Annotated in this window: 697 protein-coding genes, 25 tRNA genes, 9 rRNA genes, 5 pseudogenes and 1 riboswitch (2 of these 737 only partly in view); of the genes and pseudogenes, 404 read left to right on the top strand and 332 right to left on the bottom strand. The window is 46.2% G+C overall.

Features of this window, described 5'->3' with window-relative positions; translation table 11 throughout:
- Positions 1 to 686 carry the 5' portion of a bacteriophage abortive infection AbiH family protein gene (locus OIM59_RS17330; RefSeq protein ID WP_303897868.1) on the bottom strand. Its footprint begins 277 nt before the window's first position, so the window shows 686 of its 963 coding nt (coding positions 1–686); it begins with the start codon at positions 684 to 686; the stop codon falls past the left edge of the window.
- A gap of 222 nt (positions 687 to 908) precedes the next feature.
- Between OIM59_RS17330 and OIM59_RS17325 the strand changes: the two genes are divergently transcribed.
- The 6 genes and pseudogenes from OIM59_RS17325 to tnpB (OIM59_RS17300) all read left to right on the top strand — a co-directional run bounded on the left by OIM59_RS17325 (position 909) and on the right by tnpB (OIM59_RS17300) (position 6,854).
- Positions 909 to 2,123: a DNA cytosine methyltransferase gene (locus tag OIM59_RS17325; protein ID WP_303897867.1), complete on the top strand. Its 1,215-nt coding sequence runs from the start codon at positions 909 to 911 to the stop codon at positions 2,121 to 2,123.
- Positions 2,114 to 4,711 carry an ATP-binding protein gene (locus OIM59_RS17320; protein ID WP_303897866.1) on the top strand — a complete coding sequence of 866 codons (2,598 nt, stop codon included), beginning with the start codon at positions 2,114 to 2,116 and terminating at the stop codon, positions 4,709 to 4,711. Before OIM59_RS17325 ends, OIM59_RS17320 begins: the two co-directional genes overlap by 10 nt.
- Entirely contained in the window at positions 4,695 to 5,621 is a 927-nt protein-coding gene (locus OIM59_RS17315; RefSeq protein WP_303897865.1) for a response regulator, read from the top strand. Before OIM59_RS17320 ends, OIM59_RS17315 begins: the two co-directional genes overlap by 17 nt.
- A gap of 291 nt (positions 5,622 to 5,912) precedes the next feature.
- Positions 5,913 to 6,083: pseudogene (locus OIM59_RS17310) on the top strand (IS66 family insertion sequence element accessory protein TnpB); the annotation flags it as partial.
- A gap of 86 nt (positions 6,084 to 6,169) precedes the next feature.
- A complete protein-coding gene (locus tag OIM59_RS17305) occupies positions 6,170 to 6,493 on the top strand; it encodes a hypothetical protein (RefSeq protein ID WP_022233666.1) in 324 nt (107 codons plus the stop codon).
- Entirely contained in the window at positions 6,486 to 6,854 is a 369-nt protein-coding gene (tnpB, locus tag OIM59_RS17300; RefSeq protein ID WP_071149928.1) for an IS66 family insertion sequence element accessory protein TnpB, read from the top strand. The genes OIM59_RS17305 and tnpB (OIM59_RS17300) overlap by 8 nt, the downstream gene beginning before the upstream one ends.
- 172 nt (positions 6,855 to 7,026) lie before the next feature.
- Here tnpB (OIM59_RS17300) and istB read toward each other — a convergent pair whose 3' ends face one another.
- On the bottom strand, positions 7,027 to 7,749 hold the full coding sequence (gene istB / locus OIM59_RS17295) for an IS21-like element helper ATPase IstB (RefSeq protein WP_225982541.1): 723 nt from the start codon (positions 7,747 to 7,749) through the stop codon (positions 7,027 to 7,029).
- Positions 7,750 to 7,755: 6 nt separating this feature from the next.
- Positions 7,756 to 9,363: an IS21 family transposase gene (gene istA, locus OIM59_RS17290; RefSeq protein WP_299167691.1), complete on the bottom strand. Its 1,608-nt coding sequence runs from the start codon at positions 9,361 to 9,363 to the stop codon at positions 7,756 to 7,758.
- A 366-nt stretch (positions 9,364 to 9,729) separates the two neighbouring features.
- Here istA and OIM59_RS17285 point away from each other — a divergent pair, with 366 nt between their 5' ends.
- The 6 genes and pseudogenes from OIM59_RS17285 to OIM59_RS17260 all read left to right on the top strand — a co-directional run bounded on the left by OIM59_RS17285 (position 9,730) and on the right by OIM59_RS17260 (position 14,868).
- A complete protein-coding gene (locus tag OIM59_RS17285; protein ID WP_299174463.1) occupies positions 9,730 to 11,355 on the top strand; it encodes an IS66 family transposase in 1,626 nt (541 codons plus the stop codon).
- Between the two features lie 291 nt (positions 11,356 to 11,646).
- The gene (tnpB, locus tag OIM59_RS17280) at positions 11,647 to 12,015 is read left to right on the top strand and encodes an IS66 family insertion sequence element accessory protein TnpB (RefSeq protein WP_013617076.1); all 369 of its coding nucleotides are present in this window, start codon (positions 11,647 to 11,649) and stop codon (positions 12,013 to 12,015) included.
- Positions 12,016 to 12,090: 75 nt separating this feature from the next.
- Positions 12,091 to 12,420 (top strand): annotated as a pseudogene (locus OIM59_RS17275) (transposase); the annotation flags it as partial.
- A gap of 72 nt (positions 12,421 to 12,492) precedes the next feature.
- Positions 12,493 to 12,870, top strand: a complete 378-nt coding sequence (locus OIM59_RS17270; RefSeq protein WP_227195382.1) for a hypothetical protein — start codon at positions 12,493 to 12,495, stop codon at positions 12,868 to 12,870.
- On the top strand, positions 12,857 to 13,225 hold the full coding sequence (tnpB, locus tag OIM59_RS17265; protein ID WP_299170796.1) for an IS66 family insertion sequence element accessory protein TnpB: 369 nt from the start codon (positions 12,857 to 12,859) through the stop codon (positions 13,223 to 13,225). Before OIM59_RS17270 ends, tnpB (OIM59_RS17265) begins: the two co-directional genes overlap by 14 nt.
- 77 nt (positions 13,226 to 13,302) lie before the next feature.
- Positions 13,303 to 14,868: an IS66 family transposase gene (locus OIM59_RS17260; RefSeq protein ID WP_299170798.1), complete on the top strand. Its 1,566-nt coding sequence runs from the start codon at positions 13,303 to 13,305 to the stop codon at positions 14,866 to 14,868.
- Between the two features lie 171 nt (positions 14,869 to 15,039).
- Here OIM59_RS17260 and OIM59_RS17255 read toward each other — a convergent pair whose 3' ends face one another.
- The 3 genes from OIM59_RS17255 to OIM59_RS17245 all read right to left on the bottom strand — a co-directional run bounded on the left by OIM59_RS17255 (position 15,040) and on the right by OIM59_RS17245 (position 17,610).
- Entirely contained in the window at positions 15,040 to 16,614 is a 1,575-nt protein-coding gene (locus OIM59_RS17255; protein ID WP_299170862.1) for an IS66 family transposase, read from the bottom strand.
- Between the two features lie 77 nt (positions 16,615 to 16,691).
- Complete coding sequence (tnpB, locus tag OIM59_RS17250) at positions 16,692 to 17,048, bottom strand: IS66 family insertion sequence element accessory protein TnpB (RefSeq protein ID WP_303897395.1); 357 nt, start codon at positions 17,046 to 17,048, stop codon at positions 16,692 to 16,694.
- Positions 17,035 to 17,610: a hypothetical protein gene (locus OIM59_RS17245; RefSeq protein WP_303894447.1), complete on the bottom strand. Its 576-nt coding sequence runs from the start codon at positions 17,608 to 17,610 to the stop codon at positions 17,035 to 17,037. Before OIM59_RS17245 ends, tnpB (OIM59_RS17250) begins: the two co-directional genes overlap by 14 nt.
- Positions 17,611 to 17,825: 215 nt before the next feature.
- On the opposite strand from OIM59_RS17245, the gene OIM59_RS17240 reads away from it, so the two are divergent.
- Positions 17,826 to 18,584 carry a NigD-like protein gene (locus OIM59_RS17240; RefSeq protein WP_299169903.1) on the top strand — a complete coding sequence of 253 codons (759 nt, stop codon included), beginning with the start codon at positions 17,826 to 17,828 and terminating at the stop codon, positions 18,582 to 18,584.
- A 73-nt stretch (positions 18,585 to 18,657) separates the two neighbouring features.
- Here the strand turns inward: OIM59_RS17240 and OIM59_RS17235 are convergent, their stop codons facing one another.
- The 3 genes from OIM59_RS17235 to ruvB are packed head-to-tail and all read right to left on the bottom strand — an operon-like array spanning position 18,658 to position 22,585.
- Positions 18,658 to 20,016, bottom strand: coding sequence for a TIGR00341 family protein (locus OIM59_RS17235; RefSeq protein ID WP_299169905.1), 1,359 nt, complete (start codon positions 20,014 to 20,016; stop codon positions 18,658 to 18,660).
- A 43-nt stretch (positions 20,017 to 20,059) separates the two neighbouring features.
- Complete coding sequence (locus tag OIM59_RS17230) at positions 20,060 to 21,550, bottom strand: lipopolysaccharide biosynthesis protein (RefSeq protein WP_299169907.1); 1,491 nt, start codon at positions 21,548 to 21,550, stop codon at positions 20,060 to 20,062.
- Positions 21,551 to 21,559: 9 nt separating this feature from the next.
- Entirely contained in the window at positions 21,560 to 22,585 is a 1,026-nt protein-coding gene (gene ruvB / locus OIM59_RS17225; RefSeq protein WP_022354118.1) for a Holliday junction branch migration DNA helicase RuvB, read from the bottom strand.
- Positions 22,586 to 22,705: 120 nt separating this feature from the next.
- Here ruvB and OIM59_RS17220 point away from each other — a divergent pair, with 120 nt between their 5' ends.
- A complete protein-coding gene (locus OIM59_RS17220; RefSeq protein WP_299169910.1) occupies positions 22,706 to 23,512 on the top strand; it encodes a 4Fe-4S binding protein in 807 nt (268 codons plus the stop codon).
- Between the two features lie 18 nt (positions 23,513 to 23,530).
- Complete coding sequence (mnmA, locus tag OIM59_RS17215) at positions 23,531 to 24,661, top strand: tRNA 2-thiouridine(34) synthase MnmA (RefSeq protein ID WP_299169912.1); 1,131 nt, start codon at positions 23,531 to 23,533, stop codon at positions 24,659 to 24,661.
- An 81-nt stretch (positions 24,662 to 24,742) separates the two neighbouring features.
- Here the strand turns inward: mnmA (OIM59_RS17215) and OIM59_RS17210 are convergent, their stop codons facing one another.
- From OIM59_RS17210 to OIM59_RS17195, 4 genes are read right to left on the bottom strand one after another with little or no spacing between them, the layout of a single operon-like run.
- Positions 24,743 to 26,284, bottom strand: a complete 1,542-nt coding sequence (locus OIM59_RS17210; protein WP_239464673.1) for a sulfatase — start codon at positions 26,282 to 26,284, stop codon at positions 24,743 to 24,745.
- A gap of 51 nt (positions 26,285 to 26,335) precedes the next feature.
- A complete protein-coding gene (locus OIM59_RS17205; protein ID WP_299169914.1) occupies positions 26,336 to 29,923 on the bottom strand; it encodes a glycoside hydrolase family 2 TIM barrel-domain containing protein in 3,588 nt (1,195 codons plus the stop codon).
- A 12-nt stretch (positions 29,924 to 29,935) separates the two neighbouring features.
- The gene (locus OIM59_RS17200) at positions 29,936 to 31,933 is read right to left on the bottom strand and encodes a family 20 glycosylhydrolase (RefSeq protein WP_299169917.1); all 1,998 of its coding nucleotides are present in this window, start codon (positions 31,931 to 31,933) and stop codon (positions 29,936 to 29,938) included.
- A gap of 26 nt (positions 31,934 to 31,959) precedes the next feature.
- Entirely contained in the window at positions 31,960 to 34,272 is a 2,313-nt protein-coding gene (locus OIM59_RS17195) for a glycoside hydrolase family 20 protein (RefSeq protein WP_299169919.1), read from the bottom strand.
- Positions 34,273 to 34,632: 360 nt separating this feature from the next.
- Between OIM59_RS17195 and OIM59_RS17190 the strand changes: the two genes are divergently transcribed.
- The 12 genes from OIM59_RS17190 (at position 34,633) to OIM59_RS17135 (ending at position 51,527) form a co-directional block, all read left to right on the top strand.
- Positions 34,633 to 37,908 carry a TonB-dependent receptor domain-containing protein gene (locus tag OIM59_RS17190; RefSeq protein WP_299169921.1) on the top strand — a complete coding sequence of 1,092 codons (3,276 nt, stop codon included), beginning with the start codon at positions 34,633 to 34,635 and terminating at the stop codon, positions 37,906 to 37,908.
- Positions 37,909 to 38,001: 93 nt separating this feature from the next.
- Positions 38,002 to 39,189, top strand: coding sequence for an ectonucleotide pyrophosphatase/phosphodiesterase (locus tag OIM59_RS17185; protein ID WP_299169923.1), 1,188 nt, complete (start codon positions 38,002 to 38,004; stop codon positions 39,187 to 39,189).
- Between the two features lie 28 nt (positions 39,190 to 39,217).
- Positions 39,218 to 40,078: a glycerophosphodiester phosphodiesterase family protein gene (locus tag OIM59_RS17180; RefSeq protein WP_299169925.1), complete on the top strand. Its 861-nt coding sequence runs from the start codon at positions 39,218 to 39,220 to the stop codon at positions 40,076 to 40,078.
- Between the two features lie 482 nt (positions 40,079 to 40,560).
- Positions 40,561 to 42,603 (top strand): methionine--tRNA ligase, encoded by a 2,043-nt coding sequence (gene metG / locus OIM59_RS17175; RefSeq protein WP_299169927.1) that lies wholly within the window; start codon positions 40,561 to 40,563, stop codon positions 42,601 to 42,603.
- Positions 42,604 to 42,709: 106 nt separating this feature from the next.
- On the top strand, positions 42,710 to 44,152 hold the full coding sequence (locus OIM59_RS17170; RefSeq protein WP_299169929.1) for a lipopolysaccharide biosynthesis protein: 1,443 nt from the start codon (positions 42,710 to 42,712) through the stop codon (positions 44,150 to 44,152).
- A complete protein-coding gene (locus OIM59_RS17165) occupies positions 44,153 to 45,112 on the top strand; it encodes a glycosyltransferase (RefSeq protein ID WP_299169931.1) in 960 nt (319 codons plus the stop codon). It abuts the gene before it with no gap.
- 56 nt (positions 45,113 to 45,168) lie between these two features.
- Positions 45,169 to 46,536, top strand: a complete 1,368-nt coding sequence (locus OIM59_RS17160; RefSeq protein ID WP_299169933.1) for a bifunctional cytidylyltransferase/SDR family oxidoreductase — start codon at positions 45,169 to 45,171, stop codon at positions 46,534 to 46,536.
- A complete protein-coding gene (locus OIM59_RS17155) occupies positions 46,533 to 47,357 on the top strand; it encodes a phosphorylcholine transferase LicD (protein ID WP_299169935.1) in 825 nt (274 codons plus the stop codon). Before OIM59_RS17160 ends, OIM59_RS17155 begins: the two co-directional genes overlap by 4 nt.
- Positions 47,341 to 48,384 carry a hemolysin activation protein gene (locus tag OIM59_RS17150; protein ID WP_299169937.1) on the top strand — a complete coding sequence of 348 codons (1,044 nt, stop codon included), beginning with the start codon at positions 47,341 to 47,343 and terminating at the stop codon, positions 48,382 to 48,384. The genes OIM59_RS17155 and OIM59_RS17150 overlap by 17 nt, the downstream gene beginning before the upstream one ends.
- 10 nt (positions 48,385 to 48,394) lie before the next feature.
- Positions 48,395 to 49,471 (top strand): glycosyltransferase, encoded by a 1,077-nt coding sequence (locus tag OIM59_RS17145; protein ID WP_299169939.1) that lies wholly within the window; start codon positions 48,395 to 48,397, stop codon positions 49,469 to 49,471.
- 27 nt (positions 49,472 to 49,498) lie between these two features.
- Entirely contained in the window at positions 49,499 to 50,761 is a 1,263-nt protein-coding gene (locus OIM59_RS17140) for a glycosyltransferase family 4 protein (protein WP_303897864.1), read from the top strand.
- Entirely contained in the window at positions 50,754 to 51,527 is a 774-nt protein-coding gene (locus OIM59_RS17135) for a glycosyltransferase family 2 protein (RefSeq protein WP_299169943.1), read from the top strand. The genes OIM59_RS17140 and OIM59_RS17135 overlap by 8 nt, the downstream gene beginning before the upstream one ends.
- 43 nt (positions 51,528 to 51,570) lie before the next feature.
- Here OIM59_RS17135 and OIM59_RS17130 read toward each other — a convergent pair whose 3' ends face one another.
- The gene (locus OIM59_RS17130) at positions 51,571 to 54,063 is read right to left on the bottom strand and encodes a YfhO family protein (RefSeq protein WP_303898285.1); all 2,493 of its coding nucleotides are present in this window, start codon (positions 54,061 to 54,063) and stop codon (positions 51,571 to 51,573) included.
- Positions 54,064 to 54,153: 90 nt separating this feature from the next.
- Between OIM59_RS17130 and OIM59_RS17125 the strand changes: the two genes are divergently transcribed.
- Together OIM59_RS17125 and OIM59_RS17120 are read left to right on the top strand one after the other, a co-directional pair.
- Positions 54,154 to 54,849, top strand: a complete 696-nt coding sequence (locus OIM59_RS17125; protein ID WP_022354135.1) for a 5'-methylthioadenosine/adenosylhomocysteine nucleosidase — start codon at positions 54,154 to 54,156, stop codon at positions 54,847 to 54,849.
- A 6-nt stretch (positions 54,850 to 54,855) separates the two neighbouring features.
- Positions 54,856 to 55,341 (top strand): S-ribosylhomocysteine lyase, encoded by a 486-nt coding sequence (locus OIM59_RS17120; protein WP_303897863.1) that lies wholly within the window; start codon positions 54,856 to 54,858, stop codon positions 55,339 to 55,341.
- A gap of 192 nt (positions 55,342 to 55,533) precedes the next feature.
- Here the strand turns inward: OIM59_RS17120 and OIM59_RS17115 are convergent, their stop codons facing one another.
- The 5 genes from OIM59_RS17115 to OIM59_RS17095 all read right to left on the bottom strand — a co-directional run bounded on the left by OIM59_RS17115 (position 55,534) and on the right by OIM59_RS17095 (position 65,932).
- Entirely contained in the window at positions 55,534 to 57,948 is a 2,415-nt protein-coding gene (locus tag OIM59_RS17115; protein WP_303897862.1) for a sugar-binding domain-containing protein, read from the bottom strand.
- Between the two features lie 17 nt (positions 57,949 to 57,965).
- Positions 57,966 to 59,570, bottom strand: coding sequence for a glycoside hydrolase (locus OIM59_RS17110; protein WP_299168118.1), 1,605 nt, complete (start codon positions 59,568 to 59,570; stop codon positions 57,966 to 57,968).
- Between the two features lie 86 nt (positions 59,571 to 59,656).
- Complete coding sequence (locus OIM59_RS17105; protein ID WP_299168115.1) at positions 59,657 to 61,354, bottom strand: RagB/SusD family nutrient uptake outer membrane protein; 1,698 nt, start codon at positions 61,352 to 61,354, stop codon at positions 59,657 to 59,659.
- Positions 61,355 to 61,367: 13 nt separating this feature from the next.
- The gene (locus OIM59_RS17100; RefSeq protein WP_299168113.1) at positions 61,368 to 64,403 is read right to left on the bottom strand and encodes a TonB-dependent receptor; all 3,036 of its coding nucleotides are present in this window, start codon (positions 64,401 to 64,403) and stop codon (positions 61,368 to 61,370) included.
- 20 nt (positions 64,404 to 64,423) lie between these two features.
- On the bottom strand, positions 64,424 to 65,932 hold the full coding sequence (locus OIM59_RS17095) for a hypothetical protein (RefSeq protein WP_299168111.1): 1,509 nt from the start codon (positions 65,930 to 65,932) through the stop codon (positions 64,424 to 64,426).
- A gap of 174 nt (positions 65,933 to 66,106) precedes the next feature.
- On the opposite strand from OIM59_RS17095, the gene OIM59_RS17090 reads away from it, so the two are divergent.
- Positions 66,107 to 70,213, top strand: coding sequence for a hybrid sensor histidine kinase/response regulator transcription factor (locus OIM59_RS17090; RefSeq protein WP_303897861.1), 4,107 nt, complete (start codon positions 66,107 to 66,109; stop codon positions 70,211 to 70,213).
- A 110-nt stretch (positions 70,214 to 70,323) separates the two neighbouring features.
- Here OIM59_RS17090 and OIM59_RS17085 read toward each other — a convergent pair whose 3' ends face one another.
- The 12 genes and pseudogenes from OIM59_RS17085 to dapB all read right to left on the bottom strand — a co-directional run bounded on the left by OIM59_RS17085 (position 70,324) and on the right by dapB (position 84,903).
- Positions 70,324 to 71,898, bottom strand: a complete 1,575-nt coding sequence (locus OIM59_RS17085; RefSeq protein ID WP_299170862.1) for an IS66 family transposase — start codon at positions 71,896 to 71,898, stop codon at positions 70,324 to 70,326.
- Between the two features lie 77 nt (positions 71,899 to 71,975).
- Positions 71,976 to 72,332, bottom strand: a complete 357-nt coding sequence (tnpB, locus tag OIM59_RS17080) for an IS66 family insertion sequence element accessory protein TnpB (RefSeq protein ID WP_303897395.1) — start codon at positions 72,330 to 72,332, stop codon at positions 71,976 to 71,978.
- Positions 72,319 to 72,894, bottom strand: coding sequence for a hypothetical protein (locus OIM59_RS17075; protein ID WP_303894447.1), 576 nt, complete (start codon positions 72,892 to 72,894; stop codon positions 72,319 to 72,321). The genes tnpB (OIM59_RS17080) and OIM59_RS17075 overlap by 14 nt, the downstream gene beginning before the upstream one ends.
- A 260-nt stretch (positions 72,895 to 73,154) precedes the next feature.
- Complete coding sequence (gene secDF / locus OIM59_RS17070; protein ID WP_299168106.1) at positions 73,155 to 76,154, bottom strand: protein translocase subunit SecDF; 3,000 nt, start codon at positions 76,152 to 76,154, stop codon at positions 73,155 to 73,157.
- A 205-nt stretch (positions 76,155 to 76,359) separates the two neighbouring features.
- A pseudogene (locus OIM59_RS17065) lies at positions 76,360 to 78,455 on the bottom strand (M3 family metallopeptidase).
- A gap of 15 nt (positions 78,456 to 78,470) precedes the next feature.
- Complete coding sequence (locus tag OIM59_RS17060; RefSeq protein ID WP_303897860.1) at positions 78,471 to 79,529, bottom strand: endonuclease/exonuclease/phosphatase family protein; 1,059 nt, start codon at positions 79,527 to 79,529, stop codon at positions 78,471 to 78,473.
- Positions 79,526 to 80,419 (bottom strand): rhomboid family intramembrane serine protease, encoded by an 894-nt coding sequence (locus OIM59_RS17055; RefSeq protein ID WP_303897858.1) that lies wholly within the window; start codon positions 80,417 to 80,419, stop codon positions 79,526 to 79,528. Before OIM59_RS17055 ends, OIM59_RS17060 begins: the two co-directional genes overlap by 4 nt.
- On the bottom strand, positions 80,394 to 81,068 hold the full coding sequence (locus tag OIM59_RS17050) for a rhomboid family intramembrane serine protease (RefSeq protein ID WP_299168099.1): 675 nt from the start codon (positions 81,066 to 81,068) through the stop codon (positions 80,394 to 80,396). The genes OIM59_RS17055 and OIM59_RS17050 overlap by 26 nt, the downstream gene beginning before the upstream one ends.
- A gap of 65 nt (positions 81,069 to 81,133) precedes the next feature.
- Positions 81,134 to 81,784 (bottom strand): WbqC family protein, encoded by a 651-nt coding sequence (locus OIM59_RS17045; RefSeq protein ID WP_299168096.1) that lies wholly within the window; start codon positions 81,782 to 81,784, stop codon positions 81,134 to 81,136.
- A 14-nt stretch (positions 81,785 to 81,798) separates the two neighbouring features.
- On the bottom strand, positions 81,799 to 82,716 hold the full coding sequence (gene lepB / locus OIM59_RS17040; protein WP_299168094.1) for a signal peptidase I: 918 nt from the start codon (positions 82,714 to 82,716) through the stop codon (positions 81,799 to 81,801).
- Positions 82,717 to 82,720: 4 nt separating this feature from the next.
- Positions 82,721 to 84,145 carry a S26 family signal peptidase gene (locus OIM59_RS17035; RefSeq protein WP_303897856.1) on the bottom strand — a complete coding sequence of 475 codons (1,425 nt, stop codon included), beginning with the start codon at positions 84,143 to 84,145 and terminating at the stop codon, positions 82,721 to 82,723.
- A gap of 2 nt (positions 84,146 to 84,147) precedes the next feature.
- Positions 84,148 to 84,903, bottom strand: a complete 756-nt coding sequence (dapB, locus tag OIM59_RS17030) for a 4-hydroxy-tetrahydrodipicolinate reductase (RefSeq protein ID WP_303897854.1) — start codon at positions 84,901 to 84,903, stop codon at positions 84,148 to 84,150.
- Positions 84,904 to 84,986: 83 nt separating this feature from the next.
- On the opposite strand from dapB, the gene OIM59_RS17025 reads away from it, so the two are divergent.
- Positions 84,987 to 86,258, top strand: a complete 1,272-nt coding sequence (locus OIM59_RS17025; RefSeq protein WP_299168088.1) for a DUF2851 family protein — start codon at positions 84,987 to 84,989, stop codon at positions 86,256 to 86,258.
- 222 nt (positions 86,259 to 86,480) lie between these two features.
- Here OIM59_RS17025 and OIM59_RS17020 read toward each other — a convergent pair whose 3' ends face one another.
- The 7 genes from OIM59_RS17020 to OIM59_RS16990 form a co-directional block, all read right to left on the bottom strand.
- A complete protein-coding gene (locus OIM59_RS17020; RefSeq protein ID WP_299168086.1) occupies positions 86,481 to 87,095 on the bottom strand; it encodes a hypothetical protein in 615 nt (204 codons plus the stop codon).
- 27 nt (positions 87,096 to 87,122) lie between these two features.
- The gene (locus OIM59_RS17015; RefSeq protein ID WP_022353066.1) at positions 87,123 to 87,986 is read right to left on the bottom strand and encodes a hypothetical protein; all 864 of its coding nucleotides are present in this window, start codon (positions 87,984 to 87,986) and stop codon (positions 87,123 to 87,125) included.
- A 37-nt stretch (positions 87,987 to 88,023) separates the two neighbouring features.
- Positions 88,024 to 89,004 carry a DUF4249 domain-containing protein gene (locus OIM59_RS17010; protein ID WP_299168081.1) on the bottom strand — a complete coding sequence of 327 codons (981 nt, stop codon included), beginning with the start codon at positions 89,002 to 89,004 and terminating at the stop codon, positions 88,024 to 88,026.
- Positions 89,005 to 89,058: 54 nt separating this feature from the next.
- Positions 89,059 to 91,659: a TonB-dependent receptor domain-containing protein gene (locus tag OIM59_RS17005; protein ID WP_303897850.1), complete on the bottom strand. Its 2,601-nt coding sequence runs from the start codon at positions 91,657 to 91,659 to the stop codon at positions 89,059 to 89,061.
- The gene (locus tag OIM59_RS17000) at positions 91,659 to 92,468 is read right to left on the bottom strand and encodes a FecR family protein (protein WP_299168078.1); all 810 of its coding nucleotides are present in this window, start codon (positions 92,466 to 92,468) and stop codon (positions 91,659 to 91,661) included. The genes OIM59_RS17005 and OIM59_RS17000 overlap by 1 nt, the downstream gene beginning before the upstream one ends.
- A 74-nt stretch (positions 92,469 to 92,542) precedes the next feature.
- The gene (locus OIM59_RS16995) at positions 92,543 to 93,061 is read right to left on the bottom strand and encodes an RNA polymerase sigma-70 factor (protein WP_148329468.1); all 519 of its coding nucleotides are present in this window, start codon (positions 93,059 to 93,061) and stop codon (positions 92,543 to 92,545) included.
- A gap of 101 nt (positions 93,062 to 93,162) precedes the next feature.
- The gene (locus OIM59_RS16990; protein WP_303897847.1) at positions 93,163 to 94,101 is read right to left on the bottom strand and encodes a tRNA-dihydrouridine synthase family protein; all 939 of its coding nucleotides are present in this window, start codon (positions 94,099 to 94,101) and stop codon (positions 93,163 to 93,165) included.
- A 58-nt stretch (positions 94,102 to 94,159) separates the two neighbouring features.
- On the opposite strand from OIM59_RS16990, the gene OIM59_RS16985 reads away from it, so the two are divergent.
- Positions 94,160 to 94,564, top strand: coding sequence for a thioesterase family protein (locus OIM59_RS16985; RefSeq protein ID WP_022353072.1), 405 nt, complete (start codon positions 94,160 to 94,162; stop codon positions 94,562 to 94,564).
- Positions 94,561 to 95,673, top strand: coding sequence for a DNA-processing protein DprA (gene dprA / locus OIM59_RS16980; RefSeq protein ID WP_303897845.1), 1,113 nt, complete (start codon positions 94,561 to 94,563; stop codon positions 95,671 to 95,673). The genes OIM59_RS16985 and dprA overlap by 4 nt, the downstream gene beginning before the upstream one ends.
- Here dprA and OIM59_RS16975 read toward each other — a convergent pair.
- From OIM59_RS16975 to OIM59_RS16890, 18 genes are all read right to left on the bottom strand, one after another.
- Entirely contained in the window at positions 95,658 to 96,755 is a 1,098-nt protein-coding gene (locus OIM59_RS16975) for an AAA-like domain-containing protein (RefSeq protein ID WP_299168066.1), read from the bottom strand. The two genes, dprA and OIM59_RS16975, sit on opposite strands and share 16 nt — an antisense overlap.
- 40 nt (positions 96,756 to 96,795) lie before the next feature.
- On the bottom strand, positions 96,796 to 97,749 hold the full coding sequence (locus OIM59_RS16970; RefSeq protein ID WP_303897843.1) for a DUF5106 domain-containing protein: 954 nt from the start codon (positions 97,747 to 97,749) through the stop codon (positions 96,796 to 96,798).
- 13 nt (positions 97,750 to 97,762) lie between these two features.
- Complete coding sequence (locus tag OIM59_RS16965; protein ID WP_303897841.1) at positions 97,763 to 100,603, bottom strand: hypothetical protein; 2,841 nt, start codon at positions 100,601 to 100,603, stop codon at positions 97,763 to 97,765.
- Between the two features lie 25 nt (positions 100,604 to 100,628).
- Entirely contained in the window at positions 100,629 to 102,887 is a 2,259-nt protein-coding gene (locus OIM59_RS16960; protein ID WP_303897839.1) for a hypothetical protein, read from the bottom strand.
- Between the two features lie 14 nt (positions 102,888 to 102,901).
- Positions 102,902 to 104,407, bottom strand: a complete 1,506-nt coding sequence (locus OIM59_RS16955) for a hypothetical protein (RefSeq protein ID WP_303897837.1) — start codon at positions 104,405 to 104,407, stop codon at positions 102,902 to 102,904.
- A 27-nt stretch (positions 104,408 to 104,434) separates the two neighbouring features.
- Entirely contained in the window at positions 104,435 to 105,472 is a 1,038-nt protein-coding gene (locus OIM59_RS16950) for a FimB/Mfa2 family fimbrial subunit (protein WP_303897836.1), read from the bottom strand.
- Positions 105,473 to 105,643: 171 nt separating this feature from the next.
- On the bottom strand, positions 105,644 to 107,173 hold the full coding sequence (locus OIM59_RS16945; RefSeq protein ID WP_303897834.1) for an Mfa1 family fimbria major subunit: 1,530 nt from the start codon (positions 107,171 to 107,173) through the stop codon (positions 105,644 to 105,646).
- A 51-nt stretch (positions 107,174 to 107,224) separates the two neighbouring features.
- Entirely contained in the window at positions 107,225 to 108,688 is a 1,464-nt protein-coding gene (locus OIM59_RS16940) for a DUF3868 domain-containing protein (protein WP_303897832.1), read from the bottom strand.
- 14 nt (positions 108,689 to 108,702) lie between these two features.
- Positions 108,703 to 109,263: a DUF3575 domain-containing protein gene (locus OIM59_RS16935; RefSeq protein WP_299168048.1), complete on the bottom strand. Its 561-nt coding sequence runs from the start codon at positions 109,261 to 109,263 to the stop codon at positions 108,703 to 108,705.
- A gap of 346 nt (positions 109,264 to 109,609) precedes the next feature.
- Positions 109,610 to 111,244 (bottom strand): AraC family transcriptional regulator, encoded by a 1,635-nt coding sequence (locus OIM59_RS16930; protein WP_303897830.1) that lies wholly within the window; start codon positions 111,242 to 111,244, stop codon positions 109,610 to 109,612.
- Positions 111,245 to 111,533: 289 nt separating this feature from the next.
- Positions 111,534 to 112,289, bottom strand: a complete 756-nt coding sequence (locus OIM59_RS16925; protein ID WP_299168043.1) for a succinate dehydrogenase/fumarate reductase iron-sulfur subunit — start codon at positions 112,287 to 112,289, stop codon at positions 111,534 to 111,536.
- Positions 112,290 to 112,324: 35 nt separating this feature from the next.
- A complete protein-coding gene (locus tag OIM59_RS16920; RefSeq protein WP_299168041.1) occupies positions 112,325 to 114,307 on the bottom strand; it encodes a fumarate reductase/succinate dehydrogenase flavoprotein subunit in 1,983 nt (660 codons plus the stop codon).
- A gap of 33 nt (positions 114,308 to 114,340) precedes the next feature.
- The gene (locus OIM59_RS16915; protein ID WP_299168038.1) at positions 114,341 to 115,030 is read right to left on the bottom strand and encodes a succinate dehydrogenase/fumarate reductase cytochrome b subunit; all 690 of its coding nucleotides are present in this window, start codon (positions 115,028 to 115,030) and stop codon (positions 114,341 to 114,343) included.
- Between the two features lie 262 nt (positions 115,031 to 115,292).
- Complete coding sequence (locus OIM59_RS16910) at positions 115,293 to 116,858, bottom strand: S41 family peptidase (protein WP_299168128.1); 1,566 nt, start codon at positions 116,856 to 116,858, stop codon at positions 115,293 to 115,295.
- 36 nt (positions 116,859 to 116,894) lie between these two features.
- Positions 116,895 to 117,356, bottom strand: coding sequence for a pantetheine-phosphate adenylyltransferase (coaD, locus tag OIM59_RS16905; protein WP_299168036.1), 462 nt, complete (start codon positions 117,354 to 117,356; stop codon positions 116,895 to 116,897).
- Between the two features lie 33 nt (positions 117,357 to 117,389).
- Positions 117,390 to 119,330 (bottom strand): DNA topoisomerase IV subunit B, encoded by a 1,941-nt coding sequence (locus OIM59_RS16900; protein ID WP_299168034.1) that lies wholly within the window; start codon positions 119,328 to 119,330, stop codon positions 117,390 to 117,392.
- A 21-nt stretch (positions 119,331 to 119,351) separates the two neighbouring features.
- Positions 119,352 to 120,482, bottom strand: a complete 1,131-nt coding sequence (locus OIM59_RS16895; RefSeq protein WP_299168032.1) for an N-acetyltransferase — start codon at positions 120,480 to 120,482, stop codon at positions 119,352 to 119,354.
- Positions 120,483 to 120,796: 314 nt separating this feature from the next.
- The gene (locus OIM59_RS16890) at positions 120,797 to 121,846 is read right to left on the bottom strand and encodes a DUF3810 domain-containing protein (RefSeq protein WP_299168030.1); all 1,050 of its coding nucleotides are present in this window, start codon (positions 121,844 to 121,846) and stop codon (positions 120,797 to 120,799) included.
- Between the two features lie 100 nt (positions 121,847 to 121,946).
- Here OIM59_RS16890 and OIM59_RS16885 point away from each other — a divergent pair, with 100 nt between their 5' ends.
- The 8 genes from OIM59_RS16885 to deoC all read left to right on the top strand — a co-directional run bounded on the left by OIM59_RS16885 (position 121,947) and on the right by deoC (position 129,800).
- Positions 121,947 to 123,179 carry a nucleoside recognition domain-containing protein gene (locus OIM59_RS16885; protein ID WP_303897826.1) on the top strand — a complete coding sequence of 411 codons (1,233 nt, stop codon included), beginning with the start codon at positions 121,947 to 121,949 and terminating at the stop codon, positions 123,177 to 123,179.
- 9 nt (positions 123,180 to 123,188) lie between these two features.
- Complete coding sequence (gene ybeY / locus OIM59_RS16880; protein WP_022353083.1) at positions 123,189 to 123,611, top strand: rRNA maturation RNase YbeY; 423 nt, start codon at positions 123,189 to 123,191, stop codon at positions 123,609 to 123,611.
- A gap of 38 nt (positions 123,612 to 123,649) precedes the next feature.
- Complete coding sequence (gene mnmG, locus OIM59_RS16875) at positions 123,650 to 125,521, top strand: tRNA uridine-5-carboxymethylaminomethyl(34) synthesis enzyme MnmG (RefSeq protein ID WP_303897823.1); 1,872 nt, start codon at positions 123,650 to 123,652, stop codon at positions 125,519 to 125,521.
- A gap of 57 nt (positions 125,522 to 125,578) precedes the next feature.
- Positions 125,579 to 126,103 carry an adenine phosphoribosyltransferase gene (locus tag OIM59_RS16870; RefSeq protein WP_022353848.1) on the top strand — a complete coding sequence of 175 codons (525 nt, stop codon included), beginning with the start codon at positions 125,579 to 125,581 and terminating at the stop codon, positions 126,101 to 126,103.
- 100 nt (positions 126,104 to 126,203) lie between these two features.
- Complete coding sequence (gene uvrC, locus OIM59_RS16865) at positions 126,204 to 128,036, top strand: excinuclease ABC subunit UvrC (protein WP_303897821.1); 1,833 nt, start codon at positions 126,204 to 126,206, stop codon at positions 128,034 to 128,036.
- A 33-nt stretch (positions 128,037 to 128,069) separates the two neighbouring features.
- Positions 128,070 to 128,522: a D-aminoacyl-tRNA deacylase gene (gene dtd / locus OIM59_RS16860; RefSeq protein ID WP_022353850.1), complete on the top strand. Its 453-nt coding sequence runs from the start codon at positions 128,070 to 128,072 to the stop codon at positions 128,520 to 128,522.
- 2 nt (positions 128,523 to 128,524) lie between these two features.
- Entirely contained in the window at positions 128,525 to 128,845 is a 321-nt protein-coding gene (locus OIM59_RS16855; protein ID WP_022353851.1) for a nucleotide pyrophosphohydrolase, read from the top strand.
- Between the two features lie 7 nt (positions 128,846 to 128,852).
- Positions 128,853 to 129,800 (top strand): deoxyribose-phosphate aldolase, encoded by a 948-nt coding sequence (gene deoC / locus OIM59_RS16850; protein WP_299168018.1) that lies wholly within the window; start codon positions 128,853 to 128,855, stop codon positions 129,798 to 129,800.
- Between the two features lie 81 nt (positions 129,801 to 129,881).
- Here deoC and OIM59_RS16845 read toward each other — a convergent pair whose 3' ends face one another.
- Complete coding sequence (locus OIM59_RS16845) at positions 129,882 to 130,856, bottom strand: polyprenyl synthetase family protein (protein ID WP_299168016.1); 975 nt, start codon at positions 130,854 to 130,856, stop codon at positions 129,882 to 129,884.
- A 94-nt stretch (positions 130,857 to 130,950) separates the two neighbouring features.
- Between OIM59_RS16845 and polA the strand changes: the two genes are divergently transcribed.
- The 5 genes from polA to OIM59_RS16820 all read left to right on the top strand — a co-directional run bounded on the left by polA (position 130,951) and on the right by OIM59_RS16820 (position 137,244).
- Positions 130,951 to 133,719: a DNA polymerase I gene (polA, locus tag OIM59_RS16840; protein WP_299168014.1), complete on the top strand. Its 2,769-nt coding sequence runs from the start codon at positions 130,951 to 130,953 to the stop codon at positions 133,717 to 133,719.
- 153 nt (positions 133,720 to 133,872) lie between these two features.
- Positions 133,873 to 134,259, top strand: a complete 387-nt coding sequence (locus tag OIM59_RS16835; protein WP_299168012.1) for a DUF3836 domain-containing protein — start codon at positions 133,873 to 133,875, stop codon at positions 134,257 to 134,259.
- Positions 134,260 to 134,510: 251 nt separating this feature from the next.
- Positions 134,511 to 135,614 (top strand): redox-regulated ATPase YchF, encoded by a 1,104-nt coding sequence (gene ychF / locus OIM59_RS16830; protein WP_299168010.1) that lies wholly within the window; start codon positions 134,511 to 134,513, stop codon positions 135,612 to 135,614.
- Between the two features lie 71 nt (positions 135,615 to 135,685).
- Entirely contained in the window at positions 135,686 to 136,597 is a 912-nt protein-coding gene (locus OIM59_RS16825) for a ketopantoate reductase family protein (RefSeq protein WP_299168008.1), read from the top strand.
- Positions 136,594 to 137,244 (top strand): chloramphenicol acetyltransferase, encoded by a 651-nt coding sequence (locus OIM59_RS16820; protein WP_299168006.1) that lies wholly within the window; start codon positions 136,594 to 136,596, stop codon positions 137,242 to 137,244. The genes OIM59_RS16825 and OIM59_RS16820 overlap by 4 nt, the downstream gene beginning before the upstream one ends.
- A gap of 82 nt (positions 137,245 to 137,326) precedes the next feature.
- On the opposite strand, the gene OIM59_RS16815 is transcribed toward OIM59_RS16820, so the two are convergent.
- From OIM59_RS16815 to OIM59_RS16805, 3 genes are all read right to left on the bottom strand, one after another.
- Positions 137,327 to 138,901: an IS66 family transposase gene (locus tag OIM59_RS16815; RefSeq protein ID WP_299170862.1), complete on the bottom strand. Its 1,575-nt coding sequence runs from the start codon at positions 138,899 to 138,901 to the stop codon at positions 137,327 to 137,329.
- Between the two features lie 77 nt (positions 138,902 to 138,978).
- The gene (gene tnpB / locus OIM59_RS16810; RefSeq protein ID WP_177865198.1) at positions 138,979 to 139,335 is read right to left on the bottom strand and encodes an IS66 family insertion sequence element accessory protein TnpB; all 357 of its coding nucleotides are present in this window, start codon (positions 139,333 to 139,335) and stop codon (positions 138,979 to 138,981) included.
- Entirely contained in the window at positions 139,322 to 139,897 is a 576-nt protein-coding gene (locus OIM59_RS16805) for a hypothetical protein (RefSeq protein WP_303894447.1), read from the bottom strand. Before OIM59_RS16805 ends, tnpB (OIM59_RS16810) begins: the two co-directional genes overlap by 14 nt.
- A 276-nt stretch (positions 139,898 to 140,173) precedes the next feature.
- Here OIM59_RS16805 and OIM59_RS16800 point away from each other — a divergent pair, with 276 nt between their 5' ends.
- Positions 140,174 to 141,160: a winged helix-turn-helix domain-containing protein gene (locus OIM59_RS16800; protein WP_303897818.1), complete on the top strand. Its 987-nt coding sequence runs from the start codon at positions 140,174 to 140,176 to the stop codon at positions 141,158 to 141,160.
- Here the strand turns inward: OIM59_RS16800 and OIM59_RS16795 are convergent.
- From OIM59_RS16795 to leuS, 5 genes are all read right to left on the bottom strand, one after another.
- Entirely contained in the window at positions 141,157 to 141,747 is a 591-nt protein-coding gene (locus OIM59_RS16795; protein WP_299168002.1) for a non-canonical purine NTP diphosphatase, read from the bottom strand. The two genes, OIM59_RS16800 and OIM59_RS16795, sit on opposite strands and share 4 nt — an antisense overlap.
- Before the next feature lie 152 nt (positions 141,748 to 141,899).
- Entirely contained in the window at positions 141,900 to 144,236 is a 2,337-nt protein-coding gene (locus tag OIM59_RS16790; protein ID WP_303897816.1) for a family 20 glycosylhydrolase, read from the bottom strand.
- Between the two features lie 16 nt (positions 144,237 to 144,252).
- Positions 144,253 to 146,844 (bottom strand): glycoside hydrolase family 2 protein, encoded by a 2,592-nt coding sequence (locus OIM59_RS16785; RefSeq protein ID WP_303897815.1) that lies wholly within the window; start codon positions 146,842 to 146,844, stop codon positions 144,253 to 144,255.
- Between the two features lie 108 nt (positions 146,845 to 146,952).
- Complete coding sequence (locus tag OIM59_RS16780) at positions 146,953 to 147,849, bottom strand: YitT family protein (RefSeq protein WP_072543685.1); 897 nt, start codon at positions 147,847 to 147,849, stop codon at positions 146,953 to 146,955.
- Positions 147,850 to 147,921: 72 nt separating this feature from the next.
- Positions 147,922 to 150,756: a leucine--tRNA ligase gene (leuS, locus tag OIM59_RS16775; RefSeq protein ID WP_303897811.1), complete on the bottom strand. Its 2,835-nt coding sequence runs from the start codon at positions 150,754 to 150,756 to the stop codon at positions 147,922 to 147,924.
- A 140-nt stretch (positions 150,757 to 150,896) separates the two neighbouring features.
- On the opposite strand from leuS, the gene OIM59_RS16770 reads away from it, so the two are divergent.
- Positions 150,897 to 153,335 carry a glycoside hydrolase family 2 TIM barrel-domain containing protein gene (locus OIM59_RS16770; protein WP_303897809.1) on the top strand — a complete coding sequence of 813 codons (2,439 nt, stop codon included), beginning with the start codon at positions 150,897 to 150,899 and terminating at the stop codon, positions 153,333 to 153,335.
- A gap of 76 nt (positions 153,336 to 153,411) precedes the next feature.
- On the opposite strand, the gene OIM59_RS16765 is transcribed toward OIM59_RS16770, so the two are convergent.
- Both OIM59_RS16765 and OIM59_RS16760 read right to left on the bottom strand, forming a co-directional pair.
- Complete coding sequence (locus OIM59_RS16765) at positions 153,412 to 154,908, bottom strand: acetyl-CoA hydrolase/transferase family protein (RefSeq protein WP_299167989.1); 1,497 nt, start codon at positions 154,906 to 154,908, stop codon at positions 153,412 to 153,414.
- A 50-nt stretch (positions 154,909 to 154,958) separates the two neighbouring features.
- Complete coding sequence (locus OIM59_RS16760) at positions 154,959 to 155,321, bottom strand: hypothetical protein (protein ID WP_303897807.1); 363 nt, start codon at positions 155,319 to 155,321, stop codon at positions 154,959 to 154,961.
- A gap of 121 nt (positions 155,322 to 155,442) precedes the next feature.
- Here OIM59_RS16760 and miaB point away from each other — a divergent pair, with 121 nt between their 5' ends.
- The gene (gene miaB / locus OIM59_RS16755; RefSeq protein WP_303897805.1) at positions 155,443 to 156,816 is read left to right on the top strand and encodes a tRNA (N6-isopentenyl adenosine(37)-C2)-methylthiotransferase MiaB; all 1,374 of its coding nucleotides are present in this window, start codon (positions 155,443 to 155,445) and stop codon (positions 156,814 to 156,816) included.
- Between the two features lie 186 nt (positions 156,817 to 157,002).
- Here the strand turns inward: miaB and OIM59_RS16750 are convergent, their stop codons facing one another.
- Entirely contained in the window at positions 157,003 to 157,203 is a 201-nt protein-coding gene (locus OIM59_RS16750) for a PspC domain-containing protein (protein WP_072543679.1), read from the bottom strand.
- A 140-nt stretch (positions 157,204 to 157,343) separates the two neighbouring features.
- Between OIM59_RS16750 and OIM59_RS16745 the strand changes: the two genes are divergently transcribed.
- The 8 genes from OIM59_RS16745 (at position 157,344) to metK (ending at position 164,035) form a co-directional block, all read left to right on the top strand.
- Positions 157,344 to 158,240, top strand: a complete 897-nt coding sequence (locus OIM59_RS16745; RefSeq protein WP_072543678.1) for a bifunctional 2-polyprenyl-6-hydroxyphenol methylase/3-demethylubiquinol 3-O-methyltransferase UbiG — start codon at positions 157,344 to 157,346, stop codon at positions 158,238 to 158,240.
- Between the two features lie 6 nt (positions 158,241 to 158,246).
- Positions 158,247 to 159,116: an ABC transporter permease gene (locus OIM59_RS16740; protein WP_072543677.1), complete on the top strand. Its 870-nt coding sequence runs from the start codon at positions 158,247 to 158,249 to the stop codon at positions 159,114 to 159,116.
- A 31-nt stretch (positions 159,117 to 159,147) separates the two neighbouring features.
- Positions 159,148 to 159,396, top strand: a complete 249-nt coding sequence (locus OIM59_RS16735; RefSeq protein ID WP_072543676.1) for a DUF3098 domain-containing protein — start codon at positions 159,148 to 159,150, stop codon at positions 159,394 to 159,396.
- A 5-nt stretch (positions 159,397 to 159,401) separates the two neighbouring features.
- A complete protein-coding gene (locus OIM59_RS16730) occupies positions 159,402 to 160,205 on the top strand; it encodes an undecaprenyl-diphosphate phosphatase (RefSeq protein ID WP_303897802.1) in 804 nt (267 codons plus the stop codon).
- A 46-nt stretch (positions 160,206 to 160,251) separates the two neighbouring features.
- Positions 160,252 to 160,956 carry a tRNA pseudouridine(55) synthase TruB gene (truB, locus tag OIM59_RS16725; protein WP_072543674.1) on the top strand — a complete coding sequence of 235 codons (705 nt, stop codon included), beginning with the start codon at positions 160,252 to 160,254 and terminating at the stop codon, positions 160,954 to 160,956.
- Positions 160,957 to 160,973: 17 nt separating this feature from the next.
- Entirely contained in the window at positions 160,974 to 162,029 is a 1,056-nt protein-coding gene (gene queA / locus OIM59_RS16720; protein ID WP_072543673.1) for a tRNA preQ1(34) S-adenosylmethionine ribosyltransferase-isomerase QueA, read from the top strand.
- A gap of 12 nt (positions 162,030 to 162,041) precedes the next feature.
- A complete protein-coding gene (gene folK / locus OIM59_RS16715; RefSeq protein ID WP_299167965.1) occupies positions 162,042 to 162,512 on the top strand; it encodes a 2-amino-4-hydroxy-6-hydroxymethyldihydropteridine diphosphokinase in 471 nt (156 codons plus the stop codon).
- A gap of 227 nt (positions 162,513 to 162,739) precedes the next feature.
- Positions 162,740 to 164,035, top strand: coding sequence for a methionine adenosyltransferase (metK, locus tag OIM59_RS16710; RefSeq protein ID WP_204475543.1), 1,296 nt, complete (start codon positions 162,740 to 162,742; stop codon positions 164,033 to 164,035).
- An 82-nt stretch (positions 164,036 to 164,117) separates the two neighbouring features.
- Here metK and OIM59_RS16705 read toward each other — a convergent pair whose 3' ends face one another.
- Entirely contained in the window at positions 164,118 to 165,029 is a 912-nt protein-coding gene (locus tag OIM59_RS16705) for a helix-turn-helix domain-containing protein (protein ID WP_299167959.1), read from the bottom strand.
- Between the two features lie 175 nt (positions 165,030 to 165,204).
- Between OIM59_RS16705 and OIM59_RS16700 the strand changes: the two genes are divergently transcribed.
- The 10 genes from OIM59_RS16700 (at position 165,205) to tyrS (ending at position 175,708) form a co-directional block, all read left to right on the top strand.
- Positions 165,205 to 166,263 (top strand): efflux RND transporter periplasmic adaptor subunit, encoded by a 1,059-nt coding sequence (locus OIM59_RS16700; RefSeq protein WP_299167957.1) that lies wholly within the window; start codon positions 165,205 to 165,207, stop codon positions 166,261 to 166,263.
- Positions 166,263 to 169,433, top strand: a complete 3,171-nt coding sequence (locus OIM59_RS16695; protein WP_303897798.1) for an efflux RND transporter permease subunit — start codon at positions 166,263 to 166,265, stop codon at positions 169,431 to 169,433. Before OIM59_RS16700 ends, OIM59_RS16695 begins: the two co-directional genes overlap by 1 nt.
- Positions 169,430 to 170,743, top strand: a complete 1,314-nt coding sequence (locus OIM59_RS16690; RefSeq protein WP_303897796.1) for a TolC family protein — start codon at positions 169,430 to 169,432, stop codon at positions 170,741 to 170,743. The genes OIM59_RS16695 and OIM59_RS16690 overlap by 4 nt, the downstream gene beginning before the upstream one ends.
- 92 nt (positions 170,744 to 170,835) lie before the next feature.
- A complete protein-coding gene (locus tag OIM59_RS16685) occupies positions 170,836 to 171,423 on the top strand; it encodes a TIGR00730 family Rossman fold protein (protein WP_303897794.1) in 588 nt (195 codons plus the stop codon).
- Positions 171,420 to 172,229: a DUF4271 domain-containing protein gene (locus OIM59_RS16680; RefSeq protein WP_299167945.1), complete on the top strand. Its 810-nt coding sequence runs from the start codon at positions 171,420 to 171,422 to the stop codon at positions 172,227 to 172,229. The genes OIM59_RS16685 and OIM59_RS16680 overlap by 4 nt, the downstream gene beginning before the upstream one ends.
- A gap of 5 nt (positions 172,230 to 172,234) precedes the next feature.
- Positions 172,235 to 172,981, top strand: a complete 747-nt coding sequence (locus OIM59_RS16675) for a uroporphyrinogen-III synthase (RefSeq protein ID WP_072543666.1) — start codon at positions 172,235 to 172,237, stop codon at positions 172,979 to 172,981.
- Positions 172,982 to 173,053: 72 nt separating this feature from the next.
- The gene (locus OIM59_RS16670) at positions 173,054 to 173,449 is read left to right on the top strand and encodes a ribonuclease P protein component (protein WP_299167937.1); all 396 of its coding nucleotides are present in this window, start codon (positions 173,054 to 173,056) and stop codon (positions 173,447 to 173,449) included.
- Positions 173,446 to 173,667 carry a membrane protein insertion efficiency factor YidD gene (yidD, locus tag OIM59_RS16665; protein ID WP_022353779.1) on the top strand — a complete coding sequence of 74 codons (222 nt, stop codon included), beginning with the start codon at positions 173,446 to 173,448 and terminating at the stop codon, positions 173,665 to 173,667. The genes OIM59_RS16670 and yidD overlap by 4 nt, the downstream gene beginning before the upstream one ends.
- A gap of 11 nt (positions 173,668 to 173,678) precedes the next feature.
- Positions 173,679 to 174,338: a TatD family hydrolase gene (locus OIM59_RS16660; protein ID WP_299167935.1), complete on the top strand. Its 660-nt coding sequence runs from the start codon at positions 173,679 to 173,681 to the stop codon at positions 174,336 to 174,338.
- A gap of 77 nt (positions 174,339 to 174,415) precedes the next feature.
- Positions 174,416 to 175,708 carry a tyrosine--tRNA ligase gene (tyrS, locus tag OIM59_RS16655; RefSeq protein ID WP_022353781.1) on the top strand — a complete coding sequence of 431 codons (1,293 nt, stop codon included), beginning with the start codon at positions 174,416 to 174,418 and terminating at the stop codon, positions 175,706 to 175,708.
- 284 nt (positions 175,709 to 175,992) lie between these two features.
- On the opposite strand, the gene OIM59_RS16650 is transcribed toward tyrS, so the two are convergent.
- Positions 175,993 to 179,241 (bottom strand): S41 family peptidase, encoded by a 3,249-nt coding sequence (locus OIM59_RS16650; RefSeq protein WP_303898280.1) that lies wholly within the window; start codon positions 179,239 to 179,241, stop codon positions 175,993 to 175,995.
- 132 nt (positions 179,242 to 179,373) lie between these two features.
- Between OIM59_RS16650 and OIM59_RS16645 the strand changes: the two genes are divergently transcribed.
- Positions 179,374 to 179,444, top strand: a tRNA-Gln gene (locus OIM59_RS16645).
- Positions 179,445 to 179,599: 155 nt separating this feature from the next.
- On the opposite strand, the gene OIM59_RS16640 is transcribed toward OIM59_RS16645, so the two are convergent.
- Positions 179,600 to 181,111, bottom strand: a complete 1,512-nt coding sequence (locus OIM59_RS16640) for an IS1182 family transposase (RefSeq protein WP_303896458.1) — start codon at positions 181,109 to 181,111, stop codon at positions 179,600 to 179,602.
- A 359-nt stretch (positions 181,112 to 181,470) separates the two neighbouring features.
- Between OIM59_RS16640 and OIM59_RS16635 the strand changes: the two genes are divergently transcribed.
- From OIM59_RS16635 to OIM59_RS16600, 8 genes are all read left to right on the top strand, one after another.
- Entirely contained in the window at positions 181,471 to 182,451 is a 981-nt protein-coding gene (locus OIM59_RS16635; protein WP_303897783.1) for an alpha/beta hydrolase, read from the top strand.
- Positions 182,452 to 183,000: 549 nt separating this feature from the next.
- Positions 183,001 to 183,285 carry a LysO family transporter gene (locus OIM59_RS16630; protein WP_303897781.1) on the top strand — a complete coding sequence of 95 codons (285 nt, stop codon included), beginning with the start codon at positions 183,001 to 183,003 and terminating at the stop codon, positions 183,283 to 183,285.
- On the top strand, positions 183,275 to 183,895 hold the full coding sequence (locus OIM59_RS16625; RefSeq protein ID WP_303897779.1) for a lysine exporter LysO family protein: 621 nt from the start codon (positions 183,275 to 183,277) through the stop codon (positions 183,893 to 183,895). The genes OIM59_RS16630 and OIM59_RS16625 overlap by 11 nt, the downstream gene beginning before the upstream one ends.
- Positions 183,896 to 183,991: 96 nt before the next feature.
- Positions 183,992 to 184,183 (top strand): type II toxin-antitoxin system HicB family antitoxin, encoded by a 192-nt coding sequence (locus OIM59_RS16620; RefSeq protein WP_177866475.1) that lies wholly within the window; start codon positions 183,992 to 183,994, stop codon positions 184,181 to 184,183.
- A gap of 192 nt (positions 184,184 to 184,375) precedes the next feature.
- Positions 184,376 to 185,185 (top strand): UDP-2,3-diacylglucosamine diphosphatase, encoded by an 810-nt coding sequence (locus OIM59_RS16615; protein WP_022354517.1) that lies wholly within the window; start codon positions 184,376 to 184,378, stop codon positions 185,183 to 185,185.
- Entirely contained in the window at positions 185,182 to 186,300 is a 1,119-nt protein-coding gene (locus OIM59_RS16610) for a glycosyltransferase family protein (RefSeq protein ID WP_299170571.1), read from the top strand. The genes OIM59_RS16615 and OIM59_RS16610 overlap by 4 nt, the downstream gene beginning before the upstream one ends.
- 71 nt (positions 186,301 to 186,371) lie before the next feature.
- Complete coding sequence (locus OIM59_RS16605) at positions 186,372 to 188,444, top strand: RNA degradosome polyphosphate kinase (RefSeq protein ID WP_299170570.1); 2,073 nt, start codon at positions 186,372 to 186,374, stop codon at positions 188,442 to 188,444.
- Between the two features lie 16 nt (positions 188,445 to 188,460).
- Positions 188,461 to 189,444 carry a Ppx/GppA family phosphatase gene (locus OIM59_RS16600; RefSeq protein ID WP_299170568.1) on the top strand — a complete coding sequence of 328 codons (984 nt, stop codon included), beginning with the start codon at positions 188,461 to 188,463 and terminating at the stop codon, positions 189,442 to 189,444.
- 98 nt (positions 189,445 to 189,542) lie between these two features.
- Here OIM59_RS16600 and OIM59_RS16595 read toward each other — a convergent pair whose 3' ends face one another.
- Positions 189,543 to 190,049 (bottom strand): flavin reductase family protein, encoded by a 507-nt coding sequence (locus OIM59_RS16595; protein ID WP_299170566.1) that lies wholly within the window; start codon positions 190,047 to 190,049, stop codon positions 189,543 to 189,545.
- 198 nt (positions 190,050 to 190,247) lie between these two features.
- On the opposite strand from OIM59_RS16595, the gene mutS reads away from it, so the two are divergent.
- Both mutS and OIM59_RS16585 read left to right on the top strand, forming a co-directional pair.
- Complete coding sequence (gene mutS, locus OIM59_RS16590) at positions 190,248 to 192,836, top strand: DNA mismatch repair protein MutS (RefSeq protein WP_299170581.1); 2,589 nt, start codon at positions 190,248 to 190,250, stop codon at positions 192,834 to 192,836.
- 12 nt (positions 192,837 to 192,848) lie between these two features.
- On the top strand, positions 192,849 to 193,628 hold the full coding sequence (locus OIM59_RS16585) for a radical SAM protein (RefSeq protein WP_299170564.1): 780 nt from the start codon (positions 192,849 to 192,851) through the stop codon (positions 193,626 to 193,628).
- A 94-nt stretch (positions 193,629 to 193,722) separates the two neighbouring features.
- On the opposite strand, the gene OIM59_RS16580 is transcribed toward OIM59_RS16585, so the two are convergent.
- Both OIM59_RS16580 and OIM59_RS16575 read right to left on the bottom strand, forming a co-directional pair.
- Positions 193,723 to 194,607, bottom strand: a complete 885-nt coding sequence (locus OIM59_RS16580) for an MBL fold metallo-hydrolase (RefSeq protein WP_299170562.1) — start codon at positions 194,605 to 194,607, stop codon at positions 193,723 to 193,725.
- A gap of 216 nt (positions 194,608 to 194,823) precedes the next feature.
- The gene (locus OIM59_RS16575; protein WP_303897772.1) at positions 194,824 to 196,080 is read right to left on the bottom strand and encodes a leucine-rich repeat domain-containing protein; all 1,257 of its coding nucleotides are present in this window, start codon (positions 196,078 to 196,080) and stop codon (positions 194,824 to 194,826) included.
- 520 nt (positions 196,081 to 196,600) lie between these two features.
- On the opposite strand from OIM59_RS16575, the gene OIM59_RS16570 reads away from it, so the two are divergent.
- Positions 196,601 to 196,903, top strand: coding sequence for a hypothetical protein (locus tag OIM59_RS16570; protein WP_303897771.1), 303 nt, complete (start codon positions 196,601 to 196,603; stop codon positions 196,901 to 196,903).
- Between the two features lie 68 nt (positions 196,904 to 196,971).
- Here OIM59_RS16570 and OIM59_RS16565 read toward each other — a convergent pair whose 3' ends face one another.
- The 4 genes from OIM59_RS16565 to nadA form a co-directional block, all read right to left on the bottom strand.
- Positions 196,972 to 197,388, bottom strand: a complete 417-nt coding sequence (locus OIM59_RS16565; RefSeq protein WP_303897769.1) for an EamA family transporter — start codon at positions 197,386 to 197,388, stop codon at positions 196,972 to 196,974.
- A gap of 83 nt (positions 197,389 to 197,471) precedes the next feature.
- Positions 197,472 to 197,545 (bottom strand) — tRNA-Asp (locus tag OIM59_RS16560).
- Positions 197,536 to 197,748, bottom strand: a complete 213-nt coding sequence (locus tag OIM59_RS16555) for a hypothetical protein (RefSeq protein ID WP_299170554.1) — start codon at positions 197,746 to 197,748, stop codon at positions 197,536 to 197,538. Before OIM59_RS16555 ends, OIM59_RS16560 begins: the two co-directional genes overlap by 10 nt.
- 426 nt (positions 197,749 to 198,174) lie before the next feature.
- Positions 198,175 to 199,167: a quinolinate synthase NadA gene (gene nadA / locus OIM59_RS16550; RefSeq protein WP_022353040.1), complete on the bottom strand. Its 993-nt coding sequence runs from the start codon at positions 199,165 to 199,167 to the stop codon at positions 198,175 to 198,177.
- 451 nt (positions 199,168 to 199,618) lie between these two features.
- On the opposite strand from nadA, the gene OIM59_RS16545 reads away from it, so the two are divergent.
- Positions 199,619 to 200,164 (top strand): RNA methyltransferase, encoded by a 546-nt coding sequence (locus OIM59_RS16545; protein WP_299170551.1) that lies wholly within the window; start codon positions 199,619 to 199,621, stop codon positions 200,162 to 200,164.
- A gap of 53 nt (positions 200,165 to 200,217) precedes the next feature.
- Here OIM59_RS16545 and OIM59_RS16540 read toward each other — a convergent pair whose 3' ends face one another.
- The gene (locus OIM59_RS16540; protein WP_299170579.1) at positions 200,218 to 200,796 is read right to left on the bottom strand and encodes a DUF4294 domain-containing protein; all 579 of its coding nucleotides are present in this window, start codon (positions 200,794 to 200,796) and stop codon (positions 200,218 to 200,220) included.
- A 104-nt stretch (positions 200,797 to 200,900) separates the two neighbouring features.
- Between OIM59_RS16540 and OIM59_RS16535 the strand changes: the two genes are divergently transcribed.
- Positions 200,901 to 202,943: a helix-hairpin-helix domain-containing protein gene (locus tag OIM59_RS16535; protein WP_299170549.1), complete on the top strand. Its 2,043-nt coding sequence runs from the start codon at positions 200,901 to 200,903 to the stop codon at positions 202,941 to 202,943.
- 223 nt (positions 202,944 to 203,166) lie between these two features.
- On the opposite strand, the gene OIM59_RS16530 is transcribed toward OIM59_RS16535, so the two are convergent.
- Positions 203,167 to 204,861, bottom strand: a complete 1,695-nt coding sequence (locus OIM59_RS16530; RefSeq protein ID WP_299172767.1) for a SulP family inorganic anion transporter — start codon at positions 204,859 to 204,861, stop codon at positions 203,167 to 203,169.
- A 359-nt stretch (positions 204,862 to 205,220) separates the two neighbouring features.
- On the opposite strand from OIM59_RS16530, the gene rbr reads away from it, so the two are divergent.
- From rbr to rrf (OIM59_RS16495), 7 genes are all read left to right on the top strand, one after another.
- Positions 205,221 to 205,799 carry a rubrerythrin gene (gene rbr / locus OIM59_RS16525; RefSeq protein WP_072543647.1) on the top strand — a complete coding sequence of 193 codons (579 nt, stop codon included), beginning with the start codon at positions 205,221 to 205,223 and terminating at the stop codon, positions 205,797 to 205,799.
- A 149-nt stretch (positions 205,800 to 205,948) separates the two neighbouring features.
- Positions 205,949 to 207,229: a phosphopyruvate hydratase gene (gene eno, locus OIM59_RS16520; protein ID WP_299172771.1), complete on the top strand. Its 1,281-nt coding sequence runs from the start codon at positions 205,949 to 205,951 to the stop codon at positions 207,227 to 207,229.
- A 1,869-nt stretch (positions 207,230 to 209,098) separates the two neighbouring features.
- Positions 209,099 to 210,625: ribosomal RNA gene (locus tag OIM59_RS16515) — 16S ribosomal RNA — on the top strand.
- 152 nt (positions 210,626 to 210,777) lie between these two features.
- Positions 210,778 to 210,851 (top strand) — tRNA-Ile (locus OIM59_RS16510).
- 84 nt (positions 210,852 to 210,935) lie between these two features.
- Positions 210,936 to 211,009, top strand: a tRNA-Ala gene (locus tag OIM59_RS16505).
- 111 nt (positions 211,010 to 211,120) lie between these two features.
- Positions 211,121 to 214,003 (top strand): 23S ribosomal RNA (locus OIM59_RS16500).
- Between the two features lie 161 nt (positions 214,004 to 214,164).
- A 5S ribosomal RNA gene (rrf, locus tag OIM59_RS16495) occupies positions 214,165 to 214,275 on the top strand.
- Together the 16S, 23S and 5S rRNA genes with 2 tRNA genes alongside form the textbook arrangement of a ribosomal RNA operon.
- Before the next feature lie 411 nt (positions 214,276 to 214,686).
- Here the strand turns inward: rrf (OIM59_RS16495) and nadB are convergent.
- Entirely contained in the window at positions 214,687 to 216,273 is a 1,587-nt protein-coding gene (gene nadB / locus OIM59_RS16490; RefSeq protein WP_299173095.1) for an L-aspartate oxidase, read from the bottom strand.
- Between the two features lie 177 nt (positions 216,274 to 216,450).
- Here nadB and OIM59_RS16485 point away from each other — a divergent pair, with 177 nt between their 5' ends.
- The 6 genes from OIM59_RS16485 (at position 216,451) to OIM59_RS16460 (ending at position 222,434) form a co-directional block, all read left to right on the top strand.
- Entirely contained in the window at positions 216,451 to 216,873 is a 423-nt protein-coding gene (locus tag OIM59_RS16485) for a PH domain-containing protein (protein ID WP_072541263.1), read from the top strand.
- Between the two features lie 29 nt (positions 216,874 to 216,902).
- Positions 216,903 to 217,295, top strand: a complete 393-nt coding sequence (locus tag OIM59_RS16480) for a hypothetical protein (RefSeq protein WP_072541264.1) — start codon at positions 216,903 to 216,905, stop codon at positions 217,293 to 217,295.
- Between the two features lie 22 nt (positions 217,296 to 217,317).
- Positions 217,318 to 218,658 carry a dihydrolipoyl dehydrogenase gene (gene lpdA / locus OIM59_RS16475; RefSeq protein ID WP_299173087.1) on the top strand — a complete coding sequence of 447 codons (1,341 nt, stop codon included), beginning with the start codon at positions 217,318 to 217,320 and terminating at the stop codon, positions 218,656 to 218,658.
- Positions 218,659 to 218,671: 13 nt separating this feature from the next.
- Positions 218,672 to 220,084: a D-alanyl-D-alanine carboxypeptidase/D-alanyl-D-alanine-endopeptidase gene (gene dacB, locus OIM59_RS16470; RefSeq protein ID WP_299173085.1), complete on the top strand. Its 1,413-nt coding sequence runs from the start codon at positions 218,672 to 218,674 to the stop codon at positions 220,082 to 220,084.
- Positions 220,085 to 220,301: 217 nt separating this feature from the next.
- Positions 220,302 to 221,096, top strand: a complete 795-nt coding sequence (locus OIM59_RS16465; protein WP_299173082.1) for a gluconate 5-dehydrogenase — start codon at positions 220,302 to 220,304, stop codon at positions 221,094 to 221,096.
- Positions 221,097 to 221,198: 102 nt separating this feature from the next.
- Entirely contained in the window at positions 221,199 to 222,434 is a 1,236-nt protein-coding gene (locus OIM59_RS16460; RefSeq protein ID WP_299173079.1) for a DUF4861 domain-containing protein, read from the top strand.
- 79 nt (positions 222,435 to 222,513) lie between these two features.
- Here the strand turns inward: OIM59_RS16460 and OIM59_RS16455 are convergent, their stop codons facing one another.
- The 22 genes from OIM59_RS16455 to OIM59_RS16350 all read right to left on the bottom strand — a co-directional run bounded on the left by OIM59_RS16455 (position 222,514) and on the right by OIM59_RS16350 (position 254,345).
- Positions 222,514 to 223,125: a polysaccharide deacetylase family protein gene (locus OIM59_RS16455; protein ID WP_072541268.1), complete on the bottom strand. Its 612-nt coding sequence runs from the start codon at positions 223,123 to 223,125 to the stop codon at positions 222,514 to 222,516.
- 142 nt (positions 223,126 to 223,267) lie between these two features.
- Complete coding sequence (locus OIM59_RS16450) at positions 223,268 to 226,600, bottom strand: protein O-mannosyl-transferase family (RefSeq protein WP_299173074.1); 3,333 nt, start codon at positions 226,598 to 226,600, stop codon at positions 223,268 to 223,270.
- Positions 226,601 to 226,711: 111 nt separating this feature from the next.
- Positions 226,712 to 227,479 carry a metal ABC transporter ATP-binding protein gene (locus OIM59_RS16445; protein ID WP_299173072.1) on the bottom strand — a complete coding sequence of 256 codons (768 nt, stop codon included), beginning with the start codon at positions 227,477 to 227,479 and terminating at the stop codon, positions 226,712 to 226,714.
- 10 nt (positions 227,480 to 227,489) lie between these two features.
- Entirely contained in the window at positions 227,490 to 228,329 is an 840-nt protein-coding gene (locus OIM59_RS16440) for a metal ABC transporter solute-binding protein, Zn/Mn family (protein ID WP_299173116.1), read from the bottom strand.
- A gap of 388 nt (positions 228,330 to 228,717) precedes the next feature.
- Positions 228,718 to 229,377 (bottom strand): tRNA (5-methylaminomethyl-2-thiouridine)(34)-methyltransferase MnmD, encoded by a 660-nt coding sequence (gene mnmD / locus OIM59_RS16435; RefSeq protein WP_303898275.1) that lies wholly within the window; start codon positions 229,375 to 229,377, stop codon positions 228,718 to 228,720.
- A 71-nt stretch (positions 229,378 to 229,448) separates the two neighbouring features.
- Positions 229,449 to 229,913 carry a YqaA family protein gene (locus tag OIM59_RS16430; RefSeq protein ID WP_072541272.1) on the bottom strand — a complete coding sequence of 155 codons (465 nt, stop codon included), beginning with the start codon at positions 229,911 to 229,913 and terminating at the stop codon, positions 229,449 to 229,451.
- Complete coding sequence (locus tag OIM59_RS16425) at positions 229,889 to 230,824, bottom strand: hypothetical protein (RefSeq protein WP_303897748.1); 936 nt, start codon at positions 230,822 to 230,824, stop codon at positions 229,889 to 229,891. The genes OIM59_RS16430 and OIM59_RS16425 overlap by 25 nt, the downstream gene beginning before the upstream one ends.
- 2 nt (positions 230,825 to 230,826) lie before the next feature.
- Positions 230,827 to 232,101: a phosphoribosylamine--glycine ligase gene (purD, locus tag OIM59_RS16420; protein WP_299173066.1), complete on the bottom strand. Its 1,275-nt coding sequence runs from the start codon at positions 232,099 to 232,101 to the stop codon at positions 230,827 to 230,829.
- 23 nt (positions 232,102 to 232,124) lie between these two features.
- On the bottom strand, positions 232,125 to 234,371 hold the full coding sequence (locus tag OIM59_RS16415; protein ID WP_299173064.1) for a S9 family peptidase: 2,247 nt from the start codon (positions 234,369 to 234,371) through the stop codon (positions 232,125 to 232,127).
- 13 nt (positions 234,372 to 234,384) lie between these two features.
- Positions 234,385 to 235,905: a class I SAM-dependent RNA methyltransferase gene (locus OIM59_RS16410; protein ID WP_299173062.1), complete on the bottom strand. Its 1,521-nt coding sequence runs from the start codon at positions 235,903 to 235,905 to the stop codon at positions 234,385 to 234,387.
- 102 nt (positions 235,906 to 236,007) lie between these two features.
- Complete coding sequence (locus OIM59_RS16405; RefSeq protein WP_299173060.1) at positions 236,008 to 238,077, bottom strand: GDSL-type esterase/lipase family protein; 2,070 nt, start codon at positions 238,075 to 238,077, stop codon at positions 236,008 to 236,010.
- Position 238,078: 1 nt separating this feature from the next.
- Positions 238,079 to 238,741: a GDSL-type esterase/lipase family protein gene (locus OIM59_RS16400; RefSeq protein ID WP_299173058.1), complete on the bottom strand. Its 663-nt coding sequence runs from the start codon at positions 238,739 to 238,741 to the stop codon at positions 238,079 to 238,081.
- Positions 238,742 to 238,767: 26 nt separating this feature from the next.
- The gene (locus OIM59_RS16395) at positions 238,768 to 240,768 is read right to left on the bottom strand and encodes a family 20 glycosylhydrolase (protein ID WP_299173111.1); all 2,001 of its coding nucleotides are present in this window, start codon (positions 240,766 to 240,768) and stop codon (positions 238,768 to 238,770) included.
- A 14-nt stretch (positions 240,769 to 240,782) separates the two neighbouring features.
- Positions 240,783 to 242,264 carry an alpha-L-fucosidase gene (locus OIM59_RS16390; RefSeq protein ID WP_299173056.1) on the bottom strand — a complete coding sequence of 494 codons (1,482 nt, stop codon included), beginning with the start codon at positions 242,262 to 242,264 and terminating at the stop codon, positions 240,783 to 240,785.
- 118 nt (positions 242,265 to 242,382) lie between these two features.
- The gene (gene nanU, locus OIM59_RS16385) at positions 242,383 to 243,942 is read right to left on the bottom strand and encodes a SusD family outer membrane lipoprotein NanU (RefSeq protein WP_299173054.1); all 1,560 of its coding nucleotides are present in this window, start codon (positions 243,940 to 243,942) and stop codon (positions 242,383 to 242,385) included.
- 14 nt (positions 243,943 to 243,956) lie between these two features.
- Positions 243,957 to 247,322 carry a TonB-dependent receptor gene (locus OIM59_RS16380; protein WP_299173052.1) on the bottom strand — a complete coding sequence of 1,122 codons (3,366 nt, stop codon included), beginning with the start codon at positions 247,320 to 247,322 and terminating at the stop codon, positions 243,957 to 243,959.
- Positions 247,323 to 247,664: 342 nt separating this feature from the next.
- Complete coding sequence (locus OIM59_RS16375) at positions 247,665 to 249,287, bottom strand: sialidase family protein (protein WP_299173050.1); 1,623 nt, start codon at positions 249,285 to 249,287, stop codon at positions 247,665 to 247,667.
- Positions 249,288 to 249,302: 15 nt separating this feature from the next.
- Positions 249,303 to 249,749, bottom strand: coding sequence for a YhcH/YjgK/YiaL family protein (locus OIM59_RS16370; protein ID WP_299173049.1), 447 nt, complete (start codon positions 249,747 to 249,749; stop codon positions 249,303 to 249,305).
- Between the two features lie 15 nt (positions 249,750 to 249,764).
- On the bottom strand, positions 249,765 to 251,003 hold the full coding sequence (locus tag OIM59_RS16365; RefSeq protein WP_299173048.1) for an MFS transporter: 1,239 nt from the start codon (positions 251,001 to 251,003) through the stop codon (positions 249,765 to 249,767).
- Between the two features lie 39 nt (positions 251,004 to 251,042).
- A complete protein-coding gene (locus OIM59_RS16360) occupies positions 251,043 to 252,230 on the bottom strand; it encodes an AGE family epimerase/isomerase (RefSeq protein ID WP_303897742.1) in 1,188 nt (395 codons plus the stop codon).
- 11 nt (positions 252,231 to 252,241) lie between these two features.
- Positions 252,242 to 253,159 (bottom strand): dihydrodipicolinate synthase family protein, encoded by a 918-nt coding sequence (locus OIM59_RS16355; protein WP_303897740.1) that lies wholly within the window; start codon positions 253,157 to 253,159, stop codon positions 252,242 to 252,244.
- A 73-nt stretch (positions 253,160 to 253,232) separates the two neighbouring features.
- Positions 253,233 to 254,345, bottom strand: coding sequence for a cyclically-permuted mutarotase family protein (locus OIM59_RS16350; RefSeq protein WP_303897738.1), 1,113 nt, complete (start codon positions 254,343 to 254,345; stop codon positions 253,233 to 253,235).
- 309 nt (positions 254,346 to 254,654) lie between these two features.
- On the opposite strand from OIM59_RS16350, the gene OIM59_RS16345 reads away from it, so the two are divergent.
- Complete coding sequence (locus tag OIM59_RS16345; protein ID WP_299173045.1) at positions 254,655 to 255,863, top strand: ROK family transcriptional regulator; 1,209 nt, start codon at positions 254,655 to 254,657, stop codon at positions 255,861 to 255,863.
- Positions 255,864 to 255,944: 81 nt separating this feature from the next.
- Here OIM59_RS16345 and OIM59_RS16340 read toward each other — a convergent pair whose 3' ends face one another.
- The 6 genes from OIM59_RS16340 to OIM59_RS16315 form a co-directional block, all read right to left on the bottom strand.
- A complete protein-coding gene (locus OIM59_RS16340) occupies positions 255,945 to 257,435 on the bottom strand; it encodes a WG repeat-containing protein (RefSeq protein ID WP_303897737.1) in 1,491 nt (496 codons plus the stop codon).
- A gap of 273 nt (positions 257,436 to 257,708) precedes the next feature.
- The gene (locus tag OIM59_RS16335; RefSeq protein ID WP_022353539.1) at positions 257,709 to 257,918 is read right to left on the bottom strand and encodes a helix-turn-helix transcriptional regulator; all 210 of its coding nucleotides are present in this window, start codon (positions 257,916 to 257,918) and stop codon (positions 257,709 to 257,711) included.
- Between the two features lie 14 nt (positions 257,919 to 257,932).
- Positions 257,933 to 258,385 (bottom strand): DUF2975 domain-containing protein, encoded by a 453-nt coding sequence (locus OIM59_RS16330; RefSeq protein ID WP_303897735.1) that lies wholly within the window; start codon positions 258,383 to 258,385, stop codon positions 257,933 to 257,935.
- Between the two features lie 15 nt (positions 258,386 to 258,400).
- Positions 258,401 to 259,051 (bottom strand): DUF2975 domain-containing protein, encoded by a 651-nt coding sequence (locus OIM59_RS16325; RefSeq protein ID WP_299173042.1) that lies wholly within the window; start codon positions 259,049 to 259,051, stop codon positions 258,401 to 258,403.
- Between the two features lie 29 nt (positions 259,052 to 259,080).
- Positions 259,081 to 259,914 (bottom strand): CPBP family intramembrane glutamic endopeptidase, encoded by an 834-nt coding sequence (locus tag OIM59_RS16320; protein WP_303897733.1) that lies wholly within the window; start codon positions 259,912 to 259,914, stop codon positions 259,081 to 259,083.
- A 26-nt stretch (positions 259,915 to 259,940) separates the two neighbouring features.
- Positions 259,941 to 260,261 carry a DUF3836 domain-containing protein gene (locus OIM59_RS16315; protein WP_303897731.1) on the bottom strand — a complete coding sequence of 107 codons (321 nt, stop codon included), beginning with the start codon at positions 260,259 to 260,261 and terminating at the stop codon, positions 259,941 to 259,943.
- A 481-nt stretch (positions 260,262 to 260,742) separates the two neighbouring features.
- Here OIM59_RS16315 and OIM59_RS16310 point away from each other — a divergent pair, with 481 nt between their 5' ends.
- Together OIM59_RS16310 and OIM59_RS16305 are read left to right on the top strand one after the other, a co-directional pair.
- Complete coding sequence (locus tag OIM59_RS16310) at positions 260,743 to 262,254, top strand: beta-glycosidase (protein ID WP_303897729.1); 1,512 nt, start codon at positions 260,743 to 260,745, stop codon at positions 262,252 to 262,254.
- A 143-nt stretch (positions 262,255 to 262,397) separates the two neighbouring features.
- Positions 262,398 to 265,799: a family 78 glycoside hydrolase catalytic domain gene (locus OIM59_RS16305; RefSeq protein ID WP_303898271.1), complete on the top strand. Its 3,402-nt coding sequence runs from the start codon at positions 262,398 to 262,400 to the stop codon at positions 265,797 to 265,799.
- 8 nt (positions 265,800 to 265,807) lie between these two features.
- Here the strand turns inward: OIM59_RS16305 and OIM59_RS16300 are convergent, their stop codons facing one another.
- Positions 265,808 to 266,701 carry an AraC family transcriptional regulator gene (locus tag OIM59_RS16300; protein WP_299173018.1) on the bottom strand — a complete coding sequence of 298 codons (894 nt, stop codon included), beginning with the start codon at positions 266,699 to 266,701 and terminating at the stop codon, positions 265,808 to 265,810.
- A 163-nt stretch (positions 266,702 to 266,864) separates the two neighbouring features.
- Between OIM59_RS16300 and OIM59_RS16295 the strand changes: the two genes are divergently transcribed.
- The 5 genes from OIM59_RS16295 (at position 266,865) to fucO (ending at position 272,695) form a co-directional block, all read left to right on the top strand.
- Positions 266,865 to 268,343: a rhamnulokinase family protein gene (locus OIM59_RS16295; protein ID WP_303897726.1), complete on the top strand. Its 1,479-nt coding sequence runs from the start codon at positions 266,865 to 266,867 to the stop codon at positions 268,341 to 268,343.
- A gap of 5 nt (positions 268,344 to 268,348) precedes the next feature.
- Positions 268,349 to 269,602 (top strand): L-rhamnose isomerase, encoded by a 1,254-nt coding sequence (locus OIM59_RS16290; RefSeq protein ID WP_299173012.1) that lies wholly within the window; start codon positions 268,349 to 268,351, stop codon positions 269,600 to 269,602.
- Positions 269,603 to 269,664: 62 nt separating this feature from the next.
- Complete coding sequence (locus OIM59_RS16285; protein WP_299173009.1) at positions 269,665 to 270,675, top strand: L-rhamnose/proton symporter RhaT; 1,011 nt, start codon at positions 269,665 to 269,667, stop codon at positions 270,673 to 270,675.
- Positions 270,676 to 270,701: 26 nt separating this feature from the next.
- On the top strand, positions 270,702 to 271,511 hold the full coding sequence (gene rhaD, locus OIM59_RS16280) for a rhamnulose-1-phosphate aldolase (RefSeq protein ID WP_299173007.1): 810 nt from the start codon (positions 270,702 to 270,704) through the stop codon (positions 271,509 to 271,511).
- Between the two features lie 29 nt (positions 271,512 to 271,540).
- The gene (fucO, locus tag OIM59_RS16275; protein ID WP_303897723.1) at positions 271,541 to 272,695 is read left to right on the top strand and encodes a lactaldehyde reductase; all 1,155 of its coding nucleotides are present in this window, start codon (positions 271,541 to 271,543) and stop codon (positions 272,693 to 272,695) included.
- 117 nt (positions 272,696 to 272,812) lie between these two features.
- Here fucO and OIM59_RS16270 read toward each other — a convergent pair whose 3' ends face one another.
- Positions 272,813 to 273,724 carry a serine O-acetyltransferase gene (locus tag OIM59_RS16270; RefSeq protein ID WP_072541290.1) on the bottom strand — a complete coding sequence of 304 codons (912 nt, stop codon included), beginning with the start codon at positions 273,722 to 273,724 and terminating at the stop codon, positions 272,813 to 272,815.
- A gap of 88 nt (positions 273,725 to 273,812) precedes the next feature.
- Between OIM59_RS16270 and OIM59_RS16265 the strand changes: the two genes are divergently transcribed.
- Complete coding sequence (locus OIM59_RS16265; RefSeq protein WP_303897721.1) at positions 273,813 to 273,944, top strand: hypothetical protein; 132 nt, start codon at positions 273,813 to 273,815, stop codon at positions 273,942 to 273,944.
- A gap of 89 nt (positions 273,945 to 274,033) precedes the next feature.
- On the opposite strand, the gene rnr is transcribed toward OIM59_RS16265, so the two are convergent.
- Positions 274,034 to 276,184, bottom strand: coding sequence for a ribonuclease R (rnr, locus tag OIM59_RS16260; protein ID WP_303897719.1), 2,151 nt, complete (start codon positions 276,182 to 276,184; stop codon positions 274,034 to 274,036).
- 149 nt (positions 276,185 to 276,333) lie between these two features.
- On the opposite strand from rnr, the gene OIM59_RS16255 reads away from it, so the two are divergent.
- Genes OIM59_RS16255 through OIM59_RS16245 form a run of 3 tightly spaced genes read left to right on the top strand, consistent with a single transcriptional unit; the run spans position 276,334 to position 279,225 of the window.
- A complete protein-coding gene (locus tag OIM59_RS16255) occupies positions 276,334 to 277,236 on the top strand; it encodes a cation diffusion facilitator family transporter (RefSeq protein ID WP_299172998.1) in 903 nt (300 codons plus the stop codon).
- Positions 277,217 to 278,251 carry an NAD(P)-dependent oxidoreductase gene (locus OIM59_RS16250; RefSeq protein WP_303897716.1) on the top strand — a complete coding sequence of 345 codons (1,035 nt, stop codon included), beginning with the start codon at positions 277,217 to 277,219 and terminating at the stop codon, positions 278,249 to 278,251. Before OIM59_RS16255 ends, OIM59_RS16250 begins: the two co-directional genes overlap by 20 nt.
- Entirely contained in the window at positions 278,248 to 279,225 is a 978-nt protein-coding gene (locus OIM59_RS16245) for a phosphatase PAP2 family protein (RefSeq protein ID WP_072543828.1), read from the top strand. The genes OIM59_RS16250 and OIM59_RS16245 overlap by 4 nt, the downstream gene beginning before the upstream one ends.
- A 21-nt stretch (positions 279,226 to 279,246) precedes the next feature.
- Here the strand turns inward: OIM59_RS16245 and dusB are convergent, their stop codons facing one another.
- The gene (gene dusB, locus OIM59_RS16240) at positions 279,247 to 280,233 is read right to left on the bottom strand and encodes a tRNA dihydrouridine synthase DusB (RefSeq protein WP_303897715.1); all 987 of its coding nucleotides are present in this window, start codon (positions 280,231 to 280,233) and stop codon (positions 279,247 to 279,249) included.
- Between the two features lie 88 nt (positions 280,234 to 280,321).
- Here dusB and OIM59_RS16235 point away from each other — a divergent pair, with 88 nt between their 5' ends.
- Both OIM59_RS16235 and OIM59_RS16230 read left to right on the top strand, forming a co-directional pair.
- A complete protein-coding gene (locus OIM59_RS16235; protein WP_303897714.1) occupies positions 280,322 to 281,593 on the top strand; it encodes a peptidase U32 family protein in 1,272 nt (423 codons plus the stop codon).
- A gap of 278 nt (positions 281,594 to 281,871) precedes the next feature.
- Positions 281,872 to 283,365 carry a DUF3843 family protein gene (locus OIM59_RS16230; protein ID WP_299172989.1) on the top strand — a complete coding sequence of 498 codons (1,494 nt, stop codon included), beginning with the start codon at positions 281,872 to 281,874 and terminating at the stop codon, positions 283,363 to 283,365.
- On the opposite strand, the gene mnmA (OIM59_RS16225) is transcribed toward OIM59_RS16230, so the two are convergent.
- Positions 283,366 to 284,415 (bottom strand): tRNA 2-thiouridine(34) synthase MnmA, encoded by a 1,050-nt coding sequence (mnmA, locus tag OIM59_RS16225; RefSeq protein ID WP_303897712.1) that lies wholly within the window; start codon positions 284,413 to 284,415, stop codon positions 283,366 to 283,368.
- 714 nt (positions 284,416 to 285,129) lie between these two features.
- Between mnmA (OIM59_RS16225) and OIM59_RS16220 the strand changes: the two genes are divergently transcribed.
- The 4 genes from OIM59_RS16220 to OIM59_RS16205 all read left to right on the top strand — a co-directional run bounded on the left by OIM59_RS16220 (position 285,130) and on the right by OIM59_RS16205 (position 295,420).
- The gene (locus OIM59_RS16220) at positions 285,130 to 287,346 is read left to right on the top strand and encodes a GH92 family glycosyl hydrolase (RefSeq protein WP_303897710.1); all 2,217 of its coding nucleotides are present in this window, start codon (positions 285,130 to 285,132) and stop codon (positions 287,344 to 287,346) included.
- Between the two features lie 20 nt (positions 287,347 to 287,366).
- Positions 287,367 to 289,649, top strand: a complete 2,283-nt coding sequence (locus OIM59_RS16215) for a GH92 family glycosyl hydrolase (RefSeq protein ID WP_303897708.1) — start codon at positions 287,367 to 287,369, stop codon at positions 289,647 to 289,649.
- A gap of 20 nt (positions 289,650 to 289,669) precedes the next feature.
- A complete protein-coding gene (locus OIM59_RS16210; protein ID WP_303897706.1) occupies positions 289,670 to 291,895 on the top strand; it encodes a GH92 family glycosyl hydrolase in 2,226 nt (741 codons plus the stop codon).
- Between the two features lie 201 nt (positions 291,896 to 292,096).
- The gene (locus OIM59_RS16205; protein ID WP_303898267.1) at positions 292,097 to 295,420 is read left to right on the top strand and encodes a glycoside hydrolase family 2 TIM barrel-domain containing protein; all 3,324 of its coding nucleotides are present in this window, start codon (positions 292,097 to 292,099) and stop codon (positions 295,418 to 295,420) included.
- A 543-nt stretch (positions 295,421 to 295,963) separates the two neighbouring features.
- Here the strand turns inward: OIM59_RS16205 and OIM59_RS16200 are convergent.
- Positions 295,964 to 297,943, bottom strand: coding sequence for an alpha-L-arabinofuranosidase C-terminal domain-containing protein (locus OIM59_RS16200; protein WP_299172962.1), 1,980 nt, complete (start codon positions 297,941 to 297,943; stop codon positions 295,964 to 295,966).
- 240 nt (positions 297,944 to 298,183) lie between these two features.
- Here OIM59_RS16200 and OIM59_RS16195 point away from each other — a divergent pair, with 240 nt between their 5' ends.
- The 8 genes from OIM59_RS16195 to cysS all read left to right on the top strand — a co-directional run bounded on the left by OIM59_RS16195 (position 298,184) and on the right by cysS (position 316,451).
- The gene (locus OIM59_RS16195) at positions 298,184 to 302,383 is read left to right on the top strand and encodes a two-component regulator propeller domain-containing protein (RefSeq protein WP_303897703.1); all 4,200 of its coding nucleotides are present in this window, start codon (positions 298,184 to 298,186) and stop codon (positions 302,381 to 302,383) included.
- Between the two features lie 484 nt (positions 302,384 to 302,867).
- Positions 302,868 to 306,062, top strand: a complete 3,195-nt coding sequence (locus OIM59_RS16190; protein WP_299172955.1) for a TonB-dependent receptor — start codon at positions 302,868 to 302,870, stop codon at positions 306,060 to 306,062.
- A 36-nt stretch (positions 306,063 to 306,098) separates the two neighbouring features.
- Positions 306,099 to 307,850, top strand: a complete 1,752-nt coding sequence (locus tag OIM59_RS16185; RefSeq protein WP_299172952.1) for a RagB/SusD family nutrient uptake outer membrane protein — start codon at positions 306,099 to 306,101, stop codon at positions 307,848 to 307,850.
- A gap of 74 nt (positions 307,851 to 307,924) precedes the next feature.
- Positions 307,925 to 309,694 carry a hypothetical protein gene (locus tag OIM59_RS16180; RefSeq protein ID WP_299173101.1) on the top strand — a complete coding sequence of 590 codons (1,770 nt, stop codon included), beginning with the start codon at positions 307,925 to 307,927 and terminating at the stop codon, positions 309,692 to 309,694.
- Positions 309,695 to 309,760: 66 nt separating this feature from the next.
- Positions 309,761 to 311,662 (top strand): arabinan endo-1,5-alpha-L-arabinosidase, encoded by a 1,902-nt coding sequence (locus tag OIM59_RS16175; RefSeq protein WP_299172949.1) that lies wholly within the window; start codon positions 309,761 to 309,763, stop codon positions 311,660 to 311,662.
- Positions 311,663 to 311,761: 99 nt separating this feature from the next.
- Positions 311,762 to 312,769 (top strand): arabinan endo-1,5-alpha-L-arabinosidase, encoded by a 1,008-nt coding sequence (locus OIM59_RS16170; protein WP_299172947.1) that lies wholly within the window; start codon positions 311,762 to 311,764, stop codon positions 312,767 to 312,769.
- Between the two features lie 162 nt (positions 312,770 to 312,931).
- Complete coding sequence (locus OIM59_RS16165; RefSeq protein ID WP_303897701.1) at positions 312,932 to 314,872, top strand: glycoside hydrolase family 97 protein; 1,941 nt, start codon at positions 312,932 to 312,934, stop codon at positions 314,870 to 314,872.
- A gap of 97 nt (positions 314,873 to 314,969) precedes the next feature.
- The gene (cysS, locus tag OIM59_RS16160; protein ID WP_303897699.1) at positions 314,970 to 316,451 is read left to right on the top strand and encodes a cysteine--tRNA ligase; all 1,482 of its coding nucleotides are present in this window, start codon (positions 314,970 to 314,972) and stop codon (positions 316,449 to 316,451) included.
- A gap of 87 nt (positions 316,452 to 316,538) precedes the next feature.
- Here cysS and OIM59_RS16155 read toward each other — a convergent pair whose 3' ends face one another.
- From OIM59_RS16155 to OIM59_RS16135, 5 genes are all read right to left on the bottom strand, one after another.
- Complete coding sequence (locus OIM59_RS16155) at positions 316,539 to 319,106, bottom strand: M60 family metallopeptidase (protein ID WP_303897697.1); 2,568 nt, start codon at positions 319,104 to 319,106, stop codon at positions 316,539 to 316,541.
- An 81-nt stretch (positions 319,107 to 319,187) separates the two neighbouring features.
- Positions 319,188 to 320,570 (bottom strand): BT_3987 domain-containing protein, encoded by a 1,383-nt coding sequence (locus OIM59_RS16150; protein ID WP_299172939.1) that lies wholly within the window; start codon positions 320,568 to 320,570, stop codon positions 319,188 to 319,190.
- Between the two features lie 12 nt (positions 320,571 to 320,582).
- A complete protein-coding gene (locus OIM59_RS16145; RefSeq protein ID WP_303897694.1) occupies positions 320,583 to 322,517 on the bottom strand; it encodes a RagB/SusD family nutrient uptake outer membrane protein in 1,935 nt (644 codons plus the stop codon).
- A 14-nt stretch (positions 322,518 to 322,531) separates the two neighbouring features.
- On the bottom strand, positions 322,532 to 325,684 hold the full coding sequence (locus OIM59_RS16140; protein WP_299172934.1) for a TonB-dependent receptor: 3,153 nt from the start codon (positions 325,682 to 325,684) through the stop codon (positions 322,532 to 322,534).
- A 452-nt stretch (positions 325,685 to 326,136) separates the two neighbouring features.
- Positions 326,137 to 327,147, bottom strand: coding sequence for an ATP-dependent 6-phosphofructokinase (locus OIM59_RS16135; protein WP_299172932.1), 1,011 nt, complete (start codon positions 327,145 to 327,147; stop codon positions 326,137 to 326,139).
- A gap of 152 nt (positions 327,148 to 327,299) precedes the next feature.
- Here OIM59_RS16135 and OIM59_RS16130 point away from each other — a divergent pair, with 152 nt between their 5' ends.
- Genes OIM59_RS16130 through OIM59_RS16120 form a run of 3 tightly spaced genes read left to right on the top strand, consistent with a single transcriptional unit; the run spans position 327,300 to position 331,553 of the window.
- Entirely contained in the window at positions 327,300 to 328,805 is a 1,506-nt protein-coding gene (locus OIM59_RS16130) for a GH3 auxin-responsive promoter family protein (protein ID WP_303897692.1), read from the top strand.
- Positions 328,806 to 328,815: 10 nt separating this feature from the next.
- Positions 328,816 to 330,741, top strand: coding sequence for an Ig-like domain-containing protein (locus OIM59_RS16125; RefSeq protein ID WP_299172927.1), 1,926 nt, complete (start codon positions 328,816 to 328,818; stop codon positions 330,739 to 330,741).
- Positions 330,738 to 331,553, top strand: coding sequence for a DUF3108 domain-containing protein (locus OIM59_RS16120; RefSeq protein WP_299172924.1), 816 nt, complete (start codon positions 330,738 to 330,740; stop codon positions 331,551 to 331,553). The genes OIM59_RS16125 and OIM59_RS16120 overlap by 4 nt, the downstream gene beginning before the upstream one ends.
- 87 nt (positions 331,554 to 331,640) lie before the next feature.
- Here the strand turns inward: OIM59_RS16120 and rnc are convergent, their stop codons facing one another.
- The 4 genes from rnc to pdxB form a co-directional block, all read right to left on the bottom strand.
- On the bottom strand, positions 331,641 to 332,648 hold the full coding sequence (gene rnc, locus OIM59_RS16115; RefSeq protein WP_299172922.1) for a ribonuclease III: 1,008 nt from the start codon (positions 332,646 to 332,648) through the stop codon (positions 331,641 to 331,643).
- A gap of 3 nt (positions 332,649 to 332,651) precedes the next feature.
- Positions 332,652 to 333,917 carry a beta-ketoacyl-ACP synthase II gene (gene fabF / locus OIM59_RS16110; protein ID WP_299172920.1) on the bottom strand — a complete coding sequence of 422 codons (1,266 nt, stop codon included), beginning with the start codon at positions 333,915 to 333,917 and terminating at the stop codon, positions 332,652 to 332,654.
- 15 nt (positions 333,918 to 333,932) lie between these two features.
- Positions 333,933 to 334,169: an acyl carrier protein gene (locus tag OIM59_RS16105; RefSeq protein ID WP_022353800.1), complete on the bottom strand. Its 237-nt coding sequence runs from the start codon at positions 334,167 to 334,169 to the stop codon at positions 333,933 to 333,935.
- 158 nt (positions 334,170 to 334,327) lie between these two features.
- Positions 334,328 to 335,338: a 4-phosphoerythronate dehydrogenase PdxB gene (gene pdxB / locus OIM59_RS16100; RefSeq protein ID WP_303897688.1), complete on the bottom strand. Its 1,011-nt coding sequence runs from the start codon at positions 335,336 to 335,338 to the stop codon at positions 334,328 to 334,330.
- Between the two features lie 129 nt (positions 335,339 to 335,467).
- Between pdxB and glf the strand changes: the two genes are divergently transcribed.
- Genes glf through OIM59_RS16080 form a run of 4 tightly spaced genes read left to right on the top strand, consistent with a single transcriptional unit; the run spans position 335,468 to position 338,969 of the window.
- On the top strand, positions 335,468 to 336,583 hold the full coding sequence (glf, locus tag OIM59_RS16095) for a UDP-galactopyranose mutase (protein WP_299172914.1): 1,116 nt from the start codon (positions 335,468 to 335,470) through the stop codon (positions 336,581 to 336,583).
- A gap of 3 nt (positions 336,584 to 336,586) precedes the next feature.
- The gene (locus OIM59_RS16090; RefSeq protein WP_299172912.1) at positions 336,587 to 337,303 is read left to right on the top strand and encodes a glycosyltransferase; all 717 of its coding nucleotides are present in this window, start codon (positions 336,587 to 336,589) and stop codon (positions 337,301 to 337,303) included.
- A gap of 14 nt (positions 337,304 to 337,317) precedes the next feature.
- Entirely contained in the window at positions 337,318 to 338,058 is a 741-nt protein-coding gene (locus OIM59_RS16085; protein WP_299172909.1) for a lipopolysaccharide kinase InaA family protein, read from the top strand.
- A gap of 14 nt (positions 338,059 to 338,072) precedes the next feature.
- Complete coding sequence (locus OIM59_RS16080) at positions 338,073 to 338,969, top strand: glycosyltransferase family 2 protein (protein WP_299172907.1); 897 nt, start codon at positions 338,073 to 338,075, stop codon at positions 338,967 to 338,969.
- A gap of 68 nt (positions 338,970 to 339,037) precedes the next feature.
- On the opposite strand, the gene OIM59_RS16075 is transcribed toward OIM59_RS16080, so the two are convergent.
- Complete coding sequence (locus OIM59_RS16075; protein WP_148328207.1) at positions 339,038 to 340,879, bottom strand: ABC transporter ATP-binding protein; 1,842 nt, start codon at positions 340,877 to 340,879, stop codon at positions 339,038 to 339,040.
- Between the two features lie 140 nt (positions 340,880 to 341,019).
- On the opposite strand from OIM59_RS16075, the gene OIM59_RS16070 reads away from it, so the two are divergent.
- Both OIM59_RS16070 and OIM59_RS16065 read left to right on the top strand, forming a co-directional pair.
- Positions 341,020 to 341,931: a lysophospholipid acyltransferase family protein gene (locus OIM59_RS16070; RefSeq protein WP_299172903.1), complete on the top strand. Its 912-nt coding sequence runs from the start codon at positions 341,020 to 341,022 to the stop codon at positions 341,929 to 341,931.
- A 3-nt stretch (positions 341,932 to 341,934) separates the two neighbouring features.
- Positions 341,935 to 342,840, top strand: a complete 906-nt coding sequence (locus tag OIM59_RS16065) for a glycosyltransferase family 2 protein (RefSeq protein WP_303897684.1) — start codon at positions 341,935 to 341,937, stop codon at positions 342,838 to 342,840.
- Positions 342,841 to 342,842: 2 nt separating this feature from the next.
- Here OIM59_RS16065 and OIM59_RS16060 read toward each other — a convergent pair whose 3' ends face one another.
- Genes OIM59_RS16060 through OIM59_RS16050 form a run of 3 tightly spaced genes read right to left on the bottom strand, consistent with a single transcriptional unit; the run spans position 342,843 to position 345,541 of the window.
- Positions 342,843 to 343,811: a capsular polysaccharide synthesis protein gene (locus OIM59_RS16060; RefSeq protein ID WP_303897682.1), complete on the bottom strand. Its 969-nt coding sequence runs from the start codon at positions 343,809 to 343,811 to the stop codon at positions 342,843 to 342,845.
- A 4-nt stretch (positions 343,812 to 343,815) separates the two neighbouring features.
- Complete coding sequence (locus tag OIM59_RS16055; protein ID WP_299172897.1) at positions 343,816 to 344,601, bottom strand: DUF5672 family protein; 786 nt, start codon at positions 344,599 to 344,601, stop codon at positions 343,816 to 343,818.
- Positions 344,602 to 344,614: 13 nt separating this feature from the next.
- Positions 344,615 to 345,541, bottom strand: coding sequence for a glycosyltransferase family 8 protein (locus OIM59_RS16050; RefSeq protein WP_299172895.1), 927 nt, complete (start codon positions 345,539 to 345,541; stop codon positions 344,615 to 344,617).
- Positions 345,542 to 345,649: 108 nt separating this feature from the next.
- Between OIM59_RS16050 and OIM59_RS16045 the strand changes: the two genes are divergently transcribed.
- Positions 345,650 to 346,660, top strand: a complete 1,011-nt coding sequence (locus OIM59_RS16045; RefSeq protein ID WP_303897680.1) for a glycosyl transferase family 90 — start codon at positions 345,650 to 345,652, stop codon at positions 346,658 to 346,660.
- A gap of 31 nt (positions 346,661 to 346,691) precedes the next feature.
- On the opposite strand, the gene OIM59_RS16040 is transcribed toward OIM59_RS16045, so the two are convergent.
- On the bottom strand, positions 346,692 to 348,050 hold the full coding sequence (locus OIM59_RS16040) for a metallophosphoesterase family protein (protein WP_303897678.1): 1,359 nt from the start codon (positions 348,048 to 348,050) through the stop codon (positions 346,692 to 346,694).
- Positions 348,051 to 348,159: 109 nt separating this feature from the next.
- Here OIM59_RS16040 and OIM59_RS16035 point away from each other — a divergent pair, with 109 nt between their 5' ends.
- Positions 348,160 to 350,127 (top strand): LTA synthase family protein, encoded by a 1,968-nt coding sequence (locus tag OIM59_RS16035; RefSeq protein WP_299173098.1) that lies wholly within the window; start codon positions 348,160 to 348,162, stop codon positions 350,125 to 350,127.
- A gap of 82 nt (positions 350,128 to 350,209) precedes the next feature.
- Here the strand turns inward: OIM59_RS16035 and typA are convergent, their stop codons facing one another.
- Positions 350,210 to 352,015, bottom strand: coding sequence for a translational GTPase TypA (gene typA, locus OIM59_RS16030; RefSeq protein ID WP_299172885.1), 1,806 nt, complete (start codon positions 352,013 to 352,015; stop codon positions 350,210 to 350,212).
- A gap of 280 nt (positions 352,016 to 352,295) precedes the next feature.
- Here typA and OIM59_RS16025 point away from each other — a divergent pair, with 280 nt between their 5' ends.
- Together OIM59_RS16025 and rpsO are read left to right on the top strand one after the other, a co-directional pair.
- Complete coding sequence (locus tag OIM59_RS16025; RefSeq protein ID WP_299172883.1) at positions 352,296 to 353,291, top strand: cation diffusion facilitator family transporter; 996 nt, start codon at positions 352,296 to 352,298, stop codon at positions 353,289 to 353,291.
- A 113-nt stretch (positions 353,292 to 353,404) separates the two neighbouring features.
- A complete protein-coding gene (gene rpsO, locus OIM59_RS16020) occupies positions 353,405 to 353,674 on the top strand; it encodes a 30S ribosomal protein S15 (protein WP_072541391.1) in 270 nt (89 codons plus the stop codon).
- A gap of 68 nt (positions 353,675 to 353,742) precedes the next feature.
- Here the strand turns inward: rpsO and OIM59_RS16015 are convergent.
- Positions 353,743 to 353,814, bottom strand: a tRNA-Arg gene (locus OIM59_RS16015).
- A gap of 294 nt (positions 353,815 to 354,108) precedes the next feature.
- Between OIM59_RS16015 and bglX the strand changes: the two genes are divergently transcribed.
- Entirely contained in the window at positions 354,109 to 356,394 is a 2,286-nt protein-coding gene (bglX, locus tag OIM59_RS16010; protein ID WP_299172880.1) for a beta-glucosidase BglX, read from the top strand.
- Between the two features lie 17 nt (positions 356,395 to 356,411).
- On the opposite strand, the gene murI is transcribed toward bglX, so the two are convergent.
- From murI to OIM59_RS15980, 6 genes are all read right to left on the bottom strand, one after another.
- Positions 356,412 to 357,257, bottom strand: a complete 846-nt coding sequence (gene murI, locus OIM59_RS16005) for a glutamate racemase (protein WP_299172878.1) — start codon at positions 357,255 to 357,257, stop codon at positions 356,412 to 356,414.
- A 103-nt stretch (positions 357,258 to 357,360) separates the two neighbouring features.
- Positions 357,361 to 357,918 (bottom strand): OmpH family outer membrane protein, encoded by a 558-nt coding sequence (locus tag OIM59_RS16000; protein WP_299172875.1) that lies wholly within the window; start codon positions 357,916 to 357,918, stop codon positions 357,361 to 357,363.
- Between the two features lie 79 nt (positions 357,919 to 357,997).
- Positions 357,998 to 358,513: an OmpH family outer membrane protein gene (locus OIM59_RS15995; protein WP_072541395.1), complete on the bottom strand. Its 516-nt coding sequence runs from the start codon at positions 358,511 to 358,513 to the stop codon at positions 357,998 to 358,000.
- A gap of 20 nt (positions 358,514 to 358,533) precedes the next feature.
- On the bottom strand, positions 358,534 to 361,188 hold the full coding sequence (bamA, locus tag OIM59_RS15990) for an outer membrane protein assembly factor BamA (protein WP_299172869.1): 2,655 nt from the start codon (positions 361,186 to 361,188) through the stop codon (positions 358,534 to 358,536).
- A 9-nt stretch (positions 361,189 to 361,197) separates the two neighbouring features.
- Positions 361,198 to 361,929: an isoprenyl transferase gene (locus tag OIM59_RS15985; RefSeq protein WP_299172867.1), complete on the bottom strand. Its 732-nt coding sequence runs from the start codon at positions 361,927 to 361,929 to the stop codon at positions 361,198 to 361,200.
- A 26-nt stretch (positions 361,930 to 361,955) separates the two neighbouring features.
- Entirely contained in the window at positions 361,956 to 363,371 is a 1,416-nt protein-coding gene (locus tag OIM59_RS15980) for a DUF6242 domain-containing protein (protein WP_299172864.1), read from the bottom strand.
- Between the two features lie 312 nt (positions 363,372 to 363,683).
- On the opposite strand from OIM59_RS15980, the gene OIM59_RS15975 reads away from it, so the two are divergent.
- The 3 genes from OIM59_RS15975 (at position 363,684) to OIM59_RS15965 (ending at position 370,606) form a co-directional block, all read left to right on the top strand.
- Positions 363,684 to 365,573, top strand: a complete 1,890-nt coding sequence (locus OIM59_RS15975; protein WP_303897674.1) for a glycoside hydrolase family 97 protein — start codon at positions 363,684 to 363,686, stop codon at positions 365,571 to 365,573.
- A 246-nt stretch (positions 365,574 to 365,819) separates the two neighbouring features.
- On the top strand, positions 365,820 to 368,897 hold the full coding sequence (locus OIM59_RS15970; protein ID WP_299172858.1) for a TonB-dependent receptor: 3,078 nt from the start codon (positions 365,820 to 365,822) through the stop codon (positions 368,895 to 368,897).
- A 20-nt stretch (positions 368,898 to 368,917) separates the two neighbouring features.
- The gene (locus tag OIM59_RS15965; protein ID WP_299172855.1) at positions 368,918 to 370,606 is read left to right on the top strand and encodes a RagB/SusD family nutrient uptake outer membrane protein; all 1,689 of its coding nucleotides are present in this window, start codon (positions 368,918 to 368,920) and stop codon (positions 370,604 to 370,606) included.
- Positions 370,607 to 370,621: 15 nt separating this feature from the next.
- On the opposite strand, the gene OIM59_RS15960 is transcribed toward OIM59_RS15965, so the two are convergent.
- Positions 370,622 to 371,476: an AraC family transcriptional regulator gene (locus OIM59_RS15960; protein WP_299172852.1), complete on the bottom strand. Its 855-nt coding sequence runs from the start codon at positions 371,474 to 371,476 to the stop codon at positions 370,622 to 370,624.
- Between the two features lie 204 nt (positions 371,477 to 371,680).
- Here OIM59_RS15960 and OIM59_RS15955 point away from each other — a divergent pair, with 204 nt between their 5' ends.
- The 7 genes from OIM59_RS15955 to OIM59_RS15925 all read left to right on the top strand — a co-directional run bounded on the left by OIM59_RS15955 (position 371,681) and on the right by OIM59_RS15925 (position 380,356).
- The gene (locus OIM59_RS15955; protein ID WP_303897671.1) at positions 371,681 to 373,324 is read left to right on the top strand and encodes an alpha-L-fucosidase; all 1,644 of its coding nucleotides are present in this window, start codon (positions 371,681 to 371,683) and stop codon (positions 373,322 to 373,324) included.
- Between the two features lie 4 nt (positions 373,325 to 373,328).
- Positions 373,329 to 373,709 (top strand): L-rhamnose mutarotase, encoded by a 381-nt coding sequence (locus OIM59_RS15950; protein WP_303897669.1) that lies wholly within the window; start codon positions 373,329 to 373,331, stop codon positions 373,707 to 373,709.
- A gap of 11 nt (positions 373,710 to 373,720) precedes the next feature.
- Entirely contained in the window at positions 373,721 to 374,653 is a 933-nt protein-coding gene (locus OIM59_RS15945) for an aldo/keto reductase (RefSeq protein WP_299172843.1), read from the top strand.
- A gap of 14 nt (positions 374,654 to 374,667) precedes the next feature.
- Positions 374,668 to 375,588, top strand: a complete 921-nt coding sequence (locus OIM59_RS15940) for an amidohydrolase (RefSeq protein WP_303897666.1) — start codon at positions 374,668 to 374,670, stop codon at positions 375,586 to 375,588.
- A gap of 18 nt (positions 375,589 to 375,606) precedes the next feature.
- Positions 375,607 to 376,857 (top strand): L-fucose:H+ symporter permease, encoded by a 1,251-nt coding sequence (fucP, locus tag OIM59_RS15935; protein ID WP_303897665.1) that lies wholly within the window; start codon positions 375,607 to 375,609, stop codon positions 376,855 to 376,857.
- Between the two features lie 32 nt (positions 376,858 to 376,889).
- The gene (locus OIM59_RS15930) at positions 376,890 to 377,906 is read left to right on the top strand and encodes a zinc-binding alcohol dehydrogenase family protein (protein WP_072541405.1); all 1,017 of its coding nucleotides are present in this window, start codon (positions 376,890 to 376,892) and stop codon (positions 377,904 to 377,906) included.
- A gap of 221 nt (positions 377,907 to 378,127) precedes the next feature.
- Complete coding sequence (locus OIM59_RS15925) at positions 378,128 to 380,356, top strand: S9 family peptidase (protein ID WP_303897663.1); 2,229 nt, start codon at positions 378,128 to 378,130, stop codon at positions 380,354 to 380,356.
- A 182-nt stretch (positions 380,357 to 380,538) separates the two neighbouring features.
- Here OIM59_RS15925 and OIM59_RS15920 read toward each other — a convergent pair.
- The 4 genes and pseudogenes from OIM59_RS15920 to OIM59_RS15905 all read right to left on the bottom strand — a co-directional run.
- A pseudogene (locus OIM59_RS15920) lies at positions 380,539 to 381,834 on the bottom strand (IS66 family transposase); the annotation flags it as partial.
- An 87-nt stretch (positions 381,835 to 381,921) separates the two neighbouring features.
- Positions 381,922 to 383,487, bottom strand: coding sequence for an IS66 family transposase (locus OIM59_RS15915; protein ID WP_299170798.1), 1,566 nt, complete (start codon positions 383,485 to 383,487; stop codon positions 381,922 to 381,924).
- A gap of 77 nt (positions 383,488 to 383,564) precedes the next feature.
- Complete coding sequence (gene tnpB, locus OIM59_RS15910) at positions 383,565 to 383,933, bottom strand: IS66 family insertion sequence element accessory protein TnpB (protein ID WP_299170796.1); 369 nt, start codon at positions 383,931 to 383,933, stop codon at positions 383,565 to 383,567.
- Positions 383,920 to 384,297 (bottom strand): hypothetical protein, encoded by a 378-nt coding sequence (locus tag OIM59_RS15905; protein WP_227195382.1) that lies wholly within the window; start codon positions 384,295 to 384,297, stop codon positions 383,920 to 383,922. Before OIM59_RS15905 ends, tnpB (OIM59_RS15910) begins: the two co-directional genes overlap by 14 nt.
- 185 nt (positions 384,298 to 384,482) lie before the next feature.
- Here OIM59_RS15905 and OIM59_RS15900 point away from each other — a divergent pair, with 185 nt between their 5' ends.
- Positions 384,483 to 385,994 (top strand): IS1182 family transposase, encoded by a 1,512-nt coding sequence (locus OIM59_RS15900; protein WP_303896023.1) that lies wholly within the window; start codon positions 384,483 to 384,485, stop codon positions 385,992 to 385,994.
- Between the two features lie 612 nt (positions 385,995 to 386,606).
- On the opposite strand, the gene OIM59_RS15895 is transcribed toward OIM59_RS15900, so the two are convergent.
- The 13 genes from OIM59_RS15895 to OIM59_RS15835 form a co-directional block, all read right to left on the bottom strand.
- Positions 386,607 to 386,999: a hypothetical protein gene (locus OIM59_RS15895; protein WP_299170792.1), complete on the bottom strand. Its 393-nt coding sequence runs from the start codon at positions 386,997 to 386,999 to the stop codon at positions 386,607 to 386,609.
- 106 nt (positions 387,000 to 387,105) lie between these two features.
- The gene (locus OIM59_RS15890) at positions 387,106 to 387,402 is read right to left on the bottom strand and encodes a hypothetical protein (protein WP_299170790.1); all 297 of its coding nucleotides are present in this window, start codon (positions 387,400 to 387,402) and stop codon (positions 387,106 to 387,108) included.
- Positions 387,403 to 388,035: 633 nt separating this feature from the next.
- Entirely contained in the window at positions 388,036 to 388,623 is a 588-nt protein-coding gene (locus tag OIM59_RS15885) for a tyrosine-type recombinase/integrase (protein ID WP_299170788.1), read from the bottom strand.
- 155 nt (positions 388,624 to 388,778) lie between these two features.
- Positions 388,779 to 389,225, bottom strand: a complete 447-nt coding sequence (locus OIM59_RS15880; protein ID WP_299170786.1) for a RadC family protein — start codon at positions 389,223 to 389,225, stop codon at positions 388,779 to 388,781.
- A 10-nt stretch (positions 389,226 to 389,235) separates the two neighbouring features.
- The gene (locus tag OIM59_RS15875) at positions 389,236 to 389,508 is read right to left on the bottom strand and encodes a hypothetical protein (protein WP_299170784.1); all 273 of its coding nucleotides are present in this window, start codon (positions 389,506 to 389,508) and stop codon (positions 389,236 to 389,238) included.
- 78 nt (positions 389,509 to 389,586) lie between these two features.
- Entirely contained in the window at positions 389,587 to 389,862 is a 276-nt protein-coding gene (locus OIM59_RS15870) for a Txe/YoeB family addiction module toxin (protein ID WP_299170782.1), read from the bottom strand.
- Positions 389,850 to 390,140, bottom strand: coding sequence for a type II toxin-antitoxin system Phd/YefM family antitoxin (locus OIM59_RS15865; RefSeq protein ID WP_299170780.1), 291 nt, complete (start codon positions 390,138 to 390,140; stop codon positions 389,850 to 389,852). The genes OIM59_RS15870 and OIM59_RS15865 overlap by 13 nt, the downstream gene beginning before the upstream one ends.
- A 134-nt stretch (positions 390,141 to 390,274) precedes the next feature.
- Entirely contained in the window at positions 390,275 to 391,294 is a 1,020-nt protein-coding gene (locus OIM59_RS15860; protein ID WP_299170778.1) for a DUF3871 family protein, read from the bottom strand.
- Positions 391,295 to 391,600: 306 nt separating this feature from the next.
- The gene (locus OIM59_RS15855; RefSeq protein ID WP_299170776.1) at positions 391,601 to 393,211 is read right to left on the bottom strand and encodes a hypothetical protein; all 1,611 of its coding nucleotides are present in this window, start codon (positions 393,209 to 393,211) and stop codon (positions 391,601 to 391,603) included.
- A 166-nt stretch (positions 393,212 to 393,377) separates the two neighbouring features.
- Positions 393,378 to 394,295 carry a hypothetical protein gene (locus OIM59_RS15850; RefSeq protein WP_299170774.1) on the bottom strand — a complete coding sequence of 306 codons (918 nt, stop codon included), beginning with the start codon at positions 394,293 to 394,295 and terminating at the stop codon, positions 393,378 to 393,380.
- 291 nt (positions 394,296 to 394,586) lie between these two features.
- Entirely contained in the window at positions 394,587 to 395,672 is a 1,086-nt protein-coding gene (locus OIM59_RS15845) for a hypothetical protein (RefSeq protein WP_299170772.1), read from the bottom strand.
- Entirely contained in the window at positions 395,623 to 396,891 is a 1,269-nt protein-coding gene (locus tag OIM59_RS15840; RefSeq protein WP_299170770.1) for a phage integrase SAM-like domain-containing protein, read from the bottom strand. Before OIM59_RS15840 ends, OIM59_RS15845 begins: the two co-directional genes overlap by 50 nt.
- Before the next feature lie 140 nt (positions 396,892 to 397,031).
- Positions 397,032 to 397,105 (bottom strand) — tRNA-Ile (locus OIM59_RS15835).
- A gap of 159 nt (positions 397,106 to 397,264) precedes the next feature.
- Between OIM59_RS15835 and OIM59_RS15830 the strand changes: the two genes are divergently transcribed.
- From OIM59_RS15830 to OIM59_RS15815, 4 genes are read left to right on the top strand one after another with little or no spacing between them, the layout of a single operon-like run.
- Complete coding sequence (locus tag OIM59_RS15830; RefSeq protein ID WP_299170768.1) at positions 397,265 to 399,895, top strand: calcium-translocating P-type ATPase, PMCA-type; 2,631 nt, start codon at positions 397,265 to 397,267, stop codon at positions 399,893 to 399,895.
- A 5-nt stretch (positions 399,896 to 399,900) separates the two neighbouring features.
- Positions 399,901 to 400,521, top strand: a complete 621-nt coding sequence (locus tag OIM59_RS15825) for an HAD family phosphatase (protein WP_299170766.1) — start codon at positions 399,901 to 399,903, stop codon at positions 400,519 to 400,521.
- A gap of 2 nt (positions 400,522 to 400,523) precedes the next feature.
- Positions 400,524 to 401,456: a riboflavin biosynthesis protein RibF gene (gene ribF / locus OIM59_RS15820; protein ID WP_299170764.1), complete on the top strand. Its 933-nt coding sequence runs from the start codon at positions 400,524 to 400,526 to the stop codon at positions 401,454 to 401,456.
- A 58-nt stretch (positions 401,457 to 401,514) separates the two neighbouring features.
- A complete protein-coding gene (locus tag OIM59_RS15815; RefSeq protein WP_299170762.1) occupies positions 401,515 to 403,407 on the top strand; it encodes a DEAD/DEAH box helicase in 1,893 nt (630 codons plus the stop codon).
- 45 nt (positions 403,408 to 403,452) lie between these two features.
- Here OIM59_RS15815 and OIM59_RS15810 read toward each other — a convergent pair whose 3' ends face one another.
- Positions 403,453 to 404,436 (bottom strand): glycoside hydrolase family 43 protein, encoded by a 984-nt coding sequence (locus OIM59_RS15810; RefSeq protein WP_299170760.1) that lies wholly within the window; start codon positions 404,434 to 404,436, stop codon positions 403,453 to 403,455.
- 185 nt (positions 404,437 to 404,621) lie between these two features.
- Here OIM59_RS15810 and OIM59_RS15805 point away from each other — a divergent pair, with 185 nt between their 5' ends.
- The 34 genes from OIM59_RS15805 to rplQ all read left to right on the top strand — a co-directional run bounded on the left by OIM59_RS15805 (position 404,622) and on the right by rplQ (position 423,244).
- Positions 404,622 to 404,945, top strand: coding sequence for a DUF3467 domain-containing protein (locus tag OIM59_RS15805; RefSeq protein WP_072543760.1), 324 nt, complete (start codon positions 404,622 to 404,624; stop codon positions 404,943 to 404,945).
- A 185-nt stretch (positions 404,946 to 405,130) separates the two neighbouring features.
- Positions 405,131 to 405,538 (top strand): 30S ribosomal protein S12, encoded by a 408-nt coding sequence (rpsL, locus tag OIM59_RS15800; protein WP_007559394.1) that lies wholly within the window; start codon positions 405,131 to 405,133, stop codon positions 405,536 to 405,538.
- 149 nt (positions 405,539 to 405,687) lie between these two features.
- Positions 405,688 to 406,164, top strand: coding sequence for a 30S ribosomal protein S7 (rpsG, locus tag OIM59_RS15795; protein WP_072543761.1), 477 nt, complete (start codon positions 405,688 to 405,690; stop codon positions 406,162 to 406,164).
- A gap of 32 nt (positions 406,165 to 406,196) precedes the next feature.
- The gene (fusA, locus tag OIM59_RS15790; protein ID WP_072543762.1) at positions 406,197 to 408,314 is read left to right on the top strand and encodes an elongation factor G; all 2,118 of its coding nucleotides are present in this window, start codon (positions 406,197 to 406,199) and stop codon (positions 408,312 to 408,314) included.
- 93 nt (positions 408,315 to 408,407) lie between these two features.
- Complete coding sequence (gene rpsJ / locus OIM59_RS15785) at positions 408,408 to 408,713, top strand: 30S ribosomal protein S10 (protein ID WP_002558075.1); 306 nt, start codon at positions 408,408 to 408,410, stop codon at positions 408,711 to 408,713.
- Positions 408,714 to 408,733: 20 nt separating this feature from the next.
- Positions 408,734 to 409,351: a 50S ribosomal protein L3 gene (rplC, locus tag OIM59_RS15780; RefSeq protein WP_007559391.1), complete on the top strand. Its 618-nt coding sequence runs from the start codon at positions 408,734 to 408,736 to the stop codon at positions 409,349 to 409,351.
- Positions 409,351 to 409,980, top strand: coding sequence for a 50S ribosomal protein L4 (rplD, locus tag OIM59_RS15775; RefSeq protein ID WP_299170753.1), 630 nt, complete (start codon positions 409,351 to 409,353; stop codon positions 409,978 to 409,980). The genes rplC and rplD overlap by 1 nt, the downstream gene beginning before the upstream one ends.
- A 20-nt stretch (positions 409,981 to 410,000) precedes the next feature.
- The gene (gene rplW, locus OIM59_RS15770; RefSeq protein ID WP_007559388.1) at positions 410,001 to 410,291 is read left to right on the top strand and encodes a 50S ribosomal protein L23; all 291 of its coding nucleotides are present in this window, start codon (positions 410,001 to 410,003) and stop codon (positions 410,289 to 410,291) included.
- Between the two features lie 7 nt (positions 410,292 to 410,298).
- A complete protein-coding gene (rplB, locus tag OIM59_RS15765; protein ID WP_072529631.1) occupies positions 410,299 to 411,120 on the top strand; it encodes a 50S ribosomal protein L2 in 822 nt (273 codons plus the stop codon).
- A gap of 25 nt (positions 411,121 to 411,145) precedes the next feature.
- Positions 411,146 to 411,415 carry a 30S ribosomal protein S19 gene (rpsS, locus tag OIM59_RS15760; RefSeq protein WP_007559385.1) on the top strand — a complete coding sequence of 90 codons (270 nt, stop codon included), beginning with the start codon at positions 411,146 to 411,148 and terminating at the stop codon, positions 411,413 to 411,415.
- A gap of 38 nt (positions 411,416 to 411,453) precedes the next feature.
- A complete protein-coding gene (gene rplV / locus OIM59_RS15755; RefSeq protein WP_072543765.1) occupies positions 411,454 to 411,861 on the top strand; it encodes a 50S ribosomal protein L22 in 408 nt (135 codons plus the stop codon).
- 6 nt (positions 411,862 to 411,867) lie between these two features.
- Positions 411,868 to 412,599, top strand: coding sequence for a 30S ribosomal protein S3 (gene rpsC, locus OIM59_RS15750; RefSeq protein WP_072543766.1), 732 nt, complete (start codon positions 411,868 to 411,870; stop codon positions 412,597 to 412,599).
- 20 nt (positions 412,600 to 412,619) lie between these two features.
- Positions 412,620 to 413,051 (top strand): 50S ribosomal protein L16, encoded by a 432-nt coding sequence (gene rplP / locus OIM59_RS15745; protein ID WP_013617999.1) that lies wholly within the window; start codon positions 412,620 to 412,622, stop codon positions 413,049 to 413,051.
- 5 nt (positions 413,052 to 413,056) lie between these two features.
- Positions 413,057 to 413,251: a 50S ribosomal protein L29 gene (gene rpmC / locus OIM59_RS15740; protein ID WP_007559379.1), complete on the top strand. Its 195-nt coding sequence runs from the start codon at positions 413,057 to 413,059 to the stop codon at positions 413,249 to 413,251.
- Between the two features lie 11 nt (positions 413,252 to 413,262).
- Positions 413,263 to 413,520 (top strand): 30S ribosomal protein S17, encoded by a 258-nt coding sequence (gene rpsQ, locus OIM59_RS15735; protein ID WP_072544105.1) that lies wholly within the window; start codon positions 413,263 to 413,265, stop codon positions 413,518 to 413,520.
- A 2-nt stretch (positions 413,521 to 413,522) separates the two neighbouring features.
- Positions 413,523 to 413,888 carry a 50S ribosomal protein L14 gene (gene rplN, locus OIM59_RS15730; protein ID WP_007559377.1) on the top strand — a complete coding sequence of 122 codons (366 nt, stop codon included), beginning with the start codon at positions 413,523 to 413,525 and terminating at the stop codon, positions 413,886 to 413,888.
- Between the two features lie 20 nt (positions 413,889 to 413,908).
- Positions 413,909 to 414,232, top strand: a complete 324-nt coding sequence (gene rplX / locus OIM59_RS15725) for a 50S ribosomal protein L24 (RefSeq protein ID WP_072543767.1) — start codon at positions 413,909 to 413,911, stop codon at positions 414,230 to 414,232.
- On the top strand, positions 414,232 to 414,789 hold the full coding sequence (gene rplE / locus OIM59_RS15720; RefSeq protein ID WP_007559375.1) for a 50S ribosomal protein L5: 558 nt from the start codon (positions 414,232 to 414,234) through the stop codon (positions 414,787 to 414,789). Before rplX ends, rplE begins: the two co-directional genes overlap by 1 nt.
- Before the next feature lie 6 nt (positions 414,790 to 414,795).
- Positions 414,796 to 415,095, top strand: a complete 300-nt coding sequence (gene rpsN, locus OIM59_RS15715; RefSeq protein WP_148330619.1) for a 30S ribosomal protein S14 — start codon at positions 414,796 to 414,798, stop codon at positions 415,093 to 415,095.
- Between the two features lie 58 nt (positions 415,096 to 415,153).
- Complete coding sequence (rpsH, locus tag OIM59_RS15710; RefSeq protein WP_007559373.1) at positions 415,154 to 415,549, top strand: 30S ribosomal protein S8; 396 nt, start codon at positions 415,154 to 415,156, stop codon at positions 415,547 to 415,549.
- A 17-nt stretch (positions 415,550 to 415,566) separates the two neighbouring features.
- Entirely contained in the window at positions 415,567 to 416,136 is a 570-nt protein-coding gene (rplF, locus tag OIM59_RS15705; protein WP_148330617.1) for a 50S ribosomal protein L6, read from the top strand.
- A gap of 21 nt (positions 416,137 to 416,157) precedes the next feature.
- Positions 416,158 to 416,499 carry a 50S ribosomal protein L18 gene (gene rplR / locus OIM59_RS15700; RefSeq protein WP_007559370.1) on the top strand — a complete coding sequence of 114 codons (342 nt, stop codon included), beginning with the start codon at positions 416,158 to 416,160 and terminating at the stop codon, positions 416,497 to 416,499.
- A 6-nt stretch (positions 416,500 to 416,505) separates the two neighbouring features.
- Positions 416,506 to 417,021, top strand: a complete 516-nt coding sequence (gene rpsE, locus OIM59_RS15695; RefSeq protein ID WP_072543770.1) for a 30S ribosomal protein S5 — start codon at positions 416,506 to 416,508, stop codon at positions 417,019 to 417,021.
- An 11-nt stretch (positions 417,022 to 417,032) separates the two neighbouring features.
- On the top strand, positions 417,033 to 417,209 hold the full coding sequence (gene rpmD / locus OIM59_RS15690) for a 50S ribosomal protein L30 (protein ID WP_072543771.1): 177 nt from the start codon (positions 417,033 to 417,035) through the stop codon (positions 417,207 to 417,209).
- 30 nt (positions 417,210 to 417,239) lie between these two features.
- Positions 417,240 to 417,686, top strand: coding sequence for a 50S ribosomal protein L15 (rplO, locus tag OIM59_RS15685; RefSeq protein ID WP_072543772.1), 447 nt, complete (start codon positions 417,240 to 417,242; stop codon positions 417,684 to 417,686).
- Between the two features lie 4 nt (positions 417,687 to 417,690).
- Positions 417,691 to 419,037, top strand: coding sequence for a preprotein translocase subunit SecY (secY, locus tag OIM59_RS15680; protein ID WP_299168256.1), 1,347 nt, complete (start codon positions 417,691 to 417,693; stop codon positions 419,035 to 419,037).
- A 17-nt stretch (positions 419,038 to 419,054) separates the two neighbouring features.
- A complete protein-coding gene (gene map / locus OIM59_RS15675) occupies positions 419,055 to 419,852 on the top strand; it encodes a type I methionyl aminopeptidase (protein ID WP_303897644.1) in 798 nt (265 codons plus the stop codon).
- Between the two features lies 1 nt (position 419,853).
- Positions 419,854 to 420,072 carry a translation initiation factor IF-1 gene (gene infA / locus OIM59_RS15670; protein WP_002558052.1) on the top strand — a complete coding sequence of 73 codons (219 nt, stop codon included), beginning with the start codon at positions 419,854 to 419,856 and terminating at the stop codon, positions 420,070 to 420,072.
- A gap of 15 nt (positions 420,073 to 420,087) precedes the next feature.
- Positions 420,088 to 420,204 (top strand): type B 50S ribosomal protein L36, encoded by a 117-nt coding sequence (gene ykgO / locus OIM59_RS15665; protein ID WP_002558051.1) that lies wholly within the window; start codon positions 420,088 to 420,090, stop codon positions 420,202 to 420,204.
- Between the two features lie 33 nt (positions 420,205 to 420,237).
- Positions 420,238 to 420,618, top strand: coding sequence for a 30S ribosomal protein S13 (gene rpsM, locus OIM59_RS15660; RefSeq protein ID WP_007559362.1), 381 nt, complete (start codon positions 420,238 to 420,240; stop codon positions 420,616 to 420,618).
- 8 nt (positions 420,619 to 420,626) lie between these two features.
- Positions 420,627 to 421,016 (top strand): 30S ribosomal protein S11, encoded by a 390-nt coding sequence (gene rpsK, locus OIM59_RS15655; RefSeq protein ID WP_007559359.1) that lies wholly within the window; start codon positions 420,627 to 420,629, stop codon positions 421,014 to 421,016.
- A gap of 117 nt (positions 421,017 to 421,133) precedes the next feature.
- Positions 421,134 to 421,739 carry a 30S ribosomal protein S4 gene (gene rpsD / locus OIM59_RS15650; protein ID WP_072543775.1) on the top strand — a complete coding sequence of 202 codons (606 nt, stop codon included), beginning with the start codon at positions 421,134 to 421,136 and terminating at the stop codon, positions 421,737 to 421,739.
- A gap of 11 nt (positions 421,740 to 421,750) precedes the next feature.
- On the top strand, positions 421,751 to 422,743 hold the full coding sequence (locus tag OIM59_RS15645; RefSeq protein WP_299168261.1) for a DNA-directed RNA polymerase subunit alpha: 993 nt from the start codon (positions 421,751 to 421,753) through the stop codon (positions 422,741 to 422,743).
- 3 nt (positions 422,744 to 422,746) lie between these two features.
- Positions 422,747 to 423,244: a 50S ribosomal protein L17 gene (rplQ, locus tag OIM59_RS15640; protein WP_299168263.1), complete on the top strand. Its 498-nt coding sequence runs from the start codon at positions 422,747 to 422,749 to the stop codon at positions 423,242 to 423,244.
- 183 nt (positions 423,245 to 423,427) lie between these two features.
- Here the strand turns inward: rplQ and OIM59_RS15635 are convergent, their stop codons facing one another.
- The 6 genes from OIM59_RS15635 to OIM59_RS15610 form a co-directional block, all read right to left on the bottom strand.
- On the bottom strand, positions 423,428 to 425,059 hold the full coding sequence (locus OIM59_RS15635) for an IS66 family transposase (protein ID WP_299168265.1): 1,632 nt from the start codon (positions 425,057 to 425,059) through the stop codon (positions 423,428 to 423,430).
- An 88-nt stretch (positions 425,060 to 425,147) separates the two neighbouring features.
- Complete coding sequence (gene tnpB / locus OIM59_RS15630; protein ID WP_299168268.1) at positions 425,148 to 425,516, bottom strand: IS66 family insertion sequence element accessory protein TnpB; 369 nt, start codon at positions 425,514 to 425,516, stop codon at positions 425,148 to 425,150.
- Complete coding sequence (locus OIM59_RS15625; protein ID WP_299168270.1) at positions 425,509 to 425,889, bottom strand: hypothetical protein; 381 nt, start codon at positions 425,887 to 425,889, stop codon at positions 425,509 to 425,511. Before OIM59_RS15625 ends, tnpB (OIM59_RS15630) begins: the two co-directional genes overlap by 8 nt.
- A gap of 1,670 nt (positions 425,890 to 427,559) precedes the next feature.
- A complete protein-coding gene (locus tag OIM59_RS15620) occupies positions 427,560 to 427,994 on the bottom strand; it encodes a SufE family protein (RefSeq protein WP_299167798.1) in 435 nt (144 codons plus the stop codon).
- 15 nt (positions 427,995 to 428,009) lie between these two features.
- Positions 428,010 to 429,008 (bottom strand): M28 family peptidase, encoded by a 999-nt coding sequence (locus OIM59_RS15615; RefSeq protein ID WP_299167804.1) that lies wholly within the window; start codon positions 429,006 to 429,008, stop codon positions 428,010 to 428,012.
- A gap of 81 nt (positions 429,009 to 429,089) precedes the next feature.
- Positions 429,090 to 430,859 (bottom strand): gamma-glutamyl-gamma-aminobutyrate hydrolase family protein, encoded by a 1,770-nt coding sequence (locus OIM59_RS15610; RefSeq protein WP_299167796.1) that lies wholly within the window; start codon positions 430,857 to 430,859, stop codon positions 429,090 to 429,092.
- Positions 430,860 to 431,049: 190 nt separating this feature from the next.
- Here OIM59_RS15610 and OIM59_RS15605 point away from each other — a divergent pair, with 190 nt between their 5' ends.
- Both OIM59_RS15605 and buk read left to right on the top strand, forming a co-directional pair.
- Positions 431,050 to 431,970, top strand: coding sequence for a phosphate acyltransferase (locus OIM59_RS15605; RefSeq protein ID WP_299167794.1), 921 nt, complete (start codon positions 431,050 to 431,052; stop codon positions 431,968 to 431,970).
- An 11-nt stretch (positions 431,971 to 431,981) separates the two neighbouring features.
- Positions 431,982 to 433,058 carry a butyrate kinase gene (gene buk / locus OIM59_RS15600; RefSeq protein ID WP_299167792.1) on the top strand — a complete coding sequence of 359 codons (1,077 nt, stop codon included), beginning with the start codon at positions 431,982 to 431,984 and terminating at the stop codon, positions 433,056 to 433,058.
- A 139-nt stretch (positions 433,059 to 433,197) separates the two neighbouring features.
- Here the strand turns inward: buk and OIM59_RS15595 are convergent, their stop codons facing one another.
- From OIM59_RS15595 to OIM59_RS15575, 5 genes are all read right to left on the bottom strand, one after another.
- A complete protein-coding gene (locus OIM59_RS15595) occupies positions 433,198 to 434,067 on the bottom strand; it encodes a hypothetical protein (protein WP_299167789.1) in 870 nt (289 codons plus the stop codon).
- A gap of 31 nt (positions 434,068 to 434,098) precedes the next feature.
- Positions 434,099 to 435,802, bottom strand: a complete 1,704-nt coding sequence (locus OIM59_RS15590) for a RagB/SusD family nutrient uptake outer membrane protein (RefSeq protein ID WP_299167787.1) — start codon at positions 435,800 to 435,802, stop codon at positions 434,099 to 434,101.
- Between the two features lie 32 nt (positions 435,803 to 435,834).
- The gene (locus tag OIM59_RS15585) at positions 435,835 to 439,068 is read right to left on the bottom strand and encodes a TonB-dependent receptor (protein WP_299167784.1); all 3,234 of its coding nucleotides are present in this window, start codon (positions 439,066 to 439,068) and stop codon (positions 435,835 to 435,837) included.
- Positions 439,069 to 439,907: 839 nt separating this feature from the next.
- Entirely contained in the window at positions 439,908 to 440,225 is a 318-nt protein-coding gene (locus OIM59_RS15580; RefSeq protein ID WP_299167782.1) for a DUF4491 family protein, read from the bottom strand.
- Entirely contained in the window at positions 440,225 to 440,695 is a 471-nt protein-coding gene (locus OIM59_RS15575) for an Lrp/AsnC family transcriptional regulator (RefSeq protein WP_299167780.1), read from the bottom strand. The genes OIM59_RS15580 and OIM59_RS15575 overlap by 1 nt, the downstream gene beginning before the upstream one ends.
- A gap of 188 nt (positions 440,696 to 440,883) precedes the next feature.
- On the opposite strand from OIM59_RS15575, the gene OIM59_RS15570 reads away from it, so the two are divergent.
- Genes OIM59_RS15570 through OIM59_RS15560 form a run of 3 tightly spaced genes read left to right on the top strand, consistent with a single transcriptional unit; the run spans position 440,884 to position 446,101 of the window.
- A complete protein-coding gene (locus tag OIM59_RS15570; RefSeq protein ID WP_299167778.1) occupies positions 440,884 to 441,414 on the top strand; it encodes an NUDIX domain-containing protein in 531 nt (176 codons plus the stop codon).
- Positions 441,415 to 441,420: 6 nt separating this feature from the next.
- Entirely contained in the window at positions 441,421 to 444,438 is a 3,018-nt protein-coding gene (locus OIM59_RS15565) for a tetratricopeptide repeat protein (RefSeq protein WP_299167777.1), read from the top strand.
- A gap of 1 nt (position 444,439) precedes the next feature.
- Positions 444,440 to 446,101, top strand: coding sequence for a TonB-dependent receptor (locus OIM59_RS15560; RefSeq protein WP_299167775.1), 1,662 nt, complete (start codon positions 444,440 to 444,442; stop codon positions 446,099 to 446,101).
- Positions 446,102 to 446,103: 2 nt separating this feature from the next.
- Here OIM59_RS15560 and ribD read toward each other — a convergent pair whose 3' ends face one another.
- A complete protein-coding gene (gene ribD, locus OIM59_RS15555) occupies positions 446,104 to 447,144 on the bottom strand; it encodes a bifunctional diaminohydroxyphosphoribosylaminopyrimidine deaminase/5-amino-6-(5-phosphoribosylamino)uracil reductase RibD (RefSeq protein ID WP_299167773.1) in 1,041 nt (346 codons plus the stop codon).
- A gap of 32 nt (positions 447,145 to 447,176) precedes the next feature.
- Between ribD and prmC the strand changes: the two genes are divergently transcribed.
- The 8 genes from prmC (at position 447,177) to OIM59_RS15515 (ending at position 452,101) form a co-directional block, all read left to right on the top strand.
- The gene (gene prmC / locus OIM59_RS15550; protein ID WP_299167772.1) at positions 447,177 to 448,019 is read left to right on the top strand and encodes a peptide chain release factor N(5)-glutamine methyltransferase; all 843 of its coding nucleotides are present in this window, start codon (positions 447,177 to 447,179) and stop codon (positions 448,017 to 448,019) included.
- Positions 448,016 to 448,495, top strand: coding sequence for a regulatory protein RecX (locus OIM59_RS15545; RefSeq protein ID WP_299167771.1), 480 nt, complete (start codon positions 448,016 to 448,018; stop codon positions 448,493 to 448,495). The genes prmC and OIM59_RS15545 overlap by 4 nt, the downstream gene beginning before the upstream one ends.
- A 31-nt stretch (positions 448,496 to 448,526) precedes the next feature.
- Positions 448,527 to 449,168 (top strand): ComF family protein, encoded by a 642-nt coding sequence (locus tag OIM59_RS15540; RefSeq protein ID WP_299167770.1) that lies wholly within the window; start codon positions 448,527 to 448,529, stop codon positions 449,166 to 449,168.
- Between the two features lie 101 nt (positions 449,169 to 449,269).
- On the top strand, positions 449,270 to 449,905 hold the full coding sequence (gene pyrE / locus OIM59_RS15535; RefSeq protein ID WP_022355171.1) for an orotate phosphoribosyltransferase: 636 nt from the start codon (positions 449,270 to 449,272) through the stop codon (positions 449,903 to 449,905).
- 132 nt (positions 449,906 to 450,037) lie between these two features.
- Positions 450,038 to 450,466, top strand: a complete 429-nt coding sequence (locus OIM59_RS15530; RefSeq protein WP_072543794.1) for a polyketide cyclase — start codon at positions 450,038 to 450,040, stop codon at positions 450,464 to 450,466.
- Positions 450,467 to 450,508: 42 nt separating this feature from the next.
- Positions 450,509 to 451,849 (top strand): argininosuccinate lyase, encoded by a 1,341-nt coding sequence (gene argH, locus OIM59_RS15525; protein ID WP_299167768.1) that lies wholly within the window; start codon positions 450,509 to 450,511, stop codon positions 451,847 to 451,849.
- A gap of 77 nt (positions 451,850 to 451,926) precedes the next feature.
- A tRNA-Gly gene (locus OIM59_RS15520) sits at positions 451,927 to 451,999 on the top strand.
- 16 nt (positions 452,000 to 452,015) lie between these two features.
- A tRNA-Leu gene (locus OIM59_RS15515) sits at positions 452,016 to 452,101 on the top strand.
- 195 nt (positions 452,102 to 452,296) lie between these two features.
- Here the strand turns inward: OIM59_RS15515 and OIM59_RS15510 are convergent.
- Positions 452,297 to 454,810 (bottom strand): carboxypeptidase-like regulatory domain-containing protein, encoded by a 2,514-nt coding sequence (locus OIM59_RS15510; protein WP_299167767.1) that lies wholly within the window; start codon positions 454,808 to 454,810, stop codon positions 452,297 to 452,299.
- A 12-nt stretch (positions 454,811 to 454,822) separates the two neighbouring features.
- Complete coding sequence (locus OIM59_RS15505; protein ID WP_303897627.1) at positions 454,823 to 455,695, bottom strand: GLPGLI family protein; 873 nt, start codon at positions 455,693 to 455,695, stop codon at positions 454,823 to 454,825.
- Positions 455,696 to 455,857: 162 nt separating this feature from the next.
- Here OIM59_RS15505 and OIM59_RS15500 point away from each other — a divergent pair, with 162 nt between their 5' ends.
- Together OIM59_RS15500 and OIM59_RS15495 are read left to right on the top strand one after the other, a co-directional pair.
- Positions 455,858 to 457,285 carry a sensor histidine kinase KdpD gene (locus tag OIM59_RS15500; RefSeq protein WP_299167765.1) on the top strand — a complete coding sequence of 476 codons (1,428 nt, stop codon included), beginning with the start codon at positions 455,858 to 455,860 and terminating at the stop codon, positions 457,283 to 457,285.
- Positions 457,286 to 457,291: 6 nt separating this feature from the next.
- Complete coding sequence (locus tag OIM59_RS15495; protein ID WP_299167764.1) at positions 457,292 to 457,969, top strand: response regulator transcription factor; 678 nt, start codon at positions 457,292 to 457,294, stop codon at positions 457,967 to 457,969.
- Between the two features lie 24 nt (positions 457,970 to 457,993).
- Here the strand turns inward: OIM59_RS15495 and rhuM are convergent.
- Positions 457,994 to 458,643: pseudogene (gene rhuM, locus OIM59_RS15490) on the bottom strand (RhuM family protein); the annotation flags it as partial.
- Positions 458,644 to 458,663: 20 nt separating this feature from the next.
- On the opposite strand from rhuM, the gene OIM59_RS15485 reads away from it, so the two are divergent.
- Positions 458,664 to 459,986: a hypothetical protein gene (locus OIM59_RS15485; protein ID WP_299167763.1), complete on the top strand. Its 1,323-nt coding sequence runs from the start codon at positions 458,664 to 458,666 to the stop codon at positions 459,984 to 459,986.
- Between the two features lie 117 nt (positions 459,987 to 460,103).
- On the opposite strand, the gene OIM59_RS15480 is transcribed toward OIM59_RS15485, so the two are convergent.
- From OIM59_RS15480 to OIM59_RS15425, 12 genes are all read right to left on the bottom strand, one after another.
- Complete coding sequence (locus tag OIM59_RS15480) at positions 460,104 to 461,033, bottom strand: DnaJ C-terminal domain-containing protein (protein ID WP_022355192.1); 930 nt, start codon at positions 461,031 to 461,033, stop codon at positions 460,104 to 460,106.
- Positions 461,034 to 461,120: 87 nt separating this feature from the next.
- A complete protein-coding gene (locus tag OIM59_RS15475; protein ID WP_072543796.1) occupies positions 461,121 to 461,552 on the bottom strand; it encodes an Hsp20/alpha crystallin family protein in 432 nt (143 codons plus the stop codon).
- Between the two features lie 303 nt (positions 461,553 to 461,855).
- Positions 461,856 to 462,608, bottom strand: coding sequence for a hypothetical protein (locus OIM59_RS15470; protein ID WP_299167762.1), 753 nt, complete (start codon positions 462,606 to 462,608; stop codon positions 461,856 to 461,858).
- On the bottom strand, positions 462,605 to 463,387 hold the full coding sequence (locus tag OIM59_RS15465; protein WP_299167761.1) for a hypothetical protein: 783 nt from the start codon (positions 463,385 to 463,387) through the stop codon (positions 462,605 to 462,607). Before OIM59_RS15465 ends, OIM59_RS15470 begins: the two co-directional genes overlap by 4 nt.
- Before the next feature lies 1 nt (position 463,388).
- Positions 463,389 to 464,810: a hypothetical protein gene (locus OIM59_RS15460; RefSeq protein WP_299167759.1), complete on the bottom strand. Its 1,422-nt coding sequence runs from the start codon at positions 464,808 to 464,810 to the stop codon at positions 463,389 to 463,391.
- Between the two features lie 7 nt (positions 464,811 to 464,817).
- Positions 464,818 to 466,137 carry a hypothetical protein gene (locus OIM59_RS15455; RefSeq protein WP_303897620.1) on the bottom strand — a complete coding sequence of 440 codons (1,320 nt, stop codon included), beginning with the start codon at positions 466,135 to 466,137 and terminating at the stop codon, positions 464,818 to 464,820.
- Between the two features lie 252 nt (positions 466,138 to 466,389).
- On the bottom strand, positions 466,390 to 466,824 hold the full coding sequence (locus OIM59_RS15450; protein ID WP_299167754.1) for an arsenate reductase ArsC: 435 nt from the start codon (positions 466,822 to 466,824) through the stop codon (positions 466,390 to 466,392).
- 22 nt (positions 466,825 to 466,846) lie between these two features.
- Positions 466,847 to 467,815 (bottom strand): permease, encoded by a 969-nt coding sequence (locus OIM59_RS15445; protein ID WP_299167752.1) that lies wholly within the window; start codon positions 467,813 to 467,815, stop codon positions 466,847 to 466,849.
- Positions 467,816 to 468,064: 249 nt separating this feature from the next.
- Complete coding sequence (locus OIM59_RS15440) at positions 468,065 to 468,301, bottom strand: thioredoxin family protein (protein ID WP_299167750.1); 237 nt, start codon at positions 468,299 to 468,301, stop codon at positions 468,065 to 468,067.
- A gap of 21 nt (positions 468,302 to 468,322) precedes the next feature.
- Positions 468,323 to 469,030 carry an aromatic aminobenezylarsenical efflux permease ArsG family transporter gene (locus tag OIM59_RS15435; RefSeq protein ID WP_299167748.1) on the bottom strand — a complete coding sequence of 236 codons (708 nt, stop codon included), beginning with the start codon at positions 469,028 to 469,030 and terminating at the stop codon, positions 468,323 to 468,325.
- A 3-nt stretch (positions 469,031 to 469,033) separates the two neighbouring features.
- A complete protein-coding gene (locus tag OIM59_RS15430) occupies positions 469,034 to 469,477 on the bottom strand; it encodes a nitrophenyl compound nitroreductase subunit ArsF family protein (protein WP_299167746.1) in 444 nt (147 codons plus the stop codon).
- Between the two features lie 65 nt (positions 469,478 to 469,542).
- On the bottom strand, positions 469,543 to 469,869 hold the full coding sequence (locus tag OIM59_RS15425) for a helix-turn-helix transcriptional regulator (RefSeq protein ID WP_299167744.1): 327 nt from the start codon (positions 469,867 to 469,869) through the stop codon (positions 469,543 to 469,545).
- A 124-nt stretch (positions 469,870 to 469,993) separates the two neighbouring features.
- Positions 469,994 to 470,196, top strand: a riboswitch (cobalamin riboswitch).
- Positions 470,197 to 470,279: 83 nt separating this feature from the next.
- Between OIM59_RS15425 and OIM59_RS15420 the strand changes: the two genes are divergently transcribed.
- The 5 genes from OIM59_RS15420 to OIM59_RS15400 are packed head-to-tail and all read left to right on the top strand — an operon-like array spanning position 470,280 to position 477,346.
- A complete protein-coding gene (locus OIM59_RS15420; RefSeq protein WP_303898263.1) occupies positions 470,280 to 472,262 on the top strand; it encodes a TonB-dependent receptor in 1,983 nt (660 codons plus the stop codon).
- A 5-nt stretch (positions 472,263 to 472,267) separates the two neighbouring features.
- A complete protein-coding gene (locus OIM59_RS15415; RefSeq protein WP_299167742.1) occupies positions 472,268 to 473,419 on the top strand; it encodes a YncE family protein in 1,152 nt (383 codons plus the stop codon).
- A gap of 39 nt (positions 473,420 to 473,458) precedes the next feature.
- Positions 473,459 to 474,493, top strand: coding sequence for a PKD domain-containing protein (locus OIM59_RS15410; protein ID WP_299167740.1), 1,035 nt, complete (start codon positions 473,459 to 473,461; stop codon positions 474,491 to 474,493).
- 35 nt (positions 474,494 to 474,528) lie between these two features.
- Positions 474,529 to 476,016: a DUF5074 domain-containing protein gene (locus OIM59_RS15405; protein ID WP_303897611.1), complete on the top strand. Its 1,488-nt coding sequence runs from the start codon at positions 474,529 to 474,531 to the stop codon at positions 476,014 to 476,016.
- Between the two features lie 16 nt (positions 476,017 to 476,032).
- Positions 476,033 to 477,346, top strand: a complete 1,314-nt coding sequence (locus OIM59_RS15400; protein ID WP_303897609.1) for a DUF5074 domain-containing protein — start codon at positions 476,033 to 476,035, stop codon at positions 477,344 to 477,346.
- Positions 477,347 to 477,414: 68 nt separating this feature from the next.
- Here OIM59_RS15400 and OIM59_RS15395 read toward each other — a convergent pair whose 3' ends face one another.
- A complete protein-coding gene (locus OIM59_RS15395) occupies positions 477,415 to 478,374 on the bottom strand; it encodes a LysR substrate-binding domain-containing protein (protein ID WP_303897607.1) in 960 nt (319 codons plus the stop codon).
- A 101-nt stretch (positions 478,375 to 478,475) separates the two neighbouring features.
- Between OIM59_RS15395 and OIM59_RS15390 the strand changes: the two genes are divergently transcribed.
- Positions 478,476 to 478,715 carry a hypothetical protein gene (locus tag OIM59_RS15390; protein ID WP_299167731.1) on the top strand — a complete coding sequence of 80 codons (240 nt, stop codon included), beginning with the start codon at positions 478,476 to 478,478 and terminating at the stop codon, positions 478,713 to 478,715.
- A gap of 42 nt (positions 478,716 to 478,757) precedes the next feature.
- The gene (gene trxA / locus OIM59_RS15385) at positions 478,758 to 479,123 is read left to right on the top strand and encodes a thioredoxin (RefSeq protein WP_299167729.1); all 366 of its coding nucleotides are present in this window, start codon (positions 478,758 to 478,760) and stop codon (positions 479,121 to 479,123) included.
- 39 nt (positions 479,124 to 479,162) lie between these two features.
- On the opposite strand, the gene OIM59_RS15380 is transcribed toward trxA (OIM59_RS15385), so the two are convergent.
- The 4 genes from OIM59_RS15380 to priA are packed head-to-tail and all read right to left on the bottom strand — an operon-like array spanning position 479,163 to position 484,107.
- On the bottom strand, positions 479,163 to 480,389 hold the full coding sequence (locus OIM59_RS15380) for an anaerobic sulfatase-maturation protein (RefSeq protein WP_303897602.1): 1,227 nt from the start codon (positions 480,387 to 480,389) through the stop codon (positions 479,163 to 479,165).
- Positions 480,390 to 480,419: 30 nt separating this feature from the next.
- Positions 480,420 to 480,920, bottom strand: coding sequence for a low molecular weight protein-tyrosine-phosphatase (locus tag OIM59_RS15375; protein WP_299167725.1), 501 nt, complete (start codon positions 480,918 to 480,920; stop codon positions 480,420 to 480,422).
- Positions 480,917 to 481,633 (bottom strand): phosphatase, encoded by a 717-nt coding sequence (locus OIM59_RS15370; protein ID WP_299167722.1) that lies wholly within the window; start codon positions 481,631 to 481,633, stop codon positions 480,917 to 480,919. Before OIM59_RS15370 ends, OIM59_RS15375 begins: the two co-directional genes overlap by 4 nt.
- An 11-nt stretch (positions 481,634 to 481,644) precedes the next feature.
- A complete protein-coding gene (gene priA, locus OIM59_RS15365) occupies positions 481,645 to 484,107 on the bottom strand; it encodes a primosomal protein N' (RefSeq protein ID WP_299167719.1) in 2,463 nt (820 codons plus the stop codon).
- A 90-nt stretch (positions 484,108 to 484,197) separates the two neighbouring features.
- Here priA and OIM59_RS15360 point away from each other — a divergent pair, with 90 nt between their 5' ends.
- The gene (locus tag OIM59_RS15360; RefSeq protein WP_299167717.1) at positions 484,198 to 485,181 is read left to right on the top strand and encodes a Gfo/Idh/MocA family protein; all 984 of its coding nucleotides are present in this window, start codon (positions 484,198 to 484,200) and stop codon (positions 485,179 to 485,181) included.
- Positions 485,182 to 485,265: 84 nt separating this feature from the next.
- Here the strand turns inward: OIM59_RS15360 and OIM59_RS15355 are convergent, their stop codons facing one another.
- Entirely contained in the window at positions 485,266 to 485,859 is a 594-nt protein-coding gene (locus tag OIM59_RS15355) for a porin family protein (RefSeq protein ID WP_299167715.1), read from the bottom strand.
- 114 nt (positions 485,860 to 485,973) lie between these two features.
- On the bottom strand, positions 485,974 to 488,259 hold the full coding sequence (locus OIM59_RS15350) for an outer membrane beta-barrel family protein (RefSeq protein WP_303897595.1): 2,286 nt from the start codon (positions 488,257 to 488,259) through the stop codon (positions 485,974 to 485,976).
- Positions 488,260 to 488,385: 126 nt separating this feature from the next.
- On the opposite strand from OIM59_RS15350, the gene OIM59_RS15345 reads away from it, so the two are divergent.
- Genes OIM59_RS15345 through OIM59_RS15335 form a run of 3 tightly spaced genes read left to right on the top strand, consistent with a single transcriptional unit; the run spans position 488,386 to position 491,557 of the window.
- Positions 488,386 to 489,786, top strand: coding sequence for a sensor histidine kinase KdpD (locus tag OIM59_RS15345; RefSeq protein ID WP_303897592.1), 1,401 nt, complete (start codon positions 488,386 to 488,388; stop codon positions 489,784 to 489,786).
- A gap of 13 nt (positions 489,787 to 489,799) precedes the next feature.
- On the top strand, positions 489,800 to 490,504 hold the full coding sequence (locus OIM59_RS15340) for a response regulator transcription factor (protein ID WP_072544111.1): 705 nt from the start codon (positions 489,800 to 489,802) through the stop codon (positions 490,502 to 490,504).
- A gap of 18 nt (positions 490,505 to 490,522) precedes the next feature.
- Positions 490,523 to 491,557, top strand: coding sequence for a low specificity L-threonine aldolase (locus tag OIM59_RS15335; RefSeq protein ID WP_303897589.1), 1,035 nt, complete (start codon positions 490,523 to 490,525; stop codon positions 491,555 to 491,557).
- A gap of 82 nt (positions 491,558 to 491,639) precedes the next feature.
- On the opposite strand, the gene OIM59_RS15330 is transcribed toward OIM59_RS15335, so the two are convergent.
- Positions 491,640 to 492,167 carry a gamma carbonic anhydrase family protein gene (locus OIM59_RS15330; RefSeq protein WP_022353516.1) on the bottom strand — a complete coding sequence of 176 codons (528 nt, stop codon included), beginning with the start codon at positions 492,165 to 492,167 and terminating at the stop codon, positions 491,640 to 491,642.
- A gap of 1,119 nt (positions 492,168 to 493,286) precedes the next feature.
- Here OIM59_RS15330 and OIM59_RS15325 point away from each other — a divergent pair.
- The 8 genes from OIM59_RS15325 to OIM59_RS15290 all read left to right on the top strand — a co-directional run bounded on the left by OIM59_RS15325 (position 493,287) and on the right by OIM59_RS15290 (position 500,999).
- Positions 493,287 to 494,814 (top strand): 16S ribosomal RNA (locus tag OIM59_RS15325).
- Between the two features lie 152 nt (positions 494,815 to 494,966).
- Positions 494,967 to 495,040, top strand: a tRNA-Ile gene (locus OIM59_RS15320).
- Between the two features lie 83 nt (positions 495,041 to 495,123).
- A tRNA-Ala gene (locus OIM59_RS15315) sits at positions 495,124 to 495,197 on the top strand.
- Positions 495,198 to 495,346: 149 nt separating this feature from the next.
- Positions 495,347 to 498,229 (top strand): 23S ribosomal RNA (locus tag OIM59_RS15310).
- A 161-nt stretch (positions 498,230 to 498,390) separates the two neighbouring features.
- Positions 498,391 to 498,501, top strand: a 5S ribosomal RNA gene (gene rrf / locus OIM59_RS15305).
- Positions 498,502 to 498,887: 386 nt separating this feature from the next.
- On the top strand, positions 498,888 to 499,727 hold the full coding sequence (locus OIM59_RS15300) for an ATP-binding cassette domain-containing protein (protein WP_177863782.1): 840 nt from the start codon (positions 498,888 to 498,890) through the stop codon (positions 499,725 to 499,727).
- A gap of 10 nt (positions 499,728 to 499,737) precedes the next feature.
- Positions 499,738 to 500,622 carry a hypothetical protein gene (locus OIM59_RS15295; protein WP_299170949.1) on the top strand — a complete coding sequence of 295 codons (885 nt, stop codon included), beginning with the start codon at positions 499,738 to 499,740 and terminating at the stop codon, positions 500,620 to 500,622.
- Entirely contained in the window at positions 500,619 to 500,999 is a 381-nt protein-coding gene (locus OIM59_RS15290) for a GntR family transcriptional regulator (protein ID WP_299170947.1), read from the top strand. Before OIM59_RS15295 ends, OIM59_RS15290 begins: the two co-directional genes overlap by 4 nt.
- Positions 501,000 to 501,288: 289 nt before the next feature.
- Here OIM59_RS15290 and OIM59_RS15285 read toward each other — a convergent pair whose 3' ends face one another.
- Both OIM59_RS15285 and gltX read right to left on the bottom strand, forming a co-directional pair.
- Positions 501,289 to 502,509, bottom strand: a complete 1,221-nt coding sequence (locus OIM59_RS15285) for a 3-deoxy-D-manno-octulosonic acid transferase (protein ID WP_299170945.1) — start codon at positions 502,507 to 502,509, stop codon at positions 501,289 to 501,291.
- 8 nt (positions 502,510 to 502,517) lie between these two features.
- Positions 502,518 to 504,035 (bottom strand): glutamate--tRNA ligase, encoded by a 1,518-nt coding sequence (gene gltX, locus OIM59_RS15280; protein ID WP_299170943.1) that lies wholly within the window; start codon positions 504,033 to 504,035, stop codon positions 502,518 to 502,520.
- An 85-nt stretch (positions 504,036 to 504,120) separates the two neighbouring features.
- Here gltX and OIM59_RS15275 point away from each other — a divergent pair, with 85 nt between their 5' ends.
- Complete coding sequence (locus tag OIM59_RS15275) at positions 504,121 to 506,178, top strand: HD family phosphohydrolase (protein WP_299170941.1); 2,058 nt, start codon at positions 504,121 to 504,123, stop codon at positions 506,176 to 506,178.
- A gap of 65 nt (positions 506,179 to 506,243) precedes the next feature.
- On the opposite strand, the gene OIM59_RS15270 is transcribed toward OIM59_RS15275, so the two are convergent.
- From OIM59_RS15270 to OIM59_RS15255, 4 genes are all read right to left on the bottom strand, one after another.
- A complete protein-coding gene (locus OIM59_RS15270) occupies positions 506,244 to 507,698 on the bottom strand; it encodes an MFS transporter (protein ID WP_303897582.1) in 1,455 nt (484 codons plus the stop codon).
- A gap of 203 nt (positions 507,699 to 507,901) precedes the next feature.
- The gene (gene kduI / locus OIM59_RS15265) at positions 507,902 to 508,822 is read right to left on the bottom strand and encodes a 5-dehydro-4-deoxy-D-glucuronate isomerase (protein ID WP_303897581.1); all 921 of its coding nucleotides are present in this window, start codon (positions 508,820 to 508,822) and stop codon (positions 507,902 to 507,904) included.
- A gap of 23 nt (positions 508,823 to 508,845) precedes the next feature.
- On the bottom strand, positions 508,846 to 510,237 hold the full coding sequence (locus OIM59_RS15260) for a PTS galactitol transporter subunit IIC (RefSeq protein ID WP_072541255.1): 1,392 nt from the start codon (positions 510,235 to 510,237) through the stop codon (positions 508,846 to 508,848).
- Positions 510,238 to 510,653: 416 nt separating this feature from the next.
- Entirely contained in the window at positions 510,654 to 511,064 is a 411-nt protein-coding gene (locus OIM59_RS15255; RefSeq protein ID WP_303897578.1) for a hypothetical protein, read from the bottom strand.
- 125 nt (positions 511,065 to 511,189) lie between these two features.
- Here OIM59_RS15255 and topA point away from each other — a divergent pair, with 125 nt between their 5' ends.
- The 8 genes from topA (at position 511,190) to OIM59_RS15215 (ending at position 518,914) form a co-directional block, all read left to right on the top strand.
- Positions 511,190 to 513,520 (top strand): type I DNA topoisomerase, encoded by a 2,331-nt coding sequence (topA, locus tag OIM59_RS15250; RefSeq protein ID WP_303897577.1) that lies wholly within the window; start codon positions 511,190 to 511,192, stop codon positions 513,518 to 513,520.
- Entirely contained in the window at positions 513,520 to 514,044 is a 525-nt protein-coding gene (locus tag OIM59_RS15245; RefSeq protein ID WP_299170929.1) for a shikimate kinase, read from the top strand. Before topA ends, OIM59_RS15245 begins: the two co-directional genes overlap by 1 nt.
- 31 nt (positions 514,045 to 514,075) lie before the next feature.
- Entirely contained in the window at positions 514,076 to 515,968 is a 1,893-nt protein-coding gene (speA, locus tag OIM59_RS15240) for a biosynthetic arginine decarboxylase (RefSeq protein ID WP_303897573.1), read from the top strand.
- A 16-nt stretch (positions 515,969 to 515,984) separates the two neighbouring features.
- Positions 515,985 to 516,758, top strand: coding sequence for an acetylglutamate kinase (gene argB / locus OIM59_RS15235; protein WP_303897571.1), 774 nt, complete (start codon positions 515,985 to 515,987; stop codon positions 516,756 to 516,758).
- Between the two features lie 65 nt (positions 516,759 to 516,823).
- Complete coding sequence (locus OIM59_RS15230; RefSeq protein WP_177864051.1) at positions 516,824 to 517,333, top strand: RNA polymerase sigma factor; 510 nt, start codon at positions 516,824 to 516,826, stop codon at positions 517,331 to 517,333.
- Positions 517,323 to 517,802: a hypothetical protein gene (locus OIM59_RS15225; RefSeq protein WP_303897569.1), complete on the top strand. Its 480-nt coding sequence runs from the start codon at positions 517,323 to 517,325 to the stop codon at positions 517,800 to 517,802. The genes OIM59_RS15230 and OIM59_RS15225 overlap by 11 nt, the downstream gene beginning before the upstream one ends.
- A 234-nt stretch (positions 517,803 to 518,036) precedes the next feature.
- Positions 518,037 to 518,315 (top strand): LysO family transporter, encoded by a 279-nt coding sequence (locus OIM59_RS15220; RefSeq protein ID WP_299170919.1) that lies wholly within the window; start codon positions 518,037 to 518,039, stop codon positions 518,313 to 518,315.
- Positions 518,312 to 518,914: a lysine exporter LysO family protein gene (locus tag OIM59_RS15215; RefSeq protein WP_299170917.1), complete on the top strand. Its 603-nt coding sequence runs from the start codon at positions 518,312 to 518,314 to the stop codon at positions 518,912 to 518,914. Before OIM59_RS15220 ends, OIM59_RS15215 begins: the two co-directional genes overlap by 4 nt.
- 97 nt (positions 518,915 to 519,011) lie before the next feature.
- Here the strand turns inward: OIM59_RS15215 and OIM59_RS15210 are convergent, their stop codons facing one another.
- Together OIM59_RS15210 and OIM59_RS15205 are read right to left on the bottom strand one after the other, a co-directional pair.
- Complete coding sequence (locus OIM59_RS15210) at positions 519,012 to 521,477, bottom strand: bifunctional UDP-N-acetylmuramoyl-tripeptide:D-alanyl-D-alanine ligase/alanine racemase (RefSeq protein WP_303897565.1); 2,466 nt, start codon at positions 521,475 to 521,477, stop codon at positions 519,012 to 519,014.
- The gene (locus OIM59_RS15205) at positions 521,453 to 522,439 is read right to left on the bottom strand and encodes a GSCFA domain-containing protein (protein ID WP_299170913.1); all 987 of its coding nucleotides are present in this window, start codon (positions 522,437 to 522,439) and stop codon (positions 521,453 to 521,455) included. Before OIM59_RS15205 ends, OIM59_RS15210 begins: the two co-directional genes overlap by 25 nt.
- A gap of 84 nt (positions 522,440 to 522,523) precedes the next feature.
- Here OIM59_RS15205 and dxs point away from each other — a divergent pair, with 84 nt between their 5' ends.
- The 3 genes from dxs (at position 522,524) to OIM59_RS15190 (ending at position 527,223) form a co-directional block, all read left to right on the top strand.
- Positions 522,524 to 524,431, top strand: a complete 1,908-nt coding sequence (gene dxs / locus OIM59_RS15200; protein WP_303897560.1) for a 1-deoxy-D-xylulose-5-phosphate synthase — start codon at positions 522,524 to 522,526, stop codon at positions 524,429 to 524,431.
- Positions 524,428 to 525,765, top strand: coding sequence for a Trk system potassium transporter TrkA (gene trkA / locus OIM59_RS15195; RefSeq protein ID WP_072541242.1), 1,338 nt, complete (start codon positions 524,428 to 524,430; stop codon positions 525,763 to 525,765). Before dxs ends, trkA begins: the two co-directional genes overlap by 4 nt.
- Before the next feature lie 66 nt (positions 525,766 to 525,831).
- Positions 525,832 to 527,223 carry a FimB/Mfa2 family fimbrial subunit gene (locus OIM59_RS15190; protein WP_303897556.1) on the top strand — a complete coding sequence of 464 codons (1,392 nt, stop codon included), beginning with the start codon at positions 525,832 to 525,834 and terminating at the stop codon, positions 527,221 to 527,223.
- A 60-nt stretch (positions 527,224 to 527,283) separates the two neighbouring features.
- Here OIM59_RS15190 and OIM59_RS15185 read toward each other — a convergent pair whose 3' ends face one another.
- A complete protein-coding gene (locus OIM59_RS15185; protein WP_299170907.1) occupies positions 527,284 to 527,865 on the bottom strand; it encodes a DUF3109 family protein in 582 nt (193 codons plus the stop codon).
- A gap of 161 nt (positions 527,866 to 528,026) precedes the next feature.
- On the opposite strand from OIM59_RS15185, the gene OIM59_RS15180 reads away from it, so the two are divergent.
- Entirely contained in the window at positions 528,027 to 528,629 is a 603-nt protein-coding gene (locus OIM59_RS15180) for a ribonuclease HII (protein WP_288354252.1), read from the top strand.
- Positions 528,630 to 528,701: 72 nt separating this feature from the next.
- Here the strand turns inward: OIM59_RS15180 and OIM59_RS15175 are convergent, their stop codons facing one another.
- The 6 genes from OIM59_RS15175 to OIM59_RS15150 form a co-directional block, all read right to left on the bottom strand.
- Positions 528,702 to 528,923: an immunity 17 family protein gene (locus tag OIM59_RS15175; RefSeq protein WP_072541238.1), complete on the bottom strand. Its 222-nt coding sequence runs from the start codon at positions 528,921 to 528,923 to the stop codon at positions 528,702 to 528,704.
- A 2-nt stretch (positions 528,924 to 528,925) separates the two neighbouring features.
- Entirely contained in the window at positions 528,926 to 529,354 is a 429-nt protein-coding gene (gene tsaE, locus OIM59_RS15170; RefSeq protein ID WP_022354878.1) for a tRNA (adenosine(37)-N6)-threonylcarbamoyltransferase complex ATPase subunit type 1 TsaE, read from the bottom strand.
- A gap of 53 nt (positions 529,355 to 529,407) precedes the next feature.
- Positions 529,408 to 530,229: a metal ABC transporter permease gene (locus OIM59_RS15165; RefSeq protein ID WP_288354267.1), complete on the bottom strand. Its 822-nt coding sequence runs from the start codon at positions 530,227 to 530,229 to the stop codon at positions 529,408 to 529,410.
- Positions 530,230 to 530,246: 17 nt separating this feature from the next.
- A complete protein-coding gene (locus tag OIM59_RS15160) occupies positions 530,247 to 530,666 on the bottom strand; it encodes a phospholipase (RefSeq protein ID WP_072541235.1) in 420 nt (139 codons plus the stop codon).
- Positions 530,667 to 530,673: 7 nt separating this feature from the next.
- Positions 530,674 to 531,906: a 3-phosphoshikimate 1-carboxyvinyltransferase gene (locus OIM59_RS15155; protein WP_299170897.1), complete on the bottom strand. Its 1,233-nt coding sequence runs from the start codon at positions 531,904 to 531,906 to the stop codon at positions 530,674 to 530,676.
- A gap of 71 nt (positions 531,907 to 531,977) precedes the next feature.
- Complete coding sequence (locus tag OIM59_RS15150) at positions 531,978 to 535,961, bottom strand: hybrid sensor histidine kinase/response regulator transcription factor (protein WP_303897545.1); 3,984 nt, start codon at positions 535,959 to 535,961, stop codon at positions 531,978 to 531,980.
- A 579-nt stretch (positions 535,962 to 536,540) separates the two neighbouring features.
- Between OIM59_RS15150 and OIM59_RS15145 the strand changes: the two genes are divergently transcribed.
- The 12 genes from OIM59_RS15145 to OIM59_RS15090 all read left to right on the top strand — a co-directional run bounded on the left by OIM59_RS15145 (position 536,541) and on the right by OIM59_RS15090 (position 561,427).
- Positions 536,541 to 538,979, top strand: coding sequence for a glycoside hydrolase family 127 protein (locus OIM59_RS15145; protein WP_303897543.1), 2,439 nt, complete (start codon positions 536,541 to 536,543; stop codon positions 538,977 to 538,979).
- A 26-nt stretch (positions 538,980 to 539,005) separates the two neighbouring features.
- Positions 539,006 to 542,104 (top strand): TonB-dependent receptor, encoded by a 3,099-nt coding sequence (locus OIM59_RS15140; RefSeq protein ID WP_303897541.1) that lies wholly within the window; start codon positions 539,006 to 539,008, stop codon positions 542,102 to 542,104.
- Between the two features lie 13 nt (positions 542,105 to 542,117).
- A complete protein-coding gene (locus OIM59_RS15135; RefSeq protein ID WP_303897538.1) occupies positions 542,118 to 543,836 on the top strand; it encodes a RagB/SusD family nutrient uptake outer membrane protein in 1,719 nt (572 codons plus the stop codon).
- A gap of 8 nt (positions 543,837 to 543,844) precedes the next feature.
- Entirely contained in the window at positions 543,845 to 545,335 is a 1,491-nt protein-coding gene (locus OIM59_RS15130) for a DUF4859 domain-containing protein (protein WP_303897536.1), read from the top strand.
- An 85-nt stretch (positions 545,336 to 545,420) separates the two neighbouring features.
- Entirely contained in the window at positions 545,421 to 547,679 is a 2,259-nt protein-coding gene (locus OIM59_RS15125) for a DUF6055 domain-containing protein (RefSeq protein ID WP_303897533.1), read from the top strand.
- Positions 547,676 to 549,028, top strand: coding sequence for a DUF6055 domain-containing protein (locus OIM59_RS15120; protein ID WP_303897531.1), 1,353 nt, complete (start codon positions 547,676 to 547,678; stop codon positions 549,026 to 549,028). The genes OIM59_RS15125 and OIM59_RS15120 overlap by 4 nt, the downstream gene beginning before the upstream one ends.
- Before the next feature lie 12 nt (positions 549,029 to 549,040).
- The gene (locus tag OIM59_RS15115; protein WP_303897528.1) at positions 549,041 to 550,414 is read left to right on the top strand and encodes an aminopeptidase P family protein; all 1,374 of its coding nucleotides are present in this window, start codon (positions 549,041 to 549,043) and stop codon (positions 550,412 to 550,414) included.
- Positions 550,411 to 551,301 carry a DMT family transporter gene (locus OIM59_RS15110; protein WP_299170880.1) on the top strand — a complete coding sequence of 297 codons (891 nt, stop codon included), beginning with the start codon at positions 550,411 to 550,413 and terminating at the stop codon, positions 551,299 to 551,301. The genes OIM59_RS15115 and OIM59_RS15110 overlap by 4 nt, the downstream gene beginning before the upstream one ends.
- Positions 551,302 to 551,521: 220 nt before the next feature.
- The gene (locus OIM59_RS15105) at positions 551,522 to 554,185 is read left to right on the top strand and encodes a glycoside hydrolase family 97 catalytic domain-containing protein (RefSeq protein WP_303898258.1); all 2,664 of its coding nucleotides are present in this window, start codon (positions 551,522 to 551,524) and stop codon (positions 554,183 to 554,185) included.
- A 19-nt stretch (positions 554,186 to 554,204) separates the two neighbouring features.
- Positions 554,205 to 556,619 (top strand): family 43 glycosylhydrolase, encoded by a 2,415-nt coding sequence (locus OIM59_RS15100; RefSeq protein ID WP_299170877.1) that lies wholly within the window; start codon positions 554,205 to 554,207, stop codon positions 556,617 to 556,619.
- 32 nt (positions 556,620 to 556,651) lie between these two features.
- Positions 556,652 to 559,060 carry a beta-L-arabinofuranosidase domain-containing protein gene (locus OIM59_RS15095; RefSeq protein ID WP_299170876.1) on the top strand — a complete coding sequence of 803 codons (2,409 nt, stop codon included), beginning with the start codon at positions 556,652 to 556,654 and terminating at the stop codon, positions 559,058 to 559,060.
- A gap of 141 nt (positions 559,061 to 559,201) precedes the next feature.
- Entirely contained in the window at positions 559,202 to 561,427 is a 2,226-nt protein-coding gene (locus OIM59_RS15090; protein WP_303898255.1) for a S9 family peptidase, read from the top strand.
- Between the two features lie 34 nt (positions 561,428 to 561,461).
- Here OIM59_RS15090 and OIM59_RS15085 read toward each other — a convergent pair whose 3' ends face one another.
- The 3 genes from OIM59_RS15085 to OIM59_RS15075 all read right to left on the bottom strand — a co-directional run bounded on the left by OIM59_RS15085 (position 561,462) and on the right by OIM59_RS15075 (position 568,647).
- A complete protein-coding gene (locus tag OIM59_RS15085) occupies positions 561,462 to 562,721 on the bottom strand; it encodes an alpha/beta fold hydrolase (protein ID WP_303897525.1) in 1,260 nt (419 codons plus the stop codon).
- Positions 562,722 to 563,401: 680 nt separating this feature from the next.
- Positions 563,402 to 565,438, bottom strand: coding sequence for a RagB/SusD family nutrient uptake outer membrane protein (locus OIM59_RS15080; protein ID WP_303897523.1), 2,037 nt, complete (start codon positions 565,436 to 565,438; stop codon positions 563,402 to 563,404).
- Positions 565,439 to 565,452: 14 nt separating this feature from the next.
- On the bottom strand, positions 565,453 to 568,647 hold the full coding sequence (locus OIM59_RS15075) for a TonB-dependent receptor (protein ID WP_303897521.1): 3,195 nt from the start codon (positions 568,645 to 568,647) through the stop codon (positions 565,453 to 565,455).
- A 689-nt stretch (positions 568,648 to 569,336) separates the two neighbouring features.
- Here OIM59_RS15075 and ftsH point away from each other — a divergent pair.
- The 8 genes from ftsH to rrf (OIM59_RS15035) all read left to right on the top strand — a co-directional run bounded on the left by ftsH (position 569,337) and on the right by rrf (OIM59_RS15035) (position 580,407).
- The gene (ftsH, locus tag OIM59_RS15070; protein WP_303897519.1) at positions 569,337 to 571,196 is read left to right on the top strand and encodes an ATP-dependent zinc metalloprotease FtsH; all 1,860 of its coding nucleotides are present in this window, start codon (positions 569,337 to 569,339) and stop codon (positions 571,194 to 571,196) included.
- Between the two features lie 155 nt (positions 571,197 to 571,351).
- The gene (locus OIM59_RS15065) at positions 571,352 to 572,353 is read left to right on the top strand and encodes an aldo/keto reductase (RefSeq protein ID WP_303897517.1); all 1,002 of its coding nucleotides are present in this window, start codon (positions 571,352 to 571,354) and stop codon (positions 572,351 to 572,353) included.
- Positions 572,354 to 572,502: 149 nt separating this feature from the next.
- Complete coding sequence (locus OIM59_RS15060; protein ID WP_303897516.1) at positions 572,503 to 573,804, top strand: hemolysin family protein; 1,302 nt, start codon at positions 572,503 to 572,505, stop codon at positions 573,802 to 573,804.
- Positions 573,805 to 575,199: 1,395 nt separating this feature from the next.
- Positions 575,200 to 576,727: ribosomal RNA gene (locus OIM59_RS15055) — 16S ribosomal RNA — on the top strand.
- A 151-nt stretch (positions 576,728 to 576,878) separates the two neighbouring features.
- Positions 576,879 to 576,952 (top strand) — tRNA-Ile (locus OIM59_RS15050).
- An 85-nt stretch (positions 576,953 to 577,037) separates the two neighbouring features.
- Positions 577,038 to 577,111: transfer RNA gene (locus OIM59_RS15045), tRNA-Ala, on the top strand.
- Between the two features lie 149 nt (positions 577,112 to 577,260).
- Positions 577,261 to 580,142 (top strand): 23S ribosomal RNA (locus OIM59_RS15040).
- 154 nt (positions 580,143 to 580,296) lie between these two features.
- A 5S ribosomal RNA gene (gene rrf / locus OIM59_RS15035) occupies positions 580,297 to 580,407 on the top strand.
- 308 nt (positions 580,408 to 580,715) lie between these two features.
- Here rrf (OIM59_RS15035) and nagA (OIM59_RS15030) read toward each other — a convergent pair.
- On the bottom strand, positions 580,716 to 581,885 hold the full coding sequence (nagA, locus tag OIM59_RS15030; RefSeq protein ID WP_299169991.1) for an N-acetylglucosamine-6-phosphate deacetylase: 1,170 nt from the start codon (positions 581,883 to 581,885) through the stop codon (positions 580,716 to 580,718).
- 21 nt (positions 581,886 to 581,906) lie between these two features.
- Complete coding sequence (gene nagA, locus OIM59_RS15025; protein WP_022354684.1) at positions 581,907 to 583,073, bottom strand: N-acetylglucosamine-6-phosphate deacetylase; 1,167 nt, start codon at positions 583,071 to 583,073, stop codon at positions 581,907 to 581,909.
- Positions 583,074 to 583,453: 380 nt separating this feature from the next.
- Between nagA (OIM59_RS15025) and OIM59_RS15020 the strand changes: the two genes are divergently transcribed.
- The 14 genes from OIM59_RS15020 (at position 583,454) to trxA (OIM59_RS14955) (ending at position 594,170) form a co-directional block, all read left to right on the top strand.
- Positions 583,454 to 583,987, top strand: a complete 534-nt coding sequence (locus OIM59_RS15020) for a DUF177 domain-containing protein (protein ID WP_299170001.1) — start codon at positions 583,454 to 583,456, stop codon at positions 583,985 to 583,987.
- A 16-nt stretch (positions 583,988 to 584,003) separates the two neighbouring features.
- Entirely contained in the window at positions 584,004 to 584,189 is a 186-nt protein-coding gene (gene rpmF, locus OIM59_RS15015; protein ID WP_007559879.1) for a 50S ribosomal protein L32, read from the top strand.
- A gap of 108 nt (positions 584,190 to 584,297) precedes the next feature.
- The gene (locus tag OIM59_RS15010; RefSeq protein WP_072544092.1) at positions 584,298 to 585,299 is read left to right on the top strand and encodes a beta-ketoacyl-ACP synthase III; all 1,002 of its coding nucleotides are present in this window, start codon (positions 584,298 to 584,300) and stop codon (positions 585,297 to 585,299) included.
- A 75-nt stretch (positions 585,300 to 585,374) separates the two neighbouring features.
- A complete protein-coding gene (gene era, locus OIM59_RS15005) occupies positions 585,375 to 586,256 on the top strand; it encodes a GTPase Era (RefSeq protein WP_022354681.1) in 882 nt (293 codons plus the stop codon).
- Between the two features lie 32 nt (positions 586,257 to 586,288).
- On the top strand, positions 586,289 to 587,602 hold the full coding sequence (der, locus tag OIM59_RS15000) for a ribosome biogenesis GTPase Der (RefSeq protein WP_022354680.1): 1,314 nt from the start codon (positions 586,289 to 586,291) through the stop codon (positions 587,600 to 587,602).
- 135 nt (positions 587,603 to 587,737) lie between these two features.
- A tRNA-Leu gene (locus OIM59_RS14995) sits at positions 587,738 to 587,821 on the top strand.
- 60 nt (positions 587,822 to 587,881) lie between these two features.
- The gene (locus tag OIM59_RS14990; RefSeq protein WP_303897505.1) at positions 587,882 to 588,835 is read left to right on the top strand and encodes an acyltransferase; all 954 of its coding nucleotides are present in this window, start codon (positions 587,882 to 587,884) and stop codon (positions 588,833 to 588,835) included.
- Between the two features lie 82 nt (positions 588,836 to 588,917).
- On the top strand, positions 588,918 to 589,403 hold the full coding sequence (locus OIM59_RS14985; protein ID WP_148330976.1) for a ferritin: 486 nt from the start codon (positions 588,918 to 588,920) through the stop codon (positions 589,401 to 589,403).
- A 158-nt stretch (positions 589,404 to 589,561) separates the two neighbouring features.
- Positions 589,562 to 590,242 (top strand): class I SAM-dependent methyltransferase, encoded by a 681-nt coding sequence (locus OIM59_RS14980; protein WP_303897503.1) that lies wholly within the window; start codon positions 589,562 to 589,564, stop codon positions 590,240 to 590,242.
- Positions 590,243 to 590,270: 28 nt separating this feature from the next.
- Positions 590,271 to 590,840 carry a cob(I)yrinic acid a,c-diamide adenosyltransferase gene (locus OIM59_RS14975; protein WP_303897502.1) on the top strand — a complete coding sequence of 190 codons (570 nt, stop codon included), beginning with the start codon at positions 590,271 to 590,273 and terminating at the stop codon, positions 590,838 to 590,840.
- 63 nt (positions 590,841 to 590,903) lie between these two features.
- On the top strand, positions 590,904 to 591,125 hold the full coding sequence (locus OIM59_RS14970) for a DUF2795 domain-containing protein (protein ID WP_002558131.1): 222 nt from the start codon (positions 590,904 to 590,906) through the stop codon (positions 591,123 to 591,125).
- Positions 591,126 to 591,395: 270 nt separating this feature from the next.
- Entirely contained in the window at positions 591,396 to 592,553 is a 1,158-nt protein-coding gene (locus OIM59_RS14965; protein ID WP_303897500.1) for a phospholipase D family protein, read from the top strand.
- A 48-nt stretch (positions 592,554 to 592,601) separates the two neighbouring features.
- Entirely contained in the window at positions 592,602 to 593,375 is a 774-nt protein-coding gene (locus tag OIM59_RS14960) for a hypothetical protein (protein ID WP_303897497.1), read from the top strand.
- 315 nt (positions 593,376 to 593,690) lie between these two features.
- Positions 593,691 to 594,170: a thioredoxin gene (trxA, locus tag OIM59_RS14955; protein ID WP_303897495.1), complete on the top strand. Its 480-nt coding sequence runs from the start codon at positions 593,691 to 593,693 to the stop codon at positions 594,168 to 594,170.
- A gap of 79 nt (positions 594,171 to 594,249) precedes the next feature.
- On the opposite strand, the gene OIM59_RS14950 is transcribed toward trxA (OIM59_RS14955), so the two are convergent.
- From OIM59_RS14950 to OIM59_RS14935, 4 genes are all read right to left on the bottom strand, one after another.
- On the bottom strand, positions 594,250 to 596,928 hold the full coding sequence (locus tag OIM59_RS14950) for a 4-alpha-glucanotransferase (protein ID WP_303897494.1): 2,679 nt from the start codon (positions 596,926 to 596,928) through the stop codon (positions 594,250 to 594,252).
- Between the two features lie 158 nt (positions 596,929 to 597,086).
- The gene (gene gyrB / locus OIM59_RS14945) at positions 597,087 to 599,051 is read right to left on the bottom strand and encodes a DNA topoisomerase (ATP-hydrolyzing) subunit B (RefSeq protein ID WP_303897491.1); all 1,965 of its coding nucleotides are present in this window, start codon (positions 599,049 to 599,051) and stop codon (positions 597,087 to 597,089) included.
- Positions 599,052 to 599,214: 163 nt separating this feature from the next.
- Complete coding sequence (gene rpsT / locus OIM59_RS14940; protein WP_072543621.1) at positions 599,215 to 599,469, bottom strand: 30S ribosomal protein S20; 255 nt, start codon at positions 599,467 to 599,469, stop codon at positions 599,215 to 599,217.
- A gap of 43 nt (positions 599,470 to 599,512) precedes the next feature.
- Positions 599,513 to 599,584, bottom strand: a tRNA-Glu gene (locus OIM59_RS14935).
- Positions 599,585 to 600,006: 422 nt separating this feature from the next.
- Here OIM59_RS14935 and OIM59_RS14930 point away from each other — a divergent pair.
- Positions 600,007 to 600,531, top strand: coding sequence for a hypothetical protein (locus OIM59_RS14930; RefSeq protein WP_303897488.1), 525 nt, complete (start codon positions 600,007 to 600,009; stop codon positions 600,529 to 600,531).
- A gap of 24 nt (positions 600,532 to 600,555) precedes the next feature.
- Positions 600,556 to 601,281: a DNA repair protein RecO gene (gene recO / locus OIM59_RS14925; RefSeq protein WP_303897487.1), complete on the top strand. Its 726-nt coding sequence runs from the start codon at positions 600,556 to 600,558 to the stop codon at positions 601,279 to 601,281.
- Between the two features lie 83 nt (positions 601,282 to 601,364).
- Here the strand turns inward: recO and OIM59_RS14920 are convergent, their stop codons facing one another.
- From OIM59_RS14920 to rsmH, 13 genes are read right to left on the bottom strand one after another with little or no spacing between them, the layout of a single operon-like run.
- Positions 601,365 to 601,814: a GatB/YqeY domain-containing protein gene (locus tag OIM59_RS14920; RefSeq protein WP_303897484.1), complete on the bottom strand. Its 450-nt coding sequence runs from the start codon at positions 601,812 to 601,814 to the stop codon at positions 601,365 to 601,367.
- A 39-nt stretch (positions 601,815 to 601,853) separates the two neighbouring features.
- Positions 601,854 to 603,164 (bottom strand): cell division protein FtsZ, encoded by a 1,311-nt coding sequence (gene ftsZ / locus OIM59_RS14915; protein WP_177865996.1) that lies wholly within the window; start codon positions 603,162 to 603,164, stop codon positions 601,854 to 601,856.
- Positions 603,165 to 603,188: 24 nt separating this feature from the next.
- Positions 603,189 to 604,766 (bottom strand): cell division protein FtsA, encoded by a 1,578-nt coding sequence (gene ftsA / locus OIM59_RS14910; RefSeq protein ID WP_303897482.1) that lies wholly within the window; start codon positions 604,764 to 604,766, stop codon positions 603,189 to 603,191.
- Between the two features lie 3 nt (positions 604,767 to 604,769).
- Positions 604,770 to 605,507 carry a cell division protein FtsQ/DivIB gene (locus OIM59_RS14905; protein WP_303897480.1) on the bottom strand — a complete coding sequence of 246 codons (738 nt, stop codon included), beginning with the start codon at positions 605,505 to 605,507 and terminating at the stop codon, positions 604,770 to 604,772.
- On the bottom strand, positions 605,504 to 606,880 hold the full coding sequence (murC, locus tag OIM59_RS14900; protein ID WP_303897478.1) for a UDP-N-acetylmuramate--L-alanine ligase: 1,377 nt from the start codon (positions 606,878 to 606,880) through the stop codon (positions 605,504 to 605,506). The genes OIM59_RS14905 and murC overlap by 4 nt, the downstream gene beginning before the upstream one ends.
- Positions 606,870 to 608,000, bottom strand: coding sequence for an undecaprenyldiphospho-muramoylpentapeptide beta-N-acetylglucosaminyltransferase (gene murG, locus OIM59_RS14895; RefSeq protein ID WP_299170042.1), 1,131 nt, complete (start codon positions 607,998 to 608,000; stop codon positions 606,870 to 606,872). Before murG ends, murC begins: the two co-directional genes overlap by 11 nt.
- A gap of 37 nt (positions 608,001 to 608,037) precedes the next feature.
- Positions 608,038 to 609,288, bottom strand: a complete 1,251-nt coding sequence (locus OIM59_RS14890; RefSeq protein ID WP_072543612.1) for an FtsW/RodA/SpoVE family cell cycle protein — start codon at positions 609,286 to 609,288, stop codon at positions 608,038 to 608,040.
- 30 nt (positions 609,289 to 609,318) lie between these two features.
- Positions 609,319 to 610,650, bottom strand: a complete 1,332-nt coding sequence (gene murD, locus OIM59_RS14885; RefSeq protein ID WP_072543611.1) for a UDP-N-acetylmuramoyl-L-alanine--D-glutamate ligase — start codon at positions 610,648 to 610,650, stop codon at positions 609,319 to 609,321.
- Positions 610,651 to 610,654: 4 nt separating this feature from the next.
- A complete protein-coding gene (gene mraY, locus OIM59_RS14880) occupies positions 610,655 to 611,923 on the bottom strand; it encodes a phospho-N-acetylmuramoyl-pentapeptide-transferase (RefSeq protein WP_303897473.1) in 1,269 nt (422 codons plus the stop codon).
- 17 nt (positions 611,924 to 611,940) lie between these two features.
- Positions 611,941 to 613,398 (bottom strand): UDP-N-acetylmuramoyl-L-alanyl-D-glutamate--2,6-diaminopimelate ligase, encoded by a 1,458-nt coding sequence (locus tag OIM59_RS14875; RefSeq protein WP_303897471.1) that lies wholly within the window; start codon positions 613,396 to 613,398, stop codon positions 611,941 to 611,943.
- 6 nt (positions 613,399 to 613,404) lie between these two features.
- Positions 613,405 to 615,528 (bottom strand): penicillin-binding protein, encoded by a 2,124-nt coding sequence (locus tag OIM59_RS14870; protein ID WP_303897468.1) that lies wholly within the window; start codon positions 615,526 to 615,528, stop codon positions 613,405 to 613,407.
- Positions 615,525 to 615,884: an FtsL-like putative cell division protein gene (locus tag OIM59_RS14865; RefSeq protein ID WP_299170052.1), complete on the bottom strand. Its 360-nt coding sequence runs from the start codon at positions 615,882 to 615,884 to the stop codon at positions 615,525 to 615,527. The genes OIM59_RS14870 and OIM59_RS14865 overlap by 4 nt, the downstream gene beginning before the upstream one ends.
- Positions 615,885 to 615,886: 2 nt before the next feature.
- Complete coding sequence (gene rsmH, locus OIM59_RS14860) at positions 615,887 to 616,801, bottom strand: 16S rRNA (cytosine(1402)-N(4))-methyltransferase RsmH (RefSeq protein WP_299170053.1); 915 nt, start codon at positions 616,799 to 616,801, stop codon at positions 615,887 to 615,889.
- Positions 616,802 to 617,068: 267 nt separating this feature from the next.
- Between rsmH and OIM59_RS14855 the strand changes: the two genes are divergently transcribed.
- Positions 617,069 to 617,887, top strand: a complete 819-nt coding sequence (locus tag OIM59_RS14855; RefSeq protein WP_299170054.1) for a 1-acyl-sn-glycerol-3-phosphate acyltransferase — start codon at positions 617,069 to 617,071, stop codon at positions 617,885 to 617,887.
- Between the two features lie 24 nt (positions 617,888 to 617,911).
- On the top strand, positions 617,912 to 618,901 hold the full coding sequence (locus tag OIM59_RS14850; RefSeq protein ID WP_303897464.1) for a GNAT family N-acetyltransferase: 990 nt from the start codon (positions 617,912 to 617,914) through the stop codon (positions 618,899 to 618,901).
- Positions 618,902 to 618,906: 5 nt separating this feature from the next.
- Here OIM59_RS14850 and OIM59_RS14845 read toward each other — a convergent pair whose 3' ends face one another.
- Positions 618,907 to 620,238, bottom strand: a complete 1,332-nt coding sequence (locus OIM59_RS14845) for a deoxyguanosinetriphosphate triphosphohydrolase (RefSeq protein WP_303897461.1) — start codon at positions 620,236 to 620,238, stop codon at positions 618,907 to 618,909.
- Positions 620,239 to 620,378: 140 nt separating this feature from the next.
- Here OIM59_RS14845 and dut point away from each other — a divergent pair, with 140 nt between their 5' ends.
- The 5 genes from dut to OIM59_RS14820 all read left to right on the top strand — a co-directional run bounded on the left by dut (position 620,379) and on the right by OIM59_RS14820 (position 628,960).
- Positions 620,379 to 620,813: a dUTP diphosphatase gene (gene dut, locus OIM59_RS14840; protein ID WP_072543602.1), complete on the top strand. Its 435-nt coding sequence runs from the start codon at positions 620,379 to 620,381 to the stop codon at positions 620,811 to 620,813.
- A 13-nt stretch (positions 620,814 to 620,826) separates the two neighbouring features.
- Positions 620,827 to 622,614 carry a tetratricopeptide repeat protein gene (locus OIM59_RS14835; RefSeq protein WP_303897459.1) on the top strand — a complete coding sequence of 596 codons (1,788 nt, stop codon included), beginning with the start codon at positions 620,827 to 620,829 and terminating at the stop codon, positions 622,612 to 622,614.
- A complete protein-coding gene (locus tag OIM59_RS14830; RefSeq protein ID WP_303897456.1) occupies positions 622,611 to 623,444 on the top strand; it encodes a DUF4292 domain-containing protein in 834 nt (277 codons plus the stop codon). The genes OIM59_RS14835 and OIM59_RS14830 overlap by 4 nt, the downstream gene beginning before the upstream one ends.
- Positions 623,441 to 624,748, top strand: a complete 1,308-nt coding sequence (locus OIM59_RS14825) for a murein hydrolase activator EnvC (protein ID WP_299170058.1) — start codon at positions 623,441 to 623,443, stop codon at positions 624,746 to 624,748. Before OIM59_RS14830 ends, OIM59_RS14825 begins: the two co-directional genes overlap by 4 nt.
- A 396-nt stretch (positions 624,749 to 625,144) precedes the next feature.
- On the top strand, positions 625,145 to 628,960 hold the full coding sequence (locus tag OIM59_RS14820) for a TIM-barrel domain-containing protein (protein WP_303897452.1): 3,816 nt from the start codon (positions 625,145 to 625,147) through the stop codon (positions 628,958 to 628,960).
- Positions 628,961 to 629,027: 67 nt separating this feature from the next.
- On the opposite strand, the gene OIM59_RS14815 is transcribed toward OIM59_RS14820, so the two are convergent.
- A complete protein-coding gene (locus OIM59_RS14815) occupies positions 629,028 to 630,092 on the bottom strand; it encodes a M20 family metallo-hydrolase (protein WP_299170060.1) in 1,065 nt (354 codons plus the stop codon).
- 124 nt (positions 630,093 to 630,216) lie between these two features.
- Here OIM59_RS14815 and OIM59_RS14810 point away from each other — a divergent pair, with 124 nt between their 5' ends.
- The 5 genes from OIM59_RS14810 to OIM59_RS14790 all read left to right on the top strand — a co-directional run bounded on the left by OIM59_RS14810 (position 630,217) and on the right by OIM59_RS14790 (position 634,717).
- Entirely contained in the window at positions 630,217 to 632,031 is a 1,815-nt protein-coding gene (locus OIM59_RS14810) for a long-chain fatty acid--CoA ligase (protein WP_303897450.1), read from the top strand.
- 181 nt (positions 632,032 to 632,212) lie between these two features.
- Positions 632,213 to 633,328 carry a peptide chain release factor 2 gene (gene prfB / locus OIM59_RS14805; protein WP_072543596.1) on the top strand — a complete coding sequence of 372 codons (1,116 nt, stop codon included), beginning with the start codon at positions 632,213 to 632,215 and terminating at the stop codon, positions 633,326 to 633,328.
- 86 nt (positions 633,329 to 633,414) lie between these two features.
- Positions 633,415 to 633,555 (top strand): hypothetical protein, encoded by a 141-nt coding sequence (locus OIM59_RS14800; RefSeq protein ID WP_299170062.1) that lies wholly within the window; start codon positions 633,415 to 633,417, stop codon positions 633,553 to 633,555.
- 14 nt (positions 633,556 to 633,569) lie between these two features.
- Positions 633,570 to 634,076, top strand: a complete 507-nt coding sequence (locus tag OIM59_RS14795) for a CYTH domain-containing protein (protein WP_303897446.1) — start codon at positions 633,570 to 633,572, stop codon at positions 634,074 to 634,076.
- A gap of 137 nt (positions 634,077 to 634,213) precedes the next feature.
- Complete coding sequence (locus OIM59_RS14790) at positions 634,214 to 634,717, top strand: RNA polymerase sigma factor (protein ID WP_022354643.1); 504 nt, start codon at positions 634,214 to 634,216, stop codon at positions 634,715 to 634,717.
- Between the two features lie 80 nt (positions 634,718 to 634,797).
- On the opposite strand, the gene OIM59_RS14785 is transcribed toward OIM59_RS14790, so the two are convergent.
- Positions 634,798 to 635,409 carry a VanZ family protein gene (locus OIM59_RS14785; RefSeq protein ID WP_299170064.1) on the bottom strand — a complete coding sequence of 204 codons (612 nt, stop codon included), beginning with the start codon at positions 635,407 to 635,409 and terminating at the stop codon, positions 634,798 to 634,800.
- Between OIM59_RS14785 and OIM59_RS14780 the strand changes: the two genes are divergently transcribed.
- Both OIM59_RS14780 and OIM59_RS14775 read left to right on the top strand, forming a co-directional pair.
- Positions 635,290 to 636,663, top strand: a complete 1,374-nt coding sequence (locus OIM59_RS14780; RefSeq protein WP_303897442.1) for a sodium-dependent transporter — start codon at positions 635,290 to 635,292, stop codon at positions 636,661 to 636,663. The two genes, OIM59_RS14785 and OIM59_RS14780, sit on opposite strands and share 120 nt — an antisense overlap.
- On the top strand, positions 636,663 to 637,574 hold the full coding sequence (locus OIM59_RS14775; protein ID WP_303897439.1) for a helix-hairpin-helix domain-containing protein: 912 nt from the start codon (positions 636,663 to 636,665) through the stop codon (positions 637,572 to 637,574). Before OIM59_RS14780 ends, OIM59_RS14775 begins: the two co-directional genes overlap by 1 nt.
- Position 637,575: 1 nt before the next feature.
- Here the strand turns inward: OIM59_RS14775 and OIM59_RS14770 are convergent, their stop codons facing one another.
- Positions 637,576 to 638,994 carry an alkaline phosphatase gene (locus OIM59_RS14770; RefSeq protein ID WP_303897438.1) on the bottom strand — a complete coding sequence of 473 codons (1,419 nt, stop codon included), beginning with the start codon at positions 638,992 to 638,994 and terminating at the stop codon, positions 637,576 to 637,578.
- Positions 638,995 to 639,137: 143 nt separating this feature from the next.
- Here OIM59_RS14770 and OIM59_RS14765 point away from each other — a divergent pair, with 143 nt between their 5' ends.
- From OIM59_RS14765 to OIM59_RS14755, 3 genes are all read left to right on the top strand, one after another.
- On the top strand, positions 639,138 to 640,100 hold the full coding sequence (locus OIM59_RS14765) for a fimbrillin family protein (RefSeq protein ID WP_299170068.1): 963 nt from the start codon (positions 639,138 to 639,140) through the stop codon (positions 640,098 to 640,100).
- 197 nt (positions 640,101 to 640,297) lie between these two features.
- Positions 640,298 to 640,867, top strand: a complete 570-nt coding sequence (gene xpt / locus OIM59_RS14760) for a xanthine phosphoribosyltransferase (RefSeq protein WP_299170069.1) — start codon at positions 640,298 to 640,300, stop codon at positions 640,865 to 640,867.
- A 7-nt stretch (positions 640,868 to 640,874) separates the two neighbouring features.
- Positions 640,875 to 642,206, top strand: a complete 1,332-nt coding sequence (locus OIM59_RS14755) for a nucleobase:cation symporter-2 family protein (protein WP_299170070.1) — start codon at positions 640,875 to 640,877, stop codon at positions 642,204 to 642,206.
- A 72-nt stretch (positions 642,207 to 642,278) separates the two neighbouring features.
- On the opposite strand, the gene OIM59_RS14750 is transcribed toward OIM59_RS14755, so the two are convergent.
- Together OIM59_RS14750 and OIM59_RS14745 are read right to left on the bottom strand one after the other, a co-directional pair.
- Positions 642,279 to 642,710, bottom strand: a complete 432-nt coding sequence (locus OIM59_RS14750; protein WP_303897434.1) for an Hsp20/alpha crystallin family protein — start codon at positions 642,708 to 642,710, stop codon at positions 642,279 to 642,281.
- A 335-nt stretch (positions 642,711 to 643,045) separates the two neighbouring features.
- Positions 643,046 to 643,600 (bottom strand): DUF3332 domain-containing protein, encoded by a 555-nt coding sequence (locus tag OIM59_RS14745; protein ID WP_299170072.1) that lies wholly within the window; start codon positions 643,598 to 643,600, stop codon positions 643,046 to 643,048.
- Positions 643,601 to 643,761: 161 nt separating this feature from the next.
- Here OIM59_RS14745 and OIM59_RS14740 point away from each other — a divergent pair, with 161 nt between their 5' ends.
- The 4 genes from OIM59_RS14740 (at position 643,762) to OIM59_RS14725 (ending at position 650,196) form a co-directional block, all read left to right on the top strand.
- On the top strand, positions 643,762 to 645,339 hold the full coding sequence (locus OIM59_RS14740) for an MFS transporter (RefSeq protein ID WP_303897432.1): 1,578 nt from the start codon (positions 643,762 to 643,764) through the stop codon (positions 645,337 to 645,339).
- 220 nt (positions 645,340 to 645,559) lie between these two features.
- Positions 645,560 to 646,906 carry an MFS transporter gene (locus tag OIM59_RS14735; protein WP_299170074.1) on the top strand — a complete coding sequence of 449 codons (1,347 nt, stop codon included), beginning with the start codon at positions 645,560 to 645,562 and terminating at the stop codon, positions 646,904 to 646,906.
- A 21-nt stretch (positions 646,907 to 646,927) separates the two neighbouring features.
- Positions 646,928 to 647,899 carry a glycoside hydrolase family 130 protein gene (locus OIM59_RS14730; protein WP_288353052.1) on the top strand — a complete coding sequence of 324 codons (972 nt, stop codon included), beginning with the start codon at positions 646,928 to 646,930 and terminating at the stop codon, positions 647,897 to 647,899.
- A gap of 68 nt (positions 647,900 to 647,967) precedes the next feature.
- A complete protein-coding gene (locus OIM59_RS14725; RefSeq protein ID WP_299170075.1) occupies positions 647,968 to 650,196 on the top strand; it encodes a GH92 family glycosyl hydrolase in 2,229 nt (742 codons plus the stop codon).
- A 9-nt stretch (positions 650,197 to 650,205) separates the two neighbouring features.
- Here OIM59_RS14725 and tatC read toward each other — a convergent pair whose 3' ends face one another.
- From tatC to OIM59_RS14710, 3 genes are all read right to left on the bottom strand, one after another.
- Positions 650,206 to 651,018 (bottom strand): twin-arginine translocase subunit TatC, encoded by an 813-nt coding sequence (tatC, locus tag OIM59_RS14720; RefSeq protein ID WP_299170076.1) that lies wholly within the window; start codon positions 651,016 to 651,018, stop codon positions 650,206 to 650,208.
- A 5-nt stretch (positions 651,019 to 651,023) separates the two neighbouring features.
- Positions 651,024 to 651,248 carry a twin-arginine translocase TatA/TatE family subunit gene (locus OIM59_RS14715; protein ID WP_299170077.1) on the bottom strand — a complete coding sequence of 75 codons (225 nt, stop codon included), beginning with the start codon at positions 651,246 to 651,248 and terminating at the stop codon, positions 651,024 to 651,026.
- 353 nt (positions 651,249 to 651,601) lie between these two features.
- Positions 651,602 to 653,944, bottom strand: coding sequence for a sugar-binding domain-containing protein (locus tag OIM59_RS14710; protein ID WP_367278151.1), 2,343 nt, complete (start codon positions 653,942 to 653,944; stop codon positions 651,602 to 651,604).
- A 240-nt stretch (positions 653,945 to 654,184) separates the two neighbouring features.
- Between OIM59_RS14710 and OIM59_RS14705 the strand changes: the two genes are divergently transcribed.
- Entirely contained in the window at positions 654,185 to 654,856 is a 672-nt protein-coding gene (locus tag OIM59_RS14705; RefSeq protein WP_299170079.1) for a hypothetical protein, read from the top strand.
- 49 nt (positions 654,857 to 654,905) lie between these two features.
- Here OIM59_RS14705 and OIM59_RS14700 read toward each other — a convergent pair whose 3' ends face one another.
- Positions 654,906 to 656,498, bottom strand: coding sequence for a helix-turn-helix transcriptional regulator (locus OIM59_RS14700; protein WP_299170080.1), 1,593 nt, complete (start codon positions 656,496 to 656,498; stop codon positions 654,906 to 654,908).
- A gap of 539 nt (positions 656,499 to 657,037) precedes the next feature.
- Between OIM59_RS14700 and OIM59_RS14695 the strand changes: the two genes are divergently transcribed.
- From OIM59_RS14695 to OIM59_RS14670, 6 genes are all read left to right on the top strand, one after another.
- Positions 657,038 to 657,964 carry a hypothetical protein gene (locus tag OIM59_RS14695; RefSeq protein ID WP_299170081.1) on the top strand — a complete coding sequence of 309 codons (927 nt, stop codon included), beginning with the start codon at positions 657,038 to 657,040 and terminating at the stop codon, positions 657,962 to 657,964.
- Between the two features lie 218 nt (positions 657,965 to 658,182).
- Positions 658,183 to 658,917, top strand: coding sequence for a porin family protein (locus tag OIM59_RS14690; protein WP_299170082.1), 735 nt, complete (start codon positions 658,183 to 658,185; stop codon positions 658,915 to 658,917).
- A gap of 27 nt (positions 658,918 to 658,944) precedes the next feature.
- Positions 658,945 to 660,162 (top strand): S41 family peptidase, encoded by a 1,218-nt coding sequence (locus tag OIM59_RS14685; RefSeq protein WP_299170083.1) that lies wholly within the window; start codon positions 658,945 to 658,947, stop codon positions 660,160 to 660,162.
- Between the two features lie 229 nt (positions 660,163 to 660,391).
- Entirely contained in the window at positions 660,392 to 664,189 is a 3,798-nt protein-coding gene (dnaE, locus tag OIM59_RS14680; protein WP_299170084.1) for a DNA polymerase III subunit alpha, read from the top strand.
- A 35-nt stretch (positions 664,190 to 664,224) separates the two neighbouring features.
- Entirely contained in the window at positions 664,225 to 664,542 is a 318-nt protein-coding gene (trxA, locus tag OIM59_RS14675; RefSeq protein ID WP_299170085.1) for a thioredoxin, read from the top strand.
- Between the two features lie 18 nt (positions 664,543 to 664,560).
- Entirely contained in the window at positions 664,561 to 664,896 is a 336-nt protein-coding gene (locus tag OIM59_RS14670) for a hypothetical protein (protein ID WP_299170086.1), read from the top strand.
- Between the two features lie 51 nt (positions 664,897 to 664,947).
- Here OIM59_RS14670 and OIM59_RS14665 read toward each other — a convergent pair whose 3' ends face one another.
- Entirely contained in the window at positions 664,948 to 665,286 is a 339-nt protein-coding gene (locus tag OIM59_RS14665; protein ID WP_299170087.1) for a translation initiation factor, read from the bottom strand.
- 110 nt (positions 665,287 to 665,396) lie between these two features.
- On the opposite strand from OIM59_RS14665, the gene OIM59_RS14660 reads away from it, so the two are divergent.
- The 7 genes from OIM59_RS14660 to OIM59_RS14630 all read left to right on the top strand — a co-directional run bounded on the left by OIM59_RS14660 (position 665,397) and on the right by OIM59_RS14630 (position 670,094).
- On the top strand, positions 665,397 to 666,050 hold the full coding sequence (locus tag OIM59_RS14660) for a redox-sensing transcriptional repressor Rex (RefSeq protein ID WP_299170088.1): 654 nt from the start codon (positions 665,397 to 665,399) through the stop codon (positions 666,048 to 666,050).
- 4 nt (positions 666,051 to 666,054) lie between these two features.
- Entirely contained in the window at positions 666,055 to 666,672 is a 618-nt protein-coding gene (locus OIM59_RS14655; protein WP_299170089.1) for a fumarylacetoacetate hydrolase family protein, read from the top strand.
- Positions 666,669 to 667,148 carry a 2-C-methyl-D-erythritol 2,4-cyclodiphosphate synthase gene (ispF, locus tag OIM59_RS14650; protein ID WP_022354468.1) on the top strand — a complete coding sequence of 160 codons (480 nt, stop codon included), beginning with the start codon at positions 666,669 to 666,671 and terminating at the stop codon, positions 667,146 to 667,148. The genes OIM59_RS14655 and ispF overlap by 4 nt, the downstream gene beginning before the upstream one ends.
- A gap of 15 nt (positions 667,149 to 667,163) precedes the next feature.
- Entirely contained in the window at positions 667,164 to 668,159 is a 996-nt protein-coding gene (locus OIM59_RS14645; protein ID WP_299170090.1) for a glycosyltransferase family 2 protein, read from the top strand.
- 57 nt (positions 668,160 to 668,216) lie between these two features.
- On the top strand, positions 668,217 to 668,906 hold the full coding sequence (radC, locus tag OIM59_RS14640) for a DNA repair protein RadC (protein WP_299170091.1): 690 nt from the start codon (positions 668,217 to 668,219) through the stop codon (positions 668,904 to 668,906).
- 80 nt (positions 668,907 to 668,986) lie between these two features.
- Entirely contained in the window at positions 668,987 to 669,307 is a 321-nt protein-coding gene (locus OIM59_RS14635; protein WP_022354465.1) for a metal-sulfur cluster assembly factor, read from the top strand.
- 19 nt (positions 669,308 to 669,326) lie between these two features.
- Complete coding sequence (locus OIM59_RS14630; RefSeq protein ID WP_299170097.1) at positions 669,327 to 670,094, top strand: UDP-2,3-diacylglucosamine diphosphatase; 768 nt, start codon at positions 669,327 to 669,329, stop codon at positions 670,092 to 670,094.
- Positions 670,095 to 670,182: 88 nt separating this feature from the next.
- Here OIM59_RS14630 and OIM59_RS14625 read toward each other — a convergent pair whose 3' ends face one another.
- The 3 genes from OIM59_RS14625 to pta form a co-directional block, all read right to left on the bottom strand.
- Positions 670,183 to 671,223 carry a sugar kinase gene (locus OIM59_RS14625; protein WP_299170092.1) on the bottom strand — a complete coding sequence of 347 codons (1,041 nt, stop codon included), beginning with the start codon at positions 671,221 to 671,223 and terminating at the stop codon, positions 670,183 to 670,185.
- A gap of 150 nt (positions 671,224 to 671,373) precedes the next feature.
- Positions 671,374 to 672,573 (bottom strand): acetate kinase, encoded by a 1,200-nt coding sequence (locus OIM59_RS14620; RefSeq protein ID WP_299170093.1) that lies wholly within the window; start codon positions 672,571 to 672,573, stop codon positions 671,374 to 671,376.
- 88 nt (positions 672,574 to 672,661) lie between these two features.
- Positions 672,662 to 673,672: a phosphate acetyltransferase gene (gene pta / locus OIM59_RS14615; RefSeq protein WP_022354461.1), complete on the bottom strand. Its 1,011-nt coding sequence runs from the start codon at positions 673,670 to 673,672 to the stop codon at positions 672,662 to 672,664.
- Between the two features lie 239 nt (positions 673,673 to 673,911).
- On the opposite strand from pta, the gene OIM59_RS14610 reads away from it, so the two are divergent.
- The 4 genes from OIM59_RS14610 (at position 673,912) to OIM59_RS14595 (ending at position 676,966) form a co-directional block, all read left to right on the top strand.
- Positions 673,912 to 674,262, top strand: coding sequence for a CidA/LrgA family protein (locus OIM59_RS14610; protein WP_072543568.1), 351 nt, complete (start codon positions 673,912 to 673,914; stop codon positions 674,260 to 674,262).
- Entirely contained in the window at positions 674,243 to 674,938 is a 696-nt protein-coding gene (locus OIM59_RS14605) for an LrgB family protein (protein WP_072543567.1), read from the top strand. Before OIM59_RS14610 ends, OIM59_RS14605 begins: the two co-directional genes overlap by 20 nt.
- Positions 674,939 to 675,053: 115 nt before the next feature.
- The gene (locus OIM59_RS14600; protein ID WP_299170094.1) at positions 675,054 to 675,944 is read left to right on the top strand and encodes a DUF2156 domain-containing protein; all 891 of its coding nucleotides are present in this window, start codon (positions 675,054 to 675,056) and stop codon (positions 675,942 to 675,944) included.
- Positions 675,941 to 676,966, top strand: coding sequence for a GNAT family N-acetyltransferase (locus tag OIM59_RS14595; RefSeq protein ID WP_299170095.1), 1,026 nt, complete (start codon positions 675,941 to 675,943; stop codon positions 676,964 to 676,966). Before OIM59_RS14600 ends, OIM59_RS14595 begins: the two co-directional genes overlap by 4 nt.
- A gap of 8 nt (positions 676,967 to 676,974) precedes the next feature.
- On the opposite strand, the gene cdaA is transcribed toward OIM59_RS14595, so the two are convergent.
- Positions 676,975 to 677,754 carry a diadenylate cyclase CdaA gene (gene cdaA / locus OIM59_RS14590; protein ID WP_288353077.1) on the bottom strand — a complete coding sequence of 260 codons (780 nt, stop codon included), beginning with the start codon at positions 677,752 to 677,754 and terminating at the stop codon, positions 676,975 to 676,977.
- A 30-nt stretch (positions 677,755 to 677,784) separates the two neighbouring features.
- Positions 677,785 to 678,639: a dihydropteroate synthase gene (gene folP, locus OIM59_RS14585; protein ID WP_299170096.1), complete on the bottom strand. Its 855-nt coding sequence runs from the start codon at positions 678,637 to 678,639 to the stop codon at positions 677,785 to 677,787.
- A 205-nt stretch (positions 678,640 to 678,844) separates the two neighbouring features.
- Here folP and OIM59_RS14580 point away from each other — a divergent pair.
- The 5 genes from OIM59_RS14580 (at position 678,845) to OIM59_RS14560 (ending at position 679,933) form a co-directional block, all read left to right on the top strand.
- Positions 678,845 to 678,919: transfer RNA gene (locus OIM59_RS14580), tRNA-Val, on the top strand.
- 39 nt (positions 678,920 to 678,958) lie between these two features.
- Positions 678,959 to 679,033 (top strand) — tRNA-Val (locus OIM59_RS14575).
- Positions 679,034 to 679,055: 22 nt separating this feature from the next.
- A tRNA-Val gene (locus OIM59_RS14570) sits at positions 679,056 to 679,130 on the top strand.
- Between the two features lie 31 nt (positions 679,131 to 679,161).
- Positions 679,162 to 679,236, top strand: a tRNA-Val gene (locus tag OIM59_RS14565).
- A 52-nt stretch (positions 679,237 to 679,288) separates the two neighbouring features.
- Positions 679,289 to 679,933, top strand: coding sequence for a response regulator transcription factor (locus OIM59_RS14560; protein WP_299172517.1), 645 nt, complete (start codon positions 679,289 to 679,291; stop codon positions 679,931 to 679,933).
- Between the two features lie 15 nt (positions 679,934 to 679,948).
- Here the strand turns inward: OIM59_RS14560 and cysK are convergent, their stop codons facing one another.
- The 3 genes from cysK to OIM59_RS14545 all read right to left on the bottom strand — a co-directional run bounded on the left by cysK (position 679,949) and on the right by OIM59_RS14545 (position 681,165).
- On the bottom strand, positions 679,949 to 680,896 hold the full coding sequence (cysK, locus tag OIM59_RS14555) for a cysteine synthase A (RefSeq protein ID WP_299172514.1): 948 nt from the start codon (positions 680,894 to 680,896) through the stop codon (positions 679,949 to 679,951).
- Between the two features lie 106 nt (positions 680,897 to 681,002).
- A tRNA-Met gene (locus tag OIM59_RS14550) sits at positions 681,003 to 681,078 on the bottom strand.
- Between the two features lie 14 nt (positions 681,079 to 681,092).
- Positions 681,093 to 681,165, bottom strand: a tRNA-Met gene (locus OIM59_RS14545).
- 237 nt (positions 681,166 to 681,402) lie between these two features.
- Here OIM59_RS14545 and OIM59_RS14540 point away from each other — a divergent pair.
- The 3 genes from OIM59_RS14540 to OIM59_RS14530 all read left to right on the top strand — a co-directional run bounded on the left by OIM59_RS14540 (position 681,403) and on the right by OIM59_RS14530 (position 683,531).
- The gene (locus tag OIM59_RS14540; protein ID WP_299172512.1) at positions 681,403 to 681,999 is read left to right on the top strand and encodes a TetR/AcrR family transcriptional regulator; all 597 of its coding nucleotides are present in this window, start codon (positions 681,403 to 681,405) and stop codon (positions 681,997 to 681,999) included.
- A 29-nt stretch (positions 682,000 to 682,028) separates the two neighbouring features.
- The gene (fabG, locus tag OIM59_RS14535) at positions 682,029 to 682,775 is read left to right on the top strand and encodes a 3-oxoacyl-[acyl-carrier-protein] reductase (RefSeq protein ID WP_072543560.1); all 747 of its coding nucleotides are present in this window, start codon (positions 682,029 to 682,031) and stop codon (positions 682,773 to 682,775) included.
- An 84-nt stretch (positions 682,776 to 682,859) separates the two neighbouring features.
- The gene (locus tag OIM59_RS14530; RefSeq protein ID WP_072543559.1) at positions 682,860 to 683,531 is read left to right on the top strand and encodes an RluA family pseudouridine synthase; all 672 of its coding nucleotides are present in this window, start codon (positions 682,860 to 682,862) and stop codon (positions 683,529 to 683,531) included.
- A gap of 290 nt (positions 683,532 to 683,821) precedes the next feature.
- On the opposite strand, the gene OIM59_RS14525 is transcribed toward OIM59_RS14530, so the two are convergent.
- The 7 genes from OIM59_RS14525 to OIM59_RS14495 form a co-directional block, all read right to left on the bottom strand.
- A complete protein-coding gene (locus OIM59_RS14525) occupies positions 683,822 to 685,177 on the bottom strand; it encodes a sigma-54 dependent transcriptional regulator (RefSeq protein WP_299172506.1) in 1,356 nt (451 codons plus the stop codon).
- A gap of 38 nt (positions 685,178 to 685,215) precedes the next feature.
- Positions 685,216 to 687,729 carry an ATP-binding protein gene (locus tag OIM59_RS14520; protein WP_299172503.1) on the bottom strand — a complete coding sequence of 838 codons (2,514 nt, stop codon included), beginning with the start codon at positions 687,727 to 687,729 and terminating at the stop codon, positions 685,216 to 685,218.
- A 3-nt stretch (positions 687,730 to 687,732) separates the two neighbouring features.
- On the bottom strand, positions 687,733 to 689,058 hold the full coding sequence (locus OIM59_RS14515; protein WP_299172501.1) for an MATE family efflux transporter: 1,326 nt from the start codon (positions 689,056 to 689,058) through the stop codon (positions 687,733 to 687,735).
- Positions 689,055 to 690,293 carry a pitrilysin family protein gene (locus OIM59_RS14510; RefSeq protein WP_299172498.1) on the bottom strand — a complete coding sequence of 413 codons (1,239 nt, stop codon included), beginning with the start codon at positions 690,291 to 690,293 and terminating at the stop codon, positions 689,055 to 689,057. Before OIM59_RS14510 ends, OIM59_RS14515 begins: the two co-directional genes overlap by 4 nt.
- A 12-nt stretch (positions 690,294 to 690,305) precedes the next feature.
- Positions 690,306 to 691,100 (bottom strand): peptidylprolyl isomerase, encoded by a 795-nt coding sequence (locus OIM59_RS14505; RefSeq protein WP_235816747.1) that lies wholly within the window; start codon positions 691,098 to 691,100, stop codon positions 690,306 to 690,308.
- Positions 691,101 to 691,214: 114 nt separating this feature from the next.
- The gene (locus OIM59_RS14500; protein WP_299172495.1) at positions 691,215 to 691,853 is read right to left on the bottom strand and encodes an HU family DNA-binding protein; all 639 of its coding nucleotides are present in this window, start codon (positions 691,851 to 691,853) and stop codon (positions 691,215 to 691,217) included.
- A 232-nt stretch (positions 691,854 to 692,085) separates the two neighbouring features.
- On the bottom strand, positions 692,086 to 693,501 hold the full coding sequence (locus OIM59_RS14495; RefSeq protein ID WP_299172492.1) for a sulfatase: 1,416 nt from the start codon (positions 693,499 to 693,501) through the stop codon (positions 692,086 to 692,088).
- Positions 693,502 to 694,012: 511 nt separating this feature from the next.
- Here OIM59_RS14495 and OIM59_RS14490 point away from each other — a divergent pair.
- Both OIM59_RS14490 and OIM59_RS14485 read left to right on the top strand, forming a co-directional pair.
- Positions 694,013 to 697,189, top strand: coding sequence for a TonB-dependent receptor (locus OIM59_RS14490; protein WP_299172530.1), 3,177 nt, complete (start codon positions 694,013 to 694,015; stop codon positions 697,187 to 697,189).
- A 22-nt stretch (positions 697,190 to 697,211) separates the two neighbouring features.
- On the top strand, positions 697,212 to 699,161 hold the full coding sequence (locus tag OIM59_RS14485; protein ID WP_299172490.1) for a RagB/SusD family nutrient uptake outer membrane protein: 1,950 nt from the start codon (positions 697,212 to 697,214) through the stop codon (positions 699,159 to 699,161).
- 162 nt (positions 699,162 to 699,323) lie between these two features.
- Here the strand turns inward: OIM59_RS14485 and OIM59_RS14480 are convergent, their stop codons facing one another.
- Complete coding sequence (locus tag OIM59_RS14480; RefSeq protein WP_303897411.1) at positions 699,324 to 700,919, bottom strand: DUF6377 domain-containing protein; 1,596 nt, start codon at positions 700,917 to 700,919, stop codon at positions 699,324 to 699,326.
- Between the two features lie 177 nt (positions 700,920 to 701,096).
- Between OIM59_RS14480 and OIM59_RS14475 the strand changes: the two genes are divergently transcribed.
- The 5 genes from OIM59_RS14475 (at position 701,097) to OIM59_RS14455 (ending at position 711,273) form a co-directional block, all read left to right on the top strand.
- Entirely contained in the window at positions 701,097 to 702,950 is a 1,854-nt protein-coding gene (locus OIM59_RS14475; protein WP_299172484.1) for a glycoside hydrolase family 13 protein, read from the top strand.
- A 177-nt stretch (positions 702,951 to 703,127) separates the two neighbouring features.
- The gene (locus tag OIM59_RS14470; RefSeq protein ID WP_299172482.1) at positions 703,128 to 705,308 is read left to right on the top strand and encodes a glycoside hydrolase family 97 protein; all 2,181 of its coding nucleotides are present in this window, start codon (positions 703,128 to 703,130) and stop codon (positions 705,306 to 705,308) included.
- A 75-nt stretch (positions 705,309 to 705,383) separates the two neighbouring features.
- Positions 705,384 to 708,401 carry a TonB-dependent receptor gene (locus OIM59_RS14465; RefSeq protein WP_303897408.1) on the top strand — a complete coding sequence of 1,006 codons (3,018 nt, stop codon included), beginning with the start codon at positions 705,384 to 705,386 and terminating at the stop codon, positions 708,399 to 708,401.
- Positions 708,402 to 708,422: 21 nt separating this feature from the next.
- Positions 708,423 to 710,090: a starch-binding outer membrane lipoprotein SusD gene (susD, locus tag OIM59_RS14460; RefSeq protein ID WP_299172477.1), complete on the top strand. Its 1,668-nt coding sequence runs from the start codon at positions 708,423 to 708,425 to the stop codon at positions 710,088 to 710,090.
- 19 nt (positions 710,091 to 710,109) lie between these two features.
- The gene (locus tag OIM59_RS14455) at positions 710,110 to 711,273 is read left to right on the top strand and encodes a SusF/SusE family outer membrane protein (RefSeq protein ID WP_299172474.1); all 1,164 of its coding nucleotides are present in this window, start codon (positions 710,110 to 710,112) and stop codon (positions 711,271 to 711,273) included.
- A 98-nt stretch (positions 711,274 to 711,371) separates the two neighbouring features.
- On the opposite strand, the gene lptB is transcribed toward OIM59_RS14455, so the two are convergent.
- A complete protein-coding gene (gene lptB / locus OIM59_RS14450) occupies positions 711,372 to 712,190 on the bottom strand; it encodes an LPS export ABC transporter ATP-binding protein (protein WP_299172471.1) in 819 nt (272 codons plus the stop codon).
- Positions 712,191 to 712,329: 139 nt separating this feature from the next.
- Between lptB and OIM59_RS14445 the strand changes: the two genes are divergently transcribed.
- The 17 genes from OIM59_RS14445 to OIM59_RS14365 all read left to right on the top strand — a co-directional run bounded on the left by OIM59_RS14445 (position 712,330) and on the right by OIM59_RS14365 (position 735,080).
- Positions 712,330 to 713,073 carry an ABC transporter permease gene (locus OIM59_RS14445; RefSeq protein ID WP_299172468.1) on the top strand — a complete coding sequence of 248 codons (744 nt, stop codon included), beginning with the start codon at positions 712,330 to 712,332 and terminating at the stop codon, positions 713,071 to 713,073.
- Positions 713,070 to 713,843 carry an ABC transporter ATP-binding protein gene (locus OIM59_RS14440; RefSeq protein WP_299172466.1) on the top strand — a complete coding sequence of 258 codons (774 nt, stop codon included), beginning with the start codon at positions 713,070 to 713,072 and terminating at the stop codon, positions 713,841 to 713,843. The genes OIM59_RS14445 and OIM59_RS14440 overlap by 4 nt, the downstream gene beginning before the upstream one ends.
- 277 nt (positions 713,844 to 714,120) lie before the next feature.
- Positions 714,121 to 715,467, top strand: a complete 1,347-nt coding sequence (gene tig / locus OIM59_RS14435) for a trigger factor (RefSeq protein ID WP_299172463.1) — start codon at positions 714,121 to 714,123, stop codon at positions 715,465 to 715,467.
- Between the two features lie 156 nt (positions 715,468 to 715,623).
- Complete coding sequence (clpP, locus tag OIM59_RS14430; protein WP_022053439.1) at positions 715,624 to 716,295, top strand: ATP-dependent Clp endopeptidase proteolytic subunit ClpP; 672 nt, start codon at positions 715,624 to 715,626, stop codon at positions 716,293 to 716,295.
- 33 nt (positions 716,296 to 716,328) lie between these two features.
- Complete coding sequence (gene clpX, locus OIM59_RS14425) at positions 716,329 to 717,579, top strand: ATP-dependent Clp protease ATP-binding subunit ClpX (protein ID WP_299172458.1); 1,251 nt, start codon at positions 716,329 to 716,331, stop codon at positions 717,577 to 717,579.
- A 143-nt stretch (positions 717,580 to 717,722) separates the two neighbouring features.
- Positions 717,723 to 719,906: a DNA helicase RecQ gene (recQ, locus tag OIM59_RS14420; protein WP_299172456.1), complete on the top strand. Its 2,184-nt coding sequence runs from the start codon at positions 717,723 to 717,725 to the stop codon at positions 719,904 to 719,906.
- A gap of 173 nt (positions 719,907 to 720,079) precedes the next feature.
- Entirely contained in the window at positions 720,080 to 721,555 is a 1,476-nt protein-coding gene (guaB, locus tag OIM59_RS14415) for an IMP dehydrogenase (RefSeq protein ID WP_299172453.1), read from the top strand.
- Positions 721,556 to 721,682: 127 nt separating this feature from the next.
- Positions 721,683 to 722,948 (top strand): peptidylprolyl isomerase, encoded by a 1,266-nt coding sequence (locus OIM59_RS14410; protein WP_299172450.1) that lies wholly within the window; start codon positions 721,683 to 721,685, stop codon positions 722,946 to 722,948.
- Between the two features lie 75 nt (positions 722,949 to 723,023).
- Positions 723,024 to 724,382, top strand: coding sequence for a peptidylprolyl isomerase (locus OIM59_RS14405; RefSeq protein WP_299172520.1), 1,359 nt, complete (start codon positions 723,024 to 723,026; stop codon positions 724,380 to 724,382).
- Between the two features lie 15 nt (positions 724,383 to 724,397).
- Entirely contained in the window at positions 724,398 to 726,131 is a 1,734-nt protein-coding gene (locus tag OIM59_RS14400) for an OstA-like protein (RefSeq protein ID WP_299172447.1), read from the top strand.
- Between the two features lie 3 nt (positions 726,132 to 726,134).
- The gene (locus tag OIM59_RS14395) at positions 726,135 to 726,431 is read left to right on the top strand and encodes a hypothetical protein (protein WP_299172444.1); all 297 of its coding nucleotides are present in this window, start codon (positions 726,135 to 726,137) and stop codon (positions 726,429 to 726,431) included.
- Positions 726,428 to 728,494 carry a DNA mismatch repair endonuclease MutL gene (mutL, locus tag OIM59_RS14390; RefSeq protein WP_303897400.1) on the top strand — a complete coding sequence of 689 codons (2,067 nt, stop codon included), beginning with the start codon at positions 726,428 to 726,430 and terminating at the stop codon, positions 728,492 to 728,494. The genes OIM59_RS14395 and mutL overlap by 4 nt, the downstream gene beginning before the upstream one ends.
- Positions 728,495 to 728,592: 98 nt before the next feature.
- Positions 728,593 to 729,753, top strand: a complete 1,161-nt coding sequence (locus OIM59_RS14385) for a TlpA disulfide reductase family protein (RefSeq protein WP_299172438.1) — start codon at positions 728,593 to 728,595, stop codon at positions 729,751 to 729,753.
- Between the two features lie 170 nt (positions 729,754 to 729,923).
- Positions 729,924 to 731,261, top strand: a complete 1,338-nt coding sequence (locus tag OIM59_RS14380) for a TolC family protein (protein WP_299172435.1) — start codon at positions 729,924 to 729,926, stop codon at positions 731,259 to 731,261.
- A gap of 23 nt (positions 731,262 to 731,284) precedes the next feature.
- Positions 731,285 to 732,361, top strand: coding sequence for an HlyD family secretion protein (locus OIM59_RS14375; RefSeq protein WP_299172432.1), 1,077 nt, complete (start codon positions 731,285 to 731,287; stop codon positions 732,359 to 732,361).
- Between the two features lie 37 nt (positions 732,362 to 732,398).
- Positions 732,399 to 734,057, top strand: a complete 1,659-nt coding sequence (locus OIM59_RS14370) for an MFS transporter (RefSeq protein WP_299172429.1) — start codon at positions 732,399 to 732,401, stop codon at positions 734,055 to 734,057.
- A 135-nt stretch (positions 734,058 to 734,192) separates the two neighbouring features.
- On the top strand, positions 734,193 to 735,080 hold the full coding sequence (locus tag OIM59_RS14365) for an AraC family transcriptional regulator (RefSeq protein WP_299172426.1): 888 nt from the start codon (positions 734,193 to 734,195) through the stop codon (positions 735,078 to 735,080).
- 172 nt (positions 735,081 to 735,252) lie between these two features.
- Here OIM59_RS14365 and OIM59_RS14360 read toward each other — a convergent pair whose 3' ends face one another.
- The 18 genes from OIM59_RS14360 to OIM59_RS14275 form a co-directional block, all read right to left on the bottom strand.
- Positions 735,253 to 736,827, bottom strand: coding sequence for an IS66 family transposase (locus tag OIM59_RS14360; RefSeq protein WP_299170862.1), 1,575 nt, complete (start codon positions 736,825 to 736,827; stop codon positions 735,253 to 735,255).
- A 77-nt stretch (positions 736,828 to 736,904) separates the two neighbouring features.
- Positions 736,905 to 737,261, bottom strand: coding sequence for an IS66 family insertion sequence element accessory protein TnpB (tnpB, locus tag OIM59_RS14355; protein WP_303897395.1), 357 nt, complete (start codon positions 737,259 to 737,261; stop codon positions 736,905 to 736,907).
- On the bottom strand, positions 737,248 to 737,823 hold the full coding sequence (locus tag OIM59_RS14350) for a hypothetical protein (RefSeq protein ID WP_303894447.1): 576 nt from the start codon (positions 737,821 to 737,823) through the stop codon (positions 737,248 to 737,250). Before OIM59_RS14350 ends, tnpB (OIM59_RS14355) begins: the two co-directional genes overlap by 14 nt.
- Positions 737,824 to 738,010: 187 nt before the next feature.
- Positions 738,011 to 739,801, bottom strand: a complete 1,791-nt coding sequence (locus OIM59_RS14345) for a RagB/SusD family nutrient uptake outer membrane protein (RefSeq protein ID WP_299173460.1) — start codon at positions 739,799 to 739,801, stop codon at positions 738,011 to 738,013.
- Between the two features lie 13 nt (positions 739,802 to 739,814).
- Positions 739,815 to 742,859 carry a TonB-dependent receptor gene (locus OIM59_RS14340; protein ID WP_303897392.1) on the bottom strand — a complete coding sequence of 1,015 codons (3,045 nt, stop codon included), beginning with the start codon at positions 742,857 to 742,859 and terminating at the stop codon, positions 739,815 to 739,817.
- Positions 742,860 to 743,130: 271 nt separating this feature from the next.
- Positions 743,131 to 744,549 (bottom strand): NADH-quinone oxidoreductase subunit N, encoded by a 1,419-nt coding sequence (locus tag OIM59_RS14335; protein ID WP_303897390.1) that lies wholly within the window; start codon positions 744,547 to 744,549, stop codon positions 743,131 to 743,133.
- A 24-nt stretch (positions 744,550 to 744,573) separates the two neighbouring features.
- Complete coding sequence (locus OIM59_RS14330; RefSeq protein ID WP_299173455.1) at positions 744,574 to 746,055, bottom strand: NuoM family protein; 1,482 nt, start codon at positions 746,053 to 746,055, stop codon at positions 744,574 to 744,576.
- A gap of 20 nt (positions 746,056 to 746,075) precedes the next feature.
- Positions 746,076 to 747,965: an NADH-quinone oxidoreductase subunit L gene (gene nuoL, locus OIM59_RS14325; RefSeq protein ID WP_299173453.1), complete on the bottom strand. Its 1,890-nt coding sequence runs from the start codon at positions 747,963 to 747,965 to the stop codon at positions 746,076 to 746,078.
- Between the two features lie 26 nt (positions 747,966 to 747,991).
- Positions 747,992 to 748,309: an NADH-quinone oxidoreductase subunit NuoK gene (gene nuoK / locus OIM59_RS14320; protein ID WP_007557857.1), complete on the bottom strand. Its 318-nt coding sequence runs from the start codon at positions 748,307 to 748,309 to the stop codon at positions 747,992 to 747,994.
- 12 nt (positions 748,310 to 748,321) lie between these two features.
- A complete protein-coding gene (locus tag OIM59_RS14315; protein ID WP_303897385.1) occupies positions 748,322 to 748,837 on the bottom strand; it encodes an NADH-quinone oxidoreductase subunit J in 516 nt (171 codons plus the stop codon).
- 16 nt (positions 748,838 to 748,853) lie between these two features.
- The gene (locus tag OIM59_RS14310; RefSeq protein ID WP_072543526.1) at positions 748,854 to 749,303 is read right to left on the bottom strand and encodes an NADH-quinone oxidoreductase subunit I; all 450 of its coding nucleotides are present in this window, start codon (positions 749,301 to 749,303) and stop codon (positions 748,854 to 748,856) included.
- Positions 749,304 to 749,319: 16 nt separating this feature from the next.
- Entirely contained in the window at positions 749,320 to 750,411 is a 1,092-nt protein-coding gene (nuoH, locus tag OIM59_RS14305; protein WP_204480530.1) for an NADH-quinone oxidoreductase subunit NuoH, read from the bottom strand.
- A 57-nt stretch (positions 750,412 to 750,468) separates the two neighbouring features.
- Complete coding sequence (locus tag OIM59_RS14300) at positions 750,469 to 752,088, bottom strand: NADH-quinone oxidoreductase subunit C (protein WP_303897379.1); 1,620 nt, start codon at positions 752,086 to 752,088, stop codon at positions 750,469 to 750,471.
- A gap of 14 nt (positions 752,089 to 752,102) precedes the next feature.
- A complete protein-coding gene (locus OIM59_RS14295; RefSeq protein WP_072543523.1) occupies positions 752,103 to 752,693 on the bottom strand; it encodes an NADH-quinone oxidoreductase subunit B in 591 nt (196 codons plus the stop codon).
- The gene (locus OIM59_RS14290) at positions 752,684 to 753,034 is read right to left on the bottom strand and encodes an NADH-quinone oxidoreductase subunit A (RefSeq protein ID WP_303897377.1); all 351 of its coding nucleotides are present in this window, start codon (positions 753,032 to 753,034) and stop codon (positions 752,684 to 752,686) included. Before OIM59_RS14290 ends, OIM59_RS14295 begins: the two co-directional genes overlap by 10 nt.
- 109 nt (positions 753,035 to 753,143) lie before the next feature.
- Positions 753,144 to 753,548 carry a hypothetical protein gene (locus tag OIM59_RS14285; protein ID WP_299173435.1) on the bottom strand — a complete coding sequence of 135 codons (405 nt, stop codon included), beginning with the start codon at positions 753,546 to 753,548 and terminating at the stop codon, positions 753,144 to 753,146.
- A 106-nt stretch (positions 753,549 to 753,654) separates the two neighbouring features.
- Positions 753,655 to 755,988, bottom strand: coding sequence for a BamA/TamA family outer membrane protein (locus OIM59_RS14280; RefSeq protein WP_299173462.1), 2,334 nt, complete (start codon positions 755,986 to 755,988; stop codon positions 753,655 to 753,657).
- Positions 755,963 to 760,579: a translocation/assembly module TamB domain-containing protein gene (locus OIM59_RS14275; protein ID WP_303897372.1), complete on the bottom strand. Its 4,617-nt coding sequence runs from the start codon at positions 760,577 to 760,579 to the stop codon at positions 755,963 to 755,965. The genes OIM59_RS14280 and OIM59_RS14275 overlap by 26 nt, the downstream gene beginning before the upstream one ends.
- Positions 760,580 to 760,712: 133 nt before the next feature.
- On the opposite strand from OIM59_RS14275, the gene OIM59_RS14270 reads away from it, so the two are divergent.
- Positions 760,713 to 761,618: a nucleotidyltransferase gene (locus tag OIM59_RS14270; protein ID WP_072543518.1), complete on the top strand. Its 906-nt coding sequence runs from the start codon at positions 760,713 to 760,715 to the stop codon at positions 761,616 to 761,618.
- A 158-nt stretch (positions 761,619 to 761,776) separates the two neighbouring features.
- Here OIM59_RS14270 and OIM59_RS14265 read toward each other — a convergent pair whose 3' ends face one another.
- Both OIM59_RS14265 and OIM59_RS14260 read right to left on the bottom strand, forming a co-directional pair.
- Complete coding sequence (locus OIM59_RS14265; protein WP_303897369.1) at positions 761,777 to 763,234, bottom strand: RagB/SusD family nutrient uptake outer membrane protein; 1,458 nt, start codon at positions 763,232 to 763,234, stop codon at positions 761,777 to 761,779.
- Between the two features lie 18 nt (positions 763,235 to 763,252).
- Positions 763,253 to 766,003, bottom strand: coding sequence for a TonB-dependent receptor (locus tag OIM59_RS14260; RefSeq protein ID WP_303897367.1), 2,751 nt, complete (start codon positions 766,001 to 766,003; stop codon positions 763,253 to 763,255).
- Positions 766,004 to 766,244: 241 nt separating this feature from the next.
- Between OIM59_RS14260 and OIM59_RS14255 the strand changes: the two genes are divergently transcribed.
- A complete protein-coding gene (locus OIM59_RS14255; protein ID WP_288353359.1) occupies positions 766,245 to 767,801 on the top strand; it encodes an ATP-binding protein in 1,557 nt (518 codons plus the stop codon).
- A 95-nt stretch (positions 767,802 to 767,896) separates the two neighbouring features.
- Here OIM59_RS14255 and OIM59_RS14250 read toward each other — a convergent pair whose 3' ends face one another.
- The 3 genes from OIM59_RS14250 to OIM59_RS14240 form a co-directional block, all read right to left on the bottom strand.
- Positions 767,897 to 769,351: a SusD/RagB family nutrient-binding outer membrane lipoprotein gene (locus OIM59_RS14250; protein ID WP_303897364.1), complete on the bottom strand. Its 1,455-nt coding sequence runs from the start codon at positions 769,349 to 769,351 to the stop codon at positions 767,897 to 767,899.
- Positions 769,352 to 769,369: 18 nt separating this feature from the next.
- Positions 769,370 to 772,423: a SusC/RagA family TonB-linked outer membrane protein gene (locus tag OIM59_RS14245; protein ID WP_299171992.1), complete on the bottom strand. Its 3,054-nt coding sequence runs from the start codon at positions 772,421 to 772,423 to the stop codon at positions 769,370 to 769,372.
- Positions 772,424 to 772,689: 266 nt separating this feature from the next.
- Positions 772,690 to 773,853, bottom strand: a complete 1,164-nt coding sequence (locus OIM59_RS14240; protein ID WP_303897360.1) for a site-specific integrase — start codon at positions 773,851 to 773,853, stop codon at positions 772,690 to 772,692.
- A gap of 339 nt (positions 773,854 to 774,192) precedes the next feature.
- On the opposite strand from OIM59_RS14240, the gene OIM59_RS14235 reads away from it, so the two are divergent.
- The 12 genes from OIM59_RS14235 (at position 774,193) to OIM59_RS14180 (ending at position 796,373) form a co-directional block, all read left to right on the top strand.
- Complete coding sequence (locus tag OIM59_RS14235; protein WP_303897357.1) at positions 774,193 to 777,375, top strand: TonB-dependent receptor; 3,183 nt, start codon at positions 774,193 to 774,195, stop codon at positions 777,373 to 777,375.
- A 22-nt stretch (positions 777,376 to 777,397) separates the two neighbouring features.
- Positions 777,398 to 778,978 carry a RagB/SusD family nutrient uptake outer membrane protein gene (locus OIM59_RS14230; RefSeq protein ID WP_303897354.1) on the top strand — a complete coding sequence of 527 codons (1,581 nt, stop codon included), beginning with the start codon at positions 777,398 to 777,400 and terminating at the stop codon, positions 778,976 to 778,978.
- A gap of 347 nt (positions 778,979 to 779,325) precedes the next feature.
- Positions 779,326 to 782,487, top strand: coding sequence for a TonB-dependent receptor (locus OIM59_RS14225; RefSeq protein WP_303897351.1), 3,162 nt, complete (start codon positions 779,326 to 779,328; stop codon positions 782,485 to 782,487).
- A gap of 14 nt (positions 782,488 to 782,501) precedes the next feature.
- A complete protein-coding gene (locus OIM59_RS14220) occupies positions 782,502 to 784,052 on the top strand; it encodes a RagB/SusD family nutrient uptake outer membrane protein (protein WP_303897348.1) in 1,551 nt (516 codons plus the stop codon).
- Between the two features lie 16 nt (positions 784,053 to 784,068).
- A complete protein-coding gene (locus OIM59_RS14215; RefSeq protein WP_303897345.1) occupies positions 784,069 to 784,500 on the top strand; it encodes a hypothetical protein in 432 nt (143 codons plus the stop codon).
- A 102-nt stretch (positions 784,501 to 784,602) separates the two neighbouring features.
- Positions 784,603 to 785,859, top strand: coding sequence for a GTPase HflX (gene hflX, locus OIM59_RS14210; protein ID WP_299171967.1), 1,257 nt, complete (start codon positions 784,603 to 784,605; stop codon positions 785,857 to 785,859).
- A gap of 19 nt (positions 785,860 to 785,878) precedes the next feature.
- Positions 785,879 to 787,870 (top strand): DUF4954 family protein, encoded by a 1,992-nt coding sequence (locus tag OIM59_RS14205; protein WP_303897342.1) that lies wholly within the window; start codon positions 785,879 to 785,881, stop codon positions 787,868 to 787,870.
- An 18-nt stretch (positions 787,871 to 787,888) separates the two neighbouring features.
- Positions 787,889 to 789,433 (top strand): TlpA disulfide reductase family protein, encoded by a 1,545-nt coding sequence (locus OIM59_RS14200; protein WP_303897340.1) that lies wholly within the window; start codon positions 787,889 to 787,891, stop codon positions 789,431 to 789,433.
- Between the two features lie 98 nt (positions 789,434 to 789,531).
- The gene (locus OIM59_RS14195; RefSeq protein WP_299171958.1) at positions 789,532 to 791,175 is read left to right on the top strand and encodes a fumarate hydratase; all 1,644 of its coding nucleotides are present in this window, start codon (positions 789,532 to 789,534) and stop codon (positions 791,173 to 791,175) included.
- 142 nt (positions 791,176 to 791,317) lie between these two features.
- Positions 791,318 to 792,289 (top strand): bile acid:sodium symporter family protein, encoded by a 972-nt coding sequence (locus tag OIM59_RS14190; RefSeq protein ID WP_303897337.1) that lies wholly within the window; start codon positions 791,318 to 791,320, stop codon positions 792,287 to 792,289.
- 75 nt (positions 792,290 to 792,364) lie between these two features.
- Positions 792,365 to 794,305 (top strand): ABC-F family ATP-binding cassette domain-containing protein, encoded by a 1,941-nt coding sequence (locus OIM59_RS14185; protein ID WP_299171952.1) that lies wholly within the window; start codon positions 792,365 to 792,367, stop codon positions 794,303 to 794,305.
- A 28-nt stretch (positions 794,306 to 794,333) separates the two neighbouring features.
- On the top strand, positions 794,334 to 796,373 hold the full coding sequence (locus OIM59_RS14180) for a M13 family metallopeptidase (protein WP_299171950.1): 2,040 nt from the start codon (positions 794,334 to 794,336) through the stop codon (positions 796,371 to 796,373).
- A gap of 506 nt (positions 796,374 to 796,879) precedes the next feature.
- Here the strand turns inward: OIM59_RS14180 and OIM59_RS14175 are convergent.
- The 3 genes from OIM59_RS14175 to OIM59_RS14165 are packed head-to-tail and all read right to left on the bottom strand — an operon-like array spanning position 796,880 to position 802,531.
- Complete coding sequence (locus tag OIM59_RS14175; protein ID WP_303897334.1) at positions 796,880 to 798,247, bottom strand: efflux transporter outer membrane subunit; 1,368 nt, start codon at positions 798,245 to 798,247, stop codon at positions 796,880 to 796,882.
- A gap of 18 nt (positions 798,248 to 798,265) precedes the next feature.
- Positions 798,266 to 801,409 (bottom strand): efflux RND transporter permease subunit, encoded by a 3,144-nt coding sequence (locus OIM59_RS14170; protein ID WP_299171943.1) that lies wholly within the window; start codon positions 801,407 to 801,409, stop codon positions 798,266 to 798,268.
- Positions 801,410 to 801,418: 9 nt separating this feature from the next.
- A complete protein-coding gene (locus OIM59_RS14165) occupies positions 801,419 to 802,531 on the bottom strand; it encodes an efflux RND transporter periplasmic adaptor subunit (protein WP_299172000.1) in 1,113 nt (370 codons plus the stop codon).
- Positions 802,532 to 802,691: 160 nt separating this feature from the next.
- Between OIM59_RS14165 and OIM59_RS14160 the strand changes: the two genes are divergently transcribed.
- From OIM59_RS14160 to OIM59_RS14140, 5 genes are all read left to right on the top strand, one after another.
- Positions 802,692 to 803,708 (top strand): sensor histidine kinase, encoded by a 1,017-nt coding sequence (locus tag OIM59_RS14160; RefSeq protein ID WP_299171940.1) that lies wholly within the window; start codon positions 802,692 to 802,694, stop codon positions 803,706 to 803,708.
- Positions 803,709 to 803,725: 17 nt separating this feature from the next.
- Positions 803,726 to 804,427 (top strand): LytTR family DNA-binding domain-containing protein, encoded by a 702-nt coding sequence (locus OIM59_RS14155; protein WP_299171997.1) that lies wholly within the window; start codon positions 803,726 to 803,728, stop codon positions 804,425 to 804,427.
- 181 nt (positions 804,428 to 804,608) lie between these two features.
- Positions 804,609 to 806,261, top strand: a complete 1,653-nt coding sequence (locus OIM59_RS14150; protein ID WP_303897329.1) for an ATP-binding protein — start codon at positions 804,609 to 804,611, stop codon at positions 806,259 to 806,261.
- 19 nt (positions 806,262 to 806,280) lie between these two features.
- Complete coding sequence (locus tag OIM59_RS14145) at positions 806,281 to 807,870, top strand: hypothetical protein (protein WP_299171934.1); 1,590 nt, start codon at positions 806,281 to 806,283, stop codon at positions 807,868 to 807,870.
- A 215-nt stretch (positions 807,871 to 808,085) separates the two neighbouring features.
- Positions 808,086 to 808,511: a DUF4878 domain-containing protein gene (locus OIM59_RS14140; protein ID WP_299171931.1), complete on the top strand. Its 426-nt coding sequence runs from the start codon at positions 808,086 to 808,088 to the stop codon at positions 808,509 to 808,511.
- A gap of 81 nt (positions 808,512 to 808,592) precedes the next feature.
- Here OIM59_RS14140 and OIM59_RS14135 read toward each other — a convergent pair whose 3' ends face one another.
- Together OIM59_RS14135 and OIM59_RS14130 are read right to left on the bottom strand one after the other, a co-directional pair.
- Complete coding sequence (locus tag OIM59_RS14135; RefSeq protein ID WP_299171928.1) at positions 808,593 to 810,665, bottom strand: tetratricopeptide repeat-containing sensor histidine kinase; 2,073 nt, start codon at positions 810,663 to 810,665, stop codon at positions 808,593 to 808,595.
- The gene (locus OIM59_RS14130; protein WP_299171925.1) at positions 810,662 to 811,300 is read right to left on the bottom strand and encodes a response regulator transcription factor; all 639 of its coding nucleotides are present in this window, start codon (positions 811,298 to 811,300) and stop codon (positions 810,662 to 810,664) included. The genes OIM59_RS14135 and OIM59_RS14130 overlap by 4 nt, the downstream gene beginning before the upstream one ends.
- A gap of 528 nt (positions 811,301 to 811,828) precedes the next feature.
- Here OIM59_RS14130 and gluP point away from each other — a divergent pair.
- The 4 genes from gluP (at position 811,829) to OIM59_RS14110 (ending at position 814,883) form a co-directional block, all read left to right on the top strand.
- Positions 811,829 to 813,034, top strand: coding sequence for a glucose/galactose MFS transporter (gene gluP / locus OIM59_RS14125; RefSeq protein WP_299171922.1), 1,206 nt, complete (start codon positions 811,829 to 811,831; stop codon positions 813,032 to 813,034).
- A 168-nt stretch (positions 813,035 to 813,202) separates the two neighbouring features.
- The gene (locus tag OIM59_RS14120; RefSeq protein WP_299171919.1) at positions 813,203 to 814,150 is read left to right on the top strand and encodes an SPFH domain-containing protein; all 948 of its coding nucleotides are present in this window, start codon (positions 813,203 to 813,205) and stop codon (positions 814,148 to 814,150) included.
- Positions 814,151 to 814,231: 81 nt separating this feature from the next.
- Positions 814,232 to 814,435 (top strand): Arc family DNA-binding protein, encoded by a 204-nt coding sequence (locus OIM59_RS14115; RefSeq protein ID WP_299171916.1) that lies wholly within the window; start codon positions 814,232 to 814,234, stop codon positions 814,433 to 814,435.
- Complete coding sequence (locus OIM59_RS14110) at positions 814,428 to 814,883, top strand: hypothetical protein (RefSeq protein ID WP_299171913.1); 456 nt, start codon at positions 814,428 to 814,430, stop codon at positions 814,881 to 814,883. Before OIM59_RS14115 ends, OIM59_RS14110 begins: the two co-directional genes overlap by 8 nt.
- A gap of 741 nt (positions 814,884 to 815,624) precedes the next feature.
- Here the strand turns inward: OIM59_RS14110 and OIM59_RS14105 are convergent.
- From OIM59_RS14105 to OIM59_RS14045, 13 genes are all read right to left on the bottom strand, one after another.
- A complete protein-coding gene (locus tag OIM59_RS14105) occupies positions 815,625 to 816,506 on the bottom strand; it encodes a hypothetical protein (RefSeq protein WP_303897323.1) in 882 nt (293 codons plus the stop codon).
- A 49-nt stretch (positions 816,507 to 816,555) separates the two neighbouring features.
- The gene (locus OIM59_RS14100; RefSeq protein WP_303897322.1) at positions 816,556 to 816,882 is read right to left on the bottom strand and encodes a hypothetical protein; all 327 of its coding nucleotides are present in this window, start codon (positions 816,880 to 816,882) and stop codon (positions 816,556 to 816,558) included.
- Positions 816,883 to 817,444: 562 nt separating this feature from the next.
- Positions 817,445 to 818,032 carry a tyrosine-type recombinase/integrase gene (locus OIM59_RS14095; RefSeq protein WP_303897320.1) on the bottom strand — a complete coding sequence of 196 codons (588 nt, stop codon included), beginning with the start codon at positions 818,030 to 818,032 and terminating at the stop codon, positions 817,445 to 817,447.
- Between the two features lie 151 nt (positions 818,033 to 818,183).
- The gene (locus tag OIM59_RS14090) at positions 818,184 to 818,456 is read right to left on the bottom strand and encodes a hypothetical protein (RefSeq protein ID WP_303897317.1); all 273 of its coding nucleotides are present in this window, start codon (positions 818,454 to 818,456) and stop codon (positions 818,184 to 818,186) included.
- 78 nt (positions 818,457 to 818,534) lie between these two features.
- A complete protein-coding gene (locus OIM59_RS14085; protein WP_303897314.1) occupies positions 818,535 to 818,810 on the bottom strand; it encodes a Txe/YoeB family addiction module toxin in 276 nt (91 codons plus the stop codon).
- Positions 818,798 to 819,088: a type II toxin-antitoxin system Phd/YefM family antitoxin gene (locus OIM59_RS14080; RefSeq protein WP_303897310.1), complete on the bottom strand. Its 291-nt coding sequence runs from the start codon at positions 819,086 to 819,088 to the stop codon at positions 818,798 to 818,800. The genes OIM59_RS14085 and OIM59_RS14080 overlap by 13 nt, the downstream gene beginning before the upstream one ends.
- A gap of 116 nt (positions 819,089 to 819,204) precedes the next feature.
- Positions 819,205 to 820,224, bottom strand: coding sequence for a DUF3871 family protein (locus tag OIM59_RS14075; RefSeq protein ID WP_303897308.1), 1,020 nt, complete (start codon positions 820,222 to 820,224; stop codon positions 819,205 to 819,207).
- Between the two features lie 381 nt (positions 820,225 to 820,605).
- Entirely contained in the window at positions 820,606 to 821,466 is an 861-nt protein-coding gene (locus OIM59_RS14070; protein ID WP_303897305.1) for a MarR family transcriptional regulator, read from the bottom strand.
- Positions 821,467 to 822,007: 541 nt separating this feature from the next.
- On the bottom strand, positions 822,008 to 823,741 hold the full coding sequence (locus tag OIM59_RS14065) for a hypothetical protein (RefSeq protein ID WP_303897303.1): 1,734 nt from the start codon (positions 823,739 to 823,741) through the stop codon (positions 822,008 to 822,010).
- The gene (locus OIM59_RS14060) at positions 823,738 to 824,169 is read right to left on the bottom strand and encodes a hypothetical protein (RefSeq protein WP_303897301.1); all 432 of its coding nucleotides are present in this window, start codon (positions 824,167 to 824,169) and stop codon (positions 823,738 to 823,740) included. The genes OIM59_RS14065 and OIM59_RS14060 overlap by 4 nt, the downstream gene beginning before the upstream one ends.
- Positions 824,170 to 824,236: 67 nt before the next feature.
- Positions 824,237 to 824,707, bottom strand: a complete 471-nt coding sequence (locus tag OIM59_RS14055; protein WP_303897299.1) for a hypothetical protein — start codon at positions 824,705 to 824,707, stop codon at positions 824,237 to 824,239.
- Positions 824,708 to 825,028: 321 nt separating this feature from the next.
- Positions 825,029 to 826,003 carry a hypothetical protein gene (locus OIM59_RS14050; RefSeq protein WP_303897298.1) on the bottom strand — a complete coding sequence of 325 codons (975 nt, stop codon included), beginning with the start codon at positions 826,001 to 826,003 and terminating at the stop codon, positions 825,029 to 825,031.
- Between the two features lie 81 nt (positions 826,004 to 826,084).
- On the bottom strand, positions 826,085 to 827,305 hold the full coding sequence (locus OIM59_RS14045) for a site-specific integrase (protein ID WP_303897295.1): 1,221 nt from the start codon (positions 827,303 to 827,305) through the stop codon (positions 826,085 to 826,087).
- Between the two features lie 348 nt (positions 827,306 to 827,653).
- On the opposite strand from OIM59_RS14045, the gene OIM59_RS14040 reads away from it, so the two are divergent.
- The 9 genes from OIM59_RS14040 to OIM59_RS14000 all read left to right on the top strand — a co-directional run bounded on the left by OIM59_RS14040 (position 827,654) and on the right by OIM59_RS14000 (position 835,983).
- Positions 827,654 to 828,904 (top strand): site-specific integrase, encoded by a 1,251-nt coding sequence (locus OIM59_RS14040; protein ID WP_071150471.1) that lies wholly within the window; start codon positions 827,654 to 827,656, stop codon positions 828,902 to 828,904.
- Between the two features lie 10 nt (positions 828,905 to 828,914).
- Positions 828,915 to 830,468: an RNA-binding domain-containing protein gene (locus OIM59_RS14035; RefSeq protein WP_303897291.1), complete on the top strand. Its 1,554-nt coding sequence runs from the start codon at positions 828,915 to 828,917 to the stop codon at positions 830,466 to 830,468.
- On the top strand, positions 830,447 to 830,854 hold the full coding sequence (locus tag OIM59_RS14030) for a hypothetical protein (protein ID WP_294458062.1): 408 nt from the start codon (positions 830,447 to 830,449) through the stop codon (positions 830,852 to 830,854). Before OIM59_RS14035 ends, OIM59_RS14030 begins: the two co-directional genes overlap by 22 nt.
- A gap of 244 nt (positions 830,855 to 831,098) precedes the next feature.
- Positions 831,099 to 831,449, top strand: coding sequence for a helix-turn-helix domain-containing protein (locus tag OIM59_RS14025; protein ID WP_258895925.1), 351 nt, complete (start codon positions 831,099 to 831,101; stop codon positions 831,447 to 831,449).
- 3 nt (positions 831,450 to 831,452) lie between these two features.
- Positions 831,453 to 832,664, top strand: coding sequence for a primase-helicase family protein (locus OIM59_RS14020; protein WP_303897288.1), 1,212 nt, complete (start codon positions 831,453 to 831,455; stop codon positions 832,662 to 832,664).
- Between the two features lie 231 nt (positions 832,665 to 832,895).
- Entirely contained in the window at positions 832,896 to 833,840 is a 945-nt protein-coding gene (locus OIM59_RS14015) for a toprim domain-containing protein (RefSeq protein WP_303897286.1), read from the top strand.
- A 146-nt stretch (positions 833,841 to 833,986) separates the two neighbouring features.
- Positions 833,987 to 834,340: a MobC family plasmid mobilization relaxosome protein gene (locus OIM59_RS14010; protein WP_303897284.1), complete on the top strand. Its 354-nt coding sequence runs from the start codon at positions 833,987 to 833,989 to the stop codon at positions 834,338 to 834,340.
- On the top strand, positions 834,321 to 835,262 hold the full coding sequence (locus tag OIM59_RS14005; RefSeq protein ID WP_303897282.1) for a relaxase/mobilization nuclease domain-containing protein: 942 nt from the start codon (positions 834,321 to 834,323) through the stop codon (positions 835,260 to 835,262). The genes OIM59_RS14010 and OIM59_RS14005 overlap by 20 nt, the downstream gene beginning before the upstream one ends.
- 22 nt (positions 835,263 to 835,284) lie before the next feature.
- A complete protein-coding gene (locus OIM59_RS14000; protein WP_303897280.1) occupies positions 835,285 to 835,983 on the top strand; it encodes a hypothetical protein in 699 nt (232 codons plus the stop codon).
- Positions 835,984 to 836,104: 121 nt separating this feature from the next.
- Here the strand turns inward: OIM59_RS14000 and OIM59_RS13995 are convergent, their stop codons facing one another.
- Together OIM59_RS13995 and OIM59_RS13990 are read right to left on the bottom strand one after the other, a co-directional pair.
- Positions 836,105 to 836,803 (bottom strand): LytTR family DNA-binding domain-containing protein, encoded by a 699-nt coding sequence (locus tag OIM59_RS13995; RefSeq protein ID WP_303897277.1) that lies wholly within the window; start codon positions 836,801 to 836,803, stop codon positions 836,105 to 836,107.
- Positions 836,800 to 837,831, bottom strand: coding sequence for a sensor histidine kinase (locus OIM59_RS13990; protein WP_303897274.1), 1,032 nt, complete (start codon positions 837,829 to 837,831; stop codon positions 836,800 to 836,802). Before OIM59_RS13990 ends, OIM59_RS13995 begins: the two co-directional genes overlap by 4 nt.
- Before the next feature lie 160 nt (positions 837,832 to 837,991).
- Between OIM59_RS13990 and OIM59_RS13985 the strand changes: the two genes are divergently transcribed.
- Genes OIM59_RS13985 through OIM59_RS13975 form a run of 3 tightly spaced genes read left to right on the top strand, consistent with a single transcriptional unit; the run spans position 837,992 to position 841,545 of the window.
- Positions 837,992 to 838,432 (top strand): DUF6515 family protein, encoded by a 441-nt coding sequence (locus OIM59_RS13985; protein WP_303897271.1) that lies wholly within the window; start codon positions 837,992 to 837,994, stop codon positions 838,430 to 838,432.
- 6 nt (positions 838,433 to 838,438) lie between these two features.
- Positions 838,439 to 841,216 (top strand): TonB-dependent receptor, encoded by a 2,778-nt coding sequence (locus OIM59_RS13980; protein ID WP_303897267.1) that lies wholly within the window; start codon positions 838,439 to 838,441, stop codon positions 841,214 to 841,216.
- Positions 841,217 to 841,236: 20 nt separating this feature from the next.
- On the top strand, positions 841,237 to 841,545 hold the full coding sequence (locus OIM59_RS13975; RefSeq protein WP_303897265.1) for a hypothetical protein: 309 nt from the start codon (positions 841,237 to 841,239) through the stop codon (positions 841,543 to 841,545).
- Positions 841,546 to 841,906: 361 nt separating this feature from the next.
- On the opposite strand, the gene OIM59_RS13970 is transcribed toward OIM59_RS13975, so the two are convergent.
- Together OIM59_RS13970 and aroB are read right to left on the bottom strand one after the other, a co-directional pair.
- Positions 841,907 to 841,981 (bottom strand) — tRNA-Pro (locus OIM59_RS13970).
- Between the two features lie 118 nt (positions 841,982 to 842,099).
- Complete coding sequence (aroB, locus tag OIM59_RS13965) at positions 842,100 to 843,161, bottom strand: 3-dehydroquinate synthase (RefSeq protein ID WP_303897262.1); 1,062 nt, start codon at positions 843,159 to 843,161, stop codon at positions 842,100 to 842,102.
- 101 nt (positions 843,162 to 843,262) lie between these two features.
- Here aroB and OIM59_RS13960 point away from each other — a divergent pair, with 101 nt between their 5' ends.
- The 3 genes from OIM59_RS13960 to cls all read left to right on the top strand — a co-directional run bounded on the left by OIM59_RS13960 (position 843,263) and on the right by cls (position 848,172).
- Positions 843,263 to 843,673, top strand: a complete 411-nt coding sequence (locus OIM59_RS13960; protein ID WP_299171909.1) for a hypothetical protein — start codon at positions 843,263 to 843,265, stop codon at positions 843,671 to 843,673.
- 83 nt (positions 843,674 to 843,756) lie between these two features.
- Entirely contained in the window at positions 843,757 to 846,639 is a 2,883-nt protein-coding gene (locus OIM59_RS13955; protein ID WP_299171906.1) for a TonB-dependent receptor, read from the top strand.
- Positions 846,640 to 846,741: 102 nt separating this feature from the next.
- Positions 846,742 to 848,172, top strand: a complete 1,431-nt coding sequence (gene cls / locus OIM59_RS13950) for a cardiolipin synthase (protein WP_303897259.1) — start codon at positions 846,742 to 846,744, stop codon at positions 848,170 to 848,172.
- On the opposite strand, the gene OIM59_RS13945 is transcribed toward cls, so the two are convergent.
- From OIM59_RS13945 to OIM59_RS13935, 3 genes are read right to left on the bottom strand one after another with little or no spacing between them, the layout of a single operon-like run.
- The gene (locus OIM59_RS13945) at positions 848,132 to 848,698 is read right to left on the bottom strand and encodes an RsmD family RNA methyltransferase (protein ID WP_299171900.1); all 567 of its coding nucleotides are present in this window, start codon (positions 848,696 to 848,698) and stop codon (positions 848,132 to 848,134) included. The genes cls and OIM59_RS13945 overlap by 41 nt on opposite strands.
- Positions 848,689 to 849,513, bottom strand: coding sequence for a DUF3822 family protein (locus OIM59_RS13940; protein ID WP_299171898.1), 825 nt, complete (start codon positions 849,511 to 849,513; stop codon positions 848,689 to 848,691). Before OIM59_RS13940 ends, OIM59_RS13945 begins: the two co-directional genes overlap by 10 nt.
- 4 nt (positions 849,514 to 849,517) lie before the next feature.
- A complete protein-coding gene (locus tag OIM59_RS13935) occupies positions 849,518 to 850,204 on the bottom strand; it encodes a hypothetical protein (protein ID WP_299171896.1) in 687 nt (228 codons plus the stop codon).
- A gap of 94 nt (positions 850,205 to 850,298) precedes the next feature.
- On the opposite strand from OIM59_RS13935, the gene OIM59_RS13930 reads away from it, so the two are divergent.
- On the top strand, positions 850,299 to 851,720 hold the full coding sequence (locus OIM59_RS13930; RefSeq protein ID WP_303897255.1) for an ATP-dependent RecD-like DNA helicase: 1,422 nt from the start codon (positions 850,299 to 850,301) through the stop codon (positions 851,718 to 851,720).
- A gap of 102 nt (positions 851,721 to 851,822) precedes the next feature.
- Here OIM59_RS13930 and kbl read toward each other — a convergent pair whose 3' ends face one another.
- On the bottom strand, positions 851,823 to 853,013 hold the full coding sequence (kbl, locus tag OIM59_RS13925) for a glycine C-acetyltransferase (RefSeq protein ID WP_299171890.1): 1,191 nt from the start codon (positions 853,011 to 853,013) through the stop codon (positions 851,823 to 851,825).
- A gap of 132 nt (positions 853,014 to 853,145) precedes the next feature.
- On the opposite strand from kbl, the gene OIM59_RS13920 reads away from it, so the two are divergent.
- Positions 853,146 to 854,099: an NAD-dependent epimerase/dehydratase family protein gene (locus OIM59_RS13920; RefSeq protein WP_299171887.1), complete on the top strand. Its 954-nt coding sequence runs from the start codon at positions 853,146 to 853,148 to the stop codon at positions 854,097 to 854,099.
- Between the two features lie 68 nt (positions 854,100 to 854,167).
- Here OIM59_RS13920 and OIM59_RS13915 read toward each other — a convergent pair whose 3' ends face one another.
- The 6 genes from OIM59_RS13915 to rsmI form a co-directional block, all read right to left on the bottom strand.
- Entirely contained in the window at positions 854,168 to 855,526 is a 1,359-nt protein-coding gene (locus OIM59_RS13915; protein ID WP_303897253.1) for a right-handed parallel beta-helix repeat-containing protein, read from the bottom strand.
- 240 nt (positions 855,527 to 855,766) lie between these two features.
- Complete coding sequence (locus OIM59_RS13910; RefSeq protein WP_303897250.1) at positions 855,767 to 857,410, bottom strand: RagB/SusD family nutrient uptake outer membrane protein; 1,644 nt, start codon at positions 857,408 to 857,410, stop codon at positions 855,767 to 855,769.
- Between the two features lie 38 nt (positions 857,411 to 857,448).
- On the bottom strand, positions 857,449 to 860,430 hold the full coding sequence (locus OIM59_RS13905) for a TonB-dependent receptor (RefSeq protein ID WP_299171879.1): 2,982 nt from the start codon (positions 860,428 to 860,430) through the stop codon (positions 857,449 to 857,451).
- A 185-nt stretch (positions 860,431 to 860,615) separates the two neighbouring features.
- Positions 860,616 to 864,722: a two-component regulator propeller domain-containing protein gene (locus tag OIM59_RS13900; protein WP_299171877.1), complete on the bottom strand. Its 4,107-nt coding sequence runs from the start codon at positions 864,720 to 864,722 to the stop codon at positions 860,616 to 860,618.
- 189 nt (positions 864,723 to 864,911) lie between these two features.
- On the bottom strand, positions 864,912 to 865,766 hold the full coding sequence (locus OIM59_RS13895) for a hypothetical protein (RefSeq protein ID WP_299171874.1): 855 nt from the start codon (positions 865,764 to 865,766) through the stop codon (positions 864,912 to 864,914).
- Positions 865,767 to 865,790: 24 nt separating this feature from the next.
- A complete protein-coding gene (rsmI, locus tag OIM59_RS13890; protein ID WP_299171871.1) occupies positions 865,791 to 866,465 on the bottom strand; it encodes a 16S rRNA (cytidine(1402)-2'-O)-methyltransferase in 675 nt (224 codons plus the stop codon).
- A gap of 189 nt (positions 866,466 to 866,654) precedes the next feature.
- Here rsmI and OIM59_RS13885 point away from each other — a divergent pair, with 189 nt between their 5' ends.
- The 4 genes from OIM59_RS13885 (at position 866,655) to OIM59_RS13870 (ending at position 869,313) form a co-directional block, all read left to right on the top strand.
- Positions 866,655 to 867,251, top strand: coding sequence for a thymidine kinase (locus OIM59_RS13885; protein WP_299171869.1), 597 nt, complete (start codon positions 866,655 to 866,657; stop codon positions 867,249 to 867,251).
- A 130-nt stretch (positions 867,252 to 867,381) separates the two neighbouring features.
- Positions 867,382 to 867,457 (top strand) — tRNA-Lys (locus OIM59_RS13880).
- Between the two features lie 827 nt (positions 867,458 to 868,284).
- Positions 868,285 to 868,740 (top strand): ferritin-like domain-containing protein, encoded by a 456-nt coding sequence (locus OIM59_RS13875; protein ID WP_299171866.1) that lies wholly within the window; start codon positions 868,285 to 868,287, stop codon positions 868,738 to 868,740.
- An 81-nt stretch (positions 868,741 to 868,821) separates the two neighbouring features.
- Positions 868,822 to 869,313 (top strand): RNA polymerase sigma factor, encoded by a 492-nt coding sequence (locus tag OIM59_RS13870; RefSeq protein WP_299171863.1) that lies wholly within the window; start codon positions 868,822 to 868,824, stop codon positions 869,311 to 869,313.
- A gap of 69 nt (positions 869,314 to 869,382) precedes the next feature.
- Here the strand turns inward: OIM59_RS13870 and rplS are convergent, their stop codons facing one another.
- Positions 869,383 to 869,736: a 50S ribosomal protein L19 gene (rplS, locus tag OIM59_RS13865; RefSeq protein ID WP_022352866.1), complete on the bottom strand. Its 354-nt coding sequence runs from the start codon at positions 869,734 to 869,736 to the stop codon at positions 869,383 to 869,385.
- Between the two features lie 232 nt (positions 869,737 to 869,968).
- Between rplS and OIM59_RS13860 the strand changes: the two genes are divergently transcribed.
- The 4 genes from OIM59_RS13860 (at position 869,969) to OIM59_RS13845 (ending at position 874,868) form a co-directional block, all read left to right on the top strand.
- On the top strand, positions 869,969 to 870,736 hold the full coding sequence (locus tag OIM59_RS13860) for a 5'-nucleotidase C-terminal domain-containing protein (RefSeq protein WP_299171860.1): 768 nt from the start codon (positions 869,969 to 869,971) through the stop codon (positions 870,734 to 870,736).
- A gap of 17 nt (positions 870,737 to 870,753) precedes the next feature.
- Positions 870,754 to 871,596, top strand: coding sequence for a bifunctional UDP-sugar hydrolase/5'-nucleotidase (locus OIM59_RS13855; RefSeq protein ID WP_299171858.1), 843 nt, complete (start codon positions 870,754 to 870,756; stop codon positions 871,594 to 871,596).
- Positions 871,597 to 871,609: 13 nt separating this feature from the next.
- Positions 871,610 to 874,579, top strand: coding sequence for a glycoside hydrolase family 3 N-terminal domain-containing protein (locus OIM59_RS13850; RefSeq protein WP_299171855.1), 2,970 nt, complete (start codon positions 871,610 to 871,612; stop codon positions 874,577 to 874,579).
- A gap of 121 nt (positions 874,580 to 874,700) precedes the next feature.
- Positions 874,701 to 874,868, top strand: a complete 168-nt coding sequence (locus OIM59_RS13845; protein WP_007557742.1) for a DUF362 domain-containing protein — start codon at positions 874,701 to 874,703, stop codon at positions 874,866 to 874,868.
- A gap of 274 nt (positions 874,869 to 875,142) precedes the next feature.
- Here OIM59_RS13845 and OIM59_RS13840 read toward each other — a convergent pair whose 3' ends face one another.
- From OIM59_RS13840 to OIM59_RS13820, 5 genes are all read right to left on the bottom strand, one after another.
- Positions 875,143 to 876,336 (bottom strand): pyridoxal phosphate-dependent aminotransferase, encoded by a 1,194-nt coding sequence (locus OIM59_RS13840; RefSeq protein WP_299171851.1) that lies wholly within the window; start codon positions 876,334 to 876,336, stop codon positions 875,143 to 875,145.
- Positions 876,337 to 876,420: 84 nt separating this feature from the next.
- Complete coding sequence (locus OIM59_RS13835) at positions 876,421 to 877,122, bottom strand: Bax inhibitor-1/YccA family protein (protein WP_299171848.1); 702 nt, start codon at positions 877,120 to 877,122, stop codon at positions 876,421 to 876,423.
- A gap of 9 nt (positions 877,123 to 877,131) precedes the next feature.
- Positions 877,132 to 878,346, bottom strand: coding sequence for a bifunctional 3,4-dihydroxy-2-butanone-4-phosphate synthase/GTP cyclohydrolase II (locus OIM59_RS13830; protein WP_299171845.1), 1,215 nt, complete (start codon positions 878,344 to 878,346; stop codon positions 877,132 to 877,134).
- A gap of 14 nt (positions 878,347 to 878,360) precedes the next feature.
- Positions 878,361 to 880,253: an LptF/LptG family permease gene (locus OIM59_RS13825; protein ID WP_299171842.1), complete on the bottom strand. Its 1,893-nt coding sequence runs from the start codon at positions 880,251 to 880,253 to the stop codon at positions 878,361 to 878,363.
- Between the two features lie 77 nt (positions 880,254 to 880,330).
- Entirely contained in the window at positions 880,331 to 880,714 is a 384-nt protein-coding gene (locus OIM59_RS13820) for an START-like domain-containing protein (protein ID WP_303897243.1), read from the bottom strand.
- Positions 880,715 to 881,031: 317 nt separating this feature from the next.
- Between OIM59_RS13820 and OIM59_RS13815 the strand changes: the two genes are divergently transcribed.
- A tRNA-Met gene (locus OIM59_RS13815) sits at positions 881,032 to 881,105 on the top strand.
- Between the two features lie 57 nt (positions 881,106 to 881,162).
- Positions 881,163 to 881,236 (top strand) — tRNA-Met (locus tag OIM59_RS13810).
- A 58-nt stretch (positions 881,237 to 881,294) separates the two neighbouring features.
- Here OIM59_RS13810 and xylE read toward each other — a convergent pair.
- From xylE to OIM59_RS13790, 4 genes are all read right to left on the bottom strand, one after another.
- The gene (xylE, locus tag OIM59_RS13805) at positions 881,295 to 882,776 is read right to left on the bottom strand and encodes a D-xylose transporter XylE (protein ID WP_303897241.1); all 1,482 of its coding nucleotides are present in this window, start codon (positions 882,774 to 882,776) and stop codon (positions 881,295 to 881,297) included.
- A gap of 98 nt (positions 882,777 to 882,874) precedes the next feature.
- Positions 882,875 to 884,191 carry a xylose isomerase gene (gene xylA, locus OIM59_RS13800; RefSeq protein WP_303897239.1) on the bottom strand — a complete coding sequence of 439 codons (1,317 nt, stop codon included), beginning with the start codon at positions 884,189 to 884,191 and terminating at the stop codon, positions 882,875 to 882,877.
- A 30-nt stretch (positions 884,192 to 884,221) separates the two neighbouring features.
- Entirely contained in the window at positions 884,222 to 885,709 is a 1,488-nt protein-coding gene (locus OIM59_RS13795) for a xylulokinase (RefSeq protein WP_299170124.1), read from the bottom strand.
- A gap of 19 nt (positions 885,710 to 885,728) precedes the next feature.
- Positions 885,729 to 886,457: an NUDIX domain-containing protein gene (locus tag OIM59_RS13790; protein WP_299170123.1), complete on the bottom strand. Its 729-nt coding sequence runs from the start codon at positions 886,455 to 886,457 to the stop codon at positions 885,729 to 885,731.
- Positions 886,458 to 886,850: 393 nt separating this feature from the next.
- Between OIM59_RS13790 and OIM59_RS13785 the strand changes: the two genes are divergently transcribed.
- On the top strand, positions 886,851 to 887,663 hold the full coding sequence (locus tag OIM59_RS13785; protein ID WP_303897237.1) for an MBL fold metallo-hydrolase: 813 nt from the start codon (positions 886,851 to 886,853) through the stop codon (positions 887,661 to 887,663).
- A gap of 97 nt (positions 887,664 to 887,760) precedes the next feature.
- Here the strand turns inward: OIM59_RS13785 and OIM59_RS13780 are convergent, their stop codons facing one another.
- From OIM59_RS13780 to rsmA, 8 genes are all read right to left on the bottom strand, one after another.
- Entirely contained in the window at positions 887,761 to 888,744 is a 984-nt protein-coding gene (locus OIM59_RS13780) for a DUF5689 domain-containing protein (protein ID WP_303897235.1), read from the bottom strand.
- A gap of 20 nt (positions 888,745 to 888,764) precedes the next feature.
- Positions 888,765 to 891,515: a TonB-dependent receptor gene (locus tag OIM59_RS13775; protein WP_303897232.1), complete on the bottom strand. Its 2,751-nt coding sequence runs from the start codon at positions 891,513 to 891,515 to the stop codon at positions 888,765 to 888,767.
- A gap of 17 nt (positions 891,516 to 891,532) precedes the next feature.
- A complete protein-coding gene (locus OIM59_RS13770; protein WP_299170119.1) occupies positions 891,533 to 892,573 on the bottom strand; it encodes an endonuclease/exonuclease/phosphatase family protein in 1,041 nt (346 codons plus the stop codon).
- A gap of 12 nt (positions 892,574 to 892,585) precedes the next feature.
- Positions 892,586 to 893,785: a DNA/RNA non-specific endonuclease gene (locus tag OIM59_RS13765; protein ID WP_303897231.1), complete on the bottom strand. Its 1,200-nt coding sequence runs from the start codon at positions 893,783 to 893,785 to the stop codon at positions 892,586 to 892,588.
- Between the two features lie 7 nt (positions 893,786 to 893,792).
- Positions 893,793 to 896,168 carry a DUF5689 domain-containing protein gene (locus OIM59_RS13760; RefSeq protein WP_303897228.1) on the bottom strand — a complete coding sequence of 792 codons (2,376 nt, stop codon included), beginning with the start codon at positions 896,166 to 896,168 and terminating at the stop codon, positions 893,793 to 893,795.
- Positions 896,169 to 896,546: 378 nt separating this feature from the next.
- Positions 896,547 to 898,352: a DUF349 domain-containing protein gene (locus OIM59_RS13755; protein ID WP_299170116.1), complete on the bottom strand. Its 1,806-nt coding sequence runs from the start codon at positions 898,350 to 898,352 to the stop codon at positions 896,547 to 896,549.
- Between the two features lie 305 nt (positions 898,353 to 898,657).
- On the bottom strand, positions 898,658 to 899,998 hold the full coding sequence (mgtE, locus tag OIM59_RS13750; RefSeq protein ID WP_303897226.1) for a magnesium transporter: 1,341 nt from the start codon (positions 899,996 to 899,998) through the stop codon (positions 898,658 to 898,660).
- A 54-nt stretch (positions 899,999 to 900,052) separates the two neighbouring features.
- The gene (gene rsmA / locus OIM59_RS13745) at positions 900,053 to 900,856 is read right to left on the bottom strand and encodes a 16S rRNA (adenine(1518)-N(6)/adenine(1519)-N(6))-dimethyltransferase RsmA (protein WP_299170115.1); all 804 of its coding nucleotides are present in this window, start codon (positions 900,854 to 900,856) and stop codon (positions 900,053 to 900,055) included.
- A 75-nt stretch (positions 900,857 to 900,931) separates the two neighbouring features.
- On the opposite strand from rsmA, the gene OIM59_RS13740 reads away from it, so the two are divergent.
- From OIM59_RS13740 to OIM59_RS13700, 9 genes are all read left to right on the top strand, one after another.
- Positions 900,932 to 901,939 (top strand): lysylphosphatidylglycerol synthase transmembrane domain-containing protein, encoded by a 1,008-nt coding sequence (locus tag OIM59_RS13740; RefSeq protein ID WP_303897223.1) that lies wholly within the window; start codon positions 900,932 to 900,934, stop codon positions 901,937 to 901,939.
- Positions 901,940 to 901,969: 30 nt separating this feature from the next.
- Entirely contained in the window at positions 901,970 to 903,427 is a 1,458-nt protein-coding gene (locus OIM59_RS13735; RefSeq protein ID WP_299170113.1) for an aminoacyl-histidine dipeptidase, read from the top strand.
- A gap of 177 nt (positions 903,428 to 903,604) precedes the next feature.
- Positions 903,605 to 909,214, top strand: coding sequence for an alpha-2-macroglobulin family protein (locus tag OIM59_RS13730; protein WP_303897220.1), 5,610 nt, complete (start codon positions 903,605 to 903,607; stop codon positions 909,212 to 909,214).
- A gap of 135 nt (positions 909,215 to 909,349) precedes the next feature.
- Positions 909,350 to 910,435, top strand: coding sequence for a DUF1573 domain-containing protein (locus OIM59_RS13725; RefSeq protein WP_299170111.1), 1,086 nt, complete (start codon positions 909,350 to 909,352; stop codon positions 910,433 to 910,435).
- 7 nt (positions 910,436 to 910,442) lie between these two features.
- On the top strand, positions 910,443 to 911,543 hold the full coding sequence (gene meaB / locus OIM59_RS13720) for a methylmalonyl Co-A mutase-associated GTPase MeaB (RefSeq protein WP_299170110.1): 1,101 nt from the start codon (positions 910,443 to 910,445) through the stop codon (positions 911,541 to 911,543).
- A gap of 130 nt (positions 911,544 to 911,673) precedes the next feature.
- Entirely contained in the window at positions 911,674 to 913,071 is a 1,398-nt protein-coding gene (locus OIM59_RS13715) for an ATP-binding cassette domain-containing protein (protein WP_303897218.1), read from the top strand.
- Complete coding sequence (locus OIM59_RS13710) at positions 913,068 to 913,865, top strand: ABC transporter permease (RefSeq protein ID WP_299170108.1); 798 nt, start codon at positions 913,068 to 913,070, stop codon at positions 913,863 to 913,865. Before OIM59_RS13715 ends, OIM59_RS13710 begins: the two co-directional genes overlap by 4 nt.
- Positions 913,859 to 914,650 (top strand): ABC transporter permease, encoded by a 792-nt coding sequence (locus OIM59_RS13705; RefSeq protein WP_299170107.1) that lies wholly within the window; start codon positions 913,859 to 913,861, stop codon positions 914,648 to 914,650. The genes OIM59_RS13710 and OIM59_RS13705 overlap by 7 nt, the downstream gene beginning before the upstream one ends.
- A gap of 8 nt (positions 914,651 to 914,658) precedes the next feature.
- Positions 914,659 to 915,990, top strand: a complete 1,332-nt coding sequence (locus OIM59_RS13700; RefSeq protein ID WP_303898247.1) for an ABC transporter substrate-binding protein — start codon at positions 914,659 to 914,661, stop codon at positions 915,988 to 915,990.
- An 87-nt stretch (positions 915,991 to 916,077) separates the two neighbouring features.
- Here the strand turns inward: OIM59_RS13700 and pfkA are convergent, their stop codons facing one another.
- The 3 genes from pfkA to cmk form a co-directional block, all read right to left on the bottom strand.
- Positions 916,078 to 917,058 (bottom strand): 6-phosphofructokinase, encoded by a 981-nt coding sequence (pfkA, locus tag OIM59_RS13695; RefSeq protein ID WP_148330126.1) that lies wholly within the window; start codon positions 917,056 to 917,058, stop codon positions 916,078 to 916,080.
- 75 nt (positions 917,059 to 917,133) lie between these two features.
- Positions 917,134 to 918,000, bottom strand: coding sequence for a 4-hydroxy-3-methylbut-2-enyl diphosphate reductase (locus OIM59_RS13690; protein WP_299171119.1), 867 nt, complete (start codon positions 917,998 to 918,000; stop codon positions 917,134 to 917,136).
- On the bottom strand, positions 917,987 to 918,685 hold the full coding sequence (gene cmk / locus OIM59_RS13685) for a (d)CMP kinase (protein ID WP_303897214.1): 699 nt from the start codon (positions 918,683 to 918,685) through the stop codon (positions 917,987 to 917,989). Before cmk ends, OIM59_RS13690 begins: the two co-directional genes overlap by 14 nt.
- Before the next feature lie 413 nt (positions 918,686 to 919,098).
- Between cmk and OIM59_RS13680 the strand changes: the two genes are divergently transcribed.
- The 6 genes from OIM59_RS13680 to OIM59_RS13655 form a co-directional block, all read left to right on the top strand.
- Positions 919,099 to 919,785: an energy transducer TonB gene (locus tag OIM59_RS13680; protein WP_299171124.1), complete on the top strand. Its 687-nt coding sequence runs from the start codon at positions 919,099 to 919,101 to the stop codon at positions 919,783 to 919,785.
- Positions 919,786 to 919,864: 79 nt separating this feature from the next.
- Positions 919,865 to 920,848, top strand: a complete 984-nt coding sequence (locus OIM59_RS13675) for a polyprenyl synthetase family protein (RefSeq protein WP_303897211.1) — start codon at positions 919,865 to 919,867, stop codon at positions 920,846 to 920,848.
- Positions 920,849 to 920,852: 4 nt separating this feature from the next.
- Positions 920,853 to 921,644, top strand: a complete 792-nt coding sequence (locus tag OIM59_RS13670; RefSeq protein ID WP_303897209.1) for a TatD family hydrolase — start codon at positions 920,853 to 920,855, stop codon at positions 921,642 to 921,644.
- Positions 921,645 to 921,780: 136 nt separating this feature from the next.
- A tRNA-Ser gene (locus OIM59_RS13665) sits at positions 921,781 to 921,868 on the top strand.
- Positions 921,869 to 921,930: 62 nt separating this feature from the next.
- Positions 921,931 to 922,734: a MotA/TolQ/ExbB proton channel family protein gene (locus OIM59_RS13660; protein WP_177863785.1), complete on the top strand. Its 804-nt coding sequence runs from the start codon at positions 921,931 to 921,933 to the stop codon at positions 922,732 to 922,734.
- A gap of 8 nt (positions 922,735 to 922,742) precedes the next feature.
- Positions 922,743 to 922,746 carry the beginning of a hypothetical protein gene (locus tag OIM59_RS13655; protein ID WP_299171133.1) on the top strand. The gene runs 461 nt beyond the window's last position, so 4 of the gene's 465 nt are visible here — the first part of the coding sequence; its start codon is at positions 922,743 to 922,745; its stop codon lies off the right edge, out of view.

The raw sequence follows: 922,746 nt of genomic DNA, 5'->3' as shown, positions 1-922,746 counted from the left end.
ATTATCTCATTAACATCCTTGTATAAAACAGCTATTTCATTAGCTGCTTCTATTAAAGTAGCCAATTCCTCTTCTGAATATTTATTCTCGTCCCATTCTTTCAATAGTTTTTCAGAGGTTTTATTATGACCAAATATCAAATCCTCATTTGTAGCTACACATCCATGAATATACAATATATTTGATGGCTGAACTCCATACACATTTTCCAATGTTTGCGTATAATTAAAATTAATAAATAGAGTATTAGACTTCTCAATTTTTACCTTATACTTTGGAATGGCATCTTCAAGTTGAAGTATCCATTTAGCAAATTCAACTTGCAAATCATCATACAAACGCTTTAACGTATAACCAACTTCACTAACATTCTCTGTATACTCATCCATGCTTAATGCTATAGGTTTATTATTGCCCTGTGAAATAAAAAGTAACATCGGACCATAGACATATCCTTCTAATATTGATTCTGTAGTAATTTCTCCTAAATTAGTTTCTAGCGAAGCCCAAAGGTCACCATGATGAAGATCGTAAACTTGAAAAAGTCTGTTTTCTAATATTGGGTTACTCTCATATAACCATTCATGAAAATCTGAATACCTACATTTTATTTTATGGTGTATATCAAATCCATTTCCAATTAAATATAAATTCTCTATTGAGTTATTTTCTATACTATCTTTCATAAGAAACATTATTGGTGCAACTATAATAGCCTATTATTAGGTATTCGGTAAAGTTACATACATTTTTTTGTATGTAATAATTTATGATAAAGAATATATTAAAGGAACAAAAAGCTTTATAATGTTTCGTTTTTAACGACACTTTTGTTATCTTTGTATTTATAATAGGTGTAATATATTGTTTAATTATTTAAAAATCAATAATTTAAGTTTGAACTAGGAATGGCAAAAAAAAAAGGACATACAGTAATTGATTTATTCGCAGGATGTGGAGGACTCTCACTTGGGCTATATCAAGCTGGGTGGAATGGACTTTTTGCCATTGAGAAGAATCCTTTTGCCTTTGAAACATTAAAGGCAAATTTAATAAATAAGAAAAAACATTTTAATTGGCCTAAATGGCTTCCTCAAACACCTCATGATATCAATGAGGTGTTAGAAAATTACAAGATTGAATTAAAAGGACTGAGAGGAAAAGTCGATTTAGTAGCAGGAGGACCTCCTTGTCAAGGATTTTCCATGGCAGGAAAGAGAGTTGAAGAGGATATTCGTAATAATCTCGTCTTCTCTTACATTAAATTTATTGATTTAGTCAGACCTAAAATTATTTTATTTGAGAATGTAAAAGGCTTCACTTATGCATTTGATAAAAAAAAGAATGAAGAGGCAATACCTTATTCCCAAAAAGTAATAGACGGCCTTAAGATGTTAGGATATAATGTAAAGTCCAATATTATAGATTTTTCAAAATTTGGAATACCTCAAAGACGAAATAGGTTTATTTTGATTGGCATTCAGAAGTCACTAGGTTCTCCAGATCAATTTGAAGAGATGTTAGAATCTCACAAAAATAAATTTCTAAAATCAAAGGGACTAACAGCAAGCACGACTCTTAAAGAAGCTATTTCTGATTTGTTACAATCTAATGGGGAAATTCCGACCCCAGATAGAAAAGGATTTAAATCTGGCATATATGGTGCAGAAGAGTCATATTACCAAAAGCTTTTAAGGACTGATTATGCGGAAACACACAATATACCTGATAGTCATAGCTTTGCGAAACACTCCTCAGAAAAATTAGAGTGTTTTAAAAAATTATTAGCTAATTGTGGAGTTAGAGGTAAACGTATAGATGGAGATGAACGTAAAAAATGGAACATTAAACAGCGAAGTATAACCATTTTAGATGCAGATTCTATCTCACCAACTATAACAGGACATCCTGATGATTATTTACATTATTGCGAACCAAGAATCATGACTGTTCGCGAGTGTGCACGTATACAATCTTTTCCAGATTGGTATGAAATAAAAGAAAAATATACAACAGGAGGAGAAATGCGCAAAATAGAAGTTCCTCGTTATACACAAATAGGTAATGCTATTCCACCTTTGTTTGCAGAATTAGCTGGTATTGTATTAAAAAAATGGATTTAATGGAACAAATGCAATTTAAAGTAAGCTCCGCACTGAAAGACCTTGTAGGTAAGGATCTTATAATTAATGACAATATTGCCATCTTTGAGCTGGTAAAAAATTCGTATGATGCATATGCAACAAAAGTTGAAATAACTTTTTGCAATGATAAAATCATCATTGCAGATAATGGGAAAGGTATGTCTTTTAACGACTTAAAAGAAAAATGGCTTTTTTTAGGATATTCTGCAAAAAAAGATGGAACTGAAGATAATCAACACGATAAACAAAAGTCGTATCGAGATAATATCAAACGTCATTATGCCGGAGCAAAAGGTATAGGTAGATTTTCCTGTGATAGGTTAGGACGGCTTTTAACATTAACCACAAAAAGTGAGAGTTCGAGATTAACAGAAACGATAATTGTAGATTGGACTGAGTTTGAAATTGATCAAAAAAAAGAATTTGCTCAAATAAACGTAAAGCACAGCTCAATAGAAGATAAAATTTTATCTTTTCCTGAAAATAAAGATACAGGAACAATTCTTGAGATCACACATCTTAATGACGAGAAAAACCCATGGAACAGAAAAAGGCTCCTGGATTTAAAACGTTCATTAGAAAAATTAATCAACCCATTATCAGAAACAAATGATTTCACAATTGAGATAATTTGTGAGCATGAAAAAAAAGAAGATGATAACATAAAAAGGAATAATGGATATGACAGAGACATTGTTAATGGAATATTAAAAAATAGCATTTCTAAAATTTTAAAACTAAAAACGACTCAAATAGATGTAAAGTTAGAAGGTAATTTTATTTGGACAACATTATCTGATAGAGGTGTTGATATATATAAAATTAAGGAACATAACATTGAATTCAATAAACTAAGAGATGTAGATATAAACTTATATTTTCTAAACAGATCTGCTAAAAATAATTTTACAAGATTAATGGGAATTGAGCCTGTTAATTACGGGTCAATATTTCTATTTAGGAATGGGTTTAGAATTATGCCTTTTGGTAATACCGGTGATGACAGTTGGGGACTAGATTATCGTGCTCAACAAGGTCGTAATCGCCGATTGGGGACTCGTGATCTATTTGGTCGCGTTGATGTTGTAACAGACAATATTAATGAACTAAAAGAAGTTTCAAGTCGTGATGGAGGTTTAATAGAAACACAAACTTCAAAACAATTGTTTACGTTATTTAATATTGCTCATAGACGATTAGAACGTTATGTATCTGGAGTTCTATGGGGTGAAGCATTTTTGCGTAAAGAATATTTCGCAAATGAAGTTGAAGCGTTACAACAAAGAAAAGAGTTATTAGATATTGATAAGGATGAAGAAAATCCTAACTATATATTATCATCAAGCATAGGTAGTAAAATTGACTTTATACAATTAATAAAAACCTTAGTCAAAGATAAAAACATAGAAATCTTATATTATAACACAGATTTAGCTAATATTTTAGCTTCAGATGATTTAATTCACACAATAAAGCCTCAGTTTATTAAAGATCTTGAAAAAATTGCTGAAGAAACAAATGATTCAAATTTGTTATTCTCAATTGATGAAGCAAAACGCCGTATAGAAGAGCTTCAAAAAGAAAAAGAAAAAGCAGAAAAAAAAGCATTTGAGGAAGAACAAAAAAGAATTAAAGCTGAAGAATTAGCCCAAAAAGCAGAAATGGCTAAACAAGAAGCTGAAAAGCAAAGAGAATTAGAACGAGAACGAAAACTTGCTGCACTCTTACAGGCCAAAGAGGCTGAATTAAAACGAAGAGAAGAAGAAGTCTTGCGCAAAGAAGCAGAACAAAAGAAACGTGAAGAATCAGAAAAAAGAATAAAAGCAGAATTAGCTAAAGAACAGGCAGAAAGTCGTTTGCAAAAGAAATCTGAGCAACTTAAAATAATAACTTCATTATCATCTCAAGATCTTGAAGCTGTCACAAATTTACATCATCAAACAAATGTTGTAGCAGATAACATAAATGCCATGATAACACAGTTTTCTAGACGATTGGTAAAAAATGAACCAGTTGCATATAATAAAGTTATCGACTTTCTTAAGAACATATCATTAGAAAACAGTAAAATTATATCTTTTTCCAGATTCGGCATTAGAAATATTTTTGATGATTTTACTACAAAAAAAGAATACGATATAATAGAATTCTTAAAGAATTATATCAATAAAATAACTAAACAATTCTCTGGGAGTAGAATTAATATCAATTTTAGCAGTTCAGCCAATATGGCTTTTATAACGAGTTTTGCTCCAATTGATATATCAATTATAGTTGATAACATGGTGAGTAATGCGAAAAAAGCTCAAGCAAATCTATTAGAGATAATAATTGAAGTTAGCAAAGGTATATTACAAATGCATTTTATTTCAAATCAGCCTTTTAATAAAGATATTGGTAATATTAATGATATTTTTGAAAGAGGATTTTCTACAACAAAAAGTACAGGAATGGGATTGTACCATATAAAAAATATTGTAGACGAAAACAAATGGAAAATTATCGCCAATAGAAAAGAAAAAGAAGCTGAATTTATAATTATAATAGAAAATGAGAATAGATTATAAAATACTTTGGTTTGAAGATAATAAAGCATCTTATAATACCAAAAAAGATTTCATTAAAGATATAGTTGAGGATTTTAGCTTTAACTTTATTGAACCACAGAATGAAATTGATGGTAAAAATTTGGAAACATTGGATTATGCAAACTATGATTTAATCATAGCAGATATGACACTATCAGGCGGTGTAACAGCTATGACATTAATGGAAGCAATTCGAAAAAAATCAATATTCACAGAAGTTCTATTTTATTCTTCAGATGGGGAAGAAGCTGTAAGAGCAGAATTAGCTAAACATAGCATAGACGGAGCATATTGTTCAGGAAGAGATAACGAGGACTTTGAGTATAAAGCCAAAGAAGTAATCAGGACATTAATCAAAAAAACTCAAGACCTAACTAATATGCGCGGATTAGTTATGGCAGAAGTGAGTGAATTAGACCATATGATGGAAGAAATCATTATTAAATATTTTACAGATCCACATGGAAAAACTATCCCAGAAAGAGAAAGTTTATTTAAAGAGATTATGGATAGATTTGATGAGGACTATAGAAACAACTTAAAGAAAACAGATGATAAATGTTCTAAAAAATGTATTCATAAAATCAGAAATAAGTCTATTGTTGAAATTGTAAGTAGTTTATTCTTTGAATCTTATAAAAAAGCTAGAACTATAGATAAAATAATAAGAACTGAGGGAGTAGATGTTGAAAATTTTCTTGACAATTACAAAAAAGAAATTATAGATACAAGAAATTTATTAGCCCATTGTGAAAGTAAAAAGATAGACGGAAAAGAAGTTCTTGTTACCAAAAAAGGTAGCGAGGAAGTTTTTGACGATAATAAATTTATTGATATTAGAAGAAATATTATTAAATACCATAAAGTATTTCAAAATTTAAAATTTTAGGAATTGTATATTTAGTTAAATTTACTATCTTTGCTTTTGGAAACCTCCACGCAACCTTGCGCAAAATATTGCAAGCCTCCGGTGGAGCAATAGCGGGAGATTACTTCTTTAGCTAAAAGTTATATCAAAGATATTCAGCCACTTATCGTTAGATTACGATTTCTGGTGGCACCACTTTTACAAAATGAAAAAATCATGAAAACCGCTGAAATACAGTTATTTCGTAAGCATCCGATAAAATACACATTGTAAAGCCTTCCACTCTTCCGTTACTTTGCCAATAAAAAAGCCATGAAACGAATAATGAGTAAAGAAGAGTTCCTGTCCGTTTATGAAAGACAACAGGCCAGTGGCCTGACCATAAAAGATTTCTGTGAGAATGAGGCCTATTCATCCCCCTGTTTCCATTATTGGAAGAAGAAATTCGGCCTGGGCCGTACTTACACCAGCCATCCGGACAAGCGTAAGCATTCGAAGAAATGCACCTTTTACACTTTGAGGTTTGGTTGTAGCTTTGCGGCAGTGAATACAATCAAACCTCAATTATTATGAACAGACAAGAATTTGAAGAATTAGAATTGCAGGTGCAACAAAGCGAGCTGCCGTTGAAGTCGTACCTTCAACAGATAGGTGTAAGTTATTCAACCTATCACTACTGGCGTAGAAAATGTTCCGTTGACAGGAGCAGTATCAAACACGAGTTGGCTCCTATCAGTTTTAAACAGGCATTTACGGAGTCTTCCCAAGAAGAACAATTGCCGCATGGTGTTGCGCTGCTGTTTCCCAATGGACTTCGTGCCCACTTCGGGAGCGGTTCTGAAGATTTGCTGAAGGAAATATTTACCCAAAGTCTTCGAAACGGTCATGTTTAACCTGAACGACACGATGCGCTACTTCCTGTGTCCTGGCAGGACAGATATGCGCAAGGGTATCAGTTCGCTATGCGGAGTGGTACATGAGAAAATGAACAGTGAAGTGAGGAACGGTGATGTCTTCATCTTCATCGGTTCCAGCCGCAGGCTAATGAAACTCCTTCATGCCGAAGACGGAGGTATGGTAATGTATGTAAAACGTCTGGAGGCCGGTCGCTTCAAGTTGCCGGAGTATGATCCCAAATCAAACAGCTATCCCATGGAGTGGCGCGATCTGGTGATGATGGTTGAAGGAATACAGGAAAACCCGGAACAGAGGCTCCGGCGGTTAAGAGCCGAACGTAAGGAATACCATGTATAACATGTTTTTTGTGTGAGTAAACTTTGGATATTGTTGTATAATTCACTGTTAATTAGTATATTTACATCATTAAAAGAAGTATAGACAATGTGCATATTCCGGCGGATACCCGTTCAGCATTTCCGGTGATATCCGTTCAGTCCCCAGTTAGTATTCAGTATTGTTGGCAAAGTTAATACTTCTTTCTTAGGCTCTCTCCTTTAAGGTCAAATTTTATTGCCTTATGCACGATTCTGTCCAGACAGGCTTCCGCAATGAGCTCGCTTTGGAACACATCATACCAGTCTGCGACGGGAAGCTGGCTGGCCAGGATGAGTGCTTTCCGGTTGTACCGGTCATCTATGATCTGTTCAAAGTCATGCTGTATCTGGCCGTCCAACTTGACCATCCCAAAGTCATCGATAATCAGCAGGTCATGTGCGTTCAGTTTGCGGAAGAAGTTCGTCTCCCGTCCTTCCAGATGTGCAAGCTTCAGGTTTTCGATGAGCATGTTCATCGTGAAGTACAGTACCTTCCGGCCGTTCCTGCATGCCCTGTCACCCAAGGCGCAGGCGAAGTAGGACTTTCCGGTTCCTGCCGGTCCGGTAATGATGACCGTCATTCCGCCCGTGATGTAATTTCCGGTTGCAAGGTCGGCTGCAGAGCAGGCCTGTATTCCCCTTGCCGTGTCCGTTTCAAGTTCTTCCATCGAGGCTCTCAGACGGAAGCCGGCATTCTTTATAAGACGCTGGATGCGGTTGTTCCCTCTTGTGTCACGTTCGTACTGGAGCATGATCTGCATGCCTTCACGCAGGGTAAGCTTGTCCAACTGATGTGTTTCTTCCAGGGAGCTCCAGCAGCTTGCCATTCCCGGAAGCTTCAGCTCGTGCAGTGTTCTTTCTGTTTCGTTGCTCATAATCATTTATTGTTGTTGGTTTATGTCATTTCCTGTAAAATAGTCTTTTCCACGCATGTTCCCGTGGTTTGACGGTGTAGGCGCATGGAAGATTACCGTCTCGTCTGCGGATGCATTCATGCCGTTACGTCTGAGTATGGCTTCAAACTTGCTGTAGGAGTAAATACCGTACTCCATGCACTGACGGCAGGTAAGGTCAAACGTGGCAAGGTCATACTTCCTTCTGAGGCTGACTATGGAGTTGCACAGCTTGTAATACACCTCTTCAGGCTGTGTGGTACGTTTGGGGTCAAAGATTCTTTTTACATATTCATGGCAGTCAGGTGATATATCTTTTGCTTTCTCCACATAATAGGCTGCCGAACGCTCCATAATCACCCTGCAGCTGGATGCGAGATGTTCCCTGACTGTGGTATAGCCGTATGTATGGCTGCGGATATGTGAGGCCACCAGTTTCTGCTCCACATAGACCTTGACCCATGAACGCGTAAAGACTATTCTTGCCTGTTTTCCCACATGGATATAGGGGACGGAGTAAAAATGGGTCACCTTGTCCTGTCTCAGCTCCACATGGCAGTTTGCCTGTACTTTCAGATCGGCATACAGGCGCATCTCATAGGGTCCCGGTTTCAAGGGTTTCAGCAGCTCCTTCTCCATGGCATGAAAACGCTCCTCACGGCTGTAGGGACGCTTCTGCATACGGGTCTGGTTGTGCCTTTCCATCAGCTTCCATACGGCACGGTTCAGTTCCAGGAGTGAATGGAAGGTACGGTTACGCAATCTGGCATAGATACGGTTGTATGTAATCCTTACGGAGTCCTCTACCAGAGCCTTCTGTGTCGGCGATGCCGGGTCGCATGGCAGCACTACAAAATGGTAGTAGTTGCCCATGTCCTCAAGAGCCTTGTTCAGCTTCGGCTCATGCCGGTCATTGCTGATTACAGCCGATTTGAGATTGTCAGGAGTCAGTATGGGAGGAACACCGCCCAGATGTTCCAGGCACATTCTTATGGCATACAGGAAGTCCTCCGTCTTCTGCGAAGGTACACATATCACATAGGTATATTCGCTGTAAGGCATGCAGGCGACAAACACCTCCACCTTGATAATTTCTCCGGTTTCGGCATCCACATAGCTGAGCTTGTCACCGGCAAAGTCCACCATGAGCTTTTCACCCGGTTTGTAGGTGTTGGCAAGTACGGCCGTAACATCCTTCTTCGCAACGAGATTCTGCTTCAGATGGTAATAGAACTGTGATTTTCCGTAACCGTCGGGATGAGTCGCACGGTATTCATCGAACAGGACCTGACGGCTTACATGGGATTTGGGATCCGTCAGCAGTTCCCTGTATCTGGGGAGCAGGATCAGGAACTCTTCCATTCTACTGTCCGTATATGCCGGTGAACCGGCATGGAACATCCTTTCCAACTCGGGATCGTCAATCTCAAGGAGGTCGCTGATGTTCCATCCGTTGGCTTTTACTGTATTCACATAACCGTTGACGGTTTCCTTGTCAATCGGTAACTTGCGGCTTACACCGCGGTTGGATTCTCCGGCCTGCTTGAGCTGGAGTACTTGTTTTATCAGACTCATATCCTTTGTTGTTCCTGCCATGACTGTGCTGTTTCTTGTTAGCTTACCAGCACAAAGGAAACTGAAACCGGGGAAAGAATGAACGGATATGCTCCGGAAACGAAGATATACGCTCACAATTCCATGCACGGCTGAACGGATATACTCCGGAAAATCTGAAAGCATACGTCTAAAGTGAACGGGTATGCTCCGGAAAAAGGGTGCTAAAACGTGCAATTCTCGGAGGTGAACGGATATGCTCCGGAAAAATTGAGATTTTAATGTCTGGTTATCCATCTTTTCATCCTTTTAGGGGATGAACGGATATAAAATTGTGCTTTTAAAGGCTATTTTTATGCTTTATAGGCTGCCGGAAAGTGAACGGGTATGCTCCGGAATATGTAGACAATGGAAGAAAAAGAAATTTTACTCAAGACGATAGAAGGGCTGAATGCCTCTATAGCCTCATTGTCTACTACTAATAAGAATCAATCCGAACAGATAAAAAATCTGCAGGAACGTATCAAGGAGTTGACGGCTCAGGTCGCATGGCTGAACCGTCAGCTCTTTGGTCGTAAATCGGAGAAACTTCGCGTATATGATCCTAATATGCCAGATCTCTTTGCCGACGAGTTTTCCGGACTCCGGCAGCAGGCGGAAGAAAAGCGGGACGAGGCTGTGGAAAAGATTGAGAAGGAATCGGTGGAAGACGTAAAACGAAATCGCCAGAACCGCAAAATGATAGAGGACTTGCCCGTATTGGAGACCGATACAATAGAACCGAAAGGCGTAGACTTGTCTTTATACCGTAGAATAGGCGAAGAGATAACAAAAGTCGTCAAACACAAGCCGGGAATGCTTTACGTCAAGGTGATCATCCGTCCCAAATATGCTCTCAAGGATAGTACCCTGCTTCCTCCGGCCGGACAGAAAGGCGTAGAGATAGCTCCCATGCCGCTAATGCCGGTTGACAAGTGCATCGCTGACACCAGCCTGCTTGCCGAAATATTGCTTCAGAAGTATGAATATCATGTCCCGTTCTACCGTCAGATACAGCAATACCGCCATCTTGGAATGAAAGGTCTGACCGAAAGTACACTGGACGGCTGGTTCAAGAAAACCGTAGAATTGCTTAAGCCTCTGTATGAAGAACTCAAACGTGAAGTCTTCTCCTGTGATTATGTACAGGTGGACGAGACTACAGTTCCGGTCATCAACAGGGAAAAGCACAAGGCCGACAAGGAATATCTCTGGATGGTAAGATCAGTCATGGAGAGACTGGTCATCTTTCATTACGACGGAGGCTCACGGGCCGGAGCGGTCATCGAATCCCTGGCAAATCAATATAACTTCAAGGGATATCTTCAATGTGACGGTTTTGCAGGTTATGAAACAGCCTTCAAGGCCAACCCCGACGTGCGGCTGCTCAACTGTCTGGTGCATATACGTCGTCATTTTGAGCAGGCTTTGGATGAAAACAGGGAGATGGCCCAACATGCACTGACTCAGATACAGCATATCTATAAAATAGAACGTCAGTGTGACGAAACCGGCCTGTCATATGATGAGCGCAGACAGAAGCGTCAGGAGCTGGCCCGGCCAATCATGGAGGCAATGAAGGTATGGATGGAGACAGAAGGGATTAAATACAGTCCAGGTTCTTTGACAGGCAAGGCCATTACATATGCCTATACCAAATGGGATAATATTATAAGATGCCTGGACGATGGCCGCCTGTACTGGGATAACAATCTGGCGGAAAACGTCCAACGCCCCATTACTCTGAGCAGAAAAAATTTTCTCTTCTGTGGTAATCACGAAGCTGCGGTTAATATGTCTGTCATATGTTCTCTGCTGGCCACATGTAAGGCGCACGAGGTAAATCCCAGGGTATACCTGAACGATGTCATCGCACAAATGCCTTATCACAAAAAAGCAACCCAAGAAGAACTTTTGAATCTACTTCCACATAAATGGAAGTTGAAACATCCGGAATGTGTACTGACAAGGCAAAAGGAGGAATCTTGTAACTGATATAAACTGTAACATATGGGTTCAACAAAACAATAGCGGCTGATACTATTAGGTTCATAGTGACAGTCGCTATTGTTGTATATAAAGGTTTAATACCTGTAGTTGGCCGAATACTTACGGACAAGCTTCCCGATGATACGTTCATTCCATTGGATCTGCGTCGCAGGGGCAATCTCCCGTCAGGGTCGGGTGGCGACGTAACAATAGAGCTTCCTTCCGGAATCAGGATCCACCTTGACAGCCATGGAAACCCTGAACTGACATTTGGATTGATACACAAATTATGCGGCCATGTTCTGTCTGAATGATACCATGCGCTATTTCCTGTGTCCCGGAAAGACGGACATGCGCAAGGGGATCAATTCTCTGTGCGGAGTGGTTCACGACCGGATGGGACATGACGTCCGTCTGGGCGATGTCTTCATCTTCATAAACAGAAGCAGGACCACCATGAAGCTCCTCCATGCTGAAGACGGCGGCATGGTATTGTATGTGAAACGTCTGGAAGAGGGCACGTTCCGGCTGCCGGCCTACGATAGCCGAAGCAGGTCTTATCCGATGGAATGGCGCGACCTGGTCATGATGGTGGAAGGAATCAGTGACAATCCGAACGAGAGGCTGAAAAGGTTGAAAGCCAGTAGAAAGGATGGCTTCTATTGAAAGTTTTTTCATGTATCCGGTTGCGTATCTTCCGAAAAATCAGTATCTTTACATTATATAAAGAGATAGAAACGGATGATTCAGCAGGATACAATGGAACAGATAATCAGGAGTCAGCAGGAGCAGATAGCCGGTCTCCTGGAGGCCAACCGTTCCCTTGTCGAATCCAACGGGAAACTGCTGGAACAGACGGATGCGCTGCAACGGAAGATACAGGAACTGCTCTCACAGATAGCATGGCTGAACCGTCAGCTTTTCGGGCGGAGAAGTGAGAAGCTGGCAGCCCTGGATCCCAACCAGCTTTCCCTGTTCGATCCCGTTCCTGTAACCGGACAGAGTGAAGACATCCGGGAAGAGGACAGCAGCGCAGCGGTTCCTTCAAAAGTAAAGCCCGATGGAAAGAAGGTAAGCATTCGGTAAACCACGTATTTTTGTCTCCAACTTCCATCATTAACTTTACGTCCAAAAAGCAAAGTTATGATGACACGAGAAGAAGTAGTAGAGATAATGAACTACTGCAAAGAGCACAAAGTGACTTATAAGTCAAGATTAGAGGAGCTCAATATCCCTGTATGGCGGTTTTATGACAGCAAATCCCGTTATGCCGCCGAGCAATCATCGGGTAAATCGGCTCAAGGTGAGTTTATCGAGCTTCCCCACAGCGGATCTTTTGTTCCTGTTCCTTCATTTGCCGGAACAAGCGGGCGTAAACAGAAAAACGCACCGATCCCGCCAAGCGGATTGAAAGAGATAGAAATACGTACACCGGCCGGTACTGCCATACGCATTTGCGGTGAGCTAAATGAAAAGGAACTGTTTTCAATCATCCAGGCCTGCAGCCATGTTCAGCCTTAATGACAGTATGCGCTATCTGTTGTATAACCGCCCGACTGATATGCGCAAAAGCTTTCATACTCTCAGCGGTATCATTACCGACGCCATGGGTCAGGACCCCAGCAACGGCAACGTATATATCTTCATAAACCGTGCCCGTGACCGCATAAAGCTCCTGCATTGGGAGCCGGGCGGCATGGTGCTGTATTCCAAACTTCTGGAAGCCGGTACCTTAGGCAAGCCTGATTCTGCCAACGACAATGAGGTCTGTACAAATATAGAATGGCGGGAACTTGTCATGATTGTGGAGGGTATCATGGAAGCCCGCGACTCCCGTCGCACGAGACTTGAAGACCTGCAGAAACTTCGAAAATAGTATCGGATTTTTACTCTATTCGCTTTTGTATGTCATTGGATTTTAGTATATTTACATTGTAGAACAATGAGATACAGATGCTTACAGAAGAACAGGAAAAAGCCTTATTGGAAGAAATTGAGAAGCTCCGTCAGGATAAAGCGGCGCTTATCAGCAGGGTTTCCTCGCTGGAACAATCCCTTTACTGGCTCCGGAAAAAAGTCTTTGGGCGGATGAGCGAGAAGAGTCTTCCGCTTGATCCCAACCAGCTGTTTCTGTTCTCAAAGGAGGAAATGTCCTCCATGGAAATATCCCGGATGGAGGAGGAAGTCCGCAAGAGTGAAGAAGAAATCACCAGAACTATAAAAGTCAAGGAAAAACCGGTCCGCAAGTCTCTGGACACTTCCTCACTGCCTGTAGAGGTTGTTGATCTTTACCCTGAAGGGACAACAGACGAGGAAGGCAGGCTTAAGGATGAATTCATTGAAATCGGAAAGGAAGAGAGTTCACGCCTGGAACGTGTTCCGGCAAAAGTATATATCCTGAAGACCGTCCGTCACAAAGTGATAAGTAAATCCGATATGGAGAAATACCCCGAGGAAAGGCAGATTCTGATTCACCCGCTACCTCTTGTTCCGGTCAGCAAATGTATGGCAGGCGCCTCGGTCCTGACGGACATTATCATCGGCAAGTTCATGTATCATCTCCCGTTCTACCGTCTGATACAGCAGTATCGCGAATCAGGAATCAGCATAAGCGAATCTACCATGTGCGGATGGTATGAAATGGCGGTGGAGAAACTCAAGCTGCTGTACAACCTGCTCAAACAGAAGATACTCTCCAGTGAGTATATACAAGTGGACGAGAGTGTCATTCCTGTGATGGACAATGAGAAACATAAGGCGAAAAAAGGGTATGAGTGGTGCGTGCGCGACGGCATCACGGGGGACGTCATGTTCCATTATGACCGTGGCAGCCGTTCGGGGATGGTAGCCCGTGAACTGCTGGGATGCTACCGTGGCATTGTGCAATGTGACGGCTATGCAGCTTACGAACAGTTCGAGCAGATGAAAGGAATCACCCTGGTCGGCTGCTGGGCACATGCCAGAAGGAAGTACGTGGATGCCCTGGAAGAGAACAGGACCCTGGCCACACAGGCAATACACTACATCGGCAAGCTGTACAAGATAGAATCTGAAGCCAATGATGCCGGACTCGCAGCCGAAGAGCGTAAGGAAAAACGTATAAGCGAAGCCTATCCGCTGATACTTGAATTTGAAAAGTGGCTGCAGGATGCTTATCTTAGAGTGCTTCCTAAAAGCCGCATGGGTAAAGCCATCGAATATACGTACACGCTTCTTCCCAGGCTTTCCAGATACGTAAACGACGGAAGAATCGAAATTGATGACAACCGCATAGAAAATGCCATAAGACCTTTGGCTTTGGGAAGAAAGAATTATCTGTTCTGCGGCAACGACGCATCCGCATACAGGGCTGCCATCGTGTACTCACTGATTGCCACCTGCAAGTCTGCAGAAGTAGACCCCAGAATCTGGATGGAAGATGTCCTGAGTAAAATCCCATATTATGAAAGGGATGAGAAGAATATGGAAGAACTTCTACCACGTAATTGGGCTAAATCCCATCAAACTTGTTCCGAATAGATACTATTAGTTCCGAATCGACTACAAATAACATCGATTCGGAACTAATTCACAAAATTTGCAACGTGGTTTACCGAATGCTTACCAAAAAAGGCCATCTCAAATTATATGTACAACCGTCCGCGATAGCGTTCACCACATAAAAAGATAGCCTTCCAGATTTTTGGGCGGCTATCTTTTCATCTTCTTCCATCTATCCGGAAGCAAATCACGATATTTATCTATAGGAGTATTAGGAGGCCATGCGGCACAACGGTCTATAATGTCGCAGAAGTATTCAAAGATGTTTATTCCACATCTATGGCATGTTATGGCTAATGAGTGGTATAACACCGCCACTTCGGCTCCTGTATGAGAGCCTATTGTCAGACGTCTTCGTGTCAGTGATATATACCTGTTTATTCGTTCAACTTCATTGTTGTCAAGCCTGTATTTAGGAGAAGAGAAGATTGCCGGTATTTCATGCCACTGTTTCAGCGCATAATCGGCGGCGGCATTAAGAGAATCATCAGGAGGTATCCCCGGACGGTCTTTAATCTCAATCAATCCTCTGTAGATTTTTTCAATCATCACTTTTGAGTAGCGTTGCCTCCACTGAAGGTGGTCCTCGTCAGTCCATCCGTCCTTTCCTGTTTTGTGTTTATGCTCGAAGTGATACAATAGGCCGAAGCGCTTGGCCATTTGCTGGGCAATAGTACTATCCTTTATATCCAGAAACTTCCGTTTTATATGCTGCAGGCATGGAAGTCTTTTTATTCCTTTCAGATTGCCGATTCCGATATGACGGTATCCGGAGTAAAAGTCACACTGGAAGGCTCCGTTAAATCCTTTTATTTCATTTTCAAAGACTTCAGCCGAACGTGATCCGTCATCATAAAAGAAATACACCAGACCTGTGGTCATACCGACAAACACCCAGATATATCCTTTCTTTATTTTCTTCCCTGAATCAGTGACTGTCTGCAGACGTACTTTCTGATAAGTCTCATCACCACAGATATAGTTGTCCTCAAGGATTGCCTTTGCAAGAGCCTTATAAAGGTTCTCAAGCTGAACCTTGGTTTTGCTGACAAGCTTCCGGGCGGTACCCTTATCAAGATCGAAGCCGTGTGAGCGGAAGTATTCTACCGCATTTTCAAGCGGCATTCCGTGCAGATAGCGCAACTCCGCCAGACCTGCGATAAAAGAGGAAGTGTATTGGGAGTTCAGCAGCGGAGTTGCCGGAACAGAACCTTTGAAGATTGTACCGTTCTGAACATACTTCTTGACCTTATAGATTGTCTTGATAAAGCGCATGGGAACCATTGAATAACGCACGACATCGCATGTACACATATATCTGGCCAGTTCCGGATCAAACCCCGGGTCGTCAGGTTCTACATCAAAGGTTTCAATCTCACATTCCGGATGTGTCTTTTTCTTCGCACCGTTGTTTGTATGTCTCTTTTGTATCTTCTGTTCAGGAACATCAGATTTGGGGAGCATCTGTCCGGTCTGTCTTTCCGAGGGAGATTCCTGCAGACGGCGCATTGCCTGACGGACAGTTTTTTCCTTGCTGAGTTCAATGTCCTTTCCTTTGAGAGTTTCCTCCAGAGAGGTTATCTGCTTTCTCAGTTCTTCAACCGTGGCAGTCAGTCTCTCGTTGGCTGAAGTCAGTGAACGGACAGATGATAAGGCTTCCTCCAGTTTGCCCTGAAGGAAGCCGTTCTGGCGTTGCAAAAGTTCTATCAGTTCATCCTTTTTCATGCTTTAAAGTTACGAAAAAAGGCGGATTTATGCAACTTCTTATAGATTTAATTATTTGATTATCAATATTATATATACTACCTTGCAGCCATTCTAAAGCGTTCTTCGACAGTTACTTTTACAGGTGTGAGCCCCCTCATCAGCATGTAGAAGTCATCCCATTGAAACCTGCGGACGCTGCCATCACCGTTTTTCAGCACCTCACGGAAACGCCCTTGGGACAGTCTTTTAGTGTACATCAAAAAACCGTCGCCGTCCCATTTTAATGCCTTCATGGTCTTACGGTCCTGTGAGAAAAACACATATACATTCCCCGAAGCCGGAGAATGTCCTTTCCACGACCATATCATTTGTGTCAGACCACGGATGCCATAACGCATGGATACAGGATGCTGACAGACCCACAGATGCAGACATGAATCAAGGCTCCACATGAGTGACCTCCTTTCCCATTTTACGGATAAACTTCGCAATAACAGACAAGTCCGTATCTTCCGGAAAGCTTACTTCCACATTGCCATCTACCCTGACAGTAATCACATTGCAGCTTTCTGCAGGAAGAAAACCGGCTTCCTCAAATATCACATCCTCAAAAGGTATTTCCTTATACCGGGAACTTCGACATGTATGGGGACTTGTATATCCGGGCAAATCCGAAACACGGAGTCTGTTGCGCCACAGAAAGTCCTTCATCTGTTTCCTTGTTATTCCAAAACCTTTATAATAATCAATAAAGCGTCCCGGTTGTCTGCCATCGGCACAGAGGGACTTAAATTCTTCGTAAGCCTGAGAACAACGAAACTTCAGACAACTTCCTCTTGTATATCCGGGAACATCATTCAAGCTTGTGTATTCTTCCTTCAATATCAGATACATCCTGTAATAATTGACACCATGCCCGCGGCAATATTCACGAAAGGAGCATGATTGTTTGCCAGATGAACATAATTCTTTAAAAGCAGAAAAAATCTGCCTGTAGTATTCTATTTTTACCATATCTAAAATTTTATGGCAAAGTTAGAATTACTACAGGCAGACTACAAGACGCTATCGCGGACGGTTGTACAATTATATTTCATTTTGAGACGGCCTCTTTTTTTATGCACTTATGTAAAACACAACACCATTTAACCATTTGATATGCAGGAATCCAGCATATTATGCATTTTATACATAAAAATGGCAAAAGAAAAAACTTAAAAAAATGCATTATGAAAACGCTATCATTTATCTACAAAAGTTTCATGCTTGTAATGGCAGTATGCCTTTCTGTGGGACTCCAGTCATGTCAGAACGACGATGACAATACTTTTTACCTTTCACATTATTATGCCAACGCACTGGTTACCGTAAAACTGAGTGCCGACAATACCCCCTACCTGCAACTTGACGACAGCACCACCCTGCGCCCGGTAAACATGCCCACCTCTCCTTTCGGTGAAAAAGAAGTAAGAGCATTGACTAATTTTGACTTTTCGGAAGAAGCTCCTCAAGAATACGACAAAGCGGTCTTCGTCAACTGGATTGACAGTATTCTGACCAAACCGATGGCACCGAATTTGGGAGAAGAAGCAAACCTTGAAACGTACGGAAACAATCCGGTAGAAATCCTCAACGACTGGGTCACAATCGCGGAAGACGGTTACCTCACACTTCGTTTCGCCACCCGATGGGGAAACGGCCAACCGCATTTTGTAAACTTAATCAGTACACAAAATCCGGACAACTCCTACGAAGTGGAATTCTGCCATAATGCCTTTGGCGACACAAATGGAAGAATGGGAGACGGACTAGTTGCATTCAAGCTGGACGGACTGCCCGATACACAGGGAAAGACCGTAAAACTGACCTTGAAATGGAATTCATTTAGTGGAGAAAAATCAGCCGAGTTCGACTACTGTACCCGAAAAGCTACTAATCCTCAAGCCACAGAGGTCACTTCTATCCGGAATATACAGAAAGTAAAATAAGGCATCAAAAGCCTTCCCAAAAACGTAAATGCGTTTCAACTCAAACGCATTTACGTTTTTTACCCCTCACCCGTTATTCTACAATCAGTCTCAAATGGGTGTCTCCCGTCTTGGCTTTCAGCCATTTCACTATTTTTTCCTTACTTTTCTGGTCGGGCATCCGCTGACAGTCGATAATTGCGTATGTCAGTGTATCAACGCGGGAGCTATCCACACACAAACGTAGACTCTTGGATACGGACAAGGTCTTGATTTCCGGGAAAAGAACCTTGATTTCTTGTCCCAGCTGCTTCCCCAGCCAATCCGAACCGGAAAAATCAGCCAGCTGTTTATGCAAGGTGTCAATCGCAGCCTCTTGGTCCTTCAGACGTTTCTCACTGTTCCGATAAAAGTCTTCCATCACCATCGACTTGATGTTGCTGATGTCTACGGTATTACCGTCTCCCATACCTTGAAAGATAACCAAATTCGTTTTTGCCAGGTTGTAATCGGGCAAACGGCGCTGTGCGTCAGCAATCTGCTCCTTCGATACCTCCTTTCCAATCAAAACAACCTTTATCTCCCGCTTGTCGTACGAAATCTCACGGCTCAAGATTTGAGAGTCGGGAAACTGCAGCTCCTCAGTAATAAAATGACTGGCAGAGGTCTGATAGAAGGTTTCCCGCACAATGTTATAGGTAAGATACACTGCCGGACACATGGTACCTACCGTTATCCAGATGATATAACGCCGCACCAGTTTCTCACGGGCCTTGTCCACAAACTGCTTGCGCTGGAAATGCATCACACGCACCCCGATGTAAGTGGCCAGACTGATAAAGACGGAATTGATGAAATACAAATAGAAAGCTCCCAGAAAATACAACAGATTCCCTGTAGCCAGTCCGAACCCAGCCGTACACAAAGGGGGCATCAACGCCGTAGCAATGGCTACACCCGGAATCACATTTCCCTTCTCTTTGGTAGCCAAAGCCACAATACCGGCCAACCCACCGACCAAAGCAATGAATACGTCGTAGATGGTGGGTGACGTACGGGCCAGCAATTCCGACTGCACTTCATCCAGCGGGGTAAAAGCAAAATAAATCGTGGCAGTGGTCACACTGAACAAAGTGGCCACCAGATAGCTTTTCAAGGAACGTTTCATCAACTCGAAGTCATTCAAACCGATGGAAAGTCCGACTCCCATGATAGGTCCCATCAACGGAGATATCAACATGGCACCAATAATGACAGCCGTAGAATTGACATTCAAGCCCAACGAAGCAATAAAGGTGGCAAATATCAAGACCCACAAGTTGGTTCCCTTAAACTCCACCCCGTTGCGGATGGTATCCACTGTCAGTTGCTCGTCTTCCTTGCTCCGGTTCAAATCCAGATACTCATTGAAAAATTTACGAAGCAGAAATTTTCGTTTGTTCCCTAGTTCCATAACAGCCCGATTTGGTTACTTGATAAGTTTCTCCTCTTGCCAGTTACCGAAAGAAACGGCCGACAAAAGGTAAAGTTCTTAAAGGTAAGTCTTTTTTGATAATAAATGCGATAAACAGCAAAATTAATATCGTACGGAAACCTAAACGCAACCAGAGATTGGCAATCGGCGTTTCCTGTGACAACACATAGAGCACCACAGCCACAATCAGATAGAGCGCCATGTCTTTCAACGGATAAGCTACCGGATACTTTTTCTGCCCGATGAAATAAGACAGCAAGGTAATCACTCCGTAGCCTGTCACCGAGGCCCAAGCAGAGGCCACATATCCGTAGGTCGGTACCAGCCAGATATTCAGCCCCAGAATCACGGCACAGCCAATCAAAGAAAAGTAAGCTCCCCAGTAGGTTTCATCGGTCAGTTTGTACCAGAAAGAGAGATTGAAATAAATGCCCTTGAAAATCTCGGCCAGCATGACGATAGCCACCACGCTCAATCCTTCCCAGTAATCGGAGGCCACCATATATTTCAGGATATCCATGTAGCCCATCACCGCCAGAAAGGCCAGAAGAGAGAAGATAAAGAAGAACTTCATCGCCGAAGAGTAGACTTTCTTACTGTCTGCATCCTTGTTCTTGCCAAAGACGAACGGTTCGTAGGCATAGCGGAAAGCCTGTGTAAACATCGCCATCACCAGCGCCACCTTACTCGTGGCACTGTATATACCCAGCTGTACCAACCCTTCCGAACGGTCGTCGAACAAATAAGGATAAATCATCTTGTCGACCGTCTGGTTCAGGATACCTACCAGCCCAAATATCAATATCGGGAAAGAGTAGTTTACCATGCGCTTCATCAGCACCTTGTCCATGCGATAGGATACCCCACGCAGTTCCGGTATGAAAAAAAACATCTGCAAAGCCGACATAATCAGGTTAGACACGAAAATGTAACCCACCAGATAGTCCGGATTATAGAACCAGTTTACCGTTTCGGGGGCATGAACATTCAACCATGGACAAACGAGCAGGAAAAAAAGGTTCAGCAGAATGTTTCCCACAATGTTCAGCAACTTGATGGAAGCGAACTTGATAGGGCGTTTCTTATAACGCAGATAAGCAAAGGGTATGCACTGGAAAGAATCGAGTGCCACCACACACACCATCATGGCAATGTAGTCCGGATGATCCGGGTATTCCAGCAAGGCAGAAAGCGGATGCAGGAAAACCATGCACAGCACGACAAACAGCAACGAAAGTCCTCCCACAAACAGCAGGGAGTTGGCATACACCTTCCCGGCATCCTCGTCCGACTTGTTGGCGAAACGGAAGAATCCTGTCTCCATACCAAAAGTCAGCAACACCAGAATCAGTGCCGTATAAGCATATACATTCGATACCACCCCATATCCCCCGGAAGCGGCAGGGAGCACTGCCGTATAAAGAGGTACCAGCAAATAATTCAAAAAACGTCCTACGATACTGCTCAACCCATAAATGGCAGTATCCTTTGCCAAAGATTTTATTCCGGCCATAATACTTAATTAATCAAACAGGGTCTTTTCACTGTTATATTTACTTTTTCCTAAATGTTTATATGCCAGCTCGGTCACTTCACGTCCTCGGGGTGTACGTTTCAGGAATCCTTCTTTTATCAGGAAGGGTTCATACACTTCTTCCAACGTACCGGGGTCTTCTCCCAAGGCAGTGGCAATGGTTGTCAGCCCCACCGGTCCTCCCTTGAACTTATCGATGAGCGTACACAGAATCTTGTTGTCTATTTCATCCAGTCCATACTGGTCGATGTTCAAGGCTTCCAGTGCAAAACGGGCAATCTCCACGTCAATCCGTCCCGAACCTTTCACCTGCGCAAAGTCGCGCACACGCCTCAACAGGGCATTGGCAATACGCGGGGTTCCCCGGCTGCGGGAAGCAATCTCTCCCGCTGCATCCACATCGCAAGGCACATCCAGAATACGTGCCGAACGCAGGATGATGCGCGTCAGAATGGAATCATCGTAATATTCCAGATGGAGGTTGATACCAAAACGGGCACGAAGCGGAGCTGTCAGCAGTCCGCTGCGGGTCGTAGCTCCCACCAGGGTGAACGGATTCAGGTCTATCTGGATACTGCGGGCCGAAGGGCCCTTGTCAATCATGATGTCGATGCGGTAGTCCTCCATAGCCGAGTACAGGTACTCCTCCACTACCGGACTCAACCGGTGAATCTCATCAATAAACAACACGTCGTTGGGTTCCAGGCTGGTCAGCACCCCGGCCAAATCGCCCGGTTTGTCAAGTACCGGGCCAGAGGTCACTTTGAACCCTACCCCCAGTTCATTGGCAATGATGTTACTCAATGTGGTCTTTCCCAATCCGGGAGGGCCGTGAAGCAATACGTGGTCGAGCGCTTCCGCCCGAAGCCGTGCCGCTTTTACAAAAATGCGCAGATTGTCCACCACCTTGTCCTGCCCGCTGAAGTCCTCAAACTGGAGCGGACGAAGGGCGTTTTCAAAGTCACGCTCCTTTCCGGTTGGTTTGTAATCGCGTATATCAAACTGTTCTTCCATAAATTCGTCTAAAAGTCTGGTCACAAAAGTACGAATAAAAGAAGAATCCCCGATGAAGAATCCCGAATTTCGTTTATATATTGTATTTTTGTCTACTACAAAAATTGACAGATTGAACTTATGACATCAACCACTACCCCACTGAATGGGAACCGACTGATTTTTTTCTCCCCCACCCGTACCTCGGCCCAAATCGCACGGGCTATCGGGGAAGGCATCGGTATGGGAAGAAGAATGGAAACCGACCTGACCTTGGATGAATCTTCCTCTCCAATCGAGTTGGAAAGAGAATTATGCGTCATTGTAACCCCGGTGTACGGCGGACGCGTGCCTGTCCTCGCCCTTCAACGTTTGCAACGTCTTAAAGGGAACGGAGCTCCTGCGATTCTCGGGGTTGTATATGGCAACCGGGATTATGAAGACGCTTTGTTGGAACTCCGGGATACAGCCATCAGCCTGGGCTTTTCACCTCTTACTGCCGGAGCCTTTATTGGAGAACACAGTTACAGCACGCCCGAACTGCCCATCGCCGCCGGACGTCCGGATACGGACGACCTGCTGCGAGCCCGCGAATTTGGGAAAGCCAGCCTGGAGAAATGGAACCACCTGCACACAACCGGTACTCCGATTCCCGAACTGACCGTCAAAGGAAACTTCCCCTATAAACAATGGACACCGGGTGCCCCTGTATGCCCCACTTGTACAGAGAGCTGTTTCGCCTGTGGAGAATGTATCGAAGTCTGCCCCACCCATGCCATTCAATTCAATGCAGACCAGACTGCCATTGAAACGGACATCTATAAATGCATCAAATGCTGTGCCTGCGTGAAATGCTGTCCGAACGAGGCCCGTAAGTTCAGTACCCCGTTTGCGGCCATCCTCCACGAAAAGTGCAGTGCCCGCCGTCAACCGGAATTGTTTTTCTAATCTCAACCCAGCGTTTACATGAAAGAAAGAGAAAAAAGAGTTTTGGTCGGCATGAGTGGAGGCATCGACAGTTCGGCTGCCTGCATCATGCTGCAGGAACAAGGATATGAAGTAGTAGGCGTGACCATGCGTACCTGGGACGTCGCATCTCATTTTACCCCAGGAAACGATCAGCCCAATGAAGTGATTGAGGCGCAACAGCTGGCTGCCCGCCTGGGCATCGAACACCATGTGGCCGATGTACGGACTGAGTTCCGTCAGGTCATTGTGCAGTATTTCATCGATGAATACATGCGGGGACGTACCCCCAACCCTTGTGTAATGTGCAATCCCTTGTTCAAGGAACGGATTCTCTGTGAATGGGCCGACCGGTGCAATTGCGCCTGGATTGCCACGGGACATTACTGCCAGTTGAAAGATATCAATGGTTACCGCTACATCCTGACCGGCGACGACCCCCTGAAAGACCAGTCGTATTTTCTATGGAAACTGCCGCAAGAAATTTTGAAACGGATGATGTTCCCTCTTGGCGGCATGACGAAGGCCAGCGTACGCGATTACCTCGCCTCAAAAGGTTTCGAGGCCAAAGCCCGTGGAGGAGAAAGCATGGAAATCTGCTTCATCGAAAAAGACTACCGGGAATTTCTGAAAGAGCATTGCCCCGACATTGACGAAAGAATTGGTCCGGGATGGTTTGTCGACAGCAAAGGGCTGAAACTGGGACAGCACAAAGGTTTCGCCTACTACACCATCGGACAGCGGAAAGGATTGGAAATCGCCTTGGGCAAACCGGCCTACGTATTGAAAATCAATCCGGCCAAAAACACAGTCATGCTGGGAGATGCCGACCAGCTCAAGACCCAGTATATGCTGGTAGAGGACTATAACGTGGCCAGTCTGGACGAGTTGCTCAGTTGTAAGGAGCTGGCTGTACGCATCCGCTACCGCAGCCGGTCGATTCCTTGCCAGGTGATTCTGCTGGAGAACGGGCAACTGTTGGTCCGCTTCCAACAAGAGGCTTCTGCCATCACCCCCGGTCAGTCGGCCGTGTTCTACGAAGACAACCGGGTACTGGGTGGCGGATTCATCGCTTTCCAGCAAGCCATCAAAAAGATAGGTGCCGAAAACGAAGCGAAGTTTCCGAAATAAATCACTCCTATACCTAAAAAAGGTGCCCGGGCTGCTCCTCACAAGCCGTCCGGGCACCTTTTTTTGTCCAAACTTTAAAGATTATTCTTTGTCACGATCCGGAGAAAAACGTACCGGGTCATTGTACTGCTCCTGTAGTTTGGCCATTTCCGCCTTCAGTTCCGTCACGATTCCCTCATATTCTTTCTGACCATACAAGTTGTGCATTTCATGCGGGTCTTCCTGCAAGTCATACAGTTCCCATGTGTCAATGTCATTATAGAAATGAATCAGTTTGTAACGGTCTGTACGCACTCCGTAATGACGTTTCACCATGTGTTCGGCCGGATACTCGTAGAAATGGTAATACAAAGCCTTGCGCCAGTCTTTCGGATGCTCTCCTTTCAACAAAGGCAGCAGAGAAACTCCGTGCATGTCCGACGGAACTTCCACTCCCGCCAATTCCAGGAAAGTAGGCGCATAGTCGATATTCTGCACCATTTCCGTAATGTCTCCCTTGCGGGTAAAGCCTTCCGGCAGACGCATAATCAGCGGGGTATGCATGGACTCTTCATACATGAAACGCTTGTCGAACCAACCATGCTCTCCCATATAGAATCCTTGGTCGGAAGTATAGACAATCAATGTATTTTCCAGCAAACCTTTTTCTTTCAGGTAATCCAGCACACGCCCCACATTGTCATCCAATGATTTGACCGTCTTCATATAATCACGCATATAACGCTGGAACTTCCAGTTGGCCAGTTCCTTTCCTTGCGGATTCTTTTTATAGAAGTCATCAATAATCGGGCCGTAGAATTTGTCCCAGGCCGCACGCTGCGCACTGTCCAAACGTCCCAGAAAACTTTCATACACGCTCTTTAAGCGGGAATCCTTGTCCGGACGGAGCATCTTCAGGTCATAAATCATGTCCATATCCTTTACGATGCTCATTTCCTGTGCCGCAGCTGCTTCACGTCCTTCATAATCGTCAAAGAAATTATCCGGCAACGGGAAGGTCTTGTCTTCATACAAGGCCAGGTTGCAGGTATCCGCCATCCAGTTACGGTGAATCGCCTTATGGTGAATCATCAGGCAGAAAGGTTTCTTCTCATCCCGCTTGTGCTCCAGCCAGTCGATGGCATCGTCCGTAATGATATTGGTAATATATCCGTGCTTCTGGATGGTATCGTTGTCCTGTGTAATAAAATTCGGATTATAATAATCACCCTGCCCCGGCACAATTTCCCAATAATCGAAACCAGAGGGCAGACTTTCCAAATGCCATTTTCCAATAATGGCCGTCTGATAGCCAGCCTTGCGCAGCAGTTTCGGGAACGTCTGCTGCGCGCTGTCGAACACACAAGTGGTATTATCATAGAACTTGTTGCCGCAAGAATGTTTTCCGGTCAGCATACAGGCACGGCTGGGACCACTCAACGAGTTGGCCACAAAACTATTGGTAAAACGTACACCTTCATTGGCAATCCGGTCCAGATTGGGAGTTTCCATGTAGCGTGTGTCATAACAGCTCATCATCTGCGCCGTATGGTCATCGGTCATGATATACACAATGTTGTATTGCTTCTTTTCCTGCTTGTCAGCTTGCTGACAGGCAGTGGTCACAGCCGATAGGGTAACCATACCGGCAAGGGGGTAAAGTTTGTTCATAATTTGGTTTTAGGTTATTAAAGTTTATAAAGCGGAAATACGAAGTTTGTAACTCATCGGTTTCTGCGGAATCTGGTATTTCAGCATGGTTTCCGGACCGCAGCTTGCATTGCCCAGTCCTCGAAGCGCCGCATCCAGGTGCAGCACCACGTAAGGACGTTTCTCCAGTTCCCATGTATGCTTGGTGTTCATCAAATCCTCGTCAGTGTAACGCAACGCGGAGAACGACACATTACCCTGCGTCTGGATACGGATACCCTTGCCGGATGCATCGGTCAGTTCCAAACTGCGCAAGCCTTCCCGGTTGCCCATGGACTGCGGTTTGACATACTTGCCACCCATTTCATCTACCGTAGTAGTATAACGTCCTACCGGGCAGGCGTCTTTCCGGTCTACGTAGTTTTCCCACGGCCCATGTGCATAATAATTTACCTGTGTCAACGTAGAATCCAACAGGCATACCAGCCCGCAACGGCGCAAATTGGCAGTCTGCGGAGAGAAACGTACATCCATATCCAACACACCGTCTGGAGTGAAAGTATACACAATATTGGTGGCACACAAAGAGCCTCCGCGGGAAGTACGTACCAACACCTTTCCTTTTTCCACAGTTACTTCGCATGTACCGGCTGCATCCAGCCCGTTGGCCACTTCCTTGAACAAATCATTTTCAATCCAGCGATGGTTATCGTACAAGAAACCGCCCTTATGACTGATAATTTCCTTACCGCCCATGTTCAACTGAATCAGCTGACCTGTGGTCTTGTCGAATACGGCACGTACCTTTTCATTCGCTACTGAAACCTGTTTCTCATCTTCCCGAACATCCCAGTTGTTTTTCTTTTTCTTCGCAGCCAGTTCCGGCAATGCCGCCCGTTCGGTCAGTTCAAACTGACGGAAGGCCACCTCATGTCCTGCTTCTGCCCATACGGTAGACGACAGCATCCGCACGTGCAGATTTACCATCACTTCATCGCCGTTCTTCTGTGCACCCGACAGATTCACACCCGTCAGTTTCAGACTGAGAGCCACGGAATCGCCCGGAAGCACCGCCTCCAGTTTCAAGCTGTCGGCCCCCACAATCTCTCCATTCTTTACCGTCTCCCATTTCAAGTCGAAGCCGTTCAACGGCAGGAACGCATATTTATTGGTCACCTGGATATTGGCTACATTGTGTGCCGCATCCGTACCCAGACACTTGAAGCCTACATATTGATAAATGGCTTTCACTTCCTTCAGCTTCGGTGATTCTTCCCGTGTGGCCGGGACGATACCGTTTGAACAGAAGTTACCCTGATGCGGGCCCGGGAAGTCATATCCCGTATGCAAGCGATAAATCCCTTTCTTCATTTCATGAGGTTCGTAAATCGCCTGGTCTATCCAATCCCAGATGGCTCCTCCAATCGTAGCCTTACTGCCTTCAATGCTTTCCCAATACTCTTTCAGGTTACCGATGGCATTTCCCATGGCGTGCGCATATTCACAGACAAAGAGAGGCTTTTCGAACGCGCTCACGTGTTCATCCATCCAGTCCATGCTCGGATACATCTTGGAATAGAAATCGCTGAAACGGTTACCTCCGTATGATTTCCCGTCGCGTGTACCTTCATAATGCACCGGACGGCTGTCCAGTTTCTTGGCAGCTGCATAACAGTCACGGAAATTCTCTCCACCTCCGGCCTCATTACCCAAACTCCAGAAAATGATGCTCGGATGATTGCGGTCGCGCAACACCATCCGGTCGATACGGTCCACAAACGCCGGTATCCACGAAGGCATGTCACTGATAGACTGGTTGGCATGGTCTTCCAAGTCAGCCTCATCCATGGTGTACAAGCCATAATAGTCGAACATGGCATACATCTTGGCCGCATTCGGATAATGCGACGTACGGATGGTATTGATATTGTTCCGCTTCATGGTCAGCACATCCCACAGCATCGATTCGGTAGTCACCGCCCGTCCGTACACCGGATGCGTGTCATGACGGTTCGTTCCCTTGAAGAACACTCGTTTCCCGTTCAGGTAGAGCAAAGAACCTTTTACCTGGATATCCCGGAAACCATATTTCGTAGAAAACGCCATTTCGTCCTTGTCGCCCTGACGCTGTATCACCTGAACCGTGTACAACGAAGGAGTCTCTGCCGTCCATAATGACAGACCCGACAAATCGAACGACACATTGGCCACGCTCACCGGAGAAGAAGGGGCATATTTCACAGCCACCTCCGATTCGGCCACTTTGCGGCCTTCCGGATCTAGCAGACGAACCAGCAGGTTCTTGGTACCCTTCAGCTTGTCACGGTTGTCCAACGACAGCTTCACGTTCATGGTTCCACTTTCGTAGTTCTTCTCTTTATCCAGCAAACAAGTGATGTAGTGGTCGCGTACGCTTACCTTCGGTACATTATATAAATACACATCCCGGAAAATACCACTCATACGGAACATATCCTGACATTCCAGATACGAACCGTCACACCAGCGGAACACCTGTACCGCCAACCGGTTCTCTCCTGCTTTCAAATACGGGGTCAAATCAAACTCGGCTACGTTGTTAGAGCCCTGTGAATATCCCACATACTTTCCGTTCAGATACACGAAAGCAGCACTGTAAATACCTCCAAAATGGATGAACGTACGTTTTCCGTTCCATCCATCCGGAAGATTGAAAGTACGCACATACGAACCTACCGGATTGATACCATAGTTCTTTCCACCGTCGTTGAAACCTTTGCGGGCCTGGATATAAGGCGGTGTATTGGCATGCGGATATTCCACATTCGCATAAATCGGACGGTCGTATCCTTGCATTTCCCAGTTAGACGGCACCGGAATGCTATCCCAACCGGAGATATCGAAATCCTCTTTGTAGAAATCCAACGGCCTCTGGGAAGGCTCCGACACCCAGTGAAAAGCCCACTTCCCGTTCAGCAGCATATAGGCAGGATTATGCACCTCTTCCCAAGGACGGTCATAAAATGCCTTGTCACTCAACATTGCCTTTTCAGAAGGATAAGGCATATACGTGGCATGACCCACTTCCTTATTTTCTTCGAAACGGGTTTCATCTTCCCAATATACCTTTTCACGCACGGTCACACCAACTCCTTCCGGCATGGGCATATTGCTTAACTGAATCTGGAATAAAGAAAAATCTTTCTTCTCCACAGTCTTCCGGTCGGCCAGTTCCAGTTTACCATTCTTCTGACATACCAGCATCAGCGAAGGAGTATTTGCAGGAATAAGCTGTACAAACTTTCCGTTTTTCTGTATAGTCCAAAGCTGTGCCTCATCACTTCCATTCACTTCTGCTATGGTCGGCAATCTATGGTCTACATCTGCCCTCAGTGCTTTATTATCAAACACGTTTACCAGACGGAAACTTCCAGAAAGGTCATTGACACTCCATTGCTGCCCCTTATCGGTTGCATCTAAAGATTTCAAAACGACCGATACACCTTCCGCATCATAGCCCAGCGCCTTATTTAATGTATAAAACGGGCATAAATTATAAAACCGGTTTTGATCATACCGTTCCTGTGCACTTACATTCAATGTGGTCCATATCAATAACCCCACAATGAAAAAAAAATGATTCAATCTCACCATAAATTCTTAATATTAAAGTGGAATACATACTAAATTCTTCACCTTACCCTTAAATCCCATTTTGGTATCGCCCAACTGCTTCAAAGGGAAAATCAGTGTTTCCTGATACCAGAAACGGTCTTTCCGGTTCCTCTTTTCATTATATATCTCACCGACACGGCCTTCCAGTCTTTCCTGCAACTGACCGTTTACAAACAAAGATGTACCTTTCACATCACCTTCTATCCTCACTTTTGTCCATGTTCCTACAGGCAAACGATACGCATGGAACACAAACTCATAACCGTCACGGCGGAAAGCAAATTTTCCTGTATTCTGCCAGTTGGAAACAAATTCTGAATGCGGGCCTTTAAACAGTATTGCATCAATATTCGGAACGGAATCCGGACACAATTCAAATTCTACCGCATACGGATATCCGATTTCATCCACCTCCGTAGTCACCACTTCCATTCCAGACAAAACAACTTCTTTTTCTGCTCCAACCAGTGTAGTCTGCTTGTCCACCTTAGCCAGCAAATTTACCCCCGGGGCCTCAGGAGTAGCCGCACAAAGCGCCATGAATTGTTCAAAAGGCACTTGACCTGCATTATCTCCTTTCCACATCTTTTCACACACCACCTGCAAACCTGGGAAGGTACGGTAATGCACATCCTGTTCACTAATGCCATTACCCACCCGGTCATTCCAAACTGCCAGCATGGCACCTAAGAAATTGGGATGACGTACAGTCATCTTCGGGTCATCCGCACGCATCATTTCTGGCATCCAGTTTTCATATAGCCATTGATAGTTCAGAAAATCATAATAATAATGTGCTGCAGGAACCAAATACAACAATCCATCACACAAATTCACCACCTTGGCTCCTGCATCCAGGCAGGTCTGTACATCCATCCAATCGTAATTCCAGGCACTTACCACTTTCCCTTTCAAATCGACAGGCGTTTCTCCCTTCATGACGCTCAGACTTCCCCACAAACGCGGCGTCTTCCCATATTTCGACACAAAGTCCAGGTAATGATTCGTGAAATGACGGAACTGTTCCGATTCTTTCTGATTATATTCATCCGTTCCGATATGTACCTCCGGTCCCACAAACACCGGGTCTTCTCCCGACAAATACTCATCGAAAAGAGAATCCACAAAATCATACACTTCCTGTTTGTATAAATCCAGATGGTCCATTCCGTATGCTTTATTATCTGCCGCCAACCGGGGATTGTAATGCGTAAAAGCCAAGGAATGAGCCGGCACATCAATTTCCGGAATCACATTGACCCCGTACGAGGCCGCCATCTTCTGGAAATCCCGGAATTCCGCCTTCGTATAAGAGCCATCCTTTGCCGTCAGTCCCGGATAACGTTCACTTTCCAGACGGAAAGCCGCATACGTCTTGTTCCAGTCATTCCCAAAGAACTCCACAAACCCATTGTCATTCAAATGCACCTGAAGTTCATTCAATTTATAAAACGAAAGAATCTTCACATAATCACGCAAATAATCCATCGTAAAGAACTTGCGGGCCACGTCAATCATGAATCCCCGGTTCGGATACAAGGGAAAATCCGTGGCCTGCCCTTTCATCAGTCCTTCCGGCTGATTATGAATCATCTGCAACAAGGTGCGTGTTCCCCAGAAAACCCCTTTCGGAGTAGGCGCTTCAATCGTCACTTCGCTTCGGATTCCCATCCGGTAACCTTCGTCACCCAGGGCCTCATCCGATTTGCCCAGGGTCAGAAATACCGCTCCTTTTTCTTTCTTTCCGGTAACCACACGATAATCCCATCCAAACATCGTTTTCAGGTCCTGCACCAATATTTCGGCACTCTGCTTTAACGCTTCTTCCTCGTCCGAAGAAACGATTACCTTGCCCGATTCCGGCAATACCAGTCTACCCTTGGCCGACTTCCACTGCTGCAAGGCAGGAATTACCTGCGGAACACTTTGAGCCACGGCCAGGCCCAATCCACACAGCCACATCACACCACATAAAATCAGATGCTTCATTCTATCAGATTTAAAATTTATAATTATCATTCCACTTGTATCTCGTCAAAGTAATAACGTGCCGGCTGCCCGGGCCGCATATAATGATAGGCCGGACAAGCTCCAAATCCCTTTGCAGTAACCCGCACGTAGCGGGCTTTCCGCTTATCGAATGTGAAGGTCACGTCCTCCACATAATTCCCGTTTCTGAAGATGGCCTCTTCCGAAAATTCTCGTTGCCCTACCTGAGTAAAGCGGCGATTATCTTCCGATATTTCCACCGTCAGATTCTTAGGCTTGTGCACTGCCATTCCATAATTGGTCAGGCAACCTAATACCACTTTATGTATAGATTCCACTCGCTGCAAGTCTACCGTAAAAGTGGCCGATGAAAGGTTATCCCAGGTACACCATTCAAAATCAGACTGACGCAGACTTCCCCGTACCCCATTCGTCAGCAAAGTAGTCCTTGGATTCGCACCCAGCACCGGCTTTCCCGTCGCCTTATTATCCGAAAGCGACAATGTCAGGATTTCTCCTTTTCTCATATCCCCGATGAACGAGGCACATCGTAAAGTGGTCCCTTTCTCCAGACTTAACGGCTCCGTATATACAAGAGAACACATATCAGGTTCTCTTCCATCGAGCGTATAACGTATTTTCACATCCGTACGCTCACATTCCAGTTTTACCCGCAACTTCCCATTCTCAGGCATCACCGTATGCTGAATATTATACATCGACTTGGCATAAACCATTCCTTTTTTCTCCAAATGTGCCAGGTAATTATCCAGTCCCAGCTGGAAGTGCTCCCAGTTTTTGGCTCCCTTTGGCGACCATGCCACCTCGGCCAATGCGGCCAGACGAGGGAATACCATATAGGTCACATCGGCTGCCGTAGAACAAAATTCCGTCCACATGGAAGCCTGTACCCCCAGCAAATGTTTTTCATATTCCGGTTTCCAGTCTGCCTGCACAGGTTCATAATCATATACCCCCCGCATCGTATTATTTCCGAAATAAGTCAGCGGTTCAAACCACTGAGGCCCCTGATAGCGAATCAGATAAAGTATGCGAGCCGGCGTCATCACGAAGTCCAGTCCCTTATCTGCCGCCTTCAATGCGGCATTGCCGAGCCCCTGCCAGCCTAAAATGACAGCCCCTTCCGGCAGCTGGCTGTTAGTCAGCTCGTCCCAACCCATCAGAATACGTCCTTTACTCCGGATGTAGTCGTTCAACCGTCCCATAAAATATCCCTGCAAGTCTTCCACCTCTTTCAGATGCTCTTCCTGCATCCTCTTCTGGCACAGCGGGCACACCTTCCAATAAGTCTTGGTTGCCTCATCACCTCCCATATTAATATAAGGAGAAGGAAACAGCTGCAACAACTCATCAATCACATCCTGCAAGAACGTAAAGACCTTTTCATTCCCGGCACAATAAATCATCTCCGGATTACGCCCTCCCAATCCGGGCAGAACCGTAATCTTGTCTTTCACTACAGGGCACGCCAGCTCCGGATAAGCAGCCAGTGCCGCGCACGAATGGGCCGGCACATCAATTTCCGGAATAACCGTAATCCTGCGGTCCATGGCATACGCCACAATCTCCGCCATATCGTCCTGTGTATAAAATCCACCCAATGTAGCTTTTTCTCCCTCCTGCTGATTCAGGCGGGCATAGAACGGCAAGTTTCCCCTGTCCACTCTCCACGCACCGACTTCCGTCAGCCGGGGATATTTCTTGATTTCCAGCCTCCATCCCGTATCGTCCGACAAATGCAGATGTAACGTATTCAACTTCAGCATTGCCATACAGTCCACCATACGCAAGACCTCCTCCTTCGGGATAAAGCATCGCGCCACATCCAGCATCATGCTCCGATAGCCAAAACGCGGCTCATCCTTTATCTCAACAACTGGTACCTTCCATTCTTGATTCGTCAAAGTAGAGTTCTCGATATCAGCAGGTAATAATAATCTCAACGTCTGAAAAGCATAAAAGAAACCACTCGGTTCAGACGCATACACCCGTATACCCTTCTCTGTCACCTCTAATCGGTAGGCCTCCTTCTTCAGATTCCGGTCGGTAACCAGTGATATTTCCGCATTTGTAGCACCCATCTCTACGTTAGGAGTAAATCCGGCTGGCACTGTAAACAAATCAGCGAAATCAGCAGCAAGACTTTCCTGCTCCTCATTTTCTACAGAAATAACAACCTCTTCCGTGAATTGGAAAAAACCATTTCCTTTTTCCAATTGTACAGGAGCCGGAACAAGATTCACTTGATATTGTGCACATACATTATCTGCGACCAAAATAAAAGCACTCAACAGACACCACAAAAACAATCTATTCATAATTCAATTTAAGGTCATTAAAATATAAAATCGAGGTACTTCAAACTAAGAACAAATAAAATAAAGAGATTTTTCCCATACTATTTCTTTAAGGATTTTAAATTCAAACACAAAAATATGTATTTTTTTCTGATTCAAATCTTTTAGCCCTGATTTTTAAGTCTTAAAAATATCTATTAACCTGTAAAGATTTTCTAGAATAGTTACTTAGATAATAAGTTGTATTCAATAAGTATATTTCAGATATTAGAAAAGCACTCTTAAGAACTGAATTTTAATGGCTTTGTAATATATTTATTCTTTACTTCCCTTTAATTTTGCACAAGAATTTTAAATCTTTAAATTTTTAGTACAAAAATTATGGCAAGACGAATGCGATTATTTTTTGCTGCCCTAATGTCTTTTGGAGCGGCAGTTTTGAATGCTCAGGTTACTACTTCAGCAATGTCTGGACATGTTTCCGATGAACAGGGCGAAGACGTTATCAGTGCCTTAATCCGGGTCGTTCATCAACCTTCGGGTACAACTTATAGCGCAATTACTAATACAGATGGACGTTGGGCTATTCAAGGTATGCGTGTAGGTGGTCCATACGAAGTGGAAATCACCTATATCGGGTATACTAATAAAACCATTGATGATATTACACTTCAGTTAGGTGAAACCTATAACATCAATGTCAGTCTTTCCGAGGACATTACCGAATTAGGAGAGGTAGTTGTGACAGGTACCCGCTCCAAGTTTGCAGCCGAGAAAACTGGTGCAACAACCAACATTTCGAACACTCAGCTGACGGCTCTGCCTACCGTAAACCGCAGCATCTCGGACATCGTGCGTCTGTCGCCTTACGCTAACGGTATGGGCTTTGCCGGAGGAGACAGCCGTTCCACCAACTTCACGTTGGACGGTGCCAACCTGAACAACAACTTCGGACTTTCATCTGCCCTGCCTGGTGGCGGTACGCCTATTTCAATGGATGCTATCGACGAGGTACAGGTTGTGGTAGCCCCTTTTGACGTGCGTCAAACCAACTTCATCGGCGGCGGAATCAACGCCGTGACCAAATCTGGTACGAATACCTTCAAGGGTACGGCCTACGTCTATCACAACAACGAGAACATGCACGGCAACCGCATCGACAATGCTGACCTGGGCGAACGTGGCACCAACCGCAATACCACTTATGGTTTTACCTTGGGCGGACCGATTGTGAAAAATAAACTTTTCTTCTTTGCCAATGCCGAATATTCCAAGATCCCTTCGGTCATCAATCGTTGGCGTGCGTCGGAAGACGGTGTAGCTGATCCTGATAACTACATCTCACGTACTACGATAGTCGACTTGCAGAAAGTACGCGACTTCATGATGCAACGTTATGGCTACGATACCGGTTCATTTACTGATTTCCCGGCTGATGAAAGCAACTTGAAGCTGTTAGGACGTATTGACTGGAACATTACAGACAACCATCATCTGGCTGTTCGTTACAACTATACAAAGAATACCGCTTGGAATCCTGTCAACGGAAACTCCAGTGATACAGGATACCGTCTTCGTAACATGGACCGTTTGTCTCAATACTCCATGTCTTTTGCTAACTCAATGTACTCTATGGACAACAAGGTGAGCACCGTATCGGCCGACCTGAACAGCCGCTTCGGCAACAATATCTCCAACCAGCTGCTCTTCACCTATACGAACATCGAGGATGCGCGCGGCTCCAACTCTTCGCCCTTCCCTTTCATCGACATCATGGGAGGTTATGAAACAGCCGCAGACGGTACTGTTACACAGAGTCTTACTCCTTATATGAGTTTAGGTTATGAACTTTTCTCTTATAATAACCGTGTACAGAACAAGATTACAACCGTAACCGATAATTTCACTTATTATGCAGGTGCGCATAAAATTACGGCAGGTTTCAGTTTTGAACACCAATTAGCCAATAACTCTTATATGCGTGGAGGAACAGGTTATTACCGTTATCGTTCATTGGATGATTTCTTGAACGGTGGCGTTCCCGAAACAGTAGGCTTGGCCTATGGTTATAACGGCGAAACCAATCCGAACGCCGAAGTGGTATTCAACCAGTACGGCCTCTATGCGCAAGACGAGTGGAATGTACAGGAAAACCTGAAGTTGACGGGCGGTATCCGCTTCGACCTGCTGACCTTCAACGACGACGACCTGATGCGCAACAACGCTATTTATGACCTGGACTTCGGTGGCCGCCACATCGACACCGGTGCTTGGCCTGACGGCAACGTACAGATTTCACCGCGTATCGGCTTTACCTGGGATGTATTTGGTGACAAAAGTCTGAAGGTGCGTGGTGGTACGGGACTCTTTGCCGGTCGTTTACCGCTAGTGTTCTTCACCAACATGCCGACCAACTCAGGCATGGTGCAGAACCTGGTACATGCCGACACTTATTATTCAAACGGCGTCGTGACCTCGTCCGACCCCCGTTTGCAGAATTTTGCTGGCGGACTAGTAACAGATGTCAACCAGATCCGCGAGCTGCTCGGTGCACCCGAAAATATCAGCCCCGATAAGGGTACGGTACCCAGTGAGATTGCCGGTGTGGACAAGAACTTCAAGATGCCGCAGGTGTGGAAGTCGTCACTGGCCGTGGACTATCAGTTCCCCGTGGCCTTCCCGTTGACACTGACTGGTGAGTTTACCTATACGAAAAACGTGAACGCCGTCATCTTGGACAACTACAACATCAAGCCCATCGACGACAGCTGGGAACAGCTTCAGGGAGCTGACAACCGCTACATCTACCCTAGCGATTACCGTTACTACAACAACTTCAGCAACGCCTGCGTGCTGACCAACACTCACAAGGGCTACGGCTGGACCATGAACCTGACGGCCACCGCTGAACCGGTGAAGAACCTGCACCTGATGGCCGCCTACACCCATACGGTGATGAAGGAAATGTCCGGCATGCCGGGCAGCAACGCCTCATCGGCCTGGTCGGGACTTTACTCGGTGAACGGTCCGAACCACGTGGAGCTGCACAATTCACAGTACGTCATCCCAGACCGCGTCATCGCTTCCGTCAGCTACACCTATCATAAGGACCACTTCAGCCTGTTCTATACCGGCTACCGGGGTGCAGGCTACAGCTTCGTCTACTCCAACGACCTCAACGGCGACGGCAACAACACCGACTTGATGTACATCCCCAAGAACGACAGCGAAATCCACTTCACCGACGAAAGTGACCGCCAGCTCTTCTGGGACTTCGTCAACCAAGACAACTATCTGAAGAATCATAAGGGCGAGTATGCCGAAGCCTACAGCGCATACGCTCCCTGGGTACACCGCTTCGACTTCCGCTGGGCTCACGACTTCGACCTGAAGCTGGGCAAGACCACCAACAAGCTACAACTGAGCGTGGACATCATGAACGTGGGTAACCTCTTCAACTCCAAGTGGGGTGTAGAAAAGAACATGAGCAACTGCAACAACGGCGCCATCCTGAAGGTGGACAAGGTGGAGAACGGCACGCCCTACTTCTCCATGTTCAAGAACAGCGACGGCACACCGCTTACCAGCTGGACGTTCAACCGCAACTACGACCAGTGCTGGAAGATGCAGATTGGTGTGAAGTACTACTTCAATTAACTGAAAATTGAGAATTGAAAAGAGAGCGGCAAAGCCGGCATGCCTGGATGAAAAAAAGGGCCGGTTGCCACTCTTTTTTTATATCTTTGCGTCATGAGAAAATTCGTATTGTTTATATTCCTGTTTGTCGCCCTCGGCCTGTATGCCGCAAGGCACACGACGGTCATCGTATCGCTCGACGGCTTCCGTTGGGACTATCCGCAGATGTACGACACGCCGTTCCTCGACTCCCTGGGCCGCCGCGGCGTCCGCGCGGTGATGCGCCCCTCGTTCCCCTCGAAAACGTTTCCCAACCACTACACGCTGGCTACGGGCCTGGTGCCCGACCATCACGGTATCATCGCCAACAAGTTCTATGACGTGGCTTCGGGCCGCACCTTCAGCATCGGCGACAAGATGACGGGCAAGGACGGCTCGTTCTACGGCGGTGAGCCCATCTGGCTGACGGCCCGCCGGCAAGGCATCCGGGTGGGCGTGGTCTACTGGCCCGGTTCCGACGTGGCCATCCGAGAGCAGTACCCCGACTACTATCACGACTACGCCAAGAAACCCCTGCTGACCTACAGCGAACGCCTCGACGAGGTGGAGCGGTTGCTAACGATGCCCCAGGACCGCCGGCCGCAGCTCGTCATGCTCTATTTCGACGAACCCGACAGCAGCGGCCACCGCTACGGCCCAGCTTCGCATGAGACCCGCCAAACAGTGGAAAAATTGGACTCGCTGCTGGCTGTTCTGTATAACCGACTGCGTGCCTTACCCGAAGGCGAGGACATCAACTTCATCGTCACCTCGGACCACGGCATGACCGCCACTTCGCCGGAGCGTATCATCCGCCTCTCGGAGTATCTGCAGCCCGACTGGTGCGAGCGCGTACTGGCCGACCTGCCCACGCTGATCTTCCCCAAGGCCGGACACGAGGACGACATCCTGAAGGCTCTGAAACGGGTGCCCCACCTGCGCGTGTGGCATCGGGAAGACGTACCTGCCTACCTGCGTTACGGCTCTAACCCCAACGTGGCTCCCATCGTGGCCCTGCCCGACAACGGCTGGCTGGTGTCTGAAGACGGGCGGGTGAAACCCGGTAACCACGGTTTCGACCCCACGGCGTCAGACCTTTACGTACCCTTCCGGGCCGAAGGCCCCAACTTCAAGCGTGGATATGTGCGCACCGAGCTGTTCGACAACACCTGCATCTATCCGCTCCTTGCCTATCTGCTGGATATCGAGCCCGCGCCCTGCGACGGCAATCTCGACCAGGTGTCAGACCTACTGGAACCTTGAGCATGCATTAAAATATAATAGAAGAAAGATGAAAACAAAATTTTTAGTTCTGTTATTTGTCTGTCTGGGTATTGTCTGCAGGGGCGTCCAGGCACAAAATTATACGGGCAATGTGAAGGAACTGATACGTTTGTACTCGAGCCTGCACAAGCCGATAGTGATGGCCCACCGCATGTCTCCTCTGATGAAGGGATATGCTGAAAACTCCATGGAAACATTGGAATATAACATGAAACACTATCCGGATGCTATACAGGAAATTGATGTTCGGATTACGGCCGACGGGAAAGCTGTCCTGTTGCACGACGAGACACTGGACCGTACAACGACGGGGAAGGGGCGTCCTGATGCCTATACCTATCGTGAATTGAACCGGCTGGAACTGAAAGATGCCTGTGGCAATGTATTGAAAGGGCAAAGAATTCCTTTGTTGAAGGATGTGCTGTTGAAGGCAAAGGGGAAAGTGGCTGTTATGCTTGACATGAAACCGGGTACTGACCCGGATATTATGATGGATATTGTGAAGCAGACGGGCATGCTGCATGAAGTGGTTGTGATATGTTATTCGGTTGACGATGGAGTGAACATGCATCGGAAATATCCCGAACTGTTGATAGCACTTGGGTTCAACAGCCGCGAGGACATCCTGAAAATCAAGAAATCAGGCATTCCGACTGACAGGCTCATAGCCTTAGTGCCGAAAGTGGTTCAAGAACAGTCGTATTATGACTGTATCAATGAAATGAAGGTACCGATATCTTTCAGCGCGCAGGGCCGGATGGATCTGATGCCTGACGCTGTAGGGGAGTATAGGAAGATATACGATTCGGGTATCTCCATTCTTTGTACGGACAGCATTGCGAAAGCTTATGCTGCCTTTGGAGATTAATAATCTGTCAGCAATGTATATGTTTTGGACCGACTAATGCCGATCTTTTTTTAAATTTACCGAAGTACTGTTTCTATATATCCCATAGAAAGCAAAAATAAGTCGTGACATTCGACACAACATCCTTAGTTTTTTATGTTTCCCTGCCGGGAAACGTACATTTCCCGTGGCGGAAACTTACGTTTTCCAATAGGGAAACATACGTTTCGCTCATGGGAAACATAAAAATCTCAAGGCCGAATAGCAATATTCTCCAAGTCATTTTCATATTATGCATGTTTGTCTATCAGTCTTCAAGGCAAACAACTCCTAACTCCTTTCTATCAATATAATTGCCCAATAACCGCCCTCTTTTGATTAAGATAGGAAACAGCTCGGTATAGCCAAATCGAAAAACTTTGTTTTTCTTTTGTCTCTGCCCTCGCCTTTCGCTATCTTTGCAAACCGTAAGGTTGCAACTTAAAAATAAACTATATACGTATATGGAAAAGAAATTCAAACGGACGACCGTGACATCGGCGCTGCCCTATGCCAACGGCCCGGTCCATATCGGCCATCTGGCAGGTGTCTACGTACCGGCCGATATTTATGTGCGCTACCTGCGCCTGAAAAAAGAGGATGTGCTCTTCATTGGTGGTTCTGACGAACACGGGGTGCCCATCACCATCCGCGCCAAGAAGGAAGGAGTTACCCCACAGGACATTGTGGACCGCTACCACACTCTCATCAAGGATTCTTTCAAGGAATTTGGTATTTCATTCGATGTGTACGGACGTACTTCTTCTCCGACGCATCACCAAATGGCTTCTGATTTCTTCCGCAAACTGTACGACAAGCATGAATTCATCGAAAAGACTTCCATGCAGTATTACGACGAAGAAGCACATACCTTTCTGGCCGACCGTTACATTACGGGAGAATGTCCGCGCTGCCATGCACAAGGTGCCTACGGTGACCAGTGCGAAAAATGCGGCAGCACTTTGTCGCCTACTGAACTAATCAACCCGAAGAGTGCCATCAGTGGAAGCCAGCCGGTCATGAAGGAAACCAAACACTGGTACTTGCCACTGGACAAACACGAAGGATGGCTGCGCAAGTGGATTCTGGAAGACCACAAGGAATGGCGCCCGAACGTGTACGGACAGTGCAAGAGCTGGCTGGACATGGGACTTCAGCCGCGTGCCGTGAGCCGTGACCTCGACTGGGGTATTCCGGTACCGGTGGAAGGCGCAGAAGGCAAAGTGCTCTACGTATGGTTCGATGCGCCTATCGGCTATATCTCCAACACCAAGGAACTGCTGCCCGATTCATGGGAAAAATGGTGGAAAGACCCTGAAACCCGCCTGATTCATTTCATCGGAAAAGACAATATCGTGTTCCACTGTATCGTGTTCCCGGCCATGCTGAAAGCCGAAGGAAGCTACATCCTTCCGGACAACGTACCCGCCAACGAGTTCCTGAACCTGGAAGGCGACAAGATTTCTACTTCACGCAACTGGGCCGTATGGTTGCACGAATACCTTCAGGACTTCCCGGGCAAACAGGATGTGCTGCGTTACGTGCTGACTGCCAACGCTCCGGAAACCAAAGACAACGACTTCACCTGGAAAGATTTCCAGGCTCGCAACAACAACGAACTGGTAGCGGTATATGGAAACTTCGTAAACCGTGCCCTGGTACTGACGCACAAATACTTTGACGGCAAGGTACCGGCCTGCGGTGAACTGAACGACTACGACCGTGACACCTTGAAAGAATTTGCCGACGTAAAAGCAGAAGTGGAAAAACTGCTGAACGTGTTCAAGTTCCGCGATGCACAGAAGGAAGCCATGAACCTGGCCCGCATCGGAAACAAATACCTGGCCGATACTGAACCTTGGAAACTGGCCAAGACCGACATGGGACGGGTGGCAACCATCCTGAACATTGCCTTGCAGCTGGTAGCCAACCTGTCTATCGCTTTCGAACCGTTCCTGCCGTTCAGCTCTGAAAAACTGCGCAAGATGCTGAACCTGGAAAGCTTCGACTGGGAACAGCTGGGACGTACCGACCTGCTGGCGGAAGGTCATCAGCTGAACAAGGCGGAACTGCTGTTCGAAAAGATTGAAGATGATGTGATTCAGGCACAGGTGGACAAACTGCTGGCTACCAAGAAAGCCAACGAGGCAGCCAACTACAAGGCCAACCCCATCAAACCGACCATCGCATTCGAGGAATTTGAAAAGCTGGACATCCGTGTAGGTACGGTGCTGGAATGTGAAAACGTACCCAAGATGAAGAAGCTGCTGAAATTCAAGATTGCCGACGGACTGGAAAACCGTACCATCGTCAGCGGAATTGCCCAGCACTACAAACCGGAAGAACTGGTGGGCAAGCAGGTGCTGTTCATTGCCAACCTGGCTCCGCGTCAGTTCAAGAACGGACTGGTAAGCGAAGGTATGATTCTCAGCGCAGAAAACTTCGACGGTTCCTTGTCCGTGACAACCACTTTGAACGAAGTAAAACCGGGAAGCGAGGTGAAATAATCCCGCCTCTCCCACTCCATTTTATATACAAACAGACTCACGCAGATTTCTTTGGCCCGTCCATGGAGGTCTGCGTGGTTTGTTCCATTACATCCAAGAAACGAGCATGCCCGAACACTCTTTAAAAGAAAAAACCGCCAAAGGACTACTTTGGGGAGGTATCAACAACGGAGCCATGCAGGTACTGAACCTGGCCTTCGGCATCGTGACAGCCCGCATTCTGAACGACAGCGACTACGGAATGGTGGGCATGCTGAGCATTTTCTCCCTGATTGCCGGCTCTTTGCAGGAAAGCGGATTCACCGCGGCTTTGGTCAACAAGAAAGAGATTACGCACCAGGATTACAACGCGGTATTCTGGTTCTGCAGCGGACTGAGCCTGACTCTCTACCTGATTCTGGCCGGATGTGCCCCGCTTATCGCCGATTTTTACCACAACGATGCACTGGTTCCCTTGGCGCGTTACTCGTTCCTGGGCTTCTTCATTGCCAGCTTGGGGATTCCACATAGTGCTTATCTCTTCCGCAACCTGATGGTGAAACAGAAAGCCTTGTCGAGCATCATTGCCCTGCTGGTATCCGGTACCACCGGTGTCACCATGGCCCTGCTGGGCTATTCTTACTGGGGAATTGCCACGCAAAGCATTGTCTACGTGGCGGTCATCAACCTGTGCTACCTGTATTTCTCGCCCTGGCGACCGACGTTCAATTTTGATTTCAGTCCCCTGAGAAGCATGGTCGGCTTCAGCAGCAAACTCCTGCTGACCAATATTTTCAACCACATCAACAACAACCTGTTCTCCATCATCTTAGGACGTTACTACTCTGAACGAGAGGTAGGACAGTTCAATCAGGCCAACAAATGGAACCTGATGGGGCACTCCTTGATTACGGGTATGGTGAGCAGTGTGGCCCTTCCTGTACTGCGCCAGGTGGCCGACGACTCTGAACGCCAGTGCCGTGTGTTCCGCAAGATGCTCCGCTTTACGGCCTTCATCTCTTTCCCGGTGATGCTGGGCCTGTCCCTCATCGCCCCGGAGATGATAACCCTGACCATCGGCAGCAAATGGCTGCCCAGTGCCCACATCCTGCAACTGTTGGCCATAGGGGGGGCCTTCCTGCCAGTGACCAACCTCTACACCAACCTGCTCATCAGCAAGGGAAAATCCAACCTCTTCATGTGGAACACCATCGCACAGGGCACCAGCCAGCTCGTGGTGATGTACCTGCTCTATCCATACGGCATCCACCGCATGATTCTGGTATATATCGCCATCAATGTGGGGTGGCTGCTGGTATGGCACTATTTCGTGTGGAGGGAAATCAGGCTCAGCCTCTTCCATGCCGTGAAAGATGTCTGTTCGTTCGGCCTCATCGCCGCCCTGATCATGGGAGGTGTCTATTTCCTGACCCGTTCCATCGAGAACATTTATTGGCTGGTGACCCTGAAAATCCTCTCTGCCGGAATACTGTATCCGCTCATTATCTGGCTCAGCGGTTCCGTTACCTTCAAAGAAAGCCTGAACTACTTGCTCAAAAAGAAAAGCTAAATGAAAACTGTATCCATCGTACTCTGCTCCTACAACGGCGAACGCTTCCTGAAAACACAGCTGGACAGCATCGTCTGCCAGACTTATCCCATCCACGAACTGATTATTCAGGACGATGGGTCTACCGACCATACGTTGGACATCGCCCGGGAATATGCCGCGCAATATCCTTTTATCCGGATTGAACAGCATCCGCAAAACCTCGGCTTCAACCGTAACTTTGAGAATGCACTGAAAAAGGCCACCGGAGATTTCATCGCCATTGCCGACCAGGACGATATCTGGTACCCGGAAAAAATCGCCAAACAGGTACAAGCCATCGGTACGCACGACCTCTGCATTTCCGGCTATCACACCGACCCCACTTATCAGGAAGGGCAAATGAAAAAAACAGTCATTCCCCGCCACAACCTGGAATACCTGCTGTTTTACGACAGTACCCCCGGACACAGTATGCTGCTGACCCGTGACTTCATCCGGCAGGTTTTTACGGAATGGGACGAGCACATCCTCTACGACTGGTGGCTGAGCGTCAATGCCCAACTGGGAAAAGGCATCGCCTGCGTAAACGAGCCCCTTAACTGGCACCGCCCGCACCAAGGCTCCGCCATCAACCGGCTTAACGCGCAATATGCAGCTTATCTGGTGAAGAAACCGACCTGGCAACCCTATGTCTATGGTTTCCGCAAGTTCCGTGAGCAACAGCGACTGACCACCTGGCAGTTTTTCTACGGCTACATCCACCGGCATACCAGTAAGGACAAGCACACCCTGGCCTATCAACTCAGTGGCCTCTTGCTGAAAAGAGATCCAATCAGCCTGTGCCGTCTGTGTCTGCTTTGCATGCGGTTCAAACACCTGATTTACTTCTATCCACAGCAGAAAGGAGTACTCAGTTACGTAAGGAGTTTCTGCTATCCGATGATACGGGCCTACGGGAATACTTATTTTTACCTTTAAATTGGAGAGGTGAGCAAGATTTCGTATTTTTGTCACAATTTATCGTCCATACACGCATGAAAAAGAACATTGCAGTCATATTAGCCGGAGGGGTAGGAAGCCGACTGGGACTTTCCACTCCCAAACAATTCTTCAAGGTGGCCGGAAAGATGGTCGTGGAACACACGGTAGACGCCTTCGAACGCAATCCCCACATCGACGAGATTGCCATCGTCTCCAACCCGTTCTATATTTCTGAATTTGAGAACATCGTCATCAAAAACGGATGGAAGAAAATCAAGAAAATCCTCAAAGGAGGAAAAGAACGGTACGATTCCAGCCTTTCTGCCATTGAAGCCTACGCCGACAGTGATGTCAACCTGATTTTTCATGACGCCGTACGCCCGCTCATCAGCCAGCGCATCCTCAACGACGTGATTGAAGCGCTCGACAAATATGAGGCGATTGACGTGGCCCTGCCTTCTGCCGATACCATCATCGAGGTGGAAGACGATTTCATCTGCCAGATTCCAGACCGTTCCCGACTGAGACGCGGACAGACTCCGCAGGCTTTTGCTATCGACACCATCCGGAAGGCCTACCAGATTGCGCTGAAAGACCCGAACTTCAAAGTGACGGACGACTGTGGCGTAGTGAAGAAATATCTGCCGGAAGTACCCATCTACGTGGTACAAGGGGAAGAAAGCAACATGAAGCTGACCTACAAGGAGGATACGTATCTGCTCGACAAGTTCTTCCAGCTCCGGAAAAGTGAGCTGAACCACGAACCAATTCAAGAAGAGACTTTCCGCGACAAAGTGGCTGTCATCTTCGGAGGAAGCTATGGTATCGGCGCTGAGACCGCCCGCATGCTGCAGGAAAAAGGCGGAAAGGTGTACTGTTTCTCCCGCAGCCTCAACCATACGGATGTAGGTAACCGACAGGCAGTGAAGGAAGCCTTGGAATCGGTCTACCAGAAAGAGAAACGCATTGATTTCGTAGTCAATACGGCCGGTGTACTCAACAAAGAACCGTTGATTTCCACCTCTTACGAGACCATCCAGTCGGCTGTACAGACCAACTACATGGGTACGGTCAACGTGGCCCTGGAAGCCTTCCCCTACCTGAAAGAGACCAAGGGACAACTGATTTTCTTCACATCCAGCTCTTACACCCGTGGACGGGCTTTCTACAGCATCTATTCGTCGACAAAGGCGGCCATCGTGAACTTTGTACAGGCCATTGCCCAAGAATGGGAAAGTTTCGGTATCCATATCAACTGTATCAACCCGGAACGGACCAAGACCCCGATGCGGGTACATAACTTCGGCATTGAACCGGAAGACAGTCTGCTATCGGCAGAGAAAGTGGCCGAAGCCACCCTGAGAACCTTAGCCTCCGACTATACCGGACAAGTGATTGACGTAAAACGGGAAACATTATGAACAATCCGTTCCTGACTGAATATGTAAAGCAAAACCTGAGAGTTTGCCAATTAAAGCAGCTCTCCATCCTGGAAGAAGTAGACCGCATCTGCCGGAAGCACCGGATTGACTACTGGCTGGATGGCGGCAGCCTGCTGGGAGCCATCCGTCACGGAGGATTCATCCCCTGGGACGACGACATCGACATCGCCATGACCTTGGAAGGGCTGAAAGAGTTTATCCGCGTAGCCCCTCAGGAACTGCGCGAAGGACTCTTCCTGCAAACTTCGGAAAGCGACCCTACCCACAAGGAACCGATTGTCAAGGTGCGCGACCTGAACTCGCTGTACATCGAAAGCGGAGATAACATGCAGGCCCCCTACCAGAAGGGACTGTACATCGACATCTTCCCCTTTATTGATTATCCCAGCGTACCGAAATCGTGGGTAAAAAAACTGACCAAAGGCATTTCTACCAGCTACTCCATCCTGCACAAGGCGCACTACTATTCCTTGCGTGCCTTTGCCGAATACTTCTGGTTTCATGCCAAATACGGTCTCTATCGGACCCTCTGGGGATTGCTCAACCTTCTTTATCCCAAAGATACCTACATGTCCAATATCCTTATCAACAACGGATACGGCATCATGCACCGCAAAGACTCCATCTTCCCGCTGGGCCGCATGACCTTTGAAGGAAAAGAATTTCCGGCTCCGCACAACCCGGACGCCTACCTGAAAGACCTCTACAAGAATTATATGGAAATCCCGCCAGAGGATAAACGCAAGATACATGCCATTTATGTACATCCGGAACTTATAAACCATGGAAACAACAAATAAACTCATACATAGCAATCCGGCCCTTGTTGATGTGGCCGTATTGATTCTGTTTTTCAACCGCCCTGAACCTCTGTCTGCCGTATTCGAACAAGTTAAAAAGGCCCGTCCTTCCAAGCTGTTCCTCTATCAGGATGGCCCAAGAGGAGAAAAAGATATGCCCGGCATTTTGGCTTGCCGAAAGATAGTCGATGAAATAGACTGGGAATGTGAAGTGCATCAATGGTACCAGGAAAAGAATTTTGGTTGTGACCCATCTGAATATCTTTCTCAAAAATGGGCCTTTTCCATTGTCGAGAAATGCATTGTACTTGAAGACGATGACATTCCTTCACTCTCCTTTTTCCCATTCTGCAAAGAACTGCTGGACAAATATGAGCATGACACACGTATCAGTATGATTACGGGAATAAACTACGATGAAATCAGTAAAGACATGCCGTACGATTATTTCTTTGCTACGACTTTCTCCATCTCAGGATGGGCCAGCTGGCGTCGTGTCATCGACCAATGGGATGAACACTATAGTTTCCTGGACGATGCTTTCAACCTGCAACAACTGGAAGAATACATCAAAGAAAGAAAATACCAGAAAGAATTTATCGAGTTTTGCCGTCACCATCGGGAAAGCGGGAAAGCTTATTATGAAACAATCTTTCATGCAGCCATATTCTTTAATTCCGGCCTGAGCATTGTCCCGTCCAGGAACATGATTAATAACCTGGGAGCTACCGCCGGTTCCACTCACTTTGGCGGAAGCAACGACTTGCTCCCAAGAGGATATCGCCGCATTTTTACCATGCAGCGCCATGAACTGAACTTCCCGCTGAAACACCCGCGTTATGTCATTGAGAATGTGGGCTACAAAAATCGGATGTTCCGCATCATGGCCTGGGGACATCCGTGGATTAAAATCGGACGCTCGTTCGAAGAGCTCTACTTGAACCTATGCCACGGAAATTTCAAGAACATTGGAAAAGCATTGATCAACCGCATCAATAAATGGTTAGGACGTAACAAATGGCGTTAATACCTGAGACATGAACCCAAAACTCAATATTTATTTCTATCACACCCGTCTCACACGGGAAAGTTATGAAGAATGGAAAGACTTCCGCTTTCCCGGACATATTCTGTATGGCTTGCCTTTGCTGGAAAACTACGGCATCCAGTCGGTCATGCACCGTTATAAAGCCTTTTCCAGCCGATGGAAACTGATGCTCTATGCTACCAAAGAAATTCTTTTCTGCAAAGAGAAATATGAGGTGCTTTACGGCACCTCTTTCCGGGGTTTGGAACTGATAATCTTCTTACGAGCCCTCGGCCTGTATCGGAAACCCATTGTGATATGGCATCACACCGCTTTGCGCAAGTCACCTCATCGGCTGAAAGAAGCCATCTCCCGTTTCTTCTACCGGGGCATCGACCACATGTTCCTCTTCAGCCGGAAACTGATTCAAGATTCCATCGCCACCCACAAAGTGCCGGAACATAAGCTGGAGCTGATTCACTGGGGGCCGGATCTGGCTTTCTACGACCACCTGCTCAAAGAACTTCCCCCACAACCACGGGAAGGCTACATCTCGACCGGAAAGGAAAACCGCGACCTGAAAACCATGCTGGAAGCTTTCTCACAGACGGAGGAAGACCTGGAGGTCTTCATTGCGGAAGAATGTGGCTATCTCAATTACAAACAGATAGCCGACAGCCTGACACTGACCGACAACATCCACATCCACTACACCGAAGGAGTCATCCCTTACGAGCTGGCAAAGAAAGTGGCCCGGAAAAAAGCCATTGTCATCTGCTGTCTGGACTTTCCTTATACCGTAGGACTCACCACCTTAGTGGAAGCATACGCACTGGGCATCCCGGTCATCTGCTCAAAGAATCCCAACTTCGAGATTGACATTGAAAAAGAAGGAATCGGCATTGCGGTGGAATATGGTGATGTGGAAGGCTGGGTAAAAGCCATCCGTTACCTGCATACCCATCCGGAAGATGCAGAACGAATGGGAAGAAATGCCCGGAAATTAGGAGAAGAACGATTTAATTTGGCTCTATTCAGTAAGGAAATTGCCGAAAGACTGTTGCACATAAGTGCAAAAAACTCCTAACTTTGCAGAAAATTTGAACGACACGCCATGAGAGTACTTATCATCAATACTGCTGAACGCATAGGAGGTGCCGCCATTGCGGCCAACCGGCTGATGGAAGCCCTGAAAAACAACGGGATAAAAGCCAAAATGCTGGTCCGCAACAAACAGACCGACCAGGTAACCGTTGTCTCACTCAAGAAATCATGGCGTAGAATCTGGCAATTCACGTGGGAACGCATTGTCATCTGGGCAGCCAACGGTTTCAAGCGCCACAACCTGTTCGCTGTCGACATCGCCAACACGGGCACGGACATCACTTCCCTACCCGAATTTCGCCAGGCCGATGTCATCCACCTGCACTGGATCAATCAGGGGATGCTTTCTTTAAAGGACATACAACGTATCCTTTCTTCGGGCAAGCCCGTAGTATGGACGCTGCACGACATGTGGCCTTTTACCGGCATTTGCCACTATTCAGGAGAATGTGAGAAATACACCACGGAATGCCACAACTGCCCGCTCCTGCTGAAACCTCACCGCCATGACTTGTCGGAAAAGACCTTCCGCAAGAAACAAAAACTGTATGCCACAGCCCCCATCACGTTCATCGCCTGCAGCCGGTGGCTGGAAGCCATGGCCCGGAAAAGTTCCTTGCTCCAGGGGCACGCCATCACCAATATCCCTAATGCCATCAATACCAATCTGTTCAAGCCACGGGCCAAGAAATTCGCGCGTGAAAAGCTGCATCTTCCCACCGACAAAAAGCTGTTGTTGTTCGGTTCCATGAAAATCACCGACAAACGGAAAGGCATCGATTACCTGATAGAAGCCTGCAAACTGCTGTCCCGACAAGAGCCTGAACTCAGTCGGCAATTAGGCGTAGTGGTGCTGGGAAGCCAAGCCGAACAGTGCAAGTCACTCTTCCCCTTCCCCATCTACCCGATGAACTACGTCAGCAACGAAAAGGAGCTGGTGGATATCTATAATGCCGTCGACCTCTACGTGACCCCTTCACTGCAAGACAACCTGCCCAACACCATTGTGGAAGCAATGGCCTGCGGTATTCCTTGTGTAGGCTTCAATGTAGGAGGTATCCCTCAAATGATTGACCACCTTCACAATGGTTATGTAGCCCGATACAAATCGGCTGAGGATTTGGCCAATGGCATCTGCTGGACTCTCACCGAAGGTGACTACGATACGTTGAGTTCTGAAGCCTACCGTAAAGCAGTAACCACGTATTCTGAAATGACGGTGGCCAACCAGTACATTCAAATATACAACCACATTACCGGAAAAAATGCATAATTTTCACCACTTACATCCCAAGTTCTCTATCATTACCGTCACTTACAATGCCGGAGCCGTATTGGAAGATACCATTCAAAGTGTCATCACGCAAACGTACAAGAATGTGGAATACATCATCGTGGACGGAGGGTCGAAAGACCGTACGCTACAGATTGTCGACCAGTACAAGGAGCACATACACACGGTGGTGAGCGAACCGGACAAAGGACTGTATGACGCCATGAACAAAGGTATCAGGCTGGCTACCGGCGATTACCTTTGTTTCCTGAATGCCGGCGATGAGCTGCACGAAGACGATACCCTCCAGCTCATGGTGCATTCTCTTACGGAATCAACCCTGCCGGATGTGCTATATGGCGACACGGCCATCGTGGACGAAGAAGGACACTTTCTGCACATGCGCCGTCTCAGTCCCCCCGAAAACCTGAACTGGAAAAGCTTCAAGGAAGGCATGCTGGTCTGCCATCAGGCTTTCTTTGCCCGCCGTGACCTGGTAGAACCCTACGACCTGCACTACCGTTTCTCGGCCGACTTTGACTGGTGCATCCGAATCATGAAAAAAAGCAAGGTGCTCCATCACACTCACCTCATACTCATTGATTACCTGAATGAAGGAATGACCACCCGCAACCATAAGGCATCCCTGAAAGAACGCTTCCACATCATGTGCAAGCACTATGGAGTGGTATCTACCGTCATGCGCCATGCCTGGTTCGTCGTCCGGGCCCTAAAAAACAAGAAACGTCCTGTTTCCAATGCATAAGCATTTTCCACAGGACGTTTTATCTTCTCAAAGTAATTTTCCTTTATTCTTTTTTCTGCTTTCTCCAAGCCAATACCACAGCTACGACGATTGCCAGCAACAGGATTCCCAGTGCCACAAAAGCAACCGTTTCCGTCACATGCAGTGATTTCGGGTCGAACGTAAATTCTACCACATGCTTTCCTGCCGGCACGTTCATCGCACGCAGAATGTAATCTGCACGGCCATGAGGTACTTCTTTTCCATCAATGAACGAACGCCAGCCCGGATAATAGATTTCGGCAAAGACCACGGTTCCTCCTTTCGGTGAATTGACTTCATATTTCAGGGCGTTCGGCTCATAATTCTTCAACACAATCGAATTCAAACTATCGGCTCCCGCAGACGCCTTCACCTCATTCTGGAACTTCTTGTCGACCACGGCCACCGTTGCCGGATTGACGTGATGCAAGGCCTCTATTTCCTCATTGGCATTGTTCACGTATTGCACCTTCTCCACAAACCAAGCATTGCCTAACGCATGCGGATTGAATACCGGAATGGTCTTGCCCTGCTGCAGCGGGATGATGAAATAGCGCGTGTTCAGCATGTTCAGCACCGGTGTCAGCGTATCGCCCACCTGACTCAAATCGGCATTTACTGCCGGCAACGTCTTAAACAAAGAAGTAATCTCACCTTGGATATGTTCGTCAATCATCTCCTGATAACGACGAAGCTTGGCGGCATGATATCCACCAATACTCTTGTGCCAGTAGGCCGTATTGTTTTCATTGAACGTATTGACGGACAAGTTCAACACACGGTAGTCCAACGATTTGTCTTGTAGAATCTCCCGGTCAGTTTCCGACGGCTCCAGGAATGGCTGCATCTCCGTGCCTTTTGCCACGAACTGTTCATCGTACAGATAGCGTTTGTTGACGCTCCACATATCCACCAGACACAGCAAAGCCAGCAAGCCCACCAGCAGTTTGGCCTTCAATTTCCCGGCACAATACGCCCACAACAGCACTGCCCCTATCAATACCACAAAGAAACTGCGCCATGCGTCGGACGTAAAAATGGATTTACGCACCTCTTCCAGATTGACCAGAATCGGAGCCAGCTGGTCGGCCGGAATGGCATTCTGCAACGCGTTCATTTCGGCAGAAGAGACATACGACGGGAAGAAGAAGCTCGGCGCCAATGCAAACAGCAAAGACAGGCCGCCCGTCAACACAAAAGTAATGTAAAAGGCTTTGCGCGATTCATTCCACAATTGCGGACGCTCTACCACTTCTTTCAATGCCATAATGGCCAGCAAAGGAATGGTAAACTCTGCAATAACCAGAATGGAAGATACCGCACGGAACTTGCTGTACATCGGGATATAGTCGATAAAGAAATCCGTCAGCCCCATGAAGTTATGTCCCCAGGAGAGCAAGATGGAGAACGCGGTACCGACTACTAATGCCCATTTCATCGGACCCTTCACAATGAACAGCCCCAGAATGAAAAGGAACATCACGAAGGCACCCACATACACCGGTCCGGAAGTACCGGGCTGTTCACCCCAATATTGTCCCAGCTGGCTATACAACCCCATGTAATTCGGGTCGGCCTTCTCCATGGCCTTTTCATTGTTTGCCAACGGTACGGAAGCACCTCCTTTCACATTGGGTACCAGCAAGGAGAAAGTTTCCCCGATTCCATAACTCCACTGGGTGATATAGCTTCTTTCCAATCCGCTGCTTGTCTGGTCCGGATTGTTTTCTCTCACCAGTTCGCTCTTGCCACGCATGGTCTCCTTGCTGTATTCATACGTGTGATACAGGTTCGACAAGTTCACGCAGACCCCTACCAGACCCGCTACAACCAAGACTACTGTCGCTTTGATAAACTGAGGCATCTTCTTTTCCCGCCATGCCATCACGCCATAGGCGATGGCCATAAACAGCATGACAAACAAGAAGTAATAACTCATCTGCGGATGGTTGGCCATAATCTGAAGCGCGACAAACAAAGCGGTCACAATACCTCCCGCCAGCAGTTTCCCCCGATAAGCCAGTACCATACCGGCAATCGTGGGCGGGATATAAGCCAAAGCCACAAACTTCCAGATATGTCCGGCCGCAATGATGATGAAGAAATAAGACGAAAAGGCCCAGAGAATGGCACCCAGTGCCGACATCCACATCTTGAAATCAAAAGCCCGCAACAGGATATAAAAGCCCAGCAGCATTACAAACACATACCACACGTAGGTCGGCAAAAAGAGGTGATACACCTTCTGAATCCAGCTCAACGTATCGGTCGAGTCGTAACTGGGCGACATCTGATAGGTAGGCATACCGCCAAAAATAGAATTGGTCCACCGGGTCCGCTCACCTGTCTTCTCCAAGTATTCACTCATCTCACGTCCCGAACCGATACCGGCCACGGCATCGTGCTGTGCCAGAATGCGTCCTTCGGTCACTGCCGGAAAGAAATAAGCAAACGAAATGATAGCAAAAAGAACGATGACTACCACGTCGGGCAGTAGTTTCTTGAACAAGTTCATATTATTCATAATTAATGTTTTCGGCAGGCAAAGATAACATAATACTGCCTGAAAAGTCGTAAATTTGCCCCTGAAAATCTTTTTTAACGCATGAAAATAGGAATCATCACCGCCATGGCTTCCGAACAGAAGCAACTGGCCAACCAACTCGAGAACAAGACTGAACGTAAAGAGGGCCCCTTCACCTACATCGAAGGCTCCATCAAGCACAATACCATCATTCTGATGCAATGCGGCATCGGGAAAGTCAATGCTGCCGCAGGTACCGTGGAACTCATCCGCACCTTCCAGCCCGACTGCATCATCAGCACCGGAGTGGCAGGAGGAATCGACAGCTGCCTGAAAATAATGGATGTGGTAGTCAGCCAGCAAATCGTGTACCACGACGTATGGTGCGGCGAAGGCAATGCCTACGGACAGATACAAGGTCTCCCGACGTTCTTCCAAGGCAACGAAACGCTCTATCAGTGTGCGCTCTCACTGGATACGGAAACAGCCATTCACGGAGGTCTTATCTGCACGGGCGACAAGTTCATCACCGACCGCAGCGAACTGGACGAAATCAAGCGTAACTTCCCCGAAGGGCTGGCTGTCGATATGGAATCAGCTTCCATCGCCCAGGTATGCTACCTCTATCAGGTGCCTTTCATCAGCTTCCGCATCATCAGTGACACTCCGGGAGCCGACAAGCATTTTGAACAGTACCTGAACTTCTGGGGGGAAATGGCCGACCGCTCCTTCCATGTGACCGAGACTTTCTTGAAAGCATTACCCAACAAACTATAACGAATCATGAAAAAGATACCAAGCTTTACCGTAGACCATATTCATCTGAAACGTGGTATTTTCGTATCCCGTAAAGATGAAGTCGGAAATGAAGTGGTCACCACTTTCGACATCCGCATGAAAGAGCCGAACCGTGAACCGGCGTTAGGCCCTGCTGCCATCCATACCATCGAACACCTGGCTGCCACTTTCCTGCGCAACCATCCGGTATGGGCCGATAAAATCATCTATTGGGGGCCGATGGGCTGCCTCACCGGAAACTACCTGGTAGTGAAAGGTGACTTGCAATCCAAAGACATTGCACCGCTGATGAACGAAACCTTCCGCTTCATTGCCGACTATGAAGGCGAAGTGCCGGGCGCCACTCCCAAAGATTGCGGCAACTATCTTATGATGAACTTGCCCATGGCGAAATGGGAAGCTGCCAAGTTCCTGCACGAAGTGCTGGAACAGCTCACCGAAGAAAACCTGAACTATCCGGCTTCCCTGTAAAATCATATTCCCTGCCCCAAAAGCCACGCAAAGGGCATCTCCTGAGGCAGGTCCAGAAAACAAAAAGCCCGGCCAGGCGCCTTTCAGACAGCCTGCCGGTGCTCTGCCAGTACTTCCTAAGCAGTACCGTAGTACTTCCTCGGCAGTACTCCAGTACTTTCAGGGGAGTACTGCAGTACTGCCTAAGGAGGATTATTCAGCTTTCAATACCACTTCCGTTCCTTTCAAAAGCGGAGAAGTCAGTTTGACCTGAATCTCTCCTTTCTGTCCCGTAGTTTGGATATAAGCCAGCAAACGGCCGTGATAAGCTCGATGACGGTTATCCGTATAATCACTCATATCACTGTTATCTGAGCCTTCCAATCCTAAAAGACGGGCGGGACCCTCAATTTCACAAGTCACTTCGTTGTCTCCCAATTTCACCACAGTGCCCTGCTCATCGACCACTTCAATCGTAACATGAGCCGTAGCTTTTTCCGGCGACAACACGTCCTTATCTACCGTAGCCCGCAGCGCGTATGGACGTCCCGAAGTCTTTATGGTATAGGTAGAAAGTACCTTCCCGCTTTCATCACAACCTTCGGCACGAAGTTCTCCATCCTGATAAGGAATGTCCCAGTAGATGATTCCGCTCTTGTCATCGTAAGGCTTCATCGGTCCGACTTCCTTTCCGTCGAGCAACAGGCGTGCCTGTGGCGCGTTGGTATAACATACTACCCGAATCAGCTGGCCCGGAGCATAGTTCCAGCTGTCCCAGGCATCCATGGAAAGCCAACCGTGTCCCGGTTTCACCGGATAAGTACCGATGTATGTCATCGGTTTGTCGCTCCACAACGAAGCCCGGAAATAACCACGCGGCTTCGCAAAACTGCCGAAGTCCAGCAAACCTGTATACAATCCACGGGACGGCCATCTTCCGGCCTCACCCAGATAATCGGTACCTGTCCACAAGAACTGTCCGAAAATAAAATCATTGTCGCGAACGGCATGCCAGGCCTCAATGCCTACTCCTGTTTCACTTCCGTAAATGATACGCTTCGGATAAGTTTTGTGGTCTTCTGCATAACGGTCTTCCGTATAATTATACCCCACCACGTCTACCGCTTCCGGGTAAGCTGTCTGGTTGGACATGATTACACCGGCCAGTGCCCCCGTAACCGGACGTGAAGTGTCTACGGCCCGCACACAAGCCGCCAGTTTCTGGGCAATCACCCCAATCCGCATGGCGTCGGGCGCGTCGGGTTTATAGCCACCGAACATCGGCTGGTTAATCTTTGCTCCATCCAATATCGGATGAGAATAAGGGTCATTGGGATAATCCACCTCATTTCCGATACTCCACAAAAAGACAGACGGATGATTCCGGTCGCGACGTACCATATCCGTCACATCCCGCTCAATCCATTCTTCAAAGAAGTCGAAAGAACCGTCATAACTGGGTTCTCCCACATTCCATCCTTTTATCCATTTTCGCTTCGGAAATTCCCATTCATCAGAAGCCTCATCCATGACCAGAAATCCCATGCGGTCACATAAATCATACAGCACCGGAGCCTGCGGATTGTGGCTCATACGAATGGCATTCGCCCCGATTGCTTTCAAGTTCTTCAAACGTCTTTCCCAAACCTCCGGCGGTACGACTGCACCCAGCACTCCGGCATCATGATGCAGACACACCCCTTTCACCTTCATCCACTGTCCGTTCAATGCGAATCCCTTGTTGGCATCAAACTGAAGTGTACGCAAGCCTACAGAACTAGAGGCGCCATCTATCCGCTTTCCATCGCAATACAGCTCAGCCTTCAATGTATAAAGATAAGGATCATCCAGGTTCCAGCGGTGCGGCTTCTTCACCTTCAACGAAAGCGTTTGCTTGGAAAGTCCTTTCTCCTTTCCAGCCACATCTTTCCGGTTTTCTGCCACAAGCTTCCCATCCGCATCATACAAGGCAGCCTTCACTTCCAGTCGGCCCTCAGCCTTTACATGCTTTTCTACTTCCAGTTCTACTGAAACGACAGCCTGCTTGTCGGTAATCGAAGTTGCATGCCAACCTAATCCCCATTGTGCCAAATGAATCTCCGGTGCCGCTACCATCCACACATCCCGGTAAATACCCGAGCCCGTGTACCAGCGGGAATCTGCATACCGGCTATGGTCTACACGCACGGCCAGCACATTGTCGCCTTCTTTCAAATACGGAGTCATATCGTACATAAAAGAAATGTATCCGTTGGGGCGCTTTCCCAGGAGATGTCCGTTCAAATACACCTCACTCCGGTTATACACACCTTCAAAATAGATATAATGACGTGCGGCCTCATCAGTCAGCTGAAAATGTTTCCGGTACCAACCTATTCCTCCCGGCAGATAGCCCGTACAGCTTGCCAGTGAAGGCGACAACTGTCCCTCGATAGACCAATCGTGTGGCAAGTCCAGCTTCCGCCATTTACTGTCATCATACGAAACAGATGCACTCAGGCTATCATCCGAAAGGCTGAACAACCAGCCATCGTTAAATTTTTTTGCCTCTCCGAAAGAGACTTGGGCATGCATCGACATACAAGAAAACAGCCCTAATAACACCATCCAAAATACCTTATTCTTCATCTTCAATTTATTGGTTCCTATTTCAGTTCATACACTACAGTAGTCACACTTTCCGCATCCAACACCACGGGGTCTCCCTCTTGCACAACTTTCTCAACCAATTGCTTGGTGCCCGAAGTGGTATACGTCTTGATGGTTTTCGGTTCTCCACCCCAATTCTGACGTGTTTCGTTCAAACGAATGCCCTTGCTCGACAAGTTCGTGTACACCGCTACAATGCAATCCTGCTGCGGTGACATCCAGGCAGAACCGAAGAAACTCATCGACTCATTCAATGTCATAGAAATCCGATGATATCCAGGACGGATAAAACGGCTGTAATTACCCAATACCCACAAAGTTGAAGTCGCATTGAAGCTTCCTTCTTCTTCCAGATTATCTATGCTTTCCTTGTCTCCGGCCCAACCTTTAGGAGTCAATGCCACCAATAAGAAACGGTTCTTCTGTCCCCATCTGGACACATCCATTGCTACCCAATAATTCCAGGAAGTAACGTTAGCCACCGTCAGGTCGTTATGAATGACTTTCGACATATACAAAGCGATATCCATTTCTGAAGCGGCATCATATCCGACAAATTCCGACGAACTATAATTATCGCCCAGCATACTCCATTCACTTTGCCACACATCTACCCCATACTGTTCGGCAGCCTGTGCCACTTTTTTACGCACGTCACGCATTCCATCCCACGTGCCATCTGTCCAATAACTATGTCCACAAATCAACTTCTCCACATGCGACAGATTACCCACATAGGCAGGAGATGAAGAAGAGAAAAAGGCCGAAAGTACATTACTGCGGTTCGCATCATCCTTCACCTTGTAAAGATACTCCCAATCTCCGGATTCTCCTAATAAAATATTAGTAGAAAGACCTTTTTGAGTCAGCTGAGCATCAAGCTCCCGAGCCAGTTTAGCCACTTCCTCATTCTTCCAGCCACTACCTTCCTGACCATTCCCATCCCAATTATACTGCGGTTCATTCACCGGAGAGATATGGCTGACCGGATATCCTTCATCCACATAATGTTTAGCGACCTCCGCCATATAAGAAGCAAAATCATCATAGCACTCTGATTTCAGGTTCGCACTGCCTCCATTTTGGGAAAATCCCTTTCCGTTCAAGGTGTACTGCACCGGAGGAGTATTACTAAACAAAACGAAATTATCAATTCCAAACTCTTTAGCCCGGCTCATGAAATACCGCTGCCCCTCACAACGCGTCCAGTCCAACGACAAGTTATCCGTCAGATAAGATTCCGCACGTCGTGATTTGTCTACAATACCACTTCCATCGCCTTGTTCTGCGCTTCCACCGCCTAAATTTACCCGCCACATGGAGAGTCCGATTCCTTTTGGCTGTCCATCCACAATTTCCGAGGAGAACAAAAGTTCAGAAATACGGTCACGGCTACTTGTCCAATATTTACCAATATACGCAGGTGTCCAACAGTCGGATGCACCAAAGCCGACCATTGTCTGAAAAGCCTGTCCCGCATTAATCGTTACATTTTTTTCCACACTGACTATTTCTTCCTGATTTTCTCCAGGATTTTCGGGAGTGTTATCACTGCATGCGGCCAGACTCAAAGCGCCCAATATGATTGCATATTTTTTCATCACTACAAAATTTTAAATAAAAATGCCATCCAGAAGAACTTAAGACATTCCTCTGAATGGCATAATCAATTCATCTTTTTACCCTATTAGTTCCAATTTGGATTCTGTTCGATAGATCCGTTCGACATCGTTACCTCGTACAAAGGTATCGGGAAAAGAAGGTCGCGGTCTTCACGGAATGATTTTCCTTTATCGCTTGCTTCACCCTGATTATCCCATTCCATTGCATCACGAGTAGCAGGATCTGTGTTCCATTTCACAAATGAACCATTTTCACCCATCAAGTTGGCGATTACCGGTTTGCCATTGTCGTCTTTCCAGCGGCGGATATCATACAAACGATTCTGTTCAAAAGCCAGTTCCAGACGACGTTCATTACGGATGGCATGACGAAGGTCATTACCAGTCACCGTCACAGAAGCCAGACCTGCACGATTACGTACACGGTTCAGTGCAGCCTGTGCATGTGTATCATCTCCCAACTCGTTGCAAGCTTCCGCATACATCAGCAATACATCCGCATAACGCAGGATACGATGATTCAGCGGGCTCTTGTCTGTGTTGTACACCTCAGGACGGTCATTCAACGGAAGATAATATTTACGGATGATACGAGCTGATTTATGACCCGACGGATCAATTACCAAGCAATTTTCCGGCAGATTATATCTTTCCACATATTCCTTATAGTTAGCAATCTCTTTGTTATCTTTCAAGATTGTTGCAAAATTGTCGGCTGTTTCTCCTTTGATTTCCGTACATCCAGTTTTGATAATTGTCCATTCACGACGTACATCATCTTCACTATAAGCAGCTTCCAGGTTGGCAGAAGGCTGGCACCATGCCCATCCGTCTCCCAATGCGGCACCACAGCTACGGGCACCAGTCACCGTTGAAAGAGAACCTCCTAATGCCAATGTAGGATGATATTCATATTGCACTTCGAAAAGGCTTTCCACACTGTTGTCATAGTTCTTGTTCCATACATCTCCGAAGTCAGGAAGCAAATCATATTCGGTAGTCTGTGCATCTTCTCCCGTATAACCAGATTCCGGAATCAGTTTCTGCAACACATCACGAGCTTCTGTCCACTTTTCCTGATACAGATAAACCTTACCCAGCAAACCCAGTGCAGCTCCACTGGTAGCACGACCCATGTCCGCATCGGCATATTCACTACGTTTAGGCAATACTTCGGCAGCAGCCTTCAAATCTTCTTCAATAAACTTATAAGTATCTTCCAACGAAGCACGAGTGATGCCCTGAATTTCTTCCGGCATCTTGAACTCTGTAATCAGAGGAACTCCTCCGAAGTTTCTAGCCAGTTCAAAATAGAAATATCCACGCAGGAAACGAGCTTCTGCCACTAAACGGTCTTGAAGTTCTTTATCTTCCAAGCCTGCATTTCCGATACGGTCGATAGCCACATTGCAACGCAAGATACCTTTGTAACGATATTGCCAGAAGTTGGAAATCGGACCATTGCTTGCTCCGTTACCTTGGTAATGAGCCAATGAGATATAATCACTCTGGCTCTGTGTGGTATTTCCCATCCATGCATCATCACTACACATCTCAGACAAAAGCCATACCGTATTGATGTTCCACCATCCGCCACAGGTAATATCCTGGTAGCAGCCGGTAATATAGGACTCGCACTCATCGGCTGTAGTGAAATAAGTGTCGAGGTTCTGCTGTCCACGCACCTCTTCCGTCAGGAAGTCTTCGCAGGAAGTAAAGGTCAGCGAGGAAAACAATGTTAATATTGCTAATAGCTGTTTCATAGTTATTCAAGAATTAAAATTTAAAGTCTATACCAAACAAGAATGTACGCGGGTTCGGATAAGCAATGTTATCGATACCTGTTTCAATTACACTACCATCCAGCATCGGACGTTCCGGGTCCATACCTGAATAACCGGTAATCGTAAACGGATTCTGTGCAGAGAATGAAATACGCAAGTTAGCACCTCCTACCCATTGTTTAGGCAAAGTATATCCAATCTGCAACAATTTACAACGCAAATAAGAACCATCTTCCACATAGAAACTGGACACACGCTGATAGTTCAGGTTCAGGTCGTTATAAGACAAGCGAGGAATGTCGTTGCTTGTTCCTTCACCATCCCATGCCTTATTCAGTGTACCAGCCCACACATTCTGACCGTTGGCACCAGAATAATATCCTTTTGTCGTATTAAAGATATCATTTCCCACAGTACCATAGAAGTTGGCGGCAAAATCGATATTCTTATACGTAAATCCCAGGTTCAAACCAATCATCAGGTCCGGATAAGGGTTACCGATGAAAGTCTTGTCGCTGGCATCCAGATTACCATCGTGGTTCAAGTCCTTGAAACGGATATCTCCAGGCTGAGCATTAGGCTGAATCAGATTTCCGTGTTCGTCGGTATGTGCATACACCTCATCCCAGTTCTGGAACAGTCCGTCTGCCACATAACCGTAGAAACGAGAAATCAGACCTCCATCCTCGTTGCTGATAATCTGGTCACTGTTGAATCCACCGGTATAAATCGGTCCATCACCAGAGAACTTGATGGCTTTATTACGTACAGAAGACAAGTTCAAACCGATGTTATAAGAGAAATCACCCTTCTGATCACGCCAGTCCAAACCTAATTCCCATCCGTATGCCTTCATGCTACCTACGTTCATCCATACTGTACTGTTCCAGTTCGGATAACCGATTGCGAAGATATTCTGTTTTTCATACAGCATGTCTTTTGATTTCTTCTGGAAATATTCAAAAGTCACGCCCAAACGAGATTCAAGGAATGACATATCCAATCCCACGTTCCAGTCTTCCACGGTTTCCCATTTCAGCTGATTATTACCTACGGTAGAAATAAAGTAACCGTTTGCCAATGTACTTGTCTTACCAAAATAATACTGTGTCTGGTCCAACAAAGTCAGAGTAGCATTGTTGTCAATGTTCTGGTTACCTACACGACCCCAACCTCCACGGACTTTCAAGTCACTGAAGATTGACTGGTTTTGCATAAATTCCTCACTGATTACACGCCAAGAAGCAGATACAGATGGGAACAACGCATATTTATTTCCTGCAGGGAAACGAGAAGAACCATCCGCACGTAACGAAGCAGAAATATAATAGCGGTTAGCATAGTTATACATCACACGTCCCAGGAAAGAAACCATGGAGTTGAAAGTTGTTTCACCATAAGCCTCTGCATTGTCTGCATTACCGGCATTTACTTCCTGCATCTGGTCGATGTTGCTCGGCAAATCACGACGTAAAGCTTTCGTATTATACCATGCATAACGTTCTGCAGTGAAACCTCCCATGACATTCAAGTTGTGCTTTTCAGCAAAAGTGTCGGCATAAGTAATGGTGTTTGTCCAGTTCCAGTCTAACCATTCCTGTGACTGACGAGAAATTTCATTCAAATCGGTCTTTTCCAGTGGGTCCAAGCTAAATTCCGGTGTAAAGCTGTCTGAACGACGGAAATGTGCATTGGTACCAAACTGTGTACGCAAAGTCAGTTTCTGGATAGGGTTAATCTGCAAATAAGCATTCAAGAGTGCACCCATCTCACGTGAATGACTGTTGGAACGGGCAATAGAACCTGCCGGGTTCCAAGTCTGGTTGTTGTAAGAACGCTGGTAATTGTTATATTCATTATCTACCCATTCTGATTCCGGCTTGAATACAGGAGTTGTAGGGTCCATTGACATGGCAGACGAGAACTGATTCGGTGTATCGTCCCATGATTCCATACGGGGAGCGATGTCCACACCCATCTTTACATACTTATTAAAGGTATATTCGGTATTCAAACGTACGTTGATCTTATCCCAATAACCTACATCAAACTGAGAGTTGTTACGGTAATAACCCAAGCTGAAGTTATATACCAGCTTGTCTGTACCTCCAGCCACACTCAAAGCATAGTTCTGAACCAAGGCAGTCTTGTTGACCACTGTATCCCACCAGTCTGTTCCGCCCGGATTGGTAGTAGCTCCCGTATCGTTCCAGTTGGAAGTAGAGCCATCGTTCGTATAACGTTTGTTATATACTTCTTTATATTCAGCGGCATCTGCCATATCCGGCTTCGCAATAGTCTGGAAACCTACAGAAGCACTAAAGTTCACATTTGCCTTACCAGATTTACCTTTTTTCGTAGTAATCAAGATGACACCGTTAGAAGCACGAGTACCATAAATAGCAGCTGCAGAAGCATCCTTCAATACTTCCATAGATTCAATATCATTGCTGTTCAAGAAATTGATGTTATCACCAACCGGCATACCGTCCACTACATAAAGCGGATTACTACCGTTGACAGTAGTGACACCACGAATCAAGACCTTCGGAGTAGTACCCGGTCCACCACCGCTGGCCACTTGCACACCATTGATTTTTCCTTGCAAGGCATCCATGGCGTTACCCGTTACAGACTGCGTGATTTCTTCTCCTTTTACAGTAGAAATGGAGCTGGTCAAGTCGCTTTTCTTTACGGTACCATAACCGATTACGACTACTTCATCCAACAACTCGGTAGCTTCTTTCAATACGACATTAATGACCGTCTTTCCATTTACAGGGATTTCCTGTGTGTCATATCCAATAGAAGAAAAGACCAATACGGCATTTGAAGAGACGTTCGTCAACGTATAGTCACCATCCAATCCGGTAATCGTTCCATTTCCTGAACCTTTGATCTGCACGGTGGCACCAATCATAGGTTCCTTGTCGGAAGCTGAAGTTACCGTTCCTTTCACAGTAAGTGTCTGTGCATAGCCACACAACGAGAGCAGCATCAGACATACAATTAAAAATTGTTTCTTCATGTTTTATGATTATTGGTTAATTATTCTTTTACTAATTTGGCTCTACCCAAATGTGAATCGAAGTAGAAACGATAAGTACCTCCTACAGTCACTGTGGGCTTTGACCATACATCATTTCCAGTCTTCGGTCCTGTGTATTTATCATTTTGTGATCCGCTCTGTGTATAATAATTGAAGACATCCAAATCCGTTTCAGTATTACTACACCATCTAACCATGTTCCACCATTCAGAAGTATGATAATTATGGATAATAAAATTCATCTGCTCACCGGATGCCAGTTCCATCGGTTCAGAATAGAACAAATGAGGATTTGTTTCATCTTGAATGAATGATTTTACACCTGTAGGATTATCAGAAGTCAATCCAAATGTGAAGTTGATATATTCAGAACCGTCTCCCCAAAGGTCAAAGCATTTCTCACCGTATGTCAGCACAGTAGGATCCCATGGATCTTGAGCTTCCTCCAAGGAATAAACACTCATGCTGTACGTCTTCTCCAGAATATTGAAATCAATCTTATAATATACATTTGCTTGATCCAATACAATTGGTTCTGCCAAAGAAGGATTATCTGTCAGTCTCTCGTTATTTGCAGGATCAAGACCATAACATATCGGAGAAAAACTTGTATTCTGCGGAAGGAAATAAATCTCCGTACCACTCTTCGCATTATAATAGAGAGCTTCATACTGATATTCCCCTACGTGATTAACCAACATCGGGACGCCAAATACATCGCTATTCAGTTCTGCATCAGTGGCCACATCTGCTAAATACATTTTTTCAAAATCAACCACATCGGTAACAGATATCGTACATCTAACGGTATCAGTTTTTTCTGCATAGTCAGTCACTACGATAGTTGCCGGATAATCTTTCTTCTCAGCAGGCAATTCAATCTTCCAAGTATAAGTAAAAGAAGGTACACTATCAATGTCTATTACTACATCTTCATACCCCGCAGCACCTTCGATATCCAAATACAAAGATTTCAATGCCCGGTCGTCAGTCAACTGAAGCTGCATATCATAAGGATCCACACTTCCATCTCTCAACAACATAGCCACCAAGCTACCATCTTCCGGCGCCACTGCAAATACGGGATTCTCAAAATCTCCGTCCATTGTAATCAACACATCTTGTGAAGTCTCACGTCCACCGACATCTATGACAGTTACCTTTACCGTGAACTGTTCACCGACTTCATCTTTTGCCAGACTGAATTTATAGCTCAAATCGTAAGAGGTTTGAGGAGCCCCATAAATATCAATCAAATCAATGGTCTTGTTCAGATACAAATCTGCACATTCCAATTTAATTGCAGAAATACCGTCTGCATCCGTAAGCGTTCCTTCAATCGTGAAGTCATGTCCGGCACCACTCTGAATATGGTCAGCTTTTAATACTGCAACAGGTGCTTCCCCATCCACATCCGCATACTTATTATCATCACTACAACCTGTTACAAAGACCCCTGTGGCAAAAAGCACACAGAGCAAAGAAACTTTCAAGAATCTTGTCCTCATAATTATTAGCATTTATGATTAAACATTATTTTTTCGAGTGCGAAAATACTTATTACCTTAAATTTAATACAAAACCTATCGTGCAATGAGCGACCACAAATCGCTCATTGCACGATTTACATACTGTTAATTCCACAAATATTCGTATTTTTGAAACGCTAAAAAATCCATGATATGAGAACTTGTTTTACCTTGCTTTTACTCCTGCAATCCCTTGTTATCCAGGCACAACTCTACACCATTAAAAAGTTAGGACTGGAGAAAAAACTCTCCAACAGCTATGTCATCGACATCGCGGAAGACAAAAACGGCTATCTTTGGTTCGCCACCGAAGAAGGACTGAACAAATTGGAGGGAAATTCCTTCACTTCATTCTACAAAAAAGAAGAAAGGAGTTCACTCAACTTGACAGGCAATGAACTAAATTGTCTGTTGGACGACCCCAAAGAGCCTATTCTATGGATTGCCACCCAACGGGCAGGATTAAATGCATTCAACTATAAGACATGCCAGCAGATTGTCTTCCAACACAACCCCAAAGACCCGAACAGCATCGCCACCAACGATGTCACCAGCCTGTCGGTTGCAGCCGATGGAAATTTATGGATAACCACGTACTGGAGAGGCATCGACTATCTGGATAAAGCCACCGGAAAATTCACACATTATAATCAGGGCACTGTCCCCGGACTCCCCAGTAATACGGTCTGGGCAGTGGCAGACGACCACAAAGGAAACTTATACATCGGACACGCACAGCATGGGATGAGTATCCTTTCCATCAAGGACAAAAGAATCAAGAACTTTACGTACGACAAACAAGACATCCACACCCTCCCAAGCAACAACGTACAATGCATTTTCAAAGACAATACAGGCAACATCTGGATTGGCACAGAAAAGGGACTGGCACTTTATAAACCTGAAACGGAAAACTTCATCCGTTTTGGAGAAAAAGGCTCTCCCCTTTCTCACCGCATTTATGACATCCAGCAATTCAATGAACACGAGCTGTGGGTGGCCACGGAATTTGGCGGCATCGCCATTATTGACCTGTCCAAAAGCATGTTCAATACAGCCGAAGAGGTCCACTTCATTCAGGCCGGAGACAATGAATACAACCTGAATAATTCGACCGTACGCTGCCTGTTTCAAGATTCCAACCAGAACATCTGGGCCGGCACATGGGGAGGAGGAGTGAATTTTCTCAGTCCCAATGCAGCCTTGTTCAAATCGTTCAGCTATTCCCCCAACTCTCCGGGAAGCAATTTAAATGCCCATATCGCCAGCGCTGTCTGCATTGACAAACAAGGCACTTTATGGGTGGGCACAGACGGAGGAGGCATCAACGTACTGGAAAACGGACAAAGAATAGCGACTTATACCGAAAACAGTGGAAACCTTAGTGGAAACTCCATACAGGCCGCATTGTGTGACCAGAAAGGCAACCTTTGGTTCGGCATCTTTTATGGAGGCATCATGTTCTATGACAAACATACTAGAAACTTCCGGCAAATCTTTCCCAAGGAACAGGCTACCTATGACGTGCGGTCACTCTTTGAGGATAAGGAAGGCATCATCTGGGTAGGTACGAGCGAAGGGGTTTTCCAGATAGACAGAAACTCCCAAAAGATTCTCCATCACATCAATATGCCCGACAATCTGGTACGCTCAGTCATCAAAGACTCCAAAGGGCAAATATGGGTAGGAAGTTTTGGAAGTGGAATCTTTCTTTATTCTCCCAATTGGAAACAATTAAAGGAGTTCAACACCTTCAGAGGATTCCCATCCAATACCATCAACCAGCTTTTTGAGGATTCAACCGGGAATATATGGGCAGCTACCGGGGAAGGACTCGTACAATTTGAGAACCAGTCACCTTGGAAGTATAAAATCTTCCAACGTAATGAAGGACTGACCAACACTTTCATCTGGGCCATTACAGAAGATGACGACAAAAATATCTGGTTCAGCACCAATCAAGGAATCAGCTGTCTGTCCAAAGACAGGCAAGATATCTATAATTACGATTACAGGGACAACATCCCCATGGCCAGCTTTATGGGTAGAAGTGTTTGTAAGGATAAAAACCACACTCTCTACTTCGGTTCGACCAACGGACTGTGCTATTTTACTCCCAGCCAGATTCTGGATAAAAAACAATCTCCCAAAGCTGTAATCGGAAAAATAACGATATATGAACCGCTGACCTCGGAAAACAGCAATGAAACGGAAATTCCCCTGATTAACCGGGAAAGCATACGGCTGAAATTTTTGCAGAACAATTTCAACATTTCCTTCCACATACAGGATTATTCCTTGAACGAAAGAGTGGAATATGCCTATATGCTGAAGGGACTTGAAAACGCATGGTACACGGTGAAAGACCCGCACAACGTGACTTTCCGCAATCTGCCGCCGGGGAAATATGAGTTCCAGGTGAAAACCCGCATCCGGAACCAAGAGTGGTCGGATGATATCTCAAAAGTGGAAATCGTCATCGCTCCTCCCCTTTGGCTCTCCTGGTGGGCAAAAATTCTTTACGTACTTGGAGGTGTCGGAATCCTCATCGGCGGACTGTGGGCCTATAAACGCAAACTGAACCTGGAGTATCTGTATGAGTCTGAAAAGATGAGTCACGAACAGGAACAGAGACTGAATGACGAACGGCTGAGGTTCTTCACCAACATTACGCACGAATTACGCACACCGCTCACCCTGATTCTAGGACCACTGGAAGACATGGTGAAAAACAGCAGCCTTTCTCCCAAAGATCACCACCGGATTTCGGTCATCCATCAAAGTGCTGTCCGCCTGCTGAACCTGATTAACCAGATACTGGATTTCCGGAAAACGGAGACTCAGAACAAGAAACTGTGTGTCACCAAAGGGAACCTGACCAGTGCGGTCTATGAAACCGGGCTGAAATACAAGGAATTGAACAACAATCCCAACATACAGATATTAATAGAGGTGGAAGAAGAGAACATGATTCTGTTCTTCGACAAGGAGGTCATCATGATGATTCTGGACAACCTGATTTCCAACGCGCTGAAATATACCGAAAAAGGCTATGTGCGTGTACGGGCAGAATGGGTTACGGAAAACGATGTACGATATGCACAGCTTTCCGTGGAAGATACCGGCTATGGCATCGGAAAGGAGGCGCTCGACCATATCTTTGAACGCTATTATCAGGAAAGCGGGGAGCATCAGGCTTCGGGAACAGGCATCGGACTGGCCTTGGTAAAGAATCTGGTCACCCTGCATGAAGGGGATATCCAAGTGAAAAGCCTCCCCGACATCGGTACAACCTTCTACCTGCGTTTACAGGCCAACAACACTTATCCCAATGCCTTGCATGGAGAGGATATACATACAGAGGAAGAAACGCAGGAAGTGAAAGAAGAAACCATGGAAAAGCTGGAAATGGCAGACAACGCAAAAAATTCACGTCCCATCGTACTGGTGGTGGAAGACAATGCCGACATCCGAGACTATATTGCCGATGCGTTCACGGATTTATATGAAGTGAAAACCGCCTCTAATGGAAAGGAGGGGCTGAAAATAGCCACTGAATGTGCCCCCGACATTGTCGTCAGTGACATCATGATGCCCGTGATGAACGGTATCGTGATGTGCCAGAAGCTGAAAACAGACATCCGTACCAGCCATATCCCAGTCATTCTCCTCACTGCAAAAGACAGCATCACCGACAAGGAGGAAGGATATCAGGCCGGGGCCGACTCCTACCTCACCAAGCCTTTCAGCGCCAGCCTGCTGCAGAGTCGAATCAGTAACCTGCTGGCACAACGGAGACTACTGTCCGAACGTTTCGCTATCCGGCCGGAGAAGCCACAAAGACAAAGCATGGAGGAAAAGAGGGCCATCATCACGGAATCGATGAACAAACTGGACAAAGAATTCCTGGACAAGATTACCCAGATCATAACGGAAAGCCTCTCCGCAGCAGAAAACGTGGATATCACTGTATTGTCCAACGCATTATGCATGAGCAGTTCCACGCTTTACCGAAAAGTGAAAGCGCTTACAGGGATGTCTACCAACGAATATATCCGGAAAATCAAAATGCACCTGGCTGAGAAATACCTGCTGGAGGGCAAATATACCATCTCCGAAATCGCCTTCAAAGTGGGCATCAACAGCAACGTGTATTTCCGTCAGTGTTTTAAAGAAGAATTCGGCATGTCGGCCTCAGACTATCTGAAGCAGCTGACAGGGACTTCTATCGAGGATACGACCAACGAAAAGGAGGGTTGAGAACCTTTTTTCATCCCCGATAAAAAACGTCCTCACGTTTGATTTGAAAGTACAACCGTCCGCGATAGCGTTCACCACATAAAAAGATAGCCTTCCAGATTTTTGGGCGGCTATCTTTTCATCTTCTTCCATCTATCCGGAAGCAAATCACGATATTTATCTATAGGAGTATTAGGAGGCCATGCGGCACAACGGTCTATAATGTCGCAGAAGTATTCAAAGATGTTTATTCCACATCTATGGCATGTTATGGCTAATGAGTGGTATAACACCGCCACTTCGGCTCCTGTATGAGAGCCTATTGTCAGACGTCTTCGTGTCAGTGATATATACCTGTTTATTCGTTCAACTTCATTGTTGTCAAGCCTGTATTTAGGAGAAGAGAAGATTGCCGGTATTTCATGCCACTGTTTCAGCGCATAATCGGCGGCGGCATTAAGAGAATCATCAGGAGGTATCCCCGGACGGTCTTTAATCTCAATCAATCCTCTGTAGATTTTTTCAATCATCACTTTTGAGTAGCGTTGCCTCCACTGAAGGTGGTCCTCGTCAGTCCATCCGTCCTTTCCTGTTTTGTGTTTATGCTCGAAGTGATACAATAGGCCGAAGCGCTTGGCCATTTGCTGGGCAATAGTACTATCCTTTATATCCAGAAACTTCCGTTTTATATGCTGCAGGCATGGAAGTCTTTTTATTCCTTTCAGATTGCCGATTCCGATATGACGGTATCCGGAGTAAAAGTCACACTGGAAGGCTCCGTTAAATCCTTTTATTTCATTTTCAAAGACTTCAGCCGAACGTGATCCGTCATCATAAAAGAAATACACCAGACCTGTGGTCATACCGACAAACACCCAGATATATCCTTTCTTTATTTTCTTCCCTGAATCAGTGACTGTCTGCAGACGTACTTTCTGATAAGTCTCATCACCACAGATATAGTTGTCCTCAAGGATTGCCTTTGCAAGAGCCTTATAAAGGTTCTCAAGCTGAACCTTGGTTTTGCTGACAAGCTTCCGGGCGGTACCCTTATCAAGATCGAAGCCGTGTGAGCGGAAGTATTCTACCGCATTTTCAAGCGGCATTCCGTGCAGATAGCGCAACTCCGCCAGACCTGCGATAAAAGAGGAAGTGTATTGGGAGTTCAGCAGCGGAGTTGCCGGAACAGAACCTTTGAAGATTGTACCGTTCTGAACATACTTCTTGACCTTATAGATTGTCTTGATAAAGCGCATGGGAACCATTGAATAACGCACGACATCGCATGTACACATATATCTGGCCAGTTCCGGATCAAACCCCGGGTCGTCAGGTTCTACATCAAAGGTTTCAATCTCACATTCCGGATGTGTCTTTTTCTTCGCACCGTTGTTTGTATGTCTCTTTTGTATCTTCTGTTCAGGAACATCAGATTTGGGGAGCATCTGTCCGGTCTGTCTTTCCGAGGGAGATTCCTGCAGACGGCGCATTGCCTGACGGACAGTTTTTTCCTTGCTGAGTTCAATGTCCTTTCCTTTGAGAGTTTCCTCCAGAGAGGTTATCTGCTTTCTCAGTTCTTCAACCGTGGCAGTCAGTCTCTCGTTGGCTGAAGTCAGTGAACGGACAGATGATAAGGCTTCCTCCAGTTTGCCCTGAAGGAAGCCGTTCTGGCGTTGCAAAAGTTCTATCAGTTCATCCTTTTTCATGCTTTAAAGTTACGAAAAAAGGCGGATTTATGCAACTTCTTATAGATTTAATTATTTGATTATCAATATTATATATACTACCTTGCAGCCATTCTAAAGCGTTCTTCGACAGTTACTTTTACAGGTGTGAGCCCCCTCATCAGCATGTAGAAGTCATCCCATTGAAACCTGCGGACGCTGCCATCACCGTTTTTCAGCACCTCACGGAAACGCCCTTGGGACAGTCTTTTAGTGTACATCAAAAAACCGTCGCCGTCCCATTTTAATGCCTTCATGGTCTTACGGTCCTGTGAGAAAAACACATATACATTCCCCGAAGCCGGAGAATGTCCTTTCCACGACCATATCATTTGTGTCAGACCACGGATGCCATAACGCATGGATACAGGATGCTGACAGACCCACAGATGCAGACATGAATCAAGGCTCCACATGAGTGACCTCCTTTCCCATTTTACGGATAAACTTCGCAATAACAGACAAGTCCGTATCTTCCGGAAAGCTTACTTCCACATTGCCATCTACCCTGACAGTAATCACATTGCAGCTTTCTGCAGGAAGAAAACCGGCTTCCTCAAATATCACATCCTCAAAAGGTATTTCCTTATACCGGGAACTTCGACATGTATGGGGACTTGTATATCCGGGCAAATCCGAAACACGGAGTCTGTTGCGCCACAGAAAGTCCTTCATCTGTTTCCTTGTTATTCCAAAACCTTTATAATAATCAATAAAGCGTCCCGGTTGTCTGCCATCGGCACAGAGGGACTTAAATTCTTCGTAAGCCTGAGAACAACGAAACTTCAGACAACTTCCTCTTGTATATCCGGGAACATCATTCAAGCTTGTGTATTCTTCCTTCAATATCAGATACATCCTGTAATAATTGACACCATGCCCGCGGCAATATTCACGAAAGGAGCATGATTGTTTGCCAGATGAACATAATTCTTTAAAAGCAGAAAAAATCTGCCTGTAGTATTCTATTTTTACCATATCTAAAATTTTATGGCAAAGTTAGAATTACTACAGGCAGACTACAAGACGCTATCGCGGACGGTTGTACATTTGAAACTCCTTTACGTTTGGTTGAGAACGTAAGGGAGTTTTACTTTAAATGCACTTGCGTTTGAAGACAAACGTCCTTGCGTTTAAGGACAAACGCAAAGGCGTTTTCCAGCACGAAAGAACGCATAAAAAAACGGCTGTCTTCACGCGGAAAACAGCCGTTCTTCAAACATTATATCAGAATCTTATTATGCTTCCTCTACTTCACCTACTTGCTTCGGCATCTTGTGTCCCATAGTCAGGTAAGCTACCGGAGCAGCCACGAACAAAGAAGACAATGTACCGATTACCACACCCAGAATCATGGCGAATGCAAAGCTACGAATGCTGTCACCACCCAGGATGAAGATACTCAGCAACACAATCAAGGTACTCAAAGAAGTGTTGATGGTACGGGCCAAAGTCGTATTCAATGAGTCATTGAACAGCTGGGCACGTTCGCGTTTCGGATACAGACCGATAAACTCACGCACACGGTCGAAGATAACCACCTTATCGTTGATAGAGTAACCGATGGCCGTCAGGATGGCACCAATGAACGTCTGGTCAATTTCCAGAGAGAACGGCATCCATCCGTAGCACAAGGAGTAGGCACCGATAATCAATACGGTATCTACCATCAATGCCACCGTAGCACCGATACTGAAGGCGATGTTGCTGAAACGAATCAGGATATACACACCGATGGCAATCAGAGCCAGTACAACCGACCAGATAGCGGATGTCTTGATGTCGTCGGCAATGCTAGGACCTACCTTCTGAGAACTGATGATAGAACCTCCGGCACGGTTATCACGGTCGATGAAGATTTCGAGCGTAGTACCCTTGCCCAGCAAGTTACCTTCTTTCAATGCATTGTAAAGGAACTCTTCGATTTCGGCATCGATTGTCGGAGAATCTTCGTTGATGCGGTAGTTGGTAGTCACACGGATAGTCTTTCCATCTGTACCCAAGGCAATGGCCTGTACGTTGGCATCTCCCACTTTCGGCTGCAGCAGGTCGCGTACGGTTTCCGGCTGTACCACCTGTTCAAACTGAACCACGAAGTTACGTCCACCGGTGAAGTCGATACTCTGTGCCAGTCCGCGTACAAAGAAAGAAACGATACATACTACAATGATAATCGCCCAAATCGTAAACGAACGTTTGGTAATACCCATGAAGTTATAGTGTACATTCTGCATCAGGTTCTTTGAAACGCCTGTAGTGAATGTCAGGTTCAACCATTTGTCTTTGTTCATGAAGTGTTCGTAAACCAGACGAGTCAAGAACACGGCTGAGAAGAACGAACAGAGGATACCGATAATCAAGGTAGTGGCAAAACCACGGATCGGACCGGTACCGAAGTTGAACAGGATAACACCTGTGATGATAGAAGTCAAGTTAGAGTCGAAGATGGCAGAAAACGCGTTCTTGTAACCTTCGGCCAAAGCCTGCTTGGTTCCCTTGCCTGCACGAAGCTCTTCTTTCGTACGTTCATAAATCAATACGTTCGCATCCACGGCCATACCCAGTGACAACACCATACCGGCGATACCGGACATCGTCAAGGCAGCCTGGAAAGAGGAAAGGATACCCAGTGTGAAGAAGAAGTTGATGAACAACGCACCGTTGGCCACCATACCCGGAATGAATCCGTACATCACACACATGTAAGCCATCAGGACAATCAAAGCCACGATGAAGGATACGATACCCTGGTTGATAGATTCCTGTCCCAGAGACGGACCTACAATGTCTTCCTGTACGATATGTGCCGGAGCCGGCATCTTACCGGATTTCAACACGTTGGCCAAGTCTTTTGTCTGCTCTGGAGTAAAATTACCTGTAATCTCAGAATGACCTCCAGCAATTTCACCGTTAGAACGTGGGGCACTGTATACATATCCATCCAATACGATAGCAATTTCACGGCCCTCATTCTTTTTAGTCAATTGCGCCCAACGACGAGCACCTTCCGTATTCATAGCCATCGTTACACAAGGTTTGTTATACTGATCATAGGAATCACGAGCATCTGTAACAACATCCCCCTCCAACGGCGCACGACCATTACGTTGGGTAGATTTAATAGCATATAACTCAAAAATACGTCCGCTCTTATCCAAATCAGAAGCTCTTACACCCCACATCAGTTTCAGGTCGCGCGGCATCACTTCCTTCACGGCCTTCATGTTCAGGATACGGTTCACATCGGCTGTATCTTTATAATCGGCATAACCTACGATACAACCTACTCCGCTCTGGTTCAGCTGCAGTACAGACAACAACGGATGTTCTTTTTTCATCTGTTCCATATCGGCGTTGGAAGCAGCCGGTGTCTCTCCCTTCAGGGCAGCCGTCAAGCTGTCTTTGGCAGAAACGGCAGAAGCCTGAGCCACTGCAGTCGTATCGGCTTCAGCCTGTACAGAATCAGCAGGAGCCTCGTTGTTCAGCAAGCCACGGGCGCGGTTATCAGCAGAAGCCAATACCGGCACGATATCTTTTGCTTCGAAAGTTTCCCAAAATTCCAAGTTGGCAGAACCCTGCAAGAGTTTTCTCACACGCTCCGGTTCCTTGATACCCGGCAGTTCCACCATGATACGGCCCATCTTTCCTTCCAGTGTCTGGATGTTCGGCTGAGCCACACCAAAACGGTCGATACGTGTACGCAAAACATTGTAAGAGTTGTCTACGGCAGCTTTTACTTCCTCGCGCAATACTTTCTCAACTTCTGCGTCTGTACTACGGGTATTCACTTTGTCTTTCAACTGCTGGGTGGCAAAAAGTTCAGCAAGTTTGCCTTCCGGAGCCAGTTTTTTGTATTCTCTGACAAACAGGGTCACGAAATCTTCCTGACTGTTAATCTGCAATTTGGCAGCTTCAGCCACAGCCTTGTTAAAGGCTTCATCCGGTTTGTTGTCGGCCAACGCCTTCACTACGTCCGGTACGGAAACTTCCAGAATGACGTTCATACCACCTTTCAGGTCCAAACCCAACCCGATTTCCATCTCACGACATTGTTTCAGCGTGTAAATCCCCAACCACACCTTCTGATTCTGCATGGAATCCAGGTAATGTGCCGAACCCTTCGGGTCCTCAGCCGCCTTGTTCATCTGATAACGTGTAACGAATGAGAATGAAAGGTAAAAAGCACACGCAAGGGTCAGTAATACCGCAAAAACCTTTACAAATCCTTTGTTTTGCATGTTACTTTAATTTATTATATTTACTTTTAAAATTTGATACGTTTATTCAAGGTTGCAAATATAGTTTTTTTTCATTAGATATGCGGAAACGATTGTAAATATTTAAGCCATAGAGCCTAAAAAAGGAGCCATCGCTTGCAAAAATTAAGCAATAGCTCCTTCTTTTATTTATAAAGTACAGGATACTCCCTGTAATTCAGACATTTTATTTCAATCCACGTGCCTGCAACAGCGGTTCGATACTAGGTTCTGCCCCACGGAAGGTGACATACAACTTCATCGGGTCGTCGGAACCACCTTTTTCCAAGATGTTCTCACGGAAGGAAGTGGCTGTAGCCTGGTCAAACAGTCCGTGTTCCTTGAATGCTTCAAATGCATCCGTATCCAGGCGTTCTGCCCACAGATAACAATAGTATCCGGCTGCATAGCCACCCATGATGTGATTGAAATAGGTAGAACGGTAACGAGGTGCGATTTGCGGAATCAGGCCGATTTTATCCATCAGCTGCTTTTCAAACTGCAGTACGTCAAAGCCTTCCATGGTAGTCAGACTGTGCATTTCCATATCCAGAATAGCCGCAGCCAGCAACTCAGTCGTCATGAATCCCTGGTTGAACAAGGCTTGGTTTTCAATCTTGGCAATCAAAGAATCCGGAATGGCCTCACGGGTCTTATAATGCTTGGCATACATTTTCAGCACTTCCGGAGCCACAGCCCAGTGTTCCATAATCTGCGAAGGAAGTTCCACAAAGTCACGTGCCACCGAGGTACCGGATACACCTTTATACTTACACTGTGTCAGCAAACCGTGCAGGGCATGTCCGAATTCATGGAACATCGTACGAGCCTCATCAATGGTCAGCAATGACGGAATGTCACCGGCCGGTTTGGTAAAGCTGGCCACATTGTAAATCAACGGGCGGACACCTTCCTGTTCTTCACGGAAATTGCTCATCCAGGCACCGCTCCGCTTGCTGGCACGTGGCATATAGTCACTGTAGAACACCCCCAGGAGCGAGCCGTCCGCATCCTTCACAATGTAAGTTTTCACATCTTTGTTGTACACCGAGATAGAATCACACGGAGTAAGGGTAATGCCATACAGCTTGTTCACTACCATGCACAAACCGTTGAACACGTCTTCCTGACTGAAATAAGGCTTGATTTCGTCTTCGTTCAGACTATATTTTCCTGACGGAGTTTCTCGGCATAATACCACCAGTCCCATGCTTCCAATTTCTCGCCTTTTCCTTCACGGTCCATGATTTTCTGGAGCTCTGCAGCCTCAGCCTCGGCATTCTTGATGGAATATTTCCACAATCCATACAGCAAATCCAGCGCATTCTGAGGTGTCTTGGCCATGTTGTCGGACAACTGGTATTCCGCATAGTTACTGAATCCCATCAGCTGTGCCTTTTCCAGACGGAGTGCCAACACCTGTTTCAACACGTCCTTGTTGTCGTTGGCATTGCCCCGGTTGCCCAAACTGGTATAAGCCTGATAAATATTTTTTCTCAACTCACGGTTCTGTGCATACTGCAGCAACGGCGTACGGCTGGATTCCTGCAAAGTGAATACCCATTTCCCGTCTTTCCCGTGCGCTTTTGCTTCATGAGCCGCTCCTTCAATCACCGCTTCCGGCAGACCGGCCAAATCTTCTTTCTTGTCTACCACCAGCAGATAATCGTTGTTATCGGCCAACACATGATTGCCAAACTCGATGGTCAGTGTAGAAAGCTGCTTGTTGATTTCGCGCAGACGCTCCTGTTTCTGTGCATCCAGTCCCGCACCCGAACGGACAAATTCCTTGTAATATTTATCCAGCAGATAATGCTGCTCTGTGGTCAGCGTGATTTTTCCGGCCTCCTCCTGTGCATGCACGGCAGCTACCCGCTTATACAAATCCTGGTTCAGGAAAATATTGTCACTGTGTTCAGACAACATCGGAGCGATTTTGCCCTCCAGTGCCATCAGTTCATCGTTCGTATCGGCTTCAGTCAAAGCAAAGAACACCCCACTCACCCGAGCCAGGATTTCTCCACTGTTATCCAATGCCACGATGGTATTCTCGAAAGTCGGTTCTTCCGGATTCTCCACAATAGCCTTGATTTCCTGATTCTGCTGCTCAATGCCTTTCAGAAAGGCCGGTTCATAATGCTCCACCTTAATCCGGTTGAAATCCGGCGTGCCATAAGGCGTTTCAAACTCAGTCAGAAACGGATTGTCCGTATCAGCTGCCTGCTGTCCACAGGCACATACCATACAACTCATAGCGGCTGCAAAAATTAAATTCTTCATCATATTGTTTTTATCAGGTTATAATTTCTCTACCAGGCACCACAGCGGATAATGGTCGGAAGCCGAAATGGAATTATCCACCCGGCATTTCAAAGGCCGGAAGCCCTTGTTCACAAACAGGTGATCGATGCGGAAATACAGGAAATTCCGGTTATAAGAAAACCCCGGCCCCCATCCCGCCGCACGATAGGCATCGGTCAATCCCCTTCCGATGGTACGATGGGCATACGAAATCGGCGAATCATTGAAATCGCCACATACCAGCAAATATTGGGTAGCCTCCCGGGAGATGACCTGAGCCACAGAATCTGCCTGAGGAGCACGAATCACCGCCGCATCCGCCAGTTTCCGAATCAGATACTTCCCGTCCGATTTGACTTTCTGTTCATCCGGCGATTTCAACAATCCTTCATACACCTCTTTGTCGTGTGCATCCAACTTGTTCGATTCCAAATGGTTGCATACCACCGTCAAGGTATCCTTTTCCATCTTTAACTGAAGAAGAAAACTCCCGTTCGTCCCGCTTTGATACGATATCGGCCGTGCCGAAAGAATAGGGAAACGTGAAAGACATCCCATCCGGTTCCCATTTCCCACATCCAGACTCCGCACGTAAGGATACATTGGAAACGCTTTTTTCATCTGTTTCTCATCCCAACGGAATTCCTGCAGACATACCACATCGGCATCACTCTGCTGGATATAAGTCTGTATCGGATGAGATTCATCTTCTGCATCCCCTTGCATCCCCATCACGTTATACGTCAAGAATTTCAACACCTCTCCGTCTGCCGTTTCCTGTGCACTGCGAAAAGGACAGTACGTCACAATAGCCCCTCCACCCAACAGCAGAAAGGCCAGCGGTACCCACAAAAACCGTCTGTAATAAAACAGCCAGACTGGTACAAACACCAGTACAGCCAGCAATAAAAAAGGGAAAAACAGTCCCGCACACGAAAGCACCGGATGGGCTACAGGCGACAAAGAAGGGCTATACGCACACAACAGGAATCCCGCTCCCGCCCCGATATTCGCAAGCAGAAGCACCCCTTTTACTGTATGTCCCAGAATATTCATTTCTTACTCGCGTCAAATAATCTCTTTTTTTCTTCTTCCGTCAGGCTGTTGTATCCCGACTTCCGCAATTTATCCAGAATCCGGTCGATTTCAGCCTCCCGTTCCTTCTTGCGGGCATTGTAATCGTAATCGGCCTGACGTCCTCCATAATGCACCTTCATCTTAGGCTTGCGTTTCACCGGATGTCCCAGCCGCATGCACCAGTCGCACACCGCATTGATTCCTTTCGTGACATCACGCCCGTGCTGCAAACCGGCTGCAAATCCCCATCCGGCCAACGCACCGCCCAGATGTGCGATATGTCCGCCCGCATTGCCGGAAGTCATGAACAGCAAATCGAGCACCACCATGAACAAAGCCACATATTTCAGACGGACCGTACCGATGAACAGGAACTGCACCGGATAGTTCGGCTCGCGTACACCCACTGCCACCACAATGGCCAGCACCGAAGCCGATGCCCCCAGCAGATAAGACGAATACACTACTTCCTGAAAATAAGGAAACACATTATACGCCAGCATGTACAGCAGTCCGCCGCAGATACCTCCCAGAAAATACAGTCCACGCAGGTGCTTGCCCGAAAAGAACATCAGGAACAAACGTCCAAACCAGAAAAGCCACAGCATGTTGAACAGAATATGCAACACGCCGGCATGCATGAACATGTACGTCAGCAGCGACCAAGGCTGACGGATAAACGCTTCCGTCCACGCTGGCAGCTCCAGGAAATGCATCCAAGGCGATGAAGGCACATTAAACAGGGTCAGAAAAATCTGTACCACCGTCACGGCCAGAAACACTGCCACGTTGATGTACACCAACCGCACCGCAATGTCGCCCTGCTGGAATTTCCGTTTCAAATCAGTAATAAATCCGTCCGCTGCCATTTTTCTTTTTCCAATAAATAATCAGTATCAAGCCGAACAGCATACCGCCCAAATGTGCGAAGTGTGCCACATTGTCACCGCCTCCCAAACCGAGCACCAGCTCCAATACCGCATAACCAATCACGAAATATTTTGCCTTGATGGGCATCGGAATAGGGAAAACGAACATCTGGCTGTTGGGAAACAGCATTCCGAAAGCCAGCAGAATACCATACACAGCTCCCGAAGCACCCACTGTGGTCAGCTGGTTCAGGAAGGCTTCCATCGGAATGACACCCAGTCCCGTATCGACCGAAGTATAGTTCGACCACACCATGGCATATTCCAGGTACTGCACCAGTTCCTGAATCAGTCCGGCCCCGATACCGCAAACCAGGTAGTATGTCAGGAAACGCTTGGGTCCCCACACCTGTTCCAATACCCGTCCGAACATCCATACCGCAAACATATTGAAAAAGATATGCGAGAAGTTGGCATGCATGAACATATACGTGATGAGCTGCCCCAGGTTAAAGTCAGAGGCCATGAAAAAGTGAAGACCGAGCAGATTCTCTATATCTACCCCGTATTTCCGGGCCACAAACATACCCAGAAAACAGAGCACATTGATAATAAGCAGGTTTTTCGTTACTGTTGGAAGATTATTCATGTTGTTAAATCATTGATTCAGTTGCAAATGTACAATATAAATCTGGTTTGGACGCATCTGTATGCTTAAAATTCATTGCACACACCGATAGAGTCACGCAACACCAGCAAGCTTTCCGGCCCCATATCAAAAAGCAGGTCTATCACACTCAGGTTAGGCAGGAAGCCCAGTTTCTGGTCAAACACTTGATAATAAGGCTTCGGCACAAAATCCTTGTCCGCCTCCCGGAAATCCCGCTTGGGATGAATCCGTTCCCGGAAATCATCCGCAGTCTCCGGCTCCGGCACATAATCGTCGGTCGGTATCAGCCGGGGCTGCATATCAATCTGTTGGCACACCCACTCACACAATTCCAGATTGAAATCGAACAAAAACGCATACTTCTGCTCAAAAAACCGATGGAACTCATCCGCATAATAATCGAAGAACGGGCTATGCTTGTAAGCTGCCACAAAAGCATTCCAATGCACGTGCCGCCAGTTGCCATGGTCGGAAATACGTATATCCTTCATCAAGCATTTCAGGTCATCCCCCTTTTCTGTCGGGATGGTCAATGCCAGCGGGCCGTCGGCCGATGCAATCACGCAGCGGTTCCGATAGGTCTGCTTCATGTAGTGGTCATACCGCTCCACATACACCGAAGGATAAGCAAAAAGTTTAGTATAATATTCCACGGGAGCCAGATAGGCCGACCCTAAAATCACTTCATCTTTCATTTTTTCTCTTTTAGTCATTGCACCCGTTGCCCGAAACGTCCCTTCCGGGAAGAATACCAGATAAGCCAGGCCTTTCCCACCAGATGGTCTTCCGGCACCAGCCCGAACAGACGGGAGTCACAGATATTCACCGGGTCGTTCGAGGCCATCCAGTAGTAGTCCTTACTGAAGGTGTACGCCTCTACCGGCTTTCCTTTCACCCACAACGTGTCGTGACGTACCTCTGCCGGCTGATGCTCATGCGCTACAATCGTGTTGCACAGCAACGTCACATTCCACGGATACACCTTCACCGGTATTCCCTTTGCCGGAATCACATACGGATGCGCCTCCGTACGGTTTTTCTCGTCCAGCGGAATCAGCGGAATCCGCCCTTCCAGCTTCTGCGAAAGCAAATAATATTCATACTGGCTGAAACTCCGGATATACCCCCCGTCGGAAGTATACCCCACCAGCGCATTGCCCTTGAGACCCAGCACCGACAGTACCGTCAGCATCAAATCCTCCGTCGATACCGGATAAGCATACAGCGACTTGGCATCCGGGCTCAGCACCTTTCCGCCTACATCATTCAAATCAGCGTCCAGCATCAGCGTATCGCCCGGCGTACCGATGCAACGGCTGATGAACAGTTCCCGCCACTCGATTCCCGTCTTCTGATTCTCAGGATGCGGATTGTTGAACAGCACGATATCCCCTTTCCTTGCACGGGAAGCTGCCAGCCGGTGATAGCCGAAAAGTGAACAGAAAGGCAGGCGCAGCCCGTAACTCCACTTGCTGACCAGAATCCGTTCCCCTTGGTACAGTGAATTCTCCATGCCGGAGGAAGGAATCACACAAGTCGTCACAAGCAGTGTCCGCACCAGCCAGACGGTCAGCACCGCCACGCCGGTTGCCTTCAACCACCCCCATCCGGACTTTCCTTTGCTCATACACTCATTTGATGGAATCTACAAACTTGAACAGACGGTTCCAGCGAACCTTTCCGTTGAACCACCCGCGGTCCTGATCCAGCGACAGCCAGATAAAAATCGGCTTGCCCACGATATGGTCTTCCGGCACAAAACCCCAGAAACGGGAGTCGGCCGAGTTGTGACGGTTGTCTCCCATCATCCAGTAATAATCCATCTTAAAGGTATATTTCGTAGTTTCCTGTCCGTTGATATAAATCTTTCCGTCCTTCACCTCCAAACTGTTGCCTTCGTAGTTCCGGATAGGACGTTCATAAATCGGCAGGTTGTCCAAGGTCAAATCCACGGTAGCCCCTTTTTTCGGAATCCATATCGGCCCATAGTTGTCTACCGTCCATCCCGTCAGTTTATTGTCGGGATACAGACCGCCCGCATCGTCGTCCGGTACATTCTCAATGGAAGTCACCAAATCTTTCCGGGCCAACAGAGCCGCTTTGGCCTTCTCGGTCAGCGGCATGTTATACACCGATTCCTCCGTATAATACCCCATCAGGTCTTCCTTGCTGATACCCAGCTCATGACACAAATCCTCCGGCAGCATGCCTTTGGTATGTACGAAATAACGGTACTGTACATTGTCCGGCTCCTTGTTCGGCTTGCCGTCCAGATAAATAATCCGGTCCTTAATCTGCAACGTCTGTCCCGGAAGTCCCACGCAACGCTTCACGTAGTTCTCCCGGCGGTCTACCGGACGCGTAATCACCTTACCATACAGCTGCGGATTCTCATCAATATATTTGCGGCCCACCGAATAATAATAATCATACACTTCGCGCTGCTGTTCCACATTCAAGCTGGCCAAGTCGATGGGCTGCGAAAGCTGCTTGCCGATGGCATAGCTCATGCGGTAGATATCCTCTGCCGGATTGCCGGTTGCCACCGTATCACCAGCCGGGAAGTTGAACACTACGATGTCGTTCAGCTGCACTTTCCCCAGTCCGGACACCCGTTTGTAGTCCCATTTCGGCCATTCCAGGTACGACTTGCAGTTGAACACCGGCAACGTATGCTGCGTCAGCGGCATGTGAAGCGGGGTCTGCGGGATACGGGCTCCATAACTCATCTTGCTCACAAACAGGTAGTCGCCCACCAGCAACGATTTCTCCAATGAAGACGAAGGAATCACGTAATTCTGGAAGAAATACAGGTTGACGAAATAGACAGCCACCAAAGCGAACACGATGGCATCCACCCACCCCATCACCGTCAGCACGGTCTTGTTGGTCGACTTCTTCCACCATGTCCAAGGAATCTTCTTGGAGATATAAGCATCAAAGATGAACGGAACCACAATCAGTCCCAGCCAGCTTTTCAACCAAATCAGGAAAATCAGGTAAAGCACCAGCACTATGCCGAACTTTATCCATTGTTTACGTGAGGCTTGTATCATACTCAAAACTGAAATAAATCATTCATACCCAGAAAACCGGTGTGTCCGGCTGTATATTCGGCAGCCAGCACCGCTCCCAAAGCAAACCCTTTACGGTTCTTTGCATCGTGCGTAATCACGATGGAATCGGCTTCCGACTCATACTTGATAGTGTGGATACCCGGTACTTCTCCTTCGCGGATGGCACTTACCGGCAATTCATCCGGTGCACAATCGGTCGTACCCGTCACGGTTCCATCGGGAGCCGTCAGCGTGCCCATCACCCATTTGTGCTTGCGGTCCAGGTTTTCCAGAATCCCTTCCACCAGCGTGATAGCCGTACCACTCGGCGCATCCAACTTGTGTACGTGGTGCGTTTCCACCATCGATACGTCATAATTCGGGAACTGGTTCATGATTTTGGCCAGATACTTGTTGACCGCCGAGAAAATAGCCACTCCCAGGCTGAAGTTGGACGACCAGAACAAAGTCTTTCCTTCTTCCTGACACAGGCGACGCATTTCCTCCCCGTGTTCAGCCATCCATCCGGTACTGCCTGACACCACCTTCACTCCATTCTTAAAAGCCTCCAGGCAATTGCCGTAAGCCACCGACGGCGCCGTGAACTCAATGGCCACATCTGCCGAACGGAATGCTTCGGAAGCAAAATCTTCCCGGTTATTTATATCAATGATACTGACAATTTCGTGTCCTCTGGAAAGAGCTATCTTTTCGATTTCCTTTCCCATCTTTCCATATCCAATCAATGCAATTTTCATAATTCTGCTGATAATTTTATTCGCAAAGATAGTGTTTTTCAGTATTAATCATTACATTTACCCGACATTTACACCTCGTTAACATGGAACATCTACTCCAATTTGTATGGAAACACAAGCTTTTTCCGCTCACCCCGCTGCATACTACCCAAGGGCAAATTATCGAAGTCATTGACCCCGGACTTCCCAATACGGACGCCGGTCCGGACTTCTTCAACGCGAAAATCAAGATAGACGGCATCCTCTGGGTGGGCAATGTGGAAATCCATGTGCATTCCTCCGACTGGAAACGCCACCAGCATCACTTGGACCGTGCCTACGACTCCGTGATTCTCCACGTGGCTTCCGACATCGATGCCGAGACCTTCCGTACGGATGGCGAACCCATCCCACAAATGGAACTGCACTACCCGCCCTATTTGCTGGAGAACTATCGCGAACTGATTGAAACCAGTCACTATCCGGCCTGCTACCGCCTCATCCCCCAACTGCCCAAACTCCTGCTCCACAGCTGGCTCTCCAGCTTGCAGACGGAACGTTTCGAGCAAAAGACACAACGTATCCAGGCCCAGCTCACCCAAAGCAAAGGCGACTGGGAACAGGCCTTCTTTCTCACCCTGGCCCGCAACTTCGGTTTCGGCACCAACAGCGATGCCTTCGAACAATGGGCCCAGACCATTCCCTTACAGGCCGTCAACAAACACCGTGACAATCTTTTCCAGATAGAAGCGATTTTCTTCGGACAAGCCGGTCTGCTACAGGAACTCCCTTCCGATGACTATTCTGCCCAGCTTACCAAGGAATATGCTTACCTGGCCCATAAATTCGAACTGCATCCCTCCGAACACCTTCGCTGGAAGATGCTCCGCATGCGTCCGGGCAATTTTCCGCACGTGCGCATCGCCCAACTGGCCAACCTCTATCATCATTCCCAGGGGATACTTTCCCAGCTCCTGCTGGCTCCTACCGTGAAAGAGCTGCGCGACCTGTTGCGGGGAGGTACCTCTCTCTACTGGCTCACTCACTACGTATTCGGCGAACCGTCGCCCGCCCGTCCGAAGACTCTCAGCGATGCTTCCATCGACCTCCTAATTATCAACACCGTGGTGCCTTTCCTTTATGCCTATGGCAAGCACAAAGGTGAAGAACGGCTCATCGAACGGGCTAGCAACCTGCTGGAACAACTGAAACCGGAAAATAATTACATCATCCGCCTGTGGAAGGAATGTGGCCTCTCTGCCGCCCATGCCGGCGACAGTCAGGCACTCATCCAACTCAAGAAGAACTACTGCGACCCGAAGAAATGCCTGTTCTGCCGCATCGGATATGAATATTTCAAGAAAAAAGAAAGTTAAGAACCGAAGATTTTCTCCCTTCACACACGACTCTTTCATTTCAATCAAAGTCAGTCTCTCAGTACTTCCTCGGCAGTACTCCAGTACTTTCCTTGGAGTACTACAGTACTTTCATGGAAGTACTCCAGTACTGCCAAGGAAGTACTGAAAGTAAATAAAGCTATATTTCTCAACATATTACAGAAATTTACAGAGAATCCAGCCATCCCTTTCGGGAAAAAATCATTTCCGTCCTGACAAAGGAATATAGACCGAACACTCCCAGCCTGAAAGTCGATTACGCAAGAAAGGAGGCATATTGAACTTCCTTGTCATACCCCATTTGTATTGCACAGCCACTTCCATGAATCTGAAGTCATACGCCAATCTTGCAAATACCGGCAAGTCGAAGAAACTTTTGTCATAAAAATAAAAAGTAGGCTCCACTCCTACCGACAGATTCAATCCTCGAAACAGGTACCGTCCCACACTTCCAGCAAAAGATGCCGACCACAGATTACGGATTCCTTCCCCGCCCACATACGTCGTATGCACGTCAGAAGAAAGATAACGGAATCCATAGCTGTAGCGGCCATATCTTGCCGATAACGACAAGTCGAACAACCAGCCGGTATCCGGACGATTCAGCCGCCAGCGGTATCCGGCGCCCAAAGTAAAATCAGCCCTCAAACGGGAGTTTGCCAAATCGAAAGGCGGCAATCCTTTCTCCGGTGAAGCCATCTGGTAGTTTACAGTATTTTTCCCTCCATAAAGCATCAGGCCTGAAGAACGGAGCATCTGTGCACGAACTGTCATCCATAAAAAGAAAAGGAATAAGAAAAAAGATAATCGTTTCATACAGATTTCGAATTAGCGTTATTATTTTCAATCTGGTTTCTGTTTATTTACTTTAAATTTAAATTTTCCTAAGCCTTGATAATCAATAGTAAAAGTACCATGACATGGATAATATGCACCTACACCTCCAGGGAAAGCCTCATATACGTGCGGTCCTTTTTTATCTTGAGATGAGGTTATAGGAAAATGAACAACCCCTGAAGCATAATACAAAGAACCTACTAAAGTCGTTTTCGACTTATAATTTCTCCATCGTCCAAAAACTGACTTTTTTCTAAAATTAGCTTCCATCCTAACAAAATTACCCGCATAAGTATTAAGCCAAAATTTTCGATCCCCATCAGCTTGTTCTGGTATATTATTTTCAAATTCTGTGTTATGATCTACAGAATAAGTTATAGCATCATCTGGAGCTAGCAATCTTAGTTCAAGCAAATCTTCCGGAGTTTTAATATCAGTAATATCCACTACTTTATTACCAATCTTCACATAACCTTTATTATTCAACAATTTTGCCACAGCCTCATTCCTAACAGGTAAAAAGAAAGAATAATCGTCTTTATACTCCGGGAAATACAATCCAGGAAACATTTTCTTAAATTCTTGATATTTTTCTTCCGACTCATAATACTTGTCAGATAAATCCCATGCTCTTTCATATTCATCGTATAGCGAAATAAACCGGAAATTCTTTTTTATCGAATCCACATAATATTCAACATTAAGTACTGCATGGTCAAAATCGGACCTAGTTTCAAATTCTAGCATATCCAAACAAGACAAAGTTCGAGAATTAACTTGACTCTCAGCAAGATTATCTACATCAAACTCCTGACAGCAAGAAGACATCAAACACAATGCCAATCCCGCAAATAAAAAACTTTTGTTCATAAATCTAAATTTTAGTGTTTAACAAATAAATAACAACTCACTCTTTTAAACTATCCATCCACTCCGTTTGCCGCAAGCTGCAACCACCGACCAATCCGAAACCGTTCTCCACATTGGTGTAAGTAGCCCGCATGGGAGCCAACTCCACATTACCCAGTTCATTATTCTTCTGCTCATTAAGTGATTTCAAATAACGGTAGAACTCTTCAGACAGACTATATAAATAAACCTTATATTGCTTTCTGTTTATAAAAGTTTCATCTTGAATAGAAGTCTTGTAATCAGGTATGTAAGTCATATTCAGGCGAAGTGTGTAATTCTTTCCCTGAATTTTCTCATCGCTCCAAAAATACAGATTCTGATAGTACGCATAGTTTCCCATAAAAATGTCATCCAAACCCGAAGAAGCATCCAACATTGGCTCATCACTCCAGTCCATATAAGCAGAAGACGGTTTGCCATAATGCACCTCCGAAGTCCCCTCTTTCCAATACTTTACCCTTTCTTTGACCGTTACCGCATAGTAATTTTCAGTTTTTGCATAATCGGTAAAATTTATCTGAAGCTGGAGCACATTCAACTCAGAGGATTTTCGTTCTATTTTGACAGTGTTTAAAGGGAAAGGAGCAGGAATAATAGTAAAGGCAGACACCGCTTTCACCCCTTCTACCGAAGCTGTAAGCCGGACACGGTCGCCCGTCTCATAGGACTGTACCACATAATAACTTTTGGCGGGAACTCCCGGCAAGGAATCCTCTGTCCACCACAAAGGAACAGCAATGTCATTCACTTCCAGGCGGATGTCCCTACCCTTTAATCCATACATCTTTCTGCCTTTATCATGAACCGGAAGACTGTGCGAAAGACGTACCACCGTAGTGTCGCCACTTCCCGGATAACTATATACCGTTAACTTAGGAACCTCTGAAATCTCATCCAAGTCAAAATGATACACGCAAGATGAAAACAGACTGAAGGCTGCAAGTATTATTATGAGATTCTGTTTGTTTAAATGCATAAATACAATGTTTAGAAATTTGTTATAATCAATGACATTCCAATGCATGCCGATTCAGAAATTTAAAGTGTAGCTAAAAGAAGGAATTATCGGGAACAGCCCGATAGCCTTTCCTCTGAAACTTCCGTTGGCCTGCCGTTCTATCTTAGTATAAAAAGGATTCATACGGCAATAGGCATTATAGATACTCACATTCCAGATTCGCTCGAATCCCCGCTTGGTAGTCCGCCGGAAATTGATACCCACATCCAGCCGGTGGTAGGCAGGCAAAGTAATATTGTTAGGTTTTCCATACATCGGCTCTAAGTCCGACAGTTGCGAGGTACCGGGCAGGCAAGGATTTTCCACATACTGTGTAGGAACTGTCGCATGGTCACCACTACGATAAGTCCACGCTGCATATACATCCATTCGACGGCTGAATTTACGACGATAGACTAGATTCAGTTTATGACGATTGTCAAACTTGCTGGGATACCAACCGGAATAAAAGTCATCAAACTTTTGCTTGCTCCATGACAAAGTATAACCAGCCTGAAAGAGGTTCCGCTCATCATGATACACCAGCGATGTTTCCAACCCATACGATTTGCCGTCTCCCACCCGTACCACCTGCTCCCAGTTTCCGGCAGGCAATGTAAGACTGCCTCCCGCCTCGTACTCCAACATTCGGCTGGTAGTACGGAAATAGCTTTCCACCTCCAGGCGCAACCTCCACGGAAGTTCCATGTACACACCACCTGCCACCTGTCGCGAACGCATAGGACGTATACGGGAGGTAGAAGGGACCCAACAATCGGTCGGCAAGTTTAAATAAGAATTGGATAACTGGTGTGCAAACTGACTCATCTCGGTATAGGAAACTTTCAAAGTGGTACGACTGAACAGACGATAGCTTGCCGATATTCTCGGTTCCAGCGAATGATATACCACTCCCGAAACCTGATACATGGTATAACGTCCCCCCAGATTTATCCGCAGTTTCCGGGTCAGCCTCATATCGTCTTCCGCATAAAAAGAGAATTCATTCCCCTTGTAATGGCTCTCTACGGATGACAATAACGTATCCGTCATTTCCTCCGTACCTCTTATATCCTGTGATAACGTATGCTGCGGACAATAGATATGATACAAGTAATCGCTTCCGAAACGCACATGATGATTCGCCGTAGGAAGGTAATGAAAATCCATGCGAAAACCTACGTCATCAATAGTAGAATAACTGTCCCTCTGCATCCGGTCCACAGAATATTCTTTATCATCTTCCCCTTTATCAAAACTATCATCTGACCTGAAGTCGTACTTAGACAGATTACGGGCATATACCAAAGAAAAATTACCGGTCAGTTTATGATTGAACTGATTATTCCATGACAACGCGGCAGAAAGATTTCCCCATCGGATATGGTATTCATCCGTGGTCTGTTCTTTCTCTTGATGGAGCGGATTTCCTGACGGGAAAAGCTGTTTATCCTTCATTTTAAACAAATCTCTTCCAGAATACACACTAAAAGAAAGTCTGCTCTCATTGGAAAACCGGTGTGTGATTTTCGCATTGATATCATGAAAAGCATAACGGGCATTGATGTCTTCTTCGGGAAAGAAACGATTGGCAATCCGCAAAGCAGGAGCAGAAAGCACGTCCAACCAGCTCCGGCGCATACCGAACACGAAAGAGGTTTTTTCCTTTATGACAGGCCCTTCGAAACGCAGTCTTCCGTCCAGCAGCCCCACCGATACCGTACCGTGAAACTTCTTTAAGTCCCCCTCCTTCATACGGACATCTGTCACAGACGAAAGCCTCCCTCCGTAACGTGCCGGGAAACCACTCTTGTAAAAATCCACATTCTTCACTATATCCGTATTAAATGCAGAAAACAATCCTCCAAAATGATTCACCTGATAGAGAGGCATGCCGTCCAATAAGAATAAGTTTTCATCATTCTTTCCCCCATGTACATAAAGGCCGGAGAGCAGTTCCGTGCCAGCAGATACCCCGGGAAGCTGCTGAATCGCCTTGACTAAATCCGGTGAACTGAACAATGAAAATTCCGTATTCAACTGTGCTGGAGTCAACGAAACCTTTCCAGTCTGAGTCGTAAAAAGAGAAGTATTCAAATCGGCCGTTACCACTACCCCTTCCAATGCAGTGGAACTTTCCTTCAAATAAATCGTGCCAGAATAATCTGAACGCAGTTCCAGTTCTTTCACCACCTCTTCATAACCTACATAAGAGAAACGCAAAGTATGCTTTCCTTCCGGCAGTGTCAAACTAAAAAAGCCATGTTCATCCGTCAAGGTACCAATATGCATATTCTGGTCATACACCGTGACATTAAGGAGTGATTCCCCATTATCCTGACACACGTGGCCTGAAAAAGTGTACTGACTCGATTTAAACAACAAGACATAGCTGCCTTTTATCTCCCATTTGATTCCGGTTCCGGAAAAGACAGTTTGCAGATTCTCCTTCAATGACTTACCAGAAGAAAAAATGCCAGATAACCGCATCACTTCCAAAGAAGAATCATAGACGAAATTCACGTGATACAAGTCTTGCATTTGTACGATTGCTTTCTTCAATTCAGAAGTTTCTGAACGAGGATACCCCCCTACACACAAACAAACAGCCGCCACAGTCCACAAGGTACTCATCATACTTGTTTTTTAATATGCACTTTTAATACTTTTTCTATTATCTCGATGATTTCGTCCAGACTGTGTGCATCGAAACTGGCTGTCAACCGTTTGTCTGTCCGGTCGGCTACCAGCTTTACCCCATAATAACGGGATAGCTCTGCAAGTACTTTCGGAAGAGGAGTATTCTCAAATACAAAACTTCCTTTCTTTACAGAATCTGGACGACGAACGATTTGCGGAACATGCTGACCTTTTACCACTTGTGCCTCCATTCCAGCCAGAAGTTCTACACCTTCCGACTGACCTAGTACAGAAAACCGTACTTTTCCCGATTCCACCTGAACCCATGCGGTATCCGCACGGCTTTCATCCATTACGAAACAAGTACCCAACACTTGAACTTCAGCCAACTTTCCTATTACTTTAAACGGACGAGTACAATCTCTTTTTATCCTAAAATCAGCTTTCCCCGTCAATTTCACTTCACGACATACCTTTGCGTAATCCTTTGTACGGAAACAAATAGAGGAATAAGGATATACCGTAACGACCGAACTGTCCGGCAACTGGTACTTTACTGCATGCTCGTATGCTGCCAATTCTGTCCACTGCTTCTCAGTAGATATGCCCACCCAGACAATAAACGCCAACAATATAGCCGCAGCCAGCCCGGATAAGGTCAGGAAATACCGGTTCTTTCCGCCTGCCCTTCCAACCACTCCATGCTTTTCCTTGAAAACTTTCAAAGCCTGCCGTGTGTCCAATTTATTCTTTTGATAATGCCTCAACACAAAACGAAGGCATTTTTCTTCTAATTCATTCATGTTTCTGGTGATATTATACGTTCAATCCTGTGACAATAGAAACCCCAAAAATCACTACGTGAAAACCCTGAATTTTAGTTAAAGAGAAATAGATAGACTTTATATGCCCCCTCACGTATCAAACGAAATGCCTTCTGAATATGACTGTCGACTGTATGAACCGAAATATGAAACCTTTCAGCAATCTCCTGATACTTCAGGCCATCCCGTTTATGCAAAAGAAAGACCTCACGGCAACGCTCAGGCAAGGCATCTATGGCGGTCCACATTCGCGCCTCCATCACACTCCGTTCCTCCACCTCCTCATCCAACAGGGTTTCCTCTAAATCCGTAAACGAGACTCCCGATTTGAACAGATTTTCCTGACTCAAATAATCCAAGCTACGGTTCTTCACCATCACATACAAATAAGCCTTCATATTACTTACCTCACAGGACTTTTCATCATTCATCTTTTCCCACAAAGACGAAAAGCAATCCTGCACGATATCTTTGGCCGTCTCTACGTCCTGTACATAATGTGTGGCATACAAACACAAAGGTCTATAATAAAACTTGAACAACTCATCTATATTTAATCTGTCTCTTCCCATGTGCAAATCGATTTCCATTTCAAATAGAGACAGATGGAAATACCAAAATCACCATCCTACTTCTGTAAAAAAAGTTAAGTCTTTTCAGTTCTTCATACCTTTCACCGCAACGCCTCTTCCACTGCCCGCAGATACCCGTCCAGACGATTGCTCTTCAAGATAGCCTTCCGCCGTTTCTTGTCCAAGTCCGGCAGCAGATACTCCCAGCAGGTCTTCAGCTTGGCCAGCAGCTGCGCTTCTCCACCTTCTATCACCCGATAGTAGTACAAGTACATCAGCCGGTGCATCTGTGCTACTCGCCCCTTTAACTCGCCCTCCGACAGTTCTCCTTCCCGGAAAGCAAGGGCCAATGACGGATTGGCCAGCAAGCCTCTTCCCAGCATCACCCCTTTCAGCCGAGGAAAGGCTTCCAACACCTCCCGGATGTCGGCCACCGTCTGCAAATCGCCATTATATACCAGCGGCAGCTCACAAGCCTCATAGAACGCCCGGAACGCCTCCCGGTCGACCGTTCCCTTGTATTGCTGCTTCCCGATACGTGGATGCAGTGTGACCTGCGTCACACACGAACCGTTGAGCAACGGCACTAGCGCTCTCCATTCGTTGGGTTCCTGTCCTCCTAATCTCATCTTGACCGAGAAACGTATCTCCGGAAAGGCCTTCATCGTCTCCAACAAAGCCGCCACTTTCTCCGGAGAGGACAAGATACCCGCTCCTTTTCCACGGCGGACAATCAGTGGGAACGGGCAGCCCATGTTCACATCCAGCTCCCGATAGCCCAGTCCTGTCAGGAAATCCGTCAGCTGTCGCAACTCCTCCGGTTCCGAGGCAATTACTTGGGGAATCAGCCGAGGCACCGTATTCTCGTCGGGCGACACGTCTCGCCTGTCCTTGTTGCGGATGACTCCCTTTTCCAACCGCACAAAAGGCGTGTAATAAGCCTCCACACCTCCAAAACACTGCGCATGGGCATTGCGCCACGCCGCTTCCGTAAAGCCCTGCAAAGGGGCCGCATAAATTACCGGTACATTCTCTTTCATATTCCGCAAATATAGGAATAATTCCTTATCTTTGTAGAAATACATAAATCTCACCCGCATGGAGAATTACATCTTTGAACTGAAAATGAAGGTCCGCGACTATGAATGCGACCTGCAAGGAATTGTCAACAACGCGAATTACCAGCACTACATCGAGCATACCCGCCATGAGTTTCTGACCTCTGTCGGCGTCAGTTTCGCCCAGCTCCACCAGCAAGGCATCGACCCCGTGGTAGCCCGCCTGAACATGGCCTTCAAGACCCCGCTAACCAGCGGCGACGAGTTTATTTCCCGGCTGGCTCTCCGCAAGGAAGGCATCAAATACGTCTTTGTACAGGACATCTACCGTCTGCCCGACCTGAAACCCGTCATCAAATCGACCGTAGAGACCGTGTGTGTCATTAACGGACGACTGGGTGACAGTCCCCTTTTCAATGAAATCTTTGCGCCTTACCTGAAATGAACGAAAAAGAACTCCTCTGCCGTCTGGCCCTGCCCCTTCTGCCCGGCATCGGCCTGGTAAGCGCCCGCCACCTGATTCAGGCTGCCGGAAGTGCCACCATGCTTTTCGAGCATACCCGCGAACTGCCGGCCCTCATCCCCGGCCTGTCGCCCAAGATAGCCACCGCCTTCCAGCACACCGAAGTGTTCCGCGTGTGCGAAGCTGAACTGTCGTTTGCACAGAAACACCAGATTCAATGCCTGACCGAAGACGACGAAGCTTACCCTTCCCGCCTCCGCGAATGTCCCGACGCCCCGCTCGTGCTGTTCTACAAAGGCTCGGCCAACTTGAACAGCCGGCACATTCTGAGCATCGTGGGTACCCGAAACGCCACCGACTACGGCAAATCGCTCTGCCAGCGGTTCATGCAGGAACTCAGCACTCTGTTGCCCGACACACTGATTGTAAGCGGACTGGCCTACGGCATTGATATTCACGCCCACCGGGAAGCCCTCTCCCGCGGCTTCGACACCGTCGGCGTACTAGCTCACGGACTGGACCGCATCTATCCCGCCGTACACCGCCGCACCGCTGCCGAGATGCTGACACAGGGCGGACTACTCACCGAGTTCATGAGCGGCACCAATCCCGACCGGCAAAACTTCGTGAAGCGCAACCGTATCGTAGCCGGGCTCAGCGACGCCACCCTCGTAGTGGAATCCGGTCCCAAGGGAGGTTCTTTGATTACAGCGGAAATTGCCGAGAGCTACCAGCGCGACTGCTTCGCCTTTCCGGGCCGTGTAGGCGATACCTACTCCACGGGCTGCAACGTGCTGATACAAAAAAACCGCGCTGCCTTGATACAGAGCGCAGAAGACGTAGTAAAAGCCATGAACTGGGACCATACCCCCGTTGTGCCACAGGTGGTCCAGCGCCAGCTTTTCCCGGAACTGACACCCGAAGAAGAACAGGTGGTCACTCATTTAAAGAAACACCCCGACGGTATTCAGGTCAACACGCTTGTGGTGGAGACCAACATCGCCATCAACCGCATGACCAGCCTGCTGTTCAATCTGGAGATGAAAGGCGTGGTCCGCGCTTTGGCAGGAGGAGTTTACAAGTTAGCCTGACTTATCACCTCACGATAAATGGCATTTGCAATACGCAGAGGCTTGTCACGCACCACTAAGCCCATATCCACTACATACTGGATGTCGTCGTCTTTCAGGTGTTGCTCCACCTCTCCGTCCTCGTTGGCCAGAATCGGAGCGATTACATTTCTCACCCTCTCTTCCCGAAGCTTGTCTATCAGTATATCGATGTGCGTATCACGACGGTAAATCAGCCGTTCCTGCGCACGATACATCATTTCCGGTATAATCCGCACACTCCGGTCACGGTTCTCACGCATGTTCATTGTCACCTCATAGCCCAACGCATTCACCAGCCACGGCTGCCCCTCTGTGGCTTCCCATATCTGCGGGAAACAAGCCTCATCAAATACCTGGCCCGTAGCCGCCGTATGCTGCATATAAAGCTGATGAATCTCTTCACGGGAGAAATTCCCCAAACGAAGCGATTCAGCCTTGATGTTGAACGCAGAACCACCCGTCACAATATCCTGATTCGACAACACAATCCGATAGTCACGCACATCGCGCACCCCACACAGAATAATACTCTGCGGAAATGCCTGAGGCCGCAAGTCGTATCCACTGCGAAGCTGACGCAACACGCTCACCAGCGAATCGCCTACCAATGCATCAATCTCGTCTATAAACAAAAGTAAAGGTTTGTCCAATGCTTCTGAAAGCATCTTTAAATACAAAGCAAGTCGGTCCTGCTCCGGACTGGCAGCTACTTTATGAAACAAATCACGAGGCAAATCTGATTGCAGTGTCATCGCAGCACGCTCCGCTATTGTACCCACTACACGACTCTCCACCGTTTTCACATCATTTCGAAAAGCCTGCCCCCCTTCCACATTGGCATACACGGCATAAAATTCCCCCTGCTTGTTGATGTAGTCACGTAAGGCCAGCAGACACGAAGTCTTCCCCGTCTGGCGTGGCGCATGAAGAATGAAATACTTGTTCTGCCGGATGAGCGACTCTATTTCCTCCAAGTCAAAGCGTGTCAGCGGGTCAATGCAGTAATGCAGCTCCGGCTTCATCGGGCCGGCTGTATTGAAAAATTTGGGAACAGGTTTCATAGGCTTTGCGTATGTATATAGCAAAGATACGAAAATCTGCTTACAGTGCCGCAATCTCCTCCCGAATCTTTGCGTAAGGCGCATCCTTCAGCAGCACCTTCTTCGAGCCGTCCAGCAGATACAGCGAAGGCATCGCTTTCAGGTCGTACAAGGCCCCCTGCTTCACCGTTTCATGGTCACTGCCTACCGTCCATCCCTGAGGCAAATCACTCAGTGTACGCTTCCATACCTCCTGATTCCCTTCGGTGTACACCGCCAACACCGTCAGTTTTCCGTCCTTTACGGCTTCCGCCAGCAGCCCGTCGGCCACCATCTCCTGCATCGTTTCGTGACAGCTCGGGCACTCCGGATCATAGAACACCAACAGCAGACGATTGTTCTTTGCCCGCGTCTGCGCCAGCGACCGCTTGCTTCCGTCCGGCAGGAAATACATAAAGTCCGTTGCCACCTTTCCCGGACAGTTCCGGCTAATCAGGTCAAGGCTGAACTTCAGCGAACTCTTCCGCGCCTCGTCTACATATTTGCTTTTCAGCATCCGCTCCAAGAACAAGGCATACAAGGCCTCATTATGGTAAGGCGAATTCGGGTTATACAGGTAGTCCTCCATCATTTGCAAGAACACCTTCCGCGCATGCTCCTGCACTTCCAGCCCTTTGCAGAAACTGTCCAGACTGCCTTTTATCCGCTCCCCGGAGAGCGTCCCGTCGGCCAGTATGGCCAAGTAGTCTGCCGCTCCCTGCTCCGCCACGTTCCGGTTGTTCACCAATGCCGTATCTGCGAAATTAAAGTTATCCCAGTAGTGCGCCATGAGATATGCTTTCCGTTCGTCCGGCTGGGTGAGCATGGTGGGGATTTCAGGGAAAGGGAACTTGGCTTCCGAGACGGTTTGAGGGTTTTCTACCGTTGCAGTAGTTTTTGCTTGCTTCTGCTGGGAAGAATTTCCACAGGCAGAAAACAGCAAAATCATTCCTATCCCTAAAAAGTATCCATTCATTCTTGAGACCGATTTATTGTTTTTTTAATGTAATGAGCGGCACCGACTCACCAATTTCATGACTTACCAAATAACTGAACGTAGTAGTCAACTGATAAACCACGGAAGTATTTGGAACCGTATAGTAAATAATCAAGTCCTCATCCATTGTAAAATCAAATTCCGGTCGTAGGGTCAATTTATAGGTCGCTATATTCCCCTCCACAGATTGTATATCCAAATCACCCACACGCGTGCCATTTTTGCGCTGCAACGTAATAAATGAATTGGTACTTAACGGTTCTTCACCGTCTAAAGTCAGTGTACCTGTGATGGGAAGATTCGTAAACGAAGCTGAAGCAGGAGTAAACAATGCTTGCGAATCATCCGCTGTACGTATGGTGACGGTTTCCGCACTTGCAATCCGATTCGTCAAGAACTTTATCGTTCCTCGTTGCTCCAAAGAAGTGCCTTTCGGTATGGTAAGATAATATCCTCCCACAGTTTCTTCAAGCCATTCCGCATGTTCACCATTAGGGTCACGCTTCAAATTATTCGTTTGAATAAACAGTTTCAAATCCGTATACTGCACCGCAGCCTCCGGAATCGTCAGATACATGTTGGCTGGCTGGTTCAAGCCATATTTTACCGCATCCACTTCCGGAGTATCATCTACAATATTAAAATCGAATGTGAAATTCTTCGGAGTCGCCCGCAGCTCGACAGCGGCCGATTTAAACCAATAATCAGAATTAGAGTTATAACCAAATTCATTTTCATTATCAATTGAAAAGCGCACCAAATCATCCACATCCGGAGTATTTGTCAGGAAATTCAAAGTCAAACTGGAAACCTCTCCTGGCTTAATCCAATAATAGTTCACAATACCATTCGTCGTAGGAGTCCCATTGTTGATATATTTATTCTTCTCACTGTCCACAGGAACCAATGAAGTGGTCGCAATACGCATCACAGTGTTCGTTGTAGGAGTCTCTCCTGTAAAATTCAACTTAATAGTAACTGGCTGATTGACTGTGGGAGCCAATTTTTCCAACAAAAAGCCCGGATTATTCTCATCTGCTCCGTCCACTGTAATATACATACCTTTCGATCCCGACTGGAATAAAACGACCTTTTCCTCGTCCTTAAAGTTTTCTGCTTCCAGAAATACATGTGCATGCTTCTCCTTCAAATAAGGGCAAGATGACCCTACATATTCTACTGTACCCTCCGGATCATTCCCTTCACTTACATTCAATGTAAAAAAGACTTCCTGAATACCTGGTCTGGTGGCTGTATAAACAAATTTATATCCCCAATTGGTAGTACGGTTTGGTTCTTCCGGTTCTCCATCCTCCGTTTCAATATGATACTCGCAGTCCTCTATTATAACAGGTAACTGTACCCCCAAATCATCATTGGCATTCATGGTATTTGTAGCAATCTTGCAAGTAATCGGAAACAATTCGCTTGGATAATTATCCGGGATGACAAATGTCATGGACAACCTTTCATCTTTCTCCATCGGGACTCCGGTAGACACCCATACAGGCTTGAACTCAAAGGGCTTCATCAGATAAACTTTTATCTGACGGGTAAACACACCCGCCCGCAACAACAAGGTACCAATCACCGGGTCTTCCTTTGGTTGCGCCAAATTCATTGTAATGGTATATGTATTATTGCCTGTAGAACTCAATTGAGGAGTTACACTGGAAAGTGTTCCGTCATTATCAAGCCACGAAACAGAAACGTCCTCACTATTACCATCGTAAGTAAAATCAATTGTCTGTTCACCTCCCTCGTTGAATATCTGTGTCGTCCCATTCAGAATGTTCAACGTATGCGTTCCGTCGCTGAGTTCTGGAATCTCCGGATCGACAGAGACCCAGGCATTATTGGCTGCAATGCCCTCCTTCGCCTCATCAAAAGTGGTGTAACCCATTGACTCAGGAGGAGCAGAACTAATTCGAATCACATATTTAAAATTACGGTAAATAGGCAGCAAATTCTTGTTGCCATCCACAAACATGATTTTATAATACTTGGCCGATTCTTTCGTTTCTCCAATCAGCATGACGGCATAAACGGGAGCATCGAGCGTATTCGGATTTTCAAATATATAATGAGGGTCTCCTTGCGCCTCATCTCCCTGCACCGTCACATCCGTAGCGTCGGTCGACAACACCTGATAGTCTGCAGCAGGTTCCGTTACATAAGGAGCATCCAGTGAATAATTAAATTTATCTTCATCCTTTTCTGCATGCGGATTAAAAGGAGCAATGGTTCCCCATGCCCGGCGGTTACAAACCGCATACCCAAAAACCTGCAATCCGCCCCCTGACTCTACTTCCCAGCACACCTGGGCCTGATTACGGTAAAGCACTATCGACGAAGGGAAACTGTTTAAGTCTGTTACAGCCACACGTCCCCAATAGGCCATGAGCCCTGAAGCGGAAACAATAGAGGGTATCAAGGTTGTCTCACTCATGCCAGGCACGGCATTTATATCATCCAAATAGACATTCGACAAAAAATGTATTCTACGCGTACTACTCGGTACCGTTACATCGAACCTATATGCATAATTCCCATTCTCACCGCTTACCAACTGAATGTTGGAAGCATCACGACGTCCTATATAAGAACCATACTCATCAAAACAAAACAGATAAAGCGTTTTTATCCCTAAACCATCGGGGTCAATATCACGTGTAGTCACCACTTTCACATCCGGCACACTGACACTCAACTGAAGTGCCACATCTCCCTCGGCTACCGTTTCTTGTCCGTTTTCTACGGCAACCTCGTCAGTGCAAGCAGACAAGCCTACCAGTAAAAACAAACACATCCAAAAAACATATATCTGTTTCATATATCTAACTATCTTTCGTTTTTATTTATCTGATATTCTGTGCACGCAACTCTTTCAAATCTTCTGGAGTCACATCCCGTATACAACGTACTTTCCCATCACTTTTTGAATCTGTACCAGTAGGAATCCGATTGTCTGTTGGTTTTGGGTCAGCTGTTATTAAATACGTATACTTGTCTGCAGCCCAATAATAATCATCTGTCAACACCACATCCATCACTTTGTCCTGCGTCGATTGGTAACCTGCGATAATCTGCAACTCTGCGTAAGTAGGTAACCGCCAGTCATCAAAACACCGATGTCCCATACTGTCATAAGTTTTCCCATTTAACCGATCTGCCTCCTTAACTGTATAAATGCTATATTCCACATAATATTTGCAGTTATCTTGTGCCCTAACCCAATTTACATCTCCAATATTTCCCAAATTGGAAGCCAACATAAATGAAGGAGAGACTAGTCGGTTATTTTCCTCTCCCAAAGCAGTCACACTCCCTACTCCTGTACCTGTCATTTTAGGACGAGCCACTGTATATTTTTCACTCGTACTGGATATCTGCACCAAATACATCCGGTTGTTATGTGCATCAGTGTTTTCCCTCACATGGTTTGAATAGCTCTCATCTATACGATAAATCTTCTTCTCCTCCACCCTATAAAACTTAGATTTCATATAAGGATTATTACCTATATGCCCATTCAGTCCTTTTTTTATATCTGTAAAATATTCTCCATCCCAGTTAAAGTTACTGGGCCATCCACCATTCACCTTCACAGTGTTCCCTTCTTCGTTTATATATTGTTCTACATAGGAATACAAACCTGGCACACCCGAGATATATTCCAGAGGATATTGTATCACATGGATTGTTTTCTCCATGTCCTCCTCGTTCGTAACGGTCAACGTAAAATAACGTGCTGTCACAATCTTAGGTACCTCACTGTGAATCTTTAACTCCCCAGACAAAGCAGATTTATCATAATCCACAGAATACCAATCGGAAGATGTTTCTTTCAATGAAATCTCATTTCCAGATTTATCCACATAATAAGCTGCATCCAACGTGACTTTTATGGCTGAAGAAGAGAAAAAAGTGACTACCGTGTCAGCCACATTATGCATCTCAATCTCATCTTCGCTGACAATCAAATATTTATAGGCATCTCCTCCCACCTCTATTTCTTTATTTTGCCAAGAAGCAATCGAAATTTCAGGCTTAAGTTCTACAGGCTGGTCTATCTCTTTATTTCCCACACGGTCTACTGTCACATTGATAGTATAGACCGTATTACGTTTCAAGCATAAGTCGGCGGCTGTATTGGAGATACGTACCGGAATCTTATAATAATTCTGATATAAATCTCCCTGACTGCCGTCTGTATACGGGATATTCATCAATATATAGGTTTCCTGATCGGCTACATTATCTCCCCATTCATTGGGATAACTATATGCATAAAGCACATCCTTTCGTGCTACCCCACTTCCTTCTGTATGATTGAATGTAGACATACCTACACCGTCTGCATCGCCATATAAATCAAGAATGGGGATGGGATCCGCCTCTGCCAGCACACGGACATCCTGCGCATAGCGTACAAGTTTCTTCCGTACATCTACAATCGTCCTATCTGCAACCAGAAAATCGTCTGTATAGCTTACATTCACCACAATCTTGGCAGCAGCCCGTGCCAAATCAATGGCAATTGTTTCGTCTGTACCTTCACTGGGTGTCCATCCTTCTTTTTTGCCATCCATCATGAACTTCTTTCCCGTATAAGTTTCCTCATTTCCAAACTTATCGTTCTCTACCTTAAAAATATCCGGATCCGTATCACTGAGAGCCACCAATGCCGTCCAAGTCTTTATCCGGCTTAAATCTGTCTCTGTTTCCGGAGTAGAAGCATCATCATACTGATGAAAATTGGCCACTACATAAACGTCATAACTCGCTTCCGGGAACTTGGATTTCCAGTTTCCCGTTTCCAAAAGCACTTTACCATCTTCCCCCACCTCTTTATGATAATAACGGGCCACCTCTTCTTTATTGTCTGCGGCAAAGAAAAACACATCCACATTCTCTACTAAATCTTCTCTCAAATCTTCGTCTGATGCAATAGAACGCCCTGCCACAACAGCTTCACCACTTGCCAGCAAATTCAAGACCAGCCCTTCAGAAACCGTTTCCTCGTCAGCCCACATCTCATTTTCCATGCAACCAGTACAAAAAAGCAGGCTACACAGCAAAAGCAAGCACATATATAAATAATCTCTTTTCATCATATACTCTCAATTTATCATGGTTGAATGGCAGCAGCATCCCACTGGTCAGCTGAAACCTGACGTATCCGGATACGAGTAATAGTTCCAGGATGATTCCCTTCATTATTGATAACCTGCTCTCCGTTTTCTGTTTCTCCTCCATCCACCAAACGGGTCAAGGTTATATAAAGTTCTGTTTCACGTTCTACAGCTGCATCAAATGCCTGAGTAGGTCGAACAGAAAAAGTGACCGGTCCCGCTCCACCAATACCCGAAGCCGTACCAGAAGCACTTGACTCACTATACAGCTCAAATTCATTTCCATTTGATAAATTGGCAGTCCACCTAGCACCAACAGGAACTTCCATTTCCATCGTAAACGTCACCTGGCGGTTTTCATCATTAAACACCGTAGCATACGCTTTATCTCCCTCAACACGTACATCCTGACTGGAAAGGACAAGACTACCCTTAAACTGGTCATTATAGCTAATGAAAATTTCATCTTCAGTATCCCACGGAAATACCACGAAATTCAAATTCAGTTCTCCCGAATAGTGAGCATATACCACGACAAAATGATTACGTATGATACTGCCATCCAACACGACCTCCCGACTTCTGAATTCCCCATTTATTGTATACCGAATGACACATTTCACTTGATTTGAAGCTGCTTCATGAATATAATATGGAGTCAGAGAAGTAGCTGTCTGATTCAGGGCGTCAAGATAGGCCTGTTCCTTGCCTTCCTCCTGAATGATTTTAGACTGGCCTGTCCCAAATGTGGTCGCTTCCGGAACAGTTATCGTGAAACTTTCAGAAGAAACAGAAGTATTCGGTATAGAAGGGGCAGTAGGACGCGAAGTGACCTTGTCAGCCATTACTGATTCAGGAAAGACCGTACCTTGCGATGACAATCTGCTAAAAGCAACTGAAGTCACCCTAAAATCCTCACTGGTCTGATTTGTAAAATAGCAGCCCATTTTGGCCACCCCCCTTTCCAGCAGAATCTGGAAAGTCCCCGTCTCCAACTGGGTTCTGGTGATTCCCGTTACAATTCTTGACATCAACAGTCCCTCATCTGTCAACATAGAATATGGTTTACTGAAAACAGCCTCCTTAAGTGCCTTCCGTGAAGATTCAGCAGACAATCCGGTTTCCTCTCCTCCGTTCACCAGCACATAGATGTCCGACTCGCCTTCCCACTCGGAAGGAAGAACCATTTCTACCCGCAACGTGCCCATATTATCTGTATAACGTAAGGCATCAGGCACATACTTATAAGCCAATGCCTTATCCTCATCAGCGGCAGAAGAACCGAAAATCCAGATACGAGCATTATAAAATGTGCTCTCTCCTTCTTCAGCATTTACAATTCCCTCCGCACGCGTACGAGTGGTGTAAGGCTGCAAAGAAGGAAAATTTAATGTCACAACATGTGCATACGTCGCTTCCTCTTTAACCTCTTCCTTACAACCCGGCAACAGGCTTATCAACGCCCCCAGGACTACCCAATAAATCCACCCTATCTTATACATAAAAACTCTTCTTCCTGTTTCACATACTCAGCCTAAAGTCACATCTTCCAATGAAATTACCCATCCATTGACGATGATATAATTTTGCAGGAAAGTATCTCCATCCACAAAGAAAGTAACGGCATACGTATCCTGACGATCCAGATATTCCTGATCATCCCATTCCGCACGATGCTCTCCTACCGCCTGCAGTGACAGAAACCATGTCAAATTAATGTCTAACACATCCTTTCCGGTCCTGTTATTGATAATTCTAAAACGAGGCCCTTGGTCTACCATCATTCTTGACGTATTGAGTTCGGCCACCACCGCATGATTGATTTCCGCATCGTCCGCACGTGATTCTCCAGATACAGTTTCATCTCTCAACAATTCCTGATAATAAGGCTTATAGGTCACTTCACCCTGCCCATAAGGATCGGCTTTATAATCCAACCATCCATTCTTTCCGTCAATCACAAACGAATAATCTTCCTGATATAAAGTCTGTCCCGCACGAGCCGGCATCAAGATAACACGCAATGTATTGGTACACTTCATCATGTCGATTGTGAAGACTTCTTCTTCTGCACCCGTCACTTCCACATCCAGCGTACCGCTCAACAGTCCGTTCAAACGGGTACTGCACACATTGTCTTCATCGCGGTTCAAATAAGCAGTTAAATCACTCACCGTTGATTGTCCCGCAATCAAATCTGGAAAAGAGAACTCCGACAGTTCATCATCATAATCCATACTTTTTGCCCAAGCCACCAGTTTATACTTACCCACTGACAAAGACGGCAACGCCAAAGTATAACCATTCACAATGTGATCACCTTCATCTTCTTGCATGGAAACGAACTTTCCTTCTTCATCAAAAATCCATACACGTACATTCTCCGCTTCCTTTCCAAAAGCATCATTCTCTACTATATTATACGTGTAACGAAAGTTCACTTTCACACCGTGGCCTACAGTAGCCGGACAATCATCTCTGTCTTCACGAATACAAGATGTACACAGCAATACCCAGAACGCTGTTACCAGCATGCTCCACATCCCTACTTTCTGACTTCGTTTCATGATTCAGTGCTTTTATTTTATATATCGCAGGAAGCCCACTTAGGACATTCCCTCATTGTTTTCTACTTCGGGGCAACAAAACAAATGTTGCAAAAAAACATGTATAGTCTACCGACTTTTATACAATCCATGGAACAGTCACAAACTGTTCCATGGACTTTTCTCTTCCATTTATTGCAAGTCTACATCGTAATTACTCAAAACCCAATGATTTACCTGGCACTCTACCACCAAATAAGTCTTCGGAGTAGTAGGATCTTCCGGATCAGTATCCGGATTCCATCCACCCGGAATATCATCTCCAATATTTTTTACAGAATTTACAGTCAATCCGTAAATAGTATTACGCATAACAGACTGATAGTTCACTTGAGCCTGTTCACTATCTGCTGCCGTATAGTTTTGATCTTCAATATAATGTGTATAATACATCACTCCGTCTTCATACACATGAATATTGTATTTCACACGGAAGTCAGAAATAGTTTTTACTGTAGCTTCTTCGCTTGCCGTTCCGGCTTTAGCTGATTTCAACTCAGCCTCCGCTACTGCTAGTTCTTCTAATCTATCATTGTCAAGTCCATCTTTATCATCAAATACTGCTGAATATTTAGCTTGAACAGCCCCCAATGTAGCAAAATACTCGCCATTGTAGGCATAGAAACAGTTCTTTCCTGCACATTCATCACTTCCTGCAACCGTAGCTGTGGCCTTAAAAATTACCCCCGTAGTATTACCATTCAAATCTGAGCCCTCAGCAAAACAATTATCAGTTGTTGATCCTGAGTTATTTTCCATACAATATAAAGCATTTGTAGTAAAAGAAGTATTCTTTACATCAACAGCTGCAGTATAAGAATCACTTACCTTAGTCACCGTACGGAAATCATCCCATCTGTTATAAAAATTATCAGAAGCATTATTCGTTACTGTGGGGGTTAACAAAGTATTTATATGGGAAGTTCCCGTAGCAGTAGGGGCAGCCGCATTCCAATGCTGTTGCAGATAAAAATTTTTGATTCCATTTACCAAAGCAAAACCATTGAATGTAATCCCAGTCAATTCTGTCAACTCTCCTTCTGCAGCACTAATATCGACCCCCCCTTGTTTTTCTTCATAAGTAATCTTTGCTGCTAAACGGTCGAGTTTGATAGGTTCAGCAGTCCTAGCCGGATTGTCATAATCATTTTCAGCAGATACGGTTATCTCCTGCCCTCCTGTCTTATCAGTTCCATGACATTCACTAAACATCAGGAATTGACTATTTGTAGCAAAATCAGCACTACTTGTAATTGCTTTCTCCAAGCTCTTAATATTACCTGTAATTCCATCAAACAAAGTAGTTCCCGGATTTGCAATCACATACACATAATAAGTACCCACTCCAGCTTCTACCGGATAAGTTTCCACGCTGCTATCATCCTTTTTTATACAACTCACTTTCTTTGCAGATTGTATAGTTCCATCAGAAGCACACAAAACTACCATAGCTTCTGAAATCGTTGACTCTGCTACCGTTCCTTCCACTGTACCATCTTCTCCAGCCACCGTTCTAGAACCACTGTTTTCTGTTCCTACCAAAGTCAACGTCAAGAATGTACCACTATGACTGTTGTCAGCCGACGGTACATTGTCTTCATTAGAGCATGCGAACAAACCCAAGCCCGCAAATGCCAAAAATAAACTTTTAGACAATTTCATAACAAATAAAAATTAAATTACACATTTTCTTATATGATTCTCTATCCTATTTCATTCGGCCATATATTCCATATACTGTTTCAGTTGTGTCAGATTCTCTGCTGCTTGAGAATAGCCTTTAGCCTGCGCCTCAGAGAAAGCCTGTACGGCCTTTTCCAGATTGCCAGCCTTGACATAAACCACTCCCTTCATATTCAGCAATTCGCCTTCTGCCGGAGCGTTATCCAGCAAACGGATAGCTTCACCTGTACGGTTGGCCTCCATCAGGGCCAGTGCAGCATTGTTCACAGCCGTCACATCGCTTGGATAAGCCTTTACACCGCTCACCAGGCAATCCACATATTCAGGACTTCCCTTACCGTAGCTGTCGGCTACTTGCTGAATCTCACTTATGCTCATCAGCTCCGGATGGTTCTTAATCATCTCCCGGCCCTCTTCTACCGTAAAGTGACGCACATTGTATTCTATACGGTATTCGTTGCGACGAACTGCCGGATACAACTCCTTCAGCAAATACTGATAGATGGTCGGTGGTACCAACGCTTTCAACTGTTTTTCGCAGGCATCTTTGTCATCCCCGCAATGATCGATGATATCCAAAACTTCTTCACGCTTCGGCAGGTCGAAACATTTCACCACCTCTTCACGCAGACCAACCCAGTCTTCACCTTTCCAGTCCACGTGGTAAAGCTGCGGATCAATCGCTTTCAAATCGTCTTTCATATATTCCGTAAAGGCCTTCGCACGACGCTCAGACAGCTTCATATTATAGGCAAAAGTTCCTTCCGGAGAAGCGTAACCCGTTACATAAATCCCCGTAATGGTCAGGTCATCGTTATCTTTTACCAGCGCAATGGAATTGCTCACGGTGTCCAGTTCTGCCTGGTTGCCCTTGTACTTCGGCTCAATGCGATAGCTGTCCTGACGGAACTGCAAGCGTGCAGAACGGGTCTCGGAACGACGCTTCACAATCTCTTCCTTTGGCTGGATAAACGGAGAATAGTAAACCGGAGTCATCGGTGGGAAAATATCGCCCGTAGTGGCTGTTTCGTCACCGTCATTACACTGGGCACAGCCTGTCACATACGCACGGAGTTGAAGATTGCCTCCAATCATCCAGCGTTTGAAGGGTACGGATGCCTCGTAATCCACCGTCTGAGCCTCACCGTTCTTACGGCGTATCTTTGCCACGGCTCCGGGATTGAAATCGATATGTTCAAAAGCTTCCGTACGCTGCTGCACTTTATCGCGCACTTTGCCGTTCACCACAAAAGGAGGAAGTTCCTGTTCCTGACTGCCGTCGGCAGAAAGAATGACCGGCACCACGCGCAGCGAATGCTGTTTTTTGATGTCCAGATTATCCAGATTCACCGTCATCTTCACACGGGCCTGACGGTCGGCTGTCTTCGCCACTTCGCGGTTCACTATCTTTATTTCACTCAGATAAGAAGTCTGGCCCAGAACGGGAATACCGGCAGCCAGCACGAATACGAGAGAGAGAATATATTTTTTCATCCTGCGTTCCTCCATCATTTAATTACGTAAATCAAGGATATGGCTGCCTTGGTCAGGCCGAAATAGTCTTTCTTGTCGCTTCCACGCCATTCCCCGCAATGCGGACAATCATACTGGTCGTAATGGGCACGTATCCATCCGGCACCAATTTCAAGCCCCAAGTTCCAATGTTTGGAAAGCACGAACTGGTAACCGTAGCCGATACCGGCTCCGTACATGCTGCCTTGATAACGATAGTCCTTAAAAGAAGGGAAAATGCCTAAATCCATATCGGCGACATTAAACTGTCCGCCCAATGCATGAAGTGCCAGAAAATGTCCGTTGAAAGCCTCACAGAACCAGTAACGCGCTTCAGGCTGCACCAGCCAGTGTTTCATCTTCTTGTCATTACCCAAATTAAAAGGATTATAGTTACCCGACACGTCGATAGTCCACTTCGGTGCCACGCTAAACTCTACACCAAGATTTAACGTGGTAGTTACATCATAAAGCATGTTCGTTTTCACAGCTATTTTTTGAGCGGATACCGATACGCATACAAACACACAAAATATCCATACAAGTGTTTTTTTCATAGCCTTTTTCTTTTAACTTTGCGTTACTCACTTGTTTAAAACCATAACATATATTATTCTATAAGAATAAAAACAAATGTTCACTAATTTTTATCAGAAAAGCTTTTATCCCCTGGTAGAATTATGCATCTACCCTGAAAACTCTTTCCATAGTTTCAATTATCTTTAACATTTCGATTACAAAGATATATAGAAATGGAAGATGGCATAAAGTGAAAACTTCTCATATTATCAAAAAAGATTCCCATTTTGTCAAGAAATCTGCCGAAAAATGAGAATAGAAGAAAATAGCACAAACGACAATTCAAATAATCTACGCATGCATGATTTGCGTATGCCGAAATCATCAGTCCAGGGTTTTCCGGAAACTGTTGGGACTGATGCCATACTTGTCTTTAAACAGCCGGTAGAAGGTAGAAGTGCGGGGAAGCGCGCTTTCTTCCGCCACCTTATTGATTGACCAGTCGGGATGCTCCCGAAACAGGGTGACTGAATATTCCAAACGAAGCTCGTTGAGATAAGAACTCAGATTGTGGGAAGTGAATTTCTTCAATATGGCGGCAAAACGGTTGCGGTCCACTCCCATCAGCTGGGCATAATCATCGCGCCCCAGCTGATAGTTCAAATACAGCCGCTGCTCTTTCACCTGGCGATCGAAATTGAAAAACAGCTGTTCATCTGTCCCCTTCTCCTCTTCTCTCTTCTGCCCCTTTTCCACGCAAAAGCTTTCCTCCCGCTGATTGTCCAACTTCAGCACCAGCTCGGCCATTTTCCGGTTCTTCCGGCGAATCACGAACAAAGCCCGCCAAAGCGCGCCAAGCAATACCAGTAAAACCAGCATCACGGCCAGCAGCCCCCAAATAAAGTTATGCTGGACTTCCAGGTGATAATCGGCCTTCTTCAGCTGATATTCACGGGCCGCAGCCTCCGTCACATCTGCCAGCTGGAGTATCTGGCTGCGCTCGCGGCTGGTAGCCATCTGCTGGGAAATCTGATGTACCTGAAGCATCGTGAGGTAAGCATGCACGTAATCCCCCAACGCGCGGTATGCCTGGCTGCTCTGCGCAAGCGTACGAAGACGGATGAGGTTCAGGGAGTCTGCTTCATTCACTTGGTTCAGATAATCCTCATTGTGGTGCAATACCTCCTCATAATGGCCTATCTTCAGCAGATAATCGTTCATTTCGAGCAAGCCTGCCTGGGTCTTGGAGAAATTGGTTGCATAGAATTTTCCGGCATAAGCATCAGACAGCCCCCTTTTTTTCAGCTTATAAGCCAGATAGGCCATCTTACTGTAGAAAAAACCTTTATGACGGTCCAGCACATGCGCATCTTCAGTCAGGCACTTTTCCCACGCGGCAAGGACTTCTTCCCGCCGCAGACCTATTTCCCAGGCCTTCTGCAACCGGTTATCATTTATGTAATAAAGCATCAGGTAGCCCATACTGTTGGAAAGCAGGAGATAATCTTCCTGTGCCTTGGCCCCCGACAACAGTGCCATAGCCTTCATGACGCATTCATAGCTTTTAGACAGAAGTCCCATCTTGCGGTAAAGGTCGCCTTCCATTTGCAGCATATTGGCCCTCAGACCCAAATTATGATGCTGCAAGGCATAGTTTTTCCCTGCCGCAATCACTTTGGCCGCTTCTTTCAGCTGAAAGGAGAGAATGGACGACTTGGCCCACAGCATATACGCATACGGAACCAATATAGAATCTTGCTGCATGCCTTCGCTGACGAATGCACGACGGACATAATACACTGCCATGTAATACTGCGACTGAGTGTGATAGGACAAAGCCCGCAGATAATCTACCTGATAGGAAGAACAAGCCGAACCGGTCTCCAGACTGTCCAGCGCAGCAAGAGCACCTACAGGGTCGTAGGCAATCCTTCTGCGCATATCATCGAAAGATACCGATGCCCCATAAAGGAAAGATATAATCCAACCAAACCAGATACATACTATAAACCGCTTCATAATCCCCCAACTTTATATAAAGCTGATTCTAAAATACCAATTTTTTTTCATTCTCTACCAAAAAAAGGGTAAAAAAAATGGGAGAACGCTTTCTCCCAACCTTGTTAACCTTAAATCTAATACTATGAAAAAAATCACGTGACAAATGTATGAATAACACTCATTCTATGCAAATATTCACCCGTTGATTTTCAGCTTTTTAAAAATCTTTAGCAATATAGAAACAATTCGCCCCGAAACAATCTCTGCTCCGGGGCGAATCTGGGTTTTATTCAGAAATAATTGACAATTAGTCTTTCAGTTTGGCCTTGATGAAATCGCGGTTCAAACGGGCAATATTGCTGATAGAGACACATTTCGGGCATTCAGCTTCGCAGGCACGAGTGTTCGTACAGTTACCGAAGCCCAGTTCGTCCATCTTAGCAATCATGGCTTTCGCACGGCGCAAAGCTTCCGGCTTACCCTGAGGCAACAGGTTCAACTGGCTCACCTTGGCAGAAACGAACAGCATGGCTGAACCGTTCTTACAAGCTGCCACGCAGGCACCGCAACCGATGCAAGTGGCTGCATCCATGGCTTCGTCGGCTACCGGCTTCGGAATCAGGATGGCGTTGGCGTCCTGAGGAGCGCCTGTACGCACGCTGATGAAACCACCGGCCTGCATGATTTTGTCGTATGCCGAACGGTCTACCATCAGGTCCTTGATAACCGGGAAACCGGCAGAACGCCATGGTTCAACCGTGATGACATCGCCGTCGTGGAAACGACGCATGTAAATCTGACAGGTAGTAGCACCCGTAGCAGGTCCGTGAGGATGTCCGTTGATATACAAAGAACACATACCGCAGATACCTTCACGACAGTCGTGGTCGAATACAATCGGTTCTTTTCCTTCTTCAATCAGCTGTTCATTCAAGATATCCAGCATTTCCAGGAAAGAAGTATCGCCCGGGATATCTTTCATCTGGAATGTATCGAAATGACCTTTATCCTTAGGTCCGTTCTGACGCCAAATTTTCAGCGTAAATGATATATTTTTATCCATTTTACTTAGATTCTTTAATTGTTTAACTTCACTGATTAGCTCTTGTAGTTACGAGTCTGTACTTTGATAGCTTCGTAAACCAGCGGTTCTTTGTACAATACCGGAGCCTTGTCGTCGCTTCCCTGGTATTCCCAGCAAGCTACGTAGAAGAAGTGTTCGTCGTCACGTTTTGCTTCGCCTTCTTCTGTCTGGTATTCTTCACGGAAGTGACCACCGCAAGACTCGTTACGGTTCAATGCGTCGTAAGCAATCAGTTCACCCATTGTGATGAAGTCGTTCAGACGGATAGCCTTGTCCAGCTCGATGTTCATGCCTTCCTTAGAACCCGGGATGAACAGTTCGGTTTCGAATTCCTTACGGATTTCTTTCAACTTGGCCAGACCGGTCTTCAAGCCTTCTGCCGTACGTCCCATTCCGACGTATTCCCACATCACACGGCCCAGTTCCTTGTGGATAGAATCGACTGACTTCTTACCCTTGATGTTCATCAGGTGGTCAATCTTGTCCTGAACAGCCTTTTCTGCTTCTGCAAATTCCGGCAGGTCGGTAGAGAAACGAGGAACTGTAATCTGGTCGGCCAGGTAGTTCTGGATAGTGTAAGGCAATACGAAATATCCGTCGGCCAGACCCTGCATCAATGCAGATGCACCCAGACGGTTGGCACCGTGGTCAGAGAAGTTACATTCACCGATAGCGAACAGACCCTTGATAGTAGTCTGCAGTTCGTAGTCTACCCAGATACCACCCATTGTGTAGTGGATAGCCGGATAAATCATCATCGGATTATAATATTTCACGCCATTGATTTCTTTTCCTACTTCACCCGGATTGACGTCAGTGATTTCTTCGTACATATCGAAGAGGTTACCGTAACGCTGACGAACTACATCCAAGCCCAGACGTTCGATACATTCAGAGAAGTCCAGATAAACAGCCAGACCGGTGTTGTTCACACCAAAGCCATGGTCGCAACGTTCCTTGGCAGCACGTGAAGCTACGTCACGCGGAACCAGGTTACCGAATGCCGGATAACGACGTTCCAGATAGTAGTCACGGTCTTCTTCAGGAATGTCTGTCGGCTTCATCGTGCCAGCCTGCAAAGCTTTGGCGTCTTCCAGTTTCTTCGGAACCCAGATACGACCGTCGTTACGCAGAGATTCAGACATCAAAGTCAGCTTAGACTGCTTGTCACCGTGTACCGGGATACAGGTCGGGTGAATCTGTACGTAAGCCGGGTTGGCAAACAAGGCACCTTTACGGTAGCAAGACATGGCAGCTGTACAGTTACAAGCCATGGCGTTGGTAGACAGGAAGTAAGTGTTACCGTAACCACCGGTAGCGATTACCACTGCATGGGCAGCGAAACGTTCCAGCTTACCAGTTACCAGGTTCTTGGCAATGATACCGCGTGCACGACCGTCTACGATGACGATGTCTTCCATTTCATAACGGGTGTACAGTTTTACGGTACCTGCACCTACCTGACGGCTCAATGCAGAATAAGCACCCAGCAACAGCTGCTGACCTGTCTGACCTTTGGCGTAGAAAGTACGAGATACCTGTGCACCACCGAATGAACGGTTGGCCAGTGTACCGCCGTATTCACGAGCGAAAGGAACACCCTGTGCCACGCACTGGTCAATGATGTTGTTTGACACTTCAGCCAGACGGTATACGTTGGCTTCACGTGCACGATAGTCACCACCTTTCACTGTATCATAGAACAGACGATATACAGAGTCACCGTCGTTCTGGTAATTCTTGGCCGCGTTGATACCTCCCTGTGCAGCGATAGAGTGTGCACGACGCGGAGAGTCCTGAATACAGAAGTTGAATACGCGGAATCCCATTTCACCCAGAGAAGCAGCTGCAGAAGCACCTGCCAAACCTGTACCTACTACGATGATGTCCAGACGACGTTTGTTAGCCGGGTTCACCAGTTTCTGGTGAGCTTTATAATTGGTCCATTTCTCAGCTATCGGGCCTTCAGGAATCTTAGAATCAAGTATCTTAGTCATAATGTTTTTTCAATTTAATCAGTTACACTTAAATTAGCAAGCACCGCAACCCATCAGGCTCTTCAGGAAGAACACTACAGCTACCAGCATGAAACCCAGTACGATGATGGTAGAATAGATGTTTGAGATGCATTTCCAGCGGTTAATCCAGATGGTGTTGTTCCAACCCAGCGTCTGCATGGCGCTCCAGAATCCGTGAGTCAAATGGAACCACAAGGCAATCAGCCAGATGATGTACAGTACAAAGAACACCGGATTAGAGAATGTCTGCAGGATGTAGCCATAACCGTCGGCTGCATGAAGACCTCCCAGCATCGGGTTGCCCACGATTTCAGCGAACTGCATTTTGCTCCAGAAGTTCACAAAGTGAAGTGCCAGACCCAGAATCACGATGATACCCAGCACCAGCATGTTCTGAGATGCCCATTCCACGTTTTTCGGTTTTGCTGTCACTGCATAACGTTCGTGACCGCGTGCGGCACGGTTCAGCATCGTCAGCCAGAAAGCGTAGATGATGTGAATTACAAACAGGGCAGCCAGTCCGACAGTAGCTACCAGTGCATACCAGTTAGCGCCGAGGAACTCACAAACCATGTTGTATGCCTCGCCCGAGAACAATGCAACAAGGTTCATCGCCATGTGAAATGTCAGAAACAGGACAAGGGCGATACCTGTGACGCTCATCACCACTTTCCTTCCAATAGATGAATTACTTAACCACATAAATGATTGAATTTAAATTATTTAATTGTTAGAACTATAATTTCGCACTTCACGGTCCAAATTATGATGCAAAATTAGAAGATTTATTCAGATAATACAACAGATTATGGAAAAAATTCTGTAATCGGCCGGCGGATTCGGGGCACAAAAAAACGCAAGTGCGTTTGAAACAAAACGCCGAAGAGTTTTGATCCAAACGCACTTGCGTTTTAATGAAAACGTCCTTGCGTTTTTCCGCAAACGCAAGGACGTTTTTCGAGGGTTATCTTTTGGGGAAATTCATGCCGGGCTCACGCAACAGTTCCACGGCCTTTTTCATGCTGTCGTTCAGCGTGTTAATCACCTGGAAGTATTCGCTCATATCCCAGATGTCGCGGGCCAGCAGGGCTTTCAACTGGGTCTTTACCAGCGGCAGTGCGGTCTGGAACTGGGCCTCATTGTAGGTCACTCCCAGCGAAGTGCCCTGTGCCACCAGCTCGTCGAGCATCTCCTTCGTCACCTCAAACTCGCGGTTGAAACGGTCGAAAGTCTTATATTGCTTGAGCCATTCTTTCCGGTGACGGTCGATGAGCTGGATGTTCAGCTTCACCATGGCTCCTTTGTCGCGGAGAGACAGATAATAATCGGTGTACATCGTAGTGTCGATGGGCACGAAATAGTCGGGCATGATACCTCCGCCGCCATACACGGTGCGTCCCAGCTTCAGGGTCTTGGCCTTGAGCGAATCAGGGAAGTGGATGCTGTCGGCACTCATCATTTCACCCCGGTTGTAGCGGTCAATCAAATCCTGGTTGTATTTTTCAATACTTTCGTAGGGCTTCTGGATGCAACGGCCCGAAGGAGTATAGTAACGGGCCACCGTCAGACGAATCATGGAGCCGTCGGGCAGGTCGATGGGACGCTGCACCAGTCCTTTTCCGAAGGTGCGGCGACCGACTACGATACCGCGGTCCCAGTCCTGAATGGCTCCGGTGACAATCTCGCTGGCCGAAGCCGAATATTCATCGACGAGCACCACCAGACGACCTTGCTGGAAATCGCCGTCGCCCTTGGCTTCAAATTCCGCACGCGGATTGCGGCGGCCTTCGGTATAGACAATGAGTTCCTTTTCGCCCAGTATCTGGTCGCACAGGCTGATGGCCGCATTCAGGTAACCGCCGCCGTTGCCCTGCAAGTCGAGTATCAGGTCTTTCATGCCCTGCTTCTGCAATTTATGGAGGGCATCCGTGAATTCCTTGGCGGTAGTGGCGGCAAAACGGTTCACTCGGATATAGCCAATCTGTCCTTCCACCATATAGGAAGCATCGAGGCTGTACACGGGAATCTTGTCGCGCTTGATGGTGAACGGCAGGAGTTCCTTGACGCCGGCACGCAGCACTTTCACCTTCACTGTGGAACCTTTCGGTCCGCGCAGACGGCGCATCACCTCGTCGGTGTTCATCTTCACACCGGCAATCACGGTGTCGTTCACTTCGATGATGCGGTCGCCGGCCAGGATACCGACTTTCTCGGAAGGCCCGCCCGACACAGGCTGGATGACAAACAAAGTATCGGTAGCCATATTGAACTGGATGCCGATACCGTCGAAATTTCCTTGCAAAGGTTCATTGAGGCGCTTCACTTCCTCCGGGTCGGAATAAGTGGAGTGCGGGTCGAGCTCTTCAAGCATGCTGACAATGGCGGTTTCCACCAGTTTGTCTTCGTCCACCTTGTCGACATACAGGTTGGAGATGGCAAATTCTGCCAGCTGCAACTTGCGCGAGGGAGAATCGAGGAGTTTGTTCTGTGCCGACAGGGCCGTACAGACAGCCAGTCCGCAGAAGAACATCCATACGTGTTTTCTGATTTTCATGTGTTGAAAGTTTTATTTTTCGTCTATTTCCATTCCTTCGGGCAGGAACGCCGACACGTCCTTGCCATACTGCAGCAGTTCACGCACGATGGTGGAGCTGATGGCAGTCAGTTCCGGCTCGGTAAAGAGCAGGATGGTTTCCACGCCGGCCAGCTTGCGGTTGATGTCGGCAATGGTTTCTTCGTATTCAAAATCGTGTACGGTACGGATGCCGCGGATAATGAATCCGGCTCCCCGTTCGCGGGCAAAATCCACCGTCAGATTGTCGTATGCCTCGACGCTGATACGGGGTTCATCGGCATAGAGTTTCCGGATCATCTCCACACGGCGTTCGGTGGGGAACCAGGTTTTCTTCTTGTCGTTCACTCCGATGCCGATAATGATTTCATCCATAAAGGTCAGGGCACGCTTCACCACGGAATAGTGGCCGATGGTAAACGGGTCGAACGTGCCCGGGAATATTGCTTTTTTCATCACTGATGACTGGCAGTTATTAATTATTCATTTTCATTCTTCATTCTTAATCAGGTCTTCTTCCACCACCAGATTGTCGATAATGAAGTTCTGACGTTCCATGGTGTTCTTGCCCATATAGAACTCCAGCAGTTCCTTCACGGCATCGGTCTTGCGGAGGGTGACCTGTTCCAGACGCATGTCCTTGCCGATGAAATGGCGGAACTCGTCGGGCGAAATTTCTCCCAGTCCCTTGAATCGGGTGATTTCCGGATTGGGGCTCAGTTTCTCAATGGCTGCCAGGCGCTCCTCGTCCGAATAGCAGTAGATGGTTTCGTAAACCCCTTTCTTACGGTTGCGCACGCGGAACAGCGGGGTCTGTAAAATATAGACATGGCCTTTCTTTATCAGGTCGGGGAAGAACTGAAGGAAGAAGGTTATCATCAGCAGGCGGATGTGCATACCGTCCACATCGGCATCGGTGGCTACGATTACCTTATTATATCGGAGACCGTCGAGCCCGTCTTCGATGTTCAGGGCTGCCTGCAGAAGGTTGAACTCCTCGTTCTCGTAGACCACCTTCTTGGTGAGGCCGAACGAATTCAACGGTTTACCGCGCAAGCTGAACACGGCCTGGGTGTTGACATCGCGGCTCTTCGTGATGGAACCGCTGGCCGAATCTCCCTCGGTGATGAAGATGGAACTTTCCAGACGAGGGTCGTCTTCATCGTCTTTCTTACCACCTTTCTGGTCATTGAGATGGATGCGGCAATCGCGCAGCTTACGGTTGTGCAGGTTGGCTTTCTTGGCACGTTCACGGGCAATCTTCGTCACGCCGGCAATGGCCTTGCGCTCTTTTTCGGATTCCTGGATTTTCTGCAACAGGATTTCGGCCACGTCGGGATGCTTGTGGAGGTAGTTGTCCACCTGCTCCTTCACGAAATCGCCCACAAACTTGTTCACACTGACGCCCGAAAGCGGATAAGGGTTGCCTTCGGAATCTTTCTCGGGAGCCATGGTAAGCGACCCGAGCTTGATTTTGGTCTGGCTCTCGAAGGTAGGCTCAATCACGTTGATGGCAATGGCGGCTACCAGTCCGTTACGGATGTCCTGGTATTCGAGGTTCTTTCCGTAGAACTCCTTGATGGTACGGGCAATGTGTTCCTTGAAGGCACTCTGATGGGTTCCTCCTTGGGTGGTGTGCTGTCCGTTGACAAAGGAATAGTATTCTTCGCCGTACTGGGCGCTGTGGGTGAAGGCAATCTCGATGTCCTCGCCCGTGAGGTGTACGATGGGATACAGCCCCGGCGCCGTCATGTTGTCGTTCAGCAAATCTTCCAGTCCGTTACGGCTTATAATGCGATGACCGTTATAGTAAATGGACAAGCCCGTATTTAAATAGGTATAGTTACGGAGCATGGTCTCGATGAACTCTGGACGGAAGCGGTAGTTCAGGAACAGGGTATCGTCGGGTTCAAAGAAGATATAGGTACCGTTTTCCTCGTCGGTGGCGCAGGTCTCGTCACTAATCAGTTCCCCACGTTCGAAAACAGCCTTGCGCATCTGTCCGTCGCGGACACTCCAGGCCACAAAACGGGAACTCAGGGCATTGACCGCCTTGGCACCTACTCCGTTCAGTCCCACACTTTTCTTGAAGGCCTTGGTGTCGTACTTACCTCCGGTGTTCAGCATGGAGACGGCATCGACCAGACTTCCCAAAGGGATGCCTCGGCCATAGTCGCGCACGGACACACGAAGGTTGTCTTCCAGCTGAATCTCGATACGTTTTCCGGCTCCCATCTTGAACTCGTCGATGCTGTTGTCCACCACTTCCTTGAGCAGCACATAGATGCCATCTTCGGCCTGCGAACCGTCACCCAGTCGTCCGATATACATACCGGGACGGGTACGCACATGCTCCATGTCGCTCAGGTGGCGAATGTTCTCTTCCGTATAGTTGGCGGAAGAAACGGTGTGTTCGTTAATTTCCTCCATAGATATATCCCCTTTTTGGCATTAAATCATTTTCTTGTAAGCCCGGCGGCGCTTGTGCTGCACGGATTCGAAGGCACTCCACTGTGCCTGTACTTTCTTATTGAGTTCCAGTTCCGGATTACTCTCGCCGTACTCAAATCCCATTTGCTGGAAGATAGGCACCAGATCGTAGAACAGCAGGGCATTGACTCCCTTGCTCTGGTATTCGGGCTTCACACCTACCAGCAGCAGGTCGAGAATACGGGGACGCTTAATGAACAGAGCTTTCAGCAAATGATACCAGCCGAAAGGCAACATCTTTCCCTTGGCTTTCTGCAAGGCAACCGACAACGAAGGCATGGCGATACCCACCGCTACCAGATTGCCTTCTTCATCTTCCACCAACGACACCATCCGCAAATCAATGAGGGGAAGATACATCTTGACATACTGGTCAATCTGTCCCTGCGTCATCTGCGAATAACCATACAAAGGTGCGTAAGCTTCATTAATCAGGTCGAATATTTTCTGTCCGTAATTTCCTTTCTTGATTTCGCTCCGTTTGAGCTTCTTGATTTTCAGCTTGTATTTCTGCAGGATGATTTCCGAGATACGTACGAACTTTTCGGGAAGCTGGTGCGGCACAGTGAGCTTGTATTCCACCCAGTCGGCTTCTTTCTCGAAGCCCAGCTGTTCCATGTGTTCGGAATAGTAAGAATAGTTATAGATGGTAGCCATCGTACCCAACTGGTCGAACCCTTCCACCAGCATACCTTCGGCATCCATGTCGGTAAACCCCAGCGGTCCCACCATGGCTTCCATTCCTCGCTCCTTCCCCCATTTGGCCACGGCATCGAGCAAGGCAGCCGACACTTCTTCTTCATCAATGAAATCAATCCAGCCGAAGCGGACTTCTTTCTTGTGCCACGTATCATTGGCCCGGTGGTTGATGATGGCTGCCACTCGCCCTACAATTTCATCGCCCCGATAGGCAAGAAAATAATCGGCTTCACAAAACTCAAACGCAGCATTTTTTTTCGGATTGAAAGTGTTGAGCATATCATCGTACAAATCGGGAACCGAATAAGGATTGTTTTTATAAAGTTCGTAATTGAAACGTATGAACTTCTTCAGTTCTTCTTTCGTCTTAACTTTCTGAATCGTGATAGTCATTGTGGTATAATTTTCTTTCGTTCGCTGTGAGTTTAGAAAAATTAAGGCTGTAAAGATAATGCTTTTTCTCTGAAAAAGCGGTCTATTTACTGATTTTCACACTTTAAGCGATGGTGGAGGAAAATGGACACCGCTCTCTGCGGCTTGTTGAAAAGTCGGATTTTAAGATTTCTTTACACCCTCCTTCCAGATTGGTGAAACCCAATTCTCCGCAATTTATTGTTTTACAAGAAAATAAGCTATCTTTCCCTCGCGAGACTTCAAAATTCATCTCTTTCCGGACAGACGACCACAATTTTCACATTCTCGCAAGTTCACCGCCACCAGCCTGACGGCAAAGACAAGACCATAGAGATAACTTCTCCATAATTTTTCTGGCCGGACGAAATCTGATTGCCTTTCAGGTACCATTCATAAATCTGCGCCTGCAACCGTCCTACCCACGGGCTGTACTTCGAATCCCAATAGGTTTCCTTTTCCCGAAGGGCCTGCCACACCTCCGGACGGATGGAACGGCACAACTGCTGATAAGCCTCTTCGTCCAGCAAACCGACAGCATTCGAGAGGACATAGGGCAGCAAGCCGAAATAACCGGCATAACGGACCGACGGCGACTGGGAACGGATGCAAATCTGATAGGCCCAGAAATTCGCTTCGGCTTCACTGCTCACCCCGAGCAAATGGGCGTATTCATGGGCGTAGGTGAAGGGCCATTGCAAAGGAAGCAGTTCACTATTCAACTGCGACTCGGAGAAGAAAGGTCCCATATAACCTAGTACCCCCACGCCGGAGTAAAGGGCATTGAAGGCAACTGGCTTGGGATGCTGGTAGCTGCGAGGACTGGAAAGTCCGAAACGGGAAGGGACCTGTGCGTACAGCTGCTTCACTTCCTCTTCGATTTCTGTGGAAGCAGGAAACGCACTCACCGTATACGAAGCATTCAAGGAATCAGTATAGGCAACCAGAAAACGGTGGAAATCGGCTGCTACATAAGTTACCGGTTCGGTAGAGGAACGGACAAAGAAATCTTTCCGGAAATAGTTGATTCCCCATCCCCAATAAAACCAAAGGTAACAGATTACCGCGCACTCCACTTCGGCACGCAACGCCCATCTCCAACCTTTTCTGCGGCGACGGGCCCAGAACGGCAAGCCCATGAAAAGGAGGGCGAAAGCGATGACCAACCATTCCTCCACCGAGAACGGAATCCATGCTACCAAAGCGGACAACACGGCAGACAGCACGGGATAGACGTAGCGGGCATATACCTCGCCCGCCGTCGGCCAATAACGGCAAAGGATAACCACTACCAGCAAAAGGGCTTCTACGGCCCAACGTATGTAACGCGACGGAAAACTTTTCATACACACAAAGTTATATGTTTTCAAAGAAGGTGAAGGTAGTGACAAAGAAAATATATACTTTTGTAACACAGATTAATCATGAATTATATTTAGACAGAAAATGGCATTAAACTACATCTGGATTGCATTCTTTCTGCTGGCTTTCGGGGTGGCCCTCGTGAAACTGGTGTGCTTTGGCGACACAGCGGTTTTTCCAGCAATCATCAACTCTACTTTCGACTCGTCAAAGACGGCTTTCGAGATTTCTTTGGGACTGACCGGCGTGCTTTCGCTTTGGCTCGGCATCATGAAAATTGGTGAAAAGGGAGGCGTGATCCAGCTTTTTGCCCGACTGCTTAGCCCGCTGTTCTCCAAACTGTTCCCGGACATTCCGAAAGGACATCCGGTGACGGGCAGTATTTTCATGAACCTGGCGGCCAACATGCTGGGACTGGACAATGCGGCCACGCCGCTCGGTCTGAAAGCCATGGAGGGACTGCAGGAACTGAACCCGCGGAAAGATACGGCCAGCAATCCGATGATTATGTTTCTGGTGCTGAACACTTCGGGCCTGACCCTGATTCCTATCAGTATCATGGTGTATCGGGCACAGCTGGGAGCGGCTCAACCCACCGACGTGTTTGTGCCTATCCTGCTGGCCACGTTCTTCTCGACTCTGGCCGGTATCCTTGCGGTCAGCGCGTATCAACGTATCAATCTGCTGAACCGCACCATCCTTCTGTTTCTGGGAGGAGCCAGCCTTTTCATCGCAGGTATCATCTATTTTTTCCACCTGCTCACCCGACAACAAATCGACCTCTACTCTACCACTTTTGCCAATGTCTTCCTTTTTCTGATTATCATCGGTTTCATCGTGGCTGGCGTACGGAAAAAGGTCAATGTTTATGATGCGTTCGTGGAAGGAGCCAAGGAAGGTTTCTCCACTGCCGTGAGAATCATCCCGTATCTGGTGGCCATTCTGGTAGCCATCGGCGTGTTCCGGGCTTCAGGAGCCATGGACTTTCTGATACAGGGCATCGCCACACTGGTGAGAAGCTGCGGACTGGACGACCAGTTCGTGGGGGCCTTGCCTACTGCCTTGATGAAGCCGTTGAGTGGAAGCGGGGCCCGCGGCCTGATGGTAGATGCCATGACCACGTACGGGGCCGATTCGTTCGTAGGACGACTGGCCTGCATTTTCCAAGGTTCCACCGATACCACGTTCTACATCCTGGCTGTCTACTTTGGCAGTGTGAGTGTGACCCGCACCCGGCATGCCGTCCCCTGCGGCCTGATTGCCGACTTTGCCGGTGTACTGGCTGCCATCTTTATCGGATATTTATTTTTCAATTAACATACCATTATGATCAGTTATCAAACCGAAGGCGTGGAAATGCCCGCCATCAAGCAGCGTGAAACCACCGCATGGATCAAAGCCGTAGCGGAAAGCTACGGAAAAAGAGTGGGCGAAATTGCCTACATATTCTGCTCGGACGAAAAGATTCTGGAGGTGAACCGACAATACCTGCAACACGATTATTATACGGATATCATCACCTTCGACTACTGCGAAGGAAAACGGTTGTCGGGCGATTTGTTCATCAGCCTGGACACCGTACGGACCAACGCCGTGCAGTTTGAGGCCCCGTATGAAACGGAACTTTTCCGCGTCATCATCCACGGCATCCTGCACCTGTGCGGTATCAACGACAAGGGCCCCGGCGAACGCGAAATCATGGAAGCCGCCGAAAACAAGGCCCTGGAAATGCGGAAAGATTTCATGTAATTCGTATTTTTGCAGAAGAAATAAAAACATAAAAACGAATGGATTTTAAGTATGATGTAATCGTAATCGGTGCCGGTCATGCCGGATGTGAGGCAGCAGCAGCTGCAGCCAATCTGGGCTCAAAGACCTGCCTGATTACCATGGACATGAACAAAATCGGGCAGATGAGCTGTAACCCGGCGGTCGGAGGTATCGCCAAGGGACAAATCGTCAGAGAGATTGATGCCCTGGGAGGATACATGGGACTGGTGACCGACAAGACGGCTATCCAGTTCCGCATGCTGAACCGTTCCAAGGGTCCGGCCATGTGGAGTCCGCGTGCGCAATGCGACCGTGGCAAATTTATCTGGGCCTGGAGAGAGGTGCTCGAAAATCTGCCAAACCTGCATATCTGGCAGGACACCGTGGAGGAATTGCTGGTAGAAAACGGAGAAGTGACAGGACTGGTGACTTGCTGGGGCGTGACGTTCCATGCCAAATGTATCGTACTCACTGCGGGTACATTCCTGAACGGACTGATGCACATCGGACACAAGATGCTGGCGGGCGGACGCTGCGCGGAACCGGCCTCCTACCATCTCACCGAATCCATCACTCGGCACGGCATCACGGCCGGACGAATGAAGACGGGTACACCGGTACGTATCGACGGAAAGAGCGTCCACTTCGACCTGATGGATACGCAGGATGGAGAAAACGATTTCCACCGTTTTTCGTTCATCAGCGAACCGCGCCACCTGAAACAGCTGCAGTGCTGGACGTGCTTCACCAACGAGGAAGTACATGCCACTCTGCGGAAAGGATTGGCCGACTCTCCCCTTTTCAACGGACAAATCAAGAGCATCGGACCGCGTTACTGTCCGAGCATCGAAACTAAAATCGTGACGTTTCCCGACAAACCGCAGCACCAGCTTTTCCTGGAGCCGGAAGGGGAAACTACCCGCGAACTTTACCTGAACGGATTCTCTTCTTCCCTGCCAATGGAGATTCAACTGGAAGCATTGAAGAAGATTCCGTGCTTCAAAGACCTGGTGGTGTACCGTCCGGGATATGCCATCGAATACGATTACTTCGACCCGACCCAGCTGAAGCATACACTAGAATCAAAGGTCGTGAAGAACCTGTTCTTTGCCGGACAGGTGAACGGAACGACCGGATACGAAGAAGCGGGCGGCCAGGGAATCATTGCCGGCATCAACGCCCACTTGAACTGCCACGGCGGAGAGCCTTTCGTCCTGGGACGCGATGAAGCCTACATCGGCGTACTGATTGACGACCTGGTGACGAAGGGAGTGGACGAACCGTACCGTATGTTTACGTCGAGAGCCGAATACCGTATCCTGCTCCGACAGGACGATGCCGACATGCGACTGACGGAACGGGCCTACCAGCTGGGATTGGTGAAGGAAGACCGTTACGCCATCTTCCAAAAGAAACGGGAAGCCATCGACCACCTGGTCAGCTTCGTCAATAATTTCTCGGTCAAAGCCGACAGGATAAACCACGCGCTGGAAAGTCTGGGCACCGCCCAGCTCACCCACGGATGTAAGCTAGTGGATTTAATCAGCCGCCCGCAGATTACCATCGAAAATATTGCCCCACACATCCCTGCCTTCCAAGCCGAGCTGGATAAGATTGACGACCGCAAGGAAGAGGTGATAGAGGCCGCCGAAATCCGCATCAAGTACAAAGGCTACATCGACCGCGAACGGACCATCGCCGACAAGATTCATCGGTTGGAGTCCATCCGCATCAAGGGCAAGTTCGACTACGAAAACCTGCAGTCCCTCTCAACTGAAGCACGCCAGAAGCTCGTGAAGATAGACCCGGAAACCCTGGCACAGGCCAGCCGTATTCCAGGTGTCTCTCCCAGCGACATCAATGTACTGCTCGTGCTGCTGGGGCGCTAAACAAACCATGTTTCACGTGAAACAATTCATTTAAGGATTACATATAAAATACTGGATATGAACAAAGAAACATTAAAGAAAAACCTCCGGGAAATCCCCGACTTTCCGAAACCAGGCATCTTGTTCTACGATGTCACTACCCTCTTCAAAAACCCTGAATGTTTACAGGGCATGATTGACGAACTCTACGAAATGTACAAGGACAAAGGCATCACAAAAGTCGTGGGAATCGAGTCAAGAGGATTCATCCTGGGAGGTGCCTTGGCGGCCCGTCTGGGGGCAGGCTTCATCATGGCCCGTAAGCCCGGTAAGCTTCCCGCTGAAGTGATAGAAGAAACCTACGCCAAGGAGTATGGCACCGACACCATCCAGCTTCATAAAGATGCCATCAGTCCAGAGGACGTTGTGCTGTTGCACGATGACCTGCTGGCTACGGGAGGAACCATGGCGGCTGCTCACCGACTGGTGAAACGCTGCGGGGTAAAGCAAGCGTATGTTAACTTCGTCATCGAATTGGAAGGTCTGAACGGCCGGAAAGCTTTCGATGAGAACGTAGAAGTAACCACCTTGCTGAAGCTGTAAACAGTTTCCGTTTTAATAGAAAAGAATTCAAGCAGCCTTCTTTGCAAGGAGCGAAAAGCCCCTGCAGGGAAGGCTGCTTTTCAACCTGAAGAAAGCAACCATGGAAGAGGTAGAAAAGAAAGAAAATACCAGCGAATACCTGAAGGGAATTGTATTAAACCTTCCGGAAGGACCGGGCATATACCAGTATTTGAACAAAGAGGGAGTCATCATCTATGTAGGAAAGGCCAAGAACCTGAAGCGGCGTGTGTACTCTTATTTTTCGAAAGACCATCAGTCGGCCAAGACACGGATGCTGGTATCCAAGATTGCGGACATCCGTTACATTGTGGTCAATACGGAGGAGGATGCCCTGTTGTTGGAGAACAACCTTATCAAGAAATACAAGCCTCGCTACAACGTCCTACTGAAAGACGACAAGACCTACCCTTCCATCTGCGTCAGCAACGAGTATTTTCCGCGTATCTACAAGACCCGGAAAATCATTCGCGACGGTTCCAATTATTATGGACCATACAGTCACATTCCTTCAATGGTAGCGATTCTGGAACTGATTAAGAAACTGTATCCGCTGCGCACCTGCCACCTCACCCTGACACCCGAAAACATCGCACAAGGGAAATTCAAGGTGTGCCTGAAATACCACATCAAAAACTGCCTGGGTCCTTGCATCGGACAGCAATCGCACGAAGCATACATGCAGCACATCGCACAGGCAAAAGAGCTGTTGAAAGGAAACACACAGGCCGTAAGCAATGCTCTGATGGAAGAGATGAAACAGCTGGCCGGAGAGATGCGTTTCGAAGAAGCACAAAAGATCAAGGAACAATACATGCTCATCGAAAGCTACCGCGCCAAGAGCGAAGTGGTCAGTGCCACCCTGCACCAAATCGATGTTTTTTCGATTGAAACGGACGAGAATACAGCTTACATCAATTATCTGCACATCACCAACGGATGCATCAACCAGGCCTTCACCTTCGAATACAAATTGCGGATGAACGAAAGCAAGGAAGAATTACTTTCTCTCGGCATCGTGGAAATGAGGGAACGATACAAAAGCACATCCAAGGAAATCATTGTTCCCTTTGAACTGGACATGGAAATGAACGGAGTGACGTTCACCGTACCTCAAAGAGGCGAAAAGAAACACCTGCTCGACCTCTCGCTGATGAACGTCAAACAGTATAAGGTGGACCGGTTGAAACAAGCGGAAAAGCTCAATCCGGAGCAACGAAGCGTGCGGTTGATGAAAGAAATCCAGGCACAGCTTCACCTGGAGAAAATGCCCAACCACATCGAATGTTTCGACAATTCCAATATCCAAGGCTCAGATGCCGTAGCTGCCTGCGTGGTGTTCAAACAAGCCAAGCCCAGCAAAAAAGACTATCGCAAATACCTCATCAAAACGGTAGTGGGTCCCGACGATTATGCATCCATGCAGGAGGTGGTACGTCGCCGCTATTCCCGTATTCTGGAAGAACAGGGTGAACTGCCCGACCTGATACTGACCGACGGTGGAAAGGGACAAATGGAAGTGGTACGCGAAGTCGTGGAAGACGAATTGCACCTGCAGATTCCCATCGTTGGACTGGCCAAGAACAACCGCCACCGGACGTCGGAGATTCTGTATGGATTCCCTCCTCAAACCCTCGGCATCAAGCAAGGTACTCCCCTTTTCCATCTTCTGGAGAATATACAAGACGAAGTGCACCGCTTTGCCATCACTTTCCATCGGGAGAAAAGAAGCAAGAGTCAGATTGCCTCGGCCCTCGACACCATCAAAGGCATCGGGGAAAAACGGAAGACGGCTCTGCTGAAAAAGTTCAAGAGCGTGACCCGTATCCGTCAGGCAAGTCTGGAAGAAATTGCAGAGGTCATCGGAGAAAGCGCGGCGAAAAGCGTCAAGGAATCCCTGTCGGAATCCAAATAATTTTCTTACTTTTGTAAAAACAAGAAAAGAAACATGAGAGTAGTTATACAACGTGTGACACGTGCCTCCGTCACCATTGACGGGACATGCAAATCGGCCATCAAGGAAGGCTTCATGGTACTGGTCGGCATCGAGGAAGCCGACACGCAGGAAGATGCTGACTGGCTCTGCAAGAAGATTGTCAACCTCCGTGTATTTGACGATGAAAACGGAGTGATGAACAAATCGATTCTGGATGTACAGGGAGAAATTCTGGTCATTAGCCAGTTCACCTTAATGGCTTCTACCAAGAAAGGGAACCGCCCGTCTTATATCCGGGCAGCCGGACACGAAACGGCCATTCCTCTCTATAATTATTTCTGCAACGAGTTGAGTATCGCCCTCGGCAAGGAGGTTGGCACCGGTGAATTCGGGGCCGACATGAAAGTGGAACTCATCAACAACGGACCGGTAACCATCTGCATGGACACCAAAAATAAGGAATAACTATGACACTGGAAGAAGCACAGAAAACGGTAGATACGTGGATCAAGACGTATGGAGTGAGATACTTCAGTGAGCTGACCAACATGGCCGTGCTCACCGAAGAAGTAGGAGAACTGGCACGCATCATGGCGCGGACGTATGGCGACCAGTCGTTCAAGGCCGGAGAAAAGACAGACTTGGGCGATGAAATGGCGGATGTGCTTTGGGTGCTGCTCTGCCTGGCTAACCAGACAGGTGTAGACCTGACGGAAGCTTTCCGCAAGAACCTGGAGAAAAAGACGAACCGTGACAAGGACAGACATAAAAACAACCCTAAACTATAATAAGAGTATGGAACATTATCGCGAACATGGGGGCGGATATACCCCCGAGGATGAAAGAGAAAACCCGAACCAGACCAGCAAGTATGAAGAGGCTTTACACAAGTACAATACGGCGCTGAATGACGATGAAATCGCTGAAAAGACTGCAAAACTCATCGAAAAACATCTGGAAGAGAACAACACCCTGGAGGTAAAGAAATTCCTTTTCAACTGCATCGACCTGACCACACTGAAATGTACGGACAGTGAAACGAGCGTAATGAAGTTTACCGAAAAAGTGAATGAGTTTGTAGACCGCTATCCGGACCTGAAGAACGTGGCTGCCATCTGCGTCTACCCCAACATGGCCGAGATTGTCAACGATACCCTTGAAGCAGACAACGTCAATATTGCCTGCGTATCGGGAGGATTCCCTTCCTCACAGACTTTCATTGAAGTGAAAGTGGCCGAAACAGCCATGGCACTGCATGCCGGCGCCGATGAAATCGACATTGTTATCTCAGTGGGCAAATTCTTGAGCGGAGACTACGAAGGCATGTGCGATGAAATCGAAGAACTGAAAGAAGTGTGCGGTGACAAACACCTGAAGGTTATCCTGGAAACAGGTGCACTGGGCAGCGCTTCCAACATCAAGAAGGCCTCTATCCTTTCCATGTATTCAGGAGCGGATTTCATCAAGACTTCTACCGGAAAAGAGAACCCGGCTGCCACTCCGGAAGCCGCTTACGTGATGTGCCAGGCCATCAAGGAATACTTCCTGGAAACAGGTCGGAAAGTAGGTTTCAAACCTGCCGGCGGCATCAATTCCGTACACGATGCATTGGTCTACTATACCATCGTGAAGGAACTGCTGGGCGAAGAATGGCTGACCAACGAGCGGTTCCGTTTAGGCACCAGCCGTATGGCCAACCTCCTGCTTTCGGAGATTGTAGGCAGTGAGACCAAATTCTTCTAACCAAGAAAAAAGGAAATAAAATGCCCCTTTCTATCGCGGAAAACCACGGAAGAAAGGGGCATTTCTTATGGATGACACGAATTACTTGTTTCGCTCGATGACGTAATCAATATAAGCAGTAAGTGAAGTACGAATCGCCTCGTCGGTAGAGACAGGCAAAAGTGAAAGAGCCTTCTCGCGGAACTCATACATTTTCCGGGTAGCGTATTCAATGCCTCCCTCCTTCTTCACCGTCTCGACAAACTGGGCAATCTCTTCTTTCGATGCACGCAAGGCGCGTATCCGCAACGCGAGTTCCTTCAAGGAAGCGTCATGCAGCTTGTTCAACACGTACAATGCCGGCAACGTAAGCTTACCTTCCAGCATGTCGTTGCCCGTCGGCTTCCCAAGCTCAGGACTCTCAAAATAATCGAAGATATCGTCTTTTATCTGAAAAGCGACTCCTATCATCTCACCAAAAAGTGCCGCTTTCACCGCTTCTTCCGGGGAGGCATCGACCGATACGGCCCCGCTTTTCGCACTAACTTTGAACAAGGCCGCCGTCTTCTTACGGATAATATCGAAATAAGTATCTTCTGCAAAATCGTCCTTACCGGTGTTTCCCAACTGAAGAATCTCCCCTTCCGAAAGTTCTTGTCCCAGACAGGCCACCAGTTCCACCAACTCCACCTTACCGGTATGCGCCGCATGTCTCAGGCTTGTGGCCAGCATGTAATCGCCCACCAGTACCGATACCTTATTGTTGTAAATGGCATTGACCGACGACTGTCCGCGACGTTCATTGCTTTCATCCACCACATCATCATGAATCAGACTGGCCGTATGAAGCAGTTCCAATGAAAGAGCCGCATGAAAAGTGGAATCGTTTATTGTACCGAACAATTTAGCCATCAGCATCACCAATATCGGACGCATCATCTTTCCACTCCGCTTCTTGACGTACGACAAGACTTCTCCCAGCAAAGGGTCTGTACTAGTCAGCGAATGCTCGAAAAGCGTTCTGAATTCTTCCAATTCTTTTTCAACAGGCTGCTTTATTAACTCAATTTTGTTCATGTACATTTATTTAAGCCCACAAAAGTAATAATAAAAGACTGAATACCGTATTTTTTTGTACTTTTACATGAAAAATCTTAATATTTTTACACGAATGGAGAAACTATTTCTACTAGACGCTTACGCGCTGATTTATCGTGCTTACTACGCCTTCATCAAGAATCCCCGTATCAATTCCAAGGGACTGAACACCTCGGCCATCCTGGGATTTGTCAACACACTGGAAGAGGTCTTGCGGAAAGAAAATCCGACACACATCGGTATTGCTTTCGACCCCGCCGGACCTACGTTTCGCCACGAAGCCTATCAAGCCTATAAAGCACAGCGGGAAGAAACTCCGGAAGCCATCCGGCAGTCTGTCCCTATCATCAAAGATATCATCCGCGCCTACAATATCCCGATTCTGGAGGTGCAGGGCTATGAAGCCGACGACGTAATCGGTACGCTGGCTACTGAAGCCGGGAAGAAAGGTATCCCCACCTACATGATGACACCCGACAAGGACTACGGTCAGCTGGTGGGCGACTGCGTATTTATGTATCGCCCCAAATATGGTGACAAGGATTTTGAGGTGATGGGTGTCAACGAAGTCAAAGCCAAATTCGACATCGAATCTCCTCTGCAGGTCATCGACATGCTGGGACTGATGGGAGATACGGCCGACAACATTCCCGGCTGTCCCGGTGTGGGAGAAAAGACGGCCCAGAAACTGATTGCACAATTCGGAAGCATCGAAAATCTGCTGGCACATACCGACGAACTGAAAGGAGCGCTTAAAAAGAAGGTAGAGGAAAACAAAGAACAGATTACGTTCTCCAAATTTCTGGCAACCATCAAAACGGATGTGCCCATCACCCTCGACATGGAAGCGCTGAAAAGAGAAGCCCCCAACGAAGAAGAGTTACGCCGCTTGTTCGAGATGCTGGAATTCCGGACCCTGATTGACCGGGTACTCAAAACCGAACAGAAGACTCCTTCTTCCCCCTCCGCTCAACCCGATCTCTTTGGCTTATTTGCGCAGGAAGATACAGGCGACGCCAAAAATTCAAATCTCACGAGGTTAGAATCTCTCACTTACGACTATCAACTGGTTGACAATCAAGAGAAAATGGAGATTTTAGCCAAAAAATTACTTGCTCAGAATTTTTTCAGTCTAGACACGGAAACCACGGGAGTAGACCCAATCACTGCCGAACTGGTGGGAATGAGCTTCAGTTTTGCCGAAAATCAGGCTTTTTATGTACCTGTACCAGCCAACCGTGAAGAAGCCCTTAAAATTGTAAATATATTTAAACCTGCCTTCGAAAACCCTCATTCGCTCAAAATCGGACAGAACATCAAGTATGACTTGAATGTACTGGCGCATTATGGAGTGACCCTGCAAGGAAAGATGTTCGACACCATGATTGCCCATTATGTGCTCCAACCCGAACTGCGTCATGGAATGGATTACCTGGCCGAAGTGTACTTGCACTACGAAACCATCAAGATTGAAGAACTCATCGGACCGAAAGGAAAGAAACAGGGCAACATGCGCGACCTGCCTCCAGCCGATGTCTACAAATACGCCTGCGAGGATGCCGATGTCACTCTCAAGCTGAAACACGTACTTGAGAAGGAACTGGTGGAAAACGGAGTTGAAAAACTGTTTGAGGAAATCGAAATGCCGCTCATGCCGGTACTGGCCTATATGGAAAGAAACGGGGTACGTATCGACCCGGAAGCCTTGAAAGAGACCTCCCGTCATTTCACGGCCCGCATGAACCAGATAGAACAGGAAGTATATCAACTGGCCGGAATGGAATTCAACATTGCCTCTCCCAAACAGGTTGGCGAGGTACTCTTCGACCGCTTGAAGATTGTGGAAAAGGCCAAGAAAACGAAAACAGGACAATACGTCACTTCGGAAGAGGTGTTGGAAAGCCTGAAAGGAAAGCACGAGATTGTCGGAAAAATCCTGGAACACCGTGGCCTGAAGAAATTGCTGGGCACTTACATCGATGCCCTCCCCCAACTGATCAATCCGGCTACGGGACGTATCCACACGTCCTTCAACCAGACGGTCACAGCTACCGGACGACTGAGTTCCAGCAACCCGAACCTACAGAATATTCCTATCCGCAACGAGGATGGAAAGGAAATCCGCAAAGCCTTTATCCCCGATGAAGGTTGCGAGTTCTTCTCAGCCGACTACTCCCAAATCGAGCTGCGCATCATGGCCCACCTGAGCGAAGACCCGCACATGATAGAGGCTTTCCAGAAAGGACAGGACATTCATGCGGCTACCGCAGCTAAAATATATAAGGTGAAACTGGAGGATGTGACCCGCGAACAACGCAGCAAGGCCAAGACCGCCAATTTCGGTATTATCTACGGTATTTCAGTCTTCGGACTGGCCGAACGCCTGAACGTTGACCGGAAGGAAGCCAAGGAACTGATTGACGGCTACTTTGAAAACTATCCGAAAGTGAAGGCTTACATGGACGAAAGTATCCGTCAGGCACGGGAGAAAGGTTACATTGAAACCATCTTCAAACGCAAACGCTATCTGCCCGATATCAACTCCAAAAATGCGGTAGTCAGAGGCTATGCCGAACGAAATGCAATCAACGCCCCCATTCAAGGCAGTGCAGCCGATATCATCAAAGTGGCCATGATCCGAATCTACCGCCGTTTCCAGGAAGAAGGTATCCGTTCGAAGATGATTCTTCAGGTACACGATGAACTCAATTTCAGCGTCTTGCCGGAAGAAAAAGAAAAAGTACAGCAAATTGTGATATCTGAAATGGAAGCTGCTTACAAAATGAAAGCTCCACTGCGTGCAGACTATGGTTGGGGACAAAATTGGCTGGAAGCACACTAATCTATCCAATCTGTTAACGAATGCTTAATTCGTGACATTTTGCTAATTTATCGCATTTTTTTAGCGGAAATGCATACAACCTATCAAAGCTTTTACTACATTTGCACCGTCAAAAGGAACAAAAAGTAAGTAAAACCTTAAAATATAAAAGATATGAAAAAGATAAGTTTAGCAAAGTGTTTGGTTGTTTTGGTTATGACTTTCATCGCAAGTGTATCAACTTACGCTGCAAAAATGAATAATAATCTGATTTACAACGCAGAAGAAGTTAACGGATTGAAAGTTTCTGAAACTGTATACAAGAAAGATGGCAATATGCTGACAAACTATATGAAATATAGCTACAAGTATAACGCCAATAACCAAATGACAGAAAATATGTCACAGAAATGGGATGCAAGCGATAACTGCTGGAAAAATGATTTGTGTATCCGTTATACTTACGACAACAAGAGTGTAACGACTGAATACTACAAATGGAATTCCAAGAAGAACGATTTCATTCTGATTCCTGAAATGACCGTTACCATGGATAAATGATTAAATAAAAAATTCATAAACTCTCTTTAAAAGAGGCACTTCGTGAGGAAGCGCCTCTTTTTATTTTTATCCCCCCATTTGAACGGAACGTGATGCATAGCTTTCACTATCTTTCCAGAAGACAGGAGGCGCCTCGGCATAGTCAAATTCAGAAAACTGCGTTTTCTATTTGCCTCTGCGCGCGGCTTTCACTATCTTTGCAGAAAATTAGAGGATTATCTGTAGAAATAGATTAAAACAAACAATAAATTATGGCATTACAATGTGGTATCGTCGGTTTGCCGAACGTTGGAAAATCGACACTCTTCAACTGCCTGTCCAACGCGAAAGCGCAGGCAGCCAATTTCCCATTCTGTACTATTGAACCGAACGTAGGGGTCATTACCGTACCCGATGAACGCCTCAACAAACTGGCTGAACTGGTGGATCCGGACCGTATTGTTCCTACCACGGTAGAAATTGTCGACATTGCCGGACTGGTGAAAGGTGCCAGCAAGGGAGAAGGACTGGGCAACAAGTTCCTGGCCAACATCCGTGAGACGGATGCCATCCTGCACGTGTTACGTTGCTTTGACGACGAAAACGTAACGCACGTGGACGGCAATGTGAATCCTGTACGTGACAAGGAGATTATCGACACAGAGCTTCAGCTGAAAGACCTGGAAACCATTGAAAGCCGCATTCAGAAGGTGCAGAAACAGGCACAGACCGGAGGCGACAAGGTGGCCAAACAAACCTATGAAGTGTTGGTGCGCTACCGCGATGCCCTGCTGCAAGGAAAATCAGCCCGCACCGTACAGTTTGAATCAAAGGACGAGCAGAAAATCGCACACGACCTCTTCCTGCTGACTTCCAAACCGGTGCTGTATGTCTGCAACGTGGACGAAGCCAGTGCGGTAAACGGCAACAAATACGTAGAGCAGGTACGCGAAGCGGTCAAGGACGAAGGGGCTGAAATCCTGATTGTGGCCGCCAAAACGGAAGCGGATATCGCCGAACTGGAAACCTACGAAGACCGCCAGATGTTCCTGCAGGAAATCGGGCTGGAAGAATCGGGCGTAAGCCGACTGATACGGGCCGCCTACAAGCTGCTGAACCTGGAGACTTACTTCACGGCCGGAAAGATGGAAGTCCGCGCATGGACCTTCCATAAGGGCTGGAAAGCTCCGCAATGTGCAGGTGTCATCCACACCGACTTTGAAAAAGGCTTCATCCGCGCCGAGGTCATCAAGTATGACGACTTCATCCACTACGGTTCAGAAGCAGCCGTACGCGAAGCCGGAAAACTCAATGTGGAAGGCAAGGATTACATCGTGGAAGACGGTGATATCATGCACTTCCGCTTCAACGTATAAAACTCATCCCATCAGCACGGAGCATCGACCGCTTCCGTGCTGTTTTTTTATCCCTCTAAATTGATTACACCATGAACTATCTCATCATTGGAACAGGCGGTGTAGGAGGATGCATCGCCGGATTTCTTGCCTTGGCAGGCAAGGAGGTCACTTGCATCGCCCGTGGGAAGCACCTGGAGGCCATCCGCCGTCAGGGATTGCATTTGAAATCGGATTTGAAAGGCGAACATTTTCTCCCCGTGAAGGCCTGTACCGCCGAAGAATTTCAGGGGAAAGCCGATGTAATCTTTGTCTGCGTGAAAGGCTACTCCATCGATTCCATTCAGGAAGTGCTGGAACGGGCTGCCACTCCCGACACACTGGTCATCCCTATCCTCAATGTCTACGGTACCGGCCCCCGCATCGGACGCCTCGTGCCGTCGGTAAAAGTGCTCGACGGCTGTATCTACATCGTGGGATTCGTGTCGGGAGAAGGAGAAATCAGCCAGATGGGAAGCATCTTCCGCCTGGTATTCGGAGCCCGTCCGGAACAGCATGTCGCCCCCGAACGGCTGGAAGCCATTGCCGAAGAACTCCGTTCATGCGGCATCAAAGTAGATGTGTCGGACGATATCAACCGCGACACCTTCATCAAATGGTCGTTCATCTCCGCCATGGCCTGCACGGGAGCTTATCACGATGTGCCGATGGGAGAAGTGCAGCACCAAGGCGAAGTGCGTGATACCTTCATCGGCCTGTCGCGTGAAAGCGCACAGATAGGCGAGAAACTGGGTATCCGCTACCCCAGCGACCCGGTTGCCTACAACCTGATGGTCATCGACAAACTCGACCCGCACAGCACGGCTTCCATGCAGAAGGACATCGCCCGCGGTCATGAATCGGAAATTCAGGGACTGCTCTTCGACATGATTGACTTGGGAAAACAATTACACATCGAGATGCCTACCTACCGGAAAGTGGCACAAAAATTCAAACTCGCATGAAACACCTGATTGACATTGACACCTGGGAGCGGAAGGACAATTACCTCTTCTTCCGCGACTTCCATAACTCTTGGATTGCCCTCACCAGCGAAGTGGATTGTACGGAGGCTTACGCCGAAGCCAAGGCCAAAGGGCATTCCTTTTTCCTGTATTACCTGTATGCCGTACTCCGTGCCGCCAACGAAATCAAGGAATTCCGCTACCGATGGGACAAAGACGGACAGGTGGTCTACCATGACACAGTAGACATCACCACTCCGATTGCCGTCCCCGGAAAGACCTTCTATACCGTACGCATTCCCTGGAAAAGCGATTTCAAGGCCTTCTACGAAGAAGCACGGCGCATCATCACTTCCATTCCGGACGATGGAGACCCGTACGGCACCGACAAGGAAATTGCCGCACAGGGCGATTTTGATGTCATCCTGCTCAGTGCGACTCCCAAACTGTATTTCACATCCATTTCCTACACACAGTATGCCCCCGGCCATCCGTTGGATTACCCGCTGATGAACGCAGGAAAAGCCGTCAAACGGGAAGGAAGGCTGGTAATGCCCATCGCTCTGACGGTGAGTCATGCATTCGTAGACGGAGCCCACATCTCCCTGTTTTTTGAAAAGGTAGCACAATACCTGAAAGAAAGATAAGAAAACGCAGGCACATTTTCCGTACAACCGTCCGCGATAGCGTTCACCACATAAAAAGATAGCCTTCCAGATTTTTGGGCGGCTATCTTTTCATCTTCTTCCATCTATCCGGAAGCAAATCACGATATTTATCTATAGGAGTATTAGGAGGCCATGCGGCACAACGGTCTATAATGTCGCAGAAGTATTCAAAGATGTTTATTCCACATCTATGGCATGTTATGGCTAATGAGTGATATAACACCGCCACTTCGGCTCCTGTATGAGAGCCTATTGTCAGACGTCTTCGTGTCAGTGATATATACCTGTTTATTCGTTCAACTTCATTGTTGTCAAGCCTGTATTTAGGAGAAGAGAAGATTGCCGGTATTTCATGCCACTGTTTCAGCGCATAATCGGCGGCGGCATTAAGAGAATCATCAGGAGGTATCCCCGGACGGTCTTTAATCTCAATCAATCCTCTGTAGATTTTTTCAATCATCACTTTTGAGTAGCGTTGCCTCCACTGAAGGTGGTCCTCGTCAGTCCATCCGTCCTTTCCTGTTTTGTGTTTATGCTCGAAGTGATACAATAGGCCGAAGCGCTTGGCCATTTGCTGGGCAATAGTACTATCCTTTATATCCAGAAACTTCCGTTTTATATGCTGCAGGCATGGAAGTCTTTTTATTCCTTTCAGATTGCCGATTCCGATATGACGGTATCCGGAGTAAAAGTCACACTGGAAGGCTCCGTTAAATCCTTTTATTTCATTTTCAAAGACTTCAGCCGAACGTGATCCGTCATCATAAAAGAAATACACCAGACCTGTGGTCATACCGACAAACACCCAGATATATCCTTTCTTTATTTTCTTCCCTGAATCAGTGACTGTCTGCAGACGTACTTTCTGATAAGTCTCATCACCACAGATATAGTTGTCCTCAAGGATTGCCTTTGCAAGAGCCTTATAAAGGTTCTCAAGCTGAACCTTGGTTTTGCTGACAAGCTTCCGGGCGGTACCCTTATCAAGATCGAAGCCGTGTGAGCGGAAGTATTCTACCGCATTTTCAAGCGGCATTCCGTGCAGATAGCGCAACTCCGCCAGACCTGCGATAAAAGAGGAAGTGTATTGGGAGTTCAGCAGCGGAGTTGCCGGAACAGAACCTTTGAAGATTGTACCGTTCTGAACATACTTCTTGACCTTATAGATTGTCTTGATAAAGCGCATGGGAACCATTGAATAACGCACGACATCGCATGTACACATATATCTGGCCAGTTCCGGATCAAACCCCGGGTCGTCAGGTTCTACATCAAAGGTTTCAATCTCACATTCCGGATGTGTCTTTTTCTTCGCACCGTTGTTTGTATGTCTCTTTTGTATCTTCTGTTCAGGAACATCAGATTTGGGGAGCATCTGTCCGGTCTGTCTTTCCGAGGGAGATTCCTGCAGACGGCGCATTGCCTGACGGACAGTTTTTTCCTTGCTGAGTTCAATGTCCTTTCCTTTGAGAGTTTCCTCCAGAGAGGTTATCTGCTTTCTCAGTTCTTCAACCGTGGCAGTCAGTCTCTCGTTGGCTGAAGTCAGTGAACGGACAGATGATAAGGCTTCCTCCAGTTTGCCCTGAAGGAAGCCGTTCTGGCGTTGCAAAAGTTCTATCAGTTCATCCTTTTTCATGCTTTAAAGTTACGAAAAAAGGCGGATTTATGCAACTTCTTATAGATTTAATTATTTGATTATCAATATTATATATACTACCTTGCAGCCATTCTAAAGCGTTCTTCGACAGTTACTTTTACAGGTGTGAGCCCCCTCATCAGCATGTAGAAGTCATCCCATTGAAACCTGCGGACGCTGCCATCACCGTTTTTCAGCACCTCACGGAAACGCCCTTGGGACAGTCTTTTAGTGTACATCAAAAAACCGTCGCCGTCCCATTTTAATGCCTTCATGGTCTTACGGTCCTGTGAGAAAAACACATATACATCCCCCGAAGCCGGAGAATGTCCTTTCCACGACCATATCATTTGTGTCAGACCACGGATGCCATAACGCATGGATACAGGATGCTGACAGACCCACAGATGCAGACATGAATCAAGGCTCCACATGAGTGACCTCCTTTCCCATTTTACGGATAAACTTCGCAATAACAGACAAGTCCGTATCTTCCGGAAAGCTTACTTCCACATTGCCATCTACCCTGACAGTAATCACATTGCAGCTTTCTGCAGGAAGAAAACCGGCTTCCTCAAATATCACATCCTCAAAAGGTATTTCCTTATACCGGGAACTTCGACATGTATGGGGACTTGTATATCCGGGCAAATCCGAAACACGGAGTCTGTTGCGCCACAGAAAGTCCTTCATCTGTTTCCTTGTTATTCCAAAACCTTTATAATAATCAATAAAGCGTCCCGGTTGTCTGCCATCGGCACAGAGGGACTTAAATTCTTCGTAAGCCTGAGAACAACGAAACTTCAGACAACTTCCTCTTGTATATCCGGGAACATCATTCAAGCTTGTGTATTCTTCCTTCAATATCAGATACATCCTGTAATAATTGACACCATGCCCGCGGCAATATTCACGAAAGGAGCATGATTGTTTGCCAGATGAACATAATTCTTTAAAAGCAGAAAAAATCTGCCTGTAGTATTCTATTTTTACCATATCTAAAATTTTATGGCAAAGTTAGAATTACTACAGGCAGACTACAAGACGCTATCGCGGACGGTTGTACCATTTTCCTGACAAGGCCTCGTTCTTTTTTACGTTTTCCGATGCGGAACCGTATGTTTTCCTTACACGAAACGTACGTTTTCGCACCGAGAAACGTATGTTTCCTGACTGGGAAACCTAAAACAGGCAAGTCCACTTTTTCATGAATGCCGTCATGTTTTTGAATTCCCGCTTTTTTTCGTTTAATTTGCCCTCAAAGAAGCTGTCATGAAAAAAAAAATTATCATACTCCTGTTTGCCGCCGTTTTTTTCCGTGCCTGCATTGCCATCTGCGGCATCGCCTTCCGCTGCAGCCGGACACAGGTTCACACGGCCATCAACAAGGCTTTACGGGAAGCCGAACGCTTGCATTATGAGGACCGTCTAAATACTTTTCAGACAGACAACAGACTATACGTAGACCCTGCGCTCAAGGCCTATCTCCTCGCTCCCGTATCCAATCGGAAAATCAAGAGTTATACCCTCCAGACCCTGGAGAAAAAAACAACTTACGTGTTTCAGGACAGCCTTCCGGAAGCCACTGCCCGGAAATTGCTGAATGAATACCTGCTGGACGATATTCTGCCAGCCGATGCCGAGCAAATCAACCAACTGTTCCAGGCACAGCTCGCCCAAAGACACATCAGCGGAATGGCCGGAGTGTTTTATATCCACAAGCAGGCCCGTACCCAAACACGGGCAGGCATCCTGCCGACAGCCTCAGCTTATCGAACACCCGTCTATCAGCTCGATCTGACGCACAGTCTCCAGCTGCAGGGGTGGGCAGACTACGACCTCCTTACGCTGTTGCGTTATATCCCTGTGGCTTATTATGGTACCTTTTTCCTGGTGCTGTTCGCCGGAGGCGTATTGCTTTACCTACGCTATAAAAAACGGCAGAAAAAGCCTGCAAAAGGCCTCTACATCGACCTGACGCATCAGGTCCTCCTCATCGACGGCATACAATGTGCCATCTCCCGTCTGGATTTACAGATTCTCCATCAGTTGTGGGAGAAGAATGGAGAATGTGTCGACCGGGAAGCAATCACGTCCGTCTGCTGGCCGCACGACCCGCAGGCGAACGAAAAGCTGGAGGCCCATATACAAACCATCCGGAAAGTCCTGCAAGACTTCCCGGATTATCGGATTGTCACCGTCAAAGGACGGGGATATTATTTGAAGTGTACGCTTACTGCGGATAATGTTTCAAATTAAGAAGGCTGTCCGTTCAGGTATTCACACAAATGCTGTACGGCTCTTGCCCGGTGGCTGATTTTATTCTTTTCTTCTGCCCCCATCTCGGCAAAAGTCTCAGCATAGCCTTCGGGTACAAACACCGGATCGTAACCAAAGCCTGAGGCTCCCCGTTTCTCCCGGATGATTTCACCTTTCACGATTCCCTCAAACAGGTGCGACTGTCCTCCTTCTATCAGGCAGATGGCCGTACGGAACTGTGCCTTCCGGTTGTCTTTTCCTTCCAGTTCGGTCAGCAACTTCTTCATGTTGGCCTCCGAGTCGTGTCCTTCACCGCCCGCATAGCGTGCCGAATACACACCGGGTGCCCCGTTCAACGCCTCTACTTCCAGACCCGTATCGTCTGCAAAGCAATCCAGACCGTAGTGCTGATAAATATACTCCGCCTTGAGTGCCGCATTTCCCTCCAAGGTGTCTGCCGTTTCAGGAATATCTGCCTCGCAATGGATGTCCTTCAAACTCAAGATATCTACTTTCTCACCCAATATGGCACGTATTTCGTCCAGCTTATGGGCATTGTTCGTGGCAAAAACCAACTTCTTTTTCATCATGCAGTCTTTCTAAATAATCACATTTACAGGTACAAAGATACATATCGCCGGCCGACAATTCAAATGCTCCTCTCAAAAACTGCAAATAAAAAAGGTCCGACTCCCCATACGGGAAGCCAGACCTTTATCGTTATAAAAGAACTGTCGGTTTAGTTCAATACGATTTCATCCACAAACAGATAACCCGGATTGCCTTTTCCTCCGTGCCATGCCGGAATATTCTTTTCAGACAAAGCGGTCACTTTCACATAGCGGGCCTTTACCGGTGTAAACTTCAGCGTATGCGTATAAATCCGGTTGGCATCCTTCTCGGTCATGGCCGGGTAAGTTTCCGAAGCCACTTTCTTGAAGGTCTTGTTGTCATCAGACACCTCCACCGTAATACCTCTGGCATCGAAAATCCAGTCGCCTTTTTCCACACAAGTACGCAGGGTCATGGAACTGATTTCCGTAGCTTCCTTCAAATCGATGACGGCTTCCATATCATTCTTGTAGAACGCAATCCAGCGGCCGGTCTTGTAATTCCGGTTACCGGTCATACCGTCTACCAACGTCACAGCTCCCTTGAACTCATAGGGCTTGTTAATGGGCTGCAGCATCGTAATCGGTTTTGCAGTAGACTTGCTGAACGAGATGCTGTCGAGCGTCACGCGGGAATTGCCTTCCGGACGCACGGCCATCATACGCAATACACAAGCCGCATCAATGCTCAGACTGCCTTCAAACTTGGTAGAAGAAGCCGTAGGTTCGGTTCCGTCGAGTGTATAGTATATCGGAGCCTCATCAATCGTAGTAGCGCTGACATCCAGTTTACCGGTTTCTGAATTAGGCACAATATTCACGTTCACATCAAAGATATGAGTCGCATAGTTCCAGCCCTTCAGCTGATAAATCTTGGTCAGACGAGCCGCACGTTTCAGGAATCCCTGATAATCTTTCTTCTTTTCAGGAGCACTCCACTGGGTTTCGCAGAGGGCTGCCATACGCGGCAGTACCATGTACTGCGCCTGTGCAAGCGTAGGAATGTATTCGGTCCACAGATTGGCCTGTACACCCGTGATGTATTTCTGTTCTTCCGGCGAAAGGGCAGCAGGCATCGGTTCGTAGCTGTACACTCTTTCAATCGGGAGATAGCCACCGATGGCCAGCGGTTCATTGTCGGTATCCTTTGCCTGATAATAGTCGAAATACAGGTAAGTATTCGGCGTCATGATGACGTTGTGCTGCTGACGGGCTGCTTCAATACCTCCCGCTTCGCCTCTCCAAGACATGACTGTGGCATTCGGAGCCAGTCCACCTTCCAGGATTTCATCCCATCCAATCATGTTCCGTCCATGCTCGGTGAGGAACTTCTCCGCTTCATGAATCACATAGCTCTGCAAATATTCTTCCTTGGAGTGCTTGCTGTCGCCCTTGATACCCAAAGCCTTGATACGGGCCTGACACTTCGGACAAGTCTCCCACTTCACTTTCGGGCATTCGTCGCCACCTACATGAATATATTTGGAAGGGAAGATGTCGATAATCTCAGCCAACACATCCTTGATAAACTGGATGGTCTTGTCGTTTCCGGCACAAAGCACATTGTCGGAGATACCCCACATACGCCATACTTCATACGGACCACCTGTACATCCCAGTTCCGGATAAGCTGCCAAAGCTGCCTGCATGTGTCCCGGCATGTCGATTTCCGGTATTACCGTAATGTAACGTTCTGCCGCGTAGGCCACAATTTCCTTGGCCTGTTCCTGGGTATAGAAACCGCCGTAAGGTTTTCCGTCGTATTCGCCCGAATTGCGTCCGATGACCGTTTCACTACGCTTGGAACCGATTTCGGTCAGTTTCGGATATTTCTTGATTTCAATACGCCATCCCTGGTCTTCTGAAAGGTGCCAATGGAAACGGTTGATGTTATGCAACGCCAACATGTCGATATACGTCTTAATCTCATCCACCGTAAACATGTGACGGCCTACGTCGAGCATCATTCCACGATAACTGAAGCGTGGACTGTCGTTGATTTCTACTGCGGGCAATTCAATGGCCCCCCTTCCTTCATGTACAGACACAGACTTACGCAAAGTCTGGATACCGTAGAACACACCGGCTTCCGAAGGAGCGGTAATCATCACCTTCTTGCCGTCCACAATCAGCTGATAAGCTTCCGGAGAGTTGGCCTCCAGCCCCAACTTCAATACAATACCCTCTTCTTTGTCACCTTCCTGTGTTTTCAGTGTAATGCCCGTCTGCTCCTTGATGAAAGTAGCCAGGAACTCGGCATTCTTCTTCATCTTTTCATTTCCGACAGGATAGTAAATTGTTTCTCCGCTTTTCAGAAGAAACGAGCCTTGCGGTGCCGCTGTAATTTCCAATGGCATAGGCACAATCTGATAGTCTGCCACAGCGGTCGGACTATCCGCACACGAGGTTGCCAACATTCCTGCGAATGCCAACCCCAAGCAATTCATTTTTGAAAATGGTCTCATGTTGATAATATAAAGGTTAATAATTAGAATTTGCAATGTCACTCAGCTGATGTATTTCCATCGTAAAATCTTCCAAGGGACTTCCGTCGGCCGAGGTTACCGTCACTTTCTTGGTCACTCCCGGCAACAGGTCAAAGAAATTATCTGAAAAACGTACTCCTTGCACCGGTATTTCTATAAATACATCACGGGCCAGCTGGCTGGACTTCAACGTCAGCTCGCAAGTCCCGTCCTTCAGGACTTTCTTACAAGAAATCTTGGCTTTCGGCAAACGCTGGTACTTTGGATATACCGGATAATACACTTCGTCCGAAAGCACTTTCCGGCTTTGTTTTCCCTTTAATGTCATGCGCAAGTAGGAAGCCGTCGTATCACAGGCTGCAAAAGCCTTCTGCCAGTCTTCCTCATAAAAGACTTCCGAAGCATTGACCGGCAACGTCCCCTCTACCTGTTGCCGACGATGTACCTTTCCCTGGAAGTCAGTCCACTCCAGTTGCAAGGTCACTTTTTCTGCCTTCAGGCAATCGGACAACACGTACACGCGCAATTTTTCGCCTTCCCGAATGGCATTCACCAACACAGGAGCAAAAGCTCGTCGGGTCTGGTACTGCATGGCTTTCCAGTTACCGTAATAATCGATGGCCGACCAGGAAACCACCGGCCAGCTATCATTCAGCTGCCAAGGCAGACTCCCCATACAATACGGGCGATTCCGCCGATGCGCTTCCATGCCATGACGCATACCCTGCCCCTGCAAGACAAGTCCCATATACACCAGGTCCTCAAACTTCTCCGGTACCGGATAATAGAGGGCCATCGTCTTTTTTATCAAGGCATTCCCGATGGTACTCTTCTGATGTGCGTTCATCACCGGAGATTCCAGCTCATAGTCTTCCGGAGAAGCAAACGTACGGATGGTTTTCATTTCCGGGAAGGCCTGAAACCCATATTCGCTCATAAACCGGGGAATTTCCGTATCCAGACTCTCGAAAGGCTTCTGGCCATACCAGGTACCCCAGTTGTGGCTGTCGGCTATCTTCCAACTTTCCGGTCTTCCCCAGTTGGCCTCATAGGGAGACCCCTCCAGATAGAATCGTCCCGGATCCAGCTCTTTCACCTTTTCCGGCAGAAGATGGCGGAAAAGCACATCGTATCCCTTCAGCATCTGCTGATAGACTTCCGGTGTATATTTTTCTTTCCAGCCCCAATAACGCAGGCCTTCATAAATCTCATTGTTGCCACACCACATAGCCAATGAGGCATGATTCCGCAATCGTTTGATATTGTATTCGGCTTCTTCCGACACCCTATGCAGGAAAGCCGGGTCGTGCGGATACGTGGTACAAGCAAACATAAAATCCTGCCAGATGAGGATTCCCCGCTTGTCGGCCTCTTCAAAGAAGGCGTCATCTTCATAAATGCCTCCTCCCCATACACGTATCATATTCATGTGAGAGGTTTGTGCATCTTCCAGCAAACGAGCATAACGAGCACGAGTCACCCGCGGAAGTAAGGCATCGGAAGGAATCAAGTTGGTACCTTTGGCAAACATCGGAACGCCGTTTACCTCAAAATAGAAACTCATTCCCTCTTTGTCTTTCTCTTGTACCACACGTACCTGCCGGAGCCCTATCTGATGACTTTTCTGCGAAACCAGCTGTCCGTCGACCCACACCGACGCTTCAAACTCATACAACGCAGGCTCTCCCCAGCCGTTGGGCATCCACAAATGCGGCGACTCCACCGACAAAGGGAGCGATACGGTATTCCGTCCCGGCTGTAACTCCACCTTTTTCTCTATACTCTTATCTGCTTCGTGCGGATAACGATAGGTGACACGGACCAGAGCCTGCTGCTTATCATCGCCTATATTATTTATCTCTATCTGATTGTCTACCTCTGCACGGGCTGCACTGACCGAGGTCTGAAGCACAAAATAATCCTCTACCACCGCCTTACTGACAAACTCCAGATACACAGGACGCCAGATTCCGCAGGTCACCATACGGATTCCCCAATCCCAGCCATAAGAATAGGGAGCTTTACGGGTAAACACACTTAATTTCTGTGGGAAATGGTCGTTGTCTGCCGGATAATCGAATCCGTTACTTTCCCATTGGGGCATCGCCTCCCGAATGGGTGAACGGAAACGTATCACCAGTTTGTTTTCACCCTTTTTCAGTACGGATTTGACAGGTACCCGATAACCGACAAACATATTGTCTGCTTGTAACAACAAGGCACCGTTTAAAAAGACATCTGCATAAGTATCCAATCCCTCAAATACCAGAAACGTACCTTCTGCACCCATCTCTTCCTCGCTTAACACAAACGACGTCCGATACAGCCAGTCTTCTTTTTCGACCCACTGTATTTTCTCCTCATTCATGCCATAAAACGGATCAGGCAGTTTGTCATGAGCCAACAAATCCTGATGAACCGTACCCGGAACTTCAGCCGTCAACCATTCGTTACTGCCGTACATTGAAAATTCCCAGCCCGTATGCAACGGACGGACTTGAGGTAAGTCTTTTCCCCACACATAATTTCCGAAGGCATTGGCCAAACATAATATTGCCATCAGAATAAACTTGGATATTTTTTTCACGCTATAGATTTAAGTATCATTATTAATCTACAAAATAAAGTAAGTTTTCCCGATAAAACAAATTAAACGGGAAAACCCACTTTTATTTTAATTATCTTAGGGAAATGTTTATTTTACTTTAAGTTTATCAAAGCCTTCCCCGTATACTCCGACCACATTACTTTGCGAAATAAACGCATTGGGATCAATGTCTTTTACCAGACGGAAGATGTCGAGTGACTCTCTCTTTTTAGCCAATACCACCACAACCTTAATATCCTGCTTGCTGTACCAGCCTTTTCCATCGAGCAATGTTACCCCACGGTCCACTTGGGTAGCTATTCCCTCGGCTATCTCTTCATACTTGCGGGAAAATATCAGGAACTGTACAGACTGGCGTGTGCTGTTGATGACATAATCAATCACAATGCTCATGATAAACAGTACACAGAAGCCGAACAAAACCCTGCGCCAGTCGTGAAAGATAAAGTAGCACGAAGAAATGATGACAATATCACAATACATCATCATCCGCCCCAAAGTAACGTCCTTATACTTGTTGATAATCCATGCAATAATATCCGTACCTCCCGTACTTCCGTTGTTACAGAAGACAATACCGATACCGAAGCCCAACAACCCAGCTCCTATCACACAAGCCATGAAGTCCTGTCCAGGTCCCAACAACTGCGGCAGGTTCCCGTTTTCATCCTTCAGAATCATCTGGAAAAACCAGAGCAGGAAAGTCAGCATGAAAATGGCAAAAATAGTCTTGATACTGAACTTCGGACCCAAAATCTTCAAGGCAAATCCCAAGAAAACCGCGTTGATGACAAAATAAGAAACCTGGATTTCAATGCCCGTCGCATAATAAATAATGGCCGCAATACCCGTCACACCTCCCGTCGTAATCTGATACGGAAGCATGAAGGCCGCCCAGCCAATGGAATAACAAATCAGGCCAAAAGTAATGGCCAGATAGTCCCTTGACTCTCTTCCTAATTTCTTCTTCAATAATGTTTCCATAGACAAACAAAAAATCATCCGGAACAAGAAGGGGAAGCCTTTCCCTTCTTGTTCCGGATGAAAAATAAAAAATTAAAGTACAATGTTCACAATCTTCTTCGGCACGATAATCACCTTCTTCGGTGTCTTGCCGTCAATCCACTTCTGCGACTGTTCTTCAGCCATTACCGCAGCCTGGATGGTTTCATTGTCTGCATCGGCAGGGAATTCCATAGTGAAACGCGCCTTTCCGTTGAACGAAATGGTGTATTTCACGCTGTCTTCCTTCAGGTATTCTTCGTTGAATGCAGGCCAGTGCGCATCACATACAGAAGTGGTGTGCCCCAGTGCTTCCCACAATTCTTCTGCCAAGTGAGGAGCAAACGGAGCCAGCAGCACCACAAGGTCGCTCATCACTTCCTTGTTGCAACACTTCAAGGCCGTCAGCTCATTCACACAAATCATGAACGCACTGATGGACGTATTGTAAGAGAAGGTTTCAATATCGCCTGTCACCTTCTTAATCAGCTTATGAATGGATTTCAGTTCTTCCTTGGTCGCCTCTCCTTCGGCAGGCAAGAAAGTGCCCTGACGGTCATAGAACAAGTTCCAGAGTTTCTTCAGGAAACGGTGTACTCCGTCGATACCATTGGTATCCCACGGTTTGGACTGTTCCACCGGACCGAGGAACATTTCGTACATACGCAAGGTATCGGCTCCATAACGTTCTACAATCATATCCGGATTGACCACGTTGTACATAGACTTACTCATCTTTTCCACTGCCCAGCCGCAGATGTACTTGCCGTCTTCGAGGATGAATTCTGCATTGTGGTATTCCGGACGCCAGTTCTTGAAGGCTTCCACATCCAGCACGTCATTGGATACGATATTCACATCCACGTGCAGCGGAGTCACGTCATACTGGTCTTTCAAGCCCAGTGACACAAACGTATTGGTATCCTTGATACGATATACAAAATTGCTTCGACCCTGAATCATTCCTTGGTTCACTAGCTTCTGGAACGGTTCTTCCTTGATGCTGACACCCAGGTCGAACAAGAACTTGTTCCAGAAACGAGAATAAATCAAGTGACCGGTCGCATGTTCCGTACCTCCCACATAGAGGTCAACATTCTGCCAGTAGCGGTCAGCTTTTTCAGAAACCAGTTCCTTGTCGTTGTGCGGATCCATGTAGCGCAGATAATAAGCACTTGAACCGGCAAATCCCGGCATGGTATTCAGTTCGAGCGGAAATACCGTGACATTGTCAATCTTGGAGTTTTCCACCACTTCACCTTTTTCCACATCCCAAGCCCAACGGGTAGCATGTCCCAATGGAGGTTCCCCGCTTTCGGTCGGCAAGAATTTGGCAACTTCCGGCAATTCCAATGGAAGTTTGTTCTCGTCAATCATGTACGGCATACCGTCCTTATAGTAAACCGGGAACGGTTCACCCCAGTAACGCTGACGAGAGAAGATGGCGTCGCGCAAGCGGAAATTCACTTTCACACGTCCCAGGTTATGTTCTTTTACATATTTCTTGGTAGCGGCAATGGCTTCCTTGATGGTCAAACCGTTCAAGGTCAAGTCGCAATAAGGAGTCACACCGGCTTTCGGAGAGTTGCAGACAATACCTTCCTTGGCATCAAAACTTTCTTCACTGACATCGCAACCTTCTACCAACGGGACAATCGGCAGATTGAAATGCTTGGCAAACGCATAGTCACGGCTGTCGTGTGCAGGTACGGCCATGATGGCACCTGTACCGTATCCGGCCAATACATAATCACTGATCCATACCGGAACGGACTCACCCGTAAACGGATTCACGGCATACGAGCCACTGAACACACCGGTTACCCGACGGTCGGAAATACGTTCACGCTCGGTACGTTTCTTTGTGCGTTCCAGATAAGCTTCCACTTCCGCACGCTGTGCTTCGGTAGTCAACTGCGGAACCAGTTCACTTTCAGGTGCAAGTACCATGAAAGTCACCCCAAACATGGTATCGGCACGGGTCGTAAAGATGGTAAATTCCAAATCACTGTCTTTCACCTTGAAACGGACTTCCGTTCCTTCTGAACGGCCAATCCAGTTCCGCTGCGTTTCTTTCAGAGAATCGGTCCAATCCACCGTTTCCAGTCCGTCGAGCAGACGCTGTGCATAAGCAGACACACGCAGACACCACTGACGCATCTTCTTCTGTACCACCGGGTGGCCTCCACGTTCAGACACCCCGTCGACCACCTCATCGTTGGCCAGTACGGTACCCAACGCCGGACACCAGTTTACCATGGTCTCACCCAAGTAAGCAATACGGTAGTTCATCAGGATTTCCTGCTGTTCCTTTTCCGTCTTAGCCTTCCACTCTTCGGCAGTGAAATGCAGTTCCTCACTGCAAGCTACATCCAGGCCGTCCGTACCGTCCTTTTCAAAATGTGCCACCAGCTTGCTGATAGGCTGAGCCTTGTGACAAGAATTGCAATAGAAGCTGTTGAACATCTTCTGGAAAGCCCACTGCGTCCAGTGGTAATATCCCGGCTCGCAGGTACGCACTTCACGGTCCCAGTCGAACGAGAAACCAATCTTGTCCAGCTGCTCCCGATAACGGGCGATATTGACCGCAGTTGTGACTGCCGGATGCTGTCCCGTCTGAATAGCATATTGTTCGGCAGGCAGACCGTATGCATCGTATCCCATCGGATTCAACACATTGAATCCCTGCAAACGCTTATAGCGAGCATAAATGTCGCTGGCAATGTATCCCAGCGGATGACCTACGTGAAGGCCGGCTCCCGAAGGATAAGGGAACATGTTCAACACATAGAACTTCTTTTTGGATTCATCCTCGACAACCTTATAGGTCTTTCGGTCCACCCATCTTTGCTGCCATTTTTTTTCAATTTCTCTGAAATTATATTCCATATCGAAATATTATATGATTGATTTTTACGTATTTCTCCAAATTCTCCGCAAATATAGTAAGAGTTCAGCAATAAATAAGGATAGTTTCGACCGAAAAGTTTATCTTTGCCTGATAAATGAAAACCTAATCTTAAAAATCTATGCACATCCGTAATCTCTTCCTGCTCGCTGTCTTGCTCTGCAGCGTATGCAGCCTCAGCGCACAACGCCACGAACAACTTCTGGAAACCGGCTGGAAATTCCATAAAGGAGAAGCTTCCGGAGCCGCCTCCCCCACCTTCAATGACGCGCAATGGGAATCGGTCCGTGTTCCTCACGACTGGGCTATCTACGGACCGTTCGACCGCAGCAACGACCTGCAGAACATAGCCATTACCCAAAACTTCGAGAAACAGGCTTCGGTAAAAACCGGACGTACCGGCGGACTTCCCTACGTGGGAGTGGGCTGGTACCGCACGCGATTTGATGCAGACCCCGACAAAAAGACCACACTGATTTTCGACGGTGCCATGAGCGAGGCCCATGTATATGTCAACGGACAAGAAGCATGCTTTTGGCCGTTCGGTTACAATTCTTTCCACTGCGATGTAACTGAATTCCTGCATAAAGACGGGAAAGACAACGTATTGGCGGTACGTCTGGAAAACCGTCCCCAGTCTTCCCGCTGGTATCCTGGAGCCGGACTCTACCGGAACGTCCACTTGGTTACCACGGAGAAGGTACACGTGCCTGTGTGGGGTACTCAAATCACCACTCCTCACGTGGCTACCGACTATGCATCCGTCTGCCTCCGCACCACACTAAACAACGTGGGAAAAGAAAAAATTACCGTAGAAACGGATATTCTTTCTCCCGACGGACAGAAAGTGGCCAGCAAAAAGAACGAAGGACGCATCAACCATGGACAACCTTTCACACAGAACTTTATCGTGGAAAAGCCACAATTATGGTCACCGGAAACGCCCGTACTCTATCAGGCTGTCTCCAAAATCTATGTTGACGGGAAACTCACTGATACCTATACCACCCGCTTCGGCATCCGCTCCATCGAGTTCGTGGCCGACAAGGGCTTTTTCCTGAACGGAAAACACCGTAAATTCCAAGGCGTATGCAATCACCACGATTTAGGCCCGCTGGGAGCAGCCATCAATGTTTCGGCCTTACGCCACCAACTTACCCTGTTGAAAGACATGGGATGCGACGCCATCCGTACGGCCCACAACATGCCGGCTCCCGAACTGGTCAGTCTCTGCGACGAAATGGGTTTCATGATGATGATTGAGCCCTTCGATGAATGGGACATCGCCAAATGCGACAACGGATACCACCGCTACTTCAACGAATGGGCGGAAAAAGACATGGTGAACATGCTGCAACAGTATCGTAACCACCCTTGTGTGGTGATGTGGAGTATCGGAAATGAGGTGCCCACCCAGTGCAGTGCCGAAGGCTATAAGGTGGCCAAATTCCTGCAAGACATCTGTCACCGCGAAGACCCCACCCGTCCGGTTACCTGCGGTATGGACCAGGTAGATTGTGTATTGGACAACGGATTTGCTGCCATGCTCGACATTCCGGGATTCAATTACCGGGCACACCGCTACGAGGAAGCCTATCAGCGGCTGCCACAAAACTTGGTGTTAGGCTCAGAGACTTCTTCGACCGTCAGCTCCCGCGGCGTGTATAAATTCCCTGCCGAACGGAAAGCAGACGCCAAATATGAAGACCATCAGTCGTCTTCCTACGACTTGGAATACTGCTCGTGGTCCAACATTCCCGACATCGACTTCGCCCTGGCAGACGACCATGAATGGACCTTGGGACAGTTTGTATGGACCGGTTTCGACTACCTGGGTGAACCCAGTCCGTACGACACAAACGCATGGCCCAACCACAGTTCCATGTTCGGTATCATCGACCTGGCTTCTATTCCGAAAGACCGTTATTACCTGTACCGCAGTGTATGGAACAAGCAGGCAGAAACCCTGCACATTCTCCCGCACTGGAACTGGAAAGGACGGGAAGGCAAGGAGGTGCCCGTATTCGTCTATACCAACTATCCGACAGCCGAACTTTTCATCAACGGGAAAAGCTACGGAAAGCAGACCAAGAACCGCCAAACGGTGGAAAACCGCTACCGCCTGATGTGGCCGCATGCCATTTACGAACCAGGAGAAGTGAAAGTTGTGGCATACGATGAAGCTGGTACCGCCAAAGCGGAAAAAACAATCCGTACAGCAGGAAAGCCGCATCACATTGAACTGATTCCTGCACAGAAATCGCTGAAAGCCGACGGAAAAGATCTGGCCTACGTAACCGTACGCATTGTAGACAAAGACGGGAACCTCTGCCCCACCGACATGCGCCTGGTGAAATTCAAAGTAAAAGGTGCCGGAAGCTACAAGGCCTCTGCCAATGGCGACCCGACCTGTCTGGACTTGTTCCACCTGCCTCAAATGCATGCCTTCAATGGGATGCTGACTGCTATTGTACAGGCAGGAGAGGAAAAGGGAATACTCGAACTGCAGGTCAGCGCACAAGGCATAAAAACCGGGAAACTTCAAATCAACGTAGAATAAAACCCTCCTTATACCATAACAATGCCCCGTACCAGTCGGCTGATACGGGGCATTTTATATATTAACGCCATCCTTTTTATTTCTGGAAATCGGCCCAGTTGGTCAAGCGCATGTCACCCTTGTCAAGAAATACCTGATGCATGCCCAATGCAGCCGAAAGACTGTGGCAAGTCTGCCCTTTCGTGGAGATTTTCAGATAATCCCAAAGCAGCTGCTTGTAGTCCGGATGTGCACAGTTTTCAATCACTGCCTCCGCACGCTCCATCGGGCTCTTTCCACGCAAGTCGGCAATTCCCTGCTCGGTAATAATCACGTTCACGGAATGTTCGCTGTGGTCCAGATGCGATACCATCGGTACGATGGAACTGATGCATCCGCCTTTGGCCGTCGACGGACAAGAGAAGATAGAGATATAGGCACTGCGGGTGAAGTCGCCGGAACCACCGATGCCGTTCATCATCTTGGTACCGCAAATATGGGTAGAGTTCACATTGCCATAAATATCCGCTTCAATGGCCGTATTCATGGAAATGACACCGATACGACGGATAACCTCCGGACAGTTGGAGATTTCCGAAGGACGCAACACCAGCTTGTGGCGGAAAAAGTCCATGTTGTCGTAAATGTCCTGCAGACAGTCGTTGGTCACGCTCAGCGAACAGGTACTGCCAAACTTGATGCGTCCTTCCTTAATCAGGGTGATGACCGCATTCTGTATCACTTCCGTGTACATCTCAAACGGAGGAATGCTGGAATCTTTTCCCAACGCACTCAACACTGCATTGGCGATATTCCCTACCCCCGACTGCAACGGAAGGAAGGTGGAAGGAATGATTCCCTTGCGCATGTCGGCTGCCAGAAACTCCGCCACATTCTGTCCGATTTTATCCGTTACCGGATCGGAAGCATGGAAGCCACGGGCCTCATCCGGAATATTTGTCTCCACAATACCTACTATTTTGGAAGGGTCCACCTGAATGTAAGGAAGACCGATACGGTCGCTCGGACGCACAATCGGAATCGGCCGGCGGTAAGGCGGACGTTCCATCTCATACAAATCGTGCATACCAATCAAACGCTTGCTATGAGCTGCATTCAGTTCCACAATCACCTTGTCGGCCAGCCGGGCAATAGTCGGTGAAATACCCACACCGGCTGTCAGGTAGATACGCCCGTCTTCCGTAATCTCGCAAGCCTCAAGAATAGCCACATTGACATGCCCCAAGAAACCGGAGCGCAGGCGCTGTGCCACCTGCGACAGATGGATATCCGTATAATTGATTTCACCGTTGTTCACCGCCTTGCGGAAATCTGTGTTTGTGGTATAAGGAGCACGGAACTTGATGGCGTGTGCCCGGGTCAGTGCCCCGTCGCAAGAGTCTCCTGTAGACGCTCCCGTAATCACACCTATTTGAAAGGCTTCACCCCTCGCATGTTTTTCCTCTGCTATTTTTGCCAACTCTGCGGTCACCGCTTTCGGACTTCCTGCAGGGGTAAAGCCGCTCAATCCGACGATATCCCCATCCTTGATGTAGCTGGCAGCCTCGGCTGCCGTAATAAAGTTAAAGCTCATAGTATCAAGTGTTTTTTATGTTATAGTATTTAAGTATAAAAGTTTGTCTCTCAGTCGTATTTCCGGCGGAAGATTTCAGAATAGATAAAAGCCCGACGCGCGTCCGACGGCGTGCGGAAAGCATATTCCGAACGGTCTTCTTCCGGCTTCTCCATCTGTATGGAGGCCTGTTTTCCTTCTTTTGGAGGCTGTTTTACCTGCTTCGCGAAATGTTCCGCCCGCTTTTTCCGTCTTGTTGGCGGCGGAGTCATCCGCACTTCTTCCACCGCTTCCTCTGCCTTCGGGGAAGCATCTGCAAGAACCGTTTTTCTCACCACTTTTTTCTGAGCGGTCTTTTTCTGTGTCTGTTTTCTCGTCTGATAAAGCCCCAGACAGATTATTCCCAGAAAGATAAGAATTTGAAAAACGTCCATAAATACAAGTGTTAAGGTTTTCTTCAAAGATACGAATAAAATCTATATATCCTACCCTTTTCATGGAAGTTAACCAAGAAACAGATATCTTTGCAGGCAAAATTTTAATTCCAAAAACCTTATGACAAAAGAAATTACAGGAGCAGACTTTAAATCTGCAACTGAAAACGAAAGCAAGAAACTGTTTATCGAAACGTATGGATGCCAGATGAATGTGGCAGACAGTGAGGTGATTGCCTCTATCATGCAAATGGCCGGCTACACCCCGTGCGACAACCTGGAAGAGGCGGATGCCGTGTTTATGAACACCTGCTCCATCCGCGACAATGCAGAACAGAAAATCCTGAACCGACTGGAATTCTTCCATTCCTTGCGCAAAAAGCGCAAGCACCTCATCGTGGGCGTATTGGGATGCATGGCCGAACGAGTAAAAAACGACCTGATTGAAAAGCACCATGTCGACCTGGTGGCCGGACCCGATGCCTACCTGACACTGCCCGACCTCATCGGAGCCGTGGAAGCTGGAGAAAAGGCCATCAACGTGGAACTCTCCACCACCGAGACCTACCGCGACGTCATTCCTTCACGTATCTGCGGCAACCATATCTCAGGCTTTGTGTCCATCATGCGCGGATGCAACAACTTCTGCCACTACTGCATCGTGCCTTACACCCGCGGACGTGAACGCAGCCGCGACGTGAAAAGCATCCTGAACGAAGTGCGCGACCTGCAGCGGAAAGGCTACAAAGAAGTCACCCTTCTGGGACAGAACGTCAACTCCTACCGTTTTGAGAAAGACGGAGAAACGGTGACTTTCCCCATGCTGCTCCGTACCGTGGCTGAGGCCGTGCCCGACATGCGCGTACGCTTCACCACTTCCCATCCGAAAGACATGAGCGATGAGACCCTCCATGTCATCGCGGAAGTGCCTAACGTGTGCAAGCACATCCACCTGCCCGTACAGAGCGGAAGTTCACGCATCCTGAAACTGATGAACCGCAAATATACCCGTGAATGGTACCTGGAAAGAGTGGCTGCCATCCGTCGCATCATCCCCGACTGTGGACTCAGCACCGACATTTTCTCCGGCTTCCATTCCGAAACGGAGGAAGACCATCAAATGTCCCTCTCGCTGATGCGGGAATGTGCCTACGATTCGGCCTTCATGTTCAAGTATTCCGAACGTCCGGGCACCTACGCATCCAAGCATCTTCCCGACGACGTGCCGGAAGAAATCAAAATCCGCCGCCTGAACGAACTCATCGAACTGCAGAACCAGCTTTCGGCCGAAAGCAATGCCAAGGATGTGGGAAAGACCTTCGAAGTGCTGGTGGAAGGCGTGTCAAAACGCTCCAAAGAACAGCTGTTTGGACGTACGGAACAAAATAAAGTGGTAGTATTCGACCGTGGCAACCACCGAATCGGCGATTTTGTAAAAGTCAAGATTACGGAATCCAGTTCGGCTACCCTCAAAGGAATAGAAGTGACAGAATAATATTCCGGGAACTCACCAAAAGATAAAGTGAGAATTTCCCGACATCTTTTACGTTTCCCTCAAGGAAAACGTATGTTTCTCGCTGCAGAAACGTATGTTTTCCGTCCGGGAAACGTACGTTTCCGCACTGGGAAACATCCAACATACGAGCGCGTTTTTCTCTTTATATAAGTGCGTTTTCCAGTTTCAGTCGGTATCCCTTCCGGCTTCCGGCATAATCAGCCACAAAATCAGATAGACAATTCCCCCCGAAAAAGCGGTAAAGAAAGTAGCCAATACGTACACAATCCGCACCAGCGTAATATCCCAGTTAAAATAGTCTGCTATACCGGCACAAACCCCTCCTATCATGCGGTTATTCGACCGTGTCAATCGTTTCTTGTTCATATTTATTTTGCAAAGTGTCTATTAATGGCGGCTAAGATACAAAAAACAAACATAAAGCAGTCTAATACTCTTAAAAACTTTTAAAGAAAGTCGTTCTATAGGCTTTTTATTTGTTATTTTGCAGCAAATTAGGGAATGAAGTGAATACACTAAAAATAGATAAATGTCCACTCTGTGGAGAAAGCCATTTTGAAGAAGTAATGACATGTACGGACCACTATGCTTCCGGTGAGTCTTTTGCCATCTGTCGTTGCACTCACTGCGGCTTTCAGTTCACACAGTCCGCTCCCGTAGAAGCGGAAATAGGACGTTATTATGAAAGCCCGGACTATATTTCACACAGTGATACACACAAAGGACTGATGAACCGTGTCTATCATTGGGTGCGCCGTTTCATGCTTGCACGTAAAGCCCGCCTGATCAAGCACAATTCAGGCCTCAGCAGAGGAATGTTGCTGGACATCGGTACCGGGACGGGATATTTCCCTCATTTCATGCAGGAAAAAGGATGGCGCGTGTCGGCCATCGAGAAAAGTCCGCAGGCACGCCGGTTTGCCCAGACCCACTTCGGACTGGAAGTCCGCAAACCGGAAGAACTGACGGATTATCCGGACAAGTCGTTCGATGTCATTACCCTGTGGCATGTCATGGAACACCTGGAACATTTGAACGACACGTGGGAAACCCTCGGCCGTATTCTGAAAGACCGGGGTATTCTGGTAATCGCCGTTCCTAACCCCACCTCCTTCGATGCGGGGAAATACAAGGAAATGTGGGCGGCTTACGACGTGCCTCGCCACTTATGGCACTTCACCCCGTCGGTCATGCAGCAGTTTGGCGCCAAACACAACTTCATTCTCTGCGAACGCCATCCCATGCCTTTTGATGCGTTCTACGTGTCCATGCTGAGCGAGAAATACCGGAAATCCTCCATACCTTTTTTAAAAGGCTTATGGTCCGGCACCGAAGCGTGGTTCGTTTCGCTGGCCAAAAAAGAAAGAAGCAGTTCGATGATTTACGTATTCAGAAAAAAATAAACCGTTATGAGTCACAAGCCGGGTACACTTTTTGACATGCAGTTCATTACCTCCTGCATCAGCACGATGCTCGTGTTGCTGCTCCTGGGCATGGTGGTCTTTTTCGTCATGACGGCCAACAATCTTTCGGTGTACGTGCGTGAGAATATCAACTTCTCGGTCCTCCTCAACGATGACATAAAGGAAACCGAAGCCCTTCATTTCCAGAAACAGCTGGAAGAGGAGCCCTTCGTGAAACAGGCGGTCTACATCTCCAAGGCGCAGGCACTGAAGGAACAGACGGAAGCCATGGGGACCGACCCTGCCGAATTTTTAGGCTACAACCCTTTTACAGCCTCCATTGAAATCAAACTGAATGCGGCGTATGCCAACACAGACAGCCTGAAATGGATACAGGAGAAACTGCTCGACCACAAGCAGGTGATTGAAATCAACTACCCGCAGGACCTGATTGACACCATCAACCGGAATATCCGTAAAATCAGCCTGTTCCTGCTGGGCCTGGCTGCCTTGCTCACCTTGATTTCATTCGCCCTGATTAATAATACCATCCGGCTGACCATCTATTCCAAACGTTTCCTGATTCACACCATGAAACTGGTAGGGGCAAGCTGGGGGTTCATCCGCCGTCCGTTCATTGTCCGGAATATAGGCATCGGTATTCTCGCCGCGGCCATTGCCAATGCGTTGCTGACCAGCATGGCCTATATGCTGGTGAATTATGAACCGGGGCTGCTGGAACTGATTACGCCGGAAGTCATGCTTTACGTCATGGGGACGGTGTTCATCTCCGGCATCCTGATTACGATGCTGTGCGCCTACATTTCCATCAACAAATATTTGCGGATGAAAGCGGGAGAATTATATAGTCTTTAATATCAACTAACTAAATAGATAACGAATCGTTATGGATAAAAAAAGTTTTGCCTTCGATAAAACCAACTTCATCCTGCTGGCAATAGGCATGGTGGTGATTATCCTCGGTTTTATATTGATGAGTGGCCCCGGTTCCACAGAAACCACTTTCGAGCCGGACATTTTCAGCGTACGCCGTATCAAAGTAGCTCCGCTGGTCTGCTTTGTAGGCTTTATCTTCATGATTTATGGCATCTTGCGCAAACCCAAAGACAAAGAAATAACCTCTAAAGAAGAATAAAGACAATGAGTTGGTTTGAAGCCCTGATTTTAGGTATTCTGCAGGGACTGACGGAATACCTGCCTGTAAGTAGCAGCGGACACCTTGCCATCGGTTCGGCACTGTTCGGTATACAAGGAGAAGAAAATCTGACCTTTACGGTCGTGGTACACATTGCCACCGTACTGAGTACGCTGGTCATTCTCTGGAAAGAAATCGACTGGATTTTCCGCGGCTTGTTCAAATGGAAAATGAATGACGAAACCAAATACGTCATCAACATTATCATTTCCATGATTCCCATCGGTATCGTGGGTGTTTTCTTCAAGAACTATGTGGAAGAAATCTTCGGGTCCGGCTTGCTTATCGTGGGATGCATGCTACTGCTGACCGCCATCCTGCTGGCCTTCTCGTATTACGCCAAGCCGCGTCAGAAAGAGAAAATCAGCATGCGCGATGCCTTCATCATCGGTCTGGCCCAAGCTTGTGCCGTGATGCCGGGACTCTCACGCTCCGGAAGTACCATCGCCACCGGACTTATCTTGGGCAACAAGAAAGAAACGCTGGCTCAGTTCTCTTTCCTGATGGTCATTCCACCGATTCTGGGCGAGGCCCTGCTGTCGGGAATGGAAATCGTGAAGAACGCTTCTGCAGCCGATGCAGAAGTCAGCATCGGTGCCCTGATTATCGGTTTCCTGGCCGCTTTCATTTCAGGATGCGTGGCCTGCAAATGGATGATCAGCATCGTCAAGAAAGGAAAGCTCATCTGGTTCGGTGTATATTGTGCCATTGCCGGAATTATCACGATAGCATGCAGCCTGTGGGGTTGATTCCCTGTTTCTTCATACATTAGTATCCAAGAACGAAAAAGATAAGATGAATTTTAAGGAAGGAGAAGTTCTATACTTTGACAAGCCACTGAAATGGACATCCTTTGCAGTGGTCAATAAAATAAGATACCATATCAGCCGAAAGCTGGGAGTAAAGAAAATAAAAGTAGGACATGCCGGAACGCTCGATCCGCTGGCCACCGGGGTGATGATCATCTGTACCGGAAAAGCCACCAAGCGTATCGAGGAGTTTCAATATCACACGAAGGAATACATCGCCACCCTCCAATTAGGAGCCACCACCCCGTCGTTCGACCTGGAAAAGGAGATTGACGCCACTTATCCCACCGAACATATCACCCGGGAAATGGTGGAAGATGTATTGAAAAAATTCATAGGCACCATCGAACAGGTTCCCCCTGCCTTCTCGGCCTGCAAGGTAGACGGGAAGCGCGCCTACGAAATGGCCCGCAACGGGGACGAAGTGGAGCTGAAGCCCAAGATACTGGTCATCGATGAAATCGAATTGCTGGAATACAACCTTCCGGAAATTAAGATACGGGTGGTGTGCAGCAAAGGAACCTATATCCGGGCACTGGCCAGAGACATCGGGGAAGCCTTGCACAGCGGCGCACATCTCACAGGACTAGTCCGCACGCGAGTGGGGAACGTGAGACTGGAAGACTGCATGAAAGTGGAAGATTTTGAGACTTGGCTTGACCAGCAAGAAATAGAAGTTATAAACGATTAAGGAAAGAAAGGAAGAAGATGAAACTGTCACAATTCAAATTCAAGTTGCCGGAAGACAAAATCGCACTTTACCCGGCCAAATACAGAGATGAATCCCGCCTGATGGTAGTTCACAAATCCACCGGAGAAATTGAGCATGTCATTTTCAAGGATATACTGAACTATTTCGACGACAAGGATGTGTTTATCTTTAATGATACCAAAGTCTTTCCCGCCCGTTTGTATGGAAACAAAGAGAAGACGGGAGCCCGCATCGAGGTATTCCTGCTCCGCGAACTGAATGAAGAACTGCGCCTTTGGGACGTGCTGGTAGACCCGGCCCGTAAAATCCGTATCGGCAACAAGCTGTATTTCGGTGACGATGATTCCATGGTGGCCGAGGTGATTGACAACACCACTTCACGCGGACGTACCCTCCGTTTCTTGTACGACGGTCCTCACGATGAATTCAAGAAAGCGCTTTATGCCTTGGGAGAACCCCCATTGCCTCCTTTCATCCATCGTCCGGCCGAACCGGAAGATGAAGAACGTTTCCAGACCATCTACGCCAAAAACGAAGGAGCCGTGACTGTACCGGCTGCCGGACTGCACTTCAGCCGGGAGCTGATGAAACGCATGGAAATCAAGGGAATCGACTTTGCGTTCATCACCATGCATGCCGGACTGGGTAACTTCCGCGACATCGACGTGGAGGACCTGACCAAGCATAAAATGGACTCGGAACAGATGTTTGTCAACGCAGAAGCCTGCCGTATCGTAAACGAGGCGAAAGACAGAGGCAACAAGGTATGCGCCATCGGAACCACCGTGATGCGCACAATTGAAACCGCTGTAGGCACAGACGGACACCTGAAAGAATACGAAGGATGGACCAACAAGTTCATCTTCCCGCCCTACGACTTCTCGGTGGCCAATGCCATGGTGAGCAACTTCCACATGCCGCTTTCTACCATGCTGATGCTGGTGTGCGCCTACGGAGGTTACGAACTGATTATGGAGGCCTACAATGTGGCTTTGAAAGAAGGCTACCGCTTCGGTACCTACGGTGACGCCATGCTGATTCTGGATAAATAAAAAGCAGAAACAATGGCAAAAGTTTATCTGGGACTCGGCACGAATCTGGGCGATAAAGAAGTAAATTTACGTACCGCCATCTATAAACTGCAAGAAAGGATAGGGAAACAAGTTTCCCTATCCTCTTTTTATGAAACCGCTCCCTGGGGGTTTGAATCCGCCCACAGTTTCCTCAATGCGGCGATTTGCCTGGAAACCCGGCTCACTCCTTTGGAAGTGCTGCACGCCACCCAAGAAATCGAGAAGGAGCTTGGAAGAACGGAAAAATCGGCCAACGGTATCTATAGCGACCGTCCGATGGATATTGATATCCTTTTATACGATAATCTCGTCCTCCACACGCCCGAACTTACCATCCCCCATCCCCTGATGACAGAAAGAGACTTCGTGATGAAACCGTTGGTAGAGATTGCGGGGAATGTGATGCATCCTGTACAAAAAAAGACCTTATCTTCTCTTTTACAAAGCCTGATACAGGCTTAAAGGCCACCTCTCAGTAAAGCTATGTTAAAAACATACTGAAATTGTAATTATTCCAATTTATCTCCCTATCTTTGCAAGCGATTAAAAAAGTGGAAAGATTTGAGTAGCTTGCAACCACGGAAAAAAATGCTAAAACACATAGTTAGATTTCCTTGAAGATTACTTCTCTACTCTGTCCGTACACGGATAAACGAAACCATTAACAACTTATTTAATTTACCAAAACAATGGGATACTTATTCACATCCGAATCGGTGTCTGAAGGACACCCCGACAAAGTGGCCGATCAAATTTCGGACGCTGTGCTTGACAAACTGTTGGCTTACGACCCCAGTTCAAAAGTAGCTTGCGAAACGCTGGTAACTACCGGACAGGTGGTGTTGGCAGGAGAAGTGAAAACCAAAGCGTATATCGATTTGCAACGCGTGGCACGCGAAGTGATTAACAAGATAGGCTATACCAAGAGCGAATACATGTTCGAAGGCAACTCTTGCGGTGTATTCTCTGCCATCCACGAACAGAGCCCTGACATCAACCGTGGCGTGGAACGCGAAGACCCAATGAACCAGGGAGCCGGCGACCAGGGTATGATGTTCGGTTATGCAACCAACGAAACAGAGAACTACATGCCGCTATCACTCGATCTGGCGCACAAACTGCTGATGGTGCTGGCTGAAATCCGCCGCGAAGGAAAAGTCATGACTTACCTCCGACCGGACTCAAAGAGCCAAGTAACGATTGAATACGATGATGACCGCCGTCCGGTACGTATCGATACCATCGTAGTGTCTACCCAGCACGATGAGTTCATCCAGCCGGAAAACGATTCCAAGGAAGCGCAACTGAAAGCCGACGAGGAAATGCTGGCTCAAATCCGCAAGGATGTCATCGAAATCCTGATGCCGCGTGTCATCGCTGAAATCCACAATCCGAAGGTGCTGGCCTTGTTCAACGACCAAATCAAATACCATGTGAACCCGACCGGCAAGTTCGTCATCGGTGGTCCGCACGGAGATACCGGCCTGACAGGCCGTAAGATTATCGTGGATACCTACGGAGGTGCCGGTGCGCACGGAGGCGGTGCTTTCTCTGGAAAAGACCCGAGCAAGGTAGACCGCAGTGCGGCGTACGCTGCCCGTCACATCGCCAAGAACCTGGTGGCAGCCGGAGTAGCCGACGAAGTGCTGGTACAGGTGTCTTACGCCATCGGTGTGGCACGCCCTATCAACATCTACGTCAATACGTACGGACGCAGCAAGGTCAACATGACCGACGGAGAGATTGCCAAGAAGGTGGATGAAATCTTCGACATGCGTCCCCGCGCCATCGAAGAGCGCCTGAAACTGCGTAACCCGATTTACAGCGAGACAGCCGCTTACGGACACATGGGCCGTGAACCGAAAATCGTGACCAAACATTTCGAATCGGCTTACGAAGGCAATAAAGACGTGGAAGTGGAACTCTTTACATGGGAGAAACTGGACTACGTGGATAAAGTGAAAGAAGCTTTCGGACTGAAATAATCCGAAATTCTTAAACGACAACGATATCAAGCAGGAAGAAGAGTTCAAGATTTTCTTCCTGCTTTTTTATTTTCATCACCGGCTATTTCAACATATATTGCCGGGGAGTACATCCTACCGCAGCCTTAAAATATTTGCCAAAGAAAGAGGCATTTGCAAAATTCAGGAAATCACCTACCTGCTGGACGGTGTATTCTCCACTCTTCAACAAAGCCTTTGCTTCCAAAATCACATAATCGCGAATCCAATCCGGAGCATGGCGGTCGCTTACCTCCCAAATGACCTGCGAAAGATATTTGGGCGTCAGACAAAGTTTTTCGGCATAGAAACACATATTCCGATGTTCTCTATAATGTGTTTGAACCAACTCCAGAAAGGCCTCAAACAACTTTTCCTGCCTGCTTTCCACTTTACGCACCTGCTGCCGGTCATACTCCAACAACCATTGACATCCATTGTAAAAGAATACTTGCAAATAGCCTGCTATGGCTTCCAGCTTAAATTTATAACCGGGCTGCTCCAGCTTTTTCCGCATCGAATGATAGAGTATCATACACTCTTCCATTTGAGTCGACGAGATGTGTATCAGGGAAGTAGCAGTAAGCAAACGCAGGAAAGCCATACTTAAGGACGATTGTTGCCCTTTCCACAAACGATGACCGGATAAACCAATAATTGCCACCTCAGCCGCTGCACTCACTTCCAGACATTCTCCAATCGTACCTGGAAGCACCACCAGTACATCATTCTCCGACAATACATATTCTTTCAACTGTAGCCTTACTCGCATGGTACCACGCAAACAGAACATCACCAAGGTAAAAGTCAGCTTGAAAGGGTAGGAAGGAGACACAAAATCAGAAACCAGTTCCTTCTCCACATCCATTCCGATGTTATCCAGCAAAACCAGTTCATTTCCATAAATCAGTGTACGCCCTACATCAGGAAGCATCAACAAATGCAGCTCTTTAAAAGGAGAATCTTCTGTCTTCATCTATTTTGCTTTTTATCTCCTTACAAAGATAGTCCTTTAGAACATAAAATAAAGGAGAAAAAGGTTATTTAATCTACTAATCCTACTTTTAGGACATTTTGCAGGCTGATAAGGGTGTAAAGAAGAAAACAAAAAATGTGACCTTTGCATCTAAAGAACTTCTAAATCCATACAGATGAAACAATTATTATTACTTCCCTTCCTTCTCTGGTTGGCCAGTGGATGCACAGAAAAGCCCACGCAAACCTTTATCCGCAGTGTGATGTTGACCACTCCTATCCCGTCTGGAGCAGAGAGCATCAAAAACTTCTCTGGAGTGGTACAAGAGAGCCATAACATCGGACTGGGATTTAAAACCGCAGGACAAATTGAAAAAATATACGTAAAAGAAGGAGATTATGTAAAGAAGGGGCAGTTAATTGCCCAGCTGGACCACACAGACTACCAACTAGGTGTACAGGCTTTGGAAATACAATGCAAGCAACTGGAAGATGAAGTCAAACGGACAGAAGCCTTATATCGCAGCAAAAGTATTTCCATCAACGATTATGAAAAAGCACAGGCCGGACTACAGCAGTTGAAAGTACAATTACAAGTCAACCGTAACAAGCTGGCATATACACGCTTGTATGCTCCTACCGACGGATACATACAAAGCGTCAATTTTGCTCCATCGGAAATGGTAGACGCAGGTACTCCTGTCATCAACCTGCTCGACATGCATTCCATGGAAGTGGAAACCGAACTGCCGGCTGAGGTATATCAGCTTCGCTCCCGCTTCCAGCGTATCACCTGCGAACTTCCTTCCGCAAAAGAAGGAGATATTCCCATGAAAATATCGAGCATCGCCCCCAAAGCAGATGGGAATCAGTTATACCAGCTGAAACTGACCTTTCAGAAGAAGACCGACTCACGGCTCAGTGCAGGCATGAATGTCAATGTACGCATCTACATTGCAGCTACCGACAGTCTTCGTGCTTCTTTTACACTTCCCTTGCATGCCCTCATTCAATCACAGGAAGAGACCTATGTCTGGGTAATGAATACCGACTCTACCGTCAGCAAACGGAAAGTGAACTGCAACGGAATAGATGAAAAAGGCCGTGCCGTCATTACAACCGGACTGAAAGGCGATGAACAAATCATAAAGGCAGGGGTAAATGCCCTGCAGGAAAACGAAAAAGTCCGTGTCATCCATACGGATAGTAAAACCAACGTAGGAGGACTTATCTGATGAAAATAAAACTTACCGAATACTTTATGAAGCGGCCTACCTTGTTCTGGTCGCTCATGACCTTCATTCTGATAGCCGGCGTGCTGGCTTTCTTGCAGATGCCCAAGCTGGAAGACCCGGCTGTCTCCGTCAAACAAGCTATGGTCATCGTACCTTATCCAGGAGCTACCGCTCATGAAGTAGAACTGAAAGTGGCACAAACCATGGAAGACGAACTCCGTGCCCTCCCCAACGTCAAGAAAATCAAATCGGAATGTCAGAACGGAATGGCTACGTTCACCGTAGAATTTCAGATGACCGTCCTTCAAAAAGACTTGGAACAGCACTTCGACCTCCTTCGGCGAAAAGTGAACGACAGCCGTTCCAAATTGCCACAAGACTGCTATGACCCGATTGTCATAGACGACATGATGGATGTGTACGGCATCTTCTATGCTTTTACAGGTGAAGGCTATTCTTATCCGGAACTCTACAAATACGCCAAACTGATACGCCGGGAACTGCTGGGAGTAAAGGGTGTGAAACGTATCCTTATCACGGGCAACCGGGATGAAGTCATTCAAATCACGTTATCGAAAGAGAAGATTGCCCGTAATGGCATTATCCCAACCCAAATCATGATGAGCCTGCAGAATACCGGGAAAACGGTGAACGCAGGCAGTTACCAAAATGAAAGCGACCGGCTGCCATTGCATGTGAGCAGTGCCGTTACCGATGAGAAAGATATCCGTAACCTGCTCATCCGCACCCCGCAGGGGAAAACCATCCGACTGGGAGATATTGCACAAATAGAACGTACTTACAGCAAACCGCAACGAAACGGCTTCTTCGTAGACGGGAAACCGGCCCTGGCCATCTGCCTGACCATGGAAGAAAATGCCATTGTCCCCGATGTGGGAAAAGCTGTTGAAAAACGGCTGGCAGAAATCATGCCACAGATTCCCGCGGGAATGGAAATGGAAAAAATATTCTTCCAGCCCGACAAGGTGGATGAAGCCATCAGCTCCTTTATGGTCAACCTGGTAGAGTCGGTCCTGATTGTCATCCTGATTCTTATCTTCACCATGGGATTCCGCAGCGGCCTCATCATCGGCTTCGGACTGATTCTGACCATCGCTGTCTCCTTCCCCATCCTGTTAATGTGTGGCACTACGCTTCAGCGTATCTCCCTTGGGGCTTTTATCGTGGCCATGGGGATGCTGGTAGACAATGCCATCGTCATCATGGACGGCATCTTGATTGACAAAGCACGCGGGCTAGCCCCAAAGACTTATTTGTACCGCATCGGACAACACACCGCCATGCCTCTGCTGGGAGCTACCCTGATTGCCGTATCGACTTTCCTTGCCGTATATCTTTCTCCCGATTCAGCCGGAGAATATGCCGGCGACCTATTCCTGGTGCTCTGTGTCAGCTTGCTGGCCAGCTGGATACTGGCATTGATCCAAGTACCTGTCTGTGCCAAATCGTGGCTGCCTGTTCGTGAAAAGACAACCCAGCAACCACAGATATACCATTCACCCATCCACCGGTTTATCCGTCGTACCATCAGCTTGCTGGTAGAATACAAAAAGACGACACTGGCTACCTCCTTCATCCTCTTGGCTCTCTGTATATTCGGCATGACGAAGGTAAAAAATCTGTTTTTCCCGGATTTTGACTACAAGCAATTCATTGTAGAATATTTTCTTCCTTCGCAAACCGACCCCGACCGTGTACGAAAAGACCTTTTGGAAATATCGGCCCTGCTTAAGAAAAATCCTGCCATTGAGCGGGTAGCTGCCAGCATGGGAAGTGCACCTGCCCATTACTGCCTGGTGCGTCCCATGACATCAGGAGGCGACTGTTACGGTGAACTGATGGTCGACTGTAAAGATTATGAGACCGTGGTTGCACAAATTCCTGCAATTAGGAAACTTCTGCGCGAACGTTATCCCGACGCGTACATCCGCATCCGGAAATACAATTTTTCCATTGCCTCCTCTCATACAGTGGAAGTCGAGTTTTCAGGTCCGGACCCTGCCATCCTACGGAAACTGAGCCAACAGGCAGAAGATATTATGCGCCGCTGCCCGTACGTAGACCCTTATTCCGTGGGTAACAACTGGAAACCCGAAGGCAAGACCCTGACAGCCGATTATGTACGCGAAGATGCATTAAGGTCGGGTATTGAGCGAAGTGATGTAGGAAATGCCTTGCTGGCCGCTACCGACGGATTACCCGTAGGCGTATTGAACGACCAAGACCAGACCGTACTCATCCATCTGCTGGTACGAAATGCCGACGGAAGCCGGATTACCAACCTGAATGATATTCCCGTATGGAGTACGTTGAACCTACGCATGGACGACAACGAACTGAAAGGTCTGCTGACCGGTTCCACCAAAATGGACGAACTGCAAGACCAGTTGTTCCGTAGTGTACCCCTCGGCAACGTAGCCCGTCAGATTCGGCTGGACTGGGAGGACAACTACATCTATCGTCTCAATGGACAAAGAGCCATCGAAGCGGAATGTGACCCCAATACCGACTTATACGAAGCCACTCCGGCAAAAGTCGTCGCCTCCATTCAGAAAGAAATCGAAGGCATCCCTCTGCCGGACGGTTACAAAATGCGATGGGTAGGCGAAGGTGAATTGCAGGGAGAAGCCATCGGCAATCTGATGAAATACATGCCTGTGACCCTCTTCATCATTCTGGGTATTCTGTTATTACTTTTCAACAGTTGGAAAAAAGTAATACTCATTCTGCTCTGCTTCCCGTTTGTTTTCTGTGGCATCACGCCTGCCCTGTTACTTTTCCGACAGCCCTTTACCTTTATGGCTATCATCGGAATGATGGGACTTATCGGTATGATGGTGAAAAACGCCATTGTACTGGTCGATGAAATCAACCGCTTGCAACAAGAAGAACATCTTCACCCTTATCATGCCGTGGTAGAAGCAACCATTTCACGCGTACGCCCCGTACTGATGGCCTCACTGACCACCATTGTGGGCATGATTCCGCTTGTAAACGACCCAATGTATGGTTCCATGGCCATCACGATTATGGGAGGACTGACCGTAGGTACCCTCATTACTCTCGTGCTGCTTCCTATTTTCTATACCGCTCTGTTCCATATATACAAACCCTATTCCATGTCTAACCCTTCATCCAAACAATTATGAAACGATATATTTTAAGTGGGATACTGTGGCTCGGCTTTCTGACACAGCTCCCTGCACAACACATACTTTCACTCACGCAAGCCGATTGCCGGGAACTGGCCCTGCAACGCAACGAGGAGGTACAGAAAGCCACCAATACCTTACAGCAGGCCGAACTGGACCAGAAGATTGCCTTCAGTTCCTATCTGCCTAAATTCGACGGAATGGTATCGGGTTCCTATATGTTTCCAGATGTCGAAATGACTGGAATGGAACTCCAGATTCACGGCATGTACCTGGCTGGCATCAGTGTGACCCAGCCGTTATATGCCGGAGGGAAAATCCGGGCTGGAAACAAACTGGCCAAGATTGGTCGGGAGAGTGCCGCTGAAAGCAGAAGAAAGACACGCATGGAAGTCATTGCGGAAGCAGACAAGGCCTACTGGAACTACATTGCTGTCCAGCAAAAGGTACGCATGCTGGAAGCGTATCGCACACAGATGGATACTCTATACCAACAGGTAGAAACAGCTGTAAAAGCAGGCATGGGCACAGACAATGAACTGTTGCGCATCACCGCCAAACGAAGCGAAATCAACTATCAACTGCAAAAAGCCCAAAACGGGAACGAGCTGTGCCGGTTGGCCCTGTGCCATGTGTTGGGTGAACCGTTGGAAACACAGATTCTCCCCACAGACACCCTCATCCAAGTCACGCCTCCCGAACAATTGGACGAGGGAATTGACTCTCGCCCTGAGTTCAAATTGCTGAAACAGCAGATTGCCGCCCAGGAACAGCAAGTGAAAATGGCCAGAGGGAATATTCTGCCGCAAATAGGACTCTCTGCCGGATATGCCTACTACGGAAACATCAAGCTGAAAGGGATGACAGCCGACCCGCAAGGAAACTACATACCTTTTACGCAAAAAATGGATGACGGAATCGGACTGGTCATGGCTTCAGTAAGCATCCCGCTCTTCCATTGGGGAGAAGGACTGAGAAAGGTCAAGAAAGCCAAGCTGGACCTGCAAAATGCCCAACTGGACCTACAACAAAATTCACGTCTGCTCACCATCGAGGTACGACAGGCCATCCAGAACCTGACCAACGGATATAACCTGGTACAAACTGCCGCACTCGGTTCCAAGCAAGCCCTGGAAAGCCTGCGAGTGATGCGTAACCGCTACACCCACGGCCTCAGCACCCTGACCGACCTGCTGGAAGCACAGTCCCAATGGCAACAGGCTGAAAGCAACCGTATCGAAGCACTGACGCAATACAAAATTTATGAAACAGAATACAAGCGGTGCACGGGACGTTTGGAGGAATAGCTTTTACCTATAATATTGACAATTACAGACGATGCCAGGCATTGCATATAATTGTTTAATCTCTATCTTTGCAAAAATTATTCTCCTTTGCAATGAACGACATTAAAAATATATGCGTGTACAGCGCCTCCAGCACAAAAATTGACCCCATCTATTTCGAAGCAGCCGAACAACTGGGAAAGATTCTGGCCCAGAAACACATCAACCTCATCAACGGAGCCGGATGCCTGGGGCTCATGTGCCGCATCAGCGACGCCACATTGGCTGCCGGAGGTACCGTGACGGGCGTCATCCCCCATTTCATGGTGGAACAGGGCTGGCACCACAAAGGGCTGACCCAACTGATTGAGACAAAAGACATGCACGAACGCAAACAACTCATGGCCGACATGTCCGATGGCGTCATCGCCCTTCCCGGAGGATGCGGCACCTTGGAGGAACTGCTCGAAATCATCACCTGGAAGCAGCTCGGACTGTACCTGAAACCCATTGTCATCCTCAATATCAACCATTTTTATGATCCGCTGCTCCAAATGCTCCAGCAGGCCATCGACCAACATTTCATGCGACAGGAACATAAAAACATCTGGCATGTGGCAGAAACTCCGGAAGAAGCCGTGAATTTAGTGTACACCATTCCTCATTGGAGCAAAGAAATTCGTAAATTTGCGGCAATATGAACGAAGTCAGCCACATAGGTTTTTCACAGATTCAGGAACTTTACGAACAGCACGTAAAGGAAATAGACGATACGCTGCTGCATAGCAAAAAAGCGAAGTGCAGTACGGGTATGCCTGGAGAGCCACTTCCTTATCAGCTACGCACCGATTTACCCATTACTTGTGTGGTCTTCCTATGCTTCTTTCTGATTATTTATGCCCTGAAAAACGGGAAAAAATACCTTCACCAACACCTGAAAGGCTTTTTCCGACACAAAGAACGGGCCGGTCTGTTTGACGAAACATCCAGTTTCGACATCCGCTATCCCCTCACATTAGGGAGTATCAGCTGTATATCGGCCAGCCTGTTCATCTATGATTTCTTCTCCAAGACCGAACAGGTGTTGTATCAGACCGTTCCCCACTATGTCATATTGTGCGTGTACATATTCTGTCTGCTTCTGACCATTGGGGCAAAGACTCTCTTGTCTCAATTTGTCAACTGGATTTTCTTCGACAAAGAGCGAAACAGGACTTGGATTGCCGCCTATTTTGACCTGCTTTCCGGAGCTTCTCTCATCTTGTTTCCATTAGCTTTGCTGGTCATTTACTTTAATCTCGACTTTAATTTTTCCAAAACATTCGTACTCTTTGTAGTAATTTGTTTCAAAATATTGTTATTTTATAAATGCATTAGAAACTTTTTCAATCATTTTCATGGCATTTTACATTTAATTCTGTACTTTTGCAGCCTCGAAATTATCCCTCTCCTTTTCTTCTGGAAAGGACTGGCATATATAAACCACATTTTGATTTTAAATTTTTAGTAACGTTGAAAATAAAGAAAGTCCTCGTTTCTCAGCCTAAACCGACGACAGAAAAGTCTCCCTATTTTGACATTGCTGAGAAGTACGGAGTGAAGATAGATTTTCGCCCGTTCATCAAAGTAGAAAGTTTGTCGGCTAAAGAATTCAGACAGCAGAAGGTTTCTATTCTAGACCATACAGCCGTTGTATTCACTTCACGTCATGCTATCGACCATTTCTTTAGTCTTTGCACAGAGTTGCGTGTAACGATTCCGGAAACGATGAAATATTTCTGTACTTCGGAAACCATCGCATTGTATATCCAGAAATATGTGCAATATCGCAAACGGAAAGTATTCTTCGGAGCCACAGGTAAATTTGCCGACCTGCTTCCACTTATTGTCAAGCATAACACAGAAAAATACCTCATCCCGATGTCGGATGTACACAACGATGAGATTAAAGATTTGCTCGACAAAAACCACATCCAGCATACGGAAGCCGTCATGTATCGTACCGTGAGCAACGACTTTACGCCCGGTGAAGAGTTCAACTATGACATGCTGATTTTCTTCAGTCCGGCAGGTATCCAGTCGCTGATGAAGAACTTCCCGAACTTCGAACAGAAGGACATTGCCATCGGAAGTTTCGGTCCGACCACTGCCAAGGCGGTCAAGGACGCAGGTTTACGCCTCGATCTGGAAGCTCCTTCCAGCACTGCTCCTTCCATGCCGGCTGCACTGGATATGTTTATCCGCGAACACAACAAATAAGAAATACCTCTGACCAACAAAGCGAAGCAATAAAAGCATTACTTCGCTTTGTTACTTTTTAGTACCGTGTCTATGACTGATTCTCAAAAACCCACTTTGCCAAAGGTAGAACGGCTGAATAGCCGGATACTGATAGAGAAACTCTTTACAGGAGGCAGCAAGTCGCTTCCTGCTTTCCCTCTGCGTATCGTCTACATGCCGGTTGAAGGAGAAAATCTGCCCATAGCCACCATCCTGATCAGTGTGCCCAAAAAACGGTTCAAACGGGCCGTGAAACGTAACCGCGTGAAACGTCAGATACGCGAAGCCTACCGCAAGCATAAGCAAATCCTGATTGAGCCGCTGAAGAACTCGCACAAAAAAGTGGCTCTTGCCTTTATCTGGCTGGACAACGAACTCCATGACTCCGCTGAAGTAGAAGCTAAGGTCGTCAAACTGTTACAACTTACCGCAGAACGTCTGGCATGAGAAAGATTCTGACTTTTCTGCTTTTGCTTCCCATCTATTTTTACCGGAACTGCATCTCCCCCTTCACGCCTCCTTCCTGCCGCTTCACCCCCACCTGTTCACAGTATGCCATTGAAGCCATCAAGAAGCACGGCCCCCTGAAAGGATTGTATCTGGCCATACGGCGTATTCTCCGCTGCCATCCCTGGGGAGGCTCCGGATACGATCCGGTCCCCTAATCTTCTGCTTTATGGTTGAGACTCCTTTTTTCGACGCACACACCCATCACTTGACATCCGACGCACAGACCACCTCCATTCTCAGCTGCAGCATGATGGAATCGGCCTCTGTGATTTTCCAACAAGCCAAGTACCTCTCTGTCAGCCTCCATCCCTGGTACCTGTCCGCAGAGAACCTTCCATTACAAACAAACTGGATGGAACACTGCCTTTCGTCCGACCCACGGATAGTAGCCGTGGGAGAAGCAGGACTTGACAAGCTGTGCGATGTTCCTCTTCCGCTGCAACAGGAAGCTTTTCAGGCAGCCATTGCATTATCCGAAAAGTACCGTTTCCCCTTACTTATTCATGCTGTCAAGGCTACAACAGAACTTCTGGCATTCCAAAAGAAACACCGTCCTGCGCAACCCTGGATTATCCACGGATTCAGAGGAAAGAAAGAACTGGCTGAAGACTTGCTCCGGCATGGATTTTATCTCTCCTTCGGAAAGAAATACCAGGAAAAAGCCTTGTCTGCCGTACCGGTAGAAAGATTGCTGCTGGAAAGCGATGAAGAAAACATCGATTTCCAGAGCTTCTATTCCGAAGTCGCCTCCGTGCGTGGAACGACTGTAGAAAGCCTCATCAAAGCCCTCAACGAAAATGCTAACCGTCTCTTTTTTAACCGCTAAAAATTGGTTATTCAGAGAAAGTGTCGTACTTTTGCTTCAATTATTAAATAAATATGTTAAACTAAGAATTTCATTCGATGAATTTTGTAGATGAACTAAGATGGCGTGGAATGATACATACCATGATGCCAGGAACAGAAGAACTGCTGAAGAAGGAAATGGTAACGGCTTACCTGGGTATTGACCCTACAGCCGACTCGTTGCATATCGGTCACCTGTGTGGCGTGATGATGTTGCGTCATTTCCAACGCTGCGGCCACAAGCCGTTGGCACTGGTAGGTGGTGCCACTGGTATGATTGGAGACCCTTCAGGCAAGTCGCAGGAACGTAACTTGCTGGACGAGGAAACCCTGCGCCACAATCAGGAGTGTATCAAGAAGCAGTTGGGCAAATTCCTCGATTTTGAATCGGATGCCCCGAACCGTGCAGAACTGGTAAACAACTACGACTGGATGAAAGACTTCTCTTTCCTGGATTTCGCCCGCACCGTAGGAAAACACATCACCGTGAACTACATGATGGCAAAGGAATCCGTACAGAAACGTCTGAACGGAGAAGCCCGCGACGGTCTTTCTTTCACAGAATTTACTTACCAGCTGTTACAAGGATACGATTTCCTGCATCTGTATGAAACCAAGAACTGCAAGCTGCAGCTGGGTGGCTCCGACCAGTGGGGAAACATCACCACAGGTGCCGAACTGATCCGCCGTACCAACGGAGGAGAAGTGTTTGCCCTGACTTGCCCGCTGATTACAAAAGCCGACGGCGGCAAATTCGGAAAGACCGAATCGGGAAACATCTGGCTGGATCCCCGTTATACTTCTCCTTACAAGTTCTATCAGTTCTGGCTGAACGTAAGCGACGAAGATGCCAAACGCTATATCAAGATTTTCACTTCCCTGAGCAAGGAAGAAATCGAAGGCCTGATTGCCGAACACGAACAAGCTCCTGAAGCACGCGTGCTCCAGAAACGTCTGGCCAAGGAAGTGACCATCATGGTTCACTCGGAAGCCGACTACAATGCGGCAGTGGAAGCCTCTGGCATCCTGTTTGGAAAAGCCACTTCCGAAGCCCTGAAGAGACTGGACGAAGATACCCTGCTCTCTGTATTTGAAGGGGTTCCTCAATTCGAGGTATCCAAGACGGATATCGAAGCCGGTATCAAGGCGGTAGATTTGTTTACCGAAAAAGCGGCCATCTTCCCGTCAAAAGGTGAAATGCGTAAGCTGGTTCAAGGCGGTGGCGTTTCTCTGAACAAAGAAAAACTGGCTGCTTTCGACCAGGAAATCACCGCAGCCGACCTGCTGGATGAAAAATACCTGCTCGTACAGCGCGGAAAGAAAAACTATTATCTGGTAATCGCCAAATAAATTCTTTCAGAAAAAGATAACGAAAGGCTGTCTCACTTCAATTGGGGGCAGCCTTTCTTGTGTCTTGAAGTCTGCCAGTACTTTCAGGTCAGTACTGCAGTACTCCCTAAGCAGTACTTTAGTACTTTCAAGGAAGTACTGGAGTATTGCCAAGGGAGTACTGGCATGAGATAAAATTACCTCGGGAATAAAGGTCAGAAAACAAAAAATACCGGCTGACTCATTGTGAATCAACCGGCATTTTTGTAAGTCCGGAAAGACAGTTCTCCCGGAAATTTCAGTCCTTATTTCTTCGCATCCAGCTCTTTCAGCAGCTCGTCTACTGCCGCCTTCAACTGCGTATCTTCTCCTTTCACAATGGTTTCGGGCGCGTTCAGCACATAAATGTCCGGCTCCAGTTCCTTATTTTCCAGGTAACTGCCGTCCGGCAGACGGTAACCGATGACTGGAATACCGTAAATCAAATCCGGATCTTGCATCCGTACCCAGTTCACACTCGTCATCGTACCCGGAACCGGTGCGCCTACCAGCTTGCCGATTCCTTGGTGCTTGTATACCCACGGCGTGCCGTGTGCATTCGAATAGTTGGCCTCGCACTGCAACATGATGGAAGGCTTGTTCCAGCGACGGCTCGGCATGTCGCAGGCTTCCCGGCCGCGGATGACCTGCGTCAGGTATTTGTGTCCGCTGAACAACACTTCGATGTCTTCATGCAGACGGCCTCCTCCGTTGAAACGCGTATCAATCACGATACCTTCCCGGTTATTGTATTTACCCAGGATATTCGAATAGATGGTACGGAAACTGCCGTCGTCCATAGATTCGATATGTACGTATCCCAGGCGACCGTTCGACCATTTGTCCACATCTGCCGCACGCTGTTTCACCCAACGCTCATACAACAGGCCACTCAAGGCTCCGCCGCTGATGGGTTTCACTACTTCATCCCAACGGGCTTTCGACTGGGGATCGTAGAACGAAACCAAGACCTTCTTGCCAGCCTTTCCATTCAGCAACGCCGCAAAATCCCCCTCGGCCGGCTGTCCGTCAATCTTCTCAATCACCACACCCGGTTTCACCTGTGTCGTCTTCCGGTCGAACGGGCCTTTTTCCACCACTTCGTCCACCTTCATGCCTTTGCCCGTGTAACTCCAGTCATACAGTAATCCCAGACTGGCGGTAGCTTCCTTGGCTCCCGGACGGTAACGGCCTCCCGTGTGCGATACATTCAGTTCGCCCAGCAGTTCGCTCAGCATTTCCGCATAATCATATTTGTTGTTGATATGCGGCAAGAAACGACGGTAATTGGCCGTCATGGCCTTCCAGTCTACTCCGTGCATCTTCACGTCATAAAAACGTTTCTGCTCCTCACGACACATGTTATCGTACATGTAAGCCCGTTCAGCAGCCAAGTCCATCTTCACATCCGCGCGATAAGAAATCGGCTTCAGCTTCTCCCCGCTCATGTCCATCTTCTGCATGGAACCTGAACCCAGCACGAACAGATTCTTTCCGTCTTTGTCCATCTCCATGTCGGCCCATCCGGAACCCATCTTGTGCAACAGTTTCGTTTCCCGCTTGCGCAAATCCAGTTTCCACATGTCGAAGCCCCGTTCGAAAGCCGACAGATAATACAAGCTCTCTCCGTCCTTGGACAGAATGGCCGAAGCAATGCTCGATGAATTCGGTGTCAGACGCACGATACGGTCCTGAATGCCCTCCAGTTCCACTACGATGTCTTTCACCTTGGCAGCCTCATCTTTCTTGTCTTTATCCTCTTTTTTATCTTCCTTCTTTCCGTCTTTCTTTTCCGCAGCCTTCTCCTGTTCTTTTTCCAGTTCCTTCTGCAACTCGTAATCTTCCTTGCTCATGCGGTACTTGTCGTAGGCATCCTGGTTCACAAAAACCATCATCACGTCGTCCAGTGAACCCCAGGAAGCATGGTTACGCATTCCGTAACGCTCGGTGGTGAACAGGATGGCATTGCCGTCCATGGTCCATTTCGGCGAACCGCTGGTGTAACCACTGTTGGTCAGGTTCACGAGTTTTCCTTTTCCGTCGGCACTGACTAAAGCGATGTCGGTATACGGATCGTGCTTGTTGCCGATGAACTCCAGCGTAAACCATTTGCCATCGGGCGACCAGGCATAATGGAATCCCCCGCTCAGTTCATACCACGTACTTCCGTCAGTAATCTCACGCACCTTGTTCGTTTCGAGGTTCAACACCTTCAGGCGGATACGGTCTTCAATGAAAGCCACCTCCTTGCCATCGGGCGAGAACTTAGGATACATCCGTTCCACGGTCTTGGAAGGCAACAGCACCTCTTCCTTAATCAAAGTGGCATTCGGGAAATTCAAATCCTCTTTCCGTTCAATTTCCGCCTTGTAAAGCTGCCAGTTTCCTTCCCGCTCACTGGCATATACCAGCGTACGGTTGTCTGCTCCGAAAGACAGTCCCTCTTCCGCTTCCGGCGTATGCGTAATCTGCTTGGTCGTACCATATTCCACAGAGGTCACGAACACCTCTCCGCGCACAATGAAAGCCACCTGCTTGCCGTCTGGCGAAACCACCGCTTCCGAAGCACCTCTCGTATAGGTCAACGTCACCGGAATATCCTCATCGTCGCGTGTCAGTGAAACAGCTACTTTTGCCGGTTTTCCACCTTGAGCCTGTGTATAAATTTCTCCATTATACGTATAGCACAGCGTACCGTCGCTTCCCAAAGAAAGGAAACGCACCGGATGTGTGGAGAAAGAAGTCAGCGGCTTCACCTGGTCCGGGTTATCCAGCGGGAACGAATACACATTAAACGAACCTTTGTTGCGCTCACTCAGGAAGAACACTTCCTTGCCATCGGCCGACAATACCGGGTTACGGTCTTCTCCCGCCCGTTTGGTCAGGTTGGTATGCTTGCCCGAAGTCATGTCGTACATCCAGATATCCCTTGTGATGGAAGAAGTGTGATGCTTGCGCCATTCATCCTCAAACCCTTTCCGGTCCTGATACAGGAACTTATCGCCCGCTGCATTGAAGCAAACCATTTCGGCAGGCGTACCCAAAATCTGTTCCGTCTTTCCCCCTTCTGCCGGTACCTTATACAATTCCGTCATGGCAGAAGTCGGAAACAACGCACTGCTGGCCGGGTCCTGAATGCTGGCCGAGAACACAATGTACTTTCCGTCTGGTGTGAAAGCAGAAGGAATTTCCGAAGCCGAGTTAGTGGTCAGTCTGCGAGCCGAACCTCCGTTGGCCGACATCACAAACACATCCGTATTTCCAAAACGGTCGCTGGCAAAGGCAATCTGCTTGCCATCGGGCGACCACACCGGAGACGACTCGTAGGAATCCTGGGTAGTCAGCTGTACCGCCTCACCCCCTTTGGAAGCTACCTTATAGATGTCTCCCTTGTAACAAAACAAAATTTCTTTTCCGTCTGGGGAGATTCGCACGTCACGCATCCACAACGGGGTAACCGCCATGGCACAAGTCACTGTGCTTCCCAGCACCAATGCAGACAATAGTTTCTTCATCATAATCAAATGGTTTTGAAAACAAAGATAAGGATTCCCCACAGAAACGGAAAAAAAGTCAGAATTTATTTGGAAAGTATTCCTAAAAACATTTATCTTTGCAACGTTTTCTGAGGAAAACAGCATAAAGTTTGGACTATGGTGTAATGGCAGCACAACAGGTTTTGGTTCTGTTTGTCCAGGTTCGAATCCTGGTAGTCCAACTAGAAAAATGAGGCCGTCTCAAAATAAACCTTGAGATGGCCTCTGTCGTTTCATATCAGATTGAAGTCGTTTGGATTTTTCCTCAAAAAGGAATTTACAAGTTTCCTTCTACAGATTTCACGTTTTACACCGTTTTTCCCTCGTCAGAAGCCTCCTAAGAGGCTACTTTTGCAAGATTATGCGCTATGGCCAGCAGGCCAAACTCAATTTCCACCTTTTTCAGCCCACGAAGATGGAACCTCTTGAAGTGCTTGTTGTTCTTGAGGTTTCCAAATACGGCTTCCACATCCTGCGGCCGCTGGCTCCGGTATTTAAGACCTTCCGCAGAGAGGAGTTTCTTACGTTCCCTTTCCTTGATTTTTCTCAGCCGATGATTCACTTGCACAATCCTTTCCGACCGGCTTCTGTGACACCGGCATCTTAACGGGCAGCCCTTGCAGTTCCGTGCCCTGTACCTTGAGATGGTCTGTACAAAACCGTTGTCTGTCGTCCGCTTTACATCGGAGAGTCTTTCCATCCTCTGTCCCATCGGACAGTACATGCCGTCGGTTTCTTCATTATAATAGAAGTTGGCAGACAGGAACGGGTCATTCCTGAAGCTCCTTTTCTGTTCCTTGTGGAAATAGTTGTACTTTATGAAGGTTTCGATGCCGTGCCTGAAGGCGTACAGGTAGTTCTCCTCACTTCCGTACCCGGCGTCACAGACGGACACGTCAGGATATCTGCCGTACAGGGAATGGAAGTCTTCCATGTGCAGGGGATAGGTGGAGGTGTCACCGGCACACTGGTGGAGGGTATAGTTCAGGATGAACTGTCTGTTGGTACTGACCTGCGGGTTGTATCCGGGCTTGAGCTGCCCGTTCCTCATGTGGTCCTCCTTCATCCGCATGAACGTGGCGTCGGGGTCTGTCTTGGAGTAGCTGTTGCGCCCGTCGAGAATCTTTCCCTGGGATTCGTATTTCTTCAGCTGTTCGGGCCATGCCTTCCTCACGCGCCGGACCTTGGCCTTCACTTTCCGGTCCGCATCCGTTCCCTCCAGAGCTTCATGTATCTGTTCCAGCGCCCTTTCCACCTTCTCGGGGGTGATGTCCTGGTAAGTGACGGGAGCGGAGTCGCGCAGCTCCTGCTTGGTGACGGACTCGGCGTACCGCCATATCTCCTCAAGCTGTTCCGCAATTCTGGAGATGCGGGTGTGGATGGACTTGCCCCAGACGAACGTATAACGGTTGGCGTTCGCCTCCATCTTCGTCCCGTCGGTGCAGGCCACGTCCAGACTTACAAAGCCCTCCGCCACGAGGAACTTCACGATGGTGGCGAAGACGGTCTTGAGTACATCCTTCAGCCGGCTGCTGCGAAAACGGTTGATGGTGTTGTGGTCAGGCGTCCTGGTACCGGTCAGCCACATGAAGCGGATGTCATTGCGGCAGAACTCCTCAATGCGGCGGCTGGAATAGATATTGCGCAGATAGGCATATACCAGAATCTGCAGCATCATGCGGGGATGGTAGGCCGGACAGCCTTTGACGGAGTACTTGCGGTAAAGTTCTTCCAGGCTGATCTGTTCAATGATACGGTGAACAACCCGGACCGGATCGTTCTGGGGAATAAAATCGCCTAAACACGGAGGTAAAAGCAGATTATCGTTGGAGGTATAGTTTTTAAACATTATCTTTGGGATATATTGCTTGATTCCCTAAGATACGAAAAATTAGGGAGACGGGCAAGTCCTGACTGAGCGAAGTTTGGGCTTGCCCGATTTTTTTTGCAGACACAAAAAAGGCCATCTCAAATTATATTTCATTTTGAGACGGCCTCATTTTTCTTTTTCAACAAACTCTTTTCAAAGGAAATTTCTCCACTGCCTTTATATTCCCAATCATCATTCTCTCCCATCCATAAGAATCACCCCCAAAATACTGTTACAAAAAACCGACAATTTCTACTACTGGCATTATATGACAATCTTTTGGCACCATACGAAAAATATATGTGATAAGATGATGATATTTTTGCAAAAACTAAACAATGAAGAAAAATATGAATAAAAAACAATTTCTAATCAGTATAGGTTTTTGCACCTTGTCACTAATCTTGAATGCGCAGAATGGCCCAAGAAATAACAGCAAAAACTTTCCTGAGGCAATTCCAACCAACAAAAAAGTACAACTGTTTAACCAAACAAAAGAAATATATGCGTTAAACTACCAGAAAGATGTGGTGTACGCCACCAAAGAAGGTGTAGACTTAAAACTGCAGATTGTGAACCCAAAGCCTTATGACCAACCTAACAAAACTTTCCCTTGCATTCTTTACGTGCGAGGCTCCGCATGGATGAAGCAGAATCTGTATGTCGACGTGCCTCAGATTTCCGCAATGGCAAAACGTGGATATGTAGTAGCCATCGTAGAATATCGCTCCTCTGATGTAGCTGTTTTTCCCGCCCAACGTAACGACGCCATTTCGGCCGTCCTTTTTATGAAAGAGAATGCTGAGAAATATCACATTGATGCAAATAACATTTTCGTATGGGGAAGTTCATCGGGAGCACATACAGCTCTATTTACCGGACTTTACCTCAAAGACTCCGAAGGAAAAAACGACACGCTACCTTCCATTAATGGTATCATCGCATATTATCCTCCTACCGACGTGCTTCACTTGAAAGATGACCCTACCGCCGCCTCAAAAGGTGATGAGAACAGTCCAGAAGGCCTACTCATCGGCAAGATTGCTGTATGGGATGCTCCAGAAAAAGCAAAAGAAGCCAGTCCGCTCTACTATATAAAAGATAACAAAGACATGCCTCCTGTATTTCTGGCACATGGCACTAAAGACCGGGTAGTTCCTTTCTCACAATCAGACTTGCTGGCTAATGAACTGGAAAAGAACGGCTGTGAATACGAATTTCATGCATTAAGAAATGCGGACCACGGAAGTTGGCAATTTTGGACACAAGAAATGTTGGATAAAGTGGAAGCATTTGTCTTAAAACACCTTCGGAAATAAGCATAAGAAAACACTGTCATATTTTTAACGAATTACAAGCAGCTTGTTTACGTTTCCGCATCGGAAAACATATGTTTTTCGACGCAGAAACGTATGTTTCCACAAGGAAAACCGTACGTTTCACACTAGAGAAACATAAAAATCGCCACTACTTCTAAAAAACTTCACACTTTTGTTTCCAACTCCTCAACCATTGCCTATGTTTTTCCCTACATTGAGTAAGATAAAATCAAAAAACACATATAATATTTATACCATTCCCCTTATTCCTATCAATTTAAAACCACACAAAAATGTAAAATTATCACACAAAACAACCAATATCATATAAAATTTCATACATAAAGTTTTTTATTGCATAAAACTTCTGACTTCAGGAGAAAAGCAATATCTTCGCGGCCGATTTCAACCACACAAAAACTTATAATTTGAAAGTACAGTATGAAAATTATCTGGTCCATCCGGTCATTTAACTTTACAAACGTACCATAGAAAGGTTCCTGGCGAGAGAATAATTTTCTATGTTTCATTTTATAATCTATTATTTTCATGTTCACTTTTATTTCTATAATGGCCGTAGGAGTCCTTATAGGCTATCCTTTACGCCGTAAACAAAGCATACATAAAATACCCGTACTGATACAAACCATGGTTTGTCTGTTACTTTTTATTTTGGGACTGTCTATCGGGACAAACAAGCTTATCATTGGAAACCTGAGTTATTTCTGCCAGCAGGCAGCCCTCATCTCCCTGCTAAGTCTGCTGGGAAGCTCTGTAGCCGCCCTCCTTGTATCACACTTTTTCTTCAAGAAAGGAGCAAATCGTGAAGGGTAGTATTTTAATTTTGGTGTTTTTCCTGATGGGATGTCTGATTGGCTATTTTTATACCATCGGATTCGACATTCATGAAATGTCCGTAAAGGTTCTTTATGTATTAATGCTTCTGCTAGGAATCAATTTGGGAGGCAACCAGGACTTAAAAGGATTTATCGCGCAATTTAATTTCAAGATGCTGCTCGTTCCTATGGGCACAGTCACAGGTACTTTTCTTTTCTCGGCCATTGCAGGCTTTATTCTGAGCCAATGGAGCGTATTCGACTGCATGGCCGTAGGCAGTGGATTTGCTTATTATTCTATCTCATCAGTCCTTATCACCCAGCTCAAAACACCGAGCATGGGACTGCAAGTAGCTACAGAACTGGGAACAATAGCTTTACTTGCCAATATTTTCCGTGAAATGACGGCATTGGTCGGTGCGCCTTTCATCCGAAAATATTTTGGACGCCTGGCTCCCATTTCGGCAGCAGGTATCGGGTCTTCCGACATACTGCTGGCAGCCATTACCAAATATTCCGGCAAAGACGCCATCCCATTGGCCATTCTGCATGGTATTCTGATCAACCTTAGCGTACCTTTTTTTGTCTCATTATTTTGTAAGCTGTAAACCAGATACACAACTTCACGCAAACGTAACTACATAGCAATCCTTCTGTAATAAAAAACATGGACCTTTGGGCAGACTTTTAAAAAGGAGGTTAAAATGGAAACTAATGGAAGTAAATATGTAGTGGAATGCACTCCAGACGGACAATATTATGCTTATCTGTCCAATCACGAGCAATGCTTTGCCTACGGCGAGACGGAAGAAGAAGCGCTGGAGAACCTGGAAGACGCTGCAGAAGAATTTTATGGCGAAATCAATTCTATTTTCTATATCGAAGACATAGCCTGATACTATTTGAACACATTGTAAAAATAAATTGCCGATATTTAGTCATTTCTCAAAGCCATTTCCGCGGGATGCCGAAATGGCTTTTTTCTTTCTATTCCCCGCCTGTGTATGAAACAGGTTATTCACCTGACAGTCACACGCTTGTAATATACTTTCTCTTCCTTTGTGAAGCGTTAAGAAAAACATATATCTATGGAAGATAGACCTTATTACCGAACCATCGTGGTTTCGGATATCCACCTGGGGACCACCCATTCAAAGGTGGATCAAATCAGCGATTTTCTGAGCAGAGTCGATTGCGGACGGCTGATTCTGAACGGTGACATCATCGACGGATGGCACTTGCAGAAATCGGGTATCAGCAAATGGAAGCCGGCACATACGCATTTCTTCAAAATTATCATGAAGATGATGGAAAAGCATGGCACGGAAATCATTTACATCCGCGGAAACCATGATGACTTTCTGGACAACCTTGCCCCGCTGCAATTTGCCAATCTGACCATCACGAAAGATTATATACTGGAAAGCAACGGCAAGCATTATTTCGTGACGCACGGCGATGTGTTCGACAAGGTGACCACCCAGATGAAATGGCTGGCCAAACTCGGCGACATGGGCTATACGCTGCTGCTGTGGCTCAACAGCCAGTATAACCGCTACCGGGTGAAAAAAGGTAAACCTTACTTCTCGCTCTCGCAGGCCATCAAGCAGAAAGTGAAATCGGCCGTGTCTTATATTTCCGACTTTGAAAACGTGCTGGTGGATTTCGCCCGCAGCCGCCAATGTGAAGGAGTGATTTGCGGCCACATTCATCATCCGGAAAACCGCATGATCAACCACATCCATTACCTGAATTCGGGCGACTGGGTGGAAACGATGTCGGCCTTGACGGAAGATGAAAACGGGGTGTGGAAAGTGGTGTACTACACCGAACTGGCACAGCAAGCCGACAGGGAAAAAGAAAATAATGTCATACCTTTCATACCGATTGCCTCATGAGAGTGTTGTTTATTGTACAAGGAGAAGGACGCGGCCATCTCACACAGGCCATATCCATGGAGAAGTTGCTCCGAAGCAACGGACACGAAGTGGTGGAAGTGCTCGTAGGAAAAAGTGAATCCAGAAGACTCCCCGGTTTTTTCAGCCGGAACATCCAGGCACCTATCAAACAGTTCATCAGCCCGAATTTCCTGCCCACACACGCCAACAAGCGGGTGAACCTGACCAGAAGTGTGCTATATAACCTGCTGAAACTTCCTGAATACGCGGAAAGTATCTCTTTCATTCATCATCAAATCAAGGAAACAGAGGCCGACCTGGTCCTCAATTTTTATGAACTGCTCACCGGACTGACTTATCTCTTCTTCCGCCCGTCGGTGCCTCAAATCTGCATCGGACACCAGTATCTGTTCCTGCACCCGCAGTTCAAATTGCCCAAGAAAAACAAAGGAAGTCTGTTCATGCTCAATTTCTTCACCCGGCTGACGGCACTGGGAGCTTCGCAGAAACTGGCCCTCTCCTTCCGGGCCATGCCACAAGACAAACATCAGCATATCAGTGTAGTGCCTCCCCTGTTGCGTCAGGACGTGCTGCAACAGGAAAGCCAGCCGGGCGATTACATCCACGGCTACATGTTGAATGCCGGATTCTCGGAAAACATTCTCCAATGGCATCAGAAGCATCCGGAGGTGCCCTTGCGTTTCTTCTGGGACCACTGGGAAGAAGAGCCGGTGAAAAAGGTCGATGACACCCTCTCCTTCTACCAGCTCGACGACACGGAATTCCTGCGTCAGATGGCGGGATGCAAGGCCTATGCCAGCACAGCCGGATTTGAATCCGTGTGCGAAGCCATGTACCTCGGAAAACCCATCCTGATGGTACCGGCTCATATCGAGCAGGAATGTAATGCCCTTGATGCCCTGCAGAACGGCGCCGGCATTATCGACCGGAATTTCAACCTGAGCAACCTGTTGCGCTTCGCACAGACCTATAAATCCAACCGGCTATTCGGCGAATGGGTAAAGTCGGCCGAATACATCATACTGAATGAAATAGAGCGTTTTGCACCGCAAAATACCCTGCAAGGCATGTACATGGTTGAGGAGTTTGTGTAAAAAAATCTAAATAATCGTTTTGAAATCATCTTGTAACATAAAATCCTTTTCTTTGCAAAAAAAGTGATTTTATGGTAACAAGAAATAGAAAAAAAGAAAAGCCTTATTTGGAAAGAGACATCAGCTGGATGTACTTTAACCGCAGGATTCTGCAAGAAGCAACCCGTAGCCATGTGCCCTTGCTGGAACGGATGGCATTTCTTGGCATCTATTCCAACAACTTGGATGAGTTTTTCCGGGTAAGAGTGGCTTCTCAGAACCGTATTGCCGAGTGCATGGATAAATCGGCTGTCAAAGAACGGGAGAAAGCCAAAAAACTGCTTAAACAGATTGGAAAACTGAATGCACGCTATGTAAAAGACTATGAAGAGGCGGTAAGCACGGTTACGCAGGAATTGAAAAAGGAAAATATCTACCTGGTATCCGATTCGGAAGTCACTCCCGAACAGCTGCAGTTTATCCAGTCTTTCTACAAAGAGAAACTGAACGGGTTCATCGTGCCGGTATGGTTCTCGGCCATCAAGCTGCTGGACTGTGAAAACGACGAAAACATTTACCTGGCTGTGAAGGTGAGCAAAAATGGCAGCAAACCCTCCCCGGACTATGCCTTTCTGGAACTTCCGGTCAATATCTGTGGCCGTTTCGTACAGCTGCCCGACCATGAGAACAAGAGTTACCTGATGTATCTAGACGATGTCATCCGCTGCTGCCTCCCGTTGGTTTTCGAAGGACTGGGTTACGACAAGTTTGAAGCTTATGCCTTCAAGTTTACCCGCGATGCGGAAATGGAAATCGACAACGACCTGCGCACGGGTACCCTTCAGAAAATCTCCAAAGGGGTAAAGAGCCGCAAAAGAGGCGAACCGCTCCGTGTGATTTACGATAATCACATGCCGAAGGACCTGTTGAAAAGGGTGTTGAAAAAGCTCGACCTCGACAGCCTGGATACGGTGATTGAAAGCGGACGCTATCAGAACCACAAGGATTTGATGAAATTCCCCGACTGTGGACACAGCAACCTGAAATATCCGAAATGGCCGCCTATCCTGAAGAAGGAACTAGACGGTCCGGAAAGCCTGTTGAAAAAAATCCAGCAGAAAGACCGTTTCATCCACGTGCCTTACCATAGCTTCGACTCGTTTATCCGGGTGTTGCAGGAAGCAGCCGTGAGCAAACAGGTCACAAGCATCAAAATCACACTCTACCGTCTGGCCAAGGAATCGAAGGTGGTAAAAGCACTTATCGGGGCAGCCCGCAACGGTAAGAAGGTGACCGTAGTCATCGAACTGCTGGCCCGCTTTGACGAGGCTTCCAATATCAACTGGTCGAAGAAGATGCAGGATGCAGGCATCAAGGTGATTTTCGGAGTGGAAGGCCTGAAAGTGCACTCCAAAATTACGCACATCGGCATGAAGACCGGTCCGGATATCGCTTGCATCAGCACGGGTAACTTCCACGAAGGAAATGCCCGGATGTACACCGACTGTATGTTGATGACAGCTTACCCGAAACTGGTAAAGGATGTCAATCAGGTATTCGAGTTCATCGAACGTCCTTACACGCCAATCCGGTTCAAGGAACTTCTCGTTTCGCCCAACGAAATGAAGAACAAGTTCATCACCCTCATCAACAACGAAATCAAGAACAAGAAAGCGGGAAAACCTGCGTACATCAAGATAAAAATCAACCACATTACCGACCCGATTATGGTCAACAAACTGTATGAGGCTTCCGAAGCGGGTGTGGACATCGACCTGGTAGTACGTGGCAACTGTTCTCTGATAACCGATATTCCGGACCTCAGCACACACATCCGGATTCACGGTATCATCGACCGCTACCTGGAACATTCGCGTATCTTCATCTTCGCCAACGGAGGAGAAGAGAAAATATTCCTGGGTTCTGCCGACTGGATGCCGCGCAACCTCGACCACCGTATCGAGGTGATTACGCCAGTATATGACCCGGCCATCAAGGGCGAAATGAAACGGATTGTGGAATATGGATTGAAAGATACGTTGCAGGGACGTGTGGTAGACGGGCTGGGCGACAATCAGTTCTGGAGCGAAGAGGGACAGGAAACTCCTTTCCGTTCACAGGAGGCACTCTACAATTACTACTTGGCCGAAAATTCCGAAGAATAACTTAAATACTATTATTATGGACAATCTCATAAAAAATTGCGAAACTTATTATGGAGCCATTGATATCGGTTCCAATGCGGTGAGGTTACTCATCAAGTGTGTAGAGGAAGACGAGCAGGGCAAGGCTTTTTTCTCGAAGGTACTCCTGCTTCGTGTCCCCCTTCGTCTGGGATTCGATGTGTTTGCCATGGGCAAGATTGCCGAGAAAAAAGAAAAGAACATGCTGCGCCTGATGAAGGTGTTCCGCCATCTGATGAAAATCTACGACGTAGAAGACTATCGCGCCTGCGCCACTTCTGCCATGCGGGATGCCAAGAACGGAAAAGCCATCATCAAACGGATTGAGAAGAAGACGGGTATCCGTATCGAAATCATCGACGGACAGGAAGAGGCCCGGATGATTTACAACAACCACATTGAATGTATGGAAGACCGTAACGGAAACTACATGTATGTAGATGTAGGTGGTGGTAGTACGGAAATCAACCTGCTTTCGCAAGGTACACTGGTGTGCAGCCGCTCGTACAACATCGGTACGGTCCGTATCCTGAACAATGCCGTGAAAGATACGGAATGGGAACGGTTGAAGACCGACATGCAGGAACTGGCTGCTTCCTATCCGGGCACCAACATCATCGGTTCGGGTGGAAACATCAACAAACTGTACCGCCTGGCAGAAAAGAAGGACAAGAAGAAACAAAGAATCACTGTAGAAGTATTGCATAAACTGCATGATGAACTGAAAAGTCTGTCCGTAGAGGAACGCATGGAGAAATACCAGCTGAAACCCGACCGGGCGGATGTCATCGTACCGGCAGGAGATATTTTCCTGACCATTGCCGACATCATTCATGCCACTTATATCTATGTGCCTGTCATCGGTCTGGCCGACGGTATCATCGACGGTTTATATGCCAGTCACCTGGAAGAGGCACAACCGCTAGTAAAAGACAATACACCCGAAAAGCAAACAGACACTCCGGAAGAAGTGAATCAATAACGTACATAACGACGGATTATGGAAGCGACCCTGCAGGAAATCCACCTGTAGGGCCGCTTTGTTATACACCGATTTATCCACAACCTGTGAACAACCTGTTATTCTACAAAAACATTCTGTATTTCAAGAATATACATCTTATGAAATCCTCCATTCCCTTCTCCGTACCAACGGTTTATCAACAACTTATCCACAAAGTTATCAGCATCTATGAAATCGGCATACAGCTTCTTGCACTCCAATACCAGGCGAGCCTGTTCATAAGCAATGTTCCCATTTTCCGTCACATACGGTTTCAGGCCGGAAGCAGCTACTTTATCGATGTCCCTACCCGATTGGCTTCCACAAATTTTATGTATGTCCCGATGCGCTTCTCCCAGGAAAGACAGGGTCAATGTATCGCCCTTTTCAATGAACTCGTAGGTATAACGTTCGGGACGGATAAAAATAAATGCCACCGGTTTTCCCCACAAGATACCGGTACCTCCCCAGCTGGCCGTCATCATGTTAAACTTTTCAGGCGTGCCGGCAGTCACCAGCATCCACTCCTTGCCAATGGCATCAAACATATTGTCCTTCAATTCGGACACACTAATTTTCTTCATAATCTCTTTACTTTAAATTTCCACAAAGCTAAGGAAATTCTGGTTCCCATTTTTCGTTTTTTAAACCGAATTTAAATAGCATCCTAAAAAATATCTTTTTTCATTTCGGGCTTTTAAAGTATCTTTGCAGGAAATATCATGAACTAAAAAAGAAAGGACTGAACCGTGGCAAAAGATACAGAGGTGGTATTGACCCCGATGATGAAACAATATTTTGATTTAAAAGCCAAACACCCGGATGCTATCATGCTTTTCCGGTGCGGAGACTTTTATGAAACTTATTCCGAAGATGCCGTGGCAGCAGCCGAGATTCTGGGAATCACTTTAACAAAACGTGCCAACGGACAAAGCAAGACAGTAGAAATGGCTGGATTTCCTCACCATGCCCTCGATACGTACTTGCCCAAGCTGATTCGTGCCGGACGAAGAGTAGCTATCTGCGACCAGCTGGAAGACCCGAAAACCACGAAAAAACTCGTCAAACGTGGAATTACGGAACTGGTGACTCCCGGTGTGGCCATCAACGACAATGTGTTGTCGTACAAAGAAAACAACTTCCTGGCTGCCGTGTATTTCGGCAAGACAGCCTGCGGTATTTCCTTTCTCGACATATCAACCGGTGAATTCCTCACTTCCGAAGGGCCTACCGATTATATTGACAAACTTCTGAACAACTTCGCACCGAAAGAGGTGCTTTTCGAACGGGGTAAAAAGCCTATGTTCGAAGGCAACTTCGGCAACAAGTTCTTCACGTTCGAACTAGAGGACTGGGTGTTCAATGAGACTTCTGCCCGGGAAAAGTTACTGAAGCACTTCGAAACCAAGAACCTCAAAGGTTTCGGAGTGGAAAATCTACACAATGGCATCATTGCTTCCGGAGCCATTCTTCAGTACCTCGACATGACCCAGCATTACCAGATTGGACACATCACGTCACTCTCCCGTATCGAAGAAGACCGCTACGTGCGACTGGATAAATTTACCGTACGCAGTCTGGAACTGATTGACAGCATGAACGAAGGGGGTACTTCCCTACTGGACATCATCGACCATACCATCAGCCCGATGGGAGCCAGAATGCTGAAACGCTGGATTGTCTTCCCTCTAAAAGATATCAAACCCATCAACGAACGGCTGGATGTGGTGGAATTCTTTTTTAAGGAACCGGATTTCAAGGATTTCATCGAAGAGAAACTGCATCTGATAGGCGACTTGGAACGACTCAGTTCGAAAGCAGCCGTAGGACGTATCTCACCTCGTGAAGTGGTACAGCTGAAAACAGCCCTTCAGGCTATTGAGCCGATAAAAAATGCCTGTCTGAATGCTGACAATGAGAGTCTGCGCCGTATTGGCGAGCAACTGAATCTTTGTGCTTCCATCCGCGACAAGATTGCCAAGGAAATAAACAATGACCCTCCCCTGCTGGTCAATAAAGGCGGGGTGATTGCCGACGGTGTCAACGCAGAACTGGATGAACTGCGCAAGATTGCGTATTCCGGCAAAGACTACCTGCTGCAAATCCAGCAACGGGAAAGTGAGCTGACAGGTATTCCTAGCTTGAAAATCGCTTACAACAACGTATTCGGTTACTATATCGAAGTACGAAATACCCACAAGGACAAGGTACCGGCCGAATGGATACGCAAGCAGACACTGGTCAACGCGGAACGTTACATCACGCAGGAACTGAAAGAATATGAAGAAAAGATTTTAGGAGCGGAAGACAAGATTCTGATTCTGGAAACCCGATTGTATAACGAACTGGTTACCGACCTGGCAGAATTTATCCCGGCCATCCAAATCAACGCCACACAGATAGCCCGGCTGGACTGTCTGCTGTCGTTTGCCAACGTGGCCCGGACCAATAAGTACATTCGCCCGAATGTGGTGGATGACGATGTACTCGACATCCGTCAGGGACGCCATCCGGTGATTGAGAAACAGCTTCCTCCGGGAGAAAAATACATAGCCAACGATGTGTACCTCGACACGGAAGAGCAGCAGATTATCATCATTACGGGACCGAACATGGCCGGTAAGTCTGCCCTGCTCCGTCAGACAGCCCTAATCACCCTCATGGCACAAATCGGTTGTTTCGTACCTGCCGAGAGTGCCCACATCGGACTGGTGGACAAGATTTTCACCCGTGTGGGAGCCAGCGACAACATTTCCGTGGGCGAATCTACTTTCATGGTCGAGATGAATGAGGCAGCCAATATCCTGAACAACATCTCCCCACGAAGTCTGGTACTTTTCGACGAACTGGGTAGAGGAACTTCCACCTACGACGGTATTTCCATTGCCTGGGCCATTGTGGAACACATCCATGAACATAAGAAAGCCCGGGCTCGTACGTTGTTTGCCACCCACTACCACGAACTGAATGATATGGAAGGACAGTTCAAGCGCATCAAAAACTACAACGTGTCGGTCAAGGAAGTGGACAACAAGGTGATTTTCCTCCGCAAACTGGAACGCGGCGGAAGTGCGCACTCCTTCGGTATCCATGTGGCCAAAATGGCAGGTATGCCGAAATCCATCGTGAAACGCGCCGATGAAATCCTGCATCAGCTGGAAGCAGAAAACCGCCAGGAAGGAATTTCCGCAAAGCCGCAACCGGCCAAACAGGCTTCTTCCGACGGAATACAGTTGAGTTTCTTTCAACTGGACGACCCCGTACTGTGCCAGATTCGCGATGAAATCCTGAACCTGGACGTGAATAACCTCACCCCACTGGAGGCACTGAACAAACTGAATGACATTAAAAAAATAGTAAAAGGAAGATAAACCGTCACGCCTATGTCAACTATTATTTATCCGGCCCCTATCTTCGGCCCCATCCACAGTCGCCGTCTGGGCGTATCGCTTGGTATTAACCTGCTTCCCGCCGACGGCAAATTCTGTACGTTCGACTGCATTTATTGTGAATGTGGATACAACAAAGACTTTCGTCCGAAACAGAAAGTGCAAACCCGTGAAGCCGTGCGTGAAGCACTCGAAAAACGCCTGGCTGAAATGAAGGAAAACGGTCCGTTTCCCGATGTACTGACCTTTGCCGGCAATGGGGAACCGACGGCCAATCCGTATTTCCCGGAAATCATTGACGACACCCTGGCTTTGCGCGACAAGTATTTTCCCAATGCCAAAGTCAGCGTATTGAGCAACTCTACTTTTATCCACCATCCAAAGGTCTTTGCAGCCCTGAACAAAGTGGACAATAACATTCTGAAACTGGATACGGTAGACCCGGACTATATACAGACCGTTGACCGACCGACCGGAAATTATCAGGTAGAAGATATCATTGAAGGTCTGAAGGCTTTCCACGGCAACCTGATTATCCAGACAATTTTCCTGAAAGGTACTACCGACGAAGGTAAAGATGTGGACAATACCACCGACAAGTATGTACTGCCTTGGCTGGAAGCCATCAAACAGATTCGTCCCCGTCAGGTGATGGTCTATACCATCGACCGGGAAACCCCTGACCGGAAACTCCAGAAAGCCACTCACGAGGAATTGGACCGCATTGTCCGGCTGGTAAAAGAAGCCGGCATCGAAGCCAGTGCTTCTTATTGAAAAAGTACATCTCACCAAAAAATAACAGCGTGTACGCCTGCTTGAAAAGCATTTGTACACGCTGTCTGTTTATTCATCTATACGTCCTTTTTTCTCACTTCATAAAAGCCGGCACCGGCAGGTGCATGCCTGCCATTGTCAGCCCGTTCTCCCGGGCATATTGCAAGTAATACTTACGGCTCTTGACGGCTCCTTTCTTGTCCATGTCATACTGCGCACAGATTTCCGGATGTGCCAGCTGCAAGGCTGCTCCATGGAACAAATCTCCTATTACCAACAGTTTTCCCACTTGGAACACCGTGTGTCCGGGCGTATGTCCCACCGCATTCATGGCCATTACATTTTCCGGGAGCGTATCCCCGAAAACAAAGAGATGCAAACGGTCCTTGTAAGCCTTCATGGTTTTCTCTACCTGTGCTTTCTGGTCGGCCGGCATCTTCGTCCATGCATCGTATTCCAGTTGGGAAGCATACACTTCCGCACGCGGAAAGACCACACTGTCGTTTTTCATCATGCCGCCGATATGATCCCCATGAAAATGGGTTATGAACAAGTAGTTGATATCTTCCGGATGGATGTGCAAAGCCTTCAAACCCTCGAGCAACCGGCTATCGGGCGCCCCCATTCCGGTATCGAAAAGCATGCGCACGCCATCCTTTTCAACCAAGAAGGTGCTGATAGAAGCCGGTACCCCATTCTGTAAAGAAAGACTGTCTATCTGTACGTCACTGGCATCAGGAAACAAAGTGCGCGGCATCAGACGCGCCTTGGCATTATCGCGAATCCAAGTCACTTTCATCCCGTCCAGTGTCAATGTAGCCAGCATGCTGTCTTTCTGCATCTGAACCAAACTGACTTCCACGTTTGTACTGTCTGTATTCATTTCCTTTTCTGCTTTTTGTTTGGATTGTCCACCGCAACCAACAAACAACATTGCCGCAACCATTCCTGCGACATAACTCCACTTACTGTTTTTCATTGTTATCTCATTTTTACGTACAATAAATACCTTCGGCTTTTCCACAAAAATAAAAAAAGCTGCGCGTAGAGACAATAGAAAATAAGCGTTTTCTAATCTGGAAACTATTTTATTCAGATGTATAACAGTAAAACAACTACTCCCTAAAAACAACAGCGTGTAAACTTGCCTTTAGAAAGGTAGTCGTACACGCTGTCTCCTTATATATAACAGATGTTAGGGGTTTTCTCTGATAATTGATTGATAATCCGGATATTTAGCCTTATAAATATCCGATTTACCTTTAGGAACTATTATTTCCATAATACTTTCCAAAAAAGGCAACGAATAATTTCCAATTTCAGGAGCCTCATCACCTTCAAATCGAATTCTTTCTAATTTATAATTCGTTCTTAATCCATAATCTTTGATTTTTCGGACAAATTTTGTGAGGATTATCTCTTTCAGATTGGAACATTCCATAAATATTCCTTCCTGTAATTCAGCAATACTCTGAGGGAGAATGATTGTCGTCAAAGACCGGCATCCTTCAAAAGCTGCTCTTTCCAAAATACCCTCAGCCCATTTCACTTGTCCCACATAATTAACTTTCTCCAGTTTCTCGCAAGTATAAAAAGCCCGTTCACCTACCTTTTGTATATTGTTGGGAAGGGTAATTGATTTCAATGTAACTACTTCCCGGAAAGCCTCGTTTCCGATTTCCTGTACCCCTTCAGGCAGCACCACATTCTCCAGTTGGGTTTTTAAAAACGCCTGGGAACCGATTTTCTTCAAGGAAACAGGAAATGCCACCTCTTTCAATCCTGTTTCACGAAACGCATTCGAACCGATTTCCTCCACCTTCGTTTTTGAAAGATTCAGTTTCGTCAGAGCCACACAATCCTCAAACGCATGTTTTCCGATTACTTTCAAGGAAGACGGAAAAGTCACAGAAGCCAATTTCGTGCTTCTAGCGAACGCTTGCACCCCAATCGACTCCAACCCTTCATTGAGCGCCAAAGATTCCACATTCGACTCCCAAAAGGCGCCTGGAGCGATACTTTTCACTTCTGCCGGAAGTACTATCTGCGTCAACGAAGGATCTTTCATTCCCATCAACACGCCATCTTCTATTAGAAACGGACTTTCAGGTTTCACGTCCTTGTCCTGGGCTATATTCCGAGTATCAACTTCAATCTTAAAAAAACATTTCTTTCCAATTGTTACCGTACCTCCCATGCTCCACCATTCATAATTACTTACATCCCGCATATTCAGTACTACAAACATCAGTTCCTTGGAATTGCCACCTGCAAACCACCGTTGGTTTTCTAATATAAAATTCGCCTTTCCTTCCTGATTGGTAGTCATTTCCAGCAAGGCCTTGACGGTCTGATCTTTTTTAAAAGCCTCATAAGTGACATCGTCATACATCTTGACCAGCTGGTTTTCCAGTGGCTCTCCTTTTAAATTACACACTGTAATTTCTACCATGGAAGAACCGTTATTCACAGAAAGTTTTTCTTTTTTACAACTCAAAAAGAGCGTACAGATACCTAATAAAACTACGGACAATAATTTAAATATGTTCATAGGGTCACACAATAAAAATAAGAAGTGATTTTAATCATATTTTTTCCACAGAGAACACTCTGTTTTTTCACAAGGGACGGCAAAGATATCATAAAAATGAATATATATAGAAGAAAAATTCATATTATTAGATTCTTTATCATTTGTTTTTAATTTTATCGCCTTTCCTTTCTGGCTCAAAACAGAAGTTTTTTTCCTTTACCTGCCATCTCTTGTCTTTTTCACCTCATTTTGTTGAATTGTATAAAACATCCACACAAAAATGGGAATAAATTACACACTTTCGAACTCGTTCGATTCATGAAAACTTTTATATTTACTTAACTATCAGCGATTTAATAAAAATCCAATTCTTTGGCACCGCATTTGAACTACAGTCAGTGTAAAACTTATTTACTAACTATTTAAAATGAAAAGCAATATGAAAAAGTTATTTGTAGCAGTAGCATTGGTAATGGGATTAGGAACTTCAGTAGTATTTGCCGAAAACCTGAGCACAAGTGTAGACACTGTAAACGTAGTCAACGAATTCAAGCCTATTGAAGTGAAAGACCTTCCTCAGGCAGTTCAGGATGCCATCACAAAAGATTATGCAGAATGGACCATCAAAGAAGCATACGTAGAAGAAACAGAAGGTGTGAAAACCTATAAGGTGGTACTGGCCGACCAAGAAGAACACACCGCTACATTGGTCTACAATGAAAAAGGTGAAGTACAGGAATAAGCATTAACTTTATGATTTGAGTTCAGAAGAAGGATGCCCCAGTGACGAATCTGTCACGAAGGCATCCTTTATTTTAATAGCATGACGATACTGCCACACGTAATTAACGCCGCTCCCACAATCACTCTCAAACTGACCGGTTCCTTCAAAAACAGGAAAGACAGGCAAATGGTTATTACCACGCTCAGTTTGTCAATGGGTGCCACTCTTGATACATCGCCTGTCTGCAAAGCCTTAAAATAAAACAACCAGGACAGACCGGTAGCCGCACCCGACAAGATTAAGAAAAGCCAGGTATGTGTATCCACATGCTTTACATTCACCACTTGACGCTCAGAAAACACAATTCCCCAAGTAATCAGCAAAATAACACTGGTTCGAATCGCTGTAGCCAAGTCTGAGTTGATATTCTTCACTCCTATTTTTGCAAAAATAGCTGTCAGTGCGGCAAAAAAAGCCGACAATAAAGCATAATATTTCCACATAGCTCCTCTCTCCTTTCAATGGCTGGAAAACACCCAAAACAAAAAAGCCCTGATTCTTTTCTGAATCAGAGCTTCATCTATCGCGGTGCGTACGGGACTCGAACCCGTGACCCCATGCGTGACAGGCATGTATTCTAACCAACTGAACTAACGCACCATTAAGTTTTTCTTTCGTTGCTTTCTCTCTCGATTGCGGTTGCAAAGGTAGTGCATTTTTTGAAACCCACAAACATTTCGAGCATTTTTTTTCATATTTTTTCGGCAAAAAATCACAAACGATTGATTTTCAAGTATTATCAAAGCAATCTTTTTTTCACCAAAAACCGGAGCTATATGTAATATCGGCTTGTCTTCATTCATACATCCCTATAAAATCTGAAAGTGTACTTATCAAGAAAAGATAGTTGTCCCGCATTTTTTATGTTTTGCGGACGGAAAACGTATGTTTCTGCCTGGGGAAACATACGTTTCCAGTAAGAGAAACGTAGATTTCCGGGTAAGGAAACGTAAAAAACAACTGCCAGTTTCCTGCTTACCGATGTTGCGGTAACACATTCACCTGCCGGCAATAAATAAAAGAGGAAACGTATGGACATAAAAAAAGGAGTTCCGCTGAACTCCAACCTTTGTTAACCTTAAATCTAATACTATGAAAAACACAGTGCAAAGGTAAGGACTTTCCAGATATCTACAAATTATTCCTTCTAAAATCTATGCTATATAACATGTTTTAAGAAGGACGATATCGTCATTAAAAGCCCTTAACAAAAAAGATTGGGACTGTAATCACAGTCCCAACTTTGCAGATATTTCAAGCATCTTCTGGATAGGTTTGATGGCTTCTTTTGCCACTGCTTCATCCACCTTCACTTCCGGCCATTCATACTTCAGCGTGTTATACAGTTTTTCCAGTGTGTTCAAACGCATGAAGTTACATTCGTTGCAAGCGCAGGTACTGTCTTCCGGCGGAGCTGGAATAAAGTGCTTGTCCGGACACTTCTTGCGCATTTCATACAGAATGCCGCTTTCTGTAGCCACAATGAAGTTTTTCTTGTCACTGGCCATGGCGTATTTCAGCAATCCTGCCGTCGAACCGATTTTGTCGGCCAGTTTCGCTACGGCTCCCTTACATTCCGGATGAACCAGGATTTCTGCATCCGGATACTGCTTTTTCACTTCCAGAATCTTTTCTACAGAGAATTTCTCGTGCACATGGCAGGCACCATCCCAAAGCAACATCTGACGCCCGGTAATGGAATTGATGTAATTTCCCAAGTTCTTGTCGGGACCGAAAATCAGCTTTTCATCTTCCGGGAAGCTTTCCACAATCTGGCGGGCGTTGGTAGAAGTCACCACCACATCCGTCACCGCTTTGACTGCCGCACTGGTATTGACGTACGAAATGACTTTGTATCCCGGATGTGCCTTCACAAATTCGGCAAACTTGTCGGCCGGACAACTGTCGGCCAGTGAACAACCGGCATTCAGGTCGGGAATCAGCACTTTCTTGTCCGGACAAAGGATTTTCGCGGTTTCACCCATGAAGTGAACTCCACACATCACAATGATTTTCGCATCCGTTTTGGCGGCCCATTGCGCCAGTGCCAGACTGTCGCCGATAAAGTCGGCAATCTCCTGTATTTCGTCCGCCTGGTAGAAATGTCCTAAAATGACCGCTTCTTTTTCACGACATAACTTTTTAATCTCAGCCTTCAGGTCGAGATTCTTTTCTACGGGTTCATCCACATAACCCTTTTTCAACCATTCTTCTTTATTCATTATTAGATTATATTTTTTCTTCTTTTTAAAAGAAAATATGATACTGATAATATCCCGTTAATAGTGTTCGTAAAAATGATGCTTCTTTTTTTGTTTTTCCGTTATCATCTTTGAGGTGAAGGATATCAGTCACTCATAAACAGGCTTACTGATTGATATCATTATCTTTACCGATTCTATTAACAAATTGTTGATACGTTGCAAAGTTAAAAACTTTTCGGTGATTCATTTCTGAAAATTCAATAAGAATGTGTTTAAACTGTCAGTGAAAATTATTTCTAAGTTTTTTGGATGGTTGGTTTCAAGCCTGCTATAATTGATTTGTGGAATCTTGCAAGAAATAATTTTCATTTTCTATGCGCTCGTTTTTTACACCTTTTCCACCGTTTTCAACAGGGTTATGAATATAGTTTTTATCTTTGCAGCCGAACGTATTTCAAAGATAGGAATTATGGCTGAATTAAGGAAATTGAAGGTGACGGAGATGAACCGCCTGACGGTGGAGGAGTTTAAGGAAGCAGATAAGCTGCCGCTGGTGGTGGTGCTGGATGAAGTGCGCAGTCTGCACAATATTGGAGCGGTATTCCGTACATCGGATGCTTTCCTGGTGAACAGTATTTATCTTTGTGGCATTACGGCTACTCCTCCTCATCCGGAAATGCATAAGACGGCGCTGGGTGCAGAATATACGGTCGACTGGAAATATTTTTCCCGTACGCAAGATGCTGTGAATGAACTCCATGACATGGGGTATACCGTGCTGTCTATCGAACAGTGCGAGGGGAGTACCTTGCTGGATGAGTTGGCATTGGAGAAGGGGAAGAAATATGCCATCGTGCTGGGAAATGAAGTGAAAGGTGTGCAGCAGGAAGTGGTGAATATGTCCGACGGATGCATTGAGATTCCTCAGTATGGCACAAAACATTCCTTGAATGTGTCTGTCACGGCAGGTATCATGATATGGGAGTTTGCGCACAAATTGTTCAAACTGCGTTGAACACTGCTTGTGAATATCCTATTGATAACTTGTTAATTTATTGATTTACACTGTTATATCTGTCCGTTTTCGACTAGTGTAACGACTCTTTCTACCATCTTGTCGTCATCTTCAGGATGGTATTCTTTTTTCAGGCTGGCTCCGAACAGGGCAGCGAACGCCTGATAAAATCCGGCCTTGAAAGGTCCCATGAAGGCCTTGACCAGTTGATAGGAAGACTGGTTGCATTCTCGGTTGACCAGCTTGATCAACAGTTTGCCTTGTGAGAAGGTGAGTTTCTTCATGCGAGGGGTGTACTGTTGTTTCAACCCTTTTTCCACCAGTTTCATGTGTTGCTCTCTGGCTTTCTGATTGGGTAAGGTTTCCATATACTCATACGTTTCAATCACCGCTCTTTTGATTTCCTTAGCCAGAGGTAGCGTCTTTTTTACATCGCGGACCAGTTTATAGTAATATCTTTCTTGCCTTTTGTTTTTAAACTTGAGTTTCGGGTAAACGTAAATGTTTCTTAGCGTTATACAAGGTATAGTGTCTCCTTTATAGACGCATACAGGGACTTTATGACCTATAATCACTGTAGGGGTCAATTCCTGGGCATGTGTATAGAGGCAGCTGCTTAGCCACAGAATCATGAATATGTAGAGACTCTTTTTCATATACGCAAAAATAGAAATAATATTCAGATTACGTGGCATAATTAACGTATTTATAGGATGTGTATAACCTTGTGAATAACATGTGGAAAAGGTTTGTTTATCTCTGTGTATCAGTCGTTTTTAGTGGTTTAAATCTGTATGGGCAATCTTCGTGGATAGAATGGGAGGAACAGATGGGAGAAGAGGAGAGTGCGGTTTCTTGGGAAGAGAGGTATGAGGAGTTGAGCGAGCTGGCCGAACATCCTTTTAACGTAAATGCCGTGACGAAGGAAGAGTTACAGCAGTTACCGTTCTTGTCCGACCGGATAATTGAAAATCTGCTGTATTATGTATATAAACACGGACCGTTGGTCAGTTTGAATGAGTTGTGGGGAGTGGAAGGGATGGATCGTCAGACGCGTTTGTTTCTGGAAGATTTTCTTTATGTAGGCGAAACGAATCGTGGGGAATCTTTCTCTTGGAAAAATTTTTGGAAATATAACCGTCAGGAAATGTGGATAAGAACTGATTATCCGTTAAACAAGAAGGCGGGGTACGCGGGCATTCCTTCCGGACAAGAGGATAAGCTGTCTTCGAAACGGTATTACGGAGATCCTTTTTATGTGAATATGAGGTACAGATTGCAGTACAGGGATAAAATAGCTGTCAGTTTTGCGGCCGAAAAAGATGCGGGGGAACCTTTTTTCAACCGTTATAACCGGAAGGGATTTGATTTTTACAGTGCATCGGTGCAACTGAAGGATTTCGGACATTTGCATACACTGGTACTAGGCAACTATAAAGCCAGTTTTGGTTACGGACTGGTAATGAACATGGGGTTCGGGATGGGAAAATACACTTCCTTTTCGTCATTAAACCGTGCGGGAAAAGGGTTGAGCAAGTATACTTCCATGAACGAGGCAAATTATTTGCAAGGGGCAGGAGTTTCCTGGAAGTGGAACAGACGATGGGCGTGGACTGGATTCTTTTCTTTCCGCAATCAGGATGCTACGGTGGATAATGGGTGTATAACTACGTTGAAAACCGATGGATATCACCGTCTGAAAAAGGATATGGAAAAGAAAAATTCAGTTTTCAATACCTTGGCAGGTAGTAATTTACGTTATGACGGAAAGTATTTTGAAGGTGGACTGACGATTGTTTATAATGTTTTCAACAAGGTGTTGAATCCGGTGGAAAGATTGTATAACCGTTATTATCCTCGGGGAAAGTATTTCTATAATGTAGGTGTGAATTATAAATGGTATAAGGGGAAGTTTATTTTTTCCGGGGAAACGGCCATCGACAAGCAGGGTAAGGTAGCTACATTGAACCAGCTGACTTATTCACCGACTGTGAATACCTCATGGATAGTTATTAACAGGTATTATGATAAGAAATACCAGAGTTTATATGGCAATGCCTTTGGTGAAAATTCCAGATTGCAAAATGAAACCGGAATTTTTATTGGGCTGGAAACAAACTTTTTACGGAATATCAAGCTCTTGTGTTCCATAGATTTCTTTTATTTCCCATGGTACCGTTATTTAGTGGACAAACAGAAAACAACAGGAATGGAAGGTGTTTTTCAACTATCTTATTCACCGTTAAATTCACTGGATATGTGGATAAAATACAGTTATAAGAATAAGGCTAAAAACTATAAAGAGTCGGATGAAGAGAAGTATGTGTTACCTGATATCCGGCAGCGTCTGCATTATCAGCTGATTTATTCACCGGTGAAATGGGTGCAGTGGAAAACGGTGGTGGAATATGTGCGTTCATCCGTGTTCCGGAAAGAAGTATCCAATGGAGTGGCGTTGGGGAGTAGTCTGAAATTGGAAATCCCTCGTTGGAATGTACGGGCTTTTTTGAGTGGAGCTTGGTTTCGTACAGAGGATTATGCTTCACGGGTATATTTGTATGAACAAGGATTGTTGTATGCGTTTTCCATGAGGGCCTTGTATGGAAAAGGGGAACGGTTGGCTGTAGGAATGGATTATAACTGGAAGAAACGGATGTTTTTTCAGATGAAGTGGGGATGGACACATTACAGAGACCGGAACTTAATTGGTTCGGGAGCAGAGGAAATTCAGGGAAACCAAAAATATGATTTACAGTTTCAGGTGCGGTTTAAGTGGTGATTTTCTGAAGTAAGGGTATAAAAAAAGGAGTACCGCTGTACTCCAACCTTTGTTAACCTTAAATCTAATACTATGAAAAACACAGTACAAAGATACGGAATTCTGGAAATAATGCAACTCCTGAGGTGAAAATAACGGGTTTTATAACATGATTTAAAGAAAACTCCCATCCTGTTAAATCCTATTTTGATTTTAACAGAACGGGAGTTTCTATTTTAACGTTTTATTTTGCGTTGATTTCAGCTATTTCCTTGGTGGCTACTTCCAGTGCTTCATTGATGTTGCTGCAGATATTCTCTTTTCCAAGCAGTTCATAGAAACCGGATTTTTCCAGCACTTGATGTACTTTCTCATTGACACCCGACAGGATGATGTGAATGTTTTCTTTTTGTGACATTTCACATAGGGTCGTGAGGTTATGGATACCTGTGGAATCAATGAAAGGAACTTTTCGCATACGGATGATGCGGATTTTCGGACGGTCGCCCAACCGGGACATGATTTCTTCGAACTTGGTGGCGATACCGAAGAAATACGGACCATTGATTTCATATACTTCCACGCCTTGCGGGATGACCAGATGTTCTTCGTGTACTTCCAGGTCGGATTCGTTGTTGGGGTCTATTTCGTCTGTGATGACAGAAATCTTGGTTGTTTCCATGACACGCTTCATGAATAGTACACAGGCAATCACCAGACCGACTTCAATGGCTACTGTCAAATCGAAGATAACCGTCAGGAAGAAGGTGATGAGCAATACCACTACATCCGACTTTGGGTTTTTCAACAGTCCTTTGAACACCCTCCATCCACTCATGTTATAAGAGACAATGACCAGTACGCCGGCCAGGCAAGCCATCGGAATGTATTGTGCAAGGGGCATCAGGAAAAGGAGAATGAGCAGCAACACTACGGCATGTACGATACCGGCAACGGGCGACTTGCCTCCATTATTGATATTGGTCATCGTGCGGGCAATGGCTCCAGTGGCAGGAATACCTCCGAAGATAGGGGATACAAAGTTGGCGATACCTTGGGCGATGAGTTCCGTGTTGGAATCATGACGGTCACCGATGACACCGTCGGCCACGGCTGCAGAAAGCAAAGATTCGATAGCTCCCAGTACAGCAATGGTGATGGCTACAGGAAACAGGTTCTTGATGGCTTCCCAATCGAGTGCCGGAACGGCTGCTTCTGGAAGTTGTGACTTGATGCTGAAACGGTCGCCGATGGTATCGATGCAGGTGATTCCTCCATACATTTTCAGGTAGTATACTCCTACGGTTACCAGAATGATAGCTACCAGTGAGCCTGGAATCTTTTTGGAGAATTTAGGCGTGATGGCAATGATGAACACGCTGACCACACTCACTATGACATTCCACCAATTAACCGTATCGAAGTGATGGAAATAAAGAATCCATTTTCCAATGAAATCTCCCGGTACTTTTTCACCTTGGAAATCGAGTCCGAAAATATCGGCAATCTGGGTGGTGAAAATCGTGACGGCGATACCGCTGGTAAAGCCGATGATGATAGGGTAGGGAATAAATTTGATGACGGTTCCCAGTTTAAATACTCCTAATAATATAAGGAGAATACCGGCCATCATAGTGGCTACCATCAGTCCTTCGATTCCGTACTGCTGGATGATACCATAAATGATGACGATAAAAGCGCCGGTTGGTCCGCCAATCTGTACCTTGCTTCCTCCCAGAAACGAGATGATAAAACCGGCCACAATGGCTGTGATGATTCCTTTTTCCGGACTTACTCCGGAAGCAATACCAAAAGCAATGGCTAATGGCAGGGCAACAATTCCCACGATGATACCTGCCATCAGGTCGGTCATCAAATCGGCCTTGGTATAGGTTTTCATCATGGTGAAAAGTTTGGGTTTGAATTCTAATCCTTTCATCTATCTTAAAAATGTTACTAATTTAAAAAGAAGCACAAAAGTATATATTTTCTTATATTTGAGCGACCTTTGCTTTAATTATCTTTGAAAAAGATACTGTAAATGGAAAAAGAACCGGGTTTGATTCAAGAATATACCATTTATATGAAATTTTGTTGGGTCTATCTTATTGTGTTTGATTTGGAAAACTATTTTGGAGCGTGAATTGTTTTATATGTAGATAACCTTATTATAAAAGGATAAAGCGTTAATAAAATAGAAAAATAAAATTGTAATGATTACAAATTTGAATAAAACTTCTATATTTGTAGTGCAAACTTAAAAACGTAATTTATTCATCAACTTAATAACTAATAGATATGGGAAAAAGCATTAAAGGAACAAGAACCGAGAAAAATTTGGCAATCTCTTTTGCAGGTGAATCACAAGCCAGAATGCGCTATACTTATTTCGCAAGTGCAGCCAAGAAAGAAGGTTTCGAACAGATTTCAGCTATTTTCTTGGAAACAGCTGAACAGGAAAAGGAACACGCCAAGAGAATGTTCAAGTGGTTGGAAGGTGGAATGGTGGAAATTACAGCCAGCTATCCTGCCGGAGTAATCGGTTCTACATTGGAAAATTTGAAGGCTGCAGCTGCAGGCGAGAATGAAGAGTGGAGTCTGGATTATCCGAAATTTGCCGACATCGCCGATGAAGAAGGTTTTCCAGCCATCGCAAAGATGTATCGTGAAATTGCTGTAGCCGAAAAGGGACACGAAGAAAGATACTTGGCTTTCGTGAAGAATATTGAAGATGAAACCGTATTCAAGAAAGACGTGGAAGTGGTATGGCAGTGCCGTAATTGCGGTTATATTTATGTAGGAAAGGAAGCTCCCGAGGTATGTCCGGCTTGCTTGCATCCACAGGCTTATTTTGAAGTGAAGAAAAATAATTACTAATCCATTTTGATTGCATGACAACAAAGAAGGACTGTGGCTGTTTGTTCAGCGGCAGTCCTTTTTTTGTAAGGTAAAATACCTATTTCAAGGTATTGCGTCGTGCGTAGTAAGTTCTCATTTTTGTATATCAAATTTTAAATGCAATAAATATGAAAATAAAGTCGGTTATAGGTCGTGAAATACTCGATTCACGAGGAAATCCTACTGTAGAGGTAGAAGTGAAACTAGAGTCTGGTGTGATAGGACGTGCTTCTGTACCGTCGGGAGCTTCTACGGGTGAACATGAAGCGTTGGAATTGCGCGATAAGGATGCACATCGTTACGGAGGAAAGGGAGTCTTGAAGGCTGTCGAGAATGTAAACAAGGTGATTGCGCCGGCATTAATCGGTTGGTCTGTATTGGATCAGCGGAGTATTGATAAGAAAATGCTGGAACTGGATGGTACGCCAACCAAATCTAAGTTGGGAGCCAATGCCATTTTAGGTGTATCGCTGGCAGTGGCCAAAGCTGCTGCTGCTTATTTGCAGATACCTTTGTACCGGTATATCGGAGGAGTCAATACATTTGTGATGCCGGTTCCGATGATGAATATCATCAACGGAGGTTCACACAGCGATGCTCCCATCGCTTTTCAGGAATTTATGATTCGTCCGGTAGGGGCACCTTCTTTCCGGGAAGGCTTGCGCATGGGAGCGGAAGTGTTTCATGCCCTGAAAAAAGTGTTGCACGATCGCGGGCTGAGTACGGCCGTAGGAGATGAAGGTGGATTTGCTCCGGCATTGAAAGGTACGGAAGATGCACTGGAGTCTATTTTGGCGGCCATCCAGCAGGCTGGATATGTGCCAGGAAAGGATGTGATGATTGGAATGGACTGTGCCTCTTCTGAGTTTTATAAGGATGGGGTGTATGATTACACTATTTTTGAAGGTGAAAACGGGAAAAAGCGTACTTCGGACGAACAGATTGCCTATCTGGAAGAATTAATCAATAAATATCCGATTGATTCCATTGAAGATGGAATGAGTGAAAACGATTGGGAAGGATGGAAAAAACTGACGGAGCGGATTGGAAACCGTTGCCAGTTGGTAGGAGATGATTTGTTTGTGACGAATGTGGAATTCCTTTCAAAGGGAATCGCGATGGGATGTGCCAATTCTATTCTGATTAAGGTAAATCAGATTGGTTCGCTGAGTGAAACACTGGATGCCATTGAGATGGCTCACCGTCATGGATACACCACAGTGACGTCTCACCGTTCGGGAGAAACAGAAGATGCGACTATTGCGGATATAGCGGTGGCTACGAACAGTGGCCAGATCAAGACGGGGTCATTGAGCCGTTCCGACCGTATGGCGAAATACAACCAGTTGTTGCGTATTGAGGAGGAACTGGGTGATTTGGCTGTGTACGGTTATAAGCGTATCAAGTAATTAAAAGATTCATTTAGCCATGAAAAAAGAATACAGAGCTGCCGCGGGCGGTTCTGTATTTTTTTGTTGAATACTTTTGTTAAGGGATTTAATTGAAATATGGTAGATGGTTAATATGTGTTGTAAAACATGATTTTTTAGCTGTTTCTTTTGTGGTTTCAACCGGAATGTTTACTTTTGCACTGTGTTTTTCATAGTATTAGATTTAAGGTTAACAAAGGTTGGAGTTCAGCGGAACTCCTTTTTTTATGTTCTTACGTGAGGTTTCCTTTTTTCTGATGCCTGAACTGTTTTTATCTGTCTGTTTTTTGCAAGCCGTTTTTCAGTTTTTCCCATGAGCGGCCTTTCCGTTCTTTTCTTGTAAGCGTTCCGTTTGTTTTCTCTTTATGCGTGCTTTATTCTAGAAATGTCGGTAAGATAACCTTCCGCTGCCTTTATGTTTTCCATGTTTCCGGTAGGGGAGCCGTACGTTTTCCTGCCGTGAAACGTAGGTTTCCGCCGGGGAAAACGTATGTTTCCCGGTAGAAAAACATAAAAACTATCGGGAGTCTTGGGAAAGAATGTGCCTGCGGTTTTAAATTGTCGAGGTGATTCAGGTTGTGCTGCATGGAAAAATCACGGTTTTGGGACAGGCTTTACTGTCTTTGTTTTCTGTTTTATCGGAAGTCTTTTCTGATTTTTTTGGCGGAATAAAAACTTCCGTCAGTATTACCTAGTAAGGAAACATAAAAAATGCGGGTCTTCCTGTGCAAAAATGTCCTTGCGGTGGGAGATTTCCGTAGTGCCATTTGCCTTGCCACATGGAAAAAACCGGTTCTGGAGCTGTAGCTCCGTTTCCAGTTTTTCAGGAAATTTTTTTCGGATTTTCTGCTTTTCTGGAAAGGAATTCCGGTCGGGATTTCCCAGCGGGGCGAAGAAAAAGGTTGTCAGATTTATTTTTTTTCGTCTTCCGATTGGCATGAGGGAAATTCTTGTCCTTTGGATGACATAAAATTGGCAGTTCCTGGGAAGTTTCTGTTCTCCGGCTGGCATAAAAATGACTGTTCCCGGGAAACAGATCCGGAAGACCATGGATTTTTTGGGGGGTCAGAAACGAATTCTTTTCAGTTTTTTCTCCGCCCTTTGAAAAAATACAGCCCAAGTATGGATAGATTTTTCTGTGTCTCCATCGGTTTTTCCCGTTGCATGACGGTTGTTCAGCCGGTTTCTTCGTGTGTGCAGCTGCAAGTTCCTTTGCGCGTACATGTTCTTCTTTTTCGTGTACATGTATGTGCGCGTACACACGCCCGCGCGAAATATATAATGTAGGGCTGTTCCCGTCTGTTTCCGGAGTGGTCGGAAAAACATGTCCTTCAACACGTTCTTTTCCAGCGACTTATAAAAATCTTCAAAAAATTCTTCAAAAAAGAGTGTGATAAAAGTTGCAGGATCGGAAAAAGTGCGTACCTTTGCAACCGCTTTCGAGAGGGAGAGCCGCTGAGAATGACAGACTGGTGAAGAGAGGCAGACTTTCAAAGGCGCTGCACCCGAGTATCTTACCTTGCAAGGCTGCAAGGGAGCGAGAAACGGATAAGCCCCGCGAGGTCCTCCCGAAAAACTTTTTCGAAAAAAACTTCGGAAAAATTTGGAGGGAAAGAAAAAACGCCTTACCTTTGCAGACGCTTTCCCGCTGAAACGGGAGCACGAAAGAAAGATAGTTCTTTGAAAGACTTTAGATAAACAAACGAAGATGTAGTACAAGAAGTAGTCTTATATATAATGTATATATGGGATGAAACAAGAACCGTCAATAACCTGAAAAAGGATATAGAGAATCGGTTTCCTGAAACAGAGATTAAAAAAATACCCGCAAGGGTAAGAAAATATTTTACAATGAAGAGTTTGATCCTGGCTCAGGATGAACGCTAGCTACAGGCTTAACACATGCAAGTCGAGGGGCAGCATGAACTTAGCTTGCTAAGTTTGATGGCGACCGGCGCACGGGTGAGTAACGCGTATCCAACCTTCCGTACACTCAGGGATAGCCTTTCGAAAGAAAGATTAATACCTGATGGTATGATGAGATTGCATGGTAACATCATTAAAGATTCATCGGTGTACGATGGGGATGCGTTCCATTAGATAGTAGGCGGGGTAACGGCCCACCTAGTCGACGATGGATAGGGGTTCTGAGAGGAAGGTCCCCCACATTGGAACTGAGACACGGTCCAAACTCCTACGGGAGGCAGCAGTGAGGAATATTGGTCAATGGGCGCGAGCCTGAACCAGCCAAGTAGCGTGAAGGATGAAGGTCCTACGGATTGTAAACTTCTTTTATAAGGGAATAAAGTCACCCACGTGTGGGTGTTTGTATGTACCTTATGAATAAGCATCGGCTAACTCCGTGCCAGCAGCCGCGGTAATACGGAGGATGCGAGCGTTATCCGGATTTATTGGGTTTAAAGGGAGCGTAGACGGGTCGTTAAGTCAGCTGTGAAAGTTTGGGGCTCAACCTTAAAATTGCAGTTGATACTGGCGTCCTTGAGTACGGTTGAGGCAGGCGGAATTCGTGGTGTAGCGGTGAAATGCTTAGATATCACGAAGAACCCCGATTGCGAAGGCAGCCTGCTAAGCCGCGACTGACGTTGAGGCTCGAAAGTGTGGGTATCAAACAGGATTAGATACCCTGGTAGTCCACACGGTAAACGATGGATACTCGCTGTTGGCGATAGACTGTCAGCGGCTTAGCGAAAGCGTTAAGTATCCCACCTGGGGAGTACGCCGGCAACGGTGAAACTCAAAGGAATTGACGGGGGCCCGCACAAGCGGAGGAACATGTGGTTTAATTCGATGATACGCGAGGAACCTTACCCGGGCTTGAATTGCAGACGAATTACGGGGAAACCCGTAAGCCGCAAGGCGTCTGTGAAGGTGCTGCATGGTTGTCGTCAGCTCGTGCCGTGAGGTGTCGGCTTAAGTGCCATAACGAGCGCAACCCTCGTGTCCAGTTACTAGCAGGCAAGCTGAGGACTCTGGACAGACTGCCATCGTAAGATGTGAGGAAGGTGGGGATGACGTCAAATCAGCACGGCCCTTACGTCCGGGGCTACACACGTGTTACAATGGGGGGTACAGAAGGCAGCTACCGGGCGACCGGATGCCAATCCCGAAAGCCTCTCTCAGTTCGGACTGGAGTCTGCAACCCGACTCCACGAAGCTGGATTCGCTAGTAATCGCGCATCAGCCACGGCGCGGTGAATACGTTCCCGGGCCTTGTACACACCGCCCGTCAAGCCATGAAAGCCGGGGGTACCTGAAGTGCGTAACCGCAAGGAGCGCCCTAGGGTAAAACTGGTAATTGGGGCTAAGTCGTAACAAGGTAGCCGTACCGGAAGGTGCGGCTGGAACACCTCCTTTCTGGAGAGGGACCGACGAAGGTTCTTGCCTTGTGCTGCAGATGAGTTTGTTTTTCGATATGAAGAGAGAAAGATGAAGCCGAGTCGGAACGGACGAGGTTGAACTGAAATCATCCAATTATTAATTATTCATTTTTAATTATTAATTGAAACAGTCCTATAGCTCAGTTGGTTAGAGCGCTACACTGATAATGTAGAGGTCGGCAGTTCAACTCTGCCTGGGACTACCTCGAAGAAAGGAAGCGAAAAAAAACTTCCTTAAAATTTTGCAGGAACGAAGGAAAATGCTTACCTTTGCAGCCGCAAAAAACGGGGGATTAGCTCAGCTGGCTAGAGCACCTGCTTTGCACGCAGGGGGTCAACGGTTCGAATCCGTTATTCTCCACTACAAAAAACGGTCTATGACATGATGTAACAAGCAAAAAGTAATTTTAGTACGAAAGCTAAAAGTATATATCATCCCGCACCCGTCGGAAGACGGAGTGTGCACGTGATAAGGAAAGTAGGAAAGGGCGCATGGCGGATGCCTTGGCTCTCGGAGGCGATGAAGGACGTGATAAGCTGCGATAAGCCGCGGGGAGGTGCAAATAACCTTTGATCCGCGGATTTCCGAATGGGACAACCCGGTGTGTTGAAGACGCATCATCCATCCTCAGATGGAGGCTAACGCAGGGAACTGAAACATCTTAGTATCTGCAGGAAAAGAAAATAACAATGATTCCCCCAGTAGTGGCGAGCGAACGGGGAAGAGCCCAAACCTCAGATGTTACGGCATCTGAGGGGTTGTAGGACCGCGACATCGCAAGACATCTCGTGAATGGAACTGTTTGGAAAATCAGACCGAAGACGGTGAGAGTCCGGTACATGAAGCGAGAGGAAGCGTAGCGGTATCCTGAGTAGCGCGGGACACGAGGAATCCTGCGTGAATCCGCCGGGACCATCCGGCAAGGCTAAATACTCCCGAGAGACCGATAGTGGACCAGTACCGTGAGGGAAAGGTGAAAAGCACTTCGAACAGAAGAGTGAAAGAGTACCTGAAACCGTGCGCCTACAAGCGGTCGGAGCGCGCAAGCGTGACGGCGTGCCTTTTGCATAATGAACCTACGAGTTGCCGTGTCTGGCAAGGTTAAGGGGCACGAGTCCCGGAGCCGAAGCGAAAGCGAGTCTGAACAGGGCGTCAAGTCAGATGCGGCAGACGCGAAACCAAGTGATCTACCCTTGGCCAGGATGAAGTCTGGGTAACACCAGATGGAGGTCCGCACCAATAAGCGTTGAAAAGCTTCTGGATGAGCTGAGGGTAGGGGTGAAAGGCTAATCAAACTTGGAGATAGCTCGTACTCCCCGAAATGCATTTAGGTGCAGCCTCGCGGGTTACTGATGTGAGGTAGAGCGACTGATTGGATGCGAGGGCTTCACCGCCTATCAAGTCCTGACAAACTCCGAATGCGCATCAGTTCTACCGCGGGAGTGAGGGCATGGGTGCTAAGGTCCGTGCCCGAGAGGAGAAGAATCCGGACTATCAGCTAAGGCCCCGAAATGACAGCTAAGTTAAACTAACGAAGTCTGATTGCTAAGACAGCTAGGATGTTGGCTTGGAAGCAGCCATTCATTTAAAGAGTGCGTAACAGCTCACTAGTCGAGGAATCGGGCGTGGATAATAATCGGGTATCAAGTTGTCTGCCGAAGCTATAGAACCAGCAATGGTTGGTAGGGGAGCATTCCATTCGGCGTCGAAGGCGTGGCGTGAGCCACTCTGGAGCGTATGGAAAAGCAAATGTAGGTATAAGTAACGATAAAGGGGGTGGGAAACCCCCTCGCCGAAAGACTAAGGTTTCCTGATCAACGCTAATCGGATCAGGGTAAGTCGGGTCCTAAGGCTCAGCCGAACGGCGAGGCCGATGGCAGAAACGGTTAATATTCCGTTACTACCTTTGAGGGTGACGTGGGGAAGCAGCAGTGACACCGCCGCCGGCTGACGGAATAGCCGGTTGAAGGGTGTAGGCGCCGATTTCCGCAGGCAAATCCACGGAAAGAGCCGAACCTGATAGTACGCCAACTCCTTCGGGAAGCGGTGATAGCGCGGGTAAGCAGACTGCCGAGAAAATCCGCTAAACATAACTTCAGAGGTACCCGTACCGCAAACGGACACACGTAGTCGGGTTGAATATACTAAGGCGCTTGAGTGAATCACGGTTAAGGAACTAGGCAAACTGACCCTGTAACTTCGGGATAAAGGGTCCCTACCCAGAAATGGGAGGGCGCAGAGAATAGGTCCAGGCAACTGTTTAACAAAAACACAGGGCTGTGCGAATATGAAAGTAGAGGTATACAGCCTGACACCTGCCCGGTGCTGGAAGGTTAAGAGGAGATGTCATCGCAAGAGAAGCATTGAATTGAAGCCCCAGTAAACGGCGGCCGTAACTATAACGGTCCTAAGGTAGCGAAATTCCTTGTCGGGTAAGTTCCGACCTGCACGAATGGTGTAATGATCCGGACGCTGTCTCAACCGTGAGCTCAGTGAAATTGTAGTATCGGTGAAGATGCCGATTACCCGCGATGGGACGAAAAGACCCCGTGAACCTTTACTATAGCTTAGCATTGAATTTGGGCACGCGATGTGTAGGATAGGTCGGAGGCTGAGAGACGGGCACGCCAGTGTTCGTGGAGCCGCTGTTGAAATACGACCCTTCGTTTGTTTGAGTTCTAACTCCGGGTTGGAGGACATTGCTTGGTGGGTAGTTTGACTGGGGTGGTCGCCTCCAAAAGCGTAACGGAGGCTTCTAAAGGTGCCCTCAGGACGATCGGTAACCGTCCGCAGAGTGTAATGGCATAAGGGCGCTTGACTGGGAGACAGACAGGTCGAGCAGGTAGGAAACTAGAGCATAGTGATCCGGTGTTTCCGTATGGAAGGGACATCGCTCAAAGGATAAAAGGTACTCCGGGGATAACAGGCTGATCCCTCCCAAGAGCTCATATCGACGGAGTGGTTTGGCACCTCGATGTCGGCTCGTCACATCCTGGGGCTGGAGAAGGTCCCAAGGGTTGGGCTGTTCGCCCATTAAAGTGGCACGCGAGCTGGGTTCAGAACGTCGTGAGACAGTTCGGTCTCTATCTATCGTGGGCGTATGAAATTTGCGTGGCTCTGACACTAGTACGAGAGGACCGTGTTGGACCGACCTCTGGTTTGCCGGTTGTGCCGCCAGGCGCATCGCCGGGTATCCAAGTCGGGATCGGATAAGCGCTGAAAGCATCTAAGTGCGAAGCCGGCCACAAGATTAGATTTCTCAGGGTCGTTGAAGACGACAACGTTGATAGGATGCAGGTGTAAAGCTGGAGACAGCAAAGCCGAGCATTACTAATTGCCCGTCAGCTTTCCTTATCCGCGCCGGGCGGATGGAACAGACATCGTAAGGATGATATATACGTTCAGCCGAGTGCTGAGATTGCTTGCTTGTAAGTCATGATGAAATATGATTGATAAGGAGAATGGATAGGTCATTATGTTCATTATTCATTATTCATTATTAATTGAAAGGATATTAAGGTGACTATGGCGCGAAGGTTCCACCTCTTCCCATTCCGAACAGAGAAGTTAAGCTTCGCCACGCCGATGGTACTGCGTACAAGTGGGAGAGTAGGTAGTCGCCGTCTTAGATGAAGCCCCGAGGCAGAAATGCTCCGGGGCTTTTTTGTTGCCCGTAAGGGAACGGGAAACGGAAGGCTGCGGACGTGCATTCCGGAGATACGGCCTCCCCGTGGCGGGGGCAACCGCCGGTGTTTTTCGGAATGTGTATTTTTCTGGATGATGTCAGAGCTGCCGGTATGTCCTGCTGAAGCAATTTCCTGCTGACGGGCGAATATTAGGAGACTTGTGTCTCTTCTATCCAGCTTCTAAAGCTTATGTCCTCTCCAGACACTATTTTAAAGCCTTCTCGGCAATCTTTTGACGTTTTTAAGGATTGGTGTGGAATGTACAGAAATCTTGCGCCTGAAGGGAAATAAAAAGGTATAAAAAAAGCCGGAACGAAAAATTCCGGCTTCTGATAGGGTGTGTGTGGCAGATTATTTTTCTGCTTCACTTTTGGCTGCATGCGGATAATCAATCGTGTAATGAAGCCCTCTGCTCTCTTTTCTTTCCATGGCCTGACGGGTAATCAGGTAGCCTACGTTAATCATGTTACGGAGCTCACAAATCTCTCTGGAAGCTTTTACACGCTTGAAAAGGCGTTCTGTTTCTTCGTACAGAATATCCAGACGGTTCCAGGCACGTACCAAGCGCAGGTTGCTTCGAACGATACCTACGTAGGCTTCCATAATTTGGTTAACTTCTTTCATACTTTGGGTAATCAGGATACGTTCTTCATTGCTGATGGTACCTTCTGCGTCCCATTCCGGAATATCTTCGTTGAAATCGTAACGGTCGAGTACGCTGAGAGCATGTTTGGCTGCTGAATCAGCATATACGATGGCTTCTATCAGTGAGTTGGATGCCAGACGGTTTCCTCCATGCAGTCCGGTGCAAGAGCACTCTCCGAGGGCATACAGCCGCTTGATGCTGGACTGTCCGTCCAAATCCACCTTGATACCTCCACACAGATAATGCGCAGCCGGCGCTACCGGAATGTAATCCTTGGTTATATCGATACCCAGGCTCAGGCACTTCTTGTATATGTTCGGAAAATGTTTCTTGGTCTCTTCCGGATTTTTGTGAGTGACATCCAGATATACATGGTCTTCTCCACGCTGTTTCATTTCACTGTCGATGGCACGAGCTACGATGTCACGAGGTGCAAGAGACAGACGCGGATCGTATTTTTGCATGAATTCTTCGCCAGCGAGGTTTCTCAGTACAGCCCCATATCCACGCATGGCTTCCGTAATCAGGAAGCTGGGACGGTCGCCCGGATGATACAAGGCGGTAGGATGGAACTGGATAAATTCCATGTCTTTTACCACACCCTTGGCACGATATACCATGGCAATACCGTCTCCGGTGGCTACCAGCGGGTTAGTGGTATGGTTGTAAACGGCTTCACATCCGCCGGTGGCCATCACTGTCACTTTAGACAGGAAGGTATCGACATCTCCTGTAGCTTCATTCAGCACGTAGGCCCCGTAGCATTTGATGCCGGGCGTATGGCGGGTGACAATGATGCCTAAATGATGTTGGGTGATGATTTCTACAGCATAGAAATTGGTGAACACCGTAATGTTGGGATGACGTTTCACTTCTTCAATCAGGCTGGTCTGGATTTCGGCTCCCGTATTGTCTTTGTGGTGTAGGATACGGAATTCAGAATGTCCGCCTTCTTTGTGTAGGTCAAATTCTCCGTTTTCTTTTTTATCGAAATTTACTCCCCATTTTATAAGTTCCTCTATTTGGGAGGGTGCGTTGCAGATTACTTTTCTGACAGCGGCAGGGTCGCTGATCCAGTCTCCTGCAACCATGGTGTCGTGGATATGTTTTTCAAAGTTATCCACCTTCAGATTGGTCACTGAAGCGATGCCACCTTGTGCATAGTAGGTATTCGCTTCTTCCAGTCCGGCCTTGCAGATCAGTGCAACCGAACCTTTGTGCGCCACTTTCAGCGCAAAGCTCATTCCGGCAATTCCTGAACCGATAACGAGAAAATCGAATTTTCTTATCATAACGTTGGGTATTATGACACAAAACTACAAAAAAGTCAGTTAGATGATGCTTAAAAGCATCCTTTTTTATAAATGCTTTATAAGTAGACTTTTAAAATATTTAAAGTTGCATTTGAGATGTTTTATTTTCAAGCAGAATTTCTTATCTTCACGGGAAATTAAAATAAAAATCAGACGATGAATCGTACTTTTCAATCAAAAGTTGGTTGGTGGTATTGGATAGTAATAGGAATAACTTCTGTGTTGTTGTTCTTTTTTTTCTGGGAACACTATTTGCTATGTACAATTCTGTGCGCAACCATTGTGATTTTTGAAATCGAGATGCTTATTCATACCCAGTATGTCATTACAGGAGACGGTTGGCTGAAAGTGGAGACAGGACGCTTTGTGCCCAATGCTTCGGTGGAGATAACCGAAATTCTCCGGGTACGGAAAGTTCGTTCCATGGCTTTCTGGGAACCAGCCTTGTCATTTGAACGGCTGGAGGTCGTGTTTAAAAAGCATGGAAAAGTACATTCCATTTGCCTTTCCCCCAAGAATCCGCAGGATTTTGTCCGTTGTTTGCTGAAACAGAACGAGACAATCCAGTTTTACGACTGAGACTATTTATTAACTGAAGAAAAAATACTATGGTACGTGAATTTAAAATCCGCAGGACCCCTTTTAAGGTGTGGCTAGGGGTCATCATTGTGATTGTGGCCATCGTGTTGATGGCGTTGCACACTGAAAATTACTGGAATCTTTCACCGATTGTACTTCCTGTACTTTTATTGATTGACGAGCAGATGACTCGTATTCTGGTGCAGGAAAACGGTGATATCTGGTTGAAAAGGGGATTTAGCGGGAGTATCAAGGCATACGGTGTCATGCGGATTGTATTGCGGAAAAAAGATTCTTTGTTGAAAGGACGGGTGACGGTGTATTATACCAAAGGATTCCTTAATTTTGATCCGGCGGACTTGAAAGGTTTTCTGGCATGTGCGAAAGAGCGTAATCCACATGCGGACTATCGTGAAGAATAATCATCCTGTAAATTGAAAGTGTATGAAGTATCAACTGGCAATCATTGGTGGAGGTCCGGCAGGATATACTGCGGCAGAAGTAGCAGGAAAGGCAGGACTGAGCGTAGTTTTGTTTGAAAAGAACAATGTTGGAGGAGTCTGTTTGAACGAGGGATGTATCCCCACTAAAACATTGTTATATTCAGCCAAGGTGCATGATACGGCGATGCATGCTGCCAAGTATGGCGTCAATGTGAAAGAGGTGTCGGTCGATTTGGGAAAGGTGATTTCCCGAAAGGCAAAGGTGGTAAGAAAGCTGGTATTGGGTATCAAGGCAAAGCTGACGGCACAGCAGGTGACACTGGTACAGGGAGAGGCTTACGTGCAGGACGCACATACAGTCCGCTGTGGAGAAGAGATATATACTTGTGAGCATCTGATGCTTTGTACGGGAAGTGTGGCTTTTGTGCCTTCCATTCCGGGACTTGACACGGTAGATTACTGGACGCACCGGGAGGCTTTGGATAATAAGGAGCTGCCTTCTTCACTGGCGATTGTAGGGGGCGGAGTGATTGGTATGGAGTTTGCTTCTTTCTTCCATAGTTTGGGCACGAAAGTGACTGTTATCGAAATGATGGATGAGATTCTAGGAGGAATAGACAAGGAATTGTCCGGACTTTTACGGGCGGATTACGCCAAAAGAGGGGTTAATTTCCTGTTGAATACACAGGTGACCGGAGTTGCCCGGACAGAAGAAGGAATAGAAGTAAAATACGTACACGACGGAGAAGAAGGAGCGGTATGCGCGCAAAAGCTGTTGATGAGTGTTGGACGCCGGCCTGTGATGACCGGTTTCGGACTGGAGAATCTGAATCTGGCACTTACAGACCGGGGCATGGTGAAGGTCGATGAGTGCATGCAGTCTTCTGTGCCGGGTGTGTATGTGTGTGGAGATTTGAACGGAGTCTCTTTGCTGGCTCATACGGCGGTGCGGGAGGCAGAAGTGGCGGTACATCATATTTTGGGCGAAAAAGACGCTATGAGTTACCGGGCTATTCCGGGAGTGGTCTATACCAATCCGGAAGTTGCTTCGGTAGGTCTTACGGAAGAAGCTTTGGCGCGTGAAGGACGTGCCTATCGTGTCGTTCGGTTGCCGGCGGCTTATTCCGGTCGTTTTGTGGCCGAAAATGAAGGAGTGAATGGCATTTGTAAAGTCTTGGTGGGAGAAGACGACGAGATTTTAGGTGTACATTTGCTTGGAAATCCGGCTTCTGAACTGATTGTACAGGCAGGGATGATGATAGAAGACAGGCGCAAGCTGTCGGAATGGAAAAAATATGTTTTTCCACATCCCACGGTGGGCGAACTGTTTCGCGAGTTATAAATCAATTGAATAGATGAAACGGATAAACGGACTATTGTTTTTTTTGTGCTTTTGGGTAGGAAGTATCTATGCACAGGCCTCATTGACAGATAAGCTGGATGAGGTGATAACTTCCGACCCTTTGTTGAAAACCTCGGAAGTGGGCATTGTGGTCCATGATTTGACTACAGGAAAAGAGCTTTATGCGTATCAGGCAGATAAATTATATCGCCCGGCTTCCATTGAAAAGGTGGTGACAGCGGTAACTGCATTGAATGTATTGGGCAGCGAGTATCAGTTCCAAACCACACTTTCGTATGATGGAGTCATAAAAAACGGTATTCTGAAAGGAAACCTGTATGTAAAAGGAGGTTTCGATCCGGAGTTTATGGACCTGGATATGGATTTTCTGGTTCGGGCCATTCAAGAGGCAGGAATACGAGTTATTTCCGGGAAGCTGGTGGGAGATGTCTCGTTGATGGATTCCCTGTACTGGGGAGCCGGCTGGTCGTGGGACGATACACCGGAATCCTTTCAGCCCTATCTGTCACCGTTGATGCTGAATAGAGGATGTGTGGACATCAAGGTCTCTCCTTCCTCCAAAGGTCAGGCGGGAAAGGTGGAAGTCACTCCAGAATCAGACTATTATCGGTTGAACAACCGTTCGGTGAGTCTGCGTCCGGATGCCGGACGTTTGAAAATTACACGCGACTGGCTGGTGAATGGCAATACGATTGATATTTCCGGCTGTGTGTCTTCCGTACGGAAAAGAACCCTGAACATGTACGATTCCAAGCGCTTTTTCATGGATACATTCTGTTACAAACTTAAGAAGGAAGGGCTTTCTGTGTCGAAAGACAGCATTTTCTTTATGGGGACTCCAGATAGCACGAAATGGGTTTATACCTGCCGTCGTCCGTTGGAAATTGTATTGAAGCGTGCGTTGAAGGAAAGTGATAACCTTTCGGCCGAAGCTCTGTTCCGGCAACTGGGACGGACGAACGGGCATGTGTCGCATCTTTCTTTTGAAGATTGCCAGAGGGTGGTAGAACGGTTTATGCGCCATTCGCTTGGATATGACCCTGAGAATTATCGGATAGTGGACGGAAGCGGGGTTTCCCTGTATAACTATGTTTCTCCCCGTTTGATTCTGGCCTATTTGAATTATGCTTACCGCCATCCGGATGTGTTCCGTCTTTTCTATGACTGTCTGCCCGTGGCGGGAGTAGACGGTACGCTCAAAGGAAGGATGAGAAGCGGAAAGGCGTTCCGGAATGTTAGGGCCAAGACGGGAACCGTGACAGGAATTTCCTCACTGGCTGGTTATTTGACATCCGTGAACGGGCACAAGGTTTCTTTTGTCATCATCAATCAAAATGTGTTGAAAGCCCGTCAGGCCCGAGACTTGCAGGATAAAATCTGTGAGTTATTAATCCGGATGAATTGATAAAAAACAGAGCTTCAAACGTATTTCTAATAAAAAGAGAGGGAAAAATACCAAAAGTAGCACGATTTTATAGTTTTTGTGAACGAATATTGTATCTCAAACTCAAGTGACTTTTGTATTTTTGTCTGTGTAGAGAGAAAATATTTGAAGTAATAACGTCAAGTTGTTTTCCGGCTTCTTCGGAAAGCAATGAGTGAATTTAAAATTATAATTATTTATGGTAAACTTTTCACTTGAAGGTAAGGTAGCCCTTGTGACAGGTGCTTCTTACGGTATTGGTTTTGCGATTGCTACAGCCTTTGCGCAAGCTGGTGCGACCATCGTGTTTAACGATATCAAACAGGAATTGGTGGACAAAGGTCTGGCTGCTTATAAAGAAAAAGGCATCCATGCACACGGTTATGTATGTGATGTCACCAATGAAGCTGCGGTCAATGCATTCATTGCACAGGTTGAAAAAGAAGTGGGTGTGATTGATATTCTGGTTAACAATGCCGGTATCATCAAACGTATTCCGATGTGCGAGATGACAGCTGAACAGTTCCGTCAGGTAGTGGATGTGGATTTGAACGCTCCGTTCATCGTTTCAAAGGCTGTGATTCCCAGCATGATTAAGAAAGGTCACGGAAAAATTATCAACATCTGTTCCATGATGAGTGAACTGGGGCGTGAAACTGTTTCTGCATACGCTGCTGCCAAAGGTGGTTTGAAGATGCTGACCCGTAACATCGCTTCCGAATACGGAGAATTCAACATCCAGTGTAACGGTATCGGTCCGGGTTATATCGCTACTCCGCAGACCGCTCCGTTGCGTGAACGTCAGGCTGATGGTTCCCGCCATCCGTTTGATGCATTTATTGTGGCCAAGACTCCGGCTGCCCGCTGGGGAACTCCGGAAGATTTGATGGGTCCTGCCGTATTCCTGGCTTCTGACGCATCTAACTTCGTAAACGGTCACGTATTGTATGTAGACGGTGGTATTCTGGCTTATATCGGCAAACAGCCCAAATAATGCACAGACCTGTATTCGAGAATAAAAAAATGTCATTCTGGGGAGGAGAATTCTTTCTCAGGATGACTTTTTGGTACATATACATAAGATAAAGATAATATTATGAAAAAGACATTGTTTGCTTTTGCTGCCTGTGGCACTGTGTTGCTGGCAGGATGCGGCAAATCAGAATCGGTCACAGTGACGGTTTCGAACCCTTTGGATATGGAACGGACGGGGGAGATGGTAGAAGTCCCCGTCGACGATATTTATGAGCAGTTGAACCTGTCCGACACGGCCCAGTTTGTCATTTATGATGACAAGGCGCAGGAAGTTCCTTATCAGCTCACCTACGATGACAAGGTGATATTTCCGGTCTCTATAGCCTCCAATGCTTCTGTGAATTATACCATACAACAGGGTACCCCTTCCCTTGTGAATGCGGTGGTATATGGACGGTATTATCCGGAGCGTCTGGACGACATTGCCTGGGAAAACGACCGTGCGGCTTACCGTGCATACGGTCCGGCTCTGCAAAGAAGCGGAGAGAAAGCTTATGGTTATGATGTGTTTACCAAGAGCGTAGAAGAATTGGTGGTAGAAGACCGCTATGCCATGGAACTGGATTCCATGGCGTGGGTGCAAATCAATGCACTGCGTGAAGCGGGCAAGAAAGAAGCCGCCGATAGCTTGGTGCGTACGATTTCCTATCATGTAGACCATGGCAACGGAATGGACTGCTATGCGGTAGGTCCTACGCTGGGAGGTGGAACTTCTGCATTGATGCCGGATTCGACAATCGTATATCCTTATTGCTACAAAGATTACGAGATATTGGATAATGGACCACTGCGTTTCACCGTCAAACTGGTCTTCAATCCGTTGGTGGTGAAGAATGACTCGAATGTGATAGAAACCCGCGTCATTCAGTTGGACAAAGGCTCCCAGCTGAACAAAACCACGGTGACCTATGATTACCTGACACAACCCACTCCCGTGGCTGCCGGTCTGGTATTACATGCGGCCAACCCGAAAGGTTATGCGTATGATGCTTCTGCAGGTTATATCTCTTATGCCGACCCGACCACAGAACCAGATTCAGACAACGGAATCGTGTACGTAGGTGCTGTGTTCCCTGAAACCGTACAAACCCGCGTGCAGCTGTTTGATAAACCTGTAGGTGATGCCTTGGGACATGTATTGGGGATATGCGGTTATGAATCGGGTAACGAGTTTGTCTACTACTGGGGTTCCGGATGGAGCAAGTACGGTTTCCCGAAGGCCGACGACTGGAACAACTACCTGAAGGACTATGCCCAAAAGGTACGCAACCCGTTGACGGTCACCATTCAGAAATAAGAGACTGTCATTATTCGGACAGACCAAACATAAAAAAGCGCAGGGTAAACGTGGAGGTTTGCCTTGCGCTTTTTCTGTGTCAGGGAAATACCTTAAACTCGTATCCTTCCTTCAAGAGCCATTCAATGGAGCGGGGAAGGGCATATTTGAGGTTGTTTTCCGACTTCAAAGAGTCGTGAAACGTAATGATGGAGCCGTTTCGGGCATATTTCTTGACCTTTTCGAATACTTGCGGACCGTTGAGCCGCTTGCTGTAATCCCGGGTCACCAAGTCCCACATCACAATCTGATATTTCTTTTTCAGCACATGATACTGCATCCAGCGCATGTGGCCGTGAGGAGGGCGGAAGAGGTTCGTCTGAAGATAAGCGTTGGCCTTGTCCGTGTTGGCCAGGTAATTCCGGCTCAGGAACTCAAATCCCCGTATGTGGTTGAATGTATGGTTGCCGATGCGGTGTCCTCGTTCCACCACCATCTGAAACTCCTTCGGATGTTTCCGTACGTTGTCGCCCACCATGAAAAAAGTGGCTTTTATGTGGTATTTGTCCAACAAGTCGAGCACCCAAGGCGTGATGTCGGGTATCGGACCATCGTCGAAAGTCAGATACACCGACTTCTCGGTCTTGTCCATGCGCCATAAGGCCTTAGGGTACAACAGACGGATGAATTGGGGAGGTTGTTCAATGAACATGCTTTCGTTGTTTTTTTAGAGGTTGTGTAATATCCGGAAGTCAGCCGAAAAAAATGTCATTCCGGAGCAAGCATAAGGTGAATCATCTTTTGCTGTGTCCAGAATGACATTTTATATCTGATGCTACAGCTGTCAGTAACGTTTACTGAGCCTGTCTACTGGTTCCTACCCGTTGTTCAAGCAATTTGTACAGCTGGTCAAACTTCTGTGCGTAATGCAAGGCCGAATCGGTTTCCTTTCCTGTCTTGCTGTCCTTGATGTTAGCCAAGGTCTTGCACACATCATCCAGTATGTAGAAATAACGCATGCAGTTCTCGTAAGAGCTGGCAAAGCGAGTATCGTCCAGGCTCAGGTACCAGGTAGCGTATTCCACCGCATTGTTGGCCAGTTCGTTGAGAATCTTCTCTGCCTTTTGGGTTTGTCCCAATGCCAGGTAGTTGTCGGCCATCTCCTTGGAGCTGCTCATCACGTAATCGTGAGGAACCGTGGTGGAAGGAATAACCTTCTCGCAATAGTCGAGTGCCTTCAGGGCCTTGTCCTTTTTGCCTTCCTTAATCAGCTGGCTGGTCAGTTGCACGAACATGCGGCGGTGTGTGTCGCACATGCGCAGTACCGTTTCATCCAGATAGATGTTCGGGTTGTCGATACCGCCGAACTTGAACTTGTGCATCAGGTTGTCGTACATCTTCTCACTGTCCAGACGTCTGCCCAGCTGTGCGTTGTCGAACGGAGTGATACGATAGGCCAGTCCTTCCTGCAGGAAGTTGTTGGTCAGGTTCAGGTGATTTTCCGAACCTACGGTGATGGCCATGTACATCGGGCGTTCCCAGTTGGTGTTGGCCAGCATTTCCAGCATCATCAGCTCACTCTTGTACAACACCCGTTTGCCTTTCAGCGAAATGTGCATATAGTCTGGAATAGAATCAGGTGTCAGCATGCCCGAACGTTTGATGGCTTCCTTGTCCAGCTTGATGACGATACTGTCGGTCGGAATCATCTGCAAGTCTTCTTTCGGCGAGCGCACCCAGTGTTCCAGAATGTTCTTCAGCTCGTAGGGATTGTCTCCGAATTCCTTGGCCGCTTCTTCCGGGTTTTTCTTGTAGAATTCCAATACCGTAGGCATGGCATCCGGACGTACATACACGGCTTCGTTGTGGCCGGATACATAGTCAATACGTTCCCAGTCGATAGGAACCGATGGAGAATCGTAGGCCGGACGGCGCATCTGGTCGATGTACCAGTCGGTCTGCAGGTAACTCAGGTTGCAGACACGTACATCCGTGCGCACGCCTTCTGTTTCCTGGTTGTACCACAAGGGGAAAGTATCGTTGTCACCGTTGGTGAAGAGAATCGGATTTCCCTTGTCCGGTACGGAGTTCAGGTAGTTCTGTCCGAAATCACGGCAGGTATAGCGGCCGCTGCGGTCGTGGTCGTCCCAAGTCTGGCTGACCATCTGTATCGGCACCAGCAAGCAAACGATGCTGGCCAGGATGGCCGCAGGCTTTTCGTTGATTTTCTTGCTCAGATATTCCGCGATGGCCGCTACTCCCAGTCCAATCCAGATGGCGAACGCATAGAAGGAACCTGCATACGCATAATCTCGTTCACGCGGCTGTTGCGGTGTCTGGTTCAGGTAAAGCACGATGGCCAGTCCGGTCATGAAGAAGAGGAAGAACACCACCCAGAATTGCTGGATACCTTTTTCGCCCCTGTAGGCTTGCCAGAACAGACCGATGAGTCCCAGAATCAGCGGCAGACAGTAGAACACATTGTGTCCCTTGTTGTTCTTCAGCTCGCTCGGAAGCAGGGACTGGTCGCCTACCAGCATCTTGTCGATGAACGGGATACCGGTAATCCAGTTACCGTGTTCAATTTCTCCCTGGCCCTGGATGTCGTTCTGACGTCCGGCGAAGTTCCACATGAAATAACGCCAGTACATGTAGTTCAGCTGATAGATGAAGAAGAACTTGATGTTATCCCATTGAGTCGGAATCTTGACCATAATCATCTCGCCACACTGGTCGTAAGGCACCTGACGTCCTTCCACGCCGCCCAGCCAGTCTTCATAGGCCTGTGCATGCACGTCGCTGTACATACGCGGGAACAACATGTTCTGCGCATATTTGTATTCCGTCTTGTGACGTACGATTTCGTAGCTGTCTTTTTCGTCCGGACATTCCTTTTCTTTCCGCTGGTAGACAGGTGCACCTTCTTCCACGTCGTACACACAGCCCCCTTCCGTCGGTTTCAAGGCCGGTTTGGAAGCATACGTTTGTCCGTAGAACAGCGGACGGGTACCATACTGTTCACGTCCCAGGTATTCTCCCAGTGTAAAGATATCCTCCGGAGAGTTCTGGTCCATCGGCGTGTTGGCCGAAGAACGGATAACGATGACGGCATACGAAGAGTAGCCTACTACAATCATCATCATGGCCAGCAGGCTGGTGTTCAGCGTGCGGGCACTGACACGGTACTTCTCGCTGAGGTTGGCGAAGAGGTAGATGGCCAGAATAGCCAGCACGATTATACCGATGAATACACTGCTCCATCCGTGTCCGTAGAACGGAATACCCAGCAGACCCACCGTGGTGAGGAAAGAGATGTTCATCCGCTTGCGGCTTTTCACCGTGTAGCTTTCATATACACCCCAGATGATGCTTGCGGCCAGGATAATCATGTAGATGATGACACCCGTGTTGAAAGGCATGCCGAAGTCGTTGACAAACAGCAGTTCAAACCATCCGCCCACTTTCACGATGCCCGGCACGATGCCGTAAAGCACGACTGCTACCAGCACCATGGAACCAATCAAGGCAATCAGGCTGCCTTTCAGGTTGGCATTGGGGTTTTTCTTGTAATAATATACCAGTACGATGGCCGGAATACAAAGCAGGTTCAGCAGGTGTACGCCGATGGACAACCCTGTGAGGTAGGCAATCAGAATCAGCCAGCGGTCACTGTGAGGCTCGTTTGCCCGGTTCTCCCATTTCAGAATCAGCCAGAAAACGAGGGCTGTGAACAAGCTGGAGTACGCATATACTTCTCCTTCTACGGCACTGAACCAGAAGGTATCACTCCACGTATAAGCCAAGGCACCCACGAGTCCCGAACCCATGATGGCAATCAGTTTTCCGGTTGTCATCTGGTTCTCATCCGGGCAAATCAGTTTCTTGGCCAGATGGGTGATGCTCCAGAACAAGAACAGGATACATGCGGCACTCATCAGGGCACTCATGATATTGACCATGCGGGCCACTTGTGTAGGGTCACTGGCAAACTGACTGAACAAATTGGCGGTCAGCATGAAGAAAGGTGCGCCGGGAGGATGTCCTACTTCCAGCTTATATCCGGTGGTAATGAATTCCGGACAGTCCCAGAAGCTGGCTGTCGGTTCGATGGTCATGCAGTAAGTAAATGCGGCCACCGCAAAAGTGAGCCAGCCAACCAGGTTGTTAATCTTGTTGTACTGTTTCATGAATTATTTTTGGTTTCTCGTTAAAATTCAATGCGGCAAAGATAGCAAACATTTGCAAATCAAGTCCCAAAAGTAAATGATAATGTTGCAAAAGGCGTTAAAAGCGGCCCTTTACTCTTCATGATGATGGCATTTCAGGATACGATGAGGCAAATTGCCATGTCCCAGCAGTTCGATGGGGCACTCAAAATGCGTTTCCAGCCACTCGGCGGAGACTTCCGTATCCGGATGGTAATCCAGTGTGCCGTTCACGCAGGCCACACTCTTCACGTTCTGCAGAATGGTGCCGATGTCATGACTCACCAGGACGATGGCACGTTCCTTGTTGATTTCCTCCAATAAGGCATAAAGCCGGGCTTCAAAGCGCTTGTCGATATATGTGTTGGGCTCGTCTAGAATCACCACTTTGGGGTCGGAAACCAGCGCCCGTCCCAGCAAAGCCCGTTGCAGCTGTCCGCCGCTCAGTTGTCCGATGGCCCTTTGCTCCAGTCCTTCCAGCCCCATGCGGACAATGGTCTGCCGCACTTTCTCGTGCTGTTCCTTGGAGAAAGCACGAAACAATGATTTCTGCTTGTTCAGCCCCGACAGCACTACTTCGTAGACCGAAATCGGGAACTTCTTGTCGATACGGTTGTATTGGGGAAGGTAGCCCATGGTAATTTCATCCACTTCCTTTCCCGCCTCAAAAAATTGGATGCGGCCGGAAGTGGGTTTCAGCAAGCCCAGTATGATTTTCATCAACGTGGTTTTTCCTCCTCCGTTCGGTCCGATGACTCCTAGAAAATCTTTTTCTGCAATTTCCAGGTTTACATTTTCCAAGACCTTTTTCTGGTCGTATGCGGCCGATATTCCGGTCAGTCTGATAAGCGGTTGGTTCATGGGCGATTGTTTATTGCTCGTTTTTGCTCAGGGATTTGGCGATATGAATCATTTCCTTGTCCCAGTTGTAAGTCAGCGGGTTGATGGGTACGATTTTCAAGTGAAGCTCCTGCGCTATCACTTCGGCATTGCGTTGGTCGAATTCCTGCTGTACGAATACCACCCGCACCTGTTTCTGCTTGCAGGTGTTCATCAGCTCCTGCAGATGCGTGGGCGAAGGTTCTTTTCCTCCCTCCTCGATGCTGATTTGCTGCAGGCTGTAGTCGCGGGCAAAATAGCTCAGTGCCGGATGGTAAATCAGGAAGCTCGGGTCGGCATTCGACAGGTAGCGCTGCATTTCCCGTTCCGTACGGTCAATCACCTGTTGCAGGCTGTCCAGCCGGTTTTGATAATACGCTTGGTTGTCGGGGTCAATCTCCGACAGCGCCTTGCAGACGTTGGCCGAGATGATGTGGGCATTCGGTATCGAATTCCAGATATGCGGCTCCACGCCGTCCAGGTTTCCATGCGTATGGGCATGCGGATGTATCTCATGAATAAGGTCGACTCCTTGCGACATGTCGTAAAACGGCAGTTTGGGCGTATTGGCCTGCAATCTTTCAGCCCAGGCCTGTTCAAAGCCGATGTGTCCGATACGCAGGTAGGCTTTGCTCCGTGCCAAATCAACGAGTTGTTGTGGGGTAGGGTCGTAAGTTTCGGGATTTCCTCCCTTGGGAACGATGCTCACCACCTGGAACTTGTCTCCGGCGATGGCTTCCGTGAAGTAGCGTAGAGGTTCAATGGTTACGGTCAGTGTTTGTCGTTTGTCGTTCCCCTTATTTCCTGTACATGCGGCGAGTACCAGCCCCATCAGAAGCAGGAAAAGGTATTTTTTTGTGCACATATATTCAGCTATTAGATAAGTATTTTTGCAAAGCTACAAAATCTTTCCGAGGCTTGAAAGCAAGCGTCTGAAGTTTCGTGTGGAGAGAAGGGAAAAACTCTTCTTGACCGTCTTATTTTTTCTTTCAGCTGGAGTAAGTGGGGGTTGTCTGGGGGAAAGGATATGTTTCGAAAGCAATAATGGGCAAATTCTCTTGCATGAATCGGAAAATGTTTTCTTGTTTTGTATGTTTCTCACAGCGGAGCCCTACGTTTTCCACCGCAGAAACGTATGTTTCCGGTGTGGAAAACGTAGGGCTCGCGGGCGGAAAACATAGACAATGTCGCCGCTTTTCACCTTTTATGACACGGTGTTTTCAAATTTCCTTGCTGGCACGGAGAATCTCCCGTTTGCCTCCCGGAGGACCCGGAAGCCGTTCTACGGTGAATCCGGCTGCCTGAAGCATTCTTCTTACCACGCCTTTGGCACAGTAGGTGGTAAGGATGCCGCCGGGATTCATTTGCCGGTACAGGTGGTCAAAAAGGGGTTGGCTCCACATTTCCGGCTGTTTTTCCGGTGCGAAGGCATCGAAGTAGACCACGTCGTAGTGCGACTGGAAATCAAAGTGCGTGAAATCTCCTTCTATCTTGTGCAGGGTGAAACAGGGAGAGAGGCGGACGGGCCGGTTCCATGGGGCAGTGTGCAGGGCATAGAATTTTTCGCTGGCTTCCGGGGCGATTGTCTCCGGATATCCCAGTTTCCGCACGATGTCTTCTCCCAGCGGGTATCGCTCGATGCTGGTGAAACAGACTTCTCTATGCTGTTTCTCAGCTTCCAGCAGGGTCAGAAAGGCATTCAGCCCGGTACCGAACCCGATTTCCAGTACATGAGGCTTTTCCGCCTGCGAGTGGTTCAGCCCCATCTGGATGAAGATGTGCTGCGATTCTGTCAAGGCTCCTTTCACGGAGTGATAATGTTCGTCCAGTTCCGGCACAAACAGGGTGTTGCTTCCGTCGGCTGTTGTTTCAAGTGTAATCATAAAGCTATCGATTGCGTTGTTGCAAAGATACGCATATCCTGTAAGTAAGGAAAATATGTGCCGGTTTCTTATTGGAGATATTGGAATACGCCCAGTGCCGTGGCCACGATGATGGCATAGCGTGCCAGCTTGCCGATGGTCATGGCAAGGGTGGTAATCCAGAAGTTGCCCCGCATGAAACCCAGGGCGATGAGCAAGGCGTCGCCGATGACGGGCAGGAACGAGAAGAAGGCCATCCATGAACCCCGTCCGTGAATGAAGCGGACGGCTCGGTCCATCTGCTTCTTGTCGACCTTGAAATATTTTTCAATCCATTCGGTCTTTCCCATCCGTCCTATCCAGTAGCAGGTCACACCTCCCAGGGCATTGCCTGCCGTGGTGAAAAGGGTAGACCACACCGGGTCCAGTCCCAGCCCCACGCAGGCCAGCAGGACCACTTCCGAACTGAAGGGCAGGATGGTGCCTGCCAGGAAAGCCGAGAGAAACATCCCCCAGTATCCCCAGTCTATCAGAAATTGAATAAATGCATCCATACATTAAATATGCATACGCCAATCCAGAGGGCGAAGGCTGCCCACAGGAAGATGCGGGTAAAACGGTTGAAGGTCAGTGCCAGCAGGTGTCCTCCCAGGATGGAGCCAGCAATGAGCGTCATGGTGAAAAAGGTATTGAAATGGGAAGGGATGAGTATCATGCAGACCAGGGTGGCCGCTCCGGTGATGAGAAGGATACGAAGCATGATACGTGTCTGTACCTTGTCCTGATAGATATGCAGCAAACTCTCTACACTGCAGATGGCAATAATCAGCAGGGCTGCGCCACCGGATACCAGCTGGGAGAGTGACAGCACGGAATAGTCTATCGGAGGAAAGCTGGAAAGTTGCAGGAACGGTTCGCCGATTTTTTCCGGCGTGCCTGTGTACAGGTGGTAGCAAAGCATAATCCAGTAGGGAGTGAAGATACCCGTCAGGCCCGCAAAGAAAGTGCGGAGAGTAAACGCGCGCAACCCAATCATGTAAAAGTAAATCAGAGGAATGAAATACAAGGTCTGTGGCAACAGGAAACTGCTGATGCCGATGCAGAGGAAGGTGTGGAAGATAGGGATGGCCGCGTAGGGCGACTCATAACTCCGGAACAGATAGGCAAAGCTGATGACAAACAGCAATGGAATCCATTGTTCGTGCGAGTAGGTGTGCAGGAAAGGAATCCCCCCAAAGAAAAAAAGATACAGGGCCGCATGCAGCGTGGTACGTGTGCGGATGAGCGAGAACGTGGTGTTCAGCTCTATCAGGAAGTAGGTTATCAGGCCGTGAATGGCCAAAGAAATGAAGTCCGTTTCTTCGTGGTAGGTGATGGCCCATAGAAGCAGACAGAAAATAACGGCAACAGGAAGAGTGATTCTTCCTGTTGCCAGTTCATATTGAAATTTGTTTCGCGCAAGCATGTTTAGAGGTCGAATCCGATGTCAGAACGGAAATATTTCTTCTCGAAGTGGATTTTTCCTGCATTCCGGAAAGACTGTGCCAAAGCTTCTTCCTTGTTGGCACCGTAAGAGCTGACGGCGATGACACGTCCGCCGGAAGTCACTACCTGTCCGTCTTTCAGGGCCGTACCGGCATGGAATACGGTGCTTCCGCCTGCTTTGGCTTCCTCGATGCCGCTAATCGGGAATCCCTTTTCGTAAGCCTCCGGATAGCCTCCGGATACCAGCATGACGCAGACAGCCGACCGCGGGTCGATTTCCAGCGTCTTTTCGTTCAGGTTGCCCTGGGCCACTCCCTCGAAGAGGTCTACCAGGTCGCTCTTGATACGCAGCATGACGCTTTCTGTCTCGGGGTCGCCCATACGGACATTGTATTCGATGACCATCGGTTCACCTTTCACGTTAATCAGTCCGAAGAAGATAAATCCTTTGTAGTCGATACCTTCTGCCGCCAACCCTTCTACCGTAGGACGGATGATGCGGTCTTCCACTTTCTTCATCCAGTCAGCGTCGGCAAACGGAACGGGAGAAACAGAACCCATACCGCCGGTGTTCAGACCTTTGTCGCCTTCACCGATACGCTTGTAGTCTTTGGCTTCCGGCAGAATCTTGTAACTCTTTCCGTCGGTCAGTACGAATACCGAACATTCAATGCCGCTCAGGAATTCCTCGATTACCACCGTAGCCGAAGCGTTGCCGAACATGCCGCCCAGCATTTCCTTCAGCTCCTTCTTGGCTTCTTCCAAGGTAGGGAGAATCAGCACCCCTTTTCCGGCACAAAGTCCGTCGGCCTTCAGCACGTAAGGAGCTTCCAGTGTTTCCAGGAAAGCCAGTCCCTCTTCCAGATTGGCTGCAGTAATGCTCTTGTATCCGGCTGTCGGGATGTGGTGACGTTGCATGAATCCTTTGGCAAATTCCTTGCTTCCTTCCAGTACGGCTCCCGCTTTCGACGGTCCGATGACCGGAATCTGTTTCAAGGCTTCGTCGTGCTTGAAGAAATCATATACCCCCTTCACCAGCGGGTCTTCCGGACCTACCACTACCATGTCGATACCGTTGTCGATGACAAACTGCTTGATACCTTCAAAGTCATCGGCCTTGATGGCTACATTTTCGCCCACTTCGCGTGTGCCGGCATTTCCCGGAGCGATGTACAACTTCTCAATTTTCGGGCTTTGTGCGATTTTCCATGCCAGTGCATGTTCGCGTCCTCCTGAACCTAACAGTAAAAGTTTCATATACGTATCTGTTTTTTAGTCGATTATTTCAAATGGTCTTCAAAATAGCGGGTGATGTGTTCGTGCAGGTGTACACGGTCGCGTCCCATCATGTTGTGTCCGTCTTCCGGATAAATGAAGAGGTCGGGGTGTGTGCCAGCTTCGATACATGCCCTCAGGAACGTGTAAGTGTGCTGGGGTACGCAGGTGGGGTCTGTTCCGCCGATGATGATTTCCAGACGGCCTTTCAGGCTGCCGGCTTTCAGTTTCAGGTCGGAGCCTTTGTAGCCTTCCGGATTAGCCTGTGGCGTATCCATGTAACGTTCGCCGTACATCACTTCATAGAACTTCCAGTCGATGACCGGTCCGCCGGCTACCCCCACTTTGAAAATATCGGGATAAGTCAGCATGAGGTTGGTGGTCATGAAACCGCCGAAGCTCCAGCCATGTACGCCGATGCGTTCACCGTCTACGTACGACAGGGATTTCAGGAATTCCACTCCCTTCATCTGGTCTTTCATTTCTTCCACTCCCAGGTGGCGGAACGTGCAGTTTTCAAACGCCAGTCCCCGGTTGTCACTTCCCCGGCTGTCTACTGTCAGCATGACATATCCTTTCTGTGCCATGTACAGGTCCCATCCTCTGGCATCGTAGAAGCGCGTGTTGTGGATGAGCTGTGCATGCGGTCCGCCATATACATAGATGATGGCCGGATATTTCTTGTTCGGGTCAAAGTCCACCGGTTTAATCAGGCGGTAATATAAATCCGTCTTTCCGTCGGCAGCTTTAAGAGTTCCGAGGGTGATTTCCGGCAAGTTGAACTGACTGCACATCGGGTCGTCCGCCTTCAGCAGGGTGGTTCCCTTCTTGCCGCTGGTAGGCAGCAAGGTGATTTCCCGTCCCACGGTGAAAGAAGAGAAGTTATCTATCAAATACGTACCGCTGGCGGAGAGAGAAGCCCGGTGCATGCCGTCTTTTTCTCCCAGTAGTGTACGTTTCCCGGTTTTCACGTTGAGGCTGAACAGATTGGTCTGCAGCGGAGAGATTTCCGTACTGCCGATAATAATCTCCTTCTTGTCCGCATTGAATCCTAAAATATCCTGAACCAGCCAGTCACCTTGGGTCAAAGGAGTGACTTTCAGGTGCTCCAGGTAGGTGCTGCCTTCCAGTTTGCCATTCTTCCAAACTCCTTCTCCTTTGGTTTTCGTATCCATCAGGTACAGGTGGTTGAAACCGTCGCGCTGGCTTTGGTAGATGAACTGAGTTTCATCCCATGGCAGGAATACCAATGGGTGTTGAGGTTCTACGTATTTCGGATGCTTTTCTTCATACAGGATACCTTCCTTTTCTCCGGTGGCAGCCTGATAGCTGACCAGCTGTGCATGGTTCTGGTCGCGGTTCAGCTCGATGACGTAGATATGCTGCTCGTCGGGCGACCAGCTGACATTGGTGAAATAACGGTCGGTAGGGTCGCCTGCCTGCAAGTAAATCACTTTCCCAGTTTTTACATCGTACACTCCCACGGTCACCTTGTGGCTGGTCATGCCCGCCATCGGATATTTGTCCGGTTCCAGGGTAGCGATACGGGTGGAAGTATTTACCTGTGGATAATCGGTCACCATACTCTGATCCATGCGGTAGAAAGCCAGGTAGTTTCCTTTCGGACTCCAGAATGTACCCTTATAGATGCCAAACTCGTTGCGGTGTACAGCCTGACCGTAAACCACTCCTTCTTCCGTCTGTGACGGATTGATTTGCCGGCTTTCTTCTCCCTTGTCGGCTACAAACAGACCGTTGCCGATGGTATAGGCTACTTTGTCATTGGCCTTGCAGAAGTCCAGGTTACCTGCTTTTTCGTTCAGGCGGAACAGGTTGGTAATCTTTTTCTGTCCGAAATCATATTCCACCCAGTAGTTGCTTTGCTGGAATACAATCACTTTCCGTTCCGCCCAAGGCAATGAAGCAGCCATCAGACTGCGGAGCGGTTTCAGTTCGTGCGACGGCTGGAAAGGCTTTTCTCCTTTTTCAAGAGCCTGGTTCACTTCTTTCAGGGTAACCAGTACGGTTTCCTTGCCATCTTTCAACTGGATACGGCGGATATTTTCCACGTCCGCGCGTACACATACATCCCCCCACCATTGCAGTCCCGGAATGTTCTTGGGCATCAGGTTGAAATAATTGTTGCCGCCCGGAATGACATCTTCCAGCGTATAGTCGGCTTTCTTTTCCTGGGCAAAAGTGGTGAGGACGGTCATACTACATAAAAAGAAGAATAAAAATATACGTTTCATGTGTGACTTGTCTTTAATCCTGTGAATTTTCTTCTTCCTCGCTGCGGCGCTTGTGCATGTAGCGAGGAGCAGGAGCCGCTTTCGGGCGTCCGTCATCCGTAGAAGGACGCGGGTTGCGCGGTTTCGGTTCCTCTTTGTATTTGAATTCCTTGCGGCGTTCGCGGGTAAATTCTTTTCCGTCGCCAGCTTTCCGTCCGCGGAACGTTTCTTTCTGGTCGGAATCTTTGCGGAAACCTTCTTTGCGTTCGCTTCGGAAACCTTCTTTCCGTTCTCCACGAGTGCCCTCTTTGCGTTCCTTACGTACGTATTCCACTTTTTCACCGTGATGACGTGAACGTGCCGGTTTGTCTTCCCGTTTCGGCTTGAATTCCTTGTCACTGTTTTCTGAGCGGAATTCCTTGTATTTCCCGTCAAAAATTTGGTATTTGCGGAACTGACACTCCAAGGCACCGTTGAACAAAGGCACTTTCACGGAAGCCTTCAGGCCAATCTGGTCGAAACATTCGTCGCGGTAGCTCAGAATCCAGGCATCGTTTCCTGTGAAGGCATGTTTCAAACGTTCCCCAATCATCTGGTAGAGGCCCAGCAAATCGTCGGAAGAGATACGTTCTCCATACGGCGGGTTGGTGATGATGATGCTTTTCTGTTCCGGCTTTTCAAACTGCTGGAACGGTTGGATTTTCAGGATGACATCCTTGCTGACTCCTGCCGCTTTCACGTTGTGCTGGGCAATCTCGTTGGCTTTCGGATTGTTGTCGTACCCGTAAATCTTATGCGTGAATTCACGTTCCTGTGAATCATCGTTATAAATGGCATCGAAAAGTTCCTGGTCAAAATCTTTCCATTTTTCGAATCCGAACTCTTTACGGAACACTCCCGGCGCAATGTTACGGGCTATCAGGGCCGCTTCGATAGGGATGGTACCTGAACCGCACATCGGGTCAATCAGGTCGCATTCGCCTCTCCAGCCTGTCATCAGAATCATACCGGCAGCCAACACTTCATTCAGCGGTGCTTCCACTTGTTCCTGACGGTAGCCTCTGCGATGGAGGGATTCGCCGGAACTGTCGAGTGCCAGTGTACATTCTTCTTCCGCAATGTGAATGTGAATGGCCAGGTCCGGATTACTGATACGTACGGAAGGACGGTTGCCGGTCTTTTCACGGAAATAGTCGACCACTGCATCCTTCACCTTGTAGGCCACAAACTTGGAATGGCGGAATTCGCTGGAATAAACCACGGCATCCACGGAAAAACTGCTCATGTTGTCGAGGTATTTCTCCCATTCGATACTTTTCACGGCTTCATATACTTCGTCGGCCGTCTTGGCTGTGAAATGTTTGATGGGTTTTAAAATACGGATGGCGGTGCGCAGGCAGAAGTTTGCCTTATACATCATGGCCTTGTCGCCGGTGAAAGAAACCATGCGTCGGCCGATTTCAATGTTGCTGGCTCCCAGCTCTGTGAGTTCTTGTGCCAGAACTTCTTCCAGTCCCTGGAAGGTCTTGGCGATAAGCTCGAATTCTTGATTCATCTTGATAAAATTACGTAATTTCAATTGATAGGGGCAAAAATACGAAATTTCAGGTTGCTAATCAACTGTTTGAAAATGTTTTCTGTGGAAACATGAAATCGGTTACTGGATTTTATCACGGAAGGAAGAGGCTGGAAGCTGATCTTTATTGACAAGATTGGCGCGGGTAAAAGGTTGCCAGCCATATCGTATATATCGTGGATGTTTGATTGAATCGGAGTAGACTCGGACCTTATCCCCCGCTATGACGGCCTGGGCAGGGAAATAGATTCCTTCATATTCTGCCAGCTCAAAGCCGATGAGCGGTTTTCTATCCGAGGTGTGTAGGCCTGCTGCATACGCAAATTCTATGATTGCTTCATGATTTTTTCTGATGGCTTGTTTGTACAGAGGACCGGATGGAAGTAAAGAATAATGATAAGTTTGATTTAATGCCCATTTGGCCAACCGTTCTCCGATAGGACGTTTGTCGGTAGGATGTACATTCAATGAATCGCCTTTATCGGTCGATACCACCATACCAGTATGAGGTATTTCGTTCATCAAACGTCGTTGGCTGTCACGGAACCAGGGCCATGAGGGACGGTTCAGGCTGGAAAGCTGGACAAAATAGAAAGGCATGTCTGGCTGGTTCCAGTTTTGTCTCCATCCGTTCACTAATAACTTAAATAATTTATAATGTGCTTCCATGTGGTGCGCATTTGATTCTCCTTGATACCAGATGACTCCTTTGAGGGGATATTGCTGGAGGGGGAGTATGCCGGCTTCATATAAATAACAGGGTTCGTATGGGTGACGTTTGAATGAATTTGTGCTTTTCTGGAGGTTGAGCAGGGCTCTTTTTCTGGCCCATTCTTGAATAAAGTCGTTTTGAGTCCAATCTTTCAGAATAGCGGGGAAATTTTTTTCCAATGAGTGGCGGTCGACCCACGATTCTGTGGTTGATCCTCCCACGGCATTGCAAATCAGTCCGATGGGAACTTTTAAACTGTCTTGTAGCATTTTTCCAAAATAGTAAGCTACAGCAGAGAACGTAGCCGCCGTATTGGAGGTGCATTCGGTCCATACGGTGGGTTGATAATAGAAAAGATGATTGATGGAATCGATGGCTTGGGCTGGCCATTCCGTGGCATTGGTATCCCATTTTCCTTTCATGTGAAAGAAACGGATGTGTGGATTGTATGCCTGTGATATGTCGATAGCAGCATCTTTGGCTTGTTGCAACATGAACTGCATGTTAGATTGTCCGGAACACAACCATACCTCTCCTGCAGCCACATGATGAAAGGTGCGTGATTGCTGTGGGGTTTGTATGGAAAGCTCATAGTTGGCTCCTGCTTTTATCGGATCTAATATTACTTCCCATTTACCGTTTTTATCAGTAATCGTTTTTTTATTTTGGCCGTCAATACTTACAGTCACAGGAGTTTTTGTATTGGCTGTGCCATGAATACGCAGTGGGATATTACGTTGTAATACCATATAATCAGTATAGAGAATTGGTAGTTTAAGTCCTCCATAATCGCCAGTGATGGCTGAGTATGCTGTCTGAGCTAGAAGATGTGCTCCTTCTTCATTGGGATGAATAGCATCAGGCAATAAAATAGGGTAAGGGTATAATGGAGTATGGAAATCTATGAGTTCTGCCTGAGTTATTTGAGCAACTACTTTAATTGCTTCTTGAATTTCCTCATGCCATTGTTGGGTACCTGAGATAAAACGAGGATGTCGGTCAGCTATTGGGGTAATGTATGCCAATAGAATGCGACACTGAGGATTGACCTTTTTAAAAGAGGCTATTAGTCTTAAATAATCATGAACGAATTCATCTCTGTAGTTAGGCCAGTTTCTTGGATCGGTGTCATTAATACCAAGGTGAATGACCACAATATCTCCAGCAAAATCAAGAGCCTTTTGATATTCTTCTTGTTGAATATAAGGATGATGTCCATGTGCCAATAGAGTTGCTCCAGGTTTTCCAAAATTACCCACAGAGTATTTCTTTCCCAGTAGTTTTTGTAATTGTGCAGGATAGGAATCTGTATCGCGATTGGCAATGCCGGTTCCGTAGGTGATGCTATTTCCTACACAGGCCACTTTTATTTTCTTGTCAGCTTGTACGGGTTGTAATAAGAATTGACAGAGCAGTAGAATTAAGATTGTTGGTTTCATTTTATTTCTTTAAATAGGGAGTGATAATTTCTTTCCATAGCATATAGCCTTTCCCAAGAAGGTGCAGCCCGTCATTGGTATATTCGGGTTTCATTTGTCCATTTTCATCTACGAAGTGAGTGAAAAGGTCAATATATTTCACATTTTCTTTTTGACAAATATTTAAAATAGCCTGATTAATGTCAGGGATTTCTTGCCAATGGGAAGTATGCTCTTGAAACAGGTTATACTTTGTGGTGACAGGTAACACGCTTTGTATCAAGATTTCTGTATACGGTGATTCTTTTTTTATTTTTTGTATGATTTGTTGTATATCAGAGGCTATATTATTCGGTGATTCTCCTTGAGGAACATTGTTGATTCCAATCATTAGAAAGATTTGTGCAGGCTTTCCTTTAAGTAAGACAGAAATTCTATCATATACCCCCCAAGTAGTATCTCCGCTGATTCCTCTATTTTTAACATGGGAATTTTGAAATAATTCACTCCATTCTCCTCCATCAGTTATACTATTTCCGATAAAAAGAATGTCATCCGAACTTATCGGGAGTTGTTCAAATAGAGAAACTCGTTGGTAGTAATAGGTTGAATATCTTCTTCCCGTTTGTCCGAAAGTGGATAGGCTATATGTTAAGCCTATAATTAGTAGTAAAATTGTTTTCATGGATTGCAGATTAATATGTTTTTAATTTAATTTCTCTCAGGTGAGTAAATGATGTTGTCGATTTCTTTTTTTCCATCTGGCGTTACAAAGACAGCATTGAACATCCATTTTACCAATCTGACCTCTGGTGTTTTAAAATTTCCTATAGGCAACTTGAGGAAGAGTTTGTTCCATCCTTTGTGTAGTGTTACTTGTATCGGAGGGCGGGAGGTTGCATTTTCGTTCGTTAGAGGAATCTCGTTCGACCGCTCTTTATGGTTGTTTTCCCATATCGGTGGAAGTATTTCTTGCTGGTTCAACCAAGCACGGCTGCCTTTATAATCCCATGTTCCTTGTTGTGGGGCCAAATCACTTTCGGAACGGCTATAATTCTGGAATTCCAGGAATAACCCCACCTTTTGCTTCTTAGGAGAGAATATCCAGGTGGTGGCATACGCCGTGTGGTTCTTTTCAGGTGAGGAATATAATCCGGGAACTAATTCTCCCCATACATGGCGCAAGTAAACTCCTGCTCCGTAGACGACATGGCTTTGGTAGATTTTCCCTTTATATAAGTAGCTTTCTTTTTCTTCTTGTTCAGGGGGAAACGTACGGGCCAGGTCTCCTTCATTGGGAAATGCATCTGTAATACGCCATACCACGTTAGCCTGTCTGACGTAGGGAAAAGGTTCTCCTTTGAAGGTGTGCGTCTTGTGCCAAAGCATTCTGTCTTCGAAATCAGTAAATTGTGTATAGATCTCTGTATCTTTTTTCCGTAAAAGGTTCGTGGTTTCATCGAAATAGCCGTAGCCGCCTCCCCGCCAACTTCTTTCGGCAAGCGCCAGCATGTGAGCATACAAATTGTTGTCCGCTACGATTTGTTTCTCGTTTTGGAGGTAACGGTCGTTCCAAATGGCCAAGATGCTTCCTGCAATGTCTTCGTTTCCCATATCTTGGTTGTAAATACGGCTGTTGTATAAAGCAATCAGGTCGGCAAAAATGTCGAAATGATTGACATAGTGATAGCGACTGTCGATGGCCGAAATTCCTGATTGGGCTTTTCCCCGGAAACTCCATAACTGTGTCATGTCTATTTCGCCTGTTTGGTATTTCCAACCAGGGTTCCATGAAATGACTTTTTTCCCTTTATTACGGATGTAGGCTACCATTTCCGGAACAAATTGTGGGTTGGTAAACTGTACTTCGTCCGTACCTATATGAATAAAGGGTACATCGAATGTTTCGCATACCTCATCCATGAGTCTTTTTAGAATTTCCATGCCTTTTTCGCTTTGCATGTCGGTGTGGAAAGTTCTTACAAAAGCAGCACTGTGACCAGGCATATCAATTTCTGGAATTAATGTTACATGCCGTTGCTTGCAGAACGCCACAAGGTCTTTTGCTTCTTGCAAGGTATAATATTTGCCTGGCATGCGAGTCATGCTCTCAGGAGCGTTGAGTTCAGGATATATTTTACTTTCCAGACGCCAAGCCTGATTCTCAGTCAGATGCCAGTGGAATACATTGATTTTGAACTTGCTGAGTAGCTCGATTTCTTTTTTCAGTTCTTTTATAGAAATATAGGTACGGCCTACATCCTGCATGAATCCTCTGATGCGGAAAGCAGGCCAGTCTATAATCTCACAGGTAGGAAGGTAATTTTTTGCATAGGCCGTTAATTGCTGGATTGTTTGTAATGCTCTGTAAACTCCTGTAGGAGAAGTGGCAGTGACTTCTATTTGCTTTTCGGTGATGCTCAATTTGTAGCCTTCATCGGTAGGAATAGGAATTTCCGGCAGACATTTTTTGATTTTAATATTGATTGTTTTATCTGTTTGTGTGGAAGTGGAAGTTGCATTAATGCTTTGTAGCCACTCTTTCCATTGTTTGGATATTTCTTCTGTCGTGTCAAGATATAGTTTATCTAATACCAATTGTTTATCTGTATAAGTTATTTTCTGCGGATAAGGCAGAAGAGGGTAGAGGGATTTCCCCCAGCTAGGAATCCAGCTATAGAATATGGCTATGAGAATGAAAAGAGGTTTCATAACAGAATGTAGGTTTATTGAATATGAGTGATTTTTAAAGTCCATGCATATTTGCATGGTATTTTAGTAAAAGTCAATCGCGGTAAATATACGATTAGATTTTTTCCTTTTTGTTCCCATTTTAGTTCGTTCGAATAACCAAGCAGGCGAATAGTAGTAAGCGGTGTAGATTTAATATCTTGCAATGTAATTTTATCATTAGGGTAGGAAGTTAAGATAGCATATAAGTTATTGTCTTTCGATGTGAAGAACGCCTCTTGTACAGCGTATCCAGGATCAGGATTAACAGTCTGTTTCAGAATAGAGTTGCCACTAACATAGTATTTTTCTTCTGATTTCCAGTCACGTTTTCCTTCCGACCACTGGCTGCTTTTCTTCCAAGGTCTGGTTTGGTATATAGCTTCTCCGTTAATCTTAAGCCATTCTCCTATCTGAAGCAATCGTTCTTGCATAATTGGAGGAATTTTTCCTTCTGCCGTAGGCCCTATGTTCAGTAAAAGATTTCCACCTTGGCTAACGATTTTTGCAAGCGTATGGATTAAAGCTTGTGGGGTAGCGTAATCTTCGATATCTTCAAGTTTGTTGTAGCCAAAAGAAAACCCCATGCCCCTGCATTCTTCCCATGGTTTATCATATTTCTTATTAGAAGAGCTATATTCACTTGTGTAGAAGTCTCCGTGTCTGCCGTTTTTGAACTTGGCCCAACGGTCATTGATTACTACACTGTCTTTTATGTCGGAAGAAGAATATAGCCATGATAAGAATTCTTTTGTCTTCCAAATATCCTCATCGTAGCTGTCTGGTCCGTCTGCCCAGATTAGGTCTGGCTTATATTTTGTGATGAGATCCTTTAGTTGTGGATACAGATGTTGTTCAGTATAAATAGGCATGTTTTCGGAAGTGTAGAGAGGATTATTCCATTCTCTTAGAGAAAAGTAGCATCCAACTTTAAGAGACGCTTTTCGCATGGCCTTGACAAATTCACCTACTAAATCTTTATGAGGACCAATTTCTACACTATTCCATGGGCGTGCGTGATTGTGAGATGCCTCTTTACTGTCCCATAGAGCAAATCCATCGTGATGTTTAGTGGTTAGAACAGCATATTTTGCTCCAGATTTTACAAATAGATCAGCCCATTCTGTAGCATTGTAATTTTGGGCTTTAAACAGTGGTGCAAAATCCATGTAAGTAAAATCTTCTCCATAGGTTAGTCGGTGATAATTATAGATCTCATCTCCTTTGAAGTCACCATTCCCAAATAATGTTTTATTATCTAACCAGTATTGATACCATTCGGCATAGGTTCCTTTAGGAGACCATGCTGGTACAGAATAGAGTCCCCAATGGATAAATATGCCAAATTTTGCATCTTGAAACCAAGTTGGGATGGGACGTTTATCTAGAGATTTCCAGTCAGGCGTGTAAACCTTTTGTGGAAACCCTTCGGTCAGGGCGATAAAAAATAAACAGATTCCTAAAAATAATTTTTTCATATAATATTGATGTTAGGGTATTCACATGGATAAAGGTGCTCTCATACAAAAAGGCCTTAGAGTTTTCCCCTTATTTCTTGGAGAAAATTCTAAGGCCTTTGTAAATTTTATATGGAGATTAGTATCCAGGGGTTTGCTTCAAGGCACTGTTTTCTCCTAATGTATTTTCATCGAGTGGCCATAACAGACGGCTCTCGTTTGCACTAGAATATTTAGTGACATATTCATTACCCATCAGGCGGATATCATACCAGCGTTTCCCTTCGAACAAGAATTCTCTCATTCTTTCTTTCAGGATAGCCTCAATAGGATTTTCATCACTGCCTACAAAGCGATTATTAGAATAGAAGTTAGCATCTTTGTCATTAGGATATGCAACCTCATTTTTGTGAGCATTGAAATATTCCGTCCCATAAGCACGTTCGCGCACTTCGTTGATTTCTGTGGAGATATCTTCACCTAAGAAAGCTTTGGCAGTGGCCAATGCCAGTAAGCAGTCTGCATAGCGGTAAATAGGATAATCGTCCAACCAGCTTCTTTGGGCATCACCTTCCAGTAAAACTCCCTGAAATTTATAGGCAATAGGAGCACTAAAAGTGAGTGGTTCGCTATCACTGTTTTTGCTATAGATACCTTTTATAGAGTATGATTTTCTGCTATCTCCCTCCCGGAATAATTGAGTATATAAATCTTGTTCTACTTGATAACGAATCAGTCCGCTCATATCAGCCATTTCGGTCTCATTTAGCAAGACGCCGTTTTCGTCATAATAGGTGCCAAAGTTTGCTTGGTTCATGACCATGGTTGAACGATATTGGTCATTCCACATGCTATACTCATTTCTTCCATTGTGTATGGCGAAAATAATTTCGTTATTTTCTTTATTGTCGTATGCAAATACTTTCTGGAAGTTACTTAGTAATCCTACTCCAGCTGCTTTTACTGCCGTCAATGCATTTTTGGCTGTTGTATAGTCTGCTTCACCGCCTCCCATTTGCTTTCCGCTCCATAAGTACACTTCACCTTTTAGCATCATGGTAGCCGCTTTCGACCAATAACATTTACCATATTTGAATGAATAATCATCACCAAAAGCATCTTCTGAACTTTGGATGTCTTTCTTGATTTGTGTCATTACATCGGCAGCAGAAGAGGCTGCTTTGCTTGGGTTACCTATATCGATGGAGTTACCATTGGTGTAATCCAATTGCAGTACCACATCTCCCCAAGAACGTAACAGGTGAAAATATACATAAGCTCTTAGACCGTATGCTTCTCCTAGATAATAGTTCTTAGTGCTGGCATCCAGCAAATCGGTAGATTCTGCATGATTGATCATCAGGTTTAATTGGTTGATTAATACGTAGAAATCACCATAATTACTAATGACAGGATTTGCTGCATTCAGCGTGTTGTCAATCATTCTTTCCACTCCCTGAGTTGCTTCTCCTGTAAATGGGTTGGAATTATAAATGTCGGCACGAGGTTCTCCTAATTCGAAGATGGTATAAGATCTTTCACGTAATAAACCGTGAAGTCCTACATTAAATGCTTCAAATTGTGCCGCATCTTTCCAATAGTTTACATCAGTAATACTACTAACAGGTTCCATGTCCAAGCAACCGGTAAAAGACGTTGCCAGACATCCGGCTATAATATAGTTGAATATTTTTTTCATAATCGTTATTTTTTTCAGAATGTTACAGATAAGCCAAACAATACGGTTCTTGGAGTAGGATAACGTCCATTATCGATACCTCTTCCATAGGTCGTAGATACGGCCGGTTCCGGGGAAACGCCATCATATCCTGTGATATAGAACAGATTTTGGCCGGTTACATATACAGAAGCGTCTTGCATGCCTGCTTTACCAATCCATTTTTTGGGTAAAGAATAACTCAATGTGATTTCTCGTAAAGCTAGATAATCCCCTTTCTCATAGAAGCGTGAGCTGTTATTATCGACAGCTGTGTTTCCATTGTTTGAACGGGTGATGTTTTTCTTGTTCAACTGGTCAGCATAAGTGAATACCGGAAGGTCTGTATCCGGATTGGTTTCGCTCCACGTATCGTGTACTTTATCAATGATGTTAAATTGTCCTTGGTACTGTCCTAAAGAACGAGCTTTTAAATCGTTGTAGATAGTGTGACCTAATGCATAGTCGAATCGTGCGTACAAAGACCAATTCTTGTAAGATAAAGTAGTAGAGAATCCACCGGTTACTTTCGGGAAGATATTACCTACAACAGCGCGGTCAAGGCTATTGATTTTTCCATCTTTATTGATGTCTTCCCAGCATACATCTCCGGGTTCGATAGGTTTCCATCCGTTGGATTCAGCGTAAGTGACACCTGTTTGTGGGTTGATTTCATTCGCCATACCTGGTCCATATAGGTTAGCCACTTCATCAATAATCATATTGGCGTTTGCTTTTACGTCATTCCAGTCTCTGAAGATATGGTTTTGTACATAGCCTACCATGTCTCCCAGTTTACCACCTTCTCGGTAACCACCAATCCATTTGGTTGGAGTTTCTCCTGTTTCTGGGTTATATAGTCCGGCTGCAACTTCATAACCATCAATCTGATTAAAAGGTTTGTCACTGGTCGGTAACTTCAACACTTTGTTGGATACGGAAGTTAAGTTAGCAGAAACTTCCCAGTTAAATCCTTTTACATTGGAAAGAATATTAGCTCTTACTTCCATTTCAAATCCGGAGTTACGCAGTCTTCCCAAGTTGGTTTTCATGGTTGAAAAACCGGTATAAGCAGGCAGATTTACATCTGTCAGCAAATCGTCGGTTGTTCTGTTGTAATAGTCCAGAATGAAGCTCAATCGGTTATTGAAAAAGCCCAAATCCAGACCAGCTTCAAATGAACGGCTCTGTTCCCATCTTAATCCAGTGTTTATCAGTGCTGAGTTGTAGTATGCGGTTGCTCCATTATACGTTCCAGCTCCGATTTGCTTGTACACTCCATAAATATCAAAGTTTCCAATGCCATTTACGTTACCGTTTACTCCATAACTCAGGCGCGGCTTGATGTTGCTGATGACATCTGAAATCTTAGATTCCTTCCAGAAATCTTCTTCTGTAACATTCCATCCGACAGAAACACCAGGGAAGAAGCCCCAGCGGTTATCTTTCAAGCGAGAGATACCATCATAGCGGGCTACCAAAGACAACAGATATTTCATCTGATAGTTGTAATTTACACGACCAAATACGGAGGCAATACGATAACCGGTTTTTTCGGATGTAGTATATGTACGGGTAGCGCCTGCATTCAGAGTCGGAATATCATCCGTCGGAGAATTCTGAGTCTTTGCCTGCATGGTAAATTGGTTGTAACCGAAGTATTCGCTACCTACCATTACGTCCAAGTTATGTTTTTCTTTGAAGGTATCTTTGTAATTTAATGTTCCATTTACTTGGATTTGGGTATAACGCTGTATTTGAGCACTTGCTTCACGTGTGTTGGTCGGTGTGGAAGAAGTCTGTAGCTGGTATGACTTGTTGAATGTTTCATATTGATAGTCATAATGGTAAAGAGAGGTGTTCCCGCTGAATACCAACTTCTTAGGAATGATGTCCAGGTCGAATCCAAAGTTATAGGTAGCTTTGCGAGTTCCATCTTCACTTGTCAGCTTGTCCCGATAATATTCAGGATTACCATCGCCGGTTCCCCATCCTGAAGCTGGAGTTCCGTCTTCGTTATATGGGTTCCATGTCGGACGTTGTGAACGGGTACGATAGAAGAGTTCGTATGAACCAATCCACAAAGAAGGCTGTTGTGACCATGTGTAGGTGGCTCCGGCTTTTACATTTAAGAATGGGAAAATTTTGTAAGTTCCGCTTACCGATCCGTTGAATCGTTTGTATCCAGTTCCTTTAATCTGACCATCTTCATTGTAGTATCCCATGCTGGCCATGTAAGTCCCTTTATCATTTCCTCCAGTAATATTTACATAATGATCTTGCGTCAAGGCGGTATTAGCAAAAACCGCATCATCCAGCTGACCACTATAATCTTTATAAAGAAGTTGTTTACCTTCGTAATAGGGATCGTCCATCACCAGCCATCCTTCATTTTGTAAATAAGAATTTTCATTGGTGAGATATTGAACATCAATCAGGTTGTTTTGTGTACCGTAACCTGTTTGCGTATCTACGTTGGCTGCTCCAGGCACGTTGTTGGTATAACGCTTATATCCCAAGCGGTTATAGTACAAATAATCGTGTGCATTACAGAACTCATATCCATAACGAGCAAAGTTTACACCCAGTTTGAACTTATAGTTTACTGATGCCTTGCCGGCTTTTCCACTCTTTGTTTCTACCAGAATAACACCTCCGTTGGCACGGGCACCATAAATAGCGGTAGAAGCAGCGTCTTTCAATACCTGTATGGATTCAATGTCAGAAGGGTTGATGTCACTCATGCTGTCACGGATGATACCATCCACAACAATCAAAGCTTTACTGTTACTTCCAGTAATGGTAGCTCCACCACGCAGTGTGATATCAGGCTCTGCACCCGGTTGTCCGGTGGTATTGATTACGCGTAAACCGGTTACTGAACCTTGCAGGGCTTGTCCAGCATTACTCATGGCTGCGTTTTTCAACACCTGGTCATCCATTTTAGAGATAGCCGTAGTCAGTGCAGCTCGTTTCTGGGAACCTCCATATCCCGTCACAACCACTTCTTCCAAAGTCTGAGTATCCTCTTTCAAGATAACGTTGATTGGGGTTCCATTCCATTTAATCGTTTGTGCAATATATCCTACGAAAGAAATTTCAATAACATCTCCTTTCTTTACGTTCGACAAAGAGAACTTACCGTCGATGTCTGTAATCGTTCCGTTGGTAGTTCCTTTCACTATCACGGAAGCACCGATGACAGACTCGCCTGTTGCATCTTTCACAATACCTTGACATATACCCGATTGTTGTACAATGTCAATTTCAGCTTTGTTGGTGGATAAGTCCGCATACGTCATCCCCGTGGATAAACTACCCAACAACAGACACATGCCGACTGACTTCATTTTTTTATTCATAACTCTTGTATATATAAGGTTAAAGTTTGCGATTGAAGGATTTAGGCTAACTTAAAGTCTTTTTTAGTCGATTTTATTAATATATCTATTTGCATGCGACAAATATATAAATAAAAAATTTGATATCACAATTATTTGATAAAATATTTTATAAAATATTGCTTTTTATCTGGGTGTTATTTTATTTATCTACTTGCTTTATGAATATTCATTTATTTAAGAATCGTCTTTAAGATTCGTAAATAAATAGAGAGTAAGAATGATATTATCTGATTATCAGCAAATAAAAAGGGAATATTGTAATAAATATTCCCTTTTTAATCAAATCTATTATATAATAAATTATTTTACAATATCGTGGAGCTTGATACTTTGGAACGTCATGTGGGCCACGCTGCTTTCATACAATATACCGATAGTTTCTTTATCAATCATGGTCAGGCAGGAATAACCCCAGTTATATCCTTCATCCAATAGTAACTGATGTTCCGGACTCCAGGTCTTTCCTCCGTCGAGACTGATTTTGATGGTCATGTCCTTTCGCGCGCTGGTTGAGTTGGGGTTGGAGAAAATCAGCAGGTCTTTCCCCAGCACGTTGTCCTTGGCTTTCACGCTGATCAGACTGGCCATACATACAGGCTCTATCAGGGCCGTACGGGAAGATTCATGTTCTTTCCACGTCTTGCCTAAATCCTGTGTGGTATATACAGCCCGGCTTCCTCCCCGGTTGTCACGCATGTTCAGCATGAGGGTGCCAGGTTCGAGTTCAGCCACCTGCGCTTCTGTGGTATTGGTACGTGCATGGTGGTGGATGGTCCAGGTCTTTCCATGGTCTTTGCTATACATGATGCCTGCATTCGGAATACGGGTCTTGTCGATGAACTGGATGGGGAACACCAAGGTACCGTCTTCCATGGTGATACCTCGTCCCGGTCCCTGAAGCAGGAAATACCATTCCGGAAGTTTCACTTGCTCGGTGATGTTGATGGGGGCGGACCAGGTCTTTCCGTCATCCGTACTTTTGGCAAGTACCAGCTGGGCTGTATGGTTCAAGTCCATGCCTTGGTGAGAACTCCACCAGGCTCGTTGGTTACCCATCCCGTGCGTCCAGGCTGCTACAATCCATATTGTATTTGTCTTGGTGTCTACTAATATGGAAGGGTCACCTACACCGTTCTGAGCCGATGGAAGTCCTCCATATTCTTTAAAGGACAGAGGCAGGCGCATCTTTTCCCAAGTCTTTCCTCCATCCGTACTACGGCTGAGGCCGATGTCGATGTGTTCTTGCAAATCTACGCTGCTGTTGTAGCGTACATCGTATACGCCCAGAAGAGTGCCTTTGTTGGTGGTTACCAGACCGGGGATACGGAAGGCGGCGGAACCGTCGTCACCTGCGTGACGTACGCCGACCCCCATTCTTTGTATCACTTTCTGTCCTGCTACGTTCTTGGTGGGCAGGATTTTCCCGTCAGCTTTCACTTGAGCGACTTCTGCAGAAATTTTGGTTTGCAGTGAGGCCGTAGGTTGCATTTCGATGCTGATCCAGAAGAAATTGTATCCGGGAAACAAGTTTTGCTTGCCTTCCAGGGTAAGGGTGCTGGTCTTAGGTGTTACCTCCGCTTTCTTGATGGAATAAGAAGGATTTGCCGACAAGGTTTGGCCAGGAGTATGGCTAGAAATGTATTCCACCGGAGCGAACCGTTTTTTTCCTCTATCCTGGGGAGCGTCTGTTCCTCCATAATATAACTTGACGGCTTTTATCTGTGAAAGCGGCACATTCTTGTCAAAAGTAAGGGTGACATTTTCCAGTGTCTGGGTTTCCTTTGCGTCAAGACGCAGGTAAGCCAGCACATTGTCATGCCGTTCTATCAGGATGGGCACCTGTGGGGTTTTCACAAATACCGTGTCTGCAGCCTGCAGCCCGATAGACATCATTCCGATACATAAGGAAAGTAATTTTCTCATAATTAGGGTTGTAGGTTAGATTTTTACTTTAGCTATCAGTTTTCTGATTTTTCCTTCTCCGATGACTGGAGCATGAGGGTCTTCCGGATAGACAATCAGGAACTGTCCCGGAAGCAGGTCCACGAAACAGGTGGGAGTGTCTGTATAGAGGGCGCAATCTCCTTCTTCCTGGTAAGCTTGTTTCAGTTGGCAGACATCTTCCATCGCTTTCCAGCCGATACGTTCTTTTCCTTCCAGCAGGATGTGTATGTCAATGTAGTCACGGTGTACTTCGAGCACCTGTTCGGATGCCTTTACACACGTGGGGTTCACATTGTTGATGAACAGGTTGTTCCCGTCCAGCTCGATTCTTCCACATGGAGTATGCAGAAGGTCATGACTTTTCACATAATCAAACAACTGTTTGAACAGAGGGTGGAGTGCTTCAATCCGGGCACTGTTTTGTAAATTGGAAACAATCATATTTTCAAAGTTTTATTATTCCATATTGTCTGTCTTGGGGCGCAGGAAGTATAATTGCACGCAGAGAGCGACAGCCACTACAATAGCCAGCATGGCAAAACCGGCTCCCAGGCTGCCGTTGTCTCCCCAACGGCCCAGTAGATGTGTGATGAAGGCACCGGCAGAGACTCCCACCATGTTCATCACTCCGTATGCCGTGGCTCTTTGTCTGTGTGATACAAACTGGCAGAGGATAGGCATGTTGTTGGTGTCGAAGATGCCATATCCGATACCGAACAGCAGTCCGGCACCCACTACAGCCACCAGATTATGTCCGAAGCCTAATAAGAGCAGGGAAGGAATGGTCAGTCCCAAACCGATGGCCCCAGTATATATACGTCCGCGCAGGTTTTTTTGTACCCATCGGTCGGACAACGGACCGCCGATGATGACACCGATGAAGGAAGAAACGGCAATCGTAATGGTAGAGATAGGGCCAGCCTGCGACATCGGCAGGTCGAGGTTTTCAGCAAACAAGGTCGGGAGCCAGTTTTTGGTAGCCCATCCGGGAAGGCTTGGAGCGGCAAAATAGAGCAAGATTACCCAGAAAGCCACATTGGTCAGCAAGGATTTCAGACTGGTGAAAACGCTTTCTTTTTCTTTATGAGGTGTAGCTTGCAATTTTTCTGTGGGGATGGATTCCGTCTTCTTATCGTGTAGGAATAACATCAGAATCACGGCGTAGGCTATCCCGATGATACCGAACCAATGGAAAGTAGTATGCCAGGAGACAGCTTCAGCTACGGTAGCTCCGAATCCCCCGATGGCCTGGCCTGTGTACAGGCCGGTCATGTGGATGCCTACAGCCAGAGAGCGAGATTTTCCGGTGTGGTAGTCTGCAATCAGGGAAAGTCCGGCGGGGATGTAGAGTGCTTCGCTCACTCCCATCAAGGCACGCAGCCAGACAATCTGGTTGAAGGTTTCGGCCACTCCCATCAGGTAGGTGACGGAAGACCATACGAACAAACTTCCCACAATCAACCATTTACGGTTCAAACGGTCGGCAATGACCCCCGAAACCGGACTCATCAATGCGTAAATCCAGAGAAAAATCGCCATCAGACGACCGAAGTTGGTAGCCGATTGCAGTTCCGTGATATCCATCTGCATGGCCTCCTTCATGGTGCTGAGCATTTGCCGGTCCATATAGTTGAGCAACGCCACGCCCCACAGCAGTCCTACTACAACCCAAGGATAAATCTTAGAGTTCTTCATATATTATGGTTATTCAGATTAATGATGAAACTTGCCGGATTATTCTCCGGCAAGTATTTCTTTACATAAAGTGTATCCCTTGACCATCATTCTTGGAATATGGAAAGGACCTTTGAACAAGTTACCTTTTGCGGGTTGGGCTACTGTGCCGTCGCGGTGCAGGTATCCATACCATTCGCCGAACTCATTATCGGGAAAATGGGCATACGTCCACTCACTGATTTGTTTATGGCGCTTCAGGTATTTTTCGTCTTTGGTCAGCTTGTAGGCATACAGGTTGGCAATGATGGCTTCGGTTTGCGGCCACCAGAATTTCATGTCCTGTGAATAGTCTTGAGGAGGCAGGTTCTTGCAGTCCTTGAAGTTGATGATACCTCCGTACTGCTTGTCCCATCCCCATTCCCATGACCAGTCGAGAATGGTCAGTGCCATGTCGATGAGCTCCTTGTTACCACCCATGTTACGGGCTACGTCGAACAGGAACCAGGACGTCTCGATGCAATGTCCCGGGTTGATGGTACGTCCGTTCATGGTGTCGATGAATTCTCCTTTAGGGCCTACCATTTCAAGTAAAGCCTTAAATTCCGGGTGCATGAAGTAATTTTTCAACGCATGGATGGATTCTTCAATCTGGGCATCCAGTTCCGGGTCGGAAATCACTTGCTTGATGCAGGAAGCCACGTTGACCATGATCATGGTGATGGAATGGCCCTGTGCCTGTAGAGTCGGAAGGTATTTCGGTTCCAGAATGCCTGGTGTGTGCAGGAAATGACGCATCCGCTTGAACAGGTCGAGTGCTTTTTTCGCATATTCCTGGTTGCCGGTAGCCAGTGCATATTCCGACATGGCGATGGCGGCGAAGCTTTCAGAAAACACATATCTTCTTTTCCGGAGCGGCGTGCCGTCGGCCATGACTTCGAAATACATTCTTCCGTCTGTATCGAAACAGTGGTTTTCAATGAAATCCAGCGTCAGTCTGGCTGCTTCCAGCCATTCCGGGTTCTTTTCCACATGGTTGTAGGCAAAAGAGCAGATAAAGGCAAAACGGCCCTGGAACCATACCGACTTGGTGGTGTCGAACAGCTGTCCGTCGCGTGCCACGCAGGTATATACACCTCCGTGTTTCTTGTCGAGACCATATTTCAGCCAGAAAGGCATGATGTTGTGGGTGAGATCTTCTTTGTAGTTCTCCGCCCAGTATTTTGCGTAGGTATCTATGCACATCATAAGGCCGATGTTTAGAATTTGTTGCAACGGTCAAAGAAATTGATAGCTTCCAGTTCCGCCTTCATGCGGGCTTCTTCTTCATCGGTCATGTTCTGGAACGGCGTACGGTTCTTGCCCAAGTCCAGACCAATCAGTTTCATAATCCGTTTTCCGGCTACGATGTTGCCGCGGTAGTGACAGATTACGTTGATGACATCCTGTGAGAAGTTCTGCAATTCGCGAGCCTTTTCAATGTCGCCGGCTTTCCAGGCGTCGAGGATGCCTACCAGATTGATACCGTTGTAGTTGGTCGTTCCACCGATACCGCCCTGTGCACCGCCCATGGCCAGTGAAGGAAGGATGGTTTCATCTTGTCCGTGCAGCATGTCGAACTTGCCGTTCTTGTACAGGCGGCACTGGTTGTATTCATAAATGCTTTCGTACGTATATTTGATACCGGCAAAGTTCGGAATACGTCCGTCTACCGCTTTCAGCAATTCTACCATCGGCAGGTAGGCACCGTTGAATGCCGGAATGTGGTAATAATAGAATGGAAGATTCGGCGCTCCGGCTGCGATTTCTTCGCAGTATTTCACCAGTTCTTCGATGCGGCCGATTTTCGGGAAAGGAGGAGCCATGGCACCGATACCCCATGCACCGATTTTCTGTGCATGTTCGGCCAGCATCTTGCTTGCCTTTACGCAGCAGCTTCCCACGTGTACAATTATCTTGAAACCTTCGGGAGCCACTTCAATCCAGCGTTCAGCCAGTTTCATACGTTCTTCTTCTGTCAGCATGTAGCCTTCACCGGATGAGCCGTTGATGAACACGCCTTTCAGGCCGTTTTTTGCCAGCATGGCTGCATACGCAGCAATCGGTTCATAGTTTACTTCCCCATTTTCATAAAACGGAGTAAACGGAGCATCAATTAAGCCAATAATTTTTTCCATAATATTGTATTTAATAAATTGATTTATTTAATATCGGCAAAAATAGCGATATAATTTTTATACTACAAGGTTTTTAGGGGTTATTTTGAAAATCTCTTTCTTTTTTAAGTGGATAAACAGTAATTTGTGGGGTACGTATGCCAGGTTTTATTTCTCCGCATACCATGTATAAACAATGACGATGTAGCAGGAGAATGCCTCCGGCCCGTGCCATACCCGGGATGTTGGGATGCTGGGTCCATTTTTTATGTGTGAAGTCAAAGCAGAGAAGGTCATCGTTGAACCGATACCAGGATGGCTCGTGAGTAAGATAGTCTTTTCCCGCTTTTCCATCCAGGGCCTTTTTAAAAATGCTATAGTTGACTCCTCCGCCAAGGATGAGATGTGTGGAGGTTTGGGTGCCGCTTCCTCCCGCCATACAGCGTTTCTCTCCATTCTCTTCCAGGGGTATATCCGACTCGTACTCCCAGCGGCCGGTTTCGGGAAGATAGCATAAGATATCGTGTGAAAGTATGCTTTCCGAGGTGTCCGATGCTGCCTGGTATCCACCTATTAAATAAAGCTTGTGTGCGTCGTGGACCAGAATCGGCTGTACGCGCTGAGGCCCCGGATAGGCAGCCAGTTTCTGCCACGTCTGGTCTGTATTCAAGTCCAGTTTGTACAGGGCGTTCTGTCTGTGCTGCTGGTTTCCTCCGGTAAGGTAGATACATCCGTTAAGAAGGGTAGCCGCGGCGTTGTCTATGGTTTCGGGCAATGAAGGAAGTGGTTGGATGGCAAACTTTTGTGGAGAGTCGGCAGCTTGAATCCGGAATACACGGGTCAGGCAGGAGTCCGCATTGGCTCCTCCGATGCAGACCAAGCCCTCCGGTGTTTCTATGGCACAGCCGTAGGCCACCGGGCAGGGCAGTGATGGAAGCGGTATCCACTGTGGGCATTCAGACTGGACGTTTAGTGCATAGCACTGGTCATAATACACTTTTTCTCCTCCTTCGGCAGCAGGCTTGAGGGGGAAATTGCAGCCTCCACCCACTATCAGCCAGTCTTTTATGAAGCCCGCAAAAGGAGCGGATACACCTTGTGTGATTGGATAGTCGGGGAGTTGCGTCGAAGAAGAAGGTACAGATTGTGCCAAGGACACCACATATTGGAATACAAGGATTCCCCAAATCAAGCATCTTTTTTTCATTCGTATTTTCATTTGGCTAAGGGAGGATGGATTTATATCTGCTAAAATACGCATAATATTTTAAGTTGTCCATGATTTAATGAAGATTTTTTGTAGCTTTTGCCATATATAATTAATATTTTACTTTTGTTGTTTTATGTCAATAAATTTATTATCTTAGCCATCGGTTTGTCAGGGAGGTTGCTTTAATAAGTAAAACACGCCTTGTGAACCATTAAATATAATAATTTATTAATCTTATAGGGATAGAAAATAGCCTGTCATCTGAGCATGCTATTGTGGGTTCAACTAAAGTATGGTCATAATATTATGGTACACAAGTTAATCGAAGGACTAGGAAATGGCACGAAAAATATGCTTACTCAAAAGCGGATTATCACCTATCTGATGCACAATCATTCGTCTACAATTCCTGATTTGGCAAAAGATATAGACTTGAGTATTCCTACTGTCACCAAGTTTGTCATGGAGCTGGTGGAAGAAGGATACATCATCAATTATGGAAAGCAGGAGACCAGCGAGGGAAGACCCCCTAATCTGTATGGTCTGAATCCGGATTCAGCCTATATGGTAGGAGTGGATATCAAGGCATTCTGCCTGAACATCGGCCTGATGAATTTTACAGGGGATATGGTAGATATCCAGATGGGGATAGAATGTCGGCTCGACAATACAGTGGAAAGTTTGGAATCGCTGATTCAGCATATTTGCACTTTCATAGAGAAACATAAGAATATCAAAGAAAAGATTCTTCAGGTAGGAGTAAATATTTCGGGCCGTGTGAATCCGGAAGAAGGCTATAGCTTCAGCATGTTTAATTTCGAGGAACGTCCGCTGGCCGAAATTTTGACTGAAAAAATCGGTATTCCGGTGAGCATCGACAACGATACCCGTGCCATGGCCTATGGTGAGCTACTGAAAGGAGTGGTCAAAGGAGAAAAAGATGTGGTGTTCATCAATCTCAGCTGGGGACTTGGTTCGGCCTTTATCATTGACGGGAAAATCTATACGGGGCGTTCGGGTTTTTCGGGAGAATTCGGTCATTTCAATGTGTTCGACAATGAAATTATCTGCCGTTGCGGAAAAAAAGGATGTCTGGAAACCGAGGTTTCCGGTTCGGCCCTGCATCGGATTCTTTGTGAGCGGGTAAAGAACGGACAGACTACCATTCTTTCCAAAAGAATTCTTTCAGGTGAGTCCTCACTTACGCTGGAAGAGATTGTGGAGGCCACCAATAAAGAAGATATCCTGTGCATTGAACTGGTGGAAGAAATCGGGCGCAAACTGGGGCGTTATCTCGCAGGTCTGATTAACCTGTTCAATCCGGAACTGGTGGTCATCGGCGGAACGCTGGCGTTGACGGAAGATTATATTTTGCAACCCATCAAGACGGCCATCCGCAAATACTCCTTGAATCTGGTAAGCAAAGATTCTGCCGTGGTCTTGTCGAAGCTGCAGGCAAAAGCAGGAGTGGTAGGTGCTTGTCTGCTGTCCAGAAGCAAATTGTTTGAATGGTAAATATTTATTATGAAATAGCCCAGTCATGAACATTTGAGGTGTTGAAGGCTGGGCTATATCTATAAGGTTAAATACGCAGACTTATCTTGTAAAAGGCTTGTCGCTTACATAAATGGAAAGACTTTCATCTCCCTGTTCAATGGTGGTATATAATCCGGAAGATGTACGTCCGTCTTTTATAGCTAAAGCCTTATTTACCGCTCCATATACTTCTCCATACTTGGATGGGTTTGAAAGGTTTATCTGAAGGTGAATATAATCCAACTTAGCGTCTGGAATCAGCTTGTAAACAGGTCCCCACCAGCCGTTGGATACTTTTTGTTGGAAAGTACCGTTGGCAATTATCGTATAGTTCATGTCGCGTGAATAGCGTTTACTATATGCATTGCGGTCTCCTATTTTATATTTTTCACGGAATTGCTTAATGGAAGTTTCAGAAACTTTGATTCCATCAAATTTTCCATCAGTAAAAAGAGAAGCAATCCATGTACTGATACCTTCTACGTCAAAATATTCAGAGATGGCATATTCATAAAATGGGTTTATGTAGGAATATGCTGATACTTTATCAAACTGTGGGTTGGCTATATATTCTCCTTTTTTGTTGATAATACCCCATTTATCATCAGCCTGCACCCACATAATGTCATCGAAAACTGGAGTCGCATCATTGAATTGTGGGTTAATCACATATTTTCCTTCTTTGTCTGCAAAGCCTACTTTGGAGTTTAGAGCTACAGGTGTCATGTCATTACCATTATATGGCATTAATAAATCAAATTGTGGATTGATGACTAATTTCCCTTTCTCATCACACCAGCCGAATTTATCTCCGACACGTACTACGTATCCTTTTTCATCAGGCATCATTGCCTTAAATTGTGGATTGATTACGTATTTACCTTCTTTGTCGATTACTCCATACATGTCACCTTGTTTTACAATGGCTTTTCCATTTTTGAAAGGTTCGGCATAGTCAAACTGGCAGTTGATTACGATTTTTCCGTCTTTATCGACATATCCGTAATCTTTTTTATTGCGCACCACAGCAAGTCCTTCTGTATAATTAGAAAAGAAAATATGCTTTTCTGGTAGACTGAATATGGTTTCTCCTTTTTCATTGATTACCCAGTAGTTGTCATTGTCATCGTACACGATGGATAGTCCTTCTGAAAATGAATGTATTATGCGTCCTTTTTTGTATTCTAAGATTACTTCCCCTTTTTTGTCTATCAGTTCTGGTGCGTTGTCTGGTCGTACCACCCATGCTTTCCCGTCATGGAACATAGTGGCGGAGTTATATTGAGGAGACAGCACCATCTCTCCTTTTTCGTTGATAAATCCGATTTTTCCATCCACTTTTATTTGGGCTAGTCCGTTTGTGAATAAACTGGCTTCTTCAAATTGTGGGTTAATTACGTATTCCCCTTTGTGATTGACATATCCCCATTTGCCATCTGTTTTGACTGAGAATAGTGAGGTTTCATATTCTCCATCTTGCTGCCTCTCTGAACAAGCCATGAACATAGAAAGTATGGCTATTGTTCCGAATAATTTGATAGTTGTTTTCATAATGTATTAATATTTATAGAACACTTCTGGATAACTATTTTTCCCCCATGCTATAATTAAAATTGATAGATTTTTGTGTGTATAAAAGATGAGATAGATTGATTTTTCATAGTTGGATAATTAGATTTATTTATCCGAAGATACGTTTTTTTGTTCAGAAAAAGAATAGAGAGTTTTTTCATTCATGAATAAATGGTCATTTTCAAGACGTAAGTGATGAAAGAACGAGCTTATCCGAACTTTTTATTTCGGATAAGCTTGTTTAAATGATTATTATTCTTCCGCCCGATATTCCAGTATGTCCCCTGGCTGGCAGTCCAGTTCCTTGCAGATGGCCTCCAGGGTGGAGAAGCGTATGGCCTTGGCCTTTCCTGTTTTCAGAATGGAGAGATTTGCCGGTGTCAGGTCAATCCGTTCGGCAAGCTCTCCCAGCGAAACTTTCCGTTTCGCCATCATCACATCGAGATTTACGATAATCGGCATAGTTAGTAGTTGAGTTAAATAGTCAAATCTTGTTCTTTCTGTATCTGGATACCTATCTCAAACAGCAAGGAGACCAGCACGAAAACGGCTCCTATCACAATCAGCAGGATGCTGTTCTGATGGAATGTGTCTATTGGGGTGAGATTGACGATGACATTCATCAGTACTCCCGAAAGCATTGTGGAAATTCCGATGGCCGACAAAATCCGTTGGTTGACGCGGCAGAATACTTTTCCTTTTTTCACGTTGCGTGCCATGAAATAGGCCAGCAGGCCGATAAAGAAAATGGCATAACACTCAATGGCTTGTATTAACGCTTCCCATATAAAAGTATCGCTGTCGTTTTTCCCAATTTCATAACAGAGAGGCACTATCTGGCTAAAGCCATAAGCGATGGATGCCAAAAGGCTGAGTACCGAAACAAAGTCGCAGTATTGCATCAGGCGTTTGTAGGATTGGGTTTTCATTGTTCGTGTGTTTAATTAAATCGTCAAATCATTTTCTTCTTTCAGTCGCAGGCCGAGGGCAAAGATTTCAGCAGCCAGCAGGGCGATAAAACCTAAAATCAGTGTGGAGTCGGAAGAAGCCATCAGGGTGTTGAATTCGCTTCCCGCCAGTTCAATGGCCTGTGCAAACTGATGGTTCGAAATCCAGATACTGATATAACCGAGTACATATATCCCTAACATGTTCCAACCGATGCGGCGCAGGTGTTTTACGTTGATCCAGTCGAACACGATGTTTCGGTTGATGTGTATCATCAGCTTGCCGAAATAGACAACGACAGAGATAAGTCCAATGAGGACAATGAAACCGATGAATCCCTGTAATACACTGATACCAAGACTAATATTGGTGTAAGGATATTCGATCAGTGCTGTCATAGGTTTGATGGCCAGTTGCTTACCGTCTTTTAGGTTGGTAATCGTACCGGCTGTTTTCGTCAGGTCGGTGGGCAGAACGTGCATCGTTTTATATTGGGGAACGTCTATGATTTCTCCTTGAGCGGCTTTCAGGCCGATCTCCATTCCGTTGATAAATAATATTTTTGCAACCATGTACACGTTTCCGGAAGCAGACAGCAGAAAAGCGGCAATCACGCATGCACAGAATATATTCAATTTCTTTTTCATAATGCAGATGAAAATTTTAAATGGTCAAATCATTTATTGTTTTCTAGTTCAATAACTTCTGCCTGGGCAGGCTGATGCCAGGAAGCCGGTTGCGGAACCAGCTTCTTTTGGATGAACAGTACACAGAGGACGGTGAGGACAAATCCTCCGGCTGCCATGAGTGCCGCTCCGGTGGCTCCGTAAGTAGAAACCATGGTCGCATTCGGGTCGTCTGCCGATAAGAAAGCAATCACAGCCGCACTGTTATTGACAAAGTGCATCAGGATGCCGGGTAACAGACTCCCCGTGTGGTAGTACATCCATCCCAGCGCCAGTCCGGTGACAAAGGCGAAAGGTGCCTGTACCCAGTTGCCGTGTACCAGTCCGAAAATCAATGAAGAAAGTACGATGGCCCAGGCTGGATGTTTCCATTTGCGGAGCAGATGTCCCTGAATGGCACCACGGAACAGCAGTTCCTCTACGAGGGGAGCCATGATGACGATGGCCACGATACCTAAGGGATGATGCATCATCATGTCAAAGGCAGCCTCCATATTGTTGGGCAGGTCGGCTAGTTCGTTGAAGTAGTTGGTCCATAAGCCCATTGCTAAAATAAATACCACTGATGTAGCCAACAGTTTGGGAGAGCAGTGATATCCCCAAGTTTTCCGGTCCAGTCCCACATATTTGCCAGCCAGCAGATGGATGCCTAACGCAGCGGTAGAGAGTATCTGTGCCAGCATGATCAGGTTTGTATAAAGCGTGTCGAGGGTCTTCGGCAATTCGAAGGTGTGGCGATACAGCATGTATCCACAGATGGCTACCCCCATGAAAGCCAGTTGGTAGGCAAAGAAATACAGTAATAATTTGATGGTGCGTCCCATAATCGTGTACGTTTTAAAAAGTTTGTTTACTTGTTGGTTGAAAGTTTCTGAAGAGCCGGACCTTCAGTGCCCCAGGTCAGCAGATAAGCCGGATTCCAGGTTTTTCGGTCCGCATCCCAGCGGTAAGCCTTTTTCTCGGTCAGGGTTCCCAGTGTGTCGTACTGGTATTCGTACTTCCACTTGGGAGTGAGTGTTTTGCCGTCTTCATTCAGGGTAGATACCGTCAAGCTTTGCTGGTTCTGTCCGTAAATGAAGGTTTCTTTTGCGTTTGCGTGTGTGGCTGTCAATGTCATCAGTGCAGCGGCTATTCCTGCTGCCAGTGTCTTTTTTGTGAATGTCTTTTTCATAATTGTACGTGTTTGTGTGTAAATAAGAGTGTACGTCGTTTGTTTTCGATAAATATTTATCGTTTTTCGATATGCAAATGTAAGTGTTATTTTTGAACTACAAAAGAAAAACAGAAATATTTTATCGAAAAACGATAATTTTTTCTTTTTTACGGGAAGGATAGGGTTTCAGTAACTTGTGAGTTGTATAAATCGGGATGAAAGGAGACTTTCCGGCTTGAAGGGGCGAGTGCGGATGACAGGGGCTGAAATGTTGAAAATCAAAGTCTGTTAATGGAAAAATGAGGCAGTTGATTTTATGTTTCCCTTACGGGAAATCTATGTTTCTCGGTGCGGAAACGTACGTTTCACGATAGGAAAACGTATGTTTCTGCATAGGGAAACATAAAAAATACTGATAAGTTTTCTTTTGAATGCTGTGTTAGATTTAAAATTAATACTTTTATGTCGTCTTTAGATAAAACTAAAATCTGTACTTACCATGAAAACTCGATTGAAAATGTATTGTATTAGCTGTCTGTTTACCTTAGGGGCCGTACAGCTTTCCGCTCAAACTTATAACTGGATACATAGCAGTGAGAATGCAACTTGGCAACAATCCACTGTCCGCTTGAAAAGCGAAGTAAATGTCCTTCCGGATGTGTCTGTGGACGAAAAGGCTAAAATAACCACGTTTAAGACCTGGGGAGTTACTTTCAATGAGCTTTGTTGGGATGCGCTGGGCGCGCTGACCCGTGAAGAGCAGGATGAAATCTTGAAAAAGGTATTTGCCCCGGATGGTGATTTGCGTATCGGGCGGGGACGGATTTCATTGGGTGCCAACGACTATGCCCGTTCCTGGTACAGTTGCGATGAGGTGGAAGGTGATTTTGAATTACGCTACTTCAACATCGACCGGGATAAACAGGCGATTATTCCTTTCATTCGGGCGGCACAGAAATACAATCCGGCACTCACCTTCTGGATTTCTCCCTGGTCTCCCCCCAGCTGGCTGAAAATAAATGGAGATTACCCGGTGTTGAGCAGTCCGTCCAATCATCTGTCGCCGAAATTGGACTATCTGCTTTATGGAAATGTAGGTGGAACGACCGATCCGGACGAGATGAAACTGGTAGGAGAACGTAAAGGGAAATTCCCCCGTCAGCTGGCTACTACCGACTATATGATACAAGACCCCCGTTATTTGCAGACTTATGCCAATTACTTCTGTAAGTTCATTGATGCCTACAAGGCAGAAGGCATCCCTATTGATATGGTGATGTATCAGAATGAGGCTTACAGCTATACCCCCTATCCCGGATGTGCATGGACGGCAGAAGGAACTATCCTCTTTAATCGGGATTACCTGGCTCCGGCACTGAAAAAGGCGCATCCGGAGGTGAAGTTGTATTTAGGCACGCTGAACACGAACCGGCAGGATCATGTGGAGAAGATGCTTTCGGATAAGCAATTGCAAGATTGTGTTTCCGGAATGGGCTTCCAATGGGAAGGACGCGAGATTCTGGCCGCTATCCGGCAACAGCATCCCGACTGGAGTTACATTTGTTCCGAGAGTGAATGTGGCTGGGGAAGCTTTGACTGGAAGTCGGGCGAACATACCTTTGAGTTAATCAATCATTATTTGGGGAACGGATGCAACGAGTATAACCTTTGGAATTTTATCCTTTTGGATAATGGAGAAAGCACCTGGGGATGGAAACAGAACGCCTTGATTCGGGTCGATTCAAAGACACGTACGTTTACGTATACGCCTGAATATTTTGCGGTGAAGCATTATGCTCATTACATCGCTTCCGGTTCGGAAGTATTGGCCTATAAGCCGGAGGGAGACGACAAGAAACCGGTGCTGGTGGTAAGGACTCCGGCGAAGAAGTATGTGGTGATAGCCGGAAACTTCAAGGAAGAGTCACAAAAGCTGACCGTAAAGTTGGGCAAGCGTTATTTGGAAGTGGTGTTGGCTCCTCATTCCATGAATACGTTTGAAATGAAATAATACAATATAGAAGAAGTATCGAAAATTTATAATCTAAGATAATACTATTGGTTATGGTTGGGAAGCACTTATTTATCGCAATTTTGTTGGGAATCATATTGTCGAGCAATACATATAAAAAAGAGTCTCCTTCTTTGGCGGGGATGACCGTAGAGTTGGCTGAGACTCCTCTTGGCATAGACACCCCCGCTCCAAGGTTTGGCTGGCAGCTGACGGCTGTTCCGCAGGAAAGAGGTCTCTGTCAGACGGCCTATCAGCTGATTGTGCAGGATGAGGCTGGAAAGCGGGTATGGGATTCCGGGAAGGTGGCAGGAGACGTCTCCCAGCATGTGGTGTACCAGGGAGAAGCCTTGCAGCCGACGACCCGTTATACGTGGCAGGTAAAGGTATGGAACAATCAGGGAAAGGTGCAGGAAGGAACGTCCTGGTTTGAAACCAGTCTGCTGACGGACCACGAGGCAAATGGCTGGCACGGAGCCCGCTGGATTGGGGGTGGTGACGAGGACATGGTACTTTATTCACCCTATCTGCCTGTGTTCCGCTTGGATTTTTCTTTCCAGATGAAGGAGCAGGCCGTATCCCGTAAGATAGCCTTTGTGTATGGAGCGAATGACGAGCGGTTGATGGATGCGAACAAGAACCTGTATCATCTTTCCAATGGAAAGGATGCTTCTTACATCAAGGTGGAGTTCGACTTGACGCCGCTGAAAGGAGGCGGAAACGCATGGATACATCTTTATCGTGCAGGTTATCAGCCCGATGACAAGCCTTCCGTACCGTTGAAATCTTTTTTGATACCGAATGACGTGTTGAATGTCGGGAACCAGTATCAGGCGCATACTTTCTCTCTGTATTCCAACTTGGGTTTCACGGTCTTGAAAAAAGGAGAAACTCAGCTGGGGGAAGTGAATGTGAATCCCTTGGGGCAGGGAGGCGATTTCATTGCCTTTCCTGTAGTGGGTGAGGTGGGCTTTGCCTTGGAGGATGCGAAGGCCTTTTCGGGTGTGAAGACGGATATCCGTAATTTCCGGAGTCCGGAAAACCGACTGACTTCCGTGACACTGGATGCGTCCCGATTAGAAGGGGGAAGGCAATGGTATGTACAAAACCCGAGCCGTAACTCCATGCCGATGCTGCGTACGGAGTTTGCAACCATTGCGAATAAAATCAAGAAAGCACGGCTGTATGTCACCTCCCGCGGTATTTATGAGATGTATCTCAACGGGCAACGGGTTGGAAAGGATTATTTCAATCCGGGCGTGACACAGTATAATAAAACACACCTGTATCAGGTGTACGATGTGACGAAGCTGGTACAGGTCGGAAAAAATGCACTGGGTGCGGTGCTGGCCGAAGGGTGGTGGAGCGGAGGTGCCACTTATGCCGGAGAAAACTGGAACTTCTTTGGCGACCGTCAGTCGTTGCTGGCCCAGCTGGTGGTGACGTACGAGAATGGACGGCAGCAGGCGGTGGTCACTTCGCCGGACACATGGAAGTATTTCAACCAGGGACCGGTGGTGTATGGCAGTTTCTTTCAGGGAGAAGTCTATGACGCCCGGAAGGAACAGGCAATCGCCGGATGGTCTTGCCCGGGTTACGAGGATGCGGCGTGGAAGTCGGCGGTGGAAGTGACGCTGGAAAATCATGTCAGTCAGGTGGGAGGAGGAAACGTGCCGAAAGTGAACGATTATTCGGATTTTCACCTGAAGGCCCAGTATGGCCAGACGGTACGGGCCATTCAGCAACTGACGGCTCGGTCGGTGGAAGAAGTACGGCCGGGTATTTTTGTGTACGACATGGGGCAGAACATGGTGGGAGTACCTGAAATCACGCTCCACGGAATGGAAGCGGGCCGGGAAATCAATCTCCGTTATGCCGAGGTGAAATATCCGGACCTGCCGCGTTATGCCGGCAATGAGGGGATGATTATGCTCGAGAATATCCGTGCGGCAATGGCACAGGACAAATATATCACCAAGGGAGGGGAGGAAACGATTGCACCGAGGTTCACTTACCACGGATATCGCTATGTCGAGATTACGGGCATTGACAAGGCCTTGCCCTTGGAGAGTGTGAAGGGCACGGTGTTGAGCTCGATTGACGGACTTGCCTCTCAGTATGAAACCTCGAACGAGAAGGTGAATAGGCTATGGCACAACATCGTGTGGTCTACCTATGCCAACTTCTTCTCCATCCCGACCGACTGTCCGCAACGGAACGAACGCTTGGGTTGGGCAGGGGATATCTCGGTCTTCTCCCGGACGGCGACTTATCTGGCCGATGTGCCGCAATTCCTTCGCCGTTATTTGCAGGCCATGCGCGATGTGCAGCGGGAAGACGGACGTTTCCCCGATGTGGCTCCGCTGGGTGTAGGCTTTGGGGGCCTGTTGTGGGGCAGCGCGGGCATCACGGTGCCTTGGGAAGTGTACCAGCAGTACGGCGACAAGAACTTGCTGGCGGAACATTATGCGGCGATGGGTCGCTACATTGATTATATACTGGCAAAGACCATCAATCTGGAAACGGGTATCTTGGAGCAGGAGAAGGTGTGGGGAAATCTGGGCGACTGGCTGGGGCCGGAGGACAACAAGAACGACAAGACACTGATGTGGGAAGCTTATTTCTTGTACGACCTGGATATCATGGTGAAAGTGTCCAAGCTATTGGGCAAGGAAAGTGAGGCACGGAGGTATGCGGATTTGTATCAGAAACGGAAAGAATTCTTCCTGCGTACGTATGTGGATAAGGTGACGGCCCGGACGGTTTCTTCCGGGGCCGACGGACCTGAAAAAGGGAAACCGGTAGACATACAGACTTCGTACGTGCTTCCGCTGGCCTTCGGTCTTGTCCCGCCGGAGCTTCGGGAAGAGTTTGCAGCTCGTCTCGCTCAAACGGTTCAGCGGGAAAATGTGGGTGACGACGGAAAGACTTATCCGGCTTATTCTCTGATGACGGGATTCATCGGGACGGCCTGGATTAGCAAGGCACTTTCGGACAATGGCTACGACGACGTGGCCTACAAGTTGTTGCAGCAGACCACCTATCCTTCGTGGCTGTATTCCGTGGAACAGGGAGCTACGACCATCTGGGAGCGGCTGAATTCTTATACTCATGTGGATGGGTTTGGCGAAAACAATCGGATGAACTCGTTCAATCATTATTCATTCGGGGCCGTAGGAGCCTGGATGTATGCCTATTCATTAGGGATTATGCGGGATGAGAATCATCCGGGGTTCAAGCATTTTGTGTTGTCTCCGCGGGTGGACCCGACCGGACAGATGACTTTTGCCCGTGGGCATTATGATTCCTTGTATGGTCGGATAGAGAGTGCATGGGAAGTGAAAGACGGGGAGGTGAGGTATTCATTCACTGTGCCGGCCAATACGAGTGCCACACTTTATTTGCCGGTTGCTTCGACAGACAAGGTGACGGAAGATGGTCGTGTTTTGCAGGCAGGAAAAAATGGGGTGAAGGAAGTAATGCGTCAGGAAGGCATGCTTCAAATAGAGCTGGGTTCGGGTACCTATCATTTTGCAGTGAAATGAGAGGCTTCTTATCCTCGTCCGAATTTCTGCCGATAGGTTTGTGGGGTATATCCCGTATATTTCTTGAAGACTTTTGTAAAGTAGGGGATATCGTCAAAGTTCAGGTAGTAGGCTATTTCCTTTGTAGTCCGCTGGGTGGTAGCCAGCAAATCTTTGGCCTGCTGGATTTTCAGTTCCTGGATATAGTGTGCTGGAGAGAGTCCGGTGTATTCCTTGAACAGTTTGCGGAACCACGAATAACTCATGTGCAGGGCGTCGGCCACTTCTTCCGGGCCGATACCTTTCAACAGGTTCTCGCGGATGAATACCTTGGCTTTGCCGATTTGTTCGGTGGCTTTATTGTCGAACTCATAGTTTTGGGAGTAATACATGGTCATCCCCAAAATGAGGTTGGCAATGCCGGCCAAGTACTGCTGGCAGGCTGATTTTTCTTCCATAGCCACGTGGATGGCCTGTTCGTAGAGTTGTACGATGCTGTCTTGCACGCCGATGTGGTACACCACCTGGTCTTTGGCAAAAAAATTATTCTGGAAACGGCTGTCCATATTGACTCCTTGAAAGCCAATCCAATATTCTTGCCAGCCGGTTTTCTTGTCAGGGAAATAGCTGTGCCATACGTGAGGCTGGAGAATCAGTATATCGCCTTCCTTGATTTCTATAAATGTGTCGGGAGTAGGATAGAAATAACCTTTTCCCCGGGTGATGTAAAGTAGCTGGTAGCTGTCAAGTACTCTTCCGCGTGAGGGGGTAAAGTAAAATGCGTCGGGATGTCCGGTACGAGGGGGATAGATGGGGTAGTTGGGAGGGACGGGCTCCGAACCTACCGTATTCACTGTGATACCCCAGTCAATGTCTCGTGGGCTTCGTATCAGGTATTTATAGTTTATGCTGTGTTTTTCCATTTTTTTCTCCCTTCCCGGACAAAGATAAAAAATCTTGGTTAAACTCTTGAGGCTTTGCGAAAAGGAAAATCAAAAACTTATATTTTAAGGTCATTTCTTCCGCGGGAAGGGGATTTTTTTCTTTCTACTTTTACCACAGTCGTTAACCAAATAAACTTTTAGCATGAATTCCAACTATTTTATTGCATTTGATTTAGGAGCAACCAGTGGTCGGACCATCTTGGGAACATTGACTGGTGAGATACTGACACTGGAAGAGGTGAGTCGTTTCTCGAATCAGATGCTTCAACTGAATGGACATTTTTACTGGAATATTTTTTCTTTGTATGAGAACCTGAAAAAAGGACTGGCTGCCGTGGCGCAGAAGAAAATACCTGTCACTTCTATTGGTATTGATACGTGGGGAGTAGATTTTGCGTTTGTCAACGAAGAGGGGGCTCTTATTGGATTGCCGTATGCCTATCGTGATTCGCAGACTATCGGTAAAAAGGAAGAATTCTTTGAAAAGGTGATGCCGGCGGAAGCGTTGTATGCGAAGACAGGCATTCAGCACATGGATTTCAACAGCATTTTCCAATTGTACGCGTTGAAGCAGCGGAAGGATTTCGGTTTGATGCATGCCCATCGTCTGCTTTTCATGCCGGATGCGCTTTCGTATTTGCTGACCGGGAGCATGGTGGCGGAATATACCATTGCTTCCACTTCTCAGCTGCTGAATCCTGAAACACGTCAGCTGGACGAAAGCTTGCTGGAAGTGCTGGGAGTAAGTAAGTCGTTGTTTGCCGGAATGGTGGCACCAGGGACAAAAGTGGGAGTGCTTACCAAGGATTTGTGTGAGGAACTGCAAATTGAAGCAGTACCGGTAATTGCTGTGGCCGGACATGACACGGCTTCGGCTGTAGCGGCTATTCCTGCGGCTGATAAGAATTTTGCTTATCTGAGTTCGGGTACCTGGTCGCTGATGGGAATTGAAACAGAGGGTCCGGTAGTAAACGAGAAAACTTCACATTATAATATTATGAATGAAGGTGGAGTGGATGGTACCATCCGTCTGTTGAAGAATATTACGGGTATGTGGATAGTGGAACAATGTCTGAAGAAATGGCATAAGGAAGGAACCGATTATACGTATCCGCAGATGGTGGGACTGGCTCAGGCTGCCCGTCCGTTTGTATGTTTCATTGATCCGGATGACCCGGGATTTATCAATCCGCAGGATATGCCGAAGGCCATCTGTGAATATTGCATCCACACCGGACAGGTGGTTCCGCAGACGCATGGCGAGTTTATCCGTGTCATCTTTGAGAGTCTGGCTTTGAAATACCGGGAGGTGCTTGATGTGTTTCGGGAACTGTCGGCCAATCCGATTGAGAAACTGCACATCATTGGGGGTGGTTCACGCAACAAGCTATTGAACCAGTTTACGTCCAATGCCATCAGCTTGCCGGTGGTGGCTGGACCGAGTGAGGCTTCTTCCATCGGCAACATCATGCTTCAGGCAAAGGCTGCCGGGGTGATAAGCTCTTTGCAGGAGATGCGGAATGTAATTTCAGCTAATGTACAGCTTGAGTATTTTTCACCTGCTGAGGCAGCGGTGTGGAACGGGGCTTATCAGAAATATAAAGTAATCATTAAAAAATAACTGTCATGAAAGAACAACTGATTATCAATGCGTATGCAGTAGCGAAAGAACGCTATGCCAAATTGGGTATCGATACAGATGCTGTAATGAACACTTTGCAGTCGGTTCCTCTGTCCATGCACTGCTGGCAGGCAGACGACGTGACTGGTTTTGAATCAAAAGGTTCCTTGACCGGAGGAATCCAAGCTACTGGAAACTATCCGGGAAAGGCTCGTAACATTGAAGAACTGCGTGCGGATATTCTGAAAGCCGCTTCCTTGGTACCGGGCAAGCATCGCTTGAACTTGCACGAGATTTACGGAGAATTTGGCGGTCAGTTTGTAGACCGTGACCAGGTAGAAGTAAAGCATTTTGAAGGATGGATGCAGTGGTCGAAAGAGCACGGCATGAAACTGGATTTCAACTCTACTTCTTTCTCTCATCCGAAGTCAGGTAACTTGTCTTTGGCCAATCCGGACAAGAGCATCCGCGATTTCTGGATTGAACATACCAAACGCTGCCGTGCCATTGCGGAAGAAATGGGTAAGCGTCAGAACGATTCTTGTATCATGAACTTGTGGGTACATGATGGAAGCAAGGACATCACGGTGAACCGCATGAAGTACCGTGCATTGTTGAAAGATTCTCTGGATCAGATTTTTGCACAGTCCTACGACCACATGAAAGACTGCATCGAATCAAAGGTATTCGGTATCGGTCTGGAAAGTTATACTGTAGGTTCCAATGATTTCTATATCGGCTATGGAGTACAGCATCAGAAACTGATTACATTGGATACCGGTCACTTCCATCCGACAGAAAGTGTGGCCGACAAGGTTTCTTCTTTGTTGTTGTATGTGCCGGAACTGATGTTGCACGTCAGCCGTCCGGTTCGTTGGGATTCCGACCATGTAACCATCATGAACGACGATACACTCGACTTGTGCAAGGAAATCGTCCGTTGCGATGCTTTGAACCGTGTGCATATCGGTTTGGACTATTTCGATGCTTCCATCAACCGTATCGGTGCGTATGTAATCGGTATGCGTGCTACGCAGAAGTGTCTGTTGCAGGCCCTGCTCGAACCGTTGACTACGCTGCGTGATTACGAAGAAACCGATCGTGGTTTCCAGCGTCTGGCTTTGTTGGAAGAATGTAAGTCATTGCCTTGGGCTGCCGTATGGGATATGTTCTGCCTGAAGAACGATGTACCGGTAGGCGAGGAATACATTGCCGAGGTTGAAAAATATGAGGTAGAAGTTACTTCCAAGAGAAAATAATCTTACAGTCCGGAGGCGGGGGTATTTCATTTCCGTCATCCGGTCTGCTTAATTTAGTAGCTATGGAAATCGTTGTCGGATTGTTGATTATTGCCGTCGGTGCATTCTGCCAGTCGAGCTGCTATGTGCCGATCAATAAAATAAAAGATTGGAGCTGGGAATCGTATTGGACTGTGCAGGGTGTATTTGCCTGGCTTATATTCCCTTTTCTGGGAGCATTGCTGGCTGTTCCGGACGGGCACAGTCTTTTTGAAGTTTATGCGGCTCACCCTGCCGATACGCTGTGGGCGATGTTTTTCGGTGTACTTTGGGGAGTAGGAGGACTGACTTTCGGGTTAAGTATGCGTTACTTGGGAGTAGCCTTGGGGCAGTCTGTTTCACTGGGTACGTGTGCGGGATTGGGTACGATTTTAACCCCTGTTTTCACTGGTCATACAGAGGAGCTTACCCTACCGGTCATTGCCGGCGTGATAATGACTTTACTAGGTATTGGTATCATTGGGTATGCCGGAAATATGAAATCTGTCAGTCTGAATGAAGAAGAAAAGAAAAAAGCTGTGAAAGATTTCAATTTTACCAAAGGAATTTTTGTAGCTTTACTGGCCGGTTTCATGAGTGCTTGCTTCAGTATCGGACTGGGATTCGGACAGAGCTTGTGCTTCCCGGAAAGTGCAGAAGTGTACAAGACTTTGCCGGCCACTCTCATGGTGACAGCCGGAGGTTTCCTGACCAACATGGTGTATTGTTTTTATCAGAATGCGAAGAACAAGACATGGAATGATTATGGAAAAACCTCCTTGTATGTGAACAATCTGCTGTTCTGTGCGCTGGCAGGGGTGTTGTGGTACAGTCAGTTCTTCGGGCTGAGCCTGGGAAAAGGATTCCTGGTGGCTTCGCCGGTATTGCTGACATTCTCCTGGTGTATTCTGATGTCGCTGAACGTGACATTTTCAAACGTATGGGGAATCATCTTAAAGGAATGGAAGGGATGTTCTTCAAAGACCATCTGGATACTGGTATTAGGACTGGTGGTGCTGATTGTATCTTCTTTCCTTCCACAGCTATTGAAATAAAGAATAAAAGTTAAATGTTTAATATTATGAAATCGATTCTTGAGGGACGTTCGGGCTTGGCGCGCGAAATCAATAAGGTAGCCGAAGTGGCTGGCTATTTGTGGCAAAAAGGATGGGCCGAACGTAACGGTGGAAATATTACGATTAATGTGACGGAGTTTGTAGATGATGAAATCCGCCAGATGCCGGCCATCAGTGAGCCGAAACCCATTGGGGCAGTGTTGCCGCATTTGAAAGACTGTTATTTCTTTTGCAAAGGTACTCAGAAACGTATGCGTGATTTGGCTCGCTGGCCGATGGAAAACGGTTCAGTAATCCGTATCTGTGATGACTGCGCCAGCTATGTGATTATTGCCGACCAGCCGGTGGTGCCGACTTCTGAAGTGGCTTCCCACCTGACGGTGCACAATACACTGGTTGCGGAAGGTGGTCAGAAAAAAGCGACTGTACATACACATCCTATTGAACTGGTGGCTATGAGCCATACGAAAAAGTTCTTGGAAAAAGATGTGCTGACTAATCTTTTGTGGAGTATGATTCCGGAAACGAAGGCATTTTGTCCACGTGGACTGGGTATTGTACCTTATCAGATGCCGAGCTCGGTAGAATTGGCGGATGCTACGTTGAAAGAATTGGACGATTATGACGTGGTGATGTGGGAAAAACATGGAGTGTTTGCCGTAGGTACAGACGTAATGGATGCTTTCGACCAGATTGATGTGTTGACAAAAGCAGCTCAGATTTATATCAATGCCCGTTGCATGGGATTCGAGCCTGACGGAATGACGAAAGAACAGATGCAGGAACTGACGGACGTGTTCCATCTTCCTAAATAATAGATATTAACCTTTTAAACCATGAATTTATGTACAGAATGATTTTGAATGAGACCTCCTATTTTGGAGCCGGATGTCGTGAAGCGATTGCTACAGAAGCTGCTCGCAGAGGTTTCAAGAAAGCTTTTTTTGTGACAGACAAAGACCTGATTCGTTTTCATGTAGCCGATAAGGTGATTGAAGTGTTCGAAAAGGCAGGTATTCCTTACGAAGTATACAGTGATGTGAAGGCCAATCCGACCATTGCCAATGTGCAGCATGGGGTGACTGCCTTTAAGGCTTCCGGAGCTGATTTCATCGTGGCACTGGGTGGCGGCTCTTCCATTGATACGGCCAAAGGTATTGGTATCGTAGTAAACAATCCGGAATTTGCTGATGTACGCTCATTGGAAGGAGTGGCCGATACACGTCATAAGGCAGTCCCGACTTTCGCTCTTCCTACTACAGCCGGAACGGCTGCCGAGGTAACGATTAACTACGTGATTATCGATGAGGCGGCTACCAAGAAAATGGTGTGTGTAGACCCGAACGATATTCCGTCGGTAGCTATCGTTGACCCTGAGCTGATGTATTCCATGCCAAAGGGACTGACCGCTGCAACGGGGATGGATGCCTTGACCCATGCCATTGAAAGTTACATTACTCCGGGAGCCTGGATGATGTCGGACATGTTCGAACTGAAGGCCATTGAAATGATTGCCAAGCACCTGAAAGCTGCTGTAGACAATGGCAGTGATCCGGTGGCTCGTGAGGCCATGTCGCAGGCACAGTACATTGCCGGAATGGGATTCAGCAACGTGGGACTGGGAATCGTTCATTCTATGGCTCATCCGTTGGGAGCACACTATGATACTCCGCATGGAGTAGCCAATGCGTTATTGTTGCCTTATGTCATGGAATACAACGCGGAATCTCCGGCTGCACCTAAGTACTTGGACATTGCCAAAGCCATGGGGGTGGATACCACTGGCATGAGCGAAGCCGAAGGGGTAAAGGCAGCGGTAGAAGCTGTCCGCCAGCTTTCTTTGAGCATCGGTATTCCGCAGAAGTTGCATGAGATTGGAGTGAAAGAGGGGGATTTGCACCAGCTGGCCATCGATGCGTTCAATGATGTCTGCACGGGAGGTAATCCGCGTCCGACTTCAGTAGAAGAAATTGAAGCACTTTACCATAAGGCTTTCTAGTATATTTCACAGCTTTGCTAAATTAGACGTCCGCAGTTTCCGGAGATTTTTTCCTGAAGCTGCGGACGTTATTTTTGTGGATTTCTCAAGTGGGAAAAACGGTTCTTGGGCGAGGATTTATCCTTTGTTTTCCTTGCTCTTCCGCTGTACGATGCGGGCACCGGCAGGTACGCTTTCCGTCACCCAGATGTTACCGCCGATGGTGGCACCTTCGCCGATGGTGATGCGTCCCAGGATGGTGGCGTTGGAATAGACAATCACATTGTCTTCCAGTATCGGGTGGCGGGGAATGCCTTTGATAGGATTCCCTTGCTCGTCGCAGGGGAAGCTCTTGGCCCCCAGAGTAACTCCCTGATACAGCTTCACGTGGTTACCGATGATGCAAGTTGCTCCGATGACCACACCTGTGCCGTGGTCAATGGTGAAGTGGTGTCCGATTTGGGCCCCCGGATGGATGTCGATACCTGTTTCGGAATGGGCCATTTCGGTGATGATTCGTGGAATGAGAGGAACATTGAGCCGGTAAAGTTCGTGGGCAATCCGGTAGTTGGTCACGGCCCGGATGACCGGATAACAGCAGATGATTTCCCCGAAGCACGTGGCGGCAGGGTCACCGTAGTAGGCAGCCTCTACGTCTGTGGCCAGGATGCGACGGATTTCCGGCAGACGGCTGATGAACTCCGCCGCCAGTTGGGTCGCTGTGGCCCGGCAGGGAGACTGACAGTCACATTGTCCCTCGTTTTCCACGCCGAAGCACAGTCCGGCCTGTATCTGTTCGATGAGCAGGGAAAACAGCTCTTCGATGTTGACCCCGATGTGGTAGTTGATGGTCTGGCTGTTGATGGTCGAGTTTCCGAAATAGCCGGGAAACAGGATGGCACGTGCCAGTTCCACAATCCGTTCCAGCGATTTTCCCGAGGGGAGCGGTTCCCCTTCCCGATGCTGATGGAACAGTCCCCGGTAGGATTGGTTATCGGAAAGTTCGTCAACGGCCTTAGTCAGTATATGCGTGTAATCAGTTGGACTCATGGACATTTCATTTTGATAATGGACAAAAGTAGCGATATTTTGTGATGAATCCAATAAAATCCTATTTTTGTGGAAAAATCAGTGCAGTATGGTAATGAACAAGAAAAATCCTTTTGCTTTCAAGGCGAAGCAGAGCCACAAGAAAAAGACAAGTGGAAAACGGGTCGGGAAATCCCGTCCGGAAAAAGCGAATAACCAGTTGAACCGCAGAGTGAAATAATAAGAATCCCCGTTCTTCTCAGACATGACTGAGGTCTTTAAGAAGAACGGGGAGTTTTTTATGGGATAGTAGAACGGATGTGGTGTCCGTTATTCTTCAGCCAATACAAAATCCAGCTGTTTCTTGGCCAAGTTGGCACGGGCCACTTTAATCTTAATCGGGTCGCCGAGGCTGAACTTCTGGTGATGGCGGCGTCCGATGAGGCAGTAGTTCTTTTCGTCGAACTCGTAGAAGTCGTTGCCCAAATCACGCATGGCAATCATGCCCTCGCATTTGTTTTCATTGATTTCCACGTAAAGCCCCCATTCTGTGACTCCGGAAATGACTCCATCGTAGACTTGTCCGATACGTTCGCCCATGAATTCCACTTGTTTGTATTTCACGGAAGCACGTTCCGCACTGGCGGCTGTCTGTTCCATGGCCGAACTGTGTTCGCACAAGGTTTCGTATTTGTCGGCCTGTGCACTCCGTCCTCCTGCCAGGTAGCGGGTGAGCAGACGATGTACCATCAGGTCCGGGTAACGGCGGATAGGAGAGGTGAAGTGGGTGTAATAATCAAATCCCAGTCCGTAGTGTCCGATGTTGTAGATGGAGTAACGGGCCTTCTGCATGGCACGCAAGGAAACTGTTTCTATCAGGTTCTGTTCCTTCTTGCCGTTGATTTCCGTGAGCAGGTGGTTGAGTGACTTGGAGACCTCCACCTTGCTGCCTCCCGTACGGATTTTGTAACCGAAGCGGGCGATGAACTGGTTCAGGTTGTCCAGCTTGTCGGGGTCCGGAAGGTCGTGGATACGATAAGGGAATACCTTCGGCTTCTTGTTCTTGGGTACCTTCCCGACGTATTCGGCCACGGTACGGTTGGCCAGCAGCATGAATTCCTCAATCAGCTTGTTGGCTTCCTTGGAAACCTTGAAATACACGCTGAGCGGTTTCCCGTTTTCGTCAATCTCGAATTTCACCTCGCAACGGTCGAAGTTGATGGAGCCGGCACTCATTCGTTTCTCTCGCAGAATCTGAGCCAGACGGTTCAGTTCCAGAATTTCTTCCTTATAGTCACCTTCTCCCGTTTCAATAATCTGTTGTGCTTCTTCGTATGTGAAGCGGCGGTTGGACTTGATGACGGTGTGGCGGATACGGAAATTCTTCACTTCGGCCTTGTCGTTCATGTTGAAGATGACAGAGTAAGCCAGCTTTTCCTCGTCCGGTCGCAGAGAGCAGATGAAGTTGCACAACCGTTCCGGCAGCATCGGGATGGTGCGGTCGACCAAATAGACGGAAGTGGCACGTTTCACAGCCTCCTTGTCGATGATGCTTCCTTCTTTCACGTAATGTGAAACGTCGGCGATGTGTACGCCTACCTCCCACAATCCCGGTTTCAGGTTGCGGATAGACAGGGCGTCGTCGAAGTCCTTGGCGTCTTTCGGGTCGATGGTGAAGGTCACCACGTCGCGGAAGTCCTCTCGTTCGGCATAGTCTTCCGGTGTGATTTCAGCCGACAGTTTTTCAGCAGCCGCTTCCACAGCCTGCGGATAAGTGTAAGGCAGTCCGTATTCGGCCAGGATGGCATGCATTTCGGTGGTATTGTCGCCGGCTTTTCCCAAAATGTCAATCACTTCTCCAAACGGGTTCTTTGCCTCTTCCGGCCATTCGGTGATACGGACTACAGCTTTGTCGCCGTTCTTTCCGCCTTTCAGCTTGTCCTTTGGGATAAAGATGTCGTTGGCCAGTGTGTTGGCTTCTGTCAGCAGGAAGGCATAATTCTTGGAGACTTTCAATACGCCGACAAACGTTTCGTTGGCATGTTCCAAAATCTCGATTACCTGTCCTTCCAGCTGGCGCTTCTTGCATTTGGCACACAAGGACACTTTCACTTTGTCGTTGTTCATGGCGTGCGCGGAGTTACGTTCGGCAATGAAAATCGGTTCTCCGCCGTCGTCGGGGATAAACGAGTTCTTTCCGTTACTCTTCCGCTGGAAGGTACCGGTCAGAATCTGTCCTTTGTCATTGATTTTATAGCGCCCCTTTTCGATTTCAATCAGGAAATTGTCTTCCACCATTTCCTCTACGACATCGACACAGAGCATTTTTCCCGGATGGGTCGTGAGTTTTAGAGCTTGGAACAACTGCTTGAGGCTGAATGCTTCATTCGGCTTTGTGCGGAAATAGTTGAGCAGCATTTCTACGAGCTCTTTTTTCTTCAGGTGCTTTCCGCCTTTTTTCTCTTTTTTCTTTTTAGCCATGTTGTTTATAGTTTAGAGCCGGCTCCTCTCTTAGTAACCGGCATGTTCAATTATACAAAGAAAGCAAATTCCACGGAATAAACGCGGATTTTTCTGTTAAGATGCTGAAAAACTATTATCTTTGCCGCGTTCTTATTACAAAGTCTGATATGAATGAAGTTGAATCATCCGTCCGCGAGCATGAGATATACAAAGTGACCCTGGTAGGAAGCCTGGTGAACATTTTGCTGGTAGTCTGCAAGTTTGCGGCAGGTTTCTGGGGCAAGAGTGCGGCCATGATTGCTGATGCGGTCCATTCTTTGTCGGATTTGATTACGGATTTAATCGTAATCGTCTTTGTACGCATTTCCAGTAAGCCGGAAGACAAAGACCATGACTATGGGCATGGCAAGTATGAAACGCTGGCTACTTTGCTGATTGGTGCGGCCCTGCTGGCTGTGGGCGTGGGCATTTGCTGGAGTGGAGTGGAGTCGATTGTACGCTTTTTCAGAGGAGAGACATTGCAGTCTCCCGGTTGGATTGCCCTGGTAGCGGCCATTGTATCCATTGTATCCAAGGAAATTTTGTTTCATTATACCCGTATTGTCGGGAAACGTTATAACAGTCCGGCGGTCATTGCCAATGCCTGGCATCACCGCAGCGATGCCTTTTCTTCCATCGGTACGGCCATCGGTATAGGAGGAGCCATCCTGTTGGGCGACAGCTGGCGGGTACTCGACCCGTTGGCGGCAGTGATTGTCAGCGTCTTTATTGTGCAGGTGGCTGTCAAGCAGCTCAAGTCGTGTGTGGACGAATTGCTGGAACGCTCGCTTCCGGACGATATTGAACAGGAAATTACCAAGATTGTCTTGTCGGAGCAGGGGGTGTCAGAACCTCATCATCTGCGTACCCGGCGGATAGGAAGTCATTATGCGATGGACATGCATGTACGCATGGATGGGAATATTCCATTGCACGAGGCACACGAGAAAGCGACCGCAGTGGAGCGTAAGTTAAGAGAAGCTTTCGGAGCAAATACGTATATCAGTATCCATGTCGAACCAGAAAAATAAGCGTATGGAGAAAAATATATTGGTGACCGGTGCCAGTGGCTTTATCGGAAGTTTTCTGGTGGAAGGGGCCTTGGAACGAGGCTTTCAGGTATGGGCAGGCGTGCGGAAAACCAGCAGCCGGAAATATTTGCAGGATGCACGCATTCGTTTTGCGGTGTTGGATTTTACTGATTCCGACCGTTTGGCCAGTCAACTGGAGGAACAGAAACGTTTGCATGGGAAATGGGATTACATCATTCATTGTGCCGGGGTGACCAAATGCCTGGACAAGGCCGATTTTGAAATCGGAAATTATTGGGCTACGCGGCATTTTATTGAGACGCTGAAGCGCTTGGACATGCTTCCCATGAACTTTATTTACATTAGTTCGTTAAGTATATTCGGACCGATACGTGAAAAAGATTACACTCCCATTTGCGAGGAAGATACGCCCCGCCCGAATACGGCGTATGGCCTGAGCAAACTTCATACAGAGGAATACCTGAAATCTTTGTCCGGTTTTCCGTATGTGATTTTCCGTCCTACCGGCGTGTACGGGCCTCGGGAGCGAGATTATTTCCTGATGGCCAAGTCTGTAAAGCAGCATGTGGATTTTGCGGCAGGCTTTAAGCGTCAGGACATCACGTTTGTTTTTGTGAAAGATTTGGTGCAGGCCATTTATCTGGTCATTGAAAAGAATGTCACGGGCCGGGCCTATTTCGTGAGTGACGGGAAAGTGTACAGTAGCCACACGTTTTCCGATTTGATTCGGAAGGAGCTGGGCAATCCGTGGATGGTTCGTGTGGTGTGTCCGTTGTTTCTCTTGAAAGCCATCTCGTTTGTGGCAGAGAATATCGGACGGCTGGCCCGGAAGACCAGTACATTGAACTGTGACAAGTATCGCATCATGAAGCAGCGGAACTGGAGGTGTGACATTTCCCCGCTGGAAAAAGAGTTGGGCTATGTGCCCGAATATCCGTTGGAAAGAGGTGTAAAAGAAATAATTGCCTGGTATAAGAAAGAAGGATGGCTATAGAACTGAAGTTATTTGAACGAGTAGAAAGTGGGAAGGGACTGTTTGCGGTAGAAAGCATCAGCTTGATTTATAATGCCCTGACCTCTATTTTGATTTTGTTGCTCTATCCCCGGATGGACCATCCGGGGACCATGTTGCTGGAACGTCTGGGTATTGTAGTACTGACGTTCGTACTGATTCATTTGTATCAGGCATTTCCCTGCCGGTTGACAGCTTTTATCCGGATGGTGGTGCAGATGTCACTGCTGGCCTACTGGTATCCGGACACGTTTGAGTTCAACCGTCTGTTCCCGAATTTGGATTATCTGTTTGCTTCTGCCGAACAGACCATTTTCCATTGCCAGCCTTCCGTGGAATTCAGTAAGCTGTGTCCGTCGGTATGGTTCAGTGAGCCGTTCAATATGGGTTACTTCTTCTATTATCCCATGATGCTGATTGTGGTGGTGTATTACTTTCTGACCCGGTTTGAGTGGTTTGAGAAAATCTGTTTTGTGTTGGTCACCTCTTTCTTCATTTACTACCTGTTCTATATTCTGGTGCCGGTAGCAGGCCCGCAGTTTTATTTCCCGGCCATTGGGATGGACAAGGTGAATGCTTGTGACTTTACGCCCATCGGCGATTATTTCAACCACAATACGTTCTTGCTTCCGGGGCCCGGATATGAGCATGGATTCTTCTATAATCTGGTGGAGGCCTCTCAGGAAGTGGGCGAACGCCCTACCGCCGCTTTCCCCAGCTCGCATGTGGGTATCTCTACCATTGTGATGATTATGGCCTGGCGTGTGAACCGGAAGCTGGCTTATATCCTTTTCCCGTTCTATGTGTTGCTGTGCTGTGCCACGGTCTACATTCAGGCGCACTACCTGATTGATTCCCTCGTGGGATTGATTACCGCGTTCTTCGTGTACCAGCTGGCTACGCTGATGTACAAGCGGTGGTTTATCTCGCCCGTTTTCAAGCGCATCATGTATTAAGGAGAAAGTCGGTAAGGAGTCTTATTCCTTACCGAATGTATTTTCAATGTGATCTAGGATGGTATTCAACTCCTGGAGTGTCTCTGCACGCAGCATGGCGATGCGGGTGTCCTTGAAGTTGGGAATCCCTTTGAACAGCGGGGAGGCAGCCAGGTGACGGCGCGCGTGCAGAATACCTCTGCGTTCGTCCAGCAGGTTCACGCTGTCGAGCACTTCCTGCCGTAAGACATCCATTCGCCATTTGAAGGAAAGGGGCGGAAGTTCTTCTCCTGTCTCCAGATAATGCTTTACTTCCTTGAAAATCCAGGGACGTCCGAAACTGGCCCGTCCAATCATGATGGCATCCACGCCGTAGCGCTCGAAACATTCTTTGGCACGTTGAGGGGTGGTGATGTCACCGTTGCCGATGATAGGGATGTGCATTCTCGGATTCTTCTTGACTTCTCCGATAAGGGTCCAGTCCGCCTCGCCGGTGTACATCTGGGCACGGGTACGCCCGTGGATGGTCAGGGCCTCAATGCCGCAATCCTGCAATTGTTCCGCTAGTTCCACGATGATTTTGTGTTCCGCATCCCATCCCAGACGGGTTTTTACCGTGACCGGAATCTTGACGGCATCGACCACGGCACGGGTGATTTCCAGCATCTTGGGTACGTTTTGCAACAGTCCTGAACCGGCTCCCTTACCGGCCACCCGTTTCACCGGACATCCGAAGTTCAGGTCCAGAATATCAGGTTGTGCCTGTTCCACGATGCGGGCCGCTTCCACCATCGTATCGGTATCTTTCCCGTAAATCTGGATGGCCACCGGGCGTTCCTTCTCGCTGATGTTCAGCTTTAGCATTGTTTTTCCCACCGAACGGATCAACGCATCGCTCGACACGAACTCCGTGTACACCATGTCGGCACCGAACTGCTTGCACATCAGGCGGAAAGCAGGGTCGGTGACATCTTCCATCGGGGCCAGCAACACTGGCTTTTCTCCTAAATCTATGTTCCTAATTTTCATTGGCTTGATATTGTCGCGCAAAGGTAGTGAAATTTTATTATATCCCGAAAAAACGCTACCTTTGCGCGGTAATATCATAATAGTGGACATGAGTTATACAATCAAAGACTTTGAAATCATGGCACCTGTTGGCTCGCGTGAGTCGTTGGCAGCTGCCCTTCATGCCGGAGCCGATTCCATCTATTTCGGCATTGAGAGTTTGAACATGCGTGCGCGCTCGGCGAGCACTTTTACCATAGAAGACTTGCGTGAAATCGCCAAGGTGTGCGAGGAACACGGGGTGAAGAGTTACCTGACCATCAATACCATCATCTACGATGAAGACATTGAACTGATGCGTAAGATTGTGGATGCGGCCAAGGAAGCTGGCATCAGTGCCGTCATTGCCGCCGATGTGGCCGTGATGGCTTACTGTAACGAAGTGGGACAGGAGGTGCATCTTTCTACCCAGCTGAACATCAGCAACGCGGAGGCGCTGAAGTTCTATTCCCGCTTTGCCGACGTGGTGGTGCTGGCCCGCGAGTTGAACCTCAAGCAGGTGCGCAAGATATACGATGCCATTCAGGAGCAGCAAATCAAGGGCCCGATGGGTGAGCTGGTACGTATCGAAATGTTCTGTCACGGTGCCTTGTGCATGGCGGTTTCCGGAAAATGCTATCTGAGCCTGAACGAACAGAATGCATCGGCCAACCGAGGTGCCTGCATGCAGGTATGCCGCCGGGCTTACATCGTGAAAGACAAGGAAAGTGATATCGAGCTGGAAGTGGACAACCAGTACATCATGTCGCCGAAAGATTTGAAGACCATTCATTTCATGGACGAGATGATTGAAGCCGGTGTCCGGGTGTTCAAGATTGAAGGCCGTGCCCGTGGTCCTGAGTATGTGCGTACCGTGGTGGAATGTTACAAGGAAGCCATCCAGTCGTATCTCGACGGAACGTTCTCCGACGAGAAAGTGGCCGACTGGGATACACGTCTGAAAACGGTGTTCAACCGTGGTTTCTGGAACGGATATTACCTGGGACAACGTCTGGGAGAATGGAGCAAGAACTATGGTTCGGAGGCTACGGAGCGCAAGGTATATGCCGGACGCGGCATCAAGTATTTCTCCAATATCGGAGTGGCTGAGTTCCTGATTGAGGCGGCTGAAATCAAGGTAGGCGACAAACTCCTGATTACCGGTCCGACTACCGGTGCCATGTATGTCACACTGGAGGAGGCACGTGTAGATTTGAAACCGGTGGATGTGGTGAAGAAAGGAGTGCATGTATCGTTCAAGGTACCCGACCGTATCCGTCCCAGTGACCGTCTGTACCGTATGGTGCCGGCAGAAGAACTGAAGGCGAAACGGAAAGAATAATTTGAAGAATCAATAAGAGGAAATCCTGTTCGCGTTTCTGAAATGTGCGGACAGGATTTTTTTGTGAGTATAGGATATGAACAGGTTGGTTAATTACTTGTTGAAATCCTTGTGAATATTATTCAGCTTGTCTTTTACAAATCTTGTATATCAGTGAGTTATTGTTATTCACAGCTTGTGGATAACGTGTGGATAGCAAATAAGTTCTGCCGGGATGATTTGTTTACTCTCGTAATTATTTTACTTTTGCACCACAGAATTTTAAATCCAAATCTAATATGAAGAAGATATATGTAAAAGAGTGGATGTCGTTTCAGCCCTACGGACGTCAGGATGAAATAGATACATATTATGTGAATGTAGCCAACCGTCTTGCTGATTTCTTGAAGACTGCGGTCGGCGAACGGTATTCGGAACACAGCCTTCATGGCATTGCCATTTATTTGACCCTCTGGTTTCAGGACCTCATCACACAGACAGGCATCTGGGAAGCGTTTACCGGCGAATGTCGCAAGCGGTACGGTCAGCCTGTGCCTTTCATGACGCCGGAAGAAGAGAAAGAATATTATCCGGGAGAAGTGAATCCGGAAGACCTGCGTTTTTTGTTGTGGCATTATTTCCAGTCTTTGGAAAAGCAGGCAGGCGGTGTGCTGAATCCCGAGAACCCGGTATTTGAGGATCTGGCTTATCAGCTCTACGATTATCTGTCGGACGAATATGAGGTGGCCCCGGAGAACACCCGCTTGCATGACATGCTGTATGGAGAGCCTTTTGGCGAAAATGATTACATGCGTTATCGCAGCATCTTGGAGTGGTTCCACTTCTGCAGCTATGTAGGGTTTGAAAACCGGAGCGAGTACCAGCATGCGGTGGAGGCGGCCGTCCGTATGGGGAATGTGAATCCAAGTCTCCTGTCGTACGATGTGAAGCAGAACATTCTGTTCGAAGGAAGAAAGAACCTGCTTTCACTGACCTCCGTAGAATGGCTGGCGTTGGTAGGGAAGACTCACCCGGAAGCTGCCCAGTGGGCAGAAGTCAAAGTCGTCCCTCAAGGAATGTATCTTTATGAGGGCGAAGACGAGACTTCGTTGTTTGTGAAAGATTTGTCGGGAGAAGAAGAGGTACAGTTGTCTGTCCGTAAGGACTCTGTGAATATGGACTCTTTGAAAGGCCGGAAGGAAGGCATGACGGTATTGCAGAGCCGATGGGTACAATATGGAGGTACCTGGTGGCAGGACGGTACGCTGGTGGTGTCAGACTATGAGGAAAAGATGAAAGAAGAGTTGGCCCGACAGGCTGCTAAACGTGAAGATATCCGGCAAACCTACGATGCCTTTATGAAAGCATCCGGCGGGAAGCAGTTCGTGTTCTGCCAGTCGGAGGAAGAAGTGCGGGATTTCCTTTTCCGGAAAATGGAGTACAAGGAAAAAGAAGGGATAAAGATGCCGAAGATGGATGCACAGCACGGACTGGTGCTGATGGTTTCTTCGCATACCGGTGTCCATATCCAGATGCGTTTGTGTGAATGCATCTCTTCACCGGAGAACAAGTTTTATGATTCGAAGGAGGCACAGAAGAAGGCCATTTTGTTCCTCTTGAATCCGGAGGTGATTCCGTATGACTTGAGCTGTGCCCTGCAAGATGCCGGCATGTTGCAGGATGCCGGTCTGAACAGCCTGCAAGGCGAAGAACAGGGTCGGGAACTGGTCAAGAAGCATGCCCGTTTCCTGACCGACTACTTCTTTGGAAAATGCAGGGAGAAGGATTGCTGATTACTCGATGATTCCTCCTCCCCATACGGTATCTCCCCGATAGAATGCCGCTGCCTGTCCGCTGGCAATGGAAGCCAGCGGCTCATGCAGCTGGATGTGCAGCCGTCCGTCTTCCAGCAGGGTGACGGTACACCGGTTGGCCTGTTTCCGGTAGCGTATCTTGACGATGACGTCATCGTGTCCAAGCAGGGCTTCGGGATGAATCAGGTTCCAGTGCGTGAGAAACATCTCATTTTTCTCCAGTGCCTGCAGACGGTCACTGAGGATGACTTTATTTTCCGTGGGGATAATATCTTTTACAAAGAGCGCTTTGTTCAGGTGAATGCCCAGCCCCCTCCGTTGTCCGATGGTGTAGAAGGGATATCCCTCGTGTTTCCCCAGGCAATGTCCTTGTTCGTCATAAAAATTTCCGGGTACAATTTCTCCTTCCGGTACATGAGTTTTTAGGAAGCTGCGGTAATCCATCGGGCAGAAACACACGCCCAGGCTGTCGCGCTTGGTAGCCGCTTTCAGGAATCCGCGTGCGGCAGCTATTTCGCGTACCTGGGTTTTGGTCAGTCCGCCCATGGGCAGACACATCCGTTCCAGTATGGATTGGGGAAGCCCCCACAGGAAAAAAGACTGGTCCTTGTCGGTATCTTTCCCACAGGTGATGTGCCAGTAGCCGTCGGTATACCGTTTGTTGACATAATGTCCTGTAGCCAGATGGTAAATGCCTCGTTCGTCGGCCACCTGCGCCAGCAACGGCCATTTCAGGTAGTTGTTGCACAAGGTACAAGGCACCGGGGTGCGTCCGGCCATGTATTCCTGAATGAAATACCGGATGATTTTCTCCTGAAACACGGTGCGGGCATCGTACACCAGATGAGGAATGCCCAGTGAGCGGCACAACTCCCGTGCGTCGTCCAGGTATTCCGTGTTGCCGTCTTTCTCATAAAAACGAAAAGTGATGCCGGTCACTTCATATCCGGCGTCCTGCAAGAGCAACGCTGCCACCGAACTGTCGGTACCGCCGCTCATTCCCAATAAGACTCTGTTGTTTTCTTCCATAGGGCGACAAAGTTACGCTTTTCTTCGGTTTGCAAACTCTTTCTTCTTGTGATTTAGTGGTGGAAATTGTTTATCGGAAGGTGATTGGCATGGTAAGAAAAAGGATGTGGTGGGGTATGGACATAAAAAAAGGAGTTCCGCTGAACTCCAACCTTTGTTAACCTTAAATCTAATACTATGAAAAACACAGTGCAAAGGTAAGGCTTTTGGAGAGATTTGCAAGCAGAAAACGTGTTTTATAACATGTATTAAGAAACTGGCCTTGTTTATTCAAAGGTTTTATACAATTTATTTGGCAAAGACATGCTTTTTAGGGGTGAGACGGGAGCTGTGTTTCGTAGGCAGGCGGATGGCTGAACAAATGCAGCGGTGAGATGAATAAAAGTCATGGAGAGCATAACCTGTTTTTACCGGATGATTAATGGTTTGTGTCTCAATATTTTCTATGTACCACACTGTGGGATACAAAAACCACACTGTGAAATACATATCCCACAGTGTGAAATATGAATCCCACACTGTGAAACAGAGAAATCATAAGGGGCATAAAAAAGATATGTGAGGCTGTTTCCAGGTATGGCTGGGGGGAGTGGTAGAATGAAAACCGCTTTAAATGGCTTAAAAACGGTTTTTTTGTGCTTTCTTTGTACTGATTTTTGGACAGATTTATTAGCTTTGTCCACTTTTTATCTACTTAGCATAGGATATCATAGCATGAAAAAATCATTTTGGGCGTTAGTGGGGTTGGTCAGTCTGACGTGGGGGTGTACGCCTCCTGCTGTTTCTACGGAAGAAGATTTGACACAATATGTGAATCCCTTTATCGGGACAGATTTCACCGGGAATACCTACCCCGGGGCACAGTTGCCGTTCGGCATGGTACAGTTGAGTCCGGACAACGGTTTGCCGGGCTGGGACCGGATTGCAGGGTATTATTATCCGGACAGTACCATTGCCGGATTCAGTCATACACACCTTTCGGGTACTGGAGCAGGCGATTTGTATGACATTTCTTTTATGCCTGTCACCTTGCCTTACGTAGAGGCGGCGTCTCCTTTGGGCATACATTCCAAGTTCTCGCACGAGAAAGAGAGTGCGTCGGCGGGATATTATCAGGTCTTTCTGGAAGATTACGGAATCAATGTGGAACTGACGGCCACGGAGCGTTGCGGCATCCAGCGTTACACGTTTCCGGAAGCTCAGTCGGCCATTATCCTGAACTTGAAGAAAGCGATGAACTGGGACGCCACGCAAGACAGTTATGTGGAGGTGGTGGATTCTGTGACCATCCGGGGGTACCGTTTTTCTGATGGGTGGGCCCGGAATCAGAAAGTCTTTTTCCAGACCCGTTTCTCGGTGCCTTTTGAGAATATACAACTGGATACCACGTCTATCTTGCACGATGACCAAACGAGGGGGACGGCCTATGTGGCGCGTTTTGATTTTTCCACGCGGAAAGGCGAACAGGTGGTGGTGACCACAGCTCTTTCGGGTGTCAGCATGGAGGGAGCTGCGAAGAACCTGCAGGCGGAGGCGCCGGAGAATGATTTCGAGAAATACCGTGGGCAGGCCCGGGAGAAATGGAACAGGGAACTGTCGAAAATCCGGGTACAGTCGGACGACAGGAAGGATAAGACCATCTTCTATACGGCGCTCTACCACAGCATGCTGGCGCCTACCATTTATTCGGATGTGGACGGGCAATATTACGGACCGGACGGACTGGTGCATCAGGCTGTCGGCTGGACCAATTACAGCACGTTTTCGTTGTGGGACACGTTTCGGGCATCGCATCCGCTGTTCACTTATACCCAGCCGGAACGAACCAATGACATGATTAAGTCATTCTTGGCATTTTATGAACAGAACGGGCGTCTGCCGGTGTGGAACTTCTATGGAAGCGAGACCGACATGATGATTGGTTATCATGCGGTGCCGGTCATTGTGGATGCTTATCTGAAAGGTATCGGCGATTTTGATGCGGAAAAGGCCTTGGAGGCTTGTGTGCATACGGCCAATCTGGATGAATACCGGGGCATCGGCCTTTACAAGCAGCTGGGGTATGTGCCTTATAATGTGACGGATAAATATAATTCAGAGAATTGGTCGTTGTCGCGGACGCTGGAATATGCGTTCGATGATTTCTGCATTGCGGAGATGGCGGCCAGGATGGGGCATAAGGACGTGGCCGATACGTTCTATGCCCGTTCGCAGAATTATCGGAACCTGTATAACCCGGCCACTTCGTTCATGCAGCCGAAAGATGACAAAGGGAATTTTATCCCGGATTTCCGGGCAGAGGACTACACCCCGCATATCTGCGAAAGCAATGCGTGGCATTATTTCTGGTCTGTGCAGCACGACATCGACGGACTTATCGCGCTGGTGGGCGGGAAAGAGCGTTTTGCCGAGAAACTGGACAGCATGTTCACTTTTCATCCGACGGAGGGGGAAGACTTGCCTATTTTCAGTACGGGAATGATTGGGCAGTATGCGCATGGCAACGAACCGAGCCATCATGTGGCTTATTTGTTCAACAAGGTGAACCAGCCTTGGAAAACGCAGCAATATGTGTCGCAGATTATGGATGAACTCTACCTCGATACCCCGGCAGGATTGTGCGGGAACGAGGACTGCGGACAGATGTCGGCATGGTATGTGTGCAGTGCCATGGGATTTTATCCGGTGAATCCGGTATCCGGTCGGTATGAGATAGGCAAGCCGAAATTCAAGAAAATGGAGTTAAGTCTTTCGAACGGGAAAACCTTTACCGTGAAGGCGGAGAACCTGAGCAAGGAAAACCGGTATATCCGTACGGTCAAGCTGGACGGGAAGCCTTATCACCAGAGTTTCATCACGCATGAACAGATTATGTCGGGGGCCACGTTGGAGTTGGAAATGTGCAAGGAACCCGGATATATTTGGTATTAATTGAAAATGTTAGATTTAAAATGAAGAAATTAGTTTGGTTAATGATGATACTGTGCTTTGCCCTTCACGGTAAGGCCACCAATTATGCAGACTATGTGAATCCGCTGATGGGTACACAGTCCACTTACGAGTTTTCTGCCGGAAACACCTATCCGGCCATAGCCCGCCCGTGGGGAATGAATTTCTGGACTCCGCAGACCGGGAAAATGGGAGACGGATGGCAGTATATGTACACGGCCACCAAAATCCGGGGCTTCAAGCAGACGCACCAGCCCAGTCCGTGGATCAACGACTACGGTCAGTTTTCCATCATGCCGGTGGTCGGAAAGCCGATGTTCGAGGAAGACCAGCGTGCCAGTTGGTTCTCGCACAAGGGGGAAGAGGCCAAGCCATATTATTATAAGGTATATCTGGCCGAGCACGATGTGCTTACAGAGCTGGTGCCCACGGAACGGGCTGCGATGTTCCGCTTCACTTTCCCTGAAAATGAGCATTCTTATGTAGTGATTGATGCGTTTGATCAGGGCTCATACGTAAAGATTGATGCGGCAAATAATCGCATTATCGGTTATTCTACCAAGAACAGTGGTGGTGTGCCTGATAACTTCAAAAACTATTTTGTAATAGAATTTGATAAGCCTTTTACGTACAAGGCTACGGTCGCTGATAGCTGTATCTCGGTAGATAAGGTTGAACAGGAAGCAAGCCATGCGGGAGCCATTATCGGTTTTGCTACCCGAAAAGGGGAGAAGGTACATGCGCGGGTGGCTTCTTCGTTTATCAGTGTGGAACAAGCCTTGGAAAACCTGAAGGAGCTGGGTGATGACAGTCTGGAGGTGCTGGCAGAAAAAGGAAAGTCGGCCTGGAATGAGGTGCTGGGCCGAATTGAAGTGGACGGAGGGAATCTGGACCAATACCGCACGTTCTATTCCTGCCTGTATCGTTCGCTGCTGTTTCCCCGCAAGCTTTATGAGATAGATGCTCGTGGGCAGGTGATACACTACAGTCCCTACAACGGGAAGGTGCTGCCGGGGTATATGTACACGGATACCGGTTTCTGGGATACGTTCCGCTGTTTGTTCCCGTTGCTGAACTTGGCTTATCCCTCTGTGAATAAAGAGATACAAGAAGGACTTGTCAATACTTACAAAGAGAGTGGTTTCTTCCCTGAATGGGCCAGCCCCGGACACCGCGGATGTATGGTGGGCAACAATTCTGCTTCCGTGTTAGTTGATGCTTATATGAAAGATGTAAAGGTGGACGACCTGCAGACCTTGTACGAAGGATTGCTGCACGGCACTCAAAACGTACATCCGGAGGTCTCTTCAACCGGACGGCTGGGATATGAATATTACAACCGGCTGGGTTATGTGCCCTGCGACGTGAAAATCCATGAGAATGCGGCCCGTACGTTGGAATATGCGTATGATGACTGGTGCATCTACCGGCTGGCCAAAGAACTGAAGCGTCCGGAAGAAGAAATCAACCTGTTTGCCCAGCGGGCTTTGAACTATAAGAATCTGTTTGACCCGGAAACCAGGCTGATGCGGGGCAAGAAGAAAGACGGCACGTTCATGACGCCTTTCTCTCCGCTCAAATGGGGGGATGCCTTTACCGAAGGAAACAGCTGGCATTATACCTGGTCGGTGTTCCACGACCCCCAAGGACTGATTGACCTGATGGGAGGAGAAAAGATGTTTGTGGCAATGCTGGATTCCGTATTTTCAGTGCCACCCGTGTTTGATGACAGCTATTACGGTTTTGTCATCCACGAGATTCGGGAAATGACCGTGATGAACATGGGGAATTACGCCCATGGCAACCAGCCCATTCAGCACATGATTTACCTGTATAATTATGCCAAGCAGCCTTGGAAGGCCCAGTATTGGTTGCGGCAGGTGATGAACAAGATGTATACACCGACTCCGGATGGATATTGTGGTGACGAGGACAATGGACAGACTTCTGCATGGTATGTATTTACAGCTTTAGGATTCTATCCAGTATGTCCAGGAAGCAATGAATATGTGGTGGGTGCTCCTTTGTTTAAGAAAGCGACTATTCATCTGGAAAACGGAAAGGACGTAACGATAGAGGCTCCGTTGAACAATGAGGAGAATTTTTACATTAAGGACATGAAAATGAATGGAAAAACTTATACACACAATTATTTTTCTCATAAAGATTTGATGAAAGGTGCTAAAATACAAATAGAAATGAGTAACTTGCCGAACGAAAAAAGAGGAATCGCGCGGGAAGATGTTCCTTATTCTTTTTCGAGAGAAAGAAATGATAGACCTTGAATTATATTAAATTTAAAACCATGGATAAAAAATCATTATTGTTTGTTCCGGTCTTGTCTTTGTGTCTGGCTTCCTGTGGAAACAAGCAGGAAAAGTTGGAAATGGAAGACTTGACGCAGTTTGTAGACCCTCGTATCGGTACCGGTGGACACGGACATGTGTTTTTCGGGGCGAATGTGCCTTATGGCTTCGTACAGCTGGGGCCGACCAGCATCCCTCAGTCATGGGACTGGGTGTCGGGTTATCATGAGTCGGATTCTACAGTCATCGGTTTTCCTCATACGCACCTGAGCGGTACGGGTATCGGCGATTTGCATGATATCAACGTGATGCCGGTGGTGGGCGAAGTGACTTATGCGCGCGGCGATACCACGTCGTATGAAACCGGTCTCTGGTCATATTCCGACCGTTCGAAAGAAGTGGTCACCCCGGGTTACTATCGTACGCATCTGTCAAGATACAATGTGGATGTGGAACTGACGGCCACCAAGCGGGTGGGGTTCCATAAATATACTTTCCCCGAGAAGGAAAGTCCGGCCATTGTGTTCGATATGGTGAACGGAGGTTGCTGGGACAAGACCACGGATGCGGTCATCCGGGTGGTCAACGACAGCACGTTGAGCGGTTACCGTTATTCCAAGGGATGGGCCGACGACCAGCGCATTTTCTTCCGGGCCGAGTTCTCGCGGAAGTTCGACAGTGTAGCCTTCATTGTCAACGATTCGGTGAAGGAAGGCAATATGGCCCAGGGGGCCCAGCTGTTTGCCCGGGTGAATTTCCCGGCTGGAAATCCGGAGCCGATTTACATGAAGGTAGCTCTTTCGCCCACGTCAGAAGAGGGGGCTCTGTTGAACATGCAGGCAGAACTCAGTGGCTGGGATTTTGAAAAGACGGTGGCCGATGCCAAAGCAGCTTGGAACAAGGAGTTGAACAAAGTCCAGGTATCTACCCAGGATGCGGTGTCCAAGAAAATTTTCTATACCAGCTTGTACCATACGTTGTTCGCTCCGTCAGAATTTTGTGACGTGAATGGCGATTATTACGGAGCCGACAAGCAAATGCACCACGAGAAAGGGTTCAAGAACTACACTACTTTCTCTCTTTGGGACACTTACCGGGCCGCACAGCCTTTGATGACCATCCTTCAGCCGGAGCGGATGAGCGATATCATCAACACGATGTTGCATATCTATCAGCAGCAAGGCAAGTTGCCGGTATGGCACCTGATGGGTTGTGAAACGAACTGTATGGTGGGAAATCCCGGGGTACCGGTAGTGGCAGACGCCATTTTGAAGGACATCAAGGGATTTGATTCGGAACTGGCATTCAAGGCACTGAAAGAGTCGTCCATGCTGCCTGAACGCGGTATGGAATATCGGATTCAGTACGGATTTATTCCGGCCGACAAGATGACGGAAGCCATTGCTTACGACATGGAATACGCTATTGCCGACTGGGCGGTGGCACAGGCTGCCCGCCGTTTGGGCAAGCAGGAGGATTATACCTACTTCCTGGAGCGCAGCAAGTCGTACAAGAATTATTTTGATGCTTCTACAGGCTTTATGAGAGGCAAGCTAAGCGACGGCTCCTGGCGTACGCCTTTCAGCCCGTATGCATCGGCACACAGAGACGATGACTATTGCGAAGGAAACGCCTGGCAGTACACTTGGCTGGTGCCGCAGGATGTAGAGGGACTCGTGGCTTGTTTCGGTGGTAAAGATGCTTTTGTCCACAAACTGGATTCTCTTTTCCTGGCCGAAGGTGAGCTGGGTGAGGCTTCGTCACCGGACATCAGCGGACTGATTGGCCAGTATGCCCATGGCAACGAACCGAGTCATCATATCACCTATTTGTATACTTTGGTGGGCCAGCCTTGGAAGACAGCCGAGCGGGTGAAAGAAATTCTGCATACCATGTACACTGACCAGCCGGACGGATTGTCGGGTAACGAAGACGTGGGCCAGATGTCGGCCTGGTATGTGCTTTCTTCCTTCGGTTTCTATCAGGTGGAACCTGCCGGAGGTAAGTTTGTCTTTGGCTATCCGAATTTCGAGAAGGTCGAAATTGCGGTACCGGCAGGCAAGTTTGTCATCAAGCGCGACGACCAGGGCCAGCAGAACAATTACATACAGGGTGTGTTGCTGAACGGAAAAGAATATAAGAAAGCCTGGATAGAATATGCCGATATCATGAAGGGAGGTGAACTGACCTTCCTGATGGGCGATAAGCCGGTGGTATGGTATTGATTGGCTAAAAGGTAACAGATAGCGAATGTCCGTCATTGAATTGATTTCGGTGGCGGACATTTTTCTTGTAAAACGTATTCCTTTAGAAGAAAATAAAATTTATGAGGAATTTTAGGTTGAATATGAAATATTCTTCCTAACTTGCGCTCTGAAATTTATTAACCTTAAAAAGGACAGATGAAAAGGAACCTCACTCTTGCAATGAAGACTTTTTGCTGTACGCTGACGGGAGCGCTGACCATCAGTGGAGTGCCCCAACAGGTATATGCAGAAAATGCATCTTTACCTTATTGGAAAGATATTCAAACCGTATCTGTAAACCGCGAAGCGCCTAGATCGGCTTTTATGACGTATGCCGACAAGACACAGGCTTTGACCGGAAAGTATGAAAACAGCCCTTATTATGAGCTGTTGAACGGAACGTGGAAATTTTATTACACGGATTCTTATTTGGACCTTCCGACCGATATCACTTCGCCGGAGACCAGTACCGACGGATGGCACGACATCAAGGTGCCGGGTAACTGGGAAGTGCAGGGCTTCGGTACAGCCATTTATACCAACCATGGTTATGAGTTCCAGCCGCGCAATCCTCAGCCTCCGCTGTTGCCGGAGAAAAATCCGGTAGGTGTGTATCGCCGTGACATTACGGTACCTTCGGAATGGAAAGGACGCGATATTTACCTGCACATTGCCGGAGCCAAATCGGGCTGTTATGTATACCTGAACGGTAAAGAGGTGGGCTATAACGAGGATTCCAAGAATCCGGCAGAATATTTAATCAACGATTACCTGAAGGACGGGAACAACGTACTGACCTTGAAGATTTTCCGTTGGAGCACGGGGTCTTATCTGGAATGTCAGGACTTCTGGCGTATCAGCGGTATCGAACGCGATGTGTTCCTTTATTCACAGCCGAAGGCTTCGGTACAGGATTTCCGCATCACTTCTACGTTGGATGATTCTTATACCAAGGGTATTTTCCGTCTGGACATGGAACTGAAGAACCACCGTGCACAGACGGCCGGACTGAATGTAAGCTATGAACTGCTGGACAGCAAGGGCAAGGTGGTGGCCAGTGGCGAGCAGGCATCCGAGGTGTTGCCGGGAAAAGAAGGTACGGTGTCTTTCAGCAAGGAACTGCCGGAAGTACAGACGTGGACCTCGGAAGCTCCGAACCTGTACAAACTGCTGATGACGGTGAAGGAAAACGGCAAAGTGACCGAGGTTATTCCGTATCACGTAGGTTTCCGTCGTATCGAAATCAAGGAAATTGACCAGAAGGCAGCCAATGGCAAGAACTACCATGTGTTGTTCATCAACGGACAGCCGTTGAAACTGAAAGGGGTGAACATGCACGAGCACAACCCGCTGACAGGTCATTACGTGAGCGAGGAACTGATGCGCAAGGACCTGGAGCTGATGAAGCGCAACAATATCAACACGGTGCGTCTGTGCCATTATCCGCAAGACCGCCGTTTCTATGAACTGTGTGATGAATACGGTCTGTATATTTACGATGAGGCTAACATCGAGAGCCACGGTATGTATTACAGCCTGAGCAAGGGCGGTACGTTGGGGAATAATCCGGAATGGCTGAAGCCGCATTTGTATCGTGTGGAAAACATGTTTGAACGTAACAAGAACTATCCTTCTGTGACGTTCTGGTCATTGGGTAACGAGGCTGGTAACGGGTACAACTTCTATGAGGCGTACTTGTGGGTGAAACAGGCAGACAAGGGACTGATGGACCGTCCGGTAAACTACGAACGTGCGCAGTGGGAATGGAACTCAGATATGTACGTACCCCAATATCCTAGTGCGGCATGGTTGGAAAGCATCGGCCGTCGGGGTAGTGACCGTCCGGTGGCACCATCGGAATACGCCCACGCCATGGGTAACTCTACCGGAGGCTTGTGGGACCAGTGGAAGGCCATCTACAAATATCCGAATCTGCAGGGAGGTTATATCTGGGACTGGGTAGACCAGGGTATCTTGGTAAAGGATGAGAACGGAAGAGACTATTGGGCTTACGGAGGTGACTTCGGTACCAACATGCCGAGCGACGGTAACTTCTGCTGCAACGGTATCGTGAATCCGGACCGTAATCCTCATCCGGCGATGAGTGAAGTGAAATATGCGCATCAGAATGTGGCTTTCGAAGCTGCCGACCTGGCGAACGGAAAATTCAATGTGCTCAACCGTTTCTATTTCACCAACCTGAAGAAATACCAGATTACGTATGAGGTGAAAGAAAACAACAAGGTGGTACGCCGTGGAAAAGTATCGCTGGACGTGGCTCCTCAGGCCAAGAAAGAACTGGCGGTAAACGTCGGGGGATTGAAGGCCAAGGCAGGTACAGAATATTTTGTGAACTTCTCGGTGACAACGCTGGAACCGGAACCGCTGATTCCGGTCGGTTATGAAATTGCGCATGAACAGTTCCGTCTGCCGGTAGAGGCCCTCGACCGTTCGTTCGCGGTGCAAGGTCCGGCTTTGCAGTGCAGTGAAAACGGCAACCTGCTGACGGTACAGTCGTCACGCGTATCGTTTGTGTTCGACAAATCAACCGGGCTGGTGACTTCTTATAAAGTAAAAGGTACAGAATACTTCCACGAGGGATTCGGTTTGCAGCCTAACTTCTGGCGTGGACCGAACGACAACGACTACGGAAGCCAGATGCCGAAACGTCTGCAAATCTGGAAACAGTCGAGCAAGAACTTCAACGTAGTGGATGCCTCACTCGCCTTGGACGGAAAAGATGCCGTATTGAAGGTGAGCTACCTGCTGGCTGCGGGCAATCTCTACATTGCGACTTACCGCATCCATCCGTCGGGAGTGGTGAAAGCTGATTATACCTTCACTTCTACCGAAATGCAGGCCGCTCAGACTGAGGCTTCGGAAGCGACCCTGATGGCTACCTTTACACCGGGCAACGAAGCACGTCGCAAGGAAAGTTCCAAACTGGTGGTACCGCGCATCGGAGTACGTTTCCGTTTGCCGGCCGACATGGAGCAGGTGACTTATTTCGGACGTGGACCGGAAGAAAATTACTGTGACCGAAACAACGGTACACTGGTGGGTGAATACCGGAGCACGGCAGAACAGATGTATTATCCGTATGTACGTCCGCAAGAGAACGGACATCACACCGATACCCGCTGGCTGACTTTGAAAAAGAGAAACGGCAAGGGACTGGCTGTGTATGCCGACGGAATGATGGAATTCAATTCTCTCCGCAACTCCGTGGAAGACTTTGACGGCGAAGAAGCGACAAGCCGCGACTACCAGTGGAACAACCGGGATGCGGAAGAGCTGAAACACGATATCCGTACGGCGAAAGACATTAAGCCGCGTCAGACCCACATCAACGACATCACTCCGCGTGATTTTGTGGAAGTCTGCCTGGACATGCGCCAGATGGGTGTGGGCGGTTTCGACAGCTGGGGTTCTATTCCAGACCCGCAGTACCTGATTCCAGCCAATAAGGAATACCGTTGGGGATTCACTATCGTACCGATGTAAAAATCGCCTGTCATAGGAAATAAAAATTCCGGGCTTGAGCAAAAGGAATGCTCAGGCCCGGAATTTTTTTGTGTTCACGTACGGACATAAAAAAAGGAGTTCCGCTGAACTCCAACCTTTTGTTAACCTTAAATCTAATACTATGAAAAACACGTTGCAAAGGTAAGGACTTTCCGGAAATCTGCAAAGGAATGAGTCTAAAAGATGTGTTTTATAACATAATTTGGAAAATCATGCTTGTCTGAAAGATTTATTAAGAAAAAGTATGGGTGGAATTTGGAAAGCATTTTCACACAAAAGTTGCTTTATTTACATGATTTTGTAATATATTTTTCCGAACTTTGTTACAGAACAAATGGAGGACTTGGTATGGAACTTAGTTTGAAGGAGCGTCAGAAAGCCTTGAAGGTGACACTGACCATGTTATTGGTGGCATGTACTTGTTTATTGTATTTGGGATATAGGTTGTGCATGTATTATTAAAGCGAAAAAAAGGTGCGTCCGGGCAATCCAGACGCACCTTTTTGGCAATCAACCGATGGCTTATTTGCTTTCTTTCTTGAATTTGTAGACGGCAAATGTCATGGCACCTATTTCGGTATTGAGTGTATTTCCTTCGATGGATACGGCACTCTCCTGTGGTGTTATCAGGTTCGGCTTGTCGAGTGTATTCTCTGCATCCGGATTTTCCGTGTGCAGGGTAATGCATTTTCCGTCGCCTAAAGTGACTGACTTCTTCAGTCCCTTGAATTCCAGTGTGAGAGGTTGTGCCTTGTCAGAAGTGTTGGCTACTTTTACGATGTAAGTCTGAGTGGGTTCATCCCAGACAGCACTGGCAAAGAGTCCGTTCTGACCCTCTTGTCCGCTGACCGGTTTCTTGTCCATGGTCAGAGGTACTACGTTGGTACCTTTGTTGTGACCGTAGAGTGACTGTACATACCAGCTGCAAGTGCGTACAGAGCGTAAGTTGTCGAACCAGATTAAGTCTGGACGCCACTGCCATCCTTCCACGTGAGCCAGCAGCGGAGCGTAGGTGGCCATGTGTACCACGTCGGCATTTCTTTCTACTCCAGTCAGGAAGGCAGCTTCGAGCAGAGATGCATGGAAGTGGTTCCATTTCTTGCCTTTTCCGTGGCAGGCGTATTCTCCGGCAAATACTTTCGGGCCTTTCCGGTCGTAGTTGTCGTAGCGGTTGCCTGATTTCAGGAACCAGTCTTCGGGACGGTAGAAATGTTCGTCTACCAAATCGACTTTCAGTTTCTTCATTTCCGGCCACAGGTAGTCGAAATCCTTTCCTTCAGACTGTGGACCGGAAGAACCGATGATCTTGATTTCCGGATGTGATTTCCGCAATGCTTCTACAAAGTGTTTCAGGCGTTCCGGATATTCCGGTCCCCATTGTTCGTTTCCGATGGCCATGAATTTCAGGTTGAACGGAGCCGGATGCCCCATGTCGGCACGGAGTTTTCCCCATTTGGTGTTGGTGTCGCCATTGGCGAACTCAATCAGGTCGAGTGCATCCTGAATGTAGCTGTCCAGTTGGTCTACAGGAACGTGTGCTTTCGGGTCATCGTTCTGATACTGGCAAGCCAGTCCGCAGTTCAGTACCGGAAGCGGTTCGGCCCCCATGTCTTCAGCCAGCAGGAACAGTTCATAGAATCCCATGCCATAGCTTTGGAAATAGTCCGGGAAGAAACGGTAGGGGAAGGTATACTCCCAGCGGTTGCTGTTGAGCGGACGGTTTTCCACCGGTCCTACAGAGTTTTTCCAGTTGTAGCGGTCGGTGATTTCGGTTCCTTCCACGATACATCCTCCCGGGAAACGGAAAATGCCTGGTTTGGTATCGGCCAATGCTTGTACGAGGTCTTTCCGCAGTCCGTTTTCACGTCCTTTCCAGGTATCTACCGGGAACAAAGACACATGTTCCAAATCTACTGTGCCCGGAGAAGCCAGGAAGATTCTCAGATGCGCTTTGGCTTGTGTCTGGGTGGGTGTCAGGATGACTTCATATTTTTTCCAGTCCTTGGAGTTGATGTTCACGTCTTGTGAGGTGATGACCTGCGATTCTCCCATGGAAGCGTTGTCAATCAGTTCCACTTGTATTTTCTGGTTTTCCCCTCTTGCCCATACGGTAAAGCGGTATTTTTCGTTGGCCTTGATACCGATTCCGAAGAAGCCTTCGTTTTCAATACCGGTCCGTTTGTGTGGATGGCTGGGGGCTCCGAGGCGTACGTAATGTGGGTTCTTTTCAAACGGCCCGTCGTCTTGGAGGGTGACGTTGCCGAAAATGTCCCATCCCATCAGGTGTTGTGGAAATTCGAACGAACGGTTCTTAATCAGTTCTGCATAGAGACCTCCATCGGCTCCATAGTTAATGTCTTCGAAGAAATGCCCGTACATGGTCGGTTGTATTTCCGCACCAATCTTGTTGGCCTGAATCACCATCTGATTGGTGTTTTGCGCTTGCAGGCTGAGACCCGCGCTGAGTGCAAGCGCAGAGATAAAGGCTAAGTGTTTGTTCATGGTTTTATTTTTAATTTAATGTGATACAAACTTACATAAAAAGCTGAAATCTTTGATGAAAAAATAGTAAAATCTCTGTCCTTATGTATTTTAGGCCTAAATTAGGGTCAATTACTTAGTCGTGGGTGGACAAATTCTCCTATTAGGTGGACATTTGTTTTTCGGGTGGATTTTTATCGCTTTTTTCAGAAAAAGACTATAAAAACGGATTATCTTTGTCTGAAAAGTGAAAAAAATCTCATGAGAAAAAGAAGTGTACTTTTTTGCCTGTGGCTGATATTCTGTCTGTGTCATCCTACAGTAGGACTTCATGCTGTTCAAACCTCCAGTCGTTTTTCGTTTGCTTCTATTACGATTAAGGATGGTTTGCCATATAATTTTGTGGATGATATTATCAAGTCGAGCGATGGTTATTTGTGGGTGACTACATACGGGGGAGGAGTCGCTCGTTATGATGGACATGAATTTGTAACTTTTCATACGAATGCAACCAATGAAAAAAGAGTATTGAAAAGTAACTTTGTAGAAAAACTGACGGAAGATTCTTTTCATCGCATCTGGATGGCGGGAGAAGCCGGTATCGAATTGCTTTCTACAGAAAATCTGCAACTGTTGTCGGCAGAATCTTTACAGTCGCAGCAGATGGCGGAATTGATGGAGCAGCCTGCCAGTTTCCTGCTGACCAGCAAGGCCGGAAACTTGTGGATTTGTAGTCACGGACAGATATACAAAGTGATATTTAATTCTACAGGTACCGTTAAAAAGGTAATCCTTGTTTCAGATACTCCCTTGCACGAACGTGGTTGTGTATTGGCTGAAATAGATGGATATATATGGTTTTTTCATAAAGGAAAGCTTTGCCGTATAAATGAAGAGGTGGAAAGAGCACAGGAGCCGCAGCCAGTTTCTGTTTCATTGACAATCTCACCGTATGATGCGGTATTTTGTATTTATCATTATCAAAATAATGTGTGGATTGGCACAAACAATGGTTTATATTGTTATGATCTGACTACTGATACAAGTCGGTATTACATGCATGATCCTCATAACCTTTCGTCATTGTCGCAGAATTATGTCACGGACATCACTTCCATGCGAGATGGTCAAATTATAGTTGGCACATTGTTCGGATTAAATGTGTTTGATGCTTCTTCCTCTGAGTTTATCCGGATTCAGGAGGAAGATTCTTTAGATATACATGGTCTTTCATGCAACTTTATTAATGCGCTTTATGCGGATGATGAGAATAATGTGGTTTGGATTGGAACAGAGATAGGAGGCTTGAGTAAAATGTTTCCTTCTCGTTTATCGGTAGTCAATTATTTTCATCAAATTAATAATCCAGGAAGTCTTTCCCGAAATCCTGTCAATGCAATCGTTGAAGATGAGTATCATACCCTTTGGGTGGGGACGGTAGAAGGGGGACTGAACTGTCGTTTGCAAGGGAGTGATAAGTTTTTACATTATACCACTGCTGCTCCAGCTTGTCTGGGACATAACACGGTGAGTGTATTGGTGATAGATAACAAAGAACGTTTGTATGTGGGTACGTGGGGAGGTGGAGTCGGTTGGATTAACCGTAAGCCTTCTGTTTCTAAACGCTATATTCCTCTTCCTTTACTAGATCCCTTTATTTCAAGTCTGGCATTTGATTCTATTAATCATTTGCTTTGGATTGGTACGATGAGTAATCTGTATGTTTATAATCCTGCTGATGGATCCATTGAAGAACCACTTTTACAAGAGAGAAAAGAAGTGATTAATCAGAATGCGTTGGGCATGTGTATTACTCGCGAAAAAGAACTGTGGGTATCTTCTCCTTTCGGGCTTTTACGCATTGATCTTGTGGCTTATGGAAAAGGACAGTTGAAATATAAGAAATATGTATATAAATTGGATAAGCCGGATTCTGGTAAAAAAGAACGTATAACTTCTATCTTTCAAGCAAAAGACGGCACTGTGTGGTTGGGTAGCAATGGAAACGGATTTTATCGGGCACAAAAAAGAGGTGATGATTATTTGTTTACTGCTTTTACAAAGGATGATGGGCTGGTGAGTAACAGTGTTCGTAGTATTCTTGAAGATTGGTATGGTAATATTTGGGTATCTACAGATAATGGGTTATCATGCTTTAATGTGAAAGAAGAACTGCTCCAAAATTATACTCAGATTGATGGGCTGATTTCCAATCAGTTCTATTGGAATGCTGGTGCCCTTTCTTTTGATAAGGAACATTTGTTCTTTGGTAGTCAGAAAGGATTGACGGAGATCCATCCGATGATTGAAGTAGAACATCTGCATACTTTTCCATTGGCCTTTACTCATTGCAAGGTGTTTGGTGAGGAGGTGTTTCCACAGGCTGGAAAGATTAGTATGCACGAAAGCGATAAATCACTCTATATTGAGTTTTCAGCTCTTGATTATGCGTCAGAATCGCAGGCACAATATTCTTATCGGTTGAAGGGATTTGATGACATGTGGATGACGGTACCAGCTAGTCGGAACAATGCAACCTATACAAATCTTTATCCAGGGAAATATACGTTTCAGCTTCGTTATGCACCGGACGGGAAGCACTGGCTGGAACATACAGAAGAGTTGTCTATTGTAGTCTGTCCATATTTTTATAAAACGCCTTGGTTCTTGGTTTCCGTACTGTTCCTTTTGCTGTTTGGAGGATACCGTTTGCTATTATGGCGTTATAAAGTGATGAAACATCAGCAAGATTTGTTGCATCAGATGGTAGAAGAACGTACTTCTGAGTTGGAAGAGCAGAAAAAACTGCTTTCCAATCAGACGAAGGAACTTTCTGAACAAAATAAGTTGTTGAAAGACCAGAATGAGAAGATTACTACACAAAAGAATCAGATTCTGGAAATGTCGCAGAAAGTGGAAGAGCTGACAATCGACAAGCTGGCATTCTTTACCAACATTACACATGAGTTCCGTACCCCACTGACTTTGATTATAGGACCCATCGAGCGGGCTTTAAAACTGAGTTATAATCCACAGGTTATTGAACAGTTGCATCTGGTGGAGCGGAACTCCAAGTACCTGCTTTCTTTGGTCAATCAGTTGATGGATTTCCGGAAAGTGGAAGAGGGGCATATCAAGATTGCTACGAACTATGGGAATCTGAAGGCTTTTATGTGTGAACTGGTGCCTCCTTTTGCCGATTATGCTACCAGTCGCGGTATTGCTCTTCAGCTGTATCTCCATCTTTCTGATCCATTCCTAATGTTTGATGAGGATGTGATGCGTAAGATTATGACTAATTTGATTAGTAATGCTTTGAAATTTACCCCGAAAGGAGGTAGTATTGGTATTTATGTGGGAGTGGTTGGCCCTGAAAAGGATAAAAAACTATTTATCAGTGTACGTGACACAGGAAAGGGAATCCCGGAGCAGGATATGGAGCGTATTTTTTCACAGTTCTATCAGTCGGACAATCAGAGTCAGGAATCTGTGAGCGGACAGAGCGGAACGGGAATAGGTCTTTATCTATGTCGGGAGCTGATTGGTTTGCTTAATGGAAAAATTTATGCCAAGAACAATCCGGTGAAAGGAGCTTCTTTCCGTATCCTTCTGCCAGCTCTATATGGTGAGTCTAAAGTTCAACTGGATTCAGAAGCTGATAAGGAGGATGTGATAGTAGATATCCCACGTAATGGAAGAATGACAGTACTGGTAGTAGAAGACAATAAGGATATGCGTGATTATATCCGTTCCATTTTAGTGGAGTATTATAATGTACTGGAGGCTTCTCAGGGTGAAGAGGCTCTGACGGTATTGCGTGCCAGCAATGTAGATTTTATCATCAGCGATTTGATGATGCCGGTGATGGACGGAATGGAACTGTCCCGTAGGGTGAAAAGTGATTTTTCCATTTCTCATATCCCATTTTTGATGTTAACGGCCAAAACCTCGGATGAGGCTCGTCTGGAAAGTTATAAGATGGGAGCTGACGCTTTTCTGCTGAAGCCTTTTGATGAAGATATGCTGTTAGCCCGTATATCGAATATTTTGGAAAATCGAAAACGTCTACAACGAAAATTCTCTATTGATATGAATACGGATTCATTGGAGATAGAAGAAAATTCTGGTGATAAGAAGTTCTTGAGTAAAGCCATGGAGGTGGTAAAGGAAAACTACAAGAACCCCGACTTTGAGGTTAGTGATTTTATTGAGGCTATAGGAATCAGTAAGAGTTTGTTGAATAAAAAAATGCAGAGCTTGACGGGGCAGTCGGCCGGTCAGTTTATTCGTAATTATCGTTTGAATCTGGCGCGTGAACTTCTGTTGAAGAATAAGGTAAGCCGTGCGATGAACATTTCTGAAATTGCTTATGAAGTGGGATTCAATGATCCGAAGTACTTTACACGTTGTTTTACGAAGCATTTTAATGTGACTCCGAGTGGTATGTTGGAAGGAAATTAAGTAGATAAATAGTTATTTCTGCATCATTCATGTGAGGGATGATGCAGAAATATCTTCTGCAATTTGGAAGGGACCATACTTTTTTATCAATATGCAAATGTTGATTGGGTCGTAGTTCGCTTTTATAAGGGGAAAGAAGACTGTGCGAATTCGTTGCATTCCAACCGTTTACTCTCTCGTTTTTATTTATCCACCTATAAAGTCCGTTTGTCCACCTATGTTTTTATAGGGTTTCTTACTTTTGAAACACTATAAAAACGATTTGTTATTTATTAAAACATTAGATACTATGAGACATAACCAGAAAATTGCTGCTAAGGTTATAAGCGGCATATAAAGTTTCCTGTTTTACGTGGTCATGTAAAATCTTATTTTGGAGTTGTAATGATGGGGACGATAATATGATGTAATTGACCAATGTGAATCTATACTGTTAGATATAAAATTCAGTTAATTTAACAATCTAAATTTAATACCATTAAAAATGAAAAAACAATTGATTTTTTCCGCAATGCTTGGCTTGTGTGCTTTGGGGAGTACCGCGGTCTATCCTATTTCCGCTATGGCTGCTGTAGCACAATCACCAGCCATCAAGGTTCGTGGTCAAGTAGTCGATGAACAAGGTGAGCCCCTATTGGGTGCTACTATTCGGGTGAAAAACACTTCGACTGGAACAACTACCGATTTGGATGGAAATTTCCAGCTGGAAGTACCTGGTAATGCTGTCCTGTTGGTCAGTTATGTGGGTTATAAGGAACGTGAAGTTGCTGTTCGCAACCGGTCTACTCTTGAACCTATTCAGCTGCAGAGTGATGATTTTATGCTTGAACAAGTGGTAGTGGTAGGTTATGGAACGCAAAAGAAGTCTGATTTGACAGGATCTGTAGCAGTCGTTGATACGGAAGCTTTGAAGCAGGTTTCCCATTCTAATATATCTTCCATGCTCGAAGGAAAGGTAGCAGGTGTACAAGTTACTTCAGATGGTCAGCCTGGAGCAGACCCCACAGTACGTATTCGAGGTATAGGCTCTTTTGGTGACACTTCTCCACTGTATGTAATAGATGGTGTGCCAATGGGTACTTCTATCCGTGATTTCTCTTCAAATGATATTGAGACAATTCAGGTTTTGAAAGATGCTTCTGCAGCGGCTATATATGGTTCTCGTGCAGCTAATGGAGTGGTAATTATTACTACAAAGCGTGGTAAGAAAGATCAGCCTTTGAAAGTAGATTATAATGGATATTTTGGCGTTGATAATATTTCTAAAGGTATTTATGATGTAATGAATGCCGATCAGTATAGCCAATTTATTGGTCAGGCTTGCTTAAACTCCAATACCCCATTGCCGGGAGGATATAGTCTTGACAGTACGACTGGTAGATATAAATTTATGGATGATACAGATACCGACTGGTTTGATGAAGTATTTAAAACGGGTATTCGTCAGAATCATAACGTAAACCTTTCAGGCGGTAGCGCACGTAGTACTTATAACGTATCGTTGGATTATTTCAACCAAAAAGGAACACTTGAAGGTGCAGGACCGAACTATGAACGTTTTACTGCACGTGTCAATAATACTATGGATACTAAATTCGTGAAGTTCCAAACAAGTGTTGTTTATTCTCATTCCGATCAGGATAATATGAGTTTGTCCAATGCTTCTGAATACGTTCAAGGATTGTATGGCGATGTAACCAATGTTTTGCGTGGTACCTTACTTATGCAGCCGACTATCAAGGCGTACGATTCATCAACATGGGTTCTTGATGATAAAGTAGGTGCGGCGAGTGATTATAATTATGATGCTTATGGCTATGGTGTATACTATGATGACATACATGGAGATATCTCTGCATCTAATCCATTGCTGATTAATAATCTGCTACAGCGTAATACACGTGTGGATCGTTTTGTAGGTACAGGATCTGCTGACGTAGATATTCTTAAAATGTTTGGCATTGATAGTAAAAATCATAAGTTAAACTATAAGATTAATTTGTCTTATAGTAAGACTCATTGTAAAGATTTTACTTGGATTCCTTCCTGGATACAGAGTAATCGTGTGTATTTGGCGAAGAGTAATGAACGTCTGGAAAAGGCTTCTCGTGACTATTCAGATGCGCTTATTGAGAACATTCTTACTTATGATGGGACAATAGGCAAACATCATATCAATATTGTCGCAGGTCAGACCTACGAGGAAGAAAATACAGATTTACTTACAGGATGGGGATTAAACTATACTGAACCTTATTTCTTACAGCTTCAGAACGGCTCAGATACCTATTCAAGCAGTTATGAGTATAAACATGCTATCTTGTCTTACATTGGTCGTGTAAACTATAATTACGATGACAGATATTTGTTCTCTGCTACAGTACGTAGAGATGCTAGTTCTCGTTTGTCTAGTGGTATTCGTTGGGGTACATTCCCTTCTGTATCTGTAGGTTGGCGTTTTGATAAAGAAAGTTTCTTCCCTTTCAACCCTGAGGTCGTAAACATGTTCAAAGTTCGTGGTAGCTATGGTGAACTGGGTAATGAAAATATCGGTGAATACATGTATCAGGCTACTATGTCGCGAAATAACATGACATACAGTTTCAATAATTCGCCTGTAACAGGCTCTGCTATTTCTACTTTCGTGGATAACAATTTGTCATGGGAAAAGAAGAAAACGTATAACGCAGGTATAGATTTGGCCTTATTCAACAATCGTTTAGAATTTACGGCTGAGTGGTATAAGAATACGAGTACAGATTTGTTGTATTCTGTACCAGTTCCAGAACAAGCTGGAGTTTCAAATACGACAGTTACAATGAATGCAGCTTCTATGGAAAATTCAGGTTTTGAGTTTTCTGCTACTTATCGTAATCACGATCATCCTTTTAAATACGAGGTGTCCGCAAACCTCAGTACGTTAAAGAACCGGGTAACTTCGTTGGGATTTGGTACGGATTATTATTTAACGGGTGATTACATCACTTACGTTGGGCAGGAAATAGGTCAGTTTTATGGTTATGTTTATGAAGGAATTGCACGTACTCAAGAAGACCTTGATAACCATGCTGTTCAGGAAGGAGCCAATGTGGGCGACTGCTTATATAAGGATATAAATGATGACGGGAGAATAGATACCGACGATAGAGTGGTGCTGGGAAGCGGTCTACCTAAAATAAACTTTGGTCTTAATGCACGTTTCGAGTATAAGGGATTTGATTTAAGTATTGCTACTTATGGTGCACTGAATTATCATGTGAGCGATGACATATATAACTCACTCAACTCTTGTTACGGATGGAGCAACAAGGAGGTAGCTATGTTGGATGCTAACCGCTTTAGTGAAGATGGAACGACCTATTTGTCTGATGTTCCACGTACATATATAACTAACAGCGCAAGTTTGGCATGGAATGATTTGTTCAGTTCTCGTAAGATTCAGAACGCTGCTTATTGGAAAATTGCCAATGTAGAGTTGGGATATAATTTCCCTGATAAGTGGTTTGGTAAATACATCTCAGATGTGCGTCTGTATGTGTCGGCACAGAATCTTTACACATTCACAGGTTATAAAGGTTATAATGTGGACTATGCAGGTGGAACTTTCACTCCTGGATATAACTTCTGCTCTTATCCTACTGCACGTACATTTATGTGTGGCGTACATTTTACATTCTAATAGCTATTCTGTATCTTAATACTAAAAAAATATCGTATGAAACTTAATATATATTCACTTGCTCTCATTTTGGGATTTGGTACTCTGTCTTCCTGTAGTGATAGATTGGATTTAATCAATCCCAATCAGCAGACTTCAAGCACTTTCGGTTTTGATGCCGATGATTTAGAGGAATGTGTTATTGCTGCATATAATCACATTCGTATGGAAGGATCGTATGCACGTGTGGGTTACACTATCGACGTATGCCGTGGAGATGAGGCTTGGAACTCATCACAAGTTTGGTATTTGCCATTTGACGACCTTAATGTAGAAGTTACATCAGATATTGCATTCTGGCCATGGCGTGAATGGTACTATACCATAAACGTTTGTAATTTCATCTTGTCTCGTTGTGGAGAAGATGACACACAACTTTCTGAGAATATGAAATTGATCAAAGGGCAAGCTCTTTTCTTGCGTGGATTATCATACTATAATCTGGCTGGATACTATCAGAATCCGCCGTTAATTACAGATTATGACACTTATTCTTCATTGGATGGGCTTTATGGGGCCAACAGCACTTATGATGAGGTTCTTGATCAGGTAGAAAAGGATTTTTTGGAAGCTATGGAGTTGTTACCCTCTCGTGATGAAGGTGGCGAGTGGGCTGGAGGGCGCGCTACGTGTGGAGCTGCGGCTGGCTACTACGCCCGTACGTTGATGGTACGCCATAAATTTAGTGAAGCACTTACCGTACTTAAAGATATTATTGCAAAGAAGTATGGTACTTATAGGTTGATGGATAACTATGGTGATAACTTCCGTGAAGGCTCTGCTTATGAAAACAATGATGAGAGTCTGTTTGAGATACAATTCCTTGATTATGGTTCACAAGGTACAGATGATGAATGGACGCCGGTAAATACAAGTCCTAATGCAACTCAGGGTTCTGCAATAGAAAGTAACTTTGCTCCTGGTAATTATGGTGGATGGGCTGATATCTCGGCTTCCCCGTGGTTATATCATCTTTTTAAAGAAGAACGTACAACAGACAATAAACTTGATCCTCGCCTTTATTGGACTATCGGTACTTATGAGGCCGAGTGGGAAGATTTTGAGTATGGAAATGTAGCTTATACGAATCAGCTTTCGGCTACAGATAACATTGTGACCAATAATATTTATGGAGGTTTGCCTATTGCTAAATTCACAAATCTTCGTACGGGCCTTTATAGTACTGTTGTTACAGGTTTGCATGATGGAATCAATTTGCGTCTAATGCGTTATTCAGATGTATTGCTTCGTGCAGCAGAGTGTGAAAACGAAGTAAACGGTCCTACTCAGCAGGCTATCGATTGGATTAATGAAGTGCGTAATCGTGTTGATTTGCCGGATTTGAAACTTGCCGATTTTGATACTGCTGATAAACTTTTTGAACAAATTGCAAATGTAGAAAGGCCAAAAGAATTTGGATGTGAGTTTGGACGTGGTTTCGACCTTATTCGCTGGGGATTTTTCTATGATAGTGGTCGCCTTCAGCAACTTAAGGAGCATGGAACTTTTCGTCGTTCAATCGAAGGTGTGAAAGAACCTGTAAGTTATAGTGATATAGCAACAGATTCGGAATTGAAGTGTTCTTATGATACCTATATTCAAGGACATGAGTTTTTACCTATTGTTCAGACGCTGACTAACAATAATCCGAATTTGGAGGGAAACTCTGCTAATTATAGCACAGACAATTCAACTTATTTCCGTGAGAATGGATGGAAAGTACGTCCGGTTGTGGATTTAAGTAAGTAGAGATATTCCAAAACAATCTTTTTATATGATAGAGGAGATTGTGATAAATTAATTACTTATTAATGTTTAATACAATGAAATATTCAAATAACATAATATCAGCCTGTTTTTCGTTAGCTTTAGGTATGTCTGCTTTGACTGGTTGTGAGGGTGGTGAGCTTTTTGATGTAAATGCACCCGACTGGCTTTCCGATAAAATACAGGAAATTGAGGATTCGAAGAACGATAATCAGGATGAGATAGTTCTTGAAGGTATGATGGAAGATGTATATACTATTGGCAGTACTGATTACTCAAGTGGCTGGTGGGCGGCTTTCTCTAAATATTATGTAATACCTGATGGTCAGAAATGGTACGCAGTGTTCAATCTTCACATTAATCCAAGTGCGACGAATACTTATAAGAATTTTGCTCTGATAATCTGTTCAGATGCGGATCGTGACAGTGACGGATATAAGGAGTATGGTGCAATACGTTTTGATAACCAGCCTTCCGGAAACTCTGAGTGGGGTGATTATATTGATCGCTCTTATGTCGAAAGTACGCTTACTTTTGAAACCGATACCGATGAAGGTATTGATAAACTCGGAGGAAAGGTAACACTCGTAGTCGACAGAACTAATGCGGAATCATTCAGTGTAACGATGACAAATGGAACAGTTACTAAGACTTATACTCAACCAACTGCTCTCGTTAATTTGAATGCAGATGCAAGTAATACCAATATCCGTTGTTTCCTGGTACCGGAAGGTTCTTACATTGATTTCCAACAGACAAACATTGAACCAATAGGTGGTTGTACTTCTGCTGAGGACAAGAATCCGGTCTCAATGGTATTGCAGAATGTCCCCGATCAGGTAAATGTTGGCACTACACTGGAGGATGCTATGGCCAATGTAACTGCTTTGATTACATTTGAAGAGGGAGTTACAAAAACTGTTGCTGCATCCGAGCTCAGTTTCACGGCAATACCTGATATGGATACTGCGGGAGAAAAGACACTTGTAGCTGTTTATAATAAGACATTTAAAGGTGAGAACTGTGATCAACCGATTGTGGCGAATGCAGCTTTCGAAGTAGTGGAAAAGATTGCATCAATTCAGGTAACGACTCAGCCTTCCCGTACGCATTATTATTATTATACTTCGGCTGCTACTGAGGCTTTGACAAACCGTACGTTAGCTTTTGATCCGACAGGTATGGCTGTTACTGCCACTTATGTCAATGGCGAGTCAAAAGTGATGGATAATTCTAGACTTAGTTTCTCTACTATCCCTGCTCAGGATGGTTCTCATAAGGTTACCATTACAGCTGATGAGGGAATTACTGCAGAGGTTGACGTTACAGTTTCCAAGTCTACAGCTTCGGCTGTAAGCAATAGTACGGCTGTAGTAGGAGCTGAAGATAATTCTACTGCTTTTTGGGGAGCTTTTTCTGATGAATTTAATGTGCCTGTAGGGGAAACAAAGTCTATCACATTCACCAATTACAGCAGTTTGGCTGGAAACTGGAACAATTATGTGGTTGTTCTCCGTAAGAAAGATCTTACTGAGTATGCAGTAGTTCGTGCCGATAATTATGGATGGGGTGACGGATATGCTGCTTGTCTGACTAGTGGAGGCCAAACAGATTGGGTTACTTGGCTTGCAGGTATGAACGGAGCCAAGGTGACAGTGTATGTGACTAATTGTGGTAATGGTACAGCTGATGTTCAGGCTGTGATGCAGGGAACAACAGGAACTACTTCTACCCAGTATTATTTGGGCATTAATACAGTAGATTCCAGTGACCTGAACTTTGCACTGACCGTTGATGGTTGCCATTTGATTTTTGGAGCTGAATAACAATTATGCCATGCCTTCTCCCTTTATTAGAAGGAGGGAAAGGCATGGTTCTTTAAAACCAATTAAATGAAAAAATTATCGTTTTTCTGGATATCTTTATTACTTGTTTTTACGTTTGTAGCTTGTTCTGATAACAATGACTCCCCCGAATATAATCAGAATGGTGAGGTGACTGTGGCTACGCCTGAGGTTACTGCGACGACAGCAACTTCATTGACTGTTATTTCGTCAGTCTCTGGTAATGTCGAAGTTGTTGTTAAGAAAGGGTTTTGCTATAGTTCCAACGCACAAAATCCTACTATCAATGACAATGTAGTCGAGGTAGGCGAAGATTTCAGTGCTACAATTTTAGGTTTGATGGGTAATACAACTTATTATGTCCGGGCATATGTTTACGGCAACAGCCGTTATACCTACTCGGATGTGCTTACAGTGACTACAGAAAATCAGAGCCTGGATGATCAACTGCTGTCTTATGTGGCTCCAGCTTATGAAGACAATTATGTAAATATTGCCGACTGGTCTAAGCGTGGTCAATGGAACCTCAGTAATGTACATGATCCTACAGTTGTATTGGCTGAAGATGGATATTATTACATGTATCAGACAGACGCTTCGTATGGCAATGCACATACAGCAGGTGGACACTTTCATGGACGTCGTTCAAAAAACCTGGTAGATTGGGAATATTTGGGAGGTACTATGCAAAGCTTGCCCGACTGGGTAATTCCGAAGCTGAATGAAATTCGTGAGACGATGGGATTGGGGAGTGTCTCTCCCAATACCGCTGATTTTGGTTATTGGGCTCCTTGTGTGCGAAAAGTTAGGAATGGGCTTTATCGCATGTATTACTCCATTGTATGTCCTGGTACATTGAGCGGGGACGGTACATGGAGTGAACGCGCGTTTATCGGATTGATGGAGAATGACAATCCAGCCAATAACGAGGGCTGGGTGGATAAAGGTTATGTCACTACCAATGCTTCGGATAAGGGACTTGATTTCCATGTAGCTGCGGATGATTGGGGCAATTGCTATTACAAATGGAATGCCATTGACCCCAGCTATATTATTACGGAAGATGGCAGACATTATCTGGCCTATGGCTCTTGGCATAGTGGCATTGCGTTGGTAGAACTTGATGGAGAGACCGGTAAAGTGAAAGCAGACCTGCCTAATCCTTGGGGAACCAGTGATGATATTGCAGCTTATGGTCAACTGATAGCTACTCGTCAGATGGGTAACCGTTGGCAAGGTTCTGAAGGACCGGAGTTGATTTACCATGATGGATATTATTACTTGTTCCTGGCTTATGATGCATTGGATATCCCTTACAATACCCGTGTAGCCCGTGCTACAAATATTTCAGGTCCGTATATGGGGATGGACGGTACAGATGTAACTACGGTTGGGGGCGATATTCTTCCGGTGGTGACTCATCCGTATAAGTTTAATAACAGTGAAGGCTGGGTAGGTATTTCTCATTGTTGTGTGTTTGATGATGGAAACGGTAACTGGTACTTTGCTTCACAAGGTCGTTTTCCCGCCAATGTGGGAGGTAATGCGTACAGCAATGCTTTGATGATGGGGCATGTACGTTCTATCCGTTGGACAGAAGATGGTTGGCCGCTTGTAATGCCAGAACGTTACGGTGCGGTACCGCAAGTTGCTATTACTGAAAATGAATTAGTCGGGAACTGGGAGCATATAGATTTATCTTATTCTTATGGGAACCAGAAAACTTCTACTCAAATGACGTTAGCAACTGACCATACAGTAACAGAGGGTCCTTGGAAAGGAACGACATGGTCGTTTGATGCCACAAAATCTACTTTGACGTTTAGTAACGGTGTTGAATTGTATTTACAGCGTGAAACAGATTGGGAGGCTTCTCCAAGAACTCATACAATTGTTTATGCCGGCTATGGCGATAATTATAAGACTTATTGGGGAAAGAAAAGTAAGTAACTCATTTTTAGTGAGGTGACATTAAAATGATAAAATGAGTAATTTTGTTTATAGAATTACTCATTTTTTATAAGTAGTGATTTGATTTATATTAAGTCTATGAAACATACCTTCTTTTCATTTTTTTTACTGGCCGTAGTAAGTACGGCGTATGCATCTTCGCCGGAGAAAAGTTCATCCGTCATTCCTATCAGTAAGGTAATGACCCATGATCCGGTGCTGGCCAAGCAGGGGGATACCTACTATCTCTTTGCTACCGGGCAGGGGATTTCGGTCATGTCCTCCAAAGACATGGAAAACTGGAAATTCGAGAAACCGGTATTCGACAAGGCACCCCAATGGGCGGTAGAAGCCATCAAAGGTTATAAAGGACATACCTGGGCGCCAGATATTCTTTATCATAACGGGTTGTATCATTTGTTTTATTCCTGTTCGGCCTTTGGAAAGAACACTTCAGCTATCGGACATGCTACGAACCCTACGCTTGACCCGTCCAGTCCCGATTTTAAGTGGACTGACCACGGGAAAGTGATTCAGTCGGTCCCTCACCGGGATATGTGGAATGCCATCGACCCGAATGTGATTATCGATGAAAACGGTACGCCGTGGATGAGCTTCGGTTCCTTCTGGGACGGCATCAAGCTGGTCAAGCTGACGCCGGACCTGAACGAGGTGGCCCAGCCTGAAGAATGGCATTCGCTTTGCCGTCGTCCGCGTACGTTCGACTTGCCGGAGGAAGAGGCAGGCGACGGAGCAGTAGAAGCCCCTTTTATCATGAAGCACGGGAATTATTATTACCTCTTCGTGTCGTTCGACTATTGCTGTAAGGGATTGCAAAGCGACTACAAAGTAATGGTGGGCCGTGCGAAAACGGTGACAGGTCCTTATTTGGATAAAGAAGGAAAAGCTTTGAACCGGGGAGGCGGTTCGTTGGTCATTCAGGGCAACGAGGATTATGCCGGAGTGGGGCACAATGCTGCCTATCATCTTGACGGGAAAGATTATTTTATTTGCCATGCCTATTCGGTGGTAGAAGAAGGAGCTCCCAAACTGCTTGTCCGCGAAATAAGCTGGACACCCGACGGTTGGCCGGTTGTCCGGTTCTGAGAATGATATCAGACAGATACCGCTATGAGATTTGTGAAACCTCATGGCGGTTTTTTTGTAGTTACTTGCATGATTTGCGGTCGTTTTTGAAGAATCTTTTATTGTTAGTTTCACACTTAATTTCTATTTTTGTCCTGATTAGTAATTATCTGAAAAACACCTATGAAGAAACAAGTATTTTTTGGCACATTGGCATTATTGGCCTCTCAGGCATTTGCTCAGCAGGCGGCAGTGACGGGGCCGGATGCACGTTTAAAACTCGATTTTCAGTTACAGGACGGTAAACCTGTTTATTCAGTGACTTACGACGGCAAGACCGTTTTGGAGAATTCTCCGTTGGGCTTCGTGTCCAATATCGGTGATTTCAGCCGGCAGATGACGTTTGTGGACCAGCAGACAGATAAGGTGGACAAGACCTACACGCAGACCCGTATCAAATGTTCTACGGTACACTATGCGGCTAACAAGCTGACCGTGACGCTGGAAAACGCAGACAAGAAGAAAGTGGATATCGTGTTCCAGCTGAGCAACAACGACATCGCGTTCCGCTATGAGATGCCTCAGTATGGCGAAACAGCCTGTATGGTAGTGGAGAAGGAAGCCACCGGATTTGATTTCCCCTCTTCCACCACGACGTTCCTTTCCCCGCAGAGCGACCCGATGATTGGTTGGATGCGTACCAAGCCGAGTTATGAGGAAGAATATGTTCCTGATGAGCCGGTGGCTACGCCGTCAAAATACGGTGAGGGGTATACCTTCCCGGCACTTTTCCACGTAGGCGATAACTGGGCACTGGTTTCGGAAACCGGTGTGCGCAGCTTGTATTGTGCGTCTCATCTGAGCGATGCCACGAAGGACGGGCTGTATAGCATTGCCTTCCCGAACCCGGGCGAGATGAACGGACTGGGTTCTTCCACTCCGGGACTGGCTTTGCCGGGTGTGACTCCCTGGCGTACCATTACGGTGGGCAACGGGCTGAAGCCGATTGTGGAAACTACAGTCCCGTTTGATGTGGTGGATCCGCTTTATGAACCTTCACAGGACTATAAGTTCGGACGTTCCACCTGGAGCTGGATTATGTGGCAGGACCCGAGCATCAACTACGACGACCAGGTGCGTTTCATCGACCTGGCCAGTGAGATGGGCTATGAATATACCCTGATTGACGGCGGTTGGGAGAAAAACATCGGCCGTGACAAGATGGAGAAACTTTTCCAATATGCACACCAGAAGAAGGTGGACGTATTCGTGTGGTACAACTCCAACGGCTATTGGAACGATGCGCCGCAGGATGCCAAGCAGTGCATGAGCAACTCCGTAGCCCGTAAGAAAGAAATGAAATGGTTGCAGAAATGCGGTGTGAAGGGACTGAAGGTGGATTTCTTCGGCAGTGACAAGCAGCAGATGATGGGCTTGTACGAAGACATCCTGACCGATGCCAACGAATACGGACTGATGATTATCTTCCATGGCTGTACCATTCCGCGCGGATGGGAACGGATGTATCCCAACTATGTGGGCAGCGAGGCGGTACTGGCTTCGGAGAACCTGATATTCAACCAGCACTTTGACGATATGGAGGCCTACAATGCCTGCCTGCATCCGTTTATCCGCAACACCATCGGCTGCATGGAGTTCGGAGGCACCTTGCTGAACAAGCGTTACAACCGGACAAACGACGGGGGTACTATCCGCAAGACCACCGATGTGTTCCAGCTGGCTACGGCTGTGCTGTATCAGAACCCGATTCAGAACTTTGCCCTGTCTCCGAACAACCTGACCGATGCGCCGGCTTTGGCCATCGACTTCATGAAGCAGGTGCCGACCACTTGGGATGAAACGGTGTTCCTGGATGGTTATCCCGGTAAATATTGTGTGCTGGCCCGCCGTCACGGTGACCGTTGGTACGTGGTGGGAGTGAATGCCCAGAAAGAACCGTTGAAGCTGACGCTGAACCTGCCGATGTGGCAGAAGGGTGAGACGGTGTCTTATTACCTGGACGACAAGAAGCGCCAGCCGCAGCTGGAGGAATTGAAAATCAAGAATCCGTCTGAAGTGAAAGTGGTGATTCAGCCGGAAGGCGGTATTGTCCTGACGAAATAACCCGAGGGGGATTGCAAAGAGAAAAGCGTGATTTTTTAGCCGAAATCACGCTTTTCTCTTTTTAATTTATAACTTTGCAACCTAACTCTTTTGAATTATGGAGAATAACAAGCTTTTCATTTACAATACACTGACCCGCAAGAAGGAACTTTTCGTGCCTTTGCATGCTCCTCATGTGGGCATGTATGTGTGTGGTCCTACCGTATACGGTGACGGACATCTGGGACATGCGCGTCCCGCCATTACGTTTGATATCTTGTTCCGCTACCTGAAGCATCTGGGCTACAAGGTGCGTTACGTGCGTAACATTACCGATGTGGGCCATCTGGAACACGATGCCGACGACGGAGAAGACAAGATTGCCAAGAAGGCTCGTCTGGAACAGCTGGAGCCGATGGAAGTGGTGCAGTATTACCTGTTGCGTTACCACAAGGCTATGGAAGCTCTGAACGTGTTGCCGCCCAGCATCGAGCCGCATGCGTCCGGACACATCATCGAACAGATTCAGCTGGTACAGGAAATCCTGAAAAACGGATATGCGTACGAAAGCAAGGGTTCGGTGTATTTTGATGTAGCCAAGTACAACAAAGACCATCATTACGGTGTATTGTCGGGCCGTAACCTCGACGACGTGCTCAACACGACCCGTGAACTCGACGGACAGGACGAGAAACACAATCCGGCCGACTTTGCGTTGTGGAAGTGTGCACAGCCGGAACACATCATGCGCTGGCCGTCACCTTGGAGCAACGGTTTCCCGGGCTGGCACTGTGAATGTACAGCCATGGGACGGAAATACCTGGGTGAGACCTTCGACATTCACGGAGGAGGCATGGACTTGATTTTCCCGCATCATGAATGTGAGATTGCACAGGCTGTGGCTTCCGAAGGTCATCCGATGGTACGCTACTGGATGCACAACAACATGATTACCATCAACGGACAGAAGATGGGTAAGTCATTGGGTAACTTCATCACTTTGGATGAGTTCTTCACCGGCTCCAACAAGCTGCTGACACAGGCTTATACGCCGATGACCATCCGTTTCTTCATCCTGCAGGCACACTACCGCAGTACGGTGGACTTCAGCAACGAAGCATTGCAGGCAGCTGAAAAGGGACTGGAACGTCTGCTGGAAGGTGTGAAGAACCTGGAACGCATCACCCCGTCGAAGACCACTTCGGGCATCGAGCCGCAGGGCTTGCGCGAGAAGTGCTACGAAGCCATGAACGACGACTTGAATACACCGATTGTCATTTCACACCTGTTTGATGCCACTCGCATGATTAATACGGTGATTGACAAGAAGGCGACCATCAGTGCCGAAGACCTGGAAGAGCTGAAGAACGTGTTCCATCTGTTCGTGTTCGACATTCTGGGACTGAAAGCGGAGGCTGAAAACAATGCGGCCCGTGAAGAAGCATACGGAAAGGTGGTCGACATGCTGCTGGAACAGCGTATGCAGGCCAAGGCCAACAAAGACTGGGCTACCAGCGACAAGATTCGTGACAACCTAGCTGCACTGGGCTTTGAGGTGAAGGATACCAAGGACGGATTCACCTGGAAGCTGAACAAGTGACGGAGATTTTGAAAACTACATGATAGGAAGAAGGGGTATCGGTGTGTGTGCCGGTACCCCTTTCTGTTTCTGTATGAGAAGAAATACTTATTTTTTGCGGATTTCAATTCGCTTTCCGTCGGCCTGTACGGCATAAAGCTTGGTATTGGTCAGGTCTACTCCCGCCGGAATGTCATAGCTGAACATGTTGAAGAAATAAACCAGCTCTCCTTCGGCACTGTTTTTCCGCAGTTCAAAGGCCACTGCATTTTCTCCGTTTTCTACGGTATATTTCTTTCCGGAAACGGTGTAGGCAATGTTGGGGCTGATTTCCTTCACTTTTCCTTCAAACTGGGTGTAATATCCGGTGTCCGAAGGTTTGGTATCCAGTCCGGTATCTCCGGCCTTGCGGTCTTCAATGTACTGGAAAGCATGTTTGGGCTTCGGGAATTTCTTCATGAAGTCCTTGGCTTGTTTAATCATTTCTGCCGTCACTTTATATTTCCAGGTACCATACTGGTCAATGGTATCTTCTCCCGGGATAAAGAAGCCCCACAAGTCGAAGAAGTCGGTCAGGTCTTCCTTGGCTGCCTCACTGGCTTTCATGGCAAACTTGAGCTGGGCAGCGCCGGGATCGCTTTCTGTAATCCGGTCTTCACGCAGCAGTTTGAACAAGGTCTGCCAGAATTTGGGGTTGTGTCCGCAACGGTGGTAGTAGTTCCACAGCTGCCAGTTCATGCGCATGTGTATTTCCGTGTCCTCTCCCTGATGCGTGGCGTCTCCCATGTTATACCATGCTTTCTTGTGTACGAAGCGGGAATCAGCCAGGTCGTTCAGTTCACTACCTCTGGAGCAGTATTTCCCCAGTTTGTACAGAACGTAGTTGGAGAACAGGTTGTTGGACGATTCCGTGCTGCCAGGCCAGTTGATGGCGGCCTGATGGATGTGACCTATCTCGTGGGCCGGTCCCCAGGCGTTGTCTTTGGCGGACATGACATTCTCTTTCAGCAGGATATTCTTCAGGTAAGTGTAGACGAAACCGATGCAATAGTCGGAGGCCCACATGTAACTTCCTTCCGGCGAGATGGCAAAGATATGGTTGTTCACCTGCGACGGGCGTACATCCTCGATGCCCATCAGTTCCTGTTCCCAGCCGATGATGTCATCCCACAGGTTGATGGCCGACAGTATCTGGTTGGGGACAAATTCCTGCATCTTGGAAGTATGGAAATAGAACATGATGCGTTCACCTCGTACACAGAAATATTTGTGGGTCGCTTTCTTCAAGAGTTCGGCATACTTTTCATCGGTTTTGTGTTCTTTCAGGTCGAAGAAGCCGGTCACTTTTCCGCTTCCCATCGGGATATGAATCTTGATAGGTTTGGCATCGGGCGAGGTCAGGTCGGTGTTGTACATGACGAAAAGCTGTCCTTCCTTGCGCATGGTCAGTTTGTTGACACCCGGTGACAGGAAATAGACTTCTCCGCTCACGTTGGTCTGCTTGTATTCCTGTCCGCTTTCCCAGATACTTTGCAAGGATATCTGTTGGCCGTGAGTATCGCCCACCAGTACGATAATTTCATCGCCTTGCTGTACCGAGATACCGGTAGGATTGTCGAGGTTGCTGTATTTCTTGGTCATCAGTTTGGTGGCCCACTCCTCCGGTATGCTGTAAGGGGCATATTCACGGATACGGAATTCTTTTTCATGCGCATCGTATGTGTGGTTCTGGAGAGCTTTGGCCAGTCGGACGAAATAGTCGGGGAGGGCATTGATTTGTTCGTCGGTCACTCCTTCTTTCAAGGTGCTGCAAGTGATGTCGCCGAATACGGTGAGCAGCGTTTTCTCCAGCGTGTTTTCCTGGTTGTACCGATAGAACTCCATTTCGTCACAGCTCACAAAATTGCCGGCGCCCGATTTGACTTCGAATTTGATACCTGTCACTTTCTGGGTTGTCTTGAAGGTGATTTTGGAAGGTGCATTCTGCATGCGGAAATTGTAGGAACCATATTTCTTCCAGTCCGAATGTCCCTCGTCGGTCGCCATCAGCAGGTCAAATTCCCCGAAGTTTCCGTTTCCGGAGCGGGTATAATAAATAAGGTAGTCTATGTCGGCACCTCCTTGGAAATAATATTCCAGTTTGACCGGGAAATTGGCCGATTTCCCCCATGGTGAGTGATAAGGATTGGCGCCATCGGCAGAGAATTTGCCGTCCCATGTGTTTTCAATGTCTTGTCCGGGTTGGCATTCGCTGGCCTTACCTCCGGAAGGCTGCACCTTGATGTCTTCGCTGAGGACGATGTCGGACGAGCCATATTGGGTCACATTGAGGATATAGTTCTGAACGGGAGACAGAATTTTGACTACCGCTGTTCTGCGCTCTCCGGAGGTGTTGGCCGTAGCGGAAATTTTGAGGCTTGCTCCCTGCGAAGCATCTTCCTGGGTAGACAGGAAAAGCCAGTTGGCCTCACTCTCGGCTTTCCAGTCGTTCAGTGACAGGTTGGTTTTGACAAGGATGATTTTATTTTCCGGAGCACTTCCGAATTCCTGGTTCATGTCTGCCTCTTCAATGGAAAAGAAACGGTCTTTGAGATTCTCTTTTTCTTTGCATCCCGAGGAAGAAAGTATCAGGAGCAGCAGCATCGTGAAAGACGCGAAAAATAGTCTTTTTTTCATGGTGTTAAGGTTGAGGTTTTAAAATAGAGAAAGGAATACGGGTAAGTACTCCTCCCTCTATTGCATGAGTGTTTATCAAAATCAATTACCGTATAGTGTAAGCTCTCCCAGGTTGAACCAAGATTTTCCACTGGTCATGGAGCCTGCGGTACTTGTCAGCACGGCGAAACGGAAATGAGTAAATTTGTTGGCTGCACGGTAGATAGGAGAAGAATATTGCTGGTTTGCACCCGTAGGAAGCCCGCTTTTAATCTCTCCCAGTTCGGTCCATGCTTTTCCATCTGTGCTGGTAAACAGCTTGATGTGGGTCGGGGCTGCATTCCCGTTTTCAAAGCGTGTCCAGTAGTCCAGCTTGATGGATTGGATAGGAGTGGTCAGTGTCACATCAATGTAGTTGCCGTAAGTGGCATCTTGTACAGGGGCACTCCAGTTGGAGTGGAAGTGCAGGCCGGCGCCGAGACCGTCAATCAGACCAGCATAACCCGTTCCGTCACCTTCAGCAATGGAGTTTGCCTTAAATTGGCTGGCTTTCAGCACCAGTTTGTCTGGAGAGTAAGAAACACCCAACAGAACGGTTTTTTGAGTCGCTTTGATTTCCAGGCCTTCCACGCTGGGATTGGAAATGGTAAGAGGAAGAATATATTCTCCCATTTGCAGGGCAGTCCGGTTGAAAGTGACCTCCATTGTGGCAGTAGTGGCTGCTTCGGCGAAAGTTACCACACCATTGTTGGGCAGGGTGTAAGCGTTTGCCGGAAGTTGTTGGTAACGGTTACCGTTCTGTGCATTGTATTTCTTGAAAGCCTCTACCGCTTCTTCGTTGCAAGTGACGCTGCATTTCAATCCCCAGGCATTCGGAGTGGGCAGGGCCAGCTCCACCGTATGGGTCTGTTTGGCTTCCCCTTTGGAAGTGAACTGTACGGCACTTACGAACCCGGCACTGGTCAGTTCGAGCGAAGGAGCCTTGATGTCGGGGGCAATGATGAGCAAGCTGTCGTGTACGGAAGCTCCGTTTCCGTGGAGCAGCAAGGGCAAGGCATATTTCTGTCCGTGATTGCTTTCCTGCAGTTTCAAGATTTCTCTTGTTTTCAACACGACGTTCATTATTTTGTAGCGTTCCTGTGCAGAAAATTGCAGTTCCTCGTTCGGCATTGTATAATATGCGGCAGGCAGATAAGCATATTTCAGTGCATTGTTGGTGCAATATGCCTGAAAAGCTTCTTCCGTCATCGGGACAAGTGTTCCGTTGGCGGGTACTTCCCCTTTGCTTCCGGTTTTCATGATGGAAATAGGGATGGTTCCTTCCGCTTCGGTAGTATATAATTCCGTGTTACGGATGCCTGCATCCTTGATGTTCAATACGCAATGGTATTGTGCAGGGAACAGTTCGTCATATTTTTCGCAGCTGGATAGGGCCAATGTGCCTCCTAAGACACAGATTGCCCCAAATAGATTATGTAGTTTCATATTAAATACTTTTTAATAGCCTGGTGCCTGAATAAGTTGTGGGTTTTTGTAAACTTCATTTTCAAAAACAGGAAGGAAATACATGCGGTTCGTCCATTTGAAATTCTGGCTGATAACCACCGGCGTGTTGAATTCCTCAAAGGTCGGGTCGAGCTTGCTCATGGCATTGAGTCCCTTGCGTACGCCGGCACCCATGTATTCTGGGGCAATCATCCAGCGGCGGATGTCGTAGTAACGGTGACCTTCTCCCCACAGCTCGACAAAGCGTTCATTCTGTACCCATTTCATGATAGGCATGTCGTTGGTGACGTCTTTCATATCGAGGTTTCTGATTCCGGCACGCTGACGGATAATGTTCAGCTGTTCCAGGGCCTTAGAAGTTTCACCGAGAGCTGCATAACATTCGGCCAGATTCAGATACAATTCGGCCATACGGATCAGTGGTCTCGGCTTGTCCTGCTTTTCTTCGGCACTGGCAGTCCAGGCGAACGTAGGCTCAATGAACTTTTGAGACAGGTAACCGGTCACACAGTTATCGCGGTTGAACAAGGACGGATTGTAACCGTGAAGTTCCGATTTGCGCATTTCCAGTTTCAAGGGCTGTCCACCATAGACACGGCTTCCCATGTCGCCGCCATCGAATGCAATCCAGGCATAGAAGCGGGGCTCACGACGAGCATTCAGTTTGATGATGTCACTGCGATTGTTTACGCCGGCACTCTGGAACCATTCATTCTCACGATAGAATTTTTCGTCTTTTTCGATGGGCACTCCGTTTTCTGTGTAGAATTGCTCCACTGTATTTAGAGTGGGGGATACTCCGGAATATCCGGCTTTCCAAGTTCCCTGGTTGTTTTTGATGACACGGTGTGGAAGGGAACCGATAATCATGGTTCCCTGGTTGGCATGTCCCCAGATGGTTTCGCGGTTACCTTCCTTATAGCGGGTGGTGACCACGTATCGCATCAGCTGTACGCGTTCCATGAATTCTTTGTCCTTGTCGGCTGTTCCACCACTTTCGCTCTTGAAAGGAACGAACGGGAGCGGCAGATTGGCTTGTTTATACAAGATGCGTGCATCGTCCAGGCTGAACAGTTTATGTCCGGCTGCGTTTGCGGCTTCAATGGCTTCCAGACAGGCCTTCTTGGCTGCTTCCCATTTCTTGGGGTCGTATTGTTTGCTGATTAGTTCCTTGCCATAGCCCGGAGTCTCGAAATTCGTGTTTTCCCAGTCCTTGTAAGGGAAGCTGCCGTTGTATAGCGGAGAGGCGGCATATACCAGCAGGCGGGCCTTCAGGGCTTTGGCCATGACCGAAGTGGCTCTTCCCCATTCATCCCCGCTGCGGGTGGCAGGAAGCTGTCCGTCTTCGCAGACCTCATCGAATTTCTGGCAAATCCAGTCTTTCACGTAGTCGAAGTGCATACGTCCCCTGTACTCTGATTCAGGAGTAGCCTGGTCGATATAGGTGTCGGTGATGGGACAAGGGCCGTAGGCTACCAATGTAGCCATGTGATAGTACGCCAGCAGGAAGTTGGCTTCTGCGGCCCATGCTCTTTTCTGTTCGTCTGTCACCCCTCTGGCATTAGGCAGTTCCTGCAGGAAGAGCAGACACTGTCCGATGAAGCGGTAGTTGGTTCCCCAGCTCCATCCGTCGGCGATGTTGGTCGGGAGGTTCAAGTCCCAGGTGATTTTTTGTGAACCGGTGTTCCACAGGGGAGGAAGCACGTATTCGTCGGCACCGGCTTCCACCGTCTGATAATCGAACGGACTTCTCACTCCTCCGTAGCAGGAGAAAAGAAAGCCCAGTGTGGCTTCCGGGTCTTTGGTGGCATCTGGCAAGGAGGCTTGTTCGGGTGGTACTACGTCGAGGTAGTTACATGAAGTGGTTCCTCCACATAAAGCCAGTGAGAGTAAGGCGATTTTTCCTATGTTTTTAAAAGTCTTCATCGTAATTAGATTTTTTAGAAAGTTAACTGTAATCCGATATTAAACGTTCTCTGTAAAGGGTAGCTGTTCCAAGCCAGTTCCGGGTCCCACAACTTGAACGGACTGAATACGAACAGGTTGTTTCCGCTGAAGTACACGCGGGCATGCTTGAAGCGGTATCCGATTTCCAGCGTCTTGAAGCGGATAAAGTTACCGTTTCTCATCCAGTAGGTGCTGGCCTGGGTGTTGTTGGCCGTCTGTGCGTCGGTCAGTCCCAGACGCGGATACGCCGCATTGGGGTTCGGGTTGGCTTCTGTCCAGTAATCATCTGCAATGAACTGCATGACGTTGAAGTCGTCTTGTCCGAACGGAGTGATACCGCTGATCATGAGGGTACGCATGGCCGAACCGTTGAAGAATACGCCGAAATTGAATCCTTTGTAGTCGATGTTCATACCCAGACCGTACTGGATGCGCGGCATGTTGCCGTATTCTGAAATCATGACTTGGTCTTCTGTGTTGATGATGCCGTCACCGTTTACGTCGCGGTATTTCACGTCGCCTACCATTACGCTACTTCCCAAGTTTTGTGTCGGGCTGTTGTCAATCTCTTCCTGACTTTGGAACAGTCCGTCGGCGATGTAACCTTTCTGGTGGCTCAAAGGTTTGCCGGTCACGGTCTGCCAAGTATAAGGATAGAGCGGTTCGTCGTAGTCTACGTATTTATTCTGGGTGTAGGTAAAGTTTCCTTGGAAGTCTACGGCCAGGTCTTTGTTGAACTGCTTGCGGTAGTTGACGCTGAGTTCATATCCCCAGTTGTTTACTTTTCCTTTGTTGCTCCAAGGTTTGGCAGAGTCATATCCCAGAGACTGCGGCCATGCCTCGCGGTGTAGCAGGATGTTGTAGCGCTTGTCGTAGAAGAAGTCGAAGGTCAGGCTCAAGCTGCGGAACAGTTCCATGTCGAAACCGACGTCCAGTTTTTTCACACGTTCCCATCCGGCGTTCTGCACGGCATACTGAGTGACCACAGGACCGTATTTGGTGACATTCAGGTCTTCTCCAAAGGTGGCTCCCGGGCGATTCTGGCCAATGACATTTACCTGGTCGATGTACAAGAAGTGAGGTGAGCCTTGAGGACCGGTTTCGTCGCTACCTACCAGACCGTAGGAACCTCTCAGCTTCAAGGACGATATGACCTTGCTGAGGGGAGCGAAGAATTTCTCGTTGGAAACCACCCATCCCAAAGAGATGGCCGGGAAGAATTCAAAACGGTCACCTTTTGCCAGACGCTCGGTACCGTTGTAACCGAAGTTGATTTCAGCCAAATAGCGTTGGTCGAAGTCGTAGGTGAAACGTCCGGAGAAACCCTGGTTGCGGTTCGGCAGCACAGCCTTCCGGTATTCACGCTGCATATAGAGCAGCATACCGCCTACACTATGTTTTCCGAAACGGCGTTGATAGTCGAGGGTAAACTGCAGGAAGAAAGTGTTGTCACCGTCTTTTGTGATGTCCGACTGTGAGATATAGTCTGTTCCGCTTGTGCCCAGTCTTTCCAGGGTATATTCTCCCGTAGAAGGATTGAAACTTCCGTCTTTAATGCGGTAGTAGTAGGGTTCGATGCTGCGGTTATACCAGTTGGACGACCAGTTCTTGAAGTTGACCAAAGCCGTGGCACTCAGTCCCTTGGTGATGAAATCAAGCTGCTGGCTGATTTTCAAAGAGGTGTTCAAGGTATTTTCCTGCATCTGCTTGTAAGAAGAGAGCATGTAGGCATACGGGTTGGTGCGCAAGTTGGTTCCGCTCAGGATGGCATTACCGAAACGGATATGTGTGTCGCCTTCCTCTGCCGGGAATGTGACAGGGAAGTTGATCGGGTTGGTGGTCAGGGCCATCTTGAACAAATCGGATGTATTATAGTTAGGACCCTGGTTGTTGCGTATCTGCGCATTCATTCGCAAGTCTACGGTCGTAGTAGACGTCAGCTTGTATTTGATGTTGTTCTGGAAGTTGTAGCTCCAGTTGTTGATGTTGTTGTTATAAGAATATACTTTTCGGGTATTCAGCAATCCGGAGTCATGGTTGGCCTGGATACTCATGTAGTAAGTGGCTCTGGAACCACCACCCTGTACGTTGATATTGGCCCGCTGGCTCATGGCCATGTTTTTGAAAATCACGTCATTCCATTTCACGCTGGGATACATGTAGGGATTGGTGCCCAGGCGGGTGTTTTCAATCTGTTCTTGCGAATATTTGGGCGTTACGCCCGGATTGCGGGTGGTCTGTGCCTCGTTGTACATTTCCATCCAGGTGGCACCGTCCACGAAGTCCGGGAAATTGGTCATGACGTTGAACGCGTTTTCTACCGTCACGTTAATCTGTGTACGTTCATTTTCCCGTCCCGATTTGGTGGTAATCAACATTACACCGTTGGCACCGCGGGCACCGTAGATGGCGGTTGCCGAAGCATCTTTCAGGATAGAGAAACTTTCAATGGTTTCCGCCGGAATGTTGTTCAGGTCGGCAGCCGAGATTTCCACGTCGTCCAGCATAATCAGCGGAGTAGCTCTTCCGCCGAACGTGCCGATACCGCGGATATAGAATTCGGCAGCCTGTCCCGGCGCACCGCTGGAAGTCTTGGCGATGACACCTGCCAGCTTACCGGCGAGGGCATTGGTCAAAGAAGAGGTAGGAGTGACAAGAGAAGAACCTTTTACACTGGTGATAGAACCGGTGACACTGACTTTTTTCTGCGTACCGGCACCGACTACTACGACTTCGTCCAGCATCTCATTGTCCGACCGCAGTTTCACGTTGATGACACCGAGGTCGGCCACGGAAATCTCACGGGTTTTGTAACCGATAAAGCTGACCACCAGGATGTCTTTGCTGGTGGCTTCGATAGAATAATTACCATCAAGGTCGGAAATGACGCCGGTATTTTTCCCTTTCAGGACAATGTTGGCTCCGATGATAGGCGTTCCGTCGGAAGCATCGGTAATGGTACCGGTGATGGTTCGTTTTCTGGGACTTTGTGCAGTAGCCTCGATGTCTTTGGTTTCATGAAAGGAAACTGCTGGAAGGGGGCTTGCATCGAGTGTGGCACTGGATACAGCCCAGGAGGAAAGAGGTAGCATACATAATGCCAGTCCAAGTTTTTTTCCAAACTTGTTCGTTTTTCCTTGTTGCATGTCAGTAAAATTAAGGTTATTAAATTTAGGTATTAAGCTCTTGTGGAAGAGGTTTCAAGGTAAAAAATGGTAAGGGTGTAATAAGGTTGTTCAGTTTTCGTTTTTTTTGGTTTTTAGGTTACAAGGTTTAATAATGTAATTTTTTGATTATGTATTTCTGTTTAGTATTAATTCTTGGTTTTATGTTTTTGGTTTATCGCAAAAATATAGTAATGGAATATATGAAAGAAATATTTTTTATTAATAAATGAAAAATAAAAATTTTTAATTTAGGAGGAAGGAGATGTCTTGTATTGAGAATCAATGGTTTACAGGTTCTGGATAAGGTGTCAAAAAAACGCACTTGCGTTTGCTCTTAAACGCAAGTGCGTTTTGCACAAAACGTCCTTGCGTTTGAGGTAAAACGTAAGGACGTTTTTTCAGGGATGATTTTATGTGTATAAACCGTATATTTATCCGAAACAGATACCCATCCGGCGGCCCTGTACCACCAGGTCGTGCTCTTCCGTCACCAGTTTCAGCTTTCCGGCCACTTCGCTCAGTGGTACCGAATCAATGGCGTTTCCTTTCAAGGCCACCATCCGCCCGAACAGGCCCTGTGCAATCAGCTCGGTGGCATGTCCTCCCATGCGTGTGGCCAGGTTACGGTCGTAGGCCGTAGGACTTCCTCCGCGCTGGATGTAGCCCAGCACCGTTTCGCGTGTCTCAAATCCTGTTTCGTATTCGATTTCTTCGGCAATGTATTGTGCCGCTTTCTTGCCGCCCAGCGTAGGAATACCTTCTGCTACCACCACGATGGAGTAGGGCTTACCCTTTTTGAGCCGGTTGATGATGGCATCGCCGATGCGGTGGATGTCGAACGGGATTTCCGGCAGCAGGATGATGTCGCCTCCTCCAGCCATGCCCGAATAAAGGGCAATCCATCCGGCCTTGTGTCCCATCACTTCAATGACCATGACCCGCTGGTGCGCGCTGGCTGTGGAGTGCAGGCGGTCGATGGCATCGGTGGCGATGGATACTGCCGAGTCGAAACCGAACGACACGTCGGTTCCCCACACGTCGTTGTCGATGGTTTTAGGAATGCTTACCACATTGACTCCCGCTTCCGCCAGTTTGGCCGCGGTCTTTTGGGTGCCGTTACCGCCGATGCACACGATGCAGTCCAGCTGCCGGTCGCGGATGGTCTGTAACAGGATGGCAGGCTTGTCCTCCGAGACGGCAGTCCCTTTCTTCTTGAAAGGTTTTTCACGCGAGGTGCCGAGGATGGTCCCTCCCAGGTTGAGCAGTCCGGTGAGTGAACTCTCGTCCATCGGGATGATGTCGTTGTCGAGCAAGCCCCGGAAACCGCTGTGGATGCCATACACCTCCATCCCGTAATGATTGATGGCTGTCTTGCAAACCCCTCGGATTGTAGCATTTATGCCCGGACAGTCACCGCCTGAAGTCAAGATTCCTATCTTCATGTTTAGTGGTATTAATCGATTGTGTGGTAAAGGTAAGAAAAAACTGTATATTTGTCGTGAGGGAGGAAAAAATAATGTTCCTGCCTGCTGAATTAGGCAGAAAAAATCTACCTTTGCAACTACCACAATAAGGATTTGAAATTTAAGGACGAATGAATTCAACAAAGTTAATAGGAAAGCTATTTGCTCCCAGACAGAGAGAAATCGACCTTTATGGGACAAAGGCCGAAGAAATTCAGGACCGCGTATTCCGAAAACTGATACAGAGAGCTTCCGCCACGGAGTGGGGCACAAAATATGATTTCAACCAGATCCGGAACTATACGGATTTCCAGCGGGTTCCGGTACAGACCTATGAAGATGTGAAAGGATATGTAGACCGCATGCGCCACGGAGAAAAGGACGTGCTGTGGCCGGGAAAAGTCATCTGGTATGCCAAATCGTCGGGAACTACCAACGACAAGAGCAAGTTTATTCCCGTCAGTCCGGAAGGTCTGAAAGGTATTCATTACCGGGGAGGCACGGATGCGGTGGCACTTTACCTGCGCGAAAATCCGCAGAGCCGCTTCTTCTCGGGAAAGGGTTTGATTCTGGGCGGAAGCCATAGTCCGAACTACAACGTGAAGGACAGTCTGGTGGGCGACCTCTCGGCCATCCTGATTCAGAACATCAATCCGCTGGTCAACCTGATTCGGGTGCCGAAAAAGGAGATAGCCCTGCTGAGTGAGTTCGAAGAGAAGGTGGAACGCATTGCCGATACCACAATTCACCAGAATGTGACCAACCTGTCGGGGGTACCTTCGTGGATGCTGGCTGTGATACATCGCATTCTGGAGAAAACCGGAGCCAAACATCTGAACGAGGTGTGGCCCAATCTGGAAGTGTTCTTCCATGGGGGTGTATGCTTTACGCCCTACCGTGAGCAGTACAAGCAGCTGATTCCTTCCGACAAGATGCATTACATGGAGACGTATAATGCCAGCGAAGGTTTCTTCGGCTTGCAGAGCGACTTGCACGACCCCGCCATGTTGCTGATGATTGACTACGACGTGTTCTATGAGTTCATTCCGCTGGAAGACATCGACAAACCGAATCCGGCTATCGTGCCGCTCTGGGGTGTGGAAGTGGGACGTAACTATGCGATGGTCATCACGACCTCTTGCGGTTTGTGGCGTTACCTCATCGGTGACACGGTGAAATTTACGCAGAAGAATCCTTACAAGTTCATCATTTCCGGCCGTACGAAACACTTTATCAACGCCTTCGGTGAGGAACTGATGGTGGACAATGCCGAAAAGGGACTGGAGCGTGCCTGCAAGGAAACGGGAGCGCAGGTGCTGGAATATACGGCAGCACCGGTGTTCATGGATGCCAATGCCAAATGCCGTCACCAGTGGTTGATTGAGTTCAGCGTGATGCCCGATTCGCTGGAGAAATTCACGCAGGTACTCGATACGGCCTTGCAGGAAATCAACTCGGACTACGAAGCCAAACGGCATAAGGACATCACCTTGCAGCGGCTGGAAGTGATTGTGGCCCGTGAGGGACTGTTCCACGACTGGCTGAAGCAAAAAGGCAAGCTGGGCGGACAGCACAAGGTGCCCCGTCTGAGCAACAGCCGTGACTATATTGAAGAAATGTTGAAACTGAATAACTAGACGAAAACCGATGAAGCCAATTCCTAAATATCTGGCCTTGCTGCTCGTGATTATCGGGTTCTACGCCTGTGCAAGTACAGGTATGCCCGACGGGGGACCGTATGACGAGACACCGCCCAAATTTGTGCGGGCTACTCCTGAACCCAATGCCACCAACAACAAGCGCAAGAAAATCTCCATTGAGTTCGACGAATACATCAAGCTGGACAAACCTTCGGAGAAGGTCATCATTTCGCCTCCTCAGATAGAAGCGCCGGAAGTGAAGGTGAGCGGCCACCGGGTGCTGGTGGAGTTTTTTGATACGTTACGGGCCAATACGACGTATACCATTGATTTTGGGGATGCCATTGTGGACAACAATGAAGACAATCCGCTGGGAAATTTTGCCTATGCTTTCTCTACCGGTGAGCATATTGACACGATGGAAGTGTCGGGTACGGTGCTGAATGCCGAGAATCTGGAGCCGGTGAAGGGCATTCAGGTGGGGCTTCACAGCAACCTGGAAGACAGTGCGTTCGTGAAACTCCCGTTCGACCGCATTTCGCGTACCGACAGTCGTGGGCAGTTCACTATCCGGGGAGTGGCACCGGGAAAATACCGTATTTATGCCTTGATGGACGGTAACCAGAACTATCTGTTCGATTCGAAAACAGAGGCGATTGCTTTTCTGGATTCACTCGTTGTGCCCGACATGCGGCAGGCTGTGCGTCAGGATACGGTGTGGAACGAACTCGATACGCTGGCCTACGATACGATTTACGATGTGCACTACACGCGCTTCCTGCCCGACAACCTGATTCTGCGTTCGTTCAAGGAAGAGAATCCGATGCAGTATCTGGTGAAGAGCGAACGGGAACAGTTGAACCGTTTCTCGTTGTATTTCAGTGCCAAAGCAGATACACTTCCCACAATCAAGGGACTGGATTTTGACGAGAAAGATGCGTTTGTCATCGAAAGCAATCCGCGCAACGATACCATCCGCTACTGGATTAAGGATACGGTGATGTGCGAACGCGATACATTGACTTTCCAGATGGATTACCTGGCCACGGATACGCTGGGCCAGCTGGTGCCGAAAACCGATACGCTGCGTATGGTAAACAAGATTGACAAGAAGCGGCGCATGGCTTTGGCGGAAGAGGCTTTGAAGAAGGAGGAAAAGGAACGCAAGCGGCGGGAAAAGAAGGGGGATACGCTGAAGGCACAGCCCAAGTTCTTTGCCATGTCGGTGGATGCTCCTTCCAGCCTTGACCTGAACCGGAACATCGTGCTGAAGTTCGACGAGCCGGTGGAACACATCGATACGGCGGCCATTCACATGGCGGTCAAGGTGGATTCCTTGTGGGAGACTATTCCGTTTATTTTGATGAAAGATTCGGTGGCCCCTCGTCAGTACCAGATTCTGGCCGACTGGCAGCCCGGACAGGAGTATCAGTTCAAGATAGATTCATTGGGTATCAAGGGCATTTACGGACTTTATACGGATAAGGTGGAAAATGAACTGAAGGTGAAGACGCTGGAAGAGTATGGCACGTTGTACCTGAACATTGTGGGTGCCGGCCCTCACGCCATCGTGCAGTTGCTGAACGGCAGTGACGAGGTGGTGCGCCAGCAGCCGGTGACGGAAAAGAACACGTGCGACTTTTATTTCCTTCAGCCCAGCACGAAATATTATATCCGTCTGTTCAATGACGACAACAACAACGGGGTGTGGGATACCGGCAATTACAGCGAAAAACGCCAGCCGGAAGAAGTGTTCTACTTCCCGAAAGTATGGGAGATGAAAGCCAACTTTGAGTTTGAGGAGACATGGGATGTCCATGCCACGCCGCTCGACAAGCAGAAGTTGGACGAGATAAAGAAACAAAAGCCCGACGAGGCGAAAAAAATCAAGGACCGCAACAAAGAGCGGGCGCGTAAACTAGGAAAAACATGATTAAGAAACTGATTCTTTGCCTTTTCCTCCTGGTGGGAGGAATGGCAGCCAATGCACAATGTGGTGCTGTGAATGATGCAATCAAGCCAGGGGAGACGCTCTCTTATGAGCTGAAGTTTAACTGGAAGTTTGTCTGGATCAATGCCGGATGGGCAAAGATGACGGTCAACGAGACGAAATACAAGGGCGTTCCGTGTCTGAAGACGGATTTGCAGTCGTACACCAACAAGAAGATTGACTTCTTCTTCAAGATGCGTGACACACTGACTTGCATCACTTCGAAAGACCTGGTACCGCTGTATTTCCGGAAAGGGGCAGAAGAAGGCAAACGCTATACGGTGGACGAAGTGAATTTCAGTTACCAGAACGGAAAGTGTATTGTCGACCAGCAGCGTACGTTGCGGGGCAATACCGACAAGCATCATGAGGAACTGCCGGTGTGTGTGTATGACATGCTGAGCATCCTCTTGCAAGCCCGTTCATACGATGCGGCGGATTACAAGCCCGGACAGAAAATTCTTTTCTCCATGGCTACCGGAAGAGAAGTGGAGAAGCAGACACTGATTTACCGCCGCAAGGAGAACTACAAGGCAGAGAACGGGGTAACCTACCGTTGTCTGGTATTCTCGCTGGTGGAATATGTGGGCGAAGAGAAAAAAGAAAAGGAAGTCATCACGTTCTATGTGACTGACGACCGGAACCATTTGCCGGTACGTCTGGACATGTACCTGAATTTCGGTTCGGCCAAGGCCTTCCTGACCGATATCAAGGGTAACCGCCATCCGCTGACTTCCATCGTCAAGGGAAAATAACTTACAAAAAATCCTCAACTATTCCTGAGGGGGTAGCTGAGGATTTATTTTATGGGGGCAGACATTTGTCATGTAGAGACAAGTACTCTACACCGTGGTCTGTGTGTCCTGTGTGTCTTTTTCTGGCACGTCTGCAAGTTGAAACGCCGCTTCTTCTGCTTCTGCTATAATCCGTTCCACATCATCGTATTTCTCTGTTGTCACGACTTCTTCGGTCACTTCCAGAGAAGCTGCTTCTTCCTCCCGGACATTCGTAGGGAGGGGTGTGTGGCTCGTCTCCGGAGCATCAGTGGAAGCTGTATTCTGGCTCTCTTCTGCTGCCTTTTCGCGGGCTGCTTTCTTTGCAAAGATGGCATCGATAAACTGAGGGTCGTTCTTGATTTTGTTCAAGGTCTCATGTGCGGCCTCTTGCTGTGATTCTTTCTTGGAATATCCTTTTCCTTGTCCGGCAGGCACCTGTTCCACTACGACCTGTGTTTCGAATACCGGGTTCAGCTCTTCGTCGACTGACTGTTCCAATAGGTTGAACTCGATGAGGAAGCGGTTCTTTTGTCCCCATTCAATCAGTTTCGACTTGAAGTTGACCTCCTTGCGCGACAGTTTATCGAGGTTCAGATAAGGCTTGATGATGCGTTCTTCCATGAAGAACTTGCAGGTTTCGTATCCTCTGTCCAGGTAGATGGCTCCAACGAGCGCTTCAAACGCATTGCCGCACATGTAACTGTTGTGTGACGACTGCCGTGTGGTGTATTTAATCAGCTTGTCGAGTCCGATTTGTACCGCAATCCGGTTCAGTGTTTCTCTTTGTACGATTTTAGATCGCGTGTTGGTCAGAAATCCTTCCCGTTTTCCCTCAAACCGTTTGTAGACGATGTCGGCCACGACCGCATCCAGAATGGCGTCTCCCAAAAATTCCAGCCGCTCGTTGTTGAGCAGTCGGCCTTTAGTCTTTACTGAAGAAGATTTGTGCAAGAGAGCCTGCTGGTAGATTTCGATGTTCCGCGGGTAGAATCCCAGCATCTTATAAAAACAAAGATAAGACTCCTTATCCTTGCGAAAAAGGAGTCTTATCTTATCTGGTATATTGCTAAACACAGTTTATTCAGTGTATTTTTTAATGATTACACATGCATTGTGTCCGCCAAATCCGAAGGTGTTGCTCAATGCGGCACGTACAGTACGCTGCTGTGCTTTATTGAAAGTGAAGTTCAGGTTATAGTCGATGTTTTCATCGTTATCACCTTCTTCGTGGTTGATGGTTGGAGGAACAATGTCATTTTTCACAGAAAGTACACATGCAATTGCTTCTACGCCACCTGTTGCTCCCAAAAGGTGTCCGGTCATAGACTTGGTGGAACTGATGTTCAGTTTGTAGGCATGTTCGCCGAACAAGTCTTTGATGGCTTTCACTTCTGAAATATCACCTACCGGAGTAGAAGTTCCGTGTACGTTGATATAGTCGATGTCTTCCGGTTTCATTCCGGCATCTTCCAACGCACTCTGCATAACCAGTTTCGCACCCAGACCTTCAGGATGAGAAGCTGTCAGATGGTAAGCGTCGCCAGAAGCACCTGTACCGGCCAGCTCTGCATATATCTTCGCGCCACGAGCTTTTGCGTGTTCCAGTTCTTCAAGAATCAGACATCCGGCACCTTCACCCATTACGAAACCGTCACGGCTTGCGCTGAACGGACGTGAAGCATGAGTCGGGTCATCGTTGCGGGTAGACAATGCATGCATGGCATTGAAACCACCTACTCCTGCGGGGAAGATGGCTGCTTCGGCTCCACCGGTCACAATGATGTTGGCTTTTCCCAGACGGATATAGTTGAACGCATCAGCTATGGCGTTGGAAGAAGAAGCACATGCAGAAGTGGTGGTGAAGTTAGGGCCATGGAAGCCATACATAATGGAAATCTGTCCGGCAGCGATGTCTGCAATCATCTTGGGGATGAAGAACGGATTGAATTTCGGTCCGATTGTATCTTTCGTCTTTTCATATCCGGCAACTTCTTCCTCGAAAGTATGGATACCTCCGATTCCGACGCCGAGAATTACTCCGACTTTGTTCAAATCTTCTTTTTCTACGTCGATTCCGGCATCAGTGACCGCTTCTTTTGCTGCTACTACGGCATATTGTGTATAGAGGTCCATCTTGCGGGCTTCCTTGCGGTCAATATGGTCGGCAGCATTGAAGTTCTTCACTTCGCAAGCGAACTGAGTCTTGAACTTCGACGCATCAAAATGAGTAATAGGTCCTGCTCCGCTGACGCCGTTCAGGAGGTTGTTCCAGAATTCCGGAACCGTATTACCTACCGGGGTCAACGCACCAAGACCTGTTACTACTACTCTTTTTAATTCCATAAAAGTAGAATTAAATTATTTTGCGTTAGCTTCGATGTAAGAGATAGCGTCGCCTACAGTCTGGATTTTTTCTGCCTGATCGTCAGGAATAGAGATTCCGAATTCTTTTTCGAATTCCATGATCAATTCTACTGTATCCAAAGAGTCAGCACCCAGATCGTTAGTGAAGCTCGCAGTTGGAACAACTTCTGATTCTTCTACGCCCAATTTATCTACGATAATTTTCTGTACTTTTGATGCGATTTCAGACATAATTCTAATTTTTTTAAGTTTATAAATAATGTAATTTATTGATTTTTCGTTGCAAAGGAATAAATATTTCTGCTTTTAAACAAGTATTCTAGCAAATAAATGCACTCCCTTTGCACATTTTTATACATTCTGTGCACGAAAACATGCATTTAAGTGCCTTATTCCCTTCGTAAAGGATAGTCTCCACGAAGCTGTTCGAACTGTTCCGGATGAGCCCGCAAATGCTCACAGTCGGTGTGCGGATTGTATTGATGGAGAAGCTGGAATTCCTCTTCTCCGGAAGGGCCGGGGTGGGGAATTTCCGGCAACGCGAGGTGGAAATTTACCGGCTTGTGGAAAAAACGGCAGAAAGCTTCCAGCACCATCCGCGTGGCATTGGCTTTTCCGTCGGCGGAATAACCGGCAATGTGGGGGGTACCGATAAAAACCTTGTCGAGTAGCTCCCGGCTGATGTGTGGTTCGTTCTCCCATACGTCGATTACGGCCCCTGCCACAGCGCCCGTGTCCAGGGCGTCCAGCAGGGCTTCTGTTTCTACCACTTCCCCACGGGAGGTATTGAGGAGATAAGGTTTTTTCCGTAACTTCCGGAGGAAACCACGGTCGGCCAGGTGGAAGGTCCGGTATTTCCCCTCCCGAATCAATGGGGTGTGGAAGGTCAGGACGTCGCATTGTCCGGCCAGAGTGTCTAGTGAGGTGAAGCCTAGTTCGCCTTTATCCGCTCGTGGGGGGTCGTTCAGAAGCACCTTCATGCCAATGCGTTCCGCCATCCGTCGGATGCGTTCGCCCACATGTCCCACACCGACAATGCCCAGACAGGCTCCCTTGAGTTGGAGCCCTTTTTCCTGTTGCAGCAACAGCAGGGCGGCATGTACATATTGCTCCACGGCTCCGGCATTGCATCCGGGACAGTTGCTCCACGTGATGCCGGCTTCCTGACAGTATTTTGTATCAATGTGGTCGAAGCCGATGGTGGCTGTTCCGATAAATCGTATTTTGCTACCTTCCAGCAGCTGGCGGTTGCAGCATGTGCGGGTGCGGATGAGCAAGGCATCTGCTTCTTTCACCACTTCCGGAGTAAAGTCTTTTCCGGGAAGATAAATGACTTCGTCTGCCAGTGGCTCGATGAGCCCTTTTATATAAGGTATCTTATTGTCTACGATTACTTTCATTCTTGTGTTGGTTTTGTAGGGTTACAAATGTATATACTTTTGATGAAATGGAATACTAAATTGGGGACAATGCAGTGTAAATCTTATTTTATTCCTATCTTTGCCCAATAGGATCAATAAACTACGGTTATGACGAAACAGTATGATTACCTGATTGTAGGGGCCGGTTTGTTCGGTGCCGTCTTCGCTTATGAAGCGAAAAAGAGAGGAAAGCGTTGTTTGGTGCTGGATAAGCGGACCCATCGTGGGGGAAATATTTATTGCGAAGATGTGGAAAGCATCCATGTGCATAAATATGGAGCCCATATTTTTCATACGGACAAAAAGGAAATCTGGGATTACGTCAATCAATTTGTAGAATTTAACCGCTTTACGAATTCTCCATTGGCTTATTTCAAGGGAAAATTGTACAACCTTCCGTTCAATATGAATACTTTCTATCAGTTATGGAATGTACGGACTCCTTTGGAAGCCAAGGCAAAGATAGAAGCACAACGAAAAATTTACAGTCACCTTTCAGAGCCGGCCAATTTAGAGGAGCAGGCACTGAAATTGTGTGGCGAAGATATTTATCATATCCTGATCAAAGGCTATACGGAAAAGCAATGGGGGCGTTCGGCTACAGAACTTCCGGCTTTTATCATCAAGCGTATTCCTTTTCGGTTTACCTTCGACAATAATTATTTTAATGATGCCTATCAGGGTATTCCCAAAGGAGGATATAATGCGCTGATTGATGCATTGCTGGAAGGTATTGAAGTTCGTCTGGGAGTAGATTATCTGAAAGAACGTTCTTACTGGGAGGGTATTGCAGATAAAGTGTTATTCACAGGATGTATTGATGAATTCTTTGACTATCAGTGTGGCTGTCTGGAATATAGAAGTCTTCGGTTTGAGCAAAAGCTGTTGGACATGGAAGACTTTCAGGGCAATGCGGTAGTGAACTATACCGAACGGGAAGTGCCTTATACCAGAATCATTGAGCATAAGCATTTTGAGTTTGGACACCAGCCTGTGACGGTGATTACCTACGAATATCCAGATAACTTTGAGTTGGGAAAAGAGCCTTATTATCCGGTAAATGATGTACGGAATACCGGTCTTTTCAAGCGTTATCAAGAATTGGCCCAAAGCCGGAAGAATATTTTGTTTGGCGGAAGACTGGGACAATATACGTATGCCGATATGGATGATACAGTGGAAGCGGCATTGAATTTAATAAGACAAGAATTTGTAAATCAATAAGTGATGGAAAGTCTGCATATTATTACTCCTGTCAAGGATTCCATTGAATTTACGTTGGAAACGATAAAAGCCATCTTGGATTCTGAAATAAAGGTACCTTATACCTATACTGTGTATAATGATTTCAGTACCCCAGAAAACACGAAGATACTGGAAGAGAATGCGAAGCAGCTGGGCTTCCGCCTGGTGAATCTGTCGGATTTGACAGACCATCCTTCCCCCAATTACTTGCTGGTATTGCAGATGGCGCAAAAGGAGGCCATTGAAGCAAAGGCCGGACTGTTGATTGTGGAGTCGGATGTAGTGGTGAAGAAGAACACCTTGCAGGGCTTGTTCGACGGGGCTGTGGCACGTCCGGACTGTGCCATTGCAGCTGCTGTCACTACTGACGAGGCAGGTGTCATCAATTATCCTTATCTGCATGCCAAAGGAAATGAGAACAAGATTTATGCTGAAAAGAAGCATTGCAGTTTCTGTTGCTCCTTGCTGACATTGAACTTTTTGCGGAAGTTCGACTTCCATCAGCTGGATGCCTCGAAGAATTGGTACGATGTGACCATTTCTCACGAAGCCTTGAAAAAAGGTTTTCAGAATTATTTGTTTACGGTATTGCCGGTATGGCATCGTCCGCACGGAAGCCGGCCATGGAAACAGTTGAAATACAAGAACCCCTTGAAATACTATTGGTTGAAGTTTACGAAAGGGTTGGATAAGATTTAGTTAAATGTGCATTTATGAGTTTCATTAATCATCAGACCTTGGTTCTTAGCCCCGAATGCGAGTCTTTCAGATCGTTCATGCTTTCTATACCGGAACGTTTTGAGAAAGGCGAGGGAACTGTCATACATAAAGGACGGAATGAATTGCGGAAAATGGCTTATGACGGTAAGGAACTTGTGGTGAAATCTTTTCGTACTCCCAATATTATCAACCGTTGGGTGTATGGGGTGTTTCGTCCTTCAAAAGCCAAACGTTCTTTTGTGCATGCGAAGATGCTGCTGGACATTGGAGTCGGCACTCCTCGTCCGGTGGGATATCTGAATATCCGGAAAGGATTACAGTTCGACCGCAGTTATTATGTGACTTTTGCTTCCGACTGTCCCTATACGTATGAAGAACTGTTTAAACGCAAGTTTCCATACGAAGACGAGGTACTTGCTGCGGTGGGACACGTTACAGCCCGGTTACATAATCATGGCTATGCTCACAAAGATTATGGACGGGGCAATATTCTGTTTGGGCAGACACCGGAAGGGATAAAGATTGAGATTGTCGATTTGAACCGCATGGATATCGGTCCGCTGGATATGAAGGCAGGTTGCAAGAACCTGGAGCGGCTGCCGGCTACTCCTCACATGCACAGGGTATTGGCCGAGGCGTACGCCAAAGACCGGGGCTTTGATCCGGAGGCATGTTATAAACTGATGGTGGCCTACCGGAGTACCCAACCGGGAAAGATTGACGGACTTTACTAAAGAACGACGGAGATATGAAAATAGTAGCTGTAGTGGTGACTTACAACCGGAGGGAGCTGTTGAAGCGCAACATCCACTGTCTGCGTGCGAATGCTCCCGTATCTTCCATTGTGGTAGTGAACAATGGAAGTACGGACGGCACTGCCGAGTGGCTGGATGCCCAGCAGGACCTTACCGTGATTCATCAGGAGAATGTGGGTGGGTCCGGCGGATTCCATCGGGGGATTGAGTATGCTTATCAGGCGGGTGCGGAATGGATATGGTGTATGGACGATGATGTCTTTCCACGGGCCGATTGTATGGAGCACCTTTTACCTTATATGACAGAACCGCATGTGGGTATCCTGGCTCCTCGCCGGATGATGGAGGGACAGATTTTTACCAATGATTTTCAGCGGGTAAACCTGACAAATCCGTTTGCCTCCATGTATCAGCAGAAATTGAAGAAACAGGTGGTCAATGCACCGGTGGAGATTTGTGGAACTGCCTTCGAAGGATTGTGTATCCGGCGCGAGGCGGTAGAAAAGATTGGGCTGCCCAACAAAGAGCTGTTTATTTTCTGTGATGATACGGATTATTGCCTGCGGACGGTATTGGCCGGATTCCGTATTCTGTATATCCCTTCTGCCTTGATGGATAAGGAAAAGTTCTTTTCCAATGACAATTGGGAGGAACGGAGTAAGAAGAAGAAATGGAAGCGTTTCTATCAGGTGCGCAACTCGACCTATTTGAATCATCATTACGGACGTAACTGGGGAGTGAGATACCTGCGGGGATTTAATGGGATGCTGGGCTATTGGCTGGTGGCTTTGTTGACTTGTCCGTTTAAGGATGTCTATAGCCTGAAAGATGTCGGTAAATTCTGGAAGGCCTATTGTGACGGTATTCACGAGAAACTCGGGAAATATTGATTCTGTCAGATTGAAAAAATACACCCGGCTGGGAGGGAACTTATCACTTCTTCCAGCCGGGTGACTTTTTATAGGGCCTGCATATCGTTCAATCGCTTGTAGTATCCGTTTTGCGCCAACAATTCCTCGTGTTTTCCGCTTTCCACAATTTTACCTTCGTAGAGCACGTAAATCTGGTTGGCGTTCTTGATGGTCGACAGGCGGTGGGCGATGGCAATGGTGGTTCGGGTCTTCATCAGCCGTTCCAGCGCCTCCTGTACCAGCCGTTCGCTTTCGGTGTCGAGGGCGGAAGTCGCTTCATCCAATATCAAGATGGCCGGGTTTTTCAGAATGGCCCGTGCGATGGAGATACGCTGGCGTTGTCCTCCGGAAAGGCGGCATCCCCGGTCACCGATGTTGGTGTCGTACCCGTGTTCCGATTCCATGATGAAGTCGTGGGCATTGGCAATCTTGGCCGCTTCTATCACCTGTTCCTTGGTCGCATTGTCCACTCCAAACGTGATGTTGTTATAGAAACTGTCGTTAAACAGAATGGCTTCCTGGTTCACATAGCCGATGAGTGAACGGAGGTCGCTGATGGATACGTCCTTGATATTGACTCCGTCAATCAGAATCTCTCCTCCTTGCACATCGTGGAAACGGGGAAGCAGGTCTACCAGCGTGGATTTCCCGGAACCGCTTTGTCCTACCAGAGCAATGGTTTCTCCTTTCTGAATACGAAGGTTGATGTCGTTCAGCACCTGGGTCTGTCCATTGTAGCTGAAAGAAATATGATTGAACTGGATATCCTGGTTCAAGGAAGACAGATGCTGCGGGTTCTTTTTCTCCACGATATTGTTGGGCGCCTTCAGAATCTTGTCTACACGTTCCATGGAAGCCAGTCCACGCGGAATCATGTAGCTGGCCTTGGAGAAATCTTTCAGCGGATTGATGATGCTGTAAAGAATCACCATATAATAAATGAAGGTTGAGGCATCGATGGAAGAGTTGTTGCCCAAAATCAGGGAACCTCCAAACCATAATACAAATACGATGAGTACCGTACCGAGGAATTCGCTCATCGGATGCGCCAATGCCTGACGGATAGATACCCGGCTGGTGGCATCCCGGTATTCGTTGCTGCATTTGTTGAAGCGGTTAATCATCTTTTCTTCGGCAGTGAAAGCCTTGATTACCCGCAATCCTCCCAGTGTCTCTTCCAACTGTGACATCGTTTCTCCCCATTTTTCCTGCGCGTCGAGGGACTGTCTTTTCAGTTTACGCCCGATTTTTCCCATCAGCCATCCCATGGTAGGCAAGACGAGGATGGTAAATAAGGTCAGCTGCCAGCTGATAATCATCAAGGTGGTGAAATAGGAAATAATCAAAATAGGATTTTTCAGCAGCATATCCAGTGAACTGGTGATGGAGTTCTCGATTTCTGCCACATCCCCGCTCATTCGGGCGATGATATCCCCTTTTCTCTCTTCCGAGAAGAAACCTAAAGGAAGGTAGGTCACCTTGGTATAGACCATCGTGCGTATGTCGCGTACGATACCGGTACGCAGGGGTACCATGACCGCTGTCGACCCGAAATAACAAGCCGTTTTCAGGAACGTCATACCGGCCAGAAACAGCCCGAGGAACAGCAGGGTGGTAGAGGGACCGAAGGAATCAATCAGCTGATTGACATAATAGTAGAAGTTATTGATTGCCGTCTCTTTCAGCGAGTCCACCGTCCATTCCCAGTCCATGTATTGATACACCTTTTCTTGTGCATCTGTTTTGAACAGGATGTTCAGGATGGGAATCAGGAGTGAAAAAGAAAATACATTGAAGATGGCTGATAGTATATTCAGAAGAACGGCCCAGCAGACATATTTTTTATAGGGCGATACGAATCGCCGCATGAGTTGGAAGAATTCTTTCATAAAATGTAACTACTTGTATTTTGCAAAGATAGTGCAAAATACCATAGGTACGCCATCCTTTCTGTAAAAATTGAAGTTCCCGTAGGGAGAGGATGGTAGATTTTTTGTAGCTTTGCCCTGAATTATAATTCAATGTCCTGATGAAGTTTGTATACCGCATATTATTTTTCTTCCTGTATCTGTTGTCCCTACTTCCGTTGAGGCTGCTTTATTTCATTTCCGACTTGCTGTTTTTCCCCCTATTTCATTGGATTAAATATCGTCGGAAGGTGGTTCAGCGGCAGTTGGAAGAATGTTTCCCGGAGAAAAGCCAGAAAGAAAGAGAGAATATTGAACGTGGGTTCTATCATTTCTTCTGTGATTACCTGATGGAAGTGATTAAGCTGTTTTCCATTTCAAAACGAGAGATGAGGCGCCGGATGGTGTTTACGAATTTGGATGAAGTTCGTGCCGATTTGGAAAAGGAGAATAAAAAATTCTGCTTTTTGTATTTAGGACATTATTGCAATTGGGAATACATTGCTTCGTTGAGCGGTTGGATTCCGGATATGCATGGAGGTCAGATTTATCACCGCATTTATAATCAGGCCTTTGATGAACTTTTTCTACGTTTGCGAGGAAAGTTTGGTGGAGAATCGATCTTGATGAAAGATACCCTGCGCCGTATCCTGACTTTACGAGGGCAGGAAAAGAAGGTGATGATTGGCTTTATCTCCGACCAGCTTCCAAAATGGGAAAACATGAACCATTGGACTACCTTCCTGAATCATGAGACTTCTTTCTTTATCGGGGCAGAGCGTATTGCCAAACAAGTAGATGCGGCCTTATATTATGTGGATGTGAAGCGCGTGAGAAGAGGATATTATCAGGCTACTTTCCGTTTGATGACGCTTCATCCGAAAGAATATCCGGATTATTCCTTGACAGACCAGTATGCGCGTCTGCTGGAAGAGACGATTCGCCAGGCACCAGAGTATTGGTTGTGGACACACAAGCGATGGAAACGGACGAAAGAAGAATGGTTAAAGTGGAAACAAGAAAATAATAAATGATATATGGTCATAAATTGCGTGGTTGTTACTTATAATCGGTTGGCTTTGCTTAAAGAATGTCTGGCCGCTTTAAAGAATCAGACTTATTCATTAAACAAGGTTATCGTTGTGGATAATTGTTCTACAGACGGAACCCCTGAGTTTTTGCAGGAATTAAAGCATGATCCGCTCTATTTCGTGATTCGTACAAATGAAAATGTGGGTGGAGCAGGAGGCTTTGCTTTGGGAATGAAGGCTGCAGTACAGGAAGGGTGTGATTATGTGTGGTTGATGGATGACGATACCATACCTGCTTCCGATGCCTTGGAAGCTTTGGTACAGACTCTACAGGTGGATGAAAACGTAGGTTTCGTGTGTAGTCGGGTCAATTGGACAGACGGTACTCCTCATGTGATGAATAAGGCAGGCCTTCTGTACGACAATCATGAACCGATAAAAGTAGAGGTGGGTGGACAGACTGCGTTAAGATGTGATTTATGTTCTTTTGTTTCTGTGCTGGTTAGTACGGCTGCCATAAGGAAGCTAGGTTTGCCTATTAAAGAGTTCTTTATTTGGTGCGATGATATAGAATATACGTTACGAATCTCAAAAGCTGGGTATAGCTGTTTTTATGTGGAGAAGAGCATTGTTTGCCATAAGACTGCTTCAAATTATTCTCCTTCCATTGATAAGGCACCTGTCAGTATGGCTTGGAGATTTTATTATCAAGCGCGTAACCGGTGTTACATGAAGCACCGCGAAATGAAGTGCAAGTTGTTTTTCTATATTTCTGTCTGGAATATGTATCGCATATACAAACATCGGATAGGAAAGAGAAATGATGGGCATAAGGATGAGTTCGTGAAGGCTGTCAAGAAAGGGTGTAAAGATGGGCTGACGTTTTTCCCGGAAATAGAGTTTGTGGAATAAAGTCAAAGTCTTGCTTTCTTACAGAGATGTCCGTAGAAGGTTTCTTTTCCTTCTGACGTCTGTTCCGCGAATTGCTGTTTATAGTTTAACTTATGAAAGGTCATTTCTGTAGTTAAAGTATGGAATACGGATTCCGAGAAAGGTTGGTTCAATAACTGTTCTAGTCTGTTTATTTGTGAGTTTGTGTCAGGCAAGTGGTCTATGGCGTATGAAACGCTGGGTAATGTTTCATAAGCAAGGGCGATAATGTAATCAATCAAGAAATAATTCAACAGATAGTCCTCTTGCTCCCAGTATGCGAACAGAAAATCTCTGGCGAAGCTGAAAAGAGGGCCATTGGCGGCTCCCCCGATGAGAAAACCTGTCCAGCGGGCCTGTGACACATTGGCCGTAGGAGTGATACGTGGGGCCACGGTAAACAAAGGGGTATGAAAGATATCCTCTTGGATGGGCTGGCTGACGTAGACCGTGGCATCTATCCATAATCCTCCATATTGTGCCAGTAAGGCCATGCGAAGGATGTCTGATAAATGTGTGAGTGTGATTCTGCCTTTTTGAACTTTCTCTTCAATAAAATCAGGCAGTTGTAGGTATTGTCCGATTGAGTCTTTGGTGATAAGATGTATGGGATGCGAGGTATGCTTCCGGAGCGACTGGTAACATATTTGCACGATTTCGGGCATAGAAGATTCTCCTTGCCACCAGCAGACCCATACTGGCGCGTTTTCTGGCAATATGCCTTCTTGGGTGGTTCGGCTTTTATATTGAGAGAGCAGGTTGCCATATTTGCCGCGAAGGGTTTCCATGATTACTTCATTCTTATGAAGGTGCCTTTTCAGGGCTGTTTTTGAATTCCCACAATGAGGCCGAATCGCGATATCATAGACCTTCGTGAATCCTGCTACTTTCCAGGCGCTTACAATCTCATTACTCCGTTTTTTTATTTTCCGGATAAGTTTAGGCTCTTTCATTGTGTTATGCTTTTATACATGGAATGAACGCTTCCCAGAATTTCATGCGGCTTTTGTGCATGAAGCCATGGCATCCCATCGGCAGTTGTTGATGGTTCAGCTGGTAGCACACTCTGGGTTTTAAGTCGAAGGCGAATTGCAGGGCAGTCTCTACGCTCGGATACCGGAAATCGGTCGGAACCAAGGCCCAGAAGATATCTTCGTTGTGCATGGAGTCGGCCTGGCTGTTGAAGTATTGTATCTCTTTGGCATATTGTCGGCAGGCTTTGCGGAAGGCAGACACCTTCCGGAGACACAGTCCTCCGTTGCCGATTTTGTCATACATTTGCAGGCGGGAAATCTTGTTCGGCGAAGTACACAGCCATTTCTTCAGCTGGATGAACTGTTTCATCGGGAAATGTTTGTATCGGGGGCGTGTAGGCCACGGAGCCGCTATCAGGTCGTAGTCTGCCTGGCACCACTGCTGCAGCTGGTCACTGAAAATCCACGCATCGGTATGGCAGATCAAGATATAGTCTGTATCGTCAAACAGCTGGTAGAAAGCTTCCGACATCATCATCTCGTTGTAGCCGGCGATACCTCTTTTCGTACCCAGCCAGTCGGTCGATACCCGGACAGTTTCGGCTTGGGGATACGTTTGCGTATAATGTGCGATATTCAATCCCTCGGGAGCAAGAAACACAATCGGGTAGGCCGCCAGTTTTTCCATATTGTTGGCCAGTGCGGCATTTTCCCAGCTGTTCAGAGTTTCTTTATAGAAAGGTATGATGATTTTTACCAGTTGTTTCATAGGGGCTGTTTTATCAGAGGACATTTAATTGGATGTATTTGGGTTTGCGCAATCCTATATAGAAAGGCAGCAGCCGGAAGAAGCGTTTCAACCGGTTGACCGGATTGTGCAACACCCGTTGTCCTTTCCAGGGCGTCAGGTCAAGGTATTTGAAGTAAACCTCTCTGAGAGGATGCTGACTGTCATATTCCCATGGCTTCCGGTTGGTGTAATGCAGAATGACGGGATGCTTCAATACATCCGCAAATTTCTTTCGCCAGGCTTCATCCATTTGTTTGGGACGGCGATAAAACGCGTCCTGCACATTCCATTTCAAGTCTACCAATATTTTGTTTTTGTGCAGGATGCTGTTCAATAAGTCCTGGTCGTTGAATAAGATACGTTCCGGATATTTATGGAAGTAGTCTACACAGGCATGCGCCACATCATTTTTGCGCCAATAATCCAGGTTGATTAAAAGTACTCCCGCATTGAAATAAGAATCTTCCATAGGATATTTCAGAATCTCATAGCGTGCCGCCTCATCGCAACCCATATCGGCTACGGCCGCCACTCCTGTTTCATCGCTCAGTGGCGTATTCCAGTATTCAGAAATGTCTCCCACGATGACGATGTCGCAATCCAGATAGAGCAGACGGTCGATATCAGCAGGAAGCAGTTCGGAAAGAATGCAGCGATAATAAGTAGCCATGGAAATGCGTTTGCTGAACTTGCGGATGGTGAACCCTTCCAGCAGCTTGATGTCTGGTTCGTAGAAGCAAACCCGGTTCCCGTAGGGAGCAGCCAAGTCAATCAGTGTTTTTTTCTCTGCATCCGACAAGTCACGGGCAATGATATGAGCTGTGATGGGCTCTTTCCGGTTGTTTTCAAATAGTGAAACCAAGGTTACCGCACAGTGGCGTACGTAATTGCTGTCTATGTTGCAAGCGATGTGTATCATGCTTTATGAAGGGGTTTTGCATTCATTTTTGCAAAGATATAAGATATTCACATAAAAGCACTATCTTTGTCTGGAAACATTTATTCATCCAGATAACAACCTACGATTATGTCTGACAACATCCTGTATAAACTGCACAGCGGAAAACCTATTAAGTTTTTGGACTTTGTAAAGAATTTCTCCGGCTTACTGATTCCCGACGGATGGTATCGCAGCCGGCGTGAAAGCATGTTGGCCAAAGCCCGTCGGCGTCCGGACTATGCGTATATGCAGAAACGTGTGGCGTATTATATTCGTATCCAGTCGCCTTGGCATATATCAGCGGAGGATAAGCTGACCCGTGACCGTAGCTGGATTCATTACACTGGGGCCATTGGCGATTACCGGCGGAAAATGTTTCATACAGCCTATTATTTTGACCAACATGACGTGACTCGCTGGTTTCCCCGTACGCTGCGGTGGAATTTCTGTCCGGGTGATGTGTATTTCACTCCGGAAGTACCTACAGTCGTGAAAAGTCGTCTGCTGGCTGCCGATAACCAGAATTCCGTGGTGTTGAAGCTGGACAAATTGCGCCATTTCATGTTTGTGCACGATGCGAAACCATTCCGGGAGAAAAAAGACTGTGCCATTTTCCGGGGAAAGATTCGTCAGAGCCGCTTGCGGACCTGTTTCCTGGAAAAATTCTTTGGCAACCCGTTGTGCGACTGCGGAGTGGTAGGGCGGAATGAGGGCTGTCCGGAAGAGTGGATGACTCCCAAGAAAACGATACGGGAACACCTGGACTATAAGTTTATCATGGCGATTGAAGGAAACGACGTGGCCTCCAACCTGAAATGGGTGATGTCGTCAAATTCTTTGGCGGTGATGCCGCGTCCCACCTGTGAAACGTGGTTTATGGAAGGTACCCTGATTCCTGATTATCACTATGTGGAAGTGAAGGACGATTTCTCAGACTTGGAAGAAAAGCTGCACTATTACATTACCCATCCGGAAAAAGCGGAAGAGATTATCGCTCATGCCCATGAATATGTGGCGCAGTTCCGCGACAAGAAGCGGGAAGAGCTGTTGCAGGTGATGGTGATGGAGCACTACTTCAAGACAAGCGGACAGTTATAATGGTACTCAATACAAACAGAAAAAGGGAAGATTATCTTCCCTTTTTCTGTTTGTATGCATTGATTCGTTCCATATATTCCTGGTCTTTCTTATTGCCGGGAGCAGGGGTGAAGTTCAGGTTTTCCGGAATGTCTTTTCCTTCGTCCAATAGTCGGGTCTGTCCTTTGTCCTTGACAATCTTGACACAATCGTACAGGCTTCCGGTGGAGGCATCAAAAGCATTCATGGTCAAGGTATCTCCTTGCACCTGTATCTGCTGGTAGTATTTCCCGTCGATGCCGAACTTGTCGAAACCTTCTCCAAAGTAAATGCGGTAGATTTTGGGGGAACAGTGGCTGACGGTGTACAGCGGAGTCGTAGGGTTCCCTTCTTTGTCGTGGAGTGTCATTCTGCCGTAGGAGTGTTCGTGTCCTTGCAGTACCAGGTCTACCTGATGTTCCTGAATCAGGGAGTTGAATATGGATTTCTGGATGAGGTTGTTGTATTTTCCCTTGATGGAATACAGTGGATGGTGCAATACTACGATTTTCCAGCGTGCAGTACTTTTTTCCAGCTGTTCTTTCAGCCATTTCCGCTGGGTCCACAAGTAAAAGAACTCGCGGTTGCTGTCCAGACAGAACAGTTGCATGTCATTGTATTTCAGTGTGTACACCTGGTTCTCTCCCACCATGGAGTCCAGATAATAAGAGAAAATCAGTGAAAAGCGGCGTTCCAGTTTGCGAATCGGATATTTCAAATAGTCATGATTGCCGGTCACGGTCAGGATGGGGAGGCATTGGGCTATGGAATCCAGGCCACGGAAGGTTTCTCCCCAGTATGCGTCGATGGGCCGTTCGGTAAGGTCGCCTCCACATACCAGGAATTCCGTTTCCGGATGTGCCTGTAAGGCTTTCTTCAGGAAATAGTGGGTTTTCCCGTGGATGGAGTCCTGCACGTCGCCTACATAAAGAAAACTGTAACGGTCTGTATCAGACTGGTTGTGAGTCTGGAAATGATACCATGCAGAATATTTTCCGTCGCTGCACACGCGGTAACGGTAGTAGCGTGAGGGTCTCAGGGAACGCAGACGGGCCACATAATAAGCGGCTTTTCCACTGCGCGATTGGAACGTCTCTCCTTGGGCCTTGATGTAAAGGGTATCTTTTGTAAGGGTATCCGTGAGTTCTACATGAGAAGGATGGACAACGGAGTCATATTGCCAGCTGATATTGCGCGACAAAGCGTCTTTATCACCGAAAGTCAGAAGGACTCTTCCCGGTTCGCTCAACGGGCTGTAGGGAGGTTCAGGCGGATTGCCGAACCAGGCATTCCAGCGGGAGTTTACCCAGCAGGTCAAGGCGATGAGAAGGACGACCGTGATACTTAGTTTGATGACGTTTCTTTTTTTCATGTATCTAAAGATTTATATAGTGAAGTTGCAAAGATATAAATAAACTGCGATTTTTATGGGTTTGCAAAAATATAACTAACTTTACAGCCCTAAAAATTAAATGGATATGATGAACAAGAGCCTTTTTTCGAATGTGCTTTCACTGGCATGGAACTTATTGATGGTCTATGTGTGCTATTTTGTGTGCCGCCTGACTTTCTTGTTGACCAATTTCAATTTGTTTAGTGAACAGTTTGAATGGGGATACATGTGTCGCCTGTTTGGAGCCGGAGTGATTTTTGACACCACAGCCATCCTTTATATCAATGCGTTGTTTATCCTTTTGTTTCTGTTTCCTTTTCATTGGAAAGAAAGTAAAGGTTTCTATCAGGTGGTCCGGTGGGTGTTTGTCGTGGCAAATACTTTCTTCCTGATAGCCAATCTGGTGGATTGTGTGTATTTCCGTTTTTCCGGACGACGTACCACCATGTCTGTGTTCCAGGAGTTCAGCCATGAGGCCGGAGGCAATCTGACTTCCATCATTTTGAAAGAGTTCGCGGCCAACTGGTACCTGGTGTTGCTGGCAGCCGCGCTGGCTTATTTCCTGTATAAGGTGTATCGGGCGCCCCGTCCGCAGGTGTCGGGCAAGAAATGGGGGTATTATATTCTGCAGACCGTCACTTTGCTGGTGGCCATTCCGCTTGTCGTGTTTGGCATGCGTGGGGGAATGACTGCTGCCACCCGTCCCATCACCATCAGCAACGCCAATCAGTATGCCGACCGTCCGGTAGATGCGTGTCTGGTGCTGAACACGCCTTTTTCTTTGTTCCGTACTTTGGGAAAGAAGGCGTTTATTACCCCTCAGTATATGACAGATGCCGAAGCCGAGAAGGTGTACACTCCGCTGCATGTACCGGCCGATTCGGTACAGTTCCGCCCGATGAATGTAGTAGTGCTGATTGTGGAAAGTTTCAGCAAGGAGTTTGTGGGCAGCTTCAATCGAAGTTTGGACAATGGAACCTACAAAGGATATACGCCGTTTCTGGATTCCTTACTGACCAAGGGACTGACGTTTGAATATTCATATAGCAACGGACGGAAGAGTATTGACGGCATGCCGTCGGTTTTGTCTTCCATTCCGAGTTTCGTAGAGCCGTTTTTCCTGACACCGGCTTCCTTGAACGATGTGTCAAGTCTGGCGCGGGAGCTGAAGCGCAAGGGATATTATTCCGCTTTCTTCCATGGAGCGATGAACGGTTCCATGGGCTTCCAGGCATTTGCCAACTCCGTTGGTTTTGATAGTTATTGGGGAAGAACGGAATACAATGAAGACCCAGATTTCCAGGGTGACAAGGACTTTGATGGTACTTGGGCCATTTGGGACGAGGAGTTCCTGCAGTTTTATTGCAAGCGCATGAGCGGATTCAAGCAACCTTTCATCACATCGGTGTTTACGGCCACTTCGCATAATCCGTATGCGTTGCCTGAACGTTACAAGAATGTCTTTCCCAAAGGGACTCATCCGATTCATGAGTGCATTGGCTATACGGATAATGCCTTGCGGCATTTCTTTGCCACGGCATCCCGCCAGCCTTGGTTTAAGAATACGCTTTTTGTCCTGACGGCCGACCATGCCAGCATGAATGAGCATCCGGAATATGTGACCGACTTGGGAGCTTATAAAGTACCGATTTTATTTTATGCACCCGGCATGCCGGAATTGAAAGGCTGGGACAAGGAGAAAATTGTGGAGCAGATAGACATCATGCCGACGGTGTTGGGCATTCTGGGGTATGATTATCCGTATATCGGTTTCGGGCAGGATGCGCTTCATACGTCGCCGGCGGAGAAATTCGCGGTGAACTATATCAACGGAAGCGGCATCTACCAGTTCCTGAAAGGCGACTACCTGATTCAGTTCGATGGGGAGAAAGTGATTCATGCCTACCGTTTCCGTACGGATGTGCTGATGAAGGAGGATGTGAAAGACACCATGCCGCAAGATACCTTGAAGGCAATGGAAACCCAGCTGAAGTCCCTCATCCAGCAATACATGGAGCGGATGAATGGTAATAACCTGGTGTATCGGGAAAAATAAAAGAGAACAGCATATACAAGAAATCCGGGCTTTTAAAGGAGATTCCTCAAAAGTCCGGATTTTTTGTATTCAAAATGTGTGATTATGAATTCTTGTTGGCACGCTTGCGTTCCGTTTCATCCAGGATGATTTTACGCATACGCATGCTCTTCGGAGTTACTTCCACGTATTCATCTTCCTTGATGTATTCCAGTGCCTCTTCCAGTGAGAAGATGACCGGCGGAATGATACGGGCCTTGTCGTCCGAACCGGAAGCACGCATGTTGGTCAGCTTCTTTGATTTGGTTACGTTGACCACCAGGTCGTTCTCATGTACGTGTTCACCTACCACCTGTCCGGCATATACCTCGTCCTGCGGATAGATGAAGAACTTACCGCGGTCTTGCAGCTTGTCGATGGCGTAGGCAAAGGCAGTTCCCGATTCCATGGCAATCATGGAGCCGTTGGTGCGGCGAGGGATGTCACCTTTGAACGGCTGGTATTCCTTGAAGCGGTGAGCCATGATGGCTTCACCCTGAGAAGCAGTCAGCACGTTTGTGCGCAGACCGATGATACCGCGCGACGGCATGTCGAACTCGATGTTCACACGGTCGCCCTGTGTTTCCATGGACACCATCTCACCTTTGCGGCGGGTAACCATATCAATCATCTTGCTGGCAAATTCTTCGGGCACGCTGATGGTCAGCTCTTCAATCGGTTCGCACTTCACGCCGTCGATTTCCTTGTAGATAACCTGCGGCTGTCCTACCTGAAGTTCGTAACCTTCACGGCGCATGGTCTCAATCAACACAGACAAGTGGAGCACACCACGTCCGGATACAATCCATTTTCCATCTTCGTTTTCGGTCTTGCGTACGCGCAAAGCCAGATTCTTGTCGAGTTCTTTCATCAGACGGTCATGGATGTGACGGGAAGTCACGTATTTACCTTCCTTTCCAAAGAACGGAGAGTCGTTGATGGTGAACAGCATGCTCATGGTCGGTTCGTCGATGGCGATAGGTGGCAGCGGTTCCGGATTGTCGAAGTCGCAGATGGTGTCACCGATTTCGAAGCCTTCCACACCGATGATGGCGCAGATGTCGCCCGAAGATACGGATTCCACTTTCTTGCGTCCCAGTCCTTCGAAAGTATGTACCTCCTTGATTTTGGACTTCACCATGGTGCCGTCACGTTTGGCCAAGGTGATGTTCATGCCTTCTTTCAGGGTACCTCTGTGCACACGGCCTACGGCGATACGTCCCGTGTAGGAAGAATAGTCGAGTGAGGTAATCAGCATCTGCGGCGTACCTTCCAGCTGTTGCGGAGCCGGGATGTATTTCACGATGGCATCCAGCAGCGGGGTGATGGTACCCGTCGGCGTCTTCCAGTCTTCGCCCATCCAGTTGTTCTTGGCCGAACCGTAGAGTACGGGGAAGTCCAGCTGGTCTTCTGTGGCGTTGAGGCTGAACATCAGGTCGAACACCATTTCGTACACTTCTTCCGGACGGCAGTTCGGCTTGTCCACTTTGTTGACCACTACAATCGGTTTCAGTCCGATTTGAAGGGCTTTCTGCAGCACGAAGCGGGTCTGCGGCATCGGGCCTTCGAAGGCGTCTACCAGCAGAATACATCCGTCGGCCATGTTCAAGACACGTTCCACTTCTCCACCGAAGTCGGCGTGTCCCGGAGTATCGATAATGTTGATTTTCGTACCGTTGTAATTGATGGAAACGTTTTTGGAAAGGATAGTGATACCTCTTTCCCGTTCCAGGTCGTTGTTATCCAATACCAGTTCACCGTTGGTCTGGTCGTTGCGGAACAGGTGTCCCGCCAGCATCATCTTGTCCACGAGCGTGGTTTTCCCGTGGTCAACGTGAGCAATAATGGCAATGTTTCTAATATCTTGCATACTATACCTATAATTTGTGTGCAAAGGTACGATTTTTCTTCGAAAAAATTATTGTAAATAAAAAGAATAAGCGGGTGGACCCTTATGGATTTATCAGCTTTTCACCTTTTTTATTCTGCTCTAGTCAGGGGAAAGAGGAGGCTGGGTTGGTTGGGAAATGACTTTCGGGGGGACTGAAACAGATTCCGGTAGATTTTTGCGGAGTAAATTCTGCAAATGAAGGTCACTTTTTTCCGTAGTAACTTGCTAACTTTGCGGTCCGTTTAAAAGTAAAAAAGAGATGAACGAGGAACAGCTTAAGCAAAGAGTGCAAAAGAGAATTGTGTTGATTTCCTTTTTGATACTGATTGGAAAGTTTGCAGCCTATTGGCTGACTAATTCTGTAGGAATCCTGACGGATGCCATGGAAAGTATTGTCAATGTGGTGGCGGGGGCAGTCAGCCTTTACAGCCTGCATTGGTCGGCACGGCCCAAGGATAAAAGCCACCCTTTCGGACATGGGAAAATGGAACAGATTTCGGCTTCCGTCGAAGGCATTCTGATTACGTTTGCCGGGGTGCTGATTGTGTATGAGGGAGTGTCGCACTTGTTTTTCCCGGTGGGCATACAGAAATTGGATGTGGGTATCTATATCGTCGCTTTTTCCGGACTGGTCAACTACCTGATGGGCTGGTATAGTGTGCGTATCGGGAAACGTTATAATTCGATGGCCTTGATTGCAGGGGGAAAGCATCTGCAGTCGGACACGTATTCTACCATCGGACTGGTGGCAGGGTTGCTCTTGCTCTATTTCACTGAAATAGCTTGGATTGACAGTGTGCTGGCCTTCCTGTTCGGAGGAATTATCATTGTGACGGGAATTTCCATCTTGCGCAAGACGATTGCGAATCTGCTGGACAAGGCGGATGAGGCTTTGCTGAACGATATTGCTCAGGAACTGAATGAGAAGCGTTCGCCCGACTGGATAGATATTCACAATGCCAAGGTCATCAAGTATGGAAGTTATCTGTATATGGATTGTGACTTGACGCTTCCCTGGTTTTATACCATTGAAGAAGGGCACCGTGAAGGAGCCCGCTTGAAACAGATTCTGGAAAAGAAATATGCCGACCGGATTCAGCTGACGATACATTTGGATCCATGTACTGTTTTTGAGCAGGCAAAATGCCGGAACTGTCCTTGCCTGAAATGTGCGACACGCAAAATGGAATTTAAGCAGATTGAACCGATTACATCGGCCACTTTCATTGAACATGCCAATGAGCTGAAGGCTTGAACCCTTTTTGGCTTGTTTGTGAAAAAAAGTCGTAAAATGCTTGTAGTCTGAAAGATTATGCTTACCTTTGCATCCGCAAATCAAATTTATACATTTTAATAAACAGTCAAATTATGTATTTAGACGCAGCTAAAAAACAAGAAATCTTTGGAAAGTACGGAAAGTCTAACACTGATACTGGCTCACCTGAAGCGCAGATAGCATTGTTTTCATACCGTATTTCTCACCTGACTGAGCACATGAAGCTCAACAGAAAAGATTATAGCACTGAAAGAGCTTTGACAACTTTGGTAGGTAAGCGTCGTTCTTTGCTGAACTACCTGAAGAGCCGTGATATCGAAAGATATCGTAACATTGTCAAAGAACTTGGTCTTCGTAAGTAATCCGTTACTTGCTGCAGGCAAAAAAACAAGCCGCTTTTCCTTCCGGGAAGAGCGGCTTGTTTTTTTTGTACCCTCGTCGGGAATCGAACCCGAATCTAAAGTTTAGGAAACTTCTATTCTATCCGTTGAACTACAAGGGCAACTTTCCGCAAAAGTAAGTCTTTTTATTGAATATTCCTGCCTTTGGTTTGAAAAAAGCGGTTTTCGCCTGATTTTTCGGCTATTTTCCTCCCTTTTTCAGGCTGGGAAAACACCTTCTTAAAAACGCACTTGCGTTTTCCTCTAAACGTCCTTGCGTTTCAATGAAAACGTCCTTGCGTTTTGGAGTAAACTCAAGTGCGTTTTTCCGGGCAAAATAATCCGTGGTTTTTCAACCGGTTATGTCCGAAAAAATGATACTTTTGAAAGTCAGAATATTAAAAGCTATTGATTTTATGGGAAAAATAAGTCAGTTTGTGAAAGCAAGTCTCCTGTTGCTGGCCGTGGCAGGATGCAGTTCCTCGGAAAACGGAGGAAGGGATGCGGAAATGGACCGTTTTGTCAGTGACCTGATGGGGCGGATGACATTACAGGAAAAACTGGGACAGTTGAATCTGCCGGCAGGAAACGACCTGGTGTCGGGGGCGGTGAAGAACAGCCAGCTGGCGGAGGCCATCCGTGCCGGGGAGGTGGGCGGCTTCTTCAATGTGAAAGGAGTCGGCAAAATCTATCAGCTTCAGCGCATGGCGGTGGAGGAAAGCCGTCTGGGTATTCCGTTGATGGTGGGGGCCGATGTGATTCATGGGTATGAGACCATTTTTCCGATTCCGCTGGCGTTGTCGTGCAGCTGGGATACGGCGGCTGTGGAGCGCATGGCGCGTATTTCTGCCACGGAAGCCAGTGCCGACGGAGTGAGCTGGACATTCAGTCCGATGGTGGATATCTGCCGGGATGCCCGCTGGGGGCGTGTGGCGGAAGGAAGCGGGGAGGACCCGTACCTCGGTGCGTTGATGGCGGGGGCGTATGTGCGCGGTTATCAGGGCGACGGCATGAAGCGGAACGATGAAATCATGGCTTGCGTGAAGCATTTCGCCCTTTATGGGGCTTCGGAGTCGGGGCGCGACTACAATTCGGTGGATATGAGCCGCAACCGGATGTACAATGTGTATCTCCGTCCGTACAAGGGAGCGGTGGATGCCGGAGTAGGCTCGGTGATGAGTTCGTTCAATACCATCAACGGCGTGCCGGCGACGGCCGACAAGTGGCTGCTCACCGATTTGCTGCGGAACGAATGGGGTTTCAAGGGGTTTGTGGTGACAGACTACAATTCCATTCAGGAGATGAAGACACACGGGGTGGCTGACTTGCAGGAGGCTTCTGCCCGTGCCTTGAATGCGGGAACGGACATGGATATGGTGGCGCATGGCTTCTTGCATACCTTGGAGGCTTCCCTGAAGGACAAGGCGGTGACGCAGGAGCGCATTGACGAGGCTTGCCGTCGGGTGTTGGAGGCCAAGTACAAGCTGGGGCTGTTTGAGAACCCGTATAAATACTGCGATACGTTGCGTGCACGGAAGGAGCTGTTTACGGAAGCACACCGCAAGGCGGCGCGTGAGATTGCTGCGGAGACTTTTGTCTTGCTGAAGAACGACGGGCAGCTCTTGCCTTTGCAGAAGAAAGGACGCATTGCGCTGATTGGTCCGCTGGCGGATGCGCAGAACAACATGTGTGGCACGTGGAGCATGAATTGTGCGACCGACCGGCATGTGACGATGTATGAGGCGTTCCGCCGTGCCGTGGGCGACAGGGCAACGGTTTCTTATGCCAAAGGAAGTAATCTGTATTATAGTGAGGATACGGAGAAAGGAGCGGTGGGCCCGCGTCCGTTGGTGCGTGGGGATGACCGTCAGTTGCGGGCGGAGGCGTTGCGTGTGGCGGCCTCGGCAGATGTGATTGTGGCGGCACTGGGCGAGTGTGCCGAGATGAGCGGGGAATCTGCTTCGCGTACGGAGATTCGGCTTCCGGATGCGCAGCAGGATTTGCTGAAGGCACTGGTGGCTACCGGAAAGCCGGTGGTGCTGGCGTTGTTCACCGGGCGCCCGCTGGATTTGTGCTGGGAAGCTGCGCATGTGCCGGCCATCCTGAATGTGTGGTTTGCCGGCAGCGAGGCAGGCGATGCCATTGCCGATGTGGTGTTTGGGGAAGTGTCTCCCTCCGGAAAGCTGACCACCAGTTTCCCGCGTGCCGTAGGGCAGTTGCCGCTGTACTACAATCACCTGAATACCGGGCGTCCGGATGCGGATGGCACCTGTTTCAACCGTTATGCCAGCAATTACATCGACCAGAGCAACGAACCGCTGTATCCGTTCGGCTATGGTTTGAGCTATACGACGTTCCGCTACGGTGGTTTGCAGCTGAGTGCGGAGCGTATGCCTGAGGGCGGACAGCTCAAGGTGACAGTGCCCGTGACGAATACGGGCCGGTACGACGGGGTGGAGGTTGTGCAGCTGTACCTGCACGACGTGTATGCCGAAATTGCCCGTCCGGTGAAGGAGCTGAAGGCTTTCCAGCGGATATTTCTCAAAAAAGGAGAAACGCGGAAGGTAGAGTTCGTGCTGGATGACGAGGATTTGAAGTATTATAACTCTCGTCTGGAATATGGATATGAACCGGGAGAGTTCGAAGTGATGGTGGGCCCGGACAGCCGCAATGTGCAACGGGCTGCTTTTGTGGCGGAATAAGACCGGGCCATTTTTTGTCATTCAAGCACGACGTTGCGCACGTGTACGTCGGCACTGTGCAGGAAGACCGAGGCGGATTCGCGGAACTTCTCTTCCGATTCCGTGGTGAGGAATTCCCGCCGTTTGTTCTTCGAGCAGCGGGCATCCATGTCCGGGTGGCGCGAAAGATAGTCTTTCAGGCTCTCGCTCACGTATTCGCCTTGGGTCACCAGCTGGATGTGGGGTGGGGTGAACTGCCGTATTTTGCGCAGCAGCAGCGGATAGTGGGTGCATCCCAGAATCAGTGTGTCGATGTCCGGGTCTTTTTGCAGGATGGCATCAATGTATTCTTTCACGAAGTAGTCGGCTCCGTCTCCGTCGTATTCCTTGTTTTCTACCAGCGGCACCCACATGGGGCAGGCCATTCCCGTCACTTGAATGTCGGGATAAATTTTTTTGATTTCCAGCGGATAGGATTCGGAACGCACCGTGCCTGCTGTGGCCAGTAAGCCTACGTGTCCGTTGCGTGTGATGTCGCCGATGCATTCCACTGTGGGACGGATTACTCCCAGTACGCGCCGGGTGGGGTCCAGATGGGGCAGGTCGTTCTGCTGGATGCTGCGGAGGGCTTTGGCCGAGGCTGTGTTGCAGGCCAGAATCACCAGTGGGCAACCCAGTTCGAACAGTTTCTTGACTGCCTGGAGGGTGAAGTCGTAGACCACCTCGAACGAACGCGTGCCGTAGGGGGCGCGGGCATTGTCGCCCAAGTACAGGTAGTCGTACTGCGGCAGGCGTTCGATGAACTTTCCAAGGATGGTGAGGCCTCCGTAGCCGGAATCGAAGACTCCGATGGGGCCGGTGTGGGGAGCGGATAGCGGATGCATGGATAAAACGGTTGAAGTGGTTGAAAAGAAAAATGTCATTCAGAGAAACCTTTCCGTGTTTCTCTGAATGACATGAGAAGTCAGGACGACAAAGAACCTTTGCTTACTGAGCCGGAGTAGCTGCAGGAGCGGCAGCCGGAGTAGCCGGAACGGCAGTCAGGCTGATGCCCAGTTTGGTCTTGATGTCGTTGGTAATATCTTTTGACTGAGTTTCATCGATGTAAGGGATGTCTGTACGGTTCAGGTCGAATACGTAAGTGTACGCACCGGCTTTACCTACAGCCTTTACAGCATCTTCCATTTTCTTGTAGATGGGTTCCATCATGTCAGCGTATGCTTTCTGCAGCTGCTGCTGGGCGTCCTGCTGGAACTGCATGCCCTTTTCGCTCAGGTCCTGTAATTCTTTCTGGCGGCGTTCCTGAATGTTCTGCGGCAAGTTCTTCTGTTCTTGCTGATATTCTGCATATTTCTTGTTGAATTCGTCGGAAGCACGTTTGATTTCGTCTTCGTATTGTTTACGCATGGTCTCGATGTCAGTCTGTGCCTTTGCGTATTCCGGCATTACCGGGATGATATCCATTGATTTGAAATGCGCAAACTTCTGTGCGAATACACTCATCGGTGCGATGAGCAAAAGTAAAAAAGCAATTTTCTTCAACATAATCTCAAGTTTCTATTTGTTATTAATTAATTCGATGTAAAAAACGGTCTTTGTAAACCCCGGCTGCAAATGTATAAAATTAATTTGAATATCCTAGTTTTGCAAGAACCTCATTGCTGATATCGATGCGTGGAGAGGCAAAAATCATGCTTTGGGCCGATGCACGGTCAATCACGGCATCATATCCACGCTGGGTGGCGATGGTCTTCACTGCATTGTAGATGGCATCCTGAATCGGAGCAATCAGTTCCTGACGTTTCTTCATCAGCTCTCCTTCCGGTCCGAAATATTGCTTGCGGAGTTCAGCCGCTTCTTTTTCCTTGGCTACGATGGCATCTTCCTTGCTGGTCTTCTGGGCAGCCGAGAGGGTGCCTGCTGTCTTCTGGTAATCTTCATACAGCTTCTTTGCTTCGTTGGCTTTGGCCTCAATCTGGCTTTGCCATTCCTTTGACAGTGACTCCATCTGTTGGTTGGCCTGTTGATAGGAAGGAATCTGCTTGAGGATGTACTCCATATCTACCAGTGCGAATTTCTGTGCTGAGGCCATGCCTACGGCGGCCACTAACAGCAAAACGGATAAAACGAGTCTCTTCATAATTCTTTGGTTTTTAAGTGTTAGAATTCTTGTCCGATGATAAAGTGGAACTGGCTTCCGCTGTATTGCATTGAACCGTCAATCTTGTCGAAACCGTATGCCCAGTCAATACCCATCATACCAATCATCGGCAGGAAGATACGGACACCGACTCCGGCCGAACGTTTCAACTGGAAGGGGTTGAAGTCGGTTACGTTGTTCCAGGCATTACCGGCTTCCACGAAGCCCAGGGCATAGATGCTGGTAGAGTTCTCGAGCATCAGCGGGTAGCGGAGTTCGGCACCCAGACGGATGTAAGCATAACCTTCACTTCCGTACGGGGTGAGTGAACCGTTTTCATATCCACGGAGGGCGATGGTTTCGGATGCGTAGTTGTAGCTGTAACCCGTCATACCGTCACCTCCCACGTAGAAGGTTTCAAACGGTGAGCGCTTGTACTTGTTGAAGTGGCCGAGGATACCGAATTCCGTACGGGTCATGATGACCGGACATTTCTGGATATCCATCAGGGCCGTATAAGTTTTGGCTTTGAATTTCCACTTGTGGTATTCAATCCACTTGTACATGCTGGCTGCATCTTGGTAGTTGTCTTTTCCGTAAGTAGAGTAATCCTTCTTGCTGAACAGAGAGTACGGCGGTGTAATTTGCAAGGAAGCTGAGAACTCGGAACCGTAACGCGGGAAAATCGGATTGTCCGTAGAGTTACGCGACAGGGTCAGGTTCAGGCTCAGGTTGTTGCAGTTACCGGTGTTCATATACTGTCCGTTGTTCAGCTTGATGTAGAGGTAGCTCCAGTCTTTCAGCATGAACCGCTGGTAAGACAGTTCGGCCGACAAGGTGAAGTAGTCATCCGGCCAGCGCAGACGCTTACCCCATCCTACAGATACACCGAACATCTTGATAGACTTGTCGGGGTCGTAGTAGGATTCGTAGTTGTCGTAGTAGTTTCCGTATCCTCCGTAGTAACCGTAACCGCTCAGCATGTTGTAGTAGTTGTTCATGTAGGCAGAGTTGTAGTACTGGCTGCTCACGTCGGTCTGTACAGAATAGAAGGCCGATACAGAGAAGGAGTTCGGTCGCTTGCCGCCAAACCAAGGGTCGAAGAACGACACGCTGTATGACTGATAGTAACGTCCGTTGGTCTGTCCGCTAATGGTCAGGGTTTGTCCGTCACCCTGCGGCAGGATACCGCGGTAGTTGTCGTTCTTGCGGAACAGGTTGGCAAACGAGAAGTTGGTGAACTTCAAGCTCAGCTTACCGATGATACCGGTCTGTCCCCAACCTGCGGAGAATTCCACCTGGTCGTTGGCCTTGGATTCCAGTCCCCAGTTGATGTCCACCGTACCGTCCTGGAAGTTCGGCTGTACATCCGGCTTGATGTTTTCCGGGTTGAAGTGTCCCATCTGTGCGATTTCACGGTAAGAACGTTCCAGCGCTTCCTTGCTGAAAAGGTCGCCCGGACGGGTACGCAGTTCGCGTCGTACGATGTTTTCATACAGACGGTCGTTACCGTTGATGCGCACATGGCTGATGCTGGCCTGCGGACCTTCGGTGATACGCATTTCCAGGTCGATGGAGTCACCGTCGATGTTCACTTCCACGGGATCCAGGCGATAGAACACATATCCACGGTTGTAGTAGTTGTTACCGATGGCATCCTCATCGTTTGAAATACGGTCGTTCAACAGTTTCTGGTTGTATACGTCGCCGCGTTTCATGCGGAGCTGTTCGTTCAACAGGTCGGAAGGATATACCGTATTGCCCACCCACGTGATGTCGCGGAGGTAATATTTCTGTCCTTCGTAGATTTTCATGTACACATCTACGGTCTTTTCATCGTAAGGTGACACGCTGTCGGTAACGATTTGTGCGTCACGGTATCCCAGCTCGTTATATTTGTCGATGATTTTCTGCTTGTCTTCTTCGTAGCGCTCTTCGATGAACTTCTTCGCACGGAACAGGTTGATGAGCTTGCCTTTTTCATTGGTCTTCTTCATCACGCGCTTCAGTTTCTTGTCGGTGAGCACCTCGTTGCCGTCGATGGTAATTTTGTGTACCTTGACTTTTGCTTTCTTGTCGATGTTTACATCTACATATACCTGCTCCTTGTTTTCCGGGTCTTCCCGCTCGATGATGTTGACTTCCGCGTTCTTGAATCCCTTTTCATCAAAGTGTTTCTTAATCAGAATCTTGGCACGGTCAATCAAGTTCGGGGTTACCTGCGTACCCTTGGCCATACCCAGTTTGGCCTGCAAATCCTCGCGTTCACTCTTCTTCACGCCGTGAATCACGATGTCGGTGATACGCGGACGTTGGGTCAGCTGGATGGACAAGTAAATCTTGTTGTCCACAATCTTATCGGCTACGATTTTCACGTCAGAGAACAAACCGTGCCGCCAGTATCTTTTTACGGCGGAAGTAATGTCGTCGCCCGGCACGGTAATGGTCTGTCCCACGGCCAAGCCGGAGATTCCTATCAGGACATAATCCTCATAGTTCTTCACACCGCTGACCTTGATGTCGGCGATTTCATATTTTTTGGGCGTTCCGTTATAGAGGATAACCGGTTTGTTGCTTGGTTCAGTTGTATTATTATTGTCTTGAGCCTGTCCCCCTATCGAAACAGAAGAGAGGCAAGCTGCAATCAGCAGGATAAGTGAAAAACGATTTTGCATTGTTCTCTGTTAAATTTGTTCACTGGTTTTGCCGAATCGGCGTTCTCTTTTTTGAAAGTCACAAATAGCCTTGCATAACTCTTCGGCCTTGAAGTCCGGCCAGAAAGTGTCGCAGAAATACAGTTCGGTGTAAGCACACTGCCAAAGCAGGTAGTTGCTGAGTCGGATTTCACCACCTGTTCTGATCAACAAGTCCGGGTCGGGCATATAATGAGTGGCCAGGTTCCGGTCGATGGTCTGGTCAGTAATTTCTTCAGGAGCGAGCTTGCCTTCTTTCACTTCGAGGGCAATGTTCTTGACGGCTTCCGTGATTTCCCATTTGGAGGAATAGCTCAAAGCCAGGGTAAGACACAGACCTGTGTTTTTCGAGGTACGCTCGATACACCGGTTCAGGCGGGACAGTACATTTTCCGGCAATTTTGCGGTATCCCCGATAATCCGGAAACTGATATTGTTTTTCATGAAAGTCTCTTCCTCGATGGAATCCATGAGCAGATTCATCAAGGCAGCCACTTCGTCTGCGGGGCGGTTCCAGTTCTCGGTGGAGAATGTATAAAGAGTCAGATATTTTACTCCCAGACGTGCTGCTTGTTCCGCAATGGCATGCACAGTCTCAGCACCGGCCTGATGTCCGAACGTACGGGCTTTTCCCCGTTGCTTGGCCCAGCGTCCGTTGCCATCCATGATGATGGCGATGTGTGCCGGTATCCGGTTTTTATCCAGTTGGTCTTTATATAGCATAGTTTCTTGTTTTCAAGGTTGATATATTACCATTTCGGACTGAATCCCAATCGGTTGATACGTCCACGGCTGATATCTCCGTTTTCCCATACAATCCAGATGAAGTTTCCCTTGGAAGTGCCATTTTCCAGTTTGGGAGTCACCGCACACGAATAATTGCCGTGGTGTGTGGTATATAGATTCTTGAAGTCAGCCGGAAACGCCATGCACTCGGTAACCGGTCGCCAGCAAAGTCCGTTATCGATAGAGCAATAGAACTGGCTGAAAGCTTCCACTTGTGGCTTGTTGCATGCACCTCCGAAGGCATATAATTTTCCATCATAGTAAATCATGCTCACATTCTGCAAGTTAGGCAATGACAGATTCTGTATTCTTGTTTCCCATTGGTTGTCGGCTGACATACGGCCAAAGACAAGGGCAGTCGTATCGTTGGGCGTAGTACCCTGATTGTAGCAGAGGGTTACCGTAGTGGTAAGGTCTTTGTTGTAAGAGGCGGTAATCGTGTGGGAAAAGAACGGTTTTCCGGATTGGAATTGTTCGAACGCATTTTCATCTGTTGTCCATGCACCTCCTTTATATATACCGCTTTTCCCGTCCTTTACAGCGTAAAGTTCGTTGGTGAAATCATTTCCGCCAATCAGCATGTCGAACGTTTCTGCACTTTCTTCGGTGATTTCGTTTGTTTCAGCGTTGAGCTTATAGAGCTGCTTCCCGGCTGTTCCTGCCAGGAAGTAAATGTTTCCGGCCCATGCAGTGGCAGAATAAGAATCGATTCCGGAAGGCAGATTGGCTGCTACCGGAGTCCATGAAGTGGGGTTGTCGTCCGCCACAGTAGTGTATTCGATGTGAGCATTGCTTCCGTTTTTCCCGAATACAAACACTTTTCCATTCGCATAAACTGCTTTCTGTTCACTCAGGGTACCGGCGCTGAATGCGTTGTCGAACTGTTTCCAGGAAAGGGTGTCGGGCACCTGCTGGTGTACGTTGACTTTGATTGTATAGGCTTTTCCGATGGCACCGCTATAGGCGTAGACTCTGAATTCAACGGGCTCAGTGAAATCGATGGAGTCGGTGGAAGTCCACACCGTGTCACGTTCTGCTCCTTTGGGGCGATAGCCTAGTGCGCCGGCATCGTAAGTGACGTTGGTAATTACTTTATCAATGTGTGTGCCATAAGGCAGTGAGTCTTTATTCTCGATTTCTCTTGTCATTTGGTTGATGGTGAATGGATATTTGGAACAGTCGAGGGTGTCTACGTATGCACTGTCCTGTCCATTCCGGTCTTTACCGATGCGGTCTATATTCAATGTCCCCAGTGAAAATCCCGTGATACTGGTCTCGGAAGTATAAGTAATTTGTTCCACATCATTGTCCAAACACGATGTCATTATGGATGTTGCGGCAAAGAGTGCTACAACCAATGGCAAAAACTTTATTTTCATCTGCAAATGAGTTCTTTTAATTACAAGTTGCAAAAGTAGAAAGTTTTTCTTCGATTCCTCTCTTTTAGGGGAAGTTTTATATAAAATTATATTGTGATACGCTCTTTATCAAGCTCTGTTTCATATTGTCCTGTTTTGTTAAATAGAAAAGAACGATGGGCATATTGCCTGGTTGGGTGCTTCTTTGGGGGAAAGTAAGCGGGAGAATAAGACTTGTTTCAAATTGTAAATCGATATTGTCCTATATAAAACAATTTTATGCAATTCATTTTGTGCAAGAACGGATAATTTTGTAATTAAATTAAAGAAGAAATGATGTATAGCCTAAGAAAGTCTAATCCATGGAAAGCATGCGTGTGTCTGGTATGCATGTTTTTAATTGGAGTATCTGGAAAAGCCAGTGGTGAATTGCGTTCTCCCAACGGCAAGATTGTGGTAAGTGGTGTCCCTTCTGCAGGGGGATTCAAGGTGTCTTATAAAAAAGGCAATGAAACAGTTCCGGTGGTACATATAAATAATGTAGGACTTCAGTTCTTGCAGGAGAACACAGATTTTGTGTATATGGGTGCTTCACCTATGGTTCCGGTGGCAGAAGATTACATGATGATGACGGGCAAGCGCCGCCATTGTACGAATCAGGGGAACCAGCAGGTGTTTCATTTCAAGAATGGCCGGAAGGTATGCCTTGACCTGGAGTTTCGGGTGTACGACGATGGTATTGCCTTTCGCTATGTATTTCCCGAATTGAAGGAAGAAACGTGTGTTTCCGGAGAAAAGACCACTTTCCAGTTTCAGGACGGCATTACCCGCTGGACCCAGAAGTTGAGTCAGGCGTATGAAGATTTCTATTTGAAGAATAAAGGTCGTGTGGTCGACTATTCCAAGAACCAATGGGGATTTCCGGCTTTGTTTGAGGTCTCGGATGCCGTTTTTACGCTGGTTTCAGAGGCCAATATCGGGAGAGGCAACTGCGGCTCCTGGCTGAACAATACTTCCGGCGAGTCTGCCTATCAGGTGGAAATGGCCCAGCCGATAAAGGTTTCCGGCAAATGGTGCTCTCCGTGGCGTGTGGCTATCATCGGTTCTTTGGCCGATGTGGTGGAATCCACTTTGATTACGGATGTCAGTGAGCCTTGCCGCCTGACGGATGTGTCTTGGATTAAACCTGGAGTCGTTTCCTGGATTTACTGGGCTTACAACCATGGCTCGAATGATTACCAGATTGTGAAGAAATACATTGATTTTGCGGCCGATTTCCATCTCCCATACGTCCTGATTGATGCGGAGTGGGATGGAATGGCAAACGGAGGTAATGTGGACGATGCCTTGCGTTATGCGAAAGAGAAACACGTTTCTCCTTTATTGTGGTATAATTCCTCCACTGCCTGGTGTCTGTACGGTCCTTTGTATAGGTTGAATAAGCCGGAGACACGCCGGAAGGAGTTCGCCTGGCTGGAATCGGTGGGCGTGAAAGGCATAAAAGTCGACTTTTTCCATCCGGACAGCACTTCCGTGATGAATTATTTTATGGATATCCTGGAAGATGCGGCAAAGTATCATTTGATGGTCAACTTTCACGGGGCCACCATTCCCCGTGGCTGGCAGCGTACATATCCTCACATGATGTCGGTGGAAGGTGTGTATGGAGCTGAATGGTACAACAACAAGGAGGTACTGACGGATAGTGCGGCCTGGCACAACTGTACGCTGCCTTTTACCCGGAACGTGGTGGGGCCGATGGACTATACCCCCTGCACTTTTACCGATTCGCAGCACCCGCATATCACTTCCAACGGGCATGAACTGGCCTTGCTGGTGGTCTTTGAGTCGGCTCTTCAACATCTGGCCGACCGTCCGGAAGGCTATCATGCCCAGCCGGCTGAGGTACGTTCGTTCATTTCTTCTCTGCCCACTGTGTGGGACGATACGAAATTGCTGGGCGGCTATCCTTCCCATCATGTGGTCATGGCCCGGAAGAACGGCAATTGCTGGTATATCGGTGGATTGAACGTGACCAACAAATCCATGCCGCTTGCGGTAGATTTAAGTTTCATCCCCGAAGCTATCAAAGGAATCACCTTGTATGCCGATGGTCAGAAAAACAATCAGTTTGCCATCCGCAAACTCTCGGGTACGGAAAAGAACATGCAGGTGGACTGTCTCCCACGAGGCGGGTTTGTAATGAAAGTGGAGGTAGAATAGAGCGGGTTTATGTTGCCAGTAAAATATGGAGTTTAGTGAACTGGTAGATGTAGAGCTATAGTAAGAGAAGGATGAATTTTATGATTGCTATATACCGATATAGTTAAATGTATGTCGATATTATCCTATTAATAATTTGTGAATCATCTTTATAAATCGATTTTGTATTATTGAAAGCTTATTTAATCCTATACTGAAGAGATTCGGTTGGTTAACTTTGCATTGTACAATTTAAATCTAAAAAAGATGAAACACAATTCTATTAGGCAAATGTGGCAAGCCCTGAGAGTGTTTGTATTGCTCTTTGCTTGCTGTGTGAGTTCCGTGACATGGGGACAAGGGACAAACAATGTGAAAGGTCACATTACAGACACTAACGGAGAACCTTTAATCGGGGTTAGTATTTTAGTGAAAAATACAAGTAATGGGACTGTGAGTGACCTGGATGGTAATTTTGCATTATCGGCTAATCCGGGGGATATCTTACGAATTACGTATGTAGGATATGCTTCTCAAGAGGTACCAGCAGTATCAGGGAAGCTGATGCGGATTGTTTTGAAAGAGGATACAGAAGTGTTGGATGAAGTGGTGGTAGTCGGTTATGGTACACAGAAGAAGGTAAATTTGACTGGAGCCGTATCTGCCGTTACAAGTGATGACTTAATGAATAAACCCGTGATGAGTACGGCACAGGCTATTGCAGGATTGGCTCCAGGTTTAAGTGTTGTACAGAATTCTGGACGTCCGGGCACTGGTGCTAATGTAAAAATTCGTGGAACAGGTACTTTCTCTAGTGCAGGAACCGATCCGCTTGTCTTGATTGATGGATTGTCCGGTAATCTGGATGACGTAGATCCTAATGATATTCAAAGTATTTCATTTTTAAAGGATGCAGCTTCAGCTTCTATCTATGGTAATCGGGCTGCCAATGGTGTAATCTTGATTGAGACCAAGAAGGGAGTACAAGGAAAAACGGTAGTCACTTATAATAACTCGTTTGGTTGGCAAAGAGCTACAGAACTTCCTGATTTCCTTCCTTCATGGGAGTATGCACAGTATTATAATATGGCTATGCAGAATATGGGGAAACAAGATGCTTATACTACAGAACAAATCCAGAAATATAGAGATGGTTCGGACCCAGACAATTATCCTAATGTGAATCACTTAAAATGGCTTTTGGAGAGTGGCTCAGGCTTTCAGCATCAGCACAATGTCAGCATTCAGGGTGGAAATGCGACTACCAGTTATAATTTGTCAGTTGGGTATAGAAATCAAGAAGGACTTACAGCTAAGACCTCGAATGAGCGAATGACTGCTTTGTTTTCTTTGAAAAGCCAGTTGGGAAAATCGGTTTCTTTGAGTTTGAACATCAATGCGTATAATAACAAATACAATGCACCGAATGGAGAGCCGACAAGTATTGACGGTATTATTGGCTATGCAGTACGTGAAGCTCCTATTTATGCAGGACAAAAATCCGATGGCTCTTTCGGATATCAGGATAACTATAGCCCGGAGGCATGGTTGGCCAGTGAGTCGTTTGTACAGAATATCAGCCGCAATATCAGTGCGTCAGGACAGTTGAGGTGGGAGACACCAATAAAGGGTTTGTCATTGACAGGAAAAGCAGGTGTGACATATTATACGAAATACGACAAAAGTTATCGTGCTGAAACTTATTTTGATGAAAACAAGACCATCGGTCCTTCTACATTAAATATATGGACGTCAAATAATACAAATACAATTTTAGAGGCGTTGGTTAATTACGAAAGAACCTTTGGAAGTCATGATTTTAAGGTGCTGGCCGGTACTTCTGTGGAACAGACGTCGAACAAAGGTTTGGAGGGATATCGCAATACATTCCCTAATAATTCATTGTATGAACTGGGTACGGGAGATGCTTCTACTGCAACCAATAACAGTTCCTTGGAAGAATATGCGCTGGTTTCTTTCTTTGGTCGTGTAAATTATGCATTTAAAGATCGTTATTTGTTGGAAGCAAACTTGCGTTATGATGGATCCTCTCGTTTCGCGAAAGACAATCGTTGGGGTATTTTCCCTTCCGTATCTGCCGGATGGAGAATTTCAGAAGAAGACTTCTGGAGAAATGCCCGCGTAGGTGAAGTGTTCAACAATTTGAAACTGCGTGCTTCTTATGGTGTCTTGGGTAATCAGAATATCGGTGTATACCCTTATCAGCAGACATACGATTTAGGACATAATTATCCATTGGGTAATCCAGCAATCTTAGTCCCAGGTACGTATGTATCTACTTATCGTAATCCTGAAATTACTTGGGAGAAAACGGCCATCACCAATGTAGGCTTGGATTTTGGCTTGTTTAACAACGCATTAAGTGGAAGTATTGAATATTTCTATAAATATACATCCGACATCCTTGCTCCGGTGGAAGTTACAGGTATTATCGGGCAAAGTGTAGGAGAGTCAAATGTAGGAGCCGTATCCAATAAGGGTATTGAAGTTAACTTAAGTTATAATGGGCATATCGGAAAAGACTTCCGGTTTAGTATTGCGCCTAATTTCACATGGGTGAAGAATGCGGTAGAAGAACTGGCTAATGGGGCTACAGAGGAAATCAACAACAATCGTATTGTAGGACAGCCAATAGGTATTATTTATGGATATCAAACAGAAGGTCTGTTTGTAGATCAGGCAGAAATTGATGCAGCGCCTGAACAGTTAGTGGGAAAAAGTGACTTGAAACCAGGTTATGTTCGTTATAAGGACATTAGTGGTCCCGACGGTGTACCCGATGGCAAGGTAGATGCTGAATACGACCGTACAGTGCTGGGAAGCACGACTCCTAAATTCTATTACGGCTTGAATCTTTCCGCATCTTATAAGGGATTTGACTTTTCTGCTTTGTTCCAAGGACTGGGAGGTTACCAACGTCAGATAGGTTCTTATATGGCTTATGCGTTCTATAACGGTGGACAGATCCAAAGATGGCAGGCTGAAAACTGTTGGACGGAAGCAAATCCTGATAAATGGGCAGAATATCCGCGTTTGGAAACCTTGAATATGAATAATCCGAATCTGCAGACCTCTGATTATTGGGTTCGTAATGCTAGTTTCTTGCGTTTGAAGAACCTGCAACTTGGTTATACGTTACCGCAGGCATGGACGAAGAAAATAGGTATAGAAAAGCTGCGTGTGTATGTAAGTGGACAGAATCTGTTTAGCTTTAACAGTTTCTATCAGGGGTGGGATCCTGAAAATGAGATTGGTACAGGAGACTCTCCTTCTTACTATCCGATTACAGCGATTTATTCATTTGGCTTTAACTTCAAGTTCTAATTATTTTAAATCTATTGTATATGAAACCATTATTAAATATATTACATATAGCCAAATTGTCCATTTATACATTGGCTTTGTCAGGAACACTTGTGAGTTGTTCGGATCTATTGGAGAAAAACCCTCCTTCTGCTATTTCAGAAAGCACATTCTGGACCGGTGAGAATGATGCATATTTAGCATTGGTAGGTTGTTATCGGTTTCAAACCGGATGGTCACACGATGATTTTGCTACTCCTCAAGGATTATTGTATCTGGATTTTGCCGGGGGCAATGGTACGGAAAAAGAAAATTTTACAACTTTGATGGCTAGCTCCAATACGTTGGCTACTAATGGAAATATTGAGTGGTATTGGAAAAATGCCTATATCCAGATTGCAAAATATAATAATTTCCTGGCTAACGTAGAAGAATGTCCGATGGATGAAGATACTAAAGAAAAATGGATTGCTGAGGTCAAGACTTTGCGAGCTTATTTCTTCTTTAATTTGGCGTTTTATTTTAAAGACGTACCTATGCCGCTTGCCCCATTGAGTGTGGAAGAAGCGAATACGATTGCTCAGACAGCGCAAGCTGATGTGTATGCACAAGTAGAAACCGATTTGAAGGAGGCTGTCCAGTTACTTCCTGATAGTTATGATGCGGAGAATTATGGACGTTTGACTAATGCTGCCGCAAAAGTACTGCTATCCCGTTTGTATCTGGCGCAAGATCGTTGGAGAGATGCGGCAAATATCTTGCATGAGGTGATTATTTCAGGAAACTATGAGTTGGATCGCCGGAATGGAGAAGAAAGCTATGAGAAATTATTCCAAATAGGAGGTGAATATAGTCCTGAAACTATTTTCTGTATCATGGGTATTGCAGATAAATATACCAACTCACGTTATCAATATTTGTATCCGGAATGTGCGTATGGTGGCTGGCATCAGTTTGCTCCTTATAATGAACTGGTGAAAGAATATTTCTGTACAGATGGAAAGGGTATTGAAACATCGGCTGTGTATGATGAGAATGATCCGTATGTAAATCGGGAGATAAGACTATATGCTTCCATATTTCTTCCTCCGGTAGGGTCTTATTCGGGTACAACTTATAATGATATCACTTATAATTGTTTTCTGGGACCTAATACTGCGGATAGCTATAACCGTTACGCTTTGTTTAATGGGTATTGTCCGAAAAAAGGTTGTGATCCTTCAATTACTAACAATATCGCTTCGACTCCGACCTACACTCCGATTATGCGTTATGCGGAAGTCTTGTTGAGCTATTTGGAGGCGTTGAATGAAGTGGCACCGGGTGAAGTAGACCAGTCTGTTCTTGATTTGACTATCAATGACATTCGTAATCGTGTCAGTCTACCCGGTTATCAGAAAGCTGATTTGCCTACTCAGGAAGATGTACGTAAAGCGGTGCGTAAAGAAAGACGGGTGGAACTTGCATTTGAAGGTTTCCGGTACTTTGATGTGCTTCGTTGGGGAATTGCTGAACAAGAGTTGAACCATACATTTACGGGGGTGAAATTGTCTGATGATCCTTCTGCACCGAATTATCGAGGAAGTGGTTCTTCTGCTTCGCCGGTAGATGAGAACATGTATTATCAGTTTGAAACTCGTACATGGGCGGCCCACAATCGTTACTTCCCGATTCCACAGAGTGAAAGGAATGTGAATAAGAATCTGAAGCAGAATGAAGGTTACAATTAATTATTAGCTTTAAACTTAATATAGCCGGCGGTATTCCTGAGGAGTCACGCCGGTTATTTTTTTGAACAGGCGGTTGAAATAAGAATAATCTTCAAAGGCCAGCCGGAAGGCTATTTCTTTAACCGCTAAATCTTCTGTAACCAAGAGTAGCTGGGCCTTTTCTATTTTTTTTTGATTGATGTACTGTAAGGGAGTATTCCCTAGTTCTTTTTTGAATAGCCGAATAAAATGGTCTTTTGACAAGCAGGAAATTTCTGCCAGCTTCTCTAGCTCAATGCTTTCATTAAGATGCTTGCGAATGTACATTACGCTTTTTGCTATTCGGTTGTCTTCCATTTCGGTTTTGGGTTGGGCATGTTTCAGGAAATGCGACAACAGTTGCAGTACGATTCCCCTAGATTCTACTTTATCGTAGAACGCTCTTTGTCGATTTCGAAGCAGGTTACGCATAAGTGTTGGATTATTGTCATAGGTGGTAGGATCTGATTTTTGAAGCGTCATGTGCGGGTTGATTTCACAAAGACGTTGGAAAAGTGCCAAGTCGAATGTCCCGGCTTCTATTTCTACTGGGAAGTTCCAGTGTTCCAGCCAATCGTTTTCCGAATAGTGGTCTTCGTAAATGTGTAAATAGTAATGGACAAAATGTGAATTGCAGATATTGGTATGCACCGTAAATGCTGGTACAAAATACATGTGGTTAGGACATAAAGTATGTATTCCGTCGGGCAGTTCTATCTGTGCGATACCTTCCGTGACGTAATATAAACGTGTAAACGGGCTGTTGACATTTTTCCAGTTCCAGTCGGAATTATGAATGGCTAATCCCACATTTAAGACCAGCGGATGCAGTTGTTCTACTTGTAGATTCATAGGTTGAATTTTGGCGATAAATTTACATTTTTATTTTTTCCCCTTAATGAAAGATTGTCGAAATAAGTGTGAATAAAATGGGAATAAAGAGCTTATTGAAGATATTTTGTCGATATTGGCATATAAACTTACCATTTAATCCTATCCATATTTGAGGTTTCTCCGTAAATTTGTTTTTATAAGAATCTCTATAAAATCATGCTTATGAAAACAAAACTCATACTGGCTTCTTTATTTTTATCTGTCAGCGGACTGGCTGCTCAAACCTATCAGGTGCCGGTTTCGGAGAAAGACGAACCGATGATGAAAGGCAAATTCGAACCTACCTGGGCTTCGCTTGAAAGCAACTATCAGGTGCCGGAATGGTTCCGGAACGTGAAATTTGGCATTTGGGCGCATTGGGGGCCCCAATGTGTGGAAGGTTCCGGTGACTGGATGGCCCGCTCTATGTATATTGAAGGCTCGAATGAATATAAGTTCCATGTGGAACACTACGGCCATCCGTCGGAGGTGGGTTTCAAGGACATCATTCCGTTGTGGAAGGCTGAGAAATGGGATCCCGACAAGCTGGTGGCCTTTTATAAGAAAATCGGTGCCCAGTATTTCTTTGCCTTGGGCAATCATCACGACAACATGGACTTGTGGGACAGCAAGTACCAGCCTTGGAACTCGGTAAACATGGGACCGAAAAAAGACATTCTGGCCGGATGGGAGAAAGCTGCCCGGAAATACGGACTGTATTTCGGCATCAGTTTCCATGCCGACCATGCGTGGAGCTGGTATGAACCCTCACAGCGTCATGATACGATTGGCCCGAAAAAAGGTATTCCTTACGATGGAAAGCTGACCAAGGCCGACGGAAAAGGTAAGTGGTGGGAAGGATACGACCCGCAGGATTTGTATGCACAGAACCATCCGTTGAGTGAAAACAGTTGGGATAATGGAATGATTCACCGCCAGTGGGCGTGGGGAAACGGAGTGTGCATTCCTACCCCGGAATATTGTACAAACTTCTATAACCGTACGGTAGATGCCATCAACCGTTACAATCCGGATTTGATTTATTTTGATGTGACGGTTGCTCCTTTCTATCCCATCAGTGATGCGGGACTGAAGATCGCAGCACATTTCTATAACCACAACATGGCTACACATCAGGGAAAACTGGAAGCGGTGATGTTCGGGAAGATTCTGGACGAGAACCAGCGGAAGGCATTGGTATGGGATGTGGAACGCGGGGCCCCCAATCAGATTATCGATCAGCCTTGGCAGTCATGTTCCTGTATCGGCGGGTGGCATTACAATACGTCCATTTATGAAAAGAATGAATATAAATCGGCTGCCTATGTGGCCAAACTGTTGATTGACATCGTGAGCAAGAACGGCAATCTGTTGTTGAGCGTGCCGTTGCGGGCCGATGGCACTTTTGATGAGAAGGAAGAGAAAATCTTGAAGGAGTTTGGTGAATGGATGAACATCAACAAAGAAGCCATTTACGATACGCGTCCGTGGAAAGTATTTGGCGAAGGCCCGATTGCGGAAGAAGACATTCCCTTGAATGCGCAAGGCTTCAATGAAGGCTCCTATAGTCAGGCGGGATCCAAGGAAATCCGGTTTACCCAAACCCCAAAAGCTTTGTATGCCACCGTATTGGCCTGGCCGGAAGATGGCAAAGTGACCGTCAAGTCGCTGGCTGCCGACAGCAAGCTTTATGAAGAAGATATTCAGCGGGTAGAGTTATTGGGATACGGAAAAGTAGATTTTGTGCGTACGACTGAGGGTTTGCAGGTGGTGCTTCCGGCACAGCCGTTGAACCAGATTGCCCCCGTGCTGAAGATTATGAGATGATGAGATGGAAGGATATCGAGTAAAAGAGTATGGAATGCCTGTCAAACGCTATTGCCAGACACTGGATTTGAAGAATAATCCTGAACTGATAGCGGAATACCGGAAAATACACAGTCGTGAAGAGGCCTGGCCGGAGATTCGGGAAGGCATCCGGTCGGTCGGGATTCTGGAGATGGAGATTTACATCATCGGCAGCCGCCTGTTCATGATTGTGGAAACGCCGCTGGACTTCGACTGGGATACCGCGATGAAACGTCTGGCCCGGTTGCCCCGTCAGGCTGAATGGGAAGACCACGTGGCCCGTTTTCAGGAATGTGTGCCGGGCAGCAGTTCGGCTGAAAAATGGCGGTTGATGGAACGAATGTTTTATTTGTATGAATCTTAAATAAAATAACTATGCAATACCATGAAATAGGAAAAACGGGGATGAAAGTTTCTGCCCTGAGTTTTGGAGCTTCTTCGTTGGGAGGAGTGTTCCATGACATTAAAGAAAAAGAAGCCTTGGAGGCGGTGTTTACAGCCATCGATTTGGGGATGAATTTTATTGACGTGTCTCCTTATTACGGACATTACAAGGCGGAGACCGTGTTGGGAAAGGCGTTGAAGGAGATTCCACGCGACAAGTATTACCTTTCCACGAAGGTGGGACGTTACGGAAAAGATGGAGTGAACACGTGGGATTATTCCGGTAAGCGGGCCACGGAAAGTGTGTACGAAAGCATGGAACGCCTGCACATTGATTATATTGATTTGATTAACGTGCATGATATCGAGTTCGCCGACTTGAACCAGGTGGTGAATGAGACTCTGCCAGCCTTGGTGGAACTGAGGGAGAAAGGGGTGGTAGGTCATGTGGGCATTACCGACCTTCAGCTGGAGAACCTGAAATGGGTGATTGACCATGCGCCGGACGGTACGGTGGAATCGGTGCTGAACTTCTGCCATCACTGCCTGTGCGACGACAAGCTGTTGGATTTCCTGGATTATTTTGAGTCGAAAGGTATCGGCGTCATCAATGCCTCTCCGTTGTCTATGGGACTGCTGACAGAGAGAGGTGTTCCGGCTTGGCATCCGGCACCCCAGCCGTTGGTGGAGGCTTGCCGGAAAGCGATGGAGCATTGCAAGGCCAAGCATTATCCCATTGAGAAGCTGGCCATGCAGTATGCGGTCAGCAATCCGCGAATTGCCACAACATTGTTCAGTACGGCCAATCCGCAGAATGTGAAGAAGAATATAGCGTATATCGAGGAGCCGATGGATGAGGAACTGGTACGTGAAGTGCGGGAAATCATCGGCGACCAGTTCCGCGTGAGCTGGGCTAATTCATAAAGGAGGAGTTGTATATGGGGTTGATTATAGATGCACATTCTCACTTGTGGTTGAAGCAGGATACGGTAGTCGATGGACTGCCTGTCCGTACCCTGGAGAATGGGCGGTCATTGTTTATGGGGGAAGTGCGTCAGATGCTTCCCCCGTTTATGACCGACGGAGTGAACAGTGCCGAGGTATTCCTGTCGAACATGAATTATGCGCAGGTGGCTGCGGCAGTGGTGACACAGGAGTTTATCGACGGTTTTCAGAATGACTATCTGGCGGAGGTGGCTGCCCGTTATCCCGACCGCTTTTTTGTGTGCGGCATGTGCGAGTTTCGCAAGCCGGGATATTTGGAGCAGGCACGTCAGCTTATTGCCCGCGGCTTCCGGGGCATCAAGATACCGGCCCAGCGCCTGTTGCTCAAAGAAGGCCGTGTGTGGCTGAACTGTGAGGAAATGATGCAGATGTTCCATCTGATGGAACAACACGGTGTCTTGCTGTCCATTGATATGGCCGACGGGGCTACGCAGGTGGGTGAGTTGGAAGAGGTGATTCAGGAATGTCCTGACCTGAAAGTGGCCATTGGTCATTTCGGGATGGTGACCACTTCCGGTTGGACAGAGCAAATCAAGCTGGCGCGCCATCCGAATGTGCGTATTGAATCGGGCGGCATTACCTGGCTGTTCAACGACGAGTTTTACCCGTTCAAGGGGGCTATAAGGGCCATTCGGGAGGCAGCCGATTGGGTTGGTTTCGAAAAACTGATGTGGGGCTCGGACTATCCGCGTACGATTACGGCTATCACGTATCGGATGTCGTACGATTTCGTGAGCAAGTCGCAGGAGCTCACAGACGAAGAGAAATCCTTGTTTCTTGGAGAGAATGCCCGTCGTTTTTATGGTTTCTATGAGTTGCCGGAGCTTCCTTATATCAAGAATATGTCGGAATAAGCGAAAAGGCAGGATACGATGAAAAACAAGGGTTATACACTTCCGCTGGCACTGGTGTTCAGCCTGTTCTTTTTGTGGGCCATCAGCAGCAACCTGTTGCCTACCATGATCCGGCAGCTGATGAAGACCTGTGAACTGAATACCTTTGAAGCCTCTTTTACGGAAACGGCTTATTGGCTGGCTTATTTTATTTTCCCGATTCCGATTGCCATGTTCATGAAGCGTTACAGCTACAAGGCCGGTATTGTGTTCGGGTTGTTTCTGGCGGCGGTGGGAGGACTGTTGTTCTTTCCGGCAGCCATCTTGAAAGAATATTGGGCGTATCTGTGCATCTTCTTCATTATTGCCACCGGAATGTGTTTCCTGGAGACGGCGGCCAATCCGTATGTTACGGCTTTGGGTGAGGCGGCCACTGCTCCCCGGCGCTTGAACCTGGCGCAGTCGTTCAACGGGCTGGGTGCCTTCATCTCGGCCATGTTCTTGAGCAAACTGGTGTTGAGCGGTACTCATTATACGCGCGAAACGTTGCCTGCGGATTATCCGGGCGGATGGGATGCCTATATCCAGTTGGAAACGGATGCCATGAAGTCTCCTTATCTGGTACTGGCCGTATTGTTGCTGCTCATTGCCGTGGTCTTCCTTTTTGCCAAACTGCCGAAGATTGGTGATGAAGGACACCGGGAGGCTACCAAGGAGAAACTGATTGACTTCGGGGTATGGAAGCGGTCGCATCTGCGCTGGGGAGTAATTGCCCAATTCTTCTATAACGGCGGGCAGACAGCCATCAACAGCCTGTTTCTGGTGTACTGCTGTACGTATGCAGGCATTTCGGAAACCGTGGCTACCACGTATTTTGGATTGTATATGCTGGCCTTCCTGCTCGGACGATGGATTGGTACCGGACTGATGATTCGTTTCCGTCCGCAGGACATGTTGCTGGTGTATGCACTGGTGAACGTTGTGCTGTGTCTGGTAGTGTCCGTGTGTGGCGGGCGGACCGGGCTGTATGCCATGCTGGGCATCTCCTTCTTTATGTCCATCATGTATCCCACTCAGTTTTCGCTGGCATTGAAAGGGTTGGGCGACCAAACCAAGAGCGGGGCCGCTTTCCTGGTGATGGCCATTGTGGGAAATGCCTGTCTGCCTCAGTTCACGGCCTATCTGATGCATGTCAATGCGCAGATGTATCATGTGGCTTATCTTGTTCCGATGGTTTGTTTCCTGTTCTGTGCCTATTATGGCTGGAAGGGATACAAGGTGTTGGATTAAAATAGAAATGTAGAATAAAAAATACGAAGAAAATGAAAGCTGTTCAAATTGCAGCTCCCCAGCAAATGGCGGTTGTGGAGATTGAAAAACCCGAACTGCACGAAGGGGAGATATTGGTAAAGATTGAGTATGTAGGTTTTTGTGGCTCTGATTTGAATACGTATCTCGGACGGAACCCGATGGTGAAGATGCCGGTCATTCCGGGACATGAAGTCGGTGCCGTGATAGAAGCTGTAGGGGCGGGAGTACCCGACAGTTTCAAGAAGGGCATGAGTGTGACGCTGAATCCTTATACGAATTGCGGCAAGTGTGCTTCGTGCCGGAACGGACGGGTGAATGCTTGCGAGCACAACGAGACTCTCGGCGTGCAGCGCAAGGGGGTGATGTGCGAATATGCTGTACTGCCCTGGAACAAGGTGATTCCGGCAGAGGGTATTTCTGCCCGCGACTGTGCCCTGATTGAGCCGATGAGCGTGGGCTTCCACGCCGTGTCACGCGGACAGGTGGTCGACAATGAACTGGTAATGGTCATCGGTTGCGGAATGGTCGGTATGGGAGCCATCGTACGTGCGGCCTTGCGTGGCGCCACGGTGATTGCTGTCGATTTGGACGACGAGAAATTGGCTTTGGCCCGCAGAATGGGCGCTACGTATGTCATCAACTCACAGACAGAGAATGTGCACGAACGGGTGCAGGAGTATTCCGGCGGCATGGGTGCCGATGTGGTGATAGAAGCTGTGGGCAGTCCGGCCACTTATGTGATGGCTGTCGATGAAGTGGGCTTTACCGGCCGTGTGGTATGCATTGGTTATGCCAAGAGCGGGGTAGAGTTCCAGACAAAATATTTCGTACAGAAAGAGCTGGACATCCGGGGCTCACGTAATGCATTACCGGCCGATTTCCGTGCCGTGATTCACTATATGAAGGCTGGCCACTGCCCGACAGAAGAACTTATCTCCCGTATCGTAGCTCCCGAAGGGGCCGCGGAAGCCATGGCTGAATGGGCTGCTCATCCGGGAAAAGTGTTCCGTATTCTGGTAAAATTTTGAGGTGGAAAACGAGTGTTGAAAAAACGCCCTTGCGTTTGTTTTCAAACGTCCTCGCGTTTGGTGTGAAACGTAAGGGTGTTTTAGGGAAAACGTACTTGTGTTTGAAGGAAAACGCAAGTGCGTTTTTTTATGCCCGAATTTTGCCTGTTTGTGTCAGAAATATTGTACTTTTATCGGGGAAATAGGCATTATTACTTGAAAACACTAAAATTAGTATGCAAATGAATATTAGAAAGACGATTTTGATAGCTTGCTGCCTTTCTTCCCTTTCGGTATATGCACAGCATATTCCCACGCTGGAAGAGGTGGTGAACGGAGGATTGGTGGTCACGAAAGGAGGAAGTCAGGTAAACTGGCTTTCCGACGGAGGCAAGTATTCGAAGAAAGAAAAGAATCCCGCAGGCGGATACGACATCGTGTCGTACGATGCCTCCGGAAAGGGCAAACGGGAAGTATTGATACCAGCTGCCCTGTTTGTCAAACCGGGTACTTCCGATACCTTGTCGGTCAGGAGTTTCAGCTTTGACGCTTCGCGCAAGCAGGTGCTGGTCTATACGAATACGAAGCGGGTATGGCGCTACGATACACGCGGCGATTACTGGGTGCTCGACCGGGAAACGGGTCGGTTGCGTCAGCTGGGAAAAGATTTTCCAGAGAGCAGCCTGATGTTTGCCAAGTTTTCGCCCGACGGGACGCGGGTGGCCTACGTGAGCGGAAACAATATTTATGTGGAGAATGTGTCCGACGGGAAAATCACACAGCTGACACACGATGGAAGCAGTACGATTGTGAACGGAACTTTCGACTGGGTGTATGAGGAGGAATTCTTCTGCCGGGATGGTTTCCGCTGGAGTCCCGACGGTAAATACATTGCTTATTGGCAAAGTGATACGGAAGGTACCGGCTGGTTTGATATTATCAACAATGTCGATTCTCTGTACCCGAAAATCATCCGCTTCCCTTATCCGAAGGCTGGAACCACCAATTCAGCCGTAAAGGTGGGCTATGTGGCAGCTGCCGGAGGCGAGACCACTTGGATTGATTTGCCCGGTGACCCTCGTCAGAATTACATCATGCGGATGGATTTCATTCCGGGAAGCAACGACTTGTTTATCCAGCAGATGAACCGTCCGCAGAATACAAATAAGGTATGGATTGCGACCATCGGAGGCGGTGCGCCGAAAAATATCCTGACCGAGACGGATGCAGCCTGGGTGGAAACCAACGACCAGGTGACCTGGTTGAAGCACAATACGTATTTTACCTGGCAGAGCGAACGGGACGGATGGCGGCATCTTTATCGGGTGAGCCGTGACGGAAAAGATATCCAGCCCATCACGAAGGGCAATTTCGATTTGATTGAGCAGGTGGGCATGGACCTGAAAAAAGGACTGGTGTATTTTATCGCCTCGCCGGACAACTATACCCAGCGTTATCTGTATTTAGCCAACCTGTTTGGCAAGGGAGAAGTGAAACGCCTTTCCCCGCTGAACGAACAAGGTCAGCACCGATATAATATCTCTCCCGACGGGAGGTACGCCGTGCATACTTTCAGTAATGCTGTCACTCCTCCGCGAATAGAGATGGTGGCCTTGCCGTCGCACAAGACCTTGTCGGTCATTGAAGACAACAAGGAGGCGCTGGCACAGTATCAGCAGCTGCAGCTCCGCCCGAAGGAATTTGTCAAGACACATTCCGGCAACTTGGTACTGGATGCCTTTATGATCAAGCCGGTAGATTTCAATCCGGCAAAGAAATATCCGGTCATCATCGATGTCTATGGGGAGCCGGCCAGTTCCACGGTACAGGACGTATGGCAGGGAGGCGATATGTGGCATCAGTTCCTGGCCAACCAGGGTTACATCGTAATCAGCATCGACAATCGGGGAGCGGCTGCCCCTCGCGGACGGGAATGGCGCAAATGCATCTATGGAGAGGTGGGTACTTTTGCTTCACAGGATCAGGCACAGGGAATCCTCGATTTGGCCCGTCAGTATCCGTTCATCGATACTTCCCGCATCGGCATCACAGGCTGGAGCGGGGGAGGAAGTCAGACCCTTAACTGCATGTTCCGCTATCCGGATGTGTTTCACACGGGGATTGCCATAGCGTTTGTTGCCGACCAGCGGTTGTACGACACCATTTACCAGGAACGCTACATGAACACGCCGCAGGCCAATCCGGAAGGCTATCGCAAAGGTTCGCCCATCTCGTATGTGGAAGGCTTGAAAGGAAACCTGCTCCTCATTCACGGCACCGGCGATGACAACGTGCATTATCAGAACTGCGAGATGCTGGTCAACGAGCTGGTGAAACACGGCAAGGTGTTCTATCAGCTGTCCTATCCGATGCGCTCGCATGCCATCAACGAGCGGGAAGGCACCACGTATCACCTGCGGAAATCCATGACGGATTATTTCCTGAAGAATCTTCCGGCAGGGGGAAAATAAATCATGAAAGGCTGGCTGTGTGCCGGCCTTTTTTGTTTGCGGACAGTACATAAAGAAAAAACCGCTGAAATAACGTAAGCATCCGATAAAATACACATTGTAGATTCATAAAACAACAAACTCTTCTTATCAACGAATATAAAGTTGACAGGAAGAGTTTGCTATTCTATATTGTATCTCTATTAGACTTCAATTGGATTTTCGTTGGACTTCTTCAACTTCCAGACATCCGGAAGCAGTTCCCGGATATCTTTGCCGGAGTCTTTTTTCTGATAATATGGAAGCCTGGCAATGACATCATTCAGCCATTCTCTTGGATTGACTTCCTGTGACTTGCAGGTGGCAAGCAATGAACAGATGACCGCTGTATTTTCCGCAGCCTCATGATTCCCACAAAAGAGGAAGTTCTTTCTTGAGAGCGTCAGAGGACGTATCGCATTTTCGGCCAGATTATTGTCTATCTTTATATTGCCGTCTTTGAGACAGGCCTTCATTCTGGGCCATAACGGATACGCATAGGAGATGGCCTGTCCCATCCGGCTTTTGGGCGGAACCTTGATATATGTGCTTTCCATCCACTTTTCAAAGGAATCCAGCAGGGGGGCGGACTGACGGTTCCGCAGTTCACGCCGTTCTTCCGGCGTATATTTCCGGGAGTCGGCAAAGTGCTCTGTCCGATAAATCTCCTGTATTATTTTCAAGGCATGCTCCGCCAGACCTCTGTTTTCCTCCAGAGCCATCTCAAAATGACGTCTGATATGGGCCAGGCAGGCTATGAGGCACACTCCTTCAGTACCTTCAAATACATTGTAGGCACTGTAACCGTCACTCTGCAGATATCCCTTGAAGTCCTTCAGCAGTTTCCTTATCGTCTGTCCCGAACGGGAGCCGTCATCGTAATGGAAGATGACCAGCTTTTCCATGACCGCCCTGACCATCCACAGATACTCCTTGTCGGCCTTCCCCTTTCCCTTGCTGATCACCCTTACAGTGGTCTCGTCCGCCTGAACATATCCGCAGCCGACAACCAGCCGGACCAGCTCGTCATAAAGTGGTCTCAGCAGTTCACACACAGGCTTGAACCAGCCGCTCAATGTGCTTTCGGAAAGACGGACACCCAGATGGCGGAACTCCTTGACCTGCCTGTAGAATGGAACGTGATATTCGTATTTCTGCAGGAGCATTTCGGCCAGCATGGTGGAACCGGCCAGACATTTGTAAACAGGAGAAGGTGGAAGCGGAGCAATGATTACGCCGCTTTCACCTTCCTTGGGAAGACTCAGGTTGTCTTTCAGTCCATATTTGGGACGGACAGTCTCCTTTACATACAGCCTGTCCGGTTCAAATTCCAGCGTACGGGTACGTTCCTCGCCGATCCGTCTGTAACGGTCCAAATCCACCCGATCGGGTTCAATCACCACTTCAACTACCGGCAGTCCCTCCAGGAGTTCGCGGTTACGCCGGGATTCCTTCTTCTTTCGTAAGCATTCGGTAAACCACGTTGCAAATTTTGTGAATTAGTTCCGAATCGATGTTATTTGTAGTCGATTCGGAACTAATAGTATCTATTCGGAACAAGTTTGATGGGATTTAGCCCAATTACGTGGTAGAAGTTCTTCCATATTCTTCTCATCCCTTTCATAATATGGGATTTTACTCAGGACATCTTCCATCCAGATTCTGGGGTCTACTTCTGCAGACTTGCAGGTGGCAATCAGTGAGTACACGATGGCAGCCCTGTATGCGGATGCGTCGTTGCCGCAGAACAGATAATTCTTTCTTCCCAAAGCCAAAGGTCTTATGGCATTTTCTATGCGGTTGTCATCAATTTCGATTCTTCCGTCGTTTACGTATCTGGAAAGCCTGGGAAGAAGCGTGTACGTATATTCGATGGCTTTACCCATGCGGCTTTTAGGAAGCACTCTAAGATAAGCATCCTGCAGCCACTTTTCAAATTCAAGTATCAGCGGATAGGCTTCGCTTATACGTTTTTCCTTACGCTCTTCGGCTGCGAGTCCGGCATCATTGGCTTCAGATTCTATCTTGTACAGCTTGCCGATGTAGTGTATTGCCTGTGTGGCCAGGGTCCTGTTCTCTTCCAGGGCATCCACGTACTTCCTTCTGGCATGTGCCCAGCAGCCGACCAGGGTGATTCCTTTCATCTGCTCGAACTGTTCGTAAGCTGCATAGCCGTCACATTGCACAATGCCACGGTAGCATCCCAGCAGTTCACGGGCTACCATCCCCGAACGGCTGCCACGGTCATAATGGAACATGACGTCCCCCGTGATGCCGTCGCGCACGCACCACTCATACCCTTTTTTCGCCTTATGTTTCTCATTGTCCATCACAGGAATGACACTCTCGTCCACTTGTATATACTCACTGGAGAGTATCTTCTGTTTGAGCAGGTTGTACAGCAGCTTGAGTTTCTCCACCGCCATTTCATACCATCCGCACATGGTAGATTCGCTTATGCTGATTCCTGATTCGCGATACTGCTGTATCAGACGGTAGAACGGGAGATGATACATGAACTTGCCGATGATAATGTCCGTCAGGACCGAGGCGCCTGCCATACATTTGCTGACCGGAACAAGAGGTAGCGGGTGAATCAGAATCTGCCTTTCCTCGGGGTATTTCTCCATATCGGATTTACTTATCACTTTGTGACGGACGGTCTTCAGGATATATACTTTTGCCGGAACACGTTCCAGGCGTGAACTCTCTTCCTTTCCGATTTCAATGAATTCATCCTTAAGCCTGCCTTCCTCGTCTGTTGTCCCTTCAGGGTAAAGATCAACAACCTCTACAGGCAGTGAGGAAGTGTCCAGAGACTTGCGGACCGGTTTTTCCTTGACTTTTATAGTTCTGGTGATTTCTTCTTCACTCTTGCGGACTTCCTCCTCCATCCGGGATATTTCCATGGAGGACATTTCCTCCTTTGAGAACAGAAACAGCTGGTTGGGATCAAGCGGAAGACTCTTCTCGCTCATCCGCCCAAAGACTTTTTTCCGGAGCCAGTAAAGGGATTGTTCCAGCGAGGAAACCCTGCTGATAAGCGCCGCTTTATCCTGACGGAGCTTCTCAATTTCTTCCAATAAGGCTTTTTCCTGTTCTTCTGTAAGCATCTGTATCTCATTGTTCTACAATGTAAATATACTAAAATCCAATGACATACAAAAGCGAATAGAGTAAAAATCCGATACTATTTTCGAAGTTTCTGCAGGTCTTCAAGTCTCGTGCGACGGGAGTCGCGGGCTTCCATGATACCCTCCACAATCATGACAAGTTCCCGCCATTCTATATTTGTACAGACCTCATTGTCGTTGGCAGAATCAGGCTTGCCTAAGGTACCGGCTTCCAGAAGTTTGGAATACAGCACCATGCCGCCCGGCTCCCAATGCAGGAGCTTTATGCGGTCACGGGCACGGTTTATGAAGATATATACGTTGCCGTTGCTGGGGTCCTGACCCATGGCGTCGGTAATGATACCGCTGAGAGTATGAAAGCTTTTGCGCATATCAGTCGGGCGGTTATACAACAGATAGCGCATACTGTCATTAAGGCTGAACATGGCTGCAGGCCTGGATGATTGAAAACAGTTCCTTTTCATTTAGCTCACCGCAAATGCGTATGGCAGTACCGGCCGGTGTACGTATTTCTATCTCTTTCAATCCGCTTGGCGGGATCGGTGCGTTTTTCTGTTTACGCCCGCTTGTTCCGGCAAATGAAGGAACAGGAACAAAAGATCCGCTGTGGGGAAGCTCGATAAACTCACCTTGAGCCGATTTACCCGATGATTGCTCGGCGGCATAACGGGATTTGCTGTCATAAAACCGCCATACAGGGATATTGAGCTCCTCTAATCTTGACTTATAAGTCACTTTGTGCTCTTTGCAGTAGTTCATTATCTCTACTACTTCTTCTCGTGTCATCATAACTTTGCTTTTTGGACGTAAAGTTAATGATGGAAGTTGGAGACAAAAATACGTGGTTTACCGAATGCTTACCTTTTTTGTGTCTGCAAAAAAAATCGGGCAAGCCCAAACTTCGCTCAGTCAGGACTTGCCCGTCTCCCTAATTTTTCGTATCTTAGGGAATCAAGCAATATATCCCAAAGATAATGTTTAAAAACTATACCTCCAACGATAATCTGCTTTTACCTCCGTGTTTAGGCGATTTTATTCCCCAGAACGATCCGGTCCGGGTTGTTCACCGCATCATTGAACAGATCAGCCTGGAAGAACTTTACCGCAAGTACTCCGTCAAAGGCTGTCCGGCCTACCATCCCCGCATGATGCTGCAGATTCTGGTATATGCCTATCTGCGCAATATCTATTCCAGCCGCCGCATTGAGGAGTTCTGCCGCAATGACATCCGCTTCATGTGGCTGACCGGTACCAGGGTGCCTGACCACAACACCATCAACCGTTTTCGCAGCAGCCGGCTGAAGGATGTGCTCAAGACCGTCTTCGCCACCATCGTGAAGTTCCTCGTGGCGGAGGGCTTTGTAAGTCTGGACGTAGCCTGCACCGACGGGACGAAGATGGAGGCGAACGCCAACCGTTATACGTTCGTCTGGGGCAAGTCCATCCACACCCGCATCTCCAGAATTGCGGAACAGCTTGAGGAGATATGGCGGTACGCCGAGTCCGTCACCAAGCAGGAGCTGCGCGACTCCGCTCCCGTCACTTACCAGGACATCACCCCCGAGAAGGTGGAAAGGGCGCTGGAACAGATACATGAAGCTCTGGAGGGAACGGATGCGGACCGGAAAGTGAAGGCCAAGGTCCGGCGCGTGAGGAAGGCATGGCCCGAACAGCTGAAGAAATACGAATCCCAGGGAAAGATTCTCGACGGGCGCAACAGCTACTCCAAGACAGACCCCGACGCCACGTTCATGCGGATGAAGGAGGACCACATGAGGAACGGGCAGCTCAAGCCCGGATACAACCCGCAGGTCAGTACCAACAGACAGTTCATCCTGAACTATACCCTCCACCAGTGTGCCGGTGACACCTCCACCTATCCCCTGCACATGGAAGACTTCCATTCCCTGTACGGCAGATATCCTGACGTGTCCGTCTGTGACGCCGGGTACGGAAGCGAGGAGAACTACCTGTACGCCTTCAGGCATGGCATTGAAACCTTCATAAAGTACAACTATTTCCATAAGGAACAGAAAAGGAGCTTCAGGAATGACCCGTTCCTGTCCGCCAACTTCTACTATAATGAAGAAACCGACGGGATGTACTGTCCGATGGGACAGAGGATGGAAAGACTCTCCGATGTAAAGCGGACGACAGACAACGGTTTTGTACAGACCGTCTCAAGGTACAGGGCACGGAACTGCAAGGGCTGCCCGTTAAGATGCCGGTGTCACAGAAGCCGGTCGGAAAGGATTGTGCAAGTGAATCATCGGCTGAGAAAAATCAAGGAAAGGGAACGTGAGAAACTCCTCTCCGAGGAAGGTCTTAAATACCGGAGCCAGCGGCCGCAGGATGTGGAAGCCGTATTTGGAAACCTCAAGAACAACAAGCACTTCAAGAGGTTCCATCTTCGTGGGCTGAAAAAGGTGGAAATTGAGTTTGGCCTGCTGGCCATAGCGCATAATCTTGCAAAAGTAGCCTCTTAGGAGGCTTCTGACGAGGGAAAAACGGTGTAAAACGTGAAATCTGTAGAAGGAAACTTGTAAATTCCTTTTTGAGGAAAAATCCAAACGACTTCAATCTGATATGAAACGACAGAGGCCATCTCAAGGTTTATTTTGAGACGGCCTCCTGTTATTCTTCGTGGACCAGCCAGGGCTTGAACCTGGGACCTCCAGATTATGAGTCTATTTCTTGTTTCCCTGTTAAAAGGCTATGAATCACTAAATTAATAATCTCTATTGTAAGTTTATGTGAAACAATAGTGAAACACTTAAACTTGTACAAATATAGCTATATCATAGATGAAGTACAAGTTTGCTACTTTATAATTGGGGTTGGGAACTAAAGATATTTAAGGGTTTATAGTTATATTATATTGCTTTCTTCTGTAATTGTTTGACTTTTCCCTTATTTCTCTATTTTAGATATGCTACAACATTTTATTTATTGGGGTTTATAATCTGGATATTTCCTTAAAATGTAGTAGCTCTATAAAAGAAAAACAGCATAAGAGTTTTTAGGCTCAAATACTGTTTTTATTTATTGTTAAATTGATTATTATTTGTGATTATAGATAGCTATTATGCCTACTATCGTTATTGCTTATCTAAAATCATATATAAGTTGAAAAATTTATTATTAGTACTACCATATTCAATTAATCTGTATTGAGTCTGTACAAAGTTTTTATTAGCTAATTCTAAATTTATGGTAATATTCCCATCGGTTGTTGAGTAGTAATTGTTAGATGTACGTTGCAGGGTTATTTTAGAGGTGTTAGGCTTATCAGACAATACCAACTCAACTTTTTCTGTAAGAACAGTAAGGTGAACTTCTCGATTAAGAAACTCATTGATAGTTTCTTGTTTCTCTTGTTCAGATAGGTTATTATCTTTAAATGTGACCTCAGAGATTAAATATGTACCAGAGGTATCATTACATGAAGATAATAACAGTATCATTAATCCAAATAGATAAAATATTTTCATGTTATAGCTATTTTATTTTAACCTACTAAGCAGTAACCTACCAAAACTCCAATAAGGACTATTACTAAAATGAGTAATCCTAACTTAATATCATTTGCATCCATAATTATATAAGACTTTCAGCTTGTTTTAGACACATTTCAAGAAATCCAACTAATGTTGTAGAATCTACTTTATCGCCTTTAAGTCTGTAAACAGCTATTCTTGCAGAACTATGTTGATTCAACAAGTCTTTAATTCTATCCAAATCCCTGCGGACTAGCTTTGTTAGTTCTTTGGATTGTGTGGTATGCCTCATTCCGTTTAATTCTATCATAGGAGCTAAAGCATTCATATTTCTCTCTATCTGAGTAATAAGAGAATTAATTTCATTTACAGCATTGATTCCACTAAATAAACCCATAGTATGTGATAACTTAGTGCTTACCTGTTCCCTACAATAAGCGATAAATAAAAAAGGTGTGGGAACACTATTTGTTTTACCCTATTCTCTGGCTTCTCGCATTGCCTTGGCATGGATAAAACAATAGCCCCACACCAAACGGTATATAGAAACCTTACAAACATAAGGTAGGTATATATCAAGTGTGGGTGCTATTGCTATCATCTTCATGCCATTTCAAATTTTGCGAGAATTTGAGAATAGAAGATAATTTCAATAACACCTTTCGTTAATTATGTCCTTTCAGCTTGCTAACACTATAACTTACTGAAATTGTTGCAAATTTAGCGAAAGGTTTTAAATAAGTCTATACGATGTAGGGATAAATAGTAAATCTTCTGCTATCAAACATTATTCGTCTTTATCCCAACATATCTTTGGATATTTATAAACAGCTATCTCCAATATGGATTATAAGACTTAAGGTGATTTTAAAGTTAAAACAATTATGGATTTGACCTGTTACTATAGGGCTGAAATGCCAAACATAAATAATCCGACTTTAGATATATCTGGAGTTTAAAATTTAGGTAGGACAAACTTTGATTGGGGTATATAAAGCTAACCTTGTTCTTGATTTGTCCTGCCTGTAGTTTAAAAGCTCAAAGATTCATAAGTCTGTAAGATTTCTTCCTGCCTTAATCCCAAGTATCTTTTAGTAATGGCAACAGAGCTATGATTGAAAAGTTCCATAAGCTTTACTAATGCCAGCTCTGAATTCTCACTATTCATATTATAAACCTGTCTGCCAAAAGTTTTTCTAAGTGAATGGCAGGAAAAGTTCTTAATCTTTAGCCTGTACTTCTTCTTCACCTCTTTAAGAATGATATTAATTCTCTGGACTGAAAAGACTGTACCTTTCTGACTTACTAAGATAGGTGCATTTATTCCAACTGGGTTTATATGCTCGTAACATTCTCTGATATGTTCCTGTAGCTGGGGATTCAGCCTTATGGTTCTTATCTTACCAGTCTTTTTCTCAATTACAGTAAATTCGTCTGTATCTAATATCTGCTTCCATCTTAAAGCCAGAATATCTGAGATTCTCAATCCAGTAAAACACCCTAAAGCTATAAGAAGTGATATTTTGTAATTATCATCTTTAGCCAGTTTTCTTATTAGGTTCATTGCATCAGACCAGACAAGATAGTCTGCTGTTGTGCTTGAATATTTAAGTGACATAATGTTCTGTTTTATAAATAAATGAATAAGAGTGAATATTAATTTTGAGTTGGATTTACTAACTCATTGATTTATAAGGAAACATTCACTAATTATCAAAGTGAATATTATAAAGTAAGGACACCCAACTAAAATATTGAGTGCCCTTATTTATGTTACAGTATTCCTTCATCTGCAAAACTGTAGTATTCTGTATCTGAAATGATGATATGGTCTAAGATTTTTATTCGCATGAAATTTGATGCTTCCCTTATCTGTTTTGTAAGCCTTATATCCTCTGGGCTTGGCTTTAAATTTCCACTTGGATGATTATGTGCCAGAATTAAAGCTACGGAATTTGTAAGTAGTGCAGCTTGAAAAATAAGTCTTATATCTGCAATCGTTTCTGTCAGTCCTCCCTCTGAAATTAGAGTATATCCTAAAATCTGGTTGGCTTGATTTAGGAACAGGACTTTGAAATATTCCTTGTAGCATATAGTTCCTTTCTTATATGTGGAAAGCATATATTTATAAGCATCCTCTGAGCAGGTTACTTTTTGCTGATTTTTGAATTTGGGTTTGTAGGAAAGTTTCACTTCTCCTACTTTATAATCTATATTCATAATGTCAATTTTAAAAAGGTTTGTTTCCATATTTATAATCCAGTATAGAATTACAGATTCTATCATAAAAGGAGAATCTGTAACCTGTATAGAAATAGCTATGATAGGCTGCTTGATATTCATGCTGCAATTCTTGATTATTTCTAAACATATCATCCAATTTATCTAAGGAATGTTTCAATGCCTGTACTACCTTTATATATCTGAGGTTGTTATCCACTTCGCCCAAACGATTTTCTAAATCTCTGATATGGTCTATAAGTTTATCTATCTGTTTATCCATGATTGTAAGTATTGGTAGAAATAAAAAAGGACAACTAACTTAATAGCTGTCCTTTCTTCAATATTAGTAATATGTGTGTTATTTCTTGGAATAATGGTATCTCATAGAGAATATGTAAACCTCTATTATATCATTATGCACGGAGTAAACAATTCTATGCTCTGCATTGATTCTTCTTGACCATTTGCCTGCCAGTTCATATTTAAGCGGTTCTGGTTTTCCTATTCCTGTGTATGGGTGTGCGGCAATATCTTCCAATAAAGTTTTGATTTTGTTTAAGATAGCCTTGTTTCCGCTTTGGGTAAAGTATAGATAATCTTTCCGTGCCTGTTCCGATAATGTTATTCTGTACATGTTGCCCGTTTTAAGAAATCCTCTATGCTTTCACCTTCCTTTTGGGATATAGAGTTACCGTTCTTAATATCCTCTTCACCTTTATGTATTGCTTCCATTGTTTCAGGTGACGACATGATGTACTCTGTTTCTTTTAGAGAATTGTATTCATCCAAAGAAATCATTACTACTCCTTTGCCATTCCCACGATTGACAACTACGGTATCATAATCGTCAATGACCGCATCAATGTAGCTTTTCAAGTTGGCTCTTAAATCTGTGTAATTGGCTGTTCTCATAAATCCTCCTTTGTTATAATGCAAAGATATGTACTTATTTGCGTACTTACAAATATAAATGGTTAATTATTTGATATTTAAGAAAAGGACACCCATGAAGAATGCCCTTTTCTCTCTCAATCAATAAAGCTCATTTAATCAATGAACCATTTATATCTCTCATCACCATGTAAAGCTGAATTGATTCCCAAAGCCATTTCTGTAGCATTCAAGGAACGGTCTAAGAATGAATCAATATAGCTTGACTTGTTAGCTCCAGTCAACAGGTTGTAGAATTTCCACATATTAAGCTCACTTCCAAAGCTGCCAAAGTTTTCATCATTGATGTATGCCTTGGCTACACTGTTTATCTGTGTATCAGTAAGCAACATTCTGGGTAGTGCTTTCTGGTAGCCTGTTGGCAAGCATTGATAAAGTCGCATTCTGCCTATTATCTGGCAGAACTGGTGCTCACTCATAGTAGTGTTACCTAATTGCTGCATCAGATAAATATGTTTGGCTGGATTGTAGTTACTGAACAGTTCCAACGCTGCACGATAGAGTTCTGTGGTATTGCTTACTCTCAAATCATCCTTGTAACCATCAGTAAAGATGCACATGTTACAGCAGACTTGATTTTTGAATCCGATAGCCAAACGGAACAACTCTGGAACTTTCTTTGAATATAGATTCATCTGGTTGTAAGCTCTCACACCTACGATGGAAAGATTCAGCTTGTTTCCTCCCACAGTTTCATAGATAGTAGGAATATCAATGCTGAAAGCTGCCCTTTCATAATAGATGGTCTTATCAGATTCCAATAGTTGGTTGGCTGGTTTGTGGATTGCTTCTGGGATTCTGCCTTTAATAATGTGGCTTGCTCTGATTGTGGCTTGTTCCACCTTTTCACCACTAAAGAAAGATTGTGCTGCATCCTGTATGGTTTCTACAAACTGAGCATGATTGATTGTAAGCTCATTGTCCTTAGAGAACACTGGAGTAATGCAATCATTCTTCAAATGATTCAATGTTACTTCCTGTGTGTTGGCTTCAATAAAATGATTGGCTGGCTTTACTGGCTCGTCCATGATAATGGTAGCTTCTTCTGCATATTCACCCAAATTCATTCTCTCACGATTCTGTGCCATAGCTGGCATAATAACTAAATCTCTCATAATGTAATTGAATTAAATGATTATTGATTGAATGGATTAAATAAGAACAAGCCTAAAACACAAATGAATTTCTTCGTTTGCATCTTAGGCTATTCTTGTGCTTTTCCCTAAAGAGACTTTATTTGAAGTGAGGAGCTTAGTAAATTATTCCATTAGCTATGGTAATAGTGCATCGTGCCAGTTCTCTTATTAAAAAGCATTCTTTTTTCAGTCAGCCATCAGAGAAAGTTTTTAAAGCATTCTTTTTTCTTCAAGTACCCATGAGGGGGATAAAATAGTGGTGTACCCCCTCTTGTATATTAAATATCAATTTTCACCTAAAGCTAATTTTATAGATTTGATAGTCCGTAAACGTTTCAGCTCTTTTATTCCCAGTTGACGGTAGGCTCTTCCTAAAATAGGGTATCTGTGTTCTATTTCAATTATCCCAAGATTGAATGTCATTGGTTTTTCTTTGATTTCACAATACCGTTTATGTAGCTCCCTGAATGTTGGCTCTGAAATTAAATCCTTGACAAACTTTTCTGGCGCAACGTACCATTTACCTTTGGTGACGGTTATTCCTGATTGTATGTAGGTATTTCTTAATGACTGGTCGGATTGATAAACTACAGTAGTAATATAGTAACTGTAAAGCTGCAACTTGGCTACCATATCATTGATGATAAATTTATTCTCTTGATAAGATAGGTAAGATTCAACCCCAACTTTCTTAATCTCATTAACTTGTTGTTTGATTGCAGGTTCTGATAGCTTGGCATTATTAAGCATATCAGCTCTTTCCTGTGCAGCTTTAACTTCCTCGTTCACTATCTGCTCCATTTCTTCAAATGTCGTGTAATGGTCAGTAGCTTTAGTATTGAAGATATGGACTACCTTATTCCTAAATGGATTGGACTTGGTTCTGATTCTTCCTACAATTTGAGGTATATCCATATCAATGCTTACCAAAGTATGTCTGTTTTGTACATTGCTTACAACAAAACACAGTCCTGTTTCAGAATGGAAGTCCACACCTTCAAATGATTTGGAAGTTATAAAGTTGAACTTCTTGGGTGTATCAGTTGAACTGGATATGATATATCCTTTCAATGTCATTCTATTTTTATCATTATCTGCACATATAATCCTATAATCATCTTCTGTTAGTTGAGTTTGTTTAAGTATGGCTTTGATTTCAGTAACGCTGTTGATAAAGAAGTATGCTTCCCTACTCTCAATGCCGTTTACATTCAGATAACTTTTAGTTTGGTAGGTCTTGATAAACTTGGCTGCTACCATATAAGGCTTGTCCGTATGGTAAGGATAAACGGTAATTTCATCCGATTCACTCCAATTGGCAATGTATTCTGGAATACCGTTGAAAATAGAGGGTTTCAAATCCTTTGGAATAGGAGTGGCAGATAGAAAACAATAAGATTTAAACTCTTTGAAATGAGCCAGTACACCGTTGATGGCTTTATCTCTGAATGAATACTGTTTAAGGAAATTATGATATTCATCAATTAACAATTTAAATTCCTTAGGATTGATAAATTCTACTAGCTTATCTATTTTATCATAAGTACAAATGATTTTCTTTATTCCAGTAATAGATAAATAGTCTTTTAATTTCCGTTTAAGCTCATAGGTGAAATTCCCATATAAACCAAACAAATTACTAATTACTGGACTTAATCCTGCTTTACGTTCATGTTTCTTCCAGAACTTCACACTACCATCTGCATCTTTAATAGGATAGCATTTGTTCTCAATAAGTTCAGTGGTTGGAACTGCGATGATATAATTCTCACTATTAGTAAGTGCTATGGTAGTAGCACCACAACCCGTCTTGACCTTATTAAAGATGCAGTTTGCAGGAAAGTCCTCCATGATAAGGAATCCATCTTTCTCTTGAATATCTAACTTGGTTATCATATATTGTTGGCTTTTAAAAATCTGTTAGCAGTAACCATAATTATAGAACTTCAAATATGTCTAAAGTCTATAAAAGAGGTGAATTGAGATAGTTCTATAGGGCTGAAATACCCAACCATAAAATTCAGAGTAGAGAAGCCCACCTGTCACATGGGCTTCCCATTAGTTAAGCAGCCTGTTTTTCCTGCATTTCACAAATAAACAATACTAATTCAGCTACCAAACAGCTCTCTTTCTCATGGCATTCACTCATCTTATATGTCGTTATGATTGATGCTGGAATTTTAGCCAATGCGTCAAGAACAGTTTCTAAATTGAACTGTCGGATAGTTGTATTAATGGAATTGATGGCATATCTTTTGCCTTTTTCCTGCTTTCCAAAGACCATTTCAACCGATTCTATTAGTTGTTCTGCTTCTTCTTCCGTTCTCTTTAATTCAGGAATATCCTTTACATTTAAGCCCATAGCCAACTGCATTGTTTGTACCTGTTTCAGTTTTACATCAAAAAACGACATGGCAGTATTCATAGGAATACTATGTTTCTTGGCAAAATTGTAAATTGAATTATAGGTCGGATTTTTAGATGCAATGGATGCAAAACCTAAAGATTCAACATTGTTGGGTTTACGGCTGTATAGTGTTGTGTTACCAATAGCCTGTCCGTATTCCTGTAGAGAGTTAAATTTATGAATCTCAACATTCTGTAAGATTTCATCTACTTCAAATCTCCAATAAGTATCAGCGGTATCGCATGGAACATAAACATTTGGTGTGTCTTTAGGAATGATATTTCCATTTGCATCTTTCAACTCTATTTCCTCATTCCAGAATATATCAGCATTTCCTAAATGGAAAATTACGTCCAGCATTTTCTCTTTATCAATAAGAGAAATCAGGTCTGCTTTATCTTTAGGTCTTTCCATGTTATAGGTGGAATATCCCAAAATTATGTTTTCTACTGTGCCATTGATATTGGCTTTTACTGTTTTATAAGTTACTTCTTGTTTCATATCCTTATTATTTTGATTAATTTCTACTGCGTTTACGTTTTCAACCAATTTGTTATTAGTATTTTTCATCATGTTTGTCTTTATTGGGTTTTAATTTATCATCCAATCATCAAGCCTATGCGCACTTGGCTTTTTGATTACGCTGCAAAGATATGATGTTCTCATCTGGTCGATTGGTAAAGAATATCTGTGTGTTTTAGTGAGTTTTTTACCAACCATTTATTTTGGGATTCAGCATCATTTCTTTTTAAAAGCGATGCGAAAGTAGAAAATTAGAATATGAGGAAATGGTAAAAAAGATAGCAAAGAAAAAGGCAATTCTTTACCGTTGTAAGAACTGCCTTTAAATATGGAGAGTTTAATTTACCAGAGTTTTGTTCCACCTATATTGTAAGGTGATGATTTGAATGTTTTGTAATCCAACAGGGCTTCTACCGTATCATATTTTTTGAGGAATGAATTCAATCTGCTTCTTATATTGTTGGCATCAGTCGTAACATCATCAGTATCTATCAATTCGATTGCTCTCAAATATGATTCAATTAAATTGGCTTGTGGTCTTGTTGGGACTTTTTCTTTGGTGGATTTTAAATGTGTGTTTTGTAGCAATTGATATGTTCCCCATATATAGAGTGATTGAGTGGGGTCAATCATTTTATTGCCTACTTTTTTATTTCCGTAGATAATATCCAATTCCTTTTGAGCTTCCTCCAGATTACTTACTCCTAAATATTGATGCAGGTATTTATTCAGAAAGTTTTCAAACCAACTATCTTTGTTATTGATAAGTATTGGGGAATTACCACCTGCTGCGATTTTAATATCAGTAATAAAGTCTTTTCCATTTTTCTGCTTGGGCTGATTGAGCGCAATGTAGAGTTTTAACATATCTGGTCTGACTTCATGGATATATTGTTGATATTGCATATCGTCATATTCTCCCTCTGATATTTGGACTTCTTTTATTCTGTTCCTATAGAGAAGTGCAGCCATGAATATCAATGCACATGAAATCAAATTCTCATTATGAAGTTCTGTAACATACGATTCCATGATTGCTGTTGGATTAAAATTTTCAGGAACAGTTACTACTATATTCTCATTGGTGGCTAATGCAAATTTTATAGCATCCACTCCCCAACCATTTTCAGATTTACACTGGTTGGCAAGTTCTTTTTCTTCTGGTGTTAAATTGAATGCTTTCTTGGTATAGACTTGGGTCAGTTCATTGGATATGTCGTCATAAGTGAACCCAAAACATCTATTTAGTTCTGGATATAGTTTCTTTATCGTTGGAATGTCAAATGTAACTTCAAGCATGGTTTCATAAATTATATTTGGAACAAAATTAAAAAAGAAAATCCCACTCACAATAACTGCAAGTGGGATAATCATAAAACTACTTACCAAACACATACCGTACAACTTTGGCATTTGCTTTATTTTCATTCACAAAGTCACGTTCAATGTAAATATCTGTCACTTTCATGGAATCGTCTATATGATTCAAGGCAGCATGAACTATGTATTTGTCTATTCCTACTTTATTTAATGCTATGGTTGCCCAACTATGGCGAGCTGCATAATATTCTAAATCATCAATCCCTAAAATAGAACCAATTTCTTTTAAGCCATAATTGATAGCCTTGTTGAAACCTTTTTCGTCACAGTAATATTGATAGAAATTGAATAATCGTTTACCTGTCTTATCCCTGTATTTATCAATAATAGGTTGAATGATTTTAGGAATATCCACCATCATTTTTGCACAATCGAGCCTACGGTCTTTTGTTTTAGTTCTATTATATATAATAGTATTAGTTTTCATTTCTGTTGCACTATAAAGGTCTGCTGAATTAATTCCCATAAGACAGAATGATAAAATGAAGCAATCTTTAGCCAAATTATAACGGCAGGTGGCTTTATATCCTTTCTTCATATCCTTGTATGGTAGTTCCCAGACTTTCTTTATTATGTCTGCTGGGATAGCTCTTTTGCGTGTAGCTTCCTGTTTGGGTATTACGAAATCATCAAAAGGAGAATGAGGAATAAGAATTAGATTTTTATCTTTTTTATTGTATTTCTTTTTGGCTTCATTAAATAGTTTCTTTATGCTTATCAAATAAAGAGAAAGAGTACGGTTTGAGGTGACACGTTTACCTTGTTGTTTTAATCTCCTGATTCTAACTTCACGTTCCTTGTTGAGAAAAGATTTGAATTGTTCCAGAAAATCGGATGTAACCAAATTAATATCCAATTCTTCTTTACGAATAAAACGTACCAAAGCATTAATGGCAGAAGTATAATTGGGTGCACCTTTTATAGTTGTTGAGGCTATCCATTCACGACTGAACTTTATAAAATCTATTGTTTGCAGCTTTTGTTTCTCACTGTTCAAATAATCCATTATATCTTCTATGGTATAATCATTTAATTCTATTTGAAGTTTTGCACATTTACTTTGATAGCTTTGAATTAGAGTATTTACTTCTTTCTTCAATGGTGATGTCGCTTTGATTTTAAAATCTTTTGTCAAGTCATTAGGAGTTGCAAAAAGGCTTGTTGACACACGTTTCATCTTCCTGTTTAGTGTGAATCTAAGGCGTACAGTGAAACATTCATTAGATTGTCTTTGTACTTTTACAATTTCTGGATTGATTGTCAGCATATTGCATATTGTTTAACTGGTGAAACAATAGTGAAACAAATGCCTTAAAAAGAATAAAAAGATATAGGAGCAACAGCTTGTAATCGGGAGGTTGGACACGAAAAAAGGCTCTATTTCGTTAGAAATGAGCCTTTTATTCGTGGACCAGCCAGGGCTTGAACCTGGGACCTCCAGATTATGAGTCTGTTGCTCTAACCAACTGAGCTACAAGTCCGAAATCCAAATAAATGTTTGGAAATGCGGTACAAAAGTAATGGTTTGGCATGAAATCTGCAACATTTGGCTAGAAAAAAATGATAAAAAAAACTAATGGAAAAGATGCTTTCAATATATATTGTATTTTTGCAGATATTAATTTTTAACTTTTAGACGTATGTCACAAAATATGCATGACTCTCATTTCAAGGGATTAACGGAGCAGGAAGTCCTTCAAAATCGTCAAAAATATGGGACTAACTTATTGACCCCTCCTAAACGTCCTTCCATTTTTAAACTTTACTTGGAAAAGTTTCAAGATCCGGTAATCAAGATTTTGTTGGTGGCCGCAGCTTTTTCTTTATTGATTTCTGTGATTGAAAACGAATATGCCGAGACCATCGGTATCTTTTTTGCTATCTTTCTGGCTACGGGAATCGGGTTTTATTTTGAATACGATGCCAATAAGAAGTTCGATTTGCTGAATGCCGTGGGAGAAGAAACGCCGGTGATGGTAATTCGTAACGGGAAGGTGCATGAAATTCCCAGAAAAGATGTAGTAGTGGGAGATATCGTCATTCTGAATACGGGTGATGAGATTCCGGCGGATGGAACGTTGCTGGAGGCAGTGTCTCTGCAAGTGAATGAATCCAGTCTGACAGGAGAACTGATGGTCAATAAGACAACGGATGAAGCACATTTTGATGATGAAGCTACTTATCCGTCGAATACGGTGATGCGTGGAACAACAGTGACAGACGGCCATGGAGTGATGCAGGTGGAGAAAGTCGGTGATGCGACTGAAATCGGTAAGGTGGCCCGCCAGGCTACGGAACAGAGCCAGGAACAGACGCCTTTGAACCTGCAGCTTACGAAGCTGGCTAACCTGATAGGAAAAGTCGGATTTACGATTGCGATATTGACTTTCGTCATTTTTACCGCAAAAGATTTGTATGCGTATCTGAGTATGACAGAAGTTACCGACTGGCATCAGTGGTTGGTCATCGCGCAGATAGTATTGAAATATTTTATGATGGCCGTAACTCTGATTGTGGTAGCTGTACCCGAAGGGTTGCCGATGAGTGTGACGCTGAGTCTGGCATTGAATATGCGCCGTATGCTAAAAACCAACAATTTAGTTCGCAAGATGCATGCCTGTGAAACCATGGGAGCGATTACGGTGATTTGCACGGATAAGACGGGTACGCTTACACAGAACCTGATGCAGGTGTATGATGCACAACTGGATGAAAATCAGAAGGATTTGATTGCCGAAGGGATTGCAACCAATTCGACTGCCTTTTTGGAGGAAAAGGAAGATGGAAAACCGTCGGGCGTAGGAAATCCTACAGAAGTGGCTTTGCTGCTTTGGCTGAACGGGCAAGGACAGGATTACATTGTTTTGAGAAATCAGGCAAAGGTGGTCAGTCAGCTGACTTTCTCCACGGAAAGAAAGTATATGGCTACGCTGGTCGATTCTGCTGTGCGGAAACTCCGTATTCTGTATGTGAAGGGTGCTCCTGAAATTGTGATGGGAAAATGCGGATTGGAAGAAAACCGGATAAAGCAGTACAATGCGCAGCTTTTGGCCTATCAGAACCAGGCCATGCGTACCTTGGGCATCGCTTATAAGGTGATACCGGAAGGAGATTCCACGGACTGTGCGGAACTGATGAAAGAAGGCGGGTTGACTTTCTTAGGTATCTTTGCTATTAGCGATCCGATCCGTCCGGATGTACCGGATGCGGTAAAGAAATGTCAGTCAGCCGGCATTCGTGTGAAGATTGTAACGGGAGATACTCCGGGAACAGCCACGGAAATTGCCCGTCAGATAGGTCTTTGGACTCCGGAAGATACAGAACGTAACCGGATTACGGGAGTAGAATTTGCCGCCTTGAGCGATGAGGAGGCATTGGAAAGAGTGGTTGATTTGAAAGTGATGAGCCGTGCACGTCCGATGGACAAGCAGCGACTGGTACAGTTGCTCCAGCAGAAAGGCGAAGTGGTGGCCGTGACGGGAGATGGTACGAACGATGCGCCGGCATTGAATCATGCGCAGGTAGGCCTTTCCATGGGTACGGGTACATCGGTTGCGAAAGAGGCCAGTGATATCACGTTGCTGGATGATTCTTTCCACAGCATCGCTACTGCCGTGATGTGGGGACGCTCGTTGTATAAAAACATCCAGCGTTTTATTGTCTTCCAGTTGACCATTAATGTGGTGGCGCTGCTTAGTGTGTTGTTGGGTGCTTTTCTGGGTACTGCACTTCCTTTGACGGTGACTCAGATGTTGTGGGTGAACCTGATTATGGATACCTTTGCAGCCATGGCATTAGCTTCTATTTCTCCAAGTATGGATGTCATGAACGAGAAGCCTCGTAAACGTACAGATTTCATCATTACTCCGGCCATGCGGAAAAATATTTTTGGAGTAGGGGCTGCTTTTCTTATTATTTTGATGGGTATGTTGTCCATATTCAATAATATGCCTGGTGGAATGGATGTGCATCATCTAACTATTTTCTTTACGATTTTTGTGATGTTGCAATTCTGGAACCTGTTCAATGCCAGTGTGTTCGGTACTAATCATTCTATATTCAAAGATGCCAGTCATGCAATAGGCATGTTAGGTGTGGCTTTGATCATTCTGGTCGGACAATTTGTCATTGTGACCGTGGGAGGAAAAGTGTTCCGTACCGAACCCTTGTCTGTAATGGAGTGGGTTTATATTATTGTCGGAACATCGTTGGTGCTTTGGGTTGGCGAGATTTGGCGAGGAATTAAGCGAATGGCGCAAAAGAATAAATAAAATAAATGAATCGGCTTAAAAATATTATATTTGATTTAGGCGGTGTGCTTTTGGACTTGGATGTGCCTGGGTGCATGGAGGAACTGGAGCGAATTGGCTTGCACGAAGTCCGGAAGTGGATGACGGGTACCAATGAATCTGGTTTTTTCAAGGATTATGAGGCGGGTATACTGACTACTGTCCAGTTTCGGGAGCATATCCGTCAATGGACGGGCTGTTCGCTTCCGGATGCAGATATTGACAGAATCTGGAACCGTATGCTGAAAGATGTTCCGGCGTATAAGCTTGATTTGTTGTGGAGCTTGAGAAAAGATTATAATTTATATTTGTTGAGTAATACGAACGAGTTGCATTGGCAGGTATGCACCGGCAAGTTTGCGTACAGAGACAGGCAGGTGCAGGACTACTTTGCCCGTATATTCCTCTCTTTCCAGATACATCTGGTAAAACCTGATACGGAAATTTTCCGGGAAGTGCTGAATGAAGCTGGATTGATGGCGGAGGAAACCCTTTTTGTGGATGATTCGATGGCGAATTGTCAGGCTGCCGCTTCTCTGGGAATAAATGTGCTTCATTATATTCCAGGGAATGACTTAGCTGTGCAACTTCAAAAAATCATTGAATAAGAATGGAAATAGTAACGGATGCTACCGCCACCAATCTTCCAGCCTGTGTAGCGACGATAGGTTGTTTTGATGGCGTACACAGAGGACATCGATATCTGATTGAACAGGTTCATAATATAGCGAAGGCAGAAGGCCTTGCTTCTTGCTTGATTACGTTCACACGTCATCCGCGGCAGGTGTTGGATGCCAACTATCAGCCCCGTCTGCTTACATGCCTGTCGCAGAAGATAGAATGTTTCGAACATACTCCCATAGAATATTGTGTGTTGCTGCCTTTCACGAAAGAGCTGTCTTTGCTTTCTGCCCGTGAGTTTATGGAGATTCTTCATAATGTGTACCATGTGCAGACACTTTTTGTGGGTTATGATCATCATTTTGGACATGATCAGGGAGAAGGCTATCAGGAATATTGCCGGTATGGGAAAGAACTGGGAATGCGGGTTATGCAGTCCAAAGCTTTGGTGGAAGAAGGTGTATCCATCAGCTCTACTTTGATTCGTTCCTGCTTGCAGGATGGCCAAGTAAAACAGGCTAACTCTTATTTGGGATATTCTTATTATCTGAACGGAAGAGTAGTGGACGGTCGGAAGCTAGGACGTACGTTAGGTTTTCCGACGGCTAATATTCAGCCACTGTGTGCTGAGAAACAGCTTCCTGTATCCGGCGTGTATGCGGTTTATGTGTATTTGGGGAAGGAACGTTATGCCGGTATGTTGAATATTGGCAGTTGCCCCACTGTAAATGATGACAATCAGGCGGTAAGTATAGAAGTTCATATCTTGAATTTTCTGGGTGATATTTATGAGGAGCTGATTAAGGTGGAGTTTGTGGATTATATTCGTCCAGAAGTGAAATTCGATAATGTGGAAGAATTGACGCAGCAGTTGCAGCGGGACAGGGTGGCCGTGAAAAATCTTTTGAATCAAAAGGATTAAAGTCTTGGGCTGCATTTGATTTGTCTGTATCTTTGCAGCAAATTAGATAATTGAATTGATGAAAACATTTGAAGAACTTGGCGTTTCGCCCGAAATACGTAAAGCAATCGAGGAAATGGGATATGAGAATCCCATGCCGGTGCAAGAAGAAGTAATCCCGTATTTGTTGGGGAACGGCAATGATGTAGTGGCTCTGGCGCAAACCGGAACCGGAAAAACAGCCGCATTTGGTCTGCCGCTGATACAGAAAATTGATGTGAAAAACCGTGTACCCCAAGCTTTGGTGCTTTGTCCTACACGAGAACTTTGCCTGCAGATTGCGGGGGACTTGACTGATTATTCAAAGTATATTACCGATTTAAAGATTTTGCCTGTATACGGAGGTTCCTCTATCGACAGCCAGATTCGTAGCTTGAAGAGAGGGGTACATATCATTGTGGCTACTCCGGGACGTTTGATTGATCTGATGGAGCGCAAGGTTGCACAGCTGGAAACGGTTCGCGATGTGGTAATGGATGAAGCCGATGAGATGCTTAACATGGGCTTTACGGACAGTATTAATACGATTCTTGAGAATATTCCTAAAGATAGAAATACGTTGATGTTTTCGGCTACAATGAGTCCGGAAATCAGCCGTATTGCAAAAACCTATCTCCATGGTGCCAAAGAAATTACAATAGGGACTAAGAATGAAGGCAGCAAGAATGTCAATCATGTGGCTTATATTGTGCACGCAAAGGACAAGTATCTGGCCTTGAAGCGGGTGGTAGACTTTTATCCCCAGATTTATGGCATTATCTTTTGCCGGACTCGAAAGGAAACGCAGGAAATTGCCGACAAACTGATTCAGGATGGATACAATGCAGATTCTCTGCATGGCGAACTGAGTCAGGCTCAGCGTGACTTGGTGATGCAGAAATTCCGGCAGCGTCATCTGCAGTTACTGGTGGCGACCGATGTGGCTGCACGTGGGCTGGATGTGAACGATTTGACGCATGTTATCAATTATGGCTTGCCGGATGATATTGAAAGTTATACCCACCGAAGTGGACGTACAGGGCGTGCCGGAAAGACAGGTATTTCGATTGCCATTATCAATTTACGTGAGAAGGGACGTATGCGGGATATCGAGCGGATCATTAAGAAGAAGTTTGAGGTGAGTGTGCTCCCTTCCGGTAAGGAAATCTGTGAGCAGCAGCTGATAAAAGTGATTGATGATATTGAAAAGGTGAAGGTGGATGAGGAAGAGATTGCTACCTTTCTGCCGGGCATTTACCGGAAGCTGGACTGGCTGGATAAGGAAGACTTGATTAAGCGGGTAGTGTCGCTAGAGTTTAACCGTTTTTTGGATTATTACAAGAATGCACCTGAAATTGAACAGCCTAAATCCAGTGATAAGAAAGGTGAAGCGAAGGAATCTCGTAAAGGTGGAGATAAGGAGAAGGTGGGCCGCAAGGCAGAAAAGGGTTATATGCGTTTGTTCTTGAACTTAGGTAAGACGGATGGTTTTTATACCAATCAGATTATCGACCTGATAAATCGGAACTTGAGAAAGGAGCGTATTCAGATTGGCCGTATTGATTTGATGCAGAATTTTTCTTTTTTTGAGGTGATTCAAGAGCAGGCTCCGCAGGTGATAAAGGCTTTGAACAAGGTGGTGTTGAACGGCGGGCATAAGGTTTGCGTAGAAGTGGCGGGTGAAAATACCGGAAAAAGCGACAAGAACGGAAAGAAAAAGAAGGCAGTAGCTGAAAAGGCAACCGATAAGAGTTTGAAAACTGAAAAAACAAAGAAACCGAGTCGGGCAGAAAGAGGGTATGTCAATCCCCGCGGTCCTAAAAAGAAAGATGACTGGAAACAGTTCTTCCAGCAGGATAATCAGCCGTTTCGGGGGGAGGAGCCAGATTTTTCGGAAGAGGGTTGGGCCAAACGTAGCAAACGGAAAAAATAAATAAAAATCCGGAAGGGGAATTCATGGACCCTTCCGGATTTTTATTTATTTGAACACGCCTTCTGTGGTCATTTGTATGCGTTTTATGCTTCCGTCCGCTTGGTAGAAGAGCGGGTCGATACAAATGGACCTTCTGAATCCGCAACCATTAGGGTTGATACTCCCATTATGGTAGATGAAGTAGGATTTTCCTTTGAAATCAATAATGGCCTGATGGTTTGTATTGGAGTTTCCGGCAATTTCATTAAGGATGCCTTTGTAAATCCAAGGGCCGTTAATGTGCTTGCTCATGGCATAGCATATTTTTTCAGGAAATTCTGAGGCAAATGACAGATAGTACCAGTCGCCATGTTTATGCACCCAAGGTGCTTCGGTGTATCGTGGCAGGTTGATGGGGTGGATGGGGCCGTCCAGCTCTGTCATATTCTCTTTTAATTTTGCGTAATAGCATTGGGTATTTCCCCAAAAAAGATAAGCTTGGCCGTCGTCATCAATGAAGACCGTCGGGTCGATGTCGTCCCAGGTGATGGAGGTGTATTGAGTGGTCATGTCATTGGTGATGAGTGCGCTGCCACGTGCATCTTTAAAAGGACCTGTAGGAGAGTCGGCTACTGCAACTCCGATTGATTTGCCGGGGATAGTGGCATGTTCGACGGTGACATACCAATAGAATTTCCCGTTCCTTTCAATGACCTGGCTGGCCCATGCTTCCCCTTTGGCCCATTTGAAATCAGTGGCTTTCAAGGTATAGGCATGTTCGGTAAACGTTTTCATGTCTTGTGTGGATAAAATGCACCATTCGTTCATCAGATAATATTGATGAGGTGCGGGACATTCGTCATGTCCGGCGTAAATATATACCGTGCCGTCATGAACCAAAGCTGCCGGATCACCCAAATATTTGTAGGATACAACCGGGTTCCCGGTTGCCACGAATGTAGTGTCTTGTGGCGCACCTTGCAATATAGAACTATGTGTGGCAAAAACAGTGAAGGCAATAAACCCTAGTTTGAAGAATTGGTTTTTCATGATCAAATGATTTATGATATTGATTTAAGTACAAAGGTAGCTTTTTAGTGAGTTGGGAAGGTGGACAAAAAGTTTTTTGAAGTGGATTGTGGCCATACAGACTAGAAAAAGAAGTGGATTTATTAGTTTACTCCGACTTTTTTCCTACATTTGCCATATAAATTCATTAAAACAGTTTAATCATTATGGAAAACGAAAACAAAAATCAGCTTCAGATAGAATTGAAAGAAGAAGTTGCACAGGGCACTTATGCAAATTTAGCGATTATCACTCATTCAAGTTCTGAGTTTATCATAGACTTTGTCCGTGTGATGCCAGGGTTGCCGAAGGCTGGTGTTCAGTCTCGTATTGTGATGACCCCGGAACATGCAAAACGTCTGATGTTTGCATTGCAAGACAATGTGGCTAAATATGAACAGAATTTCGGTCAGATTCGGATGCCTGAACAGCAGGCACAAGGGGGAAAAACCTTTGTTCCGCCGTTGAGTGATTTTAAGGGAGAGGCTTAAAAAAACATAAAAAATAGCTTCAGGAGGCTCATTTCCCGTTTTTTTCGGGGAATGGGCTTTTTTCTTTCTAAAAACAGTTTGTCTATTAAAAAGTTATTTGTAATTTTGCAGCCCGAAATATAGTATTTCGCCAAGGATTGTAGAAACAATAAAAATAAATATATAACAATTAAAAATCAAACAAAATGCCTACTATTCAACAGTTAGTAAGAAAAGGAAGAACGGTTTTGGTTGATAAGAGTAAATCACCGGCATTGGACTCATGTCCTCAGAGACGTGGCGTTTGTGTACGTGTTTACACTACAACTCCGAAAAAACCGAACTCAGCAATGCGTAAAGTTGCTCGTGTGCGTCTGACAAACTCTAAGGAAGTGAACTCTTACATTCCGGGAGAAGGACATAACTTGCAGGAACACTCAATCGTTTTGGTTCGTGGTGGTCGTGTAAAAGACCTTCCGGGTGTACGTTATCACATCGTACGTGGTACACTGGATACAGCAGGTGTAGCAGGTCGTACACAGAGACGTTCTAAGTATGGTGCTAAGCGCCCGAAACCAGGACAAGCAGCTCCGGCAGGAAAAGGTAAGAAATAATTCTGACTGAGTACAATCCTTAGTTTAAGAAAAACTTTTATTAATTCGTTTTGGTTTGTTGGAAAAGCTTTAAGGTTGAGTAAATGCTTCGGAGGAAGCGTTGAAGTAGACGCGATGCAGCCCCAAACTAAACATTATTATCAAACAAAATGAGAAAAGCAAAACCAAAAAAACGTGTGATCCTTCCGGATCCGGTATTTAACGACCAGAAGGTTTCAAAATTCGTAAACCATCTGATGTATGATGGAAAGAAGAACACTTCTTATGAAATCTTCTACAATGCACTGAAAACAGTTGAAACCAAGCTGCCGGCTGAAGAAACTTCTGCTTTGGAGGTTTGGAAAAAGGCTCTTGATAATGTAACTCCGCAGCTGGAAGTAAAATCTCGCCGTATTGGTGGTGCTACTTTCCAGGTTCCTACAGAAATCCGTCCGGATCGTAAAGAATCAATTTCTATGAAGAATCTGATTGCTTTTGCTCGTAAGCGTGGAGGTAAGTCAATGGCTGATAAATTGGCAGCAGAAATCCTTGACGCATACAATGAGCAGGGTGGTGCTTTCAAACGTAAAGAGGATATGCACCGTATGGCTGAAGCTAACCGTGCATTTGCTCACTTCAGATTCTAATCGAGTAATTAATTAATTAAGACGGAATTAAAATGGCTAAACATGATTTGCATTTGACCCGTAACATCGGGATCATGGCGCACATCGATGCAGGTAAGACTACGACTTCTGAGCGTATCTTGTTCTACACAGGTTTGACTCACAAAATCGGTGAAGTTCACGATGGTGCTGCTACCATGGACTGGATGGAACAGGAACAGGAACGTGGTATTACTATTACATCTGCTGCCACAACTACTTATTGGAAGTATGCAGGTAATAAATATAAAATCAACTTGATTGATACTCCGGGACACGTGGACTTCACTGCGGAAGTAGAACGTTCTCTTCGTGTATTGGATGGTGCAGTTGCTACATATTGTGCTGTGGGTGGTGTAGAGCCTCAGTCAGAAACTGTATGGCGTCAGGCTGATAAATATAATGTTCCTCGTATCGGTTATGTAAATAAAATGGACCGTTCTGGTGCTGACTTTTTTGAAGTAGTTCGCCAGATGAAGGACGTGTTGGGCGCAAATCCTTGCCCGGTAGTAATTCCTATCGGTGCGGAAGAATCTTTCAAGGGAGTTGTCGACCTGATTAAGATGAAGGCTATCTTGTGGCACGATGAAACAATGGGTGCTGACTATGATGTAGAAGAAATTCCTGCAAACTTGGTTGATGAAGCCAATGAGTGGAGAGACAAAATGTTGGAAAAGGTGGCTGAATTCGATGAAGCCTTGATGGAAAAATATTTTGACGATCCTTCTACTATCACTGAAGAGGAAATCTTGCGTGCTCTGCGTGCCGGAACTCTGAAGATGGAAATTGTCCCGATGTTGTGTGGTTCTTCATTCAAGAACAAAGGTGTACAGACATTGTTGGATTATGTATGTGCATTCTTGCCTTCTCCGCTGGATACTCCGAACATCGTGGGTACCAATCCGAATACAGGTGCTGAAGAGGACCGTAAACCGGATGAGGATGAAAAGACTGCTGCTTTGGCATTCAAGATTGCTACAGACCCGTATGTGGGCCGTCTGACTTTCTTCCGTGTTTACTCTGGTAAGATTGAAGCTGGTTCTTATATCTACAACTCTCGTTCAGGTAAGAAAGAACGTGTTTCTCGTCTGTTCCAGATGCACTCAAACAAGCAGAATCCGGTAGAAGTAATCAGTGCTGGTGATATCGGTGCTGGTGTAGGTTTCAAGGATATCCGTACAGGTGATACATTGTGTGACGAAACTGCTCCGATTGTATTGGAATCTATGGACTTCCCGGAACCCGTTATCGGTATTGCAGTAGAGCCGAAGACTCAGAAAGATTTGGACAAGCTGTCTAACGGTTTGGCTAAGCTGGCTGAAGAAGACCCGACATTTACTGTACGTACAGATGAACAGACTGGACAGACTATCATCTCTGGTATGGGTGAGCTTCACTTGGATATCATCATCGACCGTCTGAAACGTGAGTTCAAGGTTGAATGTAACCAGGGTCGTCCGCAGGTTAACTATAAGGAAGCTATCACGAAGACTGTAGAATTGCGTGAAGTTTATAAGAAACAGTCTGGTGGTCGTGGTAAGTTCGCCGATATCATCGTATCTGTAGGTCCGGTTGACGAAGATTGGAAGCAGGGTGGTCTGCAGTTCATCGATGAAGTGAAGGGTGGTAATGTGCCTAAGGAATTTATTCCTTCTGTACAGAAAGGTTTCCAGACTGCTATGAAGAATGGTGTATTGGCCGGCTTCCCGCTCGATTCACTGAAGGTTGTGTTGAAGGATGGTTCTTTCCATCCGGTTGACTCTGACCAGTTGTCATTCGAAATCTGTGCTATCCAGGCATACAAGAATGCTTGTGTGAAAGCAGGTCCGGTTCTGATGGAACCGATTATGAAGCTGGAAGTGGTTACTCCGGAAGAGAACATGGGTGATGTTATCGGTGACTTGAACAAACGTCGTGGTCAGGTTGAAGGTATGGAAACAAGCCGTTCTGGCGCACGTATCGTGAAAGCTATGGTTCCGTTGGCTGAAATGTTCGGTTATGTAACAGCTTTGCGTACTATTACCTCAGGTCGTGCTACTTCTTCAATGAGTTACGATCACCACGCACAGGTTTCTAGCTCAATTGCTAAGACTGTATTGGAAGAAGTGAAAGGTCGCGTTGATTTGGTATAATAAACAATAGGACGGAAGTCGATGAGGGCTAGCGAATGACTCTTAGCCTTCAAGCTTCCTCCAGTTATTCATTTAATAATTTAATAAATAAACATGAGTCAGAAAATCAGAATTAAACTGAAATCTTACGATCACAACTTGGTAGACAAGTCAGCTGAAAAGATTGTAAGAACTGTGAAGGCTACAGGTGCCATCGTAAGTGGTCCGATTCCATTGCCTACACACAAGCGTATCTTTACTGTAAACCGTTCGACTTTCGTAAACAAGAAGTCACGTGAACAGTTTGAATTGTCTTCTTACAAGAGACTGATTGACATCTACAGCTCAACTGCAAAGACAGTAGATGCTTTGATGAAGTTGGAATTACCGAGTGGGGTAGAAGTAGAAATTAAAGTTTAATCAATTAAAAATTAACTGAAATGCCAGGATTATTAGGAAAGAAAATCGGAATGACATCCGTTTTCAGTGCTGATGGTAAGAATGTACCATGCACTGTTATCGAAGCTGGTCCTTGTGTAGTTACTCAGATTAAGAGTGTAGAAAAAGATGGCTATGCAGCTGTTCAGGTAGGTTTCCAGGACAAAAAGGAAAAGCATACTACAAAACCGTTGATGGGTCACTTTAAGAAAGCTGGAGTAACTCCAAAGAGACACTTGGCCGAGTTCAAAGATTTCTCAGAAGAATTGAATTTAGGTGACACTATCACTGTGGAATTGTTCAATGACACTGCTTATGTAGATGTAATTGGAACTTCTAAGGGAAAAGGTTTCCAGGGTGTTGTAAAACGTCATGGATTTGGTGGTGTAGGTCAGACTACTCACGGTCAGCACAACCGTGCTCGTAAGCCGGGTTCTATCGGTGCTTGTTCTTACCCTGCAAAAGTATTCAAAGGAATGCGTATGGGTGGCCAAATGGGTGGTGACAGAGTGACTACTCACAACTTACAGGTATTAAAAGTGATTCCTGAACACAACCTGCTGTTGATTAAAGGTTCTGTTCCGGGTTGTAAAGGTTCAATCGTAATAATTGAGAAATAATGGAAGTTAACGTTTTAAATATCAAGGGTGAAGAAACCGGAAGAAAGGTGGCTTTGAATGAGGCTATCTTCGGAATCACTCCAAATGATCACGCTATCTATCTGGATGTAAAACAGTATATGGCTAATCAGCGCCAGGGTACTCACAAGTCTAAGGAAAGAAGCGAAATCAGTGGCTCTACTCGTAAATTAGGCCGTCAGAAAGGTGGTGGCGGTGCACGTCGTGGTGATATCAACTCTCCAGTATTGGTGGGTGGTGCTCGTGTATTCGGTCCGAAACCTCGTGACTATTGGTTCAAACTGAACAAGAAAGTGAAGACTCTGGCTCGTAAGTCTGCTTTGGCATATAAAGCTCAGGCTAACAGCATCGTGGTGGTTGAAGACTTCACTTTTGAAGCTCCTAAGACTAAAGAATTCGTAAACGTTGTGAATAATCTTAAAGTGGCTGGTAAAAAGCTACTTATGGTTTTGCCGGAAGCAAATAAAAACGTATATTTGTCTGCTCGTAACTTAGAGCGTACAAATCTTGCAATTGCTTCTGCGCTGAATACATACTCTGTATTGAACGCAGAAACTCTTGTTGTGACAGAAAGTGCATTGAAAGCTATCGAGGAAACCTTAGTGAAATAATTAAAGGAGGCTGAAGTAATATGGGAATGATTATTAAACCGTTGGTTACAGAAAAGATGACGGCAATATCTGAAAAGTTCAACCGCTTTGGATTTATTGTCCGTCCTGAAGCTAACAAGTTAGAAATTAAGCGTGAAATCGAAGCTATGTATAACGTGACTGTAGTGGATGTGAATACAATCCGTTACGCGGGTAAGAACAAGAGCCGTTATACTAAGTCTGGTCTTATCAATGGCCGTACGAATGCATATAAGAAAGCAATCGTCACATTGAAAGAAGGTGATACTATTGATTTTTATAGCAATATTTAAATAAAAGATGGCAGTACGTAAATTTAAGCCCACAACACCGGGGCAGAGACACAAAATTATTGGTACTTTTGAAGAAATTACTGCATCGGTACCAGAAAAATCTCTTGTATATGGAAAGCGTTCTACGGGTGGTCGTAACCACGTAGGTAAAATGACAATGCGCTATATCGGTGGCGGTCATAAGAGAAAATTCCGTATTATCGATTTCAAGAGAAATAAAGACGGTGTTCCAGCAGTCGTTAAAACCATTGAATATGATCCGAACCGTTCGGCTCGTATTGCTTTGTTGTTTTATGCTGATGGTGAAAAAAGATATATCATTGCTCCTAATGGATTGCAAGTAGGTAGTACTTTGATGTCTGGAGCGAATGCGGCGCCTGAGATTGGTAACGCACTTCCTCTTGAAAACATCCCCGTAGGTACGGTAATTCACAACATTGAATTGCGTCCGGGACAGGGTGCTGCTTTGGTAAGATCGGCTGGTAACTTTGCTCAGTTGACTTCTCGTGAGGGTAAGTATTGTGTAATCAAATTGCCTTCAGGTGAAGTAAGACAGATTTTAAGTGCTTGTAAAGCTACTATCGGTAGTGTGGGTAATTCTGACCACGCTTTGGAAGCTTCTGGTAAGGCAGGTCGCTCTCGTTGGTTGGGCCGTCGTCCTCATAACCGTGGTGTTGTTATGAACCCTGTGGATCACCCGATGGGTGGTGGTGAAGGACGTCAGTCAGGAGGTCACCCGAGATCACGTACAGGCTTGTATGCTAAGGGCTTGAAGACAAGAGCACCTAAGAAACAGTCTTCTAAATATATTATAGAAAGAAGAAAGTAATAACAACTGATTAATTGAGTAATTTATGAGTCGTTCATTAAAAAAAGGTCCATATATTAATGTAAAACTGGAAAACAAGGTGCTCGCTATGAATGAGAGCGGCAAGAAGTCAGTTGTTAAGACATGGGCTAGAGCTTCAATGATTTCGCCTGATTTTGTTGGGCATACAATTGCAGTTCATAACGGAAACAAATTTATTCCTGTTTACGTTACTGAAAACATGGTTGGTCATAAGTTGGGGGAATTTGCTCCGACACGTACTTTCCGTGGTCATGCAGGTAACAAGAAAAAATAATAACAGGACGCATATTTGAAATAATAAAGTAATAAATAATGGGAGCAAGAAAAAAAATATCGGCTGATAAGAGAAAAGAAGCCCTTAAAACCATGTATTTTGCAAAATTGCAAAATGTGCCTACTTCTCCGCGTAAAATGCGTCTCGTGGCTGACATGATTCGCGGTATGGAGGTGAACAGAGCACTTGGTGTTTTGAAGTTTTCTTCTAAAGAAGCTTCTGCTAGAGTGGAAAAACTGTTACGCTCTGCTATTGCTAACTGGGAACAGAAAAACGAACGCAAAGCTGAAGACGGCGAATTGTTTGTAACTAAGATTTATGTTGACGGGGGAGCAACCTTGAAAAGAATGAGACCGGCTCCGCAGGGTAGAGGTTACAGAATTCGTAAACGCTCAAATCATGTGACTTTGTTCGTTGATGCTAAGAATACTAATGATAAAAATTAAGAGTAGATGGGACAGAAAGTTAATCCGATAAGCAACCGTTTAGGAATTATCAGAGGATGGGATTCTAATTGGTACGGTGGCAAGAATTATGGTGACGCTTTGCTGGAAGACAGCAAAATTCGTAAATATCTGAATGCCAGACTTGCAAAAGCCAGCGTTTCTAGAATCGTTATTGAACGTACTCTGAAATTGGTGACAATTACTGTATGTACTGCTCGTCCGGGTATTATCATTGGTAAAGGTGGTCAGGAAGTTGATAAGTTGAAAGAGGAATTGAAGAAGATCACCGACAAGGATATCCAGATTAATATCTTTGAAGTAAAGAGACCGGAACTTGACGCTGTAATCGTTGCGAACAACATCGCTCGTCAGGTAGAAGGCAAAATCGCTTACCGTCGCGCTATCAAGATGGCAATTGCCAATACAATGCGCATGGGAGCTGAAGGTATCAAAGTGCTGATTTCTGGTCGTTTGAACGGAGCTGAAATGGCACGTTCTGAAATGTATAAGGAAGGTCGTACTCCATTGCATACTTTCCGTGCAGATATTGACTATTGTCATGCAGAAGCTTTGACTAAGGTCGGTTTGCTGGGTATTAAGGTATGGATTTGCCGTGGAGAAGTTTATGGAAAACGTGAGTTGGCTCCTAACTTCACTCAGAGCAAAGAAAATAGCCGTGGTGGAAACGGTAACAATGGTGGAAAGAATTTCCGTAGAAAGAAAAACAACAATCGCTAACGATTTGAATTTTAGGAATTATGTTACAACCGAAAAAAACAAAATTCAGAAGACAGCAGAAAGGTAGCGCTAAAGGTAACGCCCAGAGAGGTCATCAGTTGGCTTTTGGTACTTTTGGTATCAAATCTCTTCAGACTAAGTGGATTACTGGTCGTCAGATTGAAGCAGCTCGTATTGCTGTAACAAGATATATGCAGCGTCAGGGTCAGATTTGGATCCGCATTTTCCCGGATAAACCTATTACTCGTAAGCCAGCTGATGTACGTATGGGTAAAGGTAAAGGTAATCCGGAAGGTTTCGTGGCTCCTGTAACTCCGGGTCGTATTTTGATCGAAGTTGAAGGTGTTTCTTTTGAAGTAGCTAAAGAAGCTTTGCGCCTCGCCGCACAGAAACTTCCTGTTACTACTAAGTTTATTGTTAGACGTGATTACGACGCAAGTCAAAATGCTTAATTGATATGAAGATTGCAGAAATTAGAGAAATAGCTACCAACGAATTGGCAGAAAGAATTCAGACTGAAGTTGCCAATTACAATCAAATGGTTTTGAATCATTCGATCTCTCCGCTGGAAAATCCTGCACAGATCAAGAAATTACGCAGAACAATTGCGCGTATGAAAGCAGAATTGCGTCAGAGAGAACTTAACAAATAATAATGGTCCTCATGGAAGCTAGAAATTTAAGAAAAGAAAGAACTGGTGTTGTAGTTAGCAATAAAATGGACAAGACCATTACTGTTGCGGCTAAGTTTAAGGAAAAACACCCTATTTATGGTAAATTCGTGTCTAAAACGAAAAAATACCATGCTCATGACGAAAAGAATGAATGCCAGGTTGGCGATACTGTTCGCATCATGGAAACTCGTCCTTTGAGTAAAACTAAGAGATGGAGATTGATTGAAATTATTGAAAGAGCTAAGTAATTATGATACAAGCAGAATCCAGACTTACAGTATGTGACAACAGTGGCGCAAAAGAAGCTCTTTGTATCCGCGTATTAGGCGGTACAAAGAGACGTTATGCCTCTGTTGGGGATGTTATTGTAGTTTCAATAAAGAGTGTTATCCCCTCAAGTGATATTAAAAAAGGTGCAGTCTCAAAGGCCTTGATTGTACGTACAAAGAAAGAAATCCGTCGTGCTGATGGTTCTTACATTCGTTTTGATGACAATGCTTGCGTGTTGTTGAACAACGCAGGTGAAATTAGAGGAAGTCGTATTTTTGGCCCGGTTGCGAGAGAGTTGCGTAATGCAAACATGAAAGTGGTTTCACTTGCACCTGAAGTACTTTAATTTTGTAAAAGAGTTAAGTAATGAGTAAATTACATATTAAAAAAGGCGATACAGTTTACGTAAACTCTGGCGAAGACAAGGGTAAAACTGGCCGCGTGTTGAAGGTTCTTGTTAAAGAAGGACGTGCAGTGGTAGAAGGTATCAACATGGTATCTAAGAGTACCAAACCGAATGCAAAGAATCCTCAGGGTGGTATTGTGAAGCAGGAAGCTCCTATTCACATCTCTAACCTGAATCCGGTAGATCCGAAAACAGGAAAACCGACTCGTGTAGGTAGAAGAGAAAGTTCTGATGGAAGAACATTTGTTCGTTATGCTAAAAAATCAGGAGAGGAGATTAAATAATGAGTAATACTGCTAGCCTTAAGAAAGAATATGCAGAGCGCATTGCTCCTGCTTTGAAGAATCAATTCCAGTATTCTTCATCTATGCAAATCCCTGTACTTAAGAAGATTGTTATCAATCAAGGTTTGGGTATGGCGGTTGCTGACAAGAAAATCATTGATGTAGCAATCAATGAATTGACTGCTATTACAGGACAGAAAGCTGTAGCAACTGTTTCTCGTAAAGATATCGCAAACTTTAAATTGCGTAAGAAAATGCCAATCGGTGTGATGGTAACATTGCGTCGTGAAAGAATGTATGAGTTCCTTGAAAAATTGGTTCGTGTGGCTTTGCCGCGTATCCGTGACTTTAAGGGTATTGAAAGCAAGTTCGACGGAAGAGGTAACTATACACTGGGTATTCAGGAACAGATTATTTTCCCTGAAATCAACATTGACAGCATTACCAAGATTTTGGGTATGAACATTACTTTCGTAACTTCTGCCCAGACTGACGAAGAAGGTTATGCTTTGTTGAAGGAATTCGGATTACCGTTTAAAAACGCTAAAAAAGATTGATAAGTTATGGCAAAAGAATCAATGAAAGCTCGTGAAGTAAGAAGAGCTAAACTTGTTGCTAAATATGCTGAGAAGCGTGCTGCGTTGAAGAAGATTGTAAATTCTGGTGATCCTGCTGAAGCTTTTGAGGCTGCTCAGAAGCTGCAGGCTCTGCCTAAGAACGCTAATCCTATTCGTTTACACAACCGTTGTAAGTTGACTGGACGTCCAAAAGGATATATCCGTCAGTTCGGTATTTCACGTATTCAGTTCCGTGAAATGGCTTCAAACGGTTTGATTCCTGGCGTTAAGAAAGCAAGCTGGTAAATAATTTTTTTATTAAATATTGTCAGGGTAGTCCTGATTAATTTAACAATTAGTTTTTATGACAGATCCTATCGCAGATTATCTCACTAGATTGAGAAATGCAATTAGTGCTAAGCACAGAGTGGTGGAAGTGCCTGCTTCAAACTTGAAAAAGGAGATTACAAAGATCCTTTTCGACAAAGGGTACATCCTGAACTACAAGTTTGTTGAAGATGGTCCTCAGGGTACTATCAAGGTGGCTTTGAAGTATGATGCAGTTAACAAGGTTAACGCAATCAAGAAGCTTGAAAGAGTATCTACTCCGGGTATGCGTAAGTATACCGGTTACAAAGACATGCCGAGAGTTATTAATGGATTAGGTATTGCTATTATATCTACTTCCAAAGGTGTTATGACAGACAAGGAAGCTGCTGAGCTGAAGATTGGCGGTGAAGTTCTTTGCTATGTATATTAATGTTAGGAGGATAAGCAATGTCAAGAATTGGTAAATTACCCATTAGTATCCCTGCTGGAGTAACAGTTACTCTGAAGGATAATGTAGTAAATGTAAAAGGACCTAAAGGTGAGTTGAGTCAGTTTGTAAATCCTGCTATCAGCGTAGAAATTGCAGACGGACACGTGGTGTTGAAAGAAAATGAAGATGCGATGCTTGATAACCTGAAACAGCGTCATGCATTCCATGGTTTGTATCGTGCATTGATCCACAACATGGTTGTAGGTGTTTCTGAAGGTTATAAGAAAGAATTAGAGCTGGTCGGTGTAGGTTACCGTGCTTCTAATAACGGTAATATCATTGATTTCGCTTTAGGTTATACGCATAATATTTTTATGCAGTTGCCTCCTGAAATCAAGGTGGAAACTAAATCTGAAAGAAATAAGAACCCTCTTATCATATTGGAATCTTGTGACAAACAGCTGCTTGGTCAGGTTTGTTCAAAAATACGTTCTTTCCGTAAGCCTGAACCTTATAAAGGAAAAGGTATTAAGTTTGTTGGTGAAGAAATTCGTAGAAAGTCTGGTAAGTCAGCTGGCGCTAAATAATTCACATAAAATCGTACAATTATGACAACAAAAATAGAAAGACGCATTAAGATTAAATATAGAGTACGCAACAAGATTTCAGGTACTGCTGAACGTCCGCGTATGAGTGTGTTTAGAAGTAACAAGCAGATTTATGTTCAGGTTATCGACGATTTAAGTGGTAAGACATTGGTAGCTGCTTCTTCTTTGGGCATGGAAGCTATGCCGAAAAAGGAACAGGCTGCAAAGGTTGGTGAGCTGATTGCAAAGAAAGCTCAGGAAGCTGGTATTACGACTGTCGTATTCGACCGTAATGGTTACTTGTATCATGGGAGAGTAAAAGAAGTAGCTGATGCTGCTCGTAACGGTGGACTTAAATTTTAATGAATTATGGCAGTTAATAATAGAGTTAAGATCACTAACGATATAGAATTAAAAGATAGACTGGTTGCAATCAACCGTGTTACTAAGGTTACAAAAGGTGGTAGAACTTTTAGCTTCTCTGCTATTGTGGTGGTTGGTAACGAAGACGGTATTATTGGTTGGGGCCTTGGTAAAGCAGGTGAAGTTACAGCTGCAATTGCAAAAGGTGTTGAAGCTGCTAAGAAGAATCTGACTCGTGTTCCGGTATTGAAAGGTACTGTTCCTCACGAACAGTCTGCTAAGTTTGGCGGTGCTGAAGTATTTATCAAGCCTGCTTCGACTGGTACAGGTGTGGTAGCTGGTGGTGCAATGCGTGCCGTTTTGGAGAGTGTTGGTGTTACTGATGTCTTAGCTAAGTCTAAGGGTTCATCAAATCCTCACAATCTGGTAAAAGCTACTATCTTGGCTTTGGGTGAAATGAGAGATGCTCGCATGGTAGCTCAGAACAGAGGTGTAAGTTTGGATAAAGTATTTAGAGGATAAGGAGGAAATTTATGGCAACTATTAAGATTAAACAAGTAAAAAGTAGAATTGGTGCTCCGGCTGATCAGAAAAGAACATTGGATGCGCTTGGTCTCCATAAATTGAATCGTGTAGTTGAACACGAAGAGACTCCTTCAATTCTGGGTATGATTGAAAAGGTTAAACACCTGGTTGCAATCGTTAAGTAATATATTGTTAACAATAAAGGATCTTACAATATGAAGTTAAATAATTTACGTCCTGCAGAAGGTTCTGTCAAAACTAGAAAAAGAGTTGGTCGTGGTGCTGGTTCAGGTTTAGGCGGTACTTCTACAAGAGGACATAAAGGAGCAAAATCAAGATCTGGCTATTCAAAGAAGATTGGTTTCGAAGGTGGTCAGATGCCGCTTCAACGTCGTGTTCCAAAATTTGGTTTTAAGAATATTAACCGTGTAGAATACAAAGCAATTAATCTTGACACTATTCAGAAATTGGCTGAAGCCAAGAATCTGTCTAAGGTTGGCATTAATGATTTGATTGAAGCTGGTTTCGTTTCTTCTAATCAATTAGTGAAAGTTCTTGGTAACGGTAGTTTAACTACTAAGCTTGATGTAGAAGCAAATGCTTTTTCTAAGAGCGCGGTAGCTGCAATCGAAGCCGTTGGTGGTAATGCAGTAAAACTCTGATTCAATGATAAAATCTATTGAAACATTAAAGAATATATGGAATATTGAGGATCTGAGAAAACGGATCCTCATTACTATATTGTTTGTTGCAATTTATCGATTCGGTTCTTATATCGTATTGCCAGGTATTAATCCTGACATGTTGTCTAAATTGCATGAACAGACGAGTGAAGGTCTTCTTGCCTTGTTGAATATGTTTTCTGGTGGTGCTTTTTCAAACGCATCTATCTTTGCACTTGGAATCATGCCGTATATCTCTGCATCCATTGTGATTCAGTTGTTGGCAATAGCTGTACCTTATTTCCAGAAACTGCAGCGTGAGGGTGAAAGCGGTCGTCGAAAGATTAATCAGTATACTCGTATCCTGACAATCATTATTTTGATTTTCCAAGCTCCATCTTATCTGATCAACTTGAAAATGCAGGCAGGGCCTGCCCTTAATGCTTCATTAGATTGGACTTTCTTTATTATTACTTCAACTATCATTCTGGCAGCAGGTAGTATGTTTATCCTGTGGCTTGGGGAAAGAATTACTGATAAGGGAATTGGTAATGGTATCTCATTGATTATTATGGTGGGTATTATTGCACGTCTTCCTCAGTCTTTCTCGGGTGAGTTCGTTTCACGACTCGCTTCTCCGGGTGCAGGTGGTATTATTATGTTCTTGATTGAACTGGTATGTTTGCTGGCAGTGATAGCTGCTGCTATCTTGTTGGTACAAGGTGTACGTAAAGTACCTGTACAATATGCGAAGCGTATTGTGGGCAATAAGCAATATGGCGGTGCTAGACAGTATATCCCTTTGAAAGTGAATGCGGCTAATGTGATGCCTATCATTTTTGCTCAGGCTATCATGTTTATTCCGATTACAATTGTTGGATATTCTAACATTGACAATGCGAGTGGCATTGCCCGTGCTTTAATTGATCATACAGGTTTTTGGTATAACCTTATCTTTGCGGTATTGATTATTCTTTTCACTTATTTTTATACTGCAATAACCATCAATACCACTCAGATGGCAGAAGATATGAAGAGAAATAACGGTTTTATTCCGGGAATAAAGCCGGGTAAGAATACAGCAGAATATTTGGATGTAATCATGTCCCGTATTACTCTGCCGGGTTCTATATTCTTGGCTATTATTGCTATTTTGCCTGCATTTGCCGGTCTTTTTGGCGTTCAAGCTGAATTTGCACAGTTCTTTGGTGGTACATCGTTGCTGATTCTTGTAGGTGTGGTCTTGGATACCTTGCAGCAAGTTGAAAGTCATTTGTTGATGCGCCATTATGATGGATTGTTGAGTTCTGGTAGAATTAAAGGACGGTCTGGTAATGTGGCTGCTTATTAAAAAAATACTTGTCTCGAATGATATTTCTAAAGACAGATGATGAAATAGAGTTGCTTCGTCAGAGTAATCTCCTGGTAGGGAGGACTCTGGCTGAAGTGGCTAAAATGATAAAGCCTGGAGTTACGACGAAGCAGTTGGATAAAGTGGCAGAAGAGTTCATTCGCGATCATGGGGCAATTCCAACTTTTAAAGGATTCCCTAATCCTTATGGTTCTCCTTTTCCTGGTACACTTTGTACTTCGGTGAATGAACAGGTTGTGCATGGAATTCCCAATGATATACCTTTGAAAGATGGTGATATCGTTTCGGTTGACTGTGGTACTTTTATGAATGGCTTTTGTGGAGATTCTGCTTATACATTTTGTGTAGGGGAAGTAGATCCGGAGATTGTGAAATTATTGAAGGTCACGAAAGAATCTCTTTATAAAGGTATTGAAAATGCTGTTCATGGGAAGAGACTTGGAGATATAGGCTATGCGATTCAACAACATTGTGAAGCACAATCTTATGGTGTGGTTCGTGAGTTTGTGGGGCATGGTATTGGGAAAGAAATGCATGAAGATCCTCCAGTTCCAAATTACGGACGTCGTGGTACAGGTACATTGCTGAAAAAAGGAATGTGTATTGCAATCGAGCCGATGATTACGTTAGGTAATCGGCAAATTGTGATGGAAGACGACCGATGGACGATTCGTACAAGAGACCGGAAGTGTGCAGCTCACTTCGAACATACAGTAGCGGTCGGACTAGGAAAAGCTGATATATTATCATCATTTGAATTTATAGAACAAGTTTTAGGAGATAAAGCAATTTAATATGGCAAAGCAATCCGCAATAGAACAAGATGGAGTTATCGTTGAAGCATTGTCGAATGCAATGTTTCGTGTAGAGCTAGAAAACGGACATGAGATTACAGCTCATATTTCTGGCAAAATGAGAATGCATTACATTAAAATATTACCCGGAGATAAGGTAAGAGTCGAGATGTCTCCTTATGACTTATCTAAAGGAAGAATCGTTTTTAGATACAAATAAAAGAAAATATAAGATATGAAAGTAAGAGCATCATTAAAGAAACGTACGCCGGAATGCAAAATCGTTAGACGTAATGGCCGTTTGTATGTTATTAACAAGAAAAATCCTAAGTATAAACAACGTCAAGGATAATTTATTATTTTTGCAAAAAAAATAATTTAGTATATGGCTATAAGAATAGTTGGTGTAGATTTGCCTCAGAATAAAAGAGGTGAGATTGCGTTGACATACGTATATGGTATCGGACGCAGTAGTTCAGCAAAAATTTTGGATAAAGCAGGCGTAGATCGGGACCTGAAAGTTAAGGATTGGACTGATGATCAGGCTGCTAAGATTCGTGAAATCATTGGTGCTGAATACAAGGTGGAAGGTGATCTTCGTTCTGAAATCCAGTTGAACATTAAGCGATTAATGGATATTGGTTGCTACCGTGGTGTTCGTCACCGCTTGGGTCTGCCCGTAAGAGGTCAGAGCACAAAAAACAATGCTCGTACACGTAAGGGAAGAAAGAAAACAGTTGCAAATAAGAAAAAAGCTACTAAATAATTGTTAATATGGCAAAAAAAACAGTCGCAGCTAAAAAAAGAAATGTCAAGGTTGATGCTAATGGACAGTTGCACGTTCATTCTTCATTCAATAACATTATCGTTTCTTTGGCAAACAGCGAAGGCCAGATTATTGCATGGTCTTCTGCAGGTAAGATGGGATTTAGAGGTTCTAAGAAGAACACTCCTTATGCAGCTCAGATGGCTGCCCAAGATTGTGCAAAGGTGGCATACGATCTTGGCCTGAGAAAGGTAAAAGCTTATGTAAAGGGTCCTGGAAACGGACGTGAGTCTGCTATCAGAACTGTACACGGAGCTGGAATTGAAGTTACTGAAATTATTGATGTAACTCCATTGCCTCATAACGGTTGTCGTCCTCCGAAAAGAAGAAGAGTATAATAAAGATAACCAATTTAGATGTAACTTGATTTTGTTAAATAATGGATTGCAATTCCTTTCTGTAATCGCGGCTGCAACAAATTGAGTTCATGAATAACAATTAAATTAAGAAAGAAAATGGCTAGATATACTGGACCAAAAACTAGAATTGCACGTAAATTCGGTGAAGCAATCTTTGGAGCAGATAAAGTTTTGTCTAAGAAAAACTATCCTCCTGGACAACATGGTAACAATCGTCGCAGAAAAACTTCTGAATACGGTGTCATGTTGGCTGAAAAGCAGAAAGCTAAGTATACTTACGGAGTGTTGGAGAAACAATTCCGTAATATGTTTGAGAAAGCAGCAGGTATGAACGGTATTACAGGTGAAATCTTGCTGCAGAGCCTTGAATGTCGTCTGGATAACGTAGTGTTCCGTTTGGGTATCGCACCGACTCGTGCTGCCGCTCGTCAGCTTGTTGGTCACAAGCACATTACAGTAGATGGTAAGGTGGTTAATATTCCTTCTTTCTCTGTAAAACCGGGTCAGCTGGTAGGTGTTCGTGAAAAATCTAAGTCTTTGGAAGTTATTGCTAATTCATTGGCCGGATTTAATCACAGCAAATATCCTTGGTTGGAATGGGATGAAAACTCAAAGACTGGTAAGTTGTTGCATGTGCCTGAAAGAGCAGACATTCCTGAAAACATTAAAGAACACTTGATCGTTGAATTGTACTCTAAATAATAATTAATTTCATGGCGATATTAGCATTTCAAAAACCTGATAAAGTATTAATGTTGGAAGCGGATTCCAAATTCGGGAAATTCGAATTCCGTCCGCTTGAACCCGGTTTCGGTATTACCGTAGGTAATGCTTTACGCCGTATTCTTCTTTCTTCATTGGAAGGTTATGCAATCAACACTATCCGTATTGAGGGTGTGGAACATGAATTTGCGACCATTCCGGGTGTCAAAGAAGATGTCACTAACATTATCTTGAATCTGAAGCAAGTTCGATTCAAGCGAGTAGTTGAGGAATTCGAAAATGAGAAGGTAAGCATTACCGTTGAGAATTCTACTGAATTTAAGGCAGGTGATATTGGTAAGTATTTGACCGGATTTGAAGTGTTAAATCCTGAATTGGTTATTTGCCATTTAGATTCAAAAGCAACTATGCAGATAGACATTACAATCAATAAAGGTCGTGGATATGTTCCGGCTGATGAAAATCGCGAATTCTGCACCGATGTGAATGTAATTCCTATCGATTCTATTTACACTCCGATTCGTAATGTGAAATATGCGGTAGAGAATTATCGTGTAGAGCAGAAAACTGACTATGAAAAGTTGGTATTGGAAATTACGACGGATGGTTCCATTCACCCGAAGGAAGCATTGAAGGAAGCTGCAAAAATTTTGATTCACCACTTTATGTTGTTCTCTGATGAAAAGATTACGCTTGAAACATCAGATACAGAAGGAAATGAAGAGTTTGATGAAGAAGTTCTGCATATGCGTCAATTGCTGAAGACCAAGCTGGTAGATATGGACTTGTCAGTTCGTGCTTTGAACTGTTTGAAGGCTGCCGATGTAGAAACATTGGGCGACTTGGTACAGTTTAATAAGACCGACCTGCTGAAGTTCCGTAACTTCGGTAAGAAATCGCTCACTGAGCTTGATGATTTGCTCGAGAGTCTGAATCTTTCGTTTGGAACAGATATTTCTAAGTATAAATTAGACAAAGAATAAACAATGAGACATAATAAAAAATTCAACCATTTAGGTCGTACTGCTTCTCACAGAAATGCAATGCTGTCAAACATGGCATGTTCTTTGATCAAGCACAAAAGAATCACTACGACTGTTGCGAAGGCTAAAGCTTTGAAGAAGTTCGTTGAGCCGCTGATTACGAGATCTAAAGAAGACACTACTAACTCTCGTCGTGTTGTATTTAGCAACCTGCAAGATAAGTATGCTGTAACTGAACTGTTCAAAGAAATCTCTGTAAAGGTTGCTGATCGTCCGGGTGGTTACACTCGTATTATCAAGACTGGTCACCGTTTGGGTGATAACGCAGAAATGTGTTTCATCGAATTGGTAGATTACAACGAGAACATGGCTAAGACAGCTGCCAAGAAAGCAACTCGTACTCGTCGTTCTAAGAAATCAGCTGCAACAGCTGAAGCACCGGTTGCTGAAGCTGCAACTGAAGCTCCTGCTACTACAGAGGAAGCCCCTAAAGCTGAATAATTCTGTATATGCTATATATTGAAGGCTATGCATTGTGCATAGCCTTTTTTTGTGCCAATATGTGGTAATATCGTAAGCATTCGTTAAACTACAGGTATTGAACTTTATATACAACAATAGCGACTGTCACTATAAACCTAATAGTTGCAGTCGCTATTATTTTGTTGAACCTATATGTTGCAGTCAGCAGTGGTTTCCGGATTCCTCCCCTTGTTTTGTCAGTACACTTTCCGGATGTTGCAGCTTCCATTTATGTGGAAGCAGTTCCAGCAGTTCCTCATGAGTAGCCTTTTTGTGATAGGGCATTCGGGCGATGACATCATTCAGATAATCCCTTGGGTTTACATTATGTGCCTTACAGGTGGCCAGCAGGGAACAGATGACCGACATATTAGCCGCTGCCTCATGGTTGCCGCAGAAGAGGTAATTTTTCCGTCCCAGAGTAATCGGCCGGATGCCATTTTCAGCCAGATTGTTATCCCAGAGCAGGCGTCCGTCCTCCAGACATCCCATCATGTGGTCCCATCGGGTATAGGCATACGTGATGGCTTTCCCGATCTGGGAATTGGGGCTGTACTTGATTCCTTCCGTTTCCATCCACACTCTCATGGCATCCATGACAGGTCCGGCCAGTTCCCGGCGCTTCGTCTTCCGCTCGTCGTACGACAGGCCCGCCTTATCGCAGCAGTGTTCAATCCGGTAAATATGCTGTATCTGGGTCAGGCCATGTTCGGCCATCTCCCGGTTTTCATCCAGAGCCTGTTCAAAATGACGGCGGATATGCACCAGGCAGTTGAGCAGACGCACGTCGGGGTTGGTCCTGAAGGCTGTCTCATAGCCTACAAAACCGTCGCATTGAAGATAACCCTTGAAGTGATATTGATTTGCCAGGGATTCGATGACCGCTCCGGCACGCGATCCCTCGTCGTAATGGAAGATGACCAGTTTCTTCATGACCGACCTTACCATCCACAGGTATTCCTTGTCGGCCCTGTGCTTTTCCTTGTTGATGACCGGAACAGTGGTTTCGTCCGCCTGTACATAGTCGCAGGAAAAGACTTCCTTCTTGAGCTCCTCATACAGAGGCCTGAGCAGCTCCACCGTTTTTTTGAACCATCCGTCCAGCGTACTTTCCGTAAGGCCTTTCATTCCAAGATGCCGGTACTGCTGTATCTGCCGGTAGAACGGGACGTGATATTCATACTTCTGAAGCAGTATCTCGGCAAGCAGGCTGGTGTCGGCGATGCACTTGTCGACGGGCATCAGCGGCATGGGGGCAATCTCCACGCCTGTCTGCCCTGCGGGAGGAAGCCGGGTGCTGTCCTTGAGCGCATATTTGGGACGGATGATTTCCTTGACATAGAGCATCCCCGGTTTGTGCTTGACCACTTTGGTTACCTCTTCACCAATCCTACGATATAAGGACAGGTCCACACCGGCCGGCTCTATAACCTCGGTTTCGAGTACGGGCAGATCCTCTGTCATTTTGCGGTTCTGACGCTTCTGCTTCCGGACTTCCACCGGTTCCTTTTCTATCTGCTCCACGGCCTCGTCACGCTTTTCTTCCGCCTGATGCCGGAGCCCGGCAAACTCTTCGGTAAAAAGGTCGGGCATATCGGGATTATATACGGGAAGCTTTTCTGTCTTACGCCCAAAGAGCTGACGGTTCAGCCATGCAATCTGAGCCGTCAGTTCTTTGATTCGTTCCTGCAGATTCTTAATCTGTTCCGCCTGGTCCTTATTAGTGGCAGACAACGAAGCAATGGAGGCATTCAGCCCTTCTATCGTCTTGAGCAGTATATCCTTTTCATCCATTGTCCGCATCTGTTTTATTTATGTAAATATACTAAATATAAGCGGATTACACAACAATATCCACACTTTTGTTCACTCCGGAAGCATATTATACATGATATTCCTTACGCTCTGCCCTCAGGCGCCGGAGCCTCTGCCCGGGATTTTCCTGAATGCCCTCAACCATCATCACCAGGTCGCGCCATTCCATGGGATAGCTGTTTGATTGGGGATCGTACTCCGGCAGTTTGAAGCGGCCCGCCTCCAGGCGTTTTACATACATCACCATACCTCCGTCTTCCGCATGAAGCAACTTCATGAGCCTGCGGCTGGAACCGATGAAGATGAAGACATCACCGTTCTTCACTTCGCTGTTCATCTTCTCATGCACCACTTCGCACAGCGAACTGATACCCTTGCGCATATCTGTCCTGCCAGGACACAGGAAGTAGCGCATCGTGTCGTTCAGGTTAAACATGGCCGCCTCGAAGACTTTGGGTGAACAACTCCATCAGTATCTCTTCTGAACCGTTTCCGAAGTGGGCACGAAGACCGTTGGGAAACAGAACGGCCACGCCATGCGGCACTTGTCCTTCAGGGGTAGATTCCGTGACTGACTGTTTAAAACTGATGGGAGCCAGCTCCTGTTTGATACTGTTCCTGTCAACTGAACATTTTCTACGCCAGTAATGATAGGTTGAATAACTTACACCTATTTGCTGCCGTTGAAGTTGTATCTTCAACAGATAGGTGTAAGTTATTGACCTATCACTATTGGACGGAAAATTTATCTCTTCTGCGGCAATCATGAGGTGGCGGTCTATTCCCTGCAGGCTATCTGTAAGGTACATGATGTAGTCCTAAAGGAGTATCTGAATGATGTCATCGCCCGCCTTAATTATAAAAAGGCAACCCATGAGCAGTTATTGAATCTGCTTCCCCATAAATGGAAGCTGCAACATCCGGAAGTGTATTGATAAAACAAGAGGAGGAAGCCGGTAACTTATAGGTTCAAAAAATAATACCGCCTGCAATTATTAGGTTCATAGTGGCAGTCGCTATTGTTGCATATCAAGGTTTGATATCTATAGTTTGCCGAATACTTGTGTCGAACTGGTGTTTCAGGAAGTTGCCTGAAAAGCCTGTTGTCGCACTATAATAAAGTCCTGTCCGATTGCAGACGACAGGCCAACGGCATGAGAAGGGGCGGTTATGTGAATAAGGGCGTGCCACCGGCTTGTGTGTCGTTTTAGCCTGTGGTCTTGGCTACTGGTGTAGCCAGTTGGAACAGGAAAGGATATGAACAAGTCGTTTTATGAATACTATCAAGTAGTGCCTAAGATAAAGGCAGAGAGTAAAATATCTGCCTTTATGCTTATCAATTATCTTACAATGTGATTTGTTATGTAATTGATTAAGTTTCCAATGTTTATTTTCCCATTTCTTTTATTTTTCATTTGTCTTAAAATGTTAGGGAAAACAATAAACACAATAAGTATTGCCCACCATTTTAGAAATACTACTAAAGATATGATTGCTAAGAATACGAGGATTCTTATAATTTCTGTTTTAAAAGAGTCCATGATTATAATGTTATTTTTTTTTGTACTAATATGCTAACTTGACGGCCCATTCGCAGGCTGTTGTAATGGGTTCTACATAGCCATTTTCACATTCATCCAACATGACATTGCGAATATCTTCTTACGTTGGTTGGTTTTTGTTTGAGGTATATATGGGTTTTCAAACAAAAAGATTTTTCTAATATCAGCTCCTTAGCTTCCCCCTCACCCATATTCAGTATTTCAAAGTAATCCTGAATGTTTACTTCTTTTCCATTTTTTAAAATCTAGAATGAGGCGGATATAATATTCCAAACGTCATTATCTGAAATTTCTCTACGTGTTTTTGTAGAACCAATTTGTGCCATCAGTTTATTAAAGATTTTTTTGTAGATAATGATTTCTGAATCTTTTTGCACTACTCGTTATTAACAATAGATCCGTCATCGTTATTGCACGAAGTAAATGATGTAAAAGAAAAGACAATCACAAGTGGTAAAAAGATTTTTCTCATAAGTTCTTATTTTAAATGTTAACGACCTAAATATATCAACGAATTTGTTATGTTTTTCTATTTAACAGTATTTTAACTCAGCATCCCATAAAAAATTCAATACAGCTTTAGTTGACCCAATTGTTGCGTATTCGTCACGTTTCTTGATTCTTTTAACTATAAGGTCAAAATGTGCTTTTGTCAGAGGGGTAAGTGTTTCGGATTTCTCTCTGTCAAAGTCCTCTTCATATATCAGATTATCCGCATCTATACCGTGATTGTGATTCTCACGAATACTGTTGGTTGTATGAGAGAATAATTCATTTTAGGTTACGATAGGTCTTATTGGAGAATTCTATCGTTTTCAGACTCTTTAAGGATATAATTGGTGGAGTACGACAAAGGCTTGTGAGATACAGTAATTCGTTCTCACAAGCCTTTGTACGTTTTAAGCGTGAAGTTTTTCTTATGCTTTTTCCTCCATTTTGGCTTTAAATGCCAAGGCATACATACGCATCTGTTTCACCATGGCCAGCAGACCGTTGCTACGGGTCGGAGACAGATGCTCTTTCAGACCTATTTTGTCGATGAAATAGAGGTCGGCATTCAGGATTTCATCTGGAGTATGACCTGATACGACTTGAATCAGCAGGGAGATGATACCTTTTACTATCAGGGCATCACTTTCTGCCTGGAATATTACCTTTCCGTCCACCAGGTCGGCCTGCAACCATACTCGGCTCTGGCAACCGTCAATCAGGTTCTGTTCTGATTTGTATTTGGGGTCGAGCGGCTGCTGGTCGTTGCCCAAGTCAATAAGCAGCTGGTATTTGTCCATCCAATCCTCAAAGTCGCTGAATTCTTCGATTACTTCGTCTTGGAGTTCATTTATTGTTTTCATTGTGATATTGTTTAATTATTTTTCATTATAAATCACGCCCATCACCGTTTGTCCTACGGCCTGAAGCGTGGCTTTGTCAATATTTTCAATTGTATCATCCAGTGTGTGCCAGGTAGGGTTGAAGCCTGTGTTACTTTGTGTGTCATAGTGGATGATGTCTACACAGGGAATCTGGCGGTACTGGTGCACATAGAGATGGTCGTCGGTGATTTGGCCTCCCTCTTCCTTGATGAAGTAGTTGCCATAGCCTAAATGATCGGCCATCTTCCAGATTTTCTTCATGGCATTATTGGCCGTCCGCTTGGAATAGTCTTCATAGTAGAATGTGGCATTCTTTCCGCCTACCATGTCCAACAGGATGCCGAAGCGCGCCTTGTAATCAGGCACGTGAGGGATACGTCCCCAGTATTGGGAGCCCAGACACCAAGTGTCCGGTTTGTATGTTTCTTTGTAGAATTCTGGCGTGCCGTAATCTTCCGCATCGAAGAATACGAGGTCGATGCCTACTTGCGGAGCCTGCTGTTGAATCTGTCGAGCAATTTCAAGCAAGACGCCCACTCCGCTGGCACCGTCGTTTGCTCCGTCAATTGCCTTCCGGTGGTTGGCTTCTTCATCCTGGTCGGCGTACGGACGGCAGTCCCAGTGCGCACAGAGCATCACCCGTTTCTTGTTTTCCGGCTGATAGGCTCCGATGATATTGCGTGATTTCAGGATTGTGCCATCGTAAGCAATCAGGTCTGCTTGCTGATTATAAACGGTGGCCCCGAATTTCTTCAATTGGGCGGCCAGGTAATCTCCGCATTTACGATGCGCCTCCGTATTGGGTACGCGAGGTCCGAAGGCTACCTGTGCGGCTACATACGCGTATGCACTGTCGGCATTGAAAGCCGGGGCCTGCACAATTGTGGCTTCCGTTTCTTCAGTTTGCTGACTGTTTTTCGAACTGCTTCCACAGGAAATGAAAGTTCCTCCTGTTATCAAAGCACTTACAATCAGCAGATTTTTTATTGAAATCATAATCCTTTCATTTAGTTTGCGCTGCAAAGGTAAACTTATTTTCGCAGACCCCTTGCAGCCGTAAATACGTTTTAAACTTTATTTGTAGGAGCCGTTCTCCTGTACTTGCTGCATGACCCGCAGAAAGTTGCCGCCCCAGATGCGGCAGATGTCTTCTTCACTATAACGTTCGTGCAGCAGCTGGCGGGTGAAGTTGATCATCTCTGAAGAGTCGTTGCACCCGATGATGCCCCCGTCGCCGTCGAAGTCACTGCCGATGCCCACATGCTCGATGCCCATTACGTTCACCATGTGGTTCAGGTGCTCAACGGCATCCAGGATATGTGCCGGGCGGTCAGTGCGGAGGAATCCGCTGTACAGACAGACTTGTACCACACCCCCCTTCCGGGCAATGGCACGGAGCTGGTCATCGGTCAGGTTGCGCGGATGGTCGCAGAGCGCACGGCTGGAAGAATGTGAGCAGACTACCGGCTGGCTGCTGATGTCAAGTGTGTCATAGAAGGTTCGTTCGCCACTGTGCGACAAGTCCACCATCATGCCCAGGCGGTTCATCTCTCGAATCACCTGTTCGCCGAAAGGAGTGACTCCCAAGTTTTCTTCGTTGCGGCGGGCTGAACCACAGATATCGTTGTTCCCGTTGTGGCAGAGCGTCATGTATACCACTCCCCGTTTGCGGAAATGTTCTACCCGGCTGAGGTCTTTCCCGATGGCATATCCGTTTTCAATCCCCAGCATGATGGCCTTCTTTCCTTCCCGTTTCAGACGGTATAAGTCATCGGGCGTATACGCGATGTCTACTGCGGTACAGTTCCTGGCCACCATTTCCTCAATTTCATTCAGCAGACGGTCGGCTTTGGCGGTAGCTGCCAGCAAGGCTTCGTCCGTCCGTTCCTTTTGTTCCAGATAAGCTACCATGATGGTGGCATCCTGCCGTCCTTCCGTCATCTTGTGCAGGTCGACCTTGATTTTGGGGTCGCGTGTATTAAAGCGGATGTGCTGGTCGAAAAACATCGGTGTGTCGCAATGGGTATCCAGAATCAGCAGACGCTGGTGCAGCTCCTTGGCTTTCCGGAACGAACGGGCTTCGCGGACGAGCCATCCGAAAAGCGGCATCATGCATTTGTCTTGATTCAGGATGAAACATTCCGGATGCCACTGTACGCCCAGCATGGATTTATATTCCGTGCTTTCGATGGCTTCTATCACCCCGTCGGGAGCCGTAGCGGATACCCGAAAACCGGGTGCTGGCTCTTTTACCGCCTGGTGATGGAAAGAATTGATAGCTATTTCCTTGGCGTTTAGGATACGGGCCAGTAGGCTACCCTCTGCCAGTTCCACCCGGTGTGACGGGAAACTCCGTTCCAGGTCTTGACTGTGTTTGATAGACGGCGTTTCTTTCTGTGCATAAATGTCCTGATAGAGTGTACCGCCCAAAGCGGCGTTGAGTACTTGGATACCGCGGCAGATACCCAATATCGGAATCTGCCGATGGGCAGCCAGGCGCGTCAGCAACAGTTCCTGCCGGTCGCGGTGAGGGTTAATGCTGTGGAGTTCCCGAATCGGATCTTCGTGCAAGAAAAGCGGATTCAAGTCACCTCCGCCTGTAAGCAGCAGTCCGTCCAAGTGGTCCAGTGTGTTGATTAGTAAGTTGGCATCCTCGTAAGGAGGAATTACCACTGGCACACCTCCTGCCTGAATGACAGACTGGTAATATCCCGGTGCCAAAGTCAGATTGCCGTCACTGAAGTTTCCCGTGAGTCCGATGAGTGGAGCTTCCTTGTGGTTGGGAAAACGGCTGTGAATCTCCTCATCAAGGGCTTGAATATCGAAAGAAAAATTTGTTTTCATGCGTGTGTTCTTTTTTAGCAAGTTAGGCAAATATAGAGAGAACTTGTGAATTTATGGCACAATAATGTGGATAAAGTCGTTAATTTGTTTTTTTGTCTATGTCTCTCTTCCAGAGCGTATAGCATTAATTAGCATCTCGGATAGATAGTTATTCAAATTATTTTCTCATATTTGTTTAAAATCTAATGATATGGAATTGATTCGAACCCTTTCTCAGATGGTGAACTGTCTGCGTTCGCGCGACATAAGGCGGAAAGTGGCGGTGGTCTGCCCGAACGACCCGCACACGGAGTATGTGATTATCCGTAGCCTGAGGGAGGAAATTGCCGAATACCTCTTGGTGACGGATTCTGCCCATTTGAAAGAAGCACTCGATTTGCGGTCGGCTTCTCCTGATTTTGTGCATATTTACGAAGCGGGTACTCCTGATGAAGCGGCGGCATTGGCCGTGCAACTGGTACGTACGGGAGAAGCGGAAGTGTTGATGAAAGGACTCATCAACACCGATAACTTGCTGCGGGCGGTATTGAAGAAAGGTGAGGGGCTGTTGCCCGAAGGAGGTGTGTTGAGCCATGTCACGGTAGCACAGGTTCCCTTGTATCACAAGCTGCTGTTTTTCTCGGATGCGGCAGTGATTCCACGGCCTACTTTGGAACAGTTCCGGGCAATGATTACTTACGATTTAGATTTGTGCCGTAAGCTGGGCTGTGAAGAACCTCGGGTGGCACTTGTTCACTGTACAGAAAAAGTCAACGAGAAGTTTCCCCATACCTTGAGTTATGTGGAGCTCAGGAAAGAAGCGCAGGAGGGACGTTTCGGTCACGTCTTTATCGACGGACCGATGGATGCCAAAACCGCCTGCGACAAACACAGCGGGGAGATAAAGGGCCTTTCTTCTCCTGTAGTCGGCAATGCGGATATCCTGATTTTCCCCAATATCGAATCGGGCAATACGTTTTACAAAACCTTGTCCCTGTTTGGTGACGCGAACATGGCAGGCATGCTCACCGGAACTCTTGCACCGGTAGTGGTGCCTTCACGGAGTGATTCCGGTAACTCCAAATACTACAGCCTGGTACTGGCTTGCCTGGCAGGGACACGAAAAGAATAAGACCTGACCTTATGAAAATACTTGTCATTAACCCGGGCTCCACTTCCACGAAGCTGGCAGTCTATGAGAATGAGAATCCCGTGTGGCGTGAAAGTATCGCGCATCCGTCCAAGGAACTGGCGGACTTTCATCATATCAACGAGCAGTATGAGTATCGTCGTGCGCATGTGCACGATACGCTGGAGAAGGCGGGCATTCCGCTTGCTTTTGACGCCGTGATTGCACGCGGTGGCTTGTTGAAACCGACCCCTGGAGGAGTGTATCAAATCAATGAGCGTATCAAGCATGACTTGTGGCATGCCAGTATGGAACATGCGTCGAACCTGGCGGCATGGATTGCCGACGAGATAGCGCATTGTGCCGGTTGTCCGTCTTATCTGGCCGATCCGGTAGTGACAGACGAGTTGCGTGATTTGGCCCGTATATCCGGTCTTCCGGAACTTCCCCGTATCTCCATTTTCCATGCCTTGAACAGTCGGGCTGTATCCCGACGTTATGCGGCCCGTATCGGACGGAAGTATGAAGAACTGAACCTGATTGTGGCCCACCTGGGGGGAGGCATCTCAGTCAGCGCCCATCATTATGGGAAGGTAGTCGATGTGAATAATGCCTTGAATGGAGAAGGGCCTTTCAGTCCGGAACGGGCGGGAACGTTGCCGGCCCGACAGTTGGTTGATTTGTGTTTCAGCGGGAAATATACATACGCGGAAATCCGGAAGATGATTAACGGTCGGGGGGGACTGGTGGCACATTTGGGTACTACTGATGTGCAGAGTATTATCCGTTGGGCCCATGCCGGGGCCGAAAAGCACAAACTGGTGCTCGATGCCATGCTCTACACGGTGGCCAAGCAAGTTGGAGCCATGCACATTGCCCTGCACGGACAGACCGACGCCGTGATTCTGACAGGAGGTATTGCTTTCAATGACTATTGTATTCGTGGGCTGAGAGAGTGGTTGGAAGGGCTGGCACCCATCGTGGTGATTCCCGGTGAGGACGAGATGGGAGCGTTGGCCATGAATGCCTTAGGTGTGCTGCGTGGAGAGCTGACCTTGCAGGAGTATGCGCCAGAAGAAAACATAGAATAAAAATCGGGACATCTTCGTCACGAAGATATCCCGACAAATCCTTATTTAAGGTTAAACGTCAGTGTGAATGAATACTGACTCTTCAAGAGAGATTATTTAGAAAAGACTGTATCCCATCAACGGGATCAGTCTTTTGTGTTTAGTCTGCAATGAACTCATCATAGCCGTACCCCAGGTAACCTGCAGAAACTGTATAAGCTACGAAAATAAAGCAGTTATGGTTGGCATACATACCACTTTCATAACCGTTGGCGGTTACCCATGTATCATCACCCTGCCAATAACCGATATCACTGATGGTGATATTTCCATAATTACCATAAGTGTACGGAGTCTGGATAGAAGGTACACGGAAGAACTGGTATTCTCCATTTGCATCCGATCCGGTCTGGTCGATCAGATTGATCTTCATGCTGTAGCCCTCTCCAAAGACGTCCTTGAAGCGATAGAGGGTAGGATCTGTGGTACAAACCTGTAAAGTAGTTTTTGCAGAAGTCTGTCCTACTATAGTAGCTGCAGCACCACCGCTTACGCTCGTAGTCCCGAATACATAAGTACCTGTTGCTACATCTTCCCAGGCAAGTCCGGTAAACACCACTTCTTGTGAAGCCATGTTGCTTCCGTTTACGCCTACTACGGTGATGCTATATTCACCTTGCAGGTTGGTGAGGGTGATGTCTGCGCTAGATTCTCCAGAGATACCTTCTATTTTAGTCCCGTTTTCTACGACATAAGTCATATATCCGGTTTCTCCGTTTGCTTCCACATGCGCTTTCTTGTCTGCGGTAGTTTCGGCCAGATAGTAGGCCTCACTCACCTGATTGTTGGCGGCAATACGGATTCTCACATCATTGTCAGGGTTATATTCTGGTGCTTCAACTGCATATTCATATAGCGTGATAGCAGGTGCCCCGTCTGTACCTGGAGTAGTTCCTTCTTCTTCCTTACAGCTGGTCATTGCCACTATAGCAAGGAGGATCATTCCCAAAGCATTGATATATTTTTTCATGTTCCTATTCTTTATTTAATGAATCAACTTTTTAATTAGCCCATGTAAATTCGCTGGAGTCGGATGTAGGCATAATCGGAGTCGGATTGTTGGTGCAGGCTGCATTGTAGTCAGTTTCTGTACCTACGATGCAGAAGTCCATCCAGTCGGGATGTACGTTTCCTGAGTTCACATTGTAACCTCCATAGTTCCAGCGGTAGCCTTTGATATGGTTGGTGTTTGCATAGCTGCGAATGATACCTTTGTCGTAACGCTTGATATCGTAGGTGGCAAATCCTTCACCCCAAAGTTCTACACGGCGCTGCCACCATACTTCGTTCTGGAATCCTGTGGCATGGCTGCCTCCGTATGTATCGTTTGTATGTGTACCATATACGTATTGTGGGTCACGGGTCTTGGCAAAGTTGGTCAACAGAGTGATTCCTTTTGCTTCACTTTGCATACCGGCAGCTTCCGCTTCAATCAGCATCATTTCTTCCACACGCATCAATGGAACAGATACGGTGAAGGCAGCATACTGGTTGGCATGTTCTCCATTGGCCGGGCGGAATTTCAGTTCCAAGCCTCCCACTTTCTGGGAAGGGCTGGCTGCTGCAGTGGTCAGTAATCCTTCGGGAGCGTCTGAGTAAGCACTCAATGCATCCACTGCATCTGCGTTGTCCATGTCGTCAATTGCAAAGTCTACAAAACATCTCTTGCGGAAGTCTGTAGCAGGAATGGTCTGGTAGAGGTGGTAATCGATACGTTTCGGGGTACCGTAGTTGGCGGCATAACCGCAACCAGATGCGCTGACTTCAATAATCATCTGTGACCCCCAGCTGCTATCGCCATCATTCTGCAGGATACATGGGTCATCGTCCTTGAAGCGAACGGCGAACATCCAGGAATTGTTCCCATCCGGAGTGTTGAAACCGCTGGTGCGGGAAGTGTACTGGCTTTCTGTCAATGCGGTGTAACCTTGCTGGGCCATCTTGGCATATTTTTCAGCGTTCGCCCAGTCTTCCATAATCAGGTAAGCACGTGCTTTCAAACCGTATACCACTGAAATGTCCGGCGTGTACACATCGGTACGGGTATAATCAGCCAGGTAAGTTTCTGCCTTGTCCAGATCGGAAAGAATCTGTGCCCACATTACTTCGTTGGTTGCACGCGGATTGGTTGCCAAATCACTTACTGCAGTGGTTTCCAATACCAATGGTACGGTTTCGGCATTCTTGTCGAATGCATACGACTTTTGTGCGAACATCTGTGCCAAGTCCATGTAGAACATGGCTCTCATGGCATAAGCGATACCTGCTCCAGATTTATGTTCGTCAGAAGGTTCTGTACCTGCCATGGTCAATACATCGTTACAGCTTTTAATCCATCCATAGAAATAAGTCCATGGATACTGGCATACGGCATACAACGGTCCCAGACCTGTACCGCAGGTGTACCAGGTGGTGTACCATTCACTGCTTGTATCTTCTATGGTAATATCCTGTCCCATGACATCACGCATCAGGAAGAATGAGGTATAACCGTAATCGTATGGGCTCTGGCTGGATGCATTGTAAACAAATTTCCCCGCCATTGTATTGGTAATGGCGTCTACAAAGTTCTGGAAAGCTCCGGTGGCGTTAGCTGCTTGATCCACTGTCACATAGTTGCTTTGTGGCTCAATTTCTTTAATACAGCCTGTAAGCGATGTCATACCCAAGGCTGCCAGAGAAGCAAATAAAAATATTTTTTTCATCTTGTAGTTTCTTTTCATTGGTTAAAAACGAGTTAGAATGTCAACTGGATTCCACCTGTGATAGTACGTACAGGAGAATATACAGTGACTTGAGTATTTCCATCGTATGAATAACGTGGGTCAAGTCCCTTACGTGCAGACCAGAAGCACAAGTTCTCACCGCTGGCATAGATACGCAGCTTGTCGATTCCAAGGTTAGTCATCCAGCTCTTCGGAAGGGTATAACCTACAGTGAATGACTGGAAGTTCAGGTAAGCTGCACTTGTCAGGAAGCGGTTGGAACGGGCAGCTGTATACTGGTCCATATATTGCATACGCGGAATATCGCTCGACGTGTTGTTCGGAGTCCAAGCCTTGAGGGCATCTACGTGGATGGCAGAGCCTCCTGCTGAACCAGTCAGGTTGGTCATCAATGACATGTAGCGAGTATCGTATACTTGACCGCCAATCTGATAATCGAAAGTCATGGACAAGTCGAAACCGTAAGCGCTAAATGTGGTTCCGAAACCACCATAAGCCTTTGGCAAGCTGCTGCCTTGTTCGTAACGGGAAGCAGAGTTCGGGTCAGTGGTTGTGTAAGAGTGATTGGTGGCCGGACGGTTTGTGGCGCTGGCACCAGTAGATGGGTCTACCATGTCGGCATCTACCCAATAGAGGGCCTGTCCTTGTTCGTCCATACCTGCATATTCAGGCAACATGTAGTTGTAGATGGAACCACCGACCTTATACCATTTCCAGTCGGCGCTGTAACCACCCAGCAAACCTACTTTTGACTCCGGCAAAGAAAGAATTTCATCTTTGTTGTGGGCGATGTTGAATTGTACGCTCCAGTCTACGTTACGTGTACGGATGATGCTGCCTTGTAAGGTCAATTCTACGCCTCGGTTGCGGATATCACCGATGTTGTCGTAGTAACCACGTGTACCGGCTGATTCCGGAATGTTTAACCAGAACAACAGGTCGGTTGTTTTCTTGTTATAGAAATCGATGCTACCGGAAAGTCTCCGATTGAATAAGCTGAATTCTACACCGACGTTCAAGTTGTTGGTGGTTTCCCAGCTGATTTCCGGGTTACCCATCATACGGAAAGCGGCAGACATGCTGGAAGGAGTAGAGGTAGACAGTGAGTAGGTATTTACGTATGCGAAATCACCTACGTTATCGTTACCTTGCTGTCCGATAGATAATTTCAGTTTTAACTCATCTACCCATGATGCATTGAAGAACTCTTCTTTGTTGATCAACCATGCAGCACCAGCTGACCAGAAGTTACCCCAACGGTTTTCCTTGGCAAAGCGTGAAGATGCATCACGACGGTAAGAACCAGAGAGGAAGTATTTATCATCGTAGTTGTATTGGAGACTACCGAAATAACCTTCCACATTGTATTCGCTGGTGTAAGAGTTTGAACTTACCTTGCTGGCTGCGGCGTTGATTTCTGGAATATACTGAGAGAACAAGCCTTGACCGTAAGCGTAAAGGTAAGTAGTCTTGGTGTCATAATATTCATGACCCAGCATGAGGTTGATGTTGTGCTTGCCAAACTGGTCGAAGTAAGTCAAAGTTTGTACATGATTCTGACGTACGTTGTCTGATTGTGATTTGTCAATCTGGCCTCCGGCAGAAACTTTCGGTCCGTACAGAGCAGTCTGTAAAAGTGAATAATTAGTGTGTCCCCAAATGATGGAGCTGGTTGCATTGAATTTCAAGAAATCAGTGAAATTGATGTCCAATGAGAAGTTGCCGTTGAACTGCTGTCCCTTGCTTTCATCTTTATTGTAGCGGTTGGTTCCCAACGGGTTGTTGGTGCCGGAAAACGGACGGGTCAGTCCCGGATAGTTGCTGGCAGCTACACCGTAGTCGTATTGCGGGTTTCCGTATTCATCGCGACGGATGGTCGGATTACCGTTGGCGTCCAGAACCCGTACGTAAATCGGATAAATCGGTGCAATAGAAGAGGTATAATACATCAGGTTGGATGAATTAAGAGAAGTGTTCATGTTGGCATTCGATTCAGTCACTGAATTTACATAGCCTACATTGGCACCTAATCTTAACCATTTAGTGGGCTGATAATCTGCCTTTACACGTGCACTGAAACGTTTGTATCCAGAGTATTCAATGATACCATCATCGTCCAGATAACCCATGCTGGCATAGAATGAACCTTTGTCGTTGGCTCCGTTGATGTTGATGGTATATTCCTGGCGAAGTGAATTGCTGTATGCTGCATCCGTCCAGTTATCCGGATACAAGTAGTAAGTTTCTCCGTTTGCTTCATAAGCTCGTCCTAGAGTGGCATTCGGATTTAATTTGCCGTTCAGACCGATAAGCTGTTCTCCATCAGGTACGGTGTATACATTGTATGCCAACTGGTTCAACATGGTCGTGTTGGCATTGACATTGGCCGTAGCTGCGTTCTGGCCTTGACCGTAGAAATAGTAGTTATAGTACTGGCTGTACATGGCTTCATAGTACTGGCCCGGGTCGTTAATGGTTTCGTAGTCCTGTACGGCACGGCTGTTGGCACCCCATTTCATATCCACGTTGATCTGCGGCTTTTTGTTTTTTCCGGTTTTGGTAGTAATCAAGATGACACCCGATGCGCCACGTGCACCATACAGAGCGGCAGAAGCGGCATCTTTCAATACCGTGACTGATTCGATATCACTCTGTGGAATGTTGCTCAAAGAAGCAGAATAAGGAGCTCCATCCACGATGACCAAAGGCTCTGTACTCAATGAAAGAGAGGAGATACCACGGATGTTGATGCTTCCGCTTCCGGCACCCGGAGCACCTGAACCGCCACGCATCTGCAAACCTGGAGTGGTACCTACAAGGGCATTTGCTACATTGGTTGTGATGTGCTTGGCCAAATCTTCACTGTTCAGGACTGCTGCTGAACCGGTGAATGAGCTTTTCTTCTGTGTACCGAAAGCTACTACCATTACTTCATCCAACATCTCTGAGTCGGATTTCATGGATACTCGAATCAATCCTCCGCGTATGCGAGTTTCTACAGGTTGCATACCTACGAAAGAAATTCTCAATTGCTTGGCCGAAGCCGGCACATTAGTGATTGTAAACTTACCGTCGAGATCGGTCATGGTACCTACCTGTGTACCAACTACCAGTACCGACGCTCCGATTACGGGCTCACCATCCTCTTCAGAAACTACAATTCCTGTTACGGTGGAATGTTGCGCCCACATCATTCCAATGCTTAAAAATAAGCATGTAAGAAAGAAGAGTGTTCGTTTTTTCATAAATTCTCTCTTTTAAAATTAATGTAACAATATGATACTGTTTTTAACAACAACAATTCAATCGCAAATATAAGTAATAAATTTATTTATTTGGTATAAATCTGTTTTTTTTTGAAAATAAATACGCATGTCTGTGAAAAGAATGTGTAATATTGGATTTGTGATGCTGTATTCGGTGTTATTGTTGGTATTTAGATTTGATTTTCCATGTTAATGCTTACTATTTGTTGCTTGTGTTCGGTGGCTTTGTTTTTTGGGTAAAAAATGGAGGAGTGTGGAAAGTGATGAAGTGGTATTTTTTTATTTTGATAGGAAAGAATGTATAAATAAAATGAGATTGGTGTTGTGGTGGTGAAATTATTGATGATTTGGTTTAAATCATCGTAGAATTAAGATTTATAAAGTTTGGATATCGGATTGCTTGGGGATGGAATTGGGAGGTGAAATGGTATAAGTCTTAATTCTTTTATTTAATTCATGTTAATTGTGTGAAAATAGGTTTTGAGAGGACTCGGGCGACTTGTTGTAAATCATTTGAAGATTATAGTTTGTGTGGAATGGCTTTTTTTAAAAAAGGTAACAGCATATTGTGGGGATATCCGGTTCTTTTTTTATGTTTCCTTACTTGGAACCGTACGTTTCCCATGGCGGAGCCGTATGTTTTCCTGCTGGGAGATATACGGATTCCGGCAGGAAAACATAAAAAGTCTTTTGGAATAAATTTTTCTTCTTCAAAGGGTTTTAAATAAAAGGATGTGATGCAGATAGAATAGCTTTTTCCCATGAAAAAAGGGATACCTGGACAGGTATCCCTTTTTCATATTCAAGTACGTACGATTTTACTGTTCGTATTCCTTTTTCCGTTTCGGATTCATCGGGAACCAACCTTTCAGCACTCGCTCACGCTGTTCGAAGATTTCCTTGATGGTCCAGAAAGAGGAGAACGAAAAGACTCCCAGCAGGGAAGACACTAAAATCTGGCTTACCAGAATGGAACCGATGAGGCCCGCGATGCCCAGCACCAGAAAAAGCCACCAGCAACGTGTCCCCCAGTAATATTCCGCTTTGACCACTATCGGATGAAACAATCCGATAATCAGGAACGTGCAGATTCCGATGAGTATGCCCTCCCAGTGAAGTCCGTCCATTCCTTCCATCAGTCTTCGAGGTCTTTACGGATAGGAATTTCTTTCTTGATGCTCTGTTCCAGTGAAATCAGCGTCTCCGTGGCAGTTACTCCCGGAATTTCCTGAATTTTGGAATTCAACAAATCCATCAAGTGTTCGTTGTCGGTCGAATACAGTTTGGTCAGCATGGTGTAAGGACCGGTGGTGAAATGACATTCCACAATTTCCGGAATTTTCTTCAGTTCAGCCACTACGCTTTTATACATGGAGCCTTTCTCCAGTTTGATTCCTACATAGGTGCAAGTACTGTAGCCCAGGCTTTTCGGGTTCACATGGTAACCTGAGCCGATAATTACGCCGAGGTCAATCAGGCGCTGCACGCGCTGATGAATGGCGGCACGTGACACACCGCATTCTGCAGCTACATCTTTGAACGGGATTCTGGCGTTCTGTGAGATGATTTCCAGAATCTGTTTGTCAAGTTTATCAATTTTCTCCATACTACTAAATGGTTCTTGTTTTTATCATATTGTAAGCAAATGTAGAAAAACTTTTTTATCTATACGCTATTTCGTCAGAAAAAACATAATTATTTTTTGGAAATGCACAAATTCTCGGTGAATTGTGTAAGCTGTATGCCCTATTTGCTTATCTTTGTGAGGCTTATTATTTACTAAATTAAAAAACTATGCATCCGTTGGAATTGTTTAAGTTTTGTCCGGTGTGCGGCTCTCCTCATTTTGAGGTGCATAATGAAAAGTCCAAGAAATGTGCGGACTGTGGCTTTGTGTATTATTTCAATTCGAGTGCGGCCACGGTGGCCTTCATCCTGAACGGAAAAGGAGAGCTGCTGGTTTGCCGTCGCGGAAAGGAACCTGCCAAGGGAACGCTGGATTTGTCGGGAGGCTTTATCGACATGTTCGAGACCGGCGAAGAAGGAGTGGCACGCGAGGTGAAGGAAGAAACAGGACTGGTGGTGACAGAAGCCAAATACCTGTTTTCTTTACCGAACACCTATTTGTATTCGGGCTTTCTGGTACATACGCTCGACCAGTTCTTTCTGTGCCAAGTGGCCGACGACCATTTGGTGAAGGCCATGGATGACGTGGCCGACGCGTGGTGGATGCCCTTGGATGAGATTCATCCGGAAGATTTCGGGCTGGAATCGGTACGTAAGGGAGTGGCACGTTTTCTGGAAACGCATCGGAACGTAAAATAAGAGATTATGGGTAAGTATAAAAAATATATCTGGACGGCGGGCCTTTGTTGCGCCTTGCCGTTGGCTGTATCGGGGCAGCAGGTAGAACCGCTGACCGGAGCCGACCGTTTGTTCAACGAGGGAAGGGAACTGTTTCTCCGTCAGGATTATGCAGCCGCCCGACAGACCCTTGTCCTTTATACCCGTCAGGCAGGGGAAAAGGCCTGGGCCGATGAGGTGGATTACATGCTGGCTTGTACGGCGTATGAGTTGCATCTGCCGGAATGCCGGGAGGTCTTGTCGGATTATCTGGAGGCTCATCCGGAATCACGTTACCGCAACCGGGTGCAGGCACTCATTGCTGCCAGTTACTTTTCGGAAGAGAAGTACATGGAGACCATTGCCACGCTGAAGGGGTGTGACATTTCTCTTTTGTCGGACGAGGAACGGGATGCCAGTGCCTTGCGCATGGGTACATCGTACTTGAAGGTGGACAAATGGCAGGAGGCAGCCTTCTGGTTCTCGGTATTGAAAGATTCGAGCAAGGATTATCGGAACGATGCGGTGTACAACCTGGCGTACATCGATTACGTGCAGCAGAAGTACGATTCGGCCTTGCAGGGATTCCGTGAGGTACAGAACGACCGGAAGTTCCAGAAATTGGCGCCTTATTATATAGCGGATATTTACCTGATTCAAGGAAATTACGCACAGGCCCGGAAGGTAGCGGATGCGTATCTGGCCTTGTATCCGGAAGAAAAGAATGCGGGGCAGATGAGCCGCATTTCCGGAGAGGCTGCTTACGGGCAGAAAGACTATGCTGCTGCCATCCAGTCACTGGAACGCTATCGCGAAGGAGAGGCAATGCCGGCACGACTGGCCATGTACAAACTGGGTATGAGTTATTTCAATACAGGAGTTTATTCCAAAGCGTTGGCGCGGCTGGGAGAAGCGACCGGAGCTCCGGATGCTTTGGCGCAGAATGCCTACCTCCACATGGGCTTGGCGGGCTTGCAGTTGAAGGAGCGCAATCAGGCGCGTATGGCCTTCGAACAGGCGTCGCGCATGGATTTCGACCGCAGCATTCAGGAGCAGGCGTTGTTCAACTATGCGCTGTGCATTCATGAAACGTCTTATTCTCCGTTTGCCGAGTCGGTCACGGTGTTCGAACGTTTCCTGAATGAGTACCCGTCGTCGGTTTATGCCGAGAAGGTGAACGACTACCTGGTAGAGGTGTACATGAATACCCGCAGCTATGAGGTGGCATTACGGTCAATCGATAAGATTACCCATCCGAGTGCCCGTATTCTGGAGGCCAAGCAGAAATTGCTTTTCCGCATGGGCACGCAGCTGTTTGCCCAGGCGGACTACCGCGGGGCACTGGATTATTTTACCCGCTCCCTGCAGTTGGGACAGTATAACCAGAAAACCAAGGCGGATGCATATTACTGGCGCGGGGAGTCGAAATACCGGCTGGCACGTTATCCGGAGGCTGCCAACGACATGCGGCTTTATCTGGAGTTTGCCACCGACAAGAATTCACAGGAATACGGACTGGCTCTTTACTGTCTGGGATACAGCTTGTTCAAACAGAAACAATATAACTCCGCACGCGACTGGTTTGTCCGCTGCGTGCAGAACGGGCGGACACAAGATGCTTCGGTGGCGGGCGATGCCTACAACCGTATCGGCGACTGCTATTTCTATGAACGCCGCTTCGAAGAAGCTCGTCAGCAATATGCGCAGGCTGTGGCCATCGCTCCTTCACTGGGTGATTATTCCTTGTTCCAGGAAGGTATCGTGAAAGGACTGCAACGGGATTATGCCGGAAAGATACAGGTACTCAACAAGCTGATTACGGATTATCCTTCTTCATCGTATCTGGACGATGCCTTGTATGAGCAGGGGCGTGCGTTCGTGCAGATGGAGGACAGCGAGAATGCCATCAGGCGTTATTCGTTGCTGGTACAGCGCTATCCGGAAAGCGAACTGTCCCGTCGGGCCGCCAACGAAATCGGTCTGCTGTATTACCAGAACGACCGTTACCAGGAAGCCATTGCCGCTTACAAGAAGGTGATTACGACTTATCCGGGCAGTGCGGAGGCTCGTCTGGCGCAGCGCGACCTGAAATCCATTTATGTAGACTTGAACAAGGTGGACGATTACATGGCGTTCGCTTCTACCATCCCCGGTGGGGCCAAGTTCGACGTGAGTGAACGGGATTCACTGACCTATACGGCAGCCGAACGGGCTTATATGCGCGGCGACATTGCCGGTGCCAAGGCCAGCCTGACGCGTTACTTGCAGTCGTTCCCGCAGGGAGCCTTCAGTGTGGATGCGGCGTATTATCTGGGATTGATTGACTACAACCAGAAAGATTATGCATCGGCTGCCGCCCGACTGGAAGAAGTGCTCCGTTTCTCGGGCAGCAAATACGAAGGGGAGGCGTTGGCACTTTGTGCCGAGATGGCCTACAACCGGAAAGAATATGCCAAGGCGTTGAACCTGTACAAACGTCTGGCCGACCGCTCTTCGGTGCAGGAAGACCGCTTGCAGGCTGAGTTAGGGGCTCTGCGTAGTGCCCGTTCGCTGGACGACCGGGCAGAAACCGTAGTCACCGCTTCGGCTTTGCTCAAACAGACCAAGCTGACACCGGAGGTGCGGAGTGAAGCGTTGTATTTCCGGGCCAAGGCCTTGCTGGCGGAAGGACAGAAGCAGGAAGCGCTGGCCGATTTAGTGGAACTGGCCAAGGACACCCGTAACGTGTACGGGGCAGAGGCTAAGTATTTGGTAGCACAGACGTATTTCGACGAGGGAGAAACAGCTAAAGCTGAGAAAGAAGTGCTCGATTACATTGAGGTCAGCACCCCGCATGCCTACTGGCTGGCGAGAAGTTTTGTCCTGCTGTCGGATGTGTATGTGAAACTGGACCGCAAGATGGAAGCCAAGCAGTATCTGCTGTCCTTGCAACAGAATTATCAGGCGGACGATGACATCGCCGGAATGATTGAAAGCCGTCTGGCCAAACTTAAAAGTGTAAAGTAAGATGAGATACATAAGTACGATATTGATTTGCGCAGGTCTGTGGCCTGTATCCACAATTTGCGCGCAGAAGGGAGCGGAAAAAGATTCCACTCTGAACCGGACGGTGGTAGTGGAGAATCAGTACAATCCCGAAGTGATGGATGCGTTCAAGGTGAATGTCATGCCTGAAGTGGAAGAGCCCGCCGCTCCGAAACAGGCCATCCAGTATGCTACGGAACGACATCCGCTGGGAGCTTGGAAGGTGGCTCCAATGGAGTCCATGCCAAGGGAGCTGGCACAGAAAGGAGCCGACCGTGGCTATGTCCGTCTGGCGTATGGCACTCTGAACAATGTGGATTTGAGGGGCAGTTATCTGTGGGATATTTCTTCGAAAGACCAATTGGGCGTGATGGCTTCCTTGTATGGACGGAACGGAGATATTCCGCATTTCCAGAGCACAGATGACTGGAAATCCCGTTTCTACCGGACGGATGTGTCATTGGATTACCGGCATGATTTCCGGAGAGTGGCTTTGAAACTGGGCGGGGCTTTTGCTTCGCAGGTGTTCAATTACATGCCGTCTTTGAATGAGAATGTCGAAACTTGGCCCGCTACGCAGCGTTATACGCTGGGAGAAGGATATGTGGGGGTGGTATCCCGCGACAAGGATTTGCCCATTCAGTTTGGCTTGCAGACGGGTCTGCGGAGTTTCAGTACCCATTACGATACGTATTACATGCTGTACGGGTCAGAAAACATATTCCATACTCAAGGATTCTTACTGGGGAACATTAACGACGAGCAGCAGGTGGGCATCGGACTGGAAATGGATAATCTGATTCACGACGTGTCGCAGCAGGACTATACGCTGGTGCAGTTGAATCCGTATTATACCCTTCAGAATGAAGCCCTGAGGTTACGTTTGGGAGCACATGTGGATTTCCAGACGGCCAATGGCAGCGGACTGAAAGCTGCTCCCGACGTAAAGCTGGAGTATACGTTCGCCGATTCGTATGTGGTGTATGTGAACCTGCTGGGAGGGAGTCGGCTGAATGATTTCCGCCGGTTGAATGATTTCTCTCCTTACTGGGTGGTGGCACAGCAGATGCGGACTTCCTATACACCGCTGGATGCCAAGCTGGGACTGAAAGCGTCTCCGGTGACAGGCTTGGGCTTCGAGCTTTATGGAGGTTATCGCATCACAAAGAACGAACTGTTTGCCGTGCCGGGTGGATTTAAAACAGACAAGCAGAATTTGTTCTATACAGGAATCTGGCAGGATAAAGGAAAAGTGGGTTACGGAGGCGCTTCCGTGAGCTATGCTTATCGTGACTGGGTGGATTTCTCGTTGGGAGGAACCTATTATAACTGGACCGTGACAGACGGTAACGAAGGTCTGTTGCAGTTCAAACCGCAGGTGAAGGTGGATTTCGGCATCCGTGCGAAAGTAGTCAAGGACTGCCATGCCCTGCTGAGTTATAATTATGAACGCCGTCAGAAGATGGGTGAACTGGGACGTGTTGACGGTGTGAATAACTTGTCGGTAGGAGCGGAATATGAATTGTTGAATCGTTTCAACGTGTTTGCCCGCCTGAACAACCTGCTTAACAAGACGTATGCCACAGAAGCAGGCTATCCGGTGGAGGGCTTCCATTTCATGGCCGGCATCAGCTGCCGTTTCTAAGCTTATTCTGCGTGGCGGCAGTGCTGGACCAGTGCGCCGTCACGGAAGAAGAAACGGCTTTCCGAGCCGCAGGGAAGGGTAGGAGCCGGGATTCCGTCGTGCAAGGATACTTGCGCATGTTCGATGAAGGCTTCATCCCATAATCCTTGTTCCAAGAAGGACTGGAGTGTCTGGCTTCCTCCTTCTATCAATAATGTCTGAATTTTCCGCTCATAAAGCACCTGCATGATTTGCGGTAGGATATTCTGGCCGAAATCCAGTGTCACATACGTGAGATTCTGGGTATCGGCCTTTTCTTTTTCCGTAAAGACCAGGGTAGGGGTACTGCCGTCGAACAGGTGCAGATGAGGCGGCAAGGTCAGCTGTCGGTCGATGACCAGTCGGAGCGGGTTCAGCCCGTACCATTCGCGTACCGTCAGCGACGGATTGTCGAGCAGAGCGGTGCGTCGTCCCACCAGGATGGCCTTCTGCTCAGCTCGCATCTTGTGTACAGCCAAAATAGATAACGGAGTAGAAAGGCGTACGGGAGCTCCTTCGTTGCGTTGGATGTCGATGAATCCGTCGGCCGACTGTGCCCATTTGAGGGTGATGTAGGGACGTTTTTTCACATTGAACGTGATAAAGGCACGAATCAGTTCCCGGCATTCTTTTTCCAGAACACCCACCGTGACCTCGATACCGGCATCCCGCAGTTTCTGTATACCTCTTCCGGCCACCAAAGAGAACGGGTCTACACAGCCCACTACCACTCGGGGAATACCTTTCCGGATGATAAGGTCGGCACAGGGAGGAGTCTTTCCATAGTGGGAACACGGTTCCAGACTGACATAAATGGTGGCCTCTTTGAGCAGGCTTTCATCCTTCACCGAAGCAATGGCATTCACTTCGGCATGTCCTTCGCCACAACGCACATGGTAACCTTCACCGATGATTTTCCCGTCGCGCACAATCACTGCTCCCACCATCGGGTTGGGGGCTGTGTGGCAGATGCCGTTTCTGGCCAGCTGTATGCAGCGCCGCATATATTTTTCGTCTATTGTCATAATCTTCGTTTTTTATCCTTACTTTTGCAAACATGCATCCGGTTTATCAACATATTAAAAAAGAACTGAGTTCCTTTTACGCAGAAGGAGAGGCGTCGGCCATGGCGAAATGGATTTCGTCGGACATTCTGCATCTTTCCACGATGGAACTTTATACAGGCAAAGATATGAATTTTTCCACGAAAGAGTGGAAGGAGGTGGAGGATATTCTTGCTCGCCTGAAACAACGGGAACCTCTTCAGTATATTCTGCAGGAAGCACCTTTTTGCGGCCTGTCTTTCCACGTGGAAAAAGGCGTGCTCATTCCCCGTCCCGAGACTGAGGAACTGGTGGAATGGATAGTGTCTGATTGTCAGAAAGCCGGGAAAGTACGCATTCTCGATATCGGCACGGGAAGTGGCTGTATTCCGGTGGCACTGGCAGAAAGGCTGCCGGAGGCGGAGGTGGCTTCCTGTGACATTTCGGCTGAGGCCTTGCGGGTGGCAGCCGTCAATGTAAAGCGGTATGGCGGCAAAGTGACCTTGTTTCAGGCCGACATCCTTCAGGATGAGCTGCCCGACTGTCGGGTAGATGTGCTGGTGAGCAATCCGCCTTATATTACGGAAAGTGAACGGGGCGAGATGGAGGCCAATGTACTTGACTGGGAACCGGAACTGGCTTTGTTTGTTCCCGATACGGACCCGTTGTGCTTTTACCGGCGGATTGCCCGGAAAGGATTCGACTGGCTGACGGAAGGCGGGGCATTGTATTTTGAAATCAACCGGGCCTACGGAGCAGAAACCGTCCGGATGCTGGAAGAATGTGGGTATCGCGACATTGCGTTGCGGAAAGATTTGTCGGGAAACGACCGGATGATAAAAGCAGTGAGACCATGAGAGAATTAAGTGAAGCAGAGATAAAGAGCAAGGCTGAGGCCTATTGTTCGGCGGTGGAGCGTTGCCCGTCGGAGGTGGAGGAAAAAATCCGTAAATGGGGGGCCTCGGAAGAGGTGACAGCCCAGATTATGGCCCATTTGCATCGGGAACGCTATCTGGATGCGGCGCGTTTCTGTCGTTTCTATGTGCGCGACAAGTATCGTTTCAATCAGTGGGGGCGCATGAAGATTGCGCAGATGTTGCGCATGAAAGGACTGTCGGACGGAGACATACAGGCCGGACTGGAAGAGATTGATACCGAAGAATACGACGGCATCCTGAAAAAACTGTTGAAACAGAAGATGAAAAGCATCAAGGCTGCCAATGACTATGAGCGGAGCATGAAACTGATTCGTTTTGCCATGGGCCGGGGTTTTACATTGGAGGAGATTCGCCGTTACGTCAACCAACTGGACCCGGATGAGGATTTTGACTGACATACGCGATTTCTTTTTCCCCAGGCAGTGTATGGCGTGTGGGAAAAAACTGCAGATTTCGGAGCAGGTGCTTTGTTGTGATTGTTTGTCGCAGCTGCCTTTCACCCATTTGGGGAATACACCCGGCAATGAAATGGAAAAGATTTTCTGGGGACGTTTTCCCATTGTGCGGGCTTCTTCGTTATTGTATTATTCCCGTGGCGGGAAGGTGGCACATATTTTGGCCGGCATGAAATACTACGGGCGTCAGCAGGTATGCCGGTACATGGGAGAGATGCTGGCCTATGAACTTCAGCCTTCTGGCTTCTTTGAAGGTGTGGATTATCTGTTGCCGGTACCTTTGCATCCGGACCGTCTGCGTACCAGAGGATACAACCAGAGTCTTCTGTTGGCGGAAGGTATTTCCCGACTTACCGGCATACCGGTATGCGACGGAGTTCTTCAGCGGGTGCGGAATAACCAGACACAGACTCATAAATCGGCTTGGGAGCGGCAGGAAAACACGGCTTATCTGTTCCAGCTGGCAGGCGGCACTCGTCTGCTGGAAGGGAAACATGTGATGCTGGTCGATGACGTATTGACAACTGGTGCCACACTTACCTCCTGTGCCGAGGTTTTGTCAGAAATAAAAGGAATTCATCTTAGTATTGCTACACTGGCATGGACAAAATAGTACATTCCGACACCTTTTAAAAATTTTAATACCCTTAAATTTTCTATTCCCGATGTATTTCCATAATTTTGCAAAAACATTTATCAGAGAATTAAAAAGTTATGAAAGCTTTGGAAAGATTATTTGCAGAAAAGTTGCTGAAGGTGAAGGCTGTGAAGATTCAGCCGGCTAACCCGTTTACTTGGGCTTCAGGTTGGAAATCACCGATTTATTGTGACAATCGTAAGACCTTGTCATATCCTGCACTTCGTAACTTCGTTAAGTTGGAGATTTGTCGTGTTATTCTGGAAAAGTTCGGTGAAGTTGACGCCATTGCCGGGGTCGCTACGGGGGCTATCGCACAAGGTGCCTTGGTGGCAGAGGAGTTGAACTTGCCGTTTGTATATGTTCGTTCAAGCCCGAAAGACCATGGCTTGGAAAATTTGATTGAAGGCGAGTTGCGTCCGGGAATGAAAGTGGTCGTAGTAGAAGACCTGATTTCAACCGGCGGTAGTAGCTTGAAGGCGGTAGATGCCATTCGTCGTGACGGTTGTGAAGTTATCGGTATGGTGGCTTCCTTCACTTACGGTTTCGATGTATCGGTAGAAGCATTCAAGAAAGCAAAAGTGGAACTGGTTACCTTGACCAACTACAATGCCGTGCTGGATGCTGCTTTGAAAACTGACTACATTAACGAAGAAGACATCCCTGTGCTGCAGGCATGGAGAGAAGATCCTTCTCACTGGACTGGAAAATAAAAGATTCTGTAATTAGGAAAGCAGTCTCGGATTGTAAATAGGAGATGTCATCCTGAGCGAGTCCACTCTGCTCAAGATGACATTTTTTTGTGCAATGCCGTGAAGGGTTTTCCTTGAAGATTAAAAAACAACATGGCTGTACAATTTGAAAGTAATGTGAAGCATGTTCCTTATAGTCAGGAACGAGTGTATAACAAACTGTCCGACCTGAACAACCTGGAAGGGGTTCGGGAACGTCTGAATGAGGTGAAAGACAAACTGGACGGAAAGCTGGAAGACATGTCGTTCGACCGTGATTCCATCACCCTGAAGGTGCAGGGCATCAACCTCACATTGCGCATCATTGAGCGTGAACCCCTGAAGTGCATCAAGTTTGAAGGTGACAAATCGCCTATACCTTTGAATTTGTGGATTCAGATTCTTCCCGTGACCGAGGAAGAGGCCAAAATGAAAGTCACCATCCGTGCCGAAGTAAATATGTTTATGAAGGCCATGGTGTCGAAACCATTGCAGGAAGGGGTAGAGAAACTGGCAGACATGCTGGCCATGCTTCCTTATTAAATGAAACGACCGGAATATCTCCGGTGAATAAAAATTGTGATTATGGCTCAAAAACTTTGGGAGAAAAATGTACAGGTAAATGCGGAGATTGACCGCTTTACCGTGGGACGTGACCGTGAAATGGACATGTATCTGGCAAAGTATGACGTATTGGGCTCGATGGCACACATCACGATGCTGGAAAGTATCGGATTGCTGACGGCCGACGAACTGAAGATTTTGCTGGAAGAACTGAAAAAAATATATGCTTCCGTAGAACGCGGAGAATTTGTCATCGAAGACGGGGTGGAAGACGTACATTCACAGGTGGAACTGATGCTGACACGTCGTCTGGGAGATGTGGGAAAGAAAATACACAGCGGCCGTTCGCGCAACGACCAGGTGCTGGTGGACCTGAAGCTGTTCATCCGCGCCCAGTTGAAGTCGGTGGCAGAGGCAGTGGAACGTCTGTTCCATGTACTGATTTCCCAGAGTAACCGTTATAAAGACGTGCTGATGCCGGGTTACACCCATTTGCAGATTGCCATGCCTTCTTCTTTCGGCTTGTGGTTTGGTGCTTACGCCGAGAGTCTGGTAGACGACATGGTGTTCCTGCAGGCCGCTTATAAGGTGTGCAACCGTAACCCATTAGGCTCAGCGGCAGGTTATGGCTCTTCTTTCCCCTTGGATCGTGAGATGACCACCCATCTGCTGGGATTTGATTCCATGAACTACAATGTGGTGTATGCCCAGATGGGACGTGGTAAAGTGGAACGCAATGTATCGTTTGCGCTGGCTTCTATCGCCGGCACCTTGTCGAAGATGGCCTTTGATGCCTGCATGTTCAGTTGTCAGAACTTCGGATTCGTGAAACTGCCCGATGAATGTACCACCGGTTCCAGCATCATGCCTCACAAGAAAAATCCGGATGTGTTCGAACTGACCCGTGCCAAATGCAACAAAATCCAGGCACTTCCGCAGCAGATCATGATGATTATGAACAACCTGCCTTCCGGTTATTTCCGTGACCTTCAGATTATCAAGGAGGTATTCCTCCCGGCATTCGAGGAACTGGAAGACTGTTTGCAGATGGCTACCTACATCATGGACAAGATTAAAATCAACGAGCATATTCTGGACGACGATAAGTATCTGTATATGTTCAGTGTGGAAGAGGTGAACCGTCTGGCAGCCGAAGGCATGCCGTTCCGTGACGCCTACAAGAAAGTGGGTCTGGACATCGAAGCCGGTAAGTTTACCCACGAAAAGACCGTGCATCACACCCATGCCGGAAGCATCGGTAACTTGTGTAACGACAAGATTGAGGAACTGATGCAGCAGGCCGTGAGCGGATTCAACTTTGAGAAGGTGGAAGAGGCTGAAAAAGCTCTCCTAGGCCGATAAACGCATAAAAATTAAGAAGAAAACGGGTGAAATGTTTGGAGCGTATTGCAAAACTCCCTACATTTGCACCCGTAAACGCGGAAATAGCTCAGTTGGTAGAGCATAACCTTGCCAAGGTTAGGGTCGCGAGTTCGAGTCTCGTTTTCCGCTCTTTCTTTGAAAGGATGCTCGAATGGTGGAATCGGTAGACACGAGGGACTTAAAATCCCTTGGCCAGTAATGGCTGTGCGGGTTCAAGTCCCGCTTCGAGTACAGATATTATTGGTAAGGCTTTATAAATCGCAGATTTATAAAGCCTTTTTCGTTTTTAACTGGCAATTTATTAGCAAAAATTAAAAGGGATTAACGTAAAAATCTGAGGGATTCGTTGATGAAGCATAAATTCTTGAGCTCCGAGTTAAACCGAAAGTTAAACCAGAATTTGATTTTCTTGACTTTTAGTATGCGTTATAACTGATATTGAATTGAGACTAAGATTTCTCTTGGTCGCATTTTGATCCATGAAGTATATTGTTGAATAGCCGAATAAGTCGTATATCGGTATTCTTTTTGATTGAACAAGTTGCATAGGCTCATGGAAAACCGCCATTTGTCCTTGATGTATGAAGCTTCGGCATCAGCAAGCCATACATGTTGGTGATGGTTTTCGTCGAGCTGGTTATAGTAATGTTCACCAATCAGACGGACTAGGAAGGTACGGTTCCCTATTTCAATGTTGATTTTTTGGCGGATATCCCATAGAGCAGGCAGACTGTTTCCTTCTCCGATGCGGGAACGATTGCAGGTAAGGGTTGCCAGGTACGTAGCATTGAACCAAGAGAGAGGCGACCAATCGATTTTTGGGGTGAAAGTAAGTTGGGTGTAGCGGTAGTTTTGGACCGAGCCCTGTCCGGCTTGTTTTCCCTCACTGTAAAGGAGTTGGGCTTCCAGTGAAGTTTTCAGATGCCAGTCATAGAAGCCTTTTGAGAGCAGACTGGTGAGGCTGTAGCTGCGATTACGATTCGGTACTTCCCAGGTTGTGAGCGTGAAGATACTGTCTTGATATTCCGAATGAACTAACTGTGGGTTCTTCCGGTTCCAGTAGCTTCCTGAAAGTGACCAGAAAAATTCGTGAACAGTCCGTTTGTAAGTCAGGTAAAAGGAGTAGAGCTGATCCTGCAACTCTGGAACATGGGGTGAAAAGGAAACCATGGTTCGGTAGTTCTGCCAGTAGGAATACGGGTAGTATGCGGTGACTTCTTCATTCTTTTGTTGGAACTGGGCACGGGCGGTCAACTCCCAACGTGGGCTGAACTGCCAATATAGTGAGGCCGTCGGACTGATTCGTAGGTCTGTATATTGTGGATTGGTTTTCCTTAGATAAGCCGCATCGGCGGATACGGTCAGACGGAAGGTGTTTTGTTCCCACATCCACATCGGGATGGCATAGAGCTTGAATTGGGGACTGGAGAAATTAGCTGTCTGGTGCAGTAACAACCATTCTCCTTGGACACCTCCGGTAATTCCAAAGGTCATTCCGTTCTTTTTCCATTGGTAATAACCTTGGTTGTCCATATAGGCCTGCTGGAGCCCGAACGATTGGTTGACTTGCGCAAAATGAAGCGTGGTGGGCTGGTAGGTATAGCGGAAGAAAGAGCGAAAGCCGGAGGTGGCGTGTTCATGGGTGGTCAAGAGATTCATTTGGTTAGTTAGCTGAAGGCTGTTCGTTTGCAGGCGCTGGGTCAGTTTCAGGTTGCCGTGCAGGTTTTCCTGACTGTGACTCCAGGCTCCGTGGGCTTCCAGTAGATTACGGAAGAAAGACCGTGTGCCGTTCCGTTCATAGTTGTAGGTGGCTTGCGCCTGGTGAGTGTACAGACTGTAATTCTGTGCTTGTGCGATATGGATTGTGTCGGTAGGATAGTAGTAAATTTCCTGGGTCCCTTGGTTACGGTGTTGTTCGTCGTACAAGTAGTGGAAGGTGAAACGGGACTGTTGTTCTTCGTTTTTTCGGTAAAGACGGTTTACAGATGCCAGATGGGTGGTATTGTCCATCAACCGTTGTTTTTCCAAGGGGAAGGAAAAGGTAGGCTGGTCGATAAAGGTCGGAACATCGGTCGGCGTGAGGAAGTTCTGGTTGTCGGTGGTCAGTTGTTGCAGTTCGGTGGAAAGGTCTTTTCCGGTATGATCGGCCTTATACAAATAGATACCTTGCCGTTCACGAGCCAGCTGTAAGGCATTGAACTTTCCATTATACAACATTTGGTCGCCATACCCACCGGCAGCCTGCAAGGTAAGCAGCCAGCGGGAACGGACTTCCGGTTTCAGTTTCAGATTCAAAGCCACTTTGTCACTCGGCATCTTGTTGCGTAAGGAACGGATGGGCTGGAAGTGCTCGATTACTTCGGCCTTTTCCACTGCATCTGCTTTCAGGTTCTCAGTGATTTGGTTATAGCGTCCTCCCGACACATCCATTCCTTCCACGGTAAACTGACTGATGGCTTTCCCGTTGTATCGGATTTCTCCACTTTGTTCGTTTACGTCAATTCCCGGCAGTTTTTTCAATGCCTCCTTGATGTTCTGCTCTTTTCCGGAGGTGAAACGGGACAGGTCGTATTTCACGGTATCTTGTCGTCCGTAGATACGTCCTCCCTTGATTTCCACTTCTTTCAAGGAGATGGCTTCCGGTTCCAGCTGGAAAGTTATTTCTTTTCCCTTCTGCGCAGGCCGGCTTTCTTTCTGGTATCCCAAGTAGGTGACATGTACCGTCCATGCAGCGTCTTCGGATACGGAGAACGAGAAACATCCTTTCGGGTCGGTCAAAGCATACTTGTAGACGGTGCTACTTGAGTCGCGGGTGAGGGTGACCGCAGCTCTTTCCAGCGGTTGGTGCGTTTCATTGTCAATGACTTTCCCTTTGATCAGGGATTGCGCTTGCATCTGACAGGTGGAAAGCAGGAAGAAGAGAAAAATCAAGGATTTCATACAGCAGGAGGATTATTCAGACAGTTCAATAGGGTTATAAAGTATGGAGAATGATTTCATCGGGTTCCCGTGTTCGTCGGTCACACTGACCTTTACATGGGGCGCAGTCGAAGCGATGAAACTCATCGGGTCTTTGGCCATCCGTTCATACATTTTGTTCAAGTTGGAGCGGGAAACCTTTTCCCTTCCTTTGAGATTGATCAGGATGGGTTTCGGAGTTTTGCATTGTTCTATTCCAGTACAGCTGAACGTATAGTGCTTCTTGTCATCTTCTGCTTTGATAATCAGTCCCGGCAATCCGTACAGTTTCCAGGGTCCTTCCGAAACTGGGATTTCCATCGTGTACCAGGCAGTATAATTTCTGCCTTTAAAGCGGCAGGTAGCCTTTTGGCAGGAATAAGAAAGAATAGTGGCCGTATCAGAGAGAAGCGTCCATTCCGGCATTTCCTCTTTCTCTTCGCACAAGAAATTGGTGGTTGCCAGGCGGTCGAGCGTGGTGACTTTGCCTGCTGGGTAATGTTTGAATATCTGGTAAGAGATTCGGGAGTCCCCAATCGCAGCGGCGTGTTGTAACATGGTTTCCTTCGATGCACCCGCTTGGGCGTCGGCAATCAGCAATGAGTCGCGTACATAAAAGTTATAGCTGTAGCATTTGCTGTACTGCTTGCCGATTTCCAGCATCAGGGTTTCTTGACCGGGTTTGGCGTCTTCCGAAACCGTATCTTGCAGATAGGTCATCTCATATTGCACCTTGATGCGTTGGGTATCAATGGAGTCTTGGTTAAAGATAGAACTTGTATCCACCACAAAGAGTTGTGCGTGTGAAGAGAGTGCAGTGTACAGGCAGCCTAAAAGACTGAGTGTAAGAAATAATTTTTTGTTCATATTCCCGTAATTTAAAGTTTTCTGATGCGGCAAAGGTAAACGGTGGTGCGGCGAGTAATGGAAAAAAGTTATTACTGAAATATTATCCTCTTCAAATTGGGAGGGTGGACATACCTTGTAAATCGCATAAGGTTTTTATTTTTGTGGAAAAGAATTTGAAAGATGGGAAAACAAATCAAGCTGGTGTGGATATTGACAATCGTAACCGCCTTGCTGGTGATTGGCGGGCAGGTGTATTGGTTGTACCAACAATATACCTATACGGCGTTGGCCTATATGGCCCGGTTGAATGATACCCTGCTGGTGCTTCAGGATAAGAATTTTACGTTGGCACTGGATGCCAACCATGCCATCAAGATGGTGGACGCGAACCGGGCAACGAAAGATTCTGATTTGGTCAAGCTGGGATATTCTCTGAAAATGAATTTTGAGGAAGGGAAGGCTGAATCGTATGTCAGATTTTCTAAATTATATGATGCGGATTCGTTGGGGAATTTGCATCTGGTAGACTCATTTAATGTCACCGGTTTGTCTCTTGACGAGGTTGTGAATGCAAGCTTGCATTACACAAAGTATGCAGACCGACCGTTTGATTTGCAGGCGTTAGATTCGCTCTTCACCAGCCACCACATTCATGCGACGGATTGGCAGCTGGTCAAACTTGACTCCTTTCTTTGGCAGGGGACGTATGTGGTGGAGAAATCATGCATGAGGTATCGCATGAAATTTATTTATCCCTACAATCCTTTTGTCCGCGATGCGGTGACGGGCTATGTCGACCTGCCGACAAACCCGTTGTTGAAAGAGATGGGGTGGCAGCTGGTCGGTTCGCTGATACTGATTCTGTTGTTGATTTTCTGTCTGATTTATCAGGTACGGACCATCTTGAAACAATACAAGCTGGATGAGCTGAGGAAAGGTTTTGTCAATACGATGATTCACGAGCTGAAACGTCCGGTGCAGACCTTGAAAATGTGTGTGGCGTTCTTGAACAACAAGCGGATGCGGAAAGATGAGCAGATGATGGATGAGGTGGTGAAAGACTCCATGTTCGAACTTGATAATCTTTCGGCTTATCTGGTGAAGGTACGCGAAATGACACGGGCGGATGATGAGCAGACCCCGCTCTCGGTGCGTTTGTTCAATTTGAGCGAGACTTTGGAGAAATTGTTGAGGCTGACCGTAATTCCGGCTGACAAGCATGTACGTTTTGAAACCCGGCTCACTCCTAATCCGTTGTGGGTAACTGCCGATTCCGTACATCTCACGAATAGCATCAGTAACTTGGTGGAAAATGCCATAAAGTACTCGGGTAATGAGGTGTGTATTCGTATCAGTGCATCGCTGGCAGAAGGGAAACTGGTAATACGGGTAGCCGACAATGGTTTCGGTATTTCCTCCCAAGACCAGTTGCATATTTTCGACAAGTTCTACCGTTCGGAGCAGATGGTCGGCCGCGGTTTGCCAGGAATTGGCCTGGGACTGAGTTATGTAAAGCTGATGGTGGAAGCCCATGGAGGGACTGTGGGTGTAGAAAGTATATTGGGTAGAGGTTCAGTTTTTACCCTCGAGATTCCTCAATCAAAATGACGATGTATGAAACACTTGAAGATTCTTTTTGCAGACGACGATTTGAAATATGCCCTGATTCTGAAACGTTTTCTGGAAGCCGAGGGGTATGAGGTGTTCTATGCCGGCAACGGACGGATTGCTTTGGAGCAGTATCCCGAAGTGAAGCCCGATCTGGTATTGCTGGATATCAATATGCCCGAGGTGAATGGATATGAGGTGGCCCGACAGATTCGGGAGCATGACCGGCATGTGTTGATTTTCTTTCTGACAGACCGTTCCGACAAGACAGATCGTCTGGAAGGTTTTAAGGTGCGGGCCAATGATTATCTGGCCAAACCTTTCTACCCGGAGGAACTGATTGCCCGGATTCAGGAGCGTTTCGGAGAGGTGGAAGATACGGTGGATAAGGAAGTCTATCCGTTGGGGCATACCACTTTTGATTACACGAACAATGAATTACGTACCCAAGCCAACAAGGTGATGATTACTTCCCGTCAGGCAGAAATTCTCCGTATGCTGATTAAGAACCGGGACTCTGTGGTGAGCAGAGAGCAGTTGCTGGAGCACGTCTGGGGAGACACTTCGTATGCGAATTCTTTGGCTTTGAATGTGCAGATTACGTACCTGCGCAAGGCTTTGAAAGGAGATTCATCGGTCAAGATCGAATCTGTGACGAAAAAAGGCTATGTGCTGCGAGGATAGACTGAAGACAGCCTCAATCCATATTTAGCGCAAGGAATGTTTTCTGATACAGTTCATGATAATGCTAACCATCATTTCCTTTTCCTCAATTCTGGATTCGGCAATCATGATTGTAAGTGCCACAAGTGTATAATCTGCTATTCTCTTGTACCCATTCTCATCGTATAGGATACCGTTCTTGTCGAGGAAATATAGAAAAATCGTTGCTGCAATACGTTTGTTCCCGTCACTGAAGCTATGATTTTTGGTGACAAAGTAAAGCAAGTTGGCTGCTTTTTCTTCCACGGTAGGATAGACATCTTCACCGCCAAAACTCTGGTATATATTACCGATGCTACCTTTTTGGTTTCAAGTTCATTTTGGGTACGTTTCATGATTCGTATCACCTCGCCCAGTTGTTGTAACCGCTGGTCGTTGATGGCATAGCCTTTGATTATGTATTCAGAAAGTACTGAGTTGGCCCATTTTCGGAATGCTACCCCTCTTTTTGATTTTATTCTATATCCTACTGAGATAATAATATCTAAATTGTAATATTCAGTCTGTTGAGTCTGTGTTTTCCCGGGCATAGCACCATGCTGAGTGGTGGTCGCAAATTTTGCGATTACCACTTGACCTTCTAATTCTTCATGCATGGCATTGTGAATATGCTTACCAATTGTTTTGACATCTCGTCGGATTGTTTGAATATGGAATGGATAATGAATCCTGTTGTGGAACTTTATTTTTACGCTGGTATAAAAGCGAATATTTTTATGTAAATTTGGAAGAGTTTTTAAACAGTGTTATTGGTATGCAATTTAGTTGGATTCCCTATTATAAAGAATTTGCAGATAAATTAATGCAGTTTCAGAGCAATAGAACATCATTACTTGCTTTGATTTATAAGCACCGTGATGAATTACTTGCTAAATATCTTCATGACCAGAATGGTGAAGAAGATTTATTGGTAGATATAGATCCATTCACTGTATTTGGTTTGTTTAATAGAGGTATTAGCTTTGAGAATCGGTTAAATTCAACAGAATTATTTAAACGTGAATTTCAGATGAAAGCGGATGTACCTCATGACTTTAATGGCATTCCTGTGCTGAATAATCAAAAATCTCATTTTTTTGGTTTTAGATCTCGCCGGAAAAAGGATGATATTCAAAATCTTTGGAACTTGTTTGTCAAGGTTGTTAATAATGAGGATTTTGAAACAGAGTATAATAAGGTTATTACGCAGTATATTATTAATGTCAATATTACAATGGGATTGTTTTGGATTCGTCCAAACGACTTTTTGGCTTTTGATAGCACAAATAGAAAATACTTGAAAGAACAGTACGATATTGTTTTGCCAAAGAAGGTTCCAGAATACTCTGAATATATGGATATCTTGAATGATATAAAAAAGGGTATGGCTTCGAATAGAATTAAAGAGAATTCATTTTATGAGCTTTCTGCCAATGCAAATATGGGTAGCGACGTTTCACTTGTGGAGCAATTGCCAGATTTAGATTGGTATGACGAAAAAGTGCTTATATGGAAACGGATAAAGAATATTATTCTTTGTGGAGCTCCGGGTACAGGGAAGACATACACTATTCCTGAACTTGTCGTTAGACTTTGTGACGATGACTTTGAGGCGAATAAAATAAGTAGAGAAGAACTTGTGAGAAGGTATAACCAACTTAAGCAAGATAAACGTGTTGTGTTTACAACATTCCATCAATCAATGGATTATGAAGATTGGATAGAAGGATTACGTCCTGTTGTGGGTGATAATGGTCAGGTGACCTATGAGATTGAGAGCGGTATCTTTAAAAAATTATGTGATGAAGCCACTCGGCCAACGGTGAAAGACAAGCAAATAGGAATTGCTAATAATGCGGTTATTTGGAAAGTTTCATTGGCTGGAACAGGTGACAATCCTGTTCGATCTGATTGTATGAAAAATGGTTACATTCGTATTGGATGGGATGGTTATGTCCGTATCTATAAACTTGGAATCCGTCTTCCGCTGATTCAATAGCACATTTTCCCTCCTCGGATGTAATAGAAATTTCTGTCGGGTAGACTCGTACCCACAAAAACCCCGTAGGAGGCCTCCACATTTGCGGAAACCTCCTACGGGGTTGCTTATATCTTATCAGCTGGCAGCACGCAGCTGGTTGAACAAATCTTTCTGTTTTTCGGTCAATGAAGTCGGTATCTTCACGTTGTACGTTACAATCATGTCGCCAAACTGACCGGGTTGTTTGTAGACCGGGAATCCTTTGCCCCTCAAACGTACCTGCGTACCGTTCTGTGTGCCCGGTTTTACTTTCAACCGGACCATACCGTCCATGGTTCTTACCTGTACTTCTCCACCCAGTACGGCGGTGTACAAGTCGACATCCACGTGGGTATAAAGGTCGTCGCCTTCCCGTTCAAAAGTAGCATCCTTGTCAATCACGAAAGTGATGTACAAGTCACCGTTTTCTGCTCCGTTCATGCCCTTCTCTCCGTAGCCTTTCAGCCGGATGGTCTGCCCGTCGGCTACTCCCGCCGGGACGGTGATACGGATGTTCTCACCGTTGACGCTGAACGTCTGCTTGTGGGTGACGTATGCTTCACTGAGTGACAGATGCATCTGGGCCTCTATGTCGCCACCCTTGGCCCGCATGCTGTATCCTCCACGGCCACCGCTTCTGTGTCCGAAGAGTTGTTCGAAGAAGTCTGAGAAACCGCTTGCGCCTGCTCCTCCGAATCCTCCGCTGAACTCGTCGCCATTCATGGAGTACCAGTAGCCTGAGCCACCGTTCTCCTGCTGGGCCCGACTGTATGCCTCACGTTCCTGCTTGAATTCATCAGCGTGTTTCCAGTGTTCCCCATATTCATCGTATTTCTTTCGCTTTTCCGGATCGCTCAATACTTCATGGGCTTCATTCACCTGCTGGAACTTTCCTTCCGCCGATGGGTCATCCTTGTTCAGGTCAGGATGGTATTTCTTTGCCAGCTTCCGGTAGGCTTGCTTGATTTCATCCTGTGTGGCATTACGGTCAACACCCAATATTTTATAGTAATCAATAAATGCCATATATCAATCGTTTTTAGTGGGTTCCAGAATAAAAAACTCTCGCCCGCAGGTAAGTGCAGACGAGAGCTTTTCGGTTAATTGTTATGATTAATGTATCTCAATCACACGGTTGACCTTTGCTTTTTCTTCCTGAGAATACTTCGGCAATTCAATTGTCAACACTCCATTGGCCACGTTTGCACTGATTTTTTCTTTATCGACGTTGTCAGGCAAATAAAGTGACTGTTGGAATTTTGAGTAAGAGAACTCGCGTCTCAAGTATTTCTTGTTTTCTTTGTTCTCGTTTTCGGTTTTCTTTTCCATTGAAATGACGAGTTCGTTTTCTTCACCCAAATGAATGTTGAAATCGTCTTTGGTCATTCCCGGAACTGCAACTTCTACCTTGTAGTCTTTGTCGCTTTCCACTACATTGATTGCAGGGGCAGTAGCGTTAGCTTTCACCATCCAATCGTTATCAAAGAAATCATTAAAGATACTTGGTAACCAGTTCTGATTGTAATATTTTCTAGTCGGCATCATAGTTGTAATCTCCTATATTTTATTTTTTTATTATCAATTTGTTTCTGAACCCGGACTCCTTGAGGTCTTTCAACTTCTTGAGGTTCAAGTTCACTTCTCTATTTGCAAAGGCTGTGCCACAAATGAGTGACGCAGAGGATTTCTTTTAAATCATTTTGATAAGTATTTCGTTATGAGTGGGTTATATACATTCCCTTCATTCGTTGGGAGTTATGAATTCTGTATGCTTTTAGAAAATAGCAACAAATTGTCAGTCTTGTACTATATAATGTAAGACAGAATGTCTAATTTTCCGACAAATTGTCATTTCTCGTTGTTTAATCTGATGAGGTCTCCATTTGTTAATAAGAGATATAATAGTTTCAGGTCTTTCCATATCTTTTTTGCTCCAATGGAAAAAATGGTGTATTCTTTATCTGGACATTTAAGTATAACATCTTCTTCAGTAGCATAAAGAATGTTTTCATTTAGAAAAATGAATGACTGAATGTTTCTGAATTCTTGTAATAAAAGGGTAGGTTTTCCATCCTGAATTTGATATATCTGGCTTCCTATGGCTAGGTAAAGATGGTCACCATATTCATGGATGTCAAAGACAGGTTCTTTAGTTTTGAGTAGTTGCTTGATTTTTTTATCTTTATAGGTGAGCATAGCCACTACATTATACTCATCGTTTTCGTATACGATGTAAAATTTATTGGAGCATCCGGGATAAAGAATAAAGTCGGTGGTGTCAAACTGATATAGAGGGTGGGTGGTTCCATTATGTACATACTGTATTTTTTCTTTATTTTTGATCAGTATCCGATTGTCTGAAGTATAAACAGCTTGATCAGCTGTGAGGCCATCGGCCCATTGGTATTCTTTTAAGTCTTCCGTTTCCAGATTATATAATACGCTATCCATCAGCAGGTAGATGCCATTCCCGGGAATTAATAAGATAGAAGTCGGTGATAATTCTAACTCGTCATGGGTGGAAATGACGGTTATATCCTTTTGTGCTATGGTTGGTCGGCAAAAGAAGTATAAAGTTAATATCACAAAGAGTTTTTTCATGGCGTTTGAAGAGTGGGAGTGAATTGGATTTGGATAACAGTTTGATTTTTCAGTGTGCAAAATAAGGTATGTTGTATATAGTCCAACCTTTGTATAGAATTAGTTGTTGCCAATGAGTTCAGTTCGCCTTTTGCGGAAAGTGAGAGCAGTTCTTCTTGTGTAGCAATGAATATGTAATCAGAATCACTTAACGCAAAGGAGGTAATGGGGACTTCTGAGTGGTAGAGTCTTTTTATTCTTTTGTCATTCAGGAGGTATAAGTTGTGCTGGTCTGATACAAAAATGAGATTTTCTATCAGGCACACATGGGTAATGGCTGATTCAAGATGATAGGATGATTTTATCTGCTGTTCTTTTACGGAATATACATACAAGGTGGTATCTTTGTCGGTAAAATAAGCTATATCCATGTTACTGTTGACGGAGATATGTATTGGATAGGACGGGGTATAAAATAGTTTCTTACGATGAAACATTTCGTCTGTCAGATAGACAATGCTGTCTGACGTTAAAATATACCCTTGCCATGCCGGTTGCACGTCATCTGCATTAATGCCGATATTGCTGTAAAATATTAAGGAATCTTGTGCATTGAAAATAAATGCCCGATGCTCTTTTACAACCAGTAAGTTCCCGTTCAAATCATTCCGACATAAGATTTTCTCCATCGGGTTTTTCCAGAAGATATTCGATGTTTTTATTTCTTGTGCGCCTGCATTAAAAGACAAGTTGGATATGATAAGAAATACAATGTATAGGAGGTAGTGAAGTTTTATCATATTACTTTAGGAACATTTTCCATGTATTATACCTTAATTGGTCAGTTTTTAGTTTCATATATCTTCCCTGTGGCGTGTTGTTTGACTCCCATGGACTGTCAAATTCCTGACTTAATTGTTTGGACACATGATCATCCACTTTTTCTTTTTGCCTTTTCAAGAATTCATCAATCTCTTCAGGTGGAGTATTGGGGTTATTAATGCTGTTAATTATAAGAGGTTTCAAATTTGTCATATAATTTATGTAGTATTTCTCCATGAATTGGCTGTTTGGGGCTATTTTATTAGCTGTATTTCTCACTGAACTTAAACCTGTAGCCTGTGCGAGCAAGGACTCAGCTTTTGATTTGCCCTTATTGATTATACGTTGAGGCTGTGTAGATGTTATGTTGGTAAAAGCATCTGTGATTTTATTGGTGGTTATTTCGACTTGGCTGCCTATGGATTTTATTTCTGGATGTGCGGCAGTAAAATCAGACCATTCTGCTCTGACTTTGTTGCATAATTTATGTAATTGTTGTTTGTAGGATGGAGTATTCATTCGTTCTAGAATTGCATCTATCCTACCTTGTTCAATCATTATTCTGAAATTATGTTCTTTCGCTTTCATTTCTTCGTCTAGATTGCAAATGTCCGGACTGTCATATTTCCAACCTTTGCGTAGGTTGATACTGAGAAAGGATTTATTGATATCTATACCTTGTATTTCATTTGCTATCTGGGTTAAATTGGAGGAATGAATATTTTTTTCCGTATTGGTTTCATTGGTATGGTGGTCATCATACCACCCGGAAAATTGTCGTTCTATTGATGTCTCTATATTTTGGCTGTTCATTATGTATTCTTTTTGACTCTCCATCTGGTATATTCGTTTGCGTACTTGGGCATTGGCTTTTCTTGCCGCGTTGCGTGTTGCATTTACGGCTTGTTGGATGCGAGCATCTCGGTGTTGGTCTTCATACGCGTTGCGTCTTGTTGTTTGAACTCGGTTCGGTTTATTGGGCTTTTGGTGTATCTGTACCCGATTTCCTCGTAGCCGTTGTTGTTGTTTCACGTGTGTTCTACGTGTTCGGGCCTCATTGTCATCTACCATTTGTATGCCTCCTGAGCGTATCACTCTTACAGAAGCTTTTTCTGTCGGGGGGTGCTGCGTAGGGATTGTTGGAATTCTTATGTTAAGATCATGTAAGGCTTTTATACTTCCGTCCATATCCAATCCTTTTCTCTGTATCTCATTATAATATCGTTCGTTCCTGTCGGAGATATTTTCTTTTTCTGCCATACTTTCGAGTACATCCATTATTTTTCCTGCTTGAGTAGCATTGTTCATCGTGTTGGAATAATAGTTTTCCCAGCTTCCTTGCGCATTACACCACAATGTAATTGTTGTAAAGAATAATAAAATAATATTTGTTTTCTTCATGTCAGATTTATTCTTGAGGTTCAGTATTTTCATAACGTTGTAACAAGAGGTCGTAATTTCTCAGATTAAATTTAGATTTCCACATTCTGTTCATTATGTTGTTTACAATCCAACCGTAAGGCATACAAATGAAACATGCAATTCGTTTGCCCAGCCTTTTTTTACGTTCTTTGTATAACTGGCTGTTCTCATATACAGTTTTATTTACAGGCTGTTCATACATAATGATTTTTTGTTTTTTGATGAAGGATATGTCTTCATCAGGATATAATTTGTAGAAAGATAAAGGATATACTTTTTCTGAACTTTGGGTGCTGTCTTTTGAACAGACCTTGGTAGAGATTATTTTCATTTCTCCTTTTAAGAGACCATATTTATGGATGTCTTTTTGTAATTTGAAATCGATGATATGAATGGTGTTTTGGGACTTTGCGGCCTCTAATGCGCTGAGATTCATTAAGAGACCAAACGCTGTACCTCCTAGGCGAATAGCGATTTGAGTCCCTGCGCTTACATCTTGTTTTGCTGCCAGTGCACCACTTATTTGTGCATTGACTTCTTCTCCCAATTTTATAAACATCTCTCCTGTCGCCGCAGAACCGATTTTTAGTTCCTGGGTAACAAATCCTATTCGGATAGAATCTTCCTTGAAGCGGAGAACTTGTGATGAATTTAATGACGTGTTGTAGCTATAGTCTGTATTATAGATTTCACAGTCGTTATCCATCGCACAGGAATGGTCGTTAAACATGCCCTTATGTTTTGTAAAACGAAGTATCACTTTAGGAAATATTCTTTTCTCGTCATGTATGCTTGATACCCATACCCCTTCCAGCTCGTTGCTGAGGCGGGCGTGTTCTTTTCTCTCTTTGTATGCTGCGATAAGTTCTTCTATTTGACTAAGTTGTTCTGTGGATGTTCCTGTGGCTTTCATGATTTGTATTTGTTCATACATATCAGATAGTTGGAGAAGTTCTCCATAAATAGAGGCTAACATGCGTGCCGTCGAGAATCTGCGGTCTGGATTAGATGATTGGAGCTCTTGGCAGAACTTTAGCTCAGTAATGGCCTGTTCCAGATTCTGGTTGCGTACGGCATCTAATCCAGAGTTCCAATATTGGGTATAATAATTTTCTATTGTAGATTGATTTGCCTTTTTTAGTTTCTTGGCAAATCCTCCAGACTTCATTTCTTGTACTTGGCCGTTTTTGCTGTAACTGATTTTAGTAGCACTTGTTTTCCAGATTTCAAATAAATCGTTCGTTTGTGCGGATATTTTTGTTCCTGCAAATAGTAATGTAAGGATAATCGTATAGATTATTTTCATAACGGAATGAATTAAGATTAGATTAAACAATAAGTTCTTCCCAAATATGTTGTCAGTTTATTTTCAGAATCGTTCACTTCTATTTCAAAAATAGTCTATATAAATTAAACCTTTGTAGGTACTTATGTTGACACTTGTGGAATAAATTTATGGACAGAGGGGGAGTATTAGAGATAATGCAGGTTATTGCCCCCTTCTCATTCATTGAGTTTAAGGGGGCAGTGTGGTTTTAATAGTTTCGTTGTTCCTATTTTAGGCGTGTATGGCGGAGTTTTTGATTTCCGTGAGATAAAACCGGGTGAAGGCCTCTTTAATTTCATCGCGGACACGGCGGAACTCAGATTCGATGAAGGCTGGTGTACCGGTGGCATGCGACGGGTCATCGAAACCGATGTGCAGCCGTTTTCTCACTTTCCCGGCGAATGTGGGACAGGTGTCGCGGGCACCTCCACATACGGTGATGACATAGTCCCATTCCTGGCCGAGGTAGGTATTGACGTGGGTGGGTATGTGACTGCAAAGGTCGATACCCACTTCTTTCATGACCTTTATGGCCAGGGGATTGACTTGTGTGGCAGGTTCCGTACCGCCGGAATAGACTTCCAGTTTGGGGTCGAGCGATTGCAGGAAGCCGTGAGCCATTTGGCTACGGCAACTGTTTCCAGTGCAAAGAATCAGGATTCTCATACGATATACATAGAATAAAGGGTTATAAAATCAGATTGAACAAATATCCGGAGAGGATGATGAAGAAGGCGACTGTGCCGAAAAAGATGCCAATCAGTTTCCAGGTCATGACCTTTTTGAGCAGGGTGGCTTCGGGCAAGGAGAGCCCTACTACGGCCATCATGAAGGCAATGGCGGTGCCCATGGGGATGCCTTTGGCTACGAAGACCTCAATGACAGGTACGATGCCTGCCGCATTGGCATACATCGGAACGGCCAGAATGACGGAAAGGGGAACAGCCAGCCAGTTGTCTTTCGACATGTATTGCTCGAAAAAGCCCTCGGGTATAAAACCGTGCATGAAAGCCCCGATACCGATTCCAATCAGAATATATACCAGCACGCCACTGACTATTTTCCAGGCTTCACGGGTGATGCTGGGAAGGCGTTTGAAGAAGGTGGTCTGGTCTTTTTCCCATTCATCGGCTTGGGCAGAAGAAGTAGCCTGAATCTGACGTACCCAGTCGCTGAGGTAAGGCGACAGTTTCATCCGTCCCAGTGCGAAGCCGCCGATAACGCCCAGCAGGATGCCGCTCAGCACGTAGATAAGGGTGACTTTCAAGCCGAAGGAGCCGAGGAACATGGCTACGGCCACTTCATTCACCAGCGGGGAGGTAATCAGAAAGGCGAAAGTGACTCCCAGCGGGATGCCTCCTTTCACAAAACCGATGAACAGCGGGATGGAGGAACACGAGCAGAAGGGGGTGATGGCTCCGAAAAGGGCGGCCAGCAGATATTGCAGGCCATACATTTTGTGGGTAACCAGATAGTTGCGCAGCCGTTCAATAGGGAAATACGCATTGACGATGCCCATCAGGACGTTGATGAAGAACAGCAGTATCAGAATTTTCAGGGTATCGTAGAAGAAGAAGTTTACGGCGGTACCCAATGGGGTATCGGCACTCAGTCCGAACAGCCCGTAAACCAGCCAGTCAGCAAATTTCTGTATCATAGTGTGTACAAATAACAAATGAATGTGGATAAAAACGAGGAAAGCGGAAGTCTCGGATAGTTTCTGGAAACGCTGGAATGTATTTGGCAGAACTTACAGTACGTTTTTACGTTTCCTGTCCCGAAAACATACGTTTCCGCCAAGGGAAACGTATGTTTCCCGACTGGAAAACGTACGTTTCTCTATAGGGGAACGTAGAAAATGCGGTGAAAGAATCCTTTCTTCGCCAGGAGATTTTCGTGTTTTCTCTTAGGCGATGCCCAACAGTTCCTTGACTTCTTTTTCCGACGGTACCCGGCCTTTGATTTTCACGGTCTCGTCTATCACTACCGCCGGAGTGGTCATGAGGTGATAGCTCACCATTTCCATGATGTCGTCTACTTTTGTCAGTTTTACGTCGAGGTGATTTTCCCGGATGACTTTTTCGATTACCTGATAGGTGGCTTTGCATTTGGCACAGCCTGGTCCTAAAACTTTAATTTCCATAATGGTCTTTTTATGCTTAAGTTAAACATACATGAGATAACAATAATAAATTCCGATGAGGATGAAAATGGCCCCGACAATGCGGTAGAGCCATTTTTGCAGGGTTTGTATTTTCCCGTAGACGTTTCCCAGCTGCTGTGCGCTGAAGGCCAGTATCCAAGCTGCCAGAAGAACCGGTAGGGCAGTGGCTACTGCAAATACGGCGGGAAGCAAATATCCGGCGGTGGTAGCTGCCGACAGAGGAATCAGCACGCCGAAGTAGAACACACCGCTGGTGGGGCAGAAGGCCAAGGCAAAGAGGATGCCGATGAGCAGTGCGCCCCATCCTCCTTTCCGTGCCAGTCCTTCGGCGTTTCCCTGGAAACCGAACTGCGGCAGGTTGAGTTTGTCTCCCCACAGCATGAACAGGCCGATGAGCAGGAGTGCTGGACCGATGAGCAGCCCTCCATACATACCGATGGCTTGCTGGATGCCGAACAGGCTGGAACCTTCTCGCAGAATCAGCAGGAGAATGATGCCCAGTAGCGTGTAGGCTACGATTCGTCCGAGGGTATAGAGCAGGCCGTTGCGGAAGATGCGCCGGCGGTTTTCGATGTCTTTTCCGATAAATCCGATGGCGGCAATGTTAGTGGCCAGCGGGCAGGGCGAAAGGGCCGTGAGCAGTCCCAGCAGGAAAGCCGTCAGGACGGGGATGGAACTGTTGTCGAGCAGGGTTTGTAGCCATTCCATGATTTATTGCTGCATTTCGTGGATTTTCCTTGCCAGTCCGGCCTGGAAAGTCTCGGGTGATTTCCGGGCATTTTTAAAGGCAAATTCGGTCAGGTTCTCGGCGGTTTCTTGTCCGTTCTTGTGGCGTACAAGGAACAGGGACGACCAGGTGACTTCATATTTTCGGGCCAGCTCCTCGTTTTCAGCTTTGGAGATATCGATGATGCGGAAAGTCAGTCCGGTGTGGTCTGAAGAGACGGTCTGCAGGCTGTCTGTTACAGCTCGGGTGTTCTTTTCGATGGCGATGCACGTGGCGCATCGTTGTTTCCCATGGAAATAGAGCACTTCCACTCCGTCTTTGATGGTTTCAGTCTGTGTTTCCGTTTGTGCCGTGGTCTCATTCCGGGAATTCATTCCACAAGAGGAGAGCAGAAGGCAGGTGGCGAGTAAAAATAGCATTCTTTTCATGTTTCTTTTTTATTTATGTTAGTCTTTCGTAAAACAACGAACGATTAGGACAAAAAAGAGCCTGCTTATTTGCAGCAGCCCTTTTTCTTGCAAACAGGCTGTCCAAAGAAGTCGGCAAACATCTTCTGGGCCAGTGCCCAGTTTTCCTTGTGGATGCAATACTTCACCTTGGGCGGCTCAATTTCTCCCTGAATCAGTCCGGCTTCTTTCAGTTCCTTCAGATGTTGCGAAACCGTAGCTTTGGCTATCGGCAGTTCATCGTGGATGTCGCCGAAGAAACAGCTTTCCTGTTGTAGCAGGAATTGCAGGATGGCCATGCGGGCAGGATGGCCCATGGCCTTGGCAAACCGGGCTATCCGTTCTTGTTCCTCTGTGTATTTTTTAGCAGTCATAGGCTTTTGCTTTGTTTGCTGTTCGCAAAATTACGAATAATGAAATAAATGGGCAACATAAGAGGATTTTTTTAACAAGATAAAATATTTTGTCCGTTTTATAAGAAAAATTTGTCAAATTGTATTACCTTTGCATCGGAATGGTTCCGAGTGTCTGTTCAGGCCCTCGGATGAAAAGGGAATCAGGTGCAAGTCCTGAACAGTCCCGCTGCTGTAAGCTCCATTCAACCTGCTGGAAAAGACTCATGCCACTGATGACTGAACACAATCGGGAAGGCTCCAGGAGGGGAGTAAGTCAGAAGACCTGCCATCATACATGTTAACCACACTCGTGGGATTAGGTGGTTAAAACGATTTGGATTTTCAATTAGTACGGAAAAAGTATGGGTAGACGGAAGTTTCTGTCTGTCATGCTGGGGGGTATCCTATGCCTAGGGAGTGCTGTGCCCCTTCGTTCGCAGAGCAGGCTCGACAGTTTGCAGCATTTGGACGAAGTGGTGGTCACGGTACGTGCGTTGCCCAAGGAAGTGATACCCGTGCAGCAACTGGCGGGTGAACAGCTCAGTCGGCTGTCGTCGCACAGCGTGGCAGATGCCCTGAGGTATTTCTCGGGTTTGCAGATAAAGGATTATGGCGGTGTGGGCGGTCTGAAGACGGTCAATATCCGGAGCATGGGCACGAACCATGTGGGGGTGTTCTACGACGGCGTGGAGCTGGGGAATGCCCAGAACGGGACGGTCGATTTGGGACGTTTCTCGCTCGACAATATGGAGTCTGTCACCTTGTACAACGGACAGAAGAGTGCCATTTTCCAGCCGGCCAAGGATTTCGGTTCGGCAGGTTCCATTTATTTGCAGTCCCGGGTGCCTGTGTTTTCCGGAAAAGAATTGCAGCATGTCAAGGCGACTTTCAAGACGGGTTCGTTCGGGCTGGCCAATCCTTCCCTGCTGTGGGAACGGAAGCTGACGGAGAAGGTGAGCACGTCGTGGAGTGCGGAATACTTGTACACCACGGGAAAATATAAGTTCTCCTACCGCAAGCAGGACGGGTATGATACCACTGCCGTGCGGCAGAACGGTGATGTGAATGCGTTGCGGATGGAAGGGGGCTTTTATGGAAAACTGCCGCGGGGTTATTGGCGGGCGAAGTCGTACTTGTATCGTTCGGAACGGGGATACCCGGGAGCGATTGTGCGCAACAAGTTCTCGCACGAGGACCGGCAGTGGGATACGAATTTCTTTACGCAGGGGGCGTTCAAGAAGGATGTGGCCGACTGGTACAGTCTGATGGCGCACGTGAAATATGCGTATGATTACCTGCATTACCTGGCCGATCCGCACAAGGACGAGTCGCTGATGTACACCAACAATCATTATTACCAGCAGGAAGTGTATGCTTCTCTGGCTAACCGCTGGACGCTGACTCCTTTCTGGGAGGTCAGTCTGTCGGCAGATTACCAGTTCAATCTGCTGAATGCCGACCTGACGGACTTTGCCTATCCTCGCCGGCATACGGAAATGGTGTCAGTGGCTACGGCTTTGGATTATCGCGGATTCAAGCTGCAGGGTAGTCTGTTGGGCACGTTCGTGCAGGAGCGGGTGGAAGGCTCCGGAAGGGCGGCTCCGCATAAGCGGGAGTGGACACCGGCAGTGATTGCTTCGTATCGGCCTTTTCAGAAGGAAGATTTTCACTTGCGGGCCTTTTATAAGCGGATTTTCCGGATGCCTACGCTGAATGATTTGTATTATACCTTTATCGGCAACGTGGATTTGAAGCCGGAGTTTACGGACCAGTTTAATGTGGGGTTCACTTACGGCAAGTCGTGGACCGGCAGCTGGCTGCGTCACCTGGAACTGCAGGTGGATGCGTACTACAATGAGGTGGAGAACAAGATTGTGGCTACCCCGACTTCCAACTTCTTCCGCTGGACGATGGTCAATCTGGGACGGGTGGAAATCCGGGGCGTGGATGCGGCGTTGCAGAGTGTATGGCAGTATGGCAAGCATACGATACTGACGGCCCGGGTGAACTACACCTACCAGAAGGCACAGGATTTTACCGACCCTACGGCAGAGTTTTACGGGGGACAGATTCCGTATATCCCCTGGCACAGCGGTTCGGCAGTGCTCAACTTCAACTGGAAAAAATGGGAAACCAACTATAGCTTTATTTATACCGGCGAGCGATATACCTCGCAAGCCAATATCCCGGTCAATTACCAGCAGCCGTGGTACACGAGTGACTTCTCGGTGGCCCGCCGGCTGGACTGGGGGCCGGGTGAGCTGAAGATGACGCTGGAAGTGAATAATCTGTTCAACCAGCAGTATGAGGTGGTGACGTGTTATCCCATGCCGGGAATCAATTTCAAGTGTATCGTGCAATATAGCTTTTGAGACTTATGAGACGTAGATTTTTAAGATATCTGTGGGTGACGGTTTGTCTGTTCCTGTGGTCGGCTTGCCGGGAAGACCTTCCAGTGCTTCGTTCGGAAAGTGAGGCCGTCAGTCGTCCGGGCAGTCCGCATGAGATAAAGGGAATGTTTGTCCTGAACGAGGGCAACATGGGAAGCAACAAGTGTACCCTCGACTTTCTGGATTTCCGGAGCGGTTTTTACACCCGCAATATTTATCCGGAGCGGAATCCGGAGGTAGTGAAGGAACTGGGTGATGTGGGCAACGACCTGCAGGTGTATGGCAACCGGCTGTATGCGGTCATCAACTGTTCGCATTATGTGGAGGTGATGGATGTGCGTACGGCACAGCATATCGGTAGTGTGAATGTCACCAACTGCCGCTACATCGTTTTTGCGGGCGACAAGGCTTACGTGAGTTCGTATGCCGGTCCGGTGCAGATTGACCCCAATGCCCGTCCGGGAAAGATTGTGGAGTTTGATGTGAATACCTTGCAAATCACCCGGGAGGTGGTGGTGGGCTACCAGCCGGAGGAGATGGTTATCAAGGACGGGCTGCTGTATGTGGCCAATTCGGGAGGTTACCGTTTCCCTAATTACGACCGTACGGTGTCGGTGGTCGATTTGGGTACGTTCGAGGTGGTGAATACCATTGATGTGGCCATCAACCTGCATCGGATGGAGCTGGCGCCCGACGGACTGATTTACGTCAGTTCCCGTGGGGACTATTACGGCACGAAGTCGGACGTGTTTGTCATCGACCCGGAGGCACAGCGGGTGGTTGGCCGGTTGGGAGTGGCTGCCAGCGAGATGTGCATGGACGGCGACGAACTGTACCTGATTAGTGTGGAATGGAGCTATGTGTCGGGAAAAAATGAAATCCGGTACACGTTGTACGACACCCGAAAACGGGAGATTCTTCCCCGGAATTTCATCACGGACGGCACGGAGAAGGATATCAGCATTCCTTACGGGCTTGGGGTGAATCCGGAAACCAAGGAGATTTTCGTGTCGGATGCCACCAACTACGTGACTCCCGGTTATTTGTATTGTTTCTCTCCCGAAGGAAAGCTGAAATGGAAGGTGCGTACCGGGGATATTCCGGCGCATTTTGCCTTTACCTCGGCCGACTTCTATTAGGAAGTGGAAAAAGAATCTTGTAATAATTATAAATAATATATGAAGAAAAAAATCATTTGTCTGGCAGGCCGTCTTCTGTGGATGGTACTGTTATGCGGGGGCCTTTTATCTGCCTGTCGCAGCGAGAAAGAAGACCCGGTGGAAAAAGAGCCGGAAGTGCCGGCTACTCCCTACATTACGAAGGTACTGGAGTTTGTGCCCTGTCCGGGGCAGTTTGTCAATGTGTTGCCGGAATTTAAGGAGGGCGACACGCAGGAAACCATGAACCAGAAAGTGCTGGAACTTATCGGGTACAACAAGCGGGGACTGGTTTCGCTGGGAGGTTTCGGCGGTTATGTGGTGGTCGGTTTCGACCATACCATCGAGAACAAGCCGGACAGCCGGGACTTTCGGGTGTTGGGCAATGCCTTCAACGGCAATTCTTCGGCGGCTACCAGCGGTACGGCGCAAGGAGGAAGTTATGAACCCGGCGTGATTCTGGTGGCCTACGACAAGAATGGCAACGGCAAACCGGATGCCGACGAGTGGTACGAGATTCAGGGCAGCGCCCAGAAAGGAGAGGTGGAACCTTGGTATGCCGAAGCGAAGGCGGTAGGGAACGACCTGCATTGCTATTCCGATTACGAGATTACGTACTATAAGCCGAAAGCGGAGCCGAAGACGCAGGAAGAGGAGGCGCAATACATCCGCTGGACAGATAACAAAGGGGGAGAGGGGTATCTGCCCAAGAACGAATACCATCGCCAACCGTATTTCCCGCAGTGGATTCAGTCGGACAAGCTGACGTTCAAAGGAACCCGTCTGCCGCAGAACGGACTGAACCACGGAACGGAAGAAGCTCCTTATTTCGTGCTGTTCAGTTTTGCCTACGGTTATGCCGACAATGCCGTGAACGATACGGAGGGAGCCTGCATCGACATCGACTGGGCAGTGGATGCCCACGGGAAGGCGGTGCATCTGCCGGGCGTGGATTTCGTGAAAATTTATACCGGAGTGCATCAGGTGAACGGCTGGCTGGGAGAGTGTTCCACGGAAGTGATGGGGGTGGAAGACTTGCATCTGCTGAAAAACTAACCAACTTAACATACATTTTTTAAACCAAAAGTAACATGAAATTAAAGGATTTGTTTAATGTGAAGAACGCCAGTGCCGCACTTTTGCTTGTTGTGGCTTTGCTGGCTGGTAGTTGTAGTAAAGAGAAAGGCATTGGAAATGGGGATAACCCTCCTCCTGCAGGGCAGCCTGTTTCTTTTGAACTGAAAACCAAGCTGGACAGTGTATATCCGGTGATGTTGGCTCCAGACTCGGTGTTCAAACTGGAATATGCGGCAGAGCATGTAAAATCGGTGAGTGTGGCTGATGTGCCTTCAGGTTGGACGGCCGACTTGGATGAGAAAGCGGGTACGGTCATGGTAAAGGCTTCGGCGGAGGCGGTACAGAAAGCGAAAATCACGCTGAAGGCGGTGGGTGAGGACACCAAGGAGGTGACGAAGGCAGTGGAGTTCTATTGCCTGAATTCATTTACCGACCCGAAAGGAATCTTTGTGCTGAATGAAGGAAACATGACGACTGAAAACGGTTCGCTCACTTACATCACGCCCGAAGGTTATGTGATAGGGGATGCATATAAGGCGGTCAACGGTACGGAGCTGGGAAATGTGGCGCAGGATATGGCTTTTTACAACGGTAAGATTTATGTCATTACGCAGAACGGCGACCAGAATCCGGTAGGTACCAAATTCGTGAACGACGGGATGCTGATTGTAATGAATGCCAAGACGTTGAAAAAGGAAATGGCATTGAGCAAGACGGATTTGCCGGGGCTTGACTGGCCCACGCACATTGCCGTGCTGGATGAGGCACATGTGTATCTGCGCGACAATGTGGGCATCTATCGTTTGAATCTTCAGACCAAGGAATTGAAACTGGTGAGTGGAACAGAAAAGGCTCCGAAAAGCCAGTTTGTGGTGATGAACGGAAAGGTTTACACATATAAGACAGGTTTGGTAGGCGGAATTCTGGAAATATCTCCGGAGAGTGACCAGGCCAAGAGCATCCGTTTTCCATTTAAGCTATCCTGCCCCATCAATACGGTGCTGGGTATCAAGGCAGCTGATGACGGAGACCTCTGGCTGATGTCTACGGGAAACGGAAAGAAAGCGATTGGTAAATTTAATCTGGCTTCGAAGGCCATTATCCAGCGTCAGATTAATGTGACTCCTTTTGTTGGCTCATCGGGTGTGGCTTTTGCAGTAAAGGGGAAAGATTTTTATTATGTGGATGGCAAGAATACGACCATTTACCGGATGACATTTGATGACAACAAGGAGTTGGATTCTGCTTCGGGACTGGAGGCAGAAAAACTGCTTTGTGAGCTGAACGATATCGACGACAACGCCGGTCTGCTGTATAACGGTATGGCGGTACATCCTGTGACGGGACATGTGTTTATCAATACCATCAAAGGGTATGCCCAGTTCACTACGAATCAAATCTGGGAGTTTGATTTTGATGCCAGTACGGAAACTCCGGTAGCCAAGTATGAGAACTATACACACTTTCCGGCAGGTTTCTTTTTCGCACCGAATAACAACTGATTAAATGATTGGAAGGATGAAGAAAAGATTTTTTTATATCGTATGGGTGGCTTGCTTGGGAGTAGGTATGCTTGCTGGCTGTGTAAAGGACAAGAATTTGGAACAACCGCCAGCCGAAACACCCTCGGATGGCACGGAAGAAACTCCTTCTGGCTCAGGAGAGTCTTCTGGAGAAACCGTGTATTTGGAAGGATATGCCCGTCCGGACGGAGTTCTGATTTTGAATCAAGGGGCACGTGCCATTGAAAACAGTTCCATTACTTACCTGGCTCCCGATGGTACGGTGGAAGAAGGTGTGTACCGTAAGGTGAACGGGACGGCTTTGGGAAACGAGGTGCAGGATATGTGGATGTACAATGGCAAACTTTATATTCTTAGTGACGGGATGTATGCTCCGAATGGAGAAGAAGGCGACGGAGTGCTGGTTGTGGCAGATGCCGTGACTTTGAAACGTGAGAAAGCTTACAAACTGGATGACCTGAAGTTCAAGCGTCCGGAAGGAAGTAAAGACGAGGATGAGTTAATCAGTTTGTCTATCCCTTTTGAAAATATTGCGGTATTGGATGAAAAAAATATTTTTTTCTCGGAAGGGCAGGGATTCTTTCGCTTTGACAGTACGACTGGCGAAGTGAATGTGGTGGAAGGAGCATTTCATTTCGGAAATCAGGGAAACACTGTTGAAAAGGTTGCCAGTACTCGTGGTATTCTCCAGGTAGGCGATTGTCTGTATTGCGGGGGAGGCGGTTTCTGGGAGTCTACCCGTCTGCTGGAAATCTCAAAAGGAGTGAACAAGGTGAGCCGGGTGTTGCCCGATTTGAAAGGAGAGTTTATCAGTGGACTGTTTCAGACAGGTGAACGGGAAATTGTGTTGGCGACTTGTGGCAGAGGGGGTGAGAAGAAAAGCTATCTTCAGTTTGTCAACCTGGATGAGTGGAAGGTTACCAAGACCAAAAAGATTTCAGAGGATATTTCTGCGGAGTTCTTCAATACTTCCGGGGTTACGCGGGCTGGAGATTACCTGTATTATGCAGCTGGAAGCACTACGGTGAAACGATTGTCATTGAAAACTTGGAAGAGTGAAGCGTTTATCGATGTGCTGAAAGATGCGCCCGACGGGAAGTATTTGAACTGCAACGTGATTGCCGACCCTACTAACCAGTATGTGTATGTGGCGGTATCCAACGTGTATAGGGAGGATGTAAAGCCCGACAAGAACTACCTGCTGGTGTACGATTGCAGCGGAAGTGCTCCTTCGCTGGTGCGGAAGATTGAAAACAAGACAAATTATCCGATAGGGATTTATCCTATGCGGAAATTCTATCACAAATAACACTCTTTTCTTGGTTAGTAACTGCAGGTCTTTGGAGCAATCCGGGGCTTGCAGTTCTTTTTTATTCTCTATTTCGGCTGGGAAGAGTTGGGAGTATGCCGCAACTTGATGGTATGGGCGGCAAGCCGCTTTTCCAGCATGGTCGGGGGAATGAGAATTTTCAAGGTATCCAGTACGGCGTTGACCATCCGTTCGCGGATAAAATCGTCTTTTATCAGGATGGAAATGCGGCGTTGGGCGGGTGGATTGAACTGAAGCGGCAGGATATGGTTTCGTTGCTTCTCTGTAAGCGATTGGAGGTGGAGCTCGGGAATGATGGTGTATCCTCCGTTGCGGTCTACGATTTTGATCAGCGTTTCAATACTGCCGGCCTCGTAGATGTGATTGCCGATGTCTTTGTTCTGGCAGAAGTTCATACCACTGTGGGGCATGCAGTGTCCTTCTTTCAATATCCACATTTGTTCTGGAGGCAAAGTACCGTTGGTAAGGCAATTTTTGGCCTGGTCGCATTGTTCAGAAAGGTAGGCTACAAACTTTTCGGTATAGACTGGTATTTCCAGAATACGAGCGTCCGCTTCTTCCGGGGAGGTGCTGAGGGCCATGTCCAGGTTGCCGTATTTCAGACCTTGCAGTAAGGCTTCTTTTTCTCTTTCGTCGATAAAGAGGCTGACATGGGGATAGGCTTTTCGGAAATGATAGATGAAATCGGGTACGAGGTAGGGGGCAACCGTGGGCAATACACCGATGCGCAGGCTGCCGTTCATACGGTCGGTTTCGTCGGCTACTACCTCTTTGATGCGCTGGGTCTCGTTCAAGGCCATCTGTGCCTGCCGGATAATCTTTTCTCCGATGCGGGTGGGGGAGATATTCTTCCGGTCACGGTTGAAAATCTTGACGTCGAGTTCCTCTTCCAGTTTTTGAATCATTGCGCTGAGGGTGGGCTGTGTCACCCCACAGGCTTCGGCGGCAAGTACGAAGTGGCGGTATTTGTCGAGGGCCACGATGTATTCCATCTGTTGCAAGGTCATGGTTCAATAGATTTTATCAATACAAAGATAGGAAAAATCTGTTGTGCGGTTAGCGGTTTCCTCGTACTTTTGTCTCAGAAACCAAGAAAAAAGTGTTGACAATGAAAAGATTATTTCGCAATTGGGATGTGTTTCGGGTGATACGCCTTCTGGCCGGAGCGGTGTTTGCAGGGTATGGCATCTACGCCTCAGACTCTCTGATGATCATATTGGGCGGGTTGTTGATGCTGATGGCTGTGGTCAACTGGTCCTGCTGTGGGGCAGGAGGATGCGCCTCTTCTACCGGAAACAAGGCTTTGTATAAGGGTTTCGTGAAACCTTATCGGGCAGAGAATAAATAACAGAGATAAATGTCACAGTGTAAAATCTAAAAACAGAAGAATATGAGTGCAGTACATTTGAACAAAGCAGATTTTTTGACGAAAGTAGCCAACTATGAAACAAGTCCGAACGAATGGAAGTTCCTCGGCAGCCGTCCGGCGCTGATTGATTTTTATGCTACTTGGTGTGGCCCTTGCAAGATGCTGGCCCCAGTGCTCGACGAGCTGGCTGATGAATATGCCGGACAAGTGGATATCTATAAGGTGAATGTAGATGAAGAGGAAGAACTGGCAGCCCTGTTCGGTATCCGGAGCGTACCTTCACTGCTGTTTGTGCCGATGACGGGTACTCCGCAGATGGCACAAGGGGCATTGCCGAAGAAGAACCTGAAGGATGCCATTCAGAATGTGTTACTGAAGAACGGGTAATGCAATTTGTCAGGCAGTATATGAAAAAAGGGAGGGCTGTTACAGCTCTCCCTTTTTGATGGCTTCCATGATATTGGCTGGCGGGCGTTCGGCCAGCAGTTCTTTTTTCATATAGTCCATGTAGGGGGCTACGTGTTGGAAGAACTGATGGTATCCCTTGCACAGATAGTTCAGTCCCGGCTCGCCGTCGGCGGTATGGGTGAATCGGTTTTTCGGGCACTCACCGTTGCAGGCAAAAAGGAACTCACATTCCTTGCACTGGCGGGGCAGGGCATCCTGTTTCATCTGTCCGAACTGGAGCTGGCGGTCGCTGTACATCATTTCCACCAGTGTTTTCTCGTTTATGTTGCCCAGTTTGTATTCCGGAAAGACAAAGTGGTCGCAGGAATACACATCACCGTTGAATTCCATGACGCCGGCATGCCCGCAGGTCTTAGCCATGGTGCAGATACCCGGTTGCACACCTACCCAGTTGGCCAGGGTAGAGTCAAACAGCTGGATGAAGAATTTGCCTACGTCTTCACGTACCCATTCATCGAACAGGGTACAGAGGAAGTTTCCCCATTGTTCCGGTGATACGGAAAAGTCGGCCAGCTTCTCTCCTTCTTGCAGCGGACTGGCCAGGTGGCGTCCGTCGGCATGGGGACTGATACGTTCCACAATCGGAGTAAACTGAATGTAGCGGCAGTCAATCTCCTTGAAGAAATGATAGAAATCCAGCGGATAGTCGGCATTGAAGTCGTTGACTACAGCTAGGGCATTCCATTCCACACCATGATTTTTCAGCAGCTGGATGCCCTGCATTACTTTGGTAAACGACGGGCGTCCCTGCCGGTTCTTGCGGTATTCGTCGTGGAACTCCTGTGGACCGTCAATCGATACGCCTACCAGCCAGTTGTGCTTCCGGAAAAACTCGCACCATTCATCGTTCAGCAACGTACCGTTGGTCTGTATGCAGTTGTCGATGGTGTGTCCGCCGGCATACTTCTGTTGCAGTTCCATCACCCGTTTGTAGAAACTGAGCGGGCGCATCAGCGTTTCTCCTCCGTGCCAGGTAAAGAGTACCTGCGGCATGGTCTGGGAGCCGATGTATTCACGGATGAACTTTTCCAGCAGTTCGTCGCTCATCACGTGTTTGGAGATGTCTTTATACAAGTTCGCTTTTTCCAGGTAGTAACAATAGTCGCATGCCAGGTTGCAGACCGCTCCGACGGGTTTGGTCATCACATACAGCGGGCGGGCAAAAGGCGCAATGGTTTGATTCATGGTATTTTTTGTTTAGGTAAGTGATTCAAGTTATTTTTCAGCGGTTTCTTTGTCTTCAGGAGTCTTCATTAAACGCTCCAGCAATCCTTGGCAGGCATCTTCCAGAATATCGAGCACATTTTCAAAACCCTGTGCCCCTCCGTAGTAAGGGTCGGGTACATGGTCGATGACCTTGGTACGGCAGAACTCCGTCATACGATGGATTTTCTGTTCGCTTTCCACATCGGGTGCTTTCTCGCGGAGGGCATCGATGTTGCGGTCGTCCATTCCCAGAATCCAATCGAAGCGATAGAAATCTTCCGTACGGACCGGGCGTGAACGGTGCGTCAGCTCATAGCCTCTGCGGATGGCATGTGCCCGCATGCGTGCATCCGGCAATTCTCCTTCGTGAAAGCCGATGATGCCTGCGGAATCAATCTCAAACTCTTTTTCTTTTCCTGCACGGCGTACCAAGGTACGCATGATTTCTTCGGCAGAAGAGGAACGGCAGATGTTGCCGAGACAGACAAAAAGTATACGTTGTTTTTTCATTTGTCGAGGTGTAAATACTGTTTAAAACGGGCCACATCGGTGTTCAGGATGAGGCTTTCCGGAAATTCTGTTTCCTTGACCAGTTCCAGGGCATGGTCGTAGGTGGCGATGTCGAACGAGATGTGGGCGTCACTTCCCAGGATGACCGGCACCTCGTATTGCTTGCAGAGACGGAGTATCTCCAGGTTGTTGGGACGTGCCTCCACTTTTTTGCGGCAGGGCTTCAGGGAGCTGTTGTTGATTTCCAGCAGCGTGTGATTTGCCTTGGCTGCCTGTACAATCGGTTCGAAAATCAGTTTGGCGGTTCCGTCACCCGGATGGCTGATGATGTGCGTGTACGGATTTTCAATGGCCTTGATCATGCCGTGGGTATTCTCTTCGGGAGTGCCCGGTGTGTAGCATAAAGAGTGAATCCCCGCAATCCGTAGGTCCAGCAGGTTCATGTGAAACTCGTCCAAGTCGAGGGTACCTTCTGTATCGAGGATGTTGATTTCCGCCCCGAGCAGGAGTTCGATGCCGTACATCCGACGCGGCACCACGTGCAGGTTGCGGAAGTAAATCAGGTGGCAGCTTCCGGGGATGCCCGGTGTATGTTCCGTGATGCCGAGCAACTTCAGTCCCTTGTCGGCGGCTGCCCGTGCCATTTCCTGCAGGCTGCTGAATGCATGTCCGCTGGCGATGGTGTGTGTATGTACATCTAATTCTATGTTCATTGTGATATCGTTTAGGTAGGGTCTACATCATAATATACCATGAGCGAACGGAAACGCTCGTCTTCAATTAGGCTCCGTTGCACCTGGTTCAGGTAACGGCGCACTTTGCTCAGCGAGGCTTCCTGTTCTATTTTGATGACAATTTTCCGGATGAAAAGCGATTGTATCCGGGCCACTGGTGGTTTGTCCGGTCCCAGTATCCGTTCGCCCATGCCTTGGCGCAGACGGGCGGCCATGAGGTCGGCTGCCTGCGTCAGAATGTCTTCTTTGCGGTGCTTCAGGTACACATAAATCAGACGGTAGAAAGGAGGATATTTGAACAGTCTCCGTTCTTCCATCTGCTCTTGGTACAACCGGGCATAGTCGTTGGCCATAATCTGATGGATGAGTGGGTTTTCAGGCGATTTGGTCTGGAGCACTACCAATCCTTGCTTGTTTTTCCGTCCGGCCCGTCCGGCCACCTGCGCCATGAGCTGGAAGGCTCGTTCGTACGACCGGAAGTCGGGATAGTTCATCATCGAGTCAGCATTCAGGATACCCACCACACTCACCCGGTCGAAGTCCAGACCTTTGGAAATCATCTGTGTGCCAATCAGAATATCTGTCTTTCCTTCTTCAAAGTCGCTGATGATGCGTTCGTAGGCTGTGCGGGTACGGGTGGTATCCAGGTCCATCCGGGCTACCCGGGCCTCCGGGAAAATCTGTTTGATGTCGTCTTCAATTTTTTCCGTGCCGAAGCCCCGGTTCACCAGTTCCACTCCGCCACAAGCCGGACAAGCCGTGGGTACGGCGTAGGTATAGCCGCAATAGTGGCATGTCAGTTGGTGGAGTACCTTGTGGTAGGTCAGGCTCACGTCACAGTTCTTGCAACGGGGAACCCATCCGCAGGTGCGACATTCAATCATCGGCGCGAAGCCCCGTCGGTTCTGGAACAGGATGACCTGCTCCTTCTGCTCCAAGGCCTCCCGTATCTTTTGCAACAGCAGGGGAGAGAACTGTGCCGTCATCCGTTTCTTCCGGGCCAGTTCCTTGATGTCTACCAGTTCGATGTGTGGCAACTGAATTTGCTGGTGACGTTCCGTCAGTTCCACCAGCCCGTATTTTCCGTTTCGGGCATGAAAATAGCTTTCCAAACTGGGGGTAGCTGTACCCAGCAACGTCTTGGCGCCGTACATGGAAGCCAGCATGATGGCCGCGTTCCGTGCATGATACCGCGGTGCTGGGTCTTGCTGTTTGTAACTTGTTTCATGTTCCTCGTCTACGATGACCAGGCCCAGTCGACGGAATGGCAGGAATACGGACGAACGGACCCCCAATATCACGTCGTAATCTTGCTCGGTGAGTTGTTTCTGCCAGATTTCCACTCGTTCCGCGTCGGGAAACTTGGAATGATACACTCCCAGCCGGGCTCCAAACACCCTTCGCAACCGTTCGGTAATCTGGGTGGTGAGGGCAATTTCCGGAAGGAGGTAGAGTACCTGCTTGCCGGCTTTCAGCACTTCCTCTATCAGGTGGATATAGATTTCGGTCTTGCCACTGGCTGTGACTCCATGCAGCAGACAGACATTCTTGGTCTGAAAACAAGTCAGAACATCATAAAAGGCTCGTTGCTGGGCGGGGCTGAGGGTATGTACGGGGGACGTTTCGGTTTCTCCACCAGTCAGTCGGCCGATTTCGTACAGATAAGTCTCCAGTATTTGTTTGTTTACCAGTTCCTTGAAAACGGACTGGGTTTGTCCGGATGCTTCCAGCAATTGCTTCTTGCTGACTTCCCGGATATTTTGCTTTTCGGCATTCCATCCCGACAGCTCCAGGTATTTCATCAGGATGGCCTGCTGTTTGGGAGCCCGTGCCAACAAATCAAACTGGATGTGCAGGCGATGTTCGTTTTGCAGGGCTTCTGTCAGGCGGACCCGTACTTCCGTGCGTGGTTTGTAGCTCCGCTTGATTTCTTCTTTGATGCAGATGGCTTCTTTCTCCAGCAGCGATTTGATGACGGGCAACAGATTCTTCATCCCACTGCTCTTCTCCAGTTGCGTGACACATTGTTCCGGGTCGGCACTGAGCAAGTCCAGAATACGTTGCTCCCGCGGAGGAAGTGGTTCCGAAGCCACAAAGTCCGGATTGTATTCCACCAGTGTTTCGCTTTCCAGTTTCATGCCCGAAGGCAGAGCTGCCTTGTACACATCGCCCAGCGTACAGAGATAATAGTCGGCCAGCCATTTCCAGAACGAAAACTGACGTCCCAACAAGACGGGGCGCGAATCGAGTATCTCCGAGATATCCTTCGTCTCGTATGCCTCGGGAGCTGTTTCGTGTACCTTTGTTACGATGGCTGTATAGAACTTCTTCGGTCCGAAGGGCACAATGACCCGACAGCCCGGCTGTATATTCTCTTCCAGGTTTTCCGGAAGGGAGTAAGTATATTGGCTGGCAATGGGCAGCGGAACGATGACATCTACGAACTTTTTCATACTGCAAAGGTATAAAAAGCCCCTCACATAGCTGGTTCCCATCTGAAACTTTTATAGTTTTGTGCCATGGTTTTTAATATTTAATGGAAGATGAAAATTTATAATATCGGAATTATCGGGTGTGGCGGTATTGCCGCAAAAATGGCGGCCACCCTTGGTGGAATGAAGGGAGTGAAACGGTATGCCGTGGCTTCGCGTACGTTGGAGAAGGCACAGGCTTTTGCCGACAAGTGGGAGTTCTCAAAGGCTTACGGAAGTTATGAAGAACTGGCCTCCGATCCGGAAGTAGACCTGATTTACATCGCGACCCCTCATGCCATGCATTACGATAATGCCCGTATGTGTATCGAAAAAGGCAAGCCTGTGTTGTGTGAAAAGGCTTTCACCGCCAATGCCCGTCAGGCTGCCGAACTGCTGAAACTGGCCGAGGATAAGAAGGTATTTTTGACTGAGGCCATCTGGACCCGCTACATGCCTCTTTCACTGAAGATTCGGGAACTGCTGGAAGAAGGAGTTATCGGTACGCCTTATACGCTTTCGGCTAATTTGGGGTATGTGATTGATCGGAAAGAACGTATTCTGCGTCCGGAGCTGGCGGGAGGTGCGTTGTTGGACTTGGGAGTGTATCTGCTCAACTTTGCCGCCATGTATTTCGGTAAGGAAGTGGCTTCCGTATATTCTGTTTGTCAGAAAACCAATACGGGGGTTGATGCACAGGAAAGCATCACTCTGTTGTTCCAAGATGGAAAGATGGCGGCTTTGCAGGCCACGATTCACGCTGCGACCGACCGTATGGGAGTCATCTCGGGCGACAAAGGTCATCTGATTGTGGAGAATATCAACAACCCACAGTCGGTTCGAATTTTGGATACCAACTATCAGACTGTAGCTGTGTACGAAGCTCCGCAGCAGATTACAGGTTATGAATATCAGGTATATGCTTCTTTGGAAGCCATCGAAAAAGGTTGGCTGGAATCTCCCTATATGCCGCATGCAGAGACGCTTCGCCTCATGCAGCAGATGGATGCACTTCGCAAAGAGTGGGGAGTGACATATCCTTGTGATAACGAATAAGGGTGTGTATTCACAAAATAAAACCTCCTTTAAAGCGGTTCTGAACAGGCTTTAAAGGAGGTTTTAAAATATATACTTGGCGACTTAGAAAAGGTAGGCTACTGAAACCTGCCAAGTGTTTTGCTTGAAACCGATAGTGGTGAGATCGCCTAAATCTTCCATGTGTATCTTTCCATTGTCTTTCAAGGCAAAATTATAGTTGGCACCTACCTGCAGGTGGCTGAGCAGTTTTAATCCTGCACCTACATTGAAACTGGTAGTGTTTTTCTTGAATTCGCAGATGTTTTGGATGCTGCTAAACCAACGGTCACCCACGTTGAATCCGAATTGCGGACCTACTGCTATGTATGCTCCTACCAGGCTGCTGAATCCGATGTTCCATTTCAGGTTAATCGGGATTTCAATACTTTTTTTAGTGGATGTACCTTCTTCTGAATCCACGCCGAACTGGTTGTACAATACAGAACCGTCGATGCCCAGTCCTAAAACTGGCAATGTAAATTCTGCAGTCGGACCTACAAAAAATCCCGCTCTGTTATCTTTGCTGACTATATCCTTGGAAAGATGCAGCTTGGAAACATTCAGGCCTGCTTTTACACCAAAATTTATCTGGGCTTGCGCCGGAATGGCAAGAGCCAGACAGGCCATCACCATCAGTGTCGATAATAACTTTTTCATAATTTTCTTCGTTTAGAGTTTACAAAGTTAAACATAAATCGGAAATAAAAAATAGAATGATAGAAGAAAAGTCGGTTTTGCTTCTGAATATTTATGGTGAGACAAGAGACTGTTTTAGTTTCCGAACCGGGAGGTATCCACTTTCTTTACTTCTTTCTTCTTGTATCCGCCAAAACGATAGCTGAACGAAAGGGTGATGCTCTGCAGGTAGCTTTTCGTGTTCATGTCGAGATACTGTGCCCCGTTCCGGACTCTGGTTTTGGGATTCATCGTGTTGAAAATGTCGCTGCCTTTCAGTTGGAGCATAGCCCTGTCTTTGGCAAACGTATAGCGCAGGGCTGCATCCACGAAGGCTACCGGTTGGATGTAGTAACTTCCCTGTATGGACTTGGTTTGTCCGAAAGCGGTGACTTCCATTTTCAGGTTGGGTTGGCGGCAGAGCTGGAAGGTATGTGTCCAGTGCCCTACTCCCACCCATTGTTGTTGGTTGAAAGGCGCATCATAGTATGTGCTGGCCTTGTCGTGCTTTAAGCTTGCCTGCAGGGTGAGGCGGCTGTCCCACCAGTTGCCCACCTTGAAAGGAAGGATGGCAGTAAAAGCGAGCTCCTGACTGTAATCCCAGTTTTGCCAGTTGTAGATGGCTTTCAGACGGTCGGAATCCAGGTAGACGGTCTGCATGAAATAGTCGGGTGTATAGCTGTAGCTTACCTGAAAGATGTACTTGCTTTTCAGAATGTAGGTCAGGTCGGCATCATATTCAGTGTAAGGGCGGAGGAAGGGATTCCCTACACTCTCGTTGTAGCCGTTCAGATAGCTGGTGGCTCCGCTCAGTGTCCAGTAGTCGGGGTAGGTCTTGTCGGAACTGAAGGACAGCTGGAAAATGTGGGAGGCAGACGGCATGTAATTCAACTGGAGAGTGGGGTAGACGGCCCATTTCCGGTAGTTCTGCATTTGATAGTATTCCAGTGCGGCAGAAGCACTCAGCGTCCATTGGGAGTTGAACGGCTTGTCGAATCCAGCGTAGACGTTGTAGGTATATTCACGGATGCGGTTGTACAGGTTCTGTCCCTGCATTTCCGGCAAGTCATAGTCTTGTATGTTCCGATTGTACACGTAGGAAAAGGAAGTCCCGTAGTTCAGCGTCCAGTCGTGCGGCAGTGAATGGCTTTGGTCGGCATAGATTTTCCAGCGGTCGATGTGCTGGTCGGAACGGCTGACGAAACGGGTTTCCACTTCTTCCGGGCTTCGGTCGAAGAAATTCTGGGTATCGGTTGAGGTGAAATTGGTATAGTCGGCACCGGCCCGGAAACCGAATCCGGAGGTGTAGTTCAAGGCGGCGTTGTGCATCTGATGGTGTGTGCGGGAATCATTGAACGATTCGGAGATGCTGCCGCTGGAATGGCTGTGGTGCTGACTGTTAGGGCTGAACTGGGTGGTGTACGACAATTCGAGGGAGTTGTCGGCATCGAACTTGTAGGTTCCTCCGGCCCGTAGAGTATGTGCCAGGCTGCGTCCCGTATGTTCGGTCACCTGGTTCACGTCGTACATCTGTCCTTTCACCGTATGATGAGCGAGGAAGTCGATGTAACCGCGGGTGTAGCTGCTTTGAAGGTTGTACATGAAATCCAGGTCGACTTTGGGAGAAGTATAGGCCAGTGTGACCCCTCCGTTACCCCCGGCTTCTTTCTGCTGTTTGTATTCACCGCGGATTTCTCCTTGTAATCCTCCTTCCCCGGGCTTGTATCCTTTCAGTACGAGGTTGATGGCGGCCCCGCGTACGTGGTACTGTGGAGGAGCGCTGTACATCACTTCCGCTTTTTCCACGCGCGAGGCCGGCATACCTTTTAAGAGTGTGATGAGTTGTTCGTAGGTCATGGACGAGGGACGGCCGTTCAGCAGCAGACTGACGCCGCCTGCTCCGGCCAGGGTGAGTACGTCGTTCTGTTCAATCACGCCCGGAAGCTGTTTGAGGGCTTCGTAAGCATTGGTGACCAACCGCTGGGAAATCAGCTGCGGCATGTCGTAGCTCAGACGGCTGCCTTCCACAGTGACCAGCGGGCGTTCGCCTTTTACCACGACCTCCTGAAGGGCGTAGTCTTTCGGCTGCAACACAAACGTACCGGCATCTCTTCCACTTCCCTCTTTTTCCAGGGCTTCATACAGCAGGTGCTGGAAGAGCAGGCGGTAGCGTGTCGGCTGGTGATTCAGCAGAAAGGTGCCGTCGGTATTCGTGATGGTGGCTTCTACAAATACTGAATCGAGTGTCTGGAGTACGACCGTAGCCCCGTCAATGGGCTGATTGGACGGGTCGGTGACTTTTCCTGTAATAGTTTGTGCGGTGGCTGTGCCGAGCATCGTACCGAGCAGTAACAAGATGCTCACTAAAAAATACTTTTTCATATCGTTCGTGTCTTTATCTTTCATTATCTTTGACACTGCAAAACTAAAAAGCCCGTTTCGCTTTTTGGGTTAAGGCAAGGTTAACGCTACGTTAATGGCTTTCGTTTACGTGAAGAATATACGGTTATGAAGATGAAACACATTCGCTGGATTGCGGTAGTGGGACTGATTGCGATTGTCGAACTGCAGTATGTCTGGCTGGTCAATACTTACAAGCTGACACGGGAGAATGTCATGCGGCAAAGTCATGAGCTTTTCAAGGATGCGGCGCTTCAGGAAACTTTCTGTCGGATGAGCCTCTGGAAACAATTTCATGGGAAGAAGGATTCTACATACACTTTTCAATTTAAACTGGAAGAGGAGGTGGAGGACAGCGATACGCTGCAGTCTTCCACTCCGGAAACGCGCCAGTTCATCGAATCGGCGGTCTTTATCGCCCTGCAGGAAGGGGTGTTGAATACGTTCAAGATGGATGTGTCCTTGCATCGTTTGGATTCCATTTATGCCCACCTGCTTGACTCGGTCGGTATCTCGGCCAAGGTGTCGACTTGTATGACGGATTCGTTGGGGAATGTGTTGCGGGCATCCTCTCCACAGGCAAAGTTGGAGGGACAGCAATACTTGAAAACGCAACCGGTGGCTCTCGACATGGCACATACTCGTTATCTGCAAGGGGTGATTCTGAATCCTTATTGGGTGATTTTCCAGCGTATGACGCTGCTGCTGATTGCCACGGTGCTGATTATGGTACTGGTCATTATCTGTATTGTGTATCAGATTCGTGTCATTATCCGGCAGGATAAGATAGCCAAGATGAGGGAGGATTTCTCGTATGCCATGATTCACGACATGAAGACGCCACTGAGTTCCATCCTGATGGGAACGGAGATTCTGGAAAGCGGACGTCTGGACGGACAGCCGGAAAAGAAGGAACGTTATTTTCGTATTGTGAAAGAGGAAGGAGAGCATCTGCTGGCGTTGACTAACAAGGTGCTGACGCTTTCCAAGCTGGAGAATCATGCATTGAAGTTGCAGCAAGCGGATTGTTTGCTGCGGCCGATTTTGGAGGACTTGGCGGAGAAGTACAAGGCGAAGGCAACCAAGCCGGTGACGTTTGTCTGGCATTTGCAGGAGGAGACGGTCTGGGCGGACGAGGAATTTCTGAAAGAAGCACTCAGTAACCTGATAGACAATGCATTGAAGTATTCGGGTGAGTCGGTGGAGATTACGTTCGTTTCGACACGGAAAGCTGATGGAACCGTCTGTGTGATGGTGGCCGACAATGGCTTCGGTATTCCTTTGAAAGACCAGCGGAAGATTTTTGAGAAATATGAACGGGCGGAAGCCAGTGCGCGCAGCCGTTCTGGAGGTGCTCCCGGCTTCGGACTGGGACTGAACTATGTGCTCCGGATTATGGAGGCACACGACGGGCGGGTGACACTGGAAAGCATGGAGGGCGAATACAGTCGGTTTACGTTGGTTTTCCCTCCAGAGAGTGCCATGGACGATAAAAAAGAGGAACAATAATATGGAAGAACAGATAATCAAACTGCTGTTGGTGGAAGACGATGCGAACCTGTGTTATATCATTCAGGGGGGCTTGGAGGATATGATTGGCGGGTATAAAGTGCTGACGGCAGCCAATGGTGAGGAAGGACTGGCGGTGTGGAAGGCGGAACAGCCGGATGTCATCGTGGCCGATATTGAGATGCCGGTGATGGACGGGTATGAGATGGTGAAACGTATCCGGGAAGAGGATGAGCATATTCCCATCTTGTTTACTTCCGGCCGTGTATCTCCGAAAGATGTGGTGAAAGGTTATGAACTGGGTGTGAATAACTATGTCAAGAAGCCTTTTCTGGCCGAGGAACTGCATGCGCATGTCACGGCTTTGTTGAAACTGACCCGGGGCCTGCAGGTGCAGAAGGAAGTGCCGGAGGTATCCATCGGGCGACTGTTCTCGTTTGATACCACACGTGGAGTCTTGAAGCAGAAAAGCGGAGAAGAACGTATGCTGACGGTGCGGGAGGCCGATTTGCTCCGTATGTTGTGCGAGCACAAGGGGCAGGTAGTCCGGCGGGAGGTTATCTTGTCGCGTCTGTGGAATACGGAGGAGGATTATTTCGCCTCGCGCAGCCTGGATGTCTTCGTGTCGCGTCTGCGCAAATTGCTGGCGGACGATGAGGCAGTGGAGCTGAAGACCGTGAAGGGTGTCGGTTTGATATTGGAAGAAAGAAAAGTTTAATTTAAATACAAAACGAATATGCAATATTTTAAGAGTGATTACATGGAAGGAGCGCATCCGTTGATTTTGGAGCGCTTGAGTCAGACGAATATGGAAAAAACTTCGGGTTACGGCACGGATGAGTATTGTGCTTCGGCCCGTCGGAAAATTGCGGAGGCATGTGGCTGTCCGCAGGCAGAAGTGCATTTCATGGTGGGAGGTACGCAGACCAATGCCACGGTCATCACGGCAGTGCTGCGTCCGTATGAGGGTGTGATTGCGGCTGTAACCGGTCACATCAACCAGCATGAAGCCGGAGCGGTGGAAGCGGGAGGCCATAAGGTGCTGGCTTTGCCTCACCACGAAGGTAAACTGGATGCGGCGGAGGTAGACCGTTATGTGACAGCTTTTTATCAAGACCCGAGTTGGGACCACATGGTGGCACCGGGAATGGGGTACATTTCGCATCCGACGGAGTACGGTACGCTGTACACCTTGGAGGAACTGAAGGCTTTGTCTGCCGTATGCCGCAAGCATAAGATTCCGTTGTTTTTGGATGGGGCCCGTCTAGGTTACGGACTGGCAGCACGGGGTACGGATGTGACCTTGAAGGACATCGCTGCCTTGTGTGATATTTTCTATATCGGAGGAACTAAGGTAGGAGCGTTGTTTGGAGAAGCCGTGGTGATTCCGCAACCCGGGATGATTCGTCAGTTTGATACCATTATCAAGCAGCGGGGCGTGTTGCTGGCCAAAGGACGTCTGCTGGGCTTGCAGTTCGATACCTTGTTTACCGACGGATTGTATGTAAAGATAGCCCGTCATGCCATCGATATGGCGGAGCGGATTGTGGAAGGTCTGAAGGCATACGGCTATACATTTTTCATTCGTCCGCAGAGTAACCAGTTGTTTGTTACGCTCGAAAACAGTTTGTTTGAGAGACTGGTGCAGCGCGTGGGCTTTGAAGTCTGGGAAAAACGTGCCGACGGAACGACAGTGGTACGTATCGCGACCAGTTGGGCTACCCGCGAAGAAGATGTAGCGGAATTGCTGGAAGAACTGAAAAAGAAATAACCGCCGGTAAATAGAGGAATCAGGCAGCCGGCCTCGCAAAGCCATCGGTTTTTACCATAGCGTATTGCGGGACCGGCTGTGTTTATTTCGCCTCTTCTTCCTTGAACCAAGAGGCATACATCAGGTAGCCGTTGGCAATTTTCTGGTTGAGTTCCTTGCTTTGTGCCGGATCGACTTTCTTGATGAACTTGGCCGGAACACCTCCCCAGAGGGTGTGGGGCTCGATGACGGTGTTTGCCAACACCAGGGCACCGGCAGCTACGATGGCTCCTTCTCCCACTACAGCATGGTCGAGTAGGGTAGACCCCATGCCAATCAGGGCATTGTCGTGTACGCAGGCTCCGTGAAGCGTCACGTTGTGGCCGATGGATACGTCGTTGCCGATTTCCACAGTCGATTTTTCATACAAGGTGTGGAGTACGGTGCCGTCTTGGATGTTCACTCGGTCGCCGATGCGGATGGAGTTCACATCGCCCCGAAGTACGGCATTGAACCATACGCTACAGTCTCGTCCCATTACTACGTCGCCAATAATCGTGGCGTTGTCGGCCAGATAACAGTTTTCGCCGATTTGAGGAGTAAATCCTCTGACAGATTTTATAAGTGCCATAAGTTGATTCGTTTGATAGAGCGGCCTAAGTTAGTAGATTTTTGGGAATTCTCTATGATTTTTGTAGGTCTTGCAGCAGCTTTTTCCGTAGAAGTTGAATGCTGACAGGGCTGATTCTTTCAGGGAGGGACTATTTTTCTGAAATGCTAGGGCGATAGCTCTCTTTTTTCTTTATGTTTTCTAGGTTTCCGGTAGGGGAGCCGTACGTTTTCCTGCCGTGAAACGTATGTTTTCCCCGGCGGAAACCTACGTTTCCCGAAAGGAAAACATAGAAAAAGTCGGGAGGTTTGTCCAGATATGTCCTTGCAGTGAAAGATTTTTGAAGTGTTTTCTCGAATACTGTATGAGAAAATCACGGCTTTTACGATGGACTGGTGCCTCTGTTTCCTGCGTTCTCGGATGTTTTTCCGGTTTTTGGCCTTCGTGCAAAGAAATTTCGTGCAGGATTTTTCGTGTTTCCGCTGTTCTCTTGTACCGGTTCGGTGTGCATCCTTGCCTTTTCTTTATTACACATGCGTTCATGTGCGCGTGCACACGCCCGCGCGAAATACATAATGTAGTGTCGTTTCCGTTCCTTTTTGTAGACCTCAAAAAATATTCACCTGCAACAAGCTCTTTTCCAGGTGCTTATAAAAATCTTCAAAAATTTCTTCAAAAAAGAGTGTGATAAAAGTTGCAGGATCGGAAAAAGTGCGTACCTTTGCAACCGCTTTCGAGAGGGAGAGCCGCTGAGAATGACAGACTGGTGAAGAGAGGCAGACTTCCAAAGGCGCTGCACCCGAGTATCTTACCTTGCAAGACGGCAAGGGAGCGAGAAACGGATAAGCCCCGCGAGGTCCTCCCGAGAAACTTTTCCGAAAAAAAACTTCGGAAAAATTTGGAGGGAAAGAAAAAACGCCTTACCTTTGCAAACGCTTTCCCGCTGAAAACGGGAGCTCAAGAAAAGATAGTTCTTTGAAAGACTTTAGATAAACAAACGAAGATGTAGTACAAGAAGTAGTCTTATATATAATGTATATATGGGATGAAACAAGAACCGTCAATAACCTGAAAAGGATATGAAAGAATCGGTTTCCTGGAACAGAATCAACAATACCCGCAAGGGTAAGAAAATATTTTACAATGAAGAGTTTGATCCTGGCTCAGGATGAACGCTAGCTACAGGCTTAACACATGCAAGTCGAGGGGCAGCATGAACTTAGCTTGCTAAGTTTGATGGCGACCGGCGCACGGGTGAGTAACGCGTATCCAACCTTCCGCTTACTCGGGAATAGCCTTTCGAAAGAAAGATTAATACCCGATGGTATCTTAAGCGCACATGCAAATAAGATTAAAGATTTATCGGTAAGCGATGGGGATGCGTTCCATTAGATAGTAGGCGGGGTAACGGCCCACCTAGTCGACGATGGATAGGGGTTCTGAGAGGAAGGTCCCCCACATTGGAACTGAGACACGGTCCAAACTCCTACGGGAGGCAGCAGTGAGGAATATTGGTCAATGGGCGCGAGCCTGAACCAGCCAAGTAGCGTGAAGGATGAAGGTCCTACGGATTGTAAACTTCTTTTATAAGGGAATAAAGTCACCCACGTGTGGGTGTTTGTATGTACCTTATGAATAAGCATCGGCTAACTCCGTGCCAGCAGCCGCGGTAATACGGAGGATGCGAGCGTTATCCGGATTTATTGGGTTTAAAGGGAGCGTAGACGGGTCGTTAAGTCAGCTGTGAAAGTTTGGGGCTCAACCTTAAAATTGCAGTTGATACTGGCGTCCTTGAGTACGGTTGAGGCAGGCGGAATTCGTGGTGTAGCGGTGAAATGCTTAGATATCACGAAGAACCCCGATTGCGAAGGCAGCCTGCTAAGCCGCGACTGACGTTGAGGCTCGAAAGTGTGGGTATCAAACAGGATTAGATACCCTGGTAGTCCACACGGTAAACGATGGATACTCGCTGTTGGCGATAGACTGTCAGCGGCTTAGCGAAAGCGTTAAGTATCCCACCTGGGGAGTACGCCGGCAACGGTGAAACTCAAAGGAATTGACGGGGGCCCGCACAAGCGGAGGAACATGTGGTTTAATTCGATGATACGCGAGGAACCTTACCCGGGCTTGAATTGCAGACGAATTACGGGGAAACCCGTAAGCCGCAAGGCGTCTGTGAAGGTGCTGCATGGTTGTCGTCAGCTCGTGCCGTGAGGTGTCGGCTTAAGTGCCATAACGAGCGCAACCCTCGTGTCCAGTTACTATCAGGTAGTGCTGAGGACTCTGGACAGACTGCCATCGTAAGATGTGAGGAAGGTGGGGATGACGTCAAATCAGCACGGCCCTTACGTCCGGGGCTACACACGTGTTACAATGGGGGGTACAGAAGGCAGCTACCGGGCGACCGGATGCCAATCCCGAAAGCCTCTCTCAGTTCGGACTGGAGTCTGCAACCCGACTCCACGAAGCTGGATTCGCTAGTAATCGCGCATCAGCCACGGCGCGGTGAATACGTTCCCGGGCCTTGTACACACCGCCCGTCAAGCCATGAAAGCCGGGGGTACCTGAAGTGCGTAACCGCAAGGAGCGCCCTAGGGTAAAACTGGTAATTGGGGCTAAGTCGTAACAAGGTAGCCGTACCGGAAGGTGCGGCTGGAACACCTCCTTTCTGGAGAGGGACCGACGAAGGTTCTTGCCTTGTGCTGCAGATGAGTTTGTTTTTCGATATGAAGAGAGAAAGATGAAGCCGAGTCGGAACGGACGAGGTTGAACTGAAATCATCCAATTATTAATTATTCATTTTTAATTATTAATTGAAACAGTCCTATAGCTCAGTTGGTTAGAGCGCTACACTGATAATGTAGAGGTCGGCAGTTCAACTCTGCCTGGGACTACCTCGAAGAAAGGAAGCGAAAAAAACTTCCTTAAAATTTTGCAGGAACGAAGGAAAATGCTTACCTTTGCAGCCGCAAAAAACGGGGGATTAGCTCAGCTGGCTAGAGCACCTGCTTTGCACGCAGGGGGTCAACGGTTCGAATCCGTTATTCTCCACAATCAACTGACTTTTAATAATGAATAATTAAAAGTTCATTGAAGAAACGGTCTATGACATGATGTAACAAGCAAAAAGTAATTTTAGTACGAAAGCTAAAAGTATATATCATCCCGCACCCGTCGGAAGACGGAGTGTGCACGTGATAAGGAAAGTAGGAAAGGGCGCATGGCGGATGCCTTGGCTCTCGGAGGCGATGAAGGACGTGATAAGCTGCGATAAGCCGCGGGGAGGTGCAAATAACCTTTGATCCGCGGATTTCCGAATGGGACAACCCGATGTGTTGAAGACGCATCATCCATCCTCAGATGGAGGCTAACGCAGGGAACTGAAACATCTTAGTACCTGCAGGAAAAGAAAATAACAATGATTCCCCCAGTAGTGGCGAGCGAACGGGGAATAGCCCAAACCTCAGATGTTACGGCATCCGGGGGGTTGTAGGACCGCGACATCGCAAGACATCTCGTGAGAAGAACTGTTTGGAAAATCAGACCGAAGACGGTGAGAGTCCGGTATTCGAAGCGAGAGGAAGCGTAGCGGTATCCTGAGTAGCGCGGGACACGAGGAATCCTGCGTGAATCCGCCGGGACCATCCGGCAAGGCTAAATACTCCCGAGAGACCGATAGCGAACCAGTACCGTGAGGGAAAGGTGAAAAGCACTTCGAACAGAAGAGTGAAAGAGTACCTGAAACCGTGCGCCTACAAGCGGTCGGAGCGCGCAAGCGTGACGGCGTGCCTTTTGCATAATGAACCTACGAGTTGCCGTGTCTGGCAAGGTTAAGGGGCACGAGTCCCGGAGCCGAAGCGAAAGCGAGTCTGAATAGGGCGTCAAGTCAGATGCGGCAGACGCGAAACCAAGTGATCTACCCTTGGCCAGGATGAAGTCTGGGTAACACCAGATGGAGGTCCGCACCAATAAGCGTTGAAAAGCTTCTGGATGAGCTGAGGGTAGGGGTGAAAGGCTAATCAAACTTGGAGATAGCTCGTACTCCCCGAAATGCATTTAGGTGCAGCCTCGCGGGTTACTGATGTGAGGTAGAGCGACTGATTGGATGCGAGGGCTTCACCGCCTATCAAGTCCTGACAAACTCCGAATGCGCATCAGTTCTACCGCGGGAGTGAGGGCATGGGTGCTAAGGTCCGTGCCCGAGAGGAGAAGAATCCGGACCACCGGCTAAGGTCCCGAAATGACAGCTAAGTTAAACTAACGAAGTCTGATTGCTAAGACAGCTAGGATGTTGGCTTGGAAGCAGCCATTCATTTAAAGAGTGCGTAACAGCTCACTAGTCGAGGAATCGGGCGTGGATAATAATCGGGTATTAAGTTGTCTACCGAAGCCGTGGAACCAGCAATGGTTGGTAGGGGAGCATTCCATTCGGCGTCGAAGGCGTGGCGTGAGCCACTCTGGAGCGTATGGAAAAGCAAATGTAGGTATAAGTAACGATAAAGGGGGTGGGAAACCCCCTCGCCGAAAGACTAAGGTTTCCTGATCAACGCTAATCGGATCAGGGTAAGTCGGGTCCTAAGGCTCAGCCGAACGGCGAGGCCGATGGCAGAAACGGTTAATATTCCGTTACTACCTTTGAGGGTGACGTGGGGAAGCAGCAGTGACACCGCCGCCGGCTGACGGAATAGCCGGTTGAAGGGTGTAGGCATTGATTTCCGCAGGCAAATCCACGGAAAGAGCCGAACCTGATAGTACGCCAACTCCTTCGGGAAGCGGCGATAGCGCGGGTAAGCAGACTGCCGAGAAAATCCGCTAAACATAACTTCAGAGGTACCCGTACCGCAAACGGACACACGTAGTCGGGTTGAATATACTAAGGCGCTTGAGTGAATCACGGTTAAGGAACTAGGCAAACTGACCCTGTAACTTCGGGATAAAGGGTCCCTACCCAGAAATGGGAGGGCGCAGAGAATAGGTCCAGGCAACTGTTTAACAAAAACACAGGGCTGTGCGAATATGAAAGTAGAGGTATACAGCCTGACACCTGCCCGGTGCTGGAAGGTTAAGAGGAGATGTCATCGCAAGAGAAGCATTGAATTGAAGCCCCAGTAAACGGCGGCCGTAACTATAACGGTCCTAAGGTAGCGAAATTCCTTGTCGGGTAAGTTCCGACCTGCACGAATGGTGTAATGATCCGGACGCTGTCTCAACCGTGAGCTCAGTGAAATTGTAGTATCGGTGAAGATGCCGATTACCCGCGATGGGACGAAAAGACCCCGTGAACCTTTACTATAGCTTAGCATTGAATTTGGGCACGCGATGTGTAGGATAGGTCGGAGGCTGAGAGACGGGCACGCCAGTGTTCGTGGAGCCGCTGTTGAAATACGACCCTTCGTTTGTTTGAGTTCTAACTCCGGGTTGGAGGACATTGCTTGGTGGGTAGTTTGACTGGGGTGGTCGCCTCCAAAAGCGTAACGGAGGCTTCTAAAGGTGCCCTCAGGACGATCGGTAACCGTCCGCAGAGTGTAATGGCATAAGGGCGCTTGACTGGGAGACAGACAGGTCGAGCAGGTAGGAAACTAGAGCATAGTGATCCGGTGTTTCCGTATGGAAGGGACATCGCTCAAAGGATAAAAGGTACTCCGGGGATAACAGGCTGATCCCTCCCAAGAGCTCATATCGACGGAGTGGTTTGGCACCTCGATGTCGGCTCGTCACATCCTGGGGCTGGAGAAGGTCCCAAGGGTTGGGCTGTTCGCCCATTAAAGTGGCACGCGAGCTGGGTTCAGAACGTCGTGAGACAGTTCGGTCTCTATCTATCGTGGGCGTATGAAATTTGCGTGGCTCTGACACTAGTACGAGAGGACCGTGTTGGACCGACCTCTGGTTTGCCGGTTGTGCCGCCAGGCGCATCGCCGGGTATCCAAGTCGGGATCGGATAAGCGCTGAAAGCATCTAAGTGCGAAGCCGGCCACAAGATTAGATTTCTCAGGGTCGTTGAAGACGACAACGTTGATAGGATGCAGGTGTAAAGCTGGAGACAGCAAAGCCGAGCATTACTAATTGCCCGTCAGCTTTCCTTATCCGCGCCGGGCGGATGGAACAGACATCGTAAGGATGATATATACGTTCAGCCGAGTGCTGAGATTGCTTGCTTGTAAGTCATGATGAAATATGATTGATAAGGAGAATGGATAGGTCATTATGTTCATTATTCATTATTCATTATTAATTGAAAGGATATTAAGGTGACTATGGCGCGAAGGTTCCACCTCTTCCCATTCCGAACAGAGAAGTTAAGCTTCGCCACGCCGATGGTACTGCGTACAAGTGGGAGAGTAGGTAGTCGCCGTTTTACAGAGAGCCTCGAGATAGCAATATCTCGGGGCTTTTTTTGTGCCCTTGCGGATCATTCAGGAAGTCTCCGCTTCTTTCTTCACGGAAAACTTGTTCTCCCTTTTTCTGTCGTTTCCTTTTTTCGTTGGCTGCTTTGTCTATAGACTTCCTCTTTTAAGCCCTTTTTCTCTTCTCTGACGCTATTTTCTGTTTTGTCGTAGGATGTTCTTGTCTTTTTCCTTTTTCCCTTCTGATAGATCTCAAAAGACTGGAGATTTGGATTTAATCCGCCTTCTTTTGTTAAAAACTTCGTTTCTGATTGTGGATTTAAGAAAAAGCATTACATTTGCGGTGTACTATTAAACTATTACACTAATATCATTAATCAACAACATGAACACGTCTATGATAAGAATCGAAGGATTGACCTTCAGTTATGGAAAGAAAGCTTCCATTTTCCAGGATTTTTCCCTGGAAATGGAGGCAGGAAAGGTGATAGGCCTTTTGGGAAAGAATGGGACGGGTAAATCTACTTTACTCTATTTGATGAGTGGTTTGTTACGTCCGCAAGGTGGCAGTGTCTGGATGAAAGGAATAGATGTACAAAAGCGTCTGCCGGCGACTTTGTCCGATCTCTATCTGGTTCCGGAAGAATTTACCTTGCCCAATTTGAGCCTGCAGCAGTTTGTGAAAGTAAACGCTCCGTTTTATCCTCGTTTCAGTCGGGAACTGTTGCGAACCTGTTTGAATGATTTTGAGCTGAATGAGGACATTCACTTGGGAGAGTTGTCCATGGGACAGAAGAAAAAGGCTTACATGTGTTTTGCACTGGCGGCTAATACTTCCTTACTTTTGATGGATGAACCGACCAACGGACTGGATATTCCTTCCAAAAGTCAGTTCCGTAAAGTCATCGCTTCGGGGATGACGGAGGAAAAATCGGTGGTGGTTTCTACGCATCAGGTAAGGGATATTGACCGTTTGTTGGATCAGGTGGTGGTAATCGAAGGGAATGAGGTGCTGCTGAATCGTTCGGTAGTAGACATTACGGACAAGCTCTTATTTGCGGAACAAGGGATGAATGAGCCGACAGACGATGCTCTTTTTGTACAGCCATCCGTACATGGAAACAGCGTGATATGGCCTAACCTTTCGGGAGAAGAAAGTCCGTTGAATCTGGAGTTGCTGTTCAACGCTCTGTTGACGGAACGTGAGAAAATACAAGCGATATTTAATGATAAATAAACGACACGACATGATGGATACAACTTTTAGTATGGCACGCGTGCGGAATATTATGCAACGCGATTTGATAGAGAACTGGAAAAGTAACCTTTATGGCTTGCTGGGTATCTTTGCGGCCTTCTTTTTCCCGATGTTGGGCTTTTTGTGGTCGGCAGAGGATTGGGTAGAGACAGGTTTTCCGGAGGTTTATTCCTTTCATCGCTTTTGTGGCAATATGCTAGGAGTAATTGGCATGGTAGTGAGTTTTGCGATGATTTTCTATGCTTCCCGAATTATGAGATGCATGGATAGCAAGGAGAACCGCATCTCTTATTTGCTGCTTCCGTCTACAAAGCTGGAGAAGTTTTTTTCGAGGGCGGTATTGGTGACCATAGGTACGTTGTTGATGGTGCTGGTAGCCTTGCTGGCATTGGAACTTACTCATTACCTGTTGCTGCCTTTGTTTGATTTACCTGCCATATATAGCCAGCCGATATTAGTGGAAGTATTTTCCATGAAATGGGCTACACATGCTTCGGTAGACGCAACAGGCGAACCCGTATATTCTTGGTGGTTGATGCAGCTGCTCGTATGGATATTCTCCCTGTGGAATCATTCCCTCTTCATCTTGGGAGGGAGTTTTTGGTATAAGCATCCTTTTTTGAAAACTATCGGAACCTGTCTGGCAGTGACGATTCTCGGAGGAATTATGTTTGCCAGTCTGGCAGAAGGAGGATCTTTAATTCGTTTTTCAGAGTGGATAAAGGAGCACTTCCAGGATACCCCCCAATTTGTAGATGGAGTGTTGGCATCAATTGCTGCTTTCTTTCTCTTGTTTACTCTTTTCAACTGGTGGCTATCGTACCGGCTGTTTACCCGTTCACAAGTGGTTAAACGAAAACTGTGGCGCCTATGACTTTTAAAGAAAATAAACCGATTTATTTGCAGATAGCCGACCGTATCATGGATGAGATTCTTCAGAATGTGTACAAGGAAGAAGGACGCATCCTGTCAGTACGTGAATATGCGGGCGTGGTGGAGGTCAATGCCAATACGGTGGTTCGTACGTATGATTACTTGCAGAATCAGGGCATTATTTACAACAAACGGGGATTAGGCTATTTCGTGTCTACCGGGGCTGCACAGAAGATTGTGGCACTTCGGAAAGAAACCTTCCTCCAGCAAGTATTGCCCGATGTATTCAAGGAGATGTATTTGCTGCATATCCCGATGGAAACCTTGGCAGAGATGTATGCAACTTATCAAGAAGAACGGAGGAAGGATTCGGAGTAGGTCTACTTTCTAGCGGACAAACTTAATGCCACTGTATCTGCATTATCGGTGAGAGGGGTATAGCGGCCACAGTTCGCGGTCATGTCAGACAGTGATGGTTTGTGATGGACACGTTGGACCGTTTAATAATTCTATCGGATTTTTCAAGTGGAACCAGTTTATACTTATGTAAATAAAAACAGGATCCAGTTATAAGAAGAACTTACAACTGAATCCTGTTTTTATTTTCACAAAATTCTGAACAGTGTCTTTCCTTTCTACAGCTCCTTTTTATTTTATGCGTACGGATTTATAGTGTCACTGTATGCATAATCTTTTCCAAGGCACCGGCATTGTCTCGTACATAGTTTCCGGCTTTCTTGCCTGCTTTGTCCAAGGTCTCGTAATTGGTCAGGAACTCGTCCATGATTTTCTTGAAGTCTTCCGCTCCCTGTATTTCAAAGCCTCCTTTGCATTGCAACAAACCCTGTGCTTCACGGAACCGCTTGTTGTTCGGGCCGAAGATAACCGGCATGCCGTACACCGCTGCTTCCAGTACGTTGTGGATACCCACTCCAAATCCACCTCCGATGTAAGCGATTTCCCCGTAGCGGTAGATGGAAGACAACAGACCGAAACAGTCAATCAGCAGGCAGTCGGCTTCTTTTACCTTCTCCTCTGTGGCCTGCGTGTAACGTACGACTGTACGGTTCAGTTTACCGATAATTTCTTTCAAATGGCTTTCCTCAATCACGTGGGGAGCGATGATGAGCTTCACCTCCGGATGTGCGTTGAAGTATGGGATGAAAATATCCTCGTCCGGTCCCCAGGAACTGCCGGCTACAAAGGCGGTATGCTCGCCTTTGAACCGTTCTACCAGAGGAAGCTCTTTGGCCTGACGGCAGATTTCCAGTACCCGGTCAAAACGGGTATCACCGACAATCGTCGTATTCGTGATACCGATGGACTGCAACAGTTTCACGGATGCTTCATCCTGTACGAAGAGGTGGGTAAACGTGTTCAGTACCTTGCGGTAGCTTTTCCCATACCAGCGGAAGAAAATCTGCTCTTTCCGGAAGATGGAAGACACACTGTAGACCGGAATATTCCGTCGTTTCAGTTCCGTCAGGTAGTTCTGCCAGAACTCATACTTGATGAAGAACGCCATGTAAGGCTGAGCCAAATCCAGGAAACGTTTTACATTACCCGGTGTGTCGAGCGGAAGATAGCAGACGATGTCTGCTCCCTTGTAATTCTTCCGTACCTCGTATCCGGAAGGCGAGAAGAAGGTCTGAAGAATCTTGTATTGTGGATATTTTTTTCGGATTTCCTCAATCAGCGGACGGCCTTGTTCAAATTCTCCTAGAGAAGCCGCGTGAAACCACAGGTATTTTTCGCCGCGCACAATCTGTTTTTCCAGTATGCCGAACGCTTCTTTTTCCCCTTTGACCATCAGGGCCACCTTCTTATTAAAAAGTGCAGCCAATCTGACTGCACTTGTATAAAGGGCGATGATAAAATTATAAATCATGTCTTCGTTTATTTGAGTACCTCTACCGCACGACGCATACGTGCTACTGTTTCTTCTTTGCCCAGTACAGCTGAGATATCAAACATGTGGGGACCTTTTCCTTCTCCTACCAGTGTCAGGCGGAAAGCATTCATGATGTTACCCAGGTGGTAACCTTTGTCCTCAATCCATTTCATGACCACTTCTTCCTGATGAGCCAGTGAGAAATCGTCCAGTGATTCCAACAGGTCGGCCAGTTCGGTCATGCGTTCGGCTGAATCTTCTTTCCAGCGTTTCTTCACCGTCTTTTCATCGTATTCTGTCGGAGCTACGAAGAAGAACTTGCAAGTGTCCCACAATTCCTTGATGAAACTTACACGGCCTTTCATCAGTCCGACTACGGTAACTACCTTATCCATCGGGGCGTCGATGCCGTGTTCTTTCAGAATCGGCATGAACAGCTGGGCGATTTCTTCGTCGCTCTTCATCAGGATATATTCATGGTTGAACCATTTTCCCTTTTCGTAGTCGAACTTGGCACCCGCCTTGCTGCAACGGTGCAGGTCGAACAATTTAATCAGTTCGTCCATCGACATGATTTCCTGGTCGTTGCCCGGGTTCCATCCCAGCAGGGCCAGGAAGTTGATGACTGCTTCCGGCAGATAACCCGATTCACGGTATCCGGAAGAAACTTCTCCCGTTTTGGGGTCGTGCCATTCAAGCGGGAATACCGGGAATCCCAGACGGTCACCGTCACGCTTGCTCAGCTTGCCGTTTCCGTCCGGTTTCAACAGCAGCGGCAGATGGGCAAATTCCGGCATGGTGTCTTCCCAGCCAAACGCACGGTACAGCAGTACGTGCAACGGAGCAGAAGGCAACCATTCCTCTCCACGAATTACGTGTGAGATTTCCATCAGGTGGTCGTCTACGATGTTGGCCAGATGGTAAGTCGGCAGTTCGTCAGCCGATTTATATAATACTTTGTCGTCGAGGATAGAAGAGTTGATGACCACTTCTCCGCGGATGATATCGTGTACATGCACGTCTTCGTTCGGTTCAATCTTGAAGCGGACCACATACTGTTTGCCTTCTGCAATCAGTTTGTCCACCTCTTCTTTCGGAAGGGTCAGTGAGTTGCGCATGGAATTACGCGTAGAAGCATCGTACTGGAAGTTCGGAATTTCCTTGCGTTTGGCTTCCAGTTCTTCGGGCGTATCGAAAGCGATGTAAGCCTTTCCGTTGTCCAGAAGCACCTGCACATACTTCTTGTAGATGTCACGGCGTTCCGACTGGCGGTACGGGCCATAGTTCCCTCCGAAGCTGACACCTTCGTCGAACTTGATGCCCAGCCACTTGAACGATTCGATAATGTATTCCTCAGCACCCGGAACGAAACGGTGTGAGTCGGTATCTTCAATACGGAAAACCAGTTCTCCCCCGTGCTGGCGGGCAAACAGATAATTGTACAAAGCGGTACGTACGCCGCCGATATGCAACGCACCTGTGGGACTCGGTGCAAAACGGACTCTTACTTTTCTTTCTGACATTGTGGTTTTTATCTAAAAATACGCCGCAAAATTAATCTAATTTTCCCGTTTTTTTCTTATTTTGCACGCAAAATATCTCTTTGACATGAAAAGTTTACAGACCGAACGACAGTTTTCCTATAAAGGATTGTTATATAAACTGGGCATATTCATTGTGACAGTAAGTGTGATTGTCTATTTTTTACCACGAGAAGGACGGTTTAACTATCAATTTGACATCAACAAACCTTGGAAGTATGGCCTGTTGCAGGCTTCCTTCGACTTTCCTATCTATAAGGAGGATGCTGAAGTACAGCGGGAGCAGGACAGTATCATGCGTCTGTACAGTCCGTATTATCGGTTGGATAAGACCGTAGGCGAACGGATGATACAGCAGTTCAAGAAAGCCTATACCGACAGTTTGCACCGCATCATTCCGGCACCGGCCTACCAGCATCACATTGAACGGTTATTGAAAGTGGTGTATGAAAAGGGGATTTTCGCTCCCAACGACTGGGAAAAATTGCGCAAGGACAGCGTGCATTCCATCCAGCTGGTGGATAAGAATACGGCCAATCAGATAGCTGTAAATGATCTTTACAGTTTCAAAACGGCCTACGAGACTCTGATTTTTGCCGATACGCTACATTACCGTCGGATACTGTTGCAGCGGTGCAACTTGAATGAATACATTGCTCCGAACCTGGTGTATGACTCTCAGAAGTCGGAGGCAGCCAAACAGGATTTATTGGGCGGATTGTCGTGGGCCAACGGTTTTGTGATGAACGGCCAGAAAATCATCGACCGCGGAGAAATTATAGACAGTCGTACCTACAACATCTTGAAGTCACTGGAGAAGGAGTGGGACAAACGTAGTGAAACGGTGTCGGAGAAGCGCTTGACCTTGCTGGGCCAATTGCTTTTCGTGTCTTTGCTGATAGGCTGTTTCATGATTTACCTGGAGCTTTTCCGGAGTGATTATTACAAAAAGCACCGGACGCTGGCTTTACTCTTTATCATTATCATTGCCTTCCCGGTAATTTCTTCTGTGATGGTAGAGCATGCTTTTATGAGTGTGTATATTGTGCCTTTTGCCATGATTCCGCTGATAATCCGTATCTTTCTGGATTCCCGTACGGCATTTATGGCCCATGTCATTACCATTCTGTTGTGTTCCATCTGCCTGCGTACCCCTCATGAGTTTATTTTGTTGCAGATGGCGGCGGGTATGGCCGGCATTTACAGCTTGCGGGAACTGTCCCAGCGTTCCCAGCTGTTCCGCAGTGCCTTGATTGTGGCATGTGCCTATGCCCTGATGTATCTGGCACTCGATTTGATTCATGTCAGTGAAGTGGCCCAGCTGAGCACGCACATGTATATGAACTTTATGTTGAACGGTATCTTGCTGTTGTTTACGTATCCGTTGCTGTTCATCCTGGAAAAGACATTCGGCTTTACTTCGAATGTCACTCTGGTGGAATTGTCGAATATCAACAACAAGCTGATGCGTGAGATGTCGGAGGTAGCACCGGGCACGTTCCAGCATTCACTTCAGCTGGCCAATCTGACGGCAGCGGCGGCCAACCGTATCGGGGCCAACAGTCAGCTGGTACGTACGGGCGCCATGTACCATGACATCGGGAAGATGATGAATCCTGCCTTCTTTACGGAAAACCAGTCGGGCGTGAATCCGCACGACCAGCTCAGTTACAAGCAGAGTGCGCAGATTGTCATCAGTCATGTGACCGACGGAATGAAATTGGCCGACAAGCATGATTTGCCGCAGGTGATAAAAGATTTCATCTGCACGCATCACGGGAAAGGACTGACCAAGTATTTCTATATATCTTACCAGAATGAACATCCCGATGAAGAAGTCGATAAGGAGGCTTTCCGCTATCCGGGGCCTAATCCGTTCACCAAGGAACAAGCTATCCTGATGATGGCCGATTCCGTGGAAGCCGCTTCCCGAAGTTTGCCGGAATACACCGAGGAAAGCATTTCGGCTTTGGTAGAGAAAATTATCGACAGTCAGGTACAAGACGGGTATTTCAAGGAATGTCCGATTACGTTCAAGGACATTGCGACAGTGAAGGCGGTGTTCAAGGAAAAACTGAAAACCATGTATCATACTCGTATCAGTTATCCGGAACTGAAGAAATAAGAGTGGCAGAAAAAAAGTCACGGCGTCGGAAGTGAGGCCGTGACTTTTTTGTATACGTACGGGAATCAGACTTTTATCAGTTCATATTTGGGCACCAAGGCTTTCATGATGCACCAGGCAATCAGGTAGGCCACTGCACAGATACAGAAAATGATGAAGTACCCTGCTTCCTTTCCCTGGAATCCGAGGAAGGTCATCTGCGTGGCTTCTGCATAATCGAACAGAATACCCGAACACATGTTGATGAGGAAGGCAGCCACTCCACCGGCCATTCCGCCGATTCCGATGATGGTAGCCACGGCGCTTTTGGGGAACATGTCACTGCCCACGGAATAAATGTTGGCCGACCAGGACTGGTGGGCGGCTCCGGCAATACCGATAATGATGACCGGGAACCAGTAGGAGATGTTTCCCAACGGTTGTGCGAACAGGGCAAACAGTGGGAATATGGCGAATATCAGCATCGCTCTCATACGGGCAGCATACGGGTCTTTCCCGGTTTTGTTGATAATGATGGTTGGCAGTTTTCCTCCGTAGATGGAGAGCATGGTGATGGCATACAATACAAAAATGAGCAGCTGGGCGGTGGGGCTGTCGGACGAGAACCCGTACACATCAGAAATATAGGCCGGTGTCCAGAAAAGGAAGAACCACCATACGCCGTCGGTCAGGAACTTGCCGAATGCGACAGCCCAGGTTTGGCGGTATTTGAAGCATTGCCAGAGTGACAGCTTAGGCTCCTCTTCTGTATGGCTTGTTTCTTCATTGCCTTTGTCCTGTTGGATATAAGCCAGTTCCGCCGCATTGACATGCGCATTTTCCTGCGGTTTCTTGTACACGAACAGCCAGAGTCCCATCCAGATGAAACCTAACGCGCCGATTACGATGAAGGCCATTTCCCATCCGTTGCCTACCTCTATACTTTTGAAATAGCTGGCCAGTGAAGGGATACTGACCGGAGCGATGAGGGCACCTACGGTAGCTCCTGCATTAAAGATGGAAGTGGAGAATGCGCGGTCTTTTTTGGGGAAATATTCGGCAGTAACTTTGATGGCAGCGGGAAAGTTTCCCGATTCACCTACAGCCAGTACGATACGGGCGGCGATGAAATAATACACGCTGGTAATGGCGATGGTAGAGGTCAGTGCGCCGGAAGCGGAAAGCATGGCGTTGACATTCTGAAGTCCCACGCTCATTTCCGTGGCCCAACCGCACAATGCATGCAGGCAGGCACCGACCGACCAGATGGCGATGGCCCATAAATATCCTTTCTTGCTTCCCAGCCAGTCGACAAAACGGCCGGCAAAGAGGTTGGCAATCGCATAGACGATGGAGAAAATGGCGGTGATGATGCCGTAGTGTGTGTCTGTCCAATGAAATTCCGGTGCGATGAAATCTTTCCAGGTAAGCGAAAGTACCTGACGGTCCAGGTAGTTGACCGTGGTGGCGAAAAACAGCATGGAGCAGATAATCCACCGGTAGTTGCTCATTTTTTCGCTTGTCGTTTTTAATGTACTCATAATGATATTAGATTAAAGATACTTTTTTACAAGCGTCCCGCTTGTAAAAAACGGATAAGAATTCAATCCGTATTCGTCTGAATTCCTGTAAACATAAGGTAAAATGACAAATTCCACTGACCCTACAGACTCATCATTTGCCGAGTGCTGTACAAGTCTGTGGAATCTGGCATGATTTTCTTCCGGTCAGGAAGAGGGGTGTGTTATCTCATTTCTGTGTATTTGATTTTGTCCATGTCGCCATAGTCCAGGTTTTCACCGGCCATACCCCAGATGAACATATAGTTGCTGGTTCCGGCAGCTGCATGGATAGACCATTCCGGTGACATGATGGCCTGTTCGTTGGCCAGCCATACCAGGCGTTCTTCCTGCGGTTGTCCCATCAGGTGGCAAATCATGTTGCCTTCCTGTACGTTGAAGTAGAAGTAAGCTTCGATGCGGCGGCTGTGCGTGTGGGCCGGCATGGTGTTCCATACGCTACCCGGCTTCAGTTCCGTCAGGCCCATCTGCAGCTGGCAAGGACCTTCTTCCAGCACGTTCTTCACAATCAGCTGGTTGATGACGCGGTCGTTGCTTTCTTCCATCTTGCCGGCAGCAAAAGAATTTGCTTTCAGTGAACCTTTGCGCCCGTCGATGGTAACCCACTGTGTCTTGTATTCTTTGTGGGCGATGGCAGAGTTGATGTAGAATTTGGCCGGCTTGCTGGCATCCTTGCTCTTGAAAGTCACTTTCTGTTTGCCTCGGCCTACGTAAAGAGCCTCCTTGAATTTCAGCTCATATTCTTTTCCGTCTACTGTAACGATACCGTCACCCCCAATGTTGATGACACCCAGTTCGCGGTTGAACAGGAAGTAAGGAGCTTTCAGCGGGTCGATGGTCTCCAGGGTCAGTTCCTTGCTGACCGGCATTGCTCCTCCGAAGATGAAACGGTCGTACATAGAGTAAGTTACGTTGATTTCATCGGCTGCCAGCACTTTTTCCATCATGAAGCTGCTGCGCAGTCTTTGTGTATCGTATGTCTTTACGTCTTGCGGGTTGCAGGCAGTCTGCATCCGGTAGTTTACCTGGGCGTTAGCCGAAAGAGCTGCCACGCCCAGCATCATAGCCATTGCTAATTTTTTCATAAGCGTTTGTTTTATGATTGGTTTTATTCTTCAATGTGTTTTGCTTCTTTAATGATACGGCGGCGGTTGTAGACAGCCATGGCCAAGGTCACAATGACCAGTATGGCCGAACCTACTATCTTGAAGTGATAGACCGCATGGAAAATGAGCCATGAGAAGAGGCTCGAAGCGAAGTCGAGAGCTCCTCCCTGGAATCCGTTCGGAATCTGTACGGCTGTATCGTGTGTTCTGATGAACACATCCTGGGCAGCCTGTGTGAAGAAGGGAGCCAGGTCGGTCACGAAATACAGGCCAACAATCAGCGCCACCAGCCCGATGAGGAAGGTCTTCAGGACATTTCCTTTGGTGATGGGCAGTACAGCCGGGAACAGGTAGAACATGCCGGCCAGTGAAGCCAGCGGCAGGAACTGGTTGCCGGGCAGTATCACAGACAAGAACAAGGTGACCGGAATGAGCAGCAGGGAAACCACCAGTGTGGTAGGATGGCCGATGACCAGTGCCGGACTCATACCGATGTTCAGGCTGGCACTGTTCTTGAACTTGCGGGCAATCAGTTCGCGGGTGGCATCGGATATCGGACGCAGCCCCTCAATAAATAAAGAGGTGATACGCGGGATAAGTTCCATGACGGCCCCCATCTTGATTCCCAGTCCGAGGATGGCAGGAATGCCGTCCACCAGTTCATCTGTGTTCTTGCAGGCCAAGGCCCCGATGACACAGCCTACGATGACCCCTAGAAACAAAGGGTCTCCCATGATGCCGAATTTCCGTTTCATTCCCTCTGCATCGATATTCAGCTTGTCGAATCCCGGAATCTTGTCCAATACCTTGTTGATGACCAGCGCGAAAGGCACGAATCCCTGACAGAAAGGCTGTGGGATGGAAATACCATCCATCTTTTCGTAGTAAGATTGAAATTGTTTGCAAGTCAGGTCGGCCATGATCAGGGTGATGATGTAGCAGATGATAGCCGAGAAGAATCCCCACCAGATGTTTTCCGTAGCAAAGTAAACCACCGCACCGATAAAGGCAAAGTGCCAGTAGTTCCATAAGTCGATATTGACCGTCTTGGTGGTTTTGGTCAATAGCATGATGATGTTTACACCCAGACACACTGGAATGATGAAGGCACCTACGGAGGTGTTGTAGGCCACGGAGGCGGCAGCAGGCCATCCCATGTCAAAAATGCCCAGGCTCAGCCCGTAAATTTCCGTTACTTTTTTCAGCGGTTCCCCCAGGCTGCTGGTCAGAAGGGCCGTTACTACGGAAAGCCCCACAAATCCTACTCCGACCAGCAGGCCGCTTTTCAGTGCCTTGCCGAATTTGATACCAATACATACTCCTAGAATGGTAAACAGAATAGGCATCATCACGGCTGCCCCGAGCCCGATGATATAACTAAAAACTTGTTCCATGTTTTTTCTTTTATTCTCTCTATTATATGGATTTTAGGTTAAAAAAATCTGATTGCGTGTCAAAAATACAGCCTTTTATTCTAATATCCAATTGGAAAGACCTTATTTTCGAAACTTTGCTCATTTAATAACATTTTTTTCGTTTACGCACACGGACGTGCTTTCTCAAAGAATCTGCAGATAATTTGTTTCAATTTGAAGACGGGTTTGCCGGACGGGGAAGAGAAGGGAAAAATAAAGGGGCAGAGAGGATAAAGATGGAATGTGAAGAAAATAAAAAGGGAATGACGGGATTTTTTCTCTGTTTCACACTGCGGGATTTGTATTTCACAGTGTGAAATATGTATCCCACAGTGTGGTTTTTGTATTCCACAGTGTGGGACAGAGAATTTGAGCTGAATTTTAGAGAAATTCTTTTATTCGTTTTCCGTTTCCTGAATGAAGGTTTTTCCGTTTTTCTTTTGAATCTGTACCTGGCTTCCTGCTGCATTCAGGTTGAAGGGAGTCACTTCATCGGTACGGTTGTCTACCACCATCAGGGTACTCTCTTCGGCAAAACGTTTCACCTGAAATTTGACGGAACTGTTTCCGAGGGTGGAGTTGAACAGCAGGCTGTCATTGATATAGACCGAAAGACTGTCTCCGCTGAAGGAGTTGGCTATCTCTATGGCGTAGAGGCCTTCGAAGGTTTTGCCCTTTTCGTTTCCTTTGGACTGGCCTCGGAAACCCAGATACAGAAAGAGACATACGATGAAAAACACGCCGAAGGCCAGGATTCCGTTGCCTATCATGAATTGCTTGTTGCTGTTGATACTTTTGTTGTTCATAAATTATGGTAGTTAAATGCGATATTCCCTTGCAAAGTAAGTTATTTTCAGTTTGTTTATCGTGTAGGTTATAATTTTTTTTCTACATTTGTCCCGAAAAATATAAAAACGGAATACAGAATATCATGCAAAATAACCTGGTCATAGTGGAGTCTCCGGCAAAAGCTAAGACAATCGAAAAGTTTTTGGGGGAGGGCTATAAAGTATTGTCAAGTTACGGGCATATCCGCGACCTGAAACAGAAAGCGTTCAGTATTGACATAAAAAATCATTTCAAGCCGATTTACGAGATACCGGAAGACAAGAAGAAGCTGGTGTCCGAATTGAAGGAAGAGGCAGCAAAGGCCGATATGGTATGGCTCGCATCCGATGAGGACCGGGAAGGAGAGGCTATCTCCTGGCACTTGTTTGAGGTGTTGAAGCTGGATCCGAAGAAGACACGACGAATTGTATTCCATGAAATTACGAAGACAGCTATCCTGAAGGCGATAGAACATCCTCGGGACATCAATATTGATTTGGTCAATGCACAGCAGGCACGCCGTGTGCTCGACCGTATTGTGGGTTTTGAATTGTCGCCCGTGTTGTGGCGGAAAATCAAGCCGGCCCTTTCTGCCGGCCGTGTGCAGTCGGTGGCTGTGCGTCTGATTGTGGAACGCGAACGTGAAATCAATGCGTTTACCAGTGAGGCTTCGTATAAAGTGGTCGCTACGTTCAAGGATGCGGAAGGTGCCAATATCCGTGCGACGCTCGGACGCCGCTTCAAGACGAAGGAAGAAGCGCGCCAGTTCCTTGAAAAATGCCAGAATGCGGATTTCACCATCAAAGATATTACAACGCGTCCGGTGAAGAAATCGCCGGCACCGCCTTTCACCACTTCCACGCTCCAGCAGGAAGCGGCCCGCAAACTGGGCTACACGGTGGCACAGACCATGATGCTGGCACAGCGCCTGTATGAAAGCGGATTGATTACCTATATGCGTACCGACTCGGTGAACCTCTCCGAACTGGCCTTGTCTACCAGTCACGATACAATTCTTTCCTTGATGGGCGAACGCTACGTGCACACACGCCAGTATGCCACCAAGACAAAGGGGGCACAGGAGGCACACGAAGCCATCCGTCCGACGTATATGTCGAATGAATCGATTGACGGCACTTCGCAGGAAGTACGTTTGTATGAATTGATTTGGAAGCGTACGCTGGCTTCACAGATGGCCGATGCGGAACTGGAGAAGACTACGGCTACCATTAGCATCAGCAGCTGTGAGGATGAGTTTCAGGCAGTGGGCGAGGTGATTACGTTCGATGGTTTCTTGAAAGTATATAAGGAATCCTTCGATGAAGAAACGGAACAGGAGGACGCTGCCGGGCTGCCGAAGATGGAGGTAGGCGAAAACCTGCAACGCGAGGAAATAGCGGCGGTACAGCGCTTCAGTCAGGCTCCGGCACGCTATACGGAAGCCAGCCTGGTGCGTAAACTCGAAGAGCTGGGCATCGGTCGCCCGTCTACGTATGCGCCCACCATTTCCACTATCCAGCAGCGAGGTTATGTGGAAAAAGGCAATAAGGAAGGTGTAAAGCGTGAATATTCCCTGTTGAAACTGACAGGAAAAGGCATAGATGAAACGGTTCAGACGGAAATGAGCGGAAGCGAGAAGTCCAAGCTGATACCGACCGATGTAGGTTGTGTGGTCAATGACTTCCTGATGCAGTATTTCCCGAAGATTATGGACTATAACTTTACGGCCAGCGTGGAAAAAGAATTTGATGAAGTGGCCGAAGGCGAAAAGAAGTGGACCGACCTGATGGAAGTGTTCTATGAGAATTTCCATCCGTTGGTGGAAACCACATTGGCCACGAAGACCGAACACAAGGTGGGTGAACGTATGCTGGGTACGGACCCGAAGACAGGAAAGCCTGTTTCCGTAAAAATCGGCCGTTTCGGCCCGGTCGTACAGATTGGTTCGTCCGACGATGAGGAAAAGCCGAAATTCGCTCAGCTGAATAAGGAACATTCGCTGGAAACCATTACTCTGGAAGAGGCACTCGACCTGTTCAAACTGCCTCGGGTGTTGGGAGAACTCGACGGACAGGCCGTTTCGGTCGGTGTGGGACGCTTTGGGCCGTATGTGCGTCACGGCAATGAGTTTGTTTCCATCCCGAAGGACAAAGACCCTATGACGGTCACTTTTGAGGAGGCGGAGCTGATGCTGAAAGAAAAGAAAGAACAGGAGGCCCAGAAAATCATCAAGCAGTTCCCGGACAATCCGGATATGCAGATACTGAACGGGCGTTACGGTCCTTACATCGCTTATCAAAAGAAAAACTATAAGATTCCGAACAACGTGAACCCGGCTGATTTGAATCTGGAAGCCTGCTTCAAGGTCATTGAACTGCAGAACCAGAAAGCCGAGATGCGTAAGGTGAAAGGAGCAAAAGCAAAGAAGAAGTAATGAAAAGGGTGTTCTTGATTGGCTATATGGGTTCGGGCAAAACCACACTGGGAAGAGCTTACAGTGCGGCTACCGGACTACAGTTTGTCGATTTGGACTGGTATATCGAGGAGCGCATGCACAAATCCATCTCCGATTTGTTCGCGGAGCGGGGGGAAGAAGGGTTCCGCTTGCTGGAACAGCGGATGCTTCATGAAGCCGGTGAGTTCGAAGACGTACTGATTGCGTGCGGGGGAGGGACACCCTGCTTTTTCGACAACATGGATTATATGAATCATACAGGTGAAACAGTATTTCTGGATGTATCTCCGGAGGTACTGTTCCGTCGTTTAAAGATAGCAAAGGCCAAACGTCCGTTGTTGGCGAACAAAACGGACGAGGAACTGATGCAGGTCATTACTTCGGCACTGGAAAAGCGGCTGCCCTACTATACGAAGGCAAAGTGGCGTTTCAATGCGGAAGAACTTGAAAGTTATGCACAGATTGACAGGGCGGTAAACCGCTTGAAAAACTTGATAAATTAAAGAAGTATAAATCTAGACTTTATGTAGTGAAATGAGAAAATGGCGTATTGAAGACTCTGAAGAGCTCTACAACATCACGGGGTGGGGCGTTTCATACTTTGGTATCAATGACAAAGGTCATGTGGTAGTAACTCCACGCAAGGACGGGGTGGCCGTCGATTTGAAGGAACTGGTGGACGAACTGCAGCTGAGGGACGTGACGGCTCCCATGCTGGTCCGCTTTCCGGACATCTTGGACAACCGGATTGAAAAAATATCCAATTGTTTTCGTCAGGCTTCTGAAGAATATGGCTATCAGGCCGAGAATTTCATCATTTATCCGATTAAGGTAAACCAGATGAGGCCGGTGGTGGAGGAAATTATCAGTCATGGAAAAAAGTTTAATCTGGGACTGGAAGCCGGTTCGAAACCGGAACTTCACGCCGTGATTGCCATTAACACGGATTCTGACTCGCTGATTATCTGTAACGGCTATAAGGACGAGAGTTACATTGAACTGGCTTTGCTGGCACAGAAGATGGGCAAGCGGATTTTTCTGGTGGTGGAAAAGCTGAATGAGCTGCGGCTGATTGCCAAGATGGCCAAGCAGCTGAACGTGCGCCCCAATATCGGTATCCGGATTAAACTGGCCTCTTCCGGCAGCGGAAAGTGGGAAGAAAGTGGAGGCGACGCCAGCAAGTTCGGCCTGACTTCCAGTGAATTGCTGGAGGCACTCGATTTCCTGGAAAAGAAGGACTTGCAGGATTGTCTGAAACTGATTCATTTCCACATCGGCAGTCAGGTGACCAAAATACGCCGTATCAAGACAGCTTTGCGTGAGGCGTCTCAGTTCTATGTGCAGCTGCATCAGTTGGGCTTCCCGGTGGAGTTTGTAGACATCGGTGGCGGACTGGGCGTGGACTACGATGGAACCCGCTCTTCCAACAGTGAAAGCAGTGTGAACTATTCCATTCAGGAATATGTGAACGACTCCATCTCCATCATGGTCGATGCCAGCAACAAGAACAACATCCCGCATCCGAACATCATTACGGAAAGCGGACGCTCGCTCACAGCTCATCACTCGGTCTTGATTTTTGAGGTGTTGGAGACGGCTTCTCTGCCTTCCATGGACGAGGATTTCGTGGTAAGCAAGGACGACCACGAACTGGTGCAGGAACTGTATCAGATTTGGGACAACCTGAACCAGAGCCGGATGCTGGAAGCCTGGCACGATGCGCAGCAGATTCGTGAGGAATCGCTCGACTTGTTCAGTCACGGAATTGTGGATTTGAAGACACGGGCACAGATTGAACGGATGTACTGGTCGGTGACGCGTGAAATCAACCAGATTGCTTCGGGCCTGAAGCATGCGCCAGATGAATTCCGCAACCTGGACAAGCTGCTGGCCGACAAGTATTTCTGTAACTTCTCTCTGTTCCAGTCGCTGCCGGATTCCTGGGCCATCGACCAGATTTTCCCGATTATGCCGATTCAGCGTCTGGACGAGCGTCCCGACCGCACGGCTACGTTGCAGGACATCACTTGCGACTCGGACGGGAAGATTGCCAACTTCGTGACTAGCCGGAACGTGGCCCACGATTTGCCGGTACATACCATCAAGGCGAAGGAATCTTATTATATCGGTGTGTTCCTGGTAGGAGCTTATCAGGAAATCCTGGGTGACATGCACAATCTGTTCGGGGATACGAATGCCGTACATGTGAGTGTGGACGACAAGGGTTACAGCATCGATCAGGTGATTGACGGGGAAACGGTGGCCGAGGTGCTCGACTACGTGCAGTATAACCCGAAGAAACTGGTACGTACACTGGAAACTTGGGTCACCAAGTCGGTGAAGGAAGGACGCATTTCCTTGGAAGAAGGAAAGGAATTCTTGGCCAACTACCGTTCCGGACTGTATGGCTATACTTATTTGGAGTAAAATAGGGAGATAAGATATGAAAGAGAAACTGACAGTCATAAAGGTAGGAGGAAAGATTGTAGAAGAGCCTGACACATTGAATCAGCTGTTGGACGATTTTTCTTCCATGCCCGGTTATAAGGTGCTGGTACACGGTGGAGGCCGTTCGGCTACCCGTATTGCCGCCCAATTGGGCATTGAGAGCCGGATGGTGAACGGTCGCCGTATTACCGACGCCGATACCTTGAAAGTGGTGACCATGGTCTACGGAGGCTTGGTCAACAAGAATATCGTGGCCGGTTTGCAGGCCAGAGGCGTGAATGCCGTCGGACTGACGGGAGCCGATATGAACGTCATCCGTTCCGTGAAGCGTCCGGTAAAGGATATTGACTACGGTTATGTGGGCGACGTGGAAAAGGTGGACGGAGCGGCTTTGACCGAACTGATTCACCGTCAGATTGTGCCTGTCATGGCACCGCTGACGCACGACGGTCAGGGTAACCTGCTGAACACGAATGCTGACACCATTGCCGGAGAAACGGCAAAGGCCCTGGCTGAGTATTTTGAGGTGACACTGGTCTATTGTTTTGAAAAGAAAGGCGTGCTGCGCGACGAGAATGACGATGGCAGCGTGATTCCGGTACTGACTCCCGACTTGTTCAAGCGTTATGTGGACGAGGGCGTCATACAAGGAGGCATGATTCCCAAGCTGGAAAATTCTTTTTCAGCCTTGGATGCTGGAGTGTCGCAGGTTGTAATCACCTTAGCGTCAGCTATTCACAAAGACTCGGGAACCATTATCAGAAAATAATTGAAAAAAAATCGACGGGTGGGTGTAACTTTTAGGTAACTCACCCGTCATTATTATAGAAAGCAATGCAAGAAATCAGTTTTCGTGACGATATCCTACCGCTGAAGGACAAGCTTTTCAGACTGGCCCTGCGAATTACGTTCAATCGGGCCGAGGCGGAAGACATTGTTCAGGATGCACTGATTAAAGTGTGGAGCAAACGCGAGGAATGGGCGCAACTGGAATCCATCGAAGCCTATTGCCTGACGGTTGTCCGCAATCTGGCCATCGACCGGAGTCAGAAAAAAGAGGCACAGAACCTGGAACTGACGCCTGAAACGCAGGAAATGCCGGATGCATTGACTCCTGAAAGCCAAATGGAACGAAACGAACAGTTCCGGCTGGTGCACAGGCTGATAAACGAACTTCCTGAGAAGCAACGTACCATTGTGCAACTCAGGGATATTGAAGGTAAGAGTTATAAAGAAATAGCCGATGTGCTGGGGGTGACAGAAGAGCAAGTGAAAGTGAACCTTTTCCGCGCTCGCCAACGCATCAAACTAAAATACAGTGAAATAAACGATTATGGACTATAAGTACATTGAACAACTTCTGGAACGCTACTGGAACTGTGAAACTTCCGTGGAGGAAGAACAGATTCTCCGGATTTTCTTTCAGCAGAAAGAACTTCCTGCCCACCTGCGCCGTTACCGTTCTTTGTTTACTTACCAGGAAGCTGCAGGCGAGATGAAGCTGGGTGAAGATTTCGACAAGCGTGTGCTGGCAGAAATTGAACGTCCGGTGGTAAAGGCCAGACGGTTGACGCTTTATACACGTTTTATGCCGTTGTTTAAAGCTGCGGCCATGATGATTTTGCTTTTCACCCTAGGCGGTGTGGTAAAACATGCTGCAGGTGATGACGGTGCTTCAGGTATCGTATATGTACATGATCAGTTCGAGAACCGTCAGGCAGACCCCCAGGTGGCTTATGAGGGCGATTCAGTAAGAACACTGATGAAAGAAGCTTCTCCCAAGCCCAGGCTGGAGGAGAACAATAACAGATAGAACATTTTCATTTGCTTTTATATAAATATAGTTAGTGCTTATTAGAACTTAAAACAACAATGAGGCTGTGAAGTTTCAATTCTCTCAAAATTAATCTACTAACTAGATAAAAAAGGATTACCGCGTGAGCAGTAATCCTTTTTTGTTTGAAGTCTTTCATAACCGTCTTTGGGGAGTGGGAAGAAGTAGACTTTTTTCGCTATTTTTGCAGCGGATTTTGAATAAGGTTACTACATGTTTACAGTAATAGGTGTCATGTTCGGTGGAATAGCGATAGGTTTTCTGTTTCGTCGTCAGAGACTTTCCTGGATTGGGAAGGTGATTACCGTATTGATTTGGGTGCTTTTGTTCCTGCTTGGGATAGAGGTAGGTGGCAATCGCCGGATAGTGGAAGGCTTGGCTACGTTGGGAGGAGAAGCTTTTCTTATCGCACTGACTTGTGTGTTGGGTAGCTGCGCCTTGGCTTGGGCATTGTGGTATTGGCTGTATAGAAGGAAAGGGGGAGATGTATGAAGGGGAGCTTGATTATTATAGGCTTTTTCGTGCTGGGCACCCTGTGTGGGGCGTTCCACTGGCTGCCTTTTGACGTGGGTGAGACGAATGTCAGTTTTTATGCTTTGTGCGGACTGATGTTCAGTGTGGGACTGAGTATCGGGAATGACCCGCAGACCTTGAAAAACTTTCGTGTCTTGAATCCGAGGTTGGTTCTTCTGCCTGTTGCTACGATATTGGGCACTTTGTCGGCTGCCGCTTTGGCAAGCTTTTTACTTCCGCACCGGAGTGCGGCCGACTGCATGGCGGTAGGGGCAGGGATGGGTTATTATTCGTTATCCAGTATTTTTATTACGGAGTATAAAGGTCCGGAACTGGGTACAGTGGCTTTGTTGTCGAATATATTCCGGGAAATAATAACTTTGTTGTGTGCTCCTTTATTGGTACGCTGGTTTGGTAACCTGGCACCTATTTCCTCGGGGGGAGCCACCACCATGGATACCACGTTACCCATCATTACCCGTTGTTCCGGGCAGCAGTTTGTGATTGTGTCCATCTTTCATGGTTTTGTGACCGACTTCAGCGTGCCGTTTCTGGTCACTTTCTTTTGTTCTTTCTAAGAGATATCCGTTATATAGATAAAACTACAGCCTCTGGCATTGAATCTTCTTTTCATGCCAGAGGCTGTAGTTTTATCTGTCCGTGTAGTCGGAAGACTCAGTCTTGGTAGTACACTCTTTTTACACGATTGGAAACGCTGGTCAGGATTTCGTACGGAATGGTATCGAGGATATCCGACAGGACAGTGACCGGAAGGTCATCACCGAAGATGATGGCTTTGTCACCTTCCTTGCAGTCGATGTCGGTCACGTCAATCATGCACACATCCATACAGATGTTTCCTACGTAGGGAGCCTTCTGCCCGTTTACCAGGCAGTAGCCATGTCCGTTACCCAGATGTCGGTTCAATCCGTCCGCATATCCGATAGGAATGGCAGCGATACGGGAATCGCGAGTGAGAACTCCCTTCCGGCTGTAGCCTACGGTGTCGTCAGCAGGTACATCGTGAATCTGCAGGATGGTGGTTTTTAAAGTTGTGACGTTATGCAGCATCTTGTTGGTAAACGGGTCGATGCCGTAGAGTCCGATACCCAGACGTACCATGTCAAACTGTGCTCCCGGGTAGCGTTCAATGCCCGCCGTGTTGCAGATGTGACGGATAATCTTGTGCTTGAAACCTTGCTGAAGTTCGGTTGAGGCTGCTTCGAAGGTCTCTATCTGGTGGCGGGTGAAAGCATCGAAACGTTCTGCGTCGCTACCAACCAGGTGGGAGAATACGGAACGGGGAATGACCGCACTCTGTTTTTGCAGGCGTCGTACCAGTTGGGGCATTTCTTCCGGAGCAAATCCCAGGCGGTGCATGCCTGTATCAATCTTGATGTGAATCGGGAAATTGCTCACACCCTCGCGCTCGGCGGCCTTAATCAGTTCTTCCAATAAATGGAAGCTGTACACTTCCGGTTCCAGGCGATAATCAAACATAGTTTTGAACGCCGTGATTTCCGGGTTCATGATGATGATGGAACTGTTGATTCCTGCTTTCCGTAAGTCAGCTCCTTCATCGGCTACGGCCACGGCCAGATAGTCCACCCGCTGGTCTTCCAAAGTCTTGGCAATCTCAAAAGAACCAGCTCCATAGGCTGAGGCTTTTACCATGCAGACCATCTTGACTCCCGGTTTTAGCTTGTTCCGGTAATGGTTCAAATTGTCGACCAGTGCATTCAGGTTGATTTCGAGGATGGTTTCGTGCACCTTCAATTCGAGTGCGTCGGTGATTTCATCGAAATGGAACACACGGGCTCCTTTTATCAGAATGTCTTCGTTATGCAATTGGTGGAGCAGGCCCGAGTTCAAAAGTTCTGCTGTGTTGGGAAAGAAATCCTTTTGGATTTCAAATCGGTTGGCTGCGGCGGAAATTTCTTCACCTACTCCGATGATATGGTCTACTTTCCGGCTATGCACGAGGTCGGCTACCTGTCTGTAGAGCAGTTTGCTGGTTTGTCCACTCTCCAACATATCCGACAGAATCAGCGTGCGCTTGCGGCTCTTGTCTTCCGAGCGTCTCATCATGAAGTCCAGTGCGATATCGAGAGAGGCAAAGTCCGAATTGTAACTGTCATTAATCAGCGTGCAGCCGTTTTTCCCTTCCTTCACTTCCAGACGCATGGCGATGGGTTCCAGATGAAGCATGCGTTCTGCGATGGTTTCGGGCGGTACCATCAGGTAAAGGGCTACTGCCAGACAGTTGAGGGAGTTTTCGATGGAAGCATCGTCGATAAACGGAATCCGGTATTCCTTGAAGAATCCCAGGTAGCGGTATTTGATGGTGGTTCCGGTCTCATCTTTCAGTATCTTTTCGATAAAGAGCGGACGTTCAGAATCTTTGGTCGACCAGGCGATTTCGCGGGCCGTGAACAGAGATTTGGTGACGCAGCTGGCGATAAGTTCATTGTCGCCATTGTATACAATTACATCACAGTCTTTAAAGAGTTGGAGCTTCTCCATGCATTTGTCTTGCAAGGAAGAAAAATTTTCCTGATGGGCTCCTCCGATGTTGGTCAGGATGCCGATGGTAGGCTGGATGATGGGGCGCAAGGCTTCCATCTCACCCATTTCGGAGATACCGGCTTCAAAAATGCCCAGCTCGGTATGCTCATTCATGAGCCATACGGAGAGAGGCACACCGATTTGGGAATTATAGCTTCTTGGAGAGCGGGTAATGATGCGGTCCGGGCTGAGCAGTTGGTACAGCCATTCTTTGACAACCGTTTTTCCGTTACTTCCCGTGATACCGATGACCGGTACCTGAAACTGTTCCCGATGCTTGGACGCCAGCCGTTGCAGGGCTTTCAGCGGGTTGGGGACAATCAGAAAATTGGCATCCTGATAAGAGGAAGCCGTTTCGGGTATTTCATTCACGACGAAGTTGCGTACTCCTTTCTGATAAAGGTCCGGGATATACTTGTGTCCGTCGTTACGTTTTGTTTTCAAGGCAAAAAACAGGGTCTCTTCCGGGAAACACAGTGACCGGCTGTCTGTTAAGATCCAGTCGATGGTAGCGGGCGTGTTTCCTCTGCGTTCAGCCCCCAGGATGGAGGTTATTTCTTCAATTGTGCTTGACATAACTTTATTTCCTTTTGAACATCTAAGTACGGTAATTTTTCTTTTAACTCCTCTATCTTTAACAGTATTTGACTTAAAAAGGTTTGATAGGCTTCCGTTTCGGGATTGAAAGGCTTGTGGGCCAGTCCACGCCGTATCTTTTCCCATTCTTTCATGAAAGAGAGAGTAGAAGGAGTGAAGTAGCAGTTACTGAAACATTCCCAGATGTATTGGATGGCAAGTGGAGACGGGTGCATCATGTCATCGGCATAAAAGCGATAGTCGCGTAGTTCGTCCATCATGATTTCATACGAAGGGAAATAATGGCAGAAATCCAGTTCCCGGCAAATCTTGTCGGCGGCCAGTAGCAGATTGGCTTTACTGAGCTGGTTTCCGTGCAGGCCGTCTTTCAGATGACGTATGGGACTCACCGTGAACAGGCACTGTAGCTGTGGGCGAAGTGTCTTTATCTGGTGGAGCAGGGGAAGGTAGGCTTCGACAATTTCATCGGCACCGACCATTTTCCGTTCGAACAGACGGGCTGGCAATTTGTGGCAGTTGCCGACAATCTTTCCGTTTTCTTTCCAGGTATAGACGAATGAGGAGCCCCAGGTAATGAGAATCCAGTCGGCTTGTTGCAGGTTCTCATGTCCTTTACGGATACGCTCATTGATTTTTTCCAGACATTCCTCCATGGAGGAAGAAGAGAAACTGCTGTGGTGCATCAGGCTGTACCATGTGTCTGCGGTGTGTTGCAGGTCTTTCTCTCCATAGAGTGTGCCGTTCCACAGACATTGCATGGATGAAGCGATTGACAGAGGATTGTATAATACCCCGAAAGGGTTCACATCGCAGGTGAACTTGTTCTCTGTCAATAAGTTTCCGATATGCTCGGAAAAGCAGGAGCCCCAGCTCATCAAATTGTCAGCATGATGCAGTTTCGGGCCTTTTACAGGTAGTTCCACTTTAGTCCTAAATTCCATAATCAGAGAATTTTTACTGCAAATGTAAGCACATTCACTATATTTGTGCTATTTTTGTACGATTAAAGTTAATGAAGAACAAGGATGGAACAGACAACTTCATACGATTTGTTGAATAAGATAGATAGCCCTGAGGATTTACGGAAACTTTCTGTCGAAGCGTTGCCGGAGGTCTGTGATCAACTGCGGAATAAAATTATAGATGAATTATCGTGCAATCCGGGACATTTTGCCTCCAGTCTGGGGGTTGTGGAATTGACGGTGGCCCTTCATTATGTGTATCAGACGCCTTATGACCGCATCGTTTGGGACGTAGGGCATCAGGCTTACGGGCATAAAATATTGACGGGACGTCGCGACCGTTTTTATACGAATCGTAAGTTGAACGGGATTTGTCCTTTCCCTTCTCCTGCGGAAAGCGAATATGACACGTTCACATGCGGACATGCGTCCAATTCCATCTCTGCCGCGCTGGGAATGGCTGTGGCAGCAGCCCGGAAAGGAGAAGAAAACCGTCATGTAGTAGCAGTCATTGGTGACGGTTCCATGAGTGGCGGACTGGCCTTTGAAGGCTTGAACAATGCTTCCTCCACCCCTAACAACCTGTTGATTATTCTGAACGATAATAATATGGCCATCGACCGTAGTGTAGGTGGCATGAAACAATATTTGTTGAATCTGCATACTTCCGAAGGATATAATCGGTTGCGGAATGCCTTGTCGCGTAAACTCTATCGTTTGGGAATCTTGAACGATGAACGGCGCAAGAGCCTGATACGCTTCAACAACAGCCTGAAATCCATGCTGATGCAGCAGCAGAATATATTCGAAGGATTGAATATCCGTTATTTCGGCCCGGTAGACGGACATGATGTGGCCGCCCTGACAAGGGTGCTGAAAGAGATAAAGGATATGAAGGGGCCCAAGCTTCTGCATATTCACACCCGTAAGGGGAAAGGATTCAAGCCGGCGGAAGAAGCGGCTACCGTATGGCATGCACCAGGAATTTTCGACAAGGAAACAGGAGAACGTATCGTGTCGGATACGACCGGGATGCCTCCTTTGTTTCAGGAAGTGTTTGGAAATACATTGCTGGAACTGGCCCGCAAGAACGATAAAATCGTCGGTGTGACCCCGGCCATGCCGTCGGGATGCTCCATGAACATCATGATGAAGGAGATGCCCGACAGGGTGTTTGATGTAGGCATTGCAGAAGGCCATGCCGTGACTTTTTCAGGAGGTATGGCCAAGGAAGGCTTGCTTCCGTTCTGTAATGTGTATTCTTCTTTCATGCAGCGTGCATACGATAATATCATCCACGATGTGGCTATCCAGAAACTGAATGTGGTGCTGTGTCTGGACCGTGCCGGTCTGGTGGGAGAAGACGGACCTACCCATCACGGGGCTTTTGATATGGCTTACTTGCGTCCTATTCCGAATCTGGTCATCGCTTCTCCTTATAACGAGCATGAATTGCGCCGGCTGATGTACACTGCCCAGTTGCCGGATAAAGGGCCTTTTGTCATTCGTTATCCTCGTGGACGGGGAGTGTTGACCGACTGGGAATGCCCGTTGGAAGCCATCGAAGTCGGTAAGGGACGAAAGCTGAAGGAGGGTACCGACCTGGCTGTCATCACCATTGGGCCGATAGGTAACAAGGCGGCAGCGGCGATTGTCCGGGCGGAGAAGACGTTGGGCTGCAGCATTGCCCACTACGATTTGCGTTTCCTGAAGCCGCTGGATGAGGCTTTGCTGCACGAAGTGGGACAGAAGTTCACGCACATATTGACCGTAGAAGACGGGGTGCGTAATGGTGGTATGGGCAGTGCCATACTGGAGTTTATGAACGACCATGGCTATTATCCGCGGGTGATACGTCTTGGGTTGCCCGACCGTTTTGTGCAGCATGGTCCCGTGAATGACTTGTACGCCATTTGCGGCATTGATGAGGAAAGTATATTGAACACAATCACTCAGATTATCAAGATATGAAAATTATTATCGCAGGTGCAGGTGCCGTAGGTACTCATCTGGCCAAACTGCTTTCCGGTGAAAAACAGGATATTATCCTGATGGACGAAGACGAGAGCAAGCTGAGTGCCATGGGAAGCAACCTGGACCTTATGACCGTGAATCTGTCGCCTACGTCCATTAACGGGCTGAAAGAGGCCGGAGTGTCCGGAGCCGATTTGTTTATCGGGGTTATGCCCGACGAAAGCCGTAACATGACGGCTTGTATGCTGGCGACCAGTCTGGGGGCAAAGAAAACCGTGGCTCGTATCGACAATTATGAATATCTGTTGCCCAAGCACAAGGAGTTTTTTGCCAAGCTGGGAGTACATTCCCTGATTTATCCGGAGATGCTGGCTGCCCGCGACATTGTGGATGCCATCAAGATGAGCTGGATACGGCAGTGGTGGGAATTTGCCGGAGGAGTACTGGTGCTTCTGGGAACCAAGATGCGTGAGCAGGCGGAGATTCTGAATGTGCCTTTGCACGAGCTGGGAGGAAGAAACATTCCGTTCCATATCGTGGCCATCAAGCGTGGCAACGAAACCATCATTCCACGGGGTGATGATGTCATCAAGCTGAACGACATCGTGTACTTTACAACTACCAAGAAATATATCCCTTATATCCGTAAAATCTCCGGAAAAGAAAACGAGGCCGATGTGCGGAATGTGATGATTATGGGCGGAAGCCGTATTGCCGTACGTACCGTACAGTATATGCCGGAGTACATGAAAGCGAAAATCATTGAGAGCAACATAGCCCGTTGCAACCGCCTGACGGAACTGGTGGACGATGGAGTGATGGTGATTAACGGAGATGGACGGGATATCCAACTTCTGCTGGAGGAAGGCATCAAGAATACGGAGGCGTTTGTGGCATTGACCGGCAACTCCGAAACCAACATTCTGGCCTGTCTGGCCGCCAAGCGGATGGGAGTGACCAAGACCGTGGCGGAAGTGGAGAATGTGGATTATATAAGTATGGCCGAAAGCCTGGACATCGGAACGGTCATCAATAAGAAATTCATAGCCGCCAGCCATATCTATCAGATGATGCTCGATGCCGATGTGTCGAATGTGAAATGTCTGACTTTTGCCAATGCCGATGTGGCCGAATTCACCGTCAAGCCGGGGGCTAAGATAACCAAGCAGCCGGTGAAAGATTTGGGACTTCCCAAGGGAGCCACCATCGGTGGGTTGATTCGGAATGGAGAAGGTATTCTGGTGACCGGTAACACCATGATTCAGGAAAACGATCATGTGGTTGTGTTCTGCCTGGGTATGATGATTAAGAAGCTGGAAAAATATTTTTAATTGCAATTTTTAAGCCGAAAAGGTGGACGGATGCGTCTGGACGCGTTGTTCTAAATAAAAAACATTATGGAACTACGTATTCAGACGCATTTATTTTTTGCCTTGTGGGCTTGTATACTTTTTTTGTGGGGGTGTGGTACTTATCAGGTAGACGATGATACGGAAACGGTGGAATCCTCCGGCCCTTATGTGATGGATGTGGCTCTGTCCAATGCATCGCTTTTCACTTCCCTTTATCCTTTGCAACTCTATCTGTTCGATTCGAAAGGGGCGACTGTCTGGAATGAAGAGGTACAGGCGCAGACGGAATGGCCTGTCCTGTCCCAGCCGACAGGGGATTATGTACTTGCGGCTATCTCCGGCCTTTCATCGGAAGACTATCTTCCTCCGATGAGCTTAAACGCCAAGCAGCTGTTGACTTTCTCGCAAGGGAACTGTGCAGATACGCCGTTGGTGATAGGAAAAAATGTCGTGAAACTGAAAAACGACGTAAAGATATCCATGAACTTGTCGTACGCGGTTGCGGCGTTGTATTTGTCATTTGGCGGTGTGTCCGACGACGCTATTGCAGTAGAGGCACGCATCTCGCCGGTAAGTTCCGGAATAACTTTAGAGGGGAATTGGAACAATGACGGGCAGTTTGCCTCTGTGCCGTGCCAAAAAGTAAGAGGCATCTGGAAAGCGGGGCCTGTCTATGTCTTTCCGTCCGAAAGCAGTCAGACCCATCTCTCGTTAAATGTCAAGACCGCCTCCGGAGAAACGGTATATGGTTATTTCTTCAGCTATCCCTTGGAGGCAGGAAAACCGTATCGGTTTGTCAGCACGGGGGATGGCGAGGTCTCATTGGAGGGAAACGGACAGATAGAGGGCTGGACTCCCGAAGTTTCTGAGGAATTTCCTTTTGAGAACATGACTCCCGAAGAGGATTGGGACAATCCGCAACCGGATGTGCCGGATGGAGATGAGAATCCGGAGGGAGAGGAAGAAGAGAACGGCGGCACCAGTGATGAAAACGGAGATAACGGTGATGTGATGGTAGCCGAGGTGCTGCCGGAGTCGGGAAGCATCTGGGGACCCTTCTTTGTGTGGAAAGTGGAATCTGTTTCTTCCAATGAGGTGGAAGCTACCCTTGTTTCTCCCCGCCAGTGGCTGTTGAAGAAAGCGGAGGCTGTTTCCGTTTGCACGGCGTATGAGGTGGATGGAATCTCGGGGTGGAGGACATTAACGACAGAAGAAGCCGAAGAGTTTCGTGAGCAGTATGCCAGTACGTTGGAAGAACTGAATGAAATCTTACAGGAAAATGGGATTGACAGTTTTGATAAATACGATTGCCGGTATCTCTGCAATAATCTTAACTCCACTTTTTGTTTCTATAATAACAAGATACTCAATTCCGGGGAGACGGTAGACTATGCTTTGCGCCTGGTAAAGAAGGTACGGGTGGAAAAGGCAAAATAAGACATGAAAAATCCCGCCACTGGGCGTAGAATGCTCTGGGGCGGGATGTGATGTCTTATTTCAAATCAGGTGTTGGGCTTCCAATTCCTGGGCCACATTTTCCACTTCTTCGTACCATGCTTCTCCGAATTTTCGGATAAGCGGTTCCTTCAGGAACTTGTAGACCGGCAGGTTTTCTTTTCTTCCGAGCAATACCGCGGCTTTACACACATCCCAGCGATGATAGTTCAGGGCCTTATAAGGACCGTAATCGCTGACACGGATGGGATAAAGGTGGCAGGAAATCGGTTTGTAGAAACTGCATTTCCCTTCGCGGAACGCTTTCTCGATGGCGCAGTAGCAGAATCCTTTTTCATCGTAGCAGGTGAACACACAATCCTTTCCGTTGACGATGGAGGTCACCAGGTCACCGTCCTGGTCGGTATAGACCACTCCTTGACGTTTGATGACGGCTTGTGCCTCCGGTGAAAGGTCATCCCATATAACGGGAAGCACCTCTTCCAGCTTTTCCACTTCCTCCAGTTCCACTGGGGCTCCGGCGTCCCCTTCGATGCAACATTCACCCTTACAGGCATTCAGGTCGCACAGGAATTTTTCCCGGAAAATGTCCAGGCTTACTATTACGTCATCAATCTGTACCATACGTTAGTTTTTTTGTGGGGCAAAGATACGAATCTTCTGCCATATCCCATTAAGTGTCGGACGAAAATCGGTGCATAACCTTGGGATAACTTCTGCTTTCCGGAAGCGGCAGGCTGGGAAAAATGTGCTACCTTTGCAGTCCGAAAAAAGAAGAGGTGGATATGTTGTTACCCTATTTGCATAAAGAGTTGGTGGAAGCCGGATGTGATGAGGCCGGACGGGGCTGTCTGGCCGGAGCGGTCTATGCGGCAGCTGTCATTCTGCCTTCCGGATTTCGGAATGAACTCCTCAACGATTCCAAGAAGCTGACAGAGAAACAACGCTATGAGTTGCGTACGGTCATTGAGCAGGAAGCCACGGCGTGGGCCGTTGGAGTGGTATCGCCGGAAGAGATTGATAAAATCAACATTCTGAATGCCTCCTTTCTGGCTATGCACAGGGCTGTTGCACAGTTGAAGGTGGTTCCCCAGCACCTGCTGATTGACGGCAACCGCTTCAATCCTTATCCGGACATTCCGCATACTACCATCGTAAAAGGAGACGGGAAATACCTGTCCATTGCGGCAGCTTCCATTCTGGCAAAGACCTACCGTGACGATTACATGAACCGTCTGCACGAAGAATATCCCATGTATGACTGGAAGAGCAACAAGGGCTATCCCACCAAGAAACACCGTGCCGCCATTGCCGCTTACGGCACTTCACCCTATCATCGCATGAGCTTCAATCTGCTGGGCGATGGCCAGCTTTCCTTCGATTTTTAAGGTGTGGAAAACAGCACAGCCTGTTAATAACCCGTCGAAGTTATTAACAAGCTGTTGAAAACTCTGTTTGTTTTACACCGTTCCCTGGATGGACAAGAAGAAAAAGATTCCTGTCCCTACCATCAGAATACCAATCAAGGCATAGAACCAGCGGGCTTGTTTCCGTCCTACGTTTCTCACAACAAATTGTGTGTTTTTGGCCGTGAAAAACCAGTTCCAGTTGCAGATGGCCGCCAGCAGGGACAGGAGTCCCACCAGGACGAACAAGGCCTGTATGAAATAGTGTACTTCCATTTTTAATCGTTATTCTCGTCGAAACGTACCGTGCGGGTACCGTCTTCGTTTTCATCGATGTGTACGCTGACCGCATCGCCTGGAAGCAGTTCCTCAATCAGTTCCGGCCATTCGATGAAGCAGAGTGCGCCGCTGTAGAAATAGTCTTCATATCCCATGTCGTACACTTCTTCCAGTTTTTTGATGCGGTAGAAGTCGAAGTGATAAATCAGTTCTCCGTTTTCATCCGAACGGTATTCGTTGACAATGGCGAATGTCGGTGAGTTGATGACGTCCGTCACGCCCAGTTCTTCGCATACGGCCTTGATAAAGGTTGTCTTTCCTGCCCCCATTTTTCCATAGAAGGCAAAAACCGTGTTGTCACCCATGGCTGCGATAAATTTCTTGGCAGCTTCGTGGATGTTTTCCAGTGAATCAATTTTTATTTCCATATACTGTGATTTTAACTTGAATGCTTATGTTACAAAATTAGGATAAATCTCCCTCAGCTCATTCGTTTTTTGCGGAGCATGCAAAATATTTTGGCTCCTACATAAATCAGGATGGACACGAAAATGATGGCCGCTCCCGAAGGTACCCGCAGCTGGTATGACAGCAGCAAGCCGCCCAGGCATCCCAGGTAACCGATGCCGATGGAAAGCCAGATGATGCGTTTGAAGCTGTACGTAAAGAGGTTGGCCGTCATTTGCGGGAGTGTCAGCAGGGAAATGGCCAGTACGATGCCCACCATCCGGAGGCAGGCCACGATGGTCAGTGCGATGAAAGCCATCAGGGTATATTCGAAGGCACTCACGGGGATGCGCTGGGAACGGGCAAATTCCCGGTCGAAGGCAATGGCCGTGATGGGCCGGAGAAACAGGGTGAAAAAGGCGGTAAGCGCCAGGCTCAACACCACCAGTAAAAGGATGTCCGCCCGCGTGATGGTCAGGATGTTGCCGAACAGGAACGAAGAAAGGTCGGGTGTGAATCCGGGTGCCAGAAAGCTGAAGATAATACCCACAGCCATGCCGAACGTCCAGAATACGGCGATAGCCGAATCTTCGCGCATGTCACTGCGTTTGCTGAGCCACTCCACGCCGAAAGCCGACAGCACAGAAAACACTGCCGCGCTCAGAATCGGAGAGATACCGGCGTAGAGTCCGATACCGATGCCTCCGAACGAGGCATGCGTGATACCCCCGCTGATGAATACCAGCCTTCGGGTCACGATATACGTGCCGATGATGCCGCAGGCGATGCTGGCGAAAAGACTACCCAGCAGCGCATGCTGGAAAAAAGTATAATGCAACAAATCGAGGATATTCATGGGCAAGTGAGGGAGGGTTAATGGAAACGGCGTTCTCCGACTATCAGGAATAGCTCGTCTTTCAGTTCATCGGGAATTTCCACGCCACGGAGTTGCAGGCTGCGGCACCATCCAGCCACTTCCTCCTCTTTCATGGTGTACATGATTTCCCGGAATTCATCAATCTCTTTTTCCGTATAAGTATCCGACGGATGCCCCTTGAAGCGGTCCAGTTCCTCATCGTCGTAATACTCTATCTGTTTGCTGACGGCCGCCAGCAAACTTTCTTTTTCGCAGACCTGATGTTGTCCGCAGCATTCCCCATCCACCGTCTTGACTTCCGGGGCTTCTGTCAGTTCTCCGCGGTCAATCTTCTTTTGTACGGAGCGGTTGTAGAAAAATCCGGCCACCAGTCCAAAGAGAACGACTCCAATTAATATGATGATTAAAATCCACATGATACAATCAGTTTTGAGTGAGATGAAAACCAGCTTGCTGCAAATCTTCCCAGAACCGGGGATATGATTTGGAGACTACTTGTGGGTTGCGCACATACAACGCGCCTTGGCGTAATGCCGCCGGTGCAAAGGCCATGGCCATGCGGTGGTCTTCGTACGTGTCGATGACTGGCGGATTCTGCGGTTCGCACCGTTCACCCGTCCAGGCAAGTACAGAACCTTCGCTTTCTTCCAGTACGTAGCCCAGTTTGCGCATTTCTGCGATTAAGGCCGCCATGCGGTCGGTTTCCTTGATTTTCAGACTTTGCAGTCCCGAAAAACGGAAAGTGACTCCCCGCATGGCACATGTCACTACGAATGTCTGCGCCAGGTCGGGCTGGTTCACAAAATTATATTCCAAGTGTTTTACGCAGGAATTTGTCTGGTAGAGTGTGACGGTCTGTCCTTCTCTTTTCGTGCCCACGCCCAGTTGTTCGAACAGTTCCGCTACTTTTGAATCGCCCTGCGGACTCTGTGCGAAAAGTCCCGGAAGGCTTACGGTGGCATCCTGTGGCGACAAGGCTACTGTCTCATACCAGTAGGAAGCTGCGCTCCAGTCGCTTTCTATATAATAAGGTAAAGCCTGATAGGGAGTAGGAGCCACATGAAGGCTGCAGTCGGAAGTCCATTCCACTTCTGCTCCGAAATCCCGCATCACTTTCAGCGTCAGGTTGATGTAAGGACGTGATACGATTTCCCCACTGAGGGTCAGGTCCAGTCCTTTCTCCAGCATCGGACCAATCATCAGCAAGGCCGAGATGTATTGGGAACTCACGTTTCCCGGAAGGGTCAGGCAATTTCCTTTCAGCGTCTGTCCGGAAATTTTCAGGGGAGGATAGCCTTCGTTCTCCACGTATGCGATGTCCGCTCCCAGGCTTCGCAGAGCTTCCACCAGAATCTGGATGGGGCGTTGCCGCATCCGTTCCGTACCGGTCAGGATATGGGTACCGGGTGTAACGGAAAGATAAGCTGTAAGAAAACGCATGGCAGTTCCCGCCGCCATGATGTCAATCACTTCCGGCATGTGAGCCAGCGCTTCGGTCATGACATGCGTATCGTCGCAGTCGGACAGGTTTTCCAATTTGCACTGACTGTGAGCCAGTGCATGGATAATCAGTGCCCGGTTGCAGATACTCTTGGACGAAGGCAACTGAATGGTTGCCTGTATGCGTTCCGGTGGGGTAATGGTTATGCACTTCATGTTGAATCAAATCTTTGAATCGCAAAGATACACAATTTTACGTAGTCGCGCCGTCGTACCCTTATAAAATCTCATTCCTTCTCTGTCGGTGAACCGGCAGGCTGGGACGTGTGACTGGCGATGTATTCGCCCGGTTTCATGCCAAACTGTTTCTGGAAGCACTTGCTGAAGTACGACGGGTTGTTGAATCCCACCATGTAGCTCACCTCGTTGATGCGGTACTGGTTTTCCAGCAGCAGGGAGGCCGCCTTCTTCAACCGGATAATCTGAATCATTTCGTTCGGGGTGGTATTGGCCAGTCCCTTGAGTTTGACGAACAGTCCCGAACGGCTGATGCACAGTTTTTCAGCCAGAAAATCCACCGAAAGCTGGTCGTTGTTCAGGTTCTCCTCAATCAGGTGGTTCATTTTCTCCAGGAACACCTTGTCGGTCTGGTTGGCTGCGATGGAGTTGATGGAAACAGTCGGCATTTGCGAGAATTTCTGTCTCAGTTGCAGGCGCAGTTCCAGCAGGTTTTTGATACAGGCTTCCAGGTATTGCAGGGAGAACGGCTTTTCGATGTAAGCATCCGCGCCACAGTTCATGCTGGCAATCTTGGCATCCGTACCCGTTTTGGCAGTCAGCAGAATGAACGGGATGTGACTGGTCAGCTGGTTGCCTCTCACTGCTTTACACAGGTCGATGCCGTTCATGTGGGGCATCATCCAGTCGCTGATAATCAGTGAAACCTCCTGTTCTTTCAGCTTGTGGAGCGCTTCGGTGCCGTCGGAGGCCGTTACGATGGTATAGTTGTTCTGGAAATGCGAAGACAGGAAATGGAGCATGTCTTCGTTGTCGTCCACGATGAGCATGATAGGGAGTACCTTTGCAGGAGGTACGGTCACATTCTGTTCCGGAATGATATCCTCCGGCAGCGGACCCGCCGAAAGGATTTCCCCGTTTTCGTTGGTCTGTTTTTCCTGTTTCTGTGGAAGTGTGATGATGAAGGCAGACCCCATTCCCGGTTGGGAGGTCACTTCCACTTTGCCATGATGCGCTTCCACGATACCTTTTACGATACTCAGTCCGATGCCTGTACCCGGTTTGTTTTCCGACGCCTGATAGAAAGGCTTGAAGATTTTGCTCAGTTCCTCTTCGTTCATTCCTTTCCCGTTGTCTTTCACCTGGATAGAGAAAGTCTGCTGCTCCGGTTGTTCTTGGAAGCGGACTTCAATCATGCTTTCCGTATATTTGTTGGCGTTAGTGAGCAGGTTGCTCAATACTTTTGTGATGGCTTCCTTGTCTACGTCGGCATGGAAATCCTTTTCCGGATAGACAACGGAGAAACTGACTCCTTTCTGGTGGAGAGTCGGAGAGAAGCGTTCGCACACGCCCTCCATCAGTTCCCGTACCGATTGTGAGGTGAAGCGCATCCGCATTTCCTTCTGTTCCACTTTCCGGAAGTCGAGCAGCTGGTTCACCAGATAAAGCAGACGCTGGCTGTTGCGGTCGATGATTTCCAGTTCCTGCCGTTCGTTGGACGGGATGTGCGTGGACTGCATCACTTTTTCCAGCGGGCCGATGATGAGTGACACCGGCGTACGGATTTCATGGGCAATCATGGTGAAGAAATTGATTTTCGCTTCATGGATTTCCTTCTCTTTCTTGCTGTTCAGTTCGTCGATGGCTTTGGCATGTTTCTTTTCGCTCCGGCGCACCACGTAACGCAGCAGCAGTCCGATAGCGAGGACAAACAGCAGAAAATAGCCAATCTTGAACGGCAGGGAGAAATAGAACGGAGGATGCACGATGATGCGGATGGACGTACCTTCTTCGTTCCACACGTTGTCATTGTTAGAGGCTTTTACCCGGAAGGTATAAGTGCCTGCCGGCAAGTTGGTGTAGGTGGTGCTGTGCTGTGCTCCCACATAGTTCCATTCCTTGTCGAATCCTTCCAGAATGTAGGCGTACTGGTTTTTTTGTGGCGTACAGTAGCTTAAAGCCGCATACGTCAGGGTGATGACATTATCTTTGTAGGGGAGATGGATTTCCTCCAGATGGTCGATAGCCTCCGGCAAGATGCCTTCTTCTTGCGTTTCTATCTTTTTATTGAAGATTTCCAGTCCGGTCAGCACCACATTCGGCTTCTGCGTGTTCAGTTTCAGTTGGTGTGGATAGAATGTATTGAAACCGTTGATACAGCCGATGTAGAATTCTCCGTTACGGGTTTTCAGGGCTGAAGCCATGATGAAGGCTTCACTTTGCAGTCCGTCACTCTTGGTGAAAATCTGTGTGGCTTTTGTGGTCGGTGTGTATTTCACCAGTCCCTTGGCGGTGGTGAGCCACAGGCAGTCTTCTCCTTCCAGAATGGCGTTGATGCATTTGTTGGGTATATTGAGAGGATGATAGGAAAATGTGTCTTCCAGTGGATTAAATAGGTAGAGTCCTTCTGTGGTGGCTACCCATAATTCATTTTCACGATTGATGCAGAGATGGTTAATGGTCGGGCAGTCCAGTCCTTCAGGCTGGCCATATTTTTTCCATACCTGATTTTGTGGCGAATATTTAAAGACTCCTTTTCCTTGAGTGGCAATCCAGATGTTTCCTTTAATGTCTTCTGCCATTTCGATAATCAGGGCATCCAGGTTTTTGACCCGTGTAAAACGGTCATCCTGCGGATTATATACACAGACTCCGCTCATGGAGCCAGTCCAGATTTGTCCGTGACTGTCTTGAAAAAGGCAATAGATGCTGCTTTCGTCCAGTCCGTCCTCCATATTGTATTTTCTGATGTGTCCGGTGGAAGTTTGTAAGGCGTATATTCCGTCGCTGTAGGTACCAATCCAAAGTTCTTTTCCTGTGTGGCATAAGGCATGGACATTTTTATTGGTCAGCTGTTCTCTTCCAGGAAAGTTCACAAACTGGCCTTGAGATGGAGAAAAGCAACTTACTCCCGCATCGTCCGAGCCAATCCATATCTCTCCATTTTCCCCTTCACAGAAGCGGCTGATAATCTGACTTCTAAAAAATGAGTAACCATCCGTGCCGGAATATCCGAGAAATTGTCCGCAATAGGGAGGAAGGTAATTTACTCCGTTGTAATAGGTGCCTATCCACACGCCGCCTTCTCGGTCTTTCAGCATCGGATAAATGAACTTGTCTGATAATGACTCGTTGCCTTCTCCGTATTGATTGTAGAGAAAGTTTTCTTGGGTAATCGGGTTGAAGATGGTTAGTCCCTCGTCGGAGCCTATGAAAAAGATTTCGGGGGAATATTCTAAAATGGAATGAATATGACGTATCCCTATACCTTTTTCAGCAACCAGGAACTTTTGCACTTCGTGCGTCTGTGGGTTCAGTTTCCAGAGCCCTTTCTCCCAGGTACCAATCCAGAGGTTGTGGGATGTGTCTTCCCATAAAGCCATGGAATACAGTCCTTCAGGTTCTCCCTTGATAGAGAATTCTTCGAAGGTGTTGCTGACCTTGTTAAGTCGGCAGAGGCGGAAAGGTCCGGAGACCCAGATGTTGTTTTGAGTGTCGTTTAGTATACGGATAATGATGTTGTCGTTTTGGGGCACTTCATATTGTATAAGTCTGTTCGTATGTACGTTGTATTGGAATATACCTTGCTTGCGGGTGGCAATCCATATATTCTTTTCTTTGTCTTGGATGATGTGGGTTATCCACGAGGTGATGCCCGTATCGTTGCTTGTCTTTTCCAGAAAAGGGGTAAATGTATCTTTTACCTGGTTGTAGATATATACTCCGTTTTCTGTCCCTAACCATAGTTCATTGGTGTTTGTTTCGCAGATGGCATTTATGGAGCTGGCATGAAAGTCAGGATAAAGTGGGTTGTTTTTTTGGTAGAAGACAAATTGATTCCCGTCGAATCGGCTTAAACCGTTTTCCGTTCCCAACCAGATATAGCCTTTCTGGTCTTGTAGAATGGAGGATATGCCATTGGAAGAAACTCCATTTTCAATGTTGTAATGACGGAATTGGAAGTGAGTGGGAAGCGCGGCATTTCCCCATAGGCCAATCGACAGGAAAATGAATAAGCAATAAAGTGTCCTCATACGTATACCTTTTTAAAAACTGTACAAAGTTCATTAAAATAGACGAATAAGGCATATAAAATAATTTAAAAAAGATAATGTAAAAGTCTAATTCTGAAAGATGGTGTCGGTAGGTTAACGCGTGCGGCGGATGAATGTCTTTTGTTTGTCGGCTTTCTTTGTCTTTTGTGTAAAGTTCCGGCCTACTTTGTAGGTTTTCCTGTACGGAACCGTACGTTTCCCGTGGCGGAGCCGTACGTTTCCCAATGGGAAAATCTACGTTTTCGGCACGGAAAACATAAAAATCGAAAAAGGAAAGCAGCTTTTACATCCAGACGTCTGCAACTTTAAGAATCGATAACTGAATTTCAGCTCATCCTATCCCCCTTCCTGTCTGGAAAAGAATGATAAAATCGTCCGAAGATATGATATAAAAGTCTATATGTTATTGTTTAATGTATTGAGCAACAGTATTTTATGTGCTATCTGAAGTGCGGCCTGCATGCGACTATTTTTGTAGCTGAATGGATGATATTTTTACCCTCCTTTCTTATTAAAAGCTACTTTTGCTAAAAAGAAAATAAAACCAATTTATATATCATGAAGAACAGACTTTTGATATTGATGAGTGGAGTAGTGGCGATGGGAGTTGTCTCCTGTACCAAGCCTGCTTATCAACAGCCGGATGCTCCGATTCAGGAGGTCCCGTTTACCCAAGTACATATTAATGACGGTTTCTGGTCGCCTCGTATTGAAACGAACCGCACCGTATCTATTCCTTCTGCTTTTAAGGAATGTGAGAAAAACGGCCGTTTCGACAATTTCGCCATTGCGGGCGGATTGAAAAAAGGAGAGCATCGCGGTGATTTCTCTTTCGATGATACCGATCCTTATAAAGTAATAGAAGGTGCCTCTTATTCGCTGGCTGTGAAATATGACCCGAAACTGGATCATTACTTGGACAGTGTGATTAATATCATTGCGGCAGCTCAGGAACCGGACGGCTATCTGACCACTTGCGTCACCAACAAGTGCTACCGTCTTTCCGGATGGTGGGGACGTTCCAAATGGGAAAAACTGAACAGTCACGAATTGTATAACAGCGGTCACATGTACGAGGCAGCCATCGCACATTATCGGGCTACGGGTAAACGTACCTTCCTCGACGTGGCTATCAAGAATGCCGACCTGGTATGCAAGGTGTTCGGTCCGGGCGAGGGACAGAAGCACGTGCCATCGGGACATCCCATCATTGAAATGGCATTGTGTAAATTATATAAGGTAACGGGCGACGAGAAATACCTCAATATGGCGAAGTATTTCGTGGAAGAAACCGGACGGGGTACCGACGGTCATAAACTGAGCGAATACAGCCAGGACCACAAACCGATTCTTCAGCAGGATGAAATCGTAGGTCATGCCGTACGTGCCGGATACCTTTATTCAGGTGTGGCCGATGTGGCTGCTTTGACCAAGGATACCGCTTATTTCCATGCCTTGACCCGCTTGTGGGACAATTTGGTGGGCAAGAAATTGTATATCACCGGTGGTATGGGTTCCCGGGCACAGGGAGAAGGTTTCGGACCAAACTATGAATTGCAGAACCATACCGCTTATTGCGAAACTTGTGCAGCCATTGCCAATGTGTACTGGAACTACCGTATGTTCCTGGCTACCGGCGATTCCAAATACATGGATGTGCTGGAACGTGCCTTGTACAACGGCGTGATTTCGGGTGTGTCATTGAGCGGTGACAAGTTCTTCTATGATAATCCGTTGGAATCCATGGGTGAACACGACCGCCAGCCTTGGTTTGGTTGTGCCTGCTGTCCGGGTAACGTAACCCGTTTCATGGCTTCCGTATCCAATTATGTATACGCTATCCAGCAGAACGACATTTATGTGAACCTGTACATTCAGGGAAAAGCAGAAATGAAGACGGCCGACAATAAAGTAACATTGGAACAGACCACTCAGTATCCGTGGGACGGCAAGATTGCCATCAAAGTCACTCCGGAAAAAGAAGGTAAGTTTGCCATCCGTCTGCGTATCCCCAGCTGGGCAAAATCGGCTCCGGTAGCTTCCGACCTGTATGCTTATACAGATGCCGCCAAGAAATATACGTTGAAAGTCAATGGTTCCGACGTAAAAGGCATGGAAGGTGACGGTTACGAAACGCTTGTCCGCACCTGGAAACCGGGCGATGTGATTGAATTGGATTTGCCGATGGATGTCCGTCGTATCACGGCCAACGACAAAGTGGAAGTCGACCGGGGTATGGTGGCATTGGAACGTGGTCCGATTATGTTCTGCTTGGAAGGTAAAGACCAGCCCGACAGCATTGTATTCAACAAGTTCATTCCGCGTGACGCCAAGATAAAGGCTACCTACGATGCTAACCTGCTGAAAGGGGTGATGGTATTGAGCGGAACTGCCAAGGAACTGGGTAAGGACGGCAGCGTGAAAGATGTACCGTTCCGTGCCATTCCTTATTCTACTTGGGACAATCGTGGTGCAGACCAGATGGAAGTCTGGATTCCGGAGACCAAGGAATACGCTACTCCGACACCGGAACCGACCATCGCTTCCAAGGCACAGACATTTACCATCCAGGCCGCTATCCAGAAAGATGCACCCGAGTCGGCAGCTGTGATGTCATACGCATGGGGCGTGAACGACCAGTGGGAACCCAAACGTTCTTCCGATACTTCCAAACCTTATTTCTACTGGTGGTTGAAAGACGGAACACTGGAATCTCTGGCCTACGAGTTTGACCAGCCTTACACGGTTTCGAAAGTAGAAGTCTACTGGCTCGACTTTGACCATTACGACGGCAATTTCCGCGTACCGCAAAGCTGGAAGCTCTATTACAAGAACGGAAATACCTGGAAAGAAGTGGAAACAAATGATCAATATGGCGTAGAAAAAGATAAGTATAACGTAGTCAACTTCAAGCCGGTCAAGACTACCGGATTGAAAATCTCTGCACAGCTTCAGAAAGGAGCTTCGGGAGGTATTATAGAATGGAAAGTAGAGTAATTTATTAATCCTTAAATACAAACAAGATGATTACACATTTAAATCGCATGTTGTTTAGTCGTGCATTTGTAAAAATGTCGGCATGTGTGGCGCTTTCTGCAGGTTGCCTGCCTGTGGCAGCTTATGCGGAATCCAATGGAGCACCGGTGGTAGAGGCTGTGTTGCAGCAGAAAGCCATTTCCGGTACGGTAGTAGATTCAAAAGGTGAAGCCATTATTGGTGCGAATGTAATGGAAAAAGGTACCACGAATGGTACGATTACGGACCTTGATGGTAAATTCAGTTTGAATGTATCGGCGAAAGCGATACTTCATATCAGTTACATTGGTTATAAATCGCAGGATGTTCCTGTGAGCCAATTGAAGAAAGGTGCTGTCATTACGTTGAAGGAAGATACCGAAGTGATGGATGAAGTAGTAGTGATTGGTTATGGTACGCAACGTAAAGGCGATGTGACCAGTGCGATTGCTTCTGTGAAGGCGGAAGATTTTACGACAGGTAAGATTACGGATGCTGCCGATTTGGTAAAAGGTAAGATTGCCGGTTTGAGTGTGACCAATTCTTCTGGTGACCCGACAGCCACTTCCAGCATCATGTTACGTGGTATTACTACCATTAAGGGAAGTGTCACTCCGTTGGTGTTGGTGGATGGAGTAGAAGGTTCCCTTACCACGGTGGCTCCCGAAAACATTGAATCCATCGATGTGTTGAAAGATGCGTCTGCGGCAGCAATTTACGGTACACGAGGTGCGAACGGTGTAATCTTGATTACAACCAAGACGGGAAGACGTGAATCCAAGGCGAGCGTTTCATATTCAGGCTATGTTTCTTTGTCAGACTGGTTTAAGACAGCAGATTTCATGGATACGCACGACGTGATTTATGGGCTGACTCCGTTTGAATACGAAGGTTATGATACAGACTGGCTGGCAGCCGTTACCCGTAAGGCTGGTTTCAAACACAACCATTCTTTGTCTATTGAAGGAGGTTCCAAAAATTCCACTTATTCTGCCAACGTGACTTTCAGCGATGAACAGGGTATCATGCGGAAGAGTGACAACCAGAACCTGAAAATGCAGATGGACTATACTCAATATGCCTTGAATGACATCTTGAAGTTCAACGTCAATATGTTGTATGGCCGTCAGACCTATACGAACAATAACAACTCGTATGTCTATCGTCAGGCTATCATCCGCAACCCGTCTTCACCGATTTATAATGAAGATGGTTCTTACAATGAGAACTTTGACAAGCTGTATTACTACAATCCGGTAGAAATCCAGAATGAGCTGATTGGAGATACAAGAGTCAATTGGGCTCGATTGACCGGAAATATTACCGTAGAACCCATCAAGGGATGGAAAACAAACTTGATGTTGTCTACCAAAGAGAATATAACCCGTGGAGAAACGTATTATTCAAGTAAATATTACGACCAGGCTCAACAGAAAGTGAACGGTTATGCTTCGAAATCTGAAGGAAGTTCCCGGAGCAACAACTTGGAACTTACGTCAAACTATGATTTTTCTATCGGAAAACATCATGTAAATGCATTGGTCGGTTATAGCTACTTGTACACTGTAAACGATGGATTTAGTGCTGGAAACGGTGATTTCCCGACTGAGGCCTACTTGTATAACAACTTGGGCTTGGGTAATTATCTGACAAATGAGAAAGCACCTCACGCTTCAATGGGGTCTTATAAAAACGACAATACATTGATTGGTTTCTTCGGACGAGTCAGTTATGGTTATGCCGACCGTTATAATTTGATGGTGAGTGTACGTCGTGAAGGTTCTTCCAAATTTGGTGCCAACAATAAATGGGGTACCTTCCCTTCTGCTTCTGCCGGATGGACAATCAGTAATGAGAAGTTCATGCAGAACACCAAGCATTGGCTGGACAACTTGAAGTTGAGATTCGGTTTTGGTGTGACAGGTGTGATACCGGGCGATTCTTATAAGTCATTGTATTTGTATAATTATGATTCATACGGTGATGTGATGTCACAAGACGGTGAATGGATAAAGACTTTGGCTATTGTCCAAAATTATAATCCGAATCTGAAGTGGGAAACCACTCGTGAGTTCAACCTTGGTTTGGACTGGAGCGTATTGAGTGGCCGTTTAAGCGGTTCTATCGATGTCTATGACAAGAAGACATCTGACTTGCTGTATGACTACGCTGTTCCTGTACCACCTAACTTGTATGGTACAACAACTGCTAACGTAGGTCAGATGCGTAATCGTGGTATTGAAATTATGATTAATGCCATTCCGGTACAGACGAAAGATTTTGAATGGAGTACGACATTGACACTTTCACATAACAGCAACAAACTGTTAAGTCTTTCTAATGATTTGTATGAGACGGATAACTTCCAAGAATTGTATGGAGGTTTGGGTGAACCGATCAGTACCCCTACTCACTGTATGGAAGTAGGGCATCGTTTAGGTGATTTCTGGGGCTTGAAGTCCGTGGGAGTAGATAAAGACGGATTTGTCTTGGTAGAAGTAAAAGATGATAATGGAAACTGGACGGTGAAACCTTTCAATACCAATTTGAATGTGGAAAGTAACCGTCAGCGTTTGGGTAACGGTCTGCCGAAGGTCTATGCCGGATGGAACCATACCTTCCGTTACAAAGGTTTTGATTTGAGCTTGCAGTTCACCGGACAGTTCGGTTATCAGATTTTGAATGCACAGCGTTGTTTCTACGAAAACAACTCCATTGCCTACAACCGTTTGAAATCTGCCGCCAACTATTATCCGGCAATCAATACGGACATGACTCCTGTAATTGACGAAGCTACGGGTGAACAGAAGATGGTTCGTCTTTCAAATTCCATGTCACAGGGTTATTGGAGTGACCATATTGAAAATGGTGATTTCGTAAAACTGTCAAGTGCAACTATTGGCTATACAGTGCCGTTGAAAGGCAATATTCGGAAATATATTAACAATTTACGAGTTTATGTATCAGGTCAGAACTTGTTCTGTATTACGGGCTATTCAGGTCTTGACCCAGAAGTGGACAATGCCTTTATGACACCAGGTGTTGATTACCAGGATAAATATCCGACCACTCGTTCATTTACTTTTGGCTTGAATGTTAACTTTTAATTGATGTAGATTTATGAAAAACTTGAGATTCAAACATATATTGGTAGGATTGGCTGCAAGTTCTTGTTTGACATTTGGTTCATGTACAGATTTGTCTGAGAATTTATATGATTCGTTGAACGAGAGTAACCTGGACTTTACCAGTGAAAATGATGTGAATGCATTGATGGGGCAAGCCTTTGCACAATTCCGCTACATTTATTGGGCATGGAATGGCTATTTTGACTTGCAGGAAGAATGTAGTGATACATACATGACCCCGAAACGAATTGGTATTGGCTGGGGTGACCTGTATGTGAATATGCATAAACATGATTGGGATTATAACTTGGGCCACATTGATGGTTTCTGGAACTATGCGTATAAATGCATCGGATATTGTAACCAGTGTCTGGATATCCTGCCGGAAGCGAATGCTGCGGATAGAGCCCAATTGCGTTTTCTTCGTGCTACCGTGTATTATATGTTGATGGATGCATTCCGCAATGTGCCATTGGAGACGACAAGAAATGTCCCTGATGGGTATCTTCCGGCTCAAAGTTCGGCACAGGATATATTTGATTTCTGTGTGACTGAGCTTTCAGAAATCAAAGATGACTTAGGTACAGAGCACGTGTTTGGCTATGCCAACCGTTATGCGGCTTGTATGACATTGGCCAAATTGTACCTGAACCACAATGCTTATTTTGGTGGTGATGATAACTCTTGGTATGAGAAAGCTTATACAGAAGTAAATGAGGTGATTAACGATGGAGGGTACTCATTGGCCGAAAATTATCTGGATAACTTTAAACATGACATTGACTCTTCTCCAGAGGTGATATTTGCCATTCCTTTGGATATTACGCATGCCTCTCATAATTATCTGTCCAGTAAGTGTCTGCCGCAATCAGGTTTGGCTGCGTATGGTTGTACCGGTGCGGCTCAGAATGGTAGCTGCGCTGTGCCTCAGTTCATTGATACTTATGATGCAGAGGATAAACGTCTGACTGATACCTGGGCTGGTGGCATTCAGAAAAATGCGGTGAAGAACTCCGATGGAACTTATACTCCGCAGGCTGGTGATCCGATAGAGTTTACTGCAGATGACTGGTCGGGTACCGGATACTTGAATTATAATAAAGATGTACATTCTATTGACAATCCGGGTGCTTATCAGCAGGAAGGTTACCGTTTTGTCAAGAGTGAAATCTGTTCAGGTACCGATGGTACGTATGGAAACGATGTGGCATTCTATCGTTTGGCCGATGCGATGTTCATCAAGGCCGAATGTCTGCTGAGACTGGGTGGATACAACGGTGAAACAGAGCAGACAGCTGCCGATTTGATTACGGAAGTTCGTAAACGTTCTTTCGACTCTGTGGCAAAAGCCACTCGTACTGTAGCACAGCTGAAAGGTGGAAGTGTGTATGATTACGGTCACCGTGAATATACTTGCGAAGGTTTCGCAAACTGGGACAGAGCTTCTTATGTATCTACCCAGGAAGGCGGTAGTGATATTATTCTCGGTGGTTTGCTGGATGATCTTGGCTGGGAATTTGTAGGTGAACACCATCGTCGTCAGGATTTGATTCGTTTCAAGATGCAAGATGGACGGAATGTATTCAATGGAAAATCTTGGTTCTGCAAGGATGCAACTACTGAAACCAAATGGAATTATTTCCCTCTTCCTAAATCAGCTTTGGATGCGAATATTAGTTTGAAACAAAATGAAGGTTATTCTGGTAATTGATTAAGATTATGAAAAAACATTTATTATATGCGGCATTATTGGGTGGTTTGTGTTCTTTGGGAGTTACAAGCTGCGGGGATAATGAAGATGTTTCGAGAGAGCATGTGCTTACCGATGCTGAAATCGCAGAAATGGCGCGTCAGGATTCTATCGAAGAAGCGCAACGAAATCAGATTAATGCAGATTTGATTTTGGAATATACAGCAGATATCACGTTGAGTACCGTAGCGTATGATGGGGCTCATGTTACGGTGGAGACAGATAAAATAGCTGAGTTGTTTGGAATTTCAGAAGAAGACCTGTTAGCAGGTATCGCTTTGGAGTCTGGAGCACCTGAGATTACGGGCTTTGCCATTGAAGGTTCTACCCATGCCGATAATATGACGGCTTCAAACAGTAACTCTACTTGGGGGCATTGGTTTGACGCCAAAGGAGATGTTGTTGCATGGGGAACTACCGCCATGGTTTGTTGTGAGTTCAATACGGACGATAAGTATTTCAATGTGATGCAGTATCCGGGCCACCTGACCGATGGACAGACTGTAAAGGTGATTGAAGGTTTGAAGTATGGTGAAAAGCGTGTGGCAGTCGTTATTACGATTAATGCCCATGGGGCAGCAGCCATTACGGCACCGGTGGTTTCTACTCAGAAACTCAGCATTGACGTGAATCCGGCAAGTACATACGATTTGAACAATGTACAGTTTGATGCCGATCAGGTAAAAGCCGATTTGGGTATCTCATCAATGGATGATATCGAGAAATTTGTGGCTGTGAAATCTGATGGAAGCTATGCACAGGAATCAGATGCCGGAACAAATGGTTTCTGGTTCGACGTGGATGGATATGCCAGCGGATATTCTGACAACTCTCGTATCTATACATCCTATGGAGGTGATGAATGGGTTGAAAATGAAATCGGTATCGGCCAATATCCGGGCAAGACGGCTGTGGGAGATTCATATACATTCAACTATGGATTCTTGGCCAACAATAAGATTGTAATGATGGAAATCACGGTCAATGTGGTAGCTTACAATGACCCGGAAACTGCTCCGGAAGGGACACCGGAAGAAAAGACCATCGATGTGACACTGACCAAGAATTATACCACTGATTATGCGAATGTGCAATATGATATTCGGGATGTGCTTCGTCAAGCCTTTAAGATGACGACTTATCAGATTCACAGTGCACGTGTTTCAGGTGATTTGAAAATCTATTGCAAGGAGGAATCTTCAGAAGACCCTGAATATACTGCAGATGTTCCAGGATATTGGTTGGGAGCAGATGGCTCGGCCGTCAAGTTTGCCGAAGGTCTTGGCTGGGTAAGCTTGGGAACCAGCGAAACAGAATTGTACCTGTATGGAGGTAACCATCCTGAAAATGTATCACCTACAGCCGGAGCTACCGTGAAAACTACTTACATCATTACTTGTAACGGTGGAAAAGTGACGGTGAACCTGACATTGCAGATTGATCCTCAGGTGGAAGAGTGAGAATAGTTGATTAATTAATAAAATGGGGAAGATGTGTTTGATTGTTTATGGTTAAGCACATCTTTCTTTTTTAATAAATAGTTTTATGAAAAGCACATTGAGATGGATAGGCTTATGCTTGCTCTCATTTTTGTGGGTGGTTTCGCTGAATAGCTGTAAAGAAGAGGAGCAAGTGCAAGGCGAAGAGATAAAAATAGATGAAACTTCATCGCAACTGACATTGGAAGCGGAAGATACTTCTGCCTCTGTGAAGTTTACCGCCGTATCGTCGTGGAAAGCATCGTTGAAAGAGGATTCGGCAGCTGATTGGATTACACTCTCGGAAACCAGTGGAGTAGGAGGAGCCATCACGTTGAACCTGACGTTCTCCATCAATGAAAATGAGGCGGCGAGAACGGCCACTTTGGTGCTTTCTTGTGGAAGTACCGTGAAAGAAATTGGCATCACGCAGGGAGGAGGTTCCTTGCAGGTGATGGACGAGTCGGAGGTGGAAGATTTCGACAAATACTACAAGCCGGCAGAGTTTGAAGGTATGGACATGTTGCGCAGCGATGCCAAATGGTCGTGGTTCCGTTCCAAACAGAGCGAACATTTCTTCGTGTTCTGGGAAGCCGGATTTGGCGATGACCCGAATGCGGAAACGGTGCCTGCCAATTTGCGGGTAGACATCGATGACCTTTTGAAAAAGGCCGAGCAGTTCTATAAGACCAATATCGAAAAGCTGAAGTTTGCGGAAACCGGACAGGGCAAATCATTCCTGGACCGCTACAAGATGGAAATCTATCTGTTGTATCAGGAAGAATGGCTCGCTACGGGTTCCGGGTACGACAATACCATCGGGGCTTTGTGGGTGAATCCAAGTACGTGTCAGCCTGTGGGGTCTACCATTGCGCATGAAATCGGGCATAGCTTCCAGTATCAGGTGTATTGTGACAAATTGTGTCAGGGAGGAAATGACGACTTGAAGTCGGGTTTCCGTTACGGATATGAAGGAAGTAACGGTGGAAACGGTTTCTGGGAGCAGTGTGCCCAATGGCAGTCGTTCCAGGATTATCCGGAAGAGATGTTCACCTCTTACTATTTTGATGTGTGGTTGCAGAATAATCACCGTCATTTTGAAAACGAATGGATGCGTTATGCCAGCTACTGGTTGCAGTCTTATTGGGTCATGAAACATGGCATTGAGACGATTGGTAATATCTGGAGAGAGTCTGTGTATCCGGAGGATGCCATCTCGGCTTATACACGGTTGTATTGCAACAACGATTGGAACAAGACGAAAGAAGAGTTGTATGATTATGCCAGCCGGATGGCTACTTTCGACATCGACGGGGTACGTGAATATTCCGATGGGTATCTCGGACGGTATCACACTACATTCTATACAAATGGAGACTATTATCAAGTGGCGTATGCTAATTGTCCGGAGGCTACCGGTTTCAATGTGATTCCTTTGAACCTGCCGGAAGCAGGCAATACGGTGGTGACGGTCGATTTCGTAGGACTGGAACCTGGTGCAGTTTTGGCAGCGGGCGATCCGGGTGAGTACATGGAATCGGAGGCCATGAAGGGTACAACCACGAAATACAATACGGCAGGAAGTGCCGAGAATATGGGCTGGATGTATGGCTTCGTGGCGTTGAAACAGGATGGAAGCCGGGAATACGGTGAGGCACATTCGGATAAGAACGGGAAAGTTTCCTTTAATGTACCGGCTGGTACGCAGAGTTTGTATTTCATTGTACAGGCAGCTCCGCAGGCCTATACGGTTCATCCGTGGGATGAAAAGGAATTGACTGACCAACAGTTCCCGTATAAAGTGAAGTTCGAGCATACGGATTTGTTGGGTAACGTGACGATTGACCCGGATGCAGAGCCCCAGAACCTGACACTGACGTACGACGTTTCTTTTGCAGCGAGTGCGACAGATTACAATGGGACTTCTGTCAATATCTCTGAAGTGGGAGATCTCACGAAAGTAGCACAGGCACTGACCATGCAGCCTTCACAGCTGGCATCGTACATGTTGTCGGCAAAAACAGAGCCTCAAGAGGGAAAAATTGCCTTTGCTGCAGTGAAGGCGGACGGTAGTCTGGACTATAATACGACAGCCAACGGATATGGCTTCTGGTTTGACAGCCTGGGTACTTCCATTGGATGGGGTAGTGACAATGACAGTAAGGTGTATGTGGAATACGATGCGGAGAACTTTATTTTCTCCATCGGACAATATCCGGGAAAATCGGCCTCCGGTGATACTTATACGGTGAAGGAAGCCTTGGTTTATACCGAAGGAGGGAAACAGTATCGGATAACTTTTGTCTTTAATATTCATATCAAATGAACAAACGATTTATAGGAGCATTTCTTTTAGCGGCAGTGTGTACTGCCGCTTTTTCACAATCGGTGTGTCCCGTCGATTTGTGTAATAACAAACTGAGAGGGAAGGAAATTTACATTCCCAAGGATTTGCAAGGCATGGACCTTCATAACCCGGACTCCAAATGGAGTTATCAGCGGATGTGCTGCACGGACAATGTGGCGGTGTTCTGGGAGAAGGGATTTGGCAATGACTTGGCGAATCCTCCTCAGCTGGAAGGACACGACATGCACGTGGACTTGAACAACCTGACGGACAAGCTGGAACATTTCTACACGTTTTTCCGGGATTCCCTGCAATTTACCAAGCCGGGGTCGAAGAGCGACCGTTACCGGATGATGGTTATGATTAACTACTCGCTCGAGGGAACGGCCTACGGCGGGGATTATGACCAGCAGATTGGAGCCTTGTGGGTGGCTCCCAACCGTATTCAGGATGAAAAGCTGAACTGTGTGGCACATGAGCTGGGCCACAGTTTTCAGTCGCAAATCTCGTGTGACGGAGCAGGAGAGGCCTGGGGAGGTTCCGGTTTCTTCGAGATGGCTTCGCAATGGATGTTGTGGCAGGTCAATCCGGACTGGCAGACCGACGAGCGTTATCACTGGGATGCCTTTACGAAACTGACGCACAAGGCCTATCTGCATCTGGAGAATATCTATCACTCTCCGTACATTCTGGAGTATTGGGGAGTGAAGCGGGGACGTCCCATCATTGCTGAACTTTTCCGGCAGGGAAAGAAGGGAGAAGACCCGGTAATGACGTATAAACGGCTGACAGGATTGTCGCAGGAGGCTTTCTGCGACGAGATGTTCGATGCCAGCCGCCATTTGGTGAACCTGGATTTTGAACGGGTGTGGAAGAATACGCGGCCTTATGCCAACCAGTATGATTGTAAACTGTCGAAGCAGGCCGATGGATGGTATCAGGTGCCCGCTGAGGTTTGTCCGGAAAACTACGGCTTCAATGTCATTCCGTTGATGGTGCCGGAACCGGGTACCAAAGTGGAATTGCAGTTTGAGGGATTGAAAGGCTCGCAGGACGGGTATGTATCGGTTCATCCGGAAAAGGCAGGCTGGCGGTATGGTTTTGTAGCCGTAAAGGCGGACGGAAAAAGTCTGTATGGCGAAATGAGTGCCAAGCAGAAAGGAAAACTGACTTTTAAGGTACCTGAAAACGAGAAGTTAGTATATTTGTGGCTCGTAGTGATGGGGGCACCGGAAGAGCATTGGATGAATCCTTCGCCTCGGAGCGGGGAAAAAGATGCACAATGGCCTTATCGCATCAGACTGAAAGGTACGGATTTAAAGGACTAAATGGATAAAACTATGTTTGCAAAAGAAACGTATGTCGCCCGCAGGCGGCAATTGAAGGAGAGTGTGGGCTCAGGTCTGCTCCTCTTTTTGGGAAACGACGAGTGTGGAATGAATTACGAAGACAACACGTACGATTACCGGCAGGATTCCTCCTTCCTGTATTTTTGGGGGTTGTCGTATGCCGGACTGGCTGCCGTGATTGACATTGATGAGGGTCGTGAAATCATTTTTGGCGACGAACTGACCATCGACCATATAGTGTGGATGGGCACGCAGCCTACCTTGCACGAGAAAGCACAGCGGGTAGGGGTGACGGAAACGCGCCCGTTGGCAGAACTGAAGACATACGTGCAGAAAGTGGTGGCACAAAAGCGGATGGTGCATTATTTGCCTCCCTATCGCGCGGAACATCGGTTGAAGCTGATGGATTTGCTGGGAGTGAAGCCGGGAGCGGAGATGCCTTCCGTACCGTTTATCAAAGGGATTGTCGACTTGCGGAATCACAAGACGGAAGAGGAAATTGCGGAGATTGAACGGGCTTGCAATGTGACGGCAGAAATGCATCTGGAAGCCATGCGGGTGTTGCGCATCGGCATGAAGGAATATGAAGCGGCTGCGGCTCTGGAGGCAGTGGCTCGGGCGAACGGATGCCGTCTGTCTTTCCCGACTATCGCTACGGTGTGCGGACAAACGCTCCACAACCACTATTACGGTCATACGGTGAAGGAAGGTGATATGCTGTTGGTGGATGCAGGTGCAGAAACGGAGATGGGGTATGCCGGAGATATGTCGTCAACCATCTGTGCCGGAAAGAAATTCACCAGCCGTCAGAAGGATGTGTACGACATTCAGGTGGCGGCGCATCGGGCGGCGGTGGATGCCTTGAAGCCGGGAGTGTATTTCCGGGATGTGTATGATTTGGCTTGCCGGGTGATTTGCGAGGGCTTGAAAGGACTGGGCTTGATGAAAGGCAATCCGGCGGATGCCGTGGAACAGGGAGCACACGCGATGTTCTTCCCTTGCGGACTGGGCCACATGATGGGACTGGATGTACACGACATGGAGAACTTGGGCGAAGTGTGGGTTGGCTATGACGGACAGCCCAAGAGTACGCAGTTCGGGCGGAAGTCGCTTCGTCTGGCGCGGAAGCTGGAGCCGGGGTTCGTGCTGACCATTGAGCCGGGTATTTATTTCATTCCGGAACTGATAGATTATTGGAAATCGGAACATCGCTTTACGGATTTCATCAATTATGAGAAACTGGAGAGTTACCGTGATTTTACGGGCTTGCGTAACGAAGAGGATTACTTGATTACGGCAACCGGGGCACGGCGGCTGGGACAGAGAATTCCATTGACAACCGAAGAAGTGGAGGCGATGAGATGACGAACGATAACAAAGCGATTGCGTGTGCCTGTGTGGCGGTGTTGAGCTGGTCGACGGTAGCCACGGCGTTCAAGATGGCGTTGCGTTATCTGACGCATTTTGAGATGTTGTGGGTGGCCAGCCTGACCTCGCTGGTGATATTTACGGTGTTGCTCACCGTACAGCGGAAATGGAGGCTGTTGGGAGGCCTGACCGGGAAGCAATGGGGATATTATGCCGCATTGGGCTTGCTGAATCCGGTGGCCTACTATCTGGTGCTGTTCAAGGCGTATGAACTGCTGCCGGCACAGGTGGCACAGCCCATCAACTATGCGTGGCCGATTGTGCTGCTGATTTTGCTGGCTCTGTTTGCCGGACAGCCCATTCCGAAGAAGAAGTACATCGGGATGTTTGTGTCGTTGGCTGGAGTGGCATTGATTTCTATCGGTACCGGATTCGAGGGGGAAATGACCGTGTCGGCCGAAGGTTTCCTGTTGGCGGCATTGAGTGCGGTGCTGTGGGCTGCCTACTGGATGTTCAACAACCGGAATAAGGTGCAGACGGACGGCAGTGTGGTGCTGTTCCTGACTTTTCTGTTCGGTTCGGTTTATTTGTCTATCGGTGCATTGTGTGTCGGATTGAATCTGCATTCTTTGACCGGGGTGTTGTCGGGCATGTATGTGGGTGGTTTTGAAATGGGCATTCCTTTTATTTTCTTCGGACTGGCCATGCGGAAAACCTCCAATCCGGCGTTGATAAACCAGCTGTGTTACTTGTCTCCTTTCATGTCGTTGTTCTTCATTTCCGTGGTGTTGGGCGAACGCATCGTTTTTACCACTTACATCGGACTGGTGATGATTGTGCTGGGCATCGTGTTCAACCAGTATTTTGTGAAGGCTAAGAAGTAGGCAAAAATCGTCCAGCCGGATGAAAAAATAATACAAAATCTCTTCTCTTGAGTGCAGGGGAAGAGATTTTGGGATGATATTGTTATCGTTTCAGACTTCCCTGTCAGGGACTTATTCGTTTATCTTTTTTCTTTGTAATCGGAAAAATAATTCTATGGATATGAAAAATACATCGTTTCTGTTCAGTGCCGTTTTATGGCTTTGCGGTTGCTTTTCTGTGATGGCAGCCGGTAATAAAGTGTATGTGGTGCAGTCGCCGGACAAACACCTGAAGGTGGAGGTCTCATCCGGTGACGATGGGTTGACTTATTGTGTATATCATAAAGACTCTCTTATTGTTGTAGATAGTAAATTAGGGTTAATTCAAGAAGGAAAATCGTCGGCTTCATCCGGCGGGGGGAAAGTGATTTCTTCCAAGACTAAAAAGATGATTCAGGACATTGATGCACCTTTTTATCGCTTCAAGTCGTTTCGTGCGATTTGCAATGAAATGGACTTGAAGCTGAAAGGTGGGTACGGAGTTTATTTCCGTGTCTACAACGACGGAGTGGCTTATCGCTTTTATACTTCTTCAAAAGAGGATTTGATTATCAAGAATGAAATCGCAGAATTCCGGTTTGCCGGTGATTATACGGCCTATCTGCCTTATTCCACGAACAAGGAAAAGCCGATGGCGATGGCATACCAGAATACGTATGAGGTGAAACCGTTGTCGGAAGCGCCGCAGGAACTGGCTTTCTTGCCGGTCACAGTGGATTGCCGGCAGGTGAAGGTGACGTTGCTGGAGTCGGACTTGGAGGCGTATCCGGGTATGTTCGTGCAGCCGGACGGGAAGCAGACCTTGAAGGGGGTGTTTGCTCCTTATCCGAAAAAGACGGACTTTTATCCGTGGCGCAAGCAGGAGTATGTGACGGAAACGGAAGATTATATCGCGCATGTAAAAGGTAGCCGCACGTATCCGTGGCGTATTCTGGCCATTACGGAAAAAGATACGGACATGCCGGTGAATAATCTGGTGTATGCCTTGGCTTCGCCAAACCGTATCGGCGACTGTTCGTGGGTGAAACCGGGAAAGGTGGCCTGGGACTGGTGGAATGACTGGAACTTGAAGGGGGTACCTTTCAAGGCGGGTATCAATATGGATACGTATAAATATTATATCGATTTTGCTTCCCGTAACGGACTGGAATATGTGGTGCTGGATGAAGGATGGTACGACCCGAAGAGCGGGGACATGCTGACGGTGATTCCGGAACTGGATCTGCCGGAGCTGGTTCGTTACGGAAAGAGCAAGGGAGTGGAACTGGTTCTCTGGACAGTATTCAACGTGTTGGATTCGCAGTTGGATGAGGCTTGCCGGAAATATTCGGAGATGGGCATCAAGGGATTCAAGGTGGATTTCCTGGATAGGGATGACCAGACGGCAGTAGAGATGATTTATCGTATTGCGGCAAAGGCGGCAGAATATAAGCTGATGCTGGACTATCACGGCATCTACAAACCGACAGGGCTGAACCGTACGTATCCGAACGTGGTGAACTATGAGAGTGTGTTCGGTATGGAGGAAATGAAATGGAGTGAGGTGGAAAAGAACATGCCGTTTTATGATGTGACCTTCCCTTACATCCGTTTGATGGCGGGATACGTGGATTATACGCCGGGAGCGATGCGGAACTTGTCGAAACGCGACTTCCAGCCGATGTATTCCACACCGGCCAGCATGGGTACGCGCTGTCATCAGCTGGCAGCTTACATCGTACATGATTCTCCGTTTACGATGTTGTGCGACGCGCCGACGAATTACCTGAAAGAGCAGGAATGTGTGGATTTCATCAGTTCGATTCCGATGGAGGTAGATTCTACTTTTGTTTACTCGGGTAAACTGGGTGAGTCGATTGTGACGGTCCGCAAGAAAGATATCAACTGGTATATCGGTGGAATGACCAATTGGGACGAGCGGGATATCACCTTGGACTTCTCGTTCCTGGGCAAAGGGGAGAAGTATAGATGTACGTTGTTTAAAGACGGTATCAATGCTTCTCGTCAGGCGGAAGATTACGTAAAGCAGACCTTCATCGTAGATGCGAATACGAAGCTACCTATCCATCTGGCTTCGGGAGGTGGTTTCGCCTTGAAACTGGAACGCACGTTTGTGGCAGAAGTGAAGCCTTCGGCCGTACCGGAAGGAAAGGGAATACCTTCTTTCTATAAGAAATACCTGGCAGTGGACGGTTTGTATATCGTGTCTTCGGAACATGTGCGGGATGAGGCTCTCGAAAAAGCGTATGAGATTATTTCACTGATGACGGCTAAGCGTCCCGACATCAAGAAAGAAATGGTGAGCAAAGGTTGTCATGTGATGATTATCGGAGAGCATGAAGAGGTGTGCGACTTGCCTGAATATGCGCATATCTGCAATACGCCGGAAAACATTGCTTTCTGGAACAAGCGAGCCCGTGGATTTGGCGGAGCACCGGAGGATGACTTCTCGGCCAGCTGCGGAGAAGAGAACGTGTTGGCTTTGCCGGGCGACCGGTATGTGGGCGAGAATATCCTGATTCATGAGTTCGCGCATTTGTTCCACACCATCGGTATAGTGGGGGTAGAACCTGATTTCAACGAACGCTTGGAGAAATGCCGTCAGCATGCCATTGCCAAAGGTTTGTGGAAAGATACGTATGCTATCTCGAACAAGGAAGAGTATTTTGCAGAGTGTGTGCAGTCGTTTTTTAACTGCAACCGTTATTCGGAGACTCCCAACAAGGTGCATAATTCCATGAACCGCCGTACGAAACTGAAATCGTACGATCCGGAGATGTATCAGCTGCTGAAGGAGTATTTCTATGAGATAGAGATTCCGATTTTGAATGAAGTTCACTTGTAATAAGAAAAAGAGAAATACAATGAAAAAGCAAGTTTTGACAGGGTTGTTTCTGTGTATGGCTTTGAATACGACGTATGCACAGAAAGTGGAATGGAATACACCGGGAGCAGGAAATCCTTTTATCCCCGGTTATTTTGCAGACCCTACTGTAAAGAAATTTGGAGACACGTATTATGTATATGCCACGACTGATGGAAGTGGAGCCGGCTTTGGCCCTTCACAGGTGTGGTGCAGCAAGGATTTTGAGAACTGGACCATTATGCCGATGAACTGGCCGGACAGCCATTGGATTTGGGCACCGGATGTGATGAAACATACGGATGGAACGTATCGGATGTTTTATTGCCAGCCGTGTAATGTGTATGAAGGAATGGCCGAAACTCCACGTGGCCCGTGGAAAAATGTGCTCGGCGAGAGTGAGGCAGTGCTGGTTCCTGACCGGTTTGTAAAGAATGCCATCACACTGGATGGGCAGTCGTTTGTAGATGACGATGGTTCCGTGTATCTGTACTGGGGAACATGGGGTATTTACAAAGGCTTCGGTTGCGGGGCAGGAAAAATGACGCCCGACATGAAAGGTTTTGTGGAAACGAAATTGATTCCCAATACGGAGGTGAAGGACTTCTTCGAGGCTCCGTTTGTCATGAAGCGGAACGGAATTTATTATTTCATGTATTCCTCCGATTCTTGTCATGACAGCACCTATCATGTACAGTATGCCACAAGTACAGTAGGACCGCTCGGTCCTTATACGTACAGAGGTACGGTACTGAAAACTTCGGCCGACGGTACGGTGCATGGTCCGGGGCATCACAGTATCCTGAAGGAAGGCGACAATTACTACATTGTCTATCATCGTCACGACAATCCGCATTCCAACCGGGGATTCCATCGCCAGCTTTGCATAGACAAGCTGGAGTTTAATGCCGATGGTTCGATTGTACCGGTGGAAGGAACGCACAGCGGAGTCGGTGCTTTTGCCAAGAGTATCTTGAAATCGAAAAATCTGGCATACGGGAAACCGGTCAAGGCTTCTTCGTATTATGATGCGAATTTCTTGCCTGAATATGCGGTGGATGACAATAACGGTACGTTGTGGCGTCCGAAAACGATGGGGCAGGAATGGATTGAAATTGATTTGCAGAAGGTGGAAAAGATACGTACCATCTGGACGCAGTTTGAATATGGTACATCTTATTATCAATACCTGATTGAAACTTCAGTGGATGGAAAGCAGTGGAAGGTCTTTGCGGACAAGCGTCACAATTACTTGGCTGGAAGTCCGATGGTGGATTTTGGAGAAACGGATGCGCGTTATGTACGGTTGACAACCACGGGTACACAGAAAAACGGTTTTGCCGGTGCGTTGTGGAACATCAAGGTGTTTGGGGAGTATGAAACGGCCTCTCCTCAATTGTGGATGGGCCTTTCAGGCTTGGACTGGAACGGTACGGAGTGGAAGAACGATGGCGGTATGCTGGGCGGTATCTTCCGACTGAAGACCGGACAGGTTTCCCGCAAGCGTATAGCCGGGCAGGAGGCTATTGTACTGGCACCGGGTACGCAACTGGAATTCGAATCACCGGTCATCAATCCGAAAGAGGAACATACGGCTACCGTCTGGGTATATGAAAACAACCGCTGGACTTCCAAGTCGGCAGAAGATTATGTGCAACGTGGAAAAGTGGTGATTCAGGCTTCAGGTCAGGAACTGGCCGTGACGAATTTCCGGTATTATAACTGGAAGCAGGAAGAAGCGGAAAAAGCATACGATGCGACAGTGGGACTGGTACGTGTGGAGGCTTCCGACCGTGTAAAGAAAGGATTGTTGGTCTCTATGACAGCCGAAGATTTCGCCGTAGGAGATACGGTACCATATATCCCGAATAAGGGTGTAGTGGAAGGTTATTTCGAGGCACAGAAGGCGCCGGTAGTGGTGGAGGAAGTGCAAGGAAAGAAGGCTTTCCGCTTTGAAGGCGAACAGTTCTTCCGCTCCAGCTTTACGTTGCCGGCCACTCTTCGTGACAATGCGCCTTACACTTTGGAAGCGTGGGTGCTGAACCCGGAACTGGCGGAAAATGAATGCGTGGCCGATTTTACCAGTTCACACGATGAAATGGAAAAAATCATGCTGGTGAACGGGACAGAACCACGATGTGGTATGTTGAACCATTACGGCTGGTATGAAGACGTGGGTTATAAAGATGCCAAGAGTTTGGCCGGGAAATGGCAGCACATTTATGTGGTTTTTGATGGAAGAATAGAAAAAGTGTATATAAATGACCAATTAATCAGTTCGAAAGACATTCAGTTGCTGATAAAACCGATACAATTTGTAACTTTGGGACAGAATGCGGAAGGCAACTGGCCGTTCAGCGGTTATGTGCATGCGTTGAATATTTGGGATGAAGCTCTCCCATTGGAAAATAAATGAAAAACAAGAACCTATAAATAAACAATGAAACCATGAAAAAACTAGTGATTTCAGCTCTGCTCTTTTCGTTGATTGGAGGCGGGGCGTACGCACAGAAGAAAACTCCGGCACATGGCTATCCGATTGATCCGGTTCCGTTTACTTCGGTAAAACTGACGGATTCTTTTTGGGGACAGCGTTTGAAGGCTAGCCGTGAGGTAACGATTCCGTTGGCTTTCAGCAAATGTGAAGAAACCGGACGTTACAAGAACTTTGAAATGGCTGCTCACCCGAGTGAAAACAACAAGGTGACAGGGTATTCGTTTGATGATACGGATGTATACAAAACTATTGAGGGAGCAAGTTATCTGCTTCAGACGTATCCGGATGAGAAATTGAAGAAGTACATCGACAGTGTACTGGTGATTGTGGCAGCTGCACAGGAGCCCGACGGTTATCTGTACACGGCACGTACCATGAACCCCAAACATCCGCATGAATGGGCGGGTAGCAAACGCTGGGAAAAGGTGGAGGAGCTGAGTCATGAGTTCTATAACCTGGGACACATGATTGAAGGAGCCATTGCACATTATCAGGCTACGGGACAGCGCAACTTCCTGGATATCGCAATTCGTTATGCAGACTGTGTCTGCCGGGAAATCGGTGACAAGCCGGGACAGCAGGTGCGTGTACCGGGGCATCAGATTGCTGAAATGGCGTTGGCCAAACTGTATCTGGTGACAGGTGACCAGAAATATCTGGATGAAGCTAAATTCTTCTTGGACAAACGTGGCTACACTTCCCGCCGGGATGAATACAGTCAGGCTCATAAGCCGGTGATTGAACAGGATGAGGCAGTAGGTCATGCCGTTCGTGCGGCTTACATGTATTCCGGTATGGCCGATGTGGCTGCTTTGACGGGAGACACAGCGTATGTGCATGCCATCGACCGCATTTGGGAGAACATCGTTTCCAAGAAATTGTATATTACCGGTGGTATTGGAGCCACTAACAATGGAGAGGCTTTCGGAAAGAATTATGAACTTCCCAACATGTCGGCTTACTGTGAGACTTGTGCGGCTATCGGAAACGTGTATATGAATTACCGTCTGTTCCTCTTGCATGGGGACTCCAAGTATTATGATGTGCTGGAACGTACATTGTACAACGGGCTGATTTCAGGCGTATCATTAGACGGAGGGGCTTTCTTCTATCCGAATCCGTTGGAATCCATGGGACAGCATCAGCGCCAGCCTTGGTTCGGTTGTGCCTGCTGCCCGTCTAACATCTGCCGTTTCATCCCGTCTGTACCGGGTTATGTGTATGCGGTGAAGGACAAGGATGTGTATGTCAACTTGTTCATTGCCAACAATGCCACGCTGAAAGTAAACGGCAAGAAGGTGACCTTGTCACAGACCACTTCTTATCCTTGGAACGGAGACATCACGTTGGCCGTAGACCGCAATTCTGCTGGACAGTTTGCCATGAAGATTCGTATCCCGGGATGGGTACGTAACCAGGTGGTTCCAAGTGACCTGTACACTTATACTGACGGAAGTCGTCCGAAGTATAGTGTAAAGGTAAACGGACAAGAGGTGAAGTCGGATTTGGAGAAAGGATATCTCACTATCGACCGGAAATGGAAGAAGGGGGATAAGGTGGAAATCCATTTCGACATGAATGTGCGTACGGTTAGAGCCAACGGTAAAGTGGAAGCTGACCGTGGCCGGGTGTCTGTAGAACGTGGCCCGATTGTCTATTGTGCGGAATGGCCGGACAACGACTTCGATGTGCTGAGTGTCTTGATGAACCGCACGCCGAAGTTCGAAGTGGTAGAAAAACCGGATTTGCTGTATGGTATTAACGAAATCAAGACACAGGCCCAGACCTTGGAATACGATGAGTCGGGCCGTCTGGTGGCTAAAGATCATACACTGACAATGATTCCGTATTATGCATGGGCTCACCGTGGAGCCGGTAACATGGCGGTATGGCTGCCGAATGAAGTAAGTGCCACTCGTCCGGTAGCTACTCCTACCTTGGCTTCCAAGAGTAAGATAGATGCATCCCATAAAGTGACTTCTTTGTCTGCCATCACCGACGGGCTGGTGCCGAAGGATGAAAACGACCGTACCATTCCTTACTATCACTGGTGGCCGAAAGAAGGTACTACGGAATGGATTTCTTACGAATTCCCGGAAGAGATGGAAGTTTCCAGCTCTACGGTTTACTGGTTTGACGATGCACCATGGGGAGGTTGCCGTGTGCCGAAAGCTTGGAAGATTTATTACAAAGATGCTTCCGGAAACTGGACTCCGGTACAGAACATCTCGGAATATGGCGTGAAGAAAGGCAATCCGAACACGGTAGAGTTTGAACCGGTAAAGACCAAGGCTGTAAAACTGGAAGTCGTTCAGCCGGATAAGAACTCTTCAGGCTTGTACGAATGGGAAGTGAAATAACCATGATAATTGATAGATAATAATGCAATCAGATTCGGGGCTTTGGATATTCTTGGATACGAGAAAGAATATCTGAAGTCCCGATTTTTAAAATAAAACACAATGGGAAACAATTTATGGAAATCGGGACTTTTGTCCATCATGCTGGGAAGTGCGGCTTGTATGCCGCTTTTTGCACAGGGCACGGTAGAAGATTATAACCGGGCTTATGCGCTTCGGGAGAAATACAGTATGAAGCAGGTGCTTTATGCAGGAGTGGTGCCACATTGGGTAGAACATACTTCTTCTTTTTGGTATGTGCGTCAGACTGAGAAAGGAAACGAGTATGTGAAAGTGGATGCGGCATCGGCTAAACGGACAGCCTTGTTCGACCAGCAGAAAATGGCTACTGCTTTATCTGAACAGTCAGGTCGGAAGGTGGATGCGTATCATCTTCCGCTTCAGGATTGTCGGTTGAATGCGTCTCTTGATACGCTGCGCTTCCAGCTTGACGGAAAGTTCTGGGCTTACAGCATCAAGCACAACCGTTTGCTCGATGAAGGTGCGGTTCCTCCCCGTGGGAAAGAACGCCACTGGATGGAAGTGGACGATGAAAAAAACGGAGGTCCGGTGACATCTCCCGATGGCAAATGGGTGGCCTTCATCAAGAATGACAATGTGTATGCGCGTGAAGTGGCTACTGGAAAGGAAAAACAGTTGAGCCAGGACGGTACATTGAGCAACTATTATTCTTCTTATATCCAGTGGTCGCCCGACTCTAAGTCGGTAGTATCTTGTCGGATTCGTCCGGTAGAGAAGCGCTATGTGTATTATGTGGAATCTTCTCCTGCCGACCAGTCACAGCCTAAACTGCACAAGCAGGAATATGCCAAACCGGGCGATGAGCTGCGTTTCAAGGTGCCTTGCATCTTTGAGGTGGAATCTGGTCGTCGGTTGATTCCTTCTACAGAGTTATTCAGTCACCAGTATGATTTGTCGGCTCCGATGTGGAATGCAGACAGCAAAGGCATTACTTTTGAATACAACGAACGTGGACACAAGGTGTATCGGGTGTTGGAAATGTCGGCAGTCGATGGAAAGGTCCGTTCGTTGATTGAAGAGAAAGAAGAGAAATACGTAAATTATCCCCGTATTTACCGGAATTATCTGAGCGATGGCAAACGGATTATCTGGTCGAGCGAGCGGGATAATTACAATCACTTGTATATGTACGACCGGGCTACCGGGAAACCGTTGAACCAGATTACCAAGGGTGAATGGTACGTGCGCGGCGTGCAGTATGTGGATGAGGCCAATGGGGTGATTTATTTCTCTGCCAATGGCATGAACAAGAACGAAGACCCTTATCTGATTCATTATTACAGAATTAACTTCGACGGCAGCAATCTGGTGGAACTGACTCCCGAAGAGGGTATGCACCAATGCTGGTATTCGCCCGACTATAAGTATCTGGTGGATGTGTACAGTAAGGTAGACCAGGCGCCGGTAGCTGTGTTGCGTGAGGCTAAGAATGGGAAAATCCGTATGCAGCTGGAAAAGGCGGACATTTCTGCATTGCTGGCTAACGGATGGAAGGCCCCCGAAGTGTTTACAGCCAAGGGTCGTGATGGAAAAACCGACATGTGGGGTGTGATTTACCGTCCGTCCAATTTCAATCCGTCGAAGAAATATCCGGTGATTGAGTACATCTACTCCGGTCCGGGCGACCAGTATGTGCCGAAGACTTTCTCTTCTTATAACTGGTGGATGACTTCTTTGGCCGAGCTTGGATTTATCGTAGTACAGGTAGATGGTATGACCACTTCTTTCCGTTCCAAAGAATTTGAGGAAGTGTGCTACAAAAACCTGAAAGATGCCGGACTGCCCGATCACATTGCTTGGATTAAGGCTGCTGCACAGAAATATCCTTATATGGATATTGACCGTGTCGGTATCTTTGGTTGCTCAGCCGGCGGACAGGAATCTACAGGAGCCGTGCTGTTCCATCCAGAATTCTATAAGGCGGCTTATTCGGCTTGTGGTTGTCACGACAACCGGATGGATAAAATCTGGTGGAACGAACTTTGGATGGGATATCCGGTAGATGAGTCTTACAGTGCTTGTTCGAATGTGGACAATGCCTATCGGCTGACTCGTCCGCTGATGCTGGTGGTCGGCGAATTGGACGACAATGTAGATCCGGCTTCTACGATGCAGGTGGTCAATGCGTTGGTAAAAGCCAATAAGGATTTTGAACTGGTGGTGATTCCGGGTGCTCACCATACCATGGGAGAGGATTTTGGCGAACACAAACGATATGATTTCTTTGTCCGCAATTTGATGGGAGTCACTCCTCCGTCATGGGATAAAATCAAAACCGGAAAATAAATCATCCGGTTTTACAGATAGCAAAATGGGTCATTCATTCTTGAGTGACCCATTTTGCTATATCTTCCATTACTTTTCCGGATACCCGTGCAGGGTGATTGTATTCCATCGGTGTCGATTTACCGGTGCCTTCCATGAAACAGTGGTTTAAGGTGGGGTAGGACTGGAACGTGGCATTCGTTTTGCCGAACATTCCCAGTTTCCACATGGCAAAATCCTGCATCGTTACCTGATAATCTCGTTCTCCTTGCAGGAAGAGCATGGGAATGGACAAGGAACAGGCAGTCATGACAGGTGCGTACTTGTCCAGATAGTCCCAATAGATTTGGGGAGCAGCGGCTTTTATTTGCTGGTATTGTTGGGCAAGAAGCGTTTCATCCGTATTTCCGTTCAATGAGCCCAAATAACGTATTTGCTCTTTAAGAATATCATCCTGTGGGCGGGAAGGAGCGGCCAGCAGAATAAGTCCGGTGACCGACGGACAACGGGTAGCAATAAGCGGGGCCAGTAGTCCTCCCAGGCTGTGTCCGGCCAGGAAGACTTTCCGTTTGTCTATAAACGGCAGGGAGGCCGCTAATTGGCAGGCTGAAACCGCATCTTCTACCACTTCTTCATCGGGGGTAATCTCTTTGCCTTCCGGAACGGAGGATTTTCCATATACATACGTACGTTTGTCATAGCGAAGTACAGCTATACCTTTTGCAGCTAGTCCCCAGGCAATGTCCCGGTAAATTTTGTTGGGACCGATACTTCCGTCTCTGTCTTGAGGCCCGGAACCATGTACCAGGATGACAATCGGAAGGTGGGCCTTTCCTTTCGGACGGGTGAGGATGCCGGGGAGTTTATAGTTCCCGGTAGTCACTTCAATGGGTGATTCTTCCAGATGCGTGCTGTCAAACGGAGCGACCAACGGCTTTTCTTCCGGAGGAACCGGAAGCAACCGGAGTCCGCTCACTTTGTTTTCGGAATTGAAGGCTACCAGAAAGCGTAATGGAGCGCGTTGGAATTTCAAATCAGTATAGTAGACCACCGTACCGTCGATGGCATCCTGTTTCCATTCTTTTTCTTTTTCTAGCGGGCCAAGTTGTTGCTCCACCTGTGTCCACATGTCTTTTAACTGCGAGGAGGAAATGGCCTGCTGCATTTTTGCATCGAAACAGGCATAGATACTGTCGCATTGGGTGTCTTTCATCCATTGCAGAATGGTTGCGGCCCGTTGCAGGTTGGTCTGCTGGGCGTGGAGGGTAGAAACTAAAAATAAGCTCCCGATAAAGAATAGTAGAATTTTTTTCATGGCAGAATAATTTTTCTAGCAAAGGTAAGGACTTTTATTGGAGGTTTAATTTGTAAGTGTGATATGTTTTGTAAAAGTTTGTTAGGTAAAGGTAGTCTGCAAGTGATATCTTTCTCGTTGTTGTTTGATAAAGATTTTGCGGAGGCCTAAAAATAGGACTGATTTCAATTGCGAACTCAGTCCATATCCCTTAGAATTTAGTCACTCTCAAATTCTTATTTATGGGTAAAAGTATACATTTTAGCGGGCAACCACCCTATTGTCGAGTGATAAAATTACTGGATAAGTCAGCAATCCTTTGGATATGATGTAAATATGGTGGTGAATACGATGTAAAGGGTTCCGATGCTTGTAATCATCTTGTTGTTATGTGCTTTTATTTAGCCGTCATGTGTTTATGGCTTCCACGTTCTTGTGTAGAGTTCTTTTCGGTGCCAACAAATGACGGCTGGTGGCTATATTTGAATTTATCTGTTTTTGCCTATATACTATATCAGGAATGTACTATTCTCGGATGGCTGTAAAAGTAGGAATGTAGTATAGATGAGGTGTCTGCAGGTTATAGTTGAGCAATACTTTTTATGTCTAATTGGCTTTATTGGACAGGGACAAAATGACAAGAGAGGTTGTTTCTGTGTAAATTCGAAACAACCTCTCTCAAAGAATATCAAATTTTTAGTTTATTTTTCTGCTTCCATATTCGGCACTGTAGGCCAACCCCATGTCTGATAAAGGACAGAAGTGTCTACTGATTCATCCGGTGAAAGCAATTCAATCTCACGAATCGGCAGTGGAGAATTGTAATGTGCATTCATCCAAGTATATCCATCAAATACAGGATTGTTACTTAAAATTCTGTAAGGACGAATATAAGTACTTTCTGAACGTGAAGATATATTGGCTTTTGCATCCGTCGGCCCTTCAATATAAGTAACGACGTTTGTAGCTTCATACCCTTCACCATCATAAATGGCAGTCTGATACATTTTAGCCCAGAAATTACATCCTTCAGGAATAAACTTATTATTCACCAACTGATCCATTGAAGACCAACGTACCAAATCGTCCCAACGCATACCTTCACCAATAAATTCGCAACGGCGTTCACGACGAATATTATAAATAGTCGCATCAACCAATTTGCCCTGTGAATATGCGCCCCAGTCTCCTTTCGCTTCCTTGCTCATATCCGTGGCAGCAATTGTTTTGGTATAATCCGAATCTACATGAGCACGTTTACGGACAGCCTTCCAGTATTTTTCAGAGGTATCATCAATCTTTCCATCGCGCATATACTGAGCTTCAATATAGTTCAAGTAAGCTTCTACTCCACGGAACAAAATCTGTCCGGTTGTAGACTGAGCCTTACCATATACATTCTGAGTCTTGTCAAAGCTTTCTCCCTTACGCATACGGTAACCTGTCATATCTCCCATTTCACCTGCACGTTTCGGGGCCAATACCGGAAGATAGGTATGAACTTCATCGTTTCCAGTTGAAAGAATCGGAAGATAATTGCTTTCTCCAAAAACGAACAGCTGCAAACGTCCATCACGGTTAGCCTTTACGTTGTCCAAGGTTTCATCACCCATATAAGGCTTTTCTGAAGATGAAGCATAAATAGGCAAACCATCCTCCATCAGGAAGCTTTCAATATATCCTTTCAACAAACCGTTATAACCACCTGTTACGATATAAGCCGGAACACCGTGATTAATATTTGAAGAACCCACTGTTCCGTAAGCCTTCCACATCAGAACTTCACTGATGCCCGACAAATCCTGGCTATTATACATTTCAAAGTAAGGGTTCCATCCAGTTGTCGGAGCCAACGGGTCCTGGTCAAGAACACCTGTATTTTCTGTCAATGTAACTCCGTCAGCTACAAGTTTGGCAGCTTCCATAGCCTGAGTCAGTAAGTTCTTGACATGGGCTGTCACGTCAAACTGATAGTTTGGATGTAATTTTGCTCCTGGCCATCCTTCATCACCCGGTACCCGTCCAGTACCTTTATGGTATGTTTCAAAAGAAGCCTCATACAAAGCGACACGTGACTTTACAAGTTGTGCCACCTGCTTATTAATACGGTTATTGGCTGCAAAGCCTTTGTCCTGTAAAAATCCGATGGCCTTGTCCAAATCGCTGAGAATAAAATCTGCGACTTCATTTCTCGGCATACGTGTACCATGGGCAATCAAATCTTCCTTGTTATCCGTTACCACCTCGGTTACAATCGGATAATCGCCATAAGTTTTCAGACGTGAGAAATAAACCCATGCCCGGATGAAATACATTTCACCAATGTAATGTTTGGCATTGGCCAAATCACTGTCATACATGCCAGCTTCGTATTTCGGAAGCACGTTTTCAAAGAAATAGTTGCAATAACGGATCAGGCTGAATCCCAAATCTCCAGATTGTGAAACCTTCCAGTAATCCTTCGTAAAATAACTCTGGCTTGCATCTCCGCTTACCATATTGTCAGTATTGGCATCCCCTGTCAGGATGGCTCCTTGTCCCCATCCACTGGGAGCAGTAAAAATACTGTTATATTGTGAGATACTATAGGCCCCCAACTGGTCGGCACTTTGAAAATAGACCTCCGGAGTAACTTCATCCAACGGAGCCAAATCCAAGAAGTCATTACATGAAGTAATTGCCAAACCCGATCCGGCCAGCATACATGCTACAAATAAACTTTTATATGTTGTTTTCATTTTCTCTTCACTATTTAGAAGTTAATATTAACACCTACTGATACAACGCGCTGCAACGGATAAGTCTTACCGGCGTCACTATACAGAGAACCAATATTTTCCGGGTCAAAAATGCTGCTTACATGACTAAATGTCAACAGATTATCACCTGAGATATAAATACGTACATTTTCTATGGAAGCTTTCTGAGTCCAAGCCTTTGGCAATGTGTAACCCAATGTGATATTTTTCAGACGGAGATAAGCACCATTCTGCAAATAGCGTGTCTGAGTCTGGTGGTTACGGCCAGTCCAAGACGGACGTGCGTAATATGCATTCGGGTTTTCAGGAGTCCAATAATCCAGATGTTCTTCAAACACATTAGACTGCCACATACCTCCATTTGTACCCCAGAAATACGTACCTGGCAACCACAAATCACGTTTTCCAATACCCTGGAAGAACAATCGTAAATCAAATCCCTTCCAAGAGCCATCAACTGTAAAGCCATAATTGTAACGTGGAGTAGAATTACCGATTACACGCAGGTCGCCTGGGTCATCCGTTGTATAGGAACCTGTATTTACGCGTCCATCACCATTCAAGTCGGCATACATGATATCACCGGCACCCCATCCGCTACCTAATGAACTCTGGTCAACTTTTGCCAGGTGAGCGGCCATTTCTTCATCACTCTGGGCAATACCAATGGTTGTGTATCCCCAGATTTCATTCAGCATCTGGCCTTCATAATAGGTGTTCAAAGAATTTGACGGGTTCGGATAACGGGTAATTTTCTGTTGGGCATCAGACATGTTGAACGATACACCATATTTAAAATCACCAATCTGATCACGCCATCCCAGCTCAAGTTCAAAACCGTAAGATTTCATATCACAGTTATTTACCTTGGGAACAGTGGCGCCCAGCAATGAAGACAATTCAGGAGCCGGACCTACCATGTCCAAAGTCTTGCGAACGAAGTACCCGACGCTACCCGTCAAACGGTTGTTCAGCAATGCAAAATCAAGACCCAAGTCCCAAGACTGGATGGTTTCCCATGTCATCAAAGAACTTACCAGTCCCGGATTGGAAGAATAGCTGGGCAAAGATCCGTTTACAATCCAGGAATAATTTGTTCCTACCGGCATAGACTGATAGAACGGATACCAGTCGTCGGTATTCGTATTACCAAGTTGTCCCCACGAAGCTCTCAGCTTCAACGTAGAAATGGTACTCTTTTCACCGAACTTCTCGAAGAAACCTTCACGTGCAATATTCCATCCCAGAGAGAATGAAGGGAAGAAGCCCCATCTCTTATCTCCGACAAAACGGGAAGAACCGTCATAACGGCCGTTAATTTCTGCCATATAACGATCTTTGTATGCATAGTTGATACGGCCAAAGAAACCGGCCACCGCATTATGCGCATATCCACCAGTTGCAATATCTGCATCAACGGCAGTATTCAGCGTGGGAACTTCTGGTGAAATCAATCCGTCACGCTGGCCTGTAATACTACGGGTTGAATATTTTTCAGCATTGAAACCAAGCAAAACTTTAAAGTAATGGCCACTCTTAAATGTTTTGGAATAATCCGTATAAATGTTGGTCGCATAGTAACTTTCTTTGTAACCATATTCATTTACCCGGCTTTGTCCTGGAGAGTAAGTTCCGTCTCCCATTCCCCAAGCCATAGGCTGTTGGTTACCGTTTACGTCCCAGTAATAAACAGGAAGTACATCCCAATGCTCAAAATCAGATTGGGTACGAATGGTTCCTTCCAAATTAATGTGCCAGTCTTTGATAGGTTCAAATACAACGGCTAGCTGGTTAGTATAAAAATCCTTGTTTTTGGTCTGCAAACCGCCATTTTCCATCTGTTCGATTTCACTTTCATTCATGGGAAAGCCATTCGGGTCGTATGCAGGCTGGATAGGCCATTTACGGGCTACATTGTGGAAGAACAAACCACTCATATAAGACGGACGTCCATAATCTTCCCGGGTCCAACGGGTGGTATAAGTCAATCTGGCCCAGCTGGCAAGCTGTGTAGTGATTTTTCCATTCAGTGTATAACGGTTCATGTAATCCTCACCATGACGCAACAAACCGTTTTGTCCCAAGAAGTTTCCACTCAATACATACTGGGTCTTTTCATTACCTCCACTTACACTGAGGTTATGCTCCTGGGAAGGAACCCAGCTCTTATAAAATTCCTTAAACCAGTCCACATTATCATAAGCGCCTTCATTCCACTTAGCCCAGACGTTTCCATTAGCAACTGTTGACTGAGTTAATTTACCCTCCATATAATCTTTAATATTCTGCATATACGCATCATTAAAGATAGGAGCATTACCATCATTTACATTAGCTGCGTTAAACATTGTGGCAAAGTCATAAGAATTGGCCATTTTCGGAATACCGATACCATCATTAAAACGAACGTTTCCAGAATAATTTACGCGAGTTTTTCCAGCTTTACCGTTCTTGGTTGTAATCAAGATAACACCGAATGCAGCACGTGCACCATAAATTGAAGAAGAAGAAGCATCCTTCAATACAGAAATATTTTCAATATCATTGGGGTTCAATGTATTCATATCTCCTTCCACACCATCAATAAGAACCAAAGGTGATGCACTTGAACCGGAACCCAAAGTACCTGTACCACGAATATTGAAGTTCATGGTCGCATCCAATGAACCACCGCTACTGCTTACAGACATATTCAAGCCAGGAATTTGTCCTTGCAAAGCCTGTGACACATTAGAAACAGGACGTGAAGCCAACACTTCTGAATCAACCATGGATACGGCACCTGTTACATTAACTTTCTTTTGTGTACCATAACCAACGACTACCACTTCATCCAGAATTTGTGAATCATCTTTCAAGGTAATTTCAAGATTTTGGCCATTCCATACAATTTCCTGAGTCTTATATCCCACAAAAGAAATCTGGATGATATCCCCTTTTTTTACTCCAGATAAAGAAAAATCTCCATCTAATCCTGTAATCGTACCGTTGGTAGTACCTTTTACTACCACAGAAGCTCCGATTACGGTTTCCCCTGTAGCATCTTTTACGACGCCAGTACAAGTTGACTGCTGCTGTACGCTCCGAGTCTCATCAACTTCAGGTACAGCCACTGCATACGCTGCTCCCGTAGAAGATATTCCTGCCAGAGCCAGCAACATACTGACTGATTTCATTTTTTTCAACATAATTCAATGTTTTAAGTTAGTATTTAATGTCTAGGAATCATCTCAATAGTTTTCACTTTATATATATTAGAAACGTTTTTTTTATTTGTATTAGATACAGGTCTTTTCAAATTCTTACTTCTATATTTCACAAAGGTAAATATTTTCTTTAATTAATCAAAGATTTCAAATGTTTTTCAGAAAATAATTAAAAAGGTGTCAATATTTTTTTTTGAAACTTATAAAGATAGACTACTTATTTTTTATACTTTTCCCAATGCACTTGTGAAAGCCTTTGCATTTCAACCGTGCAGCCATCCACAATAGGGTATTGTAGTCTGCCGGAAGTAGTTCTACCTTAGCTAAAAGATTTAGGAAATGGAAAAAGTAGAATACGATAGGTGGATTTTTCTCGTTTTCAAGAAACGATGTAGTGCTGATAAGCAACCATGCTTCTTCAGAATATATTCCTGAGGGCATGGTGTTGATTCTAGTTATATGTGTCTAGTTTTAATGCATAAAGCTAAAGTTTAAATGATATCCCTAGATATACAGAAATGGCTTCTGATTTTGTATCTATTCAAAATCTTTATCGAAAAGTAATGAGAAATTTTGATTTTTCGCAATTTAGCACACTCTTCTTGCCATATCAACCATCTCTTTTTATGTCTGATTGGCGATATTTGTCTTCAAATTAAGAATGAAATGTCATGAAGCAAGAAACAGTGAATTCACGCCCTCAGAAGGGGAACCCGTTTGTGGCCTTTTTATGGGTCATCTTGATTGTCTTATTTTTGAATTGGTTGATTTTCCCGAATTTGACGGGGCAGAAAATCAAGTCCACTGATTATGGTACTTTCATAGAAAAGATGGAAGAGGGGGCGATAAAGGAAGTGATGATTAAATCCGGACAGATTTATTTCACGGTAGCCGACAAAGGAGACGTCACGACTTATCAGACTGGAGAGATAAATGACCCTCAGCTGGTGGACAGGCTGCTGAAGGCAAAAAGTCCGAATGAGGACGGTAAAGTAGCTTTTACAGAGATTGTTCCTGAGGAAAATTCTCCTTTTTTGAATTTTATCTTGATGTGGGTACTGCCGGGGCTGTTGTTTTATGTAATCTGGAAGCAAGCCAGTCGAAGTATTCAGGCACGTATGGGCGCATCGGGAGGTAATTTTATGTCATTCGGGAATGGAGGGGCCAAGATTTATGCGGACTCAGAAATCAAAACGACATTTGCCGATGTAGCCGGGCAGAATGAAGCGAAAGAAATGCTGAAAGAGATTGTGGAATTTCTGCATAAGCCACAGAAATATGCGGATATAGGTGCTTCGTTGCCTAAGGGAGCCTTGTTGGTGGGGCCTCCTGGAACAGGAAAAACGTTGATTGCACGTGCGGTAGCCGGAGAAGCGAAGGTGCCTTTCTTTGCCATCTCGGGTTCCGAGTTTGTGCAGATGTTTGTAGGAATGGGAGCTGCAAAAGTACGCGACCTTTTCAGGCAGGCAAACGAGAAAGCTCCTTGTATCATTTTCATTGATGAGATAGATGCCATTGGCAAGCGAAGGGACAGTGGACTGGGAGGAAACGATGAACGAGAACAGACGCTGAACCAGTTGCTGACCGAAATGGATGGATTTGACGGGCGGAAAGGGGTTGTGATATTGGCAGCCACTAATCGCCCGGAGGACTTGGATAAGGCCTTGCTTCGTCCGGGGCGTTTTGACAGACGTATCCAGATGGAATTGCCCGACTTGGAGGGACGGAAGGCGATTCTGGACGTACATCTGAAGAAGGTAAGGCATGAGACGGTAGATATAGATATTGTGGCTCGTGCTACGGCGGGTACATCGGGTGCGGAACTGGCTAATATTGTCAATGAAGCGGCATTGAGGGCGGTCCGTATGGGAAGAAGTGAAGTGACTACCGAGGATTTGGAAGAAAGTGTGGAAACCGTGATAGCGGGTGCACAGAAAAAGGGAAAGGTCGTTTCTTCGGAAGAGAAGAAAATCATAGCCTACCATGAAATAGGGCATGCGTTAGTGGCTGCCATGCAGAGTCATTCGGCACCGGTACATAAGATTACGATTATTCCTCGCACTTCGGGAGCACTCGGATATACCATGCAGGTGGAGAGTGGAGAACAGGTGTTGATGAACAGGGAAGAATTATTCAACCGGATTGTAACCCTGACAGGTGGACGGACGGCGGAGGAGGAAATTTGTCATGTCGTGACTACAGGGGCTTCAAATGATATTGAGCAGGCTACCAAACTGGCCCGTGCGATGGTCACTCGGTATGGCATGAGTGATAAATATGACATGATGGGACTGGAGACCGTGCATAATGTCTATTTGGGAGGAGATACTTCGCTTACTTGTTCTGTTGAAACGGCAGCCAGCATTGACCAGGAAGTGCTTGAAATGATTCGGGAAGCACATGAGAAATCACGTCGCCTCATTCGGGAAAATCTGGATGTGATGCATGAGGCGGCTTCTTTCTTGATTGAAAAAGAGACTATTACCGGTGAGGAGTTCATGCATATTCTGCAACGGTCGGGTAAACTGTAATGGCTTGCAATTCTTCTAGGATTTAGAAGCGCAACGAAGAATTGGACAAGAGAATATGTGCGGAAGAAAAAGAATGGAGGTGGAGATAAAAAATAAAATCTTATTTTTGTCACCGACAAAAGAATGATGGTTGAACCTTTCAAATTCATATTATTATGATAGCACCTGTTTATGCTGCGGCAGAAAACCGCTACGAGTGTGGCATGCAATATCGGCGTGCCGGACGGAGTGGGGTGATGCTGCCCGCCATTTCACTGGGATTATGGCATAATTTCGGGGACGTGGATACACTCTCGCTCAGCCGGAAAAAATTGCATTATGCCTTTGATCATGGAATTACACACTTTGACTTGGCCAATAATTACGGGCCGTCGTATGGCTCGGCCGAGGAGACTTTCGGACAGATAATAAAATCGTCATTGGCTCCTTACCGGGACGAACTGTTTATTTCTACAAAGGCGGGACACGACATGTGGCCGGGTCCGTATGGCAACTGGGGTTCCCGCAAACACTTGATGGCCAGTCTGGACCAGAGCCTGAAACGGATGAATCTGGAATATGTGGATGTGTTTTATTCACATCGTTATGATCCGGAAACACCGTTGGAAGAGACACTTCAGGCGTTGGTGGATATCGTACACCAGGGAAAGGCTTTGTATGTGGGCCTGTCCAAATATCCCTTGGAGGCTTATTTGTTTGCCAGCCGTTATTTGAAAGAACGTGATGTGCCGTGCCTGTTGTATCAGGAACGTTACAGCATGCTGGTACGTGAGCCGGAATCTCAAGGAATCTTACAGGCGGTCAGAGAAAATGGGGCAGGGTTTGTGGCCTTTTCTCCTTTGGCCCAGGGCTTGCTGACCAATCGTTACTTGAACGGTATTCCGGAGGATTCCCGTATTGCCCGGGGTGGTTTCCTGAAAAAAGAAGCGCTTACGCCGGAAGTCTTGAGAAGGATTCAGGCATTGGACGAACATGCGCGCTTGCGCGGGCAGTCGTTGGCCGAGATGGCATTGGCTTGGCTGCTGAAAGATGCGTCGGTCACTTCCGTGTTGGTGGGAGCCAGTTCGGTGGAACAATTGGGTGATAGCTTGAAGGCGCTGGACAATCTTTCGTTCGAGGAAGAAGAGCTTCAGCGTATTGAAGAGATTCTTGCATAGGCTTTTAATCTCGTGTGTTTGAGGAAGAAAGGGAAATGTAAAAAAGTGGGCTGTCTGTTTGTTAAAACTATTTAATTATAGACGGCTCACTTTTTTGGATATGAACATTCCTTTAAATTTGCTCCTTTGAAACACACTCGTTTTTATATATGGATGAAATAATCATTATTATCGGGTTGATAGTACTGAACGGTATCTTCGCCATGTCCGAGGTGGCATTAATATCAGCCCGAAAATCCCGGTTGTCGACTGACGTAAAAAAAGGTAATAAATCTGCTCGCGTAGCATTGAAACTGGCAGGGGACCCAGATCGTTTTCTTTCTACCGTCCAAATCGGAATCACATTGATAGGTATTTTGACCGGTATTTATTCGGGAAATAAAATTGCGATTGATTTGACCAATGTGCTGGTTTCGTGGGGAGTCTCTTCTACTTATGCATCCGGACTGGCACAGGGGATTATCGTCGTTATCGTTACTTACCTGACTATCATTTTTGGGGAGTTGGTGCCGAAGCGTATCGGTATGAGCATGGCCGAGAGAATGGCCAAACTGGTGTCCCGTCCGATGAATGTGCTGGCTAAGATTGCCTTACCGTTTGTCTGGTTGCTTTCAAAGAGCACAGAATTGATTTTCAATCTGTTGAATATTAAAGAAGCCGATAATAAGGTGACAGAAGAGGAAATCAAATCGATTATCAAAGAGGGGGCTGACGATGGAGAAGTGCAACCTGTGGAACAGGACATCGTGCAGCGTGTATTTCTGTTGGGTGATTTGAAGGTCGGTTCCATCATGACACACAAAAGTGATATCGTTTCATTGGAAAGCAACATGACGGCAGCCGAAGTGAAGGAGGTGCTGGTGAAGGAGTTGTATGAGTTCTATCCGGTGACAGAAGATGGAGATTTGGATAAGGTGAAAGGAGTGGTGAACCTGAAAGATTTGGTTTTGCATCTCCCTGAGGCAGATTTCAATCTGCCTGCCTTGACACATGAAGCTACGTTTTTCCATGAGAATATGAACGTATATAAGGCACTGGAACAGATGAAGGCGCAGAAAATAAGTCGTGCGCTGGTCTGCGATGAGTTCGGGGCTTGTGTGGGAATCATTACTTTGCGTGACATTCTGGAAGGGTTGGTCGGTTCGATGGATGATGCCGGAGAAGAGCCGGATATCATTAAGCGGATTAACAAGGAAGGATGGCTGGTCGACGGACAGTGCCCGTTGTATGATTTCTTGTGTTATTTTAACCGGCAGGATTTGTTGGAGGATGTGGATTACCATACAGTAGGAGGGTTGATTCTGCAATATTTACAGCATATCCCTCAAAGTGGTGAAACTTTGGAATGGAATAATTTTGTTTTCGAGGTTGTAGATATGGATGGAGCTCGAATCGATAAGGTATTGGTGACAATTCCTTCTTCAGAAGAAGAGGGTGAATGTGAGTTTTGATTTTGCAAATAATTCGCGACTGAAAGGCTTTCCGGGCTTTGGCTTGGGAAAGCCTTTTTTGTTAATGGGATTGAATGTGCTGCTCCCCTTGGTTAATATGTGTTGTAAAACATGATTTTTCGGCTATATTCTTTGTGGTTTTCCCGAGAATGTTTACTTTTGCACTGTGTTTTTCATAGTATTAGATTTAAGGTTAACAAAGGTTGGAGTTCAGCGGAACTCCTTTTTTTATGTCCTTATGTGAGGTTTCCTTTTTTCTGTTTGCTGAGTCGTTTTTTTATTTGTTCGTTTTTCTGTAAGTTTTCCTTCAAGCTGTTTCTTCAGTTTTTCCTGTAAGCACCTACTTATTTTTCCTTGTAAGCACCCCATTTGTTTTTCAAACTCTTCGTTTTTCCTCCTTCAAGCGTTCCGTATTGAAGAAATGTCGGTGAGATAATCCTTCGTTGCCTTTAAGTTTTCTATGTTTCCGTTAGGGGAGACGTATGTTTCTCTGCCGGGAAACGTATGTTTTCCCCGGCGGAAACCTACGTTTCCCGAGAGGGAGACATAGAAAATGTCGGGAGTCTCTGAAAAAAAATGTGCCTGCGGTGTGAATATTCCGGGGCGTTATTTGTCATGTCGCCTGTGAAAATCACGGATTTTATGGCGGGCTGGCGATTCCGTTTCCTGCGTTTTCGGATGTTTTTCCGGTTTTTGGCCTTCGTGCAAAGAAATTTCGTGCAGGATTTTTCCGTGTTTCCGCTGTTCTCTTGTACCGGTTCGGCGTGCATCTTCGCCTTTTCTTTTTACACATGCGCCCATGTGCGCGTGCACACGCCCGCGCGAAATATATAATGTAGGGCTGTTTTCTTCTATATTTGTATTCGTCAGAAAATGTCTACCTGCAACACGTTCTTTTCCAGGTACTTATAAAAATCTTCAAAAATTTCTTCAAAAAAGAGTGTGATAAAAGTTGCAGGATCGGAAAAAGTGCGTACCTTTGCAACCGCTTTCGAGAGGGAGAGCCGCTGAGAATGACAGAGTGGTGAAGAGAGGCAGACTTTCAAAGGCGCTGCACCCGAGTATCTTACCTTGCAAGACGGCAAGGGAGCGAGAAAAGGATAAGCCCGGAGAGGTCACCCTGAAAAACTTTTTTCGAAAAAAACTTCGGAAAAATTTGGAGGGAAAGAAAAAACGCCTTACCTTTGCAAACGCTTTCCCACTGAAACGGGAGCTCAAGAAAAGATAGTTCTTTGAAAGACTTTAGATAAACAAACGAAGATGTAGTACAAGAAGTAGTCTTATATATAATGTATATGTGAGATGAAACAAGAACCGTCAATAACCTGAAAAGGATATAGAGAATCGGTTTCCTGAAACAGAGACAACAATGCTCGAAAGAGTGAAAAATATTTTACAATGAAGAGTTTGATCCTGGCTCAGGATGAACGCTAGCTACAGGCTTAACACATGCAAGTCGAGGGGCAGCATGAACTTAGCTTGCTAAGTTTGATGGCGACCGGCGCACGGGTGAGTAACGCGTATCCAACCTTCCGTACACTCAGGGATAGCCTTTCGAAAGAAAGATTAATACCTGATGGTATGATGAGATTGCATGGTAACATCATTAAAGATTCATCGGTGTACGATGGGGATGCGTTCCATTAGATAGTAGGCGGGGTAACGGCCCACCTAGTCGACGATGGATAGGGGTTCTGAGAGGAAGGTCCCCCACATTGGAACTGAGACACGGTCCAAACTCCTACGGGAGGCAGCAGTGAGGAATATTGGTCAATGGGCGCGAGCCTGAACCAGCCAAGTAGCGTGAAGGATGAAGGTCCTACGGATTGTAAACTTCTTTTATAAGGGAATAAAGTCACCCACGTGTGGGTGTTTGTATGTACCTTATGAATAAGCATCGGCTAACTCCGTGCCAGCAGCCGCGGTAATACGGAGGATGCGAGCGTTATCCGGATTTATTGGGTTTAAAGGGAGCGTAGACGGGTCGTTAAGTCAGCTGTGAAAGTTCGGGGCTCAACCTTGAAATTGCAGTTGATACTGGCGTCCTTGAGTACGGTTGAGGCAGGCGGAATTCGTGGTGTAGCGGTGAAATGCTTAGATATCACGAAGAACCCCGATTGCGAAGGCAGCCTGCTAAGCCGCGACTGACGTTGAGGCTCGAAAGTGTGGGTATCAAACAGGATTAGATACCCTGGTAGTCCACACGGTAAACGATGGATACTCGCTGTTGGCGATAGACTGTCAGCGGCTTAGCGAAAGCGTTAAGTATCCCACCTGGGGAGTACGCCGGCAACGGTGAAACTCAAAGGAATTGACGGGGGCCCGCACAAGCGGAGGAACATGTGGTTTAATTCGATGATACGCGAGGAACCTTACCCGGGCTTGAATTGCAGACGAATTGCTTGGAAACAGGCAAGCCGCAAGGCGTCTGTGAAGGTGCTGCATGGTTGTCGTCAGCTCGTGCCGTGAGGTGTCGGCTTAAGTGCCATAACGAGCGCAACCCTCGTGTCCAGTTACTATCAGGTAGTGCTGAGGACTCTGGACAGACTGCCATCGTAAGATGTGAGGAAGGTGGGGATGACGTCAAATCAGCACGGCCCTTAAGTCCGGGGCTACACACGTGTTACAATGGGGGGTACAGCAGGCAGCTACCGGGCGACCGGATGCCAATCCCGAAAGCCTCTCTCAGTTCGGACTGGAGTCTGCAACCCGACTCCACGAAGCTGGATTCGCTAGTAATCGCGCATCAGCCATGGCGCGGTGAATACGTTCCCGGGCCTTGTACACACCGCCCGTCAAGCCATGAAAGCCGGGGGTACCTGAAGTGCGTAACCGCAAGGAGCGCCCTAGGGTAAAACTGGTAATTGGGGCTAAGTCGTAACAAGGTAGCCGTACCGGAAGGTGCGGCTGGAACACCTCCTTTCTGGAGAGGAACCGATGAAGGTTCTTGCCTTGTACTGCAGATGAGTTTGTTTTTCGATATAAGAGAGAAAGATGAAGCCGAGTCGGAACGGACGAGGTTGAACTGAAATCATCCAATTATTAATTATTCATTTTTAATTATTAATTGAAACAGTCCTATAGCTCAGTTGGTTAGAGCGCTACACTGATAATGTAGAGGTCGGCAGTTCAACTCTGCCTGGGACTACCTCGAAAAAAGGAAGCGAAAAAAAACTTCCTTAAAATTTTGCAGAAACGAAGGAAAATGCTTACCTTTGCAGCCGCAAAAAAACGGGGGATTAGCTCAGCTGGCTAGAGCACCTGCTTTGCACGCAGGGGGTCAACGGTTCGAATCCGTTATTCTCCACAAGCAGTGAACTTTTAATCATTCATTATTAAAAGTTCATTGAAAAAACGGTCTATGACATGATGTAACAAGCAAAAAGTAATTTTAGTACGAAAGCTAAAAGTATATATCATCCCGCACCCGTTGAAAAACGGAGTGTGCACGTGATAAGGAAAGTAGGAAAGGGCGCATGGCGGATGCCTTGGCTCTCGGAGGCGATGAAGGACGTGATAAGCTGCGATAAGCTGCGGGGAGGTGCAAATAACCCTTGATCCGCGGATTTCCGAATGGGACAACCCGTTATCTTGAAGAGATAACATCCATCTTATGATGGAGGCTAACGCAGGGAACTGAAACATCTTAGTACCTGCAGGAAAAGAAAATAACAATGATTCCCCCAGTAGTGGCGAGCGAACGGGGAAGAGCCCAAACCCCGGATGTTACGGCATCCGGGGGGTTGTAGGACCGCGACATCGCAAGACATCTCGTGAGAAGAACTGTTTGGAAAATCAGACCGAAGACGGTGAGAGTCCGGTATTCGAAGCGAGACGAAGCGTAGCGGTATCCTGAGTAGCGCGGGACACGAGGAATCCTGCGTGAATCCGCCGGGACCATCCGGCAAGGCTAAATACTCCCGGGAGACCGATAGTGAACCAGTACCGTGAGGGAAAGGTGAAAAGCACTTCGAACAGAAGAGTGAAAGAGTACCTGAAACCGTGCGCCTACAAGCGGTCGGAGCGCGCAAGCGTGACGGCGTGCCTTTTGCATAATGAACCTACGAGTTGCCGTGTCTGGCAAGGTTAAGGGGCATGAGTCCCGGAGCCGAAGCGAAAGCGAGTCTGAATAGGGCGTCGAGTCAGATGCGGCAGACGCGAAACCAAGTGATCTACCCTTGGCCAGGATGAAGTCTGGGTAACACCAGATGGAGGTCCGCACCAATAAGCGTTGAAAAGCTTCTGGATGAGCTGAGGGTAGGGGTGAAAGGCTAATCAAACTTGGAGATAGCTCGTACTCCCCGAAATGCATTTAGGTGCAGCCTCGCGGGTTACTGATGTGAGGTAGAGCGACTGATTGGATGCGAGGGCTTCACCGCCTATCAAGTCCTGACAAACTCCGAATGCGCATCAGTTCTACCGCGGGAGTGAGGGCATGGGTGCTAAGGTCCGTGCCCGAGAGGAGAAGAATCCGGACCACCGGCTAAGGTCCCGAAATGACAGCTAAGTTAAACTAACGAAGTCTGATTGCTAAGACAGCTAGGATGTTGGCTTGGAAGCAGCCATTCATTTAAAGAGTGCGTAACAGCTCACTAGTCGAGGAATCGGGCGTGGATAATAATCGGGTATTAAGTTGTCTACCGAAGCCGTGGAACCAGCAATGGTTGGTAGGGGAGCATTCCATTCGGCGTCGAAGGCGTGGCGCGAGCCATTCTGGAGCGTATGGAAAAGCAAATGTAGGTATAAGTAACGATAAAGGGGGTGGGAAACCCCCTCGCCGAAAGACTAAGGTTTCCTGATCAACGCTAATCGGATCAGGGTAAGTCGGGTCCTAAGGCTCAGCCGAACGGCGAGGCCGATGGCAGAAACGGTTAATATTCCGTTACTACCTTTGAGGGTGACGTGGGGAAGCAGCAGTGACACCGCCGCCGGCTGACGGAATAGCCGGTTGAAGGGTGTAGGCGTCGATTTCCGCAGGCAAATCCACGGAAAGAGCCGAACCTGATAGTACGCCAACTCCTTCGGGAAGCGGCGATAGTGCGGGTAAGCAGACTGCCGAGAAAATCCGCTAAACATAACTTCAGAGGTACCCGTACCGCAAACGGACACACGTAGTCGGGTTGAATATACTAAGGCGCTTGAGTGAATCACGGTTAAGGAACTAGGCAAACTGACCCTGTAACTTCGGGATAAAGGGTCCCTCCTCGCAAGAGAGGGCGCAGAGAATAGGTCCAGGCAACTGTTTAACAAAAACACAGGGCTGTGCGAATATGAAAGTAGAGGTATACAGCCTGACACCTGCCCGGTGCTGGAAGGTTAAGAGGAGATGTCATCGCAAGAGAAGCATTGAATTGAAGCCCCAGTAAACGGCGGCCGTAACTATAACGGTCCTAAGGTAGCGAAATTCCTTGTCGGGTAAGTTCCGACCTGCACGAATGGTGTAATGATCCGGACGCTGTCTCAACCGTGAGCTCAGTGAAATTGTAGTATCGGTGAAGATGCCGATTACCCGCGATGGGACGAAAAGACCCCGTGAACCTTTACTATAGCTTAGCATTGAATTTGGGCACGCGATGTGTAGGATAGGTCGGAGGCTGAGAGACGGGCACGCCAGTGTTCGTGGAGCCGCTGTTGAAATACGACCCTTCGTTTGTTTGAGTTCTAACTCCGGGATTGGAGGACATTGCTTGGTGGGTAGTTTGACTGGGGTGGTCGCCTCCAAAAGCGTAACGGAGGCTTCTAAAGGTGCCCTCAGGACGATCGGTAACCGTCCGCAGAGTGTAATGGCAAAAGGGCGCTTGACTGGGAGACAGACAGGTCGAGCAGGTAGGAAACTAGAGCATAGTGATCCGGTGTTTCCGAATGGAAGGGACATCGCTCAAAGGATAAAAGGTACTCCGGGGATAACAGGCTGATCCCTCCCAAGAGCTCATATCGACGGAGTGGTTTGGCACCTCGATGTCGGCTCGTCACATCCTGGGGCTGGAGAAGGTCCCAAGGGTTGGGCTGTTCGCCCATTAAAGTGGCACGCGAGCTGGGTTCAGAACGTCGTGAGACAGTTCGGTCTCTATCTATCGTGGGCGTATGAAATTTGCGTGGCTCTGACACTAGTACGAGAGGACCGTGTTGGACCGACCTCTGGTTTGCCGGTTGTGCCGCCAGGCGCATCGCCGGGTATCCAAGTCGGGATCGGATAAGCGCTGAAAGCATCTAAGTGCGAAGCCGGCCACAAGATTAGATTTCTCAGGGTCGTTGAAGACGACAACGTTGATAGGATGCAGGTGTAAAGCTGGAGACAGCAAAGCCGAGCATTACTAATTGCCCGTCAGCTTTCCTTATCCGCGCCGGGCGGATGGAAAACATCAAAGGATGATATATACGTTTGGCCAGTGTGCTGAAATTGCTTGCTTGTAAGTCATGATAAAATATGATTGATAAGGAAAATGGGTACGTTGTTCATTATTCATTTTTCATTATTAATTGAAAGGATATTAAGGTGACTATGGCGCGAAGGTTCCACCTCTTCCCATTCCGAACAGAGAAGTTAAGCTTCGCCACGCCGATGGTACTGCGTACAAGTGGGAGAGTAGGTAGTCGCCGTTTTAGATGAAGCCCCGAGGCAGAAATGCTCCGGGGCTTTTTTTGTGCCCGTAAGGGAACGGGAAACGGAAGGCTGCGGACGTGCATTCCGGAAATACGGCCTCCCCGTGGCGGGGGCAACCGCCGGTGTTTTTCGGAATGTATACTTTCCTGGAAGAAGTCAATGCTGTCAATATGCCGCGCAGGCACGAACTCTTGCTGACGAATGTAAGTTTCAGAAAAAGAGGTTTTAGTTCAGAGGTAAAAAAAAACTCCGGACTTCACAGCCCAGAGTTTTTTACGATTGATTTCTATAATATAATTAGGTTAGGTTAGTGAATCATCGTGTTCGTGCCTTCTACAATCTTTCCGCCGGAGAAGACACATCTGACATTGATATCTTTGTCCAGGATGACAATATCTGCATCCTTTCCTTTTTGTAATGTACCTTTATGTGCGCCGATACCAATCAGGTTGGCAGGAGTTTCCGAAGCCATTCGTACGGCATCAGCTAAAGGTATAGCTGCTTTCTTCACCATGGTTTGAATCAGTGTATCCATGGTAGCCAAGCTTCCAGCTAAAGAGGAATGATCGGCCAGTTTGCATACCCCGTTTTCAATGATGTATCTTGGGTCGTTGATGGGCTCTCCTGTATATGCGGCATATTTCAGGGCATCAGTTACTAAGCAGGTCTGCTCTACACCTTTCAATTTGTACACCAGTTTCAGGATGGTGGCAGGCAGATGAATACCATCGGCAATCACTTCTACACTCATTCCGTCGGTCAGATACACACTCTCTACAGTCCCTTCGTATTTGTATTCCCGACGTTTGTGGAATCCCGGCATGGCGTTGTAGAAATGTGCTGCGTGGGTGAATCCGGCTTCAAAGGCAGCCTTGATTTCCGGATATTCAGCTTCAGTATGTGTGATGGCAGTCAGAATACCTTTGGAGGTCGTATACCGAGCGAAATCATGTGCTCCCGGAAGTTCAGGACTGATATCCCATCGCTTGACACATTGTGTGCTTTCCAGCAATGGTATATATTCTTCCGGGTCAGGGTCTTTCAAGAATTCTTCCCATTGAGCCCCGGCCATCTTTTTATTCAGGTATGGTCCTTCGATATGCAATCCTTGTATGGTACTTCCTTCCTCTTTCATCAGGCTTTCGCACGTGTGTACGGCTTGTCGGATATTGTCGAAGCTAGTGGAAGAGAGTGTGGGGAAGATAGAGGTAGCTCCGTGTTTCAGATGAGCCTGAGTGGCTTCCCGGAATGCTTCGGCAGTTCCTTCTGTGAAATCGTGTCCACCACCTCCGTGGGCATGCATGCTTACGAAGCCCGGTACGATGTACATTCCTTTGGCATCGATGACTGTGGCCCCGATGACAGCCAAGTCGCTGTTGGTTACTTCCAGAATTTTTCCGTCACTGATGAGTACGGAGCCGTCTTTCATCCATCCTTGTGGAGTGAGAATATGACCATTTATGATTTGTGTCAGCATAATTGTCGAATGTTTTAGTGGTTAAAAAAGTGTGTTGGTACCTTCGACCAGTTTACCCATGGCCCATACGGCACGTACATTGAGATCACGGTCGAGTGCCATGATGTCGGCATCTTTTCCTCTTTCCAGTGTTCCTTTCCGGTCGAGAACTCCCATGATTCGGGCCGGAGTTTCTGAAGCCATTCTTACGGCATCTTCCAATGGGATTTCGGCTTTCTGGACCATGGTACGAATCAGGCGGTCCATGGTGGCGATACTGCCAGCCAGTGCAGAGCGGTCGGCCAGTTTGCATACACCGTCTTCAATGATGACACGGGGGTCGAATGCTTCTTTGCTGTCGCTTGCGGCACAAGCCAATGCATCGGTAATCAAAGCGGTCTTTTCCACTCCTTTAATCTTGTGTACCAGACGAAGGATTGTGGGAGGTACATGGATACCGTCGGCAACTACTTCTACAGTCATGTCGTCCATCAGGTAGATACTTTCCACGGTACCTTCGTATTTATATTCCCGGCGTTTGTGGAATCCCGGCATGGCATTGTAGAAGTGAGTGGCGTGTGTATAGCCGGCATAGAATCCGGTATAGATATCTTCGAATTCAGCCTGTGTATGTCCTACTGCTGCCAAAACACCTTTTGACGTGATATATTTGCCAAACTGCATGGCTCCGGGGAGTTCAGGCGCTGCATCCCAACGTTTGATGCAGTGGGTCTCTTCCAACAGTGGAATGTATTCTTCCGGATCGGGATTCTTGATGTTTTCCGGCATCTGTCCGCCTGCCATCTTCATATTAAAATAATGTCCTTCCAGATGCAGCCCGAGAACAGGACTGTCGGGTTCGCTCATTAATTTTTCCGTAGTAGCAGCGGCAGCTCGAATCATGGGGATGGTAGAAGAAGAAAGCGTGGGGAAGATACTGGTCGTTCCATGTTGCATGTGTGCCTTGACGGCGGTGCGGAAAGCATCTTCACTGCCTTCCATGAAGTCACGTCCACCTCCTCCGTGTACATGGATTTCGACTCCTCCCGGAACGATATACATTCCTTTGGCATCAATCAGTGTGGCACCCACGATGGCCAAATCGCAGTTGGTAACTTCCAGAATTTTATTGTCTCTGATGAGTACGGAACCGTCTTTTAACCAGCCTTGCGGGGTTAAAATGCGGGCATTAATTATTTGAGTTAACATATTGAATAAGGTTTGATTTCTTTTATATGTGCTGCAAATTTAATTAATTTGCTAATTAATTGTTTAATTAATAATATATTTATTTACGATTGAAGGGTTAATTAAATTAAAAGTGTATTCTTTTTGTGTTTATGCAATAAAATGAAGGGAAATATGTGGGGTGTGGTAATAAAAAAGTAAATGTGAAACATGGAAGATGACTTTTTAAATAAAATAAGGAAATGGATTCAAAGTGTGCGGAGTATGTTAAACAAGCATTTTTAATAAATAAAAAGCGGAAAGACTAGATAAAATGAATTATTATTTGTATCTTTGTCGCCCGATTTATATGGTATTGCGACTTGGGAAAACTTGGTACATATAAGATAGAATTGAAGAACATGACGGAAAACTCTGCTGATTATGAGTTTTCTTTGACCAATCAGTTCTTTGCGGATATTGATGCTCCAGAGATTCAGAAGGGAAAACTGCAGGTGCAGTTGAACGTAAGAAAAACAATGGGTGTTTATGTCCTTACGTTTCATATCGAGGGCTCTGTAATCGTTCCGTGCGACCGTTGTCTGGATGACATGGAGTTGGCGGTAGCGACTGATGATACATTGAAGGTAAAATTGGGAGAAACATTCTCGGATGAAGACGATATGGTGATTGTGCCGGAAGAGGACGGCTACATTAATGTGGCTTGGTTTATGTACGAGTTTATCGCATTGAGTTTACCGATGAAGCATGTGCATGCTCCCGGAAAATGCAATAAAAGCATGATGGGCGCACTGAACAAACATTTGCGTACTTCGTCAGATGAAGAGGAAACGGACGATTTTGGATTAGATGAAGAAGTGGGTGATGAATCGTCTGAAGCACGTGAGATAGATCCGAGATGGAACGAATTGAAGAAAATATTAGATAATAATTAAATAAAAGTTTAGAAAAATGGCACATCCTAAAAGAAGACAATCAAAAACGAGAACTGCGAAGAGAAGAACTCATGACAAGGCAGTTGCTCCTACTTTGGCTATTTGCCCGAACTGCGGTGAATGGCATGTTTATCACACAGTATGTGGGGCTTGCGGTTATTACAGAGGTAAGTTGGCTATCGAAAAAGAAGCTGCTCTTTAATAACTTGACGCTTTGTTGAACATCTTTTGCATGTTCCAGGGAAATTAAAGCCGGAGAGCCATTTCGGCTCCCCGGCTGTTTTTTTATAGGCCACGAAATTAAGAAATGATGGAAAAAATAAATGCTGTAATTACCGGAGTCGGTGGGTATGTACCTGATTATGTCCTGACAAACGAAGAATTGTCGAGAATGGTGGACACCAACGATGAGTGGATTATGACTCGTATCGGGGTGAAAGAACGACGTATCCTGAACGAAGAGGGTTTGGGAACTTCATATTTGGCTCGTAAGGCCGCTAAACAGTTGATGCAGAAAACGGATTCGGATCCGGCTTCTATTGACTGTGTAATTGTAGCTACGACAACTCCTGACTATCATTTCCCTTCTACTGCTTCTATTCTTTGTGACAAATTAGGGTTGAAGAATGCGTATGCATTCGACTTGCAGGCTGCCTGCAGCGGTTTCTTGTATGCGATGGAAACAGCTGCCAGCATGATTCAGTCAGGCCGTCACAAGAAAATTATTATTGTAGGCGCAGACAAGATGTCTTCTATGGTGAACTATTCAGACCGTGCTACTTGTCCGATTTTTGGGGATGGGGCTGCGGCTTGTATGGTAGAAGCCACTACGGAAGACTATGGTATCATGGACTCTATCCTGCGTACGGATGGCAAGGGACTTCCCTTCCTGCACATGAAGGCAGGTGGGTCGGTGTGTCCTCCTTCTTACTTCACCATTGACAACAAGATGCATTATTTGTATCAGGAAGGTAGAACGGTATTTAAATATGCCGTATCTAACATGTCTGACGTAACAGCTCAGATTGCGGAAAGAAATGGCCTGAACAAGGATAACATCGACTGGATTGTTCCTCATCAGGCAAATCTGCGAATCATTGATGCGGTAGCTTCTCGTCTGGAAGTTCCATTGGACAAGGTGATGATTAACATCCAGCGTTATGGTAATACCAGCGCCGGAACGTTGCCACTCTGCTTGTGGGATTATGAAAAGCAACTGAAGAAGGGTGACAATATCATCTTCACTGCGTTTGGCGCAGGATTTACCTGGGGTGCCAGCTACGTGAAGTGGGGTTATGATGGAAATAAATAAAGAAAGAATTAACACTACAGATAAAAAACGCATCCCAATCGATGCGTTTTTTTGTCTGTGAACGAATATTTACTTATGCACAAAGCCGGATTTGTGAATATTGTGGGCAATCCGAATGTCGGAAAGTCTACATTGATGAACTTGCTGGTGGGGGAACGTATCTCCATCGCGACTTTCAAAGCTCAGACAACGCGTCACCGTATTATGGGAATCCTCAATACGGACGATATGCAGATTGTCTTCTCTGACACTCCGGGAGTGTTGAAGCCTAATTACAAGCTTCAGGAGTCCATGCTTAATTTCTCGGAATCGGCGCTGGTAGATGCTGACGTGTTGCTGTATGTCACCGATACGATTGAGAAACCGGATAAGAACGCGGAGTTCATGGAAAAGGTACGTGCCTTGAAAGTACCTGTTTTGTTGCTGATCAATAAGATTGACCTGACCAATCAGGAAAATCTGGTGAAATTAGTGGATGAATGGCATGAAATGTTGCCTCAGGCAGAAATTATCCCGATTTCGGCCATGGCGAAATTTAATGTCGATGTGGTGATGAAACGCATCAAGGAACTGCTGCCCGACTCTCCTCCTTATTTTGGAAAAGACCAGTGGACGGATAAGCCTGCACGTTTTTTTGTGACAGAAATTATCCGTGAGAAAATCCTGTTGTATTACGACAAGGAGATTCCTTATTCAGTGGAAGTGGTCGTGGAACAGTTCAAGGAAGATGCAAAGAGTATTCATATCAATGCCGTGATTTATGTGGAACGTGAGTCGCAGAAGGGCATTATTATCGGGCGTCAGGGAAAAGCACTGAAGAAAGTGGCTACCGAAGCGCGTAAGACACTGGAGCATTTCTTCCAGAAATCCATTTACCTGGAAACTTTTGTAAAGGTGGACAAGGACTGGAGAAGCTCGGATAAGGAATTGAAGAATTTTGGTTATCAATTGGATTAATATCGGCTGCGAAGCCGTAAATAAAGATAATTATGGGAAATTTAGTTGCGATTGTAGGACGTCCCAATGTGGGAAAGTCGACACTGTTTAACCGTTTGACCAAGACGCGTCAGGCGATTGTGAATGAACAGGCCGGTACAACCCGCGACCGACAGTATGGAAAGTCGGAATGGCTGGGAAAAGAATTCTCAGTGGTAGATACCGGTGGATGGGTAGTGAACTCGGATGATGTGTTCGAGGAAGAAATCCGTAAACAGGTGATGCTGGCCATTGAGGAAGCAGATGTCATTCTGTTTGTGGTGGACGTGATGAACGGCGTCACCGACTTGGATATGGAAGTGGCAGAAATCTTGCGCCGTTCGAAGACACCGGTGCTGCTGGTGGCCAACAAAACGGATAATAATGACTTGCAATACAATGCGGCCGAGTTTTATTCGTTAGGCTTGGGAGACCCCTATTGCGTTTCGGCATTGAGTGGAAGTGGTACAGGCGATTTGCTGGACTTGGTGTTGAGCAAGTTCAAGAAAGATACGCCGGAAATTCTGGATGAAGATATTCCGCGTTTTGCGGTGGTAGGACGTCCGAATGCCGGAAAATCATCTATCATCAATGCATTTATCGGAGAAGACCGGAATATTGTCACCGAAATCGCCGGAACTACACGCGATTCTATTTATACTCGTTATAATAAGTTTGGATTCGACTTTTACCTGGTAGATACAGCGGGTATCCGTAAGAAAAACAAGGTGAGTGAAGACTTGGAATATTATTCGGTGATTCGCTCCATCCGTTCCATTGAAAATTCGGATGTATGTATTCTGATGCTGGATGCAACCCGCGGTATTGAAGGGCAGGATTTGAATATCTTCTCACTGGTACAGCGCAACCAGAAGGGATTGGTAGTGGTGGTAAACAAATGGGACCTGATAGAAGAAAAGACGGCTAAGGTGATGAAAGGATATGAAGATGCTATCCGTAACCGCTTGGCTCCTTTTACGGACTTCCCGATTATCTTTACTTCTGCATTGACCAAGCAACGTATTCTGAAGGTGCTGGAGGCTGCGAAGGAAGTTTATCAGGCACGTACGACCCGTATTCCGACAGCTCGCCTGAATGAAGAACTGTTACCTTTGATTGAAGCCTATCCGCCTCCTTCAAATAAGGGAAAATATATCAAAATCAAATATATTACCCAGCTGCCAAATACGCAGGTGCCGTCGTTCGTGTTCTTTGCCAATCTGCCTCAGTATGTGAAAGAGCCTTATCGCCGTTTCCTGGAAAACAAGATTCGTGAACGATGGAAATTGTCGGGAACCCCGATTAACATTTTCATTCGTCAGAAATAAATGAAAACAGGTTGAAATCCCCGGTTATCAGTTCGAAAGAATGGATAACCGGGGATTTTTTTTATAAAAAAACGCCTTTTTGCTTGTGGGTTCGGAAAAATGTGCTTACCTTTGCACACGCAAACAAAAACAAATGCCCAGATGGCGGAATCGGTAGACGCGCTGGTCTCAAACACCAGTGGAGTAACATCCATCCCGGTTCGACCCCGGGTCTGGGTACGAAGAGGTTGACTTAATCAAGTCAGCCTTTTTTTATATACAAACCAATCTTTCGCTCCCATGAAGAATCGTATCGCAGAGCTTGATTACTTGAAAGCCGTATTCATTTTGCTGATGATTGTCTTTCACCTGGTTTATATCGGTGACAAGTATCCCTATGCCAAGTCGTTGGTTTACACTTTCCACATGCCTGCGTTTCTTATTATCTCCGGTTATGTAATGAACATCGCCAAGGAAGGCCGTCTGTTTCTTCGGAGCATGGGGTGGATTTTTGTCCCTTATGCGGTGATGGAAACCGGATATGTCGTGATGTCCTCCATACTTCCCGTCCGGGAATCAGTGGGGCAATTGAGCGTGTCGTTATGGCTCGATAAGTTGTTCCTTCATCCGCTGGGACCTTACTGGTATCTGCATACCCTGATGCTGTGCGGACTGACGTATTGGGGAGTGGATAAACTGGTCGGGCGATGGAACCGTACGGTGTCAGTACTGATTCTGCTGGCATTGTGCTGTGCCGTATTGTCAGCTTTAGGTGTACTGTCCCTGATTAATGCACTTTATTTCATGGCGGGTGTGGCATTGAAACGTACGACCGTGGATTTCCGTGCCTTTTTTGCTCCTTCCTTTTGGGCCATTCTTCCTATTGTCTGGCTGGCTTCCGAGGAAGTGAATTTGGATAAGTCTTCACTGGCCGGAGTGGCTTTGACTTACCTGGTAATGAGTCTGCTGCTGGCCGTGTTCCGGTATCTTCCGAGTGGAGTGAAACATCTGCTGGGTTATATCGGTTCGCATACATTCATCTTGCTGGTCTTTTCTCCGGTTTTTACAATGGCAGTGAAGCCGTTGGTGAAGGTGTTTGCCTTCGACGGGACTGGAATGATTTTTCTGTGTGTCTCACTTTGTATTTGCGTAATGGGCTCCTTTGCGATAGCCTGGTGTATGGACAGGCTGCGGATATCCCGTTTTTTCTGGGGAAAACCCCGTATGCTCCAGTCATTGGACATGAACCGATGACATTTTGGCAGAGCAACTCTCTGGCATTGAATTTGTTCATTATCTGTCAGATGTTGAATTACTTAACCAAACAGATAAAACTATGATTTCAGAAAAATTACAAAATGCCATCAACGAGCAGATTACTGCCGAGATGTGGTCTTCTAACCTGTATTTGTCTATGTCTTTCTATTTGAAGAAAGAAGGTTTCGACGGTTTTGCTTCTTGGATGAGACTGCAGTCACAGGAAGAGTTGCAGCATGCATACGATTTGGCCGATTATTTGGCTAAGCGTGGGGGAGCCGCAAAGGTAGACAAGATTGATGTCGTTCCGCAAGGCTGGGGAAGCGTACAGGAAGTCTTTGAACATGTGTATCAGCACGAATGCCACGTATCTGAATTGATTGATGAGTTGGTAAATGTGGCTTCTGAAGTAAAAGATAAAGCTTCACAGGATTTCTTGTGGGGGTATGTACGTGAGCAGGTTGAAGAAGAAGCTACTGCTCAGAACATCCTTGAAAAGATCAAGAAATGCGGTGATGCAGCCGGTATTCTTTACTTGGACGACAAGCTGGGACAGCGCAAATAATCGCACGTGTTCTTCATGAAATATTTATCCTGGGTGAAGACCTGATGAAATTTAGGTTTTCATTCAGGATATTTTGTATCATAATTTCCCTATCCTTTTTGTTTTTCCGCTATAAATTTTATCTTTGCCCCGTTAAATAAATATTGAATCCGAGCAAAATGGGGGATATAATATTAAGGGGGTGGAACTGGTGCCGCCGCTTCCGGCACCGTCGTGGATATGGAGTTCATTCTCCTTCCGATTTCTTTTTTATCACGTTCGTAGTGTACGAACGCTTGCCGTTCTATGCCTATGGGCCGTTGCATCACTTGCGCAGGGTGGTGGCTTTTTTGCCTCATTACCGGGAAAAGGTAGATAAGTTCCTGTTTCGGCTGGTCAACTATCTGCGGCCGTCCGTGATGTGGGAAATCGGTACGGGAAGCGGCATGAGTACCCGTTATATGGCCGAAGCCCATGCTGACATGCAGGTCTATACGTTTTCCGAGGAATCGGAAGATGCCGTGAAACGAATTCTTTCGGGAAAACCTTCCATTGATTACCGGACTGGCGACTGTTGCACGGAGATGAAGAAGCTGGTTGCGGAAGGGGTGAAACCGGAAATTGTGCATATCGCCCATACCACTGCTTACAAAGAAGTGTATGAGCAACTGCTTCCACTGGTTGATAAGCATACGTGCTTCGTGATTGGTACACCCTATGCCACGCCGGACAAGAAAAAATGGTGGAAAGAAGTGATTGCAGACCCTCGTACGGGAGTGACATTCGATCTTTACGACGTGGGACTGGTATTTTTTGATAAAGAACGTGTGAAAGAACACCGCATCGTGAATTTCCTTTGAATTTGCTAAAACCTTTGAACTTGAAGATATGAAACTGACCAAGATTTATACGAAGACGGGAGATAAAGGTACTACTTCCTTGGTGGGAGGAGTACGGGTGTCCAAATCAGACGTACGTCTGGAAGCGTATGGCACGGTGGATGAATTGAACTCTACCATCGGATTGCTGGTTTCCGTGATGGGTGATCCGGAAAATGAGGAACTGCTTCGTCAGGTGCAGCACAAGCTTTTTTCATTAGGGTCTTATCTGGCTACGGACATCGAAAAGATGGACCGTCCGGTAGAAAGTCATATCTCCGAGGAAAACGTGCATCGGTTGGAACAGGCCATCGACCGGATAAACAGCTCGCTGCCTTCCTTATCCGGTTTCATTCTGCCGGGGGGGAGCTATCCCGCTTCCGTCTGCCATGTCTGCCGCACGGTTTGCCGTCGTGCGGAACGGCGGATTCAGGCACTGGAAGACACGCTTTCCTATGAATTGGATGAGCAGGTGAAGTGTTTTATCAACAGATTATCCGATTATTTGTTCGTTTTGTCAAGGAGGTTAAATAATTTAACAGAAGAAAGCGAAATTTATTGGGATAAGCGTTGCGAGTGAAAGAATTTGTTATACATTTGTGTTTCAATATAACGGAAGTAAAACTGTTTAAAATTATATACTATGTATTGGACATTGGAATTGGCCTCAAAGCTGGAAGATGCTCCTTGGCCAGCAACTAAAGACGAGTTAATTGACTATGCAATGCGTTCGGGGGCTCCTTTGGAAGTTATCGAAAACTTGCAGGAAATGGAAGATGAAGGTGAAATTTATGAAAGTATAGAAGATATCTGGCCTGATTATCCTAGCAAGGAAGATTTTTTCTTCAACGAGGAAGAATATTAATAGCCTACAGATAGGTTAAATAATCGAATAGCGGCGCGGCAGACAAAGATAATTTGTTTGTCGCGCTGGTGTTTTAAGGTCTTTTAAGGTGTGGCTTGTTTGTCTAAATTATGGCCTTTCCTCTCAAAATTGAAGTTTGTTTGGATAAAATACATTGCCTTTATAGAGTTTTCTTTGTATTGCTATAGCCTTTACTTTCAGTTCGAACAACATCCGTTAGTATTAGAAGAACTAAACGACAATATCTTCATAACATAATAAATATTCAATATGATATATTCTTATGACACACTCGCTAAAACATTCCGTTCACATTGTGATAATGTAAAACATCGTATCTGGATCTGTACCCCATTTATTGGGGGCATAAATGACGTCTTACATATTATAGGTGGTTCATGGAAGAGAAATGATATTGATTTCAGGGTTATAATAGATATAGAAACAGGTTTTATACAGCAGGATACTTTTGATGAGTTTATTGAGAACCATCCGAATTCTATCAGATCCTTAAAAAGTTTACATGCCAAGATTTATATTGTTGATGATTGGTGTTTGGTTTCTTCTGCCAATCTTACAGGTACAGCTTTCAGCAAAAGGTATGAGATTGGGACAGATGACGTTAATATAAATAGTATGGAAGCATTCTTCAATTCACTTTGGGAAAACAAAAAGACCAAACTTGTAACATCATGGGGCAAAGCAAAGAAACAATCCCAGATTGAATTTGAGGATGGAGGTGTTGAATATGATAAACTGACGAACTTACCGACATACTCCGCAGGGATGGAAAAAGTGGATAAGTATCTAGCACAATGCTCCAAATACAAGGCCTTTGCCAAGACTTATGAAAAGATTACTGGTCGGTGCCAAGATATGGTCGATGATGGTTTTACCCTTTTTCAAGAAGTAGATTATTTATTTGACTATCTTGAACATGTGGCTTGCATTTCAAAAGGATTGACGAACATTCAAAACCGTACTGAGTCCTCAAGGGCTTTTCTAATTAGAAAATATTTTAAAGAAATATCAGAACATTATAAATGTTATCGTGACAGTGGATCCAAGAGAGTTGACAACGCACGATTAGTCAAAGAATTAACTTCCCCATCAAGGATTAAGACAATAAGCATTAAAGAGGTTCGAGCTGTTCTTGATACCTTTAATTGCTTTGGACTTGGAAGAGATATGTATGGACATGCCTCAAATTTTATCAAAAAGAATTCATTGAGTGACATTATGTATCATTGGGATGCTTTGCTGAACCACGGAGATATTACATCCGAAAAAGTAAATGAATGTTGTAAACTCAAACATTGTAGTGATTCGAGTGTTAGCGAACTGATAGCATGGCGATTTCCAAACAAATATCCAATTATGAATACATGCTCTAAGAAAGGATTATGGTTCTTTGGGATTGCTGTATAGACCTGATCTATAAAGTTTGCAAACAAATTAAAATTATTTTGTTCAATTATGAGTTATAAATATAGAGAATTCAAAACACAAGAAGAGATTGATACCTTCTTTAGTAAACTGAGCAAACAAATAAGAGATGTTACAAATCTAGATGAATATATCATAGATTGGTACAAAAAGGATGGTATAAAAATCTATGGTTATTTCAATGAGGATTCTCGTATTTTAATATGTTATGGTCAAACTATTTCCCCGGAAAAAGCTAAACAGCAAAGCTGGTCTGAAATTTTTGCAAAACTGTCAAATTACGGTTCTTGTAGAAAATATATAGGGCTTAAAGATTATTTGGGCAACGACCTATTAGAAAACATTTATGAAGAAATAAAATTCTTCTATCAAACGGATAAATATGCTTATTTTACAATAAAGAAATATGGTAAAGTTGGCATATTTAGGTACTCAATAAATTCATCGGAAATTATAGTTCCTCCCAAATATGACTCAATATTTGATGCGCGAGAATATACTTGGGGCTATATTATTGATAACAATGTCGGATTTATGACCATAACTGGTCAAAAAATAACAGATGCCCAATATATTAGCGAGGAAGGTTTTAACATATTTGTTGATGGTAAGGCATTGACTCAGCTAAATAAACCTGAAACTTGTAAAGTTTATATTGATCATTATGGTAATGTCATAGATTTCTACTATGAAGAAGAAAGTATGTTAAGTGGAAATGGAACGGGTTATTATCCGTTTGGAGATTTACCTGATGTTTTGGACGCTTATGAGGGAGATAATTTAAATTTATGGAATACTGATTAATAGATTTTTCTACTTCATTCCTCCCATTGCTTCAGGCCATCTCAGATGGTGCGGTTTGTTTGTGCAAATTTTATTAATTGTAGCATAATGCGTTGATAATCAATGTGGATAAATATCTTCAATGAGGAAGGATATTAAACCAAATATAGCCAGAAAGAACTTTCTGTAAATCCAGACAATATCAGAGATAGGCGTTATAAATGGATACCCTTCCTTATTTGTTTCATTCAAAATTTGTTCTTATTACAGAAGATGTTACTTTTGCAAAGTGAGAAGATAAGTAGAATTTGATAACCCTTATTATTTGTGTGATTTATGAAAAGAATATTGTTGATGCTCTTGACAGCGGCCTTGCTTACTCCGGCTTGTGGAAGTAAAGCCGCAAAAGACCCTCAGTTAAAGGCACAGGAGAGTACAGCGGAACAGAGCAACGTGACTCACCTGACTAAAGCCGAGTTTCTGACCAAGGTGTATAATTACGAGAAAAATCCTAAGGAATGGAAATACGAAGGCAAGCTGTCGGCTATCGTGGATTTCTATGCCACCTGGTGCGGCCCTTGTAAGATGGTGGCTCCGATACTGGAGGAGCTGGCAGGAGAATACAAAGGCAAGATTGTGGTGTATAAGATAGATACAGACAAGGAGCCGGAACTTTCGGCAGCCTTTGGAATCCGCAGCATTCCGACATTGCTGTTTATTCCGGCAGAAGGCACACCGCAGGTGTCTCAGGGTGCCATGCCGAAGGATGCCTTGAAGAAGGCCATCGACGAGTTCCTGTTGGGCAATAAGAAATAAATTCCTGGTGTGGGAAAAACGAAGTGTCCCCGAAGTCTGCGTAAAGGCTTCGGGGACACTTCGTTTATAGGTAGGACTGTTATTCCCTGTCACTGTCTTCAATCAGTTCACGGATGGTCTGGTTGAGTTCCTTTTCTTTGAGCAGTTCCTCCAGAGTGAGATGCATGCGCCAGCGCCAGTAATGCCGCGGGTGAGCCGGGATGTTGATACGTTCGGCTTCCACATCCGGGTTGCGCAGGCGTTCGTCAATGCTCATCCAATCTTGCCAGGAAAGTATGCAAAGCAGGGACGGACTTTTCAGGTGATTGAATACGATGTCTTTGCAAAGCCATCCGGGAGCAGGTGACGGAATGGCTCCCATGTGATGCATTTCGTTGTGATAGAAGTGTTCGGTGCGCGCCGGGTCTTCTTCCCACCAGCCACGCAGGGTAGACATGTCGTGGGTGCCGATGGTGCATACCGACAGGAAGGGATAGTTTTCCGTGTGTCCGAATTCCTCGTTCATCTCTTTGGGCATGCGCTGTATTTCGAGCGACAGAATCTGCAGCTGTTTCATGACCCAAGGCACACATTCGGGCACCATGCCGAGGTCTTCGCCGCAGACCAGCATCGGAGTGGACTGCGTGAGAACCGGTAATTTCTTCATCGCTTCCTGATACCAGAATTCGTTGTGCCGCTGATAATAGTAGTGGTTGTACAGGTGGTTGAAGGCCTCCTGTTCCTTGGAACTTAGCTGCTGGAACACGAAGTCATGCTGCACGGCAATGCGCGGATGGTATTTCTCCGGGTCGTGGTGGTCGGGGAGGAAGAGCACGTCACTGATGAGGGTGTAGATACCTTCCTTCAGCTTCAGGCTTTCTTCGTCGTGCTTGTCGCCGAACCAGGCTTCCACTTTCCGTTGGGTGTCAAATTCCGGACGCATGGCATAGCGTCCTTTTGCGACAGGCTCCAGGAAGGTGTTCCGCATCATGTCGCTTTGTGCGCCGAACAGTTTCTCCAGTACGCTATCGTCAATGAACGGATGGGTCATGAAGTCGGGGTCGAAGTGGAGGCCGAAACTCTTGATTTCGTCCACACTGAGCGGAAGGGACGGCGAGAACTGTCCGAGCAGTCCGTGTACGGAATGGTCGGGAATTTCCCAGATGCGGAAGAAGCCCAGAATGTGGTCGATGCGGTAGGCCGTGAAATACTCGGCCATCTTGGAGAAGCGGCGGCGCCACCAGCGGTAGTTGTCCTTTTCCATGACCTCCCAGTTGTAGGTGGGGAATCCCCAGTTCTGTCCGTTGACCGAGAAATCGTCGGGGGGAGCGCCGGCCTGTCCGTTGAGGTGGAAATAATGAGGTTCCACCCATGCTTCCACGCTGGTGCGGCTGATGCCGATGGGGATGTCCCCTTTCAGCAGGATGCCCTTCTGGCGCGCGTAGGTGCTCACTGCCAGCAGTTGAACGTGAAGCAGGTATTGCAGGTAGTAGTAGAAAACTATCTGCGGATAAGCTTTGTGTCCGGAGGTACACAGTTGGGTAATTTCGTCTGCCTGATAGGTGCGGTAGGCCGGCCACTGGTTGAAGTCGGGGGTGCCGTACAAGTCGCGCAGGTAACAGAAGGCAGCGTACGGACGCAGCCATTCTTCATTGCGGCGGAAGAAGTCCAGGAAATCTTCTGAGGCAAGTGTCTTCTTTCCTTCCTGTTTGTATATCTGGTGCAGGTAATTCAGTTTCAGCTGAGTAGACTGTTCATAATCCATCATGGAGAAAGAATTTACTTTGAGCCGTTCCTTTTCGAAGGCTTCGGCCGCTTTCTTGTTGTGAAGCGGCGGGAGCTGGCGAAGGTCGATGTACATCGGGTGGAACGCATAGATGGAGATGCTGTTGTAGGGATAAGAATCTGTCCACTTTCCCGTCAGCGTGGTATCGTTGATGGGGAGAATCTGGATGGCTTTCTGCTTGGTCTCGTACGCCCAGTCCATCAGCATCTTCAGGTCGCCGAAGTCGCCCATGCCGCAGCTTCCTTCCGAGCGGAGGGAGAATACGGGGATGGCGCAGCCGGCAATCCGGTGGAGAGTGTCGTCAAAGAATACTTCCGTCTCCATGGGCAGATAAGTCTCTCCGCGCTGCAACGGCTGGAGAGGGAAGGTGCGGTTGGGACGTGTTTCCCATCGTTCTACGGCCCCTGTTTCTTCTTGCAGTGCCACGAACTTGTATTCAAAAGGGAACTGCATGGTGGACGCATCCAGTGTCAGGTGCCATACATTGGGCTGCACTTCCTTCATCCGCAGCGGGCGGCAATATTCCCAGTTACCCAGAGCGGCACAGCTTCCGATGACTCCCAGTTGTTGTTTCCGGTTCCGCAGGCCCGGGCAGAGCGCCCGGAAAGTGATGCAGCGCCCGGCATTGTCGGACAGCTTGGACGGTTGTTCCAGCGTATATGTGTGGTTGAAAGCCGAGGTATAGAGATAAGCGTTCTGTGGCAGGTCTCTCCAGCAGTCTTCAATGAGATAATGCTGTTGTTGCACGTTGCCCGGGTAAAAAGAGTGGGGGATGGCTCCGAACTCTTTCCGCACCACCTTCCCGTGCAAGCTGACGGCATAGCGGTAGGTGATGGGCTCAGAGGAAAGAAAGTCGAAGTTCGCTTCACCCGTCCATTCCTCTCCGTTACGTGTGGTCATTTCCACGGTATGTTGTATCTGTTGCTGATTGAGGAAGATGCAAAGGCTTTCTCCCCAGACCGTGCGGTATTGTATGCGAAAAGTAATTTTCATATCTTATGTATTAGTTGTGGCTATTTGTTCTGCTCAAAAATAATGAATCTCATGGAGTTGTGCAAATAAAAAAACTCCGGATGTCCTTTCGGAATCCGGAGTTTCCCTCTGTAAGATGTGAGGCTGGATTTAAAATAATGAATTAAGAAAAAATGGAATCATGCGTCGATATTTGCATACGTCGCATTCTTCTCAATAAATTCACGGCGCGGGCCTACATCGTCGCCCATCAGCATGGAGAAGATGTAGTCGGCTTCGGCCGCATTTTCAATGTTCACTTGTTTCAGGATACGGGTTTCCGGATTCATGGTGGTTTCCCACAGCTGTTCCGGGTTCATTTCACCCAAACCTTTGTAGCGCTGGGTGTGGATGCCTTGTTCGCTTCCGTCTCCGTATTTCTGGATGAAGGCCTGACGGGCTTCGTCCGTATAGCAGTATTCACTGATTTTTCCTTTGCTGCATTTGTACAACGGCGGAGTGGCGATGTACAGGTGTCCGCCTTGGATGACTTCGGGCATGTAGCGGTAGAACAGTGTCATGATAAGGGTGTCGATGTGAGAACCATCGACATCGGCATCGGTCATGATGATGACCTTGTGGTAGCGCAGCTTGTCGATGTTGGCTTTCTTGCTGTCTTCTTCTCCGTCCACTCCGAAGCGTACCCCCAGTGCCTGGATGATGTTGTTCACTTCGTCGCTTTCAAATGCCTTGTGCCACATGGCTTTTTCTACGTTCAGAATCTTACCGCGCAGCGGCAGGATGGCCTGGAACTGACGGCTTCGTCCCTGCTTGGCAGAACCACCGGCCGAATCACCCTCGACGAGGAACAGTTCACATTCTTCTGCCACACGGCTGGAGCAGTCGGCCAGCTTGCCCGGCAGTCCGCCGCCGCCCATCGGGCTCTTGCGTTGAACCGATTCGCGGGCCTTGCGGGCAGCCACACGTGCGGTGGCAGCCAGCACCACTTTATCGACAATGATTTTGGCTTCTTTCGGATGTTCTTCCAGATAGTTGGTCAGGGCTTCGCCCACCGCCTGGTTCACGGCACCGCTCACTTCGTTGTTGCCGAGCTTTGTCTTGGTCTGGCCTTCGAACTGCGGTTCGGCTACCTTGACCGAAATCACGGCAATCAGCCCTTCGCGGAAGTCCTCTCCGGAAATTTCCACTTTGGCTTTTTCAAGCGCCTTGCTTTCTTCGGCGTATTTTTTCAGCACGCGGGTCAGGGCCATGCGGAATCCGGCCTCGTGCGTACCTCCTTCGATGGTGTTGATGTTGTTCACATACGAATGTAGGTTTTCGCGGAATCCCGTGTTGTACATGATGGCACATTCGATGGGAATTCCCTGTTTTTCTGTGTTCAGGTAGATGACGTCGTCAATGAGCGGAGTATTGTTGGAGTTCAGGAAACGCACGAACTCTTTCACTCCCTCCTCGGAGTGGAACACTTCCTGCTTGTAGGAGCCGTCTTCTTCCTTCACGCGCCTGTCGGTCAGCGTGATGGTAATGCCCTTGTTCAGGTAGGCCAGTTCGCGCATGCGGGCCTGCAGGATGCTGTATTTATATTCGGTGACGGTGAAGATGCTGGCATCGGGCCAGAACGTCTGACGGGTACCGGTGATGTCGGTCGTGCCGACTTCCTTCACGGGATACAGCGGCTTTCCGCAGGCATATTCCTGCTGGTACACTTTTCCGTTGCGGAATACGTTGGTCGTCATGTGGGTAGACAGGGCGTTCACACACGAAACGCCGACTCCGTGCAAACCTCCGGATACCTTGTAAGAACCCTTGTCGAACTTACCTCCGGCATGGAGGACCGTCATTACGACTTCGAGGGCTGATTTTTTTTCTTTCTGGTGGAAATCGACCGGGATACCGCGACCGTTGTCCTGTACGGTAATCGAGTTGTCTTCGTTGATGGTTACTTCTATATGTGTACAATAACCGGCAAGGGCTTCGTCAATGGAGTTGTCCACTACCTCGTAGACCAGGTGATGCAAGCCTTTTTCGCTGATATCGCCGATATACATGGCGGGGCGTTTACGAACGGCCTCCAGTCCTTCCAGCACCTGGATACTGCTGGCCGAGTAGTTGCTTCCGCTGTTCTGTGTCAGTTCTTCACTCATGTTTTTTCTTCGTTTTTTTAAGCTTTCAAAGATACTAAAAAAACTGTTACGAACCGATTTTCAGCACTCTAAAAATCGTGAAAAAGGCATGAGGCGGGTAGATACGACAAAAGGCCAGATGATGACATCCAGCCTTAATATCTTTCTTACGTCAAGCGTAAACTTAAGCCAATTTGCTGATATAAGCAGCCAGTTTAGACTTCAAGTTAGCAGCCTTGTTCGCATGGATAATGTTGCGCTTAGCCAGCTTATCCAACATTTTCTGTACACTAGGATACAATGCAACAGCTTCAGCTTTGTCTGTAGTTGCACGAAGTTTCTTCACTGCGTTACGCATTGTCTTCGCATAATATCTGTTGTGAAGTCTTCTTTTTTCTTCCTGTCTGATTCTCTTAATAGATGATTTGTGATTTGCCATCTCGACTAATCTTTAATATTGTTCGTGATTTCTGTTTATTATGTAGCCCGTGGGGGAATCGAACCCCCCTTTCAAGAATGAAAATCTTGCGTCCTAACCGATAGACGAACGGGCCATCCTTTGTCTCAGGAAGACCTCCTGATTCTTTACGAGGATACTTATCTCTCGTTTGCGGATGCAAAGGTAGGAAGAATTTTCTAAACTCCAAAACATTCCTGATTTTTTTTGTGGGTTCAGGCGTGATTTTCCTTCTAAACTGGAGTGAATGGGCCTGAAGAGGCTTGTAGATTGTGGTGACTTGTTTTGTAGAGGAGAATTTCTGTAATCTTCACGAGGACTTTTTCGGAACATCACTTCTTATTCTCTGTACGACTGTGTGAGATTTGTATCCCACACTGCGGGATATGTATTTCACACTGTGGTTTTTGTATCCCACACTGTGGGACAGAGAAATCTTTATGGATTTTGTTTGTTTAGTATAGGGACTTTTCCTAACTTTCGCCCCTAAAAAGATATTATATTAAGGTAGATTGAGAAATGAAAGGCTATAAATTGAAGTCTGTAGGTGTTTTCGATGGAAAGGTTTGTGTGGCGTCGTTGGACGGAAAGAGTGGGGAATTCGTTCCATGTGAGGAACTGAAATCCTGTAAGGAATTGGTTTATATGCGTTTGCGTACATTGGAGGCGGTGGCTTCCTTCCGTTTTCTGGAGCGCGCGATAGGGGTATTGACCCAACATGAGATACCTGTTTTTGCCATGGCTTCTTCTGCCGGAAGCTTTTCCGTGGTGACGGGAGGTGCACATGACAGTCTGGAAGAGGTTTTCAAGGAACTTTCTTCATTTGCCGAAGTGGTGTTGGAGCGTGACGTAGAGGTGATTTGCGTACAGGAAGAGGCAGATACTTACAGCAAGGAAGCGGAACAGAATCTGGTATCGTTGCTGAAAGACATTCCTGTGCTGATGGTTTCTTCGGAGGAAGGAGCGGGAAGTGTGACATTGACGGTGCGCCGGGAGGACCGCGAGAAGGTGATTCGCTTGTTCCGGGAAGTGTGCGGATGCTGATAAAAAACGTTTAGTCTGGAAGATATGTTGCAAAAGCTGGAAGGTGTGGTGCTGCACGTGGTGAAATACAGCGACAAATCAAATATTGTGCATATTTACACTCGTGAAAACGGAAGTATGTCGTTCTTGATACCGGCTGTACGTTCGCGTAAGTCGTTGGTGAACGGGGTATTGTTCCGTCCTCTTTCGCTAGTGGAGGTGGAGGCGGATGTGCGTTCGCGGACGGCCCTTCCTTCCGTAAAGGAAGCCCGGTTGGCTTATCCGCTGGAGTCTGTGCCATACGACCCGTATAAATTGGGTATCGCCATGTTCTTGGCGGAGTTCTTGGCACATGCCTTGCGCGAGGAAGGCAAGAACGAGCCGCTCTTTGCATATTTGTCGTCTTCTATCCGTTGGTTGGATGCCTGTCGGACAGACTTTGCCAATTTTCATCTGGTTTTCTTGATTCGGTTGTCGCGTTTCTTGGGCTTTTATCCCAACTTGGAAGATTATCGGGAAGGAGACTGGTTTGACATGCTGAATGCTTGTTTTGTGGCAATCAAACCTCTGCACGGTATGTCGCTTTCGCCGGAGGAAGCTTCGCATATCCGTCAGCTGGCTCGTATGAACTACGACACGATGTTCCTCTTTGGGATGAACCGCTTGGAACGCCAGCGTTGTCTGGCTGTGATGATGGAATATTACCGTCTGCATCTGCCGGATTTTCCGGAATTGAAATCCCTCGATGTGCTGAAAGAATTATTCGGCTGAGGCTGTACAGAAGGGTATGAAAAAACGGGATGCATTCTCTTTACTCGAAAATACATCCCGTTGGAATCTGTATGGGAAGAATTTTATCCCAGCAATTCTTTTACTTTAGTGGAAATGGCACGTCCTTCAGCCAGTCCGGCCAGTTCTTTGGAAGCTACGCCCATAACCTTTCCCATGTCTTTTCCACTGGTAGCACCCACGCGGGCGATGATGTCTTTCAGTTTGGCTTCCAGTTCTTCCGGAGAAAGCTGTTTGGGCAGATAAGTCTCGATGACACGTACCTGAGCCATTTCTTCTTCGGCCAGGTCGGCACGTCCTTGTCCTTCATATACAGCTGCTGAGTCTTTTCCTTGTTTCACCAGTTTCTGCATGATTTTCAAGGCTGCATCGTCGGTCAGTGTATCGTTGGCTCCCGGAGCGGTTTTTGCTTCCAGGAAACATTTCTTGATGTTGCGCAAGGTTTCCAGTCTTACCTTGTCTTTGGCCTTCATGGCCTCTTTGATATCGTTGCTGATTTGATCAAATAAATCCATATTCGTTATATTGTTTTAAAATGTCATTCTATTTCTGGGTTAGAAGGTAATGGTCATGGAGCCGGCTGTATTGGTGGTTTCCGGTTCCGGGGTGACCTTTTCTTCCGTGCTGGCTTTGGAACGGATATTCTCCAGTTCCATTTTCGTACGCTTGTAAGTCGGAGTGGTTTCTACCATGCTGATGATGTCGTCATTGGCAAGGTCTTCCTGACTGAAGATATAGATATTCGGGCGTTTCTTCCGCATACTGCTTTTCAGGATGCTTTTTCCGTAGTAATCGCTGCGGCGTTCGTCCTTTTTCTGTTCCTCTTCTTCCAGGTCGTCCAGACGTTTCTGTTCTTCCAGCGAACGTTGTTTGAGTACATTGTCCATGCCCGGTACGTCTTTGATGCCGAATCCCGTAGCCAGAATGGTGAATTTCACCTGATTTTCCAGTGTTTCATCGGTGTAAAGACCCCATTTGGTTTCTACGTCTTTTCCGAACTTGCTCATGAATTCGTGGATTTCGTCCATTTCACCCATCATCAGTTCGCTGTTAGGGCTGTAAGTAATGACGAACAATACTTTCTTGGAATTGAAAATATCGTTGTTGTTCAGCAACGGAGAGTGAAGCGCATCGGTAATGGCCTGTGTCACTCTTCCTTCTCCTTCACCGTATCCGGTACTCATGATGGCCACTCCACCGTCTTTCAACACTGTTTTCACATCGTTGAAGTCCAGGTTGATGATACCTCGCAGGGTAATGATTTCGGCAATGCTCTTGGCGGCGATGGACAAGGTGTCGTCTGCCTTTCCGAAAGCATTCATGACACTGATATCGGAATACACGTCACGCAGCCGTTCGTTGTTGATGACCAGCAAGGCATCTACATGCTTGCTCATTTCTTCCACACCGTCGAGTGCCTGGTCAATTTTCTTGTTGCCTTCGAACAGGAACGGAATGGTTACGATACCTACGGTCAGGATACCCATGTCCTTTGCCGTCTTGGCAATGATAGGAGCAGCACCTGTTCCGGTTCCACCTCCCATACCTGCGGTGATGAATGCCATGCGGCATCCGTCGTTCAGCATATTCTTGATATCTTCAATGCTTTCTTCTGCGGCAGCCCGTGCTTTTGCGGGGCGGTTTCCGGCTCCCAGTCCTTCACTACCTAACTGGAGCTTACGCAGGACGGGAGATTCTTCCAAAGCCTGGTTATCCGTGTTGCAGACCACAAATGTCACATCATGGATACCTTCTTTGTACATGTGGTTGACGGCATTGCCCCCACCGCCACCTACACCAATTACTTTTATTATATGTGGAGAGTCTTTCGGAAAATCGAAAGGTACCATTGTTTCGTCTGACATAATTCTATCTATTTATGTGAGTAATCAGTTATCTTTTAAAATCTCATCGGAGAAGTTGGTCACTTTCTTGGCGAAAATGTCGAACCAGCTGTTTTCTTTCTTTTCCTTGTTGATTTTGGCTTCCAGTTCGTTCAGCTCTTCTTCCTTTTCGGCAAGATGCATACGCCGTGCACTTTCCACTTCTTTCAATGCAGCTTTATATTTCTTCTTGCTCAATTGCAGCCGGGCTTCTTCTACGTATGCAGTATATTCTTCCAAGCGTTTCCGGTTGCGTTCCTCTTCCTGCCGTTTCTTTTCTTCATTGATTTTCCGGATGCGTTCCGCTTCTTCCTCGGCTTTGCGTCTCTCTTCTTCTGCTTTGATGCGTTCCGCTTCTTTCCGTTTGGCTTCTGCTTCTTTTTCTGCCAGGTCATTGATGAAATCAAGCTGGTGGCCTTTCCGTGGGTCTACTTTAAGGCAGTTTTCCTTACCTTCTGCCAATAATCCGACCAGTGTGTTCTGTGTACCGTCTTTCGGTAATTGAATTGCACCGTCTAATGCAATATTACAGCCTTTCGCGATACGGATTTTTTCAATTTTGGTAATCTGTTTGAAGGCCTCGTCTATGTTAGGCATGTTAGACGCCCCTCCTGTCAGCACCAGTCCTGCGAGCAATTTATCACCGTAATCGGATACCATAATCTGGTTCCATACGTTGGAAATAATTTCATTGACGCGGGCTTCCACGATATATTCCAGTTTATGAGCCGGGATTGTGCATTTGCCTTCGATGGTATATTCCTGTTCATTGGCTTGGTCATCCTCTTCTGCGGGAGGAGTGAGGGCACATCCGTAACGGAGTTTCAGCTGTTCGGCATCCTCTTCTTCAATTTGCAGGCTGCAGATGTCTTTTGTGATGTTGTTGCTGCCCAATGGAATCACGGCCAGATGGCGCAGGATATTGTTCTTATATACAGCTACGGTAGTGGTATCTGCTCCTAAATCAACAAGCGCGCAGCCTGAACGTCTTTCACTGTCTGTCAATACGACGTTGGCGGTAGCTACAGGTGAAAGGAAGTAATCGGCTATTTCGTACTTCGTTTGTTTGAAGCACTGTGTGATTCTGGCTTTCAGGGTATGGTGTGCGATGATATTCAAATAACGTCCTTCAATGCGGTCGGCAGAGATACCGACAGGTTCAGTCAGGAGATTGTTTCCCACTTTGTATTCCTGAGGTTCTACATCCAGAATCTCCTGGTCAATCAGCGAAATCTCGCGGTTGTTTTCCATGAGCGATTCAATCAGCGCCTGTGAGATTTTGGTGTCTTCTCCTAATTGTTTGGTGACGTGGTTGCGCATGCTTCTGATGGACTGTCCACCAATTCCTACGTAGACTTTCTTGATGGAAGCCTGCAAATCGTTTTCCAGTTTCTGAATGACAGAAACCAGTATTTGTGTGGTTTTATCTAAGTTGAAGATTGCTCCTTTTTTGATGCAATCCGATGAAGGGGCATTGGCATAGGCAAGAATCTGGATACTTCCATCAGCATTCTTTTTGCCGGCAATCCCTGTGATGTTGGTCGAACCCAGTTCGATAGCTGCTATAAAATCTGTTACTGCCATATCTTAGTTTTCTTTTTTTGTTCCGATAATTTGATTGTTAAACTCAATGCTGATCCGTTCGTATTTGTTCCAGCCGATACGGTTTAGCACTTTACTGTAAAACGTTTGCAATTTACTGAATTTTTCTTCAAAATCAGTGGCTTTCCCTAAAAAAAGAATATGGTCTCCCACTCGTGGCACAATTTCCAGCTCTTTTTTGGGGGTTACGTTGATTTGCTCCACTTGTGCGTTCCAAAAAGGACTGTGCTGGAGGTACAATCCCAGTTCATACAATTCGTTTTGGGCAAATTTACGGTCAATAAAACCTGTAGCGACTGCCACATGAATGGGCTTGCCGGTTGCATTCATGATTTTACCGGATTGGTCGATATAGTAATTGTCGCCATTGCTGCTCATCACTCGGAATATCGGAATCCGCTGGTAGATTTCAATGCCGACTTTCCCTCCCGACGTAAGGTAACATTCAGCCTTACTGATGAAGGGATGTTTGGAAAGAGTTTCTTCCAGCTGGCGGACATTGATTGTACCGATACGTTTCTTTTCCGGGTAAAGATTTTTTTCCTTGAGAAGCTTTTTTACCTCTTTGTCAGTGATGAAGCCGTAGTCAATACTGTCTTTGACAACCAATTTCATACCCTTGCAGACCTGATTTTCAGGCTGGTGGTTGAATACAGTTACGGCTACAACCAAGTAGGCCGAAACTACTAACAGAATACAGAGTATGAAAATTCGTTTAATCATCTATCTTTCAGTAAATCATAAATTTGTGGAACGTAATTATCTATATCGCCGGCTCCGAGAGTGATGAGTACATCCAGCTTTTTCTGCTTCAGTATGTCCAGCAGCTCTTCCTTGGTACACATGCACTTTTCAATACCCGGTCGCAGGTTGTCGTAAATGAGTTGGCTGGTGACTCCGGGGATAGGGGCCTCACGAGCCGGATAGATATCCAGCAGAATGACCTCATCCAGCAGAGACAAACTGCGGGCAAAATCTTGGTAGAAATCGCGGGTGCGTGTGTAGAGATGGGGCTGGAACACCGCGGTGATTTTCCGGTCTGGATACAGGCGGCGGATAGAAGTCACACTTTGGCGTATCTCTTCCGGATGATGCGCATAGTCACTCAGGAAGACGATGTGTGCGTTTTTTATCTTAAAGTCAAACCGGCGGTCTACTCCTCTGAACTGTGGCATGGCAGCCTTTATTTCTTCTGTCGTAGCTCCTCCTATTTGTGCCAGTGCCATGGCGGCAATTCCATTCTCAATGTTGACATAAACAGGTACTCCTAACTGGATGTCGGCGATATTCCCTAACGGAGAAATGTAGTCGAAATAGATTTCCCCGTCCTTGATACGGATATTCTCTGCATGAAAATCGCCTTTATCTACGGAATAGGTATAGACTGTAACTCCTGTTTTGATATCCGGTTTCAATTCCAGCCCTTCTTTCATGACTAAGTATCCGTCCGGACGGATGAGGGAGGTATATTTGCGGAAACTTTCCAAATAGGCTTCGTGGGTGCCATAAATATCCAGATGGTCTGAATCGGTAGCCGTAATGACAGTGGCATACGGAGTCAGCCAATGGAAAGAACGGTCGAACTCATCCGCCTCAATTACTACGTAATCACTCTTATCCGACAGGAGCAGGTTAGTCTGATAATTTTTGGAAATTCCTCCCAGAAAGGCATTGCAGCCTACGTGGGAATGATCCAGTAAGAAGGCAGCCATGGTAGAGGTGGTAGTCTTTCCATGCGTTCCAGCTACGCATAAACCTTTTTCTGTCTGAGTCAGCATACCCAATACCTGTGCACGTTTGTGGATTTCAAAGTGATGTTCCTGAAAATAGACCAACTCTTTATGAGTAGCTGGTATGGCAGGAGTAAATACCACTAAGGTTGTTTCCGGATGAAGGAACGCTTCCGGAATCAATGCTACATTTTCCTCATAGTGAATCTGTGCTCCTTCTTGGATTAATCTTTCCGTCAGCTCACTTGGAGTACGGTCGTAACCGCCTACTTTTTTCCCTTTTGAAAGGAAATAACGCACCAGAGCGCTCATTCCGATACCTCCGGCTCCGATGAAATAGACGGCTTGTATAGTATTAATGTTCATGACTTTCTTTGTATTTTAATGCCAGCTTGCAGACTTCTTGTGCAATGATGTTTGCAGAGTCCTTGATAGCCAGTTTTTTGATATTCTTGCTTAAGTTTTCCAATACGTCCGGCTTGCTTACCGTATCGATGGCTGTATCGACCAATGTTTGTGTGGCTTCACTATCTTTGACATAAAGAGCTGCTTGTTTGTTCACGAGAGCCAAAGCATTTTTGGTCTGATGGTCTTCTGCCACGTTGGGTGAAGGAACCAATATGACTGGTTTTCCCAGCAGGCAGAATTCTGAGATAGAACCAGCTCCGGCACGGCTGATTACCAAATCGGCGGCGCTGTAAGCTGCAGCCATATCTGAAATGAAGTCTGTCGTGTACAGCATAGGCAGGCTGCCGTAGGCCTTAACGGCCTGTCGGGCTTCATTGATATAGATTTTACCCGTCTGCCAAATGAATTGTACGCCGGATGCTTTCATTTTGTCGAATCCTTGCATCATGCAGTTGTTGATGGTACGCGCTCCCAGACTGCCTCCGATAATCAGGATGGTTTTTTTGTTCGGGTCTAATCCGAATGAACGGATGGCCTCTTCCCGTGAAATATTTTCCTTTAGCAATCCTTGGCGGACAGGGTTTCCTGTAAGAATGATTTTGTCCTTGTCAAAAAAACGTTCCATCCCTTCGTAGGCCACACAAATCTTTTCTGCTTTCTGTGCCAGCAGCTTGTTCGTTACCCCTGCATAGGAATTCTGTTCCTGTATCAGGGTAGGGATTCCCATCATGCCGGCCACTTTCAATGTCGGTCCGCTGGCGTAACCACCAACTCCTACAGCTGCGTGAGGCTTGAAGTTCTTGATGATTTTTCTTGCCATCAGCTGGCTTCTGAACAGCTTGATGAGTACGCTGACGTTTTTCAGCAAATGTTTTCTGTCAAATCCAGCCACCGGAAGTCCGATAATTTTGTATCCGGCAGCCGGTACACGCTGCATTTCCATGCGTCCCTCTGCTCCGATAAACAGAATCTCAGCTTCGGGGTGTAATTCTTTGATTGCGTTGGCAATGGAAATGGCCGGGAAGATATGTCCTCCTGTACCACCGCCACTTACTATGATGCGTAAATTTTCTTCCATATTTTGTAGTATTTCCTGCAAAGTTATAAATAAACTTTTAAACAGACTCTTCTTGTGTAGTGATATTGCTGGCTGGTGTAACCTCTTGTGTCTGGCTGGCTTGTTGTAGCCGTGCTTCTGCCTCTTGACGTTGCTTCAGGTCATTGACGTAACGGCTGATACTGAGGATGATGCCGATATACACACTGTTTATCAATGTGGCAGTTCCTCCCTTGCTGATAAGGGGAAGAGGCTGCCCGGTGACAGGCATGATACCTACGGCTACCAGCATGTTGAAAGTGGCCTGCATGACAAGAAGTATCCCGATTCCAGTGATGAGAAACACGTAGTACGACTTGTCGCAATTTCGGGCAATCTTTGCGATTCTCATCAACAGGAGAATGTAAAGGGCGGCGACAAAGGCGCCTCCTACGAGGCCCAATTCCTCAATGATGATGGCGTAGATGAAGTCCGAAAATGCCTGTGACAAGAAATCTCGCTGTACGCTGTTTCCAGGTCCTTTTCCCACAATGTTACTGCTGGCGATGGCGATATTGGCATGAGCAATCTGGGCGTCGTTGTCAATGTCGAACTTGGCAGCTGGAATCTCAGCTTCATCAAAATGGTTGTTCAGACGGCTTTGCCAAGTCACCATACGGTGAAGCCCTATTTTATCCCAAGCTTCGCCAGGCACGTATTTGATGGTTCCTACTCCGATGAGAATACAGGCTATGCCGATACCGGCCAATATGCCAAGTTGTTTGAAAGGAACTCTACCGACAAACATCAGCAGGAATACACTTCCAGCCAGAAGCACTGCGGTGGATAAGTTTTCACTGACAATCATTCCGCAGGTAAGAATGGTGATGATACAGATGTATTTGAAAGCCTTCTTGTTAGCTCCATTCTCTTCTTGCATGCGCGATAAAATGAAGGCAACCGTGATGATGGTTCCCATCTTGGCTACTTCCGAAGGTTGGAACTGGATAAATCCCAAATCAATCCATCGTTTGGCGCCGTTGGTGAGTGAGCCCAGAATGAAAACGGCTGCCAGCAATACCCAGGAGATAGGCAACAAGACTATGAATGTCTTGAACCAACGGCAGGGAATATTGTGTACAATCCAAACCGCAATGGTGCCTACCATCAACAAAGTCAGGTGGTTGGTGATAGGTCCCCAATGATCCCCACTCTTGTAAGTCAGGGTGCTGGACGCACTGAATACTTCTACGATGGATATCAGGCAGAGGAAAAGGTAAATAATCCAGATTGCCTTGTCGCCTTTAAAAAAGTTTTTTAGCAAATCCATAAACTTGTTGTTTCTAACTCCTTGGTTGTATTATAAGTTTCTTACACATTCCTTGAACTGGTCGCCACGGTCTTCATAACTTTTGAACAAGTCGAAGCTGGCACAGCAAGGGCTGAGCAAAACGGTTTCTCCTTTTTGGGCCATTTTATAAGCGGCATCTACCGCATCCTTCATGCTTTGCACGTCGGCAATGGGAAGACCGAAACTGTCGAAAAAGGCATGCAGTTTTTCATTGTGAAGTCCCAGGAAAATCAGACCGCTGCATTTTTCTCTCACCAGATCGGCGATCTCGTTGTAGTCGTTTCCTTTATCCTTTCCACCCAGAATCAGGACGGTCTTGGTTTTCATGCTTTGCAGGGCATACCAGCAGGAATTGACGTTGGTCGCCTTGGAATCGTTGATATAGTCTACCCCTTTTACACGGGTTACTTTCTCCAGACGGTGTTCCACCCCTTTGAAGTCGTGCAGTGCTTCTCGGATACATTCTTTGCGTATGCCCGCAATGTTGGCCGATATGCCGGCTGCCATGGAATTGAACAGATTATGGGTTCCTGTCAAGGCCAGTTCTTCCTCTTCCATATTGAAGGCGATAGGTCGGGTGAAATACACTTTATCCTTTTCTGTGAACGCCGCCACTCCTTCCTCGTTCTTCTCGGCAAACGGGAAATATTGTCCGTGAATGCCATACTTGTGGAGTTCCCTTTGTATGATGGGGTCATCGTTCCAGAAGATGAAAGCGTCATCGTTGGTCTGGTTCTGGATAATCCGGAACTTGGCGTCCACGTAATTCTGCATTTCATAGCCGTAACGGTCCAGATGGTCGGGAGTGATGTTCATCAGTACAGCGATGTTGGCATGAAATTTATACATGTTGTCGAGCTGGAAACTGCTGAGTTCGATGACATAGTAGTCAAAATTACATTCAGCTACCTGATATGCCAAGCTTTGTCCGATGTTTCCGGCCAATCCCACGTTCAGTCCTGCTTTCTTAAAGATATGGTAAATCAGGGAAGTGGTAGTTGTCTTTCCATTACTTCCGGTGATGCAAATCATTTTTGCATTCGTATAACGTCCTGCAAATTCAATTTCCGAAATGACGGGAGTACCCTGATCCTTCAATTTTAAGATGATGGGTGCGTCATTCGGAATTCCCGGACTTTTAATCACTTCGTCCGCATTCAGAATCAACTCTTCTGTGTGTTTACCTTCTTCCCACTGAATACCTCTTTCGTTCAACATCGTTTTATACTTGTCCTTGATGGTGGACATGTCTGAAACGAATGTGTCAAAACCTTTTTTCTGTGCCAGGACAGCGGCACCTGTTCCGCTTTCTCCTGCTCCTAAGATGACAATTCTTGCCATTGCTTTATCTGATTTTAAGTGTGATTATCGTAATTGCTGCCAGTACAATGGTTACAATCCAAAAACGGACTGTAATTTTGGATTCATGAAATACGCTGTGAGGGCGTGTGACCAGATACGTACAATTCGGGTCAAGCTGTGCCAATGTGGTGCGGAAATGGTCATGTATCGGCGTACGTTTGAAGATACGCTGCTTGACACCTTTCTTTTTTCCGCGTTGGAAATACTTGACTTGTAGGATAACCGATAGGTTTTCTACCAGAAATACGCCGCATAAAATAGGGATGAGTAATTCCTTGTGTATGATGATGGCAAATACGGCTATCAGTCCTCCGATGGTAAGACTGCCCGTATCGCCCATGAACACTTGTGCCGGAAAGGCATTGTACCAAAGGAAACCAATCAAGGCTCCGATGAAGGCACAGATGAAGATTACCAGCTCTTCACTGCCAGGAATGTACATGATGTTCAGGTACTCGGCATATTCTATGTGGCTGGACACGTAGGCCAATATGCCGAGGGTCACCCCTATGATAGCCGAGTTTCCTGCTGCCATTCCATCCATGCCGTCGTTCAAGTTGGCCCCGTTGGATACGGCTGTCACGACAAAGATGGTCACCAGTACAAATACAACCCATCCTGCTTTTTGTGCATGGTCCCCCAAGAATCCCACAAAATCAGCATAATCCAAGTTGTTGTTCTTGAAGAAAGGAATGGTGGTTTTGGTGGATTTCTCGTTTACAGGCTTGTGAACCACATCTACCACTCGTCCGTCTTGCTGGATTTCAATGTTCTCCCGAATCACTACATCCGGACTCAGGTAGAGAGCCAGTCCTACAATGAGTCCGAGTCCCACCTGACCAATTATTTTAAACTTTCCGTGAAGTCCCTCTTTGTCCTTCCGGAACACCTTGATGTAGTCGTCCAGAAAGCCTAATGTGCCCAGCCATAAGGTGGTGACCAACATCAGAATCATGTAAATGTTGTGCAATTTACCCAATAGCAGGCAGGGTATCAGAATGGCAACGATGATGATGATACCACCCATGGTGGGTACACCTACCTTCTTTACATTGAAAGGGTCGATAGAGGCATCGCGCTGTGTTTCCGTAATCTGTTTCCTTTTGAGCAGATTGATAAAGTATTCTCCGAAGATGGCAGATATCAGCAGAGAAAGAATAACAGCCATTAGTGAACGGAACGATACATAACCGAACATTCGTGCGCCCGGGAAACCAAACTGCTCCAAATATTGAAATAGATAATATAACATTGTCTCTTCTTTATTTTTTATTCTTCTCCTTTAAATATCTCGTCCAGAACTTCTTTGTCATCGAAATGTGATTTGACTCCTTTGACGTCCTGATAAGTTTCATGCCCCTTTCCGGCAATCAAAATCACATCTTGTGGCTGGGCCAGCATACATGCCGTGCGGATAGCCTCTTTACGGTCTACGATGCTGATAACCTTTTTCATCTCTTCTTTGTTCAATCCGTTCAACATATCGTTGATGATGTCCTGTGGTTCTTCAAACCGCGGATTGTCTGAAGTGATGATGACCTTATCGCTGCGTTTTACTGATTCTTGTGCCATCAACGGACGTTTTCCTTTGTCACGGTTTCCACCTGCACCTACTACGGTGATTACATGACCTCTTCCTCTCAGTACCTCGTGAATGGTGTCCAATACATTTACCAACGCATCTGGAGTATGGGCATAATCGACAATGGCAGTATATCCTTTAGGAGAACGTTTGGCATCGAAACGTCCGCAAACCGGGCGTAGCATGCTGAGTTTCAGCAAAACATCTTCCGGCTTTTTTCCTAACAGGCAAGCAGCTCCATATACGGCCAGCAGGTTGGAGGCATTGAAGCGTCCGATGAATTGTACGTTTACTTCCCGGTTGTTGATGTCCAGCAGCATGCCGTCAAAGCTGTCTTCCAGTACTTTCCCCTTGAAGTCGCACAATGAATGCAAGGAGTAGGTTGACACTTTGGCCTTGGTATTCTGTGTCATTACCAATCCGTTTTTGTCATCCGCATTGGTTAAGGCAAACGCCTGTTTAGGGAGGCCGTCAAAGAACGCCTTTTTAGCTTTCAGATAATTCTCGAAAGTTTTGTGATAGTCCAAGTGGTCGCGGGTAATATTGGTAAAGATACCTCCGGCAAATCGCAAGCCGCTGATACGCTTCTGTACCACGGAGTGCGAACTGACTTCCATGAAGGCATATTTGCATCCTTCATCTGCCATACGCCCCAATAGTTGGTTGAGCGTGATGGGGTCGGGAGTTGTATGTTCTGTGGGGATAGCTTCTCCATCGATGTAGTTACATACGGTAGATACCAGTCCGGTCTTGTATCCGAACGAACGGAACATAGTATATAATAAGGTGGCAATGGTCGTTTTTCCATTGGTCCCGGTTACACCGATTAAATCCAGTTTGGAGGTCGGGTCTCCGTAGAAGGTGGTAGCCAGTTTGCCTACGGTCTCTTCCGTGTCTGCCAGTTGTATGTAGGTGACGTGAGCTTCCTGCTTTTCGGGCAGTTGCTCGCAGACAATGACCGTAGCCCCGTTTTCAATGGCTTTCGGAATATAGTTATGTCCGTCGGCCTGTGTGCCTTTTACAGCCACAAACATGAAGTCACTCTTTACCATTCGTGAATCCATGTGGATTCCAGAAACTTCCAAGTTGGTCTCACCTATGATTTGGAGCGGATTGACCGCTTTCAGGATATTTTCTAATCTCATCTCTTTTTAGTCTAATGTTAATGTAATTGTTTGTCCTTTATGTAAATAAGAGCCAGCGTTGAGGCTTTGTTTCGTTACTTTTCCTGTGCCGGATAGACGGACTCTGAGTCCTTTGCTTTCCAGCAGATATACAGCGTCCTTGGCCCCCATTCCTCTTACATTGGGAACCAGATTCTTATCCGTATGTAATTTTTTCAGTTCCGCATAAGTGTCACTACAGTTAGCTCTTCCCCAAACGGGTGAATTGCCGACGGGGATACTGGCGCTGTTGCTTTTGATATCCAGACTTCTCAGTACGTAAGAAGCTTCGCATAAGTCCCCGTTTTTCACATGAGGGACGAATATGGAGGTAGAATCTTTGGCCGAAGCCAGATTTTGATACAAATGCTTGGCATAAATGCGTTCGGCTATCCGGCTGAACACGCTACCCGCCTGCAAGCCACCGGAGGCAGGGCCATGTGGAATCTGTATGGATACCAGGCAGCTGTATTTGGGAGCCTCTGAAGGGAAATATCCGCAGAAGCTGACCAGATAGCTTACGCCTCCTGCCTTGTATCCAGCTTTTCCTTGGGAAATCTGGGCCGTTCCGGTCTTACCGGAGACATTGAATTGTTTGCTTCCGGCCGGTTTGGCCAATCCTTCCGAAACCACTTTCCGTAAAATACCCTGGATCATGGTAAGCGTGGTATCGGAACAGATTTTAGGATTGACTATCTCCGTCGGATATTCTTTGATGATTTCACCGTTCTTGGAAATTGCTTTTACAAATTTGGGCTTTACCATGGTTCCGTTATTGGCGATGGCATTGTAAAAGTTCAATATATAAATAGGAGGAATCATTGTTTCGTAGCCTATGCTCATCCACGGGAGGGTTGTCTTGGCAAAATACCGCTCTTTAGGTCCCAGTATGCGCGGACTTGCTTCTCCCGCAAACCCCAGGTTTAGAGGTTTGTCGATGCTCATTCTTCTCAGCCCATCGATGAATTTCTGGGGATTCTGGCCGTAGAATTTATCGATGATAGTAGAAACACCCACGTTGGACGACACTTCCATGATGCGGGTCACATCTATTTCTCCATACCCGCCTTTGTACCAGTTCCAGTCCTTCATGTTGCTTCCGTGCATGTTGACCACACCGTTGCCCGTATCCACCATATAGTCCGGAGTGATATATTTATCTTCCAAGGCTACCATGATAGAAGCGGTCTTGAAAGTAGATCCCGGTTCCATCAAGTTGCTGACTGCCGTATTTCTCATTTCATAATAATTGCCGTCGCCAGCCTGTGTCATATTTACGTTGGCTTTTACCTCTCCGGTAGCCACATCCATCACGATGGCTACCCCGAACACCGCGTTGAGGGTCTTCAATTGGTCTACGAGAGCCTTCTCTGCAATATCCTGCATGTCCACATCAATTGTGGTAATGACATCACAGCCGTCTACCGCAGGTTTGTCAATGATGTTCAGGTATTTGTTCATCACCTTTTGGCGATGAGTGATACCGTCTTGCCCGCGAAGGATGGAATCGTATGTAAGCTCAATTCCATTTTTGGCTCCTAATTCCATGTCGGGATACATGTCCCCCAATGTACGTGCCGCCAGTGAGCCAAAGGGCTTTTTCCGTTGGTTGAATGCCAGTTCATGGAATCCTCCTTTATATTTGCTGAGGTTAAATACCGGCAGTTGCTTCGCTTCTTTGTATTCGATGTAGGAGATACGTCGTGGGTAAAGAAGATAGTTTCGGCTTTTCAGTCGTCTTCCCTTTAGAATGTGCTGGCGGAACTCCTTTACGCTTTTGTCCGGAAAAATCTGGTGTAGGCCTTCGCAGATTTCTGTCAGGTGATTCATCAGCATGGTGTCCTTCTTCTCACCTCCGGCCTTGAAGTCCATGTAGATTTTGTATTCAGGCAGGCTGCTGGCCATGAGTTTGCCGTCGGCCGAGATGATGTTCCCTCTCGTGGGATGTACCACGACGTTTTCTTTCACAAAACGGTCGGCCACATCTTTCCAGTATTGCCGCTCTGCAAACATAATGATGGCGGCCTTTGCAATGATTGCAATGGCTAGTAATGCCATGACGAATACAATGAGCGTATAGCGTAAGATGATATTTTTCTGTCCGGGTATCATTTTTCAAGATCCTCCTTTTTGATTAGATAGGGTGGAGTAGAGGCTGTCTCCAGAGGTGTACCCTCTGAAGAAATATATTCTTCGATGCGTGACTGGCGGCTTCTTTCCGTCAGCTCTGAAGAAATGGTCAGTGCATCGTATTTAGTATCAATCAGTTCTTTTTTAAGACGGTCTATTTCAATCATTTCCTGCTGGCTTGAATAGCGGTTGTCTATGTACAGGATTACCAGAATCATAATCAGGATAATCAGGTTAGCCTGTTTTTTCATCAAGTGCACCAGCACTTCTCCTCCCAGGATGCTTCTCCACGTGATGTGCGGAGTTTCTTGCGGAATGTTGTTTTCTTGCGGTTCCATTGTCATTTCTTTTCTGCAATTCTTAGTTTGGCACTGCGTGAACGCGGATTGCGTTGCACCTCGTCTTCGCAGGGAGTGATTACTTTGTTGTTTATGAGCTTGAATGGGGTTTGTACGTTCCCGAAAAAGTCTTGTTCCGCTTTACCTTCCACGTTACCCGTTTTCATGATGTTTTTCACCATACGGTCTTCCAGTGAATGATACGTGATTACTACAAGCCGTCCTCCGGGTTTCAGTGCCTCGGTGGCGGCATAAAGCATTTCTTTCAAGGCTTCCATTTCCTGATTCACTTCTATTCGGAGAGCCTGAAACACTTTGGCCAGCTCTTTCTTTTCCCTTTCTTTCCCATACAAGGGCTTGATGGTATCGATGAACTCTCCAATGGTTTCTATGGGTTTGGCTGTTCTGGCTTTTACAAGTACAGAGGCCAGCTTTCTGCTGTTTTTCAGCTCGCCGTACAAGTAGAACACATTGGCTAGTCTTTCTTCTTCATAAGTGTTGACAATCTCGGCGGCAGTGATGCCAGCCCGTTTGTTCATGCGCATGTCCAGTTTTCCGTCGAAGCGGAAGGAAAAGCCCCTTTCCGAATCGTCAAAATGATGTGACGAAACGCCTAAATCCGCTAAAATGGCATCCACCTTCTCTACTCCGTAATAACGGAGGAAATTGTGCAGATAGCGGAAATTGCTTCTGACGAAGGTGAACCGCTGGTCGTTGACAATGTTCTTTTCTGCATCCGGGTCTTGGTCAAAGCTGAACAGCCTGCTGTCGCTGTCCATCTGGCGTAAGATTTCTTTGGAGTGTCCTCCTCCTCCGAAGGTTACGTCCACGTAAATACCTTTGGGATGGATGTGCATGCCTTCGATACTTTCGTGTAATAATACAGGTACGTGATATGTCTGTTCAGTCTGTTCCATGCGGTTTTGATTATAAATTCACCTTATTATATATTCAAGCTGTAAAATTAGATATTTCCATAGAATCGAGCACTATGTTTCCAAGAGAAAATTTAAAGAAGTTATCAACAGGTTGTTTAAGGGCTGGATATTTTTCAGATGTGTTTCCAGTTTGTATGCAGATTCGGGGGAGAAGAAATTTTTTTTGTGTGTATAAGTGTATTTTTTGTGGTAAAATGAATCTCGTTTCAAAAGATACGTTACTTTTGCAAGGTAAACTTTTGTAGAATGGGTGAAAATTCCATATTTTTAATTGACATTGATAAAGTATTAAGGGATAAGGCGGGCAAGAAAGCCGACAGAATACCGCGTTTTCTGGTGTCGTACTTGAAACGTATTGTACATCAGGATGAGATTAATCCTTTCTTGAAAAGCGTATCCGATAAGACTGGAGTGGATTTTCTGGAGGCTTGCATGGAATTTCTGGATATTAAGCTGGAAGTGAGCGGAATGGAAAATCTTCCGTCTGACCGTCTGTGTACGTTTGTCTCCAACCATCCGTTGGGCGGACAAGACGGAATAGCTCTAGGATATATTTTAGGAAAGCATTACGACGGCCGTATCAAATACCTGGTGAATGATTTGCTGATGAATCTTCATGGCTTGGCTCCTTTATGTATCCCTATCAATAAGACCGGTGCCCAGTCGCGTGATTTCCCTCGGATGGTGGAAGCCGGTTTCCATTCAGATTCCCACATCATTATGTTCCCGGCCGGAATTTGTTCCAGAAGGCAGAAAGGAGTTATCAAAGATTTGCCATGGAAAAAGACATTTGTTACCAAGAGTGTGGAAACACATCGGGATGTAGTGCCTGTTCATTTTGACGGGCGTAATTCCAATTTCTTTTACAACCTGGCCAATGCGTGTAAGTTCTTGGGGATTAAGTTTAATATAGCCATGCTGTATCTGGCAGATGAAATGTTCAAGAATCGTCATAAGACATTTAAAGTGACAATAGGAAAACCAATTCCATGGCAGACGTTCGATAAGTCGAGGTCATCGGTGGAGTGGGCGGATTATGTAAGAGAGTTAGTTTATAAACTGTGAAAATACGATTTAATCATAGAGATTATGGAAGATATTATTGCTCCGATTGACAAGGAAGTTCTCAAATCGGAACTGACGGAAGACAAACGCTTGAGATTCACGAATAAGAGCAACAACGAGATTTATATTATTACTTGGAAAAACGCTCCGAATGTATTGAAAGAAATCGGTCGTTTGCGTGAAATTGCTTTCCGGGCAGCCGGAGGAGGTACGGGAAAATCGATGGACCTTGATGAATATGATTTGATGGAAAATCCTTACCAGCAGCTGATTGTCTGGAATCCGGAGGCCGAGGAAATTTTGGGAGGCTACCGTTACCTGTTGGGGGATGAAGTGGAGTTTGATGCCGAAGGAAAACCGGTGCTGGCCACTGCCCACATGTTTAACTTCTCGGAAAAGTTCCTGAAAGACTACTTGCCTACGACGATTGAATTGGGGCGTTCCTTTGTGACGTTGGAGTATCAGTCCACCCGTGCGGGCTCAAAAGGGCTGTTTGCGTTGGACAACTTATGGGATGGACTGGGAGCCTTGACGGTAATCATGCCTCAGGTAAAATATTTCTTTGGCAAGATGACCATGTATCCTAGCTACAACCGTCTGGGCCGTGACATGATTCTCTATTTCCTGAAAAAACATTTCAGTGACAAAGACCAGTTGATTACGCCGATGCAGCCGTTGCAGATTGAAACAGACCCGAAAGTGCTTGAAAAGATATTCTGTTACGATACTTTCAAGGAAGATTATAAGGTGCTGAACACGGAAGTGCGCAAGCTTGGCTACAATATTCCGCCGTTGGTCAATGCGTATATGAGTCTGTCGCCTACCATGCGTATGTTTGGTACGGCTATCAACGACGGTTTTGGCGATGTGGAAGAAACCGGTATCCTGATTGCGGTAGATGAGATTCTGGAGGAAAAGCGTGTCCGTCACATCGAATCTTACCTGCGTGAGCATCCGGAAGCCCTGCAGATAACTTCTGGGGCCAATCCGGTAGTCAACAAGATACATAAATAAATTTCTTATAGAGCAGGCAGGCTGTTCCCGTTTATTTTCCGGTACAGGTCGAGGGCATAGACGTCGGTCATTCCGGAAATGTAATCGAGTACAGCCTGTATTTTTTCATATAAGGTCGGTGCCTGGATATAATACTGGCTGGACACACGGTTGATCAGGAGTTGCGAGTAGGCTTTTTCAGGATAGCGTACGGCTTCAATCATCAGGTCGATGAGGGTGGTAATGACCTGATAACCGGCCAGTTCAATGTCTACCACATCCTTGGAACAGTAGATTTTTTCGAAGGCTGTATGCGAACAGTGCTTGTAGGCATCCCTGACCCGCGGACTCAGTTGCTGAATCAGTGTCCCTTGGAAAGTTCCTTCCAGAATCGTTTTCTCATTTTCAATAAATGTACGTACACACTCGTTGATTAACACTCCGATGGCCGATGAACGCAGGTAGGCAATCTGTTCGTTGGTGTCGTCCACCATTTTGCAGATAGACTGTATGTGCTCCATTTTCTCAGGCGCGAAGAATCGGAGATACAGTTCCTTGGTCTCCTGAGTTGTCAGAATCTTCAGTTTATGTGCGTCTTCGATGTCCATCATCTGGTAGCAGATGTCGTCGGCGGCTTCCACCAGATAGACCAGCGGGTGACGGCAGAATCTCAGAGGTTCTCCCTCCCGACTTATTTGCTTAAGCCCCAGTTCGTGTGCGATTTTACAGAAACCGGCTTCTTCACTAAGAAAAAATCCGAATTTCTGCTTGCTTCCGGCCAGTTGGGAGGAGAACGGATATTTCACGATAGAGGCCAGTGTGGCGTAGGTCAGGACAAAACCTCCGGGACGTCTTCCTTGGAACTGGTGGGTCAGCAGGCGGAAGGCATTGGCATTGCCTTCAAAGTGGGTGAAGTCATCCCATTCCTGAGGGGAGAATGCATTTTGCAACATGCGTCCCTTCCCTTCCGAAAAATAAGTGCCGATGGCTTTTTCTCCGGAATGCCCGAAGGGAGGATTCCCCAGGTCGTGTGCCAGACAGGCCGCGGCCACGATAGATCCTATCTCCGAGATGTGGGTATGATGTAATTCCGGATGAAGTTTCAGCAGTTCCGTTGAAATCTTGTTTCCCAAAGAACGGCCTACGCAGGACACTTCCAGGCTGTGGGTCAGTCGGTTATGTACGAAGATGCTTCCCGGAAGCGGGAATACCTGTGTCTTGTTCTGCAGCCGACGGAAGGGAGCGGAGAAAATCAGACGGTCGTAGTCGCGTTGGAATTCTGTCCGGTCTTCTTTTCGGTATGCGTGGAGGTTCTCCAGTCCGAATCTTTTATTGGATAGCAATTGTTCCCAGTTCATGGTGTAACTCCTTTGTGGTGTGATATTTAATTTTAAAGAAGCTCTAAAAGTTAAGTGCAAAAATATAAAAAAATGGTAAACATAACTATTAATTCGGTGGATTGTGTAACTTCGCAACTTCATAAAGGGTATAAAATAAGATGAAAATACAGATTATAAATACTTCACGGCATCCGTTGCCGCAATATGCCACCCCACAGTCGGCGGGGGTAGACCTTCGTGCCAATCTGAGTACACCTATCGTGTTGAAACCTTTGCAGCGTTGCCTGGTACCGACCGGCTTGTTTCTCGCTTTGCCGAAAGGGTATGAGGCACAAGTGCGTCCCCGTAGCGGACTGGCTATTAAGAAAGGAATCACTGTGTTGAATTCTCCGGGGACGATTGATGCCGACTATCGGGGAGAAATCAATGTGATACTGGTGAACCTGTCGTCCGAGGAGTTCGTGATAGAAGACGGGGAGCGCATCGCCCAGATGGTCATTGCCCGGCATGAACAGGCCGAGTGGGAAGAAGTGGAAGTATTGGATGAAACAGAACGTGGGGCAGGTGGATTCGGCCACACGGGAACGGTATAAACCTTAGGTGATTATGAGAAAGATAATAGGAATCATCGGAATGGTTTTGCTGTTTGTCGCCTGCGGGACGACAGGGAGGCAGCATGCGTCCAAGCGGAATCTGGCGAATGAAGAACAGGATACTTTATCCTACGAACAGCGTAGGAAGTATGATTATTTCTTTTTGGAGGCGGTACGGCTGAAACAGAAGGGCGATTACGACGCGGCCTTCGAACTCTATAAACATTGTCTGGACATTTATCCTAATTCGGCCCCGGCCTTGTATGACATTTCTCGGTTTTATATGGTGCTGGGACAGGAAAAGAAGGGAGAAGAAGCCTTGAAGAAGGCGGTTCGCGCAGATGAATCGAATTTCTGGTACAAGCAGACGCTGGCTGCCTATTATCAGCAGAAACGCGACTGGCCCAAGGCCATTGCCGTGTACGACGATATGGCACATCAGTTCCCTTCCCGCCTGGAACCGCTTATGGCGCTGGTGGATTTGTATAATCAAACCAAGAGTTATGACCAGGCGATTACGGTGTTGAACCGTCTGGAAGAACTGGATGGAAAGTCCGAGCAAATCAGTATGGAGAAGTTCCGGATGTACTTGCTGATGGACAATCAGGAGCAGGCTTTTAACGAGATTGAGAGCCTCTCGAAAGAGTATCCCTATGACTTGCGCTACCAGACGATTCTGGGGGATGTGTACCTGAACAATAATAAGCCTGATGAGGCGTATGCGGTTTATCAGCAGATTTTGAAGGAAGAACCGGGCTACGCGCCGGCGCTGCTGTCCATGGCTTCCTACTACAAGCAGCTGGGGCAGGACAGCCTGTACCAGCAGCAGCTTGATACGATTCTGCTGAACGACAACGTGGAGTCGGATACCAAGATGAGCATTATGCGCCAGCTGATTCTGCAGTCTGAACAGACCACGAAGGACAGTACCCAGATTGTGGCCTTGTTTAAGAATATCCTGGTCCGTCCGCAACAGAATGCTGATTTGTCGATGCTCTGTGCGCAATATATGATTACCAAGCACATGGAGAAGGAGTCTGTGCCGGTGCTGAATCAGGTGTTGTCGCTCGACCCGGAAAACAAACCGGCCCGTCTGCAGCTGTTGAGCTACGCCATCCGTGACAATGACCTGGATGAGGTGATTCGTGTGGCGACTCCGGCCCTCCAGTATAATCTGGATGCGATGGAGTTTTATTATTATCTCGGTCTGGCTCATTATCAGAAAGAGGAGACGGACAAGGCGATGGAAATATTTCAGAAAGGCTTGAAACAGGTCAACGAAAAGAGTGACAAGAATATCGTATCCGATTTCTATGCCATCTTGGGCGATTTGTATCATTCCAAGGAGATGAAGGCAGAAGCGTATGCGGCTTATGACTCTTCGTTGGTTTACAACCCGAACAACATCGGTACGCTCAACAATTATGCCTATTATCTGTCTGTGGAGCGGACGCACCTGGACAAGGCGGAGGAAATGAGCTACAAGACGGTGAAGGCGGAACCGGAAAATTCCACGTACCTGGATACTTACGCTTGGATTTTGTTTGAAAAGAAGCGTTATACCGAGGCCCGGATTTATATAGATCAGGCCATGAAGAATGGAGGCGACAGCAGCCAGGTCATTGTGGAGCATTGCGGGGACATTTACTATATGTTGGGCGAGAAAGACAAGGCGTTGGAGTACTGGAAGAAGGCCGACAGCATGGAGAATAAAGAAGAGGATGGGGCTACTCCCCGTACGGAAGCCGAGTTGAAACGCTTGAAACGTAAAATCGCATTGAAAAAATACATTGAGGAATGAAACGGTTGGTGCATTGGTTATATGTGATATGCCTGGTAGGAATACTCTCGGCGTGTAGTACCTCACGTCATACGGAACGGAGTCCGATGATTGGGGGGCTGAAAGGGGAGGAATATCAGGAAAAGGTGGTTGCTAATTTCCCCCACTGGAATTGTGTGACGGGAAAAGTAGCCTTGAATTTGCAGACAGGGAGTAGCAAGAATACGAAGTTGTCGGCTACGCTCCGGATGAAAAAAGGCGAGGTGATACAGTTGTCGGTGGCTCCTCTGCTGGGCATTGAAGTGGCGCGGCTGGAGATTTCTCCCGAGCGTATTCTGGCGGTCGACCGTCTTCACAAGCAGTATGTGGAACTTTCTTTCGTTGAATTGAACCGCATGACCAACTTGGATTTGAGTTTTAATGTGTTGCAGTCGTTGTTCTTGAATGAGATTTTCCTGCCTGGAAAAGAACAGGTGGAAGTGGCCGACCTGCCCCGTTTCCGGATGACCGCAGAGGGAACGCGTGCGTTGTGGGAGGTGAAGGACAGCAAGCGTTTGGCGTATCGTTTCTGGACTACGGCCGATAAGGGTTGGCTGGAAACCACTTCTGTTTTTTTACAGGGTACAGCTTATGCCTTGAAATGGACGTATGGAGATTTTAGCAAGCTGGGGTCGGGATATTTCCCTCAACATATTCTGGCGGAACTGCAGGGTGCCGGGAAAGGATACAGTCTAGACATGCGCCTTTCGCGGATGTCTGTCAATGAAGACTGGGAGACCCGTACGGAGTTATCTTCCAAGTATAAGAAAATGGAACTGGCAACATTGCTGAAAATGTGGTTAGGAAAATGAAACGTCTGATAGTTTTATTCTGTATTTGTCTGAGCGCGTGGACACTTTTTGCGCAGACTACGCGCAAGATTCAGCAGCTGGAGCAGCAGCGGAATGAGCTGAAGCAGCAGATTGCCGAGTCGGAAACGCTGTTGCAGTCCACCAAGAAGGACGTAAAAAGCCAGTTGGGTAATCTGGCACTGATTTCCGGACAGATAGAGGAGCGTCAGAAATATATCCAGACCATTGAAAATGATGTGAACAGTATCCAGCAGGAAATCAATCGGCTGGAGCAGGACTTGAAACGGCTTCAGAAAGAACTGTCTGAGAAACGTCAGAAGTATGAGCAGTCTGTGAAATATCTTTACCGGAACAAATCCATACAGGACAAGTTGATGTTCATTTTTTCGGCCGAGAATTTCGGGCAAATGTACCGTCGCATGCGGTATGTACGTGAATATGCGGACTACCAGCGCGTACAGGGCATTCAGGTACAGCGGAAGCAGAAACAGGTGACGGATAAGGCTGCCTCGTTGAGAAACAGCCGGAAAGCCAAAGAGGACTTGTTGAAGCAGGGAGAGGCTGAAAAGGCCAAGCTGGTAGCGCAGGAGCAGGAGCGCAAACAAATCCTCTCGGGTTTGCAGAAGAAGCAGCGCAGCATCCAGTCGGAGCTGGCCAAACAACGCCGTTCGGCCGATAAGCTGAATGCCCAGATTGACCGTTTGATTGAGGAGGAAATAGAAAAGGCCCGTAAACGTGCGGAAGAGGAAGCACGACGGAAAGCAGAGGAAGCCCGGAAAAAGGTGGAAGCAGCAAAAGGTACGTCTGAAACTTCTTCCACGGAAACGAAAACGGTCAAGGCACCTGTGGAGAAACTGGAAGCCTATAAAGTAGATTCGGAAGACCGACGGTTGTCCAGCGTTTTTGAGAAAAACAAAGGTATCCTTCCGGTACCGATAACCGGCCCTTATGTAGTGGTCGGACATTACGGCCAATATCAGGTGAAAGGACTTCGTAATGTGAAACTGGACAATAAAGGAATCGATATCAAGGGAAAGGCTGGGGCCAATGCACGGGTCATTTTTGATGGTGAGGTGTCGGCTGTCTTCCAATACAACGGGCTGACCAATGTGCTGGTACGCCATGGAAGTTATATTTCGGTGTATTGCAACCTGTCGACGGTACGCGTGAAGAAAGGGAGTCTGGTACGTGCCCGTGATGTGCTGGGCGAAGTGCATACCAATGCCGAAGGAGAAACCATTCTGCACTTCCAGCTCCGAAAGGAGACGGTGAAACTGAATCCGGAACTCTGGCTACATCGCTAAAAGTATTCCTGTTTTGATTTATAAGAAAGGGCTTCAGGTGGCTGTGCTGCCTGAGGCCTTTTTTGTGGAAATACCGTGCCACAAAGTTTTCGGGACAAGTATGAATCCTTCTCTTTGGCCTGATAATTTCTTTGTTTCACACTTTGGGATTTATATCCCACAGTGTGGTTTATGTATTTCACAGTGTGGTTTATGTATCCCACACTGTGGAACAGAGAAATTGTACTTACATAATAAATTATATTCGTTTTCATTGGAAGATAAATAATAAAATGAAAAATGCTTGAGGGATTTCCTTTTTTACTTCAATAAATAGTCATACATTCGTACGCTTTTCATTGCGAGTCTGAGAAAGACGGTGGAAAGAATCTGAAAATCATTAACCGCATTCATATTATGAAACTGAAGCATTATTCTGTTTTGACTTTCTGTATGTTCGGCAGTTTGCTTACTGCACCTTTTCCCATGTGGGCAGGTCCGCAAACTGAAGTGACCATTTGCAGTGCCAGCGTGTTGAATCCGACGGCTGTAGAAATTGTTTTTTCCAATCAACAGCGTATGACACTCGATTTTTATGGCGAAAATATTTTCCGCTTGTTTCAGGACAATAAGGGAGGCATTGTCCGTAATCCGGAAGCAGTACCTGAAGCCCAGATTTTAGTGAATAATCCGCGTCAGGAGGTAGGAAAACTTTCCTTGACAGACAAGGATGGAGTTATTACAGTGGCTACCAGCCGGATTGAGGTAGAGATGGACAAGCGCACCATGCTGTTCAAGATTACGGATAAGGCGCGCCAGAAAGTGGTGGCAGAAGCTATTCGTCCGGCGGATTTCACAGAGAAGCAGGTCAGTCTTTTCCTGAAGGCACAGGAGGGAGAGTATTTTTACGGCGGAGGAGTTCAGAACGGCCGGTTCTCCCATAAGGGCAAGAAGATTCATATCTTGAATACGAACCAATGGACAGACGGCGGGGTGGCTTCTCCCACACCTTTTTATTGGTCGACGGAAGGTTATGGAGTGATGTGGCATACTTTCTGTCCCGGAGTATATGATTTCGGGGCAACCGATAAAGGTGTGGTGGCGTTGAGTCACGAGGGAAATTACTTGGATGTGTTTTTCATGGTGGATGAAACTCCGGTCGCTCTGCTGAATGATTTTTATCAGCTGACGGGTAATCCGGTGCTCCTGCCTAAGTTTGGATTTTATGAAGGACATTTGAATGCCTACAACCGTGACTATTGGAAAGAAGACGAAAAAGGGATTCTTTTCGAGGATGGCAAGAAATACAAGGAAAGCCAAAAAGACAATGGCGGCATCAAGGAATCGCTGAATGGCGAGAAGAATAACTATCAGTTTTCTGCACGTGCGGTCATCGACCGTTATGAGGCAGCCGATATGCCGTTGGGATGGATTTTGCCGAACGATGGCTATGGGGCCGGATACGGACAGACTTCCACACTGGACGGAAACATCCAGAACCTGAAGGAACTGGGTGATTATGCCCGTGCGAAGGGAGTGGAAATCGGTTTGTGGACCCAGTCGGATTTGCATTCCAAAGAAGGAGTGGAACCGCTGTTGCAGCGTGACATTGTCAAGGAAGTGCGTGACGCCGGCGTGCGGGTGTTGAAAACCGATGTGGCATGGGTCGGTGCCGGCTATTCGTTCGGCTTGAACGGGGTGGCCGATGTGGCCCGTATCATGCCTTATTATGGCAACAATGCACGTCCGTTCATTATCTCACTCGACGGATGGGCCGGAACACAGCGTTATGCCGGTATCTGGTCGGGCGACCAGACCGGAGGAGAGTGGGAATACATCCGTTTCCATATCCCGACTTATATCGGTTCCGGATTGTCGGGACAGCCGAACATCACTTCCGACATGGATGGTATTTTCGGCGGGAAGAACATTCCGGTCAACGTGCGTGACTTCGAGTGGAAAGCGTTTACGCCGATGCAACTGAACATGGACGGATGGGGAGCGAACCCCAAATATCCGCAGGCGTTGGGTGAACCGGCTACTTCCATTAACCGCTGGTACCTTAAACTGAAATCGGAGTTTATGCCTTATACATATAGTATTGCGCATGAGGCAGTGGATGGCAAGCCGATGATTCGGGCGATGTTCCTGGATTATCCGAATGACTATACGCTGGGAACGGCCACTCGTTATCAGTTCCTTTACGGACCTTCTATTCTGGTGGCTCCTGTGTACCAGAAGACACAGGCCGACGAGAAGGGTAACGATGTGCGCCACGGCATTTATCTGCCCGAAGGCAACTGGATTGATTATTTCACCGGTGATTTGTATGAGGGCGGACGGGTTATCAACTGTTTTGACGCACCCTTGTGGAAACTCCCGTTGTTCGTGAAGCAGGGAGCTATTCTGCCCATGACGGCCGCACACAATCAGGTCGCTCAGATGGCGAAAGACATCCGTACGTATGAACTGTATCCGGCAGGAAACACGGAATTTACGGAATACGATGACGACGGTGTCTCCGAAGCCTATCGCAACGGACAGTATGCGACGACTCTTATCCGTTCGATGCGGGAAGGGGAAGACCTGAAAGTCAGTGTGGCACCTTCGCAAGGACATTTTGAAGGGATGGTGACGGAAAAGGCCACTTATTTCCGCCTCAATGTTACGGCACAGCCGAAGAAACTGACCGCACATATCGGAGGAAAGAAAGTGAAACTGACTCCGGTGTCTTCCTTGGAGGCATTGCAGAAGGGAGAAAATGTATATTATTATGAAGCCGCTCCGGAGTTGAACCGTTTTGCCACTCCGGGCAGTGAGATGGCCCGCGTGCAGGTGGTGAAGAATCCGGTGATGCACGTCAAACTGGCAGCAGTGGATGTGACACGGAATGAAGTGACGCTGGAAGTGAAAGGTTATGTGTTTGCTCCAGCAGAAAAACTGAGGGTCAGCCAGGGGGCATTGGCCAGTCCGGAACCGCAGGTCACGGAAGAGAATACCGGGGCTTATACGCTGACTCCTTCCTGGAAGAAGGTGGACCATGCCGATTATTATGAGATAGAGTACAACGGTATGTTGTATAGTACCATCCGGGATACCCGACTGTTGTTTGAAGATCTCCGTCCGGAAACGACCTGTACATTTAAGGTGCGTGCGGTGAATGCTTCGGGTGTATCCGACTGGGCAACTGTCACTGCCACCACGAAGCCCGATCCGCTGGAATTTGCCATCCGGGGTATTACGGGCGAAACGACTTGTCCAAACCAGGGAGGCCAGGAAGTGAGCAAACTCTTCAATTTTGATGAAGGGGATGCATGGCATACGCAATGGAGTGCCGAGGCCGTTCCATTCGATTTGATTGTGGATTTGAACAGTGTGAACCAGCTCGACAGGTTTGAATACCTGCCTCGTCTGGATGCCGGAAACGGTACGCTGGGTAAGGGTACGGTATATTATAGTATGGACAAATCGAACTGGCACGAAGCCGGTACGTTCGACTGGAAGGGCAGTGACGTGAAGACCTTTGTCTTTACCGAACATCCGACCGCACGCTATCTCAAGCTGTCGGTAACCTCTGCCGTAGGTAAGTATGGCTCCGGTCGTGAATTGTATGTATTCAAGGTGCCGGGTTCGGAAAGCTATATTCCGGGCGACATCAATCAGGATAAACTGGTGGACGAGAATGACCTGACTTCTTATATGAATTATACAGGTCTGCGCCGGGGGGATTCCGATTTTGAGGGATATATCGGCAAGGGTGACCTGAACGGTAACGGCCTGATTGATGCGTATGACATTTCTGCCGTAGCCGTACGACTGGAGACTGGTGTCAGCAGCCGTCAGGTACCAGCAGTGACCGGAGAGATTCAGATAGTTCCTTCAAAGAAAGTGTACAATGAAGGGGAGACAGTGGAAATCCGGGTATCCGGTAAGGGACTGCGTTCTGTCAATGCCCTCAGTTTCGCACTGCCTTATGACCCGCAGCTGTGGGAGTATGTAGGGATAGAGGCCACAGGCATGAAGGAAATGCGCAACCTGACCAACGACCGCTTGCACACCAACGGGACGAAGGCCTTGTATCCTACGTTCGTAAATACGGGAGAAAAGCCTTACCTGGAAGGGGATGCAGAACTGATGACCATCAAGTTTAAGGCAAAGCGTAAACAAAAGCTGGATTTGAAGGTATTGGACGGCATGTTGGTAGACAAGTACATGAATACCGTGAAATTCTGATACCATAAAAAAAGTGATTCTTTCCATAACTGGAGAGAATCACTTTTTTTTATAGAGAGTATGGAACTTAAATTTTCAGTCCATCCAGAATTTGCACATAAATGGAAATTGCTTCTTCGATTTCGCTGACCAGCACATATTCGTCGGCCGTATGTGAGCGGGAGGATTTTCCCGGACCGATTTTGACGGAGGGGAAAGGCATCAGTGCCTGATCCGACAGAGTGGGAGAACCGAATGGCGTTTTTCCCAGTTCGATAGCCCGTTTCACGAAAGGATGGTCGGCCGGAATGCTGGAAGAGTTGAGGCGAAAAGAGCGGGCCTTCACTTCGCTTTGCACGTGTTTCCCTATTTCGGCAAACAGTTCTTCATTGGAATAGCATTCGTTGCTGCGGATGTCGACCACCATGCTGCATAAGTCCGGAATCACGTTGTGCTGTGTGCCGGCATTAATCTGGGTCACGCTCATCTTGACGGGTCCCAGTAAAGAAGATTCTTTTGGGAACTGGTAGGTACGGAACCATTCGATGTCCGGCAGGATTTTGTAGATGGCATTTTCTCCCTCGTTGCGGGCAGCATGTCCGGATTTTCCGCGGGCCGTCACGTCGAGTACCATCAATCCTTTTTCGGCGATGGCCGGGTGCATTTCCGTAGGTTCTCCCACCACGCCCAAGGCAATGGGAGGAAGCTGATGGAGCACGCTTTCAATTCCGTTTTTCCCGGATACCTCTTCTTCACATGATGCCAGATAAATCAGGTTATAGCTTTGTGTGGTCATGCTGAGGTAGCGATATACCTGGAAAAGAGATACCAAACTGGCTCCCGCATCGTTGCTTCCCAGTCCGTAGAGTTTTCCGTTCTCATTCTTGGGAGTGAACGGCTGTTTTCTCCATCCGCTCACCGGTTTGACGGTATCAATGTGTGAATTCAGCAGGATGGTAGGTTTCTGGATATCGAACATGGGGCTGATGCACCAGATGTTGTTGCCGGAACGTCCGGTCATGATACCGGTTTCTTCTATGTAATTTTGCAGGAAGTCGGCTGCTGCCTCTTCTTCCCGGCTGATAGAAGGAATTCCAATCAGTGAATGCAGCAGAGTCAGCGCTTCAGATGTGTAGTAACCTATATCTATCATAAATATTACCTGTTTTAGATTCCCTGCAAAGATACTCTTTTTTATGAGAAAAAATTTAGATTGGCAAGACATTCCAAATAAAATCCTATATTTGCAAAAGAAATAATAAAATAAAGAAAAATAGATGGTTAATTCATATTTGTCCCGGCTTGTGCGGCGACAAGCAGAAAAATATGGGGATAAAGTTGCCTTAAAATACCGTGATTACACCACTTCTACATGGATTCCTGTCACTTGGAACGGATTTGCGAATTTGGTTGACGAGGTAGCCAGGGCTTTAGTGGCTGCAGGAGTAGAGGTGCAAGAGAATGTAGGAGTCTTCTCACAAAATAAGCCAGAATGTTTTTATGTAGATTTCGGAGCTTTCAGAAGCCGGGTCGTGACGGTTCCTTTGTATGCCACCAGTTCGGAGGCACAGGTACATTATATCGTGGAGGATGCCGGCATCCGCTTCTTGTTTGTCGGCGAACAGTATCAGTATGATGTGGCCTATCGGGTACAGAGCCTGTGCCGTTCTTTGAAGAAAATTATTATTTTCGATCCGGAGGTGAAACGGGCCGACGGAGATTGCAATTCGATTTATTTTTCTGATTTTCTGAAACTGGCTAAAGAGGAAAAGTGGCAAGGTGAAGTGGAGGAACGTACGTCGGCTTCTTCTCCCGATGATTTGGCCAATATTTTATACACTTCCGGCACTACGGGCGACTCCAAGGGAGTGATGTTGCATCACTCCAATTATGAGGCGGCTTTCAAAGGGCATAACGCGCGTCTCACCGAGCTGGGAGAGAACGATGTGGTGATGAATTTTCTGCCGTTTACGCATATTTTTGAACGGGGATGGGCTTTCTATTGCCTGCACAGGGGTTGTATGCTGTGCATCAACCTGAAACCCCAGGATATCCAGAAAACCATCAAGGAAATCCGCCCTACCGCGATGTGCAGTGTGCCGCGTTTCTGGGAAAAGGTATATGCAGGCGTACAGGAAAAAATCAATGAGACCACTGGGTTGAAGAAAGCCCTGATGCTGGATGCACTGCGGGTGGGCAAGGAGCATAATATCACGTATCTGATGAACGGGAAAACGCCTCCGGCCGTGTTGCACATGAAATATAAATTCTATGAGCGGACTATCTACAGCCTTTTGAAGAAAACCATCGGGATTGAGAACGGTAATTTCTTCCCTACAGCCGGGGCGGCCATACCGGAAAAGGTGGAAGAGTTTGTGCATTCCGTGGGAATCAACATGATTGCCGGATATGGATTGACGGAAAGTACCGCTACGGTTTCCTGTGAATGGAAGAGAGATTTCCGGATAGGAAGCGTCGGGCGGGTATTGCCGGGCGTGGAAGTCCGTATCGGTGAAAACAACGAAATCCAACTTCATGGAGGAACCATTACAAAAGGATATTACAAGAAAGAAGCAATCACCAAGCAGGCTTTTACGGAAGACGGCTGGTTCCGGACGGGAGATGCCGGATACATGAAGGATGGGTTCCTGTATCTGACAGACCGTATCAAGGATCTCTTCAAGACTTCCAATGGAAAATACATTGCTCCACAGGCCATCGAGACGAAACTGGTGGTAGACCGTTACATTGACCAGGTGACCATTATTGCCGACCAGCGTAAGTTTGTGTCTGCCTTGATTGTACCGGAATACGCACAGGTGGAGAAATTTGCCCGGGAACATCACATCGCTTTTACCAGTCGGAAGGACTTGCTCGAAAATCCGCAGATTGTGGAACTGTTCAGGCTTCGGATAGATACCCTCCAGCAGGAATTTGCCCATTATGAACAGGTGAAACGTTTCACGTTGCTGCCCGAACCGTTCAGTATGGAACGGGGGGAACTGACGAACACTTTGAAGCTGAAACGTGCGGTGGTGGCCCGGAACTACAAGGATGTCATCGACAAAATGTATGAAGAAAATATCGGCTAAATAGCAGACTTTTATCTACAGGCACTCTTTCAGGGGTGCCTGTTTTTTCTGTCATTAGAGAAGATAGGATGCGCCTCGGCATAGTCAAATTTAGAAAACTGCGTTTTCTATTTGCCTCTGCGCTCGGCTTTTTCTATCTTTGCAGCGAGAAAATATAAACGGACTAATTTATCGTATTTTTATGATTACCATAGAGCAACTGAAAGACATAAAGGAACGTACGGAAGCCTTACACCGTTATTTGGATATAGACGGGAAGAAGATACAGGTGGAAGAAGAACAGCTTCGTACACAGGCACCCGGTTTCTGGGATGACCAGAAGGCTGCCGAAGCGCAGATGAAGAAAGTGAAGGCTTTGCAGCAGTGGATTACCGGTTATCAGGAGGTGAAGACGCTGGCAGATGAATTGCAGCTGTCTTTCGATTTTTATAAAGATGAACTGGTGACGGAAGAAGAAGTGGATGAGGCTTATGCAAAGGCACTCTCGGCTGTGGAAGCACTGGAGCTGAAGAATATGCTTCGCTCGGAGGCCGACCAGATGGACTGCGTGCTGAAAATCAATTCAGGTGCCGGAGGTACGGAGAGTCAGGACTGGGCTTCCATGCTGATGCGTATGTATATGCGTTGGGCGGAAAGCAACGGATATAAACTGTCGGTGGCCAATCTTCAGGAAGGGGATGAAGCCGGTATCAAGACGGTGACGATGAACATTGAGGGGGCCTACGCGTATGGCTATCTGAAAGGAGAGAACGGTGTACACCGTCTGGTTCGTGTGTCGCCTTATAATGCACAAGGTAAACGAATGACTTCGTTTGCTTCCGTATTTGTGACTCCGTTGGTTGATGACTCGATTGAAGTGACGGTAGAACCGGCCCGTTTGTCATGGGATACGTTCCGAAGCGGGGGTGCCGGTGGACAGAATGTCAACAAGGTAGAATCGGGTGTCCGCTTGCGTTACCAGTACAAAGACCCTTATACTGGTGAGGAAGAAGAAATCCTGATTGAAAATACCGAAACCCGTGACCAGCCGAAGAATAAGGAAAATGCCATGCGTCAGTTGCGTTCTATCTTGTATGACAAGGAACTGAAACATCGTATGGAGGAACAGGCTAAGGTAGAAGCCGGAAAGAAGAAGATTGAATGGGGTTCTCAGATACGAAGCTACGTGTTTGATGACCGTCGTGTGAAAGACCACCGTACCAATTACCAGACTTCCGATGTGAACGGAGTGATGGATGGAAAGATTGATGGTTTCATCAAAGCTTATCTGATGGAGTTCTCAGATAGCGAAAACTGATAAACTTTGCGGAAAACGCGTTTTTTTGTTTGTCTTTTTGCGGATAAGTTGTAATTTTAGGGAGCTAAATCTAAAAATGAAAACTTATGGGACGCAACAGAACTGTGAAAAGACAAAATTTTGAGAAACGTGAAGAAGAGAAAGCCAATAGACTGTTCAAGATGATTTGTATTGTCTTGATTCTATTGGCTATTTTAATGATTGTAGGTTATGCATTGGCTTCCTGATACCAGAGTGTGATATGTCACAGGAAATAGAACGGAAATTTTTGGTGTGCGATGATTCCTATAAATCGATGGCTTATGGGAAAAAACGTATCAAGCAGGGGTATATCTGCAGTGAAAGAGGACGAACAGTGCGGGTGCGCATTCAGAATGAAGAGGGGTACTTGACCATTAAAGGCCCCTCAGATGCGGCAGGTATGAGTCGGTATGAGTGGGAACATGCACTCTCCCTGCAGGAGGCAGAAGAACTGATGAAACTGTGTGAGCCGGGAATGATTGACAAGACCCGTTATCTGGTGCGATGTGGCACACATGTGTTCGAGGTGGATGAGTTTTATGGCGACAATCAGGGACTGGTTGTGGCAGAAATCGAGCTGGGTAGTGAGGATGAGGCTTTTGACCGGCCTCCGTTCTTAGGGGAGGAAGTGACCGGACAAGTGAAGTATTATAATTCATTCTTGATGAAGTCTCCCTATCGGAAATGGGCTGAAAACCTTCCTGAAAACTGTCAGGGAAAGGGGTAAAAACTCTCAGTTGATAGTTTTTACCCGTTTGATTATCAGTTTTTGTGAAGAGTGATCTTTCTTTTTCTGCTAATATTGCAGTGTCAAAACGAAAAAGCAGACATTATTTCAATTAAGAAAAGAAAGACTAAAGAATTATGAAAACGGCAACTTTTGCTCAGAATCTGCTGAGCATGCAGACAGAACTACTTCATTTCGCTTATAAACTGACGGCTGACCGTGAAGAAGCGAATGACCTTCTCCAGGAGACTTCATTGAAGGCTCTGGACAATGAGGAAAAGTATGTAGCTGAAACGAACTTCAAGGGATGGATTTATACCATCATGCGTAATATATTCATTAATAATTACCGCAAAACCTTGCGCGACCAGACGTATGTGGATAATACCGACAACCAGTTTTTCTTGAATCTGGGAGTGGATATTGAAGATGATTCCATGCAGGGTTCGTATGACCTGAAAGAGATGCGCCGCATCGTAAATGCATTGCCTAAAGAATATCGTGTACCTTTTGCGATGTATGTGTCGGGATTCAAGTATCGTGAAATCGCGGATAAACTGAATCTTCCTTTGGGTACCGTGAAGAGTCGGATTTATTTCACCCGGCAGAGGTTGCAGGAAGATTTGAAAGATTTCCGTTGAGCAGTTTGATAACTCTCTATCTTTAAAAATAATATATTTAATGGACGTCGGTTGCTGTGAGAGCACCCGACGTTTTTCTTTTATTCTGACTGTGGGTTATGGAATCTTTTTCTGATAAAGGGACGATAGATAAAATGGCCGGCTAGAGAAGCCAGTAATACTCCCACACTGTTGGCGGCAAAGTCTATCCAGTCTCCGCTCCGATTGTCGGTGCAATAGGCTTGCAGGATTTCGATGCATCCGCTCATCAGGATGGGAAACAGGATGCATTCGATGGCCAGCTTCCACTTTTTGATGATTGCATGATGAATCAGGTATTCTATCCATAACACGGAACTGAGTCCTCCATACATACAGAGGTGAACAAGTTTGTCGAAATTTGTAATCTCTTCCAGTGGGGTCTGAGGAGGGGTAAAAAAGGATAGGTACCAAATCACCAACGTCGTCAGAATAGAAAATGGGTAATGTCTTAAAAATTGCATTTTGCGTAAAACTTTAAATTTTCGTGCAAAAATACGATATTTTTTATACTTTTGTTTTCTGTTTGAAGTGTAATTATAATAAAATGATTTATGCAGCACAAAAATGAACGAGCAAATTTTGGAAGTAAGTTGGGAGCGATTCTTGCTGCCGCCGGTTCTGCAGTAGGTTTGGGTAACATTTGGCGTTTTCCTTATGAGACAGGAAACCATGGCGGAGCTGCGTTTATACTGATATATTTGGGATGCGTGATTGTATTTGGACTTCCCATTATGATTGCAGAGTTTACCATCGGACGTCGTGCGAAAGCATGTACGGGAGGGGCTTATGAGACCTTGGCTCCGGGTTCGCACTGGAAATGGGTCGGATATGCCGGAGTTTTGACCGGTTTCCTGATTTTAGGTTATTATTCCGTGGTGGCCGGATGGACTCTGGAATATGTTTGGCAGGCGGCGACTTTGGGCTTGTCGGACAAGACTTCCGGAGAATACGTGACGATGTTTCAGGATTTTTCGCAGCAGCCTTTCCGTCCGCTGCTTTGGTTGTTCCTGTTTATGTTTGCCACGCATTTCGTCATAGTGAAAGGAGTGAAGGAAGGGATAGAGAAATCGTCCAAAATCATGATGCCGATTTTGTTTATTCTGGTAATTCTGCTGGCTGTTTGCTCTGTGATGTTACCGGGGGCAGAGAAAGGAGTGAAGTTCCTTTTGCATCCGGACTTTAGCAAGGTGACTCCGGACGTCTTTCTAGGAGCTATGGGACAGGCCTTTTTCTCTCTCAGTTTGGGCATGGGGTGCTTGTCGACATACGCCTCTTATTTTGGAAAGGATACCCGCTTGGGGCATACGGCGTTGAGCGTGGGAATCATTGATACCTGTGTGGCAGTATTGGCTGGATTGATTATTTTTCCGGCAGCCTTCTCTGTCGGTATTCAACCGGATGCAGGCCCTTCATTGATATTCATTACGTTGCCCAACGTATTCCAGCAGGCCTTTGCCAATGTGCCGTGGCTGGCTTATGTATGTTCGATTGCCTTTTATGTGCTGTTGGCACTGGCTGCCTTGACTTCTACCATCTCCTTGCATGAGGTATCGACAGCCTTTTTGCACGAGAAGTTCCATTTCACGCGGGGACGTGCCGCTTGTATTGTGACAGCAGGCTGTTTGGTTATCGGAGTTATTTCTTCGCTGGCATTGGGCGTGTGGAGCAGCGTCAAGGTTGGCGGCTTGAACATGTTTGATGCGTTGGATTACCTGACAGCCAAGATTATGCTTCCGGTTTGCGGCATGTTTGCGGCAATCTTTGTAGGATGGGTACTGGATAAGAAAATCGTAAAAGGTGAAGTGACGAATTATGGCAGTTTGAAAGCCCCTTATTATCCTGTCTATCTGCTGGTTCTGCGGTTTGTGGCACCGGTTGGCATTCTGGCTATTTTTATGAATGAATTGGGCTTATTGAACTGGTAATGTGGAAAGATTTCTTCTATTACTCGCGGTCGGAGCGGAGGGTTATTCTGCTGTTGTTAGGCCTTTTGGTGGTTTTAGCCACCTTTTGGGCTGTATGCCGGATTACGGAGCCACCGGGACAGACCTATCAGGAGGACAGTGCGGAAATAGATTCTTTTTTGGCTTCTGTGAAGCAGCGTGAGTTAGACTATACGAAGCGGAGATATACGAAGGTGAGAGGCAAGGAACAACCGGAGGCGGTTCTTGCTGTTTTTGATCCCAATACAGCTGATTCTTTACAGCTGCGTAAGCTGGGACTGCCATCTTTTGTGGTTCGGAACATTCTTCGTTACCGGGAAAAAGGAGGGCAATTTCGTACGCCGGAAGCGTTTTCCAAAATCTATGGGCTGGAAGAAAAACAGTATCTTTTGTTGAGGCCTTATATCCGGATTCAGGAAGTGGACGACAGAAGTGGATTTCCGCAGGCTCAGGAGGAAAAGGCCTTTCCTGCGTCGGTGCAACGGATAGAAAAGTATCCTGAAGGGACGCTGGTCTCATTGAATGAGGCCGATACGGCTGAGCTGAAGCGTGTTCCGGGAATTGGAAGTGGAATTGCGAGGATGATTGTGGCTTACCGGAACCGTTTGGGAGGTTTCACGCATGTGGAGCAGCTGCAGGAGATTCCCCATGTGGATACTTGTCTGAATAAATGGTTTGTGGCGAAAGGTGTCCCGTTTCGGAAAATCAGGGTGAATAAGGATGGGTTGGATAAGTTGCGCAATCACCCTTATATGGACTTCTACAAGGCGAAAGCCATTTTGGAATACCGCCGTAAGCGAGGACATATAAAAGGTCTTTCCCGGCTCTCTCTGTTTGAAGAGTTTTCCGAAAAAGACCTTCAGCGTTTGTCACCTTATTTGTCTTTCGAGTGATTTATTTTCGCGTGTAGCCGGCTGCTTCTGCAATTTTTACCGGAATTTCCGTATTGTCGATACGGTTTTGGAACTTTTCTGCTCCCACGCCGATGGCAAATACAGGTACGTAGCCCGCAGAATGCCCTCCACTGGTCCATCCGGTCAAGGCAATTTCATCGATGATTCGTTTGGCTTCTGCGGCAATAGGCTCATCTTGTGCATATTCGCTCTTTTCCATCTTCATCTGTTGGTTCTTGAGGCTCTGTTCGTAGACGGCTTTTAAGCGCGCTTCCTGCTTTTCGGTTAATTTTACTTTGTCCCAAAAACCGAAATTGTCCTTTAAGGCTTGCTGTACAGCTTCCCAAGATACGTTATTGTCAGTCTTGGCACGGAGCTGGTTGATGATTTTGGTAAATCCGCTTTCACTTACTTTTTGGTTCTTGAGTACCTGCAGGTTCAGTTCGTACGGACCTTTCCCTAATACGAAACCTCCTGTTTCGTGGTCGGCAGTGACAACTATCAGTGTTTCGTCCGGATGTTGTGAATAAAATTCATAGGCCACTTTTATGGCGTTGTCAAAATCTATAATTTCATGGAAGACGGTTGCCGCATCGTTGCTGTGGCAGGCCCAGTCTATTTTTCCTCCTTCTACCATCAGGAAGAATCCTTTAGATAAGTCTTTAGAAAGGAAATTGATGGCTGAGCGGGTAATCTCCTGTAAGGTCAAGTCTCCTTTTCCCCGGTCAATCGCATAAGGAATAGAGCTTCGGTCCTTCTTGGAAGAAGCCTCTGACTGGAAGAGAATCATTTTATCAGCCTTCTTGCTTTTCTTGAGATAGTCTTTATATCCTCTGGCAATGGCATAGCCATATTGGGGAGCCATTGAGTAAAGGTTCTCGGCTTGAGGGTTGTGTTTGTCTTCCGGCTGTAGGAAGTCTGATCCTGCATAAAAGTCAAATCCTGTGGTGTACAAGTCTTTTCCTATGTCATAATAACTTCCTCTGCCGGCTGCATGTGCATAAAAGGCTGCGGGAGTGGCATGGTCTACACTTACGCTGGTGGCTACTCCTACCCGGCATCCGTAATCCTTGGCCCATGTAGCTACACTGTACACGGGTGTTTGTAAATCTTTCAATACTCCAATTGCCCCATTCTTAGTCTTGCTGCCGGTAGCCAAGGCGGTTCCTGCTGCGGCAGAATCTGTCACTCCGTTTGTGGCCGAAAAAGTGGTGGCTACAGTAGTGTAAGGGAACTGGGTGAATTGCAAAGGAGTAATTCCGATTTTCCCTTCTAATTCGCCAAGATACAGTTCGGTACCTTGTACTTGATTGACTCCCATTCCATCCCCGATGAAGTAGAATACATATTTGGCCTGTTGTGCATTGATTTGACAGAAGGCCAACAGGATGAACATAACGACGATTGATAATTTCTTCATAAAGTTCTGTGTTGGATGATTGTTTTTGCGAAAATACGGAAAATTGTGGTTTCACCATCTTTTTGGATAAAAAAGATGATGAAAATGGGTAGACGTTTTAAAGTCTTTTCATTGTATCTATTGAACTATATTACATTTTTATTATGGAAAAAGAAAAATTTGTAGGGGCATGCCTGGTGCTGTCCATGTTGGCTTCTTGTCAGCAAAAAGAGTCTTTGCAACATCTGAGTGAAGAACCGGTTCTTCATTTGAAGGCTTCTGTCTATGCGCCTGAGAAAGCATCTAGGACTATTACAGACGAATCGGGAGGTACTGTTTTTTCGGAAAAGGATGAACTGGGATTTTTTATGCCGGAAGAGAATGAGCCTGTAAAATGGACATTGACAGGAAGTCAATGGGAAGCAGAGTCGACTTTGGTATGGAAAGACAAGGTGAGCAGTTTTTCGTTCTGTGCATATTATCCCTATTCGGAGGAAGCGACAACGCGAACCAGTGTGCCTATGCCTGATTTGAGTCAGCAGTCTGGAACGCTTTCCGGAATAGGGGATTTTGATTTTCTGGTAGCCCGCTGTCAGAAAAGTTATGGGGAGACAGAGAATGGAACGGTTTCTTTTACCGGGCCAGCTTCCTTCCAGCATGTATACAGCCTCATTTCTATAAAAATTAAAAATGCCCTGCCCGCAGGGGAAGTCTTGTTGAAACGGGTCAGTTTTCAAGGTGATAATTTGTTTGGATGCAGTACTTATCATTTTGGAGAGTTGGAAGAAGAGGATGGCGTTTCTTATGTGGATGCCTCCAAGGCAGATGTACTGACTTTCAATTTTGAAGAACCTGTATCTGTGACGGAAGCATCCGGATATACGTTGTATTTTTTATGCAATCCGTCAGATTTGGTTGAAGATACTGAATTTTCTATTCTTTATCAGCGTGACGGCCTTTCATATACGGCGTCTACCAATAAATTGGGAAAGCAATTTTCTGCGGGCAAGTTTTACCAGTTTACACTTAAACTGACCAAGGAAGAGTTGGTGTTGGAAGGCGGTGAAGTGGTTGACTGGATTTCGGAAGAGCTTCCCGAGATTACTATGGATGAGAACCAGGAATAGACTGTTACCGGAAGGTTTTGAAAGTAAGATTCTTTTTGTGAAATCACCTTCATTGCAGATTTTTGTGATGAAGGTGATTATACATAAGGTCTGAACTGTATGTTATCTGTGTCCAGAATTGCCTTAATTCTCAGAAAAAACATGTAACTTTGCACTTTCAAATAAAAGCATAATCAATTCTTAGTTCATTATAAACAATGAAAGCACTGAAGGAACGCATCATTCGCGATGGAAAATGCTTTGAAGGAGGGATTCTCAAAGTGGATAATTTTATCAATCATCAGATGGACCCGATTCTGATGAAGTCGATGGCAGTAGAGTTCGTACGGAGATTTGCCAGTACAAAAATCAACAAAGTGATGACCATTGAGGCCAGCGGAATTGCTCCTGCCATCATGGTGGGCTACTTACTGGAACTTCCGGTGGTTTTTGCCAAAAAGAAAAAACCGAGTACAATGGAGAACATGCTGACTACCACGGTGTATTCTTTTACGAAAGACCGTACGTATGATGTGTGTGTAAGCAAAGACTATTTGTGTCCGGGTGACAAAGTGCTGTTCATTGATGATTTCCTGGCAAATGGGAATGCGGCAAAAGGAATCATCGACTTGGTACAGAAGGCTGGAGCCGAATTGGTAGGTATGGGATTTTTGATAGAGAAGTCATTTCAGCATGGGGGAGATTATCTTCGCGCACAAGGCATTCATGTAGAATCGCTGGCAATCATAGAAAGTTTGGATAATTGTCAAATTAAAATAAAAGAGTAAATCTTTGATGGAAAAAGAACAACAAACAGCCCAGAGTGCCGGGCTTATCTACGGTTTGAACGACCGTCCTCCTTTGAAAGATACTATTTTTGCGGCTTTACAGCATCTGCTGGCCATATTTGTAGCCATCATTACTCCTCCGCTGATTATTGCCGGAGCGTTGAAGCTGGATTTGGAAACGACAGGTTTTTTGGTTTCCATGGCGCTTTTTGCTTCCGGAATTTCTACCTTCATCCAATGCCGTCGTGTGGGGCCAATTGGCTGTGGACTGTTGTGTATCCAGGGAACGAGTTTCTCTTTTATCGGCCCGATTATATCAGCGGGACTGACGGGAGGATTGAGTAGCATATTTGGCGCATGTATCGTGGCTTCATCGGTAGAAATGCTGATAAGCCGGGTGTTGAAGTATACGCGGCGCATCATTACTCCTTTGGTATCCGGTATTGTGGTCACTTTAATCGGTATGAGTTTGATTAAGGTCGGTATTTCCGCCTGTGGAGGAGGAGCCGCCGCACAGGCAGACGGTTCGTTTGGAGCTTTTCAGCATATCGGACTGGCCGCATTGGTACTGGTACTGATTATTTTCTTTAACCGTAGTTCCAACCGCTATCTGCGGATGAGTTCGATTGTGATAGGCTTGGTCGTAGGATATGTCTTGGCCTGGGCTTTGGGGATGGTCGACTTCTCAGCTGTACAGAGCTATGGCGGATTCAATATTCCGATACCTTTCCGTTATGGGGTGTCGTTTGATATTTCTGCCATTATCGGATTGGCATTGGTTTACCTGATTACTGCCATTGAAGCATACGGAGACATTACTGCCAACTCTTTGATCTCGGGTGAGCCGGTGGAAGGAGAAACTTTTGTCAAGCGGGCTTCCGGAGGTATTCTGGCAGATGGATTTAATTCTATGTTGGCCGGTTTCTTCAATTCTTTCCCTAATTCCATTTTTGCTCAGAACAATGGTATGATTCAGCTGACAGGAGTAGCCAGCCGTTATGTGGGTTACTTTATTGCCGGTTTCCTGATATTATTGGGGCTTTTTCCGGCTGTGGGGTTGGTGTTCTCGTTGATGCCGGAGCCTGTATTGGGAGGAGCCACACTGTTGATGTTCGGTACGGTGGCTGCGGCTGGTATCCGTATCATTTCTTCACAAAAGATTGACCGTAAAGCCACGTTGGTGATGGCTTTGAGCTTTTCTTTTGGCTTGAGCGTGGAGCTTGTGCCAGATATCTTATGTCAGCTTCCGGAAACGGTGCGAAACATTTTCTCTTCCGGAATTACCACTGGGGGATTGACTGCCATTCTGGCCAACCTGTTGATTCAGATAAAGGAATAATTCTCTTCAGGTATAAAAAAAAGCCCCGTTTCCCATGCAGGAGCGGGGCTTCCTTTTTTAGGAGCTCTTTATTTATTTGATTTCAATAACCTTACGAGCCTGAACTTTTTCTTCATTTGTCTTTTTCGGCAAATCGATGGTCAATACACCGTCATTGACAGCAGCATTGATTTTCTCTTTCTCCACGTCATCAGGGATAATCATGGATTGTTCGAATTTGCTGTAAGAGAATTCGCGGCGCAAGTACTTCTTGTCGTTCTCCTCCTTGTTTTCGCTCTTCTTTTCCATTGAAATGGTAAGCGTATTGTCATCAGCCAGTTGAACGTGAAAGTCATCCTTCGTCATGCCGGGAGCTGCCAATTCCACTTTATACTCTTTTTCGCTTTCAATTACATTGATTGCAGGAGCTGTAGAGTTAGCCTTTACCATCCAATCGTTATCAAAGAAATCATTAAAGATACTTGGTAACCAGTTCTGATTGTAATTTTTTCTAGTCGGCATCATAATTGTAATCTCCTATATTTAAGTTGTTTTTATTATCAATTTTCTTGTTGGAGGGCTTCTGCTTTCGCTTCCGCGCTCCGCTTAAGAGATTGCAAAACCTGTGCCCATTTTGCTTGGGTATGTCACGAAGCACATTTATTTTAAACCTCGTTTAATTATCCTCCTTGTTTTTAAACTTAAGCAAACCTTGATGGCTCCGAGATCTTTTTATTATTGTCAGATTGACAGAAAAAGAGCTGTCAAGCTTTCCTCTTCTTGCCGGAAAGGGAACAGATTGACAGAAAAAAGGCCGTCACGAATCCGTAGCGGCCCTTCCTATGATAGAATATAGATTATTATCGTGCCACAAACAATGACTGGCTGTTAGCCTGACGTGCCGAAATCATTCCCTGTAAGTCTGGAGAAACGGTCATTGGTGTTCCGTCCTCTTGTTTGAAAGTGATGGTTCCGTCTTCGTTCATGGTAATGAGTTCGAAGGTCTGGCCTTCGGCAGAGGCATTCCATGTGTTCTTTTCCTTGTTGTAAACCAGGTTCAGTGGTTTGTCCTCTTCTCCCTTTTTAGTGATAGTGTATCCGTCTTCATTTGTGCGTACGAGGTATTCTCCGTTTTCACCTTTCACTGTTTTTACGGTTCCCACATTTTCTGCCAAAGGATTTGAGCCTGACCAGAATTCAATGGAGTTCAATACGAGAATGTCGGCCAGATAGGCAACTTCATAGACCGGTACGATGTGGAATGCCAAAAATACGATTTCATTGACGAACTTGTTGCCGATGTTATTGTTCCAGTCTTTTAAATTGCTCCATAATCCAAAGGAGCCTATACATGAAGAGCATATAATGCTGCTGCCCAGAATCAGGCATGCTGCGTAAAGTTTTAATTTTCTCATATCAGCTTTAGTTTTGGGTTAATATATAATGAGTATTGTCTTTTGCCCTTACAAATTACTACAAAGTTAGAAGTTATTTTTGATTATGAAAGAAAAATGTAAAAAAATCGTATCTTTGCGTCGTTTTTTGTAAGAAATTAATGGTTAAATAAGACAATAGCATGAAAGAAAAGATTCAGAAGAGATTGAGTGATTCGAAGGCGGCACGCTGGACAGCGTTGTTTATCGTATCGTTTACAATGATGTGTGGATATTTCCTGACCGATGTGATGTCACCTTTGGAAAATTTGTTGACGACGAAAGGGAAGGTGGTCTATTTTACGGATGACACTTCCATGCCGGCGGATACGCTGGTAGCCAAGGTGCGGTTGTTTTCCGCTGCCAACATGCTTTCTGAACCCGATTTGACGGTAGAAAAGCTGGGAGCAGGGGTGAAGATGCAGTATCGTGAGATGGTAAACGGGCAACAGGTTACGGTGGAAAAGACCATCAGTTCAGTGGCTCGTGGAGAAGGTTGGTCAAGTACGGAGTATGGCTTTTTCTCCGGTGCTTATGGCTTGATTAATGTTTTCTTGCTGATGCTCTTCTTCGGAGGCGTGATTTTGGATAAGATGGGTATCCGTTTCACCGGTACCATGTCGTCCGGATTGATGCTGGTCGGTGCGTTGATAAAGTGGTATGCCCTTTCTACTGATTTTGGCGATGCCCAGCTGTTTGGCATGAATATGCAGGTGGCGCTGGCCTCTATCGGCTTTGCCATCTTTGGTATGGGTGCCGAGATTACCGGTATTACGGTGTCAAAAGTCATCGTCAAATGGTTTGCCGGTAAGGAACTGGCGTTGGCCATGGGACTTCAGGTAGCAATGGCCCGTATCGGTACGGCCCTCGCGTTGGGGGTCAGTCTGCCGGTGGCCCGTATGATGGGTAACGTGTCCTATCCTGTATTGTTCGGTGCCATTGCTTTGTGTGCAGGATTTGCTTCCTATCTGGTATATTGTATGATGGACCGCAAGGAAGATGCGTCTGCCGAGGCTGTACGCAAGGAGAGCGGTCAAAAGGAGGAAGAAGGATTCAAGATGTCCGATTTGAAGCAGATTTTCTGCAGCAGAGGATTCTGGCTGATCAACCTGCTTTGTCTGATGTTCTATGCGGGCGTGTTCCCTTTCCTGAAATTTGCCACAAAGTTGATGATTTATAAATACGACGTGCCCGAATTGTTTGCAGGGTGGATTCCGGCCCTCTTGCCGTTTGGTACCATCCTGCTTACCCCGGTGTTCGGTATCTTGTACGACCGTATCGGCCGTGGAGCTACCCTGATGATTATCGGTTCTTTCATGCTGACTGCTGTACATGTGCTTTTTGCGCTCCCCATTATGAATTACTGGTGGTTTGCCGTAGTGGTGATGATTGTGTTGGGAATTGCTTTCTCATTGGTGCCGAGTGCCATGTGGCCTTCCGTACCTAAGATTATCCCGATGAAACAGCTGGGCTCTGCGTATGCCATTATCTTCTATATCCAGAACATCGGCCTCACCATGGTGCCTTGGCTGATTGGTTGGGTGATTGAACATTTTGCTACGCTGCGTAATGAAGCCGGTGTCATTACGGGTTACGATTATACGGCACCGATGGTGATTTTTGCAGTCTTTGGCGTATGTGCCATTGTGATAGCCATGCTGCTGCGTGCGGAAGACGCCAAGAAACATTATGGACTGGAAGAAGCCAACATGAAGAAATAATTGTTTTTTGAAATAGAAAAGGAGTTAGGGCCTTGTCTCCGCACTGGCTTTAACTCCTTTTTTGTTTTTCAGGCAAATGGTTGGGTATGAAACTTTTACTTTTGTTTTCTTTAAATCTTTTGTGAGTCTATAAGCCTGTGCTTATTTGTCTTGTGGATTTTTTCCCGTATCTTTGGTACCAGTTTAATACAAGGCCGATGTTGCCTTGCAAAGTTCAACTATGAATCATACAAGAAAGAAATCACCAATCAGATGGGTTCCTACGGCATATTTTGCCATGGGCCTTCCTTTTGTCGTGTTGAATATGGTCACCGTGTTGATGTTCAAGGGGCTGGAAGTGGATGATAAACTGATTACCTTTTGGACCTCGTTAATCCTCCTTCCCTGGACATTGAAGCCTTTATGGAGTCCTTTTCTGGAATTGTTTCGGACCAAGAAATTCTTTGTCATTGCGACCCAGCTGGTTACGGGAGTCACCTTCGGTCTGGTAGCCTTTTCGCTGAACCTTCCCCATTTCTTCAGCATATCCATTGCCTTGCTGGCCATTGTCGCCTTCAGCGGGGCCACTCACGACATTGCCTGCGATGGAGTGTATATGAGTGAGCTTTCCAATGAAGAACAGGCCAAGTTTATCGGATGGCAAGGTGCGTTCTATAATATTGCCAAGATTCTGGCAACGGGAGGACTGGTGTATCTGGCGGGTTATCTCATTGAAATGAATGCCGAGGCCGGCATGCTGGGGGCTACCAAGCGGGCTTGGATGATTATTCTGCTCATCCTCTCTGCCACGATGCTGCTTTTGGGACTTTATCATTACTTTGCCTTGCCTTCCACGCAGGCAAAGAGAAAAAAGGAGGAAGCCATGACCAGTCGGGAGGTGTTGAAAGAACTGGGAGAGGTGTTGCTTGATTTTTTCCGGAAGACTCACATTGTATATTATATCTGCTTCATCATTCTGTACCGTTTTGCCGAAGGATTTGTGATGAAAATTGTGCCTTTGTTCCTGAAAGCCGGCCGTGAGGTAGGAGGATTGGGACTGAATGAAAAGGAAATCGGACTTTATTACGGAACGTATGGAGCGGCGGCTTTTGTGCTGGGGTCTTTACTGGCCGGATACTACATCGCCCGGCGCGGACTGAAGAACACACTGTTCACTTTGTGTTGCATCTTTAACTTCCCGTTTGTGGTGTATGCCTTGTTTGCGTATCTGCAACCAGAAAGCGGCTGGATTATTTGTAGCGGCATCGTGTTTGAATATTTCGGATACGGTTTCGGCTTCGTCGGCCTTTCCTTGTTCATGATGCAGCAGGTGGCTCCCGGCAAGCACCAGATGGCGCATTATGCCTTTGCTTCGGGTATCATGAACCTGGGAGTGATGATTCCCGGCATGCTGAGTGGCTGGGTGTGCGAAAGTCTTGGAGAATGGTTTGACAGACCGGGAGGCTATGAACCCTTCTTTATCTTTGTGCTGATAGCCACGATTCCGGCTTTTCTGATTACGTATTTCATCCCGTTTAAGTATGATAATGAAGGAAAACTTATAGAGGGTGAACGAGAATATGTCTAATCTAAATAAAACGAACTGAATATGAATGACAAATTTGTAATGCCGTGGGAAGAACGCCCGGCAGATTGTAAGGAGGTGATGTGGCGGTATTCCAAGAATCCCGTTATCGGGCGGTACCAGATACCTACGTCGAACAGTATTTTCAATAGTGCGGTGGTACCTTTCAAGGATGGGTTTGCCGGCGTGTTCCGTTGCGATAACCGGGCCGTGCAGATGAATATCTTTGCAGGTTTCAGCAAGGACGGTATCCACTGGGAAATCAATCACGAACCGATTAAGTTCCAACCCGGGAACACCGATATGATTGAGTCGGAATACAAATACGACCCCCGTGTCACTTGGATTGAAGACCGTTATTGGATTACATGGTGCAACGGTTATCACGGCCCTACCATCGGCATCGGCTATACCTTCGATTTCAAGGAATTTTATCAGTGTGAAAATGCTTTCCTGCCTTTCAACCGAAACGGAGTGCTTTTCCCGCAGAAAATCAACGGTAAATATGCCATGCTGAGCCGTCCGAGCGACAACGGGCATACTCCTTTCGGGGATATCTATATCAGTTACAGTCCCGATATGAAATACTGGGGAGAGCACCGCTGTGTGATGAAAGTGACACCCTTCCCGGAAAGCGCCTGGCAGTGTACGAAGATTGGAGCCGGTTCCGTGCCTTTCCTGACAGAAGAGGGCTGGCTGATGTTCTATCATGGTGTCATCACCACCTGCAACGGTTTCCGCTACTCTATGGGGGCTGCTATTCTGGATAAGGACCATCCGGAAAAGGTGCTTTATCGTACCCGCGATTATCTGTTGGCTCCTGCGGCACCTTATGAACTGCAGGGCGACGTGCCCAATGTGGTGTTCCCGTGTGCTGCACTTCAGGACGGGGAAAGAGTGGCAGTGTATTATGGTGCGGCCGATACCGTGGTCGGAATGGCTTTCGGCTACATTTCCGAAATCATTGATTTCGTGAAACGTACTTCCATTTTATAAGAATGAATATTTTATAGGACCGTTCCCATGGTTGAGGCCGTGGGAGGGGTCCTTTTTATTTTAAGCCTATGAAAAAACTAATTGCATGTCTGAATTTTTTGTTCGTTGGGGTGTGCCTGCATGCCCAAGAACCAGTAGATTATGTCGACCCGTTTATCGGGACCACCAATTTCGGTACGTGTAATCCGGGAGCTGTGTGTCCGAACGGCTTGATGTCGGTTGTTCCATTCAATGTGATGGGTTCGGCAGACAACAAGTATGACAAGGATGCCCGTTGGTGGTCTACACCTTACGACTATACGAACAGCTATTTTACGGGACTGTCTCATGTCAACCTGAGTGGGGTGGGATGTCCTGAACTGGGGTCTTTGCTGTTGATGCCTACCACCGGGGAACTGGATGTGGATTATCATCACTATGGCAGCAAGTATGAGAAGGAAACCGCCTCACCGGGATACTACAGCCTGCAACTGACGAAATACAACGTGAAAGTGGAAGCTACTTCTACCCTACGGACAGGATTGACCCGTTTCACTTTCCCGAGAGGAAAGAGCCACATCCTGATGAACCTGGGAGAGGGACTGACCAATGAGTCGGGGGCCTATCTGCGCCGGGTGAACGACCGGGAGATAGAAGGCATGAAACTGTTGGGCACGTTCTGTTATAATCCGCAGGCGGTATTCCCCATCTATTTCGTGATGCGGATTAACAAGGTTCCGCAACAGACGGGGTATTGGAAATTCCAGCGCAAGATGAATGGCATAGAGGCCGAATGGGATAAAGACAACGGGAAATACAAGTTGTACACGCAGTACGACCGCGATTTGGCAGGAGACGATATCGGTGCCTGGTTCACCTTCGATACGGAAGAAAATGAACAGATAGAAGTGGCCGTGGGTGTTTCTTTTGTCAGCATGGAGAATGCCCGCCAGAACCTGGAGGCCGAGCAGCATGGAGCCGGTTTCGATGAAATTCATGCCAGTGCCCGCAGTAAGTGGAACGATGACCTGAGCCGCATCACCGTGGAAGGGGGGACGAAGGCACAGAAAACCGTGTTCTACACGGCCTTGTATCACACCTTGATTCATCCGAACATCTTGCAGGATGTGAACGGAGAATATCCGGCGATGGAAACGGGAGAAACCAAGACCACGAAAACCAACCGCTATACGGTGTATTCCTTGTGGGACACGTACCGCAACCTGCATCAGCTGATGACACTGGTGTATCCGGAGCGTCAGATTGATATGGTGCGTACCATGATTGACATGTACAAAGAACATGGCTGGTTGCCCAAGTGGGAACTCTACGGACGGGAAACCCTCACCATGGAAGGTGACCCCAGTCTGCCGGTCATTGTGGACACATGGATGAAAGGTCTGCGTGATTTCGACATGGAAACTGCTTACGAAGCCATGCGGAAGTCGGCCACCCTGCCCGGAAAAGACAACCTGATGCGCCCGGACAACGACGATTATATGAACAAGGGTTATGTGCCTTTGATGGAGCAGTTCGACAATTCCGTGTCGCATGCGCTGGAATATTACATTGCCGACTATGCCCTGTATACACTGGCCAAGAGTCTGGGAAAGAAAGCCGATGCCGACTTGTTCTACAAGCGCTCCATGGGCTATAAGCATTACTATTGCAAGGAGTTCGGTACCCTTCGCCCCATCTTGCCCGATGGAACGTTCTATTCTCCGTTCGACCCGCTGCAAGGACAGAACTTTGAACCTAGCCCGGGCTTCCATGAAGGGAATTCCTGGAACTACACCTTCTATGTGCCTCACGATGTAAAAGGGCTGGCTCGTCTGATGGGCGGACAGAAAAAGTTTGTCGACAAGCTGCAGATGGTGTTCGACAAAGGCTATTACGACCCGGCCAATGAACCGGACATTGCTTATCCTTACCTGTTCAGCTACTTCAAGGGCGAAGAATGGCGTACCCAGAAAACGGTGCGTGAACTGTTGGCCAAGTATTTCACTCCCAAGCCCGACGGTATTCCCGGAAACGACGATGCCGGTACCATGTCGGCCTGGGCCGTATTCAGTATGATGGGCCTTTATCCCGACTGTCCGGGCGTACCGGAATACACGCTGACCGACCCGACTTTCGACCGGATTACCATCCGTCTGAACCCGGAATTCTACGGGAAAGACCAACTGGTCATTGAAAAGAAAGGCAACGGTCCGTCAGAAGGATATATCCAGAAGATTGAACTCGGTGGGAAGAAGACTGGCTACCGTATTCACCACAGCGACTTGGTAAAAGCCGGTACCCTGACTTTCTATAAATAAGAAATGGAATCAGTTTCTTTTTAGTCGCTTCCTCTTTACGGTATGACGCACCACTCCGATGCTGATTTCGTATAGGAGGACGATGGGGAAGGTGACAATCAGCATGGTAAACACGTCTGAGGTAGGAGTGATGATGGCTGCAATCATCATTGCGAGGACCCAGGCGTGTTTTCTGTATTTAGCCATAAAGTCGGCCGACAGAATACCGAATTTTGCCAGCAGCCAGGTCAGTACCGGTATTTCAAATGTGATGCCCATCATCAGGCTCAGCATGTTCAGCGTGTCGATATAAGAGCTGAGCACGATGGTGTTCTCCACTTCCGGACTCACCTGGTAGGTGGACAGGAAACGGAAGGTAAAAGGAAAAATCAGGAAATAGCTGAACAATACCCCTGTGAGGAACAGCAGGTAACTCCAGAATATCAGGCGACGGGAATATTTCTTCTCGTTCTGGTAGAGGGCAGGGGATACGAAATGAAAAAGCTGGTAAAGAATGTAAGGAGAGGCCAGCAGGATGCCCGCATAAAACGAAACACTCATGTGCATGAGAAACTGCCCGGAGAGCTGGGTGTTGATGAGTTTGACCGGAAGTGTCTGCGCTTCCAGACCGGAAATATGAAGCACCTGTCCCAGCCAGGCGAAGAAACGGTAGGTACAGAAATCCCCCTCCTTGGGTGCCAGAATCACGCCAAAAAGTTCGTCCTTGAAGCAGAAAGCCAGCAACATGAGTACCACTACCGCGCAGGCGATATGGATAATCGTTTGGCGGAGTGCGTCCAGGTGGTCCCAAAAGGTGAGTTCCGTTGGTTCGTTCGGCTTCACGGCAATTATTTTTCTTTATGGTCAGTAGAAGAAACTTCCTCTTTTTTGTTGTCTGTTTCTTTCAGGTTTTCTTCCACTTCGTTCATACCCTCTTTGAAGCTTTTTACTCCTTTTCCGAGACCTTTCATCAGTTCCGGAATCTTCTTTCCACCGAACAGTATCAGGATAATCAGGATGATAAATAAGAATTCCTGGGTACCGATACCCATAAACAATAAGGTCGTATTCATGTAGTTCTGTAAAATAATGGTTTGTCTGTTATTGATTTCTACGCAAAAATATGGATTGTTTTTTATTTGCGCAAATGTAACTCTTTGGCATTTCTGTTTTTAAGGAAAAAAGAGTTGTCCGGAAGGTATTCTTCCGATTCCCCTTGTCATAAGTTTTCTTTGTCCTTTTATTTTCTCTGTACCGCATGGCGGGATTTGTATTTCACAGTGTGAAATATGTATCCCACACTGTGGTTTTTGTAGCCCACAGTGTGAAACAGAGAATTCTCTTAGATGTTGATAAGAATTGATAAGAATAATAAGGAAAAGAGAATTGGTGTAAAAAAGTTTTGAAAGCGGTTGTAGCCTGCTTTTTATTTGAACTGTAGTCGGATTGTTTGGGTGACTTCTTTTCTTTTGTCCATCTCTTCAGCCTTAATTCGGACAATGGCCGTACCTTTCTTGCCGTTCGAGCGTATGACAGCCAGTGCTCGGCCTTTCCATAAATGATGTGTAGGGTCGAAATAAGGGTCTTCATCCTTGATGTCTGCATTGCCTAAAGCCTGTAGACTTCCCGCTCCTTGTACAGAAACAGACAGCAGGTTATCGGCTATGGGAACTACATGGCCGGCTTCATCTATTGCTTCTATTGTTAAGAAGGAAAGGTCTTTTCCGTCGGCATGCAGTACCTCTCTGTCAGCTGTCAGACGGAGAGAGACTGGAGCATCTGCAGTGGATAAGGTGGTGGCTTCCATTACTTTCCCGTCGCGTAGACCTTCTGCTTTCAGTACTCCCGCTTTATAAGGCAGTGAGAAGATTGCCTTCATTTCGTTGACAGACTTTTCTGCTATCAGTTGGTTGTCCAGATAAAGCCGGACTATAGGATAATGGGAATATACTTCTACTTCAATGAGTTTCCCTTCGTGGCCAGGCCAGTTCCAACATTCGAACGTAGGCCAGGTAGACCAGGAAGTGGTCTGTATCTTGCCTTTGTATCCGTCAGGCTCTCTTACGGCAATGTACAAATGCTCCTCTCCGTTTTTATTCCAGAGCATTGAACGGTAATGGCTGATAGGTTTGCGTAATCCGGTCAGGTCAATGTCACCACAATAAGCGGCATGACACGGATAAAGTGGACGGTGATAATGTTCGCCGGGGACATCCCCTTCATAATACCAACGTCCGATACCAGATTCGCCGATATAATCCGTGGCCGTCCACACAAAATCACCGATGATGTATGGATGGTCTTTCACGGTGCTGAAATTCTTCCATGCGTCATTCGGATATGATTCCGTCTGCATCATCACCCGGGAAGGTACGCGCAGGTGGTCACTTTCTGCTTTATGAATCATGTAGTTGTATCCTACAATGTCGTGTGCCTCTGCCAGTGGGTCGTAGATTTCCCAGTCGCTGTCCCAAGCTGCAAGTGCGGAAGTGACCGGACGAGTGGGATCCAGTTCTCGGCAAAGCGTGGCAAGTTTGCGGGCTGTGGTTACAATCTCTATCTTTTTGCGTTCGATGACTTCATTTCCGATACTCCAGCAAAAGATACTGGGATGATTGCGGTCGCGAAGGAGCATTGCCTCTATGTCGCGTTCCCACCATTTATCGAATAATGTATGGTAGTCATAGGTGTTTTTGGCTTCACGCCAGCCATCAAATGCTTCATCAATGACCAGCAATCCCACTTGGTCACAAGCATGGAGGAAGGCCTCCGAAGGTACATTGTGGGAGGTTCGTACGGCATTGAATCCTGCCTGTTTCATCAGTTCTGCTTTTCGGAATTCTGCACGGTCGTATGCGGCTGTTCCCAGTATGCCATTGTCGTGATGCAGGCATCCGCCGTTCAGCAAGATGGATTTTCCATTTAGAAGGAGGCCTTTTTCAGCTGAATAAGTTATAGTGCGGAAGCCAAAAGTTTCGTCTGCACGGTCCAGGGTATTCTCTTGTTCGGTTACCTTGACTTGTACGGTATACAGGTTGGGGGATTCGGGACTCCAGGCTTTAGCGTCTGGAATCTGAAAGCGTTGTTCGGCTGTGATGTGTGCTTGGGGTTGCAGGTTATAGGCGCTTTTTTTGACTTGCCCGGCAATTTCCATAGTAACCTCGACTGTTTTGCTTTCTGCACTTTCATTTACGACCTCTGTCCTTACAACAGCTGTCTGTAGGTCGGGTGTCTGAATCTGGATTCCCCAGTTGGCTACATGGACTGGATTCTTTTCTATCCACCAGACATTCCGATAAATGCCCGACCCGGTATACCATCGGCAGTTTTTCTGCATTGAATTGTCTACACGTACCGCGAGGGTATTTTCTCCAATTTTTACATAAGGGGTGATATCGACAAAAAAGGAGGAATAGCCATAAGGATGTCCGCCTGCACGCTGTCCGTTGACGTATACATCCGAATTCATGTATACTCCTTCAAAATAGAGTTGCAGTTTCTTTCCATTGGCTTCTTTAGATATATTGAACGTCTTTCGGTACCAGCCGATTCCGGTGGGGAGATAGCCGCCGTCGTTTCCTGCCGGAGCTTCTTTGTCGAATTTTTGTTCGATGCTCCAGTCGTGTGGCAGTACCAGCTTCTTCCACGAAGAATCATCGAAGGTTTCATTTTTTGCGATTAGGGTATCGCCTAACCAAAATTTCCATCCATCATTGAATAATTGTTTTCCGGATGATGCTGAAACCGACAGCACGATTATCCACATCATTCCTAAAATAAGCAGTTGTTTTCTCATAATATTTAGTGTTGTTCTTTATATATGTTTACAAAGATAAATAAACAGTTGGGAAATCAGGCGATTTCTAATCAGTTTGCAGGGAAAATCACGCGTGAAGTAGAAGAATATGATATAAGCTGGTCTGTCAACTGAAATGTCAGGAAGATGTCAGTCAGTTTTTTCGGTTGGATGAGTGAAGAAAAGTAGATTTGTGACTAAAATCAAGAGAATATGGAGGCAAAGGTGCATTATGCAGGAATGCGGCGGTTTTTAGTTTTATTTATATTGGCTCTCGTGGCAGGTTCCCTTTTTGTCACGCAGAAGAAGGAGAAAGACGATACTCCGTTGCCCGAAAAGCTGGAGAAGGTGATGCGTACCACGCGGATGAATACCTATCGGGACCCTTTTTACGGTTATGTGATACATTATCCGTCCTTTTTCGAGCAAGTCTCCAATCCGCAGGTGAAAGAGAAAGGCTACTGCCAGTTTCGTTTCTGGAATGTGGAGCAGATTATACAGACTGCGTTTGTGCTTCCCAACCTGGACAGCCTGACGGTGGCGCAGGGAATGGCTTGTTTTGCCCGGGAATTGCATGCCACTTATCAACGTGAGGAAGACGATGGGTTTATTCTTTCCGGCCCGCTTCATTTGGAAAACCGGGAAGTGGCAGGTCATCACTTTTATGCCAAGTACGTGAAGTGTCAGAAACTCTGGTTTGTGCAGATTCTCACTTATCCGGAGAATTGTGCGCAGGCGGTGACACGGCTCATCCGGGAGATTGACCGTTGGAAGGTATGGGAGAAAAAAGAAGAGAAAAAATTGCCTGAATCGTTTGACTGTCAGTCTCAGACTCCTTCATCTTATACAGGTCCTTGTTTCCCTTGGATATTGATTACCAACTGAAATTGGAGGGGAATTTAGTAATAAAACAATCGAATCCTTGGTCAAAAGGTTATAAGGTATCAATATATTCGGTTGGTGTCATGCCGTATTGCTTGTAGAATGCACGATAGAACGTAGACCGGCTGTTAAAACCAGCCTCTTCGGCTATCGCTTCAATTGAAAAATTACGTTTTTCTTTTATCAGTTTCACAGAATATTCCACCCGTAAACGATTCAGATAACTGTTAAGATTGGGAACTCCGGCATAACGCTTAAGTAAACAGCTTAAATCATTCTTGTGAATGCCGGTCGTACGCAACAGTTCGTCACGTCCGAAACGGGGTTGCAAGAAGAGTTGTTGCTCCATTATCAGTTGTTCCATACGTAAGAATGTCTCATAAGACTGATTTGAAGTCCCACCCGTCTTTTCTTCCTGTCCGGCTTTCTTTTCCATTGGAGGAACATCCTTCTGCATGTCATTACAAGTGAGGCATCGACGAAATTCTTCACGTTGCGCTAATAATTCTTCTATTTGGCGCGCGGCTATCCGGTTACGTCGTTTCATACGGCGAAGATTCAGGTAAACCATAATCACCAAAGTTGCAAGCAATACCAATACCACAACGCTTCCAATCAACATAAGGGAACTGCGTTCCGACTTGGCCTGCTCTTCCTGCAGCTGCTTTTCCTTTTCATTTACCTTGAAAATGGTGGCAAATTCCTGTGCGCGACTGTTGAGCTTACGCATATAAATACTGTCTGTCAATGCCAAGGCATATCTGTTTAGTTCGGCCATGCGTCGATAGTTTCCCAATGCACCTTCTGATTTAGCTTCATACTCCAGCAAAAGACGATATTGCATGTTTACCGTATCACATCCCTGCCACAAGGTATGCAATTCACGTATTCTATCCAACACATCCTTATGACGTCCTGCCTTCTGGAGATAGGGTAATATGGTGTAACCGCTTTCCACACGCTTAGCTTCTTCCGTCTGCATAAAAGCCCTATAAGCTTCTTCAGCTTGTGCGGTTTTTCCCATTGACAGATACAGATTAGCCATCTTTGAATAAAGATAAGCCTTCTGCTGGTCTATATATCCGGATGGAGGTCCTGGCATATCTTGCATCCGTTCCAATAAGTCACGACGCGCATATACAGCCTTCAGGGCTTCTTCATAACGTGTATCTGATACCAGCTGATTTATCAACATGCCGTACGCATACGAGACATGCGACAACACGCGCACGTCATCTGACTTGCTTCCACTTTCTATAATCTGCTGTAGGTATTCATATCCGTCCTGATACTGTTCTAATCTAAATGATGCCATCGCCAATGTACTCAACAAGCTATATTCGACGACTCTGTTATTCAGTTTTTTTGCCAGATTCATGCCTTGCATAGCCATTGGAATACATTCACTATACTTGCCCTGTTCTTGCAAGGCGTCTGCCATCATAGATAGTGCTTTTAAGTGAAGATTAGGATTGGAGGTTGTTTTCGGAACAGACAAGACACGACGCAAACAGGATTCCTCCAAAACAGGCATACTCATGTTTCCGTAGACCATGGCCCGTAGTATATCTATACGGGCACTTGCCATAACCTTATGATGTTCTGCGTCATCCAACAAGTCTAGAATGCTGTCAGGACGAGTCATATAGTATTCTTTTACGGTCTCTTCTAAGGCCAGGCTATCTGTTTTGAAAGAACAAAGCAATGTGTTACCAAACACAGCCAATAACAATATTACAATAAAATGACACTTCATTATGAATTGATTTTATTATTATTTCTGTCATCTTTCAAAACACATAAGCACAAAACCTTAAACACTAAGACATTACTATTCATTAGCCAAATTAAAGATTAATATTGTGACGCAAATAAAAAACTGTTTTTTATTCTTTGTGTAAATGTACAAATAACCTTCCAATAAATGACTTTCTTTGATAAGATATTTTCTGCTCTTCGAAACAATCTTTTTCATTTCAGAAATAAAACACATTCCAAAGAAAAAATGAATCAATTATAAGTTATTATATATCAATATGTTAATAAGATGTGAAACAATATGTAAGACAATCTGACACAATATCTATTCATTAAAATAATCGAGGTATTTAATCATTTCTATACTTTTGCAATGAAAATTTAGGATATCTAATGATAAACAAATAATTCAAAACATTAAAAATTATGACTAGAACTTTTAAGTTAGCATTATTTTCTTTGTGTTCGCTCATGCTTTTGATATCTTCTTGCAGTAGCGATAACACACCGGCAATTCCTGAAGTAGGTAACTTTGGTGAAATTAAGTTCGACAGAGAAAAATTTGGTGCAGGACAAACTGTTACGGCATCCTGCCAACTGCCATCTACCAGCAGCGATATTTCGGATTTAGTTTACACGTGGTCGGTAAACGGTAATGAACTTGGCAGTACCAAAGTGGAAAATGGTATCAGTTATTTTACGTTCATCGTTCCGTCTCTTGATACCAATACGAATGAAGCAGATTATAAAGTTGAATTAAAAGCAAGTACCAGTTATACGGAGGCAAAACTACCTGCTACTGCTACAGCTACCATCAAAGTTCAGCGTCCAGATGTTTATCTTTCGTTTTTTGGAGACAGTCAGGAGTTAACAATAAAGAATGTACCCGGTCTTGGAGAGTCTAACAATGGTTATTATGCAACACTAAAAGACTATTTACGCAGTAATTCTTTAAACGTTGTTTGTCAATACAATTTTACAGATAATAAACTGGCTAGAGTCGAAGAAATGCGTGAAATGATTCCGGAAAGATCAAATGTACAATGGTATTCATATCTAAAGACTTTTAATGGATTGATTAAAAGTACTATGGACTACTATAAAATTACTACCATTGACCAATCGTATATTAGTTTATCTGGGAAGATTTCGAAAGATTACGCATACAATTCAACAGATAACACATATTTAGGTGAAGCTGCTGAATATCTCTTGCAAAACCAAGGTCAGATTATCATCTACGGTCATAACAATAATACTGAACTTGCAATTAGTGCAGTGATAGTTGAAAAGTCAGAAAGTCCGACTGGTTACCTAGTCAATTGTAGGTATATTTATACGCCAAAGCAATAATTACACAAGTCATTACCATAATCAATAAAGCCCCGGTCTGAAACGAATGAACTTTTGGATTGGGACTTTATTTATTGGGGAAATAAAGCCCCACACAACCAATAACGAAACAGACATTCTTCATGTCCTCGCATTCACCGTTTTCCACAGTCCGTTTTCGTAAGAAATCCATAAACCCCAATGATAAAATTCCGAGGAAATTTACAAACAAAAATAGTATGCAAATAAAAAAATTAAACTTGAGCAGTTTACGCTTTACATTGCTCATTGCATTACAATGTATCGCCTTTTCGTCAAGGGCGCAGTGGTCTGTAGGTTTACAAGCTGGTTATACCCACAATTCACTCACCACATCGTCCGGTTATTTTTACGACCGGGTGTATCACCCACAAGGGGGATTCACCATCGGTATACCCGTAAAATATACATTTACCGACTGGTTTGCACTAGGGGTAGAAGCCACCTTTGTGCAGAAAGGTTATGATGCCCGCCGCTCCGGATTTTATGATATCCTGCACGATGATGTATCAAACAACTATCTGTCCGTTCCATTGTATGCCCGTTTCTCTTTCGGAGGTACACGGCTGCGCGGATTCGTCAATGCCGGCGGATACCTGGGTGGCTGGCTGTCAAGCTACCGGAAAGGAACTGTTTATGAGAATTTTAGTAATTCAGACTCAGAATCCATTTTCGGTTTGGAAGACATAAAGACTATTTATCATTATGACGAGAAAGTGGAATTCGATTCAAGAAGAGATAACCGTTTCGAAGCGGGAGCTATGGTAGGTGCAGGTATTTCGTATCAGCTGGTATCCAATTTGGAGATTTTCGGAGAATGCCGTTATTACCATAGTCTTACCGATATGCAGAAAGCCTATATGAGGAAGCAGGTACCACGTTATAATAACACGTTTGCTTTTCAGGCTGGTGTGATGTTCTATTTTGGTAAATAATCTATAATTAATACGGGAAGTGTAACTATGAAATCAAAAATAATACTTGCATTAGTCTTCGTTCTGGGACTGATTTCGTGCAGAAAAGATATGCCGGACATGCAAAATCCGCGTACAGAAACCATTTATAACTGGGACCAGCTATTCGAATCATACTGGAACGGAATGAATTATAATTATGTATTTTGGGACATAGACCCTACAGACTGGGATAAAATGTATGAGGTTTACAAGCCCAAATTTGAGGGAATTGCCAAAGAGGGCTTCGATAACAAGGAAGTAAATGACAAGGCTTTTGAATGGCTCAAGGAAATGTCGTCTACTCTGATTGATAATCATTTTAATTTGGCTGCTACCATTCCATGTGATGATACTGATTGTCTTTATACCTATAATCCTTCCTCTGAAAATCTGAAAAAAAGGAAAGGCTACCATGATAATTATCTTAATGAAAGAATCAAAGCCTTACAAAAAATGATTGATGATGGTAGATTTGTTACAGGTCGTTTCAATATCTTTCCCTCTACCTCTTCTCTGGATGCACGTTTCTTCATTTCTGCGTTGACAGACTCGAACATTTTATATTTGAGTTTTTCCAGATTTTCCATCACTACAGATTTAGCTAGTCCTGAAAACCGGGAAGCTATGGAATCTGTTCTCAATATCTACTATGATAACTTAGACGATAATCCCGACTTAAAAGGAGTTATCATTGATGTGAGAGGTAATTCTGGTGGGGCTTTGAACGATTTTAAGTATGTACTTGGAAAATTTGTAGACAAACCGTTAAAGGTTTTCTATACCCGGAAGAAAAGTGGTATAGGTCGTCTGGATTATACTCCATATACGCCCGAATACCTTGAGCCATATAATTATAAGTGCGAACTGGATATTCCTGTTGTCATACTGGCAGATATGCATTCTATAAGCATGGCCGAAATGACTACAATGGCTGTCTTGGCCTTGCCTAAAGGCAACGGAGTCTTTATTGGAGAACAAACTTGGGGCGGTACCGGTAATCTTAATTCTGATTTTGATGCAACTTATGGTGGACAGTTTGAAAATAATATACTGAATGTATACACATGCATGTCCAGCCTGGTCGATTCAAAAGGTATTTCGTACGAGGGTAAAGGAATAAAGCCGACTATTGAAGTGCCGCTTGATGTGGACAAATTGTTACAAGAGCAGACAGATAATCAATTGGAATATGCTATTGACTATATCGAATCAGAGCAGGAATAAAAAACTGAGAGAAAAGATGCAAACAGCCGTTCGGGCATATTCGCTGTCGGCGATTTGCATTTGTGGATTGAGGGGCCGGAGAAACTGGTTGAGCCCGTGTGGCGTCATATTATAATCTTGTTTTGTGCTGTAAAGGGAAGGAAATTTTTCTTTAAAAATTTTGAGCTGTCTTGTCTCTTCCCTAAAAGATGGGTATCTTTGACTCGTTTTTCATTTAACATTGACACTCATGCAGGATTTTGTTCATTTGCACGTTCATACGCAGTATTCTATTCTTGACGGACAGGCTTCTATTCCCCGGCTGGTAGACAAGGCGATAGCCAATGGTATGCGGGGAATCGCAGTGACCGACCACGGAGATATGTTCGGTATCAAGGAGTTCTTCAACTATGTCAACAAGAAGAACGGAGGTACGAACGGGGAGATTAAGGATTTGAAGAAGAAAATTGCCGCCCTCGAAAGCGGTAAGGAAGAATCGGAAGACCCCGAAGCGGAGATTGCGGCTTGCAAGGAACAGCTGGAGGCAGCGAAAAAGAAACTGTTCAAACCGATTTTCGGTTGCGAGATGTACGTGGCGCGCCGTCGGCTGGAAGACAAGGAAGGAAAGCCCGACCAGAGCGGATATCACTTGGTGGTGCTGGCCAAGAACCTGAAAGGTTATCATAACCTGATTAAGTTGGTGTCGAAGGCATGGACCAAGGGATTCTACATGCGTCCGCGTACAGACCGTACGGAACTGGAAAAATACCATGAGGGTTTGATTGTGTGCTCAGCTTGCCTGGGAGGGGAGGTGCCCCGACGTATCACGGCCGGACAGTTTGAGGAGGCCGAGGAGGCAATCCGCTGGTACAAGAATCTGTTTGGGGATGATTATTACCTGGAGTTGCAACGCCATAAGGCTACTGTACCTCGTGCCAATCATGAGGTGTATCCCATGCAGCAGGTAGTGAATGAGAAACTGATTGAATATGCCAAGAAATACAATATCAAGCTGGTGTGTACGAACGACGTACACTTTGTGGACGAGGAAAATGCCGAAGCCCACGACCGGCTTATCTGTCTGAGTACCGGAAAAGACCTGGACGACCCGAACCGTATGCTTTATACCAAACAGGAGTGGATGAAGACGCGGGAGGAGATGAACGAGATTTTCGCCGATGTGCCGGAAGCGTTGAGCAATACGGTGGAGGTGTGCGACAAAGTGGAATTTTATTCCATTGACCATGCGCCCATCATGCCGACGTTTGCCATTCCGGAGGAGTTTGGTACGGAAGAGGAATATCGCAAGAAGTTCACGGAGAAAGACTTGTTTGATGAGTTTACCCGCGACGAGAACGGCAATGTGGTGATGGATGAGGCTGCAGCCAAAGCGAAGATTGAGCGTCTGGGAGGATATGAGAAATTGTACCGTATCAAACTGGAGGCAGATTATCTGGCAAAACTGGCCTACGATGGAGCGAAAAGACGTTATGGCGAGCATCTGTCGGAAGAGGTGCAGGAACGTATCAAGTTTGAGCTGCATATCATGAAGACCATGGGTTTCCCGGGATACTTCTTGATTGTGCAGGACTTCATCAATGCGGCGCGTAACCAGCTGGATGTGTCGGTAGGACCGGGACGTGGTTCGGCGGCCGGTTCGGCAGTGGCTTACTGTCTGGGTATCACGCAGATTGACCCGATTCAGTATGACTTGCTGTTCGAGCGTTTTTTGAATCCCGACCGTATCTCCTTGCCGGATATCGATGTGGACTTCGATGATGATGGTCGAGGCCGCGTGTTGAACTGGGTGACGGAAAAGTACGGACAGGAGAAGGTGGCCCATATCATTACGTATGGTACCATGGCTACAAAGCTGGCTATCAAGGATGTGGCCCGTGTGCAGAAGCTCCCGCTTTCGGAGTCGGACCGCTTGTGTAAGCTGATTCCGGACAAGATTCCCGATAAGAAACTGAATTTGCCGAATGCCATTGCGTATGTGCCGGAGTTGCAGGAAGCGGAAGTGTCGCCGAATCCGATTTTGCGTGACACCATCAAGTATGCCAAGATGTTGGAGGGTAACGTGCGCAATACGGGCGTGCATGCCTGTGGTACGATTATCTGCCGTGACGACATTACCGACTGGGTGCCGGTAAGTACGGCCGACGACAAGGAAACCGGTGAGAAGATGCTGGTGACCCAGTATGAAGGTTCGGTGATTGAAGATACCGGACTGATTAAGATGGACTTCCTGGGACTGAAAACGCTTTCCATTATTAAGGAAGCCATCGAGAATATCCGTCAGAGCAAGGGTATTGTATTGAATATTGACGAAGTGCCGATTGACGATCCGGCTACTTACCGCTTATATAGTGAGGGACGTACCATCGGTACGTTCCAGTTTGAATCGGCAGGTATGCAGAAGTATCTGCGCGAACTTCAGCCGAGTACGTTCGAGGACTTGATTGCCATGAATGCCCTCTATCGTCCGGGACCGATGGATTACATTCCGGACTTTATCGACCGTAAGCATGGCCGGAAACCGATTGAGTATGATATCCCTGTGATGGAGAAATACTTGAAGGATACGTATGGCATTACGGTGTATCAGGAGCAGGTGATGTTGCTGTCGCGCTTGCTGGCCGACTTTACCCGAGGCGAATCGGATGCCTTGCGTAAGGCCATGGGTAAGAAGTTGCGTGACAAGCTGGACCACATGAAACCGAAGTTCATCGAGGGTGGAAAGAAGAACGGACACGACCCGAAGGTGCTTGAAAAGATTTGGACCGACTGGGAAAAATTTGCGTCGTATGCGTTCAACAAGTCGCATGCCACCTGTTATTCGTGGGTAGCTTATCAGACAGCGTACCTGAAAGCCAATTATCCGTCGGAATACATGGCGGCCACGATGAGCCGGAACATTTCGAACATCACGGAAATCACGAAACTCATGGACGAGTGCAAGGCGATGGGTGTCAAGGTGTTGGGACCGGATGTGAATGAAAGTAACCTGAAATTCTCTGTCAATTACCACGGGGATATCCGCTTCGGACTGGGAGCGATAAAAGGCGTGGGGGAATCGGCTGTTCAGAGTATTCTGGATGAACGTCGGAAAAATGGAGAATTCAAAAACATATTTGATTTTGTACAGCGGGTCAATCTGTCGGCCTGCAACCGGAAGAACATTGAAAACCTGGCACTGGCCGGGGGATTTGACAGCTTTTCGGGTATCAAACGGGAAGACTTCTTTGTGAAAAATGCCAAGGATGAATCTTTCTCGGATATATTGGTCCGCTACGGCAACAAATACCAGCTGGACAAGGCTGCCGCTGCCAATTCCCTGTTCGGTGGCGAACATGAGGTAGAGGTGGCCACTCCGGAAATTGTGCCCGCGCCGGCCTGGAGCGACTTGGAACGGCTGAACAAGGAACGTGACCTGGTGGGTATCTACTTGTCGGCCCATCCGCTGGATGAGTTTGCGGTGATTCTGGAGAATGTGTGCAACGTGCACATGGCGGAACTGGCCGATCTGACTCCGTTGCAGAACCACGACCTGGTGATGGGAGGAATTGTAACCGGGGTACGCGAAGGGTACACCAAGACCGGAAAGCCCTACGGTATCGCCAAGGTGGAAGACTATTCGGGTACGGCAGAATTTGCCTTCTTCGGCAACGAGTGGGTGGAAAAGAAGAATTTCTTCATGGAAGGCATGTTCCTGTTCATGCGTGGAAAGTGCCAGCCCAAGCAATGGCGGCAGGAAGAATGGGAGGTGAAAGTCAATTCCATTGAGCTGCTGCCGGAGGTGAAGGAAAAGGTCATCGAGAAACTGACTGTGACAGCTCCTTTGTCGGCCATCGACGACCAGATGATTATGGAATTCTCGTCTTTGGTGAAGGATTGTCCGGGAAATGCGGAGCTGCACTTCCTGGTACGCGATGAGGATGGACAGATGTATGTCAATCTGATGTCACGCACGATGAAGATTTCCGTACAGAAAGACCTTGTGAATTATTTAAAAAACCAGCCATTGTTGGACTATAAAATAAATTAGTATATATTTGCGTAGAACTTAAAACATAAACGATTATGGCATTGAACATTAAAGATGACAATTTTGAAGCTATTGTAGCTGAAGGTAAACCGGTGGTGTTGGATTTTTGGGCTACATGGTGTGGACCTTGTAAACAAATCGCTCCATATATTGAAGAACTGGCAGAGGAATATAAGGATAAGGTAAATATCGGCAAGTGCGACGTGGACGACAATGCAGAGCTTCCTGTACAGTTCGGTGTTCGCAGTATTCCTACCGTGCTGTTCATCAAGAATGGAGAAGTGGTTGACAAACAGGTAGGTGCTACTACCAAGGCTGCTTTGCAGGCAAAGGTGGAAGCTTTGTTGAAATAATTCAAAATCAAATAAGTTATGGGAATGGAAGACGATTTCTTGTTGGAAGACGAGGACGATGAGAGAACCATCGAGTTCATTAAGAACTATTTGCCTCAGGACATGAAAGAGGCTTTCTCGGACGATGACTTGTACTACATTCTGGATTTGATTGTGGATTACTATACCACAAGCGGTTGTCTGGATGCACAGCCGGACGACGAAGGTTATATCAACATCGATCAGGATGAGATTGTGAACTACATCGTCAAGGAGTCTACGAAGGATGGCATGGGACCGTTTGATCCGGACGCGATCTTCTTTGTCGTACAGGGCGAAATGGAGTATGGCAACCAGTTAGGACAAGTGGAATAAAAAAGTATTCTATTATGAACAAAAAATCCGGACCTGCAGGTCCGGATTTTTTTATTTGGTCTGGCTGTATCCTTCTGCTTTCAGCAGATCGACGATGCGCTGTTTGAATTCTCCTTGGATGAGAATTTCTCCATCCTTTACGGAACCTCCCACGCCACATTTCGTCTTGAGCTTTCGGCCAAGTTCCTTCAAGTCATCTTCTGTACCCGTAAAACCGGAAATGACAGTGACGGTTTTTCCGCCTCGTCCTTTCTTCTCAATATTGACTCTCAGCTTCTGCTGTTTCGGGTCGAGGGTTTCTGCTTCCACTTCTTCTTCTTTGTCATAATTGAAATCCGGGTTAGTGGAATATACGATGTTCAGGCGGTCTTTCCAGTCGTTCTTTTTCATGTGAATTTAATTTAATCCGCTTCAAAGGTATGACATTTTTCAGAAATCGTGTCTAAGGTTTGCGAGAAATAGTTTAATTTTGCACTATTGATTAATAGAGCACAATCTGGATGGCTGTACGAAGTCGTAAAATTACGGACAAGATTCCTGAGCCTACTTTACGCAGACTCCCTTGGTATCTTTCAAATGCGAAGCTGATGAAAGAGAAAGGGGAAAAATATGTGTCTTCTACCCAAATTTCCAGACAGATAAACATTGATGCCTCGCAGATAGCGAAAGACCTTTCGTATGTGGATATCTCCGGACGTACGCGGGTGGGGTATGAAGTAGATTTGCTGATTCGGGTGCTGGAAGATTTTCTAGGCTTTACGAACATACACAAGGCCTATCTGTTCGGGGTCGGTAGTTTGGGAGGTGCCTTGCTGAGAGACTCCGGTCTGTCGCATTTCGGATTGAAGATTGTGGGGGCATTCGACATAAACCCGAATCTGGTAGGTACTACTATCGAAGGGATTCCCATCTATCATACCGATGAGTTTGAACAGCGAATGGCAAAGGACGGGGTGAGAATCGGAGTGCTGACTGTGCCCATCAACATTGCACAAGACATTACAGACAAGATGGTGGCCGGAGGAATCAAGGCCGTGTGGAATTTTACGCCGTTCCGTATCCGTGTGCCGGAAACCATCGTGGTGCAGAACACGTCACTGTATGCCCATCTGGCCGTGATGTTCAATCGTTTGAATGAAATTATAAAGAAATAACTCCATGAAAATTATTGCTATAGGCATGAACTACAGCCTGCATTGCCATGAGTTGCATGCAGGAGAAGCCTTGCCCCAAGAGCCGGTCATCTTTATGAAGCCGGACTCTGCCTTGCTGAAAGACAGCAAGCCTTTTTTTATTCCTGATTTTTGTGAACAGGTGGATTATGAAACGGAGATGGTGGTACGCATCTGCCGCCTGGGAAAGAATATTTCGGAACGTTTTGCCCATCGTTATTATGATGCCGTGACCGTAGGCATTGATTTTACGGCCCGCGACTTGCAGCGTAGGTTCCGTGTCGAGGGAAAGCCCTGGGAATTGTGTAAGGGATTTGACAATTCGGCAGCTATCGGTGACTGGGTACCGGTAGAAAAGGTAGGTGACATTCAGCACGTAAACTTCCATTTGGATATCGATGGAAAGACGGTACAGCAGGGAAATACGGGCGACATGTTGTTTACCGTAGACCAGATTATTACTTACGTCAGCCGTTTCTGCACTTTGAAGATTGGAGATATGCTGTTTACAGGTACGCCGGTCGGGGTAGGCCCTGTGCAGATAGGCAATCATCTGGAGGGATATTTGGAAAATGAAAAACTTCTTGATTTTTACATACGATGAAGATAAGAGTAGGATTTGGGTTCGATGTGCACCGTCTGGTGCCGGGACGTGAATTGTGGCTGGGTGGAATCCGTCTGGAACATGAATTGGGCTTGTTGGGGCATTCGGATGCCGACGTGCTGATTCATGCCATCTGTGATGCACTGCTGGGAGCGGCCAATCTGCGTGACATTGGTTATCATTTCCCCGACAATTCGGCGGAATTCAAGAATATCGACAGCAAGATTCTGCTGGCAAAAACCGTGGAGCTGATTGCCGGGAAAGGCTATCGGGTAGGGAATATCGATGCGACGGTGTGTGCCGAACGTCCAAAACTGAAAAACCGTATTCCGGAAATGCAGGAGGTACTGGCAAAGGTGATGGGCGTAGAAGCAGACGATGTTTCCATCAAGGCAACCACGACTGAAAAGCTGGGATTTACCGGACGGGAAGAAGGTATCTCGGCGTATGCTACGGTGTTAATTGAAAAGGACTGACAGGGAGGATAAACGATGAATCCGAAATATTCAGTGGTCATACCGGTGTATAACCGCCCGGATGAGGTGGATGAACTGTTGCAGAGCCTGACCGGACAGACTTATAAGGACTTCGAGGTAGTGGTGGTGGAAGACGGTTCTTCCATTCCATGCAAGCAGGTAGTGGAAAAATATGAAGGAAAACTGGATGTCCATTATTTTGAGAAGCCGAATTCCGGCCCAGGGCAGACGCGGAACTATGCGGCGGAACGGAGCCGTGGAGAGTATCTGCTGATTCTGGATTCTGATTGCATTTTGCCCGCTACTTACCTGGCGGCGGTGGAAGCGGAACTGCAGCGGGAACCGGCGGATGCGTTCGGAGGGCCTGACCGTGCGCACGATTCGTTTACCGACGTACAGAAAGCCATCAATTACGCCATGACTTCTTTCTTCACTACCGGAGGAATCCGTGGGGGAAAAAAGAAAATGGATAAGTTCTATCCCCGCAGTTTCAATATGGGAGTCCGGGCTGATGTGTATAAGGCACTGGGTGGATTCTCCCGGATGCGTTTCGGTGAGGATATTGACTTCAGTATCCGTATCTTCAAGGGAGGATATCGCTGTCGGCTGTTTCCGGAAGCGTGGGTATGGCACAAGCGTCGTACGGACCTGAAGAAATTTTTCAAGCAGGTACACAATTCCGGTATTGCCCGGATTGACCTGTACAAGAAATATCCGGAATCATTGAAAGTGGTACATCTGTTGCCGGCTGTATTTACGGTCGGTGTGGTACTGGTGCTGCTGGCTGCTTTTATCTGTCCGTGGAGTTTGCTTTTATTGGCTTTGTTTGCCGTCGTTATTTTTACAGATGCTTCCCTGCGTAATAAAAGTGTTAAAATTGGAGGACTGTCCGTTCTTGCTGCGTTTATACAGTTGACGGGCTACGGTTCCGGCTTTCTACGGGCGTGGTGGAAACGCTGCGTGTGCGGAGGAAAGTCATTCTCTGCTTTCGAGAAGACTTTCTATAAATAGAAGAATTTTTTTTTTCGGTCCGATGATTCCGTCAGTCACTTTTGAAGAGGAAGAACCATGAATGAAAAATTGAATATCAACCAGTGGGCGGAAGAGGACCGGCCTCGGGAGAAAATGATGCTGCATGGGCCTGCGGCACTGAGCAATGCGGAATTGCTGGCCATTTTGATTGGTTCCGGCAATTCGGAGGATACGGCTGTAGGATTGATGCGGAAAGTGTTGGACGATTGTCATAACCGGTTGAGTGAATTGGGGAAGTATACGGTGGACGACCTTTGTCGTTACAAAGGTATCGGTCCGGCAAAAGCGGTCACGATTCTGGCGGCCTCGGAGCTTGGAAAGCGCAGAAGGGAAGAAGAACCTTCCGAACGCAAGCGCATCACCTGTTCGCAGGACGTGTATGCTTTCTTTCATCCGTTGATGTGCGATTTGCCGGTGGAGGAATGCTGGGTGATGCTGCTCAATCAGGCAGCAAAGGTAATCGATACTTTGAAAATCAGTCAGGGAGGGCTGGCCTCCACGCAGGTGGATGTGCGTTGTATCTTGCGGGAGGCGCTGTTGAAGCGGGCTACTTCCATGATTCTTTGTCATAACCATCCTTCGGGAAACACCCGTCCCAGTCAGGACGACGACCGTCTGACTCATGCCTTACTGGAAGCCGGGCGTACCATGAATATCCGTCTGCTGGACCATCTGGTCGTTTCGGATGGGGATTACTACAGTTACGGGGATGAAGGACGTCTTTAAGTTCGTTTTTTTGCAGGCTAAGGATGAAAAAATGGAGATTTTTGCCTATGTTTGCAACAAAGAATAAAGATTGAATGATTATGGACAACGATAAGAAGTTGAAAATTGAGGAAAAGATTGTGGATATGCTGAAAACGGTGTACGACCCGGAAATCCCGGTGAACGTGTACGATTTGGGCTTGATTTATAAGATAGATCTTCAGGACGACGGTGAGCTGACTGTCGACATGACTTTGACGGCCCCCAACTGTCCGGCGGCCGATTTCATCATGGAGGATGTACGCCAGAAGCTGGAGTCGGTGGAAGGAGTGAAATCTGCGCAAATCAATCTGGTCTTTGAGCCCGAATGGGACAAGGATATGATGACGGAAGAGGCGAAACTGGAACTGGGATTTATGTAAACAAATGCTTATGGATACGATGAAGAGTGTATATTTCCTTTCGGATGCTCATTTGGGTTCAAGGGCCATTGCGCACGGTCGTACGCAGGAACGTCGGCTGGTGAACTTTCTGGACAGCATCAAGCATCAGGCGGCTGCCGTGTATTTGCTGGGCGACATGTTCGACTTCTGGTATGAGTTCAAGCTGGTGGTTCCGAAGGGTTATACCCGTTTCTTGGGAAAGCTTTCCGAACTGACAGACATGGGGGTGGAAGTGCACTTTTTTATCGGGAACCATGATATCTGGTGTGGGGATTATCTGGAAAAGGAATGTGGAGTGATTCTGCACCGGGAGCCCCTGACGTGCGAGATTTACGGGAAGGAATTCTTTTTAGGACACGGAGATGGATTGGGCGACAACGACCGAAAGTTCAGGCTGTTGCGGGCGATGTTTCACAGCAAGACACTGCAACGCCTGTTTTCGATGCTTCATCCGCGATGGAGCGTGGAGTTCGGGCTGGAATGGGCTAAGCACAGCCGCCTGAAAAGAGAAAACGGACGTGAGCCGGATTATATGGGAGAAAACGAAGAACCGTTGGTATTGTTCTCAAAAGAATATCTGAAGAATCATCCGGATATTAATTATTTCATTTACGGGCATCGCCACATCATGCTGGATTTGATGTTGAGCCGTACCTCGCGGATGATGATTCTGGGTGACTGGATTACGGAGTTTTCGTATGCGGTGTTCGATGGAGAGAATATGTTCCTGGAACAATATATTGAAGGCGAGACTTCGGTAGAGTGATTCGCCGATTGAAGAGAAAAACAACAGGCGGTGACAAGGACTGAGAATGTTCTCGTCACCGCCTGTTGCTTATAGGACCAGTCTTGTTTTATCGGGCCACTTCTCCGCTTTCCTGACGGGCAAGCAGGCCTTCCACTTCGGATACCTTGACCATATTGTAGTCTCCGGCAATGGTATTTTTCAATACGGAAGCGGCAGTTGAGAAATCTACGCGTTTCTGGTTGTCATCAAACGCATTCTGTGCATACAGCATGGCGCCGCAGAAGGCGTCACCTACTCCTACACAGTCGATGACATTGTCGATGTCGAATACACGGCTGTATTTCATTTCACCGTTGGCATAGAGTACACCAGCAAATGTGTGATGCTCTGAACTCATGACGTTGCGCAGGGCAATATAGATGTATTTGCAGTTCGGGATTTGCTGGCTGATGCCTTGGCAGAACTTCTCATAGGCAGCTGTATCGTATTTTTCACCACTTTTGGTGGCTTTGAAACCGGGGGCCGGTATGCCAGTAACGAGGGCATATTCACCTTCGCTTCCGAACATGATGTCGCTGCTGGTCATTAATGGGCGCAGTACCTCTTGTGCTGTTTTTCCATAATTCCACAGGTTTTTGCGGTAGTTGATATCGTAAGAGATGGTCAGTCCCATTTCCTTGGCAATATCGATGGCTTCTTTACAAACATCGGCCAAGCCTGGAGTCAGTGCGGCATCGATTCCGGACCAGTGGAAGATGGCGGCATCCTTGAAGATTTCCCGCCAGTTAATCATGCCAGGTTTCAGTTCGGAAAAAGCCGAATTCTCGCGGTCGTAGATGACGTTGGAGTTACGCATGGCAGCAGCTTTTTCCATGTAATAAGTTCCAAGTCGGTGTCCGCCGAAAAGAATGTGCTTCGTACCGATGTTATGTGAACGGAGTTCTGCAATACAAGTTTCTCCCAATGCGTTGTCCGGCAGACGCGTGATGTATTCCACTTCTCCGCCGAAATTGGCAATGGAAATGGCTACGTTGGCTTCACTTCCTCCATAGTTGACGAGGAAGTCGTGGCTTTGTTGAATACGCAGGTTGTCGGGGGTGGTGAGACGGAGCATGATTTCTCCAAATGTTACAATCTTTTTGCTCATAGTGGGATGTTTTTATTTTAACTGAAAGCGGAGCAAAAAGAAGAGGATACTCCTTGCAGGGTTCCTTTTCCTTGCTTTCGTTTCCTCGGCAAAGATAGTGAATTCCTGTCAGGGGGTATCCTCTTTTAACTCTTTTAGGATTCCTGCGGATTATTTGTTGCTCAGGATGTTGACTGTATCGGTAGCAATCATCAGCTCTTCATCGGTCGGGATAACTACAACTTTTACTTTGGAGTTATCAGTAGAGATGATAGCTTCTTTGCTGCGTACTTTGTTTCTTTCCGGGTCGATTTCTACGCCAAGGAAGCCCAAAGTCTTGCAGACGCCGGCACGGGCAGTAGCCTGGTTTTCACCTACACCACCTGTGAACAGGATGACGTCGACACCTCCCATGGCAGCAGCGTATGCACCGATGTATTTGGTGATGCGGTAGAAGTACATGTTTTCGGTCAGGATGGCACGTTCTTCGCCTCTGGCTACGGCATCTTCCAGTTCACGCATGTCGCTTGATTTTTCGAACATACCCAGTACACCGCTCTTCTTGTTCAGCAGGGTAGACATTTCGTCGGGAGTCAGACCTTCTTTCTTCATGATGTAGGTGATGGCACCTCCGTCGATGTCTCCGCTGCGAGTACCCATCATCAAGCCTTCCAGAGGAGTCAGTCCCATGCTGGTATCGATGCATTTTCCGTCTTTTACAGCAGCGATGGAACCACCGTTACCGATGTGGCAGGTGATGATACGGCTACCTTCCTGCGGGATCCCCAGGAATTCACATACGCGTTTGGATACATAGCGGTGAGAAGTTCCGTGGAAACCGTAGCGGCGAATACCGTATTTTTCATAATAGCTGTAAGGAATAGCATACAGGTATGCATAGTCCGGCATAGTCTGATGGAAAGCAGTATCGAATACGGCTACCTGCGGGACTTCCGGCAACAGTTTCTGTACGGCATAGATACCTTTCAGGTTGGCCGGGTTGTGAAGCGGGCCCAGGTCGCAGCATTCTTCTACAGCTGCAATTACGGCGTCGTCAATCAGTACAGAACCGCTGAACTTGGTTCCTCCGTGCAGTACGCGGTGACCTACAGCCTTGATTTCATGCAGATTTTTTACAGCTCCATATTCAGGGTTGGTCAGGGTATCAAAGATGAACTGTACGCCGGTAGTGTGTTCCGGTACGTCTTTTTCGAGGATTTTCTTTTCTCCGTTCGGCAGAGTCAGTTTCAGGAAAGACCCCGGAAGGCCGATTTTTTCGATACCTCCTTGAGCGAGGACTTCTTTTGTAGTCATTTCAAACAGTTTGTACTTGATTGAAGAGCTACCGCAGTTGAGTACTAATACTTTCATATAGTTGGAATGTTTTTTATGAATGATGAAACTCATAATGCCACTCTGCGAGAAAGGGGAGTGGCATTATGGATATGGATTTGGATGATTACTGAGCTTTGGCAGCGATGGCCTGGTTGGCTGTAATGGCAATCATCTTATATACATCGTCTACACTGCATCCGCGAGACAAGTCGTTGACCGGACGGGCGATACCCTGCAGAATCGGACCTACGGCGGTAGCATGTCCCAGACGTTCTACTAACTTATAAGAGATGTTTCCGACTTCCAGGCACGGAACAACCAATACGTTGGCTTTTCCGGCGATTTCTGAACCCGGAGCTTTGCTGGCACCGACCTTCGGAACCAGTGCGGCATCGGCCTGCAGTTCACCGTCAATCTTCAGAGATGGATCCATTTCTTTGGCAATCTTCAGGGCTTCTACTACTTTGTCTACCACTTCATGTTTGGCAGAACCTTTGGTAGAGAAACTCAGCATGGCTACACGTGGGTCAAGACCTGCTACAGACTGAGCTGTACGTGCGGTACAGATGGCAATCTGTGCCAGCTGGTTGGCATCCGGAACCGGAGTAACGGCTACGTCGCCCATTACCAGGATACCGTTGTCGCCACATTCGGGAGCATGGGTCAGCAATAGCATGGCACCTGAAACGCAAGTGATACCCGGAGCTGTCTTGATAATTTGCAATGCCGGACGGAGTACATCACCGGTGGTGTTGCGGGCACCGGCCAGCTGTCCGTCTGCATCTCCTGATTTGATAATCAGGCAGCCTAAGTAAAGCGGATTCAAAACCAGTTTGCGGGCTTCTTCGATGGTCATGCCTTTTTTCTTGCGAAGTTCGCAAAGCAGTTGTGCGTATTCTTCTTTCTTCGGATGGTTTTCCGGATCGATGATGGTAGCTTTGTGAATGTTACCTAATCCCCATTCTTTTGCAAGGCCCATGATTTCATCGGGGTTACCCAACAGAATCAGGTCTGCTACACCGTCTGTCAATACTTGATTGGCAGCCTTCAAAGTACGTTCTTCTGTTCCTTCCGGAAGCACGATGCGCTGTTTGTTTGCTTTAGCGCGTTCAACGATTTCACTGATTAAATCCATGATTTATATGTTAAATAGTAAATGCTTGTTGTGTGCGGTAACGGATTTTCTCCTTTATCCACTGCAAAAGTAGCTATTTTTGTAATATCTAGTTTGCAAAAGAGGTTTTTTTTTGCTTTAAAGTATGCAAAAACCTTCACTCTTCTTGTTGAGCGGAATAAAAATAGGTTTTTAGGTATATCGACTTTTCCGATTATGTAAATTTGCGCCGGTTTTCAATATTAAAATTTAAGGTAAAAATGATTCGACAGTGTTCTATTCTTTTTGGATGTCTGGCATTGGGTGAACTGATTGTATACTTGACAGGAGTGAAGTTGCCTTCGAGTATCATCGGCATGCTGTTGCTGACTCTGTTTCTTCAGCTGGGTTGGATAAAGCTGGAGTGGGTGCAGGGCCTGACCAATTTTCTGGTTGCTAATCTAGGCTTTTTCTTCGTGCCGTCGGGGGTGGCATTGATGCTTTACTTCGACATTATTACGGCTCAGTTCTGGCCGATTGTGATTGCTACGTTGGTTAGTACGGTGTTAGTGTTAGTTGTTACAGGTTGGGTTCATCAATTAGTGCGTAAATATGGATTTTTTCGAAAATAAATTCTTTCTGCTGGCCATCACATTTGGCTTTTATTTCTTATCAAAATTGTTGCAGAAAAAAACAGGTTGGGTGTTGTTAAACCCCATCTTGGTGGCGATTGCGCTGTTGATTTGTTTTCTGGAATGTACAGGCGTTTCTTATAAAACTTATTCAGAAGCAGGTTATCTTGTGGAATTTTGGTTGAAACCGGCGGTTGTGGCATTGGGCGTACCTTTGTATTTGCAGTTGCGAATGATTAAGAAGCAGCTGATGCCGATTTTGGTTTCCCAGTTGGCCGGATGTGTGGTAGGCTTGGTGTCTGTTACCATTATAGCCAAACTTTTGGGTGCTTCTCCTGAAGTGATTATGTCTTTGGCTCCGAAGTCGGTAACAACTCCGATTGCTATGGAAGTTTCGAATGCAGTGGGAGGAATCCCTTCTCTGACAGCAGCGGTAGTGATTGTCGTGGGACTGTTTGGCGCTATTTGCGGATTTAAACTTCTGCAGGTAGGGCGTGTGGCCAGCCCGATTGCCCAGGGATTGTCCATGGGTACAGCCAGTCATGCAGTAGGTACCTCACGTGCCATGGAAGTAAGTGGCAAGTACGGAGCGTATGCCAGCCTGGGACTGACATTGAACGGAATTCTGACCGCTTTGCTTTCGCCGACAATTTTACATTTGCTCGGATTGTATTAAAGGTAGTTACAAAAGGTTTATTGTCCTTGACTGGATGTGAACCGGGGGACAGGCAATTTGTTCTTTTGGCAGAATGAATTATATTTGTCCTTTCAATCAAGGAATCCAATTTGTTATGATCACATTTAAACCTATTGAACTAGACGATAAGAATATGGTCCAGAAATACACGTTGCGCAGCTGGCGTCGTAACTGTGACCTGTCATTTTCTAATTTGTATAGCTGGCGTTTTTTGTATCGTACGGAGATTGCGGAGAAAGACGGTTTCTTGCTGTTCCGCTTTTATGCCGACAATCAACTGGCCTACATGATGCCGGTAGGAGAGGGTAATATACGTTCCATACTGGAAGAGTTGATGGGAGATGCACGCAGCTTGGGAGCCCCTTTCCGTTTGCTGGGGGTGTGTGCCGGAATGCGTGCGGAACTGGAATCGGCTTTTCCTTTTCAGTTTGACTTTGTGGCCGACCGTGACTATTTTGATTATGTGTATTTACGGACCGACCTGGCTACCTTGCGTGGAAAGAAATACCAGCCCAAACGGAATCACATTAACAAGTTCAAGGCGGCTTATCCGGATTATGAATACAAACTTCTGACTCCGGAACTGATTCCGGAATGTCTGCAACTGGAAACGGAGTGGTGTAAGGCGAACGATTGTGCCGAGAATCAGGCTTTGCAAGACGAGCGTCGCTCGATGACAGCGGCTTTGCAACACATGGAACAGTTGGATATACAAGGTGGGGTACTTTATGTGGATGGCAAGATTGTAGCTTTTACTTTTGGAGCTCCCATTAACCACGAGACTTTTGATACGTGTGTGGAAAAGGCCAATACGGAGATTGAAGGGGCATACGCCATGATTAATTATGAGTTTGCCAACCATATTCCGGAACAGTATATTTATATCAATCGGGAGGAGGACCTGGGCTTGGAAGGGCTCCGCAGGGCGAAATTGTCGTATCATCCGGAGGTACTTCTCGAAAAATACGTAGCAGAATTGAAATGACAATAAAGGAACAAGTCAAAGTCCTCTGGAAACAGTGTTTCCATGATACGGATGAATTCATTGATTTTTATTTTCAGAAGCGGTATGCTGATGACCTGAACAGTTATGTGGAAGCGGACGGTCGGGTCATTGCCGCTTTGCAGCGCATCCCTTACTTCTTAACGTATGAAGGAATGGAGATGCCGGTAGCCTATATTTCCGGTGCCTGTACCGATTCGGCTTATCGGAACAAAGGTGTGATGCGTCATCTGTTGGCAGAGGCACACTGTCGGATGTTTCGGGAAGGGATTATGTTTTCTACCTTAATTCCGGCAGAGGAATGGTTGAAAGGGTATTATGCTCGTTCAGGATATACGACCTGTTTCTCACAGACAAAAAAGTTATTAACAGCTTCCTCTTTGGCTGTTGATAACTTTTCTTCCCAGTTGAAAATAGTTGAAATAGTTCCTGAAAGTGCTTTGTGCAGCGATGCTTTTCGTTTTTTTTATCATTTTCAGTCGTCTCGGGAAGCTTATATACAGCATGACTGGGAAGATTTCCACATTATATTAACCGATTTGCAGTTGAGTGGAGGTGCTTTGTGGGGGGCTTACCGAGGCAACGTTTTACAGGGACTGTGTTTTTGTTTCCCGGATGAAAGTCTATTGAAGATTACGGAATTGGTTAGTACGGAGAAAGAAGTGGAACAAATTCTGGTAGATTATTTGCTGTCTCATTATCAGCGACCTCGGGCAGAATGCTTAGGGCAGGAGGGAGAAAAGTCTTATGGGCTGGGGATGGCACGAATTATCCATGTGGAAGCAATGTTCCGTTTATTGGCCAAGAAATTTCACGAAAATCTTTATATAAAGGTAGAAGGTGATGAGGCTATCCCCGAGAATAATGGCTGGCATAATATCGAAGATGGATGTTATATTAACGGACGGATGGAAGAACGTGAATACCGTGTATTGTCCATTGAAGAATTGACCCGCCTACTGTTTGATGGGAAACATCCATATATGAATTTGATGCTGAATTAAGGGACCGATTATTGGTTACTGTCGGAAGTCAGCATGCGTTCCAGCTCCTCGGCAGTAAGTTTCAGGTGGAATTGTCCGTGGTAGGCTATGGAGATACCTCCTGTCTCTTCCGATACGATGATGGCCATGGCATCCGTTTCTTGTGAAACACCCAGTGCTGCACGGTGGCGGAGTCCCAATTCTTTAGGGATTTCCAGATTGTGAGATACCGGCAGGATACATCCGGCTGCCTTTATCCGTTTGTGGCTGATAATCATGGCCCCGTCGTGGAGCGGACTGTTCTTGAAGAATATATTTTCAATCAGCCGCTGGTTGATGTTGGCATCAATCACATCGCCTGTGCGTACGATATCGTCCAGTGGAAAATCTTTTTCAATCACAATCAAGGCTCCTACTTTGCCTTTACTCATGTTCAGGCAGGCCATGACGATGGGCATGATATCCTCCCGTTCCGTTTCGCTTTTCTTGTTTCCTTTCAGAAAGCGGAACAAACTGTTGCTGCGGTGTCTGGAGCCGAGGGAAAGCAGGAAGTGACGTATCTCATCCTGAAACAGGACGATGAGTGCGATGACGCCCACGCTGACCAGCTTGTCGAAGATGGAGCCCAGCAGTCGCATTTGGAGTACCTGTGATACAATTACCCAAATGATGATAAATACCAGAATCCCAATAAAAATATTGATGGAGCCTGACGATTTCATCAGCTTGTAGGTCTTGTACAACAGAAAGGCTACCAATAGTATATCAAGTATATCCTTGAAACTAAGTATGTAGATATCGAAAGGCATAATCTGTAAAATGTTTAGGTGAATGTGTGTTTAATATTGTGGTTCATTCAGTGCATTGAAAATACGGACGGTTTCCACTGCGGCTTTCACGTCGTGTACTCTGAGTATTTGGGCTCCTTTCATTAAGGCAATGGCATGTAAGGCAGTCGTTCCGTTCAACGCATCTTCAGGACCTCCCCCCACCAGCTTGTAAACCATTGATTTACGGGATACTCCGACAAGTACAGGCAGTTGGAAGATTTGGAATTCTTCCAGTTTGTGCAGTATTTCGTAATTGTGTTGCAGGGTTTTCCCGAAACCGAATCCGGGGTCAATAATCAGGTCCTTGACGCCTAACACCCGCAGTTTCTCTATCTTTTCGGCAAAGTAACGGATAATCTCTTTTACCGGATTGTCGTAGTGGGGAGCGTGTTGCATGTTTTGAGGATTCCCCTGCATGTGCATCAGGATGTAGGGAACCTTCAACCGAGCAAGGGTAGGAAACATTTCCGGGTCCAAATCTCCAGCAGAAATGTCGTTGATAAGGGCGGCTCCATATTCTTCCACACACATCTTGGCCACATCGGCTCGGAAAGTATCAATTGAAACAAGCGCCTCGGGGCATTCCCGTTGAATGATTGCCAGTCCTTGTCGCAGCCGCTGCATTTCTTCTTCCGGAGAGACGTCTGCCGCATCCGGACGTGAAGAATAAGCTCCCATGTCAATAAAAGTGCCTCCCTCATCCAGAATCTGGTGAACTCGGCAGAGAATGTCTTTTTCAGTCTGCTTCCGGCTGTTTGCGTAAAAAGAATCCGGAGTGACATTGAGGATTCCCATCACCTGAGGCTGGGACAGGTCCAGCAATTCTCCTTTGACATTGATGTATTTTGCGAATGTTTCTTCCATGAGTTTTCTATCCGTTTCTGCCTTGCAAAGGTACGTACAATAATTCAATTTGTTTCGGTTCTTTCTGGCGAATTTTCCCTCCAAAGTGGATTTTTCAGCCTTTGATGCTTCTCTTTTTCCACTTTTTACCAAAAAAATGAACCAAAAGTTTGCAGGTTACAAATTTAGTTGTACCTTTGCAACCGCAATTGAGAACGAGACTATCGGGCGTTTAGCTCAGCTGGTTCAGAGCATCTGCCTTACAAGCAGAGGGTCGGCGGTTCGAATCCGTCAACGCCCACTCAACGAATTTCTCGTAAATCATTGCTTTTTCTTTTTGGGGCGTTTAGCTCAGCTGGTTCAGAGCATCTGCCTTACAAGCAGAGGGTCGGCGGTTCGAATCCGTCAACGCCCACCTCCAAAAAGAAAGATTATTCGGGCGTTTAGCTCAGCTGGTTCAGAGCATCTGCCTTACAAGCAGAGGGTCGGCGGTTCGAATCCGTCAACGCCCACACCGAATTAATTGTCAACTTTCCCTTTATCGGGCGTTTAGCTCAGCTGGTTCAGAGCATCTGCCTTACAAGCAGAGGGTCGGCGGTTCGAATCCGTCAACGCCCACTTCAAGCTTCGCAGTGTGGCGAGGCTTTCTTTTTTTAATCCTTTTCTTTGTATGCAAACATTGATTCTGGCCGATAATCAGGATATCACTCGCTACGGGATGAAAGCTATTGCTTCAGAACTGTTCCCGGACTGCGTATGTGTGGAGGTAACCGATTGGAAGCATCTGACGGAGCTGTTGAAAGATTTTCCCAATGCCTGTGTGGTTTTGGATTACACTTTGCTTGATTGTACGGTGAGTCAGTTACTGGTGTTGCATGAACGTTTTCCGGAGGTGAATTTTATTTTGTTCAGTGACCAGTTGGGGACAGACTTTGTGCGTCGTATGTTGTGGGCTGGTCCGGCTTTTCATGTGTTGATGAAAGATGCGGTGTGGAATGAAATTAAGCAATGTTGGGATACAGTCTCTGTGGGGCACCAATTTGTATGTCGGAAAGCATTGGATTTGTTGGGGGAGGAAGGAAAGAAAGAAGTGGAAAGAGTCTCTCCCTTGACGCAGACGGAAAAAGAAATCTTGCGGGCGATGGCTTTAGGAAAAGGCACCAAGGAAATTGCGGCGGAACGTTTTCTGAGTGTGTACACGGTGGCCACTCACCGGAAGAATATCTTTCGTAAGTTGCAGGTAAACAATGCGCACGAAGCGATTCGGTATGCGCTTCGTGCAGGCATTGTCAATCCCGTAGAATATTGTATTTGATTGTTTTCTTGTGTTTTAGAGCGGATATTCTTCAAAAGCGAACAACGCGGTCGACAGGTATCGTTCTCCTGTGTCCGGCAACAGTACGACAATATTTTTTCCTGCATATTCAGGTTGTGAGGCTACCTGTAAGGCGGCGAAGGTGGCTGCTCCGGCGGAAATACCGGTCAGCAGTCCTTCTTTTAGAGACAGTTCGCGTCCTGTGCGGATGGCATCGTCGTCGGCTACACGGATAATCTTGTCCACTACGTTGGGGTTGAAGGTCTTAGGGATAAATCCGGCTCCGATTCCCTGTATCTTGTGCATGCCCGGTTTGTCACCTGAGAGTACAGCCGATGCGTCCGGCTCTACAGCAATGATTTCAATATGCGGATTGTGCTGCTTCAGTCCTTCGCCAACTCCACTCACGGTACCGCCTGTACCCACTCCGGCAATAAACACATCTACTTTTCCATCGGTATCTTCCCAGATTTCTTGTGCGGTGGTAGATACGTGTGTACGCGGATTGGCTGGATTCTCAAATTGCTGAAGGATGACGGCTCCCGGTGTGTTGTCGCGTAATTCGTTCGCTTTCTCGATGGCTCCGCGCATGCCTTTATTTCCTGGAGTCAGTACCAGTTGGGCTCCCATAGCCTTTAGCAGGTTCTGTCGCTCTACACTCATGGTTTCGGGCATGGTGAGAATGGTTTTGTATCCTTTCACCCCTGCTACCCAGGCCAGTCCGACTCCCGTATTTCCGCTGGTTGGTTCAATGATGACCGCTCCAGGCTTCAGAAGGCCTCGTTGTTCGGCATCTTCAATCATGGCCAGGGCGATACGGTCTTTTACACTGCCACCTGGGTTGAAATATTCCAGTTTGGCAATGATACGTGCCTTTGCATCGTGTGCTTTTCCGATACGTGCGAGTTCCAGTAAAGGGGTATGCCCGATAAGTTCTGTAAGTTGTTTCTTGATTCGTTCCATAGTTTTTTCTTTTTCTGCAAAGGTAGGGGGAAGATGAATAGAGGGAAATACCCTTTTTAGGGTATATTGGGATATAAAAAAAAGAGAAACCGAAAGGTTTCTCCATTGGTTGCGGAGGCCTGACTCGAACAGACGACCTTTGGGTTATGAGCCCAACGAGCTACCAACTGCTCCACTCCGCGATATTCGCTTGTAGTTGCGGAGGCCTGACTCGAACAGACGACCTTTGGGTTATGAGCCCAACGAGCTACCAACTGCTCCACTCCGCGATGTTTTTCCTAAATGCGGTGCAAAGGTACGGACTTAGTTTTATAAAAGCAAATATTTATGAAAGAAATATAGAAAACTTTATCTTTATTTAGAATAATAAATAATGTTGGCTGTTTTCTGGTGCGAAAAAAGAGGGGAAGCAGGCTTTTCGGGTGAATTTGGGACCTTATATTTGTGTAGTATCAAGAAAAACAGTACTTTTGCTCAGTTTTTTATGAGTTGTGCAATAAAGAGAGATGACAGTATTAAAGACGAGAGCTAAACTGGTAGATGTAGCCCGGCAACTTTTTGCGAAGAAGGGAGTGGAAGATACGACAATGAACGACATTGCCCAGGCTTCGAAGAAAGGACGGCGCACGCTTTATACTTATTTTAAAAGTAAGGAGCAAATCTACATGGCAGTGGTGGAGTCTGAACTGGAAATGCTTTCCGACCAGCTGGAGAAGACAGCAGCTAAACCGATTTCTCCAGACCAGAAAATTCTGGAACTGATTATGACGCATCTGGATGCCATCAAGATGGTGGTGTATCGTAACGGTACGTTGAGGGCCGATTTTTTCCGGGATATCTGGAGAGTAGAGGCCATGCGGAAAGACTTTGACCGGAAAGAGGTGGTCTTGTTCCGTCGTATTCTGCGGGAAGGGAAGGAGGCGAATCTCTTTGATATAGATAATGTGGAGATTACGGCCGACATCTTGCATTATTGCATAAAAGGAATTGAAGTGCCCTACATCCGCGGTCAAATCGGTGAGGAACTGGATGATGAAACGGGATGGCGCTATGTGTCGAAGATTGTGTTCGGTGCATTGGGGTGTAAAGAGAAAGAAAAATAATCATATCGTTTAATTAAAAAATAAAGAAAATGGGATTATTAACTGGAAAGACAGCCATTATTACAGGTGCCGCACGTGGTATCGGTAAAGCTATTGCATTGAAGTTTGCTGCTGAAGGAGCAAACATCGCCTTCACGGACTTGGTTATCGATGAAAACGGTCAGAATACAGAGAAAGAAATTGCTGCTTATGGTGTAAAGGTAAAAGGTTATGCTTCCAACGCGGCAAGTTTTGAAGATACCGCAAAGGTAGTGGAACAGATTCACAATGATTTCGGTTCTATCGATATTCTGGTGAACAATGCCGGTATCACGAAAGACGGTCTGATGATGCGTATGAGCGAATCACAGTGGGATGCAGTGCTGACTGTGAACTTGAAATCTGCATTTAACTTCATCCACGCTTGCACTCCGATTATGATGCGTCAGAAACATGGCAACATCATCAACATGGCTTCTGTAGTAGGCGTACACGGTAATGCCGGACAGTGCAACTATTCTGCTTCCAAGGCAGGTCTGATTGGTCTGGCTAAATCTATCGCACAGGAATTGGGTTCACGCGGTATCCGTGCCAATGCCATTGCACCGGGCTTCATCATCACCGACATGACTGCGAAATTGTCTGACGAAGTGAAGGCTGAATGGAACAAACGTATTCCTTTGCGTCGTGGCGGTACACCGGAAGATGTAGCCAACATCGCTTTGTTCCTGGCTTCCGACATGTCTTCATACGTTTCAGGACAGGTTATCCAGGTTGACGGTGGTATGAACATGTAATACAAACCATAATAATAGAGAGTGAAGAATAGGGAATCGGGGGAAGCTGCTTTCTTTCATTTCCTGTTCTTCATTTTTTTGTATATGACAGTAGTTTACGAAGACAATCACATCATAGTAGTCAATAAGACTGCTTCAGAAATAGTGCAGGGCGACAAGACAGGCGACGTGCCTTTGTCGGAAACCGTGAAGCAATATTTGAAGGAAAAATATGCCAAGCCGGGCAATGTGTTCCTGGGAGTGACACACCGGTTGGACCGTCCGGTAAGCGGGCTGGTGGTATTTGCCAAGACGAGCAAGGCCTTGAGCCGTCTGAACGAAATGTTCCGCAACGGGGAGGTGAAGAAGACCTATTGGGCCATTGTGAAGCAGGCACCCAAAGAAACGGAAGGAGAACTGGTGCACTATCTGGTCAGAAACGAAAAACAGAATAAATCGTACGCTTACGATAAGGAGGTGAAGAACTCCAAGAAAGCGGTACTGCATTACCGCCTGATAGGCCGTTCGGAAAATTATTATCTGTTGGAAGTAGACTTGAAGACCGGACGTCATCATCAGATACGGTGTCAGCTGGCCAAGATGGGATGCCCTATCAAAGGCGATTTGAAATACGGTTTCCCGCGTTCCAACCCCGATGGAAGTATCTGTTTGCATGCCCGCCGGGTACGGTTTATCCATCCGGTGTCCAAGGAACCCATCGAACTGGTAGCTCCTCTTCCTGAAGGAAATCTCTGGAAAGGTTTTGGGATGGTATAAAAATAAGAAGGTAAACGCTTCACAGCGTCCCCTTCTCTTAACACATAGGCATCTTCATTTTATCATGAGATTGTAAAATAATTGAGAGTTCAATTAAATTGAGGTAAACAATCTCAGAACTTTATTCTATGGGGTTGGGTTTAGCCTAGTTTGTTTGGGTTGTTCATTGTTTTGTTTATTTGTAGAATGTAACACAAAACCCGTGCCAAACCGCCAGAAGCCTTGTAGAAGGGATTTAGGAACCAAACGCTGTGGAATAAGTGTGGAACGTGTGGAAATATTCCACACGTTTATTGTGGAATCTGATAAAGTTTCAGCTTGTTGTATAAGGTTTTCCGGTCAATACCTAATAAGGCCGCAGCTTTCGACTTGTTGTGGCCGGTTTGCTGGAGAGCCTTTAATATGCGGTGCTTTTCGGTTTCTTCATCATGCAGCATGAACGACTCTTCTGTTTCCGTGTCGTTGTTTTCCTGTATTTTTCTTTCACTGATTTCTTCCCCCAAATCTTTGAGGGTGATAAAGTCTCCTTGGGCCAGCAGGGTAGCTCTTTTGACCACATTTTTCAGCTGGCGCAGGTTGCCCGGCCAGGGATATTTCTGCAAGGCTTCGCTGGCTTGTGCGTCGAAACCAATCAGCGTGCGTTCCAGTTCACGGTTAGCCTGGTCCAGAAAGAAATTGGCAAACAGCAGGATATCTTCCGGACGTTCTTTCAGAGCCGGCATCTGCAAGGTGAACTCATTGATACGGTGATACAAGTCTTCCCTGAAATTACCTTTTGCGATAGCCTCCTTCAAGTTCTCATTGGTCGCACTGATAAGTCGGACGTCAACTTCTATTTCTTTGGTGGAACCGATACGGCGGATGCGTCGTTCCTGTAGGGCTCGCAACAGCTGTACCTGTACTTCGTAGCTCAAGTTTCCGATTTCGTCAAGGAACAGTGTGCCTCCGTTGGCTTCTTCGAAAGCGCCGGCCTTGTCATTCAGGGCACCGGTGAACGAGCCTTTCACATGGCCGAAAAATTCGGAAGCGGCCAATTCTTTGGGAATAGAGCCACAGTCAATGGCAATAAACGGTTTGTCCGCACGTTTGCTGAGCTGGTGGATACGGTGGGCCACATATTCCTTACCGGTTCCACTGGCTCCGTTGATAAGTACGGACATTTGTGTGGGGGCTACCAGACTGACATAATTGTAAAGCTTCCGGGCTTCTTCACTTTCCCCTTCCAGAAAACTATGGGTGGTTGGAGAGGCCGTCTTCTTTTTCTCGGAGGAGGCAGAAGGCTTTTCCGGTCGGATGGCTTCTCTGATTTTTTTCAGCAGTTCATCCGGCTGTACCGGTTTGGAGATGTAGTCCGTGGCTCCTTCTTTCATGGCCCGTACGGCACTTTGTATTTCTGCATAGCTGGTCATGATAATGAAAGGAACCTCATTCTGTTGTTCCCGTAACCAGGAAAGCAGATTCATTCCGTCCTGGTCAGGAAGACGTAAGTCGGACAGTATCAGGTCGAAGCTACGTGCGCCGAGTTGCTTGCGTGCTTTTGCCTGTGTGCCCGCAGTTTCCACTTCAAATCCTTTTTTCCCCAGCCAGGTTTTCAGCATGGTAGAGAATGTTAAATCATCTTCAACGATTAAAATAGACGGAACCATGTTTTTTTCTTTAATAGCTTTTACAAAGATAATCTTTTTTACGATACCCTTTCCGTATCCTTCAATATTTTGCATTCAAGGATTTTCCGGGTTTCTTCCACTACGAGATTTGCAGCCCGTACGGCCTCAGGCGAATAGGTGTGTGTGCCTCTCTGCCCTTCCAGCCATTGGAGGGCAGGAATTGCTTGTCGGGCTTCAATCATGAGGAAGGTGGGCAACATTTTATGAGCCACGGCACACAAGGTTTCCATGTCTTCCGCTTGCAGGGCAACCTGTATCTTTTCCAGGTTTTTGCGGGTTTCCTGTGCGAATGTCCGAAGAATTTCTCTGGCAGCCTCAGGGTCATCCTCCGAAAAGGCGGTCAATGGAGAAAAGTTGTACGTTCCTTCCGTCGCCTGTTTTTCCTGAGGGATTTCTTGGCAGACTGTGTCCGGATTCGCTTCTTCCCCAAATAACACGGTTTTCAATACCGTTTTCAGGTCCGACTGGTTGAAAGGCTTTTGCAGCATGCCGGCAAATCCTTTCTGACGGAAATCGTTTTCGTCCATATCTCCGCGGGCCGTAATGGCAATAACCGGAATGGACTGGGCTTGCGGCAGCGACAGGCTGCGGAGATGTTTGAGAAGTTCAAATCCGTTCATCGCCGGCATCTGGATGTCAGTGAACAGCAGGTGGAAGGTGTGTGCCTGTAGCTGGGCCACAAGCTCTTCCGGATGTTCACAGCAGACGGTTTCCACTTTTAGTCCTTTCACTTCCTCCGCGACGTTGTGGAGCATGGCTTCTGTGAGATGCATCTGTATCCGGTCGTCATCAATGATGAGTACCCGCCATAAGGTTTCCGGCAGGGAAAGTGGACTTTCGTTCGTTGCTGGGGCCTTTTTGGAGGCGATGGAAGGTAAGGGCATGGATACCTGGAAGGTACTGCCTTTGCCCGGAGTACTTTCAATCTCGATTTTTCCCAGCAGCAGTTCCACCAGTTTGTGCGTGATGGAAAGCCCCAGTCCGAAGCCTTCCTGGCCTTGGGCACTACGCAGGCGGGTAAATTCCTTGAAAATCCTTTCCTGCTCTTTGGCGGTCATGCCGCAGCCCGTATCCGAAACACGGAACACGAACTGGTTGCCATGGTATTCTGCTTCCAGCGTGATTTCTCCGGTTGCCGTAAACTTCAGGGCGTTCGACAGCAGGTTCTCCACAATCTGTCGGATGCGGAAAGGGTCCCCTTCCAGGGTAAGTGACTCCGGAAGCTTGTCGTCGAAAGTCAATTGGAGTTGTTTTTTCTCGGCGAGGGGAAGAAAACTGTGGTAGATGTCGGTCAGCAGTTCGTGGGGACTGAAAGCTACCGGATGTAAGTCCATCTTTCCGGCCTCCAGCCGATGGTAGTCAAGCAGAGAGGTGACGAGAGCCAGCAGGTGCTGGGCCGAGCTTTTCATGTTCGACAGGTAGAACTGCTGTCTCCGGTCGTGAACCAGCCGGATGAGGAGGTCGATGTAGCCGATGATGGAGCCGGCCGGAGCCTTGATGTCGTGTGTGATGGTCAGCATCAGTTTCTCGCGGGCCACCAGCAAGTTCTCGGCATACAGTTTGGCCTTCTCCAGTTCCCTCCGGTAGTGGTTGTTGCGGGTAATGTCGCGTGCGATGACGATGGAAAACACCAACACCAGTACGAAGGCCGCAATGGCGATTTTCGCCATGGTTTCGGCTGCCTCCTTCCGTATTTCCTCTTCCTGCATCAGCTTGACGCGGGCCGCCTCCTGCTCATCCTGCTCGATGTTTTCCAGCAGCTGGTTGACACGCTGGCTGAGGCCGCTTCCAATGACACGGAGGTTGTTGATTTGTGCGTTCAGCATTTCCGTCTCTTTCTGCCGGGTCTGGAACACTTTGTGCTGGATGCCCGTAATCATGCTGCTGATGGTGTCGATGGGGTTATATACCTCATCGAGTGTGTCGGTATATTCTTCCTGTATCACGTTGCTCACTTGGGTGGAGTCTTCCTTTCCCGGGGCGAATACGTCGGCCAGGCGTTTGAAGAATCCTTTCTTTTTATGATGGATGGTGTAGGAATTGTGGTGCGTGATGACTTTTCTCCGTATGTGAGGTGTGCTGAGCAGGGAATCCTGTTGGGCAATCAGGCTGTCCAGCTGTTCCTGGTAAATCTGGTCGGTCGGTGTGTTCCGCATGGCCTCCAGCACGGCATACATGTTCCACTGTTTGTGGCGGAGCAGACTCCTCACCGTGTCCAGACGGGCCTGCTGCAGGGTGTCGGTCAGAATGATTTCCAAGGTATCGATGGATGCATTCACTTCTTTCATGGCCTCCAGATAATGGTAGTATTCGTTCAGTTTGCCGGTACGCAGGGTCTGACCGATGATTTCCGCATCATACAGTTGGCTGATGATGCGGTGGGTGATGTGGCGGCGATGGTCCAGCTGCTCGTTCAGGTTGGAGGGAGTGGTGAGCAGGTTCATCTGCTGGATGGTGTAGGTGAAGGCTCCCATCAGCAACCCGACCAGTACGATGTAGCCGAGTACGATTTTGGAAGAAGTGGAAAACATGGTTTAACAGGGTTGTTTGGTTTTATAACTGAAACGCAGGTAATACATGATTCCGGCACTGGTGAGTCCGAAAGGAAAGGCAGCCCAGATTCCCGTCACACCCCACTGGCAGACAAATCCGAAGAAATAGCCGGCCGGCAGCGAAATCAGGAAGTAGGCGATGAACGAGAACAGCATCATGGGACGTACGTCGGCAATCCCTCTCAGGGCATTGGCGAAGTTGATTTGCAGGCCGTCGCCAAACTGGTAGAGCAGGAAGGGGATGATGACCTGGGCCACCATGAGGCTCACGGCCGCATCGTCTGTAAACCAGCCCCCGATGTGGTGGCGGAGCAGGAAGATAGGGATACCGGTCAGCACAATCATCGCCAGAATGATATGGAAGCCCGCACGGGCCGTGCGGCGTACATTCTCCAGGTCTTTCTGTCCGAAGAAATAGCTGATGCGTACGGATACGGCGGCTCCCATGCCGTAGTACATCATGAAGCAAACCTGCGATACGGCCATCATAATCTGATAGGATGCCAGTGCCGTACTGCCCAGCCAGCCCACCATGATGGCGCTGAGACTGAACGAAGCGGTTTCCATGCCCATCTGTCCGGCAATGGGCCATCCCAGCTTGTTCAGTTGTCCGAAATCGGTCCTGTTGATATGTCCTTGGGTAAATCCTTTTTTGAATACTTCGTAGCGGGAAGTGCCGAAGAAGAGAATCAGGTAGGCCACCACCATCAGGATACGTGAGGTCAGGGTTGCGATGCCGGCCCCCCACAGCCCCAGTTCCGGAAAGCCCGCCTTCCCGTAAATCAGCAGGTAGTTCCCCACGATGTTCAGCACGTTGCCACCCAGCAGAATCCACATGGAAATGCGCGTGTCGGTGATGCCGTCGGTAAACTGCTTGAAACCGTTGAACCATAGCACAAAAGGCAGGGAGGAAAGGAGCACCAGATAATAGGGGCGCATTACCGGAATCAGTTCCTCCGGCTGGCCGAGACGTTCCAAGTTCCAATAGAGCAGTCCCATGACCAGACAGACGATGACCGCCAGCAAGGTGTTGGCTGCCAGACTGTTCTTCAACGCCCTTCCGGCTGCTTCATGGTGGTGCTGTCCGAAAAGGCTTCCCACGATGGGGGTCAGCCCGTAACTGAATCCCGTGCTGAAAATGATGGCCAGGTTGAACATGTTGTTCACGAAACTGGCGGCAGCCAGCTCCTGCGTGCTGTGGTGGCCTATCATCAAGGTATCGGCAAACCCCAGTACGATGACCCCGATTTGTCCGATGACAATGGGGATGCCCAGCCAGAGAAGTGCCCGGTAGTTGGATTTTTTCATGGAATTGCCTTATAATAAAGAATGCTGCAGTTTTCAGGTACAAAACATTTGGCAGAAACCGCCTGAATTTGCGGGGCGGTTACCGCGCGGTATTTGTTCACCTCGTCGTTGATGTCTTCGGCTTTTCCTGTCAGTTCGAAGAAAGCCAGGTTGGTGGCCACGTTCAAATAGTTGATGTTGTTGAAAATCTGCTCACTCTCGTAGCGGTTTTTCACCTTTTCCAGTTCCTGCGGGCTGACGGGTACGGTCTTCATCTTTTCCAGTTCCTTCCAGATGGCTTCTTCGGCCTGTTCCAATGAAACCCCTGCGGCAGGTTTTCCGGTGATGTGGAGCAATCCTTCGTCCAGACTGCCCGAGATATAGGCATCGATGGAAGTGAACAATTTCTGTTCCTGCACCAGCGACTGTACGAAGCGGGAAGAACGTCCGTTGGAGAGGATATCCGTAATCATGTCATACACATAATAATCCGGGTGCATGCGGTTGGACATGTGGAAAGCCATGTAAATGGCATCCACGGGGACTTTCCGTTCCACCGTCTTGCGGCGGATGGCCGTTTGCGGCTGCTCTTTCGGAAGCTGGCGGGGAGGGATTTTCCGGGCCGGAATCGGGCCGAACCATTTCTGTGCCAGTCGGATGGTTTCCTCGAAAGTGATGTGCCCCGTTACGGCCAGGATGGCATTGTTGGGTGCATAGAAACGGTAGAAGAAGTCTTTCACCTCTTCCAGTGTGGCATGGGCAATGTGGGCAATCTCCTTGCCGATGGTTGGCCAGCGGTAAGGATGCGATTCGTAAGCCAGTTCCCTTAGCAGATGCGAAGCGTCGCCGTACGGCTGATTCAAGTTGCGCTGTTTGAACTCTTCAATGACTACCTGCCGTTGCACCTCCAGACTTTTCGGGCTGAAGTCCAGACTGAGCATGCGGTCGCTTTCCAGCCAGAACCCCGTTTCCACGTTTTGGAACGGCAGGGTGATGTAATAATTCGTCATGTCGTTGTTGGTCCAGGCATTGTTTTCCCCTCCGGCATTTTGTACCGGCGTGTCATAATCAGGGATATGAAGGGAGCCTCCGAACATCAGATGCTCGAACAGATGGGCAAAGCCCGTGTGCGACGGGTCTTCATCGCGGGCTCCCACGTCGTACAGCAGGTTGAGGGCGACCATTTGGGTAGAGTCGTCCTCATTGTGTACAATCCGCAGCCCGTTGTCCAGTGTATGACGGTTTACTTGAATCATGCGGGTGTCAGGTTATTCAATCACGGTTGCTTTCAGAATACGGACATCAGTTTCCGGACGGTCGGCCCGGTTGGTCTTGACCGCCTGAATCTTGTCCACTACGTCCATACCGTCGGTCACTTCTCCAAATACGGTGTAAGCTCCGTCCAGATGAGGAGCACCTCCTACGGTGGTATAGGCCGCAATCTGTTCACGGCTGAACTTCAAGGCCGGTTCCTTGGCCACGATGGCCCGTGCCTGCGTTTCCAGACTATCCTGCAGTTCCAGCAGGCCGTCGTTGTCGCCGGCTTTCCGCATCTTGTAGATTTCCTTCATGTGCTTACGGGCCAGTTCGTTGAACACGTTTTCCAGGCGGGCGTCGTTCAACTGGTTTTCCATGCTGATCATCTGTGCCTCCGAAAACTTCCGTCCGGTTACGATGTAGAACTGGCAGCCGGAAGATTCTTTTTTCGGGTTCACGTCGTCTCCCAGACGGGCTGCGGCCAGAGCCCCTTTCTTGTGGAAGAATTTCGGGTTGAATTCTGCCGGAAGCGTATAACCCACATCACCGTTGCCCAATGTAGTGGTATCGGTGGCCGTCTTGCTTTGCGGGTCGCCGGCCTGAATCATGAAGTTCTTGATCACACGGTGAAAGAGCGTGCTGTCGTAAGTGCCCTCCTTGACCAGCTTGATAAAGTTGTCGCGGTGTTTGGGCGTTTCGTTATACAGTTTGACCGTGATGTTGCCCATGGTCGTTTCCAGACGTACAAGTGTTTCGTTTCCAGTTTCCATATCGGTTGTCTTTTTTTGATTGCCCGTGCATGCCATCAGGCAGCAGGCCATCAGTGTGAATAAAATAGCAAATCTTTTCATGTCAAAAAAGAATGGTTTTGCAAAGGTATAAAAAAACTCTTTATCTGCTGCTTTCCGGCTTTGTCCTCCTTACTTTTCTTCAGGGGAAACGGTGACATACACCCGATGCGTGCGCTGTCCTTTGGCCTGTATGCCCGTGTCGGGCGTACGGCTCCAGGTTTGCAGTTCGCGGGCAGCGGTCGTATGACTCAGTCCGGTCAGCTCCATGTAGTCGGCTACCGTAAGGTATGGGTGTTTCAGTAGAAAGTTCTGAGCCATTTTCAGTCGCTTCTCACTGCTGTGTCGGGAGGTTTTCAGTCGGGACGTGCCATTTTCTCTTTCCAGCGTGCAGTGCAGGCTCGTTTTTTGGATCAGCTCCTTGTCGGCCCGGAAATTGATGTTCCGGATGCGGATGCTGCGGGCATTCCGGCGGGTATCTCCTTCGGGAAGTTCAGCTTCTTTACCTTTTGCCAGTCCCAAAGAGGGAGTGAAGGTGCCGATTTGGTCGAGTTTGACGGAATAGCCCCGTGCCATTTCGCGGGTCATGGCTTCGTGCAGGGCCACCAGCATGCCTTTTATTTCGCCCGCACTGTAGCTGCTTTGTTTGGCAATGTCATTCACCAAATCTTCGGTACTGCATTGCCCTTTGATAATCATTCTCGGATAGAGAAGGGTTTCCTCCTCGTTGTGCAGGTCTTTCATCTCCTGCATGGTGTAAGTTGCCGCCATCGTTAGTAATAAATTTAAAAGGTTTAAACGAATTCTTTCTTTTCCTTCGGTTATTTCTCTGTTCCATGGTGCGGGATTTGTATTTCACAGTGTGAAATATGTATCCCACACTGTGGTTTTTGTATCCCACAGTGTGAAACAGAGAATTCTCCTTGGTGAAGATAGTTATATTTAAAGGGAAAAGCAAGAATTGGACGGGGAATTTTGTGTTTACAGGTTCATCACTTCCTGCTCAAAGTTCTCCTTGTCTCCCTTGGCTCGGTTGATAATAAGGGTTTTTCTTGAAATGGCAGGGAGCATTTGTTCTCTTTTTCCAGTTATCCAATAGTGTTTTAAGTTCCTTTACCTTTTGTGGACAGTTTTGTGAAACATCTTGTTTTTCGCCAAGATCTGTTTTTAAGTGATAGAGTTCAATGCGTCCGTCTTCATAATTTTCAATAAGTTTCCAGTCGTCTTTCAGAATGACAGATACAGGACGTGTTCTGAAGTCCATATCCACGGTTTCCACATTTCCTCCTTCCAGGTAAGCCGGGAAATGCCAATAAAGTGGACGTTCCTTAAACGCTGAATCGTTTTCGCTTTCCAATAGGGGCATCAAACTTTTCCCGTCAAATTGGAGTGAATCGGAAATTCCTGTCCATTCCATGATGGTAGGGAATAAATCCATCTGAGAAACGGCTGTTTCGGTGATTTTCTTATGTTCGAATCGGTGCGGCTGGTAGATAATCAGAGGTACACGGATTCCTCCTTCGTAGAAACTTCCCTTTCCTGCTCTTAAAGGCCATTGTTTGGAGATGTCGTAGACTCCTCCATTGTCGGTTGTAAAAATAATGATGGTATTGTCGGCCTGTCCGCTTTCTGAAATGGCACGGAGTACTTTACCGACATTTCGGTCCATGACTTCGACCAGAGCGGCATATACTGGATTAGAGTGTGCTGTTGTTGGTTGTTTTCGGCGGTACTTTTCGATTAATTCTTCTGGTGCCTGGAGAGGAGTGTGTACGGCATAAGTTGCATAATAAAGGAAGAACGGTTGGGATTTATTGACTTTCTGAATCAGTCGGGCGGCTTCGTTTCCTAGACGGTCGGTCAAGAATTCTCCTTGTGGGCCGTCGGAAAGATTTTTGTTTTGGTAAGGAGCAAAGTAGGTGGAGGGATTTCCTGCATGATTTCCTGCAATATTGACATCTATTCCACAATCGCAAGGGTCTTGGGTAACATGCCATTTCCCTACATGGAAGGTCTGGTATCCGGCCCGTTTTAAGACTTGTGGTAGGATTTGAATGCCTTCTGGAAGTTCCTCTCGGTTGGGATAACTAATTAGCTTGCGAAGTTCTTTTTTCCCTCGGTCGGGATTTCCTACCGTATAAATGCCATGACGGGGAGTGTTCATTCCTGTAAGCATGCATGCTCGGCTTGGTGCACTGTTTGAAGCACCAGCATAGGCTTTCTGGAACCAGATTCCTTGTTTTTTTAGTTGGTCGATGTGGGGAGTTTCATAATATTTACTTCCATTGCTGCTTAGGTCAGTCCATCCCAAGTCGTCAATATTGATTAAAACGATATTGGGAAGTTGGTGGGATTGTGCGTGCAGCGGGATAAGTCCTGTAAAGGCTAAACCACAGCATAAAAAATAAGGTGTTTTCATGATATAAAAAGATTAGAAGAATATGATATGCAAAGATAGAAATTATTTTGAAAGTGATTCTTTGAGGAAAATCGGGGATAGTTGCGTTGGACTGGCGGATTTTGTTTAATAATCAGCTGGCTTTATATATTTACAAGAAAAACTCTTTTGTCTTTTTGCTAATAAATAAGAACAAATCCTAGTGGATATATTCTTTAAAAAAAGAGATTCTTTCTTCTAGTGCTATAAAAATGTTTATGAATTCATCTGCTTAATTAATGTCATTGAATAATGTCAGCATTATTTGTTAATAATTAAAGTTAGTTCGTTTTTTTCTTGCAAGATTTTGTATATTTAATATTTTGGATTATTTTTGTATTTCGAAAAAAGCGAATTCTCATTTAGTTGTAAAGTTACTTGAGAATGCGAGTGTGTAGTTAACCTTAATTCTTTATTAAAATCGAAGGACATGTTTAAGAACCTGAAACCTGTCAGTATGCTTTTACTTCTTTCTATCCTGCCAGCAGGAAAAATGCATGCTGAAAATCTAGCAGCCGATGCTTTTATCACTCAGCAGAATGGTGATTGCCGGGGCGTTGTGAAAGATATTAATGGGGATGCCATCATCGGGGCATCCGTAGTCGTAAAAGGCACAACCAATGGTGTGATAACAGATTTGGATGGAAACTTTAGTTTGTCGAACGTCAAAAAGGGAGCCACGTTGGAGATTTCGTTTGTGGGATACATTACGCAGGCTGCTGTGTGGAATGGACAGCCCATTGAGGTGGTCATGAAAGAAGACACAAAAACTTTGGACGAAGTAGTAGTGGTAGGATTTGGCTCTCAAAAGAAAGCTAACTTGACAGGAGCGGTAACAACCGTAAAAATGGACGAAGTTTTAGGAGACAGACCGCTGGCAAAAGCTGCAGATGCTTTACAGGGAGCTGTACCAGGATTGCTGGTAAGTAGCGGAGGAAACTTTGCGGGTTCCAGCAAATCTTTTCAGATTCGTGGAGCTTATTCCTTGGGAATCCAGAATAGCGATGGCAGTTATGGCGCAAGTGTTGCTCCGTTGGTGCTGATTGACAATGTAGAGGGTGACATTGACATGCTGAATCCTGATGATATTGAGTCCATCACCGTATTGAAAGATGCTGCATCTTCTGCTATTTATGGAGCACGTGCGGCTGGAGGTGTTATCTTGGTAACCACCAAACGTCCGAAAGGAGATACACGTTTTCAATTGAATTACAACAATAATTTTGCTTTTGCCAATGCCATAAATTTGCCTAAACAGACTTCGCTTGAAACCTATTTGCAGGCCTATAAGGATGCTGAAGGTGACCAGTTCTGGTCTTATGGTGCTCCGAGTGTGAGTCGTTGGTTGGAATTGTTGGGACAGTACAGGAAGGACCCTTCTTCCTTGGATGTAAAAGGAGATGGTATTTATAAAGAAAATGGTGCATTGTATTTCCTGAATGAAAAGGACTTGGTAAAGAATATGTTGGAAACAAGTTTCCAGCAAACTCACAATTTGTCGGTAAGTGGAGGTACAGAGAAACTTCGCTATCGTTTGTCTGTTGGTATGGTGGACAGTGACGGTGTGTTGATAACCAATAAAGATTCTTATAGTAGAATGAATGTCAGCAGCTTTATTTCTGCTGATATCACTAAATGGTTTACTCAAGAAGCGACTTTAAGTTACGCACATAGCAAAAGCATGCAGCCTCAGTCATCGGCAGGTGGAATTTATACAACTCGTTTGGCATCATTCTATCCGGAAGGAACCATGCCGGAAGGATATGGAAAAGGGGATGAAGATAATTTGCCTTTCTTTACTCCGAAGAATCAGATTTTGGCTGCCAATACGGACAAGAACATTAATGACAATCCACGTATTTTCTTGAAATCTATTCTGAAGCCATTGAAAGGATTGGAAATCGCTTTTGAATATACATTTGATAAGAATATGTATGATTACCACTATTACACCGGAGTACAGGAATTTACGACTATCCAGTGTGGTAAAGATGTTTATCCTTCAAACGACTATTTGCGTAAGTATAAGCAGTATACCAATTACAATGCAATCAACTTATACGGAACTTACAGTTTTGATTTAGCAAAAGACCATCATTTTAAAGTGATGGCTGGTTACAACCAGGAATCCAGTTATCAGGAAACTGTGGATGTATATTCGTACGGTCAGGCTGTAGTGGAAGTTCCTTCCTTGGGAGGTGGTACTTCTACCTTGAAGGCCAATGATTATTATACGGAATATGCGGTACGTGGTGGCTTTTTCCGGGTAAATTACAATTATAAAGATAAATACTTGCTGGAAGTGAACGGTCGTTATGATGGTTCTTCACGTTTTCCGAAAAACTCTCGCTTTGGTTTCTTCCCCTCTGTCTCTGCAGGATGGAACATTGCTCAGGAACGATTTATGGAGGGCGCAAGTGATTGGTTGGGTATGTTGAAGCTTCGTGGATCGTATGGTATGATTGGAAATCAGAATATCGTGGAATATGCATTTATTCCTTCTATGTCAATCAATAATAAATATAGTGGTTGGTTGATTGATAAAAATTTGGTGACTGCTGTTACTTCTTTGCCATCTTTGATTAGTTCTTCATTTACTTGGGAAAAAGTAGGTACAGCGAATGTAGGTATTGACTTTTCTTTGTTTAACAGCCGTTTATCAGGTTTGTTCGAATGGTATCAAAAGAATACCAAAGGAATGTTGGCACCGGGTATGCAGTTGCCGGCAGTCGTTGGTGCGTCTGCCCCTTATCAGAATACGGCGGATATGCGTACACGTGGTTGGGAATTGAATGTGAATTGGCGTGATCAGATTGGTAAGGTTGGTTACCGGATTGGTTTTAATCTTTCTGATTCCAAAAGTGTAATTACCAAATATGATAGTAATGAATCAAAATTGTTGAGCAGTTTCTATGAAGGCCAGGAGCTAGGTGAAATCTGGGGATATGTTTATGATGGTTTCTATTCCGTAGATGACTTTGAAGATACTCAGACATGGAAGCTGAAAGACGGAGTGGTGGCTATTAACGGATATAATCCTCGTCCAGGGGATGTAAAATTCAAGAATCTTCGTGATGATGAACAGGGTGAGAACTTGATTTATGCAGGCGATGGAACATTGGAAAACCCAGGTGACCGTAAAATAATCGGTAACAGCATGCCACGTTATTTATATGGAATTAATCTGGGGGTAAGTTACGAAGGTTTCGATTTGAGCGTCTTTTTGCAGGGAACTGGAAAACGGGATGCTTGGTTGGCCAATACGTTGACATTCCCTATGTATTCGGATTATAAGTTTATTCCTTTGTATGAAGGTTTGGATAATTATTGGAAGCCGGTCGATGAGGCTGCTGGGGATTATACATGTGCGAATCCAAATGCTGAATATCCACGTATTTATGCAGGGTATGGCAATCAGGGTTCCAATTATCGTACTTCAGACCGTTACTTGTCTGATGCTTCTTATCTGCGCATTAAGAATGTGACGCTTTCTTATACATTCCCTAAGCAATGGATAAAGAAAGTGGCGCTTTCTCAGCTAAAAGCTTTTGTAAGTATTGAAAACTTGGCAACCTTCTCTTCATTGGCTAAAGGTATAGATCCGGAAACTCTTTCTTGGAACTATCCGGCATTCCGTACTGTTTCCTTTGGCTTAAATCTTTCATTGTAAACAATTATAAAAATGACGTGTTATGAAAAAATTATTTATAGGCATTGCTGTTGTTTCCGGACTGATGTTTGCAGGATGTAACGATAGTTTCCTGGAAAAGACTCCAGTTACGGATCTGACAGAAAACAATGCGTTTAATTCTTATGATAATTTTAAGAACTTCATGTGGCCCTGCTATGAGATGTTTGTAAATACAACGATTCGTACTTCGACTCGGAATAATGGGTGGGGCACAGGAGGACAGTATGATGGAGATGTGGATGCCGGTTATTTGAACAAGCGTTCTCCGAGTGGCTTTAATCAGTTTGCCTATCAGACAAAAGGAAGTACGGCTTCCGGCAATGGATGGGACTTCAGTTCATATATTCGGCGAGTGAATATCATGCTTTCTCATCTTGAAGAGTCTGATATGACGGAAACGGAAAAGGAACATTGGCAGTCTGTGGGATATTTCTTTCACTCATTTTGGTACATGGAACTGATTGACCGTTTCGGAGATGTGCCATGGGTTAATAAGGTGTTGACAGAAGCATCTCCAGAAATTTATGGTACAAGAATGCCTCGTGTGGAAGTTGCTGATTCTGTGTTGGCTCGGTTACAGTGGGCTGAAACCCATATTGGTGACTTTAAATCACAGGATGGTTCCAATACGATTAATCGTGATTGTGTACGTGCTGCTTTGTCACGTTTCACTTTGCGTGAAGGTACTTGGCGTAAGTATCATGGACTGGAGGGTTCTGACAAATATCTACAGGAATGCGTGCGTGTATCAGAACTGCTGATGGCAGATTATCCAACCTTGTATACTGGAACAGACGGACAACCTGGAGCTGGATATGGGGAGATGTGGACCACTGAAGATTTAGGTACTGTACCAGGTGTCATTTTGTATAAGTCTTATGTGCAGGATATCAATCCGGTTCAGGGTGGTTGTTATGTTGAGCATACTTCTAGCCATGATGTGGAAATGAATCAGAATACAGTCGATTTGTATCTGATGAAAAATGGCAAACCGATTCATAATACCACATCTGGATATCATGGCGACAAGAGTATGTACACAACTTTCCGTGACCGTGATCCTCGTCTGTATCATACGGTTATGCCTCCTTATAAGGTGGAAGCCAATGGAGCAAACAAACCTGCGGAAAATCCCAATGCCTCATGGGGATATACTTCTGATCCGGCAGACCGTGAATACATTGATTTGATGGGTGCGAACTATACGTGCAGTAATCCGGGAGTCGGAATGAAACGTCTTCCTGCTCAGAACTGGTCAGCTTCGTTGGTTCCACAGATTCCAAATTTAGGTACGGGCGCTTTTGTAACTTGTCGTTCAGGCTATTATTTGTGGAAATTGTATTGTGGATGGGAAGAAAATTTCAACAATGGAACGCTGAATGTAGCGGATAAGCCTATTTTTAAGATTGAAGAGGTTTTATTGAACTATGCTGAGGCTAAAGCCGAACTTGGTGGATTTACACAGGATGTGGCAGATAAAAGTATCAATAAATTAAGAGATCGTGCGGGAGTGGCTCGTATGACAGTTAGTGAGATTAATGATAATTTTGATCCCGATCGTCCTTTTTATTATCCAGAAGGCAATACGGCAGGTACTCAGGTTCCGGCGTTGTTGTGGGAAGTACGTCGTGAACGTATCATAGAACTGATGGGTGAAGGTTTCGGATTTTATGATGTACGCCGTTGGCGTATGGCTCCTTGGTTCCTTAATCGCGCGGCTAAGGGGATTTGGGTAACCAAAGAATATGCATTGTCAAAGAGTATGACTCTGTATAATCCGAACACTGGAGTTTCAGACGGACAGGCTGGATCTATGACTGAGGGATATTTGTATTTGTTTAATGATCCGATTGCAGAAGGGAAAGGTTGGCTTGACAAATATTATTTGTATCAGGTTCCGACGGATGAGATTCTGTTAAATCCGAATTTGACTCAGAATCCTGGTTGGTGATGAATTGGATTCTGAAAAGATAAATTGAACAAAGGCTGCTTTAAAATAGAAATTAAAGTAATATTTTAAGCGTAAAAAATCTCCTGCTTTTAGCATATAGTTAGAATAAACTTAGGCTAAGGCAGGAGGTTCTTTTTTGACGGGAAAGGAGGAAAATTTAGTTTACAGGTTCATCACTTCCTGCTCAAAGTTCTCCTTGTCTCCTTTGGCGCGGTTGCGTATCTTGCTCCGGTAATTGTAGACCGTAGCCAGGGAGTATCCTAGGAAATGGGCAATCCGGTTGGCATCGGTCACTCCCAGCCGTATAAGTGCAAAGATGCGGAGTTCGGTGTTCAGTATTTCGCCCGGTTTGGGTTCAATCTTTCCTTCTTCGGTGAGCAAATTGTTGAAGTCGCGGATGAAGTGGGGAAACAGTTCCAGGAACGATTTATCAAATTCGTTGTAGAAATTCTTGCGCTCTTCGCGCAGGAATTGTTCCGAACGGATAGCCTTGAACAATTCTTCGATGCGGGATGCCATGGCCAGCTTTTCGAGGGAGCGTCGGTATTGCTCCAGCTTGTCCAGGTAGCTGACGCAGCGGTCCAGGTAGCGTGCGATATATACCTCTTTGATTTTGCCTGTTTGCTGCAACTGCTTGTTGACGGCTACCAGTTCTTTATTGGTTTTCGACAAGTCCCTTCGCATGAAGGCCAGTTTCTTCATACCATGATATAAATAGAATGCCAGCACAATCAGCGAGATGGCCAATGAACTGATGCTGACCATCAGAATCCATCCCAAGCGTTTTTCCTGGGCTTTCTTGTCTGAGTAGGCTTTGTCGATGATGGGATAGAATTCGGTGACCTCCAGAAAGCGCAAGCGGGCGTTGCAGGCCACGGCATCTTTCATCGAACAGCTGACGTAGGTGTATGCCCTTTCCGGATCGCCTTGCAGATAGACCAAGCGGGCCAGTTTCTGCAGGGCGGCATATTCCCTTACGGAAGAAGTCAGGTCGATAAGTGCGGTCTGTGCCAGGTAATAGATTTCCATGTCGAGGTCTTTCTTAGCCTCATACGCCAAAGAAAGGGTATAGTATACATAGGCTTTTTCCTGCATATCCAACGAGGAGGTGAGCACCTTGTTCAAGAGGGGAATTGCTTTGTCGGGGTGCCCTTCCAGGATTATCTTTTCTGCCAGAATGATCTGGCGGTTACTGTTCTCGGGCAGAATCTCCAGAAGAGAGTCGCGGTAGAGCCCTGTCTTTTCCAGGTATTTCTCTTTGACAGACTTGTCTGCGGTGTTGTCGGCCATCCATCCGTAGCAGGCCCTGATGGTGAAATAGTAATATCTTTGGTTGAGAGAGTCCAGCTGGTACGGGTTGAGGGTCTGCAATTTTTCCAGCGCTTCGTTGTACATGCCCATGACTCCTTCCACTTCTGCCCGGTTGATGGTCAGTTCAATGTCCCTTTCGGGTTGCTTTTGTAAGGAATTGTAGTATGCTTTTCGGCGAAGGTAATGGCAGGCAGAGTCGGCTTGGTAGTGAAGGTACAGGTTGAACAGTGTTCCGCAGAGCTTGTATTGTTCGTTGGGGTCTGTGGCATAATTCAGGTGTTGCTTCATCTGAAAAATGGTGGCTTCCCGTTCGTTCCGGTATTTCTCTTTTTGGGCGATGATTTTGTCAAGTTGTGCCAATATCCGCTCGTTGGAGGTTTGTGCGCAAACGCTTGTCCGCAGGCTGCTTTCCCATACGAAAAGCAGGAGGAAAAATAATATTCTCATAGCCTTAAGGTTGTATAGGATGTGTTATCTCATTTATATTTTAATCACTTAAAAAGTTATTAACATACAGTAAATGAATATATTGATACTTGTATGTATTTATATTTTGTTTCCAAAGATAAGAAATCTTTTTTCAGGAATCTATTTTTGCGATGAAAAACATTCAACCTCAATATCATGAAACATACATTGATTTTATGGGCTGTGTTCCTCTTCGTGTGGGGAATGGGTCAGACTGCCCGGGCCATGGACGTAAAGAAGATTGCCCCCTCTTTCTGGTGGGCGGGAATGAAACATTCCGAATTACAGATTTTGCTGTATGGTGATGACTTGGCTTCCTCCGATGTAACGGTATCGGGAGAGGGAGTTTATTTGGAAGAAGTCGTGAAGCAGGAGAATCCGAATTACCTGTTGCTGTATGTAGATTTGTCGGAGGCAGAGGCGCAGACTTTCCATATTCAGTTAAAGAATGGAAAGAAGCAGCTTCAAATTCCGTATGAACTGAAGGCGCGTACGCGAAAAGGAGAAGATGTGAAAGGATTTACTTCCGAGGATGTGTTGTATCTGATTATGCCCGACCGCTTTTCCAACGGGAATCCGGATAATGACGTAGTGAAAGGCATGAAAGAGACGAAACTGGACCGCACGGATTCGTTTGCCCGTCACGGGGGAGACCTTCTGGGTATCTCGAACCATTTGGATTATATCGCCGATTTGGGAGTGACGGCCATCTGGCTGAACCCGACGCAGGAAAATGACATGGAGGGCGGTTCTTATCATGGGTATGCCATTACAGATTATTATCAGGTAGACAGACGTTTTGGCAGCAATGAGGATTTCCGTGACATGGTGGATAAGGCACACGGAAAAGGTTTGAAAGTGGTGATGGATATGATTTTCAACCATTGCGGCAGCGAAAATTACTTGTTTAAGGACAAGCCTTCGAAGGAATGGTTCAACTTTCATTCCAACTATGTACAGACTTCGTTCAAGACGGCCAGTGTGATGGACATCCATGCCAGTGAGTATGAAAAGAAGATTGCCACCGACGGATGGTTTACTTCCGTGATGCCCGATTTCAACCAGCGTAACCGTCATGTGGCACGCTATCTGATTCAGAGCAGTATCTGGTGGATTGAATATGCAGGCATCAACGGCATCCGGCAGGATACGCACCCATACGCGGACTTTGATTTTATGAGTCAGTGGTGCAAGGAGGTGTTGGAGGAATATCCTTATTTCAATATTGTAGGGGAAACATGGCTAAACAGCAATGTGCTGGTTTCTTACTGGCAGAAGGACAGCAAACTGGCCGCCCCGTTGAACTCCAATCTGCCTACGGTGATGGATTTCCCTTTGCAGGCACTTATGAACCAGGCTTTCGATGAAGAGACCGGTGAGTGGGGAGGAGGTCTTTATAAACTGTATGATTATCAGACACAGGATTTGGTGTATGCGAATCCGATGAACTTGCTGACTTTTCTGGACAATCATGACACTTCACGCTTTACACGGACAGATGAGATGGCGCAGGATTTGAAGCGTTACAAACAGGCTCTGGTCTTTTTGCTGACTACCCGGGGGATTCCGCAGATTTATTACGGAACGGAAATCCTGATGACCGGGGATAAGGGGAAAGGTGACGGCGACTTGCGTAAGGACTTTCCGGGCGGATGGCCGGGAGATGTCCGTAACTGTTTTGAGGCCAGCGGACGGACGCCGTTGGAAAATGAGGCATTCGAGTTTACGCGCAAGTTGTTGAACTGGCGGAAAGGAAATCCGGTTATCGGAAAAGGTACGCTGAAGCATTATTCCATCTGTCAGGGAGTGTATGTCTATCAGCGGGAATTCAACGGCAAATCGGTGGTGGTGGTGATGAACGGGACCGATTCACCGAAAGAACTCGACCTGACTCCTTACAAGGAAATTCTTCCGGCAGACAAGGTTCGGGACTTGCTGACGGGAAAGCAGGTGAATCTGAAGGGAAAATTGGCTCTGGAGGGACGTGAGAACCTTGTGATGGAGTTCTAATGTATTTCTATTTTTAGTCCTTGATTTGTTGGTTAAGTATTTTATTTATAGATGATTAAATATTTTACGGGTTTCTATTTTTTCTGTTTACGAATATAAAAATTGAGGAGGAGGCCTAATTTTGCTTCCGGTAACTGAAAAACATAAATCCAATTAAATTAATACCGCGAAAAACGTATGAAAACAAGAAAAACTTTTGCCTTTGTAGCAATGTGCTGTTGTGCATTTCTGGCACACGCACAGAAACTGACTTCGCCGGATGGCAATCTGGTAATGGATTTCAGTTTGAATCAGAAAGGAGCTCCGGTGTATGAGCTTACCTTTAAGAACAAACAAGTCATCAAGCCCAGTACTTTGGGATTGGAATTGAAACGGGAAGATCCGGAAAAACGGATTGGCTTTGAATGGACGGAACGCAAGGACAAGGAACGTGTAGATGAAAAGACTAATCTGATGACGGGTTTTAAAGTAAGGGAAACACATACTTCTACCTTTGATGAGACTTGGCGTCCGGTATGGGGAGAAGAGAGTGAAATCCGCAATCATTACAATGAACTGGAAGTCACGCTCGACCAACCGGAAAATGACCGTTACATTGTGATTCGTTTCCGCTTGTTCAACGACGGACTGGGTTTCCGTTATGAGTTTCCTCAACAGAAGAACCTGAATTATTTTGTCATCAAGGAAGAACATACGCAGTTTGCCATGACAGGCGACCATACTGCTTTCTGGATTCCAGGCGACTATGATACGCAGGAATATGATTATACGACTTCCCGTCTTTCTGAAATCCGTGGAAAGATGAAAGAGGCGGTTACTGAAAATTCTTCACAGTTTGTGTTCTCACCGACAGGGGTACAGACGGCGTTGATGATGAAGACGGATGACGGATTGTACATCAACCTGCATGAAGCGGCGTTAAAGGACTATTCTTGCATGAGCCTGAATCTGGACGACAAGAATCTGGTGTTTGAATCTTGGCTGACTCCCGATGCGAAAGGGGATAAGGGCTATATGCAGACACCGTGTAACTCGCCCTGGCGTACCGTAATCGTGAGCGACGATGCCCGCAACATTCTGGCGTCACGTATCACTTTGAACTTGAATGAACCCTGCAAGATTGCAGATACGTCTTGGATTCATCCGGTGAAATATATCGGTATCTGGTGGGACATGATTACCAATAAAGGAACCTGGGCTTATACAGACGATTTGGCGAGTGTGAAACTGGGTGAGACAGATTATTCCAAGACCAAGCCCAACGGAAAACATTCGGCCAATACCGCAAACGTAAAACGTTACATCGATTTCGCAGCCGAAAATGGTTTTGATGCCGTATTGGTGGAAGGATGGAACCAGGGCTGGGAAGACTGGTTTGGCAAGAGCAAGGACTATGTGTTCGATTTTGTGACTCCTTATCCTGACTTTGACGTGGAAGAAGTGCATCGCTATGCAGCCAGCAAAGGGGTGGAGATGATTATGCATCATGAAACATCGGCCTCTGTGCGTAACTACGAGCGTCACATGGACAAAGCCTATCAGTTTATGGTGGACAACGGATACCATGCGGTAAAGAGTGGCTATGTGGGCGACATCATTCCGCGCGGAGAGCATCATTATGGACAATGGATGGTAGACCACTATCTGTATGCAGTGAAGAAAGCGGCCGACTACAAGATTATGGTGAATGCTCATGAGGCGGTTCGTCCGACCGGTTTGTGCCGTACGTATCCGAACTTGATTGGCAATGAGTCAGCCCGCGGTACGGAATATGAATCCTTTGGCGGAAACAATGTGAACCATACGACCATTTTGCCGTTTACCCGGTTGATTGGTGGCCCGATGGATTATACGCCGGGTATTTTTGAACCGGATTGCAGCAAGATGAATCCGAATAACAAGTCGCATGCACGTACCACTCTGGCACGCCAGCTGGCTCTTTACGTGACGATGTACAGTCCGCTGCAGATGGCAGCCGATGTGCCGGAAAATTATGAACGCTTCATGGATGCCTTCCAGTTTATCAAGGATGTGGCAGTAGACTGGGACGAAACCAAGTACCTGGAAGCCGAGCCGGGAGAATATATCACCATTGCACGCCGTGCTAAGGGAAGCACCGACTGGTATGTAGGATGTACCGCAGGATATAACGGTCATGAATCGAAGTTGTCTCTTGATTTCCTGCAGCCGGGCAAGAAATATGAAGCGACCATTTATGCAGATGCAAAGGATGCCAGCTGGGACAAGAATCCGCAGGCTTATACCATTACCAAGAAAAAAGTGACCAATAAGACTAAATTGAACCTGAAAGCTGCTGTGGGTGGAGGTTACGCCATTTCCATCAAGGAAGTGAAATAAGAAACCATAAGGGAAAGATTGTGGTTTTCAATAGGTATTTGAACAAAAGTTTAGGGAACACTTTAATTTAATAATATGGAAATAAAACTGAATAGTACGAGTAAATTCCTGGCTGTATGGATAGTCGGAGTTTTCCTTTCCCTGCAAGCCTTTGCACAAGGACTTACTGTGAAAGGAGTAGTGAAGGACAATGCCGGTATGGGTGTCATCGGTGCCAATGTGCTGGTGAAGGGAACTACCGTGGGCACGATTACGGATTTGGATGGTAATTTTACACTGGAAGCTAAAAAAGGTGATGTGATTGTCATTTCTTTTATCGGATATAAGACGCAAGAACTTCCTGCAGAGGCTACCATGAATGTGACGCTTCAGGATGATACGGAAGTGCTGGATGATGTGGTGGTTATCGGTTACGGTTCGGTGAAGAAGAATGACGCCACCGGTTCGGTAACAGCTATCAAGCCGGATGAACTGAGTAAGGGTATTACCACCAATGCACAGGATATGTTGACTGGAAAGGTAGCCGGTGTGAGTGTGATTTCCAATGACGGAACTCCGGGTGGAGGTGCACAGATTCGTATCCGTGGAGGTTCTTCCCTGAATGCCAGCAACGATCCGCTGATTGTGATTGACGGACTGGCCATCGATAACAGCGGTGTCAAGGGTATGTCGAACGGTCTCTCCATGGTGAACCCGGAAGATATTGAGACATTTACAGTGCTGAAAGACGCTTCGGCTACAGCCATCTACGGTTCCCGTGCTTCCAACGGTGTCATCATTATCACTACGAAAAAAGGAAAGAGCGGTCAGGCTCCGAAAGTAAGTTATAACGGCTCGGTTTCCGTATCCACCATTCAGAAGAAATACGATGTGCTGAATGGAGACGAATACCGGGCATACGCCCAGCAGATTTTTGGTGATGAACTGCCGGCGTCGCTGGGTACGGCCAATACCGACTGGCAAGATGAAATCTTCCGCCCGGCCATCAGTACCGACCATCATGTGTCTATCAACGGAGGACTGAAGAATCTTCCATATCGTGTTTCATTGGGATACAGTTATAACAATGGTATTCTGAAGACGTCCAATTTCCAGCGTTTTACCGCATCGGTTAATCTGGCTCCTTCTTTCTTCGACGACCATTTGAAGGTGAATGTAACGGCCAAATACATGAATGGGAAGAACCGGTATGCTGATGCCGGAGCTGCCATTGGAGGTGCACTTTCCATGGATCCTACTCGCCCGGTATATGGCGGTGACAGCATGTATGATGTATTTGGAGGTTATTATCAGAATGCACAGTCTACTTCTGACTTTTCGGATCCGGACTGGCGGTATACGGCGAACAAGAATACGCCGCAGAATCCGGTGGCAGCCTTGGAACAGAAAGACGACAGTGCCAACAGTAACGATTTCGTAGGGAATGTGGAAGTGGATTATAAATTTCATTTCTTGCCCGACCTGCATCTGCATGCCAGCTTGGGTGGTGAATATGCAGACGGTACGCAGACTACCATTTATTCACCCTATTCATTCTCTTACAACTATTATGGGAATACTTCGGCTGTGACCGAATACAAATACAATTTGTCGTATAACGTATATGCGCAATATATCAAGACATTGGGTGCACATACCCTTGACATCATGGCCGGTGGGGAGGAACAGCATTTCCATCGGAATGGGTTTACCATCGGGAATGGAGTGGACCCTTATACCGGAGATATTCATGATGCCGTGTTGAAGGAACAGACGGCGTATGCTACCCGTAATACGTTGGTTTCTTACTTCGGACGTTTGAACTATACGTTGTTAGACCGTTACTTGTTCACCTTCACCATGCGCTGGGATGGTTCTTCCCGTTTTGCTGATGGAAACCGCTGGGGTACTTTCCCCTCTCTGGCTTTGGCTTGGAAGATGAAGGAAGAAAACTTCTTGAAAGACGTCAATTTCCTTTCTGACCTGAAGCTTCGGTTGGGATGGGGTATCACCGGACAGCAGGATGTAAGTTCGGATTTTGCCTACATGCCGCTGTATGTGGTGAGTGATGATTATGCACAGTATCCGTTTGGAGATACATATTATCATACTTCGCGTGCCAATGCCTTCAATACGAACTTGAAGTGGGAGCAGACTACCACTTACAATGCCGGATTGGATTTCGGATTCCTCAACGGACGTATCAGCGGTAATGTGGACGGATATTACCGTGAAACAAACGACTTGCTGAACAGTGTGAAGATTCCGGTGGGTACGAATTTCAATGCACAAATGTTGCAGAATATCGGTTCGTTGAAAAATTACGGTGTGGAATTTGCCTTCAACGTAAAACCGGTAGTTACGAAAGACTTTATGTGGGACGTGACCTATAACTTTACTTGGAACCATAATGAGATTACCAAACTGACAGGTGGGGATGATGCAGATTATTACGTAGAAACAGGTAACAGTATTTCCCGTGGTAACAATACGAAGGTGCAGGTCAACAAGGTGGGTTATGCGGCTAACTCTTTCTATGTGTACCAGCAGGTATATGATGAAAACGGTAATCCGATTGAGAATATGTTTGTCGACCGCAATGGGGATGGCATCATCAACAGCTCTGATAAGTATATCTACAAGAAACCGGCAGCCGATTTCATGATGGGACTTACTTCGAAGATGACTTATAAAGACTGGGATTTCAGTTTCTCCTTGCGCAGCAGTCTGAATAACTATGTGTATTACGACTTCCTGGCTGGGAAAGCGAACGTGAGCAGCTCGGGATTGTTCTCCAATACGGCATACTCGAATACTACCCCCGAAGCCATTGCGCTGGGCTTTACAGGAAAAGGAGATTATTACATGAGCGACTATTTCGTCCGGAATGCCTCTTTCCTGCGTTGTGACAACATTACACTGGGATATTCGTTTAAGAATCTGTTCAAAACTTCGGCTTATAAGGGCATTGGCGGACGTGTGTATGCAACGGCTCAGAATCCGTTTATTATCACCAAGTACAAGGGACTGGATCCGGAAGTGCAGAGTGGCATTGACTCTAATCCTTATCCGCGTGCCTTCACGTTCCTGCTGGGAGTTAATTTACAATTCTAATTTATGAAAACATTAAGACGTATGAAAACTAGCTATTTGAAACATATATTTTCAGCGGCACTGACAGTAGCCGTTTCATTGGGAAATGTATCGTGCATCAATGACTTGGACATCAGTTCCATTGACCCGCAAAGTTCTTCCAGCTTTGACCAGGAGGGGGCTTTTGTCAAGCAGTATGCCTTGCTGGGTCTGACGGGACAGAAAGGTCTGGCGGGTACTCCCGATTTGGATGGACAGGATGAAGGGGAGTCCGGATTCTATCGTACCATCTTTAATTGCCAGGAATTGCCTACCGACGAATGTGTATGGGTATGGCAGGACAATGTGGATATTCCTCAGTTTACCAGCATTGCATGGAATTCTTCCAGCCAGCGGACGGAATGGGTGTATGTGCGTTTGGGATATGACATCACCCAAATGAATTTCTTCTTGGACCAGATTGCCGACAAAACGGATGAAGAATCCCTTCGCCAGCGTGCGGAGGTGCGTTTCTTGCGTGCCTTGCACTATTCTTATTTCCTGGATTTGTTTGGAAAGGCACCTTTCAAGGAACATTTTGATAATGAACTTCCGGTAGAGATAACAGGAAAGGACTTGTATGACTATATCCAGAAAGAATTGGATGAATGTGAAGCGGATATGTTTGACCCGGGGCAGGCTCCTTTCGGACGCGCGGACAAAGCAGCCAACTGGCTGTTGAGAGCCCGTGTTTACTTGAATGCAGAGGTGTATACCGGTACGGCAGATTATGAGAATGCCAAAACGTATGCGGATAAAGTGATCAATAGCGGATATTATGAATTGTGCGATGACTATAAGCTGATGTTCATGGCCGACAATGACCAGAATGAAAAGGCCATGAAGGAAATCATTCTTCCCATTCGTCAGGACGGTATGAAGACCCGAAACTATGGCGGTTCTACTTATTTGATTTGTGGCACGCGTACGGGTGGAATGCCGCACATGGGTACCACGAACGGGTGGTCGTGTCTGATTGCCCGCAATGCGTTGGTGTATAAGTTCTTTGAGGAAGGAAGTGTACCGATGATTCCGGAAGATGTGGAGGTGCCCGGGCAGAGTGACTTTGCCAATGATGAGGCCATAGACGCTTGGGATGCACAGTATGGCGTGCGGACACAGGATATGATTCAGGCAGCGGGTGATGACCGTGCCATGTTCTATTCGGGTGCAGGTGGCGGACGACGGACAATGGATCCGAAATCCATCACCGGTTTTCAGAGTGGGTTGTCTGTCGTGAAATGGCAGAACATCCGTTCGGATGGGGCTTCTACCAGTCATACTGAATATCCGGACACGGATATCCCTTTGTTCCGGTTGGCTGAAGCCTATCTGACCCGTGCGGAAGCTAATTTCCGGCTGAATCAAAAGAGTCTGGCATGGGAAGATATCAAGACCTTACGTGCCAAACGCGGATGCGTCAAGCAGCCTGCCTTGAATGAGATTACCGAGATGTATCTGTTGGATGAATGGTCGCGTGAATTCTATCTGGAAGGGCGTCGCCGCAGTGACTTGGTGCGTTTCGACTGCTTTACCACCGACAAGTATTTGTGGGACTGGAAAGGGGGCGTGAAAGAAGGTAAGTCGGTGAGTGACATTTACAATGTCTATCCGATTCCGGCCACAGACCTGAACAACAACAATAATATGCATCAGAATGAAGGCTATTAATTTATTAGGAGCAAGTAACATGAAAAAGATATTATTTCCCATTTTGTTGTTAGTCGGATGCGGACTTCCGTTGCTTACAGCTTGTAATACGGACCGAGACGACAATCCGACATTGCATGAAGCAGAGACTTTTATGCTGGAGACTCCAGAGGACAATGTGTATGATTTAGGAGAGGGTCGGGATACGGTTGTATTGAATTGTGTGCAGCCTGCTTATGGCTTTACGGCGGCTACGACCTATAGTGTACAGGTTTCACTGAATGAATCTTTTGTGGATGCCACAGAAGAAACCGAAGCTAATTACAAGACTCTCTCGACGACTTATACCTCTACTTCCATTGCATTGAAGCCTGAGGAATTGAATACGGTTGTAGTGGATTTGTGGAAGCAGGCGAACCCGGAGGCAGATGCATATATCGGTGCGGTAACTCCGGTATATTTCCGGCTTGCAGCGGTTATTACCGGTAGTGAACTGGGCAATTCGGTATCGAATGTGGTCAAGGTCAGCCAAGTGAAACTGGGTGAAGTGGTTTCTACGATAGAGCCTCCTGAGGAAATGTATCTGGTAGGCTCCAGTATCGGAACAGCCTGGGGAACGTGGCAACCGATGGTCAGTGTGAACGGGCTGGCTGGAGAGTTCTGGAGTATGGTGTATTTTGATGCGGGCGCAGAGTTCAAGTTCGGTAAGTTTGAACAGGACTGGAATGGTTATTCCAGGATTCATCAGTTTAAGGATAATGCCGGAGCCGGACTGTCTGACAGCGGCGATAATATCAAAGTAAATAAAGGAGGCTGGTACATTGTTTATCTGGTTGCAGAAGTGAGTGGAGAGGATTATCAGTACACCCTGAGTTTTTATAAACCGGATGTATATGTCTTGGGTAATACGGTGGGCGACTGGAATTACAATGAGGCTTATAAGTTCTCGGTACCGGAAGATAAGAACGGCAGCTTTGTTTCCCCGGCTTTGACGGCAACGGGTGAAGTGCGCATGTGTATCAAGGCAGATACAGACTGGTGGCGGCTGGAATTTACACTGAAGGATGGTGCCACCATATTCTATCGTGAAAACAATGCAGTGAATAACGGATGGACGGACTTGGGAGCGGAATACTCTTTGAGTGCCAATCCGGGTCAGAAGATTTCGTTGAACTTTACGGAGGGAACAGGAGCCCTCGACTAGGACTGAATATCTTGATATGAAAATACCCCTGTCACGGAAGATGGTGGCAGGGGTATATTTTTTAGAAGAATGGGAATGTCCCTACGGTTTTATCATTTTTATTCTCTAATCTCTTTCAGCTGAAAATCCTTTCTCCGCAGCACAAAGCTGTTGCTCAGGTATTTCTCGCGGACAATCTTGTTCTCGGCCAGTTCTTCCGGCGTACCCTGGAACAGAATCTTCCCTTCAAACAGCAGATAAGCCCGGTCGGTGATACTCAGCGTTTCCTGTACGTTGTGGTCGGTAATCAGGATGCCGATGTTTTTGTCTTTCAGTTTCCAGACAATGTGCTGGATGTCCTCCACCGCAATCGGATCGACTCCGGCAAACGGTTCGTCGAGCATGATGAATTTCGGGTCGATGGCCAGGCAGCGTGCGATTTCCGTACGGCGGCGTTCTCCTCCGGAAAGTTGGTCGCCCAAGTTCTTGCGGACCTTCTGAAGTCGGAACTCGGCTATCAGGCTTTCCAGTTTCTCTTTCTGGTATTCGGGTGATTTGTTGGTCAGCTCCAATACGGAAGCGATGTTGTCTTCCACACTCATCTTACGGAACACGGAAGCTTCCTGTGCCAGGTAACCGATTCCGTTTTGGGCCCGTTTATATACAGGATAAGAGGTGATATCCTTGTCGTTCAGATAGATATGCCCCTCATTGGGGACAATCAGTCCGGTAGTCATATAGAATGAAGTGGTTTTCCCCGCTCCGTTGGGCCCGAGCAACCCTACAATTTCTCCCTGTTTCACGTTGATGGAAACATGGCTGACTACCGTTCGCTTTCCGTATTTCTTTACCAGGTTTTCGGTACGAAGTACCATTTTCCCGTCTGACGGCAATTCAAATTTTTCGGTAGTATGTGCTTGATTTTCTTGTGCTGCCATTGTCCTTTTGTTAGCTGTTCAGTCGTGCAAAAGTAGTAAAAATCTTGGCTTCTGTGGTCCTTAATTCGAAAATCCTCCTGTCTTTTATCATAATATAGCTAAAAAGCAGTACTTTTGTATCAAATATGATTGTAACAATATGATAAAGCCTGTCACGAATTTTGGAAAATACCTCATGTTGATGGGGCGTGTGTTTTCCCGTCCGGAGCGGTTCCGGATGTATTTAAAGCAATATCGGAATGAAATGGTACAGTTGGGCATCAATTCCATCGGCATTGTGTTGCTGATTTCCTTTTTTATCGGTGCCGTGATTTGTATCCAGATAAAATTGAATATTGAAAGTCCTTGGATGCCACGTTTCGTGGTGGGATATACTACACGTGAGATTTTGCTGTTGGAGTTTTCTTCTTCCATCATGTGTTTGATTCTGGCAGGTAAGGTCGGGTCGAACATTGCTTCCGAAATAGGGACGATGCGTGTGACGCAGCAAATCGATGCTCTTGAGATTATGGGAGTAAATTCTGCTTCCTATCTGATTCTGCCTAAAATTCTGGGATTGATGACCATGATTCCTTTTTTGGTGATTTTCAGTATTTTTGCCGGTATCATTGGCGCGTTCTGTACGGCTTGGTTTGCCGGTATCATGAATGCCACAGATTTGGAATATGGTCTGCAGTATAGTTTTGTGGAGTGGTATATCTGGTGCAGCTTCATTAAATCCTTGTTCTTTGCGTTTATCATTGCCAGTGTGTCAGCTTATTTCGGCTACACGGTGGAAGGCGGTTCCATTGCAGTGGGAAAGGCTAGTACGGATTCGGTAGTATCAAGCAGTGTCCTGATTTTGTTTTCAGATTTAATACTTACACAATTGTTGATGGGATGATACAGTTAAAATCTATATGCAAGTCGTTTGAAGGACGTACAGTCCTTGAAAATATTGATTTTTCGTTCGATAGTGGGAAAACGAACCTGATTATCGGGCAGAGCGGATCTGGTAAGACAGTGCTGATGAAATGTATTGTAGGACTGCTTACCCCGGAATGTGGAGAAATCCTCTATGACGGGCGCAACCTGCTGGAGATGGGGAAGAAAGAAAAGAAAGCTTTGCGGAGGGAAATGGGGATGATTTTTCAAAGTGCGGCTTTGTTTGACTCCTTGTCGGTGCTGGAAAATGTGATGTTTCCGTTGGATATGTTTTCCAATGACACCTATCGGGATCGGGTGAAACGTGCACAGTTCTGTCTGGATCGGGTGAACTTGATGGATGCTCAGTCGAAGTATCCGGGAGAAATCAGCGGAGGTATGCAGAAGCGTGTAGCTATAGCGCGGGCCATTGCCCTCCAGCCTAAATACCTGTTTTGTGATGAACCGAACTCCGGACTTGACCCCAAGACTTCGCTGGTGATTGATGACTTGATTCACAGTATTACTACGGAATATAATATGACTACCATTATCAATACCCATGACATGAATTCTGTGATGGGGATAGGGGATAGTATCTTATATATTTATCAAGGCCACAAGGAGTGGGAAGGCACGAAAGATGAGGTGTTCAATGCCACGAATGAGCGTTTGAATAACTTTATATTTGCTTCCGATTTGTTGCAGAAGGTGAAAAAGGAAGAGAACAGCAAGGCGCAAAAACTTTAGTTTGTGTCTGAAAAATGAAGAGACAAGTATGGGAGGCGGCAGAAGGATAGATACTTTCTGCCGTTTTTTATGGATACGGAGAGGGTTGGAAGACTGAGGCTGGCGAGGGCCGTAAGGGGAGCTGTGAAAGATGTGCTGAGAATTCCGCAAGTGGCTGTATTCGTTGCCCGTAAATATTTTTTAGCTTGTCGGTTTGGTTATTGAAAGATTAAACATTATTTTTGCAACCACTTTTGATTCGAACGAAATAATTAATAATTAAATAAATAAGTCGGAAATGAATATTTCATTGCAAAATGTAGACAATGTAAGTGCTGTACTTACTGTCCAGATTGAAAAAGCTGATTATCAGGAAAAGGTTGAAAAAGCACTGAAAACGCTTCGTCAGAGAGTAAATATGCCGGGATTCCGTAAGGGAATGGTTCCTATGGGATTGATTAAGAAACAGTATGGAACTTCTGTATTGCTGGAAGAAGTAGACAAGCTGTTGCAGGAAAAAGTAGGCGAATATATCCGCGACAATAAAGTAAATATGTTGGGTACTCCGCTGCCGAAGGAAAACAACGCAAACTTCGAAACAGACGAAAACTTCGAATTCTCTTTCGACATCGCTTTGGCTCCTGAATTCAACGTAGAATTGTCTAACAATGATACAATTGACTACTATGACATCAATGTAACGGATGAAATGGTAGACCAGCAGGTGAAGATGTACACTCAGCGTACTGCCAAATATGACAAAGTAGAAGATTATCAGGACAACGACATGCTGAAAGGTCTGTTGGCCGAACTGGACGAAAACGGCAATACAAAAGAAAACGGTCTTCAGGTAGAAGGTGCAGTGATGATGCCTACTTACATGAAGAACGACGAACAGAAAGCTATTTTCAATGGCGCAAAAGTAAATACAGTATTGGTATTCAATCCGTCGGTTGCTTTTGACAACAATGAGGCAGAACTGGCTTCTCTGTTGAAAATCAAGAAAGAAGAAGTGGCTAACTACAAAGGCAACTTCAGCTTCCAGATTGAAGAAATCACTCGTATGATTCCGGGTGACCTGAATCAGGAACTGTTCGATCAGGTTCTGGGTGAAGGAAAAGCTCACAACGAAGAAGAATTCCGTGCTCAGATCAAGGAAGTGATTGCAAAACAGTTTGAATCAGACAGCGATTACAAGTTCCTGCTGGATGTACGTACTTATCTGGCTGGCAAGGTGGGCAAATTGCAGTTTGCTGATGAGCTGATGAAGCGTATCATGTTGGAAAACAACAAGGATAAAGGTGAAGAATTCGTTTCTGAAAACTACGAAAAGAGCTTGGACGAATTGACTTGGCACCTGATTAAGGAAAAATTGGTGGCAGCTAACAACATTAAGGTTGAACAGGCTGATATCACCAATATGGCAAAAGAAGCTACTCGTGCTCAGTTCGCTCAGTACGGCATGATCAATGTGCCTGATGAATTGTTGGAAAACTATTCGAAGGAAATGTTGAAGAAGCGTGAAAGTGTAGAAGCTTTGGTGAACCGTGTCATTGAAGCAAAACTTTCGGAAATTCTGAAAGGTCAGGTAACATTGAATCATAAGGCTGTTTCTGCAGAAGAATTCAACAAAATGTTTCAATAAACCATTTTAGCATTCGGAATTGACTGCTAAAATATTTTAAAAAAGGAGGCTTTTAACGGGACTTCTTCTGTAAGACAGAAGTGTTTTGTACTTTTGTTTCTTTAGAGGAAGGAGGTTAGGAGCCTCTTTTGTTATAATTTAATCTTAGAAATTATGATGGATGATTTTAGAAAATATGCTACCAAGCATCTTGGAATGAACAGTATGGTGCTCGATGACGTCATTAAGTCACAGGCTGGATACTTGAATCCATATATCCTGGAAGAACGTCAGCTGAACGTGACACAGCTGGATGTGTTTTCCCGTCTGATGATGGATCGTATCATTTTTCTGGGTACTCAGATTGATGACTATACAGCCAATACATTGCAAGCACAGCTGTTATACCTGGATTCTGTGGATTCGGGGAAGGATATTTCCATTTACATCAACTCGCCGGGTGGCTCTGTGTATGCCGGTCTGGGCATCTATGATACCATGCAGTTTATCAGCAGTGATGTGGCGACAATCTGTACCGGTATGGCTGCTTCCATGGCAGCCGTGTTGCTGGTGGCAGGTAAAGAAGGTAAACGTTCAGCCTTGACGCACTCGCGCGTGATGATTCACCAGCCGATGGGGGGGGCTCAAGGACAGGCCTCAGATATTGAGATTACAGCTCGTGAGATTCAGAAGTTGAAGAAGGAACTATACACTATTATTGCAGACCATTCTCATACAGACTTTGACAAAGTATGGGCTGATTCTGACCGTGATTACTGGATGACAGCTTCAGAGGCGAAGGAATATGGCATGATTGATGAAGTGCTTTCACGTAAGCCTTCACTGTAATTAAGAGAGATTTAATTCAAAACTAGATAGACTTTGGAAGATAAAAAGACTTCAAGAAACGCTAAAAGACGATGCAGCTTTTGTGGTCGCACGGAGGATGAAGTGGGCTTCCTGATTACGGGAGTCAACGGATGTATTTGCGACAGTTGTGCGGAACAGGCGCATGAAATCGTGAAGGAGGCAATGCACCAGCAAGGTAAAGGAGGTCCTGAATTGAATTTGTCGGAACTTCCCAAACCGAAGGACATCAAGGAGTTCTTGGACCAGTATGTCATCGGGCAAGATGATGCGAAACGTTATCTGGCGGTGGCTGTGTATAACCATTACAAACGTTTGCTTCAGCCGAAGGACAAGAATGAGGTGGAGATTGAAAAATCGAACATCATTATGGTGGGAAGTACGGGTACTGGAAAAACCTTGCTGGCAAGAACCATTGCGAAACTGCTTCATGTGCCGTTTACGATAGTGGATGCTACGGTGCTGACCGAAGCCGGGTATGTGGGAGAGGATATCGAGAGTATTCTGACCCGTTTGCTTCAGGTGGCCGATTACAATGTGGAAGAAGCAGAAAGAGGGATTGTGTTTATTGATGAGATAGATAAGATTGCCCGTAAGGGAGACAATCCGTCGATTACGCGTGATGTAAGTGGTGAGGGAGTTCAGCAGGGCTTGCTGAAATTGTTGGAAGGCTCCGTGGTGAATGTGCCGCCTCAAGGAGGACGCAAGCATCCGGACCAGAAGATGATTCCGGTCAATACCAAGAATATTCTGTTTATTTGTGGGGGAGCTTTTGACGGTATTGAACGGAAAATAGCTCAGCGGTTGAACACCAACGTGGTGGGCTATAGTGCCGCAAAAGAAGCCGTGAAAATAGACCGTGGCAATTTGATGCAGTATATTGCTCCTCAAGACTTGAAATCGTTCGGATTGATTCCGGAAATCATTGGTCGTCTGCCGGTGCTGACTTATTTGAACCCGTTGGACCGTACGGCTTTGCGTAATATTCTTACAGAACCAAAGAACTCAATTATCAAACAGTATGTCAAGTTGTTTGAGATGGATGGCGTAAAGCTGGAGTTCGAACCGGATGTGTTTGAATATATTGTAGACAAGGCCATAGAGTATAAACTGGGAGCTCGTGGGTTACGCTCTATCGTGGAGACTATTATGAACGATGTCATGTTCGAAATACCCTCACAGCATGTGGACCGTTTTGTGGTGACATTGGATTATGCCAAGCAACAGATGGGAAAAGCTAACATTTCCCGTTTGCAAATGGCATAAAAAGAGAAGTTTTTAGTGAGAAAAAAAGAATTTCCGATGAAATATTCACTGAAATATTTGTGTAATATGAAAAGTTGTTTATAACTTTGTTACATACGGAGACAATATTTTTACAATCAACAAACATCTAAATCCAAAGGACAATGGCGGAAAATATCAGTTTATCAGCAGCACTCAAAAAGTATTTTGGATTCGATACTTTTAAGGGGAACCAAGAGGCGATTATTCGGAACTTATTATCTGGGAAGGATACATTTGTATTAATGCCTACGGGAGGGGGAAAGTCTTTATGCTATCAGCTTCCTTCTTTGCTGATGGATGGAACTGCTATCGTGATTTCACCGCTGATTGCCCTGATGAAGAATCAGGTGGATGCCATGCGTAATTTTAGTGAAGAGGATGGAATTGCCCATTTTATCAATTCTTCGCTGACCAAATCGGCTACTGACCAGGTTAAATCGGATATCTTGGCTGGAAAAACAAAACTGCTTTACGTGGCACCTGAATCTTTGACAAAGGAAGAGAATGTGGACTTCCTGAAGCATGTGAAGATTTCATTTTATGCGGTGGATGAAGCGCATTGCATTTCGGAATGGGGACATGATTTCCGTCCGGAATATCGTAGGATTCGTCCGATTATTAACGAAATAGGAAAAGCTCCGGTAATCGCTTTGACTGCAACGGCTACTCCAAAGGTGAAAATGGATATCCAGAAGAATCTGGGGATGACTGATGCCGTAGAGTTCAAATCTTCCTTCAATCGTCCGAACCTGTACTATGAGGTACGTGCCAAGACGGCGAATGTGGACAAGGATATCATTAAATTCATTAAACAGAATGAAGGGAAGTCGGGTATTATTTATTGCTTGAGCCGGAAGAAGGTGGAAGAGCTGACCGAGATACTGCAGGCAAACGGTATTAAGGCGCGTGCTTATCATGCTGGAATGGACTCTGCAACCCGTAATGCGAATCAGGATGCTTTTTTGAAAGAAGATATTGATGTGATTGTAGCCACGATTGCTTTCGGAATGGGAATAGATAAACCGGATGTGCGCTTTGTGATTCATTATGACGTGCCGAAGAGTCTGGAAGGTTATTATCAGGAAACTGGACGTGCCGGACGCGACGGAGGTGAAGGACAATGCATCACGTTCTATTCGAACAAGGATTTGCAGAAACTGGAAAAGTTTATGCAGGGAAAGCCTATTTCGGAACAGGAAATCGGACGTCAGTTGTTGCAGGAAACAGCGGCATACGCTGAATCTTCAGTGTGTAGGAGGAAAATATTGTTGCATTATTTTGGTGAAGAATATACGGAAGATAATTGTGGTAATTGTGATAACTGTTTAAATCCAAAGAAACAAGTGGAGGCTCAGGATTCATTGTGTGCAGTGATTGAAGCGATCATTGCAGTTAAAGAGAACTTTAAGCAAGATTATATAATTGATATATTGTTGGGTAAGGAAACTTCCGAAGTGCTTGCGCACAAGCATGAGGATCTGGAAGTTTTCGGCTCTGGAATGGGAGAGGAAGAACGATTGTGGAATGCAGTCATTCGTCAGGCACTCATTGCAGGTTACTTGGCAAAAGATGTGGAAAACTATGGCTTGTTGAAGGTGACACCGGAAGGGCATAAGTTCTTGAAAAAGCCAAAGTCATTTAAGATAGTAGAGGATGCAGACTTTGATGAGGAGGAAGTAGACGAAACTCCGATGCGGAGTGGGGCTTCTTGTGCAGTCGATCCGGTATTGTATTCCATGCTGAAAGATTTGCGTAAGAAAATGTCGAAGAAACTGGATGTTCCTCCATACGTGATATTCCAGGATCCTTCTCTTGAAGCAATGGCTACGATTTATCCGGTGACTCTGGAAGAACTGCAGAACATTCCGGGAGTCGGAGCTGGAAAGGCAAAGCGTTATGGTCAGGAATTCTGTGAACTGATTAAAAAGCATTGTGACGAAAATGAAATCGATCGTCCGGAAGATTTGAGAGTACGTACGGTAGCCAACAAGTCAAAGCTGAAGGTTTCCATCATTCAGAGCATCGACCGTAAGGTAGCGTTGGATGACATTGCAGTGGCTAAAGGAATCGAATTCAGCGAACTGTTGGACGAGATTGAAGCCATCGTATATTCAGGTACCAAACTGAATATCGATTATTTCCTGGAGGAAATCATGGACGAAGACCACATGCAGGATATTTATGATTATTTCAAGGAATCGACCACAGACAAGATTGATGATGCCATGGATGAATTAGGCGATGACTATACGGAAGATGAAATCCGTTTGGTGCGTATCAAGTTTATCTCAGAAATGGCCAATTGATTTTAGGTGCAGGATTCTTTTGGATATTTGCTGTCGGCCGGTGTGTAACATTTCACACCGGCCGATTGTTTTTACAGACGAAAGTTTCCTTTTTAAAAAGATGTTAACCAACCGTTTTATTCTGAATAAAATTCGTATATTTGCACGCAATAAAATCTAAAGCATAAAGCCCTATGTCATTTATTGCAGATAAAGTTGTAATGGACGGATTAACTTACGATGATGTATTGTTGATTCCGGCCTATTCTGAAGTATTACCTAAAACAGTCGAACTCACGACTAAGTTTTCACGCAACATTGAGTTGAAAATTCCGTTTGTAACTGCAGCCATGGATACAGTTACCGAAGCACAGATGGCAATTGCGATTGCCCGTGAAGGCGGTATCGGTGTAATCCATAAGAACATGTCCATTCAGGAACAGGCTCGTCAGGTAGCTATCGTAAAGCGTGCTGAAAATGGAATGATTTACGACCCTGTAACCATAAAAAGAGGTTCAGTCGTAAAGGATGCACTTGATTTGATGGCTGAATACAAGATTGGAGGTATTCCTGTGGTGGATGATGAAAATTACCTGGTAGGTATCGTGACAAACCGCGATCTGCGTTTTGAAAAGGATATGAACAAGCGTATCGATGAGGTGATGACAAAAGAAAATATCGTGACTACAGAACCTGGAACAGACATGGAAACTGCTTCTAAGATTCTGCAGGAAAATAAGATTGAGAAACTTCCGGTGGTAGATAAAGACGGTAAGTTGATCGGTTTGATTACTTATAAGGATATTACCAAGGCAAAAGATAAACCGATGGCTTGCAAGGACTCTAAAGGACGTTTGCGTGTGGCTGCCGGTGTCGGTGTGACGAACGATACCTTCGACCGTATTGAGGCGTTGGTGAATGCCGGAGCAGATGCCATTGTCATCGATACGGCTCATGGCCATTCCATGTATGTCATTGAAAAATTAAGAGAGGCCAAGAAGCGCTTCCCAAATATTGATATTGTGGTAGGTAATGTGGCTACAGGTGAAGCAGCCAAGATGCTGGTAGAAGCGGGTGCTGATGCCGTGAAAGTGGGTATCGGTCCGGGTTCTATCTGTACGACTCGTGTGGTAGCCGGTGTAGGTGTTCCTCAGCTGACAGCTGTGTACGATGTCGCTAAAGCTTTGGAAGGAACGGGTGTTCCTTTGATTGCAGATGGTGGTTTGCGCTATTCTGGTGATGTGGTAAAAGCTTTGGCTGCCGGTGGTTATAGCGTAATGATTGGTTCTTTGGTTGCTGGTACGGAAGAATCTCCGGGCGACACAATTATCTTCAATGGCCGTAAGTTCAAATCCTATCGTGGTATGGGTTCTTTGGAAGCTATGGAAAATGGTTCAAAAGACCGTTACTTCCAGAGTGGAACTACCGATGTGAAGAAGCTGGTTCCGGAAGGTATTGCTGCGCGTGTGCCTTACAAAGGTTCTTTGTATGAGGTAATCTATCAGCTGGTAGGTGGTCTGCGTGCCGGTATGGGTTATTGCGGGGCACACAACATCATGGAACTGCATAATGCTAAGTTCACTCGCATCACTAATGCCGGAGTGCTGGAAAGCCATCCGCATGACGTCTCTATTACGAGTGAAGCGCCGAACTATAGCCGTCCTCAGTAATAAAAATAGTCTTTGACTTTATTTATATTATAGATAATCATTCTAAACGTCAGGTAAGTTTGTTCAATGCGAACTTGCCTGACGGCTGGAATGATTTTTTTGTTTGATGAAATTTTTAAGGTTAGCCATGTGTCGACTCGTATTATTATGCTTGTATCTGATGTGTGTGGGAGTGACTTCTTATGCGGAGGAGCGGGAAGTTGTGTTCCGGATTGACGGAGAAGCGACTTCTGTGGAGGAGTTTGCCCATTATTACGCGCGGATACATGCGGTGAATGGTATTTCAACCGAGCATTTTTTGCCGCATTTCTTGTATTATAAGCTGAAAGTGGCCGATGCCAAAAAACAAGGATGGGATACGTTGCCCGATTTCCGTTTGCAGTGCAGTGTCCTGCAAAATGAAATGGGTAGAGAGAGAGAGTCGCACGGGCTGAAATCTGTTCCCATGAAGTGGGTGAAATTTCGTCAGATATCCATTCTGTTGCCGCAGCATGTGTCGGCAGTACAGGAACGTCAGGCAAGGCAGCGCATGGATTCAGTCTATACGGCCTTGAAAGCAGGAGCCGATTTTGAAACCTTGGCACGCAATTATTCTTCAGAGGCCAGTGCTTCTTCTCCTTATGCAGATGGAGAGTGGATTCCTGAGATTTGTCTGGTAAAAGAATTTTCGGAGCAGTTGGGCACTCTGAAAAAGAATGACTTTTCTGCACCATTTTTTTCTCCGTTAGGCATTCATGTGGTTTGTCTGCTGGATTGTAAGCAAGAAGACTATCCTGCATCTAAGACTGATGTAGCCAATATTCCGAAAGAAGAGTCGGAACCTGATAGTATCGAGTGGAAACAAATCACAGAAGGGTTGTTGGCAGCCTATTGGGACAAGCGTCATGTGGGGGCTTCTTCAGGCAATGTCGGCAATAAAGAGTTGGAGGATTATTTTGAGGCTCATAAAAAGGAATATGCATGGGACCTTCCTCATTTTAAAGGTGGTGTAGTGTATTGCTTGAATAAAAAGGCCGCTTCTAAACTGAAGAAGAAGTTGAAGAAACTTCCCTTGAATGAATGGAAGGAGAAGATTGATGCCTTCTCGAAGGAGGATGCAAGTCTGAAAGCAGAGGTAGAGACCGGATTGTTTCAGATAGGAAGTAATCCTTATGTCGATAAGCTGGCATTTAAGTGCGGACATTTTACGCCTCGTACGGATTTGCCTTATACGTTTGTCTTGGGGAAACGTTTGAAGAAAGGGCCGGAAGACTTTACGGATGTACGTAGTGAAGTGCAGCGTGATTATCGTTTGTCAATGGAAAAATCCCGGTTGGAAGAATTGCAGCAACGTTTCAGAATTGAAATAAACCAAGACATTTTAAAAACCGTTAATTGTAGCGGAAAAAAGTAATTAATGCCGTATCTTCGTCCTTTGTAATGTAATGGACCAAACAAATCAAATAGACAGAAAATGAATAAATTGATTATGACTGGCGTCTTGGCTTTCTTATTTGCCTTGACTGGAACAGTTCCCACGATGGCACAAGATAACGTGATTGACGAAGTGGTGTGGGTTGTCGGCGATGAAGCCATTCTTAAATCGGATGTAGAAAATGAACGTTTGAATGCCCAGTATGAAGGACGTCGTTTTGATGGTGACCCTTATTGCGTGATACCGGAAGAACTGGCCGTGCAGAAACTGTTCCTTCATCAGGCAGAGATAGATAGTATCGAAGTCAGTGACCAGGAAGTACTTCAGCAAGTGGAGTCACGAATTGCTTGGCTTACCGAACAGATTGGTTCAAAGGAAAAACTGGAGGAATATTATAACAAGACTTCTACTCAGATTCGGGAGATGCTGCGTGAGAATATCCGCGACGGACTGACCGTGCAGGAGATGCAGAAAAAGATTGTGGGAGACATCAAGCTGACTCCGGCGGAAGTGAGAAACTATTTCAGCCGTTTGCCGCAGGATAGTATTCCGTTTGTCCCGACCCAGGTAGAGGTGCAGATTATTACGCGTGAACCTAAGATCAAGGAGGAAGAAATAGAACGGGTAAAGAAGGAATTGCGTGATTTTACGGATCGTATCAATAAGGGAGAGACAACTTTCTCTACCTTGGCACGTATGTATTCCGAAGATCCGGGTTCTGCCCGTCGAGGAGGTGAATATGGCTTTACAGGGCGTGGAGAGCTGACTCCGGAATTTGCCAATGTGGTATTCAACCTGACAGACCCCAAGAAAATTTCGAAAGTATTCCAGACAGAATATGGTTATCACATTGCCCAGCTGATTGAAAAACGTGGTGACCGCGTGAGCTACCGTCATATCTTGATTAAGCCCCGTGTGGATGAAAAGGAAATTGAAGCAGAACTGAATAAACTGGATACCTTGGCAAATGACATCCGTAAAGGAAAAGTGACGTTTGATGAGGCTGCTATATGGGTATCTCAGGATAAGGATACACGTAACAACCACGGTTTGCTGGCCAACCCTCAGACTTCTACTTCCCGTTTCGAGATGCAGCAGCTGGCCGGATTGGTTTCACAGGAAGTGGCCAAAACCGTAGAAGGTATGCAGATTGGAGAGGTTTCTCAGCCGTTTACCATGATCAATGCCAAAGGTAAGGAAGTGTGTGCTATCGTCAAGTTGAAAAACCGTATTGATGGACACAAAGCCACAATTTCGGAAGACTATCAGCGTCTGAAAGATATTGTAACTGCCAACCGTAGTGAAGAAAAACTGCAGAAGTGGATTGTAGAGAAACAGAAAAATACATACGTACGAATCAATCCGTCTTGGCGTAAATGTGATTTTAAATATCCGGGATGGATTAAACAGTGATGAGACTACCTGCACATGAAACAGGAAACAGATAAAAAATCAGGCCGCGTAAGGATGCATCGTCTTCTTCCGGTCGTGGCATTTTGTTTGACCATACTGAGCCTTTCGGCTCAGGGAGGACTTTCTGTTCCTCAGCATCCGGTAAAGCAGGAAAACACGCAGGCTTCGGCGAAACCCTCACAGAAGAAGGAAGAGTCAAAACGTCCGGTGCCCAAGAGCAAGGTTTATTTGTTGCATTCCGATTTGTTGCGGAAGGATGCCCAGCATCCGGATGCCCAGATTGTGACTGGTAATGTAGAGTTTCGCCATGACAGTGTGTACATGTATTGCGACAGCGCATGCTATTATGACAAAATCAGCAGCTTTGAGGCTTTTGGCAATGTGAAGATGGTACAGGGGGATACCTTGTTTCTCTATGGTGACCGTTTGTACTATGACGGACTGACTCAGATAGCGGAGATGCGCTGCAATGTACGTATGGAGAACCGTACGACTACCTTGCTGACGGATAGTTTGAACTATGACCGGGTGTACAACCTGGGGTATTTCTTTGACGGAGGTACGTTGATGGATGAACAGAATGTACTGACCTCGGAGTGGGGAGAATACAGTCCGCAGACTAAGCAATCCGTGTTCAATTACAATGTGAAACTGGTCAATCCGCAATTTACACTGACTTCGGATACCTTGCGTTATAATACGGCTTCGAAGATAGCCGATATTGTGGGACCTTCAGATATCTGGAGCGATGCCAATCATATTTATTCTGAAAAAGGTATTTATAATACGGTAACCGGGAAGGCTGATTTGTACAATCGTTCTGTCCTGACCAACCAAGGCAAGCAATTGACTGGAGATTCGCTTTTTTATGACCGTAATACGGGCATAGGAGAAGCGTTCAGCCGGATGGTGATGACGGATACCATCAACCGGAATATGATGACGGGCGAGTATGGTTTCTACAACGAGAAAACGGGATATGCGTTTGCTACTGACAGTGCCGTTGCTATTGACTATTCACAGGGAGACAGTCTGTTTTTGCATGCTGATACGCTTTTAATGGAAACCTTCCATCTAAATACGGATTCGATGTTCCGCGAAATGCGTGCTTTCCATAAAGTCCGTTTTTATCGTACGGATGTGCAGGGTACGGCCGATTCATTGGTGTTTTCTACGGTAGACAGCTGTCTGACCATGTATCGCGATCCCATTATCTGGAATAAGAACCAGCAGCTTTTGGGTGAGGTGATAAAAGTCTATATGAATGACAGTACCATTGACTGGTCGCACATTATCGGGCAGGCACTTTCGGTCGAGCGAATCGATTCTGTGCTTTACAATCAGGTTACAGGGAAGGAGATGAAATCCTATTTCGAGGGGGGAGACATGCGTAAGACAGAAGTGATAGGTTCCGTACGCGTAGTATATTATCCGATGGATTCTGACAGTACATTGATTGGGATGAATGTGTCGGAAACCAGTAAGCTGGAAATTTATTTGCAGGACCGGAAGATAGAGCGGATGGTCATGAGTCCGAAATCGAATGGCGTGCTATATCCGATGTCGCAGATTCCAGCTGGGAAAGACCGTCTGGAGAATTTTGTCTGGTTCGATTATATCCGTCCCCTGAATAAAGCCGATATTTTCAATTGGCGCAGGAAACGGGTGGAAGACCAGTTGAAGAAGAATGTACGCGGTCCGGTAGTGTTGCCGAATGCGCATCTGTTTGAGAACAAGAAGGAGGAATAAAATATGGGAATGTTTACAATGAGAAAGCCTCGCGGATATCACCATGAATATATTTACGTGGATGAACGCAAGGAAAAGCTGCAGAAAATAGAAGAAACTGCGAAGCGCGAACTAGGAATGCTTCCTCCCAAAGAATTTAAGCCGGAAGACATTCGCGGAAAGTTCGTGGAGGGAACGACTTACCTGAAACGCCGTAAGGAAAGCGGGCGTAAACCTCTGAGTTATGGGGTCATGTTTGTGGCCATTGTTATCTTGCTTTATATTTTACATTATCTGATTACAGGAGAATTTACATTATGACCTCGGGAGATGTGATTCGTTTGTTGCCGGATTCGGTGGCTAACCAAATAGCGGCCGGCGAGGTGATACAACGTCCTGCGTCTGTCATAAAGGAACTGGTGGAAAACGCCGTAGATGCCGGCGCAAAGAATATCGAAGTGCTGGTGACCGACGCGGGAAAGACTTGCATTCGGGTGATTGACGATGGAAAAGGCATGTCGGAAACGGATGCCCGAATGGCTTTTGAGCGTCATGCCACTTCTAAAATCCGTGAGGCTGCCGATTTGTTTGCCCTTCATACGATGGGTTTCCGTGGTGAAGCGCTGGCTTCTATTGCAGCCGTGGCGCAGGTGGAATTGAAAACTTGCTGCAACAAAGACGGACTGGGGACTTATATCCAGATTTCCGGTTCCCAAGTAGAGAAACAGGAGGCGGCAGCTTGTCAGCAGGGAAGTGATTTTTCTGTCAAAAACTTATTTTTCAATGTCCCGGCCCGTCGGAAATTCCTCAAATCCAACCAGACGGAGCTGAGTAACATTGTGGCTGAGTTTGAACGGATTGCTTTGGTAAATCCGGACGTCTCGTTTGTCTTGAGTCATAATGGTACGGAAATGTTGAATTTGCCGGCCATTCCTTTGCGCCAACGTATCATGGGGGTGTTTGGGAAAAAACTGAATCAGGAACTTCTTTCTTTGGACATCAATACTACGATGGTGAGAATCCATGGATATATCGGTCGCCCGGAGTCAGCCCGTAAGAAAGGAGCCCGCCAGTTCTTTTTCGTGAACGGACGTTATATGCGTCATCCTTATTTCCATAAGGCTGTAGCCAGTGCGTACGACAATCTGATACCTGTGGGAGAGCAAGTTTCTTATTTCATTTATTTTGAGGTTGCTCCCTCGGATATCGATGTGAATATTCATCCGACCAAGACGGAAATCAAGTTTGAAAATGAGCAGGCCGTATGGCAGATACTTTCTGCAGCCGTGAAGGAAACCTTGGGTCGTTTCAATGCCGTACCCTCCATCGACTTCGATACGGAAGGGATGCCGGATATTCCGGCCTTTGAGAATTCGCCCTACAGTGTGGCACCTCCTCCCACCAGTTTCGACCCTTCTTACAATCCGTTCAATACCTCGGCTGTACCTCCTTCTGCCTATTCATCGGCTTCTGGAAGAGGTACAGGCATTTCTTCGGATTTCGGGCAGGAACCGGAATGGAGACCTTCTTCCGGTGAAAGAGAAACTCCTGTGCGTTCTTCCATGAACCGTAAGGATACGATGCCGGATTTTGGGCGGAGTGGGAATTATACACCTTCTTTCGGTGCCCATAAGAACCGGGTGGAATGGGAACCTCTTTTTGAAGGTCTGGAGCACAATTCATCCGGACAGTCGGACATCCAGTCTGAAGAAGAGTCCGGACCGTTGTATGCAGAACCTGCCGGATGGGAAGAGGCACCTCAAGGGGAAAATGTTTCGCCGATGGTGGCAGAGGAAGAAAAAGACCGGCTTCCTCTGGAAAATTCCATGCGTCATTACCAATATAAGGGAAGCTTCATCCTGACTTCCGTAAAGTCCGGATTGATGATTATCAATCAGCAGCGGGCCCATGTCCGGATTCTTTTCGACCGCTATATGGCGCAGATAGAGAACCGGAAAAATGCGTCTCAGCGGATGCTTTTTCCGGATATGGTACATTTCTCGCCGTCTGAAGTTCCGGTGCTGGAGGAATTTATGGACGACTTGAATGCGTTGGGTTTTGAACTTAGCAGTCTGGGAGGAGGCACTTATGCTATCAACGGGATTCCGGCGGGTATCGAAGGACTGAATCCCGAGAAGCTGGTGACGGATATGGTGCATACGGCTATTGAGAAAGGCTGTAAGGTGAAGGAGGAAGTGCAGAGTATGCTGGCACTTTCTTTGGCAAAAGCCGCCGCTATTGTACCGGGGCAGATTCTGACCGATGAAGAAATGAACCGACTGGTAGATGACTTGTTTGCCGTATCTACTCCGAACTATACGCCCGACGGGAAGACTGTGTTGGCGGTATTGAAAGAAGAAGACTTGGAAAAGATGTTCAAATAAGATAATAGAACTTGTTTTTCTGGCAAAATCCGGATTTCAGAAATTGGAGTCCGGATTTTGTTGTATCTTTGTCCGCACAAAAATTAAATCTGAATACGATGGAAAAATATTTAAGTTTTGCAGTATGGTGCAGTTGTTTATTGGCAGCTTGTACTTCTTCTCCCCAGTATAATTTGACAGGTACATTGACGGGCATACAAAGTGATACGTTGCTGGTGCGTTCGTTTGCAATTAATCCATTGTCCCGCCCCCAGATTGTAACAGATACAGTCCCTCTGAAAGACGGAAAGTTCGCACTTCAGCTGGGAGATTCGGTGCTGAAGCAGGTGGTGATTATGGAAAAACCGTCCTTGGTTCCTGATGCGCAGGGACGTATTCCGGCTATCTCGATGGATGCCATTTCTTTCGTACTTCTTCCAGGCAAGAAGGTAGTGGTAAATGGTTCGTTGGATGGCTATACGCTGGGTGGTGATGCTTTTTATGATACTTATAGTCAGCTCCAAGCACAGAAAAAGGTGTATGAACACAAGCTGGATTCCCTGAGAGACATTTGTCGGGAGATGGAGCAGAAAGGGATTGCAGAAGATTCCATTCGTCGGGTGTATGCGCCAGCCGAAGGCTGGGAACGGTCGATGATTCAAGTCTCCACAGACTATATTCGCCGGCATCCGAATCAAGATTTGTCTGTTTTCCTGTTGGCACAGACGCCTTTGGACCTGGAAGTGGTGGATTCTTTGCTGAAAATGCTTTCAGAGAACGTTCGTACCGGAGTGATGCAGCCTCTGTATCAGACCATCCAGTCGGAATGTGAAAAAGGGAAGGCCCGTCAGCAAGCGTTGGAGAAGGTTAAGGAAGGAATGCCTGCCCCCGATTTCACGTTGAAAGATATTCAAGGAAACGATTTTTCACTTTCCTCTGCGAAAGGAAAATATGTGATATTGGATTTTTGGGGAAGCTGGTGCGGATGGTGTATCAAAGGATTGCCCGATATGAAAAAAGCTTACCGCAAGTACAAACATAAAGTGGTGTTTGTGGGCATAGATTGCAATGATACGGAAGAAAAATGGAAACAGGCGGTGGCTGCACATGGAATACCTTGGGTGAATGTCCGGAATGCCGGACAACCGGATGTGGCGGTGATGTATGGAGTATCAGGTTATCCGACCAAGATTGTAATTGACCGTCAGGGAAATATCCAGAAGAGAGTCGTAGGGGAAGACGGAGAGTTCTACGAGTATCTGGATGAAATAATGAGATAATCTGGTGTATAATTTATCTGCGACTCATTGGGGGAGTATTTGCCTGCCGATGAGTCTTTTTTTATAGATAACCGATAAAAAGGAAAATCTGAACAGGCCCTCTCCTTTTCTGAATAATCGCGTAAGTAGCTGACAGACTATCTTTGCTTCAGATTAAGAAACGAAAAAACATGAAGCAATTAGTAGTCATTTTAACTTCCTTGTTCACGTGGGTTCCTGCCTTGGCACAGCGCACGCTCACGTTGGAAGAATGCCTGAGAATAGGCATCGAGAACAATCTCTCGTTGGCAGGCAGCCGCAATGAGCTGCGGAAAGCCAAGCATCTGCTCAGCGAGAATCGGGCGAAGTTGTTGCCGCAAATCAATGCGGTAGCCGGGTTTAACGACAATTTTAATCCTCCCGTATCAGTTACCGATGGTTCGGCATACGGCAATCCCTACAACGTGACCAAGACGCTGCAATACAATGCATCGGCAGGTTTGCAGTTGCAGATGCCACTTTACAACCAGACGGTGTACACCGCCATTGACATTGCCCGTACGATGAATGAGCTGAACCGCTTGTCGTACGAAAAGGCCCGGGAGGACTTGATTCTGCAAATCAGCAAGATGTATTACCTGGGGCAGAACACGGTGGAACAGCTGGCCCTGATTCAGGAAAACCGGGTGCGGTTGCAGGAGTTGCGCGACATTACCCAGGCATTCTTCGACAACGGCATGGCCATGGAGGTGGACGTGAAGCGAGTCAATATCAATCTGGAGAACCTGCAGGTGCAGTATGACAATGCGAAGTCGATGCTGGTGCAGCAATTGAACCTGTTGAAATACGTGATGGACTATCCGGCGGAAGAGGAGATTGCCTTGACGCCGGTGAATCCGGAACAGGTGGAATCGGTCTCCTTGACCGGACTCCGCAGCGACTTGTATGAATTGCAGCTGCTGGAATCTCAAAAGAAACTGGCTGGACAGCAGAAAGATTTGATACGTCAAGGCTATCTTCCTTCGCTGAGCCTGACAGGGAGCTGGATGTATTCGGCATACACCGACAAGGCCCGTCACTGGTTTCATTCCGGCCCTTCCAACCACTGGTATCCGTCCAGCGGGTTGGGGCTGACTCTCCGTGTGCCGATTTTCGACGGGTTGGACAAGCGGGCGCGCATCCGGAAGGCCCAAATTGATGAGGAGAACGCCCGGTTGAACTACGAAAATATGCGGAAGAATATGGAGACGCAGTATCTGAATGCCACGAACGACCTGATGAACAACCAGCGTAATTTCCAGAAGCAGAAAGACAATTACCTGCTGGCCGAAGAGGTCTATCAGGTGACGACCGACCGCTACCGGGAGGGTATCGCTTCCATGACGGAGGTTCTTCAGGATGAAATGCGCATGAGCGAGGCACAGAACAATTACCTCAGTGCACACTACAACTATCAGGTGGCCAACCTGACCTTGCTGAAACTGACAGGCCAACTGGACCGCCTGTTTCAGACAAATACCACTCATTGATTCACTTTTAATATGCATCGTATATGAAAACTACAAATCATACGCTTCAGGAAAAAGCCTTGAAATTGAAAAAACAACGTCGTCGCCAGCTACTGGCCAGTCTTTTGGGAATCGTTCTCCTTTTGTGGGGAGTGGTCGAAGTGGTCTGCATGTTTCTGGACTACAAGCATACGGAAACGAGCAACGACGCACAGGTGGAACAATATATCTCTCCGGTAAACCTGAGAGCATCGGGATATATCAAGAAAATTTATTTTACCGAGCATCAGCAGGTGAATAAAGGAGATACGCTTCTGGTGTTGGATGACCGGGAATACCGGATTCGGGTGATGGAGGCAGAAGCCGCGCTGAAAGATGCGATGGCGGGGGCTACCGTGATGGATGCCACCTTGCAGACCACGCAGACCACGGCTTCGGTCTATGAGGCTTCGATTGCCGAAATTGAAATCCGTCTGGCCAAGCTGGAGAAAGACCGTCAGCGCTACGAGAATCTGGTAAAGCGCAATGCGGCTACTCCAATTCAGCTGGAGCAGATTGAAACGGAATACGAGGCTACCCGCAAGAAACTGGAAGCAACCCGACGTCAGCAGCGGGCGGCTATGTCGGGTATCAAGGAGGTATCTAACCGGAAGGAGAGTACAGAGGCCGCCATACAGCGGGCGAAGGCGGCTTTGGAGATGGCCCGCCTGAATCTCTCCTATACGGTGGTGCTGGCTCCTTGTGACGGGAAACTGGGGCGACGGGCCTTGGAAGAAGGGCAGTACATCACTGCCGGACAAAGTGTGACGTACATTCTTCCGGACAGTCAGAAGTGGATAGTGGCCAATTACAAGGAAACGCAGGTGGAAAATCTGAAGCTGGGGCAGGAAGTGCGGATTTCTGTCGATGCCCTCAGTGACCGGGAGTTTACCGGAAAGATTACGGCCATCTCTGGAGCCACCGGTTCCAAGTATTCGCTGGTGCCTACCGACAACTCTGCCGGCAACTTTGTCAAGATTCAGCAGCGTATTCCGGTGCGCATTGATTTCACGGATTTGTCCGAGGAAGACAATGCCCGTTTGGCTGCCGGTATGATGGTGGTCGTCAAGGCCAAATTGTGAGTGTCACGTTTTCAATGATTCCTTTAAAAGTTGAATTATGCCTTCCTGTCCTAAAAATTATCCGTTTTATAACTGGGTGCCCAAACCGCTGGGCATCCTGATTCTGGTCCTGCTTTTTGTGCCGATTCTGACGGCTAGCGGGGTTTATACAGCCAACAGTGGGGAAATGCTCAGTGGACTGGGCATCCAGTCGGAACATATTCAGTTTGTCGGTTTTCTCACCTCTGTGGGAATGGCTGCCTTTTCGCCTTTCTTTTACGAGCTGGTGTGCCTTCGTCGGGAAAAGATGATGTGCATCGTAGGTTTTTCTTTGCTTTACCTGCTAAGCTACGTCTGCGCCAAGACCGACAGCATTTATGTGCTGGCTGTCTGTAGCGTGGTGATGGGATTTCTGCGGATGGTGCTGATGATGGTCAACCTCTTTACGCTGATCAAGTATGCGTTCGGGATGGAGGCTACTCGCAACATTACGCCGGGAAATGACCCTGTGGATGCAGAAGGATGGGACAGGCTGGACGGAGAGAAAAGCGTCAGTATGCCGACCATTTATCTGTTTTTTATGATTCTCGGGCAGTTGGGCACTTCGCTGACCGCCTGGCTTGCATACGAATATGAATGGCAGTACGTCTATTATTTCATGATGGGGGCGTTGCTGCTTTCCATATTGGTGGTGTTTGTCACCATGCCTTACCACACCTATGCATCTCGCCGTTTCCCCATCACTTTCCGGAAATTTGGCAGTGTGGTGATTTTCTGTCTGATGTGTGCCTCGGTGATTTACGTGCTGGTGTATGGCAAGGTACTCGACTGGTACGATGACCCCTCTATCTGTTGGGCTACGGGGAGTGCCGTGTGCTTTACGGCTCTCTTTGTGTATATGGAAAAGAAACAGTATTCTCCGTATTTCTTGATGGACATCTTTCAGCTGCGTTCCATCCGGATAGGAATCTTGTTGTTCCTGCTGTTGATGGTTTTCAATTCCAGCGCCTTGTTCGTGAATGTGTTTACCGGGGTGGGGATGAAAATAGACAACTGGCAGAATGCGGCCCTGAATAACTGGAGCATGGCGGGATATTTCATCGGCTGTGTCATTGCCGTCATGCTGGGACGTAAGGGAGTACATTTGAAATACTTGTTCTCGTTGGGTTTCGTATTGATTGGACTTTCGGCCCTGTTCATGTACTTTGAGGTGCAGACTGCCGGCTTGTATGAGCGGATGAGGTATCCGGTCATCATCCGGGCTACGGGAATGATGCTGCTGTATTCGCTGACGGCAGTGTATGCCAACCAGCGGATGCCCTATAAGTATCTTTCTACCTGGATTTGCATTATGCTTACCGTGCGGATGGTGCTGGGCCCCGGTATCGGTACGGCACTTTATACGAACGTGATGCAGCACCGTCAGCAACATTATGTCACCTGTTTCGCACAAGACCGCGACCGGCTGAATCCGGAAGTGTCGGCCTCCTATGCGCAGACGGTACAGGGCATGCAGTATCAGGGTAAGAGCGGGCAGGAAGCCGAACAGATGGCGGCTATGTCGGCAAAGGGAACCGTGCAGGTACAAGCCACGCTGTCGGCAGTCAAGGAGATGTCCGGCTGGACTTTCTACGGTTGTCTGGGCTGTGCAGTCTTTTTCCTGCTCATCCCCTGGAAGAAAAGGCGGCTGGACAAGATTCCTGCTTCTGTTTCTTGAAGATAGTCATGCGTCACGGAGAGGCCTTTCGTTTCTTAATCTATATTTTCAGCGGGGAATATCTATGGAAGCCTCTGCCGTGACGCTTTTTTTGTGTATCTTCGTACTGGTATAAACATAAATTGAACCGGTATCATGGCTACACAAACAGAGCGCTTGATGCGCTTGAATCAGGCATTGGTGGAACGAAGGGATATTTGTTGTTCGGAAGGCGTGGTGGAAGCTTTTCCGGCTGTATTGCAGAAAACTTTCCGGATGGATTATTTGGGACTGGTTGTCTGTGAGCAAGGGAGTTTTCAGTTCACTCTGGACCGGAAACCTTTTACGGCGAAAGCCGGAGAGACGGTTTTTCTGTCCGAATCCACGGAATTCTGTGCAGGGACATGTACGGACGACTTGCGTGTGGATATTTTGTTCTATCGGGTAGACCCTATTCGGGAACTGTTGGGCAGTTCCGTAGTAGCCATGCATCTTTATGCTACGCTGACTCCGGAGCCTTGTTATGTATGGACTACAGGGGAGGAAGAAGACATTGCCCGTTATATCACACTAATCAGCCGTTACCGGCATGCCGCGGATAATCCTTTCGGCAACCATGAACGGAAACTGTTGCTGCTGGCCCTGACCTATCGGCTCTGTGCCATTTACAGCCGGCGGTTGATGGAAGAGAACAAGGCTGCCGGACACAAGATTGACACCTTTATCCAGCTGATTCGGCTGGTGGAGAAATATTACAAGGAGGAGAGAGGAGTGGCGTTTTATGCCGACAAGCTTTGTCTGACTCCCAAATATCTTTCAGCCTTGTCAAAGTCCGTGTGTGGATATACGGTACAGGAACTGGTGTTTCGGGCCATCATTCGCCGGAGTATGCTCTTGCTGAAAAATTCCCACAAAACGATTCAGGAAATATCGGATGAATTTCATTTTCCCAATGCTTCTGCTTTCGGGACTTTCTTCAAGAAAGCAACCGGACTTTCTCCTCTGCATTATCGGTGTACGGAGGAAGAAACTTCAGAAATGTAAATTTGTAAATTGTTGTTTATCTGGATTTTATGATTCTTTTAAAAACGCACTTGCGTTTGAAGGAAAACTCTTTTACGTTTTATTTAAAACGTCCTTGCGTTTGGACTGAAAGTACAACCGTCCGCGATAGCGTTCACCACATAAAAAGATAGCCTTCCAGATTTTTGGGCGGCTATCTTTTCATCTTCTTCCATCTATCCGGAAGCAAATCACGATATTTATCTATAGGAGTATTAGGAGGCCATGCGGCACAACGGTCTATAATGTCGCAGAAGTATTCAAAGATGTTTATTCCACATCTATGGCATGTTATGGCTAATGAGTGGTATAACACCGCCACTTCGGCTCCTGTATGAGAGCCTATTGTCAGACGTCTTCGTGTCAGTGATATATACCTGTTTATTCGTTCAACTTCATTGTTGTCAAGCCTGTATTTAGGAGAAGAGAAGATTGCCGGTATTTCATGCCACTGTTTCAGCGCATAATCGGCGGCGGCATTAAGAGAATCATCAGGAGGTATCCCCGGACGGTCTTTAATCTCAATCAATCCTCTGTAGATTTTTTCAATCATCACTTTTGAGTAGCGTTGCCTCCACTGAAGGTGGTCCTCGTCAGTCCATCCGTCCTTTCCTGTTTTGTGTTTATGCTCGAAGTGATACAATAGGCCGAAGCGCTTGGCCATTTGCTGGGCAATAGTACTATCCTTTATATCCAGAAACTTCCGTTTTATATGCTGCAGGCATGGAAGTCTTTTTATTCCTTTCAGATTGCCGATTCCGATATGACGGTATCCGGAGTAAAAGTCACACTGGAAGGCTCCGTTAAATCCTTTTATTTCATTTTCAAAGACTTCAGCCGAACGTGATCCGTCATCATAAAAGAAATACACCAGACCTGTGGTCATACCGACAAACACCCAGATATATCCTTTCTTTATTTTCTTCCCTGAATCAGTGACTGTCTGCAGACGTACTTTCTGATAAGTCTCATCACCACAGATATAGTTGTCCTCAAGGATTGCCTTTGCAAGAGCCTTATAAAGGTTCTCAAGCTGAACCTTGGTTTTGCTGACAAGCTTCCGGGCGGTACCCTTATCAAGATCGAAGCCGTGTGAGCGGAAGTATTCTACCGCATTTTCAAGCGGCATTCCGTGCAGATAGCGCAACTCCGCCAGACCTGCGATAAAAGAGGAAGTGTATTGGGAGTTCAGCAGCGGAGTTGCCGGAACAGAACCTTTGAAGATTGTACCGTTCTGAACATACTTCTTGACCTTATAGATTGTCTTGATAAAGCGCATGGGAACCATTGAATAACGCACGACATCGCATGTACACATATATCTGGCCAGTTCCGGATCAAACCCCGGGTCGTCAGGTTCTACATCAAAGGTTTCAATCTCACATTCCGGATGTGTCTTTTTCTTCGCACCGTTGTTTGTATGTCTCTTTTGTATCTTCTGTTCAGGAACATCAGATTTGGGGAGCATCTGTCCGGTCTGTCTTTCCGAGGGAGATTCCTGCAGACGGCGCATTGCCTGACGGACAGTTTTTTCCTTGCTGAGTTCAATGTCCTTTCCTTTGAGAGTTTCCTCCAGAGAGGTTATCTGCTTTCTCAGTTCTTCAACCGTGGCAGTCAGTCTCTCGTTGGCTGAAGTCAGTGAACGGACAGATGATAAGGCTTCCTCCAGTTTGCCCTGAAGGAAGCCGTTCTGGCGTTGCAAAAGTTCTATCAGTTCATCCTTTTTCATGCTTTAAAGTTACGAAAAAAGGCGGATTTATGCAACTTCTTATAGATTTAATTATTTGATTATCAATATTATATATACTACCTTGCAGCCATTCTAAAGCGTTCTTCGACAGTTACTTTTACAGGTGTGAGCCCCCTCATCAGCATGTAGAAGTCATCCCATTGAAACCTGCGGACGCTGCCATCACCGTTTTTCAGCACCTCACGGAAACGCCCTTGGGACAGTCTTTTAGTGTACATCAAAAAACCGTCGCCGTCCCATTTTAATGCCTTCATGGTCTTACGGTCCTGTGAGAAAAACACATATACATTCCCCGAAGCCGGAGAATGTCCTTTCCACGACCATATCATTTGTGTCAGACCACGGATGCCATAACGCATGGATACAGGATGCTGACAGACCCACAGATGCAGACATGAATCAAGGCTCCACATGAGTGACCTCCTTTCCCATTTTACGGATAAACTTCGCAATAACAGACAAGTCCGTATCTTCCGGAAAGCTTACTTCCACATTGCCATCTACCCTGACAGTAATCACATTGCAGCTTTCTGCAGGAAGAAAACCGGCTTCCTCAAATATCACATCCTCAAAAGGTATTTCCTTATACCGGGAACTTCGACATGTATGGGGACTTGTATATCCGGGCAAATCCGAAACACGGAGTCTGTTGCGCCACAGAAAGTCCTTCATCTGTTTCCTTGTTATTCCAAAACCTTTATAATAATCAATAAAGCGTCCCGGTTGTCTGCCATCGGCACAGAGGGACTTAAATTCTTCGTAAGCCTGAGAACAACGAAACTTCAGACAACTTCCTCTTGTATATCCGGGAACATCATTCAAGCTTGTGTATTCTTCCTTCAATATCAGATACATCCTGTAATAATTGACACCATGCCCGCGGCAATATTCACGAAAGGAGCATGATTGTTTGCCAGATGAACATAATTCTTTAAAAGCAGAAAAAATCTGCCTGTAGTATTCTATTTTTACCATATCTAAAATTTTATGGCAAAGTTAGAATTACTACAGGCAGACTACAAGACGCTATCGCGGACGGTTGTACGACTGAAATGTCCTTGCGTTTTTTTGAGGGTGTCGGAATGGTTTTCTACAATTGTTTTTAGACAAAAAAACTGCCCCATCTGGAGGGATGAGGCAGTCTGAGTCTGGTGAATTTTTATCAATGCGTAATTACACCTCCGTCACTGGTCGGATTCTGTGTCAGGGTGCTTCCGCTCGGATAAGAGTTGATGGCTGTCTGTGGAATGTAATAGGTCACCCGATAATCCGTGGCAGGTACGTCACTTATCGGATGAGGTCCCGGATACTGTCGGGTCAGTGTGCCTCCGTTACGGAACACATCATAGCTGCGTTCGGCCTGGTAAGCCAGTTCCAGCTGGCGTTCTTTGTCAACCAGTTGGGCTGCGTTGGCTGCGAATGTAGTGGCATCGTAAGCGGCTTGGTCATTGATGGCTCGTGTACGTATGGTGTTGATATCGGCTCTTGCTTTTTCAAGCTGTCCCAGTTTTACATAGGCCTCTGCACGGTTCAGGTACATTTCATCCAGGCGGGAGATAATGGGTGAATGTAGCTGTGATTCCAGGTTATCTTCCCGAGAACACTTGGTAATGTAGAACATCGGATAGCCATTGTTGAGTGACATCTGATAATCAATGACACCGACGTAGCTTGCACCCCCGTAGTTGATGGTGTAGTACTGTTCGTCAGCCGTTCTGCCTGTCGTATAAGGAGTGATGGCATATTTGTCTTTCGGATTGCCGTTCTCGTCTACTGTATAACATTCCGTATAGGTGTCGTTCACCGGAAGCTGTACATAAGCATATCCGGTACCCGTTGCATTCGGAGTGATGAAACGCAATACCTCGGTATAGTTTCCGTTGTCGTCTGTGGCGTATTGAGGTTCAATGAATTTGGCTCTTGCATCCACGATTCCGTCATCTCCTTTTCTCCAGTCGTTACGTTTGGTTTCGTTCAACAGGTCAAGGTATTTGGCGCTGGCATACATTTCGCCCCATCCCATACCTCCAAGGTTGGAGTACATACCTCCAATGGTGTAGTAGTATTCATCGCCAGGGAAGTCGGCTGCCAGACGTTTGATGACGAAAATATCTTCCGGATAGTTTTCGGGGGCTGTCCGCGGTGATTTCATATAGTCTTCACGCGATACCAGATGGAAGTTGGGAGATTGGATTACCAAATCGGCATAGTAGCGTGCGGAGTCCGCATATTCCGTGTTGGGATTTTCATAAGTGCCGCTCATATAGAGATATACACGTGACAACATGGCCTGGGCCGCTTCTTTGGAAGCAAAATCCGCATTTTGGAACGAGGTGGTAATCAGCTGTTCCGCTGTACGCAAATCGTTGATGGCCTGCTGGTAGGTTTCTTTAACCGTAGAACGGTCGGGTAAAGACAGGTTGCTGATTGTTGCTTCATCCGGTGTTCCATTGACGATAGGTACTCCCAGGTTCTTGTCGGGTGCCTGGTAGTAGGGGCGTCCGAAGGCCCGGCACAGGTAGAAATACATCATCCCTCGCACGTAGTAACATTCTCCCAGCTTGCTCCTGATAGCTGAGTCGTCTGTCTGTCCGGCCATTTTGATGATATTGGAAGCCTGTGCAATGGCTTTGTATCCATAGTCCCAGAAATTCTGCAGACGATAGTTGTCGGGGGTACGTGAATAAGTGATGAATTCATAAAATGCGTCGGTTGAGGCGCCACGGATCATCATGTTGTCGCCGGCATATTCACCAAGACGGTGCATAGGGTCTGACCAGGTTTTCAGCTGTGCGTACATACCGTTCAACATGTTGTCGAAAAGTATCTCCTGGTTTTCTGCTACCTGCTCTGTCGCCATATAATTATTAGGGAATCTATCTATGTCACAAGATGTGAGTATTCCTCCTGTGATACCGAGGGATAAAAGTAGGGTTGAAGTTATCTTTTTCATAAATGTGTGCTGATTAAAAAGTTAAGTTAATACCAAACATGAATTTACGTGTAGACGGATAAAGGTTGGCTCCGGCAGTACCGATGGCTTTGTAGGTACCGGTAGTTTCATCATAGTAGGCCGGCACTTCAGGGTCGATGCCGGAGAACTTGGTCACCGTAAATACATTCTCAGCCGTGAAATAGATACGCATGTTTTGGATATAATATTTCGACAGGTCTAAATTGTAGCCGATAGACAATGAACGTAGTTTCAGGTAATCTCCATCTTCCAAGTAACGGGTAGAGGCTTTGTTTGAGTTACTGTTGTTTCCGTAAGAGGCAAGTGGGTGAGTGGCGATATCACCTTCTTTCTCCCAACGTGACCAGCCGTCAATCAACTTCATCTGGTTACGGTCTGTATAGGCACCGTCTGAATCGTATTCCTGACGGGAATAGTTGTAGATTTTGCCTCCTAAAGAGTAACCGAATGAAGCGTTCAAGTCAATGTTTTTCCAGGTAAGAGTGGTATTGAATCCGCCAAACAATTTAGGTGACGTAGCTTCTGTCATGACTTGCTGGGCTTCAGAATAGTTGCTGGTCGTTTCTCCGCTTCCGTCGTTCTTGTACCACAGAGGGGAACCGTTTTTCGGGTCGACTCCGGCCCATTCACGCAGATAGTAACGGTCGGTGCTGTAACCTACCTTCAACACTTTTTCTGCTGCTCCGGCAATGCTGGTATCATTACCGCCACCACCGATAATCATCATGTCCGGATCGTCGCCATACAGTTTCTCCAGTTTGTTTTTGTTGTAACCCATATTCAGGTCAATGCTCCATAACCAGTCTTTTGTACGGATAATGTCGCCTCCAATGGTGATTTCTATACCGGAGTTACGCATTTCTCCTACATTCTGCCAACGGCTGGTGATTCCGGTCAGTCCGGAAACCGGAACCTGGTACAAGATGTTGGAAGTATATTTGTTGTAGTAGTCGAATACGAAACGCAGGCGGTTGTCGAAGAAATTGGCATCTACACCGATTCCTGCGGTATAAGTCTGTTCCCATGTCAGGTCCTTGTTTCCCACCTGACTGATCAGGATGGCCGGAATGCCGTTGTAGTTGGAAGAAACGGAATACAAGCCATATTGCGGATATTTGGAATAAGGAATGTTACCTACCGAACCGTATGAGGCACGGAGTTTCAATACGTCTACCCAGTCGGCCTTGAACCATTTCTCACGGTTGATGTTCCATCCGGCACTGATGGAGAAGAAGTTACCGTATTTTTTGTCGTCACCGAAGTTGGAAGCGCCGTCTCGTCGGATGGAGGCTTCCGCAAGGTAACGGTTGTCGTAAGCATAGTTTACTTTTGCAAACACAGACTGTTTGGCCCATTCGGTAAGATTTCCTCCGACTTCTTCCGGGGTGGCAGTTGCATCCAGTACCTCAAATCCGGAAACGATACCGGTCCCTTTGGCATTGATGACTTTGGCCGATGTATCCATGAATTCGTAGGCTAGCAAGGCTTGTACGGAATGTTTTCCGAACATCTTGTTGAAAGTCAGGTATTGGTTGGTGTAGCGTTGGATGTTATTGGTCTGTTCTTCTTCCACACGTCCCTGCACACCGGAGGCGCTGTCTGTACGCGGGTCTGTATAAGTAGACTGGAAGTATCCGGTCCAGCGGTAGTTATTGACCGAGGTGAAAGTCAGCCAATCGGTGATTTTGATATCAAAGTCGAAATTGCCGGAGAACTCGTATGTTTTCTGTGTGGTATGGTTTCCATAAGAAAGGGCATTCAGGTAATTCAGGTCAGAGCTGTCCACCCATCCGCTGTAACGGTCGGGAACCAGATTGCCATCTTCATCGTATGGGCTATCCCAAGGGAACATGGTATATTTGGCGGTGTAATCATACTGGGCATCGTTGGTATTCTTCATCGAACCTGAAATGTTCGGTTTGATGGTCAGCCAGGAGAAGGGCTTGTAGTTGGAACGGTAGCGGAAGCTGTACCGGTCGTACTTGTATCCTTTTACGGTTCCTTCTTCGCTATAATATCCCAAGGAGAAATAGGAACTCATTTTTTCATTTCCTCCGGATAAGGAAAGATTATAGTCTTGTGTAAATCCAGCTTGTGAGGCCAAGTCTCCCCAGTCGAAGTTGGCGTTTCTCAAATCGGGATTCCAGCGTGAGAATTTGATGTCTTCCTGATTGGGGAAGGATGCATAATAATCGTAGAGTTCTGCTCCATTCATCATTTCCATCTTTCCGTTGGTCATGGTACTGACACCCAGTTTGACGGAGGCATTGATTTTCATCTTTTCGCTCTTTCCCATTTTGGTGGTCACGATGATGACACCGTTTGCACCTTGTGAACCGTAGATGGCAGTAGAGGCCGCATCCTTCAATATGGTCATGTTCTCAATATCCGAGGGGTTCAGTACGCCGGGGTCTTCACCTACGATGACTCCATCGATTACCCATAGCGGAGAGGTACTTCCACTCAGTGTGGCACGTCCACGAATCTGTACGGCTCCGTTGGAACCCGGCTGTCCTGAGCCCGGCGCTACATATACTCCGGAGACTTTACCGTTCAGCATGTTTTCCACAGTCGGTGTGGTGATATCTTTCAGTCTGTTTTCTTTCAGTGTAGACATGGCGCCAGTCAGACTTTCCTTTTTCTGTACGCCATAACCTACTACTACCACTTCATCCAAAGTTTCGGTATCTTCTTGCAGCTTGATGGTTTGTTCACCGGCTGTGGCTTTTATTTCTACTGTCTGGTATCCGATGAAAGAGATTTGAAGAAGGGAACCTACGGGAGCATTGATTTCATATTTTCCATCGATGTCTGTGATGGTTCCGTTGGTAGTCCCTTTTACCAGAATGTTCACTCCGATTACAGGATCACCTGTTTTGGCGTCAATGACTTGTCCTTTTAGTTTTTGGTTTTGTTGTTGGACAACCAGATTAGTACTGGTCTCTGAAGAAGTAGCAAAAGCAGGCAGAGAGGTGCCGATTAAGGCACTTGCCAGTAGGAAGCAGCTACTTTTTGAAAAACATGATTTAGAACTCATAGTGAATTTTGTGTTGATGTTAGTTTAATTTATATGTTTAAGTACGCCGCAAAAGTAATATATTCTTGTAATATAAAATCATTTTGAAGTAATTTTATTTTATATACTGACATAATGGTTTAAAAATTATTATATTTGATGCTTTTAGATAAAATATTTTGCGGTTTTGAATTGGGTGACGGGAAGAAATGTGAAAAATGGATTAAAAGAAAAAGGCCACCTCAAACAGATTTGAGATGACCCTTATAAAAACGATAATATGTTTATCGGATTAGAATCCCAATCCAGCTACGTGGCTGAACAAGTCGTACACTCCGCTGCAAAGTCCCAGAATGATGACTCCGATGAGGCAGATGAACAATCCTGTACCTGCCAGGGCCGGTGTACGGAAAGTAGCAATCGGCGTATCGTTGGGAGTGATGTACATGGCTTTCACAATCAGCAGGTAGTAGTAGAGAGAAATGATGGTGTTTACCAATGCCAGGAATACTACCAGCCAGTGGCCGCTGTGGAAGGCAGAGGCAAATACGAAGAATTTGGAGAAGAATCCGGCAAACGGTGGGATTCCGGCCAAAGAGAACAAGGCCAGCGTCATGAGGAAGCTCAGGCGCGGGTTGGTCTTGTAGAGTCCGTTGTACGCACTGCGGTCCACTTTTCCTCCGGTATGTTGTTCAATGACACTGATTACACCGAAAACAGCGAGGTTGGCGGCGATGTACACCACGAGGTAGTACACCAGTGAGGCCATTCCCTGTTCGTTTCCTCCCAGTACGGCCAACATGATGTAGCCGGCCTGTGAGATACTACTGTAGGCCATGAATCGTTTCAGGTCTTCCTGCAGGATGGCGAAGATATTGGCAATGGTAATGGTCAGCACGATGACGATGCTCAGCAGCAGGCTCCAGTCGGCTACCATCTGTCCGAACACTTTCACCAGGATGCTCATCAGGGCGAAGGCAGCTGCACCTTTAGAGATGACAGACAAGTAGGCTGATACGTTGGTCGGGGCTCCCTGGTAAGTATCGGGGGTCCACATGTGGAACGGAACCAAGCTCAGCTTGAATCCCAGTCCGGCAAAGAAGAACACCATGGCCATAATCTGGAGCGGTGTGCCGGTCAGTGCGGCCGTTACATCGGCAAAATAAGTGGTTCCGGTAGTACCGTACACCATAGAGATACCGTACAGCATCAGGGCAGAAGAGAACATGGAGTTCAGGATGAACTTCGCTCCGGCTTCGGCACTGTGATGACGGAACTTGTCGAAAGCCACCAGACAGGCCATCGGGATGCTGGCCAGTTCCAGTCCCACGTAGAACAGGATAAAGCTTCCGGCACTCACCATGAAATACATTCCCAGCAGTGTACTCAAGGTCAGCATGTAGAACTCACCGGCTTTGTGGCGGGTATCTTCGCGTGACAGCCATTCGCCCGACTGCAGGAATACGAGCAGGGTACCGGCGGTCAGGATGGTTTTTACGACAGATGCCATTTGAGTGGCATGATACATTCCTCCGAATGCTTCACCGCTGGTCGGAACGATGTTCAGGGCCAGTTGCACCACCATGAATACGCAAGCCATATACTGGAGCGGCTTGTGGCTGGGCGTCTTCATAATCAAGTCGGCCAGCAGCAGGAGGAGGATAATGGCGACCAGGCTGATTTCAGCCTGCATAGTAAATAATTCGCTCATATAATTTCTTTTTATTTATTCGGGTTATCGGATAAGTTGGCTGATAATAGGTTCTACGCTTCCACTGATGACGTTGCTCACCCAGTAAGGAGCAAGTCCCAGTCCGGCTACGGCCACAATCAGGCAGATTACAGCCAGACGTTCGTCCCAAGTGGCATCGGTCAGTTTCAGGTGTTCCGGGTTATGGCAGGTGCCATACAGGATTTTTCCGACCACGCGCAGGATATATACTGCCGTAATCACAATACTCATCGTAGCGATGACGGTGCAGGTGCGGTGGAACAGGTCCGGATTCTGGAAAGAACCGACAAAGACGGTCATTTCGGCAATGAATCCGCTCAGGCCCGGCAGACCCAAGTTGGCCAGACCGGCAATGACATAGCCGACAGACAGGAACGGCATGATTTTCATCAGTCCGCTCAGCTGACGGATGTCACGGGTGTGCGTGCGTCCGTAAATCATACCGATGAGGGCGAAGAACAGGGCGGTCATCAATCCGTGGCTCAGCATCTGCAGGATGGCACCCGTCGCACTGACGCGGGTCATCATCAGCAAGGCAAACAACACCAGTCCGCAGTGGCTTACGGAAGAGTAGGCGTTGATGTATTTCAAGTCGGTCTGTACCACGGCACTGAAGGCACCGTATACGACAGAGATGGTTGTCAGCACCAGGAAGAAGTCACCCCAGATGGCAGCTCCGGTCGGCATCAGGTACATGGCGATACGGAAGCATCCGTAACCTCCCAGTTTCATCAGTACGCCGGCGTGCAGCATACTTACGGCCGTCGGGGCAGAAGCATGACCGTCGGGACTCCATGTATGGAAGGGGAAGAGGGCACCCAATACGCCGAATCCCAGGAAGACCATCGGGAAGAAGATGCGTTGCATTTCGGTCGGTATCTGGTGTTTCACGATTTCCAGAATGTTCATGGTTTCTGCGCCGGCTCCGTAGTAGATGCCCAGGATACCAATCAACAGGAAGGCGGAACCACCCATCAGCATCAGGGTCAGTTTCATGGCGGCATATTCCTTGCGGCCGCTTCCCCATACGCCAATCAGCAGGTACATCGGAATCAAGGCTACTTCATAGAACATGAACATGGTGAACAGGTCGGTAGAGATGAAGAAACCGAATACACCGGTGCTCAGCAGGGTGAACCACAAGAAGTATTCCTTGGTGAGCGGCTTCAGTTTCCAAGAGGCAAATGTACCGGTAAATACGATGATGGAACTCAGCAGCAGCATGACCACTGAGATACCGTCTACTCCCACCGAGTAGCAGATGTGAAGCGGGGCATACCACGTGATGCTGTCCGTGAAAAGCATCTCAGCCGTGGCTCCGGCATGGCGCTGTCCGATATAAGACACCGTGAGGTAGGCGGCAAGCACCAGCAGGATGGACGAGCCGGCTACCATCACTCCTCTGACCTGATTGACGTTGCGGGCAATCCACAGTCCCAGCAGCATCAGCAGAGGTATCAATACGAAAAGACTTAATATATTCATACGTTATAGATTCTTCTTTGTTAGTTCAGCAGCAAGATGATTGTCAGTACAATAATACCTGCCAGGAAATAATGAGTGTACGTCTGGATTTTACCGTTCTGTATCGGCTGTACGGTTTCTCCAGCGGCGTTGGTGCTCCATGCCATGAAATTCATGAACTGGTCGATGACGTGGCGGTCGAACCATGCCAGCGGAGTGGATACGCAGCGGAAGATGATTTTCTTGGTAACGAACAACCAGATCTCATCCATGTAGAAGCGCTTGTAGGCTGCACGGTGCAGGGTACTGAAGCGCTGTGCCAGCATCTCGGCTACAGGCTGTTTTTCGCGGGCATACATCCAAGTGGCCAGGGCGATGGCGATGACGGCAATGACGATGCTTGTGCCGGCTACTCCCCAGTCGAGGTGAATGTCGTAGGCATGTCCATTGGAAGAAACGAAGTGTCCGAAAGGAATAAATCCGGCTACGAGGGTAACCAGTGCCAGGAACATCAGCGGGAAGGTCATGGTCAGCGGACTTTCATGCGGTACATGATGTGCGTGCAGTTCCTTGTTTTCCTTGCCCCAGAAGATGCAGTAGTACAGACGGAACATGTAGAAAGCGGTCATTCCGGCGATAATCGTCATAATCCATCCGATGACCGGACTGTACTGGAAGCAGGCTGTCAGAATCTCGTCTTTGGAGAAGAATCCGGAGAAAGGAGGAATACCGGCAATGGCCAGACAGGCAATCAGGAAGGTGATGTGGGTAATCGGCATGTATTTGTGCAAGCCGCCCATGGTCTCCATCTCGTTGCTGTGTACGGCATGGATGATGCATCCGGCGCCCAGGAAAAGCAGGGCTTTGAACATGGCGTGAGTGAACAGGTGGAACATGCCGGCCATGTAACCCAGACCGCCTTCGTGCGGGTCGGCTGCGGTGCAGACACCCAGTGCCACCATCATGAAACCAATCTGTGAGATGGTAGAGAAGGCAAGTACACGCTTGATATCACTCTGTGCGCAGGCTACGCTGGCTGCATAGAAGGCAGTGAAAGCACCTACCCAGGCCACGATGTGCAGGGTGTGAGGTGCATAACCGATGAACAGCGGGAACATGCGGGCTACCAGGTAAACACCGGCTACCACCATGGTGGCGGCATGAATCAAGGCAGATACCGGAGTCGGACCTTCCATGGCGTCCGGCAACCAGATGTGCAACGGGAACATGGCACTCTTACCGGCGCCACCCACGAACATCAGTCCCAGTGCAAGGGGAAGTACCATTCCGGCCTGCATCAGACGTTCCGTGCCCGGAGTGAAGGTAAAGGTCTGCATGTAATATCCGTAAATCAGGATACCGATTAGGAAGCCCAGGTCGGCAAAACGGGTTACGATGAATGCTTTCTTGCTGGCAGCAATGGCTTCCGGCTTGGTGTAGTAGAAACCGATGAGCAGGTAAGAAGACACACCCACCAGTTCCCAGAACACATACATCTGGAAGATATTGGTTGCAACGACCAGTCCCAGCATGGAGAAAGTAAACAATGACAGGAAGGCGTAATACCGCTGGAAACCGACCTCTCCTTTCATGTAACCGAAAGAATAGATGTGTACCATCAGGGAAACGGTGGAGATGACCACCAGCATCATGACGGAAATCGGGTCCAGCAGGATACCCATGTCAATATGAAGAGACGAAGTGAACGGCAGCCATTCAATGTTCCACGGAGTCAGCGTAGGGTAGAGGCCTTCCGCAGTACGTGGAGCCGTGAAATAGCTGAATGCCGTCAGATAGCTCAGTACGGCTACCACTCCCAGTGAAAGTGTGCCGATGGCGCCCGCTACACGATGAGGCATTTTCATGCCGGCCAGTGCCAGAAGCAGGAAGCTCAGCATCGGGAGGGCAAGTATCAGAATTGTATAATCCATAAGCAATTTAATAATGTATAAGAAAGTTATCCTTTCAAATCGGTTATATCATCGGTAAGCACCTGTTTCAGGTTGCGATACACATTAATAATGATGGCAATGGCCACGGCGGTTTCGGCTGCGGCGATGGCTATTCCGAACAGGCTGAAAAAATGCCCCTCCAGTTGTCCGGGGAAAAGATAACGGTTGAATACCGCGAAATTGATGTTGGTGGCATTGAGCATCAATTCTACTGAAATCAGCAGTGCCAGCAGGTTCTTGCGGGTGAAGAAACCATAGATGCCGCAGAAAAGCATGACGGTGCTGATGACAAGGTAGTGAACTACATGAATTTCTATTTCCATAATCTTACTGTATTATTTTTCTTTGCGTGCAATCAATATCGCACCAATCATACAAGCTAATAACAATACGCTGACGGCCTCAAACGGCAGGACGAACTGGTACTTGTCGGTACCAATCAACGCGTGTCCAATCTGGTCGACCGGAAGTTCCACTCCCTGTGGAATCAGGTTCAGGGCAAATCCGTTGGTCATCACTAGGAAGAGCACCAGTGCAGCTCCCACTACGGTGGTAATCAGTACGCTGATAAGCTTGGCCCGGTTTTGCTTGTATTTCATATTCTTGTCCGACTGGGTCAGCAAGATAGAGAACACATACAATACCACGATACCTCCGGCATACACCATCAGCTGGACTGCGCTCAGGAAGGTGTAGCCCAGGATTCCGTAGATGGCGCCTGTGCCGAAGAGCACGAACAGCAGGTAAGTGGCTGCACGCAGCAGTCTTCCTGTAGTGACAGCCAGAATGGAGCTGACGATGATACAGGCACCTACGATATAAAATACGATTTCTTGAAGTGATATATTCATATCCGTTTCGTTTTATTTATTTCTTGTTCAGTGTCATTACGAGTTTTTCTTTCTGGAACACCGCATTCTCGAAGTCGTTCGTGAACCGGATGGCATCGTGAGGGCAGGCATTGACGCACAGCATGCAGAACATGCACGAACCCAGGTTATACTCATATTTCACCAGTACTTTTTTCTTTTTGCCGTCTTCAGTCTCCCGCATTTCCGTAGTCAGGCGGATGGTTCCGTTCGGACAGTTCATCTGGCACAGGCCGCAGGCAATGCAACGGTTGTTTCCGTTCTCATCGACCGGCATTTCGAGCATGGCTCTGTGACGTTCCGGAATATGGAGAGTCGTGTGGCGGTTCTCCGGATACTGTTCGGTCACTTTCTTCTGGCAGAACACTTTCATGGAGGTACGCATACCTACCAGCAGGCTCTTTACTCCACCGACATATCCTTTTAAATATTCTTTCAATTCATTCATATCCAAAAATTTTTAATCAAAATGTCAGGCCGCATACTTTGCATACGGTCATCAGTAACAAAACCACCAGTGAAAGCGGCATCAGGTATTTCCATTCCAGTGTCAGCACCTGGTCAATACGCAGGCGTGGGAAAGTCCAGCGAATCCACATCAGCAAGAAGACGATGAGGAAGGTCTTGCCCATGAACCAGACAAAGCCGGGGATGTAGTCCATCACCAGGTTCAGGCCGTCGAGTCCGGCAATGTGCAACGGCATCCAACCGCCCAGGAAGAGGGTGGTGGCGATACCGGCCGTGATGAACAGGTTCAGGTATTCGGCCAGATAGAAGAATCCGAAGTGCATGCCGGAATATTCCGTATGGTATCCGGCGGTCAGCTCCTGTTCCGCTTCGGCCAGGTCGAACGGGCCACGGTTGGCTTCTGCATTACCGGCAATCAGATAGATGATGAACGCCATGATGGCTGGGATATGTCCTTTGAAAATGTTCCATCCGTTGGCCTGTCCTTCTACGATGGTCTGGATGTCCATGGCTCCGCTCATAACTACCATGGTCAATACGCTGAGGCCGATGGAAAGTTCGTAACTGATAATCATGGCACCACTTCGTACGGCACCAATCAGCGTATATTTGCTGTTACTACTCCATCCGGCCAGCAGGATACCCAGTACGCCGATGGAAGAAGCCGCCAGCACGAAGAAGATACCGATGTTCATGTGCAGGATTTCCCCTCCCTTGTTCCATGGCAGGCAGGAGAAGGTAAGGATAGAGGCCAGAATGACCAGAAACGGAGCCAGGTTGTACAGGAAATGGTCGGAGTTCTTCAGACTGATGATTTCCTTGGTCAGGATTTTCAATACGTCGGCCGGAACCTGTAGCAATCCGCCTTTTCCTCCTACACGGTTCGGACCGATACGGCACTGGAAAGCCGCACAGACTTTACGCTCCATATAGATAAGGATGATGGCCAGTACGGCGTACATGACAAGGATGAACACGCCGACCACGAGGCCTTCAAGGGTAAGTGCCAGCCACTCGGGCATCAGACTGCACAGAAAGGCATGAATCTGCATGAGCAGCGGGCTGAAATTATAATAATCTAAAAACATATTTCTTTTAATTTTTCAGTTTTACTGTGATGATTGTCCACTTGTTTCATCGGGAGATTATCGGTCAATGTCGGGAATGACAAAGTCGAGTGTACCTCCAATGGCGATTAAGTCCGCAATCTTTGTTCCGCGGCAGATTGTGTCCATGGCATGGACCAGTGGAAGTCCCGTGGAACGATAGTGCAGACGGTAAGGCACCTTGTCTCCATGGCTCTCGAGCACCACGTCGAACTCTCCACGGCTGGTTTCTACTGAGGAAGTGAACACGCCTTCCGGCAACTTGATGATAGGTTTGGTCTTCGCCCGGAATTCGCCTTCTGGAATGTTGTCAATCAGCTGTTCGATGATGTGGCAAGATTCCATGATTTCGTCCATACGTACCATGTAACGGGCAAAGGAATCTCCTTCTGTATAAGTGATTTCTTTGAAGTCTACCTTGTCATACAGGGCATAAGGATGATGCTTGCGCACGTCGTTGGCCCATCCGGAAGCACGTCCGGTACCTCCTGTACAGCCCAGTGAGATGGCATCTTCCTTTGACAGGATTCCCACGCCTTTCAGACGGGTGTCGGCGATGACGTTGGAAGTGAAGATGTCGTGATAGTCCTGGATGACACTGTGCAGGTGCTTGATGAATTCCTTCACTTTCTGCTGGAAAGTGGGATGAATATCAGCCTGTACGCCACCAATCATGTTATAGTTCTGAATCAGACGTCCTCCGGTGGTTTCTTCAAAGATATCCAGAATCATTTCACGTTCACGGAAGCCATAGAAGAATGGGGTCAGTCCACCCATATCCATCACCAAGCAAGAATAGAACAGCAGGTGTGAGTCGATACGTTGCAGTTCGTCCATGATGGTACGGATGTACAAGGCACGCTCCGGAATTTCGATTCCTGCTGCTTTTTCGATACACATGCACAAAGCGTGACGGTTCTGATGAGCGCTCAGGTAATCCAGGCGGTCGGTCAGTGCCAGTGTCTGCGGATAAGTCAGGCTTTCGTTCATCTTTTCGATACCTCGGTGGATATAGCCCAGAATCGGGTCAATCTTGCGTATGTTTTCACCGTCGAGTGAGGTACGCATACGCAATACACCGTGCGTAGAAGGGTGCTGAGGACCGATGTTCACTACGAAGTCATCTTCTCCAAATACTACATTTTTGCGTCCTTCGAGTGTACCGTCCGGGTGGAGGAAGTATTCGTCGGTAAGGTCGGCGTTCTCTTCGTTGTCCATCTGCAACGGATTGGAGTTCATGTCATAATCCTTGCGCATCGGATAACCTTTCCAGTCTTCACGCAGGAAGATGCGGCGCATATCCGGATGGTTCAGGAAGACGATACCGAAAAAGTCGTACACTTCACGTTCTTTGATGAGTGCCGTTTTCCACAAATCACTCACAGTAGGTAAAAATGCTTTTTCCCGGTCGGCTGCTACAGATTTGAGGATGATTCTGGCTCCTGTGCGGGTAGACTCCAAAAGATAGAGTGCTCCAAGCCCTTCTTCTCCCCAGTCCATTCCTACGATGTCACGTAAGAAATCCATGGGCTCCTCTTTGTCGTCATGCAAGGCTTTGGCTGTGGCATGCAGCTTGTCTGCCGGTATTTTGACCACTGTTTCACCAGCCTGGCTGATTTCTGCTTCAGGAGTAATGCGTTTTATTTTTTCAATTTCCATTTGCATTTTCTTTTTTACTTGGTTGATTCCTCTTTTTCTTTGCGGTTTACGCCTCCTAAGAAACGTTCCACTTTGATTTTACGCTGGAGTTGCATCATTCCGTAGAAGAAGGCTTCCGGCCGTGGAGGACACCCTGGAATATATACGTCTACCGGGATGATTTTGTCAATTCCGTTTACTACGTGATAAGATTTGATGAACGGACCACCGGAAATGGTACATCCGCCTACAGCCACCACGTATTTCGGTTCGGCCATCTGGTCGTACAGACGTTTTAATACCGGAGCCATCTTGTAGGTGATGGTTCCCAATACCATGATCATGTCTGCCTGACGGGGAGAGTTACGGGTTACCTCAAATCCGAAGCGGGCCATGTCATAGCGGGCTGCTCCCAAGGCCATGAACTCTATGGCGCAACAGCTGGTTCCGAAGGTAAGGCTCCACAGAGAATTGCTTCTACCCCAGTTGATAAGTTCGTCTACTGTACCTAAAATGATACCTGCCCCGTCCATGTTCAGACGGCGCACCATCTCTTCCAAATAATCATTGTTCTTGAAGTCTTCGTACTTCATAGAACGGATGGAGGTTGCTTTCTTTACTTCCATTCAAGCGCTCCTTTCCGCCAGGCGTATGCCAGGCCCAAAATTAAGACAACCAAGAAGAATCCTACACTGACCAGTGCATATATTCCTACCTGACTTGCCACCACTGCCCATGGGAAAAGAAATACCGTTTCAATGTCGAACATCAGGAACAGGATGGCGAACAGGTAGTAACCGGCTCTGAACTGTACCCATGATTGTCCGCGAGTAGGGATACCACATTCGTAGGGCTCTCCCTTCTGGGGATTGAATGACCTTGGAGCAAGTAGCTTCGCAATGGCCATAGCTGCAGCGACAAGGACGACGGCTGTCAGAATAACTACAATAATAAATGTAAAAAACATATATCTAAGAATTTTTGATGATACATAAATAGGGGTGACTGTCCCTGATACGTCAAACCTCTGTTTGTTCAAATGGTGTATCTGGAACAGTGAAGAATCTTAGATAGTATTAAATCAGGATTTTTTCGAGCGTATATAAATAGTAGATCCTATTTAAATGTGTATAAGGATGTTTGGAATGTTTCTGATAAGATGTGTATAAGTAGAGAGGAGGTCTGTGCCCCAGATTTTCTCTGGTACAGCAAGCTGTCAGAAAGAATTTCCCGTCAAACTCCTTTTGCGCTTGAACGCACAGGAATTTATGTGGAATATGTGCTTTCCCGTTGGAAATCAGATGGTCTACTGCTTTTGAAGTAGGATAGTCCGGATGTGAATGGATGCAGTTTGCAGTCTGTTCTTTTACTGCACTTTCTTCTTGTATGAAGTTTGGATAGAGGGTATAAAGGTCAGCTCCTATGAATAATGTCATAAGAGTGATTATTGATAGAAAAGCAAAAATCTTCCACTTATTCATTCCGCAAACCTTAATACCTTCAAAAAACGCTGCAAAGGTAGGCAATTATTTTGATTTCATAGTCTGTAATTACATTAAATTTTCTTGTCAATTCGATTGCCTGAGATTAGAATGGATATCCTATGGCAAAATGAATTCCCATTCCATCCTTGAATCTGGGAATGTTGTAATAGCCGCTTTTGCCTGTATCATAGGGCACGTGAAGGGCGATTCCGAAATCCAAGCGAAGAATCAGGAAAGAAAGGTCATAGCGTAGGCCGACTCCTGTTCCCAGTGCGATGCTGTCGAAGAAATTGTTCAGGCTGAATTCTGCTTCCGGGCGTGCTTCATCTTTCCGCATAAGCCATACGTTACCGGCATCCAGAAAAGTGGCACCGTTCAGGTTGCCTCCCATGAAATTCGATAGAATACGGAAACGGTATTCCAGATTGGCCTCCAGTTTGATATCACCGGTCTCATCCACATAGGAATAACTGGCAGTGTTCGTGGGGTGGAACCTTCCGGGACCAATGGATCGGACCGTGAAGGCACGGATACTGTTGGCTCCTCCTACATAAAACTGCTCGCTGTAGGGTGCAATTGTTTTGTTTCCGTATGCCCAGATGACTCCTCCCATGAGGCGTGCGGCTACTTGCTGCTTTTCACTGATATGGTGCAGGAACCTGACTTCTGAAGAGTATTTCAGGAATTGTGCGAACGGGGTTCCCAACAGTTTCTTTTCTTTGGTGCTGAACTTTTGACCGAATGCCGCATAAATCATGGATGTGACATTTCCCGCCGAGGTTAATGAGTTTTCCCACCACACTTGGCTCTTCTTTTTCCGGTAGCTGTTGTCGTAGGTCACGGTATAAGTCAACGACGGAATAAACTGGTCATCCAAGCTGTGGAACAGCATCGGGTTAGCGTTTGCAATGGAATCGAAACGGGCTGTGCGGTTCTGTAAAGTGTTGAAAGCCAGATGTAGCGGTGTGACCGTATGCTTGATGCTGCGTTTGGGTTGGAAACTGTAGGACACGGTTCCTCCGAATGATAACATCTTGAAATAACGTGCACGGTTCAATTGCTCGGCGTAAATTTTGAAATTAGTCTCCGACGGGAAGCGGAACGGGTCTACCCGGTTTCGTATCCACGGAAGAATCAGTCGGGGAAAGTTCAGTGACAGCGCCGCTCCTAATTCGTATGAATTCATTACGGAACTTTCACCGTCCACCGTAGAACTGGTCTGCCATTCGTAAGATCCTGACAATTCCAGGTTCAATGACGCTCCCATTCTTTTGAAATTCTTTTTTGAAAGATTGAACTTTGCTCCGGGCCCTGTCTGTTTCGTACTTTTGGTGGTGACATTCAGTTCCAGTTCACTGTCGTAAGGCAGGTCGAACATGGCATTGACATCAATGTCCAGCGTATCTGTCCCCCGGCGGGGAGTATATTTGAAGTCATTGAACTTGAATACCCCCAGTCGTGACAAAGCCTGTTGTGTATAGTCCTGACGTATTTGCGAGTACGTTTCTCCGCTACGGTAGAGGAAACGCCGGCGAAGCACTCCATACCGTATGCCTGGTCTTTTTCCGGCATAGCGGATGGTGAAGTTGTGGAAATTCAATGAATCTTCCGGCAATTCGCCGTTATGTCCGATCAGGTTAATTTTCGTGTTTCCGATGTAGTATGTTTGCAGTCCTTCTTCCGGTATATTCTGTTTTTGTACGATTTTTAAGTTCACATATCCCGGACGGATTAAGGTATCTGCCAAAAAAGAGATAAAGTCGGAGCGGTAATAGTAATATCCGTTGTTGCGGAACAATTCCACCAGGCGGTTCCTTTCCTCATTCAGCTTGTTGACCGAGAAATCATCCTCTTTTTTGAGCAATCGTTCTTCATAGAATTTCTGAATCAATGTGTCGGCTTTTCCTGAGAACCCAACATAACTTATGGAATCCAGTTTATAACGTTGTCCCGTATAAATGGTATACAGTAGTTTTGCCTTCTTGGGATTTTTGGCCGTATCTACTTTTACCGTTACGTTTCCTTGGAAGAAACCGTTTTCACGCAGCAAATTGCTGGCAATCTTGGTACGGGTTTCCGGATTGACCGTCGATACATAAATAGGGTCGGCTGCCAGTTTCTTGAAAATCCATTTTCCGATACCTTTCTCGTAACGTTCAAAACGGTTGTACACCCACAATCCAAGAGGGAAAGGGATACGAAGATTGGGGCTACCGAAAAATGAGTTGTTCGGTGCTACGTTCAAAGCCCCTTGCACCTCTTCCAGAGTGGCTTCTCCTTCATCTTCCGGGTTGTATCCGACAATCTGGGGAGAAGGGGTGCCGATGTAAAGCAACTCATCTTCAGGGAGATGTTTGGTCGTAGAGCATGCCGCCATCATTACAAGCAGCAGAAGCCCTGTCAGGAAACGGCTATTTATCTTTATTTTCATCTTCATTCTCATCTTCCTCTTTTTTTACAGCTTCAACGGGTGTTTTTTCTTTTTTTCTGAAAATAAACAATTCACCTACCTTGCTTACTTTCTTGCGCAATACGATACCTACACCAGTTTCGGTGACTTCTCCGTCGAGGATACTTTCATAGTTCTTGTCGTGGAAAAGTTTTACATATCGTGTTCCACTATTGTCCAGACGGTATTCCAATGAAATATTGTCGATGAAAGACTCATCCTGCTGTACGTTGTTTCCGGTGGAAACCTTTCCGCCGATGACCACCCGGATACGGTTGTTCCAGAACCGTTTGGCGAATTGGAAGTTATAATCTGTGCTCGATTGTCCGGTTTCTTCGCCATTGTTGGTTTCGATGCCGAAGTTCACGTCGATGGTCTTGAGGGCACTTCCGGCCACTTTCGAAATCTGGTCTTGCAGGAACGAATTCATTACGCTGCTTCCGCCGCCGCCACCTAATGTGCCCCCTTCCGTCAGGTACATTCCTGTTACCAGCATGGTTACAGCCACTTTGTTCTTCTCTTCTGCCGACATGGAAGCCAGTTCGTTCTGCATGGTTCCGTCTTCCGGTGCATCAATGATGAAGGTAAATCCCAAATCTTCCAATGTGTTGGTGATATTTACCCCCACGTCAAAGTTGACCATGCGGGAGGCCTGGCCTTCTTGTGCTACGGACGAACGTACTCTTTCAGTAGCTTTGATGTTCAGTTGCGGATTCATGGCATTCCCACTCCATTGTATGTAGCTTCCGCTTTGTATGTGGAATGTCTTCAGCTGAATGATAGGCAGCTGGTACTTCATCTCTCCGCTCAGAAGAGAGTATTTCCCGTTTAGAATGATGCTTCCAGCAGGAGTGTATTGGAAAGACAAGTCTCCCCCTCCTTCAAAATACATATAATTGCTTCCTTTCTCATCCAGATAGACCCGGCATTGCACGGCTTCATCGATGTGGAGAGTCATCAGCATGTCGATTCCACCCAATGTCAAGGCTGGTAATATTCTCCGGCTGACAGAGGTCGTATCACTAAAATTCATGAATGTGACCGTTTCTCCCAGCTTGTCTTCCACGGTAAGAGGAGAATCCTGTAATATATAGGTAAAGTCACTGCTTCCTAATATATTCATGTTGCCACGTATGGTCATGTTGTCCGGAGTACCTTTGAGGGTAGAGTGGAAGTCTACGTATAATTTCCCGAATACAAGCGAACGTTTGGTCTGTTTGGCATTCAGCAGCTCAAAATTGTTGGCATCCATTTTCAGGTCCATTTTCATTTGACTGAGGTCTGCCATGTCTACACTTCCGTCAATGGTAAACGGCGTTTTCCCTTTGGTGAAGATTTTGAACCGGTTGAATGTCAGTTTGCTGTCTTTCACTTCCACCGGTCTGTCATCAAAACGAAGATTCAAGGAAGCTTGCGGAATGTAGATATTTACGCTGTCCAAGTTGATTTGTCCGTTCATCAAAGGACTGGCACTGCTACCTGAAACCTTCATGGTTCCGTCTACGTCTCCACTTAAAATAGCCATCTGGTCGGGAATAAAGGAATTGGCAATCTCCAGAGGAAAATGGTGTAGAGCCATTTCCGCGCTGAGACGGTCATCCCCTTCTTCTTTTGCCGGGAAATAGGAACCATCTATGCTGGCAATCTCCTGATTGTTCCGGGTGATGAACCCGTTGATACTTTGTTCTCCACTTTGTTTGGGCAGGTATACTGCACTTAATGTCCAGTCTCCTAATGCGATGCCGTTGTATGCCAGTTGGTCCACACTATTTTCCAGTGAAATCATGTCCGTGCCGTCTTTCTGTACATAATGTGCTTCGGCATTGATGATTCCGCTGATATCCGGCATGTAAGGGATTACCCGTTTGAACTCTCCGATATTAATCTGGCTCAATGTAAGGGTTAGATCCTGTTGTGCTGTAGAATCAGGAGTAGAATAAAGGCTGATGCCCGTATGCATTTCATCGTGGATGGAAAGGTCGGCCAAAATACGCCCGTCGTCTCTCAGATAGATGTAGTTGTCAGAATTTACCGTAAATTTCCGGTACACCAATGTCGGGTCAAACGGGTTGATATGCAGGCTGATGCCTTTTTTCTGCAAGCCGGCTGTCATGCCAATGTTGACTCCACATTCTTTTTTCCCGTTCAGATATTCTATGGTGGCGTTTATTTTGTCGGCTTCTACATCTCCGTTGAGCGTGATGTCGAATGCTTCCTGAAAAGGCTTGTCGTTCGCAATGATGCCACTACTTAACAAAATCTTTTCAGGTTGCTGTGAGGCATTGAAATAAATTGTATCAAACGCCAGACTGTCCGTCCTTAACCCATAAAGATTCATGGCCGCATTCAGTCCCTCCTCGGGAGAAGTCTGTACGTTTACGTTCATGCGGTCAAAATTGATTTTCCGGATGGCCAGCATATTGGAAATAGGGTTATCTTTTCCTGCTAAAATACGCAGTTGGGCGTTAGGAAGTAACTCTTTTAAGGCCGTTTGGTCGATATGCCTTTTTTTCCATTGCATATCCAATGCCTGAGTCAATCGGGTAAACTGGTTGCCCAGTTCGTCAATTCCTCCTTTGCTACGGAACAGGAAGGTCAGGTCGCCTGCATTGACAAAGCTATGAATGGAATCACGTGCCGTAGTAAATCCCATGTGAAGATCTTTTGTCTTGTAGGTCTGTTTTTCCGTGATTAATCGGATATCTTTGACAGAAACCTGTATTCCATGTCTTTTCTTCATATTGGTATTCAAATGAAGATCAATGTTGCTTGAAGTCTTAAAAGGAGTTTTGACTATCCCCATTCCATACCAGTCTAAATTGGCTATCTGAATCAGTCCGTCTGCCTTGACACGTGACGGATGTAATGATGCGTCCAGTTGAGAGGATATTTGCATGACATTGTCTTTTATGTTCAGTGTCATGTTTGCCTGTGAGTTTTTTAATCCAGCTTGGAGTTGTACGCCTGAAAGCGTGTGTGAGGCATATTGCAGATGAGAAAGTGCGGCATCTACCTTTAACCACGTACGAGGAGAGAAGAAGTCGAACCCTTTTCCTTTTACGTGTGCCTGGGCAGACAGTTCGAACAAAGAGTCCATCGGCATGAAATTATGCAGATTCAGTTGGTCTATATTCAAATCCGCCTGATAGGCTTCTGTCAGAAGGTTATACTTCCCGTCCAGTTCCACATAGCCTTCCTTGTGGTTCAATCGGGTTTCTGCCTGCAGGTCATTTCCTTTCATTTGCGCCTTACCTTGAAGTTGTGTCCCCGAAGGAATCAGCATACCTCCCGTCAGGCTTTCCAGAAAATTCATCCGGTAGAAATTCGTATTCAGGTTGATGACACCCTCTCTGGATATGCTGTCAAGTACATGTTTGATTGTACCGTTAGCTTCCATCCGGAAACAATCTGCAATTTTCATCTGACACGTTGCCAGCTTTAAATCCTGTAGGGTTCCGTTTATGTCCATACGGATTTGCAATGGGGCAGACGGGAACGATTGGATAAATTCCTTCGGCATGTCGGGAATAAGTTTGAACAAATCAGTTTTCCCGATTTCGGCCATTAACTGTCCTTCTAGTACTCCGTCTTGATTCTGTTCGGTCACAGACCAGTCGGCAGTGGCGTTGAAGGTTATGAAAGAATTGGGGGTTTTGATTTGCAGTCCGGGCACACGGATTGCTTTGTCGTCTGCCTGTAACTTTCCTTCCGAAGAGGTGATTTCCAGTCCGGAGCGCTCTTTTAATTCAAATTGATGTAGGAGTGCACGGATATTGTTGCCCTGATAATAGAGGGAATCCAGTTGCAGATTCACTTCAGAAAGCATAATGTGCGAAGGGTCTAAACCCTTTTCCAGTGGGGCTGAATTTCCGGAATTATAAAATACCCGACCGTTCAAAAGTTTGAGCTCGTTGGCCGAATAAGCTTCTTTATGCAGGTCTACCAGTCCGTCACGCAGGGAAGCGTTTTTTACCACAATCCCAAAATTCATCGTGTCGAGTGGCATATCCATCTGGAAGCCGACATTGTGCAAGTCTATTTTTTCCAGCTTGAATTTCCAGAAAATTGGTGCGCTCCGGGTGGTATCTTGTGCCGTGGTATCGGCCAGACACATCTTTAAATCTGCATTTTTCAATGTCAGCTCATTAAGAACGGCTGTTTCCGGTGTCAGGTCTACTCCGTGTGATTTCAGGAAAAATTCGCCCAGTTTTCCTTTCAGTGATATCCCTTCAATCAGGTTGGATGTATTTACAGACGCATTTTTCAGTCCCACTCCATCCACTTCTATCTGTTTCTTCAGCAGAGGAAGCAGTTGGATTTTTACGGTGAGTTCTTCTACGTCCAGCAGGGTATCTTTTTGGTCTTTCACGGTAGTTTCATGTACGACCAGGTCCAGTGGAAACGACAGAGAAATGCGTTGTATATGAATCTGCATGCCCGTAGCTTGCGATGCATACGCTGTAGCCTTGTCCACAATGAAATTTTGGACAGGGGGTATGTAAATCAATATGCATAGTAGGATGAAAAGGATGAATGGGCTTGCCAACACGATTCCTCCCCATTTTATATACTTTTTCATACGCTGTTGAGCAATTAGATATTGCGAATATACAAAAAAGAACCAAATAATGATACTTTTTGTTTATGAACTGTGGGCTGAAATCACATTATTTGTTTACCTTTGTGGAGTTACTAAATTTATATACAACTTTATGAAACCAACTTTATTTGTATTGGCTGCTGGTATGGGGAGTCGTTACGGTGGCTTGAAACAACTTGACGGACTGGGTCCTAACGGCGAAACAATCATGGATTATTCTATTTTTGATGCAATTCGTGGTGGTTTTGGCAAATTGGTATTCGTAATCCGTCGTGATTTTGAAAAAGATTTCCGTGAAAAGATTGTAAGCAAATATGAAAACCATATTCCTGTGGAAGTTGTGTTCCAGGATTTGACGAACTTGCCGGAGGGCTTCACTTGTCCGGAAGGCCGTGTAAAACCGTGGGGAACAAACCATGCGGTATTGATGGGTAAGGATGTCATTAAAGAACCGTTTGCCGTAATCAACGCAGACGACTTCTATGGCCGTGACAGCTTTGCCGTAATCGGCAAATATTTGTCAGAGCTTCCTGAAGGAACTAAGAACGATTACTGTATGGTTGGTTTCCGTGTGGGAAATACATTGTCCGATAGTGGTTCTGTAGCCCGCGGCATCTGCTCTACCGACGAGAATGCCCATCTGACTACCGTGGTGGAACGTACGGAAATCATGCGTGTGAACGGAGTCGTTTCTTATAAAGATGAAAAAGGTGAGTGGGTAGGTATTGAAGATAATACGCCTGTTTCAATGAATATGTGGGGTTTCACTCCAGACTATTTCAAATATTCTGAAGACTATTTCGTAGAGTTCCTGAAAGCTAATATTGAAAACCTGAAATGTGAATACTTTATTCCGTTGATGGTGAATAAATTGATTAATGAGGGCACTGCTACTGTAAAAGTGCTGGATACTACTTCCAAGTGGTTCGGTGTGACATACGCTGCCGACCGTCAGAGCGTGGTTGACAAGATTCAGGCTTTGGTGGATGCAGGTGAGTATCCTTCTAAACTGTTCTGATAACAATCGGATAATTATATAAAAGGAAGCCGGGGCTGCAGAAAACTGTGGTTCCGGTTTTTTTGGTGTCTGTAAGTGGATATTTTGAAGTTTATGCATACAAAAAGGGGGCGGATTTCGAATTGAAAACCGCCCCCTTTTATTAAGAGAAAATAAAATTAGTTCCAGTTAGGAACGATATTTTTATTCGCATTTTGATCATTTGCAGGAATTTCCCATACAAACTTTTGATTATCAGAGCTAATGTTTAAAGATTCCATACCTGTTCCTATGGACAGAATATTCAGATTCTGAGGATCGTGGCGTTGGAATCCGTCATGCCATCTTTTTAAATCATTAAGACGCATTCCTTCACCAATAAATTCTCTAATCCATTCTTCTTTAATAGATGTGAATAGGTCGTTTTCACTTTTTGAAAGACTAGATGCGCCACGTTTAACGCGTAAACTATTTAAGTAATTTAAAGCTTCAGGTTCATTACCTTCTCTATAAGAGGCTTCAGCTGCAATCAAATAGAACTCTGCACTTCTAAACAACTTTGCCATATTATAATATTCATAAGTTGTATTTTTTAAATCCGGATTTCCAGGATATTTATTCAACATATAAATATCATTAGCTGATTTATCTCCACAGACCACTTTGTCACACAAGAAATAGGCATCTTTTCTTATGTCATTAGATTCATACAAATCAAGAACCCATTGTGAAGGGATGAAATCAGGGCTATAACTTTCAACAGATGTATTCCAATATAAATAATAAGGAAGTTCATTGGTTCTTTCATCTATAGATGAGAATACCTTATATATAATTTCACTTCCTTCATCGTTTAGAAATACTTTAGATAAATCAGCCTCTGTCGTAGACAATGGATATTTATTCATTAGTGATTCTGATAAAGTAATAGCCTCCGTATAGTTGTGCATATACAAATCTACACGTGCTTCTAAAGCATCAATCACATCTGTGGTTAAATAAATGGAATTAGATGCCCCTTCCTTTGTCATTAGTTTTCTAGCTTCTGCTATATCTGATTTGATTTGCTTATAAGTATCAGCCAATGAAGAACGACTCGGTTTGGCATTAGGATCTACTTCTAAAACGATTGGCAAGCCCAAATTGGAAGCCGCTGTTTCGGGCTCATAATCTTTAGCAAAACGTAAAGCAAGTGTATGATAACATAAAGCACGTATCAAATATGCTGTGCCTTTTATATTCTTAGCCTTTTGTTGATCCTCTTCGTTTTCAAGAGTGATGTTATCAATATTATTGATTATATTATTACAATTTGTGATGCAGAAGTAGTTATTCTTGTAAATATCTTCTATATCATATTGTGAACTTGTAAAGTCCCATCTATGCAAATCTCCTCCTCTATTTGCAAAAGAGTACGTAGCATTAAATAAGTCAGACTGATAGTCTGATGCATAAATATAGAGTCCTCCGTTTATAGTTTGTAAAAACGAATATAAACCGGTCTCAAAACGGGTTGCATCATCTATGGTTTGCCATGACGTTTCTGTAGAGATGTTGGTCTCTGGATATTTGTCCAAATCACATGCCGTAAGAACAGCCATTGCAGAAAATAAAGTTCCTAATACTATTTTATTCATAATATATGTCATTTTGAATTAGAATGTGATTTCAGCTCCAATTGTAAATTGCTTAGTATTTGGGAATGCTCCATATGTTAAGTTAGAGTCAATTTCCGGGTCAGCTCCTTTGTATTTCGTAATAGTAAACAAGTTACGTGCAGCAGCTGTTATTTTAAAGTTCTTGATGATTTTGGTTTTTTCTAGCCAATTTTTAGGGAACTGATATCCTATGGCCAAATTCTTTAAACGTAAGAAAGAGGCGTTTTCCAGCAAGTGCGTATCAAAAATCATAATTTCTCCATACTTCGGCATGCTGGTAATATCTCCAGGATTTTCCCATTCATTGAGAACCTCTGTGGATTGGTTATATCCGGCAAAGTTTGCTGGGTTTTCAGAGAAATATCTATCGTTATTTACCATGTGTTTGCCTAGAACCCATGCGAAATCTGCGCCAATAGAGAGTCCTTTCCAAGAGAAATTTAAATTAAATCCACCCGTATGAGGAGCATATTGAGTCACACCAGTAGCTTGGTCTAAAGCTCCAGAACTAGCAAGGTCGGCATCCTTCGTCGTTTCTCCATTTGTTCCAGGAACATACCACATTTGTTTACCGTCTGCCGGATCTACTCCTGCATAGACAGGCATATAGAATTGAAGAGGTTCACCTACTTTGTAAGTCAAAGAGTAACTTGGCATCGGCCATTCTTCATATCCATAAAACAGTTCAGTGATTTCATTCTTGTTGTATGCATAGTTCATATTGAACTGCAGCAACATATCTTTCGTTTTGATGATATCAACTCCGAATGATAATTCCACACCCGTGTTTTTCATGGAACCAATGTTCTGCATAATTGTAGAGAACCCAGTTGTATAAGGAACCGGAACTTCCATCAGCATATCTTTTGTCTGACGGTTATACCATGTGATTTCTGTCCGGATACGATCAAAGAATGATGCTTCAACTCCGATATTTGTCAAGATTTGTGTTTCCCAACCTAACTGATCATTTCCAGGAGAAGAAATATACCATCCTCCTTGTGTGTTATAATTGCGGGTACCTACAAGTCCTAGATGATCGTAATTTCCAATTTCAGAGTTTCCTGTGGAACCGACACTACCTTTTATTTTTAATGTAGTAAGGAAATCAACATCCTTCAAAAATGCTTCTTCTTTCATGTTCCACATTAAGCCACCAGAGAAGAAGGTTGCTGCACGGTTATCCGCTCCGAAGCGAGAAGAGGCGTCATTTCGTACAGAAAAATCTGCATAATATTTTTCTTTGTATGCATATTCAGCGCGGCCAAAGAATGATAAATATTCATAAGAGTAGGGATCCATACTTCCGCTGTAGTCACCTAAGTTAACTAACAGTGCACTGGTTCCACTCCAAATACTAGACAATCTATCATCATTCTGTCCTGTTGTTTTACTAACAAATCCATTAAAATCACTCTTGATACCTTCTTGTCCTGCCAATAAGGTGATATGATGGTCATAGTTAATATCAAATTTATATTCTGCAGTATTGGTAATTGTGAACTGAGAGCGTCTTTGGAAAAGTTCAGTTGTAGTACCAATGCCGTCTACACTAGGATGTGAAGGGAGTGCCTTTGAGGTTTTACGGTAGTCATAAGCTTCTATACCTAGCTGAGAACGTAAGGTCAATCCTTTGATCGGGGTCAGTTGGATAAATGCATTTCCATTAAACTGAGCTTGGTTTCCTTTGTTAGGATTTTTATCAGTAAGATAATTAGGGTCATAACCATTCAATCCCGGGATTTTTTCCAAACGATTTCCGTTCTCATCATAAGGGTTAAAATAAGGTTGATTCAAGATTGTTCCGAAGACACCGCCATTCAGACTGTTTGAACCTTGATAAGTATACAAGGAAGTCTCTGTCATGTCATAAGCCCCGGCGATATTTGCTCCGATGCGCAACCAGTTGTTTACTTTTGTTTCTAAGTTTGCTCGCAAAGTATATCGTTCGTATCCTGATCCATAAACAATACCTTCTTGATTCATATAAGAAGCAGACAAATAATAGAGTGACTTATCGCCTCCCCCTTGAACTGAAAGGTTGCCTTGATAAGTAGGAGCATTTTTAAAGAAATAATCTTGCCAGTTGGTATTGACTCCTGATGCCATATACTTATCATAGGTGTCTTGGGTAATAATTCCATGTTTTAACTGATAGCCCAACAACTGGCTTGAACTCATAGGAGTCGCAATATCTTTAGCTAGTGTAGATACACCATAATTCCCTGAGACAGTGACTATTGCTTTTTCGTTCATCTTGCCTCGCTTAGTCGTGATATAGATAACTCCATTGGCTGCACGTGAACCATAAATGGATGTGGCAGACGCGTCTTTCAGAACTGTTACACTTGCAAAGTCATTGGGGTTCATCATACTCATAATTTCAGCACTTACGGGTGAACCATCCAATACATACAAAGGAGAATTCCCGGCAGTCAATGAACCGATTCCACGCAAATAAGAAGACGCAGCCATGCTTTTGTCACCTGGGTCACCAGAGCTTGTAAATACCTGTAAACCAGCTACTTGTCCTTGTAATGCATCCATTACGTTTACAACAGGTCTTGCAGCAATCTTCTCAGAAGTTACATTTGCAATAGAACCGACTACTGTTCCAACCTTCTTGGCGCTACCGTAACCAACCACTACCACTTCATCCAATGTTTCAGCATCCGATTTCAATATCACATTTATACGTGGCTGTACCTTCACTTCCTGTGACTGCATTCCGATGAAGGAAATGACCAAAGTTCCCGCGGAACTAAAGAATCCTTATAATTGTCTTGTAATCAAGCTTATACATTTTTTTCTAAATATTTCCTCTTCATAAGTTCTAATAATCTACAAGAGGATGTTTTTCACAATTTTTCTACCCAGAATCTACTCCCTTTTTATTATAGAATCCCGGTTATATTACAACTTATATTTCTTAATTTTGAATGAGTTATAAGATAAAAAAACTAACTTTGTAAACAAACACTTTAGCAAGATGAAAAAATATCCTGTAGGTATACAAAGTTTCGAGAGCCTTCGTAAAGGAGGCTATCTGTATATAGATAAAACTGAACTTATTTATCGTTTGGTATCGACCGGAAAGTATTATTTTTTCAGTCGGCCAAGACGATTCGGGAAAAGCTTGTTGATATCTACGTTGGAAGCCTATTATTCCGGGAGAAAAGATTTGTTTCAAGGATTGTATATTGACCAGGTGGAAAAAGAGTGGCTCTCTTATCCAGTTTTACATATTGACCTAAATGCGCAAAAATATGACACACTTAAAAGCCTTGATGATATTTTGAATGATATCTTAACAAAATGGGAAAAAGTCTATGGAACAGAGCCGAGCGAAGTATCTTTATCCTTGCGTTTCCAAGGAATAATTCAGCGTGCAGCCGAAAAGACCGGAAAAAATGTCGTGATTTTGGTAGACGAATATGATAAGCCCATGCTTCAGACTATCGGAAGCAATGAACTGCAAGACAGTTATCGTGATACATTAAAGGCCTTTTATGGAGCATTGAAAAGCAAAGATCAATATATTCAATTCGCATTATTGACAGGTGTTACCAAGTTCAGTAAGGTAAGCATATTCAGCGATTTGAATAATTTGATGGATATATCCTTTGACCAACGATATGCTGCACTTTGTGGAATTACGGAAGATGAGATTCATACTTGGCTGGAAGAAGACCTGCATGAATTGTCTGTTCATACCAATATGAGTTATGAACAAGTCTGTCAGTCTTTAAAAGAGCGTTATGACGGATATCATTTTACTGAAGATTCCATAGGATTGTATAACCCATTTAGCCTTTTCAACACGTTTGCTAAAATGAAGTTCGGCAATTATTGGTTTGAAACAGGTACACCGACTTATCTGGCCCAATTGCTTAAACAAAACAAATGCAATTTGGCCCGTCTTTCAAATGAAATGGTTACAGCTGATTTACTGAATGGCGTAGAGCCTTTGGCAAATAGCCCTATCTCAGTCCTATATCAAAGTGGATACCTGACGATTAAAGACTATAATTCCCGTTTTAACATATATACTTTGGGGTTTCCCAACAAAGAAGTAGAAGAAGGTTTTATTAGTTATCTGTTGCCATATTATGCCCATGTACAGCCCACAGAGTCAGCATTTCAAATGATGAGTTTTATAGAGGAAGTAGAAAAAGGAGAGATAGATGCCTTCTTTTCACGCCTGCAAAGTTTTTTTGCGGATACTCCCTATGAAATGATACGCGATTTGGAGCTACATTATCAGAATGTACTTTTCATCATATTCAAACTGCTTGGTTTCTACACAGAGGCAGAATATCATACCTCAGAGGGCCGCATAGATCTGGTGATAAAAACAAACCATTTTATTTATGTGATGGAATTTAAACTGGACGGTTCTGCTGAAGAGGCATTGAAACAGATAAATGACAAACACTACGCAATTCCTTTCCAAACAGATGGGAGGAGGGTTTTCAAAATAGGCGTAAACTTCAGCAATAAGACACGGAATATCCAGAAATGGATTGTGGAAGACAGTTTAAGATAAAAAACAACTTACCCAAGAATACGCTCCAAACGTAAACTTGGGTAAGTTTTTCTTTATTTAGTTGAGAAGGATAAAATATCCAGCAAAATCATGTTTTATTTGCCACCGTTTATCCATGTTTTTTCAGAGTAGATGTAATACCCATCTCCGTATGCACTACTTACGTTTGGATTGCTCAATACACTACTGTTACCGTATGGCAAGCGTTCCGGATAACGATTTACCCCTCCTTGTGTGTTGTAAGGATTGGTCAGGACTACATAACTTTCTCCCATTGCTTTCAGACGGCGTAAATCATTGTAAGTTTCCACTTGCTCGTCTGCACATTGAGCAATGTACTTTTGTTCAAAAAGCGTCTTGAGCGTCGGCGTTCCCAGTGAATTCACGTAAGCACTGACATCGCTATCATCTCCACACCATCCTAATATTTCACTGATAGAAGCGGTTACAGCCTTTTGGAATTCATTGGTAGCATCTTCATTCAGGCGTAATTTAGCTTCAGCCAAGATGAAATATAATTCAGACACACTGAACAGATGAAGAGGTTGAGTACCTAAATCATACCATTCCGGGAAAGCCAGACTTCCGTCGGCAACTTGTGCGACAGTTTCATCTCCAGGAGTATATGATTCTCCTGTTTCATAAGTGTAATAACTAAAACGAGGATCGTCACTACCCATTAAATCCGTAACGGTTTTTGAAGAAGCAATGTAATATCTGCTCCACAAATAAGCGCTCCAAGGATTATCACAGGTAACACCGTTGAATTCTTTAATCATGAATCCTTTGAAACCCAGTTCGACAGCCTTCCCAGCCGCAGCTTTCACCTCTGTTAACAGTGCATTCCTATCTTCGGTTACAGCCAATTGATGAATTAAATAGCGGGCCTTTAAAGCGTATGCTGTGGCCATCCACTGTTCATTATCGTTTTTAAACGCAATGTCTTGATTTCCGGCAGACTTTAAATCTTTTCCTTTTTCAAGGTTTCCGATGGCATCGTCCAAGGTTTTCAATATGCCGGCATACACATCCTTTTGTGCATCCAGTTTAGGCTGGAGATTTTCTTGCCCCAGCAAAGCCTCGCTATAAGGAATATCTCCATGCATATCTGTCAATACTCCAAAATTCAAGGCTTCCAGAACTTGTGCCATACCTAGCAAGTCATATTTGCCGGCATTACCTTGGGTTCCGGTGTTGATTTTATCAATCATCTGACGAATGTTCATCAGGTTCCCGTAGGTAGCATTCCAGACATTGTTAAAGGTTGTAGACGCAGCCCATTCAGAGGAGTTACGTAGTTCAGCTCTCATCAGCTGATTGTTTCCAATTCCAATTTCTTGCTCATTGAGAGAAGAGAGATAAAAAGCATAATCTCCAGAAACGGTGCTGAAACCTGTGGCCATGATTGCATCTGTCAACTGAAGCGCGGCTGACACGTTTTCAGGAGCAGGATGCTGATTATCTTTGTTGATATCGTCCATTATATCCTCGGTACAAGATGTCAGTCCGAGAAATGCAACAGACAAAACGGATAATATATATTTCTTCATATTTGAATCGTATTTATTTTAGAATTTAATAGTAAGTCCACCGCCAAAGCTTGAAGTATTAGGCACAGAGAAACGTTCAAAATATCCACTCATGTTATTATTACCCTGTGATGATTCTGGGTCGAAGTTTGGTAACTTAGCCCATACCAGAATGTTACGGGCAAATCCATACACTGAGATATCGAATATTCCCATTTTAGGCAATTGATATGTTAATGTAACGTCGCGTAATTTCACGAAGCTAGTATCATATATACCTGATTCTGAGATATTATAGTACGCCTGATAGTAGGCCTGTTTGCTGACTTCAACCGTATTCTTTTCTCCCGTAGCTTCATCAACTCCTTCAGCTACCATCGTTCCTTCATGATAGTCAAGAGATTCCTTGGTAGCACCGAAATAATTCAGTGTCATGTTCGTGCCATGATACATCTTACCACCTTGCTGCCAGCTCCATGTGGTCTCCAAAGAAAGACGTTTGTAGCGTCCGCCGAAAGTGATACCTGTGGTGAAGTCTGGTGAACAGTTGCCCAAGTTCTGGCTGTCTCCTGTAGCCTGTGGCAGACCGTTTAACAAAAGCAGGTTTCCTTCGCTGTCGCGTTTGAATGCTGCGCCATAGATATTAGGATATGTACATCCTGCCTGAGCTCTGATCTGCGGTTCTACAAAGCCACCCAACATGATTGATTCCACACCCGGAGCCAGTTCAACCACTTTATTTACAATCCGAGTGAAGTTGATACCTAAGTTCAAATCATAATCTTTACTCTGCAGGATGGCTGCATTGATTGAGAATTCATGTGCATGTGTACGCATTTTTCCTGCATTAGTCATCATATACTGATAACCTATAGTACCATCTGTCGGTACAGAGAATATCTGGTCTTTTACATTCTGCAAACTATATGTATATTCCATTTTGATTCTACTGTTGAACAGATGTAAGTCAATACCGGCTTCATAGTTGACCGTATTCTGTGGCTTGAGGTTTTCATCATAGACCACATAATAGGGAACGTATGATGAAACACCGCTTGGAAGAGGATAAGACACCGGAGTATAGGCTAAGAAACCTCCACCATAAGACGGGGTATAATAGAAATTATTGTAATAATTTCCGGCCTGACCGACTTGTGCAAATGAACCTCTTAATTTACCATAGTTGATTACGCTGTTACCTTCAAGGAAAGGCAGTTTGGTGAATTCCCATCCCAAAGATACAGAAGGATAGAAGAAGCTACGGCTACCTCTAGGCATTGTGGATACATAGTCATTACGTCCGGTAACGGTCAGATACAGCTGGTCTTTCCATGATACAGATGCACTTCCAAAGAAACCGACCGTACGTTCCCGTCTGGTATATTCACTGGCAGAAGCCAGGTTGGTAGCATTCCCGATAGTGGTAAACCCAGGGAAATTGAAATTACTTGCATAATAGTCCCATGTACGGATATTCTCATCATTGAATTCATTACCTAAGATGATATTCAAGCCCCATTCGTCTTCATTTCCGAACCGTCCGTCAAAATTGATGGTAAACAAGTTATTGAATACGTTGTGCTGAGAACCATAATTTTCAATATCACCTCCGGTTAAAGCTGTGGTTGAACCCATTTCTCGTACATCCGAATAGTTGGATGTCCAGATGTCCAAACCGGCCTGTTCACGGAACTTCAATGTAAATTCATCTCCCCAGTTCAATTTAGGCTGGTATTCAAGATAAGCATTTCCAAACACACGGTTCGTATGCTGCAAGTATTCGTTGTTGTCTGCCCACCAGTAAGGGTTCACGAAAGAAGTAGAACGGAACAATACCTGATTAGTAACATCTCCCGGAACATGGGTTGGAATACCTTTCAGGTCATATTCTGCCGGAGCTGAATAAACTACGTTCATGATACCGTCGTTGGCACCTGGTGCAGAAGTAATCTTTGTAGAAGAATAGTTTGCAGAAAAACCCGTATTCCATTCCTCATTGATTTTCCAGTCAACCAATCCTCTTGCGCCCCAACGGTTCATTCCAGTAGACGGAATAATACCGTTCTGATAAGAGTTGTTCAAGCCAAACGAATAGTTCACTCCATTAAGGCTTTGAGATATGTTCACGTTAGTATTTTCAGTAAAACCTGTACCCAAGAAATCACCAACATTGTCATAAATTTGAGGAGTAGTCCAACCGTCCAATCCTGCTTTGGCACGCTGAGTATTATAATATTGGCCTTCGTGCATGCCATATTCAGCGGTATAACTGTTATTGGTGTTACCTCCATAAACCGGGTCATTAGGCAAATCACTGATTTTAGGTCCCCATGTGCTGGAGGAGGAAGGATTATATGCACTGATGTTATCTCCCTGTGCATACACAGTCTGACGTTCAAACTTTCTTGACACCCGTTGTGCACTCAAGTTTGTAGAGATAGTGACAGCTGGTTTGTTCAGATTGTTTTTTGCCCCACGTTTGGTTGTAATTACAATCACACCGTTGGAAGCACGGATACCGTACAAGGCAGAAGCAGCCTGCCCTTTAAGTACGTTAATAGTTTCAATATCTTCAGGATTGATATCAATGCTACGGTCGGCATAGTTCGCACCAGTTACAGAGCTTCCGGTATCGAAGTCGGCAGAGGTATTAATCGGCATACCATCAATCACATACAGAGGCTGGTTGTTTCCATCGAACGAACGGGCCCCACGGATAATAATTTGTGAAGAAGCTCCCGGTGCACCAGAAGACTGGCGAACTTCGACTCCAGTCAATTTTCCTTGTATGGCATTGGCCAATGAAGTTGTACCACTTTTACTTAATTCATCAGATTTTAAATCCTGTGCTGCATAACCCAACGCCTTACGGTCACGCTTGATACCCATTGCAGTTACAACTACTTCATCAAGCTGTTCAGCATCAGATTTCAAAACTACTTTAACCACCGGTTGTACCTTCACTTCCTGTGACTGCATTCCGATGAAGGAAATGACCAAAGTTCCCGCGGAACTAAAGTCGCATGTAAATAACTGGTAAACAACGCGTTGAAAAATCGCTGGTTTGTATATAGCTTCTTCAAAACCATTCATAATGGTGAAAATGGCATAAGTTTTCTACCACATTTTTACTGATAGAAATAGAAATCTAACGGCATTAATTATTAACTTGTTTGCCATATTCTATGTTTCGTATGTGGAAAACGTATGTTTCCCAGTGCGAAAACGTACGTTTCCCTATAGGAAAACATACGTTTCTGCCTCGGAAAACATAAAACGTAACAAGGTGTTATTTTATAACTGCCTATGTTTTTTCACGTTTGCCTATCTCCTTGATATAATTTTATATTTAAGGGACCCTAGAATTTGCATTTCTTCAAGTCTTTGATGATTGTACCGGAAAATATCTCACTGTAACCTTGGGTGGTTTTCACGCTTTGGTGACCTAACAGCTTTTGTACTGTAGTTATTTGTGCTCCATTATATATCAGAAGCGTAGCATTGGTGTGACGGGCTGTATGAAATGAAAAATGTTTGTCTATTTGGGCCATTATACCTATTTTCTTCAAATCTTTATTGACTGATGAATTCGATTTCAAACGAAAAAAAGAATTTAAATCCTGCTTATATTCTTGTAAAAGAAGAAGCGCTTTTCCTTGAAATAACAGATATAATGGAATACTTACTTCCGTATCTGTCTTTACCGTTTTAAACATGAGCCATTTTCCTCCTTTCAGCTTTACTATATTTTTCTCGTTAAGGCGTATAAAATCAGAATAGCGGACTCCTGTATAACAACAAAACAAAAATGCTTTCAAACTATGTGTCAAAGACTCGGAAGAAGATGATAAATTCAACTGCTCCAACTTCCGGATTTCTTCGGGCAACAAAAATGTATGTTTACTTTGTATTGTTTTTATTTGATAATTTCTGAATGGATAATTTTCAGCCATCATATAGCCTCTCTTTATGGCTTCATTGACAAAAGTCCTTAATTGTCTCATGTGTTTGGCTATGGTATTCGTTTCATAAAATTTCTGATGCATGAAATTTTCAAAATCCTGAAGAAACGAGTAAGTGATATCTTCAAAACCGATGGAAGGATGGAAGTGATTGAGTAAATCGAGTGTAGTTAGCAAATTCTTTTTTGTGTTTTCTTTGCGCGACGATTGTTCTACCCAGTTTCTACCAAAGTGTAAAAATGTCATTTTCCCGGTATCCGAATGCACTTTTAACTTTCGAAAAACAGATAGGCTGATAGGAATGCCACGTTTCCAGTATTTCAATTCTTCCCATTGTAATTCCAGTATAAATTCTTCCAACATTCTATTCAGCTCTTCCGCATGTGGATGGTGGATGATTTTATTGCGTGAAGTGTCCCATTGTTGTGGATTTACGTATATTCCTGTCGAAATGTAAATCTTTTTACGGTTTTGATATACTTCCACTTGAATAAGGGCTTCGCCATACTTGTTTAACTTCTTTTTGCGATTGTACACTAATCGAAAATGGATTTTGTTCATAATATATGATTTTTAAAAGAATATGCAAATAATATGCATTTAGAGAAAGTCTATAACGTATTTATGCCTGTTCGATTTAAATTAGAAGAAAGAAACTGTTTATGGAAAAGATTTATATTTCATTATGGCAAAAAAGTGTAAAGACAAAAAAAGCATATCAATTACTTTCTAAAAACATACTTTTGCACAGAACTCCCTCAGAAAAGTGTTAAAAAGCAACCTTTTGGCTGATTTTTCTTGAAAAAGGTATAAATATTAAAAAATATATCATTATTTTTGCCCCCTGTTAGAGTGAATGAATTTTTATTAATGTAAAGTTAAACTTTAAGAGAGATTTTTATGAAAAGAAAATTGATGCTGTTAATGACCTGCCTGATGATAGGTATCGGTCTGGTAAACGCTCAAATCTCGAAGGTAACTGGTAATGTTACTTCTGAAGAAGACGGTTTACCTGTAGTGGGCGCATCAGTATTGGTAAAAGGTACTACTGTAGGTACTGTTACCGATATCGATGGTAATTTTACGTTGACTAACGTACCAAGTTCCGCGGGAACTTTGGTTATTTCCTTCATCGGAATGCAGTCACAGGAAGTGAAGATTGCTTCTATGGTAAAAGTGGTGTTAAAGTCTGATGCAGAACAACTTGATGAGGTGATGGTTGTTGCATACGGTACGGCAAAAAAATCAGCTTTCACAGGTTCTGCATCTACAATCAAAAATGAAAAGATCACTTCTCGCCAGACGTCAAATGTGACGAATGCCTTGGCTGGTCAGGTCGCTGGTGTACAGACTACAAGTAGTACAGGTCAGCCGGGTAAGGATGCTACCGTACGTATTCGTGGTATCGGGTCTATTTCAGCAAGCAATACGCCGTTGTATGTAGTGGATGGGGTGCCTTATGATGGGGAAATCTCTGCTATCAACTCTTCTGATATCGAGTCTATGACTGTATTGAAGGATGCGGCTTCTAATGCATTGTATGGTGCCCGTGGTGCAAATGGCGTCATTTTGATTACTACCAAGCGTGGTAAAACAGGGGATGCACGTGTGACATTCGATGCAAAATGGGGTGTCAACAAGCGTGGAGTTCCTTCTTATGAGACTGTACAGGATCCGGGCAAGTTCTATGAAATGGCTTATTCTGCCATTTACAATGGTGACCTGAAAGGATATGCAGCTGCGGGTGATTTGGTAGCGGCCAATAAATATGCTAATCAGGCTATGTTGTCTTCATCTTATTTAGGATATCAGGTTTTCACTGTACCTAATGGAGAACAGTTGATTGGCATGGATGGCAAATTGAATCCAAACGCTACTTTGGGTTATTCTGACGGTACATATTATTATAGACCGGATAACTGGAGTGATGAATTGTTTGAAAACAACATGCGTCAGGAATACAATCTGAGTGTCAGTGGTGCTACTGAGAAAATGAACTATTACATGTCTGCCGGTTACTTGGACGATCAAGGTATCGTTCCGAACTCTGGATTCCAACGTTATTCAGCCCGCTTGAAGGCAGATTATCAAGTGAAACCTTGGTTGAAACTGGGAGGTAATGTGTCATTTACTCATTATGACAGCCGTGAACAAGATACAGAAGGAGGTTCATCCAATGCCAATGCATTCTATGCAGCCAATATCATGGGTGCTATCTATCCGATGTATATTCGCGACGCAGAAGGCAATATCATGATAGATGAAAGAGGATACAAACGTTATGACTACGGTTCTGATACGAACTTCTCTCGTGACAATGTGATTCCGAATGCCAACCCGCTGGCCAGCTACATGCTGGATATGATGCGATATGCCGGTGATGTAATCAGTGGCAAATGGTTTGCTGATATTGATATCTGGGGTGGAATTAAGGCCAAAATCAATATTGGTGTAGATGCAAATAACGTACGCTATACCAATATGGTCAATCCATATTATGGTCAGTATTCAGAAACCAGTGGTGTAGGTGGTATTGTAAGTGTAGCTTCTCAGCGTACGTTTAGTACGAACCAGCAATATTTGCTGACTTATAACAAGACATTCAATAATGTACACAATTTGGATGTGTTAGCCGGTTATGAAAACTATAACTACAAATATCAATATTTGTATGGTTCACGCGAAAAAATCTATAACCCGGATGTACCGGAACTGAACAATGGTATCTTGAACCAGAATAACTCTTCTTACACTAACAATTATGCTACTGAAGGATGGTTGTTCCGTGTGCAGTATGATTATGATGGAAAATACTTTGTTTCCGGATCTTATCGTCGTGATGCTTCTTCAGTGTTCCATCCGGATAATCGTTGGGGTAACTTCTGGTCAATCGGTGCAGGTTGGCTGATGAACAAGGAATCCTTCCTGGCAGACCAGACTTGGATTGACATGTTGAAATTCAAGATTAGTTACGGTTTGCAAGGTAACGATAACCTGATGTATGAAGGTGGTTTGTATCGTAACTATTATCCTTACATGGACCAATATACACTGTCCAACAGTAACAGTGACTTTGCTACTTCTTTGTATTATAAAGGTAATCCGGAAATCACATGGGAAACTTCTCATAGTTTCAATACCGGTTTTGACTTTACTTTCTGGGGTGGCAAATTGAGTGGTACGGTAGAGTACTTCTCACGTAAGACGACTGACATGCTTTACTTTAAGCCGGTGTCTCCGTCTATGGGATATTCTCGTTTCCCGGAAAATGTCGGTTCTATGATCAACCGTGGTGTGGAATTGGATTTGAACTCTAATATCTTCAGTACAAAAGACTTTACTTGGGATGTGAACTTTAACCTGACTCACTTCAAGAATGAAGTGCTGGAGCTGGCTCCTGAACTGAATGGTCAGTTGATTGACGGATCACGTATTTACCGTGAAGGTGAATCTATGTACCAGTTGTATTTGCCGAAGTATGCAGGAGTGAATCCTGAAACAGGTGAGAGCCAATGGGCTTTGCTGGAACCGAATGAAGCAGGTGAGACTGTAACCACATCTTATACTGAAGCATCTTCTAACCGTTTTGCTACAGGTGACATCCTGCCGAAAGTATATGGTGGATTTGGCACAAGCTTGACTTTCAAAGGCTTTGATTTCTCTATTGCATTTGCTTATCAGTTGGGTGGACGTATTTTGGACTATACTTACCAAAGCTTGATGAGTACGGATGCACAGGGAGCAGCATGGCATGTGGATATGTTGAGAGCATGGACTCCGGAAAACAAGAATACAGATGTTCCGCGTATGAATGTGCAGGACTTGTACACATCCAATCTGTCTGACCGTTGGTTGACAAGTTCTGATTATTTGAGCTTGCAGAATATTACGTTTGGTTATACGTTACCGAAGTCTTTGACTCGTAAGATTAAGATTGATGGTATCCGTTTGTATTTCGTAGCAGATAATGTAGCTTTACTGACTGCCCGTAAAGGTCTCGATCCACGTCAGGGTTATGTAGCTGCGGATAATGTGTACTCACCGATTCGTACAATTTCCGGTGGTATCTCATTGATTTTCTAATTTATTAAATGTTTTAGAACGTATGAAAAAGACAAATAAATATTTGGTATTCGTAGGTGCTGCCTTATGTCTGGCTTCCTGTGACCTGGATAAGCTTCCGGAAGGCCAGTATGTAGGAGATGGGCAGAACGAGGAGATTATAAGTAAGCGTCCGAATATGGTTGTGGCAGGTGTCAATGCGATGGCTGCGAAATTGAATACATTCGGTACAATTTCAGATGATGCTACTACCTATCATAATGACTATGGAGTAGCTGCTGTAAGTCAGTTCCTGGAACAGGGTGGACAGGATATGCCTTGTACGACTTCAGGTTATAACTGGTTTGCAACGGCGCAGAATTACTCAGACCGTCTTTATACAAGTGCAGGAGATGAATTGATTTGGAAAACTTTCTATAATCACATGAAAACTGCCAATGATGTGCTTGTGCTGACGGAAGGTACGAAAGATGAAACCATGTTGGTTTATCGTGGGCAGGCCTTGGCGGCTCGTGCATACGATTTAATGAATTTGGCTCAGATTTATCAGTTTACTTATAAAGGGCATGAAGATGCATTGTGTGTGCCTATCATTACTGAGGATATGACAGAAGAGGAGATGCAGAACAATCCTCGTGCTACAGTTCAGCAGGTTTATGACCAGATTATGAAAGATTTGAATGAGGCGGTTACTTTGTTGGCTGGTTATGACAATGGTTCATCAAAGGATAAAATAGATGAAGCTACGGCCTATGGTTTGCGAGCTCGTGCAAACTTGTTGATGCAGAATTGGGCAGAGGCGGCGAAGGATGCAGCAAAAGCCATTGAAGGTGGAACACCTCAGTCGCTCAGTGAAGTGTCTAGTCCGACATTCAATTCAGCTTCTGCCGATTCTTGGTTGTGGGGAGTGCTGATTACTCCAGATAATGATGTGGTTACCACAGGTATTATCAACTGGCCTTCTCACTTGTGTTCACTGACTGGAAACGGTTATACTACACTGACGGGTTCTTTCCGTTATGTAAGCTCTGCATTGTATGATCAGATTCCTGCTACAGATATCCGCAAACAGTGGTTTATTTCTCCGGATACAACTTCTACTTTGGTGGACAATAAAACGGTGGGAGGTATTCCTGTGATTGATTATTTTGGTTTGGCTCCTTATACCAATGTGAAATTTGGTCCGTATCAGGATGTAATGGGTAATACCACTAACTCACAAGACTGGCCACTGATGCGTGTGGAAGAAATGTATCTGATCAAGGCGGAAGGTGAAGCAATGTCTGGAGACCTGCCTACGGCCAAACAGACATTGGAGAATTTCGTGAAAACTTATCGTAATCCGTCATATGTATGCAACGCTTCTTCTGCAGAAGCTATGCAGGATGAAATCTGGTTGCAGCGTCGTATGGAGTTATGGGGTGAAGGCTTTGCTCTATTTGATATTTTGCGTCTCAAGAAACCTATTATTCGTAAAGGAACAAACTATGCGGCTATTGTTCAGTTCAATTTGGAGCCAGAGTCTCAGATTATGATTTATCGTATTCCACAATGTGAAATGGAAACTAACAAGGGTATTACGGAAGCCGACAATAATCCGGCAGCTCCGCAACCTTCAGTTTAATTCGTAGGATAGACTAATATTGAGAAGGAGGTATATCTTTTGATGGATATACCTCTTTTTTTGTCTTGATTTTATTAAAATATGGTCTATTTTTCTGAAACTTCTTGTTAATAATGCAAAATATATGCAATTTTATTCTATTTATATTCGTTTTGTATAAATATAGGTAAATATATACAAGTCGTTAAGAATCATTTATTTATCTCTTTTTAATATTGTTTCATCTCCAGCCTGTGGAATAAGTGTAAGAATACCCTCTGTTTGCCTTATTCTCTTTGGTTTATTATTTTAGCAACCCGTTTGTGAAAACATACTTGTTTAACTTAACTAAACTAAAGAGAGATTTTATGAAGAAAAAAATCACGTGGTTCGTGACCTTTCTCCTGATAGGGATTGGTCTGTCTAATGCCCAGATTTCTCAAGTGACCGGTAATGTGACGTCCGATGAAGACGGACTGCCGGTAGTGGGCGCATCGGTATTGGTAAAGGGTACGACTGTAGGGACAGTGACCGATATCGACGGAAATTTTACAATTACCGGAGTGCCGGCCTCGGCAAAAGTTCTGGTGGTTTCTTTTATCGGTTTGCAGAGCCAGGAAGTGCCTGTGAAATCGGTGGTAAATGTAGTGCTGAAGTCGGATGCCAAGCAGCTGGATGAAGTAATGGTTGTGGCGTATGGTACAGCCAAGAAGGAGTCGTTTACCGGTTCGGCGTCGGTGGTTAAGGCCGACAAAATCACGTCAAGACCGGTAGCCAATGTCACGAAGGCTTTGGATGGACTGGTGGCCGGTGTGCAGACCACTTCCGGATCTGGACAGCCGGGTTCGGGAGTTTCGGTCGTGGTACGCGGTTATGGTTCTATCAACTCGGCTCAAAGCCCTTTGTATGTGGTAGATGGCGTGCCTTATGATGGAGATGTGGTTTCCATCAACCCGAATGACATTGAATCGATGACGGTATTGAAGGATGCCTCGGCAGGTGCGTTGTATGGTTCACGCGGAGCAAACGGCGTAGTGATGATTACAACGAAGAAAGGAAAGTCGGGCAAGGTGAATGTCAATCTGAAGGCGAACTGGGGCGTGGCGTCCCGTTCCATTCCCCGTTATGAAACAATGGATGAGGCGGGGTATCTGGAGACTATTTTCCAGTCGTACAAAAACAATCAGATTTATAACAATGGCCTTTCGCCGGCGGAAGCTGGAGTTGCGGCATTGGAAGCTATGAAGGCAGGTTCTACTGCTATTTTTGGTCTGAATGAACAGTATAATCCTTTTAATTATTCTATTACGGAACTGATTGATCCTGCCACTGGCAAGGTACGAAGCGACGCCCGCCTGAAATATTCAGAAGACTGGATGAACGAGGCGATGGTGAACAATCCTTTGCGTCAGGAGTATAATGCTTCTTTTTCTGGAGGAAATGAGAAGACAAAGTATATGTTTTCATTGGGATACTTGAATGAGAAAGGTTTGTTGAAGACTACCCAGTTTTCTCGTTACAATGGCCGTATGAACATTGATTCGGATGTGACAAACTGGTTGAAAGCCGGAATGAATGCCAGCTATTCGCGCAATGAAAATAATACGGCAGTGGAAAACTCATCGGGAAATTCCAATGTGTGGTATACGGCTCAGCTGATGGCGCCAATTTTCCCTGTGTACGAGAAAGATGCGGATGGAAAAACCGTGTTAGACAAGAGTGGTAATCCGGTGTTTGACTATGGAGCAAACCGTCCGGCGGGTGCGAATGCGGACTGGAATACCATTGCGACCTTGTATGATGACAAATATTCTACTACGAGCGATAACTTGAGTGCCCGTATGTATATGGAATTAGGTAACCTGAAAGAGGGGCCTTTGCAGGGATTGAAATTCTCGGTGAATTATGGATTCGATTTGATTAACCGGGATAATATGACTTACTACAATCCTTATAACGGTAATGCGACTTCCGTGAAAGGACGTCTGACCAAGAGTGCTTCCCGTTCTTTCAGTTACACCTTGAACCAGCTGCTGAATTATGACCGTTGGTTTGGCAAGCATCATGTGGCGGCATTGGTGGGGCATGAATTTTATAAATACACCTATTCTTACTTGTCAGGTCAGAAAACCGGTTTCCCTTTCGGCGGATTGTATGAACTGGCTGCAGCCACTACAGTAGTGGATACGGATTCTTATAGCCATAATTATTCAGTGGAATCGGTTTTGTCGCGCCTGTCTTATGATTATGCGGATAAGTATTATTTTTCGGCCAGCTTCCGAACAGACGGATCGTCTCGTTTTTACAAGGACAGCCGCTGGGGTAATTTCTGGTCAGTAGGTGCGAACTGGCGGATTTCGCAGGAGGAGTTCATGAAAGACTTGAGATGGGTGAACAACCTGTCGGTGAAGGCTAGCTACGGTGTGCAGGGAAATGACCGTTTGCTCGATTCTGGTGGTTATGACATTTATTATGCATGGCAGTCTTTCTATAGCCTGAGCTACCCGAACAATACGATGAACGGTGCCGCGTTGTCTTCTTTGGAAAATAAGGGGCTGAAGTGGGAAAAGAACGGTAACCTGAATGTGGGTGTGGAAGGCCGTTTGTTCGACCGTGTGAGCTTCAGTGTGGAATGGTACCAGCGGAAAACTTCGGACATGCTGATGTCTTTCCCAATGGCTACTTCGCTTGGATTTGACGGATACAACAAGAATATCGGCAGCATGCGTAACCGCGGATGGGATGTGAGCATTGCCACTGATATCTTCCAGCAACCGAACTTCGGATGGCGACTTACCCTGATGGGCTCGACCGTGAAGAATGAGGTGTTACAGCTGGCCGATAAACCGGAAATTATCAATGGAAGTTATATTATCCGTGAAGGTGAGACCATCAATTCTTTCTATACGGCTACTGCGGCAGGAGTGGATCCGGCTACAGGTGAACAGTTGTACTGGGTGTGGGATACGGATAAAGACGGTGTAAGAGGTGAGAAATATATTTCGAGCGATGCGTCGAAGGCTACCAACTGCAAGGAAATCCAGGGCAGCCGTATTCCGGACTTGTATGGTTCTTTCAACAATGAATTCCGATACAAGAACTTCGATTTGGCTGTGCTCTGTACGTATTCTATCGGAGGTAAGGTATTGGATGGAGTGTACAGAACTCTGATGTATGGAAATTATGTGGGACAGGCAAAGAGCAAGCACTTGGAACGTGCCTGGAAACAGCCCGGCGACATTACCGACATTCCTCGTATCGAGATTGGCAAGAGTTATATTACGACCAACAACGACTTGATTGACGCTTCTTATCTGGCCATCAAGAATATCTCACTGGGATATACTTTCCCGGAGAAACTGATTCAGAAATGGGGTATGAACCGTTTGCGCCTTTCGGCTACGGCAGATAATGTAGTGTTGTTCAACTGCCTGAAGGGGATGAATCCTCAGCACAATTTCAGTGGAGGTACGAGCTTTGGCTATGTGCCGGTGCGAACTGTATCATTTGGTATTGACGTAACATTCTAACGAAAAAGAAAACAATGAAAATCAATAAATATTTTTTATGCGGGCTGGCATTCGCAGGAGCCGGTTTGTTGGCTTCCTGCTCGGATGAACTGGAAACACAGCCTACCAACTCTGTGTCTGGAACGCAGGTTTTTGAGAACGCGGAGCATGCGGAAGCCGCGATTAATGGTGCATATCGTTTTTTATACACAGCCGGATGGAGTTCAGGCTGGGGTACACAGAACTGTGGACAGACAGCTATCCAGTTATTTGCCGATTTGATGGCAGAGGATCATTTGATGAACGAACAGGGGCAGGGATGGTTTTATGAGGATTATCGTCTGAACGTACACGGAGATTATGCCGGAAAAGCCGGACGTTCTTATTCGGTGTGGAATTTTTATTATACGATTATCAGTAACCTGAATTATATTCTGGCAAACGACGGAAAGCTGGACGGAGACCCTGAATTGGTGAATAGTCTGATGGGGCAGGCGTATGCCTTCCGGGCTTATTGCTATTTTTATCTGATTCAATTGTACCAGCAGACTTATGCAGGGCATGAGAATGCACCGGGAGTACCTCTTTATACGGAGCCTACGGTAGCCGGAACGGAAGGAAAACCACGTGGTACGGTACAGGGAGTGTACGACCAGATTAATTCGGATTTGGCCGAGGCTGTCAATCGTTTGAAAGGACTGGAACAGTCGCACATCTCTCACATTGATTATTATGTGGCCAAGGGTTTCCAGGCACGTGCTTTCTTAGTGCAGCATAAGTATAAGGAAGCGGCGGAAGCGGCGAAAGAGGCCCTGACGAAACCCGGGCTTTCGTTGGTTAAGGTCGATGCCTTGGGTGGAAACAACAGTGTGAAAGTGGATGATGTGATGTGGGGACTGGAGATTTCGAAAGACCAGACTTCGGGTTATGCCGGATTCTTCTCTCACATGGATGCGGATGCAAAAGGTATGTATGGCTCCAAGGCCCGCCAGTGTATCAGTTCCGGATTGTATAACCTGTTGTCGGATACGGATGAGCGTAAGATGAAATGGTTCCGGGGAAAACTGGAAAAAGAGGAGAAGGGTAATTCCAAGGTAAGTTATTGCCAATTGAAATTTAAGATGGCTGATTATACCATCTGGACTGGCGACTATCTGCTGATGCGTGCGGAGGAAATGGTGTTGATTCAGGCAGAGGCGGAATGTCATCTGAAGGAGTTTGATTTGGCTCGGGCTACCATCAAGCGGCTGGGAATGCTTCGGGATGCAAAATATGAGGAAATTCTGTCAGAACGTACAAACTCGGAAGCCTATAATTCAAATACGAATGCTCCTGTTACTACGTTGATGGAGGAAATCCTGTTGCAGCGTCGTGTGGAATTGTGGGGTGAAGCAGGAAGAATCTTCGACTTGCAGCGTCTGGCGTTGGGGTATAACCGGAAGTATGAGGGCTCCAATCATTCGGAAACTGTGCAGACGAAGAATACGGGAGTGGCTTCTCCGCTCTTCATATTCCCCTTACCTCAGTCGGAGATTGACGGAAACGAGCATATCAGCAGCTCGGATAACAATCCTATTGTTCGATAATTTTAATGGAAATGAGATGAAGAATTATATACTCGCGATTGCGGTTTTATTATCGGGTGTGGCTGCTTCGTGCAACAAAGATGCGGAAGGAGCCGTGTATGCAGAACGTGAAATGGCATTTTCTTTTGTAAATGCCAAACAAGTGATGGAAGTAGAGGCCGGGAATGCCGGTGTGGTGAAAATACCGGTTTATCGCTCCGGCAGAACTGGTGAGGCCAAAGTGGAAGTGATGCTTGACGCGAAGGCGGTTGCGGAGAACGTGCTGAAACTTCAGACACCGGAAGTGACCTTTAAAGACGGAGAACCGGCGGCTTATGTGGAAATGAGTTTTGTGCCGTCAGGTCAATGGAAGGAGAAGAAATATACAGCAGTACTGACTTTTAAAGAAGGTACTCGTCTGTCTCCAAGTGCCAAGGCTAGCACGGAAGTTACGATACAGCGTAAATAACCGCAGGATGATTGTGGTTGGTAAAAATAAAAGAGCGCATCTGAAAGGAGATGCGCTCTTTTTCTGTATATTTGCGACATATAGAAATTAGATTTACACTGAATGAAGGAATTTGTGATATCGGACGCGCAGACCGAAAAGGCTGCGTTGGTGGGTTTGATAACCCAGACTCAGAATGAACGTAAGACCAATGAATACCTGGATGAACTGGCTTTCCTGGCAGAGACGGCTGGGGCGGAGGTGGTGAAACGCTTCACCCAAAAGCTGGATACCCCCAACTCTGTGACGTATGTAGGGAAGGGTAAATTGCAGGAAATCAAAGAATATTTGGCTGTTCAGAACGAAAGTGAGGAGACTGAAATCGGAATGGTGATTTTCGATGATGAACTCTCGGCGAAGCAAATCCGTAACATTGAAAATGAGCTGAAAGTCAAAATACTCGACCGAACTTCATTAATCTTGGATATTTTTGCCATGCGGGCACAGACGGCCAATGCCAAAACGCAGGTGGAGCTGGCGCAATACAAGTACATGCTTCCCCGCTTGCAGCGTTTGTGGACACACTTGGAACGGCAGGGTGGTGGTTCCGGTGCCGGAGGTGGTAAAGGTTCCGTGGGTTTGCGTGGTCCGGGTGAAACCCAGCTGGAAATGGACCGTCGTATCATCTTGAACCGTATGGCCTTGCTGAAGCAGCGTCTGGCTGAGATTGATACGCAGAAATCCACTCAGCGCAAGAATCGCGGGCGCTTGATTCGTGTGGCGTTGGTGGGATATACCAATGTGGGAAAATCGACGCTGATGAATCTGCTGGCAAAGAGTGATGTGTTTGCGGAAAACAAGCTGTTTGCCACGCTGGACACCACAGTGCGCAAGGTGATTATCGAGAATCTGCCTTTCCTGTTGTCTGATACGGTAGGGTTTATCCGGAAATTGCCGACCGACTTGGTCGATTCGTTCAAGTCGACGTTGGACGAAGTACGCGAGGCCGATTTGCTGGTACATGTGGTAGACATCTCTCATCCGGATTTTGAAGAGCAGATTCAGGTGGTGGAAAAGACCATTGCCGATTTGGGAGCAGGCGGAAAACCGAGCATGATTGTATTTAATAAGGTAGATGCCTATACATACGTGGAGAAGGCGGAAGATGACCTGACTCCGAAGACAAAGGAGAATATCACCTTGGAGGAACTGATGCATACCTGGATGGCGAAATTGAACGATAACTGTATCTTCATTTCCGCCCGGGAGAAGACCAATATCGAACAGTTCCGCGACCTCTTATATAAAAAGGTAAGGGAACTGCATGTACAGAAATATCCTTACAATGATTTTCTGTATCAGACCTACGACGAAGAATAACCGACCAAATAGATAAAAAATGACACAACACTATCGTTCACTGGCACAAGAAGAGATTGCGCGGCTGGAGGCACAGCATTGTGTGGCTTCCGACTGGAAAAGCGTAGAGGTGGCCGAGGGCTTCCGTACAGACCATATCCATCATACCCGCTTTTCGGGAAAGATACGGCTGGGAGTCTTTGAAAAAGAGTTTACGCTGGCAGGCGGGATAGCCAAGCATTCTGGATTGTATTATGCCACTCTGCACAATGTGTCGGTGGGGGATAATTGTTACATTGAAAACGTCAAGAATTATATTGCCAATTACGAAATCGGACAGGATACGTTTATCGAAAACGTAGATATTATTTTGGTCGATTGCCGGAGCCGTTTCGGAAATGGAGTGGAGGTTTCGGTCTTGAATGAAACGGGAGGACGTGAGGTAATCATACACGACCGTCTGTCGGCTCATCAGGCCTATATCATGGCACTTTACCGCCATCGTCCGGTGCTGATTGAGAAAATGCGGCAGATTATCGAGGCCTATGCAGAAGAGCATGCTTCGGAGACAGGGACGATTGGACATCATGTCACGATTGTCAATGCGGGTTACATCAAGAATGTGCGGATTGGCGATTATTGTCAGGTGGAAGGGGCTGGGCGCCTGAAGAACGGAAGCGTGAACAGCAACGAGGCAGCTCCGGTACATATCGGTTACGGAGTGGTGTGTGATGATTTCATCATTTCAAGTGGCTCTCACGTGGAAGACGGCACCATGCTGACCCGTTGCTTCGTGGGGCAGGCATGTCATTTGGAACACACGTATTCGGCTTCCGATTCGTTGTTCTTCAGCAATTGTCAGGAAGAGAACGGAGAGGCTTGTGCCATTTTCGCGGGACCTTTCACGGTGACACACCATAAATCGACTTTATTGATTGCGGGTATGTTCTCGTTCATGAATGCGGGGTCGGGCTCGAATCAAAGCAATCACATGTACAAGCTGGGGCCGATTCATCAGGGAACGCTGGAACGGGGGGCGAAGACGACCTCTGATTCTTATGTTTTATGGCCGGCCCGTATCGGTGCCTTTTCATTGGTGATGGGGCGCCATGTGACGCATCCGGACACTTCCAATCTGCCTTTTTCTTATCTGATAGAGGAGAAAAATACCACGTATCTGGTGCCGGGGGTTAATTTGCGGAGTGTGGGTACCATTCGCGATGCGCAGAAATGGCCCAAACGTGACAGGCGGAAGGACCCGAACCGGTTGGACCAGATTAATTACAACCTGTTGAGCCCGTATACCATTCAGAAGATGATGACGGGACGCCGAATTCTGAAGGAGTTGGCACGGGTATCGGGAGAGACTTCGGAAATCTATTCTTATCAGAGTGCGAAAATCAAGAATTCTTCCTTAAACAAGGGAATCAAATTCTATGAAACGGCCATCCATAAGTTTTTAGGCAATTCCGTTATCAAGCGTCTGGAGAACATTCATTTTATTTCCGATGAGGAAATCCGGAGGCGGTTGTTGCCGGACACTCCGGTCGGTACGGGAGAGTGGGTGGACATTTCCGGGCTGATAGCACCGAAAAGTGAGATTGAACGGTTGATGGAAGATGTTGAGTGCGGACGGTTGACTTCCGTGGATGAGATTCACAGCCGTTTTGCAGAGATGCATGCCCATTATTATACGTACGAATGGACGTGGGCCTATGAGAAGATGTTGGAGTTTTACGGATTGCAGGCAGATAAGGTGACGGCAGCAGACATTGTGTCCATTGTGCGTCAGTGGCAGGAAGCAGTGGTCGGACTGGACAAAATGGTATATGAGGATGCCAAAAAGGAATTTTCGCTGACCTCCATGACCGGGTTTGGGGCCGATGGAAGCAGTGAGGAAAAAGTACGTGACTTTGAAGAAGTGCGGGGCGTGTTTGAAAGTAATCCGTTCGTGACGGCTGTACTTGAACATATTCAGGTGAAAACCGCACTTGGAAACGAATTGATAGAACGTGTGAAGGATTTGTTGTAAATACAGGAGGGCCTGTGTATGAAGAATATATACGGATATATATGTTTGCTTTGCTTGTGCTTTGTGAGCTTGCAGGTACAGGCAGGACGGAAGAAGGTGTTGGAATATCCCGGTTTTGTTTTGTCGAATACCACGGAAATAGAGTTTAAGCGGATGATTCTGACCGATGAGCAGACACAGGTAGATGCGGTGATGTATGGCAAGCCTGGCACTCCGGTTGTCATCTCTTCCAGAGCCATGCTGAAATGGGGCAATGGAGGAGTGGCACGGTTGCGTGAGGCAGAGCATATTTCGCTCGACGGAGTGACAGAACCGGAAGTCATTGGTGAGGATGGAAGACTGGAAGTGATTCTTTCCTTTGCTCCTTTGCAATCCGATGTGCATGAAGTGGATTTCGTGGAACCGGAAATGGGGTGGAACATCTTTGGTATTCAGTTGAGCCGGAAAGAACCCTATGTATATGTGCCGAACTTTCTGACGTCGGAAAATCCGGTCCGCCAGAATGAATTACCCGAACCAGGATTGTCGGCTGGCAAGGCTGTGGTGAACGGATACCTTTTGGGATATGAAGCAAAAATGTCTCTGTATCCGGAACTGGTGTACAACGATGGCCTTTTCCCGAAAGAGTGGAATGTGCCGGTGAAAGTCCGTCAGGATGGTTTCTTTCATCTGGAAACAGATTTGTTACAGCCCACACTGACTTCATTGAGGCTGAACGGGGCCACTTTACCCCTTTTCCTGGTTCCTGGAGAGGAACTGACTGTCTATGTCAACCTGCCTCGTCTGAGTATGTCGGCCTCTCATTTGCAGGGAAAACAGTATGAGAAAAAGGAAAAGGCTTGGTTTGATGGAACGGCCGAAACTATCAACCGGGAATTGTCTTGTGGAAGTAAATCAGCCTTGGAAGCCTATCAGAGTGTAGAAAAAGGGTTGATGGAGCAACCGGAAATTGCAGCAAAGTTAAAAGCTGATTTTGATAAAGTCAGACCGGTGTGTGAGCACTTGCTTGCTGCTTCTTCCTTGACTTCGGATGACAGGAAGATACTCAAAACAGTAGAGTTTCCGGAGATTTGCACGTATGTGGAAGCGGTTGCACAGGCTTTGCAACTGAATGCGGCACGGATGGAATCCACCAAGGAAGCCGTAATTGCTTCGCTGGCTACGCAGGTGGAAGGAGCTGATATCCTTCCGCGGATTATCGCACCCCATAAAGGCCGGGCTATTCTGGTGGATTTTTGGGCTACCTGGTGCGGTCCGTGCCGGAAAAGCATGCAGGCCATGGTCCCTCTGAAAAGAGGTTTGTCTTCCAAAGACATTGTGTATATTTATCTGACCGGCCCTTCTTCGCCGGAGAATATCTGGAAGTCTAGCCTTTCCAAGATGACAGGGGTGCATTACCGGTTGACGGATGCGCAATGGAAATACCTCTGTAATGCGTATGGGGTGACTGGTATTCCTGCTTATCTGATTATCAGCCATGACGGAAAATTGCAGGCACGCTATGTAGGTTTCCCGGGAGTAGACGTGCTGCAGAAAGATTTGCTTCGTGCCCTGGAAGAGTAAAATGGATTGCCGATAACTTTTTGGATGAATTAAGGAAAAATTTCGATAATACTTTGTAACTTTGTGTCCACAATAACTAACAATTAATTTAATGTAATATGGCAACACCCGAATTCAAGTATCAGCCAATGTTTGAACGTGGTAAAGATACGACTGAATACTATTTGCTTACCAAAGATTATGTATCTGTAAGCGAGTTTGAAGGAAAACCCATCCTGAAAATCGAAAAGGAAGGTTTGACAGCGATGGCCAATGCGGCTTTCCGCGACGTTTCTTTCATGTTGCGCCGCTCTCACAACGAACAGGTCGCAAAGATTCTGACTGACCCGGAAGCAAGCGACAACGACAAGTATGTAGCTTTGACTTTCCTGCGCAATGCAGAAGTAGCAGCCAAGGGCGTACTTCCTTTCTGCCAGGATACCGGTACGGCAATTATCCACGGTGAAAAAGGACAGCAGGTATGGACCGGATATTGTGATGAAGAAGCGCTTTCTCTGGGTGTGTACAAAACTTATACAGAAGAAAACCTGCGTTATTCTCAGAATGCACCGCTTACCATGTACGAAGAGGTGAATACTCGTTGCAACCTGCCGGCTCAGATTGATATTGAAGCTACTCAGGGTATGGAGTATGAATTCCTTTGCGTCACAAAGGGTGGTGGCTCTGCCAACAAGACTTATTTGTATCAGGAAACGAAGGCCATCCTGAATCCGGCTACGCTGGTGCCGTTCCTGGTAGAAAAGATGAAGACCTTGGGTACAGCTGCTTGTCCTCCTTATCACATCGCTTTCGTGATTGGCGGTACTTCTGCTGAAAAGAACCTGCTGACAGTGAAACTGGCTTCTACTCGTTTCTATGACACACTGCCTACTACTGGTAACGAATACGGTCGTGCATTCCGCGATGTCGAACTGGAGAAACAAGTGCTTGAAGAAGCTCATCGCATTGGTTTGGGTGCACAGTTCGGTGGTAAATATTATGCACACGATGTGCGCATCATCCGTCTGCCGCGTCACGGTGCTTCTTGTCCGGTTGGTCTGGGCGTATCTTGCTCTGCCGACCGTAACATCCGTTGCAAAATCAACAAAGACGGTATCTGGATTGAAAAACTGGATTCAAATCCGGGCGAACTGATTCCGGAAGAATTGCGTCAGGCAGGTGAGGGTAATGCCGTGAAGATTGACCTGAACCGTCCGATGCCGGAAATCCTGGCAGAACTGGATAAGTATCCGGTAGCTACCCGTCTGTCTTTGAACGGTACGATTATCGTAGGTCGTGATATCGCTCATGCCAAACTGAAAGAACGTCTGGATCGCGGTGAAGACCTGCCTCAGTATATCAAGGATCATCCGATTTATTATGCCGGTCCGGCCAAGACTCCGAAGGGAATGGCTTGCGGTTCTATGGGCCCGACAACTGCGGGACGTATGGACCCGTATGTAGACCTGTTCCAGAGTCATGGTGGTTCTATGATTATGTTGGCTAAGGGTAACCGTAGCCAGGCTGTGACAGATGCCTGCAAGAAACACGGTGGTTTCTACTTGGGTTCTATCGGTGGCCCGGCTGCTATCCTGGCACAGAACAATATCAAGAGCATCGAATGTGTGGAATATCCGGAACTGGGTATGGAAGCTATCTGGAAGATTGAGGTAGAAGATTTCCCGGCATTTATCCTGGTAGACAACAAGGGTAATGATTTCTTCAAACAAATCAAACCTCGTTGCACTGGTAACTGTAAATAATTGAAGCATTAGATATGCTCTTTCCCTAGGAGGAGCATGAGACCATACAAAGGATTTGCAAACCGTAGCCTGTCGATGGCCGGATTTGCAAATCCTTTTTTTATTCTGTTCCCCCGATTTGTTTCATCATAGTGGATTAAAAATGAATTTTCTGCGTTTTTGTAAGAACTGGACTTTGCCCATCGCCATGGCAATGGGAGTCATTCTGTATTTTGTATATGTCAGTATTCCTTTTCTTGCCCCGACCAAACCGTTTGTGACCCGTGCCATCGACATTGTACAGCCGGTGTTGATTTTCCTGATGCTGTTTCTCACGTTCTGTAAAATCAGTCTGCACGATTTGAAGCTGTGTGCCTGGCACCTGCGTTTGCTGCTGATTCAGGGAATCAGTTTTGTGGTCTTGGGATTGCTGTTGGTGATATTCCCTGATTTTCCGGCCCGCATTCTGGTGGAAGGAGCGATGATTTGTCTGATTTGTCCCACGGCCACGGCAGCCGCAGTAGTCACCCGTAAACTGGGGGGAGATGCGGCCCATCTGACCACCTATACTATTCTGATTAATATCCTGACTGCCATTCTGGTACCGTTGATGCTTCCGCTGGTTCATCCGCATCCGGAACTGAATTTCGGCAGTTCGTTTACCCTGATTTTAGGAAAGGTCTTTCCGTTGTTGCTCTGTCCGTTTCTGGCGGCTATTCTGCTGCGGGTACTTCTGCCGAAGGTGCATGCCAAGGTGGCGCAGTATCATGAGCTGTCATTCTATTTGTGGGCCGTAGCCCTGACTCTGGCTATCGGAGTGACGGTAAAAAGTATCGTTCATAGCGACGTGTCTTTCTGGTATCAGGCCGGATTGGGAGTCGTTTCCCTGGTGTGCTGTGGTCTGCAGTTCTATTTTGGAAAGAAAGCCGGGCGTAGGTATGGCGATTCCATCAGTTCCGGACAGGCTTTGGGACAGAAAAACACCGTATTCGCCATTTGGATGGGCTATACTTTCTTCACTCCTGTGACGGCAGTAGCTGCCGGTTTCTACAGTGTATGGCACAATGTGGTCAATTCCTACCAGTTGTATTTGCAGCGTAAGGCAGAAGGAATGTCCGACGCTTTGAAAAATTAACAGCTTGTCTGTCATTGCTGTGCGCGGAAAGTTGTAACTTTGCCGACACTTTGTAATGTAGAAGAATAGATTCGCATGATTTCAATAGAAGGATTGAAGGTGGAGTTTGGAACAACTCCCCTGTTTGAAGATGTATCGTTTGTTATCAACAAGAAAGACCGCATCGCACTGGTCGGAAAAAACGGTGCCGGAAAATCTACCATGCTGAAAATCCTGGCGGGATTGCAGCAACCCACGGAAGGGGTGGTGGCCGTGCAGCGGGGCATTACCATCGGGTATTTGCCGCAGGTGATGATTTTAAGCGATACACGTACGGTGATGGCAGAAGCCGAGATGGCTTTTGAGCATATCTTCGAGATGCAGGAGAAGCTGGAGAAGATGAACCAGGAGCTGGCCGACCGTACGGATTATGATTCGGAGAGTTATCACGAACTCATAGAGCGATTTACCCACGAGAACGAACGTTTCCTGATGATGGGAGGTACCAACTACCATGCAGAGATTGAACGTACGCTGACGGGGTTGGGATTCAACCGGAGCGATTTTGACCGGCCGACATCTGAGTTCAGTGGAGGATGGCGTATGCGTATCGAGCTGGCGAAACTTTTGTTGCGTCGTCCGGATGTGCTTTTGCTCGACGAGCCGACCAACCATCTGGACATTGAGAGTATCCAGTGGCTGGAGAACTTCCTGAAAGCAAGTTCGGGGGCCGTAGTGCTGGTGAGCCATGACCGGGCCTTCATCAACAACGTGACGAACCGCACTATTGAGATTTCCTGCGGACGGATTTACGACTACAAAGTACCTTACGATGAATTTGTCGTGCTGCGTAAGGAGCGCCGCGAGCAACAGTTGCGTGCGTACGAAAACCAGCAGAAAGAGATAAAAGATACGGAAGACTTCATCGAACGCTTCCGTTACAAGGCCACGAAGGCTGTACAGGTGCAGAGCCGCATCAAGCAGCTGGAAAAAATCGTGCCCATCGAGATTGATGAAGAGGACAATTCCACCCTTCGCCTGAAATTCCCTCCTTCCATCCGTTCCGGCAACTATCCGGTGATTTGCGAGAATGTGAAGAAAGCATACGGCGACCACGTGGTGTTCCACGATGTGAACCTGACCATCCACCGCGGGGAAAAGGTGGCGTTTGTGGGAAAGAACGGCGAAGGTAAGTCTACCTTGGTGAAGTGTATCATGGATGAGATTCCTTTCGAAGGCAAGCTGACCATCGGACACAATGTGCAGATTGGGTATTTCGCCCAGAACCAGGCTCAGCTGCTCGATGAGAACCTGACGGTGTTCGATACCATCGACCGGGTGGCGAAAGGAGATATCCGTTTGAAGATACGCGACATCTTGGGTGCCTTCATGTTTGGAGGAGAAGCCTCCGAAAAGAAGGTGAAAGTGCTGTCGGGAGGGGAACGCAGCCGTCTGGCCATGATCAAGCTGCTGCTGGAGCCGGTGAACTTCCTGATTCTGGATGAGCCGACCAACCATTTGGACATGCGTTCGAAAGACGTACTGAAGGAAGCGATAAAGGAATTCGATGGGACCGTCATCGTGGTATCACACGACCGTGAGTTCCTCGACGGACTGGTGACCAAGGTCTATGAGTTTGGCGGCGGTCTGGTGAAAGAACATATCGGCGGCATTTACGATTTCCTGCAAAAAAAGAAGATGGAGAGCCTGAACGAACTTCAGTTGTCGCAGTCGCCGCAGGTGGCTCCAGAAAAGAAAGAAGAAACACCGGACAGTGACAACAAACTTTCGTATGAGGCCCAGAAAGAGCTGAACAAGAAAATCCGCAAGCTGGAAAAACAGGTGGCCGACTGTGAAACGAAGATTGAGAAGCTGGAAGGCCAGGTAGGGGAACTGGAACAGCAGATGGCCACACCGGAAGGGGCTTCCGACATGAAACTGTATGAACAGCATCAGCAGCTGAAAAAACAGATTTCAGACGCGGAGGACGAATGGACTTCCCTCTTGTCGGAACTGGAAGAAATGAAACAGGAATAATTTGAGACTTAATTAAAATAATACACTTATGAACAAAAAGAATTATGTAGCCGTAGCTGCGTTGGCATTTGCCATGATGACCAGCTGCGCCGGACAGAAGGAAGCCAAAAGCACTTCTGGCATCGATCTGGCAAACATGGATACGACCGTGGCTGCCGGAACCGACTTTTTCCGTTATGCATGTGGTGGTTGGAACGACGCGCATCCGCTGACTGCCGAGTATTCTCGTTATGGCACCTTCGACCAGCTGTTTGAAAACAGCCAGAAACAGTTGCGCGAACTGATTGAAGGACTGGCTGCCCAGAAGAACAATCAGGCAGGTTCAGCCGCACAGAAAATCGGTGATTTGTACAACATGGCCATGGACAGCGTGACTTTGAACAAGCAGGGTGCAGAACCGGTGAAGGCTATGCTCGACAAGATTGCGGCTTTGAAAGACAAGAGTGAAATCATTCCGATGATGACTGAGATGGCGCATGCCGGTATCGGAACTTATTTCCACAGCTATGTGTATGCCGACCCGAAGAACAGTTCGCTGAACATCTTCCAGATGGGACAGGGCGGTATCAACCTGGGTGAAAAGGAATATTACCTGGACAACGACAGCATCACGCAGAACATCCGTGAACAGTACAAGCTGTATATCGGCAAACTGTTCCAGCTGGCAGGCTTCACGGAAGCAGAAGCTCAGCAGAAGGTAGCCGACGTGATGGAGATTGAAACTTCCATAGCCAAGGTGTCACGCAGTGCCACAGAACTTCGTGACCCGGAAGCCAACTACCACAAGATGTCGTTCGACGAACTGAAGAAGACCATCTCCGGCATCGATTGGGATGCGTATGTAAAGGGACTGGGTATTCAGGCTCCTGCCGAACTGAATGTGGAACAGGTAGAACCGATTCAGGAAGTGGCTCGTCTGATGAACACGTTGCCAGTGTCAAAGCATGTGTCATATTTGGAATATAACCTGCTGGATGCCGCTGCTTCTTATCTGAGCGATGACTTCGTGGCTGCCCGATTTGATTTCTACGGCAAGGTATTGTCTGGCCGTCAGGTAAACCAGCCGCGCTGGAAACGTGCCGTGAACTCTGTAAACGGTATGTTGGGTGAACTGGTAGGCGAAATGTATGTAGAAAAATACTTCCCGGCAGCTGCCAAGGAACGTATGGTGAAACTGGTGAAGAACTTGCAGACTGCTTTGGGAGAACGTATCAATGCACAGGACTGGATGAGCGACAGCACCAAGGTGAAAGCACAGGAAAAACTGGCTGCCTTTCATGTAAAAGTAGGTTATCCTGACAAATGGAAAGACTATTCCAAACTGGACATCAAGAAAGATTCTTACTGGGCCAACGTATGCCGTGCTTCAGAATGGGGATTCAACGATATGTACAGCCGTCTGGGCAAACCGGTCGACAAAGATGAATGGCTGATGACCCCGCAGACTGTCAACGCATACTATAACCCGTCTACCAACGAAATCTGCTTCCCGGCTGCCATTCTTCAGCCGCCGTTCTTCAACATGGAAGCAGACGATGCAGCCAATTACGGTGCCATCGGCGTGGTAATCGGTCATGAAATGACCCACGGATTCGACGACCAGGGTCGTCAGTTCGATAAAGACGGTAACCTGACCGACTGGTGGGCTCCGGGTGATGCCGACCGCTTCAAGGAACGTGCACAGGTGATGGTGGACTTCTTCAACAAGATTGAAGTGCTGCCGGGTTTGTATGCCAACGGTGAACTGACACTGGGCGAGAACCTGGCCGACCATGGAGGTTTGAACGTGGCTTATCTGGCCTTCCAGAATGCGACGAAAGATGCACCTCTGGGTGTGGTAGACGGTTTCACTCCGGAACAGCGTTTCTTCCTGGCATACGCTACTTTGTGGGCTGGCAACATCCGCGACGAGCAGATTCGTGTATATACCAAGTCAGACCCTCACTCTTTGGGCAGATGGCGTGTGAACGGTGCGCTTCCGCACATCCAGGCTTGGTATGATGCCTTCCACATCACTCCGTCTGATCCATTGTACGTAGCTCCGGAAAACCGCGTGAACGTGTGGTAAGCCACAAAATCTGAGAATTAATATTCAGCATAAAAAGGTCTATGGACTGTCATGAGGTCCATAGACCTTTTTTTATGGTCTTCAGTTATTCTTTCCTTTCTACTGGTATATTCTTTCCTTTCTACCGATGTTTTCTCTGTACTGCACTTTGGAATTTGTATTTCACAGTGTGAAATATATATCCCACACTGTGGTTTTTGTATCCCACAGTGTGAAACAGAGAATTTTCCCTTTTGTTTGACCCCAAATAGATAGTCATTTATTGTTATCCGATAGATGAAATCACGGTTTTCCGTGGTGTATATGAAATGAGAAACTCCTTTCTTTGTATAAGTTAGTGGGAAACAGGTTAAGAATCCATTTTTAAAAAAGCATGAGGAAAGCCATTACTGGACTGTCTATTATTATGGGGAAAAAGTCTCTTTTTTGAATGATGAACCCCTTTCTCTCTGCTCCGATGGAGTTTTGAGAAAGGGGTTGCTTATGATAGATGAGGGGATAAAGTCTTAATATCCGCCTCCCAGCGCATGATACAGGTTGATGACTCCTTGTATCTCGTCGAAACGGTCGGTGGCGGTGTCGAGTTCTGCCTGGAGCAAGGCCTGGCGGGCCGTAATCACTTCCAGGTAGTTTTGGGAACTGTGCCGCATCAGCAGTTCTGAACTCCGCAGAGCGGACTGGAGGGAGGCACACTGACGTTCATCCAGCTGGATGCGCTTGCGGGCGGTCTGCCATTGTACCAGTGCATCGTTCACTTCCGCTCCGGCATCGAGCAGACTTTGCTGGAAGGTCAGCAGTGCTTCGTCCTGCTGTGCTTTGGCTATTTTCAGGTTCGCGATGTTTTTCCCCCGGTTAAACAACGGTTGTACGAGGGAAGCGACGGCAGAAAGCAGCCACTGTCCCGGATTGGTGAGGACGGCACCGGCTGCGTTGGTCCATCCGGCGGAACCACTCAGCGTGATACTGGGATAGAAAGTCGAGCGGGCGGAGTTGGTGGCGTAGTAGGCCACGGCCAGTTGGTTTTCACATTGGCGTACGTCCGGGCGGCGGCTCAATAATTGCAGCGGGACTCCCGTAGAAAGCGAGTCGGGAAACTCTTGCGCTTCGAGGGTGGAACGTCCTACCGTCTGTGGCGACATCCCCAGCAGGGTAGAAAGCGCATTCTCCATTTCGTTGATTTGGCGTTCGATGGAAACTACCGAAGTCTCTACGGACAGTTTGCTGGCTTCGGTTTGTGCGACTGCCATTTCGGTGGCCTGTCCGGCTCGTTTCAGGGCTTTCATTGTGTGCAGGCTTTCTTCCCAGGTGCTTGCCGTACGCCGTGTGATGTCCAATTGTTCGTCGAGCATCAGCAGGCTGTAATAACTGTTGGCAATGGTAGCCACCAGTTGGGTCTGTACAGCCTGTCGATAGGCTTCGCTCTGTTCGAGTGCAGCCTGGGCCCCTCGCTTGGCATTCAGCAGTTTGCCGAAGAGGTCGATTTCCCAGTCGGCAGACGCTGCCAGGTTGTAAGTCTTGGAGGGTTTGCTGCCGTCCAGACTGGTAAGTGTGCCTTGCGGAGTAAGCGATAGGGAAGGCAAGTACGAAAGCCGTGAGTTCATGAGCAAGGCTTCGGCCTCTTTCACCTTGAGCCGGGCGATGTTCAAGTCTGTATTATGAGCCAGTCCCGTTTCAATGAGCTGTTGCAACTGTGGGTCTGTGAAGAGTTCCTTCCACGAAAGTGAAGCCAGCGAGGTGGTGTCTTCCGTGTCTACCGGTTGACGATACAAGCTGTCGGACACCGTGATGGATTCCGGACGTTCATACGTCCGGTAGATGTGGCAGCTGCTCAGGGTGGAGGCCAGTAAAAGGGAAATCACTATCTTATTTTTCATGTGCATAATCCTTTGGAGTTATTTCTTTTCAATCTTAGGTAACTTACGTTCCGGCATCCACTTTTCTTGCAGATACTGGAATACCATGAACAGCGGCGGTACGATGAAGAGCAGGGCAATGGTTCCGATAAGCATTCCTCCCACCGTACCTACTCCGATGGAAATATTGCCGTTGGCACCTACACCGGTGGAGAACATCAGCGGCAGCATTCCGAAAATCATGGTGAGCGAGGTCATCAGAATCGGGCGCAGACGGACCTGTGCGGCCGAAACGGCTGCCTGCATGATGGTCATGCCGTGGCGGCGGCGTTCCGAGGCGTATTCGGTCAGCAGAATGGCGGTCTTGGACAGTAAGCCAATCAGCATGATCAGTCCCGTTTGCAGGTAGATGTTGTTTTCCAGTCCGAACATTCTGGCGAAAAGGAAACTTCCGGCCAGTCCGAACGGTACGGAAAGGATGACTGCCAAGGGAACGAACAAACTCTCATACAAGGCGCAAAGAATCAGGTAGATGAATACCACACAGATGACGAACACCAGCGTAGTGGTATTTCCGGTATTGGATTCTTCACGTGACATCCCGCCGAATTCAAACCCGTAGCCGGTAGGTAGAGTTTGTGCAGCTACTTCCTGAATGGCCTTGATGGCCTGTCCGGAACTGTAGCCCGTAGCGGCTGCCCCGTTCACCTGAATGGCAGAGAACAGGTTGAAGCGGGTCAGCATTTCAGAACCATACACACGGGTCAGTTTCAGGTACTGGCTGATGGGACTCATCTCACCCGAGTCGTTGCGGACGAAAATGCTGTGAAGCGATTCGGTGTCCAGACGGAACTGGGGAGGTGCCTGTACCATGACACGATACAGTTTGGAGAAGCGGTTCATGTTGGAAGCATAGTTACCGCCCACGTAGCCGGAGAGGGTACTCAGTACGTCGGCAGGTGATACCCCGTTGCGTTTGCAGCGTGCAGCATCCACCTCCACGAGGTATTGCGGGAATTTCGTATCGAATGAGGTGGTGGCCCGGCCGATTTCCGGACGCTTGTTCAGGGCATCCAGGAATTGGCGGGTATATTTCAGCAGGTCTTCCGTGGTACCGCCTTTCTGGTCTTGTACATACACTTCGAATCCGCTGTTCACTCCATAACCTGGAATCATCGGACGGGTGAACGGCATGATGTCGGCACTGGAGATGAAGGCCGTGCGGCGGCTGATTTCCTCCATCACGGCATCGATGGCGTCTTCCTTGTCGGGGCGTTCGCTCCAGTCCTTCAAACGGATGGTGAACATACCGTTGCAGGCACCCTGTCCGCTCAACATGGAGTTGCCGGTGGTATTGGACTGAAGTTCGATTTGAGGAATGGTGCGCAAGCAGCTGTCTACCTGTTCCATCACCTTGCGTGTTTCCTGTACGCTGTTTCCCGGTGAGGTACGGACATCAATAAAGACGGTCCCCATATCTTCGTTGGGCACCAGACCCGTCTTGGTGGTCATCATCAGTAGAGCAAACCCGCCGCAAGCTACCACCAGCAGAGAGCCCGCCAGCCATTTGCGCTTGAGCATGAAGACCACTCCCACCTTGTACTTGGTGACCAGACGGTGGAAAGCGGTGTCGAATGCGATATGGAAGCGGGAAGAAAAGCTCAGCTTTCCTCCGTCTTCTGCATTCTGGTGAGGAGTCATGATGAGGGCGCACAAGGCCGGACTCAATGTCAGTGCGTTCAGCAGAGAGATGGCTACGGCAGCTGCCATGGTCAGACCAAACTGTGTGTAGAACGTACCGGTGGTTCCTCCGATAAAGCTGACGGGGATAAATACTGCCATGAAGACAAAGGTGGTGGTCACCAAGGCAGAGGTGATGCCATCCATGGCATCGATGGTGGCCAGGTAGGACGATTTGTATCCTTCATCGAATTTGGCCTGTACCGCCTCGACCACCACGATGGCATCGTCGACCACCGTACCAATCACCAGTACCAAGGCGAAAAGGGTCAGCATGTTGAGGCTGAAACCCACAATGGAGAGAAAGGCAAAGGTACCTACCAGGGATACGATGATGGAGATGGCCGGAATAAAAGTGGAGCGTAAACTTTGCAGAAATACATATACGACAAGCACTACCAGAAGGATGGCCTCAATCAGGGTCTTGATGACGCTCTTGATGGAAGCGTCAAGAAAGTCCTTCGTACTCATCAAGTCGACAATCTTGATGCCTTTGGGCAGTGTTTTGGAGATTTCGGCTACGGTACGGTCTATTTCCTCGATAATCTCATTTGCATTGGAGCCGGAGGTCTGGGCAATCATGATGTTACAGCCCGGATGTCCGTTTACCTCACCGATGTAATCGTAGGCACGTGTACCCAGTTCGATGGTAGCCACGTCTTTCAGTCGCAGCACTTCTCCGTCGGGAAGCGACTTGATGACCATATTTTCATAATCCACCTCGTTCTCGTAGCGTCCGCGATATTTCAGCACATACTGAAAAGTGTTTTTGGACTCGGCTCCCAGTGTACCCGTAGCAGCTTCCACGTTCTGTTCGTCCAATACGGTTGTGATGTCGGAAGGAACCAGTGAGTATTTCTGCATCTTGTTCGGGTCGAGCCAGATACGCATGGAGTATTCATAGCCGAACACGTTCACTTCTCCCACGCCGGCAATACGTGAAAGCCGTGGCTCGATGTTGATTTTCATGTAGTTGGTCAGGAAAGCCTCGTCGAACGAGTCGTCCGGACTGTATACAGCCAGCTGTTTGATGTTGCTGGTCTGCCGTTTGCGCACGGTGATACCGCTTTTGGTCACTTCGGCGGGAAGCAGTCCTTCGGCCGTAGCGATGCGGTTCTGTACGTTGACCGTGGCCATGTCCGGATCGGTTCCCTGGCGGAAATAAACCGTGATTTTGGCGGAGCCGTTGTTTGAAGCCGTAGACGTCATGTACATCATGTTCTCCACTCCGTTAAGCGCTTCTTCCAGCGGTACGACCACACTCTTTAGTACGGTTTCCGCATTGGCACCCGTATAAGTGGCCGATACGCTGACTGTGGGTGGGGCAATTTCCGGGAACTGCTCGATAGGGAGTTGCGACAGGCCGATGAATCCCAATATCAGGATGAGTACGGAGATGACACCGGCCAGGATGGGACGGTCAATAAAAGTTCTTATCTTCATGGCATTCGGTTATTTTTCAGGTTCAGAAGTGGAAGTCACATTGACGGCAGTGCCTTCGCGCATCAGGCCGGCACCCTCGGCGATGATGACGTCACCTTCTTTCAGACCGGAAAGTACGATATAGGTCTGCCCGTCATTGTATTTATAGACCGTAATAGGAGCCGACTGCGTTTTGCCGTCTACTACCTTCCAGGTAAACACTTTATTCTGGAGCTCGTAGGTTGCACTCTGTGGAATGGTGATGCAATTCTTGTGTTCGGTGGGAACGGATACGATGCCGCTTCCTCCATTCCGGAGCAGATGTCCCTTGTTGGGGAATACTGCCCGCAGGGTGACGCCTCCGGTTCCTTCATCCACTGTCCCGCTGATAGCATCAATGCGTCCTGCATCTGGATAGTTTTTTCCGTTGCTCAGGGTCAGGCCGACCGACGGAAGTTCCTGGCAGGCCTCTTCCAGCGAACCGTATTGCTGGATAAGGTCGAGCATCTGGTTTTCGGCCATAGAGAAATAAGCATAGATTTCCTGGTCGTCGGATACCGTGACCAGCGGTTCGGTGATGCTGCTGTTGACCAATGCGCCTACACGGTAGGGAATCATGCTGGCTACTCCGTCGACGGGACTCTTCACCTCCGTGTACGACAGGTTGTTGCGGGCATTGGTCTCTTCTGCCTTGGCTTGTGCTACGGCAGCCTCTGCTTCAAGCAACTGGTTGCGGGCCGTCTGGCGGTCGAAGTCGGATACCACCTTCTCTTTGTAAAGTTCTTCTTTACTGTCCGCTGTAAGCTTGGCTGTCCGTAATTGTGCTTCGGCACTTTTCACGTTGGCCAATGCCGTTTCCAGTGCCGCCCGGTAAGGTACCTGGTCGATAATGAAAAGCACTTGTCCGCGGCGTACGGCATCCCCTTCGTTGATGCAGATTTGGGTGATGGTGCCACTTACCTGCGGGCGTATTTCCACAGCCTGTTTTCCGCGCAGTGTGGCAGGATAGGTGGACTGTAAGGTCTGGTTCGTCGTGGTGACAGTCAGTGTTTTGTACTTTTCGCCGGGCATGTCCTGCTGTTTTGCGCCGCAACCGGCAAGCAATGGCAGACAGCACAGCATGAGATAGATGCTTGTCTTCATGTGCATATCAATATGAGGTTTGTCGCACAAACTTACGCAGAAGAAGACGAAAAAAGGAGCATGTGGTGACGAACCGGGCAGATGTGGTGATGAACACTTCCGGAGAGGTGTTTATTCGTGCCCAAAATGTCGTATCTTTGCCGTTGAAAGTAGATGATGTATGAAGAAAAGCCATATTCCGCTGTATGTAGACCTCTTGTTCTGCCTGGTCATTATGCCGTTGGCCATCATGCTGTTGCCGGTGGACCGCTGGATTGTGCATAATACAGCCTTTCTTGTTACTTTGATATTGTATGTGTATGTGCTTTATTTTCTGTATCGCTGGGTATGCTTGCCTAAGCTGTTTATGCAAAAAAAATACCTGCGCATCACGTGGTGTATGTTGTGTTTTGTTGGAATGACGGAACTGTTGACTCATTTTCCTCTTCCTCCGGAGTTGGAGGCCGATGTCACTCGTCCGGTGGAAGCCCGTCTGCACATGCGCACACAGACCATCTGGTTTTTCTTCTTGGTGGTGACAGGTTTTTCACTGGCCATTGAACTGACTTTTGAGCTGTTCCGCCAGATTCTGTCGCGGCAGGAAGTGGAGGCTGAGAAAAACAAGGCGGAGCTGGCACTCTACAAGGCACAGATTAATCCGCATTTTCTGTTTAATACCCTCAATACACTCTATGCCTTGGTGCTTTCCGGGTCGGACAAAACGGAATCGGCCTTTGTGAAATTTTCCGGTATCTTGCGGTACATGTATTCGCAGAGTGGGGCTGAACTTATTCCGGCAGCACGTGAACTGGAATATATCCGTCAGTATGTTGATTTGCAAAAACTCCGTTTGAATGGACATACTCATGTGGAGCTGGAGGTGGAAGTTACAGACGGGCAGGTGCTCGTTCCGTCGATGCTGCTCATCACTTTTATTGAGAACGCATTCAAGTATGGCACTTCGTCGGAAGTGGACTGTACGGTCCGTATCTGCGTCAGGGTGGACGACCGGCAATTGTTTTTTGAGACAGAAAATAAAGTGATGCGGGTTCGGGAGGATGGACTGGAGGGTATCGGCATTGAAAACTGCCGCAAGCGGCTGGAGTTGCTTTATCCGGGATGTTATGAGTTGAAAGCAGGGGCAGAAAACGGTGTGTATTGCGTAAGTCTGGACATACGATTGAGAAAAGAGGATTGAAAGAACACAGGATGGTTATGAACAGAACGTTGAGATGCATGGCAATAGACGATGAGCCGATGGCGTTGTTGGTGATAGAACAGTTTTGCCGCCGGAGAGGAGGAATGGAACTGCTTGCTTTTAGTGAACCGCGCGTAGGCCTGGAGGCGATACGCCGTCAGAAACCCGACCTGATTTTTCTGGATATTCAGATGAACAGTCTCAACGGATTGGAAATAGCCGATATCTTGCCGCATGAATGTAGCTTTATTTTTACTACCGCTTATGCGGAGTATGCACTTGAAGGGTTTAATCTGGACGCGGTGGACTTCCTGCTCAAACCTTTCTCGTATGAACGTTTTGAAATGGCGGTGGAAAAGGCCCTGCGCCGTTTGGATTCCCGTCGGTCTGCGGTGCCCGAATGTCTGGTCGTCAAGCAGGAATATAATAATGTGAGCATTCCTCTTTCAGATATATTGTATGTAGAGGCGTTAGGAAATTATGTCAAGATTGTCCGTCAGTCGGGCGGGCATGTGCTGACCCGTACCAATCTGAAGGCTATTACTGATTTATTGCCCGACGGTATGTTTTTGCGTATTCACCGTTCGTACGTTATTTCCATCCCATCCGTAATTTCTTTTACTCGTACACGGGTGAAACTGAAAGGTCTGTCTGAAGACTTGCCGGTCGGGGCACAATATGCCGGTCAGGTAGCAGAAATGCTTTTATTTTTGGACTGAGAGAAAATACAACCTCCAGATTGCTGTGGGTGTGTTTTTCTTCTGTTGACAGGGCTTGTAAAAGGGGCGACTTTACCTTGTTCCCGAAATTTCACATGAACAATTTTTTTCGGCGGTATGTTATAATTCAAAGTCGACTTGAGTTTTTATCTAATGTTTTACCTTAAAAAAACAGCCGATTATGAGAAAATCATTTTTATTTTTATTCCTTGTTGACATTCTAATTACATTTCTGACGGGCTGTAGGCAGGATGAACTTCCTAAATCTATGGAGCTTGCAGAAAGTAGGGCTGAGAGTGTCCAAAATGACCCCCGTGTACAGCATAGCAGTTATTTGATATGGTTGGATGGAGCTGAATGCAAAAGTCTGGCAGAACAGATTCAATCGGTTAATCATTATGATTCGTTGTTGGCATTCAGCCAGCTTCCAGGTCCCGATCAAATTAACAGTCTGTTGACCATTGCTCGTGACAGTTTGAATGACGTTACAGTTGTTGGTAATGTCAAACAATTTGTGGCTGGTACGTATAATCCGGATTTGATTCAGGAACTTCGGCATTTGCGGAGGGGAGTCGTACTGATTGCAGATAGTGACAACAGTGAACAGTTGAAATCATGGATGTTACGCCTTCTGGGAATGTATGTGGGTAAAGGCTATTACAAAGTGGCTTATCCCGAAGAACAGCGTTATTATTATTATGACATGGCAGACCCTGATGCGCTGAAGAAACTTTGTGGAACGAATGGACTTCCTGCAGACAGCCGTACACTGGCATGGGGAGCTCCTACCACGGATGATACGTCCGATCCGGAAGTGACGAAACGTGCCATGCGTGCCATGAAAAGAATCTATCTGAGTAATCGTTTCTATGTGTACACCAATCGTTACGATTATCCGATGACGGGATATGAGCTGCTTCCCCCGTATTCAGGAGAAGTCCGCAAGTATTCGCCAGCTGGTGATAAGCTTTGGGATGCGGTGGTGGATCGTGAATGGGCGATAGATGCTTATAATCTCCGTATTTATGCCCCGACCAACGGGGACAACATGCTTGCCGTTTATTCGGCAGGAGGTAACGGGTTTGCTAATAAAATCAATAACTCCACTGTCATTGTGAAAAATCCTCCTAAGAATGAAGTGTGGGGATTGCTGTGGGGCTTGAGAAACAATGCTTATACCCGTATCCGGATTTCAGACGGAAAGTCGTCGTTGCTCAATTTTTCTCCAATAGACTTTGCTCCCGGACTTCCTCAGGACGAATCGACCATCAGCCATTCGCAAAGCCGTTCGGTTGGGTTCGATTTGAGTATGAAGCCTGAACTGAAGGGTGAATACCGATGGGGAAAGAGCATTACTTACCAGTTGAAGGAAATGACTCGTGTGGTGAACAAGACCCAGACCGATTCGGAACTGAGCTACTCATGGAAGTGGTATCCGGAAACCTTGTTCAGAGGTAGTCGGGCTATGAAAGATGACAACATGATAGATGGAAGCGCCATGATTTCACCTGCGTGGTATGACATCTTATATAATGCGGTGACCCCGGTCTCAAAAAATGTATTCTGTGATTATGACAATGACCCGTTGTTCAATCAGAATCTTCTGAACTATCAGCAGGAATGTGCGGTAACGATGAAGACTGATGGCGCTTCAGCCGGTATTGTGGCTGTGGAGATTGTGGATGGCATGAACTTGCAGCGTGGAGGAGTTTGGTTTAACAGCTGGGGAACGCCTACGGCTCATCCTCTGCCCAATGATTCCGGTGTGGCATGTGATGCACTGTTGGATGTAAGTGCGAAACTTACAGTGTGGATTGATTTTAACAATTGGTAATATTTAATGATTTACGAATATGAGATTTCTATTATATTTAGGTTTGTTAGTAGGTACTTTTTTTATGGGGTCCTGCAGCGATTTTGATTTGGATACGCTTACTGGAAAGGAACGTCTAGCCGGAGTGGTTGATGGGAAAAAAGATGTAGTGTTGCTCTGTATGGGATCGGGCGAGAAAGTGAACAAGGTCGCTTCTCTTTTGCTTGATAATATTCCGGTTTCGTGGGAGATAAAAGATAAGAAAATCATAAACTATGATGATGGAATGTCGACCAGCGAGCTGGAGGATATGATAAAGAGTGAGAATATGTTTTTTACCGTGATACTTGATGTGAGAGATGTGGTGTCCGGTAAGTATCCGGTTTCTTTATTCCGTTTGCTGAAGTATTATAAACGGGATTTCTATCTTATTGCCGATGAGAATACACTGGAGCAGAAGAAGGCGATGCTTTCGCTTGTCGGCGTGTATATGGAACCGGGATATTATGCCATCAACTATGACCGTGTGCAGCATTATCGTATATTCCCAGACAACGATCCGCATGCCTTGGAAAATATGATTGGTAAAGCGGCAAATTCGCTTCAGAAGCAGACATTTTCGGTTGCAAGTGCCGCAGGCAGCAGGGCGGGCTTTATTCCGGATGCAGGCTACAATGCACAAATGGCCGACAAGGAAGCCTTAAAGCAGATTGAGGTTTACAATCGTTTGTATGCGTATGACAAGGGTGATATGGACTATACCTTTGACAGTTATCCTTATGCGACAAAAGATGGAAAGCCGGGCGATGTATGTATTGACAATACGTGGGTGATTTCGGCCTATAATTTTCAGATATACAGTAAAAACAATAATTGCTTGTTGAGTGTGACCAACGCATTGGGTAGTGGTTTTAGTGCTTCTATCAAGGATTACACGACTCCTAAAGGCATTGATGTATATGCGTATTTATGGAACCTGATGCAGATGGCTTCGAGCGAAGTGACCGTGCATTCGGATGGAGGAATTTTCCGCGAAGTAAGCTATCAGCCTCAGACGGTTGTGCATGGGGCAAACTATACTGAGAACTCGTTTTGGAAAGTCTCTGTTGCGGTATCTCCCACTCAGCTGGCGGAAAGACCCTGGGGAGCGTTTAAAGCGTCTTTCTCCAAAGAGTCTTCTACTGCAGTCTCTTATAAGACAGAAAGCATGTCGGTCACTTGTAAAGGAAACTCTGGTAATGGACTTTACAGCAAGCGCTGGCTGTTTGTTCCGGGTGAATTTTATGACCGTGGAGAAGCCTTTGTGTATGAAGGAAGTGGAAATAAGCATGTGATAGATGCGGTACAGGCCATGACGTCGAATTATGTATTGGAGGGTGGATGGACACTTCGCCAGAACTATCTTGACCACATTAATAACAGCATGAAGCTTTACCGTCAGCAATGTATCTATACGCTTGTGTCCGACGCACAGCCCGGACTGGTCAGTGTGACCTTGAAGGATGGTATGAAGCTGCAAAAGACCAAGGTGCATTATAATTGCGGTATCCGCTACGGGCATGAATCTGTCGATGCCGATGTGTCTATGTCTAAAACGGTATGGATAGACTATTCTACCTGGGATAATTAGGAAAAAGAGGTGAGTAAACTGATTTCATGCAGAAATCAATCCCGATTCTGGAGGCTGGACTTGGATGTCCAGCCTCATTTTTGGGCAGCTTCCAATAAATAGTAATATAAAATAGGTTATTTATGGGAATCTATTTTTAGGTTTAATCGCTTATTTTTGACAAAAATAATTGTTAGACGAACAAAATATAGATGCCAACTAAAAAAAGAAAAACTATGAAAACAATTTTTAAGTTCACATGGGTAATAGGAGCTTTTTTGTTTTTGTCGGCCTGCTCTTCAAATACTCCTTCGGCGGTAGTAAAGAAAGCGTTGGATTGTATAGTATCTGAGGACTATAAAGGTTATGTGGATTTGATGCAGTTGACAGAGGATAATGATCCTCAGGTGAAAGAAGAGGCAAAAAAGGAATTTGCCGAGATGATTGAAAAACAAGCCGCCAGACAAGGTGACAAAGAAAAGCTGAAAAGTTATGAGATTCTGAAGGAAGAATTTAGTAAGACGGGGACTTACGCTAGAGTAACTTTTAAGGAGGTTTACATGACCGGGGATGAACATGAGACTTCTTTGTATCTGGTAAAGGACAATGAAGACAAATGGGTAATCATGCTTTGGGGAGCCGACAGGCTGATGGATGAATAAATAAGAAGGCCTTATAATCATGGTGGACGAAGAATCCGTATTACAATATCGGGGAGTTGTAATGCGGATTCTTTTTTTGCCTTATATTGGAAACCAGAAATGGACTACGGTTCCTTGGCCTTCTTTCGATTTGATTTCGCAGTCACCTTGCAGCTTGGTGCAGCGTTCTTTGATGTTTCTCAATCCTAATCCGCTTTGAAGAGGATGATGGGTAAGCTGGCTCGGAGCGAATCCTTTCCCGTCGTCTTCAATGAGGATATGGATTTGTCCGGATTCATGGCTGATGGTAACGTAAGCATTTTGGGCATCGGCATGTTTTATCAGGTTGGATACGATTTCTTGTAAGATACGATATACTTCCTGTGTCTGTTCTGGAGGAAATGAAATTTGCTTTATACTCTCCTCTATATAGCATTCAATGTGAATGTTTTCCAATGATTTCAGCTTGTCAGTGTAGAGGGTCAGCACCTGATATAAGCTGAAATTGTGGAAAACAGGAGTTGCCAGCTGGTGGGAGAGATTGCGCAAGGCTTCTCTTATCCGCCCGAGCTGGATGCTGAAGGAAGGAGTTTTCGCCTGCTGCATTTCCATTTCAATGGATAACAGGTCGTTGCATACGCCGTCGTGCAGTTCTTTGGAAATGCGGTTATTACTGTCCTCGAGTCCGCAGATATATTGTTCTGTCATCTTTTTATGCATGTCGGTGAGGAGAAGCTGGCTTTGCATTTCCTTGTCTTTGATTTCTTTTTCCAGTTTCAGCTGCTTCAGGTTGAAGGCGATTTTTCTTTTGTGCATGCTGATAGTCAGGATGACCAGTAGCAGTACAACTAGTACAAGTATCCCCCCGATGGTATAGGTGCGTGCCAGATAGGCTGCTTTCTCTTCTGCCCGTTTTTCATTGATGCCGGCAATCTGCAAGTCTTTCTCTTTGAGGTCCAGTTCGGCTTCGAATCCGGACAACCGGTTGTGGAAATACTGGTTATTCAGTTCTTCGTTGGCTTTATAAGCTTCTAGCACGAGCTGGTAGGATAGCTGGTTTTCATGTCTTTTGGCTTCTATTTCAGCAAGGGTCAAGAGTACTTTGGGAAGCAGGCCGGAAGGATGTTTCCGGGCAAAGTCGGCCGCTTTCATGATATACTGCCGGGCCTGAGATAAGGAGTCTGTATCGTGAAACAGCATGTAGCCGTACAGGTATTCCAAATTGGCTATGTTTGCTTTGTTGAACGTAGTAGCCTTGTAACTCATGGCTTTTTGATAATACTGGAAGGCTTGCAACGGTTTGCCTAAATCCCGTAGCACTCTGGCGTATTGGGTGTATGCCAGCAACTTGAGTCCATCGGGCATTTCCGGCTGGAGTTTCTGGTTCACTAGGCGGAGTGTGTCCAGTGCGTTTCCAAGCTGGTGGTTGTTGGCCAGCAGGATGGCATGGTTACATAATCTGTTAACTTCTCCAATACGGTAATCTATGGTCAGTGTATCGGTTTGTGGATAGGTGAACATCTTGCGTGAAACCTGTATGGCCTCGTTGTTTTTTCCTACTTCATTGTAGAGAATAGAGATATTGGATACGATGATAGCCGCCAGATTATAGTTTTGCAGATTTTCGGTAATGGCCAGTGCTTTTTCATACAGTGAAATGGCATTGTCGAACATAAAAAGTTTTCGGTGTATGACTCCCGATAGATTATAGGCTTCGGCCAGATTGACTGAGTCTTTCACCTGTTCCAGCAATTGGACGGCTTCGGTAGCTGTGTTCCGGGCTTCCACCAGGTGGTCGGTCTGCCATTGTCCGTAGGCGGTTTCATACGTGGCAAGTGCTTCGATTGTCTGCATTAGGACACGGGAGGACTGGTCTGTCTGGTGCTTTCCTAGTGTGGCAGCCTTTTTCCGGGTTTGAGCCAGCAAGGTATATGCTTTGTCGCAGTCTCCTTTCTGGTTGAGATAGCGGGCATAATCCAGGTCGACATTCAAGGCATAAAGCTTATCTTGTTTGTAACGGTTTTCACGGGTGATGACTCCGTAGATAGAATCCATACGGGCATATTCGCCGTTATCTCCAAATGACTGTAGTAAGTCGGTCAAGCTGTCGTTTTTGTCACTGGCCGTTAAATGTGCGGTCAGGCAAAGAAAAATAAAAAAAACAATTTGTTTCATATCGTAATCCAACCTTTTAAGAAAGCTATTCGCATGAGATGTGATACATTGGTGGCTCCGCTTTTTAACAGGATATTTTTTCTCATCGTGTCAATAGTGTTTTTGCTAAGATTAAGTTTGTGGGCGATGTCGTCGGAAGTAAGTCCACATGATAACATCTGGATAATTTCATTTTCACGTGGGCTGGGAGTGTAGTTTATCTGTTTAGCAGCTGACTGGTCACCTACAATGGAAAGCACGATGTGCAGTGCGGTAGGAGAGTAATATTTGGTATGTTCCCCCAATATCCGTGCAATGGCGTTTTCTATTTCGTTTATTTTGTCGTTTTTGGTGACAATACCTGCCACTTCCGCCTTGGTCAATAGCTTGATAATCCAGAATTCGGTGTGCATGGTATACACAAGTATGGGAATCTGGATTGCTTTCTGCCGTAGATAGGCAATAATGTCCAAGGCCGTTTCACCTTGGATTTCATAATCTATAATTAACAGGTCTGGAGTGGTATGGTTCAGGTAACCGTATAGCTCAGAATGATGGTGCCCGGTGGTTATCTGATAGTTGTGGTTGTTTGCCAGCAGTTGGCTGAGCCCTTCAGTGACAATCGGGTGGTCATCTAAAATGTATAGGTTCTTCATGGGGGAACATAATTTTAGTTTTTTCAGCTTTTCTACAAAGATGGAAATTTTTCTTACGTTATGCAAGTGCAAGTAAGGAAAAGAGGTACCAGCTATACTGAATGAGCGTGTGTTATCCATTGGTTTTTCTTGGCTATTGGAGGAGAATGTGTTATATTCGCAAAATCTAAACGCTAGTGAAAAGTAAATGACAATTAAAAATAAATAGCAGTATGAAGAGAATACCATTAACTCGGTGTGTCATTAGCTGCCGGTTTCAAGGGGGCGATGAATGTGAAGGCAAAATACCTGTAAGTATCGGCTGGAGCGGGTAGCCAATTTGCTTTAAGAGGAGAAACGGATGTGCTCGATTGCACGATAAAAGGCAACAGTCATGTCAGTTTGAACAGACTGAAGGCGAAAAAACAACCACAAAGTGAAGAACCGACATTGTTCGGGATTAGCTTTGGGGATCTCTCTATTAAAAAGTTACATTACCTTATTAGAATAGCATTACATTGTATTTTATTACCTTAATTTTTACGAAAAATGACTTCAAACAACAAAACTATGATTCCTTTGGCTTTTATTGGAATAATGTTCTTTGCCATAGGTTTTGCTTTGGGAATTAATTCTTTACTGGTACCGGTATTGCAAGGTTCACTGAATATATCCAATGCCGCTTCCTACCTGATTATTGCAGCAACCTTTATCCCTTTTCTGCTATTCGGCTATCCTGCGGGACTTACGATAAAGGCGATAGGATATAAGAAAACCATGTCATTGTCCTTTTTTATATTTGCAGTTGCATTTTATCTTTTCATTTTGTCTGCAAATGGGGGCAGTTTCACATTGTTCCTTCTGGCTTCCTTCGTGAGTGGGGCAGGCAATGCCTATCTGCAGGCCTCAGTCAATCCGTATATCACCATACTCGGTCCTTTGGAAAGTGCAGCCAAACGCATCAGTATTATGGGTATTTGTAACAAGCTTGCCTGGCCGATACCGTCCATATTCATCGTATGGCTCATTGGAAAAGATGTAAACAAGATTGGTATTTCCGACCTTGAATATCCTTTCCTGATTATCATCTTGGCATTTGTGATTCTTGGTATAATGGCATTTTTTGCTCCCCTGCCGGAAGTAAAGGCAGAGGGAGAAGATGCTCCGGCAGACAATGCTGCTGACGAATCAAATAACTCAGGAAAAACGTCCGTGTTTCAGTTCCCCCATTTATTGTTGGGGTGTATCGCACTGTTTCTTTATGTCGGTGTAGAGACTGTATCGTTGGGTACACTGGTTGATTATGCCAATTCAATTGGATTGGCAAATGCGGCCAACTATGCATGGATTGCACCTATAGGAATCGTTATAGGATATATATGTGGCATCATCTTTATACCACGCTATATCAGTCAGGCTACGGCATTGAAGATATGTTCTATAGTCGCAATTATCGGTTCTATACTGGTGGTTATCACCCCTTCTGACATATCTATCTATTTCGTGTCTTTAATGGCTTTGGGTTGTTCGCTGATGTGGCCTGCGCTATGGCCTTTGGCAATAGCCGATCTTGGCAGATTTACAAAAACAGGTTCATCGCTTCTTATTATGGCCATGTTCGGCGGTGCAGTTATACCGACTGTGTATGGTTGGTTGAAAGATGCATGTGGTGCACAACAGGCATATTGGTTGTGTTTACCCTGCTTCCTGTTTATTTTATATTATGGAATGTACGGCTGTAAGATACGTAAGTAAGAGTAAGAGGCCGTCTCATTTGAGATGGCCTCTTCTCATATTTGAATCGGTCGACATTCACGGTTATAAGTTGTTAAAGATGGAAATGGAAAGCTCCTGCACTTGGATTTTAATTTCTTAAATAATATATTTGTGATATCAAAATAATATCATCTAAATCTAATGGATATGGAAATGAAGGAAGTGAAATTCAGTGGCTTTAAAATGAATGGCTTTTTAGCTCTTTTCTTATTTTTATTTGTATGGGCCGGAATAACGGTATGGTGTTTTACTGTGGGAGAAACTCTTTTCTATATATTGGGAGGAGTGATGGTGTTATTGTGGATTATCTTGAATTGCGGCTATATGCTGCTGGAGCCCAATGAAGCACGTGCCATGGTTTTCTTTGGCAAATATAAAGGAACATTTAAAGAAACGGGATTCTTTTGGGTGAATCCGTTCATAGATAAAAAGAAATTGTCGCTTCGTGCCCGTAATTTGGATGTGGAACCTATAAAGGTGAATGATAAGATAGGTAATCCCATTCTGATTGGGTTGGTGTTGGTGTGGCGGTTGAAAGACACCTACAAAGCCATGTTTGAGATTGATGCACAGACCATGGCCAGCACGGGAGACGGTAAGTCGGTAAATGTGGGGAATGCAGTGGCCAGCCGCATGAATGCGTTTGAGAACTTTGTAAAGATACAGAGTGATGCGGCTTTGCGTCAGGTGGCCGGACAGTACGCCTATGATGACAATGAATCGAATGTGAATGAATTGACACTCCGTTCGGGAGGTGAGGAAATCAATGAGCAGCTGGAACAAAAACTGAATGAGCGTCTGGCAATGGCCGGTATGGAAGTGGTGGAGGCTCGTATCAATTATCTGGCTTATGCACCGGAAATTGCTGCGGTCATGCTCCGGCGCCAGCAGGCTTCGGCCATTATCAGTGCCCGTGAGAAAATCGTGGAAGGAGCCGTTTCAATGGTCCACATGGCACTGGACAAATTGTCGAAAGAGGAGATTGTGGAACTGGACGAAGAAAAGAAAGCTGCCATGGTAAGCAATCTGCTTGTGGTGCTCTGTGCGGATGAGGCTGCCCAGCCGGTGTTGAACACAGGTACACTGAACCATTAAGGTTTGAGGATGACAGACGGTATGTCCAGTCTGTTTCTTTGGGAGTAAAATTTGGTCGTTTAATTTTAAGTGAGGATAATAGTGCCCAAAAAAGAAAATACAACCAAGAGCTTTGTGCTGCGGGTAGACGCTGCCATGATGGATGCGATAGAAAAGTGGGCAGCTGATGAATTCCGCAGTACCAATGGACAATTGCAGTGGATAATCAATGAGGCCTTGCGCAAAAGCGGGAGATTGAAGAAAAGTAACCGGGAGAAAAAAGAGGGAGAAGAATCGGATGATTAATTTGGGATTTTATACAGGGAGCGGCCGCAATGTGCGCTATCAGCGGACAATGTTCGACTATTTGCTGACAGGAATCGCTTTCCTGCCGGTGTTGGTGGGTTGGATATATATATTATATCAGATTCGACAGACGGGTGGCTTGTTTTTTCAGGAAAACGGTGCAGCAGGAATTGTGATGTTGCTTTTGTTTCTGGTGTTGGGCTGTAGCATGTTTGTGTCAGTCCGATACTATAGATTTGTCTTTCGGGTAACAGAGGCAAATGTGGGGCGGCAATATGTGTTGGCTATCCGGTTATGCCAATTCTGGAATGTGGCAATCGGTTGTATGAATTTAGGGAAGTTGCTTACACAGACCTGTGAAAATGCAATTTATTTCTCTGTGTTCGGTGTGGTACTGATGGCCTTTACGTTTGTGTCTTATTCTGTATTGGCTTATAAAATGCGTTGAGGGGAAGGCAAGTATATTCCCCTTTCATAAAGTAGGTGGTGGTTTCTTGTGCTTTTTAGTTTACTTCTTGGTTTACTTTTGGGTTTAATTTGTTCGATTAAACCGCCGCTTAAGCGATATGCCTAAAAACAAAAAAGCATCGACAATCATCAGATTATCAATGCTTTTTCCCAGTCGGGGTGACTGGATTCGAACCAGCGACCACACGCCCCCCAGACTTTGATATTTATCGCATGATAATCATTGATTATCAGACTTTTCTGTAATTTCTTTATGCTTTGGTTTAATTTATGGTTTAATCCGGCAATAAACCAAGAGGTTTGACAATAAATTAATTTATCTCTTTGCAGTCTTACCCTGCATCACAAAGTTACTCAATATTGCTTTTGTATGCAATGAATCACTCCTATAGTTGAGACTGTTCCAGTTACTTTTTTCTCTATTGGATGATATTTATTTGACTGTATTATATGAGTTTCTCTATTACTCAAAATCATTCATAAATTGTATATCCAAGCTATTGTCTGGTAGTAGTGTAGAATTATTTAATGGGTATATCAGATTATTATTTCTTTAGAATCCACCTGTGAGAAAGAGTTATATTTCATTTTGAGTATTCAAGGTATATCTGTATAATCGTATAAATTAATATATAATGTTATCTTTTAGAACTGAAAAAGCCAACTTATCCGTATGATTGGGTAGGTTGGCTTTTGTTGTTTTTTCTCTATTTAAAGGATTCTATTCCCATTTAAATGTATAAGTATCAGTATATGTTTGAGTAGTTATATATTCTTCGACATCTCTTTCGTCATTGGTTATTACTCCATCTCCATTTAAGTCTTTAAATGAATATTTTTGGGTTCTTGTATCTGTCTCCGTGGATGTACAACTTTCCAAATATCCATCATTGTCCCATGTATATGTATATTTTGTTGTGCATTCGTCAATATATTGAATTTGACAGGTTTCTCCTATTACTTCATCATAATATTCGCTGGTATAGTTGTCAGTATAGCTATATCCATCAGGTAATTGATTGGTTCTCATTCCTATCAGTTCTGGATGAGCCTCAAATAAAAGACATGACTCATCAATATGCCATATAAGAATGGGTAAATAACCTTTGCACGTTTTTCCACTATATGAAAATTGGGCGTTTTCTATCTGTATAATCTTGCCGTCTTCCCATTTGATTGGATATGAATCAGAATCTTTATATTTTATATTTTGCAATAATCCATTTGCATCATAGCTAAAAGTCCGTTCAGAGCGTACATTTGTTCCCCATACTTCTTTGGTGGTTGTGATTAAATTATTTTCGATGTTGAAAGTTTCTTGCCATAATTGTGTATTCTCAACAATTGTGTTTGTATTCCATGTATAGGAATAGGTTGAGCCATCACTGTGTGTGGCCATAATTAGTTTTCCCTCATCATCATAAATAAATTCTCGGGTAGAACCATCTGGATTACTTATTTCACTTAGTTTTTTTTGATTTGTAACTAATCCTTCATCATTTTTTTGAAGTTCTTCCGGTTCATCACTACTGCTACAAGCTGTAAAGTTTGTACATAACATTGCAGCTAATAAAGCCATTCCAATTAATCTAAATGTTTTCATTGCTATTTTTTTATTCGTTTAATCTGGTAAATAATTTTTTTATCTTTAGCTATTCTTTACATCGATTATAAGCATTTCGTTCAGCTTCCTTTGCTTGCTCTACAAGTTCTTTTAACTTTCCATCTTGCATTAAGCTTTGTATGTCGTCAAGAGAGTAATCATCACTTTTTTGTAATTCATTAAACTTATCCTCTATTAATTCACCTTTCCTTTCAAATTCTTCTTTTAAGAATTTAATTTCTTCTTGAGATTTAGCATTATCTAATGCATCTGTATATTCTTCAACTAAATCATACATTTCATTTGTCAATTTAGTGAATTTAGATTGACAGCTGCAAAGTAACACCAGGAAACTTCCTAATATAAATTTCTTCATAATCAATAGATTCATCTTCCCCAATTCCCCGAAGAAAGCTATTAATAATAAAAAAGGTGTGGGAACTATATTTGTCTTATCCTTAGATTAGGTCTTCGCAATACCCTTGGAATGGATAAAACAATAGCAACCCACACCTCATGACAATATAAGAACACCATATTACATGAATATGGCATATATATGTCAAAGGTGTGGTGCTATTGCCATCATCTTCATTCCAAAATTAAAGTTGCGAAGTTTAATCTAAGAAGATAATATCAATAACACCTCTCGTTAATTATGTCCTTCCAGCGTCTTAACTCGATAAGTCACTGGAATTGCTGCAAAGTTAGCGAAAGGTTTTTTAATACTCAAACTAAAGTGCTAATAAATATGCTATTATATAACATACTAGTACAATGTATTGGACTATATACAGGCTATTATATATCCAGTAACCTACATTTTCTTTATTTTCTGTATTGGGTATAGCAAAACAAAAAATCACAATAATGTTGGTAGATTTTCAGAATCTCCCCATTAGAAAGGATATTTCTCTGAAAACCTACCTGCCCATTATTTAGAAGCTCAAAGATTCATAAGTCTGTAAGATTTCTTCCTGCCTTAATCCCAAGTATCTTTTAGTAATGGCAACAGAACTATGATTGAACAGTTCCATGAGCTTAACTAAAGCAAACTCTGAATTTTCACTGTTCATATTATAGACCTGCCTGCCAAAAGTCTTTCTAAGTGAATGGCAGGAAAAGTTCTTAATCTTTAGCCTGTACTTCTTCTTCACCTCTTTAAGAATGATATTTATTCTCTGGACTGAAAAGACTGTACCTTTCTGACTTACTAAGATAGGTGCATTTATTCCAGCTGGATTTATATGTTCGTAACATTCTCTGATATGTTCCTGTAGCTGGGGATTCAGTCTTATGGTTCTTATCTTATCAGTCTTTTTCTCAGTTACACTAAATTCGTCTGTATCTAATATCTGCTTCCATCTTAAAGCCAGAATATCAGAAATCCTCAATCCTGTAAAACAACCTAAAGCTATAAGAAGTGACATTTTATAATTCTCATCTTTTGCCAGTTTTCTTATAAGGTTCATTGCATCTGACCAGACAAGATAGTCTGCTGTTGTGCTTGAATATTTAAGTGACATAATGTTCTGTTTTATAGGTAAATGAATAAAAGTGAATATTAATTTTGAGCTATGTTTACTAACTAATTGATTTATAGCTAAACATTCACTAATCCACAAAGTGAATATTAATAAGAGGTGGCAATATTCCCCCACCTCCTATATGCCTTTCCTAGAATGGTCTGTTACCATATTTATAATCCAGTATAGAATTACAGATTCTATCATAAAAGGAGAATCCGCAACCTGTATAGAAATAGCTATGATAGGTTGCTTGATATTCACGCTGCAATTCTTGGTTATCCCTAAGTATATCATCCAATTTATCTAAGGAATGTTTCAAGGCCTGTACTACCTTTATATATCTAAGGTTGTTGTCCACTTCGCCCAAACGGCTTTCTAAATTTCTGATATGCTCTATAAGTTTGTCTATCTGTTTATCCATGATTGTAAGTATTGGTAGAAATAAAAAAGGACAACTAACTTAATAGCTGTCCTTTCTTCAATATTAGTAATATGTGTGTTATTTCTTGGAATAATGGTATCGCATAGAGAATATGTAAACCTCTATTATATCATCATGCACGGAGTAAACAATTCTATGCTCTGCATTGATTCTTCTTGACCATTTTCCAGCCAGTTCGTATTTAAGTGGTTCTGGCTTTCCTATTCCTGTGTATGGGTGTGCGGCAATATCTTCCAATAAAGTTTTGATTTTGTTTAAGATAGCCTTGTTTCCACTTTGTATAAAGTATAGGTATTCTTTTCGTGCCTGTTCTGATAATGTTATTCTGTACATGCTGCCCGTTTTAAGAAATCTTCTATGCTTTCACCTTCCTTTTGAGATATAGAGTTACCGTTCTTAATATCCTCTTCACCTTTATGTATTGCTTCCATTGTATCGGGTGACGACATGATGTACTCCGTTTCCTTTAGAGAATTGTATTCATCCAAAGAAATCATTACTACTCCTTTGCCATTCCCACGATTGACAACTACGGTATCATAATCGTCAATGACCGCATCAATGTAGCTTTTCAAGTTGGCTCTTAAATCTGTGTAATTGGCTGTTCTCATAAATCCTCCTTTGTTATAATGCAAAGATATGTACTTATTTGCGTACTTACAAGTATAAATAGTTAATAGTTCGATATTTAAGAAAAGGACACCCATAAAGAATGCCCCTTTCTCTCTCAATCAATGAACCATTTATATCTCTCATCACCATGTAATGCTGAATTGATTCCCAAAGCCATTTCTGTAGCATTCAAGGAACGGTCTAAGAATGAATCAATATAGCTTGACTTGTTGGCTCCAGTCAACAGGTTGTAGAACTTCCACATATTAAGCTCATTTCCGAAGCTGCCAAAGTTTTCATCATTAATATATGCCTTGGCTACACTGTTTATCTGCGTATCAGTAAGCGACATTCTGGGTAGTGCTTTCTGGTAGCCTGTTGGCAAGCATTGATAAAGTCGCATTCTGCCTATTATCTGACAGAACTGGTGTTCACTCATGGAAGTGTTGCCTAACTGCTGCATCAGATAAATATGTCTGGCTGGATTGTAGTTACTGAAAAGTTCCAATGCTGCACGATAAAGTTCTGTGGTATTGCTTACTCTCAAATCATCCTTGTAACCATCTGTAAAGATGCACATGTTACAGCAGACTTGATTCTTGAATCCGATAGCCAAACGGAAAAGTTCAGGAACTTTCTTGGAATAAAGATTCATCTGGTTGTAAGCTCTTACTCCTACGATGGAAAGATTCAGTTTGTTTCCTCCTACTGTTTCATAGATAGTAGGAATATCAATGCTGAAAGCTGCCCTTTCATAGTAGATAGTCTTATCTGATTCCAATAGTTGATTGGCTGGCTTGTGGATTGCTTCTGGGATTCTTCCCTTAATAATGTGGCTTGTTCTGATTGTGGCCTGTTCCACCTTTTCACCATTAAAGAAAGACTGTGCTGCATCCTGTATGGTTTCCACAAACTGGGCATGATTGATAGTAAGCTCATTGTCCTTAGAGAACACTGGAGTAATGCAATCATTCTTCAAATGATTCAATGTCACTTCCTGTGTGTTGGCTTCGATGAAGTGATTGGCAGGCTTTACTGGCTCGTCCATGATAACGGTAGCTTCTTCTGCATATTCACCCAGATTCATTCTCTCACGATTGTTTGCCATAGCTGGCATGATAACCAAATTTCTCATATTGATAAAAGTTTAAAAGTTTATAATCTTATTACTATATAGATGTTTAGGACTATACTGGCTATTTTACATTTATCTATGAGAGGGGGACTAAAAGGGTTGTGCACCGCCTTTCCAGTCACTCAATAATATTGGGACTGTTGACAGAACGGGAGGGGGAATTTCATATAAGACACCCCATACCCGTTTCTTTGACTTTCAGATAAACTGAATATATGAGATTCATGTATCAGACCACTTTCCTTATGTTTATGTATATATGTGGTATATTATAAAGTATGTGTTATATAATCTGTATTAGAACTGAATTTGTCTGGAATTTATAATCTGAGAAATAGGCAGCTAAAAGTTCAGCACCGCATCTGCCAGAAACAGATATAATTATGCTATTACTATATTTAATGGCTTGGTTTCAGTCTTTTGTATAGTTGCATTTAATGCTTTAGCTATGTATTCCAGAGTAATATCTTTGGAAACTATTCTTTTAGTTAGCAGACTGCGGATTTCATCATCGGACAGATTGGCTGTCTTGCACAGGATGGCATTCAACACAGGATTGTTTCTCTTTGTTTGTCCGTTTGCAGACTGGGTAATCTTATCGTTTCTGTCCGGTGGGATAATGTCATTATCCAGACACCAACCATATATAATATGGTACAGTCTGCTTAACAGGTCAGTACCTTTAAAGTCTGGAATTATGGATTTGTTGAGAATCAGAAGTCCTTTAGGTATCATTTTTATCTGTCCCTCTTTAATTGCTTTCTCCAGATATTTATCTAGCGTCTTGACATCTATTCCTAATTTGCTGGCAAGTTCAGAATGGTTAAGCGCTCCTTTATAAGATTTCTCACTTATATATTTGTTCGTTTCCTGTTTGCATACGGACTTTATAAGTAGTAGCAATCCTTTAATTTTGGTATCTGTAGTTTCATTGAAAAAGCTGTTTAAGACGAAGAAGTAATTCTCTTTGTCTTTTTTAAAATAGTATCTGTTCGGGGATTTGATTCTGGTTTCTATCTTGTCAAATATGAAATCTGCATTTTCCATCAGTCTGGGAACAATTGATTTTACTGTACGGAACGAAATTCCAGTTTTTTCGGTAATGTATTCCCTTGTGGTTTCAGTAATATTAGTTTTATAATTTCCAGTGGATTTTATGCCAGCTATAGCCAGTATTGTTTCCAGCTTGTTGTTCCCCTTGATTTTATGAATGTCTTTTGTCAGTGTTATATATGATTCCATTGTGCGCAAAGGATTGGTTGTTCATTTCTTCTAGGTATATGTTGTAAATATCTCCGTTCTTTAATGCTTTGTTGTACCTGCCTGTTCCGCCTAAGTATTGTTTCAGTTCCTTTCTTGAACCGAACAGTTTGTTGTGTGGTTTGTAAATCATCATAGTTTTATTAGTTAGTTAATTAATGTAGGTTGAATCTGATAATGAAGTGAAACGAATTATCTGTTATGTAATGTAAGTAATGTATGTAATGATATGTGGACGCTTTTTCCGTGACTTGTAGGACGCTTTTTCCCTAAGTTATGGGACGCTTTTTCCGTATATTTTTGAAAGGATTTCTGACCTGTTTTCAGAAAGGTCTGGATGGACTTTCCCTCGGTGTTTGCTATCTTATTCATAGCATTGGAAAGTTCCAAGTAAAATTGGCTCTAATATCTGCTATAACGAAAATCGTCTTGTTTCATTAGTTACCAAGGTTGTGACCAACATTTTCTCAAATTTCTGTATTGGGTATAGAAAGACAGAAAAATGAAGTTTTGTTGGTAGCACTTAGATTAGTTCAGTAATTAATTGATAACCTCTGTTTTTACCTACCCAGCAGGGAACGGCTTGATAATAGGAATTGATAAGTTTAGGCTCTATCTTTTCTTCGGGATGAATGTTCAGCATCTTAAATATCCTCGTCAACTCATTAACTATATTTTCATTGGAATATCTATTACCAACCTTAAATATATTCTTAATCAGTCGGATAACCTTATTTCCTTTGCGCAGTATAAGAATCATCTTTTCTCTGATTTTTCTTTCGTTGTATTTAAGTTCTTCTATATTCTCTTTACCCAGTATCTCAAAGGCTTCCACAATGAACGGGTCTACCTTTCTCATATCATTTATGTAGTCCAAAGCATATTCTGAATAGGGAACGTCCATTTCACTGAGCTGCTGTACCATAATTCTGCGCTTCTCTTTTACCGAGCGTGCACTTCTGATTATTTTCAATTTCTCATCATTGGGGTTATATTCACAATTGCTAAATGTAGGATTGAAGAAATGACAGTCATCGTACCATTTAGTTACCGATTCTACAGACTGGTATCTGTTCCTTACCAGAACCTCGTTTATCTCATTATCTATGGCAAACCAGTTTTTGGTAAAATCGGGATATAGGAACTTACGGAACGGCATGGTTTCAAGAACGGCACTGAAAGCAAATCTGCTCTCCTTGTTGTCAGCGCTGTTATATAAGGTCTGTATTATTTGATAGGCAAACTCATGGGCGGATATTTCCCATTCAATCCGTTCTCTATCTTTGATAATGATTGCTGGATTTACCCTGTAGATGTGTGTGGCGGATTTTATCCCGTTGCGGAACCTTCCACAAATCTGTATGCAGTCAGTATCAATATCAAGCATGGTATATTCAGAAATATAAGGGTCTGTCACCATTACCAAGTCCGGTTTATAGGGCAAATCCAAGTCAAATGCAGTAAAGAATCTTCCGGTGAAGAAGTTGTATTTCTTCATGGTATCTGCGCTCCACTCCTTATAGGCATTGTCAAAGGAGTATTCATTTCTGAGTTTCATGCGGCTTTTGGGTGCACAATAGACTGCTGAATCTTCCAGTATGTTCAGCTGTTTCATTATGGTATAGATTTCTACTACAGAATTAATGAAGACACAGATTGTACCATCATGTTTTTTCAGATAATCGTTTACCGCTTTCTGTATGTTATAAGTATGGGTGACTGTAATCTCCTGCCTGTAGTCATAATCGGCATTCACTTTCATGGTCTCAAACTCTTTTAGCCGTGGGTCACTGAATCCGATTGGAGTAGCCGAAACCAGTGCCTTTCCTTTGAAGCGGAAAAAGTCATTCATCGGTAGAACTATATCCATTCTATAGTCAACGTCTTTAATTAACTGGTGGCATTCATCCATTAGCAGGAAGAAATGGTTGTATATATCAATACCGCATCTTGCACACGCAGTTTTTACCTTGCCGAAACTTTCGGGAGTAATCATAATCTTATGTAGCGTATTACTTGTCAGATAATTGCATATCTTATCTGCTGTCACATTTTCATAGACACCCAGCAGATTATCATATTTGCTACATTTGCTTCTGATAACAGGAACATTGGGAACAATGATAATGGAACTTCTTTCAGTATTAAGCTCCAGAGTAGTAGCTCCACAACCGGGTATCTTTTTGGAAAGAATGCAGTCGGATGGAATTTCATTCATTACGTCTGACAGGTATTGACCTTTATGTATTGTAATCATAAACCTTTGCTGTTTAAATAGTCTATAAATTCATCACTTCTCTTTATGCTAAAGTATAGCTTGCCAAATCGGAACAGTCCTCTGAGCCTTATATAGGCTTCTGTTTCTCTTAGAAACGGTATTCTTGCGATGTTGCATTTCTGCTCGATAAGTTCTTTCAGGCAGGTCGTTTGAGTGTCCTCAATTGTTTTAGTAATATCGGATGGGAAGATACCGAAGTCTTCATAATCACCTGTTTGCAGGTAGTTGAGAATCCAGTGCCAGCTTTGTCTGTTAAAAATATATCTTATTCCAGTTGTGCCTTGACTGCTTATCCATGCTTCTCCATTCATTTGAATATGGAGCTGTTTGTGTTGCATCATTAACTGCTTCACTTGTCGGTGAGCTGTTTCGTTGTCGTATGTTTGAGAGAACTGTATCTGTTTCATCTGATTGTTGTATTGGAAAGGATGGCCGAGAAGTGCTGTCCTCTCGACCTCCTTTCAGGTTGACTGTTTAAGCTACCTTATTGGGTTCGATTGTTTCCTGCTTCGCTTCCTCCTTCTTCATCCATTCTGGCTTGCAGGCTTCACTGATAAGCTCGTTCACTTCATCCGTTGCTTTTAGACAGAATCTTATATAGCCGTTGAAAGTGTTGGTGAATCTCATGCAGCGATAACGCTCTCCCTTGTTGCTGTACCAGTCGGTCTCAATATAGCCTCTCATTGGTGATTTGATGTACTGCTTGAATAATTCTAACACCAAGTTCTCTCCCTCCTTGGCAACTTCTATCTCGTGTTCCTCTGCGTTATAGGCGCTCAAATCATCTATGATTTTGGCCATGCCTTTGTGTATGGCTGATATGAGGTCGGTATCTCCAGCACCTTCAAAATGTTGTACGATGCCAGTCCGGTAAGTGACCGTAACAGAAATGATTAACTGTCCACAAGATTGCTTGAAACGCATGTCTGTTTTGGTTGGAAACATAAGGAATGCTTCTTTTAATGCTTGTACGAATGCTGCATTTACTTTAGTATTTTCTACTTCATTATTTAACACTTCTGGGAATTTGATATCCTTCATAATTTCAAATTTTAATGTTTAACGTAATTAATTATAATGCCATTAGAAAACTACTGAAGCTATGCGCACTTGCTCGTTTGTTTCCTTTTGACATTGCAAAGTAAAGCATAATAAAATTGATGATAAAGGAATTATCCAAAAGCACATGTGGGTAGAAAAAGTGATAAATTCAGTACGTAAAAAAAATGCGTACCCAAAAGAATATCTTTTAAGTACGCATCATCTTTAAAACAGGTAATAATGGTTAGCAAAGTCTGGAAAGTCTTCATTTTTATATTTTCGAAGTAGATTTGACAGCATCCTGTTCTTGCTACCATCAGAATCATATTCTTCGTTGTAACGCTTACCATCATATCCAACTGTGTAGATAAGTCTTGAAATAAACATCATTTTATCTGCTGAGACTTTTACATTTATGTGAGATAGTTTATTCTTGTCGGCTTTCCTGTCTTTTAAGAAAAACTGGAACATGTCTGCAAACTTCCATTTCTTGAATGATATAGCAAGATTTGTTTTGTTTTCAAAATCTATAGCTTGTCCATGTTCTAGGAAATGGTTTAAGCCAATTTCTTTAAGAAGTTTAAGTTTATCTTTTGGTGATAAATTTCGGTTAATTATATCATTGTATGTTTTTATGTAATAATCTAGTGCCAGCTGAACAAATTCGATAGTATTCTTTTCACTGGTATCAAAGCTCTTCTTTTTTTCATTGGTTAAAGTTAAAGTAATGCCGGAACAGTTTGATAGACTATCTACAAAGTCACCTATATCTTGAACTTCACTTTTTTTCAGTGATGTACTAAAGTCCTCGATATAATCATGAACAAAAAGAAGCAGATACCAAAGTTTACTTACGTCCAGACCAAATGCTTTAATTGTATTCTGCAAGTCTTCATTTTCAAGAAATTTATCTTTGAAAGACATATCCATCTTTTTGAAATTAGAAGCCATAAAGTCTTCTAAAGACTTATCTACTCCCATTTCTTTTAGTCTTAAAACATTTTCCTCTGGAGTTAATTTACTTGTTATATATCTGTTGACAAACTTAGCTGGTGCTATAGATATATCTCCTTCGTAGCTTACAAAATGGTTGGCTACTTCCCACACATATTCCAGAAGTGGTTCATCAAGACATTTATAGCTTTCACACCAACCAATCTTTAAATCTGGCAGTTCTTTTATTAATTGTAGTTGTTCCATTGACATAATATGTTATCATTAGTAATGCTGCAAAATAAAAGAAAAGTCTGCAATCTTTTTCAGACTACAGACTTCTTTTCGTTATAGTAGATTCTTCATTGCATCGTCCACTTGTTCGTTATCAAATTTGCTTAGATATATCTGGGTAGTTTTTATATCTTGATGTCCTAATGCTTGTGATATGATTCCAATGTTTACTCCAGATTTCTTTAATATGGTAGCGAATGAATGGCGAGCAACGTATGTGGTTACTTCTGCCGTTATCCCTAATTCTTTAGCAAAGGCTCTCAATTCAGTATTTACTTGATGGCAGATTTTATGTACTCTGTTACTTTTCTGCATGGGTGTTATATGGCGTTTGCAATGTAGAATAGGAAATAGATATTCTGCCTCCTGTTGATAAGTAGAATATTTTGCGATTATTGTTGAGGCTTCTTTTGATAATAGGAGATTGATATTGCCATGTGTTTTTTGTCTTTGGTAAATCAATCTGTCCTCAACAATGTTTTGACGTGTTAAGTTAGCAATATCCACAAACGAGATTCCTCCGCATAAATATGAGAATGAAAACAAATCGTGAGTAAGTTGTCTAAGTTTACTTTGCCCATTACAATTTGCGTTTATAAGTTTCAGAATATCATTCTTGGACAAGGCTCTTTTAATAGTTTTGGTATTGAAGTGGCTTAGCTTGTACTCAATAAACGGATTCTTTTCACGTGCCACTACCTTTGCTTCTATTGCTTTATTATAGGTAGCTCGTAAAGTACGGAACTGATAACTGAGAGTTGTGTCTTTGTTCCCTTTACTTCGCATCCAGTCCTCAAATTTTTTGCAGAAAGAAACGTCTATATGGCTGAAAGTATAATTCAGCTTTTTACCTTTATTGAAATTGCGTAAAGTATTATATGAGTTTAGGTAAGCATAGCTATTACCAATTCTACCTTTCTGTTTTAAATCTTCGATTAATGACAGATAGAATTCTTCAACTGTTTTGGCTTTGATTTCTTCTTTCTGTTCATTTATTAATGAAGAAGCGGTAAACTCTTCGCTATTGGCTTTCTTTTCTAAGATTTTTTGCTGATAATCTAATTTTGTTTTAAGTATAATCTTTTGAATTAAGTCCTTGTTTGGATTGTTAGGTTTGGGTACATTTCGTTCAAAGTCCCAATGTTTTGCTGCAACAGATATTTTAAGACTTTTGTAGGTGCTTTTCCCATTCTGTGCAATTCTTAACATTAAAGGGTGTTCTCCATTTGCTAAGGTTTTACTTTTGTAGCAAATCACTGAAATTGTAGCGTCCATAAGAATCTGGTTTAATTCTTGGTTTAATTGCTGGTTTAATTTGCTCGATTAAACCGTCACTTGCAGCGATATGCTCAAAAGCAAAAAAGCATCGACAATCATCAGATTATCAATGCTTTTTCCCAGTCGGGGTGACTGGATTCGAACCAGCGACCACACGCCCCCCAGGAGCCGATTTTAAATCTTCATATTTTTCTATCTCTTTGATTTTCAGAACTTATACTACTGAGCATCAAATGCTTATTTTCTATTGATTTTCTTCTTTTTGTTGGTAGTTTCGGAAAAATGTGTCATATTTGTGTCATTCAAACAAAAGCAAAATCAATGAAACGCTAAAAGTATTGGAGTATGGCACATTATAAATTCATGTTGTTAGAGTATAATGCAGGCAAGGATGGAAAAACGGCTGTAACTTTACGCATTACTAAAGACAGAAAGCGAAAGTACATTAAAACAGGTTTGCTTGCAACTCCTGAGCAGTGGAATACTGCCAACGATCGTTTTGTTACTGACAAGAAACTTGTGCCTAAATACAAGGAGTATAATGCGAAGCTGTCTGAAATAGAAACTCGTGTAAATGCGGTCTTTCGTGATTTTGAGGTTGATGGTATTGACTGGACCTTGAATCAATTTGAAGATGCTTTTGTGGGGAAAATTTCGAAAGGCAATGTGAAAGATTATTTCAATACAGTGATAACTACATTGAAAGAAACGGGACATGTGGGTAATTCTGTTTGTTATAGTCGCACCCTGCATATGCTTGAATTGTTTGATAATAAGTTTGATAAGAAAGTATTTTCTGAGATTGACATTAAATATGTAAAGGCTTTCGATGTGTTTCTTCAGAAACGGGAATGTAAGGGAAATACCCGGAAATTTTATTTCAAAGCTCTGCGTGCAATCTTAAACAAGGCTATTCAAGATAAAGAAGCGTCGGAAAGCACTTATCCTTTTGGAAAAGGAGGTTTCAATGTGGCTGCTTTGGAAGAAGAAACAGCAAAGCGGTATTTGCCACATGAGGATATGGATAAATTGAAACACACGGTAGTTGAAAGTCCTGCCCAGGAACTGGCCAGACGTCTGTTCCTTTTTTCCTATTATTGCTATGGCATATCGTTTATAGATGCAGCATTGCTGACTAAGAAGAATATTGTCCGTTATAATGGTGGAAATTATATTGTCTATAAGCGGAATAAAACAAAAGAAGCCAAGAAAGTCAAACCTATCCAGATTAAGATAACTCCTGAAATTCAGGAATTGATGGATTGGTTTGCTGCTCATACTATATTAGTGGAAGATTATTTGTTGCCGATTGTTTCCATTGCCGGGTACAAGGGGGAACGACTATATAATCATATTCGTAGCCGTTTTGGACGTAATAACAAGAATTTGGCTAACTTAGCGCAGACTTTGGGGATTACGGACATGAAGCTGACCAGCTATGTGAGTCGTCATACAATGGCTATGACTTTACAGGACAATCAAGTACCACGTGAAGTTATCTCACAGATATTAGGTCACAGTGATTTGGCAACGACCAATACTTATTTGGATAGTTTTGCCAGTAGTGTAATAGACGAAGCGGTAAAAGTATTATAAAAGAAACTGTATGTTATCAACAGATAAAATAAAGGACTTGCTTTCGCATGGTGAGAATAAGCAAGTAGAATTTAAGAAATGCACGGATAAGGTTTCGGCTTCCGTATATGAAACGGTATGTTCTTTTCTGAATGCAGAGGGAGGATATATCTTTTTAGGGGTGGATGATGATGGTACAATATTGGGAATTAACCCTAAATGCGTAACAGATATGACCAAAAGTATTATCAATACGCTGAATAATCCTGAACAGTTTCTTCCTCCAATGCCAATTACGCCGGAGCAGACAGAGATAGACGGTAAGATTATCCTGTATCTGAATGTGCCGGAGAGTGAACAGGTACATAGATATAAAAACCGTTTTTACGACCGTTGGGGTGATGCAGACAATGATGTGTCAAAGCATACTTATCTGGTTAAGAACATGTTCATGCGAAAAGAAAAGGAATCTTCCGAGAATGAAGTATTTCCCGATGTAACATTGGGAGATATGGATGAAGAATCGTTCAAGATTATGCGTAGCCACATTTCCATTCATAACTCCAATCATCCGTGGCTGAGCATGACAAATGAAGAATTCCTGAAAAGTCTGTTCTGGGGTAAACAACGGGGAACAAATAGGGAAGGATATAAGTTGGCTGCCATTCTTTTATTTGGCAAGGAACAGACTATTCTAAATTGTTGTCCGTGGCATCGTACGGATGCCATTTATCGTAGCATATCTTACGAGCGTTTCTTGCATCCGCTTCCGACTGACCCTGATATTCGTTACAATGACCGGGATATGATATGCGTAAATTTGATTCAGTCATATATCCGTTTGCTGAATTTTGTGCAACGTAACATGCCTGATAAGTTCCGTTTGGCAGATAATGGTATAGACCGTTTGGATTTACGGGTAATGATATTCAGAGAAGTAATTTCAAATACCCTTCTGCACCGTGAATATATCAGTTCATATACCAATAAGTTTCTCATATTCCGTGACCGGGTCATAACGGAGAATTGGACGAAACCTTTCCAAACAGGGGATATAGATATAAATGACTGGCGTACCCGTACAAAGAATCCGCTAATAACAAAGGTATTCCGTGAAATGAAATGGGCTGAGGAGCTTGGATCTGGACAGAAAAATATTCGGAAATATGCTCCGTTATACTTTGAAAACTCTGAGATAGAGATTCATAGTGGAGAGGAGTTTGTCTTTTCCATTACTTATCGCGACCCTAAAGAATTTGAGTTTGCAGAAAATATACCGACAAGTCACCGACAAGTCGGCACTAAGTCGGCACTAAGTTGGCAGCAAGTCGGCACTAAGGTAGCATTAAGTCAAAAGGAGATAAAAACTATATTGGAAACATGCTTGCTCGAAAATTCTTTAACTCAGATTATTGCTTTATTCAATTTTAGTGATAGAACAAAGTTTAAGAGGAAATATATAAACCCTCTGATTGCAGAAGGATTGTTGGCAATGACTGTTCCTGATAAGCCTAACAGCCGTTTGCAGAAATATTATACCACAGAAAAAGGAAAATTACTACTATGCCAAGACGAAAGCAATTGACATTCCATATTCAAGATTTGCGATGTGCCGGTCATATCATCGAAGAGTTATCCAAACTACCACAGTTGGCTAACTTCGACATGAATTCTATTGAACTGACCATCAAAGAAAACAAACCAGCACCCAAAATTATCAAAAAAGACATCGATATACTGATAGACCGTTTGCTGCGTGGCTTTTCAGCAAACAAACATACTGTTACGCAATTAAACGGATGTTACCTGATTACAAATGTTCATTTAGCCAAATGGATGAAAACAACCCAAGCATCCGTCAATAAATGGATAAAGGACGGTCTGATAAAGCCCAGCAAGAAATCATTTACCAATCTGGAATTCTTCGATATAGATGAGGTAATCGACCAGCTTCGCAAACAAAAACAATAAAATCACATTTTCTTTTATCATCTATATTAACTGTGCCAATTAGTGCCAATTCGAGCCATTTGTTGCCAAGCCTTGAAATGCTGTCTGGCAAATGTCTTCAAATGACATCAAATGTCTGCTGTTGGCATAGCTGATATAGATATTATCCTGTTTTATAAGCTCTTATTTTTATATTTCCTTTGCCGTATCAACGTTGAGATGGCTGTGACGACAGCTTATTGTTTAACCCCTAAAATGTTTGATTATGGCAAATATCATTGTCGCAACAGAGGAGCAGATTCAAGAAGCTGTATTCAATGCGGTTTCAAAATTCTTTTCAGGAAATCAACAGGCAGTACCTAGTTCCGATTTACCTGATACGTTAAGTATGCCCAATGCCTTGAAAGTGCTGGAGGATAACGGCTTTCCGACTTCAAAAGCGAAATTATACAAAATGACTTCGCAGGAACAGATACCCTTTATGAAGTATGGAAACAAACTTGTTTTTTCTCGGAAGGCTCTTATTGAATGGGCACACAAGCAATTGGTTTCTAACAGCAGTGAAGGTTGTGATTCCGCGGCCAACATTCAGAAATGTTTTAAACGTAAACGCTAAGGTATGAGTACGGATGAAACATTGAGAAATGAGAGCCCGTTTGTCCGGGTTGGTACGACACTCTACAAAATAGTGAACCAACCTCGTTTGAACGGTGGTTACGTAAAGAAGCGTATTGTCTGGAACAATGAAACACTTCGTCAGGATTATGGTAAAGATTATCTGGCAAATGTCCCTAAATATGACGGCTTTTGTACTGTACCTGACCATGTGAACTACCGTCAAGTGATAGATAATTTTCTGAATCTGTATGAACCGATAGGACACCAGCCAAAAGAAGGAGATTTCTCTCATATTCAAGCTTTACTGCACCATATTTTCGGTGAGCAATACGAATTGGGAATGGATTATTTGCAACTCCTTTATTTGCAGCCTGTTCAGAAATTGCCGATTCTGTTGTTAGTATCGGAAGAACGAAATACGGGAAAGAGTACGTTCCTAAACTTCCTGAAAGCTATGTTCCGCAATAATGTAACCTTTAATACGAATGAAGATTTCCGCAGTCAGTTCAATTCGGATTGGGCAGGGAAACTCATCATTGTAGTGGATGAGGTATTGCTGAACCGCAGGGAGGATTCGGAACGGTTGAAAAATCTGAGTACAACTTTATCCTATAAAGTGGAAGCAAAAGGCAAAGACCGTGATGAGATTGCCTTCTTTGCCAAGTTTGTGCTTTGTTCAAATAACGAAAGACTTCCTGTAATTATCGACCCGGGAGAAACACGGTATTGGGTAAGGAAGATTCATCATTTGGAAAATGACGATACACACTTCTTACAGAAACTGATTGAGGAGATTCCGGCATTCCTTTACTTTTTGCAACATCGGACACTGACCACTCAAAATGTGAGCCGTATGTGGTTTTCACCGAAACAGACGGAAACAGCGGCTTTATTGAAAATCATACGCTGCAACAAAAGTAAATACGAGGTGGAAGTTGCAGAACTGATAAAGGAAATCATGGAGTGTATGGAAATAGACAGTTTTTCTTTTTGTCTGAATGACCTGCTTATCCTGCTGAATCTTTCTCAGGTCAGAATTGACAAGCATTGGTTAAGGAAAATTGTGACCGAAGATTGGAAACTGACTCCAGCTCCGAACGGATTGAGTTATACCACTTATCTGTTTGCCTGTAACAAAGAAAGGAGATTTGAACCAATCAGACGGGTAGGACGCTATTACACCATTACCAGAAAACAACTGGATGAATTCTAATTCTTTTGTTGAATTGTTGAAAGATAATACAAACTTGCTGAGTATAAGAGAATAATATTCTCAACAAACATTCAACTTTTTAAAAGCACTGTTGAAAAGAGAAATAGTTATTTCTTTTTTCATCGGTCTTTGTTGAGTTGATGTTGAAGTGTCATTCTGTTGTTTTTCAGTAAGATAAGTTCGTCGCTCAACAAATCAACACATTTCATTCACATTCAAATTCATAAGAAAATGACAATAGAAGAAGCAAAGAATATTAAACTGGAAGATTATTTGCATAGTTTGGGGTATAATCCGGTCAAACGACAGGGAATGAACCTTTGGTATAAATCACCATTTAGAGAGGAAACAGACGCATCGTTTAAGGTGAATACCGAAATCAATAAGTGGTTTGACTTCGGACTGGGTAAGGGAGGTAATATACTTACCTTGGCTTCGGTACTGTATTGTTCCGAAAGTGTACCTTACCTTTTGCGTCAGATTGAGGAACAGGCTCCGCATATTTGTCCCGTTTCCTTTTCTTTTCAAAAGCAGTCTCCTACAGAACCGAGTTTTCAACGTATGGAAGTGAAACCTTTGGAATCACCAGTTCTGCTTTCCTATCTGCGTGAAAGGGGGATTAATACGGAACTTGCGAAAAGAGAATGTTGCGAAGTACATTTCGAGAACAACGGTAAGCATTACTATGCAGTCGGGTTCCCTAATGTGCGTGGAGGGTATGAAATACGGAACAAGTATTTCAAGGGGTGTATTGCTCCCAAGGACATCAGTCATATTCGGCATACGAACAGGCAGAATGAAGTCTGTTATGTCTTTGAAGGATTTATGGATTATCTTTCTTTCTTGACACTGAGATTGGACAGTTGTCCTCAATATCCGGAATTTGACAAACAAGACTATATGGTACTGAATTCTGTATCGAATGTTTCCAAGGCTTTTTATCCGTTGGGAAATTATCTGCGCATTCATTGCTTTTTTGATAACGACCGTGCAGGGATGGAAGCCATTCTGCAAATCCGAAAAGAGTATGGTAGTACCATCAATATCCGTGACGCATCACATCTGTATAGTGGATGCAAGGATTTGAATGAGTACTTGTGTAAACGGAATCCTCTCCGAGAAAAGAAATTCATACAAACATCAGTGCCCAAGAAGTCGAAAGGCAGGAGTCTGTAGTATTAATCAAGTAACATTGCTGTAGCAACGGAATATGTGTAGGCTGAGGAAGCAAGGTAATGGAAATGTATACATTTCCGCCCTTGCTTTGCCAGAAGGCAAAGACAACCTGCTCCCGTTGGTTGCAGTCCAAAACGAATTTCAGAATGGAAAAAGATAAACAACAATCACGGCAGACCAAGCGCAACAAGGTGCGTGTGGTCAGCGCAAGATTTACAGATATTGAGTACCAAGCGGTAGAGAAACGCAGGAAAGATGCAGGAGTTTCACTCAGTAGGTTCGTCCACTCCGTATTGCTTACGGGTAAAGTAGTACAGCGCATCAGCAAGGCGGATGCGGACGTGTTGCGGAAACTTGCTGGAGAAGCCAATAACATCAACCAGCTTGCCCATAAAGCCAATGCCGGAGGATTTGCTGGCGTAGCAACAGAACTTATGCTGTTGAAGAAAAAGATAGTACAAATCATTAAACAGTTGTCCGATGATTGGAAAAATAAGTAAGGGAGCGGGATTTAAAGGATGTGTCAATTATGTATTGGGTAAGCCGGAAGCAAGACTTCTGGCTGCCGAAGGAGTATTAACGGACAGCATTCAGGCCATTACGGACTGTTTTCAAGCTCAGCGGATGATAAAACCGAATATCCGTCAGCCTGTGGGACATATCTCGCTCAGCTATGCACCTGAGGACGCTCCGAGAATGACGGATGAGATGCTGGTAAGTCTGGCAAAGGAGTATATGCAGAAAATGGGAATCAGAGATACCCAATATATCATTGTCCGGCACAATGACCAGAAGCATCCGCATGTTCATATTGTTTTCAACCGAGTGAATAACAACGGACGCACTATCAGTGACAAGAACGACTGTTACCGGAATGTCAAAGTCTGTAAGGAATTGAAAGAGAAGTATGGACTTTATTTTGGTAAAGGAAAGGATAGGGTACGGACTCACCGTCTGAAAGGAAATGATAAAACGAAGTATGAGATTTACTATGCGGTCAAGAACTCGTTAAGCAAATCCAATAGCTGGAAGCTGTTCATATCGGAATTATCCAGGCAGGGAATAAAAACGGAATTCAAATATAGAGGAAGAAGCGATGTCATACAGGGCTTGTCATTTACTAAAGACGGTATTACGTTCAAGGCTTCGGACATTGACAGGAGTTTCAGTTATTCCAAGTTGGACAGAATGTTGGGAGAAACCAATAACCAATACCAACAGAATATCGGAATGGTAACTAACGGCAACCAACCTGTGATGCAGTATGAGAATACCTATAATTCAGGCAGTAATGTAGTAGAAAGCATTGTCGGGGCATTTGGTGGATTGTTCAACCCTACCCCCAATTATACCGATGAAAATGCGGAAGCAGCCTTTCAGCGGAAATTGAAAAAGAAGAAAAAGAGAAGGATAAATTGGTAATCACTCAAAAACAGATACGAAAATGAAAGAAATGGAGAACAACGATTTTGTCCACACGTTGGATGCGGTATATAACCTTTGTTCCGAAATCAAGGAACATATAACTTCGGTTGAAACGACTGGTGAAGAAGAAAACAATGAGGGACTTGTCCTGCTTTCCGACAATTTGCAACGGCTTCAAGCGGAGATTGCTGGAATGAAGTCCCAGCTTTCAGCCGGAAGAAATGAGTGGGAGAAGTTCCGTGAACTGACACTGGTTCGTGTCAAGGAGATGCACAACCTATATGCCAACCTATGTGTCATTAACAAGGACATATTTTCGGAACAGGAACGCATCGCTAACGAGTTGCAGAGAATACAGCAGTTGGAAGTTCATCACACCAACAATCATATTTTGGATTTCAAAGCCTCACGGCCATTCTTGTGGCAGATTGTCATGTTTGGGATAATTCTGCTTCTTTTGGTCGGCAATGCTTGTCAGTTTAAACGGAATATGCAACTCTCTGACAATGACTTGAAGTACCGCCTTATCAAAATGTATGGTGGCATATCGGGCAATGAACTGGATACGCTGGAAGTGGTATTCCATCGTGACAGAGATAAAACTGTCATCAGGAATATCCGTAATGAGGTGGAGGATTTTGAATATCGTACACGGGTAAGAGCTGAAAAGTTAGAAAAGGCAAGATTATTACAGCAGGAAGCAGAAGAACTTAAGTGAAGATTAAAACTCTCTATATGAAATATAAAATACTTGTAGCTATATTTTATTTTAAATAAAGAGAGATTGTTCTGTCGTTTCTTATGCTGATGACTTGAGTGAACCAAGGTTAAAGTTTAGTTTAGGGGATAAATAACTTGAGTTCTTTGTTATAACTTCTTCCCACAGGAATCTTTGTACCATTGTAGAGTGTGATTTCTTTGCTGGTGTAGCTTGCAATACGGTAAGCAGGTACAATGAAAGATTTGTGTACACGTATGAATTTTTCTGTAGGAAGAAGTTCTTGCAGACTCTTCATGCTGATTTGAGACATAACACATTGGCGTTCTGTCAAGTAAATACGGACATAATTATCCATAGACTCAATATAAAGAATATCCTTTAGTCTTATCTGTATATTTTTGTAATCAGCTTTTAGAGTGATGCTTTCATCTGTAAAGGAAGGATGAACAGAAAGCAACTGTAGCTTGTGGAGTTCAAAGGCCTTTTGTACAGCCTTTTCAAAGCGGCTGTAGGAGAAAGGTTTGTGCAGGAAATCTACGGCACTCAGTTCAAATCCGTCGAGGGCATATTGGGCATACGCCGTAGTAAATATAAGCAAGGTGCCCGGAGGAAGATCACGGGCCAGTTCCACTCCGTTCAAGTCTCCCATTTCTATATCGAGAAACAGAATATCTGGTCTGCTTCTTCTTACCTGTTCCATGCCCCGGAGAGGGTTGTTGAAGGTAGTCAGTTCTATATTCCCATAGCGTTGGCAAAAACTGGTTATGATTTCCAGCGCCATAGGTTCATCATCAATGGCAATGCATTTCAAGCTCATGTATTCAAATTAATGCGTAGGGTTACGTAAAATAGCCCTTCTTTCTTTTCTATCCGCAAGTCGTATCGGTGGGGGTAGAGTAGTTCCAGGCGTTTCCGGCAATTTTCAATGCCTATACCTTTAGATTCGTTTATCGGGTGATGGTTTAATAACGGGTTCCGGGTTGTGAATAATAATTCCCCGTTTTTAGCCTGGATACAAATGCAGGCATTTCCTGGTTGATGAGAAGAAACCCCATGTTTGAATACATTTTCCACAAAAGTAATTAATATCATGGGAGCGATACCCAATTGTTCTGTTTCGTCGTGTTCGTAAGAAAAATGGATATGAAAGTCTTTCGGCATCCGGTATTTCTGCAGCTCGATATACTGACGGATGTATTCTGTCTCTGTACGGATTGGAATTTTATCTTTTGTGTTGTGGGCATACATGTATTTCATCAGGCTGATGAATTGGGTAAAGGCATCCTCGGCTTGAGGAGAACCGGTCACTACCATGGCATACAGCGTGTTCAGGTTGTTGAACAGGAAATGCGGATTTATCTGTGCCTTGTAGAGTGCCAGTTCGGCCTTTTTCTTTTCGAATTCTACGGCTTGACGCTGCATAATCTGATGGTAAAGCTCCGTGAGCAATCCCACAGCCATGCTGAAAGTTGTGACCACTACGTACAAAAACCAGACAGCCTGTTGCTGTAATCTGATTTTCGGTATGTGCTGAATGAATTTCGGTTTGCGCATCCGGTGCATTGGTACCTCCATCTGATAGCGGGTAATGAGATAAGTACCTGCAATGGTAAGCAGAATAAGAAGGATGGCTATCCAGAATTTCCGTTTGTCGGTAAACAAGAAAGGCATCGTCAGGCGTCGGTTCAGGATATAGATAAAATAGAGCCACGATACCAGCAGGTACACAAATACAGAGTCGTTCATCAGCCAGCGTTCGATGGGAAGCAAGGTAATCATAGCTGGAAGCAATACCAGACAAAAAACCAGGTCAATGTAAAACGGAAGATTCTTGATTTGCCACATAAGTTATTCCTTTTTTCGCAAAAATACGGATTTTCAGGACTTCCTGAAAATAACTTTAGGTTTGTTCGCCACCACATTGGTGTCGTTTACCCCTACTTTGAGCATTGTCTGTGTTTTGTATCGTCAGAACGCCTACTTTTACGGAAAAATACAAGGAATTATGAAACGGTTTATAGGTCTATTAGCTTTAATTCTGATGATGACAGGATGTATATCAGCAGCTCCAAACAGTGCTCAAAAAGTAACGGTTATAACTACTTCACCTGCCCGTCGTATTCATCCGAAACGCTCAAAAGTAATAGTGAAGAAAACTGTAGTTGTCGGCACACGTGTGAAAAGACTGCCGGGTACGGGAGTGACTATTTATTATAATAATCTTCCTTTCATTTATGTAGATGGAGTGTATTACAAAAAACTTGCTTCTTCTAAGTATGAAGTTGTAAGGCCTGAGAAAGGCATGATTGTTCCTCAACTGCCAGACTATAATGTGGAGGAAGTTTGCATAAGCGGAGAGACTTTATTTTTGTTTGATAAAACCTTATATAAACAGATACCTACCCCTAACGGATTACAATATAAAGTAACAGGATTTATAGATTAAGTGATTATGATGCGTAGATGTATTTTTATATTGCTATATAGCCTTTGTTCTGTGACGTTGATGGCACAGAGCCTTTCAGGAACAGTCACAGATAAAACTACAAAGGAAGGTTTGATTTCGGCTACGGTACAGTTGGTTTCATCCGACGGAAAATCCAGTTATACGTCGACCGATTTGAACGGAGGTTTTCAGTTTAAGAAACTCCAGCCGGGAACTTATACCCTTCAGGTGACGTATGTGGGTTATAAGCCCTATAAGGAAAAACAAACATTTGCAGAAGGTCAGCAAAAAGAGATAAAAATAGAAATGGCCGAGGATGCCCAGCTGTTGGGGGAGATTTCCGTGCAGGGACGTGCCACACGTGCCGAGCAGAAAGGCGACAGTTTGCTGTATAATGCCGAAGCCTTTCAAGTGATGATGGGAAGTTCGGCCGAGGATTTGCTGGCCAAGATGCCGGGCATCGTAGTGGAAGGCGGTACGATTCAGGCACAGGGAGAACAAGTACAGAAAGTGCTGGTGGATGGAAAGGAGTTTTTTGATGGCGATGTGAACCTGGCCATTAAAAATCTGCCTTCGGATATTATTGCCAGCATTGAGGTGTTCGACAAGAAAAGCGAACAGGCCGAGTTTACCGGATTTGATGACGGTGAGGAAATCAAGACGATTAATATTGTGACGAAGAACGGTTTCCGTCAGGGAACATTTGGCGAAGTTTCCGGCGGATATGGTACGGACGATCGTTATAAAGTGAACGGAAACCTGAATTTTTTCAATGACGACCGGAGGATTTCTGTGTTAGGAATGTCGAATAATGTAAACCAGCAGAATTTTTCGCAGGAAGATTTGGCGGGTGTCATGTCGGCTGGAAGCAGCGGAAGAGGGCGTGGTGGACGCGGAGGCCGTAGCGGTGGAAAATCGGGAGGCACTGGTGGAAGCAGTACTTCCAATTTCATGGTAGGGAGCTTGGGAGGAGTGACCTCGGCCAATGGTGTCGGTTTGAACTACGTAGACCAGTGGGGGGAAAAATGGAAAGTGACCGGCAGCTATTTCTTTAACCAGTCGGACAACCTGACCCAGCAGCAGACCGACAGGGAATACTTTGAATCCGTATTGCCCGGAATGACCTATAACGAATATCAGGAAAACTCGATGAAGAACTGGAACCACCGTTTCAACATGAAGTTAGATTACCAGATGACTGAACGCACCTCACTGCAGTTCCGTCCTACGCTGAGCTTTCAGAACAATGACAGTTATGGGCTGCTGCAAGGACAGAATTTAGCGAATGGAACGACAGAGAGTGAAACGGAAACCACTTCTTTCGGTAAAAATAATGCATATAATATCGGGGCCGATTTGATACTCCGTCACCGCTTTTTGAAAGAAGGACGTACATTGTCGTTGATGTTAAGTGGAGCGATGAGAAATACAGACGGAGATACTTATACGGATTATTTGAATACTCTATATGGACTGGAACTTTCTCCGGTGACGGATGATTACAGCCAGTGGAAGCAGACGCTGAATCAGCAGTATACTCTGCGCTCTAACTTGAGCTATACCGAGAAGTTGACAGATAACCTGCAATTACAGTTGGGGTATAAAATGAGTTATACCGACTCGGAAAATGACAAAAAAACGTACGACCGTTCTGCCGTGACCGATCTCTATGACCAGTTGGACGAAAGTCTTTCGAACGAATACCAGTCAGGTTACCTGACTCAGGCTGGGAATGTGGGGCTTCGCTACCGTGCCAGCAGGTTGAGTGCCATGCTGGGAGTCGACGCGCAGTGGGCGGACTTGAAAGGAGACTTGGTCTATCCTCAGCCCGATGAGCTGTCGCATAACTATTTTTCCGTGTTGCCTTCGTTCACGTTACGCTACTCGCTGGACCGGACCAACTCTTTCCAGCTTCGCTATCGCAGCAGGTCTTCTTCTCCTTCGGTGACCGACTTGCAGAATGTGATTGACAATTCGAATCCGTTGTTCTTGTCTGCGGGAAATCCGAACCTCGACCAGCAGGTATCCCATACGGCCAATCTGCGTTATTTGCGCACCACAAAGTCCGGACATACCTTCATTGCGATGGTGGGGGCCACTATACAACAGGACTATGTGGCTGACAGTACTTTTACGGCAAAGGAAGACGTTGCCTTGTCGCCCACGGTCACACTGAATAAAGGCTCTCAGTTTACCCGTCCGGTAAATCTGGATGGATACTATAGTCTTCAGTCTATGGTGACCTACGGTTTCCCAGTTGATTTCATCCGGAGTAATATCAATTTCAGTCTCTCTGCCAATTATGCCAATGTGCCTACTATCTTCGACGGAGTAGAAAGCCGTACACGTGAACTGAACCTGATTCCGAAACTCATTATCGGAAGTAACATCAGCAAAAATCTTGATTTCACTGCCTCCTATTCGGCCGGAATCAGCAAGATGTTCAGTTCGCTGGATACCGCAGCAGAAAGTGATTATGTGACGCATACAGCAGCCGCCAAACTGGGCTGGACCTTTTTCTGGGGACTCACTTTCCGAAGCACGTTTAATTATGTGGGCTATACCGGACTGGATACCGATACGGAAGACTATTTTTTGTGGAATCTGTCACTAGGCAAGAAATTCCTGAAGAACAATGCGGCGGAAATCAGGATAGAAGCTTTTGATGTGCTGAAGCAAAACCAGGCTTTTACACATCGCACAGGCAGTAACTATTACGATTATGTAAACTGTAATGTGCTGCAACCCTATGCCATGATAAGTTTTGTATATACAATCAGATAACCTTTAAAAACAAGTTGAAAATGAAGAAAATTCTTTTTGTAGCCCTTGTGACTATGCTGGGTCTGCAACCGGCGGATGCACAGCGTAAAGGTGGAAACACCCGTACTCCTGAACAGATGGTGGAAAAACTTGATAAAAAGTTGAATCTGACCGATGAACAGGAAAAACAGATTACGACGCTTTATACAGACTTCTTCAAGCAGGATTTATCGCGTGAAGAGCGTAGAACTGCCATGCAGGAACTGAACAAAAAAATAGAAGCTCTGTTGACCGATGAACAGAAAACAGAATTTAAACAGATGGATAAGGAACGTTCTCATCGGAAATGATAAGACTTGTAACACTACCTTGTAATAAATGGTTCTGCCAGCTTGATGCTGGTGGAACTTTTCTATTTCTAAAAATAATAAAGGAAATACAAAATCTTCTGTTGAAGGATAATTTTTACCCCAAAATTTCCATATATCATAATAAACAGTATCCAACAGGAAATGGTGGCTTTTATATATTTTGATGAATGAACTACAGTAGATAGGTATAAAGAAAAGAAATATCTCCTTGTCTATTTTTATTTTTGTTTCTTAATCGAAGTGATATAGCGATGGAAACATCTTGATTTGTGTCATAAATGTGTCATTTACAAAAGAAAAAGGAGCTAAGTCAACGACTTAACTCCTTCATTTTCACCAGTCGGGGTGACTGGATTCGAACCAGCGACCACACGCCCCCCAGACGCGTACTCTAACCGGGCTGAGCTACACCCCGAATTGCGGATGCAAAGGTAGTGCTTTATTCGGAATAAGCAAACTTTTTCCGCAATTATTTCTTTCAATTTTGAAATTCTATTCAGGTCTCTGGAAAAGACTTTTTTCGGTTAAGAAGTCTATCCCATCGTTTCGCGATAGAAATCAAGCAGTTCGTAAATTTCTTCCTGCGAAGCGGTCTGGTTGATACGGATATCGCCGACTCCTCCTAACAGGGTGAAATTGATTACACCGGATGCTATATTTTTCTTGTCATGCTTCATCAAGTCGTAGAGAGAGTCATAGTCATCACATGTAAAGTAAAGACTGCCATAGTTTTCTTTAATGAACTGGATGGTGGTTCGTAATGCTTCCTTGGGAAAACCACAACGAAGGTGGGAAAGGTAAAGTTCACAAACCATTCCCCAGGATACGGCATAGCCGTGAAGCACCGGGTGTTCACTCTTTAAGGCAAAACTTTCGAAAGCATGTCCGATGGTATGACCGAAATTCAATGCTTTCCGTATGTTTTGTTCGTAGGGGTCTTTTCCCACAATATCTTCTTTTACCTTTACGGATTGTCCGATGAGGGTTTGTAGCTTGGAGTAATCTATCTGGTTAAAGTCGAATTTGAGCAGCTCGCTCCAGTGTGCTTGATTGCTGATGAGACCATGTTTCAGCATTTCTCCATAGCCGGAAAGTAGGTTCTGTATGTCAAGGGTTTTGAGAAACTCACTGTCAATCAACACCTGATCTGCCGGATAAAAAGCGCCGATTTCATTTTTCAAATCGTTGAAATTGATACCCGTCTTTCCGCCAACGGCTGCATCTATCATGGAAAGTAGTGTCGTGGGGATATTTATGTATGAAATACCTCGTTTGAAGGTGGCGGCGGCAAACCCTCCCAAGTCGGTTACCATTCCTCCTCCCAGATTAATCAGTAGCGTGTGACGAGTGGCTCCCCGGCTGCTGAGCTGGTTCCATACATAAGCCAATGTCTCCAGGTTTTTATGGATGTCTTCTGGACCGATGACAATTTGTTCTGCTTCTTTCAAGTTGGGAATGCCTTGTAGCAAGGGAAGGCAGAAACGGCAGGTATGCTCGTCGGTCAGGATAAAAATCTTGTCGTATGAATGTGCGGATATCTTCAGGCTGAGTTCCGACGTGAAATTTTGGCAAATAATGACTTCCTGTTTACTCATAAGTGTATTTGTTTTAGGCGCAAATTTAGAAAAAAAGTTAGAAGAAGTCAGATGTTGGCTTACAATTAAGTATTTTTGTGCGAATAAAAATAAATTAGGTTATGAAAGGATTTTTACCGGCCTCGTGCCGTTTATTGGGGTATGTATTATTGCTGTTGGCTGTATTTGTACCTTTATTGATGTATATGTTCGGACAGGTGAACGACGGCAATTTGCTGTATGTGAAATTGAGTATGAAGGTAGTAATCTGGCTTTCATTGTTTATGATTTTTCTGTCCAGGATGAAGGAGGAAAATGAAGAAGCGTTTTCTATCCGTCGGAAAGCGATGGTAATCTCGCTCTATTTGTGGGGTATTTATTATGTGGTGATGCTGGTGAAGTCGGCGTATGATGGAAATTTACAGGAAGCTGACAATTCAGTAGGTATCGTTTACATGGTGATTAATGTGTTCTGCAAAGAATTTTTGATGCAGAAAGCGCGGATTGAGAAAAATTTCCGGCAAAATAAATAAAAAATAGGGGTAGAGGGTTAAACCTTTTTCCAGAATGATTGTCAAAGGTACAATTAATCAAATGGAAGAAAAAAGGAAAGGCAATGAAAAGATTTTTATTGGGAATGCTGCTGATGGTTGGGGTAGCCATTTCCGCTTTTGCGCAAAGTGGAAGCAGCCGAGGTACCGTTTCGGGTACGGTAATAGATGATGGAGACAAGTCGCCTGTGATTCAGGCAACTGTGCAACTTCTCTCAGTGAAGGACAGTTCGATGGTAGTGGGAAATGTGACAGATATGAATGGACATTTCTCTTTATCAGTGCGTCCTGGTAAATATCTGTTGAAGGTTTCATACATTGGATATACTCCTTTTTTCAAGCAGGTGGCACTTACGCGAAATGCTCCACGAGTAAATGTGGGGAAGGTGCAACTGGCTACGGATGCCATTATGCTGGCGGAAGCTGTGGTGGTAGCACAGGCTCCGGAAGTAACAGCTGCAGAAGATACATTGGTATATAATAGTTCTGCTTATCGTGTGCCGGAGGGATCGGCTTTGGAGGAGCTGGTAAAAAAACTGCCAGGCGCTGAAGTGGATGAGAATGGAAAGATTACTATCAATGGAAAGGAAATTAAGAAAATCATGATTGATGGGAAGGAATTCTTTGCCGATGATCCGAATATCGCCATGAAGAACTTGCCGGTGAATATCATTGATAAGGTACGTGCGTACGACAAGCAGTCGGACTTGGCACGTGTGACGGGTATTGATGATGGGGAAGAGGAAACGGTGCTTGATTTGAGCGTGAAGCCTGGAATGAATAAAGGTTGGTTTGGCAATGCAGACCTTGCTGCCGGAACGGAAGACCGTTACAGTGGAAAGATAATGTTAAACCGTTTTGTGGGAGACAACCAGTTCACGGTGATCGGCTCAATGAACAATGTAAACGACAATGGTTATCCAGGAGGTGGAGGAGGTTTCCGCATGGGTGGACAAAATGGATTGACCAGCATTAAAATGGGTGGTTTCAACTTTAGTACCCAGAGTGAAAAACTGGAAACCGGTGGTAGTGTGAACTACAATTACAAGGATGCGGATATCATCAGTAAGCAGGCTTCGGAAACCTTTGTGTCTACTGAAAGCAGTTCATTCAAGAATGCGATGACAGCAAACCGGAATAAAACAACTTCATTGACTGCTGATTTCCGTATCGAGTGGAAACCGGATACTATGACTACTGTTATTATCCGTCCGCGTCTGACCTATGGAAAGAATAATAATGCGAGCAATAGCAATTCGTTTACGTTTAATCAGGATCCGGGATATACTACCGATGAGATTCTGAATGCAGGTGAGAACTTGTCTACATTGATTCCGGAAGAGGCGATTATTAATACAATCGCACGTAACAGTTTGCAAAAGAGTAGTGATTTCAATGTGGGAGGTTCGGCTATGATTAACCGCCGTTTGGGCAAAGCCGGCCGTAATATTACTTTCCGTGGAACTTACAACTATACGAACAGTTCGAGCGAGCAGTTCTCCGAATCAGAAACGGAATATTTCCAGAAAACGGATGACGAACGTCTGGAAATCTTGAACCGTTACATTACCACACCGACCTTGAATTACAATTATAGTGCTCGGTTTACGTACAGTGAACCGATTTTCAAGGGTGGTTTCCTGCAGTTCAGCTATAATTTCCAGTATAAGCGTTCGAAGAGTGACAACTCAACTTATACGATGCCGGAGGATTGGGTCATTAGTCAAGGATTCGGTGGTGACCATACGGGAGAACTGGATACACAGAACAGTAAGAGTGCACAGTACACTTACTATAATCACCAAGCGGATATTTCTTTGAGATGGATTCGTGAGAAAATGCGTTTGAATGCTGGATTCTCTTTCCAGCCTCAGAAATCTAAACTGTCTTACAAGAAGGATCAGCTGGATACGGTGGCTATCCGTAACGTATTCAATTTTACTCCGACCTTTGACTTCCGTTATAATTTTTCTAAGACCAGCCAGTTGCGAATCAACTATCGGGGAAGAAGTTCTCAGCCGAGTATGACTGATTTGCTTCCGATTGAGGATACGACCGACCCGCTGAATATCCGTCGGGGAAATCCGGGATTGAAGCCGGCATTTACAAATACTTTCATGGCTTTCTATAATACGTTTGATACGAAGAAGCAACGGGGTATCATGACGCACTTCCGGTTTGAGAACGTGATGAACAGTATCAGTAACCGTAGTACATACGACCCGACAACCGGTGGAACAATTACCCAGCCGGAAAACATTAATGGAAACTGGAACTTGTTTGGTATTTTAGGATCAAACACCGCTTTGAGAAATAAGAAATATACCATCAATACCTTCACTATGGCGCGTTACAACAATATTGTAAGTTATATGAGCGATACACAGTCGCAAAGCGCATCTGATAAAAACAAAACACGCCAGCTTTCTTTGAGTGAACGTTTGAGAGGAACTTATCGGAATGACTGGTGGGAGTTTTCACTGAATGGTTCGTTGGCTTATACGCATTCCCGTAACAGTTTCCAGGAGGAGAATAACATGGATACTTACCAGTTCTCCTACGGTGCCAGTACAAATGTCCGTCTCCCTTGGAATATGTCGATTGCTACAGATATTTCTCAGAATTCACGTCGTGGATATGCTGATGCGAGCATGAACCGGGATGAGTTGATTTGGAATGCACAGATTTCACAAGATTTCCTGAAAGGGAATGCGGCAACAGTCAGCATTCAGTTCTATGATATTTTACGGAACCAGAGCAACATCAGCCGTGTAATCAGTGCGGCGATGCGAAGTGATACAGAGTATAATGCAATCTATAGTTACTGCATGGTTCATTTTATCTATCGTCTGAATTTGTTTGGTGGAAAAGGTGCTGGTCCTCGTATGGGTGGTCCTGGAGGTCCGGGATTCGGTCCTGGAGGAGGACATGGACCTCGCCGATTCTGATATTCGAAAAGAAGAAATACCACAAAAGCTGTATCCGACTTTTGTGGTATTTTTTTTGTCTTTTTCCAAATAACTTGTATTTTTGTTGGAAACCAAAGTCTGATGGATACAGTCTGGAATAGTATCTTTGTGGCCGCAGCCTATTTCCTCTATTTTGCAGTGATACTGACGACCATCTTTGTCGTGATTCTTGATAACCGCAGCCCGGTGAAGACCATGGCATGGATTCTGGTGCTTTTCTTTCTTCCGCTTGCCGGATTGATTCTTTATTTGTTTTTTGGGCGGAGCACGCGAAAGGAACGGTTGATTAGCCGGAAGGGATATGCCCGTTTGAGCAAGCGTCCAATGGCAGCCTACCAGGCACAGTCGTCGGTGGGCTGTGAGCATGGGAAACAACGTCTGATGGATTTTTTTAATCATGTAAACAACGCTTTGCCTTTTGCGGGAAATAAGGTAACGGTGTACACGGATGCGGTGTCTATGGTGTCGGATTTACTAAAAGCCATTTACCGGGCACATCATCACATTCATCTGGAGTTCTATATTTTTGAAGACGATGCGGTGGGCAGATTGGTACGCGATGCGTTAATCGACCGTGCTCGTGAAGGGGTGAAGATACGGGTACTGTATGATGATGTAGGCTGCTGGAAAGTTTCTCATGATTTCTATGAGCAGATGCTTTGTGAGGGTATTGAGGCTCTTTCATTTTTGAAGGTTCGTTTTCCTCAGTTTACCAGTAAGGTGAATTACCGTAATCATCGTAAAATAGTGGTGATTGATGGCTGTGTAGGTTTTATAGGGGGAATGAATCTGGCAGAACGTTATGTGAAAGGACTGGGTAAAGGAGTCTGGAGAGATACGCACGCCAAGCTTGAAGGTAAAGTGGTGTATGGATTGCAGACTGCTTTTTTGACCGACTGGTATGCCATTGACCGTACGTTACTGACTTCTGAAACTTATTTTCCAAGGATTACAGTAAAGGGAGATGTGCTGGCACAGATTGTCACTTCCGATCCGGTAGGGGAATGGCGTGATATCATGCAAGGACTGATGATGGCGATTTGTGGAGCGAAACGTTATTTTTATGTACAGACTCCCTATTTTCTTCCTAATGAGGAGATTATGACAGCGTTGCAGACTTTGGCATTGGCGGGTGCAGATGTACGGATTATGCTTCCCAAAAGAGGTGACTCCTGGCTGATTCATAAAGGTTCTCTTTCTTATCTGTCTGAAATGATGAAGGCGGGTGTCAAAGTTTATCTATATAAAAAAGGCTTTTTACATTCCAAACTGATGGTATGTGATGATGAGTTTTCCACAATCGGATCCACCAATATGGATTTTCGTAGTTTTGAACATAATTTTGAAGCCAATGCTTTCTTTTATGGTAAGGAGACAGCATTGGCTTTGCGTGAAATCTTTTTGGCTGACCAAAAAGATTGTATGTTACTCTCAGCTCGCGTTTGGGAGAAACGTTCTTGGAAAAACAAAGTTACAGAGTCTGTGGTACGTCTGTTTGCCCCTTTGCTTTGAAGAATGAGAAATTGACGCTTCCGTAATGGCGATGTTCAAAAAAGCAAGGATGCTGTTCGAAACTGAGGTTTTTGCCATGTTCCAACACAAAAATTCCTTCTGGTTTGAGCAAGTTGTGCTGGAATATCAGGTTGGGGATATCGGCCAGTTTTTCTAGGGCATACGGGGGATCCGCAAAGATAAAATCAAACTGCATGCTACATTTTTCGATATACTTGAATACGTCTGCTCTTAGAGGGATGCATTTGTCGGTTTTGACTTCCTTCATGACTTTATTAATAAAGGCATGATGTTGTGGGTCTTTCTCTACGGATATGACTTGGTCGCACCCTCTGGAAACAAGTTCGATACTGATACTTCCTGTACCGGAAAACAAGTCAAGGGCTGTCACTCCATCTTCAAAGTCAATGTAGTTGGTAAGTACGTTGAACAAGTTTTCCTTGGCAAAATCCGTAGTAGGACGTGCCTTGAATGTGTGGGGGACGTCAAAGCGTCTTCGTTTGTATATTCCGCTTATTACTCGCATGAGGTTAGAGATAGCATATCAAATGGAATGTGTTTGATACGGTTTAGTCCTGAATCATTGAATTCCATCTGGGGGTTAATGATGAAAAGTTTTCGTATATATTTCTGTAATAAGAGAAGAAGCTCTTCCCATTGTGTTGTCCGGTCGTTTCCATGAATATACAAGGAATCTTTTTCCTGATCAAATCCGGCTTGTCGCCACACATTGAGTAGGTAGTAGGATGAATCGTGGAGACTGGGAGTGGAATATGAGTTTAGCAATATTAATTTTTCCTTTTCGAATCCAACTACTTCCATGCTTTCAGGATGAAAGATAGCAAACAATTTCCGCTCTTCATTTTGTTTGCATTTATGTGAAAAATATTCTGCAAGCGGACTGATAGAAGCAAATAGACGAGCATTGGGAAAATGTTCCGTCAGGAATAGATGTGTTAGCTTGTCCAGTCCGAAAAGAATCACCACATTACTTTTACCTAAAATATTACATAGTATGACTTCATTGCTTTGTGCCGGTAGGTTTTGATAGAATAAAAGCTCCGTTTGTTCATCTTCATATAATTCTAAAGGGACAGTGGTATAGCGTGAAGTATGAATGAGAATATTCACTTGCTTGAAGGGATGTTTCAATTCTTCAGTTTCCGTTAGATAGGCTTTTACATTGGCGGCCATAGACCGCTGTGTATTGACTGGTGAAGAACTGAAGTAGGCTTCACTCTCATGTTGAGGGTGATAAATAGAAAAAGAAAATCCATCCGTACTTAGACGGATGGATAATATATACTGTTCTGATTTATTAAAATCAATGGGTTGGGCCATAGAATTATTCCCAGTTACCGGCGTTATTGTTCGGCTGTTCAATATCACCAACTCTCAAACCGCAGTATTTACCCAGTTTAGTCTGCATGTCTTTCAAGTTAATCAGTTCCTGTTCGTTCAGCCCTTTCAGATAGACATCATATCCAACCTGAGCCTGGAACAAGTTCAAAGGAGCACCAGATTTGGTAGTGTCCTGACGGATTGCCATTTCAAATTTAGCTCCATTTCCATAAGGAACGTATGCCAAAGAATCTGGATTGAATCCTTTTTCAAAGATTGTATCCATTACGGCTACCCACATGGTATCACGACGGAAGTTCTGCAGACCTTCTTTTTCTACTTCACTCCAGTTACCTGTTTTCTTTGCTTTATTAATCAAGTCCATTGCTTTCTTTTCGGTCATGCCATTGTTCAACTGGTCATCTGTCAAAGAACCTACTTTCATGATGAACGGAAGTTTTGCAGTTTTTACAAAAGCAATCAAACTGTCAAAGCTGGCAGTGTATGCGCCATTGTGGACAGTACGATATTCCTGCTGTGCTTTACGGATGTCAATCAGACGAGCGATAATGGCTTTTTCTCTGACTTTTTTCTCATTGTCGAAGTTAATAGGGCCCATAATACTGCCGTAGCATATATATACCAAGCAAATAACACAGGCGGCCAACACAAGATTAATAACTGTTTTCATGATAATATTGTTTTTTTAGTTTATATTCGTAGCGCAAAAATAAATAATTTACTTGAACCACGTCAATCTTAGGTAAACTTTTTATACGGGCTTTATGTTAAATAATGATTTATCGCAGCAAATTAAGCGAAATTTTTCCTATAAACCAACAGAAGAGCAGGAAAAAGCGGTGAAAAGTTTTGCTGATTTCTTGTTGTCTCTTTCTGGAGATACAGTTTTTTTGATGAAAGGATATGCGGGAACCGGTAAGACTACATTGACTGCGGCATTGGTCCGTACGCTGGAACAGTTGCAGTGGAAAACGGTATTGCTGGCACCAACGGGTAGAGCGGCGAAAGTTTTTTCTTCTTATGCTGGGCATCCGGCTTATACAATACACAAGAAAATATATCGTCAGAAAGTGTTCTCAAATGAAACGGATAATTTCATGACCAATCAGAATTTGCATCGCAATACATTGTTCATTGTAGACGAAGCTTCCATGATAGCTAATGAGGGACTATCAGGTGGACATTTTGGAAGTGGACGTCTACTGGATGATCTTGCGCAGTATGTATATAATGGTATGGGGTGTCGGCTGATGCTGGTGGGAGATACGGCACAGCTTCCTCCTATAGGAGAAGAGGAAAGTCCGGCGCTTTCTGTTTCTATGTTACAAGGATATGGATTGGAGGTGACAGAATGTATGCTTACAGAAGTGGTGCGGCAAAGAGAAAAGTCAGGAATTTTATGGAATGCCACCGCATTGCGGGCCCACCTTGCGGAGAATGATTTTACAGAATATCCTCAAATCAGGTTTAAGGGTTTTCCGGATATATGCCGATTGCCGGGAAATGAACTGATAGAAGCGATTAATGAATGCTACGATCATGTAGGGTTGGATGAAACCATTGTTATTTGCCGTTCAAACAAACGGGCTTCCTTATATAATAAAGGAATACGCAATAGTATTTTGTTTCGGGAAGACGAATTGAATGGGGGAGATGTGTTGATGATTGCCAAGAACAACTATTTTTGGGGAACGGAATGTAAGGAACTTGATTTTATTGCTAATGGTGATGTGGCAGTGGTACGCCGGGTACGTCGTGTTCGTGAAATGTATGGATTCCGTTTTGCAGATGTATTGCTTGCTTTTCCAGATTATGATAATCAGGAAATAGAGGTAAAAATTTTACTGGATACTTTACATTCAGATTCCCCCTCTCTCCCGAAAGAAGACAATGACCGCTTGTTTTACACTGTCTTGGAAGATTATGCTGATTTGCCTACAAAGCGTGAGCGGATGAAAAAAATGAAGGAAGATCCTTATTACAATGCATTGCAGGTAAAGTATGCTTATGCGGTAACCTGCCATAAGGCACAGGGGGGACAGTGGAAACGAGTGTTTTTAGATCAGGGATATATGACCGAAGAGATGCTTTCACCCGATTATTTTCGTTGGCTTTATACGGCTTTTACGCGTGCTACGGAGAAACTGTATCTGGTAAATTGGCCGGAAGGGCAGACCGAAAGATAAAAGGAAGTAATATGTGGTTGGAATGTATAACGGAAAGGCTGTCCTTCCAATCCTTTGATGAAAAGGCAGCCTTTCGAGAGAATGTGATTTTCTAGTAGAAGGTTATTTAATGACGTTTAATTCTTTTCCTACTTTGATAAAGGCTTGGATGGCTTTATCCAGATGGCATTGTTCATGACCGGCGGAAAGTTGTACGCGGATACGAGCCTGTCCTTTAGGTACAACCGGATAATAGAAACCGGTTACATAGATGCCTTCCTCTTGCATGCGGGCAGCAAAATCCTGTGAAAGTTTTGCATCATACAACATGACGGCACAAATAGCGCTTTGAGTCGGTTTGATATCGAAGCCTGCAGCAAGCATTTTGTCGCGGAAATAAGCAACATTAGCCATCAGCTTGTCGTGCAGGGCGTTGCTTTCTTTCAGGATGCGGAACATTTCCAGACTTGCTCCTACAATGGCTGGAGCTACTGAATTGGAGAACAAGTATGGACGGGAACGCTGGCGTAACATATCAATGATTTCTTTCTTTCCTGTCGTAAATCCGCCCATGGCACCACCAAAGGCTTTACCAAGTGTACCGGTAAAAATGTCAATCTTATCATATACTCCAAACTGTTCTGCTACTCCGTGTCCTGTTGGACCTACCACACCTGCTGAATGTGATTCGTCTACCATGACTAGTGCATTGTATTTTTCTGCCAGTTCGCAGATTTTATCCATGGGTGCCACATTTCCATCCATAGAAAATACACCGTCGGTTGCAATAATACGATGACGTTGAGATTGCGCTTCTTGCAAGCAGCGTTCCAAGTCAGTCATGTCGGCATTGGCATAACGATAACGTTTTGCTTTGCATAAGCGTACACCGTCAATGATAGAAGCATGGTTCAGGGCGTCCGAGATGATGGCATCTTCTTCGGTGAACAAAGGTTCGAATAATCCCCCATTTGCGTCGAAACAAGCTGCGTATAAGATAGTGTCTTCGGTGTGGAAATACTCAGAGATGGCAGCTTCAAGTTGTTTGTGAAGGTCTTGCGTTCCACAGATGAAACGTACAGACGACATCCCGTAGCCATGGGTGTCCATTGCTTTCTTGGCTGCCTCTATCAGACGTTTATTGTCTGAAAGTCCCAAATAGTTATTGGCACAGAAGTTAAGCACTTCCTCTCCTGCGTTGACTTTGATGTCTGCACGCTGTGGAGTGGTTATGATACGTTCTTTTTTATATAAGCCGGCAGCTTCGATGTCGGCAAGTTCCTTTTTCAGGAAATCTTTAAAATTGGTATACATATATTGATATTAAGGTTTTTGCTTATGCAAAGATGCAATTTTTTTTATTTAGAAAAAAGAAGTAGCGTATTTTTATTTTATCTATGATAACTTTTGTATATTTGCCTCGTAATTTTAAAATCTAGCGTATAAATGAAAAACATTTTAATAATTGGGGCTACCGGACAAATTGGTTCGGAACTCACGATGCTTTTGAGAAAGAGTTATACAGGAAATGTGGTTGCCGGATATATCCCTGGTGCGGAGCCTAAAGGAGAACTGAAAGAGTCAGGCCCTTCGGCGATTGTAGATATTACCAATTCACAGCAAATAGCCGATGCAGTTACGAAATATCAGGTGGATACTATCTATAATCTGGCTGCTCTGCTTTCAGCTGTAGCCGAAAACAAACCTCAGTTGGCTTGGAAAATCGGGTTGGGCGGTCTGTTCAATACGTTGGAAGTGGCTCGTGAGAAGAATTGTGCAGTCTTTACACCAAGTTCCATCGGTTCGTTTGGTCCCGGAACTCCGAAAGACAAGACTCCTCAGGATACCATACAGCGCCCGAAGACAATGTATGGTGTGACGAAGGTTTCAGGAGAATTGCTTAGTGACTATTATTTTACGCGTTTTGGAGTCGACACCCGTTCGGTTCGTTTTCCCGGACTGATTTCTTATGTGACTCCTCCGGGAGGTGGTACTACTGACTATGCGGTAGATATTTATTATTCGGCTGCAAAAGGTGAAAAGTTTGTCTGTCCAATCGCGGCAGGCACTTATATGGATATGATGTATATGCCGGATGCTTTGAGAGCAGCGATTGAAATAATGGAAGCAGATCCTGCAAAGCTGGTGCATCGTAATTCGTTTAACATTGCGTCTATGAGCTTTGAGCCGGATACCATTTATCAGAACATCCGGAAATATCTTCCGGGTTTTGAGATGGAATATCAGGTGGATCCTTTGCGTCAAGCCATTGCTGAATCATGGCCTAATTCATTGGATGATACTTGTGCCCGTGAGGAATGGGGATGGAAGCCGGAATATGATTTGGATGCAATGACTACAGATATGCTTGCCAAATTGAAAGAACGCTTTGGACATTAATTCACAAAGCCTGGAATGCAATTATCCCCTCATTTTTCTGACATCAGGAGAATGAGGGGATTTGGTTTTTATTTAGTCTCTACGAAGATCGTATTGAAGAACCTTTCAGCTAATTCAGGGTTTATATAGTGGAGGCTGTGCCCTTTTATTGTCATAGAATCCATAAGACTATACAAACCTTCATATCCATCGGCAGATACATCTAGAATCTTTTCTTTGTAAATATTTTCTGCATTGAGATTGGGAGTATGCTCCGGCAGGTTCTTGAAATAGCCGATATAAGCGTTTTGTTCGAAAATGTTTCGAGTTGAGGAGGTCAGGTCAAAACGGCTGGGTTCTGCGGCGTAAAAGATATTTTGTCGGAAGCAAGTACTGTCAGCATATCCATTCCATGAATCAGAAGTAATCATTGTCCGGTCCGTAGCGCTATATGGTTTGTGATTGGCATGCACGATATTTCGTTCGATTAAGGTCCGTTTCACTGGGCCGGCAATATGAATACCGGGTGAAAACATCCCTTGCCTTGTCTCTTTGGGACGTATGCCGTCGCCGATACTGATATTATATCGGATTATACTTCCGATATTGCCGCAGCTATAATCTCCGGCTTCTCCGCTATTGCATATCAAAACCATTCCACCATAATTGTCATGGCTGTAGTTATATTGTATGAGTGTGTTTTGACAATTATAGTCAGAATCAAAACCTTGTGCGTCCCAAGGTGCTTTGTGATGGCTCACTTCATTATATTGTATGATGGTGTTGTCGCAACTCCAAGGCCAGATTCCTGCAGCTGCTTCTGTCATGGGAAGTGTATCGGGGGAATCGCACATAAGATTATATTCAATCAGTGTGCTGTCGCATCCAATGGGAACGATGCCATCACCAGGAACTTCTTCGATGAGATTTTTTCTGACGATTGTATGTGTGTTGGGGTGCCAGTTTTTCCGGTCGTAATATCCGTTCCAGATTATGGCATTGCGTGCACAGCGCAAGATATGACAGTTTTCAATTGTCAGGCTGTCAAAACGTGAACGGATGCTGTCACCTCCGTTGACAATCAGAATTCCACTACCGCCTCCTTCTTCTTTGACAAGAGAGCCGTTGACATCCCGTACAGTAATATTGTTAATTCTAATGTTATGTGATACACCATAATTCATGCATTCCACTTTTAGCCCTGTACGTCCGGCCAGTGCTTTTTTTCCTGTGTTGATTATCTCTAGGTTTTGGATGGTTAGATAATCTGAATTGGAGATGCATACAGCGTACATGGAAGAGTCATTCCCTATGATACGTGGGTTTTGTTTTCCTTCACCATAAGCGTCAATGAAAATAGGGGCTTGAGAAACTCCGTTCCCGGTTATTTTCAGTTCCCCTTTGAAAGTTTCACCACGTTTTAATAATAGTTTGGAACCCTTTTCCATAGAAAGATTTTCTGTCCTTTTCAGTGTTTTCCAGGCATCATTTGCAGACAGTCCGGAATTTGTATCATCTCCATTTGTGGCGTCCAGATAGTATGTGGGAGGAGCGGAAGTACATCCGGCTACATATATGGATGCGATTATAAATAGGTTTTTGATTCTTTTCATGAATGGTATTGAATTGGGAAAAATAGAAAAGTCACAGGTAAATATGACTTTCCTGTGACTTTTATTTAAAATAATTTATTTCAAGTTTCCGTTCAGATCAGCGTCAAATGAAGGAATTGTGGCATAGTTGCGTGAATCATCCCAGCTGCCTGTCACTTCCACACCTTCTGTCAGAGAAACGCCTGGAGCGACTTCTACTGGAGTATTGGTCTGGCGTGAAGCAAATGTGTTCTTGAGGTCATTCATACGGAGTTGGTCATTGGCGCGAACCACAAGAGCTACATAATATCCTGTGACTTCATATCCATGTTCCTTCAAGCATTTGTTTGCAAATGTAGTCGGGTCATTGGCATAGTTTTCCGCTTTTTCCACTCCTTCTCCGTATGCACGATCCAGAACTTCCTGTAAACATTGTTTAGCTTCTTCTGTGACAGAACCACTGCGGGCTTGTGCTTCAGCATACCATAGCAGAACTTCACTGTATGAAACTAAGTATAATGTCTGGCTACAGATACCGTTGTTCATGGTGTATTCCCGGTCGTTATAGTCATTCATTGCACTACCATCCGTACCTCCTCCATATAGTAAGGTTCGGAACATCGGATGACATTCACTGAGAATGAATGCACCATTATTATCCTTCTGGTACCAATCAATCACTTGATCTTTATAGGTGTTCTTTTCGACCAAGATTTTACCTCCATCACTTCCATAGATAGCATCTTTTCGTGGTCCTTCCGGCATTTCTTTCCAATATTTGATTTCGCCTACGGCATCTCCCCATCCGCCATTGGTGACAGATTCGTATGCTTGACAAACAGAGTTCCAAGAATCTAATCCAGACCATCCCCATGGATTGTCTTTGTTGAATTTAACAGCTACTACACCTTCCTTTGAATAGGGGTTAGACACATACATGAACCGGTCTTTGTAGTTGTTTTCCAATTTGTAATAGTATTTATTGCTTGTTGCTCCATCAATCACAGCTTTAGCCATTTGGGCAGCTTTGGTATAGTAAGAAGTCTCATTTAGCGGATATCCGGCTCGTGCCATGTAAACAGCCGCCAATACTGCTTGTGCTGCTCCTTTATTAATGTAGTTATTCAGGCCGTCTGCAATTCGGGGAGCAGAAGTATAGGCATCAGGTAAAATACGTTCAGCTTCCTCCAAATCGTTGCATATTTGAGTGTAGACTTGGGCTATCGTGGATTTTTCGACGTTAAAATCCAAGTCTGTAGTCAGTATCAAAGGAATTTCTCCGTACCAGCGTACCAGTTTAAAGTAAGCTACGGCTCTCCAAAAGAGTGCTTGTCCTTTTCCTATGTTGATTTCTTCTTCAGTTGTGGGTACTTTTTCTATATTGTTAATGATAAAGTTCGCTGCCTTTATAATGGCATAGTTGGTGTTCCATGCGCTCTTTGAGTCGGCATTGTTGTCATTTACTTTGTAACTGTCAAATTCCCGATACACATCTTTATTTCCACTTGTGAGTGCGGTCAAGTCATCGCCCATCCAGTTAGGAGATAAAGTGTGTGTGCCGTTAATGGAATATTGTACTTGGGCATATAGTACGTTGATGGCACCATCCAGGTCGTTCTGTGAGGTGAAGTAATTTTCGGGTACCATTTGTCCCTTCGGATCTTCGGTCAGGAAGTCACTGCAAGAGCTCATGGTTATTGCACAAGCCATTAATGCGCTTATAAATATTTTTGTTTTCATAATGATCAATTTATTAAAAGTTCTATGCATTGTTGATATTAGAAATTCATCTTTACACCGAAGGTGAAAGTTCTAGGAGTTGGATAACCACCTATATCTACGCCGCTACTTACGTCCACACTCTTTGAAGAATCGTCTGTAAAGGCTGAGGCTGTAGGATCCATACCTTTATATTTGGTAATGGTGAACAGGTTCTGGCAACTGACAGACAAACGGATATCAGCAAATTTTGTTTTAGATTTCGGGAAAGTATATCCTAAACTTAAGTTAGCCAAGCGTACATAACTGGCATTTTCCACCCATTGAGTTGAGTTTGCATAGTTGGTACCTCCGTTCAGTAAAGATGCAAATTTGGCATTGTTCGGATTGACATCCCAGTTGTATTCGTATGCTTCTTTTGTGTTGATGAAGGATGCATCTGAGATAGAGGTAGACATGGCATAGCGTACCAGATTCAGGCGGTCCATTCCAAAAGCTCCTGTCAGGAACATGCTTAAATCCCAGTTCTTGTAGTTTACTGTATTGTTCCATCCAAAGGTGAAGTTTGGATTTGCATTACCGATTACAGTACGGTCGCCGGCATCAATACTTCCATTATTGTTCAAATCTGCATATACATTCTTACCATCTTTACTGATTCCTTCCCAAATATATCCGTAGAAAGAACCAATGCTGTATCCCGGCATGACGATAGTAGATTCATCTGCCATTTTATCGGCAGGAGTTTTTCCGTAAATATACTCATTGGTACCTAAGCTTTTTACTTCATTCTTCAGGTATGTACCTGTTAAAGTTGTATTCCATTGCCAGTCCTTTGTTTGGATTAGATGAGCGTTGATAGAGAAATCAAGACCTTTATTGTCAATTCGTCCTACATTTGCCAGATAGTTTCCACCTCCGTTATAACCTGGAATAGGTTCCTGCATCAAGCAGTCGACCGTACGTTTGTAGAAATAGTCGAATGAGAATGACAAACGCTGGTTCCATACGGCAAATTCCAGTCCTAAGTCAAATTGTTTGGTCTTTTCCCAAGTGACATCAGGGGTTGGTAATGATGTGGGCCAGTAACCATAATACAGTTGTGAAGAAGTTCCATAGTTGGTATAAGCTTGCCCTAACAATCCAAGAGTAGAGTATGATCCAATGCCTTGATTACCAATCACACCATAGCTGGCACGCAATTTCATGTTTTGTATTGCGTGGAAATCTTTCAGGAAAGGTTCGTTGCTGATGTCCCATGCTGCTGCAATAGAAGGAAAGTATCCCCATTTGTCTTTGCTGAACTTAGAAGAACCATCTGCACGGAATGTCGCTGTTAAGGTATAGCGGTCGTTGTAGTTATAAATCACACGTCCTACACCCGATAGTAAGGTTTCTCTTGAGTAGCTGTTACCTAATGTTTTTGTGCTTGCCATGTTTACATTCCACCACCCTACAGCTTCCGTGGAAAGATTATTTCCACCGATGTTCATGTTGCGATATTCGGTTGAGGTGGCTTCCCAGACAGCTGTGGCAGTCAGGTTATGTTTACCGAATTTTTTCATGTAAGTGAAATTGTTCGTAGATTGCAACATCATTCGGAAGGCATCACTATTGCCCATGCTGCTGATGGCTGTAGGACCTGCTTTGGCAGAAGAGAATGAATATGATTTGTTATCCTGATAATCGAATGCATTTGTAGTTGTAAATGTCAATCCGTCAATAATCTTGAATCGCAATGACAGATTTCCAGTGGCTGCATAAGTGCGCAGTTCATTGTCTGTGGCTTCGATGGCTGCCAACGGATTACCTCCAGTTGTGTTTTTACCTACATTATATTTCCCGTCTTCAGTAAACATGTCCATGGTAGGATCATAGTTCAGCGAGTTGAATATAGGATTTCCTTTGCTGGCAATGTAGGTGTTTCCGTTTCTTACACCATGAGTGAATTGTATGTCGGTAGTAACCGTCAGCCATTTTGTTACGTCTGAATTTAAGTTGACACGTGCGGAGTATCTTTCATTGTCAGAATAACGCAGTACACCCTGTTCGTTTACGTAATTGGCAGAAACATAATACTGTGTTTTCTCACTACCTCCTGAAAGGGCTAGTTTGTAGTTTTGTACCAAGCCGGACCGGAACATTTCATCCTGCCAGTTGATTCCTTTTTTTCCTGTCTTGAGCGCTTCCAGTTCGCTGTCAGAGTAACCGTTTCCTGGATACCAGAAATTATATGCTTCAGCATATTCGTACGGGCTGAGCATATCATAGTGTTTGTATACATTGGATACTCCTACTGATGCATCAAATGTAATTTGAGTTTGTCCGGCCACACCTGTCTTTGTTGTAACCAATACAACTCCATTGGCACCTCGAGAACCATATATTGCAGTAGAAGAGGCATCTTTTAAAACTTGGATAGATTTGATGTCGTCAGTGTTGAGGCCGCTTAAACCTCCTTCACGAACAATTCCGTCTACTACATATAGAGGCTCATTGCTAAGGTTTACAGAGTTGGCACCACGTACACGGATTCGGATATCTCCGCCCGGAACTCCACTGTTTTCTACTTGTACGCCGGATACACGTCCTTGAAGAGCTTCGGAGATTCGGGTTACAGGCTGGTCTTTGAAAGACTTGTTGTCCATGACAGCTACGGAACCAGCCAAGTCGGCTTTACGGACTGTTCCGTATCCAACCACGATGACTTCGTCTAGTGTTTCAGTATCTTCTTTTAAGGTAAGCTTGAGTGATAATCCATTGCGGTCGACTTTCGCTTCTTGGCTTTTATAACCTATGTAAGATATGTTTAATGTGGCTCCTGCACTGACTTCAAGAACGAATTTTCCATCAAGGTCTGTAATTGTTCCATTGGATGTACCTTTTTCGACGATACTGGCTCCAATTACAGGTTCCCCATTCGTATCGGTGACAATTCCGCTAACTTTGTAGGTGTTGTTTTGTTGGATGCTAGTCGTTTCGTTGGCAATGTTAGCTTCAATGTGAGTGGAATAGGATATGAGCAGTCCTAAAGCTAACATTTTACTTACATTTAGTTTTCTACGTTTCATAATATTAATGTTTAAGTTTGCTTTCTTTGATTGAGCATGCTCAAAGTTAGTTTTATGAAGACGATGTGGCGATGAAAAAATAGCAGAAAAGGATAAAAACTAAAAATTCATCCTTTTCTGCTATTTTTTCATCCATTCCCGATAGGGTTGATTCTTTATTCTTTGTCGTTTTCCTTGTTTGTGGTATATTCTTTAGGTAAAAATCCAAATTTTTTCTTGAAACATTGGCTAAAGTATTTAGGGTCATTGAAACCTACAGAATAGGCCAGCTCGGAGACACGTATTTTTTTCTTTTCTTCCAGTAGGCGGAATGCAGCCTGCAGGCGTATGCTTGATATGAATGTAAGAGGTGTCATATCGGTCAGTTGTTTCAGCTTTTCATTTAACGTACTTCTGGACATTTGCATTTCCTTGACAAATGTCACTGTATCGAAATCCACATCGCTCAAATGTGCATTCACACATTCGATGGCTTTCTTTAGAAATTCTTCATCTTGGCTTGTATAGTCTACGTGTTTGGCTTCAAAAATCAGTTGTTTTCTGGAATCACCATTGTGGGCCTCACTTTTCTTCAGTAGGTTCTCTATTTTGGCGAGCAGGACTGAAATATTCAGCGGTTTGCATATATATCCGTCTGCTCCTGCTTCATATCCTTCAATTCTATCGATATCGCTGGTTCTGGCAGTTAGCAGGATAACCGGAATATGTTTTGTCTCGAATTTTTCTTTCACTTTCTTGCATAGTTCAAATCCGTCCATTCCTGGCATCATGACGTCGGACACGATTATATCTATATTCTTGTCCTCCAGTTGAAGTAAAGCCGTTTCACCGCAGGAAGCTTCTGTAAGGTCAAAATAATCTGTAAGGATGCGCCGCATGACATTCCGTAGCTCTTCATTGTCTTCTACCAGCAATAAGGAAGGCTTTTCTTTCTTGGAACCATGGTCTGGGAATGCCGGGATGGTATCTGCAGGTAAATAGTTGGTTTCTTCCTGTTGGGTATTCGATTCCACATTCGCATAGTTTTCGTTTTCTTCATCAATTTCTTCTTTGCTATAAGCGTCTTTGTTTATGGGAATTAATATAGTAAACGTATTTCCTTTTTCTTTGTCGCTCTCCACTTTAATCTGTCCATGATGTAAGAGGGTAAGATCTTTCGTCAAAGACAGTCCGATTCCGGTTCCAATGGTGTGGAATTTACGATATTCCCCTTCATAAAATCTTTCAAACAGATGTTTCAGTTTATTTTCAGGTATCGGTTCTCCTGGGTTGCTGATGCTTATCTGGAACAGCTTTTGTTCGCTTTGATAGGCCTGGGCTATCGTAATTGTCTTATTTTCTGTTGTATATTTGGCTGCATTAGATAAAAGGTTGTAAATGATTTTATCTAATTTGTCATGGTCAAAATAACCTTGGTATTCGGTATTCATGTTTTGAAAGGCAAAGTGCAGATTTCTTTTTTTTACCAATGGGGTAAAAGCTTGTGCGGAATGTTGGAGGAAAGTCGTTAGGTTACCGTAGGAAACCTTTAGCTTCTGACGTCCGTTTTCCACTTTTCTGAATTCCAGTATCTGCTGTATTAATCGCTTCAACCGCAATAGGTTGTCTTCTATTTCCGGCAGTGAGTTCCGAGTTTCCGGGAAATGTATTTTTATTTCATCAATAGAAGCGGATATAATGGATAAGGGAGTCAGTAGCTCATGGGTGATATTGGTGAAGAATTGCAGTTTGCTATGATTGATTTCCTCATTTTTCTGGCGCTGCATATTAGCCCATTCTACCATTTGTTGCAAATGGATTCTTTTGCGTATGATTCTGTAAGCGTACCATATCAGTAGGGCGAAAAGAATGGCATAAATGCAATAAGCCCACCAAGTTAGCCAGGGAGGAGGTAATATTGTGAGGGTTACAGAACGTATGTTGTCCGACCATAATCCATTCGGATTGCTTCCTTTTACAGAAAAGGTATAAGTACCTGCAGGAAGATTGTTATAGAATGCGGCAGGCTGGTAACCTTCCGTGGAAATCCATTGATTATCATATCCTTCCAGCTTGTATTCATATTTATTCAGTAGAGGGTTGATATAGTTTAATGCCGAGAATCCGATACTGAAATTATTTTGTTTGTATGAGAGAGTTATATGTTGTGTATATTCCAGGGATGAATCCATTATTTTTTGCAGTTCCGTGTCTGCCATGTGTGAAATGGAGGTGTTGTAGATTTTCAAGTCGGTTAATACTACAGGATATGAAACTGTATCATAATTGATTTCTTCCGGAAAGAAACTGTTTATGCCGTGTACCCCGCCGAAATACAGTTTGCCGTCTTGTCCTTTGGCACAGGCGTTCCGGTTGAATATGTAATCTTGCAGTCCGTCTTCGGTGGTGAATGCCTGTATGTTGTTTCCTTTTTTCGTTTTATCAATATGAATCATTTCAGAGGTCATGGTAACCCATAGTCCTTTCTGGTTGTCTTCGAGTATGCAAGATACCACTTCCCCCTTTTTCATTGCATTGGGTAATGCATTCTGAAAACAATCTTTGTGAGGATTGTAAACATTTAGTCCTTTCCCATTTGTACCTGCCCAAATGGTATTCTCGCTGTCAATATACAGTGTCATGGCACCCACAGCTTCTGCATTCCCGAGGTTGATGCTGTATTGTTTGGTGACGAATTTATGGTTCTTGGGAGTGATTTTCCAAATACCTGAATTAGGAGTTGCAGCCCAGATATTGCCGTCTTTGTCTTCTTGCAAACGGAATATGGATTCTTTGGGAGGAATATAGGAGCCGTTTTCTATCAAGTCGTTCAGTGCATACATTTTCCTTTTGATGTCGAGTAAAAAGATGCCGCTTCGGGTTCCCAACCATATATTTCCGTGATTATCCTCAAATACGGAGTAGATGCACACATCCGTCAGTTGTGGATAAGAGTCAATGTTGATTTCCCGCACTTTTTTCCCGTCAAAAATCCAAAGTCCGTCATCCCATGTGGCGAAGCAATATTCGTCTTTACCTTTGAGACGAATGATTTCGTTGATGGTTGATACGGGAGGTAATTCTTTAAATGCTTGCATTTGGTTGTAGGGAATGACTTCTTGGCTCCGGATGTTGTATTTTACAAATCCAAATCCCATGATGCCTATCCAGATCCAATTATGGTCGATAGGGCAGATTGCTCTGACCGATGCGCTGGGAAATATGTCGCGTATGGTTCTCAGCGAATTCAGGTTGAATTTCCGGGTATTGGTGTTGGCTACACGGATTCCTCCTCCAAGCATTCCTACCCACATCAAGCCGTCAGTGCTGGATAGTAATGCATCCACTTCATTAAAAGGGAGATGTCCGCTTTTGTCGCTCGGATAATAATTGGTAAATGTTCCGTTTTCAGATTCCATGATGCTGAGTGCACTTCGAGAGCCAATCCAGATTTTTCCGGTGTTTTTGTCTTGAGTGATGGCATAGATAATATTATCTGCAATGCTCGATGGGTTATTTGTATCATGGGTGTATCGGATAAATCCATAGTGTTGCATGTCGTATGGATTCTGCATTTTTAATAGGCCATACCTCCATGTCCCAATCCATATATTTTCATTCTTATCCTGAAAAATGACATGTGCGGAATTGCTGGGACATACATTATGATAAGTGTAAAGTTGTTGTCGCATAGGGTCATAGCGGTAGAGTCCTTGGCTCCATGTACCAATCCAAATATGTCCTCTCTTGTCTTCTAGTATGGATTTGACGTCAATGTTTGTTTCAAACTTATATTGGGTGAAACTGGCTTCATTTTCTTTCTTTATGAACAGGCCTTTGTTGGTTCCTACCCATACCGCTCCTTTGTGGGTGCATGTGACTGTCTCTACATTTGTCACTTGCGGATGTGGAAGCGAAATTTTTTCTATTTTATCGTTCTTCTTATTCAGTTTGTATAACCCGTTATGGGTGCCAATCCATAGATTGCACTGGTAATCCTCTGCAATGGTATTGATGAATCCGTCAATTGATTTTTCACTGCCTTCAGGTCCTGCATGGTATACTTTGGTGGAATAACCGTCATAGCGTACCAGTCCGTTATAAGTGGCAATCCAAATGTAGCCTTCTTTGTCTTGAAAAAGATTCCGGACTTCGTTTGTGGGAAGTTGTATGAGGTTCCTTAGTGGGCTGAAGTTAATATATTCTGTGGAAATAGTGGAATTTCCCCATGCAAAAATGGAAATTAAGGTAAATATTGGGTATAGTAGAAGATGTCGTTTCATGGTATTATGCAAATAATAAATGCAAATTTAGAAATACTATTTGTTAATACAAAAAAAATGAAAAAATAGAGTTCAATCGTTTCATTTATCAGGAAGGGAGATGTTGGGAGTAATTTTGGCCGGATATAAAGTGAAAATCCTCTCATTCCGTGCAGGAATAAGAGGACTTTGCGTAAAATGAATTTGAATTTATCTCACTTGAATTACCAGATAGCGTGATACGCTCCAGAATTCATTCGGATTGTTGATTTTCAAGGTCAATTGTCCTTTGTCATCTTTCACAAGTTCGTAAGAACCTTGCGGATGAGTGGTTAGCAGTTCAGCACGTTTGGAATAGAGTTTGATTTCCTTTTCCTTACGGATATCAATCTGTGTGAAATAATCTTTGTTGAATTCGTTGTCTTTCAAGACATCTCCTTTCTTCAGGATTTTCTGGTCTTTCAGTTCAGATTTCGTTCCGAATACATACCAGGCAGTGTTCAGTGCTTGGTCCTGTGCTTCCACTGTCTTTGTCTTGGCCTCGTTTTCAGCGCTCAGCTCGTCTACGTTTTTGTTCAAGTCCATGACCGCTTCGTCCAGTTCGGCGATACGGATGTTCTTGGCAGCCAGTTCTGCCTGTAATGTTTCAATTTGCTGTTGTTTGGCAGCCAATTCTGCGGTCAGGTTTTTGATGGCTTTTTTCAGTTGTGCGGACTGGTAATTGCTTTTTTTCAGCTGTGCTTCCAGTTTGGCAATCTGTTCACGGTTCGATTTCAGTTTTTCGCTGATAAAGCGGATATCTTCTTTTATTTTGTCGGCAGCCGACTGGCTTTCGAGGGTACCTTCTTTCAAGTCTACACGGTTTTCAGCTTCATTGATTTCGCGGAATCCTTCCTGAATTTCATTAAAAGATCCCATGATTTCGTCCAGCTCTGTGTCGCGGTTGGAAAGTTCAAGCATCAGTGAATCGTTCTGGGCTTGCAATGTGCTTTTGTCCTGGCTGGAATTGTTACATGCTGTCAATAATGCGGCAGCACATAAAGCAGATAAAACAACCTTTCTCATAACTTTTTAATTTAGAATTATAATTTAGTTTTCTTTTCCTCCAAGTATGATGACGATTTCTCCTCTTGGTTCAGTCTCTGTGAAGTGGGCAATGACTTCCTGTAAAGTGCCCCGTACGCTTTCTTCATGTATTTTGGAGATTTCACGGCATACGGATACCGGACGGTCTGCACCGAAAATCTCAGCAAATTGCGTCAGGGTTTTTAACAGCCGATAGGGTGATTCGTAGAAAATCATTGTGCGTGTTTCTTCTTTCAGACCGTTCAGACGAGTCATTCTGCCTTTTTTTTGTGGAAGGAAACCTTCGAAACAAAAGCGTTCGTCCGGCAGACCGGAAGAAACCAGTGCCGGTACAAAAGCGGTGGCTCCAGGGAGACATTGTACTTCGATGCCGTTTCTTATGCATTCCCTCACTACCAGAAACCCGGGGTCGGATATGCCCGGAGTACCTGCATCGGAAATCAGGGCTACAGTTTGCCCTCCTTTGATGCGGTTGACTACGCTTTCCACGGTCTGGTGCTCATTGAACTTATGATGAGACTGCATGGCATTCTTGATTTCATAATGCTTCAGCAGTATACCCGATGTACGTGTATCTTCAGCCAGAATCAAATCCGCTTCTTTCAGGATGCGGATGGCACGGAAAGTCATGTCCTCCATATTGCCTACCGGAGTAGGTACAACATATAGTTTACCCATTTTCTTTTCTTAATATGTGATAAAGCAAAGGTAAAAAGTTTTCGTCTTCACGCGCCCGATTCATCAAACATTTAACAGAAGTTTTCTCTTTATATCTCCTTTTCGCCACTATTAATAAAAAAACCTCGATTTTTCGGCAGTTTCAACCTATCGTTGTAATTTTGCACTTGTTTTATAGAATGAAGCTATATGGTAGTATTTTCAGAAGACCACCGGGAAGAGACTTGCCGGAGAGGAAGAATAGAAGTGATATGTGGTTCCATGTTTTCAGGAAAGACGGAAGAGTTGATTCGGCGTTTGCGGCGGGCTACTTTTGCCCATCAGCGGGTGGAAATATTCAAGCCGGCCATAGATACCCGTTATTCGGAGGAGGATGTGGTGTCGCACGACAATAATAGCATCAAATCGACTCCGATTGATTCTTCTGCCAGCATTCTTTTGTTTACTTCGGAGATTGATGTGGTGGGTATTGACGAGGCTCAGTTTTTTGATGACGGATTGCCTGAGGTGTGCAATGAATTGGCCAACCAGGGAATTCGGGTAATTATCGCTGGATTGGATATGGACTTTAAGGGGATTCCTTTTGGGCCGATGCCTGCATTGTGTGCCATTGCCGATGAAGTCACGAAAGTACATGCCATCTGTGTGAAGTGTGGAAACCTGGCATACGTGTCGCATCGTACCGTTTCGAACGAGAAAAGGGTTCTGTTGGGGGAAAAAGAGGAATATGAACCTTTGTGCCGCTGCTGCTATCAGAAAGCTTTGAAGCAGGAATTAAGTAAATAGTTGAAAAACAGAATGATGTGTAACTAGGTGAAAAAATATTGAAAAAATATAGCTGCAATATTTGGTAGTTATGATAAAAACATCTACCTTTGCACTCGCAATCGGGAAATGACCGATGCGACAAAGGATTGATTCGCTAGCTCAGCAGGTAGAGCACAACACTTTTAATGTTGGGGTCTTGGGTTCGAGCCCCAAGCGGATCACCAGAAGAGAGAGGCACATTAAGTGGCTCTCTCTTTTTGTTTTAGTGGTTTCTGTAATTGGCTTTCTGGCGGGAGAGCTAAAAATAATAGTACCGTTTTTCTGTGTGATTTAAAAATTTTGTATATTTGTCTTATTCTAAAAGAGAAAAGAAAATATTAGAAGCGTTTTGACATTATCCACAAGTTCAGGAAATCCCCAATTTCGTAACGATAACAATGGATAATACAAAGACGCTCCACGGACTATTTATATTTGCAGTTCAGAATCGAAAATGTATTTATATAATAGGCGTGGGGCTTTATGTATTACTCGGTTATCAAGTATGGGGATACTTCTGAACAGGTAATGCTAAAGTTCCCCACGCTTCACTATATTATAATAACGGCTTTTGGGGGAAGTAAGCTGACAATTGGATTGTATATGAAAGCACTTCATGCTGTAGACCGTGGTTCCTTCTGTAATCGGATTTTTCTCTTCTATTTTTTCTTTGTATTCTGTATCGTCATGAATCTGTTGAGCAAAACTTGTGCCATTTCTTCTTTATAATTAATGTAATGGGCGAGGAAAGCTTGTGAATATCCTCATGATAAGGGCAAGGCATAGGGTGTAGTCGTGTAGTCTGTCGGATGCTGAAAAACATTCAGGCCGCCAAAGGTCTTTTGTCTGTGGATGGGTTTGATAAGATTCTTCAAGAGTTAGAGATGAATGAAAGAAAATAGACGTTTTGTCTGTTTTTTCTAAAAAATGTGTGACAAAATGTCTTTTGTTTAATTTCTGTCTTTGGTTATTTGTTATTTCTGATTGTTAATTCAATACAAAAAGGGAAATTATGGATAAAAGCATAGAAGAAGTTGTCAATGAGCAGCTTAATAATGAAATATGGTCTTCTGGGGTTTACATGGCCTTTCAATTGTATTTTAGTGAACAAGGTATGCCGATGTTGTCATCCTGGTTGGGAATACAGGTGCGGAAGAAAGGTGAATGCATTCGTAGGATGAGCGAATATTTGCTGGCGGGAGGGGGTATGGTCTTTCTGAAGGGGCAGGTCTTCAGGCCTGAAAACAGACTGGAGCCAAGAGCGGCATTGGAAGCCTTCTTTTCTCACGAGCAATATTTTCATCGTCAGGTGAGTGATTTTTTGAGATGGGTCCGTGAGGTGGATGATTCTTCGTTGCGCTGTTTGGCCTTTGATTTGTATGCAGATGAAGTGAATGTCAGCGATTTCTTTTTGGAATTGCTGCGGATACTCGCGAAAGAGTGGAGGAGGATGTTGCCTTTGGAATAAAAGAATAGAATTGACAATAGGATTATTGTGAAACAGAAAATGAGGATGCATGTCATTAAAGGGAATAGGTTGTGAGCGGATATGGAAAGTTTTGATTTTGAGGAGGAGTTGATATCCCTGCAGGGAAAACTTCGCAGTTATGCGTATTTGTTGTTTCCCCAAAGGGAGGATGCGGAAGATTTGATACAGGAAACCTTGTTGAAAGCGCTTGAGAATAGAGAGAGGTATAATGAAAATGTCAATTTTAAGGGCTGGTTATATACTATTATGCACAATATTTTCATCAATATCTGCAAGTCAAAGAAATATTGTCTGTTTCTGAGTCTGTCTGATAGTAACGTGAGTGAGGACATGGCTCGGGCGATGGAATTTGCAGATGATGAGTATAGTTTTAAGGAAATATGTCAGGTGATTGATGAATTGCCCGAAAATCTTCGGATGGTCGTTTCGATGAGGATGAAAGGGTTCAAATACCTGGAGATTGCGAATCGTACCGGGATTCCGATAGGGCTGGTAAAGAGTCGTATCTTCTATGGAAAAAAAAGATTGAAGGAGATGCTGGATGAGTCATAAAATAAAAGAGCGCATCGGGATAACCGATACGCTCTTTTATTTTGCCTTTTTTTCAGGGATAGACTTGGATTACGCGTTTGCACGTTTTTCCTGAATTCTGGCTTTCTTACCAGTAAGTGCACGCAAATAGTACAATTTAGCGCGACGAACTTTACCTACTTTGTTGACAGTGATGCTGTCGATAGCCGGAGATTCCAATGGGAAGATACGTTCAACACCCACTGTACCTGACATTTTACGGACAGTGAAACGTTTCTTTTCACCGTGACCTGAAATTTTGATAACAACACCGCGATACAACTGTACACGTTCCTTGCTACCTTCAACGATACGGTATGCTACTGTGATAGTGTCACCAGCTTTGAATGAAGGATGCTGTTTGCCAGTAGCAAATGCTTCTTCTGCAATTTTAATTAAATCCATGTTTTGTAATAAATTAAATTGTTTGATCGTTACAACGCAACATATCAAGTAACTCTTCTTTGACAGCGATTGCGCGAAAGCGGGGCAAAGGTAGCCATTTTCCATGAAGATGCCAAATGTTTTCGGTGTATTTTATTAAAAAATGAGAACGCTTTCAGATAGCTTTTGTCTGTGTTTCTTTTTTCGCTACTTTTGACTTCAAATAAATCTTATTTTTATGAATTGTGTAAAAATGAAATTAGTAAAAGGTATGGCCGTCGGGTTGCTTGCCGGATGGTTGTTGGCCGGTTGTAGCTCAGGCTATTCGCTGGCGGGTGTTGAAGGTGGACGGATTGCCATAACTGATAAATATGACCGGAATGCCGACCCTGAAGCCTTGAGTATATTGAAGCCTTATCAGCAGAAAGTAGACAGTATCATGAAGCCGGTTATCGGGCATTCGGCAAAGGCTTTGAGTGCCTATCGTCCGGAATCACCTTTGTCAAACTGGATTGCGGATGTGCTTCGTCAGTCGGCCGTGCGGGCCATTGGCAAGCCGGCTGATGTGGCTGTGATGAATATGGGAGGAATCCGGAATGCGATGCCGGAAGGTGAGATTACCTATGGCACTATTTATGAGATTGCGCCTTTCGAGAATGCCTTGTGCGTATTGACGATGGACGGTGCTACTTTGAAGGAGCTTTTTGTGGAGATTGCTTCCGTGCACGGTGAGGGGCTTAGTGGGGCTGCCTTGCAGATTGATGAAGAGGGGAATCTGCTGGATGCAAAAGTCAATGGACGTCCGGTAGAGGAAAAGAAAGTCTACACGGTAGCTACCATCGATTATCTGGCCGAAGGTAATGACCGGATGATGGCTTTCAGGAAAGCGCAGTCGAAGACATTCCCGAAAGATGCGTTGCTGCGGGGACTGTTGCTCGATGCGGTAAAACAGTGCGAGCAGAAAGGACAGTTTGTCTCTGCACAGGTAGAAGGGAGAATAAAAGTGAGTGCGTCCAATTGAACTAGAAAACGAAAGATATGAAAAAGATATATTGTTTGTGGCTGATGTGCCTGTTGGCAGGTGTGTTGGCAGCTCAGTCGGTAAAAGAATTGTATATATTCCACACAAACGACATGCACAGTCGTATAGAACCATACGCCTCTTATTTTCCCGATTCGTTATTGGCGGGAAAGGCCGGTATGCTGCGTCGGGCCACCTTTGTCAAGGAGCAGCGTCGGGAGCACAAGGACATGTTACTGTTTGATTCGGGAGATTTTTCTCAGGGCAGCCCGTATTACAATCTGTTTAAAGGAGAAGTGGAAATCAAGATGATGAACGAGATGGGCTACGATGCCGGGACCATCGGAAACCATGAGTTTGATTTCGGACTGGATAACATGGCCCGTCTGTTCAAGATGGCACAGTTCCCCATCGTGTGCGCCAATTATGACGTGACTGGGACGGTGCTGGAAGGCTTGGTGAAAGAATACACCATTCTGGAACGGGACGGTATCCGCATCGGGGTGTTCGGGTTGAGTCCGGAACTCGACGGACTGGTGGCACATGCCAACTATGGCAATGTGAAGTTTGAAGACCCTGTGTCGGAAGGGCAGCGTGTGGCCGATTTGTTGAAGAATCAGGAACATTGTGATTTGGTGATTTGCCTGTCGCATCTGGGTTGGAAAGGGGAACCTTACTCGGATGTGGAACTCATTGAAAATACCCGTCATATTGATATCGTGCTGGGAGGACATTCGCATTCCTTCTTTGAAGCTCCGGAATTTTATAAGAATCTGGATGGGGTGGAGGTACCCTTGCAGCAGATGGGGAAAAGTGCAGCCTTTGTCGGAAAGATGAAGGTCAAGATGCAGAAAAATTAAAACAAAAGGCAGAATGATAAAAAGATGTTGGTGGAGCTGGGTGCTGTGCAGCCTGATGATAAATGGTATTTTGGCGCAGGAGCCTGCTCTTTTAAAACAGATGCAAGACACGGAAGCCTGCCGGAAATGGGTGGACGAGCAAATGGGGCGTATGACCTTGAAGCAGAAGGTGGGCCAATTGTTTATCTATACGCTTCAACCGGTGACGAACCAGTATACTAAGAATGTGTTGCGTAAGGCCGTGGAAGACTATGCCATCGGAGGCCTGTTGTTTACCGGTGGAGAAGCCGGCAAGCAGGTGCAGCTGACCAATTTTGCCCAGTCGTATGCCTCGGTGCCGTTGATGATTACCTTCGACGGGGAATGGGGACTGGGTATGCGCTTGAAAAATACGCCCTCGTTTCCTTACAACCGGGTATTGGGTTGTGTGCAGAATGATTCACTGATTTATGCCTATGGAAAGGAGGTGGCTCGTCAGTGCCGCTTGATAGGAGTGCAGGTGAACTTTGCTCCCGTGGCAGATGTGGACAACAATCCCAATAATCCGGTAATTAACTTCCGTTCGTTCGGCAGTGAGGCGAAACGGGTGGCCGACAAGGTGGTGGCTTATGCCACCGGACTGGAGGCTGGGGGAGTGCTGGCGGTGTGCAAGCATTTTCCGGGACATGGCGATACGGAAATCGATTCTCATAAGGCACTTCCGAAGCTGAATTTTGACCGTCTGCGTTTGGACAGCGTGGAATTGTATCCTTTCAAGAAGGCTATTGAAGCCGGTGTGGGTGGCGTGATGGTAGGCCATTTGCACGCCCCTACTTTGGGCGAGAAGCCGGCTTCCATCTCGCAAGGAGTGATTATGCGTACGCTGATAGACGAGTTGCGCTTCCAAGGACTTGTGGTGACGGATGCTTTGGAAATGAAAGGTATTGCAGGGCATGAAGATGTTTGCGCAAAGGCGCTGATTGCCGGCAACGATGTGCTGCTGGCTCCCCGCAACCTGAAGAAAGAGATTGACGGGGTCATGACGGCCATTAAAAAAGGGCGTTTATCGGAGGAAGAGATTGACCGGAAGTGCCGGAAGGTACTGATGTTCAAGTACGCTTTGGGGCTTTCTTCCTGGCAGGAGATACCAGTGGAGGGATTTGAAGCGAAAATCAATACCCTGGAGTCGCTGGCGCTTCAGCAAAACCTGTCAAAGGCGGCAGTGACGGTGTTGAAGGACTCTTTGGGCCTTCTTCCGCTCGATTTGTCTGTGTCGGGGACGGTATTGCTGAGTGTGTCTTCTTCCTTGTCGGAGGCATATCCTTTTTATCATCAGTTGCGTGAGGAATTTCCAGTCAGCTGGCTGCATGCGAATGTGGATTCGCTGGAGGCAATCGGAACTCGTCTGCGTCCGGCACAGCGTGTGCTGGTGGCTTTGCACACTGCGGAAATCGAACCTTATGCGCCTTTGCTGGAAAATCTGGCGGCAGACAAACCGCTGGCTTTGGTTTGTTTCGGCGATATGAAGATGCTGGAGAAGGTTCCGGAAGTGGTCCGCCATTCTTCCACCGTCATTTTGGCCCATACGGACGCGGACGATGTGCAGCGTCAGGTGGCCGATTTGTTTTTAGGCAATGCGTATGCCGACGGGCGGTTGTCCATTCCGTTGGCCGGGCTGTTCAAGGCGGGCGACGGAATTACGGTTGATCCGGATGCTCCTCGTAAATATGCCCCGGAAGAGGTGGGGATGGATGCCTCCATACTGGCCCGTATCGATAGTATCGCGGAAGAAGGAATCAGACTCGGGGCTTATCCGGGTTGTCATGTCATGATTTTGCGGGAGGGACTTCCGGTGTACAACAAGTGTTTTGGAAATTATACCTACGGGGGAATGACTCCGGTGAAGGAAAACAGTCTCTACGATTTGGCCTCGCTGACCAAGGTGACGGCTACGCTGCTGGCAGTCATGAAATTGTATGATGAAGGGAAGTTCGGCCTGACCGACCGGGTATCGGATTATCTGCCAGTATTGAAAAAAACGGACAAGTCGCGTCTTACCATTCAGGATTTGCTTTTCCATGAATCAGGCCTTCCGGCTTATCTGCCTTTCTATGAAGAGGCCATCGACATGAAGTCGTGCAAGGGAGAGCTGTTCCGAAAGAAACCCGATAAGAACCATACCCTGAAACTGGCAGAGAATGTATATGCGTGCAAGGATTTCCGGTATAAACCGGAGTGGGTGTCGCGTATTCCGTCGGCAGATTATCCGCTTCAAGTGGCCGACAGCTTGTTTCTGAACAAGGAATTTTGCCGGGAAGTGGTGAAGCAGATTGTGGAGGCTCCGTTGAAAGGGAAATCATACCGTTACAGTTGTCTGAATTTCATGCTCCTGAAGGAGATGGTGGAGAAAATAACAGGTACACCGATGGACGTGTACCTGGACAGCATATTTTACAGTCCGATGGGCTTGAGGCATACGGCTTTCCAGCCTTTACATAAATTCAAGAAGGAGCAGATGGTGCCTTCTGAGGGAAAAGATTTGTTGCGCGGCGGCCCTTTACAAGGGTTTGTGCAGGATGAGGCGGCTGCCTTTATGGGAGGCGTTTCGGGAAATGCAGGTCTGTTTTCTACGGCCCACGATGTGGGCCGGATTGCACAGATGTGGCTGGACAAAGGTATTTGTGGCGACCGGAGATACCTGAGCCGTGCGACGTGCGAACTCTTTACTACCTTGAAGTCGCGTAGCAGTCGCCGGGGGTTGGGCTTCGACAAACCCGATATGGAACATCCGGAAAACAGTCCGTGCACGCCTGAAGCACCTGCTTCCGTGTTTGGTCATACCGGATATACCGGTACTTGTGTGTGGGTGGATCCTGACAACGACCTGGTGTTCGTGTTTCTGAGCAACCGGACATATCCTTCTGCCTTGGAACCGAACAACCTGGTGAAATACAACATTCGGACCCGGATGCAACAGGCAATGTACCAGTCGATAATGCACTGAATCTATTTAGACAGGATATAAATTGGCTAGAAAATGTAAAGTGGATGTGACAACTGATTGGAAAAAGATTAACTTTGCACTATCAATTTAGGACTAATAATAACTTAACTTTTTTACAACAATGGCTTACGTAATTAGTGACGATTGTATCGCTTGCGGTACTTGTATCGATGAATGCCCGGTTGGAGCAATCTCAGAAGGTGACAAATATTCAATCAATCCGGACGCTTGCACAGAATGTGGAACTTGTGCTGACGTTTGTCCTTCTGAAGCAATTCACCTGGGATAATCGAGTCGTCTGTATGACACACAATAGGGGAATCCTTTTCGGGATTCCCTTATTTTTTTGCTGTTTTCAGAGGAAAAGAACGGGTCGGTTTTTGCTCGTGGAAAATGCAAGTGCGTTTGGTTGGAAACGTAAAGGCGTTTAAAGTCAAACGCAAGTGCGTTTCAATGAAAACGTAAGGACGTTTTGTTCTAAACGCAAGTGCGTTTTCAGGGCATAAAAAAACAGCCTCGGGAATATCCCGAAGCTGTTTCGTAATATTTTGTTTTTCAGCTTGTTATTTCAAGCGGGCCAAGGTTTCCTTGATGCGACGCATAGATTCCACGATGTTTTCGTCGGAAGTGGCGTAACTCATACGGATGCACTCAGGTGCTCCGAAGGAAGTACCGCCTACGCAAGCCACGTGGCCTACTTCCAGCAGGTACATAGCCAAATCATCTGCGTTGTTGATCACGCGGTCGCCGTCTTTCTTTCCGAAGAAAGAGTCGCATTTCGGGAACAGATAGAAGGCTCCTTGTGGTACGTTCACTTCAAATCCAGGGATTTCTTTTGCCAGTTTCACAATCAGGTCGCGGCGGCGTTCGAATGCTTTGCGCATTTCTTCTACCGGAGCCTGTGTGCCGGTATAAGCAGCTTCGGCTGCTTTCTGTGATACGGAACAAGGTCCAGAAGTGTACTGTCCCTGCAGTTTGTTCACACCTTTTACAATCCATTCCGGACCGGCGATGAAACCGATACGCCATCCTGTCATGGCGTATGCCTTTGATACACCGTTGATGATGACTACACGGTCCTTGATTTCAGCAAACTGGGCGATGCTTTCATGTTTGCCGATGTAGTTGATATGTTCGTAGATTTCATCTGCAATGACGATGACACGTTCGTGCTTGGCGATGACTTCTGCCAGTCCTTTCAGTTCTTCCTTTGAATATACGGAACCTGTCGGATTGGACGGAGAGCAAAGAATCAGGGCACGGGTCTTGGGAGTGATGGCAGCTTCCAGCTGGGCCGGAGTGATTTTGAAGTCTTGTTCGATGCCTGCACGAACGATGACCGGAGTACCTTCTGCCAGTTTCACCATTTCCGGATAGCTTACCCAGAATGGAGCCGGAACAATCACTTCGTCACCTTTGTTGATCAGTGCCAGGATGGTGTTGCAGACAGACTGCTTGGCACCGTTTGCACAGCTGATTTGAGCGGCGGTGTATTCCAGACCGTTTTCATTTTTCAGTTTTGCCACGATGGCGTTGCGCAGTGCCGGATAGCCGGCTACAGGTGAATAACGAGAGTAGTTTTCGTCAATGGCTTTTTTGGCCGCTTCTTTGATGTGGTCAGGAGTGTTGAAATCCGGTTCTCCCACACTCAGGTTGATGACGTCAACCCCCTGAGCTTTAAGTTCACTACTTTTCTGTGACATAGCCAGTGTAGCCGAAGGCGACAGGCTGTTCAAACGATCTGAAAGTTGGTTCATGTTATTGTGTTATTAAAGTTGGAAATTCTTTGCAAAAGAAGCTAATTTCTTCCACATATAAAAGAAATTAGCTTCGAAAAAGGTTTATTTTCTGTCTCCAAGTATCCGGAGGAGATAAATGAACAAGTTGATGAAGTCGAGATACAGGGTCAAGGCTCCCATCAGGGCTATCTTCTGTGTGGTCTCGTTGACCTCAATGTCGTCGTGCGACAGGAGTTGCCTGATTTTTTGCGAATCGTAGGCTGTAAGTCCCACAAAGAGCAGCACGCCGATGTAGGAAATAATCATGTCCATCATCGTGTTGTGCAGGAACATGTTCACCAGTGAGGCGATAATCAGTCCGATTACTCCCATCAGGCAAAGACTGCCGATACGGGTGAGGTCTTTCTTGGTGATATAACCGTATAAGGCCGTTACTCCGAATGTTCCGGCTGTCACAAAGAAGGTAGTGGCAATGGAACTGAGGGTATAAATCAGGAAGAGCACGGACATCGTGACCCCGTTCAGTACCGAATAGGTGATGAACAGAAGGGTGGCCGTGGTGAAGCTGATTTTATGTATGCGGGCAGAAAGATACATCACCAGGGCTACTTCGGCAATCAGTAAGCCCCAGAACAAGATGGAGTTCTGCATCATGGCCTCAATGAGGGTGTACGATTTGGCCACGTACATGGCCACAAAGCCCGTAATGACCAGTGCCAGCGTCATCCAAAGATATACACTGCGGAACAAAGCGGTTTGCGCAGCCTTGCTGGCATAACTTTTTACTAGATTGTTTGTTTCCATACGTCTTGATTATTTATTAAAATGTAAGGTATGTCCCATTCTGTCTTTTTTGGTACGCAGGTAGCGCTCGTTGTATTTGTTGGGAGTCACCTCGATAGGTACGTTTTCTACGATTTCCAGTCCGTAAGCTTCCAGTCCCACACGCTTGACTGGATTGTTGGTGAGCAGACGCATCTTGTGGATGCCGATTTCGCGAAGAATCTGTGCGCCTACTCCGTAGTCACGTTCGTCGGCCTGATGTCCCAGACACAGGTTGGCGTCTACCGTATCCATCCCTTCTTCCTGCAACTTGTAGGCTTTCATCTTTTCCATGAGGCCGATGCCGCGTCCTTCCTGGTTCAGGTAGATGATGGCTCCCTTTCCTTCTTTCTCGATTTGCTGCATGGCTTTGTGCAACTGTTCTCCACAGTCGCAGCGCATGGAGCCGAAGATGTCGCCCGTGGCGCAGGAAGAGTGTACACGTACCAGCACCGGCTCGTCTTCAGCGAAAGTGCCTTTAATCAGGGCCACATGTTCCAGTCCGTTGCTTTTCTGGCGGAAAGGAATCAGACGGAAGTGGCCGTATTCGGTCGGCATGTCTACTTCCACTCCTCTTTCTACTAATGATTCCTGCTTGAGGCGGTAAGCGATGAGGTCGGCAATGGAAATCAGTTTGAAGCCGTATTCGTCGGCCATTTTCTTCAATTCCGGCAGACGGGCCATTGTGCCGTCTTCGTTCATCACTTCCATCAGGGCTGCGGCAGGATAGAGTCCGGCCAGACGGGCCATATCCACACAGGCTTCGGTATGTCCGGCACGGCGGAGTACTCCTTTGTCTTGTGCATACAGCGGGTTCACGTGTCCGGGACGTCCGAAGGTTTCCGGTTTGGAAGTCGGGTCGGCCAGCGCACGGATAGTGGCTGCACGGTCGGCAGCCGATACGCCAGTGGTGCATCCTTCCAGTTTGTCGATGGTCACGGTGAACGGTGTGCCCAATACCGACGTGTTGTTCGATACTTGGTGTGGCAAATCCAGTTCCTCACAGCGGGATATGGTGATAGGGGCGCAAAGTACACCTCTTGCATGTTTCAGCATGAAATTTACTTTTTCCGGGGTAATCAGTTCTGCAGCTACCACCAGGTCGCCTTCGTTTTCGCGGTCTTCGTCGTCTACGATGATGACGAATTCTCCTTTGCGGAAATCTTCGATTGCCTCTTCAATTGTATTCAGTTTGATTTTCTCCATAATGATATGATAGTTTAGAATGATTTCTTGATTCTTTCCTGTATGTCACGGCTGGTCTTGACGATGGTTTTCAAGTCTTTGTCCAGACGCACCCGGTAACGCCAGATATTCAGCCAGATGAGCAGTCCGGCCGGGACAATGATACCAATCAGCAGATTAAGCCAGCGGTTGTCCGACACACTCTTGTGCGCCTTTATCGACAGGAACGGATAATTGTTCAATAAGTTCAGCAATACGCTGTCTTTTGAATTGGACAATTCTTCTATCAGTCCTTCCATTTGCTGGCTGATTTCCTTGATGGCATCATCGTGCTTGTTGTTGGTGAACACCCGATAGTAGTTCGGCGGTCCCAGCAGCTTGTGAGTATTGCCGTAAGTCTCACATTCCAGACAGAGCTCATCCAGCTCCTGACAGATTCTGCTGTAGTCGGGGGTATGGATGATGACTTCTTTCTTGAAAATATGACGCGATACTCTGATTCCCAGTATCTTCCGGAAGAAGGCTACATAGACATCGATGTTGAATACCACAGAATCTTTATTGGATTTGTAGGTCAGGAATCCACCCAGTGGAGCCAGGATAATCGTACTCATCCATGTTCCCAGTATGATATTCATTTCTCCACTTTTGGCCACACGGGTAGCTCCGGAGTCGATGATGTAGTAGAGTAAGAAAATCAGTACGGAAATGACCACCGGCATACCCAGTCCTCCTTTTCGGATGATGGCACCCAGCGGGGCTCCGATGAAGAAAAAGATGATACAGGACAGTGACAAAGTGATTTTTTTGTGCCAGTCCGATTGGTGCCGGCGGATGTTCCCGTCGGCCTCCCTTGTCATATAGCTCTTCATGCTCCATTCCGAGATGAGGGAAGAGAGGCGCATTTCGGTGCTGTTGATGGCTTTCAATCGCTGCGCCGATGTCATTCCGTTCAGGATGCTGTCGGTATTGATGAAAGTCAGATGTTCTTTTTCGATTTTAGTAGAATCCGCTTGGGAAAGTACTGGTTTCCGGTAAGTGGTTTTCATGGCATCCGAATACATGGCATGTCCCACACTGTCGGCATACATGTTCAGCGAGTCGATAGCCAGTGAAATCTCCCGCATGTTCTTGATGTCCGAACGTTGGTTCAGGAAGTTGCCGTCGACCATCTCAAAGTTGGTGTCGAAAGCTATCAAGGTATGTTTTTCCTTGAAGGTCTCCCGACGGTAGGGGACGTTGCGTGAAATGACAGACTGGGATTTCAGGTTCTCGAACTGTTCTCCGTTGTACAAATGCAAGTACAAGTGTTTTTTGTCGGCGGTCAGTTCCAGTTTTCCTTCTGCGGCCCAAATGATATGGGCATTTTCAAATCCGTCCGAAAAGTTGTAGATTAAGACGTCTTTCAGGATACCCGTCTCACGGTCTTTCTTCTTCACATAGATGTTGTATCCTTCAATGTCGCTGTAGAACACTCCTTCCGGAATATCGACTTCCGGCGATTTCTGTTTCATGGAAACCAGTAGTGTCCAAAGCTCTTTTTGTGCTTTCGGGCCGATTACGTTCTGAAAAAAAAACGACATGACTCCCAGGAACATGCAGAAAAGGACGACCGGGCGGATAATGCGGAGCAAAGGGATACCCGCAGCCTTCATGGACAGCAGTTCATAGCGTTCCCCAAAGTTACCGAATGTCATTAGGGCAGCCAGAAGAATAGCCAGCGGGAGAGACAGCGGTATCAATGTCAGTGCGGATAAAAAGAAAAACTGGGCAAGCACGTTCATCTCCAGACCTTTTCCTACCAGCTCGTCGACATATCTCCATAGGAACTGCATCATGAAAATGAAAAGGCAGATAAAGAATGTGCCCGAAAAGAGCAGCAGAAAACTCTTTAAGACGAATATATCAAGTTTTTTTATGCGTAGCATTCCTGTGTAATATTATCAGCATGCAAAAGTAGCACAAAAAACGGACAGCAAAATAAAGTTTTGTATATTTTATAGATTTATACTCCGAAAACTCTTTTCAAGGTTTCAATTTGTGAATCCCAAAGGCTGCGTACGTCTTCTTCTTCACCAGGTTCCGCAAAATCTGTAATTTCCAGCGAATGGTCGGTTGTCAGTTCATTGTAATGGATTTTCATTTCGAAATAACTTTTTGTTTCCTCATCGTCCAGCCAGTGGAAACGGATAAAGAATTCCGGTCGGCTGTTGACTACAGCAGCTTGTCGCGTTTCTGTTTTTCCCCAGTGGAAAGTATAGTTTTTCCCTTCTTTTGTCACTTGGTCGGCAAACCAACGTTGTAAGCCTGCAGGGGTACTGATGGCATTCCATATAATGACACTGGAGGAAGGGTTCAGTGGATATTCAATTTGTGTTTTTCTTTTCATGACGTTTTTTGGTGTTTTTATTTGTATTTTTTAGCAACGGCGGCAAATTAAAGTATTTTTTTGTTCACTCCATAGCGATTGGAGAAAATTTTTAGAACTTTTTCTGTGGAGATATTGGGGAAAAAGGCAATGCGTAAAAGAGGAAAATGTTTGTTTTCTCTCTTCGGTGAAGTGGAATGATTTTGTTTACAGTCAGTTAGGTGGACTTTTCTTTTGGATTTATACAGTTATCCATTGAAAAAACAGTAAAAAAAGGAAGATAAATTTGCGCAATTCAAAAACTTGCTCTATCTTTGCACCCGCAATCACGAAATGATGGCGGGATAGCTCAGCTGGTTAGAGCGCATGATTCATAATCATGAGGTCCCCGGTTCAATCCCGGGTCCCGCTACGAAGAATGGTTTAGCCGTTGGGTGGCTTCCACGCCTGGCGGTTTTTTTAATGGAATGGCGGGATAGCTCAGCTGGTTAGAGCGCATGATTCATAATCATGAGGTCCCCGGTTCAATCCCGGGTCCCGCTACAAAAAAAGGACATTCAGAAATTATCTGAATGTCCTTTTTTTGTAGGTATGCAAGGGGTTATTTCTTCCTTTCTTTCCATAAACGTGTCATGTCCTCCAATGTTTTGCCCTTGGTTTCCGGGACCAGCCGCCATACAAAGAGGGCTGCAAGGATACAGACTACTCCGTAGAGTCCATACACGAACATGTGGCCGAATTTATCCCCCATATCTCCGGCACTCATGTTATACATAGGCAGGAAGGTAGAGGAAACAATGAAGTTGAATATCCATTGGAAGGCTACGGCGATGGCTACGGCAGCCCCACGAATGGTGTTGGGGAAAATTTCGGCAATGAGAACCCAACAGATGGGGCCCCAGCTGAACATGAACGAGGCACTGTAGACCATGATGCTGATGACTGGTATCATGGGGGAGAGTCCTGCAACGGCATTGCTGAAAGCCACTCCGAGTGCGCCGATAGCCATACCGGCAGAGCCGTAAATCAGCAGTGGTTTGCGTCCCCATTTTTCTACTGTGAAGACGGCCAGTAAAGTAAACAGGATGTTGACGATACCCATGAATACGGTCTGTACCATCGGATTGCCCATGCCCATGCTTTCAAAGATACGAGGGGCAAAATAGAGTACGGCATTGATGCCCACAGCTTGTTGGAAGACACTCAGCATGATACCGATGAAGATAACCATCCAGCCGTAAGTGAACAGTTTTTCGGTTTTTTCGTTTGCTGTGGCTTTGATTTCACTTAGTATTGTTTTGGCTTGTGTCAGTCCGTTGATCCGACACAATACAAACAAGGCCTTTTCATCACGTCCGGTCATGGCCAGATAACGGGGCGTTTCAGGGACAAACAGTACCAAAAGGGTAAACAGTCCGGCAGGCACTGCTTCGCTGACAAACATCAGACGCCATCCGCTTTCAATGGTCCAGGCTGCTTCTTCCGGATTCATGATGCGGTTCACTCCGTCCACGATTTCCACAACAGGGTTCAGGTGGTCGCCCAGGATGAGGAAGTTGACAAAGTACACTACCAGCTGTCCGAAGATGATGGCAAACTGGTTCCAGGAAACCAGTGTTCCTCGGATATTGCTCGGAGCGATTTCTGCAATGTACATCGGACAGATGGCCGAAGCGAGTCCTACTCCCACACCTCCAACGACGCGGTAGAAGTTGAATGCCACCAATAAAGAGTAGGAGGGAGATCCGTAAGGAAATAGAAGGAATTCCGGATAGTAGGAGCCTAAAGCGGAGAGAAAAAACATGATACCCGCAAACAACAAAGAGAACTTTCTTCCAAAGCGGGATGCGAAATAACCGGAAAGGGCGCTGCCAAGGATACAACCTAAGAGGGCACTCGAAGAAGTGATTCCGTGCCACGTATCAGTATAGACAAAATCGTCTGCTCCCATGAAGAAGGCTTGGAGTCCTTTTTCGGCGCCAGAGATAACGGCAGTGTCGTAGCCGAACAGCAATCCTCCGAGTACAGCGACAAGTACGATGGAGAACAGATAGATTCTGCTTCCTTTTTCTGTGTAATCCATAATAAAAAGTTTTAAAGGAAAAGAAAACCGGCATACCCGGTCGGGGAAGATGAACTTCACCGACGGGCATGCCGGCTGGGCGCTAAAATTTTAGCTCATTAGCAATACATGTTTACAATAGCTTCGTACAATTCTTGTTTTCCGCTGGTCTGTTTCGGTTCGCCTGCGGTTTTTGCGTATGCTACAACATCTTCCAGGGTCAGCTTGCCTTCTTCAAAATCTTTTCCTTTTCCGCTGTCAAATGAAGCGTAGCGGTCGGCAAACATCTTTTTGTAAGGAGATTCTTCGAGCAGACGGGCTGCATTTTCCAATGCACGTGCCATGGCATCCATTCCGGCGATGTGTGCGATGAAGATATCTTCCAGGTCGGTGGAGTTACGGCGTGTTTTGGCATCGAAGTTAGTACCGCCGTTGCCCAGACCACCGCCACGGATAATCTGCATCATGGCCTGAATCAGTTCATAATTGTCGATAGGGAACTGGTCAGTATCCCATCCGTTCTGATAGTCACCGCGGTTGGCGTCGATAGAGCCCAGCATGCCGTTGTCGACAGCGACAGCCAGTTCGTGTTCAAAGGTATGGCCGGCCAGTGTGGCGTGGTTTACTTCGATGTTTACTTTGAAGTCTTTGTCCAGTCCGTGTGCTCTCAGGAAGCCGATTACGGTTTCTGTATCTACGTCATACTGATGTTTGGTCGGTTCCATAGGTTTGGGTTCAACCAGGAAGGTTCCTTTAAAGCCTTTTGCACGGGCATAATCACGAGCCATTTTCAGCATCTGTGCCAAGTGTTCTTTTTCACGTTTCTGGTCGGTGTTCAGCAGTGACATGTAACCTTCACGGCCTCCCCAGAAAACGTAGTTCGTACCACCCAGTTCGATTGTCGCATCGATGGCATTCTTGATTTGTACAGCAGCACGAGCCACTACATCGAAATCAGGATTGGTAGCTGCACCGTTCATATAGCGTGCATGGCCGAATACGTTGGCCGTACCCCACAACAGCTTGATGCCTGTTTCTTCTTGTTTCTTCTTGAGATAGGCTACGATTTTCTTCAGGTTGGCTTCGTATTCTTCGATGGTTGCTGCTTCGTCGCACAAGTCTACATCGTGGAAGCAGTAGTATTCAATACCGATTTTCTGCATGAACTCAAAGCCTGCATCTGCCTTGTCTTTTGCAGCCTGTACTTTGTCCGGATTTCCTTTCCAAGGGAAAGTCTTGGTTCCACCGCCGAACTGGTCGCCGCCTTCAGCACACAATGTATGCCACCAAGCCATTGCAAACTTCAACCATTCTTTCATCGGCTTGCCCATGATGATTTTGTTTGCATCGTAATAACGGAAAGCCATCGGGTTTTTGCTTTCTACACCTTCGAATTTGATTTTTCCGATACCCGGAAAGTACTCTTTTGTTGCCATAATATTTTGTTTTAGAAGTTAATGAATAATTTATTTTCTTGTAGATTTTTCGAGATATTCTTTCCAACGTGCGTATGCGTCGGCGTAGGCGGTCTCATCGGATGCTTTCGGCTCGATGACAGCCAGTTTGTCGAGTGTGGCAAACGCTTCTATGTGGTCGTGGTAGATACCGGCTCCCATTCCGGCTCCTTTTGCGGCGCCTACAGAGCCGTCGGTGTCATACAGTTCAATTGTCGCTCCGGTTACTCCGGCCAGAGTGTCACGGAAAAGCGGGCTCAGGAACATGTTGGCGTGTCCGGCATGGATTTTCTTGACTTCCATTCCCATACCTTTCATGATGTCGATACCATAGCGGAAAGAGAATACAATTCCTTCCTGTGCGGCACGCAACAGATGACTGCGGTTGTGAAGATTGAAGTTGATGCCTTGGATGGAACAGCCTGTTTCCTGATTTTGCAACATACGCTCCGCGCCATTACCAAACGGGAGAATACTGATGCCGTCCGCACCGATTGGAGCTTGGGCTGCCACTTCGTTCATTTCTGCATAATTTAAGTCGGAAGCGAGCGTACGCTTCATCCAGGAATTCAGGATACCTGTGCCATTGATGCAGAGCAGGACACCCAAACGGGTTTGTGAAGCGGTATGATTGACATGTGCAAAGGTATTGACACGTGACTGTGGGTCGTAGTTCACACTACCGTTCACGCCATATACTACTCCGGATGTACCTGCGGTAGAAGCAATCTCGCCTGGATTGAATACGTTCAATGAGAGTGCGTTGTTGGGCTGGTCGCCGGCGCGGTAGGTTACTGGAGTACCTGCTTTCAATCCCAATTCGGCCGCTACCTTTTCAGTCAGTTTCCCCTGTTCGGAGAAAGTGGGGCGGACATCGGCCAAAAGGGAAGCGTCAAGACCGTAATAATTCAGCAGGAAGTCGGCCACTTTGTTTTCCTTGAAATCCCAAAACATTCCTTCGGACAATCCGGATACAGTAGTACAGATTTCTCCAGTCAGGCGCATGGCGATGTAGTCGCCCGGAAGCATCACTTTATAAATTTTGGCATAGATGTCCGGTTCATTTTCTTTTACCCATGCCAGTTTGGAAGCCGTGAAATTACCCGGTGAATTGAGCAGATGGGAAAGGCACTGTGCTTCTCCTAACTCCTGAAAGGCCTTTTGCCCGTAGGGTACGGCTCTGGAATCACACCATATAATGGAAGGACGGAGCACCTGCTGATTCTTGTCTACGCATACCAGCCCGTGCATTTGATATGAAATACCAATGGCTTTGATTTCTTCTGCTTTGGCTCCTGAATTTGTCAGTACGGATTGGGTAGCCAGTTTCAGGTTTTCCCACCAGTTTTGCGGGTCTTGTTCGGCCCACCCTTGTTTTATTGCAATGATGGCAGCTTCTGTCTTCGGGAAAAAGGCGGATGCTGCGCACTTTCCGGTCTCTACATTGACCAGACTCGCCTTGACTGACGAGCTTCCTATGTCATAACCTAATAAGTACATATTTTTATATTGTTTTTAATTATCTTCTTGTTTTGTTGTAGATTTTCCGGTCGAAGCGGTAGTAACGTGCAGCACGATGGGAAACGCCTTGCTCGTATTCTTCCAAGGGTACAATGTATTCCATCATGGAAATCTTTTTGTGAAAATTGCGTACATCCAGTTGTTTTCCATATACTACTTCATAGAGCATGCGGAGTTGTAAGGCCGTGAACTTGCGTGGAAGCAATTCGAAAATACACGACGGATTAAATTCAATATGCTGGCGGATGAACCGCATGGCCTCGGCGATAATCAGGTTATGGTCGAAAGCCAAGTCCTTTACCTCCTCGAGAGCAACCCATTCGGCCTTGTATTCATCCAAATTCTTATTGAGTGTCTTGTCTATTTTGACAAGGGCGAGATAGGCAATTGTAACAATCCGTTCCACTTTGGCTTTTTCCGCTCTTTCTAGCCAATGTATGTCTTTGGGGTTCTTGGTACGGTTCTTGGAACCAAACGCCTTGAACTGCATCAGGTTGACGTTTTTAAGACCTGTCAAGTCGCGAAGAACCCGTTTGGCTGCGTCGTCCAAATCTTCATCCATATAGATGAGGCTTCCCGGAAGCTTCATGTCATGGAAGACTTCTCCACTTTCTTCTCCCATACGTTTGACGAGTAATACTTTCAGTTTTTCCCCATCAAATCCGATTACTACGCAGTCGACCGAGATATGATTATTGGCTAATTGTCTTGTGTATTCCATAAGCATTTTTCTGTCTACCCTGCAAAGAACGTTTTTTTAATTGAAATATGCAATAGGATTTTATTCATTATAAAAGCTTATTGTTCAATAAAATAAATATCTTCTTTTGTACAATATCGTAATTCATTGTTTTTGTATCTCATACAATATGTATTTGGGGCGATTTCTCTTTTAGGGCTTTTAAAAATCGTGATAGAATTGAAGTGGCGAATATTCAAGGATTTAGCTTGTGTACATAAAGTTATGAGAGCAGGTTACTTATTGTATTTTACGTTTGCAGGATTGGGAAAACTGGCCATTGTGTGAATGACAGGGGATAATGGTAATTTTCTTTATGTGTTAAAAATTTAAAAGAGAAAAAATGTACCTTTGCATTGGTTTTTAAAGAGGAAATGAAGTATGGAAGATTCAATGAAACTGATTATGCTAGGTACGGGAAATGCGGCCGTAGTGAACTGTTACAATACGTGCTTCGCACTTTGCCGTGGTGAAAGCTTTTTTCTGGTGGATGCAGGAGGAGGTAACGGTATTTTGCAACAGCTACAGAAAGCCCATATATCTTTGAACGGAATTCATGAGATATTTGTGACTCATGCGCATACCGACCATATTCTGGGAGTGATATGGATGATTCGTGTGGTGGCGCAGGCCATCCAAAAAGGAGAGTACGAGGGCAAGTTACGTGTGTATGGGCATGAAAAGGTGGTGAAGGTGCTCGATTGGATTTGCCGGATGACTTTACCGAAAAAGATTGTTGCCCGTTTGGGAGAAGACATTCTGTTGTGTGAAGTAGAGACTGGAGGAAGATTTCAAGCCATCGGCTTGGAGATGGAATGTTTTGACATTGCTTCTACCAAGGAAAAACAGTTTGGTTTCCGGACTACGCTGCCCGACGGACAGTCGCTGGTCTGTCTGGGTGATGAGCCCTACAATGAATGCAACCGCCATTATGTGGAAGGAGCCGACTGGTTGTTGTGTGAGGCTTTCTGCCTGTATGAAGACCGGGAACGTTTCAAGCCCTACGAAAAGCATCATAGTACAGCGCTTGATGCCGGACGGCTGGCTGCCCAGCTTGGTGTAAAAAATCTGTTGCTGTATCACACGGAGGACAAGACACTGGCTGCGAGGAAGATGCGTTATACGGCAGAAGCCGCCTTACAGTTCGGTGGAAAAGTCTATGTACCGGATGATTTGGAAGAGATTCTTCTGTAGGATGGTGAAGTGGTGATTATGCGGTAACAGAAACGCTTTCTGAAAACAAAAACAACCGTCGTACCCCTGAAGGGCAGACGGTTGTTCGATTTTAGGGCTAGAATTCGATATCTGTACGTTTGTTGACCAGCAGCTGATACTTTATATATCCTCCAGACTTGGCAGAATATTTTGTGTAAATCGCCGTGATTGTTCCTTTCGCTCCATTTTGAGGAAGCGCATCAAGGGCGAAATTTGCATATCCGCTTACCCGTACAATCAAGTTCCCCTTTTTATCGGTTTCGTCAGTGGCATTATACGTGAACAAGGAGGAACCGTAATATCTTTGGTTCTGGTAATTATAGGCAAAGGTAGGGGTTAGTCCTTCATCTTTAAAATATTTGTTTGTGTAAGTGGCTTCCGTGGCATTGTTGAGATTCACGGTTTCCAGGTATTGCGGATATCTGTCTCCGTCGAACGTACCTTCTTTGTAGGTCAGTCCTTTGAACCGGACAAGACGGCCCAGGCATTCATCCGTCAATGCGGTTTTGTAATTTTCGGATGTGACAACGGGCAGATTTTCCTCTGTAAGCTGTCCGGAGGGTCCCATAAAGATGTGGGCATCCCGTTCTATCTGCGTTTCAAGATTTCTATTGGCATAATTCTTGGCAATGTCTTTTTCGCTTGGCACACCTCCCACGCTGAGCATATACCTGTAGTTCCCGATGGCAAGTCCCTTCAATTTTACATAGAGGGTTTGCCCCATCGGATAATACACATAATTGCTCACCATCAGCTTTAATTCGATGGCGGCAGTTCCGTCGTCTATATATACCGATTTATATACGTTTCCTGCCTGGTCGCTGGATATCACTTTTCCTTTTATGATGTAGTCTTCGGTAATCTCTTTATATTGGGCAAGTCCTACGCCGGCACACATTTCTTTAAGAGATTTGATTGTAATTATTTCTTCCCCTTTTGTCGTAAAGTCGGAATCATTCCAGACTTTGGCCAAAGCGGGTTCATCAAAGTCGTTGTAGCAGCTGGTGGTACCGAGGGTCATAGCCAGCATTATTCCAAAAATCAATAGTTTATTCTTCATGATAGTATCTTTTGGGAGAGTTAGAAACGGAAATACACATTCAAATAATAGTTTGTACCCATCATATAGAAATATTTGGCGTCGAAAGGCTGATAAGTGAGTGTGCTGGCTTCCTTGTTTTTCAGCAGTCGGATTTGCTCGTAACCTCCGGTTTTGATGCCTTGGTTGTTGAGCAGATTATCCACACTCAGGCTGAAGCCAAGCGTATAGGCACGATAGATATACCAGTTTTTGCCGATACTGGCATTCATGACATAGGCTGCATCAAATTTCTCTTGTCCCCGGATGGCGCGGAGCATTTCCGGGTTTTCGAGCATCGGTTTGGTCAGCACAGCATCTGTGCGATAAAGCGGACTCATGGATAAGTACATGTGGTTGTAGTAATTCATGTCTAACGACAGGAACCAGTTGCTTTTGCTGCGATAAGACAGACCGATGTTGGCAGCTGTCTGTGGGGTACTTTCCACCCGTTTATTTTTCCAGTACACTTTTCCCTGGTTGATAATGGCTGCACTGTTGTCTTGAATCTGTACATAGTTGGGGTTATTGGAATAGATATATTGTCCCCAGCTGAATGCGCCTTTCAGTGCCACTCCCTGATACAAAGGAATGGACGCAGCCACTTCCAGTCCGAAATGCTGTTTGCGGATACCGCTCATTGCAAAGTTGGAGAAGGTAGCTTCCACATCATCATAGTAGGAAATCACCTTGGTCTGGTCCTTGAACGTGGTGTAATAGCCAGAGAGACGAGCCTTGAAGTCACCGATACGCAGGTTGTAAGATGCGTCTACCCCAAAAATCTTTTCCGTGGTTATCCCGGGCGTAATGTCATTACGGGTGCGGGGAGATACGAATGCCGACTGGAAGGAGGGTGCATCCTGCATGTATACGACATTCGCTTCAAAGTTATGAGCCGATGACAGTATATACCTGAGGTTAGCTTTGGCCTTGTATGTAAGATAATCCAGCTTTTGGGAATCTCCTTGCGAATTGTTCAGGAACAATCCCTTTTTCCAGATACCGTGTCGCCACAAAGAGGCATAGCCTATTTCTCCGCCAAGTTTCACTTGCAGATTGTGGAGAAGATGAAAGTCATATTGCAGCCATCCGCGGGTATGGAACACATTTCCGTAATAGTCATAGCTGTATTTGTCTCCTTTGCGGACAATGGGTGCTTTGCCATATTTTTCGTAATAATCCATGTTGTTCTGGTACGAAACGATGTCTATGCCCAAGTCTCTTTCTGCAAATTTATCAATATCCACCCAATAGTCTCCTCCCAGCAGGTCTTTCACTTGACTGTAATATTCAGTCCGGTTCCGACGGATGTTGACTCCTCCGTTCAGTTGGGTATTGTTCTTGAACAGGTGTGAGAATTGTGTATAGAGATTCCAGTCCATCTGGTCTGCATGGCGTTCTTCTATCATGTTGATGGAACGGTGTCCTTCTCCATAATTGGCATTGGCAGGCTGGTTGCGGTTAATCATGTACAGATTATCCCAATTGATATGACGGATATTGTCTGTATTGGACAGCCATGCCTCTTCCAGCCATGCACCGGTAGTAGTGCCTTGGTAATAGCTCGGCAAATACCGGTAGTAATCAGGGCGTGGGTCAGGCCCGCTGTACCATGTAAGTGCAGAGTAACCATTTTTCCCGAATCGCAATGACGTGGCTACATTGAGCTGAGTCCGGTCGGAAATGTCGAAAGTATAGTTCAGCAAGGCAAGCGGTTCATGGTAATTGCGGACTCTTGCGTTACGTCGTTTGCCGCTTTGCCATCCCCAGTTGGGATTGTAGTAATTGTTTCCCACCAAATCATAAGCCTCCTGGGTAGATGCCTGTTGTGCCCCTCTTTCCGTGGGAGCTCCAAGAAGGGTCAGCCCCAGTCGGTGACGGGAGTCGAACTGTTTCTCAACGGCTGCAAAATAACCGAAGGCATTGTAAAATACTCCATTCACATAGGCATTGTTTCCTTGTCGCGTGGAGATAGAGAAAGCATACGACCATCCGTTGTCCTGTGCGCCCGATGCATAAGTCAGCATCCCTCTGAACCGATACATCGAGTTGGTATTGACCAGACTGGCTCTGAAACCTTTTCGCATTTGTGACGGGCGGGTGTTGATATTGGTCACACCGGCAATGCCGCCAATCCCCATTTCTCCCATCTGCAGTCCCGTGGTAACCTCCTGGTTCCGGGTAGCGTCGTTAAGGCCACTCCAGAGCGACCAAGGGGTATAGCCGGTCATGGCGTCGTTCAATTGGATACCGTTCATATAGACATCCGAGAATTGGGAATCATATCCTCTGACATTGAATCTCATTTCACTGAACTGATAGGATGCGATGTTGTTGAATACATCCTTTGAGGCGGAAAGTGAGGTAGGCAAAGATGGTGCATCATCTATAGTTTCCGTATCAAACTCGGCAAAGATGGCATCGTCCATAGCCTGAAGGCTGTTGGCCGGTACCATAATGACTTTCAGCTCACGCATGTTTTTGCCTACTCTGACAGGGAGAGTCAGGTCTTCGAATTCGGCCGTTTCAAAATGCAGTTCATATTCTCCGGGGCCGACCTCTTCAAATAAAAACTCACCTTGTTCATCCGTTGTGGCTGTTCGGTCGCCAGGAGTCAGCAGGATGTGTACGTGATCGATGGCCATACGGCTTGTGCGCGATATGACACGTCCTTTGATGCCTCCGCCGATTTGTGCGATACCGTTTAGTGTCCACATCGATATCAGCAGTATCAATAATGTTTTTAATTTCATAAGATAAAGATTTAATGTTACTTGCCTATATAAATATACACGGGGAAGTGGTCGCTGAATCCTCCTTGGAAGTTGTTACCCACATAGGTGCGCAGAGGGTATCCTTTAAACTGTCCTTCTTTCTGTACCATGTAATGCCGTTTGAAAATGTTGCCGTAGAATTTCGATTTTTCTGCCTTTTTCAGCTTAAGTCCGTCGGAATTCCCGTTTATCAGGTTCCCGCTGACAATCATATTGTCGAAAATGTTCCAGGCATCTCCATAGGCCAGGGTTCCATATCCGGCTTTCAATAAGGCTGCATTAGGGGCATAATAGTCTTCCGGTTTGACTTCCTTGGCTTTGGTTTTGGCTCCTATTCCCTTTTCTCCGGCCACACTCTCGTCCGTCGGGTCATCGTTGAAGTCGCCCATCATAACGACTTTGGTAGCGGGACGGAGTGCTCTTACAGAGTCGGCAATGTGTCTCATCTGTCTTCCTACTGCAATACGTTTAAATGCAGAAGCTTCCTTTCCTCCCAGTCTTGAAGGCCAGTGGGCCACCATGAAAAAGAAATCTTCATGGTCGATTTTTCCCCACATGGTGACAATATCCCGGGTCTTGAAGTTAGGCAATGAGGGAATCACCGTGCGTATGGCCTTGGAGCCTTCCAGCTGCAGTACATCCGGGCGGTACAGGAAGGCGGCGTCCACCCCTCGTATTTCCGGGGAGTCGTAATGCACGATGTGATAGTTGGCAGGAGAAAGCTTCTTGGTGGCTACAATATCTTCCAGCACGTTGCGGTTTTCCACTTCGCATACGCCGATGACAACCGGATAACTCTTGTCGATGGCCGCTATGTCGAAGAATACTTTCTCAATGTTGCTCAATTTCTTGTCATACTTGTCCTGTGTCCATTTCTTGGGACCGTCAGGAGTAAACTCGTCGTCTAACACGTCTGGGTCGTTTTCCAAATCGAAAAAGTTTTCCAGGTTATAGAATACCACCTTATAAGGCTTTTGAGCGTGTCCTGACGTGTAAAACGATAAAATTGCAAATAGAATCGTAAATATAGGTTTCATCTTTTGTTCATTTTAATAGAGATTCCATTCTATGGCGTTGAAATCATTTTTTACTTGAGAGGGGATACCCGGGAAGAATGTGAACCCGGTAATCGCCTCAATCTCAGATACCTTCTTGCATATATCCTTGGTAATCTGTGTGCTGGAATAAGCTTTGTTTTCCAGCCAGAAACCGATGGCTTGCAGCTGTGAGGCGTCACATTGTCTTACCCATTTGCCTGTCATACCGGATTTGGTTCGCAGCAAGACCTTGAAATAGTGAGTCGGAACATCTGCCTTCACTCCGTTATTGTCTGTGGCCTTGACATTGGAATGGGCAAAATAAGCCCCTGTCACCACATAGAGTGTATCCGCGCAGATATAGTTTTTGCGGATTACTTCTTCCAGCTTTTGCCAGATATCCTGATTCAGTCCTTTGCCGACTTGTGGTGTCTGGTTGGTAAAATAGAATGTTTGTGCATTCATTTCACGTGTCTGGGTCCTGTCGGCGGATGGAATCTGATGTCCCCGGTCGTATTTGGGGTGTTCTTTATAGGCCCTCTTCACATAGATTTGGTACAGGCTTTCGATGTCCGGGTCGTATGTCCATTCATCTGTGCGGTCTAAGTTGCCTAAGTAGCATTTGTGTAGTGGGTAAGCCACCCACAGTGCCGCTTTATGCGACTGGTCGTAGCATATAGAGTAGTTACGGACAGATTTACCGTTCAGATGGGTATAATGAGTCACATACTGGAACGCAGGGTTTGCCTGGTAGTCCGGAATTTCCGCCCAAGCCTTGTTCGGTCGCTTGGCGTCTGTTTCGGCATCCGTTCCGGAGATCTTTCCATTCTGTGTCAGCACCAAGGAGATGGGGGTTCCTTCTCCTATTTGAATCGAGATGCCGGCTTTCCGGTCTTCTTTATCGGTATTTTCAGAGAAATATACATACAACGCGTTGATTCCTTCGGTCAAAACTCCATCCTTTTCAGGAATGGAGTTGGCCAAAGAGAAGGAACACCATGCTGCCCCTTCCGTGATGCGAGCGTTCCATTTAATTCCCTGGACACCTTGAATTTGTATGACGGTGTTTCCAGACTGAGAAGAAACCACCGGTACATCTTTCCATTCGGCTGTTCCGGTGGAAAGGGGTGACTCATTGTCTTTCCGACAGGAAAGAAGAAGGACAGAGAGCGTGAATAGAATGAGATAACGGAGTGTCATTTTCAAAGGCATTCAGTTCTTATTTTTTGGTAATTATGATTGCATCGATGTATACAGCACCCGTTTCATCATTCTTGATGGTGAAGTAATCATATTCACCGTCTGTCAGGTCGAAAGTATGGGTATATACCTTGAATCCGTTCTCTTCTTTCATTGAGGAAGCAGGTTCAATGGTGTTTGTGTTTGGATGTTCGCTTGTACCTGCATAAAGATGGTAGGCAGGTGCATACTTTGAGCTGGCTGCTACCCTCAGGGTGATTTCAATGGACTGGATTTTTTCAATTTTTGTCGCATTGAAGATGAATCCTTGTTTCTTGGCATCGGATGCATTACCCTGCAGTTGTATTCCGCCACCGTTTTTTTCGTTTGCGATACAGATTTTGGCACTTTTGAATTGGATGGAATTATAGGTCCAGCTATACCATGTGGAAGCATCTTGGGTATTTTGCGTGTTGTATCCATCGGTAGGTAATTCCACGGAACCATCTTTCCCTTTGGTGATATCGAAACCGCTCATGATCAATTTTGTTCCTGCTGCGGCTTTTGCAGCCACGGTTACAGGGACTTCTATCTTGCTTTCAGCTCCGTCTATTTGGATGGACAGCGTCTGTTTGACAGCGCTTCCTGTAGGGTTAGCCTCTGCATGAACGGTGACAGTCGTACCATTTATTTGGGCCGACAGGATACCTGACAAGCCAGATACCTTCAGGCTTTTTCCTTCCGCATTCTGTAGAGTGACCTTGATATCCTGTTTTCCTCCGGCTTCAGTAAAACTGAGTGAATGTGGAGTGACTTCCGTGATAGCAGGTTCACTCGAAGCGAAGTCCTTCAAGTCTTCCAGGTTACGTGGCATTAACTGTGCCTTCTCTTTAAATACCGTGACAATACCTGTGATAGAACCGCTTCCGGCTTTGTAAGGCTGGCCGATAAGGGAAGTCGCATTTTTGTTGAAAAACACGGTCACGTTGCCGAAAGTATAGGTCTTGGCTTCCCATGTGCCCGGAGCGTCAATCTTTACGTCTTTTACAGTGGCAGGCATTCCAGCATATTCAGCCAGCTTGTCGGCGGTGGTAAGAATCGGAGTCACTGTATTTTTGTGGCTGACAACGGTCACATCACTGATTTCCCAGTCGGTTACTTGGGTAATGCCGTTGTAGGCTCCCAGTTTCACTTTATCTGCCTTTAGTGAGACTTTGACTTTGTCTCCCAATGCGAAAGTCTCTTGTATCTGTGCGTGGAGTGCACTGTTATATAATACAATCCCTTCATTGGCCGTTGTGGCATCGGGAGTCATGAGGTTGAGGGTACCCGCAGAAGCATTATTCACCTTGGGGTCTCCACACACAAGGGCTTCAAACTCCATGTTTTCAGTCAGCTGTGTCTGTCCGCCCTTTTGCAGTTTGATGATGCGGCTGATGGCTGTGCCACCTCCTTCTTCCGGAGTGCTGCTACCTTCTTCCAAATCCACTTCCTGGCCTCCGTTTCCTGTAGAAAGGGTTATGTCGTCCAGACGGAATACGGAACTTTCCATGGCTGTGAACCGGATGTACAGTGTTGGAGTCGCTTTCTTTAAGCTGAACTGGGCCGTGGCCAATATCCAGTAAGGACGGTCGGCGTCTCCTTTATTCTTTTCGTAAGAAATTTCTGTCCAGCTCGTGCCGTTGGAGCTGACTGCCAGCTTGAATGTTTCCGGGGTAAATGAGTTGTCATAACTCTTGTCCTCATTTTGCTTGGAACGGCTGGCGCCAAAGGTCAGTTTCAGATGGGTTTGTCCTTCTGCCAATGTAATTTTCCGGATATCGAAGGTGGCAGGTGAGGAGCCGAAGAAAATGATATTGGGGCCTGAGGCACCTTCATAAGCGTCCGTATTGGTCAGACCGGAAGAACGGACAGACGTGTTGGAACCTGCATATTCTACGGTAGCAGCTCCGTCTCCCGATTTGTCCCATCCTTGGTAATTGGAAACGTAAGGTTTTTGGGATGCATCCGCATTGCCTGCCGTTTCATGATAAATCAGTTTGGATTCGGCCACGGAACCCGCTTTCACAGCTACTGTGGCGCTTTTCAGAATTCCGGAGCGGTTGCTCATGACAATGTTGATTTTAGCTTCTCCCACGGTTCCTTCCGGTACGCTCACCTGGATGCTGGCAGAGCCTTCTCCTTCCGTTTGGGAAAGTGACATCCAGCTGCCATCTTCCACGCTGGCTTTCCAGGTGCGGTTGGTCGAGATTTCCAAGGTCTGCGTACCCCCGTTTTCAAACGTGAGGGTAGCGGGGTTGACTTCCAGATAAGGTGCCTCTGTGTCTTCATTGTCGTCTACGCATGCGATAAACGAAACCGTCATGAGCATGCACAACAGTCCATGCCATAACTTGAACAAGTTGATTTTTTTCATATTTTTGGGGTTAGGTGTTAAGTCTTTCGTAGGAAAAACGCTTAGTTTTCAGTACATGTAGTAGTTTGTAAGGCCTGTTCAGCCTGCATTCTGTAAAAATGTTTTTTTAGTTCGTTTTATCGTAGTAGATGCCGTTGGATATTTTGTGGTAAATACAAAAGTCTTGGTAGTTTAGTGTCGTTTTCAAAATTTGGGTTTAATTTATGCTTTTTCTTTGGATAGTGAAAATTTCCTGAATATTTTTACAAAAAGTTAGCTTTTGTCGTCTGTAGTCACTCTTTCTATGTGGGGAATGGAGTCAGATGCATCAGGATAAAAAAAGGCTCTCATTCCCGAGGAGGAAAATGAGAGCCTGCCTAAAAATATATACGTTGTTTTTTATTCTTTTTCTTTCAGACTTTCATCGATGGCCTTAATCTTTCCCAGCACCAGTTCCATGTCTTTTTTCAGGCGTTCGATTTTGCGGGTGATGTCTGCCACCAGCGTATTTCCTTTCTTGGAAGAGGAATTCAGGAAACCGAGGTTGTTCTCGTAAGTCTGGATATCGTTCTTCAGTCCTTCGTAGGTGCGGACCAAACGTTCGCGGTCGCGATAAAGATTACTTTCTTTATTGCCACTGGTGCGTACGCCGCTCAGCCGTTTTTCGGTGGCCGACAGGTGCAGGCGGTCGAACAGTTTGTCTACTAGTCCGTGGAATTCCTTATACAGGCGGTCTTTTTCCTTGAAAGGCACGAAACCGATGGAGTTCCATTCTTTCATTAAGGCACGTACCTGTTCTGCGGTGGCTTCATCGGCCGCTCCGGAAGCTTCCAACGCAGCCATCCGCTTGATGACATCTTCCTTTTTGGCCTGATTTTCCACTTCCTCCGTACGTTGTGAGGAAGTGGCTTTGTTTTTCTGTTCAAAGAAATAGTCGCATGCACCGATAAAGCGTTTCCACACGGCATCCGAATGTTTTTTGGCTACCGGACCGACGGTCTTCCATTCTTTCTGGAGCTTGGTCAGGATTTCAGCTGTTTCTTTCCAGTTGGTACTGTCTTTCAACGCTTCCGCTTTTTCGCAGAGCGCCTTTTTCTTTTCCAGGTTGGCGGCCATGGTTTCCTTGACCGATTTGAAGAATGCCGCTTTCCGGCGGAAGAACTCGTCGCATGCTGCGCGGAAGCGTTCAAAAATCTTGACGTTCATTTTCTGCGGCGCATAGCCGATGGTTTTCCATTTGGCTTGCAAGGCCAGGATTTCCTTGGTCTTGTCTTCCCAGTCGGCAAAAGTGGTAAAGGTGTCGTATTCCATTCCTTCTACAATCTCGCAAATCACGGTCTTCTGGTCCAGATTGTTCTGTTCCTTCTCTTTCAGTTCCTCAAAATGTTGCTGATGGCGTTTGTTCACTACCGTAGAGGCTGCCTTGAAGCGGGTCCAGATGGCTTCCCGCAAATCTTTGGCCACCGGTCCGATGGCACGGAATTCCTGGTGGAGCTTCTGCAGTTGGTGGAAGGCCGAAATGACATCAGGTTCGTCGGCCAGTTTTTCTGCCGCTTCGCAGAGACGGGTCTTCTGCTCCAGGTTTTTCTTGAAGTCGTATTCGCGGAATTCGTTGTTCAGCTTCACCATGTCATAGAATTTTTCGGTGTAAAGCTGATATGTTTTCCAGAGTTCGTTGACTTTGGCCGCAGGTATTTGTCCGATTTCGTTCCATTCCTGTTGGAGCTTTTTGAAATCGTCGTAAATCTTATTGGTATCTTCCTGTGATTCGGTCAGGAATTTCATTCTGTCCAGGATACCCAGTTTTTGGGTCAGGTTTTCCTCTTTTTCCTTCTCCTGAGCGGCTGTCAGGGCATTCCTTTTTTCCTTGATGGCATTCATGACCGTCTTGAATTCCTCTTCTGCAGGTTCTGTTTCCGGGATAAACTCTTCTGCCTTTCCTCCTTCGTCGATGAAAGCTTTCCGTGCCGCTTCTAATTTGGCCTTTTGTAGCTTGTAGAATGTTTGTTTGAGCACATCAATTTCCTGTTTGTCGGTCAGGTCATTCTTGTCGTTGATTTCCTTGAGGCGTTGCACCACTTCCTCCAACGTTTGTTTCGGAGTGTACGTTTCCTTTTCGGTTTCTTCCACAGTAGGAACCAGAGCTTCAACGGGCTTTTCCATTGGCGCCTCGGTTAATGGGCGGTTGGTTTCATTTACTTCCATCGTATATAGATTTTAAAGAGTATAATTCTTTTGTTTGTATGTGTGTTTTTAAAAAGACTCTCACAAATTAAAGAAATAAAATCTGATTTTCATACTTTTTCAAACAAAAACTACAAAATGTAGCTGATTTTTTGAAGAGAAAGGAAGAAATAAGAGGATTTTTTCAGGGTTTTTGAGGAATTGAAAAAAATGCCTTTGCGTTTGAATGAAAACGCTTAGACGTTTTGATTGAAACGCAAGTGCGTTTGGAAGAAAATGTACTTACGTTTTTCTCCAAACGCACTTGCGTTTTTTTTAACAAATCTTTAGGCCAGTAATACGGTGATTCCCATGTACATCAGCATGCCAATGATGTCGTTGGTAATGGATATGAACGGTCCGGTGGCGATGGCCGGATCGATTTTCAGCTTTTCCAGGGTCATGGGTACCAGGGTACCAAAGATAGAGGCAAACATGACGACGGCAAACAGACTGATAGACACGGAGTAACTCACGGTAGCGGTGGCTCCGAAGCGGATGAAATTGTAGATATAAACCAGCATGGAAATGATGGTGGCATTGATAAGAGCTACTACCGATTCTTTCAATACCTGCTTGAATGTGTTTTCGGCATTCAGCGAGCTGTTGGCCAGCCCCTGTACCACCAAGGCAGACGATTGTGTCCCTACGTTTCCGCCCGTTCCACCAATCAGGGGAATGTAAAGGGCCATTTCCGGATGGGCGGCAAAAGTGGTGTCGAAATTTCCCAGAATCATGGAGTTACCGATACCTCCGAGCATACCGATGAGCAGCCACGGCAGACGGGCGGTGGTCTGGCGGAACACGTTGTCGTCGGTTTCTACGTCCTGCGACAGACCGGATGCCAACTGGTAATCTCGTTCGGCCTGTTCACGCACCTCATCCATCACGTCGTCGACGGTGATTCGTCCTACCAGGCGGCCGATGCTGTCGACTACAGGGACGGCCACAAGGTCGTATTTCTCGATGGTTTGCACCACTTCTTCAATAGGGGTGTCGACGTGGACGGATATCGGATCTTTTTTCATCACGTGTTTCACCTTGGATACCGACGGACTGGTAATCATTTTTTTCAATGGGAATACTCCCCGCAGACGTTCGTCGTCGTCCACCACGTATACATAATAGATTTCGTCCATGTCTTCGGCTTGCAGACGCATCTCGCGCAGGCATTCGGGCATACTCCAGTTTTCATTCACAATTACCATTTCCGTACCCATCAAACCACCGGCGGTGTCTTCGTCGTATTTCAGCAAGTCGACGATGTCGCCCGCCTGCTCGATGTCTTCAATGTGCGAAAGCACTTCTTCCTGCTTGTCCTCGTCCATTTCACGGATGATGTCGACGGCATCGTCCGAATCCATATAATCCACGAAGCGTTTGGCAATGGTTTCCGGGGGGAGGATTTCGAGGAACTTCTTTCGGGCGTCCTCGTCCATTTCAATCAACACGTCGGCTGCCGTTTCATTGTCCAGCAGCAGATAGATGAAGCGGGCGTCTTCTGCGTCCAGTTCGTTGCACAATTCGGCAATGTCCGCCGGGTGCAAGTCTTTGAGGGTTTCCTTTAACTGGTCGGAATCTTTCTTCTCAATCAGTTCGGTGACGGTTCTAATATCTTCGCTGTTCATCTTGTTAGTTTCAGATGAGTTCTTTTATTCTGGTCTGTAGTCTCGTGTGTAGAATCATTCCGCATGGGGAGCGGGAGTTTGCAGGGCTTGTTCCACCCGGTTGGTCAGGTCGATGAAGTCTTGCACGGACAACTGTTCCGGGCGTTTGTTGAAAATGGGGTCGGCACTGAGCGGGTTTCCCTTGTCCAGAATAGACGAAATGGAATTGCGGAGTGTCTTGCGCCGCTGGTTGAACGTGGTTTTGACAATCTGTTTGAAGAGCGTCTCGTTACAGCCCAGCTCCTTAGTTTCGTTGCGGGTCATGCGGATGACGGCGCTCTTTACTTTCGGGGGTGGGTTGAACACATGTTCATGGACGGTAAACAGATATTCTACGCTATACCAGGCTTGTATCAGTACGCTCAGAATGCCGTAGGTCTTGTTTCCCGGAGAAGCTGCAATACGCTCGGCCACTTCTTTCTGAATCATGCCGGTGCAGCAGGGAATCAGGTCCTTGTAGTCGAGCATCTTGAAGAAAATCTGGCTGGATATGTTGTAGGGATAGTTTCCGGTCAATACGAAAGGCTGGCCGTCGAAAAGCTGCCGGAGGTCCATCTTCAGAAAGTCCTGTTCGATGATATGGTCGCCCAGTTGCGGAAAATTCTCGTGCAGGTAAGCTACCGATTCAAAATCGAGTTCCACGACTTTGAGCGGACGTTCTTTTTTCAGCAGGTACTGGGTGAGAACTCCCATTCCGGGGCCTACTTCGAGGACGGGAAGTGCCGGACAGGCATCCACCGTGTCGGCGATGTCTTGTGCTACTTGCAGGTCTTTCAGGAAGTGTTGTCCTAAAAACTTTTTAGGTTTTACTGATTTCATGCCTCAGGTTTTAAATGTTCGTATTATCTTTGTATCTTGCAAAGTTAAACATAAATCTTTATATACCGACTGATTTTGGAACGAACAGGTTTAAAAAAAATAATAAATAGAGCCTGCCAAATTGCGCTTCCACTGGTGCTGGGAGCTGCCATTCTGTGGTGGACTTACCATGATTTCGATTTTCGGCGAGTGTGGAGTGTGCTCGATGGGGGAATGAATTACGGTTGGATGGCCTTTTCGCTGGTGTTCGGCGTGTTTGGACATCTGTTTCGCGGGTGGCGCTGGAACCTGACACTGGCTCCGTTGGGGGAATACCCCAAACTTTCGAATAGCGTGTATGCGGTGTTTGTATCTTATGCCGCCAATCTGGTGGTACCTCGTGTGGGGGAAGTGTCCCGTTGTGGTGTCCTGGCAAAATACGATGGGGTTTCTTTTTCCAAGTCATTGGGTACGGTAGTCACCGAACGGCTCATCGACAGTATTTGTGTGGTGCTTATCACGGTGGTGACCTTGTTGCTCCAGTCGCGCATCTTTGCGGCTTTTTTTGAGAAAACCGGTACGAACATGGGATTTTTTACGGGACTTTTCACTTCCACTAACTTTTACATTACCTTGACTTGCCTGTTGGCGGCAGGAGTGTTGGTTTTCTTCCTGATACGCAAACTGGCTATTTTCACGAAAGTACGGAGCATCTTGAACGATGTATGGGCCGGATGCCTCTCTCTCCGTCATGTGAAACAGCCTTGGCTCTTTACCTTATATACTATAGGTATATGGAGCTGCTATTTTTTGCAGTTTTATGTCAGCTTCTATTGTTTTGACTTTTCCGCCTCGCTGGGCTGGATGCCGGGGCTGGTGATGTTCGTGGTGGGGAGTATTGCGGTGGCTGTGCCCACTCCCAACGGGGCCGGTCCGTGGCATTTTGCAGTCATCACCATGATGATGATGTACGGGGTAGATAAGGATGATGCAGGAATATTTGCTCTGTTGGTGCACGGTATTCAAACCTTTTTATTAATTTTGCTAGGTATTTATGGCCTTGTGGCTTTGCCGCTGGTAAACAAGAAACAAGCCGGAAAGTGATTTGCCTTCCGGATAAAATCAGATAATAATATGAACGAAATTCTTTCTTTGGCTCCGCAGAATGTGTGGAAGCATTTCTATTCGTTGACTCAAATTCCCCGTCCGTCGGGACATTTGGAAAAAATTCAGGCCTTCTTGCTGGATTTCGGTAAGCAGGTGGGTGTGGAATCATTTCAGGATGAGGCCGGAAATATCATCTATCGTAAGCCGGCAGCTCCGGGCATGGAAGACCGTAAGGCGGTTATCTTGCAGGCTCACATGGACATGGTTCCTCAGAAAGACAAACATTCGCAGCATGATTTTGAGAAAGACCCTATTCCGGTTTATGTGGACGGAGAATGGGTGAAAGCCAAAGGTACGACCCTGGGCTCAGACAACGGCATGGGGGTGGCAGCCATCATGGCGGTCATGGAGGACAAGTCGTTGAAACACGGTCCGCTGATGGCCTTGATAACGGCCGATGAGGAAACAGGCATGTATGGTGCTTTCGGCTTGAAGCAGGGCACTGTGGAAGGAGATATCCTTTTGAACCTGGATTCGGAAGAAGAGGGTGAGCTCTATATAGGTTGCGCAGGTGGAGAAGACCTGACAGCTACATTGGAATATAAAGAAGAAGAAACCGACCCGGAGGATGTGGCGCTGAAGGTGACTCTGAAAGGATTGCGGGGCGGACATTCCGGTATTCAGATTGGCTGGGGGCATGCCAATGCCAACAAGCTGATGGCACGTTTCATGAATCAGGTGATTGCCTACGACGAGGCTTGTCTGGTGTCGTGGGAAGGTGGAAACATGCGCAATGCCATTCCGCGTGACTGTGAGGTTGTGATTACCGTACCGGCTTCGGAAGTGGACGATGTGCTGGCATTCGTGGGTGAATGTGAGCAGGTATGGCGCGATGAGTTTGCCACCATCGAAGACAGCCTGAGCTTTACGGCAGAACGTATCGATTTGCCGAAGATGATGGTGCCCGATGAAATCCGTGATAACCTGGTGGATGCCATTTATGCGTGCCCGGATGGAGTGGAACGTTTTATTCCGACGATTCCGGATACGGTAGAGACTTCTTCCAACCTGGCTATTGTGGAAATCGGCAAGGGAAAAGCTACCATCAAGGTGCTGACACGCAGCTCTCGTGAATCCATGAAGGATTATCGCAATACGGCCATTGAAAGCTGTTTCTCTATGGCAGGAATGCACGTAGAACGCTCTGGCAGCTATTCCGGCTGGGAACCGGATGTGAATTCTCCGATTTTGCATGCCATGAAAGAATCCTACAAGGCGCAGTTTGGAGAAGCACCGGAAGTGAAGGTGATTCATGCCGGACTGGAATGTGGCATTATCGGGGCAGTGGTTCCAGGACTGGATATGATTTCATTCGGTCCGACGTTGCAGTGTCCGCATACTCCGGAAGAACGTTGCCACGTGCCTTCAGTGAAGAAATTCTATGATTTCTTGATTGCTACATTGGAGAATACGCCAAAGAAATAAACTTTTAGACCTAAAAACAGAGGTAAAGAGAATCGGGTTCGTAGAGAATCTGGTTCTCTTTTTTTATGCCCTCCGGTGGCCTTGTTTGCTTCTTTTAATTAAAAGTTATGCAGTAATTTAAGAAATCTCCTTTATCTTTATAAGAAACAACCGAAGTGGAATTTTAATTTGAAGGATATGAACAGACTATTCTTACTGTGTGCTATCGGATGGCTGACTTTTGTTTTCCCGCTGGCTGGTGTGGCTCAGAGTTACGAACGCTTGTGGAAAAATGTGGAAGAGACCCGGGAAAAGGATTTGCCACAGACGCTGATTTCGCAGGTGAATCAGATTTATGAAAAAGCCATGAAGGAGAAAAATACTCCGCAGTTGCTGAAAGCGTATCTTTCGCGGGTGGAGTGCCAGGTGGAACTTACGCCGGACAGTCTGCAAAAGGAACTTCAGTATATGAAGGACTGGGCCATGAAGGAGAACGACCCTTTACAGAAAGCTGTACTGATGTTTCTTTCGGGGTATTATAAATTGGAAGCCGGTCCCGAGGAGATGGACAGCGTGTTGTATTATTTCAATCGGTCGGTAAAAGAAAAGGAGGTCTTGTTGTCCGTGTCAGCCGTGGATTTTCGTCCGATGACGGAGATTGGGAAATGGAGCCAACGTTATTTCGGTGATAATATGTACGACCTGCTGTTGCGTCAGGCCATTTATCAGTTGGAGATGAACGGACGGAGCAGTAAGGAGGTACAATGTGCCGTGTATGAGTATTATGAAAAGTTGCTGGCACAATACAAGGCTGTACACAATCGTGAGGCCGAGCTGTTGACACGTTTAAATCGGTTGAGTTACTGGCAAAGCAGGGGATGGCGGTATCCGCAATCGGTGTCGGACACTCAGGCGGTGGATTTGTGGAAGTCGTGGGCGGAAACCTATGCCGGGTTGGATGCGTGTGCGGCCGTATATATCTGCCGGGCTGATTTCTATCATCAGAAACAGGATTTTGTGTCCGAGATGGAGGTGATTGAGGAGGGATTGAAGCGTTATCCCCATTCGGAATTTGCCGCCGACTTGAAAGACAGGCAGCGTATCGTGTGCATGCCTTCGCTATCGGTGCAGGTAACCCGGCCTTATCCGCAGGCGGAAACGGAACTTCGTATCACCAGCAAGAACCTGAAAGGGGCCACGCTGGAATGGTATAAATTGAATCTGAAGGCATCTTCTTCCGTGTTTGCCAATAGTGTGGAGCGTGCCGAATTAATCAAGAGATACGGTACACGGGTGGATAAAGTGCGGCTGGACTTGCCGGAGACTCCCACTTATAAGGATTCGGTTTCCGTCTTGACTTGTCGGATGCCGGAAGCTGGAATTTATGTGTTGAAGTCCATTCCCGATGGTTATAAGGATAAGACTGGATATGATGTGGTGCATCTGTCTACGCTTCAGGTAGTTTCTTTCCCGATGGAAGGAAAGCAGACCGAATGTCACGTGGTGGACCGGAAAACGGGGTTGCCGGTGGCAGGAGCCGAACTGGTGTTCTATTCAATTCCGGTGCCGGGTAATTATACGGTATATAAGACGTATCGTACAGACAAGCAAGGGAAGGTAGTGGTTCCGGATACGAATACACGGTTGTGGATGCATGCACGGACTGCGAAAGATGATTTTATGGAGGTATCCTATTGGTCCAGAAGAATCTTGTCTACTGTAAGCAGCACGCAGAAGACTATCGAGCGGATGGATTTGTTTACTGACCGTGCACTCTATCGTAAAGGACAGACGGTGTATGTGTCGGGAGTGGCCTATACGCAGAAGGGGGATGAGGTGCAGGTACGCAAGGAAGCTGCTGTGTGGCTGGCTTTGCGGGATACCCACAATCGGGAAATTGCCCGAAAGGAGTTGACGACCGATGATTTTGGTGCATTTTCTGCAGAGTTCCAGTTGCCGACGGAAACATTGGCCGGAACCTTCCGCATTGAATCGGAAAAGACTTCTTGTACTGTTCGGGTGGAAGAGTACAAACGTCCGACATTTGAGGTGACTTGGAAAGAGGTGCAGGAGGCCTATACCATGGGAGACTCTCTGACGTTGGAGGGAACGGTGAAGAAATTCTCGGGTGCGCCGGTACAGGGCGGTAAGATACGTTATACATTGACTCGCTCGAAAGCTTGGTTCTGGCGTATGGATGCGGAAGAGAAGCTGTTGGTGGAAGGAGAACTGATGACGCAGGCAGACGGGACCTTTGCCTTGAAAGTCTGCTTGGAGCGTCCGGATACGGAGGTTTCCTTGGGATGGGACGGATTTTATCGTTACCGGATAGAAGCGGAGGTGACGGATGTGGCTGGAGAAACCCAGAAAGGGGTACTGGTACTTCCGGTAGGGGAACATGCTGTCGGATTACAGATAAAGGGATTGGCTGGGAAAGTGGCCCGTGAGAAGCTGGAGCAGATTCAGGTGCAAGCCTTGAATCTGCAACGTCAGCCGGTGGCCTTGGAGGTGGCTTGTCATCTTTACCTCTTGGGTGAGGCTGGAAAGAAAGGACGGACTGTATGGTCGGATACGGTGAAGTCGGGTCAGCCTTTCTTGCCGGAGGAATGGAAACAGCTGGCTTCCGGGAAATACGTGCTGGAAGTAACTGCCTGTGATGAGCACGGACGTCCTTGTCGTGCGGAGCAGGAATTGGTACTCTTCTCTTTGAGTGACAACGTTCCTCCGATAAAGACCGTGGAGTGGTTCTATCAGGACGGTACGGAACTGCAGGCCGACCAGCCGGTGACTTTGTACGTGGGCAGCAGTGAGAAGAATGTACATCTGTTTTATCATGTATATAGCGGCAATCGGATGCTGGTGTCCGAGGCTCAGGTGTTGAACGAGGAAATCCGCCTGTTCTCCTATACCTGGAAACCGGAGTATGGCGATGGAATCACCGTCAGCTTCGGATTTATGAAGGAGGGTATCTGGTATTCCAAGCAGGTGGCTCTGAAGCGTCCGGTTCCCAAAAAGAAACTGACATTGCAATGGGAGACTTTCCGCGACCGTCTGCGTCCGGGTACAGAGGAAACTTGGACGATGCGGATTCTGGATGCCTCCGGTAAGCCGGCAGATGCCCGTCTGTTGGCTACTTTGTATGATGCTTCTCTCGACCGTTTGTGGGAGAATACATGGAACTTTTATCTGACTTTTAGGCGTTATACACCTTCGGTAATGCCGTTCATCCAGCAGATGAACAGTGTGGCAATGGCTTACTCTCCCTTCTATACTTATTCGCTGTCTTCCGTCTATGTACCGGATAACTGGCAGTTGTACAGTCGCTTGTGGATTCCTTCTTTGCAGCTGTATCAAAGTCTGACCCGCAATGTGCAGATGATTCGAGGTACGGGAATCATGATGAAGGCAGCTGCGGCGGCACCGAATGTGAGGATGAAAGAGGATGTGGCTTTGGAGGAAGAGGGATTCTCGCAGAATGAGGGGGCATTGCTCGTGGAACTTCAGTCTGCGAAAATTGAATTGAAAGCAGAGCCGGATTTGACTTTACGGGAAAATTTCGCGGAAACCGCTTTCTTCTATCCCGATTTGCGGACTGATTCAACCGGTACCGTACGGCTGGTCTTTACCGTGCCGGATGCGTTGACTCAGTGGAAGTTCCAGGGATTTGCGCATACGCGTGACATGGATTATGGACTCATGCGGTCCGAAACTCGTACCGAAAAACCGTTTATGCTTCAGCCGAACCTGCCTCGTTTCCTTCGGCGGGGGGATGAGGCTTCACTGGCAGCCTCGTTGATGAATTTATCCACCGAGGAGGTGAAAGGAAAGGCCCGGTTGGAGCTGGTGAATCCGATGGATGGAAGTGTAATCTATCAGTCGGCTCAGGACTTCTTAGTAAGGGCCGGAGAAACGGGCAGTGTATGTTTTGCTTTTCCAGTGAAAACGGATTGTGAGGTCTTGATTTGCCGGATGCAGGCCGAAGCGGGTGAGTTCAGTGACGGTGAACAGCACTACCTGCCTGTACTGACCGATAGGCAATGGATGACCGAGACGCAGTCGTTGCAGGTGGAAGCCGGACAATCCCAGCAGGTGGACCTGAAGGACAGGTTTAACGGGCAGAGCAAGACGGCCGAAAACCGCAGATTGACCATAGAATTGACTGCCAACCCTATCTGGTATGCCGTGCAGGCACTTCCGGTGGTAGGCAATCCGCAACAGGACGATGCGTTTTCTTGGGCTGCGGCTTATTATGCTCAGGCGCTGGCACAGAAGATTGTGGAATTGAATCCGCAGATTCAGACGGTGTTTGACAGTTGGCGGAAGCAGGGCGTGAAGAAAGAAACTTTATGGAGTGAGTTGGAACAGAATCCGGATTTGAAGAATTTGTTGCTGGCAGAAACTCCTTGGCTGGCTGAAGCGGCCAGTGAGCAGGAACAACGGCAGCGGATAGGGTTGCTGTTCGACTTGAATACGATGAAGTACCGTATGGAGCAGGCCGTAACGAAACTGAGCTCCTTGCAGAAGTCGGATGGAAGCTGGAGCTGGTTTGGCGGCATGGTGGGAAGCCGGATGGTCACCACGCAGGTGACGGAACTGCTGGCCCGTCTGAAATTCATGCAAGTGATGAGCGAGGTACGTGTGTCGGATATGTACTTGAAAGCCTTAAATTACCTGGGGGCGGCATTCTTTGAGGAATATCGGCTGCTCAAGGAGAATGAATCGAAAAAGAATGGAGCTCAGTTGCCCAGTGAACTGGCTGTGAGATACTTGTATATTGTTTCGCTGGATAAAGCGGCAGCTGGCCGGGTACAGCAGGCAGCCAAGGAATATATGGTGGCAAAACTGGAAAACCGTTCCAGTGAATACTCCATCTATGAGAAGGCCTTGATTGCCCGGATTCTGCAGGTACAGGGAAAGGAGTCGCAGGCAGAAGCTTTGGTACATTCCATTAAGGAATACACTGTAGCGACTCTGGAAATGGGACGTTATTTCGATACACCGAAAGCTTTGTATGCCTGGAACGGTTACCGGATTCCGACGCAGGTGGCCGCCATGGAGGCTATTCAGTTGGTGGAAAAGGATGAACCGATGCTGAACGAGATGAAGCACTGGCTGCTGAAGCAGAAGCAGGTGCAGTGCTGGAGTACCCCGTTGGCTACGGCAGATGCCCTCTATGCGTTGTTGTCCGATGGAGTCGCCTTGCAAGAAACCGGGAAGATGGAGGCAAAGGCGACAGGTATCCAGCTGGAGACGCCGGACGATGGACTGGGATATATCCGCCAGACATGGACAGGGCAGGATGCCCATGTGAAGAAACTGACAGTAAGCCATACGGGTAAAGGAACCGGATGGGGAGCTGTTTATACCCAATACCTGGAAGATATGGACCGGATTCAGCAGTTTGAAGGAGACGGCTTGAAGGTGTCACGTGAATATATACATAAAGGTGAGACCTTGAGTCGGAAGTCCCTCTTGCATGTGGGTGACCGGTTGACTGTCCGTCTGACTTTCCGTACCGACCGGGATATGGATTTTGTCAGCCTGAAAGACGAACGGGCTGCCTGCATGGAACCTGTGCGACAATTGTCCGGTTATGTGTGGAAAGACGGGCTGGGATATTATCAGGTTCCGGGAGATGCGGCCACTTCATTCTTTATTGACCACCTGCGGAAAGGCAGTTACATGATAGAATACGAGGTCTACGTAGACCGTACAGGAACTTATCAGGCCGGAACGGCCACCATACAGTCGGTATATGCGCCGGAGTTTGGAAGCCATACGGAAGGGCGTAGCCTTCAAGTGGAATAAGTAAGTCCGGGTGGGTAAGTCCTGCCCGGACTTTTTTCTACAGAAGTTTGGACGGAATAAATTTTCAGGCTTGATTTTGCTTGTTTCCGTTTTCTCTTTATCTTTGTTTCCGTAATTTAGAAAGGATAAAAATCAATGAAACGTATATATACTTTTTTCCTGTTGTGTATGGCTGCCTGTTTTTCTTTGTTTGCACAGCCCAAAATTACTTTTGACATGCAGACAAAGGATTTGGGATATGTCTTATGGAGAAATCCGGCCACTGTCATTTATTCGTTTACCAATACGGGCGACAAACCGCTGGTCATTTCCAATGTGACGACCTCCTGCGGTTGCGCCAAAGCAAAATGGACAGAAGAGCCTGTTCCGGCAGGAGGAAAGGGAGAAATTACGGTGGTGTTTGATGCGGAAGCTATCGGGCATTTCTACAAAGATGTGGGTGTCTACTGCAATGCTTCGCCTATGCCTATTTATTTGGATTTCAACGGGGAGGTGACAGCCGACGCCAAGAACTTTTCCTTTACGCATCCCTATGCCGTGGGAGCTATTCGCTTGAATCTGGATGAACTGGATTTTAAATCGGTGAACAAAGGTGACCATCCGGTGATTGAGTTGCTGGTTGCCAATACTTCCAATAAGGCTTATTCTCCTGTGCTGATGCATCTTCCTCCTTATCTGGAGGCTACGGCTGAGCCGGAGAAGCTGGGACGTGGAAAGACGGGAAAAATACGGGTGACACTGGACTCCGAGAAACTCCCGAAACTGGGGATTACACGTGCTTCCGTGTATCTGTCCCGTTTCTCGGGTGACAAGGTGGGAAGTGAAAATGAAATTCCGGTATCCGTAGCACTGTTGCCCGATTTCTCCAAATTGACAGAACAGCAGAAGAATAATCCGCCTCAGATTACCTTGTCGGCTAAGGAACTGGAATTTGTAGACTTGAAACCCAAACAGAAAAAGTCGCAGACCATTGTCATTTCGAATACAGGAAAATCTGATTTGAATATTCAGGATATGCAGGTGTTCAGTATGGCTTTGGCCGTGAAACTGAACAAGAGGGTGCTGAAACCGGGAGAATCTACCAAAATGAAGATTACCGTGTTGGCACAGAATCTTCCCCGTGTGAAAGGTTCTCCACGTGTCTTGATGATTACCAATGACCCTAACCAACCGATGATTACCATCCGTGTGAAAGCCCGGCTGAAATCGTCCGATAAATAAATGAAGTATGGAACACCCCGAGAACAACGAAGCTTATAAGGGGTTAACTGTCAATCAAGGAGTGGAACAGCCCTCCATTGTTAATCCTTATCTGAAACTGAGAAAGAAACCCAAACGTCGTCAGTACACGGCTGCAGAGTATGTGGAAGGCATCGTGAAAGGCGATGTGACCATGCTGAGCCAGGCAGTGACGCTGGTGGAGAGTGTGAAACCGGAACACCAGGTGCTGGCACAGGAGGTGATTGAAAAATGCCTGCCATATTCCGGCAATTCCATCCGCATCGGCATCAGTGGAGTGCCGGGAGCCGGAAAGAGTACGTCAATCGATGTGTTCGGCTTGCATGTGCTGGAAGAAAAGGGTGGAAAGCTGGCCGTATTGGCCATCGACCCCAGCAGTGAGCGTTCCAAAGGAAGTATTCTGGGCGATAAGACCCGTATGGAAAAACTGTCTGTACACCCAAAATCCTTTATCCGTCCGAGTCCTTCAGCCGGTTCGCTGGGAGGAGTAGCCCGCAAAACCCGTGAGACCATCATTTTGTGCGAGGCCGCCGGTTTCGACAAAATCTTTGTGGAAACGGTTGGAGTCGGACAGAGTGAGACGGCTGTTCATTCCATGGTCGATTTTTTCCTGCTGATTCAGCTGGCCGGTACAGGTGATGAACTGCAAGGCATCAAACGAGGAATTATGGAAATGGCCGACGGCATTGTCATCAACAAGGCCGACGGAAACAATATTGAGAAAGCCAAGCTGGCAGCCACTCATTTTCGGAATGCCTTGCATCTTTTCCCGGCTCCCGAATCGGGCTGGACGCCTCAGGTGCTGACTTATTCCGGTTTTTACAATATCGGTATCAAGGAAATCTGGGACATGATTTATGCCTACATTGATTTTGTCCGCAAAAACGGTTATTTTGAACGTCGCAGGAATGAACAGGCCAAATACTGGATGTATGAAACTATCAACGAGCATCTGCGCGACAGTTTCTATCAGAATCCGCAGATTGCCTCTTGGTTGCCTTTGCAAGAACAGGAAGTGTTGGAAGGAAAAGCCACCTCTTTTTCTGCGGCTAGGAAACTGCTCGATATGTATTTTTCAGGTTTGAGATGAAAATGTTGCATAAATATGTAGTTTCTTTTACATTCTTTGTGGACTGAATAAAAATAAAGAAGAAAAGCCAACGATATCATCTTACAAAATGAATTAATATGTAACTTTGCGGACTAATTTTTAAGAAATCATGCAAAGTGAAACCAAACCGATTATAGAGGTAAAGGGCGTATCGAAGTTTTTTGGCGAGAAAACGGCCTTGGATAATATCAACCTGTCCATAAAAAAAGGAGAGTTTGTAACCATACTGGGACCTTCAGGCTGCGGCAAGACTACCTTGCTGCGCCTGATTGCCGGTTTCCAGACGGCTTCCGAAGGAGTGATTTGCATTGCGGGTAAAGAGATTACCCAAACTCCACCCCACAAGCGTCCGGTGAACACGGTGTTCCAGAAGTACGCTTTGTTTCCCCATCTGAATGTGTATGACAACATTGCTTTCGGATTGAAACTGAAGAAATTTCCGAAAGACGTAGTGTTGAAAAAGGTCAAGGCTGCCTTGAAAATGGTGGGCATGACCGATTATGAGTATCGTGACGTGAATTCCCTTTCCGGCGGACAGCAGCAGCGTGTGGCCATTGCGCGGGCTATCGTGAATGAGCCGGAGGTGTTGTTGCTCGACGAGCCGCTGGCAGCTCTCGACCTGAAGATGCGAAAGGACATGCAGATGGAGTTGAAGGAGATGCATAAGTCATTGGGCATCACTTTTGTGTATGTCACTCACGACCAGGAAGAAGCTTTGACCCTGAGCGATACCATCGTGGTGATGAGCGAGGGACGTATCCAGCAGATTGGTACTCCTACCGATATTTACAATGAACCCATCAATTCGTTTGTAGCCGATTTCATTGGCGAAAGCAATATCCTGAACGGGGTGATGGTGAAAGACAAGCTGGTGCATTTCTGCGACCGGGATTTCGAGTGTGTGGACGAAGGTTTCGGTGAAGAGACACCGGTGGATGTGGTGATTCGTCCGGAAGACCTGTATATCTTTCCTGTGTCGGACATGGCACAGCTTCGCGGCGTGGTACAGTCGTGCATCTTCAAGGGAGTACATTATGAAATGGTGGTGCTGTGTCAGGACTATGAGTTCGTGGTGCAGGATTATCATGCGTTCGAAGCTGGTACGGAAGTTGGCCTGCTGGTGAAGCCTCACGATATCCATATCATGAAGAAGGAGCGCCTGTGCAACACGTTCGACGGAAAACTGCTGGATGAAGCGCATGTGGAGTTTCTGGGCTGTACATTTGAATGTGCTCCGGTCGATTTGCATCAAGTGCCTCTGGGCGAAGTGCAGGTGGAAGTGGATTTCGATAAAATTAACCTGCTGGACGATGCCGAAGACGGTACGTTGACGGGAGAAGTGAAATTCATTCTTTATAAAGGGAATCATTATCACCTGACCGTCTGGTCGGATTGGGATGAGAATGTGTTTGTCGATACCAACGACGTATGGGACGACGGAGACCATGTGGGGATATCCATTGCTCCGGAAGACATCCGGGTACGTGTAAAACGGGAGGAGCGATGAACAAGTTGCGTTTGTTTTTTCTGTCGCGGAGAAGCTGGACTTTGCCTTACCTGATTTTTTCAATCATCTTCGTGATTATTCCGCTGGTCCTGATTGTGATTTATGCCTTTACGGATGACGCGGGCCGGATTACCTTGGATAACTTCCGGAAGTTTTTGGCGCATCCGGAAGCCGTCAATACCTTTGTGTATTCCATCGGCATTGCTCTGCTTACTACCATCGGGTGTATTGTGCTGGGTTATCCGGCGGCTTGGATTCTGAGCCGGAGCCGTTCCAGCTATTCCCGTACGCTGATTATGCTGTTTATCCTTCCCATGTGGATTAACATCCTGATACGTACGCTGGCTACAGTGGCTTTGTTCGATTTTGCCAGTCTTCCATTGGGGGAAGGAGCCTTGATTTTCGGAATGATTTACAATTTCATCCCGTTTATGATTTATCCCATTTACAATACGCTTCAGAAGATGGATTCCAGTTACGTGGAAGCGGCCCAAGATTTGGGAGCCAACTCGTTTCAGGTATTTTGGAAAGTGGTCTTCCCTTTGTCCATGCCGGGGGTGGTGAGCGGCATCATGATGGTGTTCATGCCTACCATCTCAACCTTTGCCATTGCGGAACTGCTCACCATGAACAACATTAAATTGTTTGGAACCACCATTCAGGAGAATATCAACAACAGCTTGTGGAACTATGGTGCCGCGCTTTCACTGATTATGCTCTTCCTGATTGCCGCTACTTCCTTGTTCAGTGCCGACGATAAGAACGAGTCGGAGAAAGGAGGGCAGGTATGGTAAAGAAAATACTGATGCAGACCTATCTGTGGGTGTTGCTGCTGATGCTGTATGCTCCGATTCTGATTATTGTGATTTATTCGTTTACCGAGGCCAAGGTGCTGGGCAACTGGACAGGTTTTTCGTTCAACCTGTATCGTTCGCTGTGTAATACGGGTGCCCATCATTCTCTGATGAATGCGCTGGTCAATACGATTGCCATCGCCTTTATTGCTGCCACGGTTTCCACCCTGCTGGGCAGTGTGGCCGCCATCGGCATTTACAATCTGAAGGCCCGGAGCCGGAAAACCATGGGATTCATCAATACCATCCCCATTTTGAACGGAGATATCATTACCGGTATTTCCTTGTTCCTGCTTTTCGTGTCGTTGGGTATTACCCAGGGTTTCACGACCGTGGTGTTGGCCCACATCACTTTCTGTACACCTTATGTGGTGTTGAGTGTATTGCCGCGTCTGAAGCAGATGAATCCGAACCTGTATGAGGCGGCGCTCGATTTGGGAGCTACTCCCATGCAGGCCTTGTGGAAGGTGATTATCCCGGAAATCCGTCCCGGAATGATCAGCGGTTTCCTGCTGGCACTGACTATCTCCATCGATGATTTTGCCGTTACGGTGTTTACCATCGGCAACCAGGGACTGGAGACACTTTCTACTTATATTTATGCGGATGCCCGCAAGGGCGGTCTGACACCGGAACTTCGTCCGCTGTCTGCCGTGATTTTTGTGGTGATTCTGGTGCTGCTGATAATTATTAACCGTAGAGCTGACAAAGCAAAGAACAAATGAAACAGAAGATGAAAAGGTGGAGCTGGTGGGCGATGCTCTGTGTATGCTCCCTGCTGACGAGCTGTTACAATGCCGGAGAGTCGCGCGAGAATGTGCTGAAGGTGTACAACTGGGCCGATTACATTGGCGAAGGGGTATTGGAAGATTTCCAGCAATACTATAAGGAACAGACGGGAGAGGATATCCGGATTGTCTATCAGACTTTCGATATCAATGAAATCATGCTGACCAAGATTGAGAAGGGGCATGAGGATTTTGATGTGGTCTGTCCGTCGGAATACATCATTGAGCGCATGTTGCACAAAGGACTGCTGCTGCCCATCGACACCGTTTTTGCCCACTCACCCAATTACATGAAGGGGGTAGCCCCTTATATCCGCCAGCAGATTGACAAGCTGACGGTGCCGGGCGACCAGCCTGCCAGCCGGTATGCGGTCTGTTACATGTGGGGTACGGCCGGACTGTTGTACAATAAGAAATATGTGTCTGTTCAGGATTTACGCTCCTGGGGGTGTCTGTGGGACAAACGGTATGCAGGAAAAATTCTGATGAAGGACTCTTACCGTGATGCGTATGGCATGGCGTTGCTGTATGCCCATCGGGAAGACTTGAAAGACAGTACCCGCAGTGTGGCCAGCCTGATGAACGACTATTCACCGGCTTCTATGGACTCGGTGGAAAAATACCTGAAACTGCTGAAACCCAATGTGGCAGGTTGGGAAGCCGATTTTGGCAAGGAGATGATGACCAAGGGGAAGGCATGGATGAACATGACCTGGAGCGGCGATGCGCAGTGGGCCATCGAAGAAGCTGCGGAGGTAGGAGTGGATTTGGGATATACCATTCCGGAAGAAGGAAGCAACGTGTGGTACGACGGCTGGGTGATTCCCAAGTATGCCCAAAATCCGAAGGCCGCCAGCTATTTTATCAACTTCCTGTGCCGTCCGGACATCGCCTTGCGGAACATGGAAGAAAACGGGTATGTCAGTTCCATTGCCGCTCCGGAAATTATGGAGGCCTGCATTGATTCTACTTTGAACAAGGAAGTGGATGCCAGTTACTTCTTCGGTCCGGAAGCCCGGCATGTGAAATTGCGGAACACACAGTATCCCGACAAGTCGGTGATAGCCCGTTGCACCATGATACGCGATTTCGGCGACAAGACTGTAGATGTGCTGGAAATCTGGTCGCGAGTGAAAGGTGATAATCTGAACAGTGGGCTGGTCATTCTGATTCTGCTGGTGTTTGTCGGACTGAGTGCTTGGCAGATTCGTCGTCGCTGGCTGCGCTACAAGCGGAGCCATTACAAGCGCTCGCGTCGGAAGCTTCGCCGCAAGTGAGTCACAAATTGAGAGAACCAAAAAGAAACCTCCTTTCCGGGTGCGCCCGAAAAGGAGGTTTTCTTTATGTGTGATGTGAGGGAAAAATCAGATAGACAATTCATGCAATACGTTCACCAGTTCGCGGTCAATCGGCTTGTCGTTCTTGATAGCCTTGGCAAACGGTACGTACACAATCTGGTCGTTTTCGATACCGATCATCACGTTGCGCTGGCCTTCCATCAAAGCCTGGATGCTGGCTACACCCATACGGCTGGCGATGATACGGTCGTGAGCCGTCGGACGTCCACCACGTTGCAAGTGTCCCAGAATGGTGACACGTACATCATACTGTGGATATTCGTTTTTCACACGTTCTGCATAGTGCATGGCTCCTCCGGTGATTTCACTTTCGGCTACCAGTACGATGGAACTGTTCTTTGATTTACGGAATCCGTTGTTGATGAACTCTTCCAGCTGGTCTACTTCCGTGTTGAATTCCGGAATGATGGCTGCTTCTGCTCCGGCGGCAATGGCACCGTTCAATGCCAGGAAGCCGGCATCACGTCCCATTACTTCGACGAAGAACAGACGCTCATGAGAAGTCGCGGTATCACGAATCTTGTCCACTGCATCCAGAATGGTGTTCAGGGCTGTGTCATAACCGATGGTCGTGTCTGTACCAAACAGGTCATTGTCGATGGTACCGGGAAGTCCGATACAAGGTACGTCAAACTCCTGTGCCAGCAGACGGGCGCCGGTCAAAGAGCCGTCTCCACCAATGATGATGAGGGCGTCGATGCCTTCACGCTGCATGGTTTCGTATGCGATTTGACGACCTTCCGGGGTGCGGAACTCCTGACAACGTGCGGTTTTCAGGATTGTACCTCCTAATTGTATGATATTGCTGACGTTTTCAGTCTTAAACTCCTTGATTTCACCTGTAATCAATCCTTTGTAGCCTCTGTAAATACCTTTTACTTTCAGTCCGTTGTAGATAGCGGAACGGGTGACGGCTCTGATTGCGGCATTCATGCCTGGTGCATCACCTCCGGAGGTCAGAATACCGATACATTTAATAGTTCCCATAATTGTTAGTTGTTAGTTTGATTTTTATGAAGCAAAAGTACAAAATATGTAGTTATTCCGTGACACTTTCTCTGCTTATTCTTCGCTCATTATAACTTTTTTACACGCTTCCATCAACCATTTCGGCGTGGAAGTGGCTCCACAGATTCCAATGGAATGTGCATGTGACAATAAGTCCTTGTCAATTTCCTCAGGTTTGTCAATTTGATAGGAATTGGGGTTGACTTTCTTGCATTCCTGAAAGAGTATCTTTCCGTTGGAACTTTTGTGCCCGCAGACGAAGAAAATCAGGTCATGACTGGCCGCGAACTCCCGGATGTGGGGCATGCGGTTGGCCACTTGCCGGCAAATGGTGTCGAAATACTGGAAAGAGGCTTCCGGCGAGATGTGCTCCTCAATGTAGGATACAATCTGGCGGAACTCGTCGAGCGACTTGGTGGTCTGTGAATACAGTCGGATGTCTTTCGTCATGTCGAGCTTGGTGACTTCTTCCAGCTTTTCGATGACGATGGCCTTCCCTTGTGTCTGTCCTACCAGCCCCAGCACCTCGGCATGACCGTTCTTCCCGTAGATGACAATCTGCCGTTCCCGGCCGCTGGGAGTGGTGTCATACTCCTGCTTGATTCTTTTCTGCAGCCGTAGCACGACCGGGCAGGTGGCATCAATGATTTCAATCTGGTTTTTGCGGGCCAGTTCGTAGGTCTCGGGCGGTTCGCCGTGGGCACGCAGCAGCACCTTGACATTCCGCAGGCGGGCAAATTCTTCGTGATTGATGGTAATCAGACCCAGTTTTTTCAGACGCTCACATTCCTGTCCGTTGTGCACGATATCTCCCAGGCAATACAAGGGTTCTCCCTTTGCCAGCTCTTCTTCCGCTTTGGAGATGGCAGTGGTCACTCCGAAGCAGAAACCTGACTCCTTGTCTATTTCAACGTGATGCATGGGTGGCTTTTTCAAATTGTTCCTTTAACCATTCTTTCTGTTCGGAAATCGTCATCTCGCTGTTGTCCAGCAGGATGGCGTCGTCGGCCTTGCGAAGCGGACTCACTGCCCGGCTTTGGTCAATGCGGTCGCGTTCTTCCACATTGTGCAGGATTTCATCGAAGGAGGCTTCCTGTCCTTTGGTCTTGAGTTCCTCGTAGCGGCGCTGGGCACGGATTTGCGCGGATGCGGTGACGAATATTTTCAATTCGGCATTGGGAAATACAGCCGTACCGATGTCTCGTCCGTCCATGACGATGCCTTTTTCCTTGCCCATTTCCTGTTGCTGGCGTACGAGCGCCTCACGTACGAAACCAAGGGCAGATACGGGGCTGACATGGGACGAAACTTCCATGGTGCGGATACGTTCTTCTACATTTTTCCCGTTGAGGAAGGTCACCGGGCGCTGGGTTTCCGGGTTGAGCTGGAACGAAATGTGAATCCGGTCCATCTGCTGGCGCAGGTCTTCTTCACGGATGCTTCCGTCGGCATTGAACAGTCCGTTTTCCAGGCAATACAGCGTGACGGCCCGATACATGGCTCCGCTGTCTATATAAATGTAACCGATTTCTTTGGCTAAATCCTTAGCCATGGTACTTTTCCCGCAGGAAGAGAAACCATCGATGGCAATGATAATCTTTTTCATGTGTTGGTTGCAATAAAATTGATTGGAATAGGGGCAAAGATAGTGTAAATCCTTTGTATGTGGATGTTTTTGAGTAAAGTTTTTAGCAATTCTCCTATTTAATAATAGGAAGTAAGAAACGGCATGTGCATAAACGTTAAAACCTTTCTTTGTATAGAGTAGATTTCTTCTTTATATTTTCTGTTTCACACTAAGGGATTTGTATCCCACAGTGTGAAATATATATCCCACAGTGTGGTTTTTATATCCCACAGTGTGAAACAGAGAATTTGACGTTGGGCTTTCTGCTTAATTCAGGTGTGAAATAAAAAAATCATTGTTTTACATTATTTTTACTTCGGGAGAGTGAATTTCTGAAGATTTGTGTTACCTTTGCCACGTATAAAGTATTAACCTTTTTAATAAACACATTTATGGAAGTCAAGAAATCGCCTAAAGCGGACCTCGAGGGTAAAAAGACCACGTGGTTATTGGTAGGTTTCGTACTGATCTTGGCAGCGATGTTTGTGGCGTTCGAATGGACAGAACGTGATAAACAAGTCACTACCGATACCGGTATCACCGAACCAATTTTTGAGGAAGAAATGATTCCTATCACTGAACAGGAGGAACAGAAACAAGCTCCCCCTCCTCCTGAAGCTCCGAAAGTAGAAGAAGTATTGCAGATTGCAGAAAATGATGCAAATGTAGAAGAATCTACTATCCAGTCAAGTGAGGAAAACAATCAGGCTGTGGAAATCAAGTATGTGCCGGTTGAAGTAGAAGAAGAAGAACCGGAAGAACAGCAGATTTTCCAGGTCGTAGAAGAGATGCCGGAATTCCCGGGTGGTATGGCTGAATGTTTGAAGTTCATCAGCAAGAACATCAAGTATCCGACTATCGCACAGGAAAACGGTGTGCAGGGACGTGTAATCATCCAGTTCGTCGTTAACCAGGATGGTTCTATCGTAGACCCGGTGGTTATGCGTAGTGTAGACCCGTACTTGGATAAGGAAGCACTCCGCGTAATCAAGATGATGCCGAAATGGAAACCAGGTAAGCAGCGTGGTAAAGCTGTACGTGTGAAATACACCGTGCCTGTAACCTTTAAGTTGCAGTAATCTATTGATAGTATAAATTGAAGTAAAGGCTGCATTTTTGCAGCCTTTCTTTTTTCCCCTTTTATTAAAACTTATTTCCATGAAACAATATACAAGCGAACAACTGTTGCAGCAAATCCATGAGTACATCGGCCAGCTTTCTTACAAGCGGAAACCGATGGGGTTGTACGAACCGATAGAGTATGTGCTGGGGCTGGGCGGGAAACGTCTGCGTCCGGTACTGATGCTGTTGGCTTATAATCTGTACAAGGATGATGTGGAGCGTATATTCCCGCAGGCCGCTGGTATTGAAACCTATCATAACTTTACGCTGTTGCACGATGATTTGATGGACAAGGCCGATATGCGGCGCAACAAGCCGACCGTACATAAACGGTGGAACGAGAACACGGCCATCCTTTCGGGAGATGCCATGCTGATTCTTTCCTATCAGTTCATGATGCAGCAATGTCCGGCAGAATACGTGGGAAAGGTGATGGAGGTGTTCAGCCGTACCGCATTGGAGGTGTGTGAAGGACAGCAGTGGGATATGGAATTTGAACAGCTGACGGATGTGACGGTTGAGCAATACCTTGAAATGATTCGTCTGAAAACTTCTGTACTGCTGGCGGCAGCCCTGAAAATCGGAGCCATCCTGGGAGGGGCGCCGGAAAAAGATGCGGAACTTCTCTATGATTTCGGGGTGAAGATGGGACTGGCTTTCCAGTTGCAGGACGATTACCTCGACGTGTATGGTGATCCGGCTGTCTTTGGCAAGAAAATCGGAGGCGACATCCTTTGTAATAAAAAGACCTTTATGCAGATTACGGCGATGACGCAGGCTCAGGAAGACGATAAAGAGGCATTGCTGGGCTGGCTTCATGTGGAAGACTATGCACCGGAAGAAAAAATAAAAGCCGTGACGGCTATATATAATAAGGTGGGTGTAGCCGATAGCTGCAATGCCCGTATTGATGCGTATTATAAGGAAGGCCTGGCTTTGTTGGAGCAGGTGGAAGTAGAATCGGCCCGCAAGGAAGAACTGAAAGCCTTTGTTTGCCGTTTGATGGACCGTAAACTGTAAAATGATGAATGCTCTGATTGATACACATACTCATTTGTACACCGAAGAGTTTGAGGAAGACCGCGAACTGGCTGTAATCCGGGCGGTGGAGGCCGGAGTAACCCGCTTGTTCATGCCGAATATTGATGATGCTACGGTGGAGGCTATGCTGAAGTTGTGCGACGCATACGACTGCTGTTATCCGATGATTGGGTTTCACCCTACTTCGGTCGATGAAAACTGGAAGGAACGTTTGCAGACGGTGAAACAATGGCTGACATCTGATCCGCAGCGTTTCTATGGTATCGGCGAAGTGGGAATCGACTTGTATTGGGACAAGACTTTCCGCAAGGAGCAGATGGCGGCGTTTGAGGAACAGCTGAACTGGGCCTTGGAGTACGACTTGCCTCTGATTATCCATTGCCGGGAAGCTTATCCGGAACTGCTGGAAATTCTCAAGCCTTACAAGCAGACGGCCTTGCGGGGAATTTTCCACAGTTTTACCGGCTCATCGGAAGAGGCTGCCCGTTTGTTGGAATATGAATCGTTCATGCTCGGCATTAATGGGGTAGTGACTTTCAAGAAAAGTACCCTTCCGGAAGTGTTGAAAAATGTGCCTTTAAGCCGGGTCGTGCTCGAAACCGATTCGCCTTATCTGGCTCCGGTACCCTATCGGGGAAAGCGGAATGAGAGCGCCCATCTGGTAAAGGTGGCCGAACGCCTTTCCGAAATTTATGGCATACCTTTGTCGGAAATAGCGGCCCAAACCACGGAAAATGCTTTAAAAGTCTTCACAAATGCGGAGAAAAGTTTTTAAAGTTTATTAATTTCAGGTCTAAAAGAAAACTTTTGCAGTTTGGATGTTATGTAAGACGAAAAAAAAGAATACATTTGTGACTGAAATCAATTAAAGGGGTTATGGGTGTTTGAAACTTGTTCCCGATATTGGAAAAGGAGAGGTGCTCGAGTGGTTGAAGAGGCACGCCTGGAAAGCGTGTATACGCCAAAAGCGTATCACGGGTTCGAATCCCGTTCTCTCCGCAATATAAGAGAAAAACAATTAACAAACTATTAATTAATTAATCTTAAAAATTAGACACACAATGAAAAAGTTATTTGCAATTCTTGCAGTGATGGGAGTCCTCTCATTTGGAATGACTCAGACAGCTATGGCTCAGGATTCTACAGCTACCGCAGCTCCGGCTCAGACAGAAGAAGTAGCAGCCGCTGACGATGCAGCAGCAGCTCCGGCTGTAGTAGAAGAAGGTGGTTTGCACAAAGAATTAAAGACTAAGTTTATCGAAGGTGATGCAGGCTTCATGTCTTTGGTTGCTATCGCATTGGTACTTGGTTTGGCTTTCTGTATTGAACGTATCATTTACTTGAGCTTGGCTGAAGTAGACGTAAAGAAATTGATGGCTAAGGTTGAAGCCGCTTTGGAAAAAGGTGATGTAGAAGGTGCTAAGACTATCTGCCGTAACACTCGTGGTCCTGTTGCTTCTATCTGCTATCAGGGTTTGATGAGAATCGACGAAGGCTTGGACGTAGTTGAACGTTCAGTTGTTTCTTACGGTGGTGTTCAGGCTGGTTACCTTGAAAAAGGATGCTCTTGGATTACATTGTTCATCGCGATGGCTCCGTCTCTGGGATTCTTGGGTACTGTAATCGGTATGGTTATGGCGTTCGACCAAATCCAGCAGGCTGGTGATATTTCTCCGACAGTTGTTGCAGGTGGTATGAAAGTGGCCTTGATTACTACTATCTTCGGTTTGATCGTTGCTTTGATTCTGCAGGTATTCTATAACTACATCCTGTCTAAGATTGAAGCTATTACAAGCCAGATGGAAGATTCTTCTATCACATTGCTTGATATGATCATGAAGTACAACTTGAAATACAAAAAATAATAAGAACAATGG

Source organism: Bacteroides mediterraneensis (assembly GCF_025993685.1).
Lineage (GTDB): Bacteria > Bacteroidota > Bacteroidia > Bacteroidales > Bacteroidaceae > Phocaeicola > Phocaeicola mediterraneensis_A.
This window is presented reverse-complemented; position numbering and strand designations above follow the sequence as displayed.

Coding starts and splice junctions, on each gene's coding strand:
- OIM59_RS17325 (WP_303897867.1), top strand. CDS start 909: ATGGCAAAAAAAAAAGGACATACAGTAATTGATTTATTCGCAGGATGT.
- OIM59_RS17320 (WP_303897866.1), top strand. CDS start 2,114: ATGGATTTAATGGAACAAATGCAATTTAAAGTAAGCTCCGCACTGAAA.
- OIM59_RS17315 (WP_303897865.1), top strand. CDS start 4,695: ATGAGAATAGATTATAAAATACTTTGGTTTGAAGATAATAAAGCATCT.
- OIM59_RS17305 (WP_022233666.1), top strand. CDS start 6,170: ATGAACAGACAAGAATTTGAAGAATTAGAATTGCAGGTGCAACAAAGC.
- tnpB (WP_071149928.1), top strand. CDS start 6,486: ATGTTTAACCTGAACGACACGATGCGCTACTTCCTGTGTCCTGGCAGG.
- istB (WP_225982541.1), bottom strand. CDS start 7,749: ATGAGCAACGAAACAGAAAGAACACTGCACGAGCTGAAGCTTCCGGGA.
- istA (WP_299167691.1), bottom strand. CDS start 9,363: ATGGCAGGAACAACAAAGGATATGAGTCTGATAAAACAAGTACTCCAG.
- OIM59_RS17285 (WP_299174463.1), top strand. CDS start 9,730: ATGGAAGAAAAAGAAATTTTACTCAAGACGATAGAAGGGCTGAATGCC.
- tnpB (WP_013617076.1), top strand. CDS start 11,647: ATGTTCTGTCTGAATGATACCATGCGCTATTTCCTGTGTCCCGGAAAG.
- OIM59_RS17270 (WP_227195382.1), top strand. CDS start 12,493: ATGATGACACGAGAAGAAGTAGTAGAGATAATGAACTACTGCAAAGAG.
- tnpB (WP_299170796.1), top strand. CDS start 12,857: ATGTTCAGCCTTAATGACAGTATGCGCTATCTGTTGTATAACCGCCCG.
- OIM59_RS17260 (WP_299170798.1), top strand. CDS start 13,303: ATGCTTACAGAAGAACAGGAAAAAGCCTTATTGGAAGAAATTGAGAAG.
- OIM59_RS17255 (WP_299170862.1), bottom strand. CDS start 16,614: ATGAAAAAGGATGAACTGATAGAACTTTTGCAACGCCAGAACGGCTTC.
- tnpB (WP_303897395.1), bottom strand. CDS start 17,048: ATGTGGAGCCTTGATTCATGTCTGCATCTGTGGGTCTGTCAGCATCCT.
- OIM59_RS17245 (WP_303894447.1), bottom strand. CDS start 17,610: ATGGTAAAAATAGAATACTACAGGCAGATTTTTTCTGCTTTTAAAGAA.
- OIM59_RS17240 (WP_299169903.1), top strand. CDS start 17,826: ATGAAAACGCTATCATTTATCTACAAAAGTTTCATGCTTGTAATGGCA.
- OIM59_RS17235 (WP_299169905.1), bottom strand. CDS start 20,016: ATGGAACTAGGGAACAAACGAAAATTTCTGCTTCGTAAATTTTTCAAT.
- OIM59_RS17230 (WP_299169907.1), bottom strand. CDS start 21,550: ATGGCCGGAATAAAATCTTTGGCAAAGGATACTGCCATTTATGGGTTG.
- ruvB (WP_022354118.1), bottom strand. CDS start 22,585: ATGGAAGAACAGTTTGATATACGCGATTACAAACCAACCGGAAAGGAG.
- OIM59_RS17220 (WP_299169910.1), top strand. CDS start 22,706: ATGACATCAACCACTACCCCACTGAATGGGAACCGACTGATTTTTTTC.
- mnmA (WP_299169912.1), top strand. CDS start 23,531: ATGAAAGAAAGAGAAAAAAGAGTTTTGGTCGGCATGAGTGGAGGCATC.
- OIM59_RS17210 (WP_239464673.1), bottom strand. CDS start 26,284: ATGGTTACCCTATCGGCTGTGACCACTGCCTGTCAGCAAGCTGACAAG.
- OIM59_RS17205 (WP_299169914.1), bottom strand. CDS start 29,923: ATGGTGAGATTGAATCATTTTTTTTTCATTGTGGGGTTATTGATATGG.
- OIM59_RS17200 (WP_299169917.1), bottom strand. CDS start 31,933: ATGAAGCATCTGATTTTATGTGGTGTGATGTGGCTGTGTGGATTGGGC.
- OIM59_RS17195 (WP_299169919.1), bottom strand. CDS start 34,272: ATGAATAGATTGTTTTTGTGGTGTCTGTTGAGTGCTTTTATTTTGGTC.
- OIM59_RS17190 (WP_299169921.1), top strand. CDS start 34,633: ATGGCAAGACGAATGCGATTATTTTTTGCTGCCCTAATGTCTTTTGGA.
- OIM59_RS17185 (WP_299169923.1), top strand. CDS start 38,002: ATGAGAAAATTCGTATTGTTTATATTCCTGTTTGTCGCCCTCGGCCTG.
- OIM59_RS17180 (WP_299169925.1), top strand. CDS start 39,218: ATGAAAACAAAATTTTTAGTTCTGTTATTTGTCTGTCTGGGTATTGTC.
- metG (WP_299169927.1), top strand. CDS start 40,561: ATGGAAAAGAAATTCAAACGGACGACCGTGACATCGGCGCTGCCCTAT.
- OIM59_RS17170 (WP_299169929.1), top strand. CDS start 42,710: ATGCCCGAACACTCTTTAAAAGAAAAAACCGCCAAAGGACTACTTTGG.
- OIM59_RS17165 (WP_299169931.1), top strand. CDS start 44,153: ATGAAAACTGTATCCATCGTACTCTGCTCCTACAACGGCGAACGCTTC.
- OIM59_RS17160 (WP_299169933.1), top strand. CDS start 45,169: ATGAAAAAGAACATTGCAGTCATATTAGCCGGAGGGGTAGGAAGCCGA.
- OIM59_RS17155 (WP_299169935.1), top strand. CDS start 46,533: ATGAACAATCCGTTCCTGACTGAATATGTAAAGCAAAACCTGAGAGTT.
- OIM59_RS17150 (WP_299169937.1), top strand. CDS start 47,341: ATGGAAACAACAAATAAACTCATACATAGCAATCCGGCCCTTGTTGAT.
- OIM59_RS17145 (WP_299169939.1), top strand. CDS start 48,395: ATGAACCCAAAACTCAATATTTATTTCTATCACACCCGTCTCACACGG.
- OIM59_RS17140 (WP_303897864.1), top strand. CDS start 49,499: ATGAGAGTACTTATCATCAATACTGCTGAACGCATAGGAGGTGCCGCC.
- OIM59_RS17135 (WP_299169943.1), top strand. CDS start 50,754: ATGCATAATTTTCACCACTTACATCCCAAGTTCTCTATCATTACCGTC.
- OIM59_RS17130 (WP_303898285.1), bottom strand. CDS start 54,063: ATGAACTTGTTCAAGAAACTACTGCCCGACGTGGTAGTCATCGTTCTT.
- OIM59_RS17125 (WP_022354135.1), top strand. CDS start 54,154: ATGAAAATAGGAATCATCACCGCCATGGCTTCCGAACAGAAGCAACTG.
- OIM59_RS17120 (WP_303897863.1), top strand. CDS start 54,856: ATGAAAAAGATACCAAGCTTTACCGTAGACCATATTCATCTGAAACGT.
- OIM59_RS17115 (WP_303897862.1), bottom strand. CDS start 57,948: ATGAAGAATAAGGTATTTTGGATGGTGTTATTAGGGCTGTTTTCTTGT.
- OIM59_RS17110 (WP_299168118.1), bottom strand. CDS start 59,570: ATGAAAAAATATGCAATCATATTGGGCGCTTTGAGTCTGGCCGCATGC.
- OIM59_RS17105 (WP_299168115.1), bottom strand. CDS start 61,354: ATGAAACAGCTATTAGCAATATTAACATTGTTTTCCTCGCTGACCTTT.
- OIM59_RS17100 (WP_299168113.1), bottom strand. CDS start 64,403: ATGAAGAAACAATTTTTAATTGTATGTCTGATGCTGCTCTCGTTGTGT.
- OIM59_RS17095 (WP_299168111.1), bottom strand. CDS start 65,932: ATGAGGACAAGATTCTTGAAAGTTTCTTTGCTCTGTGTGCTTTTTGCC.
- OIM59_RS17090 (WP_303897861.1), top strand. CDS start 66,107: ATGAGAACTTGTTTTACCTTGCTTTTACTCCTGCAATCCCTTGTTATC.
- OIM59_RS17085 (WP_299170862.1), bottom strand. CDS start 71,898: ATGAAAAAGGATGAACTGATAGAACTTTTGCAACGCCAGAACGGCTTC.
- tnpB (WP_303897395.1), bottom strand. CDS start 72,332: ATGTGGAGCCTTGATTCATGTCTGCATCTGTGGGTCTGTCAGCATCCT.
- OIM59_RS17075 (WP_303894447.1), bottom strand. CDS start 72,894: ATGGTAAAAATAGAATACTACAGGCAGATTTTTTCTGCTTTTAAAGAA.
- secDF (WP_299168106.1), bottom strand. CDS start 76,154: ATGCAAAACAAAGGATTTGTAAAGGTTTTTGCGGTATTACTGACCCTT.
- OIM59_RS17060 (WP_303897860.1), bottom strand. CDS start 79,529: ATGAATATTCTGGGACATACAGTAAAAGGGGTGCTTCTGCTTGCGAAT.
- OIM59_RS17055 (WP_303897858.1), bottom strand. CDS start 80,419: ATGGCAGCGGACGGATTTATTACTGATTTGAAACGGAAATTCCAGCAG.
- OIM59_RS17050 (WP_299168099.1), bottom strand. CDS start 81,068: ATGAATAATCTTCCAACAGTAACGAAAAACCTGCTTATTATCAATGTG.
- OIM59_RS17045 (WP_299168096.1), bottom strand. CDS start 81,784: ATGAAAGATGAAGTGATTTTAGGGTCGGCCTATCTGGCTCCCGTGGAA.
- lepB (WP_299168094.1), bottom strand. CDS start 82,716: ATGAGCAAAGGAAAGTCCGGATGGGGGTGGTTGAAGGCAACCGGCGTG.
- OIM59_RS17035 (WP_303897856.1), bottom strand. CDS start 84,145: ATGATACAAGCCTCACGTAAACAATGGATAAAGTTCGGCATAGTGCTG.
- dapB (WP_303897854.1), bottom strand. CDS start 84,903: ATGAAAATTGCATTGATTGGATATGGAAAGATGGGAAAGGAAATCGAA.
- OIM59_RS17025 (WP_299168088.1), top strand. CDS start 84,987: ATGGAACATCTACTCCAATTTGTATGGAAACACAAGCTTTTTCCGCTC.
- OIM59_RS17020 (WP_299168086.1), bottom strand. CDS start 87,095: ATGAAACGATTATCTTTTTTCTTATTCCTTTTCTTTTTATGGATGACA.
- OIM59_RS17015 (WP_022353066.1), bottom strand. CDS start 87,986: ATGAACAAAAGTTTTTTATTTGCGGGATTGGCATTGTGTTTGATGTCT.
- OIM59_RS17010 (WP_299168081.1), bottom strand. CDS start 89,004: ATGCATTTAAACAAACAGAATCTCATAATAATACTTGCAGCCTTCAGT.
- OIM59_RS17005 (WP_303897850.1), bottom strand. CDS start 91,659: ATGAGTACCTTGTGGACTGTGGCGGCTGTTTGTTTGTGTGTAGGGGGG.
- OIM59_RS17000 (WP_299168078.1), bottom strand. CDS start 92,468: ATGAATGAATTAGAAGAAAAATGCCTTCGTTTTGTGTTGAGGCATTAT.
- OIM59_RS16995 (WP_148329468.1), bottom strand. CDS start 93,061: ATGGGAAGAGACAGATTAAATATAGATGAGTTGTTCAAGTTTTATTAT.
- OIM59_RS16990 (WP_303897847.1), bottom strand. CDS start 94,101: ATGAAAGAGAATGTACCGGTAATTTATGCGGCCCCTTTGCAGGGCTTT.
- OIM59_RS16985 (WP_022353072.1), top strand. CDS start 94,160: ATGGAGAATTACATCTTTGAACTGAAAATGAAGGTCCGCGACTATGAA.
- dprA (WP_303897845.1), top strand. CDS start 94,561: ATGAACGAAAAAGAACTCCTCTGCCGTCTGGCCCTGCCCCTTCTGCCC.
- OIM59_RS16975 (WP_299168066.1), bottom strand. CDS start 96,755: ATGAAACCTGTTCCCAAATTTTTCAATACAGCCGGCCCGATGAAGCCG.
- OIM59_RS16970 (WP_303897843.1), bottom strand. CDS start 97,749: ATGAATGGATACTTTTTAGGGATAGGAATGATTTTGCTGTTTTCTGCC.
- OIM59_RS16965 (WP_303897841.1), bottom strand. CDS start 100,603: ATGAAACAGATATATGTTTTTTGGATGTGTTTGTTTTTACTGGTAGGC.
- OIM59_RS16960 (WP_303897839.1), bottom strand. CDS start 102,887: ATGATGAAAAGAGATTATTTATATATGTGCTTGCTTTTGCTGTGTAGC.
- OIM59_RS16955 (WP_303897837.1), bottom strand. CDS start 104,407: ATGTATAAGATAGGGTGGATTTATTGGGTAGTCCTGGGGGCGTTGATA.
- OIM59_RS16950 (WP_303897836.1), bottom strand. CDS start 105,472: ATGAAACGAAGTCAGAAAGTAGGGATGTGGAGCATGCTGGTAACAGCG.
- OIM59_RS16945 (WP_303897834.1), bottom strand. CDS start 107,173: ATGAAATTGTCTAAAAGTTTATTTTTGGCATTTGCGGGCTTGGGTTTG.
- OIM59_RS16940 (WP_303897832.1), bottom strand. CDS start 108,688: ATGAAAAAATATATTCTCTCTCTCGTATTCGTGCTGGCTGCCGGTATT.
- OIM59_RS16935 (WP_299168048.1), bottom strand. CDS start 109,263: ATGAAAAAAACACTTGTATGGATATTTTGTGTGTTTGTATGCGTATCG.
- OIM59_RS16930 (WP_303897830.1), bottom strand. CDS start 111,244: ATGAAGCGGTTTATAGTATGTATCTGGTTTGGTTGGATTATATCTTTC.
- OIM59_RS16925 (WP_299168043.1), bottom strand. CDS start 112,289: ATGGATAAAAATATATCATTTACGCTGAAAATTTGGCGTCAGAACGGA.
- OIM59_RS16920 (WP_299168041.1), bottom strand. CDS start 114,307: ATGACTAAGATACTTGATTCTAAGATTCCTGAAGGCCCGATAGCTGAG.
- OIM59_RS16915 (WP_299168038.1), bottom strand. CDS start 115,030: ATGTGGTTAAGTAATTCATCTATTGGAAGGAAAGTGGTGATGAGCGTC.
- OIM59_RS16910 (WP_299168128.1), bottom strand. CDS start 116,858: ATGTTCTTCTGCGGACTGGCTGTCTGTACGGCCCTGTCGGCACAGAAC.
- coaD (WP_299168036.1), bottom strand. CDS start 117,356: ATGAAAAAAGCAATATTCCCGGGCACGTTCGACCCGTTTACCATCGGC.
- OIM59_RS16900 (WP_299168034.1), bottom strand. CDS start 119,330: ATGGAGGAAATTAACGAACACACCGTTTCTTCCGCCAACTATACGGAA.
- OIM59_RS16895 (WP_299168032.1), bottom strand. CDS start 120,482: ATGACTATCACGATTCAGAAAGTTAAGACGAAAGAAGAACTGAAGAAG.
- OIM59_RS16890 (WP_299168030.1), bottom strand. CDS start 121,846: ATGAAAAGTTTTCCGTCGCGTTACATACGTTGGGCCGTAGAAGCCCTT.
- OIM59_RS16885 (WP_303897826.1), top strand. CDS start 121,947: ATGGCATTAAACTACATCTGGATTGCATTCTTTCTGCTGGCTTTCGGG.
- ybeY (WP_022353083.1), top strand. CDS start 123,189: ATGATCAGTTATCAAACCGAAGGCGTGGAAATGCCCGCCATCAAGCAG.
- mnmG (WP_303897823.1), top strand. CDS start 123,650: ATGGATTTTAAGTATGATGTAATCGTAATCGGTGCCGGTCATGCCGGA.
- OIM59_RS16870 (WP_022353848.1), top strand. CDS start 125,579: ATGAACAAAGAAACATTAAAGAAAAACCTCCGGGAAATCCCCGACTTT.
- uvrC (WP_303897821.1), top strand. CDS start 126,204: ATGGAAGAGGTAGAAAAGAAAGAAAATACCAGCGAATACCTGAAGGGA.
- dtd (WP_022353850.1), top strand. CDS start 128,070: ATGAGAGTAGTTATACAACGTGTGACACGTGCCTCCGTCACCATTGAC.
- OIM59_RS16855 (WP_022353851.1), top strand. CDS start 128,525: ATGACACTGGAAGAAGCACAGAAAACGGTAGATACGTGGATCAAGACG.
- deoC (WP_299168018.1), top strand. CDS start 128,853: ATGGAACATTATCGCGAACATGGGGGCGGATATACCCCCGAGGATGAA.
- OIM59_RS16845 (WP_299168016.1), bottom strand. CDS start 130,856: ATGAACAAAATTGAGTTAATAAAGCAGCCTGTTGAAAAAGAATTGGAA.
- polA (WP_299168014.1), top strand. CDS start 130,951: ATGGAGAAACTATTTCTACTAGACGCTTACGCGCTGATTTATCGTGCT.
- OIM59_RS16835 (WP_299168012.1), top strand. CDS start 133,873: ATGAAAAAGATAAGTTTAGCAAAGTGTTTGGTTGTTTTGGTTATGACT.
- ychF (WP_299168010.1), top strand. CDS start 134,511: ATGGCATTACAATGTGGTATCGTCGGTTTGCCGAACGTTGGAAAATCG.
- OIM59_RS16825 (WP_299168008.1), top strand. CDS start 135,686: ATGAACTATCTCATCATTGGAACAGGCGGTGTAGGAGGATGCATCGCC.
- OIM59_RS16820 (WP_299168006.1), top strand. CDS start 136,594: ATGAAACACCTGATTGACATTGACACCTGGGAGCGGAAGGACAATTAC.
- OIM59_RS16815 (WP_299170862.1), bottom strand. CDS start 138,901: ATGAAAAAGGATGAACTGATAGAACTTTTGCAACGCCAGAACGGCTTC.
- tnpB (WP_177865198.1), bottom strand. CDS start 139,335: ATGTGGAGCCTTGATTCATGTCTGCATCTGTGGGTCTGTCAGCATCCT.
- OIM59_RS16805 (WP_303894447.1), bottom strand. CDS start 139,897: ATGGTAAAAATAGAATACTACAGGCAGATTTTTTCTGCTTTTAAAGAA.
- OIM59_RS16800 (WP_303897818.1), top strand. CDS start 140,174: ATGAAAAAAAAAATTATCATACTCCTGTTTGCCGCCGTTTTTTTCCGT.
- OIM59_RS16795 (WP_299168002.1), bottom strand. CDS start 141,747: ATGAAAAAGAAGTTGGTTTTTGCCACGAACAATGCCCATAAGCTGGAC.
- OIM59_RS16790 (WP_303897816.1), bottom strand. CDS start 144,236: ATGAGACCATTTTCAAAAATGAATTGCTTGGGGTTGGCATTCGCAGGA.
- OIM59_RS16780 (WP_072543685.1), bottom strand. CDS start 147,849: ATGGAAACATTATTGAAGAAGAAATTAGGAAGAGAGTCAAGGGACTAT.
- leuS (WP_303897811.1), bottom strand. CDS start 150,756: ATGGAATATAATTTCAGAGAAATTGAAAAAAAATGGCAGCAAAGATGG.
- OIM59_RS16770 (WP_303897809.1), top strand. CDS start 150,897: ATGCACATCCGTAATCTCTTCCTGCTCGCTGTCTTGCTCTGCAGCGTA.
- OIM59_RS16765 (WP_299167989.1), bottom strand. CDS start 154,908: ATGAGCTTTAACTTTATTACGGCAGCCGAGGCTGCCAGCTACATCAAG.
- OIM59_RS16760 (WP_303897807.1), bottom strand. CDS start 155,321: ATGGACGTTTTTCAAATTCTTATCTTTCTGGGAATAATCTGTCTGGGG.
- miaB (WP_303897805.1), top strand. CDS start 155,443: ATGACAAAAGAAATTACAGGAGCAGACTTTAAATCTGCAACTGAAAAC.
- OIM59_RS16750 (WP_072543679.1), bottom strand. CDS start 157,203: ATGAACAAGAAACGATTGACACGGTCGAATAACCGCATGATAGGAGGG.
- OIM59_RS16740 (WP_072543677.1), top strand. CDS start 158,247: ATGAGTCACAAGCCGGGTACACTTTTTGACATGCAGTTCATTACCTCC.
- OIM59_RS16735 (WP_072543676.1), top strand. CDS start 159,148: ATGGATAAAAAAAGTTTTGCCTTCGATAAAACCAACTTCATCCTGCTG.
- OIM59_RS16730 (WP_303897802.1), top strand. CDS start 159,402: ATGAGTTGGTTTGAAGCCCTGATTTTAGGTATTCTGCAGGGACTGACG.
- truB (WP_072543674.1), top strand. CDS start 160,252: ATGAATTTTAAGGAAGGAGAAGTTCTATACTTTGACAAGCCACTGAAA.
- queA (WP_072543673.1), top strand. CDS start 160,974: ATGAAACTGTCACAATTCAAATTCAAGTTGCCGGAAGACAAAATCGCA.
- folK (WP_299167965.1), top strand. CDS start 162,042: ATGGCAAAAGTTTATCTGGGACTCGGCACGAATCTGGGCGATAAAGAA.
- metK (WP_204475543.1), top strand. CDS start 162,740: ATGGGATACTTATTCACATCCGAATCGGTGTCTGAAGGACACCCCGAC.
- OIM59_RS16705 (WP_299167959.1), bottom strand. CDS start 165,029: ATGAAGACAGAAGATTCTCCTTTTAAAGAGCTGCATTTGTTGATGCTT.
- OIM59_RS16700 (WP_299167957.1), top strand. CDS start 165,205: ATGAAACAATTATTATTACTTCCCTTCCTTCTCTGGTTGGCCAGTGGA.
- OIM59_RS16695 (WP_303897798.1), top strand. CDS start 166,263: ATGAAAATAAAACTTACCGAATACTTTATGAAGCGGCCTACCTTGTTC.
- OIM59_RS16690 (WP_303897796.1), top strand. CDS start 169,430: ATGAAACGATATATTTTAAGTGGGATACTGTGGCTCGGCTTTCTGACA.
- OIM59_RS16685 (WP_303897794.1), top strand. CDS start 170,836: ATGAACGACATTAAAAATATATGCGTGTACAGCGCCTCCAGCACAAAA.
- OIM59_RS16680 (WP_299167945.1), top strand. CDS start 171,420: ATGAACGAAGTCAGCCACATAGGTTTTTCACAGATTCAGGAACTTTAC.
- OIM59_RS16670 (WP_299167937.1), top strand. CDS start 173,054: ATGACTGATTCTCAAAAACCCACTTTGCCAAAGGTAGAACGGCTGAAT.
- yidD (WP_022353779.1), top strand. CDS start 173,446: ATGAGAAAGATTCTGACTTTTCTGCTTTTGCTTCCCATCTATTTTTAC.
- OIM59_RS16660 (WP_299167935.1), top strand. CDS start 173,679: ATGGTTGAGACTCCTTTTTTCGACGCACACACCCATCACTTGACATCC.
- tyrS (WP_022353781.1), top strand. CDS start 174,416: ATGAATTTTGTAGATGAACTAAGATGGCGTGGAATGATACATACCATG.
- OIM59_RS16650 (WP_303898280.1), bottom strand. CDS start 179,241: ATGAAGAAACTATTGTCTGCATTGGTGCTGGGAAGCACAGTGACTTGT.
- OIM59_RS16640 (WP_303896458.1), bottom strand. CDS start 181,111: ATGTTTAAAAACTATACCTCCAACGATAATCTGCTTTTACCTCCGTGT.
- OIM59_RS16635 (WP_303897783.1), top strand. CDS start 181,471: ATGAAGAAAAATATGAATAAAAAACAATTTCTAATCAGTATAGGTTTT.
- OIM59_RS16630 (WP_303897781.1), top strand. CDS start 183,001: ATGTTCACTTTTATTTCTATAATGGCCGTAGGAGTCCTTATAGGCTAT.
- OIM59_RS16620 (WP_177866475.1), top strand. CDS start 183,992: ATGGAAACTAATGGAAGTAAATATGTAGTGGAATGCACTCCAGACGGA.
- OIM59_RS16615 (WP_022354517.1), top strand. CDS start 184,376: ATGGAAGATAGACCTTATTACCGAACCATCGTGGTTTCGGATATCCAC.
- OIM59_RS16610 (WP_299170571.1), top strand. CDS start 185,182: ATGAGAGTGTTGTTTATTGTACAAGGAGAAGGACGCGGCCATCTCACA.
- OIM59_RS16605 (WP_299170570.1), top strand. CDS start 186,372: ATGGTAACAAGAAATAGAAAAAAAGAAAAGCCTTATTTGGAAAGAGAC.
- OIM59_RS16600 (WP_299170568.1), top strand. CDS start 188,461: ATGGACAATCTCATAAAAAATTGCGAAACTTATTATGGAGCCATTGAT.
- OIM59_RS16595 (WP_299170566.1), bottom strand. CDS start 190,049: ATGAAGAAAATTAGTGTGTCCGAATTGAAGGACAATATGTTTGATGCC.
- mutS (WP_299170581.1), top strand. CDS start 190,248: ATGATGAAACAATATTTTGATTTAAAAGCCAAACACCCGGATGCTATC.
- OIM59_RS16585 (WP_299170564.1), top strand. CDS start 192,849: ATGTCAACTATTATTTATCCGGCCCCTATCTTCGGCCCCATCCACAGT.
- OIM59_RS16580 (WP_299170562.1), bottom strand. CDS start 194,607: ATGAAAAACAGTAAGTGGAGTTATGTCGCAGGAATGGTTGCGGCAATG.
- OIM59_RS16575 (WP_303897772.1), bottom strand. CDS start 196,080: ATGGTAGAAATTACAGTGTGTAATTTAAAAGGAGAGCCACTGGAAAAC.
- OIM59_RS16570 (WP_303897771.1), top strand. CDS start 196,601: ATGAAAAAGTTATTTGTAGCAGTAGCATTGGTAATGGGATTAGGAACT.
- OIM59_RS16565 (WP_303897769.1), bottom strand. CDS start 197,388: ATGTGGAAATATTATGCTTTATTGTCGGCTTTTTTTGCCGCACTGACA.
- OIM59_RS16555 (WP_299170554.1), bottom strand. CDS start 197,748: ATGAATGAAGACAAGCCGATATTACATATAGCTCCGGTTTTTGGTGAA.
- nadA (WP_022353040.1), bottom strand. CDS start 199,167: ATGAATAAAGAAGAATGGTTGAAAAAGGGTTATGTGGATGAACCCGTA.
- OIM59_RS16545 (WP_299170551.1), top strand. CDS start 199,619: ATGGCTGAATTAAGGAAATTGAAGGTGACGGAGATGAACCGCCTGACG.
- OIM59_RS16540 (WP_299170579.1), bottom strand. CDS start 200,796: ATGATTCTGTGGCTAAGCAGCTGCCTCTATACACATGCCCAGGAATTG.
- OIM59_RS16535 (WP_299170549.1), top strand. CDS start 200,901: ATGTGGAAAAGGTTTGTTTATCTCTGTGTATCAGTCGTTTTTAGTGGT.
- OIM59_RS16530 (WP_299172767.1), bottom strand. CDS start 204,861: ATGAAAGGATTAGAATTCAAACCCAAACTTTTCACCATGATGAAAACC.
- rbr (WP_072543647.1), top strand. CDS start 205,221: ATGGGAAAAAGCATTAAAGGAACAAGAACCGAGAAAAATTTGGCAATC.
- eno (WP_299172771.1), top strand. CDS start 205,949: ATGAAAATAAAGTCGGTTATAGGTCGTGAAATACTCGATTCACGAGGA.
- nadB (WP_299173095.1), bottom strand. CDS start 216,273: ATGATAAGAAAATTCGATTTTCTCGTTATCGGTTCAGGAATTGCCGGA.
- OIM59_RS16485 (WP_072541263.1), top strand. CDS start 216,451: ATGAATCGTACTTTTCAATCAAAAGTTGGTTGGTGGTATTGGATAGTA.
- OIM59_RS16480 (WP_072541264.1), top strand. CDS start 216,903: ATGGTACGTGAATTTAAAATCCGCAGGACCCCTTTTAAGGTGTGGCTA.
- lpdA (WP_299173087.1), top strand. CDS start 217,318: ATGAAGTATCAACTGGCAATCATTGGTGGAGGTCCGGCAGGATATACT.
- dacB (WP_299173085.1), top strand. CDS start 218,672: ATGAAACGGATAAACGGACTATTGTTTTTTTTGTGCTTTTGGGTAGGA.
- OIM59_RS16465 (WP_299173082.1), top strand. CDS start 220,302: ATGGTAAACTTTTCACTTGAAGGTAAGGTAGCCCTTGTGACAGGTGCT.
- OIM59_RS16460 (WP_299173079.1), top strand. CDS start 221,199: ATGAAAAAGACATTGTTTGCTTTTGCTGCCTGTGGCACTGTGTTGCTG.
- OIM59_RS16455 (WP_072541268.1), bottom strand. CDS start 223,125: ATGTTCATTGAACAACCTCCCCAATTCATCCGTCTGTTGTACCCTAAG.
- OIM59_RS16450 (WP_299173074.1), bottom strand. CDS start 226,600: ATGAAACAGTACAACAAGATTAACAACCTGGTTGGCTGGCTCACTTTT.
- OIM59_RS16445 (WP_299173072.1), bottom strand. CDS start 227,479: ATGAACCAACCGCTTATCAGACTGACCGGAATATCGGCCGCATACGAC.
- OIM59_RS16440 (WP_299173116.1), bottom strand. CDS start 228,329: ATGGGGCTGGTACTCGCCGCATGTACAGGAAATAAGGGGAACGACAAA.
- OIM59_RS16430 (WP_072541272.1), bottom strand. CDS start 229,913: ATGGATGCATTTATTCAATTTCTGATAGACTGGGGATACTGGGGGATG.
- OIM59_RS16425 (WP_303897748.1), bottom strand. CDS start 230,824: ATGCTTGCGCGAAACAAATTTCAATATGAACTGGCAACAGGAAGAATC.
- purD (WP_299173066.1), bottom strand. CDS start 232,101: ATGAAACTTTTACTGTTAGGTTCAGGAGGACGCGAACATGCACTGGCA.
- OIM59_RS16415 (WP_299173064.1), bottom strand. CDS start 234,371: ATGAAACGTATATTTTTATTCTTCTTTTTATGTAGTATGACCGTCCTC.
- OIM59_RS16410 (WP_299173062.1), bottom strand. CDS start 235,905: ATGAATCAAGAATTCGAGCTTATCGCCAAGACCTTCCAGGGACTGGAA.
- OIM59_RS16405 (WP_299173060.1), bottom strand. CDS start 238,077: ATGAAACCAACAATCTTAATTCTACTGCTCTGTCAATTCTTATTACAA.
- OIM59_RS16400 (WP_299173058.1), bottom strand. CDS start 238,741: ATGAAAACAATTTTACTACTAATTATAGGCTTAACATATAGCCTATCC.
- OIM59_RS16395 (WP_299173111.1), bottom strand. CDS start 240,768: ATGAAACCTCTTTTCATTCTCATAGCCATATTCTATAGCTGGATTCCT.
- OIM59_RS16390 (WP_299173056.1), bottom strand. CDS start 242,264: ATGAAAAAATTATTTTTAGGAATCTGTTTATTTTTTATCGCCCTGACC.
- nanU (WP_299173054.1), bottom strand. CDS start 243,942: ATGAAAAAAATATTCAACTATATTATAGCCGGATGTCTGGCAACGTCT.
- OIM59_RS16380 (WP_299173052.1), bottom strand. CDS start 247,322: ATGAATAAAAAAATGAAGTCAGTCGGCATGTGTCTGTTGTTGGGTAGT.
- OIM59_RS16375 (WP_299173050.1), bottom strand. CDS start 249,287: ATGAGAAAATTACTTTCCTTATGTATCGGAATGATGTCTATCGGGCTG.
- OIM59_RS16370 (WP_299173049.1), bottom strand. CDS start 249,749: ATGATTGTTTCCAATTTACAAAACAGTGCCCGGATTGAAGCACTCCAC.
- OIM59_RS16365 (WP_299173048.1), bottom strand. CDS start 251,003: ATGAAGAACTCTAAGATTTATCCTTGGGTTGTAGTAGGACTGCTGTGG.
- OIM59_RS16360 (WP_303897742.1), bottom strand. CDS start 252,230: ATGATGTGCATAGATACCTACGCAAAATACTGGGCGGAGAACTACAAA.
- OIM59_RS16355 (WP_303897740.1), bottom strand. CDS start 253,159: ATGGAAAAAATTATTGGCTTAATTGATGCTCCGTTTACTCCGTTTTAT.
- OIM59_RS16350 (WP_303897738.1), bottom strand. CDS start 254,345: ATGAAAAAAAGATGCTTGATTTGGGGAATCCTTGTATTCCAATATGTG.
- OIM59_RS16345 (WP_299173045.1), top strand. CDS start 254,655: ATGGTACACAAGTTAATCGAAGGACTAGGAAATGGCACGAAAAATATG.
- OIM59_RS16340 (WP_303897737.1), bottom strand. CDS start 257,435: ATGAAAACAACTATCAAATTATTCGGAACAATAGCCATACTTTCTATG.
- OIM59_RS16335 (WP_022353539.1), bottom strand. CDS start 257,918: ATGCCGATTATCGTAAATCTCGATGTGATGATGGCGAAACGGAAAGTT.
- OIM59_RS16330 (WP_303897735.1), bottom strand. CDS start 258,385: ATGAAAACCCAATCCTACAAACGCCTGATGCAATACTGCGACTTTGTT.
- OIM59_RS16325 (WP_299173042.1), bottom strand. CDS start 259,051: ATGAAAAAGAAATTGAATATATTCTGTGCATGCGTGATTGCCGCTTTT.
- OIM59_RS16320 (WP_303897733.1), bottom strand. CDS start 259,914: ATGGGACGCACCATCAAATTATTACTGTATTTCTTTGCCTACCAACTG.
- OIM59_RS16315 (WP_303897731.1), bottom strand. CDS start 260,261: ATGAAAAAGACATTCACAAAAAAGACACTGGCAGCAGGAATAGCCGCT.
- OIM59_RS16310 (WP_303897729.1), top strand. CDS start 260,743: ATGAAAACTCGATTGAAAATGTATTGTATTAGCTGTCTGTTTACCTTA.
- OIM59_RS16305 (WP_303898271.1), top strand. CDS start 262,398: ATGACCGTAGAGTTGGCTGAGACTCCTCTTGGCATAGACACCCCCGCT.
- OIM59_RS16300 (WP_299173018.1), bottom strand. CDS start 266,701: ATGGAAAAACACAGCATAAACTATAAATACCTGATACGAAGCCCACGA.
- OIM59_RS16295 (WP_303897726.1), top strand. CDS start 266,865: ATGAATTCCAACTATTTTATTGCATTTGATTTAGGAGCAACCAGTGGT.
- OIM59_RS16290 (WP_299173012.1), top strand. CDS start 268,349: ATGAAAGAACAACTGATTATCAATGCGTATGCAGTAGCGAAAGAACGC.
- OIM59_RS16285 (WP_299173009.1), top strand. CDS start 269,665: ATGGAAATCGTTGTCGGATTGTTGATTATTGCCGTCGGTGCATTCTGC.
- rhaD (WP_299173007.1), top strand. CDS start 270,702: ATGAAATCGATTCTTGAGGGACGTTCGGGCTTGGCGCGCGAAATCAAT.
- fucO (WP_303897723.1), top strand. CDS start 271,541: ATGTACAGAATGATTTTGAATGAGACCTCCTATTTTGGAGCCGGATGT.
- OIM59_RS16270 (WP_072541290.1), bottom strand. CDS start 273,724: ATGAGTCCAACTGATTACACGCATATACTGACTAAGGCCGTTGACGAA.
- OIM59_RS16265 (WP_303897721.1), top strand. CDS start 273,813: ATGGTAATGAACAAGAAAAATCCTTTTGCTTTCAAGGCGAAGCAGAGC.
- rnr (WP_303897719.1), bottom strand. CDS start 276,184: ATGGCTAAAAAGAAAAAAGAGAAAAAAGGCGGAAAGCACCTGAAGAAA.
- OIM59_RS16255 (WP_299172998.1), top strand. CDS start 276,334: ATGAATGAAGTTGAATCATCCGTCCGCGAGCATGAGATATACAAAGTG.
- OIM59_RS16250 (WP_303897716.1), top strand. CDS start 277,217: ATGTCGAACCAGAAAAATAAGCGTATGGAGAAAAATATATTGGTGACC.
- dusB (WP_303897715.1), bottom strand. CDS start 280,233: ATGAAAATTAGGAACATAGATTTAGGAGAAAAGCCAGTGTTGCTGGCC.
- OIM59_RS16235 (WP_303897714.1), top strand. CDS start 280,322: ATGAGTTATACAATCAAAGACTTTGAAATCATGGCACCTGTTGGCTCG.
- OIM59_RS16230 (WP_299172989.1), top strand. CDS start 281,872: ATGAAGAAGATATATGTAAAAGAGTGGATGTCGTTTCAGCCCTACGGA.
- mnmA (WP_303897712.1), bottom strand. CDS start 284,415: ATGGAAGAAAACAACAGAGTCTTATTGGGAATGAGCGGCGGTACCGAC.
- OIM59_RS16220 (WP_303897710.1), top strand. CDS start 285,130: ATGAAAAAATCATTTTGGGCGTTAGTGGGGTTGGTCAGTCTGACGTGG.
- OIM59_RS16215 (WP_303897708.1), top strand. CDS start 287,367: ATGAAGAAATTAGTTTGGTTAATGATGATACTGTGCTTTGCCCTTCAC.
- OIM59_RS16210 (WP_303897706.1), top strand. CDS start 289,670: ATGGATAAAAAATCATTATTGTTTGTTCCGGTCTTGTCTTTGTGTCTG.
- OIM59_RS16205 (WP_303898267.1), top strand. CDS start 292,097: ATGAAGACTTTTTGCTGTACGCTGACGGGAGCGCTGACCATCAGTGGA.
- OIM59_RS16200 (WP_299172962.1), bottom strand. CDS start 297,943: ATGAACAAACACTTAGCCTTTATCTCTGCGCTTGCACTCAGCGCGGGT.
- OIM59_RS16195 (WP_303897703.1), top strand. CDS start 298,184: ATGAGAAAAAGAAGTGTACTTTTTTGCCTGTGGCTGATATTCTGTCTG.
- OIM59_RS16190 (WP_299172955.1), top strand. CDS start 302,868: ATGAAAAAACAATTGATTTTTTCCGCAATGCTTGGCTTGTGTGCTTTG.
- OIM59_RS16185 (WP_299172952.1), top strand. CDS start 306,099: ATGAAACTTAATATATATTCACTTGCTCTCATTTTGGGATTTGGTACT.
- OIM59_RS16180 (WP_299173101.1), top strand. CDS start 307,925: ATGAAATATTCAAATAACATAATATCAGCCTGTTTTTCGTTAGCTTTA.
- OIM59_RS16175 (WP_299172949.1), top strand. CDS start 309,761: ATGAAAAAATTATCGTTTTTCTGGATATCTTTATTACTTGTTTTTACG.
- OIM59_RS16170 (WP_299172947.1), top strand. CDS start 311,762: ATGAAACATACCTTCTTTTCATTTTTTTTACTGGCCGTAGTAAGTACG.
- OIM59_RS16165 (WP_303897701.1), top strand. CDS start 312,932: ATGAAGAAACAAGTATTTTTTGGCACATTGGCATTATTGGCCTCTCAG.
- cysS (WP_303897699.1), top strand. CDS start 314,970: ATGGAGAATAACAAGCTTTTCATTTACAATACACTGACCCGCAAGAAG.
- OIM59_RS16155 (WP_303897697.1), bottom strand. CDS start 319,106: ATGAAAAAAAGACTATTTTTCGCGTCTTTCACGATGCTGCTGCTCCTG.
- OIM59_RS16150 (WP_299172939.1), bottom strand. CDS start 320,570: ATGAAACTACATAATCTATTTGGGGCAATCTGTGTCTTAGGAGGCACA.
- OIM59_RS16145 (WP_303897694.1), bottom strand. CDS start 322,517: ATGAAGACTTTTAAAAACATAGGAAAAATCGCCTTACTCTCACTGGCT.
- OIM59_RS16140 (WP_299172934.1), bottom strand. CDS start 325,684: ATGCAACAAGGAAAAACGAACAAGTTTGGAAAAAAACTTGGACTGGCA.
- OIM59_RS16135 (WP_299172932.1), bottom strand. CDS start 327,147: ATGAAGATAGGAATCTTGACTTCAGGCGGTGACTGTCCGGGCATAAAT.
- OIM59_RS16130 (WP_303897692.1), top strand. CDS start 327,300: ATGAATTCAACAAAGTTAATAGGAAAGCTATTTGCTCCCAGACAGAGA.
- OIM59_RS16125 (WP_299172927.1), top strand. CDS start 328,816: ATGAAGCCAATTCCTAAATATCTGGCCTTGCTGCTCGTGATTATCGGG.
- OIM59_RS16120 (WP_299172924.1), top strand. CDS start 330,738: ATGATTAAGAAACTGATTCTTTGCCTTTTCCTCCTGGTGGGAGGAATG.
- fabF (WP_299172920.1), bottom strand. CDS start 333,917: ATGGAATTAAAAAGAGTAGTAGTAACAGGTCTTGGTGCGTTGACCCCG.
- OIM59_RS16105 (WP_022353800.1), bottom strand. CDS start 334,169: ATGTCTGAAATCGCATCAAAAGTACAGAAAATTATCGTAGATAAATTG.
- pdxB (WP_303897688.1), bottom strand. CDS start 335,338: ATGAAAGTAATCGTAGACAATAAGATACCTTATATAAAAGGGCTCATC.
- glf (WP_299172914.1), top strand. CDS start 335,468: ATGACGAAACAGTATGATTACCTGATTGTAGGGGCCGGTTTGTTCGGT.
- OIM59_RS16090 (WP_299172912.1), top strand. CDS start 336,587: ATGGAAAGTCTGCATATTATTACTCCTGTCAAGGATTCCATTGAATTT.
- OIM59_RS16085 (WP_299172909.1), top strand. CDS start 337,318: ATGAGTTTCATTAATCATCAGACCTTGGTTCTTAGCCCCGAATGCGAG.
- OIM59_RS16080 (WP_299172907.1), top strand. CDS start 338,073: ATGAAAATAGTAGCTGTAGTGGTGACTTACAACCGGAGGGAGCTGTTG.
- OIM59_RS16075 (WP_148328207.1), bottom strand. CDS start 340,879: ATGAAAGAATTCTTCCAACTCATGCGGCGATTCGTATCGCCCTATAAA.
- OIM59_RS16070 (WP_299172903.1), top strand. CDS start 341,020: ATGAAGTTTGTATACCGCATATTATTTTTCTTCCTGTATCTGTTGTCC.
- OIM59_RS16065 (WP_303897684.1), top strand. CDS start 341,935: ATGGTCATAAATTGCGTGGTTGTTACTTATAATCGGTTGGCTTTGCTT.
- OIM59_RS16060 (WP_303897682.1), bottom strand. CDS start 343,811: ATGAAAGAGCCTAAACTTATCCGGAAAATAAAAAAACGGAGTAATGAG.
- OIM59_RS16055 (WP_299172897.1), bottom strand. CDS start 344,601: ATGAAACAACTGGTAAAAATCATCATACCTTTCTATAAAGAAACTCTG.
- OIM59_RS16050 (WP_299172895.1), bottom strand. CDS start 345,541: ATGATACACATCGCTTGCAACATAGACAGCAATTACGTACGCCACTGT.
- OIM59_RS16045 (WP_303897680.1), top strand. CDS start 345,650: ATGTCTGACAACATCCTGTATAAACTGCACAGCGGAAAACCTATTAAG.
- OIM59_RS16040 (WP_303897678.1), bottom strand. CDS start 348,050: ATGAAAAAAAGAAACGTCATCAAACTAAGTATCACGGTCGTCCTTCTC.
- OIM59_RS16035 (WP_299173098.1), top strand. CDS start 348,160: ATGAACAAGAGCCTTTTTTCGAATGTGCTTTCACTGGCATGGAACTTA.
- typA (WP_299172885.1), bottom strand. CDS start 352,015: ATGCAAGATATTAGAAACATTGCCATTATTGCTCACGTTGACCACGGG.
- OIM59_RS16025 (WP_299172883.1), top strand. CDS start 352,296: ATGAACGAGGAACAGCTTAAGCAAAGAGTGCAAAAGAGAATTGTGTTG.
- rpsO (WP_072541391.1), top strand. CDS start 353,405: ATGTATTTAGACGCAGCTAAAAAACAAGAAATCTTTGGAAAGTACGGA.
- bglX (WP_299172880.1), top strand. CDS start 354,109: ATGGGAAAAATAAGTCAGTTTGTGAAAGCAAGTCTCCTGTTGCTGGCC.
- murI (WP_299172878.1), bottom strand. CDS start 357,257: ATGCATCCGCTATCCGCTCCCCACACCGGCCCCATCGGAGTCTTCGAT.
- OIM59_RS16000 (WP_299172875.1), bottom strand. CDS start 357,918: ATGTTGAAGAAAATTGCTTTTTTACTTTTGCTCATCGCACCGATGAGT.
- OIM59_RS15995 (WP_072541395.1), bottom strand. CDS start 358,513: ATGAAGAGACTCGTTTTATCCGTTTTGCTGTTAGTGGCCGCCGTAGGC.
- bamA (WP_299172869.1), bottom strand. CDS start 361,188: ATGCAAAATCGTTTTTCACTTATCCTGCTGATTGCAGCTTGCCTCTCT.
- OIM59_RS15985 (WP_299172867.1), bottom strand. CDS start 361,929: ATGCTATATAAAGACCAACTGGATAAAAACCGGATACCGGCACACATC.
- OIM59_RS15980 (WP_299172864.1), bottom strand. CDS start 363,371: ATGAAAATAAAGTTTTTGCCATTGGTTGTAGCACTCTTTGCCGCAACA.
- OIM59_RS15975 (WP_303897674.1), top strand. CDS start 363,684: ATGATGTATAGCCTAAGAAAGTCTAATCCATGGAAAGCATGCGTGTGT.
- OIM59_RS15970 (WP_299172858.1), top strand. CDS start 365,820: ATGAAACACAATTCTATTAGGCAAATGTGGCAAGCCCTGAGAGTGTTT.
- OIM59_RS15965 (WP_299172855.1), top strand. CDS start 368,918: ATGAAACCATTATTAAATATATTACATATAGCCAAATTGTCCATTTAT.
- OIM59_RS15960 (WP_299172852.1), bottom strand. CDS start 371,476: ATGAATCTACAAGTAGAACAACTGCATCCGCTGGTCTTAAATGTGGGA.
- OIM59_RS15955 (WP_303897671.1), top strand. CDS start 371,681: ATGAAAACAAAACTCATACTGGCTTCTTTATTTTTATCTGTCAGCGGA.
- OIM59_RS15950 (WP_303897669.1), top strand. CDS start 373,329: ATGGAAGGATATCGAGTAAAAGAGTATGGAATGCCTGTCAAACGCTAT.
- OIM59_RS15945 (WP_299172843.1), top strand. CDS start 373,721: ATGCAATACCATGAAATAGGAAAAACGGGGATGAAAGTTTCTGCCCTG.
- OIM59_RS15940 (WP_303897666.1), top strand. CDS start 374,668: ATGGGGTTGATTATAGATGCACATTCTCACTTGTGGTTGAAGCAGGAT.
- fucP (WP_303897665.1), top strand. CDS start 375,607: ATGAAAAACAAGGGTTATACACTTCCGCTGGCACTGGTGTTCAGCCTG.
- OIM59_RS15930 (WP_072541405.1), top strand. CDS start 376,890: ATGAAAGCTGTTCAAATTGCAGCTCCCCAGCAAATGGCGGTTGTGGAG.
- OIM59_RS15925 (WP_303897663.1), top strand. CDS start 378,128: ATGAATATTAGAAAGACGATTTTGATAGCTTGCTGCCTTTCTTCCCTT.
- OIM59_RS15915 (WP_299170798.1), bottom strand. CDS start 383,487: ATGCTTACAGAAGAACAGGAAAAAGCCTTATTGGAAGAAATTGAGAAG.
- tnpB (WP_299170796.1), bottom strand. CDS start 383,933: ATGTTCAGCCTTAATGACAGTATGCGCTATCTGTTGTATAACCGCCCG.
- OIM59_RS15905 (WP_227195382.1), bottom strand. CDS start 384,297: ATGATGACACGAGAAGAAGTAGTAGAGATAATGAACTACTGCAAAGAG.
- OIM59_RS15900 (WP_303896023.1), top strand. CDS start 384,483: ATGTTTAAAAACTATACCTCCAACGATAATCTGCTTTTACCTCCGTGT.
- OIM59_RS15895 (WP_299170792.1), bottom strand. CDS start 386,999: ATGAAAATATTTTATCTATTTGGATTAATGATACTGTTATTATCTTCA.
- OIM59_RS15890 (WP_299170790.1), bottom strand. CDS start 387,402: ATGGGTTTATTTAGTGGAATCAATGCTGTAAATGAAATTAATTCTCTT.
- OIM59_RS15885 (WP_299170788.1), bottom strand. CDS start 388,623: ATGTCACTTAAATATTCAAGCACAACAGCAGACTATCTTGTCTGGTCT.
- OIM59_RS15880 (WP_299170786.1), bottom strand. CDS start 389,225: ATGAATATAGATTATAAAGTAGGAGAAGTGAAACTTTCCTACAAACCC.
- OIM59_RS15875 (WP_299170784.1), bottom strand. CDS start 389,508: ATGGATAAACAGATAGATAAACTTATAGACCATATCAGAGATTTAGAA.
- OIM59_RS15870 (WP_299170782.1), bottom strand. CDS start 389,862: ATGTACAGAATAACATTATCGGAACAGGCACGGAAAGATTATCTATAC.
- OIM59_RS15865 (WP_299170780.1), bottom strand. CDS start 390,140: ATGAGAACAGCCAATTACACAGATTTAAGAGCCAACTTGAAAAGCTAC.
- OIM59_RS15860 (WP_299170778.1), bottom strand. CDS start 391,294: ATGAGAGATTTAGTTATTATGCCAGCTATGGCACAGAATCGTGAGAGA.
- OIM59_RS15855 (WP_299170776.1), bottom strand. CDS start 393,211: ATGATAACCAAGTTAGATATTCAAGAGAAAGATGGATTCCTTATCATG.
- OIM59_RS15850 (WP_299170774.1), bottom strand. CDS start 394,295: ATGATGAAAAATACTAATAACAAATTGGTTGAAAACGTAAACGCAGTA.
- OIM59_RS15845 (WP_299170772.1), bottom strand. CDS start 395,672: ATGAAAATAAAGCAAATGCCAAAGTTGTACGGTATGTGTTTGGTAAGT.
- OIM59_RS15840 (WP_299170770.1), bottom strand. CDS start 396,891: ATGCTGACAATCAATCCAGAAATTGTAAAAGTACAAAGACAATCTAAT.
- OIM59_RS15830 (WP_299170768.1), top strand. CDS start 397,265: ATGTCACAAAATATGCATGACTCTCATTTCAAGGGATTAACGGAGCAG.
- OIM59_RS15825 (WP_299170766.1), top strand. CDS start 399,901: ATGAATCGGCTTAAAAATATTATATTTGATTTAGGCGGTGTGCTTTTG.
- ribF (WP_299170764.1), top strand. CDS start 400,524: ATGGAAATAGTAACGGATGCTACCGCCACCAATCTTCCAGCCTGTGTA.
- OIM59_RS15815 (WP_299170762.1), top strand. CDS start 401,515: ATGAAAACATTTGAAGAACTTGGCGTTTCGCCCGAAATACGTAAAGCA.
- OIM59_RS15810 (WP_299170760.1), bottom strand. CDS start 404,436: ATGAAAAACCAATTCTTCAAACTAGGGTTTATTGCCTTCACTGTTTTT.
- OIM59_RS15805 (WP_072543760.1), top strand. CDS start 404,622: ATGGAAAACGAAAACAAAAATCAGCTTCAGATAGAATTGAAAGAAGAA.
- rpsL (WP_007559394.1), top strand. CDS start 405,131: ATGCCTACTATTCAACAGTTAGTAAGAAAAGGAAGAACGGTTTTGGTT.
- rpsG (WP_072543761.1), top strand. CDS start 405,688: ATGAGAAAAGCAAAACCAAAAAAACGTGTGATCCTTCCGGATCCGGTA.
- fusA (WP_072543762.1), top strand. CDS start 406,197: ATGGCTAAACATGATTTGCATTTGACCCGTAACATCGGGATCATGGCG.
- rpsJ (WP_002558075.1), top strand. CDS start 408,408: ATGAGTCAGAAAATCAGAATTAAACTGAAATCTTACGATCACAACTTG.
- rplC (WP_007559391.1), top strand. CDS start 408,734: ATGCCAGGATTATTAGGAAAGAAAATCGGAATGACATCCGTTTTCAGT.
- rplD (WP_299170753.1), top strand. CDS start 409,351: ATGGAAGTTAACGTTTTAAATATCAAGGGTGAAGAAACCGGAAGAAAG.
- rplW (WP_007559388.1), top strand. CDS start 410,001: ATGGGAATGATTATTAAACCGTTGGTTACAGAAAAGATGACGGCAATA.
- rplB (WP_072529631.1), top strand. CDS start 410,299: ATGGCAGTACGTAAATTTAAGCCCACAACACCGGGGCAGAGACACAAA.
- rpsS (WP_007559385.1), top strand. CDS start 411,146: ATGAGTCGTTCATTAAAAAAAGGTCCATATATTAATGTAAAACTGGAA.
- rplV (WP_072543765.1), top strand. CDS start 411,454: ATGGGAGCAAGAAAAAAAATATCGGCTGATAAGAGAAAAGAAGCCCTT.
- rpsC (WP_072543766.1), top strand. CDS start 411,868: ATGGGACAGAAAGTTAATCCGATAAGCAACCGTTTAGGAATTATCAGA.
- rplP (WP_013617999.1), top strand. CDS start 412,620: ATGTTACAACCGAAAAAAACAAAATTCAGAAGACAGCAGAAAGGTAGC.
- rpmC (WP_007559379.1), top strand. CDS start 413,057: ATGAAGATTGCAGAAATTAGAGAAATAGCTACCAACGAATTGGCAGAA.
- rpsQ (WP_072544105.1), top strand. CDS start 413,263: ATGGAAGCTAGAAATTTAAGAAAAGAAAGAACTGGTGTTGTAGTTAGC.
- rplN (WP_007559377.1), top strand. CDS start 413,523: ATGATACAAGCAGAATCCAGACTTACAGTATGTGACAACAGTGGCGCA.
- rplX (WP_072543767.1), top strand. CDS start 413,909: ATGAGTAAATTACATATTAAAAAAGGCGATACAGTTTACGTAAACTCT.
- rplE (WP_007559375.1), top strand. CDS start 414,232: ATGAGTAATACTGCTAGCCTTAAGAAAGAATATGCAGAGCGCATTGCT.
- rpsN (WP_148330619.1), top strand. CDS start 414,796: ATGGCAAAAGAATCAATGAAAGCTCGTGAAGTAAGAAGAGCTAAACTT.
- rpsH (WP_007559373.1), top strand. CDS start 415,154: ATGACAGATCCTATCGCAGATTATCTCACTAGATTGAGAAATGCAATT.
- rplF (WP_148330617.1), top strand. CDS start 415,567: ATGTCAAGAATTGGTAAATTACCCATTAGTATCCCTGCTGGAGTAACA.
- rplR (WP_007559370.1), top strand. CDS start 416,158: ATGACAACAAAAATAGAAAGACGCATTAAGATTAAATATAGAGTACGC.
- rpsE (WP_072543770.1), top strand. CDS start 416,506: ATGGCAGTTAATAATAGAGTTAAGATCACTAACGATATAGAATTAAAA.
- rpmD (WP_072543771.1), top strand. CDS start 417,033: ATGGCAACTATTAAGATTAAACAAGTAAAAAGTAGAATTGGTGCTCCG.
- rplO (WP_072543772.1), top strand. CDS start 417,240: ATGAAGTTAAATAATTTACGTCCTGCAGAAGGTTCTGTCAAAACTAGA.
- secY (WP_299168256.1), top strand. CDS start 417,691: ATGATAAAATCTATTGAAACATTAAAGAATATATGGAATATTGAGGAT.
- map (WP_303897644.1), top strand. CDS start 419,055: ATGATATTTCTAAAGACAGATGATGAAATAGAGTTGCTTCGTCAGAGT.
- infA (WP_002558052.1), top strand. CDS start 419,854: ATGGCAAAGCAATCCGCAATAGAACAAGATGGAGTTATCGTTGAAGCA.
- ykgO (WP_002558051.1), top strand. CDS start 420,088: ATGAAAGTAAGAGCATCATTAAAGAAACGTACGCCGGAATGCAAAATC.
- rpsM (WP_007559362.1), top strand. CDS start 420,238: ATGGCTATAAGAATAGTTGGTGTAGATTTGCCTCAGAATAAAAGAGGT.
- rpsK (WP_007559359.1), top strand. CDS start 420,627: ATGGCAAAAAAAACAGTCGCAGCTAAAAAAAGAAATGTCAAGGTTGAT.
- rpsD (WP_072543775.1), top strand. CDS start 421,134: ATGGCTAGATATACTGGACCAAAAACTAGAATTGCACGTAAATTCGGT.
- OIM59_RS15645 (WP_299168261.1), top strand. CDS start 421,751: ATGGCGATATTAGCATTTCAAAAACCTGATAAAGTATTAATGTTGGAA.
- rplQ (WP_299168263.1), top strand. CDS start 422,747: ATGAGACATAATAAAAAATTCAACCATTTAGGTCGTACTGCTTCTCAC.
- OIM59_RS15635 (WP_299168265.1), bottom strand. CDS start 425,059: ATGGATGAAAAGGATATACTGCTCAAGACGATAGAAGGGCTGAATGCC.
- tnpB (WP_299168268.1), bottom strand. CDS start 425,516: ATGTTTAACCTGAACGACACGATGCGCTACTTCCTGTGTCCTGGCAGG.
- OIM59_RS15625 (WP_299168270.1), bottom strand. CDS start 425,889: ATGTACCTTACAGATAGCCTGCAGGGAATAGACCGCCACCTCATGATT.
- OIM59_RS15620 (WP_299167798.1), bottom strand. CDS start 427,994: ATGAAAACAATAAATGAACTCCAAGACGAAGTAATCGAAGAATTCAGC.
- OIM59_RS15610 (WP_299167796.1), bottom strand. CDS start 430,859: ATGAAAACAAATTTTTCTTTCGATATTCAAGCCCTTGATGAGGAGATT.
- OIM59_RS15605 (WP_299167794.1), top strand. CDS start 431,050: ATGGAATTGATTCGAACCCTTTCTCAGATGGTGAACTGTCTGCGTTCG.
- buk (WP_299167792.1), top strand. CDS start 431,982: ATGAAAATACTTGTCATTAACCCGGGCTCCACTTCCACGAAGCTGGCA.
- OIM59_RS15595 (WP_299167789.1), bottom strand. CDS start 434,067: ATGAAAAAATATATCAATGCTTTGGGAATGATCCTCCTTGCTATAGTG.
- OIM59_RS15590 (WP_299167787.1), bottom strand. CDS start 435,802: ATGAAAAAAATATTTTTATTTGCTTCTCTGGCAGCCTTGGGTATGACA.
- OIM59_RS15585 (WP_299167784.1), bottom strand. CDS start 439,068: ATGAAAAAACGAACACTCTTCTTTCTTACATGCTTATTTTTAAGCATT.
- OIM59_RS15580 (WP_299167782.1), bottom strand. CDS start 440,225: ATGGAAGGAATGGACGGACTTCACTGGGAGGGCATACTCATCGGAATC.
- OIM59_RS15575 (WP_299167780.1), bottom strand. CDS start 440,695: ATGGAGAAAATTGATAAACTTGACAAACAGATTCTGGAAATCATCTCA.
- OIM59_RS15570 (WP_299167778.1), top strand. CDS start 440,884: ATGCATCCGTTGGAATTGTTTAAGTTTTGTCCGGTGTGCGGCTCTCCT.
- OIM59_RS15565 (WP_299167777.1), top strand. CDS start 441,421: ATGGGTAAGTATAAAAAATATATCTGGACGGCGGGCCTTTGTTGCGCC.
- OIM59_RS15560 (WP_299167775.1), top strand. CDS start 444,440: ATGAGATACATAAGTACGATATTGATTTGCGCAGGTCTGTGGCCTGTA.
- ribD (WP_299167773.1), bottom strand. CDS start 447,144: ATGACAATAGACGAAAAATATATGCGGCGCTGCATACAGCTGGCCAGA.
- prmC (WP_299167772.1), top strand. CDS start 447,177: ATGCATCCGGTTTATCAACATATTAAAAAAGAACTGAGTTCCTTTTAC.
- OIM59_RS15545 (WP_299167771.1), top strand. CDS start 448,016: ATGAGAGAATTAAGTGAAGCAGAGATAAAGAGCAAGGCTGAGGCCTAT.
- OIM59_RS15540 (WP_299167770.1), top strand. CDS start 448,527: ATGGCGTGTGGGAAAAAACTGCAGATTTCGGAGCAGGTGCTTTGTTGT.
- pyrE (WP_022355171.1), top strand. CDS start 449,270: ATGAAAGCTTTGGAAAGATTATTTGCAGAAAAGTTGCTGAAGGTGAAG.
- OIM59_RS15530 (WP_072543794.1), top strand. CDS start 450,038: ATGGCTGTACAATTTGAAAGTAATGTGAAGCATGTTCCTTATAGTCAG.
- argH (WP_299167768.1), top strand. CDS start 450,509: ATGGCTCAAAAACTTTGGGAGAAAAATGTACAGGTAAATGCGGAGATT.
- OIM59_RS15510 (WP_299167767.1), bottom strand. CDS start 454,810: ATGAAATCCTTGATTTTTCTCTTCTTCCTGCTTTCCACCTGTCAGATG.
- OIM59_RS15505 (WP_303897627.1), bottom strand. CDS start 455,695: ATGAACAAAAAATTATTTCTTACACTCAGTCTTTTAGGCTGCCTGTAC.
- OIM59_RS15500 (WP_299167765.1), top strand. CDS start 455,858: ATGGGAAAACAAATCAAGCTGGTGTGGATATTGACAATCGTAACCGCC.
- OIM59_RS15495 (WP_299167764.1), top strand. CDS start 457,292: ATGAAACACTTGAAGATTCTTTTTGCAGACGACGATTTGAAATATGCC.
- OIM59_RS15485 (WP_299167763.1), top strand. CDS start 458,664: ATGGATAATGAATCCTGTTGTGGAACTTTATTTTTACGCTGGTATAAA.
- OIM59_RS15480 (WP_022355192.1), bottom strand. CDS start 461,033: ATGGCATTTATTGATTACTATAAAATATTGGGTGTTGACCGTAATGCC.
- OIM59_RS15475 (WP_072543796.1), bottom strand. CDS start 461,552: ATGATGCCGACTAGAAAATATTACAATCAGAACTGGTTACCAAGTATC.
- OIM59_RS15470 (WP_299167762.1), bottom strand. CDS start 462,608: ATGAAAAAACTCTTTGTGATATTAACTTTATACTTCTTTTGCCGACCA.
- OIM59_RS15465 (WP_299167761.1), bottom strand. CDS start 463,387: ATGATAAAACTTCACTACCTCCTATACATTGTATTTCTTATCATATCC.
- OIM59_RS15460 (WP_299167759.1), bottom strand. CDS start 464,810: ATGAAGAAAACAAATATTATTTTATTATTCTTTACAACAATTACATTG.
- OIM59_RS15455 (WP_303897620.1), bottom strand. CDS start 466,137: ATGAAAATAATCTATACGATTATCCTTACATTACTATTTGCAGGAACA.
- OIM59_RS15450 (WP_299167754.1), bottom strand. CDS start 466,824: ATGAGAATCCTGATTCTTTGCACTGGAAACAGTTGCCGTAGCCAAATG.
- OIM59_RS15445 (WP_299167752.1), bottom strand. CDS start 467,815: ATGATACAGAAATTTGCTGACTGGCTGGTTTACGGGCTGTTCGGACTG.
- OIM59_RS15440 (WP_299167750.1), bottom strand. CDS start 468,301: ATGGAAATTAAAGTTTTAGGACCAGGCTGTGCCAAATGCAAAGCCACC.
- OIM59_RS15435 (WP_299167748.1), bottom strand. CDS start 469,030: ATGGAATGGCTACAAACCCTGCTCGACAACAGTTCCATCCCCGTCCTG.
- OIM59_RS15430 (WP_299167746.1), bottom strand. CDS start 469,477: ATGAAAAGAATGCTATTTTTACTCGCCACCTGCCTTCTGCTCTCCTCT.
- OIM59_RS15425 (WP_299167744.1), bottom strand. CDS start 469,869: ATGACTGCTAAAAAATACACAGAGGAACAAGAACGGATAGCCCGGTTT.
- OIM59_RS15420 (WP_303898263.1), top strand. CDS start 470,280: ATGCTGGGGGGTATCCTATGCCTAGGGAGTGCTGTGCCCCTTCGTTCG.
- OIM59_RS15415 (WP_299167742.1), top strand. CDS start 472,268: ATGAGACGTAGATTTTTAAGATATCTGTGGGTGACGGTTTGTCTGTTC.
- OIM59_RS15410 (WP_299167740.1), top strand. CDS start 473,459: ATGAAGAAAAAAATCATTTGTCTGGCAGGCCGTCTTCTGTGGATGGTA.
- OIM59_RS15405 (WP_303897611.1), top strand. CDS start 474,529: ATGAAATTAAAGGATTTGTTTAATGTGAAGAACGCCAGTGCCGCACTT.
- OIM59_RS15400 (WP_303897609.1), top strand. CDS start 476,033: ATGAAGAAAAGATTTTTTTATATCGTATGGGTGGCTTGCTTGGGAGTA.
- OIM59_RS15395 (WP_303897607.1), bottom strand. CDS start 478,374: ATGACCTTGCAACAGATGGAATACATCGTGGCCCTCGACAAATACCGC.
- OIM59_RS15390 (WP_299167731.1), top strand. CDS start 478,476: ATGAAAAGATTATTTCGCAATTGGGATGTGTTTCGGGTGATACGCCTT.
- trxA (WP_299167729.1), top strand. CDS start 478,758: ATGAGTGCAGTACATTTGAACAAAGCAGATTTTTTGACGAAAGTAGCC.
- OIM59_RS15380 (WP_303897602.1), bottom strand. CDS start 480,389: ATGAATCAAACCATTGCGCCTTTTGCCCGCCCGCTGTATGTGATGACC.
- OIM59_RS15375 (WP_299167725.1), bottom strand. CDS start 480,920: ATGAAAAAACAACGTATACTTTTTGTCTGTCTCGGCAACATCTGCCGT.
- OIM59_RS15370 (WP_299167722.1), bottom strand. CDS start 481,633: ATGAACATAGAATTAGATGTACATACACACACCATCGCCAGCGGACAT.
- priA (WP_299167719.1), bottom strand. CDS start 484,107: ATGAAAAAGTTCGTAGATGTCATCGTTCCGCTGCCCATTGCCAGCCAA.
- OIM59_RS15360 (WP_299167717.1), top strand. CDS start 484,198: ATGAAAATTTATAATATCGGAATTATCGGGTGTGGCGGTATTGCCGCA.
- OIM59_RS15355 (WP_299167715.1), bottom strand. CDS start 485,859: ATGAAAAAGTTATTATCGACACTGATGGTGATGGCCTGTCTGGCTCTT.
- OIM59_RS15350 (WP_303897595.1), bottom strand. CDS start 488,259: ATGAAAAAGTATTTTTTAGTGAGCATCTTGTTACTGCTCGGTACGATG.
- OIM59_RS15345 (WP_303897592.1), top strand. CDS start 488,386: ATGAAGATGAAACACATTCGCTGGATTGCGGTAGTGGGACTGATTGCG.
- OIM59_RS15335 (WP_303897589.1), top strand. CDS start 490,523: ATGCAATATTTTAAGAGTGATTACATGGAAGGAGCGCATCCGTTGATT.
- OIM59_RS15330 (WP_022353516.1), bottom strand. CDS start 492,167: ATGGCACTTATAAAATCTGTCAGAGGATTTACTCCTCAAATCGGCGAA.
- OIM59_RS15300 (WP_177863782.1), top strand. CDS start 498,888: ATGATAAGAATCGAAGGATTGACCTTCAGTTATGGAAAGAAAGCTTCC.
- OIM59_RS15295 (WP_299170949.1), top strand. CDS start 499,738: ATGATGGATACAACTTTTAGTATGGCACGCGTGCGGAATATTATGCAA.
- OIM59_RS15290 (WP_299170947.1), top strand. CDS start 500,619: ATGACTTTTAAAGAAAATAAACCGATTTATTTGCAGATAGCCGACCGT.
- OIM59_RS15285 (WP_299170945.1), bottom strand. CDS start 502,509: ATGATTTATAATTTTATCATCGCCCTTTATACAAGTGCAGTCAGATTG.
- gltX (WP_299170943.1), bottom strand. CDS start 504,035: ATGTCAGAAAGAAAAGTAAGAGTCCGTTTTGCACCGAGTCCCACAGGT.
- OIM59_RS15275 (WP_299170941.1), top strand. CDS start 504,121: ATGAAAAGTTTACAGACCGAACGACAGTTTTCCTATAAAGGATTGTTA.
- OIM59_RS15270 (WP_303897582.1), bottom strand. CDS start 507,698: ATGAGTACATTAAAAACGACAAGCGAAAAAATGAGCAACTACCGGTGG.
- kduI (WP_303897581.1), bottom strand. CDS start 508,822: ATGAAAAAATTAGCAATGGCTATGATGCTGGGCGTGGCAGCTCTTTCG.
- OIM59_RS15260 (WP_072541255.1), bottom strand. CDS start 510,237: ATGGAACAAGTTTTTAGTTATATCATCGGGCTCGGGGCAGCCGTGATG.
- OIM59_RS15255 (WP_303897578.1), bottom strand. CDS start 511,064: ATGAACAACAAAAGTATCAACAGCAACAAGCAATTCATGATAGGCAAC.
- topA (WP_303897577.1), top strand. CDS start 511,190: ATGCAAAATAACCTGGTCATAGTGGAGTCTCCGGCAAAAGCTAAGACA.
- OIM59_RS15245 (WP_299170929.1), top strand. CDS start 513,520: ATGAAAAGGGTGTTCTTGATTGGCTATATGGGTTCGGGCAAAACCACA.
- speA (WP_303897573.1), top strand. CDS start 514,076: ATGAGAAAATGGCGTATTGAAGACTCTGAAGAGCTCTACAACATCACG.
- argB (WP_303897571.1), top strand. CDS start 515,985: ATGAAAGAGAAACTGACAGTCATAAAGGTAGGAGGAAAGATTGTAGAA.
- OIM59_RS15230 (WP_177864051.1), top strand. CDS start 516,824: ATGCAAGAAATCAGTTTTCGTGACGATATCCTACCGCTGAAGGACAAG.
- OIM59_RS15225 (WP_303897569.1), top strand. CDS start 517,323: ATGGACTATAAGTACATTGAACAACTTCTGGAACGCTACTGGAACTGT.
- OIM59_RS15220 (WP_299170919.1), top strand. CDS start 518,037: ATGTTTACAGTAATAGGTGTCATGTTCGGTGGAATAGCGATAGGTTTT.
- OIM59_RS15215 (WP_299170917.1), top strand. CDS start 518,312: ATGAAGGGGAGCTTGATTATTATAGGCTTTTTCGTGCTGGGCACCCTG.
- OIM59_RS15210 (WP_303897565.1), bottom strand. CDS start 521,477: ATGTCAAGCACAATTGAAGAAATAACCTCCATCCTGGGGGCTGAACGC.
- OIM59_RS15205 (WP_299170913.1), bottom strand. CDS start 522,439: ATGGAATTTAGGACTAAAGTGGAACTACCTGTAAAAGGCCCGAAACTG.
- dxs (WP_303897560.1), top strand. CDS start 522,524: ATGGAACAGACAACTTCATACGATTTGTTGAATAAGATAGATAGCCCT.
- trkA (WP_072541242.1), top strand. CDS start 524,428: ATGAAAATTATTATCGCAGGTGCAGGTGCCGTAGGTACTCATCTGGCC.
- OIM59_RS15190 (WP_303897556.1), top strand. CDS start 525,832: ATGGAACTACGTATTCAGACGCATTTATTTTTTGCCTTGTGGGCTTGT.
- OIM59_RS15185 (WP_299170907.1), bottom strand. CDS start 527,865: ATGGTACAGATTGATGACGTAATAGTAAGCCTGGACATTTTCCGGGAA.
- OIM59_RS15180 (WP_288354252.1), top strand. CDS start 528,027: ATGTTGTTACCCTATTTGCATAAAGAGTTGGTGGAAGCCGGATGTGAT.
- OIM59_RS15175 (WP_072541238.1), bottom strand. CDS start 528,923: ATGGAAGTACACTATTTCATACAGGCCTTGTTCGTCCTGGTGGGACTC.
- tsaE (WP_022354878.1), bottom strand. CDS start 529,354: ATGGAAATAAAAATTGATTCACTGGAAAACATCCACGAAGCTGCCAAG.
- OIM59_RS15165 (WP_288354267.1), bottom strand. CDS start 530,229: ATGAATATCCTCGATTTGTTGCATTATACTTTTTTCCAGCATGCGCTG.
- OIM59_RS15160 (WP_072541235.1), bottom strand. CDS start 530,666: ATGTGGATTTTAATCATCATATTAATTGGAGTCGTTCTCTTTGGACTG.
- OIM59_RS15155 (WP_299170897.1), bottom strand. CDS start 531,906: ATGAAGTGCATAACCATTACCCCACCGGAACGCATACAGGCAACCATT.
- OIM59_RS15150 (WP_303897545.1), bottom strand. CDS start 535,961: ATGAGGACACTTTATTGCTTATTCATTTTCCTGTCGATTGGCCTATGG.
- OIM59_RS15145 (WP_303897543.1), top strand. CDS start 536,541: ATGAAGAACAGACTTTTGATATTGATGAGTGGAGTAGTGGCGATGGGA.
- OIM59_RS15140 (WP_303897541.1), top strand. CDS start 539,006: ATGATTACACATTTAAATCGCATGTTGTTTAGTCGTGCATTTGTAAAA.
- OIM59_RS15135 (WP_303897538.1), top strand. CDS start 542,118: ATGAAAAACTTGAGATTCAAACATATATTGGTAGGATTGGCTGCAAGT.
- OIM59_RS15130 (WP_303897536.1), top strand. CDS start 543,845: ATGAAAAAACATTTATTATATGCGGCATTATTGGGTGGTTTGTGTTCT.
- OIM59_RS15125 (WP_303897533.1), top strand. CDS start 545,421: ATGAAAAGCACATTGAGATGGATAGGCTTATGCTTGCTCTCATTTTTG.
- OIM59_RS15120 (WP_303897531.1), top strand. CDS start 547,676: ATGAACAAACGATTTATAGGAGCATTTCTTTTAGCGGCAGTGTGTACT.
- OIM59_RS15115 (WP_303897528.1), top strand. CDS start 549,041: ATGTTTGCAAAAGAAACGTATGTCGCCCGCAGGCGGCAATTGAAGGAG.
- OIM59_RS15110 (WP_299170880.1), top strand. CDS start 550,411: ATGACGAACGATAACAAAGCGATTGCGTGTGCCTGTGTGGCGGTGTTG.
- OIM59_RS15105 (WP_303898258.1), top strand. CDS start 551,522: ATGGCAGCCGGTAATAAAGTGTATGTGGTGCAGTCGCCGGACAAACAC.
- OIM59_RS15100 (WP_299170877.1), top strand. CDS start 554,205: ATGAAAAAGCAAGTTTTGACAGGGTTGTTTCTGTGTATGGCTTTGAAT.
- OIM59_RS15095 (WP_299170876.1), top strand. CDS start 556,652: ATGAAAAAACTAGTGATTTCAGCTCTGCTCTTTTCGTTGATTGGAGGC.
- OIM59_RS15090 (WP_303898255.1), top strand. CDS start 559,202: ATGCTGGGAAGTGCGGCTTGTATGCCGCTTTTTGCACAGGGCACGGTA.
- OIM59_RS15085 (WP_303897525.1), bottom strand. CDS start 562,721: ATGAAAAAAATTCTACTATTCTTTATCGGGAGCTTATTTTTAGTTTCT.
- OIM59_RS15080 (WP_303897523.1), bottom strand. CDS start 565,438: ATGAAAACAACATATAAAAGTTTATTTGTAGCATGTATGCTGGCCGGA.
- OIM59_RS15075 (WP_303897521.1), bottom strand. CDS start 568,647: ATGTTGAAAAAAATGAAATCAGTCAGTATGTTGCTGGCTCTGGCAGGA.
- ftsH (WP_303897519.1), top strand. CDS start 569,337: ATGAAGCAAGAAACAGTGAATTCACGCCCTCAGAAGGGGAACCCGTTT.
- OIM59_RS15065 (WP_303897517.1), top strand. CDS start 571,352: ATGATAGCACCTGTTTATGCTGCGGCAGAAAACCGCTACGAGTGTGGC.
- OIM59_RS15060 (WP_303897516.1), top strand. CDS start 572,503: ATGGATGAAATAATCATTATTATCGGGTTGATAGTACTGAACGGTATC.
- nagA (WP_299169991.1), bottom strand. CDS start 581,885: ATGCTGACACAAATCATAAATGGTCATATTCTCACTCCACAAGGATGG.
- nagA (WP_022354684.1), bottom strand. CDS start 583,073: ATGTTAACTCAAATAATTAATGCCCGCATTTTAACCCCGCAAGGCTGG.
- OIM59_RS15020 (WP_299170001.1), top strand. CDS start 583,454: ATGACGGAAAACTCTGCTGATTATGAGTTTTCTTTGACCAATCAGTTC.
- rpmF (WP_007559879.1), top strand. CDS start 584,004: ATGGCACATCCTAAAAGAAGACAATCAAAAACGAGAACTGCGAAGAGA.
- OIM59_RS15010 (WP_072544092.1), top strand. CDS start 584,298: ATGGAAAAAATAAATGCTGTAATTACCGGAGTCGGTGGGTATGTACCT.
- era (WP_022354681.1), top strand. CDS start 585,375: ATGCACAAAGCCGGATTTGTGAATATTGTGGGCAATCCGAATGTCGGA.
- der (WP_022354680.1), top strand. CDS start 586,289: ATGGGAAATTTAGTTGCGATTGTAGGACGTCCCAATGTGGGAAAGTCG.
- OIM59_RS14990 (WP_303897505.1), top strand. CDS start 587,882: ATGAAGAATCGTATCGCAGAGCTTGATTACTTGAAAGCCGTATTCATT.
- OIM59_RS14985 (WP_148330976.1), top strand. CDS start 588,918: ATGATTTCAGAAAAATTACAAAATGCCATCAACGAGCAGATTACTGCC.
- OIM59_RS14980 (WP_303897503.1), top strand. CDS start 589,562: ATGGGGGATATAATATTAAGGGGGTGGAACTGGTGCCGCCGCTTCCGG.
- OIM59_RS14975 (WP_303897502.1), top strand. CDS start 590,271: ATGAAACTGACCAAGATTTATACGAAGACGGGAGATAAAGGTACTACT.
- OIM59_RS14970 (WP_002558131.1), top strand. CDS start 590,904: ATGTATTGGACATTGGAATTGGCCTCAAAGCTGGAAGATGCTCCTTGG.
- OIM59_RS14965 (WP_303897500.1), top strand. CDS start 591,396: ATGATATATTCTTATGACACACTCGCTAAAACATTCCGTTCACATTGT.
- OIM59_RS14960 (WP_303897497.1), top strand. CDS start 592,602: ATGAGTTATAAATATAGAGAATTCAAAACACAAGAAGAGATTGATACC.
- trxA (WP_303897495.1), top strand. CDS start 593,691: ATGAAAAGAATATTGTTGATGCTCTTGACAGCGGCCTTGCTTACTCCG.
- OIM59_RS14950 (WP_303897494.1), bottom strand. CDS start 596,928: ATGAAAATTACTTTTCGCATACAATACCGCACGGTCTGGGGAGAAAGC.
- gyrB (WP_303897491.1), bottom strand. CDS start 599,051: ATGAGTGAAGAACTGACACAGAACAGCGGAAGCAACTACTCGGCCAGC.
- rpsT (WP_072543621.1), bottom strand. CDS start 599,469: ATGGCAAATCACAAATCATCTATTAAGAGAATCAGACAGGAAGAAAAA.
- OIM59_RS14930 (WP_303897488.1), top strand. CDS start 600,007: ATGAAAGGCTATAAATTGAAGTCTGTAGGTGTTTTCGATGGAAAGGTT.
- recO (WP_303897487.1), top strand. CDS start 600,556: ATGTTGCAAAAGCTGGAAGGTGTGGTGCTGCACGTGGTGAAATACAGC.
- OIM59_RS14920 (WP_303897484.1), bottom strand. CDS start 601,814: ATGGATTTATTTGATCAAATCAGCAACGATATCAAAGAGGCCATGAAG.
- ftsZ (WP_177865996.1), bottom strand. CDS start 603,164: ATGTCAGACGAAACAATGGTACCTTTCGATTTTCCGAAAGACTCTCCA.
- ftsA (WP_303897482.1), bottom strand. CDS start 604,766: ATGGCAGTAACAGATTTTATAGCAGCTATCGAACTGGGTTCGACCAAC.
- OIM59_RS14905 (WP_303897480.1), bottom strand. CDS start 605,507: ATGATTAAACGAATTTTCATACTCTGTATTCTGTTAGTAGTTTCGGCC.
- murC (WP_303897478.1), bottom strand. CDS start 606,880: ATGAACATTAATACTATACAAGCCGTCTATTTCATCGGAGCCGGAGGT.
- murG (WP_299170042.1), bottom strand. CDS start 608,000: ATGGAAGAAAATTTACGCATCATAGTAAGTGGCGGTGGTACAGGAGGA.
- OIM59_RS14890 (WP_072543612.1), bottom strand. CDS start 609,288: ATGGATTTGCTAAAAAACTTTTTTAAAGGCGACAAGGCAATCTGGATT.
- murD (WP_072543611.1), bottom strand. CDS start 610,650: ATGGCAAGAATTGTCATCTTAGGAGCAGGAGAAAGCGGAACAGGTGCC.
- mraY (WP_303897473.1), bottom strand. CDS start 611,923: ATGTTATATTATCTATTTCAATATTTGGAGCAGTTTGGTTTCCCGGGC.
- OIM59_RS14875 (WP_303897471.1), bottom strand. CDS start 613,398: ATGAGATTAGAAAATATCCTGAAAGCGGTCAATCCGCTCCAAATCATA.
- OIM59_RS14870 (WP_303897468.1), bottom strand. CDS start 615,528: ATGATACCCGGACAGAAAAATATCATCTTACGCTATACGCTCATTGTA.
- OIM59_RS14865 (WP_299170052.1), bottom strand. CDS start 615,884: ATGGAACCGCAAGAAAACAACATTCCGCAAGAAACTCCGCACATCACG.
- rsmH (WP_299170053.1), bottom strand. CDS start 616,801: ATGGAACAGACTGAACAGACATATCACGTACCTGTATTATTACACGAA.
- OIM59_RS14855 (WP_299170054.1), top strand. CDS start 617,069: ATGGGTGAAAATTCCATATTTTTAATTGACATTGATAAAGTATTAAGG.
- OIM59_RS14850 (WP_303897464.1), top strand. CDS start 617,912: ATGGAAGATATTATTGCTCCGATTGACAAGGAAGTTCTCAAATCGGAA.
- OIM59_RS14845 (WP_303897461.1), bottom strand. CDS start 620,238: ATGAACTGGGAACAATTGCTATCCAATAAAAGATTCGGACTGGAGAAC.
- dut (WP_072543602.1), top strand. CDS start 620,379: ATGAAAATACAGATTATAAATACTTCACGGCATCCGTTGCCGCAATAT.
- OIM59_RS14835 (WP_303897459.1), top strand. CDS start 620,827: ATGAGAAAGATAATAGGAATCATCGGAATGGTTTTGCTGTTTGTCGCC.
- OIM59_RS14830 (WP_303897456.1), top strand. CDS start 622,611: ATGAAACGGTTGGTGCATTGGTTATATGTGATATGCCTGGTAGGAATA.
- OIM59_RS14825 (WP_299170058.1), top strand. CDS start 623,441: ATGAAACGTCTGATAGTTTTATTCTGTATTTGTCTGAGCGCGTGGACA.
- OIM59_RS14820 (WP_303897452.1), top strand. CDS start 625,145: ATGAAACTGAAGCATTATTCTGTTTTGACTTTCTGTATGTTCGGCAGT.
- OIM59_RS14815 (WP_299170060.1), bottom strand. CDS start 630,092: ATGATAGATATAGGTTACTACACATCTGAAGCGCTGACTCTGCTGCAT.
- OIM59_RS14810 (WP_303897450.1), top strand. CDS start 630,217: ATGGTTAATTCATATTTGTCCCGGCTTGTGCGGCGACAAGCAGAAAAA.
- prfB (WP_072543596.1), top strand. CDS start 632,213: ATGATTACCATAGAGCAACTGAAAGACATAAAGGAACGTACGGAAGCC.
- OIM59_RS14800 (WP_299170062.1), top strand. CDS start 633,415: ATGGGACGCAACAGAACTGTGAAAAGACAAAATTTTGAGAAACGTGAA.
- OIM59_RS14795 (WP_303897446.1), top strand. CDS start 633,570: ATGTCACAGGAAATAGAACGGAAATTTTTGGTGTGCGATGATTCCTAT.
- OIM59_RS14790 (WP_022354643.1), top strand. CDS start 634,214: ATGAAAACGGCAACTTTTGCTCAGAATCTGCTGAGCATGCAGACAGAA.
- OIM59_RS14780 (WP_303897442.1), top strand. CDS start 635,290: ATGCAGCACAAAAATGAACGAGCAAATTTTGGAAGTAAGTTGGGAGCG.
- OIM59_RS14785 (WP_299170064.1), bottom strand. CDS start 635,409: ATGGTTTCCTGTCTCATAAGGAAAACGCCAAATGTTACCCAAACCTAC.
- OIM59_RS14775 (WP_303897439.1), top strand. CDS start 636,663: ATGTGGAAAGATTTCTTCTATTACTCGCGGTCGGAGCGGAGGGTTATT.
- OIM59_RS14770 (WP_303897438.1), bottom strand. CDS start 638,994: ATGAAGAAATTATCAATCGTCGTTATGTTCATCCTGTTGGCCTTCTGT.
- OIM59_RS14765 (WP_299170068.1), top strand. CDS start 639,138: ATGGAAAAAGAAAAATTTGTAGGGGCATGCCTGGTGCTGTCCATGTTG.
- xpt (WP_299170069.1), top strand. CDS start 640,298: ATGAAAGCACTGAAGGAACGCATCATTCGCGATGGAAAATGCTTTGAA.
- OIM59_RS14755 (WP_299170070.1), top strand. CDS start 640,875: ATGGAAAAAGAACAACAAACAGCCCAGAGTGCCGGGCTTATCTACGGT.
- OIM59_RS14750 (WP_303897434.1), bottom strand. CDS start 642,710: ATGATGCCGACTAGAAAAAATTACAATCAGAACTGGTTACCAAGTATC.
- OIM59_RS14745 (WP_299170072.1), bottom strand. CDS start 643,600: ATGAGAAAATTAAAACTTTACGCAGCATGCCTGATTCTGGGCAGCAGC.
- OIM59_RS14740 (WP_303897432.1), top strand. CDS start 643,762: ATGAAAGAAAAGATTCAGAAGAGATTGAGTGATTCGAAGGCGGCACGC.
- OIM59_RS14735 (WP_299170074.1), top strand. CDS start 645,560: ATGAATCATACAAGAAAGAAATCACCAATCAGATGGGTTCCTACGGCA.
- OIM59_RS14730 (WP_288353052.1), top strand. CDS start 646,928: ATGAATGACAAATTTGTAATGCCGTGGGAAGAACGCCCGGCAGATTGT.
- OIM59_RS14725 (WP_299170075.1), top strand. CDS start 647,968: ATGAAAAAACTAATTGCATGTCTGAATTTTTTGTTCGTTGGGGTGTGC.
- OIM59_RS14715 (WP_299170077.1), bottom strand. CDS start 651,248: ATGAATACGACCTTATTGTTTATGGGTATCGGTACCCAGGAATTCTTA.
- OIM59_RS14710 (WP_367278151.1), bottom strand. CDS start 653,944: ATGATGTGGATAATCGTGCTGTCGGTTTCAGCATCATCCGGAAAACAA.
- OIM59_RS14705 (WP_299170079.1), top strand. CDS start 654,185: ATGGAGGCAAAGGTGCATTATGCAGGAATGCGGCGGTTTTTAGTTTTA.
- OIM59_RS14700 (WP_299170080.1), bottom strand. CDS start 656,498: ATGACTCGTCCTGACAGCATTCTAGACTTGTTGGATGACGCAGAACAT.
- OIM59_RS14695 (WP_299170081.1), top strand. CDS start 657,038: ATGACTAGAACTTTTAAGTTAGCATTATTTTCTTTGTGTTCGCTCATG.
- OIM59_RS14690 (WP_299170082.1), top strand. CDS start 658,183: ATGCAAATAAAAAAATTAAACTTGAGCAGTTTACGCTTTACATTGCTC.
- OIM59_RS14685 (WP_299170083.1), top strand. CDS start 658,945: ATGAAATCAAAAATAATACTTGCATTAGTCTTCGTTCTGGGACTGATT.
- dnaE (WP_299170084.1), top strand. CDS start 660,392: ATGCAGGATTTTGTTCATTTGCACGTTCATACGCAGTATTCTATTCTT.
- trxA (WP_299170085.1), top strand. CDS start 664,225: ATGGCATTGAACATTAAAGATGACAATTTTGAAGCTATTGTAGCTGAA.
- OIM59_RS14670 (WP_299170086.1), top strand. CDS start 664,561: ATGGGAATGGAAGACGATTTCTTGTTGGAAGACGAGGACGATGAGAGA.
- OIM59_RS14665 (WP_299170087.1), bottom strand. CDS start 665,286: ATGAAAAAGAACGACTGGAAAGACCGCCTGAACATCGTATATTCCACT.
- OIM59_RS14660 (WP_299170088.1), top strand. CDS start 665,397: ATGGCTGTACGAAGTCGTAAAATTACGGACAAGATTCCTGAGCCTACT.
- OIM59_RS14655 (WP_299170089.1), top strand. CDS start 666,055: ATGAAAATTATTGCTATAGGCATGAACTACAGCCTGCATTGCCATGAG.
- ispF (WP_022354468.1), top strand. CDS start 666,669: ATGAAGATAAGAGTAGGATTTGGGTTCGATGTGCACCGTCTGGTGCCG.
- OIM59_RS14645 (WP_299170090.1), top strand. CDS start 667,164: ATGAATCCGAAATATTCAGTGGTCATACCGGTGTATAACCGCCCGGAT.
- radC (WP_299170091.1), top strand. CDS start 668,217: ATGAATGAAAAATTGAATATCAACCAGTGGGCGGAAGAGGACCGGCCT.
- OIM59_RS14635 (WP_022354465.1), top strand. CDS start 668,987: ATGGACAACGATAAGAAGTTGAAAATTGAGGAAAAGATTGTGGATATG.
- OIM59_RS14630 (WP_299170097.1), top strand. CDS start 669,327: ATGAAGAGTGTATATTTCCTTTCGGATGCTCATTTGGGTTCAAGGGCC.
- OIM59_RS14625 (WP_299170092.1), bottom strand. CDS start 671,223: ATGAGCAAAAAGATTGTAACATTTGGAGAAATCATGCTCCGTCTCACC.
- OIM59_RS14620 (WP_299170093.1), bottom strand. CDS start 672,573: ATGAAAGTATTAGTACTCAACTGCGGTAGCTCTTCAATCAAGTACAAA.
- pta (WP_022354461.1), bottom strand. CDS start 673,672: ATGGATTTAATCAGTGAAATCGTTGAACGCGCTAAAGCAAACAAACAG.
- OIM59_RS14610 (WP_072543568.1), top strand. CDS start 673,912: ATGATTCGACAGTGTTCTATTCTTTTTGGATGTCTGGCATTGGGTGAA.
- OIM59_RS14605 (WP_072543567.1), top strand. CDS start 674,243: ATGGATTTTTTCGAAAATAAATTCTTTCTGCTGGCCATCACATTTGGC.
- OIM59_RS14600 (WP_299170094.1), top strand. CDS start 675,054: ATGATCACATTTAAACCTATTGAACTAGACGATAAGAATATGGTCCAG.
- OIM59_RS14595 (WP_299170095.1), top strand. CDS start 675,941: ATGACAATAAAGGAACAAGTCAAAGTCCTCTGGAAACAGTGTTTCCAT.
- cdaA (WP_288353077.1), bottom strand. CDS start 677,754: ATGCCTTTCGATATCTACATACTTAGTTTCAAGGATATACTTGATATA.
- folP (WP_299170096.1), bottom strand. CDS start 678,639: ATGGAAGAAACATTCGCAAAATACATCAATGTCAAAGGAGAATTGCTG.
- OIM59_RS14560 (WP_299172517.1), top strand. CDS start 679,289: ATGCAAACATTGATTCTGGCCGATAATCAGGATATCACTCGCTACGGG.
- cysK (WP_299172514.1), bottom strand. CDS start 680,896: ATGGAACGAATCAAGAAACAACTTACAGAACTTATCGGGCATACCCCT.
- OIM59_RS14540 (WP_299172512.1), top strand. CDS start 681,403: ATGACAGTATTAAAGACGAGAGCTAAACTGGTAGATGTAGCCCGGCAA.
- fabG (WP_072543560.1), top strand. CDS start 682,029: ATGGGATTATTAACTGGAAAGACAGCCATTATTACAGGTGCCGCACGT.
- OIM59_RS14530 (WP_072543559.1), top strand. CDS start 682,860: ATGACAGTAGTTTACGAAGACAATCACATCATAGTAGTCAATAAGACT.
- OIM59_RS14525 (WP_299172506.1), bottom strand. CDS start 685,177: ATGGTTCCGTCTATTTTAATCGTTGAAGATGATTTAACATTCTCTACC.
- OIM59_RS14520 (WP_299172503.1), bottom strand. CDS start 687,729: ATGTTTTCCACTTCTTCCAAAATCGTACTCGGCTACATCGTACTGGTC.
- OIM59_RS14515 (WP_299172501.1), bottom strand. CDS start 689,058: ATGAAAAAATCCAACTACCGGGCACTTCTCTGGCTGGGCATCCCCATT.
- OIM59_RS14510 (WP_299172498.1), bottom strand. CDS start 690,293: ATGATTCAAGTAAACCGTCATACACTGGACAACGGGCTGCGGATTGTA.
- OIM59_RS14505 (WP_235816747.1), bottom strand. CDS start 691,100: ATGGCATGCACGGGCAATCAAAAAAAGACAACCGATATGGAAACTGGA.
- OIM59_RS14500 (WP_299172495.1), bottom strand. CDS start 691,853: ATGGCGGCAACTTACACCATGCAGGAGATGAAAGACCTGCACAACGAG.
- OIM59_RS14495 (WP_299172492.1), bottom strand. CDS start 693,501: ATGAAAACACCTTATTTTTTATGCTGTGGTTTAGCCTTTACAGGACTT.
- OIM59_RS14490 (WP_299172530.1), top strand. CDS start 694,013: ATGCATGCTGAAAATCTAGCAGCCGATGCTTTTATCACTCAGCAGAAT.
- OIM59_RS14485 (WP_299172490.1), top strand. CDS start 697,212: ATGAAAAAATTATTTATAGGCATTGCTGTTGTTTCCGGACTGATGTTT.
- OIM59_RS14480 (WP_303897411.1), bottom strand. CDS start 700,919: ATGAGAATATTATTTTTCCTCCTGCTTTTCGTATGGGAAAGCAGCCTG.
- OIM59_RS14475 (WP_299172484.1), top strand. CDS start 701,097: ATGAAACATACATTGATTTTATGGGCTGTGTTCCTCTTCGTGTGGGGA.
- OIM59_RS14470 (WP_299172482.1), top strand. CDS start 703,128: ATGAAAACAAGAAAAACTTTTGCCTTTGTAGCAATGTGCTGTTGTGCA.
- OIM59_RS14465 (WP_303897408.1), top strand. CDS start 705,384: ATGGAAATAAAACTGAATAGTACGAGTAAATTCCTGGCTGTATGGATA.
- susD (WP_299172477.1), top strand. CDS start 708,423: ATGAAAACTAGCTATTTGAAACATATATTTTCAGCGGCACTGACAGTA.
- OIM59_RS14455 (WP_299172474.1), top strand. CDS start 710,110: ATGAAAAAGATATTATTTCCCATTTTGTTGTTAGTCGGATGCGGACTT.
- lptB (WP_299172471.1), bottom strand. CDS start 712,190: ATGGCAGCACAAGAAAATCAAGCACATACTACCGAAAAATTTGAATTG.
- OIM59_RS14445 (WP_299172468.1), top strand. CDS start 712,330: ATGATAAAGCCTGTCACGAATTTTGGAAAATACCTCATGTTGATGGGG.
- OIM59_RS14440 (WP_299172466.1), top strand. CDS start 713,070: ATGATACAGTTAAAATCTATATGCAAGTCGTTTGAAGGACGTACAGTC.
- tig (WP_299172463.1), top strand. CDS start 714,121: ATGAATATTTCATTGCAAAATGTAGACAATGTAAGTGCTGTACTTACT.
- clpP (WP_022053439.1), top strand. CDS start 715,624: ATGGATGATTTTAGAAAATATGCTACCAAGCATCTTGGAATGAACAGT.
- recQ (WP_299172456.1), top strand. CDS start 717,723: ATGGCGGAAAATATCAGTTTATCAGCAGCACTCAAAAAGTATTTTGGA.
- guaB (WP_299172453.1), top strand. CDS start 720,080: ATGTCATTTATTGCAGATAAAGTTGTAATGGACGGATTAACTTACGAT.
- OIM59_RS14410 (WP_299172450.1), top strand. CDS start 721,683: ATGTGTCGACTCGTATTATTATGCTTGTATCTGATGTGTGTGGGAGTG.
- OIM59_RS14405 (WP_299172520.1), top strand. CDS start 723,024: ATGACTGGCGTCTTGGCTTTCTTATTTGCCTTGACTGGAACAGTTCCC.
- OIM59_RS14400 (WP_299172447.1), top strand. CDS start 724,398: ATGAAACAGGAAACAGATAAAAAATCAGGCCGCGTAAGGATGCATCGT.
- OIM59_RS14395 (WP_299172444.1), top strand. CDS start 726,135: ATGGGAATGTTTACAATGAGAAAGCCTCGCGGATATCACCATGAATAT.
- mutL (WP_303897400.1), top strand. CDS start 726,428: ATGACCTCGGGAGATGTGATTCGTTTGTTGCCGGATTCGGTGGCTAAC.
- OIM59_RS14385 (WP_299172438.1), top strand. CDS start 728,593: ATGGAAAAATATTTAAGTTTTGCAGTATGGTGCAGTTGTTTATTGGCA.
- OIM59_RS14380 (WP_299172435.1), top strand. CDS start 729,924: ATGAAGCAATTAGTAGTCATTTTAACTTCCTTGTTCACGTGGGTTCCT.
- OIM59_RS14375 (WP_299172432.1), top strand. CDS start 731,285: ATGAAAACTACAAATCATACGCTTCAGGAAAAAGCCTTGAAATTGAAA.
- OIM59_RS14370 (WP_299172429.1), top strand. CDS start 732,399: ATGCCTTCCTGTCCTAAAAATTATCCGTTTTATAACTGGGTGCCCAAA.
- OIM59_RS14365 (WP_299172426.1), top strand. CDS start 734,193: ATGGCTACACAAACAGAGCGCTTGATGCGCTTGAATCAGGCATTGGTG.
- OIM59_RS14360 (WP_299170862.1), bottom strand. CDS start 736,827: ATGAAAAAGGATGAACTGATAGAACTTTTGCAACGCCAGAACGGCTTC.
- tnpB (WP_303897395.1), bottom strand. CDS start 737,261: ATGTGGAGCCTTGATTCATGTCTGCATCTGTGGGTCTGTCAGCATCCT.
- OIM59_RS14350 (WP_303894447.1), bottom strand. CDS start 737,823: ATGGTAAAAATAGAATACTACAGGCAGATTTTTTCTGCTTTTAAAGAA.
- OIM59_RS14345 (WP_299173460.1), bottom strand. CDS start 739,801: ATGAAAAAGATAACTTCAACCCTACTTTTATCCCTCGGTATCACAGGA.
- OIM59_RS14340 (WP_303897392.1), bottom strand. CDS start 742,859: ATGAGTTCTAAATCATGTTTTTCAAAAAGTAGCTGCTTCCTACTGGCA.
- OIM59_RS14335 (WP_303897390.1), bottom strand. CDS start 744,549: ATGAGCGAATTATTTACTATGCAGGCTGAAATCAGCCTGGTCGCCATT.
- OIM59_RS14330 (WP_299173455.1), bottom strand. CDS start 746,055: ATGAATATATTAAGTCTTTTCGTATTGATACCTCTGCTGATGCTGCTG.
- nuoL (WP_299173453.1), bottom strand. CDS start 747,965: ATGGATTATACAATTCTGATACTTGCCCTCCCGATGCTGAGCTTCCTG.
- nuoK (WP_007557857.1), bottom strand. CDS start 748,309: ATGGAAATAGAAATTCATGTAGTTCACTACCTTGTCATCAGCACCGTC.
- OIM59_RS14315 (WP_303897385.1), bottom strand. CDS start 748,837: ATGAATATATCACTTCAAGAAATCGTATTTTATATCGTAGGTGCCTGT.
- OIM59_RS14310 (WP_072543526.1), bottom strand. CDS start 749,303: ATGAATGAATTGAAAGAATATTTAAAAGGATATGTCGGTGGAGTAAAG.
- nuoH (WP_204480530.1), bottom strand. CDS start 750,411: ATGTTTTTAGATTATTATAATTTCAGCCCGCTGCTCATGCAGATTCAT.
- OIM59_RS14300 (WP_303897379.1), bottom strand. CDS start 752,088: ATGGAAATTGAAAAAATAAAACGCATTACTCCTGAAGCAGAAATCAGC.
- OIM59_RS14295 (WP_072543523.1), bottom strand. CDS start 752,693: ATGGAAGTAAAGAAAGCAACCTCCATCCGTTCTATGAAGTACGAAGAC.
- OIM59_RS14290 (WP_303897377.1), bottom strand. CDS start 753,034: ATGTTTTTTACATTTATTATTGTAGTTATTCTGACAGCCGTCGTCCTT.
- OIM59_RS14285 (WP_299173435.1), bottom strand. CDS start 753,548: ATGAATAAGTGGAAGATTTTTGCTTTTCTATCAATAATCACTCTTATG.
- OIM59_RS14280 (WP_299173462.1), bottom strand. CDS start 755,988: ATGAAGATGAAAATAAAGATAAATAGCCGTTTCCTGACAGGGCTTCTG.
- OIM59_RS14275 (WP_303897372.1), bottom strand. CDS start 760,579: ATGAAAAAGTATATAAAATGGGGAGGAATCGTGTTGGCAAGCCCATTC.
- OIM59_RS14270 (WP_072543518.1), top strand. CDS start 760,713: ATGAAACCAACTTTATTTGTATTGGCTGCTGGTATGGGGAGTCGTTAC.
- OIM59_RS14265 (WP_303897369.1), bottom strand. CDS start 763,234: ATGAATAAAATAGTATTAGGAACTTTATTTTCTGCAATGGCTGTTCTT.
- OIM59_RS14255 (WP_288353359.1), top strand. CDS start 766,245: ATGAAAAAATATCCTGTAGGTATACAAAGTTTCGAGAGCCTTCGTAAA.
- OIM59_RS14250 (WP_303897364.1), bottom strand. CDS start 769,351: ATGAAGAAATATATATTATCCGTTTTGTCTGTTGCATTTCTCGGACTG.
- OIM59_RS14245 (WP_299171992.1), bottom strand. CDS start 772,423: ATGAATGGTTTTGAAGAAGCTATATACAAACCAGCGATTTTTCAACGC.
- OIM59_RS14240 (WP_303897360.1), bottom strand. CDS start 773,853: ATGAACAAAATCCATTTTCGATTAGTGTACAATCGCAAAAAGAAGTTA.
- OIM59_RS14235 (WP_303897357.1), top strand. CDS start 774,193: ATGAAAAGAAAATTGATGCTGTTAATGACCTGCCTGATGATAGGTATC.
- OIM59_RS14230 (WP_303897354.1), top strand. CDS start 777,398: ATGAAAAAGACAAATAAATATTTGGTATTCGTAGGTGCTGCCTTATGT.
- OIM59_RS14225 (WP_303897351.1), top strand. CDS start 779,326: ATGAAGAAAAAAATCACGTGGTTCGTGACCTTTCTCCTGATAGGGATT.
- OIM59_RS14220 (WP_303897348.1), top strand. CDS start 782,502: ATGAAAATCAATAAATATTTTTTATGCGGGCTGGCATTCGCAGGAGCC.
- OIM59_RS14215 (WP_303897345.1), top strand. CDS start 784,069: ATGAAGAATTATATACTCGCGATTGCGGTTTTATTATCGGGTGTGGCT.
- hflX (WP_299171967.1), top strand. CDS start 784,603: ATGAAGGAATTTGTGATATCGGACGCGCAGACCGAAAAGGCTGCGTTG.
- OIM59_RS14205 (WP_303897342.1), top strand. CDS start 785,879: ATGACACAACACTATCGTTCACTGGCACAAGAAGAGATTGCGCGGCTG.
- OIM59_RS14200 (WP_303897340.1), top strand. CDS start 787,889: ATGAAGAATATATACGGATATATATGTTTGCTTTGCTTGTGCTTTGTG.
- OIM59_RS14195 (WP_299171958.1), top strand. CDS start 789,532: ATGGCAACACCCGAATTCAAGTATCAGCCAATGTTTGAACGTGGTAAA.
- OIM59_RS14190 (WP_303897337.1), top strand. CDS start 791,318: ATGAATTTTCTGCGTTTTTGTAAGAACTGGACTTTGCCCATCGCCATG.
- OIM59_RS14185 (WP_299171952.1), top strand. CDS start 792,365: ATGATTTCAATAGAAGGATTGAAGGTGGAGTTTGGAACAACTCCCCTG.
- OIM59_RS14180 (WP_299171950.1), top strand. CDS start 794,334: ATGAACAAAAAGAATTATGTAGCCGTAGCTGCGTTGGCATTTGCCATG.
- OIM59_RS14175 (WP_303897334.1), bottom strand. CDS start 798,247: ATGAAAAATAAGATAGTGATTTCCCTTTTACTGGCCTCCACCCTGAGC.
- OIM59_RS14170 (WP_299171943.1), bottom strand. CDS start 801,409: ATGAAGATAAGAACTTTTATTGACCGTCCCATCCTGGCCGGTGTCATC.
- OIM59_RS14165 (WP_299172000.1), bottom strand. CDS start 802,531: ATGAAGACAAGCATCTATCTCATGCTGTGCTGTCTGCCATTGCTTGCC.
- OIM59_RS14160 (WP_299171940.1), top strand. CDS start 802,692: ATGAAGAAAAGCCATATTCCGCTGTATGTAGACCTCTTGTTCTGCCTG.
- OIM59_RS14155 (WP_299171997.1), top strand. CDS start 803,726: ATGAACAGAACGTTGAGATGCATGGCAATAGACGATGAGCCGATGGCG.
- OIM59_RS14150 (WP_303897329.1), top strand. CDS start 804,609: ATGAGAAAATCATTTTTATTTTTATTCCTTGTTGACATTCTAATTACA.
- OIM59_RS14145 (WP_299171934.1), top strand. CDS start 806,281: ATGAGATTTCTATTATATTTAGGTTTGTTAGTAGGTACTTTTTTTATG.
- OIM59_RS14140 (WP_299171931.1), top strand. CDS start 808,086: ATGAAAACAATTTTTAAGTTCACATGGGTAATAGGAGCTTTTTTGTTT.
- OIM59_RS14135 (WP_299171928.1), bottom strand. CDS start 810,665: ATGAAACAAATTGTTTTTTTTATTTTTCTTTGCCTGACCGCACATTTA.
- OIM59_RS14130 (WP_299171925.1), bottom strand. CDS start 811,300: ATGAAGAACCTATACATTTTAGATGACCACCCGATTGTCACTGAAGGG.
- gluP (WP_299171922.1), top strand. CDS start 811,829: ATGACTTCAAACAACAAAACTATGATTCCTTTGGCTTTTATTGGAATA.
- OIM59_RS14120 (WP_299171919.1), top strand. CDS start 813,203: ATGGAAATGAAGGAAGTGAAATTCAGTGGCTTTAAAATGAATGGCTTT.
- OIM59_RS14110 (WP_299171913.1), top strand. CDS start 814,428: ATGATTAATTTGGGATTTTATACAGGGAGCGGCCGCAATGTGCGCTAT.
- OIM59_RS14105 (WP_303897323.1), bottom strand. CDS start 816,506: ATGAAAACATTTAGATTAATTGGAATGGCTTTATTAGCTGCAATGTTA.
- OIM59_RS14100 (WP_303897322.1), bottom strand. CDS start 816,882: ATGAAGAAATTTATATTAGGAAGTTTCCTGGTGTTACTTTGCAGCTGT.
- OIM59_RS14095 (WP_303897320.1), bottom strand. CDS start 818,032: ATGTCACTTAAATATTCAAGCACAACAGCAGACTATCTTGTCTGGTCA.
- OIM59_RS14090 (WP_303897317.1), bottom strand. CDS start 818,456: ATGGATAAACAGATAGACAAACTTATAGAGCATATCAGAAATTTAGAA.
- OIM59_RS14085 (WP_303897314.1), bottom strand. CDS start 818,810: ATGTACAGAATAACATTATCAGAACAGGCACGAAAAGAATACCTATAC.
- OIM59_RS14080 (WP_303897310.1), bottom strand. CDS start 819,088: ATGAGAACAGCCAATTACACAGATTTAAGAGCCAACTTGAAAAGCTAC.
- OIM59_RS14075 (WP_303897308.1), bottom strand. CDS start 820,224: ATGAGAAATTTGGTTATCATGCCAGCTATGGCAAACAATCGTGAGAGA.
- OIM59_RS14070 (WP_303897305.1), bottom strand. CDS start 821,466: ATGGAATCATATATAACACTGACAAAAGACATTCATAAAATCAAGGGG.
- OIM59_RS14065 (WP_303897303.1), bottom strand. CDS start 823,741: ATGATTACAATACATAAAGGTCAATACCTGTCAGACGTAATGAATGAA.
- OIM59_RS14060 (WP_303897301.1), bottom strand. CDS start 824,169: ATGAAACAGATACAGTTCTCTCAAACATACGACAACGAAACAGCTCAC.
- OIM59_RS14055 (WP_303897299.1), bottom strand. CDS start 824,707: ATGTTTCCAACCAAAACAGACATGCGTTTCAAGCAATCTTGTGGACAG.
- OIM59_RS14050 (WP_303897298.1), bottom strand. CDS start 826,003: ATGGAACAACTACAATTAATAAAAGAACTGCCAGATTTAAAGATTGGT.
- OIM59_RS14045 (WP_303897295.1), bottom strand. CDS start 827,305: ATGGACGCTACAATTTCAGTGATTTGCTACAAAAGTAAAACCTTAGCA.
- OIM59_RS14040 (WP_071150471.1), top strand. CDS start 827,654: ATGGCACATTATAAATTCATGTTGTTAGAGTATAATGCAGGCAAGGAT.
- OIM59_RS14035 (WP_303897291.1), top strand. CDS start 828,915: ATGTTATCAACAGATAAAATAAAGGACTTGCTTTCGCATGGTGAGAAT.
- OIM59_RS14030 (WP_294458062.1), top strand. CDS start 830,447: ATGCCAAGACGAAAGCAATTGACATTCCATATTCAAGATTTGCGATGT.
- OIM59_RS14025 (WP_258895925.1), top strand. CDS start 831,099: ATGGCAAATATCATTGTCGCAACAGAGGAGCAGATTCAAGAAGCTGTA.
- OIM59_RS14020 (WP_303897288.1), top strand. CDS start 831,453: ATGAGTACGGATGAAACATTGAGAAATGAGAGCCCGTTTGTCCGGGTT.
- OIM59_RS14015 (WP_303897286.1), top strand. CDS start 832,896: ATGACAATAGAAGAAGCAAAGAATATTAAACTGGAAGATTATTTGCAT.
- OIM59_RS14010 (WP_303897284.1), top strand. CDS start 833,987: ATGGAAAAAGATAAACAACAATCACGGCAGACCAAGCGCAACAAGGTG.
- OIM59_RS14005 (WP_303897282.1), top strand. CDS start 834,321: ATGATTGGAAAAATAAGTAAGGGAGCGGGATTTAAAGGATGTGTCAAT.
- OIM59_RS14000 (WP_303897280.1), top strand. CDS start 835,285: ATGAAAGAAATGGAGAACAACGATTTTGTCCACACGTTGGATGCGGTA.
- OIM59_RS13995 (WP_303897277.1), bottom strand. CDS start 836,803: ATGAGCTTGAAATGCATTGCCATTGATGATGAACCTATGGCGCTGGAA.
- OIM59_RS13990 (WP_303897274.1), bottom strand. CDS start 837,831: ATGTGGCAAATCAAGAATCTTCCGTTTTACATTGACCTGGTTTTTTGT.
- OIM59_RS13985 (WP_303897271.1), top strand. CDS start 837,992: ATGAAACGGTTTATAGGTCTATTAGCTTTAATTCTGATGATGACAGGA.
- OIM59_RS13980 (WP_303897267.1), top strand. CDS start 838,439: ATGATGCGTAGATGTATTTTTATATTGCTATATAGCCTTTGTTCTGTG.
- OIM59_RS13975 (WP_303897265.1), top strand. CDS start 841,237: ATGAAGAAAATTCTTTTTGTAGCCCTTGTGACTATGCTGGGTCTGCAA.
- aroB (WP_303897262.1), bottom strand. CDS start 843,161: ATGAGTAAACAGGAAGTCATTATTTGCCAAAATTTCACGTCGGAACTC.
- OIM59_RS13960 (WP_299171909.1), top strand. CDS start 843,263: ATGAAAGGATTTTTACCGGCCTCGTGCCGTTTATTGGGGTATGTATTA.
- OIM59_RS13955 (WP_299171906.1), top strand. CDS start 843,757: ATGAAAAGATTTTTATTGGGAATGCTGCTGATGGTTGGGGTAGCCATT.
- cls (WP_303897259.1), top strand. CDS start 846,742: ATGGATACAGTCTGGAATAGTATCTTTGTGGCCGCAGCCTATTTCCTC.
- OIM59_RS13945 (WP_299171900.1), bottom strand. CDS start 848,698: ATGCGAGTAATAAGCGGAATATACAAACGAAGACGCTTTGACGTCCCC.
- OIM59_RS13940 (WP_299171898.1), bottom strand. CDS start 849,513: ATGGCCCAACCCATTGATTTTAATAAATCAGAACAGTATATATTATCC.
- OIM59_RS13935 (WP_299171896.1), bottom strand. CDS start 850,204: ATGAAAACAGTTATTAATCTTGTGTTGGCCGCCTGTGTTATTTGCTTG.
- OIM59_RS13930 (WP_303897255.1), top strand. CDS start 850,299: ATGTTAAATAATGATTTATCGCAGCAAATTAAGCGAAATTTTTCCTAT.
- kbl (WP_299171890.1), bottom strand. CDS start 853,013: ATGTATACCAATTTTAAAGATTTCCTGAAAAAGGAACTTGCCGACATC.
- OIM59_RS13920 (WP_299171887.1), top strand. CDS start 853,146: ATGAAAAACATTTTAATAATTGGGGCTACCGGACAAATTGGTTCGGAA.
- OIM59_RS13915 (WP_303897253.1), bottom strand. CDS start 855,526: ATGGAAAAGGGTTCCAAACTATTATTAAAACGTGGTGAAACTTTCAAA.
- OIM59_RS13910 (WP_303897250.1), bottom strand. CDS start 857,410: ATGAAAACAAAAATATTTATAAGCGCATTAATGGCTTGTGCAATAACC.
- OIM59_RS13905 (WP_299171879.1), bottom strand. CDS start 860,430: ATGTTAGCTTTAGGACTGCTCATATCCTATTCCACTCACATTGAAGCT.
- OIM59_RS13900 (WP_299171877.1), bottom strand. CDS start 864,722: ATGAAACGACATCTTCTACTATACCCAATATTTACCTTAATTTCCATT.
- OIM59_RS13895 (WP_299171874.1), bottom strand. CDS start 865,766: ATGAGAAAGGTTGTTTTATCTGCTTTATGTGCTGCCGCATTATTGACA.
- rsmI (WP_299171871.1), bottom strand. CDS start 866,465: ATGGGTAAACTATATGTTGTACCTACTCCGGTAGGCAATATGGAGGAC.
- OIM59_RS13885 (WP_299171869.1), top strand. CDS start 866,655: ATGGTAGTATTTTCAGAAGACCACCGGGAAGAGACTTGCCGGAGAGGA.
- OIM59_RS13875 (WP_299171866.1), top strand. CDS start 868,285: ATGGATAAAAGCATAGAAGAAGTTGTCAATGAGCAGCTTAATAATGAA.
- OIM59_RS13870 (WP_299171863.1), top strand. CDS start 868,822: ATGGAAAGTTTTGATTTTGAGGAGGAGTTGATATCCCTGCAGGGAAAA.
- rplS (WP_022352866.1), bottom strand. CDS start 869,736: ATGGATTTAATTAAAATTGCAGAAGAAGCATTTGCTACTGGCAAACAG.
- OIM59_RS13860 (WP_299171860.1), top strand. CDS start 869,969: ATGAAATTAGTAAAAGGTATGGCCGTCGGGTTGCTTGCCGGATGGTTG.
- OIM59_RS13855 (WP_299171858.1), top strand. CDS start 870,754: ATGAAAAAGATATATTGTTTGTGGCTGATGTGCCTGTTGGCAGGTGTG.
- OIM59_RS13850 (WP_299171855.1), top strand. CDS start 871,610: ATGATAAAAAGATGTTGGTGGAGCTGGGTGCTGTGCAGCCTGATGATA.
- OIM59_RS13845 (WP_007557742.1), top strand. CDS start 874,701: ATGGCTTACGTAATTAGTGACGATTGTATCGCTTGCGGTACTTGTATC.
- OIM59_RS13840 (WP_299171851.1), bottom strand. CDS start 876,336: ATGAACCAACTTTCAGATCGTTTGAACAGCCTGTCGCCTTCGGCTACA.
- OIM59_RS13835 (WP_299171848.1), bottom strand. CDS start 877,122: ATGGAAACAAACAATCTAGTAAAAAGTTATGCCAGCAAGGCTGCGCAA.
- OIM59_RS13830 (WP_299171845.1), bottom strand. CDS start 878,346: ATGGAGAAAATCAAACTGAATACAATTGAAGAGGCAATCGAAGATTTC.
- OIM59_RS13825 (WP_299171842.1), bottom strand. CDS start 880,253: ATGCTACGCATAAAAAAACTTGATATATTCGTCTTAAAGAGTTTTCTG.
- OIM59_RS13820 (WP_303897243.1), bottom strand. CDS start 880,714: ATGAAAAGAAAAACACAAATTGAATATCCACTGAACCCTTCCTCCAGT.
- xylE (WP_303897241.1), bottom strand. CDS start 882,776: ATGGATTACACAGAAAAAGGAAGCAGAATCTATCTGTTCTCCATCGTA.
- xylA (WP_303897239.1), bottom strand. CDS start 884,191: ATGGCAACAAAAGAGTACTTTCCGGGTATCGGAAAAATCAAATTCGAA.
- OIM59_RS13795 (WP_299170124.1), bottom strand. CDS start 885,709: ATGTACTTATTAGGTTATGACATAGGAAGCTCGTCAGTCAAGGCGAGT.
- OIM59_RS13790 (WP_299170123.1), bottom strand. CDS start 886,457: ATGCTTATGGAATACACAAGACAATTAGCCAATAATCATATCTCGGTC.
- OIM59_RS13785 (WP_303897237.1), top strand. CDS start 886,851: ATGGAAGATTCAATGAAACTGATTATGCTAGGTACGGGAAATGCGGCC.
- OIM59_RS13780 (WP_303897235.1), bottom strand. CDS start 888,744: ATGAAGAATAAACTATTGATTTTTGGAATAATGCTGGCTATGACCCTC.
- OIM59_RS13775 (WP_303897232.1), bottom strand. CDS start 891,515: ATGAAATTAAAAACATTATTGATACTGCTGATATCGATGTGGACACTA.
- OIM59_RS13770 (WP_299170119.1), bottom strand. CDS start 892,573: ATGAAACCTATATTTACGATTCTATTTGCAATTTTATCGTTTTACACG.
- OIM59_RS13765 (WP_303897231.1), bottom strand. CDS start 893,785: ATGCCTTTGAAAATGACACTCCGTTATCTCATTCTATTCACGCTCTCT.
- OIM59_RS13760 (WP_303897228.1), bottom strand. CDS start 896,168: ATGAAAAAAATCAACTTGTTCAAGTTATGGCATGGACTGTTGTGCATG.
- OIM59_RS13755 (WP_299170116.1), bottom strand. CDS start 898,352: ATGGAAGTAAATGAAACCAACCGCCCATTAACCGAGGCGCCAATGGAA.
- mgtE (WP_303897226.1), bottom strand. CDS start 899,998: ATGAACAGCGAAGATATTAGAACCGTCACCGAACTGATTGAGAAGAAA.
- rsmA (WP_299170115.1), bottom strand. CDS start 900,856: ATGAAATCAGTAAAACCTAAAAAGTTTTTAGGACAACACTTCCTGAAA.
- OIM59_RS13735 (WP_299170113.1), top strand. CDS start 901,970: ATGAACGAAATTCTTTCTTTGGCTCCGCAGAATGTGTGGAAGCATTTC.
- OIM59_RS13730 (WP_303897220.1), top strand. CDS start 903,605: ATGAACAGACTATTCTTACTGTGTGCTATCGGATGGCTGACTTTTGTT.
- OIM59_RS13725 (WP_299170111.1), top strand. CDS start 909,350: ATGAAACGTATATATACTTTTTTCCTGTTGTGTATGGCTGCCTGTTTT.
- meaB (WP_299170110.1), top strand. CDS start 910,443: ATGGAACACCCCGAGAACAACGAAGCTTATAAGGGGTTAACTGTCAAT.
- OIM59_RS13715 (WP_303897218.1), top strand. CDS start 911,674: ATGCAAAGTGAAACCAAACCGATTATAGAGGTAAAGGGCGTATCGAAG.
- OIM59_RS13710 (WP_299170108.1), top strand. CDS start 913,068: ATGAACAAGTTGCGTTTGTTTTTTCTGTCGCGGAGAAGCTGGACTTTG.
- OIM59_RS13705 (WP_299170107.1), top strand. CDS start 913,859: ATGGTAAAGAAAATACTGATGCAGACCTATCTGTGGGTGTTGCTGCTG.
- OIM59_RS13700 (WP_303898247.1), top strand. CDS start 914,659: ATGAAAAGGTGGAGCTGGTGGGCGATGCTCTGTGTATGCTCCCTGCTG.
- pfkA (WP_148330126.1), bottom strand. CDS start 917,058: ATGGGAACTATTAAATGTATCGGTATTCTGACCTCCGGAGGTGATGCA.
- OIM59_RS13690 (WP_299171119.1), bottom strand. CDS start 918,000: ATGCATCACGTTGAAATAGACAAGGAGTCAGGTTTCTGCTTCGGAGTG.
- cmk (WP_303897214.1), bottom strand. CDS start 918,685: ATGAAAAAGATTATCATTGCCATCGATGGTTTCTCTTCCTGCGGGAAA.
- OIM59_RS13680 (WP_299171124.1), top strand. CDS start 919,099: ATGGAAGTCAAGAAATCGCCTAAAGCGGACCTCGAGGGTAAAAAGACC.
- OIM59_RS13675 (WP_303897211.1), top strand. CDS start 919,865: ATGAAACAATATACAAGCGAACAACTGTTGCAGCAAATCCATGAGTAC.
- OIM59_RS13670 (WP_303897209.1), top strand. CDS start 920,853: ATGAATGCTCTGATTGATACACATACTCATTTGTACACCGAAGAGTTT.
- OIM59_RS13660 (WP_177863785.1), top strand. CDS start 921,931: ATGAAAAAGTTATTTGCAATTCTTGCAGTGATGGGAGTCCTCTCATTT.